832 protein-coding genes, 11 tRNA genes, 17 pseudogenes and 1 other annotated feature are annotated in these 922,746 nt (G+C 65.4%); of the genes and pseudogenes, 395 read left to right on the top strand and 465 right to left on the bottom strand.

What is annotated here, in order from left to right; translation table 11 throughout:
- Window positions 1-591 precede the first annotated feature (591 nt).
- From CVN68_RS05710 to CVN68_RS05705, 3 genes are read left to right on the top strand one after another with little or no spacing between them, the layout of a single operon-like run.
- Window positions 592-4,719 (top strand): RHS repeat domain-containing protein, encoded by a 4,128-nt coding sequence (locus CVN68_RS05710; RefSeq protein WP_158298752.1) that lies wholly within the window; start codon window positions 592-594, stop codon window positions 4,717-4,719.
- A complete protein-coding gene (locus CVN68_RS23060) occupies window positions 4,716-5,216 on the top strand; it encodes a tetratricopeptide repeat protein (RefSeq protein WP_158298751.1) in 501 nt (166 codons plus the stop codon). Before CVN68_RS05710 ends, CVN68_RS23060 begins: the two co-directional genes overlap by 4 nt.
- Complete coding sequence (locus tag CVN68_RS05705) at window positions 5,213-5,458, top strand: hypothetical protein (protein WP_158298750.1); 246 nt, start codon at window positions 5,213-5,215, stop codon at window positions 5,456-5,458. Before CVN68_RS23060 ends, CVN68_RS05705 begins: the two co-directional genes overlap by 4 nt.
- A gap of 20 nt (window positions 5,459-5,478) precedes the next feature.
- On the opposite strand, the gene CVN68_RS05700 is transcribed toward CVN68_RS05705, so the two are convergent.
- Window positions 5,479-5,859: a winged helix-turn-helix transcriptional regulator gene (locus CVN68_RS05700; RefSeq protein WP_100281341.1), complete on the bottom strand. Its 381-nt coding sequence runs from the start codon at window positions 5,857-5,859 to the stop codon at window positions 5,479-5,481.
- A gap of 91 nt (window positions 5,860-5,950) precedes the next feature.
- Here CVN68_RS05700 and CVN68_RS05695 point away from each other — a divergent pair, with 91 nt between their 5' ends.
- The gene (locus CVN68_RS05695) at window positions 5,951-7,012 is read left to right on the top strand and encodes an SDR family oxidoreductase (protein ID WP_100281340.1); all 1,062 of its coding nucleotides are present in this window, start codon (window positions 5,951-5,953) and stop codon (window positions 7,010-7,012) included.
- A gap of 522 nt (window positions 7,013-7,534) precedes the next feature.
- Here CVN68_RS05695 and CVN68_RS05690 read toward each other — a convergent pair.
- The 6 genes from CVN68_RS05690 to CVN68_RS05665 all read right to left on the bottom strand — a co-directional run bounded on the left by CVN68_RS05690 (window position 7,535) and on the right by CVN68_RS05665 (window position 13,339).
- Window positions 7,535-7,610 (bottom strand) — tRNA-Lys (locus CVN68_RS05690).
- 110 nt (window positions 7,611-7,720) lie between these two features.
- Window positions 7,721-8,839 carry a rod shape-determining protein RodA gene (gene rodA / locus CVN68_RS05685; RefSeq protein ID WP_100281339.1) on the bottom strand — a complete coding sequence of 373 codons (1,119 nt, stop codon included), beginning with the start codon at window positions 8,837-8,839 and terminating at the stop codon, window positions 7,721-7,723.
- A complete protein-coding gene (gene mrdA / locus CVN68_RS05680) occupies window positions 8,836-10,815 on the bottom strand; it encodes a penicillin-binding protein 2 (RefSeq protein ID WP_100284230.1) in 1,980 nt (659 codons plus the stop codon). Before mrdA ends, rodA begins: the two co-directional genes overlap by 4 nt.
- Before the next feature lie 58 nt (window positions 10,816-10,873).
- A complete protein-coding gene (mreD, locus tag CVN68_RS05675; RefSeq protein ID WP_100284231.1) occupies window positions 10,874-11,362 on the bottom strand; it encodes a rod shape-determining protein MreD in 489 nt (162 codons plus the stop codon).
- A 20-nt stretch (window positions 11,363-11,382) separates the two neighbouring features.
- Window positions 11,383-12,285 (bottom strand): rod shape-determining protein MreC, encoded by a 903-nt coding sequence (gene mreC, locus CVN68_RS05670; RefSeq protein ID WP_100281338.1) that lies wholly within the window; start codon window positions 12,283-12,285, stop codon window positions 11,383-11,385.
- Between the two features lie 13 nt (window positions 12,286-12,298).
- Window positions 12,299-13,339: a rod shape-determining protein gene (locus tag CVN68_RS05665; RefSeq protein ID WP_100281337.1), complete on the bottom strand. Its 1,041-nt coding sequence runs from the start codon at window positions 13,337-13,339 to the stop codon at window positions 12,299-12,301.
- 146 nt (window positions 13,340-13,485) lie between these two features.
- On the opposite strand from CVN68_RS05665, the gene mutL reads away from it, so the two are divergent.
- Window positions 13,486-15,273, top strand: coding sequence for a DNA mismatch repair endonuclease MutL (mutL, locus tag CVN68_RS05660; protein WP_100281336.1), 1,788 nt, complete (start codon window positions 13,486-13,488; stop codon window positions 15,271-15,273).
- Window positions 15,274-15,275: 2 nt separating this feature from the next.
- On the opposite strand, the gene CVN68_RS05655 is transcribed toward mutL, so the two are convergent.
- The 7 genes from CVN68_RS05655 to CVN68_RS05625 form a co-directional block, all read right to left on the bottom strand.
- Window positions 15,276-15,962, bottom strand: a complete 687-nt coding sequence (locus CVN68_RS05655; protein WP_158298749.1) for a CAP domain-containing protein — start codon at window positions 15,960-15,962, stop codon at window positions 15,276-15,278.
- A 117-nt stretch (window positions 15,963-16,079) separates the two neighbouring features.
- Window positions 16,080-16,679 carry a CAP domain-containing protein gene (locus CVN68_RS05650; RefSeq protein ID WP_100281335.1) on the bottom strand — a complete coding sequence of 200 codons (600 nt, stop codon included), beginning with the start codon at window positions 16,677-16,679 and terminating at the stop codon, window positions 16,080-16,082.
- A gap of 338 nt (window positions 16,680-17,017) precedes the next feature.
- Complete coding sequence (rplI, locus tag CVN68_RS05645) at window positions 17,018-17,620, bottom strand: 50S ribosomal protein L9 (RefSeq protein ID WP_100281334.1); 603 nt, start codon at window positions 17,618-17,620, stop codon at window positions 17,018-17,020.
- Window positions 17,621-17,632: 12 nt separating this feature from the next.
- Window positions 17,633-17,857 carry a 30S ribosomal protein S18 gene (gene rpsR, locus CVN68_RS05640; protein WP_010543816.1) on the bottom strand — a complete coding sequence of 75 codons (225 nt, stop codon included), beginning with the start codon at window positions 17,855-17,857 and terminating at the stop codon, window positions 17,633-17,635.
- A 13-nt stretch (window positions 17,858-17,870) separates the two neighbouring features.
- Complete coding sequence (gene rpsF / locus CVN68_RS05635) at window positions 17,871-18,266, bottom strand: 30S ribosomal protein S6 (protein WP_100281333.1); 396 nt, start codon at window positions 18,264-18,266, stop codon at window positions 17,871-17,873.
- A gap of 185 nt (window positions 18,267-18,451) precedes the next feature.
- A complete protein-coding gene (locus CVN68_RS05630) occupies window positions 18,452-18,991 on the bottom strand; it encodes an SPOR domain-containing protein (RefSeq protein WP_100281332.1) in 540 nt (179 codons plus the stop codon).
- 132 nt (window positions 18,992-19,123) lie between these two features.
- A complete protein-coding gene (locus CVN68_RS05625) occupies window positions 19,124-19,528 on the bottom strand; it encodes an RcnB family protein (RefSeq protein ID WP_100281331.1) in 405 nt (134 codons plus the stop codon).
- Window positions 19,529-19,733: 205 nt separating this feature from the next.
- On the opposite strand from CVN68_RS05625, the gene fabD reads away from it, so the two are divergent.
- From fabD to mltG, 7 genes are all read left to right on the top strand, one after another.
- Window positions 19,734-20,669 carry an ACP S-malonyltransferase gene (gene fabD / locus CVN68_RS05620; RefSeq protein ID WP_100281330.1) on the top strand — a complete coding sequence of 312 codons (936 nt, stop codon included), beginning with the start codon at window positions 19,734-19,736 and terminating at the stop codon, window positions 20,667-20,669.
- A 31-nt stretch (window positions 20,670-20,700) separates the two neighbouring features.
- Window positions 20,701-21,117 (top strand): GxxExxY protein, encoded by a 417-nt coding sequence (locus tag CVN68_RS05615; RefSeq protein WP_100281329.1) that lies wholly within the window; start codon window positions 20,701-20,703, stop codon window positions 21,115-21,117.
- Window positions 21,118-21,131: 14 nt separating this feature from the next.
- Window positions 21,132-21,869, top strand: coding sequence for a 3-oxoacyl-[acyl-carrier-protein] reductase (gene fabG, locus CVN68_RS05610; RefSeq protein WP_100281328.1), 738 nt, complete (start codon window positions 21,132-21,134; stop codon window positions 21,867-21,869).
- Between the two features lie 23 nt (window positions 21,870-21,892).
- Window positions 21,893-22,420, top strand: coding sequence for a hypothetical protein (locus CVN68_RS05605; protein WP_100281327.1), 528 nt, complete (start codon window positions 21,893-21,895; stop codon window positions 22,418-22,420).
- A 100-nt stretch (window positions 22,421-22,520) separates the two neighbouring features.
- Window positions 22,521-22,769 (top strand): acyl carrier protein, encoded by a 249-nt coding sequence (locus CVN68_RS05600; RefSeq protein WP_100281326.1) that lies wholly within the window; start codon window positions 22,521-22,523, stop codon window positions 22,767-22,769.
- A gap of 162 nt (window positions 22,770-22,931) precedes the next feature.
- Window positions 22,932-24,191 (top strand): beta-ketoacyl-ACP synthase II, encoded by a 1,260-nt coding sequence (gene fabF / locus CVN68_RS05595; protein WP_100284228.1) that lies wholly within the window; start codon window positions 22,932-22,934, stop codon window positions 24,189-24,191.
- Window positions 24,192-24,234: 43 nt separating this feature from the next.
- Window positions 24,235-25,182 carry an endolytic transglycosylase MltG gene (gene mltG / locus CVN68_RS05590; protein WP_407695546.1) on the top strand — a complete coding sequence of 316 codons (948 nt, stop codon included), beginning with the start codon at window positions 24,235-24,237 and terminating at the stop codon, window positions 25,180-25,182.
- A gap of 30 nt (window positions 25,183-25,212) precedes the next feature.
- Here mltG and eda read toward each other — a convergent pair whose 3' ends face one another.
- The 8 genes from eda to CVN68_RS05550 form a co-directional block, all read right to left on the bottom strand.
- Window positions 25,213-25,821, bottom strand: coding sequence for a bifunctional 4-hydroxy-2-oxoglutarate aldolase/2-dehydro-3-deoxy-phosphogluconate aldolase (gene eda / locus CVN68_RS05585; RefSeq protein ID WP_100281325.1), 609 nt, complete (start codon window positions 25,819-25,821; stop codon window positions 25,213-25,215).
- 2 nt (window positions 25,822-25,823) lie between these two features.
- Complete coding sequence (gene glk, locus CVN68_RS05580) at window positions 25,824-26,792, bottom strand: glucokinase (protein WP_100281324.1); 969 nt, start codon at window positions 26,790-26,792, stop codon at window positions 25,824-25,826.
- Between the two features lie 95 nt (window positions 26,793-26,887).
- The gene (gene edd / locus CVN68_RS05575; RefSeq protein ID WP_100281323.1) at window positions 26,888-28,708 is read right to left on the bottom strand and encodes a phosphogluconate dehydratase; all 1,821 of its coding nucleotides are present in this window, start codon (window positions 28,706-28,708) and stop codon (window positions 26,888-26,890) included.
- Window positions 28,709-28,739: 31 nt separating this feature from the next.
- The gene (gene pgl / locus CVN68_RS05570; protein WP_100281322.1) at window positions 28,740-29,447 is read right to left on the bottom strand and encodes a 6-phosphogluconolactonase; all 708 of its coding nucleotides are present in this window, start codon (window positions 29,445-29,447) and stop codon (window positions 28,740-28,742) included.
- Between the two features lie 46 nt (window positions 29,448-29,493).
- Complete coding sequence (gene zwf / locus CVN68_RS05565; protein ID WP_100281321.1) at window positions 29,494-30,954, bottom strand: glucose-6-phosphate dehydrogenase; 1,461 nt, start codon at window positions 30,952-30,954, stop codon at window positions 29,494-29,496.
- Between the two features lie 138 nt (window positions 30,955-31,092).
- The gene (gene argC / locus CVN68_RS05560; RefSeq protein WP_100281320.1) at window positions 31,093-32,034 is read right to left on the bottom strand and encodes an N-acetyl-gamma-glutamyl-phosphate reductase; all 942 of its coding nucleotides are present in this window, start codon (window positions 32,032-32,034) and stop codon (window positions 31,093-31,095) included.
- The gene (locus CVN68_RS05555) at window positions 32,031-32,267 is read right to left on the bottom strand and encodes an SH3 domain-containing protein (RefSeq protein ID WP_233503592.1); all 237 of its coding nucleotides are present in this window, start codon (window positions 32,265-32,267) and stop codon (window positions 32,031-32,033) included. Before CVN68_RS05555 ends, argC begins: the two co-directional genes overlap by 4 nt.
- Before the next feature lie 73 nt (window positions 32,268-32,340).
- Window positions 32,341-32,694 carry a MarR family transcriptional regulator gene (locus CVN68_RS05550; RefSeq protein ID WP_100281318.1) on the bottom strand — a complete coding sequence of 118 codons (354 nt, stop codon included), beginning with the start codon at window positions 32,692-32,694 and terminating at the stop codon, window positions 32,341-32,343.
- Window positions 32,695-32,924: 230 nt separating this feature from the next.
- On the opposite strand from CVN68_RS05550, the gene secG reads away from it, so the two are divergent.
- The 3 genes and pseudogenes from secG to CVN68_RS05535 all read left to right on the top strand — a co-directional run bounded on the left by secG (window position 32,925) and on the right by CVN68_RS05535 (window position 35,800).
- Window positions 32,925-33,317: a preprotein translocase subunit SecG gene (gene secG, locus CVN68_RS05545; protein WP_100281317.1), complete on the top strand. Its 393-nt coding sequence runs from the start codon at window positions 32,925-32,927 to the stop codon at window positions 33,315-33,317.
- Between the two features lie 94 nt (window positions 33,318-33,411).
- The gene (locus CVN68_RS05540) at window positions 33,412-35,043 is read left to right on the top strand and encodes a CTP synthase (RefSeq protein WP_100281316.1); all 1,632 of its coding nucleotides are present in this window, start codon (window positions 33,412-33,414) and stop codon (window positions 35,041-35,043) included.
- Window positions 35,044-35,129: 86 nt separating this feature from the next.
- Window positions 35,130-35,800 (top strand): annotated as a pseudogene (locus CVN68_RS05535) (peptidylprolyl isomerase).
- Window positions 35,801-35,895: 95 nt separating this feature from the next.
- On the opposite strand, the gene CVN68_RS05530 reads toward CVN68_RS05535, so the two are convergent.
- A complete protein-coding gene (locus CVN68_RS05530; RefSeq protein ID WP_100281315.1) occupies window positions 35,896-36,360 on the bottom strand; it encodes an Hsp20 family protein in 465 nt (154 codons plus the stop codon).
- 248 nt (window positions 36,361-36,608) lie between these two features.
- Here CVN68_RS05530 and CVN68_RS05525 point away from each other — a divergent pair, with 248 nt between their 5' ends.
- The 5 genes from CVN68_RS05525 (at window position 36,609) to CVN68_RS05505 (ending at window position 42,584) form a co-directional block, all read left to right on the top strand.
- Window positions 36,609-39,074, top strand: coding sequence for a TonB-dependent receptor (locus CVN68_RS05525; protein WP_100284226.1), 2,466 nt, complete (start codon window positions 36,609-36,611; stop codon window positions 39,072-39,074).
- A 523-nt stretch (window positions 39,075-39,597) separates the two neighbouring features.
- Entirely contained in the window at window positions 39,598-40,848 is a 1,251-nt protein-coding gene (locus CVN68_RS05520; RefSeq protein ID WP_100281314.1) for a lipoprotein-releasing ABC transporter permease subunit, read from the top strand.
- Entirely contained in the window at window positions 40,841-41,515 is a 675-nt protein-coding gene (locus tag CVN68_RS05515; protein WP_100281313.1) for an ABC transporter ATP-binding protein, read from the top strand. The genes CVN68_RS05520 and CVN68_RS05515 overlap by 8 nt, the downstream gene beginning before the upstream one ends.
- Window positions 41,512-42,108, top strand: coding sequence for a GNAT family N-acetyltransferase (locus CVN68_RS05510; RefSeq protein WP_100281312.1), 597 nt, complete (start codon window positions 41,512-41,514; stop codon window positions 42,106-42,108). The genes CVN68_RS05515 and CVN68_RS05510 overlap by 4 nt, the downstream gene beginning before the upstream one ends.
- On the top strand, window positions 42,105-42,584 hold the full coding sequence (locus CVN68_RS05505) for a glutathione peroxidase (RefSeq protein ID WP_100281311.1): 480 nt from the start codon (window positions 42,105-42,107) through the stop codon (window positions 42,582-42,584). Before CVN68_RS05510 ends, CVN68_RS05505 begins: the two co-directional genes overlap by 4 nt.
- Before the next feature lie 152 nt (window positions 42,585-42,736).
- On the opposite strand, the gene CVN68_RS05500 is transcribed toward CVN68_RS05505, so the two are convergent.
- On the bottom strand, window positions 42,737-43,159 hold the full coding sequence (locus CVN68_RS05500) for a hypothetical protein (protein WP_158298748.1): 423 nt from the start codon (window positions 43,157-43,159) through the stop codon (window positions 42,737-42,739).
- A 242-nt stretch (window positions 43,160-43,401) separates the two neighbouring features.
- On the opposite strand from CVN68_RS05500, the gene dnaE reads away from it, so the two are divergent.
- Together dnaE and CVN68_RS05490 are read left to right on the top strand one after the other, a co-directional pair.
- Window positions 43,402-46,881 (top strand): DNA polymerase III subunit alpha, encoded by a 3,480-nt coding sequence (dnaE, locus tag CVN68_RS05495; protein WP_100281309.1) that lies wholly within the window; start codon window positions 43,402-43,404, stop codon window positions 46,879-46,881.
- 120 nt (window positions 46,882-47,001) lie between these two features.
- Window positions 47,002-48,585, top strand: coding sequence for a long-chain fatty acid--CoA ligase (locus CVN68_RS05490; protein WP_100281308.1), 1,584 nt, complete (start codon window positions 47,002-47,004; stop codon window positions 48,583-48,585).
- A 25-nt stretch (window positions 48,586-48,610) separates the two neighbouring features.
- Here the strand turns inward: CVN68_RS05490 and CVN68_RS05485 are convergent, their stop codons facing one another.
- On the bottom strand, window positions 48,611-50,479 hold the full coding sequence (locus CVN68_RS05485; protein ID WP_324871297.1) for a M1 family aminopeptidase: 1,869 nt from the start codon (window positions 50,477-50,479) through the stop codon (window positions 48,611-48,613).
- Window positions 50,374-51,225: a gluzincin family metallopeptidase gene (locus CVN68_RS24275; RefSeq protein WP_324871296.1), complete on the bottom strand. Its 852-nt coding sequence runs from the start codon at window positions 51,223-51,225 to the stop codon at window positions 50,374-50,376. The genes CVN68_RS05485 and CVN68_RS24275 overlap by 106 nt, the downstream gene beginning before the upstream one ends.
- A 132-nt stretch (window positions 51,226-51,357) precedes the next feature.
- Here CVN68_RS24275 and CVN68_RS05480 point away from each other — a divergent pair, with 132 nt between their 5' ends.
- Window positions 51,358-52,608, top strand: a complete 1,251-nt coding sequence (locus CVN68_RS05480) for an SGNH/GDSL hydrolase family protein (RefSeq protein ID WP_407695534.1) — start codon at window positions 51,358-51,360, stop codon at window positions 52,606-52,608.
- 3 nt (window positions 52,609-52,611) lie between these two features.
- Here CVN68_RS05480 and CVN68_RS05475 read toward each other — a convergent pair whose 3' ends face one another.
- Window positions 52,612-53,682 carry a PA0069 family radical SAM protein gene (locus CVN68_RS05475; protein ID WP_100281307.1) on the bottom strand — a complete coding sequence of 357 codons (1,071 nt, stop codon included), beginning with the start codon at window positions 53,680-53,682 and terminating at the stop codon, window positions 52,612-52,614.
- A gap of 53 nt (window positions 53,683-53,735) precedes the next feature.
- Between CVN68_RS05475 and CVN68_RS05470 the strand changes: the two genes are divergently transcribed.
- The 3 genes from CVN68_RS05470 (at window position 53,736) to CVN68_RS05460 (ending at window position 55,215) form a co-directional block, all read left to right on the top strand.
- The gene (locus CVN68_RS05470) at window positions 53,736-54,080 is read left to right on the top strand and encodes a VOC family protein (RefSeq protein WP_100284224.1); all 345 of its coding nucleotides are present in this window, start codon (window positions 53,736-53,738) and stop codon (window positions 54,078-54,080) included.
- An 85-nt stretch (window positions 54,081-54,165) separates the two neighbouring features.
- Window positions 54,166-54,648, top strand: coding sequence for a YbjN domain-containing protein (locus tag CVN68_RS05465; RefSeq protein ID WP_158298747.1), 483 nt, complete (start codon window positions 54,166-54,168; stop codon window positions 54,646-54,648).
- A 33-nt stretch (window positions 54,649-54,681) separates the two neighbouring features.
- A complete protein-coding gene (locus CVN68_RS05460; protein WP_199560217.1) occupies window positions 54,682-55,215 on the top strand; it encodes a YbjN domain-containing protein in 534 nt (177 codons plus the stop codon).
- Between the two features lie 36 nt (window positions 55,216-55,251).
- On the opposite strand, the gene moaB is transcribed toward CVN68_RS05460, so the two are convergent.
- Genes moaB through CVN68_RS05445 form a run of 3 tightly spaced genes read right to left on the bottom strand, consistent with a single transcriptional unit; the run spans window position 55,252 to window position 58,287 of the window.
- Window positions 55,252-55,779, bottom strand: coding sequence for a molybdenum cofactor biosynthesis protein B (gene moaB, locus CVN68_RS05455; protein ID WP_100281304.1), 528 nt, complete (start codon window positions 55,777-55,779; stop codon window positions 55,252-55,254).
- On the bottom strand, window positions 55,769-57,565 hold the full coding sequence (locus CVN68_RS05450) for a lytic transglycosylase domain-containing protein (RefSeq protein WP_233503591.1): 1,797 nt from the start codon (window positions 57,563-57,565) through the stop codon (window positions 55,769-55,771). Before CVN68_RS05450 ends, moaB begins: the two co-directional genes overlap by 11 nt.
- Window positions 57,562-58,287: a uracil-DNA glycosylase family protein gene (locus CVN68_RS05445; RefSeq protein WP_100281303.1), complete on the bottom strand. Its 726-nt coding sequence runs from the start codon at window positions 58,285-58,287 to the stop codon at window positions 57,562-57,564. The genes CVN68_RS05450 and CVN68_RS05445 overlap by 4 nt, the downstream gene beginning before the upstream one ends.
- A gap of 130 nt (window positions 58,288-58,417) precedes the next feature.
- On the opposite strand from CVN68_RS05445, the gene CVN68_RS05440 reads away from it, so the two are divergent.
- The 5 genes from CVN68_RS05440 (at window position 58,418) to CVN68_RS05420 (ending at window position 64,577) form a co-directional block, all read left to right on the top strand.
- Entirely contained in the window at window positions 58,418-60,073 is a 1,656-nt protein-coding gene (locus CVN68_RS05440; protein WP_100281302.1) for an electron transfer flavoprotein-ubiquinone oxidoreductase, read from the top strand.
- A 133-nt stretch (window positions 60,074-60,206) separates the two neighbouring features.
- The gene (locus CVN68_RS05435; RefSeq protein ID WP_100281301.1) at window positions 60,207-61,655 is read left to right on the top strand and encodes a tetratricopeptide repeat protein; all 1,449 of its coding nucleotides are present in this window, start codon (window positions 60,207-60,209) and stop codon (window positions 61,653-61,655) included.
- The gene (locus tag CVN68_RS05430) at window positions 61,655-62,464 is read left to right on the top strand and encodes a 4-(cytidine 5'-diphospho)-2-C-methyl-D-erythritol kinase (RefSeq protein WP_100281300.1); all 810 of its coding nucleotides are present in this window, start codon (window positions 61,655-61,657) and stop codon (window positions 62,462-62,464) included. Before CVN68_RS05435 ends, CVN68_RS05430 begins: the two co-directional genes overlap by 1 nt.
- Window positions 62,465-62,682: 218 nt before the next feature.
- Window positions 62,683-63,753: a recombinase RecA gene (recA, locus tag CVN68_RS05425; protein WP_100281299.1), complete on the top strand. Its 1,071-nt coding sequence runs from the start codon at window positions 62,683-62,685 to the stop codon at window positions 63,751-63,753.
- Between the two features lie 200 nt (window positions 63,754-63,953).
- The gene (locus tag CVN68_RS05420) at window positions 63,954-64,577 is read left to right on the top strand and encodes a glutathione S-transferase family protein (protein ID WP_100281298.1); all 624 of its coding nucleotides are present in this window, start codon (window positions 63,954-63,956) and stop codon (window positions 64,575-64,577) included.
- Between the two features lie 442 nt (window positions 64,578-65,019).
- On the opposite strand, the gene CVN68_RS05415 is transcribed toward CVN68_RS05420, so the two are convergent.
- Window positions 65,020-66,345 (bottom strand): dicarboxylate/amino acid:cation symporter, encoded by a 1,326-nt coding sequence (locus tag CVN68_RS05415; RefSeq protein ID WP_100284222.1) that lies wholly within the window; start codon window positions 66,343-66,345, stop codon window positions 65,020-65,022.
- 100 nt (window positions 66,346-66,445) lie between these two features.
- On the opposite strand from CVN68_RS05415, the gene CVN68_RS05410 reads away from it, so the two are divergent.
- The 3 genes from CVN68_RS05410 (at window position 66,446) to alaS (ending at window position 71,009) form a co-directional block, all read left to right on the top strand.
- Window positions 66,446-67,711, top strand: coding sequence for a M24 family metallopeptidase (locus tag CVN68_RS05410; protein ID WP_100281297.1), 1,266 nt, complete (start codon window positions 66,446-66,448; stop codon window positions 67,709-67,711).
- Between the two features lie 9 nt (window positions 67,712-67,720).
- Entirely contained in the window at window positions 67,721-68,269 is a 549-nt protein-coding gene (locus CVN68_RS05405) for a site-2 protease family protein (protein WP_100281296.1), read from the top strand.
- An 82-nt stretch (window positions 68,270-68,351) separates the two neighbouring features.
- Window positions 68,352-71,009, top strand: coding sequence for an alanine--tRNA ligase (gene alaS / locus CVN68_RS05400; RefSeq protein ID WP_100281295.1), 2,658 nt, complete (start codon window positions 68,352-68,354; stop codon window positions 71,007-71,009).
- Between the two features lie 10 nt (window positions 71,010-71,019).
- Here the strand turns inward: alaS and CVN68_RS05395 are convergent, their stop codons facing one another.
- The 5 genes and pseudogenes from CVN68_RS05395 to CVN68_RS05375 all read right to left on the bottom strand — a co-directional run bounded on the left by CVN68_RS05395 (window position 71,020) and on the right by CVN68_RS05375 (window position 76,133).
- On the bottom strand, window positions 71,020-71,535 hold the full coding sequence (locus tag CVN68_RS05395) for a hypothetical protein (RefSeq protein WP_100281294.1): 516 nt from the start codon (window positions 71,533-71,535) through the stop codon (window positions 71,020-71,022).
- An 81-nt stretch (window positions 71,536-71,616) separates the two neighbouring features.
- Entirely contained in the window at window positions 71,617-72,141 is a 525-nt protein-coding gene (locus tag CVN68_RS05390; protein WP_100281293.1) for a hypothetical protein, read from the bottom strand.
- 66 nt (window positions 72,142-72,207) lie between these two features.
- Complete coding sequence (locus CVN68_RS05385; RefSeq protein ID WP_233503590.1) at window positions 72,208-73,986, bottom strand: cation:proton antiporter domain-containing protein; 1,779 nt, start codon at window positions 73,984-73,986, stop codon at window positions 72,208-72,210.
- 275 nt (window positions 73,987-74,261) lie between these two features.
- Window positions 74,262-75,482 (bottom strand): NADP-dependent isocitrate dehydrogenase, encoded by a 1,221-nt coding sequence (locus CVN68_RS05380; protein ID WP_100281291.1) that lies wholly within the window; start codon window positions 75,480-75,482, stop codon window positions 74,262-74,264.
- Between the two features lie 73 nt (window positions 75,483-75,555).
- A pseudogene (locus CVN68_RS05375) lies at window positions 75,556-76,133 on the bottom strand (class I SAM-dependent methyltransferase).
- Window positions 76,134-76,475: 342 nt separating this feature from the next.
- Between CVN68_RS05375 and CVN68_RS05370 the strand changes: the two are divergent.
- Both CVN68_RS05370 and pssA read left to right on the top strand, forming a co-directional pair.
- Entirely contained in the window at window positions 76,476-77,204 is a 729-nt protein-coding gene (locus CVN68_RS05370; RefSeq protein ID WP_100281290.1) for a phosphatidylserine decarboxylase, read from the top strand.
- Window positions 77,201-78,076: a CDP-diacylglycerol--serine O-phosphatidyltransferase gene (pssA, locus tag CVN68_RS05365; protein ID WP_100281289.1), complete on the top strand. Its 876-nt coding sequence runs from the start codon at window positions 77,201-77,203 to the stop codon at window positions 78,074-78,076. The genes CVN68_RS05370 and pssA overlap by 4 nt, the downstream gene beginning before the upstream one ends.
- On the opposite strand, the gene CVN68_RS05360 is transcribed toward pssA, so the two are convergent.
- Window positions 78,015-78,230, bottom strand: a complete 216-nt coding sequence (locus tag CVN68_RS05360; RefSeq protein ID WP_158298746.1) for a hypothetical protein — start codon at window positions 78,228-78,230, stop codon at window positions 78,015-78,017. The genes pssA and CVN68_RS05360 overlap by 62 nt on opposite strands.
- Before the next feature lie 269 nt (window positions 78,231-78,499).
- On the opposite strand from CVN68_RS05360, the gene rpsB reads away from it, so the two are divergent.
- The 14 genes and pseudogenes from rpsB (at window position 78,500) to CVN68_RS05290 (ending at window position 91,119) form a co-directional block, all read left to right on the top strand.
- A complete protein-coding gene (gene rpsB / locus CVN68_RS05355) occupies window positions 78,500-79,435 on the top strand; it encodes a 30S ribosomal protein S2 (protein ID WP_233503589.1) in 936 nt (311 codons plus the stop codon).
- Between the two features lie 79 nt (window positions 79,436-79,514).
- Window positions 79,515-80,450: a translation elongation factor Ts gene (tsf, locus tag CVN68_RS05350; RefSeq protein WP_100281287.1), complete on the top strand. Its 936-nt coding sequence runs from the start codon at window positions 79,515-79,517 to the stop codon at window positions 80,448-80,450.
- 118 nt (window positions 80,451-80,568) lie between these two features.
- Window positions 80,569-81,300, top strand: a complete 732-nt coding sequence (gene pyrH / locus CVN68_RS05345) for a UMP kinase (protein ID WP_100281286.1) — start codon at window positions 80,569-80,571, stop codon at window positions 81,298-81,300.
- Between the two features lie 14 nt (window positions 81,301-81,314).
- Window positions 81,315-81,872 carry a ribosome recycling factor gene (gene frr, locus CVN68_RS05340; RefSeq protein ID WP_100281285.1) on the top strand — a complete coding sequence of 186 codons (558 nt, stop codon included), beginning with the start codon at window positions 81,315-81,317 and terminating at the stop codon, window positions 81,870-81,872.
- Between the two features lie 30 nt (window positions 81,873-81,902).
- Window positions 81,903-82,634, top strand: a complete 732-nt coding sequence (locus CVN68_RS05335; RefSeq protein WP_407695533.1) for an isoprenyl transferase — start codon at window positions 81,903-81,905, stop codon at window positions 82,632-82,634.
- Window positions 82,631-83,407 (top strand): phosphatidate cytidylyltransferase, encoded by a 777-nt coding sequence (locus tag CVN68_RS05330; protein WP_100281283.1) that lies wholly within the window; start codon window positions 82,631-82,633, stop codon window positions 83,405-83,407. Before CVN68_RS05335 ends, CVN68_RS05330 begins: the two co-directional genes overlap by 4 nt.
- Window positions 83,404-84,564 carry a 1-deoxy-D-xylulose-5-phosphate reductoisomerase gene (locus CVN68_RS05325; RefSeq protein ID WP_199560216.1) on the top strand — a complete coding sequence of 387 codons (1,161 nt, stop codon included), beginning with the start codon at window positions 83,404-83,406 and terminating at the stop codon, window positions 84,562-84,564. The genes CVN68_RS05330 and CVN68_RS05325 overlap by 4 nt, the downstream gene beginning before the upstream one ends.
- Window positions 84,561-85,693: pseudogene (rseP, locus tag CVN68_RS05320) on the top strand (RIP metalloprotease RseP). Before CVN68_RS05325 ends, rseP begins: the two are co-directional and overlap by 4 nt.
- A 136-nt stretch (window positions 85,694-85,829) precedes the next feature.
- Entirely contained in the window at window positions 85,830-88,511 is a 2,682-nt protein-coding gene (gene bamA / locus CVN68_RS05315; protein WP_100284220.1) for an outer membrane protein assembly factor BamA, read from the top strand.
- Window positions 88,511-89,257 carry an OmpH family outer membrane protein gene (locus CVN68_RS05310; RefSeq protein WP_233503588.1) on the top strand — a complete coding sequence of 249 codons (747 nt, stop codon included), beginning with the start codon at window positions 88,511-88,513 and terminating at the stop codon, window positions 89,255-89,257. The genes bamA and CVN68_RS05310 overlap by 1 nt, the downstream gene beginning before the upstream one ends.
- Window positions 89,258-89,310: 53 nt before the next feature.
- Entirely contained in the window at window positions 89,311-89,733 is a 423-nt protein-coding gene (gene fabZ, locus CVN68_RS05305; protein ID WP_233503693.1) for a 3-hydroxyacyl-ACP dehydratase FabZ, read from the top strand.
- 104 nt (window positions 89,734-89,837) lie between these two features.
- On the top strand, window positions 89,838-90,068 hold the full coding sequence (gene rpmE / locus CVN68_RS05300) for a 50S ribosomal protein L31 (RefSeq protein ID WP_029724515.1): 231 nt from the start codon (window positions 89,838-89,840) through the stop codon (window positions 90,066-90,068).
- Between the two features lie 147 nt (window positions 90,069-90,215).
- A complete protein-coding gene (locus tag CVN68_RS05295; RefSeq protein WP_100281281.1) occupies window positions 90,216-90,551 on the top strand; it encodes a PilZ domain-containing protein in 336 nt (111 codons plus the stop codon).
- A gap of 94 nt (window positions 90,552-90,645) precedes the next feature.
- A complete protein-coding gene (locus CVN68_RS05290) occupies window positions 90,646-91,119 on the top strand; it encodes a hypothetical protein (protein ID WP_100281280.1) in 474 nt (157 codons plus the stop codon).
- Between the two features lie 333 nt (window positions 91,120-91,452).
- On the opposite strand, the gene rpoD is transcribed toward CVN68_RS05290, so the two are convergent.
- Genes rpoD through CVN68_RS05275 form a run of 3 tightly spaced genes read right to left on the bottom strand, consistent with a single transcriptional unit; the run spans window position 91,453 to window position 95,866 of the window.
- Window positions 91,453-93,489 (bottom strand): RNA polymerase sigma factor RpoD, encoded by a 2,037-nt coding sequence (gene rpoD / locus CVN68_RS05285; RefSeq protein WP_100281279.1) that lies wholly within the window; start codon window positions 93,487-93,489, stop codon window positions 91,453-91,455.
- A 42-nt stretch (window positions 93,490-93,531) separates the two neighbouring features.
- Window positions 93,532-95,412 carry a DNA primase gene (dnaG, locus tag CVN68_RS05280; RefSeq protein ID WP_100281278.1) on the bottom strand — a complete coding sequence of 627 codons (1,881 nt, stop codon included), beginning with the start codon at window positions 95,410-95,412 and terminating at the stop codon, window positions 93,532-93,534.
- A gap of 1 nt (window position 95,413) precedes the next feature.
- Window positions 95,414-95,866, bottom strand: a complete 453-nt coding sequence (locus tag CVN68_RS05275; protein ID WP_100281277.1) for a GatB/YqeY domain-containing protein — start codon at window positions 95,864-95,866, stop codon at window positions 95,414-95,416.
- A 152-nt stretch (window positions 95,867-96,018) separates the two neighbouring features.
- On the opposite strand from CVN68_RS05275, the gene carA reads away from it, so the two are divergent.
- From carA to CVN68_RS05250, 5 genes are all read left to right on the top strand, one after another.
- Window positions 96,019-97,197, top strand: a complete 1,179-nt coding sequence (gene carA / locus CVN68_RS05270; RefSeq protein WP_100281276.1) for a glutamine-hydrolyzing carbamoyl-phosphate synthase small subunit — start codon at window positions 96,019-96,021, stop codon at window positions 97,195-97,197.
- A gap of 3 nt (window positions 97,198-97,200) precedes the next feature.
- Window positions 97,201-97,554, top strand: a complete 354-nt coding sequence (locus CVN68_RS05265; protein ID WP_158298745.1) for a hypothetical protein — start codon at window positions 97,201-97,203, stop codon at window positions 97,552-97,554.
- A 2-nt stretch (window positions 97,555-97,556) separates the two neighbouring features.
- Window positions 97,557-100,886: a carbamoyl-phosphate synthase large subunit gene (carB, locus tag CVN68_RS05260; RefSeq protein WP_100281274.1), complete on the top strand. Its 3,330-nt coding sequence runs from the start codon at window positions 97,557-97,559 to the stop codon at window positions 100,884-100,886.
- A 247-nt stretch (window positions 100,887-101,133) separates the two neighbouring features.
- On the top strand, window positions 101,134-101,610 hold the full coding sequence (greA, locus tag CVN68_RS05255; RefSeq protein WP_100281273.1) for a transcription elongation factor GreA: 477 nt from the start codon (window positions 101,134-101,136) through the stop codon (window positions 101,608-101,610).
- 8 nt (window positions 101,611-101,618) lie between these two features.
- Window positions 101,619-102,245, top strand: a complete 627-nt coding sequence (locus CVN68_RS05250; RefSeq protein WP_100281272.1) for a rhomboid family intramembrane serine protease — start codon at window positions 101,619-101,621, stop codon at window positions 102,243-102,245.
- Between the two features lie 17 nt (window positions 102,246-102,262).
- Here CVN68_RS05250 and CVN68_RS05245 read toward each other — a convergent pair whose 3' ends face one another.
- The 5 genes from CVN68_RS05245 to CVN68_RS05225 form a co-directional block, all read right to left on the bottom strand.
- Window positions 102,263-102,490 carry a DUF4170 domain-containing protein gene (locus CVN68_RS05245; RefSeq protein ID WP_100281271.1) on the bottom strand — a complete coding sequence of 76 codons (228 nt, stop codon included), beginning with the start codon at window positions 102,488-102,490 and terminating at the stop codon, window positions 102,263-102,265.
- A 75-nt stretch (window positions 102,491-102,565) separates the two neighbouring features.
- Window positions 102,566-102,922, bottom strand: a complete 357-nt coding sequence (locus CVN68_RS05240) for a hypothetical protein (RefSeq protein WP_233503587.1) — start codon at window positions 102,920-102,922, stop codon at window positions 102,566-102,568.
- Window positions 102,919-103,266 carry a DUF3618 domain-containing protein gene (locus CVN68_RS05235; protein ID WP_199560215.1) on the bottom strand — a complete coding sequence of 116 codons (348 nt, stop codon included), beginning with the start codon at window positions 103,264-103,266 and terminating at the stop codon, window positions 102,919-102,921. Before CVN68_RS05235 ends, CVN68_RS05240 begins: the two co-directional genes overlap by 4 nt.
- Entirely contained in the window at window positions 103,263-103,598 is a 336-nt protein-coding gene (locus tag CVN68_RS05230; protein WP_100281270.1) for a phage holin family protein, read from the bottom strand. Before CVN68_RS05230 ends, CVN68_RS05235 begins: the two co-directional genes overlap by 4 nt.
- Window positions 103,599-103,611: 13 nt before the next feature.
- A complete protein-coding gene (locus CVN68_RS05225; RefSeq protein WP_233503586.1) occupies window positions 103,612-104,160 on the bottom strand; it encodes a hypothetical protein in 549 nt (182 codons plus the stop codon).
- Window positions 104,161-104,307: 147 nt separating this feature from the next.
- On the opposite strand from CVN68_RS05225, the gene eno reads away from it, so the two are divergent.
- Both eno and CVN68_RS05215 read left to right on the top strand, forming a co-directional pair.
- Window positions 104,308-105,582 (top strand): phosphopyruvate hydratase, encoded by a 1,275-nt coding sequence (gene eno, locus CVN68_RS05220; protein WP_100281269.1) that lies wholly within the window; start codon window positions 104,308-104,310, stop codon window positions 105,580-105,582.
- 103 nt (window positions 105,583-105,685) lie between these two features.
- On the top strand, window positions 105,686-106,003 hold the full coding sequence (locus tag CVN68_RS05215) for an FtsB family cell division protein (RefSeq protein WP_100281268.1): 318 nt from the start codon (window positions 105,686-105,688) through the stop codon (window positions 106,001-106,003).
- Between the two features lie 6 nt (window positions 106,004-106,009).
- On the opposite strand, the gene CVN68_RS05210 is transcribed toward CVN68_RS05215, so the two are convergent.
- On the bottom strand, window positions 106,010-106,813 hold the full coding sequence (locus tag CVN68_RS05210; protein ID WP_100281267.1) for a DUF1206 domain-containing protein: 804 nt from the start codon (window positions 106,811-106,813) through the stop codon (window positions 106,010-106,012).
- Window positions 106,814-107,082: 269 nt separating this feature from the next.
- Here CVN68_RS05210 and pdhA point away from each other — a divergent pair, with 269 nt between their 5' ends.
- Window positions 107,083-108,132, top strand: a complete 1,050-nt coding sequence (gene pdhA, locus CVN68_RS05205; RefSeq protein ID WP_100281266.1) for a pyruvate dehydrogenase (acetyl-transferring) E1 component subunit alpha — start codon at window positions 107,083-107,085, stop codon at window positions 108,130-108,132.
- 1 nt (window position 108,133) lies between these two features.
- Window positions 108,134-109,528, top strand: coding sequence for a pyruvate dehydrogenase complex E1 component subunit beta (locus tag CVN68_RS05200; RefSeq protein WP_100281265.1), 1,395 nt, complete (start codon window positions 108,134-108,136; stop codon window positions 109,526-109,528).
- A 38-nt stretch (window positions 109,529-109,566) separates the two neighbouring features.
- On the opposite strand, the gene CVN68_RS05195 is transcribed toward CVN68_RS05200, so the two are convergent.
- From CVN68_RS05195 to CVN68_RS05185, 3 genes are read right to left on the bottom strand one after another with little or no spacing between them, the layout of a single operon-like run.
- A complete protein-coding gene (locus tag CVN68_RS05195) occupies window positions 109,567-110,280 on the bottom strand; it encodes a TadE/TadG family type IV pilus assembly protein (protein ID WP_100281264.1) in 714 nt (237 codons plus the stop codon).
- Window positions 110,277-110,903 carry a TadE/TadG family type IV pilus assembly protein gene (locus CVN68_RS05190; RefSeq protein ID WP_233503585.1) on the bottom strand — a complete coding sequence of 209 codons (627 nt, stop codon included), beginning with the start codon at window positions 110,901-110,903 and terminating at the stop codon, window positions 110,277-110,279. The genes CVN68_RS05195 and CVN68_RS05190 overlap by 4 nt, the downstream gene beginning before the upstream one ends.
- The gene (locus CVN68_RS05185) at window positions 110,900-112,918 is read right to left on the bottom strand and encodes a TadE/TadG family type IV pilus assembly protein (RefSeq protein WP_158298744.1); all 2,019 of its coding nucleotides are present in this window, start codon (window positions 112,916-112,918) and stop codon (window positions 110,900-110,902) included. Before CVN68_RS05185 ends, CVN68_RS05190 begins: the two co-directional genes overlap by 4 nt.
- Before the next feature lie 123 nt (window positions 112,919-113,041).
- Between CVN68_RS05185 and CVN68_RS05180 the strand changes: the two genes are divergently transcribed.
- Together CVN68_RS05180 and CVN68_RS05175 are read left to right on the top strand one after the other, a co-directional pair.
- Window positions 113,042-113,716, top strand: a complete 675-nt coding sequence (locus CVN68_RS05180) for a squalene/phytoene synthase family protein (RefSeq protein WP_100281262.1) — start codon at window positions 113,042-113,044, stop codon at window positions 113,714-113,716.
- A gap of 62 nt (window positions 113,717-113,778) precedes the next feature.
- Window positions 113,779-114,255, top strand: a complete 477-nt coding sequence (locus CVN68_RS05175; RefSeq protein ID WP_100281261.1) for an EF-hand domain-containing protein — start codon at window positions 113,779-113,781, stop codon at window positions 114,253-114,255.
- Here the strand turns inward: CVN68_RS05175 and trmFO are convergent.
- Window positions 114,252-115,565 carry a methylenetetrahydrofolate--tRNA-(uracil(54)-C(5))-methyltransferase (FADH(2)-oxidizing) TrmFO gene (trmFO, locus tag CVN68_RS05170; RefSeq protein WP_100281260.1) on the bottom strand — a complete coding sequence of 438 codons (1,314 nt, stop codon included), beginning with the start codon at window positions 115,563-115,565 and terminating at the stop codon, window positions 114,252-114,254. The two genes, CVN68_RS05175 and trmFO, sit on opposite strands and share 4 nt — an antisense overlap.
- A gap of 63 nt (window positions 115,566-115,628) precedes the next feature.
- Between trmFO and CVN68_RS05165 the strand changes: the two genes are divergently transcribed.
- Genes CVN68_RS05165 through CVN68_RS05155 form a run of 3 tightly spaced genes read left to right on the top strand, consistent with a single transcriptional unit; the run spans window position 115,629 to window position 117,088 of the window.
- Window positions 115,629-116,255: a lysoplasmalogenase family protein gene (locus tag CVN68_RS05165; protein ID WP_100281259.1), complete on the top strand. Its 627-nt coding sequence runs from the start codon at window positions 115,629-115,631 to the stop codon at window positions 116,253-116,255.
- A complete protein-coding gene (locus CVN68_RS05160) occupies window positions 116,252-116,683 on the top strand; it encodes a DUF488 domain-containing protein (protein ID WP_100281258.1) in 432 nt (143 codons plus the stop codon). The genes CVN68_RS05165 and CVN68_RS05160 overlap by 4 nt, the downstream gene beginning before the upstream one ends.
- Before the next feature lie 18 nt (window positions 116,684-116,701).
- Window positions 116,702-117,088: a VOC family protein gene (locus CVN68_RS05155; RefSeq protein WP_100281257.1), complete on the top strand. Its 387-nt coding sequence runs from the start codon at window positions 116,702-116,704 to the stop codon at window positions 117,086-117,088.
- Window positions 117,089-117,258: 170 nt separating this feature from the next.
- Here CVN68_RS05155 and CVN68_RS05150 read toward each other — a convergent pair whose 3' ends face one another.
- Both CVN68_RS05150 and CVN68_RS05145 read right to left on the bottom strand, forming a co-directional pair.
- Window positions 117,259-117,753: a type II toxin-antitoxin system VapC family toxin gene (locus CVN68_RS05150; protein WP_100281256.1), complete on the bottom strand. Its 495-nt coding sequence runs from the start codon at window positions 117,751-117,753 to the stop codon at window positions 117,259-117,261.
- Window positions 117,753-117,992, bottom strand: coding sequence for a type II toxin-antitoxin system Phd/YefM family antitoxin (locus CVN68_RS05145; RefSeq protein WP_100281255.1), 240 nt, complete (start codon window positions 117,990-117,992; stop codon window positions 117,753-117,755). Before CVN68_RS05145 ends, CVN68_RS05150 begins: the two co-directional genes overlap by 1 nt.
- Before the next feature lie 204 nt (window positions 117,993-118,196).
- Between CVN68_RS05145 and CVN68_RS05140 the strand changes: the two genes are divergently transcribed.
- Window positions 118,197-119,561 (top strand): cation:proton antiporter, encoded by a 1,365-nt coding sequence (locus CVN68_RS05140; RefSeq protein WP_100281254.1) that lies wholly within the window; start codon window positions 118,197-118,199, stop codon window positions 119,559-119,561.
- Window positions 119,562-119,607: 46 nt separating this feature from the next.
- Here the strand turns inward: CVN68_RS05140 and CVN68_RS05135 are convergent, their stop codons facing one another.
- Both CVN68_RS05135 and CVN68_RS05130 read right to left on the bottom strand, forming a co-directional pair.
- On the bottom strand, window positions 119,608-121,140 hold the full coding sequence (locus CVN68_RS05135; protein WP_100281253.1) for a tryptophan halogenase family protein: 1,533 nt from the start codon (window positions 121,138-121,140) through the stop codon (window positions 119,608-119,610).
- 230 nt (window positions 121,141-121,370) lie between these two features.
- Window positions 121,371-121,556 (bottom strand): hypothetical protein, encoded by a 186-nt coding sequence (locus CVN68_RS05130; RefSeq protein WP_100281252.1) that lies wholly within the window; start codon window positions 121,554-121,556, stop codon window positions 121,371-121,373.
- Window positions 121,557-121,682: 126 nt separating this feature from the next.
- Here CVN68_RS05130 and CVN68_RS05125 point away from each other — a divergent pair, with 126 nt between their 5' ends.
- Window positions 121,683-122,954, top strand: coding sequence for an MFS transporter (locus CVN68_RS05125; RefSeq protein ID WP_100281251.1), 1,272 nt, complete (start codon window positions 121,683-121,685; stop codon window positions 122,952-122,954).
- A gap of 274 nt (window positions 122,955-123,228) precedes the next feature.
- On the opposite strand, the gene rsmD is transcribed toward CVN68_RS05125, so the two are convergent.
- Window positions 123,229-123,768 carry a 16S rRNA (guanine(966)-N(2))-methyltransferase RsmD gene (gene rsmD / locus CVN68_RS05120; protein WP_100281250.1) on the bottom strand — a complete coding sequence of 180 codons (540 nt, stop codon included), beginning with the start codon at window positions 123,766-123,768 and terminating at the stop codon, window positions 123,229-123,231.
- Window positions 123,768-125,261, bottom strand: coding sequence for a pseudouridine synthase (locus CVN68_RS05115; protein ID WP_100281249.1), 1,494 nt, complete (start codon window positions 125,259-125,261; stop codon window positions 123,768-123,770). The genes rsmD and CVN68_RS05115 overlap by 1 nt, the downstream gene beginning before the upstream one ends.
- A 118-nt stretch (window positions 125,262-125,379) precedes the next feature.
- Between CVN68_RS05115 and CVN68_RS05110 the strand changes: the two genes are divergently transcribed.
- Entirely contained in the window at window positions 125,380-125,808 is a 429-nt protein-coding gene (locus CVN68_RS05110) for a response regulator (protein ID WP_100284215.1), read from the top strand.
- A gap of 9 nt (window positions 125,809-125,817) precedes the next feature.
- Here the strand turns inward: CVN68_RS05110 and CVN68_RS23055 are convergent, their stop codons facing one another.
- The 3 genes from CVN68_RS23055 to CVN68_RS05105 form a co-directional block, all read right to left on the bottom strand.
- Window positions 125,818-125,961 (bottom strand): hypothetical protein, encoded by a 144-nt coding sequence (locus CVN68_RS23055; RefSeq protein ID WP_158298743.1) that lies wholly within the window; start codon window positions 125,959-125,961, stop codon window positions 125,818-125,820.
- Window positions 125,962-125,969: 8 nt separating this feature from the next.
- Window positions 125,970-126,101: a hypothetical protein gene (locus CVN68_RS24165; protein ID WP_267893740.1), complete on the bottom strand. Its 132-nt coding sequence runs from the start codon at window positions 126,099-126,101 to the stop codon at window positions 125,970-125,972.
- 61 nt (window positions 126,102-126,162) lie between these two features.
- Window positions 126,163-127,302: an aromatic ring-hydroxylating oxygenase subunit alpha gene (locus tag CVN68_RS05105; RefSeq protein WP_100281248.1), complete on the bottom strand. Its 1,140-nt coding sequence runs from the start codon at window positions 127,300-127,302 to the stop codon at window positions 126,163-126,165.
- 57 nt (window positions 127,303-127,359) lie between these two features.
- On the opposite strand from CVN68_RS05105, the gene CVN68_RS05100 reads away from it, so the two are divergent.
- The 3 genes from CVN68_RS05100 to CVN68_RS05090 are packed head-to-tail and all read left to right on the top strand — an operon-like array spanning window position 127,360 to window position 129,994.
- Window positions 127,360-128,736 carry an AmpG family muropeptide MFS transporter gene (locus CVN68_RS05100; RefSeq protein WP_100281247.1) on the top strand — a complete coding sequence of 459 codons (1,377 nt, stop codon included), beginning with the start codon at window positions 127,360-127,362 and terminating at the stop codon, window positions 128,734-128,736.
- Window positions 128,736-129,497, top strand: coding sequence for a tetratricopeptide repeat protein (locus CVN68_RS05095; protein WP_100281246.1), 762 nt, complete (start codon window positions 128,736-128,738; stop codon window positions 129,495-129,497). The genes CVN68_RS05100 and CVN68_RS05095 overlap by 1 nt, the downstream gene beginning before the upstream one ends.
- Window positions 129,494-129,994: a DUF2939 domain-containing protein gene (locus CVN68_RS05090; protein ID WP_100281245.1), complete on the top strand. Its 501-nt coding sequence runs from the start codon at window positions 129,494-129,496 to the stop codon at window positions 129,992-129,994. Before CVN68_RS05095 ends, CVN68_RS05090 begins: the two co-directional genes overlap by 4 nt.
- A gap of 58 nt (window positions 129,995-130,052) precedes the next feature.
- On the opposite strand, the gene CVN68_RS23050 is transcribed toward CVN68_RS05090, so the two are convergent.
- The 18 genes from CVN68_RS23050 to purM form a co-directional block, all read right to left on the bottom strand.
- Window positions 130,053-130,499, bottom strand: a complete 447-nt coding sequence (locus CVN68_RS23050; protein WP_158298742.1) for a hypothetical protein — start codon at window positions 130,497-130,499, stop codon at window positions 130,053-130,055.
- Window positions 130,500-130,554: 55 nt separating this feature from the next.
- Entirely contained in the window at window positions 130,555-130,992 is a 438-nt protein-coding gene (locus CVN68_RS05080; protein WP_100281243.1) for a DUF6628 family protein, read from the bottom strand.
- Between the two features lie 71 nt (window positions 130,993-131,063).
- Window positions 131,064-132,374, bottom strand: a complete 1,311-nt coding sequence (locus CVN68_RS05075) for a bifunctional folylpolyglutamate synthase/dihydrofolate synthase (protein ID WP_100281242.1) — start codon at window positions 132,372-132,374, stop codon at window positions 131,064-131,066.
- A gap of 35 nt (window positions 132,375-132,409) precedes the next feature.
- A complete protein-coding gene (accD, locus tag CVN68_RS05070; protein WP_100281241.1) occupies window positions 132,410-133,270 on the bottom strand; it encodes an acetyl-CoA carboxylase, carboxyltransferase subunit beta in 861 nt (286 codons plus the stop codon).
- Entirely contained in the window at window positions 133,267-134,091 is an 825-nt protein-coding gene (trpA, locus tag CVN68_RS05065; RefSeq protein ID WP_100284214.1) for a tryptophan synthase subunit alpha, read from the bottom strand. The genes accD and trpA overlap by 4 nt, the downstream gene beginning before the upstream one ends.
- Complete coding sequence (locus CVN68_RS05060; protein WP_100281240.1) at window positions 134,088-134,294, bottom strand: hypothetical protein; 207 nt, start codon at window positions 134,292-134,294, stop codon at window positions 134,088-134,090. Before CVN68_RS05060 ends, trpA begins: the two co-directional genes overlap by 4 nt.
- Complete coding sequence (trpB, locus tag CVN68_RS05055; protein ID WP_100281239.1) at window positions 134,291-135,523, bottom strand: tryptophan synthase subunit beta; 1,233 nt, start codon at window positions 135,521-135,523, stop codon at window positions 134,291-134,293. Before trpB ends, CVN68_RS05060 begins: the two co-directional genes overlap by 4 nt.
- Complete coding sequence (locus CVN68_RS05050) at window positions 135,520-136,149, bottom strand: phosphoribosylanthranilate isomerase (protein ID WP_100281238.1); 630 nt, start codon at window positions 136,147-136,149, stop codon at window positions 135,520-135,522. Before CVN68_RS05050 ends, trpB begins: the two co-directional genes overlap by 4 nt.
- A 16-nt stretch (window positions 136,150-136,165) precedes the next feature.
- Window positions 136,166-136,678, bottom strand: coding sequence for a GNAT family N-acetyltransferase (locus CVN68_RS05045; protein WP_100281237.1), 513 nt, complete (start codon window positions 136,676-136,678; stop codon window positions 136,166-136,168).
- Window positions 136,679-136,726: 48 nt separating this feature from the next.
- Window positions 136,727-137,416 (bottom strand): lysozyme inhibitor LprI family protein, encoded by a 690-nt coding sequence (locus tag CVN68_RS05040; protein WP_100281236.1) that lies wholly within the window; start codon window positions 137,414-137,416, stop codon window positions 136,727-136,729.
- Window positions 137,417-137,440: 24 nt separating this feature from the next.
- Window positions 137,441-138,115, bottom strand: a complete 675-nt coding sequence (gene pyrF, locus CVN68_RS05035) for an orotidine-5'-phosphate decarboxylase (protein ID WP_100281235.1) — start codon at window positions 138,113-138,115, stop codon at window positions 137,441-137,443.
- Window positions 138,112-138,435, bottom strand: a complete 324-nt coding sequence (locus tag CVN68_RS05030) for a LapA family protein (protein WP_100281234.1) — start codon at window positions 138,433-138,435, stop codon at window positions 138,112-138,114. The genes pyrF and CVN68_RS05030 overlap by 4 nt, the downstream gene beginning before the upstream one ends.
- An 85-nt stretch (window positions 138,436-138,520) precedes the next feature.
- Complete coding sequence (locus CVN68_RS05025; RefSeq protein ID WP_100281233.1) at window positions 138,521-140,809, bottom strand: patatin-like protein; 2,289 nt, start codon at window positions 140,807-140,809, stop codon at window positions 138,521-138,523.
- Entirely contained in the window at window positions 140,809-141,504 is a 696-nt protein-coding gene (locus tag CVN68_RS05020) for an endonuclease/exonuclease/phosphatase family protein (RefSeq protein WP_100281232.1), read from the bottom strand. The genes CVN68_RS05025 and CVN68_RS05020 overlap by 1 nt, the downstream gene beginning before the upstream one ends.
- A gap of 42 nt (window positions 141,505-141,546) precedes the next feature.
- Window positions 141,547-141,750 carry a hypothetical protein gene (locus tag CVN68_RS05015; RefSeq protein ID WP_100281231.1) on the bottom strand — a complete coding sequence of 68 codons (204 nt, stop codon included), beginning with the start codon at window positions 141,748-141,750 and terminating at the stop codon, window positions 141,547-141,549.
- 58 nt (window positions 141,751-141,808) lie between these two features.
- Entirely contained in the window at window positions 141,809-142,177 is a 369-nt protein-coding gene (locus CVN68_RS05010) for an MmcQ/YjbR family DNA-binding protein (RefSeq protein ID WP_100284213.1), read from the bottom strand.
- Entirely contained in the window at window positions 142,162-142,734 is a 573-nt protein-coding gene (gene purN, locus CVN68_RS05005; protein WP_100281230.1) for a phosphoribosylglycinamide formyltransferase, read from the bottom strand. Before purN ends, CVN68_RS05010 begins: the two co-directional genes overlap by 16 nt.
- 21 nt (window positions 142,735-142,755) lie before the next feature.
- Window positions 142,756-143,850 carry a phosphoribosylformylglycinamidine cyclo-ligase gene (gene purM / locus CVN68_RS05000; protein WP_100284212.1) on the bottom strand — a complete coding sequence of 365 codons (1,095 nt, stop codon included), beginning with the start codon at window positions 143,848-143,850 and terminating at the stop codon, window positions 142,756-142,758.
- 128 nt (window positions 143,851-143,978) lie between these two features.
- Between purM and CVN68_RS04995 the strand changes: the two genes are divergently transcribed.
- From CVN68_RS04995 to CVN68_RS04980, 4 genes are read left to right on the top strand one after another with little or no spacing between them, the layout of a single operon-like run.
- Window positions 143,979-145,256 carry a hypothetical protein gene (locus CVN68_RS04995; RefSeq protein ID WP_100281229.1) on the top strand — a complete coding sequence of 426 codons (1,278 nt, stop codon included), beginning with the start codon at window positions 143,979-143,981 and terminating at the stop codon, window positions 145,254-145,256.
- Window positions 145,253-145,861 carry a P-loop NTPase family protein gene (locus CVN68_RS04990; protein WP_100281228.1) on the top strand — a complete coding sequence of 203 codons (609 nt, stop codon included), beginning with the start codon at window positions 145,253-145,255 and terminating at the stop codon, window positions 145,859-145,861. Before CVN68_RS04995 ends, CVN68_RS04990 begins: the two co-directional genes overlap by 4 nt.
- Window positions 145,862-145,907: 46 nt before the next feature.
- Complete coding sequence (locus tag CVN68_RS04985) at window positions 145,908-148,049, top strand: RNA degradosome polyphosphate kinase (protein ID WP_233503584.1); 2,142 nt, start codon at window positions 145,908-145,910, stop codon at window positions 148,047-148,049.
- 4 nt (window positions 148,050-148,053) lie between these two features.
- The gene (locus CVN68_RS04980) at window positions 148,054-149,547 is read left to right on the top strand and encodes a Ppx/GppA family phosphatase (RefSeq protein WP_100281226.1); all 1,494 of its coding nucleotides are present in this window, start codon (window positions 148,054-148,056) and stop codon (window positions 149,545-149,547) included.
- 90 nt (window positions 149,548-149,637) lie between these two features.
- Here CVN68_RS04980 and CVN68_RS04975 read toward each other — a convergent pair whose 3' ends face one another.
- A complete protein-coding gene (locus CVN68_RS04975) occupies window positions 149,638-149,934 on the bottom strand; it encodes an I78 family peptidase inhibitor (RefSeq protein WP_100281225.1) in 297 nt (98 codons plus the stop codon).
- Entirely contained in the window at window positions 149,931-151,103 is a 1,173-nt protein-coding gene (gene rnd / locus CVN68_RS04970) for a ribonuclease D (RefSeq protein WP_100281224.1), read from the bottom strand. Before rnd ends, CVN68_RS04975 begins: the two co-directional genes overlap by 4 nt.
- A 168-nt stretch (window positions 151,104-151,271) precedes the next feature.
- On the opposite strand from rnd, the gene aspS reads away from it, so the two are divergent.
- A complete protein-coding gene (gene aspS / locus CVN68_RS04965) occupies window positions 151,272-153,110 on the top strand; it encodes an aspartate--tRNA ligase (RefSeq protein ID WP_233503692.1) in 1,839 nt (612 codons plus the stop codon).
- A 159-nt stretch (window positions 153,111-153,269) separates the two neighbouring features.
- Window positions 153,270-154,043, top strand: a complete 774-nt coding sequence (locus CVN68_RS04960; protein WP_100281223.1) for a polyphosphate kinase 2 family protein — start codon at window positions 153,270-153,272, stop codon at window positions 154,041-154,043.
- Window positions 154,044-154,045: 2 nt separating this feature from the next.
- On the opposite strand, the gene CVN68_RS04955 is transcribed toward CVN68_RS04960, so the two are convergent.
- Window positions 154,046-154,675, bottom strand: coding sequence for a carbonic anhydrase (locus CVN68_RS04955; RefSeq protein ID WP_100281222.1), 630 nt, complete (start codon window positions 154,673-154,675; stop codon window positions 154,046-154,048).
- A gap of 114 nt (window positions 154,676-154,789) precedes the next feature.
- On the opposite strand from CVN68_RS04955, the gene lipA reads away from it, so the two are divergent.
- Together lipA and CVN68_RS04945 are read left to right on the top strand one after the other, a co-directional pair.
- A complete protein-coding gene (lipA, locus tag CVN68_RS04950) occupies window positions 154,790-155,737 on the top strand; it encodes a lipoyl synthase (RefSeq protein ID WP_100281221.1) in 948 nt (315 codons plus the stop codon).
- Complete coding sequence (locus CVN68_RS04945) at window positions 155,737-156,234, top strand: type II toxin-antitoxin system RatA family toxin (protein WP_100281220.1); 498 nt, start codon at window positions 155,737-155,739, stop codon at window positions 156,232-156,234. Before lipA ends, CVN68_RS04945 begins: the two co-directional genes overlap by 1 nt.
- On the opposite strand, the gene CVN68_RS04940 is transcribed toward CVN68_RS04945, so the two are convergent.
- Both CVN68_RS04940 and CVN68_RS04935 read right to left on the bottom strand, forming a co-directional pair.
- Complete coding sequence (locus CVN68_RS04940) at window positions 156,159-156,695, bottom strand: CinA family protein (protein ID WP_100281219.1); 537 nt, start codon at window positions 156,693-156,695, stop codon at window positions 156,159-156,161. The two genes, CVN68_RS04945 and CVN68_RS04940, sit on opposite strands and share 76 nt — an antisense overlap.
- A 37-nt stretch (window positions 156,696-156,732) precedes the next feature.
- Window positions 156,733-157,875 carry a bifunctional 2-C-methyl-D-erythritol 4-phosphate cytidylyltransferase/2-C-methyl-D-erythritol 2,4-cyclodiphosphate synthase gene (locus CVN68_RS04935; RefSeq protein WP_100281218.1) on the bottom strand — a complete coding sequence of 381 codons (1,143 nt, stop codon included), beginning with the start codon at window positions 157,873-157,875 and terminating at the stop codon, window positions 156,733-156,735.
- A gap of 75 nt (window positions 157,876-157,950) precedes the next feature.
- Between CVN68_RS04935 and CVN68_RS04930 the strand changes: the two genes are divergently transcribed.
- From CVN68_RS04930 to hflX, 8 genes are all read left to right on the top strand, one after another.
- The gene (locus tag CVN68_RS04930; protein WP_100281217.1) at window positions 157,951-158,715 is read left to right on the top strand and encodes a TonB family protein; all 765 of its coding nucleotides are present in this window, start codon (window positions 157,951-157,953) and stop codon (window positions 158,713-158,715) included.
- A 68-nt stretch (window positions 158,716-158,783) separates the two neighbouring features.
- Window positions 158,784-159,782: a tRNA dihydrouridine synthase DusB gene (gene dusB, locus CVN68_RS04925; RefSeq protein WP_100281216.1), complete on the top strand. Its 999-nt coding sequence runs from the start codon at window positions 158,784-158,786 to the stop codon at window positions 159,780-159,782.
- On the top strand, window positions 159,758-160,855 hold the full coding sequence (locus tag CVN68_RS04920) for a two-component system sensor histidine kinase NtrB (RefSeq protein ID WP_100281215.1): 1,098 nt from the start codon (window positions 159,758-159,760) through the stop codon (window positions 160,853-160,855). The genes dusB and CVN68_RS04920 overlap by 25 nt, the downstream gene beginning before the upstream one ends.
- Entirely contained in the window at window positions 160,852-162,291 is a 1,440-nt protein-coding gene (ntrC, locus tag CVN68_RS04915; protein WP_100281214.1) for a nitrogen regulation protein NR(I), read from the top strand. The genes CVN68_RS04920 and ntrC overlap by 4 nt, the downstream gene beginning before the upstream one ends.
- 60 nt (window positions 162,292-162,351) lie before the next feature.
- Entirely contained in the window at window positions 162,352-164,604 is a 2,253-nt protein-coding gene (locus CVN68_RS04910; RefSeq protein WP_100281213.1) for a sensor histidine kinase, read from the top strand.
- The gene (gene ntrX, locus CVN68_RS04905) at window positions 164,604-165,980 is read left to right on the top strand and encodes a nitrogen assimilation response regulator NtrX (RefSeq protein ID WP_100281212.1); all 1,377 of its coding nucleotides are present in this window, start codon (window positions 164,604-164,606) and stop codon (window positions 165,978-165,980) included. The genes CVN68_RS04910 and ntrX overlap by 1 nt, the downstream gene beginning before the upstream one ends.
- Window positions 165,981-166,102: 122 nt before the next feature.
- On the top strand, window positions 166,103-166,594 hold the full coding sequence (hfq, locus tag CVN68_RS04900) for an RNA chaperone Hfq (protein ID WP_100281211.1): 492 nt from the start codon (window positions 166,103-166,105) through the stop codon (window positions 166,592-166,594).
- Window positions 166,595-166,600: 6 nt separating this feature from the next.
- Window positions 166,601-167,893: a GTPase HflX gene (gene hflX, locus CVN68_RS04895; protein WP_100281210.1), complete on the top strand. Its 1,293-nt coding sequence runs from the start codon at window positions 166,601-166,603 to the stop codon at window positions 167,891-167,893.
- 302 nt (window positions 167,894-168,195) lie between these two features.
- On the opposite strand, the gene CVN68_RS04890 is transcribed toward hflX, so the two are convergent.
- From CVN68_RS04890 to CVN68_RS04850, 9 genes are all read right to left on the bottom strand, one after another.
- Complete coding sequence (locus CVN68_RS04890; protein ID WP_100281209.1) at window positions 168,196-168,543, bottom strand: low molecular weight protein tyrosine phosphatase family protein; 348 nt, start codon at window positions 168,541-168,543, stop codon at window positions 168,196-168,198.
- On the bottom strand, window positions 168,540-169,298 hold the full coding sequence (mazG, locus tag CVN68_RS04885; protein ID WP_100281208.1) for a nucleoside triphosphate pyrophosphohydrolase: 759 nt from the start codon (window positions 169,296-169,298) through the stop codon (window positions 168,540-168,542). Before mazG ends, CVN68_RS04890 begins: the two co-directional genes overlap by 4 nt.
- Before the next feature lie 72 nt (window positions 169,299-169,370).
- Entirely contained in the window at window positions 169,371-170,054 is a 684-nt protein-coding gene (locus CVN68_RS04880) for a retropepsin-like aspartic protease family protein (protein ID WP_233503583.1), read from the bottom strand.
- On the bottom strand, window positions 170,051-170,818 hold the full coding sequence (locus CVN68_RS04875) for an MBL fold metallo-hydrolase (RefSeq protein ID WP_100281206.1): 768 nt from the start codon (window positions 170,816-170,818) through the stop codon (window positions 170,051-170,053). The genes CVN68_RS04880 and CVN68_RS04875 overlap by 4 nt, the downstream gene beginning before the upstream one ends.
- Window positions 170,819-170,930: 112 nt before the next feature.
- On the bottom strand, window positions 170,931-171,710 hold the full coding sequence (locus CVN68_RS04870; protein ID WP_100281205.1) for a TatD family hydrolase: 780 nt from the start codon (window positions 171,708-171,710) through the stop codon (window positions 170,931-170,933).
- Window positions 171,707-173,209, bottom strand: a complete 1,503-nt coding sequence (metG, locus tag CVN68_RS04865; protein ID WP_100281204.1) for a methionine--tRNA ligase — start codon at window positions 173,207-173,209, stop codon at window positions 171,707-171,709. Before metG ends, CVN68_RS04870 begins: the two co-directional genes overlap by 4 nt.
- 71 nt (window positions 173,210-173,280) lie before the next feature.
- Window positions 173,281-173,769 carry a hypothetical protein gene (locus CVN68_RS04860; RefSeq protein WP_100281203.1) on the bottom strand — a complete coding sequence of 163 codons (489 nt, stop codon included), beginning with the start codon at window positions 173,767-173,769 and terminating at the stop codon, window positions 173,281-173,283.
- Complete coding sequence (hisI, locus tag CVN68_RS04855; protein ID WP_100281202.1) at window positions 173,766-174,128, bottom strand: phosphoribosyl-AMP cyclohydrolase; 363 nt, start codon at window positions 174,126-174,128, stop codon at window positions 173,766-173,768. The genes CVN68_RS04860 and hisI overlap by 4 nt, the downstream gene beginning before the upstream one ends.
- Before the next feature lie 97 nt (window positions 174,129-174,225).
- Window positions 174,226-174,474, bottom strand: coding sequence for a DUF7218 family protein (locus CVN68_RS04850; protein WP_100281201.1), 249 nt, complete (start codon window positions 174,472-174,474; stop codon window positions 174,226-174,228).
- A 128-nt stretch (window positions 174,475-174,602) separates the two neighbouring features.
- Between CVN68_RS04850 and purF the strand changes: the two genes are divergently transcribed.
- Complete coding sequence (gene purF / locus CVN68_RS04845; protein ID WP_100281200.1) at window positions 174,603-176,060, top strand: amidophosphoribosyltransferase; 1,458 nt, start codon at window positions 174,603-174,605, stop codon at window positions 176,058-176,060.
- Between the two features lie 21 nt (window positions 176,061-176,081).
- On the top strand, window positions 176,082-176,792 hold the full coding sequence (locus CVN68_RS04840; protein ID WP_100281199.1) for an SDR family NAD(P)-dependent oxidoreductase: 711 nt from the start codon (window positions 176,082-176,084) through the stop codon (window positions 176,790-176,792).
- Between the two features lie 74 nt (window positions 176,793-176,866).
- Here CVN68_RS04840 and CVN68_RS04835 read toward each other — a convergent pair whose 3' ends face one another.
- The 6 genes from CVN68_RS04835 to CVN68_RS04810 all read right to left on the bottom strand — a co-directional run bounded on the left by CVN68_RS04835 (window position 176,867) and on the right by CVN68_RS04810 (window position 183,839).
- On the bottom strand, window positions 176,867-178,030 hold the full coding sequence (locus tag CVN68_RS04835; RefSeq protein ID WP_100281198.1) for a serine hydrolase domain-containing protein: 1,164 nt from the start codon (window positions 178,028-178,030) through the stop codon (window positions 176,867-176,869).
- On the bottom strand, window positions 178,030-179,268 hold the full coding sequence (locus tag CVN68_RS04830; RefSeq protein WP_100284211.1) for an SAM-dependent methyltransferase: 1,239 nt from the start codon (window positions 179,266-179,268) through the stop codon (window positions 178,030-178,032). Before CVN68_RS04830 ends, CVN68_RS04835 begins: the two co-directional genes overlap by 1 nt.
- A 59-nt stretch (window positions 179,269-179,327) precedes the next feature.
- Complete coding sequence (locus tag CVN68_RS04825; RefSeq protein WP_100281197.1) at window positions 179,328-179,627, bottom strand: hypothetical protein; 300 nt, start codon at window positions 179,625-179,627, stop codon at window positions 179,328-179,330.
- Window positions 179,628-179,774: 147 nt separating this feature from the next.
- Window positions 179,775-180,809: a 2-oxoacid:ferredoxin oxidoreductase subunit beta gene (locus tag CVN68_RS04820; RefSeq protein WP_100281196.1), complete on the bottom strand. Its 1,035-nt coding sequence runs from the start codon at window positions 180,807-180,809 to the stop codon at window positions 179,775-179,777.
- 94 nt (window positions 180,810-180,903) lie between these two features.
- The gene (locus CVN68_RS04815) at window positions 180,904-182,847 is read right to left on the bottom strand and encodes a 2-oxoacid:acceptor oxidoreductase subunit alpha (RefSeq protein ID WP_100281195.1); all 1,944 of its coding nucleotides are present in this window, start codon (window positions 182,845-182,847) and stop codon (window positions 180,904-180,906) included.
- Window positions 182,848-182,930: 83 nt separating this feature from the next.
- Window positions 182,931-183,839 (bottom strand): histone deacetylase family protein, encoded by a 909-nt coding sequence (locus CVN68_RS04810; RefSeq protein WP_100281194.1) that lies wholly within the window; start codon window positions 183,837-183,839, stop codon window positions 182,931-182,933.
- Between the two features lie 183 nt (window positions 183,840-184,022).
- Here CVN68_RS04810 and CVN68_RS04805 point away from each other — a divergent pair, with 183 nt between their 5' ends.
- The 7 genes from CVN68_RS04805 to CVN68_RS04775 all read left to right on the top strand — a co-directional run bounded on the left by CVN68_RS04805 (window position 184,023) and on the right by CVN68_RS04775 (window position 190,962).
- Window positions 184,023-184,517, top strand: coding sequence for an RNA pyrophosphohydrolase (locus CVN68_RS04805; protein ID WP_100281193.1), 495 nt, complete (start codon window positions 184,023-184,025; stop codon window positions 184,515-184,517).
- A gap of 60 nt (window positions 184,518-184,577) precedes the next feature.
- Window positions 184,578-185,471: a DUF481 domain-containing protein gene (locus tag CVN68_RS04800; RefSeq protein WP_100281192.1), complete on the top strand. Its 894-nt coding sequence runs from the start codon at window positions 184,578-184,580 to the stop codon at window positions 185,469-185,471.
- A gap of 104 nt (window positions 185,472-185,575) precedes the next feature.
- Complete coding sequence (locus tag CVN68_RS04795) at window positions 185,576-186,784, top strand: hydrolase (RefSeq protein ID WP_100281191.1); 1,209 nt, start codon at window positions 185,576-185,578, stop codon at window positions 186,782-186,784.
- Entirely contained in the window at window positions 186,781-187,791 is a 1,011-nt protein-coding gene (locus CVN68_RS04790; RefSeq protein ID WP_100281190.1) for an arginine N-succinyltransferase, read from the top strand. Before CVN68_RS04795 ends, CVN68_RS04790 begins: the two co-directional genes overlap by 4 nt.
- Window positions 187,778-189,049, top strand: coding sequence for an N-succinylarginine dihydrolase (locus tag CVN68_RS04785; RefSeq protein WP_100281189.1), 1,272 nt, complete (start codon window positions 187,778-187,780; stop codon window positions 189,047-189,049). The genes CVN68_RS04790 and CVN68_RS04785 overlap by 14 nt, the downstream gene beginning before the upstream one ends.
- Before the next feature lie 65 nt (window positions 189,050-189,114).
- Window positions 189,115-189,327 carry a hypothetical protein gene (locus CVN68_RS04780; RefSeq protein ID WP_100281188.1) on the top strand — a complete coding sequence of 71 codons (213 nt, stop codon included), beginning with the start codon at window positions 189,115-189,117 and terminating at the stop codon, window positions 189,325-189,327.
- Between the two features lie 66 nt (window positions 189,328-189,393).
- Window positions 189,394-190,962 (top strand): pectate lyase, encoded by a 1,569-nt coding sequence (locus CVN68_RS04775; RefSeq protein WP_199560214.1) that lies wholly within the window; start codon window positions 189,394-189,396, stop codon window positions 190,960-190,962.
- A gap of 118 nt (window positions 190,963-191,080) precedes the next feature.
- On the opposite strand, the gene CVN68_RS04770 is transcribed toward CVN68_RS04775, so the two are convergent.
- Together CVN68_RS04770 and CVN68_RS04765 are read right to left on the bottom strand one after the other, a co-directional pair.
- A complete protein-coding gene (locus tag CVN68_RS04770; RefSeq protein ID WP_100281187.1) occupies window positions 191,081-191,791 on the bottom strand; it encodes a DUF72 domain-containing protein in 711 nt (236 codons plus the stop codon).
- A 503-nt stretch (window positions 191,792-192,294) separates the two neighbouring features.
- Window positions 192,295-192,371, bottom strand: a tRNA-Arg gene (locus CVN68_RS04765).
- A gap of 84 nt (window positions 192,372-192,455) precedes the next feature.
- On the opposite strand from CVN68_RS04765, the gene CVN68_RS04760 reads away from it, so the two are divergent.
- A complete protein-coding gene (locus tag CVN68_RS04760; protein WP_100281186.1) occupies window positions 192,456-192,959 on the top strand; it encodes a hypothetical protein in 504 nt (167 codons plus the stop codon).
- On the opposite strand, the pseudogene CVN68_RS04755 reads toward CVN68_RS04760, so the two are convergent.
- From CVN68_RS04755 to hemB, 5 genes and pseudogenes are all read right to left on the bottom strand, one after another.
- Window positions 192,956-195,195: pseudogene (locus CVN68_RS04755) on the bottom strand (spermidine synthase). The gene CVN68_RS04760 and the pseudogene CVN68_RS04755 overlap by 4 nt on opposite strands.
- Window positions 195,196-195,232: 37 nt before the next feature.
- Entirely contained in the window at window positions 195,233-195,664 is a 432-nt protein-coding gene (locus CVN68_RS04750) for a GNAT family N-acetyltransferase (RefSeq protein WP_324871220.1), read from the bottom strand.
- Window positions 195,637-195,771, bottom strand: coding sequence for a GNAT family protein (locus CVN68_RS24270; RefSeq protein ID WP_324871218.1), 135 nt, complete (start codon window positions 195,769-195,771; stop codon window positions 195,637-195,639). Before CVN68_RS24270 ends, CVN68_RS04750 begins: the two co-directional genes overlap by 28 nt.
- Window positions 195,768-196,304 carry a GNAT family N-acetyltransferase gene (locus CVN68_RS04745; protein WP_100281185.1) on the bottom strand — a complete coding sequence of 179 codons (537 nt, stop codon included), beginning with the start codon at window positions 196,302-196,304 and terminating at the stop codon, window positions 195,768-195,770. The genes CVN68_RS24270 and CVN68_RS04745 overlap by 4 nt, the downstream gene beginning before the upstream one ends.
- A complete protein-coding gene (gene hemB / locus CVN68_RS04740) occupies window positions 196,301-197,287 on the bottom strand; it encodes a porphobilinogen synthase (protein ID WP_100281184.1) in 987 nt (328 codons plus the stop codon). The genes CVN68_RS04745 and hemB overlap by 4 nt, the downstream gene beginning before the upstream one ends.
- A 67-nt stretch (window positions 197,288-197,354) precedes the next feature.
- Between hemB and CVN68_RS04735 the strand changes: the two genes are divergently transcribed.
- Window positions 197,355-198,236: a diacylglycerol/lipid kinase family protein gene (locus tag CVN68_RS04735; RefSeq protein WP_100284209.1), complete on the top strand. Its 882-nt coding sequence runs from the start codon at window positions 197,355-197,357 to the stop codon at window positions 198,234-198,236.
- 81 nt (window positions 198,237-198,317) lie between these two features.
- Here CVN68_RS04735 and CVN68_RS04730 read toward each other — a convergent pair whose 3' ends face one another.
- The 5 genes from CVN68_RS04730 to CVN68_RS04710 all read right to left on the bottom strand — a co-directional run bounded on the left by CVN68_RS04730 (window position 198,318) and on the right by CVN68_RS04710 (window position 206,033).
- Window positions 198,318-201,008, bottom strand: coding sequence for a valine--tRNA ligase (locus CVN68_RS04730; protein WP_100281183.1), 2,691 nt, complete (start codon window positions 201,006-201,008; stop codon window positions 198,318-198,320).
- 121 nt (window positions 201,009-201,129) lie between these two features.
- Complete coding sequence (locus CVN68_RS04725; protein ID WP_100281182.1) at window positions 201,130-203,157, bottom strand: alpha/beta hydrolase family protein; 2,028 nt, start codon at window positions 203,155-203,157, stop codon at window positions 201,130-201,132.
- Between the two features lie 84 nt (window positions 203,158-203,241).
- Window positions 203,242-203,712 (bottom strand): DUF2497 domain-containing protein, encoded by a 471-nt coding sequence (locus CVN68_RS04720; RefSeq protein ID WP_100281181.1) that lies wholly within the window; start codon window positions 203,710-203,712, stop codon window positions 203,242-203,244.
- 35 nt (window positions 203,713-203,747) lie between these two features.
- Window positions 203,748-205,205 (bottom strand): TolC family outer membrane protein, encoded by a 1,458-nt coding sequence (locus CVN68_RS04715; RefSeq protein ID WP_407695545.1) that lies wholly within the window; start codon window positions 205,203-205,205, stop codon window positions 203,748-203,750.
- 144 nt (window positions 205,206-205,349) lie between these two features.
- Window positions 205,350-206,033, bottom strand: coding sequence for a protein-L-isoaspartate O-methyltransferase family protein (locus CVN68_RS04710; RefSeq protein ID WP_100281179.1), 684 nt, complete (start codon window positions 206,031-206,033; stop codon window positions 205,350-205,352).
- A gap of 162 nt (window positions 206,034-206,195) precedes the next feature.
- Between CVN68_RS04710 and CVN68_RS04705 the strand changes: the two genes are divergently transcribed.
- Window positions 206,196-206,269 (top strand) — tRNA-Cys (locus CVN68_RS04705).
- Window positions 206,270-206,353: 84 nt separating this feature from the next.
- Here CVN68_RS04705 and CVN68_RS04700 read toward each other — a convergent pair.
- Window positions 206,354-206,761, bottom strand: a complete 408-nt coding sequence (locus tag CVN68_RS04700) for a glycine zipper 2TM domain-containing protein (protein WP_100281178.1) — start codon at window positions 206,759-206,761, stop codon at window positions 206,354-206,356.
- A 220-nt stretch (window positions 206,762-206,981) separates the two neighbouring features.
- Here CVN68_RS04700 and CVN68_RS04695 point away from each other — a divergent pair, with 220 nt between their 5' ends.
- Window positions 206,982-207,200: a hypothetical protein gene (locus CVN68_RS04695; RefSeq protein ID WP_100281177.1), complete on the top strand. Its 219-nt coding sequence runs from the start codon at window positions 206,982-206,984 to the stop codon at window positions 207,198-207,200.
- Window positions 207,201-207,262: 62 nt separating this feature from the next.
- The gene (locus CVN68_RS04690; protein ID WP_100281176.1) at window positions 207,263-207,538 is read left to right on the top strand and encodes a hypothetical protein; all 276 of its coding nucleotides are present in this window, start codon (window positions 207,263-207,265) and stop codon (window positions 207,536-207,538) included.
- 33 nt (window positions 207,539-207,571) lie between these two features.
- Here CVN68_RS04690 and CVN68_RS04685 read toward each other — a convergent pair whose 3' ends face one another.
- Genes CVN68_RS04685 through CVN68_RS23045 form a run of 4 tightly spaced genes read right to left on the bottom strand, consistent with a single transcriptional unit; the run spans window position 207,572 to window position 210,316 of the window.
- Window positions 207,572-208,366 carry an SDR family NAD(P)-dependent oxidoreductase gene (locus CVN68_RS04685; RefSeq protein ID WP_100281175.1) on the bottom strand — a complete coding sequence of 265 codons (795 nt, stop codon included), beginning with the start codon at window positions 208,364-208,366 and terminating at the stop codon, window positions 207,572-207,574.
- Between the two features lie 11 nt (window positions 208,367-208,377).
- On the bottom strand, window positions 208,378-209,562 hold the full coding sequence (locus CVN68_RS04680; protein WP_100281174.1) for a zinc-dependent alcohol dehydrogenase: 1,185 nt from the start codon (window positions 209,560-209,562) through the stop codon (window positions 208,378-208,380).
- 30 nt (window positions 209,563-209,592) lie between these two features.
- Window positions 209,593-210,144 carry an SRPBCC family protein gene (locus tag CVN68_RS04675; RefSeq protein ID WP_100281173.1) on the bottom strand — a complete coding sequence of 184 codons (552 nt, stop codon included), beginning with the start codon at window positions 210,142-210,144 and terminating at the stop codon, window positions 209,593-209,595.
- Between the two features lie 10 nt (window positions 210,145-210,154).
- Window positions 210,155-210,316: a hypothetical protein gene (locus CVN68_RS23045; RefSeq protein WP_158298741.1), complete on the bottom strand. Its 162-nt coding sequence runs from the start codon at window positions 210,314-210,316 to the stop codon at window positions 210,155-210,157.
- Window positions 210,317-210,545: 229 nt separating this feature from the next.
- Between CVN68_RS23045 and cysS the strand changes: the two genes are divergently transcribed.
- The 3 genes from cysS to CVN68_RS04660 all read left to right on the top strand — a co-directional run bounded on the left by cysS (window position 210,546) and on the right by CVN68_RS04660 (window position 213,640).
- Window positions 210,546-212,039 carry a cysteine--tRNA ligase gene (gene cysS, locus CVN68_RS04670; protein WP_100281172.1) on the top strand — a complete coding sequence of 498 codons (1,494 nt, stop codon included), beginning with the start codon at window positions 210,546-210,548 and terminating at the stop codon, window positions 212,037-212,039.
- A gap of 216 nt (window positions 212,040-212,255) precedes the next feature.
- Window positions 212,256-212,708 carry a TM2 domain-containing protein gene (locus CVN68_RS04665; protein WP_100281171.1) on the top strand — a complete coding sequence of 151 codons (453 nt, stop codon included), beginning with the start codon at window positions 212,256-212,258 and terminating at the stop codon, window positions 212,706-212,708.
- A complete protein-coding gene (locus CVN68_RS04660) occupies window positions 212,705-213,640 on the top strand; it encodes an NAD(P)-dependent oxidoreductase (protein WP_100281170.1) in 936 nt (311 codons plus the stop codon). The genes CVN68_RS04665 and CVN68_RS04660 overlap by 4 nt, the downstream gene beginning before the upstream one ends.
- Window positions 213,641-213,729: 89 nt before the next feature.
- On the opposite strand, the gene CVN68_RS04655 is transcribed toward CVN68_RS04660, so the two are convergent.
- Window positions 213,730-214,068, bottom strand: a complete 339-nt coding sequence (locus tag CVN68_RS04655; RefSeq protein ID WP_100281169.1) for a hypothetical protein — start codon at window positions 214,066-214,068, stop codon at window positions 213,730-213,732.
- A gap of 139 nt (window positions 214,069-214,207) precedes the next feature.
- Between CVN68_RS04655 and CVN68_RS04650 the strand changes: the two genes are divergently transcribed.
- The gene (locus CVN68_RS04650; RefSeq protein WP_100284208.1) at window positions 214,208-215,794 is read left to right on the top strand and encodes a class II 3-deoxy-7-phosphoheptulonate synthase; all 1,587 of its coding nucleotides are present in this window, start codon (window positions 214,208-214,210) and stop codon (window positions 215,792-215,794) included.
- A gap of 18 nt (window positions 215,795-215,812) precedes the next feature.
- Here the strand turns inward: CVN68_RS04650 and CVN68_RS04645 are convergent, their stop codons facing one another.
- The 6 genes from CVN68_RS04645 to CVN68_RS04620 all read right to left on the bottom strand — a co-directional run bounded on the left by CVN68_RS04645 (window position 215,813) and on the right by CVN68_RS04620 (window position 220,941).
- Window positions 215,813-216,814: a sensor histidine kinase gene (locus CVN68_RS04645; protein ID WP_233503582.1), complete on the bottom strand. Its 1,002-nt coding sequence runs from the start codon at window positions 216,812-216,814 to the stop codon at window positions 215,813-215,815.
- Window positions 216,815-216,880: 66 nt separating this feature from the next.
- Window positions 216,881-217,498 carry a DNA-3-methyladenine glycosylase I gene (locus tag CVN68_RS04640; protein ID WP_100281168.1) on the bottom strand — a complete coding sequence of 206 codons (618 nt, stop codon included), beginning with the start codon at window positions 217,496-217,498 and terminating at the stop codon, window positions 216,881-216,883.
- 49 nt (window positions 217,499-217,547) lie between these two features.
- A complete protein-coding gene (locus CVN68_RS04635; RefSeq protein WP_100281167.1) occupies window positions 217,548-218,273 on the bottom strand; it encodes a hypothetical protein in 726 nt (241 codons plus the stop codon).
- Between the two features lie 78 nt (window positions 218,274-218,351).
- The gene (locus tag CVN68_RS04630) at window positions 218,352-219,992 is read right to left on the bottom strand and encodes an inorganic phosphate transporter (protein WP_100281166.1); all 1,641 of its coding nucleotides are present in this window, start codon (window positions 219,990-219,992) and stop codon (window positions 218,352-218,354) included.
- A 68-nt stretch (window positions 219,993-220,060) separates the two neighbouring features.
- On the bottom strand, window positions 220,061-220,240 hold the full coding sequence (locus CVN68_RS04625) for a hypothetical protein (RefSeq protein ID WP_100281165.1): 180 nt from the start codon (window positions 220,238-220,240) through the stop codon (window positions 220,061-220,063).
- A gap of 23 nt (window positions 220,241-220,263) precedes the next feature.
- Window positions 220,264-220,941, bottom strand: coding sequence for a hypothetical protein (locus CVN68_RS04620; protein WP_100281164.1), 678 nt, complete (start codon window positions 220,939-220,941; stop codon window positions 220,264-220,266).
- Between the two features lie 98 nt (window positions 220,942-221,039).
- Between CVN68_RS04620 and CVN68_RS04615 the strand changes: the two are divergent.
- Window positions 221,040-223,348, top strand: a pseudogene (locus CVN68_RS04615) (ATP-dependent helicase).
- A gap of 12 nt (window positions 223,349-223,360) precedes the next feature.
- Here CVN68_RS04615 and CVN68_RS04610 read toward each other — a convergent pair.
- A complete protein-coding gene (locus CVN68_RS04610) occupies window positions 223,361-224,539 on the bottom strand; it encodes a hypothetical protein (RefSeq protein ID WP_158298740.1) in 1,179 nt (392 codons plus the stop codon).
- A gap of 373 nt (window positions 224,540-224,912) precedes the next feature.
- Between CVN68_RS04610 and CVN68_RS04605 the strand changes: the two genes are divergently transcribed.
- The 4 genes from CVN68_RS04605 to CVN68_RS04590 all read left to right on the top strand — a co-directional run bounded on the left by CVN68_RS04605 (window position 224,913) and on the right by CVN68_RS04590 (window position 226,764).
- Window positions 224,913-225,209: a hypothetical protein gene (locus CVN68_RS04605; RefSeq protein WP_100281162.1), complete on the top strand. Its 297-nt coding sequence runs from the start codon at window positions 224,913-224,915 to the stop codon at window positions 225,207-225,209.
- A 78-nt stretch (window positions 225,210-225,287) separates the two neighbouring features.
- On the top strand, window positions 225,288-225,683 hold the full coding sequence (locus CVN68_RS04600) for a hypothetical protein (protein ID WP_100281161.1): 396 nt from the start codon (window positions 225,288-225,290) through the stop codon (window positions 225,681-225,683).
- On the top strand, window positions 225,676-226,104 hold the full coding sequence (locus CVN68_RS04595; protein WP_100281160.1) for a hypothetical protein: 429 nt from the start codon (window positions 225,676-225,678) through the stop codon (window positions 226,102-226,104). The genes CVN68_RS04600 and CVN68_RS04595 overlap by 8 nt, the downstream gene beginning before the upstream one ends.
- Window positions 226,105-226,233: 129 nt before the next feature.
- Window positions 226,234-226,764 carry a glycine zipper 2TM domain-containing protein gene (locus CVN68_RS04590; RefSeq protein ID WP_100281159.1) on the top strand — a complete coding sequence of 177 codons (531 nt, stop codon included), beginning with the start codon at window positions 226,234-226,236 and terminating at the stop codon, window positions 226,762-226,764.
- 20 nt (window positions 226,765-226,784) lie between these two features.
- Here CVN68_RS04590 and CVN68_RS04585 read toward each other — a convergent pair whose 3' ends face one another.
- Entirely contained in the window at window positions 226,785-227,132 is a 348-nt protein-coding gene (locus CVN68_RS04585) for a hypothetical protein (RefSeq protein ID WP_100281158.1), read from the bottom strand.
- 155 nt (window positions 227,133-227,287) lie between these two features.
- Here CVN68_RS04585 and CVN68_RS04580 point away from each other — a divergent pair, with 155 nt between their 5' ends.
- From CVN68_RS04580 to CVN68_RS04560, 4 genes are all read left to right on the top strand, one after another.
- Window positions 227,288-227,794: a hemerythrin domain-containing protein gene (locus CVN68_RS04580; protein ID WP_100281157.1), complete on the top strand. Its 507-nt coding sequence runs from the start codon at window positions 227,288-227,290 to the stop codon at window positions 227,792-227,794.
- A 212-nt stretch (window positions 227,795-228,006) separates the two neighbouring features.
- A complete protein-coding gene (locus tag CVN68_RS04570) occupies window positions 228,007-229,329 on the top strand; it encodes an MFS transporter (protein WP_100281155.1) in 1,323 nt (440 codons plus the stop codon).
- Window positions 229,326-230,246: a cysteine synthase A gene (cysK, locus tag CVN68_RS04565; RefSeq protein WP_100281154.1), complete on the top strand. Its 921-nt coding sequence runs from the start codon at window positions 229,326-229,328 to the stop codon at window positions 230,244-230,246. Before CVN68_RS04570 ends, cysK begins: the two co-directional genes overlap by 4 nt.
- A gap of 190 nt (window positions 230,247-230,436) precedes the next feature.
- Window positions 230,437-231,825, top strand: a complete 1,389-nt coding sequence (locus CVN68_RS04560; RefSeq protein WP_100284206.1) for a cell wall hydrolase — start codon at window positions 230,437-230,439, stop codon at window positions 231,823-231,825.
- On the opposite strand, the gene CVN68_RS04555 is transcribed toward CVN68_RS04560, so the two are convergent.
- From CVN68_RS04555 to CVN68_RS04520, 8 genes are all read right to left on the bottom strand, one after another.
- The gene (locus CVN68_RS04555) at window positions 231,822-233,255 is read right to left on the bottom strand and encodes a PH domain-containing protein (protein WP_100281153.1); all 1,434 of its coding nucleotides are present in this window, start codon (window positions 233,253-233,255) and stop codon (window positions 231,822-231,824) included. The two genes, CVN68_RS04560 and CVN68_RS04555, sit on opposite strands and share 4 nt — an antisense overlap.
- Entirely contained in the window at window positions 233,252-233,728 is a 477-nt protein-coding gene (locus CVN68_RS04550; protein ID WP_100281152.1) for a PH domain-containing protein, read from the bottom strand. The genes CVN68_RS04555 and CVN68_RS04550 overlap by 4 nt, the downstream gene beginning before the upstream one ends.
- 41 nt (window positions 233,729-233,769) lie before the next feature.
- Window positions 233,770-235,572, bottom strand: coding sequence for an acyl-CoA dehydrogenase C-terminal domain-containing protein (locus tag CVN68_RS04545; RefSeq protein WP_100281151.1), 1,803 nt, complete (start codon window positions 235,570-235,572; stop codon window positions 233,770-233,772).
- A 10-nt stretch (window positions 235,573-235,582) separates the two neighbouring features.
- Window positions 235,583-236,011, bottom strand: a complete 429-nt coding sequence (locus CVN68_RS04540) for a MerR family transcriptional regulator (RefSeq protein ID WP_100281150.1) — start codon at window positions 236,009-236,011, stop codon at window positions 235,583-235,585.
- A gap of 32 nt (window positions 236,012-236,043) precedes the next feature.
- Complete coding sequence (locus tag CVN68_RS04535) at window positions 236,044-237,024, bottom strand: AAA family ATPase (RefSeq protein WP_100281149.1); 981 nt, start codon at window positions 237,022-237,024, stop codon at window positions 236,044-236,046.
- Between the two features lie 99 nt (window positions 237,025-237,123).
- Window positions 237,124-238,284, bottom strand: a complete 1,161-nt coding sequence (locus CVN68_RS04530) for a D-alanyl-D-alanine carboxypeptidase family protein (RefSeq protein WP_100281148.1) — start codon at window positions 238,282-238,284, stop codon at window positions 237,124-237,126.
- Window positions 238,285-238,307: 23 nt separating this feature from the next.
- The gene (locus tag CVN68_RS04525; protein ID WP_100281147.1) at window positions 238,308-239,177 is read right to left on the bottom strand and encodes an SPOR domain-containing protein; all 870 of its coding nucleotides are present in this window, start codon (window positions 239,175-239,177) and stop codon (window positions 238,308-238,310) included.
- Window positions 239,161-240,207, bottom strand: a complete 1,047-nt coding sequence (locus tag CVN68_RS04520; RefSeq protein ID WP_100281146.1) for a lytic murein transglycosylase — start codon at window positions 240,205-240,207, stop codon at window positions 239,161-239,163. The genes CVN68_RS04525 and CVN68_RS04520 overlap by 17 nt, the downstream gene beginning before the upstream one ends.
- A 104-nt stretch (window positions 240,208-240,311) precedes the next feature.
- Between CVN68_RS04520 and CVN68_RS04515 the strand changes: the two genes are divergently transcribed.
- A tRNA-Ser gene (locus CVN68_RS04515) sits at window positions 240,312-240,401 on the top strand.
- A 37-nt stretch (window positions 240,402-240,438) separates the two neighbouring features.
- On the opposite strand, the gene CVN68_RS04510 is transcribed toward CVN68_RS04515, so the two are convergent.
- From CVN68_RS04510 to CVN68_RS04505, 3 genes are all read right to left on the bottom strand, one after another.
- Window positions 240,439-240,780, bottom strand: a complete 342-nt coding sequence (locus tag CVN68_RS04510; RefSeq protein WP_158298739.1) for a hypothetical protein — start codon at window positions 240,778-240,780, stop codon at window positions 240,439-240,441.
- Window positions 240,781-240,936: 156 nt separating this feature from the next.
- Window positions 240,937-241,251 carry a hypothetical protein gene (locus CVN68_RS23040; RefSeq protein WP_158298738.1) on the bottom strand — a complete coding sequence of 105 codons (315 nt, stop codon included), beginning with the start codon at window positions 241,249-241,251 and terminating at the stop codon, window positions 240,937-240,939.
- Window positions 241,252-241,439: 188 nt separating this feature from the next.
- Window positions 241,440-242,210 (bottom strand): FadR/GntR family transcriptional regulator, encoded by a 771-nt coding sequence (locus tag CVN68_RS04505; RefSeq protein ID WP_100281144.1) that lies wholly within the window; start codon window positions 242,208-242,210, stop codon window positions 241,440-241,442.
- A gap of 82 nt (window positions 242,211-242,292) precedes the next feature.
- Between CVN68_RS04505 and manD the strand changes: the two genes are divergently transcribed.
- The 8 genes from manD (at window position 242,293) to CVN68_RS04465 (ending at window position 249,520) form a co-directional block, all read left to right on the top strand.
- Window positions 242,293-243,504 carry a D-mannonate dehydratase ManD gene (manD, locus tag CVN68_RS04500; protein WP_100281143.1) on the top strand — a complete coding sequence of 404 codons (1,212 nt, stop codon included), beginning with the start codon at window positions 242,293-242,295 and terminating at the stop codon, window positions 243,502-243,504.
- A gap of 137 nt (window positions 243,505-243,641) precedes the next feature.
- Window positions 243,642-244,307 (top strand): DUF6975 family protein, encoded by a 666-nt coding sequence (locus CVN68_RS04495; protein ID WP_100281142.1) that lies wholly within the window; start codon window positions 243,642-243,644, stop codon window positions 244,305-244,307.
- A gap of 39 nt (window positions 244,308-244,346) precedes the next feature.
- Complete coding sequence (locus tag CVN68_RS04490; RefSeq protein ID WP_100281141.1) at window positions 244,347-245,192, top strand: AAA family ATPase; 846 nt, start codon at window positions 244,347-244,349, stop codon at window positions 245,190-245,192.
- Entirely contained in the window at window positions 245,189-245,611 is a 423-nt protein-coding gene (locus CVN68_RS04485; RefSeq protein ID WP_100281140.1) for a GFA family protein, read from the top strand. Before CVN68_RS04490 ends, CVN68_RS04485 begins: the two co-directional genes overlap by 4 nt.
- 126 nt (window positions 245,612-245,737) lie before the next feature.
- Window positions 245,738-246,244: a hypothetical protein gene (locus CVN68_RS04480; RefSeq protein ID WP_158298737.1), complete on the top strand. Its 507-nt coding sequence runs from the start codon at window positions 245,738-245,740 to the stop codon at window positions 246,242-246,244.
- A gap of 79 nt (window positions 246,245-246,323) precedes the next feature.
- On the top strand, window positions 246,324-246,899 hold the full coding sequence (locus CVN68_RS04475; RefSeq protein WP_100281138.1) for a CHAP domain-containing protein: 576 nt from the start codon (window positions 246,324-246,326) through the stop codon (window positions 246,897-246,899).
- 37 nt (window positions 246,900-246,936) lie between these two features.
- Window positions 246,937-248,331, top strand: a complete 1,395-nt coding sequence (locus CVN68_RS04470) for a hypothetical protein (protein WP_100281137.1) — start codon at window positions 246,937-246,939, stop codon at window positions 248,329-248,331.
- Between the two features lie 10 nt (window positions 248,332-248,341).
- Complete coding sequence (locus CVN68_RS04465) at window positions 248,342-249,520, top strand: vWA domain-containing protein (RefSeq protein ID WP_100281136.1); 1,179 nt, start codon at window positions 248,342-248,344, stop codon at window positions 249,518-249,520.
- A 46-nt stretch (window positions 249,521-249,566) separates the two neighbouring features.
- Here the strand turns inward: CVN68_RS04465 and CVN68_RS04460 are convergent, their stop codons facing one another.
- The gene (locus tag CVN68_RS04460) at window positions 249,567-249,860 is read right to left on the bottom strand and encodes an Hpt domain-containing protein (protein WP_100281135.1); all 294 of its coding nucleotides are present in this window, start codon (window positions 249,858-249,860) and stop codon (window positions 249,567-249,569) included.
- A gap of 78 nt (window positions 249,861-249,938) precedes the next feature.
- Here CVN68_RS04460 and CVN68_RS04455 point away from each other — a divergent pair, with 78 nt between their 5' ends.
- Complete coding sequence (locus CVN68_RS04455) at window positions 249,939-252,230, top strand: coiled-coil domain-containing protein (protein ID WP_100281134.1); 2,292 nt, start codon at window positions 249,939-249,941, stop codon at window positions 252,228-252,230.
- Window positions 252,231-252,470: 240 nt separating this feature from the next.
- Here the strand turns inward: CVN68_RS04455 and CVN68_RS04450 are convergent, their stop codons facing one another.
- The 29 genes from CVN68_RS04450 to thiE all read right to left on the bottom strand — a co-directional run bounded on the left by CVN68_RS04450 (window position 252,471) and on the right by thiE (window position 277,657).
- Window positions 252,471-252,734, bottom strand: coding sequence for a DUF1467 family protein (locus tag CVN68_RS04450; RefSeq protein ID WP_100281133.1), 264 nt, complete (start codon window positions 252,732-252,734; stop codon window positions 252,471-252,473).
- A 4-nt stretch (window positions 252,735-252,738) separates the two neighbouring features.
- Entirely contained in the window at window positions 252,739-254,373 is a 1,635-nt protein-coding gene (locus CVN68_RS04445) for a ribonuclease J (RefSeq protein WP_100281132.1), read from the bottom strand.
- Complete coding sequence (locus CVN68_RS04440) at window positions 254,374-255,156, bottom strand: type III pantothenate kinase (RefSeq protein ID WP_100281131.1); 783 nt, start codon at window positions 255,154-255,156, stop codon at window positions 254,374-254,376.
- 11 nt (window positions 255,157-255,167) lie between these two features.
- Entirely contained in the window at window positions 255,168-255,824 is a 657-nt protein-coding gene (locus tag CVN68_RS04435; RefSeq protein WP_100284205.1) for a biotin--[acetyl-CoA-carboxylase] ligase, read from the bottom strand.
- Window positions 255,825-255,871: 47 nt separating this feature from the next.
- Window positions 255,872-257,317 carry an NADH-quinone oxidoreductase subunit NuoN gene (nuoN, locus tag CVN68_RS04430; protein ID WP_100281130.1) on the bottom strand — a complete coding sequence of 482 codons (1,446 nt, stop codon included), beginning with the start codon at window positions 257,315-257,317 and terminating at the stop codon, window positions 255,872-255,874.
- Window positions 257,317-258,897: an NADH-quinone oxidoreductase subunit M gene (locus CVN68_RS04425; RefSeq protein WP_100281129.1), complete on the bottom strand. Its 1,581-nt coding sequence runs from the start codon at window positions 258,895-258,897 to the stop codon at window positions 257,317-257,319. Before CVN68_RS04425 ends, nuoN begins: the two co-directional genes overlap by 1 nt.
- Complete coding sequence (gene nuoL / locus CVN68_RS04420) at window positions 258,894-260,981, bottom strand: NADH-quinone oxidoreductase subunit L (RefSeq protein ID WP_100281128.1); 2,088 nt, start codon at window positions 260,979-260,981, stop codon at window positions 258,894-258,896. Before nuoL ends, CVN68_RS04425 begins: the two co-directional genes overlap by 4 nt.
- Window positions 260,981-261,286: an NADH-quinone oxidoreductase subunit NuoK gene (nuoK, locus tag CVN68_RS04415; protein ID WP_100281127.1), complete on the bottom strand. Its 306-nt coding sequence runs from the start codon at window positions 261,284-261,286 to the stop codon at window positions 260,981-260,983. Before nuoK ends, nuoL begins: the two co-directional genes overlap by 1 nt.
- Window positions 261,283-261,894 (bottom strand): NADH-quinone oxidoreductase subunit J, encoded by a 612-nt coding sequence (locus tag CVN68_RS04410; protein ID WP_100281126.1) that lies wholly within the window; start codon window positions 261,892-261,894, stop codon window positions 261,283-261,285. The genes nuoK and CVN68_RS04410 overlap by 4 nt, the downstream gene beginning before the upstream one ends.
- 132 nt (window positions 261,895-262,026) lie before the next feature.
- Window positions 262,027-262,512, bottom strand: coding sequence for an NADH-quinone oxidoreductase subunit NuoI (gene nuoI, locus CVN68_RS04405; protein WP_100281125.1), 486 nt, complete (start codon window positions 262,510-262,512; stop codon window positions 262,027-262,029).
- On the bottom strand, window positions 262,509-262,979 hold the full coding sequence (locus tag CVN68_RS04400; protein WP_100281124.1) for a hypothetical protein: 471 nt from the start codon (window positions 262,977-262,979) through the stop codon (window positions 262,509-262,511). The genes nuoI and CVN68_RS04400 overlap by 4 nt, the downstream gene beginning before the upstream one ends.
- Complete coding sequence (gene nuoH / locus CVN68_RS04395) at window positions 262,976-264,037, bottom strand: NADH-quinone oxidoreductase subunit NuoH (protein ID WP_100281123.1); 1,062 nt, start codon at window positions 264,035-264,037, stop codon at window positions 262,976-262,978. Before nuoH ends, CVN68_RS04400 begins: the two co-directional genes overlap by 4 nt.
- Window positions 264,034-266,049, bottom strand: coding sequence for an NADH-quinone oxidoreductase subunit NuoG (gene nuoG / locus CVN68_RS04390; RefSeq protein WP_100281122.1), 2,016 nt, complete (start codon window positions 266,047-266,049; stop codon window positions 264,034-264,036). Before nuoG ends, nuoH begins: the two co-directional genes overlap by 4 nt.
- Window positions 266,050-266,055: 6 nt before the next feature.
- The gene (locus CVN68_RS04385) at window positions 266,056-266,658 is read right to left on the bottom strand and encodes a hypothetical protein (protein WP_100281121.1); all 603 of its coding nucleotides are present in this window, start codon (window positions 266,656-266,658) and stop codon (window positions 266,056-266,058) included.
- The gene (gene nuoF / locus CVN68_RS04380; RefSeq protein WP_100281120.1) at window positions 266,655-267,959 is read right to left on the bottom strand and encodes an NADH-quinone oxidoreductase subunit NuoF; all 1,305 of its coding nucleotides are present in this window, start codon (window positions 267,957-267,959) and stop codon (window positions 266,655-266,657) included. The genes CVN68_RS04385 and nuoF overlap by 4 nt, the downstream gene beginning before the upstream one ends.
- On the bottom strand, window positions 267,960-268,133 hold the full coding sequence (locus tag CVN68_RS04375; RefSeq protein ID WP_158298736.1) for a hypothetical protein: 174 nt from the start codon (window positions 268,131-268,133) through the stop codon (window positions 267,960-267,962).
- The gene (locus tag CVN68_RS04370; RefSeq protein WP_100281118.1) at window positions 268,130-268,801 is read right to left on the bottom strand and encodes a complex I 24 kDa subunit family protein; all 672 of its coding nucleotides are present in this window, start codon (window positions 268,799-268,801) and stop codon (window positions 268,130-268,132) included. Before CVN68_RS04370 ends, CVN68_RS04375 begins: the two co-directional genes overlap by 4 nt.
- Window positions 268,801-269,163 (bottom strand): nuclear transport factor 2 family protein, encoded by a 363-nt coding sequence (locus CVN68_RS04365; RefSeq protein ID WP_100281117.1) that lies wholly within the window; start codon window positions 269,161-269,163, stop codon window positions 268,801-268,803. Before CVN68_RS04365 ends, CVN68_RS04370 begins: the two co-directional genes overlap by 1 nt.
- Window positions 269,156-269,926 (bottom strand): hypothetical protein, encoded by a 771-nt coding sequence (locus CVN68_RS23035; protein WP_158298735.1) that lies wholly within the window; start codon window positions 269,924-269,926, stop codon window positions 269,156-269,158. Before CVN68_RS23035 ends, CVN68_RS04365 begins: the two co-directional genes overlap by 8 nt.
- Entirely contained in the window at window positions 269,923-271,164 is a 1,242-nt protein-coding gene (locus CVN68_RS04360; protein WP_100281116.1) for an NADH-quinone oxidoreductase subunit D, read from the bottom strand. The genes CVN68_RS23035 and CVN68_RS04360 overlap by 4 nt, the downstream gene beginning before the upstream one ends.
- Window positions 271,161-272,072, bottom strand: a complete 912-nt coding sequence (locus CVN68_RS04355; RefSeq protein WP_199560213.1) for an NADH-quinone oxidoreductase subunit C — start codon at window positions 272,070-272,072, stop codon at window positions 271,161-271,163. The genes CVN68_RS04360 and CVN68_RS04355 overlap by 4 nt, the downstream gene beginning before the upstream one ends.
- The gene (locus tag CVN68_RS04350) at window positions 272,069-272,617 is read right to left on the bottom strand and encodes a NuoB/complex I 20 kDa subunit family protein (RefSeq protein ID WP_100284204.1); all 549 of its coding nucleotides are present in this window, start codon (window positions 272,615-272,617) and stop codon (window positions 272,069-272,071) included. The genes CVN68_RS04355 and CVN68_RS04350 overlap by 4 nt, the downstream gene beginning before the upstream one ends.
- Entirely contained in the window at window positions 272,608-272,997 is a 390-nt protein-coding gene (ndhC, locus tag CVN68_RS04345; protein ID WP_100281114.1) for an NADH-quinone oxidoreductase subunit A, read from the bottom strand. The genes CVN68_RS04350 and ndhC overlap by 10 nt, the downstream gene beginning before the upstream one ends.
- A gap of 205 nt (window positions 272,998-273,202) precedes the next feature.
- Window positions 273,203-274,024, bottom strand: a complete 822-nt coding sequence (locus CVN68_RS04340; protein ID WP_100281113.1) for an inositol monophosphatase family protein — start codon at window positions 274,022-274,024, stop codon at window positions 273,203-273,205.
- A 125-nt stretch (window positions 274,025-274,149) separates the two neighbouring features.
- Window positions 274,150-274,713: an elongation factor P gene (gene efp, locus CVN68_RS04335; RefSeq protein WP_100281112.1), complete on the bottom strand. Its 564-nt coding sequence runs from the start codon at window positions 274,711-274,713 to the stop codon at window positions 274,150-274,152.
- A gap of 112 nt (window positions 274,714-274,825) precedes the next feature.
- Window positions 274,826-275,206, bottom strand: coding sequence for a GFA family protein (locus tag CVN68_RS04330; RefSeq protein WP_158298734.1), 381 nt, complete (start codon window positions 275,204-275,206; stop codon window positions 274,826-274,828).
- A 68-nt stretch (window positions 275,207-275,274) separates the two neighbouring features.
- Window positions 275,275-275,883 carry a M23 family metallopeptidase gene (locus tag CVN68_RS04325; RefSeq protein ID WP_233503581.1) on the bottom strand — a complete coding sequence of 203 codons (609 nt, stop codon included), beginning with the start codon at window positions 275,881-275,883 and terminating at the stop codon, window positions 275,275-275,277.
- A 4-nt stretch (window positions 275,884-275,887) separates the two neighbouring features.
- The gene (locus tag CVN68_RS04320; RefSeq protein ID WP_233503580.1) at window positions 275,888-276,901 is read right to left on the bottom strand and encodes a L,D-transpeptidase family protein; all 1,014 of its coding nucleotides are present in this window, start codon (window positions 276,899-276,901) and stop codon (window positions 275,888-275,890) included.
- Between the two features lie 63 nt (window positions 276,902-276,964).
- Window positions 276,965-277,657, bottom strand: coding sequence for a thiamine phosphate synthase (gene thiE, locus CVN68_RS04315; RefSeq protein ID WP_100281108.1), 693 nt, complete (start codon window positions 277,655-277,657; stop codon window positions 276,965-276,967).
- Between thiE and CVN68_RS04310 the strand changes: the two genes are divergently transcribed.
- On the top strand, window positions 277,656-278,408 hold the full coding sequence (locus CVN68_RS04310; protein ID WP_100281107.1) for a DUF72 domain-containing protein: 753 nt from the start codon (window positions 277,656-277,658) through the stop codon (window positions 278,406-278,408). The two genes, thiE and CVN68_RS04310, sit on opposite strands and share 2 nt — an antisense overlap.
- On the opposite strand, the gene CVN68_RS04305 is transcribed toward CVN68_RS04310, so the two are convergent.
- The 4 genes from CVN68_RS04305 to CVN68_RS04290 are packed head-to-tail and all read right to left on the bottom strand — an operon-like array spanning window position 278,398 to window position 280,889.
- A complete protein-coding gene (locus CVN68_RS04305; protein ID WP_100281106.1) occupies window positions 278,398-279,066 on the bottom strand; it encodes an O-methyltransferase in 669 nt (222 codons plus the stop codon). The two genes, CVN68_RS04310 and CVN68_RS04305, sit on opposite strands and share 11 nt — an antisense overlap.
- A 2-nt stretch (window positions 279,067-279,068) precedes the next feature.
- Window positions 279,069-279,473, bottom strand: a complete 405-nt coding sequence (locus tag CVN68_RS04300) for a putative quinol monooxygenase (protein ID WP_100281105.1) — start codon at window positions 279,471-279,473, stop codon at window positions 279,069-279,071.
- A complete protein-coding gene (locus CVN68_RS04295; protein ID WP_233503579.1) occupies window positions 279,470-279,922 on the bottom strand; it encodes a hypothetical protein in 453 nt (150 codons plus the stop codon). The genes CVN68_RS04300 and CVN68_RS04295 overlap by 4 nt, the downstream gene beginning before the upstream one ends.
- Before the next feature lie 52 nt (window positions 279,923-279,974).
- Complete coding sequence (locus tag CVN68_RS04290; RefSeq protein WP_100281103.1) at window positions 279,975-280,889, bottom strand: class I fructose-bisphosphate aldolase; 915 nt, start codon at window positions 280,887-280,889, stop codon at window positions 279,975-279,977.
- 306 nt (window positions 280,890-281,195) lie between these two features.
- On the opposite strand from CVN68_RS04290, the gene CVN68_RS04285 reads away from it, so the two are divergent.
- On the top strand, window positions 281,196-281,720 hold the full coding sequence (locus CVN68_RS04285) for a TlpA family protein disulfide reductase (protein WP_100281102.1): 525 nt from the start codon (window positions 281,196-281,198) through the stop codon (window positions 281,718-281,720).
- Here CVN68_RS04285 and CVN68_RS04280 read toward each other — a convergent pair whose 3' ends face one another.
- The 3 genes from CVN68_RS04280 to tkt form a co-directional block, all read right to left on the bottom strand.
- The gene (locus CVN68_RS04280) at window positions 281,721-282,911 is read right to left on the bottom strand and encodes a phosphoglycerate kinase (RefSeq protein WP_100281101.1); all 1,191 of its coding nucleotides are present in this window, start codon (window positions 282,909-282,911) and stop codon (window positions 281,721-281,723) included.
- A 121-nt stretch (window positions 282,912-283,032) separates the two neighbouring features.
- A complete protein-coding gene (gap, locus tag CVN68_RS04275; RefSeq protein ID WP_100281100.1) occupies window positions 283,033-284,040 on the bottom strand; it encodes a type I glyceraldehyde-3-phosphate dehydrogenase in 1,008 nt (335 codons plus the stop codon).
- Entirely contained in the window at window positions 284,037-286,004 is a 1,968-nt protein-coding gene (gene tkt, locus CVN68_RS04270) for a transketolase (RefSeq protein ID WP_100281099.1), read from the bottom strand. Before tkt ends, gap begins: the two co-directional genes overlap by 4 nt.
- Window positions 286,005-286,163: 159 nt before the next feature.
- Between tkt and CVN68_RS04265 the strand changes: the two genes are divergently transcribed.
- The 5 genes from CVN68_RS04265 to CVN68_RS04245 all read left to right on the top strand — a co-directional run bounded on the left by CVN68_RS04265 (window position 286,164) and on the right by CVN68_RS04245 (window position 288,213).
- Window positions 286,164-286,349 (top strand): hypothetical protein, encoded by a 186-nt coding sequence (locus CVN68_RS04265; RefSeq protein ID WP_100281098.1) that lies wholly within the window; start codon window positions 286,164-286,166, stop codon window positions 286,347-286,349.
- Window positions 286,349-286,651, top strand: coding sequence for a cell division protein ZapA (locus tag CVN68_RS04260; RefSeq protein ID WP_100281097.1), 303 nt, complete (start codon window positions 286,349-286,351; stop codon window positions 286,649-286,651). Before CVN68_RS04265 ends, CVN68_RS04260 begins: the two co-directional genes overlap by 1 nt.
- Before the next feature lie 307 nt (window positions 286,652-286,958).
- On the top strand, window positions 286,959-287,513 hold the full coding sequence (locus CVN68_RS04255; RefSeq protein ID WP_199560212.1) for a 5-formyltetrahydrofolate cyclo-ligase: 555 nt from the start codon (window positions 286,959-286,961) through the stop codon (window positions 287,511-287,513).
- Window positions 287,495-287,728 carry a DUF2842 domain-containing protein gene (locus tag CVN68_RS04250; protein ID WP_199560337.1) on the top strand — a complete coding sequence of 78 codons (234 nt, stop codon included), beginning with the start codon at window positions 287,495-287,497 and terminating at the stop codon, window positions 287,726-287,728. Before CVN68_RS04255 ends, CVN68_RS04250 begins: the two co-directional genes overlap by 19 nt.
- 56 nt (window positions 287,729-287,784) lie before the next feature.
- A complete protein-coding gene (locus CVN68_RS04245; protein ID WP_100281095.1) occupies window positions 287,785-288,213 on the top strand; it encodes a DoxX family protein in 429 nt (142 codons plus the stop codon).
- Here CVN68_RS04245 and CVN68_RS04240 read toward each other — a convergent pair.
- The 4 genes from CVN68_RS04240 to CVN68_RS04225 all read right to left on the bottom strand — a co-directional run bounded on the left by CVN68_RS04240 (window position 288,210) and on the right by CVN68_RS04225 (window position 290,660).
- Window positions 288,210-289,160, bottom strand: a complete 951-nt coding sequence (locus CVN68_RS04240; protein WP_158298732.1) for a hypothetical protein — start codon at window positions 289,158-289,160, stop codon at window positions 288,210-288,212. The two genes, CVN68_RS04245 and CVN68_RS04240, sit on opposite strands and share 4 nt — an antisense overlap.
- Window positions 289,161-289,277: 117 nt before the next feature.
- Window positions 289,278-289,354, bottom strand: a tRNA-Asp gene (locus CVN68_RS04235).
- 80 nt (window positions 289,355-289,434) lie between these two features.
- Window positions 289,435-289,511: transfer RNA gene (locus tag CVN68_RS04230), tRNA-Asp, on the bottom strand.
- A gap of 42 nt (window positions 289,512-289,553) precedes the next feature.
- Entirely contained in the window at window positions 289,554-290,660 is a 1,107-nt protein-coding gene (locus tag CVN68_RS04225) for an AI-2E family transporter (protein ID WP_233503690.1), read from the bottom strand.
- 203 nt (window positions 290,661-290,863) lie between these two features.
- Between CVN68_RS04225 and CVN68_RS04220 the strand changes: the two genes are divergently transcribed.
- Both CVN68_RS04220 and CVN68_RS04215 read left to right on the top strand, forming a co-directional pair.
- Window positions 290,864-292,339: an FGGY family carbohydrate kinase gene (locus CVN68_RS04220; RefSeq protein ID WP_100281092.1), complete on the top strand. Its 1,476-nt coding sequence runs from the start codon at window positions 290,864-290,866 to the stop codon at window positions 292,337-292,339.
- A gap of 10 nt (window positions 292,340-292,349) precedes the next feature.
- A complete protein-coding gene (locus CVN68_RS04215) occupies window positions 292,350-292,718 on the top strand; it encodes a ribosomal maturation YjgA family protein (RefSeq protein ID WP_100281091.1) in 369 nt (122 codons plus the stop codon).
- Here the strand turns inward: CVN68_RS04215 and CVN68_RS04210 are convergent.
- Window positions 292,715-294,418 (bottom strand): class I adenylate-forming enzyme family protein, encoded by a 1,704-nt coding sequence (locus CVN68_RS04210; RefSeq protein ID WP_100281090.1) that lies wholly within the window; start codon window positions 294,416-294,418, stop codon window positions 292,715-292,717. The genes CVN68_RS04215 and CVN68_RS04210 overlap by 4 nt on opposite strands.
- 210 nt (window positions 294,419-294,628) lie before the next feature.
- Here CVN68_RS04210 and CVN68_RS04205 point away from each other — a divergent pair, with 210 nt between their 5' ends.
- The 6 genes from CVN68_RS04205 (at window position 294,629) to CVN68_RS04180 (ending at window position 302,447) form a co-directional block, all read left to right on the top strand.
- A complete protein-coding gene (locus CVN68_RS04205) occupies window positions 294,629-295,852 on the top strand; it encodes a serine hydrolase domain-containing protein (RefSeq protein WP_100284202.1) in 1,224 nt (407 codons plus the stop codon).
- Window positions 295,853-296,090: 238 nt separating this feature from the next.
- Window positions 296,091-298,118: a 3-hydroxyacyl-CoA dehydrogenase NAD-binding domain-containing protein gene (locus tag CVN68_RS04200; RefSeq protein ID WP_100281089.1), complete on the top strand. Its 2,028-nt coding sequence runs from the start codon at window positions 296,091-296,093 to the stop codon at window positions 298,116-298,118.
- Window positions 298,119-298,297: 179 nt separating this feature from the next.
- Window positions 298,298-299,455, top strand: coding sequence for an acyl-CoA dehydrogenase family protein (locus CVN68_RS04195; RefSeq protein WP_100281088.1), 1,158 nt, complete (start codon window positions 298,298-298,300; stop codon window positions 299,453-299,455).
- 88 nt (window positions 299,456-299,543) lie between these two features.
- On the top strand, window positions 299,544-300,653 hold the full coding sequence (locus CVN68_RS04190) for an acyl-CoA dehydrogenase family protein (RefSeq protein WP_100281087.1): 1,110 nt from the start codon (window positions 299,544-299,546) through the stop codon (window positions 300,651-300,653).
- A complete protein-coding gene (locus tag CVN68_RS04185; protein WP_100284201.1) occupies window positions 300,653-301,537 on the top strand; it encodes an acyl-CoA thioesterase in 885 nt (294 codons plus the stop codon). Before CVN68_RS04190 ends, CVN68_RS04185 begins: the two co-directional genes overlap by 1 nt.
- 16 nt (window positions 301,538-301,553) lie before the next feature.
- Complete coding sequence (locus CVN68_RS04180) at window positions 301,554-302,447, top strand: PhzF family phenazine biosynthesis protein (protein ID WP_100281086.1); 894 nt, start codon at window positions 301,554-301,556, stop codon at window positions 302,445-302,447.
- A 12-nt stretch (window positions 302,448-302,459) separates the two neighbouring features.
- On the opposite strand, the gene CVN68_RS04175 is transcribed toward CVN68_RS04180, so the two are convergent.
- From CVN68_RS04175 to CVN68_RS04155, 5 genes are all read right to left on the bottom strand, one after another.
- Window positions 302,460-303,245, bottom strand: a complete 786-nt coding sequence (locus CVN68_RS04175; protein ID WP_100281085.1) for an SDR family NAD(P)-dependent oxidoreductase — start codon at window positions 303,243-303,245, stop codon at window positions 302,460-302,462.
- 97 nt (window positions 303,246-303,342) lie between these two features.
- A complete protein-coding gene (locus tag CVN68_RS04170; protein WP_100281084.1) occupies window positions 303,343-304,110 on the bottom strand; it encodes an SDR family oxidoreductase in 768 nt (255 codons plus the stop codon).
- Window positions 304,111-304,197: 87 nt separating this feature from the next.
- Window positions 304,198-305,214 carry a phosphotransferase family protein gene (locus CVN68_RS04165; protein WP_100281083.1) on the bottom strand — a complete coding sequence of 339 codons (1,017 nt, stop codon included), beginning with the start codon at window positions 305,212-305,214 and terminating at the stop codon, window positions 304,198-304,200.
- Window positions 305,211-306,296 carry a Zn-dependent alcohol dehydrogenase gene (locus tag CVN68_RS04160; protein WP_100281082.1) on the bottom strand — a complete coding sequence of 362 codons (1,086 nt, stop codon included), beginning with the start codon at window positions 306,294-306,296 and terminating at the stop codon, window positions 305,211-305,213. Before CVN68_RS04160 ends, CVN68_RS04165 begins: the two co-directional genes overlap by 4 nt.
- 97 nt (window positions 306,297-306,393) lie before the next feature.
- The gene (locus CVN68_RS04155; protein WP_100281081.1) at window positions 306,394-307,677 is read right to left on the bottom strand and encodes an acyl-CoA dehydrogenase family protein; all 1,284 of its coding nucleotides are present in this window, start codon (window positions 307,675-307,677) and stop codon (window positions 306,394-306,396) included.
- Between the two features lie 143 nt (window positions 307,678-307,820).
- Between CVN68_RS04155 and CVN68_RS04150 the strand changes: the two genes are divergently transcribed.
- A complete protein-coding gene (locus tag CVN68_RS04150; RefSeq protein WP_100281080.1) occupies window positions 307,821-309,059 on the top strand; it encodes a TetR/AcrR family transcriptional regulator in 1,239 nt (412 codons plus the stop codon).
- A 39-nt stretch (window positions 309,060-309,098) separates the two neighbouring features.
- Here CVN68_RS04150 and CVN68_RS04145 read toward each other — a convergent pair whose 3' ends face one another.
- From CVN68_RS04145 to CVN68_RS04130, 4 genes are all read right to left on the bottom strand, one after another.
- On the bottom strand, window positions 309,099-309,449 hold the full coding sequence (locus CVN68_RS04145; protein ID WP_100281079.1) for a hypothetical protein: 351 nt from the start codon (window positions 309,447-309,449) through the stop codon (window positions 309,099-309,101).
- Between the two features lie 262 nt (window positions 309,450-309,711).
- Window positions 309,712-312,480, bottom strand: a complete 2,769-nt coding sequence (locus CVN68_RS04140; RefSeq protein WP_100281078.1) for a TonB-dependent receptor — start codon at window positions 312,478-312,480, stop codon at window positions 309,712-309,714.
- Window positions 312,481-312,732: 252 nt separating this feature from the next.
- Entirely contained in the window at window positions 312,733-313,803 is a 1,071-nt protein-coding gene (locus CVN68_RS04135; protein WP_100284200.1) for an acyl-CoA dehydrogenase family protein, read from the bottom strand.
- A 94-nt stretch (window positions 313,804-313,897) separates the two neighbouring features.
- Complete coding sequence (locus tag CVN68_RS04130) at window positions 313,898-315,115, bottom strand: acyl-CoA dehydrogenase family protein (RefSeq protein WP_100281077.1); 1,218 nt, start codon at window positions 315,113-315,115, stop codon at window positions 313,898-313,900.
- 222 nt (window positions 315,116-315,337) lie between these two features.
- Between CVN68_RS04130 and CVN68_RS04125 the strand changes: the two genes are divergently transcribed.
- A complete protein-coding gene (locus tag CVN68_RS04125; RefSeq protein ID WP_199560210.1) occupies window positions 315,338-316,546 on the top strand; it encodes a TCR/Tet family MFS transporter in 1,209 nt (402 codons plus the stop codon).
- A 6-nt stretch (window positions 316,547-316,552) separates the two neighbouring features.
- Here CVN68_RS04125 and CVN68_RS04120 read toward each other — a convergent pair whose 3' ends face one another.
- Window positions 316,553-316,885, bottom strand: a complete 333-nt coding sequence (locus CVN68_RS04120) for a hypothetical protein (protein ID WP_100281076.1) — start codon at window positions 316,883-316,885, stop codon at window positions 316,553-316,555.
- Between the two features lie 12 nt (window positions 316,886-316,897).
- On the bottom strand, window positions 316,898-317,386 hold the full coding sequence (locus CVN68_RS04115) for a hypothetical protein (RefSeq protein WP_158298731.1): 489 nt from the start codon (window positions 317,384-317,386) through the stop codon (window positions 316,898-316,900).
- A 103-nt stretch (window positions 317,387-317,489) separates the two neighbouring features.
- Here CVN68_RS04115 and CVN68_RS04110 point away from each other — a divergent pair, with 103 nt between their 5' ends.
- The 5 genes from CVN68_RS04110 to CVN68_RS04090 all read left to right on the top strand — a co-directional run bounded on the left by CVN68_RS04110 (window position 317,490) and on the right by CVN68_RS04090 (window position 322,835).
- Window positions 317,490-319,019, top strand: a complete 1,530-nt coding sequence (locus tag CVN68_RS04110) for a class I adenylate-forming enzyme family protein (RefSeq protein ID WP_407695544.1) — start codon at window positions 317,490-317,492, stop codon at window positions 319,017-319,019.
- Complete coding sequence (locus tag CVN68_RS04105) at window positions 319,016-319,789, top strand: thioesterase family protein (protein WP_100281074.1); 774 nt, start codon at window positions 319,016-319,018, stop codon at window positions 319,787-319,789. The genes CVN68_RS04110 and CVN68_RS04105 overlap by 4 nt, the downstream gene beginning before the upstream one ends.
- Before the next feature lie 310 nt (window positions 319,790-320,099).
- Window positions 320,100-320,564, top strand: coding sequence for a CREC-EF hand family protein (locus CVN68_RS24160; RefSeq protein ID WP_100281073.1), 465 nt, complete (start codon window positions 320,100-320,102; stop codon window positions 320,562-320,564).
- Window positions 320,565-320,674: 110 nt separating this feature from the next.
- Entirely contained in the window at window positions 320,675-321,394 is a 720-nt protein-coding gene (locus CVN68_RS04095; RefSeq protein ID WP_100281072.1) for a response regulator, read from the top strand.
- Between the two features lie 124 nt (window positions 321,395-321,518).
- Window positions 321,519-322,835 (top strand): sensor histidine kinase, encoded by a 1,317-nt coding sequence (locus CVN68_RS04090; RefSeq protein WP_233503577.1) that lies wholly within the window; start codon window positions 321,519-321,521, stop codon window positions 322,833-322,835.
- A 24-nt stretch (window positions 322,836-322,859) separates the two neighbouring features.
- Here CVN68_RS04090 and CVN68_RS04085 read toward each other — a convergent pair whose 3' ends face one another.
- The 3 genes from CVN68_RS04085 to CVN68_RS04075 all read right to left on the bottom strand — a co-directional run bounded on the left by CVN68_RS04085 (window position 322,860) and on the right by CVN68_RS04075 (window position 324,463).
- The gene (locus CVN68_RS04085; protein WP_100281071.1) at window positions 322,860-323,102 is read right to left on the bottom strand and encodes a DUF6894 family protein; all 243 of its coding nucleotides are present in this window, start codon (window positions 323,100-323,102) and stop codon (window positions 322,860-322,862) included.
- Window positions 323,103-323,285: 183 nt separating this feature from the next.
- Window positions 323,286-323,708 (bottom strand): nucleoside-diphosphate kinase, encoded by a 423-nt coding sequence (gene ndk, locus CVN68_RS04080; RefSeq protein WP_100281070.1) that lies wholly within the window; start codon window positions 323,706-323,708, stop codon window positions 323,286-323,288.
- Between the two features lie 314 nt (window positions 323,709-324,022).
- On the bottom strand, window positions 324,023-324,463 hold the full coding sequence (locus tag CVN68_RS04075; RefSeq protein ID WP_100281069.1) for a DNA polymerase III subunit chi: 441 nt from the start codon (window positions 324,461-324,463) through the stop codon (window positions 324,023-324,025).
- A 108-nt stretch (window positions 324,464-324,571) separates the two neighbouring features.
- On the opposite strand from CVN68_RS04075, the gene CVN68_RS04070 reads away from it, so the two are divergent.
- From CVN68_RS04070 to rsmA, 4 genes are all read left to right on the top strand, one after another.
- Window positions 324,572-326,893 carry an LPS-assembly protein LptD gene (locus CVN68_RS04070; RefSeq protein WP_233503576.1) on the top strand — a complete coding sequence of 774 codons (2,322 nt, stop codon included), beginning with the start codon at window positions 324,572-324,574 and terminating at the stop codon, window positions 326,891-326,893.
- Between the two features lie 64 nt (window positions 326,894-326,957).
- A complete protein-coding gene (locus CVN68_RS04065) occupies window positions 326,958-328,355 on the top strand; it encodes a peptidylprolyl isomerase (protein ID WP_407695532.1) in 1,398 nt (465 codons plus the stop codon).
- A 16-nt stretch (window positions 328,356-328,371) separates the two neighbouring features.
- A complete protein-coding gene (pdxA, locus tag CVN68_RS04060) occupies window positions 328,372-329,376 on the top strand; it encodes a 4-hydroxythreonine-4-phosphate dehydrogenase PdxA (RefSeq protein WP_100284195.1) in 1,005 nt (334 codons plus the stop codon).
- Complete coding sequence (rsmA, locus tag CVN68_RS04055) at window positions 329,373-330,188, top strand: 16S rRNA (adenine(1518)-N(6)/adenine(1519)-N(6))-dimethyltransferase RsmA (RefSeq protein ID WP_100281067.1); 816 nt, start codon at window positions 329,373-329,375, stop codon at window positions 330,186-330,188. Before pdxA ends, rsmA begins: the two co-directional genes overlap by 4 nt.
- On the opposite strand, the gene CVN68_RS04050 is transcribed toward rsmA, so the two are convergent.
- The 5 genes from CVN68_RS04050 to CVN68_RS04030 all read right to left on the bottom strand — a co-directional run bounded on the left by CVN68_RS04050 (window position 330,185) and on the right by CVN68_RS04030 (window position 334,899).
- Window positions 330,185-330,691 carry a tetratricopeptide repeat protein gene (locus CVN68_RS04050; RefSeq protein ID WP_100281066.1) on the bottom strand — a complete coding sequence of 169 codons (507 nt, stop codon included), beginning with the start codon at window positions 330,689-330,691 and terminating at the stop codon, window positions 330,185-330,187. The genes rsmA and CVN68_RS04050 overlap by 4 nt on opposite strands.
- Before the next feature lie 29 nt (window positions 330,692-330,720).
- On the bottom strand, window positions 330,721-331,908 hold the full coding sequence (locus tag CVN68_RS04045) for an RsmB/NOP family class I SAM-dependent RNA methyltransferase (RefSeq protein ID WP_100281065.1): 1,188 nt from the start codon (window positions 331,906-331,908) through the stop codon (window positions 330,721-330,723).
- A gap of 161 nt (window positions 331,909-332,069) precedes the next feature.
- Window positions 332,070-333,527: an IMP dehydrogenase gene (gene guaB / locus CVN68_RS04040; protein WP_100281064.1), complete on the bottom strand. Its 1,458-nt coding sequence runs from the start codon at window positions 333,525-333,527 to the stop codon at window positions 332,070-332,072.
- Window positions 333,528-333,607: 80 nt separating this feature from the next.
- Window positions 333,608-334,006, bottom strand: a complete 399-nt coding sequence (locus tag CVN68_RS04035) for a hypothetical protein (protein WP_100281063.1) — start codon at window positions 334,004-334,006, stop codon at window positions 333,608-333,610.
- 80 nt (window positions 334,007-334,086) lie between these two features.
- Window positions 334,087-334,899, bottom strand: coding sequence for an HpcH/HpaI aldolase/citrate lyase family protein (locus CVN68_RS04030; protein WP_100281062.1), 813 nt, complete (start codon window positions 334,897-334,899; stop codon window positions 334,087-334,089).
- Between the two features lie 57 nt (window positions 334,900-334,956).
- On the opposite strand from CVN68_RS04030, the gene CVN68_RS04025 reads away from it, so the two are divergent.
- Genes CVN68_RS04025 through CVN68_RS04015 form a run of 3 tightly spaced genes read left to right on the top strand, consistent with a single transcriptional unit; the run spans window position 334,957 to window position 338,226 of the window.
- The gene (locus tag CVN68_RS04025) at window positions 334,957-335,937 is read left to right on the top strand and encodes an SPFH domain-containing protein (protein ID WP_100284194.1); all 981 of its coding nucleotides are present in this window, start codon (window positions 334,957-334,959) and stop codon (window positions 335,935-335,937) included.
- A gap of 3 nt (window positions 335,938-335,940) precedes the next feature.
- Window positions 335,941-336,390 (top strand): NfeD family protein, encoded by a 450-nt coding sequence (locus CVN68_RS04020; protein ID WP_100281061.1) that lies wholly within the window; start codon window positions 335,941-335,943, stop codon window positions 336,388-336,390.
- Between the two features lie 15 nt (window positions 336,391-336,405).
- Complete coding sequence (locus CVN68_RS04015) at window positions 336,406-338,226, top strand: DUF885 domain-containing protein (protein WP_100281060.1); 1,821 nt, start codon at window positions 336,406-336,408, stop codon at window positions 338,224-338,226.
- 66 nt (window positions 338,227-338,292) lie between these two features.
- Here the strand turns inward: CVN68_RS04015 and CVN68_RS04010 are convergent, their stop codons facing one another.
- The 4 genes from CVN68_RS04010 to CVN68_RS03995 form a co-directional block, all read right to left on the bottom strand.
- Window positions 338,293-338,490: a hypothetical protein gene (locus CVN68_RS04010; protein WP_233503574.1), complete on the bottom strand. Its 198-nt coding sequence runs from the start codon at window positions 338,488-338,490 to the stop codon at window positions 338,293-338,295.
- 101 nt (window positions 338,491-338,591) lie between these two features.
- The gene (locus CVN68_RS04005) at window positions 338,592-338,900 is read right to left on the bottom strand and encodes a hypothetical protein (RefSeq protein ID WP_100281058.1); all 309 of its coding nucleotides are present in this window, start codon (window positions 338,898-338,900) and stop codon (window positions 338,592-338,594) included.
- A 39-nt stretch (window positions 338,901-338,939) separates the two neighbouring features.
- Window positions 338,940-339,392, bottom strand: a complete 453-nt coding sequence (locus CVN68_RS04000; RefSeq protein WP_100281057.1) for a hypothetical protein — start codon at window positions 339,390-339,392, stop codon at window positions 338,940-338,942.
- A 40-nt stretch (window positions 339,393-339,432) separates the two neighbouring features.
- Window positions 339,433-341,049 (bottom strand): phosphoenolpyruvate carboxykinase, encoded by a 1,617-nt coding sequence (locus CVN68_RS03995; protein WP_100281056.1) that lies wholly within the window; start codon window positions 341,047-341,049, stop codon window positions 339,433-339,435.
- A gap of 175 nt (window positions 341,050-341,224) precedes the next feature.
- Between CVN68_RS03995 and CVN68_RS03990 the strand changes: the two genes are divergently transcribed.
- The 8 genes from CVN68_RS03990 (at window position 341,225) to CVN68_RS03955 (ending at window position 347,204) form a co-directional block, all read left to right on the top strand.
- Window positions 341,225-341,932 (top strand): response regulator transcription factor, encoded by a 708-nt coding sequence (locus CVN68_RS03990; protein WP_100281055.1) that lies wholly within the window; start codon window positions 341,225-341,227, stop codon window positions 341,930-341,932.
- On the top strand, window positions 341,901-343,475 hold the full coding sequence (locus CVN68_RS03985) for a sensor histidine kinase (RefSeq protein ID WP_100281054.1): 1,575 nt from the start codon (window positions 341,901-341,903) through the stop codon (window positions 343,473-343,475). Before CVN68_RS03990 ends, CVN68_RS03985 begins: the two co-directional genes overlap by 32 nt.
- Entirely contained in the window at window positions 343,475-343,918 is a 444-nt protein-coding gene (locus tag CVN68_RS03980; protein WP_100281053.1) for an HPr kinase/phosphorylase, read from the top strand. The genes CVN68_RS03985 and CVN68_RS03980 overlap by 1 nt, the downstream gene beginning before the upstream one ends.
- Window positions 343,915-344,853 carry an RNase adapter RapZ gene (gene rapZ, locus CVN68_RS03975; protein WP_100281052.1) on the top strand — a complete coding sequence of 313 codons (939 nt, stop codon included), beginning with the start codon at window positions 343,915-343,917 and terminating at the stop codon, window positions 344,851-344,853. Before CVN68_RS03980 ends, rapZ begins: the two co-directional genes overlap by 4 nt.
- A 1-nt stretch (window position 344,854) precedes the next feature.
- Entirely contained in the window at window positions 344,855-345,262 is a 408-nt protein-coding gene (locus CVN68_RS03970) for a PTS sugar transporter subunit IIA (RefSeq protein ID WP_100281051.1), read from the top strand.
- Window positions 345,259-345,531: an HPr family phosphocarrier protein gene (locus CVN68_RS03965; RefSeq protein ID WP_100281050.1), complete on the top strand. Its 273-nt coding sequence runs from the start codon at window positions 345,259-345,261 to the stop codon at window positions 345,529-345,531. Before CVN68_RS03970 ends, CVN68_RS03965 begins: the two co-directional genes overlap by 4 nt.
- 47 nt (window positions 345,532-345,578) lie before the next feature.
- Window positions 345,579-346,382 carry a TrmH family RNA methyltransferase gene (locus CVN68_RS03960; protein WP_100281049.1) on the top strand — a complete coding sequence of 268 codons (804 nt, stop codon included), beginning with the start codon at window positions 345,579-345,581 and terminating at the stop codon, window positions 346,380-346,382.
- Between the two features lie 123 nt (window positions 346,383-346,505).
- Entirely contained in the window at window positions 346,506-347,204 is a 699-nt protein-coding gene (locus CVN68_RS03955) for an META domain-containing protein (RefSeq protein ID WP_158298730.1), read from the top strand.
- 6 nt (window positions 347,205-347,210) lie between these two features.
- On the opposite strand, the gene CVN68_RS03950 is transcribed toward CVN68_RS03955, so the two are convergent.
- From CVN68_RS03950 to recR, 4 genes are all read right to left on the bottom strand, one after another.
- Window positions 347,211-347,939 carry a tetratricopeptide repeat protein gene (locus CVN68_RS03950; protein WP_100281047.1) on the bottom strand — a complete coding sequence of 243 codons (729 nt, stop codon included), beginning with the start codon at window positions 347,937-347,939 and terminating at the stop codon, window positions 347,211-347,213.
- Window positions 347,940-348,153: 214 nt separating this feature from the next.
- Window positions 348,154-349,563 carry a DNA recombination protein RmuC gene (rmuC, locus tag CVN68_RS03945; protein ID WP_100281046.1) on the bottom strand — a complete coding sequence of 470 codons (1,410 nt, stop codon included), beginning with the start codon at window positions 349,561-349,563 and terminating at the stop codon, window positions 348,154-348,156.
- A gap of 103 nt (window positions 349,564-349,666) precedes the next feature.
- Window positions 349,667-350,194, bottom strand: coding sequence for a peptide deformylase (gene def / locus CVN68_RS03940; protein ID WP_100281045.1), 528 nt, complete (start codon window positions 350,192-350,194; stop codon window positions 349,667-349,669).
- 64 nt (window positions 350,195-350,258) lie between these two features.
- Window positions 350,259-350,855, bottom strand: coding sequence for a recombination mediator RecR (gene recR / locus CVN68_RS03935; protein WP_100281044.1), 597 nt, complete (start codon window positions 350,853-350,855; stop codon window positions 350,259-350,261).
- Between the two features lie 84 nt (window positions 350,856-350,939).
- Here recR and fmt point away from each other — a divergent pair, with 84 nt between their 5' ends.
- Window positions 350,940-351,839: a methionyl-tRNA formyltransferase gene (gene fmt, locus CVN68_RS03930; protein ID WP_100281043.1), complete on the top strand. Its 900-nt coding sequence runs from the start codon at window positions 350,940-350,942 to the stop codon at window positions 351,837-351,839.
- Window positions 351,836-352,576: a tRNA pseudouridine(38-40) synthase TruA gene (gene truA / locus CVN68_RS03925; RefSeq protein WP_100281042.1), complete on the top strand. Its 741-nt coding sequence runs from the start codon at window positions 351,836-351,838 to the stop codon at window positions 352,574-352,576. The genes fmt and truA overlap by 4 nt, the downstream gene beginning before the upstream one ends.
- Here the strand turns inward: truA and CVN68_RS03920 are convergent.
- The 5 genes from CVN68_RS03920 to CVN68_RS03895 form a co-directional block, all read right to left on the bottom strand.
- Complete coding sequence (locus CVN68_RS03920) at window positions 352,567-353,769, bottom strand: class I SAM-dependent RNA methyltransferase (RefSeq protein WP_100281041.1); 1,203 nt, start codon at window positions 353,767-353,769, stop codon at window positions 352,567-352,569. The genes truA and CVN68_RS03920 overlap by 10 nt on opposite strands.
- A complete protein-coding gene (locus tag CVN68_RS03915; RefSeq protein ID WP_100281040.1) occupies window positions 353,760-355,163 on the bottom strand; it encodes an NAD(P)H-hydrate dehydratase in 1,404 nt (467 codons plus the stop codon). Before CVN68_RS03915 ends, CVN68_RS03920 begins: the two co-directional genes overlap by 10 nt.
- Before the next feature lie 541 nt (window positions 355,164-355,704).
- A complete protein-coding gene (gene ilvD / locus CVN68_RS03905; protein ID WP_100284193.1) occupies window positions 355,705-357,426 on the bottom strand; it encodes a dihydroxy-acid dehydratase in 1,722 nt (573 codons plus the stop codon).
- Window positions 357,427-357,437: 11 nt separating this feature from the next.
- Window positions 357,438-358,172, bottom strand: coding sequence for an N-formylglutamate amidohydrolase (locus tag CVN68_RS03900; RefSeq protein WP_100281039.1), 735 nt, complete (start codon window positions 358,170-358,172; stop codon window positions 357,438-357,440).
- Entirely contained in the window at window positions 358,169-358,897 is a 729-nt protein-coding gene (locus CVN68_RS03895; protein ID WP_100281038.1) for an enoyl-CoA hydratase/isomerase family protein, read from the bottom strand. The genes CVN68_RS03900 and CVN68_RS03895 overlap by 4 nt, the downstream gene beginning before the upstream one ends.
- Before the next feature lie 80 nt (window positions 358,898-358,977).
- Here CVN68_RS03895 and CVN68_RS03890 point away from each other — a divergent pair, with 80 nt between their 5' ends.
- A complete protein-coding gene (locus CVN68_RS03890; RefSeq protein WP_100281037.1) occupies window positions 358,978-359,694 on the top strand; it encodes an MOSC domain-containing protein in 717 nt (238 codons plus the stop codon).
- 69 nt (window positions 359,695-359,763) lie between these two features.
- Window positions 359,764-360,306 (top strand): demethoxyubiquinone hydroxylase family protein, encoded by a 543-nt coding sequence (locus CVN68_RS03885; RefSeq protein WP_100281036.1) that lies wholly within the window; start codon window positions 359,764-359,766, stop codon window positions 360,304-360,306.
- A gap of 46 nt (window positions 360,307-360,352) precedes the next feature.
- On the opposite strand, the gene CVN68_RS03880 is transcribed toward CVN68_RS03885, so the two are convergent.
- The 7 genes from CVN68_RS03880 to dapA all read right to left on the bottom strand — a co-directional run bounded on the left by CVN68_RS03880 (window position 360,353) and on the right by dapA (window position 369,983).
- Window positions 360,353-360,706: a response regulator gene (locus tag CVN68_RS03880; RefSeq protein ID WP_100281035.1), complete on the bottom strand. Its 354-nt coding sequence runs from the start codon at window positions 360,704-360,706 to the stop codon at window positions 360,353-360,355.
- Window positions 360,707-360,745: 39 nt separating this feature from the next.
- Entirely contained in the window at window positions 360,746-363,127 is a 2,382-nt protein-coding gene (locus CVN68_RS03875) for a hybrid sensor histidine kinase/response regulator (protein ID WP_100281034.1), read from the bottom strand.
- A 160-nt stretch (window positions 363,128-363,287) separates the two neighbouring features.
- A complete protein-coding gene (locus tag CVN68_RS03870; RefSeq protein ID WP_100281033.1) occupies window positions 363,288-365,381 on the bottom strand; it encodes a M13 family metallopeptidase in 2,094 nt (697 codons plus the stop codon).
- A 43-nt stretch (window positions 365,382-365,424) separates the two neighbouring features.
- On the bottom strand, window positions 365,425-366,000 hold the full coding sequence (locus CVN68_RS03865) for a DUF2062 domain-containing protein (RefSeq protein WP_233503573.1): 576 nt from the start codon (window positions 365,998-366,000) through the stop codon (window positions 365,425-365,427).
- On the bottom strand, window positions 365,993-366,475 hold the full coding sequence (gene smpB, locus CVN68_RS03860) for an SsrA-binding protein SmpB (protein WP_100281031.1): 483 nt from the start codon (window positions 366,473-366,475) through the stop codon (window positions 365,993-365,995). The genes CVN68_RS03865 and smpB overlap by 8 nt, the downstream gene beginning before the upstream one ends.
- Window positions 366,476-366,617: 142 nt before the next feature.
- On the bottom strand, window positions 366,618-368,912 hold the full coding sequence (locus CVN68_RS03855) for a TonB-dependent receptor (RefSeq protein ID WP_100281030.1): 2,295 nt from the start codon (window positions 368,910-368,912) through the stop codon (window positions 366,618-366,620).
- A gap of 189 nt (window positions 368,913-369,101) precedes the next feature.
- Entirely contained in the window at window positions 369,102-369,983 is an 882-nt protein-coding gene (dapA, locus tag CVN68_RS03850) for a 4-hydroxy-tetrahydrodipicolinate synthase (protein WP_100281029.1), read from the bottom strand.
- Between the two features lie 71 nt (window positions 369,984-370,054).
- On the opposite strand from dapA, the gene CVN68_RS03845 reads away from it, so the two are divergent.
- The 5 genes from CVN68_RS03845 to CVN68_RS03825 all read left to right on the top strand — a co-directional run bounded on the left by CVN68_RS03845 (window position 370,055) and on the right by CVN68_RS03825 (window position 374,255).
- Entirely contained in the window at window positions 370,055-372,061 is a 2,007-nt protein-coding gene (locus CVN68_RS03845; protein ID WP_100281028.1) for a lytic transglycosylase domain-containing protein, read from the top strand.
- Between the two features lie 147 nt (window positions 372,062-372,208).
- A complete protein-coding gene (gene greB / locus CVN68_RS03840) occupies window positions 372,209-372,688 on the top strand; it encodes a transcription elongation factor GreB (protein WP_100281027.1) in 480 nt (159 codons plus the stop codon).
- A gap of 109 nt (window positions 372,689-372,797) precedes the next feature.
- Window positions 372,798-373,076: an acylphosphatase gene (locus tag CVN68_RS03835; RefSeq protein ID WP_100281026.1), complete on the top strand. Its 279-nt coding sequence runs from the start codon at window positions 372,798-372,800 to the stop codon at window positions 373,074-373,076.
- A 107-nt stretch (window positions 373,077-373,183) separates the two neighbouring features.
- Window positions 373,184-373,576, top strand: coding sequence for a DoxX family protein (locus CVN68_RS03830; protein ID WP_100281025.1), 393 nt, complete (start codon window positions 373,184-373,186; stop codon window positions 373,574-373,576).
- Between the two features lie 106 nt (window positions 373,577-373,682).
- Window positions 373,683-374,255 carry a Uma2 family endonuclease gene (locus CVN68_RS03825; RefSeq protein WP_100281024.1) on the top strand — a complete coding sequence of 191 codons (573 nt, stop codon included), beginning with the start codon at window positions 373,683-373,685 and terminating at the stop codon, window positions 374,253-374,255.
- Window positions 374,256-374,319: 64 nt separating this feature from the next.
- Here the strand turns inward: CVN68_RS03825 and CVN68_RS03820 are convergent, their stop codons facing one another.
- A complete protein-coding gene (locus CVN68_RS03820) occupies window positions 374,320-374,778 on the bottom strand; it encodes a GNAT family N-acetyltransferase (protein ID WP_100281023.1) in 459 nt (152 codons plus the stop codon).
- 5 nt (window positions 374,779-374,783) lie between these two features.
- Complete coding sequence (gene ettA / locus CVN68_RS03815) at window positions 374,784-376,463, bottom strand: energy-dependent translational throttle protein EttA (RefSeq protein ID WP_100284192.1); 1,680 nt, start codon at window positions 376,461-376,463, stop codon at window positions 374,784-374,786.
- Window positions 376,464-376,608: 145 nt separating this feature from the next.
- Between ettA and CVN68_RS03810 the strand changes: the two genes are divergently transcribed.
- The 6 genes from CVN68_RS03810 (at window position 376,609) to CVN68_RS24410 (ending at window position 380,679) form a co-directional block, all read left to right on the top strand.
- Window positions 376,609-377,982: a M28 family peptidase gene (locus tag CVN68_RS03810; RefSeq protein WP_100281022.1), complete on the top strand. Its 1,374-nt coding sequence runs from the start codon at window positions 376,609-376,611 to the stop codon at window positions 377,980-377,982.
- Between the two features lie 169 nt (window positions 377,983-378,151).
- On the top strand, window positions 378,152-378,385 hold the full coding sequence (locus tag CVN68_RS03805; RefSeq protein WP_100281021.1) for a hypothetical protein: 234 nt from the start codon (window positions 378,152-378,154) through the stop codon (window positions 378,383-378,385).
- Window positions 378,386-378,512: 127 nt separating this feature from the next.
- Window positions 378,513-379,838, top strand: coding sequence for a dicarboxylate/amino acid:cation symporter (locus CVN68_RS03800; RefSeq protein WP_100281020.1), 1,326 nt, complete (start codon window positions 378,513-378,515; stop codon window positions 379,836-379,838).
- 49 nt (window positions 379,839-379,887) lie between these two features.
- Window positions 379,888-380,022 (top strand): leucine zipper domain-containing protein, encoded by a 135-nt coding sequence (locus tag CVN68_RS24420; RefSeq protein WP_407695531.1) that lies wholly within the window; start codon window positions 379,888-379,890, stop codon window positions 380,020-380,022.
- A 208-nt stretch (window positions 380,023-380,230) separates the two neighbouring features.
- The gene (locus CVN68_RS24415; protein ID WP_407695530.1) at window positions 380,231-380,371 is read left to right on the top strand and encodes a hypothetical protein; all 141 of its coding nucleotides are present in this window, start codon (window positions 380,231-380,233) and stop codon (window positions 380,369-380,371) included.
- Window positions 380,371-380,679 (top strand): integrase core domain-containing protein, encoded by a 309-nt coding sequence (locus CVN68_RS24410; RefSeq protein WP_407695529.1) that lies wholly within the window; start codon window positions 380,371-380,373, stop codon window positions 380,677-380,679. Before CVN68_RS24415 ends, CVN68_RS24410 begins: the two co-directional genes overlap by 1 nt.
- Window positions 380,680-380,745: 66 nt before the next feature.
- Here CVN68_RS24410 and CVN68_RS03790 read toward each other — a convergent pair whose 3' ends face one another.
- The 17 genes from CVN68_RS03790 to CVN68_RS03735 form a co-directional block, all read right to left on the bottom strand.
- On the bottom strand, window positions 380,746-381,921 hold the full coding sequence (locus CVN68_RS03790) for an ABC transporter permease (RefSeq protein ID WP_158298728.1): 1,176 nt from the start codon (window positions 381,919-381,921) through the stop codon (window positions 380,746-380,748).
- Window positions 381,921-383,081: an ABC transporter permease gene (locus CVN68_RS03785; RefSeq protein WP_158298727.1), complete on the bottom strand. Its 1,161-nt coding sequence runs from the start codon at window positions 383,079-383,081 to the stop codon at window positions 381,921-381,923. The genes CVN68_RS03790 and CVN68_RS03785 overlap by 1 nt, the downstream gene beginning before the upstream one ends.
- Window positions 383,078-383,785 (bottom strand): ABC transporter ATP-binding protein, encoded by a 708-nt coding sequence (locus CVN68_RS03780; protein WP_100284191.1) that lies wholly within the window; start codon window positions 383,783-383,785, stop codon window positions 383,078-383,080. The genes CVN68_RS03785 and CVN68_RS03780 overlap by 4 nt, the downstream gene beginning before the upstream one ends.
- Before the next feature lie 5 nt (window positions 383,786-383,790).
- Window positions 383,791-384,837, bottom strand: a complete 1,047-nt coding sequence (locus CVN68_RS03775; protein ID WP_158298726.1) for an efflux RND transporter periplasmic adaptor subunit — start codon at window positions 384,835-384,837, stop codon at window positions 383,791-383,793.
- On the bottom strand, window positions 384,834-385,325 hold the full coding sequence (locus tag CVN68_RS23030; RefSeq protein WP_158298725.1) for a hypothetical protein: 492 nt from the start codon (window positions 385,323-385,325) through the stop codon (window positions 384,834-384,836). The genes CVN68_RS03775 and CVN68_RS23030 overlap by 4 nt, the downstream gene beginning before the upstream one ends.
- Window positions 385,322-387,109: an ABC transporter ATP-binding protein gene (locus CVN68_RS03770; protein WP_233503571.1), complete on the bottom strand. Its 1,788-nt coding sequence runs from the start codon at window positions 387,107-387,109 to the stop codon at window positions 385,322-385,324. The genes CVN68_RS23030 and CVN68_RS03770 overlap by 4 nt, the downstream gene beginning before the upstream one ends.
- A 5-nt stretch (window positions 387,110-387,114) precedes the next feature.
- Window positions 387,115-388,032, bottom strand: coding sequence for a transposase (locus CVN68_RS23025; RefSeq protein ID WP_158298723.1), 918 nt, complete (start codon window positions 388,030-388,032; stop codon window positions 387,115-387,117).
- Between the two features lie 28 nt (window positions 388,033-388,060).
- Entirely contained in the window at window positions 388,061-389,041 is a 981-nt protein-coding gene (locus CVN68_RS03765) for a HEAT repeat domain-containing protein (protein WP_100281015.1), read from the bottom strand.
- 86 nt (window positions 389,042-389,127) lie between these two features.
- Window positions 389,128-389,280, bottom strand: coding sequence for a hypothetical protein (locus tag CVN68_RS23020; RefSeq protein WP_158298722.1), 153 nt, complete (start codon window positions 389,278-389,280; stop codon window positions 389,128-389,130).
- Between the two features lie 23 nt (window positions 389,281-389,303).
- Window positions 389,304-389,456: a hypothetical protein gene (locus CVN68_RS23015; protein ID WP_158298721.1), complete on the bottom strand. Its 153-nt coding sequence runs from the start codon at window positions 389,454-389,456 to the stop codon at window positions 389,304-389,306.
- A gap of 85 nt (window positions 389,457-389,541) precedes the next feature.
- Entirely contained in the window at window positions 389,542-390,036 is a 495-nt protein-coding gene (locus tag CVN68_RS03760) for a helix-turn-helix domain-containing protein (protein ID WP_100281014.1), read from the bottom strand.
- Between the two features lie 12 nt (window positions 390,037-390,048).
- Window positions 390,049-390,975 carry a transposase gene (locus CVN68_RS03755; protein ID WP_100281013.1) on the bottom strand — a complete coding sequence of 309 codons (927 nt, stop codon included), beginning with the start codon at window positions 390,973-390,975 and terminating at the stop codon, window positions 390,049-390,051.
- Window positions 390,963-391,940 carry a hypothetical protein gene (locus tag CVN68_RS03750; protein WP_158298720.1) on the bottom strand — a complete coding sequence of 326 codons (978 nt, stop codon included), beginning with the start codon at window positions 391,938-391,940 and terminating at the stop codon, window positions 390,963-390,965. Before CVN68_RS03750 ends, CVN68_RS03755 begins: the two co-directional genes overlap by 13 nt.
- A 146-nt stretch (window positions 391,941-392,086) precedes the next feature.
- A complete protein-coding gene (locus tag CVN68_RS23010) occupies window positions 392,087-392,227 on the bottom strand; it encodes a hypothetical protein (protein WP_158298719.1) in 141 nt (46 codons plus the stop codon).
- Between the two features lie 237 nt (window positions 392,228-392,464).
- Entirely contained in the window at window positions 392,465-393,079 is a 615-nt protein-coding gene (locus CVN68_RS03745; RefSeq protein WP_100281011.1) for a hypothetical protein, read from the bottom strand.
- Window positions 393,069-393,569, bottom strand: coding sequence for an RNA polymerase sigma factor (locus tag CVN68_RS03740; RefSeq protein ID WP_158298718.1), 501 nt, complete (start codon window positions 393,567-393,569; stop codon window positions 393,069-393,071). The genes CVN68_RS03745 and CVN68_RS03740 overlap by 11 nt, the downstream gene beginning before the upstream one ends.
- Before the next feature lie 126 nt (window positions 393,570-393,695).
- Window positions 393,696-393,971: a transposase gene (locus CVN68_RS03735; RefSeq protein WP_233503570.1), complete on the bottom strand. Its 276-nt coding sequence runs from the start codon at window positions 393,969-393,971 to the stop codon at window positions 393,696-393,698.
- A gap of 26 nt (window positions 393,972-393,997) precedes the next feature.
- Here CVN68_RS03735 and CVN68_RS23005 point away from each other — a divergent pair, with 26 nt between their 5' ends.
- Complete coding sequence (locus CVN68_RS23005) at window positions 393,998-394,246, top strand: hypothetical protein (RefSeq protein ID WP_233503569.1); 249 nt, start codon at window positions 393,998-394,000, stop codon at window positions 394,244-394,246.
- A gap of 191 nt (window positions 394,247-394,437) precedes the next feature.
- On the opposite strand, the gene CVN68_RS03730 is transcribed toward CVN68_RS23005, so the two are convergent.
- The 5 genes from CVN68_RS03730 to CVN68_RS03715 all read right to left on the bottom strand — a co-directional run bounded on the left by CVN68_RS03730 (window position 394,438) and on the right by CVN68_RS03715 (window position 397,411).
- Window positions 394,438-394,514 (bottom strand) — tRNA-Pro (locus CVN68_RS03730).
- A 62-nt stretch (window positions 394,515-394,576) separates the two neighbouring features.
- Window positions 394,577-394,652 (bottom strand) — tRNA-Ile (locus CVN68_RS03725).
- Window positions 394,643-395,200 (bottom strand): polysaccharide deacetylase family protein, encoded by a 558-nt coding sequence (locus CVN68_RS23875; protein WP_233503568.1) that lies wholly within the window; start codon window positions 395,198-395,200, stop codon window positions 394,643-394,645. The genes CVN68_RS03725 and CVN68_RS23875 overlap by 10 nt, the downstream gene beginning before the upstream one ends.
- Window positions 395,104-395,655: a polysaccharide deacetylase family protein gene (locus CVN68_RS23870; protein WP_233503567.1), complete on the bottom strand. Its 552-nt coding sequence runs from the start codon at window positions 395,653-395,655 to the stop codon at window positions 395,104-395,106. The genes CVN68_RS23875 and CVN68_RS23870 overlap by 97 nt, the downstream gene beginning before the upstream one ends.
- Before the next feature lie 52 nt (window positions 395,656-395,707).
- Window positions 395,708-397,411: a sensor histidine kinase gene (locus CVN68_RS03715; RefSeq protein WP_324871123.1), complete on the bottom strand. Its 1,704-nt coding sequence runs from the start codon at window positions 397,409-397,411 to the stop codon at window positions 395,708-395,710.
- A gap of 180 nt (window positions 397,412-397,591) precedes the next feature.
- Between CVN68_RS03715 and CVN68_RS03710 the strand changes: the two genes are divergently transcribed.
- Window positions 397,592-398,059, top strand: a complete 468-nt coding sequence (locus tag CVN68_RS03710; protein ID WP_100284189.1) for an Lrp/AsnC family transcriptional regulator — start codon at window positions 397,592-397,594, stop codon at window positions 398,057-398,059.
- Window positions 398,060-398,109: 50 nt separating this feature from the next.
- Here CVN68_RS03710 and CVN68_RS03705 read toward each other — a convergent pair whose 3' ends face one another.
- Window positions 398,110-399,357 carry a tetratricopeptide repeat protein gene (locus CVN68_RS03705; RefSeq protein ID WP_100281008.1) on the bottom strand — a complete coding sequence of 416 codons (1,248 nt, stop codon included), beginning with the start codon at window positions 399,355-399,357 and terminating at the stop codon, window positions 398,110-398,112.
- A gap of 275 nt (window positions 399,358-399,632) precedes the next feature.
- Between CVN68_RS03705 and gyrA the strand changes: the two genes are divergently transcribed.
- From gyrA to CVN68_RS03675, 6 genes are all read left to right on the top strand, one after another.
- Window positions 399,633-402,377 carry a DNA gyrase subunit A gene (gene gyrA, locus CVN68_RS03700; RefSeq protein WP_100281007.1) on the top strand — a complete coding sequence of 915 codons (2,745 nt, stop codon included), beginning with the start codon at window positions 399,633-399,635 and terminating at the stop codon, window positions 402,375-402,377.
- A gap of 75 nt (window positions 402,378-402,452) precedes the next feature.
- The gene (locus CVN68_RS03695; RefSeq protein ID WP_100281006.1) at window positions 402,453-402,800 is read left to right on the top strand and encodes a DUF952 domain-containing protein; all 348 of its coding nucleotides are present in this window, start codon (window positions 402,453-402,455) and stop codon (window positions 402,798-402,800) included.
- A 73-nt stretch (window positions 402,801-402,873) separates the two neighbouring features.
- The gene (locus CVN68_RS03690; protein ID WP_100281005.1) at window positions 402,874-403,278 is read left to right on the top strand and encodes a hypothetical protein; all 405 of its coding nucleotides are present in this window, start codon (window positions 402,874-402,876) and stop codon (window positions 403,276-403,278) included.
- A 56-nt stretch (window positions 403,279-403,334) separates the two neighbouring features.
- Window positions 403,335-405,311, top strand: coding sequence for a TonB-dependent receptor family protein (locus tag CVN68_RS03685; RefSeq protein ID WP_100281004.1), 1,977 nt, complete (start codon window positions 403,335-403,337; stop codon window positions 405,309-405,311).
- A complete protein-coding gene (locus CVN68_RS03680; protein WP_100281003.1) occupies window positions 405,311-406,642 on the top strand; it encodes a PepSY-associated TM helix domain-containing protein in 1,332 nt (443 codons plus the stop codon). Before CVN68_RS03685 ends, CVN68_RS03680 begins: the two co-directional genes overlap by 1 nt.
- Window positions 406,643-406,684: 42 nt before the next feature.
- Window positions 406,685-406,759: transfer RNA gene (locus CVN68_RS03675), tRNA-Glu, on the top strand.
- A 226-nt stretch (window positions 406,760-406,985) separates the two neighbouring features.
- Here the strand turns inward: CVN68_RS03675 and CVN68_RS03670 are convergent.
- From CVN68_RS03670 to CVN68_RS24155, 9 genes are all read right to left on the bottom strand, one after another.
- Window positions 406,986-407,189 (bottom strand): DUF6771 family protein, encoded by a 204-nt coding sequence (locus tag CVN68_RS03670; RefSeq protein ID WP_100281002.1) that lies wholly within the window; start codon window positions 407,187-407,189, stop codon window positions 406,986-406,988.
- Between the two features lie 96 nt (window positions 407,190-407,285).
- Entirely contained in the window at window positions 407,286-407,513 is a 228-nt protein-coding gene (locus CVN68_RS03665) for an AlpA family phage regulatory protein (protein WP_100281001.1), read from the bottom strand.
- A 5-nt stretch (window positions 407,514-407,518) separates the two neighbouring features.
- Window positions 407,519-407,737, bottom strand: a complete 219-nt coding sequence (locus CVN68_RS03660) for a DUF2274 domain-containing protein (RefSeq protein ID WP_100281000.1) — start codon at window positions 407,735-407,737, stop codon at window positions 407,519-407,521.
- Window positions 407,737-408,975, bottom strand: a complete 1,239-nt coding sequence (locus tag CVN68_RS03655) for a TrbI/VirB10 family protein (RefSeq protein ID WP_100280999.1) — start codon at window positions 408,973-408,975, stop codon at window positions 407,737-407,739. Before CVN68_RS03655 ends, CVN68_RS03660 begins: the two co-directional genes overlap by 1 nt.
- The gene (gene trbG, locus CVN68_RS03650; protein WP_100280998.1) at window positions 408,972-409,853 is read right to left on the bottom strand and encodes a P-type conjugative transfer protein TrbG; all 882 of its coding nucleotides are present in this window, start codon (window positions 409,851-409,853) and stop codon (window positions 408,972-408,974) included. Before trbG ends, CVN68_RS03655 begins: the two co-directional genes overlap by 4 nt.
- Entirely contained in the window at window positions 409,850-410,668 is an 819-nt protein-coding gene (gene trbF, locus CVN68_RS03645) for a conjugal transfer protein TrbF (RefSeq protein ID WP_100280997.1), read from the bottom strand. Before trbF ends, trbG begins: the two co-directional genes overlap by 4 nt.
- A gap of 3 nt (window positions 410,669-410,671) precedes the next feature.
- A complete protein-coding gene (gene trbL, locus CVN68_RS03640) occupies window positions 410,672-411,973 on the bottom strand; it encodes a P-type conjugative transfer protein TrbL (RefSeq protein WP_100280996.1) in 1,302 nt (433 codons plus the stop codon).
- A 124-nt stretch (window positions 411,974-412,097) separates the two neighbouring features.
- The gene (locus tag CVN68_RS03635) at window positions 412,098-412,664 is read right to left on the bottom strand and encodes a conjugal transfer protein TrbJ (protein WP_100280995.1); all 567 of its coding nucleotides are present in this window, start codon (window positions 412,662-412,664) and stop codon (window positions 412,098-412,100) included.
- A gap of 409 nt (window positions 412,665-413,073) precedes the next feature.
- Window positions 413,074-413,202, bottom strand: coding sequence for a hypothetical protein (locus CVN68_RS24155; RefSeq protein WP_267893734.1), 129 nt, complete (start codon window positions 413,200-413,202; stop codon window positions 413,074-413,076).
- Between the two features lie 292 nt (window positions 413,203-413,494).
- On the opposite strand from CVN68_RS24155, the gene CVN68_RS03625 reads away from it, so the two are divergent.
- Window positions 413,495-413,809, top strand: coding sequence for a hypothetical protein (locus CVN68_RS03625; RefSeq protein ID WP_100280994.1), 315 nt, complete (start codon window positions 413,495-413,497; stop codon window positions 413,807-413,809).
- Between the two features lie 650 nt (window positions 413,810-414,459).
- Here CVN68_RS03625 and CVN68_RS03620 read toward each other — a convergent pair.
- The 3 genes from CVN68_RS03620 to CVN68_RS23630 form a co-directional block, all read right to left on the bottom strand.
- On the bottom strand, window positions 414,460-414,993 hold the full coding sequence (locus tag CVN68_RS03620; RefSeq protein WP_100280993.1) for a hypothetical protein: 534 nt from the start codon (window positions 414,991-414,993) through the stop codon (window positions 414,460-414,462).
- A 199-nt stretch (window positions 414,994-415,192) separates the two neighbouring features.
- Complete coding sequence (locus tag CVN68_RS03615) at window positions 415,193-415,777, bottom strand: hypothetical protein (protein ID WP_100280992.1); 585 nt, start codon at window positions 415,775-415,777, stop codon at window positions 415,193-415,195.
- Between the two features lie 50 nt (window positions 415,778-415,827).
- On the bottom strand, window positions 415,828-415,992 hold the full coding sequence (locus tag CVN68_RS23630; RefSeq protein ID WP_199560336.1) for a hypothetical protein: 165 nt from the start codon (window positions 415,990-415,992) through the stop codon (window positions 415,828-415,830).
- Between CVN68_RS23630 and CVN68_RS03610 the strand changes: the two are divergent.
- The 3 genes and pseudogenes from CVN68_RS03610 to CVN68_RS03600 form a co-directional block, all read left to right on the top strand.
- A pseudogene (locus CVN68_RS03610) lies at window positions 415,993-416,094 on the top strand (IS5 family transposase); the annotation flags it as partial.
- Window positions 416,095-416,250: 156 nt separating this feature from the next.
- A complete protein-coding gene (locus CVN68_RS03605; protein ID WP_100280991.1) occupies window positions 416,251-416,853 on the top strand; it encodes a Slp family lipoprotein in 603 nt (200 codons plus the stop codon).
- A gap of 49 nt (window positions 416,854-416,902) precedes the next feature.
- A complete protein-coding gene (locus tag CVN68_RS03600) occupies window positions 416,903-417,190 on the top strand; it encodes a hypothetical protein (RefSeq protein ID WP_100280990.1) in 288 nt (95 codons plus the stop codon).
- 338 nt (window positions 417,191-417,528) lie between these two features.
- On the opposite strand, the gene CVN68_RS03595 is transcribed toward CVN68_RS03600, so the two are convergent.
- Window positions 417,529-417,894, bottom strand: a complete 366-nt coding sequence (locus CVN68_RS03595; RefSeq protein WP_100280989.1) for a hypothetical protein — start codon at window positions 417,892-417,894, stop codon at window positions 417,529-417,531.
- A 537-nt stretch (window positions 417,895-418,431) separates the two neighbouring features.
- On the opposite strand from CVN68_RS03595, the gene CVN68_RS03590 reads away from it, so the two are divergent.
- Window positions 418,432-419,055, top strand: coding sequence for a hypothetical protein (locus CVN68_RS03590; protein WP_158298715.1), 624 nt, complete (start codon window positions 418,432-418,434; stop codon window positions 419,053-419,055).
- A 26-nt stretch (window positions 419,056-419,081) separates the two neighbouring features.
- Window positions 419,082-419,909: a hypothetical protein gene (locus CVN68_RS03585; RefSeq protein WP_100280987.1), complete on the top strand. Its 828-nt coding sequence runs from the start codon at window positions 419,082-419,084 to the stop codon at window positions 419,907-419,909.
- Between the two features lies 1 nt (window position 419,910).
- Here the strand turns inward: CVN68_RS03585 and CVN68_RS03580 are convergent, their stop codons facing one another.
- Both CVN68_RS03580 and CVN68_RS03575 read right to left on the bottom strand, forming a co-directional pair.
- Window positions 419,911-420,282, bottom strand: coding sequence for a DUF6180 family protein (locus CVN68_RS03580; protein WP_100280986.1), 372 nt, complete (start codon window positions 420,280-420,282; stop codon window positions 419,911-419,913).
- Complete coding sequence (locus tag CVN68_RS03575; RefSeq protein WP_233503566.1) at window positions 420,279-420,788, bottom strand: TonB-dependent receptor plug domain-containing protein; 510 nt, start codon at window positions 420,786-420,788, stop codon at window positions 420,279-420,281. The genes CVN68_RS03580 and CVN68_RS03575 overlap by 4 nt, the downstream gene beginning before the upstream one ends.
- A gap of 902 nt (window positions 420,789-421,690) precedes the next feature.
- Between CVN68_RS03575 and CVN68_RS03570 the strand changes: the two genes are divergently transcribed.
- The 3 genes from CVN68_RS03570 (at window position 421,691) to CVN68_RS03560 (ending at window position 424,521) form a co-directional block, all read left to right on the top strand.
- Window positions 421,691-422,266: an RNA polymerase sigma factor gene (locus CVN68_RS03570; RefSeq protein ID WP_233503565.1), complete on the top strand. Its 576-nt coding sequence runs from the start codon at window positions 421,691-421,693 to the stop codon at window positions 422,264-422,266.
- On the top strand, window positions 422,266-423,222 hold the full coding sequence (locus tag CVN68_RS03565; RefSeq protein WP_100280983.1) for a FecR family protein: 957 nt from the start codon (window positions 422,266-422,268) through the stop codon (window positions 423,220-423,222). The genes CVN68_RS03570 and CVN68_RS03565 overlap by 1 nt, the downstream gene beginning before the upstream one ends.
- A 78-nt stretch (window positions 423,223-423,300) precedes the next feature.
- A complete protein-coding gene (locus CVN68_RS03560; RefSeq protein ID WP_100280982.1) occupies window positions 423,301-424,521 on the top strand; it encodes a DUF3142 domain-containing protein in 1,221 nt (406 codons plus the stop codon).
- 333 nt (window positions 424,522-424,854) lie between these two features.
- Here the strand turns inward: CVN68_RS03560 and CVN68_RS03555 are convergent, their stop codons facing one another.
- Window positions 424,855-425,343 (bottom strand): DUF3617 domain-containing protein, encoded by a 489-nt coding sequence (locus CVN68_RS03555; RefSeq protein ID WP_158298714.1) that lies wholly within the window; start codon window positions 425,341-425,343, stop codon window positions 424,855-424,857.
- Between the two features lie 402 nt (window positions 425,344-425,745).
- Window positions 425,746-426,297 (bottom strand): putative glycolipid-binding domain-containing protein, encoded by a 552-nt coding sequence (locus tag CVN68_RS03550; RefSeq protein WP_100280980.1) that lies wholly within the window; start codon window positions 426,295-426,297, stop codon window positions 425,746-425,748.
- Window positions 426,298-426,910: 613 nt separating this feature from the next.
- On the opposite strand from CVN68_RS03550, the gene CVN68_RS03545 reads away from it, so the two are divergent.
- Window positions 426,911-427,333 carry a LemA family protein gene (locus CVN68_RS03545; RefSeq protein ID WP_233503564.1) on the top strand — a complete coding sequence of 141 codons (423 nt, stop codon included), beginning with the start codon at window positions 426,911-426,913 and terminating at the stop codon, window positions 427,331-427,333.
- A 117-nt stretch (window positions 427,334-427,450) separates the two neighbouring features.
- On the opposite strand, the gene CVN68_RS03540 is transcribed toward CVN68_RS03545, so the two are convergent.
- The 4 genes from CVN68_RS03540 to CVN68_RS03525 all read right to left on the bottom strand — a co-directional run bounded on the left by CVN68_RS03540 (window position 427,451) and on the right by CVN68_RS03525 (window position 430,460).
- A complete protein-coding gene (locus tag CVN68_RS03540; protein WP_100280978.1) occupies window positions 427,451-427,867 on the bottom strand; it encodes a lysozyme inhibitor LprI family protein in 417 nt (138 codons plus the stop codon).
- Entirely contained in the window at window positions 427,864-428,226 is a 363-nt protein-coding gene (locus CVN68_RS03535; protein WP_100280977.1) for a hypothetical protein, read from the bottom strand. The genes CVN68_RS03540 and CVN68_RS03535 overlap by 4 nt, the downstream gene beginning before the upstream one ends.
- 220 nt (window positions 428,227-428,446) lie before the next feature.
- Entirely contained in the window at window positions 428,447-428,935 is a 489-nt protein-coding gene (locus CVN68_RS03530; protein ID WP_100280976.1) for a GFA family protein, read from the bottom strand.
- A 91-nt stretch (window positions 428,936-429,026) separates the two neighbouring features.
- Window positions 429,027-430,460 carry a S41 family peptidase gene (locus tag CVN68_RS03525; RefSeq protein ID WP_158298713.1) on the bottom strand — a complete coding sequence of 478 codons (1,434 nt, stop codon included), beginning with the start codon at window positions 430,458-430,460 and terminating at the stop codon, window positions 429,027-429,029.
- Between the two features lie 191 nt (window positions 430,461-430,651).
- On the opposite strand from CVN68_RS03525, the gene CVN68_RS03520 reads away from it, so the two are divergent.
- Window positions 430,652-431,128, top strand: a complete 477-nt coding sequence (locus CVN68_RS03520) for a helix-turn-helix domain-containing protein (RefSeq protein WP_100280974.1) — start codon at window positions 430,652-430,654, stop codon at window positions 431,126-431,128.
- 207 nt (window positions 431,129-431,335) lie between these two features.
- On the opposite strand, the gene CVN68_RS03515 is transcribed toward CVN68_RS03520, so the two are convergent.
- On the bottom strand, window positions 431,336-431,527 hold the full coding sequence (locus CVN68_RS03515; protein WP_100280973.1) for a hypothetical protein: 192 nt from the start codon (window positions 431,525-431,527) through the stop codon (window positions 431,336-431,338).
- A gap of 147 nt (window positions 431,528-431,674) precedes the next feature.
- On the opposite strand from CVN68_RS03515, the gene CVN68_RS03510 reads away from it, so the two are divergent.
- Complete coding sequence (locus CVN68_RS03510) at window positions 431,675-431,863, top strand: hypothetical protein (RefSeq protein WP_100280972.1); 189 nt, start codon at window positions 431,675-431,677, stop codon at window positions 431,861-431,863.
- A 185-nt stretch (window positions 431,864-432,048) separates the two neighbouring features.
- Here CVN68_RS03510 and CVN68_RS24150 read toward each other — a convergent pair whose 3' ends face one another.
- From CVN68_RS24150 to CVN68_RS03485, 8 genes and pseudogenes are all read right to left on the bottom strand, one after another.
- Window positions 432,049-432,540 (bottom strand): EAL domain-containing protein, encoded by a 492-nt coding sequence (locus tag CVN68_RS24150; RefSeq protein ID WP_267893733.1) that lies wholly within the window; start codon window positions 432,538-432,540, stop codon window positions 432,049-432,051.
- A 64-nt stretch (window positions 432,541-432,604) separates the two neighbouring features.
- Window positions 432,605-432,979 (bottom strand): annotated as a pseudogene (locus tag CVN68_RS24405) (EAL domain-containing protein); the annotation flags it as partial.
- The gene (locus tag CVN68_RS23615) at window positions 432,943-433,293 is read right to left on the bottom strand and encodes a diguanylate cyclase domain-containing protein (RefSeq protein ID WP_233503563.1); all 351 of its coding nucleotides are present in this window, start codon (window positions 433,291-433,293) and stop codon (window positions 432,943-432,945) included. The pseudogene CVN68_RS24405 and the gene CVN68_RS23615, both read right to left, overlap by 37 nt.
- Window positions 433,294-433,381: 88 nt before the next feature.
- The gene (locus CVN68_RS23860; protein WP_233503562.1) at window positions 433,382-434,011 is read right to left on the bottom strand and encodes a YadA C-terminal domain-containing protein; all 630 of its coding nucleotides are present in this window, start codon (window positions 434,009-434,011) and stop codon (window positions 433,382-433,384) included.
- Between the two features lie 75 nt (window positions 434,012-434,086).
- Window positions 434,087-434,383: pseudogene (locus CVN68_RS24400) on the bottom strand (hypothetical protein); the annotation flags it as partial.
- Between the two features lie 688 nt (window positions 434,384-435,071).
- A complete protein-coding gene (locus CVN68_RS03495) occupies window positions 435,072-435,305 on the bottom strand; it encodes a hypothetical protein (RefSeq protein ID WP_233503561.1) in 234 nt (77 codons plus the stop codon).
- Window positions 435,306-435,585: 280 nt separating this feature from the next.
- Window positions 435,586-436,113 carry a hypothetical protein gene (locus CVN68_RS03490; protein WP_100280970.1) on the bottom strand — a complete coding sequence of 176 codons (528 nt, stop codon included), beginning with the start codon at window positions 436,111-436,113 and terminating at the stop codon, window positions 435,586-435,588.
- 281 nt (window positions 436,114-436,394) lie between these two features.
- Window positions 436,395-438,878, bottom strand: a complete 2,484-nt coding sequence (locus CVN68_RS03485) for a protein kinase domain-containing protein (RefSeq protein WP_233503560.1) — start codon at window positions 438,876-438,878, stop codon at window positions 436,395-436,397.
- A 119-nt stretch (window positions 438,879-438,997) separates the two neighbouring features.
- Between CVN68_RS03485 and CVN68_RS03480 the strand changes: the two genes are divergently transcribed.
- The 5 genes from CVN68_RS03480 to CVN68_RS03460 are packed head-to-tail and all read left to right on the top strand — an operon-like array spanning window position 438,998 to window position 442,689.
- Window positions 438,998-439,582, top strand: a complete 585-nt coding sequence (locus CVN68_RS03480; RefSeq protein ID WP_100280968.1) for a hypothetical protein — start codon at window positions 438,998-439,000, stop codon at window positions 439,580-439,582.
- Window positions 439,579-440,226: a hypothetical protein gene (locus CVN68_RS03475; RefSeq protein ID WP_100280967.1), complete on the top strand. Its 648-nt coding sequence runs from the start codon at window positions 439,579-439,581 to the stop codon at window positions 440,224-440,226. Before CVN68_RS03480 ends, CVN68_RS03475 begins: the two co-directional genes overlap by 4 nt.
- 14 nt (window positions 440,227-440,240) lie before the next feature.
- The gene (locus tag CVN68_RS03470; protein ID WP_100280966.1) at window positions 440,241-440,903 is read left to right on the top strand and encodes a hypothetical protein; all 663 of its coding nucleotides are present in this window, start codon (window positions 440,241-440,243) and stop codon (window positions 440,901-440,903) included.
- Window positions 440,904-440,938: 35 nt separating this feature from the next.
- Complete coding sequence (locus tag CVN68_RS03465) at window positions 440,939-442,282, top strand: hypothetical protein (RefSeq protein ID WP_100280965.1); 1,344 nt, start codon at window positions 440,939-440,941, stop codon at window positions 442,280-442,282.
- A gap of 23 nt (window positions 442,283-442,305) precedes the next feature.
- Entirely contained in the window at window positions 442,306-442,689 is a 384-nt protein-coding gene (locus CVN68_RS03460; protein WP_100280964.1) for a hypothetical protein, read from the top strand.
- Here the strand turns inward: CVN68_RS03460 and CVN68_RS03455 are convergent, their stop codons facing one another.
- The 3 genes from CVN68_RS03455 to CVN68_RS03445 are packed head-to-tail and all read right to left on the bottom strand — an operon-like array spanning window position 442,690 to window position 444,146.
- Window positions 442,690-443,028, bottom strand: coding sequence for a hypothetical protein (locus tag CVN68_RS03455; RefSeq protein WP_100280963.1), 339 nt, complete (start codon window positions 443,026-443,028; stop codon window positions 442,690-442,692).
- Window positions 443,025-443,564 (bottom strand): Rossmann-fold NAD(P)-binding domain-containing protein, encoded by a 540-nt coding sequence (locus CVN68_RS03450; protein ID WP_100280962.1) that lies wholly within the window; start codon window positions 443,562-443,564, stop codon window positions 443,025-443,027. Before CVN68_RS03450 ends, CVN68_RS03455 begins: the two co-directional genes overlap by 4 nt.
- 57 nt (window positions 443,565-443,621) lie before the next feature.
- On the bottom strand, window positions 443,622-444,146 hold the full coding sequence (locus CVN68_RS03445; protein ID WP_100280961.1) for a hypothetical protein: 525 nt from the start codon (window positions 444,144-444,146) through the stop codon (window positions 443,622-443,624).
- A 200-nt stretch (window positions 444,147-444,346) separates the two neighbouring features.
- Between CVN68_RS03445 and CVN68_RS03440 the strand changes: the two genes are divergently transcribed.
- The 3 genes from CVN68_RS03440 (at window position 444,347) to CVN68_RS03430 (ending at window position 445,378) form a co-directional block, all read left to right on the top strand.
- A complete protein-coding gene (locus CVN68_RS03440; protein ID WP_100280960.1) occupies window positions 444,347-444,718 on the top strand; it encodes a hypothetical protein in 372 nt (123 codons plus the stop codon).
- Between the two features lie 71 nt (window positions 444,719-444,789).
- Complete coding sequence (locus tag CVN68_RS03435) at window positions 444,790-445,143, top strand: hypothetical protein (protein ID WP_100280959.1); 354 nt, start codon at window positions 444,790-444,792, stop codon at window positions 445,141-445,143.
- Between the two features lie 4 nt (window positions 445,144-445,147).
- The gene (locus CVN68_RS03430; protein WP_100280958.1) at window positions 445,148-445,378 is read left to right on the top strand and encodes a hypothetical protein; all 231 of its coding nucleotides are present in this window, start codon (window positions 445,148-445,150) and stop codon (window positions 445,376-445,378) included.
- Between the two features lie 9 nt (window positions 445,379-445,387).
- Here CVN68_RS03430 and CVN68_RS03425 read toward each other — a convergent pair whose 3' ends face one another.
- Window positions 445,388-445,909 carry an ECF-type sigma factor gene (locus CVN68_RS03425; RefSeq protein ID WP_158298711.1) on the bottom strand — a complete coding sequence of 174 codons (522 nt, stop codon included), beginning with the start codon at window positions 445,907-445,909 and terminating at the stop codon, window positions 445,388-445,390.
- A gap of 59 nt (window positions 445,910-445,968) precedes the next feature.
- On the opposite strand from CVN68_RS03425, the gene CVN68_RS03420 reads away from it, so the two are divergent.
- The 3 genes and pseudogenes from CVN68_RS03420 to CVN68_RS03410 all read left to right on the top strand — a co-directional run.
- Window positions 445,969-446,565 (top strand): helix-turn-helix transcriptional regulator, encoded by a 597-nt coding sequence (locus CVN68_RS03420; protein ID WP_158298710.1) that lies wholly within the window; start codon window positions 445,969-445,971, stop codon window positions 446,563-446,565.
- A 298-nt stretch (window positions 446,566-446,863) separates the two neighbouring features.
- Window positions 446,864-447,022, top strand: a pseudogene (locus tag CVN68_RS24395) (NAD(P)-dependent oxidoreductase); the annotation flags it as partial.
- 8 nt (window positions 447,023-447,030) lie between these two features.
- Window positions 447,031-447,260: pseudogene (locus CVN68_RS03410) on the top strand (tyrosine-type recombinase/integrase); the annotation flags it as partial.
- A gap of 358 nt (window positions 447,261-447,618) precedes the next feature.
- Here CVN68_RS03410 and CVN68_RS23855 read toward each other — a convergent pair.
- Window positions 447,619-447,858: a hypothetical protein gene (locus CVN68_RS23855; RefSeq protein ID WP_233503559.1), complete on the bottom strand. Its 240-nt coding sequence runs from the start codon at window positions 447,856-447,858 to the stop codon at window positions 447,619-447,621.
- A 441-nt stretch (window positions 447,859-448,299) separates the two neighbouring features.
- On the opposite strand from CVN68_RS23855, the gene CVN68_RS23610 reads away from it, so the two are divergent.
- Both CVN68_RS23610 and CVN68_RS23605 read left to right on the top strand, forming a co-directional pair.
- Entirely contained in the window at window positions 448,300-448,470 is a 171-nt protein-coding gene (locus CVN68_RS23610; RefSeq protein ID WP_199560206.1) for an RHS repeat-associated core domain-containing protein, read from the top strand.
- Window positions 448,471-448,479: 9 nt separating this feature from the next.
- Window positions 448,480-448,767, top strand: coding sequence for an RHS repeat-associated core domain-containing protein (locus CVN68_RS23605; protein ID WP_199560205.1), 288 nt, complete (start codon window positions 448,480-448,482; stop codon window positions 448,765-448,767).
- Window positions 448,768-448,961: 194 nt separating this feature from the next.
- On the opposite strand, the pseudogene CVN68_RS03390 reads toward CVN68_RS23605, so the two are convergent.
- The 4 genes and pseudogenes from CVN68_RS03390 to CVN68_RS03375 all read right to left on the bottom strand — a co-directional run bounded on the left by CVN68_RS03390 (window position 448,962) and on the right by CVN68_RS03375 (window position 453,004).
- Window positions 448,962-449,718: pseudogene (locus tag CVN68_RS03390) on the bottom strand (IS5 family transposase).
- Window positions 449,719-449,859: 141 nt separating this feature from the next.
- The gene (locus CVN68_RS03385; protein ID WP_158298709.1) at window positions 449,860-450,801 is read right to left on the bottom strand and encodes an acyl-CoA thioester hydrolase/BAAT C-terminal domain-containing protein; all 942 of its coding nucleotides are present in this window, start codon (window positions 450,799-450,801) and stop codon (window positions 449,860-449,862) included.
- A gap of 146 nt (window positions 450,802-450,947) precedes the next feature.
- Entirely contained in the window at window positions 450,948-452,279 is a 1,332-nt protein-coding gene (locus CVN68_RS03380; RefSeq protein WP_158298708.1) for a sensor histidine kinase, read from the bottom strand.
- A gap of 5 nt (window positions 452,280-452,284) precedes the next feature.
- Window positions 452,285-453,004, bottom strand: a complete 720-nt coding sequence (locus CVN68_RS03375) for a response regulator (RefSeq protein WP_199560204.1) — start codon at window positions 453,002-453,004, stop codon at window positions 452,285-452,287.
- A gap of 116 nt (window positions 453,005-453,120) precedes the next feature.
- Here CVN68_RS03375 and CVN68_RS03370 point away from each other — a divergent pair, with 116 nt between their 5' ends.
- Window positions 453,121-453,756 carry a dioxygenase family protein gene (locus CVN68_RS03370; RefSeq protein WP_100280951.1) on the top strand — a complete coding sequence of 212 codons (636 nt, stop codon included), beginning with the start codon at window positions 453,121-453,123 and terminating at the stop codon, window positions 453,754-453,756.
- Window positions 453,753-454,301 carry a cytochrome b gene (locus CVN68_RS03365; RefSeq protein ID WP_100280950.1) on the top strand — a complete coding sequence of 183 codons (549 nt, stop codon included), beginning with the start codon at window positions 453,753-453,755 and terminating at the stop codon, window positions 454,299-454,301. Before CVN68_RS03370 ends, CVN68_RS03365 begins: the two co-directional genes overlap by 4 nt.
- Window positions 454,302-454,811: 510 nt before the next feature.
- Here the strand turns inward: CVN68_RS03365 and CVN68_RS03360 are convergent.
- Entirely contained in the window at window positions 454,812-455,081 is a 270-nt protein-coding gene (locus CVN68_RS03360; protein WP_100280949.1) for a DUF1488 family protein, read from the bottom strand.
- Between the two features lie 478 nt (window positions 455,082-455,559).
- Complete coding sequence (locus tag CVN68_RS03355; RefSeq protein ID WP_158298707.1) at window positions 455,560-464,223, bottom strand: autotransporter-associated beta strand repeat-containing protein; 8,664 nt, start codon at window positions 464,221-464,223, stop codon at window positions 455,560-455,562.
- Between the two features lie 1,455 nt (window positions 464,224-465,678).
- Here CVN68_RS03355 and CVN68_RS03350 point away from each other — a divergent pair.
- Window positions 465,679-466,674, top strand: coding sequence for a hypothetical protein (locus tag CVN68_RS03350; RefSeq protein WP_233503689.1), 996 nt, complete (start codon window positions 465,679-465,681; stop codon window positions 466,672-466,674).
- A gap of 236 nt (window positions 466,675-466,910) precedes the next feature.
- On the opposite strand, the gene CVN68_RS03345 is transcribed toward CVN68_RS03350, so the two are convergent.
- The 4 genes and pseudogenes from CVN68_RS03345 to CVN68_RS03325 all read right to left on the bottom strand — a co-directional run bounded on the left by CVN68_RS03345 (window position 466,911) and on the right by CVN68_RS03325 (window position 469,535).
- Window positions 466,911-467,282, bottom strand: a complete 372-nt coding sequence (locus CVN68_RS03345; protein ID WP_199560203.1) for a PIN domain-containing protein — start codon at window positions 467,280-467,282, stop codon at window positions 466,911-466,913.
- 10 nt (window positions 467,283-467,292) lie between these two features.
- Window positions 467,293-467,541, bottom strand: a complete 249-nt coding sequence (locus tag CVN68_RS03340; RefSeq protein WP_100280945.1) for an AbrB/MazE/SpoVT family DNA-binding domain-containing protein — start codon at window positions 467,539-467,541, stop codon at window positions 467,293-467,295.
- 589 nt (window positions 467,542-468,130) lie between these two features.
- Window positions 468,131-468,301, bottom strand: a pseudogene (locus CVN68_RS03335) (DUF736 domain-containing protein); the annotation flags it as partial.
- Window positions 468,302-468,590: 289 nt separating this feature from the next.
- A complete protein-coding gene (locus CVN68_RS03325) occupies window positions 468,591-469,535 on the bottom strand; it encodes a DUF7146 domain-containing protein (protein ID WP_233503558.1) in 945 nt (314 codons plus the stop codon).
- Window positions 469,536-470,189: 654 nt separating this feature from the next.
- Here CVN68_RS03325 and CVN68_RS03320 point away from each other — a divergent pair.
- Window positions 470,190-470,483, top strand: a complete 294-nt coding sequence (locus CVN68_RS03320) for a TolC family protein (protein WP_100280944.1) — start codon at window positions 470,190-470,192, stop codon at window positions 470,481-470,483.
- A 150-nt stretch (window positions 470,484-470,633) separates the two neighbouring features.
- On the opposite strand, the gene CVN68_RS03315 is transcribed toward CVN68_RS03320, so the two are convergent.
- Window positions 470,634-472,880, bottom strand: a complete 2,247-nt coding sequence (locus CVN68_RS03315; RefSeq protein WP_158298706.1) for a hypothetical protein — start codon at window positions 472,878-472,880, stop codon at window positions 470,634-470,636.
- Between the two features lie 581 nt (window positions 472,881-473,461).
- On the opposite strand from CVN68_RS03315, the gene CVN68_RS03310 reads away from it, so the two are divergent.
- Window positions 473,462-473,965: a MucR family transcriptional regulator gene (locus tag CVN68_RS03310; RefSeq protein WP_100280942.1), complete on the top strand. Its 504-nt coding sequence runs from the start codon at window positions 473,462-473,464 to the stop codon at window positions 473,963-473,965.
- Window positions 473,962-474,504 carry a DUF1488 family protein gene (locus CVN68_RS23000; RefSeq protein WP_158298705.1) on the top strand — a complete coding sequence of 181 codons (543 nt, stop codon included), beginning with the start codon at window positions 473,962-473,964 and terminating at the stop codon, window positions 474,502-474,504. The genes CVN68_RS03310 and CVN68_RS23000 overlap by 4 nt, the downstream gene beginning before the upstream one ends.
- A gap of 521 nt (window positions 474,505-475,025) precedes the next feature.
- Here CVN68_RS23000 and CVN68_RS03300 read toward each other — a convergent pair.
- The gene (locus tag CVN68_RS03300; protein ID WP_100280940.1) at window positions 475,026-476,471 is read right to left on the bottom strand and encodes a diguanylate cyclase domain-containing protein; all 1,446 of its coding nucleotides are present in this window, start codon (window positions 476,469-476,471) and stop codon (window positions 475,026-475,028) included.
- Window positions 476,472-477,215: 744 nt separating this feature from the next.
- A complete protein-coding gene (locus tag CVN68_RS03290) occupies window positions 477,216-478,202 on the bottom strand; it encodes a nitrilase family protein (protein ID WP_100284185.1) in 987 nt (328 codons plus the stop codon).
- Window positions 478,203-478,287: 85 nt separating this feature from the next.
- Between CVN68_RS03290 and CVN68_RS03285 the strand changes: the two genes are divergently transcribed.
- Window positions 478,288-478,551 carry a LysR family transcriptional regulator gene (locus tag CVN68_RS03285; RefSeq protein ID WP_100280939.1) on the top strand — a complete coding sequence of 88 codons (264 nt, stop codon included), beginning with the start codon at window positions 478,288-478,290 and terminating at the stop codon, window positions 478,549-478,551.
- A gap of 181 nt (window positions 478,552-478,732) precedes the next feature.
- On the opposite strand, the gene CVN68_RS03280 is transcribed toward CVN68_RS03285, so the two are convergent.
- From CVN68_RS03280 to CVN68_RS03265, 4 genes are all read right to left on the bottom strand, one after another.
- Entirely contained in the window at window positions 478,733-479,179 is a 447-nt protein-coding gene (locus CVN68_RS03280) for a DUF6438 domain-containing protein (protein WP_158298704.1), read from the bottom strand.
- A complete protein-coding gene (locus CVN68_RS03275; protein WP_100280937.1) occupies window positions 479,180-480,115 on the bottom strand; it encodes a nucleotidyl transferase AbiEii/AbiGii toxin family protein in 936 nt (311 codons plus the stop codon).
- Window positions 480,116-480,129: 14 nt separating this feature from the next.
- Entirely contained in the window at window positions 480,130-480,744 is a 615-nt protein-coding gene (locus CVN68_RS03270; protein ID WP_233503557.1) for a hypothetical protein, read from the bottom strand.
- A gap of 113 nt (window positions 480,745-480,857) precedes the next feature.
- A complete protein-coding gene (locus CVN68_RS03265) occupies window positions 480,858-481,751 on the bottom strand; it encodes a LysR family transcriptional regulator (protein ID WP_100280936.1) in 894 nt (297 codons plus the stop codon).
- Window positions 481,752-481,858: 107 nt separating this feature from the next.
- Between CVN68_RS03265 and CVN68_RS03260 the strand changes: the two genes are divergently transcribed.
- From CVN68_RS03260 to CVN68_RS03250, 3 genes are read left to right on the top strand one after another with little or no spacing between them, the layout of a single operon-like run.
- Window positions 481,859-482,722: an SDR family oxidoreductase gene (locus CVN68_RS03260; protein ID WP_100280935.1), complete on the top strand. Its 864-nt coding sequence runs from the start codon at window positions 481,859-481,861 to the stop codon at window positions 482,720-482,722.
- A gap of 37 nt (window positions 482,723-482,759) precedes the next feature.
- The gene (locus tag CVN68_RS03255; protein WP_100280934.1) at window positions 482,760-483,233 is read left to right on the top strand and encodes an SRPBCC family protein; all 474 of its coding nucleotides are present in this window, start codon (window positions 482,760-482,762) and stop codon (window positions 483,231-483,233) included.
- Between the two features lie 42 nt (window positions 483,234-483,275).
- Window positions 483,276-484,343 carry an alkene reductase gene (locus CVN68_RS03250; RefSeq protein WP_100280933.1) on the top strand — a complete coding sequence of 356 codons (1,068 nt, stop codon included), beginning with the start codon at window positions 483,276-483,278 and terminating at the stop codon, window positions 484,341-484,343.
- Window positions 484,344-484,413: 70 nt separating this feature from the next.
- On the opposite strand, the gene CVN68_RS23845 is transcribed toward CVN68_RS03250, so the two are convergent.
- The 7 genes from CVN68_RS23845 to CVN68_RS03215 form a co-directional block, all read right to left on the bottom strand.
- On the bottom strand, window positions 484,414-487,350 hold the full coding sequence (locus CVN68_RS23845; protein ID WP_158298703.1) for a PAS domain-containing protein: 2,937 nt from the start codon (window positions 487,348-487,350) through the stop codon (window positions 484,414-484,416).
- Window positions 487,351-487,540: 190 nt separating this feature from the next.
- Window positions 487,541-488,236: a hypothetical protein gene (locus tag CVN68_RS03240; RefSeq protein WP_233503556.1), complete on the bottom strand. Its 696-nt coding sequence runs from the start codon at window positions 488,234-488,236 to the stop codon at window positions 487,541-487,543.
- Between the two features lie 89 nt (window positions 488,237-488,325).
- On the bottom strand, window positions 488,326-488,574 hold the full coding sequence (locus CVN68_RS23840; protein WP_100280930.1) for a hypothetical protein: 249 nt from the start codon (window positions 488,572-488,574) through the stop codon (window positions 488,326-488,328).
- A 945-nt stretch (window positions 488,575-489,519) separates the two neighbouring features.
- On the bottom strand, window positions 489,520-490,239 hold the full coding sequence (locus CVN68_RS03230; protein ID WP_100280929.1) for an SIMPL domain-containing protein: 720 nt from the start codon (window positions 490,237-490,239) through the stop codon (window positions 489,520-489,522).
- A 226-nt stretch (window positions 490,240-490,465) separates the two neighbouring features.
- Window positions 490,466-491,869 (bottom strand): sensor histidine kinase, encoded by a 1,404-nt coding sequence (locus CVN68_RS03225; RefSeq protein WP_100280928.1) that lies wholly within the window; start codon window positions 491,867-491,869, stop codon window positions 490,466-490,468.
- Window positions 491,866-492,540 carry a response regulator transcription factor gene (locus CVN68_RS03220; protein ID WP_100280927.1) on the bottom strand — a complete coding sequence of 225 codons (675 nt, stop codon included), beginning with the start codon at window positions 492,538-492,540 and terminating at the stop codon, window positions 491,866-491,868. The genes CVN68_RS03225 and CVN68_RS03220 overlap by 4 nt, the downstream gene beginning before the upstream one ends.
- 83 nt (window positions 492,541-492,623) lie before the next feature.
- Window positions 492,624-493,232, bottom strand: a complete 609-nt coding sequence (locus CVN68_RS03215; RefSeq protein ID WP_100280926.1) for an outer membrane protein — start codon at window positions 493,230-493,232, stop codon at window positions 492,624-492,626.
- Window positions 493,233-493,551: 319 nt separating this feature from the next.
- Between CVN68_RS03215 and CVN68_RS03210 the strand changes: the two genes are divergently transcribed.
- Window positions 493,552-493,932: a hypothetical protein gene (locus tag CVN68_RS03210; RefSeq protein ID WP_233503555.1), complete on the top strand. Its 381-nt coding sequence runs from the start codon at window positions 493,552-493,554 to the stop codon at window positions 493,930-493,932.
- A 91-nt stretch (window positions 493,933-494,023) separates the two neighbouring features.
- Here the strand turns inward: CVN68_RS03210 and CVN68_RS03205 are convergent, their stop codons facing one another.
- From CVN68_RS03205 to CVN68_RS03195, 4 genes are read right to left on the bottom strand one after another with little or no spacing between them, the layout of a single operon-like run.
- The gene (locus CVN68_RS03205) at window positions 494,024-494,527 is read right to left on the bottom strand and encodes a class I SAM-dependent methyltransferase (RefSeq protein ID WP_233503554.1); all 504 of its coding nucleotides are present in this window, start codon (window positions 494,525-494,527) and stop codon (window positions 494,024-494,026) included.
- Entirely contained in the window at window positions 494,524-494,700 is a 177-nt protein-coding gene (locus tag CVN68_RS23835; protein WP_233503553.1) for a hypothetical protein, read from the bottom strand. The genes CVN68_RS03205 and CVN68_RS23835 overlap by 4 nt, the downstream gene beginning before the upstream one ends.
- 3 nt (window positions 494,701-494,703) lie before the next feature.
- A complete protein-coding gene (locus tag CVN68_RS03200; RefSeq protein ID WP_100280924.1) occupies window positions 494,704-495,597 on the bottom strand; it encodes an NAD(P)/FAD-dependent oxidoreductase in 894 nt (297 codons plus the stop codon).
- Window positions 495,587-496,051, bottom strand: a complete 465-nt coding sequence (locus tag CVN68_RS03195; protein ID WP_100280923.1) for an Rrf2 family transcriptional regulator — start codon at window positions 496,049-496,051, stop codon at window positions 495,587-495,589. Before CVN68_RS03195 ends, CVN68_RS03200 begins: the two co-directional genes overlap by 11 nt.
- 631 nt (window positions 496,052-496,682) lie before the next feature.
- On the opposite strand from CVN68_RS03195, the gene CVN68_RS03190 reads away from it, so the two are divergent.
- The 6 genes from CVN68_RS03190 to CVN68_RS03170 all read left to right on the top strand — a co-directional run bounded on the left by CVN68_RS03190 (window position 496,683) and on the right by CVN68_RS03170 (window position 502,238).
- A complete protein-coding gene (locus CVN68_RS03190; protein ID WP_100280922.1) occupies window positions 496,683-498,155 on the top strand; it encodes a cytochrome ubiquinol oxidase subunit I in 1,473 nt (490 codons plus the stop codon).
- 3 nt (window positions 498,156-498,158) lie between these two features.
- Window positions 498,159-499,166 (top strand): cytochrome d ubiquinol oxidase subunit II, encoded by a 1,008-nt coding sequence (cydB, locus tag CVN68_RS03185; RefSeq protein ID WP_100280921.1) that lies wholly within the window; start codon window positions 498,159-498,161, stop codon window positions 499,164-499,166.
- Window positions 499,150-499,272, top strand: a complete 123-nt coding sequence (locus CVN68_RS23585; protein ID WP_199560202.1) for a DUF2474 domain-containing protein — start codon at window positions 499,150-499,152, stop codon at window positions 499,270-499,272. Before cydB ends, CVN68_RS23585 begins: the two co-directional genes overlap by 17 nt.
- Window positions 499,273-499,718: 446 nt before the next feature.
- Window positions 499,719-500,105, top strand: coding sequence for a beta-lactamase hydrolase domain-containing protein (locus tag CVN68_RS03180; RefSeq protein ID WP_100280920.1), 387 nt, complete (start codon window positions 499,719-499,721; stop codon window positions 500,103-500,105).
- The gene (locus tag CVN68_RS03175; RefSeq protein ID WP_199560201.1) at window positions 500,093-501,232 is read left to right on the top strand and encodes a DJ-1/PfpI family protein; all 1,140 of its coding nucleotides are present in this window, start codon (window positions 500,093-500,095) and stop codon (window positions 501,230-501,232) included. Before CVN68_RS03180 ends, CVN68_RS03175 begins: the two co-directional genes overlap by 13 nt.
- A 793-nt stretch (window positions 501,233-502,025) precedes the next feature.
- A complete protein-coding gene (locus tag CVN68_RS03170) occupies window positions 502,026-502,238 on the top strand; it encodes a helix-turn-helix transcriptional regulator (RefSeq protein WP_100280918.1) in 213 nt (70 codons plus the stop codon).
- A 35-nt stretch (window positions 502,239-502,273) separates the two neighbouring features.
- Here CVN68_RS03170 and CVN68_RS03165 read toward each other — a convergent pair whose 3' ends face one another.
- On the bottom strand, window positions 502,274-503,338 hold the full coding sequence (locus CVN68_RS03165; protein ID WP_100280917.1) for an AI-2E family transporter: 1,065 nt from the start codon (window positions 503,336-503,338) through the stop codon (window positions 502,274-502,276).
- Between the two features lie 191 nt (window positions 503,339-503,529).
- Between CVN68_RS03165 and CVN68_RS03160 the strand changes: the two genes are divergently transcribed.
- From CVN68_RS03160 to CVN68_RS03095, 13 genes are all read left to right on the top strand, one after another.
- Window positions 503,530-504,651 (top strand): fatty acid desaturase, encoded by a 1,122-nt coding sequence (locus tag CVN68_RS03160; RefSeq protein WP_100280916.1) that lies wholly within the window; start codon window positions 503,530-503,532, stop codon window positions 504,649-504,651.
- Window positions 504,652-504,674: 23 nt separating this feature from the next.
- Window positions 504,675-505,352: an HAD family hydrolase gene (locus CVN68_RS03155; protein ID WP_100280915.1), complete on the top strand. Its 678-nt coding sequence runs from the start codon at window positions 504,675-504,677 to the stop codon at window positions 505,350-505,352.
- A gap of 96 nt (window positions 505,353-505,448) precedes the next feature.
- The gene (locus CVN68_RS03150; protein WP_100280914.1) at window positions 505,449-506,252 is read left to right on the top strand and encodes an alpha/beta fold hydrolase; all 804 of its coding nucleotides are present in this window, start codon (window positions 505,449-505,451) and stop codon (window positions 506,250-506,252) included.
- A 219-nt stretch (window positions 506,253-506,471) separates the two neighbouring features.
- Window positions 506,472-507,884 (top strand): TonB-dependent siderophore receptor, encoded by a 1,413-nt coding sequence (locus CVN68_RS03145; protein WP_158298699.1) that lies wholly within the window; start codon window positions 506,472-506,474, stop codon window positions 507,882-507,884.
- The gene (locus CVN68_RS03140) at window positions 507,881-508,621 is read left to right on the top strand and encodes a TonB-dependent siderophore receptor (RefSeq protein ID WP_233503552.1); all 741 of its coding nucleotides are present in this window, start codon (window positions 507,881-507,883) and stop codon (window positions 508,619-508,621) included. Before CVN68_RS03145 ends, CVN68_RS03140 begins: the two co-directional genes overlap by 4 nt.
- A gap of 2 nt (window positions 508,622-508,623) precedes the next feature.
- The gene (locus tag CVN68_RS03135) at window positions 508,624-510,054 is read left to right on the top strand and encodes a DUF3526 domain-containing protein (protein ID WP_100280911.1); all 1,431 of its coding nucleotides are present in this window, start codon (window positions 508,624-508,626) and stop codon (window positions 510,052-510,054) included.
- The gene (locus tag CVN68_RS03130; protein ID WP_100280910.1) at window positions 510,051-511,436 is read left to right on the top strand and encodes an ABC transporter permease subunit; all 1,386 of its coding nucleotides are present in this window, start codon (window positions 510,051-510,053) and stop codon (window positions 511,434-511,436) included. The genes CVN68_RS03135 and CVN68_RS03130 overlap by 4 nt, the downstream gene beginning before the upstream one ends.
- An 11-nt stretch (window positions 511,437-511,447) precedes the next feature.
- On the top strand, window positions 511,448-512,161 hold the full coding sequence (locus tag CVN68_RS03125; protein WP_100280909.1) for an ABC transporter ATP-binding protein: 714 nt from the start codon (window positions 511,448-511,450) through the stop codon (window positions 512,159-512,161).
- Window positions 512,162-512,755: 594 nt separating this feature from the next.
- A complete protein-coding gene (locus CVN68_RS03115; RefSeq protein ID WP_199560200.1) occupies window positions 512,756-513,703 on the top strand; it encodes a hypothetical protein in 948 nt (315 codons plus the stop codon).
- Complete coding sequence (locus CVN68_RS03110; protein WP_100280908.1) at window positions 513,700-514,572, top strand: HesA/MoeB/ThiF family protein; 873 nt, start codon at window positions 513,700-513,702, stop codon at window positions 514,570-514,572. Before CVN68_RS03115 ends, CVN68_RS03110 begins: the two co-directional genes overlap by 4 nt.
- Window positions 514,569-515,711, top strand: coding sequence for a hypothetical protein (locus tag CVN68_RS03105; RefSeq protein ID WP_100280907.1), 1,143 nt, complete (start codon window positions 514,569-514,571; stop codon window positions 515,709-515,711). Before CVN68_RS03110 ends, CVN68_RS03105 begins: the two co-directional genes overlap by 4 nt.
- Window positions 515,708-516,805 (top strand): GNAT family N-acetyltransferase, encoded by a 1,098-nt coding sequence (locus CVN68_RS03100; RefSeq protein ID WP_100280906.1) that lies wholly within the window; start codon window positions 515,708-515,710, stop codon window positions 516,803-516,805. Before CVN68_RS03105 ends, CVN68_RS03100 begins: the two co-directional genes overlap by 4 nt.
- The gene (locus tag CVN68_RS03095; protein ID WP_100280905.1) at window positions 516,802-517,785 is read left to right on the top strand and encodes a hypothetical protein; all 984 of its coding nucleotides are present in this window, start codon (window positions 516,802-516,804) and stop codon (window positions 517,783-517,785) included. Before CVN68_RS03100 ends, CVN68_RS03095 begins: the two co-directional genes overlap by 4 nt.
- Here the strand turns inward: CVN68_RS03095 and CVN68_RS03090 are convergent.
- The 3 genes from CVN68_RS03090 to CVN68_RS03080 form a co-directional block, all read right to left on the bottom strand.
- The gene (locus CVN68_RS03090) at window positions 517,782-519,416 is read right to left on the bottom strand and encodes a c-type cytochrome (protein ID WP_100280904.1); all 1,635 of its coding nucleotides are present in this window, start codon (window positions 519,414-519,416) and stop codon (window positions 517,782-517,784) included. The genes CVN68_RS03095 and CVN68_RS03090 overlap by 4 nt on opposite strands.
- Window positions 519,413-520,231 carry an alpha/beta fold hydrolase gene (locus tag CVN68_RS03085; RefSeq protein WP_100280903.1) on the bottom strand — a complete coding sequence of 273 codons (819 nt, stop codon included), beginning with the start codon at window positions 520,229-520,231 and terminating at the stop codon, window positions 519,413-519,415. Before CVN68_RS03085 ends, CVN68_RS03090 begins: the two co-directional genes overlap by 4 nt.
- Window positions 520,232-521,001: 770 nt before the next feature.
- Window positions 521,002-522,297 (bottom strand): tyrosine-type recombinase/integrase, encoded by a 1,296-nt coding sequence (locus CVN68_RS03080; RefSeq protein ID WP_100280902.1) that lies wholly within the window; start codon window positions 522,295-522,297, stop codon window positions 521,002-521,004.
- 693 nt (window positions 522,298-522,990) lie between these two features.
- On the opposite strand from CVN68_RS03080, the gene CVN68_RS03075 reads away from it, so the two are divergent.
- The 6 genes from CVN68_RS03075 to CVN68_RS03055 all read left to right on the top strand — a co-directional run bounded on the left by CVN68_RS03075 (window position 522,991) and on the right by CVN68_RS03055 (window position 531,502).
- Window positions 522,991-523,272 (top strand): hypothetical protein, encoded by a 282-nt coding sequence (locus tag CVN68_RS03075; RefSeq protein ID WP_100280901.1) that lies wholly within the window; start codon window positions 522,991-522,993, stop codon window positions 523,270-523,272.
- A gap of 146 nt (window positions 523,273-523,418) precedes the next feature.
- On the top strand, window positions 523,419-523,586 hold the full coding sequence (locus tag CVN68_RS23830) for a hypothetical protein (protein ID WP_233503551.1): 168 nt from the start codon (window positions 523,419-523,421) through the stop codon (window positions 523,584-523,586).
- 55 nt (window positions 523,587-523,641) lie between these two features.
- Window positions 523,642-523,968, top strand: a complete 327-nt coding sequence (locus CVN68_RS03070; RefSeq protein ID WP_100280900.1) for a UrcA family protein — start codon at window positions 523,642-523,644, stop codon at window positions 523,966-523,968.
- Window positions 523,969-524,231: 263 nt separating this feature from the next.
- Complete coding sequence (locus tag CVN68_RS03065) at window positions 524,232-527,312, top strand: TonB-dependent receptor plug domain-containing protein (RefSeq protein WP_100280899.1); 3,081 nt, start codon at window positions 524,232-524,234, stop codon at window positions 527,310-527,312.
- 64 nt (window positions 527,313-527,376) lie between these two features.
- Window positions 527,377-528,969: an amidohydrolase gene (locus CVN68_RS03060; RefSeq protein ID WP_233503550.1), complete on the top strand. Its 1,593-nt coding sequence runs from the start codon at window positions 527,377-527,379 to the stop codon at window positions 528,967-528,969.
- Between the two features lie 196 nt (window positions 528,970-529,165).
- The gene (locus tag CVN68_RS03055; protein WP_158298697.1) at window positions 529,166-531,502 is read left to right on the top strand and encodes a zinc-dependent metalloprotease; all 2,337 of its coding nucleotides are present in this window, start codon (window positions 529,166-529,168) and stop codon (window positions 531,500-531,502) included.
- A gap of 305 nt (window positions 531,503-531,807) precedes the next feature.
- Here CVN68_RS03055 and CVN68_RS03050 read toward each other — a convergent pair whose 3' ends face one another.
- Entirely contained in the window at window positions 531,808-537,084 is a 5,277-nt protein-coding gene (locus CVN68_RS03050) for an autotransporter domain-containing protein (RefSeq protein WP_100280897.1), read from the bottom strand.
- A gap of 538 nt (window positions 537,085-537,622) precedes the next feature.
- Window positions 537,623-538,624: an AraC family transcriptional regulator gene (locus tag CVN68_RS03045; RefSeq protein WP_158298696.1), complete on the bottom strand. Its 1,002-nt coding sequence runs from the start codon at window positions 538,622-538,624 to the stop codon at window positions 537,623-537,625.
- 166 nt (window positions 538,625-538,790) lie between these two features.
- Between CVN68_RS03045 and CVN68_RS03040 the strand changes: the two genes are divergently transcribed.
- Complete coding sequence (locus CVN68_RS03040; RefSeq protein ID WP_100284181.1) at window positions 538,791-539,450, top strand: peroxiredoxin; 660 nt, start codon at window positions 538,791-538,793, stop codon at window positions 539,448-539,450.
- Window positions 539,451-539,456: 6 nt separating this feature from the next.
- Window positions 539,457-540,488 (top strand): MBL fold metallo-hydrolase, encoded by a 1,032-nt coding sequence (locus CVN68_RS03035; RefSeq protein WP_100280895.1) that lies wholly within the window; start codon window positions 539,457-539,459, stop codon window positions 540,486-540,488.
- Window positions 540,489-540,739: 251 nt separating this feature from the next.
- Here CVN68_RS03035 and CVN68_RS03030 read toward each other — a convergent pair whose 3' ends face one another.
- Complete coding sequence (locus CVN68_RS03030; protein WP_100280894.1) at window positions 540,740-541,981, bottom strand: glycoside hydrolase family 172 protein; 1,242 nt, start codon at window positions 541,979-541,981, stop codon at window positions 540,740-540,742.
- A gap of 257 nt (window positions 541,982-542,238) precedes the next feature.
- Between CVN68_RS03030 and CVN68_RS03025 the strand changes: the two genes are divergently transcribed.
- From CVN68_RS03025 to CVN68_RS23825, 3 genes and pseudogenes are all read left to right on the top strand, one after another.
- Window positions 542,239-543,300, top strand: coding sequence for a DUF1176 domain-containing protein (locus tag CVN68_RS03025; RefSeq protein ID WP_158298695.1), 1,062 nt, complete (start codon window positions 542,239-542,241; stop codon window positions 543,298-543,300).
- Window positions 543,301-543,358: 58 nt separating this feature from the next.
- Entirely contained in the window at window positions 543,359-544,243 is an 885-nt protein-coding gene (locus CVN68_RS03020) for a hypothetical protein (RefSeq protein ID WP_158298694.1), read from the top strand.
- Between the two features lie 32 nt (window positions 544,244-544,275).
- A pseudogene (locus CVN68_RS23825) lies at window positions 544,276-544,487 on the top strand (tyrosine-type recombinase/integrase); the annotation flags it as partial.
- A gap of 322 nt (window positions 544,488-544,809) precedes the next feature.
- Here CVN68_RS23825 and CVN68_RS03010 read toward each other — a convergent pair.
- The 3 genes from CVN68_RS03010 to CVN68_RS03000 form a co-directional block, all read right to left on the bottom strand.
- Window positions 544,810-546,378 (bottom strand): alkaline phosphatase D family protein, encoded by a 1,569-nt coding sequence (locus CVN68_RS03010; protein ID WP_100280891.1) that lies wholly within the window; start codon window positions 546,376-546,378, stop codon window positions 544,810-544,812.
- A 71-nt stretch (window positions 546,379-546,449) separates the two neighbouring features.
- Entirely contained in the window at window positions 546,450-547,433 is a 984-nt protein-coding gene (locus CVN68_RS03005) for a FecR family protein (RefSeq protein ID WP_100280890.1), read from the bottom strand.
- Window positions 547,433-547,951 carry an RNA polymerase sigma factor gene (locus tag CVN68_RS03000; RefSeq protein WP_158298693.1) on the bottom strand — a complete coding sequence of 173 codons (519 nt, stop codon included), beginning with the start codon at window positions 547,949-547,951 and terminating at the stop codon, window positions 547,433-547,435. The genes CVN68_RS03005 and CVN68_RS03000 overlap by 1 nt, the downstream gene beginning before the upstream one ends.
- Before the next feature lie 344 nt (window positions 547,952-548,295).
- Between CVN68_RS03000 and CVN68_RS02995 the strand changes: the two genes are divergently transcribed.
- Together CVN68_RS02995 and CVN68_RS22980 are read left to right on the top strand one after the other, a co-directional pair.
- Window positions 548,296-551,256 (top strand): TonB-dependent receptor, encoded by a 2,961-nt coding sequence (locus CVN68_RS02995; RefSeq protein WP_233503549.1) that lies wholly within the window; start codon window positions 548,296-548,298, stop codon window positions 551,254-551,256.
- A 127-nt stretch (window positions 551,257-551,383) separates the two neighbouring features.
- Entirely contained in the window at window positions 551,384-551,692 is a 309-nt protein-coding gene (locus CVN68_RS22980; protein WP_158298692.1) for a hypothetical protein, read from the top strand.
- Between the two features lie 359 nt (window positions 551,693-552,051).
- Here CVN68_RS22980 and CVN68_RS02990 read toward each other — a convergent pair whose 3' ends face one another.
- Window positions 552,052-553,539, bottom strand: a complete 1,488-nt coding sequence (locus CVN68_RS02990; protein ID WP_158298691.1) for a methyltransferase — start codon at window positions 553,537-553,539, stop codon at window positions 552,052-552,054.
- 105 nt (window positions 553,540-553,644) lie between these two features.
- On the opposite strand from CVN68_RS02990, the gene CVN68_RS22975 reads away from it, so the two are divergent.
- The 8 genes from CVN68_RS22975 to CVN68_RS02955 all read left to right on the top strand — a co-directional run bounded on the left by CVN68_RS22975 (window position 553,645) and on the right by CVN68_RS02955 (window position 561,714).
- Complete coding sequence (locus CVN68_RS22975; protein ID WP_158298690.1) at window positions 553,645-553,965, top strand: hypothetical protein; 321 nt, start codon at window positions 553,645-553,647, stop codon at window positions 553,963-553,965.
- Window positions 553,966-554,077: 112 nt separating this feature from the next.
- Window positions 554,078-555,043: an aKG-HExxH-type peptide beta-hydroxylase gene (locus CVN68_RS02980; protein ID WP_158298689.1), complete on the top strand. Its 966-nt coding sequence runs from the start codon at window positions 554,078-554,080 to the stop codon at window positions 555,041-555,043.
- The gene (locus CVN68_RS22970; protein ID WP_158298688.1) at window positions 555,033-556,190 is read left to right on the top strand and encodes a hypothetical protein; all 1,158 of its coding nucleotides are present in this window, start codon (window positions 555,033-555,035) and stop codon (window positions 556,188-556,190) included. The genes CVN68_RS02980 and CVN68_RS22970 overlap by 11 nt, the downstream gene beginning before the upstream one ends.
- Window positions 556,190-557,374 carry a radical SAM protein gene (locus tag CVN68_RS02975; protein WP_158298687.1) on the top strand — a complete coding sequence of 395 codons (1,185 nt, stop codon included), beginning with the start codon at window positions 556,190-556,192 and terminating at the stop codon, window positions 557,372-557,374. The genes CVN68_RS22970 and CVN68_RS02975 overlap by 1 nt, the downstream gene beginning before the upstream one ends.
- Window positions 557,375-557,442: 68 nt before the next feature.
- Window positions 557,443-558,522: an aKG-HExxH-type peptide beta-hydroxylase gene (locus CVN68_RS02970; RefSeq protein WP_158298686.1), complete on the top strand. Its 1,080-nt coding sequence runs from the start codon at window positions 557,443-557,445 to the stop codon at window positions 558,520-558,522.
- Window positions 558,523-558,581: 59 nt separating this feature from the next.
- Complete coding sequence (locus CVN68_RS02965; RefSeq protein WP_199560198.1) at window positions 558,582-559,799, top strand: YcaO-like family protein; 1,218 nt, start codon at window positions 558,582-558,584, stop codon at window positions 559,797-559,799.
- Window positions 559,796-560,911, top strand: coding sequence for a TfuA-like protein (locus CVN68_RS02960; RefSeq protein WP_100280883.1), 1,116 nt, complete (start codon window positions 559,796-559,798; stop codon window positions 560,909-560,911). The genes CVN68_RS02965 and CVN68_RS02960 overlap by 4 nt, the downstream gene beginning before the upstream one ends.
- A 530-nt stretch (window positions 560,912-561,441) precedes the next feature.
- Window positions 561,442-561,714 (top strand): I78 family peptidase inhibitor, encoded by a 273-nt coding sequence (locus CVN68_RS02955; RefSeq protein ID WP_158298685.1) that lies wholly within the window; start codon window positions 561,442-561,444, stop codon window positions 561,712-561,714.
- Window positions 561,715-562,096: 382 nt separating this feature from the next.
- Here the strand turns inward: CVN68_RS02955 and CVN68_RS02950 are convergent, their stop codons facing one another.
- From CVN68_RS02950 to CVN68_RS02935, 4 genes are all read right to left on the bottom strand, one after another.
- Window positions 562,097-563,134: an alpha/beta hydrolase gene (locus tag CVN68_RS02950; RefSeq protein ID WP_100280881.1), complete on the bottom strand. Its 1,038-nt coding sequence runs from the start codon at window positions 563,132-563,134 to the stop codon at window positions 562,097-562,099.
- Window positions 563,135-563,164: 30 nt separating this feature from the next.
- Window positions 563,165-564,661, bottom strand: coding sequence for an alpha,alpha-trehalase TreF (treF, locus tag CVN68_RS02945; RefSeq protein ID WP_100280880.1), 1,497 nt, complete (start codon window positions 564,659-564,661; stop codon window positions 563,165-563,167).
- Window positions 564,658-565,887 carry an MFS transporter gene (locus CVN68_RS02940; RefSeq protein WP_158298684.1) on the bottom strand — a complete coding sequence of 410 codons (1,230 nt, stop codon included), beginning with the start codon at window positions 565,885-565,887 and terminating at the stop codon, window positions 564,658-564,660. Before CVN68_RS02940 ends, treF begins: the two co-directional genes overlap by 4 nt.
- Before the next feature lie 121 nt (window positions 565,888-566,008).
- A complete protein-coding gene (locus tag CVN68_RS02935) occupies window positions 566,009-567,037 on the bottom strand; it encodes a LacI family DNA-binding transcriptional regulator (protein ID WP_100280878.1) in 1,029 nt (342 codons plus the stop codon).
- Between the two features lie 138 nt (window positions 567,038-567,175).
- Here CVN68_RS02935 and CVN68_RS02930 point away from each other — a divergent pair, with 138 nt between their 5' ends.
- The gene (locus CVN68_RS02930) at window positions 567,176-569,617 is read left to right on the top strand and encodes a TonB-dependent receptor (RefSeq protein WP_100280877.1); all 2,442 of its coding nucleotides are present in this window, start codon (window positions 567,176-567,178) and stop codon (window positions 569,615-569,617) included.
- 88 nt (window positions 569,618-569,705) lie between these two features.
- On the top strand, window positions 569,706-571,127 hold the full coding sequence (locus tag CVN68_RS02925; protein ID WP_100280876.1) for a sulfatase family protein: 1,422 nt from the start codon (window positions 569,706-569,708) through the stop codon (window positions 571,125-571,127).
- Window positions 571,128-571,507: 380 nt separating this feature from the next.
- Here the strand turns inward: CVN68_RS02925 and CVN68_RS02920 are convergent, their stop codons facing one another.
- The 3 genes from CVN68_RS02920 to CVN68_RS02910 are packed head-to-tail and all read right to left on the bottom strand — an operon-like array spanning window position 571,508 to window position 573,339.
- A complete protein-coding gene (locus CVN68_RS02920) occupies window positions 571,508-572,017 on the bottom strand; it encodes a nuclear transport factor 2 family protein (RefSeq protein ID WP_100280875.1) in 510 nt (169 codons plus the stop codon).
- Window positions 572,018-572,073: 56 nt separating this feature from the next.
- Window positions 572,074-572,877, bottom strand: coding sequence for an SDR family oxidoreductase (locus CVN68_RS02915; protein WP_100280874.1), 804 nt, complete (start codon window positions 572,875-572,877; stop codon window positions 572,074-572,076).
- 45 nt (window positions 572,878-572,922) lie between these two features.
- Window positions 572,923-573,339, bottom strand: a complete 417-nt coding sequence (locus CVN68_RS02910; protein WP_100280873.1) for a GlcG/HbpS family heme-binding protein — start codon at window positions 573,337-573,339, stop codon at window positions 572,923-572,925.
- A gap of 110 nt (window positions 573,340-573,449) precedes the next feature.
- On the opposite strand from CVN68_RS02910, the gene CVN68_RS02905 reads away from it, so the two are divergent.
- Window positions 573,450-574,337 carry a LysR family transcriptional regulator gene (locus CVN68_RS02905; protein ID WP_100280872.1) on the top strand — a complete coding sequence of 296 codons (888 nt, stop codon included), beginning with the start codon at window positions 573,450-573,452 and terminating at the stop codon, window positions 574,335-574,337.
- A gap of 409 nt (window positions 574,338-574,746) precedes the next feature.
- Here the strand turns inward: CVN68_RS02905 and CVN68_RS23820 are convergent, their stop codons facing one another.
- Window positions 574,747-574,989 (bottom strand): DNA -binding domain-containing protein, encoded by a 243-nt coding sequence (locus CVN68_RS23820; protein ID WP_233503687.1) that lies wholly within the window; start codon window positions 574,987-574,989, stop codon window positions 574,747-574,749.
- Window positions 574,928-575,242, bottom strand: coding sequence for a hypothetical protein (locus tag CVN68_RS23815; protein ID WP_233503744.1), 315 nt, complete (start codon window positions 575,240-575,242; stop codon window positions 574,928-574,930). The genes CVN68_RS23820 and CVN68_RS23815 overlap by 62 nt, the downstream gene beginning before the upstream one ends.
- A gap of 1,058 nt (window positions 575,243-576,300) precedes the next feature.
- Here CVN68_RS23815 and CVN68_RS02890 point away from each other — a divergent pair.
- The 3 genes from CVN68_RS02890 (at window position 576,301) to CVN68_RS02875 (ending at window position 579,948) form a co-directional block, all read left to right on the top strand.
- A complete protein-coding gene (locus CVN68_RS02890; protein WP_100280869.1) occupies window positions 576,301-578,463 on the top strand; it encodes a TonB-dependent receptor in 2,163 nt (720 codons plus the stop codon).
- A gap of 125 nt (window positions 578,464-578,588) precedes the next feature.
- Window positions 578,589-578,993 carry a MerC domain-containing protein gene (locus CVN68_RS02885; RefSeq protein WP_100280868.1) on the top strand — a complete coding sequence of 135 codons (405 nt, stop codon included), beginning with the start codon at window positions 578,589-578,591 and terminating at the stop codon, window positions 578,991-578,993.
- A gap of 511 nt (window positions 578,994-579,504) precedes the next feature.
- Complete coding sequence (locus tag CVN68_RS02875) at window positions 579,505-579,948, top strand: TonB-dependent receptor plug domain-containing protein (protein ID WP_100280866.1); 444 nt, start codon at window positions 579,505-579,507, stop codon at window positions 579,946-579,948.
- Between the two features lie 146 nt (window positions 579,949-580,094).
- On the opposite strand, the gene CVN68_RS02870 is transcribed toward CVN68_RS02875, so the two are convergent.
- The 5 genes from CVN68_RS02870 to CVN68_RS02850 all read right to left on the bottom strand — a co-directional run bounded on the left by CVN68_RS02870 (window position 580,095) and on the right by CVN68_RS02850 (window position 587,925).
- On the bottom strand, window positions 580,095-581,972 hold the full coding sequence (locus CVN68_RS02870; RefSeq protein ID WP_100280865.1) for a bifunctional sugar phosphate isomerase/epimerase/4-hydroxyphenylpyruvate dioxygenase family protein: 1,878 nt from the start codon (window positions 581,970-581,972) through the stop codon (window positions 580,095-580,097).
- Entirely contained in the window at window positions 581,969-583,255 is a 1,287-nt protein-coding gene (locus CVN68_RS02865; RefSeq protein WP_100280864.1) for an MFS transporter, read from the bottom strand. The genes CVN68_RS02870 and CVN68_RS02865 overlap by 4 nt, the downstream gene beginning before the upstream one ends.
- Window positions 583,252-584,103: a shikimate dehydrogenase gene (locus tag CVN68_RS02860; RefSeq protein ID WP_199560197.1), complete on the bottom strand. Its 852-nt coding sequence runs from the start codon at window positions 584,101-584,103 to the stop codon at window positions 583,252-583,254. Before CVN68_RS02860 ends, CVN68_RS02865 begins: the two co-directional genes overlap by 4 nt.
- Before the next feature lie 38 nt (window positions 584,104-584,141).
- The gene (locus CVN68_RS02855) at window positions 584,142-587,099 is read right to left on the bottom strand and encodes a TonB-dependent receptor domain-containing protein (protein ID WP_100280863.1); all 2,958 of its coding nucleotides are present in this window, start codon (window positions 587,097-587,099) and stop codon (window positions 584,142-584,144) included.
- A 157-nt stretch (window positions 587,100-587,256) separates the two neighbouring features.
- Entirely contained in the window at window positions 587,257-587,925 is a 669-nt protein-coding gene (locus CVN68_RS02850) for a TetR/AcrR family transcriptional regulator (RefSeq protein WP_100280862.1), read from the bottom strand.
- Window positions 587,926-588,108: 183 nt separating this feature from the next.
- Between CVN68_RS02850 and CVN68_RS24390 the strand changes: the two are divergent.
- The 6 genes and pseudogenes from CVN68_RS24390 (at window position 588,109) to CVN68_RS02820 (ending at window position 597,109) form a co-directional block, all read left to right on the top strand.
- Window positions 588,109-589,094, top strand: a pseudogene (locus tag CVN68_RS24390) (alpha/beta hydrolase fold domain-containing protein).
- Window positions 589,091-590,674, top strand: coding sequence for a carboxylesterase/lipase family protein (locus CVN68_RS02840; protein WP_100280861.1), 1,584 nt, complete (start codon window positions 589,091-589,093; stop codon window positions 590,672-590,674). The pseudogene CVN68_RS24390 and the gene CVN68_RS02840 overlap by 4 nt, the downstream one beginning before the upstream one ends.
- On the top strand, window positions 590,674-591,777 hold the full coding sequence (locus CVN68_RS02835) for an SMP-30/gluconolactonase/LRE family protein (RefSeq protein WP_100280860.1): 1,104 nt from the start codon (window positions 590,674-590,676) through the stop codon (window positions 591,775-591,777). Before CVN68_RS02840 ends, CVN68_RS02835 begins: the two co-directional genes overlap by 1 nt.
- Window positions 591,778-592,015: 238 nt before the next feature.
- On the top strand, window positions 592,016-593,611 hold the full coding sequence (locus tag CVN68_RS02830) for a sulfatase family protein (RefSeq protein WP_199560196.1): 1,596 nt from the start codon (window positions 592,016-592,018) through the stop codon (window positions 593,609-593,611).
- 41 nt (window positions 593,612-593,652) lie between these two features.
- Window positions 593,653-595,893 (top strand): TonB-dependent receptor, encoded by a 2,241-nt coding sequence (locus CVN68_RS02825; protein WP_100280859.1) that lies wholly within the window; start codon window positions 593,653-593,655, stop codon window positions 595,891-595,893.
- Window positions 595,874-597,109 (top strand): MFS transporter, encoded by a 1,236-nt coding sequence (locus tag CVN68_RS02820; RefSeq protein WP_100280858.1) that lies wholly within the window; start codon window positions 595,874-595,876, stop codon window positions 597,107-597,109. The genes CVN68_RS02825 and CVN68_RS02820 overlap by 20 nt, the downstream gene beginning before the upstream one ends.
- Here CVN68_RS02820 and CVN68_RS02815 read toward each other — a convergent pair.
- Window positions 597,091-598,194 (bottom strand): Gfo/Idh/MocA family protein, encoded by a 1,104-nt coding sequence (locus tag CVN68_RS02815; RefSeq protein WP_199560195.1) that lies wholly within the window; start codon window positions 598,192-598,194, stop codon window positions 597,091-597,093. The two genes, CVN68_RS02820 and CVN68_RS02815, sit on opposite strands and share 19 nt — an antisense overlap.
- A gap of 23 nt (window positions 598,195-598,217) precedes the next feature.
- Between CVN68_RS02815 and CVN68_RS02810 the strand changes: the two are divergent.
- The 4 genes and pseudogenes from CVN68_RS02810 to CVN68_RS02800 all read left to right on the top strand — a co-directional run bounded on the left by CVN68_RS02810 (window position 598,218) and on the right by CVN68_RS02800 (window position 601,958).
- A pseudogene (locus CVN68_RS02810) lies at window positions 598,218-599,329 on the top strand (LLM class flavin-dependent oxidoreductase).
- 61 nt (window positions 599,330-599,390) lie between these two features.
- Complete coding sequence (locus tag CVN68_RS22965; protein WP_158298681.1) at window positions 599,391-599,930, top strand: hypothetical protein; 540 nt, start codon at window positions 599,391-599,393, stop codon at window positions 599,928-599,930.
- A gap of 7 nt (window positions 599,931-599,937) precedes the next feature.
- A complete protein-coding gene (locus CVN68_RS02805) occupies window positions 599,938-600,960 on the top strand; it encodes a sensor histidine kinase (protein ID WP_233503547.1) in 1,023 nt (340 codons plus the stop codon).
- Between the two features lie 44 nt (window positions 600,961-601,004).
- Window positions 601,005-601,958, top strand: coding sequence for an L-lactate dehydrogenase (locus CVN68_RS02800; RefSeq protein WP_158298680.1), 954 nt, complete (start codon window positions 601,005-601,007; stop codon window positions 601,956-601,958).
- Here the strand turns inward: CVN68_RS02800 and paoC are convergent.
- The 4 genes from paoC to CVN68_RS02780 form a co-directional block, all read right to left on the bottom strand.
- Complete coding sequence (gene paoC / locus CVN68_RS02795) at window positions 601,955-604,150, bottom strand: aldehyde oxidoreductase molybdenum-binding subunit PaoC (protein WP_100280856.1); 2,196 nt, start codon at window positions 604,148-604,150, stop codon at window positions 601,955-601,957. The two genes, CVN68_RS02800 and paoC, sit on opposite strands and share 4 nt — an antisense overlap.
- Before the next feature lie 5 nt (window positions 604,151-604,155).
- On the bottom strand, window positions 604,156-605,106 hold the full coding sequence (locus tag CVN68_RS02790) for an FAD binding domain-containing protein (protein ID WP_100280855.1): 951 nt from the start codon (window positions 605,104-605,106) through the stop codon (window positions 604,156-604,158).
- On the bottom strand, window positions 605,103-605,738 hold the full coding sequence (paoA, locus tag CVN68_RS02785; RefSeq protein ID WP_100280854.1) for an aldehyde dehydrogenase iron-sulfur subunit PaoA: 636 nt from the start codon (window positions 605,736-605,738) through the stop codon (window positions 605,103-605,105). Before paoA ends, CVN68_RS02790 begins: the two co-directional genes overlap by 4 nt.
- Window positions 605,739-605,918: 180 nt before the next feature.
- Entirely contained in the window at window positions 605,919-606,902 is a 984-nt protein-coding gene (locus CVN68_RS02780) for an aldo/keto reductase (protein WP_100280853.1), read from the bottom strand.
- Between the two features lie 112 nt (window positions 606,903-607,014).
- Here CVN68_RS02780 and CVN68_RS02775 point away from each other — a divergent pair, with 112 nt between their 5' ends.
- Entirely contained in the window at window positions 607,015-607,908 is an 894-nt protein-coding gene (locus CVN68_RS02775) for a LysR family transcriptional regulator (protein WP_100280852.1), read from the top strand.
- A gap of 331 nt (window positions 607,909-608,239) precedes the next feature.
- Here CVN68_RS02775 and CVN68_RS02770 read toward each other — a convergent pair whose 3' ends face one another.
- The 4 genes from CVN68_RS02770 to CVN68_RS02755 all read right to left on the bottom strand — a co-directional run bounded on the left by CVN68_RS02770 (window position 608,240) and on the right by CVN68_RS02755 (window position 613,000).
- Window positions 608,240-609,508, bottom strand: a complete 1,269-nt coding sequence (locus tag CVN68_RS02770) for a hypothetical protein (protein ID WP_100280851.1) — start codon at window positions 609,506-609,508, stop codon at window positions 608,240-608,242.
- Between the two features lie 267 nt (window positions 609,509-609,775).
- Window positions 609,776-610,399 carry a hypothetical protein gene (locus tag CVN68_RS02765; protein ID WP_158298679.1) on the bottom strand — a complete coding sequence of 208 codons (624 nt, stop codon included), beginning with the start codon at window positions 610,397-610,399 and terminating at the stop codon, window positions 609,776-609,778.
- An 8-nt stretch (window positions 610,400-610,407) separates the two neighbouring features.
- Window positions 610,408-612,195: a LysM peptidoglycan-binding domain-containing protein gene (locus CVN68_RS02760; RefSeq protein WP_158298678.1), complete on the bottom strand. Its 1,788-nt coding sequence runs from the start codon at window positions 612,193-612,195 to the stop codon at window positions 610,408-610,410.
- 211 nt (window positions 612,196-612,406) lie between these two features.
- Window positions 612,407-613,000: an NADPH-dependent FMN reductase gene (locus tag CVN68_RS02755; protein ID WP_100280848.1), complete on the bottom strand. Its 594-nt coding sequence runs from the start codon at window positions 612,998-613,000 to the stop codon at window positions 612,407-612,409.
- 71 nt (window positions 613,001-613,071) lie between these two features.
- Between CVN68_RS02755 and CVN68_RS02750 the strand changes: the two genes are divergently transcribed.
- The 4 genes from CVN68_RS02750 to CVN68_RS02735 all read left to right on the top strand — a co-directional run bounded on the left by CVN68_RS02750 (window position 613,072) and on the right by CVN68_RS02735 (window position 615,522).
- Window positions 613,072-613,446, top strand: coding sequence for a winged helix-turn-helix transcriptional regulator (locus tag CVN68_RS02750; RefSeq protein WP_233503546.1), 375 nt, complete (start codon window positions 613,072-613,074; stop codon window positions 613,444-613,446).
- Window positions 613,447-613,529: 83 nt separating this feature from the next.
- Window positions 613,530-614,000: a hypothetical protein gene (locus tag CVN68_RS22960; protein ID WP_158298677.1), complete on the top strand. Its 471-nt coding sequence runs from the start codon at window positions 613,530-613,532 to the stop codon at window positions 613,998-614,000.
- A 119-nt stretch (window positions 614,001-614,119) separates the two neighbouring features.
- Window positions 614,120-614,797 carry a hypothetical protein gene (locus tag CVN68_RS02740; RefSeq protein ID WP_158298676.1) on the top strand — a complete coding sequence of 226 codons (678 nt, stop codon included), beginning with the start codon at window positions 614,120-614,122 and terminating at the stop codon, window positions 614,795-614,797.
- A 50-nt stretch (window positions 614,798-614,847) separates the two neighbouring features.
- Window positions 614,848-615,522, top strand: a complete 675-nt coding sequence (locus tag CVN68_RS02735; protein WP_100280844.1) for a hypothetical protein — start codon at window positions 614,848-614,850, stop codon at window positions 615,520-615,522.
- A gap of 26 nt (window positions 615,523-615,548) precedes the next feature.
- On the opposite strand, the gene CVN68_RS23800 is transcribed toward CVN68_RS02735, so the two are convergent.
- From CVN68_RS23800 to CVN68_RS02710, 8 genes are all read right to left on the bottom strand, one after another.
- Entirely contained in the window at window positions 615,549-615,689 is a 141-nt protein-coding gene (locus CVN68_RS23800; RefSeq protein WP_233503545.1) for a DUF5597 domain-containing protein, read from the bottom strand.
- A 480-nt stretch (window positions 615,690-616,169) separates the two neighbouring features.
- Window positions 616,170-616,373, bottom strand: a complete 204-nt coding sequence (locus CVN68_RS23795; protein ID WP_233503544.1) for a hypothetical protein — start codon at window positions 616,371-616,373, stop codon at window positions 616,170-616,172.
- A complete protein-coding gene (locus CVN68_RS23790; protein ID WP_233503686.1) occupies window positions 616,333-616,932 on the bottom strand; it encodes a beta-galactosidase in 600 nt (199 codons plus the stop codon). The genes CVN68_RS23795 and CVN68_RS23790 overlap by 41 nt, the downstream gene beginning before the upstream one ends.
- 255 nt (window positions 616,933-617,187) lie before the next feature.
- A complete protein-coding gene (locus CVN68_RS23580) occupies window positions 617,188-617,331 on the bottom strand; it encodes a hypothetical protein (RefSeq protein ID WP_199560335.1) in 144 nt (47 codons plus the stop codon).
- Window positions 617,332-617,357: 26 nt separating this feature from the next.
- On the bottom strand, window positions 617,358-618,260 hold the full coding sequence (locus CVN68_RS02725; RefSeq protein ID WP_158298674.1) for a LacI family DNA-binding transcriptional regulator: 903 nt from the start codon (window positions 618,258-618,260) through the stop codon (window positions 617,358-617,360).
- On the bottom strand, window positions 618,260-619,801 hold the full coding sequence (locus tag CVN68_RS02720) for a tryptophan halogenase family protein (protein ID WP_100280842.1): 1,542 nt from the start codon (window positions 619,799-619,801) through the stop codon (window positions 618,260-618,262). Before CVN68_RS02720 ends, CVN68_RS02725 begins: the two co-directional genes overlap by 1 nt.
- Entirely contained in the window at window positions 619,798-621,348 is a 1,551-nt protein-coding gene (locus CVN68_RS02715) for a tryptophan halogenase family protein (RefSeq protein WP_100280841.1), read from the bottom strand. Before CVN68_RS02715 ends, CVN68_RS02720 begins: the two co-directional genes overlap by 4 nt.
- Before the next feature lie 61 nt (window positions 621,349-621,409).
- The gene (locus CVN68_RS02710; RefSeq protein ID WP_233503543.1) at window positions 621,410-624,466 is read right to left on the bottom strand and encodes a TonB-dependent receptor; all 3,057 of its coding nucleotides are present in this window, start codon (window positions 624,464-624,466) and stop codon (window positions 621,410-621,412) included.
- A gap of 603 nt (window positions 624,467-625,069) precedes the next feature.
- Here CVN68_RS02710 and CVN68_RS02705 point away from each other — a divergent pair.
- A complete protein-coding gene (locus CVN68_RS02705; protein ID WP_100280839.1) occupies window positions 625,070-625,855 on the top strand; it encodes a FadR/GntR family transcriptional regulator in 786 nt (261 codons plus the stop codon).
- Between the two features lie 242 nt (window positions 625,856-626,097).
- Window positions 626,098-627,414 (top strand): DUF5690 family protein, encoded by a 1,317-nt coding sequence (locus CVN68_RS02700; protein WP_199560194.1) that lies wholly within the window; start codon window positions 626,098-626,100, stop codon window positions 627,412-627,414.
- Here CVN68_RS02700 and CVN68_RS02695 read toward each other — a convergent pair.
- Both CVN68_RS02695 and CVN68_RS23785 read right to left on the bottom strand, forming a co-directional pair.
- The gene (locus tag CVN68_RS02695) at window positions 627,404-628,165 is read right to left on the bottom strand and encodes a DeoR/GlpR family DNA-binding transcription regulator (RefSeq protein ID WP_233503542.1); all 762 of its coding nucleotides are present in this window, start codon (window positions 628,163-628,165) and stop codon (window positions 627,404-627,406) included. The genes CVN68_RS02700 and CVN68_RS02695 overlap by 11 nt on opposite strands.
- Window positions 628,162-628,347 (bottom strand): hypothetical protein, encoded by a 186-nt coding sequence (locus CVN68_RS23785; protein WP_233503541.1) that lies wholly within the window; start codon window positions 628,345-628,347, stop codon window positions 628,162-628,164. Before CVN68_RS23785 ends, CVN68_RS02695 begins: the two co-directional genes overlap by 4 nt.
- Between CVN68_RS23785 and CVN68_RS02690 the strand changes: the two genes are divergently transcribed.
- Together CVN68_RS02690 and CVN68_RS02685 are read left to right on the top strand one after the other, a co-directional pair.
- Entirely contained in the window at window positions 628,346-630,700 is a 2,355-nt protein-coding gene (locus tag CVN68_RS02690) for a TonB-dependent receptor domain-containing protein (protein WP_100280837.1), read from the top strand. The two genes, CVN68_RS23785 and CVN68_RS02690, sit on opposite strands and share 2 nt — an antisense overlap.
- Window positions 630,701-630,771: 71 nt before the next feature.
- Window positions 630,772-632,847 carry a phosphocholine-specific phospholipase C gene (locus tag CVN68_RS02685; RefSeq protein WP_100280836.1) on the top strand — a complete coding sequence of 692 codons (2,076 nt, stop codon included), beginning with the start codon at window positions 630,772-630,774 and terminating at the stop codon, window positions 632,845-632,847.
- Here the strand turns inward: CVN68_RS02685 and map are convergent.
- From map to CVN68_RS02670, 3 genes are all read right to left on the bottom strand, one after another.
- Window positions 632,836-633,609: a type I methionyl aminopeptidase gene (map, locus tag CVN68_RS02680; RefSeq protein ID WP_100280835.1), complete on the bottom strand. Its 774-nt coding sequence runs from the start codon at window positions 633,607-633,609 to the stop codon at window positions 632,836-632,838. The genes CVN68_RS02685 and map overlap by 12 nt on opposite strands.
- On the bottom strand, window positions 633,606-633,818 hold the full coding sequence (locus CVN68_RS02675) for a ParD-like family protein (protein WP_100280834.1): 213 nt from the start codon (window positions 633,816-633,818) through the stop codon (window positions 633,606-633,608). Before CVN68_RS02675 ends, map begins: the two co-directional genes overlap by 4 nt.
- 87 nt (window positions 633,819-633,905) lie before the next feature.
- A complete protein-coding gene (locus CVN68_RS02670) occupies window positions 633,906-636,911 on the bottom strand; it encodes a TonB-dependent receptor domain-containing protein (RefSeq protein WP_100280833.1) in 3,006 nt (1,001 codons plus the stop codon).
- A 447-nt stretch (window positions 636,912-637,358) separates the two neighbouring features.
- Between CVN68_RS02670 and CVN68_RS02665 the strand changes: the two genes are divergently transcribed.
- Window positions 637,359-640,124 carry a TonB-dependent receptor gene (locus tag CVN68_RS02665; protein WP_100284175.1) on the top strand — a complete coding sequence of 922 codons (2,766 nt, stop codon included), beginning with the start codon at window positions 637,359-637,361 and terminating at the stop codon, window positions 640,122-640,124.
- 44 nt (window positions 640,125-640,168) lie between these two features.
- On the opposite strand, the gene CVN68_RS02660 is transcribed toward CVN68_RS02665, so the two are convergent.
- From CVN68_RS02660 to CVN68_RS02600, 14 genes are all read right to left on the bottom strand, one after another.
- Window positions 640,169-640,954, bottom strand: coding sequence for a hypothetical protein (locus CVN68_RS02660; RefSeq protein ID WP_100280832.1), 786 nt, complete (start codon window positions 640,952-640,954; stop codon window positions 640,169-640,171).
- Between the two features lie 64 nt (window positions 640,955-641,018).
- Window positions 641,019-642,137: a glycoside hydrolase family 43 protein gene (locus CVN68_RS02655; RefSeq protein ID WP_233503540.1), complete on the bottom strand. Its 1,119-nt coding sequence runs from the start codon at window positions 642,135-642,137 to the stop codon at window positions 641,019-641,021.
- A 20-nt stretch (window positions 642,138-642,157) separates the two neighbouring features.
- On the bottom strand, window positions 642,158-645,082 hold the full coding sequence (locus tag CVN68_RS02650; protein ID WP_199560193.1) for a TonB-dependent receptor: 2,925 nt from the start codon (window positions 645,080-645,082) through the stop codon (window positions 642,158-642,160).
- A 195-nt stretch (window positions 645,083-645,277) separates the two neighbouring features.
- Window positions 645,278-646,552, bottom strand: coding sequence for an MFS transporter (locus CVN68_RS02645; RefSeq protein WP_100280830.1), 1,275 nt, complete (start codon window positions 646,550-646,552; stop codon window positions 645,278-645,280).
- 1 nt (window position 646,553) lies between these two features.
- Complete coding sequence (locus CVN68_RS02640; protein ID WP_100280829.1) at window positions 646,554-646,997, bottom strand: MarR family winged helix-turn-helix transcriptional regulator; 444 nt, start codon at window positions 646,995-646,997, stop codon at window positions 646,554-646,556.
- Between the two features lie 41 nt (window positions 646,998-647,038).
- Window positions 647,039-648,697: an FAD-binding dehydrogenase gene (locus tag CVN68_RS02635; RefSeq protein ID WP_100280828.1), complete on the bottom strand. Its 1,659-nt coding sequence runs from the start codon at window positions 648,695-648,697 to the stop codon at window positions 647,039-647,041.
- Complete coding sequence (locus CVN68_RS24140; protein ID WP_267893731.1) at window positions 648,697-649,500, bottom strand: AMP-binding protein; 804 nt, start codon at window positions 649,498-649,500, stop codon at window positions 648,697-648,699. The genes CVN68_RS02635 and CVN68_RS24140 overlap by 1 nt, the downstream gene beginning before the upstream one ends.
- Window positions 649,501-649,526: 26 nt before the next feature.
- Entirely contained in the window at window positions 649,527-650,420 is an 894-nt protein-coding gene (locus CVN68_RS24135) for an AMP-binding protein (RefSeq protein WP_199560191.1), read from the bottom strand.
- Window positions 650,417-651,703, bottom strand: coding sequence for an acetyl-CoA C-acetyltransferase (locus CVN68_RS02625; RefSeq protein ID WP_100280827.1), 1,287 nt, complete (start codon window positions 651,701-651,703; stop codon window positions 650,417-650,419). Before CVN68_RS02625 ends, CVN68_RS24135 begins: the two co-directional genes overlap by 4 nt.
- Window positions 651,687-652,589: a MaoC family dehydratase gene (locus CVN68_RS02620; protein ID WP_233503684.1), complete on the bottom strand. Its 903-nt coding sequence runs from the start codon at window positions 652,587-652,589 to the stop codon at window positions 651,687-651,689. Before CVN68_RS02620 ends, CVN68_RS02625 begins: the two co-directional genes overlap by 17 nt.
- Before the next feature lie 5 nt (window positions 652,590-652,594).
- Entirely contained in the window at window positions 652,595-653,890 is a 1,296-nt protein-coding gene (locus tag CVN68_RS02615) for a 3-oxoacyl-ACP reductase (protein ID WP_100280826.1), read from the bottom strand.
- A complete protein-coding gene (locus tag CVN68_RS02610) occupies window positions 653,887-656,382 on the bottom strand; it encodes an acyl-CoA dehydrogenase (RefSeq protein ID WP_100280825.1) in 2,496 nt (831 codons plus the stop codon). Before CVN68_RS02610 ends, CVN68_RS02615 begins: the two co-directional genes overlap by 4 nt.
- Before the next feature lie 324 nt (window positions 656,383-656,706).
- The gene (locus CVN68_RS02605) at window positions 656,707-657,183 is read right to left on the bottom strand and encodes a hypothetical protein (RefSeq protein WP_100280824.1); all 477 of its coding nucleotides are present in this window, start codon (window positions 657,181-657,183) and stop codon (window positions 656,707-656,709) included.
- A gap of 142 nt (window positions 657,184-657,325) precedes the next feature.
- Window positions 657,326-657,802, bottom strand: a complete 477-nt coding sequence (locus tag CVN68_RS02600; RefSeq protein ID WP_100280823.1) for a hypothetical protein — start codon at window positions 657,800-657,802, stop codon at window positions 657,326-657,328.
- Window positions 657,803-658,026: 224 nt separating this feature from the next.
- On the opposite strand from CVN68_RS02600, the gene CVN68_RS02595 reads away from it, so the two are divergent.
- The gene (locus CVN68_RS02595) at window positions 658,027-658,632 is read left to right on the top strand and encodes a TetR/AcrR family transcriptional regulator (protein ID WP_100280822.1); all 606 of its coding nucleotides are present in this window, start codon (window positions 658,027-658,029) and stop codon (window positions 658,630-658,632) included.
- Between the two features lies 1 nt (window position 658,633).
- On the opposite strand, the gene CVN68_RS02590 is transcribed toward CVN68_RS02595, so the two are convergent.
- Entirely contained in the window at window positions 658,634-659,095 is a 462-nt protein-coding gene (locus CVN68_RS02590) for a DUF2147 domain-containing protein (RefSeq protein WP_100284172.1), read from the bottom strand.
- A 66-nt stretch (window positions 659,096-659,161) separates the two neighbouring features.
- A complete protein-coding gene (locus CVN68_RS02585; RefSeq protein ID WP_100284171.1) occupies window positions 659,162-662,503 on the bottom strand; it encodes a TonB-dependent receptor domain-containing protein in 3,342 nt (1,113 codons plus the stop codon).
- 282 nt (window positions 662,504-662,785) lie between these two features.
- Here CVN68_RS02585 and CVN68_RS02580 point away from each other — a divergent pair, with 282 nt between their 5' ends.
- From CVN68_RS02580 to CVN68_RS02555, 6 genes are all read left to right on the top strand, one after another.
- Entirely contained in the window at window positions 662,786-663,451 is a 666-nt protein-coding gene (locus tag CVN68_RS02580) for an ABC transporter ATP-binding protein (RefSeq protein ID WP_233503539.1), read from the top strand.
- The gene (locus CVN68_RS02575; protein ID WP_100280820.1) at window positions 663,445-664,644 is read left to right on the top strand and encodes an ABC transporter permease; all 1,200 of its coding nucleotides are present in this window, start codon (window positions 663,445-663,447) and stop codon (window positions 664,642-664,644) included. The genes CVN68_RS02580 and CVN68_RS02575 overlap by 7 nt, the downstream gene beginning before the upstream one ends.
- A 64-nt stretch (window positions 664,645-664,708) precedes the next feature.
- Window positions 664,709-666,100, top strand: a complete 1,392-nt coding sequence (locus CVN68_RS02570; RefSeq protein WP_233503538.1) for a TolC family protein — start codon at window positions 664,709-664,711, stop codon at window positions 666,098-666,100.
- A complete protein-coding gene (locus CVN68_RS02565) occupies window positions 666,097-667,374 on the top strand; it encodes an efflux RND transporter periplasmic adaptor subunit (protein WP_100280818.1) in 1,278 nt (425 codons plus the stop codon). Before CVN68_RS02570 ends, CVN68_RS02565 begins: the two co-directional genes overlap by 4 nt.
- Window positions 667,375-667,503: 129 nt before the next feature.
- Window positions 667,504-668,019: an RNA polymerase sigma factor gene (locus tag CVN68_RS02560; RefSeq protein WP_158298671.1), complete on the top strand. Its 516-nt coding sequence runs from the start codon at window positions 667,504-667,506 to the stop codon at window positions 668,017-668,019.
- A 35-nt stretch (window positions 668,020-668,054) separates the two neighbouring features.
- Window positions 668,055-669,005 (top strand): FecR family protein, encoded by a 951-nt coding sequence (locus CVN68_RS02555; RefSeq protein ID WP_233503537.1) that lies wholly within the window; start codon window positions 668,055-668,057, stop codon window positions 669,003-669,005.
- Window positions 669,006-669,012: 7 nt separating this feature from the next.
- On the opposite strand, the gene CVN68_RS02550 is transcribed toward CVN68_RS02555, so the two are convergent.
- From CVN68_RS02550 to CVN68_RS02505, 10 genes are all read right to left on the bottom strand, one after another.
- The gene (locus tag CVN68_RS02550; protein WP_100280815.1) at window positions 669,013-670,899 is read right to left on the bottom strand and encodes an alkaline phosphatase family protein; all 1,887 of its coding nucleotides are present in this window, start codon (window positions 670,897-670,899) and stop codon (window positions 669,013-669,015) included.
- Window positions 670,900-670,931: 32 nt separating this feature from the next.
- Entirely contained in the window at window positions 670,932-671,354 is a 423-nt protein-coding gene (locus tag CVN68_RS02545; RefSeq protein WP_100280814.1) for a hypothetical protein, read from the bottom strand.
- Between the two features lie 613 nt (window positions 671,355-671,967).
- On the bottom strand, window positions 671,968-673,644 hold the full coding sequence (locus tag CVN68_RS02540) for a GMC oxidoreductase (protein WP_199560189.1): 1,677 nt from the start codon (window positions 673,642-673,644) through the stop codon (window positions 671,968-671,970).
- Between the two features lie 22 nt (window positions 673,645-673,666).
- Window positions 673,667-674,506 carry a sugar phosphate isomerase/epimerase family protein gene (locus CVN68_RS02535; RefSeq protein ID WP_100280812.1) on the bottom strand — a complete coding sequence of 280 codons (840 nt, stop codon included), beginning with the start codon at window positions 674,504-674,506 and terminating at the stop codon, window positions 673,667-673,669.
- Window positions 674,503-675,060 (bottom strand): gluconate 2-dehydrogenase subunit 3 family protein, encoded by a 558-nt coding sequence (locus CVN68_RS02530; protein WP_100284170.1) that lies wholly within the window; start codon window positions 675,058-675,060, stop codon window positions 674,503-674,505. Before CVN68_RS02530 ends, CVN68_RS02535 begins: the two co-directional genes overlap by 4 nt.
- Window positions 675,060-675,884 carry a 3-keto-disaccharide hydrolase gene (locus CVN68_RS02525; RefSeq protein WP_100280811.1) on the bottom strand — a complete coding sequence of 275 codons (825 nt, stop codon included), beginning with the start codon at window positions 675,882-675,884 and terminating at the stop codon, window positions 675,060-675,062. The genes CVN68_RS02530 and CVN68_RS02525 overlap by 1 nt, the downstream gene beginning before the upstream one ends.
- 10 nt (window positions 675,885-675,894) lie before the next feature.
- Window positions 675,895-676,803 carry a hydroxypyruvate isomerase family protein gene (locus tag CVN68_RS02520; protein ID WP_100280810.1) on the bottom strand — a complete coding sequence of 303 codons (909 nt, stop codon included), beginning with the start codon at window positions 676,801-676,803 and terminating at the stop codon, window positions 675,895-675,897.
- On the bottom strand, window positions 676,800-678,101 hold the full coding sequence (locus CVN68_RS02515; protein ID WP_100280809.1) for an MFS transporter: 1,302 nt from the start codon (window positions 678,099-678,101) through the stop codon (window positions 676,800-676,802). The genes CVN68_RS02520 and CVN68_RS02515 overlap by 4 nt, the downstream gene beginning before the upstream one ends.
- A gap of 33 nt (window positions 678,102-678,134) precedes the next feature.
- Window positions 678,135-679,178: a sugar phosphate isomerase/epimerase family protein gene (locus CVN68_RS02510; protein ID WP_100280808.1), complete on the bottom strand. Its 1,044-nt coding sequence runs from the start codon at window positions 679,176-679,178 to the stop codon at window positions 678,135-678,137.
- A gap of 23 nt (window positions 679,179-679,201) precedes the next feature.
- Window positions 679,202-679,594, bottom strand: a complete 393-nt coding sequence (locus tag CVN68_RS02505; RefSeq protein ID WP_100280807.1) for a c-type cytochrome — start codon at window positions 679,592-679,594, stop codon at window positions 679,202-679,204.
- 138 nt (window positions 679,595-679,732) lie between these two features.
- Here CVN68_RS02505 and CVN68_RS02500 point away from each other — a divergent pair, with 138 nt between their 5' ends.
- Window positions 679,733-680,935: a Gfo/Idh/MocA family protein gene (locus CVN68_RS02500; protein WP_199560187.1), complete on the top strand. Its 1,203-nt coding sequence runs from the start codon at window positions 679,733-679,735 to the stop codon at window positions 680,933-680,935.
- Here the strand turns inward: CVN68_RS02500 and CVN68_RS02495 are convergent.
- Window positions 680,924-681,517: a TetR family transcriptional regulator C-terminal domain-containing protein gene (locus CVN68_RS02495; protein ID WP_100280805.1), complete on the bottom strand. Its 594-nt coding sequence runs from the start codon at window positions 681,515-681,517 to the stop codon at window positions 680,924-680,926. The two genes, CVN68_RS02500 and CVN68_RS02495, sit on opposite strands and share 12 nt — an antisense overlap.
- Window positions 681,518-681,566: 49 nt before the next feature.
- Between CVN68_RS02495 and CVN68_RS02490 the strand changes: the two genes are divergently transcribed.
- Both CVN68_RS02490 and CVN68_RS02485 read left to right on the top strand, forming a co-directional pair.
- Window positions 681,567-682,748, top strand: a complete 1,182-nt coding sequence (locus tag CVN68_RS02490) for an aromatic ring-hydroxylating oxygenase subunit alpha (RefSeq protein ID WP_100280804.1) — start codon at window positions 681,567-681,569, stop codon at window positions 682,746-682,748.
- A 13-nt stretch (window positions 682,749-682,761) separates the two neighbouring features.
- The gene (locus CVN68_RS02485) at window positions 682,762-684,369 is read left to right on the top strand and encodes a phytoene desaturase family protein (RefSeq protein ID WP_100280803.1); all 1,608 of its coding nucleotides are present in this window, start codon (window positions 682,762-682,764) and stop codon (window positions 684,367-684,369) included.
- Here CVN68_RS02485 and CVN68_RS02480 read toward each other — a convergent pair.
- Window positions 684,347-685,660 (bottom strand): amino acid permease, encoded by a 1,314-nt coding sequence (locus tag CVN68_RS02480; protein WP_100280802.1) that lies wholly within the window; start codon window positions 685,658-685,660, stop codon window positions 684,347-684,349. The genes CVN68_RS02485 and CVN68_RS02480 overlap by 23 nt on opposite strands.
- An 87-nt stretch (window positions 685,661-685,747) precedes the next feature.
- Between CVN68_RS02480 and CVN68_RS02475 the strand changes: the two genes are divergently transcribed.
- On the top strand, window positions 685,748-687,328 hold the full coding sequence (locus tag CVN68_RS02475) for a tetratricopeptide repeat-containing sulfotransferase family protein (protein WP_233503536.1): 1,581 nt from the start codon (window positions 685,748-685,750) through the stop codon (window positions 687,326-687,328).
- A gap of 128 nt (window positions 687,329-687,456) precedes the next feature.
- Window positions 687,457-689,946, top strand: coding sequence for a TonB-dependent receptor (locus CVN68_RS02470; protein ID WP_324870990.1), 2,490 nt, complete (start codon window positions 687,457-687,459; stop codon window positions 689,944-689,946).
- A 65-nt stretch (window positions 689,947-690,011) separates the two neighbouring features.
- Here CVN68_RS02470 and CVN68_RS02465 read toward each other — a convergent pair whose 3' ends face one another.
- The 5 genes from CVN68_RS02465 to CVN68_RS02445 all read right to left on the bottom strand — a co-directional run bounded on the left by CVN68_RS02465 (window position 690,012) and on the right by CVN68_RS02445 (window position 697,040).
- Entirely contained in the window at window positions 690,012-690,917 is a 906-nt protein-coding gene (locus CVN68_RS02465) for a manganese catalase family protein (protein ID WP_100280800.1), read from the bottom strand.
- 190 nt (window positions 690,918-691,107) lie between these two features.
- The gene (locus CVN68_RS02460; RefSeq protein ID WP_100280799.1) at window positions 691,108-691,932 is read right to left on the bottom strand and encodes a hypothetical protein; all 825 of its coding nucleotides are present in this window, start codon (window positions 691,930-691,932) and stop codon (window positions 691,108-691,110) included.
- A gap of 5 nt (window positions 691,933-691,937) precedes the next feature.
- Complete coding sequence (locus CVN68_RS02455) at window positions 691,938-693,854, bottom strand: PEP/pyruvate-binding domain-containing protein (RefSeq protein WP_100280798.1); 1,917 nt, start codon at window positions 693,852-693,854, stop codon at window positions 691,938-691,940.
- Between the two features lie 7 nt (window positions 693,855-693,861).
- The gene (locus CVN68_RS02450) at window positions 693,862-696,717 is read right to left on the bottom strand and encodes a M16 family metallopeptidase (RefSeq protein WP_158298670.1); all 2,856 of its coding nucleotides are present in this window, start codon (window positions 696,715-696,717) and stop codon (window positions 693,862-693,864) included.
- Between the two features lie 107 nt (window positions 696,718-696,824).
- The gene (locus CVN68_RS02445) at window positions 696,825-697,040 is read right to left on the bottom strand and encodes a hypothetical protein (RefSeq protein ID WP_100280796.1); all 216 of its coding nucleotides are present in this window, start codon (window positions 697,038-697,040) and stop codon (window positions 696,825-696,827) included.
- Between the two features lie 172 nt (window positions 697,041-697,212).
- On the opposite strand from CVN68_RS02445, the gene CVN68_RS02440 reads away from it, so the two are divergent.
- The 6 genes from CVN68_RS02440 to CVN68_RS02415 all read left to right on the top strand — a co-directional run bounded on the left by CVN68_RS02440 (window position 697,213) and on the right by CVN68_RS02415 (window position 703,818).
- A complete protein-coding gene (locus CVN68_RS02440) occupies window positions 697,213-697,932 on the top strand; it encodes a response regulator transcription factor (protein ID WP_100280795.1) in 720 nt (239 codons plus the stop codon).
- Between the two features lie 7 nt (window positions 697,933-697,939).
- The gene (locus tag CVN68_RS02435; protein ID WP_100284168.1) at window positions 697,940-699,238 is read left to right on the top strand and encodes an ATP-binding protein; all 1,299 of its coding nucleotides are present in this window, start codon (window positions 697,940-697,942) and stop codon (window positions 699,236-699,238) included.
- 114 nt (window positions 699,239-699,352) lie between these two features.
- Window positions 699,353-700,045 (top strand): carbonic anhydrase, encoded by a 693-nt coding sequence (locus CVN68_RS02430; protein WP_100280794.1) that lies wholly within the window; start codon window positions 699,353-699,355, stop codon window positions 700,043-700,045.
- Window positions 700,042-701,565 (top strand): SulP family inorganic anion transporter, encoded by a 1,524-nt coding sequence (locus tag CVN68_RS02425; protein WP_233503535.1) that lies wholly within the window; start codon window positions 700,042-700,044, stop codon window positions 701,563-701,565. Before CVN68_RS02430 ends, CVN68_RS02425 begins: the two co-directional genes overlap by 4 nt.
- Before the next feature lie 165 nt (window positions 701,566-701,730).
- Window positions 701,731-702,792: a DUF47 family protein gene (locus CVN68_RS02420; protein WP_100284166.1), complete on the top strand. Its 1,062-nt coding sequence runs from the start codon at window positions 701,731-701,733 to the stop codon at window positions 702,790-702,792.
- Window positions 702,793-702,804: 12 nt separating this feature from the next.
- The gene (locus CVN68_RS02415; protein WP_100280793.1) at window positions 702,805-703,818 is read left to right on the top strand and encodes an inorganic phosphate transporter; all 1,014 of its coding nucleotides are present in this window, start codon (window positions 702,805-702,807) and stop codon (window positions 703,816-703,818) included.
- A 65-nt stretch (window positions 703,819-703,883) separates the two neighbouring features.
- On the opposite strand, the gene CVN68_RS02410 is transcribed toward CVN68_RS02415, so the two are convergent.
- Window positions 703,884-704,837 (bottom strand): AraC family transcriptional regulator, encoded by a 954-nt coding sequence (locus CVN68_RS02410; protein WP_100280792.1) that lies wholly within the window; start codon window positions 704,835-704,837, stop codon window positions 703,884-703,886.
- A gap of 184 nt (window positions 704,838-705,021) precedes the next feature.
- Between CVN68_RS02410 and CVN68_RS02405 the strand changes: the two genes are divergently transcribed.
- A complete protein-coding gene (locus CVN68_RS02405) occupies window positions 705,022-706,653 on the top strand; it encodes an alpha-L-fucosidase (RefSeq protein ID WP_233503534.1) in 1,632 nt (543 codons plus the stop codon).
- 162 nt (window positions 706,654-706,815) lie between these two features.
- Here CVN68_RS02405 and CVN68_RS02400 read toward each other — a convergent pair whose 3' ends face one another.
- The 10 genes from CVN68_RS02400 to CVN68_RS02355 all read right to left on the bottom strand — a co-directional run bounded on the left by CVN68_RS02400 (window position 706,816) and on the right by CVN68_RS02355 (window position 716,327).
- The gene (locus CVN68_RS02400; protein ID WP_407695528.1) at window positions 706,816-708,756 is read right to left on the bottom strand and encodes an ATP-binding protein; all 1,941 of its coding nucleotides are present in this window, start codon (window positions 708,754-708,756) and stop codon (window positions 706,816-706,818) included.
- Window positions 708,756-709,091 carry a hypothetical protein gene (locus CVN68_RS02395; protein ID WP_100280790.1) on the bottom strand — a complete coding sequence of 112 codons (336 nt, stop codon included), beginning with the start codon at window positions 709,089-709,091 and terminating at the stop codon, window positions 708,756-708,758. The genes CVN68_RS02400 and CVN68_RS02395 overlap by 1 nt, the downstream gene beginning before the upstream one ends.
- Complete coding sequence (locus CVN68_RS02390) at window positions 709,091-709,465, bottom strand: lysozyme inhibitor LprI family protein (RefSeq protein WP_100280789.1); 375 nt, start codon at window positions 709,463-709,465, stop codon at window positions 709,091-709,093. The genes CVN68_RS02395 and CVN68_RS02390 overlap by 1 nt, the downstream gene beginning before the upstream one ends.
- Window positions 709,462-710,454, bottom strand: coding sequence for a biotin synthase BioB (gene bioB, locus CVN68_RS02385; protein ID WP_100280788.1), 993 nt, complete (start codon window positions 710,452-710,454; stop codon window positions 709,462-709,464). Before bioB ends, CVN68_RS02390 begins: the two co-directional genes overlap by 4 nt.
- Window positions 710,451-710,798 carry a hypothetical protein gene (locus CVN68_RS02380; RefSeq protein WP_100280787.1) on the bottom strand — a complete coding sequence of 116 codons (348 nt, stop codon included), beginning with the start codon at window positions 710,796-710,798 and terminating at the stop codon, window positions 710,451-710,453. Before CVN68_RS02380 ends, bioB begins: the two co-directional genes overlap by 4 nt.
- A complete protein-coding gene (gene scpA / locus CVN68_RS02375) occupies window positions 710,795-712,927 on the bottom strand; it encodes a methylmalonyl-CoA mutase (RefSeq protein WP_100280786.1) in 2,133 nt (710 codons plus the stop codon). Before scpA ends, CVN68_RS02380 begins: the two co-directional genes overlap by 4 nt.
- A 105-nt stretch (window positions 712,928-713,032) precedes the next feature.
- Window positions 713,033-713,803, bottom strand: coding sequence for an enoyl-CoA hydratase-related protein (locus CVN68_RS02370; RefSeq protein ID WP_100280785.1), 771 nt, complete (start codon window positions 713,801-713,803; stop codon window positions 713,033-713,035).
- Entirely contained in the window at window positions 713,800-714,219 is a 420-nt protein-coding gene (gene mce, locus CVN68_RS02365) for a methylmalonyl-CoA epimerase (RefSeq protein ID WP_100280784.1), read from the bottom strand. The genes CVN68_RS02370 and mce overlap by 4 nt, the downstream gene beginning before the upstream one ends.
- Window positions 714,216-714,785 carry a hypothetical protein gene (locus CVN68_RS02360; protein ID WP_100280783.1) on the bottom strand — a complete coding sequence of 190 codons (570 nt, stop codon included), beginning with the start codon at window positions 714,783-714,785 and terminating at the stop codon, window positions 714,216-714,218. Before CVN68_RS02360 ends, mce begins: the two co-directional genes overlap by 4 nt.
- Before the next feature lie 15 nt (window positions 714,786-714,800).
- Window positions 714,801-716,327, bottom strand: coding sequence for an acyl-CoA carboxylase subunit beta (locus CVN68_RS02355; protein WP_100280782.1), 1,527 nt, complete (start codon window positions 716,325-716,327; stop codon window positions 714,801-714,803).
- Window positions 716,328-716,447: 120 nt separating this feature from the next.
- Between CVN68_RS02355 and CVN68_RS02350 the strand changes: the two genes are divergently transcribed.
- Complete coding sequence (locus tag CVN68_RS02350) at window positions 716,448-717,854, top strand: helix-turn-helix domain-containing protein (RefSeq protein ID WP_100280781.1); 1,407 nt, start codon at window positions 716,448-716,450, stop codon at window positions 717,852-717,854.
- 8 nt (window positions 717,855-717,862) lie between these two features.
- Here the strand turns inward: CVN68_RS02350 and CVN68_RS02345 are convergent, their stop codons facing one another.
- Window positions 717,863-718,747 carry a DUF3829 domain-containing protein gene (locus CVN68_RS02345; RefSeq protein WP_158298669.1) on the bottom strand — a complete coding sequence of 295 codons (885 nt, stop codon included), beginning with the start codon at window positions 718,745-718,747 and terminating at the stop codon, window positions 717,863-717,865.
- Window positions 718,748-718,914: 167 nt separating this feature from the next.
- Between CVN68_RS02345 and CVN68_RS02340 the strand changes: the two genes are divergently transcribed.
- A complete protein-coding gene (locus CVN68_RS02340) occupies window positions 718,915-719,676 on the top strand; it encodes a class II aldolase/adducin family protein (protein ID WP_100280779.1) in 762 nt (253 codons plus the stop codon).
- 13 nt (window positions 719,677-719,689) lie between these two features.
- Here CVN68_RS02340 and CVN68_RS02335 read toward each other — a convergent pair whose 3' ends face one another.
- Together CVN68_RS02335 and CVN68_RS02330 are read right to left on the bottom strand one after the other, a co-directional pair.
- Window positions 719,690-720,088 carry a hypothetical protein gene (locus tag CVN68_RS02335; RefSeq protein ID WP_158298668.1) on the bottom strand — a complete coding sequence of 133 codons (399 nt, stop codon included), beginning with the start codon at window positions 720,086-720,088 and terminating at the stop codon, window positions 719,690-719,692.
- Between the two features lie 83 nt (window positions 720,089-720,171).
- Complete coding sequence (locus CVN68_RS02330) at window positions 720,172-720,975, bottom strand: DODA-type extradiol aromatic ring-opening family dioxygenase (protein WP_100280777.1); 804 nt, start codon at window positions 720,973-720,975, stop codon at window positions 720,172-720,174.
- Window positions 720,976-721,189: 214 nt separating this feature from the next.
- Here CVN68_RS02330 and CVN68_RS02325 point away from each other — a divergent pair, with 214 nt between their 5' ends.
- From CVN68_RS02325 to CVN68_RS02300, 6 genes are all read left to right on the top strand, one after another.
- A complete protein-coding gene (locus CVN68_RS02325) occupies window positions 721,190-721,693 on the top strand; it encodes a (2Fe-2S)-binding protein (protein ID WP_100280776.1) in 504 nt (167 codons plus the stop codon).
- A gap of 119 nt (window positions 721,694-721,812) precedes the next feature.
- A complete protein-coding gene (locus CVN68_RS02320; RefSeq protein ID WP_199560186.1) occupies window positions 721,813-722,751 on the top strand; it encodes an RcnB family protein in 939 nt (312 codons plus the stop codon).
- A 106-nt stretch (window positions 722,752-722,857) separates the two neighbouring features.
- Window positions 722,858-723,598 (top strand): prolyl hydroxylase family protein, encoded by a 741-nt coding sequence (locus CVN68_RS02315; RefSeq protein WP_100280775.1) that lies wholly within the window; start codon window positions 722,858-722,860, stop codon window positions 723,596-723,598.
- Window positions 723,599-723,659: 61 nt separating this feature from the next.
- A complete protein-coding gene (gene recJ / locus CVN68_RS02310; protein WP_100280774.1) occupies window positions 723,660-725,426 on the top strand; it encodes a single-stranded-DNA-specific exonuclease RecJ in 1,767 nt (588 codons plus the stop codon).
- A gap of 54 nt (window positions 725,427-725,480) precedes the next feature.
- Window positions 725,481-725,555 (top strand) — tRNA-Glu (locus tag CVN68_RS02305).
- Window positions 725,556-725,703: 148 nt separating this feature from the next.
- The gene (locus CVN68_RS02300; RefSeq protein ID WP_100280773.1) at window positions 725,704-726,513 is read left to right on the top strand and encodes a tyrosine-type recombinase/integrase; all 810 of its coding nucleotides are present in this window, start codon (window positions 725,704-725,706) and stop codon (window positions 726,511-726,513) included.
- Window positions 726,514-726,948: 435 nt separating this feature from the next.
- On the opposite strand, the gene CVN68_RS02290 is transcribed toward CVN68_RS02300, so the two are convergent.
- Both CVN68_RS02290 and CVN68_RS02285 read right to left on the bottom strand, forming a co-directional pair.
- Entirely contained in the window at window positions 726,949-727,413 is a 465-nt protein-coding gene (locus CVN68_RS02290) for a response regulator (RefSeq protein WP_100280771.1), read from the bottom strand.
- 11 nt (window positions 727,414-727,424) lie between these two features.
- Window positions 727,425-728,609, bottom strand: coding sequence for a sensor histidine kinase (locus tag CVN68_RS02285; RefSeq protein ID WP_233503533.1), 1,185 nt, complete (start codon window positions 728,607-728,609; stop codon window positions 727,425-727,427).
- An 846-nt stretch (window positions 728,610-729,455) separates the two neighbouring features.
- Window positions 729,456-729,589, top strand: a sequence feature (AL1L pseudoknot).
- On the opposite strand from CVN68_RS02285, the pseudogene CVN68_RS23770 reads away from it, so the two are divergent.
- The 5 genes and pseudogenes from CVN68_RS23770 to CVN68_RS02260 form a co-directional block, all read left to right on the top strand.
- Window positions 729,498-729,743 (top strand): annotated as a pseudogene (locus CVN68_RS23770) (IS3 family transposase); the annotation flags it as partial. (Overlaps the previous feature by 92 nt.)
- Before the next feature lie 143 nt (window positions 729,744-729,886).
- Entirely contained in the window at window positions 729,887-730,396 is a 510-nt protein-coding gene (locus CVN68_RS23765) for a DDE-type integrase/transposase/recombinase (RefSeq protein ID WP_233503532.1), read from the top strand.
- A 1,153-nt stretch (window positions 730,397-731,549) separates the two neighbouring features.
- Complete coding sequence (locus CVN68_RS02270) at window positions 731,550-735,725, top strand: RHS repeat domain-containing protein (protein ID WP_233503531.1); 4,176 nt, start codon at window positions 731,550-731,552, stop codon at window positions 735,723-735,725.
- Between the two features lie 388 nt (window positions 735,726-736,113).
- Entirely contained in the window at window positions 736,114-736,596 is a 483-nt protein-coding gene (locus CVN68_RS02265) for a TIR domain-containing protein (RefSeq protein ID WP_100280767.1), read from the top strand.
- A 608-nt stretch (window positions 736,597-737,204) separates the two neighbouring features.
- The gene (locus tag CVN68_RS02260) at window positions 737,205-738,011 is read left to right on the top strand and encodes a TIR domain-containing protein (RefSeq protein WP_199560185.1); all 807 of its coding nucleotides are present in this window, start codon (window positions 737,205-737,207) and stop codon (window positions 738,009-738,011) included.
- Between the two features lie 371 nt (window positions 738,012-738,382).
- Here the strand turns inward: CVN68_RS02260 and CVN68_RS02255 are convergent, their stop codons facing one another.
- Together CVN68_RS02255 and traA are read right to left on the bottom strand one after the other, a co-directional pair.
- Complete coding sequence (locus CVN68_RS02255; RefSeq protein WP_100280765.1) at window positions 738,383-739,096, bottom strand: DUF6118 family protein; 714 nt, start codon at window positions 739,094-739,096, stop codon at window positions 738,383-738,385.
- Window positions 739,093-742,116 carry a Ti-type conjugative transfer relaxase TraA gene (gene traA, locus CVN68_RS02250; RefSeq protein ID WP_100280764.1) on the bottom strand — a complete coding sequence of 1,008 codons (3,024 nt, stop codon included), beginning with the start codon at window positions 742,114-742,116 and terminating at the stop codon, window positions 739,093-739,095. Before traA ends, CVN68_RS02255 begins: the two co-directional genes overlap by 4 nt.
- A 171-nt stretch (window positions 742,117-742,287) precedes the next feature.
- Here traA and CVN68_RS02245 point away from each other — a divergent pair, with 171 nt between their 5' ends.
- From CVN68_RS02245 to CVN68_RS02225, 5 genes are all read left to right on the top strand, one after another.
- Window positions 742,288-742,590: a conjugal transfer protein TraD gene (locus CVN68_RS02245; RefSeq protein WP_100280763.1), complete on the top strand. Its 303-nt coding sequence runs from the start codon at window positions 742,288-742,290 to the stop codon at window positions 742,588-742,590.
- 37 nt (window positions 742,591-742,627) lie between these two features.
- Window positions 742,628-742,837: a conjugal transfer protein TraD gene (locus CVN68_RS02240; protein ID WP_100280762.1), complete on the top strand. Its 210-nt coding sequence runs from the start codon at window positions 742,628-742,630 to the stop codon at window positions 742,835-742,837.
- Window positions 742,838-742,910: 73 nt separating this feature from the next.
- Window positions 742,911-743,351 (top strand): hypothetical protein, encoded by a 441-nt coding sequence (locus tag CVN68_RS02235; protein ID WP_100280761.1) that lies wholly within the window; start codon window positions 742,911-742,913, stop codon window positions 743,349-743,351.
- A 118-nt stretch (window positions 743,352-743,469) separates the two neighbouring features.
- Window positions 743,470-743,811, top strand: a complete 342-nt coding sequence (locus tag CVN68_RS02230; RefSeq protein WP_100280760.1) for a DUF7677 family protein — start codon at window positions 743,470-743,472, stop codon at window positions 743,809-743,811.
- A 42-nt stretch (window positions 743,812-743,853) separates the two neighbouring features.
- Window positions 743,854-744,414: a hypothetical protein gene (locus tag CVN68_RS02225; protein WP_100280759.1), complete on the top strand. Its 561-nt coding sequence runs from the start codon at window positions 743,854-743,856 to the stop codon at window positions 744,412-744,414.
- Here the strand turns inward: CVN68_RS02225 and CVN68_RS02220 are convergent.
- Complete coding sequence (locus CVN68_RS02220) at window positions 744,402-745,001, bottom strand: DUF4291 domain-containing protein (protein ID WP_199560184.1); 600 nt, start codon at window positions 744,999-745,001, stop codon at window positions 744,402-744,404. The genes CVN68_RS02225 and CVN68_RS02220 overlap by 13 nt on opposite strands.
- 17 nt (window positions 745,002-745,018) lie before the next feature.
- On the opposite strand from CVN68_RS02220, the gene CVN68_RS22950 reads away from it, so the two are divergent.
- Window positions 745,019-745,101: transfer RNA gene (locus CVN68_RS22950), tRNA-Pro, on the top strand.
- Between the two features lie 40 nt (window positions 745,102-745,141).
- Here the strand turns inward: CVN68_RS22950 and CVN68_RS02215 are convergent.
- The 5 genes from CVN68_RS02215 to CVN68_RS02195 all read right to left on the bottom strand — a co-directional run bounded on the left by CVN68_RS02215 (window position 745,142) and on the right by CVN68_RS02195 (window position 748,168).
- The gene (locus CVN68_RS02215) at window positions 745,142-745,525 is read right to left on the bottom strand and encodes a hypothetical protein (RefSeq protein ID WP_100280757.1); all 384 of its coding nucleotides are present in this window, start codon (window positions 745,523-745,525) and stop codon (window positions 745,142-745,144) included.
- Window positions 745,526-745,639: 114 nt separating this feature from the next.
- Complete coding sequence (locus tag CVN68_RS02210; protein ID WP_100284164.1) at window positions 745,640-745,897, bottom strand: hypothetical protein; 258 nt, start codon at window positions 745,895-745,897, stop codon at window positions 745,640-745,642.
- Window positions 745,898-746,005: 108 nt separating this feature from the next.
- A complete protein-coding gene (locus CVN68_RS02205; RefSeq protein ID WP_100284163.1) occupies window positions 746,006-746,929 on the bottom strand; it encodes a nucleotidyltransferase and HEPN domain-containing protein in 924 nt (307 codons plus the stop codon).
- A 70-nt stretch (window positions 746,930-746,999) separates the two neighbouring features.
- Window positions 747,000-747,272 carry a sigma factor-like helix-turn-helix DNA-binding protein gene (locus CVN68_RS02200; RefSeq protein ID WP_233503530.1) on the bottom strand — a complete coding sequence of 91 codons (273 nt, stop codon included), beginning with the start codon at window positions 747,270-747,272 and terminating at the stop codon, window positions 747,000-747,002.
- Complete coding sequence (locus CVN68_RS02195) at window positions 747,269-748,168, bottom strand: ArdC family protein (RefSeq protein WP_100280756.1); 900 nt, start codon at window positions 748,166-748,168, stop codon at window positions 747,269-747,271. The genes CVN68_RS02200 and CVN68_RS02195 overlap by 4 nt, the downstream gene beginning before the upstream one ends.
- A 504-nt stretch (window positions 748,169-748,672) precedes the next feature.
- On the opposite strand from CVN68_RS02195, the gene CVN68_RS02190 reads away from it, so the two are divergent.
- From CVN68_RS02190 to CVN68_RS22945, 5 genes are all read left to right on the top strand, one after another.
- Window positions 748,673-748,882 (top strand): helix-turn-helix transcriptional regulator, encoded by a 210-nt coding sequence (locus CVN68_RS02190; protein WP_100280755.1) that lies wholly within the window; start codon window positions 748,673-748,675, stop codon window positions 748,880-748,882.
- A gap of 382 nt (window positions 748,883-749,264) precedes the next feature.
- Window positions 749,265-749,768 carry a hypothetical protein gene (locus CVN68_RS02185; RefSeq protein WP_233503529.1) on the top strand — a complete coding sequence of 168 codons (504 nt, stop codon included), beginning with the start codon at window positions 749,265-749,267 and terminating at the stop codon, window positions 749,766-749,768.
- A complete protein-coding gene (locus tag CVN68_RS02180) occupies window positions 749,765-750,856 on the top strand; it encodes an RNA ligase RtcB family protein (RefSeq protein WP_100284161.1) in 1,092 nt (363 codons plus the stop codon). The genes CVN68_RS02185 and CVN68_RS02180 overlap by 4 nt, the downstream gene beginning before the upstream one ends.
- On the top strand, window positions 750,853-751,470 hold the full coding sequence (gene prfH, locus CVN68_RS02175; RefSeq protein WP_100280753.1) for a peptide chain release factor H: 618 nt from the start codon (window positions 750,853-750,855) through the stop codon (window positions 751,468-751,470). Before CVN68_RS02180 ends, prfH begins: the two co-directional genes overlap by 4 nt.
- Window positions 751,471-751,585: 115 nt before the next feature.
- Complete coding sequence (locus CVN68_RS22945) at window positions 751,586-751,867, top strand: hypothetical protein (RefSeq protein WP_158298666.1); 282 nt, start codon at window positions 751,586-751,588, stop codon at window positions 751,865-751,867.
- 29 nt (window positions 751,868-751,896) lie between these two features.
- Here CVN68_RS22945 and CVN68_RS02170 read toward each other — a convergent pair whose 3' ends face one another.
- Window positions 751,897-752,412: a hypothetical protein gene (locus CVN68_RS02170; RefSeq protein WP_100280752.1), complete on the bottom strand. Its 516-nt coding sequence runs from the start codon at window positions 752,410-752,412 to the stop codon at window positions 751,897-751,899.
- A 147-nt stretch (window positions 752,413-752,559) separates the two neighbouring features.
- Between CVN68_RS02170 and CVN68_RS02165 the strand changes: the two genes are divergently transcribed.
- A complete protein-coding gene (locus CVN68_RS02165) occupies window positions 752,560-753,108 on the top strand; it encodes a hypothetical protein (protein ID WP_100280751.1) in 549 nt (182 codons plus the stop codon).
- Window positions 753,109-753,227: 119 nt separating this feature from the next.
- Window positions 753,228-753,479: a hypothetical protein gene (locus tag CVN68_RS22940; protein WP_233503528.1), complete on the top strand. Its 252-nt coding sequence runs from the start codon at window positions 753,228-753,230 to the stop codon at window positions 753,477-753,479.
- 273 nt (window positions 753,480-753,752) lie between these two features.
- Here CVN68_RS22940 and CVN68_RS02160 read toward each other — a convergent pair whose 3' ends face one another.
- The gene (locus CVN68_RS02160) at window positions 753,753-754,511 is read right to left on the bottom strand and encodes a site-specific integrase (RefSeq protein WP_100280750.1); all 759 of its coding nucleotides are present in this window, start codon (window positions 754,509-754,511) and stop codon (window positions 753,753-753,755) included.
- Between the two features lie 633 nt (window positions 754,512-755,144).
- Between CVN68_RS02160 and CVN68_RS02155 the strand changes: the two genes are divergently transcribed.
- From CVN68_RS02155 to CVN68_RS02135, 5 genes are all read left to right on the top strand, one after another.
- Window positions 755,145-756,074, top strand: a complete 930-nt coding sequence (locus CVN68_RS02155) for a helix-turn-helix domain-containing protein (RefSeq protein WP_100280749.1) — start codon at window positions 755,145-755,147, stop codon at window positions 756,072-756,074.
- Between the two features lie 136 nt (window positions 756,075-756,210).
- Complete coding sequence (locus tag CVN68_RS02150; protein WP_100280748.1) at window positions 756,211-758,844, top strand: TonB-dependent receptor; 2,634 nt, start codon at window positions 756,211-756,213, stop codon at window positions 758,842-758,844.
- Between the two features lie 11 nt (window positions 758,845-758,855).
- Window positions 758,856-759,935 (top strand): NAD(P)-dependent alcohol dehydrogenase, encoded by a 1,080-nt coding sequence (locus CVN68_RS02145; RefSeq protein WP_100280747.1) that lies wholly within the window; start codon window positions 758,856-758,858, stop codon window positions 759,933-759,935.
- 20 nt (window positions 759,936-759,955) lie between these two features.
- Complete coding sequence (locus CVN68_RS02140; RefSeq protein WP_100280746.1) at window positions 759,956-760,894, top strand: alpha/beta hydrolase; 939 nt, start codon at window positions 759,956-759,958, stop codon at window positions 760,892-760,894.
- Between the two features lie 122 nt (window positions 760,895-761,016).
- Complete coding sequence (locus CVN68_RS02135; protein ID WP_100280745.1) at window positions 761,017-761,301, top strand: hypothetical protein; 285 nt, start codon at window positions 761,017-761,019, stop codon at window positions 761,299-761,301.
- A 653-nt stretch (window positions 761,302-761,954) separates the two neighbouring features.
- On the opposite strand, the gene CVN68_RS02130 is transcribed toward CVN68_RS02135, so the two are convergent.
- The 4 genes from CVN68_RS02130 to CVN68_RS02115 form a co-directional block, all read right to left on the bottom strand.
- Window positions 761,955-762,344: a class I SAM-dependent methyltransferase gene (locus tag CVN68_RS02130; RefSeq protein ID WP_100280744.1), complete on the bottom strand. Its 390-nt coding sequence runs from the start codon at window positions 762,342-762,344 to the stop codon at window positions 761,955-761,957.
- A 414-nt stretch (window positions 762,345-762,758) separates the two neighbouring features.
- Window positions 762,759-763,355, bottom strand: a complete 597-nt coding sequence (locus CVN68_RS02125; RefSeq protein WP_158298662.1) for a class I SAM-dependent methyltransferase — start codon at window positions 763,353-763,355, stop codon at window positions 762,759-762,761.
- A gap of 1,090 nt (window positions 763,356-764,445) precedes the next feature.
- Complete coding sequence (locus CVN68_RS02120; RefSeq protein WP_100280742.1) at window positions 764,446-765,708, bottom strand: YdcF family protein; 1,263 nt, start codon at window positions 765,706-765,708, stop codon at window positions 764,446-764,448.
- Window position 765,709: 1 nt separating this feature from the next.
- Window positions 765,710-768,232 carry a TonB-dependent receptor gene (locus CVN68_RS02115; protein ID WP_100280741.1) on the bottom strand — a complete coding sequence of 841 codons (2,523 nt, stop codon included), beginning with the start codon at window positions 768,230-768,232 and terminating at the stop codon, window positions 765,710-765,712.
- A gap of 437 nt (window positions 768,233-768,669) precedes the next feature.
- Between CVN68_RS02115 and CVN68_RS02110 the strand changes: the two genes are divergently transcribed.
- The 5 genes from CVN68_RS02110 (at window position 768,670) to CVN68_RS02090 (ending at window position 788,679) form a co-directional block, all read left to right on the top strand.
- On the top strand, window positions 768,670-777,129 hold the full coding sequence (locus CVN68_RS02110; RefSeq protein WP_100280740.1) for a Tc toxin subunit A-related protein: 8,460 nt from the start codon (window positions 768,670-768,672) through the stop codon (window positions 777,127-777,129).
- A gap of 50 nt (window positions 777,130-777,179) precedes the next feature.
- Complete coding sequence (locus CVN68_RS02105) at window positions 777,180-778,997, top strand: hypothetical protein (RefSeq protein WP_100280739.1); 1,818 nt, start codon at window positions 777,180-777,182, stop codon at window positions 778,995-778,997.
- 67 nt (window positions 778,998-779,064) lie between these two features.
- Window positions 779,065-780,618 (top strand): hypothetical protein, encoded by a 1,554-nt coding sequence (locus CVN68_RS23565; RefSeq protein ID WP_199560182.1) that lies wholly within the window; start codon window positions 779,065-779,067, stop codon window positions 780,616-780,618.
- Between the two features lie 7 nt (window positions 780,619-780,625).
- Window positions 780,626-788,143: a SpvB/TcaC N-terminal domain-containing protein gene (locus CVN68_RS02095; protein ID WP_158298661.1), complete on the top strand. Its 7,518-nt coding sequence runs from the start codon at window positions 780,626-780,628 to the stop codon at window positions 788,141-788,143.
- Window positions 788,144-788,148: 5 nt separating this feature from the next.
- Window positions 788,149-788,679, top strand: a complete 531-nt coding sequence (locus CVN68_RS02090) for a hypothetical protein (protein WP_100280736.1) — start codon at window positions 788,149-788,151, stop codon at window positions 788,677-788,679.
- An 18-nt stretch (window positions 788,680-788,697) separates the two neighbouring features.
- Here the strand turns inward: CVN68_RS02090 and CVN68_RS02085 are convergent, their stop codons facing one another.
- The gene (locus tag CVN68_RS02085; RefSeq protein ID WP_158298660.1) at window positions 788,698-791,178 is read right to left on the bottom strand and encodes an ATP-binding protein; all 2,481 of its coding nucleotides are present in this window, start codon (window positions 791,176-791,178) and stop codon (window positions 788,698-788,700) included.
- A 546-nt stretch (window positions 791,179-791,724) separates the two neighbouring features.
- Between CVN68_RS02085 and CVN68_RS02080 the strand changes: the two genes are divergently transcribed.
- The 23 genes from CVN68_RS02080 (at window position 791,725) to CVN68_RS01970 (ending at window position 823,597) form a co-directional block, all read left to right on the top strand.
- Entirely contained in the window at window positions 791,725-792,336 is a 612-nt protein-coding gene (locus CVN68_RS02080; protein ID WP_100280734.1) for a DUF4255 domain-containing protein, read from the top strand.
- A complete protein-coding gene (locus CVN68_RS02075; RefSeq protein WP_100280733.1) occupies window positions 792,333-793,001 on the top strand; it encodes a hypothetical protein in 669 nt (222 codons plus the stop codon). Before CVN68_RS02080 ends, CVN68_RS02075 begins: the two co-directional genes overlap by 4 nt.
- A 21-nt stretch (window positions 793,002-793,022) precedes the next feature.
- A complete protein-coding gene (locus tag CVN68_RS02070; protein WP_100280732.1) occupies window positions 793,023-795,824 on the top strand; it encodes a phage tail sheath family protein in 2,802 nt (933 codons plus the stop codon).
- Window positions 795,825-795,850: 26 nt separating this feature from the next.
- Entirely contained in the window at window positions 795,851-796,309 is a 459-nt protein-coding gene (locus tag CVN68_RS02065) for a phage tail protein (RefSeq protein ID WP_100280731.1), read from the top strand.
- A gap of 5 nt (window positions 796,310-796,314) precedes the next feature.
- Window positions 796,315-797,682 carry a phage tail sheath subtilisin-like domain-containing protein gene (locus CVN68_RS02060; RefSeq protein WP_100280730.1) on the top strand — a complete coding sequence of 456 codons (1,368 nt, stop codon included), beginning with the start codon at window positions 796,315-796,317 and terminating at the stop codon, window positions 797,680-797,682.
- The gene (locus CVN68_RS02055) at window positions 797,679-798,362 is read left to right on the top strand and encodes a phage tail protein (RefSeq protein WP_100280729.1); all 684 of its coding nucleotides are present in this window, start codon (window positions 797,679-797,681) and stop codon (window positions 798,360-798,362) included. The genes CVN68_RS02060 and CVN68_RS02055 overlap by 4 nt, the downstream gene beginning before the upstream one ends.
- Before the next feature lie 13 nt (window positions 798,363-798,375).
- On the top strand, window positions 798,376-798,999 hold the full coding sequence (locus tag CVN68_RS02050; protein ID WP_100280728.1) for a CIS tube protein: 624 nt from the start codon (window positions 798,376-798,378) through the stop codon (window positions 798,997-798,999).
- Complete coding sequence (locus tag CVN68_RS02045) at window positions 798,996-799,205, top strand: hypothetical protein (protein WP_100280727.1); 210 nt, start codon at window positions 798,996-798,998, stop codon at window positions 799,203-799,205. The genes CVN68_RS02050 and CVN68_RS02045 overlap by 4 nt, the downstream gene beginning before the upstream one ends.
- 2 nt (window positions 799,206-799,207) lie before the next feature.
- Window positions 799,208-800,461, top strand: coding sequence for a phage late control D family protein (locus CVN68_RS02040; RefSeq protein ID WP_100280726.1), 1,254 nt, complete (start codon window positions 799,208-799,210; stop codon window positions 800,459-800,461).
- A 4-nt stretch (window positions 800,462-800,465) separates the two neighbouring features.
- The gene (locus tag CVN68_RS02035) at window positions 800,466-801,014 is read left to right on the top strand and encodes a phage baseplate assembly protein V (protein WP_100280725.1); all 549 of its coding nucleotides are present in this window, start codon (window positions 800,466-800,468) and stop codon (window positions 801,012-801,014) included.
- Between the two features lie 7 nt (window positions 801,015-801,021).
- Window positions 801,022-801,453, top strand: coding sequence for a hypothetical protein (locus CVN68_RS02030; RefSeq protein WP_100280724.1), 432 nt, complete (start codon window positions 801,022-801,024; stop codon window positions 801,451-801,453).
- A gap of 71 nt (window positions 801,454-801,524) precedes the next feature.
- Window positions 801,525-801,830, top strand: a complete 306-nt coding sequence (locus CVN68_RS02025; RefSeq protein ID WP_100280723.1) for a hypothetical protein — start codon at window positions 801,525-801,527, stop codon at window positions 801,828-801,830.
- Window positions 801,830-802,219 carry a PAAR-like domain-containing protein gene (locus tag CVN68_RS02020; RefSeq protein WP_100280722.1) on the top strand — a complete coding sequence of 130 codons (390 nt, stop codon included), beginning with the start codon at window positions 801,830-801,832 and terminating at the stop codon, window positions 802,217-802,219. Before CVN68_RS02025 ends, CVN68_RS02020 begins: the two co-directional genes overlap by 1 nt.
- Before the next feature lie 2 nt (window positions 802,220-802,221).
- Entirely contained in the window at window positions 802,222-802,644 is a 423-nt protein-coding gene (locus CVN68_RS02015; protein ID WP_100280721.1) for a GPW/gp25 family protein, read from the top strand.
- A 3-nt stretch (window positions 802,645-802,647) separates the two neighbouring features.
- Window positions 802,648-804,918, top strand: a complete 2,271-nt coding sequence (locus CVN68_RS02010) for a putative baseplate assembly protein (protein WP_100280720.1) — start codon at window positions 802,648-802,650, stop codon at window positions 804,916-804,918.
- Entirely contained in the window at window positions 804,915-807,605 is a 2,691-nt protein-coding gene (locus CVN68_RS02005; RefSeq protein ID WP_100280719.1) for a phage tail protein, read from the top strand. The genes CVN68_RS02010 and CVN68_RS02005 overlap by 4 nt, the downstream gene beginning before the upstream one ends.
- A gap of 13 nt (window positions 807,606-807,618) precedes the next feature.
- Window positions 807,619-808,986 carry a hypothetical protein gene (locus CVN68_RS02000; protein WP_100280718.1) on the top strand — a complete coding sequence of 456 codons (1,368 nt, stop codon included), beginning with the start codon at window positions 807,619-807,621 and terminating at the stop codon, window positions 808,984-808,986.
- The gene (locus CVN68_RS01995; RefSeq protein WP_100280717.1) at window positions 808,979-810,103 is read left to right on the top strand and encodes a hypothetical protein; all 1,125 of its coding nucleotides are present in this window, start codon (window positions 808,979-808,981) and stop codon (window positions 810,101-810,103) included. The genes CVN68_RS02000 and CVN68_RS01995 overlap by 8 nt, the downstream gene beginning before the upstream one ends.
- 5 nt (window positions 810,104-810,108) lie before the next feature.
- Window positions 810,109-812,505, top strand: coding sequence for a hypothetical protein (locus CVN68_RS01990; protein WP_100280716.1), 2,397 nt, complete (start codon window positions 810,109-810,111; stop codon window positions 812,503-812,505).
- A 10-nt stretch (window positions 812,506-812,515) separates the two neighbouring features.
- Window positions 812,516-814,102, top strand: a complete 1,587-nt coding sequence (locus tag CVN68_RS01985; RefSeq protein WP_100280715.1) for a hypothetical protein — start codon at window positions 812,516-812,518, stop codon at window positions 814,100-814,102.
- Window positions 814,099-821,433 carry a polymorphic toxin type 4 domain-containing protein gene (locus CVN68_RS01980; protein WP_100280714.1) on the top strand — a complete coding sequence of 2,445 codons (7,335 nt, stop codon included), beginning with the start codon at window positions 814,099-814,101 and terminating at the stop codon, window positions 821,431-821,433. The genes CVN68_RS01985 and CVN68_RS01980 overlap by 4 nt, the downstream gene beginning before the upstream one ends.
- Window positions 821,430-822,815, top strand: coding sequence for an SUMF1/EgtB/PvdO family nonheme iron enzyme (locus CVN68_RS23560; protein ID WP_199560181.1), 1,386 nt, complete (start codon window positions 821,430-821,432; stop codon window positions 822,813-822,815). The genes CVN68_RS01980 and CVN68_RS23560 overlap by 4 nt, the downstream gene beginning before the upstream one ends.
- 101 nt (window positions 822,816-822,916) lie before the next feature.
- A complete protein-coding gene (locus tag CVN68_RS01970) occupies window positions 822,917-823,597 on the top strand; it encodes a response regulator transcription factor (protein WP_100280713.1) in 681 nt (226 codons plus the stop codon).
- 54 nt (window positions 823,598-823,651) lie between these two features.
- Here the strand turns inward: CVN68_RS01970 and CVN68_RS24385 are convergent, their stop codons facing one another.
- The 12 genes from CVN68_RS24385 to CVN68_RS01910 all read right to left on the bottom strand — a co-directional run bounded on the left by CVN68_RS24385 (window position 823,652) and on the right by CVN68_RS01910 (window position 836,654).
- Window positions 823,652-824,170, bottom strand: a complete 519-nt coding sequence (locus tag CVN68_RS24385) for an EAL domain-containing protein (protein WP_267893755.1) — start codon at window positions 824,168-824,170, stop codon at window positions 823,652-823,654.
- Complete coding sequence (locus CVN68_RS01965) at window positions 824,092-825,405, bottom strand: diguanylate cyclase domain-containing protein (protein WP_267893730.1); 1,314 nt, start codon at window positions 825,403-825,405, stop codon at window positions 824,092-824,094. The genes CVN68_RS24385 and CVN68_RS01965 overlap by 79 nt, the downstream gene beginning before the upstream one ends.
- Before the next feature lie 193 nt (window positions 825,406-825,598).
- Window positions 825,599-827,809, bottom strand: a complete 2,211-nt coding sequence (locus CVN68_RS01960) for a phospholipase D-like domain-containing protein (RefSeq protein WP_100280712.1) — start codon at window positions 827,807-827,809, stop codon at window positions 825,599-825,601.
- A 10-nt stretch (window positions 827,810-827,819) separates the two neighbouring features.
- Window positions 827,820-828,233 carry a hypothetical protein gene (locus CVN68_RS01955; protein WP_100280711.1) on the bottom strand — a complete coding sequence of 138 codons (414 nt, stop codon included), beginning with the start codon at window positions 828,231-828,233 and terminating at the stop codon, window positions 827,820-827,822.
- 1 nt (window position 828,234) lies between these two features.
- Window positions 828,235-830,925, bottom strand: a complete 2,691-nt coding sequence (locus CVN68_RS01950) for an OmpA family protein (RefSeq protein WP_158298659.1) — start codon at window positions 830,923-830,925, stop codon at window positions 828,235-828,237.
- Window positions 830,871-832,721: a S8 family peptidase gene (locus CVN68_RS01940; protein WP_100280708.1), complete on the bottom strand. Its 1,851-nt coding sequence runs from the start codon at window positions 832,719-832,721 to the stop codon at window positions 830,871-830,873. Before CVN68_RS01940 ends, CVN68_RS01950 begins: the two co-directional genes overlap by 55 nt.
- A gap of 21 nt (window positions 832,722-832,742) precedes the next feature.
- Complete coding sequence (locus tag CVN68_RS01935) at window positions 832,743-833,189, bottom strand: hypothetical protein (protein WP_100280707.1); 447 nt, start codon at window positions 833,187-833,189, stop codon at window positions 832,743-832,745.
- Window positions 833,190-833,235: 46 nt separating this feature from the next.
- The gene (locus CVN68_RS01930; RefSeq protein WP_233503527.1) at window positions 833,236-833,817 is read right to left on the bottom strand and encodes a hypothetical protein; all 582 of its coding nucleotides are present in this window, start codon (window positions 833,815-833,817) and stop codon (window positions 833,236-833,238) included.
- Between the two features lie 34 nt (window positions 833,818-833,851).
- Complete coding sequence (locus CVN68_RS01925) at window positions 833,852-834,295, bottom strand: hypothetical protein (protein WP_233503526.1); 444 nt, start codon at window positions 834,293-834,295, stop codon at window positions 833,852-833,854.
- Window positions 834,288-835,319, bottom strand: a complete 1,032-nt coding sequence (locus CVN68_RS01920) for a hypothetical protein (RefSeq protein ID WP_100280704.1) — start codon at window positions 835,317-835,319, stop codon at window positions 834,288-834,290. Before CVN68_RS01920 ends, CVN68_RS01925 begins: the two co-directional genes overlap by 8 nt.
- Window positions 835,320-835,364: 45 nt before the next feature.
- Window positions 835,365-835,592: a hypothetical protein gene (locus CVN68_RS01915; protein WP_100280703.1), complete on the bottom strand. Its 228-nt coding sequence runs from the start codon at window positions 835,590-835,592 to the stop codon at window positions 835,365-835,367.
- A 201-nt stretch (window positions 835,593-835,793) separates the two neighbouring features.
- A complete protein-coding gene (locus CVN68_RS01910; protein WP_100280702.1) occupies window positions 835,794-836,654 on the bottom strand; it encodes an AfsR/SARP family transcriptional regulator in 861 nt (286 codons plus the stop codon).
- Between the two features lie 510 nt (window positions 836,655-837,164).
- Here CVN68_RS01910 and CVN68_RS01905 point away from each other — a divergent pair.
- The 8 genes from CVN68_RS01905 (at window position 837,165) to mobA (ending at window position 843,155) form a co-directional block, all read left to right on the top strand.
- Window positions 837,165-837,362, top strand: coding sequence for a hypothetical protein (locus CVN68_RS01905; protein WP_100280701.1), 198 nt, complete (start codon window positions 837,165-837,167; stop codon window positions 837,360-837,362).
- Between the two features lie 343 nt (window positions 837,363-837,705).
- Window positions 837,706-838,311, top strand: a complete 606-nt coding sequence (locus CVN68_RS01900) for an outer membrane protein (protein ID WP_100280700.1) — start codon at window positions 837,706-837,708, stop codon at window positions 838,309-838,311.
- Between the two features lie 256 nt (window positions 838,312-838,567).
- Complete coding sequence (locus tag CVN68_RS01895) at window positions 838,568-839,728, top strand: extracellular catalytic domain type 1 short-chain-length polyhydroxyalkanoate depolymerase (RefSeq protein WP_100280699.1); 1,161 nt, start codon at window positions 838,568-838,570, stop codon at window positions 839,726-839,728.
- Window positions 839,729-840,908: 1,180 nt separating this feature from the next.
- Window positions 840,909-841,118 carry a cold-shock protein gene (locus CVN68_RS01890; RefSeq protein WP_100280698.1) on the top strand — a complete coding sequence of 70 codons (210 nt, stop codon included), beginning with the start codon at window positions 840,909-840,911 and terminating at the stop codon, window positions 841,116-841,118.
- Between the two features lie 96 nt (window positions 841,119-841,214).
- On the top strand, window positions 841,215-841,433 hold the full coding sequence (locus CVN68_RS01885; RefSeq protein WP_100280697.1) for a hypothetical protein: 219 nt from the start codon (window positions 841,215-841,217) through the stop codon (window positions 841,431-841,433).
- 203 nt (window positions 841,434-841,636) lie between these two features.
- On the top strand, window positions 841,637-841,843 hold the full coding sequence (locus tag CVN68_RS01880; protein WP_100280696.1) for a hypothetical protein: 207 nt from the start codon (window positions 841,637-841,639) through the stop codon (window positions 841,841-841,843).
- A gap of 53 nt (window positions 841,844-841,896) precedes the next feature.
- The gene (fdhD, locus tag CVN68_RS01875; protein WP_100284160.1) at window positions 841,897-842,619 is read left to right on the top strand and encodes a formate dehydrogenase accessory sulfurtransferase FdhD; all 723 of its coding nucleotides are present in this window, start codon (window positions 841,897-841,899) and stop codon (window positions 842,617-842,619) included.
- Window positions 842,616-843,155: a molybdenum cofactor guanylyltransferase gene (gene mobA / locus CVN68_RS01870; RefSeq protein ID WP_100280695.1), complete on the top strand. Its 540-nt coding sequence runs from the start codon at window positions 842,616-842,618 to the stop codon at window positions 843,153-843,155. The genes fdhD and mobA overlap by 4 nt, the downstream gene beginning before the upstream one ends.
- A gap of 94 nt (window positions 843,156-843,249) precedes the next feature.
- Here mobA and CVN68_RS24380 read toward each other — a convergent pair whose 3' ends face one another.
- The 6 genes from CVN68_RS24380 to CVN68_RS01845 form a co-directional block, all read right to left on the bottom strand.
- Window positions 843,250-843,429, bottom strand: a complete 180-nt coding sequence (locus tag CVN68_RS24380; protein WP_407695527.1) for a transposase — start codon at window positions 843,427-843,429, stop codon at window positions 843,250-843,252.
- On the bottom strand, window positions 843,426-843,629 hold the full coding sequence (locus CVN68_RS24375) for a transposase (RefSeq protein ID WP_407695543.1): 204 nt from the start codon (window positions 843,627-843,629) through the stop codon (window positions 843,426-843,428). The genes CVN68_RS24380 and CVN68_RS24375 overlap by 4 nt, the downstream gene beginning before the upstream one ends.
- Window positions 843,630-844,289: 660 nt before the next feature.
- Window positions 844,290-846,701: a TonB-dependent receptor domain-containing protein gene (locus tag CVN68_RS01860; protein ID WP_233503525.1), complete on the bottom strand. Its 2,412-nt coding sequence runs from the start codon at window positions 846,699-846,701 to the stop codon at window positions 844,290-844,292.
- Window positions 846,685-847,623, bottom strand: a complete 939-nt coding sequence (locus tag CVN68_RS01855; RefSeq protein WP_233503524.1) for a FecR family protein — start codon at window positions 847,621-847,623, stop codon at window positions 846,685-846,687. Before CVN68_RS01855 ends, CVN68_RS01860 begins: the two co-directional genes overlap by 17 nt.
- A 33-nt stretch (window positions 847,624-847,656) precedes the next feature.
- Complete coding sequence (locus CVN68_RS01850; RefSeq protein WP_100284158.1) at window positions 847,657-848,172, bottom strand: RNA polymerase sigma factor; 516 nt, start codon at window positions 848,170-848,172, stop codon at window positions 847,657-847,659.
- A 101-nt stretch (window positions 848,173-848,273) separates the two neighbouring features.
- A complete protein-coding gene (locus CVN68_RS01845) occupies window positions 848,274-848,891 on the bottom strand; it encodes a M23 family metallopeptidase (protein ID WP_233503523.1) in 618 nt (205 codons plus the stop codon).
- A 203-nt stretch (window positions 848,892-849,094) separates the two neighbouring features.
- Here CVN68_RS01845 and CVN68_RS01840 point away from each other — a divergent pair, with 203 nt between their 5' ends.
- The 10 genes from CVN68_RS01840 to CVN68_RS01795 are packed head-to-tail and all read left to right on the top strand — an operon-like array spanning window position 849,095 to window position 860,098.
- The gene (locus tag CVN68_RS01840; protein ID WP_233503522.1) at window positions 849,095-849,907 is read left to right on the top strand and encodes an aldolase/citrate lyase family protein; all 813 of its coding nucleotides are present in this window, start codon (window positions 849,095-849,097) and stop codon (window positions 849,905-849,907) included.
- Window positions 849,908-849,915: 8 nt separating this feature from the next.
- The gene (locus CVN68_RS01835) at window positions 849,916-850,743 is read left to right on the top strand and encodes an inositol monophosphatase family protein (RefSeq protein ID WP_100280692.1); all 828 of its coding nucleotides are present in this window, start codon (window positions 849,916-849,918) and stop codon (window positions 850,741-850,743) included.
- Window positions 850,740-852,593, top strand: a complete 1,854-nt coding sequence (locus CVN68_RS01830; protein ID WP_100280691.1) for an SLBB domain-containing protein — start codon at window positions 850,740-850,742, stop codon at window positions 852,591-852,593. The genes CVN68_RS01835 and CVN68_RS01830 overlap by 4 nt, the downstream gene beginning before the upstream one ends.
- Window positions 852,590-853,690, top strand: coding sequence for a capsule biosynthesis protein (locus tag CVN68_RS01825; protein ID WP_100280690.1), 1,101 nt, complete (start codon window positions 852,590-852,592; stop codon window positions 853,688-853,690). The genes CVN68_RS01830 and CVN68_RS01825 overlap by 4 nt, the downstream gene beginning before the upstream one ends.
- On the top strand, window positions 853,687-854,643 hold the full coding sequence (locus tag CVN68_RS01820; RefSeq protein WP_100280689.1) for a glycosyltransferase family 2 protein: 957 nt from the start codon (window positions 853,687-853,689) through the stop codon (window positions 854,641-854,643). Before CVN68_RS01825 ends, CVN68_RS01820 begins: the two co-directional genes overlap by 4 nt.
- On the top strand, window positions 854,640-855,932 hold the full coding sequence (locus CVN68_RS01815) for a hypothetical protein (RefSeq protein WP_100280688.1): 1,293 nt from the start codon (window positions 854,640-854,642) through the stop codon (window positions 855,930-855,932). The genes CVN68_RS01820 and CVN68_RS01815 overlap by 4 nt, the downstream gene beginning before the upstream one ends.
- On the top strand, window positions 855,929-856,942 hold the full coding sequence (locus tag CVN68_RS01810) for an NAD-dependent epimerase/dehydratase family protein (protein WP_100280687.1): 1,014 nt from the start codon (window positions 855,929-855,931) through the stop codon (window positions 856,940-856,942). The genes CVN68_RS01815 and CVN68_RS01810 overlap by 4 nt, the downstream gene beginning before the upstream one ends.
- Window positions 856,939-858,759 carry a thiamine pyrophosphate-binding protein gene (locus CVN68_RS01805; RefSeq protein WP_100280686.1) on the top strand — a complete coding sequence of 607 codons (1,821 nt, stop codon included), beginning with the start codon at window positions 856,939-856,941 and terminating at the stop codon, window positions 858,757-858,759. The genes CVN68_RS01810 and CVN68_RS01805 overlap by 4 nt, the downstream gene beginning before the upstream one ends.
- Entirely contained in the window at window positions 858,756-859,184 is a 429-nt protein-coding gene (locus CVN68_RS01800) for a GtrA family protein (protein WP_199560180.1), read from the top strand. Before CVN68_RS01805 ends, CVN68_RS01800 begins: the two co-directional genes overlap by 4 nt.
- Window positions 859,181-860,098: a class I SAM-dependent methyltransferase gene (locus tag CVN68_RS01795; protein ID WP_100280685.1), complete on the top strand. Its 918-nt coding sequence runs from the start codon at window positions 859,181-859,183 to the stop codon at window positions 860,096-860,098. Before CVN68_RS01800 ends, CVN68_RS01795 begins: the two co-directional genes overlap by 4 nt.
- 2 nt (window positions 860,099-860,100) lie before the next feature.
- Here the strand turns inward: CVN68_RS01795 and CVN68_RS01790 are convergent, their stop codons facing one another.
- The 3 genes from CVN68_RS01790 to rfbF are packed head-to-tail and all read right to left on the bottom strand — an operon-like array spanning window position 860,101 to window position 862,734.
- Entirely contained in the window at window positions 860,101-860,865 is a 765-nt protein-coding gene (locus tag CVN68_RS01790) for a TylF/MycF/NovP-related O-methyltransferase (RefSeq protein WP_100280684.1), read from the bottom strand.
- A gap of 40 nt (window positions 860,866-860,905) precedes the next feature.
- Window positions 860,906-861,964, bottom strand: a complete 1,059-nt coding sequence (gene rfbG, locus CVN68_RS01785) for a CDP-glucose 4,6-dehydratase (RefSeq protein WP_233503521.1) — start codon at window positions 861,962-861,964, stop codon at window positions 860,906-860,908.
- Window positions 861,961-862,734: a glucose-1-phosphate cytidylyltransferase gene (gene rfbF / locus CVN68_RS01780; protein ID WP_100280683.1), complete on the bottom strand. Its 774-nt coding sequence runs from the start codon at window positions 862,732-862,734 to the stop codon at window positions 861,961-861,963. Before rfbF ends, rfbG begins: the two co-directional genes overlap by 4 nt.
- Window positions 862,735-862,810: 76 nt before the next feature.
- Here rfbF and CVN68_RS01775 point away from each other — a divergent pair, with 76 nt between their 5' ends.
- On the top strand, window positions 862,811-864,415 hold the full coding sequence (locus CVN68_RS01775) for an ArnT family glycosyltransferase (RefSeq protein WP_158298657.1): 1,605 nt from the start codon (window positions 862,811-862,813) through the stop codon (window positions 864,413-864,415).
- Here CVN68_RS01775 and CVN68_RS01770 read toward each other — a convergent pair.
- The 5 genes from CVN68_RS01770 to CVN68_RS01750 form a co-directional block, all read right to left on the bottom strand.
- Window positions 864,404-865,999: a sensor histidine kinase gene (locus CVN68_RS01770; protein ID WP_100280681.1), complete on the bottom strand. Its 1,596-nt coding sequence runs from the start codon at window positions 865,997-865,999 to the stop codon at window positions 864,404-864,406. The two genes, CVN68_RS01775 and CVN68_RS01770, sit on opposite strands and share 12 nt — an antisense overlap.
- Window positions 865,996-866,700 carry a response regulator transcription factor gene (locus CVN68_RS01765; protein ID WP_233503520.1) on the bottom strand — a complete coding sequence of 235 codons (705 nt, stop codon included), beginning with the start codon at window positions 866,698-866,700 and terminating at the stop codon, window positions 865,996-865,998. Before CVN68_RS01765 ends, CVN68_RS01770 begins: the two co-directional genes overlap by 4 nt.
- A gap of 11 nt (window positions 866,701-866,711) precedes the next feature.
- Entirely contained in the window at window positions 866,712-868,325 is a 1,614-nt protein-coding gene (locus CVN68_RS01760) for a DUF4153 domain-containing protein (protein ID WP_100280680.1), read from the bottom strand.
- A 108-nt stretch (window positions 868,326-868,433) separates the two neighbouring features.
- Window positions 868,434-869,762 carry an MFS transporter gene (locus CVN68_RS01755; RefSeq protein ID WP_100284153.1) on the bottom strand — a complete coding sequence of 443 codons (1,329 nt, stop codon included), beginning with the start codon at window positions 869,760-869,762 and terminating at the stop codon, window positions 868,434-868,436.
- Window positions 869,763-869,867: 105 nt separating this feature from the next.
- A complete protein-coding gene (locus CVN68_RS01750; RefSeq protein ID WP_100280679.1) occupies window positions 869,868-870,815 on the bottom strand; it encodes an ROK family protein in 948 nt (315 codons plus the stop codon).
- A 111-nt stretch (window positions 870,816-870,926) separates the two neighbouring features.
- Between CVN68_RS01750 and CVN68_RS01745 the strand changes: the two genes are divergently transcribed.
- The 3 genes from CVN68_RS01745 (at window position 870,927) to CVN68_RS01735 (ending at window position 874,350) form a co-directional block, all read left to right on the top strand.
- Window positions 870,927-872,255, top strand: a complete 1,329-nt coding sequence (locus CVN68_RS01745; RefSeq protein ID WP_100284152.1) for a sugar porter family MFS transporter — start codon at window positions 870,927-870,929, stop codon at window positions 872,253-872,255.
- 31 nt (window positions 872,256-872,286) lie between these two features.
- Window positions 872,287-873,486, top strand: coding sequence for an ROK family transcriptional regulator (locus CVN68_RS01740; protein WP_100280678.1), 1,200 nt, complete (start codon window positions 872,287-872,289; stop codon window positions 873,484-873,486).
- A gap of 261 nt (window positions 873,487-873,747) precedes the next feature.
- Entirely contained in the window at window positions 873,748-874,350 is a 603-nt protein-coding gene (locus CVN68_RS01735; protein WP_100280677.1) for a hypothetical protein, read from the top strand.
- A gap of 77 nt (window positions 874,351-874,427) precedes the next feature.
- Here the strand turns inward: CVN68_RS01735 and CVN68_RS01730 are convergent, their stop codons facing one another.
- The 18 genes and pseudogenes from CVN68_RS01730 to CVN68_RS01645 all read right to left on the bottom strand — a co-directional run bounded on the left by CVN68_RS01730 (window position 874,428) and on the right by CVN68_RS01645 (window position 904,077).
- A complete protein-coding gene (locus CVN68_RS01730; RefSeq protein WP_100284151.1) occupies window positions 874,428-876,746 on the bottom strand; it encodes a GH92 family glycosyl hydrolase in 2,319 nt (772 codons plus the stop codon).
- Window positions 876,747-876,751: 5 nt separating this feature from the next.
- On the bottom strand, window positions 876,752-878,185 hold the full coding sequence (locus CVN68_RS01725) for a glycoside hydrolase family 125 protein (protein WP_100280676.1): 1,434 nt from the start codon (window positions 878,183-878,185) through the stop codon (window positions 876,752-876,754).
- Entirely contained in the window at window positions 878,182-880,527 is a 2,346-nt protein-coding gene (locus CVN68_RS01720; protein ID WP_100280675.1) for a GH92 family glycosyl hydrolase, read from the bottom strand. The genes CVN68_RS01725 and CVN68_RS01720 overlap by 4 nt, the downstream gene beginning before the upstream one ends.
- A gap of 28 nt (window positions 880,528-880,555) precedes the next feature.
- Entirely contained in the window at window positions 880,556-881,611 is a 1,056-nt protein-coding gene (locus CVN68_RS01715; RefSeq protein WP_100280674.1) for a glycoside hydrolase family 43 protein, read from the bottom strand.
- 152 nt (window positions 881,612-881,763) lie between these two features.
- A complete protein-coding gene (locus CVN68_RS01710) occupies window positions 881,764-884,751 on the bottom strand; it encodes a TonB-dependent receptor (RefSeq protein WP_100280673.1) in 2,988 nt (995 codons plus the stop codon).
- A 197-nt stretch (window positions 884,752-884,948) separates the two neighbouring features.
- Window positions 884,949-886,907 carry a glycoside hydrolase family 2 protein gene (locus CVN68_RS01705; RefSeq protein ID WP_233503519.1) on the bottom strand — a complete coding sequence of 653 codons (1,959 nt, stop codon included), beginning with the start codon at window positions 886,905-886,907 and terminating at the stop codon, window positions 884,949-884,951.
- 11 nt (window positions 886,908-886,918) lie between these two features.
- Complete coding sequence (locus CVN68_RS01700) at window positions 886,919-889,288, bottom strand: GH92 family glycosyl hydrolase (RefSeq protein WP_100280671.1); 2,370 nt, start codon at window positions 889,286-889,288, stop codon at window positions 886,919-886,921.
- Window positions 889,289-889,550: 262 nt separating this feature from the next.
- On the bottom strand, window positions 889,551-889,871 hold the full coding sequence (gene trxA / locus CVN68_RS01695; RefSeq protein ID WP_100280670.1) for a thioredoxin: 321 nt from the start codon (window positions 889,869-889,871) through the stop codon (window positions 889,551-889,553).
- 55 nt (window positions 889,872-889,926) lie between these two features.
- Window positions 889,927-893,355: a double-strand break repair helicase AddA gene (addA, locus tag CVN68_RS01690; protein WP_100280669.1), complete on the bottom strand. Its 3,429-nt coding sequence runs from the start codon at window positions 893,353-893,355 to the stop codon at window positions 889,927-889,929.
- Window positions 893,342-896,270, bottom strand: a pseudogene (gene addB / locus CVN68_RS01685) (double-strand break repair protein AddB). The gene addA and the pseudogene addB overlap by 14 nt, the downstream one beginning before the upstream one ends.
- Window positions 896,270-896,539 carry a hypothetical protein gene (locus CVN68_RS01680; RefSeq protein WP_100280668.1) on the bottom strand — a complete coding sequence of 90 codons (270 nt, stop codon included), beginning with the start codon at window positions 896,537-896,539 and terminating at the stop codon, window positions 896,270-896,272. Before CVN68_RS01680 ends, addB begins: the two are co-directional and overlap by 1 nt.
- Window positions 896,540-896,578: 39 nt before the next feature.
- Window positions 896,579-897,334 (bottom strand): nucleotidyltransferase family protein, encoded by a 756-nt coding sequence (locus CVN68_RS01675; protein WP_100280667.1) that lies wholly within the window; start codon window positions 897,332-897,334, stop codon window positions 896,579-896,581.
- Window positions 897,331-898,305: an aminoglycoside phosphotransferase family protein gene (locus tag CVN68_RS01670; protein WP_199560270.1), complete on the bottom strand. Its 975-nt coding sequence runs from the start codon at window positions 898,303-898,305 to the stop codon at window positions 897,331-897,333. Before CVN68_RS01670 ends, CVN68_RS01675 begins: the two co-directional genes overlap by 4 nt.
- Window positions 898,302-898,745 carry a tRNA (adenosine(37)-N6)-threonylcarbamoyltransferase complex ATPase subunit type 1 TsaE gene (gene tsaE, locus CVN68_RS01665; RefSeq protein WP_100280665.1) on the bottom strand — a complete coding sequence of 148 codons (444 nt, stop codon included), beginning with the start codon at window positions 898,743-898,745 and terminating at the stop codon, window positions 898,302-898,304. Before tsaE ends, CVN68_RS01670 begins: the two co-directional genes overlap by 4 nt.
- A 38-nt stretch (window positions 898,746-898,783) precedes the next feature.
- The gene (locus tag CVN68_RS01660) at window positions 898,784-901,120 is read right to left on the bottom strand and encodes a PAS domain-containing sensor histidine kinase (protein WP_233503518.1); all 2,337 of its coding nucleotides are present in this window, start codon (window positions 901,118-901,120) and stop codon (window positions 898,784-898,786) included.
- A gap of 80 nt (window positions 901,121-901,200) precedes the next feature.
- Window positions 901,201-901,392 (bottom strand): hypothetical protein, encoded by a 192-nt coding sequence (locus tag CVN68_RS01655; protein ID WP_158298655.1) that lies wholly within the window; start codon window positions 901,390-901,392, stop codon window positions 901,201-901,203.
- Window positions 901,393-901,848: 456 nt separating this feature from the next.
- Window positions 901,849-903,264, bottom strand: a complete 1,416-nt coding sequence (gene ahcY, locus CVN68_RS01650) for an adenosylhomocysteinase (RefSeq protein ID WP_100280663.1) — start codon at window positions 903,262-903,264, stop codon at window positions 901,849-901,851.
- Between the two features lie 108 nt (window positions 903,265-903,372).
- Window positions 903,373-904,077: a DUF6683 family protein gene (locus tag CVN68_RS01645; RefSeq protein WP_233503517.1), complete on the bottom strand. Its 705-nt coding sequence runs from the start codon at window positions 904,075-904,077 to the stop codon at window positions 903,373-903,375.
- 242 nt (window positions 904,078-904,319) lie between these two features.
- Between CVN68_RS01645 and CVN68_RS01640 the strand changes: the two genes are divergently transcribed.
- A complete protein-coding gene (locus CVN68_RS01640; RefSeq protein WP_100280661.1) occupies window positions 904,320-905,057 on the top strand; it encodes a DUF6683 family protein in 738 nt (245 codons plus the stop codon).
- Window positions 905,058-905,175: 118 nt separating this feature from the next.
- Entirely contained in the window at window positions 905,176-906,765 is a 1,590-nt protein-coding gene (locus tag CVN68_RS01635) for a hypothetical protein (protein ID WP_100280660.1), read from the top strand.
- Window positions 906,766-906,775: 10 nt separating this feature from the next.
- Here CVN68_RS01635 and CVN68_RS01630 read toward each other — a convergent pair whose 3' ends face one another.
- Both CVN68_RS01630 and CVN68_RS01625 read right to left on the bottom strand, forming a co-directional pair.
- Window positions 906,776-908,293 (bottom strand): TolB family protein, encoded by a 1,518-nt coding sequence (locus tag CVN68_RS01630; RefSeq protein ID WP_100280659.1) that lies wholly within the window; start codon window positions 908,291-908,293, stop codon window positions 906,776-906,778.
- Window positions 908,294-908,400: 107 nt separating this feature from the next.
- Entirely contained in the window at window positions 908,401-911,166 is a 2,766-nt protein-coding gene (locus CVN68_RS01625; protein WP_100280658.1) for a M10 family metallopeptidase C-terminal domain-containing protein, read from the bottom strand.
- 189 nt (window positions 911,167-911,355) lie between these two features.
- Between CVN68_RS01625 and CVN68_RS01620 the strand changes: the two genes are divergently transcribed.
- Window positions 911,356-912,033 (top strand): DNA alkylation repair protein, encoded by a 678-nt coding sequence (locus tag CVN68_RS01620; protein ID WP_100280657.1) that lies wholly within the window; start codon window positions 911,356-911,358, stop codon window positions 912,031-912,033.
- A 14-nt stretch (window positions 912,034-912,047) separates the two neighbouring features.
- On the opposite strand, the gene CVN68_RS01615 is transcribed toward CVN68_RS01620, so the two are convergent.
- On the bottom strand, window positions 912,048-912,608 hold the full coding sequence (locus tag CVN68_RS01615; protein WP_100280656.1) for a YqgE/AlgH family protein: 561 nt from the start codon (window positions 912,606-912,608) through the stop codon (window positions 912,048-912,050).
- 96 nt (window positions 912,609-912,704) lie between these two features.
- On the opposite strand from CVN68_RS01615, the gene CVN68_RS01610 reads away from it, so the two are divergent.
- The 4 genes from CVN68_RS01610 to CVN68_RS24125 all read left to right on the top strand — a co-directional run bounded on the left by CVN68_RS01610 (window position 912,705) and on the right by CVN68_RS24125 (window position 915,307).
- Window positions 912,705-913,187, top strand: a complete 483-nt coding sequence (locus tag CVN68_RS01610) for a peroxiredoxin (RefSeq protein ID WP_100280655.1) — start codon at window positions 912,705-912,707, stop codon at window positions 913,185-913,187.
- A 74-nt stretch (window positions 913,188-913,261) separates the two neighbouring features.
- On the top strand, window positions 913,262-913,519 hold the full coding sequence (locus CVN68_RS01605; RefSeq protein WP_100280654.1) for a hypothetical protein: 258 nt from the start codon (window positions 913,262-913,264) through the stop codon (window positions 913,517-913,519).
- Between the two features lie 83 nt (window positions 913,520-913,602).
- Window positions 913,603-915,054, top strand: a complete 1,452-nt coding sequence (locus tag CVN68_RS01600; RefSeq protein WP_100280653.1) for an AMP nucleosidase — start codon at window positions 913,603-913,605, stop codon at window positions 915,052-915,054.
- Between the two features lie 121 nt (window positions 915,055-915,175).
- Window positions 915,176-915,307 (top strand): hypothetical protein, encoded by a 132-nt coding sequence (locus CVN68_RS24125; protein WP_267893729.1) that lies wholly within the window; start codon window positions 915,176-915,178, stop codon window positions 915,305-915,307.
- A 6-nt stretch (window positions 915,308-915,313) separates the two neighbouring features.
- On the opposite strand, the gene CVN68_RS01595 is transcribed toward CVN68_RS24125, so the two are convergent.
- The 4 genes from CVN68_RS01595 to CVN68_RS01580 are packed head-to-tail and all read right to left on the bottom strand — an operon-like array spanning window position 915,314 to window position 919,187.
- Window positions 915,314-916,069, bottom strand: coding sequence for an SIMPL domain-containing protein (locus CVN68_RS01595; RefSeq protein WP_158298652.1), 756 nt, complete (start codon window positions 916,067-916,069; stop codon window positions 915,314-915,316).
- 41 nt (window positions 916,070-916,110) lie between these two features.
- Window positions 916,111-917,943 (bottom strand): M2 family metallopeptidase, encoded by a 1,833-nt coding sequence (locus CVN68_RS01590; protein WP_100280651.1) that lies wholly within the window; start codon window positions 917,941-917,943, stop codon window positions 916,111-916,113.
- 58 nt (window positions 917,944-918,001) lie between these two features.
- The gene (locus CVN68_RS01585; RefSeq protein WP_233503516.1) at window positions 918,002-918,763 is read right to left on the bottom strand and encodes an alpha/beta fold hydrolase; all 762 of its coding nucleotides are present in this window, start codon (window positions 918,761-918,763) and stop codon (window positions 918,002-918,004) included.
- Window positions 918,744-919,187, bottom strand: a complete 444-nt coding sequence (locus CVN68_RS01580; protein WP_100280650.1) for a GFA family protein — start codon at window positions 919,185-919,187, stop codon at window positions 918,744-918,746. The genes CVN68_RS01585 and CVN68_RS01580 overlap by 20 nt, the downstream gene beginning before the upstream one ends.
- Window positions 919,188-919,296: 109 nt before the next feature.
- Here CVN68_RS01580 and CVN68_RS01575 point away from each other — a divergent pair, with 109 nt between their 5' ends.
- The 3 genes from CVN68_RS01575 (at window position 919,297) to CVN68_RS01565 (ending at window position 922,488) form a co-directional block, all read left to right on the top strand.
- The gene (locus tag CVN68_RS01575; RefSeq protein WP_233503515.1) at window positions 919,297-919,719 is read left to right on the top strand and encodes a MarR family winged helix-turn-helix transcriptional regulator; all 423 of its coding nucleotides are present in this window, start codon (window positions 919,297-919,299) and stop codon (window positions 919,717-919,719) included.
- Window positions 919,712-920,818, top strand: coding sequence for an HlyD family secretion protein (locus tag CVN68_RS01570; protein ID WP_100280648.1), 1,107 nt, complete (start codon window positions 919,712-919,714; stop codon window positions 920,816-920,818). Before CVN68_RS01575 ends, CVN68_RS01570 begins: the two co-directional genes overlap by 8 nt.
- 107 nt (window positions 920,819-920,925) lie before the next feature.
- Window positions 920,926-922,488 carry a DHA2 family efflux MFS transporter permease subunit gene (locus CVN68_RS01565; protein ID WP_100280647.1) on the top strand — a complete coding sequence of 521 codons (1,563 nt, stop codon included), beginning with the start codon at window positions 920,926-920,928 and terminating at the stop codon, window positions 922,486-922,488.
- The last annotated feature ends 258 nt before the right edge of the window (window positions 922,489-922,746 follow it).

Raw genomic sequence — 922,746 nt, 5'->3', positions numbered from 1 at the left:
AAGCATCTTGCAGAATTGGCGTTTGTGCGATTTGATGCATGGGCGCAACAAGACGATTCGCTACGGGTCCAGAGCAGATCGCGGTCGTTTCTGAGTTTTGTGCCGGCGAAAGCCGAAAAGGGGGTATATGCGTTGTCTTCTGTTGGCTTCGACCTGTGCCGCACTTGCGGCTGCATCTTCGGCAGCTGCCTCCGAAACCTTCACCTACACCTACGACGCCAAAGGTCGGCTCATCAAGGTCGAGCGCTCGGGCACTGTGAATAATGGTGTAAAGGCTGAGTACACGCACGACAGGGCTGACAACCGCAGGAATGTCAAAGTGACGGGCTCCCCCAATCCCGCGCCCTGATTAGCGCGCGACTCCCGCTGAATTCGTTCGGAGCGGGAGTGATTCATTCTTGAAACTGACCTTGGCCTGCCTTCCGCGAGCGCTTGCGTCTGCGTGCGATGGTAGCTGGGCGAACGTAACTCCAACAGGGTATGGTGAATCTGATGCAAGCTCCACATTGCAAGCAATCGGACAGATCGACAGCAACGCGGTTGCTCTCCGCACTGCGTTGTTCATCGGCAGCACTCGCGATCGCCTTGACCGTGCCTGCATGGGCCCAGAATAACGAGCAGCAGACACCGCCTCCCACCGTCGTGGTGGCGGATGACAATGGCGTCGATCTCACGCGCGGCAGCTTCAGGCTCTCGCGAGTGCTCGCCAGCATCGGACCCCACGGGCCACGCGGGCTGGTCTATTCCCGTGCTTTCAGCGGTACGGGGTGGCGCGACAGCTTCAATATCGCCGCGACCTCCAGCGGCAGCGACATTATGGTGAGCTTCGGTGGAAGCTCGGATCGCTTCACCGTCACCGCTGGCGGCTACGTTCCCGCCGAAGGTCAGGGCTCAAAACTCGAATCCATTGCAGGTCAGCTGCGTTTTACCTCTGCTGACGGAGTCGTAGTAGACTTCGACAATACGCAGGCGGGAGGAATTGGCTTTCAATCCACCCATGGCACGGCGAAGACGATCACCTATCCTGACGGAACGGTGCAGAGCTTCACCTACAAACGCGCCAGCGTGACCGAGTGTATTTCGGACGATTGCGTGCGCAAACGCACCCAGACCCGCAGCCGCCTGCAATCGGTGACGGTGAGCACGGGCTTCCAGGCGCATCTCGATTATGCGCACAATGCATATCCGAATACCTTCGCCGAGCTGCACGAATGGGCGCGCTTCACGCAGGTGACGCTGTTCAATCAGGCGGTGGACTATTGCGCGCCGAACGCCGACACCTGCGCCTATTCGCAGAGCTGGCCCAAGGCGACGCTCGGCAACGCCGGCAGCACGGCGCTGCCCACCGAGACGGACGCGCTCAATCAGACGACGCGCTACACGCTCAATCTTTCGGTGCCGACCCAATACAAGATAACGGCCGTACGGCGCCCCTCGAGCGCAAGCGACAACGTCTCCGTGGCATATGACGCCAATGGCCGCGTCCAGACCTTCAACCGTGACGGCATCAGCTGGACCTACAGCTATGCAGATGTCGGCAATCAGCGCACCACCACTGTCACCGACGCCCTGTCGCAATCGCGGGTGGTGGTCTCCGATCTCGCGCTCCAGCGCGTGATCTCCGATCGCGATCCGCTCGGGCGGACGACACTCTACGGCTATGATACGCTCGGGCGCCTGAAGGAGATCACCAGGCCCGAAGGCAACAAGATCAAATATACCTATGATACCCGCGGCAATGCCACCGAAACCCGCCTGGTCTCCAAGACGTCTGGATCGCCTGCCGACATCGTGACCAGCGCCAATTATGACGCAAGTTGCGCCGCCCCGGCCAAGTGCAACAAGCCTAATTATGTCGTCGATGCGCGCGCTCAGCAGACCGATTATATCTATGATTCCGGCCATGGTGGCGTCCTGACCGTCACTGCTCCCGCTGCGACGGCAGGCGCCATCCGGCCGCAGACGCGGTACAGTTATTCCTCCTCGCCAGCCTATTACAAGGTCAGCGGTCCTTCGATCAGCGCATCCCCGCAATCGCATGTGCTGCTCACGGGCGTCTCGGCCTGTCAGACCGCCGCGAGCTGCGCCGGCGCTTCCGACGAGGTGAAGACGACGGTCGGCTATGGACCGGCGGGCGTGGCCAACAACCTGCTCCCGCGCACCTCGACGAGCGGTTCGGGGGACGGCGCGCTCGCCGCCACACAGAGCCTCTCCTATGATAATGTCGGCAATCTCCATACCGTAGATGGTCCGCTTGCCGGTACCGCCGACAGCTGGCGCTACCGCTATGACCAGAATCGCCAGCTCGTCGGCGTGGTCAGCCCCGACCCCGACGGCGCGGGGGCGCTCAAGCCGCGCGCAACGCGCATCACCTACAATCCCGACGGGCAGGCCACGCTTTCCGAGGCAGGCGTCGTCAACAGCCAGGCCGATGGCGACTGGCCCGGCTTCGTCCAGCTTCAGGCCGGCAGCATCGCCTACGACGGCGCCGGTCGCATGGCGCAGGTCAGCCAGATCGGCGGGGGCACGACGTACGCGCTGACGCAATATAGCTATGACGCGATCGGCCGCGTCGATTGCGTGACGACGCGAATGAATCCCGGGGTTTTTGGCAGCCTTCCCGGCGCTTGCACGGCATCCACGCCGGGCAGCTACGGCCCGGATCGGATTGTCCGGCAGGGGTATAACGCCGCAAGCGAGGTGACCAGCCGCACCGACGCCTATGGCACCGCCGAAGCATCCGTCGACGCCTTTACCTACACGCCGAATGGCTTGTCGCAGGCCGTTCGTGACGGCGAGAACAATCTTACCAGCTACGAATATGACGGCTTCGATCGGCTGTCGATTACGCGATATCCGGTTACCACGGCCGGCGCGGGGGCAAGCTCGGGCAGCGACTACGAGCAGCTCGGCTATGACGCGGCGAGCAACGTCACCAGCCGGCGCCTGCGCGACGGGCAGACGATCACCTATGGCTATGACTTCCTCAATCGGGCGACGAGCAAGACCACGCCCGGGACCGCCTATCTCGATTGGGATCTCGGCTATGGCTATGATCTGCTCGGACGGCTGACCGGCGCAGTCGGCAATGGCTCGACCGTGACATCCTTCGCCTATGACGCGCTTGGGCGTATGGTGACCGAACAGAATTACAACGACACGACCTATCACGCTTACGACGTGGCTGGCCGGCAGACGCGGCTGCGCTGGCACGACGGCTTCTATGTCGATTACGACTACAACGTCACGGGCGAGATGACCGCGATCCGCGAGAACGGCGCGACATCAGGCCCGGGCGTGCTGGCGATCTATCTCTATGACGATCTCGGACGTAGGGCGAGCACCACGCGTGGCAATGGCACAACCACCAATTACACCTACGACCCGGTATCGCGGCTATCGGCCCTGACCCATGATTTTGCTGTCAACAGCTACGATTTCACCCATGGTTTCAATTACAATCCGGCCGGTCAGATCACCTCGCTTACCCATTCGAACGATGTTTATGCCTGGAACGGTCACTATAATGTCGACCGCAACTATGGGGTGAACGGACTCAACCAGACCACAACCGCGGGTGCGACGAGCCTCGGCTATGACGGGCGCGGCAATCTGACCAGCTCGGGCGGCTCTGGCTACGGCTATACCGTGGAGAATCGTATGGCGACAGCGCCGGGCGTGACGATGGCTTATGAACCCCTTGGGGGCCAGTTGCTGCAACTCTATACCGGTGCCGGGGTCGACACGCGCTTCGCCTGGTCGGGCAGCCAGATGATCTCGGAGATCAACGCTGCGAACTGGAGCATCTCGCGGCGCTACGTACCCGGCCCTGGCGTCGATGAACCCGTCGTCTGGTACGAAGGCTCAGGCACCGGCGACCGGCGCTGGCTACACGCCGACGAGCGCGGTTCGGTGGTGGCGGTGAGTGACGGCTCGGGCGACGTGATCGGCGTCAATCGCTACGACGAATACGGCATTCCCGCTTCAACCAATATCGGCCGCTTCCAGTATACCGGGCAGGCTTGGTTGCCGGAACTCGGCATGTATTATTACAAAGCCCGTATCTACTCGCCGACGCTGGGGCGGTTCATGCAGACCGACCCGATCGGCTACGGCGACGGGCTCAACCTGTACAATTATGTCGGTAGTGATCCCGTCAACAACCGTGATCCAAGTGGGTTGTGCGTTGCGCGCTGTGACGAGATTGTGGTGACCGGCCACAGACCTCCTACCAAACTACCGCGCCCTGTCAGCCCCGGTTTTGGCGGGGCCGCCGGTGGGGTTGGCGGGGGCGACCAAGCGAGGATCGAGAAAAAGGCTGCCGCGGCGGCCGAGAAGAATGATGACGATAATGGCGGCGAAGAAATTGTGGTTGTGGGAACGCGGCCTCCGCCGCCGCCGCCACTGCCACCGGCAGTGACCCTTCCAGGTATATCGTCGCAAGATGATGATGGGGAGCACACAAAAAACGCGCGCCCCTCCACTAGAAACAAGCATGAAGAGGCCAATGCCCGGCGGAAGGCCGACAGGGATGTTACTGGAGCTGATCGCAAACATCGCTTTCCCCGGAAGCGGCCCAAGAATTGGCCAGGAGGATCTTGGCCGCCAAAAAAACTAGTGATTGGACCGCTGTTGGTGATGTGCCTGCTCGCCCCAGTGACTTGTGGCTTGATTGATACTAATGGTAATGACGTTCTGGAGATGGATGAAATCCTATGACTATCACAGCGGACGAAAATGTAGCGCCCAAACAAGGCGAATATAGGACGGCGCTGGACCTTAGCCGCTCCGATCCACAGGAACTTTACCAAGCGAGAGAACTCCTAAGAAAAGCTCATAAAAATGGGGATGAACGAGCAACCTACGCACTAGCGAGTTGGTATCTGCATGGTAACGACATAACTGAGAAAAACGAAGAGGCGGGTTTCGCTATGCTTCGTGAAATTGAGAATAGTTTCATTGCGGAAGCAATATTCGATCTTGCCTTCGCCTATGACTGTGGCAAATGCGTAGAAGTTGATGACTTAAAGGCATTCTCGCTTTACATGAGAGCAGCGCTGCTTGGCAGTCAGGGTGCGTGCAGTCAGGTATCACAGTATTATTCCGAGGGCGCCACCATACCGCATGACCCTGCTCTCGCAGAAGCTTGGCAAACGCGGGCGGAGCAGGAAGAGCGAGCTATCTCCCCTCCGTACAGGCTATGGCTCGACGATTGACTATCGGGCTGCAGATTGTCAGGCGATTCATGATCGTCGGCGACGAGACCTCGATGGGTCTCGCTGATGCAGCGATCCACCAGGACCCGACGCGCCTCATATCAGTCTGCCTCGAAGTGGAAGACGTGGAAACTGCGCGGCACGCCGCCGGGCACCTCCGTCTGCATGATGTGCTGGTTACGAGGAGAGGGGACAATGCACATGTCCCGGCGATCGGTCTGCGTTCCGGAAAGATCGATTAGCCAGTCTTTGGGTGGTCCAGCTATGCTCGCCGTGACCCAGCGCGAGGCTCCAACTGATCCAGGGCGTCCGAATTGGCACGGCCCCAGTCGTAGAGCAGCTCGACCGGCTCCACGAAACGTCGCCCCAGCTCGGTCAGGCGGTATTCGACGATCGGCGGCATGGTGCTTTGAACGTGGCGGCTCAGCAGCCCGCTTGCCTCCATGTCCCGGACGGTCTGCGTCAGCATCTTTTTCGAGATGCCGGTCAAGCTGCGCTGGAGCACGCCGGTGCGCGCGACGCCGCCGTGGCGGGCGTGGAGCGTGTGCAGCAGCATGCTGGTCCACTTGGTCGAGAACAGCTCCAGCACGCGGCGCGGCGCGCAATCCTCCCGCCATTCCTCCTCCGGCGTTCCGGCCTCCATGTGGTTACCTCCTGGTGCCTGGGGGCGTGAATGGTGCCGTCTAGAAGTGCCGCGCGCCCGTGCCTAGCTGTGTGATGACAAGGAGGCATTCATGGCACGAACGGCATTGGTGGTGGGCGCGAGTGGGATCGTCGGCAGCGCGATGGCTACCCTTCTGGTGGAGCAGGGCTGGACGGTGCACGGCCTCGCGCGGCGGCCGACGGGGCCGGTGGGCGTGCAGCCCATAGCCGCAGATCTGCAGGACGCGGCCGCGACCGCGGTCGCGCTACGCGATCTGAATCCGGACGCCGTGTTCATCACGACGTGGCTGCGGCAGGATAGCGAAGCGGAGAACATCCGCGTCAATTCGGCGATGGTGCGCAACCTGCTGGACGGCCTTCCCAAGCCGACAACGCCGCGCCACGTGGCGCTGGTCACCGGCCTCAAGCATTATCTCGGGCCGTTCGAGGCATATGGAAAGGGCAGGCTGCCGCAGACGCCGTTCCGGGAGGAGCAGGGCCGCCTCGACATCGAGAACTTCTACTACGCCCAGGAGGACGAGGTGTTCGCCGCTGCCGAGCGCGACGGCTTCACCTGGAGCGTGCACCGCCCGCACACGGTGATCGGGCGCGCCGTCGGCAATGCGATGAACATGGGCACGACGTTGGCCGTGTACGCCACCTTGTGTCGCGAGACGGGGCGACCCTTCACCTTTCCCGGCTCCGCCGCGCAATGGTCGGGGCTGACCGACATGACCGACGCGCGCCAGCTTGCTCGACACATGCTTTGGGCCGTGGAATCGGAAGCCGCGCACGATCAGGCGTTCAATGTCGTCAACGGCGACATCTTTCGCTGGCAGTGGATGTGGAGCCGCATCGCCGAATGGTTCGGCGTGGAGGCGGCTGCGTTCGACGGCACGGTGCGACCGTTGGAACAGCAGATGGCGGAGGACGGCGATTTGTGGCGCGAGATCGCAACGCGCGATGGCCTGGCCGAGCCGGACCTCGGCCGCCTTGCGTCCGCCTGGCACACCGACGCTGATCTTGGCCGGCCGATCGAGGTTGTCACGGACATGTCGAAGAGCCGACGGCTCGGCTTTACCGGATACCAGCCGACCGACGATGCCTTCTTCGCCCTGTTCGAACGGCTGCGGGCTGACCATCTGATTCCGTGAGCCCTGCGATGCCTGAGCCCGACGACCTGCAGCGCCTTCATTGGCGCAACCCAGCGGCTGACGGGCAAGCCGCTGGTGACGTTCAAGAGGACAAGCCAGAAGGCCCGATGGGCAACGGCCAGGCAGTCCGACAGGAAATCTGATGTCAGCAATCCGGGCTTAGCGGCGTTCTCTCGCTGCATGAACGAACGACCGCCTCCTCCGCGGTGAACGTGCTGAACGGCGGACTTTGGGGGGCGTTAGCGGCCATTCGAGAGGGTGGGTGCTGCAACGGCAACTATGACGCACTCGGATCCTGCAAGCTGTCTGACCGCGAACGGCCCACGAGCCGTCACCATGGATTGCTGGCTATCGGCAGCTCGCCCGAACTTCACTCTGGGACGTCCCGAGCGCTGTTGAGCTTGCAACGATGCGAACAAAAATCTCGCGGTGAGTTGTTACCTAGGATGTTACCTAGCACAAAATCCCGCTGCCAGCGCCCGTGCTGCTGGGGAGCTAAGATCTTGAAATTTATGAAAAAAATGGTGGACGCACTTGGGCTCGAACCAAGGACCCGCTGATTAAGAGTCAGCTGCTCTACCAACTGAGCTATGCGTCCATTCCGGGCGTTTCCGGCGCTCTTGGTGAGTGCGCCGCCGCGTTTGGAGGGGCGCGGTTAGCAAAGCTTGCGCGCATTGCAAACCCTAAAATGCGCCTTTTCCACAATTGCTACCAGCGTTGCTTGCGCCGGCTCTCGCGATCGATCGACATCAGGATGCCGAAACAGATCATAAAGGTCATCTGCGCGGTGCCGCCGAAGCTGATCAGCGGCAGCGGAATACCGACCACCGGGGCGAGGCCCATCACCATCAGCATGTTGATCGAGGAATAGAAGAAGATCGTCGCCGAGAGGCCGGCGGCGGTCAGCCGGCCGAAGCGGGTCTTGGCGCGCATGCTCACGCCGATCCCCCAGCCGATCAGGCAGCCGAACGCGATGATGACGAACAGGCCGCCCATCAGCCCCCATTCTTCCATCATCGTCGCGAGGGCGAAATCGGTATGCCCTTCAGGTAGATAGTCGAGATGGCTCTGAGTGCCGTTGAGGAAACCCTTGCCGAAGATGCCACCCGATCCGATGGCGATCTTTGACTGGCTGATGTGATAGCCGGTGCCGAGCGGATCGCTTTCCGGGCTCAGGAACACCAGCACCCGGTTACGCTGATAGTCGTGGAGCACGAAGTTGACGACGAGCGGGATGGCCGCCGCCAGCGCCAGCCCGCCGCCGATGAACAGCCGCAGCGGAATGCCCGAGAGGAACATCACCGCGACGCCGCCGCCAGCGATCATCAACGCGGTACCGAGATCGGGCTGGAGCATCACCAGAGCGGCGGGCAGCCCGATCAGCACTGCCCCTGGCCAGAGCGCCCCGAACTTGCGGATCTCGCTGGCCGGCAGGATCTCGTAGAAGCGCGCCATGGTCAACACGATGATCGGCTTCATCAACTCGGAAGGCTGGAGCCGGATGATTCCGAGGTCGAGCCAGCGCTGGCTGCCCCCCGCGACCGCGCCGAGCGCCTCGACTCCGATCAGCATCAGCAGAATGACGCCATAAAGCGGGAAGGTGGCATGCGCCCACCATCCCTCTGGAACCCGCGACAGCGCGATTGCCATCCCGAAGAAGACGAAGAACTTCGTCCCCTGCGAAAAAGCCCAGGGGTAGAGGCTGCCGCCCGCGGCAGAATAGAGCACGACCAGTCCGAAGCAGCCGATGGCGAGGACGAGCAGCAGCACTTTCCACGGCAATTGCGCCAGGGGGGCAGGGACCATGCCGGGGCCGATCTTGCTCATTCGGCGCGATCCTCATCGCGTCCGGCCACGTCGCCGACCGGCACGGTGGCATTGGCGGCCTCGGAAACGACATTGCTCGCCGCCGCTTCGGCATCCTCGGGAACCGGCGGCGGCGGGGCGGCCTTCGCTGCCGCCTGCGCGGCCTTGAACGCCTCGCTCTTCCGCGCCAGCCGCTCGCTATAGGTGCCGCCCCAGCCTTTCTCGAGTTCGTGCAACGTCGCCATCGCCTTCTCGCGATCGAACAGGAAGGTCATGATGTCGCGCGCGGTGGGCGACACGTCGGTCAGCGGGTTGATATGACCATGGTGCTCCAGCACGATCGACGCGGCATAGCGCGGATTGTCCCAGGGCGCGAAGCACACGAACAGCGTATGGTCGCGCAGCTTGAACGGCAGCGACGCATTGCCGAGCACGCCCGAGCGGCGCTCGGCTGCGGTGATTGCGCGGACCTGTGCGGTACCGGTCTTGCCGGCGAGCTCGATTCCGGGGATCGGCAATCGCGCCTTGCCCGCGGTACCTCCGCCGTTGATCACGGCCCACATGCACTGGCGCACCGTCTGGATGTGCTGCGGATCGATTCCGAGCGAGGGGGCCGGTTGGTGCGGCCCGTCGAGCAGCAGCCGTGGCACGATCGCGCGGCCCTGCGCCATCCGTGCCGCCATCACCGCCAGCTGGAGCGGATTGGCGAGGACGTAGCCCTGCCCGATCGACGCATTGACCGAGTCGGCGATGGTCCAGGGCTGCTTGTACTTCTTCTCTTTCCACGCACTGTCGGGGACGGTGCCGAAGCGCTGGCTGGTATAGGGCAAATCGAAACGCTGCCCGAGGCCCATCTCGCGCACCGTCGGCGCGAAGGCATCGTAACCGAGCTCGCGCGCCATCGAATAGAAATAGATGTCGCAGCTCTGCGCCACCGCGCGTTCCATGTTGACCGCCCCATGGCCGCGCCGGCTGTGGCAGTGAAAGGCGCGGCGCCCCACCTGAAGCGCGCCGGTGCAATTGACCGTCGCATTCGGTGAGATACCAGCGCGCAGCACCGCCAGTGCATGCATCGGCTTGACCGTCGAACCGGGTGGATAGAGCCCCTGCAGCACCTTGTTCATCAGCGGCACGTGATCGTCGCCCGAGAGCATTTTCCACTCGCTCTGGCTGATCCCGTCGGAGAAGCTGTTGGGATCGTAGCCGGGCATCGAGACCATCGCGAGCACGTCGCCGGTGATGCAATCGAGCACGACGATCGAGCCCGAATTGTCGGCGAGCCGGCGCGCGCAATATTCCTGCAGCCCCGCGTCGATGGTGAGCTTGACGGTCTTGCCTGGCACGTCGGGACGCGTCGCGAGCTCACGCACCAGCTTGCCGCGCGCAGTGACCTCGACGCGCTTGGCACCGGGCTCGCCACGGAGCCGGGCCTCGAGTGTCTTCTCGAGCCCGTCCTTGCCCATCTTGAAGCCCGGCGTGACCATCAGCGGGTCTTTGGTTTCCTTATACTGCTCGGCCGACGCAGCGCCGACATAGCCGATCAGATGGCCGACCCCGGCACCGAGCGGATAGTTGCGGGTGAAGCCCTGCGTCGCCTGGACGCCCGGCAGCTCGGGCAGCCGAACGAGCACCATGGCGTAGCGCTCCCAGTCGAGGCTCTCTTTGACCTGAACCGGCTGGAAGCCTTGCGCGCGCTTCAGATCGGTGCCGATGCGCGCCATGTCCTCGGGCGTGAGGCCCAGCATTTGCCGAAGCGCGGCGAGCGTCTCCTCGCGCCTCTCCAGTCGATCCGGGATCAGATCGACGCGGAAATCGGTGCGGTTGTTGGCGAGCGGTTGGCCGTTGCGGTCGACGATCCAGCCGCGGCGCGGCGGGCTGAGCGTCAGGCTCACCCGATTGTCCTCGGCCATCATCTTGTAGCGCTCGTTCTCGAACACCGAGAGCCACGTCATCCGGCCCGCGAGCACCAGCGCGACCACGGCCTGGCCGCCACCCATCAGCAAGGCACGCCGCGAGAAGCTGTAGGTCTGCGACGCTTCGGTGACTTTCAGCACCTCAATGCTTCCTCACATCGCGGTCGAACCATGCGCAGAGCCGGTAGATCAGCGGGAACAATGCCGCCGATGCCAGCGCCTGAAGCAGCAGCGCAGTGTCGACATGCGCGCCGAACGGCGAGGCGACGAGGCGTCCGGCGATCAGGCAGAAGCCGATGGCGCCGGAAGCGATCAGCCAGTCCTGCCAGAAATCGCGCCATACCAGCCGCGTATCTAGCACGTCGATCGCCAGCACGCATATCGTCCACAGCAGCATCGCCGAGCCCAGAGGCTGGCCGCTCACCATGTCGTCGAAGAAGCCGAGCAGGACCGGCACCCAGACGCGCATCGAATCGCCGCGCAGCATCCGCCAGCCGAGCAGCACCATCAGTCCGAAGGGCGGCAGGAACGGCACCACCGCGACGACCGGGAGCAAGGTCATCAGCGAACCCAGCATCACCGAGACCGGCGCGAGCCACACCGCCCGCGGCGGCTTCTCGGTCTGGCCCATCGGGATGAATTCGACCGGGCTCACGGCGTGGCCCTGGGCTGGGCGGTCGGGGAAGGAGAGGGGGCAGGCGTCGGCGTCGGTTCGGGCAGGAAGGTTTGCTGGACAAGCGCGAAATCGAGCCCGTCGGGGTTGGCGGCAGGCTGGGCGACGGCGATATCGCCCTGGGTGCGGATGACGCGCCCAACGACGATGTTGGGCGAAAAGACACCGCCGGTGCCCGAAGTCACGAAGACGTCGCCGACGCGGAATCCCATCGTGGAGACGCTCGCCGAGCGGATATCGAGCAACCCATCACCGCGGCCCGAGACGATCGCCGGAAGTCCGTCGCGCACGCGGCGCACCGGCACGATGCTCTCCGGGTCGACCAGCAGCAGCACGCGCGCGCTGTTGGGGCTGGTTTCGATGACCTGGCCGATCAGCCCCGAGGGGTCGCGCACCGGCTGACCGCGCTTGACGCCCTGCCAAGCGCCGGCATTGAGAGTCGCATAACGTCGCGTGCTCGATGACGAGCTGTTGACCAGCCGGGCCGCGACGATCGCGTCGGTGGTCACGTCGCGCAATTTGACCAGCTCGCGCAGCCGGCGATTTTCCTGCTCGAGCGTCTGCGCGCGCGATACCGTCAGTGCGTCCTTTGCGAGCTGCTTCTTCAGCCGGGCATTTTCGCCATGCACGGCGAAATAGCTGCCGATTCCGTCGGGAATGCCCGAAAGGCTGCGACGCACCCAATGGAAACCCGAGGCAACCGGAGTGGTGATCTCGGAGAACACCGAGCGTACCGCCGCGAATGCAGGCGGATTGAACGTCGACAGCAGCAGCAGCACTGCGCCGAACAGCGCACCGCCGGCGGCGCCGACATAGCCGATGAACCGTCCGTATTGCGCCCGCCGCGAAAACCCGGGGCGCCGGTTGCGTGGCGGCGCCATGTCCGTGCGCTCCCTAGACCTGGATGAGCACGCCGCGGAACATCGGATCCTCGAGCGCGCGCCCGGTGCCGAGCGCGACGCACGTTAGCGGATCCTCCGCCACGGTAACCGGCAGGCCGGTCTCGTCGCGAAGCACTTCGTCGAGGCCCTCGAGCAACGCGCCGCCGCCGGTGAGCACGATGCCCTGATCGACGATGTCGGCGGCGAGTTCGGGCGCGGTGTTTTCGAGCGCGATCCGCACGCCCTCGACGATCGTGCCGACCGGCTCGCTGAGCGCTTCGGCGATCTGGCCCTGGTTGATCTGGATTTCCTTGGGCACGCCATTGACGAGATCGCGACCCTTGATGTGGATCGTCTTGCCGATGCCGTCCGCAGGCGGCCTGGCAACGCCGACTTCCTGCTTGATCCGCTCTGCAGTGGCTTCGCCGATCAGCAGATTGTGGTTGCGGCGCACATAAGAGACGATCGCCTCGTCCATCTTGTCACCGCCGACACGGACCGAGGTCGAATAAGCGAGCCCACGCAGCGAGAGGACTGCGACTTCGGTAGTACCGCCGCCGATGTCTACGACCATCGATCCGATCGGCTCGGTGACCGGCATCCCCGCGCCGATCGCCGCCGCCATCGGCTCCTCGATCAGCCAGACCTGCGAAGCGCCGGCGTTCGACGCGGCATCGCGGATCGCGCGGCGCTCGACCGAAGTCGAACCCGACGGCACGCAGATCACGATCTGCGGCCAGCGCATGAAACGGCGCTGCCCGTGCACCTTCTGGATGAAGTGCTTGATCATCTGCTCGGCGACATCGATGTCGGCGATCACGCCGTCGCGAAGCGGGCGAATCGCTTCGATCGAGCCGGGCGTCTTGCCCATCATCAGCTTGGCGTCGTCGCCGACGGCCTTGACCCGCTTGACGCCGTTCAGCGTCTCGACCGCCACCACCGACGGTTCATTGAGGACGACGCCGCGTCCGCGGAGATATACGACTGTGTTCGCGGTGCCGAGATCGATCGCCATGTCGTGGGACATGAATTTGAAAAAGCGGGAAAAAGCCATTCGTTGTTCCGTCCTGCCGATCGGGCGCCCGCCGTCGGCTGTTCGCACCAGATTTTAGACCGGACCTTCCGGAACAGATAATAAACTGTCTCGGTGCATGCGCTTGCGGGTCGCGGGATGCCGCCCGTTGGGCTAGACAGACTGCCATGTCAATACGCCGTCTCCCCGAGCATCTTGTCAACCGGATTGCAGCCGGCGAAGTGGTCGAACGCCCTGCCAGCGCGCTGAAAGAACTGGTCGAAAACGCAGTCGACGCCGGAGCCACCCGGATCGCGGTCCGGCTCGCCGCCGGCGGCACCGAATTGATCGAGGTCATCGACGATGGCTGCGGCATGACGCCCGCCGACATCATGCTCGCGCTCGAGCGTCACGCTACTTCCAAGCTGCCTGACGACGCGATCGAAGCCGTCGCGACCTTGGGTTTTCGGGGCGAGGCGTTGCCGTCGATCGCGAGCGTCGCGCGGCTGACGATCGAGAGCCGGGTGCGCGGCGCCGATGGCTGGTCGCGCACCGTCGACAATGGCGAATGCGTTGCCGAAGGACCCGCCGCGCTGCCGCCGGGCACCCGGGTGCGCGTCGAGCAATTGTTCGCCCGCGTTCCGGCGCGGCGGAAATTCCTGCGCTCGGCGCGGGCGGAATATGGCGCCAGCCTCGACGTGGTGAAGCGGCTTGCCATGTCGCGCCCCGACATCGCCTTCTCGGTCGAGCATGACGGGCGCCGGACGCTTTCGGTCCAGGGTGGCGAATCCCGCCCTGAGCGCGTCGCGGCGCTCACCGATCGCGATCTTGCCGAGAACAGCGTCGCGATCGACTTCGAGCGAGAGAGTCTGATGCTCGGCGGCGTCGCCGGGCTGCCGACCTTCAACCGCGGGGTCGCGGACCACCAATATCTGTTCGTCAACGGCCGGCCGGTGAAGGACCGCTTGCTCGTCGGCGCAGTGCGCGGCGCCTATGCCGAGATGCTCGCGCGCGACCGTCACCCGGTGGTGGCGCTCTTCCTCGAGATCCCGCCCGACCAGGTCGACGTCAACGTCCACCCGGCCAAGACAGAAGTCCGCTTCCGCGATCCATCATTGGTGCGCGGCATGATCGTCAGCGGCCTGCGCCGCGCGCTCGACGAGGCGGGGCACCGCAGCGTCCAGCGACCGAGCGAAGCGGCGCTCGGGATGTGGCAACCAGGCCAGCTGAGCCCCACAGCAGGCAATGGCGTCGCCGAACCCTCTGCTTCTCCTGAAGGAGAGGGGCTGAGGCACTATTCGGGTCGCGCGCTCCACGACCGCCGCCCGACTTTCTTAACGCCGCCCCCACAGGCCCGCGCCGAGGCCGCGCATGCGCCGGTCCCACAGACGATCGACTTCCCTCTCGGCGTCGCGCGCGGGCAAGTCGCCAAGACCTATATCGTTGCCGAAGCCGAAGACGGTCTCGTCCTCGTCGACCAGCACGCCGCGCATGAGCGCCTCGTGCTCGAACGGATGCGCCGCGCGATGCAGGGCGGCGGCGTCGCCAGCCAGGCGCTGCTGCTCCCCGAAGTCGTCGAGCTCGACGAGCCCGGCTGCGACAGGCTCGAGGCGCGGATCGCGGAACTCGGCCAATTCGGTCTGGAGCTCGAACGCTTCGGTCCGCGCGCGATGCTGGTCCGCGCGACGCCCGCGGCGCTGGGGCAGGGTGATGTCCACGGCCTCGTCACCGATCTCGCCGACGAACTCGCCAGCTTCGACGAGGCTCTGTCCCTGAAGGAGCGCCTCGATCACGTCGCCTCGACCATGGCCTGTCACGGTTCGGTCCGTGCCGGCCGCATCCTCTCGGTCGCCGAGATGAACGCGTTGCTCCGCGAAATGGAAGTCACGCCGCATTCGGGCCAATGCAACCATGGCCGCCCGACCTGGGTGAAGCTGGCGCATGGCGACATCGAGAAATTGTTCGGGCGGAAATAACCTCAGCGCGCGCGGGAGCGCGGCGGCGTGCGGCTCGCATATTGCGGCAGCGCCGGCGCGCCGTCGATCGTCGCTGCGAGGTCGACCACGCAGAGATGCCTGTAGCGGCGATGCGTGCCGCAGCCCACGCCGGCAAAGCGGAAATCGTTCTGGAACAGCAGAGCGCGATGCCCGCGACCGGGCACGCCGTCGTCGACGATCAACTGGCGGACCACGGCGTCGGCGTCGGCCATGCCGTATGAGATGCTCTCGCCGACATAGATGTCGCCCCCGCGTCGCTGGACGCGTTCACCGGGGCCGGCGCCGTCGCGCGAGGCATGGCCGGTCGCGCCGACTTCGCCTTGATCCTCGGCATGATCCTGTGCCGCCAGCGCGAGCAGATCGCTATGGCCGAGCGGCGGCAGCGGCGTCTGGCGTTCGAGAAATTCGATCGCCTCGTCCACCGCGGACACCCCTTCTCGCGTGTAGACGCCGTTCGGGTCGTCCGGCAGGAACAGTATGTCGCCGTCGAAATAGCGACGGAGGTCGCGCAGCTCGTCGGCATAAGCGCGAGGATTCTGCCGCGCGTGGTTGATCCGCTCGAGCACCTGCGCCTCGAGCGAGCGCCGGCGCGGCTCGCCATCGGCGGCGGCGACGAGCAGGAACGAGCAAGCGGCAAGAGCGGCAGCGGCGAGACGCGGGATACGCATGGTACAGTTCCCCCCGGAACTCCGTCGCGCGCCATGCGCGCTGGTACTCGATGGTGACTGCGGGGATCCTAACCTTCTGACAATCCCGCAGGATACTCCGGGGTTAACCCTAAGCGATCAGCGGCGCCCGTCCGGCTTGCGCGCGAATTCCGCCACGCACATTACTCGATAGGTTTGGTGAGGGCCGCAACGCACGCCGACGAAGCGCATCTCCGCCGCGAACACGGTCCGCCGATGTCCGCGACCCGGCACGGCGTCATCGACGATCAACTGGCGGACGACCTCCGCGGCGGAGGGCGGGCCATAGGTGATCGTCTCGGCAACGTAATCGCCGCCGCCGCGGCGCCGCACGCGATCGCGGGGATCCTCGCCGTTCTTCGAAAAATGTCCCGTCGCGCCGCGCGGTCCCTGATCCGCGACATGATCGCCCGCCGCCCGGGTGAGGAGCGGGGCGGGGGCGAGCGTCTCTGCCGGCACTTGCCGTTCGAGAAAGGCAATTGCCTCGTCGACCGCGGCGACGCCTTCGGCAGTTCGCAGTCCCTCGGGCTTGCCAGGATAATGGACGATCTTGCCGCGGAAATGGCGGCGATAGTCGCGCAGGCGGTTCGCATAACGCCGCGGGTGGGCGCGCGCGAAGTTGAGCTCGGCGACGATCTCCCGCTCCAGCGACGATTGGGCGGGGGCGAAGGCTGCAGCGATGGCCAGCGCGATCAGCATTGCCCAGATTTGGGCGGGCCGAGGATGAACGCAAGCCGAATATCGCGTTCAAATCGCCGCAACCTTGTTCGTCCCGGCTCGTTTTGAACTCGAACAGTCGAGCAAGGTAATTTCGATGGTCAAGGTAATGCCGCTGGTTCTCGCCCTGATCCCGCTGGCTGCGGTGATCGGCGCCTGCGTTTCGTGCCCTTGACTGCGCGCGGATAAAAGCCCCCGATCCCCCTTCGGCTCGTCGTGCCTCGTGCGGCGGGCCTTTTTTTGGCCGCTACGGTCGAGGCAAAGAAAAAGGCCGCCCCGGAAGCTCCGGAGCGGCCCTTTTCTTGCGTAGCGGCGAAGGCTCAGCCCTCGGCGTTCTCGTCCGCGGCAGGTGCCGACTGCACTTCGGCAGTCGCGCCCGGCTCGGCGTTGGGATCGTAATCCTCGATGAAGCCGGCTTCGTCCTTCTCGAACATCGCAGTCATCACGTCGACGCCCTGCGACTGCATCTCGGCCTCTTCCGGCGAGCGGGCGACGTTGACCTTGACGGTCACCGACACCTCGGGGTGCAGCGCAACCTTGATGTCGTACACGCCGATCGCCTTGATCGGACGGTCGAGCACGATCTGCGCCTTGCTGACCTTGTGGCCATCGGCAGTGATCGCGTCGACCAGGTCGCGCGCCGCAACCGAACCGTAAAGCTGGCCGGTGTTCGACGCCTGACGGATCAGCGTGACCGAAACGTCGTTGAAGTTGCCGGCTTCCTTCTCGGCATCGCTACGACGCGAAGCGTTGTCGGCTTCGATGCGCGCGCGATTGGCCTCGAAGACCTTGCGGTTGGCGGCGTTCGAACGGAGCGCCTTTTTGTTGGGCAGAAGGAAGTTGCGGGCGAACCCGTCCTTGACCTTCACTACGTCGCCGATGGCGCCGAGCTTCTCGACGCGCTCAAGCAGGATGACTTCCATGCTATCTGCTCCTTACTTGACGATGTAGGGCAGCAGGCCCAGGTGACGGGCGCGCTTGATGGCCTGGGCCAGCTCGCGCTGCTTCTTCGCGCTCACCGAAGTGATGCGCGAGGGGACGATCTTGCCGCGCTCGGACACGAAGCCCTGGAGCAGACGGACGTCCTTATAGTCGATCCGGGGCGCGTCCTTCGCGGAGAAGGGGCAGCTCTTGCGACGGCGGAAAAATGGGCGTGCCATATTCTATAACTCCTTATTCGCCGCCGAAACCGGTGTTGCCGCCGGCATCGTCGCGATCGCGACGACCACGGCCGCGCTCGCGGTCCTGACCCTTGCGCATCATCACGGTGGGACCCTGCTCCAGCTCGTCGACCTTGACGGTCATGTAGCGGATCACGTCTTCGTTGATCTGCGTCTGGCGCTCGAGCTCGGCGACGACACCCGCGGGGGCGTCGATCTCGATCATCACGTAATGCGCCTTGCGGTTCTTGGCGATGCGATAGGCGAGCGAACGAAGACCCCAGGTCTCGGTCTTGAGAACCTTGCCCTTGTTGTCCTCGACGATCTTGGTGGCGGCTTCCGCCAGTGCGTCCACTTGCGCCTGTGCCAGATCCTGGCGCGCAAGGAACACGTGCTCGTAAAGAGCCATGCGTTTCTTCTCACTGTTGGCCGATCGCTGACGTGCACCCCATGTGCAACGCCCCTCCGGCTGTCGTCTTCAAAGCAAGTCGGGCAGAGACACGTCTCCACCCCGACTGGCGCGGCCTATGCGGGGAAAGCGCCAGGAAGGCAAGTGGTAAGCTACCCGGCACAAGGCCGGGATGACGAGTTCGGCTAAATTTCGTCCGCTGTCCGGCGCACGAAGCAATCCACACCCCCGGCCTGCGCACGGGCGCAAAGCCCCTCGGTCTCGGCACGCACTGCAGGCAGACTCCGCAGCCGATGCAGCGCTCCCTCCTGCCGGATCACCACCGGGACCCCAGCCTCGATCAGCCGCGCCCGCTGGCGTTCGGCGGCATCGGCGGAGCTGAACGCGCCGAGCTGCGCCTGCCAGCTTTCGCCAGGCGGCAAATCCGCCGCCAATTGCTCGCTGGCAGCCATCGCCCGGCGTTGTTCGCGCGCCCGGCGCTGGATTTCGATCAGCGCGCCGAGCGTTATCGTCGCCGGCCTGTCGATGGCACCCGGCTGCGATCGGGGTGCCGCGTCGGGCGCGGCGATGCGCGCAGGGGCTGGCCGCTGTCGCGATGCCTGCGCGATGTCGAGGATAGGAAATACGCCGATCAGGAGCGGGCTCGCCAATGCGGCGAGCAGCCACGCGCGTCGGCGCGGGCGTTTGCGCAGGGCGATCGGAAAGAGAGAATCACTATGGTCCACGCGCGGCTCGTTACGGTTAACCACTGTTAACGCACGAGCCCCGGATATTTCCAGCCCGGTCCCGAAAAGGGACGCGAAAGCGGCGGAGCCATAAGGCCCCGCCGCTCACGTCGCCCGAGACAGGCCGCCGCTTTAGCGGATCATGTTCGCGAACACCGCGGCGATGATCCCGCTGGTGATGCCGACCAGCACTGCGTCGTTGCCCGACTGGACGTAGCGGTAACCGCGCGGCGGCGTCCGCAGGTCGCGATACTGGCGATAGTCGATCTGCCGGTAATTGCGCGCATAGCGGCTGTCGAAGCGCTGGCCGCGCTGCCAGTTGCGGTTCTGCCAGTTCTGGTTTTGATAGCCGCGATCGTTCCGATAGCCATAGCCGCGCTGCGTGGTCTGCCTGACGACGACATTGCCGTTGGGGCGATGCTTGATCACTGTCTCCTGGCGGGGCGCGTCATAGCCGCGATACTGCTGCGGCGCGGCGGCCATTGCGGGAGTGGCGGCGATCGAAGCGGCGACCAGACCGAGAATGAACTTCTTCATGACGTAACTCCTCTTGTTCGCGCCGTTGCCTGGCGTTGAACCTTATCTAGGAGCCGGTTGTCGCAGCCCTGTCCCGGCGAGCCCGCAAAAGAGTCGCCAATTGTCGCAGGCCGCGGGGGTTCGTTCAGGTTGGGCGGAGCGGACAGGCTTGCCCGCATGCCGCAACGGTTCTAACCCGCGCCGCCTGAAGTCCAAGGAGAGACAAATGCGCGCGTTCATCTTCCCCGGCCAGGGCAGCCAGGCGGTCGGCATGGGCAGCGCGCTCGCCGCGGCCAGCCCGCATGCGCGCGAAGTCTTCCAGGAAGTCGACGAAGCGCTCGGTCAGAAGCTGTCGAGGCTGATGGCCGAAGGGCCGGAGGACCAGCTCACGCTCACCGCCAACGCCCAGCCGGCGATCATGGCGAACGCCATCGCGGTGTTGCGCGTGCTCGAAAAGGACGGCGGCATCCGCCTCGCCGAAAAGGCCGATTTCGTCGCGGGCCACAGCCTCGGCGAGTATAGCGCGCTTTGCGCCGCGGGCGCGTTCGATCTGGCGACTGCCGCCAGATTGCTGCGCATCCGCGGTAATGCCATGCAGGCTGCGGTACCGGTCGGGGTCGGCGCGATGGCGGCTCTGCTCGGCGTCGATCTCGCCAGGGCGCAGTCGATCGCCGATGCCGCCGCGCAGGGCGAGGTCTGCACCGTCGCGAACGACAATGATCCGGGTCAGGTGGTGATTTCGGGGCATCTCGGCGCGATCGAGCGTGCATTGCCGCTTGCCAAGGAAATGGGCGCCAAACGTGCGCTGCTGCTGCCGGTCTCGGCGCCGTTCCACTGCCCACTGATGCAGCCCGCCGCCGATGCGATGGAAGCGGCGCTTGCCGCGGTCATGATCCAGTCGCCGTTCGTCCCGGTCTACGCCAACGTCACCGCCGCCCCCGTCGCCGACCCGGACACGATCCGCACGCTCCTCGTCGAGCAGGTCACCGGCATGGTCCGCTGGCGCGAGTCGGTGCTGGCGATGCAGGCGGCGGGGGTGACCGAGTTCGTCGAATTCGGCGGCAAGGTCCTCGCCGGCATGATCAAACGCATCGCCCCCGACGCCACCACCACCAGCCTCGTCACGATGAACGACATCGAGGCGCTGGCGAAGGGACTTTGATTTTTTCACGCGAAGGCGCGAAGACGCCAAGATGCATGACATCGAGGCGACTGCAGCGGATATCATTGATGCTGCGCTGAAGCTGCACATGGGTCTTGGCCCCGGCCTGCTCGAAAGTGTTTACGAGACGATCTTGGCTGCGAAGCTTGTAGAACGAGGCCATTCGGTAGTTCAGCAATGCCCGATCGATATCGAATATGACGGGCTTGTTTTTCAGGCGGCCTTTCGAGCCGACATCATCGTGAATGGACAGGTGCTTGTCGAGGTGAAGTCGATTGAACGGCTCAATCCCGTGCATGGCAAACAGGTGCTGACCTATCTTCGCTTGCTCAAGCAGCCTCTTGGGCTGCTGATCAATTTCGGCGGCGCGACGCTCAAAGAGGGGCTGCGCCGCATCGTCAATAACTATGAACCCTTAGCGCCTTCGCGCCTTCGCGTGAATCAATAAGAAGGACCACCCCAATGTTCGACCTCACAGGCATGACCGCCCTCGTCACCGGCGCTTCGGGCGGGATCGGTTCGGCGATCGCCAAGGGGCTCGCCGCGCAGGGCGCGCGGCTCGCGGTTTCGGGCTCGAATGCGGAGAAGCTCGAAACGTTTCGCGCCGAATTGGGCGGCGATCACGTCGCGCTCCCGTGCAACCTGTCCGACGGCGCCGCGGTCGACGCGCTCGTGCCCCAGGCGGTCGAGGCGCTCGGCAAACTCGACATCCTCGTCAACAACGCTGGCGTCACCCGCGACAATCTCGCGATGCGGATGAAGGACGAGGAATGGGACACGGTGATCCGCGTCAACCTCGAAGCCGCATTCCGCCTTATGCGCGCCGCAGCCAGGCCGATGATGAAAGCGCGCTACGGCCGGATGATCTCGATCACGTCGGTCGTGGGTGCCACCGGCAATCCGGGGCAGGCCAACTATGCCGCGTCCAAGGCGGGGCTCGTCGGCATGTCCAAGGCGCTCGCGCAGGAGCTCGCCAGCCGCAACATCACGGTCAATTGCGTCGCTCCCGGCTTCATCCGCTCGGCGATGACCGAGGTGCTGCCCGAGGCCCAGAAGACCGCCTTGCTCAGCCGCATCCCTGCAGGCGACCTCGGCAATGGCGAGGATATCGCCGCGGCGGTGGTCTATCTCGCCAGCAGGGAAGCCGGCTACGTCACCGGCCAGACCTTGCATGTCAACGGCGGGATGGCGATGCTCTGAGCCCCGGGGCTGGAGTAACCATCATGCGTATCATCGTAACTGCCCTGCTGCTCGCGTTCGCGGCGTCCGCGCACGCCGCCGATCTCGCAACGATCGATTGCGTCGCGGGGAAGGTGAGCCCCGCCGTGACTGCCAGCTTGCACGCGGATGTCTCGCGCAACATGGCCGAGAGCGGCAAGCGGCCGAGCTACGATCCTGCGGTCGGCGGGAGCATCGCCAGCGCCGCGGCCGCCTGCGGGCTCGAGCATAACTGGTCCGAAGCGGCGGTGAAGGCGGCGCGGATCTACACGCTGGCCAGGCTCGGCCTGCCGGTGGCCACGCGAGTGATCGGCGAGCGCGGGTTCGACGCGGCGGCGCTCGAGGATCGCTTCCACGCGCTGCCCGAGGAGACGCGCAATCGCGTGCTCACCCCGGTCGAGAACCAGGAGCTGATCAAGGGGTCGGTCACCGACGAAGCGAAGCAGACGCGCGAGAATGCCGAGCTGCTCGCCGAATATTTCGCTTTCCTCAGCACGATCCAATATGCGAGCTTCGAATTTTCGCAGGCCTGAACGTACCGGGCCGGGGGTGTGCCCCCTTGCAACGGCCCCACCGGCATTCTAGGTGCGTTCACACGGAATTCAGAGCCCCAGACAAAGGAAAACAGGGACTATGGCCAACCAGGAAGAGATCACCCAGCGCGTTGCCGCGCTCGTCGTCGACCATCTCGGCGTCGATGCCGGCGAAGTGAAGCCCGAAGCGAGCTTCATCGACGATCTGGGTGCGGACAGCCTCGACATCGTCGAGCTGGTCATGGCTTTCGAGGAAGAATTCGGCGTCGAGATTCCCGATGACGCGGCCGAGAAGATCACCACGGTCGGCGACGCGGTCTCGTACATCAGCGAGCACCAGGAAGACTGATCGCCTCCCGGCGACCTGCCCTGATGGGCCGGCATTGCCATTTAGCGGCTTCCCGTCCGGGCTCGCAAGAGAAGGGCGGGGAGCCGTTTCGTTTTCGTAACGAATTTGCCAGCGATTGGGCCTCTATGGGCGATGATCGCCATGTTTGACGGAGAGAACGCCATGCGCCGCGTAGTCGTAACCGGCCTTGGGCTCGTCACCCCGTTGGGTGCCGATGTCGAGACGGCCTGGAAGAACATCATCGCCGCCAAGTCCGGCGCGGCAACGATCACGCGCTTCGACGCGACCGATTTCCACAGCAATTATGCTTGCGAAGTGAAAGCGGCGGGTCACGAATATGGCTTCGATCCGAACCTGCGCGTCGATCACAAGGTCCAGCGCCAGGTCGATCCCTTCATCATCTTCGGCATCGACGCCGCCGGCCAGGCTATCGAGGACGCCGGGCTGCTCGATATGGACGAGGAAACCCGCTTCCGCGCCGGCTGTTCGATCGGTGCGGGTATCGGTGGTCTGCCGGGTATCGAGAGCGAATCGCTCGTCCTGGCCGCGAAGGGACCCAAGCGCGTCAGCCCGCACTTCGTCCACGGCCGGTTGATCAACCTCATTTCGGGCCAGGTCTCGATCAAATATGGGCTGATGGGACCCAACCACGCCGTGGTCACTGCCTGCTCGACCGGCGCGCACTCGATCGGCGACGCCGCGCGGATGATCGCGATGGACGACGCCGACATCATGCTGGCGGGCGGCGCCGAGGGGGCGATCTGCCCGATCGGCATCGCCGGCTTCGGCCAGGCGCGCGCGCTTTCGACCAACTTCCGCGACGATCCCACCCGCGGCAGTCGCCCCTGGGATCAGGACCGCGACGGCTTCGTGATGGGCGAGGGCGCCGGCGTGGTCGTGCTCGAGGAATATGAGCACGCGAAGAAGCGCGGTGCCAAGATCTATGCCGAAGTCATCGGCTATGGCCTGTCGGGCGACGCCTATCACGTGACGGCGCCACATCCAGAAGGCTCGGGCGCGTTCCGCTCGATGCAGATGGCGATGAAGAAGTCCGGCCTCGACTTCAGCGACATCGACTATATCAACGCGCACGGAACCTCGACGCCGCTCGGCGATGAACTCGAGCTGGGTGCAGTCCGTCGCCTGTTCGGAAACAACATCGAGACGCTGTCGATGAGCTCGACCAAATCTGCGATCGGCCATCTGCTCGGCGGCGCCGGCGCAGTGGAATCGATCTTCTGCATCCTCGCGATGCGCGACCAGATCGCCCCACCGACGCTCAACCTCGACAGTCCGAGCGAGAATTGCGCCGGCATCGACCTCGTTCCGCACAAGGCGAAGGAGCGCAAGATCAAGGCGGTGCTCAACAACAGCTTCGGCTTCGGCGGCACCAACGCCAGCCTGGTGATGAAGGCTGTCTGAAGCCCCGCCTCCGCGTCGTTCGCGGCGGGCGGGCGGCTGTGCGATCCTCGTCGTGCTGCTGCTGGCGGTGGCGGCGGTGCTCGCCCTGCTCCAGCTCTGGGCGGGCGGCGGGCCGTCGCGGGCCAACATGACCGTGCTGATCCCCGAAGGCGCGAGCCTGAGCAAGGCTGCGACCGAGCTGGAGAAAGCCGGCGCGATCCGATCGGCCCGGCAATTCGTTTTGCTCTCGAAGGTGTTCGGCGGCGGCGCGCCGATCAAGGCGGGCGAATATCGCGTTCCGGCAGGGCTCAGCCAATCCGACCTGCTCAAGACGATGCAGGGCGGGCAGACGCTCCAGCGCTTCGTACGCGTGCCCGAGGGGACGCCGTCGATCATCGTCTACGAGACGTTGCTCAAGGCGCCGCAGCTCGCCGGCCCGGTAGCGGTGCCCGACGAGGGATCGGTGCTTCCGGACAGCTACGCCTATAATCGCGGCGACACCCGACAGGCTGTGCTGACACGCATGCAGAAGGCGATGGACGACTATCTCGCCAAGGCGTGGGAGCGCCGCAAGCCGGGTATCGCTGTCCGCACCCCGCGCGAGGCGCTGATCCTCGCCTCGATCGTCGAAAAGGAAACCGGCAAGCCCGAGGAGCGCCGCACGGTCGCGGCGGTCTATTCGAACCGCTTGCGCGTCGGCATGCCACTTCAGGCCGATCCCACAACCATTTATCCGGTCACCAAAGGCAAACCGCTCGGCCGCCGCATCCTCCAGTCGGAGTTGCGCGCGGTGAACCCGTACAACACCTATGCGATGACCGGCCTGCCGGTGGGGCCGATTGCCAATCCTGGCAAGGAATCGATCGACGCGGTGCTCGACCCCGCACAGTCGAGCGCATTGTACTTCGTCGCCGACGGCACCGGCGGCCATGTGTTCGCCGACACGCTCGAGCAACACAACGCCAACGTGCAGAAATGGTATGCGCGGCGGCGCGAGCGGGGGGAAATGTAGCTTAACTCCCTCTTTCAAAGGGAGAGGGAGTTAGCCCCTCAGCGCTGCCGCCTCGCGGGCCAGCGTCTCTACCTGCTCGACACTCGCCCCCTTGGGCGTGATCCAGCTTCCGCCGACGCACAGCACCGGATCGAATGCCAGCCACTCTGGAGCGGTCGCAAGGCTCACCCCGCCGGTTGGGCAGAACTTCGCCTGATAGAAGGGCGCCGCCAGCGCCTTGAGCGCCTTGAGTCCGCCCGAAGTCTCGGCGGGAAAGAACTTGAAATGCGTCAGCCCGAGGTCGAGCCCGCGCATGATGTCGCCGGCATTGGCGATGCCCGGCAGGAAGGGTACGCCGCTTGCGACGATCGGATCGGCGAGCCGTTCGGTCAGGCCGGGCGAGACGATGAACTCGACGTCCGCGTCCATCACCTGCCTGAACTGGTCGGTGTTGACGACGGTGCCGGCGCCGACGATCGCGCCCTCGACTTTCTTCATCTCCGCGATCGCCTCGATCGCCGCGCCGGTGCGCAGTGTCACTTCGAGCACACGCAGACCGCCCTTGACCAGGGCTTCGGCCAGCGGCCGCGCCTGTGCCGCGTCGTCGATCACCAGCACCGGGATCACCGGGGCGGTGCGCATGATATCGGCAATCGTCATCGTCAAAGTGCGTGCTCCTGAGCGAAGGCCGCTGCGGCGCCGTAAAGGCCCGGCTGCGGATGCGTGATCAGCTTGACGGGGATCGACGCCATCAGGTTCCGAAACCGGCCCTTGGCAACGAAACGCTCGCCAAAGCCCGATTGCAGCAAATGGTCCTTGAGACGCAAGCCCAGACCGCCTGCGATCACCACGCCGGTCGGCCCGTGCGTCAGCGCAAGATCGCCCGCCACTGCGCCAAGGCTGAGACAGAAGCGGTCGAGCGCCGCGACGGCGAGGCTGTCCTTGCCCTCGAACGCCAGCGCCCAGAGTTCTTTGTCGCTGTGACGTGGCACCGGCCGCTTTTCGAGCTCGGCCAAGGTCTCGTAGATCGCGACGATCGCCGGTCCTGCGACGATCCGCTCGGTCGAAACACGATTATATTCGCGCCGCAGCCGCTTGACGAACGCATCCTCGATCGGGTCGAGCGGCGCGAAATCGACATGCCCGCCTTCGGTCGCGATGATGTCGTAGCCACGCTTGTGGCGAAATACCTGGGCGACTCCGAGGCCGGTACCCGGGCCACAAACGGTGAGCGAGCCGCGCGGGGGCAGGGGCGTGTCCGGTCCGCAAAGGTGGAGGAAGTCCGCCTCGCCGAGCTGCGCTACGGCATGACCGATCGCTGCGAAATCGTTGACGACCGTCCAGGTTTCGGCACCCAGCCGTTCGGGGATCAGGGCAGGGCGGATGATCCACGGATTGTTGGTCAGCTTGATCACTTCGCCGCCAACGGGCGAGGCCACCGCGATCGCCGCAGCCTTGGGCAGCGGGCGTCCGAGGGTCTCGCCGAAAGCCTGCCAGGCAAGTTGGAGGCTCGGATGCTCGGCGACCTTCTGCGTCATCGGCTCGGCCATCGAGACGACGCGTCCCTCCGCCACTTCCGCTACGGCAAAGCGCGCATGGGTGCCCCCGATATCGACCGCGACGACTTCCATGCCTTCTCCCTGGAACTCCCGTGCCCGGCGCCTGTCAACGTTGGCATACGGTGCGCCGCCCTTCTCTGCGTTGGACGCGCGGATGTAAAGCTTGGCTAGAGGCCGGCCTCGGCGAGCATCGCCGACGCGCCCAATTCGGCCTCGTCGGCGTGATGCCGCATCATCGCGAACAGCTCACGGCCGGTCCCCTCGGCTGCGGGAGGGGCGACGGCCTGTTCGCGCGCTTCCCACTCCGCGGGATCGACGAGCGCCTCGAGCGTCCCCGCCTCGGCATCGAGCCGGACGATGTCGCCGTCGCGCACCTTGCCGATCGGCCCGCCACCCAATGCCTCGGGCGACAAATGGATCGCGCACGGCACCTTGCCCGATGCCCCCGACATCCGCCCGTCGGTCACCAATGCGACTCGGAAACCCCGATTCTGGAGCACGCCCAGCGGCGGGGTGAGCTTGTGCAGTTCGGGCATGCCGTTCGCCTTGGGTCCCTGAAAGCGGACGACGACGACTACGTCGCGATCGAGCTCGCCGGCCTTGAACGCCGTCTGTACTTCGGACTGGTCGGCGAAAACGCGCGCCGGCGCCTCGATCGTCCAGCGATCGCGCTCGACGGCGCTGACCTTGATGCAAGCGCGGCCCAGATTGCCCTTGAGGATGCGGAAGCCGCCTTCGGGCGAGAAGGGCGCGTCGAGCGTGCGGACGATCGTCTCGTCGTCACTCTTCGCAGGCAGATCGTGCCAGACCAGCTTGTCGTCGTCGATGTGGGGCTTGCGCCCATAATCGTGCATGCCGCCCTCGGCGATGGTGAGTGTGTCGCCGTGCATCAGCCCGCCGCGCAGCAATTCGCGGATCACGAAAGGCGGGCCGCCGGCATCCTCGAAACCGTTCACGTCGGCCGAGCCGTTGGGATAGACGCGAGTCAGCAGCGGCACGGCGCGCGAGAGCCGGTCGAAATCGTCCCAGTCGATCACGATGCCCGCCGCGCGGGCGAAGGCGGGGACGTGAATCAAATGGTTGGTCGAGCCGCCAGTCGCGAGCAATACGATCGCGGCGTTCACGATCGCCTTCTCGTCGACGACGTGGCCGATCGGCCGATAGTCGTTGCCGTTCCAGCCGATATCGGCGAGCCGCTGCACCGCCGCGCGGGTCAGCTCCTGCCGCAATTTGGTCCCCGGGTTGGCAAAGGCCGCGCCCGGCACATGGAGGCCCATCGCCTCCATCATCATCTGGTTCGAATTGGCGGTGCCGTAGAAGGTGCACGTGCCTTTGCCGTGATAGGCGGCGATCTCGGATGCGAGCAGTTCCTCACGTGTCGCCTTGCCTTCGGCATAGCGTTCGCGGACAGCCGCCTTGTCCTTGTTGGCGAGGCCCGAGCGCATCGGCCCGCCCGGGATCATCACCATCGGCAAATGCCCGAAGCGCAGCGCGCCGATCAGCAAGCCGGGTACGATCTTGTCGCAGATGCCGAGCAAGGCGGCGCCTTCGAACACCCGGTGGCTGAGCGCGATGCCGGTGGAGAGCGCGATCGTGTCGCGGCTGAACAATGACAGCTCCATGCCGGCATAGCCCTGCGTCACGCCGTCGCACATCGCGGGGACGCCGCCCGCCACCTGCGCGGTCGCGCCGGCTTCGAGCGCCCAGATCTTCATCTGCTCGGGGTAGCGATAATAGGTCGCGTGCGCCGACAGCATGTCGTTGTACGACGTAACGATGCCGATGTTCATCCGGTTGGCCGGCGTCATCAGGTCGCGCTGCTCGTCGGTCCCGGCATAAGCGTGCGCGAGATTGGCGCAGCCGAGCTTGGGTCGGTCGGCGCCGCTCTCGCGCTCGCGGCGGATCAGGTCGAGATAGGCCGCGCGACGCGCCTTCGAGCGTTCGATCACGCGATCGGTGACGGCGGCGATTTCTGGATGAAGGGTCATGGTCTAATCATCACTCGTAGTTCGATCCGCCTCACGCCGCCCAGTGGATATCCACTGGCAGCTCGACATCGGCGAGGATCCGCCCGACCGGATATTGGGACGAAACCCCCTGTTCGATCGCCTGCTCGAGCACATCGCGCTTCGCCTGGCCGGTGATCGCGATCATCAGCGCGCGCGCCGAGACGATCGCGGCCTTGCTCAGCGACACGCGGGCGACCGGCGCCTCGGGCGGCAGCGGATCGGGCATCACGCCCAGCGCGCGGCGTTCCTTGGGACCGTTCAGCGCCTCGTCGAAGTCGGGGCCGGGGAAGATCGACGCGGCATGGCCGTCGCCGCCGACGCCGAGCAGGCACAGATCCAGCGGCCAGTGCAGATCCTGCAGGATCGCGTCGGCCGCGCGCCCGGCTGCCTTGTAGTCGGCAACCGTCGCGCTGATCAGCGGGATCACCCGCGCACCTCTTGGAATGAACACCTTGCCGATCGCCGTGACGTTCGACAGCGGATCGCCGAGCGGCACCAGCCGGTCGTCGCCGGGGACGATCGTCACGCGTTTCCAATCGAGCTTGGCCTTGGCCAGCTGCTCGTAGATCGGCAGCGGCGTTTTGCCGCCCGCGAGCGCGACGACGGCGGCGCCGCGTGCGTCGATCGCGCTTTCGATGATGAACTGCACGTCGCCGGCAACGGCCGCGGCCAGTTCGTCGGCATCGTCATAGTCCCACCATTCGATTTCGGTCGTCATGCTTGCTCCTGTTCGGCGGGTTCGCCGTAGATATGGGTATCGGGGGCTATTCGTTCCACGTCACGCCGTCACGTTCGGTAAGCGCGATCGAGGCGGAGGGCCCCCAGCTGCCCGAGGCATAAGGCTTGGGCTTCATGTCATTGGCATCCCAGCCGGCACGAATGCCATCGATCCATTCCCATTGCGCCTCGACTTCGTCGCGACGGACGAACAAGGTTGGATCGCCCTCGATCAGGTCGAGCAGCAACCGCTCATAGGCGATGCGGCGGCGGGTGCCGGCGAATTCGTTCTCGAGGCTGAGATTGAGCGGCACTTCGCGCAGCCGGACGCCTTCGCGGTCGAGCCCGGGCTGCTTTGCCATCACAAGCAACCGGACATATTCCTCGGGCTGGAGCCGGATCGCCAGCGTGTTGGGTTGCAACGCGCCGCCGCGCTCGGCGAAGATCGAATGCGGCACCGGCTTGAACTGGATGACGATCTCCGAGCGCCGCTCCGCCAGCCGTTTGCCGGTGCGCAGATAGAAGGGCACGCCGTGCCAGCGCCAATTGTCGACATGCGCCTTGATGGCCACGAAGGTCTCGGTGCCCGACGACTTGCCGAGATCGCTGGCATAGTCGCGGACGATCTCGCCCTTCACCGCGCCGCCGCCATATTGACCGGTGACGGTGAGCTGTGGCGCTTCTTGCGCGCTGATCTTTCGCAGCGAGCGCAGCACCTTGACCTTCTCGTCGCGAATCGCCGTGCCGTCGAACCGGGCAGGGGGCTCCATCGCGATCAGTGCAACCAGTTGGAGCATGTGGTTCTGGACCATGTCGCGCAACGCGCCGGTCTCGTCGTAGAAGCCGGCGCGGCCTTCGAGCCCGACGTTCTCCGAGACAGTGATCTGGACGTGATCGATGCCCTGTGCGTTCCACACCGGCTCGAACAGCGAATTTCCAAAGCGCAGCGCGAGGATGTTCTGCACCGTCTCCTTGCCGAGATAATGGTCGATGCGGAAGGTTCGCTCTTCCGGGAAGACCCCGGCGACGAGATCGTTGATCTCGCGGCTCGAAGCCAGGTCCTTGCCCAGCGGCTTCTCGAGGCTGATCCGCACATTGTCGCCGGTCAGCCCCGCGCTTTTGAGCCCCTCGATCGTCGGCCCGAACAGCCACGGCGCGGTCGACAGGAAGATCGCCAGCCCGCCCGATATGTCGCCGAGCTTGTCCTTGAGTGCTACGAAACCCTCGACCTGTGAGGCGTCGAGCGCCTGATAGTTCAGTCGATCGAGAAAGCTCCCGACAGCGCTGTCATCCTTGCGGTCGGCGGGCAGGAATTCCTCCAGCGCGTGGCGAGCGAATTCGCGATAGGTTTCATCGTCCTTCTCGGAGCGTGCGGTGCCGGTGATCGTCAGTCCGGAGGGGAGCAGCCCGTCGGCGTGCAGCGCGTAAAGCGACGGCAGCAGCATGCGCTGGGCGAGGTCGCCGGTTGCTCCGAACAGCAGCAATTTGCCCACGGGCTGATGCATCATACGCCTCTCGACTTGTTTCGCCCGCGAGACACCAACGGGCGGCAAAGATCAAGCATCATCCCGGTGAAAGCCGGGACCTCAGGCGGCCAGCGAAGGCATAAGGCACGAGACACCGGCTTTCGCCGGAGACGGGATGAGCTAGAGAACCAGCCCCGCGGCCGGATCAAGCCCGGCCATGATGTTGAGGTTCTGCACCGCGGCACCCGCCGCGCCCTTGCCGAGATTGTCGAGCGTCGCGACCAGCCGCGCCTGGCCGCGCTCGGCATTGCCGAACACCCGGAGGCTCAGCCGATCGGTGCCTGCATCCTCTTCGATAGAGACGGTCGAGACATCGCCGGGCAGCACACGCACCAGCGCAGATTCCTTGTACGCATCGCGCAAGGCATTTTCGATCGCTTCGATCGACGGGCGGCGCGTAAACGCGTGGAGGGGCAGGGGCACTTCGACCACCATTCCGCGATAAGTACGCACCACCGCGGGCTGGAAGATCGGCGGATATTCGATCCGCGCGTGCTTCTGCATCTCCGGCACATGCTTGTGGTCGAGACTGAGGCCGTAATTGCGGAACGCCGTGGCGGTGAAGCCTTCCGACGTCTCGTCCTCGAATTCGGCGATCATCGATTTGCCGCCGCCCGAATAGCCCGAGACCGCGTTCACTGCGAAACTATGATCGAGCGGCACCAGTCCGGCGCGGACCAGCGGCCGCACGAGCGCGAGGAAGCCGGTGGGATAGCAGCCGGGGTTGCTCACCCGCGACGCCTCGGCGATCGCCGTCATCTGCCCCGGCTCGAGCTCGGCAAAGCCATAGACCCAATCGGGCGCGACGCGGTGTGCGGTCGAGGCGTCGATCACCCGGACCTTGTCGGCGCGAATCATCGCCACTGCCTCGCGCGCGGCCTCGTCGGGCAGGCAGAGGATGACGAAATCAGCCGAATTGAGCGCATCCTCGCGCTTCTTCGGGTCCTTGCGGTCGGCCTCGGCGAGGATCAGTTGCTCGATCCCCTCGCGGCCGTCGAGCCGCTCGCGAATCTCGAGACCCGTGGTGCCGACGGCACCGTCGATGAAGACGCGGATGGTCATTGCGGGTCCGCCAGCGCGGCGGCGGGGATATAGCCCACGATCCCGGCTGCGGGCGCAACGCCCCAGGCGTGGTTGCCGGCGAGTTCGAGCACTTCGAACATTTCGCCCGCGGGCAAGCTGGCCAGAACTTCGGAATCCATCGCGCCGCTGCTGCGCAGTTCGGCCGTGGTTATAAGTATCCGCGGCATCGGCGCGGCATAATGGGGGGCGAACACGCGGTCGGCGAGACGCACGTCAGCGAGATCGCGCCGCACGGCGTCGACACGCGAATCGAACGTGGCGGAGCGTCCCTTCAGCGAAAAGCGCTTACGCGTTGGCCCTGCGGGCGACTGGTTGACCGATGGCGTCCCCAGCGAGGAAGTGCCCGAACTCTGCAAGAAACTCTGCCCCTTCAGCGGTACGCGCAACGAAGATGTTGCGTTTGTCGGTATCGTCGCGTTGGCGGCGCAGATAGCCGAGCGTCCCCAGGCGATTCAAGGCGCGGGTAACTACGGGCTTCGACACGTTCAGCGCCCGCGCCAGTCCGCGGACCGTATGGGGCCCCGGGTCGAGATACACAAGCATCAGGAGAGCCATCTGACGATTGGTGAGATCGGGCTCGCCCGAGCGCACGTAATCGATCAGCGTGTCCTTCCACGAAGACAGCGATTGGTCCGGCATCGCGTTCACGGCTCTTCTCATCCGTTACGTTCCCGGTTCTGTCCGGGAGCATTCACACAAACGCAGCTTGAGCCCAGTGGTTTCAGTGCGTTGGCGAAATGTTACTGCTTTGTTTGAAAAGCGCATTTTTGTGCCGCGCGGTGAAGCCGAAGATAAAGCCGAAATAGACGCAGGTTGATCCCTGCCACCGGCTCCCCTATGTCGCCGCTTTCGCAACAGGCCGGGTCTCAATGTTCACCTTTCTGCTCGTCGTCCACGCCGTCATCGCGGCACTGCTCGTGACTGTGATCCTCATGCAGCGTTCGGAAGGCGGCGGGCTGACCACGGGTGGCAGCCCCTCCGGCCTGATGTCGGCGCGCGGCGCGGCGGATTTCCTTACCCGCGCCACGGGGATTCTCGCGACTCTGTTCATCGTGATGAGCATCGCGCTTGCCTTCATCGCCGCGTCTCGCCACTCGACGACGATCGACACGTCGCTCCAGCGCGCACCCGCAGCGCCGCTGGCGGCGCCGACCGGCGCGCCCGCAGTGCCGTTCGCGGCCGGCAACACCACGGCGCCGGCAGGCGCGGCGCCCGCGAACGCAGCCGCACCGGCCAACAGCTCGGTTCCGCTCGCGCAATAACCGCCGCTGCCCTCCGAAAGGCGGGCACACATGAAAAAATAAGTGAGTCGCGCGCTTGTCGGCGTGCGGCCAATGACGTTAGGCGTTTTCTCCCATGGCGCGGTATATTTTCATCACCGGCGGCGTGGTCTCCTCGCTTGGCAAGGGTCTGATGGCGGCGAGCCTCGCGGCTCTGCTCCAGGCCCGAGGCTATCGGGTCCGCATCCGCAAGTTCGACCCCTATCTCAACGTCGATCCCGGCACGATGTCGCCGCACCAGCATGGCGAAGTCTATGTGACCGACGACGGTGCCGAGACCGATCTCGATCTGGGCCATTATGAGCGTTTCACCGGCGTCGCCTCGCGTCAGTCGGACAACGTCACCTCGGGCCGCATCTACAAGACGATCATCGAGCGCGAGCGCCGCGGCGACTATCTCGGCGCGACAGTGCAGGTGATCCCGCACGTCACCGATGCGATCAAGGCATTCGCACAGGACGACACCGAGGACCTCGACTTCGTCCTCTGCGAGATTGGCGGCACGGTCGGCGATATCGAATCGCTGCCGTTCATCGAAGCGATTCGCCAGCTCCGCAACGATCTCGGCCGCGGCCAGACCGTCAGCATCCACGTCACCCTGGTGCCCTATATCTCCGCCGCCGGTGAGCTGAAGACCAAGCCGACTCAGCACAGCGTGCGCGAACTGGCGGCGCTGGGCGTCCAGCCCGACGTGCTCGTCTGCCGTTCTGAGCGCGAACTGCCGGCAAGCGATCGCGCCAAGATCGCGCAATTCTGCAACGTGCCCACCGCGGCGGTGATCCCTGCGCTCGACGCGAAAAGCATCTACGCGGTGCCGATGCAATATCACCGCGAGGGCCTCGATGTGGAAGTGCTCCGCGCCTTCGGCATCGACCCCGGCGAAGCACCGGATCTCGATCGCTGGGAGCGGATCGTCAGCCGCCTCCAGAATCCCGAGGGCGAAGTCACGATCGGCGTGGTCGGCAAATATATGGGCGTCCCCGATGCCTATAAGTCGCTCCACGAGGCGCTGGTCCACGGCGGCATCGCCAACCAGGTCAAGGTCAACATCCGCTGGATCGACGCCGAATTGTTTGAGCGCGACGACGACGAGGTCGCCGCCAAGCTCGAGCCGATGGACGGCATCCTCGTGCCCGGCGGATTCGGCGAGCGCGGCAGCGAGGGCAAGATCGCCGGGGTCCGCTTCGCGCGTGAGCGCGGTGTGCCGTTCTTCGGCATCTGCCTCGGCATGCAGATGGCATGCGTCGACGCGGCGCGCGATCAGGGCCTCGAAAACGCCTCGACCACCGAGTTCGGCCCGACCGAAGAGCCGGTGGTCGGCATGATCACCGAATGGATGACCACCGAAGGCATGCAGAAGCGCGAGGAAGGCGGCGATCTCGGCGGCACGATGCGGCTGGGCGCCTATCCCGCGAAGCTCGGCGGCAACAGCGTCGTCGCCTCGATCTACGGCTCGGAAGAGATCAGCGAGCGCCATCGCCACCGCTACGAGGTCAACACCCACTATAGGCCGCTGCTCGAAAAGAATGGTCTCGTCTTCTCGGGCATGTCGCCCGACGGCACCTTGCCAGAGATCGTCGAGCGGCCCGATCATCCGTGGTTCGTCGGCGTCCAGTTCCACCCGGAATTGAAGTCCAAGCCCTTCGATCCGCACCCGTTGTTCGCCAGTTTCATCGAAGCCGCGGTCAAGCAGAGCAGGCTAGTCTGACATGCGTCATCCCGGCGTTCGCCGGGATGACGGTCAATCGCAAGAAACCCCTCCCGTTGAACCGCGCCATCGGCTAGCCGGACGCCATGCGTATCCTGTTCTTGGCTCTCGCCTTGTTGCTGTCGCTCGCCGGCCAGCCCGCCGCCGCGCAGTCCAAACCTGCTCCCGGAACGGTCCGCGTGCGGATCGAAACCTCGGAGGGCGCGATCGTCCTCGCGCTCGACGCGCGCCGCGCGCCGAAGACCACTGCGAACTTCCTCGCTTATGTCGATGATGGCCGGCTCGACGAGACCGGATTCTACCGCGCCTCGCGCCGCACCGGAAATCCTAAGTTCGGCTTCGTCCAGGGCGGGATCGCCAGCGATGCGCGTCGGATCCTGCCGTCGCCGCCGCTCGAGCCGACCAACGTCACCGGCATCCGGCATACCGATGGCACCGTCTCGATGGCGCATGGCACTAACATCGACGGCGCTACCGGCAATTTCTCGATCATGGTTGGCGACAATCCATCGCTCGACGCCCGCGGCACCGGGCGCAACGGCTATTCGGCGTTCGGGCGCGTGGTCGCGGGAATGGACGTAGTGCGAAAGATCCTCGGCAAACCGACGGCGGGGGCAGGGGGCCGATGCGCGGCCAGATGATCCAGCCCGGGCCTGTAAAGATCCTCCGCGCGGTGCGGCTCGACGGCGCCCCCAGGCCGACCGGCCGGGTCAAGCCCTGGCTGATCGGCCCGACCCGCTGGATCCAGCCCAACTGATTTGAAATCCCAAAACAAAAGGCGCCCGGGCAGTGCCCGGGCGCCCCTGCTGCGGCGCCCAAAGGGAGGAAAGCGCCGCTAGCCGTGATTGGTTGTTATGCCGCGTCGCGATGCTCGATTGCGCTCGGCTGGCTGGCGGCATTCACTGCGATCTTCTTCGGCTTCATCGCCTCCGGAACCTCGCGGACCAGCTCGATCACGAGCAGACCGTCGGCAAGATCCGCGCTTTGGACGCGGACGAAGTCGGCGAGTTCGAAGCGGCGCTCGAAGCTGCGATTGGCGATGCCGAGATGCAGGAACGCGCCCTGGTTATTCTCGTTCTCGTTCGCCTTCTTGCCCTGGACCAGCAGCAAATTCTGCTGCGCAGTCACGTCGATCTCGTCGGGCTTGAAGCCGGCGACGGCGAGCGTGATGCGATAACGGTCCTCGGCGAGGCGCTCTAGGTTGAACGGGGGGTAGTTCTCGCTAGCCGCCTGACGCGCGCTGGCTTCGAGCAAGTCGAACAGCCGGTCGAAGCCGACGGTAGAACGACGGAATGGAGTAAAGTCGAACTGACGCATTTCAAATCCTCCTGTGAGCAAGTTGAACGTCTCTTGCGCGGCGCCCGGAAATCCGCGGCGCTGCTTGTCAGGCCCATCAGGCACCTTGACGAATCGCAATGTGGTTCGTCGCCGCGCAGTTTCAAGAGCGCTGAACCGGGCCGGGCTTGCGGCGGAGAAACCCAGCTTCGGCTTCCCCAAGATTCGCTTGCTGGCTAATACCTACTGATCTGATGGAGATTGGGCGTAACAAGACCAAGGGGATGTTGATGAGCCTTTCTTCGTTATCGCTGCTGCTGCTGGCCGGAGCCTCGCCGCTCGCGGTCGGACAGGAAGTTCCGACCGTGACCGCCCCCGAGACCAGCGCGCCGGTGCCGGTACCGGGCGAGCAGGACCGCACCCCGGAGGACGTGCAGCGCAGTTCGGCCGCCTCCGACATCGTCGTCACTGCGCGCCGCCGCGCCGAGCAGGTTCAGGACGTGCCGATCCCGATCTCGGTAGTCGGCGTGAAGGAGCTCGACAGCACCGGCAGCTTCAATGTCCAGCGTCTCCAGCAGCTCCAGCCGACGCTGCAATTCTACTCGTCCAACCCGCGCAACTCCTCGGTCAACATCCGCGGTCTGGGTGCGCCGCTCGGCCTGACCAATGACGGCATCGATCAGGGCGTCGGGGTCTATATCGACCAGGTCTATTTCAGCCGCGTCGCGGTCGCCACGCTCGATTTTCTCGACGTCCAGCAGGTCGAGACGCTGCGCGGTCCGCAGGGCACGCTCTATGGCAAGAATACCGTCGCCGGCGCGATCAGCATCACCAGCAAGGCGCCCAGCTTCAATTTCGAGGGTCGCGCCGAAGTGACTGCCGGCAACCTCGCGTTCAAGCAGGCCAAGGCCTCGATCTCCGGCCCGCTCGCCGAGGACGTCGCGGTCCGGCTCGGCATCTCCACCACCAGCCGCCGCGGCACCATCTTCAACACCGCCACCGACAATTATATCAACGAGCAGGACAATATCGGTCTGCGCGGCGCGCTGCTGTGGCGCGCGAGCGACAGCCTCAGCCTCACCCTGTCGGGCGATTATAATCGCCAGGATCCTGAATGCTGCGCGCAAATCTATGTGCGCTACGGCCCGACCCAGCGCGCCGCTAACCGGCAATATCCGGCCCTCACTGCGGCGCTTGGCTATACCGTGCCGAGCACCAACCCGTTCGATCGGCTAACCGACGTCGATGCCGAGTTGAACGCGCTCAACGTGCTCGGCGGCGTCTCGCTGCGCGGCGAGCTCAGTCTCGGTTCGGGCACGCTGACTTCGGTCACGGCGTGGCGCTTCTGGGATTGGGGTCCGAAGAACGATCGCGACTTCACCGGTCTGCCGATCACCACGCTCTCGCAGAACCCGACGCGGCAGGATCAGTTCACTCAGGAATTCCGCTATGCCGGCGAAGGCAATGGCTTCGACTATGTCGTCGGTGTCTTCGGCTTCTACCAGAAGATCCACACCACCGGTCAGCAGCAGCAGGGATCGGCGGCGAGCCGGTGGCTGCTCAATCCGTCGAGCGCGCTTTCGAACGATCCGAGCGTCCTCGATGGGCTGACCGCGGAGAACGACATCCGCCTCAAGAATTTCAGTGGCGCGATCTTCGGCAAGTTCAATTGGGACGTGACCGATTCGATCACGCTCTCGCCCGGCATCCGGGTCAATTACGACGACAAGGTCGGCAGCTATGTCAGCATCGTCCGCGACGCGCAGGGCGTTCTGGTGCCCTATAGCGGCGGCACCCCGCGTCAGGCGGCGCAGCGCGAGGCGATCCAGCCCCAGGCGTTCGTCGACGAGGCGTATCGCGCCTGGAACCTCACTTACGATCTGACTGCGTCGTACAAGCCCTCGCGCGACGTGCTGCTCTACGCGACCTATGCCCACACCTTCAAATCGGGCGGCCTGAACCTCAACGGCGTGCCCGTGGTCAACGGCGTGGTCCAGACCGAGCTCGCCCAGATCGATCCCGAAAAGGTCGATCACTTCGAGCTCGGCGTGAAATCGCAATTCTGGGATCGCAAGGCGACGCTCAACGTCACCGGCTATTGGACGATCATCAAGGACTATCAGGCGATCGTGAACAACAGCTCGACGTCGACGCTGCGCGGTTATCTCGCCAATGCCGGCGAAGTGCGCGTCCGCGGCGTAGAGGCCGACTTCTCGATCCGCCCGACCGAACGGTTCACTGCGTATATCAACGGCGCCTATACCGATCACGAATATGTCGAGTTCGTCAACGCGCCGTGCCCACCCGAGCGCTCCGGCGGCACCGCAGCGCCGGTGGGCAGCCCGGGCGGCACCCCGGGGGTTCCGGGCCAGCTGAGCCCCGTCGTGTGCGACATTTCCGGACAATGGCTGCCCGGCATCTCCAACTGGGCCTTCTCCTACGGCGCGGAGTATAACGCCCCCGCCAAGGTATTCGGGCTCGACGGCGAGTTCTATCTCGCCGGCGATGCCAGCTCGCGCTCCAAATTCTCGTCCAACGCCTCGCGGTCGATCTATACCGACATCGGGGGATACACGCTGGCGAACTTCCGGCTCGGCTACCGCACCGACGACTTCAACATCTTCGGCTGGGTGCGCAACGCCTTCGACGAGGAGTATTTCGAATTGCTCGCGACGACCCCGGGCAACACCGGTCTGGTGGCCGGCAACCCGGCCGATCCGCGGACCTATGGTTTGACGATCAGCAAGTCCTTCTGATCGTCCCGATCTAGCCTCTCGCCATGGCCGGGGGAGGTTAGGGGGAGGGGGGCGGCGCCCGCATCGCCCCCCTCCTTTCCGAATTGGACGTCGTCCCGGCGAACGGCGGGATCTCAGGAGGAGGCGCGACACGGCACGAGATCCCGGCGTGCGCCGGGATGACGATGTGGAAGAATGTCCAGAAACGGCAAACGCCCGGACCGTTTCCGATCCGGGCGCCTGCGTGACGACTGCTCGTCAGCACCCTTTGTAAGGCTCTGCCCGCACGCCCGTACTTGCCTACGAGCGGGGCGAAGCCCTCCCCGAACCACGGCCATTTGCTGCCTGCGTTTCGACAGCCGTCTGCTACGTCGGCGAACGACTTTTGTCACCGGGTTTACAAAGACTAGGCGCAGATTGGTCTCACCCTGTGTTGAATCGGCAACATGCGGGACACACCCGATTTGCGCGGCCTGCATTGCCAGCCGCCGCCGCCATGGCCTAGAGCGGCGCCGAGCACTCACGTCAGGGCCATACCGACCGCATGCTACTCTCGCGCTACGAGCGGATGATCGCCCGCCGCTATCTTTTGCCTGGCCGCAGCGAGGCGTTCATCGCTGTCGTCGCCGGATTCAGCCTCGTCGCGGTGATGCTCGGCGTCGCCGCGCTCATCGTCGTGATGAGCGTGATGAACGGCTTCCGCGCCGAGCTGTTCGACAAGATCACCGGGCTCAACGGCCATGCCGTGGTCCAGGGCTATGCCGGTCAGTTGCGCGACTGGCGCCAGATCGTTGCGCAGGCGAAGGCGACACCCGGGGTAACCAGCGCGACGCCGCTGATCGAGCAGCCGCTGCTGGTCACTTTCAACGGCCGTGTCGAATCCGCCCAGGTTCGCGGCATGCGCGTCGAAGACATCCGCGCAAACCCGGCACTCAGGGGCAAGGAAGTGATCGGATCGCTCAACCGGCTGCGCCCAGGCGGTGAGCAGGTCGCGATCGGATCGCGACTCGCCGAATCGCTTGGCGCGACGGTGGGCAGCAAGATTACGGTAATCAATTTCAACGGCGCGGCCACTCCGATGGGCACCATGTACCGCTCGGTCAGCTACACGGTCGAGGCGATCTTCGAGGTCGGCGTCTATGATTTCGACAAGATCTTCGTGGTCATGCCGATCGAGGACGCGCAGACTCTGCTGCTCCTCGGAGATGCGGTGAGCATGGTCGAGATGGACACCAATGATCCGGACAACGTCCAGCGGATCGTCTCGCCTTTGGTCGACAAGGTCGGCAAGAGCGGCCAGATCGTCGACTGGCGCCAGATGAACCGCGAATTGTTCGAGGCGCTCCAGGTCGATCGGGTGGTCTCGTTCACCGTTTTGTCGATCATCCTCGTGGTCGCCTCGTTCAACATCGTCTCGTCGCTGATCATGCTGGTCCGCTCGAAGATGCGCGACATCGCGGTGCTGCGGACGATGGGGGCGACGCGCGGCGGGCTGATGCGGATCTTCGTCACCGTCGGCACCACGATCGGCGCGCTCGGCGTCGCGGCCGGCGGCGTACTCGGTTTCCTGTTCATCACTTTCCGCGCGCAGGTCGTCCAGTTCATCGGCCTCGTCACCGGGCAGCAGGTCTGGGACCCCTCGATGCGCTTTCTCACCGAATTACCCGCCAAGACCGATCCGTTCGAGACGATCGGAATCTGCGTAATGGCGCTGCTCTTCGCCTTCCTCGCCACGCTCTACCCGGCATGGAAAGCGGCGAGCACCGATCCGGTCCAGGTGCTGCGTTATGAGTGAGCCGATCCTCCAGACCCGCGGCCTCAAGCGCAGCTTCCGCCAGGGCGAAGCTGTGATCCATGTCCTGCGCGGCGTCGATCTCGACATTCAGCCGGGCGAGATCGTCGCATTGCTGGGTCCGTCGGGCTCGGGCAAGTCGACGCTTCTGCAGGCCGTGGGCCTGCTCGAGGGCGGCTTCGAGGGCTCGATCCGCATCGCCGGCAAGGAAGCCGCGCAGCTCCCCGCGGGCGGCCGCACGGAGGTCCGCCGCGAGCAGCTAGGTTTCGTCTATCAGTTCCACCATCTGCTCCCCGATTTCAGCGCGATCGAGAATGTCGTACTGCCCCAGATGATCCGCGGTGCCACCCGCGCCGATGCCGATGCACGCGCCGGGCAATTGCTGTCGGCGCTGGGGCTGGCAGAGCGGCTGACCCATCGCCCCAACCAGCTCTCGGGCGGCGAGCAGCAACGTGTCGCCGTCGCCCGCGCGCTCGCCAACCGGCCGGCCTTGGTGCTCGCCGACGAGCCCACCGGCAATCTCGACGAGGCCACCGCCGACCGCGTCTTCGCCGAATTCCTCACGCTCGTCCGTGACGAGGGCTCGGCGGCCTTGGTCGCGACGCACAACGAGCGGCTCGCCGAGCGGATGGACCGGGTGGTGCGGCTGCACGAGGGCCGGCTGGGATGAGCGTCTGGCGTGAGACGCCGACCCTCGTGGGGCGCCACGTCACGCTGCGCCCGATGGTCGATGAGGATCGCGACGCGCTGCTCGAAGCCTTCGAAGGCCTGCACCTGCTGTTCCACACCACCGTGCCCGATGCCGGTACCTTCCAGGCCTGGTATGATCGGGTGATGTTCGACGCGGCGGCGGGGCGCAACATGCCCTTCACCGTTCTCGATGCCGACGGCCGAATCTCGGGCGTGACACGTTTCCTGCGGATGAGCGAGTCGCATCGCCGGGTCGAGATCGGCGGCACGCTCTATGCGCCCCGCGTCCAGCGCACCGGGCTCAACACCGAGGCCAAATATATGCTGCTCGGCCACGCCTTCGATGCGCTGGGCGCGAATTGCGTCCAGATCCGCACCGATTTCCTCAACCACGCCTCGCGTCGCGCGATCGAGCGGCTGGGCGCCCGGCTCGACGGCGTGCTGCGCGGCCATCTGATCCTCAAGGGCCATTTGCGCGACAGCGCGGTCTATTCGATCCTCGCGCACGAATGGCCGGGGGTGCGCCGCAATCTCGAATTGCTGATGGCCCGCTACGATGGAGACGCCGCATGACCGTGCTCACCGAAATTCCCGTCCGCAAGCCCGGGGGCGAAGAGGCGACACTGTCCGATCACGCCGGCGAGGTGCTGCTGATCGTCAACACCGCGTCCAAATGCGGCTTCACGCCGCAATATGCCGATCTCGAAGCGCTCCAGCGCGCGTATAAGGATCGCGGTTTTTCAGTGCTAGGATTTCCCTGCAACCAGTTCGGCGGGCAGGAGCCGGGCGATGCGGCGGAGATCGCCAACTTCTGTTCGCTCACTTATGACGTGACTTTCCCCGTCTATGCCAAGGTCGACGTCAACGGGGCGGACGCCGCGCCCTTGTTCGAGCATCTCAAAAAGGAAGCGCCGGGGTTGCTGGGTTCGAAGGCGATCAAGTGGAACTTCACCAAGTTCCTGATTGATCGCGACGGCAAGGTGGTCGATCGCTACGCCCCGACGACGTCGCCGAGGGACATCGCCGGCGATATCGAGAAGCTTCTCTAACTGTCTCCCCTCCCTGTAAGGGAGGGGCAGGGTGGGTGCGCGCGTCTGCGCGCCAAAGAGCTCGATCCCGCAAACGAAAGCAGCGGACGAGGCATCGAGCCTCATCCGCTGCTACCCACCCCCAACCCCTCCCTTGCAGGGAGGGAGAAAACTCAATGCGTCCGCGGTCCGGGCAGGCAAATCACATATTGCCCGTCTTTCTCGATCCCCGCCTTCTCGCCTTCATCTCCGGCCACGAGCTTGCCGAGCTTGGCGAGCACCGACACCATCGATGTAGCGCCTGCCAGCGGCCGTCCGCGCGGATCGCGGCGCGGGGCGGGGCGCCCGTTGCGTGCCGCGCGGCGCGGCGGCGGGGCAAGACGGTGCATGCGCTGGGCGACCGACGAAGCATCGCCGACCCGGCCGAATTCACGCCACACGACGCGAAAGCCGGCGGGAACCTGCGCCCAATCGCCGGCTTCGTCGCTGCGGATCATGTCGCAGCCGCAGCGATGGCAGATGCTGAATTCCAGCCCCTGATTACGGTGACGCTTGGCCGAGGGCACATGGTTCATCACCGAACAGAGGATAGTCATCGCGGCCATAACTCCTGATACCGGACCGCGGCGCTGCCCCCCGTGGGTGCGTCGCGATCAATAGTTGATCATCGTTAACCACGGTTTGGCCCAAGCCGCGGGTGAGTCGCCATTCAGGTCGGTCCCCATAAGCGACTCCCACCAAGGGGCTTGTACGGATGTGCAAGGTAAGGTTTCGGAAAGCTGTGGACAGCTCCGCCGCAGCGTTGGCAAATGGCATCCCGCGCCGCTAGGGTCGCTCGATGGCGCATTCGGGATTCGTACCGCTCCGGGTCTTCTCTTCCTACACCATGCTCGAAGGCGCAATCGAGCCCAAGGCGATCGCCAAGCGCGCGCGCGAGCTCGGCTTTCCCGCCGTGGCGGTCAGCGATCGTAACGGCCTCTACGCCGCGATGCCCTTCTCGGACGCGTGCAAGAAGTCGGGCGTCCAGCCGATCGTCGGCACCTTGCTCGCGGTCAAGCGTCCCGAACTGGCCGAGGGCGCCCCGGTCGCGATCGACTGGCTCGCGCTTTATGCGCAGGACGAGACCGGATATCTCAATCTCTGCCATCTCGTCTCGATGGCGCATCTCGACCGTCCGATCGAGGAAGACGCGCATGTCCCGCTCGACGCGCTCGAAGGCCGTACCGACGGGCTGCTCTGCCTCACCGCCGGCGCCGAGGGCGCGCTGGCGCGGCTCTATGCTGAGGGCCAGGACAACGCTGCCGAAGCCTATGCCGCCCGAATCGAGGCGTTGTTCCCCGATCGGCTCTATGTCGAGATCGTCCGCCGGCTCAACGAAGTCGAGGGCAGGGCCGAGGCCAAATTGCTCGATTATGCCTATGCCCGCGATCTCCCGATCGTCGGCACCAATCCATGCTGTTACGCCGACGAGAGCTTCCACGAAGCGCACGACGCGATGCTCTGCATCGCCAATTCGTCGTACATCGCCAGCGATGATCGCCCGCGCAGCTCCCCGGACGCGTGGATGAAGCCCGCGAGCGAGATGAAGTCGCTGTTCGCCGATTTGCCCGAGGCGATCGCCAACACCCTGCTGGTGGCGCAGCGCTGTGCCTATGCGGCCCCCAAGCGTAAGCCGATCCTCCCCAGCCTCGCCGGCGACCGCGAAGGCGAGGCGACGATGCTCCGCGATCAGGCACGTGAGGGGCTCGACATGCGGCTGGCCAAGGCGGGGATCACCGCGCCGGAGGAACGCCAGCGCTACGCCGACCGCCTCGAATTCGAGCTCGACGTCATCATCCAGATGGGCTTCCCCGGCTATTTCCTGATCGTCGCGGACTTCATCAAATGGGCGAAGACTCACGACATCCCGGTCGGCCCGGGCCGCGGCTCGGGCGCAGGCTCGGTGGTCGCCTGGGTGCTGACCATCACCGATCTCGATCCGCTCAAGCTGGGGCTGCTGTTCGAACGCTTCCTCAATCCCGAGCGCGTGTCGATGCCCGACTTCGACATCGACTTCTGCGAAACCCGCCGCGGCGAAGTGATTCGCTACGTCCAGGAGAAGTACGGCCGCGACACGGTGGCGCAGATCATCACTTTCGGGACGATGAAGGCGCGCGCAGTGCTCAAGGACGTCGGCCGCGTGCTCCAGATGAGCTACGGCCAGGTCGATCGCCTCGCCAAGCAGATCCCCAACCACCCGACCGACCCGTGGACGCTAAAACGCACCCTCGACGGGGTCAGCGAGTTCCACACCGAATACAAGCAGCACGCCGATGTCCGCCATCTGGTCGATCTGTCGATGCGGCTCGAGGGCCTGCCGCGGCACAGCTCGACTCACGCCGCCGGCGTGGTGATCGGCGATCGCCCGCTCGCCGAATTGGTCCCGCTCTATCGCGATCCGCGCTCGGACATGCCCGTCACCCAGTTCGACATGAAATATGTCGAGGGCGCCGGGCTGGTGAAGTTCGACTTTCTCGGCCTCAAGACGCTGTCGGTGCTCAAAAAGGCAGTCGAATTGCTCGGCGACCGCGGCATCGAAGTCGATCTCGATACGCTCTTGTGGGACGATCCCGAGGTCTACGACCTGCTCCAGCGCGGCGACACGGTCGGCGTATTCCAGCTTGAATCGGAGGGCATGCGGCGGACCCTGACCGCGGTGCGACCGACCAATTTCGGCGACATCATCGCGCTCGTCTCGCTCTATCGCCCGGGTCCGATGGACAACATCCCGAGCTTCGGTCACCGCAAAAGCGGGCGCGAGGAGATCGTCTATCCGCACGCTTTGCTCGAGCCGGTCCTCAACGAGACCTACGGGATCTTCGTCTATCAGGAACAGGTGATGCAGGCCGCGCAGGTGCTCGCCGGCTACACGCTGGGCGGCGCCGACATGCTCCGTCGCGCGATGGGCAAGAAGATCAAGGCCGAGATGGACGCGCAGCGCGCGATCTTCGTCGAAGGCTGCGGACGTGTGAACGACATCAAGCCCGCCAAGGCGAACGAGTTGTTCGACTTGATCGACAAGTTCGCCGGCTACGGCTTCAACAAGTCGCACGCCGCCGCCTATGCGCTGCTCGCTTATCAGACCGCATGGCTCAAGACCCACCATCCGCACGAATTCTTCGCCGCGTCGATGGCGTACGACATCCACCAGACCGACAAGCTGGCGATCTTCGCCGACGACATGAACCGGCTCAAGATCGATTGCCTGCCGCCCGACATCAACGCCAGCCTTGCCGACTTCCATGTCGAGAAACACAATGACGGCCTCGCGGTGCGCTATGCACTTGGCGCACTCAAGGGCGTCGGCGAGCGGGCGATGGAGCTGCTGATCGAGGAACGCGACGGCAACGGCCGCTTCAAGTCGCTCGACGACTTCTCCAGGCGGGTCGACCCGCGATTGCTCAACAAGCGTCAACTCGAGACGCTTGCCGCGGCCGGCGCGTTCGACGGGATCGAACCCAATCGCGCCGGCGTCCATGCCGCGGCCGAGACGATCCTCGCCGTCGCCCAGCGCACGCATGAGAGTCGCGCGAGCGGGCAGGGAGGCCTGTTCGGCGAATCCGAGCCTGGCGGCGGCGCGATCAACTTGCCGCGGAGTGCGCATTGGTCGCTCGCTGACAAGATCGCCGCCGAGAAGGACGCCTTCGGCTATTATTTCTCGGCGCATCCGCTCGATCGCTACGCCCATCTGGTGCGTAGCCAGGGCGCTCGCGAGATCGCCACGCTCGGCGAAGTCTCGATCCCCGATGGCGGCCGCATCGGCGCGACGATCGCGGCGCTGATCGAGGATGCGCGCTGGCGCACCTCGGCGCGTGGCAATCGCTACATGATGGCGACCATCTCGGACTCCAGCGGCCAGACGATCGCCAGCTGCTTCGACGAGTTCGCCGCGAAGGACATGGAGGAAGCGGCACGGGCAGGGGGCTGTGCCCTGCTCACCGTCGAGCTCGACAAGCGCCCCGGCGAGGATACCCCGCGGGTGTCGATCAAGCGCGTCCAGCCGTTCGAAAGCATCGCCAGCACCGCGCGGCTGATCGTCGACCTCGAAGTCAGCGATGCGGGCGTTCTGCCGAGGTTGGCCGAGATGATCGGCAACGAGCGCGGCGGGCGTAGCACCGTGCGGGTCTGGGCGCCGTTCGGTTCCGAGGGACAGGCCGAATTGGTCATCGGCCGCAACTTCCGCATCGACGAGGAAATGGTCGAGCGCATCCGCGGGCTGCCGGGGATAAAATCGGCGCTGTTCGGCAAGCCCGAACTAACGCTGGCGGCTGCGGCCTGACCTTCGAGCCTCCCCTGAAGGGGAGGGGCTTCGTAGCGAAGCGTTGCTCACAGACGCCCCTCGACACCACCCACACTCCCCGCTTACCCTCCCGCAAAAGCCAAAGAGCTGGAGAGAGCGATGCTGGGTGGAATGCAGGATTTCGAGCTGCGCGTGATGCGTCTGCTCGATCACGCCGCGCGCGAGCACGGGCCGCGCGAGATTGTCACGCGGTGGGCCGATGGCTCCGAGACCCGCACCGACTGGGCGGGGATCGCGCATGATTCCCGCCGCCTGGCGCAGGCCCTCGAACGGTTCGGCGTGAAGCCCGGCGATCGCGTGGCGACGCTCGGCATGAACCACAGCCGCCATCTCGTCGCCTGGTATGGTACGATCGGCATGGGCGGGGTAATCCACACGATCAATCCACGGCTGTTCGAGGACCAGCTCGCTTTCATCGCCAATCATGCCGAGGATCAGCTGCTGTTCTACGACAAGGCGTTCGCGGCCGTAGTCGAGAAGCTCAAGCCGCAATGGGGTACGATCCGGCATTATGTCTGCTTCGACGACGGCGAATTCGAGGCGCTGATCGCTCCCGAATCCGGCGACTATTCATGGATCGAGGGCAGCGAGCGCGAGCCGTGCATGCTCTGCTACACCAGCGGCACCACCGGCAATCCCAAGGGCGTGCTCTACACGCACCGCTCGACCGTGATCCACGCGATCACCGAGCTTCAGCCTGCCGAGTTTGATCTGTCGACTCAATCGGTGGCGATGCCGATCGTGCCGATGTTCCACGCGGTCGGCTGGGGACTGCCCTTCGCCGGCGCCGCGGTGGGGGTGAAGTTCGTCTTCTCGGCGATCAACGAGCCCAGGATCCTGTGCGAGCTGATGAACCGCGAGAAGGTCACCCACAGTGCCGGCGTCCCGACCGTCTGGTTCGCGATGTTCCAGTATATGGACGCGACCGGCGCGGCACCCGAGCATCTGAAGATCGTCACGATCGGCGGCTCGGCGGCGCCGCGCGCGATGATCGAGCGGCTGATGAAGATGGGAATCCGGGTCAACCACGCCTGGGGAATGACCGAGACTTCCCCGATCGGCACGATGGGCGCGCCTTCGTTCGATTGGGACGATCTCAGCTTCGAGCAACAGGTCGATCAGGTGTCGAAACAGGGCAAGGTTCCCTTCGGCGTCGAGCTGCGCGTGGTCGACGACGAAGGCGTGGTTCAGCCCCGCGACGGCGCCAGCTCGGGCCGCCTGCAGGTCCGCGGTCCCTGGGTGATCAAGCAATATTTCGGCGAGGAGCAGCTCGCGGTAGACCCCGATAACTGGTTCGATACCGGCGACGTCGCCATGCTCCATCCCGACGGGACGATGCAGATCACCGATCGCGCCAAGGACGTGATCAAATCGGGCGGAGAATGGATCAGCTCGGTCGAGCTCGAGAATGCCGCGATAGGCTGCGCGGGCGTCGCCGAGGCCGCGGCGATCGGAGTCTATCATCCCAAATGGGAAGAGCGCCCGATCCTGCTGGTGGTGCGCAAGCCCGATGCCGAGGTGAGCGCCGCCGAAATCCAGGCGCATCTCGAACAGCACGTCGCCAAATGGTGGCTCCCCGACGAGATCCACTTCGTCGACGCACTGCCGCACACGGCGACGGGCAAGCTCCTCAAGACCGCGATCCGCGCGCAGTACAAGGACTTCAAGCTGGCCGCGGCGTAATTCCCTCTCCCAAAGGCAGAGGGTTTTACTTCCCCATCACCGCCGCGCTGACTTCGCCCGCCTTGGCATCCTTGAACCGCGCGCAATTGCGGATCGTATCCACCGTGCGGTCCAGCCCCAGCGTGCTGTCGTTTGCCAACTGTGGCCGTAGCTTGGCGTCCACCGCATCTGCCGCCACGCTGGTGCAAAGCACATTGAACATCTGTCCCGCCCGCGCCGAGAAGATCCCGCCGCCCGCCTTCGAGAAGCTATCCGGATTGGCCAGCAGATAGTCGGCAGCGATATCCCGGGTCCCGGGCGAGTCGAGCAGGCTCTTGGCGGTACGAAGACGCACGCTCTGCGGCAGGCGCGGATCCCTGAAGTCAACGAGGAACCAGCGCGCCACGTCCGGATTGCCCGAATGGCCGATCGCGTCGAACACGATTTCGCGCGCCGCCGGATCCTCATTGGCAAGAATCTTGTCGGCGATGGCCTTCGCCAGCGGCACGCCCTTGTCCGCCACGTAGAGAGGAAGTGCGAGCTGTGTGAACTCCCAGTCGAGTGCTTTGTCGTCGCCCGCCACATACGCGTCCGCCGCCGCGATCAGCTTGCCGCGAAGTGTCGGGTCGCCACCTGCCCCGACAAGGAGCTCGACCATTTCGCCGCGCAGCTTCTTACGGTCCGGCGTGTCGGACGCATAAGCGTCCGCCGCCGGATCGAAACCCAGCTGTGCCAGCTTCGGGCCGTAGATATCGACGATCAGCTTGCGCCAGGCGGGCAAGGCCGCGTCGCTGATCAGCCCGCGCTGCTGCAGTCCGCGCAGCCGCTCGCCATTGTCGAGCATTGCATTGGATGCCGGATGCGCCGCCATCGCGCGCGCTAGTGCCGCGAGTTGCGGGAACTTCGCCTTGCCGGCGTAGAAGGACGCCCACAGACTGTCGGTCACTGCCAGTGCCTCGCCCTCCGGCAGCGTCGGCGCCGCGGCGATCAGCGCCGACCAGTCCGCCGGGTCCATGTCGAAGCGATAATAGCCCCAGCCGCCGGCATTGGGGACGATCACCCCGTCGCCCTTGGCCTCGATCGCGCCGTCGGGGCCGTCGAGTAGCGTACAGCTGCGCACCGCGGCGCGGCGGACGCAGACGGGTACGATCCACTGCGCCGGGGGCAAGTTGCTGCCGAAACTCGCATAGCGTGACTGGCTCGCAAGGAGCCCGCCGCCCTCGTGCTTCAGCGTCACCACCGGCATGCCCTGCTGGTCGACGAAGCTGCGCAGCGATTCGAGCACGCGCGGATCGTGCGCGGCGCTGGCGAGCGAATCGAAGAACTGGTCGGTGGTCGCATTGCCGTGAAGATAGCGCCGCATGTGCAGCCGCACCCCGTCGCGGAACTTCTCCTCGCCCAGGTAAGCGGCGATCATCGCCACGACCTGACCGCCCTTGCCATAAGTGATCTGGTCGAACGTGCCGTCGATATCGGCGTCGCGCGTGATCCGCTGGTGGATCGGCCGTCCGGCGCCGAGCGCATCGATCTGCATCGCGTCGAACGCCTCGTCGATCGCGCTCACGCCGATGTCGAGATCGGGCCGCCATTCGTTGCCGATACGATAGCCCATCCAGTTGGCGAAGCTCTCGTTGAGCCAGATGTCGTCCCACCAGGCGGGCGTGACCACGTCGCCGAACCATTGGTGCGACAGCTCGTGTGCCACGACCATGCCGAAGGTCCGCTTGTCCTCGGTGGATGAGCCCTCGTCAACGAACAGGATCCCGTCGCCATAGATGTCGGCGCCGGCATTCTCCATCGCCCCCGGCATCACCGGCGAGCCGATCTGATCGAGCTTGGGATAGGGGAAGGGCTGGTCGAAATATTCTTCGAGCAACGCGACGATCTTCTTCGATCCCTCCAGCGCGTACTGCATCTGCCCGGCATAGGGCTTCGTCCCGACGATGCGCAGCGGCAGCGGCTTCGGGCGCTGCGGCGTCGGGGCACCACGCCCTCGACAGTTACGAACGGGCCGACGACGAAGGCGACCAGATAGGTCGGCAGCGGTTCGGTGGCGGCGAAGCGGTGCTTGACCAGCTTGCCTGCGGCCAGCGGCTTGCCCAGTTCGGGCGCGTTGCTCACTGCGACGAAACCGCGCCTCGTGGTCACCGAGACCGTGAACGGCGTCTTGTATCCCGGCTGATCGAACGACGGGAAGGCGGCGCGCGCGTCGATCGACTGGAATTGCGACCAGCTATACCAGTCCTCGCCCACCTTGATCCGGTAGATCCCCGAAGGTCCGTCGCCGAACGCCGCGTCGTAATCGAACTTTAGCGTCATCCTGCCCGCCGGCAGGGTGCGGCCGAAATCGAGCTGGGCCAGCCCGGTGGGGCTCTTCTGGGTAAAGGTCGCCGGCGTCTCGCTTTTGCCGATCTTCACCGCTGCCTTGCCGACCTTGAGGTCGCGCCCGTGCAGGAATATCGAGGCGGCGGGCTGCCTCAGCTCCACGTCGATCTCGGCATGGCCGGCAAAGCGCTCCCGCTCGGGCAGGATGGTCATGTCGAGCCGATAGGCGATCGGCCTGACCGTATCGGGCAACTGGCCGGTGGGAAGGGCGGGGGACTGGGCGAGGGCGGAAGCGGGGAGAACGAAGGCGCACAGCGCCAGCAGCAGAACGCGCATCAGGATTCCTTGAGACGATGCCGGTGCTTATGCGGCCGACTGCCTTGGAGCAATAGTACACCGGTGGCCGCCGGGCTGCGCGATGGACAGGGTCGCGAGGTCGGGTTAGCGCTACCAATAACGAGAGGGAGGATGCGGATGGCGAGGATCGGCACATTGCTGTGCCTGCTGGGGAGTTTGTGCCTCGGCGGCGCTGCGACCGCGCAGGAAAAGCCGCATTGGGTGGCGAGCTGGGCGACGTCGCAGATGGTGCCGACCGGCGAGAATATCGCCCCGGTCGAGGATCTGACCGACGCCACGATCCGCCAGATCGTCCGCGTCTCGATCGGCGGCAAGCGACTGCGCGTGCGGCTGTCGAACGCCTTCGGCACCGCACCGCTGGTAGTCGGTTCAGCCGGGGTGGCGCTTTCGGCCGACAATGCGACATCGCGCATCCTTCCCGCCAGCGCGCGTGTGCTGCGCTTCGGCGGCCAGCCACGCGTGACGATCCCCGCCGGCGCCGACTATCTCTCCGACCCCGTTGACCTTCCGGTCCTCGCCGGCGCCGATCTCGCGATCACGCTCCATTTGCCGACGCCACCCGAGCGGCAGACCGGCCATCCCGGCGCCCGCGCGCACAGCCATTTCGCGCATGGCCAGCAGGTGATGGCGGAAGCGCTCACCGGCGCGAAAACGTCGACGCGCTGGTATGCCATCGGCGGGATCGAAGTCGACGCGCCAGGGGCAGGCGCGCTGGTGATCCTCGGCGATTCGATCACCGACGGCTATGGCGTCCAGCCCAACACCAACGCGCGCTGGCCCGATCGCCTCGCGATGCGGCTGCGCGCCAACCCGCCGACGCGCAATCTCGCCGTGCTCAACGCCGGCATCGGCGGCAATCGTCTGCGGCTCGACGGCACCGGTCCCAACGCACTGGCCCGTTTTGAACGCGAAGTGCTCACGCCGCCTGGCGTCACGCATTTGCTGGTGATCGAAGGGATCAACGATCTCGGCACCCTCACGCGCGATGCGCCCGCCAGCCCGGACCAGCATGCCGCGCTGGTGCGCGAGATGATCGGCGTGCTCGAGCAGATCGTCGCCCGCGCACGGGCGCACGGTATCAAGGTGATCGGCGGCACGATCATGCCCGACGGTGCCTCGGCATATTACCATCCGGACGCCGCCAACGAGGCCGATCGGGCGGCGGTCAACGCCTGGATCCGCACGCCCGGCAATTTCGACGCGGTGGTGGATTTCGACGCTGCGATGCGCGATCCGAAGGATCCGACGCGGCTACACCTCGATCTGGACTCGGGCGACGGCCTCCATCCCTCGATCGCCGGCTACCAGGCAATGGCCGACGCCGTTCCGCTGGCACTATTCGCTCCGAAGTCGCGCCCCTAAGGACTAGAATAACTCCCCCTGCGGCCCGGCCGGCGGCCGGAACAGGTCGGTGCGCAGCTTCAGTCGATCCCCGTCCAGCCCAAACCGCTTCGCCGCGATGTGAAAGCGCTTGCGGAGCAATTCCGCCCACGGCCCTTGCCCGCGCATCCGCGTATGGAAATTGGGATCGTTGTCGCGCCCGCCGCGGATCGACTGGATCGTCGCCATCACCTTGCCCGCGCGATCGGGGAAATGCGTATCGAGCCACGCGCGGAACAACGGCGCGACTTCGTGCGGCAGCCGCACTGGCAGGAAGAAGGCCCCGCGCGCGCCCGCATCCGCAGCGGCCTCCAATATATGCTCGATCTCGTGATCCGTGACTGCGGGGATCACCGGCGCCATCGACACGAACACCGGGATTCCCGCGTCGGTCAGTGTGCGTATCGCCGCGATCCGCTTCGCAGGCGAAGGCGCGCGCGGCTCGACCGTCATCGCGATCCGCGGATCCAGCGACGTCACCGACAGCATCACCGCCGCCAGTCCCTTCGCCGCCATCGGCGCGAGCAGGTCCAGGTCGCGCGTCACCCGATCCGATTTGGTGGTGATCGTGATCGGATGGTTGCACGCCGCCAGCACTTCGATGCAGCCGCGAGTGATTCGCCATTTGCCCTCGATCGGCTGGTAGGGATCGGTGTTGGTCCCGAACGCGATCGGCCGGCACACATAGCCGCGCTTGCCCAGTTCGGCACGCAGCAATGCCGGCGCATCAGGCTTGGCGAACAGCCGCGTCTCGAAATCTAGCCCCGGCGACAGGTCGTGATAGGCATGGCTCGGCCGCGCGAAGCAATAGATGCAGCCATGCTCGCAGCCCCGATACGGGTTCACCGATCGATCGAAGGCGATGTCCGGCGAATTGTTGCGAGTGAGGACCGTCTTCGGCTTTTCGACCGTGACCGTCGTGCGCAGCGGCGGCGCCTCACCGTCGACGGTCTCGCGGTCGTCGAGCCAGTCGCCATCGCCCTCGCGTTCGGGCAGATTGAAGCGGACGCTGTCCTTGTTGAGCGTGGCGCCGCGCGTCGCCCGTGTCTTTGCCATTGCCACAGGCTAGTGCTGTCGTTAGAACATAGCAAGAACATATGGAGGTATTGATGGCACGGATCAGTTATGTCGAATTGCCGGTGAAGCGCGTCGGCGAGACGCGGGATTTCTATGCGAAGGCGTTCGGCTGGGCATTTACCGATTTCGGCCCCGATTATTCGGCGACGACCGGCGGCGATGTCGATCTCGGGCTTGACGGCAGCGACGACGCGATCACGCAGCTGCTGCCGATCGTCGAGGTGGAGGATCTCGAGGCCGCGCTCGACAGCGTGGTCGCGGCGGGCGGCGAAGTGACGGTGCCGATCTTCGCTTTTCCAGGCGGGCGGCGCTTCCACTTTCGCGATCCGGCGGGCAATGTCCTTGGCGTGTTCGTCAACGAGCCCGGGCACGAATAGTCCGATTGCGTTGCCGCGCATTGCTTGGCAGGGAATGCGCGGTTTCGAGGGGACATTCATGCGATCGGCCTGGTTTGCTAGCCTGATGCTTCTCGCTGCGCCGCTGCCGGCGGCAGCGCAGGAGGCGCTTCTCGATCTCAGCACCCCCCACGGCGTCGCCAAGGCATTGCAGGACGCCGGCTACAAGGCCGAGATCGCCAAAACGAAGGACGGAGATTCATATATCAACAGCGCAGCCAATGGCGCGCCATTCACGGTCAACTTCTACAATTGCGAACCGGCCGATGGCTGCGGCTCGATCCAGTTCTACGGCTGGTACAAGAAGAAGCCCGAATTTACTGCCGACCTCGCCAATCGCTGGAATAGCCGCAAGCGCTTCGTCAGGGTCGAGATCGACGATGTCGGCGATCTCGGGATGCACCTCGATATCGCGACCGTGGGCAAGCTTACCAAGGCCAATTTCGCCGATCTGATCGATTGGTGGAACGTGATGACCGAAAATCTGTCGGAATTCCTCGACAAGGAGGAAGCCGAGCGGGCGAAAAAGACACCTGCTGCCGCGCAATGAACCGCAGCTTCTCTACTCGGGGGAAATAAATTGATGCGCCTGTATATGTTCGTTGGCATCGGCCTGTCCGCGCTAGGCCTTTCCGTGCCTGCTCTGGCCGAGGACGCCAGGCCCTGCGGCGCCGGGCTGATCTGTGCGAGCAATCCGCAGACGGTGATGGCGGCGATGGAAAAGGCGGGGCTCAAGCCCAAGCTGAGCAAGGACGGCGAGGGCGATCCGATGATCGAGAGCGACGAATCCTCTTATCATTTCGACGTCTATTTCTATGGCTGCGAGGCGAACAAGAACTGCGATTCGCTGCGCTTCGAGACGCTGTTCGAAAAGGCGCCCGAGAACACGCCCGCGCTGGCCGACAAATGGAATGCGAAGAAGCGCTTCCTCCAGGCCTCGGTCCGCAAAGATCAGCAATTCGGCGTCGCTTATGATGTGTCGACGATGGGCGGGCTCAACGCGACGAACTTCGCCGACGTTATCGATTGGTGGAACTCGCAGCTCAGCGAGCTTGGCAGCTTCTTCAAGGAGGAGCTGAATCTTCCGGATGCGAAGGCCGACAAGCCGGCGAAGTAACTAGATCTCCCTCGCGCAGCGGGGGGAGGATTGGATTTACCGCTCCATCAGCCGCGGCATCAGCTCGACGAAGTTGCAGGGCTTGTGGCGGATGTCGAGCTGGCTGGCGAGGATCCCGTCCCACGCGTCGGTGACTGCGCCGGTCGATCCCGGCAGCGCGAAGATATAGGTTCCGCGCGCCACCCCCGCGGTTGCGCGCGACTGGATCGTCGACGTGCCGATCGTCTGATAGCTCAGCCAGCGGAACAGCTCGCCGAAGCCCGGAATCTCCTTGTCCCGGACGCGGGCCAGCGCCTCTGGCGTGATGTCGCGCCCGGTCACCCCGGTGCCGCCGGTAGTGAGGATCACGTCGATTTGCGGATCGTCGATCCAGCCATGGAGCCGGCTGACGATCGTCTCGACATCGTCGCGGACGATTGCCCGATCGGCGAGTTCGTGCCCCGCGCCGGTCAGCCGTTCGACCAGCCGGTCGCCCGAGCGGTCGTCCTGCAAATTGCGCGTGTCGGAGACCGTGAGCACCGCGATCCGGACCGGCCGGAACGCGATGGTCTCGTCAATTGCCACGCGCGACCTGGGTACTGGCCGGAAGCCGCGAAGTGATCCGCGCGCCGACCTTTACGGCCTTGGCGCCCGGCAGTCCGGGGAATTTGGGCCACAGCCCCTGGGTCAGCGCCGAACGGCTCGTCGAGGCGCGGCCTTCCTGGTTCTCGTACATCCAGTAATTGCGCAGCACGGTCATCACATAGCCGCGCGTCTCCCAATACGGGATGCTCTCGATGTAGAGCAGGGGGTCGCCATTGTCCTTGCTCATGGTGTTCCACAAGGCGACCGGAGTCGGCCCGGCATTGTACGCGGCGATCACCTTGGGCAGCAGCCCGCCGGTGAAGGGCTGGTCGCGCAATTGCTCGAGATAGGACTGGCCGATCTCCATGTTGACCGAGGGCTTGGTCAGGTCGCTCGCGGCATAGGTCACGCCGTGGCGGCGGCCGACATCGGTGGCGGCGCCGGTCTTGACCTGCATCAGCCCCATCGCGCCCGCCGCGCTGCGCACCTCGGCGTTGAAACGCGATTCCTGCAGCGTGTGCGCGAACACCAAAGCCTTGTCGACGCGCCAGCCGCCCGCCGGAGTCCAGTTGGGCGAAGGGTAGCGTGCCTGCACCAGCGGCTGCGCGCCGGCGGGGCCGTTGTGCGAGAGCCACAGCTGGGTCGCGGCAAGGTTGAGCCGGCCGGCGAGGCGGCTCAGCGCCGCGTGGTCGCCCGGCGTGCAGAACCTGGCCTGGTGGCGCAGCACTTCGTTGGCGAGTCCGTTCTCGTCGATCTCGGAGAGCGCGGCGGCGACGCGGACATTGGGCCGGCGTTCAAGTGCACGCCAATCCTCGGCGACGAAGCGCTCGCCCTTGGTGGGCTTGTCCTGGATGCCGAGCGCCGCCTTGGCAAGCAGCCCGTAATAAGTTTCGCCGAACTGGGCCGCGGCCTTGAGCCGGCCGCTGACCTTCTCCGGCCGGCCGCACGCCATGTCGGCACGCGAGGCCCAATAGAAGCCCGCGGAACGCAATTCGGTGTCGGTGGCCCGGGTCGCGACGCGCTCGAATGCGTCGGCCGAAGCGTTGCAATCGCCTTGCCGCCACGTCGCGAGCCCTGCGACCCAATCGGCCTGGCCGACCCATGCGCCCGTGCCCAGCTGCGCCTTCTCGGCGATGCGGCGGGCATTGGTGTCGTCGCCGGCGACATAATAGATCCACGCGACCTTCTGCTGCCATTCGGTCAGCGCCTCGGGCGTGAGATCGGCCGCGAATTTCTCGACCACGGCTTCGGCCTGCAGGCCGTCATCGGCCTTGACGAAGGGATTGATTTCGATCGCCACGGACGTCGCCGCAGTGTCGCTCTTGATCGAACGCGCGCGCTGGCGGACCGGCGCGCCGTCGAACCAGATCAGCCGCTGGGCGGCGGGAAGCGAGGGGGTGTCCATCGCGCCCCGTGCCTTGGCCATCCGCACGAGTTGCTCGGCCTGCGGCAGATCGGGGGCCTCGGTGAGCAGAGTCATGATCGCCGAAAGCTCGACCTTGGGCGACTCCTTGGCGGTGTAGATCTCGGCGCGCGCCAATGCGTGCAGCGGCCCCGGCTTCATCGAATCGAGCAGGAGTTGCGCATCGGTCCATTGCCCGGCGCGGATCGCCGCGAAGACCTTGCGATAGCCGCTGCGCTGTTCGGCATCGAGCTGGTCGGGCACGCCGTCGCCGTCACGCGCCGCGGCGGGGGCACCCGCGCGGCCATCGGCGGTCAGATCGTCGGCTTGGGCAGTCGCCGGCAGCGCGAGCAAGGCCGCGGCGATGATGGTACGCTTGATCACTCGGTTGTCCCCCTGCTCAAAAGCAGCAGATGCTTCCAGGCTTCGCCTTTGGCGACCGGCCGCTCCAGCAGGAAGCGGGGATGGTAACTCGCCACCGCAACTGTCTTTGCACCGAAATGGTTAACGACGCGTATAGGATTTGTTAGGGATTCCCCGTTCGTCTCAACCAGTACACGGCTCGCCGATTGCCCGAGTAAAAACAGCCGCTTGGGGGCGAGCAACGTCAGATGATGCCGCGCCAGTTCGAGCAGGCGCGCCTCGTCGTCGGGCGCGATCCGCCCGGTCACCGGGCGTGCCCAGGCGAGCGGCAGCAGATGGACCGATTCGCGGCGCTGCCCCACTGCGGCGAGCATCCTGTCGAGCAATCGCCCCGCCGGTCCGGACAGGAGAACCTCGGAATCCTCGGCTTCGGGAACGTCGGTGACGAACACCCATTCGGCATCCGCCGGCCCGGTCGGACCGAGCCGCGGCGCGTGCCATCCCGCCTCAGGCGCCGCAGCGCCCAGCCGCCATGCGACGAACGCCTCGAGCGTGTCGGGCAGCGCCTCGGCCACGGGTTCCGCTACGGCAGCTTGCGCTTCCGCGGTCTGCGCGGGCGGGGGCGTCCGGGCCAGCCAGTCGCGCGCTTCGTCCTCGACGAGCATGTCGACGCCGGCGTCGCGCCACCATTCGAGCGCGCTCGCCGCCAGCTTCTGCCAATCCTGGACCTTCTCCCCTCCCATACCGACTCTTTGAATCCTTGTTGACGCCGCGGTCAATCTGCCTCCAATCGCAAGCAGACAGGACGTTGCGGACGCGCGACGACAGGCGCGACCCTACGTCCACTTGAACGACTCGCAAGGGATTAAGAGGATGAGCGAACGGGAGTCGATGCCCTATGATGTCGTGATCGTCGGCGCAGGCCCCTCGGGCCTTGCCGCGGCGATCCGGCTCAAGCAGCTGGCAGCCGAGGGCGGCCAGGAGCTTTCGGTGTGCATCCTCGAGAAAGGCTCGGAGGTCGGCGCGCACATTCTTTCGGGTGCCGTGGTCGATCCGCGCGCGCTCGACGAGCTGCTGCCCGACTGGCGCGACGACGGCTGTCCGCTCGCCGCCACGCCGGTCACCGAGAACCACCATTGGGTACTGAGCGAGAAGAGCAAGTCGAGCTTCCCCGAATTCCTCACCCCGCCTTACCTCCACAACAAGGGCACCTATACCGGATCGCTGGGCAATCTCTGCCGCTGGCTGGCGAGCAAGGCCGAGGAACTCGGCGTCGAGATCTTCCCCGGCTTCGCCGCCGCCGAGATTCTCTACAACGAAGATGGCAGCGTGAAGGGTGTCGCCACCGGCGACATGGGTGTCGCGCGCGACGGCACGCACAAGCCCGATTACGCCCCCGGCCTCGAACTCCATGCAAAATATACTCTGTTCGGCGAAGGCGTCCGCGGGCACCTCTCCAAGCAACTCCAGCGCCAGTTCGAGCTGTGCAGGGATGCCGATCCGCAAGTCTACGGCATCGGTATCAAGGAACTCTGGGACGTGGACCCGGCGAAGCACGTCCCGGGCAAGGTCATCCACACCCAGGGCTGGCCGCTCAAGGAAGGCGAGTCTAACGGCGGCGGCTTCCTCTATCACCAGGCCGACGGACAGGTGGCGCTCGGTTTCGTCGTCTGGCTCAATTACAAGAACCCGTATCTCTCGCCTTTCCACGAGATGCAGCGCTGGAAGACCCATCCAGTGATCGCCGAAATCTTGCAGGGCGCCAAGCGCGTCTCCTATGGCGCCCGCGCGATCAGCGACGGTGGCTGGCAGTCGGTCCCTAAATTGGTCATGCCCGGCGCGGCATTGATCGGCGACACCGCCGGCTTCCTCAACGTGCCGCGGATCAAAGGCACTCACACTGCGATGAAGTCCGGGATGATGGCTGCCGAAGCCGCCTTCGCCGCGGTTCAGGCCGGTCGCGCCAGCGACGAGCTCACTGCTTACCCCGAAGCCTATCAGACCAGCTGGGTCGAGAAGGAGCTGCGCGGCGTCCGCAACGTCGTGCCCCTCGTCAAGAAATTCGGCGACACCTGGGGCACGATCTTCTCGGGCGCGGCGATGTGGATGGAACTGCTCGGGCTGCGCTGGCCGTTCACGATGAAGCACCACCCAGATCATGAGAGCCTGTGGCACGCCAGTCACGCCACTCCGATCGAATATCCCAAGCCCGACGGCGTGCTGACCTTCGACCGTCTCTCTTCGGTGTTCGTCTCGAACACCAATCACGAGGAGGACCAGCCGGTCCATCTGACGCTCAAGGACCCGGATATCCCGATCGGGTACAATCTCCCGGTATACGCCGAGCCGGCGCAGCGTTACTGTCCGGCGGGTGTGTACGAGGTCGTTGGAGAAGGCGATGATCTGCGCTTCCAGATCAACGCGCAGAATTGCGTCCACTGCAAGACCTGCGACATCAAGGACCCCACCCAGAACATCAATTGGGTGGTCCCCGAAGGCGGCGGCGGGCCCAATTACCCGAACATGTAGCCTCGCTCTGGCGCTGCTCCTCGCCGGGGCGCCGCTCGCGCACGCCGCGCCTGATCCCGCGGCCTATGTCCGTGCCCGCGCCGCCGATGCGGCGGGCGCGGGGCAGGCGGCCTCGGCGGGCTATGCCGAGGCGATGACTGCCGCGCCCGGGGACGAGGTTGTCGCGATGCGCGCCTATCGTCAGGCGCTCGCGGTCGGCGATTATGCCCTTGCCAGCCGGGCCGGTGCGACGCTGGTCAAGGCCGGGGTGGCGCCGCCCGATACTGCATTGCTCGCCTTTGCGATTGCGCTGAAGAACCGCGACCCGGCCGGTGCCGGACGCGCCGCGGAGCTGATCGCCAGGGGGCCTTTCGATTTCCTCGCGCCCGCGCTCAAGGCGTGGCTGGCTTTCGATCGCGGTGAGGACGCAGTCGCGCAACTCGATGCCGCGCCCGGCGACGCGCTCGCGCGCCGCTACACCAGCCGCCACCGCGTGCTGCTGCTCATCGCCGCGAAACGCACCAACGAGGCGATGGCCGCGCTCGCAGTGGAGCTCGCCGCGAGGGACAGCGACGATGCCCGCATCGACGCCGCCTTGCTGCTCGGCCGAAGTGGCGCGCGCGATCAGGCGAAGCGGCTGCTCGCCGGCGGGCGCGTCGAGTTCACCCGGCTCCAGAAACAGTTCGGCAAGAACGGCAAGCCCGGTGCCGCGTTCGGCGCCGCGCGCATGTTCCTCGAACTCGCGGTCGAGATCGCCGGCGAAGACATGCAGCCGCTGTCGGTGCTGCTCACGCGCGCCGCATTGCTGCTCGATCCGCGCGACGATCGCGCCCGGCTGTTCCTTGCCGAGGCGCTTTCGGAAGGCGGGTCGCACGATCTCGCGCTCGGCGTCCTCGCCGAAGTGCGCAAGAACAGCCCCTTCGAGCGCGGCGCGGCCGCCGGCCGCGTGGCGGCGCTGCGCCGGGCCGGCCGGGTGCCTGAGGCGCTCCCGCTCGCCGAAAGGTTGGCCGGCGACGCGCGCGCGACGAGCGCCGACAGCGAGACCTGGGGCGACATGCTCGTCGATCTCGGGCGCTTCGATCAGGCCGCCCAAGCCTATGCCGCAGCGATCGGCCGCACCGGCGGCGAGGGCAATTGGATGCTCCATTATCTCCAGGGCCGCGCGCTCGATCGCGCCGGGCGGTGGAGCGAAGCGCTGCCTGCGCTCCAGCGCGCAGTTGTTCTGGGCCCCGAACAGGCCCCCGCGCTCAAATATCTCGGCTACGCGCAGGTCGCGCGCGGCGAGAATCTCGCCGAGGCGCAGGCGCTGCTCGAACGCGCCCGCGCGCTCAAACCGGAAGATGCCGAGATCGCCGATTCGCTCGCCTGGGCGCTGTTCCAGCGCGGTGACGTGATCAGGGCGCTGCCGTTGCTCGAACAGGCAGTGAAGGGCGATCCGTCGGCCGCGCGCGCCAACGAGCATCTCGGCGATGCCTATTGGCGCCTCGGCCGGCATTACGAGGCGCGCTATGCGTGGCGCGCGGCGACGCTCACTGCGGAAAACGATGCGAACACTCGGCTCGAGGGCAAGCTCGCGCATGGATTGAAGCCGCGGACGAATTGATGCTGACCGAGATCGCGCGCGCCAAGCTCAACCTGGCGCTCCATGTCCGCGCCCGCCGCCCCGACGGCTATCACGAACTCGAGACCTTGTTCGCGTTCGTGGAGGTCGGCGACGTGCTGCGCGTGGCGCCCGCCGAAGCACCGGCATTCCGCGTCACCGGCCCGTTCGCCGCCGCGCTCGCCGGGGAAGGGGACAATCTCGTCACGCGCGCGGCGGCCCGCTTCGCGGAGACCTTCGGCGGCGGCGCGCACGCGATCGAGCTGGAGAAGCATCTGCCGGTCGCCTCGGGCATCGGCGGCGGCTCGGCCGATGCAGCTGCGACGCTGCGTGCGCTCGCCCGGTTCCACGACGTGGCGCTCGACGATCCGCGGCTCTTCGCCATCGCCGATCGCCTCGGTTCGGACGTCCCTGCGTGCCTGCTGGGCAAGACCGCTTTGGGCCGGGGCAGGGGCGAACAGCTCGCCCCCGTCGTGGGGATGCCCGGGACCCCGGTGCTGCTGATAAACCCCGGCGTCGCGGTATCCACTGCCGAAGTCTTCCGTCGCTGGGACGGCGTGGATCACGGCCCGCTCGACGCTGATCCGCTGGCCGGGCGCAACGATCTCGAAGCGCCGGCGCGCGAGATCGCTCCGGTGATCGGCGAAGTGCTCGAAACGCTCGCCGCCCAGCATGGCGTCACTCTCGCGCGCATGTCGGGCTCGGGCGCAACTTGCTTCGCGCTGTTCGAGAGTGTCGAGGCATGTGCCGATGCCGCGTCGCGCGTGGCGCGCCCGGGCTGGTGGTGCGTAGAGACGCGGCTAGCCCCTTAACCGTCATCCCGACGAAAGCCGGGACCTCAGGCGAAGGCGCAGGCCGGAGCGGAGCCCGCGCGCCTCGCGGCGGTACAGCTCGGGGCACGATATCGCGGCCTTCCGCCGGCATGAAGAAGAACGAAAGTTCTCCTCTTGTTCCGCGAGAACAAATGCTGTACATGCTGCACAGACGAGTTGAACGGCAGGGTCAAACCCTCTAGCGACGGGATACGAAAATGGCAGCTTCCCTCAAGGTGATCGACGGCAACATGGCAGTATCCACGGACAAGCAGAAGGCGCTCGAAGCCGCCCTCGCGCAAATCGACCGCGCCTTCGGCAAGGGCAGCGCGATGCGCCTCGGCTCGAAGGAAACGATGCAGGTCGAGACGATTTCGACCGGCAGCCTCGGGCTCGATATCGCGCTCGGCGTCGGCGGCTTGCCGCGCGGCCGCGTCATCGAAGTCTATGGCCCGGAAAGCTCGGGCAAGACCACGCTCGCCCTCCATGTCATTGCCGAGGCGCAGCGCGGCGGCGGCACCGCGGCGTTCGTCGATGCCGAGCATGCGCTCGACCCGGTCTATGCCAAGAAGCTCGGGGTCAATATCGACGAACTGATCGTCTCGCAGCCCGACACTGGCGAGCAGGCGCTCGAGATTGTCGACACTTTGGTCCGTTCGAACGCGATCGACGTGCTGGTCATCGATTCGGTCGCGGCTTTGGTGCCGCGCGCCGAAATCGAAGGCGAGATGGGGGACAGCCATGTCGGCCTGCAGGCCCGGCTGATGTCGCAGAGCCTGCGCAAGCTCACCGGCTCGATCAGCCGCTCGCGCTGCATGGTGATCTTCATCAATCAGCTGCGCATGAAGATCGGCGTGATGTACGGCAATCCGGAGACCACTACCGGCGGCAACGCGCTGAAATTCTACGCATCGGTCCGTCTCGACATCCGCCGCACCGGTCAGATCAAGGACCGCGACGAGATCATCGGCAATGCCACGCGGGTGAAGGTGGTCAAGAACAAGGTCGCTCCGCCGTTCAAGCAGGTCGAGTTCGACATCATGTACGGCCAGGGCATCTCCAAGATCGGCGAGATTCTCGATCTCGGCGTCAAGGCGGGCCTCGTCGAGAAATCGGGCGCATGGTTCAGCTATGACAGCATCCGCATCGGCCAGGGCCGCGAGAATTCGAAGACTTTCCTCAAGGAAAATCCCGAACTCTGCACCCGGCTCGAGACCGCGATCCGTGCGCGCACCGATCAGGTTGCCGAGGGGCTGATGGCCGGCCCCGAGCCGGACGACGATATCTGAGCGCGTGCGCGATAGTGTCAACCTGGTGTCAACTTAGGCCGCGCCGGCATGGTCTCATTTCGAGCGCAGTCACGGGAGCCTCTCCCATCGGAAGACCCGGCGCATTGCCCTGCGCCGGGTCTTTCGGTTTGTTGCGTTCGGGCGCAACTTGATTGCCGATTCGCCGTGAAAAGCGTGAAATTGAGGGAAGAGAATCCAACATGATCACTGTCCACCACCTCGAGAATTCACGCTCGCAGCGTATCCTCTGGCTGATCGAGGAGCTCGCGCTCCCTTATACGGTCAAGCGCTACACGAGGAACAAGACGACGATGCTCGCCCCGCCCGAGTTGCGGCAGGTCCACCCGCTCGGCAAATCGCCGGTAATCGACGATGACGGCGTGGTTATCGCCGAGACCGGCGCGATCGTCGAATATCTGGTCGAGAAGGGCGATGGTCGTCTCGGCGCGCCGGCGCATCGCGAGGATGCGCTGCGCTATCGTCATTTCCTCCATTATGCCGAGGGCTCGCTGATGCCGCCTCTGTTCACTAAATTGGTGCTCAGCCGCGTGCCGTTGTTCGGCAAGGCGGCGCAGAAGAAGTTCCAGCCGATGATTGACGTTCATCTCGACTATGTCGAGGCCGAGCTCGCGGCCCGTCCGTGGCTCGCGGGCAAGGACTTCACCGCCGCCGACGTGATGATGAGCTTCCCGCTCGAAGCCGCGGTCACTCGCGCCGGCGCCACCGAGGGCCGCCCGCACATCGCCGCCTGGCTCCAGAAGATCCACGCCCGGCCGGCCTATCAAGCTGCGCTGAAAGCTGGCGGTCCCTATGCTTATGCCTGAGCGGGTGATCGAACCTCGAAACTGTTCCCCGGCGCAGGCCGACAGCCAGTAGCAAGCTTCTGAAGGGCGGTGCCTGACTTCGTCACCCCGGCCTTGTGCCGGGGTTCACCAGGCGGCTGGTGAGAAGCTGGAGCCGCTTTCCTTCTCTGGCGGCACAGCGGCCCCCGGTGGGGTGCCGAGAACATCGCTGGAGCTGGACCCCCGGGCTTCGACGGGAACAAGTTGGTTGGTTCCAGGAACCGGATCAGGCTGTGGTCCGACGACGCCTTCTACGCGCGGGCTTGCAATGTAGGATTTCGTCTGCTTGCCTCGTAACGCCGGCAACCCGGCCGCTCTTTGACTCGGTCGTTAAGCCCCCGAAAACTTCGGAAAAGCCGCGCAAGAAAGTTACGGAATCAATCGCGTTTCCGCAAACCGAGTCAATTTAAGCCCGGCGCTCCTCTCAGTGCTTGCCGTAATCCTCGAACCGATCCTCGTCGCCCGGCAGCGGTGCCTTTGGCAGCACGATCGTCTCGTCGGGATCCTGCGGTGCGTCGAGTTGCCCCTCCCAGCGCGCCACCACGGTGGCGGCCACCGCGTTCCCGATCACATTGGTCGCAGTCCGGCCCATGTCGAGGAAATGGTCGACCGCGAGGATCAGCAGGATGCCGGCCTCGGGGATCTGGAAGTGCGCCAGCGTGCCGGTGATCACCACCAGGCTGGCGCGCGGCACTCCGGCGATGCCCTTGCTGGTGATCATCAGCATCAGCAGCATGGTGATCATCGTCCCCCAGTCGAGGTGGATGCCATAGGCTTGGGCGATGAAGATCGACGCGAACGTCATGTACATCATCGAGCCGTCGAGGTTGAACGAATAGCCGAGCGGCAGCACGAAGCTGGCGATCCGCGGCGGCACTCCGAACTTGTCGAGCGCTTCCAGCGTGCGTGGATAGGCGGCCTCGGACGAAGCGGTCGAGAAGCCGAGCAGGATCGGATCACGCAGATAGCGCAGCAGCCTGCCGGTCCGCGGTCCAACGAACAGGAAGCAGGCGCCGAGCAGCACCGCCCACAATACGAACAGGCCGATGTAGAAACTGGCCATGAAGTAAGCCAGGTCGCCGACCACGCCGAGCCCGCGCGTCGCCAGTGTCCGCGCCACTGCGCAGAACACTGCGATCGGCGCGAACAGCATGACATAGCCGGTGATGGTCAGCATCACCGAGACGAGCGCCTCGAGCCCGCGCAGCAAGGGCGCCGCCTTCTCGCCCACTGCCGCCATGCCGACGCCGAAGAACAGCGAGAAGATCACCAGTTGAAGGATGTCGTTGGTGGCCATCGCGTCGATCGCCGAGGTCGGCACGATGTGAATGAAGAATTTGGCGGCGTCGAAGCCCGAGCGGTCGATCCCGCTCGATGCCGCGGCGTCGGGCAGCGGCAGGTTGAGGCCCACGCCGGGCTGGAGCAGGTTGACGAGGATCAGTCCGAGGGTCAGCGAGATCAGGCTGGCGGTGACGAACCACAGGAACGCCTTGATCCCCACGCGCCCGATGGCGCCGGTGCCGCCCATATGCGCGATGCCGACGACGAGCGTCGAGACCACGAGCGGCGCGATGATCATCTTGATCAGATGAAGGAACATCTGGGTCGGGATGTCGAACCAATAGCTGATCGCCGCGAGATGCGCGGTCCCGGCGGCAGTGCCGTCGTCATAGGCGACATTGAGCCCCCAGCCGATCAGGCCGCCCAGCAGCAGCCCGGCCATAATGAACCACGTCAGTCGCTTGCCCACGAACATCCCCTAAGAAGTTCGCGGCAGGGAAGGGGATTGTCGTCGCCGGGTCAAGGACCCTATCGCGGATGTCCACGCAATATTTGCCGGAGCCTATGCGATGATCCGCCATCCCAGCCTCAGCCGCCGCGCCCTGATCCAGGCGGCCGGCGCGGTGCCGCTGCTGGCGCTGCCGGGGCTGCTCCGCGCCGGGGAGCCCGATGTTTCGGAGCTTAGCGACGTCACCACGGGTGCGGTGCCGATCGGCCGCGCCGAACGGCTTGCCCGGATCGCGCGGGCGCAGACGCTGATGAAGGCTGCGGGGATCGGCGCGGTGTTGATCGAGCCAGGCTCCTCGATGATCTATTTCACCGGGGTGCGCTGGGGCCGCAGCGAACGGCTGACTGCCGCCATCCTGCCGGTCGAGGGCGAGGCGTGCATCGTCACGCCCTTTTTTGAGGAGCCTTCGGTCCGCGAAAGCCTCGGTATTTCCGCCGAAATTCGGGTCTGGCAGGAGGACGAGAATCCGCTGGCGCTGGTCGCGGACTTCCTCAAAGAGCGCAAGCTCGCTTCCCGGCCGATCGGGATCGAGGAGACAGTACGCTATTTCGCGGTCGACGGCCTGAAGGGGGCTTTGCCCGGAGCCAAGATCGTCTCGGCCAATCCGGTCGTGCGCGGCTGCCGCATGATCAAGACCGCGCCCGAGATCGCGCTGATGCAGTTAGCCACCGATGTGACGATCGCCGCCTATCGCTGGACCTTCCCGCGCATCCGCGAAGGCATGACCAATGCCGATATCGCCACGCTGATGGCGGCGGCGACGCGCAAGCTCGGCGGTGCGGTCGAGTTCAACCTGATCCTGCTCGGCGAAGCGGCGGCCTATCCCCACGGCACGCGCAAGCCGCAGAAAGTCACCCGCGGCGAGGTCGTGCTCATGGATTGCGGGTGCACCGTTCAGGGCTATCAGTCGGACGTGTCGCGCAGCTTCGTGTTCGGCAAGGCGAGCCCTGAGCAACGCAAGGTCTGGGACACCGTCGCGCGGGGCCAGCAGGTCGCGCTGGAGGCGGCGAATGTGGGAACGCACGCGGGCGCTGTCGACGATGCGGTGCGGCGTTACTACGGTTCGCTCGGCTATGGCCCTGACTACAGGCTCCCGGGCCTGTCGCACCGCACCGGCCACGGCATCGGCATGGACGGCCACGAGCCGGTCAACCTCGTGCGCGGCGAAAGGACGCCGTTGGCGCCGGGCATGTGCTTCTCGAACGAGCCAGGCATTTACATCCCGGGCAGCTTCGGCATCCGGCTCGAAGACTGCTTCTATATGACCCCGACGGGGCCGAAATGGTTCTCGACCCCACCGGTTTCGCTAGACAAGCCGATGGGCTAGGCCTCGGTGATGCGCGCGCTTGCGATACTGATATTCCTGGTCACGGCATTCGGCGTCGTCGGGATATTGGCCGATTATTTCCCGGGCGCCGCAGGCTTGATACCGCGGCTCGTGATCGACGCATTGCTCGCTTTCGTAGCGGTGCTCGTCCATGAACTCGGCCATGCCGCCACGGCTCGACGGCTCGGTGCCGATGTCCATAGCATTGTCGTATTGCCCTTCGAGCTACGGTTCCGGCCGCGCAAGCTGCGGATGAAGTGGCGGGCGGGGCACGGCGATCTCGGCGGTTATGTCGCCTACACGCTCGACCGGATCGCCGCACGGCGCAAGCACATGGCGATCGCCGCCGCGGGTCCTGCGGCGAACTTGTTGCTCGCGTTGGTCGCCGGTCTGCTCGCCGGAAAAGTCGGCCCGCAGACATTGCCGGGCACGCTGCTTGGCGCCCTTGCGATGCTCTCGGTGGGGATGGGCCTCGCCAACCTTGTGCCGTTTAAGGGCAGCGACGGCCACCAGATCCTCCATCGCTTCCGGCAGGGCCGTAGCGTGCGGCCAGGCTGATCGCCCGATCGATATTACCGGCGATTTCGCCGATCGCAGCGTTTCGCTTGAGCGAACCACCGCGACCCCCTAAGTCGCAGCCATGACTTCGACCAACGATATCCGCCGCAGCTTCCTCGACTATTTCGAAGGCCAGGGTCATGCCCGCGTGCCGAGCGCCCCGCTGGTGCCGCACAACGATCCGACCCTGATGTTCGTCAACGCCGGCATGGTGCCGTTCAAGAACGTCTTCACCGGCCTCGAATCGCGCCCTTATTCGATCGCGACCAGCTCGCAAAAGTGCGTCCGCGCCGGCGGCAAGCACAATGATCTCGACAATGTCGGCTATACCGCCCGGCACCACACCTTTTTCGAGATGCTCGGCAATTTTTCGTTCGGCGACTATTTCAAGGAGCAGGCGATCACGCATGCGTGGACGCTGCTGACCAAGGAATGGGGTATCCCGGCGGAGAAGTTGACTGCCACCGTCTATCACACCGACGATCAGGCGTTCGATCTGTGGAAGAAGATCGCCGGCCTGCCTGAGAGCCGCATCATCCGCATCCCGACCAAAGACAATTTCTGGGCGATGGGCTCGGACGGTCCCTGTGGACCCTGCTCGGAGATCTTCTACGATCATGGCGACCATATTTATGGTGGCCCGCCGGGGTCGCCCGAGGAGGATGGTGACCGCTTCGTCGAGATCTGGAACCTCGTCTTCATGCAATATTTGCAAGAGAATGATGAGATCGTAGGCGATCTGCCGCGGCCGAGCATCGACACCGGCATGGGGCTCGAGCGCGTCGCCGCGGTGCTCCAAGGCGTTCACGACAATTACGACACCGATACCTTCAAGGCGCTGATTGCCGAGAGCGGCGCGCTCACCGGCGCGGCGACCACCGGGGACAACCAGGCGAGTCACCGCGTGATCGCCGACCATCTGCGCGCCTCGGGCTTCCTCGTCGCCGATGGCGTGCTGCCGGCCAATGAAGGTCGCGGCTATGTGCTCCGCCGCATCATGCGCCGCGCGATGCGGCACGCGCATCTGCTCGGCGCCAAGGACCCGCTGATGCACCGCATGGTGCCGAGCCTCGTCGCCGAGATGGGCGCCGCCTACCCCGAACTCGTCCGCGCGCAGCCGTTGATCGAGGCGACGTTGCTTCAGGAGGAGACGCGGTTCCGCCAGACGCTCGCAAACGGTCTCAGCCTCCTGAAGGATTACACACTCAAGGCTGAATCGGGCGGGCTAAAGGTGCTGCCGGGCGACGTGGCTTTCAAACTCTATGACACCTATGGGTTCCCGTACGATTTGACGGAGGACGCCCTTCGCTCTCAGGGCATTCAGGTCGACCGTGACGGCTTCGACGCCGCGATGGCCGAGCAGAAACGCGCCGCGCGCGCGGCGTGGAAGGGGTCGGGCGACAAGGCCAGCGACGAGGTCTGGTACGACATCGCCGACGCACTCGGCGGCACCGAATTCATCGGTTACAATGGTACCGAAGGCGAGGGCCAGGTCGTCGCTTTGGTCAAGGACGGCGCGCGCGTCGACAGGGCGGGTTCCGAGGATGCCGTGACCATCCTCACCAACCAGACGCCCTTCTACGGCGAATCGGGTGGGCAGATGGGCGACGCCGGTGTTATCGCCAACGACAAGCTGCGCGCCGTCGTGGAAGATACGTCCAAGCCGCTCGGTCGGCTCCACGCGCACCATGCAAAGATCGAAAGCGGCGAAATCGCCGTCGGCGACACGGTCAAGCTGTCGGTCGACGCCGTGCGCCGCGATCAGATCCGCGCCAATCACAGTGCGACGCACTTGCTCCACGCTGCGCTGCGCAGGCGGCTGGGTGGCCATGTCACCCAAAAGGGCAGCCTAGTCGCACCCGATCGCCTGCGTTTCGACTTTTCGCACCCCTCGGCACTGAGTGCGCAGGACATCGCTGACGTCGAAGCCGATGTGAATGCGCAGATCCGCCACAACGAGGCGGTTGGCACGCGGCTGATGACTCCCGAAGATGCGATCGCCGCGGGCGCAATGGCGTTGTTCGGCGAGAAATATGGCGACGAGGTTCGCGTGCTCTCGATGGGCAGGGGCGACGCGGCGCATTATTCGGTCGAGCTTTGCGGCGGCACCCACGTCAATGCGACCGGTGACATCGCGATCTTCAAGATCGTCTCGGAGAGCGCGGTCTCCTCGGGTATTCGCCGCATCGAGGCGCTGACCGGCGAGGGCGCGCGGCAATGGTTGAATGCGCGCGACGAGCGGCTCAAGGAAGCCGCCTCAGTGCTCAAGAGCGCGCCTGATGAAGTGCCGGCGCGGGTCGCTGCTTTGGTCGACGAGCGCCGCCGGCTCGAGCGCGAGCTTGCCGATGCGAAGAAGGCACTGGCGTTGGGCGGTGGGGGCGCTGCCGCGCCAGCCGGTCCCGAGCAGGTGGGCGGCATCAATTTCGTCGGTCAGGTGCTCGAAGGTCTCGACCCCAAGGCGCTGCGCGGTGCGGTCGATGAGGCCAAAGCGCGGATCGGATCTGGCGTGGTCGCGCTTGTCGCGGTCAATGAGGGTCGTGCGTCGGTCGCCGTAGGCGTGAGCGATGGGCTCGGGCTGAGTGCGGTCGATCTGGTCAAGGCGGCCGTGGCAGTGCTCGGGGGCCAAGGTGGCGGCGGCCGCCCGGACATGGCGCAGGGCGGCGGACCCGACGGGTCGAAGGGCGCCGAAGCGCTCGAGGCAGTCAAGGGCGCGCTGGCGGGAGCCCGCGAAGCAGCGTGAGGCTGGGCCGTTAGAGGCCCAGCTTGTAACCGTCGCCGGGTTTCACCCATAGCAAGCGCTGGCTGAGTTCAGGTCGGGCGACGCCGTCTAGCATGACTTCGGCCCTGGACATCGCGCCCTCCGGCACTTCGCGCGTGCAACCCATCTTGCCGGCCAGCGGCGCGATCGAGGTCACCACCTGTGCTCGGATCGGGCTGGCCATCGCCGGATCTGCCGGCTTGCCGTCCACCTGCAGGCTTGCCGCCTCGAAGTCCGAGGTGAGGATCGGCGCGCAGAGAGCCCCGTCCTTGATGGTGCCGGCTGACTTCACTTCCATCGTGACCACCGGCTGCGGCCTAACCATCACGGTCGTGGTCGTTACGAAGCTGCCGTCTGAGTTCACCTTGTAGCTGGTCAGGCTGAAGCAGGTTTTCTTCTCGACGTTCGGATTGGCGCACTGGAGCTTGCCGGCTTTGGCGGCGGCGAGCGGATCGGCGACAGCCTGGGGTGCGGCGGCGGTCAGCAAAAGGAAAAGCGCTTCGATCATCGGCCGGACTCCGTCACGGATACGCCGAGCATGCGGTGCAAGTGGCGGCACGGCAAGGCGAATTCAGGCGCCGAAGAGCGATCAGCGCCCCACCGCATAGCCGTCACGCGGCGAGACCCAGACCACCGTCTGGCTGAGTTCCGGATGTGCCACACCGTCCAGCGTCACCACGCTGCGGGTAACGCCGTCCTCGGTGCGATCCTGGTAACAACGCTTCTTGCCCTCGATCGGCTGGACCGCGTCGAGCACCTGCAGCCGCATCGCGTTGTCGGCATTGGGGGCCAAGGGACGGCCGCTGCCCAGCAACGTGCCATTCTGGAAATCGCTGGTGCGCACCATGGCGCAGACGCCGCCTTGCTCGATCCGGCCGAAGGTCTTGTAGCGGAGCAGGACGGTCGCATCGCGCGAGACCAGTCCGCTCACCGTGGCGTCGAAATCGCCGTCGCTGTCCACCTTGTACCGAATGATCGCGCGGCAGGTGAGCCGGGCCGGATTGGGCGAGATGCAGCGCAATTTGCCTTCGCGTGCCGGCGCCAGCGGATCGGTGAGTGCGGCAGGTGCGGATTGTCCCGTCAACAGGCCGGCAAGCAACAGGGCAGCGATCATAAGCAAGGCTCCTAATTGGCGGGCCGGGAATGCGCGCTCGTGCGGCGGGTCGCAAGCCCGAAGCTGCTATCCGCCTACCTCACTCTGCCGTGTACGTCGCAGCCGGACCCGCAGCTCGCGATCGAGATCGGAGGCTTCCTTGATCGACTTGCGCATCTCGTCGCGCATCTCGTGGATCGAAGCGATCACCGGCCCGACTGCGATGCCGACATCGACGAGCACGGCCTCGGAAAGCTGGAGCGAGCTTTCGAGCGTCTCGGGAACGGCGTCGGTCGCACCGGCTTTGTATAATTCTGCGGCATGGGCGGCATCGCGGGCGCGGGCGATGATCGGCAGTTCGGGCACCCAGCCGCGGACGCGTTTGGTCAGTCGCACCGTGAGCACCGGATCATCCATCGTGAGCACCAGCGCTTTGGCGTGGCCGAGCTTGAGCTGGTCGACCAGTTCGTTTCGGGTCACGTCGCCGAACAGCACGGTATAGCCTTCCTTGCGCGCGGCGTTGACGTTGTCGATATCGGCATCGACTCCGAGATAGGGCAGATTGTGCCGCCGCAGCATTTCGGCGACGGTACGGCCAACCCGGCCGAAGCCGATCACAATGGTGCCTGGGCCGGCGGCATCGACCTGGGCGGGGGCCTCGTCCTTTTCCTGCTGTTCGATCAGTCGCGAGAATAGCTGGCCTGCCTTGGCGAGCAGCGGCGTGGCGGTGAGTCCAATCGCAGTCACGGTCGTCCAGAATGCCGCCGTCGTGCCCGAGATCAGCCCCGCGGCACCTGCGACGCCGAGCACGATCAGTGTCGTCTCGGACGGGCTCGCCATGAGGACGCCGGTCTCGGTGGCGGTGCCGGTGCGCGCACCCGAGAGCTTGAGCAGCCCGGTAGTGACCGCCACCTTGACCACCATGACCACCACCGTGGCGCCGAGCAGTGGCGCCCAATTGGCGAGGACGAAGCCGAGATCGAGCCGCATCCCCACGGTGATCAGGAACACGCCGAGCGCGAGCCCCTTGAAGGGCGCGGTGATCGCCTCGACCTCGCCATGATATTCGGTCTCGGCGATCAGCAGGCCCGCGATCAGCGCACCGACGATCGGCGACAGCCCCGCCGCGGTGGTCGCGAGGCTGGCGGCGATCACGACCAGCAGACTGGCGGCGAGGAACAATTCGGGGCTCTTGGTGCGCGCCGCTTGCCCGAACATCCGCGGCAAGAGCAGCCTTCCGCCAAGGAACAAGGCCGCGACGGTGAGCACGCCGAGACCGAGCGTAGTGAGCAACCCCACCACGCCGGCATTACCCGCCGAAGGTGCCAATGCGCCCAAACCGAAGATTATCGGCACCAGCGCCAGATCCTCGAACAGCAGCATCGCGAACGCGGCGCGCCCGACGGCACTGGTCGTCCCCGCAATCGGGATCACCAATGCGGTCGAGGAAAGCGCGAGCGCGAGGCCCAGCCCGATCGCGCCGCCGGTGCTGAGGCCGGTGAGGTATAGCGCCGCGGCGAGGATCAGCCCTGCGCCGACCAGCTCGGCAGCGCCGACTCCGAAGACGAGCTTGCGCATCGCCCATAGGCGCTTGAACGACAGTTCGAGCCCGATCGAGAACAGCAGCAGGATGATGCCGAATTCGGCGAACGGCTCGATCGAATGCGTATCGGAGATAGTGAAATAATAGAGCCACGGATTCTGGCCGACCAACGTGCCGAGCCCGAAGGGTCCCACCAGCGCGCCGACGAGGATGAACCCGATGACTGGGCTGATCCGGAATCGGGCAAAGGCGGGGATCACCAGTCCCGCCGCACCGAGGATCACCAGTGTGTCGCTGAATCCGGTATTGTTAAGGCTGAGCATCAACCGAACGACGCGTTAAGTTGACTCGGTTTGCGGAAACGCGATTCATCTCGCAATATTATTTCGTGAAACAGGCAGAAGGGCAGGCGGGAAGCGTGGTGGATCATGCGCGATATGCCAGCATGTAAATTCCTACATTGCAACCCGCGGTGCATGGCGATCGGCCGGTTGCAGCGCGCAAGTGCCGGCCGTTTCCCGCTCTGGATGCCAGCACCGACCGAGCAGGCGCAAAAAAGGGGCGGCCATGGCCGCCCCCTCTTCGTACGGCTCGCGGCTTACTGCCAGCTGCCCATTTCATTCTCGAGATTGACACGAACCGTCTCGAAGAACTGCTCGGTGGTCATCCACGCCTGATCCGGCCCGATCAGCAATGCGAGGTCCTTGGTCATCGCGCCGCTCTCGACGGTCTTGATGCAGACCTGCTCGAGAGTTTCGGCGAAGCGCGTGACGTCTGGCGTGTCGTCGAACTTGCCGCGATACTTCAGGCCGCCGGTCCAGGCGAAAATCGATGCGATCGGGTTGGTCGAAGTTGCCTTGCCCTGCTGGTGCTGGCGATAATGGCGTGTGACGGTGCCGTGCGCCGCCTCGGCCTCGATCGTCTTGCCGTCGGGCGACATCAGCACCGAGGTCATCAGGCCAAGAGAACCGAAGCCCTGCGCGACCTGGTCCGACTGGACGTCGCCGTCATAATTCTTGCACGCCCAGACGAACTCGCCATGCCACTTGAGCGCCGAAGCGACCATGTCGTCGATCAGGCGGTGCTCGTAGACGATGCCCGCTTCCTTGAACTGATCCTTGAACTCGGCGTCGAACACCGCCTGGAAGATATCCTTGAAGCGCCCGTCATAGGCCTTGAGGATGGTGTTCTTGGTCGAGAGGTAGAGCGGCCAGCCGCGGCCGAGCGAATAGTTCATGCTGGCGCGGGCGAAATCGGTGATCGATTCGTCGAGATTGTACATGCCCATCGCGACGCCGGCGTCGGGGAAGTTGAACACTTCCTTCTCGATCGTCTCGCCGTTCTCGCCTTCCCACTTCATCGTGAGCTTGCCCTTGCCGGGCACCTTGAAGTCGGTAGCTTTATATTGGTCGCCGAACGCGTGGCGGCCGACGACGATCGGGCGAGTCCAGCCGGGAATCAGCCGCGGCACGTTCGAGATCACGATCGGCTCGCGGAAGATCACGCCGCCGAGGATGTTGCGGATCGTGCCGTTGGGCGACTTCCACATTTCCTTGAGGCCGAATTCTTCGACGCGCTGTTCGTCCGGAGTGATCGTCGCGCACTTCACGCCGACGCCGTACTGCCGAATCGCGTTGGCCGAATCGATCGTGATCTGATCGTTGGTCTCGTCGCGCTTTTCGACGCCGAGATCGTAATATTTGAGGTCGATGTCGAGATAGGGGAGGATCAGGCGCTCGCGGATCCACTGCCAGATGATCCGCGTCATCTCGTCGCCGTCGATCTCCACGACCGGCGTTGCAACCTTGATCTTCGCCATGTGCTCGCTTCCTGCTTTAGGGTTTGGGCGAGCGTCTAGGAGGATGGGGAGGGGGATCAAGCGCCGAGCGCGCTCACTTCTTCCACGCCCACCAGAGCTGCGCCGGCGGCAGGTTCCACCATTCGACCTCATGGTCGATATGTTCCCAATAAGGCGTCAGGAAGTTCCGCACCTTGGGTTGTATTGATAGACGAGGAAAGCGCCATCCTTGCGGAGGATGTCGTGCGTCGCATGCGCAATCGCGTCGCCGACCCCGGTCGGCAGAGTCGAGAAGGGCAGGCCGGAGGCGATGTAGTCGGCATGCTCGAAGCCGTGATCGGCGACGATTCGCTTGATGTCCGCCGCCGAATCATTGACCGCGATGAAGCGCGGATCGTCGATCATATGCTTGAGGTAGCGGATGAAATCGGGGTTGGTGTCGATCACGATCAGCTTCGCGTCGGGCGCCAGGCGCTCGAGAATCGGGCGCGTGAAGGTGCCGACGCCAGGGCCGTATTCGACGAACAGCTTGCAATTGTCCCAGTCGACCGGCGCGAGCATGTGTCGCACGAGCCGCTGTGACGAGGAGACGATCGCACCCACCATCACCGGGTGTTTGAAGAAGCCCTTGAGGAACATCACCCAAGGTGATGACACTCCGGCGGCGCGCATGCTGGCACGGCGGCGCTTTGCGGAGGCGGTCGATGCGGGCATTGGGGTCCTTTGCAGGTTTCGTGGCAACCGTGGCGCACGCGCTTCCGCGAAAACGAACGAATATTCAAGCGCAGTGGTTGCCTTAATCGAGGACGACCGCCCCCGAACTCGAACAATGTGGCGCGCAGATACACCACCAGTGGCGTCTCGCAAAGCCGATCTGCGACCGGCGGAGAAAAGCCGGGTGGGACCGACGCGGTTCCGCGTCTCGCCGGCATCGAGCCCTGGCAGAATAAGCCCCGCGTGGATAATCGCGCCAGCGTCTAGGAAAGCGCGAGTCATGCCGCTACACCGCGCGGCATGGCATCGCTTGACAAGCCCTCCGTCGGTACCTCGACTGTGAAGTGGCGTTTCCCCGACATTCACCCCGAAGGCCGCAAATATGTGCTGATCGCCGGCGCGATCGCGCTGGTCAGTCTATTCGTGTGGGATTTCATCACCTGGCCGCTCGTGTTTCTCACACTCGGCGTCGCGGCGTTCTTCCGTGATCCGGTACGCGTGACGCCGCAGGGCGAAGGGCTGATCGTCTCGCCGGCCGACGGGCTGATCACGATGATCGAGCGGGTGGATCTGCCCCCCGAACTCGCCGGGCCGCAGGCGCTGGGCGAGGGCAGCATGCTGCGCGTCTCGGTGTTCATGAGCGTGTTCGACGTACACATCAATCGCACGCCGATCACCGGCACGATCCGCCACGTCATCTATATCGCCGGCAAGTTCATGAATGCCGACTTCGACAAAGCGAGCGAAGAGAATGAGCGCCAGCACATCATCGTCGAGGACAAGAACGGCCAGCGGATCGGCTTCACCCAGATCGCCGGGCTGGTCGCGCGGCGAATCGTCAGCTTCGTCAAGGCGGGCGATATGGTCGTCGGCGGGCAGCGCGTCGGACTGATTCGCTTCGGCAGCCGCGTCGACGTGTTTATCCCGGAGGCTTACGGCGTCGAAGTCGCGCTCGGTCAGCGCGCAATCGCCGGCGAGACGATCCTCGCGCGCAAGGGAGCGCCGCGCGCGGCCGGCATCGCCCAATGAAGCCGCCCCGCGCGGGCAGGCGGGCGATCCCGGGGCTGCGTCGCGAGGGCGGGATTCCGCTGCGCGCGGTGCTGCCCAACACGGTTACCGCGCTCGCGCTCTGCTCCGGCCTGACGGCGATTCGCTTCGCGATCCTCGGCAATTGGGAAGTCGCGGTGCTGATGGTGCTCGCAGCCGCAGTGTTCGATGGGCTCGATGGCAAGATCGCCCGGCTGGTGCGCGCCGAGAGCCGCTTTGGAGCCGAGCTCGACAGCCTTTCCGACGCAATCTCGTTCGGAGTCGCGCCCGCGCTGATTCTTTATCTCTGGTCGCTGAACGGGCTCGGCCGGTTCGGCTGGATGATCGCGCTGCTGCTGGCGCTGTTCTGTGCGCTGCGTCTTGCGCGCTTCAACGCCAATATCGATCAGGAGCATCAGCCGCACAAATCGGCGGGTTTCCTCACCGGCGTTCCCGCGCCGGCGGGCGCATTGCTGGCGCTAATGCCGCTTTTTCTGTGGAACTGGACCAACGAACTGCTTCGCCCGCCGGTGAACGATTCCACTCCGATCCTGCTGGTCGAGACCATTCAACACCTGCTGCGCACTCCGGCGGTGATCGCGCCGTGGACGGCCTTCATCGCGCTGCTGATGATTTCGAGCGTCGCGACTTTCACGCCGACGGTGCGACTCAAGCAACGCATGCGTTTCGAGGCGATCGCGGTGTTGGTGGTGCTCGTCGCGGCGCTGGTATCGGCGCCGTGGCCGACGCTCGCCGTGCTGGCGATCGCCTATCTGGTGACGATCCCGTTCAGCGTGCGTAGCTATCGCCGGATCAGGCAGCAGCGCGCAGCGGTGCCCATGCCGGCAACCGCGCCGGAACGGCTCGAATCGTAACCCGGCCGAGCCGCGCCGGCAGGGCGGGCAGATTCGAAGCGGGACGAAACAGTTCGGCGAAACGATGAAGCTGCGGGCGGATCGTGGCGATCATCGCCCACACCGAGACGATGAAAGCCGAGCCAAAGAGCAGGGCGATCGCAAATCCAGTCATCATACAACTCCTGTCGCGCACAAATCGGCGAAGATGCAATGATTTCAACAGTTTGACGCCAAGAGGCGTTCCATGCTCCGCTTATGAGCCCTGTATGTTCCGTTAACGTTCTACTGTCAATGAGATGTTCCAAATTTGTTCCACTTGCCTCGGGCGGCGACCTGGGCTAAGCGCGCCGCCTCAACCCGCATGGGAAGCATCATAAACCGGTGCCGTGAACGCTTCACGGTTCCCGCTTCCCAGAGGCTCAACCGGAAGGAGTTATCCCTATGGCGGCACCAGTCGTCTCCATGCAGCAATTGCTCGAATCGGGCGCGCACTTCGGTCACCAGACCCATCGCTGGAACCCGAAGATGAAGCCCTACATCTTCGGCGATCGCAACGGCGTCCACATCATCGACCTTTCGCAGACCGTGCCGCTCTTCGCGCGCGCTCTCGAGTTCGTGAACTCCACCGTCGCTGCCGGCGGCAAGGTGCTGTTCGTCGGTACCAAGCGCCAGGCGCAGGAGCCGATCGCCGAGGCCGCGCGCCGCGCCAATCAGCATTTCGTCAACCATCGCTGGCTGGGCGGCATGCTCACCAACTGGAAGACCATCTCCAACTCGATCAAGCGTCTCAAGACGCTCGAGGAGCAGCTTTCGGGCGACACGCACGGCCTCACCAAGAAGGAAGTGCTCCAGCTCACCCGCGAGAAGGACAAGCTCGAACTCTCGCTCGGCGGCATCCGTGACATGGGCGGCGTTCCCGACATCATGTTCGTGATCGACGCGAACAAGGAAGAGCTGGCGATCAAGGAAGCCAACACGCTCGGCATCCCCGTCGTCGCGATCCTCGATTCGAACGTCAGCCCGGACGGCATCGCCTTCCCGGTTCCGGCGAACGACGATGCGAGCCGCGCGATCCGCCTCTACTGCGAAGCCGTGGCGATCGCCGCGACCCGCGGTGGCCAGGAGCAGCAGCGCAACCAGGGCTTCGACTTCGGCGCCGCCGAGCGGCCCCCGGTCGAGGAAGCGCTCGTCACCCCGGCACCCGTCGCTGAAGAGGTGCCTGCCGCCGACGCGCCGGTCGTCACCGCCGAGGAGTTCGAGGCTCCCGCCGCTGCCGTGGAACCCGAGGCTCCTGCCGCTGCTGTGGAGCCTGAGGCTCCCGCCGCGGTGACCGAGCCTGGTCAGGCTGAAGAGGGCGAGCGTCAAATCGACGCCTGAACCCGTCATCTAACCGTAATGGGGGCGGGGCAGGGCATTGCGCACTGCTCCGCCCGATTTTTAGCTGAGGAATAGAAACATGGCCGAGATCACTGCAACAGCTGTGAAGGAGCTCCGCGAAAAGAGCGGCGCCGGCATGATGGATTGCAAGAAGGCGCTGACTGAGACCAATGGCGACCTCGAAGCCGCGAGCGACTGGCTGCGCTCGAAGGGCCTGGCCGCCGCCGCCAAGAAGTCGAGCCGCACCGCCGCTGAAGGCCTGGTCGGAGTCGCCGTCGCTGGCACCAAGGGCGTCGCGGTCGAAGTCAATTCGCAGACCGATTTCGTCGCCAAGAACGAGATCTTCCAGAGCTTCGTCCGCGAAGTGACGGCAGTCGCGCTCGAAAAGGGTGACGACATCGACACGCTCAAGGCCTCGCCGCTCCCCGCTGGTGGCACGGTCGAGGAAGTGCTGACCAACAACATCTCGACGATCGGCGAGAACCAGGTTCTCCGCCGCGCGAAGAAAGTCGAAGTGTCGAAGGGCGCGGTGATTCCGTACGTTCACAATGCGGCCGCTCCCGGCCTCGGCAAGATCGGCGTGCTCGTCGCGCTCGAATCGGATGCCGGCGTCGACGTGCTGGAACCGCTCGGCAAGCAGCTGGCGATGCACATTGCTGCTGCTTTCCCGCTGGCGCTTAATGTCGAGGGCCTCGATCCCGAGGTGGTCGAGCGCGAAGCGGCGATCCTGCGCGAGAAGAATGCCGAGAAGATCGTCGGCAAGTCGCCCGAGGTGGCCGAGAAGATCCTCAACGGCCCGATCGAGAAGTTCAAGAAGGAGAACGCGCTGCTGACCCAGGCGTTCGTCATGGACGGCAAGACGCCCGTTCAGGACGTGATCGCCAAGGCGGCGAAGGATGCCGGTGCCACGATCGCGCTCACCGACTATGTCCGCTTCCAGCTGGGCGAGGGCATCGAGAAGGAAGAGAGCGACTTCGCGGCCGAGGTTGCGGCCACCGCCGGCCTCACCAAGTAAGCGAGGCGCCGGGGCGTTCCGCCTCCATGGTATCTCCCCGGCATCTCCGCTTGTTCCTGCGGCGCGGCACCTCTAAGGTCCGCGCCGCTTCGCTATCCGCCTCATACCTAAGGCTCAAATGACCGCTCCCCGCTTCAATCGTATCCTTCTCAAGCTTTCGGGCGAGGTCCTGATGGGTCAGGGCCAGTTCGGCATTGATCCCGCCACTTGCGAGCGCGTTGCGCTGGAAGTGAAGGAAGCGATCGAGACCGGTTTGCAGGTCTGCATGGTCGTCGGCGGCGGCAACATCTTCCGCGGGCTGGCCGGTGCGGCGCAGGGCTTCGACCGCGCCAGCGCCGATTATATGGGCATGCTCGCGACGGTGATGAACGCGCTGGCGATGCAGAACGCGATGGAGAAGATCGGCGTCCAGACCCGTGTTCAATCGGCAATCCCAATGGCCAGCGTGTGCGAGCCCTATATCCGCCGCCGCGCCGAGCGACACATGGAGAAGGGCCGCGTGGTGATCTTCGCCGCGGGTACCGGGCTCCCGTTCTTCACTACCGACACCACTGCCGCGCTGCGCGCCGCCGAGATGAACTGCGACGCGCTGTTCAAGGGCACTTCGGTCGACGGTATCTACGACGCCGATCCCAAGAAAGTGCCGACCGCAAAGCGTTACGATTCGCTCAGCTATGACCGCGTCCTCGCAGACAATCTGAAGGTGATGGACGCGTCCGCGGTCGCTCTCTGCCGCGACAACAATATCCCGATCGTGGTGTTCAACATCCGAGACGAAGGTAATCTCTCCGCCGTTCTGTGTGGCGAGGGCGCCTCGACAATCGTCCAGAACGAAACCGCATCCGCATAACAGGAGAGCCGAAAATGGCCGCTTACGACAAGACAGATATCGAGCGCCGCATGGCCGGCGCGGTCGAGGCGCTCAAACACGATCTCCAGGGCCTGCGCACCGGTCGTGCCTCGACCACCCTGCTGGATCCGGTGACGGTCGACGTCTATGGCGCGCAGATGCCGATCAACCAGTTGGCGAGCGTCTCGGCACCCGAGCCGCGCCTGCTCTCGGTGCAGGTGTGGGACAAGATGAATGTCGGCCCGGTCGACAAGGCGATCCGCTCGGCGGGGCTCGGTCTCAATCCGATCGTCGACGGGCAGACGCTGCGTCTGCCGATCCCCGATCTGACGGAAGAGCGGCGGAAAGAACTCGCCAAGCTCGCCAGCCAATATGCCGAGAAGGCACGCATCGCAGTGCGTAATGTCCGCCGCGATGGCAATGACAGCCTCAAGACCGACGAGAAGAAGGGCCTTTTCGGCGAGGACGAGCGCAAGCGCCACGAGACCGAGGTCCAGAAGCTGACCGACAGCACGATCGCCGACATCGATGCGGTGACGGCGGCAAAGGAAAAGGAAATTCTGGGCAAGTGACCGGCCCGGCGTTTCTCCGGGCGGCCGGCCGTGGCCGCTAGACCCGCCCCCGATCTTCCTTCGGGCACGCCCCCGCGCCACGTCGCCATCATCATGGACGGCAACGGGCGCTGGGCGAAGAAGCGCTTCCTGCCGCGCATCGCGGGGCACAAACAGGGCGTCGAGGCGGTGCGCCGCGTCGCGCGCGCCGCGCGAAAGCTCGGTATCGAAGTGCTCACGCTCTACGCCTTCTCCTCCGAGAACTGGCGTCGCCCCGAGGAAGAGGTCCGCGACCTGATGGGGCTGCTGCGCCATTTCCTCGCGAGCGAACTCGACGAACTCGTCTCGGAGGGCGTGCGATTGCGAGTGATCGGCGATTGGCGCGGGCTCGCGCCCGATCTCGTCGCGATGATCGACGCGGCGATTGCGCGGACCGTGGCCAATCCCGGCCCGACCTTGGTCATCGCGCTCAATTATGGCGCGCAGGCCGAAATCCTCGCCGCGGCTCGCCGTCTTGCCGAACAGGCATGCGACGGCACGCTCGACCCCTCCGCGATCGACGAAGCGCGCTTCGAGGCCGAACTCGCAACTGCGGATCTCCCACCGCTCGACTTGCTGATCCGCACCTCGGGCGAGCACCGGCTGTCGAACTTCCTGCTGTGGCAGGCGGCCTATGCCGAGTTGCTCTTCGTCGACACGCTCTGGCCTGATTTCGACGAGAAGGCGCTGGCCGATGCGCTCGATCGCTTCGGGCAGCGTCAGCGGCGTTTCGGAGGCTTGTGACCAAAGGTAAATCGGATCTGGGGACGCGGGCGATCGTCGCCATCGCGCTGATCGGGCTCGCCGCGATCGCGCTCTGGGTCGGCGGGCTCGGTTTCTGGCTGATCGTCGCGGCCGCGGCGCTGCTGATGATGGCCGAATGGGCGGACCTTTCGGGCGTCAGTCTGCGCGAGAAGCGACTGGCCCAATATGCGTTGACCGTGCCGCTGGCGATCATGGCGCCGGGATTGGCCGCGGGGCCTGGTTTCCTCGCGCTCGGACTGGTGGCCGGCGCGGCCTTCTTCGTCGCAGCAGTGACGCGCAAGGGCCAGCTGGCGGCGGGCGTGGCCTATTCCGGCCTGCCGGTGCTCGCCTTGCTCGCGCTGCGCGAGGACCCTTCGCATGGCCTGCTATACACTTTCTGGGCGATGGCCTTGGTCTGGGCATGCGACACCGGGGCGTATTTTGCCGGGCGCGCGATCGGTGGGCCCAGGCTCGCCCCGCAGATCAGCCCGAACAAGACCTGGGCGGGCTTCGTCGGTGGCGTTGCCCTGGCGGGGGTCTTCGCCTTGTTGCTGGTTTTCGGTTTCGGCCTTCCCGTGGTGCTGGCGCTCGCCACACCGATCCTCGCCGCGCTGGCGCAGATCGGCGACTTGTTCGAGAGCCATCTCAAACGCTGCGCCGGCGTGAAGGATTCGGGTAATCTGCTTCCCGGCCATGGCGGCCTCCTCGATCGGCTCGACGGACTCGTCGCCGTGGCGCCTTTCGCGGCACTGCTGGTTCTGGTGGCGACATGATCAAACGCGTCACCATCCTCGGCGCCACCGGTTCGGTGGGCAGTTCGACGCTCGACCTCATCGAGCGTGCGCCCGAGCGGTTCGAAGTGATCGCGCTGACCGCCAACCGCGATGTGGACAAGCTCGCCGCGGCGGCGATCCGGACGCGCGCGAAGCTGGCGGTGGTCGCGGACCCAAGCTGCCTCGACGCGCTCCGAGACGCCTTGGCGGGGAGCGGCGTGGAGGCGCGGGCAGGGGCGGAAGCGGTCTGTGACGCGGCCCGCGCCGGCGCCGACTGGACGATGGCCGCGATCGTCGGCACCGCCGGGCTCAAGCCGGTAATGGCGGCGCTCGAGGCGGGCGGCACCGTCGCACTCGCCAACAAGGAGGCACTGGTTTCGGCCGGCGACGTCATGACGGCGGCGGCGTGCGCGCATGCCACGACGCTGCTGCCAGTCGATTCGGAGCATAATGCGGTCTTCCAGTGCCTCGATCGCACTGCGCCGCGCGGCGTGCGGAAAATCATCCTGACCGCCAGCGGGGGGCCGTTTCGCACGACGCCGTTCGAAGCGATGCGTGCGATCACGCCGACGCAGGCCGTGGCGCACCCCAATTGGTCGATGGGCGCCAAGATCTCGGTCGATTCGGCGACGATGATGAACAAGGGTCTCGAGCTGATCGAGGCCTTCCATCTGTTCCCGGTGCGCGCCGACCAGCTCGACATCCTCGTCCACGCCCAGTCGGTAGTCCATTCGATGGTCGAATATGTCGACGGTTCGGTGCTCGCCCAGCTCGGCACGCCGGATATGCGCACGCCGATTTCCTATGCGCTGGCCTGGCCCGAGCGGATGGCGACGCCTTGCGAGCCGCTCGACCTCGCCCGAATTGGGCGGCTCGACTTCGAGGCGACGGACTCCGTGCGCTTCCCGGCGCTGACGCTGGCGCGCGATGCGCTGGCGGCGGGCGGTGCGCGCCCGGCGATCCTCAACGCCGCCAACGAGGTCGCCGTTGCCGCATTCCTCGCCGGGCGCGTTGGATTTCTTGAAATTGCCGCAATCGTTGCCGATACGCTGGCGCGCTACGACCCGGCCGCCCCGGACTCGCTGGATGCCGTGTTGGCAATCGACGCCGAGGCGAGGGCGTATGCGGGCGAGCGTGTGAAGGACTGCGTTCTTTGATCGAATCCCCCGCCATCCCCATCTACTTCCTGGCCTTCGTGCTGGTTCTGGGGCCGCTCGTCTTCTTGCACGAACTTGGACATTATCTCGCCGGACGCTGGTTCGGCGTGAAGGCCGAGGAGTTCTCGATCGGCTTTGGCCGCGAAATCGCAGGGATCACCGACAAAAGAGGTACGCGCTGGAAGTTCGGCTGGCTGCCGCTGGGGGCTATGTCCGCTTCGCCGGTGACATGAACCCGGCGAGTCAGCCTTCGCCGGAATGGCTGTCGCTGCCGGCGCACGAGCGGGCGCAGACTTTTCAGGCCAAGCCCCTATGGCAACGTGCGATCATCGTCGTTGCCGGGCCGGTCGCCAATTTCATCGTGGCGATCCTGATCCTCAGCGCCTTTGCGTTCACCTATGGCCAGAACGTGACGCCCTCGGTCGTGGGCACCGTGCAGCCGGGCAGCGCCGCCGCGGCTGCGGGGTTGCAGCCCGGCGATAGAATGACGGCGCTTGGCGGACGCTCGGTCGAGACGTTCGTCGACATCGCAAAATATGCGCAGATCCGTCCCGGTGAAGCGGTTCGAATTGATTTCGAACGTAACGGCCGCGCGATGGCTGCGGACACTGTGATCGGCATTCGCGAGGAGCAGGATCGCTTTGGCAACAAATACCCGATTGGCGTGATCGGTGTGGGCAGCAGTACACCCGTGCTCCAATCCGTGGGAATTCTGGAAGCGCCGATCGTCGGTGTTCGCCGGACCCTCGACATCGTTCAGATGCAGATCGACGGCCTGAAGCAGATCATCACCGGCCGGCGACCGCTGTCCGAGCTTGGCGGGCCGCTCAAGATCGCGCAGGTCTCCGGCGAGCGTCTCGCGTTGGGACCCGCCGAGTTCGTGTTCCTTATCGCGCTCATTTCCATTAATCTCGGATTCATCAACCTCTTGCCAGTTCCGGTGCTGGATGGCGGGCATCTTCTGTTCTACGCAGTCGAAGCCGTACGCCGCCGCCCGGTCGAGCCGCAGGTGATGGAATGGGCTTTCCGGGGTGGTCTGATCGCAATTCTGGCGCTGATGCTGCTGGTGACGTTCAATGATCTGGGCTCGTTTGGGGTCTGGAGAAATCTGGCCGGGTTGATCGGCTGATGCGGTTAAGGCAGGGGCGGTTGTTCCGGCGTCGCGTGGGCAGCGGCATTACTCGAAATCCGACTTGGGGTGGGATGTGACGATCAAGGTTAATCATTTCGGCGTACGCGCCACTGCGACGCTTCTTGCGGGCACCATGCTCTCGGGACTCGCACACGCGCAGACCGCCCCCGCCCCGACGGCACCCGTGCCCATTCCACAGGCCGTCACGGTTCCGGCCGTGCCGGTGCAGCAGGTGCGAACGATCCGTTCGCTGCGTGTCGAGGGATCGCAGCGCGTCGAGCCCGAGACAGTGCTCTCCTACACCCGGCTGCGCACCGGCGACACCTACACCAACGAGACCGTCGATCAGGCGATCAAGGATCTGCTGGCGTCGGAACTGCTCGCCGAAGTCGAGATTGCCGGCGTCGAGACCGGTGACCTGGTGATCCGCATCCGCGAGAATCCGGTGATCAACCGGGTGATCTACGAAGGCAACAAGCGGCTCAAGCAGGACAAGATCGGCAAGGAAGTGAAGCTGGCGCCGCGCCAGATCTTCACCCGCACCGCGGTTCGCGCCGACGTCGCCCGGATCATCGAACTCTATCGCCGTCAGGGCCGCTTCGCCGCGCACGTCGAGCCCAAGATGGTGAGTCTCGACCAGAACCGTGTCGATGTGATCTTCGAAATCAACGAGGGACCCAAGTCCAAGGTTCGTCAGATCAACATCATTGGCAACGAAGTGTTCTCGGACGGCAAACTCCGCGGCGAGATGGCGACCAAGACCTCGAGCCTGATGAATATCCTGAGCTCGAACACGAGCTACGACCAGGACCGTCTCGCTTACGACCAGCAGAAGCTGCGCCAATTCTACCTGACCGAAGGCTATGCCGATTTTCGGGTGATCTCGGCGGTAGCCGAGCTGACGCCCGACAAGCGCGACTTCATCATCACCTACGTGGTCGAGGAAGGCCCGCGCTACAAGTTCGGCCCGGTGACCGTCGACAGCGCGATCCGCGACTTCGACGACAAGCGTCTCGCGACTGCGCTCGCGATCAAGGAAGGCCAATGGTATAACGCCAAGGCAGTCGAAGACACGGTCGAGCAGCTGAGCGAGACTGCCGGCGCGTTCGGCTATGCTTTCGCCGACGTGCGGCCCGAGTTCCAGCGCGATCGCGAAGCGCTGACCATGACGATGAACTTCCACATCGGCGAATCGAACCGTACCTATATCGAGCGGATCGAAATCACCGGCAATCGTCAGACGCAGGACAAGGTCATCCGCCGCGAGTTCCGCGTCGCGGAAGGCGACGCCTTCAACACCTTCCTCGTCAAGCGCTCGCAAGATCGCATCAATTCGCTGGGCTATTTCCAGGACAAGTTCGAGGTCGAGCGCAAGGAAGGTTCGGCGCCCGACCGGATCGTGCTGGCAGCCAATGTCGAGGAGCGCCCGAACGGCGAGCTGACGCTGTCGGCGGGCTTCTCGAGCCTCGAGCGCTTCATTCTCCAGGCTTCGATCCGCCAGCGCAACTTCCGCGGCATGGGGCAGACGGTCTCCGCCTCGGTCGATTATTCGAGCTATTCCAAGTCGGTCGAGCTCGGCTTCACCGAGCCGTATCTTTTCGATACCAACATCGCGCTGGGCGGCACCTTGTTCCGCCAGGACTATAACGCGTTCAATTACATCGGCAGCGACCGCAGCACGACCTACAGTCAGGTCGCGACCGGCGGCCAGCTCGTCGCGGGCCTGCCGCTCACCGAATATTGGACGCTGTCGGGCCGCTACACGCTGCGCCAGGACAATGTGACGCTCGACGAATCCTCGTTCTACACCAACGGCCAGTGCGATCCGCTCAAAGCGGGCCGCTATTATTGCGAGGCAGTCGGCAACCGGATCACGTCGCTGGTCGGCGTATCGCTGATCTACGATAGCCTCAACAGTCGTCTGCGCCCGACCCGTGGTCAGCGGATGAGCATCGGCGCCGACTTTGCCGGCCTCGGCGGCGAAGTGAAATATGCCCGCGCGCGCTTCGAGGGCAGCAAATACTGGAACGTCGGCAGCGGGTTCATCTTCTCGGTCTCGGGCGAGGGCGGCTACATCCATAGCCTCGAGAAGAAAAAGGCGGGCATCGATCCGGTGCGTATCACCGATCGCTTCTACCTCGGCGAGCCGCAGTTCCGTGGCTTCGACATTCGCGGCGTCGGCCCGCGCGTCCAGCGCATCCAGCTGACCGGCGATCCGCTCGCGCCGGGCGGCAGCACCCAGGCGATGGTCACCGGCGACGACAATGTCGTCGACGACGCGCTCGGCGGTAAGGCCTATTACCTGACCAAAGCCGAGCTCGAGATCCCGCTGGGCGCAGGCGCGGCCGAAATGGGCCTGCGGCCGTCGATCTTCGTGATGGCCGGCAGCCTGTTCGGCATCACCCGTCCGGGCAAGACGATCGATTTCGAGCAGGCGAAGGACGCTTCGGGCAATTTGCTGTTCAACAAGGACGGCTCACCGACCCTGCTGCCCAAACAGCAGCTCGACGCCTCAAACAACCCGCTCTTCATCGCAACCGGCGGCGCCAATGCCGGCGCAGCGACGCCTTGTTCGGTCGGCTATGGCACGACACCCGCGAACTGCGTGGGCACCTCGATCAACACACCTTATACCACCCCCGCCTTCTACGAGCGCTTCGTCGGCGATTCCGCCAAGCCGCGCCTCTCGGTCGGTTTCGGTGTAAATTGGAATTCGCCATTCGGACCGCTGCGCATCGACATCGCGAAGACGCTGGTGACGGTGGACGGCGACGACGACAAGCTTGTGACATTCAACGTAGGGACCCAGTTCTGATGATTACCAAGAAAGCAATCCTGGCGGCAATGCTCGCCGCCCCCGCGGCGCTTGCGATCGCAGCGCCCGCCCAGGCCCAGGTCGCGGGCATCGCTTATGCCAATCCGACCAGCGTCGTCGCCAGCTCGAAGGCCTTTGCGGCTGCGAACCAGCAGATCTCGACGACGTACAAGGCAGCGTTCGATCAGATGCAGCAGCGCCGCACCGCGCTCGACAACGAACTCAAGCCGCTCGTCGCGCAGCTCGATGCCAACAAGGACGGCAAGGTCAGCGAGGACGAGGCCAAGGCAGCGCAGACCGCCAAGAATCCCGCGATCGAGAAGATCCGCACCGCGCAGACCAATGCGCAGAACGACATGCAGCGCCTGAGCAACCCGGCCGCCCGCGCCGAATTGTTCGCGATCGAATCGGTGCTGCGTCAGTATGAGGCCGCGCAGCTGCGTGTGGTGAACGCCCGCAAGATCAATGTCGTGCTGTCGCCGGAAGTGTTCATGTACGCGCCCGACTCGGCCAATATCAGCCAGGCGATCGTCGCCGAGATCGACAAGGTCGCGCCGACCGTCGGCATCCAGCCTCCTGCCGACTGGCAGCCTTCGCGCGAGACGCTGGCAATCCAGCAGCAAATCGCCCAGGCTGCGCAGATCCAGGCCTATCAGCAGCAGGCGGCGGCGCAGCGCCCGGCCGCCTCCGGTACCGCGCCTGCCGCTACGGGCACCCAGCCCGCGAAGCCGGCCGAGCCGCGTTGAGCGAGACCGAGACCGGCAACGCTTCCATCGGCCCGCTTGATATCAAGCGAGTGATGGCGGCGTTGCCGCATCGTTACCCGATGCTGCTCGTCGATCGCGTTGAGGAGCTGGTCCTCGGCGAGCGAATCGTCGCGATCAAGGCAGTGTCGATCAACGAGGAATTCTTCCAGGGGCATTTCCCCGGGCGTCCGATCATGCCCGGGGTGCTCCAGGTCGAGGCGCTGGCGCAGGCGGCCGGCGTGCTCGCGGTGGAGAGCCTCGGCCTCGCCGGTTCGGGCAAGCTCGTCTATTTCATGTCGATCGATGGCGTGAAGTTCCGCAAGCCGGTCGAGCCGGGCGTGCTGCTCCGCCTCGAGGTCGAGTTCCTCCAGAAGCGCTCGCGCGTCTGCAAATTCGCCGGCAGGGCCTTGCTCAACGGCGAAGTCGCCACCGAGTGCGAATTCACTGCGATGATCGCGGAACCACCCGCGGCCTGATTCTCGCCTGTGGGGCAGGGACGGTTGCCTTGACGGCGCCCCTCTGCTAACCGCCCGCGTCCGCTGCCGGTCGGAAACCGGCGGCTTTTCCAAGGAATTGACCCGTGAAGAAAGACACGCATCCCGATTACCACATGATCAAGGTGCAGATGACCGACGGCACCGTGTTCGAGACTCGCTCCACCTGGGGCAAAGAAGGCGATCTGATGACGCTCGACATCGATCCGCTGGCGCACCCGGCCTGGACCGGCGGCCGCGGCCAGATGCTCGATCAGGGTGGCCAGGTCGCGCGCTTCAACAAGCGCTTCGGTGGCCTTTCGCTCGGCAAGAAGTAAGCGCAAGCCGCCACGCGCGGTACGCTTCCAGTTTCAGAAATCCCGGCAGGGCCGGATCGTGCGGGCAAGCTCAGGCTCCCTGGCGGTCGGCGTTGCCGGGATTTCGTCGTTAACGCACCGTTAGCCGAACCCGGCTAACCTTCGGGCATGGCGACGCATCTCAGACACGCCTCGTTCGCAGCCGAGTTCGAGCCTGCCGAAAGCCTCGGTCGGCGGCGTACGCCGCGCGCTCCGGTATCGCTCGACGCCCGGGTGGGGCGCGGCGGGCTCGATCGCACGCTTTGCCGCGTCACCGATCTCTCCATCAACGGCGCGCGGCTCCAGACCTATTCGGAGCTTCGCGCCGGAGCGACGATCTGGCTGACGCTGCCCAGCATCGGTCCTTGTTCGGCCCGCGTCGTCTGGGCGCACGATTTCGAAGCGGGTGTCGAGTTCCAGACGCCGCTGACACCCCAGGAATTTGATATACTTACGGCGCAGTGAGAGCCGGATGCGGCGGGAAGAGACCCGGCGCATTGCCTTCCAGCGCGGTATACGTCACCTTGCGTGAACTTCACTGGTTTTTGGGGAACGGGTGATGCTCAAGACGCTCTTGTTCTGCGTCGTCACTGTCGGCCTCTCGGTTCCTGTGTGGGCAGGAGAGCGCTCGGGCGCCCGTTCGCGGACGATCGCGCGTGCTGGGCTGATCAAGGATCCTGCTGCCCTGCGTGCGCCGGCATCCGCGTCCAGCGCTGTCCCGCAGCGCTTCATGCTGCCAGCGGGTGGCGCACGGTTAGAACGCTTGCCAGAGCCGTTGACCGAGAAAGGGCAGGCGCCCTCTGCAGAGGCGGGACGCTGGGGTCCGGGCTCGACTTTGCCCGAGGTGACCGCCCGGGCAGGCGGAAGCTACGCGGTCCACGACATCCTGCGGGATCAACCCAGACCGCGGCATCGCGGGTCTGCGCTGAGCACGGCATTCGTTCTCAAGCTCGACGGGGATGCCGACAGCCCGGCCTTCAGCGTCGGCGGCGGCGGCGTGGCCGCGGCGATGTGGCGGGCCGTCCCCAAATAGGCGCGGGCGCGCACCAAATCGCAGAGCAGCCGATCTTTCGGCTGCGAATCAAGGTTGATGAGACCGCTACGCAAGCGGACGACACGTGCATTCAACGGTGGAAGGCCGATGATCCGCTATCGGAGATGCCTGCGCGGCGTTGCTGCGGGCCGCACCGGGGGGCGCGGCCAGCGCGACGAGCGATCGGTTTTCGATCCGGGGGGAGGAATGCTTCCAAGCCGCCGAACACGGCCGTAGAGGCGTTAAGACGGGCAGAGATGCCCATCTCGAAAACCAGAACACCCCCGGAAGCGATTCCGGGGGTGTTCTATTTTTCAGGCCAGGTCGGCGACCTTACTGGTCGAGGAACGACCGCATCTTGCGCGACCGGCTCGGATGCTTGAGCTTGCGCAGCGCCTTGGCTTCGATCTGGCGGATACGTTCGCGGGTGACGGAGAATTGCTGGCCAACCTCCTCGAGCGTGTGATCGGTGTTCATGCCGATGCCGAAGCGCATGCGCAGAACGCGTTCCTCGCGCGGCGTCAGCGATGCGAGGACGCGAGTCACGGTCTCCTTGAGGTTCGCCTGGATCGCGGCGTCGACCGGGATCACGGCGTTCTTGTCCTCGATGAAGTCGCCGAGATGCGAATCCTCCTCGTCGCCGATCGGCGTCTCGAGACTGATCGGCTCCTTGGCGATCTTCATGACCTTGCGAACCTTCTCCAGGGGCATGGAGAGGCGTTCGGCCATTTCTTCAGGCGTGGGCTCGCGGCCCTGCTCGTGGAGGAACTGGCGGCTGGTGCGCACCAGCTTGTTGATCGTCTCGATCATGTGGACCGGGATGCGGATCGTACGGGCCTGATCGGCGATCGAGCGCGTGATCGCCTGACGGATCCACCAGGTCGCATAGGTGCTGAACTTGTAGCCGCGGCGATACTCGAACTTGTCGACCGCCTTCATCAGGCCGATATTGCCTTCCTGGATGAGATCGAGGAACTGCAGCCCGCGGTTGGTGTATTTCTTCGCGATCGAAATCACGAGGCGGAGATTGGCCTCAACCATTTCCTTCTTGGCGATCCGCGCTTCGCGCTCGCCCTTCTGGACCATGTTGACGATGCGACGGAACTCGGCGAGCGCCATGCCGGTCGCCTGACTGATCTCCGAAATCTCGATACGGATGCGATCGACGGCAGCGGCTTCGTTCTCGGCGAACGCCTTCCACTTCTTGTCGAGCTTCTCCACCGTGGCGATGAAGCCTTCGTCGAGCTCGTGATCGACGTAGCGGTCGAGGAAGTCCTTGCGCGGCACCTTGTGACGCTCGGCGAGGCGGAGCATCTGCCCGCCCAGCGTCGTCAGCCGGCGATTGAAACTGTAGAGCTGATCGACGAGATATTCGATCTTCGCGTTGTGGAACTGGACGCTCTCGACTTCGGCGGTCAATTCCTCGCGAAGTTTGTGATACTCGCGCTCCTTCGCACCCGGCAGCTCGCCGCCCGCCGCCATCGCGTCGAGCCGCGCCTGCTGGATCTTGGAGAATTTCTTGTAGACCGAAGTGATGTTGGCGAACTTCTCAAGCGCCTGCGGCTTGAGCGTCTCCTCCATCTGGGCGAGGCTGAGGGTGTTGTCCTCTTCCTCGTCGTCCGAGATCCGCGGGGCGCGGCGCTCGGTCATCGAGTCCTCGTCCTCCTCCTCGACGACTTCCTCGACGTCCTCTTCTTCCTTGAAGGAAGCGCCCGCGGTCTTCTCGCTGATCTCGCCGTTATCGTCCTGCTCGGCGCCCTCTACCTGCTCGGCCGACGGACCCTTGGAGAGCATCGCGTCGAGATCGAGGATCTCGCGCAGCTGCATCGTGCCTTCGTTGAGCGCGTTCGACCAGCCGATGATCGCGTTGAAGGTGATCGGCGATTCGCACAGGCCGAGGATCATCGTGTCGCGGCCGGCCTCGATGCGCTTGGCGATGGCGATCTCGCCCTCACGGCTGAGCAACTCGACCGCGCCCATCTCACGCAGATACATGCGAACGGGATCGTCGGTGCGATCGACCGTTTCCTTCTTCTTCGCGAGCTCGAACGCCGGCTCGTCGCTGCCGCCATCGGGCGCATCGACTTCATCGGGCGTGTCGTCCTCGGCCTCGGCGTCTTCGCCGCCTTCCTCGTTCTCGACGACATTGATGCCCATGTCATTGAGCGCGGACATCACGTCCTCGATCTGCTCCGAGGTCATCTGATCCTGCGGGAGCATCTCGTTGAGCTGATCGACGGTGATGTAGCCGCGCTTCTTCGCGCGGGCGACAAGCTTTTTGAGCGTGCCTTCGTTGAGATCGATCAGCGGAGCGTCGCCCACGTCGATCGTGGTGTCTTCGCCGCTGCCGCCGCCATTAGCCTTCGCCATCAATAACCCTCGAAATGCTGATGGCGGCTATTATACGCCGCCCTAATCATCGAAATCTTCTTCGTCCGCAAGCTTGAGATTCGCAAGGCGTTCTTCGAGCTCCCTACGCTGCCGCGAAAACGCCACCTGACGCGTGAAAGCCTCGTCCGGCCCGTCCATCGCCAAAGCCGCTGTCGCCTGCGCAAGCGCAGCATCGACGGCTGGCAGAGCTACCATTACCTCGATTGCCTCTCTCAGATCCTCGCGTGCCCTTACTTCGTCCGCCTGATTGCGGGTGAAGGAGAAGGGCAGCGTGTCGGCTCTCAACAGATCGCTCGCCACAGAATCAAATCCCGACCGCGCCAATATGGTGAGGACTTTGCCGCTATCAAGCTGCCGGTCCTCCAGCGCGACGTCGATCACCGCTTCGAACAGCTTGCCGAGCGCGCCTGAGGCACTGCGCAGACTTCCCAGTACCTCCATATGCCGCGCAATCTCGGCAGGGTGACGGATCAGCCCGGCAAGCACCGCCTTGGCGAGCATCGGATCGATACCGTGTGTGTGCACCCCGCGCATCGTGGCGCCGGGCATCGTCTCGGGGGGCTGCCAGTTGCCGCGGCGGTCGCGCTTTCCGCGTGCGGGACCGCCGGGCGCGCGTTGCGTGCGGGCCTCGAAAGCGCGCGGTCCGCGGCCGAAATGCGCGTCGGTGCGTGCGCGGAACTCCGCCAGATATTCGTGCTTCACATTGCCGTCGACGATCGTCTCGGCAAGCGCGCTCAGGCGGCGTTTCAGGCCCGCCCGCTGCTCGGGCGTGTCCAGCGGCTCGGCGGCGATCTCGCTCTGCCATAGCCGGTCGACCAAAGGCTGAGGGGCCTTGAGCAAAGCCTCGAACGCCGCGGCGCCCTTGCTACGGACGAGATCGTCGGGATCGAGTCCGTCGGGCAAAGTCACGAAGGCGAGACTGCGCCCCGGCTGCAGCATCGGCAGCGCACGGTGCGCCGCCCGGAGCGCGGCTTTCTGCCCGGCGGAATCGCCGTCGAAGCAGAGCAGCGGCACTTCGGCCATCCGCCACAGCCGCTCGAGCTGATGTTCGGTGAGCGCGGTGCCGAGCGGGGCGACCGCCTCGCCGAACCCCGCCTGAGCGAGCGCGATAACGTCCATATAGCCTTCGACGGCGATGATCCGGTCCGCCTTGCGCGCCGCAGCCTGCGCACGATCGAGATTGTAGAGCGTGCGGCCCTTGTCGAAGAGCGGGGTTTCGGGGGAATTGAGGTATTTCGGCTCGCCATCGCCGATGATGCGCCCGCCAAAGGCGATCGTCCGGCCGCGGACGTCGCGGATCGGGATCATCAGGCGGCCGCGGAAGCGGTCGTACGGCTCCTTCTCCTCGACCTGGATCAGCATGCCGGCTTCGACCAGCATCGCGTCGCCATAGGATTTGAGCGCTTCCTTGAGCTTGCCGCGCGAATCGGGTGCGAAGCCGAGGCCGAAGCTGCGGGCGGCTTCCTCGGTGATCCCGCGGCGCTTGAGCAGGTTGCGGGCCTCGGCGCCTTCGAGGCCGTTCAATTTGTCGACAAACCACTGCGCGGCGTCGGCCATCGCCTCGTGGAGGCCCTTGGCGCGCTCGGCCTTCTCGGCGGAGCGGCGGTCCTGCTCGGGCATCTCCATGCCCGCGGCTTGGGCGAGTTCCTTCACTGCATCGATGAAGGGCAGTCCGCGCTGTTCGGTCATCCAGCGGATCGCGTCCCCGTGCGCCGAACAGCCGAAGCAGTGATAAAAGCCCTTGTCGTCGTTGACGTAGAAGCTGGGGGTCTTTTCCTGATGGAACGGGCAACAGGCGCGGAATTCGCGGCCGGCCTTTTGCAGCTTCACCGTCTTGGCGATGAGGCCCGACAGCAGCGTCCGGGCGCGAAGTTCGTCGAGGAAGGCAGGGGTGAGGCTCACCTCAGCTCAACGCCGCCTTCACTGCCGCGCTCGCCTTGCTCATATCCAGCGTGCTCGCATGCCGCGCCTTGAGCTCGGCCATCACCCGGCCCATGTCCTTCATGCCCGCCGCGCCCAGTTCGGCCTTGATCGACTCGATCGCCGCGCTGGTCTCCGCGTCGCTCATCTGTTGCGGCAGGAAGCGCTCGATCACTGCGACTTCGGCCGCCTCGCCGTCGGCGAGCTCCTGGCGGCCGCCCTTCACGTACATCTCGATCGATTCGCGGCGCTGCTTGACCATCTTCTGGAGCACTTCGACCACCAGCGCGTCGTCGTCCTCCGGGGCCTTGCCGGTGCGCGCCTCGATGTCGCGATTCTTGATCGCCGACTGGATCAGGGTGATGGCGGCCCGGCTCTGCTTGTCACCGGCCTTCATGGCAGTGATCTGCGCGGCCTTGATGTCGTCGCGAATCATAGTCTCTCTCGATAATCGGAAAGCGATCAGTCCTAGCCGATGCGGGCGCGTCCGTGAACCGGTTGACGCGGGGCGGGGAGGGGTCTAGCCGCCACCACTTAGCGACATCGTAAGGCCCTTGGGCCGCAACTCTATTGGAGCGCCACCCTTAAATGGCCGAAGCCAAACCCATGTCCGTGCCTGCTGGAGCCACCGGAGTCCTGGTGCTCGCCTCGGGAGATGTGATCTGGGGAAGGGGATTCGGGGCCGAAGGGCAGGCGGTCGGCGAAGTGTGCTTCCACACCGCGATGACCGGCTATCAGGAGATCATGACCGATCCGAGCTTCGCCGGTCAGATCATCAACTTCACCTTTCCGCATATCGGCAATGTCGGCGCCAACCCCGACGATGTCGAGGCCGACGCGCCGCACGCGCTCGGGATGATCGTCCGCGAGGACGTCACCGAGCCGAGCAACTTCCGCAGCACCGAGCATCTCGATGTGTGGATGAAGAAGCACGCACGGATCGGGCTTTCGGGGATCGATACGCGGGCACTGACCCGGCGGATCCGCGGTGGCGGGGCGCCAAATGGGGTGATCGCGCATTCGGCGAGCGGCGAGTTCGACATTCCGCTGCTGCTCCAGATGGCGCGCGAATGGCCGGGACTGGAAGGCATGGACCTCGCCATCGCCGTGACCACCGAGACGCATTACGGCTGGGAAGGCGGCGTCTGGCGGCTGGGCGCTGGCTATCGAAGTTCACACCAAGTTGACACTGTCGATGCCAGGCGGCCGCATGTGGTCGCGATCGATTATGGAAGCAAACACAACATCTTCCGTAATCTTGTTAAGGCTGGAGCTGAAGTGACGGTGCTGCCCGCCCAGGCAACATTCGAGCAAGCGATGGCGTTCAACCCCGATGGCTTCTTCCTGTCGAACGGTCCCGGGGACCCCGCCGCGACCGCCGAATATGCCGTGCCGGTGATCCGGCAGATGCTCGACAGCGGCAAGCCGGTGTTCGGCATCTGCCTCGGCCACCAATTGATGGCGCTGGCAGTGGGCGCGCAGACCAGCAAGATGTTCCAGGGCCATCGCGGTGCCAACCATCCGGTCAAGCGCCTCAGCGACGGCGCGGTCGAGATCACCAGCATGAACCACGGCTTCGCGGTGCTGAGCGAGACGCTTCCCGCGAACGCGCGCGAGACGCATGTGTCGCTGTTCGATGGGAGCAACGCCGGCTTCGAGCTGACCGACCGGCCGGCCTTCGCGGTGCAATATCACCCCGAGGCCAGCCCGGGGCCGCAGGACAGCCTGTATCTGTTCGAGCGGTTCGTGGGTATGCTGAGAGGCTAGCAAATGCAGAGCACGCCGCCACCAGAAGCTCCGCCGCCTGTCGTCATGAATGACGATCAGGCAGCGGCATTCTTCGCGCATTATCCGTGCGTGGTAGCGCAAGGTGTGCGGCAGTGCATTTTGGCAATCAACCTGAGCGGGACAAAGATTTCACTCGACGCGGCGAAAGCCAAGCTCGAGCGCGAGCAATGGAAGACGGACTATCTTCCCGATCGATCGGGCAAGACAGTCTTGAGCATCAATCCCTCCGGCCGGACACTTGAGCAGACGATGTCATTGGCACGTCGGCTCGAAGCCCATGAATTCGGCGCTCTCGAAGCGCAGATCATGGCCGTTCCGGCCCCAGCATCGAAGTAGATATGCCCAAACGCACCGACATTTCCTCCATTCTCGTCATCGGCGCGGGGCCGATCGTTATCGGTCAGGCGTGCGAGTTCGATTATTCGGGCACGCAGGCGATCAAGGCGCTCAAGGAAGAGGGCTATCGCATCGTCCTGGTCAATTCGAACCCGGCGACGATCATGACCGATCCCGAGCTCGCCGACGCGACCTATGTCGAGCCGATCACCCCGGCGATCGTCGCGAGGATCATCGAGAAGGAGCGCCCCGACGCGGTGCTCCCGACGATGGGCGGGCAGACCGCGCTCAACACCGCGCTGGCGCTGGCCAATGACGGCACGCTCGAGAAGTTCGGCTGCATCATGATCGGCGCCGACGCCGAGGCGATCGACAAGGCCGAAGACCGATTGAAGTTCAAGGACGCGATGACCAAGATCGGGCTCGAAAGCGCCCGCTCGGCGATCGCGCACAGCGAGGCCGAGGCGCTTGCCGCGCTCGAGCATGTCGGGCTGCCGGCGATCATCCGCCCCAGCTTCACCATGGGCGGATCGGGCGGCGGCATCGCCTATAATCGCGAGGAATTCCTGAGCATCGTCCGCTCGGGGCTCGACCTGTCGCCGACCACCGAAGTGCTGATCGAGGAATCGCTGCTCGGCTGGAAGGAATATGAGATGGAAGTGGTCCGCGACCGCGCGGACAATTGCATCATCATCTGCAGCATCGAGAATGTCGACGCGATGGGCACCCACACCGGCGACTCGATCACCGTCGCCCCGGCGCTGACGCTGACCGACAAGGAATATCAGATCATGCGCAATGCATCGATCGCGGTGCTCCGGGAAATCGGCGTCGAAACCGGCGGTTCGAACGTGCAGTTCGCAGTCAATCCGAAGGACGGCCGCCTGATCGTCATCGAGATGAACCCGCGCGTGTCGCGCTCGTCGGCGCTGGCGTCCAAGGCGACCGGCTTCCCGATCGCCAAGGTCGCGGCGAAATTGGCAGTGGGCTACACGCTCGACGAGATCACCAACGACATCACCGGCGCCACGCCGGCGTCGTTCGAGCCGACGATCGATTACGTCGTCACCAAGATCCCGCGCTTCGCATTCGAGAAGTTCAAGGGCGCCGAGGCGACGCTGGGCACTGCGATGAAGTCGGTTGGCGAAGTGATGGCGATCGGCCGCAACATCCACGAATCGATGCAGAAGGCGCTGCGCGGGCTCGAAACCGGGCTCAGCGGCTTCAATCAGGTCGACCGGCTCGTCGGCGCGCCGCGCGACGAGATCGAGGCCGCGCTCGCGATCCGCTCGCCCGACCGGCTGCTGATCGCCGCGCAAGCGCTGCGTGAGGGCTTCACCGTCGCGGAAGTGCAGGCGCTGACTGCCTATGACCCATGGTTCCTCGAGCGCATCGCCGAAATCGTCGCTGCCGAGGAGCGGGTTTGCCGCGATGGCTTGCCGCAGGACGCGCAGGGCATGCGCAAGCTCAAATCGATGGGGTTCAGCGACAAGCGCCTGGCTTATCTGGCGCTCAAGTCGGTCAACATGCGCGCGGGATCCGAGCAGATGGCGCGCAGCCACGGGCTGATCGGCGAGATTGCCAAGGCGATGAGCGGCGGGGTGACCGAGGCGGATGTCCGGAAACTGCGCCACAAGCTCGGCGTCCGCCCGGTGTACAAAAGGATCGACACCTGCGCGGCCGAGTTCGAGGCCAAGACGCCGTACATGTACTCGACCTATGAGGCGCCGAGCTTCGGTGAGCCCGAGAACGAGTCCAATCCGACCGACCGCAAGAAGATCGTCATCCTCGGCGGCGGTCCGAACCGGATCGGGCAGGGGATCGAGTTCGATTATTGCTGCTGCCACGCCTGCTTCGCGCTGGCCGATGCGGGCTATGAGACGATCATGGTCAATTGCAATCCGGAGACGGTGAGCACCGACTATGACACGTCGGACCGGCTTTATTTCGAGCCGCTGACCGCCGAAGACGTGCTCGAGATTCTCGAGGTCGAGAAGTCGAACGGCGAACTGGTCGGCGTGATCGTCCAGTTTGGCGGGCAGACCCCGCTCAACCTCGCCAAGGCGCTCGAGGACGCCGGCATCCCGATCCTCGGAACGTCGCCTGACGCGATCGACCTTGCCGAGGATCGCGAGCGCTTCGCCGATCTGGTCTCGAAGCTCGGGCTCAAACAGCCCGCCAACGGCCTTGCGCGCAGCCGCGACGAAGCGGTGGCGGCGGCCGAGCGGATCGGCTTCCCGGTGCTGATGCGGCCGAGCTATGTGCTCGGTGGCCGCGCGATGGAGATCGTCGACACGCTCCAGCAGCTCGACGACTATATCCAGACCGCGGTGCAGGTCTCCGGGGACTCACCTGTCCTCATCGACCAGTATCTGCGCGACGCGATCGAAGTCGATGTCGACGCGATCGCCGATGGCGACGATGTGGTGGTGGCCGGGGTGCTCCAGCATATCGAGGAAGCCGGCGTCCATTCGGGCGACAGCGCCTGCTCGATCCCGCCCTACAGCCTCTCCGCCGAGATCATTGCCGAGATCGAGAAGCAGACCGAGGCGCTGGCCCGCGCGCTGAAGGTCAAGGGGCTGATGAACATCCAGTTCGCAGTCAAGGACGGCGAGGTTTACCTGATCGAAGTCAATCCGCGCGCCAGCCGCACGGTGCCCTTCGTCGCCAAGGCGATCGGCATCCCCATCGCCAAGATCGCCGCGCGCGTGATGGCGGGCGAGAAGCTCAAGGACTTGCCGAAGATCAATCGCGACATCGATTATATCGCAGTCAAGGAAGCGGTGTTCCCATGGGCGCGCTTCCCGGGCGTCGATCCGGTACTGTCTCCGGAGATGAAATCGACCGGCGAAGTGATGGGGATCGATCACGATTTCGCCACCGCTTTCGCCAAGTCGCAGTTGGGGGCGGGGACCGTGTTGCCCGCGTCGGGGACGTTGTTCGTCAGCGTCAAGGACAGCGATAAGCCAGTGGTGCTTCCCGGTGTACAGATCCTTGCCCGCCTGGGGTTCAAGATTATCGCCACCGGGGGCACCGCCGATTATCTCGAAGCCGAGGGGATCGCGGTCGAACGCGTCAACAAGGTCGCGCAGGGCCGTCCGCATATCGTCGACCGGATCCAGGACGGCGATGTCGCGTTGATCTTCAACAGCACCGAAGGGTGGCAGTCGCTCAAGGATTCGTCGAGCATCCGCGCGACTGCGATGGCGCAGAAGATCCCGTATTTCACCACCGCTCCGGCGAGCGTGGCGACGGCGCGGGCGATCGAGGCACTGGGCAAGCACAGCCTCGACGTGCAGCCGCTGCAGGCGTTCTACGCGGGGCGCAATTAACCGTCATCCCGGCGAAAGCCGGGATCTCGTGCGGCTCCTCCCCCGCGCCTTCGCCTGAGATCCCGGCCTTCGCCGGGATAACGGATTGGAAGCGAATCGGGGGGCTTTCCGGGCAGACGCTTGAAGTTTGCCCTTGGCAGTCTTATTATTCGCAATCGCACAATTGATCTCCCCCAATCGATGTTAATGTGCGGGCGTACCCCTTGTGGGGCGCTTGGGGACCGAGGCGTTTGAAGGGCGGAATGGAATGGCGACGGTCGAAAAGATGCCGATGCTCAAGGAGGGCTATGAGAAGCTCACTGCCGAGCTGAAGCGCCTCAAAGCGGAACGCCCGCTGATCGTGGATGCGATCGAGGAAGCACGCGCGCACGGCGATCTTTCGGAAAACGCCGAATATCATGCCGCCAAAGAGCAGCAGGGCCAGAACGAAGCGACGATCTCGGACATCGAGGGCAAGCTCAGCCGCGCCCAGATCATCGATCCCAAGGATCTGTCGGGCGATAAAGTGGTGTTCGGCGCGACGGTGACGTTGCTCGACGAGGACGACAAGCCGATCCGCTACCAGATCGTCAGCGAGACCGAGGCGGATGCAAGCAAGGGCCGCATTTCGTACAATTCGCCGATCGGCCGCGCGCTGATCGGGCGCAAGGTCGACGAGGAGGTCGAGGTCTCGGTCCCCGCGGGCGACCGTTATTATGTCGTCTCGAAGATCGAATTCATCTGAGCGCGGCGATGCGCCGGAGTTCGGCGACTGCGGTCCTGATCATCGTGACGGCGGTAGTGAGTATCGTCGTCACGCTTGGCGGTGTCAGCGCCTATGAGGCGAGCATGCGCGCGGGATTCATCCCGGCGCGGTTGAGCGGCATCGAGACCGACTATCTCGCCGTGCCCGCGCTGCTGACGCCGCTCAGCTGCACCTTGCTCCACGCCGGGCTGTTGCACCTCGCCATGAACATGCTGATGCTCGGCTTCACCGGACGCGAGACCGAACGCGCCGTGGGCCCCTGGGGGATTCTGATTCTCTACGTCGTCGGCGCCTATGCCGCGGCGTTTGCGCAATGGCTTCCCGATCCGCAGTCGATCACGCCGATGATCGGCGCGAGCGGCGCCGCGTCGGCGGTGGTTGGCGCCTATTCGTTGCTGTTCGGGCGTTCACGCGCGCAGGCGATCGGGCCGATCCCGGCGCAGGCGGTGCACGTGGCATGGCTGGCAGTGGCGTGGACCGTGCTCAACCTGATGACGGCCTATGCCTTCCTCGGTGCTGGCGTGGCCGTGGCGGCGGGAGCGCATATCGGCGGATTTCTCGCCGGCCTCGCGCTCGCCAAACCGCTGCTGATGTGGAGATGGCGCCGGGCCTGATCCCGAGGCGTCGGGCGTTACGCCGCCGGTTTCTCCAGATCCGGCTCGAGCAGCCGGTGGAGGTGGACGACGACATAACGCATCTCGGCGTCGTCGACGGTGCGTTGCGCCGCGGCCCGCCACGCCTTCTCGGCGCTGGCATAATCGGGGAAGACACCGACGACGTCGAGTTTGGAGGGATCCTGAAAGTCGAGCGTCTGCGGGTCGGTCACGCGACCACCGAAGACGAGGTGAAGCTTGCTCATCGATACTCCTGGGGAGAGCGGGTTGGCGCTGCCCATACCGGGCAAAACCTTAACCGCTCAACCCCGAACTGATCCTTAGGCCTTTTGCCCGGCCGTCTTGGCTGCGTCGAGGATGTTGCCGAACAATGCAGTCACCTTTTCCTTGGTGGCGTCGCGGCCGGGAAGCAGCGAGTCGATCTCTTGCCGACCCGCGTCCTTGACTGCCCGCGCGGTGGCAGTGGCGCGTTCCGCCAATTGGCGGCCGACCGGGGCGAGTAGTTCGCGCTCCTTCGCGGCGCGGGGGAGCAGCACGCCCACCAGCACGCCGAGCGCGACTCCGCCGGCGAGCAACGCGACGGGATTGTCGCCGAGACCTTCGACTGCGTCGCGCGTCCGGCCTTTCGTCGTGCCGCTCGTGGTGCCGGGCTGCGCATTGCTGCTGGCATTGGTCATTTTGGTTGTCCTTTCTTCGCGGGCTTCGCGGATGTCTTGCTGTTCAAACCCTCCACGGCGGGGGCGGTTTCATTGCGGCGGCGCAGCAGGTCGGCGATCCAGCCGCGCGCGAACACCAGTCCGACCGTTCCGGCGATCGCCGCAGCGACGAAGGGCCGCGAACGCACCACCTCGACGCCTTTGCGCGCCGTCGATGCGACGCCTTGTGCGGCGGTCTCCACTGCGTTCTGCGCCAGGTTGACGGGCTTGAGCCGCTCCTGCACTTCGCCCAGCGTCGTGAACAGCCGGGCGCGGGCGTTACGGACCTGCGCCTCGGCAGCGAGCAGGCCGGGATCGGTGCTCATCCTTTGCTCCCGAACAACCGTTGGATACGGGTATATGCCAGCCAGCCGAGCAGGGCGGAGAGCGCCAATGCGGCGGCGATGACGATCAAGGTGGCCCAGCCGGGGCCGATCAGCGTCGCGAGCGCGAGAATCAGTCCGACGAGCAGCGCTGTAATCGCACAGAGCGCGATCACCAACGCCGCCGCGCCGAAGATCAGCCCGAGCTTCGCTTCGCCGAGCTTGCTAGCCGCGAGCGTGCGATAATAACCGAGCTCGGCATGGGCATAGCCCTTGCCGTCCGCGACCAGCCGCCCGATCAGCGCGCCGATGCTCTCCGTCTCCGGTTCGGCCACCCCCCGGCGCCCGTCAGTTTTCGGTAGTGTCAGCGGGCTGGCGCTCGCCAGGGTCCGAGGCGGCGTCGACGCCCGACTTGATCAGTCGCGCGAGGACGAAGCCTATCGCGGCTGCCGCTCCGACCGCGATCACCGGGCTCTTCTTCACCAGATCGGTCGCGTCGGTGATCAGATCGTCGACTTGCTTGCTGCGCAGGCTGTCGGCGAAGCTCGAAATGCCCTGCGCGGCGGAACGCGCGTAGCGACCATATTCCTCGCCGAGCCGCGAATCGACATCGAGCGCAGCACCTTCGAACATCTTGGCGACTTCATCGAGCGCGCTGGTTGCCCGCTCCTTGCCCTGGCCCGCGAATTCGCGGGCGCGGTCCGCCGCCTGGGTGCCGAGCTTCGACGCTTCTTCCTTGAGCTGCTGAGTCGAGCTGCGCTTCGGCTCGGCCAGATCGTCGGCCGCCTCGAAATTGATCGCCGCGGGGCCGGCGTTGCTTGCCGTCGCCTCGAGCTTGGGATCCGCTTCGAAGCTCACTTGCTCGTCGCCGGTGGACTTGTTGTTCTCGTCAGCCATGGCTTGGGCCCTTTCCGTTTGTCGTGCAGAGAACCATGGCCGTCGGCGCCGGTTCCATCCTCTGCGTTGCCCGGGGGCACAGGAGCGGTTAGAGGCTCGCGCGCGCCCTCGGGCAATCCAATATACCCTAAGTAGGGAGACCGTTACGTGACCGCAATCATCGACATCCATGCCCGCCAGATCCTCGACAGCCGGGGCAATCCCACGGTGGAGGTCGATGTGCTGCTCGAAGACGGCAGCTTCGGCCGCGCCGCGGTGCCTTCGGGCGCCTCGACCGGGGCGCACGAAGCCGTCGAGAGGCGCGACGGCGACAAGTCGCGCTGGCTGGGCAAGGGCGTCGAGGGCGCGGTGCAAGCGGTGAACAGCGAGATTGCCGAGGAAGTGCTCGGGCTCGACGCCGAGGACCAGGCCGATCTCGACCGCGCGATGATCGAACTCGACGGCACCGAGAACAAAAGCCGGCTGGGCGCCAATGCGATCCTCGGCGTCAGCCTTGCCGCGGCCAAGGCGGCTGCCGAGGCGCGCGGGCTGCCGCTCTATCGCTATGTCGGCGGAGTCAACGCACACCTTCTGCCGGTGCCGATGATGAACATCATCAACGGCGGCGAGCATGCCGACAATCCGATCGACTTCCAGGAATTCATGATCGTGCCGGTCGGCGCCGAGAACATCGTCGAGGCAGTCCGCTGCGGGTCGGAAATCTTCCACACGCTCAAGAAGAAGCTTCACGAAAAGGGTCTTGCGACCGGCGTGGGCGACGAAGGCGGCTTCGCACCGAACCTGAGCTCGACCACCGACGCACTGGACTTCATCATGTCGTCGATCGAGGCGGCGGGCTACACGCCGGGCGACGACGTGATGCTCGCGCTCGATTGCGCCGCGACCGAATATTATAGGGACGGCGTCTATAAGATGGTGGGCGAGGGCAAGACGTTCTCCAGCCTCGAAAATGTCGACTTCCTCGCCGGGCTTGCGGCCAAATATCCGATCTTCTCGATCGAGGACGGCATGGCCGAGGACGATTGGGAGGGCTGGAAGGCACTCACCGACGCGATCGGCGGCAAGGTCCAGCTGGTCGGCGACGATCTGTTCGTCACCAACCCCAAGCGGCTCCAGCGCGGCATCGACGGCGGCTACGCCAATTCGCTGCTGGTCAAGGTCAACCAGATCGGCACGCTAACCGAGACGCTCGAGGCAGTGAGTCTCGCCCAGCGTTCATCCTATACCGCCGTGATGTCGCATCGCTCGGGCGAGACCGAGGACGCGACGATCGCCGACCTCGCGGTCGCCACCAATTGCGGGCAGATCAAGACCGGCAGCCTCGCGCGCTCGGACCGGCTCGCCAAGTACAACCAGCTCATCCGGATCGAGGAAGAGCTGGGCGATGCGGCACGCTATGCGGGCAGGTCGGTGCTGAAGTAAGAATTCCCCTCCCGCTTGCGGGAGGGGAGCGCCGGTGGCGGGCCGTGCGCTAAGTGAAACTGCGGCCTTGCTTAACGACTCTGGTTACGCGAAAATCAACCTTATGGCGCGCACTTCTCCGATCCGTACTCTTTTGCGCCGCGCGGGGCTTCCCGCCGCGGTGCTCATCGCCGTCGGCTTTTTCGGCTACAATGCCGTGCTCGGCCCGACCGGAATCGTCGCGGCCAGGGAATTCCGCGCCGAGCTCGCGCAGAAGAACGTCGAATATGCCGCGATCGCCAGGAAGCGCGCTGAACTCAAGAACCGGGTCGATCTGCTCGATCCGAAGCGCGGCGCCGATCCCGACATGGTGGACGAGCTGGTGCGCAAGCAGCTCAACGTCGCGCGGCCCGACGAAGTGATCGTGCCGCTCGACAAGTAAGACCGGTCATTTGCCGACGCGGATCCGGCGAAACCGGGCTTCCACCAGGCTGTAGACACCGAACAGCATCAGCCCCACCGCCACGACCGCGAGGAGCAACGGTCCCTGCGGCTGCTCGCGCAAGGTGCGCAGCGCCTGCCCGATGCCCCCTGCCTGATCAGGGCTCGCCTCGAACGCCGCGTGGACGAGGAACCACCCGATGAGCAGGAAGACGACTGCACGGGCGGCATAGCCGATCTGTCCGGCAAGGCAGACATAGCGCGGCAGCGGCACGTCGCCGGCCAGTTCGCGCACGAAGCTGCCGCGATATGCTTTCCAGGCCTGCGCGCCGGCGCCCGCGATCAGCAGCAATCCTGCCAGCCCGAGCCACCATTCGCCGCCGGGCTGATCGAGCAGCCAGCCCGACCAGCTCCGCGCGCGCTCCTCGCTCGGGTTGGTCTCGGGGCGCGTGAAATGCAACGCCAGCCTGCCGGCATAGACCGCGAGGAAGGCATGGACCAACGCACTCCAGCCGAAGCCGATACGCTCCACGAGCGCTTTGGGCTCGGAGCCGCGGCGCTCGGGGTCGAGCACAGCCTCGCTCAGCCGCCACAGCGCGTAGCCGGCGAGACCGACTGCGATCGCGGCGACAAGGATGTGGCCGAGCGGCTTGTCCAGCAGTGATCCCATCGCTTCCTGATTGTCGGCAGGCGCGCTGCCGAGACGCGCCGCATCGAGCGCGAACCAGCCGACGAGCAGATAGACGAGCCCCCGCGCGGCGAAACCCAGTCTCGCCGCGAAAGTGGCGGCGACATTTGGCTGGCGGGTCATGTGGCGTGCGGACCCGGCGCGCTCGAGAGCGCAGCGAGGACTCGGCTAGACTTCTCGATCATCCCTGGCTCCCGGCAATCAGGCGGTCGTAACGGCGCAGCGCCGCTTCGGTTGCGTGGGCGAAGCCCTTCGGCTTCCGACGCCCGCCGGAGCGCGCGCAGCGGCTTCCTGGCGGAACGTCGTTGCTTCTCCGCGCGTCGACGTTGCGTCCGGGCCGGGAACGCGCTTATAGGCGCCGCATTGACCTCCCCCGGGCATGAGGATTTCCTGTGGCCAAAGCACCGGCACGCATAGCGTCCACCGAACCTGCGGTACCGAACCGCGAACGTCCCAACGAACCAGAACGGTACAAGGCGTCCAAGGAGCAGCTGCTCGAATTCTACAAGCAGATGCTGCTGATCCGCCGCTTCGAGGAGAAAGCGGGGCAGCTTTACGGGCTCGGCTTCATCGGTGGCTTCTGTCACCTCTATATCGGCCAGGAAGCGGTCGCGGTCGGGCTGCAGTCGGCGCTCGACGGCGAGAAGGACTCGGTGATCACCGGCTATCGCGATCACGGCCACATGCTCGCTTACGGCATCGATCCCAAGGTGATCATGGCCGAGCTGACCGGGCGTGGTGCTGGCATCAGCCGCGGCAAGGGCGGCTCGATGCACATGTTCTCGACCGAGAAGAAGTTCTACGGCGGGCACGGCATCGTCGGCGCGCAGGTCTCGCTCGGCACCGGGCTCGCCTTCGCGCACAAATATAACGAGGATGGCGGCGTCGCGATGGCCTATTTCGGCGACGGCGCGTCGAACCAGGGCCAGGTCTACGAATCGTTCAACATGGCCGAGCTGTGGAAGCTCCCGATCATCTATGTGATCGAGAACAATCAGTACGCCATGGGCACCAGCGTCAACCGCTCCTCGTCCGAGGATCAGCTCTACAAGCGCGGCGAGAGCTTCCGCATCCCTGGCATCCAGGTCGACGGCATGGACGTGCTCGCCTGCCGCGGCGCTGCCGAAGAGGCTTTGGCCTGGGTCCGCGCGGGCAAGGGTCCGATCATCCTCGAGATGAAGACCTATCGCTACCGCGGTCACTCGATGTCCGATCCCGCCAAATATCGCAGCCGCGAGGAAGTCCAGTCGGTCCGCGACAAGTCCGATCCGATCGAGGCCGTAAAGCGCGAACTCGAAGCGCTGGGCGTGAAGGAAGAGGATCTCAAGCCGCTCGAGGCCGCGATCCGCAAGGTGGTGAACGAATCCGCCGATTACGCCGAGCAGACCCCCGAACCCGACCCCGCGGAACTATACACCGACGTGCTGGTGGAGACTTATTGAGATGGCGATCGAACTCAAGATGCCGGCACTGTCGCCGACCATGGAAGAGGGCACGCTCGCCAAGTGGCTCGTCAAGGAAGGCGACACGGTGAAGTCGGGCGACATCCTCGCCGAGATCGAGACCGACAAGGCGACGATGGAATTCGAGGCGGTGGACGAAGGCACGATCGCGAAGATTCTCGTCGCCGAAGGCACCGATAACGTGAAGGTCGGCACCGTCATCGCGATGATCGCGGGCGAAGGCGAGGAAGCCTCCGCTGCGTCCGCTCCGGCCGAGGCGCCGGCGACCGAGCAGAAGGCCAGCGAGGAGTCCGAGGCTCCCGCGCCAAAGAAGGCCGAAAGCGGCACGGCCCAACTGGCCAGCAACAAGGCCGCCACGGTCTCCGACCCCGCGATCCCCGCAGGCACCGAGATGGTCAAGACGACGGTGCGCGAGGCGCTGCGCGATGCCATGGCCGAGGAAATGCGCACCGATCCGCGCGTCTTCGTGATGGGCGAGGAAGTCGCGGAATATCAGGGCGCCTACAAGGTCACCCAGGGCCTGCTCGAAGAGTTCGGTCCGAAGCGCGTGATCGATACCCCGATCACCGAATATGGCTTTGCCGGGGTCGGCACGGGTGCCGCGATGGGTGGCCTCAAGCCAATCGTCGAGTTCATGACCTTCAACTTCGCGATGCAGGCGATCGACCACATCATCAACTCGGCCGCGAAGACCAATTACATGTCGGGCGGACAGATGCGCTGCCCGATCGTGTTCCGCGGCCCCAACGGCGCCGCGAGCCGCGTCGGCGCACAGCATTCGCAGAATTATGGTCCATGGTATGCCAGCGTCCCCGGCCTGATCGTGATCGCGCCCTATGACGCGGCCGATGCCAAGGGGCTACTCAAGGCGGCGATCCGCAGCGAAGATCCGGTCGTGTTCCTCGAGAACGAGCTGCTGTACGGCCGCAGCTTCGACGTGCCCAAGCTCGACGATCACGTCCTGCCGATCGGCAAGGCGCGGATCGTGCGGGCGGGCAAGGACGTGACGATCGTATCCTATTCGATCGGCGTCGGGCTCGCCCTCGAAGCCGCGGAGAAGCTGGCGGGCGAGGGAGTCGACGCCGAAGTGATCGACCTGCGCACGCTGCGTCCGCTCGATACCGCGACGGTGCTCGAGAGCCTCAAGAAGACCAACCGCCTCGTCGTGGTCGAGGAAGGCTGGCCGGTCTGTTCGATCTCTTCGGAGATTTCGGCGGTGGTGATGGAGCAGGGCTTCGACGACCTCGACGCGCCGGTGCTGCGCGTCACCAACGAAGACGTGCCGCTGCCTTATGCCGCCAATCTGGAGAAGCTCGCTCTGGTCGACGTGGCGCGGGTGATCGCGGCAGTGAAGAAGGTGACGTACCGCGGTTGATGGCGGGGCGGGGGACTTTGGTGCCCCGCCGCCCGTCGTCAGCAGGTCGAGGCGGTGACGCCTCCCTTGTAGACCCCGTTGGGATGCTGGGCATTGGGGTTGGACTGCTTGACCCCGTTGACGGTGATGAAGCTGTCATCGCTGGTGTCGCGCGCGTCGCGAACCATCATCGACGCGATCTCGTTCATCTCGGTGGTGGGCGAGAGCGACGTCTTGATCAGCGGCTGATATTGATAACGCACCTCGACGAACATCGCGACGCCACTCGGCGGCGCGATGACTTGCCGGCCGGTGGGCCCGACTCCGTCGACGCTGGTCGTCGTCGTGGGGTTGCCATAGCTCGACACCCAGGCGGTCCTGCTGCCCTTGCAGCGCTGCCAGCGGATTCGATATTTGTTGGCGGTCGTCTCATGCGGTTCGACGCTCGAGATGATCACGCGCCCATTGGTGAACAGGCCCATTTGGCCGGATTGAAAATCGGCGCCGGTGAGCAGGTCGTTGATGTCGCTTTCGTAGACCTTTTTCGATTCGAGCTGGCTGCCGGAGCCCATGCGCGCGGAGTTGTCGGCGATTTGCAGCGCGATCTGGCTGAGGCGCATCTTGGTGATGACATAGTTGGTCAGCTCCGCGCCGGTGAGACTCATCGTCAGCACGATTGGCAGCGAAAAGGCGAATTCGAGCAGCGCCAGCCCGCTGGTGTCGCGGCCGAACCGGCGCGCAGTCGTCCGGAGCAGGGCGAGTTTGTGCTTCACGCGCAGGTCCTCACTGCCGGCGCGCCCTGATCGCCATAAGGCTGGTTGCGCAGGATCGTCTGGGCGCGCACCGTGGTGGTGCTCGATCCGCCGATGAAATTGTTGAGCGGGAAGAAACGCGGATAGGTGACCGTCGCGGTGTAGAGCACCGCGTCCTTGGCGCCGCCCTGGCTGAGATTGCCGCCCGTCGCATTCCATACGCCGTTGCCGTTGGTATCCTCATAGGGTTCGCCTGGCGTAAGACCCTGCGGGCCATCGCAAATGCCGTTGTGATTGGTATCGGTCCAGGGCTCGAACCGCGAGCCCGCGGCCTGCTCGTAGTTGCGATACCATTGGCGCGTGATCGTCACCGTGCCGTTGTTGGCGAGGGTCTTGATCTGGTTCCGAACCTTGTCGTCGAGCGCGGTCTGGGTGGCGCTGACGAGGCCGGATTCGAGCGTCGCGTCGCGCGCGGCCTTTTGCACCACGCCCTCCAGCGCCGCGCGCATATAGAGCGTGTGTGCCACGTCGAATGCGCCGAGAAGCAGCAGGCCCATCACCGGAGCCACTATCGCGAATTCGACGACCGTGGCGCCGCGCTCATCGCGCGCGATCCGGCGCAGGTGAGGGATGAACCCGATCACTTGGTGAGCCTAAGCTGCGAGATCTGGTCGGCGATCGATTTGAAAGTCTGCAGCAGACCGGCGGAGTCGGTGTTCGAGAAATAGCGGCCCTCCGACGCACATTGCTCGAGCCGGTCTTGCGTCGCCTGGGCCTGGCCCTCGCCGAAATTGACGACCCACAGGGTGATCTTCTTGTTCCGGACCCATTGGCAGATGGCGAGGAAGCGCAGATTCACCTGCTCGTCGAGCTCTGCCTTGGTGGGGTTTTCATCCTCGGTCTGGCGATGATCGAAGAACGGCAGGCCATAGGCCGCATAGTCGCCGGCGTTCGCATTGGTGTCGCCGTCGGTCATGAAGATCATATGCCGCTCGATCTCGCCACCGCCCGGCGTGGTGGCGTTCTCGGTCTTGAAGAGGCCGGTCGGCGACATCAGGCGCGCGCCCCAGATGATCCCGATGTCGTGATAGGTGTTGCCGTTCGGATCGAGGCTGTTGACATAGGTCTGGAACGTCGACGCATCGGTCCACGACTGCAGTTTGCGCGCCTCGGTAGGACAGAAGAAGGTCGAATTGTTGCCGTAGTCGGTAGGCGTCGTCATCGATCCGGTTTGCCAGCCGTCGGTCCTGCCGTGATTCCAGGAATTCCACGTGTTGCCGTCATAATTGGTGCCGGAAAAGGAGGCGCCACGCGTGAAAATCAGGCGCGGCAGCGCCGGCCTCCAGCGTGATGCGTCGTTATGGGGCACCGTGTCGATATCGAGGTCGAGCTTGTCCGACGGGATCGGGTCGAAGTCCGTCGTCGGTTCGCCGGTGTCGCGCTCCTCGATGCAGCCGCTCCACGTGATCGTGGCGTTGGTTACATCGTTGCCCACGCTGGTGTCGCCGACCGGCCAGCTGAACGAATTGTTCCAGCTGCTGCCGCCGGCCTTGAGGCCGCTGACGGTCACCGGCAGCTGATTGTAGGTCCAGCTTGCGAACTTCTCGACATAAAAGGTGGTGGTGTCGGTGCGCCTGCGCCGGCAGCTCTTGGTATTGCCGCTGGTATCGCTGGCCGACGACCAGCCCCATTCGTTTCCGTCGCTCGCGCCGCCGTCATGCGGGAAGCTCGATACGACCGTCGGCGCCGGGTTCGGCCCGCCCGAATTGAGCGCCGTCGGCGTGAAGCTGCCGAACGTCTCGTTCTTCATGAAGCTCAGGCAATTGCCTTGGCTGAGCGAACCGCCGCCATAGATTTCCCAATAGGTGCGAGTGCTCTGCGGCGGGACGGCCAGGTTCGCCTGACGCGTCTGATAGGGCGCCTCGTCGACGAAATAGTCGTTGGGCAGCAGCCTGCCGACATTGACGTTGGTCGAATAGGGCACGAAGCCGAAGCGGATCTGCACCTGATTGCCGGTGCCGCCGCTCGGCTCAGGGTCGGGGGTGTTGCAATTGACATCGGGCACGTCGAGGCGGGCCACGATCTGATAGAAGCACTTCACAGCCTTGCGCAGCGCGGCGATGCGCGAATTGGCGTCGCCGTTGCAGGTCTGGCTGCCGTTCGGGCAGAAATCCATCGAGCCGGTGGTATCGAGCACGAACATCACGTCGGTGTTTGGCAGCCGCATTTCGGCGTCGCACGTGACGCTGAGCGTCTCACTGGTCTTGCCGAAGATACGCATCAAGGTCATCGGCACGATCGCGCGCGCGGTGCCGGTCACCTTGCCCGCGGCCTCGGTGAAGCTGCGGCGATCAGCGGCCGCTTCGAGCGTGGTGCCATAGGCGTTGGGATTGAAATTGGCGTCGAAGAACCGCTCGGCCTCGCCGCGGGCGGCATAGGTGTTCGCCGACCAGCTGCCGCCGCCCATCATCTTGCGGCCCGCCAGCGCGCCCGCGTCGCAAGCATGTTGCAGGCGCGTCTTGACGATGTACATGCGGCTGATGTCGATGCCGCCGCCAACCATCCCGGCGAGGGGAATCAGCGCCATCGTCATGAGCGCGAGCGTATTGGCGCGCGTATCGCGGGCAAGGCGCGTCAGGAACGCCCGTGCCTCCGTCAAGCTCTGCCGATTGCCCACCATGATTGCGATCCCGGTCCCCGATCAACGCGACGTATTGCCACGCGCACAGCTAACGCTGTCTAAATTCAGTTGGTTAACGCAGCGCTTATGGAGCCTAGGGGCATGACCGGAGACGCCGGCGCCGATCCCGAGCGGATGCTGGCGCTGTCCTACGCGCGGCCGGAGGGTAGGCACGCGCTCCAGGCGTTGCTGGCGCTCGACGATGCACTGGCGCTGCTGCTCAGGACGACGCGCGAGCCGGCGCTGGGCCAGATGCGGCTCGCCTGGTGGCGCGAGGCGCTGGCGCGGCTGGACCAGTCGCCCGCGCCCGCCGAACCGGTGCTCACGGCGCTGGAGCGCGAGGTCATGCCGAAAGGCGTAAGCGGCGCGTCGCTGGTGCCGATCGTCCATGGCTGGGAAGTGCTGATCGAGGAAGAAGTGCTCGATCCTGACGCGTTGCGGCGGTTCGCGGAGGGGCGGGGGCATTTGTTCGTCGCGGCCGGTGCGGCGATGGGGGCGGGGCCGGGCGACCCGCTCGCCGAGGCGGGGCAGGGCTGGGCGCTGGCGGATCTGTCGCGCAACCTTCGCGGTTCCGGGGAAGCCGATATCGCGAGAGCCATTGCTATTCCCCTGCTGGATACGGCGGCGGCCAGGCGCTGGAGCCGCAACGGCCGGGCGCTCGGCGCGCTGGCCCATCTGGCGCGGCTGGATTTGCGGGTGCCCGAGGGTACGCCGTCACGAACCGGCGCGCCGCACCGGGTCGGCCGGCTGTTATGGCATCGCCTGACCGGCAGATAGGGGCTTGCCAGCGCGCGCCACAGGCGTAGCCTGTCGCCTTCGACGATCGGGGGAGACCTTCGATGTGGCGCTATTTCGCAGGCGCGGGCGCAGCGGCGTTGCTGATGCTCGCAGGCATGTTCCTGTTTCGCGGCTCGGCCGCTTCCGAGTTCAAACTTCCAGCGGCCCCGGCGGCCCGCGCCGCGGCGGCGATAGCCGACGAGCCACTGCCGGCAGACGCGCCCAAGGCGAGCGCAAAGACGCGCGAGCAGAAGCGCTTCGACCGATTCGACAAGGACCGCAACGATGCGGTGACTCGCGAGGAATATCTGGTCGCGCGGCACAAGGCCTTCGCCAAGCTCGATACCAACCATGACGGGCGGCTCGACTTCGACGAATGGGCGATCAAGACCACGACAAAATTCGCCGGTGCGGACGCCGACAAGTCAGGCGCACTGACCCGAGCGGAGTTCGTCGCGACGGCACCCAAGCCACGCGCCGGGGCAAAGCCCCGCTGCGTCTGCCCGGCCGCTCCGGTGAAGGAAGAGGCCGAGGACTAGGCGGGCAGCCAGCCGTTGAACGCTTCGCGCGCCCGGCTGGTATACATCAGCTTGCGATCGGCCTTTTTCGAGCGGCCCTCGATCGGCGGAAACAGGCCGAAATTGACGTTCATCGGCTGGTAGGTCTCCACCTCCGCCTCACCGGTGATGTGCGCGAGCAGCGCGCCGAGCGCGGTCTCGCGCGGCGGCGGCGGAAGTATTTGCCCCGCCAGCTCGGTGGCGGCGAACCGCCCCGCCAGCAGCCCGATCGCGGCGCTCTCGACATAGCCTTCGCAGCCGGTGATCTGGCCGGCGAAGCGGATGTTCGGGCGCGATTTGAGGCGCAGCGTGGGATCGAGCAATTCGGGCGAGCGGATGAAAGTGTTGCGGTGCAGCCCGCCCAGCCGCGCGAACTCGGCGTTCTCCAGCCCGGGAATGGTGCGGAACAGCTCGACTTGCGCGCCATATTTGAGCTTGGTCTGGAAGCCAACCATGTTCCACAGCGTGCCAGACGCATTATCCTGGCGCAGCTGGACCACGGCATAGGGCCAGCGCCCGGTGCGTGGATCGTCGAGCCCGACGCCCTTCATCGGGCCGTAGCGCAACGTGTCGACACCGCGCTCGGCCATCACTTCGATTGGCATGCAGCCTTCGAAATAAGGGACGTTCTCCCACTCGCGATATTCGGTCTTCTCGCCGGCGAGCAGCCCGGCGTGGAAGGCGACATATTCGTCCTTCGACATCGGGCAGTTGATGTAATCCTTGCCCTCGCCCTTGTTCCAGCGGGACTGGTACCAGGCGGTGGTGAAGTCGATGCTCTCGAAATGGACGATCGGCGCGATCGCGTCGAAAAAGGCGAGGCTCTCCTTGCCGGTCGCGGTGCCGATGCTTTCGGCGAGGCCGGGGGCAGTGAGCGGCCCGGTGGCGACGATGGTCAGACCCTCGGCGGGCAATTGGTCGACCCGCTCGCGGACGATAGTGATGTTCGGGTGCGCCGCCAGTGCCGCAGTCACGCCGTCGGCAAAACCGTCGCGGTCTACCGCCAGTGCCGAGCCGGCGGGGACCTTGTGGATGTCGCCCTGGGTCAGGATCAGCGAGCCGAGATCGCGCATCTCTTGATGGAGCAGCCCGACCGCATTGCGCTCGGCGTCATCCGAGCGGAACGAGTTGGAGCAGACCAGTTCGGCGAGGCGGTCGCTCTGGTGTGCGGCGGTCATGCTGCCGGAGCCGCGCATTTCGGAAAGCTTGACCTTGTACCCGGCCGAAGCGAGCTGCCAGGCGGCTTCGGAGCCGGCAAGGCCGCCGCCGATGATGTGGATGTCATGAGTCACGGTCGGGCGAATAGCGGTATGTGCGGCGCATGACAAAGGGCGTGACGGCGCTATGTTCGGCGCATGGACGCCCGGATCGCTCGCTTGCTCTTCCTCGCCGCGCTGGTCGCCGGGGGCAGCTATTATGCGACGCACTGGATCGCCGCCGCGCCGACGATCAACGCGGTCTGGAAGGGAGCGGGCGTCGGGCTGCTGGCGTTGTGGGCGGCGACGCAGGCACGCTCGGTCGACGGCTGGCTGATCGCTGCGGCTTTGGGGCTGGGCGCACTGGGCGATGTACTGCTGGAAACGCACGGGCTGACGACCGGTGCTATCGCTTTTCTTGCGGGTCATGTCGTCGCTGTGGTGCTGTACCTGCGCAACCGCGAGGGCGCGTTGTGGCAGGCAATGGTGATCGCGGTGGCGGTGGCGGCGACGGGATGGGCATTGCCGGCAGACCGGGCGGCGGCGCCCGGTATCGCGCTGTACGCCGCGGGGCTCGGCGCGATGTTCGGCACCGCCGCGATCAGCTGCTTCCCGCAGAGGAGCGTGGCGCTGGGCGCCGCATTGTTCGTGCTGTCGGATCTGCTCATCTTTGGCCAGATCGGGCCATTGGCCGGGTCGGCGCTGCCGGGACTGCTGATCTGGCCGACTTATTTCGCCGGACAGGCGTTGATCGCCTGGGGCGTCGTGCGGAGCCTGAGGACATGAAGATCTTCACCATCGGCTATGAAGCGACCACGATGGCCGAGTTCATCGCGGCGCTGCACAAGGCGGGTGTCGAGCGGGTGATCGATGTGCGTGCCGTTCCGCTGTCGCGGCGGCCGGGCTTCTCGAAGAACATCCTTGCGGCCAGCCTCAAGGATGCCGGGATCGACTATGTCCTGCTGAAGAATCTCGGCACGCCCAAGCCCGGGCGCGACGCGGCCAAGAAAGGCGATGTCGCAACCCTGGAGGCGGTGTACGAGGTGCAGCTCGGACTGCCCGAAGCGCAGGCCGAGGCGGCGAAGATGCGTGCGCTCGCCGCCGAGAAGCCGAGCGCCTTGCTGTGCTTCGAGCGCAATCCCGAACATTGCCACCGCACCTTGCTGCTTGAAGCCGAGGGCGAAGGCGCCGAGGTCGTGGACCTGTTTCCCTAAGCCAGGAGTGACTTCATCATGATCGACCATGTCGGCTTCGCCATTTCAGACCTCGCCAAATCGAGCGCCTTCTATGCCGCCGCACTCGCTCCGCTCGGCATTGCCGAGCTGATGCGCGTCACTCCCGAACAGACCGGGGCGGGCACTGCGATCGGCTATGGCAAGGACGGCAAACCCTTTTTCTGGATAGGTGACGAAGAGCGAGTCGGGGCTGGCACCCATATCGCTTTCGCAGTCGACAGCCGGGCCGAGGTTGACGCCTTCTACGCCGCTGCGCTGGCCGCCGGCGGCACCGACAATGGCGGCCCGGGCATCCGCGCGCATTATCATCCGAATTACTACGCCGCTTTCGTGCGCGATCCCGACGGGCAGAATATCGAAGCGGTTTGCCACCGCCCCGAATAGCCAAAAAGCCGGGGCGGCCGGAGCCGCCCCGTAGTTCGGGGAGAGCCGGCGCGGCAGGAGGGGACCCTGCGCCGGCACCGGCTCCACTGGCGGCGTTGCGTTACAATCATATGTCGGTTTGTTGCAGCGGCGTCAGCGCGCCTTAGAAAGACCGGGCCAGACCGCTGGCTTCAGCTCCGGACGAACGGGTTACGCAGCCACGCCGCGCTGCTGCGCACAGCGGTGCGCCAATCGGTGTCCTCTTCGTCGCTGGCGCGATAGTCGCGCGGGTCGAACAGCTTGACGCGGGTGCCTTTGAAGGCTGCGAGGTTGCGGGTGACGAGCGTCAGGCCGTGCTCGAGCGCAGTGGCGGCGAACAGCGCGTCGCGGGTGTCGACGAGCGCGAGCTGGCCGCGGCGGCGCGCGACTGCCGCGTCGAGCGCGAGGATATGACCCTCGAACGCCGGCAGCAGCTGGACGTCGAGCCAGCTGCGCAGCGCCGCGCCGGCGGTTTTGTCGTGCCGCGTGGTCCGCTCGATCGTGGCCTCCAGCTCGACGAGGCTGATCGCTGACAGGAATAGCCGCTCGCGCGCCACGCTTGCAGCCCAGGCGGCGAGCCCCGGATCAGCCTCGCCGGCGCGGGCCCTGCGCAGTTCGAAGACTATCGGCGTGTCGAGGAGGTACATCAGCGTGGTTCGGGACGGTCCCAGCGCTCGGGCGGCGCCAGTTCGGTTTCCCGGGCGCCGGGCATCGCGAGCAGGTCGAGGATGCTTTCGCGCCGGCCGCTCATCCGGCGGAAGGCGTCGATGCTCATCAGCACATGCGTGGGCTTACCGCGATCGGTGACGAACACCGGTTCGAGTCGCGCGATTCGCTTGGCGGCGCTGACGTCCTGGTTGAATTCGCGGCTGCCGATCACCTTCATATCGTACCTATGTCGCTATCTTGTCCGCGTTGTCATGTAGGTACGTTACTATTGTGTGCGCACCATGCAACACAAAGCTTCCCGGCTTCCGGAAAATGCCGGCAGGCCCCGATTTAGACATTGCGCAGCGGCCGGATGCGACGCTCCCTGTGATTAGCGGGAGGCACTCAAGATGCCCGCGCGACATGCATCGGGGGAGGTTTGATGTCTGATTTGCTCGACAATGCCTGGTTCGCGTTGACCGACGTGCTCAATCCGCACGGACCGGCAGTGAATGCCGTCAAAAGCTATTCGCCCGCGGATTTCAGCGTCCATTTCTTCCTGCAGCTCGCAGTGATCATCCTCGCCTGCCGCGTCGTCGGCTGGCTCGGGCAGAAATTGTTCCGCCAGCCGCAGGTCGTCGGCGAGATGATCGCCGGCGTGGTGCTCGGGCCGTCGCTGCTCGGGCTGTTCTTCCCCGAGCTGCAGAATGCGATCTTCCCCAAGGAGACCCGCAACGTGCTCTATGTCGGCGCGCAATTGGGCGTGGGGCTCTACATGTTCATGGTCGGGCTGACGCTGCGGCTCGATCACTTCCAGTCCAAAGCGAAGAGCGCGGCGGCGGTGTCGGCGGCGGGGATCGCGGCGCCGTTCGCGCTGGCGGCGCTGATCACTCCGTTCCTGTTGACCGTGCCGGGGCTGTTCGCGCCGGGGATCAGCCAGGGCAACGCGACTCTGTTCATGGGTGCCTGCATCGCGCTGACTGCCTTCCCGATGCTCGCCCGGATCATCAACGAGCGTGGGCTCGCCAATTCGTCGCTCGGCACGCTGACGCTCACCGCCGGAGCCTTTGACGACGCGGCGTCGTGGTGCGTGCTGGCACTGGTGCTCGCGACCTTCGGGGCGGGGCCGGGCGTGGCGGTGATCGCGATCGGCGGGGCGGTGCTCTATACCGGGTTCATGATCCTGTTCGGGCGCAAACTGCTCGCCCCGCTGGGCCGCGCGGTCGAGGCGCGGGGCGAGATGAGCAGCCAGATGCTCGCGATCACCATGCTGCTGTTCTGCCTCTCGGCCTTCCTGATGGACGCGATCGGGATCCACGCGATCTTCGGCGGCTTCCTGATCGGCGTTTGCATGCCGCGTGGGCTGTTTGTCGAGGAGCTCAAACGCAAGGTCGAGCCGCTCGCGGTGGTCCTCCTCCTGCCGATGTTCTTCACCTATTCGGGACTCAACACCCGGCTGGACATGGTCAATTCGGTGTCGCTCCTCCTCATCGCCCTCGGCGTGCTCGCGGTCTCTGTCCTCGCCAAGTTCGGCGCGTGCTGGGCGGCGGCGCGGCTTTCGGGCGAGGACAACCGCACCGCGCTCGGCATCGGCGCGCTGATGAACTCGCGCGGGCTGATGGAGCTGATCATCATCAACATCGGCCTCCAGAAGGGGATCATCGGCCCCACCTTGTTCTCGATGCTGGTGCTGATGGCGATCGTCACCACCGTGATGGCCACGCCGTTGTTCGAAGCGGTCTACGGCAAGAAGGCCCGCGAGACCGGCGAGCTCGACCAGGTCGACGGACGGCTGGCGTCCGCCTGACTTTCCTCCTGTGCCCGTCCCGCGCGAGTCGCGGGGCGGGTATCTTTCACCCCGCCAGCGACAGGCCTTCGTTGATCTGGCGGATCAGTGTGCGGTGGCTCGGCAAATCCGCGGTGGCGCGTTCGCCGAAGCCGCGGATGCGGGCGAACAATTTCTCGGCCGCCGCCATCGCGGGGAAATCGCCGCGGCTTCCGGACAGATCGGTGCGGAATTCCATCCCGTAGAGGATGTACTGATAGTTGAAGAAGGCGAAGCTCTCGAGATCGAGCAGGAAATCGAAGCGGCTCGGCGGACGCCGGCGCCATTCGCCCAGCAGTGCCTGCAGCGCGGGCGGAATCGATGCAGGATCGGCATTGTCGCGCCAGAAGGGCTCGCTGCGCCGGCTCAGGCAATAATGCAGTTTCAAAAAGTTGATGATGCTCTCGTAGCGCGCCGCGATCAGCTGGTTGAACCGCGCGGCGGGCGCGTCGGCGGGGCCACCCAGCGGAAACAGCTCGGCGATCATCGCCACCGCCGCCTCGATCAGCACCACGCCCGTAGATTCCAATGGCTCGAGGAACCCGCCCGACAGCCCGACCGCGACGCAATTCTTGACCCATTGCGCCTCGCGATAGCCGGGCTCGAACGGGATCATGCGCGCCGCAAACGCGTCATGCCCGACATAATCGCGCAGCACCGCCGCTGCGTCCTCGTCGGACATGTGCGCTGAAGACCAGACGCAGCCGATCCCGCGCGCGCCCTGCAATCCGATATCCCACGTCCAGCCCGCGGCATGCGCGGTAGCGATGGTGAAACTCGCGATCGGCGCGTCGGGGCGGTCATAGGGGATCTTGCAGGCGAGCGCGCGATCGGTGAACAAGAGGTGCTTCACCGATTTGAGCGGTACCCCCAGAGCGTTGCCGATCAGCTCTGCGCGGAAGCCCGAACAATCGATATAGAGGTCGGCGGCGAGTGCGCCGTGCGCGTCGGTGACCACCCCGGCGACGCTGCCATCCTCTGCCAGCTCTACGTGCGTGAGCCGCCCCGCCAGATGCCGCACCCCGAGTTCGACGGCGCGCGCGGCGATCACTTCGGCGAGCCGCGCCGCATCGAAATGATAGGCGTAATTGAGCGGGCCGGCATAGTCGCCTTCGCCGGATCGCTTGGGTGCGCGCTGCGCCTCGGCGACGCGGTTCTGGATCGTCACTGCCTCCGCGAAGGGCGCGCGAGTGGCCTCATCCTGGAGCAGCCAATAGGGAACGAGCCCGCTCGCTTCGGCCTGAAACGGCGCCTCGAAGGGATGGAGATAATGATGGCGGGTGCCGTCGGACGCGGGGGCGTGGAGCCAGTCGTCGAAGCGGATGCCCTGCTTGAAAGTGGCCGACGCGGCGCGGATGAAATGGCTCTCGTCGATCCCGAGGAATTTGAGCGTGTTCCGGATCGTCGGGAAGGCGCCCTCGCCGACGCCGATGATGCCGATCTCGGGCGATTCGAGCAATGTCACGCCGACTCGCCCCTCGAAGAAGCGCGCAAGATAGGCGGCCGTGATCCACCCGGCCGTGCCGCCGCCCACCACCAGAACTTCGCGCTTCTCCGCCATCAGGGCATGATAGCGGGAAGCCGGGGGCGGGGACAGGGCGCGGCTTGGCCCGCTGTGGATTTTGCCGCGGCGATGCGCGGCTGCTGGCAGACGCAATTGTTGCCGTTCAGCTCAGGAAAAGTGGAAGGTATTCGCTTCTCGACACTCGCGCTACCAGACCGGCGCGCTGGCTTTCGCTGTTGCCGCGCGGGCTGAATGCATTCTCAACCCAGTTGGCTATGAGCGGGGCGTCAGGCGCGCCAGCAGACCTTTTCAATCGCGTGCGCGGCGATTTCGAGGCTGAGTTTGACTCCGCTGCCGTCGGCGCGAAGGTCCGCGCGGACGTGATCCACGGGATTGTAGAAATGGACCAGAACGCCCGCGACCAGCGCGAAGAGCGTTGCGAATACCAGCCGGCGTCCTGCTGACTCGCGCATGGCCGTCTCCCTATTTCCGGTGCTGCGATCGTGGGAGTTCGATACACAGGCGAAACTGTCCGGCCGATGAACGGGGCTCCCCAAGCGCCGGCTTCTTTCCTAGGAGAGGGCGGGAAGGGGAAGTCCATGGCCGCCGCACCGATCGCATCGCATCGCCGCATCCTGTTCGCGAGCCTGGTGGGGACTTCGGTCGAGTTCTACGACTTCTACATCTACGCGACGGCCGCGGCCTTGGTGTTTCCGGCATTGTTCTTCCCCGCGACCGATCCCGCGCTTGCCCAGCTTGCTTCCTATGCGAGCTTCAGCGTCGCCTTTTTCGCGCGCCCGCTGGGCGGGCTGGTGTTCGGGCATTTCGGCGATCGGATGGGGCGCAAGTCGACTTTGGTCGCCTCGCTGATGCTGATGGGCATCTCGACCGTCCTGATCGCCTTCCTGCCGACCTATGCGATGATCGGCTGGGTGGCGCCTGCCCTGCTCTGTCTGCTCCGCTTCGGCCAAGGGCTCGGGCTGGGGGGTGAATGGGGCGGGGCGTCGCTGCTCGCCGTCGAGAACGCGCCGCCGGGCTGGACCAATCGCTATGGTGCGTTTCCGCCGCTCGGCGCGCCGGTGGGGTTCATCTTCGCCAACGGCTTCTTCCTGCTGCTCGGCGCGCTGCTGAGCGACGACCAGTTCCGCGAATGGGGCTGGCGGCTGCCGTTCCTTGCCAGCGCGGTGCTGGTCGGGCTGGGGCTGTGGGTGCGGGTCAAGCTGACCGAGACGCCGGCATTCGTCGCTGCGCAGGAAAGCGCACCGCCGCCGCGCATTCCGGTAGGCGAGCTGTTTCGCGACCACTGGCTGCCGACGCTGGCGGGGACCGTCGGCACCGTCGCCTGCTTTGCGCTGTTCTACATCTCGACCGTGTTCATCATCGGCTATGCGACGAAGGGGCTCGGCTATGATCGCGAGACCTTCCTTGCGGTGGAGCTGGCGGCGATCCTGTTCATGGCGGCAGGGATCTGGATCGCTTCCAGCCTCGCGGATCGCAGCAGCGCCACGCGCGTGCTCGCGATCGGCTGCGTCGCGACGGTTGCGGCGGGGCTGACGATCGGGCTGTTCGTCACCGCGGGGGCGCTGGCGAGCGTGTTCGCGTGGCTGGCGGCCGGGCTGTTCGTGATGGGGTTCGTCTATGGGCCTTTGGGCGGCTGGCTGCCGAGCCTGTTTCCGGCGCGGGTGCGCTATACCGGCGTGTCGGTGACCTTCAATCTCGGCGGGATCATAGGCGGGGGACTGACGCCGCTGATCGCGGCGGCCCTGGTCGAGAAAGGCGGGCTGGTGCTGGTGGGCTATTATCTCGCCGGCGCGGCGATACTGAGCCTGGTGGGGCTGGCGCTGGTATCGCGGAAGAGCCGCCTGGCGTGAGATGCGGACCAAGCTGAGCGTTTGCCTGCGGAAAAAGCGGTTTGCGTCGGAAGGGGATGCGCTGGTTGCGATCGAGCAATCTGGTTTCGCGCTCAGGCCGTACCGTTGCGACCGGTGTCGGCTGTTTCATTTGACTAGCAGGACCAAGGGGAAACGTGTGCCTGCGCTGATGTAAGCTCAACCCGTCACCTGGTGCTCCGGCGAAGGCCGGAGCGTTGGGTCGTGTAGTCCTTCGCTCTCCAGGGCTCCGGCCTTCGCCGGAGCACGGGGCAGCTCAGACTTTCCGCAACAGCGTGACGCGGGCCTTGCCGTAAACGCGAGTCGCGTCGACTTCGAAGCCGGCGAGTTCGATCTCTTCGGCCTTCGCAGTCTCGATGCTGATCCAGGTCGCGGGGCCGGCCCAGCCAAGGCGGCCGAGCTTGTCGAGCGTCACCACGCCAGCGCCGGTGCCATAAGGCGGGTCCATCAGGATCAGGTCGAGCGGCTTGACCGCCGGGCCGAGCGCCAGTGCCGAGGTGGCGCGGATTTCGGCGCCCTTTGCACCCAGTTTGGCGATATTGGTCTTGAGCGCGTCGATCGCGGCCTTGTCGTGCTCGACGAACAGGCACGAGGCGGCGCCGCGCGACAATGCCTCGAGCCCGAGCGCGCCCGAACCCGCAAACAGATCGGCGACAGCGAGTCCTTCGAAGCTGCCGACGCGGCTGACGAGCATCGAGAACAACGCCTCGCGGGTACGATCGGCGGTGGGGCGAGTCGTGTCACCCTTGGGCGCGACCAGCTGGCGGCCCCGCCATTCTCCGGCGATGATCCGCATTATTTCCGCGTCCGCGGCGGGCGCGCAGGCCGGGCGGGCTTCCCGCGACCGCCGGCCGGCCCTTTGCTTGGGCGACCGGCGCGAGGCCGATCGACGATTTCGCCGGCGCGCGGGTCCTGCTGGTCGCGATGCGCCTTGGCGCGCGCTGCGCGCGCGGGCTTGTCGACCTGGCGTGCCTCCTCACGCGGCGGACGCCCGGCATGGGCCGGCGGCGTGCCACGCGGCGTGAAGCGCGCTTCCTTCGCCGGGGGGCGGGCGTCGTCGCGCACGGGGCGTTCGACACGGGCCGGCGCCCTGGCGCCGGGCTTGAAACGGGAGTCGCTGCCGGTCGGGCGGGCTTCGCTGCGCACCGGACGCTCGCTGCGACCAAAGGCTTTGCCGCCGGCGTCGCGGCCCGCGGTGCCCGTCGGACGGCGCTCCTCGCGCGACGGCGTGTCAGCGCGCGTGGGACGTTCGTCACGGCCTGCCGGCTTCGTGCCGGGCTTGAAACGGGATTCGCGATCGCTGCGGCCGAAGGTTTTGCTACCTGCGTCGCGGCCGGCACCGCCTGTCGGGCGCCGCTCTTCGCGCGCCGGGGGCGTGGCGCGGGGGGTGAAGCGCGGGCCGTTCGGCTCGGCAGGCGCGGGCGCGGCCTTTGCCGGCGCTCGGCGGAGGCGGCGATCGGGTTCGATCACCGGTTGCGGTTTGGGCGCCGGCTCGGCGACGCGCGCGCGCACTGCGAATTGCAGATTTGACGCCGCCTTGCCGCCGCCGGGATTCGTCAGCACGGTGCGGAAGGTGATCAGATCGTTCTGGCGGACCTCGTCGACATCGCCGGGGGGCAAGTCGCCGAGCCAGAAGGGGCCGTAACGCGTGCGGATCAGCCGGTTCACTTCGAGTCCGAGATATTCGAGCACGCGGCGGACCTCGCGGTTTTTTCCCTCGGTCAACGTCATTTCGATCCAGACGTTCGCACCGGTGCGGCGTTCGATATTGGCGTTGATCGGGCCGTAGCGCACGCCTTCGATCTCGACGCCGAGCATCAGCTCCTCGAGCTGGGGCTGGCTGATCTGGCCGTAGGCGCGGGCGCGATAGCTGCGCTCCACGCCGGTGGCGGGAAGCTCGAGCGCGCGTTTGAGCTCGCCGTCGGTGGTGAGGAGCAGCAGCCCCTCGGTGCTCAGGTCGAGCCGGCCGACCGGCATTACGCGCGGCAGGCCCTCCGGCAGCCGATCGTAGATGATCGGGCGGCCGGCGGGATCGTGCTCGGTGGTGAGCAGGCCGGCGGGCTTGTGATAGCGGAACAGCCGCGCCGGGGCGGGCGCGGCAACCGAATCGCCGTCGACGGTGACGCCGTCGAGCGAGGTGAGCAACGTCGCGGGGGTATCGAGGACGACACCGTCGAGCGCGATGCGCCCTTCGGCGATCATCCGTTCGATCTCGCGGCGCGACGCGATTCCGGCACGGGCCAGCAGCTTCGCGATGCGCTGGGTTTCGGGGGGCTTGGATGGGGACACCGCGGCGATATAGCGATAATGCTGCGCACGGCAAAAATTATTGCGGCGTGCGGGAGATCCCGGGCGTTAGGAGCGGCTTGCGGGGGCATGGGGCCACGCCGCGGATGAAGGCGTGGGGATGTTCGCGAAGAAAAAGCGGCTGATCGAGCGGGTGCTGCTGGTGGAGGACGAGCCGCTGGTCGCGTTCGATACCGAGCATTTTCTGAGCAGCGAGGGATTCGAGGTGGTCGCGACGATCGATTCGGTCGCGGGGGCGCTGGACGTGATTGCGCGCGACGCGGCGATCGATCTTATATTGGTCGACGTGCATCTCGCCGACGGCAGCGGAGTCGACGTGGCGCGGGAGGCGCATGCGCGCGGGGTGCAGGTGTTGTTCGTCACCGGGAATTGCCCGGGCGAAGCGCGCGAACTGGCGGCGGGATGCCTCGCCAAACCCTATCCGCAGCGCGATCTGCTCGCGGCGATCGTCGGGATCGAGGCAGTGCTCGGTGGCAAGAAGCCGGGGAAGCTTCCCGGCAGCTTCAGCCTCTTCCTCGACGCTGGCTGAGCGGCCAGATCAGAGGGCGAGGACGCAGCCCAGGTAAATCGCACCCCACACAACTGCCGAGCCCGTCATGGCGATCAGGATGCCGGCGGCTGGCGGCAGGCGCCACTCGTCGACGGCGGGGGCGATGCGATCGGGAACGGGGGTGTGGAGCACGGGCCTGCTCAATGCCAGAATAGCGCGAGCACGACGGTGAGCCACGACAGCAGCGACAGCGACACCACAACGCGCAGGGCGCCGTCGGCGGAGGGGCTGGTATTCGGCGCGAGTGCGCGGTGGGCGACAGCAGCGGACATCTTCACAATTCCTGCAACGGCTTAATCTATTATAGGGCAGTATGGGCCGCAGCTGACCCGCTCAGGGTTCTTGCGTAGCCCGGAGTCGGGCCTCGACGGCGTCGTGGAACTGCCGGATGCCGAGCTCGAGCGTGCCCAAGGTCAATCGCTCGATCGCGCCGGAGGCGAGGCCCTGCTGGCCGAGCTCGCAGGCGCGAAAATCCTCCGCGGCGAAGACGCCGCCGTCGAGCAAGTCCCAGGACTTCTCCCAATGCGCCAGCGCCTTTTCGGTCGCCGGCGCCGCCGGGATCAGCATGAAATCCTCGACCAGCACGCGATCGGGCGCCTGCGGCATCAACACCATCAGATTGATGTAATCGGGGCTGACCACGAGCACCGCGCCGGGGAACATCTGATAGGTGTAGGTGATCGCACTGCGCAACGTCGCCCAGTCGCTCGACGACAAGGCGGCGAGCGCCGCCTCGCGGCCGACCGCCGAGCGCTGGTGCGGACCGATGCTGTCGGCGGTCGAGATGCCGTCCTTGAAGAACGGCGCGATCGTGCCGGCGTGGAGGCGCTGGATGTGATAGCCCTCCAGAAACGCGTCCATGACCAGCTTCCAGTTGGCGCGGACATCGTGGCTGCGGCGGCGGAACAGATGCTGGCCGGCGAGATCGAACGCTTCGAAATCGCGCGCGAGAGTCTCGGCCTCGGCGAACTTCGCCGATTCGTCGAAGGCGAACCAGATCAGACCGCCGGCTTCGTGGGTAGGCAGGCGCTTCAGTCCGTGTTCGGTCTTGTCGAGCCCGGGGAAGGTATCGGCGCGCGGGAGTCCGACGAGGCGACCGTCGAGCGCATAGCTCCACGCATGATAGGGGCAGACGAGGCGCGGAGACTTCACGGCGTAACAGCCCTCGACCAGCCGGGTGCCGCGGTGGCGACAGACGTTGAGGAAGACATGTGCCGCCCCCTGCTTGTCGCGCGTGATCAGCAACGGCTTGCCGAAGCCGTCGTGCGGCACCGCCATGCTGTTCTCGGGGAGCAGCGCCGACGGAGCAATGACCAGAGGCACGCGGGAGAAGATGCGTGCCTGCTCGGCGGCGTGGCGTTCGGCGCTAGTGTAGGCGCGCGCATCGACATAAGCGATTGCGCCACAGTCGCGGCGGCCGCCATCGGCGAGCTGGGTGGCGAGCGCGAGCTGGCCCTCGGTCGGCGCGTTCATCCTTCCTCTCCGCAACTTTTCGGCTAGTGTCGCGCGGAAGGCGAGAGGGAGCAAGGGATGGCGGACGGGGCGGTATTGGAGGAAGGCACGCGCGGCGGGTTCGGCGCGACGATGGCACCCTATTTCCGTTCGCGGCCGATCGCGGCGTTGCTGCTCGGCATCTCGAGCGGTTTTCCGCTGGCGCTGCTGCTCGGCACGATGACCTTCTGGCTCGCGAAGGTGGGGATCGAGAAAAAGACGATCGGCTTCGCGATCGGGTTGACCACGCCGTACACACTTAAATTCCTGTGGGCGCCTTTGGTCGACCGGCTCAAGCTGCCAGTGCTCACCGGGCTGTTCGGCCAGCGCCGGGCGTGGCTGTTTCTCGTCCAGGCGTTGCTGTTCGGATCGGTCTGGATGCTCGGCGCGAGCCGGCCCGAGCTGCATCTCGGCGTCTTCGCCTTCTGGGCAATCGTCACTGCTTTTCTCGGTGCGACGCAGGACATCGTCATCGATGCCTATCGCATCGAGATCCTGCCCGAGGACGAACTCGCCCATGGCACCGCCAACAATCAGTTCGGCTATCGGCTCGGCGCGTTCTTCGCTGGCGTGGGGACCATCGCACTCGCTTCGACGGAAGGGTTCGGGCTCGGCTGGGGAATGGCATATGGTCTCACCGGGCTGTGCATCCTGCCGGGCATGATCGCGGCATTGTGGATGGGGCCGGGGCTGCACGACAAGGTGCTGAGCAACGAAGCACCGCGCCAGAGCGTGGGCCAATGGCTGCAGACGACGCTGATCGGGCCGTTCGGCGAGTTCCTGATGCGCCGCGGCGCGCTGCTGATCTTGCTGTTCGTCCTGGTCTACAAGCTCGGCGACGCGATGGGGCAGGCTATGCTCAATCCGATGATCGTGGAATTGGGCTTCAGTGACACCGAGTTCATCGCGATCAACAAGGTGATCGGCTTCTGGGGACTGATCCTCGGCACCGCGCTGTCGGCACCGTTGCTCGCCTGGCTGGGCATGGGGCGGGCGCTGTTCGTCTCGGGGGTGCTGATGATGGTGAGCAACCTGACCTTCGCGATTCTCGCCTCGCAGGGCCATTCGACTCTGTGGCTGACGATCGCGGTCGCAACCGAACAAGTGACCAGTGGGCTGGGGCTGACGATCTTCGTGACCTACCTCTCAGGGCTGTCGAGCCTGGCTTATACCGCGACCCAATTCGCCTTGCTGTCGTCGCTCGCCGGGGTCGGGCGAACGTGGCTGTCGAGCCCGGCCGGGATCATCGCCGAGCAGCTCGGCTGGGTCGGTTTCTGGATGATGACCACGATCGTCGCCCTGCCGGGCATGCTGCTGCTGTGGATCCTGTGGCGCAAGGGCTTCGTAGTCGAGAGCGTGCGCAAGGCGCGCGCGGGTGCCAAGGAAGCGGCTCCGGCGGGCACGGCGGCACGCTGATGCCGTTCCTCGTCGTTATCGGGCTGCAGGTGATCTGCATCGTCCATCTGATGCGTACCGGGCGCAATCCCTTGTGGCTGACTGCGTTGATCTTCCTGCCGGTGGTGAGCGCGATCGCCTATCTGATCGTCGAGGTGCTGCCGGGGATGGGGAGCAACCGTCATGTCCGGACGGTGCGGGCGAAGGCGATCGACACGATCGATCCCGAGCGCGAACTGCGCGCCGCGCGCGATGCGCTGGGGCTGGCCGATACCGCCGCCAATCGGCTGCGCGTTGCCGATGCGCTGGCGGGGCTGGGGCGGCACGGTGAGGCGGTGCCGCTGTACCGCGAGAGCATCGCGATGACGCCCGGCGAGCCCGATGTGCGCAGTCAAAGCAAGCTCGCACTGTCGCTGTTCGAGAGCGGGCAGGCGGCCGATGCGCTGGCGCTGCTCGACGCGATCCCGACTCCGCTGGGTCAGAGCGAGCGCGACCGGCAGGCGCTGCTGCGCGCGCGCGTGCTCGATCATCTCGGCAGCAAGCAGGAGGCACTCGACCTCTATGCCGATCTGGTCACGCGCATGCCCGGCGAAGAGGCGCGCTGCCGCTATGCCGCGCTGCTGATCGAGCAGGGGCGCGAGGGCAGGGCGCTCGGCGTGCTCGAGGAAGTCGAAGGGCGGATGCGGCGGTTGAGCCGGCACCAGCGCGCCGCCGATGCGGGCATGTATCGCTGGGCGACCGAAGCGCTCGCCGGGCTTCGTGCCAAGGGAGTGGGGCAATGAGGCGCTGGATCATCGCCGCCGCCGTGTCGCTGGCGCTGGCCGGCGGCGGATGGCTGTGGGGCTCGCCCTATCTCACCTTGCTGCAGCTCAAAAAGGCGGCGGATGCGCGCGACCTCACGGCGATCTCGGCGCGGATCGATTATCCGGCGGTGCGTGCGGACCTGAAGACGCAGTTGCAGGACCGACTCGGCGGTCGCGGCGGGTCGGAACTGGACAAATTGGGGGCGGCGCTGGCCGAGCGGTTCGCCGATCCGGTGGTCGATGCGGCGGTTACGCCCGAGGGCATGCGCGCGCTGTTCGCCAGCGCCGCCGTCGCCGAGGCGGCGCGACCGGGTTTCGCGAGCGCGAAGCCCGGCGAGATGCGAGTGCGCAGGGATGCGCTGGGCCGGTTCGCGCTGGTGCCGACGCACGGTGCGGGGCCGGAAGTGGTGTTCGAGCTGCAGGGGCTGAACTGGCGGGTGACGGCGGTCCGCCTGCCGGGAGGGCGGTTGCTTTAGCGGAGAAATGCACGACCGCTACCGGTCCCCAATTCTACGGCATGCGTAAATTGGGATCTCAGGTGCGCAGATCGACGCGGCCGCCGTGATCGTGCCGCATGACCTGCATGGCGGTTTCCAGCATCTTGCGTGTCATGTCGTCGTTGCGCGAGCGCGCGCCGGCAATACCGTCTTGCGTCATCAGCACGAAATTCACCTGCTCCCGATCATCGAGTGCGAGCGGCGCGTCGTGGCCTGCCTCGACCGGAATCCTTACCGTCATCCCGAGGAACGCAGAGCTGTCATCAAGCGACATTTCCCCGCCAATAATCTTGCCGTTCATCCAGTCGAACATTTCCTTACGGGTCATGCTGGTGAAATCGGGCTGACTATTGTCCTTCTCAGCCGGTGCTGCGTTCGCCGTGGTCATGATGGCCGAGAATGCAGCAGCGCTGTTGGACGCCGCGGTCGGTGATTGCGTCGGTCGAATAGCTGCCAGAGCGTTGCCGCCTTCGTTAATTCTCACCAGATTTCCTTCACTTTCTCGCTCTTTATAGTGTCCTCCTTCGGTTAATTTCGAGCTAAGGTGTCGCCTCGTCCAGCGGTAGCGCGAGATCGGCGAAGGCGTTGGCCAGAGCATGCGCGGTGAAGCCGATGCTCGCGGCGTCGCGGACGCCGAGCAGGTCGGCCAGGAGCATGTTGGCGCGGGCGGGATGCGTGCGGATGCCGGCGATCACTTCGAGCAACGTCGCCTCCGGGCCGGTCATGCGCGCGCAGCACCACGGCGCGATCTGGATCGGGCCGGCCGAGGCTGCCGACATCTCGGCCATCAAGGCGCGCAAGAGGACCAACGGACGCTGGAAGCCCTTGCCAAACGCCGTGACAAAGGCGTGCGCCGTGCAGGCGTCGTGGAGGCCGTGCGCGCCCATTTGACGGATTCCGAACAGCAGCAAGCGGGCGCCGGCGTCCTCGGGCTGGAGCACAGGCAAAGCAGCGGCAAGCGTATGGGCAGCGGACATGAACGACTCCCGCGTGGATGATGCGGGATTGTCACCAGTCAGCTATTGCAAGTCAATCGCAATAAGTCGTTTTAGTCGGGCAGTTCGTCGTTTGCTGCGAGCGCGGTGCCGGCGAGGTAGAGCGATCCGAGTATCAGCACGAGCGGCGCGCCTTCGCGCGGGATCGCCAGAAGCGCGGCGGGGATATCGGGCGCTTCGCTGCTCGCAAGGCCGACCCGGCGCGCGCGCGCGACGAGATCGCCGGGGGAGTGATGCGGATGGCCCGGCACCGGAACGGCGGTGAGCGATCGGGCGATCGGCGCGAATCGCGCGATCATCGCATCGGCGTCCTTGTTCTCGAGCATGCCGAGCACGAGGTGGAGCGGGCGATCTCCCACGATCTGTGCGGCGGCGCGGCTTACTGCCTCGGCGGCGTTGGCGTTGTGGCCACCATCCAGCCAGATTTCGGCGCCGGCGGGGAGCAACGCCGTGAGCGGCCCCGGCCAGAGACGCTGCATCCGCGCCGGCCAGCGGGCCGTCCGTGCGGCGGCGGACAAAGCGGCGTCGGGGACGGCGAGCGCGCGTTGGTGGCGCAGTGCCGCGATGGCCAGCGCGAGATTGGCCGGCTGATGCGCGCCGGCGAGGGCGGGGAGGGGCGTGACCAACGCGCCTTCGGCGTCGCGATAATATAGCGCATCGTCGCGTGTTTCGTACGACCATGCCTGCCCTTCGGCGATGACCGGTGCGGCGACGGTCCCGGCATAGCGATCGACCACGTCGGCGATGTCGGCCGGATAGGCCATCGTAACCAGCGGCACGCCTGACTTGGCGATCCCGGCCTTTTCGGCTGCGATCTGTGCAAGGGTGTCGCCGAGAAACGACTGGTGGTCGATGCCGAGCTGGGCGATCGCCGTGACTGCGGGCCCGGGGATGACGTTGGTCGCGTCGAGCCGCCCGCCAAGCCCGACCTCGACGATGCACGCATCAGCGGGGGTGCGGGCAAAAGCGAGGAAGGCGGCGGCGGTGGTGACTTCGAAGAAGCTCGCCCCGATGTCGCCGCCGGCGTCGAGAACCTCGGCGAGGAGCGTGGCGAGCGTGGCGTCGTCGATCAGCTTGCCGGCAAGGCGGATGCGTTCGTTGAAGCGGACGAGGTGCGGGCTCGAATAGACATGCGTGGTGCGGCCGGCGGCTTCGATCGCGGCGCGCAGGAACGCGCAGGTTGAGCCTTTGCCGTTGGTGCCGGCGACATGGAGCACGGGCGGCAGGCGCAGTTGCGGGTTCCCGATACGCTCGAGCAGTCGGGTGATGCGCTCGAGGCCGAGGATGTCGGCGCCCGGGGAGAGCGCGGCGAGGCGATCGAGCTGGCGCTGGACGGCGGGATCGGTGGAGGTGGCGAAGTCCATCTACTCCCTCTCCCCGCAAGCGGAGAGGGAGCTGTTCACGCCGCCGCTTTCGTGTCCGTCAGCAGGCCGATCAGCCGGCCGAGCACTTCGCGCAGGTCCTTGCGGTGCTCGACCCGGTCGACCAGCCCGTGGTCGCGATAATATTCCGAGGTCTGGAAATCGTCGGGGAGCTTTTCGCGGATCGTGTTCTCGATCACACGGCGGCCGGTGAAGGCGAGCGTCGCGCGCGGCTCGGCGATCTGGACATCTCCGAGCATCGCATAGGCGGCCATCACGCCGCCCGAGGTCGGATCGGTAAGCACGACGATATAGGGCAGGCCCGCATCGTGGAGCATCTCGATCGCCACGGTGGTGCGCGGCATCTGCATCAGGCTGAGAATGCCCTCTTGCATGCGCGCGCCGCCCGAGGCGGTGAACACGATGTAGGGCGCGCGTGCCGCAATCGCCGCCTCGACGCCGGCGATGAACGCCTCGCCAACGGCCTGGCCCATCGATCCGCCCATGAAGGCGAAATCCTGGACGCCGATCACGGCTTTCTGGCCGAGGATCGTGCCCGAGGCGTTGAGGAACGCATCGGGCTCGCCGGTCGCGGTGCGCGCGGCCTTGAGGCGGGCGGGATAGGGCTTCTGGTCGCGGAACCTGAGCGGGTCGTCGACGACCCTGGGGCTGGTCAGGGCTGTGTAGCTGCCTTCATCGAACAGATATTCGAAGCGGCGGGCCGGGCCGATGCGCTCGTGATGATCGCAGGTCGGGCAGACATAGAGATTTTCCTCCAGCTCCTTGGAGAACACCATCGTCCCGCATCCCTTGCACTTGTGCCAGAGATTGTCGGGAGTCTCGCTGGTCTTGGTGGTGACATAAGCGAGAGCGTTGCGGACGCGGCTGATCCAGCTCATGCCCAATTTTCCTTTTCAAAGGCGCCCTTGGAGGCGGCCAGCGCCGCGGAGAGGGACTGGATATAGGCGCGGACCTGCGCGGGCGCATCGGGCCCATGCTGGCCGACCAGCTCGACGATCGCCGAGCCGACAACAACGCCATCGGCGACGCGGCCGATCGCGGCGGCCTGTTCGGGGGTGCGGACGCCGAAACCGACGGCGATCGGCAGGTCGGTGGCGGCCTTGAGCCTGGCGACTGCGTCCTCGATCGAGGCCTGCGCGGCCTGCTGGAGCCCGGTGATCCCGGCGACCGAGACATAATAAACGAAGCCCGACGCGCCGAAGAGCACCGCAGGGAGGCGCGCGGCGTCGGTGGTCGGGGTGGCGAGGCGGATGACATCGAGGCCGTGCTCGGCGAAGGGGGCGAGCGTGTCGGCTTCCTCGGGCGGGATGTCGACGCAGATGATCCCGTCAACTCCGGCGGCCGCGGCGAGCGCGGCGAACCGGGCCGGATCGGGGCGCGTCATCGTGTTGGCGTAGCCCATCAGCACCAGCGGCACGCCGGGATGGCGGTCGCGGAAGGCACGGGCGATCGCGAGCACGTCGGTGGTGCGCGTGCCGGCGCCCAGGCTGCGCAGATTGGCGGCCTGGATCGCGGGGCCGTCGGCCATCGGATCGGTGAATGGCATGCCGAGCTCGATCACGTCGGCACCTCCTGCGACCAGCGCATCGAGGATGTCGCCGGTCGCGGCGGGGGTGGGATCGCCGGCAGTGACGAAGGTCACCAGCGCTGGGTGACCCTTGGCGAAGGCGGCGGACAGGCGGGAGCGAAGCGCGTTCATGACGCCCATCCCGCGCGCGGCTTTTGCCAGATCCGATCAAAGACCCGTCCGCCGCCAATACCGATACAAGCACCAAAAATGCCTGCCAGCAGCGCATGCCACCCGGGAGGCAGGCCCGCCATGTCGGACAGGAAGACCGTCGCGCCGGAAGTGACGATCACCGCAGCCAGGAGGAATGTGAGCTTTGCGAGCGGGCGCTTCACAGGTCAAACCCCAGCGCGTCGGCGACAGTGAAGATGTCCTTGTCGCCGCGGCCCGAGACATTGACGACGATGATCTGATCCTCCCGCATTTCGCGTGCCTTGGCCGGCACTGCTGCGAGTGCATGCGAACTTTCGAGCGCGGGGATGATTCCTTCGAGGCGACAGCACAGCTGGAACGCGTCGAGCGCTTCGGTGTCGGTGATAGGCACATATTCGACCCGGCCGCTCTCGTGCAGCCAGCTATGCTCGGGGCCGATGCCGGGATAATCGAGCCCGGCCGAGATCGAATGCGCCTCGGTGATCTGGCCGTCTTCGTCCTGGAGCAGATAGGTGCGATTGCCGTGGAGGATGCCGGGGGCGCCGCCGGTGAGGCTGGCGGCATGCTCGCCGGTCTCGATCCCGCGGCCCGCCGCCTCGATGCCGAGCATCTTCACGTCGGGATCGTCGAGGAAGGGATGGAACATCCCGATCGCATTCGATCCGCCGCCAACCGCGGCGATCAGCAGGTCGGGCAGGCGGCCCTCGCGTCGCAGGATCTGCGCGCGGGTCTCGGTGCCGATCACGCTCTGAAAGTCGCGGACCAGCTCGGGATAGGGGTGCGGACCGGCGGCGGTGCCGATGATGTAGAACGTGTCGTGGACGTTGGCGACCCAATCACGCAGTGCCTCGTTCATCGCGTCCTTGAGCGATTGCGAGCCGCTGGTTACCGGCTGGACCTCGGCGCCGAGCAGCTTCATGCGGAAGACGTTGGGCTTCTGCCGTTCGATGTCCTTGGCGCCCATGAAGATCGTGCAGGGCAGCCCGAAGCGCGCAGCGACCGTCGCGGTGGCGACGCCGTGCTGACCGGCGCCGGTCTCGGCGATGATCCGCGTCTTGCCCATGCGGCGGGCGAGCAGGATCTGGCCGATACAATTGTTGATCTTGTGGGCGCCGGTGTGGTTCAGTTCCTCGCGCTTGAAATAGATCTTCGCGCCATGGCCCGCCGGCGCGGATTCGCGCAACGCTTGGGTCAGCCGCTCGGCATAATAAAGCGGGCTGGGGCGGCCGACATAATGTTCGAGCAGATCGTCGAACTCGGCCTGGAAGGCGGGATCGACCTTCGCCGCGCGATATTCGCGTTCGAGATCGAGGACCAGGGGCATCAAGGTCTCGGCGACGAAGCGGCCGCCGAACTGGCCGAAATGCCCCCGATCGTCGGGCTGCGCGCGGAAGGAGTTTGGTACGGTCATGATATGGCCACCGCCTTAAGGAATGCCGCGATCTTGTCCACATCCTTGACGCCGGGTGCCGATTCGACACCCGAGGAGACGTCGACTGCGCCTGCACCGGTGATGCGGATTGCCTCGGCGACGTTGGACGAGTCGAGCCCGCCCGACAGCGCCCAGGGAAGCGGGTGGCGATGCCGCTGGAGCAAGGTCCAGTCGAAGCGCAGCCCCATGCCGCCGGGGAGCGCGGCGTCGTCGGGCGTCTTCGCGTCATAGAGGATGCGATCGGCCGCGCCGGCGAAGGGCGCCGCTGCACCCAGATCCACAGCGGTTTTGACTGCCACCGCTGCCCAGACGGGGATGCGCCGGCGGATCACTGCGGCACGCTCCGGCGTCACCTTATGGAGCTGGACTGCGTCGAGGCCGGTGGCGATCGCGGCAGCAAGCAGCACATCGTCGGGGTCGACGAACACGCCGATTTTCTCGACATAAGCCGGCGCCCGGACGGCGAGCGCGCGCGCCTGATCGAAGCCGAGATTGCGCGGGGAGGGCGGAAAGAAGACGAAACCCACCTGCTTCGCGCCGCCTTGCACTGCGGCGTCGAGCGTCCCGGGCGTGCTGAGCCCGCAAATCTTTGCTGTCACCGACATGGCGCGCGCATAGCGCTCAGGCGAGGGACTTGACCAGCACCGTCATGAACAAAGGCGGATCGACCGGGAAAACGAAATCGCGTCGTTCGCCGGTCTGGACATAGCCGCGACGTTCGTACCAGGCGATCAGCCGAGGCCGCACATCGATGACGGTCATTTCGATGCGATCGGCGCTGAGTTCTTCCCGCGCGCAAGCCTCGGCCGCGGCAAGCAATTGCTTGCCCGTGCCGCCCGTCTGCAGCGTCGGATCGACGCAGAGCAGGCCGAGATAGGCGAGACCGTCGCCCTTGTCGGTGAGGTTGACGCATCCAATGACGGCGCCGTCCCGCTCGGCGAGCAGCAGGCACTGCGCCGGATCGGCAGCGATCGCCTTGAGAGTCTCCAGATCCGTGCGCTGTCCCTCGAGGAGATCGGCTTCGTGGGTCCAGCCCTGACGCGCGGTCTCCCCGCGATAGGCGCGTTCGATCACCGGGTGGAGCGCGGGCAGGTCTTCTTGGGTGGCGACGCGAATGGTCACGATCTCAGGCATGCCGCGCTATCTCTGACGCGACGTCGTTTTTGGCAAGTAGCGGCGCGGCTATTGGCTGGCAGCGACCCAGTTGTTGGCGGGCAGGAACGCGTCGCTCAGCCCGTAATTGCCTTTGCAATAATGCTTGCAGCCGGCCGAGGCGTTGGTGTCGATCCGCGTGACATGGCCGGTCCTGTCGCGAGTAAGGAGGAAGTCGATCTTGCAGGCGCCTGCGCTCCAGCGCGCCCTGGCAGGCGAGGCGAGCGTGGCAATTGCGCCGGCCTCGCTGTCGTTCGCCGGGAACTTGCAGAGCATTTCGCCCTCGCGATCCCTGACGAGGGTGAAGTCGAACTGGTTGGCGTCGACATGGGTGATCGCCAGCGTCGCGACATCGGCAGTCTTGTAGCTCGCTTCCCAAGCCTCTTCGGTGAAGTTGCGGAGCGCGGCAACCTGACGGGTGTAGTCGGCCTCGACTGCGGCCGGATCGCACGTCCTTGCGCAACGGGTGCGCAGGACCTGCTGCCAGTCACGCTGTTGGCCGCGGAAACTCGCTTTATCAAATAGCGACGCTAGCCTCGCACGATAGAGCGTGGCGACCTCGCCATCGAGCCTCGAGAGCTTCGGGCTGGCGCAGATCGTCTTTTCGAGCGGATGGCTGGCCTTGCTACAATCGAAGCTGGCGGACTGCGGGGTTGCGGCAGGAAGGCCGAATAAAGCGAGCAACAGCGCAAAAAGTCCGAAACCTGCAATCCGCGCCATTTTACCCCTCCTGTTATGCGTCCGCTATAAGGTCGCCTCGATGTCGCGGGCCGCCTGATCCGGATCTTCGGCCTGGGTGATCGGCCGGCCGACGACGAGGATCGAGGCGCCGGCATCGAGCGCCGCTCGCGGCGTGACGACGCGCTTCTGATCGCCGATCACGCCGTTGGCGGGGCGCACGCCGGGCACGACGAAGAAGCCGTGCGGCCAGGCCTTTTTCGCTGCGGCGACTTCCTCACCCGAGCAGACGATCCCGTCGACGCCCGCCGATTTGGCGAGCTCGGCGAGGCGCACCACCTGTTCGTGCGGATCGGGGCTGAGGCCGATCGACACGAGATCGCGATCGTCGAGGCTGGTGAGCATCGTCACGGCGACGACCTTGGTGCCGCTCGGCGCCGCGGCCTTGGCGTCCTCAAGCATCGCGCGGCCGCCGGCGGCGTGAACGGTGAGGATCGCCGGCTCGAGCGGGCGCAATGCCTGGATCGCCTTGGCGACAGTATTGGGGATGTCGTGGAATTTGAGATCGAGGAAGATCGGCAGCCCGACCTCAGCCATCTCGCGCACGCCGTGGCGGCCATTGGCCATGAAGAATTCGAGCCCGAGCTTGATCCCGCCGACATGATTGCGGACGCGCTGCGCTATCGCCTTGGCGCGGTCCATGTCGGGCGTGTCCAGCGCGACGTAGAGCGGCGCGCTCATGACTGCGGATCCGCGATCAGCGGCGGGGCGGGGAAAGTGGCGATCGCAACCGCGGGCTCGGGAGCCACTGCGCGCAGATCGGCAAGCGCGCGTTCGAGCCCGGCGAGCCGCTGGCGCGAGCGCCAACGCAAGGTCTGATAGGCGACCAGCGCCGGCAGCAGACCGAGCAGGAAAGTGATGATCAGCAGCAAAGGCAGGCTGAAATCGGCGACGAGCCCGCCCCACAGGCGGATATCGACGCGCTCGTCGCCATTGTAGATCACAAAGGCCGCGACGAGGCCGCCCAGCAACAGCCAGAACAGCACCTTCAGAAACCGCATGCCTTCCCTTTCCTGATAAGAATGGAGCAACACTAGGCCGGGCGCCGGGCATTGCCAACTCTCCCTCTCCGATGGGAGAGGGAGTTCAGCCGATCTCCGTCCGCAGCTCCGCGAACAGCCCCGGGATCGCCTTCAACCGTTCCTCCTCTTCGTCGAGGATCGCGTGGAAGGCGTTGCGCTTGATCTCCGCCACTCGCGCTTCGGATAGACGATCCGCGACCGGCAAGGCCGACAGGACGATGTCGATCAGCCGGTCGGCGCCGTGGAGGCGGCCCCAGAGATAGTCGTTCTCGCGATAGGCGCGGCTGAAGAAGGCGCCGAAGCTGTTGAACTGGATGCCCTTGAGCGTCGCGTGGGCGCCGCCGGTGCGGATGGTGGTGGCGTCGTCGGGGGAGATGCGGTCGACGCGGATCGGATCGAACTCGTCCATGCCCTCCCCCTGGAGCAAAGGCAAAGTGGCGATGTCGAAGAACGGGAAGCCGAGATGCGCGAGCAGCATCGGGCGGCGCAGATCCTTCGACAGCGCGCTGAACCCGACCGAAAGCCGGGCGTCGGTCGCCTGATCGAGCGCCTTCAATTGCATCCGCTCGGCGACCAGATCGAGCACCGGCCCGGCATCGCCGGTCATTTCGCGCACCGCGCCGCGGAGATCGGCAAAGGTGTCCGTGCGCTTGAGCTCGAGATAGCCGGCGAGCGATTCGTAGATCGCCTCGCGCATCGGCAGCAGTTCGGCATGCGTTCTCGGCAAATCGATTTCGGTCAGCCGCCGCGCGAGCAACCGGAGTCGCCGGATACGGAAGCCGAGATCGTGCGCGCGCAGGAATTCGAGCGTCTGCGGGCTGGCGCCGTTGGACAAGGTGGCGCCGAAGCGATCGCCGCCGCGCGCCTGCACCGCATGCGCGACTGCCGCCCGGATTTCGCGCAGCCGTTCGGGGACGTGGCGATCGCCGATCGTGTAGAGCAGCCGCGCGATGCGATCGATCGTGCCGTCGACCTTGAGCAATCCATAAGCGGTGTGGCCGTATCCCGCCTTGGCGGCCGCGGCGACCTGTGCGCGGCGGCGCCAGCTGGCTAGCCGTTTGGGCGTCGGGTAATCGAGCCACAAAGTATAACCGAAGAGCGATTCTACTTGTGTCTCCACTTCGGTGCGGATCTCGGCGACGATCGCCAGCATCCGCTCGATCCGGTCGGAGCGCGCCGAGATCGCTTCGAGATTGTCGCGGATCGGCTGCTCGCGTGGCAATTCGGAAAGTGCCCCGATGATCGTCTGGAAGAAGCCGGGCGTCTCCTGCGGCGTGCCGTAAAAATCGAAGCGCACTCCGGGCGCGGGATCGACGAAGACGAAGCGACGATCGACCTGACGACGCGCCGGGCGCTCGCGCAGTGCGTCGATCGCAGGGCGGAAGGGCGCATTGGCGAGCACCGAACCGTCGATCAGGACTGCCTTCTCGGCGCGGTTGTCCGACCATTGCTGCGGCAGCACCGATTCGAGGAATTCGTCGCGATCCGGCCAAGGGGTACCGCGTTCGGTTAGGAAACTGTCCATTTCCTCGACCGTCGCCGGGGGGAAGGCGCCGGGAAAGCTCGACGTCGCGCGCGCCGCGAAGGCCAGCCCGGCGGGATCGGCGAACGCTGCCCCCTCGGCACCGTGATCGCTGAAGTGGAAAACCAGCCGGTGCTCGGTCTCGATCACATGCGGCGGCGAATTGAGACGGAGCTCCTCGGGGTGGCCGCGGAAATCGGTGACGGTTACGAACAGGTCGAGCGGCTGCCCCTGCGGGAGCAGGCGCTTGTAGCGCGGGCCCGCCGCCATCGCATCGAAGGCATCGAGCAGCATGCCGAGCAGGCGTTTGCCCCCGAACGGTGGCTCAAACCAGCGCGAGCGCACGAAATGCTCGAGCTTGAGGCGGACTTCCTCGCGCGCGATCGGATCGACGGTTTCGTGGATCGTCTTGCTGCGATTGGCGACGATCCACGCGATCGGCGTCGCCCAGATCTTGGCGAAACGATGCGATGGTGCCTGCCGCGGCTCGAGCAATGCCTCGACGTCGGCGTGCTGAATCCACAGATCGGTGAGCGGATCGAGCGACTGGCCGGTGGCGATCGCCTGGGCGAGGAACACTGCGTTGATCCCGCCGGCGCTGGCGCCCGAGAGGATGTCGACCAGCACGCGCAGGTTGATCCCCGAGGCTTCGCGGATCTCGTCGAGCAACAGGCGATAGACGCCATTGCAGTCCTCGCCCTCGCGCGCGGCACAGCTTGCCCGGGCGAGCCGCCAGATCTCCTTGGTGATTCCGTGCATGTAGACGGCGAGGCTGATCCCGCCATAGCAGACGAGCGCGAGCCGCAGCTCCTTGTCGCGGGTAGCGGTCATCAGGCGGGCCGGACCGTCGCCCAGATCGGCAGATGATCGGAGGCGGTGCGCGAATTCAGACTTTCATGCACGCCGGCGGCGTCGATCACGAGATCGTGGCTGACCATGATACGATCGAGCCGCGCCATCGGCCGGCGGGCGTGGAAGCTCTTGCCGGTGGCAGCGAACTGATAATGCTGGGCGAAGTCGCGCAGGCAGCCGCTCTGCGGAGTCCATTCGTTGAGGTCGCCCATCAGCACGGTGGGATATTGACGGGCGCACGATTCGACATGGGCCATGATCGCATGCGCCTGGCGGCGACGCCACAGCCCCGACAGATCGAGATGCATGCCGACAATGCGTAGCACCTGTCCGCGTACCCGGACTTCGGCCATCACCGCGCCGCGCGGCTCGAGCGCGGGCAGATGGAGCGCCTCGCAACTGAGGATCTCCGCGTCCCTGCGCACCAGCAGCGCATTGCCGTGCCAGCCCATCGAGCGTGCGCGCATGCCGAAGGGGATCGCCTTCCAGTCGCCATGCTCGGCGAGCAGATGGCCGGTGAGCACCGCCTCGCGCATGCCGAAGCGCCGATCGGCCTCCTGCAGCGCGATCACGTCGGCGTTCACTTCGCAAAGTACCTGGAGCGTGCGCTCGGGCCGGCGCCGGCGATCGGTGCCGATCGACTTGCGCATATTGTAGCTGGCGACTTTTATCATCTGCGCCCCTTATCGCGGGGCCAATGGGGGCGGGGCAAGGGGTTAGCTCGGATGCGCTTCGCTATCGGTCTGGTTGCCATGTGTCTGGCGCGCCTCCTCGGCGGCGGCGATCAGGCTGCGGCCGGTGGCCTCGGCCGCTTCCGGAGTCATCGATACCGCGGTGCCGTCGGGACCGTCGAGCAATACCAGGCCCTGTTCGGCGCTGGCGACGCCGGGCTTGGCTTCGGGGCCTTGTGGTGAAGTCATGTTGGCGTTCCCTCTCGATCCGACGGAGGGAGAACTCGGTGGCGTGGTGGGCGTTCCTTCAGCGCCCGCCGGCTTCGAGCAGGCGGCGCGGCGCGGCGAGCTCCCAGCTACGCGCGATGCGATCGCCGACGTGCGCCCAGTCGGTGTCGTCGCGGCCGATCGCGAGGCCGACCCATTCGGCCTGGAAATAAGCGACACGCGAATAATTTTCGGGCGCCGCCTCGATCAGCATCCGCGCCTCGTCGGCATCGGCGGTCTTGACCGCGACGATGGTGCGGCCGTCGCCGTGATGATCGTGGCGGAACTGGGCGAACATCTTGCCGGCGACGAAGAAGGTCGGCTGGCCGTGACTGACGCGTTCCTCGGTCTCGGGAAGGTCGAGCGCGAGCGCGCGGACCTGATCGAGCGGGATCAGCGGTTCAGCCATTCCGCGACAACCCGGGGATAGAGGCGATGTTCCTCGGCGAGCACGCGCGCGGCGAGCGTCTCCACGGTATCGCGCGCTTCGATCCGCACCTGCGCCTGACCGAGGATCTCGCCGCCGTCGAGCTCCTCGGTGACGATATGCACCGAGCAGCCGGCCTCGGCGTCGCCCATCGCCAACGCGCGGGCGTGGGTGTCGAGGCCCTTGTATTTCGGCAGCAGCGAGGGGTGGATGTTGACGATCCGGCCGCGCCAGCGCGCGACGAAATCGTCCGACAGCAAGCGCATATAGCCAGCGAGCGCGATATATTCGGCGCCGGCCTCGCGCAGGGCGGCGTCGATCTTCGCCTCATATTCGGGCTTGGGTATGCCCTTGGGCGATTGGGCGAAGGTGGCGACGCCTTGCGCACGCGCCCAGGCAAGGCCGGCGGCTTCGGGCTTGTCGCTGGCGACGAGGATGACCTGATAGGGGCAGTCGTCGGCGCGCGAGGCCTCGACCAGCGACGCCATGTTGGAGCCGCGACCGGAGATCAGGATGCCGAGCTTCTTGCGTCCGGTCATCGCGCCACCCCGATTGGAGCATCAATCATTGTGAGTCGCGCTCCAGTCGGCACGCGCGCTCCATGTCTCGGTCGAGCCGAACACGGTGCAGCCGCGCGGACCTTCCTCGACGGTACCGATGCGGAATACCGTTTCGCCGGCCTCGGCCAGCTCTGCAGCGACCGCCTCCGCGTTCTCCGCCGCCACCGCGGCGACCATGCCGATCCCGCAATTGAAAGTGCGCGCCATCTCTTCGGGCTCGATATTCCCCTGCGCCTGCAGAAACGCCATCAGCCGGGGAAGCGGCCACGCGGCCGCGTCGATCCGCGCGTGGCAGTTTTCGGGGAGCACGCGCGGGACATTTTCGAGCAGGCCACCGCCGGTGATGTGGGCGAGGCCGCGGATATTGCCCTTGCGCAGCTGCGGGAGCAGGCTCGCGACGTAAATCCGCGTCGGCGCCATCAGCGCGTCGAGCAGAATGACGTCCTGATCAAATGCCGCCGGCCGGTCGAGCTTCCAGCCCTTGTCGGCGGCGAGTCGACGGACGAGCGAGAAGCCGTTGGAATGAATGCCGGTCGAAGCCAATCCGAGCAGCACGTCGCCGGGGCGAATCGCGCTGCCGTCGAGCAATTGGTCGCGCTCGACCGCGCCGACGCAGAAGCCCGCGAGGTCGTAATCGCCCTCGGCATACATGCCCGGCATCTCGGCGGTCTCCCCGCCGATCAGTGCGCAGCCGGCCTGGCGACAGCCCTCGGCGATCGAGGCGATCACCCGCTCGGCAGTCTCGGGCACGAGTTTGCCGCTGGCGTAATAATCGAGGAAGAACAACGGCTCGGCGCCCTGAACGATCAGATCGTTGGCGCACATCGCGACGAGATCGACCCCGACGCCGTCATGCGCGTCATGCTCGATCGCGAGCTTCAATTTGGTGCCGACGCCGTCGTTCGCGGCGACGAGCAGCGGATCGGTGAATCCTGCCGCCTTGAGGTCGAACACGCCGCCGAACCCGCCCAATGCGGCGTCGGCGCCGGGACGGCGGGTGGATTTGGCCAGCGGGCCGATGGCGCGCACCAGCGCATTGCCGGCCGCGATCGAGACGCCCGCCTGGGCGTAGGTGTAACCTTTGGGTTCGCTCATGCGGAGCCGCTTAGCGCCGACTTCCGCTTTCGTCACCCCGGCGGAAGGGCCGAGACGAAGCACGAAAGTACCCTGTGGGGATACTTCCGCTTGGATTTCCGCGTCCGCTTCGCCAAAAGGGCCGCCGCATGCAGCTGTCCCGGATTTCGCTCACCATCGGTATTGCCGGCGCGCTCGCCCTTGCGGGGGCGGGCGTGGTGATGGCGCAAGGCGAGGGCGGCGGCGCCAGCGCGGTGCCGATCGACGCCTCGGGCAGCTTCGAGGTTTCGGGCGTCCAGGTCGACGTGACCGGCAAGAATGCCGACGCGGCGCGGCAAGGCGGCTGGCGGATCGCGCAGCGCAAGGGCTGGGAGATGCTGTCCGAGCGGCTCACCGGCAAGAAATCCACGCTCAGCGATTCGGCGCTCGACGCATTGGTCACCGGAATCGTCGTCGAGCGTGAGCAGATCGGGCCGTTGCGTTACATTGCGCGGCTCGGCGTGCTGTTCGATCGCGACAAGGCAGGCGCCATTCTGGGGGTCTCGACGGCAGTGACTCGCTCGGCGCCGATGCTGCTGGTCCCGCTCGAATTTTCGGGCGGCGTCGGCCGGGTGTTCGAGCGCGAGACCGCGTGGTCGCGGGCGTGGAACCGCTTCAGGAGCGGCGGCAGCACGATCGATTATGTCCGGCTGCGCGGCGCCGGCCCCGACGCCATGTTGCTCAACGCCGGGCAGACGCTGCGGCGCGGGCGTAACTGGTGGCGCGTCGTGCTCGACCAATATGGTGCGTCGGACGTGCTCGTCGCCGAAGTCCAGCTGCGCCGCGAATATCCGGGCGGGCCAATCGTCGGCGTGTTTGCCGCCAATCACGGGCCGGACAAACGCCCGATCGCCAGCTTCGCGCTGCGAGTCGACAATGGCGATTCGCTGGACGCTCTGCTCGATGCGGGTATCCTGCGGCTCGATCAGGCCTATCAGAAGGCGCTCGCTTCGGGCCTGTTGCGTCCCGACGCGCTGCTTGCCGTCCGTCCGCCGCGGGTGAAGACCGCCGAGGAACTTGCAGCCGAAGCGGCCGCCGCCGCCGAGGCAACCCCTACGCCAACGCCGAGCGCCAGCAGCACCGCGACCGCGAGCTTCACCGTGCAGGTCGATACGCCAAGCGCGGGCGCGCTCACTGCGTCCGAATCGGCGGTGCGTGGGGTGCCGGGAGTGCGATCAGCAGTGACGACCAGTCTCGCTCTGGGCGGCATTTCGGTGATGCGGGTCGGCTATGACGGTGCGATCGGCGGCCTTCGTGCCGCGCTCGAGGCGCGCGGCTGGCAGGTGCAGGAGGGCCCTGGCGTGCTCCTCATCCGGCGTGGCGGGGCCACGAGAACGCCCGCCGCCTCGCCATCGCCCCAGGCCACGAGCACCCCGGCGAGCAAATGAGCCAGCTGCGCCTGCCGCTCGGACTTCCCGAGGCGCGCGAGACGGAATTTCTTGTCGGCGAATCGAACGCACGCGCTGTCCACCAGCTCGAACATTGGGCGACGTGGCCGGTGATGTCGGCGCTGCTGGTCGGCCCGCGCAAATCGGGGCGCAGCCTGCTGGCGCGGATCTTCGCGGTGAAGAGCGGCGGGCGGATCTTCGACGATGCCGATCGTGCCGGGGAGACGGAAGTTTTCCACGCCTGGAACCAGGCGCAGCAGGAACGACGGCCGCTGCTGATCGTAGCCGAAGCGACGCCGCCCATCTGGGAGGTCAAGCTCCCCGATCTGCGTTCGCGGCTTGCGGCGTCGCCGTTGCTCGAACTCGGCCCGCCCGACGATCTGTTGATGCCGCAGCTGATCGAGCGTGCGTTCGAACGGCATTTGCTGCATGCGAAGCCCGATGTGATCGCCTGGCTGGCCAGAAGAATCGAGCGCAGCCATGTGGCGATCCTGCGCGTTGCCGACGTGCTGGAGATGGAGGCGGTGGACAATCGCCTGTCGATCCCGGCGATGCGCGCGGTGCTCACCGCAAATGGTCTCATAACCGAAACGGACGAACCCTAGGGCGATGACCAAGGCAGCAAGCAAGCAGTCCGCAGGGGGCGTTTCGATGACCGATCAACCGGCCACGCCGGAAAAGCGTTATTTCAATCGCGAGCTGAGCTGGCTCGCGTTCAACCGCCGCGTGATGGAGGAGGCGTGCAACCCTGCGCATCCCTTGCTCGAGCGGCTGCGCTTCCTGTCGATCTCCGGCTCGAACTTCGACGAATTCTTCATGGTCCGCGTCGCCGGGCTGATGGGGCAGCAGCTCCAGCGCGTCGAGGCGCGTTCGGCCGACGGAATGACCCCCGGGCAGCAGCTGGCGGCGATCTCCGACGAAGCGGAGATTCTCGCCGACAGCCAACAGAGCGTGTGGCACGACATCCGCACCCAGCTGGACGAAGTCGGCATCCATGTCCTCGAGCCCGAAGCGATCGAGGGCGATACCGAGGTCTGGCTGCAGAATCATTTCCGCGAGCAAATCTTCCCGATCCTGACGCCGCAGGCGCTCGATCCGGCGCATCCGTTCCCGTTCATTCCGAACCAGGGATCGAGCGTGATCTTCGACCTCGTCCGCCGATCCGATCGCGAGCCGATTCGCGAGCTGGTGCTGCTACCGACGACGATGCCGCGCTTCGTGCGGCTGCCGGGCGAGCCGGCGCGCTATGTCGCGGTCGAAGTGTTGCTCAAGCGCTTCACCCATTTGCTGTTCCCCGGCTACGACGTGCTCGGTTCGGCGGCGTTCCGGGTGCTGCGCGACAGCGACATCGAGATCGAGGAGGAGGCCGAGGATCTGGTCCTCACCTTCCGTTCGGCGATCAAGCGCCGTCGCCGCGGCCGTGTCATCCGTCTCGAGATGGAGGACGGCATGGCGCCCGAGCTCGAGGCGGTGCTCAAGGAAGAGCTGGGCGGGATCGAGGCGCTGCTCACCGAGACCGGGGGCTTCATCGGTATCGGCGATCTTTCGATGCTGGTCGAAGAAGACCGGCCCGATCTGAAGTTCACGTCGTATTCGCCGCGCTTTCCCGAACGGGTCCGCGAATATGGCGGCGATTGCTTCGCGGCGATCCGGGCCAAGGATTTCGTCGTCCACCACCCTTATGAGAGCTTCGACGTAGTGCTCTCGTTCCTCGGTCAGGCAGCGAGCGACCCCGACGTCATCGCGATCAAGCAGACGCTCTATCGCGCGGGCAAGCAGCCCGCGGTGATCAACGCGCTGATCGCCGCAGCCGAGGCCGGTAAATCGGTGACCGCGGTAGTCGAGCTCAAGGCCCGGTTCGACGAGGAGCAGAATCTGTATTGGGCCACCGCGCTCGAGCGCGCCGGTGTTCAGGTGGTCTATGGCTTCATCGATTGGAAGACCCATGCCAAGGTCTCGATGGTCGTGCGACGCGAGGGCGGACAATATCGCACCTACTGCCATTTCGGCACGGGCAATTATCACCCGATTACGGCGCGTATCTATACCGATCTCAGCTTCTTCACTGCCGATCCCAAGGTGGGGCGCGATGCGGCGCAGCTGTTCAATTACGTCACTGGCTATGTCGAGCCTGCGTCGCTCGAATTGCTCAGCCTGAGCCCGCGTGACCTGCGCAACCAGCTGGTCGCCCTGATCGATGCCGAGATCGGCCACGTCCGTGCGGGCCAGCCAGGCGCGATCTGGGCCAAGATGAACTCGATCGTCGACCCGGCGGTAATCGAGAAGCTCTACGAAGCGAGTGCCGCGGGGGTGGAGATCGACCTGATCATCCGCGGCATTTGCTGCCTGCGCCCCGGCGTGCCCGGCCTTTCCGAGAATATCCGGGTCAAGTCGATCGTCGGGCGCTTCCTCGAGCACAGCCGGATCTGGGCGTTCGGCAACGGCAAGGGCTTGCCCGGCGACGGCGCCAGGATGTTCATTTCGTCGGCGGACTGGATGCCGCGCAACTTCGATCGCCGCGTCGAGTTCATGTTGCCGATTCTCAACAAGACGGTGCACGACCAGGTGATGGACCAGGTCATGGTCGCCAATCTGCTCGACGATGAGCAGAGCTGGCAGCTTCAGCCCGACGGCCGCTATGTTCGCGTCGAACCGGGCGCCGAGCCGTTTAACCTGCACCGCTATTTCATGACCAATCCGTCGCTCTCGGGGCGCGGCGCCGCGCTTGAGAAGCGCAAGCCGGTCCCCACGCTGTCGCTCAAGCGGCGGCGCTCGGCGAAAAAGGAAGTTTGACGCAATGGCGACGGTCCTTCGCACGCCGGAGCAACGGGCCGCGCCCGCCAAGGCTCGCACCGGGATCATCGACATCGGCTCGAACTCGGTCCGTCTCGTCGTGTATGAAGGCGCGGCGCGGCTGCCGGCGGTATTGTTCAATGAGAAAGTGATGGCCGGGCTCGGTCGGGCGCTGAGCGAGACCGGCGCGATCGACAAAGCCGGGCTGAAGCGCGCGCGCGCGGCGCTGTCGCGGTTTGCCGCGCTTGCCCGCGAGATGCAAGTGAGCGAGCTGCGCACCGTTGCGACCGCGGCGGTGCGCGACGCCTCGAACGGCGGCGAGCTGATCCGCGCCGCCGAGATGCTGGGGCTCGAGGTCGAACTCTTGTCGGGAGTCGAGGAAGCGACTGCATCGGGGATGGGCGTGCTGTCGGGCATTCCCGACGCCGATGGTGTGGTCGGCGATCTCGGCGGCGGCAGCCTCGAGCTGGTGCGGGTCGTCGCGGGCACCGTCACCGATCGCGTTTCCTTCCCGCTCGGAGTCCTGCGGCTCGGCGCGATCCGCGCAGAGGGCAGGGACGCGCTCGACCGCCGGGTGGCGCGGCTGATCGCCGAATCGGGCTGGACGGAGCGGGGCAGGGGCTTGCCGCTCTATCTGGTCGGCGGATCGTGGCGTGCATTGGCGCGGCTCGACATGCACCAGACCGGCTATCCGCTGCCGGTGGTCCATCAATATCCGATCGCAATCGACCGGGTCGCCGAGTTGCAGCAGGTTCTCGCCGAGATCCCAAGGCCCGAACTCAAGGCGATCCCCGACATTTCCGGAGCGCGTATCCCGACGCTGCCCGACGCAACGGCGTTGCTGCTCAGCGTGCTCAGGCATCTCGGCAGCAGCGGCAGCGTGGTCTCGGCTTATGGGCTACGCGAAGGGCTGCTCTATCAGCGGCTGAGCCCTAGCCAGCGCCGCGAGGACCCGCTGATCGCCGCGGCGCGCGACGAGGGCGATCGTTCGGGACGTTTTCCCGAACATGGCGACGTCATCGACGCGTGGATCGCGCCATTGTTCGACGACGCGCCCGAGCTCGCCCGGATCCGCCACGCCGCGTGCCTGCTCGCCGATGTCGGCTGGCGCGCCAATCCCGAATTCCGCGCCGAGCGCGGCATGGAGATCGCGCTCCACGGCAATTGGGTGGCGATAGACTCGGCCGGCCGCGCGGTGCTCGCCCAGGCGCTGTACACCGCCTTGGGCGGCGGAGTCGGCTGCCCGGAGCCGCTGGCGGCGCTTGCCGACGCCGAGGCGCTGGCGCGCGCGCGATGTTGGGGGTTGGCGATTCGGCTGGGACAGCGGCTGAGCGGCGGCGTCGCCGCACCGCTCAGGCGCTCGCAGATCGCGCTGGAGGACAGCACGCTCACGCTGTCGCTCGAAGGGCGCGACGAGGCGTTGTACGGCGAGGCGGTCGAGAAGCGTCACAAGGCGCTCGCGGCGGCGTTCGGCCGCGCGCCGGTGCTGGAGGTCTAGCTTTTCCGCGCTCCTGCGGAAGCAGGAGCCAAGATTACAAACGAATCACTCCGCGACTCCGGGTTCCTGCTTTCGCAGAAGCACCGGGCGTCAGCCGCAGTGGGCCCGGACGATCTTGCCGTGCTCGTCCACCTCCAGGTTCAGCCGGTCCTCGCGATAGTCCATGGTCACCGCCATGCCGGGTGCGATCCAGCGAATGTTCTTCGCGCCGGAGAGGCGCAACGCCTGTTTGGTTACCGCTTCGCTGCGACTCTTGCCGGTCAGGCTGCCGAGGCCGTCGGCGACGCACTTGCCGGTTGCAGCGGGCGGCGCCTCGGCTTGGGGGCGCTCGTCATAGGTGCAGGCACCGACGGCGAGGGCGACGAGCGGGAAGGCAAAGCGGATCATGACGGCTCCTCGGTTCGAGTCATCTTGAGCTTTCCGTTGCGCACGGTGAACCCGAGCTGACCTTCGACCAGTTCGAGCGCATCGCGGCCGAACTGCTCGAAGCGCCAGCCTTCGAGGATCGAGAGGTCCTTGCGCACTCCGGCGGCGAGTGCCTCGAGATCGTCCGAGCGGGCGAGCAACCGGGCGGCGACGTTGATTTCCTTGGCGCGGATCTTGAGCAGCAGCTTGAGCAAGTCAGCGACGAGCGCGCCGTCCTTTCCCAAAGCGGGCTTGCGGTCGTCACGCGCGGGGAGTTCGTCGCTCGACATCGGCTTGGCACTCTCCAGCGCTGCCATCAGCCGGCCACCGATATCGTTGCCGCCCCATGCCGGCGACAGCCCGCGGACCTTGGCAAGATCGCCCTGCTTGCGCGGCGGCGTTCCGGCGAGATCGGCGAGGGTCTCGTCCTTGATGATGCGGCCGCGCGGCAAATCCTTGCCCTGCGCCTCGATTTCGCGCCAGCGGGCCAGCGCCTTGAGCCGGCCGAGCACTTCGGGCTTGCGGCTCGAGACGCGGACGCGCTGCCACGCCTCGTCGGGGTCGTTGTGGTAATTCTCGGGATCGGCGAGCCGTTCCATCTCCTGATCAAGCCACGCCCCCCGGCCGGTCTTGCGCAGCTTCTCGAGCATCTTTGGGAAGATCTCGGAGAGATAGGTGACGTCGCAGATCGCATAATCGATCTGGCGCTTGTCGAGCGGACGGCGGCTCCAGTCGGTGAAGCGGGCGCCCTTGTCGACAGTGATGCCGAGATAGGTGTCTACGAGATTCGAATATCCTATCTGTTCGCCCTGGCCGAGCGCCATCGCCGCGACCTGGGTGTCGAACAGCGGGTGCGGAGTCTTGCCGGTGAGGTTGTAGACGATCTCGATGTCCTGCCCGCCGGCGTGGAAGACCTTGAGGACCTCCTCATTGTTGGTCATCAATTCGAGCAAGGGCGTCATGTCGATTCCGCCCATCGGATCGACTGCCGCAGCCTCCTCGTCATCGGCGATCTGGATGAGACAGAGCTCGGGCCAATAGCTGTTTTCGCGCATGAACTCGGTGTCCACGCAGATATACGGCTTGGTGGCGAAACGGGCACAGAGATTGGCGAGGGCGGTGCTATCCTCGATCAGACCATGAATATGCATCGGCGGCCCATATACTGGTCTTCGGGTTGACAAAAGAGGGTGGGAGGGGAAAGCGCGCAGCCATTCCACCGTCATCCCGGCGAAAGCCGGGATCTCAGGCCTCATGCGATGCGCTCGTGGCACGAGATCCCGGCTTTCGCCGGGATGACGATCCTAGAGAAGAGAATTATGCACGCCTATCGCACGCACACTTGCGCCCAGCTCCGCGCCATTAATGTCGGCGAGGAAGTCCGCCTTTCGGGCTGGGTCCATCGCAAGCGCGATCATGGCGACCTCGTCTTCATCGACTTGCGCGACCATTATGGCATCACCCAGATCGTCACCGACGTCAGCGGCCCGGCCTTCGCGGTAATCGAGTCGCTGCGCGCCGAATCGGTGATCACCGTCACCGGCAAGGTCGTGGCGCGCGACGCCAGCGTGGTGAACCCGAACCTGCCGACCGGCGAGATCGAGGTCCGCGCCGCCGAGGTGACCGTCCAGTCGCCGGCGCAGGAGCTGCCGCTCCCGGTGTTCGGCGAGGCCGAATATCCCGAGGATATCCGCCTGCGCTATCGCTTCCTCGATCTGCGCCGCGAGCGGCTGCACAAGAACATCCTGCTGCGCTCGAACGTCATGGCCTCGCTGCGTCGCCGGATGATCGACCAGGGATTCACCGAGTTCCAGACGCCGATTCTCACCGCGAGCAGCCCCGAGGGCGCACGCGACTATCTGGTTCCCAGCCGCGTCCATCCGGGCAAGTTCTACGCGCTCCCGCAGGCGCCGCAGATGTTCAAGCAGCTGCTGATGGTCGCCGGCTTCGATCGCTATTTCCAGATCGCGCCTTGCTTCCGCGACGAGGATGCGCGTGCCGATCGTAGCCCCGGTGAATTCTATCAGCTCGATTTCGAAATGAGCTTCGTCACCCAGGACGATGTGTTCGCGGCGATCGAGCCGGTGCTCCACGGCGTGTTCGAAGAGTTCGCCAACTGGGAAGGCAAGGGCCGCAGTGTCTCGCCGCTGCCGTTCAAGCGCATCCCGTACCGCGAATCGATGCTGAAATACGGCAACGACAAGCCCGATCTGCGCAATCCGCTGCTGATCACCGACGTCTCCGACTTCTTCAAGGGATCGGGCTTCGGCCGCTTCGCCTCGATCGTCGAGGGCGGCGATGTGGTCCGCGCCATCCCGGCGACCAATACCCACGAGAAGAGCCGGAAGTTCTTCGACGACATGAACAGCTGGGCGCAGTCGGAGGGCTTCCCTGGGCTCGGCTATGCGACGCAGAAGGACGGCGTGTTCGGCGGCCCGATCGCCAACAACCATGGCCAGGAGGGCATGAAGGCCATTGCGGAAGCGATGGGTCTCGGCCCCAATGACGGGATCTTCTTCGCGGCCGGCAAGGAAGCGCAGGCCGCAAAGCTCGCGGGGCTCGCACGCACCCGCGCCGCTGAGCAGCTCGAGCTGATCGACCAGAGCCGGTTCGAATTCTGCTGGATCGTCGATTTCCCGATGTTCGAGGCCGACGAGGACACGGGGAAGATCGACTTCAGCCACAATCCCTTCAGCATGCCGCAGGGCGAGCTCGAGGCGCTGGAGACCAGGGACCCGCTCGATATCCTCGCGTACCAGTATGACATCGTCTGCAACGGCGTCGAGCTGAGCTCGGGCGCGATTCGGAACCACCGTCCAGAGATCATGTACAAGGCGTTCGAGATCGCCGGCTACACCCAGGCCGATGTCGACACCAATTTCGCCGGCATGATCAACGCCTTCAAGTTCGGCGCTCCTCCGCACGGCGGTTCGGCGCCGGGTGTCGACCGCATCGTGATGCTGCTGGCCGACGAGCCCAACATTCGCGAGGTGATCGTCTTCCCGATGACGCAGAAGGCGGAGGACCTGATGATGCAGGCCCCGAGCTTCGTCAGCGAGAAGCAGCTCAAGGAGCTGAACATCCGACTCGCGCCGCAGGTTGCCGCCGATCTCGCAAAGAAGGGCACCGACGGCATCGTCGATCCCGCGGCGGGCTGAGCGTATCTCCCGCTCCCGCCGGGAGCGGGAAGGGCCCCGCGAGGCGAAGCCGAGTAGGAAGGGTGAGGACAGAACCTACAGGTGCTGCCCTCACCCTTCCGCCGCTGCGCGGCTGTCCTCCCTCTCCCAATGGGAGAGGGAAACGGCTACGCTTGGCCAATGACCATTGATCTCAGCGACTATGAATCCGGCGGCCCCTTCGAAGGCCATTACAAGAAGGCGTTGAAGAAGCTCCAGAAGCGCCTCAGTCACATTCACTACGCGCACATCGTGCACAAGCGGCGCGCGATCATCGTGTTCGAAGGCTGGGATGCGGCGGGGAAGGGCGGGATCATCCAGCGGCTCACCGCCGAATGGGACCCACGCTATTACGAGGTCTGGCCGATCTCGGCGCCGACGCCCGAGGAACTGGCGCATCATTTCCTCTGGCGCTTCTGGCGACGGCTGCCCGCGCAGCACAATATCGCGATCTTCGACCGCAGCTGGTACGGCCGCGTCCTCGTCGAGCGGGTCGAGGGCTTCGCGAAGGAACCTGAATGGCGGCGCGGCTATGACGAGATCAACGATTTCGAGGCGCAGCAGGTCGCCAGCGGTACGACGCTGATCAAGGTGTTCGTCCATGTGACGCAGCAAACGCAGGACCAGAGACTGCGCGACCGGCTCGAACATCCGTGGAAACGCTGGAAGACCGGGTTGGAGGATTATCGCAATCGGGCCAGGCGGGCCGACTATCTGCAGGCGATGGCCGAGATGTTCGAGCGGACCGATACGAAGCACGCGCGCTGGATCGTGGTGGACGGCAACGACAAAAAGGCGGCGCGGATTGCTGCGTTGACTGCGATCGCCGACGCGCTCGAGGCGAAGGTGCCGATGGAGCCGCCCGTGCTCGATCCCGAAGTAGTGAAAGCGGCGAAGAAGGCGCTGGGCCTTTAGGTTCAGGCCGGCGCGAACGCGCCTGCATCGTCCATCACGTGCAGCACCCCGTCGCGGATCGCGAAATAGGCGCCGTGGATCTTGAGCGTGCCAGCTGCCTCGCGCTCGGGAATGCAAGGAAAGGTGCGCAGGTTCGCGATCGAGACGCGCACCGTCTCGAGTTCGAGCGCGCGGATCGCCTCCTCGCCATCGCCATGTTCGGCGATGACGCGATCGCGCGCTTCGTCGAGCATGTCGACCCAATGGGCGATGAACCCGCCTGCACCGGGCGCCTTGCCTTCGAAGCGGCGAGTGAGCGCGGCGTGGACGCCGCCGCACGCGCCGTGGCCCATCACGACGATCTCGGGCACTTCCAGCTGAGTCACTGCGAATTCCAGCGCGGCAGAGACACCGTGGCGGCCGCCGCCCAGCTCGAACGGGGGCACGAGATTGGCGATGTTGCGAACGACGAAGATCTCGCCGGGCGAGGTGTCGAAGACCTGCGCCGGATCGACCCGGCTGTCGGAGCAGGCGATCACCATCACCTTGGGTGCTTGCCCCTCGGACAGCTCATCCCAGCGATCGCGCTGGCGACGATATTCGATCTGGCGGAAGCGGCGATAGCCGGTGAGCAGGTCGCTGAAGTCGGTCATGGCGCCTCCATAGCGAAAGCCGCGCCGTTGCGAAGCCGGTGCGAGCCGAAAACTGCAACCAGCGATGCAAGCACGGTTGTTGTGCCTGCACGCGTGCATCGCTATCTGGCCTGCATGAACGAGATGTCCCCGCTGCCGCGCCCGGCCAATCCTTCTGAAGGGCGCGTCCGCAAGCCCGACTGGATCCGCGTCAAGGCGCCAACTTCGGAAGGCTTCGCGGCGACACGCGCGCTAATGCGCTCGAAGAGCCTGACCACGGTGTGCGAGGAAGCCGCCTGCCCGAACATCGGCGAATGCTGGTCGAAGAAGCACGCGACGGTGATGATCCTCGGCGACACCTGCACGCGGGCCTGCGCGTTCTGCAACGTCAAGACCGGTATGCCGCGTGCGGTGGACCCGATGGAGCCCGAGAACGTCGCCGATGCCGCGGCGCAGATGGGGCTCTCGCACATCGTCGTCACTTCGGTCGACCGCGACGATCTGCCCGATGGCGGCGCGAAGCAGTTCGTCAAGGTGATCGAGGCGATCCGCCGCTCGAATCCGACGACGACGATCGAGATTCTGACCCCCGATTTCCGCAACAAGCACGAGCAGGCCGTCGAGATGATCGTCGCGGCGCGGCCCGACGTCTACAATCACAATCTCGAGACGGTGCCGCGGCTCTATCCGACGATCCGCCCGGGCGCGCGTTATTACGCGTCGCTGCGACTGCTCGAGACGGTCAAGAAGCTCGATCCGTCGATCTTCACCAAATCGGGGATCATGCTCGGGCTCGGCGAAGAGCGATTGGAGGTCCACCAGGTGATGGACGACATGCGTTCGGCCGACGTGGATTTCCTGACAATGGGCCAGTATCTCCAGCCGACCCCGCGCCACACCAAGGTGATCGAGTTCGTCACCCCGCAGGCGTTCGGCTCGTACGGCGCGATCGCTCGTGCCAAGGGCTTCCTGCTCGTCGCCTCGTCGCCGCTGACGCGCTCAAGCTACCACGCCGGCGACGATTTCGCGAAGATGCGCGATGCGCGGGCGGCCAAGCTGGCGAAGGTGACCGCGGCCGTCTGATGCCTAAGCATTCGGAGACGCGCGCGCTGCCCTATACGCCGGAGCAGATGTTCGACCTGGTCGCTGATGTCGGCCGCTATGGCGAGTTCCTGCCTTGGGTTTCGGCGGTGCGGGTGCGCTCGAACAGCGACATCCAGATGGTCGCGGACCTGATCGTCGGGTTCAAGGGACTGCGCGAGAGCTTCACGTCGTGCGTCGAGAAGCAGCGCCCGGGGCATATCCGGGTCGACTATCTCGAAGGGCCGCTCAAGCACCTCAACAATGACTGGAAATTCCGGCCCGACGGCAAGGGCGGTTGTCTCGTCGATTTCTGCGTCGACTTCGCGTTCAAGAACCGTGTGTTCGAGATGCTGGCGGGGCAGGTGTTCGATCGCGCGCTGCGCAAAATGATCAACGCGTTCGAGGAGCGCGCGGCGCGGCTCTATGGCGACTCGGCGGGCTCGGCCGCAGCCGGCGCGTCGGGCATCAGCAGCTCGAGCGCGCAAAGCGCCGCCTGAAGCCGCACGCCGGCGCGGCCATTATTCTCGAAGTGCCGCGCATCGGCGACGATGTGCTGGGGGTCGGCACCGCGCTCGGCCTGCGCGAACACCACGGTGCCCACCGGCTTCTTCTCGCTGCCACCATCGGGGCCGGCGATCCCGGTGATTGCCACCGCGACATCGGCGGTGCTGCGCTTCAATGCGCCCTGCGCCATGCTCCACGCGACGGCGATCGACACCGAGCCGAAGGTTTCGAGCACGTCGCTGCTGACCTTGAGCACTTCGGTCTTGGCTTCGTTCGAGTAAGTGACGAAGCCGACGTCGAACACGTCCGACGAGCCCGGGATCTCGGTCAGCGCGGCGCTGACGAGGCCGCCGGTACAGCTTTCCGCCACTGCGATGCGGCGGCCGGCGGCGCGGTTCGCCTCGAGCACTTTGCGCGCGGCTTCGACCAGCTGGTCGGGGAGAATCGTATCCATGGGAGGCCCTGTGCCACCGAGATGTTTCGATGGCGAGTCAGGCGTTGTCCGCAGGCACTCGGACGGTCGCAATCGCCTGAGCGGCCATGCCCTCGCCACGCCCGGTGAAGCCGAGCCGCTCGGTGGTGGTGGCCTTCACGCTGACCTGCGACTCGGAGATGCACAGGATCGCCGCGATGCTCGCGCGGATCGCCTCGCGATGTGGGCCGATCCTGGGCGCCTCGCAAATGATCGTCACGTCGATGAAGTCGATGATCCCGCCTTGCCCGGCGATCAGCCCGGCGGCGTGTTCGAGGAAACGCGCCGAGCGCTGCCCACGCCATTGCGGGTCGCTCGGCGGGAAATGCAAGCCGATATCGCCTGCGGCGATCGTTCCGAGCAGCGCGTCGGTGATCGCATGGAGGACGACATCGGCGTCGCTATGCCCCGACAGGCCCTTGCTGTGCGGGACCGGCACGCCGCCGAGCCACAATTCCTCGCCCTCCGCGAAGCGATGGACGTCATAGCCCTGCGCGGTGCGGACGCGCATCGCAGCGGCGTGGCGCGCCTCGGCGGCGGCGAAGTCGGCGGGGTGGGTGATCTTTTCCAGCGCACTGTCTCCGGGAACGAGGGCGATCGCATGGCCCAGCGCGCGGACCATCTGCGCGTCGTCGGTGGCTTCGCGGTCCCCGGGCCAGGCGTCGTGCGCGTCACGGAGCGCCGCGGTTCGAAACGCCTGCGGGGTCTGAACGCGGATCAGGCCATCGCGGGGCACGGTTTCGCCCAGCGCCTCGCCGCCGCGCGCCAGCGTGTCGGCGACCGGCAAAGCGGGCAGGGCGCCTTGATGCGTCTCCAGTGCGGCGAGCAGCGCGTCGATCACCGCGTGCGACAGAAAGGGGCGGGCGGCATCGTGGATCAGCACGCGCTCGGCGCCGGCAAGTTTCTCCAGACCATTGCGGACGCTTTCGCGGCGGCTTGCTCCACCGATAGCGAACGGCACGTCGCCCAGCGCGAGGCGTAGCGCGTCCTCCTGGCCCGGGCCGATCACCACCAGCACCGCGTCCACCGCCGGGTGCGACGCCAAAGCGGCGTAACTGTGCGCGAGCATCGGCTTGCCGGCGAGCCAGGCGAACTGCTTGGGAACGCTGCCGCCCGTGCGCAGGCCCTGCCCGGCGGCGACGATCAGAGCGGCGGTCTTCATAGCCGGCGCCTAGCCGATGCCGGTGGCGAGTGGTAGCCTGCCTGCGCCGCGGGGGGCGGTGCCGGGGGGAATGCCATGTTCCGTTTGTTCCTCATGACTCTCGCTGTGCTCGCCGCGTCGTTCCCCGCCTACGCGCAGAGGGGCAAGGGCGCGCCGGACGTGCCGCTTGTGCCCGATCTCGCGGCTCGCGCGAAACCGCAGGGTGATCCGTCGCTGTGGATGGGGGAGGACGACTATCCCCGCGCGGCATGGCGCGCCGAGCAACAAGGGCATGTCGGCGTGCTGCTGCGGATTGGCGCCGATGGACGTGTCTCGGACTGCAGCCTGCTGGCATCCAGCGGCTCGAAACTTCTCGACGAGCGCAGTTGCACGCTCATGACCCGTCGCGCGCGCTTCATTCCTGCGATCGGAAAGAATGGCAGGCCGGCGCCCGATCGCTGGAATTACAGCCTCGTATGGACGCTGCCCACGAGCTGGGTGCGAAAGGCTTTGCCTGAAGACTGTTCTGATTGCGGCGCTGACTGGTCCTACAGCGAACCATTGTATCCACGTGCCGCGGCACCGCGTGGTGCCCCCCAGACATGGCTCCGGACTGCGGATTACCCGGCCAGACTAATCGAGCAGCGCGGAGGGGCGGATGTCGAGCTGACGGTCGCGTCGAGTGGAAGGGCTATTGGCTGCCGTGTCATCGATTCGAGCGGCTCGCGCGATTGGGATCGCGCGCTCTGCTCGATCTTGCGCCGTCGTGCCCGCTTTGACCCGGCACGCAACGGCGAGGGCAAACGGGTTCGAGGGGAATGGACCCACCGGTACCTCCGGGGTCCGAGCATCGCCCGATAGCGGGAAGCCCCGGCTTGCCAATCCAGGCTTGTGCGGCTAGGCGTCGCTGCCTATTTTTCAGGCAGATCATGCGCGAACTCGCCCCCATCCAGATCGGCCCCGTCCGGGTCGAAGCCCCGGTGCTGCTCGCGCCGATGACCGGTGTCACCGATTTGCCGTTCCGCCGGATCGTGCGGCGCTATGGTTCGGGGCTCAACGTCACCGAGATGGTCGCCAGCCAGGCCGCGATCCGCGAGACCCGCCAGTCGCTCCAGAAATTCGCATGGGATCCGATCGAGGATCCGGTGTCGATGCAGCTCGTCGGTTGCACGCCGCACGAAATGGCCGAGGCGGCGAAGCTGAGCGAGGATCGCGGCGCCGCGATCGTCGACATCAACATGGGCTGCCCGGTGCGCAAGGTGACCAGCGGCGACGCGGGCTCGGCGCTGATGCGCGACCTCAAGCTCGCCGGGTCGCTGATCGAGGCGTGCGTCAAGGCAGTCAGCGTTCCTGTCACGGTCAAGATGCGGATGGGCTGGGATCATGCCAGCCTCAACGCGCCCGAACTCGCGCATATCGCCGAGGATCTTGGCGCGAAGATGATCACCGTCCATGGCCGCACCCGCAACCAGATGTACAAGGGCTCGGCCGACTGGGGCTTCATCCGCACGGTCAAGGATGCGGTGTCGATCCCCGTGATCGCCAATGGCGACATCTGCACCGTCGAGGATGCCGAGGCTGCGCTGACGCAGTCGGGCGCGGACGGAGTGATGATCGGCCGCGGGGCCTATGGCAAACCGTGGATCCTGCGTCAGGTGATGGACGCGCTGACCGGCAAGCCCGCGCGCGCCGAGCCTTCGCTGGACGAACAATATCGCGTGATCGTAGAGCATTATGTCGACACCCTCGGCCATTATGGCAACGAGGTCGGCGTCAACATGATGCGCAAGCATATCGGCTGGTACACCAGGGGCATCCACGGCTCGGCCGAGTTCCGCAACAACGTCAACAAGATCGCAGATCCCGTGCGTGTGCTCGACATGCTCGCCGAATTCTACGCGCCATGGTCTTCGCGCGCGGCGGCCTGAGGCGCGCCAGGCCGGAACCGGTAAAGGGACCTGGCTTCGGCGACCTGTTCGCCGCGCTTCCCGTCGCGGTGCTGGTGATCGATCCCGACGGCCGCATCGCTCACGCCAATTCGGCGTGCGAATTGCTGCTCAACCATAGCGAGACCACGATGGTCGGGCAGCCTTATGACGCGGTGCTGCGCCCGCCCGAGGATTATGCCGACCGGCGCGACGGGCATGGCTTCGCGGCGTTCGACATCGAGATCGAAGCGGTCCGCGGTCCGCGCATTCGGGTCGATTTCGTCGAGGCGCCGATCGCCGACCAGCCCGGCTGGCGGATCGTCACGCTCCACCATGCGCCCCAGTCTCGCCCGGTGGCGCAAGGTGCCGATCGCACTGCGGGCGCGCGCGCGGCAGTGGGCGCGGCGGCGATGCTGGCGCACGAGATCAAGAACCCGCTTTCGGGCATTCGCGGCGCCGCGCAGCTGCTGCAGAGCGCCGGTGAGGATGCCGAGCTCACCCAGCTGATCACCACCGAAGTCGACCGCATCGTTGCGCTGATTGACCGGATGCAGGACTTCACCGACACCCGTCCGCTCAAGCTAGCGCCGACCAACATCTACCCTTTGCTCGATCACGCCCGGCGCGTCGCGCTCGCAGGGTTCGCGCGCGGCATTTCGATCGAGGAGCATTTCGATCCCTCGCTGCCGCCGGTGCTGATCGATCCCGACGCCTTCCTCCAGGTGCTGCTCAATCTGCTCAAGAACGCGGCCGAAGTGTTGGGCGGGCGCGATCGGCCGCGGATCACGCTGGCGACCGCCTATCGCCACGGCATGTCGGTGAGCACCGGCGCCGGACGCCCGCGTCAGCCGTTGCCGATCGAGATCCTCGTCATCGACAATGGCCCGGGCGCGCCGGCCGACATCGCCGAGCATTTGTTCGAGCCGTTCGTATCGGGCAATCCGGAAGGGAAGGGATTGGGGTTGCCATTGGTCGAGAAACTGGTCCGCGACATGGGCGGAATCGTCCAATATGGCCGCGAGCGCGAACCCGAAGTCACCGTGTTCCGCATCCTGTTGCCGAGGGCGGCATGAACGGCACGGTCCTGATCGTCGACGACGACGCCGCGATCCGCACGGTTGCTGCGGCGGCGCTCAAGCGCGAGGGGCACCGGGTCACTACCGCCGCCAGCATCGCAGAGTTGCGCCGGGCGCTGGCCGCCGGCGTACCCGATGTGCTGGTGACCGATGTCGTGCTGCCCGACGGCAACGGGCTCGATGTCGCCGCCGGGCTCGCCACCGAGCACCCCGAGCTGCCGATCATCATCTTCTCGGCGCAGAACACCCTCGCCACCGCAGTTCGCGCGACCGAAGTCGGCGCGTTCGACTATCTGCCCAAGCCCTTCGACCTCGATGTGCTGGCGCAGGCCGTGCGCGGCGCGATCGCCCGGCGGCAGCGCCAGCCGGCTGCGCTCGAAGAGGCCGAGATCGGCGGCGGCACTGCGCTGATCGGCCGCTCGCCGGCGATGCAGGAAGTGTATCGGGTGATCGCGCGGGTGGTCTCGAACGATCTGACCGTGCTGATCTCGGGCGAATCGGGCACCGGCAAGGAATTGGTCGCCCAAGCGATTCACGAGCTCGGTCCGCGCCGCCGTGCGCCCTTCGTCGCGCTCAACATGGCGGCGATCCCGCGCGACCTGATCGAGGCCGAATTGTTCGGGCACGAGCGCGGCGCCTTCACGGGAGCTGCCACAAGGGTGGCCGGCAAGTTCGAACAGGCAGCGGGGGGCACCCTGTTCCTCGACGAGATCGGCGACATGCCGATGGACGCGCAGACAAGGCTGCTCCGTGTGCTCCAGTCGGGCGAATTCACCACGGTGGGTGGCGCGCGGACGATCCGCGCCGATGTCCGCATCGTCGCGGCGACCAACAAGGATTTGACCCAGCTCGTCCAGGCCGGCCAGTTCCGCGAGGATTTGTTCTACCGGCTCAACGTCGTGCCGGTGAGCCTGCCGGCGCTACGCGAACGTCGCCAGGACGTGCCTCTGCTCGCCCGACATTTCCTCGATCGTGCCGCCGAAGCAGGCCTGCCCCGCAAACAGCTCGATCAGGGGGCGATGGCGGTGCTCGAAGGCTATGACTGGCCCGGCAATGTCCGCGAGCTCGAAAATCTGATGCGGCGCATCGCCGCGCTCAGCCGCGACGAATGGATCGACGCCGACGCGATCCGCCGCGCGATCGGCGAAGCGGGGAGCTTCCAGCCGGCGGCGCGCGACGCCGGGATCGACGCCGCGGTCCGCGCCCGGCTCGACCGGATGGCGATCGAGGAACCGCACGCGCTCGACGACGGCAGCCTGTACGAGCGGATCATCGGCGAAGTCGAGCGCCCGCTGATCGAGGCGATGCTGGCACGCCACCAGAACAACCAGCTGCGCGCCGCCCGTGCGCTGGGGATCAACCGCAACACGCTGCGCAAGCGACTCGACACGCTGGGGATCGACATGGCGGATCGACCGGGCGGTACCGATTAGCGACGGTTAGCCCCAAATTATGTGTTCTTTCGGCCACAATATCGTTGTATCCTGGCCACGATGGATGCCGTGACCGAGCAGATTGCCGAAGCTGCACCGCGCAAACGGCGGCTGAGCGTCACACCTGCAGTCGAGGCCGGGGTGCTGTTTGCCGCAGTAGCGATCGCCATCATCAGCTATTTCGTGGTCAGCGGCGAGCGCTCGCCAGAGCGGCTGCTTTCGCCGCCTCTAGTGGCGCTTCTGCTCGTCGCCAATCTTGTTCCGGGCGTCGCGCTGTTGGTGCTGATCGGACGCCGTGCCGCCCGCCACCGCGCCGCTTCGTCGACCGCCGGCGGGGAAGGGCAGTTGCATGTCCGCCTCGTCGCGATTTTCTCGGTGCTGGCGAGCGTCCCGACGCTGCTGGTGGCGGTGATCGCGTCGCTGCTGTTTCAATATGGCGTCGCGTTCTGGGTCTCGGACCGGCCGCGGAGCATGATCGAGAACGCCCAGGCGCTGGCGCAGGAATCCTATCGCCAGCTGCTTGGCTTCGTTGATCGCGAGACCGTCGCCATGGCGAATGACGTTTCGAATGCGCTCAACGAATATCCTCCCGACAGCATCAATTTTCAGCAGATCTTCGGCGGACAGGTCTATGTGCGCAGCTTATCCGAGGCGATCATCTTCACGGTCGCGGCCGACGGGCAGATCCAGGCGATCGCACTGGTGAACCCCTATGAGCGCGATCTCGAAAAGGAGATCAATCGCAGCGCACTCAAGCAACTCGACCAAGGCAAACAGAGCGTTGCCGATGCGCAAGGTGATCGCATCCGCTCGCTCACGCGCATCCCGGGGTCGCGCAATCTCTATCTCTATGCAGGCCGCGCCTCTGGCCTGGGCGGCATATCGCCGCAGACCGAGCGAGCCGCCCAAGTTTTGACGGACTATCGCGCGCTGGTGACGCGCTCGCGGTCGCTGCAGCTCCAGTTCAACATCGCGCTGCTCGTGCTGGCGCTGCTGATTGTCGGCATCGCGGTGTGGGTGGCGCTGCAGGTGGCGGACCGGCTGGTGCGGCCGGTGAACGAACTGGTGGGGGCAGCAAGGCAAGTGGCTGGCGGCGACCTGACCGCGCGGGTACCCGAGCGCAAATCGAAGGACGAGATCGGCGTGCTCGCCGGCGCGTTCAATCAGATGACCAACCAGCTGCAGGGCCAGACCAACGCCCTGGTCACCGCCAACGCGCAGATCGAGAGCCGCCGCGCATTGATCGAGGCAGTGATGTCGGGGGTCTCCGCCGGGGTCATCTCGATCGGCGCCGATCGCGTGGTTCGGCTGATGAATGCCTCGGCACTGGCGCTGCTGCGGCGAAGCGAGGAGGAGTCGCTCGGCAAGCCGCTCGTCTGGATCGCGCCCGAGCTCGATGCCCTGCTCGACGCTCCCGAACGCGAGGCCGTGGCGCAAGTCACCGTGGGGGCCGAGGCGCGCACGCTGGCGGTCAAGATCACTTCGGACGAAGCGGGGCAGGTGCTCACTTTCGACGACATCACCCAGCAATTGCTCGACCAGCGCCGCGCGGCCTGGTCCGACGTGGCGCGGCGCATCGCGCACGAGATCAAGAACCCGCTCACGCCGATCCAGCTCGCCGCCGAACGACTCCAGCGCCGCTACGGCAAGCAGATCGAGGGCGGGGAAGGGGTGTTCAGCCAGCTGACCGGCACGATCGTCCGCCAGGTCGGCGATCTGCGGCGGATGGTCGACGAATTCTCGTCCTTCGCGCGGATGCCCAAGCCGCTGTTCCGTCGCGAGTCGCTGCTCGACATCGCGCGCCAGTCGATGTTCCTCCACGAAGTCGCGCACCCGGCGATCCGCTTCGAACTCGACACCCCGGACGAGCCGCCGAGCCTTGTCTGCGACCGTCGCCAGATGGGGCAGGCACTCACCAACGTGATCAAGAACGCCGTCGAGGCGATCGAGGCGCGCGGTGAGGGACAGGCGCTGCCGCAGGGCGAAATCCTGCTCTCGATCCGCGCGGAAGACGACCAGCGCGTGCTGCTGATCGTCAGCGACAACGGCGTCGGACTCCCGGTCGAGCGCGACCGCATCGTCGAGCCCTATATGACGACGCGCAGCCGCGGCACCGGCCTCGGCCTCGCGATCGTCAAGAAGATCGTCGAGGAGCATTGCGGTACGATCGGCTTCACCGACCATGACGGGGGCGGGACCGTCGTCACGATCTGCTTCGACACCGAAGCGCTCGAAAGACTCGCCCAGCAGAACAATGATGCCGAACCGGCCGAACCGAGGGCCCCGGCACTTACCAGAAGCGGAAAATCCTGATGAGCCTCGATATCCTCGTCGTCGACGACGAACGCGACATCCGCGAACTCGTCGCGGGTGTGCTGGAGGACGAGGGCTATGCCACGCGCGCCGCCGCCGACAGCGACGCCACTCTCGAAGCGATCGCCGAGCGCCGGCCGAGCCTGGTGCTGCTCGACGTGTGGCTGCAGGGCTCGCGGCTCGACGGGCTCGAATTGCTCGACGAGATCAAGCGGCGCGATCCCTCGATCCCGGTGCTGGTGATCTCGGGGCACGGCAATATCGACACCGCGGTCGCCGCGATCCGCCGCGGCGCTTCGGACTTCATCGAGAAGCCATTCGAGGCCGAGCGGCTGCTGCTGCTCGTCGAGCGCGCGACCGAGACCGAGCGGCTGCGCCGCGAAGTGGTGTCGCTGCGCGCGTCGGTAGGCCGCGACAACGATCTCACCGGCTCCTCCGCCGCGATCAACACCGTGCGCGCCACGCTCAAGCGAGTCGCGTCGACCGGCAGCCGCGTGCTGATCACCGGCGGCGCCGGCGTCGGCAAGGAAGTCGCGGCGCGATTGCTCCACGGCTGGAGCCAGCGGACCGCTGCCCCCTTCGTGATCGTCAGCGCCGCGCGGATGATGCCGGAACGCGTCGAGGAGGAATTGTTCGGAGTGGAGGAAGCGGGCGACCTTGTCCGCCCCGGCCTGCTCGAACAGGCGCATGGCGGCACCTTGTTCCTCGACGAGATCGCCGACATGCCGGTCGCGACGCAGGCGCGGATCCTGCGCGTGCTCACCGATCAGAGCTTCAGCCGGGTGGGCGGCACCCGGATCGTCAAGGTCGACGTGCGCGTCGTTTCGGCGACCGCGCGCGACCTGATGGCGGAGATCGCCGCGGGACGCTTTCGCGAGGATCTCTATTACCGGCTCAACGTCGTGCCCGTCGCGATCCCGCCGCTCACCGAACGGCGCGAGGACATTCCGGTGCTCGTCGAGCATTTCGTCGCGCATTACGCCAGCGACCGCCGCGTCCCGACTCCCGAAGTCGCCCCGGACGCGATGGTTGCACTGCAAAGCTATGAATGGCCGGGCAATGTCCGCCAGTTGCGCAACGTCGTCGAGCGTACCGTGATCCTCGCGCCGGGCGACCGGATCGGGCGAATCGATCTCGACCTGCTGCCCCCCGAAGTGCTCGGCCGGCAAGGCGAGAGCGCGGGCACCGGTGCCAACGCGATCATGGGCGCGCCGCTCAAGGAGGCACGCGAAACCTTCGAACGCGAATATCTTCGCGTCCAGATCCGCCGCTTTTCGGGCAATATCTCGCGCACCGCGAGCTTCATCGGGATGGAGCGCTCGGCGCTGCACCGCAAGCTCAAGCTGCTCGGGATCACCGAGACGCGCGAGGAATAGGTTGGACGCGCGCGCCCGGAACCAATAGACTACAGTCTCCGCACCGAGGTGGTGCGGCATTCCGACGCCGGGAACCGGCGCGAAGCGGGACATGATCCCGCCAAGAATAGAAGGAAAACAACATGGCCGAGAAGCAGACCTCGCTTCAGGACCTGTTCCTCAACTCGCTCCGGCGCTCGAAAGTGCCGGTCACGATGTTTCTCGTGAAGGGCGTCAAACTCCAGGGCATCGTCACCTGGTTCGACAATTTCTCGGTGCTGCTCCGCCGCGACGGCCAGTCGCAGCTGATCTACAAGCACGCCATCTCGACGATCATGCCGGCAGGCCCGGTGGATCTCGCCACGCTCCTCGAAGCAGCGGGAGAATTCCAGCACAAGAACCCGGTTTTGCAGGAAATTTTCCTCAACGCCGTGCGCAAGCAGCAGGAAAACGTGACGATGTTCCTCGTCAACGGAGTGATGCTGCAAGGCCAGATCGCGGCGTTCGACCTGTTCTGCATGCTGCTCCAGCGCGAAGGCATGGCGCAGCTCGTCTACAAGCATGCCGTCTCCACCGTCCAGCCGGCGCATCCGCTCAACCTCGCCGAGGAAACAACTGCGCCCGACGGCGATTGAGCACCCATGTCCACAGGTTTTGATCGCGACGCCGACGAGTTTGCCCGCGGCGCACGCGCGATCGTCGTCTATCCCGAAATGGGCGCCAGCTCGCGCGATGCCGACGCACGCCTCGAGGAGACCGCGGGGCTTGCCGCGGCGATCGGCGTCGAAGTGCGCGAGAAGCTCGCGGTCAAGCTGCGCCAACCCAAGCCGGGGACCTTGATCGGCTCGGGCCAGGTCGAGGCGATCGCAGAAACCGTTAGAGATCAGGAGCTTCAGCTCGCTGTCTTTGACGCAGCCTTAACACCGGTACAGCAGCGCAATCTCGAGACCGGGCTCGGCTGCAAGGTGATCGATCGCACCGGGCTGATCCTCGAAATCTTCGGCGAGCGCGCGCGCACCGCCGAGGGCCGACTGCAGGTCGAGCTCGCCCATCTCGATTACCAGGCCGGCCGGCTGGTGCGCAGCTGGACCCATCTCGAGCGCCAGCGCGGCGGCTTCGGCTTTCTCGGCGGCCCGGGTGAGACCCAGATCGAGGCCGACCGCCGGCTGATCCGCGATCGCATGGCGCGGCTCAAGCGCGAACTCGACCAGGTCAGCCGCACGCGTACGCTCCACCGCGACCGGCGCCAGCGCGCACCGTGGCCGGTGATCGCGCTGGTCGGCTATACCAATGCTGGAAAATCTACCCTTTTCAATAGATTAACCGGCGCTGACGTCATGGCGGAGAATCTGCTCTTCGCCACGCTGGACCCGACCTTGCGGCAGATTTCGCTGCCGGGCATCGACAAGGCGATCCTCTCCGACACAGTGGGTTTCGTCTCCGAATTGCCGACCCAGCTGGTCGCTGCGTTCAAAGCGACGCTCGAGGAAGTCGTATCGGCCGATCTGCTGATCCATGTCCGCGACGTCGCGCATCCCGACAGCGAGGCGCAGCGTGCCGACGTCGAGAAGGTGCTCGCCGAGATCGGAGTGGCCGAGACGACGCCGCGCTTCGAGGCGTGGAACAAGCTCGACCTGCTCGATGCGGAACGCCGCGAACAATTGCTCGAGGATGCCGGCAAGCGCGAGGACGTCATGCCGATCTCGGCATGGACCGGGGAGGGCGTCGACACGCTGATCGCCGCAGTCGCCAGCCGGCTGACCGTGGGACATCGGCGCTTTACGATCAGCCTGCAATCCGGCGACGGGGCGGGGGCGGCGTGGCTTCATCAGCACGGCGAAGTGATCGAGCAGCGGATCGAGGACGATCAGGCGCTGTACGAAGTGCGGATGGCGCCCGGCGACTATGAGCGGTTTCTGACGCGACAGGGCTGAACGCGGAATTCGCGGAACGCAAAACGCGGATTCGGCGCGGGGCGCGGTTGTTGCGCGTGCCCTCAAGGAAACGCGGAACAAAGTACCGCCGAAGTTGACACGGTTGCGGGCCCGCGTTCCGCGTTTGCCACCCGAAACACCCGCACACCGTCATGCGGCGAACGCCGGGATCTCGTGCGAAGGAGGTTGCGTTTGCCGCCTGAGATCCCGGCGTTCGCCGGGATGACGGAAAGGGGGCGGGTTCACGGATTCAAGGAGCGCGCGGCTTGTGGTCGACGCCGGTCAGTCGAGCAGACCAAATCCTACATTGCAATCGCCGCTGTGGCGGGGGGCAAATGGCGCGCCATCCGCGCCCTGAGCAATGCGATCAATTGCGGGTCCATGAACGCATAGTCATCGGGGATGTCGAGGACCACGACTCGCTTGCCGTTGAGCGCGGATCGAAAATGCCTCTGCAGCTTGTTGCGATGCGCGCGCTCCATCACGAAGATCAGATCGGCCCACGCGACCAACTCGCCGGTCAACGGGTTCTCGGCGTCATGATTGGTTCCCGCCGAACTGACTTCGATCGCCGGATGGTCAGCGAAAATCTGCTCCGCGGTGGGGCTGCGAAGCCGGTTCTGGCTGCAGACGAAGAGAATGTTCTTCATCGGACGCCGTTGGCCTTCGCGGTTTGCCAGAGCGCTTCCTTCGCATCGAGATCGAGCCCGGCGAACGTTTCGCCCGCTTCGGCCTCCATCGCCTTGAAGCGGCGTTCGAACTTCGCATTGGCGACGCGCAGCGCGGCTTCGGGATCGACGCCCTGCTTGCGCGCCCAATTTACCACCGCGAACAGTAAATCGCCAATCTCTTCCTCGCGCGCCTCGAAGGTCGCGGCGGCTTCGACTTCGGCGAGCTCCTCGTCGATCTTGGCGCGGGCACCGCTCGGATCAGGCCAGTCGAAGCCGGTGCGGGCGGCGCGCTTTTGCAGTTTCTCGGCGCGGAGCAAGGCGGGGAGGCCGAGCGCGACGCCGTCGAGGGCGCTCTCATGCCCCTTGGCGCCGCGCTCGGCGGCCTTGATCTGCTCCCAGAGATGATGGCCACCCTCGGCTTGCCCGAGGAAGATGTGCGGGTGGCGGCGCTCCATCTTGTCGCTGATCGACGCGATCACGTCGGGGAGCGCGAAATGGCCGGCTTCCTCGGCCATGCGGCTGTGGAACACCACCTGGAGGAGCAAGTCGCCGAGTTCGTCCTTGAGCTCGGCCATGTCGCCGCGCTGACACGCATCGGCGACTTCATAGGCTTCCTCGATCGTATAGGGCGCGATCGTCTCGAAGGTCTGGACGGTATCCCATTCACAGCCGGTCTTCGGATCGCGCAACCGCGCCATGATCGTGATGAGGCGTTCGATATTCGCTGAGGTCATGCGAGGGGGGCTCTCCAAGCTAATCCGCTAGAACGATAATATACATTATGTTAAATCAAGACGTGGATCGGGTCAGGTGTCTTGCTCGCTCCGCGGGCGCCGGGGTTCGGGAGATTTTGCCGGTGCAGTCGTCGCGTCGCTGTCCTGGCCGCCGGCATCGGCTCTGGGCTGCAGCACCAGCACGTTGTTCTCGACGCGCCAGCTGTGCAGTCGCGACAGGAAGTTCATGCCGAGCACGTCGAGGTCGCCGAAACTTGGCGATACCACCACGCCGAGATCCTCGGTCTCGAGCGGCCCGATCGACAGTTTCTCGATCCGGCCGCGGCGCGCCGCGACGGTGCCGTTGGCGGTTTCGATCATCACCGGCAGGCCGCTGCCGGCTTTGATCTCCGACTCCGCCGCGGTGCGATCCGAGATCGCCGTGATCGTGGCGCCGCTGTCGATCAGCATCCGGCGCTCGACACCGTTGAGCTTCACGCGCGCCCAGAAATGCCCGTCGGGCGCCATGCGGATGCGCACGGTCTCGCCCGCGACCTGCTGGTCGTCGATGCCGAGCTTCGCCGACGCCGCGGCGAACATCGCGCCGATCTCGTGGCGATGCGCCACCGCGAGCACGGTCAGCACGATGATCAGCGCCCAGCTGACCAGCGAGCGCAACACGAAGCCGATCGACAATTTCCGGATCGAAAGCGCGCTGAGGACGAGCACCAGCACGCCCACCAGATAGATCAGGTCCATGCTGTCCCAGTCGCTCACGCAAGCATCTCCAGGCCGTCAAAGCCTGGTTCGACCCCTGCGGGCAGCTCGGCGGCCAGACCCATATAATCCATCGACTGGTCCATATGAACCAGCGCGGCGCGGCGCGGCTGCAACTCCCCTACCCAGCCCAGCACTTGCGCCAGATTCGGATGCGTAGGGTGCGGCGCGCGGCGCAATGCATCGACCACCCAGACGTCGAGGTCGGCGTAGAGCGCGCGCATGATGCTCGTCATTTCATGGAAGTCTGTAGCATAACCTATTGATTTTACGTTACTATCAAAGCGCAAACCAGCGGAAGTGATGCCGCCATGGGGCTGATCGGCGACAGTGATGCGGATATCACCGATGATGAGGCTATCGGGCAGCGGCTCGATCGCGATCGTCGGTCGATAGAGCGCGCGGCCGAAAAAGGCGTAGTGGAACTTGTGCTGGAGCTGTTCGAGCGTGAATGGCCGCGCGAGCCCGCGCACCGGCTCGCCGCCCCGGTTGTGCATCAGCTGGCGGAGATCGTCGATGCCATGGGTGTGATCGGCGTGATCGTGAGTCCAGATCACCGCGTCGACATCGGCGACGTTCGCAGCGAGGAGCTGGGCGCGCATGTCGGGGCTGGTGTCGATCAGGATCGTGGTGGTCTGCGTGGTGACCAGCACCGAGGCGCGGGTGCGGCGGTTGCGCGGGTCTGTGGGGTCGCAGGCGCCCCAGTCGTTGCCGATCCGGGGGACCCCCGACGAAGTGCCCGAGCCGAGGATGCGGATTTTCATGTCCTGACGTCACCCCGGCGAACGCCGGGGTCTCGTGCGGTTTGGGACCGCGCTTGCGGCCAGAGATCCCGGCGTTCGCCGGGATGGCGGATATGCGCGCGCCTTCCGGACCTCACGCCAGCGTCTTGGCGAAGAGCTTGTGGAAGTTCTGGCGGGTGGCCTCGGCGAGTTGCTCGGGGTCTTCGCCGCGGAGCTGGGCGAGGAAGCGGCACGTGTCCGCTACGAAGGCGGGCTCGCCCGTCTTGCCGCGATGAGGGACCGGGGCGAGGAACGGCGCGTCGGTCTCGATCAGCAAGCGATCGAGCGGCAGCCGCGCGGCGGTTTCCTGCAGGTCGCGGGCGTTCTTGAAGGTCACGATGCCCGAAATCGAAATGTAGAAGCCTAGGTCGAGCGCGATATCGGCGAACGCGCCGCTCGCCGTGAAGCAGTGGATCACGCCGGGAAAGGCGCCCTTCCCCATTTCGTCGCGGAGGATCTCGGCCGTGTCTTCCTCGGCATCGCGGGTGTGGACGATGATCGGCAGGCCGGTTTCACGCGAGGCGGCGAGATGCGCGCGGAAGCTGGCGCGCTGGCGGTCGCGGTCCGAATGGTCGTAATAATAGTCCAGCCCGCTCTCGCCGATGCCGACGACACGCGGATGCTGCGCCCGCTCGACCAGCCTTGCCGTGCCGATATCGGGATGCTGGTCGGCTTCGTGCGGATGGATGCCGACGCTCGCCCAGACATCGGGCTCGCGCTCGGCTACGGCGATGACGTCATCCCATTCGTTTTCGCGCGTCGAGATGTTGAGCATCGCCACCACCCCGGCGGCTCGGGCGCGCGCCAGCACTTCTGGCTGCTGCTCGCCGAGGCCCTTGTAGATCAGATGGCAATGGCTGTCGGCCAGTCTCACGCGTCGCTCGCCTGCAATTCCAGTCGCGGGAAGATGGGGGTCGGCGGCGCGATGCGGAAGTCCTCGTCGGCCTCGGACGGGAGTTCAAGCAGAAGCTTGCCCGCCGAAGTGGGAATTACCGGCAGGATCGTCGTGGCGAGCCGGCGGATCGCGCGGAGCAAGGTGCGCAGCACCGCGTTCATCCGTTCCGCGTCGGTCTTGCGCAGCGCCCATGGCGCCTGCCCGTCGATATATTGATTGCAGGCGAAGACGCCGGTCATCCACGCCTCGATGCCCTGGCTCAGCGCAAGATCGTCGAACGCCGTGCGGAACGCCGCGCAGGCGACGTCTACCTCGGCGAGGAGCACGGCGTCTGCCTCCTCCGCCCTCCCCTCGGGCACATGACCCTCGCAATTCTTGGCGATGAAGGCGAGCACGCGCTGGGCGAGATTACCGAAGCTGTTCGACAGATCGGCATTGGCGCGGGTGACGATCGCTTCGTCGCTGAATGTGCCGTCGTGCCCGAAGCTGACGTCACGCAGCAGGAAATAGCGCAGCGCATCCTTGCCATAGAGTTCGGCGAGCTGCATCGGATCGACGACGTTGCCGACCGACTTGGACATCTTCTCCCCGCGGTTGAGCAGGAACCCGTGGCCGAACACCTGCTTCGGCAGCGGGAGGTTGGCCGACATCAGGAAGGCGGGCCAATAGACCGCATGGAAGCGGACGATGTCCTTGCCGATCAGGTGGATGTCGGCGGGCCAGAATTTGGCGAAGCGCTCGGGATCGTCGGGATAGCCCGCACCGGTGATATAGTTGGTCAGCGCATCGACCCAGACATACATGACGTGATCGGGAGACCCCGGCACCGGCACGCCCCAGTCGAAGCTGGTGCGGCTGACCGACAAGTCGATCAGCCCGCCTTCGACGAAGCGGAGGATCTCGTTGCGGCGCGATTCGGGGCGGATGAAGTCCGGATTGGCGGCGTAGAAATCGAGCAACGGCTGCTGGTATTTGGAGAGCTTGAAGAACCAGGTCTCCTCCGCGGTCCATTCGACCGGAGTGCCCTGCGGCGAGAGCTTCACGCCCCCTTCCCCGTCGGTCAGTTCCTTTTCTTCGTAGAAAGCCTCGTCGCGGACCGAATACCAGCCCTCGTAGCGATCGAGATAGAGATCGCCGGCATCGGCCATCGCCTGCCAGATCGCCTGGCTGGCGGCGTAATGTCCGGGCTCCGAGGTGCGGATGAAACGATCGTACGAAATATCGAGGACGTCGGCCATCTCACGGAAATAGATAGACATTTCATCCGCGAGCTCGCGCGGTTCCATATCGCGGGCGCGCGCGGTCTGGACCATCTTGAGGCCGTGCTCGTCGGTGCCGGTCTGGAAGAAGACGTCGCGGCCGTGCTGGCGCTGGAAGCGCGCGATCGCGTCGGCGGCGATCATCTCATAGGCGTGGCCGATATGCGGGCGGCCATTGGGATAGTGGATTGCTGTCGAGATGTAGAAGGGATCGGCCATGCGCGGGCTTTAGGAGCGGCGGGCACTGGGGGCAACCTTGGCGCACCCTTCCCTGTGCTTTCGCAGAGGCACTAATCCCCGCACAATCTCCGCCCGCTCGCATCGCGCATCGCGGCGGCTTCGGCGGTCGATTCGCTGAGCCGGGTCACTTCGAGCCCGGTGAACGAGGCGCGGCGGGCGCAGAGCGGTTTGCACGCGTCCGGGAGGGTGCCGGGGAACTTGATCCGGTCGCCGTCATATTGCGCGTCGAAGCGGCACCCCTGCTTGCCGAGCGCGACCTTGAGCGTCGCGCCGCTGCGCTCGACCGTCCCCGACCCGCTGCAGGTGATGCGGTCGCCATAATCAACAAAGGCGCCGATCCGATAGGCCGAGCCGGCGCGGACGACGCAGACCCGGTCGGTGTCGCGGGCATAGAGGCCGGTGAGATCGCTGTCGTCGGGATCGCGGACCAGTCCGCGCTCGATCGCGGCGCTTTCGAGGTCCTGCGGTGCCGGCGCGTTGCCGCCCTCCTGCCCGCCCGAGCAGGCGGCGAGCAGCAGGGCCAATGCGAGCACTCTCATGCGTCGCGGACCAGCCTGCCGTCCTCGATGCGGCGGAAGAAGCAGCTGCGCGCGCCAGTGTGGCAGGCGGGGCCGGCGGGTTCGACCTTGAGCCAGAGCGCGTCCTGATCGCAATCGATCCGCGCCTCGACCACGCGCAGGACGTGGCCCGAGCTCTCGCCTTTCTTCCACAGCCGGCCGCGGCTGCGCGACCAGAAATGTGCCTCGCCGGTGGCGAGGGTGGCCGCGAGCGCCTCGGCGTTCATATGCGCGAGCATGAGCAGTTCGCCGGTCGACGCGTCGGTGGCGACCGCAGTGATCAGGCCGGCGGCATCGTATTTGGGGTTCAGGGTGAGGCTGGTGTCGCGATTGTCGGTCACCCCCCTGCTCTACCCAACTCGTCCAGATCACGGAAGAGCCCGCCCCCGCCCCCTCCCGCTTGCGGAAGGGTCAGGAGGGCCTGACCCGCCAGAGCGATCAATGCTCCCGAATCGCGTCGATCAGTTCGTCCTTGTCCAGCTTCGAGCGGCCCTCGATGCCGATCTCCTTCGCCTCGTCGTACAATTCGTCCTTCGAACGATCCTCGAGGCGGGTGCTTTCATGATCGAGCGTGCCGGCGGCCTTGGCATTGGCGATTCGCGCGGCCTTTTCCTTCGACGCGCCGTCGGCGCGGAGGTCTTCGTAAAGCTTGTCGTTCTTGATCTGGGGTCCGTGGTCCTTGGCCATCAGCGGCTCCTTTCGCCTTGAAAAACGGGCGAAACCCCGCGTCGGTTCATTTCCCTGTGACAAACCGGCGACAAACCGTGCCGGACTGCCTATATGGCCCTCGAGAGTTCCCAACCCCTTGAGGGCTGATGCTTACCACACACCCGTTTGACGATGACAAGCTGCGCGAAGAGTGCGGCATATTCGGCGTTTCCAATTCCGAAGGCGCAGCCGCGCTGGTGGCGTTGGGACTCCATGCCCTCCAGCACCGCGGGCAGGAGGCTGCCGGCATCACCAGCTGGGACGGACGCGAGTTCCACACCCATCGGGCGATGGGCCACGTCGCGGGCAATTTCGACCGCGACGACATCATCCGCAGCCTCTCCGGCAACACCGCCGCGGGGCATGTCCGCTACGCGACCACCGGCGACACGGCGATTCGCAACGTCCAGCCGCTTTATGCCGAGCTGGCCAGCGGCGGCTTCGCGGTGGCGCATAACGGCAACATCTCGAATGCGATGCGGCTGCGGCGCGATCTCGTCCGGCGCGGGGCGATCTTCCAGTCGACCAGCGACACCGAAGTGATCATCCACCTCGTCGCGACTTCGCAATATCGCACCTTGATCGATCGCTTCATCGATGCGCTCAAGCAAGTCGAGGGCGCCTATTCGCTGATCGTGATGACGCCCGAGGGCATGATTGCCTGCCGCGATCCGCTCGGCATCCGCCCGCTGGTGATGGGCAAGCTCGACGATTCGATCATCTTCGCCTCGGAGACGGTGGCGCTCGACGTGGTCGGCGCCGAATATGTCCGCGACGTCGAGGCCGGCGAGCTGGTGATCGTCAAGGGCAGCGAGATCGTCTCGCACAAGCCCTTCCCGCCGATGTCACCGCGGCCCTGCATCTTCGAATATGTCTATTTCTCGCGCCCCGATTCGATCGCCGAGGACCGTAGCGTCTATTCGGTGCGAAAGGCGATCGGCGCGCAGCTGGCGATCGAATCGCCGGTCGACGCCGATCTGATCGTGCCGGTGCCCGATTCGGGCGTACCCGCGGCGATCGGCTATGCCCAGCAGAGCGGCATTCCGTTCGAGCTGGGGATCATCCGCTCGCATTATGTCGGCCGCACCTTCATCCAGCCGGGCGACAAGGTGCGACACCTTGGCGTCAAATTGAAGCACAACGCCAATCGCGAGCTGATCAAGGGCAAGCGCGTGGTGTTGATCGACGATTCGATCGTGCGCGGCACGACCAGCCTCAAGATCGTCCAGATGATGCACGAGGCGGGCGCCGCCGAAGTGCATATGCGGATCGCCTCGCCGCCAACGCGGCACAGCTGCTTCTACGGAGTCGACACGCCAGAGCGCGCCAAATTGCTGGCCGCCCAGCTCGATGTCGGCGGGATGACCGACTTCATCCATGCCGACAGCCTGGCGTTCGTCAGTATCGACGGGCTGTACAAGGCGCTGGGCGAAGTGCACCGCGCCGACATCCATCCCAAATATTGCGACGCCTGCTTCACTGGCGAATATCCGACCACGCTCACCGACCAGGATGAGCTCGCGCCGGTTGACCAGTTCGCGCTTCTGGAGGAACGGGTCGGCTGAGCTGATTCTTCCGGAGCCAGAATGACCGACAAGCCCCTCGCCGACCGTATCGCGCTCGTCACCGGCGCCAGCCGCGGGATCGGCGCCGCCACCGCCCGCGCTTTAGGCGCGGCCGGTGCCCATGTCGTGCTCACCGCGCGCACCGCCGGCGGGCTCGAGGAAGTCGAGGAGGCGATCTACGCATCCGGCGGTTCGGCGACGATCGCGCCGATGGACCTGACCGAGAATGAGAGCGTGTCGCGGCTCGCCGCGGCGGTTTCCGAGCGCTGGCCGGCGCTCGACCTGCTCGTGCTCAACGCGGCGTCGCTGGGGACGCTGAGCGCAATGCCGGCGATCGATTTCAAGGAATTCGCCAAATTGCTGACCCTGAACGTCACTGCGCAGGCGGCGCTGCTGGCAGCGTTCGATCCGCTGCTCAAGGCGGCGAAGCAGGCGCGGGTGATCGGATTGACCTCGAGCGTCGGGCGGACCCCACGGGCCTATTGGGGCACCTACGGCGCTTCGAAGGCGGCATTCGAGAATTTGCTTCTCAGCTATGGTGAGGAAGTGCGCCACATCAGTGGCGTGCGCGTCGGCATCGTCGATCCCGGCGCGACGCGGACAAAGATGCGGGCGCGGGCGTTTCCAGGCGAGAATGCCGAGACGGTGAAGCCGCCGGAAACGGTGGCGGAGCGGATCCTGGCGCTGGCGGTCTTGGGGTTCGAGACCGGGCATTTCGAGCGCGTGGAGTAAAGCTCACCCTCACCCTTCCCTCTCCCATCGGAAGAGGGAAGGAGGCGCGAAGCGCCGGAAGGGTGAGGGTGATTTCACCTGGCCGCAGCCGCGAACAATTTATCGAGGAATGTGGTGCGCGCGGCGCCGTAAGCGGGGTCGCTGGCCTTGTCCGCCGCGGCCGAAACCGCGATCACCGTGCGGGTCTTCGGATCCACCCGGATCGTCTGGCCGAAGATCCCCTGCGCACCGAACCGGCCCTCAGGGTAGGTCCACCATTGATAGCCATAGCCGCGGCCAGGTACGCCGATATCGGCGTGCGAACGAGTCGATTCCGCGAACCAATTGGCCGGGACCACGCTTTTGCCGCCTTCGAGGGCGAACTGGCCGAGCCGGGCATAGTCGCGCAAGGATACCGACAGGCAGCAGCCGCTGACCTCGTGCCCCGAGGGATCGATCATCCAGAAGGCGTCCCGCTCCATCCCATAGGGGCGCCACACCTTCTCGCTCAGATAGTCGGCGAGCGGCTTCTTCGTCGCGCGCATCACCAGCACGCCGATCAAATTCGTCTCGCCGGTCTTGTAGACCCATTTGCTCCCCGGCGCGGTCTCACGCGGGAGCTTCTTCATGTAATAGACCGTCGGATCCTCGCCCGCCGGAACCGGTTCGAGGAACATCCGGGCGACGTCCGATTTCGCGTCGGTATAATCCTCGTTCCATCGCACGCCCGACGTCATGGTGAGCAATTGCGCGATCGTGACGCCCTCATAGCCGCTGCCCGCCAGCTCGGGGATGTACTTCGTCACCGGTTCGTCGACCGATTTGATGTAGCCGTCGCGGATCGCCGCGCCGACGAGAGTCGAAGTGAACGATTTGGCGACCGAGAAGCTGGTCCAGCGCCCTTCCCGGCCATAGCCGCGGGCATAGCGCTCAAGCCGGATCCTGCCGTTCTGGAGCACGATCAGACCGGAGACGTTCTGGCTCGCGATGAAGGCGTCGAGCTCGGCTTCGGAGATCGGCAACGGCCTGCCAGCGGGCAGCGCGCGGACCTTGCCGCCGGCCCTGACGACATGACCGGGGAAGATCTTTTCCATGTGCGGGAAATTGGCGTCGCGCTGCTTCTGGCTCCAGAACAGCACCTCGGCGCCGACTTTGCGCAGCCCGCTGGTATCCTGCGCGTTGACCAGCACGCCCTGCGCCGCTGCAGGACCCGCCATCGTCGCGAGCGCGAGCGCACCCGTCAGCATCCAGCTCTTCATCACCCCTCCTTGACCAGCGTGACCTGCACGACGTCGATACCGCCGCCGCGAAAGCCGCCCTCGCAATATTTCAGATAATAGCGCCAGAGCGCGACGAAACGCGCGTCGAACTGCGCCGGCAATATCCTCGCGGCCGCGGCGGCGTCGAAATTCTCGCGCCAGCGCTTGAGCGTCTCGGCATAATCGAGCCCGAATGCCGCCCGATTGCGCCAGTCGAGCCCGTTGCTGGCGGCAAGACGTCGGAATTCGCTCTCGCGGATCAGCAATCCGCCCGGGAAGATGTACCGCTGGATGAAGTCGACATTATTGGCATAGCCTTCGAACAGGGCGTCGTCGAAAAGGATCACCTGCAGCGCTGCCCGCCCGCCGGGCTTGAGAACCCGTGCGATCGCCGAGAGATATGCCGGCCAATATTCCCGACCTACCGCTTCGGCCATCTCGATGCTGACCACAGCGTCGTAACGGCCGGTGACGTCACGATAATCGGTGAGCGCGAAGCTGGCGCGGTCGAGCCCGGCGGTGCGCGCCTCGGCCCAGGCCTTTTGCTCGATCGAGAGCGTGATGCCGTGCACCCGCCGCCCTGCCCGTGCGGCGAGCTCGGCGAACGAGCCCCAGCCGCAGCCGATCTCGAGGATCGTATCGCCCGGCGCGGTGGCGGTGCGCTCCAGCATCGCCTGCAGCTTGGCTTGCTGCGCCGACTCTAGCGACTGCCCCGGATCGGCGAAGCGCGCGCTCGAATAGGTCATGCCCTTGTCGAGCCATGGCCGGTAGAAATCGTTGCCGAGATCATAATGGAACTGGATGTTGCGCCGCGAGCCGCCGCGATGGTTGCGCCGCGCCCAGTGCCAGAGGCGTTTGGCGAGCCGCCACGGGCCGGTGGCGCGTGCCGGCGGCGCGAGCCCGGCCCGATTGCGGCTGAACAAGGCGAAGAGCTGGACCGGATCGGGGCTCGCCCATTCCCCCGCCGCCCAGGCCTCATACCAGCCGCTCGATCCTTCGAGCGCGAGCCGGAGCAGCGCGCGCCAGCTGCGCAGGTCGACCACCGCTGCCGGCCCGTCGCTGCGCCCGCCCAGCAGCCGCGCCCGCCCGTTGGGCAACAACAGTTCGAGACTGCCCTCGGCGATGCCGCGATCGAGCCGATCGAGCTGGCGATGAAAGACGGGCGCGAACAGGGCCAGCGGGCCGCCGCTGCGTCCCGTTTGCTGTCTGCGACCCTGTCCCCCCGTCGGCGCGTTCATCGCGCCTTTCATGCACGCGGCAGCGGCACGGGCAAGCGCTTATCTTCGCTGAGCTGGTGTCACTCGGAGACGCAGAGACGCGGGCCGTCATGCGATAAATGGGGACCCACGGGCTCCCAGGACAGCGGCGTGGTGTCCTCGGTCTCGAAACAGGCGAGCTTGGTGCGTGGGTTGAAGCCGCCGGTGGCGCGGGTCAACAGCGACTGATCCTTGCGGCGCTCGACGATCAGCGCAAGTCGATAGGGCGCAATGTACGGCGAGCCCATCTCCTGCCGCGCCGCGAACGTCTTCGGAAGCGGCGTGCCCACATAGGTCTGCGCGTTGCGAAGGTGCCGAGGAACATCTTCGTACAGGTCCACTCGGGCACAGCGGCTGCGGATCGACCCGCTCGACCGTATCGGCGACCACGATCGACAGACTTGCGACATCGGGCGCGGGCCCCGGCTGCACCGGGCGGCGCGGCAAGGGCATCTGCACGTCCTGCATGAGCAGCAGCGCCCAGAGCATCACATAGCGTGCGGCTGCTTGTCGACCATCCAGGTCTGGCCCTTGGCGACGAGCTTTTGCAGGTCGGGCAATTTGCCCTCGGCGGCAGCCTTGTTCTGGGCGACCACGGCGCTCTCGAAGGTCGGCGCGGGATCGTCGTAGAGCACGCCCAGCGCCATCGGGAACGGCCCGAACGGCATCTCGACCAGCATATGGGCGATCGCGCGGTTGGAGACGTTGTGGACGATCACTCCCGCGGCCTCCCAGTCGCCATCGACAACGTCGACCACTTTCACTGTCAGCGCCTCGCGATCGAGCGATATCCCCTTGGCGCCGCCCGCGAACAGCATCGGCTTGCCGTGCTCGACCCAGAGCTGGTTGTGCGCGGCATTGGGCTTGGCGGTGAAGGGCTCGAACACGTCGTCGTTATAGACGATGCAATTCTGGAAGATCTCGACGAACGCCGCGCCCTGATGCGCATGCGCCGCCTTGAGAACCGATGGCAGGTTCTTGTTCACGTCGATCCCGCGCGCGACGAAACGCCCGCCGCTGCCGAGGGCGAAGGCGCAAGGCTTGGCAGGGTGATCGACCGAGCCGAACGGCGTCGACGGGCTGCGGGTGCCCTCACGCGAGGTCGGCGAATATTGACCCTTGGTGAGGCCATAGATCTCGTTGTTGAACAGCAGGACCTGGCAGTTCAGATTCCGTCTGAGCAGATGCATCGTGTGGTTGCCGCCGATCGACAGCGCGTCGCCGTCGCCGGTGATGATCCACACGTCGAGATCGGGATTGGCAAGCTTGACCCCGGTCGCCACCGCCGGCGCGCGGCCGTGGATGGTGTGGAAGCCATAGGTCTCCATATAATAGGGAAAGCGCGAAGAGCAGCCGATCCCGCTGACGAACACGGTGTTCTCGGGCGTGCCGCCGATCTCGGGCATGGTGCGCTGCACCGCCTTGAGGATCGCATAATCGCCGCAGCCCGGGCACCAGCGCACCTCCTGGTCGGTCTCCCAATCCTTCGGCGTGCTGGGACGGATGGTGGTGATCTCGTTCATTGGAACGCCGCCAAAATCATCAGTGGAAGGAGAAATGCCGCCATTAGACCGCCCCAGAAAAGGGTCAGTTTCAACTGCGAGGACGTTTCGATCTTCATGGATTCACAGCCTCCGGGCTGGGCAGCTGGGTATCGTCGGGGCCGAGCTCTTCGGCACGGTCGCTGGTCAGATGGCGACCGATCGCGCTCTCGATCTCGGCGATGGTGAAGGGCTGGCCCGACACTTTGTTGAGCGGCACCGCGTTGACCAGATACTGGTCGCGCAGCACCGTCTTGAGCTGGCCGGTGTTCATTTCCGGTACGAGAATATGCTCGTAACTCTTCAACAGATCGCCAAGATTTTTCGGTAGCGGCCAGATGTGGCGGATATGGATGTGCGCGACATCCTGTCCCTTTGCCCGCGCGCGGCGGACGGCGCTGGCGATCGGGCCGTAGGTCGAGCCCCAGCCGACCACGACGAGCTTGCCGCTTTCGGGTCCGTGCTCGACGACCTGGTCGGGGATCTGGATCCCGAGCACCTTGTCGCGGCGGATGTCCGTCATCGCCTGGTGGTTACCCGGCGAATAATCGATATTGCCGGTCCCCAGCGCCTTCTCGATCCCGCCGATGCGGTGGAGCAGCCCCGGCGTGCCCGGCTTGACCCACGGACGCTTGAGCTTCTCGTCGCGCGCGTAGGGCAGGAATTTCTCGCCCTCGGCCGGCAGCTCGGTGTGGAAGGTCACCGGGAACGGCTTGTAGGTGCTCATGTCGGGCACCTTCCAAGGCTCGGCGGCATTGGCGATATAGCCGTCGGTGAGGATCATCACCGGGGTCATATATTGCGTGGCGATCCGTACCGCCTCGATCGCGACGTCGAAGCAATCGGCGGCCGAACGCGCGGCGAGCACCGGCATCGGCGCGTCGCCGTTGCGGCCATAGACCGCCTGGTACAGGTCCGACTGCTCGGTTTTCGTGGGAAGACCCGTGGAGGGTCCGCCGCGCTGCGAATTGACGATGACCAGCGGCAGTTCGGTCATGATCGCGAGCCCCATCGCCTCGCCCTTCAAGGCGATGCCGGGACCCGAGGATGACGTCACGCCCAGCGAGCCGGCATAAGCGGCGCCGAGCGCCGAGGCGATCGCGGCGATCTCGTCCTCGGCCTGGAACGTGGTGACGCCATATTCCTTGTAGCGCGCGAGGCTGTGAAGGATCGCCGATGCGGGCGTGATCGGATAGCCGCCGAAGAACATCGGCAGATTGGCGAGCTGCGCGCCGACCACGAGGCCCATCGAGATCGAATCGGCGCCGGTGACGGTGCGGTACAACCCCGGCTCGGAAGGCGCCGCCGCGACCTGACGCTGGGCAATCCCCATCGCGCCGAGCTCGGCGGTCTCGCCATAAGCATGGCCGGCGTTGAGTGCAGCGATGTTTGCCTCGGCGAGGTTGGGCGCCTTGGCGAATTTGGTGCGCAGCCACTCGACCAGCGGCGCGCGGTCGCGGTCGAACATCCAGAGCGCCAGTCCCAGCGTCCACATGTTCTTGCAGCGCAGCGCTTCCTTGTTGCCCAGCCCGAACGGCTTGACTGCCTCGACGGTCAGCGCCGAGATGTCGAGCTTGAGCAATTGCCACTTGTCGAGGCTGCCATCCTCGAGCGGATTGGCGGCATATTTGGCCTTGTCGAGGTTGCGCTGGCCGAATTCGCCCGCGTCGGCGATGATCAGCCCGCCAGGCTTGAGCGCCTCGACATTGGTCTTGAGCGCCGCCGGGTTCATCGCGACGAGCACGTCGGGCTGATCGCCCGCAGTGTCGATCCGCGTCGAGCCGAAATTGATCTGGAAGGCCGATACGCCGAACAAGGTGCCCTGCGGCGCGCGGATTTCGGCGGGGAAATCGGGGAAGGTCGCGAGGTCGTTGCCGGCAAGCGCGGTCGACAGCGTGAACTGGCCCCCGGTCAACTGCATGCCGTCACCGGAGTCGCCGGCGAACCGGACGACGATCGCTTCGGGTGCGGGATGGGCCGACGCCTCTTCGGGCGTCAGCTGATGCGCGGCGGTTGCCATGGCCGGTCTGGGTTCCTGCGGTTTGTCTATCCTTGTGAGTGCTCTACGCCTCCCTTGCGATACGCCCAAGGTAGAAAATGCCCTCACGCCTGCAATGGCTGCTTTGCGGCCTCCTTGCCAAGCGCGCAGATCGAGGCGACGTGCCGTCGCGAGACTTCGAGCGCGTCGACCCCATAGCCGCCGCCCAGCGCGCTGGCGAAGGGGATGCCGCGCCCGGCGAAGGTGCGCGCGATCCAGCGGTCGCGATCGATCAGCCCCTGATAGCTGAGCGCGAGCCGGCCGAGCCGGTCGCCCGCGAGCGGATCGACGCCGGCCTGATAGAGGACGAGATCGGGGGCGAAATCATCGAGCAGCGGCAACAGCGTTCGAGCGAGGATATCGAGATATTCCACGTCGCCGGTGCCGTCGGCGAGCGGCACGTCGAGAGTCGAGCGGGCCTTGCGGACCGGGAAGTTCTTCTCGGCATGGATCGAATAGGTCGCGATGTCGGTGCGCCCGGCGGTCAGCGCCGCGGTGCCGTCGCCTTGATGGACGTCGCAGTCGACGACGAGCACGCGCCGCCCCTCTTCGGTCAGCCGTACCGCGGCGAGCGCGAGATCGTTGAACACGCAGAACCCCGCCCCGGTATCGGCGAGCGCGTGATGGCTGCCGCCCGCGGTATTGGCGGCGTATCCGTGCGTGAGCGCGAGGCGCGCCGCCAGATACGTCCCGCCGGGTACGATCTGCGCGCGCAACGCCACCTCGGGAGTGACCGGGAAGCCGATCCGGCGCGCCTTGTGCGGCGGCACGCGCGCCTCGATAACTTCGGCGACATATTCCGGATCGTGCACTGCCTCGAGCCACGCCCGCGGCATCGGCTCGGGCGCGTGCCAGACGAAGCCGTCCCCCTCCGCGCGCAGCAAGTCGCGGACCAGCCCGTTCTTGTTCCATTGATACTGGCTCCGCGCCGGCGCCGGGGCGACATAGGCCGGGTGATGGACGAGGTGGATCATCGGGCCTCTTTAGCTGCTCCCCTCCCTGCAAGGGAGAGGCCCGGGGTGGGTGCGACCCCGGCGAAGGCCGGAGGAGCCCATCGGGCTGCGGGGAATAAAGAAAAGGCCGGGCATCGAGCCCAACCTTTTCTTACCCACCCCTACCCCCTCCCTTGCGGGGAGGGGAATGTGTATGGGAGCGCCATGACCGACACCGCCTCCCTCCCCTATCGTCCCTGCGCCGGCGTGATGCTGGTCAACCGCGAAGGTCGGGTGTTCGTCGGGCAGCGGCTCGATTCCACGCTCGAGGCGTGGCAGATGCCGCAGGGCGGGATCGATCCCGGCGAGGATCCCCTCGAGGCGACGTGGCGCGAGCTTCGGGAAGAGACCGGGGTGCGGCGCGAACAGGCCGAACTGGTCGCCACCGCCCCCGACGAACTGACCTATGACTTGCCCGAGGATCTGATCGGCAAGGTGTGGAAAGGCAAATGGCGCGGCCAGCGGCAGCGCTGGTTCCTGTTCCGCTTCCTCGGCGAGGATCGAGACGTCGACATCGCCACCGCCGAACCCGAGTTTCGCGCCTGGCGCTGGGCCGAGCCCGCCGACCTCCCCGACATCATCGTGCCCTTCAAGCGCGATCTCTACCGTCAGCTTCTCGACATCTTCGCCGGGGAGCTCGACTCGCTTCGTCGGGCGTAACGATCCATTCGTCGCGCCGCGCCCTTTTGGTGCCCTATTAATATGACTAGGGAGCAGCCCATGCGTGCCCTGCTCCTCGCCCTGCCGTTGCTGCTGGCCAACACCGCGGCCGAAGATCCGCAGATCCCGCCGACGATCAAGTCGATGCTCGACGCCGCGATTGCTTCGGGCAGCGAAGGCGACGTCGCGGTGATCGTCAAATATGCCAGGACCGCCGACCCGGCGAGCGCCGATCTCGTCGTCAAGATCGCCACCGACTGGCGCAACGACCGGCTCGCCAAGGCCAACCGGCTGATCCGCGAGGCCGATTTCTTCGATCTGATCAAGGGCCGCGCCGAGCTCGGCGGCTATGTCAGCACCGGCAATAGCGAGAATGTCGGGTTCACCGCCGCGATCGAAGTGAAGCGCGAAGCACTCGAATGGCGGCACAAGGTGCGCCTCCAGGCCGATTATCAGGAGAGCCTCGGCGTTCTCACCCGCGAGCGCTATCTCGCCGCTTATGAGCCCAACTGGAAGTTCGACGACCGCGCCTATATGTATGGCGCCGCGCAATATGAGAGCGATCGCTTCTCGGGCTTTTACGACCGCGTGTCGCTGTCGAGCGGCGCGGGTTACAGCGCGATCCGCTCTCCGGCAGTGAAGCTCGATGTCGAACTGGGGCCGGCCTATCGATTGACCAGGTTCATCGACGACAAAAGAGAGAGCAACCTCGCCGCGCGCGGCAGCGTCGATTTCGGCTGGAAATTGTCGCGGAGCATTTCGGTGACCCAGAATGCCTCGGCCTATGTGCAGGAGGCGAACAGCACGGTGTCGAGCCGCTCGGCGCTGCTGGCGAAGCTGTTCGGGCCGCTCTCGGCGCAATTCTCGTACACGCTCCAGTATGAAAGCACGCCGCCGATCGGCCGCCAGACCACCGACACCACCAGCCGCGCGGCTTTGGTGGTGGATTTCTGACAGGCGATCCTCCCCTGCTTCGCGAGGGATTGCATAGCCTTCCTGCATGAGGCCCCAGCGTTCGCCGGGATGACGGACATAATATTTCGCGCTACCAGCCAGTGATGAACGGGCTTTCCAGCATCGAGCAAGCGGCGGTCGAGCAAGTGGCGCAGGCGCCGATGCTCGCGCGGACGGAGGCGTGGACCGCGATCAACAGCGGCACGCACAACCTCGCCGGGCTGGCGCGCATCGCCGACCTGCTCGCGGACGCCTTTTCAATGCTCCCCGGACATCTCGCACTGGTCGATCCAGCGCCCGCGGAGAGCGTCACCGCCGACGGCCGCGTCGAGGCGATCGGCCATGGCCGCCATCTTCACCTCGCGGTGCGGCCCGAGGCGCCGGTGCAGATGCTGCTCACCGGGCACATGGATACCGTGTTCGGTGCCGACCATCCGTTCCAGACCGGCCGCTGGCTCGACGACGGGCGCTTCAACGCCCCCGGCGCGGCCGACATGAAGGGGGGCCTCGCGCTGATGCTCGCCGCGCTCGAGGCAGTAGAAGCGAGCCCGCTCGCCGGACGGCTGGGCTATGAGGTGGTGATCAATTCGGACGAGGAGACCGGCTCCTTCGCCTCGCGCGGGCTGATCGAGGGCGCCGCCCGCGGCAAGGTCGCGGCACTCACCTACGAGCCCGCCCTCCCCGACGGCACGCTGGCCGGCGCACGCGGCGGCACCGGCAATTTCTCGCTGATCGTTCATGGCCGCAGCGCTCATGCCGGGCGCAACCCCGAGGAGGGGCGCAACGCATTGGTCGCCGCGGCGGCACTTGCGGTGCGGCTGGCCGAAGCAAGGGCACCCGGCCTCGCAGTCAATCCCGCGCGGATCGATGGCGGCGGACCCAACAACGTCGTCCCCGATCTCGCCATCCTGCGCGTCAATTTCCGGCCGCGGGACGAATGGAGCATCTCGATCGCCAGGGCCGCGATCGATCGCGCCGCGAATGACGTCATGGCGTCGCATGACGTTCGCATCGAGGTGCATGGCAGCTTCAATCGCCCGCCCAAGCCGCTCGATCCCGGTGCCGAACGCCTGTTCGAGCTGGTCCGCGAAGCCGGCGGCGATCTGGGCATTCCCGTCGCGTGGAAGGCCACCGGCGGAGTGTGCGACGGCAACAACATCGCAGCATGCGGCGTCCCCGTGGTCGACACGATGGGCGCGCGGGGCGGCGCGATTCACTCAGCGGAGGAATTTTTGATCCCCGAAAGCCTGCCCGAACGCGCCGCGTTGTCGGCGCTGACCATCCTGCGCATCGCCGAGCGAGGCCGGCCATGAGCTTTCGCATCCGCGCCGCGCGCGACGAGGATCTCCAGCCGCTCTACGAGATGGCCAAGCTCACCGGCGGTGGCTTCACCAATTTGCCGCCCGAAAAGGACGCGCTGCGCGCCAAGCTGGTCCGCAGCCACGCCGCCTTCGCGCGCGACGAGGACGGGCTGTTCGACGATCTGTTCGTACTCGTGCTGGAGAATGTAGAGACGGGGGAGGTGCGCGGCACCTGCCAGATCTTCACGCATGTCGGCCAGCATTGGCCCTTCTACAGCTATCGGATGGGCACGGTCACCAAGCACAGCCAGGAACTCAACCGAACTTTTCGCGCTGAAATCCTGAGCCTGGTCAACGATCTTGAAGGTTCGAGTGAAGTCGGCGGTCTGTTTCTCCATCCCGGCGAGCGCGCCGGGGGCTTGGGCATGCTGCTCGCGCGCAGCCGCTATCTGTTCATCGCCCGCCATCGTGCGCGCTTCGCCGAGCGGATCCTTGCCGAGTTGCGCGGGGTGATCGACGAGGCCGGCGGTTCGCCTTTCTGGGACGGCGTCGCCGGGCGCTTCTTTGGGATGAACTTCCAGCAGGCCGACGAATTCAACGCGACGCACGGCAACCAGTTCATCGCCGATCTGATGCCCAAGCATCCGATCTACACCGCGATGCTCCAGGAGAGCGCCCGCTCGGTGATCGGCCTGCCCCACCCTTCGGGCCGGGCGGCGATGCGGATGCTCGAGAGCGAGGGTTTCGCGTTCGAGAATTACATCGACATCTTCGATGGCGGCCCGACGATGACCGCGCGCACCGACAATGTCCGCACGATCCGCGACGCGAAGACCGTGACGGTGACTGCGATCGGCGAAGGCGGCGCACCGGCCATGCTCGCCACCGGGCGGCTCGCCGATTTCCGCGTCGCTTATGGCCGGATCGAGGCGCACGAGAGAGGCGTGACGATCGACTCGGGATGCGCCACCGCGCTCGGCATCGCGGCGGGAGACGAGGTGTTCCATGTCGCGCGGTGACGGGCGGCTCACCGAGATCAACTTCGACGGCATCATCGGCCCCAGCCACAATTATGCCGGCCTGAGCCCCGGCAACCTGGCGGCGACGCGCAATCGCGGGCGCACCGCGCACCCGCGTGCCGCCGCGCTCCAGGGCGTGGCCAAGATGCGCGCGAACCTGAAGCTGGGCCTGACCCAAGGCGTGCTTCTCCCCCATGCCCGGCCCGACCATCGCTGGCTCGCCAGCCTGGCCACCGACTATGCGGCCGCGCCCGGTCATCTGCAGGCGCAGGCGATGTCGGCCTCGGCGATGTGGGCCGCCAATGCCGCGACGGTGTCGCCCGGCCCCGATACTGCGGACGGGCGCTGCCATCTGACCGTCGCCAATCTCGCCACCTTGCCTCATCGCAGCCATGAATGGCCCGAGACGCTGGCCCAGCTTCGTCTCGCTTTTGCTGACCCCGCCTTCGCAGTGCATGCGCCGATCTCCGCTCCGTTCGGGGACGAAGGCGCGGCCAATCATATGCGGCTGGCGGCGACGCATGACGCGCCAGGCGTCGAGATCTTCGTCTACGGCACATCCGGCGGCCCCTTTCCCGCGCGCCAGCACCGCGACGCGAGCGGCGCCATCGCCCGCCGCCACGGTCTGGATCCGGGACGGACATTGTTCGTCCAGCAGTCCGAGGCGGCGATCGCCGCGGGCGCCTTTCACAATGACGTCGTCGCGGTGGCAAACGGTCGGGTGCTGTTCGCGCACGAACATGCCTTCGCCGACAAGCAGCGTTTCTATGACGATCTCCGCGCGGCGTTCCCCGAAGTCGAGATCGTTGAGGTGCCTGCCGCGCAAGTCAGCCTCGAGGACGCCATCGCCTCGTATCTGTTCAACGCTCAATTGGTCGCGTTGCCGTCGGGCGAAACCGCACTGATCGTTCCCGAGGAGGCGCATGAGACGCCGAGCGTCCGGGGGTGGCTCGAGGCGCATGTCGCCGGCAACGGCCCGATCCGCCGGGTGGAGGTAGTCGATGTCCGCCAGTCGATGGCGAATGGCGGCGGCCCGGCCTGTTTGCGGCTGCGGGTGGTGGCCGACCCGGCAACCGTCGATCCGCGCTTCCTCGTCGACGCGGCGCGTCTTGACGTCATCGCGCAGGTGATCGAGGCGCATTGGCCCGAGGCGATCAGCGCGCAGGCGATCGGCGACCCCGCGCTGGTCGCCCGGATCGAAAGGGCGCGACGCGCCCTGCTGGAAGCGCTCGAAACTGTCGAATTAATTGACAGGTAACCATTCTCGTTAACTCGGGAATGGCCGATTTCCGGGCTTGGCCCGCTGCTTGCTTAGCTTCTGGCATGTTCAACCGTGTCCGCCGCCTCTTCACGATCAAGACCAAGTTCGAGGCCTATCTGGTGATCTACGGCCTCGGCACCGGCGCAGTGGAGCGCGGGATGCACTATCTCGATCGCTTCCCCGGCTGGGGCGGCGAGGCATTGTTCCTGCTCTGCCCGATCGCAGTGTTCATGGCGGGCGCGAAGATCCTCGATACGTTCGATATCCCGCAATAGCTGCTACCGGTGTCATTCGGGTTTTGCTAAGCCCGCGCCATAACAGAATTGGCGAGGAGTCGAGGGATGCGGGCATTGCTATTGGGCTGGGCACTGGCGGCGAGCCTCGCCGTTCCGGCGGTCGCCGCACCCGACCGGGCCGAAGTCACCGCGACGATGAAGCGCGCGACTCGCTTCATGGTCGAGAAGGTCGCCACCAATGGCGGCTATGTCTGGTCCTACCTCCCCGACATGTCGCGCCGCTGGGGCGAGATGGAGGCGTTCCCGACGATGATCTGGGTCCAGCCCCCCGGCACCGCGACGATGGGGCACCTCTATCTCGACGCCTATCATGCCACCGGCGATCCCTATTATTACGCGGCGGCGGAGCAGGCCGCCAACGCGCTGATCGCGATCCAGCAGGATAATGGCGGCTGGCATTATTTCGGCGATTTCGGCGGCGCTGCGTCGAAGCAGCGCTGGTACGACACGATCGGCAAGAACGCGTGGCGGCTCGAGGAATTCCAGCATGACTGGGGCAATGCCACGTTCGACGACGCCGGCACCTCGGAATCGATGCAGTTCCTGCTGCGCCTCTATGTCGAGAAGCACGATCCGAAATACCTGCCGGCGCTGACCAAGGCACTGAACTTCGTGCTCGACAGCCAGTATCCGATCGGCGGCTGGCCCCAGCGCTTCCCGCTCAAGAGCGACTTCAGCCATCACGGCAAGCCCGATTACACCAGCTTCATCACCTTCAATGACGATGTCGCGGGCGAGAATATCCAGTTCCTGCTCTATGCGTATCAGACGCTGGGGGGCGACGCGCGCGTCCATGACGCCATCGTCCGCGCGATGAACGTCTACCTCGTCACCCAGCAGGCGAAGCCGCAGGCCGGATGGGGGCTGCAATATACGCTCGACCTCAAGCCTGTAGGCGCGCGCACCTATGAGCCCACCGCCCTCGTCACCCACACTAGCGCGGCCAATGTCCGGCAGCTGTTCCGCTTCTACCGGCTGACCGGCGACAAGAAGTTCCTCGCCCGGGTTCCCGAGGCGCTCGACTGGCTCGAATCCGTCAAACTGCCTGCGGACCAGGTCAAGAACGGCCGCGCTTTCCCGACCTTCATCGAGATCGGCACCAATCGGCCGCTCTACGTCCACCGTCGCGGCTCGAACGTAGTCAACGGCGAATATTATGCCGATTACGATCCCGCCAACACGATCACCCATTACAGCGCGACTCGCGCGATCGACCTTGCCGGGCTGCGCCGCGAATATGACACGCTGGTCGCCTCGGATCCCACCGCGATCACCAAGGAATCGCCGCTGCGCACGGCGCAGCCGTTGCCGCGCTATTTCCTCGTCGAGGAAGTCGCGACCTCCGACCTCAATACCGCAGGCGGCAAGCGTTCGCCCGAGGCCCTGATCAAGTCGCTCAACGCCACCGGCTGGTGGCCGACCGAGCTCAAGGCGACGAGCAACCCTTATGCCGGCGACGGCGGCGCCACCCCCGCGGCCGGGGATTTCAGCCGCACCAAGGTCGGCGACACGACCGACACCTCGCCCTACGAGACCGACAAGCCCGTCACTGGCATCTCGACCGGCACCTATATCGAGAACATGAAGGTGCTGATCGGGGCATTGCGGCAATAGCCTTCACCGTCACCCCGGCCGCAGTGCCGGGGTCCACTGTGCGACACGCAAAGGCCTTTGAGCCGCTTTCTGCTCGCTAGCGGCTTGGTAGACCCCGGCGCTGTGGCCGGGGTGACGATTAAAGAAGTTCGGTCAGGTCGAGCGCGTTGCCCAGCGCCGCGCCCGACGCGGTGTTGTCGAAGATCGTCCAGACATCGCCCGCCCCCGCTGCGATACGCTTTGCGAGCGCGGCGAGCCGGGCGTCGTCATAGCTCGACCAATAGACCCGCGGCGCGCCGTGGAGCCGGATATAGGTTAGCCCGCGCCATCCGCCGGGCGCATGCGCCGCTTCGGGCACCGGCGGGTCGGCGAGCACGCGCGCGATCCGCCGCGCAGTCAGCAGTGCGTCGACCTCGGGTACATACCAGCTCGCATGCCGGGGCTCGATCACCACCTGGCCGCCGAGCAGCCGATCGAGCGAATCGAAGAAGCGCGCGGCAAGGTCACCCGGAAAGGCGAAGCTCGGCGGCAACTGGACGAGCAGCGGCCCGCGTTTGTCGCCCAGCCCGGCCACTTCTCCGGCAAAGGCCGCCAGCAAGCCGTCGCAATCGACCAGTTTCGCCTTGTGGGTGATCGCCTTGGGCAGCTTGACGGCGAAGCGGAAGTCCACGGGCACTGCCTCCGCCCACCGGGCATAGGTCGACGGGCGGTGCGGGCGATGGAAACTGCTGTTGATCTCGGCGGCGTTCAGCTGTTGCGCATAGCGCTGGAGGTGCGTTCCCTCACCCGGAACGCGATCGGCAAACTGCTGCGGGATCGACCAACCCGCGGTGCCGATCCTCACCACCATTGCCCCACTTCCACCGATGGAGGAAATTGGCGCCCGGAACGATTCGAACGTCCGACCCTCAGATTCATAGTATGATGCTCTATCCAAGCACTTGTCGAATGACTCTGCCGAACTTTCCCAAGATCAGGTTCCGCTAGTGTTTGTCCAGACCAGAATACGCCATTTAGCTCCCGTCGGGAGATGCGTATGGTTGCTTGGTGGCGGGAATGGGTCACCTTGGTTCACAGTGACCTCGCACTTACACGACTGGCATTTATAGATACCCGACTGAGGAACGATATCGCCCGGATCGTAGTCCGCTGTCCAGATGACCTCCATTCCATTCGCAAATTTCACATTTGAAGCGTCAATATACCAAGCACTGGTCGAGGTCATTCGTCCCTGCGGGCTGCGAGCACAAGTTCGGCATCCCCTTCGCCGCCAAGCTCTTCGGCGATTGCTGGACACGAAAAAGCCGGATCATTCCTGACCCGGCTTCGTCCACTTTTCCGTGGTTTTCCAATTGGCGCGCCCGGAACGATTCGAACGTCCGACCCTCAGATTCGTAGTCTGATGCTCTATCCAGCTGAGCTACGGGCGCGCATTGGAGGTGCGCTGATAGAAGGCACTTCCGAGGAACGCAAGCCCGTTGCGTGCGGTTTTCCACAGGCTTAAGCACCCCCGCATGCGCAGCCCCCTCCCCGCCGCCCTTCCCGCTCTCCTGCTCGCGCTCGCGGGCTGCACCCAGAGCCCCGATGCCTATCCATCCCTGCTCCCGCGGCCGATCGAATCGCAGAGCTTCGCCGAGCCTGCGCGGCCAGCCGCAGTCGCGGCGCCCGACGCCGCGCTCGACGCCCGGATCGCCGAAGCCAGCGCCGGGCTCCAGACCGGCAGACAGCGCTTCGCCGCAGCCGCGCAGGAGGCTGAGGCCAAGGTGGCGGTGGCGCGCGGCGTGGCTGAGGGTTCGGAGGCGTGGCTCAATGCGCAGACCGCGCTCAGCAACCTCGAATCGCTGCGTGCGCCGACCCTCGCCACGCTCGCCGCGCTGGAAACCATGGCGAGCGAACGCGGCCAGGCCGGCCAACCCCCTTACCCCGCGCTCGATTCCGCGGTTGCCGCCGCCGACGCACTGGCGACTGCGCAGGGCGACCGGATCGGCGCGCTCGAAGCGGCGCTCGCCGGCGCCTAATCGTCCGCCAGCGACGGATTGAACGCGCGCATCACCGGCACCACCGAGGCATAATCGTCGGTCCACGGAACGAAGCCGGGCTTGCGCGCCAAGGGCTGCCACTGCGGATCGCCCCGGGTGAGAGCGCCCAGCGTCGCCGGATCGCGCGACAATGCGATCCAGTCCGAGATGCTCGCTTCGTCGCGTTCCTCGAGCGCCGAAGGATTGTAAACCAGCCGCGCCGCGTGCCACCCGCCCTCGGCGGCCGCGCCGGCGACGACCGGTCCCAGCGCGAGGAAACGATTCGAGATGTGGACGAGCAGCAGGCCATTGGGGGCCAGCGCTCTGGCATAGGTGCCGAACGCTTCGGTGGTCATCAGGTGCATCGGCACGGCGTCCGAGGAGAATGCGTCGAGCGCGAGCAGATCGAGGCTCGCCGGCGTCGCCTCGCCGAGGCGCAGCCGCGCATCGCCGATCGCGATCTCGGCTTGCGGCGCGCATTGCCGCAGGAAGGTGAACCTGCCCGAGTCGCGCGCGATGGTCACCACTTCCGGATCGATCTCGTAGAAGCGCCACTGCTGGCCGGGCACTGCATAGCAAGCCAGCGTCCCTGTCCCGAGCCCGACCACGCCGATCCGCGCCGCCGGCCCGAACAGGCCCGGCGCAGCCTGCATCGCGCGGCCGACTCCCGAGCCGGGCACGTAATAGGTCGTCGGAAGGCGCGATCGCGCGCCCTTTAGCTGGATGCCATGCAATGTGGTGCCGTGCGCGAGCCGACGCTCGTCGGGCAGGTCGGCGACCGTATATACCCCGAAATAGCTCCGCGTCCGGTCCCCGCTCAGGGAGATGTCGATTGCGCGATACCCGCCGAACAGGAACAGCCCCCCGCCAGTGCGACGAGGTAGGGAATGCGCCGGCCGGTCGCGAGCAAGCCGATGACGGCGACTGCGAGGAACGCGATCTGCTCGTGCATCTCGCCAAGGACGCCGCCGGGATTGAGGATGCCGAGCCATACGAAGATCGCCACCAGCAATGCCGCCGCGAGGATCTTGATCCGGAGCAATTGCCCCTCGCCGCGCCACAGCCGCCCGATCGCCGGAAACAGGAAGATCTGCGGCATCAGCGCGCCGGCGGCGAGGATCAGCAGCGGATATTCGTAGGTCCAGTCGAACAGCACCGGCGCGACGAGACCCGCGAACACGCCCCCCAGCGCGCCGCCCACCGACATCGCCAGATAGAAGCCGGTGAGCCGGTCGGGCGCCGGCCGCAGCCGATACATGCACGAATGCAGCGCGACCGCGACGACGAAGAGCAGGACGAGACCGATCAGCGCGTTCAGATAGGCCAGCTTCTGGTGCCCCGCGATCAGCGTCGCGCCGAACAGCAGCACCACCAAAGGTGCGAATTTGGCAAGCAGATCGGGGATCGTGTCGCCCTCGCGGAACGCAACCGAGAAGCTCAGCAGATAGAGGCCGAGCGGCAGCACCCACAGCATCGGCATCGCGACGATGTCGGTAGTGAGAAAGGTCGTGGTCGCGAGCATCAGCCCCGAGGGGACGAAGGCGAGCACCACCCAGTGGAGCACGCGTCGCATGCCCGGTGCCGGGCTGTGGTGCGTGACATGCGGCTCTTCGGGGGCCTTGCGCGGCAGCAAGGTGGCGCAGCCGGCGACGAGCACGAAGACCAGCGCATAGCCGACCGTCCACAGCATGCTCTGCCCGTTGAGCGCGAGGCCGGGCTCGACGATCAGCGGATAGGCGATCAGGCCGCCGAAGCTGCCGATATTCGACGCGGCATAGAGCGCATAGGGATCGCGCCCGCCGCTGGCGACGCTGTACCAGCGCTGGAGCAAGGGGGCCTGGGCCGAGATCGCGAAGAACAACGGCCCGATCGAGGCGCCGAACAGCCACGGCACCCAGAATGCCGGCTCGGCATTGGCGGGCAGATCCATTGCGGTGAGCCCGATCGGCAGCCACAAGGCGGCCACCGCGAGCACCGCGAGATGGATCCCGGCCTGCATCCGCACCGGCACGCGTCCCAGCCAATGCGCATAGGCATAACCGCCGAGCAGCAGCGCCTGGTAGACCAGCATCGCGCTGTTCCACACCGCCGGCGCGCCGCCGAGCCGGGGAAGCGCCATCCGCGCCACCATCGGCTGAACGAGGAAGAGCAGGAAGGATCCCGTCAGGATCGCGACGACGAACAGCGCGTGGTACCGCGTTTGCGGCACGACCTGCTGCTCAATTTCGTCGTTCATGCGTATCTCCCCAAGTCCGTCCTGGCGGCGGAACGGTTTAGCCCGGCTTAACCGCGGGACGGGCGATGCGATAGGTGACGTGCGGCCGGAGCCGTTCGATCGCCTTGGGATGGTCGAAATCGTCTGCCGGTGCGCGGACCATGCCGAGGCGTTCCATCAATCCCCAACTGCGGACATTGTCGACGCTGGTGATCGCCGCGATCCGCGGCGCGTCCAGATTTGCCCAGCCCCAGTCGAGGCTCGCCTGCGCCGCCTCGCGCGCATAGCCCTGCCCCCAATGTTCGTGCGCGAGCCGCCAGCCGATCTCGATCTCGCCGCGGATCGGGGTGTCCTCGGCCCCCGGCTTCAATCCGCAAAACCCCAGAAAGGCGCCATCACTGCGCCGTTCGATTGCCCAGAACGTGAAGCCGTTGGTGTCGAGGATGCGCTGGATTCGATCGATCAGCGCGTCGCTCTCGTCGCGCCACAACAAGGGCCGAGCGTCGCCATCACCCGCTCATCCTGGCCCATTTCGTGGAACGGCGCGCGATCCGAATCGCGCCAGCCGCGCAGAATCAGGCGTTCGGTCTCGATCATGCCGGGCGTTCGATCGCGTAGACGATCATCGCACCGAACGGATCGTCGGCGGGGTAATCGGGATGGTGGAAGTCAAGATCGGCGCGGCGGCGCATGCCGAGCCGCTCCATCAATCCCCATGAGCGCGTATTGCCGATCACTGTCCACGCGGCGATGCGCGGGCGGGCGGTGTTGGTCCAGCCCCAGGCGATGCTCGCCTCCGCAGCCTCGCGCGCGATGCCTTGCCCCCAATATGCCTCGCCGATCCGCCAACCGATTTCGAGTTCGTCGGGCACCGGGGTTCCCCGATGCCCGCCGATCCGCAGCCCACAGACCCCGGCGAGTTCGCCGCTGGCCTTCAGATCGACTGCCCACATGCAATGGCCGAACCGCGCCTGCTGATCGATCATGCGGTCGATGATCGCGTTATGCTTCGATTGGGGCACCGGGCCGCCGAAATGGGCCATCATCGTCGGCGTGTTCGCCAGCGCGTGGAAAACCGGCTTGTCCGCCTCGCGCCACGGACGGAGGCGCAGGCGTTTGGTCTCGATCACGCCCCCATCAGCCGCGCGGCGAGCGGCGCGTGATAGCTGAGCACCCCCGAGCAGCCGGCGCGCTTGAACGCCATCAGCGTCTCCATCACCAGCACCTCGCGATCTCCCGCTCCGGCCGCGGCGGCAGCCTCGATCATCGCATATTCGCCCGACACCTGGTATGCGAATACGGGTACTTCGAACGCATTCTTCACACGGACTATGATGTCGAGATAAGGCAGGCCCGGTTTGACCATCACGCTGTCGGCGCCCTCGGCAATGTCGAGCGCGACTTCGCGCAACGCTTCCTCGGCATTGGCGGGGTCCATCTGATAGGTCTTCTTGTCGCCCTTCAGAAGCCCGCGGCTGCCGACCGCGTCGCGGAACGGGCCGTAGAAGCCGCTCGCATATTTGGCAGCATAGGCCATGATCTGGACGTTGATATGCCCGTTCGCCTCGAGCGCCGCGCGGATCAAGCCGACGCGGCCATCCATCATGTCCGACGGCGCGACGATGTCGGCGCCTGCCTCGGCCTGGACCAGTGCCTGGTCGGTGAGCACATTCGCGGTCTCGTCGTTGAGGACGTAGCCGGTCGCGTCGACGATGCCGTCATGGCCGTGGCTGGTATAGGGATCGAGCGCGACGTCGGTCAGCACGCCGATGTCGGGGACCGCGTCCTTGATCGCGCGGATCGCGCGGCACATCAGATTATCGGGGTTGAGCGCCTCGCGGCCATCGTCGCTGCGCAACCCGGCGGGGGTGTTGGGGAACAAGGCGAGGCAGGGGATCCCCAGCGCCGCCGCTTCCCGCGCCCGCTCGGCGATTGCCTTGACCGACCAGCGCGACACGCCGGGGAGCGCGGCGATCGGCTCTTCTTCGCTGCCTTCGCAAACGAACAGCGGCCAGATCAGGTCGGCGGGGGTCAGGACGGTTTCGGCGTGCATCCGCCGGCTCCAGCCGGCGGCACGGGTGCGACGAAGGCGAAGCGCGGGATACTGGCTCATGGCGACCGTTTGGGGGATCGCGCACGGCTGTGCAAGCGTTGCGCCTTTGAAACGTCGAGGAGTGAAGATGCCCGAATTCCGTTCCGCGACGATGATCGTCAACGCCCATTCGCGGCGCGGGCGCGAATTATTCGAAAAGGCGTGCAAGCGGCTGGCGGACCTGCCCTTTCCGGTTGACGCGCATGCCGTGGAGGATCCCGACCAGCTGGAGCCGACGCTGAAGCGCGCGCTCGCGGGCAAACCCGATCTGGTCATTCTCGGCGGCGGCGACGGCACGGTCAGCGGGCTGGTCGATTTCGTCAAGGGCACCGGCGCTGCGCTGGCGGTGCTGCCGCTCGGCACTGCCAACAGCTTCGCGCGCTCGCTCGGCATCCCGCTCGACATTGCCGGCGCGATCGACGTGATCGCGAAGGGCGAATTGCGCCGGATCGACCTTGGCATGATCGACGGCGACTATTTCGCCAATTGCGCGGCGATCGGTCTGTCGCCCCAGATCGCTGAGAATGTGCCCGCGGGTCTCAAGCGCTGGTTCGGGCGCGCGGGTTATCTGACCTGGGCGGCGTTCGAGTTCACGCGCTTCCACCCGTTCACGCTGATCGTCGGCGAGGGCGCCGAGGCGAAACGGCTGCGCGTCGTCGAAGTGCGGATCGCCAATGGCCGCTTCCATGGCGGCACCGAGCTGATCGACGAAGCCAGCGTCGACAGCGGCGAGATCGTCGTTCAGGTGGTGCGGGGCCATGCCCGGCGCCGGCTGCTGCGCAACTGGGTCAACGGCGTACTGCGGCGCGAGGCGCGGCACGAGGATACGCTGAACTTCACGGGCAAATCGCTGCGCATCGCCACCGAGCCGCCTTTGCCGGTCTCGATCGATGGCGAGGTGCTCGCCCACACCCCGGTAACTGCGCGCATTGCAGCGGGGGTGATCGACGTCATGGTGCCAAGGCCATAGGCGTCATCCCGGCGAAAGCCGGGATCGTATGCCGTATCCCGCCATCGCCTGAGACCCCGGCCTTCGCGGGGATGACGACGGTTAGCCCAGCCGCGCCAGCGCCGCCGCGAGTCGCTCAGCCTCGGCGGCCTTCTCGGCATGATCCGTCCGCGCCTTGTCGACTGCCTCGGGCTTGGCCCGCTCGACGAAGCTGGGGTTGTTTAGGCGACCGGCCAGCCCGTCGCGCTCCTTCTCCGCCGCGGCGATCGCCTTGGTCAGGCGGGCACGCTCGGCTTCGAGATCGACTACCCCGCCGATCGGAAGAACGAAGGTCGCTTCGTCGACGACGATCTGCAGCGAGCCGCCCTCCGGTGCCTCGCCGCGCGCCTGATCGACGCGCGCGAGCCGCGCCAGCGCTGCCGACTGGCGTTCGAGCCGCGCCCCCGTCTCGCCCGCCGCGTCGCGGACATGCAGCGCCAGCCGCGCCCCAGGCGGTACATTGAGCTCGGTGCGCGCCGCGCGGATCTCGCTCACCAGCCGGATCAGCCAGTCGATCTCCTGCGCCGCCTCGGGATCGAGTGCGCGGGCATCGGCCATCGGCCACTTCGCGACGATGATCGCATTTTCCCGCGGCCCCATCTTCGACCACAATTCTTCGGTGATGAACGGCATGAACGGGTGGAGCAGAACGAGGATCTGGTCGAGCACCCAGCCCGCCACGGCCCGCGTTTCGTCCGCGCCCGCGCCGCTCGCGGGCACCCCGCCCTCGCCCTGAATCACTGGCTTGATCAGCTCGAGATACCAGTCGCAGAAGCGGCTCCAGGTGAATTGGTAGATCGTGTTCGCCGCTTCGTCGAAGCGCAGGTCTGCCAGCGCGAGGTCGAGCGCCTGCACGCATCCCACTGTCTCGGCGATGATCCAGCGATTGACCGCGAGGCTCGCCAGCGGCGGCTCGAGCGTTGCGGACGCGCCGATCCCGTTCGACTGGCAGAAGCGGGCGGCGTTCCACAGCTTGGTCGCGAAGTTGCGATAGCCCTCGATCCGGCGCTCATCCATCTTGATGTCGCGACCCTGGCTTTCCATCGCCGCCATGAAGAAGCGCAGCGCATCGGCGCCATATTTGTCGATCAGCCCGAGCGGATTGACGACATTGCCCTTGGACTTGGACATCTTCTGCCCATCCGCGGCACGCACAAGACCGTGGAGATACAAGGTCTTGAACGGTACTTCCTTCATGAAGTGCAAGCCCTGCATCATCATCCGCGCGTCCCAGAAGAACAGGATGTCGAAGCCGGAGATCAGCACGTCGTTGGGGTAACGACCAAGCGCCTTCACATCCGTATCGGGCCAACCCATCGTCGCGAACGGCCACAGCGCGGAGGAGAACCACGTGTCGAGCACGTCGCTGTCTTGGGTGAGCTTCACGCCCTCCCCGGCCTGCGCCTGTGCTTCGGCCTCGCTCTCGGCGACGTAGATGCTCCCGTCCTCCGCGAACCACGCAGGGATCCGGTGCCCCCACCACAGCTGCCGGCTCACGCACCATGGCTGGATGTTCTCCATCCAGTTGAAATAGGTCTTCTCCCAGCTCTTCGGCACGATCCTGGTCGCGCCTGAGCGCACTGCCTCGATCGCCGGCTTGGCCAAAGTCGCGGCGTCGACATACCATTGATCAGTCAGCCACGGTTCGATCACCACGCCGGAGCGGTCGCCATAGGGTGTCTGGATCGTCCGCGGTTCGGAATCATGTTCCTCGCCGTCCTTGTCGACATGAGGCACGAGGAAGCCCTCGGCCTTGAGCCGCTCGAGCACTGCCTTGCGCGCCTCGAACCGGTCGAGCCCGAGCAGTTCCGCCGGGATCAGCCCGTCGCTGGTCTGGGTGACCCGCGCCTTGGCGTCGAGCATGTTGAGCATGTCGCGCGCCTCGATTCCCGCGCGGCGGCCGACTTCGAAATCGTTGAAGTCATGGCCCGGCGTGATCTTGACTGCGCCGGAGCCGAGCTCGGGATCGGCATGATCGTCGGTGATGATCGGGATCAGCCGCCCCGTGATCGGCAGCTTCACCTTCTTGCCAACCAAAGCGGTGTAGCGCGCGTCGCTGGCGTTCACCGCCACTGCCATATCGGCGAGCATCGTCTCGGGCCGCGTCGTCACGACCTGAATGAACTCGCCGCCATCCTCGAGCGGGTAGCGCAGATGCCAGAAATTGCCCTTGATCTCGTGCGTCTCGACCTCGAGGTCGCTGATCGCAGTGCCGAGGCCCGGATCCCAGTTCACCAGACGCTTGTCGCGGTAGAGCAGCCCCTGGCGGTGGAGCTCGACGAACACCTTGAGGACCGCTTTCGAAAAGCCCTCGTCCATCGTGAAGCGTTCGTTGGCCCAGTCCATCGAGCAGCCGAGCCGGCGGAGCTGCTGCGTGATCTCGCCGCCGCTCTCTTCCTTCCACTCCCACACCTTCGCGACGAATTCCTCGCGGGTGAAATCGGTGCGCTTCTGCTGCTTCTCGTTGAGCTGGCGCTCGACCACCATCTGCGTCGCGATGCCGGCGTGATCGGTACCGACCACCCAGCGCGCGTCCTTGCCCTTCAGCCGCGCGTGGCGGACGAGCACGTCCTGCAGCGTGTTGTCGAGCGCATGGCCGATATGCAGGCTGCCGGTGACGTTGGGCGGGGGGTTGACCAGGGTCCACGGATCGGCGCCGGGCCGCTCGGGGGCGAACAGACCTTCAGCCTCCCAATGCTGATACCAGCGGGATTCGATCTCGGCGGGGTCGAAGGTCTTGGGGAGCTCGGTCATGGTGGGCTCTTAGCGATGTGTAGGTGACACACACAACCCACCGTCATCCCGGCGAAGGCCGGGATCCAGAGACACTGGCGACAGCTTAGGCTCTGGGCCCCGGCCTTCGCCGAGGTAACGACTATTTCGTATACTTCCCCAGCCACCCCAGCACTTCGCCATACCATTGCATCGAATTCTTCGGCTTGAGCACCCAATGGTTCTCGTCAGGGAAGACGAGCAGCTTCGACGGGATATCGCGCCGCTGGAGTGCCGTGAACGCCGCCAGCCCTTGGGTATAAGGAATGCGGAAATCCTTCTCGCTGGTGATCACCAGCTGCGGGGTCTTCCACGCGGTGACATGATTGACCGGGTTCCATTTCTCGAACGCCGCGGGGTCCTCATAATAGGCCTTGCCGCCATGTTCCCACTCGTCGAACCAGAGTTCCTCGGTCTCATAGGCCATGGCGCGCGCATCGAACACGCCGTCATGCTGGACGATGCACTTGAACCGATCGGGCCACTGCCCTTCGATCCAGTTCATCATATAGCCGCCATAGGAGGCGCCGAGCGCACAGACATTGTCGGCGTTGAGATACGCGAACTTGTCGGTCGCCGCCTTGAGACCCTTTTGCAGATCCTCGAGCGGCCAGCCGCCCCAATTGTTGCGGATCGCGTCGGTAAAGGCCTGGCCGTAGCCGGTGCTGCCGTGGAAATCGACCGACACCACCGCATAGCCCGCTCCGGCGAACACCGCCGGGTTCCAGCGATACGACCAGCTGTTGTTGCTCGATCCCTGTGGCCCGCCATGGACGATGAACGCCACCGGTGCCTTTGCCCCCTCGGCGAGGCTCGCCGGGCGGACGGCATACCCCCAGACCTTGTCGTTGTTCGCGCCGGTGAAGCTGAACCGCTCGACCTTGGGCAAGTCGATGCCCGCGAGCCTATCCGCATTGACCGACGTCAGCCGGCTGACCTTCTTGCCCGACAGCCGATAGAAATCGTCAGGCGCGGTCAAGCTGTTCATGCTGAACACCAATCCGCCTTTCGTCGGCACCACAGCCGAGACGACGCCATCCTGCGTCAGCCGCGTCACCTTGCCGCTCTTCGCATCGACTGCGAAGATCGGCTCTTCCTGCGTGTCCTGCGCGGTGATGTAGAGCGTCTTGTTGTCCGGCGCCCATGCGATCGAGGCGACCGAGCGATCCCAGCCCTCGGTCAGCGCGCGGACCTGCCCGCTGGCGAGGTCGCGCAGCATCAGCACCTGGCGATCGGCTTCGTAGGTTGGCCGCTTCATTGCGAAATATGCCAGCCACTTGCCGTCGGGCGAGACGGTCGGGAGGTTGTCGGTCCCGTCATTGTCGGCGGTCAGATTGACTGGGGCCGCCGATCCGTCCGCCGGCGCGGCGAAGATGTCGAGATTGGTCGAGCTCGCCTCGATCCGCCCGGCCTCGCGCAGGGCGAAATAAACGGTCTTGCCGTCGGGCGACCAGCTCAATTCCTCCCCGCCGCCGAACGGCTTCGAGGGCGTATCGCCGATCAGCTGCCCGCCGATCGCAACCCCGTTGCCGGTCGCGCCGCCGACCCCGAACGGCAGCACGAACAGCTGCGAGCGGTCGCCATTCGCCCACGTGTCCCAATGGCGCACGAACAATTGATCATAGACCCTGCCCGATCCGGCATTGGCGTCCTTTTTGACCATCGCCGGCTCGAGACTCGGCGCGCCCGGCTTGCGGTCTCCCCATATCAGCAACTTGTCGGCAGCCGGTGATACCTTGAATCCGCCGAACCCGCCCGAAAAGTCCGTGAGCCTGCGTGCAGCGCCGCCGGCAAGCGGCATTGCCCATACTGCGTCGTCGCCGCCCTTGTCAGAGGCGAAATAGAGCATGTCTCCGACGATCTGCGGGTTGGTTTCGTTGACGTCCGCCTCGCCGGCAATCTTTTCCGGAATCGCGCCCTTCTTGCCCAGATCGAGTCGCCACAGATCGTAGCGGCCGCGATTTGCGGCGAGATCGGTCTCGCGCTGCTGCCAGACCAGCCATTTGCCGTCGGGCGACACTGCGGGCGCGCCGACGCGCGACAGAGTGGCGACGTCCTGGATGGTGAGATCACGCGCGGCAGCAGGCGCGGCGAAAGCGAGCGCGACGCTCGCGAGCAGGAGATGCTTCATGGGGCGAGATAAGCAGATGGTTGCGAGGGTTACAATCGCCTCGCTCAAAATCCTCCCTCGCGCAGCGGGAGAGGATTTTGGTTACTAGTTCCGCCCGGTAATCCGGGTGATCTCGCGCGCGACCATCGCCTCGACGATCTGCGGCAGATTGGCGTCGAGCCAATCGCGCAGCATCGGCTTGAGCAACTCGCGCACCAGCCCCTCGAGCGTGTCCGAACCCGCCATTTCGGGCTTCACCACCATCCGCGACAGCGCCTCCAGCGGGCCGCGGGTCGCCTCGACGGCGCGCTCGGACAGGATCGGCTCGGCTCGGCTCGCCGGCGCAGCGGCCGGCTTGTCGGCGGGCTCTTCCACCTGATCGCGCAGTTCGAGCACTGCTTCTTCCTCGGGATCCTCATCCTCGACGCGCGGCGCGCGGGCGGAGGCCGCGGTCGCCGGGCCGGCGCGGCCGCGGCGGGTACGCGACGCCACCGCCGCATCGCCTTCCTCGGCGATGATGCGTTTGATCGAGGAGAGGATCTCCTCCATCGACGGCTCGGTACTGATATCGCCCATAGCCGACACGTCTCCTGTCACTGATTGTGGTTAAATCAGGGATTTCGGGGCGTGGTGTCAACCGATCGCTGCAGCAAAGGATCCAGTTGGCCCGGCGGGACGGTCGCGCCCTGCGCGGGCGTGCCCGTGGTCGGGGTGCTGGCGCCGGTCGGCGTGGGATCGTCGGCCCAGTCGCTCCAGCGGCCGCGAACCCGCTCGTAATTGGCGGCCGGATCGTAGAGCGGCCCGCCGTCGAGCCCGAGATCCTTGGCTTCGGCACGACCCATCGACGCGAGCAGCGAGAAGCCTGCGACATAGGCGTCGCGCTCGGCAGTGACGTAGTTGACCTGCGAATTGAGCAGTTCCTGCTCGGCGTTGAGGATATCGAGGATGGTGCGCGTGCCGACGCTGTTCTCGGCGCGAACGCCCTCGAGGCTGAGCCGGTTGGCCTCGACCGCGACGCGAGTCGATTCGATCACCCGGAGCGCGCCCTGATACGAAGCAAAGGTCGATCGCGCCTGCGCGACCACACCGCGTTCGGTGAGCGTGACCTGTTCGATCGCCGCGCCTTGTCGCGCCTGCGCCTGACGGACCTGCGCCGCCGGACGCCCGCCCTGGAAGAGCGGCAAGGTCACCTGGGCGCCGAGCGTGGTGGCGAAGCCGTCGCTATTCAGCCCCTGCGCCCGCGACTGCGAGCCGACCGAGCCGAGATAATTGTAATAATCCCCGCCCACGCCGAGGCTCACCTGCGGCAGCCGCCCGGCCTTGGCGACGCTGACGTCGTAGCGCGATGCGTCGCGGGCGAGCTTCGCCGCCTCGAGGAAAGGATTGTTGGCGAGCGCGGTCTGTTCGGCGGTGGCGACATCGTCGGGCAGATTGGGCAAAGGCGGCGGCGCGGCGAGCACCCCCGGCGGCGTGCCGATGATCCGGATGTAATTTTCGCGGCTGCCGATCAGCCGCGCCTCGGCGGTACGCAACTGGCTCTGCGCCAATGCGAGTCGCGCCTCGGACTGGGCAACGTCGGTGCGGGTCAGATCGCCGACCTCGAAGCGGTCGCGCGTGGCCTGGAGGTTGACCTCGAGCACTCGGGCGTTCTGCTGGTTGAGCCGGACGATCGCCTCGTCGCGCAGCACATCGACATAGGCCGTCGTCGCCAGCGTGAAGATATCCGATTCGGCGCCACGCAGATTGGCCTGCCCCGCCTCGACTCGCGTCTCGGCCGCGCGCACCGAATTGCGCACCGCCCCGCCACTGAACACCGGGACCGACAGATCCAGCCCCAGCGCGCCGCGGCGGCTCGGCCCGAAGGTCGCGTCGGTATCGTAGAGGCTGTTGCTGAACGAGCCCGTCGAGCTCACGCCCGGCCGGCCCTGCGATCGCGCGATCGGAACATTCTCGTCATTGGCGCGCTGATTGGCACGCTCGCCGGCGAGATCGGGATTGGTGTTGTACGCCTGGACCAAAGCGTCGCGCAGCGTGGTGGTCGGTTGCGCCGACGATCCCAATGCCGGCATGGCGGAGCGCGGCGCCGTCTGAACCGTCACCGGATTCGACGTGCCGGTGCGCGTCGTGGCGGTCTGCGCGGCGGCAGGCACGGCGAGCGCAGTCAGGCTCACGCCCAGCAGCAGAGTGTTCAGTCGCATTCAGTCTCTTCTTTTTCAGAAAGTGAAGGTCCGTAGGCGTCGGAAACCTGGCAGTTCAGCGCATTCGATGTCCATGAAGTCGATCAGGCCGAAGCCGCCTTCGCTACGCCGCCCGGCGGCGAGCCGGGTCACGCCGCGTTCGACCACCCCGGTGACGACGCGCCCGCCCGGCTTGATCTGGGCGATCAGCGCATCGGGAAGCTGCTCGACCGCGCCGTCTATGACGATCAGATCATAAGGCGCGCCCGCGGCCCAGCCGGCCGGGAGCGGCCCCTGCACCACTTCGACTTTCGCCTCGCCGGCCAATGCGCCGCGCGCGAGACCGACCAATGCATCCTCTTCCTCGAGCGCGACCACCGATCCGGCGAGCAATGCGAGCAAGGCCGCGGCATAGCCGCCGGCGGCGCCGACGAGCAGGACATGGTCTTCGGGGCGGATCTGCGCCTCGGTCAGCAGGCGCCCGATCACCAGAGGCGAATTGTGGCGCCGGCCGCCGGCGAGCGGCAGCAAGGTGTCGCGATAGGCGAGCCCGCGATGCTCGGCCGGCAGGAAATTTTCGCGCGATACCCGCGCCATCGCCTCGACCACGCGCGCGTCGTTGACCGCGTTGGTGCGCAGCTGGCTCGCGACCATCGCATGGCGCATCACTTCGAAACGGTTCGCTTCGACGGGCGCAGCATCGACCATGAGGGTCATCATCACTCCGGCTTTGTTGCACAACCGTATTAGTTGCGCAATACACTAGTTGAACGTTGCGCTGCTTCTATCGCGCTGCAGCGTCGTCGCCAAGCGAAGCCGGGATCATTTTGAAACTATGTTGACAGGGCGCCGCCCCTCGCGCATCTCGCCGCCTCGCTTCGAGGCCCGATGGCGGAGTGGTGACGTAGAGGACTGCAAATCCTCGCACCCGGGTTCGATTCCCGGTCGGGCCTCCAGCTTCTCGACAAGCCAGCTTCCCAACAGATACGCAAAAGGCGCCCGCTTCGCAGCGGACGCCCTTGCGTTGACTTCAGTGCCGGTTAGCGGCGACGGCCGCGGCAATCGCCGCCGTCGACTTCACGGCCGAGCAATGCGCCGGCGCCCGCGCCGATGATCGTGCCGGTGGTGCTGCGGCCGCGATACGAATTGCCGCGGCCGATCTCGCCGCCCAGCAGACCGCCGGCGACTGCGCCTAGGATCGTGCCGGTGGTGCCGCTCGAGCAACGGCGATAATTGCGGTTGCGATAGCCGCGACGGTCACCGCGATAGCCACGGTCCTCGCGATAACCGCGGTCCTCGCGATAGCCACGGTCGCCGCGATAGCCGCCGTCGCGATAGTCGCGCTCATAATAGCCGCGGCCATAATCCTGCGCGGCGGCGGGGGTGGCTGCCATCCCGCCGAGAGCGACGGTGGCGGCAAGCGCTGCGTTGAACAGGGACTTGATCATTTCATCCTCCTTCGGGGGCCTGGTTTGCCTCCACATGCCGACTCTTCTGCCATGCCGCAGATGGGGCGAGCCTGAATGCGTCCGTTAGCCGCCGTTCATCAGCTGTGGTTTTCGCGTCACTCGACAGTGAAAAAGCACGCCTCGTCGCGCGTGTTTCGAGCCGGGAGCGGAACAAGCCGTGCGCGCCGAGGGTTTTGGCCCAGGATCAAGGGAGACGACGATGTACGATTTCGGCCTCCGTCAGGCGCTGTCGGGCTACCGCATCGCCTATCGCCCGCAGGAAACGAATCACTGCCCGGGCTGCGGCAACTCGCACTGGATGATTGGGCGACTCACTGCCGAATGCGCCTTTTGCGGCACCGCGCTGCCGCTGATCGGCGGGGGCGCATCGGGCAATGGCGCGATGCACCCCCGCACGGTGTCGGCACTGGCCGCCTAGGCCGGAACGCGGTCTGCGCGGCGCGCGTTGCAGTTTGCGAGACCGCGACAGGAGCATCCCTAATGACCGATATTTCCGTCACTTCGCCCGTCGAGCGAATCGCCCGCGTGATCGCCGCCGAAGCGCTCAGCATCAATGGCGAAGGGCACGACGGTAGCGCCGGTGGCGCAGTGGACGCGGCCTGGCAGCAGGAAGTCGGGCGAGCGCTGGCGATTCTCCGCACCCTGCGCGAACCGACTCCCGAAATGGTCGAAGCCGGCCGCGCCGTGGGCAGCGATCCCGCGGAGATATGGAACGCAATGGTCCGCGCCGCGATCGGGCAAGAAGAGACGGTCTGACCTACGTCACTCCGGCGAAAGCCGGGATGACGATCAAAGTCCCCCGCGGCTCTCGCCCTCGTCGTTTGGCTTGGCCTGCGCGGTGTGCAGCTTCGCGTTGATCGTATCCGGCGTGATGTGGCTCATCGCGGCCTGGAGCTTGTTGACGAAGCCCGAGACGACGTGCGGCTTCCGGCCGGTCATCGCCGCCCAGCCATCCTCCGCCACCTTGGCCGGATCGGCCTTCTCCGCCTCCCCCACCGGAGTATCGAGCATCCCTGCCCGGGCGAAGAATTCGGTCTCGGTCGGCCCCGGCATCAGCACGGTCACATTGACCCGGGTGTCCTTCAATTCCTCGCGCAGTGCATAAGACAGGCTGTCGAGATAGGCCTTGGTGCCGTTGTACACCGCCTGCCACGCGCCCGGGATCAGTCCGGCGATCGACCCGGTGATCAACACGTTGCCTTCGTCGCGCGCGACCATCTGCTGGAGCACTTTCTGGAGCAGATAAGTGGTCCCGGTGACATTGGTGTCGATCACCTTGCGCCATTCGGTCACGTCCTGCGCGAGAAAGCCCTGCCCCAGTCCGCGCCCGGCATTGGCGACGAGCACGGCGATCGGCCGGCCGGCGGTCGCCGCGAGCAGCCGGTCATTGCCTTCGAAGGTCGCGAGATCGGCCTCGATCGCTTCCACCGCCACGCCATAGCCATTGAGCTCGCCCGCCGCCGCGTCGATCTGCGGCTCGTCGGCGACGAGGATCAGATCATATCCCTCGCGCGCCGCGATCTTCGCGAGTTCCTTGCCGATCCCGGTCGAGGCGCCGGTGACCACTGCCAGCTTGTTCGCCATATTCTCTCTCCTCAGGCCAGCTCGAGACCGGGTTTGAGCACCACCTTGGTGCAGGTGTCCTGCTCGTTCTTGAACATCTTGTAGCCCTCGACCGCCTGTTCGAGCGGCAGGCGGTGCGAGATCAGGAAGGTGGTATCGAGCTCGCCATTGCCGATCATCTCGAGCAATTGCGGCAGATACTTCTGGACATGGGTCTGCCCGGTGCGAATCTGCAGCCCCTTCTCCATCATCGCGCCCGCCGGGAATTTGTCGACGAACCCGCCATAGACCCCGGGGATCGACACCCGCCCGCCCTTGCGGCACGCGACGATCGCCTGGCGCAGCGCATGCGGCCGATCGGTGCCGAGGAAAGTCGAGGCCTTGATCTGGTCGACGACATTGTCGGCGAAAAAGCCGTGCGCCTCGAGCCCGACCGCGTCGATCACTGCATCGGGGCCGATCGAGCCGGTCATCTCCATCAGCGCCTCATAGGTGTCGGTCTCTTCATAATTGATCGTCTCGGCCCCGAAGCGTTTCGCCAGCGCCAGCCGGTGCGGGAAATGGTCGATCGCGATCACCCGGTGCGCGCCCATCTTGAACGCCGATTGCACTGCGAACAGCCCCACCGGGCCGCATCCCCATATCGCGACGGTGTCGCCGGGCTCGATCTGGGCATTCTCGGCGGCCATCCAGCCGGTCGGCAGGATGTCCGACAGGAACAGCACGTCGTCATCGGGCATCCCGTCGGGGATCACGATCGGGCCGACGTCGCTGAACGGTACCCGGACATATTCGGCCTGCCCGCCCGGATAGCCACCGGTCAGATGGGTATAGCCGAACAGCCCCGACATCGGCTCGCCGTACAAGGTCTGGCCGAGGTCCTGGTTTTCGGCCGGATTTCCGTTCTCGCATGCTGAGAATTGCTGCTTCGAGCAATGGAAGCAGCTTCCGCACGAGATGGTGAACGGGACGACCACGCGCTGCCCCTTCTTCAGCGTCGATTTCGGCCCGACATCGACCACTTCACCCATGAACTCGTGGCCGAGGATGTCGCCCTTCTCGAGCGTCGGGATATAGGCGTCGTAGAGGTGCAGGTCCGATCCGCAGATCGCCGTCGAGGTGATCTTGATGATCGCGTCGCGCGGATTGAGGATCTCGGGATCGGGGACGGTTTCCATCCGCACGTCGTGCTTGCCGTGCCAGGTGAGTGCGCGCATTCGTCTGTCTCCGCTTACGGGAATTTGAGCTCAGCTATGGGGCTCGCGATTGGGCGGCGTGGTCGTCGCGATCTCGCCGGTTTCCATCAGCTGCTTGAAGCGCCGCAGGTCGCGCGTGGCGCTGATCTGCGGCTCTTTCTGGGTCAGCTTGGCGATCGCCTTGCCGATGAAGCCGGCAGGCGGATCGTAGGCCAGGATCGCGCGGACATAGGTGCCATGCCCCGGCGGACCGTCGCGGAACTCGATCCGGCCGCTATTCTTGACGTCGCCGTCGTCGGAAGCCCAGGCGAGCGCTTCGCCCGGCCGGTCTTCGGTGATCACCGACGTCCATTGATAGTCGCCATTGGGTCCCTTCACTGTCCAGCGCGAGCGACCGGTATCCACCGGTTCGATCGCGACGATGTTCTCCATGAAGGCTGGAAGGTTCCGGAAGTCCCGCCAAAAGGCGTAGAGTTCGTCGCGAGGCCGCATGATCGAAATCGTCCGTCCCCAGACGGTGCCTTCGCCCTGCTGCGCCTCGCTTTTCTGAACGTCGCTGTCTTTCGAGACATAGGACGGCGCGTCGTCGCGTACATCGCTCATCGCCGCCTCCTCAATTCTGCTCGTGGCGGCCGGGATAATCCTCCGGCCTGGCCTTGCCCTGGTTCTTGACTGCCTGACGGCTTTCGTCCTGCAGCCCGGGATCCGAGCCTGGTTCGAGTTCCGATCCGCGATCCTTGGCGCCGCCTTCGGACAGGTCCTTGTGTTCGGACATAATCGCTCTCCCCGGAAAGCGGCTCGTACCGCTATCCGATTGATATGGATAAGTTTTACAGGCGTCCGCAGAAAGGCGGATGCTTCGCGGGATTAACCCGCGGCAACCAAGGGCGTTCCCGCGAAAGACGTCATCCCGGCGAAAGCCGGAATCTCAGGCGAATGCGCGAGCAGCTGGCAGCACGCGATCCCGGCTTTCGCCGCGATGACGGTATGGCTATGGCCTACGCATGTCCGGCCTCACGCTCTACAACTCGCTCACCCGCAGCCTCGAGCCTTTCGCGCCGCTCGACCCGGAAAAGGGCGTCCGCGTCTATTCGTGCGGCCCGACGGTCTATAATTACGCCCATCTCGGCAATCTGCGCGCCTATGTCTTCACCGACACGCTCAGCCGCGTGCTGACATGGAAGGGCTATCCCCTCACGCACGTCATCAACATCACCGATGTCGGCCATCTGACCAGCGACGCTGACGCCGGCGACGACAAGATGGAGGCCGCGGCGCGCACCCAGGCGAAGAGCATCTGGGACATTGCCGCGCATTATACCGCCGCGTTCAAGCAGAACGTCGCCGATCTCAACATCCGCCAGCCCTCGCGCTGGTCGGTCGCCACCGATCACATCGAGGAAATGCTCGCCTTCGCGAAGCAGATCGCGCCCGGGCATTGCTACGAACTCGACACCGGCCTCTATTTCGACACCAGCACCGTCGCCGATTACGGTCGCCTTGCCGGAACGCAGGACGATGTCCGCGAAGGCCGGATCGACCCGGTAGCGGGCAAGCGCCACCCGCAGGACTTCGCGATCTGGCGCAAATCGCCCCCCGGCGAGCAGCGCCAGATGGAATGGGATTCGCCCTGGGGCAAGGGCGCGCCGGGCTGGCACCTCGAATGCTCGGTGATGAGCCTGAAATATCTAGGCGCGCCGTTCGACATTCACACTGGCGGGATCGACCACCGCGAGATCCACCACCCCAACGAGATCGCGCAGAACCAGGCGTTTTGCGGGTGCAGCGATACCGGCGCGCATTTCTGGATGCACAACAATTTCCTCGTCGATCGCCAGGGCAAGATGTCCAAGTCGAAGGGCGGCTTCACCACCCTTCAGTCGCTGATCGACGCCGGCGTCCATCCCCTCGCCTATCGCCTGCTCTGCATGCAGGCGCATTATCGCAGCGAGCTGGAATTCAGCGCCGATAACCTCGCGGCTGCGCTCACCCGCCTCAAGCGGTTGGTCGGTCTTGTCGAGCAACTTCGACAAAGCGCCCCGGCGATGACGGAGTGGCTTGGCGTGGAAGTAAAGAAAGCCGGATGGGCGACGATAGTCCAGGCACTCGAAAGCAACACACAGCGACTACCTGCGGAATATGCTGCGTTCGATCGCGCTATTTCAGATGACCTTAACACCCCTCTGGCTCTGTCAATTTTCGAAGGTGTCGTTCGGGACAGGTCCCTATCAGAGTCTCAGCGGCTGGAGTTCGTGGCGCGCTGTGATACCACTCTGGGTTTAAGTCTCCTTGAACTCACCCGCGAAGAACTCCGCGTTCGCCCGGCAAACGCCACCCTCACTCCGGAACAGATCGACGACCGCCTCGTCGAACGCCAGCAGGCGCGTGTGGTGAAGGATTTCCAGCGCTCCGACACGATCCGCGACGAACTCGCCGCCGCCGGCGTCGAAGTGATGGACGGCGACCCGCTCGGCTGGGACTGGAAACCGGCGCTGTAGAAGCGCGCGCTTACTTGCCACACACCGTCACCCCGGCCTTGTGCCGGGGTCCGCCATGCAACAACGGCTGAATCTGGAGCTGCTTGCCCTTCCCCCGCCTGTCGGTGGACCCCGGCACAAGGCCGGGGTGACGGATAGAAATAGACGGGACCGAACAGCCCCCCTTGCGCGCCGACCCCCGCTTCCGCCAGAACGCGCGCAACACGGGAGGCAAGAATGCGGGGACAGGTACTGGGCGTCGATCGCACCAGCGGCGAGGGCCAGATTTCCGGCGAGGACGGCCATCGCTACAGCTTCAGGCCCGGCGACTGGAGCGGCGACAAGGGGCCGGCGGTTGGCGCGCGCGTCGATTTCGCGACCGAGGGCGCACGCGCATTGCGCATCTTTCGCCTGCCCGATTCGGACACCGCGTCGGTCGCCCATCGCCCGGTGGCGGCAAACGACCGCAATAAATATGTCGCGGCGTTGCTCGCTTTCTTCCTCGGCACGCTCGGCATCCACCGCTTCTATCTCGGCCGCAACGGCACCGGCGTGCTGATGATCGTGATTTCGATCACCTTCGTCGGCCTGATCGTCACCGGGCTATGGGCACTGATCGACACGGTGCGCTATCTGATCATGTCCGACGCCGAGTTCGAGCATCGCTACGCCCGCCGCTACGCCGGATGAAGGTGGTCCTCCCCGCACTTGCCCGGCCGCTGGTCGAGCCGCATCTGCCCGCGGGGCTCGACCTGCACTGGTTCGCCAGCCTCGACGAAGCGATCGAGATGGTCGCCGATGCCGATATCGGCTGGGTCGACAATAACGGTCCGGCCAATTGGGCGCGCGCCGCCGCCGCGGGGCGCAAGCTCCAATGGCTCTCGACGATCTATGCCGGGCTCGATCCGCTCGACAAGGGCCAGCTTCGCGCGCGCGGCACCCGCGTCACCAACGGCAGCGGCGTCAACGCGCACACGGTGGCCGAATATGCCGTGATGGGCGCGCTGGTCGCCGCCAAGCGCTACGACCAGGTCGTCCGTATCGCCGACACGCGCATCTGGCCGTTCGAGGCGCCCGGAAAGCTCGAACTGTTCGAAACCAGCGCGCTGGTGATCGGCTATGGCACGATCGGCCGGCTGATCGGCGAGCGCCTCACTGCATTCGGCGTGAGTGTCACCGGCGTCACCCGCACCGGCGCGCCGGGCACGATCGGCCCGGAAGCGTGGCGCGATCGTCTCGCGGAGTTCGACTGGATCTTTCTCGCCGCCCCCGCCACCGAGCAGAGCCGCGCGATGATCGGCGAGGCCGAGTTCAAGGCGATGAAGCCCTCGGCGTGGATCGTCAATGTCGGCCGCGGCGAATTGATCGATCAGGACGCGCTGATCGAGGCAGTGACCAAACGCCGCATCGCCGGCGCGTTCCTCGACACCGTCACGCCCGAGCCGCTGCCGCCCGAGCATCCCTTGTGGACCGCGCCCAACATCCTCCATTCGATGCATTTGTCGGGCCGCAGCCAGACCCGCATGTTCGTCCGCGCCGCGCAATTGTTCGTCGAGAATATCCACGCCTTCGTCGAGGGCCGCCCGCTCGTGAACGAAGTCGATCTGGAAGCGGGGTACTGACTCCGATCGTCATCCCGGTGCGCGCGGGACCTCAGGCGATGGCGCAGGGCAGGAGCCGCACGAGATCCCGGCGTTCGCCGGGAGGACGACTATTTCGCGGCGGGCTCCACTGCGAACAATTTGTCCCAGAAGCCGTCCTTGAGCAGATATTCCATCGTCGCGCCGTCGCTTCGATCGTCGGGGCAGCCGGCCTGGTAGGAGAAGGTCCGCGCCGCCATCTCATCGCTCACCGCGCGCGCGAAATCGGGACCCAGCCGCCGGGTCAGCACCACCAGCATCGCTCGCGCCGCCTCCGAGCCCCATAATGAGCGCGGGTCGGGGACATAATCGGAGACGCCGCCTTCCTGCTCCGCTTCTTCCTCAGCCGTTTCCTCGGCCGTGAATTCGCGGTCGAGTTCCTCCTCGAGGTCGAGATGCACATTGTCCATGGCCGTCTCCTTCGTTGCTGCACCAACGCGAAGATGCGGCGATGGGTCCGTAACGATCGCTCCGCAACGGTGGCTTTACCCGCACAGGGTAATTTTCTCCCTTGCCAGAATTTACCCCTTCAGGGTAATGACCCGCATCATGACCACACTCGCAGGTTCCAAGATCCGCCGCTTCCGTGAGGAACGCGCCCTTTCCCGCGCCGCTTTCGGCGCCTGGTTCGACACGCCCGGCTCGACCGTGCAGGGCTGGGAGGAGGACGGCAAGCGCGCCTCCGCCGCCGTGCTCAATCAGATCGCCGCCAACGGCATCGCGCATCACCAGGACTGGTACGTCCATGTCCGCAACCTGGAGCAGAGCATGGGCTGGACGCCTGACAGCTGGACCCACGCCGAGGCGCGCCAGCTCCCCAATTACCCCGATCAGGCCGCGCTGAACGCCGCTACGGCGACTCTCGCCAATTACCCCCCTCTGGTCTTCGCCGGCGAGGCGCGCGAACTCACCACCGAGCTCGCCAGGGTGTCGCGCGGTGAGGCCTTCCTGCTCCAGGGCGGCGACTGTGCGGAGAGCTTCGCCGAGTTCCACCCCAACAACATCCGCGACACCTTCCGCGTCATCCTCCAGATGGCGGTGGTGCTCACCTTCGCGTCGAAGCTGCCGACGGTGAAGCTCGGCCGCATGGCCGGCCAGTTTGCCAAGCCGCGCAGCGCCGATACCGAGGTGATCAACGGCGTCGAGCTCCCGTCGTACCGGGGCGACAATGTCAACGACATCGCGTTCACCCCCGAGAGCCGCATCCCCGATCCGCAGCGCATGGTGCAGGGCTATTCGCAGTCCGCCGCGACGCTCAACCTGCTGCGCGCCTTCGCGACCGGCGGCTATGCCAATCTCCATCAGGTCCACAAATGGACGCTCGATTTCATGGGCCGCAGCCCATGGTCGAAGAAGTTCGCCGACGTGGCGGACCGCATCGGCGAATCGCTCGATTTCATGGAGGCGTGCGGGATCAACCCCGACACCGTGCCGCAATTGAAGGGCACCCAATTCTACACCAGCCACGAGGCGCTGCTGCTCCCTTATGAGCAGGCGCTCACCCGGCAGGACAGCCTCACTGGCGACTGGTACGATACCAGCGCGCACTTCCTGTGGATCGGCGACCGCACCCGCTTCGAGGGCAGCGCCCATGTCGAGTTCCTGCGCGGCATCGGCAACCCGATCGGGATGAAGTGCGGCCCCAGCCTCGAGCCCGACGCACTGCTGCGCCTGCTCGACACGCTCAACCCCGGCCGCGTCCCCGGCCGGATGACCCTGATCACGCGTTATGGCCACGACAAGATCGAGAAGGGGCTCCCCGCGCTCGTCCGCGCGGTGAAGCGCGAGGGGCATCCGGTGGTGTGGAGCTGCGACCCGATGCACGGCAACGTCGTCAAGGCCGCCAACGGCTACAAGACCCGCCCGTTCGAGCGCATCCTCGCCGAAGTCCGCGGCTTCTTCGCCGTCCACCGCGCCGAGGGCACTTTCGCCGGCGGCATCCACGCCGAGATGACCGGCCAGAACGTCACCGAATGCACCGGCGGCGCGATCGACGTCACCGAGCAATCGCTCGCCGATCGCTATCACACGCACTGTGATCCGCGGCTCAACGCCGGGCAGAGCCTCGAACTGGCGTTCCTGCTCGCGGAGATGCTCAATGCCGAGATGGCGGAGCGGCGCAAGGCGGCGGCCTGACCGCCCCCGCCGCGGCGGCTAGGCGGCCAGCCGCGCGCGGTCCATCTTCAGCGTCACGATCAGCCCGTCTTCGGACCAGTCATAGTCGATCGAGCCGTTCAACTGGCTCGACACGGTACGCTTGACGAGGTTGCTGCCGAACCCCGCCGGCGCATCGGGCACGTCGACCAGCGGGCCGCCGCGCTCCACCCAGGTCAAGGTGATCGCGTCGCCTTCGGTGGCGCTGGTCACGTCGAGGGTTCCGGGCGTCTCCGAAAGCGCGCCATATTTGACCGAGTTGGTCGCCAGTTCGTGGATGACCAAAGCCAGCCCCGTCGCCGCGTTCTCGCCCACCCCCATCCGCTCGACCGCGACTCGAATCCGCCCGCTGAACGCGCCGACATCGTCATAGGGCGCGAGCAGCACCGAGATCAGGTCGCCGAGCAGAGCCGCCGCACCCTGGCCCTGCGGCAGCGGGCGGACCAGATCGTGCGCCCGGCCCAAAGCCGTCAGCCGCGCGGTCAAGTCGCGCGCCATGTCCTCCGCGCTCACCGCCGACCGCGAAGTGATCGCAGTCAGCCCCGATGCGATCGCCAGCAGATTCTTGACCCGGTGGCTCATCTCCCCGGCGAGCAACTCATGGCCTTCCTCGGCCTGCTTGCGCCCGGTGACGTCGAGGAAGATGCCGAACATCGTCCGCCCGACGATGCCCACGTCCTCGCCCTGCCCGCGCGCCGCGATCCAGCGGATCTCCGGCCCCACGAGGATGCGGAAGTCGGTCTCGTAAAAGCCCAGCATCGCCCGCGTCGCCGCGAACGCCGCGCGCACCCGATCGCGATCCGCGGGATGGATGTGCTCCGACAATTGCTCGAAGGTGACCTTCTCGCGCCACGGCACCCCCCATAATTCGAAGCCGCGCGCGTCCATGGTGAACGCGTCGGTGTCGACTTCCCACGCCCACAACGCCACGCCCGCCGCGGTCACCGCGAGCCGAAGATGCTCCGCATCCCATTCGTGCGGGGTCGCCTTTTTGGCAGTCACATATCGTCCTGAAAAATTGGGTGGCCCCTCCCCATAGCTGCCTGCTCGACTTCGGGCAAACGGGACTCAAGCGCGGGTTCGCGGTGGCTCGAATGCTGCCCGCGCGCGATCCGCTTCCGCCCGGATCGCGCAGCCCTGCGCATGGTCGTTGAGCAGCCCCATTGCCTGCATGAACGCGAAGACCGTCGTCGGTCCGACGAATTTCCACCCCTGCGCCTTCAAGGCCTTCGACAACCTTGTCGAAGCGGGTGAGGTCGATACGGTCTGCGGCTCCGCCAGTTCGTCGGCGCCGGGCTCGTACCGCCAAAGATACGCCGCCAGCGAACCATCGCGCGCGGCCAGCTCGCAAGCCCGCTTCGCGTTGTTCACTACCGCCTCGATCTTGCCGCGATGCCGAACGATCCCCGCGTCGCCGAGCAGCCGCTCGACATCCGCATCGGTGAAACGCGCCACTTTCTCGAAATCGAATCCCTGGAACGCCGCGCGGAAATTCTCGCGCTTGGCGAGGATGGTTCGCCAGCTCAGGCCCGACTGAAAGCTTTCGAGGCAGAGCTTTTCGAACAGCCGGCGGTCGTCGCCCACCGGAAAGCCCCATTCTTTATCGTGATAGGCGATGAACTCGGGTGCGGCGGCGGACCAGCGACAGCGCGGCCGCCCATCGGGTCCGGGGATGAGTTGGGTCATGCTCCGGCGGTTATCAGGGCAAGCCGCAGACCGGCAAGGTAGGCCGACATCAGCGGATCCTGAGCAGCAGCCGATATTCGAGCGTCTTGACGAACCAGTAGAAGGCGAACGCCCAGATACCGAAGCATTCGATCCAGAAGATCCAGTGGGTGCAATCCGCAGCGACGGCGGCGACGTCCGCTTTTCGCAGAAAATGAGTCGCTGCGACCGCGGCCGGCATCGCGATCATCGCGAAGCCGGCTGCATTGTACGCCGTTTCGAAAGCGCGGCGCCTGGCCGGGTCTTTGATGTGTTTGATGCGGCGCTTCGAGAAGATCACCGCCACCACCGCCAAGCAGGCGAAGAACAGGATCGCGCTGGCGGCATGAACGCTCAGCATGTCGTCCCCGGCCCGGCATTGCTGCGCGCGCATCGGGTTCATCGCCACCGAGATCGCGGCCGCCCCGGCCAGGTTCAATATCCAGTTCTCGACGTTGGACAGGCCGTGGAAGAGGAACAGAAAAAGCCCCGTCGCGCACAGACAGCCCACCAGAATGTTCTGGCAGGTGTCGCTGACATGATAGAAATAGCTGATCGAATAATGCCCCTCATAGCCACCGGCGAGGACCAGCAAGATCGGCAACGAAAAGGCGATCACCCCCATGCCGAAGCTCAAATAGAGATAGGCTCTGACTGCTTGTTTGTTGAATATCTGTTGAAAATGCCGCTTGTCGGCCGCGTCCAGCAGGTCGTCAGGGCTATCCTGCACATCGAACGGCGCTTCTTGATCAGGCATGGCCAGCCCCTGAATATTCTTGCTCAGTCGAATATTCTACGCTTCGTCAGGTCGGGCAACAAGTCGCCCGCGTCTTGTTCAGCCCAGCTGCCAGGCCTTCACTGCGGTCAGCATCAGCCAATAGAGCCCGCCCGACAGCGCCATCGCCGCAGGCAAGGTCAGCAGCCACGCCGCGGCGAGCTGGGCGATCGTGCGGCCCTGCAGTCCCGCCCCGTTCGCCACCGATGCACCCGCCACGCCCGACGACAGGATATGCGTGGTCGACACCGGCAGCCCGAACCGGTCGGCGCTGAGGATCGTTACCGCGGCGACCAGTTCGGCGGTCGCGCCCATGCCATAGGTCATGTGTTGCTTGCCGATTCGCTCGCCGACGGTGATCACGATGCGTTTCCAGCCGATCATCGTCCCCAGCCCCAATGCGATCGCGACGACCACCTTCACCCAAAGCGGGATGAAGCGCGTGCCGGCCTCGAGGTTCGACTGATACGCCTTGATCGCCTTGAGCTCGTCCTCCCGGAAGCCCTCAGGCTTCTTGGTCGCGAGCTTGGTCGTGTCGAGCACCAGATACATGTCGTTGCGTACGTTCGGCGTTGCCTCGGCGGGCACCTTGCTCAGCGAGCCATAGCTGGCGACGCGTGCGGTCAGGTCGGTCGAAAGGCTGTCGAGCGCGGCATAGACTTGCGGGCTGTCGACCTTGCGCTGCTGAAGCGCGGTGGTGAGCGTCGTTCGCGCCTGCTCGGGCGCCATGGCGATCCCGCCGCTGCGCGCGTCGAACGCCGCGGTGGCGACATTGGCGGTCTGGACGAAGGCCGGGGTCGCGCTGGCCGGCAGCGTCCGGTTGAGCGCATAGGCAGTGGGGGCGCAGCCGATCAGGATCAGCATGATCAGCCCCATGCCCTTCTGGCCGTCGTTCGAGCCATGGCTGAACGACACTGCGGTGCAGGTGAAGATCAGCAGTGCGCGCACGCCCCTGGGCGGCGCCTTGTCGCCCTCGGGCGCCCGGTAAAGCTCGGGCCGGCGGATCACCGCGCGCATCACCAGCAACAACAGCAATGCCGCGAAGAAGCCGATCAGCGGCGCCATCCACAAGCCGGTCAGCACTTTCTGCGCCTGGCTCCAGTCGACGCCGGCGGTGCCGCCGCGCGATCCCGCGGCAATCAATTGGTTGGCGAAACCGACGCCGAGCACCGATCCGATCAGCGTATGGCTCGAACTGTTGGGCAGTCCGACATACCAGGTGCCGAGATTCCACAAGACCGCCGCGAGCAGCAAGGCGAAGATCATCGCGAATCCGGCGGCCGACCCCACGTTGAGGATCAGGTCGACCGGCAGCAAAGTGATGATCGAATAGGCCACCGCTCCGCTCGAGAACATCACCCCGAGGAAGTTGAAGAAGCCCGACCACACCACGGCGAAATGGGCCGGCATCGAATTGGTGTAGATCACCGTCGCAACGGCGTTGGCGGTATCGTGGAAGCCGTTGACGAACTCGAAGCCCAACGCGATCAGCAGCGCCAGCACGAGGAAGGCGAACACTCCCAGCGCCAGCTCCTCGCCCACTCCGCGCGTGTCGGTGAGCACGCTCACCCCCGCATAGGCCAGCCCCCCGACGAGCAGGCCGGCGAAGACCAGCCAGGCGAGGGGGTGGGTCTTATAGTCGAATCGCGAGATCCCCGGCTGGTTTGCCGCGGGCGCCTGATCGAGTGCTAGGGTGGCCATGATGGGTGCGAAATGACCGCACTTCGTGACCGTGGCATGACAACAGCGTTACAGTTCAGCGGACAAGCTCAGATGCACGTCGTCCGGGTGACCTTGATCACCTTGCCGCTCGCATCCTTTTCCTCGTGCCGCCCGGGCTCGCAGGGCTTGGGCGCCACGGTCTGGCTGGTGCGCCACGCATAGAACGCCGCGACCACCGCGAGCGCCAGCACGATCGCCAGCCGGATCTTCCTGTTCTTCAGTCCCATCGCCGCCGCTTAGCCGCCCGTATTCAGAAAGTGAACTGGACGAACAGCCGGGGCTCGGACTTCGGCCCTGCGCCGGCCAGCCGCTGCAGCCAGGCCGCACCCAGCTCGAGCTTGTCGTCGGCGAGTTCGAGTGTCAGGCTCGGCCCGGCATAATGCTCGCCCTGCGCCGCCGCTTGGGGGGCGCCGCCCAGCCGCACCGCGCGCCCGGAGGCCTCGATCCCCAGCCACGCCTTGTCGCCCAGCGCATGCTGCACCGAGGTCGCGTACGCCACGTTGGTCCCGCGCGCGCCCTCGTCGCGCTGGTAGCGCAGCATCAGATTGGCCTGGAGCCACCAGCCCGGCGCGCGTCGGTCGACGATCCCGCGCAATTCGGCCTCGCCCAGCCGCCCGCCGCGATCGATCTCGATCTGCGTCTCGAGCCCTATCCCGACCGGATCCTTCTCCGGATCGCTGAACCGATAGAGCGCCACCGGTCCCCAGCCCTCGAGCACCCGTCCCTCGAACTCGGCCTGCACGCCCAGCACCAGCCGGTCGGTGAGCCCCGCGATGACTTCGATCTGATGATCGTCGGTCCCGCCATAGCTGCCGAGATATTCCGCCTGCCATTCGCCCTTGCCCGGCTCGACCTGATCGAGTTCCTCGACCTGCGCGAACGCGGGAACGGTCGCGAACAACAGCGGCAGGAGCAGCAAGTGGCGCATTTGCAGTGATTCTCCGGCAGACAGAATCCTTATAGACGCGCCCCGCCCGCGCCGGTTCCGGCTTGCCCGAAACGCCCGCGTTCCCTACCTGTTCACCGATGAGTCTCCCCGCGCCCGCTCCTGACGACGCCCCCTATCTGCGGGGCCTCAATGCCCCCAGCGCGATGCCGTGCTGACCACCGAGGGCCCCGTGCTCGTCCTCGCCGGCGCCGGCACCGGCAAGACCGCGGCGCTCACCGCCCGCCTCGCGCATCTGCTGTTCACGCGTAAGGCATATCCCAGCGAGATCCTCTCGGTAACCTTCACCAACAAGGCCGCGCGCGAGATGCGCGAGCGGGTCGGCCGCCTCGTTGGCGACGCAGTCGAGGGCATGCCGTGGCTAGGCACCTTCCACGCGATCGGCGCAAGGATGCTGCGCCGTCACGCCGAACTGGTCGGGCTCCAGTCCAATTTCACCATCCTCGACACCGACGATCAGCTCCGCCTGCTCAAGCAGCTCATCCTAGCCGCCGATATTGACGAAAAACGCTGGCCCGCGCGCCAGCTCGCCGGAATGATCGACGGCTGGAAGAACAAGGGCCTCACGCCCCGCGAAATCGACGCCGGTGAGTCCGAAGCCTATGCCAACGGCAAGGGCCAGGCGCTCTACGCCGCGTATCAGGACCGCCTGCGCACCCTCAACGCCTGCGATTTCGGCGATCTGCTGCTCCACATGCTCGTGATTCTGAAGACCGATCGCGAGGTTTTATCGCACTATCAGAACCGCTTCCGCTACATCATGGTGGACGAGTATCAGGATACCAACAGCGTCCAATATCTCTGGCTCCGCCTGCTCGCGCAGGAGCGCAAGAACATCTGCTGCGTCGGCGACGACGACCAGTCGATCTACAGCTGGCGCGGCGCACAGGTCGAAAACATCCTCAAGTTCGAAAAGGATTTCCCCGGCGCGAAAGTAATCCGGCTCGAGCAGAATTACCGCAGCACCCCGCACATCCTCGCCGCCGCCTCGGGGGTGATCGCCAATAATGGCGGCCGCCTCGGCAAGACCCTGTGGACCGAGAAGGACGAGGGCGAGAAGGTCAAGGTGCTCGGCATCTGGGACGGCCCCGAGGAAGCGCGCCGCGTCGGCGAGGAGATCGAAGGCCTCCAGCGCGGGGGCCTGAGCCTCGACGATACTGCGATCCTCGTCCGCGCGCAGCACCAGACCCGCGAGTTCGAAGACCGCTTCATCAGCATCGGGCTGCCCTATCGCATCATCGGCGGCTTCCGCTTCTACGAGCGCGCCGAGATTCGCGACGCGCTCGCGTACCTGCGCGTCGTCGCCCAGCCTTCGGACGACCTGGCCTTCGAACGCATCGTCAACGTCCCCAAGCGCGGCCTCGGCGACAAGGCGCTGGCCAAGGTTCACCAGTTCGCCCGCGCACAGGGCCTCCCCCTCACCACCGCCGGCGCGCGCATCCTCGACACCGACGAGCTCACCCCCCAGGCCCGCCGCAGCCTCGGCAATCTCATCGGCGACATCGCCCGCTGGCGCAGCATGGGCGACACCCTCCCCCATCCCGAGCTCGCCCGGATCATCCTCGACGAGAGCGGCTACACCGCGATGTGGCAGGCCGATCGCACCGCCGAAGCCGCCGGCCGCCTCGAAAACTTGAACGAACTCGTCCGCGCGATGGAGGAATATGAGTCGCTCACTGCGTTCCTCGAGCATGTCAGCCTCGTGATGGACAACGAGGCGAGCGCCGACGAACCCAAGGTCACGATCATGACGATCCACGCCGCCAAGGGCCTCGAATATGACACGGTGTTCCTCGTCGGCTGGGAGGAAGGCATCTTCCCCTCGCAGCGTGCACTCGACGAGGGTGGGCTCGTCAGCCTCGAGGAAGAGCGCCGCCTCGCTTATGTCGCGATCACCCGCGCCCGCCGCCGCGCGACGATCCTCCACGCCGCCAACCGCCGCATCTACGGCCAATGGACCAGCAGCCTCCCCAGCCGCTTCGTCGCCGAATTGCCGGGCGAGCATGTCGAGACCGAGACCACTATGTCGGGCGGCGCCAGCCTGTGGCAGGCCAACTGGTCCGAACGCGCCGATCCGTTCGCGGACGTCGGCCGAGGCACCGGCCGCGGCCCCGGCTGGCAGCGCGCCGCGGGAGTCGACGCGAAGAACCCCGGCGGCAGCTTCACTGCCCGCACCTTCTCGCGCGAACCCGCCCGGGTGCTGGAGAGCCATGCGTCGGCGGTGAGCTTCGGTGCCAAGCCCCGGGCCGATCTGTCGGTGGGGCTGCGCGTGTTCCACCAGAAGTTCGGCTACGGGCTGATCGCCGAGATCGAAGGCAACAAGCTCGAGATCGACTTCGAGGTCGCCGGGCGGAAGCGGGTTATGGATAGTTTTGTGACGTTGGGATAAGGCCCAGCAGCTTTAAGGCGCATATCCCACCAGGGCCATGTGCGCGCGGATCGCATTGGCTGGTCCGCGAGGGCTGTCGACGCGGGCGCTAAACCCAATGCCGATCTCGTCGGCATTGGGCCCGTATAAGCGAGCGAATACGGAAAGTCCGACTCGATCACCTCCCCCCCGATAGGTTACAGTTCCCGCATCATCCACTCTTTCCAAAATGGCGGTACTGGTAACAGGAAACCTCAATGTCCCGTTGGTTTCATCGGTCAGACCGCCATAGGCGGATATAAAAGTTAGCGTCAGCGTGTCGGTCGCGAAATCGAGCGCGATAGTTGCGCTACCTTCAACTGGCCATATCCTGTTGAAGGGGCCGTTGGCATTATATGCACCGCCACTCAGCTCGGACACCTGAAAAATCCTGACCCCGCTGGTGGGCCTGTCCTGCGGCTTTGTCGGCGAGCCCGCGACAAACCAGTATCTTCTGTCAGAGGCTCTCATTTCTCCTTCGGTACCTTGGCCGGATGCAAAATAGCCGAGCGTCGCATAGCGATTTTGCGGCAATCTCGTGCTTGGTCCGACCTTTAGGAGAGACAAGCCTTCCTCGCGAACCGTCGCGCCGTCGAGTTGGAGGCGCGCAAATAGCCGCCGATCGGCGGTGTCTCCATGGAAATTGTCCGCGCCGAAAGCGATTTGGCCGGCCGTACCGGGCTGAACGACCCGCACCGTGGCGGTGGGCGGCTCGATCTGAATGATCGGCCCGATTGCGGAACTAACGCTGTATAAAGTCGGTGCTGTCTGTGACTCCGCCGCAATCGCCGAGTCAATTATCCCCGACACTCCCATCAGGATGTTTCGCGCTGTCATGGATGGAATTTGAAAATAATCGTTCGATACCAATGAAGCATCGTACTGCGCTACTTCCGGGTGAAAGGCCCCACCAGGAAGCGGTCTTGGCAAACCGAGTTGATATTCAACTCGATTGGTAGTTGCGATACCGGAACGCAGGTCGTTTGCGGACGTGCTAAAAGCCGGCTGAGTACGCGTTGGAGACGCGGTGGGAAACGAGGTCGGATCTGGCGTCGGCCCTGGTACCAAAATATCACCGACATCAGTATTTCCAATATCGCCATGCCCATCTGAGTTGCAACTTCCCAGAGCGATCAAGATCGTTCCCAACCAACCAAAAATATAAACACGCATGATAATGCTCCATGGTGCGTCCGAATATTTCGGTGTTATGAGGCTATATCTACAAAATGTATCGAGGGACAGCGCTTTGCTGTGACACGTTCAACTTGACCATAAGAGCGAGTTCGGTTTTGACGCAGATATGGAAACAGTTGCGGACATAGAGCCAACGTGGCGGTGCCGATCAGCGGGCGGGGTCCGCCGAGGTCGCCAGCGCCCTGACAATCAAGCCGCGCATCGGAATTATGATACCCGGCGCAGCGCACGCTTATAAATGGTTGCTCCGCCAGACCGACGAACCTCACCCCCAAAGCGTCACCCTGTTCAGCCGCTGGCGACTTCGCCGCCCCATGACGACATCACCGTCACCCATATCCGCGATGACATGAAGAAAACCTCGCTGCTCGTCCGCGATCTCGGCACCAGCAAGACGGTCCTCCACTGTGAAACCGAATTCGCCACGCCGACCGCGTCGATCGCCGCCAATGCCAAGGCGGAGCGCACATGGCGAGTCGCATGGGGCACTCTCGCCGAAATCCGCTATGACGGCGCGTTCAAGGTGGAACTCATCGCGAAGAACCAGCCCGTCGGCGCCCGCGTCATCATCGAAGTGCCAGACAGCAACTTCGCGCCCGGCTTCGCGGCGGCGCTGGATTTCCTTCGGCAGAATTGCGCCGGGTAACCCGTGGCGCCGATGTCGCGTTCGTGATCCGTTCGATCCGGCTTCCAATGTAGGATTTCGTCTGGGATAGACTCGTCGATGACCGAGTCGCCCTCCCCTCTCCACCCCTTCGCCGCGCTCAAGCTCGTGGCCCACCCCGATTGGCCGGCCGAACGCCAGCGCGCCTTCCTCCACGCGCTGCTCAAGACCGGCGACGTCGCCGCCGCGGCCGCCTGCGTCGGCGCCAGCGCCTATGCCGTCACCTGTTTCCGCCGCGGCCTTGGCTCGCGCAGCGTCTTTTCGCGGGCATGGCGGCGCGCGATCGAGGAGGCGGAAGCCGACGCCCTCGCCACGCGCATCCTGCGCCATGGCGGCCTCGATGCCGGGCAATTGGCCCGGGTCGACGCCGCCTGCCACGGCATGGCCAAGGCGCGGCTGGCGCTCGCTTTGGCCCATCGCGCCCGGAGCGCGGCAAAGGCCGCCGCGCGTGGCTGAGGTCCCGCACGCGCCGCCCGCAGCCGAGGACCCCGATCCGCTCGCCTTCACGCCCGTCGCGCTCACCCGCGTCCATCATCATGGCTGGAGCGCGCGCCGACAACGCGACTTCATCGCCGCGCTCGCCGCGATGGGCACCGTGCTGTACGCCGCGCGCGCCGTCGGGATGACCAAGCAGGCCGCCTACAAGCTCCGCGACCGTCCCGGCGCGGAGAGCTTCGCCGCGGCGTGGGACGTCGCGCTGCAGATGGGCTATGACGAGGCGTTCGGCCAGGCGATGGACCGCGCCCTGCACGGCATCACCACCCCGCGCTTCTACAAGGGCAAACAGGTCGGCACGCGCCACCGCTTCGACTATCGCCTCGCTTTTGCCGCGCTTGACTCGTCGCCCCCGGTGCCGCGCAAGAAAGTTGCGAGATGAATCGCGTTTCCGCAAACCGAGTCAATTCAAGCCTGGCGCGGGCGCGCGTGTTCAGCCCCGCTTCACGCGCATTGGCGGAACAGATGCGGGTCGTCGGCCGTATCGCACGGCACAACAGGAGACACATTCATGAAGACCATCACCGGCCTAACGGCCCTCGCCGCGGCACTCGTCGTCGCAAGCAGTCCCGCCGCCGCCCAGAACAGCACGCGTTATGCCAGCAGCGCCTATCAGGACGAGGATGCGCGCTTCGATGCCGCGCAGCGCCGCTTCGACAGCGAATATGAAGCGTTCCAGGCAGCGGTCGAGCGCTATCGCCGTGCGCGCACGTCGCGCCCGACCTATGAAGATCGCGGCCCCGATACGCGCTATGACGACGACGAGAATTACGAGCCCTCGCGTTATTATCGCTCGGGCAATTATCAGGAGCGCGTGCTCTCGCAGGACGACCGCGTCTATCGCGGCAATGACGGCCGCTATTATTGCAAGCGCAGCGACGGCACGACCGGGCTGATCGTCGGCGCGGCTGCGGGCGGGCTGTTCGGCAACATCATCGCGGGGCGTCGTTCGAGCACGGTCGGGACTCTGCTCGGCGCGATTGCCGGCGGTGCCGCGGGCTCGGCGATCGATCGCAACCAGCAGCAGGTTCGCTGCCGCTGATGCTTTCTTTCGGCCGGGATTCAGATCGCAGTGCGTTCCACTGCGATCAGGGTCCCGGCCGCGAAGCGTTCGTCGCGCGGGTCGAAGAGCGTGCTGGGCTTGAAGCTGCGCTCGGTGACGGTCAGGTCGACGAGCCCGGTGAATTTGAACACCCCGATCTTCTCCTCGCGCGGCGGCTGGCCGTCGCGCTCGATCGTGGTGGCGCCGACATAGACTTCGCTATGGCGCGTGAAGGCGACATGCGGCGCGAGCACCACGCGGCCGCCATTATACGTAGCCTCGACGCAGTGATTGCGGACTATGGCTTCGAACAAGGCCGGCAGCGGGCCGGTGGGCGCGGGGATGGGATCGGGTTCGCTACGGTACATCTGGCGTATTATAGCAATTATACCGCAGTGCAGCAAGGTCGCAGCGCCGGATACGGGGATAGGTAGCAACACCCGTACGGCCTTTTCCGGGGCCGCGGGTTCATCCCCCGGAAGCTAGACCGGAGACACAGGGGAATCAGGAGAATACCCCCCGAATGTCCGTTGATCGTGTGCTTGCCCAACATTGCCGCATCCTCGCCAATGTCGATGCGGCCGAGGAATATGCCGCAGGCACGCGGCCGTCGTGCGGCGACAGCCTGGCCAGCAAGCGCTGGGCCTTCACGCGCGACCTGCTGTTTCATTTCGCGAGGATGGAATCGACGGTCTATGGTCCGATGATGAGCGATCGGCGCGAGCACGCCCAGCAGAGCGCCGCGCTGGCGAGCGTCGAGACCGCGGCGCTGATGGCCGAGTATCGCGAGCATATCGCGCGCTGGCAGGGTCCGCACCCCTCTGAGAATTGGGAAACCTATCGGCGCGGTATCGCCCGGCTGATGCGCCGGATTCGCACCCGGCTCGAGGCCGAGGCGGCGGAGATCGTGCCGCTGCTCCCGGTCCAGTCAGACGGCTCGCGCGGCGGGCCGACTCGCGAGACCTACGCCGCCGAGGCTTGGGAGATTCGCGGCGTGCTGTTCGACAGTGTCCCGCTGCCGAGCACCTGAGCGCCGGAGCCTAGCGCCAGAAGAGCAGGAGCAGGATGATGATCGGAAGCGGGATGCCGATCAGCCACAACAATATGCCCTTGCCCATATGGCCTCTCCTGTCTCGTTGATGTCGTTGGCCTAGAAACTTTCCGGACCGGGACCCGGTTCCCGGAGGCGACGATAGCCATTCCGCCGTTGCGATGCCGCGGCGAAGACGCCAGGAGCGGCGCATGCCGATCCATCCCTTCGCCATCGCCAATTTCCGCGCTTATTGGGTGGCGCGTTTCGCCGCGACGCTCGGCCAGATGGCGCTGGTCATCGTCATCGGCTGGCAGGTCTATGACATCGCCCGCGCAACGATGACGATCAAGGAAGCCGCGTTCCAGCTCGGGCTGATCGGCGTGGCGCAGTTCCTGCCCTTGCTCGTCCTGTCGCTGTTCGCCGGCTGGCTCGCCGACCGGATCGACCGCCGCTGGATCGCCCGCGCCGCGCTGGCGCTCGAGGCGCTGTGCGGCCTCAGCCTCGGCTGGCTGACCTATACCGACACGATCACGCTTCCCGCTTTGTTCGGCATCGCCGCGTTGCTCGGCGTGGCACGCGCCTTCGCCAGCCCGGCGCTCGGCGCGCTGGCGCCCAATCTGGTGCCCAAGGAGAGCCTGCCCACCGCGATCGCGCTGAGCTCGGTCTCGTGGCAGATCGGCACGGTGATCGGCCCGGCGATGGGCGGCTATCTCTATGCCGCCGGCCCCTCGGTGCCGTATTTCGTCGCGTCGGGGCTGTTCCTGCTCGCGCTGGTCATGCTGCTGCTGATCTCGGCGGTGCCGCGCACGACCCTCAAGTTCACCGGCAGCCCTTGGGCGCAGATGGTCGACGGTTTGCACTATGTCCGCCGCAACCGGCTGGTGCTCGGCGCGATCTCGCTCGATCTCTTCGCCGTGCTGCTCGGCGGCGCCACTGCGATGCTGCCGGTCTATGCCCGCGACATCCTCCAGGTCGGTTCCGAAGGCCTCGGCCATCTCCGCGCCGCGCCGGCGCTGGGCGCGGTGATGATCGGCATATTCTTCTCGTGGCGCCCGCTCCGGACCGAAGTCGGCAAGAAGATGCTGGCCGCGGTGGCGATCTTCGGCCTCGCCACCGTCGTGTTCGGCGCCTCCGCCCCCTTCCTCGTCGGCCTGCTCGGCCCTTCGGCGATCGGCCATGACTTCGCACCCGCCGTCTTGCTCTCGCTGGTTGCCTTGTTCGTGCTCGGCGCCGCCGACATGGTTTCGGTCTATGTCCGCCAGTCGCTGATCCAGCTCTACACCCCCGATCAGATGCGCGGCCGCGTCGGCGCGGTGTCGACCCTGTTCATCTCGGGATCGAACGAGCTCGGCGAGGCCGAATCCGGCTTCCTCGCCGCACTGATCGGCCCGATCGCCGCAGTGATCGGCGGCGGGATCGGCGCGGTGCTTGTCACACTGCTATGGGCCAAGCTATTCCCCGAGCTCAGGCGGGCTCGCACCTTCGATCCTCCGGCCAATCTCGAAGTGCCTCCCAAGGAGATGACGACATGAAGGCGAACACGATCCTCGATACGATCGGCAACACCCCGCACATCCGCGTGCAGAAGCTGTTTCCGGGCGCCGAGGTGTGGATCAAGTCCGAGCGCTCCAATCCGGGCGGCTCGATCAAGGACCGTATCGCGCTGGCGATGGTCGAGGCGGCCGAAGCCTCGGGCGACCTCCAGCCCGGCGGGACGATCGTCGAGCCGACCAGCGGCAATACCGGCGTCGGCCTCGCGATGGTCGCCGCGGTCAAAGGCTATAAATTGATACTCGTCATGCCCGAGAGCATGAGCCTCGAGCGCCGCCGGCTGATGCTCGCTTACGGCGCCAGCTTCGATCTCACGCCGCGCGAAAAGGGCATGAAGGGCTCGATCGAGCGCGCGATGGAGATCGTAGAGAGCACCGAAGGCGCATGGATGCCGCAGCAGTTCGAAAATGCTGCGAACGTCGAGGTTCATGTCCGAACCACCGCGCAGGAAATCCTGAACGATTTTGCCGATACGCCGATCGACGTGATCATCACCGGCGTCGGTACAGGCGGGCATATCACTGGCGTCGCCGAGACGCTCAAGAAGAGCTGGCCGGGCCTCAAGGTGTTCGCGGTCGAGCCCGAACTCTCACCGGTCATCTCGGGCGGCACCCCGGGTCCGCACCCGATCCAGGGCATCGGCGCCGGTTTCATCCCCAAGAACTTCCACGGCGACGCGATCGACGGCGTGATCAAGGTCGACGCGGGCGTGGCCAAGGACATGGCGCGTCGCGCGGCGCGTGAAGAGGGCATGCTGGTCGGCATCTCGTCGGGCGCGACGCTCGCCGCGATCCTCCAGAAGCTGCCCGATCTACCCGACAATGCCCGCGTGCTCGGCTTCAACTACGATACCGGCGAACGCTATCTGAGCGTGCCCGAGTTCCTGCCCGAGAGCTGATCGGCCCCCGGGGAAACGCGATTGAGCGGACCATTGCGGCGTTTCGACGGCGCAATGGTTCCAAATCCGTGCCTGCTGCGTTATGGGCGGCGACCCCGCTGGAGCAGCCTTTTGACATTTCGCCTTCGCCTCACCCTCTTGACCCGCCGCGTCCGCGCGCACCGGGGCTGAGCGGCCGCGCACGATGCTGATGCAATCCATCGAAGCCGAAGTCGCGCGCGTGCCGGCGCCCCGGTCCCCGGTCGCGCTCTGGCTGCGCGTCGTGCTCGGGGTGCTCGCGCTGGTCGCCGTCGGCGTTCCGCTGCTGATCGTCTCGACTGCGCCGCGCGTCATAGTCCATAATCGCGCGCCGATAGTGATCTCCAAACGAGTGGTGCCGAAACAGGAGCTGCCGCCGGTCGAACCGGTCAAGCTGCAGGCCGTGGCACCCGATGATGCGCGCGAAATCAACGCAGCCATCCCGTTCTCCAGCCTTCCCAATCCTGCCGCCCGCGCATTCCACCTGTCCGGCGCGGCCGACAGCCAGGTCCGCGCCGTCGATTGCCTCGCCGCGGCGGTCTATTACGAAGCCGGTGACGATGCCGTCGGCCAGCGCGCGGTCGCCCAGGTGATCATCAACCGGATGCGCCACCCGGCTTTCCCCAAGACGATCTGCGGCGTGGTCTTTCAAGGATCGGAACGCAGCACCGGCTGCCAGTTCACCTTTACCTGCGACGGCGCGATGCTGCGCTACACGCCCAACCCCGGCGCGTGGCAACGCGCCCGCGATGTCGCCGGGATGGCACTTAACGGCACGGTCTATGGCGCTGTCGGCCACGCCACGCATTACCACACCAATTGGGTCGTCCCCTATTGGAGCGCCAGCCTCGAGAAGATCTCTGCGGTCGACACGCATCTTTTCTTCCGCTGGGCCGGATGGTGGGGCACGCCGCCGGCGTTCAACCGCGGCTATGCTGGAGTCGAGCCCAACGTGCCCCAGATGGCCCGGCTGTCGAGCGTCCATCAGGGCGACACGACCAACCCGCTCGAACCGGCATTGCAGGGTGACGGCTCGCTGATCGATCCGGCGACGATCCCGGATAGCGCCGTCCCCAATGCTGTCGGCGCAGGGCTAGACGCCAACCACTTCCTCGTCGTGCTCGACAAGAAGATGAATCCCGACGCTTTCGCCGCGCTGGCGATCAAGACCTGCGGCGAGCGGCTCTACTGTAAATTCATGGCGTGGACCGATCCGAAGCAGAAGCCGGCCAAGCTTCCTGCCACGCCCGCGCAAACCGCTTCCTTGTCGTTCAGCTATCTGCGCGATCAGGCGCAGGGCTATGCCAAGGCGCTGTGGAACTGCCAGCAGTTCAAGCGGCCGAGCCCGATCCAGTGCATGCGCGTCCAGCCGCCGGTCGCGCCGGCAGCCGCGCCCATCCCCGCCGCCGGCGCCGCGCCGCTTCCCGACGCCAAGGCTCCGCCCGGCCCCGCCCTGCTCACCGGGGTACGTCGCAAGACTGATCCGGCGCAGCCTGCGGCGCGGCCGGCGGTAAACTTCACTCTGACGCCGCCCAGGCCGACACCGACGCCCGCCAACTAGCAGGCGCGTGCCACCAGCGCCTGTGCGAGTTCCGCGGCCGTCGGCGCGGCGACGTCGGCGATATCGGGCCGGTGCCAGCCCTTCGCCCCCGCCGTGTCGATCGCGACGGTCGCGAGGCCCAGCCGCCGCTGCAGCCAGCTCCGCCGCACGCTTATCGTCTGGATAGCGCCATAAGGCACCGTCCAGTCGCGCTGCGACACCACCCCGCGCGTCACCTGCGCGCTGGTCTCAAGCAGTCCATAACGGTGTCGGCGCCGTTGCAGCAGCGCGATCCCGACCGGCACCGGCACCAGCGCGAGCCCCAGCCAGAGCAACGGCAGGAACGCGCCGGCAACCGCGAACACCAGCAGCACCGGCAGACCGTGCCGCAACACCGAACGCAATACATGCCCCCGCGACACCGCCGTCAGCGCGTCGGGCGCGAAACGCGGCAACCCGGCCGCCGCGATCACCCGCTCGATCTCCTCGTCGCGCGCAAAGGGTGCCATCTCCTGGCGTCCCGAGCTGTCGTCGCTGCCGCCCAAGGTCTGGAATTCGAGGCTCCGCCAGTTGAGCCTGCCGCTGAGCGGCGCCCGGCGTACCAATGCAAGCTGGATACGCGCCTTGACGATCACCACCTCGCTGCGCGTCAACAGCCCGCGGATGCGGCGAAATCGGCCGTCGCGCTCTTCCAGGCGGAAACCATATTCCTTCGTGACGGTCCGCACGACGCCCGCAATCACTCCGAGCGCCAGCGCCAGCACGAGCACGGTCAGCCCCGCCGTGAGGGTAAGATGGCCGCGCACTTCGCGCCCGGCGATCCCGACCAGCTCCTTCCAGTCGAAATCGATCACCCCGTCGAGCGTCTGGAGCGCCGCGAAAATCGCGGCGAGCCACACCAGCGAGAAGTTGAACAGCCCATAGAGCAGCACTCGCTCCATCGGCATCGTGAACAGCGGCCCGCCAGCATCTTCGGTGACTTCAGGGGGGGACGTCTCCGCGCCCACCACCGCCGGAGCCCGGCGCAACGCGAGCCGCAGCCGGTGCGCCTCGCCTAGCGTCACGCTGTCGAGCGCCGCCTCGTCCTTGTCGCCCCCACCGGTCTCGATCCGCACCAACGCGAGCCCGAACAACCGCGCCAGCGGCTTCTGCTCGATCGAGACGTCCTGCACGCGTTCGAGCGGGATCGAGCGCCGGCTGCGATGCAGCATGCCGCTTTCGATCACGAACTCATCGTCGGCCAGGCGATAGGTCAGGAACCACCAGCCCAGCCACGTGATCAGCGCCAGGACCGCGAGCCCGGCGAGCGCGAGCAACGCGCTGGTCACCAGCCCGAACTTCGTGCCGGCGGCATATAACGCCGGCAGGGTCAGCAAGGTCGATGGCGCCGACTTGAGCATCCCGATCGCGATGGTGCCCGGATGCACCCGGCGTGGCGCGTCGTCGCTCACGCCGCGCTGCCGATCCGTGCCCGGATCGTGTCGCGTATCTCCTCGGCGGTCGCGCGGGTAATGCCCGGCAGCGTCACGATCGTATTGTCGGAGCCCGCGGTATGGAGCACCAGCCGCGCCACGCCGAAGCTGCGCTCCAGCGGCCCCTGTGCCACGTCGATATGCTGGACACGCAGCACCGGCACGATCGTGTGCACTTGCGTCCACCAGCCGTGCGCGACATGAAGCTCGCTGCCGGTGAACGCATAGCGCCAGTGCCGCCAGCGCCGCGGTGGCGACAGGATTGCGAGCCAGATACCGGCGAGCAACGCCACTCCCGCAAGTGCGCCACGCACCGGCAGTTCGTCCTTTATAGTGATTTCGGCGATGATCGCCGGAACGATCAAGACCAGCGCCATCGCCGCGCCACGCGCGTGCATCACACGCAATTGGCCACGTTCGATGGGCTCCAGGGGCACGATAGTCAGGTTCATCGCCCGACCATGCTATGCCCTTGCCCGCCGCTCAAGCGGCTTCACGCCGCGCGGAACATCTCCGGATCGAGCGCCATCACTGCGTCGCTGCCGCTCTCGACCTTGCGGCGGAGCGCGCCGGCATCGGGGAGAAAACGCTCGGCATAGAAGCGCGCGGTGATCAATTTGGCTTCGAGGAACTTCGCATTCTCGGCACCCGTCGCCAGCATTTCCGCGGCAGCCTTGGCCATGCGCAGCCACATCAGGCCCAGCGCCACGGTGCCGGTCAACTGCATATACGGGTAAGCGCCCGCACCCACATGGTTGGGGTTCTGGAAGCCGTTGGCCGCCAGCCACATGGTCGCGCCCTGGAGATGGCCGAGCGCTTTTTCGAGCGCCTCGGCGAAGCTCTTGAGCTTTTCGTTACTTTTGGCCGCGCCGATCTCCTCGGTGATGACACGGAAGAACGCCTGCACGGCACGGCCGCCATTCTGGGCGAGCTTGCGGCCGACCAGGTCCATCGCCTGCACCCCGTTGGTGCCTTCGTAGATCATCGAGATGCGGGCATCGCGAACATACTGCTCCATGCCCCATTCGGTGATGTAGCCATGGCCGCCATAGACTTGCTGGCTGTCGGTCGCGACCTTGTAGCCGATATCGGTGCCGATGCCCTTGATCACCGGAGTGAGCAGCCCGATCAGATCGGCGGCGAGCTGGCGCTCCTCCTCGGTCGCGGCGCCATGCTCGAGATCGACTTGCAACGCCCCCCACAGGCACAATGCGCGAAGTCCCTCGGTCTGCGCCTTCGCTTCCATCAGCATGCGGCGCACGTCCGGGTGGACGAACAAGGTGTCGGCCTTCTCCTGCGGATCGGCCGGGCCGGTGAGCGCGCGGCCCTGACGCCGATCATGCGCATATTGGACTGCGTTCTGATATGCGGTCTCGCCGACAGCCAGCCCCTGCAGGCCGACGCCCAGCCGCGCGGCGTTCATCATGATGAACATGGCGGCGAGACCCTTCATCTCGTCGCCGACGAGCCAGCCGGTGGCGCCGTCATAGTTCATCACGCAGGTCGAATTGCCATGGATGCCCATCTTGTGCTCGATCGAACCGCACGACACTGCGTTGCGCGCGCCCAGCGAACCGTCGTCGCCGACCATGAACTTGGGCACCACGAACAACGAGATGCCTTTGCTGCTCTCGGGCGCGCCCGGGGTTTTGGCGAGCACCAGATGGATGATGTTGTTGGTCAGGTCATGCTCGCCCGACGAGATGAAGATCTTGGTGCCGGTGATCGCCCAGCTGCCGTCGGCATTGGGCTCGGCGCGCGTGCGGATCAGGCCCAGATCGGTGCCGCAATGCGGTTCGGTAAGGTTCATCGTGCCGCCCCACTCGCCCGACACCATCTTGGGGACGTATTTGGCCTTCTGCTCGTCCGAGCCCTTGGCCAGCAAGGCGGCGATCGCGCCGTGGGCCAGCCCTGAATACATCGCAAAGGCCATGTTGGCCGAGATCATATATTCCTGGAACGCCATTGAGACGACGTACGGCATCTCCTGCCCGCCAAATTGCTCGGGAGCGCTCAGCGTACCCCAGCCGCTCTCGACGAAGGCGTTGTACGCCTCCTTGAAGCCGTCGGGCGTCGTCACACTGCCGTCTTCGTGACGCGTGCAACCCTGCTGATCGCCCGAATGGTTGAGCGGGAACAGAACCTCGGCGACGAACTGGCCACCCTGATCGAGCACCGCCTCGACGACGTCGGGCGTCGCATTCCGGAAACCAGGTAGATTGGCGTAGCGTTCCAGCCCGATCACCGCATCGAGGATGAAGCGCGTGTCGCGCGAAGGCGGCGTATATTGCGGCATGTCAGGTTCCTCAGTGAGCGTCGCTGCTTTCGAGCAGCTCGACGAATTGCTGGAGCTCGGCGATGTGCGCGTCGATGTCGCGCTTCTGGTTCTCGAGCAGGTGGATACGCTCGCGGCAGCGCGCGAGCGTCACTTGCTTCTGCAGCCGCCGCCCTTCGCCGACATCGTAGAGATCGATCATCTCCTTGATCTCGGCGAGGCTGAAGCCCACTCGCTTCCCGCGCAAGATCCAGGCGAGACGCGCGCGATCGGCATGCGAATAGATGCGCTGGGTGCCGCGCCGCTCGGGGCCGATCAGCCCCTCATCCTCGTAGAAGCGCAGCGCGCGCGGCGTGACACCGAACTCGGCGCACAGATCCGAAATGGAGAAAGCGTCCTGCTTGGGACGCGGCTCGATAGGCGCCAGGGCCTCGACGGGAAAGGCAGCAGCAGCGGGCATGGCCCAGCATATGCTTTACCTTTACGTGAACGTCAAGCAGTCCGCACCGATAGGCGCGCGATCAATCCCGACATTTCAAATACGGTCGCCCCGGCATCGAGCGACAGCCCGATCGCCGCCTCCCCCAGTTCGCGCGCCGCGGCATAGGCGTCGAGCGCGGCCCGAAGCGGCTCGCCCGAACGCGTCCGCGCGCGCTCGGCGATGAAGCTCGGCGAGCGGTGCAGGAACGCCTCGTAGCGGGGCTGCGCCGCCTTGGCGCCGAGCAGTCTGGCGAGCCGCGAGCGCACTGCGTTGGAAGGATCGCCGGTCTCGGCGAGCGTCGCCATGTCCCCCTCCAGCGCCGCCAGATCCAGCCCGGCAAAGCCCAGCGCACGCCCCGGCGAACCTTCGCCGGCGCGAACCAGCGCATCGATCTCGCTCGTGCTCGCTTGCGGGAGTTCGGATCGCAGTATCCCGGCGACCTGCTCGGCCGCCAATGCCTCGAACCGCAACAGACGGCAACGCGAGCGGATCGTCGGCAGCAACTGCCCCGGCGCGTGGCTGACCAGCAGGAAGATCGTTCCCGCCGGCGGCTCCTCGAGATTCTTGAGCAGCGCATTGGCGCCGCCGCGCTCGAGATCGTCGATCGAATCGATGATGACCACGCGCCGCGAACTCAGCGAAGGCTTGGTGGCGAACAAGGGCTGCAGGCTGCGCACCTGCGCGATGGTGATCGAGCGGGCGAGCGCTTCGTCGGGCTTGGCGGCATCCTTGGGCAGCCGCACCAGCTCGCGATAATCGGGATGCGCGCCCGCGGCGATCAGATGCGCGGTCTGGGTGGTCTCGGGCACCTCCCAGTCGGGGCTAAGCTTCTGCGGCTCGCTGGCTTCGGCGAGCATCCGTGCGGCGGCGGCTCGCGCGAACGCGCCCTTCCCAACGCCTTGGGGTCCGGCGATCAGCCACGCATGATGGAGCACCCCGCTGGCCATGGCGGCGGCGAGCGCGTCACGCGCGGATTCGTTGCCAAGGAGCATAAGCGGTTTAGACACCAATCGTCATCCCGGCGAAAGCCGGGATCTCAGGTCGCAAGCGCGTCAGGTGGCGCGCGACCCGGGTTTCGCCGGGGCGACGGCTTAGCTGAACAGCGACGTCATCCCCAGCCACACGCGACGAAAGAACCCCGCCTCGCCGACATCGGCTTCCGCCACCAGCGGCAGCGTCTGGGTCGGCATACCCGGCGTCTCGACCACCAGATCTGCGATGTGCGCACCCGCCTTGATCGGTGCCTTGACCGGCCCGAGATAGACGAGTTTGCCGGTCAACTTCGGTGAAGTGCCCGCGGGCACCGTCGCGTTGAGATTGCGCGGCGCGACGACGCCGACGCTGCCCGCGCCGCCGCCCTGCACTTCGACCTCGCCGATCTTCTTGCCCTTCGAGGCGATCGCGAGCGGGCTCCACGCGCGGAAGCCCCAGTGCATGAAGCGCACCGATTCTTCGGCCCGCCCGCCATAGCTGTCGAGCCCGGCGACCACCATCACCAGCCGTCGTCCATTCTGCTCGGCCGATCCGGTGAAGCCATAGCCCGCCTCGTCGGTATGCCCGGTCTTGAGCCCGTCGGCCCCGGCGACGCGGCCGAGCAAGGGATCGCGATTGCCTTGGGTGATCGCGTCGCCTGCGCCAAGCGTCTTGCCCCAGGTGTAGGAGGTACGGCTGTAGAACTGCTTGTAGAGCTGCGGATGGTCCTGGATCGTCGCCTTGGCGAGATGCGCGAGGTCGCGCGCGGTCACGAAGGTGCGGCCTTCGTCGGGCCAGCCGTTCGAGGTGCCGAACTGGCTGTTGCTCAGCCCGATCTTCTTCGCCTGCTGGTTCATCAGATTGACGAAGGCTTCCTCGGTGCCGGCGATCTTCTCGGCGAGCACCACGCAAGCATCGTTGCCCGAAAGCGTCACGATGCCGTTGAGCAGGTCTTCCACGCGCGGCGTCTCGCCGACCGCGAGGAACATCGTCGAGCCCTGCGAATGCCACTTCTTCCACGTCTCGGGAGAGACTTCGGCGGTGTCGGTCAGCTTGAGCTTGCCCTGCTTGATCAGGTCGAACGCGACATAGACCGTCATCATCTTCGCCATCGATGCCGGCGGGATGCGGCGATCGGCATCCTTGGCGTACAGCACCGCGCCCGAGGACAGATCCTCGAGATAGGCGATCGGCGCCGGCGTATCGAAGGGCGGGTTCTGGGCGGTGGTCGGATAAGCGACGGCGAGCGCCAGGATCGATGCAGCAATAAGCTTCTTCATGGCAGTCCGGGTCCCCGGGTTACTCAGTTGACGGCGATGACGCGCGCGTCTCCATAACCCGCGCGTGCGGCCCCGCCCCGCGCTGCATCCGCCTCCCGCCGTGTGGCGAAGGGGCCGAGCTGCACGCGATAGAGCCCTCCGCCCTGCTTTACGGACCCGCCCGTCCTCTGTGCAAGCGCTTGCGCGTTCCGCGCGTTAGAAAGTGCGGCGATCTGAACGTAAAAGCCTGCGCCAGACGCCGGACGGGCCGCGCGGGGCGTCGAGGCCGGCCGCGAATAAGCCGGGCGTTCGATCGGCGCGGGCGAGGCGACGACGGCCGCACCGAGATGTTTGCGCAGCGCATTGAGCAGGACCGGCGGCGTATCGGGGCGCGCCGCAGCCGGGCCGCCCGAGCGCAAGGCGAGCAAATCGCCGGGACCGGCAGCGACCTTGCGTACCCGCACCGCCACGCGCCCGCCGCCGTCATGGCCGAGCTCGCGCGCGGCACCGGGCGAAAGCAGAATCGGATTGCCCGCGCCCGGATCAGTCGCGTTGATCAGCACGACGATCGTCTTCCCATTCTCAAGCGACGTCACTTCGACCAGCGTGTCCTGGGCAAGCGAAGCATGCACCCCGGTCACGCCCTCGCCCTCGCCGATCGCGGCATAGCCGACCTCGTCATAACGCTGCTCGCCCGGCGCCCGCTGCGAGGTTCCGCGCGGCCCGGTCGCATCGGCAGCGGGGTCGGCATAACTATCTTGCGGCGGGGCCGCATAGTCGATCCGCTGCACGGCGCCGGGCGCGGCATAGCCGGCACCCGGCCGATCCTGCGCGGCTTCATGGGCAAAAGCTCGCTCCCCGCCGAAACCGGCGAGGAGGAGAAGGGCTGCGGCTGCGCTAGCGTTCGACTTCATCGGCGAGCAGCCCTACCGATAAAGCGTAAAAATTCGAGCAATTATAATCGAGGATCACGCGATAATTGCCGGTGAGCAGATAAGCGGTCCTTCCCGGCCCGTCGGGCTCGAGCAAGGTCGCCTGGACATTGTCGGCCGGCCAGCCGCGCCCCTGCGGCACCAGCCCCAGCGCACGCCACTCGCCGATCGTCTTCCACCGGCTGTGCCGCTCGTGCACCCGCGGGCAGCGCGGCGGGATGGTGCGGCCGACCACCGCCGCGCGGTTGAATCCCTCGGGCACCCGCACCGCGAGGCCCCAGGGCTGGCCCGGTCGCCAACCCGCATTGACGAAATAATTGGCGATCGACGCCAGTGTATCCGCCTCGCTGCTCCAGATGTCGGCGAGCCCGTCGCCGTCGCCGTCCACTGCGAGCCGCAGATAGACGCTCGGCAGGAATTGCGGCCCGCCGAACGCCCCCGCCCAGCTCCCCACCAATTTCTCGCGCGGCACGCCGCGGTCGATCATCTTGAGCGTCGCGATGAATTCCTCAGCGAACAGTGCCCGCCGCCGGCCTTCATAAGCGAGGCTGGCGAGCGCCCGCGGCAAGTCGAACCCGCCCATCACCCGGCCGTAATTGGTCTCGTGCCCCCAGATCGCCACCATGATCGATTCGGGCACTCCGGTCTCGCGCTCGATCCGCGCCAGTCGCGGGCGCACCCGCTGCCAGGCGGCACGCCCCTGCCCGATCCGCGCCGCATCCACGTGCTTCACGCGATAAGGCTCGAAATTCGAGATCGGCGCATTGGGCCGGGTCTCGGGCTGCTGTCGGTCGAGTTCGACCACGCGCGCATTATAGGTCAGCGTCGGGATCACCAGATCGACCGTGCGCCGGGTGACGCCTTGGGCCAGCGCCTGCCGCGCGAGCGTCTGGAGATAGGCCTGGAAGCCGCTCTCGTCCTGCGCGATCGCCGGCCCCGCCGCGGGGCTCGCCAATATAACCGCCACGGCCAGAGCCGCCACTTTCCCGAAAATCGCACGCAATTTGAGCATGGGGATTTGTGCCACAGCCACGCCCGGGCATGAAGCCCCCTTGGCGTGCAGGTGATCAAGATTTTCTGGCGTACTGCCGCGCGGCGCGATAGCGGGGCGTCAGCGGAGAGGTGGCCGAGTGGTTTAAGGCAGCGGTCTTGAAAACCGCCGTGGGTGCAAGCTCACCGTGGGTTCGAATCCCACCCTCTCCGCCATCGCCGAATCAATTAGGGTGTGAATGGCTTGGCAGGCTTAGCTCGCGGTGATGCCAATAAATGCTAGCCATCCGTGACGGATCGCGTAACCGACAGCCTTTCCACCTAAATCTATGATAGCATATGCGGACGCGGCCAATCCAATACCTTTTGCCACGACCCCATCCACGCTGCGCTCCACTTTGACGAGGGCAGTCGATCTTGTCGTCTTCAATTTTTTGTCTAGTGTAAGCTCGACAACATCAGAGAAAAATTTAACTTTGCAGACGGTGGACGCGTGAAGTCTAGCATATTCCTTCTGCCTGAATAGCTCAACTTCATCCTTCCCAAGGACGAAATCTCGCCGAATGCCGCCGTTGACCTCCATCAGCTTCTGCATATGAGGAGTACCGACGTAATTCTCACCATATATGCCGAACAAAATTCCTGCGATGTTTATACGGTTATCGATATCGATTGACGGCGCATTGCGTCCCGTAAGGACATAGTATCTATGCGCGAGAGTCTCGAACCCGTAATGAATATTTATCATATTTCAGTGCAACCAGAGATCGCCGCTATGGTTTTGAACAAAACTGTAAAAATCCTCTAGAAGTTTAGTCTCTATCTCAAGAAACTTACCCTCTATTTCATCCTTAGAAATATGTATTTTTTCAGCTACAAGGTGTGCTGCAAAGCTGACGGTCTGATCATTATCAAAGTCTTTTATGACGATGTTCGATATGCTGGGAGATAAGCTCTCCCGATCATCATAGAGACTTTGGCAGGCATAATGGATCACAAGGCAGCGACCGCTGTTCCTGCGGATCTTGGACAGGGCATCGCGGGAACGATTAAAAGCGATTGCCATTATGCCACTGCCATCGTTGCCATCTTGGCTCCCCAGTCACGATGCAAACCATAAGCCACGGCTCAGCATGCGCAAGTGACGCGCTTTGAGACGGCAGCCTCGCAGTATTCTGGGACTAGATCCTCGATGGTACTGGTAGGAAATTGGACCCGCTCTTATCCTGAGGGACGACGCCGGTCAGGCCAATTCTAAACCGACCCGATCTTCAACCGCCGCGCCACGCTGTCCCGACGCGCGTCCAGCTCGCTGCGCGCGCGCTCCATCACCTCGAGCTCGGTCGCCTCGAGCAGATCGTCGACCACTCCGCGCAGATGGCGCCGCATCGCGGTGCGCGCCGCGTGCGGATCGCGTGCGCGCAGTGCCGCGACGATCGGCCGATGCTCCTCCACTCGCGGAGTGATCCCGCCGCGTTTCGCGCGCGCGAACATATTCGCCGCCAACGGCGATCTTGTGCGCAGTTCCCACAGATATTCGATCACGCTACGGATCGCGGCATTGCCCGTCGCATTGGCGATCGCGAGGTGAAAGCGGTGGTCGGCGTCCATCACCGAGGGTTCGTTCGAATCCTCCGCCGCCATTTCCACCAGCAGCGCATCGATCTCGTCGAGCTGCTCGTCGGTGATCGACACCGCCGCCAGCGCCACCGCCTCGCCTTCGAACAGGATGCGCGCCTCGGTCAGGTCGAACGCCCCGACATCGAAGTTGAGCGCATCCTCACGCTGCCCGGTGCCATGGTCGCGGAGCGTGACGTACAGGCCTGAGCCGTGCCGCGCTTCGATCCAGCCCTTCATCTCGAGCGCGATCATCGCCTCGCGGATCGTCGGGCGGCTGACGCCATATTCCTCGGCAAGATCGCGCTCGCCGGGCAGCCGCGTGCCGGGCGACCAGCGCCCCGCCTCGATCGCCGCGGTGATCGACGCCGCGACGCGCTGATACAGCTTGTTGCCCTTGATCTTCATAACGTCCTCACCGCGCCACCCTAGGTTGACAGCATAGCGGTCACAAGGAGATATTGGCCTGACCACTTTTCGAGGAATCCCCTTGCCCCGCATCACTTCCGCGCGCGTGATCGTAACCTGCCCCGGCCGCAATTTCGTGACGCTCAAAATCGAGACCGACGAAGGCATGTACGGCGTGGGCGACGCGACCTTGAACGGCCGCGAGCTGGCAGTGGCGAGCTATCTCGAGGATCACGTCATCCCCTGCCTGATCGGCCGCGACGCGCACGCGATCGAGGACATCTGGCAATATCTCTACAAGGGCGCGTACTGGCGCCGCGGCCCGGTGACGATGTCGGCGATCGCCGCGGTCGACATGGCGTTGTGGGACATCAAGGGCAAGATCGCCGGGCTGCCGGTCTATCAGTTGCTCGGCGGCGCGGCGCGCGAAGGCTGCATGGTCTATGGTCATGCCAATGGCACGGACGTGGCCGAGACGATCGAGCGCGCACGCGAATATCTCGAACAGGGCTACAAGGCAGTGCGACTCCAGTCGGGCGTCCCCGGCCTCGCCGCGACGTATGGCGTCTCGGGCGAGCGCTTCTATTACGAGCCCGCCAAGGGCTCGCTCCCCGAGGAGACCTTGTGGTCGACCTCGAAATATATGCGCCACGTCCCCGAGCTGTTCGAGACCGCGCGGGACCAGCTCGGCTGGGATGTCCATTTGCTCCACGACGTCCACCACCGGCTGACGCCGATCGAGGCCGGCCGGCTCGGCAAGGATCTCGAGCCCTATCGCCTGTTCTGGCTCGAGGACGCGACGCCCGCCGAGAATCAGGCCGGCTTCCGCCTTATCCGCCAGCATACCACCACTCCGCTCGCGGTGGGGGAGATCTTCAATTCGATCTGGGACGCCAAGCAACTGATCGAGGAGCAGCTGATCGACTTTATCCGCGCCACCGTCGTCCATGCCGGCGGCATCACCCATCTGCGCCGTATTGCGGGCCTCGCCGATCTCTATCAGGTCCGCACCGGCTGCCACGGCGCCACCGATCTTTCGCCGGTCAGCATGGCGGCGGCGCTCAATTTCGGGCTGTCGGTGCCCAATTTCGGCATCCAGGAATATATGCGCCACACTGAAGAGACCGACGCAGTGTTCCCGCATGCATATTCGCTGTCGAACGGCCTGATGCACCCCGGCGACAAGCCCGGCCTGGGGGTTGACATCGACGAAGCACTGGCTGCGAAATACGAATATAAGCGCGCCTATCTCCCGGTGAACCGGCTCGAGGACGGGACGATGTTCAACTGGTGAGGCAGGGCGAGCGCCCACCCACAATCCCGCGCCAAATAGTAAATTCGGCATCAACCACGTATTTACGTGCTTCGGTATACCCCCGGCTTGCATAAGGGCGCACCGGTACTTCCGGTATCTCAGGAATATGGGGGCATATGCCGTTCGATACCGCACAGATTGCCCGTCTCGGTGGCACATGGGGAGCAATGGGATCGCTCGTCGCCTCCGATGGCAGCGCGAATCACCCCTGGCTCCAGCGCATCGCCCGCCATCCCGAGCCCCTGCGCGACCTTGCCGATGCCGCGCATTTCATCTGCGTGCTCCATGGCCGCCATCCGGGAGTCGTGGATTATGCGCTCGATCATGCCCGGGTCTCGCTCGAGCGTGACTGGCTCGAGGCCGCGGCAAATGCCTTTTCCACCGAACGCGCCTATCTCGTCCGCATCGTCGCCGCCGCCGGGCCGCTGCCCAGCACTCCCGGCCATTCGGAATCGGAGGCCGCCGCACAGGCACAGCGCCATGCGCTCGACATGCTCGCCCAGTCCGATCGTGCCGGCTGCGCCGCCGGTGCCGCGCTCGCGCTGGCGATCGACTGGGCGACGATCCGCGCGGTGCTCGACGCCGTCGCCGCACGACTGGGCCTCACCGTCCCCGTCTCGACTCTCCCGCTAGCCGAAGAGACGGTCAGCGTCGTCGACGCGCTCGCCCGCGAAGGCGCGATGGAACGCGCGATGCTGTTCGGCGCGCAACAGGTCTTCGCCCAGCATCGCGGTCTGTGGGACTTGCTCGAATCCCGCGCCAGCGCCCGCGCTCGCGCCTGAAGCTTGCGCGGGAGCACCCTGCCCTCCTAGGAAGCGTCCATGCGCTTCGAAGGTACCCAAAGCTATGTCGCGACGGAGGACCTCAAGGTCGCCGTCAACGCGGCCGTCACGCTCCGCCGCCCGCTGCTCGTCAAGGGCGAGCCGGGCACCGGCAAGACCGTCCTCGCTTATGAAATAGCGAAAGCGGTGGGCGCCCCGCTGATCGAGTGGAACGTCAAGTCGACTACCAAGGCGCAGCAGGGCCTCTACGAGTATGACGCGGTCGCCCGGCTGCGCGACGGCCAGCTCGGCGACGAGCGAGTCCACGACATCGCCAATTATATCCGCAAGGGCAAATTGTGGGAGGCGTTCACTGCCCCGCAAGTCCCCGTCCTGCTGATCGACGAGATCGACAAGGCCGATATCGAATTCCCCAACGACTTGCTCCAGGAGCTCGATCGCATGGAATTCCACGTCTACGAGACGAAGGAAATGGTCCGCGCCGCCGAGCGCCCGATCGTAGTGATCACCTCAAACAACGAGAAGGAACTGCCCGACGCTTTCCTGCGGCGCTGCTTCTTCCACTATATCAAATTCCCCGATCGCGCCACGATGCAGGCGATCATCGACGTCCATTTCCCCGGCATCCAGAAGGTCCTCGTCGCGAAGGCGATGGACATCTTCTACGACATTCGCGAGGTACCCGGCCTCAAGAAGAAGCCGAGCACGTCCGAATTGCTCGACTGGCTCAAACTACTTCTCCACGAAGAAATGCCGCTCGACGTGCTCCAGTCTAAGGACCCGAGCAAGGCGATTCCGCCGCTCCACGGCGCATTGCTCAAGAACGAGCAGGACGTGATGCTGTTCGAGCGCCTCGCCTTCATGAGCCGGAGGCAGACCAAATGAGCCGCTACACCGGACGCTGCGCCTGCGGCGCGGTCACTGCGGCGATCGCGGGCGACGCGATCCAGGTCCGCCAATGCTGGTGCCGCCAATGCCAGCAGATTGCCGCCGGCTCGCCGACCACCAATGCCATGTTCGCCACCGATGACTTGACGATCCACGGCGACCTCACCGAAACTTCCTATGTCGCGGCGAGTGGCAACACGCTCACCCAGAGCTTTTGCGGCAAGTGCGGCACCCAGGTGATGGGCAGATCCTCGGCACGCCCGCAATTCCGCACCTTGCGGCTCGGCTTCCTCGACGTGCCCAACGATCTCGCCCCGCAAGTCGCGATCTGGACCGAGGATGCGCCCGCCTGGGCAGTGATCGACCCCAAGCTCGAAGTGTTCCCCCGCCAGCCACCCCCGCCGCCGACTGCCTGAATGCCCCCGGAAAACCTGGACGCGCTAACCGAAACGAGCCGCGCGGCCGAAGTTGAGCCGCGGTGGCGCGGCTACGCCGATTATTGCGGCCTTCGCGCACGCGGGCTTCGCGCCGAGGCGTTTCAAGTGCTCGACGGCTTCCTGGCCGACGCCGCGGACTGGTCCCTCGCCGAGCGCGTCGCCTTCGCGAAATGGGTCATGCGTGCGTCGGGCCATGAACAGCGCAGTCCGCGCGTGCCCGCCCCGCTCATCCGGCGACTATTGGCTCCGGCCGCCGCTGAACAGGCCCACAACGAGCCGGGCGATGCGGAAGCGCAATTGCTGCTCGCCGTCCTCGGCGATCCCTCCGGAGCGCAGCCGGTCGATCGCTACCGCGCCGCGGTGGCGCTCGCGCCGGCGAACGCGATGATTGGCCGCGTCTTCGTGCGCGCGGTGCTCGACTGGACCGACTATGCGCAGCACGAACTGCCGTGCGGCTATCTCGGCGACCCCGAGGAAGATGCCGGGTTGCTCGAACAGGCGATAGCCTCCGCAAATGCCTTTGGTCTCGGCGTGCCGACAGCCGATCTGCTCGCGCACCGGCTCGCATTGGCACGCGCGGCCATCGCCGGCCGCATTCCGGGCGGGGAATGAAGCCACAAAGACGGTTAACCCATTTTTAACTGCTTCCCGATACCCGGTGCTTGGGGGGGTATCTGTAACGGTACCCTGTATGCGTCGTAGCTTCGCGTTCTCAGTCCTGCTCGCCGCCGCCACGCTGGCGGCCGTTCCCGTGCAGGCGCAATCGCTGCTCGAATATGTCGGTCAGTGCGTGCCGTTCGCGCGCGCCGCCTCGGGCATCCAGATATATGGCGACGCGTGGACGTGGTGGGCGCAAGCCGATGGTCGCTATCAGCGCGGGCAGAAACCCCGCATCGGCGCCGTTCTCGCCTTCGCGAAGAGCGCCCGCCTCCCCCTCGGCCATGTCGCGGTAGTCAGCCGCATCGTCGAAAAGCGCGTGCTGATGGTTACCCATGCCAATTGGTCGCGGCTCAACGGCGCGCGTGGCCATGCCGAGCAGGACGTCACGCTGTTTGACGTCTCGCCGCGCGGCGACTGGAGCCAGGTCAAGGTCTGGTACCGCGACACCAATGGGCTCGGCAGCTCGATCTATCCCGCGCACGGCTTCATCTACGGCCTGCCCGATCCGGCCGCCGGCAAGGCAGTCCGCCCCGCCCGCCCCGCGGCCGAACTGAGCAGCCGCCAGCCCGATTATGTCGGCTCGCTGATCGACGCCTATGCCCGCTGACTTGTGCGCCCTGCAGCGCTGAAGCAATAATACCGGCATGCAGGGGGCCCGCGTCGACGGAAGGTATTGGTGGCTGCTCGGCGCGATCGTGCTGCTCGGCCTTGGCTTGCGCATCGCCGGTGCGCAAGGCGCGCTCTGGCTCGACGAGGCGTGGTCGGCGAAGCAGGCGCACGACGCCGGCACCCCGCTCGGCGTGTTCCTCAACATCAACCACGACAACAACCACCATCTCAATTCGCTGTGGATGCAGCTGGTCGGCTTCGACGCGCCGCCGCTGCTCGCCCGCGCGCTTTCGATCGTCACGGGGACGCTCGCGATCTTCGTCGCAGCCTTGATCGGCGCGCGCCGCAGCCCCTCGCTTGGCCTGATCACGGCTTCGCTGTTCGCGATATCCCCCATCCTCGTCACCCTCGGCTCGGAGGCACGCGGCTATGCGCCGATGTCGCTCGCCCTGCTGAGCGCGATCCTGCTGGTCGACCGATGGCTCGCAGGCGAAGCTGAACGCAGCCCGGCCCTCGCGCTGGCGATATGCTTCTTCCTCGGCGCCTTTTCGCAGCTGATCATGGTCTTCGGCTTCTGCGCAATCGCTGGCTGGATGTTCTTCGCGCTGTGGAAGCGCGAGTCGCTCAAGACGGCTTTGGTCGGCACCACCCGCCTGTTCCTACCCTCGGCAATCGCGCTCGGCCTCGTCGGCGCGACCATCCTCGGCGCCGCCGCCGCGCACACCGGCTTCAATTTCGGCCGCTACGATACCTACAGCACGATGGAACTGCTCCACGGCGTGTCCGAGATGGTCCAGTACACGCTCGGTTTCCCGGTGGTCAGCATCTGGTGTTTCGCCCCGATCCCGGCGCTCGTTATACTCGCCCCTTCCGCCGGCGTCTCGCGCATCGGCTTCCACCGCCTCGCGATCCTCGCTTTCCCGCTGGCGCTGGTATTGCTCCGCTCGGGCAATGTCGCGCACCCGCGTTACTATCTACTCGTCGGTATCGCGCTGCTGATCCTGATCGCCGAGTTCGTCTGGCTCGGCTGGCGCGCTGGCGGCTGGAAACGCTGGCTGGCCGGCGCCGCGCTCGCCGCGATCACCGCCGCCAGCCTCGCCTGCGACATGGACCTCGCGATCAACCGCCGCGGCGATGTCGGCGCTGCGATCCGCGCGATGCAGACCCGTGCGCCGCAGGGCACCGTGCTGCTCCTCGATCGCGAGCCCGGCATCGCCACCCTCGAGGCCGCCGCCGCCTCGGCGCATTATCCGCTCAAGGTCCAGCTCGCCGACTGCACGGCCGCCCCCTTCTTCTTCGCCGATCGCTTCAAGGGCGAGGAGCCCCCCGGCGCGATCGCGCTCTGCGGCGCCCGCTTCACTCCGATCGCCGCTGCGCGCGCCCACGGCATGTCGGGCACCCACTGGACGCTCTACCAGCGCCAGCCCTAGAAGGGCGGCCATGTTCTTCTCCTTCCTCGACGAGCTGCGCGCCGCAGGCATCCCGGCGAGCCTCAAGGAGCATCTCGTCCTGCTCGAGGCACTCGACCGCGAGGTGATCGAGCACACCCCCGAGGCATTCTATTATCTCGCCCGCGCCACCTTCGTTAAGGACGAGGGCTTGCTCGATCGCTTCGACCAGGTCTTCGCCAAGGTCTTCCGCGGCATCGCCACCAATTATGGCGTCGCCCCCGCCGAGATCCCCGAGGAATGGCTCAAGGCGATCGCCGAGAAATTCCTCACCCCAGAGGAGATGGCGGCGATCCAGTCGCTCGGCTCATGGGACGAGATAATGGAGACGCTCAAGCAGCGGCTCGAGGAGCAGCACGAGCGGCACCAGGGCGGCAGCAAGTGGATCGGCACCGGCGGCACCTCGCCCTTCGGCAATGGCGGCTACAATCCCGAGGGCGTCCGCATAGGCGGCGAGGGCAAGCACGGCCGCGCGCTCAAGGTCTGGGACCAGCGCGAGTTCAGGAACCTCGACAGCACCAAGGAACTCGGCACCCGCAACATCAAGGTCGCGCTGCGCCGTCTGCGCCGCTTCGCCCGCGAAGGCGCCGCCGACGAGCTCGACATCGACGCGACGATCGACGGCACCGCGAAGCAGGGCTGGCTCGATGTGCGCATGCGCCCCGAGCGCCACAACGCGGTCAAGCTATTGCTCTTCCTCGACGTCGGCGGCTCGATGGACCCATTCGTCAAGCTCTGCGAGGAGCTATTCTCGGCCGCCACCGCCGAGTTCAAGAATCTAGAATTCTTCTACTTCCACAATTGCCCGTACGAAGGCGTGTGGAAGGACAATCGCCGCCGCTTCACCGAGCGCACGCCCACCTGGGACGTGCTCCACAAATATGGCCACGACTATAAACTGATCTTCGTCGGCGATGCCTCGATGAGCGCTTACGAGATCAGCCACCCCGGCGGCTCGGTCGAGCATTTCAACGAGGAGGCGGGCGGCGTCTGGATGCAGCGGCTGGTCAACACCTATCCCGCCGCGATCTGGCTCAACGTCCTTCCCGAAGCACATTGGGGCTACACCCAGTCGGTGCAGCTCATCCGCGGGCTGATGCAGGACCGCATGTACCCGCTGACGCTGGCAGGTCTCGACGCCGCGATGCGCGAGTTGAGCCGAAAGCGGTAGAATCCGCCCACGCGAAGCGGGGGAAGATTTAGTCAGGCGGCCCTCGTTAAAGCCGGTCGATCGCCCGGTGCAGCCGCCGCAGCACGGCGCCGTCATGCGCCGGCCCGGTCACCGCTTCCGCGGCCAGAGCCATCAGCCGCACCGCGCCGAAGCTCGCCGCCAGCCCCTTGAGCCGCAACGCCGCAGCCGCCCACGCATCGGGCGTCTCGGCCGACTTCATCGCACCGACGCAGCGCTTCACGCTGTCGAGGAAGGATTCGCGCAGCTCGGCGATCAGCTGGGGCTCGTCGCCCACCGCCGCCGCCAGCGTCGCATCGATTGCACCCGGGTCATATGCCATGCCCCAGCGCTACCCGAACGGGGTTAATCAGTGGTTTCCGGCGTTTGGCGATTTGTCCAAACATGGTACACATTCGCCATGAATGGGGGAAAACCAGCGCAAGCAGCCTTCGTGCCGTCGAACGGCAACGAAGAGCTCGTCCTCTCCGATATGTCGGCGCTTCCGGCGCCGCTGGAGGAACTCGGTCTCGACGAAGATACCGACGAGAGCCGCAGCCTCGGTTGGCTCGCGCCGACCGCCGCATCGCTCGCGGTCGCGGCGTGGTTCGCCGGCATGGCTTGGCTCGCCTGGCCGACGATCGAGCGCGGCATGGAGCCGGTTGCGTTCATTCAGCTGATCGCGGCGCTCTGCGTCCCCCCTGCCCTGATCGGCATTCTCTATCTGGTCGCATTGCGCACCAGCCGGTCCGAAGCGCGCCGTTTCGGCGCCACCGCCCGGAAGATGCGGGCCGAGGCCGCCGCGCTCGAGCGCGTGCTTGCCACGATTTCGCAGAAGGTCGCCGAAAACCACGCCGTGCTCGCCGAGCACACCACCGGCCTGACGATGCTCGGCGAACGCGCGGCCGAGCGGATCGAGGGTGCCGCCGGCATGGTCGAGCGTCAGGCGCAGCGGATGGACGGCGGCATCCGCACCTTCGGCGATGCGATGGACCAGGCTGAGAAGCGCTTCGAGATCATCCTCACCACTCTGCCCAGGGCGCATGACGAAATGCAGGGGCTCGCCGGCCGCATCGATGCCGCCGGGCTGCTCGCCAGCCAGCGCGCTGCCGCGCTCGACACCCAGCTCACTGCGCTTTCCGAACGCGGCCGCGAGGCGGACCAGATCGCCGGCGGCGCCGCCGAGCGCCTCGCCGCGCACATCTCGCGCATGGAAGCCACCAGCGAAACCGCCAGCGTCCGACTCGAGCAGGTCACCGAGCAGATGTCGGTCGCGGTCGACGCAGTGCTCGATCGCGCCGCCGGCGCGGTCGACGAGGCGCGCAAGGGCATCGCTACCCAGGGCGAGGCGATCCTCGCGATGCTCAGCGCCAATCAGGCCGCGCTGGATCGCGCCGGACGCGACAGCGCCGAGGCGCTCGGCGAGCGCATGGCGACGATCGAAGAAGCGATCGGCCGCGTCGGCGAACGCCTCGCGCAAGAGCAGGGCCGCGGCGACACGCTGTTCGCCGGGCTCTCGGCAGGCGTCGACCGGCTCGACCGCGAACTTCAGGTGCTCCATGCCGCCGGCACCGATCGCACCCAGTCGCTCGCCGCCTCGATCAGCGCATTGCAGGGCTCGACCGACGCGATGTCGGAGGCGTTGCGCACCGGCGATCAGCTCGCGCGGAAGGTCATCGGCACGTCGGAAGACTTGCTCACCGCGCTCGACGCCTCCGCCCGTGAGATCGACGAGACCTTGCCAGAGGCGCTCACCCGCCTCGACTCGCGAATCGTCGCGAGCCGCAAGATCGTCTCGGGTGCCAAGCCCGAACTGCTCGCCTTGGTTACCGCCGCCGAGAGCACCCATGACGCGATCGAGGCGATCGCCGACGTCGTCTCGCAGCAGCGCGACACCCTCGCCAAGACCCAGGCCTCGTTGCTCGATACGCTCGCGTCCGGCAGCGCGCAGGCCGCTTCGCTCGGTGGAATCGTCGACGACACGATCGAGACCACCCGCCGCTTCGCCGAAACCGCGGCTCCGCAGCTGGTCGATGCGCTGATCAGCGTGCGCGAGACCGCCAGCGCCGCCGCCGCGCATGCCCGCGAGGCGCTCGCCACGATCGTGCCCGGTGCCGCGGCAGCGCTCGAGGAGGCCAGCGGCACTGCACTCAAGCGTGCGGTTGACAGCAGTGTCCGCCGCCAGATGGTCGAGCTGGCCGACACCACCGAGGCGGCCGTCACCGCGGCGGCGCGTGCGTCCGAACGGCTTACCCAGCAGATGCTCGCGCTCGCCGACACGACGTCGCGGCTCGAGGCACGGATCGAGGAGGAACGCGTCGATCGCGAACGCGCCGACAGCGACAATTTCGCACGGCGCACCACCTTGCTGATCGAGGCGCTCAACTCGGCTTCGATCGACATCGCCAAGGCCTTCTCGGCCGAAGTCACCGACAGCGCCTGGGCGGCCTATCTCAAGGGCGATCGCGGCGTCTTCACCCGCCGCGCGGTCCGTCTGCTCGATCCGGGCGACACCCGCGAAATCGCGCGGCTCTACGACACCGACCCGGCGTTCCACGAGCACGTCAATCGCTATATCCACGATTTCGAAGCGATGCTGCGCCACATCCTCGCGCTGCGCGACGGCTCGACGCTCGGCGTCACCCTACTCTCGTCGGACATGGGTAAGCTCTATGTCGCGCTCGCCCAGGCGATCGAGCGCCTGCGCACCTGACAACGCCGTCATCCCGGCGAACGCCGGGATCTCAAGCCGCCGGCGAACGACCCGTTGCGCGAGACCCGGCTAACGCTGGGATGACGGTGGAGTCTTCCAATGTAAGATTTGCTGCGCCAGCTTGGCTATCGGCTCCTTGACGGCGTTGAATCGATCTTGGCGCTCTCGACAAAATCCTGCTGGCTCAAGCAACATCATTGCCGCTCACCGCGCAAACCGTGAAATTGCGCGCGCGATTTCCTACCGGTGGACCCAGTCGAGCATCTCCGCCGTCACCCAGCCATTGACGTAATTGAGATAGAACAGCACGAACAACACGGTCGCAACGATCGTCGTGCGGAGTGCGATTTTGCCCGGGTTGAATCCATGCGGCGCGCTTTCGGCCTGGCCGGGGACCAATTCGGCCCCCGCCTCGTGCGCGGTACGAACTCCGAAGGGCAGCACGAGGAACACCGAGAACGCCCAGAACAGGATGTAGATCGCGAGCATCGACTGCCAGCGCATGGCCTCAGAGCTCCACGATCAGCACGTCAACCACGGGCTTCTTGCCGGTGAACCGCACCGCCGCGCGCCGCACCGCGAGGCGCAGGCTCTCGCGCAATTTCTCCACGTCGCGGCCGTCCTTCTTCACGGCTTCCGCCGCGGCCCCGGCAGCATCTTCGAGGAACGCGTCGCGATCCTCCTCGACCGGCACGCCCTGCACCCGGATCTGCGGCGCTCCCTTGAGCCGCCCACCCTGGATGGCGACCGCGACCGATATCTGCCCGTAAAGCGCGATCCGCCGCCGCTCGTTGATCGTCGTGCCGTCGGCAGGAAGGATCACGTCGCCGTCGAGCACCAGCCGACCGGCATGCGCCTGGCCGACCTGCCGAGGCTTGCCCGGTGCGAGCCGCCAGATGTCCCCGTTGACCTGGGTGATCGCTTGGCGGATCCCCTGTTCCTTCGCGAAGCGAGCCTGCTCGTGCATGTGCCGTACTTCGCCATGCACCGGCAGGATGATCTCGGGCCGGATCCAGCGATACATCTCGGCCAGCTCGGGACGCCCCGGATGGCCCGACACGTGAACGAATGCCTGCCGGTCGGTGATGATCTCTACGCCCTTGCCGGCCAGCGTGTTCATGATCTTGCCGATCGCGATCTCGTTGCCCGGGATCTGCCGCGACGAGAAAACCACGGTGTCGCCGGCATGGAGCTTCAGCGTGTGGGTGTCCTCGGCGATGCGGTTGAGCGCGGCGCGCGGCTCGCCCTGCCCACCGGTCGCGACGATCATCACTTGATTGGGCGGCAGCCGCATCGCGGTGTCGAAGTCGATCGTCTCGGGGAAGTCGCGCAGATAGCCGGTCGCCTTGGCCACCCGGATGATCCGGTCGAGCGAACGACCCGCGACGCAGAGCTGGCGCCCGGTGTCCTCGGCGACTTCGCCCAAAGTCTGGAGCCGCGCCGCGTTCGAGGCAAAAGTGGTGACCAGCACCCGGCCCTTGATCGCCGCGACGACTTCGTCGAGCCCCTTGCGAACGTCGATCTCCGAGCCCGATGCCTCGGGGTTGAACACGTTGGTCGAGTCGCACACGAGCGCGAGCACGCCCTGATCGCCGATCGCGGTCAGCTCCGCCGCGGTCGAGGCGCCGCCCAAGGCAGGCGATTCGTCGAGCTTCCAGTCGCCGGTGTGGAACACCTTGCCATAGGGCGTCTCGATCAGGATCGCATTGCCCTCTGGGATCGAGTGGGCGAGCGGGGTATAGGTCATCGTGAACGGCCCGACAGTGAACGGGCCATCCTCCTTGACGATGTTGAGCTCGACCTTGTCGGTGATGCCCTCTTCTTCGAGCTTGCCGTAGATCAGGCCCGCAGTGAACGGAGTCGCGTACAGCGGCACGCCGAGGTCGGCCGCGAAATAGGGCAGCGCACCGATATGGTCCTCATGGCCGTGCGTCAGCACGATGCCGAGCAGATCGTCGAGCCGCTCCTCGATGAACTGGAGGTCGGGCAGGATCACGTCGACCCCGGGATAATTGGCGTCCCCGAAGGTGATGCCGCAATCGACCATCAGCCACTTGCCCTGGGTGCCATAGAGATTGACGTTCATGCCGATCTCGCCCGAGCCGCCAAGCGCGAGGAAGAGGAGTTCGTTGCCTGGAGTCACTTAATTTCCTTGCTGGCTGCGTTGCCACAGCATGGCCAACCCCTGGATGGTGAGGTCGGGTTCAATCGTATCGAAGACCGTCGTGTGCTTTTCGAATAGCACCGCCAGTCCGCCGGTGGCGATGACCTTGAGCGGGCGTCCGACCTCGGCCTTGAGCCGGGCGACGAGACCCTCGATCATCGCGATATAGCCCCAATAGATGCCGATGTGCATCTGGTCGACCGTATTGCGCCCGATCACGCTGCCACTCTCGGGCGCCGAGATGGCGATGCGAGGAAGCTTGGCCGCGGCGGTAACCAATGCGTCGAGCGACAGATTGATTCCCGGCGCGATGATTCCGCCTTTGTAGGCGCCGCTATAATCGACCAGCTCGAACGTGGTCGCGGTGCCGAAATCGATGACGATCAGATCGCCTTCGTGCCGGGCATGCGCTGCGATCATGTTGAGCGCGCGGTCGGCGCCGAGGCTGCCTGGCTCCTCGACGTCGAGCTGAAAGCCCCATTCGGCCCCGCCCTGCCCGGCGATCACCGCCTCGGCCTTGAAATATTTGCCGGCGAGCACCTGGAGGTTGTGGAGCGCACGGGGCACGACGGTGCCGACGATCACTGCGGTCACTGCCGAGCGGTCATAGCCCTCGAGGCTGAGCAATTGGCTCAGCCACACCGCATATTCGTCGGCCGTCCGCCGCGGATCGGTGGCGATCCGCCAGCGCGCGCGGATCTCGCCATCCTCGACGAGGGCGAAAACGACATTGGTGTTGCCGGCATCCACGGCGAGCAGCATCTGGCTTCCCTTCAGAGCAGGAACACGTCGCCCGCGTGAATGACACGGGTGGTGCCGTCGGCCAAGCGCAGGATGAGCGCGCCCTGCGCGTCGAGTCCGCCAAACAGCCCGTCGACCGCGCTTCCGTCGGCGAGGCGAGCGGTCAGCGCGGTATCGATCGGATGCGCCCGCGCCAGCCAGCGATCACGGACCGGTGCGATCCCGTCACGCCAGCGTGACAGCCAGCGCGCGAAGCTCTCGGCAAGCGTTTCGGCGAAGATGCCGGGATCGGGGGCGGCGCCATGCGCGGCGAGGCTGGTGGCGGGCCGATCAAGGTCGGTGGGGTAATGCGCGAGATTGACGCCGAAGCCGATCACCACCGCGTCATCGGCGCGCTCCAGCAGGATGCCGGAGAGCTTGGCTCCGTCGAGCAGCAGATCGTTCGGCCATTTGATAACCACGCCACCCAGGCGAAGAAAAGTGGATACCGTTTCCTCAAGCGCTACGGCCGCCACCAGCGCCAGCGTGGCCGCGGGCGGCTCGCCGGGCCGAACCCGCACCACAGTCGAGACGAAGAGATTCCCCTCGGGCGAGGCCCAGGCCCTGCCCTGTCGCCCCCTGCCCCCGGTCTGTCGCTCGGCGCGAAGCCACAACCCTTCGGCCGCGCCGCTGCGTGCGAGCTCCAGCATGTCGGCATTGGTCGAGCCCGTCTCGGCGACGGTCCGGAGGACGTGGCTCAGAACAGCGCCTTTGCCGCGAGCGTCGTCCACGCGCCGAGCACCGGGATCAGCGCATAGCCGAGCGGCGACACGAACAGCGCGGAGAGCACGATCAACCCGCCCTCGACCGGATCGGTGCGTCCCTCGAACGTTGGCGCCGGATCGTCGAAATACATCGTTTTGACGATCTTGAGGTAATAATAGGCCCCGATCGTCGAAGCCGCGATGCCGACCACCGCCAGCGGGAACAGCCCTGCCGCGACCGCCGCCTCGAACACCGCGAACTTGGCATAGAAGCCGAACAGCGGCGGAATGCCCGCGAGGCTGAACATGAAAATCGCCAGCGCCAGCGCGAGCCCCGGCCGCGTCCGCGACATGCCTGACAGGCTGGCGATGCTCTCCACCGGCTCGCCATCGGGGCCGCGCATCTGCAGCACGACGAGGAACGAGCCGAGCGTCATCACGACGTAGATCGTCATATAGACAAGCACGCCGGCCACGCCGCGCTCGGTGCCCGCCGCCAGACCGACCAGCGCAAAGCCGACATTGTTGATCGACGAATAAGCCAGCAGCCGCTTGATATTGCTCTGCCCGATCGCCGCGACAGCGCCGAGCAGGATCGAGGCGAGCGCCGCGAAGATCACGATCTGACGCCAATCGTGCAGCGCCGGACCCATCGCTTCGACGGCGACCCGCACCGCCAGTGCGATCGCCGCGACTTTGGGCGCCGAGGCGAAGAAGGCAGTCACCGGGGTCGGCGCGCCTTCATAGACGTCGGGCGTCCACATGTGGAACGGCACTGCGCTCATCTTGAAAGCGAGACCGGCGAACACGAACACCAGCCCGAACAGCAGCCCGATCGAGCGCTCGCCGCTATAGGCCATGGCGATACCGTCGAACAACGTCGTGCCCGAGAAGCCGTACACCAGGCTGATGCCGTAGAGCAGGATGCCCGATGCCAACGCGCCGAGTACGAAATACTTCAGCCCCGCTTCGGCCGAGCGCGTGTCGCGGCGCATGAAGCTCGCGAGCACATAGGCCGAGAGGCTCTGCAGCTCGAGCCCGACATAGAGCGTCAGCAGATCGCCGGCGGAGACCATCATCCCCATGCCCGCAGTCGAGAGCAGGATCAGCACCGGATATTCAGGGCGCAGATCGTCACCCGACGTGCGCTGGAAGAAGCGCGGCGCGATGATGATCGAGACCGCCGCGGCGGCGAAGATCAACACCTTGGCGAACGCTGCGAACATGTCGGCGCGGTAGAGTCCGCCGAACGCCTCGCCGCCGGCCGATGCCGGGCCTGCCAGCGCGATGCCCGCGCCGATCAGCACGGCGACCGAAGTCCAGCTGACCAATCTGGTCGAAGCTTGGCCACCCCATGCAGCGACGAGCATCAGCACGATCGCGCCGACCGCCAGCACCAGTTCGGGCAGGCTCATCAGCAATTGCGTCGAATAATCCATCAGTGCGCACCCCCATGCGCAGGAGCAGCAGCCGCTTCATGGCCTTCGCCATGCGCCGGTGCCGCGGCGGGGTTACCAGGAGTGGGCTGCGAATCGCCGGCGGGTGCCGCGCGCGACAGCCGCTCGACGAGGCGTGCGGTATCGGCACGCATCGGCGCGAGGAAGCTCTCAGGGTACACGCCCATCCACAGCACTGCGGCAGCAATCGGCCCGAGCAACGCAATCTCGCGCAGCGAGAGATCGGGCATCGCGCGGACATCGTCCTTGGTCAGATCGCCCCAGACGACGCGGCGGAACAGCCAGAGCATGTACGCGGCGCCGAGGATGATACCGGTGGTGCCGATCAGCGCGGTCAAGGTCGAGACCTTGTACACGCCCGCCAGCCCGAGGAACTCGCCGACGAAGTTGCTCGTCCCCGGCAGGCCCACCGAAGCCATGGTGAACAGCAGGAACAAGGTCGCATAACGCGGCATGTTGATCGCGAGGCCGCCATAGCGGTCGATCTCGCGGGTATGCAGCCGGTCATAGATCACGCCGACGCAGAGGAAGAGCGCCCCCGAGACGAGTCCGTGGCCGAGCATGACCATCATCGCGCCGTCGATGCCCTGCGCGTTGAACGCGAACAGCCCCATCGTCACGATCGCCATGTGTGCGACCGACGAATAAGCGATCAGCTTCTTCATGTCGCTCTGCACGAGTGCGACCAGCGAGGTGTAGACCACCGCAACGCACGACAATGCGAACACCAGCCACATCAGCTGCGCCGATGCTTCGGGGAACATCGGCAGCGAGAAGCGCAGGAAGCCGTAGCCGCCGAGCTTGAGCAGAACGCCGGCGAGGATCACCGACCCCGCGGTCGGCGCCTGGACGTGCGCGTCGGGAAGCCAGGTGTGGACCGGCCACATCGGCATCTTGACCGCGAACGAGGCGAAGAAAGCGAGCCACAACCAGGTCTGCACCTGTGCCGGGAAATCATGCGCCATCAGTGCCGGGATGCTCGAGGTGCCCGCGTCCATCGCCATGTAGAGCATCGCGATCAGCATCACGAGGCTGCCCAGCAGCGTGTACAGGAAGAACTTGTACGATGCGTAGATGCGATTGGCCCCGCCCCAGATCCCGATGATCAGGAACATCGGGATCAGCCCGCCTTCGAAGAAGATGTAGAACAGGAACAGATCCTGTGCCGCGAAGGTGCCGATCATCAGCAATTCGGTGGCGAGCATCGCGGCCATATATTCGGGCACGCGGTTCTCGATCGCCTTCCAGCTGGCACCGATGCAGATCGGCATCAGGAACACCGACAGCATGATCAGCATCAATGCATAGCCGTCGATGCCCAGCGCCCAGGCGAAGCTGACGCCGTCAGGCTTGCCGAACAAGGCCGAATATTCGACGAACTGCCATTGCGGCGCGTCCGGTCCAATCTGGAAGTTCGCCCACAGCACGATGCCGAGGACGAAGTCCACCAGCGTCGCGACAAGCGCGATCCAGCGCGCGGTCTGCGCATTGGTGAACAGGCACGCCACCGCCGCCACGGCGGGGATGACGAGCATGATGGTGAGGATGGGCACGCCGCTCATCCTGCGATCACCCAGGTCAGCGCGGCAGTGAGGCCGATCAGCATGATGAACGCATAAGTGTAGAGATATCCCGATTGCAGCTTGACCGCGCCGACGCTGCCCAAGCGGATGACATTGGCGAGCCCGTTGGGGCCGAAGCGATCGATGGTCTTCTCGTCACCCGCTTTCCAGAGCACGCGGCCGATGGCGAATGCCGGGCGCACGAACAGGAAGTTATAGAGCTCGTCGAAATACCATTTGTTGAGCAGGAAGGTGTGAAGCACGCGGAAATTGTCCGCGATGGCGGCGGCGAGACCGGGTTTGCCGATATAGGCGTACCACGAGAAGCCGAGCCCGAGCAGCATCGCGATCGTCGCCGAAAGCTTCACGCCCAGCGGAACCTCATGCATCGCGTGCATCAGATGCGTGTTGAACGCGATCGAACCGCTCCAGAAATGCGCGCCCTCTTCGGCTTCGATGAAGAAGCCGTGGAAAACGAAGCCGGCGAAGATCGCGCCGACCGACAGCAGCAGCAGCGGGATCAGCATCACCCATGGGCTCTCATGCGGATGATAGCCTGCGGTGCCCTCATGAGCGTGATCGTGCGCGGCATGATGCGCGTCGGGTGCATGCCCGGCATCCTCGGCCGCGGGCGCATCGTCATGATGCGCATCATGACCGTGGCCATGGGCATCGTGCACTGCGTGCTGGATATGCTCCGAGCCCGCCCAGCGGGGCTTGCCGTAGAAGGTCAGGAACACGACCCGCCACGAATAGAAGCTGGTGAGCAACGCGACGAACACGCCGACCCAGAAAGCGCTCGGCACCCCCGCGGCCCAAGCCGCCTCGATGATCGCGTCCTTCGAATGGAAGCCGGCGAAGCCGATCGCGGCGACGCCGTCGAACACGCCCGGAATGCCCACCCCGGTTATCGCGAGCGTGCCCGCCATCATCGTCCAGAACGTGATCGGGATCTGCTTACGCAGGCCGCCATAGAAGCGCATGTCCTGCTCATGATGCATCGCGTGGATCACCGAGCCGGCGCCGAGGAACAGCAAAGCCTTGAAGAAGGCGTGGGTGAACAGATGGAACATCGCCGCGCCATAGGCGCCGACACCCGCTGCAAAGAACATGTAGCCGAGCTGCGAGCAGGTCGAATAGGCGATGACGCGCTTGATGTCAGTCTGGACGAGGCCGACGGTCGCGGCGAACAGGCAGGTCGCGGCGCCGACAAAGGTCACCACGCCCAGCGCCACGGGGCTGGTCTCGAACATCGGCGACAGGCGGCAGACCATGAACACGCCCGCGGTGACCATCGTCGCGGCGTGGATCAGTGCCGACACCGGGGTCGGACCCTCCATCGCGTCGGGCAACCAGGTGTGCAGCCCGAGCTGCGCCGACTTGCCCATCGCGCCGAGGAACAACAGCAGGCAGAGGATCGTCATCGTATCCCAGCGCGTGCCGAGGAAGCCGATCGTCGAGCCGGCCATGTTCGGCGCGGCGGCGAGAATCGTCGGGATGTCGATCGTACCGAAGACGAGATAGGTGCCGAAGATGCCGAGCATGAAGCCCAGATCGCCGACGCGGTTGACCACGAACGCCTTGATCGCGGCGGCATTGGCACTCGGCTTGCGGAACCAGAAGCCGATCAGCAGGTATGAGGCAAGGCCCACGCCTTCCCAGCCAAAGAACATCTGGACGAGGTTGTTCGCGGTCACCAGCATCAGCATCGCGAAGGTGAACAGCGAGAGATAGGCGAAGAAGCGCGGCTGATCCGGATCCTCACTCATATAGCCCCAGCTATAGAGGTGGACGAGCGCCGAGACGCTGGTGATCACCACCAGCATGACAGCGGTCAGCGCGTCGACCCGCAGCGACCAGTCGGAATGGAAGTCGCCCGAGTTCATCCAGGTGAGCACCGGGACCACAGTCGCCTCTGCGCCGTGGAGATACTGCAGGAAGATCGGCCACGAGAGAGCGCACGAGACGAACAGCGCGCCCGTGGTCAAAGCTTTGGGCAGTACGCTGCCGAACGCCTTGTTCGAGAGGCCCGCGACCACTGCGGCGATCAGCGGCAGGAATACGATAAGGAGGATCGGCGACATCAGCCCTTCATCCGATTGACGTCGTCGACCGAGATCGTGCCCCGGCTACGGAAGTAGATGACGAGAATGGCAAGTCCGATCGCGGCCTCGCCCGCGGCGACGGTCAGCACGAACATCGCGAAGACCTGCCCGACGAGATCGTTCAACGCCGCCGAGAAAGCGACGAAGTTGAGGTTCACCGCAAGCAGGATGAGCTCGATCGCCATCAGGATGACGATGAGATTCTTCCGGTTCATGAAGATGCCGAGCACCCCGAGCGTGAACAGGATCGCCGAGACGACCAAATAATGGGTGACGCCGATCACAGCTCGACCCCCTGCCCGACCGGTGGGTTCATGTTGCGCGTCGCATCCTTCGAACGGCGGTTGATCTGGCGGTTGACGTTCTGCGGACGGACATCGCTACGCTGACGGTATGTCAGTACGATCGCGCCGATCATCGCGACGAGCAGCACGAGGCCGGCGCCTTCGAAGATGAACAGATAGCGCGTGTAGAGCAGCCGTCCGATCGCCTCGATATTGTGCACAGCCGGATCGATCGGCGCGATGCGGCGGCCGAGCTGGATCCCGCCCGCGCTATAGGCGCCGATCGCGATGATCATCTCCGCCACCAGCGCGACCGCGAGCGCGAGCCCGATCGCGGCGTAGCGCATCACCCCGGCACGCAATTCGGCGAAGTCGATGTCGAGCATCATCACGACGAACAGGAAGAGCACCGCGACCGCGCCGACATAGACGATGACGAGCAGCATCGCGATGAACTCGGCGCCGGCGAGCACCATCAGCCCTGCCGCGTTGAAAAAAGCGAGGATCAGCCAGAGCACCGAATGCACCGGGTTGCGCGACAAGATGGTCAATGCCGCGGAGGCAATGACGACGATCGCGAACAGATAAAAGGCGATGAGCTGGATCAAGCTTACCTCGTCACCCCGGCGAAAGCCGGGGTCTCGTGCGAAGGGGCTGCGCGCTTGCGGCCTGAGATCCCGGCGTTCGCCGGGATGACGGAGAGAGAGTGAATCATCGTGCGTCCCACTGTTGGCGCGCGCTTAACGGTACGGTGCATCGGCGGCAAGGTTCGCGGCGATCGCGCGCTCCCAGCGGTCGCCGTTCGCGAGCAGCTTGTTCTTGTCATAGATCAGCTCTTCGCGGGTTTCGGTCGAGAATTCGAAGTTCGGCCCCTCGACGATCGCGTCCACCGGGCACGCCTCCTGGCACAGCCCGCAATAGATGCACTTGGTCATGTCGATGTCGTAGCGCGTCGTGCGGCGGCTGCCGTCGTCGCGCGGCTCGGCCTCGATCGTGATCGCCAGCGCCGGGCACACCGCCTCGCACAGCTTGCACGCGATGCAGCGCTCTTCGCCATTGGCATAGCGGCGCAATGCATGCTCGCCGCGGAAGCGGGGCGAGATCGGGTTCTTCTCGTACGGATAGTTGATCGTCGCCTTGGGCTTGAAGAAATACCGCAAGGTCAGCCAGTGGGCCTTGATGAATTCCCACAGGGTGTAGGAACGGATGATCTGGGCGACGCTCATTTGGATTTCTCACTGCGATTGCAAATGCCCCCGGTGAGCACAATGAAAGTCGAGCGCTTGCCGGTGTCTTTCTCGGTGCTCAGAGCGGTCGGGGTCAGTAAGATGGTTGCCGTTCCACCGGGCTGATCTACGAGTTGCACCATCGTGGCGCATGCCTGATCGGTGAACAGGCACGGACCACCCGACATCGCTACGAAAGCGAGTGATCCTTCCGCGATCGGAAGCGCGGCGTATTTGCCCGCGATCTGGATCGGGTTCTTGGGCCAGATTACCTCAGCTTGCGCGCCCTTGTCGTCTTTCGAGACGAGGATGCGAAATTTCCAGTCATCAGTCCCTTCAGGAAAGCCGATCGGATTAATCGTCGCGCTTGTGGCTGAGGTCCGGCTAAGGGCCTGCGGCGTTTCTATTGTGCAGTCATAGCTGCTTGTGGTCGCAGCTACCGCGGCAAAAAAGGCAAGAACGCTCATACCGGCAGCCCCACGCGCTGCACCATCAGCCAGCCCGAAACCAGGAACACGAAGATCAGCGACAGCGGCAGGAAGATCTTCCAGCCCAGCCGCATCAGCTGGTCGTAGCGATAGCGCGGGACGGTCGCCTTCACCCAGCTGAACACGAAGAAGAAGAACAGGATCTTGGCGAACAGCCAGAGGATGCCCGGGATATCGAACCAGGGAATCAGATCGATATTCAACGGTGGCAGATAGCCGCCCCAGAACAGCGTCGCGTTGAGCGTGCACATCAGCAGCACGTTGGCATATTCGCCGAGCCAGTAGAGCGCGAAGCTCATCGACGAATATTCGGTCTGATAGCCCGCGACGAGCTCGGACTCCGCCTCGGTGAGGTCGAACGGCGCGCGCTGCGTTTCGGCGAGCGACGAGATGAAGAACACCACCGCCATCGGAAACAAGAGCGGATTGAACCCGAAGCCGTTGAGGAAACCGAGCACATGGCCCTGCTGCGAGTCGACGATGCCGGAAAGATTGAACGTCCCCGCCCACAGCACCACCGCGATCAGCACGAAGCCGATCGAGACTTCGTAGCTCACCATCTGCGCCGCCGCGCGGATCGCCGAATAGAACGGGTATTTCGAGTTGGACGACCAGCCCGCGAGGATGATTCCGTAGACGCCCAGCGACGAGGCCGCGAGGATGTAGAGCAAGCCGACATTGATGTTGGAGAGCACCACGCCGGCCTGCCACGGCACCACCGCCCACACGATCAACGCGACCGTGAAGGTGATGATCGGCGCGATCAGGAACAGGGTCTTGTTCGCGCTCGACGGAATGATGGTTTCCTGGAGGAACACCTTCAGGCCGTCGGCGAAGCTCTGCAGCAGCCCGAACGGACCGACCACGTTGGGTCCGCGGCGCAGTGCCATCGCCGCCCAGATCTTCCGGTCGGCATAGATGATCATCGCCACTGCCAGCATTAGCGGCAATGCGATCACGAGGATGCCGACGATCGTCGCGATCAACCACGCCCAGCCGAACGGCAGGCCGATGGTGTTCTGGAAGAAGGCGGTCATTCCGCTGCCTCCGCAAAATCTTCGCCGTGGAGCAGTTCGGCCGAGCAGCGCTGCATCGTCGGCGACGCGCGGCAGATTGCGTTGGTCAGATAGAAATCGGCAATCGGATAGGTCACCGAACCGGAGGCAGTGGCGGACAGCGCAGGCGCAGCCCATGGGAAGGTCACCAGACCCTCCTGCGCCAGCTCGGGGACTTCGGATGCCATCGCCGCGCGCAGTTCCTCGAAGCTGTCGAACGGCAGCGTCCGACCGAGCCTGTCGGAGAGCGCACGCAGGATCGACCAGTCCTCGCGCGCGTCGCCAGGCGGGAATACCGCGCGCTCGGCGTGCTGGACGCGACCTTCAAGGTTCACATAGGTTCCCGGCTTCTCGGCATAGGTCGCCGAGGGCAGGATCACGTCGGCGTGATGCGCGCCCTTGTCGCCATGATGGCCGATGAACACCTTGAAGCTGGTCTCGAATTTCGAGAAATCGACTTCGTCGGCACCGAGGAAAAGCGCCAGTTTCGGGTTCGCTGCGACGACATCGGCAATCCCGCCCTTCTGCGCGAAGCCGAGCATCAGCGCGCCCATCCGCGCCGCGGCGATATGGACCACGCCGAAGCCGTTCCAGGCCGTCCCGTCCTCGAGCGTTCGCACCAGCTTCATCGGCTCGACCAATGCGAGCGCGGCGCCGAAGCCGGCACCCAGCGCACCGGGGCCGACGATGACGAGCGGCTTCTTCGCGCCGTCGAACGCCTGGACGACCTGGTCGGGCAGCTTGCCGAGCAGCGACAGATCGTTGCCCAGCCATTCGAGCTTGTAGGTCAGATCGGTTTCGGGCCCGATCGCGAAGACCTTTGCGCCCTTCTTGATCGCCTTGCGCACCCGCGTGTTGATCAGCGGCGCTTCCCAGCGCAGGTTGCTGCCGATCAACAGGATCGCATCGGCCTCCTCGACGCCGGCGATGGTCGGATTGAACGCCACCGCGCCAAGGCTCGACACGTCATAATCCATACCGGTCTGGCGGCTCTCGAGCAGCTCCGAACCCAAGCCCTTGAGCAGCGCCCTGGCGGCATACATCGTCTCGCAATCAAGCAGGTCGCCGGCAATCGCCGCGACGCTCGAGCCGGCATTCACCGCGGCGATCGCCTCGAACGCCTCGTCCCAGCTCGCCTCTACCAGCTTGCCGTCACGCCGCACAAACGGACGGTCGAGCCTCCGGCGGACGAGCCCGTCGACATGGTAGCGGGTCTTGTCGTGCGCCCACTCCTCGTTGACGTCCTCGTTGATCCGCGGAAGCACGCGCATCACCTGACGGCCGCGGCTGTCGGCGCGGATGTTGGTGCCGACCGCGTCCATAACGTCGATCGACAGGTTCCGCTTGAGCTCCCACGGCCGATATTCGAACGCCACCGGCTTGTGGGTCAGCGCGCCGACCGGGCAGAGATCGACGGTGTTGCCGGAGAGTTCGCTCCTGAACGCCTTTTCCAGATAGGTCGTGATCTGCATGTCCTCGCCGCGATAGATCGCGCCGATCTCGTCCACGCCGGCGACTTCTTCGCCGAAGCGCACGCAACGCGTGCACTGGATGCAGCGGGTCATGATCGTCTTGATGATCGGACCCATATATTTCTCGGTCACCGCCCGCTTGTTCTCGGTGTAGCGGCTATGGCCCTTGCCATAAGCGATCGACTGATCCTGCAGGTCGCATTCGCCGCCCTGATCGCAGATCGGGCAATCGAGCGGGTGGTTGATCAGCAGGAATTCCATCACGCCCTCGCGCGCGGCCTTCACCATCTGGCTGTCGGTGCGGATTTCCTGGCCCTCGGCGGCGGGCAGCGCGCAGCTCGCCTGCGGCTTGGGCGGCCCGGGCTTCACTTCGACAAGACACATGCGGCAATTGCCGGCTATCGACAGCCGCTCGTGATAGCAGAAGCGCGGAATCTCCTTGCCCGCGGCTTCGCAGGCCTGGAGCACGGTGGCTCCCTGCGGCACCTCGACTTCGATTCCGTCTACTTTGACCTTTGGCATTGCGGATCAGCTTCCCGAAGCGGGCAAATGAGTGACTCGGTAGGCTGCAAGCGCAATCTGCGCGCGCAACCCGGGACGATTTATATGAAGTTGCTGGCCCTTGGCGGTGCACTCCGAGAGGAACGGCGTGACCCCGCGCATCGCGACGGTTTCCTGTTTGCTGGTCGGATCGGTGCGCAGCAGCTGGACGGTGGCTTCGGGCGCCTTGCGCACGATGCACAGGCCCATCGCCTCTAGCTCGCCACGTGCTTCGACCGGCGTAGCGCCTTCGCGCCACGCGAGCTTCGCGGCGAGCCCTCGGCCCTCATTCTGCATCAGCGCCCCCTCGGCCAGCGCTCCCGCGAGGAGCAGCCCGGCCGACTTGAGCTCGCCGCCGGTGAGGCAATAACTGTGGCCAGTCATCGCGCGACGAAGCCCCTCCTGGTATTCAGGTGTACGAAAATCCTGTGCCAGCAGGTTCTCGACGGCCGACGGGGTCCGCCTGGCGACACATTTGCCGAAATTGTGGACCACCTGAATGGCCAGCGGGTCCAGCTTCTGGGGCGCCTCGTGCTGCGCAGCCGCAGGCGATGCAAGGAATGCGGAAATCGCGATCGCGAGCAACTTCATTCCGCAGCCTCCTGCATCGGCGCGGCGCCGGTGCCGTTGCGCTCGTTGATCCGCCGCTCGATCTCGGGGCGGAAGTGCCGGATCAGGCCCTGGATCGGCCATGCCGCGGCATCGCCGAGCGCACAGATCGTGTGACCCTCGACCTGCTTGGTGACCTGGTGGAGCGTATCGATCTCGCTGATATCGGCGTCGCCGGTGCGCAGCCGCTCCATGACCCGCCACATCCAGCCGGTGCCTTCGCGGCACGGGGTGCACTGGCCGCAGCTCTCATGCTTGTAGAAGTACGAAAGCCGGCTGATCGCGCGGACGATGTCGGTCGACTTGTCCATCACGATCACCGCCGCGGTGCCGAGGCCCGAGCCGACGCCGCGCAGCCCGTCGAAATCCATCGGGCAGTCCATGATCTGCGCCGCGGGGACGAGCGGCACCGAAGAGCCGCCCGGGATCACCGCGAGCAGATTGTCCCAGCCGCCGCGGATGCCGCCGCAATGCTTTTCGATCAGCTCGCGGAACGGGATGCTCATCGCTTCCTCGACCACGCACGGCTTGTTCACATGGCCGCTGATCTGGAAGAGCTTGGTGCCCTTGTTGTTCTCCGCGCCGAACGAAGAGAACCATTCGGGTCCCCGCCGCAGGATCGTCGGGACCACCGCGATCGATTCGACATTGTTGACCGTGGTCGGACAGCCATAAAGGCCCGCGCCCGCCGGGAACGGGGGTTTCAGCCGCGGCTGGCCCTTCTTGCCCTCGAGGCTCTCGAGCATCGCGGTCTCTTCGCCGCAGATATAGGCGCCGGCGCCGCGATGGACGAACACGTCGAAATCATAACCCGAGCCCGCGGCGTTCTTGCCGAGCATGCCCGCGTCATAGGCCTCGCGCACGGCTGCAAACAGCGTTTCGGCCTCGCGGATATATTCGCCGCGGATGTAGATGTACGCCGCACGCGCGCGCATCGCGAAGCCGGCGATCAACGCGCCTTCGATCAATTTGTGCGGATCGTGGCGGATGATCTCGCGGTCCTTGCACGAACCTGGCTCGGACTCGTCGGCGTTGATCACGAGGAAGTTCGGCCGGTCGGGCCGCGGCTCCTTGGGCATGAACGACCATTTGGTGCCGGTCGGGAAGCCCGCCCCGCCCCGCCCGCGCAGGCCCGAGGCCTTGATGCGGTCGATGATCGTGTCTTGCCCCAGCGCCATCAGCGCCTTGCTATTGTCCCAGTCGCCGCGCTTCAGCGCCGCCGACAGGTTCCACGGCTGGAAGCCGTAGACGTTGGTGAAGATGCGGTCCTTGTCCTGAAGCATTTAGCGCCCCTGCCCCACGAGCTTCTGGATCACGATGAAGGCGGCGACCGCCAGCCCGACGAGGATCAGGATCCCGAGCAGCTTGAAGGCGATCTTGAGCACCCAGCCGCCGATCACGATCGCGAGAAGCACCGCGACGATGACGAAGAGGACGTTCTTGGTGTCCTGGCTCATGCCCATTCCCCGCGATAATCGTGGTTCTCGGTCACCATTGCCGTGAGATTGGTCGTGCCGCCAGCGGCCTCGACGGTGTGCCGGCCGGGCTCCTGCGTGCCGGTCTTCGGGCTCTCGCTTTTGGCCAGCGCATCGAGGATCGCCACCGTGCGGTCGAAATCGAGGTCCTCGTAATTGTCGTCGTTGATCTGGACCATTGGCGCAGAGGCGCAGCTGCCGAGACACTCGACCTCGGTCAGCGTGAACAGCCCGTCGGCGGTGGTGTGGCCCTTGTGCAGCCCGCGGCTCTTGCACGCCGCCAGCACGTCGTCCGACCCACGCAGCATGCACGGCGTCGTCCCGCAGACCTGCACATGATAGCGGCCGACCGGCACGAGATTGAACATCGTGTAGAAGGTCGCGACCTCGAACACGCGGATATAGGGCAGCCCGAGTTCGCGCGCGACGAACTCGATCACCGGAACCGGCAGCCAGCCTTGCGTATTGGTCTCGGCGCCGACCTGGCGCTGGGCGAGATCGAGATACGGGAGCGTGCAGCTTTGCTGCCGGCCCGCGGGGTAGCGGCCCATGATCTCGCGGGCCTTCTCGGCATTCTCGGCCGTCCACGCAAACGCGCCCCAGCGCGCGCGGGTCTCTGCCTCGTCGGGAAGTTGTGGGGCGTCAGCCATCAGCGAATGAACTCCACCCGATCGACCTTGTCGTCGGAGAACGAATAGATGGACATCACCTCGAAAGGCTCTGCCTCGGGCGAGCGGGCGACTTTCTCGTGCAGGACGACCGTCTCGCCAAGCGCCCAGGATTCAATGATGTCGGCACGATTTCCGGGAAACTCGGCGAACATCGCCTTCAGCCCCGAGCGCACGCCTTCGCGGCCCTCGCGCAGCACCGCGCCGCGATAGGTCGCCTCGCAGGCGCCGTCGGTCATCAGCGCGACATAGCCGTCGGCGTCCTGCGCATTGTAGCGCTCGATCATCGCATGCGCGGTGGCGATGCGGTCCGCGCCGTCAAGGACTGGGTTCGTGTCAAGCATCAAGATTTTCCGACGAAGAGATCAGTCGAGGCGCAGGCGGCGCCGGAGGCACAATCAACAATGGGGGTCCACCAACGACAAACGCGACCGCATCGACCGACTTACCATCAGCGGCGGTCGTCAGCGTGGCGCGCAGCGAGCGTTCATCGGGCCCTCGCCCCGAACATTCCCACCCAGCGGTGGCTCGCACTCGAGCTGGATGAAGGGCATCCCATCCGGTCCCACCACTGAACCCGATATGCCTGCAGCCGCCGACCAACTGCTTCGCCGCCTCAAACGAGAGCTGCTTAACCGTCGCTTTTCCGCGGACCATAGTTTCCACGCTAATGGTGTGGGGAGCAGGAAAAATATTGGAGCCCGATCTTCCATTGAGCTGATCGAGAAACGTTCGAGCAACCCACCACTCATCGTGGGGACGATCAGATGCCGGCATCGGCCTTACAACCTTGCAGACCTCCACGGCGGAAACGCGATTCTCTCGGATATCAAGAATAGCGCAAACCCAATTGACGTCCAGGCGAGATGAACAATCCCAACTGACCGCGACGCGGCCATCGCCGAAATCACGCCGCTTACTCGACGGACACTCAGCCATCATACGCAGTCTGGATGCGTCCTCTGGCGTTATCACCGCAGCAAATTCACTACGGGAAAGATCCTCTCGCGTCTTGATCGCGGACACGAATCGATCGACAGGGTTGATTGCGCTCTGCGGTTGCAGCTGCATTGCCGCCAACGAGATCAACTGCAGAGCAACGCTCACCGGTCGCACTCCCCGAACACGATATCCATCGCGCCCAAAACGGCGGTGATGTCGGCGAGCATGTGGCCCTTCGACATGAAGTCCATCGCCTGGAGGTGGCTGAACGCCGTCGGGCGGACCTTGCAGCGATACGGCTTGTTGGTGCCATCACTCACCAGATAGACGCCGAACTCGCCCTTGGGGCTCTCGGTCGCGACATACACCTCGCCGGCGGGGACGTGATAGCCTTCGGTGAACAGCTTGAAGTGGTGGATCAGCGCTTCCATCGACTGCTTCATCTCGCCGCGGCTCGGCGGCGCGATCTTGCGGTCGAGCGTGAGCACCGGACCCTCGGGCATTTCGTTCAGGCACTGCTTCATGATCCGCGCCGACTGGCGGACCTCCTCGACGCGCACCATGAACCGGTCATAGCAGTCGCCGCGGGTGCCGACGGGAATGTCGAATTCCATGCGATCGTACACATCATAAGGCTGCGAGCGGCGGATATCCCAGGGGATGCCCGCGGCGCGGATCATCGGACCGGAGAAGCCCCAGGCGATCGCGTCCTCGCGGCTGACCACCGCAATGTCGACGTTGCGCTGCTTGAAGATGCGGTTCTCGGCGACGAGACTGATAGCATCCTCGAACAGCCGCGGCAGCCGCGTGTCGAGCCAGTCGGCGATGTCGGTGAGCAACTTGAGCGGCACGTCCTGCCGCACCCCGCCCACGCGGAAATAGTTCGCATGCATGCGCGCGCCCGAGGCGCGCTCGTAGAAGTTCATGCAGTCTTCGCGCAGCTCGAACAGCCACAGGTTCGGCGTCATCGCGCCGACGTCCATGACGTGCGAGCCGAGGTTCAGCATGTGGTTCTTGATGCGGGTCAGCTCGGCGAAGAACACGCGCAGATATTGCGCGCGAAGCGGCACTTCGAGATCGAGCAATTTCTCAACCGCGAGCACGTAAGAGTGCTCCATCGCCATCGGCGAGCAATAATCGAAGCGATCGAAATACGGCAGGGCCTGGGTGTAGGTCTTGTACTCGATCAGCTTCTCCGTGCCGCGGTGGAGCAGGCCGATATGCGGATCGATCCGCTCGATGATCTCGCCGTCCAGCTCGGTGACGAGACGCAGCACGCCGTGTGCCGCGGGGTGCTGCGGGCCGAAGTTGATCGTGTAATTGGCGATGGCGACGTCGCCGGTGGCGGGGTCCTTGAGACCCTCGCCTTCGCGCTCCATCATCGTCTCGACGGTGTCGGTCATTGGTTCTGCCCCTCACCCTTGGTGGGGACCACATCGGGGTCCTTGGGCTTCTGATCAGGCTGGTTGCCCGGATCGTTATCCCCGACGCCGGTGTCCTGCGGGCCATCCTTGGTCTTGGCCCGCTTGGCGCGCGGCTTGGCCACCTTGGCGGCAGGCGCGTCGGCCTTGGCGATCTCGTCGGCGCTCAGCGGAGTCGGGGCGCCCTTGGCCTCGGGGACCTTGGGCGCATCGGCCGGCACAGGTGCCGGTGCGACCGGCTTCGCCTGCGGCGTGTCCGCCGGCCCCGGACCGGGAGCCGCCTTCTCGTCCCCGGGCAACACATAGGCTGCGCCTTCCCAAGGGCTCATGAAGTCGAAATTGCGAAAATCCTGCGCCAGATTGACCGGCTCATAGACCACGCGCTTCGCTTCCTCGGAGTAGCGCAGCTCGACATAGCCCGTCATCGGGAAGTCCTTGCGAAGCGGATGCCCCTGGAACCCGTAATCGGTCAGGATGCGGCGCAGATCGGTATTGCCGTCGAACAGCACGCCATACATGTCGTAGACTTCGCGCTCGAGCCAGCCGGCGACCGGCCAGATGCCCGTCACTGACGGCACCGGCGCCTCCTCGTCGGTAGTCACGCGGATCCGGATGCGATGGTTCCGGGTGAACGACAGCAGCTGATAAACCACGTCGAAGCGCTCGGCCCGCTGCGGATAGTCGGCGCCGGCGATCTCGCTCAATTGCTGATATTCGAGGCCCGGCGTGTCGCGCAGCGCGAGCATCGCCTCGACGAGGCGCGAGCGCACCACCGTCAGCGAGACCTCACCGACGGCGTCCTTGCTCTCGACCAGCATGTCGCCGAGCGCAGCCTGCGCCGCCTCGATAACGCCATCATTGGGCGCATATTTGGGAGCAGGTGCCCTCACCGTTCCAGCGTCCCGATCCGGCGGATCTTCCGCTGGAGCTGCATCACGCCGTAAAGCAGCGCCTCGGCGGTCGGCGGGCATCCGGGAACATAGATGTCCACCGGCACGATCCGGTCGCAGCCGCGCACGACGCTGTAGCTATAATGGTAATAGCCCCCGCCATTGGCACAGCTGCCCATCGAAATGACGTATTTCGGCTCGGACATCTGATCGTAGACGCGGCGCAGCGCCGGCGCCATCTTGTTGCAGAGCGTGCCGGCGACGATCATCACGTCCGACTGGCGCGGAGAGGCGCGCGGCGCGGCGCCGAAGCGCTCCATGTCGTAGCGCGGCATGTTGACGTGGATCATCTCGACCGCACAGCAGGCGAGCCCGAAGGTCATCCACCACAGGCTGCCGGTCCGCGCCCATTGGAACAGCTCTTCGGTCGACGTGACGAGGAAACCCTTGTCGCCGATTTCGGCATTGATGTCGTCCAGGAACGCCACATTCGGCAGCGTTCCCGGCGCCAAAGGATTCTGGGTCGGGTTGAGTTCTACTCCCACTCCAACGCACCTTTCTTCCACGCATAAACAAGTCCGAGCGCGAGCTCGCCAATGAAGATCATCATCGAGATCCAGGCGGTCCAGCTGGCCCCGACCGAGCCCATTTTGAACACCGACACTGCCCAGGGGTAGAGGAACGCCGCCTCGAGATCGAAGATGATGAACAGGATCGCGACGAGATAGAAGCGCACATCGAACTGGCTGCGCGAATCCTCGAACGCGGGGAAACCGCACTCATATTCGGTGAGCTTCTCCGGCGTCGGCTGGTGGGTGCCGGTGAGCCGGCCCACCAACATCGGCAGGAACACGAAGGTGCCCGAGAGCAACAGCGCGACGCCGAGGAATAGCAGGATCGGCAGATATTCGATTAGATCGACCAAGGTGCCTTCTCGCAGATGCGGAAACTTGAGGGCGCTTTAGGACTGTGAAGGGGGTGCGGCAAGGCCCGGAAGGCGTGAGAATCACTCGCAATAAGTGACGGTTCAGACGCACAAAACCGTCATCCCGGCGAAAGCCGGAATCGCAAGTAATGAAGCGCCCGGTTTGCGGCTCTGGATCCCGGCGTTTGCCCGAATGGCGGCCAGCTCACTTGTTCCGCAGTGAACTCGCGACGAGCTTGTGCAGCTTCGAATGCAGCACGTCGTTTGCCGCCAGATATTGGTTGCGCTCGCGCGGCATGTCCTGTCCGCGGAAGTCGGTGACATAGCCGCCGGCTTCCCTGACCAGCAGCATCCCCGCGGCGACGTCCCACGGCTGGAGATTCGATTCCCAAAAGCCATCGAACCGCCCCGCTGCGACCCATGCCATATCGAGCGCCGCGGCGCCGAACCGGCGGATCCCCGCGACTTCGGGCGCAACCGCACCAAAGATGCGACTCCATTCGACGAAGTCGCCATGGCCAAGGAACGGGATGCCGGTCGCGATCAGCGCATCGGAGAGGTCACGCCGTGCCGAGACGCGCAGACGCTGGTCCTGCAGCCATGCCCCCCGGCCCTTTTCGGCCCAGAAGCTCTCGTCGGTGATCGGCTGGTAGATATAGCCGTGGGTGATCTCGGGCTTGCCCTGCGCGCCGTGCGGATCTTCCACCGCGATCGACATGCAGAAATGCGGGATGCCATGGAGGAAGTTGCTGGTGCCGTCGAGCGGATCGATGATCCAGCGCGGCTTGTCGGGATCGCCGGCGATCTCGCCGCGCTCCTCGACGAGGAAGCCCCAATCGGGCCGCGCCTTCTGGAGTTCCTCGATCAGCGTGTCCTCGGCGCGTCGGTCGGCGACGCTGACGAAGTCGGCCGGCCCCTTGCGGCTCACCTGGAGGTGCTGGACCTCGTTGAAGTCGCGCCGCAGCCGCGGCCCCGCCTTGCGGACGGCGCGCTCGATGACGGTGATGATGCCGGAATGGGAAACCAAGAGACTGCTCCAAAACCCCTCTCCCATCGGGAGAGGGAGGGGCCCATCGCGTCGCGATGGGAGGGTGAAGGTGAAGACGACGCAAGGCCACCCTCACCCAACCCTCTCCCAAAGGGAGAGGGCTTTTAGTCCGCCCTGCGGACGTAGGTCTGCTCGTACACGTCCACTACGATCCGGGTTCCCGCGGCGATATGCGGCGGGACCATCACGCGGACGCCGTTCTCGAGCACCGCCGGCTTGTACGACGACGAGGCGGTCTGGCCCTTTACCACGGCATCGGCCTCGACGATCGTCGCTTCGATCGTATCGGGCAGTTGCACCGAGATCGGGCGCTCGTCGTAAAGCTCCATCACCACGTCCATGCCATCCTGCAGAAACGCGGCGGCGTCGCCGAGGATACCCGCGTCGAGGGTGATCTGCTCGTAATTCACCTTGTCCATGAACGTCAGCGCATCGCCGTCACGGAACAGGAACTGGAAGTCGGTGGTGTCGAGGCGCACGCGCTCGACCGTCTCCGCCGAGCGGAAGCGGACGTTGTTCTTGCGGCCGTCGATGAGGTTCTTCATCTCGACCTGCATGTACGCCCCACCCTTGCCGGGCTGGGTGTGCTGAATCTTGACGGCGCGCCAGATGCCGCCTTCATATTCGATGATGTTGCCGGGACGGATGTCCACGCCGCTGATCTTCATGGATCGAGACCTGTAAGCTGAGAAAGAGCGAAGGCGCGCCTTTAGCGATGCATCACGCTTCGGGCAAGCGCGCGGCCAGGGCCGCGTCGATCCGCGCCGTCGCCTCTGCATCTCACAAGGGCGGATCATCGGGTCTGGGCAGCCCTGGAAAGCTCGGTACGCGCTCGGGAACTTCGACCAAGGGATGCCGCGTCACCGTGAAGAAATGCGCGTCGGGAATGATCCGCTCGTCGAGCGTGCCGCCCCGGACGAAGCGGATGGCTTCGCCGAAATCGGGGTGCGTCCCCCACAGCGACACCCCGCAACGCGGACAGCGCGCGCAAGTCGTGGCGGGAACGCTGCCGACCTGCGAGACGAAAATTTCGGGCTCGCCTTCGGTCAGCATAACCACGCGATCCGCCTCGATCATCGCATTGATCGCGAATGCCGACCCGGTCTCACGCTGGCAGACACGGCAGTGGCACCCGTTCACGAAGATCGGCGCCGATGTCATCCGGAAGCGAATATACCGGCAATTGCAGCCGCCTTGCATCGCGCACCTGTTCTGCGGAAGCCCGCAGGTTAGGGGGCGGCCCGGCGTCCGGCAAGCAGCGGATAGGGATTGACCGGCTGGCCCTTCCACCAGCTCTCGGCCGGCTGCATGTGCGACAGCGCGAAATGCAGGTGATAATTGCCCGCTCCCGCATTGCCGGTGTCGCCGACATAGCCGAGCAAATCGCCGGCCTTCACTTGCATGCCCTCCACCACGCCGGGTGCGTAGCGCTGGAGATGCGCATAATAATAGCTCCACTGCCGATCGGGCGAACGCACGTAGAGGGCGATTCCGCCGCCGCCTTCGCTGTAGAACAGCTTCTCGACCACCCCCGGCGCGGCGGCGATCACCGGCGTTCCGCCCGGCGCGAGGATGTCGGCCGCCTGATGCGTCCGCGCGCCGTTCGCGCGCGCCTGGCCCCAGGTATCGACGATCTGCACGCGCGAAACTCCCTGCACCGGCACGGTCAGCATCGGGTGCTGCCAGGTACCGCCGGGAATCACTGGCGCCTCGTTCTGCCCCACGGGCCGTGCAGCGGGCACGGCCGGGCCTCCCGGCACGATGCGGATCATCGAAGCCAGCCCGGCCAACGCCAGAAGCAAGATCAGCCCCACTCCCATCGTCAGCCGCTTTAGCACGGTGCTACTCCTGGAACACCACTTCGGCGCCGGGCTTGATCATCAGCGCGAGCCGGGCCGCATCCCAGTTCGCCAGCCGGATGCAGCCGTGGCTCTGGGTGCGGCCGATATTCTGCGGCTCCGGAGTGCCGTGGATGCCGTAATGCTCCTTGGAGAGATCGAGCCACACCACGCCTACCGGCCCGTTGGGTCCGGCCGGCAGCAGCGTCTTCTCGTCGCCCGGCTTGGCATCCCAGAACAGGTCCGGGTTGAAGTGGAATTTGGGGTTGGTATCGACGACGTTGATCTTCCACGTCCCGATCGGAAGCGGATCGTGCTGGCTCCCCATCGATGCGCTGAACTGCGCCACGAGCTTGTCATCGGCGTCGAACACCTTGAGCACCTTCTCCGACTTGTCGACCACGACATGATCGCCCGTCGGCTGGCGCGCACCGACGTTTAGATCGGTCAACGTCTGCCGCCATTCGGGCTTGATATCGAGCGGATAGTCGCGCGATTCGGGTAGGACGTTGGGGAAGAAGAACGCCCGGCCTGGCGCGATCTCCCCGCCACCGGGATTGAGTTCGACGAGTATCTCGGGCGTGGTGTGGAACATCTCAGCCAATTTCTCGAGCGGCCGGGTATAACCGAGCGTCGGCAATTTCGCCTGTGCCTCCGGATCCTTGGGCAGCGGATTGAAGAATGGCCCCTGCAGCATCGCCGGGTCGAGCGTCACTCGTGTGGTCGGGCGGCGGGCGCGATATTCGTGCAACGCGCCCAGCGTCGCGCGATCGAGCTCGCCGCTGGTTTTCAGCCCCCGGGTCAGCTGGAACGCCTTCAATGCCGCGGTCAGCGATTGCCCGTCGCGTCCGTCTACGATCCCGGGCGAGAAGCCGAGCGAGTCGAGGATCACCTGGGCATGCATGATCGTCCAGTCGATCGGCGGCTTGCCTTTCGGTGCCGCGGGCTCGGGCGCGGCTGCAAGCGGCGCGATGGCGATCGCGGCAATGCCCGCAGCGACAAGCAATTTTTTACGCAAAGACAAGCTCCTGACCAACATGGGTTGGTCGGAAGAACGAACGCCTGGCGCGTTGTTTCCGGCCTAGCCGGCGAGCACGGCCTCGAACGCCTTGACCATTGCTGCCTCGTCGCCTCCCCAGACCGCCCCGGAAACGGCAATGAAATCTGCCCCCGCCTGGATCAGCGGCCGCGCATTTCCAGGCGTAATCCCGCCGATCGCGACGCAAGGCATCTCGAATAGCGTCGTCCACCAGCTCAGGAGCGCGGGCTCCGCATGGTGCCGCACTTCCTTGGTGACGGTCGGATAAAAGGCTCCGAACGCGACATAATCGGCCCCGGCCTCCCCGGCCTCCATCGCGAGATGACGGCTGTCATGCACCGTCACTCCGATCTGCGCCGAAGGCCCGAGCGCTGCACGCGCCTCACGCGGATCGCCGTCCTCCTGCCCCAGATGCACTCCGTCGGCACCCAGCCGCTTGGCGAGACTGATGCTGTCGTTGATCAGGAATGCCACGTCGCGGTCGCCGCAGATCCGCTGGAGCGGCTCGGCCAGCCGCGCCGCCTCGTGCTGATCGATGTCCTTCACCCGGAACTGGAACGCCGCCACCGGCCCCGCATCGAGCGCCCGCGCCAGCCGATCAGCGAACCCGCCGCTTACGTCGAGCGGCGAGACCAGATAGAGTTGGCACTTCGGCCGCCGGCTGTCGCGAACGAATTGATCCGCGAAGCCTTCCAGCGCGTTGTCGGCGTCGAAATCACCTTCGGGATCGTTCATGGCAAGCTCCGGGTTTGCGGATATCCGCATCGGTTGTTCGGGCTGGATCTATGCCCATTGGCGTGGCCGCTTCTACCCCGAGAAGCTGGCGGTCAAGAACTGGTTCGCCTTCTACGCCGAGCATTTCGACACGGTCGAGATCAACAACAGCTTCTATCGCCTGCCCAAGGCCGAGACTTTCGAGGCGTGGCGCGATCAGGCGCCGCCGGGTTTCTGCTATGCCGTGAAGGCCAATCGCTTCCTCACCCAAGCCAAGAAGCTCAAGGATTGCGAAGAGCCGCTACAGCGGATGATGACGCCCTTCCGGCATTTGCAGCCGGTGCTCGGTCCGATCCTTTACCAGCTCCCGCCCCGCTTCCGCCTCAACCTCGAACGGCTCGAAAGCTTCTTGCACCTGATTCCAAAGGACGTGCTCAACATCTTCGAATTCCGCGACGAAAGCTGGTACACCGACGCAGTTTTCGCGCTGCTCGATCGCTACGGCGCGAGCTTCTGCGCGCACGACATGCCCGGGCGGGAGAGCCCACGGATCGCGATCGGCCCGGCGGCCTATGTCCGCTTCCATGGCGGCCAAGGCAAATATTGGGGTCGCTATCCGGACGAACGCCTGCTCGTCTGGGCCGACTGGATGCTCGATCAGGCGCGCGCCGGCCGAACCGTCTGGGCTTATTTCAACAACGACATCGACGCCCACGCCATCCACGACGCGCAGACGCTCAAATCGATGATCGGCCAGTCGCTCATCCGTTGACGATAGCGAGCAGAAACCCGTCCCAAGGCTTCGCGCCGACGGTCTGTACCGCCGTGGCATCGAGTCGAGGTTCGCCCGCCACGGCATCGAACAACGCGCGCGTGCCAAGGATCATCGGGTCGTCGCTCGCGGCATCCAGCACGCCGCCCTCGCGGACCACATTGTCGACGAGGATCGTGGTGCCAGGGCGCGCCAGCGCCAGCGCTGCCTTCAGATAGACGACATTCCCTTCCTTGTCGGCGTCGATGAACACCAGATCGAACGGCGCTTCCTTGGCGGCGATCATTGCATCGAGCGTGTCGCTGGCCGGACCGATCCGGACATCGACGCGATCCGCCAGTCCCGCCGCGGCGATATTGGCGCGTGCGGTCTCCGCGTGGTGCGGATCCAGCTCCAGCGTGACCAATTGTCCGCCCGGCGGCAGCGCGCGGGCCAGCCAGATCGTCGAATAGCCGCCCAGCGTGCCCACCTCGAGGATACGTCGCGCACCCGCCATGCGCGCGAGCAAATGGAGCATTTTGCCTTGCGCGGCGGACACGTCGATTGCCGGCAGGCCTGCCGAGGTATTTCGTTCCAATGCCGCGTCGAGCGCCGGATCGGGCGTCAACAGCTTGCCGACAATATAGGCATCCACTGCTTGCATCGTCGGGCCCGGCATCACTAGCTCCGCTTCCAGAAACTCGCCGCCTCGACCGGGCGGGTCTCGACACTCAATTCGAACCCCGCGATCAGCGGCCGCCCCCTCGTGATCGCATCGCGCACTGCCGGCAATTGCAGCGACGCCTTGTGGCTGGGCGCATCGTCCCAAATTTCGGTGATCCAGATTGCGTCGGGGTCCTTGGCGTCCTCCGCGATTAGATAGGCGCGGCAGCCCGGCATCGCGCCGGTGCCCGAGCCGAGGATCGCGATCAGTTCAGCGCGCTTGCCAGGCTGCGCCTTCATCTTGCCGATCATCCCGAACGGCACCTGGTCTTCCATCTTCTTCCCCTTTGCCAGTGCCTGCGTGCCGATCAGCGCGAGCCCGAGCCCGGCGAGCACCGGCCGACGCCCGAAATTGCTGCTCATGATGCGGCGACCTCCCTGTCAGTCGTATCGATAGCAGCTCGAAGCGCGCTCTGGAACGCCGCGGGATCGTCGAAACGATGTGCCACCCGGCGGATCGGTCGCCGTCCGTTCAGCGGATGACGCAGTTCGATCATCACGTTCGGATAGGCGATGAGCGCGAGATTGAGCACGTCGCGTCCTTTCACCTCCCCGGCATCCGATTGCATGCGGATCGCGGCGATCTCGTCAAACGGCACGCGCACCGAACGCAGCCGTCCGGCGTGCCAAAGAACCTCGCCGTCGCCGATGATCACCGGCAGCCGCCGAAACGACGCGATCACGACAACCAGCCAGGCGATTCCCGAAAGGCTGATCAGCGACAGCACCAGCGCGACGCGCCAGTCCCACAACGCCACCAGAAAATGCACTACCGCCAGCTCGGTGCAGGCGAGCCCGAAGAACACCCACATCATCGGCGCAAGGCTGCGATGATAGGAGTGTTCGCTCGGGCTCACGCGCGGATCATTCCTCGCCCTTGTAGATGCGCATCAGCTTGTCGAGCATCGCGATCGCGTCCTCGCGCTTGCGCTGGAAGGTGTTACGCCCGATGATCGAGCCGTTGCCGCCGCCGTCGCGGATGTCGCGCGCGTCCTGATAGACTGCGTCCTCGCCCTTGGCCGCACCACCCGAAAAGACGACGATGCGCCGGCCGTTGAAGCAGCTCTTCACGACATGCTTCACCCGATCGGACTGTGCCGACCAGTCGGCGCCTTCATAGGCCTTCACGGCGTCCTTCTGCTCGATATGCGCGCTCGGCAGCTTGACCTTGATGATGTGCGCACCCAGCAAAGCCGCCATGTGCGCGGCATAGGCGCCGACGTCGAGCGCCAGCTCGCCTTCCCTGGAGAGGTTGCCGCCGCGCGGGTACGACCAGATCACCGTCGCGATGCCCACCGATTTGGCCTCGGCGGAGAGCTCCCGGATCTCTTCGATCATGTCGAACACATCGTCCGCGCCCGGATAGATGGTGAAGCCGATCGCCGAGCAGCCGAGCCGCAGCGCGTCGTCGACGCCGCCGGTGATTGCCTGGTTGACGCCCGTGGCCCAGCTGTTCGAGCTGTTGACCTTGAGGATCGTCGGGATCTGGCCGGCAAAGGTGTCGGCGCCCGCCTCGATCATGCCAAGCGGCGCGGCATAGGCCGAAAGCCCCGCATCGATCGCCAGCTGATAATGGTAATGCGGGTCATAGGCGTCGGGATTGACCGCGAAGCTGCGCGCCGGGCCGTGCTCGAAACCCTGATCGACCGGCAGGATGATCAGCTTGCCCGTGCCACCGAGCCGCCCCTGCATCAGGATGCGGGCGAGATTGGCTTTGACCCCGGGATTGTCGGACTCGTAGTTCGCGAGAATGGCGCGGACTGCGGGCGTGATGCTCATGACTTCCCCTTGATTCGTTGCCTCGTGCAGCGGTCCCTACCGCACCGCACAACCAGCGGAAACCACTGACAACGCTGACCAGAGAAGTCTGTATCCGCGACGCGCCGGAACGGGTCCCCCCGGCGCCAAGCTGCCCCGATCGAGCGATCAATGCACCGGGGCCCCGGCGTTGCTTTCGGTGCGCCCGGCCAGCTTCTCGGTTGTTTTCGCGATCTCGCCGGGCACGCATGGCCGATTTTTCCGTGACTTGCGCGATTGACCGGATGCCCTTGCAGCATCAGGATCGCGCGAAGGGGGAACAGGACGATGGATCGACTTGCCGGGCATTGTTTGCGCCTCTTCTGTCTGTTGCTGCTGCCGCTGGCCCTCATCGGTGCTGGAGTCAGCAAGAAGCCCGTCATCGGCGAGATCGCACCGGACGCGGAACTCACCCTCCTCGATGGCACCAAGGTAAATCTCGCCGGGATGCGAGGCGATGTGATCGTCCTCAACTTCTGGGCGACGTGGTGCATTCCTTGCCGGACCGAGCTTCCGACCCTCGACACTTATTACCAGCTTCAGAAGCGTCATGGGCTGCGGGTTTATGCCGTGACAACCGAAGGATCGGTGCCGCTCTTCAAGCTCAGGCCGTTGTTCGAGCGGCTGAAGATCGCGCCAGCAAAGAAAATCAAAGGCCCCTACGCCCCCATCGGTGGAGCGGTGCCGACTAACTACATCATCGATCGATCGGGCAAGGTCCGCTACGCGAAGGCAGGCGCCTTCACCCTCGACACGCTCAATCAGGAACTCGTGCCGCTGCTGCGCGAGAAAGCGCCCGGGCCGATCCAATAGTCAGCGCGCCAGCGCGGCGACCCCCGGCAGTTCCTTGCCTTCCATCCATTCGAGGAACGCACCGCCCGCGGTCGAAACGAAACTGAAGTCGTCTGCCACTCCAGCCTGGTTCAGCGCGGCAACGGTGTCCCCGCCCCCCGCGACCGAGACCAGCGAGCCTTCTTTGGTCAACGCCGCCGCGGTCTTCGCCAGCGCTACGGTGGCGGTGTCGAACGGCGGCGTCTCGAACGCGCCCAGCGGGCCGTTCCACACCAGGGTTCGGCAATTCTTGAGCACGTCGGCCAGCGCCTCGGTCGCGGCGGGGCCGACGTCGAGGATCATTTCGTCCTCCGCAACCTCGTGGACATTGACCGTGCGCACCGGCGGATTGGCGCGGAATTCCTTTGCCACCACTACATCATAGGGCAGATGCACGATGCACTTCGCCTTGTCGGCCGCGTCGAGGATCTCCTCGGCGGTGCCGGTCAAATCATGCTCGCACAGCGACTTGCCGACATTCACGCCGCGCGCGGCGAGGAAGGTGTTGGCCATGCCGCCGCCGATGATCAGGTGATCGACCTTCTCGACCAGATGCCGCAGCACGTCGAGCTTGGACGAGACCTTGGCGCCGCCGACCACCGCCGCAACCGGATGCTCTGGGCTGCCGAGCGCCTTGTCGAGCGCGTCGAGCTCGGCCTCCATCTGACGGCCCGCAAAGGCGGGAAGTTTATGCGCCAGCCCTTCGGTCGAAGCATGGGCGCGGTGCGCGGCGGAGAAGGCGTCGTTGACATAGAGATCGCCCAGCGCGGCGAGCCGCGCGACCGTCTCGGACGCGTTCTTCTCCTCGCCGGTATCGAAGCGGGTATTCTCGAGGATGCCGACTTCGCCGTCGGCCATCGTAGCAATGACGTCGGCGGCCTGCTGGTCGTCGATGAAGCGCACCGGGCGGCCCAGCACGGCTTCGAACGGCCCGGTGACCAAGGCGAGGCTCATGCCCGGATCGCGCTGGCCCTTGGGACGCCCGAAATGCGCGAGCACGATGACCTTGGCGCCCTTGTCCGAAAGTTCGGCAACGGTCTGCACCGCGGCGCGCAACCGTGTGTCGTCGGTCACCGCGCCGTCGGCCATCGGCACGTTGAGGTCCTCGCGAACGAGCACGCGCTTGCCGGTGACATCGCCCAGATCGTCGAGCGTCTTGAAGTTGCGCGCCATTTTAGAACTCCGTCGCCCTCACCCTTCCCACTGCCTTCGGCAGCGGGCCCCTTCCCTCTCCCGTCGGGAGAGGGAAGGGGCGGCGAAGCCGTGGAAGGGTGAGGGTGAGCAGCTGTTTGTGTTAACCCAGCTTCGCCATGGCAGTCGCAGTATCGACCATCCGGTTCGAGAAGCCCCATTCATTGTCGTACCAGCTGACCACGCGAACCAGCTTGCCGTCGATCACTGCGGTCTCGAGGCTGTCGACGGTCGACGAAGCCGGGGTGTGGACGATGTCGATCGAGACCAGCGGCTCGTCCGAATAAACGAGGATGCCCTTGAGTGGTCCCTCTTCCGACGCCTTTTTGAGGATCGCGTTGACTTCGTCGCGGGTCACGTCGCGCGCCGGCGTGAAGGTCAGGTCGACGAGGCTGCCGTCGGGCACCGGCACGCGGATCGCCGAGCCGTCGAGCTTGCCCTTCAGTTCGGGAAGCACTTCGCCCACCGCGCGGGCGGCACCGGTGGTGGTCGGGATGATGTTCATCGCCGCGGCGCGGGCGCGACGCAGGTCCGGGTGGATCTGATCGAGGATCTTCTGGTCGTTGGTGTAGGCGTGGACGGTGGTCATCAGCCCGCGCTCGATGCCGATTGCGTCGTTGAGCACCTTGGCGACCGGCGCGAGGCAATTGGTGGTGCAGGAAGCGTTCGAGACGATCGTGTGCCCGGCCTCGAGCTTGTCATGGTTGACCCCGAACACAACGGTCAGGTCGACATTCTTGCCTGGCGCCGAGATCAGCACCTTCTTGGCGCCGGCGTCGATGTGCTTCTGCGCCGATGCGCGATCGGTGAAGAAGCCGGTGCATTCGAGCACCAGCTCGACGCCGTTCTCGGCGTGGGGAAGGTTCGCCGGATCCTTCTCCTTGGTCACCTTGACGCGCTTGCCGTCGATGACGAGGTCGTCACCGTCGGCCGAGACCGTGCCCGGATATTTGCCGTGAACGCTGTCGCGGCTGAACAGCCACGCGTTGGACTTGGCGTCGGCGAGGTCGTTGATCGTCACCAGCTCGAGCCCGCTCTCTGGACGCTCGAGGATCGCGCGCGCGACCAGCCGTCCGATGCGCCCAAAACCGTTGATCGCAACCTTCGTCATGCCTGTTCTCCGTTCAACCTGGCGATGATCCGCGGGACGATGTTCCCTGCGGTGAGCCCGTAATGCTCGTATAGCCCGAGATAAGGGCCCGAGGCGCCGAATACATCGACACCAAAACGTAGCCCGTCGGTGCCGGTGTAGCGCTCCCAACCGAAGGTGGCGCCCGCCTCGATCGACACCTTGAGCGCGTCGCGCGGCAGCACGTCGTTCCTGTACTGCGCATCCTGCGCCTCGAAATGCTCGAAGCTCGGCATCGACACGACGTCGGCGCCGATCCCCTGCGCCTCGAGCGCCTCGCGCACCGCGACGGCGACCTCGACTTCCGAACCCGTGGCGATCACCACCACCTTGCGCGGCGCCTCAGCCTCGAACAGCGCATAGCCGCCGCGCGCGCAGCGATTCTCGACCGCTTCGGTGCGCAGCTGCGGCAAATTCTGGCGGCTGAGCGCGAGCAGCGCCGGGCCATCGGTCCGCGACAGCGCCAGTTCCCAGCACTCGGCGGTCTCGACTGTGTCGCACGGACGATAGACATGCAGATTGGGGATGAGGCGCAGGCTCATCAGATGCTCGATCGGCTGATGCGTCGGGCCGTCTTCGCCCAGCCCGATCGAATCGTGCGTCATCACATAGACGACACGCGTCTGCTGGAGCGCCGACAGCCGGATCGCGCCGCGGGCATAGTCTGAGAAGACGAGGAAGGTGCCGCCGTAGGGAATCACCCCGCCGTGCAGCGCCATCCCGTTCATCGCCGCCGCCATGCCGAACTCGCGGATGCCGTAATAAAGGTAACGCCCCTCATAGGTGCCCGCGGTCAGCGCCACGAGGTTCTTCGTCAGCGTATTATTCGAGCCGGTCAGGTCGGCCGAGCCGCCGATCGTCTCGGGCAGCAGTGTGTTGATCTCCTCGAGGGCCATTTCGGACGCCTTGCGGGTCGCGACCTTTTGCGGGTTGGCGAGCAATTGCGCGACATAGGGCTTGAGCAGGTCCGCCGGCACCTCTCCGCGCGCCTCCCAGCCGACCCGGTCGGGATGCGCCGCGAGCCGCGCCTGCCACTCGGCATGCGGCCTGGCACCGCGCTTGCCTGCGGCGAGCCACGCCTCGCGGATGTCGCCGGGGATCTCGAACGCCGGGTGGTGCCAGCCCAAAGTCTCGCGTGCCGCGGCAACTTCGTCCTTGCCGAGCGCGGCGCCGTGCACCTTCGAAGTGCCCTGCTTGTTCGGCGCGCCCTTGCCGATGATCGTCCGGCAGCGGATCAGCACCGGGCGGTCCTCGTCGAGCGCTTCCTCGAACGCCGCGACGATGCTGTCCTCGTCATGCCCGTCGCATTCGGTGACGTACCAGCCGGTCGCCTCGTAGCGCGCCGGAATGTCCTCGCTCGAAGACAGCGATACCGATCCATCGATGGTGATCTTGTTGTCATCCCACAGCACGATCAGCCGATCGAGCTTGAGATGCCCGGCAAGCCCGATCGCCTCGTGGTTGATGCCTTCCATCAGGCAGCCGTCGCCGGCGACCACCCAGGTGCGGTGATCGACCAGATCGTTGCCGAACACGCCGTTGAGATGGCGCTCGGCGATCGCCATGCCCACCGCCATCGCCAGGCCCTGGCCGAGCGGACCGGTGGTCGCCTCGATGCCCGGAAGCTCGAAATTCTCGGGATGCCCCGCGCACGGGCTGCCGACCTGACGGAAGCGCTTGATGTCGTCGAGTGTCGGCCGCGCATAGCCGGTCAGATGGAGCAGCGAATAGAGCAGCATCGATCCATGGCCGGCCGACAGCACGAAGCGATCGCGATCGGGCCATTTGGGGTCGGCCGGATCGAATTTCAAATAGCGCTGGAACAGCACGGTGGCGACGTCGGCCATCCCCATCGGCATGCCGGGGTGGCCCGAATTGGCGGCCTCGACCGCGTCCATCGAAAGGGCGCGGATCGCATTGGCGCAATCGCTGAAGGAAACGGTCACCTGGACTCCCCTGCTGGTCGCGGACGCCTTTGGGACGCACACGCCCGCGCGTCAACCGCTGCGCCGGGTTTCGCGAGGCAGTTGCCCCCGCTGAGAAAACGACAGACGGTTCGCCTCATCGACCTTGCCGCGTCGGCTCGCGCTGCCTAATCCACGCGGATGGCAGCAAGCCCGGAAGATCGTATCGAACAGGCACTCGCACGGATCGAGACGGCGGCGGCGGCGCGCGCCTATGCCACCGCGCGTCTCGCCAGCCGCCACACCAAGCTGCGCAGCCGCATCGAGGAGGCGGTGGCTTCGCTCGACGTGCTGATTGCGCGCGAGAGCCAGAGCGTCGCCGACTGATGGCCGATATCGACATCTCCATTGCTGGCCGCAGCTATTCGGTCGCCGCGCGCGACGGCGACGAGCCGCACCTGCGCCATCTCGAATCGATCCTGCAGAAGCACGCGGAGACCGCGCACCGCGCCTCGGGCGGGCTCAACGCCGAGCGCACGCTGGTCTATCTCTCGCTGATCCTTGCCGATCTGGTCGACGAAGTGCAGCGCAATCCGCCGCAGGGCGTCTCGCCGGTGTTGCTCGAACGCATCGCCGACCGGCTCGAGGCGGTGGCCGCGGCGCTGGAAGAGGACGCCGCCGAGGCCTGACGTCATCCCGGCGAACGCCGGGATCTCAGGCGGCAAGCGGACCGCCTGCGGCACGAGGTCCCGGCGTTCGCCGGGATGACGAAAATGGCAAACTCCCGTTGCGTCCGCCCCTCCGCCACCCTAAATGACTCCGTGGCGGGAACTGCCCGGTACGAGCCTAGGCATATCCCTGAGGCTATTCATCATCCATGGGAGCTGTCCCTGTGCAGATCCAGGTCTGTGGCACATGGTTCCCACCTGACGTACCAGGCGTCAGAGGATATTTTGGCAAACGGCCATGGCGGTCCCGCCACCGCATTCTTCCCTTATGATCCTCGACAAGCCCGCGCTCCGCGCCAGGCTCCGTGCCGATCGCGACGGCTTCGCCGCACAATCGTCGACCGCGATCCTCGCGCCCGGTGCTTTCGTCGCGCGCCTTCGTCCCGGCAAGACGGTCGCGACTTATTGCCCGGTGGGCAGCGAGGCGGATCCCACCCAGCTTGCCGCGGCCGCCGCGGCAGCGGGCTGCGCGCTGGCACTGCCCTTCGTGGTCGATCGCGCCGCGCCGATTCGTTTCCTTGCCTGGCAGCTCGGCGAGCCGCTCGTCGCGGGTCCATTCAATCTTCGCCAGCCCGATCCGGCGAGCCCGGAAGTTGCGCCCGACATCATCCTGACTCCGCTGGTCGGGTTCGATCGTCGGCTCAACCGCCTCGGCCAGGGCGCCGGCCATTACGATCGCGCCTTTGCGCGCTACGAGGAGGCATGGCGGGTCGGAATTGCCTGGTCGGTCCAGGAGGTTCCTGCCATTCCCGCCGATATCTGGGACGTGCCCCTGCACGCGATCATCACCGAGGAGGGCATGTTGTGGCACGCGGAGAAGTGAAGGCCAGCTGGCGCAAGCCCGCGGGGGCGATCACGATCCTGCTGCTGATCCTCGTCTGGGTGGTGCTCGTCGCCAGCTTCTCGAGTCAGATTGGCGCCTTGCCGATCCTCATCCAGATGGTGATCTATGTCGTGCTCGGCATTGTCTGGATCACGCCGCTCAAGCCGCTGCTGCGCTGGATGGAGACGGGAAACTGGCGCCTTCCCCCCAGCTGAGCGGTCGCAAATCCTGCCAAAGCGCGCTAACCCCCGACCGAAATAGCGGAGAGAACATGGCTTTCAGGCGCAGTCGTACCGCGGGTCTCGCGGGCTATTCCGATGCGGCGCTCTTGCTCGCGCGCCTCGTCGTCGGCGCCTTCCTGATCTGGGGGGTATGGGACAATATCCAGAGCGCCGCGCGCATGGCCGAATTCGCGCGCTTCCTCGGCGCCCATGGCTTCCCCGAGCCGCGCTGGCTGGCCCCGCTCTCGGTGTGGGCGCAGTTCGCCTGCGGCGTCAGCTTCGTCCTCGGCCTCGCCACCCGCTGGACCGGATTGCTGTGCGCGGTCCACTTCGCCGTGGCGATCGCCATGGTCGATGCGAAGCTCGGCATCCGCGCCGCCTTCCCGGCGGCCAGCCTCATCCTGTTCGGCCTGCTCTTCGCTACGATCGGCGCCGGCCGCTATGCGATCGACGCGATGTTCGGGGCATCCCGCCGCTAGGGATTGGGGGGCTTGTCGGCGGCGACCTCTTTGGGCTTGCCGAACTTGCGTAGCGCCAGCCACGCGCCGCCCACCGCGGCGAGCAATGCCGCCAGCCCGATCATCCACTTCTCCAGCGCACTCATGACCCGCGCGCCGCGCCCGAGCGAATCCTCGATCGCCCGGGTGCGATCCTCACGCCGCTGCGAAGCAGTCACTTCGACGAGTATGTCGACCGGCCGATTGGCGAGCGAGAAGCGGCGGCGCTTGCCATCGGCGCCCATCGCATCGGCGGAAACGGTGAGCAACAGCCGCTGGGTTCCGGCGCGCAGCGGCTTGACCTGCCATTGCCAGATGTCCCGCCGGTCGGCACCGAGGCTGCGGGACGGGCCTTCGGTGCCTTGCAGCGCTATTTCGAACGCATTCCCGGTCAACGTCGCCGTCATGAACGCGCCGACCTGCAGCGTGCGCTCCTCGAGCCGCCGTCCCTCGCGGCGCACAACCGCGCGTATTTCCTCAGCATCGGTGGCCTTGCCGATGCTGAGGGTCAGATCATAGGTCACACCCACGGTCATCTTCGCGGGCGGGTCGAACGCCAGAATCCCCGGGCGCAGCCGCGCTTTCTGGCGGGTAAATTCACGGCAATCCGCGGCAGAGACGTCGTCGTCCACGGCATCGCAGGGCACTGGCTCGTCGCTCTGTACGCGCCCAGCTGCGCGACGCGATGCCCTGGCTGCTTCGACGCTGGCCTGCGGCCGGGCCGAGGCGAGCGGAGGATGCTCGGTCGCCACTGTATTTTCCGGCGCATCCGTCGCTGCCGGCAAGGGTGCGGGATCCGGCGCCGATACCGGGTCGCCTCCTATCGTCGCACTGTCGGTGCTCGGGTTCGGTTGAGGCGCCGGTTCAGGCGCCGCGCAATGGCCGCAGGCGAACAGCAAAGGAAGCAACAGGATCACACGTCGCCGCATCGCCATCTCCTATGGATGCACGCAGTCGCGACCTCGATTATTGCTCAGATTATTGCACGCCATTGAAGGCTTAGGCGCCGCGGAAGTCAACCGGGCGCTGATCCGGAGAATGCGGCATGGCGCGAGTGACGGGGCTCGAACCCGCGACCTCCGGCGTGACAGGCCGGCGCTCTAACCAACTGAGCTACACCCGCTTGATCCAGGCGGGGCGACGCATGCCGCGGACAGGAGACCGCTTCGAATTGACCATTGGGGTTCCCACAGGGATCCCGCGTGGCGCGAGTGACGGGGCTCGAACCCGCGACCTCCGGCGTGACAGGCCGGCGCTCTAACCAACTGAGCTACACCCGCTCTCGAAGCGAGGAGGCGCCACTAACCCCGCCTTCGGGGGTGTCAACCGGATTGGTCGCGACTTTCTCGCCGGTGCGCGTGCGGGTCGGCCGGATCGCGGATCAGCGTACCGTGCTCGAACAGGAAGCCGGCGATATCAGGCTTGCCCGCGGCGTTGAGCACGGTCTGGATGATGATCAGCAGCGGCACCGCGAGCAATGCCCCCGGCGTGCCCCACACCCAGCCCCAGAAGCTCAGCGAGATGAGGATGAGGATCGGGCTGATCGTCAGCCGGTGCCCGACGATCAGCGGCGTCACGACATTGGCCTCGATCAGGTGTGCGCCGATCATCATCACCGCGGGCAGCAGCGCCCACCAGATGTCGGCAAAGCTCATCAGCCCGCCAAGGCCCAGCAGCATCGCCGCCATCACCGGCCCGATATAGGGGATGTAGTTGAGCAAGGCGACGATGCCGCCCCACATCAACGGCGTCGGCATCCCGATCGCCCACAAAGCGCCTGCCACGATCAGCCCCAGGGTCACGTTGATCAGCGTGATCGTGCCGAGATAGGCCGAAGTATCGTCGACGACATCCTGGATCACCCGCGCCGTCGCCATCGCGCCGCCGAAGCTCGCGCGGCGGGTGATCGCGTTGCGCCGCAGTCGCGTCCACCCGGAGAGGAAGAAATAGATTACGAGGATCGCGAAGAACATCTCGATCAGCGCCGACGGCGCCGAAGTGGTGAACAGATCGAGCAACGAGCGCGGCGGCGGCACCGCGATCGTCTCGGGCTGGCGCACCGGCGTCGAAGCGAAGTTGGTCAGCGTCTTGTCGACGAATCGCTCGAGTCGCGAATAAAAGCGGATCAGCGGCTCGAGATTATGCTGGATCTTGGGTATGCTCTCGGGGAGCCGCTGCATCCACTGCCACGCCGGCACCACGATCGACGCCAATGCGATATTGGCGACGCTCAGGAACAGCAGCACGCAGACGAACGCCGCCAGCGGCGCGGGCATCCGATGCCGCTCGAGCCATTCGAGCATCGGTACCAGCGCGATCGCGATCACCAGAGCTGCGGTCAGCGGCAGGAAGAAGGGCGAGCCTTCGCGCAGCGCAAAGGGAATCGCGAACAACAACCCCACGCCGATCATCAGCGCCAGCGCTGCCATCAGCCGGTCGCGTTTGAGCCCCTCGCCGACACTCTCATGCGGCTCGCTCGACAGGATCGGCGCGCGGGGTGCGGCCGGAGGGATGCCCCCGTCACGCTCGCTGCCTCCGCCCATGGCCCGCGGCTGCTCGTCCACCCTTCGTTCTCCTTCGCACCGCTTCTAGGGGGCGGTTGCGCGGCCTGCAATCCGGGCTAGGCTGGGGCATGGGCGAACTTCTCCTGGTCCTCGACGAGGGCACCACCTCCACCCGCGCGATGCTGTTCGCGCCCTCGGGCGAATGCCTCGGTAGCCGTTCGGCCGAACTGACCCAGCATTATCCCGCTCCCGGGCTGGTCGAGCACGACGCCGCGGAGATCTGGAACCGCACCCTCGCCTGCGCGAAGGCAATGGTCGACAAGGCCGGCGGCGCCGGCAAGATCGCCGCAATCGGGATCACCAACCAGCGCGAGACGATCGTCTTCTGGGACAAAACCACCGGCGAGCCACTCGCCCCCGCGATCGTCTGGCAGGACCGGCGTAGCGCCGCACTATGCCGCGAGTGGCGCGAGGCCGGCGAGGAGCCGGGGGTGCAAGCGCGCACCGGCTTGCTGCTCGATCCCTATTTCTCGGGCACCAAGATCGCGTGGGCGATGGCGAACTGGCCCCAGCTCAAGCAGGCCGGTAGCCGCCTCGCGATCGGCACGATCGAGAGCTGGCTGGTCTGGAAGCTCACCGCCAATGAGAACAGTGGCGGTCTCCACATCACCGACGCCACCAATGCTTCGCGCACCTTGCTGATGGGTCTCGGCTCGGGCGGCTGGAGCGACGGTCTGCTCGACCTGTTCTCGGCGCCCCGCGACGCGCTGCCCGAGATCGTCGATTGCGCCGGCCGCTTCGGCGCCACGAAGCTGTTCGGCGGCGAGATCCCGATCTGCGGCCTTGCCGGCGACCAGCAGGCCGCGACGATCGGTCAGGCGTGCTTCGCAAAAGGCGATACCAAGGCCACCTACGGCACCGGCGCCTTCGTCCTCACCAATGCCGGCCCTGCCCCGCCCGCCTCGAAGCACCGCCTGCTCGCCACCGTCCTGTGGCAGCTCGGCGGTCGCCGCACCTATGCGATCGAAGGGTCGGTGTTCGTCGCCGGCAGCCTGATCCAGTGGCTGCGCGATGCGATAGGCCTGATCGAGACCGCACCGGAGACCGAGGCGCTCGCCCGCTCGGTCCCGGACAATGGCGGAGTCTATCTCGTCCCCGCATTGAGCGGCCTCGGCGCGCCATGGTGGGAGCCCGATGCGCGGGCATCGCTCTCCGGCTTGAGTTTTTCCAGCACCCATGCCCACATCGTCCGCGCCGCGCTCGAGGCCATGGCGCACCAGAGCCACGATCTGAAGACCGCCTTTGCAGCGGACGGCGCCGATTGGGCGCGGTTGCGCGTCGACGGCGGCATGGTCACCAACGACTGGATGGCGCAGGACCTCGCCGACATGCTGGACATCCCCGTCGACCGGCCCGACTTCACCGAGACGACTGCGCTGGGCGCGGCGATGCTGGCGGGGTTGGGCTGTGGGCTGTTCAGCGGGCTGGAGGAAGCCGCGCAGATGCGAGGCCCGGGCACGACCTTCGAACCGAAGCTCGGCGCCGACGCGCGCAACGCCCGGATCGAGGGCTGGAACGCTGCCGTCGAACGCGTCGTTCGCTGAGGGATACGACATGCGTTTTCACCGCGGCTATGCCCTGCTTACGCTGGGTCTGCTCCTGATCGAGATCGGAATCGCGTTGTTCGTGCGCGACCGGTTCGTCCGCCCCTATCTGGGCGATACACTCGCCGTGATCCTCGTCTACACCGCGTTAAGGGCCGCATTCCGCATCGAAGTGATCCCCGCTGCTGCAATCGCCTTCCTGATCGCCGCCGTGATCGAACTGGGGCAGTTGCTCCGCGTGCTCGACTGGCTCGGCCTTCAGGGCAACCCGATCGCGCGCACCGTGCTGGGCTATGGCTTCGAGTGGCGGGATTTCCTCGCTTACGCCGCCGGCGCGCTGATCGCTCTCGCCGCCGAACGCGTGCGGGCTCGCCGCTAGGCCACCGCCTCCCCCGCAAACAGCGCCCGCAGCTCGGTCTTCAAGATCTTGCCGTTGGCGTTGCGCGGCAGCACGTCCTTCACGAACCGCACCTGCACCGGCACCTTGAACCCCGCGAGTCGCGCTCGCACCCAGTCCTGCAGCTCGGCCTCGGTGGCCGACTTGCCCGGCGCGAGATGCACCACCGCCGCAGGCTCCTCGCCCAGCGTCCGGTGCGGCACCCCCACCAACGCACAATCGGTCACTGCCGGATGCGCATAGAGCACGTCCTCGACTTCGCTCGAATAGATGTTCTCGCCGCCGCGGATGATGATGTCCTTGGCGCGGTCGACGATGAAGAGAAACCCCTCCTCGTCGAGCCGCGCGAGATCCCCCGTCCGCACCCAGCCATGGACGAAGGTCTCCGCCGTCGCCTCGGGCTTGTTCCAATATCCCTTCACGATCATCGGCCCGCGCGCCCAGAGTTCGCCCACTTCACCGACCGGAAGCTCGCTCTCCCCTTCCAGCGACAGGATCTTCAGGTCCGCCGCCGCGACCGGCGGCCCGGCGCTGTTGGGCCGCGCCAGATAATCCTCCCCCGAATGGTTGGTCACCGTCGCGGTGGTCTCGGTCATCCCCCAGCCATTGGCCGGCAGCGCGCCGAACTCCTGATGGATGCGCTTGACCAGCTCGGGCGCCGAAGGTGCGCCCCCATAAGCAATGGTCTCCAGACTGGAGAGGTCGTATTTGGCCCGCGCCGGATGCTCGAGCAATTGCCAGGCGATCGTCGGCACCCCGCCGGTGGCGTTGACCTTTTCGCGCTGGATGATCCCCATCGCCAGTTCGGGATCCCATTTGCGCATGAACACCAGAGTCGAGCCAGACGCGACCGCCCCCATCATCGCCGCCGAACACGCCGTCACATGGAAAAGCGGAATGACCAGCAGCATCACCTTGGGCTCGGGCATCGCCGGCGGAGTGTCGCCGCGCCGGAGCAATGTCCGCGCCGCGACATAGGCACTCGACATGATGTTCGTCACGAAATTGCGGTGGGTGCCCAGCGCGCCCTTCGGGCTGCCGGTGGTCCCGCTGGTGTAGAAGATCGTCGCGTCGTCGTCGGGCGCCACGTCGGCATCGGGGAAGCCGACATCCTCCAGCGACGTCCAATCGCTCACCGCCCCGATCAGCGATTCGAGCGCGGCCGCCGGCGCTTCCAGATCGCCCTTGGCGCGGCTGACCACGACGCGCTCGAGATCGGGCGCGGCAGCATAGCAATGCTTGAGCCGCTCATGCCGCTCGCCGTCGACGAACAGCAATTTCGCGCCCGAATCCTTCATCGCATATTCGAGCTCCCCGCTCGTCCACCACGCGTTGAGCGGTACCATGATCGCCCCGATGCTGACGCCGGCAAAAAAGATCGCCGGCCATTCGGGCAGATTGCGCATCGCCAGCGCGACGCGGTCGCCCTTGCCGACGCCCATCTCGATCAACTTGCGGGCGATATGCGCCGTCGCGCGGTAATTCGCCTCGAAGGTGACGCGTTCGTTCTCGTAGATGGTGAACTCGCGCGCGCCATAGGCCCGCACCATCTGCGCCAGCACGCGCAGCGAGGGCGGCGCATTCTTCCACACCCGCGTCGGAACGCCTCTGATATCCACGGTCTCCATCTCGAATTTCGCGCCAGGGGCAGTCAGCAGCGCTTTCGTCTGCTCGAGCGACATCCTGGGCCAGTCGGGGTCGAGCGGAACAATCGGATCGGGGGCCAAGGCGACATCTCTCCAATGTGATTTTCTGAATGTCGGGTTTGGGTATCGCTGCCCCGACAAAAAACAACGTTAGTGTTGATTCGCGCCGCGCTCAAGGCAATAGGGGAAGCGCACCGCCGACAAGGTGGGTATGACCGAATTCGAACGAGAGGTATGCCGCTCGCAATGCACATGACACGGCCCGGACGTTACGGATTCGATGCTTCGCGGCTCGCGCGGATCGATGCGTTCGTGAAGGAACGCTACCTCGACTCGGCCAAGCTGCCCCACGCCCAGCTGCTTCTTGCCCGCGACGGCGAGGTCGTCCATTTCTCGCATCAGGGTGCTGCGCGCGAGGGCGGCGCCACGGTCGATGAAGGTACGCTGTTCCGCATCGCCTCGATGACCAAGCCGATCACCAGCCTCGCTTTCATGATGCTGGTCGAGGAGGCGAAGGTCGCGCTCGATACGCCGGTGCATCACGTCCTGCCCGAGCTGAAAGGGCTCGGCGTCTATGCCGGCGGCGGCACGGGCGCGCCCTTCGCGACCAAACCCACCGCAGAGCCGATGCGGATGATCGATCTGCTCCGCCACACTTCGGGGTTCACCTACAGCTTTCAGGAGCGCACCAGTGTCGACGCCGCCTATCGCGAGTCGAAGCTCGAGAGCTGGCACGGCAATCTGACGCTCGGCGAGTTCGTCGCGGCTTTGGGTAAACTGCCGCTCGAATTCTCCCCGGGGGCCGAATGGAATTATTCGGTGTCGACCGACGTGCTCGGCGCGGTCGTCGAACGCGTCTCGGGAATGAAGCTCGACCGCTTCTTCGCCGAACGCATCCTTGGCCCGCTGGGCATGCATGACACCTTCTTCCAGGTGCCCGAGGACAAGATCGACCGTCTCGCCGATTGCTGGGCGCTCGACGAAAGCGGCAAGCGTGTGCTCTACGATCGCGGCGACGCCTCGGCCTGGTCGCGCTTCCCCAGGCTTGTCTCCGGCGGCGGCGGCCTCGTCTCGTCCGCGCTCGACTATCACCGCTTCTGCACGATGTGCCTCAATGGTGGCGCGCTCGACGGCGTCCGCCTCATCAGCCCGAAGACGATCGAGCTGATGACGATGAACCACCTCCCCGGCGGTTCGGACCTCGCCACCATGTCGCGCTCGCTGTTCAGCGAGGCCACCAACGCCGGCACCGGCTTCGGCCTCGGTTTCGCGATCACCACCGATGTCGCGCGGACTTTGGTGCCCGGTTCGGCCGGCGAATATTATTGGGGCGGCATGTTCTCGACCGCCTTCTTCGTCGATCCGGTCGAGCGCATCCACATGGTGTTCATGACCCAGTTTACGCCCTCGATGCGCTATCCGATCCGCCGCGAATTGAAGACCCTCATTTATTCGGCGCTGGTCGATTGATGGGCGCGGGCGCCTCCTTGCCGCGAGCAAGCTTTTTCGCGCAACAACGCGCCGTGACGAGGTCGTATCGCCGCACCAGCGGCAGTCTTCGTGCCTCGTGCTCAAAGATCCAAGCTGCTGACGCAGCTCACGCCATCACCGCGCAGCGATCCCTCGTCGCGTCGTCGCGTCGTTGCGCGAACCAACCTGCTTTCTTTGTGCCTTCGCGCCTTCGCGTGAATCAAATCTGGAGCCCCCAATGACTTCCCCCATCACCACCACTCGCCAGGGCGATGTCCTGATCCTCACATCGGACAATCCGCCGGTGAACGCGCTCGGCGCAGCGGTGCGCCAAGGCCTGCAGGCCGGGATCGAGGAAGCGAAGAGCGACGACAGCATCAAGGCGGTCGTGATCATCTGCGCGGGCAAGACCTTCTTCGCCGGTGCCGACATCACCGAATTCGGCAAGGCGATGCAGGAGCCCTCGCTTCCGGTATTGGTCGATCAGATCGAGGCGCTTGATAAGCCGGTAATCGCCGCGGTCCATGGCACCGCGCTGGGCGGCGGCTGCGAAGTCGCGCTGGCCTCGCATTATCGCATCGCGGTTCCCTCGGCGAAGTTCGGCTTGCCCGAAGTCAAGCTCGGCATCCTCCCCGGCGCTGGCGGCACCCAGCGCATGCCGCGCGTCGCGGGCGTCGAGGCGGCACTCGAAATGGCGACCAAGGGAGATCCGATCTCGGCCGAGCAGGCCAAGGCGGCCGGTCTCGTCGATCGCCTTGCGACTGAGGGCAATCTCCTCGCCGACGCCGTCGCCTTCGCGCAGGAAGTCATCGGCAAGCCCGTCTCGCGCTCTTCGGAGCGCCCGGTCACCGTCGATCCCGCGGTGTTCGATGCCTTCCGCAAGGCCAATGGGAAGCGCTTCCGCGGCCTCGAAGCCCCCGCGGCAATCATCGACCTGATCGAGCAGACCGCCGGTAAGCCTTATGCCGAGGGCGTCCAGGCCGAGCGGATGGGCTTCATGAAGCTGATCATGGGCACCCAATCCGCCGCGCTTCGCCACATCTTCTTCGCCGAGCGCAAGGCCACCAAGATCGACGGCATCGCCGAGGACGTGCAGCTCCGTGACATCAAGCGGGTCGGCGTTATCGGCGCCGGCACGATGGGCGGCGGCATCTCGATGAACTTCCTCTCGGCGGGCGTGCCGGTGACCATCGTCGAGATGGCGCAGGAAGCGCTCGACCGCGGCACCGCCACGATCCGCAAGAATTACGAGGCGACCGCCGCCAAGGGCCGGATGACCGCCGAGCAGGTCGAAGGCGCGATGGGCTTGCTCAAGCCGACGCTCAATTTCGACGACCTCGCCGAGTGCGATCTGATCATCGAAGCGGTCTATGAGAGCATGGACGTCAAGAAGGACGTGTTCGGGCGGCTCGACAAGATCGCCAGGCCCGGCGCGATCCTCGCCTCGAACACCTCCTATCTCAACATCGACGAGATCGCCGCGGCGACCAGCCGTCCGCAGGACGTGCTCGGCCTGCACTTTTTCTCGCCCGCCAACGTGATGAAGCTGCTCGAGATCGTCCGCGGCGCGAAGACGGCCGACGACGTGCTCGCCACCGCGATGGCGCTCAGCAAAAAGATCAAGAAAGTCGCCGTCATCGCCGGCGTCTGCTACGGCTTCATCGGCAATCGCATGCTGATGCCGCGCCAGGTCGAGGCGAACAAGATGCTGCTCGAAGGCGCCACGCCCGAGCAAATCGACAAGGTCCACGTCGCCTTCGGAATGCCGATGGGTCCGTTCCAGATGGCAGACCTCGCCGGCGTCGACATCGGCTGGCACCGCGATCCCAATCGCATCGAGAACATCCGCGACGCGCTCGCCGCCGAGGGCCGCTGGGGCCAGAAGAAGAGCGCGGGCTTCTACGATTATGACGAGAAGCGCACGCCGTCGAACAGCCCGCGCGTCACCGAACTGATCGCCGAATGGCGTGAGAAGTTGAACGTGCCTCAGCACGAAGTGACCGAGGAAGAGATCGTAGTCCGCACGCTCTACACCATGGTCAACGAAGGCGCGCTGATCCTCGCCGAGGGCATGGCCCAGCGCGCGTCGGACGTGGATGTGGTCTGGGTGTACGGCTATGGCTGGCCCCCGTACCGCGGCGGCCCGATGTTCTGGGCCGACACCGAGGGTCTCAAGAAGATTGTCGACGGCCTCGATAAATACGGCTTCGAAGTCGCGCCCCTGCTCCGCGAGAAAGCGGAGAAGGGCGAGAAGTTCAACAAGTGACGCCTTCCTAGCCCTCTCCCGCTTTCGCGGGAGAGGGTTGGGTGAGGGGCTTCCTCTTCTGCTATCTCGGCCGATCGAAGAAGAAGGAGAAGAAGAAGACCCTCACTGCTGCGACTAGGCAGCAAAGCTGCCAAGTCTCGCTCCTCCCGCGAAGGCGCGAGAGGGTTTGGAGAACCAGGATGGATATCGACCTCGAAACCTTCCGCGCCGAAACCCGCGCCTGGCTGGAGGAAAACTGCCCTCCCGCCATGCGCACCCCGATGCGCAGCGAGAAGGACGCGACCTGGGGCGGCCGCAACCCCGTCTTCGCGCATCCCGACCAGAAGCTCTGGATGGATCGCATGGGCGCCCGCGGCTGGACCGTCCCCGATTGGCCCAGCGAATATGGCGGCGGCGGCCTCAGCCCTGCCGAGACCAAGATCCTCCGCGAGGAAATGGCGCGGCTCAAATGCCGTAATCCGCTCAACAGCTTCGGCATCTCGATGCTCGGCCCGGCGCTGCTGAAGTACGGCACCGAGGCGCAGAAGCTTGAGCATTTGCCCAGGATCGCGCGCGGCGAGATGCGCTGGTGCCAGGGCTATAGCGAGCCCAATGCCGGCTCGGACCTCGCCGGCCTCCAGGCCAGCGCCGAGGATGCTGGCGATCATTATATCGTCAACGGCCAGAAGGTGTGGACCAGCTACGCCGATCAGGCCGACTGGATCTTCTGCCTCGTCCGTACCGACAAGACCAGCAAGCAGGGCGGCATCAGCTTCGTCCTGTTCGACATGGCCAGCGAAGGCGTCAGCACAAAGCCGATCCTGCTGATCAGCGGCAATTCGCCCTTTTGCGAGACCTTCTTCGACAATGTGAAGGTCCCCAAGGCCAATCGCGTCCATGACGAGAACAAGGGCTGGGACGTCGCCAAATATCTGCTCGGCCACGAGCGCGAGATGATCTCCGGGATGGGCCTTGCCAGCCGCGGCGAGGACCCGTTGATCGAGAGCGCTCGCCGCGGCGTCGATCCGATCCTCCGCGCCCAGATAGCGCTCTTCGAAGTGCGCTCGAAGGCATTTTCGGCGATGTCCGAACGCTTCATCGACGAACTCAAAGCAGGCCGGGCGCACCCTGCCCAGCCCTCGATGATGAAATATTACGGTACCGAGCTGAACAAGGCGCGCCATGAGCTGCTCATGGCTGCCGGCGGCTCCGACACGCTCGAATGGGAGAGCGAGGCTTCGAACCACGGCGCCGCACCCCGCGCATGGCTGCGCACCAAGGCCAATTCGATCGAGGGCGGCACCAGCGAGATCCAGCTCAACATCATCGCCAAGCGGATCCTCGACCTACCTTCCTAATGCTCCAGCGAAAGCAGGAGCCCAGAGCCACGAGCGGATCGCATGGAACCTTGGGTTCCTGTTTCCGCAGGAACACAAGGCAGAAGCAATGCCCCTCTACCTCACTGACGAACAGCAAATGCTCCGCGACACCGCGCGCGATTTCGTCGCCGAACACGCGCCTATCAGCCATATGCGCTCCCTTCGCGACGCCAACGACGCCACCGGCTTTTCGCGCGAGCTGTGGAAGCAGTTTGCCGAACTCGGCCTCACCGGCATCCTGATCCCCGAAGCCGATAACGGCCTCGGCCTCGGCCATGTCGAGGCAGGGGTGGTGCTCGAGGAGATCGGCCGCAATCTCTCGCCCTCGCCGTTCCTCACCACCGCCGTCGCCGCGGTCGAAGCGCTCAAGGGCAGCCCGCACGCCGTGCGCTGGTTCCCCGGCATCCTCGCCGGCGAGACCGTCGTCGCGGTCGCGATCGACGAGCGCGGCAAGCATGACGGCAAGATCGCGATGAAGGCCGAGCGCGCGGGCAACGGCTTCCGCCTCACCGGCGCCAAGCAATTCGTCGCGCACGGCCATGTCGCCGATCTGTTGCTCGTGGCCGCCGCGACCGATCACGGCACCACGCTGTTCGCCGTTCCCACCGACGCAAAGGGACTCACCGCCGATCCGCAGCGCCTCGCCGATTCCAGCCTCGCGGCACGGCTCAGCTTCGACGGTGTCGAAGTCGATGCCGACGCAGTGGTCGGCGAAGTCGATCAGGGCGACGGCCACCTCGCCCGCCTGCTTTCGGCCGGCCGTACCGGCGCTTCGGCCGAATTGCTCGGCGTCGGCGGCGGCGCGATGGACATGACAATCGCCTATCTCAAGGAACGCAAGCAGTTCGGTCAGGTCATCGGCAGCTTCCAGGCGCTCCAACATCGCGCCGCGCACCTCTATAGCGAAATGGAAGTCGCCCGCGCCGCGGTTCTCAAGGCGCAGCAATTGCTCGACGCTGGCGACGAGCGCGCCGCCAACGCCGTGTCGGTCGCCAAGGCAATGACCGGCCTCGCCACCAGTCTCGCAGTGCAGGAAGGCATCCAGATGCATGGCGGCATCGGCATGACCGACGAATATGATATCGGCTTCTACATGAAGCGCGCCCGCGTCCTCGCCGAGCTGTTCGGTGATACCAATTTCCACGCCGACGCGCTGGCACAGGCGGCGGGCTATTGATGCCTGAACCCACCCCCGCCGAGCTCGTGGCCCAGCTCACCACCCTCCTCGACGTCGAGGAGATCGACACCGATCTCTATCGCGGCCCCCGCCTCCCCGGCGGCGTCGGCCGTGTCTTCGGCGGGCAGGTCATCGCGCAGGCGCTCCAGGCCGCGCAGCGCTCGGTGGACGGCGACAAGACCGCGCACTCGCTCCACGCCTATTTCATGCGTCCCGGCGACGAGAACCACCCGATCATCTTCCGCGTCGTCCGCGATTTCGAGGGCCGCAGCTTCGCCAATCGCCGGGTCATAGCGATGCAAAAGGGCCAGCCGATCCTCAACATGACGGCGTCGTTCCAGCTGCCCGCCGAAGGTCTCCACCACCAGGACGCGATGCCCGACGTCCCCGATCCGGATTCGCTCCAATCCGAACGCGAACTGCGCGAGCAGATCCGCGATCAGGTTCCCGAGAAATTTCGCCGTTTCTTCCTGCGTGCCCGTCCGATCGAGATCCGCCCGGTCAATCCGCGCAATTGGTTCGCGCCCGACAAGATCGAACCCGCCCAGCACAGCTGGTTCCGCGTCGTCGCGCCGCTCCCCGACGATCTCGCGCTCCACCGCGCGATGCTCGCCTACGCCAGCGACATGACCCTGCTCGGCACCTGTCTGCTCCCCCACGGAGTCAGCTGGATGACCGGCGACGTCCAGACTGCGAGCCTCGACCACGCGATCTGGCTGCACGAACCGTTCCGTTTCGACGAATGGCTGCTCTACACCACCGACAGCCCTTGGGCCGGCCATTCGCGCGGGTTCAACCGCGGCAAGATTTACGCACGCGACGGCCGGCTGGTCGTCAGCGTCGCGCAGGAGGGGCTGATCCGCTTGCGCAACGACCGCTCATAAATGCTAGAGAGCGGGCATGGAAACGCGCCGCTACCCGTACGTCACCCTCGACGTGTTCACCGACACCCGCTTTGGCGGCAACCCGCTCGCGGTGTTCACCGACGCGCAGGGACTGAACGACGCCGAGATGCAATCGCTCGCCGCCGAAATGAACTATAGCGAGACGACCTTCGTCCTCCCGCCCGCCAACCCGGCCAACACCGCGCGTGTGCGCATCTTTCATCGCACCGCCGAGATGCCCTTCGCCGGCCACCCCAATGTCGGCACCGGCTATGTCCTCGCCGGCCTTCGTCCGGACGCGGGCGACGTCCTTCGCTTCGAGGAACTCGCCGGTCTCGTCGAAATCCACATCGAACGCGATGCCGAAGGCCGCCCGATCGGTGCCGAGATTGACGCGCCGCAGCCGCTCCAGATCCTCGGCACTCTCCCCGCCGAGGCGATCGCCCCGTGCATCGGCCTCGCCCCCGCCGACCTGGTGAGCAGCGCGCACCTCCCCACCCGCGCAAGCGTAGGCGTCGATTTCGTATTGGTAGAAGTGACCGCCGAGGCGCTGTCCCGCGCACTTCCCGATCTCGCCATCTATCGCCGCGTCGCCGAGGAGCATCTCGGCGCCGGCGACCGATTGTCGATTTTCCTCTACGCGCGCACCGACAACCGTATCCGCGCGCGCATGTTCTCGCCGCTGTCGGGCACCTGGGAGGACCCGGCGACCGGCAGCGCCAATGCCGCGCTCGGCGCGCTGCTGCTCTCGCTCGGCGAACAGACCGAGGCGCGTTTCGAAGTCACCCAAGGTGTCGAGATGGGCCGCCCCAGCAACCTCGGCGTTCGCGCCTGGCGCACGGCGGACGGCATCCGCGCCAGCGTCGGCGGAAACTGCGTGCCGGTGCTGCGCGGCGAGGCGGCGCTCTAGCAAGCCGGCTTGCTAGAAAGCCGGCTTGCCGAATTCCTGCCGCGTCACGGGATGGCTCGATGACAGCCCGCCATCAACCACCCATGCCTGACCGTTGACATAGCTGGCCTCGTCGCTGGCAAGGAACAGCGCCACCCGCGCGATCTCCTCGGGCGCGCCGGCGCGGCGCAGCGGGTTGAGCCGGCCGAGCTTGTCCTCCTTGCCCACTTCGCGCGCATATTCGAATGCGCGCACCGTCATCCCGGTCTCGATCAGCCCCGGGCAGATCGCGTTGACTCGCACGTTCGAAGTCGCGAGCTGCTGCGCGGCGGTCTGGACGAGGTTGATTACGCCTGCCTTGCTCGCCGAATATGCCGGCCCGCCCGCGCCCGAGCGTAGCCCGGCCACGCTCGCGGTGCACAGGATCGCGCCCCCACCCCGCTCGACGATCCTCGGCCCGGCATGCTTGATCGCCAGTGCCGGCCCGATCAGGTTGACGCGCAGCACTTCGGTCCACAGCTCGGCGGTGGAATCGAAGATCCCCGAGGCGCCGCCCGAAATCCCGGCATTGGCGTAAAACACATCGATCCCGCCAAAGCGTTCGCAGGCCGTGGCGACGAGCCGCTCGACATCCCCTTCCGCGCCGGCATCCATCTGCACCGCCAGCATGTTGTCCTGCCCGGCGACGGTTTCGACCACGGCCCCGCGCAGGTCGGCGGCTACGACCATCGCGCCTTCCTCGGCGAACAGCCGCGCAGTAGCGCGCCCGATCCCCGACCCTGCGCCGGTGACGATGACGACCTTGTCCTTGAACCGCATATTCCCTCCTCGTCATCCCGGCGAAAGCCGGGATCTCGTGCCGCGCGCACGGCACCACCACCTGAGACCCCGGCTTTCGCCGGGGTGGCGGCTAGACCTAGATCGTCACGCCGCCGTCGATCACCATCGCCTGCCCGGTCATGAACGCACTTGCCTTGCTCGCCAGATAGACCACCGCCCCGGCAATCTCCTCCGGCTCGCCGATGCGGCGCAGCGGCGTGGTCGCGTTGGTGACCTTGATCCGCTCGGGATCCTCCCAAAGCGCTCGTGCGAAATCGGTTCTGATCAATCCCGGCGCGATGCAATTGACCCGGACATTGTCCGGGCCGAACTCGACGGCGTAGTTGCGCGCCAGCTGGAAATCCGCCGCCTTGGAGACGTTGTAAGCCCCGATCACCGGCGATCCGCGCAATCCTCCGATCGACGAGACGATGATGATCGATCCCTCTTTCCGCGCGCGCATCTCGGGCGCGACCATCTGGATCAGCCAGTGGTTGGACAGGATATTGTTGTCGAGGATCTTGCGAAACTGCTCATCGGCAATCCCTTCGAGCGGTCCGTAATAGGGGTTCGACGCCGCGTTGCAGACGAGAACGTCGATCCTTCCGAACACGCGCCGGGTTTCGTCGACAAGATGTTCGAGCGCCGCCTTGTCAGAGATGCTCGCCGCAACCCCCAGCGCAGTATCTTCCCCGAACTGCGCATTGAGCGCAGCGGCAACTTCATCGCACGCCTCCTGCTTGCGGCTCGAGATCACCACCTTCGCGCCATGCGCGGTGAGCGCCTCGGCCGAGGCGCGTCCGATCCCGCGCGTAGATCCAGTGACGATCGCCACCTTGCCGGTAAGGTCGAACAGATCCTGCATTTCCTGCTCCCGTCGTCCCGGCGAAAGCCGGGATCTCGTGCCGTATCCTGCCATCGCCTGAGATCCCGGCTTGCGCCGGGATGACGGCTAGGCTCCCGCCTCGCGCGCGAAATGCCAAGCCGACGCCGCCAGCCCAGGCAACCGCTTCACCGTCTCCGCCGCCTGCGCGCTCGACGCCGTGCCATCGATGATCCGCTTCTTGATCCCCTGAACGATCCCGGTGAGCCGAAACAGATTGTACGCGAAATACCAGTTGAGGTCGGGCAAGCCCTCACGCCCCGTCGCCGCGCAATAGCGCTCGACCATTGCCTCGATCGTCGGAATCCCCCTCTCCGGACCGGTCAGACCCTGCACCCCCGAACGCCCTTCGGGCGCAGTCACCCAGCTCATCAGGAAATAGGAGAAATCCGCCAGCGGATCGCCGAGCGTCGACAGCTCCCAGTCGAGCACCGCCAATATCCGCGGTTCGGCGGGTGCGAAGATCATGTTGTCGATGCGAAAATCGCCATGGACGATTGCAGTCCGCGTCTGCGCCGGCACCGTCCTCGGTAGCCATTCGATCAATTTCTCGACCTCGGGCATGTCGTCGGTCTGGCTCATTCGGTATTGCTTCGACCAGCGCGCCACCTGCCGCTCGAAATAATTGCCTGGCTTGCCATATTCGCCGAGGCCGACGCCCGCATAATCCACCGAATGCAGCGCCGCGAGCGTATCGACGATCGCCTCGTACACCGCGGTCCGCTCGCCCGGCGCCATGCCGGGCAGCGCTCCGTCCCAGAAGGTCCGCCCCTCGACCATTTCCATGATGTAGAAGGGCGCGCCGAGCACCCCCGCATCCTCGCACAGCCCGTAAGGCCGCGCGACCGGAAAGCCGGCCGGATACAGCGCCGCGATTAGCTGATGCTCGCGCTCAACGGCATGCGCAGAGGGCAATATCGGCCCAAAGGGTTTGCGCCGCAGTACATAGGATCCGCTGGCTGCATCAATGCGATAGGTAGGATTGCTCTGTCCGCCTGCGAACTTCTCGATGGCGAACGGCCCGGCAAACCCCGTGACGTTGCCCGCAAGCCATTCGCCCAATCTGGTTTCATCCATGTTGCTCATGCGAACTCGATCACCGAACGAACGCTGTGCCCGCCGCGCAATTTCTCCAGCGCTTCGTTGACATCGCCCAGCTTGATCCGCTCGGCGACCATCGTGTCGAGATCGAGCACCCCGTCGAGATACATCTGCACCAGCCGCGGCATGTCGATAGGGAACCGCGTGCTCCCGAGCAGCGATCCCTGGATCTTCTTGCCGGTAAGGAACGTCGGCCCCGGCAGGCTGACATTGTTCCCCGGCGCGATCATCCCAAGGATCGTCGCGGTGCCGCCGCGGCGCAGGATGTTCCACGCGAGCTCGGCGGTGTTCGATCGCCCGACTGCCTCGATCGCATAATGGACCCCGCCATTGGTGCGCTTGAGCACGTCTTTGACGATCGTCTCCGAATTGGGATCGAGCGTCCCGGTCGCGCCCAGCCGCATCGCCAGCTCGCGCTTTTCCGGCATCGGGTCGATCGCGAGAATCTGCCCCGCGCCGGCGATCTTCGCCGCGTTGATCGCCGCGAGCCCGATCCCGCCCGCGCCGATCACCGCCACGGTCTCGCCGGGGCGCACCCGGCTGTCGTTGAAGATCGCCCCCGCGCCGGTGATCACCGCGCATCCGAGCAGGGCCGCGCGATCGAGCGGCATTTCCTTGCTGATCGCGACGCAGGCATTCTCGTGGACCAGCATCATCTCGGCGAAAGCGGACAGATTGAGGAACGGCGCCAGCGGCGTTCCGTCGGCGAGCTTCAGCCGCGGCTCGGCCTCCGCCGGTCGCCGCGTCGACGGATCGATGCACAAGGAAGGCCGCCCGGTCACGCACATCTCGCACGATCCGCAGAACACCGTGAAGAAGGTGATGACATGATCGCCCGGCTTCAGATGCGCGACATCGCTGCCTACTGCCTCGATCACTCCCGCGGCTTCGTGCCCCGGCACCGTCGGCACCGGATGCGGGAATGCACCGTCGACGAAATGCAGGTCCGAACGGCACACCCCGCACGCTACAGTGCGGATCAGCACTTCGCGTGGCCCCGGCTTCGAGACCACGACATCGGCGATCTCGAGCGGCTTCCCCACCTCGAAAAGTACGGCTGCTTTCATTCCATCCCTTTCCAGTGTTCCTGCGAAAGCAGGAACCCAGAGTCACAAAGGCAATCGCCCGATCATCCTGGCCCCCTGCTTTCGCAGGAGCACGGACTCAGCGCGAAACGCCGATCTCGCCCGACGAAACCCGGTCCGCCTTAAAGTCCCCATATTTCCCGAACTCCGCTCGTGCGATCGCCCGGTTGTGGACCTCGTCCGGCCCGTCGGCGAGCCGCAGCGTACGGATCCCCGCCCAATCGTGCGCCAGCCCGAAATCGCTCGACACGCCCGCCCCGCCATGCGCCTGGATCGCGTCGTCGATGATCTGCAGCGCCATCATCGGCGCCTGCACCTTGATCATCGCGATCTCGAGCTGCGCGGCTTTGTTGCCGGCCTTGTCCATCATGTCTGCCGCCTTGAGACACAGCAGCCGCGTCATTTCGATGTCGATCCGTGCGCGGGCAAGCCTTTGTTCCCACACCGAATGATCCGAGAGCCGCTTGCCGAACGCCACCCGGCTGACCAGCCGTTTCGCCATCGCCGCGATCGCTTCCTCGGCCACGCCGATCGTCCGCATACAGTGATGAATCCGCCCCGGCCCCAGCCGCCCCTGCGCGATCTCGAACCCGCGGCCCTCGCCGAGGAGAACATTCTCGACCGGCACGCGGACATTCTCGAGCACCACTTCGCCGTGCCCATGCGGGGCATGATCATACCCGAAAACCGAAAGCATCCGTTCGATACGCACGCCGGGCGCGTCGAGCGGCACCAGAATCTGGCTCTGCTGGGAATGGCGTGAGGCCTCAGGGCTGGTCTTGCCCATCACGATCGCGATTCTGCAGCGCGGATCGCCGACCCCAGACGACCACCATTTCCGTCCGTTGATTACATAATGATCGCCGTCCCGCTCCATCCGCGTCTCGATGTTGGTCGCGTCCGACGAGGCGACCGCCGGCTCGGTCATCAGGAAGGCCGAGCGGATCTCGCCAAGCATCAGCGGCTTCAGCCATGCGTCCTTTTGCGCGCGCGTGCCATAACGGTGGAGCACTTCCATGTTGCCGGTATCCGGCGCCGAGCAATTGAAGCATTCCGACGCCCAGCCGAGCCGCCCCATTTCCTCGGCGCACAAGGCATATTCGAGGTTGCTGAGCTGGGTGCCCTCGAATTCGAAGCTGTCGTCGACATGGCTCTGTCCGGAATTGGGCGGCATGAAGAAATTCCACAGCCCGGCCGCCTTGGCCTTGGCCTTCATCTCCTCGATCACCGGGAGCGCTTTCCAGCGATCGCCCTCGCGTTGCTGCGCGTGATAGTCGCCGTCGCGCGGGCGGATCTCGCCATGGATGAACGCCTTCACCCGGTCGCGGAACCAGGTTTCCCGCTCGCTCAGCGTGAAGTCCATCGCAGCACCCTCCAGTCTCGTTGTCTCGTCCTGCCTAGAACGTACCGTATATTCGGTAAAGGGGGTGGACGCAGCGAAAAATCGAGACACGCACCTTCAAAAAACACTTTGGCTGCGCCGCGAAATCGTTAGACTGGCGTGCAATGAATGCACCTGGAAACATCGAGAGCGGCGGCGGTACCAAGCGTTTCCAGGCGAAGCGCGACGCGATCCTCGCCGCAGCGGCCGACGCGATCAACGAGCAGAGCGCCAAAGGCATGACCTTTGCGGACGTCGCGCGGCGCGTCGGGCTCAACACCACTTCGGTCACTTATTATTTCAAGCGCAAGGAAGACCTCGCCGCCGCCGCCTTCGAACAGACGCTCGAACGGCTCGACGCAATGCTCGACGCCGCGCTTCGGGAGGCGACGCCCGAAGCCCGGGTCGCGCGTTATCTTAACATCAACATGGAGCGGCTGGCCCGCATCCGCCGCGGCGACGAGCGCGACTTCGCGATCCTCTCGGACCTGCGCGCGATGGAGGACCCGACCAAGGGCCAGCTCCTCGCCGGCTGGCGCAACATCTTCCGCAAGACCCGCAGCCTGTGGGGCACCGGTGCCAGCCGCGCCGAGACCGACCTTAACGGCGCGCGCGCGCATGTACTGCTCGAGAACACTTTCTGGCTCACTGCGTGGCTGCCGCGCTACGAAGTCGACGAATATCCCCGCGTCGAGGCGCGATTGATGGACGTGTTCCGTTCCGGCATCGCCGCGCCGGGGCAGGACTGGACGCCCGAGATGCTCGACCTCGTGCACGAGGAGCCCGAACCGGGCCGCGAGGCATTTCTGCTCGCGGCGACGCGGCTGATCAACGAACTCGGCTATCGCGGCGCCTCGGTCCAGCGGATCGCCTCGGAGCTCAACGTCACCAAGGGCAGCTTCTACCACCATCTCGATGCCAAGGACGATCTGGTGATCGCCTGCTACAAGCGCAGTTTCGACATCATCGCCGACGCCCAGCGCCTTGCGGAGAGCCACCAGGGCAGCCATTGGCAGCGGCTCGAGAGCACGATCGCGACGTTGCTCGACTATCAATTCTCCGAACGCGGCCCGTTGCTGCGCACCACTGCGTTGTCGGGCCTCCCACCACATGTCCGCTCGACGATGATCGACCGCTCGAACAGGATCGCACGCCGCTTCGCCGGCATGCTCTCCGACGGCATCGCCGAAGGCACGATCCGCGCAATCGATCCTCTGGTCGCGTCGCAGGCGCTGATGGCGATCCAGAACGCCGCCTTCGACATGCGCAAATGGGCGAGCACCATGCCGCGCGAGAAAGCGGTCGCCTTCTATGCCTCGACCCTGACGTTCGGGCTGTTCGACGATCGCGTGCTGAAGGGCTGACGACGGCGGCGAGAGACGCGGTCGCGAGGATAAATGCGGTCATTTGCGCCGCCAGAAAACGAGCACCTGCTGCTCACGCCTGAGCGACGATTTCCGGTCCGCGGCAAGTATCCGTGCAATCCATTGCGCCAGTTTCGGAAGCGCGGTCGCTTCGATCTCGCGCCGTGCATCAGCCGCCTGTTCTATCGGCACGGACCCAGCCCGCACATAGAGGCGTTCATAAGGGACGTTGGGGTTGGGCGGCCAAAAAAACGCATCGAAGAGCGGGCCGGGGCTGCGAATTAGATACACGTCAATCGAAACCCCTGCACTCGCAAGCACCTCTTCCAATTTAGAGGACTTGAGTGGGTAGCTCTGTCCTTTGGGGCGCTTGGCGGTCTCGGACTTCATCCGCCGTACGTGGCACTTGTGCGTGCAGGTGCGCAACGACCATTCTCCCCCAGTCGACGACTCTCCGCCTGCTTGGACAACGCGCTCACGCGCCAATAATGGAGATCGCCCAAGGCGCCCCCGCGGCGAAGACGAGTCTCGCCGGGCGCAAGTATTTCCGGACCCGACTAAAGACTCGATCGAATCGCTGATCACGCCGGCCATCCGCCCCGCCGGCCCTCAGGGAAAAAAGGGAGCGAGGCGTGCCCCGCTCCCGTCGCGCTCAATAGCGTGTGCGCAGCGTCACGCCATAGGTCCGCGGCTCGGCGAGATAGGCCGAGAAAATCTGCCGCCCGCCCGGATATTGCAGGTCGGTGAAGGGCGCCCCGGCCGCGCCTTCCTGGAACGGCGAATTGAACCCGACCTGGGTGTAATTCTCATTGAAGACGTTTTGCCCCCAGAATTCGATCGACCAGCGCTGGTTCGGTCCGCGGATGCCGACGCGGGCGTTGAAAATCGCATAGCTGTCCTGCTCCTTCTGCGGGAACAGGTCGGAGCCGGTATTGTAATCGTCGGTCAGGCGGGTGTCGAAATAAAGCAGACCGCTCATCCCCGAGCTGCCGATGTCGGGGGTCCAGGCGAAGGAAGCGGTGGCGACGATCTCGGGCGCGTTTGACAGATTGTCGCCCGGCAGTTTGCGAAGCGCCTGATCGAGCGGCGCGCCCGCGGAATTACCGACCAGGTGATCGCGATATTTGGTCTGCGCATAGGTCAGGCCCAGCCCGACGCGGACGTCGCGATGCGGCACCAGCGACGCCTCGAGCTCGACACCTTGCGCCAGCACGCCATAGGTCACGTCATCCGACGAACACGCGCCGGTGGTCGCCGCCGCGGCATTGAAGTTGGTCGCCGTCGCGAACTTGCTCTGGTCGCGGTCGCCGCCGGCCAGGTTCGCGCCGCAGCCATTGACGTTCTGGACGAGGAAGACCGTGCCGTTGAACGTATTGAGCTGGAAGTTTTTGAACTCCTGCCGGAAGGCCGCGATGTTCAGGCTGAACGGCCCGGTCGAGTATTTAAGGCCCAGCTCGAACGAATTGACTGTCTCCGGATCGAACTGGAGATTGCCCACCAGGGCCTGCGCACCGCCCGCCGCGGCAAAGGTCGTCGTCGGCAGGCCGCCCACGATCTGGATGGGATTTTTGAGCGCCGAGCGATCGAGATTGAACCCGCCCGCCTTATAGCCGCGCGAATAGCTGCCATAGAGCAGCAGATCGTCGGTGGGCTTCCACGAAACCACGGCGGTGCCGGTGAATTCGTCTTCGTTGCGCTCGTCGTTGATCGATACGCCGTTGAGCTCCGCTGTCGAGTTGCCTTGGCACGAGAGCCCGATCAACGCGCCCGCCACTGCGCTCAACCCGGCATTGGTGAGGAACGGAGTCAGCGCCGCCTGATTGGCCGTGCAGCCGGTATTGTCATTGCCGAACGTCGCGTCGAAGCGCTTGCGCTCGTTGGTGTAGCGAAGCCCCAGAGTCAGATCGAAGTTCTTGGCGAGGTGCACGATATTGTGCGTGAACAGCGCCCAGTTGCGGCTGTTCTGGTCGTAGCGGTCGAGCGTCGAGCCGCGATTGTTGATTGCATCGAGCCGGTCGAACCCCGCATAGATCAGCGGCGATGCGGCACCGAACGCTGCAGGCCGCGCCGCCAGGCACCCCGCCGATGTCGGTGAATAGAGCGCCGCCAGGCCGCCGCCCGAAATGATCCGGCACGTCGCGAACCGGCCATATTGGCTGCCGAAGCGAAGATTGTCGGTGACCGTCAGATCTTCGTTGGCGTAATAGCCGCCGATCAGCCAGTCGAGCTTGTCGTCGAACGCAGTGCCCTGCAGCCGCAATTCCTGGCTGAAGGTCTTGAATTCGCGTGCCGAATTGCCGTCGGCGGCGCGGTAGAGGATGTCCACCCGGCTATAATCGGTATCCGATCCCTGATCGCTCACATAGTTGCGATAGCCCGTGATCGAGGTCAGCTTGGCGCCGCCCAGATTCAGGTCCACCTGCACCGATCCGCCCCAATCCTCGGTCTCGCCATAATAGCTGCGGCCGGGGGACATATAGATGTCGCGGCTATAGCCCTCGGTGAACGCCGCTGCCGGCTGGCCGAGACCCTGCAGCACCCGGACGATGTTGTTCTGCGCCGGATCGTTCAGATTGCCGATATATTCGTTCATGCCGCGGCTGATATAGGTCGCTGCGCAGCATTCCTCCTTGCGCTTGGTATAGTCGCCGATCAGCCGGATCGTCAGATCGCTCGACGGCTCGAACAGCAATTGCCCGCGCACGAAATAGCGATTGCGGTTGTTGATGTCGCGATCGTTGACAAGGTCGTGATAAAAGCCGTCGCGCCGCGAGAAGACGCTGTCGATGCGCGCGGCCAGCGTGTCGCCCAGCGGCACGTTGATGAAGCCCGATGCGCGGATCTGGTCGAAATTGCCGTACGTGAACTCGGCCCCCGCGCCATAGGTCGGCGACGGCGCCTTGCTGACGATGTTGATCATGCCAGCCGATGCGTTGCGCCCGCCCAGTGTGCCCTGCGGCCCGCGCAGCACTTCGATCCGGTCGATCTCGCCGAGCTCGTTGAGGCCGATCCCCGAACGTGAACGATAGACGCCATCGATGAACACCGCGACCGAGCTTTCTAGCCCGGGATTGTCCCCCACCGTGCCGATGCCGCGGATACGCGCAGAGCCGTTGGCTTCGCTGCCGGTCGAGGAGACGAGCAGCGACGGCGCGACCTGATTGAGCTGGCGGATGTCGGTGGCGCCCGATTGCTGCAGCGTCTCGGCGCTGATCGCCGAGACCGCGAGCGGCACGTCGGCAAGCACCTGAGCGCGGCCCTGCGCCGTGACGACGATGTCGTTGGGGTCGTAGGAGTCGGTTTCCTGTGCCGCATCCTGCGCGGCTGGCGCGCTCGCCGCCTCCTGCGCATAAGCAGGCGTTGCGAGTGCCATGATCATTGCCGGAGCCGCACAGGCTGACAGAAGGCGTAACCGCATCATCTTTCTCTCTCCCACCACGGGCCGGAACGCTTTGCGGTTCCATACCCTACCCTCGAATAACAGCGTGTTCCCTAAGGGCCGTCAAGCATAACAAACGTTGCAAAGCGGGACTGGCTCCGGGGTGTTGCCCGAATGCACCAGTCGGGAGCCAGGGTGCAGCCCCCAACCGTCATCCCGGCAAAAGCCGGGATCTCATGAGGCTCCTGCCCCCTTCGCCTGAAATCACGGCTTCCGCCGGGATGACGATGCAGCTCAATAGCCGCACAGCCGCGCGAAGCGCTCGCGGTGCCACGCGGCATTGCCCCACATGGCCTCCAGCACTCGCGCACGCTTGAGGGTGAAGCCGGCGTCATGCTCGTCGGTCATCCCGATACCGCCGTGCAGCTGGATCGTCTCGCGGCTGACCAGATGGAGCGTCTCGCCCGCCACCGCCTTGGCGAGGCTGACTTCGTGGCTGACATTGGCGCGCCCGGAATCGATCGCCTCGAGCGCTCCTTCCACCACCGAGCGCATCAGTTCGAGTTCGGTGAACATCTTCGCCATCCGATGCTGCAGCGCCTGGAAGGAGGCGAGGACCTGTCCGAACTGGACGCGGGTCTTGAGATAGTCGTTGGTCTGCGCGAACGCGGCCTCGGCCATGCCGAGCATCTCGGCGCATAGCGCCGCGGTGGCGCGGTCGGTCACCTGGGTGAGCAGATCGGCGCCGCCTTCCAGCTTCCCGGCCGGCGCGCCGTCGAAGCGAAGCTGCGCGTGGCTCCGGGCGTCGGTCAGTTTCCGGGGCGACCGGGTCACGCCTTCGTCGCCCGCGACCAGATAGAGCCCGTCGGTCGCGGCCACGACGAACAGCTGCGCGCTGTCACCCTCGGCAACGAATTCCTTGGTACCGCTGAGCTTGCCGCCCTCCACGGTCGTAGCGATCTTGTCGGGAGCGAAGCGCGGCCCCTCATCGACTGCGAGCGCCGCCACCACGTCACCTGCGGCGATCCGCGGCAGCCATTCCACCTGCTGCGCCTCCGAACCACCAAGCAGCAGCGCGCTCGTCGCTGCCGCGGTCGCAGCCAGCGGCGTCGCGGCAAGGTTGCGGCCCAATTGCTCGAGCACGAGGCCGAGCGAGAGATAGCCCATCCCCGCGCCGCCCTGCGCCTCGGGGATCAGTATCCCCGCCCAGCCCATCTCGGCCTGCGCCCGCCATGCCGCGGCGTCGTAATATTCCGCCGGCGCCGCATCGCGCATTTTCCGATACGCCGTCACGGGCGATTCATTGTCCGCCCATTCGCGCGCCATGTCGCGCAGCATCGTCTGTTCTTCGGTCAGGACTGCCATTTCCACCTCGTCATCCCGGCGGAAGCCGGGACCTTCCTCCACATGCCGTGCGCTCGCCGCACGAGACCCCCGGCTTTCGCCGGGGCGACGAAAATCACTGGTGATCCAGCATCCCCAATATCCGCTTGGCGATCACGTTGTTCTGGATCTCGGTCGACCCGCCATAGATCGACACCGCCTTGCCGAAGAGCCAGGTCCGCACATCCTTGAGCGCCTCCTCCTCGAACCCCTCGCCTTCCCAGCCGAGCCCGGCCAGCCCGCGGATCTCGATCAGCAGCTCGGAACGCTCCTGCATGATCCGCGCGCCGACATTCTTCATGATCGACGTGGCGGCAGACGGCCCTTGGTTCGACTTCGCCTCCGCCGAAGCCCGTCGCAGCGTCAGCATGAAGGCGCGCAAATCCATCTCGTGCCGCACGATCCGGCTGCGCAGATCGGCATCGGCGATCCGCCCCTGTTCGTCCACGCCGACATATTTCTTCGCGAGTTGCCCCAGCGGCGCGCCCGAAAACATCCGCCCCGCAGTCGATCCGCCGCCCGACAGGCTGGAGCGCTCGTGCTGGAGCAGGCGCTTGCCGATCGTCCAGCCCTGCCCTTCCTCGCCGACGCGGTTGGCCTTGGGCACCTTCACATCGGTGAAGAAGGTCTCGCAGAACGGCGACGAGCCCGAGATCAGCCGGATCGGCTTCACTTCGACGCCGGGCGTATCCATGTCGCAGAGCAGGAAGGTGATGCCTTCGTGCTTCCTGGTCTTGTCGGTGCGGACGAGCATGAAGCATTTGTCCGCCCATTGTCCGCCGCTGGTCCATGTCTTCTGGCCGTTGACGACATAGTGGTCGCCGCGATCCTCGGCAAAGGCCTGGAGCGAAGCGAGATCCGATCCCGCGCCGGGCTCGGAATAGCCTTGGCACCAGCGCACAATGCCCTTCGCGATCGCCGGGATGTGCTCGCGTTTCTGTTCTTCGCTGCCATATTCGAGCAGGGTCGGGCCGAACATCATCACGCCCATCCCGCCGATCGGGTTCCATGCGCCGATGCGCGCCATTTCCTCCTGCAGTACGCGCGCCTCGTCGCGGCTCAGCCCGCCGCCGCCATATTCCTTCGGCCAGGTCGGCACGCCCCAGCCCTTTTCGCCCATCGCCTGCTGCCAGGCCGCTTCTTCGGGCGTGTTCTCGTGCGGCCCCTCCACTGCCGACATTGCATTGTCCTTGCCCTTTAGCGAGGGCGGGAAATGCGCCCCCAGCCATTCGCGGGCATGCGCGCGGAACGCCTCGAGCGCGTCCACCGGCGCTTCGATTTCTGCAGTCGCCATCGTCCTCTCCCTGCCGTGTTCGGCTCAATTCGAAAATGCGGTATGGTGACCGCGCCGTCAAGCACCCAACTTCGTCACCCCGGCGAAAGCCGGGGCCTCAGGCGGCACGCGACCGGTCGAGGCGGGCGTGATCCCGACTCCCGTCCGCGTGACGGAAGGGATCGCCACCCTTTGACGTACCCGTATTGTTCCGCCACAAGAGCAGGCAGAGGGGGAGGCCACATGCGATTCCATCACCGCTCGGTGCCCATCGTGCTGTTCGCGATTCTGATCGACTCGATCGGCTTCGGCATCGTCATGCCGGTCCTCCCCCGCCTCGTCGTCGAACTCGCGCATGTCAGCCTCGAAGATGCCGCCCGGATCGGCGGCTATATGCTCGCGGCCTATGCGGTGACGCAGTTCTTCGCCGGCCCGATCCTTGGTACGCTCGGCGACAGCTTCGGCCGCCGCCCCGTATTGCTCTTCTCGATGCTCGCCTTCGCCGCCGACTATGCCTTCATGGCCGTCGCGCCGAGCATCGCGTGGCTGTTCGTCGGCCGGATGATCGCCGGGGTGGCCGGCGCGTCTTATGGTCCCGCCAACGCCGTGCTCGCCGATGTCACGCCGCCCGAGAAGCGCGGCGCGACCTTCGGGCTGATGGGGGCCGCGTTCGGGATCGGCTTCATCCTCGGACCGGCGATGGGCGGCCTTCTGGCCGGCTTCGGCACCCGCGCGCCGTTCATCGCCGCGGCGGTGCTGGCGGGGCTTAACGCCTTGTGGATCCTGACTGCCCTCCCCGAGACGATGCTTCCCGAGCACCGCCGCGCCTTCCGCTGGGGCAACGCCCATGTCTTCGCCGCGTTCAGACCGCTGCTCCACGCCGGCAATGCCGGCTGGCTGCTCCTCGCCGCCTTCCTCTGGCAGTTCGCGCATATGGTCTACCCCGCGACCTGGGCGTTCTGGAGCGAAATCGCGCTGGGCTGGGACGAGCAGGCGATCGGCTGGTCGCTCGCCGCCTCGGGCCTCGCGATGGCGCTGGTCCAGACGCTCGTCACCGGCCGCGCGATCAAGCGCTGGGGCGAGGAGCGGACAGTCGTGCTCGGCATCCTCGCCGGTGGCGCGGTGTTCTTCGGGTACATCTTCGTCCGCGAAGGCTGGATGGTCTATGCGCTGATCCCGCTCAGCGCGTTCCAGGCGCTCGCTTATCCTTCGATCAACGCGCTGCTCTCCCGGATGACCGACGCGCAGCACCAGGGCGCGCTGCAGGGCGGCATGGCCAGCCTCAACAGCGTCGCCTTGATCCTTGCGCCTCTGGTGTTAAGCCAGTCCCTCGCCTTCGGTGCCGAACGCGGCTTCCCCGCGGGCAATTTCGTGTTCGCCGCCGGGCTGGCGTTCGCGGCCCTGCTGATCGTGATCCTCCGGGTGGTGCCGAAGGTTCGCACCAGCTCCTGAGGAATCCTATCTGACCAGCGGAAAGCCGAGCGCAGTGGTAACGGCGCCCCTGATCAGGTCGATGGTGCCGTTGATCGCCTGTTCGGCGGCGACCAGTCCGATCCCCTCCACCGTCCGCAGCACCGCGCGCGAATGCTGCAGCTGGATGTCGAAATAGAGCGGCGCCTCCTCGGGCAGGATCTCGCCATCGCGCACCATCTCGGCGATCTGCCGTATCGCCAGCGCGATCTTCTCGCCCTCGGTGCGCGCGAAGCCGCCGGCGCTCTTGCCATAGCCGGTGAGCACGCTTGCGATCCTGTCGCTGATCTGGCCGGCGAGCCTGCCGAAATCCACATCCATCTACCTTCTCCGTCAGAGCGTGCGCTGCTTGACCATCTCGAGCTGGAGGATCGCCCGGATGATCCCTTCCAGCCCGCCGAAGCTGTTCTCCATCGCCTTGATGCCCATGCATTGGGTGTCGCCCGGCGGCTGCCTCTCGCGGTTGCGGTGGATCTGCTCGAGATCGTCGACTCCCGCCTCCAGCGCCTCCACCTGATCCCCGGTCTGCGCGTTCTTCGCGATCGCGCTCACCCGCACGCGCAGATTGGCGATGTCGGCGTGGATCGTCCGATAGAAGCCGACATGCTTCGAATAGACGCAGTCCGGAGCCTTGTTGTCGTAGATCAGCTCCTGATGAAAAGCCGAAAGTTCGCTCTGGATCTGGGTAACCATCTCCTCGGAGCGGCTGTCATAGGGCGCGATCAGCGACACCGAACAGGATGCCGCCAGCGGCAACAGCGCCAATAGCAACGCCCTTGCCGCGAAATAGCTGCCGCTCCGCCCCGGATGACTTGCCCGCATCGAACGCCTCCGCGATTTCCGCCGACACAGAATAGCGACGACACCGCTTCCTTGTCGAATCTTCTCGCCGCTACTTTCTGGTCACGATTTTCGAAAAATGCGTATGGCGTTCGACGACGCGCTCGCTAGAAGATCGCGCGATGGGGGCAAGACCGTGACTGCCGACGAAATGCTGGCGAGCGACTTCGCGACGCTGCCCGATCTTATCCGCGCGCACGCCCGCGATCGCGGCGCCAAACCCGCGATCGTCTTCGGCGCGCGCATGGTCGATTATGCCGAGCTCGACCGGGCGATGGATCGCATCGCCTTCTCGCTCCAGCAAAGCGACGTGCAACAGGGAGACGCAGTCGCTATCCTCGGCCCCACCTCGCTCGATTACGCACTGGTCTTCCTCGGCGCGCTGCGCGCCGGCTGCGTCGCCGCGCCGCTCGCACCCTCGGCGACGCCCGAACAGCTCGCCGCGATGGTCGCGGATTGCGCCGCGCCGATCCTGTTCCACGACGCCGCCCATGACATCGACGTGCCGGTCCGCAAGGTCGCGATCGAGCAGCTCGAAGACTGGCTCCACGACGGCGCCCCCAGGCAGGTGACGGTCGGCCCCGACGACCCGTTCAACATCATCTATTCCTCGGGCACCACCGGCACGCCCAAGGGCATCGTCCAGCCGCATTCGATGCGCTGGGTTCATATCGGTCGCGCCCCTGCCGGCTTCGCCGAGGCGGTGACGATGGTCGCCACTCCGCTTTATTCGAACACCACCCTCGTCAGCTTCCTGCCCACGCTCGGCTGGGGCGGCACGGTGGTGCTCCTCGCCAAGTTCGAGGCCCGCGAATATCTGGTCCAGGCCGAAAAACACCGCGGCAGCGTCACGATGCTGGTCCCCGTCCAATATCAGCGGATCATGGCCGATCCCGAGTTCGACCGCTTCGATCTCTCCGGCTTCATGCTCAAAACCTGCACCAGCGCCCCCTTCTCTGCCGCGCTGAAGGCCGATGTCCTCGCGCGCTGGCCCGGGCTGCTCGTCGAATATTACGGGATGACCGAAGGCGGCGGCACGACGATCCTCGTCTGCAACGCCCATCCCGACAAGCTCCACACCGTCGGCAAGCCGATCGACGGCCAAGACATCCGCCTGATCGATGACGACGGCCGCGAAGTCGCGCAGGGCGAAATCGGCGAAGTCGTCGGCCGCTCGGGCGCGATGATGACCGGTTATCACGGCCGCACCGACGCGACCGCCGCAGCGACCTGGTTCGACCCGGCCGGCAACCGCTTCATCCGCCACGGCGATATCGGCCGCTTCGATGAAGACGGCTTCCTCACCTTGCTCGACCGCAAGAAGGATCTGATCATCTCGGGCGGGTTCAACGTCTATCCCTCGGACCTCGAAGCAGTGCTGATCGAGCATCCCGGCGTCTCGGATTGCGCCGTCGTCGGAATCCCCTCCGAGCAATGGGGCGAGACTCCAGTCGGCTTCTATGTCGGCAGCGGCGATCCCGCGGAGATCCTCGCCTGGTGCAACGCGCGGCTCGGCAAGACCCAGCGTCTCGCCGATCTCCGCCGGGTCGACGAACTCCCGCGCAACGCGATCGGCAAGGTGCTCAAACGCGAACTGCGCGCGCTTTACCCGTGACTCCGATCGCCGACATCCTCGCCCACGCCCGGCGCCACGACAGCGGCCTTGGCACCACGATCCCCGCCGGCTGGATGCAGGGCCGCACAGCGTTCGGCGGCCTCTCCGCCGCGCTCGCGCTGCAAGCCGCGCTCGAGCTCGAGCCTGATCTGCCGTCGCTGCGCTCCGCCCAGATCGCCTTTATCGGCCCGCTCGCCGGCGAAGTCAGCGTCACCGCCACCAAGCTCCGCCGCGGCCGCAACGCCGCCTTCCTCCAGGCCGACGTCACCTCCGAAGCCGGTCTCGGCCTGCGCGCCACCTTCGTGTTCATGACCGGGCTCGCCTCGGTCGTCGAGCACGATCAGGCCCGTCGCGCCACGGTCGAGCCTCCCGCTGCCGATGCCGAACTCCACACCGGCCCCGACAACTTCTTCACCGGCAACTTCAATTTCTTCGATCCGAAGCGCAAGCTCGGCGCCACCGAATGGCTGCGCTGGGCGCGCCTGCGCGCGCGCGATGGCCTCCACCCGATGGTCGAACTGATGGCGATCGGCGACGCGCTGCCGCCCGGCGCGTTCAAGCTCGCCGCCGAGCGCCGGACTCCGCTAAGCTCGCTCAACTGGCAAATCAACTTCCTGACGACCGAGCCCACCACGCAAGACGGCTGGTGGCTGCTCAATGCCGAGGCCGACATCGCCCGCCACGGCTATAGCAGCCAGCGCATGGCGATCTGGAACGCCGCGGGCGAACCGGTCGCCGAAGCGATGCAAGGCGTCGCCATTTTTGGCTGAGCCTAAACAAGAACGCGTCGCCATTTTTGGCTGAGCCTAAACAAGAACGCGTCGCCATTTTTGGCTGAGCCTGGACGAAGGCGCGTGGCGATCTTCGGGAGGATCCGTCATCCCGGCGAAAGCCGGGATATCAGGCGAAGGCGCAATACGGCAGGAGATCCCGGCCTCCGCCGGGACGACGGTGCGTTGGGCGGCCCCTCCCGCGACAATTTGCGACAACTTCCCGCCCACCTGACAAACCCCTGCGACACCCGCCCTCCAAAAGGCACACCAGTCGCGGCATCGGCCGCCCCAATCTGGAGTTCGCGCCATGAAGAAGACTCTCGCCGCCGCCGCCCTGCTCGGCGTCCCCCTCCTCGCCGGCGGCGCCTATGCCGCGCAACAGGCACCCGCACCCGCGCCCCAGGCCCGCCCGATGGGCGGCGACATGCTCGCCAAGGCCGACACCAACAACGACGGCGCCGTCACCAAAGCCGAGTTCCTCGCCGATACCGACGCCCGCTTTGCCAGGCTCGATGCCAACGAGGATGGCAAGATCAGCAAGGAAGAGCGGCCGAGCGGCGGCGAAGGCCGCGGCGGCCGGATGATGAGCCGCAGCGACACCGACAATGACGGCGCGATCTCGCTCGACGAGCAGCGCGCTCAGGCCACGCGCCGCTTCGAGCGCCTCGACACCAACAGCGACGGCAAGATCGATCAGCCCGAGCGCGACGCCGCCCGCGAGCGGATGCGTGGCATGATGGAGCGCCGCGGCGGCGCGACCGACGCCAACTAGAATATCTGCCTTGCCGGGCGGCACACCTCCCCTCGCCGCCTTGCCGGGCGGCACACCTCCCCTCGCCGCCCGGCACTTCTTTTCACCCGCGGAGTTGTTACGGTCGCAGCATGTCGGATCTCCCCCATCTCCTCCTCGTCGACGACGAGCGCTCGATCCGCGAACCGCTCGCGCAATATCTCACCAAACAGGGATTCCGCGTCACCCAGGCCGGCGACGCCGAGGGTGCCCGCGCCAGGATCGCGGCCTATGCGATCGATCTCGTCATTCTCGACATCATGATGCCCGGCGAGGACGGCCTCAGTCTCTGCCGCCACATCCGCGAGACCAGCGAAACGCCGGTCATCCTGCTCACTGCGCGCAGCGAGGAGACCGATCGCATCGTCGGCCTCGAAATGGGCGCCGACGATTATGTCGTGAAGCCCTTCTCCCCGCGCGAACTCGCCGCCCGCATCAAGGTCGTGCTCCGCCGCATGGCCGCCGGCGGCGCGAAGCAGCACGCGCCCGAGACCGGCAGCTTCGCCTTTGCCGGCTGGGTGCTCAAGACCGGCGAACGCGCATTGGTCGATCGCGAAGGCGTGTCGGTCCCGCTGTCGACCGGCGAATATAATCTCCTCCACGCCCTGGTCACCCGCCCGCGCCAGGTTCTCACCCGCGATCAATTGCTCGATTTGACCCAGGGCCGCGAGGCCGCCGCGTTCGACCGCGCGATCGACAATCAGGTCAGCCGGCTGCGCAAGAAGATCGAGCCCGATGCCAAGAACCCGGCGCTGATCAAGACGGTCTGGGGCGGCGGCTACACTCTCGCCGCCGAGGTCACGAGGCTTTGATACCGTCAGACACCCCTTTGGGGCTCCTGCGAAAGCAGGGTCTCCGGGTTGCAGGCGACACGCTCGATGATCCTGGGCTCCTGCTTTCGCAGGAGGACGAGTATCCAGATCAGGGCGGGGACGCATGAAACGCCTCCTCCCCAAATCGCTCGCCGGCCAGATGGCCCTTCTCATCGCCGTCGCTTTGTTCACTGCGCAGGCGCTCAACTTCGCCATCGCCGTTCGCGACCGCGCCCAATTCCGTCTCGCTCAGGCGACGCGTCCCGCGATCACGCGCATCGTCGACGCGCTCGAACGCGAACGCACGTCGGGCCGCCCGATCGCTCCTGATCGCGGCCGCGTCCGCCGCACCCCCACCGATCCGATCCCGCCCGCGCTCGAACGCCGCGAAGAAGTCTCCGAGGAACTGCGCGGCCAACTCGCCGAGCTCGGCATTCCGTTCGGCAAGATCGACACCGGCATCCGCACGATGACGCCCGACGAAAATCGCGGCCGCCGCCGCAACGGGACCGTGCTCGTCATCGCAATCGAACAGCCCGGCAAGGGCTGGCTGACCGTCAATGCCCCCTGGGCGCGGCCCGACCGCAAGCTGATCGCCGCACTGATCGTCCAGACCTTGATCCTCTACGCGATCATCCTGTTGCCCGTGATGTGGATCGTCCGCCGCATCTCCAAGCCGCTGCGCTCGCTCGCCGGCGCCGCCCGCGATTTCCGCCCGGGCGACGGCACCCGGCCGCTCGAGGAACGCGGCCCCAGCGACGTTCGCGCAGTGATCGCCGCATACAATGTGCTCAGCCTGCGCGTGAACGCGATGCTCGACGAGAAGGACCGGATGCTCGGCGCGATCGGCCACGATCTGCGCACGCCGCTCGCGGCGCTGCGCGTCCGCATCGAATCGGTGGACGACGACGACGACCGCAATCGCATGGCCGACACGATCGACGAGATGAATCGCACGCTCGACGACATTCTCTCGCTAGCCCGGCTCGGCCGTCCCAGCGAGCCGCCTACCGATGTCGATCTGTCGGCGCTGATCGACGCGGTCGTCGACGATTTCCGCGAGCTCGATCACGCAGTCGAATTCGAGGAAGCGCCGCGCCTCAAGATGCACCTGCGCCCCTCGTTGATGCGCCGCGCGGTCCGCAATTTGATCGAGAACGCCGTCAAATATGGCGGCGGCGCGCAAGTCAGCCTGCTCCCCGGCGAGCGGACGGTGGCGATCGAAGTCGCCGATCGCGGCCCGGGCATCCCGCCCGACAAGCTCGCCGCGGTGTTCGCGCCGTTCACCCGGCTCGAGACTTCGCGCAACCGCGAGACCGGCGGCATCGGCCTCGGCCTCGCGCTCGCCCGCGCGATCGTCAACGACGCCGGTGGGGATATCGCGCTGGCCAATCGCGAAGGCGGCGGCCTCACTGCGACGATCACCCTGCCCCGCGTCTGAATGCGCTCGGCACCGGCGGGCGGATCAGGATATCTGGCGCGCGACGTCGGCGAGCAGGATTCGTGCGATCGGCCGGCGGTGTTCGTCCTCGATGTCGAGGCTGCCGTGCAGCGCGATCGGCGAGCGCCGCACACGCTTGTGGATCAGCGCCCGCGCCGCCGAATTGGCCTCGGCAAGTGCTGTTCGCAGGTCGGGAAACGTGCCGCCCGGCGAGGCGAGCAATGGGTGCGTGTCGGGGGGTGCGAGATTGAAGAAATACTGCGGCATACCAGAGTGAAATGCGCTGCATTTCAGTTGGTTGCCGCGATCAATCCAGATCAGTACGATTCTCGTTCACATCCGTCTTCCCGGCTTCCCGGCTTCCGCCGGGACGACGAATAAAAAAGCGCCGGCGGGGTCCAGCCCCACCGGCGCTTCTATCTCACCGCCGCTCCGAAGAGCGACTTGGGCTCAGCCGACAATCTCTTCCGGCTTGAAGAAATAGGCGATCTCGATCGCCGCATTCTCGTCCGAGTCCGAACCGTGGACCGAATTCGCCTCGATCGACTCCGCCAGTTCCTTGCGGATCGTGCCGGGCTCGGCATTGGCCGGGTTGGTCGCGCCCATGATGTCGCGATTGCGCTGCATCGCGTTCTCGCCCTCGAGCACCTGCACCACGACCGGACCCGAGATCATGAACTCGACCAGATCGTTGAAGAAGGGGCGCTCCTTGTGGACCGCGTAGAAGCCCTCGGCCTGCTCGCGGGTCATCTGGATGCGCTTCGAGGCGACGACGCGCAGGCCGCCCTCCTCGAGCATCCTGGTGACCGCACCGGTCAGGTTGCGGCGAGTGGCATCGGGCTTGATGATCGAAAAGGTCCGGGTCGCGGCCATGGCCGTGCGGCTCCTGCATTTTGAGTTGTGGAAAGTCGCGGCTCCCTAATCCCGGGGCGGCGTGGATGCAAGCCAGACCCGCTTTCCGCGCTTTCCTACACGTCGATGTTCTGCTAATGTTCCAACGTCCGACCAAGGCCGCTCTTTGCCATTGTCAAATCCAAGCCCTCGAACGCGGACATGCGAGAGTCGGTCTGTGTCAACTTCGGCGTCGCCCTTGTTCCCCTTTCCCGAGTGCGAATCGCAACAAACCGCCGCGATTCACGAAAAAAAACCGCGAATGCGTTCCGCGTTCTCCTTGCGAACGCGGAAAATCAGGCCGCTTTTTCCCAGCGCCCGGCGTCATTTTGTTTCCAATAATTCCGTTCCACCCCTTCGCGATCGGCGAGTCCTTTCCACGCAGCCCGCGCCTCGCCGATCCGCGCCTCGTCGAAGAAGTGAAAGACCCGATCGAACCTCAAGGCCTCGTCGCGCCAGATCCCGTCGACCAAGGCGATGTGCCGCGCGCCGTTGGCGGCCTCGGGCGTCGCAGCGATCAGCGCGGGCTGGCGCGCATCGTCCTCGCTGCCGGCCTGGCCGTGCGGCAGGAAGCTCTCGGGTGCATAGGCCCAGAGCAATTGGTCCAGCTTCGCCCGCTGGGCCGCATCGCCCGCCACGATCATCAGCCGCCCGCCGGTGGCGAGCACCTTCTCGGCGATTTGCGGCAGCGCGCGTTCGAGCGGGACCTGGGTGAGATGGTAGAAGTCGACTTGCATGGCTCCTGATAGCGCCTCCGTGCGTTCGGGCCAACGCACGCGACGTTGCGATGCCGCAACCGCTGCGATAGGGCGGGCGGTGCCGCGTGCCCGGGAGTGAAGTCAAAGGTGGGAATCGTCGTTACGCGCCAGCTCTTGCTGCTGTCGGCCGCGCTCGGTCTGTGTCTCGCGGCACAGGCGCGGGCGCAGGAGACTGCCGATCCGCGCGAGGCGCCGACGCGCCAGCCGGATCTGCTCCAGACCCCGCCGGTACCCAGCGCCGATCTGCAGGATCGCGGGACCACGCCCCCGCCGCCCTCGACCGAGGCCGCGTCCACCAATCCCGACGAGGTCCAGTTCACTGCCGACCAGCTCGATTATGATTACGAGAACGATGTGGTTACCGCGGCGGGCGAGGTGCGCCTCAACCGCCGCAGCGATCGCCTGCGCGCCGACCGGATCGTCTGGAATCGCAAGACCGGCAAGGTCGTCGCCGAGGGCAATATCGTCATCGTCAACCCCGAAGGCGACGCAGCCTATGGCGATCGCATCGAGCTGACCGATACGCTGAAGGACGGCGCGGTAGAGAATATGCTCGTCGTGCTCGAAGCCGGCGGCCGCATCGCCGCCCAGCGTGGCCGCCGCGACAACGGCATCATCACGGTGGAGAACGCCGCCTACACGCCGTGCGCGGTGACCGATTCGGAGGGTTGCCCGAAAGAGCCTTCGTGGAAGATCACTGCGCGCCGCGTGGTCTATGACCCGGGCAAGAAGCGGATCCGGTATACCGGCGCGCGCATTTCGGTATTCGGCTTCGCTTCGGTGCCGTTGCCCGCTTTCTCGCATCCGGTGGGCGGCACCAGCGACGACGGCTTCCTCACCCCCGATCTGCGCTACGACCGCACCAACGGCTTCCAGATCGCTTTGCCTTATTTCTTCAGCCTCGCGCCCAATCGCGACCTTACCCTCACTCCGCGCGTGTTCACCGATACGCTGCCGATGCTGCAGGGCGAATATCGCGCGCTCGAGAGCTTCGGGGCGTACCGCGTCACCGCATACGGCACCTATAGCCGCCGCGCCGACGACTTGACCGTGCCAGTCACTCCGGCAACCTCCAGCAACGACTTCCGCGGCTATCTCGACGCGGTCGGCCGCTTCCAGCTCTCCCCCGAATGGAGCGCCAGCACCTCGCTTCGGCTCGCCACCGATCGCACCTTCCTGCGTCGCTACGACATCTCGCGCGACGATCGGCTGCGCAACAATATCCGGGTCGAGCGGATCGACCAGGACAGCTATTTCTCGATCAACGCCTGGGGCGTGCAGACGCTGCGCGCCGGCGAGCGCCAGGGTCTCCAGCCCTTCGTCCTTCCCGAGCTCGACTATCGCCGGCGGATGGACGACGGGATGCTCGGCGGACGCTTCGAGTTCCAGCTCAACACGCTCGCACTCGCCCGCTCCGAGGGCCAGGATTCGCAACGTGCCTTTACCAGCGCGCGCTGGGACCTGCGCAAGCTCACCAATTGGGGGCAGGAAGTCACTTTCACGGCCTATGCCCGGGCAGACGCGTACAACACCAACGATACGCTCTCGACCACCGTCGCCAGCTATCGCGGGGACGAGGGCTTCCGGTTCCGCGGCATCGCGGCCGCGGCGGTCGACGTGAAATGGCCGCTGGTCGGCGAATTGTTCGGCGGCAGCCAGCGCATCACTCCCCGGGTCCAGATCGTCGCCGCGCCCCGGCTCGAGAACCTCGCAGTCCCCAATGAGGACGCCCGCGCCGTCGACCTCGAGGATTCGAACCTGTTCGCGCTCAATCGCTTCCCCGGCTATGATCGATTCGAGGATTCGACCCGCTTCACCTGGGGCGTGGATTACTCGCTGTACCTGCCGGGCTTCAGCGTCGACGCCAATGTCGGCCAGAGCTATCGTCTTTCCTCGCGTCCGACGATCTTCCCCGAGGGCACCGGTCTCACCGGTCGGGTATCCGACATCGTCGGCCGCACTGTCGTGCGCTTCCGCGATTTCGTCAGCTTCACCCATCGCTACCGGCTCGACAAGGACGGCCTCGCTTTTCGCCGCAACGAGATCGACGCGACGGTCGGCTCGCGCAGCACCTATCTCCAGCTCGGCTATCTCCGCCTCAATCGCAATATCGGCCCATCGCTCGAGGATTTGCAGGATCGCGAGGAGGCGCGGATCGGCGCCCGCGTGCAAATTGCACGATTCTGGTCGGTTTCGGGGGCAACTCTCGTCGATCTCACCGATCGCGACGAGGACGTGCTGTCCCAGTCCGACGGGTTCGAACCGGTCCGCCACCGTCTTGGGGTGACCTATGAGGACGACTGCCTGCGCCTCGGCGTCACCTGGCGGCGCTATTATGAGACCACCGGCGACGCGCAGCGCGGTAGCAGCTATCTTTTGACTCTGGCTTTCAAGAATCTGGGGCGCTAGCGTAACGCCCGACGGGGCGTGATCCGAATCCCGTCAAGCCTTGGTTCAGGCACAATTGGCGAGTATGCGCCACGATCTCCCGGGATGGATGAGGGTACGGCTCCACGTGAACATTGGTGTTGCAAAGGCGGCTCGCTTCGGCCGCAAGACTATTCTGACGTTCGGCTTGGCCGGCGTCGCGTCGATCGCGATCGCGCAGACCGTTCCTGATCAGCAGCAGGTGCCAAACACTGGACTCAATCTTCCCGCCAATTTTCAGCTCTTCGGCAAGGGCGACCCGAATGTCCGCAAGCCGACCGCGATCGTCAACGACACGGTGATCACCGGAACCGACGTCGACCAGCGCGTCGCGATGGTCGTGGCGATCAGCAAGCTCAACCTCAAGCCGGAAGAGCGCGATCAATTGCGCGTGCAGATGCTGCGCCAGCTGATCGACGAGGCGCTCCAGATCCAGGAGGCCAAGGCCAACGAGATCACCGTCGATCCCAAGGAGATCGAACAAAGCTTCGCGCGCGTCTCGAAGAATTTCCAACGCACACCGGAGCAGATGCGCGGCTGGCTGAAGGAAGTCGGCGCGTCCGAGCGCACCATCCGTCGCCAGATCGAGGCGGATCTCGCCTGGAACCGTCTGCTGCGCCGCCGCGTCAACATCAACGTCGGTGAAGCCGAAGTGAAGGCGATGATCGAGCGGATGAAAGCGGCCAAGGGCAGCGACGAATATCACGTCTACGAAATCTACATGAACGCCACGCCGGACCGCGCGCAGGAAGTGCACGCCGCCATGCAGCGCATGATCCAGCAAATGCGCGAAGGCGCGCCATTCGATTACCTCGCCAAGACCTATTCGGAAGCTTCTACCAAGTCCGTCGGCGGCGACCTCGGCTGGGTCCGTCCTTCGATGCTCCCCGACCAGCTCGCTCAAGCCGCGCAGGAGATGCAGCCTGGTCAGGTCGCAGGCCCGGTCCAGCTGTCCACCGGCTTTTCGATCCTGTACCTTGCCGAGAAGCGCAAGGTGCTGACCGCCGATTCGCGCGATGCCAAGCTCAGCCTGCGCCAGGTCGCGATCAACTTCCCCAAGGGCACCACCGAAGCACAGGCGACTGCGCGTGCGGGTGAATTCGCCACGGCGACACGGGCGATCAAGGGTTGCGGCGACGTTGCCAACGTAGCGAAGGCGCAGAGCGCCGACGTCGTCGATCGTGATGGAATCACGATCAAGGAGCTCCCGCCCGCACTCCAGAACATGATCATGCCCCTCCAGGTCGGCCAGGTGACCCAGCCGTTCGGGTCGGTCGAGGACGGCGTTCGCGTGCTGGTCCTGTGTGGTCGCGACGATCCCAAGGAGGCGTATGAGCCTTCGGTCGAGCAGGTTCAGGAAAAGCTCGAAGAGGAACGCACCAATTTGCGCGCCCAGCGCATGCTGCGCGATCTGCGCCGCGACGCGCTGGTCGAATATCGTTGAAGTGAGCATCGGGCGGATGCCGACTCCGCTCGCCGTCGCGATGGGCGACCCGGCCGGAATCGGGCCCGAGATCACGGTCAAAGCATGGAGTGCGCGCGCGTTGCATTCGCTGCCACCGTTCTTCGCGGTCGGCGATCCGCGCTCGATCGAGAAGATCTGGGACGGTCCGATCGTGCGGATAGGCAACCCGGACGAGGCCGCGGCCGTCTTCGGCGATGCGCTTCCCATCCTGGTTATCGGCGATAATCTGGAAGTGGTTCCTGGCTCCCCTGACGTGGAGAGCGCCCGCTGCGCCCTCCAATCGCTAGAGGTGGCTTCAGGGCTGACGCGCTCGGGCACGGCAAGCGCGCTCGTTACGGGCCCGGTTTCCAAGGCGCAGCTTTACCGCATCGGCTTCACTTACCCCGGGCAGACCGAGTTCGTCGCCGAACGCTGCGGCGTCGCCAGCGAGAATACCGTGATGATGCTGGCCGGACCGACGCTGCGCGTGGTGCCGATCACGGTCCATGTCGCGCTCGCCGAGGTGCCTGCGCTGATCTCGCAAGAGCTGATCGTCGCCAAGGCGCGGGTGACAGCGCGAGGCTTGCATCGCAATTTCGGGATCGAGAAGCCCCGTCTCGCCTTCGCCGGCCTCAACCCGCACGCCGGAGAGAGCGGCGCGATCGGGCGCGAGGAGATCGACATCCTCATGCCGGCGATCGATCAGCTTCGCGCAGAGGGTATCGACGCGGTGGGTCCATTTGCCGCCGACACGATGTTTCATGCGCGTGCTCGCGCCGGCTATGACGCGGCGCTCTGTCTCTATCATGATCAGGCGCTGATCCCGATCAAGACGCTACACTTCGACGATGGCGTCAATACCACGCTCGGCCTGCCGATCGTCCGAACCTCGCCCGATCACGGTACCGCGTTCGGCATTGCCGGCCGCGACCAAGCCAATCCTGGCGCGATGATCGCCGCGATCCGCATGGCCGCGGCGCAGGCAGAGCGCCGGGCAGAAGCGGTCGCACTGAACCAGTGACCGAACTGCCACCGCTCCGCGACGTCATTCGCAGACACGGTCTCAGCGCGAGCAAGGCACTGGGGCAGAACTTCCTCTTCGACCATCAATTGCTTGCCCGCATCGCCCGCGTTCCCGGCGATCTCGCGGGCGCCGAGGTGTTCGAAGTGGGGCCAGGCCCCGGCGGGCTCACCCGGGCATTGCTCGAAAGGGGAGCGTCGGTCACTGCCGTGGAGCGCGACCGGCGCTGCATTCCCGCGCTCGCCGAACTAGGCGATTTCTTTTCCGGCAAGCTTACGGTGATCGAGGGCGATGCGCTCCAAGTCGACGCACCGGCGCTATTCGCGGGAAAGCCGCACATCGTCGCCAATCTGCCTTACAATGTCGGCACCGCGCTGCTGGTCGGCTGGCTCTCGGCAAGCTGGGAGCCGTGGTGGGCAAGCCTCACCCTGATGTTCCAGAAGGAAGTCGCCGAACGCATCGTCGCGCCGGCGGGATCCGAAGCCTATGGCCGGCTGGCGGTGCTGGCGCAGTGGCGCTCCACGCCGCGGATCGCAATGACGGTCCACCGCTCGGCCTTCACGCCGCCCCCCAAAGTGACGTCCGCGGTGGTCCACATCGTTCCGGCCGAGGCGCCCGAAGGCGTGCGGCTGGCGGTGCTCGAGACGCTGACCGGCGCGGCGTTCGGACAGCGGCGCAAGATGCTGCGGCAGAGCCTGAAGGGGGTTCCCGGCGCGCTCGCCGCGTTGGAACAGCTCGGCATCGATTCGAGCCGTCGCGCCGAGACCGTCTCGGTCGCCGAATATGTCGCGCTCGCTCGCGCGCTGAGTTAGGGTTTGGCGGGCGTCGGCCTGGCCGGCTCGGCCTGCGCCGTCGCAGTCACCGGAGGGCCCTTGGCGATCGACGCGGCAAGGACAGTCGCATCGTTGCACTCGCCGCCACAGGCCGCCTTGATCTTCGCCAGATTTTCCTTGGCCTTTACTGTCGCGCCCTTGGCGACCAGCGCCTCGCCCTGCCCGCGGAGCGCCGAAAGGTCGTTGGGCTCGAGCGCCAACGCCTCGCTGTAGAAGCGGATCGCCTTGCCGGGCAGTCCGCGCGCCCGCGCGATATCGGCGAGGACGAGGAAAGCCTCACGGTTGCGCGGATCGACCGCGAGCGCGCTCTCCAGTGCGTCCTGCGCGCCATCGAGGTTGCCGGCCGCCTTTGCCGTACGGCCTTCCTGAAGCAGCGCGAGCGACCTGGGCTCGATCTGATCGTCGGGGCGCTGCGCCATCAGCGAGGTCGAAACCGAAAGCACCATCAGCGCGGCGGCAGCCGAAATCGCAGTGATCCGCATCAAAATCTCCGAAACTGAGGCGCGTAGCGCTACCATGGCCGCATTATCTTCGCGACAAAAAAGCCGTCGGTCGAATCCGCCAGCGGCGTGAGCCGGAGTCCAGCACCGCGCGGCCGGCCCGCCCCCGGCGCCGGTGTCTCCGCGGTCCAGCCGGGAAAGGCATTGAGGAACGCGGCCACCTGCCCCGCCCCTTCGTCGTCGAGCACCGAGCAGACGACATAGACCAAAGCCCCACCCGGTCGCACCAGATGGGCGGCGAGCCCCATGATGTGGCGCTGGGTCGCAACCAATTTGTCGAGCCGCTGATGGCTCAACCGCCAGCGCGCTTCGGGGTTTCGCCGCCAGGTGCCGGTGCCGGAGCAAGGCGCATCGACGAACACCACATCGGCACGCGCCTCCTGATCGCCGAGTTGCTCGGCCTCGCGATTGGGGTTGAGCAGCCGGGTCTCGGCGATCGTGACGCCTGCCCGGGCAGCGCGATCGGGAAGTCGCTGAAGACGGCCGCGATCGATATCGCAGGCGAGGATACTGCCCTGATTCGCCATCAACGCAGCCAGCGCAAGCGTTTTGCCGCCGCCACCTGCGCAGAGGTCGACGACATGTTGCCCTGCCCGCGCGCCCGCCGCGAGCGTGACCAATTGGCTGCCGGAATCCTGCACTTCGAGCAGACCCGCGGCGTGCGCGGGAAGCTGATCGACCTTGGTGTCGTGCGGCAAACGCAACGCGTCGGGCGCGAAGGCAAGCGGCTCGGCGCCGGGCAGTTCGGACTCGATCTCGTCCCGCGTCGCCTTGAGCCGGTTGACGCGGATGTCGAGCGGCGCCCGCCCCAGCAAAGCGGCCTGCTCATCGATGCCGATGTCGGACGCCCGCAGCTTCTTGATCAGCCAGCCCGGAGCATGGCCAGCGGTCGCGGTCGCCTCGTCGGGCGCGATCGACGCGGGGCCATAAGGCGATCCATCGAACGTGTCCGCGATGTCGGGCTGCTGCTTCACCAGCGCCAGCATCGCCGCACGACCGCTCTCGGGCCGCTCGCCACACAGACGGATGGCATCATAGACCAGTTCGCGCACCGCCCGGCGATCCTTCGAGCCGGCGTAACGGCGCTCGGCGAACCAGCGCGCAATCAGCGTGTCGGCCGCGGCGCCCTGATCGCGGGCCGCCGCGATGATCCGGTCGAGCAACTCGATCGCCGCCTGCGTTCGGGCAGCGGGAGTCATCGGCGAGCATCCCAAAGTTGCGGGAGACGCGGTTCATTCGTAAACTTTGGATCGCAGATCATCGCGCACTCGAGAAGCAGGCCGAAATGTGCCGCGCAGCGCATCGCGGAACCGAAGCAGAAGAAATCCTACATTGGAAGCCGAAACGGCATGGGTCTGGTTCAGCGCGTCGGATAATTGGGTGCCTCTCGGGTGATCGTTACATCGTGGACGTGGCTCTCGCGAAGGCCCGCGCCGGTGATCCGCACGAACTTCGCCTTCTCCTGGAACTCGGCGATCGTAGGCGCACCGACATAGCCCATCGCCGCCTTCACGCCGCCGACCAACTGGTGGACGACGTCGCGCGCGGTACCCTTGAAGGGGACCTGGCCCTCGATCCCCTCGGGAACCAGCTTGAGCTGGTCCTTGATGTCCTGCTGGAAATAGCGATCGGCCGAACCACGCGCCATCGCGCCGACCGACCCCATGCCCCGATAGGATTTGTAGGCGCGGCCCTGATAGAGGAAGGTTTCGCCAGGCGCTTCCTCGGTGCCGGCGAGCAGCGATCCGATCATGCAAGACGACGCGCCCGCAGCGATCGCCTTGGCGAGGTCGCCCGAGGTGCGCAGGCCGCCATCGGCGATCACCGGCACGCCGGATTTTGCCGCTTCGCCCGCCGCGTCCATGATCGCCGTGAGCTGGGGCACGCCGACGCCGGCCACGACGCGGGTGGTGCAGATCGAGCCCGGGCCGATGCCGACCTTGAGACCGTCCGCGCCTGCGTCGATCAGCGCCTTCGCGGCCTCGGCAGTGGCGATATTGCCGGCAACAACCTGCACGCGATTGGAGAGCTTCTTCACTCGCTCGACCGCGCCGGCGACCTCCTTGTTGTGCCCATGCGCGGTATCGATGACGATGAGATCGACTTCGGCGTCGACCAACGCCTCGGTGCGCGCAAAACCCTTGTCGCCCACCGTCGTGGCCGCGGCGACGCAAAGGCGCCCGCTGGGGTCCTTGGTCGCGTTGGGGAAATTGACTGCCTTCTCGATGTCCTTGACCGTGATCAGTCCGACGCAGCGATAGTCGTTGTCGACCACCAGCAGCTTCTCGATGCGGCGCTGGTGGAGCAGCCGCCGCGCCTCTTCCTTGCCGACGCCGGCGGCGACGGTGGCGAGGTTCTCGCGGGTCATCAACTCGGAAACCGGCTGGTTCGGATTCTCGGCGAAACGCACGTCGCGATTGGTGAGGATCCCGGCGAGCTTGCCGCCCGCCTCGACCACCGGAATGCCGCTGATCTTGTGCCGTTGCATCAGCAAGCGCGCCTCGGCCAGCGTGCCGTCGGGCGCTATGGTGATCGGATTGACCACCATCCCGCTCTCGTAGCGCTTGACCGCGCGAAGCGCCTCGACCTGCTCTTCCACGTCTAGATTGCGGTGGAGCACCCCGATCCCGCCCAATTGCGCCATGACGATCGCCATGTCGGCCTCGGTCACCGTGTCCATCGCAGAGGAGAGGATGGGGATGTTGAGCGCGAGCCCACGCGTCACATAAGTGCGGGTGTCGGCCATGCTCGGCAGCACCTCGGACTCGCCCGGATACAGAAGGACGTCGTCGAAGGTCAGGCCGAGGGGGATATCCATGGGGTGCGCCAGTGTCCTGAGTCGGAGGTTGGCGGCCCATGTAACCGCGCCCAGCGCAAACCGCTAGTGCCGGGTCTGCGTTAACTGCCGTCCTGCAGATGCGGATAGAGCACGGCCCTCTCGGCTTCGATCTGCGCTCGCATCGAACGGCGCAGCGCGAGCGAAGCCTGGCAATAGCCCGGCCAGTTCTTCACGATCTCCCGCAGGCTCCAGATGCTGATATGCTCGGACGACGCCGTCATGGCGGCAGTGTTGCTGCCGTGGAGCACATCGAGCGGCGCGACTTCGCTCGCGAGCAGCGTCGGCCTGAGCTCGATGCAGAGCGAGTCGATCAGCCTGCGCCGCGCGCTGCTGGTTCGCGTCAGCCGATAGCGCAGGCTCGCCAACGCCGCCTCGTCCGGAGCGGGTTGCGCCGTCAGTTCCTCGAGTTCGTCCAGCATTTGCAGCAGCTGGGCGTGCAGATCATGAAGTTCGGACATGGTCTCACCCTGCAGAACCGTGTTGGCGGCGGCGCATAGCCTTGCCAGCCCCCGGCGACATCGCAGGGAAATCCCGGAGCTTAGCCGCGGTGCCGCTCGATCAGCGCGCGCGCCTGTGCGACATGCATCGCCTCGATCATCCGATCGCCGAACCGCTCGGCGCCGCCGGTCGCGGCCGCGATCAGCGCCCGTGCTTCGGCAAGCTCGGCTTCGCCGGGTCCGAATGCCTGCGCCGCTACAGGGATCTGGTTCGGATGGATCAGCGACTTGCCGTCGAAGCCGAGCACACGTCCGTAGCGGCACTCCGCGCCAAGCCCCTCGGCATCGTCGAGCGCGTTGAACACCCCGTCGATCGCCCAGACCGCGCTCGCCCGCGCCGCCAGCACGATCGTCTGGAGCGACAATATCAATCCCTCGCGCCCGGCACCGGCAGGAATGCCGAGCGTCGCACGCAGATCGTTCACTCCGGCGACGAGCCCCCCAACGCCCGGTACCGCCGCGATATCGGCCGCCGCGAGCACCCCGAGCGGAGTCTCTATCATCGCGAGCAGCGGCTTGCCGACAGCCTCGGCGATCGCCGCTGCATCCGCCACCGTCTCGACCTTGGGCACGACGACGAAATCGCATACGGATGCCGCCACGGCGTCGAGATCGGCGGCATGCTCGGCCGATTCGATGCCGTTTATCCGGATCGCGCACAGGCGATGCCCGAACCCTTCGGCAACCGCCGCCACTGCCGCCGCTCGCGCTTCGGCCTTGGCATCGTCGCGCACGGCATCCTCCAGATCGAGGATCACCATGTCGGCGTCGAGCCCGCGCGCCTTGGCGATCGCGCGCGGATTGGAGGCCGGAAGGAACAGCGCAGTGCGGGGCGCCAGTCGGGCTGTGGTCATGGCCCGACTCTATGCTAGCAAGGCGGAGGAAATGCGAGGGGAGTCGGGGGAATGGATATGCTGAACGTATTTCTCGTCGTGATGGTGGCGGTGGTGCTGCTCTACCTCTTCTCCAGTGTGAAGATCGTCACCCAAGGCTATCAATATACGATAGAATATTTCGGGCGCTTCACCGCGGTCGCCTCCCCCGGGCTCAATTTCTACCCTGCCTTCTTCTATCGCGTCGGCCGCAAGGTGAACATGATGGAGCAGGTGATCGACATTCCGGGGCAGGAAATCATCACCAAGGACAATGCGATGATCTCGACCGACGGGGTCGTTTTCTTCCAGGTCCTCGATGCCGCCAAGGCCGCCTATGAGGTGTCGGATCTCTATGTCGCCTTGCTCCAGCTGACCACGACGAACCTGCGCACCGTGATGGGCTCGATGGATCTCGACGAGACGCTGTCGAAGCGCGACGAGATCAACGCGCGCTTGCTCAACGTGGTCGATCACGCGACCACCCCCTGGGGCGTCAAGATCACCCGCGTCGAGATCAAGGACATCCGCCCGCCCGCCGACATCGTCAACGCAATGGGCCGCCAGATGAAAGCCGAGCGCGAGAAGCGCGCCAACATCCTTGAGGCCGAGGGCATGCGCGCTTCCGAGATCCTCCGCGCCGAGGGCCAGAAGCAGTCGCAGATCCTCGAAGCCGAGGGCCGCCGCGAAGCCGCCTTCCGCGACGCCGAGGCGCGGGAGCGTTCGGCAGAGGCAGAGGCCTCGGCAACGCGCATGGTCTCCGATGCGATCGAGAGCGGCAGCACCCAGGCGATCAACTATTTCATCGCCCAGAAATATGTCGAGGCGATCGGAAAGTTCGCGACTTCGCCCAACGCCAAGACCATCCTGTTCCCGGTCGAGGCGACCCAGCTGATGGGTACGCTGGGCGGAATCGGCGAACTGGCGCGCGAAGCGATCGGCGGCGGCGGCCCCAAGCCTCCGGCGCCGCCCGCCCCGACGCGCGCGCGACCGACGCCCTTCGGCACACAGGAGAGCTGAACGATGAACACGCTGCTCGCCACACCCGGGCTGTCGTGGCTGATCCTCGCGGCGGTGCTCGCCATCACCGAATTGCTGGTGCCAGGCATCTTCCTCGTCTTCGTCGCAGCGGGGGCAGCGGTGACCGGCGTCGTGACGCTGATCATCCCCGGTTTCGCACTGCCGTTCCAGGTCGCAGTGTTCGTTGTCGCCGCATCGGCGGCGGTCGCGATCGGGCGTCGCTGGTACATCAACAATCCAGTGCCGAGCGCCGATCCTTTGCTCAACGACCGGGTCGCCCGACTGATCGGCGAAGTGGTGACGGTGGTCGAGCCGATCGCGGCGGGCAAGGGCAAGGTCCGCGTCGGCGACGGCGAGTGGCTCGCCTCCGGACCAGACGCCCCGGTCGGCACCCATGTGCGGATCATCGGCGCGACGGGAACATGGCTCAACGTCGAACCCGTGATCGCCTGATTTCAAGGAGTGACCATGCGTACCACCCGTCGCCAGCTGCTGCTCGGCACCGCCGGCACCCTTGCCGCCGCCACATTGCCGCGCGCGGCGAGCGCGTTCCTCGCCGACGGCGACGCGCGCGCCGAAGCCCTGCTCGCCCGCACCGCCGAGACTTTCCTCACACTCTATCCCGAGACCGCTACATCGCTCGGCATCGACAAGGACAAGCGCGCGCAGCTCAAGCACCAGCTCGCCGATCGGTCGCCCGACGGACAGCGCCGGATCGCCGCGCATCTGCGGCAGACGCTCGCCGATCTCGGCAAGCTCGATGCCGCGGCGCTCAGCCCGGTGATGCGCACCAATGTCGAAGTAGTGCAGGCCTCGTACGGCAACGCGCTCGAAGGCTTCGCCTTCGCTTATGGCGACGTGGCGGTGGGCAGCTGGCGAAATACGCCTTATGTCGTCGCGCAGAATGTCGGCGCGTGGATCGACGTACCGCGCATGCTCGACACCGATCACCAGGTGAACACCCGCGAGGATGCCGAGGCGTATCTCGACCGGCTCGAATCCTACGCCGAAATGCTCGACGGCGAGACCGAACGGCTCAAGGTCGCCGGGGCGAACGGAGTCATCGCACCCGATTTCCTGCTGGACAAGAACCTGACCCAGCTCAAGCGCGCGCGCGGCGGCAACACCGCCGGCTGGGGGGTGGTCACTTCGCTCGCCAATCGCAGCGCCGGCATGGAAGGCGATTTCGGCAACCGCGCATGGATGCTGGCGAACGACAAGATCGCGCCCGCGCTCGACCGCCAGATCGCCGAGCTCGAGCGCCACCGCAAACGCGCAACCTCGGACGCCGGTGTGTGGAAGTTCAAGGACGGTGAGGCCTATTACGCCTGGGCGCTGCGCGCCGGCACCACCACGAGGATGAGCCCCGAGGAGGTCCACCAGATGGGCCTCGACCAGCTCCGCACGATCCAGGCGGAGATGGACACGATCCTCAAAAAGGAGGGTTACAGCCAAGGCAGCGTCGGTAGGCGGATGGAAGCATTGGCCAAGGATCCGCGCTTCACTTTCCCCGAAGGCGATCCGGGCCGCGCCGAGATATTGAAGTTCCTCAACGCCCGCATCACCGACATCCGGGGACGGATGCCGCAGGCGTTCAACACACTCGTCAAAGGCAATGTCGAGGTTCGTCGCTTGCCGCCGGAAGAGGAGCCGGGCGCTCCCGGCGCCTATGGCGGGCCAGGCTCGATCGACGGCACGATCCCCGGCAAGTTCTGGATTAATCTGCGCACGACCAGCCTGCACACGCGCTTCAGTCTGCCCGACCTCGCCTATCACGAGGCGATCCCTGGCCATGTCTGGCAGGGTGAATACACCTTCAAGCTGCCGCTTGTCCGGAGCCTGCTCCAGTTCAACGCCTATTCCGAAGGCTGGGCGCTTTACGCCGAGCAACTCGCCGACGAACTCGGCGTCTATGCCGATAACCCGGCGGAGAAGCTCGGCTATCTCCAGTCGCTCGGCTTCCGCGCCTGCCGGTTGGTGGTGGATACCGGGCTACATGCCAAGCGCTGGACCCGCAAACAGGCGATCGACTGGTTCGTCGGGGCCAATGGCTCTTCGGAAGAGGAAGTCGCAGGCGAAGTCGACCGCTATTGCGCGTGGCCGGGACAAGCCTGCGGCTACAAGGTCGGGCACAGCGAGATCAACCGACTGCGCGACAGGGCCAAAGCGGCGTTGGGGCAGCGCTACGATTTCAAGGCGTTCAACGATGCACTGGTGCTCGGCGGCAACGTGCCGATGACAGTGCTCGGGCACGTTGTCGATCGACACGTTGCGGCCCAAAGGGCCTAGTACGGATCCGTCCTGCCCCCTTCCGCCATTGCCGGGGACTTTCCATTTACCGCGTGGCGATGCGCGTCATTTGCCGCCGGTGACGGCCGTGATCGCTTCCAGAACTTCGGCGACGGTCGAGCCGACGACGACTTCGTGCGATTTGTCGAACCCGAGCACGCCGACCTCGATACCGGCAAGGTCGATCGAGGAGACCGTGCGCACCGCCGCCAGATTGACGAGGATCGGCTCGCCATTGATCGACTTCATGGAAATGAACTGCACCGGATATCCCTACTTTGCGCTTTATCTCTCTTATAGAGGCGATGGCATCGGAGAACGGCGATGCTGGACGACAATCTGCGGCACCCGACCATGTCGCACGATCAATTTTTGCCGAACAGCCCCGAAGCCAGCCCGCCAAGCTTGCCGAGCGCGTCGCCCTCGAGAAGCTGCGAGAAGCGCCCGAGCGAGCCCTCGCCGCCAATATGGCCGATGATCTCACGGATCTTGTCTACCGGCAGCCCGGTCGCCGAAGCGGCGCCTTCGGCGGTGTCGCCTTCCATCGGATGAAATTTAGCGAGGGCCTGCACCGCCGATTCGACATGCTCGGGCGAGAGTCCGACCTTGTTTGCCAGATTGGCAATGCCCACGTTCTGAGTGATTTGGCCGAGAATGCCGTCAAGAATGCTCATACTTCGCCTCCACGCGTTGCCCGAACCGGAGGCACAGGCCTAGCACGGCTCGGGCAACGGTGCACGGTCGGGCGGTACGAAGCCACGCCGCGCCCGTGCCGAGAACAGCAACTCGCGACTATAGAAGTCGAGCGGCCAGTCGCGACGGCCGATCCGTGACTCGAGCAGCGCGTTGACCCGCCCGGCGAGACCTCCCGACGCGTGGGTGCGCAAGAACAGGCGGACGCCGGCGACGTAAACGCGGGTAATGGTATCGTGGTAACCGCCCGCATCGTCGTTCACCCCGCCGAGGCTCTCATTGAAGCGTGAGATAATGCCGGCGATCTCGGCATCTATATCCACATCCTGGCGCTCGGTCAGCAGATAGAGGCAAGCGGCAAGGTGCGCCTCGTGGGTCCACTCCTCACGCGTGAGGCTGCACGCGAGCAGCCCTTCACCGAGATGGATGATCTCGGCGTCGGAGACGAACGGGCGGGGCAAGAAGTCGGTCATCGATCGGGTTCCCAAGCGCCCGATCGATGACCGGGGCAATTCAGACAGGTAGCGGGGCGCGGGGCGCCGATTGTCGCACCCCTTCGTCGACATGATCGGCGAACTGGGCGAAATTCTCGTTGAACAAATCGACGAGCTTTGCCGCGGTGGCGTCATATTGCGCCTTGTTGGCCCAGCTCTGGCGCGGGTCGAGCACCGACGGGTCCACACCATTCACGGTGACCGGCACCTTGAACCCGAAATTCGGATCGATACGGTATTGGGCGTCGCTCAGGCTGCCGTCGAGCGCCGCGTTGAGCAACGCGCGGGTCAGCTTGATCGGCATCCGCTTGATGCCGGGATCGGTGGCCATGCCCCCTGCCCAGCCGGTGTTGACCAGCCAGCAATCTACGCCGCCTTTGGCGATGCGCTCCTTGAGCAGATTGCCATATTCTGACGGGTGGCGCGGCATGAAGGCGGCGCCGAAGCAGGTCGAAAAGGTCGCCTCGGGCTCGGTCACTCCGATCTCGGTCCCCGCCACCTTGGCGGTGTAGCCCGAGAGGAAGTGATACATCGCTTGCTCGGGGGTCAGCCTGGCGATCGGCGGCATGATCCCGAACGCGTCGGCGGTGAGGAAGATGATGTTCCTCGGCACCGGGCCAAGATTGTGTGCGGAAGTATTTGGGATGAAGTCGATCGGATAGGCGCCGCGGCTGTTCTCCGCCAGGCCGGCATCGTCCAGATCGAGTCCGCGCGTCTCGCTGTCCATCACGACATTCTCGAGCACCGTGCCGAAGCGCTTCGTCGTTGCGAAGATCTCGGGCTCGGCCTCGGGCGAGAGCCGGATCATCTTGGCGTAGCAGCCGCCTTCGAAATTGAAGACCGCGGTGTCCGACCAGCCATGCTCGTCGTCGCCGATCAGCGTGCGGCTGGCGTCGGCCGAGAGCGTGGTCTTGCCGGTGCCTGACAGGCCGAAGAACACGGCGGTGTCGCCGTTAGGACCGATATTGGCCGAGCAATGCATCGGCATTACGCGCTTGGGCGGCAGCAGGTAATTGAGCAATCCGAACACGCTCTTTTTCATCTCGCCGGCATAGGCCGTGCCGCCGATCAGGATCAGCTTGTCGGTGAGATTGACAGCAATCACCGTCTCGCTGCGCGTGCCATGGCGCTCGGGGTCGGCGCGAAAGCTCGGCAGGTCGATGATGGTGTATTCGGGCGCGAACCCGCCGAGTTCGCTGGCCTCTGGCCGCACCAGCATCGTGCGGATGAACAGGCTGTGCCACGCGAGTTCGTTGATCACGCGCACATTGACGCGGTGTTCGGGCTGCGAACCGCCATAGAGGTCCTGGACGAAAAGAATGTCGCGCTGCGCCAGCTCGGCAAGAAAGTCAGCCTCGAGCGCGGCGAAATGCTCCGGGCTCATCGGCTTGTTGGTCTTGCCCCACCAGACATTGCGCTCGGTCTCCGCATCGCGGACGATGAACTTGTCGTTGGCAGAGCGGCCGGTGTGCCTGCCGGTAGTGACCACCAGAGGTCCGTCTTTGGCCAGCCTGCCTTCGCCACGGCGCACGGCATGCTCCACCAAAGGCGCGGTTTCCAGATTCCAGAATAGCTGAGCGCCGGTCGCGATGCCCTGAGCATCGAGACCGGCGCGCGGGGTGCGCGTGATCGACATCCAACCTCCAAAGTCGCTAACCCCTTCCCGGAGGCGGAGTTGCGTTATCAATGGGTCGGCATAGGCAGCGCGTCGAAAGGGCGTCAATCCAGGTAAGCGGTGTCAGCGATTGAGCCGCCTGTCACTTTGCTTTAACCCCCTTCCTGATGCTTCAAAGCCACGCACGCTGCCCGGAATGACCGCGACGATCGCGCTGGTCGATGACGACCGCAACATCCTGACCTCGGTTTCGATCGCGCTCCAGACCGAGGGGTTCCTCACGCGCGTCTATTCGGACGGCGAAAGCGCGTTGAAGGCGCTGATCGAGAACCCGCCCGATCTGGCGGTGCTCGACATCAAGATGCCAAAGATGGACGGGCTCGAACTGCTGCGGCGGCTGCGCGAGAAGAGCGCGATCCCGGTGATCTTCCTCACCAGCAAGGATGACGAGCTCGACGAGGCGTTAGGGCTGGCGATGGGCGCCGATGATTATATTGCCAAGCCGTTCAGCCAGCGGCTGCTGATCGCCCGCATTCGCGCGATCCTGCGGCGCACCGAAGCGGCCCAGCCGAGCACCGACGGCGGCGAGCAGGCGCCGGCGGAGATCCTCGAGCGCGGCCGGCTGACGATGGATCCCGCGCGCCACCGCGTCACCTGGGGCGGCACCAACGTCACGCTGACCGTCACCGAATTCCTGATCCTCGAAACGCTCGCCCAGCGCCCCGGAATCGTCAAAACGCGCAACCAGCTGATGGATGCCGCCTATCAGGACGACATCTACGTCGACGACCGCACCATAGACAGCCACATCAAACGCGTGCGGCGCAAATTCCGGCAGGTCGACCCGGAATTCGATGCTATCGAAACGCTGTATGGCGCCGGTTATCGCTTCTCGGACGAATAACGAGCGCGACCTTGCGCTCAAATGGTCGAACCGCGTCAGCCTCACGCCGAGGATTCTCGCGGTCAACATCTTCGCGCTGGCCTTGCTCGGCAGCGGCTTCTTCTATCTCGATTCCTATCGCAGCCGGATCGTCGACAGCCGGGTGGCGCAGGCGCGCGGGGAGGTCCGGCTGATCGCGCAGGCGATCGCCTCGGCCACGCCCGAGCGGCGCGATCTGCTCGTACTCAGCCTCGCCCGCGATACCGGCACGCGGATCCGCCTCTATGACGAGAGCGGCAAGCTGATCACCGACAGCCATGATCTGGGGCTGCGCAATCTCGTGCTGCGCGATCCCGACAAGGATCCATTCAACCAGTCGACCGCGCGCTTCCTCGACGCCGTCATCGACACCGTCGCCGGAGCCGACCGCGCGCCGCTCTACCGCGAGCGCCGGCGCGATCGAGGGCTCGATTGGCCCGACGTACGGACCGCGCGCGAGACCCACGGCACGCCCGCGACGGTTTGGCGTGCGCCCGATCGCACCCCGGTGATCACTGCTGCGGCGCCGATCACCCAGCTCGGCGTGGTGATGACCACGGTCAATGCGCGCGACATCACACAGACCGTGCGGCTGGAGCGCTTCCGGTTGAGCGTGGTGCTCGCGATCGTCAGCCTGCTGTCGATCCTGCTCTCGCTGTTCCTCGCCCGGACGATCGTGCGCCCGCTGCGCCGGCTCGCCCGCGCGGCGGTGCGCGTTCGGCTCGGACGCGCCCGCGAAGTCATTGTCCCGCGGCTGCCCGAGCGCAGCGACGAAATCGGCATGCTGGCGCGCGCGATCTCGGACATGAGCCAGGCGTTGCGCGCGCGGATCGACGCCACCGAAAGCTTCGCTGCCGACGTAACGCATGAACTCAAGAACCCCCTCGCTTCGCTGCGTTCGGCCGTGGAGGGCTTGTCGAAAGTCAAGGATCCGCAGTTGCAGGAGCAGTTGCTCGCGATCGTGCGCGACGATGTGCATCGGCTCGACCGACTGATCACCGACATCTCCGACGCGTCACGGCTCGATGCCCAACTCAGCCGCGCGACGTTCGAGCCGATCGACGTGGGTGCAATGATCGCGGCATTGCTCGAGCAGCGTGCCACGCGGGGGCTGCCGAACGGCATCCGCATCCTGTTCGATCGTCGTCCGGATCTGTCGCTCACGGTACTCGGCGAAGGGTCGCGGCTGGAGCGCGTCTTCGAAAATCTGATCGAGAACGCCCTGTCTTTCTCGCCCGAAGGCGGGCTCGTCACGATCTCGGCGACGCGCGACGGCGAGATGCTGGTGGTGCGGATGGAGGACGAGGGGCCGGGCGTGCCCGAGGCGGCGCGCGACTCGATCTTCCGGCGATTTCACTCGGTGCGACCCCAGAGTGAAGCCTTTGGTCAGCATTCGGGGCTAGGCCTTGCCATCGCACGCACCATCGTCGAAGGCCATCAGGGGAGCATTTCAGTGGAAACGCGCGAGGATCGATTGAGTGGGGCCCGGTTCGTGGTACGACTGCCACTGGCGGAGTGCGACTGATGCCTGAGATCCGGCTTTCAGAGGTTTCTTCGGAGACAGTCCATGGCACCTGCGTCGCGATCGGCAGCCGCGCGGTGTTGATCGAGGGCCGCTCAGGCGAGGGCAAGTCCGATCTCGCGCTCCGGCTGATCGACCGCGGCGCGGCACTTGTCGCCGACGGCCAGGTGATCTGCCAGCGACAAGAGGGTGCGCTGATCGCCTGTGCGCCGACGCATCTTGCAGGGCGGATCGAAGTGCGCGGGCTGGGCATTATCGAGATGCCCAACGTAGAGCGCGTTCCGGTGGAACTGTTGATCGTGATCCTCGATGCCCCGCCCCGCTTTCCGGAGGATCCGCGAACGCGGCGGATCGCTGGTGTGAACGTGCCCGTGCTCGCGCTGGCTGCGCTCGAGCCGTCGGCGCCGATCAAGGTCGAACTCGCGCTCAAACAGGCGGCACGGTGAGCCGAAGGCGGCCGAGACAGATCCTGCTCGTCACCGGCATGTCGGGGGCGGGCAAATCGACCGCGCTTCGGACGCTTGAGGATCTCGGCTGGGAGACCGTCGACAATCTTCCCCTGCTCCTGCTCCACCGACTGCTCGACACACCGCCTGGCGAAGGCGCCGATGGCGACGACGACCGGCCGCTCGCGCTCGGCATCGGCACCCAGACCCGCGGCTTCGACGCCGAGAGCATCGTCCAACGTGTCAAGAAACTCAGCGAGCAGGAAGGGCACGAGGTCGGCACGCTGTTCCTCGAATGCGCGGGCGCCGAGCTCGAGCGGCGCTATTCGGAGACGCGGCGGCGCCACCCGCTGGCGCAAGATCGCCCTGCCAGCGACGGCATCGCCCGCGAGCGCGAATTGCTGATGCCACTCCGACGCTGGTCGAACCGGCTGATCGACACCACCGACCTCTCCTCGAACGAGCTGCAGCAGCAGATCCGCTCGACCTTCTCGGGCGACGGTCTGGGGCGAACGGTGCTCACCATCACCTCCTTCGGTTTTGCGCGCGGGCTGCCGCGCGACGCCGACCTCGTGTTCGACATGCGTTTCCTGCGCAATCCGCATTGGGTGGAGGCGTTGCGTCCCGGGACGGGCCAGCACGTCGACGTCTCTACCTATATCGCCGACGATCCCGCTTATGGACAGGCGATGGCGCAGATCGAAGCGTTGCTCCTCCTCCTGCTGCCGCGATACCAGGCCGAAGGAAAGGCATATGTTACCGCCGCATTCGGGTGTACTGGGGGCCGCCATCGCTCGGTCCACGTCGCCGAGCGGATGGCGCGGCGGTTGCGTGAGGAGGGATTTTCGCCCACGGTGACCCACCGCGATTTACAGACCGCGCCGCAGGACTCGCTGGAGGGGGCCCCGGTGACCATATCAGGGGGCGGAGTTTGAGATGATTGGTTTGGTGCTCGTGACTCACGGCCGACTCGCCGAGGAGTTCGTGGTCGCGATGGAACATGTGGTGGGCAAGCAGGAGCGGATCGAACCGATCTCCATCGGTCCCGACGACGACATGGAAGCCCGCCGCGCGGACATCGCCGCGGCGATCGCACGCGTCGACGAAGGCGGCGGCGTCATCGTGTTGAGCGATCTGTTCGGCGGCACGCCCTCCAACCTCGCCATTTCGCTGATGGAAACGGGGCGGATCGAAGTGATCGCCGGCATCAATCTGCCGATGCTGATCCGGCTGGGCAGCGCGCGCAAAGCAATGAAGGTTACCGAGGCAGTCGCCGCCGCGCGTGATGCCGGGCGGAAATACATCACCGTGGCGTCCGAGGTTCTGGGAGAGGCCGCCGCGTGAGTCAGGCGACGCGTACCGTCCAGATCGAGAATCGCCGGGGCCTGCATGCGCGGGCGAGCATGGCATTCGTCACGCTCGCGACGAGCCAGCCGGTCGAGCTCACCGTCGAAAAGGACGGCGCCAGTGCCTCGGGCACGTCGATCCTCGACCTGATGATGCTCGGTGCCGCCAAGGGCGACACGATCACGATCAGCGCCGAGGGCGACGGGGCGCACGAGGCTGTGGAGGCACTGGCCGCACTCGTCGAGGCGCGCTTCGGCGAAGAGTGACCGTTCGGCTGCTTTCGCAGGAGCACATTAGCCGCTACGCACCCGCCATGCCTCGCGAGATAACCGCCTTTTCCAATCCCCTGATCAAACGTGTCCGCAACCTGCGCGACAAGAAGCATCGGCGCGAGGAAGGGCTGTTCCTCGCCGAAGGGCTGCGCATCCTGACCGAGGCGCGCGAGGCGGGACGGCTGCCGCAATTCCTGTTCTTCGCCCGGGACATGGCGAACCATCCTCTGGTCCGCGCGCTGGTGGAGGCCACCGAGGCGGCCGGCGGCGAAGCGATCGAGACCAATGCCGACATCCTCTCCAAGCTTTCGGGCAAGGACAATCCCGGCGCGGTCGTCGGCGTCTATCCCGAATTCGCGCTGACGCTCGACCAGCTCGACCGCAGCCGCGCGCCGATCTGGCTGGTCGCCGAGCGGCTGCGCGATCCCGGCAATCTCGGCACCATCCTGCGCACCGGCGACGCAGTCGGCGCGGGCGGGCTGATCCTGCTCGACGACTGCGTCGATCCGTTCTCGGTCGAGGCCGTCCGTGCGAGCATGGGCGCGCTTTTCACCGTGCCTGTCGCAAAAGCGAGCTGGGACGCGTTCGTGCCATGGCTCCGCTCCGGCCCCGGCCAATTGGTCGGTCTCAGCCTCGACACCGAGCATGACTACAAAGCGCCGGCCTATGCCGCCCCGGTTTTCCTGCTCACCGGCAACGAAGCGCAGGGCATGCCCGACTTCATGGCCGCGGAATGCGACCTGCTGGTCAAGATTCCGATGCTCGGCAAGGCCGATAGCCTCAACGCCGCAGTGGCTACTGCCGTGATGGCCTATGAGGTGCTGGACAGGGTTCGGGGCGGCTAAGTTCACGGTTTGCACGGCAATCCTACATTTCCAGTCCCAGTGAAACCTGAACGCACGGATATCGTTACGGCCATGAAGCGTTCAGCGGCGCGATGGAAAAGCGGCCCGACAAGGAGTTCATCAATGCGCCTGAAAATCATCGCCACCGCCGGCCTGCTCATCGCCGCCCTGCCCGCACAGGCACAGACCGCCAGGCCGTATCAAGCGAGTGGCACCGAGCCGTTCTGGTCCCTCACGATCGCCGCGCGAACGATGCGCTTCGAAGCGCCGGGCCGCCGGACGGTAACCGTAAAGACGCCGCGGGTGATCCACGGCTTCGCCGGCGAGATGTGGCAGACGCGGCGGATCAACGTAAATACCGTCCACAAGCTCTGCACCGACGGGATGAGCGACCGCAGCTATTCGGACACCGTGACGGTGAAGGTAGACGGGCGGACCTATCAGGGCTGCGGCGGCGACGTGACCGATCCGGCGGATCGCGGCAGCGCGATCGAGGGCGCGTGGCGCATCGAGGCGCTGTCGGGCCGGCCGGTGGCGCGCGGGACCGCGCCAAGCGTCACTTTCCGCGACGGGCACATCTCGGGCAATGCCAGCTGCAACCGCTTCAACGGCAGCTACGGCTTCGTACGCGGCCGGCTAAGCGCGGGCGCGCTGGCGACCACGCGCATGGCGTGCACCGAGCGGGTCAAGAACGTCCAGGAATCGGCGATCCTCGGCCTGTTCGCCGAGAAGCTGACGGTGAGCCGCAATCGAGCGGGCAAGCTGGTACTCACCAATGCCGCGGGCCGGACGATGACGCTGACGCCCGAACGCAGGCGCTGAGGCGGTTCAGCTCTTCTTCGCCCGCTGATCGCGAATATACTTGAGCTCGTTCTTGATCTTCTGATCGTCGGGAAAGAGCTCTAGGCACCGGTTCAACAGCTTTTCGGCCTCGTCGAGCCGGCCGAGTTCGATCAGGTCATAGCCCATGCCGAACCAGGCGCGGCGCAGCGAGCGCTTGCGCTGGTCGCCCTGCTCCCCTTCGGCCGCCGCGGCTGCGCGGGAATACAGATCGTGGGAGAGCTGCCACTTCTTCTGCGCCTGATAGGCATAGCCCAGCTCGGACAGATAATGCGCATGCGACGGCGACAGCGCGACGGCACGCTCGAGGAACGGGACCGCGGCATCGATCTGACCGAGATCGATCAGCGCGAAGCCGCGTCCCCATAAAGCGGTGCACCAGCCCGGATCGATCGCGATCGCGTCCTGCTTGGCGGCACTCGCCCCCGCTATATAGAATAGCGCCTGCGCCGGATTGTGTGCGCAGTAGATCTTGCGCTTCTCGCCGGCATAGAGCTTCTCATATTCGGCGAGCAGCGGCTCGAGGATCGCGGTCGCCTCGGCGGCCTTGCCGGCCTCGACCGCCTGGATCGCCGCACCGAGCTTCGCGTCGCGCGCCACTTCCTCCGGCGACGGCTGGGCGTCCTGCGAGGCTGGCGGCGCGGGCGGCAGCGACTGCGCCCATGCCGGGCTCACCACGATCAGTGCCAGCGGCGCGAGACAGTGCATTCGAATCATGGCGAACTCCCCGTTCAGGGGAGGAAGCTATCGGCCTGACGCGCACAAGCAAGTGTCGATCTTCACAAGGGATCGAGCATCTCGCGCACCAGCCCGTGCGGATCGGTGACAAACTGGTGGTAGATGCGGAAGTGTTCGCTGTCTGGCGATACCGCCATATCCGCTTGAGATAGGGCGGCGGCAGCGTCGCGTGACGGTATCGCGACAGCGGGCGTTATTCGGCCGCCTGTGCCTCGGACGCCTCCGGGGCCGGACCGGCCGCGGGGAGCAGCTCGACCACGGGCGCCTTGGCCACCACGTCGACGCTGTCGATACTGTCGAGCGTGGCGTTGCCGGTATCGACGTTGAGCGCCTGGAAGCGCCGCGCCGAGACCATCACCCGGCCCTCGAAACTCGAGACGAACTTGTTGTAATTGTCGACCGCGCTGTTGAGCCCGCCGCCTACGCGCTTGAGATGCGTCGCAGCGGTGGCGAGGCGCTCGTACATCTCCTTGCCGAGCTTTCCGACTTCGCGCGCATCCTCGGTGAGCTTCTGCTGCCGCCACATCGCCGCGACGGTGCGCGCGAGCGGCAGGAAGCCGGAGGGGCCGACGATGATCACGCGGTTCCGCGCAGCGCGCTCCCACAATTCCATGTCGACCTCGAGCGCGCTCGACAGGAAATTGTCGCCGGGAATGTACATGATGACGAAATCGGGCGCCTTTTCGAACTGCGCCCAATAGGCCTTCCGCGACAACGCATCGGCATGATTGCGCACCGCCCTGGCATGCGCCACCAAGGCCGCCTGCCGCTCCTCCGATGACGTACTTTCCGCTGCAGTTAGATAGGCATCCAAGACACACTTCACATCGACTATGAGCTGCTGATCGCCCGGCAGGCGGATGATGAAGTCGGGGCGGAGCGTGCCGTCCTCGGTCGTGATCGAAACCTCGGCGGCGAAATCGACATGGCCCGAGAGTCCGGCGATCTCGATCAGGTTGCGGAATTGCTGCTCGCCCCAGCGACCGCGGGTCTTGGGCGCCGCACGCAGCGCATTGACCAGCTTGGCGGTCTCGGTGCGCGTCTCGCCCAGCTGGGCCTTCACTTCGGTGATTGCCTCGCGCAGCACGCCATAGCTGTCGTTGCGATCCTTCTCGACGCGCTGGAGGCCCTCCTCATAGCGCTTGAGAGTCGACTCGACCGGCTGGAGCAGTGCCTTCATCTTTACTTCGTTCTGCTCGCCGGATTGCGTGAAGCGGGCCTCGGCGCGTTCGAGGAACGCCTTCTGGGTTTCCCCGAGCATATTGCTGGCCACCTCGCGGAACTGGCCTGCCATTGCTTCACGCGCATCTTTGAACTCGGCCAGCCGCTCCTCAAAGGCTTCGGCCCTGGTGCGAAGCTCGGTGAGCTGCAGGCGGGCCTCGTCGCGTTCGTCGCGCAGCGCCGCGTTCTCGTCGCGCAGCGCGGGCAATTGGCTGGCCCGCTCCTCGGCGACGACGAGGTCGGAGATTGCCGCCTTGAAGTCAGCTTCGCGCCTGTCGCGCTCGGCGCGGGCTTCGGCGATTCCGCGGGTGCCGAGGAACCAGCCCAGGCCGAGGCCGCCGAGCAGCGCTACGACGATCACGATGAGTGCGAGCGAGTCCAACCATGCCTCCCGGAACAGAAAGCGAACTTAGCCGGAGAGCGAGTCGAGAGCAATAGTCGTCACCCGGCCGCCTGCCCGAGCGACGGTTAGCGTGGGAGTGGCGTCAGGCCGCGGCTTTGCGGGCCTTGGCGAGCTTCTTGAGGATCATGTCGCGCTTGAGGCGCGATAGATGGTCGATGAAGACGATTCCCTCGAGATGGTCCATCTCGTGCTGAATGCAGGTGGCGAGCAGTCCTTCGAATATCTCGTCATGCGCCGCGCCCTGTTCGTCGAGCCACTTGACCCGGCAGCGCGCGGGGCGTTCGACGTCTGCAAACTGCTCGGGGATCGACAGACAGCCTTCGGTATAGACCGACTGCTCCTCGGCGGGGTCGAAGATCTCGGGGTTGATGAAGACGCGCGGCGCGCGGATCGGCTTGCCCTCCTCATCTTCCTCCTCCTGCAGGTCCATGACGATGACGCGTTTGGGTATCCCGACCTGGATCGCGGCGAGGCCGATGCCAGGGGCGTCGTACATCGTATCGAACATGTCGGCGATCAGATCGCGCAGTTCGTCGTTCACCTGCTCAACGGGCTCGGAGAGAAGGCGCAGGCGCGGATCGGGAACTTCGATGATGGGTAGAATGGCCATTGGCCTAAAATAGTCGGATGGCGCTTTGGTCGCAAGCGTCGGAGGTCATTTTGGTTTTATCGCTTCAGGCAATCGGTCGGCGTGCACGGAGGGCCTGGGCAAGGGTGCCTTCGTCGAGATAGTCGAGTTCGCCGCCGACGGGCAGGCCGTGGGCGAGCTGGGTGATGCGGATCGGATAGGTCTCGAGGCGCTCGGCGAGATAATGCGCGGTGGTCTGGCCGTCGAGCGTGGCGTTCATCGCAAGCACGACTTCGTCCACTCCGCCCGCGGCGACGCGGCGAACGAGGCTGTCGACGCGCAGATCCTCGGGGCGAATGCCTTCGAGCGCCGAGAGCCGGCCGCCGAGGACATGGAACTTGCCCGGGAACAGCCGCGCGCGATCGAGCGCCCAGAGATCGGCGACATCCTCGACGACGCAGAGCGATCGCGTGTCGCGGCGCGGATCGGCGCAGACCGCGCACGGATCGCTGGTGTCGACATTGCCGCAGATCCCGCAGGTGCTGAGCCGCCGGCTGACTGTGGTCAGCGCCGAGAGCAAGGGGTCGAGCGCGGTCTCGCGTTTCTTGAGCAAATGGAGCACCGCCCGCCGCGCCGAGCGCGGGCCGAGTCCGGGCAGGCGGGAGAGTGCCTGAGTCAATGCCTCGATTTCTGGGGAAGCCATCAGGGAGAGATAGCGCCGGCGTTCGAAGAAGCAAATTCCGTCATCCTGGCTATCGCGGGGATGACGATTTGATAAGGGCAGTCCATGCGGATCATCTTCATGGGAACCCCCGACTTCGCCGTCCCGGTGCTCGACGCTCTGGCCGAGGCGGGGCACGACGTGGTTGCAGCCTACAGCCAGCCGCCGCGGCGCGGAAACCGGGGCAAGGTCGCCCCCTCCCCGGTCCATGCGCGGGCCGAAACGCTGGGGATCGCAGTGCGAACGCCGCTCAGCCTGCGCGAGCCGCGAGCACAGGCCGACTTTGCGGCATGGGGCGCCGATGTCGCCGTGGTCGCCGCTTATGGGCTGATCCTGCCGCTGCCGGTGCTCGCGGCGCCGCGGCTGGGTTGCCTCAACGTCCATGGCTCGCTGCTGCCGCGCTGGCGCGGCGCGGCGCCGATCCAGCGCGCGATCCTCGCCGGCGATGCCGAGACCGGCGTGGGGATCATGCAGATGGAGGCGGGGCTCGATACCGGCCCGGTGCGGCTCGAGGGGCGGACCCCGATCCTTGGCAAGACGGCGGGGGAACTGACCGCCGAATTGAGCGCGATGGGGGCGCGGCTGATGGTCGAGGTGCTCGGCGATACCGACCGTTATCCGGCAGTGCCGCAGCCGGTGGACGGCGTCACTTATGCCGCCAAGATCGACAAGGCCGAGGCACGGCTCGATTTCTCGCAGACGGCCGAGCAAGTCGAGCGGCAGGTGCGCGCGTTTAACCCGGCGCCGGGGGCCTTTTTCGAAGTGCACGGCGAACGCGTGCGGGTGCATGCGGCCGAGGCGATCACAGAAAGCGGCGAACCCGGGACGGTGCGCGACGATCGCCTGACGATCGCCTGTGGCGAAGGCGCGATCCGCCCCGTCCTCGTCCAGCGCGCGGGGCGTGGCGTCATGACGTCAGCCGAGTTGCTGCGCGGCTTCGCGATTCCAGAAGGCACCCGGCTTTGACGCGGTTCGCGCTCACCGTGGAATATGACGGCCGGCCTTTCATGGGCTGGCAGCGGCAGGATCATGGCCCGAGCGTCCAGCAGGCGATCGAGGACGCGGCGTTCGCGATCATCGGCGAGAAGGCAGTAGTCCACGCGGCGGGGCGCACCGATGCGGGGGTACACGGGCTGGGCATGCGTGCGCACCTCGATATTGCGCGCGATATCGGCCCCTTTCGGCTGATGGAGGCGCTCAACGCACGGCTGCGGCCCCATCCCGTAGCGGTGCTCGATTGCGTGGCGGTGGCCGACGACTGGCATGCGCGCTTCTCGTGCTTGGCGCGGCATTACGAATATCGCATCGTCTGCCGACGCGCGCCTCTGACCTGGGAAAAGGGGCTGGCGTGGCGGATCCCGGCCGAACTCGACGCCGCGGCGATGCATGCGGCGGCGCAATTGCTGGTCGGGCGGCACGACTTCACCACCTTCCGCTCGGCGCATTGCCAGTCCGCGAGCCCGGTCAAGACGCTCGATCGGCTCGATGTCACGCGCGAAGGCGATCGGTTGCTGGTGCATGCCTCAGCGCGCTCGTTCCTCCACCATCAGGTGCGCTCGATGGTCGGCTGCCTCGGGCTGGTGGGTCAGGGGAAGTGGCGCGCCGCGGATCTGCGCGATGCGCTCGAAGCGCGGGACCGGGCCCGGCTCGGGCTCAATGCCCCGCCCGACGGTCTGTTCTTCGTGCGCGCGGATTATCCCTGACGGCTGAATTTCGCGGCGAGCTCGACATGGGTCGACCAGCGGAACTGACCGACCGGTTGGACCCAGTCGAGGCGATAACCGGCCTGAGATAGGGTTTCAGCATCGCGTGCGAAAGTGCTGGGATTACAGGATACATACGCCACAATAGGCGCCTTGGAAGCGGCGATCTCGACAACCTGCTCGCGCGCGCCCGCACGCGGGGGATCGAGAACCACCGCGTCGAAATTGGAGAGGTCGCTCGCCGTCACCGGGCGGCGGAACAAGTCGCGATGATCGGCGAACACCGTGCGCCCCGCCAGCCCGACCGCGGCCTTCAATGCCATGATCGGGTCGCGGGCAGCTTCGGCGGCATAGACCTTGGCCTTGGGGAAGGCGAAAGTGAAGGTACCGAGGCCGGCGAACAGATCGGCGACCGTTCTCGCACCGCCGGCGATCTCCTGCACTGCGGCGACCAAGGCCGCCTCACCCTCGGGCGTGGCCTGGAGGAAGTTGCCGGGCGGGAGCGGCACGGGGACTCCGCTCAGCGTCACGGTGACCGGCTCGGGCTCGTAGCGCGCGCCCGGGCCGAAGCCTTCGTCGATCGACAGGCGGGCGAGATGGTGGCGATGCGAGAAGGCGCTCAGCGCCTCGGCGGCGGCGAGGCCCTCGGCTTCGAGCCCATCAATCAACACGTCGGGACCTTGATCGGTCCGCGCGAGATGGACGTTGATCCGGCGCGTGCCCGGGATCAACGCGGCGAGCATGCCGCGGAGCGGCGCGACCAAGGCGAACAGTTCGGGCGCGAGGATCCAGCATTCCTCGAGGTCGATCAGCTCGTGGCTGTTCTGCCGGGTGAAGCCGAGCCGGACCTGCCGGCCGCGGCGCTCGGCATGGAGCGTCGCCCGGCGGCGCGTGTTGGGAGGCGAGAGCAAGGGTGCGCGGATCTCGGCCGCGAGGCCCTGCGCCGCGAGCGCGCTCGTCACCCGATCGGTGATGAACTGCGACCAACTGGCGTCGTCGAGGTGCTGGAGCTGACAGCCACCGCACTCTGGGAAATGCTTGCACGGCGGCGTCTGGTGGTGCGGCCCGGGGATCACCGCGTTTTCCGGCGTGATACGGTCGCCCGGCGCGGCGAAGGCGACATGGCGGCCGTCGCCGGTGACGCCTTCGCCACGCGCCGCGACGCGGAGAACCTTGTCGTCGTTCACAGACATTCTGAAATCGCCCCGGGAATATGTCCGATCAGCTCATCGGCGATCAGTGCCGGTCCCGCAAGTTGCGCGGCACGGGCGTGAAGCCAGACGGCGGCTTCGGCAGGCGCCACCCCCTTCCCGCTTTGCACCACCTGCGCGGCAAGCAGCCCGGCAAGCACGTCGCCGGTGCCCGCGGTGGAGAGCCACCGCGATCCGTGGGCGAGAAGGCGAACCTCGCCCTTGGGTGCGGCGATCACGGTGTCGGCGCCCTTGTGAACGATCGTCGCGCGCGCTTCGGCGGCGGCGGCGAGCGTCCGATCGATCTTGCTGCCCACGCCGGCAAACATCCGGTCGAACTCTCCCGAATGCGGCGTGATCCAGGTCGGCGCGGCGCGAGTCTCGAGCCAGCGTGCGGCGTCGGTGCCGAGCAGGGTCAGCGCGTCACCGTCGAGGATCAAGGGCTTGGGGGCGGCGAAAGCGGCGCGGAGATACGCCTCGGCGCGGCGATCGCGGCCGAGGCCGGGTCCGAGCACGATCGCGTCGATGCGGTCCCAGCCGAGGAATTCGCTCAAATCCTCGGCTGTGCGCACTTCGCGGCGGACGAGGGCATCGGGTCCCTCACCCCACGGACGATCTCCGGCGAGCACGACATAGCCCGCGCCGCCGGCCATCGCGGCACGCGCGGCGAGGCGCGCGGCGCCGGGCATGGCACCCTCGATCACCGCGACGAGGCCGCGGCTATATTTGTGGCTGTGTGCGCCGGGCGTGTCGATCCGGGGCCGTGTGACGGTTCGCCACCGGGTGTGCACCGGGATATCGATATCGGCGAGCAAGACCCTGCCGCACCGCTCGAGGCCGATGTCGAGCAAATGCCCGGGCTTGAGCGCGCCGAGCGCAAGCGTGACGTCGATCCCGCGCGGCGCGCCAAGATCGGCGCCGGTATCGGCGTGGATCCCCGAGGGCAGATCGATCGCCAGCGTGAACTCGGCCTGTTTGCACAGATCGGCGAACACCGCCGCGAGGCCGCGCTCGAGCGGGCGCGTCATGCCGGTGCCGAACAGGCCGTCGACCAGCACCGGGCGTGGGCGTGCGGCGTAGAGCGAGCTGGTCGGGCCGTGCCACAAAGCGTGCATCCGCTCGGCGGCACCGGGTGCGGGCGCACCGGTGGCGACGAGGCTGACGTCATGCCCCGCGTTCTGCAGGAGGCGCGCGGCGACATAGGAGTCGCCGCCATTGTTGCCTGGCCCCGCAAGAATGAGGATCGGGCGGCCTGTCGCGAAGCGCGCAGTCTCGCGCGCGACTGCGGCCCCTGCCCGCTCCATCAGTGAATCCTGCGAGACGCCGCTGGCGAACACGGCTTGCTCGGCCGCGCGCATTTCCGCGGCTGTGACGATCGGAGCGCCCGAGGGGATCATTGCGGTGCCTGCCCACGGACCGTAGCGGGCAGGCGATAGCGGGCGCCGCCCAATTCCACCTCGATCCAATTGGCCCGAGCGGCGTCACTTTTGCTGGTTCGGCGCCGTCGGCAGCGATCACGCCGCGGCCGTCGCGAGTGATCTGGAGGCGATGAAAGGCGCCGTCGGGATGGCGGAGGGTGAGGATGACGTCCTTCGGGGTTTCGGTGCGGTCGAGGGTGCAGGCGAGGGCGAATTCGGTGGCGCCGGGGGCGGCACAGGCGATTTTGGAGGTTTCGGGCTGACGCGTGGCGGCAGACTGACTGGAGGTCTGCGCCGGCTCGGTCGAATTTGCGATGGGCTGAGCCCCACATCCCGCGAGAGATAGCGCAACAGCCAGCGCCCCAAGCACCCCCCTCCCTGAAAAGGAGGGGATGGGGGTGGGTGCGAGCGCAGCGCGCTCGCCATGAGCGGAGCGAGAAAAGCGCCCGCGGCGGCATCGAGCCGCCACAGCCGCTAAACCCACCCCTTGCCCCTCCCATTCAGAGGGAGGGAATGCTGGTCAGATATCCGCGTAGACATGGCGTTCGGCGCTGGCTCCCGGGTGCGTTACCGCACCCTTATAGGCAGGGCCGACGGTACGGGAATAGCGCCACAGCGCGCCCGCCTGGTAATCGTTGACCCGCGGCTGCCAGTTCGCGCGGCGTTCGGCGAGCACATCCTCGGGCACGTCGAGGTCGATTGTTCCCGCTTCGGCGTCGATGCGGATGGTGTCGCCATTCTCGACCAGCGCGATCGGGCCGCCCTCGGCGGCCTCGGGGCCGACATGGCCGATGCAGAAGCCGCGAGTGGCGCCCGAGAAGCGCCCGTCGGTGATCAGCGCGACCTTCTCGCCCATGCCGAGACCGTAGAGCGCCGCGGTGGTCGAGAGCATCTCGCGCATGCCGGGACCGCCCTTGGGGCCCTCGTAGCGGATGATGATGACTTCGCCTTCCTCGATCTTGCGATGCTCGACCGCCTCGAACGCGTCTTCCTCGCAATCGAAGACGCGCGCCGGGCCGGTGAACTGGAGGCGGTGCATGCCGGCGACCTTCACGATCGCGCCTTCGGGCGCCAAGGTGCCGCGCAGGCCGACCACCCCGCCGGTGGGCGAAAGCGGCGTCTTGACGTCATAGATGACCTTCTGGTCGGGGTTCCATGTCACCTGATCGATGTTCTCGCCCAGCGTCTTGCCGGTCACCGTCAGGCAATTGCCATTGAGGAAGCCGCCCGCGAGCATCGTCTTCATCAGCATATAGACGCCGCCGGCCTCGTGCATGTCCTTGGCAACATACTTGCCACCCGGTTTCAGGTCGGCAATGTAAGGAGTTGATTTAAAAGCCTCAGCAACATCATGTAGATCGAATTCGATGCCCGCTTCGCTCGCCATGGCGGGCAGATGCAGCGCGGCGTTGGTCGATCCACCGGTCGCGGCGACGACGCGCGCGGCGTTGATGAAGGCTTCGCGCGTGCAGATGTCACGGGGACGCAGGTTCAGCTCGAGCAGGTTCATCACCTGGTGGCCCGCGGCGACCGCGATCTGCTCGCGCGACTGATAGGGCGCCGGCACCATGTTCGAATTGGGCAGCGACAGGCCGATCGCCTCGCCGACGCAAGCCATGGTGTTGGCAGTGAACTGGCCGCCGCAGGCGCCATGGCCCGGGCATGCGACTTTTTCGAGCGCGGTCAGCTCGTGGAGCGGGCAATTGCCGGCGGCGAACTTGCCCACTGCCTCGAACACGTCGACGACAGTGACGTCGCGGTCGTGGAAGCGGCCCGGCAGGATCGAGCCGCCATAGACGAAGATCGAGGGCACGTTGAGCCGGAGCATCGCCATCATCATGCCGGGGAGCGACTTGTCGCAGCCGGCAAAGGCGACGAGTGCGTCGTAGCAATGGCCGCGGACGCTGAGCTCGACCGAATCGGCGATCACTTCGCGGCTGACCAGCGAGGACTTCATTCCCTGATGGCCCATCGCGATGCCGTCGGTGACGGTGATCGTGTTGAAGCGGCGCGGCATGCCGCCATTGGCGATCACGCCCTCGCGCGCGGCATCGGCCTGGAAATCGAGTGTGGTGTTGCAAGGCGCGCTGTCGTTGCCGGCACTCGCCACCCCCACGAAGGGCTTGGCGATATCCTCTTCGGGGATGCCCATCGCATAATAATAGCTGCGGTGCGGGGCGCGCTCGGGTCCGACGGAGACGTGGCGGCTGGGGAGGCGGGATTTGTCGAATCGTTGGGTCATGATGCGCAAGCCTATGTCGCGGGAGCCATGTTTCGCGCAAGACTATTGCGCAAAGAATTTGCCAGTTCGGATAAGGTGTGGCTCCATCGTTCGACGCCGGCGGCGTCGTGGATGAGGTCGTTGCGCACTTCAATCGCGATCGAGGGAATGCCATTCGCCTCCGCATGGCGGTTGAGCGTGGCGTTGAGCAGGCGACCCGAATAGGGTTCGTTGTCGCCGGTGACGAGGCCGCAAGCGCGTAAGAAGTCGATCGCCGGGCGCGCGGCCCGGGCATCGCGATTGTAGAGCACGCCAACCTGCCACGGCCGGTCGGTGCCGCCATGTTCGAGGCACGGCGTGAAGCTGTGGATCGAGAGGATCAGGCCGGGCCGCTGCGCCCGGATGCGGCATGCCAAGAGTCGGTGATACGGCGCGTGGAAGCGGGCGATTCGCGCCGCACGGTCACCGCGGTCATTGCCTGGGATCAGGTGACCGTCGCTACGATGCGGGATCAGCCCGACATGGTCGGGCTCGCGATGGAGGTCGATCACCAGCCGTGAGACGCTGGCGAGGACCGCCGGTGCGTCCAGGCGGGCGGCGAGGCTGCGGGTGAGCGGGCCGGCACCGATATCGACCGCGATGTGGAGATCGAGCAGGCCCGGGTCGATCCCAAGATCCACATCGGCCGGCACCGCATTGGAGGCATGATCGCAAAGCAACAGGATATCCTGCCGATCTCCCTCGATGATCTCGGCGGGCGCCTTCATCGATAAAGCGGCTTGCGACGTTCGCGGAACGCAGCGAGGCCTTCGGCGAATTCGGAACCTCCGAACGCGGCATCGAAGGCCTGATCGAGCCCCTCCCCGCCCCGGATCGTGCGCTTGAGCAAGCGGACCGCTTCAGGTGCGTTGCCGGCGATCGCCGAGGCGAGCGCCGTCGCCGTCTCGATTGCGTTTTTGGCACGCAGCTCGACCAGGCCGATGCGCTTGGCTTCGTCGGGGACGAGGCGGTCGCCGGTAAACAGCATCAGCGAGGCCATACCCTTCCCCACTTGCGCGGCCAGCCGCGCGACATCCTCTTGCGGATAGCCGAGGCCAAGCCGCGCCGGCGGCGTGGCGAACTCGGCGTGATTACCCGCGACGCGGATGTCGGCGGCAAGGATCAGCGCGACCGCGGCGCCGAAGCAGCCGCCATCGATCGCGCTGATCACCGGCATGGGCAAAGCGGTGATCGCCTCGATCGCATCGCGCATGGCGATACGAAAGGAAGCACGAAGGGCAGGATCGCTCACCAATGTCTCGAATTCGCGAACATCGGCACCGGCGGAGAAGATACCGGGCACGTCGGACCGGAGGACCACGGCCCGGGCATCGCCGACCTCGCGCGCGGCGACGGCGAGCGCCTGCCATGCAGCGATAGGGAGCGCGTTCTTCGCTTCCGCGCGCGCCAGAGCGATGGTCGCGACCGGACCGTCGCGCGTGAGATGGATCATGCCCGCGCTCTGCCCGATCCCGCTGCGGCTGTCACGCCGGCGGGTTGCGGTGAACGGCGTTGCCCGATAGCGCGCCGGCAGTGACTCGCATCGTCGGCCATGTCGCGGCACTCAACCGCTATCCCGTCAAGTCGATGGCCGGCGAACAGCTGGGCGTGGCCGAAATCGACTGGCAGGGGATCGAAGGCGACCGGCAATATGCGTTCGTCCGGAAAGCCAACGGAACGCGCTTCCCGTGGCTGACCGCGCGCGAAGTGCCGGCGATGCTGCTCCACCGTGCAAGTTTCGCCGATCCGGGGGCGCCGAAGACCTCGGCGGTGCTGATCGAGACGCCCGACGGCGCGGCGATCTCGCTCCACGATCCGCTGCTCCACGCCCATCTCGAGGCGGCGGCGGGCGAGCCGGTGGGGCTGCTCCAGGTCGCGCGTGGCATCTATGATTCCATGCCGATCTCGCTGGCCACCACTGCGAGCCACGCGCGCATTGAGGCGGCGCACGGCTGTGCGCTCGACCCGCGGCGGTTCCGCGCCAATGTAGTGATCGAGAGCGAGCTGGCGGTGAACGAATGGCAGGGGCTGCGGCTCGCTTTCGGCAACGATGCTGACGGCGCGGTGGTGCAGATGGCCGATCCGATCCCGCGCTGCGTGCTGATCACGATCGATCCCGACACCGCCGCCAAGGACGTCCGCGTCCTGCGCACCGTCGCGCAGCAGTTCGGCAACGCCTACGGGGTCTATGCCACCCCGGCCCGGCCCGGGCTGATCCGGGCGGGGGATCCGGTTCGGGTCGTGGATTGAGTGCGCGGTAGCCAGGCTTCTGCCAGAAGCCCAGTTGCGGACATCCGCTTGCCGTGGGACATTGAAACGATGGCTCTGTTAGCACGGCTCAAAGAAGGAGAGACGCTGGGCGACCGCGTGATGAAAGTCGATCACGCTGGCGAGCACGGCGCCATCTGCGTGTATCGGGCGCAGCGGTGGTTCGCCCGTTGGCGAGCACCGGAAATGGTGGCTGAGCTTGACACGTTTCTCGCACATGAGCGGGGACACCGCGCACAGTTTGGCGCGGAATTGCAGCACCGGAACAGGCGCCGGTGCCGAAGCTATTTCTTGTGTGCAATTGGTGGGTTTGTTCTGGGCACCGTTACCGGATTAGCTGGTCGCCAAGCCATCGCGGCTACTACGGTCGCAATCGAGCAGGTCGTGCTTCGCCACATGAACGAGCAGGTTCGAGCATTGGATGGCATCGATCAGCAGGCCGTTGCCACGTTGCGCCGGATCATTGGGGAGGAGCAGGAGCATCACGATCTTTCCGTCGCGCGGCTAACTCCGGGCGGAGTCTGGCCTAGGCTGATCACTCCGCTGGTCTCCTTCTCGACCGAGGCGGTTATCTGGCTCGGGATGCGTCTGTAGCCGAGCGCCCAGCCTTCGCTTCCGCCCATAGCCGACGCTGCGCCACTCAGCCCAGCGCGTCGAGTGCCTTTTCCACGCCGTCCATTGTGAACGGTTTCGAGAGGACCGGTCGATCGCGCCAGGCTTCGGCGATCGAATCCCCCGCGCCGCCGGTGGCGAGGATGAAAGGTATGCCGAGCTCGGCGAGCTTCGCGGCGACCGGCCAGCTCTGTTCGCCGCCGCGCAGATTGACGTCGAGAATGGCCGCTTCGACGCCGCCCGCCGCGATGTGGGCCAGTGCGCCAGCGACATCGTCGGCGGTTCCGGCGAGCTCGCGATCGAGCGCATCGAGAAAGTCCTCGAGCATCATCGCGATCAAGGGTTCGTCCTCTACGATGAGGACACGACGAAGGGTTGGCATGTTCGGCACCTTGCAGGAAATTTTGTCGCCGCCAAGAGATTATTTCGCAGCGAGAACGTCGCGGGCAGCTTCGGCAAGCTGTTGAACCGAAAAGGGTTTGGGCAGGAAGGCGACATTGTCGAGATCGATCGACTTGCGTAGCTGCTCCTCGGCATAGCCCGACATGAACAGGATCGGCAGATCGGGGTAACGCGCGCGGACCCGCCGCGCCATGGTCGGGCCGTCCATCGACGGCATCACCACGTCGCTGATCAGCAGGTCGGGCTTTTCCATCGATTCGAGCGTTTCTAGCGCGACTTCGCCATTCTCTGCGGTGACCACGGTATAGCCCTGCCGGGTGAGCGCGCGTTCGGCGACGGCGCGGACCATGTCCTCGTCCTCGACGAGCAGGATCGTGCCCGAGCCCCAGAGATCGATCTGCTTGGGCTTGACCGGAGTCTTGGCGACCACCGCCTCGGGCGCGCTGTGCACCGGCAGATAGATGGTGAACTCGGCGCCGCCGCCGGGGACGTTATCGGCGAAGATGAACCCGCCCGACTGCTTGATGATGCCGTAGACGGTCGACAGGCCGAGGCCGGTGCCCTTGCCCACTTCCTTGGTGGTGAAGAACGGTTCCCAGATCTTGCCCAGGATATCGAGGGGGATGCCGGTCCCCGTGTCGGTGATGCGCAGCGCGGTATAGTCGCCAACCGGGAGAACGTCGTCGTCCATCTGACGAACTTCCGCGGCGGCGACGCACGAAGTGGCGATGGTGAGCGTGCCGCCGCCATTGGGGTTGGCGGTCAACATCGCGTCGCGGGCATTCACCGCAAGATTGACCACCACCTGCTCGAGCTGGCCCGGATCGGCGCGGACGGGGCCGAGATTGCGGCCGTGCTTGACCTCGAGCCGGACGGTCTCGCCGAGCAGGCGCTTGAGCAGGTTCGAGACCTCCGAGATGACGTCGGGGAGCTGGAGGACTTGTGGGCGCAGGGTCTGCTGGCGCGAGAAGGCGAGCAGCTGCCGGGTCAGCGAGGCGGCGCGGTTCGAATTGGCGCGGATCTGCTGGATGTCGTCATAGTCGCTGTCGCCGGGCGAATGGCGCATCAACATCAAGTCGCAATGCCCGATGATCGCGGTGAGGATGTTGTTGAAATCGTGCGCGACGCCGCCGGCGAGCTGACCGACCGCCTGCATCTTGGTCGCCTGCGCGATCTGCCGCTTGAGCTTGCCCTCTTCGCCCGAATCCTTGAGGCTGATCAGCACCGCTGCATCGCCGAGGCCACGCGCGCCGGCGATGGTGAGCGCGACAGGCTCCTCGGGCGCATCGACGAAGCGTACCGTCATCTCAGCCGACTGCGCGGCGCCGCCGGCGAAACGGCGGACGGCGTCGGCGAGCGCGGCCTTGTCCTCGCGCACCACCAGATCGATCGGATAGAGCGGCGGCGCGGCAGCGTTGATCCGGGCGGCGCGGACGAACGCGTCGTTCATGCTGACGAAACGGCCGTCGCGATCGACCAGCGCGAGTCCCGAGGGCAGCATCGCGATCAGCGAGCGGACGTGCGCCGATGCGCTCGCCCCGATCGCCGGTGCGGGAAGCGCGAGATTGTCCTCGTCGAGCAAGGCGACGAGCATCGGCGCCTCGTCGCCATCAAGGAACGGGATCTGGAGCACGCGCAGCGGCATACCCTCCAGCCCCTCGCGCTCGAAGCGGACGAGACCCATCGAATCGGTGATCAGCAAGCGGGTGAAGTCGCGGCCTTCGGCAGCCGCGTCGGGCGATCCCATCGCACGCGCCTTGAACACCCGGTTGGCCGAGCGGATCCGTCCTTCGGGCGTGACCATCACTGCCATGATCCCCGCCGAGGCAAGGCGGTCGCCGGTGTGGCCGTGGATCAGCCCTTCGACCTGCGCGGCGAGATCGAGCGCCTGAACGCCGACGAAGCGCCACACCAGCGATTCGTCGCCGACCCGCACGACGCGGGCGGAGACCGGCGCGCCGAACACCTGGATATTGTCGATAAGCGCTTCGCCGTCGCGCCATGCGGTGCGGGCGCCGACTCCCAGCGCCTCGACCGCGGCGTCGCTGACCGGCAGGCTGGGCGGAGTCGGCCAGCCGGCGAAGAGGATCTCGTAGCGGGCATTGGCGCAGACCAGGCGGCCGGCACGGTCGGTGACGGCAAGCGCATCACCCGAGGCGGCGGCTAGCGCCTGCGCCACCGACCAGTCGACGTGGGTCTCGACGACCGCCTCGCGGTGGAGCATCCGGCGCGCGCCGAGCAATACGCCCCCCGCCAGCAGGCCCGCCGCGACGAAACCGATCGCAACGGAGCGGTCGTTGAGCGTGACGAGGATGAGGGCGGCCGCAATCAGGCCCGCGGTGGCGGCCGCGAGCAGCGGAAGCAGGCGGCGCGTCGGCGCGGGAGTCGGCAAGGTCGCCATGCGATTAGCGATGTTCGCTGGGCGGGCGCGGGTCAAGCGTTTGCCTTCCTCCCTTGCGGGAGAGGGAAGGATGAGGGGGCCGTGAGACTCACTCCCCCTCACCCTTCCGCCGACTAAAGTCTGCTCCCTCCCTCTCCCACAAGGGGAGACGGAAAATGGGTCACCAGATCCGGACGCGCTGTTCGGGAGTCAGGAACAGCTTGTTGCCCGGAGCCGGCGCGAAGGCCGAGTACCAGGGGTCGAGGTTGCGCACGACCCAGGCGCGCTGCTGCGACGGGCTGTGCGGATCGGTGAGCAGCCGCTGGCGAAGATTCGCCTCGCGATAGTTGCGTCGCCAGACCTGCGCCCAGCCGAGATAGAAGCGCTGATCGCCCGAAGTGCCGTCGAGCACCGGTGCTCCCTTGCCGCTCAGAGAATGCTTGTAGGCATCATAAGCGACGGTGAGGCCCGCCAGATCGGCGACATTCTCGCCGAGGGTCAACGCGCCCTTCACGTGCATCCCCGGCAGCGGCTCATATTGGTCATATTGCGCGACCAGCGCGTCGGTGCGCGCCTTGAACGCGGCAACATCGGCCGGAGTCCACCAGTCGGTCAGGCGACCCTCGGCATTGTACTTGGCGCCCTGGTCGTCGAAATGATGGCTGAGCTCGTGGCCGATCACCGCGCCGATGCCGCCATAATTGACCGCTGGATCGGCATTGGGGTCGAAGAACGGCGGCTGGAGGATTGCGGCCGGGAAGACGATCTCGACCATGCCGAAATTGGCATAGGCGTTCACATCCATCGGAGTCATGCCCCATTCCCAGCGCCGGATCGGCTGGCCGAGCTTCGAGATCTGATCCTCATGCGCCCAATTGTTGGCACGGACATTGTTGCCGAACGCGTCGCCGGGGACGATCTGCAGGTTCGCATAATCGTGCCAGCGATCGGGATAGCCGATCTTGGGCGTGAAGGCGGCGAGCTTGGCATGTGCCTTGACCTTGGTCTCGGGCGCCATCCAGTCGAGCTGGTCGATACGGCGATCCATCGCGGCGATGACGTTCTTGACCAGCGCGTCGGCCGCGGCCTTGGTCGCCGGAGGGAAATATTTCGCGACATAGGCCTGGCTGACTTCGTCCGAGACCGCACCGGTGGTGAACTCGACCGCGCGCTTCCAGCGGACCTGCTGCTCGGGCGTGCCCGACAGCGTGGTACCATAGAAACCGAACTGCTCCTTGTCGAAGGACGAGGGCAGCACATCGGCGAAATTGTCGAGGCTGCGGACGAGCAACTGATCCTTGAGCACGGCGAGCGGGGTGGCGCGAACCTGCTTTGCGATCCCCGCGACTGCGCTCGGCTGGGCGACGATCACGCTGTCGACCGGGGCGCCGATGCCGGCGAAGAAGCCCTTGAAGTCGAAGCCCGGCGCCTTGCGGGTCAACGCGGCGACGCTGAGCTTGTTGTAGGTCTTGTTGGCGTCGCGGCTGTCGATCCGCGTCCAGTGCGCTTGCGCAATGCGCGTCTCGAGCGCGAGGATCGCCTTGGCGCGCGCAGCGGCATTGGGCTCGCCGGCCAGCGTCAGGACATTGGCGAGATGCTTCTCATAGGCATTACGCGTCTCGACGAGCTTGGCGTCTTTCGAGAGATAATAATCGCGATCGGGCATGCCGAGCCCGCCCTGGCTCATGTTGAGCGCATAGACGTCCGGGTTCTTGTCGTCCTGGCCGACATAGCTGCCGAACAGGCCGCCCACGCCGTTGCGATCCGCCTGCGCATAGAGCGCGGCCAGACCGGACTTTGCCTTCACTCCCTTGATCTGGTTCAGCCAGGGCTGGATCGGGGCGAGGCCCTTCGCATCGATCGCGGCATTGTCGAGATAGGTCGCATAAGCGACACCGATCTTCGAGTTTGGATCCGTCTTCGCCGCCTCGAGTATCTCCTGTGTGCGCTGCTTCGACAGATCGTCGAGCACCGAGAACATGCCGAAATTCGATTTGTCGGCCGGGATTGGCGTGGTCCGCGCCCAGCTGCCATTGGCGAAGCCGTAGAAATCGTCGCCCGGCGCAACGGACTTGTCCATGCCGGCCTCGTCGAAGCCGTAATTGCCGATCTGCGGGCGCGGCGCCGTGGCGGGCGCTACCGGACCGACGGCTGCCTGTGACACCGTCGAGGTCTGCGCGGCGACGGCTTCGGGAGGCGGGGTCTCGCCACGGGTACAGCCGGCGAGCAAAGCAGGCCCGGCGAGGAAGGTGGTGGCGAGGAGGGGAAGACGCATCAGGCGGCCCTTCGAAAAGAGAAAGGCGTGTCTTACCGGGCCTCTACGTCGCGTCAATCTGCCGCGCTGCACGCTCGGCCGACCGCTTGCGCCACTTGTGCCCGATCCACAGCCGCCAGCCGAGCGCGGTGACGAAATAACCAAGAATGCCGCCCAGCACCGCGCAGATCGCCATGCCCACGGCAGTGGGCAACCCGACATCCGCCGCCAGCCAGTGGAGCCACCCGGCATCCGCCACCGCGGTCTTCGCCGCCGCCGTCGCCGATGTGCCGCTCAGATGCAGCGCCCAGTTGCCGATCTTGTAATAGAGGATGAGCAGGAACGGTGTCGTGAACGGATTGGTGAAGAAAGTGGTCAGCGCGGCCGCGGGCACGTTCGCCCGCAGCGGCAGCGCGAGCACCGCGGACGCCGGGATCTGGCCCATCGGGATCAGGATGCCGGTGAACATGCCCAACGCCACGCCGCGCGGGATCGAGCGACGCGTCATCCGCCACAGCGACGAATGCAGGATACGGTGCGCAAGCGGCTTGAGCCAGCGATTGGACTCGAAGCTCTCGCGCGTCGGCAGGTTCCGCTGGACCCAGCCACGGAAGCGCGCGCCGAGCCCGCGCTCAGCCACGGTCGCGGAGGAGCCGGCCTTGCTCTCGCTTCCAGTCGCGTTCCTTGATCGACTCGCGCTTGTCATGCGTCTTCTTGCCCTTTGCCAGCGCGAGCTCAACTTTCGCGCGCCCTCTTCCATTGAAATAGATCGAGAGTGGAACGAGGGTCATACCCTCACGTGCGACTGCGCCGTGCAGCTTGTTTATTTCACGCTCATGAAGGAGCAATTTACGCGGGCGCTTGGGCTCGTGATTATAACGGTTGCCGTGGCTGAATTCGGGGATGTTGGCGTTGACCAGCCACACCCCGTTCTCCTTCACCTCGGCATAGGCCTCCGCGATCGAGCCTTCGCCAAAGCGCAGCGACTTCACTTCGGTGCCGGTCAGGGCAAGCCCCGCCTCGTAGACCGTGTCGATGAAATATTCGTACCGCGCGCGCCGGTTCTCGGCGACGGTCTTCACTTTGTCGAAGGTGGCGGGACGCGGACGGGCCATAAGAGGGGCGCATGTAGGGGGGCGGCGCCCCGAAGGGAAGCGGTGGATGCCGGGCGCAAAAGAAAAGGCCCGGCGCGCGGCGCCGGGCCTTTCTTTTCTCGCAATGTGGGAACGTAGCGAAGCTGTTGTCCTCGCCCAGCTCCTAACGCATCCGCGTGCTGAACGAGACGCCGATGATCCGCGGATCGTTGAACACCGCCGCCATGTAGTTCTCGATCACGCCCTTGAGGTTCTTCTCGTTGGTGATGTTGCGTGCGAACGCAGCGATCTCCCAATCGCCGCCCTCGCCCTCATATCCGATCTTCAGACCGCCTTCGAAGTTGCCGTCCGACGTGAACTCCTTGGTATCGTACAGCACAAAGCTGGTGAATCCCTGCAGGTTCCAGTCGGTCGAGACGAAGAATTTTCCGTCGTTCGCGGTCGGGATGTCGTAGCGAGCCGCGACGTTGAGGTTGTACTCGGGCGCGTTGGGCAGGCGATTGCCGTCGATCCGGGCGAAAGTAGTAGCGGGAACGAGGGTGTCCTTTACCGTGCAGACTACCGCGCCGCCGAGTACGCAAACCTGCACCCGCGCGTCCGGGTCATCGATCTCGGTGTGCAGCCAGCTGCCGCCGAGCGAGAGTGCGAAATTCTCGACCGGGTGCAGGTCGAGTTCGGCCTCGACGCCATACGCCTTTGCCTTGTCGGCATTAAGCAGCACGCCGTTGCCGTTGAGGTCGTTGGCGTTGAGCTGGATGTCATCGACGGTGTAGTAGAAGCCGCTGAGGTTGAAGCGGACGCGGTTGTCGAGCAACGCGCCCTTCACACCGACTTCCCACGACAGGATCGTCTCGGAATCCGCGGTGCTGAAGTCCGAATTGAACACCGCCGAGCGGCCCTGGATCGTCGGGCCGCGGAAGCCCTTGGCGACGCGGGCATAAAGGCTGGCATTGTCACCGAGCTTGTAGAGCGCGCTGACGTCCCAGCTCTCCTTGGTGTCCTCGAGCTCGACGAAGCGACGGCCGCCATAGGTCACCGCGCCGGTACCCGTGTCGGCGGTCTTGAGCAGGCGCGTCGACTTGCTGTCGTTGGTGATGCGCGCGCCGCCGGTGAGTGTCAGGTTCGGGACCACCTCGTAGCTCAGCTGGCCGAACGCCGCCCATGACGTGTTGATGTTGCGCAGACGCACCCAGTTGTTCGGGTTGTTGCTGTTGGGGTTGGTCGCGCTGAACGGCGTCGTGAGGAAGAAGCGGCGCTGGTAGAAATCGGTGGTGTCGCGCGAATCGAAATAGTAGCCGCCGAACTGCCAGTTGAACCGGCCGGTGCCCGGGCTGGCGAGACGCAGCTCCTGGCTGAACTGGTCGAGATCGCGGACATTGCCCTGCGACTGGCCGTAGAATGCCGGGCCGGTGAACAAGGGCGCAGCGCCACCATCGGTGTCGCCGCGGCTATAGCCCGACGTGGTTTCCCATGCCGAGATCGACGTCAGCACCGCGCCGCCCAGATCGTAGCTGGCGCGCAGCGACGTGCCGTAGGTGTCGTATGCCTGCGGATTGTCCATCGCCTCGTCATAGGCAACGCGGTCGCGCGGTTCGTTCTCGACGCTGTTTGAGCCCTTCACCAGCGCGCCGCGGTGGAACAGCGTCGAGCTGCCCTTGTACCAGCGGCCATGACCGGAAAGGTCGAAGGTCAGGCGGTCGGTCGGGGTGAAGCGGAGCTGGAGACGCAGGTTGCGATCGTCGAAGCCGCCCATCGCGTTGAAGCTTCCGCGGGTGCCGTCGAAGCTGGGGCCGGTATAGGTGTTGTCGACCCAGTCGTCGCGATGCTGGTACAGGCCGGAAACGCGGAACGAGAGAATGTCGTCGACAATCGGGCCACCAAAGCCGGCGTCGATGTTCGAACTGCCATATTCGCCGACCGACATCGCGGCACGGCCCTGGAACGTGTCGCTCGGGCGGATCGTGTCGAACTTGACGATGCCGGCAGTAGTGTTGCGGCCGAACAGCGAGCCCTGCGGGCCGCGCAGCACTTCGACGCGGTCGAGGTCATAGACCGGGTTCGACTTGAGCACGACATGCTCGAGCACGACATCGTCCTGGATGATCGACACCGGCTGCGACGCACCGAGATAGAAATCGATATTGCCGAGCCCGCGGATGTAATAACGCGGGAAGATGCGGCCGGTGGTCGTCTCGGCATAGAGACCGGGGACGCGGCCGGCGAGCGCAAGCGTGTCGTCGCCCGCTGCCTGGAAATCGCGGAGCTGATCGCCCTGCACCACCGCCACCGACACCGGCACGTCGACCAGCCGCTGCTCGCGGCGCTGCGCGGTGACGACGATGTCGCCGGCTTCAGGCTCGGGGGCGGCGGTGTCCTGCGCGAAAGCGGTTGCGGCGTAGAGCAACGCGGCAACGGCCGCACCCGAACGGAGCGCGTGGCGGGTAAGTACGGATTTCATCGGTTCCCCAATCATGTTCTTTTGGTTCGCGGACGCACGCAGCCATCGCCCGCGCAGATGCGCAGGACGGCTGGCGTTCACGAAAGGACTGTTTCCCTGACCGGGCGGCTAGGCGTGGATTGTGATCAGATTGTGACAGTCGCGTGCGGTTTATCGCAGCGCAAGATGCACGCTTTGCAACCGTGCCGGCTAGATCAGTTTGGCATGCGCCAGCGCGGCATCGATCGCAGCGCGACTCGCCCCGGAGGCCGCGGTCATCGGCAGGCGGAGCTCGCCGGGGAAGCTTGGGCGGACCCTGCCGAGCGCGTATTTGACCGGGCCGGGCGAGGCATCGGTGAACATCGCGATGTGCAAGGGATAGAGCCGGTCGTGGAGCTCGAGCGCGCGAACATTGTCGCCGGCGGCCCAGGCCGCCTGGAACTCGGCGCAGAGCCGCGGCGCGACGTTGGCGGTCACCGAGATGCACCCGGTCCCGCCCATCGCGTTGAAAGCGAGCGCAGTCTCGTCATTGCCCGAAAGCTGGATGAAGCCGGCGCCGCAGCCGGCGCGCTGCTCGGACACGCGGCCGAGCTGGCCGGTGGCGTCCTTGACCCCGAGGAAACGATCGGGGAACGCTGCGGCGATCCGGGCCATCGTCGCGGGCTGAATGTCGGTCACGGTGCGACCGGGGACGTTGTAGAGTATGATCGGCAAGTCGGTCGCTTCCGCCACCGCCTCGAAATGGCGGAAAATGCCTTCCTGGCTCGGGCGGTTGTAATAAGGCGGCACCATCAGCACCGCGTCGGCGCCCGAAGCCTTGGCGGCATGGACGTTGGCGATCGCAACCAGCGTGTCGTTCGAACCCGCGCCGGCGAGCACCGGCACCCTGCCCCTCGCCTGATCGACACAGACGCGGACCACTTCGAAATGCTCGTCCTTGGTCAGCGTCGCCGCCTCGCCGGTGGTGCCGCACGGAACCAGCGCCAGCGATCCTTCGGCAATCTGCCATTCAACAAGGGTCCGGTAATCCTCTTCTGCGAACCTGCCATCGCGAAATGGCGTGACCAGAGCAGGGATCGACCCGGAGAACATGACGTGAAAATCTTTCGCAATTCCCGCAATCGGGACTGGCAGATAGGCGGCGACCGCCTATGATGTCCAGTATGCTCGGGTCGGTTATCAAGAGCGCTGTATTGCTCGCTGGGGTTTCGGGAGTGGCGGCTTCGTCGCAGCTCTCGCGGGAACAAATTCGGTCGATGGCGAATGCGCTGCAGAGCGCGGTCTCGCCGGTCCAGCCGGCCTATGCGCAAGGGGATCCGATCTCTTACGCACTGATCGAATGGAAGCGGCTGCAGCAATCCGACAACTGGCCTTTCTCCGATTATGCCAATTTCATGCTCGCGCATCCCGGCTGGCCGGGTGAGACAAGCCGACGTGCCGCGGCAGAGACGTCGCTGGACAGCGGTAGCGGGGCGCCGGGGCTGGTGGTCGGCTTCTTCACACGCTTCCCGCCGCTGACGCCTGCCGGCCATCTCCGCTTCGCCGAGGCTTTGGCGGCGTCGGGTCGCCGCGCCGATGCCGACGAGCAAGCGCGCCGCGCCTGGCGTACGGGCCAGCTCCGGGCAACCGACGAGAGCAAGCTGATGGCAGGCTTTCTGTCGGCACTGCGGCCGGCGGATCACGATGCGCGGATGGACATGCTGTTGTGGAAGGGCTCGGTCAGCCTCGCCCAGCGCCAGCTCGCCTTCGTCTCGCCTGAGAAGCGCTCGGTCTTCGAAGCGCGGATCGCCTTCCGGACAAAGACGGCGGACGCGGCGCTCAAGGGCGCAACCGCGATGGAGCTGGGTCGGAGCGACCCGGGCTATATCGCCGATCGTGCGCGCTGGCTGCGTGACACCGGGCAGAGCCCGGCAATGCGCGCATATCTAGCGCAGCGGCCGCGGCTGACCTCGTATCCCGGCGATGCGGAGGCGTGGTACGAAGTGCTGTTGATGGCCGCACGCGGCGCGTCGGCCGACGGGCAGCACAGCCTGGCATATCAAATCGCGTCGCAGGTCGACGATGCCTTTCCGACGACCACGGCGATCGCCGAACTGCCGCTCGGCGAGCGCGACGATTATACCAGCTTGACGTGGCTCGCGGGCACCACTGCTTATTACAATCTCGCCCGCCCGCGCGATGCGATGGGCATGTTCGAGCGCTATTCGAAGGGTTCGAAGACCCCGACCACCCAGTCGAAGGGCCTCTATTGGGCGGGGCGTGCGGCCGAGGCGGCGGGCGATCAGGCCGCGGCGCAGGATTATCTGGCACGCGCGGCCGGGTTCGCCGACCTCTATTACGGCCAGCTCGCCGCCGAGCGGCAGGGCCGGCCGCTCAAAGGGCCGCCGCCGCTCGATGCCCGAATTGCCGATCCGGGGATTCGCGACGCTTTCTATCGGCGCGAGACGGTACGCGCGGCGCAATTGCTTGGCACCCAGGGCGACCGCGTGTCGCAGGGGATGTTCATCCGCCAGATCGCGCGCGACGCGGCCAGCGACACCGATCATGTCCTCGCCGCCGAGCTCAGCCGCACGATCGGGCGGCCCGATCTTGGAGTGATGGTCGGGCGGAGCGCGCTCGAGAACGGCCTGTCCGACTACACTGCGGCCGGATACCCCTCGGTGCGCGTTCCGGAATCACAGCGCGATTACTGGACCATCGTTCACGCGATCGCGCGGCAGGAGAGCCAGTTCGATCGCGCCGCGGTGAGCCATGCCGGCGCGCGCGGGCTGATGCAGCTGATGCCGGGAACCGCCGCGGAGACCGCAGGCAAGCTGGGACTGAGCTACAATCGGGAGTCGCTCACCACCGACACCGATTACAACATCAAGCTCGGCTCGAGCTATTTCCAGCGTGTCTACAATATCTATGGCAGCTATCCGCTTGCGGTCGCTGCGTACAATGCCGGGCCGGGCAATGTGAACAAATGGATCCGCGCCAACGGCGATCCGCGGCTGCCGGGTGGCGACATGGTCAAGTGGATTGAGCAGATACCGATCTTCGAGACCAAGAATTACGTCCAGCGCGTGCTCGAGAATGCAGTGGTCTATGATTTGATGAACCCGCAATATTCCCGCTCGCGCGGGCCGGCGAACTTGAGCTGGTATCTGGGCAAGAACCGGCCGGGTTGACCCCGCGCTTGCCACTTGCGCTTCCCTCCCGATTGCGGGTGGGGTCGGGGGAAGGCCTGACGTGCGTGAGTCGCTTCAACCTCCCCGTCGGTCCCTCCCCTAGCCCCTCCCGCAAGCGGGAGGGAAACACAGGCCGAAAGCGAAGGAATGATCGACCGCCCGAACTACCTCACCCCTGCCGGATACGCCGCGCTCAAGGCAGAATATGACGCTCTGTTCGGCACCGAGCGGCCGCAGCTGGTGGAGACGATCTCCTGGGCGGCGGGCAATGGCGACCGATCCGAGAATGGAGACTATATCTATGGCCGCAAACGGCTGCGCGAGATCGACCGCCGGCTGGGTTTCCTGTCGCGGCGGATGAAGGCCGCCAAGGTCGTCGATCCGGCGAAGCAGGAGGATCGCGATCGGGTGTTCTTCGGCGCGACGGTGACGGTCGCCGACGAGGACGACAATCATCGCGTGCTGACTCTCGTCGGGGACGACGAGACCGATGCCGGCAAGGGCCTGATCGGCTGGAATGCACCGTTCGCGCGGGCGCTGCGCGGCGCCGCGATCGGCGATCTGCGCCGGGTCACCCTGCCCGGCGGCGAGCGAGAATATGAAGTAATTGCGATAACCTACCCCTGACTCGTGCCCCGGATACGATGGATCGAAATCCGCGCAGTGCTTCGCGTTCGACTCATCGTGCTAGACTGGCGGCGGAGCCCGCGTTCGGGTTCGGGTTGAGTTTGGGTCTATGGTAACACAGCGCATTCTGGTTTCCGGCCGCGTCCAAGGCGTTGGCTATCGCGATTGGGTAGTGCGCACCGCGCAGCGTACCGGCCTGACCGGCTGGGTACGCAATGTCCGCGACGGCCGCGTCGAGATCTTCGTTTCGGGCGACGACGAAACGGTGGCCAAACTGGTGGAGGGCTGCCACGAGGGCTCGCCGCTCGCCCGTGTCGAGCATGTCGAAGCCTATTCCGCCGAAGGCGAGAAGCAGACCAAGGGCTTCACCAAACGCTTCACCGCCTGAGGCGGAAACGCAGGGTTTCATTGTAGCCGGTTGATTCCCCGGCCGCGGCATGAAAGGTTCCACCTTCGAAACGGCGTGATCACGCGCGCCGTCAACAGGAGGAACGCATGCCCATTCCTGCGAGCTGGTCCGGCCCTCTGCTGAGTGTGTTGCGCATCGTCGCGGCGCTCGCCTTCATGCACCACGGCACTTCGAAATTCTTCGGGCTACCGCCCTTCCCGATGCCCGCTCCCCTTCCGCCACTGCTGCTCGCCGCTGGCGCCATCGAGCTGGTCGGCGGCGCGCTGCTGCTGATCGGGCTGTTCACACGTCCGGTGGCGTTCATCGCCTCGGGCATGGCCGCCGTGGGCTATTTCATGGCGCATGCCTCCAAAAGTTTCTTCCCCTCGGTCAATGGCGGCGAGGCGATCTTGCTATATGCCTTCATCTTTCTGTACCTCGCCGCAGCGGGTGCGGGGCCGTGGAGCGTCGATGCGGCGCGCAACCGTTCACGCGTGTAAATGCCGGGGACCGCGCCCAGCGGAGGTCGGCGCGGTCCGCCTTGCGAGCGCGGGTATGCTATCGGGTGTCTAGGACGATGCTCCCTCCCATGGTAGGCTGCCGCGCATGACCGAGGTGCTGCCTCTTAACAACAGCCATTTACCCCTAAAGCTGCGGCTGGAGGACTATCTGCGGCTCGATGAAGCGGGCGCGTTCGAGGAGTATCGGAAAACCGAGCTGATCGAAGGAGAGATCTTCTTCATGAATGCACAGCATCGGCCGCATGCGGTAATCAAGTCACGGCTGCATGTGCGCATCGCAGCGGCGCTCGCCGCATTGGGCCATGGATGGGAAGCGGTCGTCGAAGGCTCGATCGCCATTCCGCCGCACAACTCGCCCGAGCCCGATATTGTGGTGACCAGCGAGCCGGACGGCAAAGGCCTGATCCCACTCGACAGCGTGAAGCTGATCATTGAAGTTTCCGACGCGACGCTGACGTTCGACACCAAGCGCAAGCTGGCAATGTACGCTCGAAACGGCGTCCCGGAATATTGGGTCGTCGACGTGAATGCACGGGTGATTCACCAGATGTGGGCGCCCGTAGACGACGCCTATGCCGAGTCACGGGACATTGCGTTCGGCGAGCGGCTCACCGCCGCGACGATCCCGACGCTGAGCGTAGACACCAGCGCGCTCTGACCGCGGAGTCAGCGACGATGCGGCCGTCCCGCGATGGCAACCCGGCAAGCGCGCCTGACGCCGATCAGGCCTGCGTCGGCGCGAGCGCCTTGCGCTGAATCACCACGCCGATTCCCTGCGCGTCGGTTTCGAAACCGGCGACGTGGAAGCCGTGCCGCAAGTTTAGCAAGATCATCGGGTTGTTCGCCGCGCGCGTGCGCGTCTCGACAAAGCGGTAGCCGTTGGCCGCCGCCTCAGCGTGCTGACGGCACATCAATTCAGCCGCGACACCCTGCCCGCGCAGCTCGGGCGAGATACCACCGAGCCAGCTGTAGAGAAGATCGTCGCCCCGGCGGTACCCGAGCTTGAAGCCCCGCCACTCGCCGCCTTCCGCCACGAGCCAGAGCATGGGATCGGTTAACCGGGTCAGCCGATCGAGCAGATAGGCGTCGGTAAAATCGGGGAAGATCGACCGGCAGAGCGCCAGCAGCGGTGTGGCGGCATCCGCCACCTCGCCCTGCCAGCGCTCATATCCGATCGCCACGCCGATCAGCGCGTCAATTTCTTGTACGACAGCGCCGTCGGGCGGTCGGCGGCGTCGCCGAGGCGACGGCGCTTGTCTTCCTCATAGGATTCGAAATTGCCTTCGAACCATTCGACATGGCTGTTGCCCTCGAAGGCGAGGATGTGGGTGGCGAGGCGATCGAGGAAGAAGCGATCGTGGCTGATCACCACCGCGCAGCCCGCGAAATTCTCGATGGCCTCTTCCAGCGCGCCCAGCGTCTCGACGTCGAGATCGTTGGTCGGCTCGTCGAGCAACAGGACGTTGCCGCCGCGCTTGAGCATCTTGGCGATGTTGACGCGATTGCGCTCGCCGCCCGAGAGCTTGCCGACATTCTTCTGCTGGTCCGCGCCCTTGAAGTTGAACGCACCGACATAGGCGCGGGTCGAGGCGTCGTGGCCGTTGACCTTCATGTAATCGAGCCCGTCGGAGATTTCCTCCCAGACGTTCTTCTTCGGATCTAGGTGATCGCGGCTCTGGTCGACATAGCCCAGGCGGACGGTCGAGCCCATCTCGATCGTCCCGCTGTCCGGGGTTTCCTGGCCGGTGATCATCTTGAACAGAGTCGATTTGCCGGCGCCGTTGGGGCCGATCACGCCGACGATGCCGCCCGCGGGCAGCGTGAACGACAGATTCTCGAAGAGGAGCTTGTCGCCATAGGCCTTGGAGATGTTCTCGACTTCGATGACCTTGCCGCCGAGGCGCTCGGGCACCTGGATGACGATCTGGGCGCCGCTCGGCTTGCGATTTTTCTGCGTTTCAACCAGCTGCTCGAACTTGGCGATACGCGCCTTGGACTTGGTCTGGCGCGCCTTCGCGCCCTGCCGGATCCATTCGAGCTCGTTCTTGATCGCGGTCTGGCGGCTCGATTCCTCGCGTTCCTCCTGTTCGAGGCGCTTGGATTTCTTCTCAAGATAGGTCGAGTAATTGCCCTCGTACGGGAAATACTTGCCGCGATCGATTTCGAGGATCCAGCCGACGACATTATCGAGGAAATAGCGATCATGGGTGATCATCAGCACCGCGCCAGCATATTCCTTGAGGTGATTTTCGAGCCACTGGACGCTCTCGGCGTCGAGATGGTTGGTCGGTTCGTCGAGCAGCAGGATCGAAGGCTTTTGGATCAGCAGTCGGGTGAGCGCGATGCGACGCTTTTCACCGCCTGAGAGGTTCTCGACGCTCCAGTCGCCCGGCGGGCAGCGTAGGGCCTCCATCGCGACTTCGAGCTGGTTGTCGAGCGTCCAGCCGTCGACCGCGTCGATCTTGGCCTGGAGATCGCCCATCTCCTCCATCAGCGCGTCGAAATCGGTATCGTCCTTGGGGTCGCCCATCTCGGCCGAGATCGCGTTGAAGCGATCGACCAGATCGGCAGTCCCGCGCGCGCCTTCCTTGACATTGTCGAGCACGTTCTTGGTCGGATCAAGCTGGGGCTCCTGCTCGAGATAGCCGACGGTGATATACTCGCCAGGCCACGCCTCGCCGGTGAAATCCTTGTCGACGCCCGCCATGATCTTCATCAGCGTCGACTTGCCGGCGCCGTTGGGGCCGACGATGCCGATCTTGGCGCCTTGATAGAATTGCAGGTTGATGTTTGACAGCACCGGCTTTGGGGCGCCGGGGAAGGTCTTGGTCATGTCCTTCATGACGAAGGCGTATTGGGCGGCCACGATAGGGTCTCCGATGGAAGTCTGGGATGCGGGAAGTTTGGCGGCGATGTAGCGATCGGAGCGGCAAATGGCAACGCGGCCGATATTCGAACAAACCAGAAACGCGCCCTTGGCAAACGTTACGGGCGTGGCTAGCAACACCGCCATGACCAAGCGCATCCTGCTCGCGGCCGCCGCCGTGCTCGCCCTCCCCCTCCCCGCCTTCGCGCAGACGCACGACGTGGCTGCGTTGCGCGACGCAGCTCTCAAGGACGATCTCGCTTGGGAGATCACCGAAGGGCTGACCACCGAAGTCGGCCAGCGACTCGCGGCGACCGAGGCGGAAGCACGGGCACGCAACTGGGCGATGAAGAAGCTGACCGCGCTCGGTTTCCGGAACGTGCGGAGCGAGCCCTTCAAGATGCCCGTCTGGGTCCGCGGCGAGGAAACCGCCGAAGTCGTCGGGCCGATGGCGCAGAAGCTCACCCTCGCGGCGCTCGGCAATTCGGGCTCGACCGGCGCCGCGGGCCTCGAAGCGGAAGTCGCCTACTTCGCCAGCTTCGCCGATCTCCAGGCGGCACCGGCGGGCAGCCTGAAGGGCAAGATCGCCTTCATCGACCATCGCATGGCGCCGACGCAGGACGGATCGAGCTACGGTGTGTTCGGCGTCGCGCGGCGCGCGGGGCCGAGCGTGGCGGCAAGCAAGGGTGCGGTCGCGACGCTGATCCGCTCGATCGGCACCGACTATCACCGCAATCCGCACACCGGCGGCACCAACTGGACCGTGGGCGTCAAGCCGATCCCGGCCGCCGCGCTCGCACTTCCCGACGCCGAGCAACTTCAGCGGCTGCTCAAGCGCGGGCCGGTGCGGCTGAAGCTCGTCGTGACCCCGCAGTTCAAGGGGGAAGGCGAGTCGGGCAACGTCATCGCCGAGGTCCCGGGAAGCGATCCCGCCGCCGGCATCGTGTTGATCGCCTGCCATCTCGACAGCTGGGACCTCGCTACCGGCGCGATCGACGACGCTTCGGGCTGCGGCATCGTCACTGCCGCGGCGAAGCGGATCATGGACGCGGGCCAGCCGCGCCGGACGATCCGCGTACTCTGGGCCGGTGCCGAAGAGCCCGGCGTGTTCGGCGGACGCGCTTATTTCGAGGCGCACAAGGGCGACCGGCATGTGCTGGCGTCCGAATCTGACTTCGGCGCCGACCGCGTGTGGAAGTTCGACGCGACGCTGCCCGAGGGCGCGAAGCCGGTCGCGGATCGGCTCGCTGCGGCACTCGCACCCCTCGGTGTCGGGCGTGGGGGCGATCCGGCCAATGGCGGCGCGGACGTCGGCGCAGTGATCCAGTCGGGTGTCGCCGCAATCGATCTGGCGCAATCCGGCCTGCGCTATTTCGACTATCACCACACCCCGGACGATACGCTCGACAAGGTCGATCCCGCGCAGTTGCGCCAGAATGTGGCCGCATGGACCACAATGCTGGCCGTCACTGCCAATGCGCCGGAAGATATCGGGCCGACCGCACCCGTCGCGCGGTGAGCTGCGCCGAAAAGGCGGCGGGATGTCCTAATTCGGGCAAAAAAGTGGCAGAAATTTTGCGGCGCGGCACATTTGCGATTGACGCAAGCGCAACGACCGCTATTCCAGCGGTTCGCGTCGGGCATTGGGCCGGGTGCGAAACGTTTAATGTTCCACAGGAGCAACCCACATGAAGAAAATCCTCATTCTTGCTGCGACCGCCGGCCTGATGTCGCTCGCGGCTTGCAACGGCGGCACCACCAACACCACTGCCGAGAACGTCGCCGACAGCCACGAGGCGAATGCTGCGATCTACGAAGAAGCAGCTGACAACACCTCGAACGCCGTTGCCGAGAACGTGCTCGAGAACGCAGCCGACGTCGAAGAGAACAAGGCAGACGCCGCCGAGGCGAACGCGCATTGATCTCTTTTCCGGTCCGCTTGGGCCGGAGCTGAATTTCAGAAAGGGCGCTCCCCCCGGGGGCGCCCTTTTTTGTTTGTAGCGCGTTGATTGCCGCGGCATCGAACCGCGGGACTGCGAAAGGACGAGGATGGGGCCTGGTGTGACCACAGGCGGGCAGAAGCGGCCATTCTGGCAGCTGCTCTATTTCTGGGTGCTCGTCGGCATCATCGCCGGCGTGGCAGTGGGCTATTTCTCCCCGGCTTTCGGTGCGGGCCTGCAGCCGCTCGGCGACGGCTTCATCAACCTCGTCAAGATGATCATCCCGCCGGTGATCTTCCTGACTGTCGTGACCGGAATCGCCGGCTCACGCCAGCTGGCCGCACTTGGTCGGGTGGTAGTCAAGGCGTTCGTCTATTTCCTGTTTTTCTCGACGCTGGCGCTGATCGTCGGCCTCGTGGTGGCCAATATCGTCCAGCCCGGCGCGGGGATGAACGTCGATCCAACCACCCTCAACGCGGCGTCGATCCATGGTTTCGAGGAAAAGGCGCACGAGACCACTGTCACCGGCTTCCTTCTCTCGGTGATCCCGACGACCCTGGTGTCGGCTTTCACCAGCGGGTCGATCCTCCAGATCCTGTTCGTCGCCGTGCTGTTCGGCGTGTCGCTGACCTTGGTCGGCGAAGCGGCGCGCCCGGTGACCGAAATGCTCGAGCGAGTCGCATTGGTGATCTTTCGGCTGGTGACGATCGTGATGTGGGCGGCGCCGGTCGGCGCATTCGGCGCAATGGCCTTCACCATCGGCAAATACGGCCTCGGCAGCCTGCTGAGCCTCGGCGCGCTGGTGGGGACCTTCTATCTGACCGCCTTGATCTTCGTGCTCGGCATTCTCGGCGCGGTGGCCGCGCTCAACGGCTTCTCGATCCTCAAGCTGATCCGCTATCTCAAGGCCGAATTGCTGCTCGTGCTCGGCACCTCATCGTCCGAGGCCGCCCTGCCCGCACTTATCCAGAAGATGCAACGCGCGGGGTGCGACAAGGAAGTGGTCGGGGTGGTCGTGCCCACCGGCTATTCGTTCAACCTCGACGGCACCAACATCTACATGACACTCGCGGCCCTGTTCATCGCACAAGCGACCGGGGTCGAGTTGACGCTCGGCGAGCAGATCGCCTTGCTCGGGGTGGCGATGCTGAGTTCGAAGGGCGCGGCGGGCGTGACCGGATCGGGCTTCATCACTCTCGCGGCGACGCTCGCGATCGTCCCCAAGGTGCCGATCGCAGGGATGGCGCTGATCCTCGGGGTCGACCGCTTCATGAGCGAATGCCGCAGCCTCACCAACTTCATAGGCAATGCCGTGGCGACGATCGTGGTGGCGCGCTGGGAAGGCGCGCTCGACCGCGACCAGCTGGCGCGGGCGTTGAACGGGACGCCCGACGACCTGCCGGCGGCGGCACCGATAGAGAGCGATCCGGATTGAATGGTCGGGGAGACGAGGTTGCGACACTTCAGAGCCTCGGGAGAACCGGATGAACATTCACAAGAATGCCCGTTTGACACCGCGCAGTCGAGCTTTGCTGGTGCGGCGCGTGCTGATCGAGCGCCAGTCGCCCATGTCCGTCGCGACGAACATGGGCGTTTCGCTGCACACGGTGGCCAAGTGATTCAGACGATTCGACCTGGAAGGGGAGCCCGCCTTGCCGATCGCTCGTCCCGCCCGCACCGGTTGCGCGCGGCCGCCTTGGAAGAGTCGTCGAGCAGGTTGTAGCACTGCGGCGCGAGCGCTGGACCGGCAGGCAGATCGGGAAGGCATGCAGCATCTCGGGCGCTACCGTCAGCCGTATCAAACGTCTCAAGGTCGGCTGGGAGTATGTGCATGTCGCGATCGACGATGCCTCACGCATCGCCTGCGCCAACATCCTGCCGGATGAGAAAGCAAGCAGCGCCGCCTCGGCGCTCCGCCACGCAGTGGCCTATTATCACAAAGCCTCGGCATCACCGTTGCGCGTGTGATGACCGACAACGGCGGCTGCTACCGCTCGGAGGCCTTTCGCCTCGCCTGTCGCGATCTCGCCCTCAAGCACATCCGCACCAAACCCTGCACGCCTCGCACCAATGGCAAGGCAGAGCGCTTCATCCAGACCGCGCTGCGAGTGGGCCTACGCAAAGGCCTGGCCCAACTCAGATGCTCGCGGCGCGCCGAACTCCAGCTTTGGCTCCATCGCGACAACTGGCACCGACCGCATGGCGGCATTAAACACCTCACCCCAATCACCAGATTCGGTCTCGCCGAGAACAACCTGTTGAGGGTCCCCACCTAGCGGACCGGCTGCTTTCAGGCCCTTACCGCCACTCCGATCGCTTGGAACTCCGCAGCTTGGGCTCAGTTACGCGGCGCTGCCCAGCGGTCGTCGGGCGGCGCGCCATGCCGGCACAGCGCCTCCCAGCACACCGACGATGAGCGCGAGGGTAACTGCCTGGGTGATGTCGTTCGCGGTGAGATCGAACTTGAACATCACCTGGGTGAGATTACCGCCGATCGTGCTCGCGCTGCGACCCTGCAGGAACAAGCCGGCCAGCGCTACGCCGAGTCCCGAGCCGAGCAGCACCAACAGCACCGCCTCCGCCATCGTGCTCACGAAGATCGACGGACCGCGAAAGCCGAGGATTCGCAAAGTCGCGATCTCGGTCGAGCGCGTCGAAACCGAAGTAAACATCGTGTTCAACGCACCGGCGAGCGCGCCGACCGCCATCGCGATGCCCAGCGGCCAGCCGACGAACAGGATGAGCTTGCCCATGTTCCTTGCCTGCGCGGCGAAATAGTCGCGTTCGGAACGGGCGACCAGCTTGAGGCTGGTGTCCGCGGCCAGATACTGCTTGAGGGCGGCGAGCGCAGAAGGATCGCTCAGTCGTGCGCGTACCGATTGCACCGCCGCACTCGACCCGAAGAACTGGCTGACCAGCTTCCGGTCGGCCCAGACCTCCGATTCCATCGCCGATCCGCCGGCTTCGAACACGCCGACAACGCGCCACGCCATGCCCGCGAGGCGGACGCTGCCGCCGGGCTTGAGGTCGCGGTAGCGCCCGGCAAGCGCACTGCCGACGACGAGTTCGTTGCGACCGGGGGTGAACATGCGGCCGCCGGCGAGGTGTGCCAGCGGGCGGACCGCCAGTCCCTGCGGTCCCATACCGCGCAAGGTCACGCTCGACTCGCCGCCGCCGTCCTCGACTGCGCTGATCGTCGCGAAGCTCTCGGCCGAGAGCAGCGGTCCGTTCTTGCCGGCGGCGATCCCCGGCGCATTGTCGAGCCGGGCGAGCCGCGCCGTATCTATCGCGCTGTTGAATTCGGACGCCGATCCGTCGGCGAGAATGATCGCGCTCTGGTCCGATCCCGTGCCGGCGATGGTCGCGCGAAAGCCGGATGCCATCGCCAGGAAGCCGAGCAGCACCAGCGTGGCGAGCGCGATGCTCAGCACCGTGGCGGACGACATGCGCGCACGCGACGGCAGCCCGAGCAAGGCGATGCGCGCCACTGCGGCGATCTGTTTGACGCTGCCGGTCATCATTTCCTCCCCAATGCTTCGACGATGTTGACGCGGCTGGCCTGTAGCACCGGCAGGATGCCGGTCAGCAGGATCAGCAGCGCTACGAGCCCGGCCGCGGTGGCGAAGGTGGACGCACCCATCGCCATGCCGGGCAGCACGTCCTTCAGCGCGGTGGCCAGCGCGGAGACGATCAGCGCCGCGACGCTCATGCCCGCGACAGCGCCGGCGACCGCAATCAGTGCGACTTCGCCCGCGAAGATCCGCGCGACACGCAGTCGCGAGAAGCCGAGCGTCTTGAGCACCCCGATTTCCCCGGTGCGCTCGCCGACCATGAAGATCAGCGTGTTGCCGACGACGCAGAGGATGACGACGAACGCCGCCCCGACGATCAGCCGGACGATCAGCATCAGATCGCCGATCTGCGACAGGAAGGCGCGACCGAGCGCAGCCTCGCTCTGCGTGCGCGTCGCCGCTGCCGAATTGGCGTATCCGGTGTCGATCGTGCGCGCCATCGCATCGTTGGCGGCGAGGTCGCGGCCCTGGATGAGGACCCAGTTGATGCGGTCGCGCCCGGTGAGCAGCGCTTCGTTGTAATAAGCGAAGTGCCCGGCCATGGCGAGTTCGCTGCCGCCGGGCTGGGCGGCGGTGTAGATCCCGGCCACGGTGAAGCGCCAGGCGCGCGTACCGTCGTCGCGCAAATCGGTGAAGCTCTGCAGCGTGACTTGATCGCCACGCTTCCAGCCATAGCGTTCGGCCAATGCGCGGCCGACCAGCAGGCCGTCACGCGTGGCAACGAAGCGCGCGCGGTCCTCGTCAGCGACCTTCACGACGTCCTTGGACAGGCCGAGATAGGTTTCGGGCTCGACCATCACTGCGGAGACGATGTCCTTGGGCTGGCGCCAATAGACCAAGGCCATGCGCACCGGGCTCGAAACCGCGACATTGGCCTGGCGGGCGACGTCGCGGGCGTAGGCGATGGGCAGCGTCTGCTGGAAGCCGTTGCGGTTTACCACCATCATCCGCTCGTGCGCGCCGGGCTGATCCTCGAGCCGGAACGCAGTGGCGACGGCGCTCAGCACGCCGAAGATCAGGAAGGCGACGGCAATGCATCCCACCATTAGCAGCATGCGGACCGGATTGCGCAGCGCATTGCGCCGGACGAGCGTGGTCTCCCTCATGCCGCGATCGCTTCGTTGACGAAGCATCCCTTTTCGAGGTGGAGCGTGACGTCGGCCGCGCGCGCGGCGACGGGATCATGGGTGACCATCACGACGGTCTTGCCGAGTTCGTCGGTGAGCAGCCGCAGGATTTCGAGCACCGAATTGGCGCTAGGCCGGTCGAGATCGCCGGTAGGCTCGTCGGCGAGGATCAGCTTGGGATCGGCGACTAGTGCGCGGGCGATCGCGACGCGCTGCTGCTGTCCGCCCGAAAGCTCGCGCGGCCGATGCCGGGCGCGGTCAGCCAGCCCGACCACGTCGAGCGCAGTATCGACGCGGCGGCGGCGCTCCTTCGCGCTCATCCGGTGGAGCAGCAGCGGCAACTCGACATTCTGCGCCGCGGTGAGCATCGGCATCAGATTGTAGAATTGGAAGATGAAGCCGAGCGTCTGCGCGCGCCATCGGGTAAGGCCCGACTCGCTATAGCTATCGATGCGTTCGCCATCGACGGCGAGCATGCCGCTATTGGGGCGATCTATGCCGGCCAGCATGTTGAGCAGAGTGGTTTTGCCCGATCCGGACGGCCCCATCAGTGCGACGAACCGTCCGCGCTCGATCGAGAGCGACAATTTGTCGAAGATCGGCACTTCGGTGCTGCCGCGGCGATAGCTCTTGGACAGATCGACGATGTCGATGAGATTGTCGGTGGTGGGAATGCGCTGCATGATGTTCACGACCGGTCTCCTGTGGAAAGGAACGCCGCTTTCGCGGCCATTTGCGGAAGAATGCGCGGATCGCGGCGCACGAACGCGATGTTGACGCGCACAGTGGCGCGGTTGCGGTCTGCCGAGGGGACGATCGCGGATACCGCGGCCTCGAACCGCTCGCCGGGAAGTGCATCGAACGTCAGCACCACGCGCTGGCCCGAGCGGATGCCGCTGATATAGGCTTCGTTGACGTCGGCCTCGACCTGCAGGCTGGCCATGTCGACCAGGGTCACCACTCCGGTGCGGGTGAAGCCGCCGCCCGCCGAAATCGGCGAGACGAGTTCGCCGACTTCGGCATTCTTCTCGATCACCACCCCCGCAAAAGGTGCTCGGATCGCGTAGCGATCGAGCATGACATGCGCCGCGCGCACCCCTGCGGTCGCGCCGCTTAGCGCGGCTTCGGCGGCCGCGATGCGCGCGCCCAGCATCCCGCTCTCGGCCTGGCTTTCCTCGAGCGCCGCCTTTGTGGTGAAGCCGCGCTGGCTGAGCGCCTGGCGCCGCGCCAGAGTAGCGACCGCCTGGCGGCGTTGGTACCCGAGCGCGGCCACCGTTTGGCGTGCTTCTGCCTGCGCGGCGATTGCCCGGTCCAGCGCCGCACGCGCGTCCGAATCGTCGACCCGAGCGATGATCTGGCCGGCTTGGACGTGGTCGCCTTCGGCAACGAGCACCTGACGAAGCTGCCCGGTAACCTGCGAGCCGACCGTGCCTCCGCGCTGCGGCACAACGAACCCGGCGGCGACCAGGCTGGTCACGGACGCCCCGGGGGCCGGGGCTGCCGGCAGGACCGGCACCGCGGCGACCGCGGCAGGCTCGCCGTCAGTGCTCCCCATCAGCGCCGCGGTCGTGACGCTGCCGAAGGTCAGGCTTGCGAGCCCGGTGAGAAGCAGCGGCACCAGCGAGCGACGGCCATTGCGTTCGACGCGGACAGCGTGTGCCGCCTTGGGGATCGCGCTGGTGGGCTCCCGATCGAGCCTGAGCTCGCGCAGCCGGTCGGCGACGGTTGCGGTCATTGGTGGTTCTCCGTCTTGCGCTCGCACCGTGCGCGTGCGATCGCCCAGACCAGCCCGGCGCCGAGCCCGAACAGCAAATGCGGCGCCGTCGCAACCAAGCCGGCGCTCGAGAGCGAACTGCCGCCGGTGCCGGAAAAATAGTCGAACGGCACGGCGCAGAGCACCATTGTCGCGGCGATCAGGCCGGCAGCCATCCCGGCCGATGTGCGTCCGCCCGGAAGCGGCAGCCGGGGCAGCAAGTAGAGCAGGAACAGGAACAACGCGCCGAACCCGATCTTGGCATAGGGCGGCACCTTGTCGGCGATCGTGAACACCGCCCGTCCGATCTCGCCGATTTCCGTCTCGGTGCCCACCTGCATCCACCGCACCGCGGCGGAGACATAGGTGAACGACGCCCAGCCGATCATCCATCCGATCAGCGTGCATTTGTGCGCTGCCAGCCCGGTGAGGGCCGCGGCGTGAACCCGCGGTGTTACCGGCGCGATCATGCGGATTTCTCCTGGACGAACTGGCGGTGAACGAGGCGGCGGTAGAAGCCGGAGCCGGACAGCAGGGCCTCGGGCGCGCCGCGTTCCACCATCTCGCCGCCGTCGAGCGCCACGATCTGGTCCATCGACTCCAGCCCCGACATACGGTGGGTGACGAGGATGCAAGTGCGCCCGCGCATCAGCGCTTCGAGCCCCTGCAGGACGAGATGGGCGTTTTCCTCGTCGAGGCTCGACGTGGCTTCGTCGAGGAGCAGAATCTCGGGATCGCGCAGGAACATCCGGGCGATCGCGAGCCGCTGGCGCTCGCCGCCCGACAACCGCGCACCGCGTTCGCCAATCTGGGTGTCCAAGCCCCCGGGGAGTGCCGCCACGAAACCGTCCGACCGGGACAATGCAAGCGCGCTGGCGATCGCTTCTTCGCCGACCGGACGGTCGATTCCGTAGAGGAGATTGTCGCGGACGCTGCCAGAGAGCATCGCCGAGGTCTGCGCGACATAGCCGATCCGTGCGCGCCATTCGCGCAGCGGGATCCCCGTGATGTTCTCGGCGCCATGGCGGATGCTGCCTTGATCGGGCGTGTAGAAGCGCTCGATCAAAGCGAGCAGAGTCGACTTGCCCGAGCCGCTGGGTCCGATGATCGCGGTGCGGCTGCCCGGCGCGAATACAAGGCTGTCGAGCGACAGCGCCAGCCGATCCCCATAGCTGAAGCGGACCTGCTCGAAGGTCAGGGCCTTGGGGGTGCGGCTGGCGGAGCGGGTGGTGGCCGGCGCCGACCATTCGGGGGCGAGGCGCAGCACTTCGGCCAGCCTGGTTGAGGCGCCGCGTGCGACCGAGAGTTGCGAGAAAAAGCTGGTCAGCTGCGCCAGCGGCCCGACGACGGTGAAGATGTACAGCAAGAACGCAGTCAGCGTGCCCGAGGACAACGTTCCAGCCGCAACGCGCATCCCGCCATAAGCGAGGATCGTCACCAGCGAGGTGGTCACCGCCAGCGTCATCACTGGGCTGAGCGCAGCCTCGATCCGCGCGGACCGGCAGCCGAGCGCGAACAGCGCCGAAATCCCGGTATCGGCGCGGCGGCGCTCGCGCTCTTCGGCGCCAAAGGTCTTCACCATCCGCATCTCGGCGAAGACTTGAGTCAGGCGGCCGCTGAGCTTCGCGGTCTCGTCCTGGGTGCGATAGGCCACTGCTGCCATAGTCAACATCACCGGCAGCATGGCGAGGAACGCCGCGCCGATCACTCCGAAGAGGATGCCGGCGAGTGCGGCATCCATCGAGAACAGCACCAGCGCGGCGCCGGTCAGCAGCAGCACAGCGGAAGCCGCGTTGAGGCTCTCGCGCGAGATCAGCTGCGCCACCGCCTTGGTATCGTTGATCACGCGGCTGGTCACTTCGCCGCTGGTGAGCCCATCCAGATAAGTGACCGGTGCCGCCACCAGCCGCTCGATCGCCGCGCTGCGCAGCCCGGCCCCGAGCGAAAGCCCTGCCCGGCTGGTGACGTAGCGCGCGACCGCCGCAGCGACCGCGGCGGCCAGCAATACCAGAACCAGCTGGACGATCACCGGCCGGCCGAACAGCCCGTCGGAGGTCGCCGCCATCGCGCCCGTCCCGTCGACAATCGTGCGGGTGAGCAGCGGAAAGCCGAGCGTGCCGCCCACCTCCACCAAGGTCAGCAGCACCGCGACGGTGAGCGCCGTGCGATCGATGCGGACATGGCCCAATACCGAGAACAGATCGGCATAGGATGCAGGCCCCGTCCTGGGACCTGCGGCGTCGGTGGGCGCCACGCGGCTCACGCCCGCAGGCTCTCGAGGCGGGTAAGTTTGTGCTGGGCCCAGCCCGCGACCAGCGCGCTTTCGCTGCGCGTGCCCTGCTCGAACACTTCCATCGTCCCTTCCAGATCCGGCCTGGTCGCGGCGATTGCCTTGAGGGCCGCGAAGCGCACGCGCTCCGAGAGATGCGATCGTGCCGTCTCGGCCAGATAGTCCTGCGCGTTCTCGCCGCCGACCTGGGCGATCATCGGCATCAGCGAGCACATCGACATGCGGTTGATCATGTTGCCGATGAAGTTGCGCTCGACATCGAAACCATATTGATCGACCACGCTGCCGCGCACCGTCAGCTCCATGATGTTGAGGCTGATCGACATGCTTTCGGGCGGGAGCTGATCGTGGATGTCGTAGCAGGCACGGTAGAGCATCACCTTGCCCTCGCTGAGCGAGCTCTTTTCCACGAACTTGAGATCTACAGGCTCGCCGGGATAGCCGGCGGTGTCCTCATAGTCATAGGTGTAATAGTTACTGCTGTAGCCGGGGCCAAAATGCCCGACGGTCAGGAAGTTGAACGAATGGTCGTGCGGGTGGTGATAGAAAAACTGCTCGGGACCGCTGGCGCGCAAGATGTGATCGTTGTTCGACGGCCAAAAATTGGCACGCAGAAAGAAGGTCTGCTGGCGCTTTGTTGGCGCATATAGCATGATGACCTGCGGGCCGTAATTGTTAGAGCCGTTGCCGATGCCGGTGCGCTTCTTTAGCTCATCGAGCGCCATATCGCCGAGGAAGCTGCGGTTGTTGCTCAGTCGCTTGAGCATCGGCGCTGCCGCAATCATCTGGTCGTGATCAGATGTGTCGATGTTCTCGTCGTGCAGATATTCGATGATTTCGCCGAGCTCGATCGCGTCGGTATGCGGAGAGTCGATGACTAGGGGCATGATGGCGTCTCCTATCGGTGAGTGAGCGTCATTCGGCCGCGATGGCCGGCATTTCCTCGCTGAGCATTTCGATTGTGCGCTGCGCGGCGCGGCGCACCGCGGCCTGCGGATCCTGGTCGCGCATGCGCTCGAGATGCGGCCAGGCGCGCTCGAGGTTGAGCCCAAGATACTCGCGCATCGTATGCCAGCGGACATAATGCGACGGATGTTCGAGCAGCCGCTCCAGCTGGTCGCAGCTGTCCTGGCGGCCGAACAGGCGCATCGCGGTGGCGAGCATCTGCAGCCGCGTCGGCTCCTGCGCGGGCGAGCTGGCGCCGACCATGCGGCGCGTATCGAAGTCAAATTCGAGCGCCATCGGCATCCCGCCGCGGTACATCTGGATCTGCAGCACCAGCGCGTGCGATCCCGCCTTCGCGGAATATTCGAACGATTCATTGGCCTTGAAGTGGAGCGATTCGCCGGCCTTGCAGTCGAATCGATCGCCCTCCTCGAAGCGAAGATCGAGCGTGTGAAGGTCATCATCGTCGCCGAAGGTCGGGATCTTCCACGACTGCAGCGGAAATTCGTGCGCGCGGAAGAATTTGAGATAGGTCTCCTGCCCGCCGAAGGTCAGCGTGCGCCGCTCGCCATAGCGCTGCTTGGCGAGATCGATTTCGAAGCCGTCGAGCGCCAGCAGCATCGCCGTGAACTGGTCGGTCGAGGCGAGCACCATGCCGCCGAAGAATTCGCCGCCGATCGGCTGGAACGAGGAGCCATAAAAAGGATTGCGGTCGGCGCAGCGCTGCTCCTCGGCGACGACCGACTGGATACGGTCTTCGGTGAAGAAGACATCGCACAGGCGGAACACTTCCGCCGGCGTCATGTCTTCGTTCGCCGCCAAGATCCGCTTGAGATCGCCGAAGCCGAGATAGTCATTGTAATAGCTGACGCTGCGCTTGTTATCTTCCAGCAGGCCGGGACGGAACTCGGGGGCCGTCACTACCGCCATGATATCCTTGAGATTCTTCATGTCGTTTCCCTCATGCGGATCGGAACGGGTCACCCGATCCCGTCAGGTGTTTGCGGGCGCGGCGAAGATGCCGCGCCCGCAAGCGATTATTCGGCGCTGACTGCGTCGTTGGTGACCGCGATCACAACGCCGATGATGATGCCGGCGATGACCTGGCCGGCGACGACCGGCGTATGACGGGCCGAGCCGGGAGCACCGACTTCGAGGTCCAGGGCGGGCAACTTGTTGGTGTCGAACATGGAATTTCCCCTTTGTGCGTGTGTTAGAGTTGGTCGGCGTCGGCGAAGAAGATCGCGCCGATAATCGAGGCGATACCCGCGGTTAGGCTACAAATAACGGCCTCTCCGCGCTGCTCGACAAGCATTCCGACCTCGAAATCGAGAGAAGGCAAGTTATGAACCTGATATTTTCTCACTTTTGTTCTCCATCTTATGGGCAATAGCCCGGTCCTTATTGATCTGTCAGTTGCTTTCTGACAGTTGAATGTTGTTCTTATTATTCTATACGGTCAAGACTTGGAGCCGTGAGTTGCTCTCAACTTGAGAGCATTTCTGCGAAGCGCCCGGGAGACGGGCAAGCGTGCGGGCCACTTCGAGGAAATAGCGCTCCAGCGCTGCGCGCGATTCGGGGCTTAGTTCCACCCAGGTGCGACGGCCGTCGCACGCATCTGGCTCGCTGCTGAGCGTGCCCGTCTCGATCAGGTTGCCGACCCAGCGCACCCCGGTGCTGCGCGGCACGCCCGCGGCTAAAGCAAGGTCCGAGATTGAAACCCGCACGCCCTTACGCTCGGACAGATACAGGTCGAGCAGCATGTCCCACACCGGATCGGCCATGTGAAAGTCCGCGAGCAGCCGGCGCTGCAGGCCACGCGAGCGGGCGATGTCCGCAGCGACGCGGCCGCACCATTCGGATTCGGACGCCTCGCTCTCTGCGGTGCCCCAGGTTGCAGTTGCCTGAAACGGAGCATTGGTGGGCAGTGTGATATGCACGCGCATTGCAGCACCTCCTCAATGGACGGATCGCTGGATCCAGGGGCGCCCGGCTTCAACTGCGGCGCAGTGGCGGGCGGCCATCCGGGCGATAAACGGGTTGGCGTCGCGCGATCCGCGCTCGAACACCGCCAGTCGGTCCTCGAGACTGACTTGCGCCGAGGCGAGCGCAGTTAGCGCGCTGAACTGAATCCGGTCGCTCGGGTGATGCGCGGCGAAGGATTCGACGAGGTCCCGACCGTCGCCGCCGCCCAGTTGCGCGCACAAGGCCAGCAGTGGCTCAACGGCGCTGCGGGTCAGATGCGCGGCAACGGTCTTGCCCTCGGCATCGAAGCGATATTGGTCGCGGAAGCTCAGGTGCGGCGCCCGCTCCATGACGTTGAGCGACACCGAAAGTTCGTCGGCAGGCAGTTGGGCATGGACGTCGCGATGCGCGCGATAGAGCAGGATCTTGCCTTGCTCGAGCCGCGAGCGTTCGACGAAGCGCAGGTCCGCTTCGTCCCCGATAGCGCCGGCGAACGTCTCATAGTCATACTCGTAATAGTCGCTCCAATAGCCGGGGCCCATATAGCCAGCGGTCAGGAACGAGAAATTGTGGTCGTGGGGCACATGGTAGAAGAACGCCTCATGGCCGTTCTCCTGCAAAAGCCGGTCAGCCTCGGACGGCCAGAAATTGGCGCGAAGAAAGAAGTCCCGCGACTGGTGCAGGATCACTACTTGCGGCCCATAGACATTCTGCGCGCTCTGATCGCGGCAATGCTGTTTGAGCTCATCGACGATCATATCGGCAAGGAAATCGCGATTGTTGGCGAGTGCCTTCAAGCCGTCGCCGAAGGACGCAAAACAATCCTCGTCGCGCGCATCGAACCGGCCACTCTCGAGCGCTTCGATCAAATCGCCGAGCTCGGCGCGGTGGCGCGTAGCGGCTTCGATCACGCGTGGCATGCGCCAGCCTCCGCCCCGAGCACGCCCAGCGCGTTTCGCGCCGCCGCGCGCAGATCGGGGTGCGGATCCCGGTCAGCCATCGCGTGGAGCCGAGCGCGTGCGCGGCCCTCGTTCAGGCGGAACAGCTCCGTCGTCGCGTGCCAGCGCAGAAAGAAGCTGTCGTCATGGGTGAAAGGCTCGACCACCGCGTCGTCCTCGCTTCGCCCCAGCGTCGCGAGGAAGGTGAGCAGCATCTGGCTGCGCGACGCCGCATCACTGGTACTGCACGCCGCGACGGCCGTCAGATCCTCCGAATCATATTCCACGAGCAGCGGCGCCCGATCGAGCAGGATCTCGGCCTGCAGCACGACGATGTCGGCGATTGCATGCTCGATGACATAGCTCTGCGTGCGGCCGTCGAGCGTCACGATGTCGGCGTCTTCCAGCGCGCGATGCCCGGCCGGGCGACATGCCAGCCCGTCATCCAGGCTGAAATTGCCCGATACTTCCGGAGCGCCCCACATCTGCAGCAATGCCCCGCCCGCTCGCAGGAATTTCTGCACCGATACGGTGCCAGTGAAGGTGATCGCCGTGGGGCCGCCGCGCTGCATCTTCTTCGCGGCCAACACGTCCACCGGCAGGTTGTTCAGCGCGATGTTGACATGACGGTGCGCGAACACTGCGACCCCGCGCTGGAACCCGTTCCCGGTCGGCGCGAGCGGCGGTTCGAAATAGGCGTCGCGAAGCGCGTCCTGCGCCATCGCGGCGATCCAGCCGTCGATCCAGTCCGTGTCGGCAAAGGCAGTTTCCACTACATCCCGCACGGCATCGACGGTTGGATGGCTGAGCTCGTCGAGCTCGCCATGAAGCGCAGCCAGCGCGGGCTGCAGGCGCCAGTGATGCGCCGGCAGGCTGGTCGGCAACGCGCCGCCCCGGGCCTGCTCCGCCCGCATGAAATAGTTCCGAAGTTCCGGTCCGGAAATCATACATAATCCTCCAGCGCCAGGCACGATTCAAGGTCGCCGGCTCTAAGGACAGCGGCGGGATCGATGCTTGGCCAGTGCGCGGACGTTTAATTCGAGCGGCAAGGATGGGCCGCGGCGGGATCGCCGCGGCCGATCCCGCTCGGCCGCTATCCCCCGATGAGATAGGTGCCGACGATTACGCCGATGCAGACCGGTCCCCCGACCTCTTGGCGCGTGACGTGCCCGCAAAATCCTACCGGGGTGCGCAGAGTGAAAGCGGAAGCGTGCACGTTGCTGATCTTCGTCATCGATATTCCCCCGAAAAGCAGCCGGCGTCACCGGCCAGTACCTCCCAAGTCGCCGCCTCTCGCACACAAGTCCCCGCTTCGCCGATCGCGTGACATCGCGTTCGGCAGATCGGCATCCGTCTGAGGCTTTCGACGAGGACGGCTGTTCAATGCCGTCAATCAATTAGTCTCGCTGCACCGGGAAACCTGTCGCAGTTTTTCCAACTTTTTTTTCGAAGACGGGAACCTGTGCGCGAACTAGGCGCCGAGCATCAGCTGATCGATCGCAGTCTCGCGGCGATGATCGTCCAGCGCGTTCGAAAGCTGCCGGACGACCGCGCGTTGACGCCGGAGCCGCACGAACAGGAATACTATGGTGGCGGCAATCACCGCCAGGCCGAGCAACGCCGACCAGCTGAGCAGCGCATTCGCTAGATGCGGGCCGAGCGGGCGGCCATCGCGCTGGCTCAGCACTGCGAAAACCATTCCCAGCAACGTCGCCGGTCCGAACAGCGTCAAGTCGAACAAGGTGCGGCGGACGCGTGCGCGGTATCGCCGAATCTGGCCTTCCAGGAAGCTTTCCCGATCGCGCTGGTTGGCACCCCATTCCACGCGGCGTAGCCGATAGCGCGTCCGTGCCGACCACAATAACAGGAGCAGGATCATCACGCCGACGACGAGCGAACCCAGCGTGAATTTTCGCCAGATGCCGAACGTTACGAAGACAGTCAGGCAGGCGGCGACCAGCAATTCGGCGCGCTCGATCCATCGGGCGCGCCGCAGCACGCGCTCCGACAGGGCCGACACCTCTTCCGCGGCATGCCGTACGCTACCACGCCATAGTTCGGAGAGATCGTCGAACTCACCGGCCATGTGCCGCCCCCATTAGCTCGACAAGCGTCGCCTTTGCCCGTTGGCAGCGGAGCATCGCGGCATTGGCGGTGATCCCCAACGTCTCGCCGATTTCGATGAACGAAAAACCTTCCAGCATCAGCGTCGCCGTCTCCCGCTGGGCTACGCTCAACTGCCGCATCGCCGCCACCAGTCGTGACCGCCGATCCGCGACTATTGCCGCTTCGTCAGGTTGCAGGTCGGCTGTCGGGAGCTCTTCGCCCAATTCTTCCGTAACAGGATTTCGCGTGCGGCGCGAGACGTGCGTCACCGCTCGCTTCTGCGCGATGCTGGCGACGTAGGTCTTGAGCGAGGATTGGCCGCGAAAGGACGGTAGCGCGCGCCACACGGCAAGGACGATCTCCTGCTTGAGATCCTCACGCTGGCTCGGATCGGCTTCATAGGCAAGTGCTATGCGCGAAAGCAGCCCCGAATGGGTGCGTATGACGTCATTGAAGCTTACATCGCTCAAGACGCTCACCCGCCCCTGGATAACCAGCCACTTTCAGTGACCTAAACTGATCTGATGCAACAGGGAAGCGTTGTCGTGGCGACTGGCCCAGTCCAGCATACGTATTTTGCTGGCGATGTCGGATTACTAGGCGGCGTAGACAAATTTGAGCCAGTATCTGGCCGTGGCGAGATGGACCTTGCCGAAGAAGCTACTGGCAATTTGGTGGTAGCGGGTGGCTATCGCGCGGTTGATTTTGAGATGACCGAACATACGCTCGACACGGTTGCGCTGCTTGTAGAGGGTTCGGTTATGCTCGATTTTGACCCAGCGGTTTGATCGGCCGGGAATGACGGGATTTATGTTCCGTTTCGCGAGGTAAGCACGGATGGCATCGGCATCGTAGCCCTCGTCCGCCGGCAAGGCGCCCCGGCGGCCGCTCCGGCAGGATGATGCGCGATCGGGCACGGCATCCTAGAGGGCCGGAGCAGAAGATCGCACCCATTATTCGCGCCGATATACCGCCCGGTGCCGATCCGCGGATCGAACGCATCGAGATCGGACACCTGCTGTCCATGCAGGTGGGGCTTGGGGCGACGTCCGGCCCCAATTACGGCGCCTGGGTCGCAAGCCCGAACTGGGTCCGCTACGCGCTGTCGCGTCCGTTCGCCGACGAGCCGGGCGGCGCGATGATCTAGTCGACGGGATCGTCGAACCTGCTCTCGGCGGTGCTGACGCGCACTTCGGAAAGGTCCACCCACGATCTGACGCAGGAGTGGCTCGCCGAGCCGCTCTGCATCGAGCTGCCGCCCTGGCCGCGCGATCCGCAGGGCATCTATTTCGGTGGCAACGACATACTTGGGAAGACAGCAGGAAATTCCGTGCAGAGTGGTCGGGGAGACAGGATTCGAACCTGCGACATCCTGCTCCCAAAGCAGGCGCGCTACCGGACTGCGCCACTCCCCGACGCCGATGCCGCCTAGGCGCTTGTGTCGAAACACACAAGCTCGAAGCGCACATGATGGTGCTGGTGGGCCCGGCAGGACTCGAACCCGCAACCTAGCCGTTATGAGCGGCCAGCTCTAACCATTGAGCTACAGGCCCCCAGCGCCCGCGGCAGTAGCGGAGGTTTGCGTCGTCCCGCAAGCCGCGTCGAGGATCTCGGCCAGCGAAGCCGACGCGACCCCGAGCCGCGCGAGCAAGGCGAATATCGCGTCCCACCAGCGCCAGAATGCAGCGAGATCCGCGGCATCGCGAACATAAGGCGTATGGCCGGGCTCGATCGAGGGCGAATGGAAGCTGAAGTTGAGCAACCGCACCCCCTCACCCGCCGCGATCCGCACCGCTTCGAGCGCTTCCTCGAGCGGCATGTCCTCGGGCGTCAGCGCCACGCGCGAGAGCAGGCCGAGACGCGCTGCGGCACCGCGGCCACGCGGCACGCTTCCCAGGCGGCGATAAAGACGCACGCCGCCGCGGCGGAACGCTCCGGTGAAAACGGTGGTCAGCGGAAGCTCGACGATCGACTGCGCCGGCCCGGTGTGAAAGGCATGGTTGGTTATGGCGGAGAAATCGGGTCCGCCGCCGGCGGAATAGTCATAGCCTGACCGCATCGACGTGTCGGCGCGATAGCCAAGCCCGGCCAAGGTCGCCAAGCTGCGGGGCCGATGCCGTAGCGCCCGGCGCGGTAGACCAGCGGCGGGACGCCGAATGCCGCAGCGATCACCTCGGTCAGCGCGGCGAGCTTCTGCTCCTCCAGCGCAGCGGGAAGATTACCCGCGAAGCTGTTGGCAATACAGATTTCCTCTTCGAACGGTGGGTTCACCCAAGGATGCAATTGGGTGCCGATCGCGGAGCGGCCGTCGGCTATCAGGCTGCGTAATATCTCGACCGAGCGCGAACAGGTCGCGATCGGATAGTCGACCAACCAGGTGAGCGCGGCGCCATGCGCGACGAAGCGCGCATGCGCCGTCGGCATCGCCCTCATGTGGGTGGTTCCCCCGGGGTTCCGGCTGAACGGTGCGCGCCAGTCGAACTCCTCTTCGGTATCGACGAGAATAGCGAAGCGCGTGCCGAAGCTTTCCGGCCACCGAACCAGGGCGGCCGGCACGGATGCGGGGGGGCGATGGCCCCTGCCGGAGTGCCGCTGTGCCACGTTCAGTTCAGATCGCCTGCCCCACCTGGCTGGTTACGGCGGCAGGAAGCCGCAAAGTCAAGGTTGCGGGGCCAATGATCAGGCTGCCGCCAAGTTCGCGGGCGAGATTGCGCGACAGCCGGAGGGCGAAGCCCGTCCCCAGTAGCGTCGCGTCCTCGCGCTCGTCGTCGATGCCGAGAACCGAATCGCCGGGATAGTCGGCGAGCGCCTTCGGCCGGTCGACCGCCACCGCAACGCCCCGGTCGCTTTCGAGCGCCATCTTCACGCCGATCCGCTCGCCCGGCACACTGGCCGACACTAACGTCGCCATCAGCCGCGACAACAACCGCTCGACCGCACGGCGATCGCCGGTGACGACATGGTCCTCGACGGGCAGTGCGATCATAGAGCCGCGCAGCTCGAGCAACGGCGCGAGATCGTCGGCGATCGCCGCCAGCAGCGGCCGCAGCGCAACGCGATCGGGCGTCAGTGCCAACGCATCGCTGTCGATACGCGCAGCGAGATCGAGATCGTCGATCGCGCCTAGCAGCTCGCGTGCCTCGGTGCGGATGACATTCGCACGCTCGCGATACACATCCGCGACCGGGCCCAGCATCTGCGTCTCGATCATCTCGGCGAAACCGGCGATCGCATTGGTAGGGGTGCGCAGCTCGTGGACCAGCTGGCGCAGCGATTCGGCCGGCGACCCCGTCGGGGTCCGAACGGGCTCGGCGCGCTCATCGATACGCGGACGTCGCGCCGTGCCACGATAGCCGGTGAAGCGGCCATTGGCCGGATCGAACACCGGGACCGCCGAAATCAGCCAATCCCCGGCGGCGTCCGAGCCACCGTCGATCAGCATCCGTGCAGTGGAGAATCCGGCGCGTCGGCGGAATGCGCCGGCGGCGATGCCGTCGACCTGCGCGCCATCGGCCTCGCGCGCCAGATCCAGCGAAAGACCGATCAGCGCCGAGCGGCTCACGCCGTCGACCCAACGGATCACGCCCTTCTCATCGGTTTCGAAGCGGAACTCTTCGGCGCGGGGCGGTGCCGGCGGCGCCACCGGCCCGGCTTCCTCGCGATGGCGCCAGAATGCGTCGATCCGCGCGACGACCTCGGCGATTTCGAACGGACCCGAATCCTCACCTTCGGCAGGCTGTGCGACCGGCCGCACCGGCCTCGCGGCGGACGCCGCGGCCGTGATCCTGTCGCTATGATCCATTTCAGGGTTCTGCGCGCCGGAGCGCGGTTCCGCAATCGATCCGACCGATCTATCCACAACTTCCGTGGATGCCTGCGTCACGCCATCGGGCAAGACCAGGTCGATCGGCCCGAAGCTCTCGAGCGCGCGCCGCACGTCGGGGCCGAGATCGCGGCGATTGCGCAGCACGCTGCGCGCGGTCGGCGACAGATCGGGAAGTAGCTGGATCCACTCAGGCGCGGTCAGTCGTGCGCTGCGCAGCACGGGGATGGCGATCGAGATGTCGTCTTGCGCGAACAGGCGGACGAGCGGCGCCGGCGGATCGGCGAATTCGACTGCGCGGGCGCTGGCCGCCCGGACCGGGAGCGGCACATCTGCCCGAATCGCCCGCAAGGTCGCCATCGCGCGGGTAGCTGGGGGCACCCGGCGCCGGCCGATCAGGTCGACGAGCTGCCGCCATACCGACTGGACGCCGTAGGGCGTACCAAGATCGGCGGCGAGCACCGTGTCCAGAGTATCGTCAAAGCGCACGCGCCTGCATTTCCCCGCGACGCGGAAGCGCGCCATCAAGAATTTATTAACGTTCGAAGTGGTCGCTCGAAACATGCCATTTCGGCACGTCGCATTGTGGGACAATTGCGTTGCGTTGTAATTATCTTATAGTCTAGCAACCCGAACATGCAACGAATCCACAATGAGAGAGGCGAGCCGATGCGATTCGACGAGATCGACGTGCGGATTCTCGGGCTGCTGCAAGATAATGGCCGGATGACCAATGTCGAGCTTGCCGAACGGGTCGGCCTGACTGCCCCACCCTGCCTGCGGCGAGTCCGCGCGCTCGAGCAGCAGGGCGCGATCGGCGGTTATCATGCCGCGCTCGATCCGGCCGCGCTCGGCTATAATCTGACCGTCTTCGCGATGGTCAGCCTCAAGAGCCAGGCCGAGAGCGACCTGCGCGCGTTCGAGCAACTGGTGGCGGACATCCCCGAAGTTCGCGAATGCCACATGCTCAACGGCGAGATCGACTTCATTCTCAAGATCGTCGCCCCCGATCTGCAAAGCTTCCAGCAGATCCTGACGACGCAGCTGACCACCGCGCCCAATGTCGAGCATGTGAAGACGTCGCTGACCATCCGTACCTCGAAAGCGCTGCCGGGCGTGCCCGTTCCCGAGATGTGAAAAGGGGCGGCACGACGGCCGCCCCCTTCCGTTCAGCAGTCACCGCCGGCTCAGGCGAGCGGCGGGAAATCCACCGAAGCCAGCCACAATTGCGCCGTGCTCGCATAGGCGCCCTTGACCGTTCGGAACGCGGTCTTGGCCTCGTCTTTGCGCCCAAGCGCGCGTAGCGCGACGCCGCGGTTGAGGTTGACCTCATCGGCGTCGACGCCGGCCTTTTGCAGCGACAGATCGTAGAGTTCGAGCGCCCGGGCATAATTACCCGAAGCGAGGAACGCGTCGGCGGTCTGCTGCGCGGTACGGCCATCCTTGGCGGCGGCCGACTGTTTGGCGAGCGCGTCGAGCGAGCCTTCGGACTTCACTGCCGCCTGCGAGGCGGTGTAGGTGCGCCCGACATCGGCGTCGCCTGCCGGGATCTTGCCCGACTTGCGCCCTTCGTCGATCACCGCGACGGCTTCCCAAGGAAGGCCCGACTGCTGCGCGGCGAAGCCGTAATCGGCATAGTCACCGCGATCGGCCAGCGCATTGGTCGCGCGCATCAGGCGATAGAGATTGAGCCTGTCGGTCTTGCCGCCGCCCGCCGGCGCGCCCTGACGGAACACCTGAATTGACCAGCGCCAGTTCTGCACCGTCGGATATTCTGCGATGAAGCGCTTGAGCCAGTCGGCGGTCGCAGCCGTATCGCCGCTCGCCTTCACGCGCGGGATCACAAACTTGTACCAGTCGATCGGCGGCTTGCGCCCGGCTGCCTTGCTGGCTTCGATCGCGTTGTTCACTTCGGCAATCGATTCGGCGTTCTTGCCGGTCGCCGCATAGGCATTGGCGAGGAGCACCGGCAGATCGGGCTGGTTGGTGCCGAGCTGGCGCGCCTTGAGCAGCACCGGAATGGCCTCCGCCGCCTTCTTCTGCTTGATCAGCTCGCCGCCAAGCATGTAATTGTAGATGCCGCCATAGACGTTGACCCGATCGGCCGGGGTCTTGGGATTGCTCGCCAACAGCCCAAGCGCCTTCATCTGGCCGGCCTCGTTCTTGCGCTCGAGCTCGAGCTGAAGGCGGAGATAGGTCGAATAATATTTCTCGTCATCGGTCTTGGCGACGGCCTCGGCGGCGGTGAGCTGGGTGTCTGCGGTGGCGAGGTCCTTCGCCTTGAGTGCGGCGTCGGCCGCGGCGGCCGGCTTGCGGAACTCGTCGCTGACTTTCAGCTCCGGTGCCGCATTCGGCTTGTCCGCCTTTTGCGCGATCGCCGGCGCGGCGCCCAGCGTGAGCACCGCAGCCAGCGCGAGCTTCGAAACGAACGTCATGTACAACTCTCCTCGTGGGAACGGCATTCGGTTGCCGGTCCCTCTAAATGCCCGCCGCGCGCCGTTCAAGCGGAGGCGTTTGACTTCGCGATGGCCAGCGCGGCCTGAACGACGATTGAACGCCCCTGTCGTTCCAAAGCCCAGCAGCATCGCTCAATAGGGCGGAAGGCTGTGCTGCCTCGCGCGTACGCGTACGCGCGAGCGCGCGGGCTTGGCAGGTGGTATCGGGGGCGCTAGAGCCATCGGAACGTAACAAACTCCGAAAGCGTGATCCTTTGACCGACGAGACCATCCTCGCCGACCCTTCCGATATTACTCCGATCTCGATCGTCGACGAGATGAAGACCTCGTACCTCGATTACGCGATGAGCGTGATCGTGGCGCGCGCCCTGCCCGACGTTCGCGACGGCCTCAAGCCCGTTCACCGCCGAATCCTCTACGCCGCGCAGGAAGGCGGCTATGTCGCCGGCCGCGCCTATCGCAAATCGGCCCGCCTCGTCGGCGACGTGATGGGTAAGTATCATCCGCACGGCGACAGCTCGATCTACGATGCAATGGCGCGCATGGCCCAGGATTGGGCGATGCGGGTCCCGCTGATCGACGGCCAGGGTAATTTCGGCTCGATGGATCCCGATCCGCCCGCGGCGATGCGCTATACTGAGGCCCGGCTCGCCCGCGTCGCCTCCGCCCTGCTCGACGACATCGACAAGGATACCGTCGATTTCCAGGACAATTATGACGGCTCCGAGAGCGAGCCGACGGTCCTGCCCGCGCGCTACCCCAATCTGCTGGTCAACGGCGCCGGCGGCATCGCGGTCGGCATGGCGACCAACATCCCGCCGCACAATCTGGGCGAAGTGATCGACGCCTGCCTTGCTTATATCGAGAACGGCGCGATCTCGATCGAGGAACTGATGGAAATCGTTCCCGGTCCCGATTTCCCGACCGGCGCGATCATCCTCGGCCGCAGCGGCTGCCGTTCGGCTTACCAGACCGGGCGCGGATCGATCATGGTGCGCAGCCGCCATATCTTCGAGCAGCGCGGCGAGCGTCGCTCGATCGTGCTCACCGAAATCCCGTACCAGCAGGGCAAGAACGCGCTGGTCGAGAAGATCGCCGAGGCCGCCAAGGAAAAGCGGATCGAAGGCGTCAGCGACATCCGCGACGAATCGAATCGCGAGGGCGTGCGCATCGTCATCGACCTCAAGCGCGACGCGACTCCCGAAGTCGTGCTCAACCAGCTCTGGCGCAACACGCCGGCGCAATCTTCCTTCCCGGCCAATATCCTCGCCATCCGCGGCGGCCGCCCCGAACTGCTCAACCTGCGCGACATCATCGAGGCCTTCGTCAAGTTCCGCGAAGAGGTGATCACCCGGCGCTCGAAGTTCGAACTCGCCAAGGCACGTGATCGCGCGCACATCTTGCTCGGCCTCGTCATCGCGGTCACCAATCTCGATGAGGTGGTGAAGATCATCCGCAGCTCGCCGAGCCCGGCAGTGGCGCGCGACCGTTTGCTCACCCGCGAATGGCCGATCGCCGAGATCGCGCCGTATATCCGCCTGGTCGAGGCGGTCGAAACCGAAATCACCGGCGACGGCTATCGCCTGAGCGACGTCCAGGTTCGCGCGATCCTCGATCTGCGCCTTCACCGCCTGACCGGGCTCGGCCGCGACGAGATCGGCGACGAACTCGCCAAGCTCGCCGAGTCGATCACCGAATTGCTCGAAATCCTAGGCAATCGCGCCAAGCTCTACGAAGTCATCGTCGCCGAGCTGACCGCCGTCCGCGATCAATATGCCACGCCGCGCCGCACCGAGATCGCCGCCGCCGCCGACGGGATCGAGGACGAGGACCTGATCGAGCGAGAGGACATGGTCGTCACCGTGACCATGGAAGGCTATATCAAGCGTACGCCGCTCGACACCTTCCGCGCGCAGAACAAGGGCGGCAAGGGCCGCGCCGGCATGGCGACCAAGGACGAGGATGCGGTGACGCACCTCTTCGTCACTTCGACCCACACGCCGGTTTTGTTCTTCTCGACCGAAGGCAAGGTCTATCGGATGAAGGTGTGGCGCCTGCCCGAGGGCGGGCCGGCCACCCGCGGACGACCGATGATCAATCTGCTGCCGCTGGCGAGCGGCGAGACGATCTCCACCGTGCTGCCGCTGCCCGAGGACGAAGCAACCTGGGGCGACCTCCACGTGATGTTCGCCACTGCCAAGGGTTCGGTGCGCCGCAACTCGATGGACGCGTTCGCCAATATACGCACCAACGGCAAGATCGCGATGAAGTTCGAGGAGGGATCGGAAGATCGCCTGATCGGCGTGTCGCTGCTCACCGAGGACGATGACGTGCTGCTCGCGACGAAACAGGGCAAGGCGATCCGCTTCGCCTCGACCGACGTTCGCGAATTCCAGAGCCGCGATTCGACCGGTGTGCGCGGCGCGCGGCTGGCCGAGGGCGACGAGGTCATCTCGCTTTCGGTGCTGCGCGGCTTCGACGCCACCCCACAAGAGCGCGAGGACTATCTCAAGGCTGCCCCGTGGAAGGAAGGCGAGCGCGAGATCACTCTGTCCGCCGAACGGATGGCTGAGTTCGAGGCGGCGGAGGAGTTCATCCTCACCGTCACCGCCAACGGCTATGGCAAGCGCACTTCGGCCTATGAATATCGCCGCACCAACCGCGGCGGCCAGGGGATCACCAATATCGTCAGCTCGGACCGTAACGGCCCGGTGGTGGCGAGCTTCCCGGCGCACAATGGCGAGCAGCTGATGCTGGTCACCGATCAGGCCAAGCTGATTCGCACCACGGTAGGCTCGGTGCGCGTCACCGGGCGCAACACCCAGGGCGTGATCCTCTTCCGCGTCGCGGCCGACGAGCATGTCGTCTCTGCCGCACGCATCGAGGAGAGCGAGGAAGAGGCCGAAGTGAATCTCGCCGATGGCGCCATTGCGGCCGAGCCCACACCCGATGGCACGACCGGCGAGGATCTCGCCGCGGGTCCGGAGGATGGACAGTAGGATTCTTCGTCACCTCGGCCTTGCGCCGGGGTGACGAAGTAATGCTGCTATAGTTAGACAGTTCCGGAGGCCGGAATGCCCGACACCACCGCCTTCAAAGTCCTTACCGCTGAGCAGATGGCCGCGCTCGAGACCAACGGCAGCTTCGCCGGTGCCCCGGTGGATCTGAAGGACGGCTACATCCACTTGTCCACCGCGGCGCAGCTGCAGGAGACAATCGACAAGCATTTTGCCGGACAGAGCGATCTCTGGCTGGCCGCGGTCGATCTCGATGCGCTGGCCGGCGTCGTCAAGTGGGAGCCCTCGCGCGGCGGCGCACTCTTCCCGCACCTCTATGGCGCGCTGCCGCTCGATGCCGTCATCGCCTATAGCGAGCTCCATTACGAGCCCGACGGCAGCCTGCGCTTGCCGGTGACCGGATAGGATTGGACAAAATGTCCGCTTGTGCCGACGCGGCGCTTCGGCGAGGCGATGCCGCATGATTGGAGCGGCATCCATGCAGCGAACCCCATGGCAGCGCCTCGCGCTGCTGCTGGTCGGCTGCGCGCTGCTCGTGCGGATGGCGGTTCCGGCGGGCTGGATGCCGCAGGCAAACGCCGCCGGGGTCACGCTCTCATGGTGCGCCGATAGCGGGTCGAGCGGTCCCGCGGCGCTCACCGAGGCCAAGGCATTGCTTGCCGAGGCGATCGGCAAGAAGATCCCCGCCGAGCACAAGAAGAGCGCCGACCAACCGTGTGCCTTCGCGATGGCCGCACAGCCGCTCGCACCTGTCGACCCGATCGTCGTGCCCCCCGCGCTGCCCCGCGCCGAACCGATCCCACACATCCGCCTCGAGTCCGCGCCCGGCCGCGGCCTCGCCGCCCCTCCCCCGCTCGCCACCGGTCCTCCTCGCCTCGGCTGACGCTGCCGGCGTGCTGTCCGCACGCCTCTTGCTCGTTATCTGCCGAGGATCAGTTCATGTCGAAGTCCGTACGCGCGCTGCTTGGCGCGCCTGTGTTGCTCGCCGCCCTTCCCGCTTTCGCCCAGGAAGCTCCCGTCCGCCGCGACGAGATCGTCGTCACTGCCGAAAGGCTTGTCGAGGAAGCCATCCAGCGCGTCGGCGAGACGCCGGGCGGCGCCAATGTCGTCTCCGCAGAGGATTTCGACGAAAAGCTCGCCGTCTCGCTGCGCGATGCGCTGGCTTTCTCGCCGGGCATCTACGCCCAGCCGCGCTTCGGGCAGGAAGTGCGCCTGTCGATCCGCGGATCGGGGATCAGCCGGGGCTATCACATGCGCGGCCTGACGCTGCTGCAGGACGGCATCCCGATCAACCTTGCCGACGACAATGGCGACTTTCAGGAGCTCGACCCGGCTTTCCTTCAGCATATCGAAGTGTTTCGCGGCGCGAACGCATTGCGCTTCGGCGCATCGACGCTGGGCGGCGCGATCAACGGAGTGACGCCGACCGGTCGCTCGTCCAAGGGCTTTCGTCTGCGCGTCGATGGCGGCAGCTTCGATACGCTGCGCGGCTTCGCCAGCGCGGGCTATGCCGACGAACGCGGCGACGCGTGGCTGGCGATCGCCGGCGACCGCTCGGACGGCGACCGCGATCACGCCCGCCGCAAGGCACTGCGTGTCAACGGCAATATCGGCCTGCGGCTGAGCGAGAATGTCGAGACCCGCTTCTATGCCAGTGCACAGACGATCCGGCAGGAGCTGCCCGGTGCGCTCACCTACGCGGCAGTCCGCGCAGCCCCCCGGAGCGGCAATTTCGCCAACGATCAGGCACGCGACATCGACTCGCTCCGTCTGCAGAACCGGACGAGCATCACCCTCGGCGCCGGCAAGCTCGATGTCGGTGTCTTCCTCAACGCCAAGCAACTCCACCATCCGATCTACCAGTTGGTGGACCAGAAAGCACTCGACTGGGGCAGCTATGCCCGGCTCGATCAGGACTTCGGCACCTTCGGCTTTACCGCGGGCGTCACCGCGCGCTTCGGCGATGTCGCATCGCGGCGCTTCGTCAACGTCAACGGTGAGCAAGGCGCCAAGACCTTCGCGGCCGATCAGGCGGCACGCACGATCGACGCCTATGCCGAGGCAAGGCTGCGTCCGGTCGATCGGCTGACCTTGATCGCCGGCGCGGTCTACACCTCGGGGCTGCGGCGGCAGGACCAGATTTTTCCGGCGCTCGCCACCGGCCGTACCACGTTCGATCAGCTCTCGCCCAAGCTGGGCCTGTTGTTCGAACCCGGTGACGGGATTCAGCTCTATACCAATCTCAGCCGCAGCCACGAACTGCCGGGCTTCATCGAGCTTGCCCAGATCTCGGACTTCGTGCCGCTCGACGCGCAGCGCGGCTGGACCGCCGAGATCGGCGGGCGCGGCAGGATCGGGCCGCTGCGCTTCGATCTCAGCCTCTATCGCGCGGACCTCGACGGTGAGCTGCTCCAGTACAATACCGCACCGCCGACGATCCCGGCGTCGACCTTCAATGCCGGACGCACGCGACACCAAGGCGTCGAACTCGGGCTGGATGTCGACCTCACGGCCTGGGCACGGCTGCGACAGGTGTATCAATATAGCGACTTCGGCTTCCGCGACGACGCCCAGTTCGGCGACAACCGGCTGCCGGTGATCCCGGAGCATTTCTATCGCGCCGAACTGCGGGTGGGCGGCGAGGCGTTCCACGTCGCGCCCAGTCTCGAATGGACACCGCGCGGCGCCTGGGCCGATTATGCCAACAGCTTCCGCACCGGGGGCTATATATTGTTCGGGCTCAGCGCCGAGGCGAAGATCGAAGACCGTTTCACCCTGTTCGCCGATGCGCGCAATCTGGGCGGGCGCAAGGCCGCCGGGGATGTCTCCGCGGTGGTGCAATACGCGCCCGCGAGCGCAATCTTCACTCCCGTGGAACGGCGCAGCGTCTTCGCTGGCGTGCGGGCGGCCTTCTGATGGCGAGCGTCCCCGGCGCGCGCTGGTACAATGCAGTATGGCGCTGGCATTTCTATGCCGGGCTGTTCTGCATGCCCTTCGTGCTGTGGCTCGCCGCGACGGGGACGATCTATCTGTGGAAACCGCAGATCGAGGCCTGGCTTGAACGGCCTTATGACACGCTCGCCCCGGCGGGTCCGCGCGCCCGCGCCGACGCGCAAGTGAAGGCGGCGCTCGCCGCGGTGCCCGGCGCAACGCTGCATAAGTACCAGCTGCCGCAAAGTGCGGGTGAAGCGGCACGCGTGATCGTAGGAAAGGATGGCCTGGAAACGCGCGTCTATGTCGATCCCTATCAGCTGCGCGTCCTCAGGACGGAAACCGAGAGCGAGCGCCCGATGCGAGTGATCTCGGACCTCCACGGCAAGTTTCGCGCGGGCAGCCCGGGCAGCTATCTGGTCGAGATCGCCGCCTGCTGGACCGCGACGATGCTGCTCACCGGCCTCTACCTCTGGTGGCCGCGCCGGGCGCGCGGGCTCGGCGGGGTGCTATACCCGCGGCTGCGCAGCGGCAAGCGGCTGTTCTGGCGCGACCTGCACGCCGTCGCCGGCATATGGGTAGCGGTCCTCGCCTTGCTCCTGATTTCGACGGGCCTTCCCTGGGCGAAGTTCTGGGGCAGCTATTTCAAGGAAGTCCGCGCCGTCACCGGCACGCTAGATGGGCCGCAGGACTGGCCGACCGGCAGCCGCAGCGCCATGCCCGGCGCTCATGCCGGGCATGGCGGCATGGCGATGCCGCATGCGGCGGCACCGGGCGCCGATCTCGACCGGGTGGCGGCGGCGGTCTACCCGCTCGGCATCGCGCCGCCGGTGCTGATCGCGCCGCCCGCGACCATTGGCGCGCCGTGGACCGTCACATCCGACGCGGCCAACCGGCCGCTGCGCACCAGCATCACCGTGGACGGCGGCACTGGCGCTCTCACCTCCCGCCGCGACTTCGCCGAACGGCACTGGCTCGATCGCGCCGTCGGCTACGGCATCGCCGCGCACGAGGGCGCGCTGTTCGGCCTCGCCAACCAGCTGCTCGGTACGCTGACTGCGCTCCTCCTCGCGACTCTCTCGGTTTCGGGAACGGTGATGTGGTGGCGAAGGCGCCCGGAAGGACTATTGGGCGCCCCCGCCCGGTTGTCGCGCCCGCGCTACGGACCGGTGTTGATCGGCGCCGTACTGCTGCTCGCGCTAGCGATGCCGCTGTTCGGAGCGACGCTCTCGCTGGTTGCAGTTGCTGACCGGTTGATGCTTCCGCACTGCTCCGGTGTCCGCCGCTGGTTAGGCCTTGCGCCGATACGCGCTTGACGGCTCGCCCCGCGCCTCCTAATTGCCCGCCTTCCACTGCACGGCCCCTTCGTCTAGCGGTTAGGACGTCGCCCTCTCACGGCGAAAACACGAGTTCGATTCTCGTAGGGGTCACCAGCGTTTTCAATGGCTTAGCCGTTGATGTTGAGATGAAATCTAGCGATCTGGCCGGAATCTGGCCGGAATAGCTCCTCGGATTTCGTCGGATATGGCTGGACGAGTGGCGCTGGTGTCGCCCTGCTTTCCACCTGACAAATGGCTCTTTGGGCCCCGTTCCCCGCTCACTTAGCGAATCGCAGCCCGGCATTCGCCCGGGCTGGATGAGTGATTCGCAGAGACGGAATCAGATCGGCAGCGCGAGCTGGTCCGCATCCACGCTGGGCTCTGCATGATGGAGCCGATCGACGATCGCGCGCGCCAGTTCTTCTGCAGCCTGCTCGCGCAACCGATCGTTCGGCATCGTGATCCCGACGCGCGCCCAGCCGGGCGCCGCGAGAATGGCGGATGAGATAGCGGCGCGCGAAGGCTCTGGGGCGAATCGTTCCATGCCGCGAAGATGGCACAAACCAAGAACATCTGAAAAGAGGCGTTGCACTGTCCAATGTGTTCGGATGCGATGGACGGAGCCATAACCCTGCTCGATCTACAAATTCCGGTCCACGACCCGCCGACGGACCGCCTCCCGCAAACTGGCGACGATGATCAGCGTGCTCCGGCGGTCCTTGGCGATCTCGATTTCGCCGCACGCTATCAGCTCATAAATTCTCGACCGGCTGAGGCCGGTCATGGCGATGGCGGTAGGAATGCGGACGCTGAACGGCTCGATCGGGCCATTAGCGCCCTTTCCCACTTCTCGAATGGTCGTAGCCATATCGCTCACTTCCCGCCCGAACGGGCTTTGGCAAACGCCCGGTCGCTGTCGAGAAAGGCTGTCAGCATCGAAGGGATCAAGTCTGCGACAGCTTCTTCCCGACCATAGGTCTCCTTGTAGAGTGCCGCGTATCGCGTGAGATCCGCGAACAGCTGCGGGGTCACCTGTATCCCGACTTTCACCGGCGTGCGGTCAGGCAGCCGCGGGAGACGCAGATCGGCCATCACTGTTCTCCCACCCACGGCTTCAGCACGAGATCGTGATGCACCAGCAGCCGGACAGGCGCGCCCGGACGGATAGTGATCGTCGGCTGGATCTGCAGATTCCGGGATGTTAGCTGATCACCGGCGCGTGATATGTTTTGCTGGGTCGATTGCCGAACGGCCTGGACGAGATCGCTTTCGCCGCCGAACTGCAGCTCCGACCCGACGCCCAGCAGGGTCGACAGCACAACACCCTTGAGCAGCGACCATGTATGGAAGTCGACCTTGTCGGTCAGTCCGGCATAGCCCGACGGGTCGGTCGCCGGCGCGTTCTCCAAGCGGATCGAGCTGCCATCGGGGAAGATGATCCGCTGCCACACCACCAGTGCGCGGCGCTGCCCGAAGGCAACCACGCTGTCATACGTGCCGATCAAGCGCGTACCCTGGGGGATCAGGAGGATGCGGCCCGTCGCGCTGTCGAAGATCCGTTCGGTCACCTGGGCCGTCACCAAGCCGGGCAAATCCGATCGCAGCCCGGTGATCAGGCTGGCCGAGATCACGCTCCCGGCGGACAGTGTGAACGGCGACGGTCGCGGCGCTATTGTGTGCGGATTGGTATCGCCCGCCTTGTCGGCCGTGCGGACGAAGTCGGCCTTGCGCTGCTGGCCGTTCGGATCTCGATCGGCATCGACCGCGACCTTGTCGCTTGAATCACCGACCGCCGTCGGCACCGGCGCCGTCGCGGCGGGCATCGCTGGACTCGGACCTTGTTGGGCAGTGGTCTGAACCAGCAATCCGGATTCGCGGGCAGCCTTGAGTTCCGCGGCGCGGCGCTGACGGGCATCGTCGGCGGCTTGCGGCACCGCCGATACCGCGGGCGGAACTGGCGGCATGGTCTCGCCGGCGAGCTGGCGCTGACGATCGAGGATAGGCTTGCCCAGGTCGCCCGGTAGTGCCGGCCCAAGCTTCGGCACCGTCCCGTAGCTTGCCGGTAACCCGCTCAGTGTATCCGTCGGCGGCTTGGCCGCGATGTTCTTGTCCTCGCTATCGGCCACAAGGTGCAGCGCCCGCGGCTCTAGCGCGAACCAGGCGGTACCGGCGACACCGGCCACGGCAATGGTGGCCAGGGAGACGATCACACCGCGCTTGAAGCGGATCGCGCGTCCAGGTCGCGCACGCAGCACGAAGGTTTCGGGATCGAGCTTCGGCGGCGTCGAGGGGGTGGCGCCTTCCGGCGCCCCGGCGGTATCCTCGCTCACGACGCCCTCCCCTTGGAGCGGTTGCGGCGTCCCGCCTCGTCGACGCGGGTAAGCCGGACCACATCCTGATGCCTGGTGCCGAGGCGGAGCTCGGCGACGTCGAAGAGCCGATCGACGACATAATAGCGGCCGCGCAGGCGATAATTGACGAGCTGGGCCTCGCCCTTGGCACCGACGAGGAACAGCGGCGGCGCCTCGCCGACCGCGAGACTGGCGGGGAATTCGATATAGGTCTGCCTGCCGTCGTCGAACGCCCGCAAGGGCCGCCATCGCGGCGTATCGCCGGAGATGGCATAGTTGAAATGCAGCTGATCGACGTCGAGCCCGATCGCCACCGGCGCGGCGGCCGCCGCAGCCTCCTCGGATCGCTTGATCGCGATCAGCGTTTCCTGCGGATACGTCCATGCCATTGCGGACATGCCGACGCTCCGCACGCTGGTGAGCGCCACGTGATAGGTGCGCCGGTCGGTCGTGATGACCAAGTTCGTTGAGAGACCGGCGGCATAGGGCTTCACAAGGATATGCACCCGCTTGGCGGGCCCTGCCCCGCTCGTCGTGTCGCCGATCACCCAGCGTGCGGTATCGCCGCTCGCGACCGCGCCCAGCACCTCGCCCGGTTGAAGCGCGATATCCGTGACCCGCTCGGGCGTGGTGTAGACCTGATAGATCGCCCCCTCGGCATAGGGCATCACCGCCGCGGCATTGAGAAAGGCAGGCGGCGAAGGCTCGAGCGTGGCAGCCCGGTTCGCCGCAGCGATCGTCGACGGCACCCGATGCGCGGTATCGGCCGGGGTGGAGTTCTGCGCGAGAGCGGCAGTGGGCACGATCGACGCGACTATTGTCGAAAGCAGCGTGGGCAGAATGCTGGGGCGTTTCATTGCCGGTTCTCCGGGGTGGATGGGATTTGGCTCACGGCGGCGCCGGCATCCGGAGCCGCGATCGTTTGACCTTCGGGCAAAGGCTGCGTCGCACGCGGCGCTGTCGGCGGCGGAGCCGTCGGACTGGCGGCCGGCTCGATCTCGCGGCTCCAGTCGATCGCATCGACATAGAGGCCGAGTGGGTTCTTGCGCAGAACCTCCGCCGACGCAGGCGGCTTGAGCTTGACGATCAGAATGCCGGTCCAATGCGAGGTGCCAGCCGGCGCGCCGCGGTCGAACGCCGTCTCGACCCATTTGACCTGAAACGACTGCTCCGAGGCGCGAACCACGCTCGTGACCTGCACCGACACCGTCTTCTGGCCGATCGCACCGAACGGGTTCGCGGAGCGGGCATAATCGCCGAGGAAGAGCGCGCCGCGCCCGGTGGCGAAGTCATAGGCCGACAGCCAGTCGCGCCGCATCAGCACCGGGTCGAGCGAGACCGACCGGACCTTCTCGATGAAGCGGGCCAGATGCCAGGATATCTGCGGGTCTGTCGGTTTGTACCCGGCTTCCGCTTCGCTGATCGCGCGCGCTTCGCCGAGACGGTCGACCTCGACGACATAGGGCGTCACGCGGCTCTGCAGCGACTGCCAAACCAGCGCGCCCGACATCGCGGTCGTCAACGCCAGGCCGCCGAAGGCCATCAGTCGCCAGTTGCGCGCCTGGACGCGCGCCGATCCGATCCGCTCATCCCAGAGCTGGCCGGCACGGTGAAAGGGTGTGTCCGGTTCGGGTGTCCGCCCGTAGCGCTGGACGCTTCGCTTGAAGAGCATCGCTCAGTCCTCCTTTTCCTTGATGTCCGGGATTGCGGACGCACCGCCGCGGTCGCCCTCGCGCAGGGTGTGGGCGACGACCTGGCGATGGCGCCGCGCGTCCTGCTGGCGGCGCAGCGACTGCGCCCAGGCGGGCTGCTGTTCCGCGGTCTGGCCCGACCCGCTCGCAGGCACCTGCCGGTTCGTGAGGGAGTCGAAAGCGGCCTGGCGCCCCGAAGCGGCGGCCTCGCCGATGCCGAACGCGCCGGCGGCGCGGTTGCGGAGCGCTCCGCCTGCCGCGCTCGCAACGCCCTTCAGACCGGCGCCGACGCTGGTCGAACCGGCGCCCTCCTGGCCGAGCTTGTAGGCAGTCGAGGCGGCCGACCCCATCGAGGTGCCCGCGCGAACGGCACCGAGCGCTGTTCCACCGATGGCTCGGGCACCGGCCAGGGCCGCACCGCCCCCCAGAGCAGCGACGCCGGCGGCGCCGAGCGCCGTGCCGGCAACCGCTCCCGCGCCGAGCTGCGGAGCGCCGGAAACCAGGCCGGTGGCGATGCCGGGTCCGAAGATGCCGAGCCCGAACAGGGTGAGCGCGGCGAGCGCGAGGCTCATCGCCTTGCCGATGTCGGGCTCTTGGCCCTGGAGCGAGCCGACGAAATCGTTGAAATAGTTCGAGCCGATCCCGACGATGACGGCGAGCACCATCACCTTGATGCCCGAGCTCACGACGCTGCCCAGTACGCGTTCGGCGAGGAAGCTGGTCCGGTTCCACAGCGCGAACGGCACCAGCACGAAGCCGGCGAGTGTCGTCAGCTTGAACTCGAGGATGGTGATGAAGAGCTGGATCGCGAGGATGAAAAACGACAGCATCACCAGCGCCCAGGCGAACAGCAGCACCGCAATCGTCAGGAAATTGTCGAAGAAGGTGGTGAAGCCGAGCAACTTCGAGACCTGGTCGAGCAGCGGCCATGCCGCGGAGAAGCCCGTCCCCGCGAGCCTGCCGGGTTTGAGCAGATCATCCGCCGAGATCGTGCCGCCGCCCGCGGTGAGCCCGGCCGCGGCGAAGGAGTTGAAGACGATCGTTGCGAGCGTCGAGAAGCTGTTCAGGATGAAGGCGAACGCGCCGACATAGAGGATCTTCTTCAGGAAGCGCCCCATCACATCCTGCTCGCCGCCCAGCGCCCAGAACAGGCCAGCCAGCGTGATGTCGATGCCGATCAGCGTGGCTGCCAGGAAATGGACGTCGCCGCCCAACAGACCGAAGCCGTTGTCGATGTAGCGAATGAACGCCTGCATGAACTGATCGATGATGTTGAGGTCGTTCATGACTCTGTCCGTGGCAGTGGGATGGAATCCCGCGGGACGCGCTCGGGGAGCAGAAGCACGCCCCGCGGGAGGTGACGGCGGACCCAGGGGGCGAAGTCCGCCGCCATGCTCGGACGGGAGGCCCCTAGCGAGGGTGGTAGGCCGTGCCGTTGCCGAGGAACTTCCTGGTGGCGGCCTGCGCTTCGGCTTCCGCCTGGGCGCGGCGCGATGCCTCGAGCGTTTCCGCGCGGTACTGCGCCGCCATCAGGTTCTGGATCTGGAACTGCTGCTTGGCAGCCAGCGCGAGCAACTGGTTTGTCGCCTGTTGCGCCTGCAGCCCGCCTTCTGCTCCCTGGCTCTTCGCCATGATCGATGCGAGCGCCTGCGTATCGGCAGCGACGTTGCCGACCACCTGCGCCTGCACCCGCATCGTCTGGTTGAACGCCGCGACCGAAGTGTCGAGGCGGGCTCGGGCGCCGACGACGAGATCGTTGGTCGTGAGGGCCTGGCCGAAGCTTTGCGGAAACAGCCGTTTGAACTCGCTGTCGACCTGATCGACCCGGTACCCGATGCCCTGCGCCTGGCCCATGAGACGATCGATCTGCTGAAGCGTCTGCGTCAGGGCCTGGAGTTCGCGAAAGTCGATCCGCGACAGGTTCTTCGCCTGGGCGGCAGAAGCGACTGGAGAGGCCCGCAAGAGCGGCACCGGCACCCAAGTCCGGGGTCCCCATCGCGCTTGCGCGATGGGGTGGCGCAGGGCCGCAACGCCAGTGGAGGAGCCGGGCGCAGCCCGGCTTGCCGGGGACGCGGGCGGGCCTAGCAGGGAGCGCCGCCCACTCCCGCGCCACCGGGAGAGGCCAAAACAACGCCGCCGCGCCAGCGGCGACCGCACCGCCCTCGGCGGCGACGCCGCCGACCCGACAAGGACAGGCTCTCGCACGGCGCAGCCGGATCAGCAGCGCAGGGTCGGGCTTCGCGCCCAGGGGCGGCACTTGTCGCCGGGCGTGAAACCGGGCGCGCCGCCCGGCTGCAGAGCGCGTGTGCCTGCGGGGCCGCGGTCAGACTCCGCACCCTGTCCGGCCGCGCAGCGGTTCGGCAGCGTGCGTCACTGCTCCGCTCCGTCAATGAAGGGTGGGGTCGCCTTTCAAGGTCAGGGCGACGGCGTTGCGGATGACGAACCAGGCCGACAGCTGCTCAAGATCCCTTGCCTCCGTCAATGCGTCGATTCTGGCTTGCAGGAAGTCGGCCACCGTCGCCATGCTCCGCAATGAGCTCGCGGGCGATCATGAACGCTCTGGCATCCTCGTCTCGATCCACGGAAGAATAGTTCTGGTCAGCCGGCGGCACCATAGGTGGCCGCCGGGAAATCGATCCCGAACCGGTGCAGAATCGGCGATCCCGGCAAATGTCATTTCGTCCGATCCAGCCCGTCAGCGGTCCGCGGGGCGCAACTTCCCCGGGTTTATGTGAACGGGATCGGCAAACCTGCTCCGTCTACGTTCAGGTTGGCCGCGATAGTGCCGGTCGAGGAGGATCGCGCTGATGAAGATGATGGTTTCCACGCTCGCTGGTGCCGCCGCCATTGTCGGGGCATGCACGGCGAACGCCGCAGGCGCGCAGGACGCTAGCGGCGCCTTCAACATGGGGCAACTCACCGGCACGCTGTCGCAGGACCATGTCACGCAGAGCGAGCGTGAGCGCGGGCAAACGGAGAACGGGGACGCGGCGACGCGTTCGACACGCACCGCGAAGAACTGCGCCAAGGTGCCCATGCTACGCGAACGCTACGGCGCCGACGACCCGCGGATCGGCACCCTGACCCGCCTCTGCCGGAAGGCCGGGCATCCGGTGAATTAGCCGCTGGAGCGAGCTAGCTCCACCGGGCTGCGAGGCTTACACGACCGTTCGGGCGCGCGGCTGAACGGCCGATATCGTGCGTTGGCTGTGGTTCGCCCTTGAGCTGAACGTCCGTCTGCTTTCGGGCAGCGGCGCGGCGACGCTGGATGACCGACTTTGGGCCGCTTGCTACCTGTCCGCTTTCGAGAAGCGGACAGGTAGCACCTGCCGTTCTCGGGCAGCATTATGCCCAGCCCCCCGAGGGGACGTCGCTTACCGGGCTCCGCCCGCGTCGGCAGCATGCTCGAGCACCCGCAGTCCAGTTGGGAAAGGTGGGGTCGCCCGGCCAGCGGCGAGAATCTCCATTACGATTTGCAGCCCGCGCAACAAGTCTGCGGAGCGATACGGCTTCGCTAGACAGGCATCGCCGTCTTTTGCGACCCGCATCACCTGTGAGCTATTTCCGGTAGCGTACCTTCCGCAACGACAGCGGGAAAGCGCACGTACATCAGCACCACCAGCCGGATCACCTCAGGTGACGAGTTGAAGCAACGAAATGGACTACGCGGCAATGCTCGTGATTTGCGGGTCATTGGCGTCTCACCAGCACGAAGGAACTGCTGCCACGTTGCCCTGACAGAGCCCCGAGGCGGTTTCGCCTATTAGGACTATTACCAACCTTCCGCCTGTTCGTTCACCTCCACGGAAACCATCATGAGCGCGTCCCAAATTACGTCCGTCAAGGTTCGATCGACATTGGACGCCAGAGGATGATCAGCTTCTCTGCCGCTTTTTAGATGGGCGAGGTAGTCCTGCAGATCGCTTTCACCATAAGTTGATGCTAGGCGTTGGGCGACATCATTCAGGACTTGGGGCTTCCTTTTGAGAAGAGTTTCTCGCGCCAATTTGTAGCGAAGCTCCGCCGTGTCCGCGTTCTCTCTCCCAGACCATAGCCTCGGGTGCGATCTCGTTGCCTCGATCACCGCATCCACCCTCGTGGCGTAGCGTGCATCCATCTGCAAAGCGGCAACGAGCCGGATTGCCGTGTCGACAGCCCCGGTCGCGTCCGTGCCCGGTGCGGAAGAATCGGTTTTGCCGAGCCGGCTTTGTGTTCCATCGTTCGATATCAGTTGCTGCTGCGGATCGCTGTCGCAGCCCGCGGCGAATGCGCTCAGCGCCAGTATGGCCAATATTTGAATGGGCATGACGGTTAGGGTCCTCGCAACTGGTCGAAACAAATACGGATGCACGTCATCCCAAGCACGGCCTTTCGCGGTACTGTCAGACTTACCAGCTGGGGAAGGAACGAAGCATGTCCGAACCAGCACCGTTTCCAGATCTCGGTGGAGGAGTCCGGGCGCTAGCCAAATAGGAAAGGCCGGGTGCATTTGCTCTGACAGTACCTCAGTTTCCCTTGCTGGCTGGGGAAGACGCAAGCTGGCGCGCTTGGCCATAGGCCCACATGCTCGTCATGGTGACATTCGCCCCGAACGCGTCGCCCACGCTGGTGCTGATCATATCCGGCAGCGAAGGGTTGCCGCCGGGGCGACGCCAATACAGCGTGCGGAAAGATGAATGCTCGACCGTTCGCATCGGGAGGCCGAAGCGGGACTGCAACTCCTCGGCATAAGCCTGGCTCGCCGCGAGACTTTCTTCCCTGCTCGACTGCGCAACGGAGCTGTCTTTGAAATTGACCACGGCCAATCGCCTTCCCTCGCGCAGACCGAGGAAATAGAGGATGATCCGCATCGGGCGTCCTGGCGCGGCATAGCAGGGGGACGCGTCCTCCTGATTGAGCGGATCGGCGAGCAACTGACCATCGGAGAGGCAGCGCACCTGGCGGTAACCGCGCTGCTTCAGCGCGGCCTCGACGTCCGAAGGCGACATGAGCGGTGCGATGCCCTCAATCGATGCGCCGCGCCAGTCAGGCCTGACAACCTGCGTCTCGTCCGGCTTTCCGCCCCACGCGGCGACCGCAAGCCCGGCCATCAGGAGCCATGCTGTTCGAATCTAATGCCTCCTCCTCGATGCACTGCGCATCAGCGTGGGAAATAGGTGTTCTCGGTATCGAGAACCCGCATCATGCCGTCGAGCCTTGCCGTCTCGAGTGTGACTGCGTTGCGGTGCTGAATCCAGCGATTGAAATCAGCGAGCGCGGCGGTGTTACGCGCTTGCTGAGCCTTGCGCTGCTGGGCGAGGATCACGGCCGCCTCAAAGACTGGCGGCGCGTCGCCACCCGCTACGACCGCTGTCCAACCGTCTTCTTCTCCGCCGTCGCGCTCGCTGCCACCGTCATCTTGTGGCTGGGACCAATAAGTCCTGACTCCAGGTATTGCCGGACGTTTCGACTGCGGCGGAACACCTGCGCACGACGGCGAACGGCAGAAGCGACCCCCATAGCTGTTGCGCATCACTGCCGCACTACATAGTGGGTTCGTCATGACCGCCAATGTACCTGCGCAATGAAAATCCTTCCGAGCAAGCTGGTGATCAGGCCGATATATGGCCCGTTTTTCTGCTGTGCGATCTTGTCCGGATGCGTCAGTTCCCCGATCGCACTTCGACCGAATGTAACCGGTATCAGTACCGCCGAGCGCGCTTCAGCCTATAGTGCCTCTAACGCGACAGAAACCGAGACGCTGAGGAATATTGCGGCTGCTCCCCTAAGTCCGGATCAGGGAGTCAAAGAACATAACTTTGGCAAACGCATCCGTTGGGCGGGCGCCGTTCAGCACGTAGCAAAATCGGACAAAGGCGTTTGCCTGACGATATTGTATGCTCTTAGCGGCGATCTTGGCGAACCGCGCTGGACCAACGACCCTACGTATCAATCTTTTAATGCCTGCACTGCCGGCTCGTACGATAAGGAGCTCGTTCACGAGTCTACTAATGTCACGATCGTCGGCAGGATTTCGGGCAAAACCTTTATCGGTATGGGCGGGGGCGGCACGACCGGCCCCCTAGTCGAAATCGAAAAACTCTTTCGCTGGTCGGATTGTCTAAAAGGCGACTCCAGCGTCGGCTGCAAGTACGGGTTTCTGAGTCCGAAAGCTGGTGTCGACTGAGGTCGATCGTTCGACAAGAGTGGGTATCTCTATTACACGTAGAAGCTTCATGATCGCAGCGGGGGTGTTCGCCACGGCCTGTTTGTGGCTGGTGGCGCTGATCGGCGATTGGGGAACGGAGGGATCGCCCCCGATCGGCGGCGGCTCCTACAACCTCGACAGGCTCGTCTATTCGGCCCTGATCCTCCTCCTGGCCGGCTCCTCATCCTTCTGCTCGCTGGTGGTGGGGCTGGCTCGTCAGGACCGGGCGCTGTCTCGCCGCGCTTTTGTTTTTTCCGGTATCGCCATGGTCGCGTTCCTCGCGTCTTATTCTACCTTCGGCCATAACCTTAGCTAGGTAGTGACCCATAAACGGGTGCCAGCGGCGTTGAGGGGTTCACTCTGGAAATGGCAAGGCGCCCACCCTCACCCGGCGTGCGTGAGAACCTGACGTGGCTACGAATGGCTTAGGTTAGCGATCGATGTCGAAATGGATCCCATCTGCGCGCAGCTAATTTGGTATAAAGCGATAGCGGCGTCGTGGCCCTGATTGGCCTGGACGAAAATCGCCCAAACTCCCATTCGGTAGCTGCGCTCTAAGAGCTCAATCAACGCAGTCGCGAGCCTCTTCCGACGGAATGAAGCCGCAACTGCGGCAGCCGGTGCGGGCAGTCGGCTCCGCTTCCGCCCCTGCCGTCAAAAGCCGCAGGCGGGCAGTTGAGGGGTGTCGCGCTCGGCAAGCAGACGCCGCGCTTCGGTCTCAATCTCCGACCGGGCTGCGTTGAAGTCGTCTTCCTCGATTTCCCGTCGGTCGAACTCTTGCTGGAGCCGGTCGCGCGCCTTCGCATTTTGTACGAGCTTGCGATTTATCGAGGCGTCGTAGCGGTCATGCTCGGCGCGCATTTTTGCCAGCTCGCCAACCGCCTTACGCCGCCAAACCGGATCCTGCGCCTGCGCCATCTCTCCCTCGGAGTCGGCGAGAATCTCGAAACAGGCCTGGTTCGGCGCTGGCCTCGCATTGGCGGATTGCAGGACCAGGAGGAGAGTCAGGAAAGCCGACATTCCAATCACGATAGCCGCGTCTGGCTCGGGTGCGCAATCTTCGTCCCGGCGTGGTGGCGCCCATCCGGCGAAGGCGCTCCTGATCGGTGCTGACACCTTCCCCTCGCTTCCCAACAGCGCGAGGCTACGCAATCAGGCCGCCTCACCGGCGGCTCGGATCATCGATTAGGGGATATTGCGTCCCAGATCGCTGCCAGGATGAGATCGGCCGAGCCCGTTGGCGTCTCGCCATCCTTGGGCAGCACCTACTTATTAGGTATCCATCATATGGCGCGTGCGGATGGCGCGGCCCTCCTCGCCGCATTCGAGCGGGTGAAGCTTCCGGCAGAAAGGCCGCCCATGGCGGGGAGGCGATGTGCTGATGGCCTCGACAATCGGCATACGCCCAAATCGCAAGAGCTGGGGGTTCCAGAGGGGGCGCGCCATGAGCCGTTCCGGGACCGCGCTGGAGCGGGGAGCAGCTGCTCGGGCGTCGTATCAAGGCGCAGCCTTCATCGGGTAACTTTCCCACCGTAAGCTCAATGTTGGAGGTGCATGATGATCCGATCGGCCTGGCTTTTGAGCATCACGCTCACACTGGCCGGTTGCGATCGCGAGCCAGCGAAGCCACAGCGTTCAAGACCCGACTGGAGCGGGGCAGAGGTCGAAGGGGTCGCGCCGTTGATGGCGCCCGAACAGGTGGAAGCCGCGCTACGTGCGGGCGGCTATGCGCAGGTACGCTGCAGCTCGAAGGAGGAGCTTCTCCAAAACCCACTTTATAAGGGCGAGCGTTCGTCCTGTTATGCGTCAGTTCGCCGGCCGTTTCGTATCATCCTGCAGCTCCTTGACCTGGCGGAAGGACGCCGGCTTGTTGAAGCTTATTTCTTCGACAAGCGAGTGGCATTCCTCAGTTTCGAAGAAAATTTGAGGAACAGCAAGGCGTTTGCGGAAGGTCTGCGCAAACGCTTCGGTTCACCGGCCGATACGTTCGCGTCCGCGTCAGTCACCACCTATTACTGGCATCGGCCTGGCGGAGATCCGCAAGTGCGGGATAAGATCAGGACCGAAGTCTCCAGTGTCTCGGGCGCAAATGTCCGCATGGAGTCGCGCTGGGCCCATGACGAACCGCTGTCATCGGGCGCCTCGACCAGCCCCGGCAATGCCGCATCCCGATCCCGTTGATCCATCGTTCAGGAGAACCGCGTCCAATGGAGGAATCACCGCTCGCCAAGCTGTTAACGGAAGTCCCTCCTCAGTTGCCGCTCTATCTGACGCGCTTCGCGGTGGAGGCTGTCTTCACGTCCGCATATGCCGGGCAGGAGGACCGGGAGGTGGTACGGGATGCCTTCAAGGAGCTGAACGCACTGGTGAAGGCCGGCTTCTTCGCCTGGTGTCACATGGACGTGCGGTCACGGGCGACGATATCGGTCACCTGGCGCGACGATGGCTTCACCGTGAACGGTGCCGGCGCCGGTCTGCACCATAACGTGCTCGTCGTTGTGCTGCGAATGATCTTGTCCCTGCACCATACGCCCCAGGAAGCCCGGCAGGAGCTGATCGCCGCCTTGGGCGATGATGCCCACGCGTTGCCGCCAGCCACGGTCTGGTCGGAAGCCCTTGGCGCCCTCCGCCTGACGGCACTGGAAGGCGCTGACGCGCGCGCTGCTGATCGTGCGGATTTCGACAGCTTCGTGCTCGACGAGGAAATCAAACTGCCCCTAGGCTTCTCGGAGACCGGGGAAGGCGAGCGCCTGATTATATGCGCTCAGGGCGCATCGCCCATCCTCGACAAGCAGGGGCTCAAGGCGGTCGAGGGGAAATTCCTCGGCGTTTGCAATACCGGCGGATTCCGCAGCCTGGCGCGGCTGAACGAATGCCCGGAGGAGGCCGAGTTCTTCATACGCTCGGGAGATCAGGGGCCGGAACTGATCGTCGATGACTATCGCGATGATCGCTACGGTCTTGTCGAATTTCTGAACGCGATGACAAAGGGACGCAATGCGGCGCTGGTCGCCAGCGAGGCACCTTCGTCGTAGCCTATTTGATCGCTGCTTTGACCGCAGCAAATGCGCGGTCCGCGAATTGCCCTAGCGCTCCCTTCGTTCTGTAGTCGATCCCCTGAACCACACTTACTGTCATGTTACCGACGGCGATGCATTGTACAACGAACGTGCCAGCTCCCGCACGGCCACCCTTCACCATCACTAGCTGGCCCGGGAAGCTTTGCGAATCGACGCTGAGCTTGGATTGGCGGGCAATCTGGATCACCGCGTTGCCGCAGGCCGCCAGGCTCAGCTTCGTCGCCGGCGTGCGCTCGACATGATAAGTCAGGTTGAAGTCGCTGCCCTGGGGTAGTGCAGGCGATGCGAGAACGAGAACGGCAAGGGCTATCGGCAAACCAACTTTCATCTGTGACTCTCCAACTGACCCTGCGGCGCCGGCCGACCATGCCAGTCGGGGTAGAGTGAGACAATCTGCCAGCCTGGCTTTGGCGGCGGTTGGAGCTCGCCTCGTCGCGTTAAGGCTTGCTTGGCGTCCTGGTTAACCCGCCGACCGAGAGGCCGGCAGCTCAAAAGGCATCCTCGTAGCGGCGGCTGCGCATCGTCGCGAATGTCACGATAGGCGAGGGCGCCGTCGCGCAGCACTTCGACGCGACCGATGCCGGCGGTGGGAATGCTGGCGAGATCGGGTGCCTGCGCGCCGCGCGAGCCGAGCAGGGCGGAGCGATGATAGCGCTTGCCATTCAGCAGTACGAGCGTCTGATCGGCCGAGAGCCCGCGAAGCGTCGCGGGGCGGACAAAGGCCTGGCCGTCGGCCGCTGGAAGACGCTGGACGTTGAACGAAGGAAGCAGCTGGGCGAGCACATCGTCGAGATCGCCGGAGACGCTGGATGCCACCGCCGCCTTCGACAGCACATCGACCGGAGCCAGGGTATCGAACTGGGTGCGCGCGCGATCGCGGGTGCCGGTGACGACGATCGGGCCCTCATCGCCGGAAGCCTGACTTTCCTGCGCATCGACGGTCTCGTTCTGCGCCCAGGCGACCGGTGTGCACGCGAATTACAGCGCGATCATCGCGCTACCGAACAAAAGCTTCATGGATACCCCTATGGAGTTTGTGGCGACCCGACTGGCGGACAGGGCGCGGCTAGGCGCGCCGCATGACGCGCGCGTTACGACTTGGCGTAAGCGGTATAAATTCGGGCGCAAAGCTCAGGAACGCTAATCGGCATGAATGGGCCGTGAGCTGCCTGGCAGGTTTCGGGCGATCCAGACACGAAAGCTGCCGTCCCCTCCCCGTGGTTGCGTAAGGCAGCGTCCCACCCAAAGGCAGTCGTAGCCGAGGCAAGTTGCCCAAGCGCGTCGAAGCCGCGATGCGCCGGCGATGAACCAGGTTTCCTGTCAGATGTCCTTTGCTGAACGAACGCAGATCAGCCGCGCGGTGACGAGGGATGGCGAAGCTCGGCGGCATCGCAGTCCGGAGCCTTCCGGAGGTCACTCGTCGGGCGCGACACGCTCGCCCCACCAGACTTGCCAAAGCAACTCCCGGCGCTAGTCTGAAGGTGCGTTGCCTCCCGGCAGCGCCGAGGCGTGAGAACCTCGTCTTGAACGACGCGGACCCTGCCGGATGATCGGCCGGGTGGCCGGCGCGCATGTCCAAGCCGTTCGCGGCCAAAGGCGCCGGCGCAAGACTCAAGACTTGTTCTCAACACCCGGTTTCCGCCGGTTCGCGCCTCGCTTGCAGGAGAAGGCGGCGTGGCGGGTCGGGCATGGGCGAGCGAACGAGCGGCACCCTTTGCATCGCGGGCAGGTCGCGCGTGACCGGGGACCTCGCGCTCCCTGCCCCGCGGCTTGCGGAAGGCGATCCGCTTCCGCCAGAGGACCGGCTGCGCGCCGCCGCGAGACTCGCGTTCGACGATCTCTACCGCGCACAGGCACCGAAGCTGATGCGCTTCTTTGCGCGGCGCTTCCAGCGGCACGACGCGCAGGATCTCGTCCAGGAGAGCTTTGCGCGGCTCGCACATGCCCATTCGGACCGGCAGGAACCGATCGACTGCCCCGAGGCCTATCTCGGCCGCATCGCCGCTAACCTCGCGCGCAACCGCGCGAAGAGCGCGCTCGAACGCTCGCTCGCGTTTCAGGTGCCGGTCGAGAATGTGCCGCTGCCCGCCTCCGATCTGGTCAAGGCGCTCGAGGCGCGCGACCAGCTCAACCGCATCCAGAATGCGCTCGTGCAGCTGCCCGACAAGACGCGATCGATCTTCCTGGCGCATCGACTGGATGGTCTGTCGTATCGCGAGATCGCCAAAGCCACCGGTCTCAGCGTAAAGGGCGTCGAGTGGCACATGACCAAGGCTCTCGGCCATCTCGATCGCGCGCTGAGGACGCGCTGATGTCCCGCCACGGCGGGGCGGGCTCGCGTGCCGAACGCGAGGCTGCGGCATGGCTGGCGAGATTGCGCGGGCCCGACAGCGCTGCGCACCATGACGCTTTCGAAGCCTGGTACGTCGCCGACGCGGAAAACGAAGCGGCATATGAACGGCTGCTCGCAACCTGGACGGCCAGTGCGGCGGCGGCGGAAACACCTGCCGGCCAGGCGCGGCCGCCCCTCGTCCCTCGTGGCGGCGGGCTGCGGCCATGGCATGGAGCGATCGCGGCGGCGCTCGCCCTCTTCGTCCTTACCGGGATCTTCCTGCCGAGAGCACATGACATCGCGGACGCGCCCGACCGTGTGATGCTCGCGAGCGCGCTCGGCGAGATCCGGACGGTGACGCTGTCCGACGGAACCCGCGCGACCCTCGACACCCAGACCCGCCTTCAGGAGAATTTCTCGCAAGACGAACGCCGCGTCATAATCGAAAGTGGGCGGGCACGGTTCGAGGTCGCCGGCGATCCACGGCCCTTCATCGTCGAGGCGGACGGCCGCGGCGTGACCGGCACCGGTTCTTTCGATCTCGAGCGCCTTGGCGGGGATCTGTCGATCGCGGCGTTGTCGGGCGAGATTCGGGTCAGCGACGGCGGCCGAAGCTGGAGCATTGTGCCCGGCCGCATGCTTCAGACTAGCGCCGATGGCCCCGCCCGCGAGACCGCTTTGCCGCGCGGCGCATCGCAGTGGACAGCGGGTATTCTCTCGTTCGAGGACGTGCCGCTCGGCACCGTGGCAGCGGCAATCAATCGCTACAATGCAACCGCAATCCGCATCGATCCGGGCGCGGTGCGACTGCGCTTCACCGGCACGCTTCATGCCCGCCAGCCCGAGGCCGCCGCCCGGACACTTGCCGCGGCATTCCGGCTCGATCTGTCTCGAGACGGGCGCGGCGATTTCTTCCTCGCTGCGCCGACAAAATAAAATCCCAGGGTAAGTCCGTCCCCGGTTGTCGAGGTCTTCCACCAGCGCCCGCGCGGCGCGATCGGGGGAGGACAAGACATGCAATCGACCAAGGCCGTCGCTCTGGCGCTTCTGGCAACTGCCAGCGCCGCCGCACTGGCGGCAAGCGCGCCCGTCGCGTGCGCGCAGCAGGCACACCGCCAGACCTATGACCTGCCGGCACAGCCGCTCGCCGCATCGCTGCGCGCGGTGGCGGACCGCGGCGGTCGCAATATCGGCGGGCCTGCCGAATTGCTGCGCGACAAGACGGCGCCAGCGCTCAGAGGCGACTTCACGCCCGAAGAGGCGGTGGCGCAGCTGCTGGCCGGCAGCGGCCTCGCGCAGCGGCCCGCGGGCCAGTCCATCGTCATCCGTCGCGCAGACGAAGAGACCAGCGAAGTCGATGTGCAATCGGAGGATGTCGTGGTCACCGGGAGCCGGATCCGCGGCGCGCCGGTCGCGTCGCCGGTCGTCACGATCGGCAGCGAGGAAATCCGCGATGCAGCACGCGCCAATCTCGGGGACGTTGCGCGCGCGCTGCCTCAGAATTTCGGTGGCGGTCAGAATCCCGGCATCGGCATCACCACGCCTGCAGCGAGCGGGATCGATGTCAGTGGCGGTTCTCCGACCACCCCGCGCGTTGATGCGAACGATTACGACGCCTTCTGGCTCTGGGCGGGCGTCAAACCGCAGCCCGCCCTCTCCCGCGCCAAGCGCATCTATCTGCTTCACGGCGCGGTCGTCGCGGGCGCCCCGGCGCGACTCGTGGCGCAAAGACCTGCGGTGCCGCATGTCCGTCATGCCGAGGTCTGGCTGGTCTTGCGGGTCGAGACGCTGGCATGGACGCCGCAGATCGAGGCGCAGCTGCTGGCCGCGCTCGAGCGCTGGCGGCGCGCGGGAAACCGCGTCGCCGGGGTCCAGATCGATTTCGACGCAAGGACACGGCATCTGTCCGGCTATGCGGCCTTCCTGAAGACGCTGCGCGTGCGCCTGCCGGAGCATTACAAGCTCGGCATCACCGGCCTGCTCGACTGGAGCGCGAACGGCGACCCGAAAGGTCTCGACGCGCTCGCTGGCGTCGTCGATGAAGTCGTCCTGCAGATATACCAGGGCCGCCGCGTCATCCCGGGCTACCGTACCTATCTCACAAGGCTCGAGCGGATGAGCATCCCGTTCCGGATCGGCCTATTGCAGAACGGCGAATGGACGCCGCCGCCCGGCCTCGCCTCCAACCCGCGGTTCCAGGGTTATGTCGTGTTTCTCCTCAATCCACGACCCTGACAGGCGTCAAATGGCGACTAAGTCGTGAACTCAATGATGCGAGCGCCGGGACATCCGCTTGGTGGCCAATAACTTGGCCGGGCGGACGACCGAGATTTGAGAGCTGACGCGGCAGACGATCGCTTTGCGCTTTACGGAGATGCCAAATGGCGTTGCGAGGAGCCCAATGACGATCACGGCGTAGGCGACCAATCTTAGCTGCATCCGGCACCCACCGCATATACGAGCAGTTCAGACTGCCAGTGTGCGGCCGCGACCAGCGGACTGATGCTCTGGTCGCGGCCGGAATCGTCCTGGCGATGTGGCGGGTTGCCTATCGCCGGTGCGCCAGACTCAGCCCTTGGTTGCGGGGCAGTCCCCGATCCGCTTGCCGGTGATCTGGGTCTTCATGGTCATCTTGCCTCCAGGCATCCCCGGCGTGCCCGACATCGTCGTGTCGCTGGCGAGCTCGTAGGAGGTGCCGCTGAGTGTGCCGGTGGTGGTCGACTTCATCTCACCGGCGCCCTGTGGCTTGCACGACATCACGGAATCGATCTTGCCGCCCGTCAGCTCGAACTTCTCATAGGTGCAGCCCGCACCGGCCTTGCCGCCGAACATCTCGCTGGGCGGTTTGTTGACCATCTCGGGCGTGACGCAGGTCTCGGTGGTTTGCTCGGACATCTTCGCCATCTGTTGACCCATCATGTCGGCCTGCGCTTTAGGCATGCCGGGTACATCGACCGAGACGAACTTGATCTGGGTTTGCCACTTGCCAGGCTGCATCTTTACGGCGTCCTGAGTGGCTTTGGCGACCTGATCAATCGAGGCATTCTCTGCCTTCACGGTAGGTTCGGATCCGCCGCACGCCGCGAGGGCAAGGGGGCAAAGCAAAAGCAACGGAGTACAACGGGACATAATGGCTCCTGTTTTGTTACGCATGGGGCACGGCCCGTGGGGAAAGGCTCACATAAGGAGAATTTCGTCAAGGATGTGACAGGCGTCGCCGTATTTCGATCGTATGGGTCGCCAAACTCGGCACAAGGACCGTCGAACAGGCATATTCTCGAATTGCCCGTCGCTGCCGGCAGCCACATCTGCAGTGGGCAGCAATGGTGCGACGGGTGCGGTCAGATCTTATGGGGGCGCCAGCCAGCGGTGAGCCATCACCCATGTTACGCCGCCAGCGCCCCTTTGAAGTGGGGCGCAATGAGGCGGGAATGACTGCCCTGCGTGACAAAGCGGTCGTTAGTTGAATTCTGCCTGCCACAACTCCGGGTACAAAGTCACAAAGCCATTCTCGTCCAGCTGGAGAGTGGCTCTGTAAGGGCCTTGCGGCGAGTTATAGTCGTAGGCCCGATCCGAGATTCGCTTATACAATTGCGGCAGCGGTTCTAGCCTGGTGCTCTCCACATCCATCCACGCAACATCGAATTCCGCGTTTCCACCGACCTGCAAAGCCATTCGGCGCAACTGGGCGTAGTTGGTCGCTGGCGTGAAGCCGAAGTCCAGGTCGAACACACCTTCAAGTCCGCTCTGTCGCTTACCATTAAGGAGCCATCCCTCGCCGTCCCTCCGGATTTCGTGGTTCACTTCACTGCTGCCGACACGCCCCTTGATGCGGCCAGCGTTGGTTGCCCAATCTGACGACAATTCCAGACGATAATTCAGCGCTGCTGGGGCAGAGTCCTTCAGGTAAACGGTTGTACCTTCGAGCACCCAGCCATCGTTAGTCTGAGTCAGACATGCGGCATCGTGTCCAACTGTGTACAATGCTTTCCAGAAGGCGGTTATTGCCATTTCTCGCTCCAACCGATCGGTCGATCAGGTAAACTAAGAATCTCATCCGATGTCCGCAATGGTCTTCAGTGTTCATAAGAGGCTGGCCTCAACGAAGGTCGGCGTACCGACACCAGTCGATTTCCGGACCCACCGTGACCCGCCCAATGCGGGCATGAGATGACTGAGCTGCAATCTCCGCAACCGGGCGGGAGCCGATTGGCAACCTTTATGGATCTACGACCCAAGGCGGATGCGCGCCCGATGGGCTCGCCGGTGCGCGCAGACTGAACGCCCGCGGCGCGGGGCGGGGCGGGGCGGCTGGCCGTAGCGCTTTCGACCTGGAGTCCAGTCGGGGGCGCCTCCATCCAGCAGATGTCCGGCGATCTTTACTTAAAATGCGTGTCGGAACCCATGCCATTGTTTCGCAGGCTCGGGAGGCTTCGTCGCCGCGTTACATGGCGGAAAAGCCAGCAGGCGCTGCGCTCCGGCGCAAGTTGGGGACCAGAGACGCAGCCGTTCGGCCGAAGCGGTCTCGCCTCTCGCAAGTCGATGTTGGATATCGATCGCTGACACGGTAACGGGGTGAACCAGCCGCCGCCCGGCGTCGGTGCGATCTTTCCGGGGAGCAAATTTGACATATACTGCTTTGTGGATCGCCCTCGCCATCCTGGCGCTGGCTGGTCTCCTCTTCATCCTGATCTACAACCGGCTAGTGCGCGCGCGTGCGCTTGTGCGCGAGGGTTGGAGCGGGATCACCGTGCAATTGCGGCGACGCGCGGATCTGGTGCCCAATCTGGTTGCCACGGTCCAGGGCTATGCCGCGCATGAACGCGATCTGCTCGACGACGTCACGGCCCATCGGTCGGATGCGGTGAAAGCCGCCCGTCCGGAGGATGCCGCCCGTGCTGATGCGACCCTGGGCGGCATGCTCGGCCATATGCAGAAGGACGTGAAGCACGCCCGACAATCGGCCATCCCTTCTCATGCAACTTCATATGTTGCGTATGAGGCTGCGTGTCAAGCCGAGGAGCGACCTTGGCTCGCATCCCGATAGCGAGACACGACGAAATCGCCGCGGAGCAGCCGAGCCGAGCCATGGCCGCCTTCCGCAGTGTCTTCCGCGACCCTGCCCTCCTCCCACCCGGCGCACATGCGGCGACCGAAGGGAGCTCTAGCCGTCGATCGTCATGACGCGGAGATCATTTTCCAGCTGAAGCGCGCGGTCGCGGATGATGTTCGTCGCCGCCCCGGCCTGCATCGGTACGTACATCGTGCCTTTGCGCGTCGCGTAAAGGGCTGAACGGGCTTCTCCGTCAGCAGATCGGAACGACAGCCAGGCGCGCTGCGCCGTCCGCAACCGGGTTGCCGCAGCCGCCGAAAGTCGGCGCGTCAGTGACGTATATGCCACGTTCAATCGCCGGTCGTAATCGCTTGACGCCTGAGCTTCGCATTCGGTCTGCCCGGCGGTCGACGCGTTTGCCGGAGCAGCAATGCAACGCTGCAGGGCGGCTTCGGTCGGATCGTGTTCCGGAAGGGCGGCGGCACCTTCCGGTGACACAGCGAGAAGGAGTAATGCAGACAGCATCATTTGCGAGGTTCCCCTGCCCCGTCGCCGGATTGCTTCATCCAGGCGACCCCGCCCGCCAGCGTGAGAACAAGGCCGATGCCGAGCAGGAACATGCCGAGAGCGTTGCCGCCGACCTCCTGATTGTTGCTGGCGCTGATCGACGCGGCTGCCTGATTGGCATCGGCCGCGGTCATCGCCGTGGCAAAGGCCGCTTCGTCGCAGCGATCGAGCATCTCCTGGCCTTGGTCCTTGAACCGTTCTCGACAGGCCGCGGCGCTAACGGGATCCGCTTTCGGCGGCGCGTTGCCAAAGGTGATGAATGCACCGACCGCGAGCAGCACGATACCGATGACGAGGGCAACTCGCGGGTTCATCTTCATTCTATTCTCCTGGCATGGTTTCTCGGCGCGTGTTGAACGTGGGACCGGGTCGCAGGTGCCACCGTCACAACCCGCCCTGGAAATTGAACGTGAAGCGGTATGGACGCGGCTTGCTCTGCTTGCCCGTGCGGGACACGGGGACGGCCCCGACCAATGTCAACTTTCCGTCGGCAATGCTCCGGGACGCGGCCAGTCTCCGCAGCCATCGCGACCGCAGGATCTAGTCGATCCACAAGCCCCGCGCCCGGTGCCAATCTTCGAGCGCGTACTCGGGATACTCCTCGAAACACTGGTCGTCGGAGCCAAAAACGGGCTCGACCCAGGATGCCTTCGAGGCGAGCATCATATGGACGCGGGACGGAGCTTTGGGCAGCTGGCTGTCGATTGCTGAAGCGAAGGGATGGAAGAGATCAGGATATTCCGGGCTGAACACCCATAGCGCGCTGGCGCATTTGGCGCAGAAATGCCGCTCGCCGGTGCTGACGGTGCACCCGCCCTCCCCGTCATCAAGCTCCGCATGGAAGACCGCGGTCTCACCTTCGATCGCCAGCGTCCGCTTGTCGGCGTGAAGATTGATCGCGTACCCGCCTCCCCCGGCGGTTTTCCGGCAGATCGAGCAATAGCAGCGCATGAACGGTACGGGCGCGTGGCTGTCGGCGGAAAAGCGAACCCATCCGCAGCGGCACGACCCTTCGAGTTTCAGGGGCATCGTCAGATCCTTTCGAATGGGGAACTGGCGAAACTGAGCGCGGTTGCCTCAAAATAGCCCACTGCAGGTCCCCACCCGTCCCACCGCTAGCTCAGTCGGTTTGCGGGCAGAGTGCGCGCCGCGGCGTCTGCCAGTCTTGCCGAAGAAGCGCGACCGCGACCCGCCAAGCGTGATCCCGCCGCTCGTTGGCTTGCATCGCTTCAGGCGGTGCCGGACAGTCGGGCAGCACGCCGCGCCCATGCGAACGCCGACCCGCCCACTTCATGCGGAACTGCAGCAGCGGAATCGCGATTTTCATCCCGCTGTTGGGAAGTTCGAGATTCCAGCGATAGCCGCTGGTATTGCCTTCGTAAGCGCCGCCGACTTCTTCTCCGACGAACACTGCGCGCTCCGTGTGACGAAGCATCGAAGCGAGTTCCGCGCCGCCTGAAAAGGTCTCGCCGCCTGCCAGCACGACGAGACGCCCGTGAAAGATCGGAGCGAACGCCGTCCACCGCGACATCAGACCGTTCGGGGGCGTGTTCAGACGCGTCCAGCGCCCGCCCTGAATCTGGCGTTGGGGGTCCTTGTCATCGTCATCAAAAACCTCGGTCTCGAAGCGCTTCCCGCTGAGGCTGGTCACGACAATGCGACGTGCGCGTGCCTCCACCGCGGCATATTTGTGCAGCGGCTTTTCGACGAGGTAGGAGAACAGGATGCTCTCGTTGGGCTCCGACCCGCCGCCATTCTCGCGCAAATCGAGGATAAGATCCCTCGCACCACGCCGCTCGATCTCGGCGAATATCCTTTGGATCGCGTCGGGAAAGGTCGTTCCCACCTTGCGCAGCCGGGCATTGCTGAAGGTCGGCACGTTCAGATAGACGGTGTGGTCATCGAGCCATTCGAGCGTCGGCAGCGGCGCCGGGTCTGCGGCCTCTGGGGGCCGTGCAAGCGGAGACACCGCCGGGAAGTCGCGTTCGATCCGTCCGCCAGCGCCTTCGAGCACGACATGGAAGTGCGACTGCGCCCCGCGCAATCTGTACAGGATCGACGAGAAACCCCGTCCCGAGACGGTGCGCATCGTGGCGGTGCGGATCACACCATCATGCGGGGTGACCGCCACCATCTCGCGCAGCAGGTCGGCATCGCGGACGCCGTCGACGGAGATCAGCCGCGTGCCCTTGGGGATATCCGCCGCGGCACCATGGCCGGCGAGCACGAACGCACCCCGCTCGGTCCACAGCAGATCCAGCGGAAAACGCGGCGCCCCCCTGTAACCCTGGCTCATGGCATCGCTCAGCTGGACGCTGAGATGCCCTTCGCCGATCTGGCCGAGCAGCGGACGCATGACGCGCCAAAGACCCTCACTGTCGCTGACGCGCGCGACACCCGCGCGCGCTTTGGCTTTAGCCGCCGCCCATGCGCGGCGGCTTTGATGCCAGTAGATGTTCGGTATGGCTGCCTCGACGGCGGAAATCGCGAGTTCCAGATCCTCCCGCGCGGCAACCTTCGTAAGCGAGGTATCCGGCGCCGGCGTGTCGGCCAACGCCGGCGCGGCAAGCAGACATGCGCCAGCGAGAATAAGTCGGCCCCACAAGGGAATAGGCATCATCGTCAAAGCCCGGTAAGCAAAATACTGCCTTAGCCCGTGGAGGCAATATTTTGCCTAGTCAAGTCACCTCGTCTTTTCTCACGCACGTAGCCGCAAATGTGCGTTTACGTCGCATCGCCGCTGGCATGAGCCAGAAAGTCCTGGCGGAAGCTTCCGGCGTCAGCCTGCGCATGGTTGGCGGGATCGAGAATGGTGCGACCAGCGTCAGCACCGCAACGCTCGACCGCATCGGTATCGCCCTCAATGCCACCCTCGCCGATCTCGTCGCAGACCCATCGGCCTCGCGCACCGCCCGAATTGACCGGGCCGGCTGGAGCGGCGAGCAAGGCGGCGAAGGCGTATTGCGATGGAGCATCGATGTCCGGCGCGAGGTCGAGCTATGGGAATGGCGGCTCGAGCCGGGCGAACGCTACCAGGCCGCGGCCGACCCGGCTGGATGGCATGTGATGATCTTCGTGGTCGCGGGAAGGCTCACACTCGAACTCGAGACTGAGACGATCGAGCTGAGTGCGGCGAACCATGTGTTCGACAGTGCCCAGGTCCACGCGTTCGCCAACTCGGGCAATGAGGCCGTGCGTTTCTTCCGATGCACCGCTTGGTGAAAGAGCGGAGGTCGGCTTCGGCGCCGCTTCGGCTCTGCTTAAAGCTACGCGATAGCAGGGCCGGCAGTCACGGCGGATTTACTCCCGTGCGAGACGACAAGCGGCAAGCTCACAGCTGAAGCCGCAGTCGATCGCGGGCGCCGTGCCTGCTGCGACCAGTTCAGCTTAGCTTAGCTTAGCTTAGCTTAGCTTAGCTTAGCAGCGCAGTCAGCCCGCGGCGCTCATTTTCGAGGCCAGGTTCACGGCCGCCCTGCCGAGCGTATCCTCGGCGGCGCGGGCCATGGTTTCCCAAGTGACCGCGGAGCGCTCATGCATCGCGCGGCGGTTCGGCAGGTCGGTGTTTTCGGCTGCCGCGCGCTGGGCTGCGGCATTGGCCAGATAGGTTTCGATCGTCGTCATCGCGCGCCGTATTGCCCAAATGCGCCTTCGCGTCGAATCTGGTCGGCATCGCAGTTGCCGGCGCCCGCAATATGCAAGGCGCCGGCGGGGCGCCTCGTTGGCCGTCCATGTTGACGCTGGCGATGCGTGACATGAATAGGGATCGGGATGGACGCTTGGCTCTTCTCGAATTCCGACAGACTGCATGCGCTGACGATCGACGAGCAGGGAAGCAACCTTCCCGCCGAGCTTGACCCGTGGACGCTGGTGCGATTCCATTCGTTGGACGGCACGGCGGCCGACGAGCAGGAGGCAATCGCCCTGATCGAGGAGCACGGCTATTGCTGTTTCGAGTAGGTCGCCGTGCCCGTCTGCTAATTCTGAGCTGGCAGAAGGATGTGGAGCGTGACCGAGCCTAAGCAGGTGCCCCGGCGTTATCCGGCGCAGCCTGGGCCCGGGCAAAGGTGGCGATGGTCGTTTGGACCCCTTCTATGGCCATCCAATGAGCCGCGAGGTTGAACTGGCTTTGCGGTGGCAGGGGCTTACGCCCGGCGCCTCACCGCCCCCTGTGCGTCAGGAGGCGTGCGCTGATTGGCACCGGCAGCCGTACCACCGGTGCGCGCACTTTCCGTGGCCACCGACGGCGTTTCGGCGGGCAGTGGCTGCCCCAACCGAAGCAGCAGATCGGTCATAGCATCGCGATCGACGGCCGGTGAGAACAAATAACCTTGCCCCAAGACACAGCCGAATGCGCTCAGTTGCGCGGCCTGGCTTTCCGTTTCTATCCCCTCGGCAACCACGCGGATGCCGAGCTGTTCGGCTATGCTCAAAAGTCCTCCGACGATCACACTGCTGGGGTTCCCCGGCGAGAGGCTGTCGACGCAGCTCTTATCGATCTTGAGGACATCCACCGGGACCGTCAGCAGATGGGTCAGCGACGCGAAACCGGTTCCGAAGTCGTCGAGCGCAACGCGCAGCCCTAGCGCTCGCATCGCCTTGATTTCGCGCGCGATGACATGGTCGCGGCGTCCCATAAACATTCTCAGTGATCTCGACGATGAGGTGCTGGAGCGGCACGTTGGCCGCCGCGAACGCGGCGCTGAGCTGGCCGCCGAGCTTGCCGCCGAGCTTGCCGCGGTGAACGTCGGCATAGGACACATTCAAGCCGACGTGCTGGACCGGAATGCCAAGATCGAGCCAACTCCTGATGTCCGCAACGATACGCTCGAGCATACGCTCCGTAAGCGAGCAGGCGATCTGCGCGTCCGAGGCCGCATCGCTGAAGGCCGCGGCGGGAATGATGTCGCCCTCCGGCGTGATCAGGCGGCATAGTGCTTCGACGCCGACGATTTCGCGCGTGTCGAGGCGGAAGATCGGCTGATAATAAGCCTCGACGCGGTTTGCGCGAAGGGCGTCCCCAAGGTCGCGGATGGCCGTCAGTCGTTCGTGATCGCGGTCCCGATTCCGGGCCAATAGCGGACAAACCCGCCCCGGCCCGTCTCCTTGGCGTGATAAAGCGCGAAGTCCGCTTTTTGTCGGACGGTTTCGACAGTTGTATCCTCAATTCCCAGCACGGCGCCGCCGATCGTCGCCGGTGGAGAGACCAGATGCCCGTCACATGACGCCGGCTCGGCAAGGCAATCGAGAAGCCGCTGCGCCGTGCCCGAGATGTCCCGAAGGTCCTCCAGCGTCTCCCAGATGATCGCAAACTCGTCGCCCCCGATCCGGAAGGCCTTCGCCGGCGCCGAGGCGGCGTACACATCCCAGTCGGATCGTTGAAATACCACAGCATACAAGCATCTGATGGTATTTTCGATAGCACTCGCCGGTCCGTCGGATGGGAGACCCGTCTCTGCCGCGAGAGGGGCTGCGCCCTTAGAAGCTGAAGCCAATCCCCATGCCCCCGCCGGAACCCTTGTGACCGCTCAAGCTGGCGCTGCCGCGAATTGCCACATGGCCGCCGCTCAGCATATGGGACGCACCGAACGCGACCGCCTGCTGACCACGCCACGTTCCCGCCCCGATTCCAATCGTGGTTCGACCCGGTTCGACCGCCTGGGGAATGTTCGCGCCCGCCATCGCAGCGGCGACGCCAGCATCTGCGCGGTCTCCCATGCGATCAAGATCGAACTTCAGTCCAGCGATCCGCTCGTTAGTGTACGCGTTGGCCAGCGAGAGCGTTTGCGCACCGACTTGATCGCTGTACGTGCGAGCGCTGGCGAGCGTAGCCACGTCCCCGGCGCGGGCGTAGTCCTGCGCCGAGACGAGCGTAGCCACGTCCCCGGAGTCCGCATAATCCCGCGCGGAAGAAAGCGTCTCGCTATCTCCTGCTGCGGCGAACGCCTGCGCCGAGGCGAGCGTCGTCGCCGCCGCGGCATCAGCATGGCTGTTGGCCGCAGCCAGCATCGCAGCATCGCCAATGTCGGCATAGCCCTGCGCCGCCCCCAGGGTCGCGGCGTCCCCCGCTGTTACCTGCCTGACCGACGCGGCGTCGGTGGCTGCCACCCCGTCGGCAATGTTTATGACGCGGCGTTTGAGCGTGGCATTGCCGAACGAGGCTGAATTGTCGTCGCTGCTCAGCGCTACCGAATCGGCGCCAATCGCTACCGAGCGGGTACCGGATGCTCTTGATCCCTCGCCAATCGCAACGCTCGAGGTCGAACGCGCTTGCGCATCGGCGCCAATGGCAACGCTCCGGGTTCGGGCATCGGCCCGATTACCAATTGCAGTAGAGGAAGTACCCGCGGCCCGTGCCCGGACCCCAATTGCCGTCGCCTGCGTGACCGACCGCGCGCCCGCCCCGACGGCTAGGCTGTTGCTACCTCGGTCGCGGCCCCCAGCTACCGACTGCGCTGACGCTGTCGAAGCGAGAAGCATCCCTACAGCTACGAGGCTGGTTCCTGCCATCATGCGGATAGGGGGAAGGCCAAACGTACTAGCAAGACGGGCGGTGAGGTGCGGACACTTCATTCTTGAAACTCCCTGAGGGATGACACGCAGGCACTGAATAGCCGCCTCCCAAGGTGCCCGCGTCCTTCGATCGTAGGATACCCGCCGCTACCGAACGCGCGGTTCTGTTGAGCCGCGCCCTTCCGGGGCTAATTGCTAGTAGGATATCACGCTGGCCCGATCCAGAACGGCGGCTATCGTCCTCTTTGCTCGTAAAAGCTGCTCGTCCGCAAATCACCAGTAGAGGACGTTCACTACACCTTGACTATCGTGATCGCGTTCGCGCCTTTGCGCCCTTCCGGGCGAGCCGAAAGGCGACCCCAACAAAGACCATGAAACCGATTTGACTGATCTTGAATGTGGATGTGAGGATCAGCAACAGGGCAGTCACACCTCCTTGTCTAGCCACAAGGATACTTCGTCCGCGATACATATGATGTCCAGTGTTGGGGCGTTAGCAGTCGGCCGCTTCTGGCATCCGCTTCCCTAGTTCTAAGAAACGCATTTCATGGATGCGGCATGAATGACCGAAGTTATGGAGCCGCGCTATTGGTCTTGGGTGGAACTCCACCTTTGAACTCAATTCTCACAGCGAGAAACGGCGCTGATCCGCGGTTCAAGACGGCATGCGGGCCTCCGGCTCACCTCTTACGGTCTGGGTGACCTCAAACGCAGGTGCGTCGATGCGCTTCGTTTCAACCGGCCTGCCGTCAACCAGCTTGTAGGCAATGTAGGTAATCGGCTGGGGCTGTTCGAAATACATCACGCTTGGCCCGCGGTGATCGTGTATCGGCTCAATCGCGCCGGGCGCCACCTCAATCCGCACGACTCGAATCTTGTCGTCTTCCATCAAGACCCGATGGCTCTTTGGCACAGCGGCGACTGCATCGAAAACCGAGGAGCAGTTTGAATCCCAAGCAAAAACACCCAAATCATCGCGCTCTCCGTATCCTAGCTATTACATCTGGACACCAATGCGGTGCCCCAGCACCACTGTGATGTAGAACCAATTTTTCGATGTGCTCCGCGTTCGCCGGCACATGACCAGTGCGGTCATTGCGACAGGCCAGTCGACCTCCGGGAGCTGCCATTTGCGCGGCTCTCCCGAAATCCGTGAAGACGTGCCGGGATCATTCGATTTGGCGCGAGCAGGTTACGCGGACGTCCATCGCGACATAATTTCCGCGGGCAGTGCCCGGCGCGCGACCGGTGAGGCTCACCTGACTGATCCGCTCGAACTCTGGCTGCTCCTCACATGTCGGCGGCGTGAAGGAAAACGCGTGATGATTGGCGTGGCCGATGTGGACCGTGTTTCCAGGAAGGAGAAAATATTCGTCCGCCCCGGGGCTGTCCTTGTCCTTCAGGTCGAAATGAACCTTAACGATCATCTGGCGCTTGAGATAAACCCCGGGGATCGTGATCGTTGACAGCGCCGTCTGCGGATATTTGCCGAGGATGACGGGCTCTTCGGTGCTCCAGATCGTCTGCCGGTTCCATCCGCGCAGCCGCAGCCGACTGGCGAAAGCTATCCGACGAAGCGAAGCTCGCCGAAAGCCAGATATTGCCGTAGATTTCGCCACGTCGGTGCCGCCGGCACTGAGGCGGACACCCTTGACCGCGACTTGCCACCGCGCACCCGCCCGATTGCATTTCTCCACCAGATTTCGCCACTTCAGTTCCGCCTCGCTCAGCTCCTGCGGCCCGGAGACGATCGGCGGTTTGCGAGTGGGGGCGGGCGTTCGCAGTCCGGTTGGCAGTTTGCCGATCAGCGGCTCGGCGCGCTGGCCGGCGGGCAGAGTTTGGGTGAGCAGTGCCAGCCCCGCGGCATTCCGTACGACATCAAGTCTCCCGCGCTGAACACGGACAGTGCCGAATCAGACCTGAGCCACGCGTAAATTGCCTGCTTCGGCGCAGCATCCCATGTTCGAAGGATGGCGCGTCAGCGTGTCCGGACTGCGCGGCTGAGACGATCGTCCATTGCCTTCATGTCCTGGTGATAAACGGACGCCGCGGCACCAAGCTGGGCGAACCGCGACCTGGCCCCCAGCATGGCAGCGCGCGCGCCCGCCACATTCCGACGGACCAGCGCCAGGCGAGCGCGGGTCAGCAGGCTCACTGCATGCGTCGTATCGATCGGCTGCTGCGCCTCAAGCCGCGTTAATACGGCGGCAAGGAGCCGTTCGGCATTCTCCACTCGGCCGAGATCTGAGAGCGCATCGGCGCGGGCAAGCTCGATAAGCAGGGTCGCGGGAGTTTCTGGCCCGATATGTTCGGCGGAAATCGGCAGCGCTTCATCGAGCAGTTGGAGAGCTTTGCGGGGCTGCCCCTGCAGGTTGAGCAGCCTGGCGTAGCGCAACAGGTCAACGGCCAGCGCAGTCGATCGCCCGGCGCGCGCGCGGCGCTCCGCCACTACTTTGCTCAACAAGGCCGCTGCCGCGCCGAGGTCGCCCTGGCGCGTGGCGAGCCCGGCCTCCAGCCGCATCAGGTTCAACGCGCCGTTCGAATATTGCTGTTCGTTCCCGGCCAGCACCGCCTGGCCGCGGCGCACGATCACCAAGGCCTCGTCGGGCCGGCCAGCCTCGCTCAGATGTGTGACCAGATTGGTATAGCGCGTCGCAAGATCGCGATCATAGCCGGCATAGGCTCGCTCCGCCTCGGCCATATTGGCCATCAGCAGGGCGATACCTTCGTCGCGCTTGCCCTCCAGCCGCAGCATGAAGGCGCGAGCGCCGATCGCCTCGACATGCTCGCGGCGGAAGCGGCGCGGATCGGTCTGCCAGAAGCGGTCCACCGCCTCCAGCAGCCGCCGCGCTTCGTCGAAACGCCGATCGGCGACAAGCACGGTCGCCAGCTTCAGCTTGAGCCGGGCCGCGCCTGGCGGATCGTTGCGGCCGATCCCCCGCGCCATCGCTGCCTCGATAAGGGACCGAGCACCGGAACGGTTCTCGACCATCAGGTGCAGATCCGCCAGCGCCGCGACGATCGAAGCGGATTCGGCCGATTCTGGTGGAAGCGATTGCGCCAGCCGGTTGGCGGTGCCGTCGATCAGGTCGGTGGCGCTCATCTTCTTGATCCGAGCCGGATCACGCGCATCGCGGAATACCTGCATCATCGCTTGGTTGACCGCTTCCAGCCGCGCCGCTTCGGATCGCGCAACGTCGCGCTCTTCCGCAGCCATGCGGGCTTGCCAGGCGGTCCCGCCGACGCCCGCAAGAAGCACCAGGGTGATGATCGCCGCCGCCCCCAGGCTCCAGCGGTTGCGGCGGATCAGCCGGCGAACGCGGTACGCCCGCGAGCCCGACAAGGCAGCGACCGGCTGCAGCGCCTGATGCCGGCGAATGTCATCGGCCAGCGCATCGACGCTGGTATAGCGGTCTGCGGGCGAGCGTCGCATGGCCTTGCCCACGATCGCATCCAGGTCGCCGGCTATTTGCGTTCGCGTGACGTTCGGATCCTGCGCAGTGGCGCTCGGCGCCGGCGGCTCCTCGTGCAGCATGCGGCGCAGCATCGTCTGCCACAAATCATCCTCGCCGAAGCGCCAGGGATCGTGGCCGGACAACAGTTCATAGAGCACCGCCCCAAGCGAATAGATGTCGGTAGCGACGCTCAACTTGCCGCCGTTGAGCTGCTCGGGCGCGGCGTAGCAGGGCGTGGCCAGCGCTCGCGTGGCGGTCCGGTCGAACGCGAGCGGATCGATCAGCATCGCAATCCCGAAATCGAGCAAGCGCGCCCGCCCGGTGCGATCGACCAGTATGTTACCGGGCTTCAAGTCGCGGTGGACGATGAGTTGGGCATGGGCATAGCGGACGGCGTCGCATAGCTGGAGGAAAAGCTGGAGCCGGGTCGAAAGGTCGGCGCGCTCGGCTGCGCACCATGCGGTGATCTCGCTCCCCTCGACATATTCCAGCACCATATAGGGCCGGCCGTCGGGCGCGATGCCGCCGTCGATCAGGCGCGCAATTCCGGGATGCTCGAGCCCGCCGAGCATACGCCGCTCGTCCTCGAACCGGTGAAAGCGGCTTGCCGCTTCCGGGCGCAGCATCTTCAGCGCGGCTCGCTGGTCGAAATCGCCGCGCATGCGATGCGCGAGATAGACTTCGCCGCTACCACCCCGGCCGATCAGCCGCTCAACGCGGAAGCTGCCGACGATCATGTCGGGCGCAAGCGAGGCATAATCGAACGTTGGACCCATTTCCGGGAGTGCCACCGGTCGGTCGAGCACACCGCTGTGCTCGCTCGTCGCAAGCATCGCCCGCACGCCCGCCTCGACCTCCGGCAGCAGTTCCATCGCCGCGATCGCTTCCTCTCGCCCCGACGACAAAGCGCTGAGGTGATCGAACGCATCGAGGATCGCGGCCCACTCCGCCGAGCCGGGCTTCTTCAGCATCCGGCGATGGTATCGCGCCGCAGTGCCCCCGTCCACGTCTCCTCCGATCGAAGGACGCGTCCACCCGCAAGCCTGCGACAGCGCCAATAATCTTTGGCCGGATTTCCGCTCTGCGCACGTCAAACCATCGATACCCCCGTTCGAGGATGTTGAGGATGCAGATCAACCGGCTCACGATACCAATGGGCATTGCCGCCGCGACGCTGGTCGCCGCACCGCTGCGCGCGCAGACCTTCAAGCCGGTTATGGAGCCGATCAAGCGTCCACCGGCCCGGCAAGCCGTAGTCGCGCTGAAGAATCTGCCGCCGGAGATGATCAAGATGCACACCGGTGATGGCTGGCAGGCGCCCCGGCGCACGCCCGGCCCGCGCGCCGGAGTCACGCGCGTCTCGGTGCCGATGCAGAATTGCCGGCAGCCCGCGGACCTTATCGACCTTCGCCGCGCTCGCATGAACGGCTTCACCGTAGTCGCCTACCGGCTAGAGGAGGCGCCCGGGCCGCGCGGATACAAGCAGGCGGCCTCCGCGAATGTCCGCCCCTATCGCCGCAATGGCGAGCGGCTGTTGAACGCCAATAACCCGGCCGAGATCGACGTGTTCAGCGTCTCGCCTGGCCCGTGGGTGCTCGACGCGCCCGTGCGCGGCAAGACGCAGCGCCTGGGGTGCCAGGCGACCTGGCAGCTGTCGATCGACATGATCGGACCGAAGGGCAAGGATCCGATCACGGGGCGCACACGGTGAGCCCGCTCCGCATCGCGCTCGCACTGACCAGCATCGCCACGTCGGCCAGTATCGCTCGTGCGCAAGTGACGCCTTCACCACATATCGGCACCGGTAAGCTGGCGCCGGGCGTCACGATCCCTGACTGGAACGTCGTGCTTCGCCTGCCCAGCGTCGAGCTCGAGCGCAAGGAAGTGTTCGACTGGGTTGATCGCGACCTCACCCTGGCGATGCCGCAATTTTGGAGCCGCCCGGTACGCGACATTGCGCGCAATTACTCCAAATCGGCACTGGCGGTCGAACGCGTACGCAGCCGCGTCGGCTCGGCATGCGCGCCCTTCTATGATCGCATCGACCTGACCATGGTTCGGCTGCGGCGCTTCCGGCTGGTCGGCTACAATATCGAGCCGCTGCCGCCCCGTTACGGGCAGGTGCAGACATCCCCGGCCGAGGCGATCGCGGTCAACACCAGGGTTGGCGATGTCTTCTCCGCCTCGCTTATGGACGCGAACCAGATCCGCATCCGCCCGCCGCTGTTCGTCAAGCAGGAGGGCGCTCTCAATACCTGCTGGTCCGGATATTGGCTGACGGTGACGCTCGAAGGGCCGAAGGGCGCAAGCCCCTTCGGCGACTATCGCCGCCCGTCACACCGCGATAGTCGCTAGAAACGGGGATAGCCATGAAGACGCTGCATGTTCTGGCCCTGCTTGGGACGCTCGCCACACCCCGCGCCGCGCCTGCCCAGGATCGCTCCAGGCAATTGACTCCGGGCGTGGTCATCAAGCCGCAAGTCGAGTTCGTGAAGCGCGTCCAGATGCGCACCGTGAGGCTGAGCCACATCCCCGATTCCGCGCTGCATCTTCAGATCTGGCCGGGGTTGCAGGTCGCGCGCGTCGCGCCGGCTGCGCCCGGTGCGATCGGTACGGCCGGCGCAACTGTCTATGTCGCGAAACGCTGGCAGGATCCGGCGCCTTCGTCTCTGAACGACGCTTGCACCGAACCCCGGCTGCGCGGCGGCGACGAAATCGACATCACCGAGCCGAGGCGCCACGGCTTCCGGCTGGCGGACGTGACGATCACGTCGCTTGTCCCGCCCCAGGGTTATAAGACGGACAATGCGCCGTTCCGCCGGGGTGCGTACAAGGACGTCAACGGCAACGGGACGACTGATCTCGACCAGGTCGTCCGCATCCCGCTGAGTGCCCGGCGCCATCACATGTTCGTGCTGGGCGCTTTTTCGGTCCCCTGCTTCACCGGATATCGCGTCGATATTTCGCTGCGTGGCCCCGCGGATGTGGACCCGTTCAGCGGCCGCCGGATCACGCGCAGCCAGGTCAACTGATCCGCCCCCTACCTTTTGCAGTTCGGAGTTTTCGCTTGACCGTCCGCATTTCCTGCCGCCTGCTTTTTGGCCTAATCCTCGCGGGCACCACGGCCGGCCCCGCTCTGGCCGAGGGTACGCGCATCTATGTCCAGACCTTCGATCCACGCGCGGCGCAGGCCGACGGCCTCCGGATCCTCGCCGATCGGCCGGAGGGCCTGGAGACCTTCACCAGGACGGCGTGGAGCGCGGCGCGGGGGACCGCCTGCGACGAAGTGAAACAGCAACTGCCCGCTGCAATCCTGAAGCGGGATTCGGGCGCAAGGGTGCCTCCACACGAGATCAGCTGCGATTTCGGCCCCGCGACCAGCGTGGCCGTAAGCGCGAGCGGCAATAATCTGAACACCATGCTGCGGGTCGCCAGCAATCACGTCCGGTTGAAGATCGAGCTCGATGCCGGCCGGCCCGACTTCTACGTGAAGGTGCCCTTCTCGATCGAAGCAACGATCAAGGCGCATGCGGGTGATGCCGGACGGCTGCTCACTCTCGACGCAGTCACCGCGAGGGTCGATGCGGGCAAAGTCGATGTCGATGGCGCGACCGTGGTCGGCGATGCCCTGTTGAAGCTCGCCGAGTTCGCGAAATTCGACGTGGGCGCCGTCATCGCGAAGGGTGTCGAGAGCCAGCGCATCCCGGTGGATGGCGTGGGGGAAAGCTTCAACACCGCCTTGGCGGAGAGTGCACCGGGCCAGGTCGCGCAGGCTGTGTCGGTATCCTTGTGGCGGCAGGGCAATGTGACAGCGGTCGTTCTCGTCCCGCGCTTCCCCGCATTGCCTCGCGCACCGATCGCTGGCGCGATCATCGCCCGTCCCTCCATGCCCGATTGCTCCGACCTCACGGTGCGGGCGAGCGCCCATGGCCCAGGCAAGCTGGTCAGTCCTTTCGCGTCGCCGGTGCGCTTCACCCCGGGAGCTGAAGTGACCAGTGGCAGCGTCCAGACCGCCCGGGTCGGCACCCCGGTCGGCCAGGAAGGCGTGCCCGCCGAGCGGCGGTGCAGATATCGTATCGCTGACGCACCGATCGGCGCCAATCCAGTCGTCAACGCCGCCATCGGCCGCGCGCAAAGGCCGCAGCGATCGCTGACCGTGACCCCTGCAGAGCAAACCGCCCGCGCGCCTGCGAACAATGTCGACTTCCAGACCGCCTGGACCCTAGCCAGCAATCCCGACTGGCTCGAAACGCAGGAACGCCCCTTGGCGGGGAAGCTGCGGCCGGGCGAAGCAGTGACTCGCCCCGGTGGGGCCATCCGCGCCGGCGATACGATCCGCGGCGGCGTTCGCACACCCGCCACCCCCGCTGCCGGCAGGAAGCTTCCCGGCAAGCGCAAGATACTGCGCTGAAATCCCCTCGATGGAGAAATGATATGACTGGAATCCTCCCCCTCCTGCTCGCCACCGTCGCCGTCACGGCAACGTCCTTCGCCTCCGCGGCATCGCAAACCGCGCAGCGCAAGCCCGATCTCGCCGACATCGCCGCGGGTACCTATGAAGGCGCGGTGGTCGCCGATACGCGGGGCGGATCGCAGTCCGACGTCACGATCACGGTCAAGCGGGTCGCCAAGAATGTCGTGGAGGTATCGAGCGACTATGACCGCGTGCCGACCGTGCGCATCGGGCTCACGCGCGCGATGGATGCGATCCTCGCAGCCAGGCCCGGCAACGGCTTCCTGATCGAGCAGGCGAAAGATCCGAGGCGGCTCGATCTCTCGATCGACGGCGCGACCCTGATCGTCCGCAAGCAGGACTGATCAGGGCTTCCATAGTCCATCGGCCACGCGCCGCGGCACGATCACTGCCTCGGCCGCGCGCCCCTGGGCGTTGCGGACGAACGTCACCGATCCCTCGATGCTGACGCCGTCCCCCTGCCTACGTCCCGGCGCCTGCACCCCGGGCGGCGGCTCATAATGCAATGTCTTCACCGATACCCGCGGATGCCCAGACATCTGGATCGAGAAATTCCCCGGAGGACAGGGCGCCCGATTGCAATAGATCGGGACGTAAGTGACCGTCATCTTGCCATCATAGCGTTCCGGGGCGGGACCGCTGGCGGGGAAGACCTGGAGGGCGAGCAGGAACGGCGCGATCATTCGCAGTTCGGCTCCCCGGCCGCACATGAGTAACGCCCGCCACGGATCGGGAAGTTGAAGTTCCGGCCACCGCCATCCGTGCGCAGGATCAGGCGAACGTCGGGATATTGGCGATGCCCGGTCGCCGACCAGCGCACCTTGCCACCCGAAATCTGCGACACCCGCACCACCACTTCGCTATCGGAGTTGCGCACGATCGTCAGCACCGACCCCACGGTTTCATATTTGTTGCCGCCGCCGCGCGGTATCCGCGAGCTGGTGATGAAGCCCTGGACGGCATTGGCCAGCCCCGCACCCCGGATCACATGCTCGCTCCCCAGCCGGAACTGGATGCCGGATCGCTTGCCGTCGATCGTGTCGATCCAGCCCTTGCGGTCCCACGATGCGTGCATCACGCCGCGTGGCACCGCGTCCGCCGGCCCGGGCGGCAGGGCGCCGGCGTCCACCACGGTGTTCGGCGTAAACACCTGCGGCGCCGGGCTCGGCTTGGGCCGCAGCGGCCGCTGCGCCTGCACCTGCACCTGTGCCGAAGCCATGTGGGCCCCGCAGCAGGCAAGGCTCGCAGCTAGAATCAGGCGATACATATAAGCTCCTCAGCGGGGCGACAGGCCGCGCGGGCCGGTCACGTAAAAGGTCAGGTTGTATTCCGACCCGCACGCGGTGAACGCGCGATCGGCATCAGGAACCGGGACATGGCGCCCGAATTTCGCACCCGTGACATCGAACGGTTTGTTCAGGCTGAAGCTGGCATCGCGCCGCATCCGCCACGCGCCCCACTCGACCTTGAGGAAGGTCAGCTCGTCCACCTTCTGCCAGGTGCTGGCGTAGCTGCCGGTGAAATGACCGTCGGTCGGGCCGTTTTCCATGGCGATGCGCGAGAGGCGGAAGCCGGGGCGCAGTTCCAGCGCCGTCTCCAGCTGGGTCAGGTTGATCCGCTCGCTGCCCGCGCCGGGGCAGAGGCGGGTGCGCTGGTCCTTCGGGAAATCGAGGTACCGCGTGACGGTGATCGAGCCGTCCCGCTCTGCCGTGACAAACTCCCTCCCGCGGTTCCACGCCTTGATCCGCAGGCCGGCATCCTCGAGCGCGCGTTGCTCCCAACGAGTCATCGCCAGCTTCACTTCGGCTTCCTCGGCCTCGAAGCTGCCGCCGCCGATCGTGAAGGATGCGCAGCCCCCCGTTCGACGGCCCGATCACAATCAGCAAGGTCAGCTGGCTCTTCGACGGAAAGCCGGACTGCCCTGCCGGCACCTGCGCGACGATCAGATCGTCTTCCCGGCGGCTAATTGCGAGGTTCGCCGCATAGCGTCCGTCACTCGACTTGAGCACCAGCACGTTGGCGTTCGACAGCCGCCCGAAGCCCTGGCCCCGGATCGAGTGGACGCTGCCCGGTCGAAATCCGAAGTTCCGCCGCTCTCCGTCAATATCGGAGACGAAACTGCCGTCAGGATTGCTGACCAGCTTCGTCCTGCCGACGAGCAGCGGTACTGGCACCGGTCGATTGATGATCGGGCGAGGGCGCGCCTTGATCTTGATCGGCAATACCTGTGCCGACGCGGTTCCAGCCCAGCCCAGCAGGGCCGGGGCGAACACCGCCCGCCCCATCTCGCGCTGCATGGAAACCTCGCGGGCGCAATGCGCGTCCAGCATCGAATTGGCAGGGGCAGACCGGGTGGACATCTCCCAAGCCTAGAACGCCACGCCGCGCCGCACGTCCTCCGAATGTGGGAGGCGTGCAGCGATTTCGAGGGATAGGCACTGCGGATGCGCCACCTCCTTCCCGCTTTGCTTTGTACCGTCCCTCTTCTGTGCAGTGCGGCCCCGCCGCGCACCGTGACGATCCAAAATCGCACGGCGAACGTGCTTCGCGGCGTCTATCTGTCGCCGGCCAGCGTCGATGCCTGGGGTCCCGATCGGGCCACCGAAAATGTCCGCATCAAAGGGAAGCTGACTTTACCCCTTCCAGGCCCGGGATGCCGCTGGGACGTGCGTGTGCTGCTCGGTAATCGGCCGGGCGAACAGATTTTCCGCAATCGCGATCTTTGCCGCAATCCGGTCATCACTGTCGATGGCCGCGGGCGTTTCCAGCGGGGCTCGGAAACACCCAGATGGAATTAGGGCGATGCCCGGGCCGCCGGCGACGCACAAGCCGACCCGATCCGAATGGACCCGAATCGACGCGTTGTTCGATGGCTTGGGCCTGCCGGGCCCGGTTCGCGAGGCCCGTCTGTCGCGGGTGGGGGATCCATTCGTGGTCGATCGCGTACGCGTTCTGCTGGATATGGGGAACAGGATCGGCGTGCTCGATGCTGTCGTGCCTCACATGGGCGTCTCATCGGTCAAGCTGCACTGAGTTTCCGTTTCACGACGATAGTAATTCGCTATGGATCCACGCCCGCGCCTGGGCCCAGCGGCGGCGTACCGTCCGTTCGCTCATGCCGAGGACTTGCGCCACTTCGGGCTCGGTCAGTCCGGCGAAGAACCGGCAATCGACGATCCTCGCCAGTTCGGGGTCAAGTTCCGCCAGCTCTGTCAGCGTGTCGCCTAGGTGGACCAGCATCTGGTCGTCAATCCCGTCGGCGACTTGCGCGGCTGCTTCGATCGGCAGGCGTTGCGCGCCCCCGCCGCGGCGCTCGGCAAGTCGGGCGCGGGCCGCATCGATCATGATGTGACGCATCGTCGTAGAGGCTGTGCGGACGAAATGCTCGCGGCTTTCCCAATCGTCCCGGGCGTGGAGCTTCATCCACGTCTCGTTGATGATCGCAGTCGTCTGCCATGTCTGCGGCGATCCCGCCCGGCGGAATTCGCGGTGCGCGGCGGTGCGCAGTTCCTCATAGAGCGCGCCCGCCAGCCTCTCGGCTCCGGCTGATTTTTCCGTCGTCATCTGGCCGGTTTCGTCCTCGCTTCGCGTCAACCGATAAAAGCATGCAGGAGCCACGCGCGATGTACAGCCGGACCATTGCCGCCAACGAGGAAGCCCCCGTCTTTCTGCGGCGGCCCGCCCCGAACCCGAGACCGACAGCGCAGACGCCGGAGGTCATCGTCATCGAAGCATCGGGCAAGCTTGTCGAAGCGACCGTCGGTGGCCACAAGCTTCTCGCCGAAGGTAGCGTCTTGCGCTGCAGCTTTGGCCGCGTCGCCGGTGCCACCCAAATTGTCGCCGGGCGCCTTGACGCGGCAATCGCCAGCACCATCGCTCACAGTCGCGCAAGCGCGACGTTCGAGAAACCGCATCAGCGCCTCGACGCCGAGTTCTTCGCCATCCAACCCGGGGGCGACGGTGCTCCTCGCATCATCATCCTGTTGAAGCCGGTGCGCATCGGGCAGGTTCCCCGGCTTCGAGCGGTTCGGTCTGCTTTCGGGCTGACACAGGCGGAATTCCGCTTGCTCGAAGCACTATACGCAGGTTGTTCAATTCCGGAGGCCGCTCACCTCCTGGGCGTGGCCCGGAGCACGGCCCGAACGCATTTACAGCGCGTTTTCGACAAGACAGGAGTGCGCCGCCAGGCCGACTTGATGCGCGTTGTGGCCTGCGGCTGATCTGGCCCAGGGATCCGGGTAAACCGGACGTCAACGATTGAACGATCCAGCGCTGGCTGCGCACTTAGAGTTGGACTTTCCTGGGTACGGATGACTGCGCCGATTATTCGCGGTCATTTGCAGGCTAATGTCGCGCACGGCTGCAATTCGCGATACTGCTTTTGAGAGCTGCCAGCCGCTAACGCCTATAAGCAGTTAGGCTGCTTTCAGCATCAGTTGCGGTCGGCAACGCGTCCATTTGTCGCCTTCCAGCGCGCCTGATGCGATCCCTAAACCCGCCATACGCTCAGATTTGGAGATCGGCCGGCGCACCGGCACGTTCCGGCTCGGCGGTGATCAGCTGGTCATCGATGAAGCCGGCGATAGCAAGATCAGCTTTGCGGACTACGCCATCGCCATGGTCGACGAGCTCGAAGAGCATCGCCACAGCCGCAGACGATTCACCGCAGCATATTGACGTGCAGGTTCCCCGTCATGGCCGCGACGCTGCTCAACGAGATGGGACTATGGCATGCTGACGCCATCGAGCGTCAGTTGGCGCACTGCGACAACAACGCCGGCCGCCGCGCCTATACGCGCGGAGAGTATTGGGACGAACGCGTGCGCATGATGCAGCACTGGTCGGATCATTCGACTTCCTCCGCGACGGCGCCAAGGTCCTCAAGGGCAAATTCGGAAGGGCGAAAAGCAGATAGTCGCCCGGGGGCATCATCTGCATTGGACGCCAAGTCGTAGCATGAAGCGGACCGGCGCTAAGCGCGTAGCGGCAGCTGACTATGACCGGTTTCCACAAATCGCCAATGTTCAGCGCAGAAGTGGCGCAAGGGGCGCGATCGCGAGGGTGAACGGCGGGACTTCGACGAGAACCCCGCCCGAAAGCAGCACTCCCCCGCCGTCCGCTGCGTCCGATAGCAACGAGATCAGCGCTCGGCTACACGGAAGAATGATACCGATGGTCCCGGTGCCCCCCTCTCCGCCAATTCGGCCTTCCATCATATTGATAATAAACAATACTTCTTGGTAGAAGAATTTTGGCCCCATTGCCGGTCCCGTTTACGCTCGCCGCCTCTCCACTCGGCCGCTGCGCGCCATGAAGCCGACGCTGGCGACAGCGATCACCGCCACGGTTGCAGCAATCCTGTCGAGCAGCGTGCCTTCCAGCATCGTACCTCGGCGATGATCGCGCCTGATCGCGATGGATTGCTTAAGGAGGAGTCGTACGCAGGCAGGGTGGAGTGGTGGGGTGGGATGCAAAGCGGCCGGTACGAAGGCATCCTGTGCTTTGATCCACATCCGATCAAATGAACTATCGAACCTAATCCGCGGCTAACATTCATAAAAGTATTGTGACGGGTGATGACTTGTGCTCTCTTCATGTGCGCAACGAAGACGGGGGCTGCGGGCGAACGTTTATTCTGCAATTCGCGCACCCGCATGCGCATTTCTGTGAGGGGACAAAGATGCGTACGCTCCGCCGAGCCATTTATTGGCCTCTTGCGCTTTCACAGCATCGGCCGCCATTGCCTCCGAGTCGATCACATACACCTATGATGCCAAGGGTCGGCTGGTTAAGGTCGAGCGTGCCGGTGCAGTGAACAATGGCGTCAAGTACGAGTACACGCACGACAAGGCGAACAACGGTCGCAACCTCAAGGTCACCGGCTCACCCAACCCTCCGCCGCCGTAAGGCGCCCCGACATCCAAGGGAGGCACATAATAAGGGGTTCGGGCAACGTGATCGGGGTCAATCGCTACGACGAATACGGCATTCCCGCTTCAACCAATATCGGCCGCTTCCAGTATACCGTCCAGGCATGGCTGCCCGAGCTCGGCATGTACTACTACAAGGCGCGCATCTACTCGCCCACGCTGGGGCGATTCATGCAGACCGATCCCATCGGGTAGGGCGACGGGATGAACTGGTACAATTATGTCGGAAGCGACCCGATAAACAAAACAGATCCGACCGGTTTGGACGGGAACGAGATAGTTGTTACGGGTACCAGATTATCAACCGCGTCATCGATCACCAGCCTTCCCACGATGTCGGATAATTTTGGGCCCTCTCGTGCCAACCCGGCTACCGTTACTGCTCAGCTGGACAATTTCGGTGCGAAGGCGATGCAAAGAAAAATATCTAAGAATAAGGTAAAAGATTATTGTCGGTCGAAGGGGTCAGAAGGCATTCCGGACGGCAATTGAGGTGGTGCGTGCAAAAAGCATGAATAATGCTATGCAACTCCCGGTAAGATCAAAGAGGCATGCGATATAAATCTCTTCACCGATATTATATCTGAATGTTCTAGGAAAACATATTATGTTGGATCTCCCGCATGCGCAAATGTTGGCCTGCTATGTTCGGCCGTCTTGGTATTATTAGGGTCAGGACTCGTTGATCAGAGCCAGAAGATGACGGTGCTGCGAGCGCGATGGCGGAGAAGAAGACGGTTGGGCATCGGTCGTAGCGGGTGGCGACGCGGCGCCAGTCTTTAAGGCGCCCGAACATGATCTCGATGCGGCTGCGGCGCCTGTATCTGCGCTTGTCGTATCTGACGGGCTCGTTGCGGGATTTCCGACCCGGGATGCACGGTTCGATGCCCTTGGCCTGCAGAGCGTCCCTGAACCAGTCGGCGTCATAGCCACGGTCGCCGAGCAGCCACTGCGCCTTCGGAAGATCGTCCAGCAGCGCTGCTGCGCCAGTGTAATCGCTGACCTGCCCGGCGGTCATGAAGAAGCTGAGCGGGCGGCCTTCTGCATCGGCGACAGCGTGTAGCTTCGTGTTCATGCCGCCTTTGGTGCGACCAATCAGCCGGCCGAGATCCCCTTTTTAACCCGCAGGCTCGATGCCGTGCGGTGCGCCTTCAGATAGGTCGCGTCGATCATGACCGTCTTTGGCTCGGCATCCGCTGCAGCAAGCCCTTCCATCATCCGCGCAAACACGCCTTTCTCGCTCCACCGCTTCCAGCGGTTGTACAACGTCTTGTGCGGACCATAGTCCTTGGGTGCATCCCGCCATCGCAGCCCGTTGCGGTTGACGAAAACGATGCCGCTCAACACCCGTCGATCGTCGACGCGAGGCTTGCCGTGACTCTTGGGAAAGTACGGTCGCAGGCGCGCCATCTGCTCGTCCGTCAGCCAAAACAGGTTGCTCATCCCAGTCTCCTCTCGGAGCCTGAATCAGATCCCAGCCCTCGCATCAATGGGTCCTGACCCTAAAGCGGCCGTCCATCCATGTCGTAACAGCTTGGCGACTTCGATCCGCTGAGCATGGGAATTCCGACGCGATTCGACAACTCAGGGCCGCAGCGAGCGCTTGAGAAACGCGACCACTTTTGGCCAGGCGTCAGCGCGCGCTTGGGCATTCGCGATTGGCGAGCCTCCTCCCCGCGGATCTTCGCGCGGCTCAGCAGAACCACCGGCGAGATCGTGACCTGCATCCGGATAGATGAGGGCTTCGGTCTTCAGGCCGGCGGCGTGTCGCGCAGCGACGATTGATCGGGCCATGCGTCCGGAATTCCACAGCCGGTCACGATCTCCCGCCACCAGCATCAGCGCCCCCCGATACCGCTCGACCGGGATGCACGCGGTGGCTTCACGCTCGGGATGATCCGCCCGGCCATTCTCGTGGATCGCGCGCAGATCGGCCGCGGGTCCAGCCAGCAATCCTTCGGAAAATCCTCGATACGGCATGAAGGGCAATGGCTTGCCTTCGAACGAGAAGGAGGATCGGGTGCCTTCGGCCTCAAAGGTTTCCAGGCCCCAGCCTTCCCACACCAGATCGGACGGAGCATAGGCCACGACGCTGCGTATCCAAGGGTAGCGGCTGGCTGCGATCAGCGCGAATTCCGCGCCCTTCGAGCCGGCGAACAGCCCCAGCCTGTCGAGGTCAAGACCGTGATCGTTCTTCAGTGCTACGCGCAATCGGGCCAGTTGGTCGACGCGGATATCGACGAAGCTCCCCGGAAGGTCCGGAAATTGAGGCGGCGGGGCATGTTCGCCCCAGGCCTGCGAATAATAAGGAAGGCTGATCGTGGCGTAACCGAGCCGGGCAAGGATGGGGCCGAAGCGTCGACCCGCGCCATCGCCGCCTTCCGCTCCCGGTAGAATGACAATGGTTGGAAGGCGCCTGGCCGGTCCGGCCAGGCGATAGATTATGGCGTGCGGAAAGCCGGCGATCGGCGCTTCGGCAATCGCGTCACCGACCGCCCGTTGCGCCCTCGCCATCGCCATCGCCATCGCCGGGAACAGCGCTGCGGCGGGAGCGGCGATCAGGCCGATAACGACGCCGCGGCGATCGATGACTGAAAAGCTGCTCATGGGATTCCTTGACCGGTGTGGACCGGCAGGTATTTCCGGTTTGTATCGCTAATGTGTCCTTTGCCCTATGAGCGAGGAAGCATCAGCGTCGCGCTCAGGCCGGGCGAGCGGTTGCGCAGCTCAAATCGTGCCCCCAACACCCGTGCGATGTCGTGGACGATCGACAGTCCCAGACCCGTTCCCGTTCGCCCATCGGTGCGAGATGCGTCCAGCCGCTCGAACGGTTTGATCGCCTCGGCCAGCGAGTCGTCCGGAATGCCGGGGCCGGTGTCGTCGATTCGTATGACTGCCCAACTGAGTGACCCGATGAGGCTGATCCGTGCCTGCCCACCATATTTCACGGCATTGTCGATCAGATTCTCGACGGCGCGGTTCAGCAGATCGCGATCAGTGACGAGGATGATGGGTTCGCCCGTCGTCATTGCCACGTCGTCGCCGGCCTCCACCCTGCCGGCGACCAAGGTGCGGAGCAGTTCGAACAGATCAACCTCGCTGAGCTGCGGTGGGCGTCCACCGATTGCGGCAAAGTCCAGCATCTCGCCGATCATGCTGGATAGTCGCGACAGGTCGCTACTCATTCGTCCACGCAGTGGCTCCTCGATCGCGTTGGCGCGGAGCCGGAGCGCGGTGATCGGGGTTCGCAAGTCGTGCGCGATCGCCGCGATCAACCGCACGCGTTCCGCAGCCTGGGCCACCAGGCGATTGTGCATCCCGTTCATCGCGCGCGCCGTTGCTCGCACCTCCAGCGGCCCGACGAGTGCGAACGGGTCTTCTCCCGCCATTCGCGAACTTGCCGCTCTCCGCCCCAGTTGTTCAACAGGGGCGACGATCCGGCGCGCGATCAGCCATACGGGCGCTGACAGTAAAACGGTGGCGATCACGAATGCCGCCAGAATTCGCCAGCGCCAGGCCGTCCGGACGGGATCGTCCGGGATGCCCCAACGCCAGTTGCCGTCGTTCAGCCTGACCGCGCCGGTGAAGAGGGGCAGAAGCGTCAGCCGGCTGACGGCCGCGTCATCGCCCGAGCGCAACTTGACGCCCGAAGCGCTGCTCCGCACCAGAACGTCCCGTTCCCCAACGAGCAGGATGCTCTCACCCGTGCCGGCCGCACCCTGAGGTTCGCCAACCCAAATCGCGCGCACATTGGCCGGGTCGACCCGAAGCCCCGCGGCAAGACTGGCTTCGACGAGCGGACTACGCCGGCCGACCGGCGGCGCGGTCCTGACATCAGTCTCGATCACCCATGACGGCTTGGCTTCAAGCGCCCAGACCATCTCCTCGATATTCATCTGGCCTGCCGTCGGCGCCGGAATGGCAAGTGCGAGCGCAAAACTGATCCCCATCGCCACCAGCAGAACCAGCAGCGCCAGGCCAGCGACCTGCGAGAAGATCGACAACGGCCTCATGCGCGCGATACCGGCGCCACGAAGCGATATCCCAGGCCACGGACGGTCTCAATCGTCGCCGCAGCTTCCGCGCGCTTCAATTTGCGTCGCAGCCTGCTGACCGCGAGGTCGATCGCGCGATCGAACGGGCCGGCATGGTCGCCGTGGGTGAGATCGAGCAACATATCCCGGCTCAGCAGCCTGCCCGGTCGTTCGAGGAACGCGCCGAGAAGGCGAATTTCGCCAGCGGTAAGCGTGACGAGGTTGCCGTTCGCGTCCGACAACAGGGCGTCGGCGGGGTCGTACCGAAAACCACGGAAGATGTAGCACGGTACGGGGTCGATGGCATCGGGACCACGGCGCCGGAGGATTGCCTTGACGCGGGCCAGCAATTCCCTCGGCTCGAACGGCTTGGCGAGATAGTCCGATGCCCCCTTGTTTAGACCGGTAATCCGATCGTCGGTGCTGCCGAGCGCACTCACCATCAGAACGGGAATACCGCGTGCCGTCAGCCGCCGGCAGATCGAAAGGCCGTCTTCGCCCGGCAGCATGAGGTCGAGGATCACCAGGTTGTAGGTCCGTTCGCTCAAGTGGCGATCGACCACCTGTCCGTTCCCGGCCACATGAACGATAAAGCCATGCTGCGACAGAAATTCGTTCACAGCGTCGCGGACGCTCACATCGTCCTCGACGACCAGGACTGTGCCAGTGATGGAAGGCGGCATGGCGACGTTCATGCAGGAATGTGTATCGCAATTGTGTCCTCCGATCATGGTGCGGCGCCCGACACACTCGCGATACGTTCCAACAGGATGCTCACTCCAGATATTCATGGGTATCCGGGAGGTAGGCAATGTCGCTAGATCGTCGGGCTGCGTTGGCACTGCTTGGAGCGCTGGCAGTTTCCGGGCTTGGCGCAGTGGCCGGATCGACCGCTCGCACGCGTCCGGACCTTTATGACTGCGAGGGCTGCGAAGCCGTCGGTGAACGGCCACCCCTGACGCTAGGTCCGGTATGGCCCCTTGCCGGGCCGGCGGAGCCCGGACAGCGGCTGCTTCTGTCCGGTCAGGTTCGCAACGCGGATGGCTCGCGACCGGCATCGGGGGTCATAATCTATGCCCATCAGACCAACGCCGCCGGGCTGTACGCGAACGGAAGCAATCTGACGCAGTGGAGCCGCCGGCACGGCCGGCTGCGAGGCTGGGTGAAGACGGGGTCCGACGGCCATTATGAATTTCCGACGATCAAACCCGCGCCTTATCCGGATCGGGCGCTGCCGGCGCACATCCACCTGTTCATCGGCGAGCCCGGTCGCCGGCCCTATTACATCGACGACGTCGTATTCGATGGCGAGTTCGGGGTGACGCCCGCGTATCGCGCGGCGCAGGAGTTGCGCGGTGGCAGCGGGATCGTCCGGCTCCGGCGTCGGGCGGACAATACGCTCATCGCCGTCCGCGACATCCGCCTCGAACATCACCCCGATCGATGACGGCTTGCGAAGCGCCGCAGCGTTTCGCGCTGCCGGCACGCGTTCTCCACTGGACGATTGCCGCCGCGATTCCGATCCAGATCTATCTGGGTTGGGCGGCCGAATGGGAAACCGAACGAACCGAGAGCTTCCGGCTGATCCGCGGCCACTATCAGCTCGGTATCGTCATTTTCGGCCTGGTGCTTTTGCGCGTGCTTTGGCGGGTCGGATATGGCGCACCGCCGAGCCTGCATGCGCGTCCTCGCTGGCAAAGCCCTGGCACTGCCATGGTGCATGGGCTGCTCTACGTGCTGCTCGTCACGATGCCGGTCAGCGGCTACGTCATCTGGGTGTGGATGGACGGGCCAATGGATATCCTCGGCGTCATTCATATCCCCAAATTGTTCACGCCGCCGGTAGACGATGAAACGGGTCGTGCGCTGGCTTGGTATATCCACCACTACAGCTCTTGGGCGGTCATCGCGCTCGTTGCCCTGCACGTTATCGCGGCGCTCTGGCATCAGTTCGTCCGGCGCGACAACCTTATCGCGGCAAGAATGCTCTGAGTTGCCTCATGCTTCATCGCTAGTGACGGCATGGCGTGCCCTCGTCCGCGACTTGACGCGCGGCAGATATCGCGAACCTGGCCTTAAAGCCGCCAGTTCAGCTAACGGCCCAAGTCTTGTCGTTGCCTCCATGTCACGAGCAAACCCGGGAACGTCAGCCTTCCCGGGAACGTCAGCCTTTGCGAGAAACTGGGGGCTACGATCACCGCGAGCATGGCTCCACGGTTGCACGGAAGATCCTTACGATTTTTAATTGCGTCCTCACTCCACGGATCGTCCGCGGAGCAGCATTGTGCGAGTGAAGCGCGCAAGTAACAGTGAATCGCTCGACTGATATGACTCTTTTTGCTGTTGACGAAGGGCTCAGACCGGACAAATATGTGCCCTGACGGTTTTTTAGGAATACCTTGTAAACCGTTGAAACTAGCTAATTTATGAGCAGCGCTCGCGCGTACGGTGAATTGTCCATGCGCTGGGTGCATTGCCACCATGCCTTCCGAGAACGTCGCGTTATTCGAGGTCGTTCTCGTCGACTATTACGACGCTCGCAGACGATCGCTGCAAGGCCGCCTCAGCGCATATATCAGCGATCTCGTCGCTGAACCGCTCGAACAGCTCCAGGGCGTCCTCGCCTGGCTCATCGCCACTCAATTCCTTGAGCACGGAATATTTCACCGCAAATTCGCGCTCATCACCATCCAGCTCCGCAGCGAACTCCACCTGCCGCGCCAGGTCGTTGTCGGTGACGCTCGCCTGGTCGATCTCGAGGTGGTTTGGCATTCATGGTCTCCAATGGGGGATCATCCCCTTCTCGCAAAGCCGGGGCCACGGTAAGTTCGCCGTAACCCCGCCTTCCGAAAGTCGCGCCGCGGAGAAGGGTTTTGGCGGCGTTTATGTGTCGCTCAGCCTCGCGGCGCCCGAGTTCGGGCGGCGTCGGCCTCGGCTCAAAGGGCCGGCAAGCGAAAGCGCTCGCAGCAATACCTCTGCGTCGGGTCGCAATGCCGAAGCGCGCGCCCCGCGCGGGAACGCGCCCAATGCCCGTCATTTAACGACGTCTGTCGCAATCCTGTAAGCTACCGTCAGTTTAGCCGAGCCTGGGCGACCTTGAGTTTCCCTGCTGAAGCGCAGGCCGTGCGTTTGGGCTGCGAGATTGAAAGGCAAGGCCGGCCCGCCGTACATCACCTACAATGCGGGCTGGCCGGGGCTCAGAGAGGGGGGCGGCTCGCGGCCGTCGGACGACCGCCAGCTCGCCTGCCGGTCAGAACTTCAGGCTGAGCGTCGCGCGGGCGCCATGTTCGCGGGCACCGCCGGCCAGTACGCCGTTATAGCCCAGACGCAGGCTCAGCTTGTCGCTGAGATCGGCGGTGACGTTGAGGTTCGCCGCTGCCGCGAACCGGTCGATCGCCGCCGAGTGGACGTTGAACGCCTGATCGGGTGCCGCGGCCAGCGCGATGACCGGATTGGCGACGCGGTCGCCAAAGGCGGTGCGCAGTCCGATATTGCCGCCCAGCCGGATGCCGCCCTTGTCGCCGCCGACCAAGGTGGTCCCGCCGCGGAGGCCCAGTTCGGCGATACCGAGCACATTCTTCTGCGCGCGCGCGATCAGCGCTACCGGCCCGCTGCTCTCCGCGAAGCGGCCGAAGCTCACCTGGCTCACGCTGCCGGCCAGATAGGGTTCGACGAAACCGGGCGCGCCCATCTCGATCCGGTAGCTGAGTTCGCCGAACGTCTGAAACATAACGCCCAAGTTTTTGGCGCGCTCAGTGGTGGAGAGGCCCGGGATGGCGATTTCGCGCTTCACCTTGAGATCGAGCAACGAAAGCGATGCGCCGGTGCGAACGCGCCAGCCGTTCATCGCAGCGCCGGCATAGAAACCGCCGCCCGTCCGATCGATCGTGGCGCGGCTGCCGCGCGCGGAGGCCGGCACGGTGATGCGGGTATAGTGGCCCGTCACGCCGGCGCGCCACGAGCCCTCTTCACTTGCATCGCCGGCATCCATGCCCATCGCGAAGCCGGTGCGGTTGACGTCATAGCCGGCGGCATTGCCGTCGCCGTCCACGCTGCCCCAGCTGCCGATCGCCTGGCCCCAGCTGCCATTGCCGGTGAGGCCGAGATCGGCCGCTTCGCCGAGCCGGCCGAGCACTGCTTCGGGTACGACCCGCTCGTCCTCCAGCGCGGCGCGCGTCGCATCCGCGTAGATCTCTCCTGAGAGCTGATCGAGCGCTGCGGGGATCGCAGCTGGCGCGAGGTTGTAGAGCGCACTCAGCGCCGACGGATCATATCCGCCGGTGACGACGGCGGCATCGAGGCGGCCAATCGTGCTCGCCTGATTGTAGGTGAGCGAAACGCCGGTGCCGAGCACCGCGGAGAGCTGGTTCGCGGCGAGGAACAACTGCACCTCGTTGGCGGCGTAGATAATCTTCGGCCGGTAGGCGAGGCCGAAGCTGGCGAGGTTGGCGGTGGTGAAGGTACCGCTCACCCCGGCATCGGCATGGAGCAGCACGAAAGTGCTGTTGATGGCGTAATTGCCGCCGAGATTGAGGACCTGCAGCGTGCCGGAGAGCTGCGCGGTGCCGGTGGCGAGGATCTTGTCGCTGCCGCCGGCCTGGACCTCCGCCGTGTAGAGCGAGCCGGTCAGGAACTGCACATTGCCGGCCACGCTGAACGTGCCGACACTGTTGCCCGGCGCGATCGTGGCGCCGCTTTGCAGAATGACGCCGCCCACGGTGCCGGTGCCGCTCAACGTGGCGCCGTTGCTGACGGTGACGATCGAGCGCGAGAGCAGGCCGTTGACCGCCAGCCCGCCGCCGATGAGGTGCGTCGCGCCGGTGAAGCCCGCGCTGTTGCCGGTGAGCACCAGCGTGCCGATGCCGGTTTTGTCGAACAGGCCCACGCCGGAGAGGCTGCCGGCATAGGTGCCGGTGCTGGTCTGGGCGAATTCGAGCGCGGTATCGATCCGGATATCGCCCTGGAGCGAGGCGGAGTCGCCGCGCAGCCGCCCGGCGGAGACCAGGGTGCCGCCGCTATAGCTGTTGGCGCCGGTCAGCGTGGTGGTGCCGGTGCCCGCCTGCACGAAGCCGCCGGTGCCCGACATGACGTTGGCCAGCGTCACCGCGTCGCTGCGGTTGAGCGCGAGCACGCTATTGTTGGTGACCGCACCCGAGAGCGAGCCGGTGGTGCCGCCAGTCCCGATCTGCAGCGTGCCGCCCGAAATGGTGGTGCCGCCGGTCTGCGTCGCCGCGCCGGTGAGCGCCAGCGTGCCGTTGCCCGTCTTGGTCAAGTTACCGGCGCCGGAGATCGTGCCGCCAAAGGACGAATTGCCGTTACCCGCACCCACGCTGAGCGCGCCGCTGCCGAGGGTTATCGTGCCCGAGCCGACGAGCGCACCGAGCGACACGCCGAAGCCGGCCAAGTTGAAATTGCCTGTCGCGCCTTGCTGCAGCACCGCGACTGTCGCGGCGCCGGTGAAGGTGACGGTGCCGTTGTTGGCGAGGGCGGCGCCGACCGCGCCCGCCAGCGAAGCGGTGCCATTGTTGATCAGCCCGCCGGCGAGATTGCCGGTGCTGGTGAGCGTGGTGTCGTTCTGCACGACGCCGGTCACGGTGCCGGCGTTGGTGAAATTCGCCTGGTTGCGCACGGGGCCGGCGATGCTGCCGGTCGCACTCACCGTCAGCGTGCCGCCCGATACCAAGGTGAGACCGGTATAGGTGTTGGCGCCGGTCAGGGTGATGGTGCCGGCGCCGATCTTGGTCAGCCCGCCCGTGCCGGAGATGGCGGCATCGATCGTGGCATCCGCACCGTTGACGACATCGATCACCGAGAAGCCGCCGGTCGTCGCCAGCCCGTCGGCTGCGGTCGCGCTGCCGATCACATAGCCGCTGGTCAGGAAGCGCAGTTCCTGGAAGGCCTGCGTCCCTTCCACGGTAACGGTGCCGCCCGATGTGCCGAACACAGCGACCTGGCCGCGCCACGCGTCGTTGACGCCGTACCCGGTCGGCGCGGTCCAGTTGGCGTTGGCGCTGCTCCACACGCCAGAGCCGCCGTCGCCGCCACTGGCGGTCGAGCCGCCGGTCAGGTCGCTGCCATCCCAATATTGGATCACCTGGGGGCTGCTCGCGAACAGGATGTTCACCTGGCCCGTGATGTTGGTGAGCAATGTCGGCGTGTAGCCGGCGGGCAGGGCGCCGAGGTTCAGCCCGTTGTCGGTGAAGCTCCCGCCATAGTTGAACAGCCGGTAATAGCCTTCGCCGAAGCCGCCCATCGCAGTGACATTGAGCGTGCCGTCGAGCGTGAGGTTTTCGCCGATATTGACCAGATCGTTGTTGGCCCCGCCGACGGTGCCGGCCTCGCCCAGTTCATAGTTGAGGATCGTGCCCGCCCCGAGCGTCAGATTGCCGGCGACGGTGAGCGTGCCGGGGCTGTTGCCCGGATCGAGCGCCGCGTTGCCGAAGCTGACGTCGCCATGGAAGGTGCCGCTGCCGCCGAGCGTGCCGCCGTTCAGCGTCAGGCTGGCGGTGTTGTTCACCACGTCGCCCAGATCGCCGTTGAGGACGAGCCGGCCGGCGTCGACCGTGACCAGCCCGGTGAAATTGTCGACGGCGTTGTTCGAGCCGGTCAGCGTGACCGAGACGCCGGGCGCGGTGGTGTCGACGATGATGCTGCCGCTGCCGGAGATCACGCCGGCATAGCTGTAATCGATGCCGTTGGCGAACGTGAGCGAAGAGGGGATCGGAGACGTTTCGAAGCGGGTATTGCCGACGCCCAGCGATCCGCCGCCCTCCACGGTCAGCGCCACGCCGCCGCCGATCCGGGTGTCGCCATAGCTGTTGGCCGTGCCCAGCGTGAACGCAGTGGCGCCGATGCCCGAAAGGCCGAAGCGAACGGTGCCGCCGCTGATCGCGCCGTTGAGGATCGTGTTCGAGCCATCGACGCCCTGCAGTGTCGCGGTGCCGCCGCCCGCGATCTGGATGGCATTCGCCAGCGCGATCGTTGCTGCGCCCTGGACATTGCGCAGGCTGGTGCCGTCGCCCAGCGCGACTGAGCCGGTGCCCAGCGCGAGGCTGTTGTCGAAGCCGAGCGCGCCGGCGAGTACCTGCGTGCCGCCCGAATAGCCGTTCGCCCCGGTCAGGGTCACTAGGCCGCTCCCCGCCTGGGTGACCGTCCCGCTGCCCAGGATCGCGTTGGTGAATACCCGGTCCGCCGCGCCTTCGAATGCGAAGGCGGCGCCGTTCATCACATTGCCGCCGCCGACACTGCCGCCATCGCCCAGCGCCAGCGTGCCGCCGTTGACGAAGGTCGCACCGGTATAGTTGTTGAGCCCGTTCAGCACCTGGGTGCTGCTGCCCGCCTTGATCAGCCCGCCGCTGCCCGAGATCGTGCCGTTGAACGTCGAGGCACCAACAGCGTCGATGGTAAGCGTCGCGGCGCCGAGCTGGATCGCGCCCGTGCCGGTCAAACCGCCGACACTGGTATCGAAGCCGGCAAGGTCGAAGGTCGAACCGGCAGAGCCCAGATAGCCGGTGATGCCGGTCACTGCGCCGGTGAGCGTGACGGTCGCCCCGCCGGTCAGGTTGGCGACCTGGCCATTGACCTGATTCGCGATCAGCACCGTGCCGAAATTGCTGATATCGCCGTTGACGATGCCGGTGCTGGTGAAGCTGGCGAAGTTCTGGACAGTGCCGTTGATGGTGCCGGTGCTGTAATTGGTCGCAGTGCCGCCGAGTGACTGCAGCGCGCCCATCGTGCCGTGATTGTCGAGGGTGCTGAAATTCTGGGTGTTGCCGACGATATTGCCGTTGTTGATCGCCGTACCGAAGGTCTGGAAGGTGGTGAAGGCGGTGATCGTGCCGGCATTGTCGATCGTGCCGAAGTTCTGGGCGTAGTCCGTGGTGATGCTGCCGGTGTTGCTGATCGCGAGTGTGCCGGCATTGACCTTGACCCAGTTGCTGGCCGCCGTCCCGCTGGTCGCCAGCGTGACGGTGCCGCCCAGGGTCAGGGTGCCCGAGCCCTCCTTGGTCAGGATGGCGCCGCTACCGTCGGTGCCCGTGAGGGTGCCGCTGAAAAGGGTCGCGCTGTTATCGTAGCCGGTATTCAGCTGGCCGGCGCCAAGCGTCACGCTGCCTGCTCCTGCAAGCGAGCCGACATGGGTCTGGAAGCCGTCCAGGTCGAAGGTCGCGCCCGCCTGGACAGTGAGGGCCGTCTGGTCGGTGAGCGCTGAACCGGTGCCGAGGCGCAGCGTGCCCGCCGCCACGTCGGTGGCGCCGCTATAGCTGGTGGCGGCCGAGAGGATCAGCGTGCCGGCGCCGGTCTTGTCGATGCCGCCGGCGCCCTGGATGGTCACGCCGATATCGGCGGTGATGCCGCTGGCGACATCGATGATCGAGAAGCCGCCCGTGGTATTCAGCCGGGCCAGCGAGTCCTGCGGCCGCAACTGATAACCGTTGGTCTCGAAGCGCAATTCCTCGAAATTCTGCGTGCCGTCCACCGTGACGATGCCGCCGGCGGCGCCGGCGAACACGCCGACCTGGCCTTTCCAGCTGTCGTTGATCGCGTAGCCGGCCGGCCCGGTCCAGTTGGTGCTGCTGTTGTTCCAGATGCCCGCGCCGCCAGCGACGCCCGGAGTCGCGTTCGTATCGGCGCCATCCCAATATTGAAGGGCCTGCGAACCGCCGAGGCGGACATTCACCTGGCCATTGACGTTGGTGAGGATATCCGCCTGCAGGGCGCCAGCGATCGTACCGATGGCTACGCCATTGTCGGTCAGCGAACCGCCATAGTTGAACAGGCGGTAATAGCCCGGGCCATAGCCCGCGCCCGAGGCGATCGTATTGAGCGTGCCGTCGAGCGTCAGGTCGCCGCCGACATTGACCAGATCGTTGCTCACACCCCCAACGGTGCCCGGCGCGCCCAGCTCGTAATTAAGGATGGTGGCGCTGCCCAGCGCCAGGTTGCCGGCGATCGTGAGCGTGCCCGGGCTGTTGCCCGGATTGAGCGCGGCATTGCCGATCGTCACGCTGCCATGGAAGGTGCCGCTGCCGCCCAGCGCGCCGCCGCTCAGCGTCATGAGGGCCGTGTTGCCCACAACGTCACCCATGCTGCCGTCGATCGCCAGCTTGCCGCCGGTCACGTCGACAGCACCGGTGAAATTCGCGGTGGAGCTGTTGTTGCCGGCGAGGATCAGCGTCCCGGCGCCGGATTGGCGGAACGTGCCGGAGCCGCTGATGACGCCGCCGAACGTGCCGTTGCCATTGGCGATGGACAGGTCGCGCGCGCCAATCACCACGTCGCCGTTGCCGGACAGATTGCCGATGACGACCGCGCCACTGGCGCCGGACACGTCGAAGATGCCGCCAGCGGCGATATCGACGCCAGAGGACGCGCTCAAGCTCCCGGTGCCGCTCAACGCCAGCGTCGCGTCGGTGTCGATTGTGGTGCTGCCCGAATAATCGTTGTTGCCGCTCAGCGTCAGCGTGCCGGCCGGTGCAAATTGCGTGGCGCCGACGACCAGCGACTGGGTGCCGCGGATGCTGCCGCTGAACGTGCCGGCGTTGATCGTGGTGGTGCCGCCGCCGTTGAGCAGGGTTCCGGCTCCCTCGAGGTTCTTGATCGCGACCGGTGCGCCGGCCTGGCCGTCATAATCGAGCGTAGCGCCCGCATTTACGGTGGTGGTCCGGTGGACGCTGGTGAAGACGCCGAGCCGATCGCTGCCGGCGCGCAGCGTACCTCCGGCGACGATGATCCTGCCGGTCGGATGGTAGCCGATGTTGCCATTTGGGGTCACCACGATCGTGCCGGTTCCACCAGCCGATCCGAACGTCATCTCACCGCTGGCAAAGCCAAGGGTTCCGGTCAGCGTGAGCGTCTGGCCGTCCTGGGCATGGAGCTCGGACAACGCCCCGTTGGCGAAGTTGATATTGTTGGCAATGCTGCGCGTGCCCAGCACCCGCAAGGTTGCATTGTTCACCCGGATCAGGCCCGAACCGGTCGAGCCGGTGGCCGTGAGTTCGAGCGTGCCGTCATCGACCACGGTCGCGCCGCTAAAGGTGCTGGCCCCCGACAGAGTGAGCGTGCCAGTCCCGTCCTTGGTGAAGGACGTCAGGTTCGAGATTGCGCCGAAAAAGGTCCCCTGGCCAGCGCCGCCGACCGTCAGCGCATGGCCGTTGCCGGTCACGCCCTGCAGATTCAGGGCGCCGTTGATGTTGATCCGCGCGCTCGATCCCAGGATTATGTCGGTCGCGACGGTGTTGGTACCGGAAATATTGCGCAGCACGCCGCCATTGGCGACGCCGGTGCCGTACAACGTCAACGCTTCCGTGATTGTGATCCCGCCCTGCATTTCCAGTGCGCCACCGCTCCCTACGGTCGTTCCCGTCGCATTCGAACCGAGTGCGCTGTTATTCTGGATGGTGAGCGTGCCGGACTGGATCGTGGTCGCGCCGGAGTAGCTGTTGGCCCCGCTGAGCGTCAGCCCGCCGTTCAACAGGGCGAGGCTGCCGGTGCCGCTGATGACGCTGCCGACCGTCAGGCCGTCGCTTCGACTGAAGAACAGTATGGAATTGTTGATGACATCGCCGCTTCCGAGCCTTCCGGAGGTGCCGCCATTCCCGACCTGCAGCGTGCCCGCGCTGATCGTCGTCGTGCCGGTATAATTGTTCGCACCTGTCAGCGTCAGGGTTCCGGTGCCGTCCTTGATGAAGGAGGTCAGGTTCGAGATTGCGCCGAAAAAGGTCCCTTGGCCCCCGCCGCCGACCGTCAGCGTATGGCCGTTGCCGGTCACGCCCTGCAGATTCAGGGCGCCGTTGATGTTGATCCGCGCGCTCGATCCCAGGACGATGTCGGTCGCGACGGTGTTGGTACCGGAAATACTGCGCAGCGCGCCGCCATTGGCGACGCCGGTGCCGAACAACCTCAACGCTTCCGTGATTGTGATCCCGCCCTGCATTTCCAATGCGCCACCGCTTCCTACGGTCGTTCCCGTCGCATTCGAACCGAGTGCGCTGTTATTCTGGATGGTGAGCGTGCCGGACTGGATCGTGGTCGCGCCGGAGTAGCTGTTGGCCCCGCTGAGCGTCAGCCCGCCGTTCAACAGGGCGAGGCTGCCGGTGCCGCTGATGACGCTGCCGACCGTCAGGCCGTCGCTTCGACTGAAGAACAGTATGGAATTGTTGATGACATCGCCGCTTCCGAGCCTTCCGGAGGTGCCGCCATTCCCGACCTGCAGCGTGCCCGCGCTGATCGTCGTCGTGCCGGTATAATTGTTCGCACCTGTCAGCGTCAGGGTTCCGGTGCCGTCCTTGACCAGGCTCAAGGTTGAGACGGCGTCTTGCCCGATCACCCCGGCGAAGGTGGTGGACAGGTTGAGACCGCCAACCGTAAGCTGCTGATTGGCGATGGCACCATTGCTGGTGTTGCTCAGCACCGTTCCGGTGCCGCTCAGCGCGCCGAGCGCCGCGGTGCCGTCGTCCGTCTCGATCCCGATGGCGCCCGCATTCAGGATGACATGGGCGCGCGTCGCATTGGCCTGGTTGAGGATCTGGAGAAAGCCGGCCCCGAGGAGGACGTCCGTCTGCGTTCCGGTAAAGTCGGACGAGCCGAACATTTGCAAGCTTGTGTTGGCCATGACAGTGCCGTTGATGTTGATCGTCTGGACGACACCCGACTGATTGCTAACGCCGTTGGTCAAGCCTAGGAAGGCCGCAAGGTTGATGGTGCGCGCCGGCCCATTGGCATCGAAGCGGACAGAGCGAAGCGCTACATTGGTCGTGACCGATACGCTCGTGGGCGCGCCGTTATTCTGGAAGACCGCGTCTTCGCCAACCGTGTCCGGCACGTCATTGCCGTTCCAGTTGGGCGCCGACGTCCAGTCGGTGCCCGGACCGTCGTAGACACGATCCTGACCATATGCGGGGACGGCGAACGCCACCGCGGATATCCCTGCCGCAAGGAAGGTGGCGGTAAGCAGATGATGCTTGCGCCCTGCTTGCTTCTGCAACCGACCCGGCTCACCCGTCCGAGGGTTCGGGTGGCCGCCCGGGCTGGATCGCGTTTCATTGCGAAGCCTGGCGCCAATCGTGCGCCCCGCGCTCCGCGACTGCGTCTCGGCGACGCACAGAGTCGCGTAAGAACCCGTAGAACCGATCATGTGTATTCCCCCCGATATGTCGACGGAGAACCCCATGCTGATTTGGTGTCAACCTGCCGTTGGCACCCGTGATCTCGCCTGGTTCAGGTTTTTGGCACGGATTTCGGGGGATGGTTCGTCTAAGTCATTGCAACAGCGTAACGTTGTCGTAGGCCGCCCCCTGCGAGGGGCGAAAAGGGATGCGGCATCTTTTTTTGCGCGATCGCCGCCGACGTCCGCTTACACCGGCGCGGCAATTTGAAGCGGCCGGTCAGCAAACGGCCCTATTCTGTTGAAAACTCCTGCGCACCCGGCCCCGGTCCCCGACTTAGAAACATTACGACGAGCACGGGCAGTTCCACGTATTTATATTGCCCTACTACCGCTTTGCTGAATGACTATTGCGCACCGCTCACGCCTTTGGACCGCTTGCGGAGTTTTTCACAAAATAGGCCCATTATCGGTCATCCGAAGGTGCCGGCTGCGATATCCGAAACCGGGCGATAGCGGTCGTTGGGTCGCGCGAGGCTCGGCGAACGTCCTAGTCCCAAGAGACCTCGTTTCTTTCATCCAAGTGCGGCCCCGGAGTTGGCTCCAACAGGCCCGGATCGGTGGTTGAAATCACGTTGACAGGGCTACCAGCCCGCGCCAAATTGTGCCCTGACGGTGAATTGGCAATGTCGATAAGTCGTTGATATTGAGTAATTTATGAGCAGCGCTCGCGCGTACGGTGAATTGCCCGTGCGCGAGATGCATTATCTCACGCCAATCCACCTTTGCGGGCACGTCAACGTCGTTCAGATGTAGCAAGCTGGGCTCGTCCTGCCCCCCATCTTGGCAAGGCAATGAGCGGAGTGACAATCAGCCCTCTCCGCGATCAACGGTCCACCCTTGGCCAGATAAAGCCTCGGCCCCAATCCAGCAGCTGATCGGTGATCCTCAGCGCACCGTCTACGGTACTCGATCCGGTAGACGGTCTCGCCGACATGCTTGCCGATGGCAATGTCGATGGCGCCGCTTTTGGGGTGCGGGACGGTGAAACAAATCGCCTTCGTGTCCGGGTCGTGGTCGGACGGCCAGCCGAGCGAGCTGGGTTCCCAGTAGCTATCCGTGCGCGACCAGTAGCGGTTTCCCGGTTCGGGCGCCAATCGGGATTCAGAGGCCGCGTAGTTGTTCCACTGCTAGTGGCTCCTTTACCGATCGCTCTGCTCAAGGCAGAGACTTCACGATAGTGGGGGAGACGTCGTCGTGAGAAAGATGGTTGGTGTTGCTGCCCGTCTTATGGTGGCCTGCTTCGTAGTCCCTTCCAACTTCGCCACGGCAGGGCCGCCGATCGCGGTGAGCGCAGCGGCAGTATCGCAGACGGTTTCCGATCAGGATATCGCGCGCTTCTGGCAGGCGTTCGATGCCATCAACGCGGCGACCGATCCCGCCGAACGGCTTCGCCTGATCCAGACCATCTATATCGATCCCGGTACAGCAGGCCTGCATGCGCTCATGGCGGCGCGGCGCTACACGGCGCAGCAATATGTCGACGCCATCGTCAATTGGCCGCGCTTTTGGAAATCGATCAGGCCGTTGACGGCGCGCTCGCGACAGGCGGTCGCGAGCCTGAACGATGACGTGGCCCAGTTCCGCCGGCTCTACCCGGGGCTTCGCCCCGCCTCCATCACCTACGCAATCGGCGTGCTGCGCACCGGGGGTACGACGACCGGCGACAAGGTGCTGATCGGTGCCGAGCTTGCCTTGGGCGACGAGACCGTAGAAGTGTCCGAACTTCCCGACCCACTGCGCGCGCGCCTCGGCGTCTACTTCGCGTCCCGCCCTTTCGCGAACAACGCGCAGAACAACATCCACGAATATGTGCATACCCAGCAGCAGGAAACTCAGGGCAGCTTGGCGCAGCAGGTTCTGCGTGAGGGCGTAGCGGAATTGGTGGCGGAGCTTATCACCAACAGGAAGCCGGCTCTGCCTGTCTACACCTACGGTCCGACGCATGATGCGGCCATTCGACAGCGTTTTCTGGCCGAGATGCGGGGGGACGATTACGACAATTGGCTTTGGAACAGCGCGAACAATCCGTTTGGGGTGAGCGACGTGGGTTACTACGTCGGCTATCGGATCTCGCGAAGATACTATGATGCCGCCCGGAACAAGCGGCGGGCCGTTAAAGAGCTTATTGAATTGCACTATGATGACCCGGCGGCCGTGAATGCGCTGATAGATCGCTCAGGTTATCTCGCATCAAGTTAGCGGAGAACGCGCTTCTTAAAACACCATCCTTTCGGACAGTCGGCTGCGGCGCTCAATGTCTGATATCGCGACCTGCCGCCACGAAAGCACGCGGTCCGCTTCCCACCACTTTCCGCCGTTCGCCGGGCCACCGCAGAAATAGAAAGTCGCCGGTCGGCTAACGCTGGAAAGACGCAACCGCTTCGTGCGCGACATTGACGCTTTGAACCTGTCTCGTGAGGTCCGGAATCGCCGGACTATCGCGCGACCTCGATCGAGATGCCCAGATCGAGGCCTCCCCAGACCCGGTCGGTGGTAATCGCAGTCGCGCCAGCCTCTGCGGCAGCCGCGAGGCAGGCCCGGTCCCCTAGTGACAAGCCCGCCGCGCGCGTGGCCTGTCGAAGCAGACCGGCGCGCAACGCTTGCGGTTGGTCGAACGCGACGACGTCAAGATTGAGCTCTGCCAGGCTGTCGGCGATCACGTCGTCTGGCACCGCGCGTTCCTGCAACTTCGCCACCACCTCCGACAGGTTCACGGCGGAGAGGCGCGCGCTGGGCAAAACCGTGCTGATGGTGTCGGCACCGCGCTCGCCAAGCATCAGCGCGAGCAACGCCGACGCGTCGAGCATATAGGCGCCCTCACTCACCGGCGGCTTCGGCCCGGCGATCGGCGATCAACTCTTCGGAAAGGCTCATGTCGGCAGGCACGTACTTGCGCAGACGTGCCTGAACGCGGGACACCGCGTCGCGCAGTGGCCGAACGTGGATTTCACCATCGACCACTTCGAGAAGAACGGTGTCGCCATCCGCGAGCGCGAGCATCCGGCGCATCTCCGCCGGCAGTTGCAACCTGCCGCCCGAAACCAATTTACCGCGCTGAACATTCATGACGCAAACCTTCAAATCTGTATCAAATTAGATATCATACAGATTGGCCAAGTGATACATTATTGCTGCCTTCTCGCCGCAAATTTAAATCCCAGCTTCCATACGCAGTTTGGGTCCTGTCGATCGTCGACTCGTGTGTTAAATGGTTGACCGACCCGCGAAGTTTTCCTTGAATTCAGCCGCGCCGTAGCGTAAAAATATGCCTTGGCGGGTTTTTAAGAACGCTTATTAAACCGCTGAATTATAAGCTATTTATGAGCAGCGCTCGCGCGTACGGTGAATTGCCCGTGCGCTGGGTGCATTGTGACGATCATACGTTCGCGTCATCCAGCCTCAACGGGCTAGGCGCGGGGTGTCGTCAGCAACCGGGAGTCATCTGACGCCCGCGGCATGAGACATTCACGCCCCCTGCCCTTCCCGGCGTTTGCAAATGCAACGCTGTCTGAAAGGACCACGGCTAACTTGTGATCTCGGCCCTCTATCCCGCATCCCCAGCCCGATGCCGAATATCCTGAATCGCAATCCCGATCGACCCCCGCGCTTCGCACCAGAGCGACCGCGCCCGGCTCACCGGGCGCGGTGCCTTCGGTCAATCCCGCCGGCTCTGGCGCGACCAGATCAGCGAATGCGTCTTGCCATCGCTGTCCTCGAAGAGATTTGCGTAGATCGGAGCGGTGAAGCTCGGATCGTCGAGCTTGAGGCCCAGATATTCCCGCCCCTCGTTCGAGGTCTTGGCCCAGGCGGCCCCGATCTCGGACCGGGACCATGAAATCCTCGCCGAAGGTCCCCTTGGCGATCAGGTTGTGGATCCGCTCGAGCCGACGACCGCCACCGAAGATGCTGAAATGACCCTTCTTGCGCGGGACCGCGACGCCGATCAGGTTCTGAAGGACGATGCCGCTCTCGCCGATATTGGCTTCGAGTTCGGCGTCGGCATCCGCGTCGCTCTGGGTGCGGACATTGTGCGGCGACTTGGTGCAGTCGAGCGCACGGACGTAAATGATGTTCGGGTTCATCGGGTTCACTCCATCGGCGGCGCCACATGACCATCAGGCCGCTAACCGCACCCGATCCCCCACCCCCTTCCCCTCCCGCAGGAGCACGCGGTTCCAATCGTTCAGCCGGTACCAGGGCCAAACGGTTTCGATCGTTCGATCGGCGCGGGCATAGGCGATCCGGGCCTGCTGCTCGGCAAGACGGCCCGCCCGATCGTTGTCCGGCAACAGGATGAGCCGTTCCACGAAATCGGGGATGCCGATGCGCGCCAGACGCTCGGCTCCAAGCGTCGCCCAGACCGGGATGCCGAGCAGAGCGGCGGCGGACTCCGCTGTTTCAACGCCCTCGGCGATCCCGAGGCATTTGCCAGCCCGATGAAGCCGCACGGCACCAGAAAGCGGGCGACCGAGCGCAAGCTTGGGCTTCGTCAGATCACGTGCCAGCCTTGCAGCGCCTCGCTCGAGAAAAATCCGTTGGACAGCCACCACGAGGGACCGTTCCTCGATGGCCGCGATCAGCGCGGGGCGAAAGCGAACCGCCCGACCTCGGCCCAGGGGGGTCCGGGGATGGAAGCGCAACGCGGGCGACAGGTTCAGGATGCCGCGGCTGGCGAGATAGGCGTCCGCCGGCGTGTCCCCTATCGGCAGCGCTTCGCCCCAGAGCATCCGGGCGCGCTCGGCCATGGCGGCATCCCTGTCGGACGCCCCGGTCGAGCCGCTCGCAGGGCTGACGGGAACCTCGAAATTCAGGCGCCGGATGGCTCTCAGGATTTCCACGCCGTTGCATCCCGCGAAACATTTGAAGAGCAGGCTACTGTCACCGACCCGGACCGAAAGGCTTGGGGTGCGGTCATTATGGGCAGGACAGCGGCACATGGTGCCGGACGGCCGCCAGACACCACCGAGGCGCGTCACCAATCCGGAGGCTGCTGCCTCGAGGTCGAGGCGCTGTGCGAGTACAGACATCGATCGGTCCACCCTGTGCTGAAGAATATCCAATCGGACTGATCCCCCTCCCTCCTCCGCCACGACCATTGTCCGCAGCTCGGCGCAACGCGCCGAAATGCCGTGGGACGGGCATGCTAAAATGCGCCGCAGGAGCCGAGGTGCCAGCACAGGAAGCGATGCAAGTTACTGAAGGGTCGTACCGGAACTCAACGTGAGTGCGACGGCGTCTCCATGCTTTGCGATCAGCTCGCGGGCGATCATGAAGGCCCTGGCACCCTTGTCCTGATCCACGCCGACAAGAATAGTCGTGGCCGGGTGGCGGCGCCATACCTCCAACGACCGGAAACCTCCCCAAACCGGCACTAATCACCGATCCGGCGACTCTGTCAGAGTCCGACTTTGCCCGTAGACGATAAACGGGACTGTCAGCTTCCGCCCCAGCAGCGGCCGTTAATCGGGTTAGCGACAGAGCCCGAAAGCAGACGAGCATTCCGACCGCCTAGCCACACCGCTCCGACAGTGTTGGTGCCAACCCTTTCCGGGCCTTTATTGTGTTGGTACAATACCGAGGAGGAAAACGCGGAGCACCAAATGTCGGAGGAGACGGCAGTGGACGTCGCGCCCTTTGGCCGCCTCCAATACGGCGCCGAATATTGACGGGGAAGCACCAGCGCAGTTCGATATACTGGCTCAACCGCTCCCGATATCGATGCGGCATCGGCGGGCGTCCGTGCCGCCGATGCGCAGCGTCGCGCCGCGGCGCTTCGACCGAACCCCTCGATCAACGTCGAAGCCGAGAATGTCATCGGCAACGGCGCGTATAGCGGCCTCAGTTCGGCCGAGACGACCGTCGGCATGTCCTTGCCGCTCGAGCTGGGCGGCAAGGGCGCCGCCCGGGTGCGTGTGGCGGAGGCGCAGGCAGACTTGCGGCTGAAGGTCACCCGGGCGTTCAACGACTCCGCGGCGGCCGAACGGCGGCTGGTCATCGTGCGCGAATGAAGGCGTCGAGTGCAACGCGCGTCGCGGAATGGGCCAGCCTACGTCCCGGCAGGACGTCTCGTAACGCCTTGCGACGCGGACGAGTTCGGGTATCAGGCTGTGGCACGGGTTTCCCTACCGCACGCATTGGGGCTCCACTGCGCCCAACCACTACAAGGCGTCTTCTTCCTCAACCAATCCAATATACTGCTTAGCGATAAGTCCTTCCGCATAGTAATCCTCGGCGGAGGATCCTTCGGGCCAAGCTTCACTCGTGAGACTCCAGGCAAGGCGTTGTCCAATGTCTTTCTGCAAGTCACTCAGCGCCGAAGTTAAACCGGACAGCGATGCCAAGCCCGTACTGAACGACTGCCCCTTCCAGTTTTGCACACCTTCTGCCGCCGAAAACGGAACCGGATATAGTCGATAGGAGACGGGCCCTCGGTTTGATTCCAGGAACCTGCCAGCCTTATCCGCTGTCAATGGAGGGCAGAGTTTCGGCGAGTTCCGATCGAAATATATGTTTTCCGGTCGGACATTAGCTTTTTCTTCCCAAAGTGCCACTAAGAATCCCCCCGGACCGAAAACACGAATTTCTCCGCTTGGGAATATCAACGGGAGAAGTTTATAAAAGGTGGCGAACGCAGCGTAGTTCCCAACCGTTGGATCAAATGCACAACCTGCAGCCGCCGCGTACATCAAAGATTTATCATCACTGTGCTGAGCAGGTATTGACGGAGAGCACCACTTATCCTTGGAAACAGGGGATTTTACTAATAGCCCTAGCCCAAGGTTACAGTCACGTAGAAAACTTACCTCGCACCAAATCTTGTAGATCTCCTTCGTATTCGTACCGAACTTTCCCAATGCGTCGCTTGCTGCCCGTGCGTAAGCCTCCGGATCTCTGAGGCTCTGCTTGAGCAACCCACTTTGCAGCCTTGATGCGGCCTGAGCGAAATCGTCAGCCACCTGGATAGCGCTGAAACCCAAATTTAGCTCAGAGCTATGTGCAATGTAGTAGAGCCGGGATAAAGCGAGGCAGTCTTGTAGCATCGCTCGATGAATAATCATTGGCCGGGTTGATTTTGCGTCCACAATCGAGTTCAAATTTCCAGTTGCAAGCCAGGGAAAGAGATGATCCCAACTAGCGACCTTGATACCAATTGGACTGTAGCCGATAAACGGATCGTCCCCGGCCGTGGCAGAATGATTCAAATCGGAGACCATGTCAAGCTGCAGGCCCTCCTCTTCGCCAAGGTTTGAACGTTTCTTGGCCATCTCATCTATTTCGGTCATTAGGTTGTCGATGTCGAGATCTAGTTTTGCAGCATTGGCTCGTTTTCCCGACGTATTTATAAAATCTTCTAGTGTAAGATTCTTGTTATCCGCCTTCGCCTTATCATAGGCGGCCGCTGTGGCGTACGCCTTAAGGCCGTCAAGATCCTTGATTTGCGAGATCTTGTCTGTGAGACTTTTTTCGACTTTCGGTGTGATAAACTCCGGGGGAGTTCGGATGGCTGCCTTGGCCGTCATGTCCGGCGCTCTCGCGAGCACTTTTACGTCGGCCAATTCCTGGAACGACTTACCGTCCAGAGCTTTGAACCACGCGGTGGTCTGGTCGTCCACGCAGGAGCCGCTCGAAAAAGACCCAAGGCTCGCGTGAACGCCTGCGTACTCCTTGGACTGGCTTCCATCATACGTGGCGCCGACTGAGACAGTAGCACCTACCCCAGCGTAGGAAAAATCCGTCTCGCCGCCGTACTTCCACACGCTCTCACCGCTGTCGCTCCCAATCTCCATGTCGACAATGCCAACGCCGCCCCAAACAACCTGGACCACTATGCCGTCGCCGCAGGCCCTCTTAAAATCATCTACCGATCTTAACCACTGCTGATACTTACCAAATTCGGCCTTGTATCGCTCAGCATCTTTTATAACCGAATAAATTGGCGGATCCTGCGAGTCTTTTGGCAGATGTTCCAGAGCCTGCTCTAGGTCCTGATACGCTCCGAGAGCCCGAAGAATTCTTGCCTGCGCCGATTTGCTGAGGGCGGATATCAGCAATGCAGGATTAAGATTGTCTAGATCTATGTACTCCAAGCCGCCGCGCACAATGATCTGATAGCTCACCTTCATATTCTTGCCGCCCTTGGCCGACGCATTACCGACATAGCCGGACAGCGCGCCGGTCAACTTGCTAATTCCAGAAACACCATAGGAGCCCGACAGCGATGCGGAGCCTTGATTCATCTGCTTTGAATATACACAGGAGCTCTCGCCCTGCATTGACATCCATTTGGTGGGCACGACAGTCGTTTTGGTAATCGCGCCGTTTACGACTGACAGCCCCCATTTTCCGGTCGAGCTGAACGCAGTCGAACCGATTTTAAGGCCATCGAGCGGGTTCTTGTATTCCATGAGCGGACTCCTGATTCTCTGGGTGTTCGTCCTCGTATTCTCCGGGACGAGACCATGCGCTGTTTTGATACGTGCTTGCAATGATTCCGAATAAAGCGTGGCGGCTCGCGCAGGGTTCTCAGGCAACAAATTTGGCTGTGATCGCACTTTGGCGGAGCATCCGAACCTAGTTTTGTTCGGGTTTTTTGCGGACTCGGGCGAAGACACGGCAGACTACTTTCCTATGTCGGCTTAATGGAAAGCAATAGCGCGACCTGAACGGCAAAGTTTGGGGCGTTTGCGGTCGATCGCACGAGCCCGATCCCGACCGGCTGCTATTCCCGCTTCCGTCCCTGAAGCCGCCGGTCCGCTTCCCACCCAATTTCCGCCGTTCGGCCGCGCGGCAGGCCCGGGTCATACGAATGTCAGAGAATGATGGTCGGGCGAGCGACAGCTGACGGCGCGGAAGTCGAAGCTTTGAAGAGATGAGCTCAAGCTGATCCGGCAACGACCTTGCGGCGGGTCGACAAACTGGATTCCTCCATTATGGAGAAATATTGGCGCATAGAAGATTGCCGCCAACTCCAAAATCAAGGGTCGCCATGTCGGAAGATAACAGCTTTAACGCCGTCGAATTTGCGACGGAACTTACGATCGCCTGGCTCGGCAATCAGAACAACCGGACTTCGGCCGAGGATGTGCCGGCCTTTTTGCGCACGATGCACGCCACCGTCACGGAACTGGCGACGGGATCTTCGGCGGCGGATGGCGCTTCTGGCGATGCAGGTGCCGAGCAAGAATTCACACCTGCTGTGTCGGTGCGCAAGTCGCTCGCGTCGCAGGATCACATCATCTCGTTGATCGACGGCAAGCCGTATCGCACGCTGCGCCGCCATCTCTCGACGCATGGTTTGACGCCGGAAGACTATCGCCGCCGGTACAACCTCAAGGCTGACTATCCGATGGTGGCGCCAAGCTATTCCGAGCAGCGCCGCGCAATGGCAAAGAAGATCGGCCTCGGCGCCAAGGGTCGGGCGGCACAGTCGGACGTCGCTCCCGCACCTGCCCCGAAGCCGGCGCGTCGCGGCCGCGTAAAGGCCGAGTGACTCCGGAAGGGTGCGCCACCGAAGCGGCACACCCTTTTTCGTCAATCTGCCTGGTTCCAGCTTATGGCGAAGCGGTTCGCTTTGACCTGCACCTTGCCGAGATTGGGGTAGAGCCGACGCGGCCCGAATTCGGCCGCCGCGAGGCTGAGCGACGCATCAGCCCCGCCAAACGCTTCTCCGCGGCGCGACTTTCGGAAGGCGGTGTTGCGGCGAACTTGCCGTGGCCCCGCCTTTGCGAGAAGGGGATGATCCCCCATTGGAGACCCGGAATGCCAAACCGCCTAGAGATCGACCAGGCGAGCGTCACCGACAACGACCTGACGCGGCAGGTGGAGTTCACTGCGGAACTGGATGGCGATGAGCGCGAATTTGCGGTGAAATATGCCGTGCTCAAGGAACTGAGTGGCGATGAGCCAGACGAGGACGCCCTGGAGCTGTTCGAGCGGTTCAGCGACGAGATCGCTGATATATGCGCTGAGGCGGCTTTGCAGCGACCGTCCGCGAGTGTCGTAATAGTCGACGAGAACGACCTCGAATAACGCGACGTTCCGGGAAAGCCATGGCGGCAATGCACCCTGCGCACAGACAATTCGCGGTACGCTCGCGAGCTGCTCATAAATAAACTAATTTCAACGGTTTATAAGATGTCTTAAAAACCGTCAGGGCACATTTTTGTCCGGTTTGCCCCCTTCGTCAACAGCAAAAATACACCATATCAGTCTAGTGAGTCGTTGTTCCTTGCGCGCTTCACTCGCGCAATGCTGCTCCGCGGATGATGCCATGGAGTGAGAGTGGAGTTGTAAATCGTAAGGATCTGCCGTGCAACCGGGAGCCATGCTCGCACTGATCGTAGCCGCAGTTTCTCACAAAAGCTGACGTTCCCGGGTTTGCTCGTGACATGGAGGCAACGACAAGACTCGGCCGATTGCGGACAAGCATGTTTCGGCGAGCCCAATGCGCAAAGCGGACCTAAGTTCAGGAGCTGACAACGTCGTTAGCCCCGAAGGAGGCCTGAACTCAAAGCTTCATGCCGTTTGCGACGGAAAGGGCAGACAGCTGGTCATGCTGCCCGCCGTTCGAGTTCCGGACTGAAAAGAACGGGACGACCGGGTTTCTCACGCTTCGCGTAATACAGCGCCTGGTCCGCATGCTCAGCAAGCTCGACGGAGCTCAGATCCGCCTCGGCGAACGCTCCCAGCCCGATAGACGCCCCGACACTCACCTGCCGGTCGCCAATCTGCACCGGGACTATCACTGCTGCGCACAACCTTCCGGCAATCCGCACCGCCGCTTCCGGACCCATCCGTACGATCATGGCAAACTCGTCGCCGCCGATGCGATAGAGAGTGGCGTCGGTTCCGGCTTCCTCGCTAAGCCGATGGGCGACCTCGACGAGCAGGCAGTCCCCGACATGGTGCCCGAACGTGTCGTTGACCATCTTGAAGTGGTCCAGGTCGACCAAGCCTATGGTGAGCGCATTCACATTCGCCGGCAGGACCGCCTCCTCGAGATCGGCGTAGAAGCGCCGGCGGTTGTAGAGCCCCGTCAATACGTCGCTGTCGGCGAGAAAGCGCGCCTCCTGCTCCTGCCGGGCAGCTTTCGCTGCTGCTTGCGATTGCGCCTTCAACTCTCGGTTAAGACTTTGGACGCGGCGAGCGATCACTGCAGCGACCGCCAGAAACAAGGCCATGCACAAGGCGAAAACCGGCATCAATTCGCGTATAGCCGCGGTGGCCGGGGTAAGGCGCGTCCAGGTGATCGTTCCAACGCGCGTGCCCGACCAATCTCGGACATCGGTCGAAGCTTCATTCGGTTTGACCTTGGCACCGGCAAGCCATTGCAGGTCCTGCAGACCAAAGCCTTTTGCCCACTCCGCCAGCAAATCACGGTCGAGCAACCGTATATCGACGAAGATCCGGTACGAGGATCGGTCGAGTGTCGTTGGACCCTTCTCCCGGACTATCGGCGAGAAGGCGATCAAAGCCGGCCCTCCCCCGGCCTTTCCCAGAAGGACGGTTGCGTCGCCCCGTGTTCTCACATCCGCCTCGGTAACGGGAATGTGAGCAAGCAGAGCCGCCAGCGTGCGCGAACCGATCAATTGCGCAAGAGGCGGTTCATGTCCCTCTGGCAGATGCGCGAACAAGGTACGTCCATGCGCATCGATCACATAGCCGCGCCCGATGGGGGTCCCCCACTGGGAGAGTATCCATGGGTCGCGCATCGAGCCATAGGCATGGGCATACGCGTCATCCCAATGCGCGTTGATATAGGCTTCGTTGCTAATCCGGGACCGTTCACGGTCGATGGCCCCTGATATCGAGATGGCAGCTAGCCGATTGGCGTCAGCATCAGCACGCCAGGCGAGAAAGCAGACGATGAGCACTGAAGTCAGTACGGAGAGGCACACCATCCCGGCCAGCAGCACAGTAATCGACCTGCTGCCGTCTCGCGCGATGCTACGTGCAACGCGATATCCTCCTCTGATCACGGCGTGGAGTTCGACCATCGGGGTACGTTGGTTGATACCGTCTAACCAGCGGTTAACTCGGCGTTACGCAATTCACCGTTGTGACCGCTCGGGTTCGGCAGGAGCCCCCGGTTTAAGTTAGGCGGCCATGGTCTACCTGGCCGAGAAGGCCGACCGGCTGCCGCCGACCGACTCCGGGGCGGGGTGGAAAGGTGTTCGAACAGCTCTTCTTCCACGCGTCGGGTCTGAGCCCCGGGTTCGACAGCTTGCGCGACGTCGTCTGCGTCGCGAACAGCACGACGCAAGCTTCCGGGATCGCAGTTAGCTGCTGGTCATTCAAGGCTGAACGAAGGGCAGCTTACCGCCCCACTCGCCCAAAAGCGGCCAGGCGTAATCCACCAGTTGCGCGGTCGACGCTGCGTGAACGAATGACGGCTTTCGGGATAGAGCGCCGGGCCAGTGAATGACGGGGATTGGGGGGCGTATCGTACGCTGAAACGGAGTGATTCGTGCGATGGCTCGTCGGTTTCGCGCCCAATCTCGGCCCTTCGGATCGATCACCGCGGCACCTGAAAGCTTCCGTCGTTCATGCGGCGCGGTAACGGCAGCTACCGCCCCAAAAAGCGACATTCGGGCTTTCAGCCCGCTTCTCCAAACCCGCCGCTTGTTCAGCTTCTGATTTCGGCGCGGATCGGCCAGAGCCGGACCGGCGGTCTCGGCGAGGCCCTGCGGTAAACCGCTTCTCAGCGGCCGGCCCATCAGGCGCGAGCAGGCGACGCTTGATCATTCTGGAAACTCGACCTGTCCGACCTTCGGAAGTCCAAAACGCGTGGCGTGAGGCGAGAGCTCCGTTCCGAGGCGCTGTGCAAGCGATCCGTAGAGGTCGGGGCGGCGTCCGCGCATCCATCTGCGGCCGCTGCTAGTTGCCACCTCCTCTAAGTCGAGATCGGCCGTTACCATATCGTCCCCCGTCGAGCTCGATTCGGAGAGCACGTCTCCGTAGGGATCGAGAATCATCGCGTTTCCAGTTCTCAATTCGTCCTCGTCGCGCCCGACACCGTTGCTGAAGACGATGAACAGCCCGTTGTCATGAGCTCGCGCGGGGAGCCACCGCATCAACCAGCCCCGGCCGTTCGGGCCCTGGAACTCACGCCTCAGACGTTCGGGATCCTGCCCGCGTTCTTCCCAGTATCTCAGCGGGATGTGCTTCATGCCCTTGGGACTGAGCGAATTGGTGCCACCGGTTTGATGCGGGGCCAGTAGCACCTCGGCACCGCGAAGCGCGACCGCGCGGGGGTTCTCGACAAGGTTGTTGTCCCAGCAGATAAGGATACCCATGCGCACACCCCATGGGGTGTCGAATACGGTGTAGCCCTCGCCGGAGAAGATGAGCGGATGCTCGAAGGCATGGAGCTTGCGATGGGTGTGCCCCTCGCCATTCGGCAGGCAGAGGCGATATGCATTGTAAAGCCTGCCGTGCGCGTCGCACTCCAGCCAGCCGACGCCAATGCCGATCCCCAAATTCCGTGCGAGCGCCGCCACTCTAGAGACGCTTGGCCCATCCATCGGCTCGGCGAGCTCGTAGAGCCCACTTCGATCCAGCCGGGGCACATGCCAATAGCCGCTGATGCACATCTCTGGCAGGCACGCAATCTGCGCTCCTTCTGCGGCGGCGGCTCCGGCGAAGTGCTCAACCCGACCTAGATTGTAGTCCTTATCTCCAGCCCGGTGCTGAAACTGGACGCTGGCCACGCGGAGGGTTCTGCTCATCAACGTACTCCTTTCAGCGCAATGATCATGGATCTCGTTCATCAACTCCAATGAAATAGTAGGCGGGGTGTGATAACTGGCGGGAATGGACATCGAGCGTCTCCGAGCCTTCTGCACCGTCGCGGATCATGGCCACTTCGGCCGCGCCGCGGAGCATTTGCACATCACACAGCCAGGATTGACCAAACGGATCCACGGCCTGGAGCACACCCTTGGGGGCCCGCTATTTGATCGGGGCCGGCAGCCCGTTGTCCTGACGCAACTTGGGCGGCAGCTGCTTCCAGGCGCACAACGACTGCTGCGCGAAGCAGAAGGGTTTCTCCTCGATGCGGAATCACTTCCGAATTGAGAAGGCCATTTAGCCGAAGGCGCTCCAGGCGGAACGGCGGACTGACACCATGACGGTGCGACCGGCGGCGCGGTCACGCATGATTTGCGGGGAATCGCGTCACGGTCGCCATCGATCCTGGCGGGAAGGTCGTGGAAGCCAGGTGCGGATGAGCCCGCTTTGATTCAGTGGTGACGCTAAGTTAGTTGCCAGCCAGGGCACGGACCGGCAGCAACTGCTCGGCCTTCAAGAGCGCGTCATGTATCCGCAAATTCCCGGGGCCCTCGCAGCCGGTATAGAAAATCAGCCGGTCGAGGTCGCCCCAGCTCACCTGGATCGTGCGCATGTCGGTGGGAGCCTGCTCACAGCCCGGTTGACCCGGATACAGCGCTTGCTCACCCTTGGGGCGGATTGGCGCAAGCGCCGACGCGATCGCTCGATATTGATCAGGACTGAGGGCAAACCGCCGCTCACCGGTCACCCGCGAGAACTGGCCGCCACGGAACACGCCGCCGGCTTCCATCACAGTCACTTCCCAGGCCGGGCATGTGCCTTCGCACACGCCAGTCGAGAAGGTAATCGGGATTGGAGGGCCAGGGTCCGCCGGGCTGCATGCCGCCAGAGCGCCCATGGCCAAGATTGTCTTCATCTAAAGACTACCGGCATGCTCGCCGATCCTGGTCATTATGTCGTCGAAAGGCGGCTGCCCGCGATAGTAGAGTGCGCGGGTCGTCTCATACGCTCGCTCAAAACGCGTACGAACTTCGCGATCTTCCAGATGAAAGGCGGCATTTGCGGAAATGTCCTTGTTGTCGGCGCCTGGAAAGCGTGCGTCCTTGTGCGCGAGATATGCCGGCGTGCCGATAAAGACTTGCACTGCAGGGTCGGCCAGCAGGCAATAGACGTCATAGTAATGCCGCAGGAAATTCTGCGGCATGCTGCCATCTCCGATGTGCTTGCGAAACTTTGTCGAGATCGTCTGCAGCTTCTCGACCAGGGTGTATCCGGCCTCGTAACACGGCACATCGATAGCGCGGTTGTCCACCAAGCCCGGCAGGTCAGCGGCAGCTGCGCTGTCGTACGCCCATGAACTGATCAAGCAGGGCCGGTTTGGAGCGACCTGATCGAAACCGGCTTCGAGGAGGATGCCGGTCTTGATACCGTCCGGCAGGGCGTAGGCGCTCGGATAGTGAAGCCGGATCCCCGCGCTGCGCATTCGGGTGTCATCGAAAGCATGGTCGCGCTCGGCGGCTTCGAACCCTGGAATAACGAGCTTGGGCGGCAGGCCGTCATAAAAGGCTCGTCGCGCATCTATGTGCGCTTGCTTGTTGTGGTTCTTGCCCGTGGGCAGGTCGCCGTCCGGGTGGATCAGGATGTCGATGTCTTCCGAGAAGCGGTGGATCAGCCCATGCCCTTTGGAAAGCGAAGTTCCACCCTTCAGCTCAAAGCCGAAGCCAAGCTGCTGCAGGCCCCACAGACCGTGCATGATCCAATAGTCCTTCTCCACCAATCCCGGGTCGATTGCCTGGTTGCGCGCGACCACCGCGAGCAGATCAGAGAAGTCCTTGCTGTCATGCAGAAGCATAAAGGCCGCCGCAGTCAGGCAGGTTGAAGCAGAGGCGCGAGAAGGCGTTTGGCGCGCGCCGAGCCAAACTCCTTCACCGCACGCGCGAGGCGCCCGCGATCCATTTCACCTGCCTTGGCAAGTGCGCGTGGAAGGACTGCCGATTTGTCCTCAGGCAGCCTGTCGAGGTTATGCAGGAGGTCGACGAGCAGAACCTCCTTTGAAAGACGCTTGGGCAGGGTCGACCGCAGCCGAAAGTCGTACATACGGCCGTCGAGCTTGAATCGACCGTGGCGCTTTCGATTATAGACCACCGGCTCATTGTGAAGCTGGGTCGTACCAACGCCAAGGCCGTTGAAGGCACTCGGTGAGACCATCAGGAACCGATCATCACCGAGGAAGGACTCCACGAGCTTTTGGGGACTTGCCGGTGCGGCGCCGAATCGGGTCTTGCGCGGCGCCATGTAGACACCCGCTGACACCTTCTCGAGCCGTCCTTCCTCGACAAGCTGTCGAACGTGGCGATCCACGGCGTTCGACCACCGAGTCAGGTCCTTGCGCCGGTAAACCTGCCCGGGGCGCAGGTGGCGTTTGAGTTCGGCAAGGGCTGACATGGTCTTTTCCACTCGAAACAGGTAGGCCTCAAGCATTCAATTTGCAATAGTTCTCATTAAGAATTCATGCAAACGACAGAGCCCTGCCATTTGGTTTCTCCAACCTGCCGACTGCCCCGACGGTTCACCGCATCAGACACAAACGAGGATCAGCTACCGACATACGCCGCGAGTTCGTCTGGCGTGCCCTTCGGGAAAGCCTCTTTCAGATGATCCAGGAAGGCCGACACGCGAGCGCTCAGCAACCGGCGCGTGGGATAGAGCGTCCAGAGCGCAATCTCAGGGCCTTCCACGTCGCCCCAGTGCATCATCGTCCCGGCAGCAAGGTCGTGGCTGACGAGAGACACGGGCAGACGCGCTGCGCCCGCTCCTGCCCGGACCGCGTCGCGCACCATGATGATCGAGGACAGGCCCAGGACCGGGCTCACCGCGATCTTCGCCTTTCCCGTCGGCGTTACCATATTCCAGGTGTCGTCCGGGCCTGCCGGTCCGCGCACCACCACCGGGACTGCGGAGCCGTCTTCCGGCCGCGGCAGGTCGGCACCCGCTACGACCACGAGACGATCGTGCAGGAAGATGCGTCCGACCAGGCTGTCGTCCGGCGCCGGGTTGACCCGGATCACCAGGTCATAGGCTTCCTCGATCATGTCCACGGGACGGTCCTCGGTCGTGACCTCGAGCCGGACCTCCGGATATTTCAGCGCAAAGCTGGCGGCAAGTTTTCCCATAGCGAGTTGCGAGAACAGCAATGGCGAGCTGATCCGCAATCGGCCACGCGGGCTGTGCCCGCCAGAGGCGATGGCCGTGGCTGTCTCCTCGAGCTCTGTTAGCAACTGCCCCGTTCGCTCGAAAAGCGCCCTTCCCTCCTCGGTCAGCTTGAGGGCGCGTGCGCCCCGCTCGAACAGGCGCAGATCGAGGCTCGCCTCCAATTCCGAGACCCGGCGCGACAGTGTCGCCTTGGGGCGCCCCGCGGCTCGCGAGGCTTTTCCAAAGCCACCGTGGCGAGCGACGAGGTTGAAGTCGGCGAGAGCAAGAAGGTCCATGAGCGTTCCGCCAGCGAGACTGTCTGTTCAGATATAGCGGCTAGTGGCAAGAATGTGGATCGCTAATTTGAGGGCAGCCAAACGGCCCAACTCAAGGAGTGACCCCAATGACCATTCTCGTAACCGGCGCGACCGGCAATGTCGGACGCAATGTCGTCGAACAGCTCGTTGAGCGCGGCGCCGATGTGCGCGCTCTGGTTCGCGACCCCTCCAAAGCCAGCTTTGCGGCCGACGTAGAGGTCGTCCAGGGCGACCTCCTCGACATCGACTCGCTCCGCAGCGCCATGTCCGGCGTTTCCACCCTGTTCCTGCTGAACGGCGTCGTCGCGGACGAATATACGCAGGCGCTGATCGCACTCAACGTGGCCCGCGACGCCGGGATCGAGCGGATCGTCTATTTGTCCGTGATCCACAGCGACATCTACGTGAACGTGCCGCATTTCGCCGGCAAGTTCGGCGTCGAGCGCATGATCGAACAGATGGGCCTTAGCGCCACGATCCTTCGCCCGGCCTATTACATGGACAATGAGATCACGATCAAAGACGTGGTCACCGGATACGGCATCTACCCGATGCCGATCGGCGACAAGGGCCTCGCGATGATCGACGCCCGCGATGTCGGCGAGATCGCCGCGATCGAACTCATTCGCCGCGAACAGTCCGCCACGCCCCTGCCGACGAACCGCATCAACCTGGTCGGACCCGACACGCTGACCGGCGCGGACGCCGCGGCCATCTGGAGCGACGTCCTGGGCCGCACGATCGCCTATCCGGGCGAGGACACCGCCGGGTTCGAACAGAACCTGCGGGCGTTCATGCCGAGCTGGATGGCGTTCGACATGCGCCTGATGGCCGAGCGCTTCATCAGCGATGGCATGCTTCCCGATCCCGGCGATGTCGACCGGCTGACCTCGCTGCTGGGCCGTCCGCTGCGCTCCTACCGCGACCATGTCGCGCAGATCGCCGGCTGACGCCTCCATCCCGCCCATACCGATAAGGACCACCGACATGATCTATTCGACCGCTACCGTCCCGGTGAACCCGGAAGGCGAAACCAGGCTTACCCGCGAGCAGGTCTGGAAAGGCCTCGAGCTCAAGGCCCGCGATGCGCGCCTGTTCCTTCCCCCCGGCCTATGCACGCGCTGCGACGTCACCGAGGAAAGCGCGACGCACTTCGTCCGCAACGCCACAATCGCAGGTGCCGATCTGCGCGAGATCATCACGCTCGAGCCGCAACGCAAGGTGACCTTCTTCCAGGCCACCGGCCCGCGTGAAGGCGCGATCATCAACGAGCTGTTCGAGGATGAAGCAGGCGAGCTACAGCTCAAATTCTACTGCTATCTCGGGCTTCGCGACAAGCAGCCCGGCGGCCCCGAGGAGCAGGCTGAGCAGCAGCAGTTCGACAGTGACAAGGGCTACAAGGCCGCCCTGCTGTCCACGCTCAAGCGCACCCGCGAGATGCTCGCCGAGGGCGAGCTCTGATCCCTTGCCCCCTCTTCATCAAGCAACACACGGAGAAGTCTCATGACCGATGTCTGGTCCCCAATTAAGCTCGGCAACCTGCAACTGCCGCATCGCCTCGCCATGGCGCCGATGACGCGCAGCCGGGCCAGACCCGACGGCACGCCCGGCGACCTCGCCCCCGAATATTACGCGCAGCGTGCGACGATGGGGTTGCTCATCACCGAAGGCACCCAGCCCTCCGAGGACGGGCAAGGCTATACGAACACGCCAGGAATCTACACCGACGCCCATGTCGCCGGATGGCGCAAGGTCACGGATGCCGTCCACAAGGCTGATGGCCGGTTGTTCGTGCAGCTGATGCATGTCGGTCGCAGGTCGCATCCGGACAACACCGTGCACCACCGCCAGCCCGTCGCTCCCTCGGCGATCGCCCCTAGAGAGCAGATGTTCACGCCGCAAGGCATGCAGACAGTGCCTGAGCCACGCGCGCTCACGACCGCCGAAGTCCGGCAGACCATCGCCGACTTCGCGCATGGCGCTGTTCGCGCCATCGAGGCGGGCGCGGACGGCGTCGAGGTCCACGGCGCAAACGGGTATCTGGTGCACCAGTTCCTGGCGCCGAACGCCAATGATCGCACCGATGAATATGGCGGCTCGCTCAAGAACCGCGCGCGGTTCGCCGTCGAGGTCGTGCAGGCGATCGCTGCGGCGATCGGGCCTGAGAGAACGGCGATCCGCCTGTCTCCCGGTCTTCCGACGGGCGGCATCGTAGAAGGGAATGCGAACGACGATCTCTACCGTTACCTCGTGGGGGCATTCGACAAGATCGGCATCGCCTATCTGCACGTCCTGCATATCGGGAATGAGGAACTCGTAGCGGACATCCGTAAGGCGTTCGGCGGCGTGCTGATCGTGAACCGCCCGGGTCGGAGTCGCGAGCAGGTCGGGACCGACGTCGCGGCAGGTCTCGCCGACATGGAAGCGCTAGGCTCCATGGCGCTCGCCAATCCCGACCTCGTCGCACGCCTGAAGGCGGGTGCACCGCTCAACGAGCCGCGGGTTCCGCTGTTCTACGCCGGCGGGGGTGCCGAGGGCTATATCGACTACCCTGCCCTCTCGCGAGTCTGACCAATTGAGACGCCACCCCGCCGCACCGGCTGATTAAGATTGGGCGGCTGACATTCGGGTCATTCCAACGTCAGCCGCCCTCGGGAGCGTCCAGAACGTCGCGCACTTTTGCCGCCAGCTCCTCGATCGTGTAGGGCTTTCCGATCATCTCGACGCCGGGATCGAGCACTCCATTATGGACCACCGCGTTACGCGTGTAGCCGGTGGTGAACAGCACCCGCAGGTCTGGCCGGCGCCGCCGCGCTTCTTCCGCGAGCTTCGCACCGTTTACCTCGGGCATGACTACATCGGTGAACATGAGCGCAATTTCGGGATGGGCATCTAGAAGCCGGAGCGCTGCCGCGGCTCCGTCAGCCTCGAGGACCTGGTAGCCGAGCTCAGTCAGAGCATCTACGCTGAACTGGCGGACGGCCGGCTCGTCCTCAACGACCAGGACGACCTCTTGGCGGTCCCCGAACGGTAAATCAGAAAGCGGTTGCTCCTCGTCATGCTCAGAGTCGGCGCCAGTCAGACGCGGCAAATAGACCTTGATCGTCGTTCCCTCGCCGGGCTCGGAGTAGATTTTTACGTGGCCGCCGGACTGTTTGACGAACCCATAAACCTGAGAGAGCCCGAGCCCGGTGCCCTTGCCGACTTCCTTTGTGGTGAAGAAGGGATCGAACGCTTTCGCAATGATATTCGGTGGCATCCCCGCCCCTGTGTCGGTCACAGCGATGAGCACATAATGCCCGGCCTGTAGCCCCAGATGAGTCGAGGTGTAGCGGGCATCGAGATGGCAGTTCGCCGTCTCGATTGTGAGACGTCCGCCCCCCGGCATCGCGTCACGCCCGTTAATGGCGAGGTTGAGAATGACGTTTTCGAGTTGGTTCGGGTCGGCATGAGTACGCCACAGGCCGCCGGCGAGGACCGTCTCGAGCCGCACGTCGCCGCCAAGCGAATGGCGCAACAGATCGGACATTCCCGCGACCAGCTTATTGGCATCGACCGTCTCCGGCTTAAGCGGCTGTTGGCGCGAGAATGCGAGCAATCGCTGCGTCAGTGTCGCGGCACGACGCGCGCCGTCAGTTGCTGCATCGACATAGCGCTTGGCGCGCGGATCGCCCGCCCCAATTCGACGTCCGAGCAGGTCGAGCGAGCCGATCACGACCGCGAGCATATTATTGAAGTCGTGGGCGATGCCGCCGGTGAGCTGGCCAACGGCCTCCATCTTCTGGGCTTGGCGAAGTGCCTCCTCCATCGCCGCGAGCCGTCTCTGCTCCTCGGCTCGCTCAGTGACGTCATAGACGAACTGGTAGGCCCCGATCTGCCGGCCCGCACTGTCGCGCAGGACATTGTACTTCATTTCATAGGTTCGGCGGTCCCGGCTCTCATCCCCAAATTCGCCAACCTCCGTGAACTCCTCGCCGGCGAGAGCGCGTCCCCACACCGCCGCCACTGCGGCCCGGTGCTCCGGGTATCCATCGAGCACCTTGAGCATGGACTGTCCGACCTGAGGCCTCATCCCGTAGATCCGCTCGAACTCGTCGCTCGCTGCCTTGTTGATGGCGAGCCATCGATAGTCCGGGCCGGCGACCTGCACAAACGCGTCGGTACCTTCCACCAGGTCTGCGAGAAGCTTGCGCTCGGCGACTGCGTCGGCGACGCGTTTTTCCAGCGTCTCGTTCAGCTCGCGAAGTGCCTGCTCGAGGCGCTTCCGCTCGGTGATGTCGATCGCGGTGCCGATAACCCGGATGCATCGTCCGTCGTCATCGAACACGCCGCGACCCTTTGCGGCGACCCAGCGGACAATGCCGTCCTCCCTGCCCACCGTGCGGTATTCGACGTCGTACAGCGCACGCTGATCGGGGTCGGCGGCGGCCGCGTAAACAGCCGACGTCGCATCGCGGTCGTCGGGATGCAGACCATTGTAGAAATCCTGCATCGTCGCCGGCGCGGCAGCGGAAATGCCGAACATGGCCTTGGTGCGCGGCGGCCAGATGAGAATGTCATTGACGACATCGACATCCCAGAAGCCGATCTCAGCGTTGTCGACTGCGAGGCGCAGGCGCTCCTCGCTCTCCTGCAGCGCGGCTTCGGTGCGCCGGCGATGCGTCAGGTCGAGCATAGCGCCGATCATGCGGATCGCCTGGCCATCGGGCCCCCGGATGATATGTCCGCGGTCGAGCACCTCGGCATAGCCTCCATCAGCGCGCAGGAAGCGGTATTCGTCGGTCCAGTTCTCGGCGCAGCCGTCGATCGCAGCGTGGATGCTGGTATCGATCCTTTGCCGGTCGTCGGGGTGAATATGCTCTATCCACCAGGCTCCGGTGGTTTCGACATCGGCACGCGCATGACCATAGGCCGCCTCAAGCGCCTCATTCCACAAGACATAGTTGTCGGCGAGATGCCAGTCCCACACCGCATCGTTGGTCGCCCGCGCCACGAGCCGATAGCGCTCCGCGGTATCGCGCAGCGCCGCGTCACTCTTTCGACGCTCGATGACCAGCGCGGCGGTGCGCGTGATCAAGTCGACGACCGCCAGGTCTCCTTCCACAGGCTCGCGCGGCTCGCGGTAGTACATCGCGAACGTGCCCAGCACCTCGTCGCTCCCCGAGATGAGCGGGGTCGACCAGCAGGCGCGCAGACCGTGCGACAAGGCCAGCTCGCGAAAGTCCGCCCAAAGCGGGCTCGTACCGATGTCCGAGACATAGACGGGCGCTTTCGAGAAAGCCGCCGTGCCGCAGGACCCGACCGCCGGCCCGATCGGAATACCGTCGATCGCGGCATTATAAGCCTCCGGCAGACTCGGCCCGGCTCCGTGGCGCAGATGTGATCCGTCGAGAAGTAGGATCGATCCCAACACGCCTGAGGTCGATTGTCCTTCGACCTCACGCATCATCTGTTCGAGTGTGTCCTCAAGCAAGCGATCTTCGATGACCAGCTCGAGAACGCGGTTTTGAAATGCCCGGAACGCTTCTGTCTGCTCAGCTCCTGTGCGCCGTTCCTCTTCCTCTTCCTGACGCCTCACTAATCTCGTTTCCCTTCAGCTTCGGCCGCGACACCTGCGAGCCACAAGACAAAAGGGCTGCATTCCAAAGGACGACGCGCAGCCCGGCGAGTTCCAGGCTAAGAAAAAAATGCGGTAATTCCCACAGCAATGTGCAACCGGCATGAGGAGAATGAGGCCTGGCAAGCTCCCGGCGACAGATGCCGGCTGTTCAGTACAGCGATGAGGGGGGCACCGGGTTGGGCGGAGAGGCATCCGGCAGCGCCGTGGGAGGCGCACCGGATGGCGGTTCGGGGCGCACGAGCAGCGCCTCGAGAGGGACCATTTTTGGCGGTCCCAATTCCGGGCCGTTCTTTGTTCCCGGTCGTTTTTGTGCGGTGATGAAGGCGGTACAGTCGGTGAGCGCCTTGGCCGCCGCCCGATTGCCGGTGAGCTTTATGGCGTACACCTGTTTGCCCTCGACCATGGCGCTAAGAATGACCCTGTCCCGGAGCTCGGCGAGCAGGTCGACGACGGTCGGGAGGCTGCCGGAATCGGTGACGAGCGAGCCGCCCAGGTCGGTCGCAAAGCCCGAAACCGCGAAATTCGCCGTTCCGGCGATAAGTTGGACCGAAAACTCACCGTGCCTGTCCCCCTTGGGCAGCGCGTAATGCGTTTCATCATCCAGGTGGATGATGCTGCCCGACGCGGGTTCCCCGGAGCGATGATAATAGGGGCCCATGAAGCCCAACAGCGTGTCCCCGTCGGAAGCAAAGTCGGCGTCGCAGTTCTCCTCGCCCTTGTCGGTGACGGTCCAGCCATCGGCCTCAAAGGTTGGGAACCGTGCGTAGTCCTGGGCCGCCACAGGGCGCGCGAGCGCAATCAGGCACAGCAGGCTCGCGCCTGCGTAAATGAGTCTCATTTTCAACTTCTCTCGTCCTTCGACAGCGGGCGGGTCAGCAAGCGATGGGTCAAGGCACATTAATTTCAGGGCCAGGAGATCATCACTGTGCAAGGTCAGTGAGACAATTGCCGAAGATCGAACATTCCCGATGACGGCGGCCGTTCCAGAGCCCATTTGCCATCCTTCCAGATCAGGTCTTCATGATCCTCTTCCTTGCGGTCGAGCCATTGCTGAAACGTCGGATAAAAGGCCGCGACCGACGCCGATCGAGCCCATGCGGGAACGTTGTTCAAGCGGTAGCTATAGGCCATGCTGACCCGGTCACCTATCGTATCGATCTGGCCGACCTTTACGTCATTCACGTCCCGCCTCCCGTGACAAATGACGCTCTGGGCGTTGGCCAACGCTCCTGTCCCGGGTCTGAACTGCTTTTGTCCCTCCGGGGTCGCGATGTATCGGACGACCTTGCGTACGGCCGATCCGGAATTGGGATCGGCGACCGCGACCTCGCCCTCCTGCCGCAACAAACCGGCATCGACGAAGACCTGCGCCTGCCTGCGGCTATACCCTGCTTCGACTGCGACCTCATACGGGACAGGAAAGAACGGCGTGCATTGCGGATTGCCATCGAACCAGCGGTCGGATCACGCTCCGAAGGAGCGCAGCACCTATGGTCGCGGTCATGGCCAGAAGCGGTCGGAGACGATTTTGAGGGCCATTCTGTCGGCAGACCGCTCATGACGGTATCGGCCCCGATTCCGGGGTTATGTCGCCTTTCTGCTCAATCCTTGCCACCGCCACGCAACTGTTAGCGCTGGTCGAGCGATGGCGGCTCGATCAGGTGGCAGCTCGGCGAGGAGCGGTGGAAAACTGTCGGCAATTGTCCTTCAAGCCAGGTGAGCTACCGCGAGCCAACGGGTCCGATGGCTTAAGACCGTGGGACGGACGACAGCCCTTGGTTTTCGCAATACTTGGAGGGCCTCCTCCGCTTCGCGTTCCGACCCAAAGACGACGTCCAGCCACCGGTCGTCGCGGGAGGAATACAGTCCCCAGCGACCCGCGAAATCGCGTTCCAGCCGACGAGCTGCAACAAGGGTTGGATCGGGTAGCATTGGATCTTGTACGCGCCGAGCGCCGTTCTGTCACGGAAGGTCCCTTGGCCCGTGCGACGACCGTTGCCAACGCCGCGCCGGCCATTTCGTCGCCACCATCCCACAGACACCAGGTCAAGCTGGTTCCAGGACCGTTTCATCCCGCCATGGCTCCGGGTTTCGCCGGCGCCATGGCGGGATGGGCATGCCGCGCGGTTATTTGAGAAGGAAACGGACCGAGAGACTGACGGTGACGTCTTGTTCACCGGGGATCACTTTCGTGTTCGCGTCGGCGGCCGCCATGTTCTCACGCATCGCGCCGGCCATGATCGGCGCGCTCGTCCCGGAATTCTCCGAGATCGACAGAATACGATCGACCCGCAAGCCAGCGAGGCGGGCATAGAAACCGGCGCGGACACGCGCCTTCGCCACCGCATCGGCGCGCGCCTCGTCGAGCGCCGTCTCGGGCTTGTCGAGCGACAAAGTTGGGCCGTCGATCTGATTTGCCCCCTCCCGGACGAGTGAATCGAGGATCGTGCCAGCGCGCGCGATATCCCGGAACCGGACTGAAACGGTATTCGAAGCCTGATACCCGGTGATCGCCGGAGGCGTGTTCTCGGCATAGCGATATTGCGGCTGAAGGGAGATATTGGTCGTACGGATGTCGCGATCGGCCACCCCTGCCCCCTTGAGCGCGGCGACCACGCGCTTCACGCGCGCGGCATTGTCGGACAGGGCACCCGCTGCGGTCGGGGCCTGCGTGACGACGCCGGTGTTGATCACCGCCAGGTCCGGCGCACGCGTGGTCTTGCCCTCGGACACCACCTCCAGGATGGTGCCGTCAATGAGAGCGGGCGCCGGCAGCACCTGGGCCGAGGCCGCGATTGGCAGGAGCGTGGTCGCCGCGAGGGCAAAAAGATTGAGATACAAACGCATTGAAGTTCCTTTCACGAGAAATGGTATTGGTTGGGCCCACGCAGTTGCTTGCCCGCGACTTTCTCCCGGATCTGTGGGGTGGCCGTGATCTTGTTGCCTTGTGTGCGCCCGAGCCGCTCTGGCTTTAACGTCGCCGGCAACCGATTCCCGTCACAGGCGCCGGGATAAGAATCACGTGCTGGGCGCAACCATTCAGGCGCGGCGATCATGTCCGGGCACCGCCGCATCAGCTTTCCGCTGCGGCGACGAATTCAAGCCGCATGATTGTGCCTCCCGATGGCGCTTCCAGCGGCTCGACCGATCCGCTGTGGCGGATCATGACCTCCCGGACGAGATTGAGGCCGAGACCAGCACCGCTGTTTCCTCCCCGCAGGCGGTGGAAAGCCTCGAAGACGCGTTCACGCTCCTGCAACGGTATGCCGGGGCCATCGTCCTCGACCTCGACGGTCGTGCCCTCGACCCGTACGATCACCTGACGACCGCCATGTTCGAGCGCGTTCTGAATCAAATTGGCAAGGACGCGGCCGATCGCCGCTGTGTCACCGCGCACGGCCACACCGCCGAGATCGGCCACCGCCAGTTCCTTGCCGCCCGCGATCGCCAGGGGAGCCAGGTCTGCAACCACCTCCCGCACGACCTTTCCGAGATCGACCGCATCATCGAGCGGCGAGGCACGCCCTATCCGCTGCAGGTCGAGCATCTGTTCGGCCAGTGTCGCCAGCCTGGCAACATCACCCTGGAGACGCCGCGCAAACGTCGAGTCTTGTGCGGCTTCGATCTTGGCCTGGAGGATCGCGATCGGCGTGCGCAATTCATGCGCCGCGTCGGAAAGAAAACGCTGATGCTGCTCATAGCCTTCGTCGAGCCGGCGAAGGGCCCCGTTCATCGCTTTGATCAAGGGTGCGATTTCCGCGGGGATGCCATCCGATGACAAGCGACTGCCGCGCCGGTCGATGTCCACCCGGCTTGCCTCGTCGGCGAGCACGGACAAACGCCGAAACGTCTTGCCGACGATCAAGGGGATGGCAACGATCGTGATGAGCGACAGAACGATCAGGAACGGCACCATGATCGTGCTCGACAGGAGCAACAGCATCGTCACCGTGTTCAGCACGGCGCCGCGGCCAAATACGAGGATCTCGCCTCCCGCCGCAAACAGGCGGACCGTCCAGTCGCCGGTCTGGGACGTCCCGAGAATTGTGAATTCTCCAGCCGGACCGTCAGCCAGCCTGACTGAGGCGACATACCGGTACGGCGCCATCTGGTCTTTGATGTAGGCGAACGTGATGTGCTCGAGACTATTCGCGATCCCCACATAGGCAGCGGGGGTTTTGTTGTAGGAGACGGATTCGCCGCGCGCATCCCGCGCCACGAACCACAGGTCGGGCACACGACGGCGTGCGTCGAGCAATTCTGGTGTATCGACGAGATGCAACTTGCCATGTCTGTCGCGGACGATCGCGCGAGCCGCCACGTCGGCGAAATCCGGCTCGACCAGTGATTTGCCATCGTCGTTGTAAAGCACGTAACCCGCCAGCAAGGCACCGGTCAGCAGGAACAAGCCGACCTGAAATCCGAGCAGGCGAATGATCAGCCGGGCCTTGAACGACCTCGGGGCCCGCGGCTTCATAGAGCCTGGCGCAGCAGGTAGCCGACGCCCCGGATGGCATGGATCTCTACCTCGGTATGGGCCTCGCTCAGCCGCTTGCGCAGGCGCGAGACATGCGAGTCCAGCGTGTTCGACTGAATCTCGTCGTCGAATCCGTAGACGGCCTCCTCCAGCGCGCCGCGCAGGACGGTTCGCCCGCGCCGTCGCATCAGCGCCGCCAGTACGCGCAGCTCACGCCGCGGCAGATCGAGGCGCACACCGCGAACCAGCGCCTCGTCATTCCTCATGTCATAGACCAGTTCGCCGAGCTGAACGTGCCGATGGGGCAATGCTGCCGGGCGCCGCCGTACCGCTCTTATGCGCGCCAGCAATTCTTCCATCGCGAACGGCTTGGCGAGATAGTCGTCGGCGCCGGTATCCAGTCCCGCGACGCGGTCATCGATGTCGCCGCGCGCGGATATGACGATCACCGGCACGCCCGGGTTGAACCGTCTTATGTCGTCGATCGCGGCGATTCCGTCGCCGTCCGGCAGCGTACGGTCAAGCAGCACGACGTCGCTCACTGCGAGCCTCGCCGCTTCGAGCGTTTCAGCGAGCGATGTCACCTGGTCGACGACATAACCCTCCCGCTCCAGCACGGCGACCATCGCCGCCGCCATCCCGGCCTCGTCCTCGACCAGCAATATCCGCATCGCTTCGTCCTCATGTAATCGCTAACGGGTGCGCAGCGGATGGGCGGCCGCGACGACCGACCGCCCACCATGTCAGCGGCGCCTTAAAAGCCGAGCGACATGCCCAGCTGGATCTTCGACGAGGTGAGTCCGTCGCGATAATTCACGCGGACATATTCTGCACGCGCCGAAACACCCTGTGTTACCGCGGCTTCGATGCCGGCGCCCCACAGGAACCCTTTTTCGGTGCTGCTGCTCTTCAGGTCCTTGAGATTGGTCGCGCGGAAGTCGGTCGTCTCCCGCACCCGCAGCCAGCTGTATCCGGCGCGACCGTAGAGAAGGACGTTCGACGCAGGCAGCACGCCCACGCGGCCCGAGACATCCCAGGTCCATCGCGGTTTCAGGCTATAGTCGCCCGTGGTGCTCGACCCGATCAGCGCCTTGCCGCCGCGTCCGATCCCCGCCTCGGCGCCGACCAGCAATGCCTTGCCGATCTGCGCGTCGTAACCGACATGTCCGCGATAGCCGATCCCGCCTTCCTTCTCGTCGACCTTGGTCGCGATACGCGGCAGCTGGAAGTCGCCGTCATGCCAGCGATAGTCGATCGACGCCCCGATCTTGACGCCAGCGAGCGTTACCTCTTCGCGCGACTGGGCGACAGCGGCGCTCGGCATCACCACCATGGCGCCGATCAACAGACAGATACTCTTCATCACAAATCCTTTTCCCGTCACAACCGCCCGTAAAGCGCGGTGGCGACCGGGTGGACGTCCAACCTTGCGCGAGCATTGCGCGAGCTCGCATCTCAAACACGCGCATCGCCTCGGAATACGTTGCGTGCTGTTTCATGCCTCGTCGCGGCCATTCGAAACGACGTGTGTATGCCTGTCCGCGCGCTTCCTCGCCCAGGGCCACAGCCGCTGCAGTTTGCGAGCGTTCGGGCCCCGGGGGATCGATGACGGCAGTCGACTCAGGGTCTCCAAGGCAGAGGCGTCATTGCCGACATTCGCTGAAAACGTGAAGGGTCCGGTGGTGACCTATCCGGCGATCAGCAAGATGGTCGCGGCGGGGTTGGTAAGGTCCGAATCGACCTCGTCCAAACTGAAGACACGCCTCCTGACCCTCACCGCGGACGGAGAGACGCGTATGAATGACTGGATATGCGACCCAGAGCGAGCCGCGAGCGTGGGTCTCGACCCCTTCCGTCTCAGGGCAGGAATGTGGGACGCGATCGCGCCCGCGACCCGACGAAGGGCATTTGAAGCGCTGTGCCAACGGATCGAGTCCGAGATTGAAGCACTCGCGGCCCGGTTGGCCGATCTGGACACGGTGGAAACACAACGGATCGAACTTGCGATTGTGTTGCAGAGAAGCCGGCTCAGTTGGCTGGATCAGCGTCTGAAGGAGAAGTAAGGCTCGTTTCAGGCCTATGTCCTGTTTCTGCTCAATCCGTGACGCCCCCGGGGCATCCGCCCTTCCACCGGCGCTGGCGTCGCTACTCGTATTACGCAGTCGCAACCCATCCAAGGAACGAGAACCCCGCATAAAACAACGCGACGCTCGAAAAGCCGGCTTCTCTGAGAAGCGCCTCATCCTCGTCGCTCGACAGGATCGGGAGATGCTCCGCCATGGCTGCGGCCGAAACGGAAGCCTGCTCGAAATTGACGCCGGACGCGTCGGCGAATGCCACGGATCGCACCAACCAGGGAAGAAGCTCGCTTCCCGTCGGATAGCTGTGATGGGCGACGACGAGGGGGACGCCAGGTTTCAACCGGCGCCGTATCTCCCGCAATGTAACCAGCCGCTCCTCCTTCTCGAGGAAATGCAGCGTAAGCAAGCAGGTTGCGCCATCGAAAGGGCCCGAGGGGGCCGTATTGACATAGCCGTGCTGTAACTCAATCCGCCCTGCGAACGCCTCCAGCACGCGTGCGGCCAGATCCAGCATCGCCGCCGAGGGATCCACGCCGACGAAGCGCCATTGCGGCTGCGCCTCGGCGAACGCTTTCAACTCGAGCCCTCCCCCGCGCCAACGACGAGAACGTTTGCATTCTCGGGAGCCTGCTCCGCCAGCAGGAGCATCGCCATACAATGCAGGTCGGCAAGGCCCGGCACCTTGCGGGGCGTGGCCTCTGCATAGCCCGCGATCTTCGCGGGATCGAGGAAGGGCTGCAGCAGGTCCATCGCTCAGCCGAATACAAGCGCGCGGTGGGCGGAGATGCCCGCCGTCACGCCGTCGGCCACGGCCCAGCTCACGCTATGGGGTGCGCGGGCGATGTCGCCGGCGGCGTAAAGGCCGGGCACACTCGTCATCTTGTCGGCATCGGTCGTGATAAGCGGTCCAAAGGGTCCCTCCTCGATCGCGGCTCCTAGCTGTTCTGCAAGCGGACTCGACGGGCATGATTGCGGCGCGACATAAAGCGCCTCCACCGGGCTCTCGCGTCCATCCACGAGCTCGATGGCGGACAAGGCGCAGCGCTCGCCGACCAGCCGCTTCAGCTTGCTCTGCTCCACTCTCACGCCTCGCGCGGCCAGCGTTTGCGCAGCCTCTGAATCGAGCTCGGCACCATTCAGATACAGGGTCGTCGGCCCCCATTCTGCGACAAGGACGGCCTGATGCACCGACATCGGCATGCGGTAGAGCACGCCGAGCTGGCGGTCGCTGAACTCGAAGCCGTGGCAGTAGGGACAGTGCAGCACCGTCTTGCCCCAGCGCTCCTGCAGGCCCGGAATGGATTCCAGCGTGTCGCGCACCCCATAAGCAAGGATGGCCTTTTGCGCCGAGATTTCCTCGCCGCTCGACAGAGTCACAGCGAACCCATCCCCGTCGGATCGGCCCGCGACCGCTTGCCCCTCGATCATGTGCACGCTGGAATAGGCGCCAAGCTGCTCGCGAGCCTTCGCAAGGATCGCTTTCGGATCGCTGCCGTCGAAGCCGAGGAAGCCGTGCGAGGCGTCGGCAAAACGATTTCGCGGTTGCCGAGTATCGATTACGCAGACGTTCCGGCGCGCGCGGCCGAGATAGGTCGCGGCCGCGAGCCCCGCAAAGGCACCGCCGACGATGATGACATCATGCTGCATGGTTGTTCTCCAAGGTGAGGAACCCGCCTCGCTCCGCGAGGCGGGTGTGAAAGTCGGCGCTGAGCGCGGCGAGCGTGATTTGCCCGAACTCACTCAGGAGAAGCGCCTCCGCCTTGTCGAACGCCTCGCCGAGCGCGGCGTTGACGGCTTGCTCGACCAGACAGCCGGGCGCCTCGGTACGGTTGCCCATTGCCAGAAGCTCTGGTTTGCCGAGCGCATCGTAGATGTCGCGCAGCGTTACCTGTTCGAAATCGCAAGCGACCGTCCACCCGCCGCCGTGCCCCTTCTCGGATCGGACAAAGCCCTGGTCGCGCAGGCCCGCCATGATCCTGCGGATGACGACGGGGTTGGTGCCCATGGCGCGGGCAAGCGTTTCCGACGTGGCCGGACCGGGCTGCTCTGCCATATGCAGGAGGACGTGAAGCACGCCTGACAATCGGCTATCTCTTCTCATGCAACTTCATATGTTGCGTGTTAGCGCGGATGTCAAGGAAGAGCCTGTCCGACGGCGTGGCCGGGATCAGCCGCGCCCAAGCTAGGCTATTCGATCTGCAGAGCAGCCTTAAAGGTTTGGATGCCAAGCTTATGCGATGGCGCCGGGTAGCGCAGGAGGTAGAATGGAAACTGTCGACTGTCAGACGGTAGAGGAGCTGGGTGCGTTCTTTGACGGCCTGGCGTCTTGTTTCGCGGCCAGACCAGGGAATATCTGCGCACTGACGGCGGTCCGGACATTCGCACAAGCTTTGACCGGCACGGCTGCATCCCGTCACGAATGCTCATGTGGTGGCACTATTCGGGGGATACCGCCCACCAAGGCAATTCCGATCCGCCATTGCTAAGGTGTGCATCCCACCACTGTCAAACGGAACTGCATGCCAACTTGGCCAAGATTCTTCTGTTTGGCGAATGAAAACACTCAGCAATCCGAACCAAGCCGTCCCCTTGTTGGCCGGATCGGCATTCCCGTCCAACTTTTGACACAGGACTTTTTAGATCCAGTCAGGCGCGCCTGCCCGCGGCTAGGACAACTTGTCCAGTTCCGTTCCGTGGATGCGCAACCCAGATGCTGCCGCAAAGGAACGGCGATGTTAGACAGGTTTGATGCACTGCTCTTGGCGCGTATCCAGTTCGCGTTCACGGTCAGCTTCCACTTCATCTTCCCAGCGTTCTCGATCGGCCTGGCAAGCTTCTTGGCCGTGCTCGAGGGGCTGTGGCTGAAGACCGGTAAGGACGTCCATCTCGACCTGTTCAAGTTCTGGCTGAAGATCTTCGCGATCGTCTTTGCGATGGGCGTGGTCTCAGGCATCGTCATGTCTTACCAATTCGGCACTAACTGGGCGGTCTTCTCCGACAAGGCCGGGCCGGTTATTGGGCCGCTCATGGCGTATGAAGTGCTGACCGCCTTCTTCCTCGAGGCAGGCTTCCTCGGCGTGATGCTGTTCGGCATGCAGAGGGTCGGTCCCAAGCTTCACTATTTGGCAACCCTGATGGTCGCGGTGGGAACGCTGATCTCCGCCACCTGGATTCTCAGCGTGAACAGCTGGATGCAGACGCCGACCGGCTTCGAGATCAATGCACAGGGGCAGTTCGTTCCCGGGCCCAGCTGGTGGCCGATTATCTTCAACCCCAGCTTTCCATACCGACTGCTCCATACTGTCCTGGCCGCATATCTGACGACCGCCTTCGTCGTCGGCGCGGTCGGCGCATGGCAGTTACTGAAGCTGAAGCGCGGACGGATGATCGCCCACCGGGAGGGAGACGAGCCGACCGAACTGGGCGCCGATCTAGCTCGCTCAGCAACAGCGGCGCGCAAGATGCTGTCCATGGCGCTCTGGATGGCCACGATTGTAGCTCCTCTCCAGATTTTCGCCGGCGATCTGCACGGGCTCAATACGCTAGTACACCAGCCGGCCAAGGTCATGGCGATGGAAGGCCATTATGACAGTCACCCCGACGGTGCCCCGCTTATCCTGTTCGGCCTACCCAACTCGGAGGAGAAGCGTATCGATTATGCCCTCGAGGTGCCAAAAGCGTCGTCGCTGATCCTGAAGCATGATCCGGACGCGCCGCTTGCCGGGCTGGACACCATCCCCGACAACATGGAGCCTCCGGTGCCGATCGTCTTCTGGTCGTTCCGGATCATGGTGGCCGTCGGTTTCGCGATGCTTGGGCTGGGCCTTTGGAGCGTGGTTGCACGGCTACGAGGTAAGCTTTATCGGTGGACGTGGCTGCACCGGGCGACCGTCGCTATGGGGCCATCCGGGTTCATTGCCGTGCTCGCCGGTTGGGTGACGACCGAGGTTGGGCGGCAGCCCTTCACTGTCTATGGTCTGCTCAGGACCTCGGAGAGCGCCTCACCCTTGGCGGCGCCTGCCGTCGCCACGTCGCTGATCGCCTTCGTCATCGTCTACTTCGTCGTGTTCGGCTTCGGCACCTGGTACATCCTTCGGCTGATGAACAACGGCGTGCAGGTGCCCGAGCCTGCGCTCGCCGAGGGAGCCGGGCCAATCCGGACTGCCGGAATCACGCCCGGTCCCACCCAGCTTACGGGAGCCTGACCGATGGGCATCAACATCGACCTGACGATGATCTGGGCCTTCATCATCGCCTTCGCCGTCTTCGCCTATGTGGTAATGGATGGTTTCGATCTCGGCATCGGCATCCTCTTTCCCACGTTCGGCGTCGGCAAGGAGCGGGACCAGGCGATGAACTCGATCGCGCCGGTGTGGGATGGCAACGAAACCTGGCTGGTGCTGGGCGGAGGCGGCCTTTTTGCGGCCTTCCCGCTCGCTTACGGCGTGGTGATGACCGCGCTCTATCCGCCGATCATTGCTATGCTGCTAGGCCTCGTCTTCCGCGGCGTCGCGTTCGAGGCACGCTGGCGTGATCCTAAGCATCGTGCGGGCTGGGACTTTGCCTTCACCGCCGGCTCGATAGTCGCCGCGTTCGCGCAGGGCGTGACACTTGGGGCGCTGTTGCAGGGGGTGGAAGTGGCGGATCGCGCTTACGCCGGCGGATGGCTGGATTGGCTGACGCCATTCAGTCTCTTGACCGGTGCAAGCGTGGTCTGCGGCTATGCTCTGCTGGGCGCCACCTGGCTCATCTGGAAGACCGAGGAAGGCACGCAGGGCCACGCTTACAGGCTTGCTGGTCGCTTCTTCGTCCTGACACTGATTGCCATCCTCGCGGTCAGCCTCGGCACCCTCGGCCTCGGCACGGACTACCGGCAGAAGTGGCTGAGCACTCCTGCCATCTTCGCAACCTCGCAGGTGCCCCTGCTCACAGCGATCCTGGCGTTCGCCTTCTATCGGTCGCTCAAAAAGCGGCGGGAGGTGGCACCCTTCTTTCTGGCTCTGGCTCTGTTTCTGATGAGCTTTGCAGGCCTTGGCGTCAGCATGTACCCTTATGTGGTGCCGAACGCGCTGACCATCTGGGACGCGGCCGCGCCTGAGCGCAGCCAGATATTCATGCTTGTGGGAGCAAGCGCGCTGGTCCCGATCATCCTTGCCTATACGGCCTGGTCCTACTGGGTATTTCGAGGGAAGACGGGTCATGAAGGATACCACTGAGAGGCGTTCGCTGCTTCGCCGTCTCGGCTGGTTCGTCGGCCTTTGGGCTGCGGGCGTGCTTAGCGTGACACTCGTAGGCGCGATCATCCGTGCCTGGCTGCTCTGACCGGGGGAAGAATGGACCAGAAGCAACGATGCGCGTTATGCCCGCGAAGAGTTCCTCTTCGGTGAAGAACCCAATGCCGTCCTCAAAGGCCAGCAACCCCTGCTACGCCCGGGCATGAAGGCGCCAGCGGTCGCCGGCGGTGAGCGTCGCATGGTGCGTGGCTGGCTAAGCAGGGCTTGAACGTGGTTTCCATTGACGGGTTCAAAGTGGCGCAGGCAAACGCAGCCGAGTTGGCCCGCGGCGCGGCGTTTCGGTCGATCTGCAGCTCGCCGACCTAGCGAAGTGGGAGGCAGCGCATTCAGGCATGTCCGCACTCATCGATCTCGTCGCGAGGATGCCATTATGATTCTGCCGATACCCGTTCCTTCAGTCGCAATCGAGAGCGTCACGACGCACGCGATGTTGCACAAGCATCTCGCCGTCAGGGACAGCGGTAGCTCAGGGAGATCGAGGGTCGGGCGGCTGCCGGAGTCAAGGGCATCAACAACAACAGACCGGATGGCGAAGCGACGGATCAGCCGATGTCGCTTGAGCTGGAAGCTGAGGCGAGGCGTCACGGCCTTGCTTACTGGCACATCCCCGATCATGCCGGCCAGGCCACCGCAGAAGACGCCAAGGCGATCGAGGCGGCAAACGGACCGGTGTTGGCGCTCTACCGCACCGGGGTTCGGTCGACGGGTTTGTGCAACATGTGCCTGACGAGCTCGCTTGCCCGTTCATCCTCTCAACTCGCATGGCTGAAAACCATGGATCTGTGTCCTTTACGAGATCAGCGCGCTGGGAGAGACGTCGCCGCCTACGGCGGTGATCAGGAGCTTCCATGCACAATATGAATCGACGGACCGCGATCGTCACTGCGGCTGTGACCCTCGGCGGCCTCGCGCTTGGCACCAGAGCGGCAATCGCGCAGCAAGCAGCGAAAACAACCGCGCTGTTCGATGCTTCGAAGAATCCGAGCCCGGAAAAGATTGCGCCTTATCAGGCTCGGTTTGGCCGCACCAAGCCGCTGGTTGCGATCGTCGGCCTGAACGAGGGCACGATCATCAGCGATTTTTGCATCCCGTTCGGGGTAATGGCGCGATCCGGCGTAGCCGATGTCGTGTCGGTTTCGGTCAGGCCCGGTCCTGTAAAGATGCAGCCGCTCACCTTTCAGCTCCAGGCGACAGTCGATGAATTTGACGAGCGTCACCCTGAGGGTGCCGACTATATCTTCGTTCCAGCCGTGGAAAACGACAATGATCCCGGCCTTTTGCAATGGATAAAGGCGCAGGCAGGCAAGGGCTGCACCGTCATCAGCATCTGTTACGGCGCGATGGTCGTAGCCAATACGGGCCTGTTCGACGGCCATCGGGCAACCTCCCACTACAGCAATGAATCGATGCGGGTGACGCGCTTCCCGAACGTGATGTGGCAGAAGAACATCCGCTATGTCGCCGATGGCAAGGTCGTTTCCAGCGCCGGTGTCAGCGCGTCTATGCCGACCTCCATCGCACTGGTCGAAGCGATCGCCGGCCCGGCAAAGGCGGCACAGGTCGCCCGCGACGTCGGCATCGATGGCTGGAGTTCGAAACACGACAGCGATGCGTTCCAGTCCGACCCTGGCAATGCGGACATGCCAGGCCGCGATGCGAAGCCGCAGGTCACGCTAGGCATTCCGGTCAAGGTGGGCGACGACGAGATTGCGCTCGCGCTGACCGCCGAGTCCTACAGCAGGACCGGCAACACCATGGCCTTTGCCGTCGCGGCGAGCAAAGCCCCCTTGCGCCTGGCCCATGGCCTTGTCGTCTTGCCAGACCTTGTCGCCGGCGGCCCCAAGTCGGTGGACCGCACCCTTGCGCCGCTCGAAGCGCATCAGGCGACCCGCGCGCTGGACATCGCGCTGGCCGACATCTCCAAAACCTATGGTCCGAAAGCCGCGCGCAATGTCGCACTGTTCATGGAATATCCCGGCCTGAAGTAATCGCAGGCCTTTTCAGCCCGCCACCCTGTCCCCCGCCGCGAAACGGCGTCGATACTCGGAGGGCGACAGGCCTACGATGCGATTGAAGACTTTCCGAAAGGCGCTGGGATCGGTGTAGCCGGGGTCCCCATTGCGCCTGCGCAATGGGGTGGCTTGCAGGGCCGCAACGGAGAGGAGGAACTGGCGCAGCCAGCTTGCGGCACGCCGCGGCGGGACTAGAGGGTAGCGACGCCCACCCCGCCAGGTCGAGTGCCGGAGGCCAAACGCCGCGGCGCCGGAGCGCCGCGTCCGCAGCCAATCAGCGCGCAGCGCTGCCCAGCGCCAGCGGCGCTGCACCACAACCGCTCTCTCGAGTCCGGCCGGCCGTCGTGGCGGCGTGCGCACGCGCCCGTGTGCCAGCCGCCGCCGCGCCTTCCGGCCGGATCGAGCGTGTCACGCGGAAACAAAAACACCGCGACCTCTGGCGGCGCCGCAGGAGCAAGCCAGTGAGCGCTCCATTGGTCCCCGCGTTCCGCTTCCTCAGGCGCCAGCCGGCTTTGCGTCAGTCGATCGTGACCCGAATGGGCCGAGACGCAACAGCGACTCGGCGCCGCGGTTCGCGGCGTAGAGCACGGTCACGCGAAGCGTGGGACGCTCTGGGACCCGGACGCCAAAATCGCCGCCTACGCAGATCCCTGTTTTTCTACGCCAGCCTACGCCAGCGTACGCCACCCCGGCCACGCCCTCTTGCGTCCTGTGGCGCAATCCCAATCCTGTCCGAAGCGAACCACTTCAGCGCGAACAGGACCATGCCATGTCCGACACCCCCGACCGCATCCTCCGGCTGAAGGCGGTGCTTGCCCGCACCGGCCTCAGCCGCTCGACCATGTACCGCAAGATGGACAAGGGCACCTTCCCCAGAAACATCAAGATCAGCGAACGCTGCGCCGGCTGGCGGGAATCCGCCATCGCCGAATGGCTGAAGAACCCGATGTTCTATTGTGTCGACGATCATAATCAGCGCTGAGACACGGCGCTTTTGGTCGCTATTCGAAGCCAACCTTAGCGGTCGCCGACAACCCGAACATCCTTGCCCAGCAGCGTCTTCACATAGATCCGCTGCACCATGACATAGACCACGACGGTAAGCGGCGCAGCCAGAAGCACGCCGAGAAAGCCGAAGATCGTACCGGCGGCCACGACCGAGAAGAGCAACACCGCGGGCGGCACATCCACGGCTTGCTTCTGTATCATCGGCTGGAGAAAGTTGCCCTGAAGCTGCTGGATCACCAGAAACAGCCCAACCGTCCACAGCGCTGTCATCGGAGAAACGGTGAAGGCAAGCAGGACGGCCGGGACGGCGGCAATGATCGGACCGACCATCGGAATCACGTCCAGCAACCCGGCGATAAGCCCCAGCCCCCCGGCGGCGGGCACACCGAGCACGGCCAGCCCCGCCCATGTGAGTACCGCGACGAGCGCCGAGGAGGCAGCCTGTCCAACCATCCAGCCGCGCAGTCCGCGCGACATATCGTCCAGCGACTTGTCGAGCGTTGCTTCCGCGCGGTGCGGTATGAGCAAGAGGAGGCCTCGCCGGTACACCCCCGGATCGCTGGCGATGAAGATCGCGCCGACGAACACCAGGACGAAATCGGCGAACCCGCTTCCCGCAGCGAGGACATAGCCTCCAGCCCGCGACATCAGCTTTGAAACATCGCTGCTGCCGCGAGCGAACAGTTCCCGGGCGCTTTCGCCCACGCCGAAGCCCGACAGCAACGCATCAACCTGAGCCAGTGCTGGCGGGATGCTTTCGACGATCGTATCGAACTCGCGCGCGATCTGTGTTCCGAACAGCGCGAACGCACCGATGAAGACCGCCAACAAGGCGATGATCGACAGTCCGAGGGCAGGCCCGCGCGGCACGCGCGCGACCGCGGTGACCCGCCGCGCCATCGCGTCGAAGATTACCGCGAGCACGAGTGCGGCAAAGACGAGGAGGAAGAAGCGTGTGAGTTCGAGGAACAGCCACGCAACTCCGACGATCGCGAGGACGGTGACCGTAGCCAACGCGATCTGCGCCGTTCGCTTCGAGCCGTCAGCAGTCGTTTCTGGGGTCGGCTCGATCATACGTTCTCCGGATACGGGAAAGCCCGCGCTGAGGTCTCTACCATAGAGGGCGCCCGCGAATCGCGAGTGTAGCTGCCAGGCATCCTTATGGTGCAGCGTTCGTTCGGTACGCTCCATTTGCGTCGTGACAAGCGGCCTGGCTGCGTCTGAATGCAGTCGCAGCCTAACTGACCCACAAAGGCCGTTTTACAATGTATTCAGGCGTATCCACGCGAAGCATCCAACCCGCCGATGACTGCGTAACCGAGCGAGTTCTCGACATCCGCGAAATCACACGACAGGTAGCCGCGTTCCGGGAACCCGACAACAGACGAGCTTGGCTCGAGCTGCTGGCCAGCGTCGCACCTTTGGCGGTCCTGTGGCTGCTCATGTGGCTCTCCCTGGACATACACTACGCCCTCACATTGCTCCTCTCGATTCCCGCCGCAGGCCTGGTGCTCCGGCTGTTCCTCATCCAGCACGATTGCGGCCACAACGCGTTTCTCAAGGGGCGACGCGCCAACGACTTGATTGGCCGCTGCATCGGCGTGGTCACTCTCACCCCATACGACTATTGGCGGCGCACCCATGCGATGCATCACGCCGGCACCGGCAATCTCGACCGGCGCGGATTCGGCGATGTCGCGACCCTCACCGTCGACGAGTTCGCCAACCTCGGAGTTTGGGGCCGGCTAAAGTATCGCCTGTATCGCAATCCAATCGTACTGTTCGGGCTCGGGCCGGCCTTCGTATTCCTCCTGCAACATCGTCTTCCCGTGGGGATGATGAGAGCCGGTTGGCGGCCATGGGTCAGCACCATGGGAACGAATGCGGCGGTCCTGCTTGTCTGGAGCAGCCTCATCGGCCTCGTCGGCGCAGGGCCGTTCCTGCTGATCCAGCTCCCGATCACCCTGATTGCCGCGTCGATCGGGGTTTGGCTATTCTACGTCCAGCACCAGTTCGAGCAAACTTACTGGAAGCCGGGCAAGCTCTGGAGCTTTCACGAGGCAGCGTTGTTCGGCAGTTCGAACTATGCGTTGCCGCCAGTTCTGCGCTGGTTCACGGCAAATGTCGGGCTGCACCACATACATCACCTCTGCAGCACGGTTCCGTTCTACCGGCTGCCCCAAATCCTCAAAGCTCGACCCGAACTCGCCACGTTAAACCGTATCGGCCTTGCCGAGAGCCTCAGGTCGGTAAGGCTTACCCTCTGGGATGCCCGATCAGGCCGGCTGGTGACCTTCGCCGAAGCTCGCTTCACGGAAGTGGCCACCGGACGACGGAGCTCGGGGACGCGCGTCGGGACACCCTTGCTCCGTTCCATCCCCACCTGACAACGCAATAGGGAGCATGTGACATGGCAATCAGAGCCGTGCTCTTCGACATCGACGGAACATTGGTCGACAGCAACGAAATGCACGTGATCGCGTGGGAGGAGGCGTTCGCGACGATCGGCGCCGAGTTCGAGCGGCAGACGATTCATGATCAGATCGGCAAAGGTACCGACATGCTGGTTCCTACGCTGCTTCCTGGTGTGGACGCAGCCGCGCAGGAGAAGCTCGGGGAGGCGCATGGCAACACGTTCAAGGCCAGGTTCCTGGAACATGTGAAACCGTTCCCCGGCGCTCACGACCTGCTCGCCTACGTGAAGGCCCGAGGTCAAAAGGTGGTCCTCGCCTCCTCCGCATCCGCAGAGGAGCTTGATCACTATCTGGACCTGCTCGAGGCGCGCGATCTGGTCGTCGCAACCACGAGCGCCGACGATGTCGAGAATACCAAGCCGGCGCCGGACATCTTCGCCACGGCTCTGGCGAAGGTTGCTCCGCTCTCCCCTCGCGAGGTGATCGTGGTCGGCGATACTCCCTACGACATCGACGCGGCGGGCAAGTGCGGTATCGCTGCGATCGGGCTGCGCTCGGGCAAGTTCCCCGACGAGGCGCTGCGCGGTGCCGGCGCGGTCGCGCTTTACGACGACGTCGCGGCCTTGCTCGCTGACTATGACAACTCTCCACTGGTGGTCGACGGCGAGCGCTGAAGAGCGGGAGGTGATCGTCACATTGCGGGTACAGCAGCTAGCTTCCGAGTAGCGAGTAAGGTGCAAATTTGTGCGCCGCACAACGGTTGAACTCGGATGACACAGAGAGCCACAAAGAAGCCCTCGCATCCGCGTCCTGCGGCCACCAGGCGTGAGGGTCGCGGCTTCGTCGGCCAGCACACCGGATGGCTGGCCGCGGGCGCCGCCGCGCTGGTCGCGAGCGCAGCGATCAACCGCGTCAACGCCCACCGTGCTGAAGCGAAAACCCCTCCGGCAGGCGAGTTCATCGAAGTCGATGGGGTACGACTGCACTATGTCGATCGCGGCGAAGGGCCGGTGGTTGTGCTGCTACATGGCAACGCCGTGACCCTCCAGGACTTCGAGGTTAGCGGCGTCCTTGGACTGGCTGCCGAGCACCATCGCGTCCTCGTCCCTGCCTCGTTGCCCGCCGTCCCACTAATCGGGGACCTGATGGCGATGACGATTTCGCCGATCGCCGCGCTGCTCACGGGGCCCGTGGCGCTCAAGGCCAGCTTTGCCCCGGCACCGGTCCCGGACAAGATGGCCGACTTTCCTGTAGGGCTGACGCTCCGGCCTTCGCAGATCCGTGCGTCGGCGGCAGAAGGTGCCCTGATGGTGCCGGCAGCGGTCTCGCTTGCAGGCCGCTACCGCGACCTGGAACTGCCGGTGATCATCATGTCCGGCGAAGGCGATCTTGTGACCTTTGCGGGAAAGCACGCCGAGCGCCTCGCCCGCGACATCGAAGGAGCGGAGCTACGCCTGGTGCCAAGCCAAGGTCACTTCCTGCACTACGCGGTGCCCGAACAGGTCACGGCAGCGCTCTCCGATCTAGCCTCGCAACCTGCCGGGCCGGCGAAGTCCCACACGCAGGCAGCGTAATTCCCGCCCTTTCGGCTCTCGGCCTCCCTGTCACACCCGCTGCGAGCGCCCCAGGCTGATGAGAACCGGTCGTCGCCTAACGCACGAGAACCGCACGTTCTCGGGCGTGAGAGAAGACATGGATGAACATGTCTCGCAGGCGCACAATGCTCTTGCGAACGGCGGATCGCCAATTTACGGGACATGATATACCATTACGCGACCGCAAAAGGGGGAATGATGAAGTTTGCAACCACGCTTCGGGCCGGGCTCGCTCTGGGCCTTCCGATGCTGACCCTGCCTGCCCTGGCGCAGGAGCAGGATGAGGAGCAGCGTCGCCGCACCGAAATCGTCGTCACAGGCGCCGCGGATGACGACAGCTATGCACCGCAGCAGGCGACCGTTGCAGGCAAGAGCCCGGCGCCGCTGATCGAAGTTCCGCAGTCGGTCAGCGTGGTAGCGCGCCAGCAGATCGAGGACCGCAATCTCTTTACGATCGGCGAGGCGGTGCAAACCGTGGCTGGCGTGACGGTGATGCCATTCGACGGCACCAACCCGGACTATCGCGCGCGCGGCTTCGTGCTCGACTATGCCTATGATGGAGTGCCGTCGACCTTCTCCTCGGGCGTGCCGGAGTTCGACCTAGTCATCTATGAGCGGCTCGAGGTGCAGCGCGGCCCGGCCGGTCTGTTCCGCGGCTCGGGCTCGCCGGGTGGCACCATCAACCTGATCCGCAAGCGCGGCAAGGACGCGTTCGCAGTCTCGGGCGCCCTTTCCGCTGGTTCGTGGAACAATTATCGCGGCGAGTTCGACATCGGCGGTCCGGTCGATGCCGCAGGTCGCCTTCGTGTGCGTGCCGTGGGTGCACTCCACGATCGCGACTTCTTCCAGGCCAAGTCACACACGCGCAAGCTGACCGCCTACACTGCGCTAGACCTCGATCTGACGCCGACAACGACGGTCGGCGCCTCGTTCAGCTATCAGGACACTACGGCCGACACCCCGATGAGCGGACAGCCGGCCTATGGGCTCCGCGTAATCGGAGCGACATCGACGCGTCATCCGCTAACCGATCAGTTCCTGGACTTCCCACGCGACTTCCAGCACCTGCCAAGCTGGAACCGGTTCACCGAGACCACCACCGAATATGCGGGCGAAATCAAGCAGCAGGTCGGCGACTGGTCGATGGTGGTGCGCGCGCTGAACCGCGACATACCGCGGGCCTGGGAGGACGCATTCATCCAGCCGGGGACCGGGGTCGATCCGGTGACATTGACCGCGACCTATGTGAACCGCCGTAGCCGCGGGGTGAACGGCAAGACCGCTGTGGACGCCTATGTCACCGGCCCCTTCACCCTGTTCGGACAGGTGCATGAGCTTGCGGTCGGCTATAGCTGGGACAAGCGGACGACCTCGTTCCTCAACCGCAGCCAGACGTCGGTCGGCCGGTATTCGATCTACGATGCCGATGCGATTCCGCTACCCCCGGCCAACTTCACCTCTGGCAGCGAGACGGACCTTCAGCAGAGCGGATTTCATGCTCAGCTGCGGTTGCGGCCCTTCAAGGGGTTCACGATCGTCGCCGGGGACGGATCAGCGACTATACCAACAAGTCCCGCAACATCCCGCCGTCGGTGCCCACGAGCTTCATGACCGGCGCCCGCGAGCGCGGCAAGTTCACCCCGAGCCTCGGCGCGGTGCTGTACCTGACCGACGACATTACTCTCTACGGTAGCTATTCCGACATCTTCAATCCGCAGACCGCGCTGCGTACAGACGGTACCGTGCTCGATCCGCGCATCGGCGAGCAATATGAGGCGGGGCTGAAGGGGCGCTTCCTCGATGGTGCACTCAGCGCCAGCGCGGCGGTGTTCCGCAGCAAGGACAAGAACCGCTCGCTGGCTGACACGGCAAACCCCGGCTTCTTCGTCCAGGCAGGCGTTGTGAAGATCGAAGGCTTCGAATTCGAAGTCACGGGACGCCCGATGGCCGGGCTGGACCTCGTCGCGAGCTACACCAACGTCAAGACCGAGTATGAGGTCGGCACTGCCGCACAGAGCGGCGCGATCTTCGACATCTTCACGCCGCGTCACCAGTACAAATTCTATGCGCGGTACGAACCGGCCACGCTTGGCGGCGCGTTCGCATCGGTGAGCCTCAACGGACAGAGCGGCGTTGTCGGCGGCGGCGTCGCTGGCGTCCGCGAACAAGAGAGCTTCGCGGTGGCAGGCGCCCAGCTTGGCTGGCGCTTCAGCGAGGGCCTGCGCGCCTTCGTGTCGGTCAACAATGTCCTCGACAAGGTTTATTATCAGCGTGTCGGCTCCATCAACACCTACAACTTCTACGGCGAGCCGCGGAACGTCCTGCTGACGCTCCGCGCGAGCTACTGACCATGGCAGGCGCGCTGGTACCGATCATCGCCGGCCAGCAATGGCGGCTTCTGGTGCGCGATCGACGGCTGACGCTGCTGGCCGTCGCGTTGGTGCTGGTGCTGTGTACCGCCTCACTCACCGGGGCGGCGCTTCACGGCACGCAGGAGGCCGAGCGGCGCGGCGCCCAGGCCGAGGAAGCGCATGTCTGGGAGAGCCAGGGTCCGGCCAACCCGCATGGCGCGGCTCATTTCGGGCGCTATGTGTTCAAACCAGCCTCCCCGCTCGCGATCGTCGATCCGGGCTTGCTGCCGCAACTCGGCAGCGCGCTCAAGCTCGAGGCCCATGCCAACAATCCCGCACGCAACCGCGGCATCGATGGCGGCACCGCGCTCGACCGGTTCGGCGGTCTCAGCCCTGCCGCGATGTTGCAGGCGCTCGTGCCCCTGCTGATCATCCTGTCCGGCTTCGCTGCCTTTGCCGGCGAACGGTCGCGAGGACTGCTGCGCCAGGAGCTCGCCGGCGGCGTCGCGCCGCGCGTCTTGATGGCCGGCCGCATGGCCGGGCTCGGGATCATGGTCGCGCTGCTGCTCGCCGCCTCCGTCCTCGCCGGAGCCGTTGCGCTGTTTCTCGCCGGGGGCGGCGCAACTGCGTTGGTCGCGCTGCTCTGGATGATGCTCGCCTACGGGCTGTATCTCTTCGGCTTTACCGCGCTGACGCTTGCCGCATCGGCGGCGTTCGCCTCCGCCCGCTCGGCGCTGGTCGTGCTCCTCGCCTTCTGGGCAATGGCGACGCTGTTCGTCCCCCGCATCGCCCCCTCTGTGGCGGAAGCGCTGGTGCCGACTCTGTCGGCTCCGGCGTTCGAGGCGGCGGTAACCCAGGAGGTGCGCGAAGGCCCGAGCGGCCACGATCCACAAGACGCCCGGCTCGAGCGGCTGCGCCAGGAAACGATGCGGCGCTACGGCGTGACGAAACTGGAGGAATTGCCGATCGACTTCAACGGCGTCGCGCTGTTCGAGGGCGAGAGGCTGTCCAGCACGATCTATCGCCGGCACTTCGCCGCGCTCTATGACGGCTATGACCGACAGGCCGCAGTGCAACGCAGTTTCGCCCTGCTCTCGCCGCTCCAGGCGCTACGACCCTGGTCGGCGGCGCTCGCCCGAACCGACCAGCATGCCCATCGGCGCTTTCTCGAACAGGCCGATGCCTTCCGCTACGGACTCGTGCAGCAGCTGAACCGGGCGGTCATCCACCGTCCGAAAGGCGCCGAAGGCCCCTACCTCGCCGATGTAGCCGCGATCACCCGCGACGCGCGATTTGCGGCGCCGCCGCCATCGCTCCGCGAATCCCTCGCCCGACACTGGATCGACCTTGCAATCCTCGCCGCCTGGGCGGCGCTCGCGACGCTGCTCGCCTTTGCCGCCGCACGGCGCCTGGGGAGGGTCGCCGCATGAGCGCGACTCTACGGCTGGAATGGACCCGTGTCTGGCGCGATCCGACCCTGTGGGTGATGCTGCTGCTGTTCGCGTTGATCGCTGCTTATGCCAGTTTTGCCGGGGAGCGCTGGGCGCAGCAGCGCGCCGCCTCCGTCGAGCAAGCGGTTGCCGAGGCCGGCGAGATCATGGCCTTGCGCCGCGAGAACTTCACCAAAATGGTGGCCAAGGGCGAGAAGCCCAATTTCGGGCTGATCTACACGACTGCCTTGCCGTTCCGCGCCGGTCTTCCGAATGCCCCGCTTGCCGCGCTCTCGGCCGGTCAGACGGAGGGCTATCCCGCGGCGGCCAGCATCTCGCCCTTCGCCGATCCTTGGTCGATCTTCGATCCGCACATGGCCGGCCTCGAGAGCCCATCGGTGCTGGCTGCGGGACGGTTCGACCTTGCCTTTGTGATCGTCATGCTGCTGCCGCTGCTGCTCATCGCTGCGACCTATGATTTCTGGTCGCGCGATGTCGAGAATGGCAGCGCCCGCTTCCAGCTTGCGCAGCCAGTATCGCCGGGCCGATTGCTGCTGGTCCGCGCGGCGGTGCGTGGCGGCACGCTGCTGATACCCGCGACACTGCTCGCCTGCGGCTGCTTGTTTCTCGCGGGCGGGCGCGATGCGGGCGACCTTTCGCTCCTCGCGCTCATCGTGTTCGCGTACGGACTGTTCTGGATTGCGCTGGTCGTGCTGATCAACTTGTTCGTGCGCGCCTCGACGACGGCTGCGCTTGCCGCGGGCACGGCTTGGCTCGGCCTCGTCGTGCTGCTCCCGGCCGCCGCCGCGTCGCTGTCCGAACTCGCGGCTCCGCCGCCTTCCGCCATGGCCTATACCAACCAGGTGCGGGCCGCCGGGCTAGAGATCCGCGCCGCCAATGCCGCTGCAGCACGCGCCGCCGCAACAGCGCAGTCCGGCCGTGCCTATCCGGCCTCGCTCTGGCATAGTCGCCGCGAAATTCAGCAGCGTGATGCCCGGCTCGCGCCTCTGCACGAGGTGCAGGCGGCGCAATGGGCGCGGCACCGTTCGCTTGCCGAGCGGCTCCGTTACCTTTCGCCGGCCGTCGTCGCCCAGGCGGCGCTCGACCGCCTTGCCGGGACCGATGCAGCGCGCGCGCTAGCCTTTCAGGAGCAGGCCCGCAACTTCGCCGGCCAGGTCCGGCTGCTGGCCTTCGACTGGATGGATCAGGACCGGCTGATGACGATAGCCGATTATGACGGAGGGCTTCCGCGATTCGTCTTTGCCGAGCCATCGCGCACGAGGCCACTGGCAGTCGACCTGCTCGCGCTGACGTTCTTCGTCGCGCTTCTCTTCTCCCTCGGCCTGCTCCGCCTCCGCGGCGGCGCGGCGAAGCTTCTCTAGGATCCGCGCCGATGCTCGAAGCCATCGCTCTCACCAAGGATTTCGGCACGCACCGCGCGCTCGACGGCCTCGACCTGCGCGTCGATCCGGGCGAGATCGTGTGTCTGCTAGGCGCGAATGGCGCCGGCAAGACAACCACGGTCAACCTGTTCCTCGGCTTCCTGGAGCCGACCGCTGGCGAGGCGCGGGTCGATGGGGTCGATGTCCGTGCCGATCCCGTGGGAACCAAGCGCAAGCTCCTCTATGTCCCCGAGCAGATCGCGCTGTTCGGCGAGCTTTCCGGTCTTGAGAACCTCGCCTATTTCGCGGCGCTGGCGGGTATCGCGGATCGCTCCTCCACGCGCCTGCGAGACTGCCTGGCTCAGGCAGGGCTCGAGCCGGCCGCGATGGATCGCCGCGCCGCTGGCTATTCCAAGGGCATGCGTCAGAAGGTCGGGTTGGCGCTGGCGATCGCCAAGCGGGCGCGCGCCCTGCTCCTCGACGAGCCGACTTCGGGGCTCGATCCTCAAGCCTCTGCGGAGTTCCATGACCTTATCGTCCGTCAGCGCGATGCCGGTGCCGCGGTGTTGATGGTAACGCATGACCTGTTCCGAGCGCGCGAAGTCGGGACGCGTATCGGGCTGATGCGCGAGGGTAGGCTGCGCCGCATGATCAACGCGGCGGACATCACCGCGACCCAGCTGGAGGCGCTCTATCTCGAGGAAATGGGGCGGATGGCAGCCTGACGTGCCATCTGTGGGGAGGGTCGCCCGGTCACCTTGTTCGTCGGCCGCCAGGTGCGGCTGCCGCCGTTGAGCTATGTGCACCCCTGCCCCTCGCCTTTCCCAAAGCCGACATGGTGTCCGAGCTGCGCCGAGCCCTCACAGGTCGAGAGCCGGGCTTCAGCGGGTGCCCTGCTCCGAGCCGCTCCACCTCGTGCGCCCACGCCTCGAGGGCCGCCCTCTTCTCATCGAAGTAGTTGTGCCGTTGGTAAACGCCGACGATCCCCGCTCGCGATCCCGAGACGTGGTTTACACAGCTTCCGTCACCTCGAGCCTGACTCCGAGCCGCTGCAAGCCCGTCGCGACTGTGTGGCCCGTCCGTCCGCGTGGTGGGTCCTCGCCGATAATCAAAGCGTGAGCTAACGGCAGTTTTTTGGGAGCTGTCGCCATGCCGCTCGATGACCGATTATGGGCGCATAGCTGCCGCTCGATCGGAACGGTGAGTTACCCTTCAGCAGCGCGGTTTCAAACCGGACGTGTGAGAATGCGGACATTCATGGCAATCGAGCCTACCAATATTTAGGATTCCAATCATAGATACGGCACGGGGAGAGCTGCGTGGGGCCATCGACGATCATTGCGGCGCTGCGCGGCGATTTCCTGCGGCTGCGGTTTCGCCCTGATCGAACCCATATAGTCGAGATCATTGAGCGACCCGCGTTGTGGCTCGACCGCCAGGCGCTGGACGAACTCATCTCGGCTTGTCGTGGCGTGGTGGCGGCATGTCTGGCTGGCCGGCAGCTGGATTACGGGCTCTTCGCACGGGACGAGGCGGCGTGGGGCCGCAGCGTCATCACGCTGGTGCGTCGTGTCAGCGATGGCAAACCGATAGCCTTCAACGCCATGCCCTTGTTGCCGGTGACGCGCGGCGGCCAGGCGAGCAATGTACTCCATCTGGGCCTAGTGATGGTCGATCCCGACGAGCGCGGCGGCGGGCTGTCGTGGATTCTCTATGGATTGACGTGCTTCGCCTTGTTCGTGCGCGGTGGACTTCGGCCGCTGTGGATCAGCAGCGTGACGCAGGTGCCGGCGGTGGTCGGGATGGTCGCCGAGATGTTCGATGACGTCTATCCGGGTCAGGCCGGTACGGTGGCAAGCTTTGCGCATCGCCATCTCGCGCATCAGATAATGGCCGGAGAGCGCGACGCCTTCGGGGTCGGCGACGATGCCGGCTTTGATCCGGACGCCCAGCTGATCACCAACGCCTATACCGGTGGATCGGACAATCTGAAGAAGAGCTTCGCGGTAGCGGCAAAGCATCGCGACGCGCGCTACAATCACTTCTGCGCCACCTCGCTCGATTATGAGCGCGGTGACGACCTGCTGCAGATCGGCCGCCTCGATATCGGCACCGCGCGACGCTTCCTCGCGCGTAGCGTGCCACGCAGCGCGATGCCGCAGCTCGCGGCACAAGGATCGATGATCGGCGTGCAAGCCGTGATCGCCCCCCTTCTCCAATGGCTCGACGCCGAGCGCCCCCTGGGAAGATTGAGGCCCGCCCGATGACCGTTTTCGACTATGCCGAGATGACGACGCGCAATCGCGGCTTCGTGACCGCGACGGAACAGGTGCGGCTGCGCGACAGCCAGGTCTTCATTCCCGGTGTCGGCGGAATGGGCGGGGCGGCGTTCATGGCGCTCGTACGCGCCGGCGTGGGCCGCTTCATAATCGCCGATATCGATACGTTCGAAGTGTCGAACCTCAACCGCCAACTCTTCTCGACGCTGCCGGCGGTGGGCAAGCCTAAGGCCGAGGTGGCCCGGGACACTGCCTTGACGATCAATCCAGAAGTCGAGATCGAAGTGCTCGGCCGCGAATGGACCGAAGAGCTCGATCGACTGCTTGCCGCCAGCCATGTCGCCGTGAACGGCATGGACGATGCCGCCGCGGGCGTGCATCTCTATCGTCGCGCTAGGATCCACGGTCGCACGATCATCGACGCCTATGCCTCCCCCCTGCCCTCGGTCACCGTCGTCGGGCCTGAAGCGCCGCGGCTAGAGGAGCGGCTGGGGTATCCCACGGTGGGAAGCGACTGGACCAGCGTGACGCCAGAGATGCGCGCCGACTGCCTTAAGCGCGAGATCGCCTATGTGCTCACGCACAGTTCGTCGCACCGCTATGTCGATCTCGATGTCGCGGCCGAAGTCGCCGCCGGCAAGCGATCGCGCTTCTCCTTCTCGACGATGGTGACGATGGCCGGAACGATGATGGCCGAGGAAGCCGTGCGCGTCCTGCTGGGCCGGCGCGGCGGTACGGACCACCGCGGCTATTTCTTCAATCCGCATAGCGTCGCGATCGAGCGACCGCGCTCCGCGCCCGTCGCCGCGCTGCGCGGCTTTGCGGTGCGGCGCCTGATGACGCGGATGATGGGGTGATCCTGTCGGTCGCCGCCATCGTCTCTGCGATCGCGCTGCTGGCCGTGCTCGTGGCCCGGCGCGGAGCAGCGGCGATCGCGGATCGGTCGCCGGTCGCGGCGCGGCTGCGCACGGTTTATACCCTGGTCGCGGCGCTGCTCGCGCTGCGCCTGATCGCACCGCTGGCGACGGCCACGCCACTTGTGATCGCGCTGATGCTGGTCGCCGCCTGGTTGCCGATGGCGGCGCTCCGGCTGGTCGAGGAACTGCGCCGCCGCCATGCGCCTCCCCTGGTCAAGATGGTGGCGTTGGGAGGGGCTGTCGGCTTTTCGGCGCTAGCGGTAACGCTGGGCATCGTGTGGAGCGCTGCCGCGGCGTTGGCGCTCGCGCTCTATCAGCTGACGATGCTCGCGCTGATGGTGGCGCTGCTCGCGCGCAGCCGCGGCGAGCTCGGGCGTGGCGAACGCCGGACCGCCGACACCTTCCTGCTCGCGCTGCTGCTGACGATCCCGCTCGCCGCCACCGACTTTGCCGCGGTTCTGCCCGACATGCCGATTCGCGGCGGCGCGTTCGCTGCGCTGCTGCTCGTCCTGGCAACCGCACGCCTAGCGGCAGGGGACGGCTCGCCGTGGCGCCTGGTCGCCGATCTGCTCGTCGCGGCAGGGGCCGGCGGCGTGAGTGTCATCATCGCGCTGGCTGCGCAGCCTACCCTGCCGGGCGACGCCGTGATCCTTGTTGCTGCCGGGGGCACCGCGCTGGCGTGCCTCCTACTTATCGTCGCGCGATCGAAGGCGGGCGATGACGACGCGACAGGTCTTGTCGCCGCGCTCGCACGCGCACCGGCTCATGATCCCCACGCGCTGATCGCGGCCCATCCGCTTCTCGCCTCGGGACGAGTGCTCGGTCCGGCCGAGTTGCGCGCCTATCCCGAGGCCAGCATCGCGCGGCTGCTCGACCATCCGGTGGTCAGCACGTCGAGCGACGACTCCGAGGCGCGCGATGCCGCGCGCGAGGTGCTCGACGCCTATGCCGCGACACATCTCGTCCGGCTGTCGCGCACGCCGCCGCAACTGCTGGCCGTAGCTGCGGGCAGCCTGACCGCACCCGCGCTCGATGACGAGCTTGTGCTCGTTGCGCGATTGATTGAGCGATCGGCATGACGGTCGAACTCCGCCAGGGCGACGTCGCTGCGTTCTTCGACGCACCGTTCAATGCCTATGACCAAGCCGACGGCTATGTCTCGCCCCTGCGCACCGACATCGTCCGGATGCTCGATCCGGTCAGGAACCCGTTGTGGACGACGGGCACCCCCTTCGCCTTCTGGACCGCGCACCGGGCTGGCCGGCCGATCGGGCGCGTCATCGCCCACGTCCATCGCCAGTCGAACGCCCGTCACGGCACCGAACGCGCGCAGTTCGGCTTCTTCGACTGCGCCGATGACACGGAGGCAGCGCGGATCCTGCTCGATGCCGCCACCGATTTCACCCGCACGCACGGCCAGAACGAGCTGGTCGGCAATTTCAACCTGACTGCGATGCAGCAGGCGGGCGTGATGACGGGAGGCTTCGGCGCGCGGGCCTATACCGACATGATCGTCAATCCGCCGCATGTGCCCCGCCTGCTCGAAGCGAATGGATTTGCGCGCTTCTTTCCCATGCAGACCTTCGAGCTGGACTTGGCCGCGGAAGGCGATTTCGCCGCCCGCCCGATCGATGCCGCGGCGGGGTTCAGCTTCGCTCCCATTGCGCGCGGCAGCTTCGCCGCGCGGATGGAGGAAGCGCGGCTCGTCCTCAACGACGGCTTTGCGGGCAATCCGATGTTCGTGCCGCTGACCGCCGATGAATTCCGCTTCCAGGCGGGGGAGATGATGTCGATCCTCGATCCTCGCCTATCGTCGGTGCTGATGCACGGCGATCGGCCGGTCGGTGCGATCATCTGCATCCCCGATCTCAATGGCTTCCTCGCCGCGACGCGATCGCGCATCGGGCTTGCCACGCCTTTCCACTACCTGCGCTATCGCCTGCGCCGGCGACGGGCGGTGATCATCTTCTATTCGGTAGTGAGCGACATGCACGGGCAAGGCTTGATGGGTGCGATGCTCGCGCGCACCGTCGCGGCGCTGCGGGTCGCGGGCTATACGAAGCTCGGCATCACCTGGATCGCCGACGGCAACGCCGCGAGCCTGCGCCAGATGGAGCGGTTGGGCGCCACGCCGCTGCACCGGCTGCATCTGTTCCGGAAAGCGATCGCATGAGCGCGGATACGCTGCACCTGCTCGTCGCCGAGGCAATGCTCGCGCCGAGCGTCCACAACGTCCAGCCAGCGCGCTGGCGGCTGGTGGGCGACGACACGATCGACTTGTTCGAGGATGTGCGCGCGCGCTTGACGGTCGGCGATCCGCGCTGCAACGACGCTGGCGTCAGCCTGGGCGCGGCTGCCGAGGGGTTGCGGCTGGCGGCGAGCTGGCGCGGGCTAGGGCTGGAGCCGCGCGAAGCCCCTCCACAGACCGACGATGCGCTGCTGCCAATAGCGCGCTACCTCCTGGTACCGACCGACACGCACCCGGATCCGCTCGCCGACCAGGTCGAGGCAAGGGCATCGTGGCGCGGCGATTTTACCGTCGTCAACACCGCCGATCGCGAGAATGCGCAGCGGCTCATCGATACGGACAGCGCAGTGGTCACCGACTCCCAGTCCCTGATAGAAGCGTCGCGAATCTTCGACGCCGCCAGCTACGGCTTCCTTCGCGATCGCGCGTTTCGCGACGAGCTGCGTGCATGGATGCGTTTCACGCGGCGCCACCGGCGCTGGGATCGCGACGGCCTCAACGCGGCGGCGATGGCGCTCGGCCGGGTCGAAGCGATCGGCGCGTCGGTAGTGCTCGGCCCAGCGTTTGGCATCCTCGATCGCATCGGTATCGCACCGGGCCTGCTCGCCGAGGGCAAGAAGGTCGCGGCAGCCGCGGCGCTGGTGGTGTTCCATCGACCCGTGGCGGAAACGCCGTTCGACAGCGGCGCGCATTTCTACCGTCTGTGGCTTCGGGTAGAGGCGGCGGGGTTCGGCGCGGCAGTTCTCGCCGCGCTCGCCGACGATCCGGCTGCCGCCCAGCGGATCGCGCAAATGGCCGGCGTGCCGAGCGGGCATCGCATCGTCAGCGCCTTTCGCATCGGGCGCCGACCGGCAGGCGCGACGGTGCCGCGCGCGCGGCGGCGCCTTGCCGAGATACTGGTCTAAAGCAGCTTCAGATATTCGATCAGGGCGGCGCGTTCCTCCACCGGAAGCGTCGTGCCGAAAAGATGGCCATGATTGCTGCGCCCGGCATCGCGCGTATCGATCCGGGCCGGTTGCGAAAACGGCCGGTACCCTGGCGGATATGCGCCATTGGCTTCGAGCTTCAGCCCGACCCCCACAAAATCGAGCGCATGCCCGCCGACCATGAATCGCACCGGACGCGTCATGGGCGCGAGCAATGCCGCCAGCGTCGGAACCGAGCCGTTGTGCAGATACGGTGCCGACGCCCAGATGCCGGTCAGCGGCGGTGCGACATAGCCGCCACCGATCCGGACGGCGATGCGCGATCGGTAGTCGGTACCCGCGACCGCATTGGCGAGACCGCGATCGAACGCGGTGGCGCGGAGCGGATCAGTGCCGACATCCCCTTGCCAATTGGGAAAGTGCGTCAAGCGCGGTGCGGAACCGTTGCTGTAGCTACCATGGCATGCGGAGCAGTACCGCGCATACGCGACGCCTCCCGCTGTGGCACGCACCATGTCGACGGCGCCGGGAAAGCGCTGCGGCCGATAGCCTTTCAAAAAGGTCATGATCGCCGTCGCGTCCTCCAGGCTGGCAACCGCCTTGTCGGGATGGATTCCCATGCTGGGCACGGTGAAGAAGGTCGTGATCCCGGCCAGCGCGCGCAGATGCGAATCATCGATCGTCGCCGGCGTGGTCGGTGCCTGTGCGGGCTTGCCGGGGATCGCATAGGCGCCGTCGGCGAGCAGGCTGGTACGCCACACCCGGTCGGCGAGATCGGGGATCGACACCACCCCGGCATCACCTCTGCCACCATGGATCAGCGGTTGCCCGAGCGCCACCTTCAGCGCCGCGACGCCGTTGGTGCTGCCCGGCGCGCCGTTGGGGAACGGTAGAGGACGGTCGACATCGGCAAGCTCGGCTAGCCGCTTTCGCGCGAGCGGCAACACGATGAAGCGCAGGCTCGCCCGCTCGCGCCAACTCATTTCGGGATACAGCGCGTCGACCGCGGGCAGCAATTGATCCGATCCGGCGAACCGCCGCAGCGCGCGGAAGATCGTCATCGTGTACGCCTCGAGGTCGATCGAGCTGTTGGGCATGCCGAGCATCGCCCGGTCTGGGCGCGGACTGCCATCAGCGGCGTATGTCACGCCTGCATGACACGCCGCGCATCCGAGATTGGCAACCCGAATCACGCTGCCACCGATGGGGGCGAGGTCGCTGACGGTGATACCGAGGGGCAGTTCGGTCGCCGCGGGGGACGCGCCGGGCGCCCGGTTGACGATCGCCACGCCAGTCAGGAATCCGAAGCGACGCAGCACTCGATCAAGCGTGGTCTTGTCGAGCGGCGCGCCAGGATTCTGCGCGCGCTCGTCGAGCACCAGCGCCGCCGCGACCAGCCGCCACGGCACCGCGTTGGTCGACAGCGCGTCCATGCTGACCCCGCCGAACGCTGCCCCCTCGAACGCGGCCGCGCCGCGCGTCGCTGCCGGAGCACCCGCAGCGACCACGGGACGGGCAAGCGATTCCGTCGTCCACCGCGACGCGCCCCACAGCACGCCGACGAGCAGGACTATTGCCGCCGCGGCGAAGACGAGCCTCGGTCGCCTCATTGCGTCAGGAATCCTTCGACCGCGGCTGCAAAGACATCCGGCTGCTCCCAATGCGGATAATGGCCGCATCGGTCGATCAGGCAAAGCCTCGGCTGCGGAAGCAGCGCCATTGCGCGCTCCGCATAGGCGGGCGGGAACACCCGATCCTGGCGCCCCCATACAACCAGCGCCGGTCGATCGAGCCGGGCGGCGATCCGCTCGACGCTGGCGCGATCCTTGCTGCCGAACACGCCGACGCCGGTCTGCAGCGTCCGCACGAACGATCGGTGGCTGCCGGGGACGCGGGCGTAGCGGTTGATCAGTTGCAGCAGCGCCGGCGTCACCTGCGCGGGGTCGTGCATCGCCAGCTTGAGGGTCAGCGCGTTGTTGAACGAGGTTGGCCTCCCGAGCTGATAACCGATCAGCGGAAGCGCCGGCAGTCGCATCAAGGGGTGCGTGCGCCGTCCGAACCCGCCCGGCGCGGCGAGCACCACGCGATCGATCCGGTCGAGCGCGCGGTCGGAGAGGCGGACGATCACGCTCGCGCCGAGCGAGTTGCCGACGAAATGCGCGCGGGGCAGGCCCAGTGTGTCCATCAGGGCAAGCAGTTGGTCTGCGAAGAACGCTGCGTCATAGATGGCGTCGGGACGCGAAGCCGCCCCGAACCCCGGCAAGTCGAAAGCGATGACGCGAAACCTCCGCGCCAGCTGCGGTATGACGCGGTCCCAGATCTCGATGCTGTTCGCCAAGCCATGGACAAGGATGAGAATAGGCTTGTTGCCGCCCGTATCGCGCAGACGGGTGCGTTCGCCATTCACGAGATCTAGCAAGAGCATACGCCACGATATGCCAATTCGGCTGCGAGATCGTTACCGTGGTGGCTGGTTTGAATGACCGCTTTTAAGCGTCGGCGGCGAGGCAGACGACAGCGATCACGCCTTCGGCTCCCAAGAGCTGCCCGGCGCTTTCCACCAATTCAGCCGCTCACATCGAGCCGTTCGGATCGCGCCGCCGAACGTCCGGAAGTGGGCCGCTAGCCGCCTGTCCGCTTCTAGGTTTCATCTACCGCAAAGCGGACGCTTCGCTGCGTCGCGAGTGGAATGACGAGATGCGACCCTTAGCCGGCCACAGGCCACGATCTCGCCGGCGGTTCTGCTGAGCCGCGCGAAGATCTGCGGGGAGGAGGCTCGCCGATCGCGAATGCCCAAGCGCGCGCTGACGCCTGGCCACAAGTGGTCGCGTTTCTCAAGCGCTCGCTGCGGTCCTGAATGTGCTGGCGTCCAGGCGAGCCATCATCGTTCACGTCGATTTCAATGCGCTTCGTCGGGCAGGTGCGGCCGACTGCCTTCAGGAAAGTAGCTGTCGCCTGCGCTCGGACGCGCAGTCTAACCCCGCACTCTAGCCGTCGCTCGACGCTTGGCACCTGATTATCAAAGGTGCGGATCAGTTACCGTTCGAACACCTATAAGTCCCTGTGCCGCGAATCACTTCGGCACTCTCTCAGCGGATCGAAGTCGCCAAGGTAATACGACGTGGATGGACGGCCGCTCTAAGGAACGACGTTCTTATCACCGAAAGTCCGAGATTGGGACGCGAGTCAGACGCTTCAGGCCGCCTTGGCGACGATTGGTACCACCGCGCGGGCGACGAGTTCGTCGAGCCCCTCGGTGATATAACGCGAATAGTGCCGTTCGATCATCGCGACCGAGGTGTCGTGAAGCGCCGCGACCAGCCGGATCGGCAGTCCCGCGCGCAAACCCCGCACGATCGAGCTGTGGCGCAGCGCGTAGGGAATGGTCGACAAGGGCAGCCCCGCCTCCTCCACTGCGCGCTGGAACGGCCTGAGCATTGCCGAGGAAGAGGCCCAGGGGCCGCGGTCCACACGCTCCCACTGCATCGGTCCGACCTGGCGATGCCGCCAATGCTCCAGCAGCGGCGCCGAGAGCGGACGGCCCTCGACCGCAGGCGCCAGCACGGCGAGCGTGTCCGCGCCGACGGGCGTGCGGATATGCGCGAGGACGCGCTTCCTGCCCTTGAACGACTGCGGAACCATCAGCCTCCCCTGCCCGGCCTGGACGTCGCCGACGGTCATCCGCGCGATCTGCGAGAAGCGTGCGCCGGTGGCGGCGAGCAGCACCACAAGCCGCCCAAAATCCTCGTCGATCGCCATGGCTGCGGTGACGACGGCGCGGACCTCGTCGTCGGTGAGGATCTGGTTGTCGCGGGCGGCAGCGGTCAGCACCTCGGGCGCATCCACCTTCAGCCCGAACTTGATGACCGTCGGCAGGTCCGCAGGCAGAACCTTGCGGTGCTCGACGAACGCGGCGTTGAGCGCGGCCTTGAAGTCGTTGACGACGCGCTGAATGCTGGAAGGCTTGCGGCGCTTGATGCGCAGCTGCCACGCGCGCAGGTCGGCTTCGCTGAGCACCGACAGCTTCATCGCCGGCAGCCGCCTGTCCTCGAGAACGAACTTGGTCAGATTGGACGAGGCGTCCGACTTGACCTCACGGCCGGCGCGCGAGGAGCGGCGCGCGTCACGGACCGCAATATAGGCGGTGACCGCTTCCGCTATCGTCATGTCGGGACTGCTCTCGGTCGCGGGGCCGCCGCCGCGGCTCTGCATCTCGATCCAGCGCAGCGCCTTTTCGACTGCCTGCTTGTAGTTGAGGATGGTGATGCCGTCGGCTTCGCGGTGGTCGTCGGCCTCGCCGATAATGGCGCGGACATATTCGGCGCGGATCGGGCAATGGTAGCGGGCGGACCAGGAGCCTTTCACGCGCCCACGGAAATAGCCGACATGGGCGCCTTCGCTGAGCATGCGCCAATAGGGCTTGTCCCGGTGCGCCAAACGGCTGCGCGCGGTGCGGTCCTGGATCCGAGTTTCGCCGAGCGTACGCGCCATTGCGGAGGTTCCGTAATCTGGCCGGAATACTAGCCAAATTCGCTCGGATCGGCAAGGATTGAGATCGTCTAAGCTATTGTTTTATAAAGCGTCCTAGGACGTCCAAGGGCGTTTTTTGGAGGCTCTCTCACGGCGAAAACACGAGTTCGATTCTCGTAGGGGTCACCAGCGATGGTTTCCACGCTCGTTGGTGCCGCCGCAATTGTCGTGGCATGCACGACGAACGCCCAGGACGGCTCGGCCACGCATGTGTGCCGCCCCGAGGCCGCGACGAGCCTTGTCGGACAGAGTGCGCCGGACGACGCTCACGTCAGGAAGCGCACCGGCGCGGAACTGATCCGGCGGATCGCGCCCGGCGACGGTCACGCACGATTTCCGGGAGAATCGCGTCACGATCGCCGTCGATCCAGCCGGTAAGGTAGTGCAAGCGGTTTGCGGGTGAGTGCAAGTTGCGCTGCTATCCTTTCCACGGATCCGCCAGCGAAGAGGATCCGCTCGCCGAAGTCGATATCGACTGCTTTGCCGGCATCGTCGGTAGGTTCGCGGGGAGCGAGCACCCAGCCGCGCCGATTAGCGCCAGCGTCCCTTGTGCAACACGCAAGTCGCCGCGCGCACGAACGCGTTAAACGCATTCCGGTTGAGCCGGTCGCGACGGGCCGGGCCTAGGACGAGTCGGAGACGAGGAGATGTGTCATGATTCTTCTGGCCGCAGGACTGTTCATCGCCGCAGGCGCGCAGGACGCTAGCGGCGCCTTCAACATGGGGCAGCTCACCGGCACGCTGTCGCAGGACCATGTCACGCAGAGCAAGCGTGAGCGCGGGCAAACGGAGGACGAGGACGCGGCGACGCGTTCGACACGCACCGCGAAGAACTGCGCCAAGGTGCCCATGCTACGCGAGCGCTACGGCGCCGACGACCCGCGGATCGGCACCCTGACCCGCCTCTGCCGGAAGGCCGGGCATCCGGTGAATTAGCCGCTGGAGCGAGCTAGCTCCACCGGGCTGCGAGGCTTACACGACCGTTCGGGCGCGCGGCTGAACGGCCGATATCGTGCGTTGGCTGTCGTTCGCCCTTGAGCTGAACGTCCGTCTGCTTTCGGGCAGCGGCACGGCGACGCTGGATGACCGACTTTGGGCGCTTTGTGGTCATCCATGGCGAAAGGCTGGGAAGGGCCGATTGGTCCGGCAGCTTCAGCCAGATGGACAACGAAAGCGGCCGTCACGCGCGACGGGGCTTTGCGCTGCTAGATGCGCAATTTGCAATTTTGTGCGCAGCATTCTGCGACTAGATAGGCGCCGCGAGCCACAGGCGGCAGAGCCCTGGCCGCGGCTGGAGAGAATGTCATGATCAAAGCAACGCTGCTTGCCGCAGCAACGATCTGTGCCGCATTGAGTCCGCCGGCCTTTGCACGCGACCCGGTTCGCACCGTGCACGTTCCGGTCGCATCCCATGATCTTGGGACCGCCGAGGGGCGCGCGGCACTGGAGACGCAGGTGGATCGCGCCGTCGATGCCGTGTGCGGCAAGCTTTCCGACCCGCAGGAGAGCCGCAAGCACGAGGCGTACAGCTGTCGTCGCGACACCATCCCGAATGTCCGGGCGCAACTGGCAAATCTCGTCGAACCGCGGGTTCGCAGCGTGACGATCGAGCATGTTTCCGGCGGACGCTGACCCGGCGCCCAAAAGGCGCTGAAACGAAGCGGCAATGTAATATTCCGGTAATGTCTATTGCGCTGCAGCAATCGATGTGATTGTTTCGCTCGCATTGGGACGATTTCGGGCAAGGAAAGTACCGAATAGACGGCGATAAAGACAGAAACGAACGGAGAGGCTTGAAGCGGCTCCCCGCCGCAAAGATGCGTGGGGAGTTCCTGGGCGGCATTGTTTCCTGGTGAGGGTGCCTGTGCGGTGAGAACCGAACACAGGGGGAAACCATGGTCGATACAGGGTCGCAGCCTAGCGGCAAAAATGCCGCTTACCGAATTCGCCTGCTTGCGCTGACAGCCACCGCCACTGCCGCGCTGATCGCCGGTTCCGCCGCGCATGCGCAGGATGTCCCTGCCACAGAAGCCTCGCTCGTCACCGACATGGCGTCCGCACAGGACCAAACCGCGCCCGAAACGCCGGCGGATCCGACGCAGGAAATCACCGTCACCGGATCGCGCATCGTTCGCGACGGCTATAGTGCGCCGACCCCGGTGAGCGTGATCAGCGCCGAGGAAATCCAGCGCGAGGCGCCCGCCAACATCACCGATTTCGTAAACACGCTTCCCGCGGTGCGCGGCAGCGGCACGGCGGCGAGCTCCAACGGCTCCCTGAGCAACGGCGCGGCGGGCATCAACACCGTCAACCTGCGCAATCTCGGTGCTGCACGCACGCTGGTACTGTTCGACGGCCAGCGCTCGGTCGCCTCGGCAACCACCGGCGTGGTCGACGTCAACACCTTCCCGCAGGCCCTGATCGAGCGCGTCGAAGTGGTGACCGGCGGCGCCTCCTCAGCCTATGGCTCGGACGCCGTCTCGGGCGTGGTCAACTTCATCCTCGACAAGAAGTTCACCGGCTTCAAGATGGACTATGAGTTCGGCATCACTACCTATGGGGACGGCCAGAACCACAAAGTTTCGGCGACGGGCGGCCAGAGCTTCGCCGATGGCCGCGGCCACATTCTGCTGAGCGGCGAATATTTCTCTCAGACCGGCATCCAGACGATCGACCGCGACTGGAACGACGCCGGTTTCTTCCAGATCGACAGTCCGGCCTATAGCGCCGCCGCCTGCACCGATAGCAGCACCGCGACGCTCTGTGTCCCTGCCCGGCTGATCCAGGGCGGCATCGGCACCGGCCAGTTCACACCGGGCGGCCTGATCAGCACCGGCGCTTTCCGCGGCACCTATTTCGGCTCGATCGATCCAGCGACCGGACGCGCGACGACGAACCAGCTCGCCTTCGGCCCGACCAACGGCCAGTGGATGGTCGGCGGCGATTACGACATCACCAGCGACGGCCACCGCAGCAGCGCGACTTTGCTTCCCGCCGAGAAGCGCGGGAGCCTGTTCGGCCGGCTGAGCTACGATTTCGCCGACGCCTTCAAGATCTTCGGCCAGGTGTCGTACAGCTATTATCGCGGGCAGAGCTATTACCAGCAGACACCGACCACCGGCGTGACGCTGCAGGTCGCGTCCTCGGCCACCAATGGCGGGCTGATCAACGCCTTCCTGCCGCAGGCGTTCGTCGACCGGGTGAATGCCTATAACCTCGCCAACCCGACGGCGCGGGTCACCACGGTGCAGATCGGCACCAGCAATATCGGTATCCCGCCGCAGGGCAGCGACAATACCCGCGAGGTCTATCGCTATGTGATCGGCGCGAACGGCGATTTCGGCGCAGTCGGCATCGACTGGAGCTGGGACGCTTATTACCAGCGCGGCGAGACCAGGACGAGCGAGCTGCTCACCAATGCGTGGAACCTCGCCCGGATGGCAGCGGCGACCGACGCAGTCGCAGCGCCGGCGGGCAATGTCGGCGGCTATGCCACGGGCTCGATCGTCTGCCGGATCAACATCGATGCCAGCACCACCAACGACGACCGCGCCTGCGTGCCACTCAACCGCATCGGCGTCGGCGGGATGTCGCAGGAGGCCGTCAACTACGTGCTCTATGGCGGCCTCCAGCCGCTGCGCGAGCAGACGCTGACGCAGGACGTCGCCGCGTTCAATCTCTCGACCAACAATCTATTCGACCTCTGGGCGGGGCCGGTCAGCATCGCGATGGGCGGCGAATGGCGGCGCGAGACGGTGACCGGCAGCGTCGATCCGCTGTTCCGGCCGATCGTCTCGGCGGGGGTGACCAGCGGCACGTGGATCTACGGCAATTACCTGCCCACGGTCGGCGCCTATGACGTCAAGGAGGCGTATCTCGAGACCTTGATCCCACTGTTCAAGGGCGCGGATCTGAACGGCGCGGTGCGTGTCACCGACTATTCGACCTCGGGCACGGTGACGACGTGGAAAGGCGGCGTCACCTGGCAGGTGATCCCCGACATCAAGCTGCGCGGCACCATCTCGCGCGACATCCGCGCACCCAATCTCGGCGAATTGTTTGCGCCTGGGGTCGGCCGCACCAACACGGTCAACGTGCCGCTGGCGGGCGGCGGCTTCCGCACCGACCAGTTCAACGAATCGACCGTCGGCAACGCCGTGCTCGCGCCCGAGGTCGCCAAGACCTACGGCGTCGGCATCATCGCCACGCCGACCTTCCTGCCCGGCCTCGCATTGTCGGTCGACTATTTCGACCTGCAGCTCGACGGCGCGATCTCGTCGCTCACCGCCCAGACGCTGATCGACCAATGCTATGTCCAGACGATCGCCGATGCCTGCACCTTCATCTCGACCACCGGCGGGCGCGGGGCGACCACCCCCGGCCTCGCGGTGACCAGCATCGAGATCAAACCGACCAACTTCGTCGGCATCGAAGCCAAGGGCCTCGACATCGAGGCGAGTTATCGGCGGCCGGTCGGCCCCGGCACCCTGACGCTGCGCGCGCTCGCGAGCCATGCGATCAGCCTCTACACCAACAACGGCGTCGACGTGCCGACCGAATCGGCGGGACAGAATTCCGGAAGCCTCCCCGACTGGACCTATCGCCTCTCGGCCGGATACGAGGTCGGCGGGTTCAGCACCCAGCTTGTCGGCCGCGGCGTGAGCGGCGGCGTCTACGACAACAGCTATATCGTCTGCTCGACCGACTGCCCGGTCTCGACCGTCGCCAACCGCACGGTCAACCGCAACGACATCGCCGGCGCCTTCTATCTCGACTTCAACACCAGCTATGAGTTCGAGGCCGGCGGCGGCAAGTTCGAGGCGTTCCTGTCGATCCGCAACCTGCTCGACACAGATCCGGTGCTGGTCGGCAACGGCCCGACCGGCAACAATACCCCGGCCTATCCGCAGACCAACCGTGCGCTTTACGACGTGCTCGGCCGCGTCTTCCGCCTCGGCATGCGCGTGCGGATCTGATTTCCCCGCCGGCGCGAACGCCTCGCGCCGGCCCGTCCTTCAAATCCATAACAGGAGAGCTCCCATGAAGATGAAGCTTCGTACTGCGCTTTCGCTCGGCGCCGCGTTCGCGTCCGTTCCCGCCCCCGCTTTCGCCCAGGCCTCGACCAGTCTCAAGGCAGAGGCAGCCGCCAGCGTCGATGCCAAGGCCAAGCTGGTCCAGGAGATGGTCGATTCGGTGTTCAGCTTCGCCGAGCCCGGCTTTCAGGAGTTCAAGACCTCCGAATATCTGACCGGCATCCTCGAGAAGAACGGCTTCAAGATCACCCGCGGCGTCGCCGGCATCCCTACCGCATGGACCGCGACCTGGGGCGAAGGCGGCCCGCTGATCGCGCTGGGCAGCGACATCGACGGCCTGCTCGGCCTCTCGCAGACCCCAGGCGTGCCCTATCTCAAGCCGCAGGTCGCCGGCGCGCCCGGGCATGGCGAGGGCCATAATTCGGGGATGCCGCTGATCGTTGCCGCCGCGCTCGCCGCCAAGGAAGTGATGGTCAAGCACGGCATCAAAGGCCGGCTGATGCTGTGGCCCGGCGTCGCCGAGGAATTGCTCGCCACTAAGGCCTATTATGTCCGCTCGGGGCTGTTCAAGGGCGTCGACGCGTCGATCTTCACCCATGTCGGCTCGGGCTTCGGCACCGGCTGGGGCGACATGGGCAATAACGGCATGGTCTCGGTCGAGTATAATTTCAAAGGCAAGACCTCGCACGCCGCGGGCGCGCCTTGGGCCGGGCGCAGCGCGCTCGACGGCGTCGAGCTGATGGACATCGCGTGGAACATGCGGCGCGAGCATCTGCCGGTCACCCAGCGCTCCCACTATGTAATCACCAATGGTGGCGGCCAGCCCAACATCGTGCCGGGCGACGCGACTGTCTGGTATTATTTCCGCGAGCAGAAGTTCGACACGATCCGCGAGCTGTACGAGACCGGCAACACCATCTCCGAGGCGGCGGCCAAGGCCACCGGCACCACCGTCACCCGCCGCGTCCTCGGCTACGCCGCGCCCAATCACGGCAACCGCCCGCTCGCCGAAGCGGCGCAGAAGAACATCGAGCTGGTCGGCATGCCCAAATGGACTGCCGACGATCAGGCCTTTGCCAAGGCCGCGCAGACTGCCAACGCGCTGAAGCTCAAGCCGCTGGAAACCGAGGTCGGCAAGATTTCGACGCCCGACACCCGCGGTGAATCGATGGGCGGCGGATCGGACGATATCGGCGACATCATGTGGACGGTGCCGACGATCACGATCCGCTTCCCGTCCAACGTCCCCAGCATGATCGGGCACAACGTCACGTCGGCGATCGCGATGGCGACTCCGATCGCGCACAAAGGCGCGGTGGCCGGCGCGAAGGCCGTGGCGATGACCGTGCTCGACATCGCCACCACGCCGAAGCTTGTGACCGAGGCCAAGACTTACTTCACCAACGTCCAGACCAAGGAAGTCAAATACGATCCGGTGCTCACCGCCGAGGACAAGCCCGCGATCTGGCTGAACGAGAAGATCATGAAGGAGATGCGGCCGGAGATGGAGAAATATTATTACGACCCGGCCAAATACCCTACCTATCTCGACCAGCTCGGCATCAAATATCCGACGCTGACAACCACGGCGCCTAAATGAGCGGCTGAGCCGCCGCCTTTCTCCCCTCCTGCCGCCGAGGAACCTCATGCCGAAACCGCATTATCGTCGGCCTTGTCGACTTTCCGCCCTCTTGTTCCTCGGCACCGCGCTTTGCTCTCCGCCGGTGCTTGCACAATCCACGCCGGCGGGAGCCATCGCAAAGCGCACCGCCGCGCTCGAAAGAATAGAGGGCTTCGTGCCTTTCTGGTTCGATTCGAAGGCGGGGAAGCTGCTGATCGAAGTGCCGCTCTTCGGGCAGGACATCCTCTATTATGTTTCGGCGGCGAGCGGTGGCGGCTCGGTGGAGTTGCCGCTCGACCGCGGCATCCTCGAAAGCGCAGTGATCCGCTTCGAGCGCGTCGGCGGCCGCGTGCTCGTCAATCAGGTGAACACCGACTATCGCTCGCTCGAAGGCGATGCGGCGCATGCGCGGGGGGTCGCGGATTCCTTTCCAACCTCGGTGATCGCCAGCCTTCCGGTCGAGGCCGAGAGCGGCGGCAAGGTGGTCGCCGACGCCACCAGCCTGTTCCTGCGCGATGCGGCCAATATTGAAGGCGATCTGAAGCGCGCCAATCAGGGCGGCTTTCGCTACGATGGCACGCGCAGCAGCTTCTATCCCGCTCGGATGAAGGCGTTTCCCGAGAATACCGAAATCGAGACGATTTCGACCTACGTCACCGACGCGCCGGGACCGCGGATCGCCAATGTGACGCCCGACGCGCGCATGGTCACGCTGCGCGTCCATCACAGCTTCCTGAAGGCACCCATCGGCTACACGCCGCGGGCCGCCGATCCGCGCATCGGGGTGAGCGCGATCGCGTTTCACGATTATTCCAGGCCGTTCAGCCAAGGCCCGGAGACCGAATTGATCACCCGCTGGCGGCTGGAAAAGAAGAATCCCGGCGCGGCGATGAGCGAACCGGTCAAGCCGATCGTCTTCTACTTCGATCCCGCGATCCCCGCGCCGATCCGCACCGCGATGAAGCAGGGCCTGCTCTGGTGGAACAGGTCGTTTGAGGCGGCCGGTTTCATCAACGCGATCGAGGCACGCGATGCGCCGGCCGATATGGACCCGATGGACATACGCTACGCCTATGTCCTCTGGATCAATCGCGACGAGCGCGGCTTCTCGAGCGGCGGCACCTATCGCGATCCGCGCACCGGCGAGATCCTGGGCTCAAAGACGCGAATGGACACTCACCGCATCCGTACGATCGCCAATTATTGGGATGCCTATAATGCCGGCCTATCCAGCGATGGCAGCGGCATCACCCTCGTCGATCCGATCCTGCTGACGCCGGGTACGTTCGAAGGCGTGCCCGAGGGCCAGCGCAACATGGTGTTGCTGCGGCAGGCGCTGCTGACGGCGCACGAGCTCGGCCATGCGCTCGGCTTCGGGCACAATTTCGCGTCGAGCCTCAACGATCGCGCCTCGGTGATGGAATATCCGACACCGCGTGTAAAGGTGACCAACGGCCGCCTCGATCTCAGCGAATCCTTCATGAAGGCGATCGGCGCCTATGACACCGCGATGGTGCGCTATGCGTACACGCCGCTCGCCGCGCCGGGGGAGAAGGCCGGGCTAGACCAGGTGATTGCCGACATGCGCGGCGCCGGGCTGCTCTACGTCCCCCAGAGCGATCCGCGCTGGACATGGTACGACGATCGCGCCACGCCGACCGAGAATCTGCGCGAGGCGATGGGCGCGCGCGCGATCATGCTCCAGGCCTATGGCCAGGCCGGCGTGCTGCAGCCCGGCGAGCCCAGCGGCTCGCTGCGCAACACCCGGCTTTGGATGGCCTATCTCCATCATCGTTACGCGATCGAATCCGCCGTCAAATATGTCGGCGGGCTCTTCACCAACCTGACGATAAAGGGCGACATGCTGCCGCCGACCGAGTTCATCCCCGGCGCGCTGCAACACCAGACGCTGGAGTTGCTGATGACGGCGATCGAGCCGCGCAACCTCGCACTGCCCGAAACCCTGCTCGCCCAGCTGACACCCGATCCCGGCAACAATCTCGAGGACCTGTCCAAGGACGATGCCTTCGACCAGCTCCGCGCCGCACGTATCCTTGCGGCCATGGTGATCGCGCCGCTTTTCGACGGCGACAAGGCGGCGCGCATGATGGCGCTGGGCGCGCGGCAGGCCGACGCGGTGACCTTCACGCAGATGGTGGATGCGGTGTTCAGCCGCACCTGGGGTGCACCGGTGCCTGCCGGGACAAGCGAGCAGGCGCTGTTGCGCGCCAGTCAGACGGTCGCGCTTGAGGCCGCGGAGATTCTGGGTGCCGACGTGGACGCGCCCGCGGACGCCCGCGCCTATGTTCTCCAGAAGCTGGCGAGCCTGGCGCAGGCGTTGCGGCGACGCTCCGGAGGAGACGCTCTGACCTCCGCCTTCTATCACCAGACCGCGCTCGACATCGATCATTATCTGGAGGATCCGATCGCGCACGCGCCAAGATCGGTAGAACCGGATTGGGGCAAGGGACCGCGCTCGCGATTCCCGCAGCCGCCTGGGCCGCCGCTATGACCTCGGTTAGTGCATCCCGGACCTCGAACACAGGCGCTCCAGGTTGGGCCTGTAGAACCGCTCCGATTTGCTTGTGGGGCCCCGCACATCGGCCGGAAATGGGCCGCTAGCTGCCAGTCCGCTTCTGGCTCGTGGACCTCGATAGCTGCCGTTCGTCGACCCGGCGACGCGACTGCGCCAGGCGCAGCTGCACCTCCGGATGCGGAAAATCGCACAAGACGTGGGGAGCTCCTGGGAACGACTGAGCGTGGCCTGGGGCTCTCCTGAACAAGCATGGGTCGGAATGCCTGGTTGCGGGCCGCGACCTAGAACTGCCAGTTAAGGGACACGCGCCCGCCATGGTCGGTAGAGCTATTCCCATAATTGCCCATGTAGCTAATGCTAAGAGCGAGATCGCGAGTGAGATCCGCCTCAAGACCACCATCGACGGCAATGCTGTCGCGCTCAATTCCTGCACCGACCACGTTGAATGCTGCTCCGGAGGTGAATGCGAGATCGAGATTGGCGGAACGATCACCGAACGCGTGGCGGAGTGCCGCTGAGCCAGCAAACCGCAGTCCGATGTCGTTCATGCCGAGGTCCGCCCTTGTGCGAATCCCGAGATTGCCCCAAGTGACGCGCGCCCTGCCGTCGCCCCCACGCAGCGTAGCGCCGCCGCCTTGCTCACGAACCCGTGCGTCGAAGAGACTGACCCGCGCGACGCTCGCAAATGGCTGGAGCATGACCCCGCCGAGTTCGCCCCTGAGCGCGACTTCGCCAAACGTCTGGAAGGTGCGTGCAGCATACTCGGATGACAATATTTGATCGAACGTTCCAAAGGCGATCCGGCGTGTGGCTTCGACATCATTCCATGCATAGGCGCCGCCAAGCTGGAATGAGAACACTCCGAAGCCTCCCATGAAATACCCGCCTGCGTGATAGGACCGGATCTCATGTCGCCCACGGCGGATATGGATGTCCGTTGTCCCATAACCGACCGCGACCCCCGCGCGCAGGCTCTCGCCCAGCGGGCCATCGAAGCCGGTCAGCAAACCTTCAAGATCACGTTCGTAGCCCGGCGCATCGATGTTGTCGTTGATGCTGCCCCGACTGCCCAGAACGCGGCCCCAAAGTGCCACGCCGGAGCCGCCGGCCGCTTGCCCGCGTGCGAGCATCGCATCCCGCACGAAGCGGCTGTCCTCGAGCAATTGACCGCGGACGCTGGCATAGTCTGAACCTGCAAGCTGATCGAAGGCGTCGCGTGCTTCAGGTGCGGTGAGCGCGACCACTGCGTCGTACACACGGTTGCCCGAACCCAGCGCCTCGACAGCCGGAGCGACGCCTGCCTGATTGTGTGTCTGGCCTACCGTGGCGAAGTCGACGGTATTGCGACGAAGGTTGAGCGTCACTGCGTTGGCCGAATAGTTCAGCGTCGGGGTGAGAAAGGCCAGATTGGAAGTGACGGCAGCGAACGTACCGGTCACGCCCCCCGAGGCGCTGAGAACCGTATAATTGGTTCTGGCCGCGTAGTTGCCGTCCGCCGCCAGCACGGTCATGCCGACATTGCTGCCGATCGTCGCAGTGCCGCCGACAATGATGCGGTCACTCGCGCCGGTCGCGTCCGCCTCCACCTCGTATATGCTGCCCGACGTGAGCGCCAGATTGCCGCCCAAGGTAAGCGTTCCGATCGAATTGCCTGGAGCGATCGTGCCTGCGACGTTGACCGATCCGGCCGTTCCGCTGCCCTGCAGGCGACCGCCCGCAGCTATGTCGAGCGTGCCCCCCAGCGTGCCGTTGATGGTAAGCAGCTGCCCGCCGCCGACGTTGGTTGTCCCAAGGAAAGCGGAGCCATTGCCGGTAAACCGGATCGCCCCACCACCACGCACGGCGATCGAGCCGTTGCCGGTGATCGTTGCGCCATAGGCGCCCTCCCTCGTCTGGTCGAACACGAGGCTCGCCCCCTGCTTGAGGTCCACATCGCCGGTGAACAGTGTAGAAGTGGTGATCAGGCTACCCGCCAGGACCTGCCAGTCACTAGCGTTCGCACCTGCAAGCGTGAGCGCCCCTGCACCCGATTTCATCGTCTTGCCTGTCCCGGTGACGGAGCCGTCGAATGTACCGTTCGCGGCAAGGTCGAATACCAGCGACGCACGGTTGGCGATGTTGCCACGCAGTCCATTGGTGTCGCCGACGAGGGTGCCGGCTTCGACGATCGTACCGCCGGAATAGCTGTTTGAGCCGGTGAGAACGAGCGTGCCCAGGTCTGATTTGACCAGGGTCGCCGGGCCGGTCAGCGGAGCCGCGACCGTCGCACGCATTCCGGCGCCTGCTGCGCTGCCGTCGCCGACGCGCATCACCGCACGCTCGCCCGTCAGCGCAAGAGGGCCGCCCTCGAGCGTATAGCCGTTCGTCGCGAACTGCATTCCCGTCGCAGAGACTTGGCCCGCGGTGTTGTCGATCATCACCGTGCCGGCGCTTCCCTGGAACACCGCGAACCCCGGCTGCGGCGCCATAGCGCTGTTCACTTTGCCGTCCGCCGCGGTCCAGTTAGCGCTACCGGTGCTCCAGGTGCCATTGCCGCCGTCGACCGCACCATTGTTGTGGAAGCCGGCAGCGCCGCCGTCCCAGAATGCGAGCGTAACCCCTGCGGTGTTGACCAGGTTGACGTGCCCGGCCCCGCTCTGAATCGAGAGCTGGCCACCCGGAGCGCCCGCCACGGCACCCAGTTCGAGGCCATTGTCGGTGAGCACTCCCCTATAGTCGAACAGGCGATAGACGCCCGCGCCGAACGCGGGACTGGCGCTCACGTTTACGGTGCCGTCGAGCGTGAGGTTCCCGTCGATGTCGAACAACGGGGCGCTCAAGGGAGCGCCGAGCGCAACATCGAGCTGCGATCCCGCAGCGAGTATCAGCGAACCCACCGACAGGGTGCTGCCCCGCACGCCCCTGAGATGCGCACCATCGACGACGACCATTGTCGCATCAATCGATCCGCTGCCCTCAAAGCTGCCGGCGGCGATCGTCACGGTGCCGCCGCCGGCGATCATGCCGTCAAAGACCGAGCTGCTTGCTGTCGAGCCGATCATCAGCGTTCCACCGCCCAGAGCGATGCTGCCTTCGCCGTCGAGCACGTCGAGCTCTATCTCGAACCCTGCCACGTTCAGGCTGCCACCCACCTGGTTCAGGCGAGTGACGCCAGACAGCGCACCCGTAAGCGCGACCGTGCCGTGGTTCTCGATACTGCCGCGAACCTGGCCGGCGAGACTGGCAGTGCCCTGGTTGAGGAGGTTGCCATTCAGAGTGCCCGTCGAAGCAAAGGCGCCAGCGTTGGTCACTGATCCGTTAACTGTGCCTGCGTTCGAGAAGTACGCTTCGTTGTGCACCGCTCCCGCAATCAGGCCACCGGCAGCGAGAGACAGGCTTCCTGCACTTACGGTGGTGCGGCCGGTGTAGCTGTTCGCGCCGCCCATGGTCAGCGCGCCTGCGCCCGTCTTGGTGAGACCGGCAATACCGGCTATGGCTGAGTTGATCGTCGTCGCGGCGTTTACCTCGATGATCGAGAAGTCGCCGGTGGTCACGAGCGCTCCGCTTTGCAGCACATAGCCAGCGGTATCGAAGCGCAGGCGCTGGAAGCTTTGCCTACCCTCTATCGTCACCGTGCCGCCGGCGGTGCCCGCGAACACGCCGGCCTGCCCAGCCCAGCCGTCATTGATCCCGAAGCCGCTCGCTGCGGTCCAATTGGTGCTGCCCGCGCGCCATACGCCCATGCCGCCGTCGCCGTTGGTGGCCGCAGATCTGCCGGTCGCGTCGGTGCCGTCCCAATATTGCACCCGCTGTGCACCATCGTTGAACAGGATGTTGACCTGTCCCGCGATCCCCGTTTGCACAGTGCCGGTGAAGCCCGGCGGTGTCGTGCCCAGCTCTAGCCCGTTGTCGGTCAGCGAGCCGGCATAATCGATCAGGCGATAATAGCCGGCACCGAAATCCGGGAGCGCGGTCAGGTCCAGACTGCCGTCGAGCGTGAGATTGCCACCGACGACGATCAGGTCGTTGGTCGCGCTTCCCACCACACCGGGCTGGCCGAGCTCATATCTGAGGACCGACCCTGCGCCGAGCGTGTAATTGCCTGTGATCGTGAGCGTGCCCGGGCTGGTGCCGGGGCCGACAATCCCCCCATCGGCGACGGTGACGTCGCCGAGGAATGTTCCGCTGCCGCCTAGCATCGCGCCAGTCCCGACACGGAGCTGGGCAGTCTTGCCCGCACGATCGCCGAGCGTGCCGTTCAGCACCAGCGTACCGCCATCAACCTGCACGAGGCCGGTGAACTTGTCTCCGGGCGCCGGGACACCCGTCATCGTCACCGCACCGGTCCCGGATTTGGTCACCACGCCGTCGCCGGAGAGAACTCCGCCATAGGTGCCGTTAAAGGCCTGATCAAAGATCGCGCCGCGACCGCCGTCACTGGTCCCGAAGCCAAGACTGCCGCTGAGGCTGTTGGTGTCGCCCTTCAGCGTGCCGCTCGTGATCAACCAGTCCTGACTCCCCGCCCCGGTCAGCGTCCAATTGCTCGCCCCGACTTTCTCGAACCTGTCGAAGCCGCGATATTGTGCAAGTGCGCTAACCAGCGACACGTCCATGCCGGAATTGGCGGAACCGCCGAGCACCAGCGCATTGTCGCTCCCGCCCGACACGACGACATTGCCGTTGATCGTCGAGCCCGCGCGCAATTCGACACGGTTACCGCTGCCGAACAGCGTGATCGCGTCAGACCGCACTGCATTCCGGCTGTTGAGCCCGCCGGTGATCGTCCCGGAATTGATGATCGAGATGTTGCCGGTTGCGGCCCCCGTGACGCCCACACCGCCAGCGCCAACCACATTGTCGCCAAACGGAGTCGCTCCAGCTGCCCCTCCTTCGACGGTACCCGCATTGGTCAGGCTCGCCGCCTGACCATCGCGGAACCAGATGCCACCACCGCCGCCGCCGGCTTTGTTATTTCGGCCAGCATCCCGTATGGTGGCACCTTGGCCGCCCGAGATGACGCCGTTCGCGGCATTGTCGATGCTGCCGCCCCACGCGACGACACCAATGCCGCCATTCCCGCCCATTGACCTGCCAACGCCTCCGTCGCCGCCGATGATCACCGCCTCGTTGGCGATCGTGCCCAGATTGCTGAGTACGCCGGCACCACCATCACCCCCCATGTAGACAAATAGAATTTCCCCGCCGCCGTTTCCGCCCCGAATGCTCCCGGCCTGATTGATCAGGGCGCCGCCTGCATAGAGGAAGAGTCCCGCCCCCCCGCCGCCGCCATAATCGGCCCGACCGCCGCCCAATCCGCCGGCGATAGCCGAGCCGCCGGAAATCGCCAGCGCGCCGCCCTGGAGCAACACCAGTCCTGCACCGCCGCCGCCGGCGGTTCCCCAGAAGCCGGAGCCCGCGCTGCGCCCGCCGATGCCGCCGGTCACCGCATGCCCGTCAGTTTGCACGCTGACTTCGACGCCCGTAAGCACCAGCCCACCGCTGCCGCCTCCGCCGCCGCCGGTGCCGGCGTTTCCGGCGATCCCATCGCCGCCCGAGGATCCAAGGTAATCCGCGCTCAAGGAGAAGGCGCCAGTCGTCGCGTCGAGGTGGCCGCCGCCGGCGCCGGCGCCGCCTGCGCTCGATTGAGCGAGGGGCCCCCTACCAGACGCGGCGCCGCCGCCACCGCCGCCCGCGGAGATGTCGTTCGGGGTTCCTGCGGGACCGCCCGGAGCCCCGTTCGTGGGGTTCGTGCCTTTGCTCCCGGCTTGCGCCAATCCGTCCGGCGTGGTTGCTGCCGAGCCACCCGCGCCGCCCAAGAGATTATAGTCGGGGCCCCCGCGCCCCCCGCCGCCGCCCGCAATCCCACCCGTAGAATTGCCACCGCCTTGGGTGAGCTGCTGCGCTTGCGCGACCGGCACCGCGCCTACCCCAGTCGCGACCGCCAGTGCCGCTAAGGAGGCCGACGCGTGCGCTGGCAATACGGACCTCCGCTTTTTGCGATCGATAGCTGCGCGCATGATAATGACCCCTCTTCAGAGCCTGCGCGCATAAGGCGGGGTCCGGCGAGGCGGCTATGCGATTCCGGCAGACAAGCGCCCGGGTTTACGATTCAACCGTTCAGCGCCCTCGCCGCAAGGTCTCCGAAGGCCGCTCGCCGAAGCGCAACCGATAGGCGCCCGCGAAGCGGCCGAGCTCCCAGAAACCGTATCGCATCGCAACTGCAGTCACATGGGTCGTCTCAGGATCCGACGACAGCAGGGTGAGGCGTACCCGGTCGAGCCGGCGACCGCGCGCGTAGCGGACTGCGCTCTCCCCGAGAAACTCCTGACAGGCGAGATTTAGCGTCCGCTCGGGCGCTCCCAACGCCGCACAAATCGCGGGAAGTGACAGCAGCTCCTCGGGACGCTCATCGAGCAGTCGTTCGAAGCCCTCAACGATCTGGCGATGACGCCAGGGCGCGCCCCGGTGGTGACGCAACTCGGCGCGTGCGAGGCACAACAGCAGTGCCTCCAGCAACGTGCCCGCAAGCGCGCGTGCGGGCTCCTCCGCCTCGATGATCCAGGGGACGTCGCGGGTGATCCGGGCCGCATCGTTGGTGAGCGCGATCAGCCGGGACAAAGGACGGCGCTCAACAGCGAACATTCTGTCATTAGGCAGGGCGCCTTCGAGGTCGAAGCCGGCCAGTGCAGGAGCATATTTCGAGAGTGCCTCGCTGGGCACGATCAGGATGGCGAACGCCCAAGCCATGCCCATGGGAGATGTCGCGACCGTCTCCGCATGCGGTCGGAAATGAAGTATGCGGTCTCCGCTCAGCTCGCGCCCTGACATGCGGCGGACGAGGCCGGGCTCGGTTGCGAACAGGAAGGTGTGGCCTTCGTTGAGTTCCGCACGCTGCGGCTCGCCCTGGGCAAAACGTCCGACCCCGAGGCTAACGTCGTCGAGCAACGCTCGCGCAAAGGTGGCATGAAAATCCACCGCACGGGCCTTCATCGGGCGAGGTCCGGGTGCGCGGCGGTCCAGACCGCCGATGGCCGACGCCATAAGATCCGGATCGGTAAACTCGCCGAAGAACGACCGTTTGATCTTAACACCGTTGTGTGCCGACAGCACCGCTGACACTCTCCGCTCCCGAATTCCTACCAAGAATAACGTCGTTCGGAGCATCCGCAATGATCGCGGATGATACGCCTGCCTACCTGCCGGAATCGCATAGCCCCGGAGTTCCCGCCAACTAAGCTCGTACAGCGCCTGGCAGTCGGGGCGCGCAAACGCGGGGCGAACTTGGATGAATCTTCGCATAAACTCAATTGCGCCAAATTTCAGCGCCCGCACGACAGTGGGTGTCATTGATTTTCATGAATGGATTGGCGACTCTTGGGCGATCCTTTTCTCGCACCCGAACGACTTCACTCCGGTCTGCACGACAGAGCTTGGTTACATGGCCAAGCTCAAGCCTGAATTCGACCGGCGCGGGGTCAAGATCATCGGCCTCAGCGTCGATCCGGTGGGAAATCATGCCCGCTGGGCCCAAGATATCGCTGAAACGCAGGGTACTGCGCCAAACTACCTTATGATCGGCGATATCGATCTGGCGGTATCGAAACTTTACAACATGCTCCCCGAAGAAATCGACGGCGGCGCCCGCGGACGCTCGACAGCCGATAATGCTACCGTTCGTACGGTATTTGTCATTGGACCAGACAAGCAAATCAAGTTGTCGCTCAGCTACCCCATGACCACCGGGCGCAACTTCGACGAGATATTGCGCGTCATCGACTCGTTGCAGCTGACAGCGCAGCATCGAGTGGCCACGCCGGTAAACTGGCGGGATGGCGATCGGGTGATTATCGCTGGGTCGGTTTCCGATAAGGAAGCCGCGACCCTCTACCCCGAAGGTTGGGAAGCCCCCCGCCCGTATCTTCGCCTCGTCGCTCAGCCCCGCTAACTGGCCATGCTGTTCGAAACCTTCGCCGCGGGCGGTTGCCGATCCTACCTCCTCGCGTGCGAAAGTTCATGTGCCGCTATACTCATCGATCCGGAACTCAGCTTGGTCGATCGGTACCGCGGGGAGGTTCAGCATCAGGGCCTTTGTCTTCGCTACATTGTCGATACGCACACGCATGCGGACCATTTCTCCGGCAGCCGGGAGCTGGGCCGAGTCCTCGGCGTGCCCATTGTCATGCACCGGCTGAGTTCGGCACCCTATGCCGACCTTCGGCTAGACGACGGTGACATGCTCGTCGCTGGATCACTGAAGCTGACGGCGATGCATACACCGGGGCATACTGCAGACTCGATGTGCCTGATCATGGAAAACCGGGTGTTCACGGGAGACACCCTTCTCATCGAAGGAACAGGACGAACCGATCTTCCGACTGGCGACCCGAACGCCTTGTACGACAGCTTGTTCGGACGGCTTCTCCGGTTGCCTGATGCTACGCTTGTCTATCCGGCGCATGATTACAAGGGCAGGACTAACTCCACTATCGGCCACGAACGTGCGTATAATCATCGGCTCCAGAGACCCGAACGAGCTGACTTCGTGGCTATGATGCGCGACCTCGACCTTGCGGCTCCAACCCATATTACGGAGGCGCTCCGCACCAATATGAACGGCGGCAAGACCGTAACGCAGCTACTCTCTGAGGCCGCCCGGAAGGTGCCATTTATGGCGATGGCTGAGCTGCGCAGTCGTCTGGACAACAACCCGAGCGAGGTAACCGTACTTGATCTGCGAGAGAAAGAGGCTTTCGAGGCGGGACATATCACGGGCGCGCGGCACCTCCCGCGCGGCCAGCTGGAACTTCGAGTAAATACAGAACTGCCCGACCCCACGGCCAAGATTGTGACTTGTTGCGAGTTCGGGAAGATCTCCACTCTCGCGGCCGCTACGCTGCGGGATCTTGGTTTTTCCCGCGTAGCTGCGCTCGAGGGCGGGACTACCGCCTGGCGGGAAGCTGGTTACCCTTTGGAAGCCGCCTGAACAACGATGCTCTTTGGTGAACAGAAGTGCGATGCCGATGCCGCCAACAGCGCTGAATTTGTCCAGCGCGGCATGCGCTGCGAGAGTCCACGCCACCGCCACCCTCGTTAGGAGCGCTGCCAAGGCCAAGGCCCTGAGCTTTGACGTGAACGGACGTCCGCTTTCGGGAACACCCAAGGGCGCTGTAGACAGCGACAATGGGCGCTTAGCGGACTTGGGACGCCCCAGCCCCCTCACCAGCGGCGCGCAGCTTATTTCTTTTTTGGCACGCGCAGTCCGGACAGACGCTCCGCAACGGGCGCGATCGAAGGTAGAACGCGATCCGGCTTGTCTAGATAGAAGTACGCCACCGCAGCCACATCGTCGCTGCGGTAATAGTTTGTATGCCCATCCGGCAGTGCCGCGTCGGGGAGTTGCTTGCTGCTGTAGAGAAGCTGCTGAAAATTGTCTCGCGAGCCCGGGTCAATGGTCACCGGGACGAGAGGTGCGCCCTTCTTCATCAGGCCAAGGATGATGGGCTTGCGCGCTCCGCCCATCTGCTGGAGAGTCACCTCGATGCCGTGCCGAAAATATACCGGATCAGGCACGTGGAAACGGTAGAAGGTCCAGCGTCCCTCGTCGTCCCAAGTGGCAATTGGCGCACCCTGGAACCGGTTCACATAAGGCCCCTGGCCCCATGCCGTACCGATGTAATCCTCTGTGCCCGTTCCCACCAAAGTGGGATGCTCGGCGTCACCATCCAGGGAGATCTTGACCTCGCCTTCACCCCACCAGGTTCTCTCGTAAACCGGGTTAGTGAGCACCGTCACACTCGTCCCCAGGAAGCGCCCCTTGCCCTCGATGCGCGGCAGGATCCGGAAATCACGGCCGAGTGCCGTAGACTTTTCGCGGTTCCACCACGCGTGAAAATAGAGGGTGTCTTTCGGAAGCACCGTCACTGAACGATAATTGATGTCGAAGAAGATCAAGTTGACCCGCTTGCCGGACTCATTGGTCACTGTCAGCCTGGCTTCGCGGCGAAAAGGCATTTTCACATAGGAGACAAGCGACCGACCTTCAGGGCTGGCAAACAGCTCGGTCTCCAGAGGCACTATTTCGCCTGCACCGTGGAGGAAGAAGTCGCCGAGCGGGACGGACACTGCAGGGGTCTTCGCTCCATCCCAGAATGCTTCGAGCTTCAGGCCTCGCAAGGCTTCCGGCGAGCGGTCCTCGATCGTCATCCATATCCGATCGATGATGCCGGAACCTTTGATATGCGCGAGCGTGTGTGTTGCGCCGAGGGGAATGGTTTCGAAGGCGTGGCCTTTCCCGCCACGATTTTCTTTCGCGCCGGCTCCCTTGTCTCCCGTCGGATTTTCGGGACTGATCCAGCGGGTCTCCTGGCCGTCCGGGAGCTGATATACTTCCTGTGCGAACGTTGCACCCGGGGCGCAAGTCAGCAGCAGCAGCAGCAGCAGCAGCAGCGGGCGCCGGACTCGATGATAAGTTCTCATCGTACTGCTCTACCGGTATGCGCTCGCATGCAGAAGAGCGCATCCGAAGCTGGCCAGCGGATTCCACTCAGGCCAAAGCGCGGCACTTCCGCTCGACGCAACGGAGACCCGCAGCTTATGCGGAAAGGGGGCCCTGCCGCTTTTGGGCCGTTTCCCGACCGGCCGCTTCCAGGTGCGAGGCGGGTAAACTTGCCGTTCCCGGATCGAAGCTTGTTAAAGGTCGTTTGAGGAGCTTGCCATTTCGAGAGCGAGCGACGTTGACGAAAGCCAGTTGTGCAGGATCGATCCTCCCTCTCCTGGCGACGGCCATCTTGTCGGTCGCAGCGTCACCGCCGCGCGACACCGTCCAGTCTTATGACACCTACGGATCGTGGTTCGTCGCTTGCGACAACACGCTAACTTGCATCACGAAGGGCTTCCCGGACCGCTATCAGGGTTCCGAGATCAGGATCGAGCGGGATGCTGGCCCGAGGGGATCGTTGAGCGCTTCGATAAGCGCCACCCATAAATTCGCACTGACGGACATCCGGATCGACGGCCAGCCGGCTGGCCTCGCGGGGCCGGCTTGGGAAATCACGACTTCCGATGACGAGACCACGGCCACAACCGACAATCTCGAGGTGATACGCGCGCTTGTACTGAAGCTGCGCAGTGCCTCCAAAGTAACACTCGCCGAAGGCGACGAGGTGCCGCTCGATGGCTTCGCGGCGGCCATCCTGCGCCTCGATGATCGGCAGCACAGAGGGGGCGGAGTAACCGCACTGCTCCGGACAGGCGAGAAGCCGGCATCGCAGGTTCCTGCGCCGCCTGCGCTTCCGAGGATTCCCAACCGCCCAGTCCTGGCGAGCTTCGCAACTGGCGAGGAACAACGGTTGATTCGAGCCGTACGGGCGAACCAGAAGGCTTTGTTCGAGAAGGAAGGTTGCGGGGAGACGCCGGAAATGCCGGAAGCGCACGCGCTCGATGACAGCCAGGCCCTTGTGCTGATCCCCTGCATCATGGGGGCATATCAGGGTTCCTCACTAGCTTTCATCGCGCCACGGCGCGGTGGCGCCGCGCGCCGGCTGATCGCCCCGACCCCGTATCTCAGCAATGGGTCCGACCGCTCCGATGCGGCCTATTTCACCGAGGGCGCCTTCGACGCAAAGACCGGCACGCTCAGCATGGCGGCCAAGGGGCGTGGTCTTGCCGATTGCGGCGTGTCGGCAAGCTGGATCTGGGACGGAAGATCTTTCCTGCTGTCGGAAATGACGCTGCAGCAATCCTGTGGCGGGATCGAGCCGGGAGATTGGCCGATACTGTTTCGTTCGGTCCGCTAGGTCTTCACCAGCTATTCGCAGCCAAGCCATCAGGCTGATATCGGTGAGAGGAATAGGATTGTCGCGTGAACTGTCTGGCGCATTGTTCGCCGCCACATTTGTACTGGCCGCGGCGCCTGCTGCCGCTGCGCCCTGGTGGTATGTCGGTCAAAGCCAGGATCGCGTCCTGTTCATCGACACAGATACGATGGAGCGCGAAGGGGATATCGTCCGCTTCGCTGCGAAGGAGGTTATCCGGCAGCCGGGCAATCCCGTCGCAAGGACCGTCTCTTTCATGGAGGCCGATTGCGTGAGGCGTCGGTTGGGTTGGGGTGGCGTGCAGCGCTTCGGATATGACGAGACCGTGATCGATACCTCAACTCGCGCGAAGGTGGAGATGGCCGAGGCGACCGATGCCCTCGCCCAATCGGAGCTGGACTTTGTGTGTTCCAAGCCGGCCGTCCGCCACGCGGTCGGATATTTCCCGCTCACCATCGACGATGTCGCTTTCACAGAGGCACTTCTCGCGCAGCGCGATGGCGCGATGTCACCCCTCGCGCTTCAGGAGCGGATGGCAAAGGACAAAGCCGTACCGATCGTTCGTTCCTCCGCGCCTGCCCCGGCCACGTTTGGGCAGGTGCAGACCGTCGGAATGGGCCAGCCGATGGTACCGCCTCGCGATTATTCCAAGGGCGCCGAGGCTCCGAACCCCGCCGCTTATGATCCGATCGAGGCGGGCCGGATCTACGACATCGCCTATCAGGGAATAAAGGACGGCCAGATGCGGTTCGAGATCCGCGGTTACTCGATCGACGACCTGGTGAATCCCGGCTCGGGTCAGATCGAAACGGCCGGCTTGGGCGAACGCAAGGTCTATATCCGTGACCTCGCGATCACCGTCACAAAGGTCTCACCTGACAGGATCACCTACTCCATCGCCCTTGAGAAGAGATCGACTCCCTAGGCATATCTTCAGTCACCCTTTCCATCCCCATTGCTCGCCTCGTTCGCGAGTGGGTCACCGGCAGCGACCTCCAAGCCGAGGATTACGGCACGCACTCGCTTTGGCGCACGAAAGCTTCGATTATCTACAAGGCCACCGGCAATCTACGCGCTGTTCAGATCCTGCTCGGGCATGCCAAGATCGAGAGCTACCTTGGCGTCGATGTCGAAGACGCTTGGAGTTGTCGGAGGGGACAGAGATCTGACCGGACCGGCTCGACCCACATTCGGACATTGGCGGCGGCTAAAGCGCCTCCGAACACCGGACATTGATTCAGGTGCTGCTTGGCGGCCGGAACTGGGCCCACCACCCCCTTCGCCAGCACCTTCACCGCACACCGCGAAGCGGCGGCGGCGATCACCACGCCCCGGACTTCGGCGCTACGGAGTAGAGCGACGGTGGCGGGGCCCTTTCCCGCGACGGCGCTGGCCTTCCGCCCGTTTTTGCGGGAGGCCGATCCGGTAGCTTGATAGCGATGGATGTTGGGAAGCTGTCGTCCGAAAAGACGACGGAGCCGAACAAGGGGGCTAGGCCAGCTCGGGGCCGGGCCGTCTGGGATCGACCTGGAAGGTGGCCAGCGTGGCGATGCTCCCGCCCGGTCGGTCGACCTGATCGATCACCTTGACCTCGGTCTCCCAGCGATCAGGCGCGATCGTGTGGATATGGTAGCCGCGCTGGTTGTTGATCATGCGCATATTGGGGTTGTTGCGGAGCGCATCCAGCTCATCGGCGTGCCGGGCATTGCCGGTGCCCCCCGACGATATCGAAGTTGCGAGGAATTCGCTGGCGATCGCCGGACCGTCCACGTCGCGCACATCGAGCGGCACCGCGCCGATGTAGTTCTGATGCGCGTCGCCGCTGCCGATCACCACGTTGGTCAGCCGGCGCCGACGAATGCTGTCGATCAGGCGCTGCCGGGCCAGCGGATAGCCGTTCCAATTGTCGGTGCTGGTCTCGGTCGCGCTGCTGCCGTCCTTTCGCGAATCGTGCGGCATCACCATCACTTGCTGCGCGATCAGGTTCCAGCGCGCGTCATTGGCGAGCCCGCGATCCAGCCAGGCCTCCTGCGCCGCCCCCAGCATGGTGCGCTCGGGCCGGTCGACGCGCGGGCATTGATTCCTCTCCGCACGCGTCAGCCCAAGGCGCTCGCATTGCTGGTCGCTGCGATGCGAGCGGGTATCGAGCACGTGCACGCGCACCAGCGAGCCATAATCGAGGCGGCGATACATTGCGCTGCGCGGTCCGGGCAGTTGGGCGAGGCGGACCGGAACATGTTCGTACCAGGCCTGGAGCGCTGCTGCCTTGCGCGGCGCGAACACCGTGGCGGTGTTGCCGTCCTTGTCGAGTGCGCCGGCCCAATTGTCGTCGATCTCGTGATCGTCGAACGACATGATGAACGCCGTTGCCGCGTGCGCCGTTTGCAGATCGGGATCTGCCTTGTACTGCGCATAGCGCCGGCGATAATCTGCAAGCGAAGCCAGTTCCTCCCCGACATGGCGGCGCGGGCCGGGCGTGGCGCCGGGTCCCAACTCGTAGATATAGTCGCCATAATGGAACACCGCGTCGAGATCGGGCTCGCGCGCGAGATGCGCGTAGGCGGTGAAATAGCCCATCTCGAAATTCTGGCAGCCGGCCATCGCCAACCGCAGCCGATCGACTGGCGCGCCGATCGCCGGTGCAGTCCGCGCGCGTCCCGCCGGGCTGGCATCGGCGCCGCTGACGAGGAAACGATACCAATGCGGCCGGTGCGAGCGCAGCCCACTTACTTCGACATGTACCGAATGCGCCAGCCTCGCCCTGGCGATGGCGCTGCCCGAGCGGACGATCCGTCGGAAGTCGGCATCTTCCGCAACTTCCCAGCGTACCGGAACATCGTGCGGGGGCATGCCGCCATCGGAAGCTTCGGGCGCGGGGGCGAGGCGAGTCCACAGCACGAAGCCATCAGGCGCGGGATCGCCTGCGGCGACCCCGAGCGTGAACGGATAGTGGCGAAAACCCGGGGTGGCCAGCAGGCGCGTCGGGCTGGCCGCAGCAAGCAGCGCCAGCCCCGCTCCGCCTTTGATCAGGTCGCGGCGGTCGTAAAACTTGTCGGACATGGATCCTCCAGCACTGGCCAGTTCAGGAAAGACGGTGCAGGTGCCCTCAACCCGACAGACCGCGCACTTTTTTAGGAACCCGGAACGCCGGGCGCAGGCGCGATGCGGATCGCATCGCGATCGTAGCGGATTTCAAGCGCATAGGCGCCGCGGATCGCTTTGAGTACGCGCGCCGGGTTCGAGACCTGGAACCGTCCGCTCACCGGCAGGGCCGCCAGCCCGGGATCGCGCAGGCGGATCGGCCGCACCGAATAGCGCTGCACCTTGGCGATCAGCACGCTCATCGGAACGTCGGCGGCTTCGAACCAGCCTGCGGTCCAGTCCGGCTTGTCATGCCCGGGGGCATTGGGGCCGGGTGCCTGCGCGGCGATGCGATCATCGACTGCGCGCGCCCGGTCGCCCTTGCGCAGCACGATATTCTCGGCACCCCCCGCCGCGAACGTCACCGCGCCGCGATAGACTTCGACCGCGGTACGCGTCGGACTCTGACGATCGACATTGAAAGCGGTGCCGAGCACACGCACCGAGCTTGCTCCGCTCTGCACCCGGAACGGGCGCCAGCCCTCGTGCGCGACGTCGAAAAATGCTTCGCCGCGCACCAGCGTTGCGTCGCGGCGCCACGGCAGGATGCGAATGCTGAGTTCGGCATCGCCGCTAAGCTCGACATGCGAACCATCGGCCAGGACGATCGCTTGGCCGTTGCCGGTTCCGGTTCGGTAGGTTTCGACCTGCAGACCCGGCACCAGCAGGAATAGCATCAGCATCGCTGCGCACGCGGCAGCTGCCAGCCATGGCGCAGATCGCCGCAGGCCGGAGAAATGCGCGACCACCGCAACCGGGGCATTGCTCACCACCGTGGCTTCCGACTGATCGAGCGCCTGGGTGAGCGTGTCTGAATGCCATAGCGCCTGAAGATCGGCGAATTTCTCGCGGTGGCGGGCGTCGGCGGCCATCCAGGCGTCGAACGCGGCGCTGACCGAAGTGTCGATCACCGGCTGGTCGAGCCGGTTGACCCACATGGCGGCATCCGCGGCAATCTGCGGGTCGCGCGTCATCAATTGTCACTCGCCGCCATGGCCCGGTGCAAATCGGCCAGCCCGCGGGTGATGTGCTTTTCGACGGCTTTCAGGCTCAGTTCCAGATCCCGGGCGATCGCCGCACAGCTTTCGCCGCGCAACCGCCGCCGCACCACGACTTCGCGCCGTAGCGGCGGCATTGCCGCCAGCGCGTCGATCAGCACCGACAATTCCTGCCGTCCGGCGATTATGCGATCGGGCAGCGGCGCTTCGCTGACTTGTTCCATCTCGGGTCCGTTCAAATAACGGCGGTCGCGGCGATGATGATCAACCAGGAGGTTGGCGGCAATCCGGAAGCCAAGCGCATAGATGCTGACCAGCGTTTTCTGCCGGCTCTGCTCGACCAGCCGCGACAGCGTCTCCTGCACCACCTCCTCGACCAGATCGCTGCGGCGGGTGCGCCCACGCACATAGCGGCCGATCGCCGCGCCGATCGCCTCCCAATCTTCGGGAACGGCACCCGGCATATCGTCGATCTGGGGAAGGGAAACAGGCACGCGCTATCCCGCATTGGTCGTGCGGCGCGTCTATGATCGCATTGTGACAATTTGGCAGAGCCGTCCGGCCGATCCTTGCGAAGGCCTGCAATTCAATAAAATTTAGGTTTATCTAGCAAATGGCCAGATGGCCCAAAATAGTTTGGAACAGCCATCCTCCGTATCTACAGAAATTAATCTAATTTATAAAATTATAATGCGGTTAAATGATGCCATATATTCGATAATCAATTTTGTAGCAATTCCGAAACAATTCAGACTTTAAAAAAGACTGAACTTTTTTTGTCGGGTTTCGTTCGCCGCGCCCGTCATGCCCTCCGAAACGGACAAACTCGGGGGTTATGATGATATATACAGGTCGCATTTCGCAATTGCTGTTCTGCTCGGTGGCGTTGTCGAGCGTCGCCTGGTCGCCATCGATGGCGCAGGCTGCGGCGGCACCGAGGCGTCAGTTTGATTTCAACCTGCCGCCACAGGCGATGAGCGAGGCCTTGCTCGCCTTCTCGCGCGTTACCGGGCTGCAGGTGGCCACCTCCCCCGCGATGTTGAACGGCCTGCGCAGCAATCGACTCCGCGGCAGGATGGATGCCCAAGAAGCGCTGCGCCAGCTAACCGCGGGAAGCGCGGTCGGCGGCCGCATTATCGGCGATACGGTGATCCTCGAGCGCCAAGGCCACAACACGGTTGCAGATGCGGCCGATCCGGCGTCGGTCGACGAGCTGGACAGCGAGGAGATCGTGGTCTCGGGCTATCGCGAGAGCCTTTCGCGCGCCGCGCAACTTAAAAAGGCGGCCACCGGATCGCGCGAAGTGATCGTGGCGCAGGACATCGCGGCGTTCCCCGACCAGAATCTGGCCGAATCGCTTCAGCGCGTCCCTGGCGTCGCGATCACTCGCGACAGCGGCGAGGGGCGCCAGATCTCGCTGCGCGGCCTCGGCGCCGATTTCACCCGGACCCAGCTCAACGGCATGGAAGTGCTCACCAACACCTCGTCGGGCCTCGACAGCCGCAGCAGCATCAGCCGCTCGCGTTCGTTCGACTACAGCATTTTCGCGTCCGAGCTGTTCAACGAGGTCACCGTCGAAAAATCCTATGCTGCCGAGCAGGACGAAGGCGGGATCGGCGGCACGATCGGCCTCCACACGGCGAAGCCGTTCGACTTTGGCGGGTTGACCGCGGTGGTCTCGGCCAAGGCCCAGAGCAACCAATATAGCGAGACGGTGACGCCGCGGCTGGTCGGCCTGATCTCAAATCGCTGGGGCGATTTTGGCGCCTTGGTGTCGGTGGCGTACAGCACCGCGGACACGATCGAATTCGGCTATCGTAACTGGAACTGGTCGCAGATCAATTTCGGTGCCGCCAATGTCGGGTCCAACATCTCCGCCCCCGACCGCGCCCTGCTGGTGGGCGCCACCGGCGCCAATCGCGTGTGGAACAGCCGCGCGCAGACCTATGCGAGCTGGTTCAACAAGCGCGAACGCCTGGGGGTGACCGCGGCGCTGCAATATCATCCCGACGAACGCACCGACGTGACGCTCGACGTCCTGTACGGCAAACTCACCAACAATCGCGAAACCGATGTGCTGGGCGCTGCCGGCACCAACGGCGTCTCGGCCAATAACGTCACCGGCACGCAGGTGTTGACCGATGTCACGCTCGACAGCTTCAACAGCATCGTTGGCGCGTCATTCAGCGGCGTCGACATGCGCACCGAGACCCGCCGGACTGTCGACCAGACCGATTTCTGGCAGGTCGCGCTTAACGGCCGCACCGATTTCACCGACAATCTCAGCGGGACGGTCCTCGCCGGCTGGTCGAAATCGTCCTTCGGCTCCAGCTATGATCAGGTGTATCTGGAATCGGTCGGCCAAAGTTACAGCTTTTCCGGGATGAACACCGCCAACCCCAGAAACAGCTATGGCTTCGATGTTACCGATCCCACCAAATGGGGCCTGAACGGCGCGGAAAGCCGCGACGATCACATCGGCAGCGAATTCTACAATGCCAAGGCCGAATTGGCCTGGCGCGTCGCCGAGGGTTCGACGCTCAAGGCCGGCGCCGCGTACAAGCGTTTCGAGAATGACGGCTGGCAGCGCCGGGTGGTCTTCAATTATGACGGCCTGGCGGGGTTGCCGACCGTGCCGACCAAGATCGTCCCATATGACAGCCTGGCGCCCTATATCATCGCCGACATCGCCGGGACCTTCAAGGTGCTCGGGCTCGGCGGTAACGTCAACGCCAGCAATAACATTGCTGGCGGCGACTATGAATTGCGCGAGAAGACTTTCACCGGCTATCTCCAATACGATCTCAAGACGACGCTCGGCAGCGTTGGCGTCCGCGCCGATCTCGGGGTACGCTATTACCGCACCACGCTCGATTCGGTGGGTACGGCGCTGACCGGGACAACGCTGACGCCGGTCGCCATCACCAACAGCTATGATGGCTTCCTGCCCGCGGCCAATATCGCCTTCGATCTCGATCGCTCGCTGGTGCTGCGATTGAGCGCCAATCGCAACGTCAACCGCCCTGCGCTTGCCGACATGCGCGCGGCGGCGACGATCAACGTCGCTGCGTTCGGCGGCACGATCAGCGCCGGCAACCCCAATCTGGCACCCTTCCTCGCCGATTCGGTCGAGACCTCGCTCGAATATTATGATGGGACCCGCGGTTTTCTGGCGCTCGGCCTGTTCTACAAGAACATGAAGTCGTTCATCACCGCAGAGACCACGCCGGTGCCGTACAACAGCACGGGATTCCCGATATCGCTGCTGCTGCCGGGCCAGGATCCGGCGATCCTGTTCAACTATACCCGGCCGGTGAACGGGGCAGGCGCGTCGATCAAGGGTATCGAACTGGCCGCCAAGCGCGATTTCGATTTCCTGCCCGCGCCGTTCGATCGCCTGGGGATGCTCGGCAATGTCACGATCGCCGACGGCTCCACCGACGTGCTCTTTTCGGGCAAGGCCGTGAAGCTTCCGCTGACCAATCTTTCGAAGCTGTCTTCGAACGCGACCGTCTATTACGACACGGGCAAATGGGGCGTGCGCGCATCGGCTGCGATGCGCAGCAAGTATCGCTGGGGCAGCGGCGGCAACGGCAATATCGGTGAATATATCAAAGGCACCGCAAACTTCGATGCTTCGGCCTATTTCAACGTCACCCCGCGCTTCCAGCTGACGGTGGAAGCGATCAACATCGGCAACGAGCCGATCGTGCAATATGCCGACAAGGATGCCGAGCGGATGATGACCAACACGGCAAGCGGACGCACGATCCTGGTGGGCGGCAGCCTGCGGTTCTGAGGGTTGTAGCGGACCCCGGCGAGCCGGACGTCGCGGCGACGTTCGTCTCGCCAGGTCCGCGCGTTCATACTTTCAATTAGCGAAGAGTGGCTTGCAACACCAAGAGACCGAAGCGATTGTCGTCTCTATGCGCTTCACGGACGATACCGCCGATATTCCTGACCGTCTTATAGCGCTTCAAGAGAAGGGCGAGGTGGTGTTCCTTTGCGGCGCCGGCATTTCACAGCGCTACGGTTTCCATCATTCTACAACCTCACCACCGATGTTTACGACAAGCTCGGTGAATCCTGGTTGGGCTATCTATAACGCCCATATCGCCCCCGTCCCGATCTGGGTATTGGACGCTAAGCAACCCTTACCAAAAAACGCTGCGATCGCAGGCGCTCCGGATCAAACAGACATCTGCGCTAAGGTACGAGATCGTCCGAAGTTATGATGAGTCATGTGCATTATAACTGCTGTCGAATTCTACCCGGAGCACGAATCTGTCATCGGTGCGACGGACACGTCGCTCGAACCATAAGGTCTAGCCTCTCACAAGCTGAGGCAGCCTGCTCACGCGCATTCTTGGGTCCGCATTCTACCGGTTCTCAAGACGGGTTCTCCAATACCGGAGAGCTTAGTCCAGACCGCCGCGCAGCAGTTCCGGAGAACCGATAGAAATTCCCTTCCATCCCCTGCGTTCACGATTTCCGCAGCCGTTCGACCGCCCCGCGCAACGATCGGTTGCGAGCCATCAGACTGCTAACAACCATGCGGCGCTCGCTGCGCACAAATAGCTGCACTGAGTCCGGCTCACGGCATTTCATTCTCTTCGTCCCACGCCGTATCGGCGATGGTCAGCAATCCCTTTTCGATTGCCGTCACCACGGTCCGGAAAAGAGTGCGAGCTGCTGGCGGGTCTTCTTCCTCGAGAATGTCGCCGAGCAGGGCGCCGAGGGTCTTTTGGCCGTCGATGAGTTCGAACAGCCGCGCGGATTCCGGACCGAGATCCTCGCTCCAGCGAAGCCCGTCGGCTAGGCTCGCCCGGACCTGGCCGGCGATCCACTGGCCGTTGTGGAAATGCGCGGATTGCACCAGCCGCATGTTCGATGCGCGGCGCAGGCGCAGGTCCAGAAGGTCCCCGTCGAGCGCCCGCAGCCGGCGCTTCCTCGCGAGAAAGGCCGCCAGCGCGTCCCCGCACGGCATGATATAGTGATCGGGCGCCTCGTCGATCGCGAAGCTCGCGGCGCCTCCAGTCCGCTGGATCGTGACCAGGCCATAGGCGATCCCGCTTATTTCCCGCCGGTCGAAATAGCCCATCCAGCGGGCAAAGGCGGGCTGGTCCGCGGCGAGCGCATGGGGATCGCTCTGACGGAGCCATTTGATCGTGTAGTCGGCGGGAGATTCGGTCACTTCGTGCAGGATGGAAACATGGCATCCGCTGCCGGCGAACCACTGTCCGAGCCGCTGCGGCCATGTACCGCCCTTGTGAACCGCCCAATTGGCCAGGAATTGTGCGGTTCCGCCCATGCTCAGAAGTCTGGGCAGCAGTCCGGCCAGATGCGCGCAGACGCCATCCTCTTCCCGGCCGCTGTCCCGATACGCCTGCGAATGGTCGGGCGAGATCACATAGGGCGGATTGCAAACCACCAACTCCGCCGGGCGATCGAGCGCGAAATCGAATAGGTCGGCTTCGGCCACGTCGATATTGGCGATTCCGTTCAGTTGCGCGTTCAGGCGCGCGAAATCGAGCGCTCTCGGATTCACGTCGCAGGCAAGCACTCGCGCGCTATGCCGCGATGCCAGCAAGGCCTGCAGCCCGCTGCCGCAGCCGATATCGACCGCCAGCGAGGCCGGTTTCCGGATCGTCAGATCCGCAAGGGCGCGGGTAGGGCCGCTCAGCCCCATGACATAGTCGCTCTCGTTCCGCCGCCGCCGATGATCGGAGGCGACGAGCAGGTCCCCGTAGGACTGCACCATAACCGCAGGTAGCAAATCCGGGCCGGAGTCCTCCACGAACCCCATCTCTTCCAATGCAGACACGGTTTCGGCGCCAAAGACGCCCCGAGCGACATCGGCCGGACAAGCCCGCCCAAGAACGAACAGGATGAGCAGAAGGTCTGTCGGTAAATTCTTATTAAGATAGTAGAGAACCGGCGCCCACTCCTGATAATCCGCAAGTTGGAGCCAGTCTTCCGGCAACCTTCCATTCAGCACCTGAGTCGAAAAATCGCATTCCCAAAATAACTTTTGGATTAATTCCAATTTCTCTGCGCGTTGAGACACGTTGCTGCGCAACATAACATAGTTCCATACAATCAGATGACATATCAATCTAGATTTTACCAACATTTCATGTAGTATGCGAGTCGTGCAAGCAATGGCACTGAAAACAAGGAGGCTATCGTGGAAGAAAGCGAACTCTCCAAGCTGAGTCCCGAGGCGCGTTCGCGCGTGGAAGATGCGATGAAGCGGGCGATTGAGAGCGAACTTGCTCGTGCCGCCACCGGTCTTAGCGGCGACGAGCTGATGGCACATTCGCGATCGAAGGGATTCTTCTTCAGCCGATCGAAGACCACCGATGCTCTGAGGGATCGCGTCAATCCGGTGGTCGACCTTGATCGCGCGCTACTTCGGAATGTCGAGTCGCTCGACGATGCGGCCTTTTCGCGCTTCGCCGACCGGCTGTCGACGCTTCGCAAGATGAAACCGTCCTCGACCAAGTAAATCGCTCGCCCTCATGTGCGCGGCAGACAATCCCTGGTCTTGGCGGATCTCGCCTCGACATTGGTACGCGCTGAGCGCTTCGCGCCTTGAAAACTGGGCTCCGGAGCGCTCATTGGGCCTGTCTCCGTCGGTCCGTGACCGGCTGGTCGCGGCGGCGGTGGCGGAGGCGCCCTGGCTCTATCACCCCGTGGCATGCGCGGTGATGTCGCGCCCCACGATCGGCCGCGACCTGAGGCTTGCCGTGTGGGCGGCGGCAAATATGGAAGACGATCTCGGCGAGGTGACGCTGGAGACTCCCGAATGGATCTGGGGTCCGGAAGGAGGCGCTTCGCTCGACCCTGGCCGCTACGCACTTTGCGGTCTGGCGGAGCAGATATGCTCGCCGCCCGACGAGTTCGAACGCCTGGTGGAGCTCGATCCCTGGTGCGACAGCGTCGGCCTGCCGCTGGACGAAGGGGTGGTGAACACGCCCGAATGGGGCTGGCCCCACCGCCAGCCGCTGACCGCGGAGGATGAGCAACGGCTCCGCCGGGGACTGGTGACATTCCTTGAGGCCGGCGCACGCCTCCACCGGCATCTCCCTACCTGCGCGGATTGGGTGCGCCACTCGACCAAGGTCGTGGTGCCACTCTACAGCTGCGGCGGCCAGCGCTTCCGGTCCGGCTCCTGCGCCTCCCTCCCCGGCCTCGTGTTCAGCGATCTGGAGGGACCGCACGAACAGATACTCGAGACGCTCGTGCACGAATCAGCGCATCACTGGCTGATCATCGCCGAGGCCGAGGGCCCGCTCGTCGATCCGTCCCACTATGCGAGCTATGCATCTCCGCTACGGCAGGATCCCCGGCCGCTGCGGGGCATCTTCCTGGCGTTTCACGCGCTCGCCTTCATGACCGCCTTCTATCATGACTGGTTCCGCGCGCTCGGTGCGGGCGAGAAACAGCGGCAACTCCAGATGCAAACCCGCGCGCTTCGCGACGATGCCTGCGCCACTCTCAACCGTGCGCGCTCGGCACTGACGGACTTGGGCCGCGAACTGCTCGATACAACGACAGCGCGCGTGGTGGCCTATGCCGATTGAGACGACATCACCGATCGAATCCGAAACCGCAGCGGAAACATGGCTGCCCGAGGTGCTCGGCTTTTCTTCCGGAACAGCGCTGGAGTCGCTGCGCAGCCGCTTCGTACTGTTGGTGTCGGAACGCTGGGGGGCCTGGATCGGCGCGTTCACTCTGGCAGATCCCGAGGCGGGCGAACGGCTTCAGTCCCGGGTTTCGGACCTGCCGGTCGAAGCGCTCTGCCGGATCCTTCTCGCCCCGGAATCGATCCGGCGACTGCTGTGGCGCAGCGGGGAGAAAGCGGACCGGGAGGAGAGCGCCCGTTTCTTCGTGCGCGCGGTGGAGGTCGAGCGCGCCTTCTCCGGACTCGATCACCAACTCGACGAGGTCGTCTGGAGCGCGATGGGCGACCGTCACTGCCTGTCTCCCGCCCCATATACGGCGGGGTGCGGAGACCTGCCGCGGCTGGTGATCGGGGATCCGGCGACAAGGCTGCCCTCCGCGCCGACCTCCGGTGACCCGCCGGAACCATGGCCGACGCTTCCGGCGCTGGTGGAGCAACTGCAGGAAGCACAGGAACATTTACGTGCTACCGACCCACGGTTGGCGGATTTCGCGCGAGACTGGAACACGACGCTGGTGCTGCGTCGCGTCGCGTCGCGGCAGGGGTTCCAGTCTAGTTCTCCCGAGCGCTATGTCGGCCGCTCAATCCTCTGGAATCCGGACGATCCGGCGGTCGGCACCGACGCCCTTGCCGAAGCCATGATCCACGAAGGCCTGCACACCGTGTTCGATATGGCCGATGCCCTGCTGTCGCGGGTGACGCCTCCCCGGGCCCGCTGGGTGACGGAACCAATGCTCTACGACGGCGTGTCCCGCACGATCTCTCCCTGGACCGGCAGGCCGCTCGACGTCCCGACCTATGTCCACGCTTTCCTGGTCTGGTTCGGGCTGCTCACCTTATGGGCGAAAGTGGCGAGCCGGGGAACGTTCGAGCCCCCGATCGCCCGGGGGCGCCTGCTGCGCGCCGGCGCGCCGTTCGCGACGCGCACCGCCTTCACGCCGCTCGAGCCCTTTGCCGGACGAATCCGCTCCGACGTGAAGGACCTGATGCGCCAGCTCGAGGAACAGGCCAGCCAGGCGTTCAGGCACCTCGCGGGCGAACGGTGATGCGAAACGCGCATTCTCCGCTCAGCGTCACGTTCAAGATCGCTTCGCGTTGCAATCTCAATTGCAGCTATTGCTATGTCTACAACAAGCTCGACGATTCCTGGCGCCGTCAGCCGGCGATGATTTCCGACGAGGTGATCGACGCCAGCGTCGCCGCGCTACGCCGACATTGCGCGAAATCAGGCCAGCGTCTGCTGCGGATCGTCTTTCACGGCGGAGAGCCGCTACTGGTCGGCCATGAACGCTTCGATTGCTGGTGCCGAAAGCTGCGAAGCCTCGACGACAGCGTCGAGGTCCGGCTCGCACTCCAGACGAACGGCGTGCTCATCGACGACAAATGGGCCGAACTGTTCGCCGCCCACAAGATCGTAGTGGGCATCAGCATCGACGGCACGCCCGATGTGCACGATGCGCAGCGCGTCGATCACAAGGGAAGAGGATCGTATAGCGGGGTGCTGCGCGGCGTGGAGGCGCTGCGCAGGAACGCCGTCGGGTTCTCGCTGCTGAGCGTCATCTCGCTGGGAAGCGATCCGGTCGCCACCCACCGGCATCTGCTCTCGCTCGGCCCGGCGCAGATCGAATATCTTTTCCCCGATCAGACGCACGACACGATCGGCGCCCTCCGCGCCCGTCATGGCCCGACGCCGGGCGCTGATTTCCTGATCCCGATCTTCGAGCAATGGTGGGGGAGCGGCGACATGAAGGTCCGGGTGGGTCCCTTCATGGCGATCGTCAGGGCCATTCTCGGAGGGGTCTGCGAAGTCGATTTCATCGGCAACAATCCACTGGGCTATCTCTTCGTGGAGCCCGATGGGGCAATAGAAGGCCTGGACGTGCTGCGGACCTGCGGCCCGGGTCTGGCACGAACCGGCATGAACGTGCGTAACCACGACTTCTCCGACATGGAGGACCATTGCAAATTCCATTACCAAGTGATCTTCGAAGGGCTGTCGCTGCCCCGGGGATGCCGGACCTGCCGCGAGCGCAGTACCTGCGCAGGCGGCTATCTCCCCCATCGCTTCGCGTCCGACGGCGGCTTCGATCACCCCTCGGCATGGTGCGCGGACATACTCCGGCTGTTCGATCATCTGCGCAGCCGCCTCGGGGTGCCGCCCGCCGAGACCCTGTTGCGGCGCGAGGCGCTCGACAGCCTTTCGGTGGACACAGAAGGCGTTCCGGCATGACTGCGCCCCGCCTCGATCTTCCGGTCGGCGCCATGCCCGACGCGAACCGGATCTATCAGGCGGCGGAAGTGCTCGACTGGAACGGTGCCAGCGGGGCGCAGATCCATCGTGACTATGTGCTGTTTCTGGCAGATCAGCTGGGCGTGGCGCTGGCCCAGGTCCCCAAGCCTGTGGCAGACAGACTCCGCGGCGCGCTCGACACGCTGCCGGACCAGAACTGGTTGAGGCTCGTCACCGCACCGCGGATCACCTACCGGCTTCTCTGGCCCTCGCGCCATTCGGCGGCCGATATCGCCGACGCGCTCGGCGCGGCGCTCGCCGTCGAAAAGGCGCGCGCCAACGCCGGTGCTGCAACCGATAAAGCCTTCTCGCCACCGCCGCAGACGCTCTGGTCCGCCGTCGGCGACGGCTGGCTCGGGCCCGACGGCGGCTTCGTGGCCGGTCCGGCGCTGCCCGGTCTGCCGCCGCTCGATTTTTTCAGTCCGCACGCACTCGCCATCGACATCGACGGTGAGATCGACGAAGTTGACGTGCCGCGATCTCCCTATCCGTCCGCCGAGACCCGGCAGATTCTCTCGCTGCTTTCGGACGTCCGGGAAAGGCTGGTCACCACCAATCCCCGCATCGCCGGCTTCGTCGAGGCATTCACCAAGTCGCTCGTCCTGCAGCAGGATCCGCAGGCGCCCGACCTCTTCTCGACCGGCTCGTCCGCACAATATGTCGGCCGCTCGGTCATGGGAAACCCGCATTTGTCCAAGGTCGACTCCGCCTTGCTGGCCGAGGGGCTGGTGCACGAGGCGATTCACTCGCTGCTGTACATGAGCGAACGACTTGAGCCGTGGGTCAATAACGAGGAAGTCTATGGTCCGGAACTTCGGACCCGATCCGAATGGACAGGAAATCCCCTGCCGCTCCGCTCATACCTGCAGGCCTGCTTCGTCTGGTATGGCCTCGCCATGTTCTGGGCGCAGGCCTTTGCGCGCGGCACCTTCGAGGCCGAGCGCGCCAGGGCACGCCTCGAGCAAGCGCTGCGCGGTTTTCTCAAGGGCCATGTTCTCGACCAGGTGCGCCCTTTTGCGGAGCACATCAATTCCGAGGTGCTCGACACCATCGACACGTTGCAAGGCCGGGTTCGAGACGCATTGTGAGTCTGCTCGAGCCGGAACCGCAGCTCGAACTCGGCACGGCGCCTTTGGGTGGCGGGGACGTGGCCGGCTGGACCGGTCTGCTCGCGACAAAGGTGGAGAAGCATTTCGCCTCGGGGACGCAGCGCATGCGTGCGCCCGAGGAAACCCTGGCGGCGGTACGTCCGCATTTCGGCGCGATGGGCATCACCCGGATCGCCAACATCACCGGGCTCGACCGGATCGGCCTGCCTGTGGTGCTGGTGTGCCGGCCGAACTCGCGATCACTGTCCACCTCGGTGGGCAAGGGGCTTGATCTCGTCAATGCGACGGTCTCCGGGGTGATGGAATCGATCGAGCTGCATCATGGCGAACGCGTGATGCAACCGCTTCTGCTGGCCAGCGCGGCCGATCTTTCGGCTTTGGGGAAACGGATCGTCGACGTGTCGCGGCTGCCGCGGGTGCGCAACGGCCGCTATCACCCCAGCCTCCCCCTTCTCTGGATCGAAGGCTTCGACCTGATCGGCCGGAAGCCCGCTTGGCTTCCGTTCGAGACGGTGCATGCGAGCGCCCTCAGCGAAGCGCCGACGGGCAGCGGATGCTTCGCGGCAACCTCCAACGGCCTCGCCTCCGGCAATCACCTGCTCGAGGCGATGGTCCACGCCACGCTCGAGGTGATCGAACGCGATTCCGCCTCGCTGTGGAGCGCAGGCGGCCAGGCCCATCGGGAGGACACCGCCGTCGATCTGGATACCGTCGCTGATCCATCGTGTCGCTACGCCATCGATCGCTGCCGCGCCGCCGGGGTCCTGCCCACCGTCTATGACATCGGCTCGGATATCGGCGTGCCGGCATATCTTTGCGAAATTCGCGAGGTTGGCCCGTGGCAGACAACGCCGGTGTTCTCGGGCCTGGGCTGTCATTTCGAGCCGCGCCTCGCCCTGCTGCGCGCAGTGACCGAGGCCGTACAGTCCCGGCTGGTGCTGATCGCAGGCTCGCGCGACGATCTCAGCCGGCGAGATTATGTCGCGGCAGGGCACGCGCCGTCGAACCGGGCCATCAGGCTGTTTCCCGGTGAGACTGTCGATGTCGCGCGCCGCACCTTCAACGAGGATCTGGCGGATCTCGCCGCACGCCTCCAGCGCATCGGGATAGATGAAGCGATCGCCGTCGACCTGACCAGCACACGCTATCGGATCCCGGTGGTGCGCATGGTGATCCCCGGGCTCGAGGGGCCGGACGACGATCCCGAATATGCGCCGGGCAGCCGGGCGCTCGCCCTTCGGGAACGGGTTTCATGATCGTCGTCTTCTTGGGGCCGAGCCTTCCGGCGGCAGAAGCCACACGGGAACTCGACGCCCGCTACGCCTCGCCCGCCGTGCAAGGCGACATCTATAGGGCAGTGCGAGAGGGTGCGACGGCCATCGGCCTCGTTGACGGCCATTTCGACAGCGTGCCAAGCGTCTGGCACAAGGAGATCCTGTGGGCGCTGGATGTGGGCGTTCCCGTCTATGGCAGTGCCAGCATGGGGGCGTTGCGGGCCGCCGAATTGTGGACCTTCGGCATGGTCGGCATCGGGTCGGTCTTCGAGGCCTATCGCGACGGCGTCCTCGCCGACGACGACGAAGTGGCCCTGTCTCATTTGCTAGCGGAACAGGGCTATCGCCACGTCACAGAACCTTTGGTAGACATTCGCGCGACGATCACGGGTGCGGTCGAAGCGCAGGCGATAGGTGCGGTGGCGGGCGAGGCGCTCGTCCGCGCCGCCAAGGCGCTGCATTATAGCGATCGCACCTACCCGCAGGTCGCGGCGGCAGCGCGGCCCGCGATCGACGGCGCCGAGTTGGCCGCGTTCGAGCAATGGTGGCCCGCACACCGCGTGAGCGTCAAACGGGACGATGCGGTGTCGATGCTGCGGACGATGAAGCAGGCGCTCGGCGCCGGGGACCCCGGCGAGCGATCCTTTTGGTTCGAACGGACTGCGCTTTGGGACGATCTTGTCCGGGAGGCGCTGAATTGGAACGGCAGGGCCGCGACGCTCCAGGGATCCGCCAGGATGGCAGCCCTCGACAGCGGCCCGGGCGCTGATCCCGTGGCGCGCGACCTCGCCTTGGCCCGCATCCTCGCGCGCGATCAGGCCCAGCGCCACAGCTTCAGGCTGGACGAGGACAGGCTGGCGGAGGCGATTGTGTCGATTCGGGTACGGCTGGGGCTGGGGGACGCCGACGCGCTCGACGCGTGGATGCGGAGCAATGATCTGGATCGCGCGCAATTCCTGCGCTTTGCCGCGGACGAGGCGCGGCTTTTGTGGGTGCGGGCTGTTATGCGGGAGGAGATTGACGCGGTGATGGCGGATCAATTGCGTTCGTTGGGGGCGTACCGTCGGGCGGGCGGCGCGGGGGTTGGGTGCTGATCGGTGGGATCGGGGCACAAAAACCGCCACGGCGGGTGCCGGGGCGGTGTGTGTTGGTTGCGGGGACAGGATTTGACCGTTGCAGAACTCGCTTCCGGCTCATCGCCGATGCCTTAGTCATACCGTGCAAATGACCGGTGCTGGGCCGCTAGCGGTCTGGCAGCTTTCCAGGAAACAAACTAGCAATAGCTGCCGTTCCTACAACGGGTCGCACCTGACCTTCCGCGTCTGAGCAAGCCCTTCAAACAGACGGAACTAACCCAGGCGTTGGCACAGATTATGAGCGATCGCGTAGCATCCCCTTCTGAGACCGACTGCGACCACATGATTCGCCCGCAACATGCGCAAGCCTTCGCGACCGGAGAGCCGTCCGTCCGTGGCCGATAGGTCATTTCGTCCGAGCACGCTGTGAGAGTTCCGCGTGACGCATCTTGCCCGGTTGATGGTGAACGGGATCGGCAAACCTGCTCCGTCTATGTTCAGGTTGGCCGCGATAGTGCCGGTCCAAGAGGATCGCGCAGATGAAAATGATGGTTTCCATGCTCGTTGGTGGCGCCGCAGTCGTCGGGGCATGCACGACGAACGCCCAGGACCGCCCAGCGATGCACGTCTGCCGCCCCAAGGCGACGGCGACGCTGGTCGGGCAGGCCGCGCCCGATGACGCTCAGGTCAGGAAGCGCACCGGCGCGGAGCTGATCCGGCGGATCGCACCCGGCGACGCGGTCACGCACGATTTTCGGGAAAACCGCGTCACGATTGCCGTCGATCCTGCCGGGAAGGTCGTGCAAGCGCTTTGCGGGTGAGTGCGAGTGGCGCTGCCATCCTTTCCAGGTGCGAGCCCAGCGGAAGCCGCCCTTGTCGGACGCACGCCGGCTAACGGTGGCCAAGGTCTCGGTACGGGCCGCTCGATCTGTCGCTCGTTCGCAAGCTGATGTGTCTGCGACCTCGACGCGCCGGGACCCGCGCGGAGACTGGCCCCCGCCGTTCGCTGCCTTCTCGATCGCGGCTGCGACCTTGGCGGGCTGAGAAATGTAGATGGCGTGACTGCCGGGGATCTCGGTCGTCTTCGCCCCCGAGCGGCGGTACATGCGCCTGTGGAGCTCCGGATTGAGCGAGCGGTCCTGCGCAATCTGGTCCAATGCGTGATTTCGCCAATGACCTTGAGCGGTGCGCTACGCCAACGATTTAACGCCGCATTCTCCTTCCCAGATGCCGGTCGAAGAAGCGACCGATCAACGCATAGGCTTCCGTTGACTCAGGCATATCCGGCCAGACGAAGAATGCGTGCGGGAGGCCGTCAAACAGGTAAAGCTCGCTCTCAACGCCGAGCCGCGCTAGCCGCCTATGCGCTAAAGTCAGCGTGCTCGCCGCAAAATCGCGGCCGCCCGCCAACAACAGTGTTGGCGGCATGGCGCCGGTCTGCGTGTCGGAGAGCAGCGGGTAAGCATATGCATCGTTGGCCGGAACGCCGGCGAGGTAGCTAGTGGTGAGCGTCGGTGGGAGCGTCGGTGCAGCGAGCGATGCCCCGCCGGTGATCGGCCCGGCCAGATACGGACTGTCGCCCGAATAGGCCGCACCGGTGCCGCAGAAGGTGCCGATCGCGCCGGGGCGTGGCAGGCGCTGCCTGCGGATCCAGGCGGTTGCCTGCGCGGTGATGACTCCGCCTGCCGAACAGCCGTAGATGCCGATGTTCCCCGCCGGATATTTTTTTTGCAGCGCCCTATACACCGCGGCCACGTCCTCCGACGCGGCCGGATAACGATGTTCGGGCGCCAGGCGGTAGTCGACCGTCACGACCTTGATCCCCATCGTCGCCGCGATCGGGATCGCCTCAACCAGCCCGCCGCTCCCCGCCCCCCACATGAACGCGCCACCATGTACGTTGATCAACACTCGGCTGCGATTGCGTGGCGCGATTCCCGCGGCCGGCTCGACTATGTCCACGGCTACGCCGTCCACGATCTCGTGCCGCTCACTCGTGCGAAAATGACGCCGCATATCGGCCAACCGATCGTCATTGTAGGTCTGATAGAAGGCGCGCTGCCTTGCCACATCGCCGACAATCTCCGGCGGCGCGACCGTGGCCTTCATTCGCTCCAGCACAAGCATCGCGTCCGCACTCAGTTGGTTCGATGCAGGCAGCGTGAAAGAGGGAACCCTCACTTCCTGCGCACGCGCCGGGGCAACGGAGAGCAGGATCAAAGCGAGTGCGATTTGCTTCATTCTTCTCTCCGTACGTGCCTATTGCCGTCGCTAATCGGCGCCGGCGCGCCGGCACAGCAGCTCGAGCGTGACTCCGTTTGTCCAGCCGAACCCGACCTCAGTGCCATATTCGCCGCCGCCGCCCGCACCGCAGCGTTCGACGTCGTATTTTTCCAGCAATTGGCCCGTGGCCGCATAATGGACCTCGACCATCGCCAGCCAGTGACGCGCGATCCGGTCCGCCAGCGCGGGCTCCCCATAGGCCCGCAATCCCTCGATCGCGACCCATTGCAGCGGCGCCCAGCCGTTGGGCGCATCCCATTGCTGGCCCGTGACGGTGTCGGTCGCGAGGAGCCCGCCGGCACGCAGGAGCTTTCCCAAGGCCCGGGCCACTGGAGGTCCTCGCTCTTCCCGAGCGGCGCCGGTGAACAGAGCAAAGCCTTGGGCAGCGGTCAGCTGGTCCCGGGGAGCGCCGGCGTCGAGGTCAAAGTCGGCGAAGAACTGACGTTGCTCGTTCCACAAATGGCGATCGATCGCGTCGCGGCGCGCCACCGCCCGGCCAGCGAAGTCCCGGGCGACCGTGTCATCGCCCAGCGCCGCTGCTTCGCGGGTGATCGCTTCTTCGAGTCCGAACAGCAATGCGTTGAGATCGATTGGTAGCAGGCGGGTGGTGCGAATCGTCTCGAGTGAATGCGCGTCGCCCAGCCAGCGCGAACTGAAATCCCATCCGCTTTCCGCTGCAGCCCGGATGTCGCGCCACAGCGCGCCCGAGTCGCGTTTCGGAACGCACCGGGAGAGCTCGACATCCTCGCGCCAGGACTCATCGCGCGGTGCGGCGCAATCGTCCCAATAACGATTGAGCAGCGCGCCGTCGGCCAGGCGGACCACACGGCGGTGCTCGCCACCGGCACGAAGCGTATCGGCACCCGCCATCCAGAAGGCATGCTCGGCGCGGATCCAGCGGAGCCGCTCGTGCCGCGCACCATCTGAGCGATCCCGACACAGCGCCGCCATCAGATAGAAGACCGGCGGGTGCGAGCGGCTGAGATAGTAGCTGCGCGTACCGTTGGGGATATACCCGAAGCGGTCAATCAAGCTGCCGAAATTGGCAATCATGTCCTCGACCAAATCCTGCCGTCCCGACCGGACCAGCCCCAGCATCGTGAAATAGCTGTCCCAGTAATAAAGCTCACGGAAGCGGCCGCCCGGAACGACGTGCCGCCGGGGCAAATCCAGCAACGAGGAGCCCGGCTGGGATTGCACCGGAGCGCGCGTAAGCGTCGGCCATAACATTGTGATGAAATCAGCCAGCGGCAGCATCTCGGGCGCCGCCGAATCCTCGGTGTGCGGCAACTCGAAATGCGCGCGTACGAAGGCCAACAAGCCATCATCGCCGAGCGGCCCCGCCGCCTTGCGCGCGTCGAGGATCGCCTCCGGCGCACGCAGGGCCACCGCGTCGGCGAAGGTCTTGGAATCGGAGAAGATGCCACCCTCCTGGACTTCGGCGAACAAGGTCCCGAACACCTCCGACGGACGACCCGGGCTCATGCGCCGAGTGCCTCTACTTGACGCTTGCGGATCATCGGCAGGACGAAGGCGATCAGCCCCACCGGGACCAGCGTGAAGTAGAATGCGAGCTCGCCCGGCAATTTCTGGAACAGCAGGCCGGTGATCAGCGATCCGAGGGTGCCCCCCAGCGCGGAGAATATGACGATCAGCCCGATCATCGCTGCGTGTCGATGGCGCGGCAGCGAACTTAGCGCGACCGAGCACAAGGTCGGGTAGATCGGCGCGAGAAATACGCCGAGCAGAGGAAAGAGATATGCCGCGGCCGGTGCATTCAGCCATCCGGTGCCCGGTCTGGCGCTGACACCGCCGGCGAGCGGGAGCGAGACGACGATCAGCGCCGCGATGAGGCTCAGGCATCCAAGCAATACGGGCAACCACGCGATGCGGCGCAGCACCGCGCCGGATGCTAGTCGACCGAGCGCCAGCGCGCCGACGAAAATGCTCGACATCTGCACGCTCATAGCCGCCGGCAAATGCAGCACTTCGTTGTTGAAAGTCGGCAACCAGGTCCCGATGCTCTGTTCGATCAGCACGTAAAGGAATAGCCCCGCAAGCACCGCGACGCTCGCCGGCAACACCGCCAGTCGCGCCATCTCGCCCCAATGGGCGGGCTTCGTGCCGTCGGGCGGCGCGGCACCTCGCTCGTCGAGCGGCGTGGCCAGCCAGGCCAGCGACATCACTGCGAAGGCGGCGCCAAGCAGCCGATAGACGTGCAGCCACTCGCTGTTCCCGGTATCCGCGCCGACAAACCATCCGAACAGCCAGACGCCAGTGAGCAGGCCCACCATGAACGTGCCCTCGACCAGTCCGGTGATGCTGGCGTGATCGCCGGGATCGCGCGCGAGCAGGCCGATCGAGGAATAGGTCGCGACCTTGGCCAATCCGAAGCTAAGGCCAGTCGCGACAAACAGCGCCTGCATCGCAAGGAACCCGCCCGCGAATGATGCGAGGAAGCAGGCTGCCGCCATCACCGCCGTCACGCCGACCAAGGTGCGACGATAACCGATGATCGGGACGCGGGTGGCGAGCAAGAATGAAGCCGCGACGACCGACAGGTCTTTGCAGGCCTCGAGCGTCGATCCCATGGTCTTGGTCGCGGCGAAATGACGAATTGACTGCAGAATCACTACGCCGACGCTGTTCATCAGGATGCCCAACAGGGCATAGGTGAGGGCAAGCGCGATGATGACGCGGGCTCGGTTCATCAATTCTCTCCTCCCCTGCGCGAGCCAGGTGCCCGTCATTGCTCTCTGACGCTACGAATTTATGAAATGCATTTCAAGATGCTTGGGCGGCTGGGAGATTTCGCGCCCGACCTCCGCCGAGTCAGGTCTCGCGAACGACCATCTGAGTCGGCAGCAAAATCGACCGCGCCCGGCCGCCGTCGATGTGCTGCATCAACTTCTCGACCAGCAGCGCGCCCGCGACATCGGTCTTCTGGTCGATCGTCGTAAGCGCCGGACTGAAATTGGCGGCGGGGGGAATGTTGTTGTACCCGACGAGCGAATAGTCATCGGGCGCGATCAGGCCGCGCTCGCGGAACGCCCCGATCGCCGCCATCGCCGCAGTATCGGAGAAAGCGAAAAGGGCGTCGGGCTGCGCTCCACCGGCCAGATAGGCCGAGACGGTCTGGCCCGTCGCGTTGAATGCCATCGAGGCGATCGGCAGATATTCCACCGTCACTTCCTTGTCCTCGGCTGCTTCCTGGCACAGCCCCTCATAGCGCAGCCGCAGTTCGGCATGCCGGATATCGCCCAGGAAAAGCCAGCGCCTGCGTCCGCGCATCCGGAAATATTCGCCGGCCAGGCGACCCCCGAGAAGATTGTCGCTGCCAACGGCGCAATAGCCCGCATCCTTGGATACGGCGCCCCACACGACCATCGGGATGCCGCGCCGGGCAAGCGACCGCAGCATCGCGTCGCGGGTCCCTTGCCCCAGGATGATGAAGCCGTCCGCACCGCGGGCGCGGTGAAAATCCTCGAACGCCCGGGTGTCGTCCAGCCCCGGGGGCGACAGCAGCAGCTCCTGGTTTCGGATCGACAAGGCTTCGGAGACGCCTGCGAGCAGTTCGAAGATGAATGGATCGCCGATCGCGCCGTGGCGGTGCGATGCGAAGTCCAGCATCACTGCGACCGTGCCCGTCCGCGCCTGGCGAAGCTTCTTCGCGTTCCTGTTGACGGCGTAGCCATGGGCCTGGGCGACTTCGAGCACGCGCGTCCGAGTCTCCACGGTGACCAGCGGGCTGTCGTTGAGCACCCGCGACACGGTCGGCATCGAGACGTTGGCCAGCCGCGCAATGTCGCGCATCGTCAGGCGGCCGCTTCTCCCCACCGTCTCTGTCCGTTCGTCACTCATCGGCGCCGACCGTAGGCGGCGCGTGGGGCGGCATCAAGGGCGCCGGCACCCGTTGCAACTTCTCTTGAAAAGCATTTCATACTTTCGTAGACAAATGTCCGGACGGCAAATTTGCCGCTTATACGAAGGGGAGGATCTATGCTCCGCAGTGCCGTTTTTATGCTGGGTGTCGCGCCGCTGGCGCTGATTGCAAACGCCGCTCACGCTCAGACCAGTGATATCGCTGCTCCGTCCCAGGACGAATCGATTCAGGACGATTCTGTCCAGAACGACGAGATCATCGTCGTCGGCACCGCCGGCGGCGGCACTCGCCGCCAAGATGCGGCGTTTGCCGTTACCACGCTGAGTGAGGAAGCGATCGACCGCGCCGCGCCTAACAGCACCGCGGATATCCTTCGCACCGTGCCCGGCGTCATGGCCGAAAGCTCGGGCGGCCAGAACGGCGCCAATATCTTCGTACGCGGCTATCCCTCGGGCGGCGACGCCCAGTTCGTGACGTTTCAGTATGCCGGAGTGCCGGTCTTCCCGCCCTCTACTCTGTCGTTCCTCGAAAACTCGCAGCTGATCCGTCTCGACGAGACGGTCGAGCGCATCGAGGCGGTTCGCGGCGGAACCGGGTCGCTCTTCTCCAACGGACAGCCCGGCCTGACCGTCAACGTCGTGCCGCGCACCGGCGGCAGCCGGCTCGAAGCGTTCGGTAAGGTCAGCTACACCGATTTCGGCGAAATCCGTGGCGACGGCTGGGTTTCCGGCCCGCTGTCCGAAGATACCGGCTTCATGGTCGGTGGCTATTATGCGCAGGGCAATGGCATCCGCGATCCGCAGTTTCGTGCAGAACAGGGCGGACAGATCACTGCCAATATCCATCACGACTTTGGCAATCGCGGCTCGGTTGAGATTTACGCCCGCTATCTGAATGACAAGGGTCAGTGGCTGCTGCCGATCCCGGTCATTTCTACCGGCGGCGAAATTTCCGCCTATCCTGGTTTCGACGCCGGCATCGGCACGCTTGCGGGTCGCGAGACACAGCTTACGACCAACATCGTCGGCCGTACAGTTGACCTGGCCGAAGGCCGCGGTGCCGACGTTATCAACACCGGCATTTCCTTTGACTATGAAGTTGTCGACGGCCTGCGCGTCCGCGAGCGCCTGAGCTATCTCGGCGGGAATGCGAACACGATCGGCCTGGTGCCGGTTGCCGCCCCTGGATCGGCAGCGGCGATGGCGGTGACGCTGGGTGGCGCCGGATCGGCGGTATCGAGCCTCGCCTACGCTAATGGCGGCGGTACGGTTACCGGCGGCGCCAATGCGCAGGTGATGCGCGCCGGCATCTGGGAAGTGCGCAAAAAGATCTCGTCCTTCGTATCGGACTCCGCACTCGAATGGACGTCGGGCAGCAACAAACTGACCGGCGGCTTCTACTTCGCCAACTATACCTCCTTCGATGCGTGGACGCTGGGCAACCAGGTGCTGCTGACGGCGGAGCCGAACGCCCGACTTCTCAACATGACGCTGAATGGGGGCCGCATCGCGACGCTGCGCGGCTTCACCGGCGGACCGGCATTTCAGGTGCGGGCCCATTATGAGGGTACCGACTATGCCTTCTATGCTGTCGATGAGTTCCAGATCACCCCGGAACTGCGCATCGACGGAGGCGCGCGCTGGCAACGCCATGTCGTCGACGCAACGCTCCGCACCCCGCTTGCGGGCGGCAATGTCGACCTAGATGGCAATCCCGCAACGCTGTATGACAATTCGGTGACCGTACTCGGCGGGCCGCGCCAGATCGAATACAGCGATTCGGCATGGTCGTGGACCGCCGGCATCAATTATGACTTCTCCAGCAGCGTTGGCATATTTGCGCGATACAGTCGCGGCAACAGCTTCCCGCAGTTTGACAATCTGCGCGAGGCGTCCGCAGTCAACATCGCCGACAAGACGGGTCTGGCGGCAACTGCCGAGGTCGAGACGTTCGAGGGGGGGCTGAAAGTCTCGACTCCGTTCGTAAGCCTCTATGCGACGGCGTTCCACAACAAGTTCGACGGCCTCGCCACGACGTCGCTGATCAACAACGTTCCGACCAGTTCGAACGGGGGCGCCAAGGCGACCGGCGTCGAGCTGGAGGGCATCGTCCGCCCGTTCGACGGCTTCAGCGTGACTGCGTCGGGTACGTATCTCGATGCGACCTATCGCGATTTCTTTACCGCTAACGGCACGATCGACAACACTGGCAACCGGGTGCAGCGCCAGCCGCGCTGGACCTGGCGCGTGACGCCGGCGTATGAGCTGGATCTCGGCGCAGTGAAGCCCGCGCTGTTCGCGACGCTGCAATATACCGGCGATCGCTTCTCAGACCCCGAGAATTTGCAGGTGCTACCCAATTTCTACCAGCTCGATGCGGGCGTCTCGGTCGAAATCGCCGATCGCTTCACGCTGGCGGTGACCGGCAACAATCTGACCGACGAGATCGGCCTGACCGAGGGCAATCCGCGCATCATCGGCGGGCAAGGGTCGGGTGCGATCCTCGCGCGTCCAATCCTCGGCCGTTCATTCCGCTTCAGCGCGGCAGTGAAGTTCTGATACCTCTTCCCGGACCGCGAGCGCCCTCCCCTTCGGTCCGGGAGCCTTTCTTCCGGCGGTGACGTCCGCCACAGCTGACGGGAATGCCATGCGACGGCGCGCGCTGCTCAAGGGGATCGCCGGCACGGCGGCGGCCATTGCGGCCCCGACGGGTCGGACGGCCGTGACCGGAAAGCGTCAGCGCAATATCCTGCTGCTCATTTCCGACGATCAGGGCCTCGACCTCGGCTGCTACGGTACGCCCGTGTCGACACCCCGGCTCGACCGTCTGGCGCGCGCAGGCACCCTCTTCACCCATGGCTTCGCAGCGGTCTCCTCGTGCAGCCCCAGCCGGGCAGTGATCCATACCGGCCTCTATGGCCACCAGAACGGGATGTACGGGCTGCAGCACGACGTTCATCACCAGTCGCTGCTCGACAGTATCGAGACGTTGCCCTCGCTGCTGCGCCGCGCAGGCTATGCGACCGCGCTGGTCGGCAAGAAGCACATCGGCCCGGACAAGGCGTTTCCGTTCGAAGCCGAGTTGGTTCCCGAACGCTCGGGCATCCGCGACGTGCGCGAGCTGGCAACCGCGGCGGCGAGCTTCATCCGTTCGACCGACGACCGTCCCTTCTTCGTGACGGTCGCCTATAGCGACCCGCACCGCGCCGCGACCGATTACGGCAACGACCGGCCTTGGCCGGGCGTGCCGCCGGTCCCTTATGATCCAAAGCGGGTGCATGTGCCGTCGCATCTGCCGGATATCCCGGCGGTTCGGCAGGATCTGGCGGAATATTACGAATCGCTGAGCCGGCTCGACAGCGGCGTCGGCATGCTCCTCGACTTGCTCGGCGAAAGCGGCCGGGCCGATGATACGATGGTGATCTTTCTCAGCGACAACGGCCGCCCGTTTCCTGGGGCGAAGACCAACCTCTATGGGCCAGGCCTCCACCTACCACTTATCGTTCGCGCGCCAGGCGCCGACGGGGCGGTGAACGATGCGATGGTCAGCTGGATCGATATCGCCCCGACCGTGCTCGAATGGGCCGCCGCCGCGCCGCCGGACTATCCGCTGCCGGGCAAGTCGCTGGTACCGATCCTCGGCAAGCGCGGCGACGCGACTCGCGACGCGATATTCGCCAGCCACGAATTTCATGAGATCAACCAATATTACCCGATGCGGAGCGTCCGCACGCATGACCACAATTACATCCTCAACATCGCCCATCCGCTCGACTATCCGATCGCCGGCGACGTGGCGGGCTCGCCGAGCTGGAAGGCGATCGCTGCCGATCGCTCGGTCCGGCTCGGCAAGCGCAGCCAGTCGGCGTATCTGAAACGCCCCGTCGAAGAGCTGTACGACCTGAAGCGCGATCCCGATGAGTTGGTCAACCTCGCCGCCGATCCGGCGCATGCTGCGGTCCGCGATCGCCTGCGCGCCCGACTGCTCGAGATGCGCAAGGCGACGCGCGATCCCTGGCTGGCAGGACAGGCCGATCCGTATGGCCATATGTCGGGATCCCCTGCCTGAGCTGGATCGACGATCTTCCCAAGCCAAGGAGTTCCCGATGAACAGGATCCGCGCAGTCCCTCGCAGCCTCTAGGATCGATTCGTCCGTCAGGGCTGGCGTGTCTCCCGGCGCACTGAACGGCTGAATGTGGGCCGTGAGCTGACTGTCGGCTTTCGGGCGATCCAGACACGAAAGCTGCCATCCCCCTGTGGCGTAAGCAGCTTCCAACCCAAAGGCGGTCGCAGCCGAGGCAAGTTGCCCAAGCGCGCCGAAGCCGCGATGCGCGGGCGATGAACCAGGTTTCCTGTCAGATGTCCTTTGCTGAACGAACGCAGATCAACCGCGCGGTGACGAGGGATGGCGAAGCTCGGCGGCATCGCAGTCCGGAGCCTTCCGGAGGTCACTCGTCGGGCGCGACACGTGCCCAGAGGTCGTTGAACGCGATTGCGTCAAAGAAGGCGGAGGCGCGGGTTACGCGGCCACCCTGCATCTGGAAAAACCAGGCGTAGGTGTTGACGTAAGGCTTGCCATCGCGTGCGGTGCCGGCCGCGTCGAAGTGGATGACAACGCGATTACCATCGGCCGTGATGCTTTTAATCGTCGGCTTGATGCCGGCCGACATGCGCGCGTTGAACGGGCGGATAACCTCGCGCAGGAAAGCCTCTTTGGTCGGATAGGTTTTCGATGCGACCGAGTTGCCCTCGATGGTCCAGCTCGCCTCATCGGCGAGTAATTCGAAGGGGCTGCCGGTGCCAGCGGTCCAGGCATCGAAGCTGCGCTGGACGATCGTCTTGTTTGCGGCCGGCGTCTGCGCATCAGCGCCGGACGCCACCGCGAGGATGCCAAGGCTGGTAGCGGCGAACGCCAGGCTCGCGCGCACGGCGAACGGTTTTAAGAAGGTACTGGTCATCGTCTTTCTCCTGATCGGGCGAGCGGCGGCAATCCGCGCCACCGCTCGCCAGTGGGTCAAATCTGGGCGGTCCAGGCGGCGGCCTGCGCATCCTTCAGCATGTCCTCGACGAACTGCGGACAGACATTACGGACCTTGCCGGTGTCGGCGGGGACGATCTCGATCATGCGGTCGATCATCTCCTGCGGGTCGAGGTGTCCTTGCGGGCTGGCGAGCAGCGCATCGAAGGTGGCGCGCAGCTCGTCGCGCTTGGTGAAGTTCCTGGCGTCGTCCAGCCAGCGGAAGGCCGTATCCGCCATCGTCTCGTTATAGCCGGTGAGATAGGCGCCGGGGTTGATCGTCTGGACCTTGATCCCGAACGGCGCGACTTCCTGCGCGATCGCCTCGGCCATCGACTCCAACGCGTGCTTGGTGGAGACGTAGGTGCCCCAGCCAGCAGGCGTGAACAGGCCGCCCATGGACGAGGTGAAGACGATCTTGGCGTGGCGGCCCTCCGCCACCCAGCGGCGGATGAAGCCCTGCGTCAGCTCCAGTGGCTTGAAGACGTTGACCTCGTAGTTCCTGCGGAAGAGATCGAGCGGAATCTCGCTCACCGGTCCGCTCTCGCCGTAGCCGGCGTTGTTCCAGAGCACGTCCACGTCCAGCGTCTGGATGAACGCCATGTCGTAAGGGTCGGTGAGATCGAGCTTCTCGACACGGACATTGTCGAGCCCGAGTTGCGCTACCTTGTTGCGTAGCGCCGCCACCTGGGGGCTGATCTGGGCGGTGGCGATGATGGTGTGGCCCGCCTTCGCCATACCGATGGCGGCGGCCTCGGCGAAGCCGGAGCCTGCGCCGGTAATGAGGATGGTCTTCGTCATGATCGTTCTCCTGGTGCTCGCGGTAGTAATTACGAGAGAGGGTTCTCAGCCGTTAAGTGTGGCGACCGCGGCTTCGGCGATGGCCAAGTCCTGCGACGGCGTTCCGCCCGAGACCCCGATGGCGCCGATGAGCACGCCGCCTGCATTGATCAGCGGCAGGCCGCCCGGAAAGGGCATCAGCCCGCCGTTGCTGGCCTGGAGGTTCGGGGCCGGCGCACCAGGCTGGCAGTAGTCCCACACGGCAGCGCTGCTGGTGCCGAACAGCGCGGCCGTACGCGCCTTCCCGATGGCGACATCGATTGAGCCGAGCACCGCGCTGTCCATGCGGACGAAGGCCTTCAGGTGCGCGCCGGCGTCCAGCACGGCGACGATGGCAGGCACGCCGATGGCGGCGGCGTGAGCTTGGCCTGCGGCGAGCAGGCCCTCCGCTTGCTCTGCGGTGATGGTTTCGGAAATGGTCATTGTGTGGCTCCCTTCGATCCGGCCGCGCCGGTGACAGGAGCGGTGTGCGCCTTCTGCACTCTCGCGATTAGCTGGCTAGTTTTCCGAACAATGCTGAGCGAGGATCAGTAATGCGCACCACCGACCTGTCAGAACTTGCCGCCTTCGACGCGGTCGCCCGCCATCGCAGCTTTCGCAAAGCTGCAGAGGAGCGCGGTGTCACAGCCTCCGCGATCAGTCACGCAGTGTCGAACCTGGAGGCGCGTGTCGGCATCCGCCTGCTCAACCGCACGACCCGCAGCGTGTCGCTGACCGACGCAGGCGCCATGCTGCTGGCGCAGCTCTCACCCGCGTTCGGCGACATCGGCTTGGCGCTGGATGCGCTGAACCAGTATCGCGACACGCCATTCGGCAAGGTGCGGATAAACGCGCCAAACTCGATTGCGCCATTTGTACTCGGACCGGTGATCGGCAAGCTGATCGAGCGCAACCCGAAGCTGGAGCTGGAGATCGTCGCCACTGACCGTCTCATCGATATCGTCGAGGAAGGTTTCGACGCGGGTATCCGGCTCGGCGAGAGTCTGCGTGAGGGCATGACCGCCGTGCGCATCAAGCCACGCATGAGCCTGGTGGTGGTGGGCTCGCCGGCCTATTTCGCGCGGCACCCTTTCCCGCGGATGCCCGCGGACCTGAAGAGTCATGTTTGCATCCAGAATATGTACCCGAACACCGCTCGCTATCCATGGTTCTTCAGTCGCGAAGGGCACGAAGTCGAGTTTGAGCCGACCGGTCCACTGGCGCTGCACGATCACGAGTTGATGATCGAAGCTGCGCTTGCGGACGTTGCGCTTGCCTACGTCTGGGAAGATCGCGCACGACCCTACGTGGAGGCAGGGCGGCTAATCCGATGTCTCGATGAATGGATTGTGCCGGAAGATTGGCTCTATCTCTACTATCCCGCTCGGAGGCACATGTCAGCCGGACTGCGGGCCGTGATTGAAGCGCTCCGCGTCAGCTAGGACGATTCCACCGCTAGATCGCTTCGTCCTCTTGACCCAACCCCAATCATCGATCGCGGTATCACAACCGACCGGCTGTGATACCGCGCGCCGGCGGCTTTCGACCGTTCGATTCTGGAAGCTGTCCGGCAGAAAAGTCCCGTCGGTCGTTCCGGTCGTCGCCTTGAGCGGAGGAACGAAGGCGGTTTCGGCCTCGCATCGGGCCCGGCTAAACGTCGAGATTGAGGCGCTTTGCTGACGACGTACCCGGCGGCGCATGCCTCGGTCGCCAGCACGCCCTCCCGGTCCCGCCAGCCGATCGTCACCGCCAGGCCGAGACCCGCGGCGCGGGGCTCGGTGGCCGGCCGCAGGCGGCCATAGAGCGGCGGTCGGACGGCATGGCCGTCCGAGGCGCCAACCCCGGTAAACCTCACTCCCGCCACCGCATCAGCGCCCGATAGCCTCCGCCTGCGAGAAGCCGCGCATCGGCGACCAGCCGCCGCACCCGCGACCGCAGCGAATCCGACCGGCGGTCCCCCTCGCCGTTTGCAGGAAGGTCGCCGAACAATACCCGGGCAATCTCTCGCTGGCTGGCGCCCGCGACCAGCGCGTCATGGACGCGCAACGCCAAAATCCAGCGATCGACCCGGCGGTCCGGCGGATAGAGTGACACCGAGAAGCCCCGCCGCCGACACAGGTCGATCAAACGCCGCAGGGAGGATCTTCGGCTCCGCGGACGCGAGGCCATGCAAACGATATTCGAACGCCACGGGCCCATCTGCAGTGAGATTGCCCTCCTCGATATCGATGCGGATATGATGCCATCCGTGGGACAGCACCGCATGTTCACCCGTCTCGTCGGCAACGATGGTGAGCCACGGCGAAAACACGAGTTCGATTCTCGTAGGGGTCACCAGCAATTTCATGGGTTACGGGCGATTTTTTCGTTACGCACCCCGTATTTATCCAAATTTGTCCAATATATCGCGACTCAGATTATACCGTGAGCAGCGCTATCGGGTATCCTCTCGTTATTTGGCCGCTGAAGCGCGTGCCGGTCACGACGATCTCCTTGCCTTCCGATGGCTTTCACCCTCCGATAAGGCGTCGTTCCGCAGCGTCTCTGGCGCTGGCTGCGCCAGTCCAGTCGCAGGACGAGTGCGCCAGTGAACAGCAGAACCGCCCCGGCGGAACCTCTGCCGCCGCGATCCTTGCGTGCAAGCACCCGCCTTCGATCCATGCTCAAATCAGTTCCCCGGTAGATTGGGCAAGCGCTTCGGCGTCGCGAATAATGATATGTTGCATCATATTTTTCAGTGTCAGGACTCGTGGTCAATCCTCGAAGTCCTGCGCCCCGGCGTTCCTCGAGTGGGGCCGCAGTCGAATTGCGACTTGCGTGATGAGACAGTACAACATATCAAACACGCCGCACTGCACCCAAGCTGAGGCCGGTTCCGGTTGACCTGCATCCCTTCCCTCGATCGAGCCGATGAGGCTCATGCTGCCGCAGGTCGGCCGCAGGGGGATGCGCGCGCGGCCGGGCCTCACCGGGCGAAGCGGCTCGTCGTGCTTTGCACATTGCTGCTCGCGCTTCTTTGGCAGAGCGTCATCACGCAGGCGCATCAGCACCGGCCGGTTGGGCTCAGCACTTCGCAGTCCGAACGCAGTATTGCGAATCGAAGCGGGCGCGACGACCCTGCGCCTGACTCACCTGCTAACTGTCCGATCTGCCTCGAGGCGGCGAGCGTTGGCCCGGCGCTGTTGCCGATGCCTGTCAGCATCGCAGTGCCCACCGCGCCCGCCTTCTTCACTGCAGCGATTCAGCCGCAACAGTTTCAACGCTCAAGCCGGTCGCACGTCTGGCAGAGCCGGGCGCCGCCCTACCAGCTCCAGGCCTGAGGAAAGCCCTGACGGCTGCGCGCATCACCGCGCGCACCGCATGCGGCTCCTCCGAAAAAATGACAAGGTTCCTGGAGTTGAACAAATGCGTCACCTGTTTCTGCTGAGCGCAGCCTCGCTAGCGCTTGCCCTTCCCGCCGCCGCGCGGTCCGCCGATCCCGACAATTCCCCCCCTTCGCCCGCCGATGCCGCGCCCGACGGGCAAGACAAGGGCGTGAGCAAGGGTGACGAGATTGTCGTCACCGGCATCCTGCCGACCAGCGAGCGCGATGTGCTCGCGGGCACCTCGGTCGTCTCGGGCGAGGAACTCACGCGCGATCTGCGACCGAGCATCGGCGAGACGCTGGCGAGGCAACCCGGCGTCTCGGCCACCTCTTTCGGCCCCAGTGCGTCGCGTCCGATCCTGCGTGGCTTCCAGGGCGAGCGCATCCGTGTGTTGACCGACGGGATCGGCTCGATCGATGTGTCGAACACCTCTGTCGATCACGCGGTGGTCATCGATCCGCTACTTGCCGACCGGGTCGAGATCGTTCGCGGCCCATCGGCATTGCTCTACGGCTCTTCGGCGATCGGCGGCGTGGTCAATGTAATTGACAGCCGCATTCCGCGCGCCGTTCCCGAGAACGGCTACCGCGTCAACGCGATCGGCAGCTACGGCTCGGCGGCGAACGAGCGTTCGGTCGGGGCCGCCGGCGATGTCGGGCTCGGCAAGGTCGTGCTCCACGCCGACGGCTCGTATCTCAAGAGCGACGATCTCGATATCGGCGGCTATGTCCTGTCGCCGGGTGCACGGGCCGCGGCGCTGGCGGCAGCAGCCGGGCCTACCACACCCGACGATCCGGATTTCGCAACCTCCGCCGCACTAAAGGACACGCTTCCCAACACCGCGGCGCGAACCTGGACTGCGGGCGTCGGCGCGGCGCTGATCACCGACACGGGCAATCTCGGTATTTCGTACAGCCATTATGACAGCCTGTACGGCGTGCCCATCCGCTACGCGACCGAGTCCGGACAGGAACAGGAAGCGCCGCGGCTCAGCGTCGTCCAGAACCGGGTGGACCTGCGCGGGGAAGTCGAAACCGGGGGCGGCTTCCTTGACAAGATCCGCGTCCGCGCGGGCTATGCCAATTATCGCCATTTCGAGCTCGAGGAAGACGGCGAGATTGGTACCGCCTTCTACAACAAGGGCATCGAGAGCCGCCTCGAACTGGTCCAGGCGAAGCGCGGCGGCTGGAGCGGCGCTTCGGGCGTGCAATATTTCCACCGCGATTTCGACGTGGTCGGCGACGAGGCGTTCCTGCCCAAGAACCGGACCAGCCAGCTGGGAGTGTTCACGCTGCAGCAGCTGGAATTCGGCGCGCTCCGTGCCGAAGGCGGCTTGCGCTATGAATCGACCAGCCTCGCGGCGACACCGCTCGCCGGCGACAGCCGCTTCTTCTCCGGCACACGCCATTTCGATGCGATCTCCGGCTCGGCAGGGCTCTCCTATGAGCTGGCGGACGGCGTGCGGATCGGGTTCAACGCCTCGCGGACCGAACGCGCACCGTCGGGCGAGGAACTCTTCGCACGCGGCGGCCACGCCGGTACCCAATCGTGGGAAGTCGGCAACGAAGACTTCAAGCTCGAGAAATCCTGGGGTCTGGAAGGTACGCTCCACGTCCACCAGGATCGCTTCAGCCTCGATGCATCGGCCTATTACAACTGGTTCTCCAACTACATTTCGGAAAATCAGGTCGATCCGGCGGTCTGCGAAACGGCCGCGGCACCCAGCGGTCGCGAAGTCGATCTGCCCTGCTTCCAATATCAGCAGGCGGACGCGCGTTATTACGGCTTCGAGGCCAACGCCTCGTTCCGGCTTGCCCAGCTCGGCAGCTACGCCATCAACATCGATGCGCTGGGCGATTATGTGCACGCCTCGATCGTCGACGCGGGCCCGGTGCCGCGCATTCCGCCCGCGCGCGTGCTGGGCGGCATCGAGGCGCAATCCGATCGGGTCACCGCGCGCGCCGAGGTCGAGCATGTCTTCGAACAGAATCGCATAGCGCCGTTCGAGACGCCCACGGCCGACTATACGCTCGTGAATGCCTCGATCGGGTTCAGGCCTTTCTCCGGCAACGACAAGATCTCGCTGCTGCTGAGCGCCAACAACATCTTCGATGTGGAGGCTCGGCGGCATTCCAGCTTCCTCAAGGACTTCGCCCCGCTCGGCGGGCGCGACCTCCGGGCGACGGTGCGCGTCGGCTTCTAGGCGAAGCTAAAGGGGCGGCGGTGCCGTCCGCATTCGCGCTTCATGCGCGATGCGGCTGGCGCCGCCGTACTCCGAGGCGGCGCAACGACAGCGCCGCCACTCGGCATTCATGTTTGGAGAAGAGCATGCACCACGAACAGGTTGCGCGTGCTTCCGTCATCACCTGGCTCGATCGAACCGCGATCGGCGCTTCGTTCCTGTGCCTGATCCATTGCGCAGGACTTCCCCTTCTCCTCGCGGCCCTGCCCGCATTGTCGCGGGCAATCGCGATACCCCAGAGCTTCCATCTGTGGATGCTGGCATTCGTAATACCGACATCGGCAATCGCGTTGGTGGCAGCCCTTCGCCGCCATGGCCGAGGCGAAACGCTGTTGCTGGGCGGCACCGGGTTGGCGCTGATGCTGGCCGGCGCCGTGGCATTCGCCGAAACACCAGCCGAAACGGCGATGACCATCTGCGGGAGCCTGCTCCTCGCGAGCGCGCACCTTGTAAACTTGCGCCGGCGCCATTGGCCGCACCTCCATGGCTAGGAGGCGGCGTGCAGCGGGCGAGCTGGAGGAATTTCTCCTCGCGCTTCTCGAGCGCGAGGGAGGTCCACTGACGGGTCTGATGCTCACCGGAATGCTGCGGGAACAAGGCGACGCCGTGGCCCTCAGCCTGGTGTTTCGCGCTCTGTGCAAGCTCGTCGAACGCGGGATCGTGCACAAGCTACTCACCAGCCGCGGCTATGTGCTAACCCGTTCCGCGAATGAAATATATCTCAGCTGCACCGTTTGCGGAGCAGTGGGGCGGGTCGTGAATGAGGAACCATTTCGCAGATTGGACGCCGCTGCCGATCGCCGCGGATTTCGTGTGACACGGCCGATCGTCGAAGTGGTCGGAAAATGCTCGAACTGTTCCAGCTGGGGGGACGATGAGCCATCTTAGGTGGGAAGCAGTCGGCTGGTCGGCGCCAGTCGGTGGAGACCGCAAACAAACTGCCCATATGCAAGACGTACGTCCATCTCGGCGGGCCTTATCCTGGGTCTGCCTTTTTCCGTCATGCCTGCTTTTCAGGCGGGAGAGGAAACGGCTCAGCGTCGCTCCGATATCGTCGTCACCGGTATTCGCGATGATGACAGCTACGCCCCTGCAGAGGCCACAGTCGCGGGCAAGAGCCCGGCACTGCTGCTCAAGATCCCACAGTCGGTCAGCGTGATCACACGGCAGCAGATCGAGGACCCCAACCTGTTCACCATTGGCGAAGCGATGCAGGAGGTGACGGGTGTCACAGTGATGCCGTTCGACGGCTCCTACCCCGATTACCGCGCGCGCGGCTCGTGCTCGATTACGCCTATGACGGCATCCCCTCGACCTTTTTCTCAGGCATTCCCGAGTTCGACCTCGCCATTTATGAGCGGCTCGAGGTCCAGCGCGGGCCGAGGGGCCTATTCCGCGGCTCGGGCTCGCCCGGCGGCACGACCTCGCCAACAGGTTCGGTTTTAGGAAAAGGTGTAACAGGCGCCCGCGGGGTCCGGGCGGATCGCTGGAATACCGTCGATCGGGTCAGATCGCCGCCCCACCCGCTGCAACCGCTGGAGCCGTGAATTCCTCGGCCCAAGCTGCGGCCGACCAAGCCCGCGGGCAGGCGATCAGAGTTCGGTAGCGGTCAGGTCTTGCCGGTATCGCGCCTGTGCCGCGAGCCGGACGGGCGCATTGCGCGCGCCGAAGCCGCGATAATTGGTTCGCTCGACGATCTCGAAGAAGAAGCGGCGGTCGAACGCGCGGCTGTAAAGCTGATGATAGCGGCCGCCATCGGCGCTGACGTCGAGCAGCAAATGGTGTGCGCTCAAAGTATCAGCCTCGCCTGGCGAGAGCTCGCCGCGCGCGATCAGGTCCGCGTAATAATTGGCCGGAATGTCGAGTATCTCGGCTTCGACGGCGGCCAGCTGGCGCGCGGTGGTCACCAAATTCGCAGTGGCGAAAGCGAGATGCTGGAAGCCCGCGCCGAGCTGCTTCTCGACGAAGCGCGAGGCGAGCGTCGATCGCCCGCCGCCGGCGTTCATGGTGATGCGGAACGTGCCGTCGGGCGTCTCCATCGCGCGGCTCTGCACCAGTCCGGAGGGGTCGAGGATGTCCTGCTCTTCCTGTTTGCCGAGTCCGAAGAGCGCGGACCAGTAAAGCTGCCATGACAGGAATTCGTCGAGGTCCACCGATACCGCGACATGATCGATCCCCGTCAGCCCGATCCCCGATGCCGGCGGCTCGTCGGCGATGAACTCGCGTTCCCAGAGATCGCCGACCTGGTCGGGCAGAAGATAGATCAAGCTGCCGCCGACACCGCGCAGGGCGGGCACGTCGAGCCCCTCCTCCCCCGCCACGCCGGTGAAGCGGTGGATGTGCAGCGCTTCGGCCCGCGCCATCGCCGAATCGACATCGCCGACGCGCAGCCCCAGCGCGCAGATCGCGGCGCCGTGGAGCAAATTGTACGAATGCGCGAAGCCGCGCTCCTCCTGATTGACGACCAGATTGATCGCGCCCTGTTGCCAGCGCTCGACCTTCCGGTTGCGGTGTCGGCCTGTGCGCGTGAAGCCATAGTCGCGCAGCATCCGCTCGAGCCGCAGCGCCTCGGCCGGCGTCACGGCGAACTCGACAAAGGCCACGCCCTTGATCCCGGTCACCGCGGGGATCGGCGCAGGTGCCGCGACCAGGCGGGACGCGGCATCGTGCAATGCGACCAGCGAGCGCATCCCGTCGGTGGCCACCAGCACCGGCGATGTCGCGCGGAACCGGTCGTTGAAGATCTCGAGCGACAACGGCCCGTCATAGCCGAGCTGCAGCAATTCGGCGACATAGTCGGCGACCGGCAAGTCGCCCTGCCCCGGCATCGAGCGGAAATGCCGGCTCCAGAACAGCAGCCCCATATCGAGCCGCGGTGCATCGGCGAGCTGGACGAAGACGATCTTGGCGGGATCGATCTCGCGCAGGCTTTCGACAGGAATGCCACGCGCAAGCGAGTGGAAGCTGTCCAGCAGGATCCCCACGCTTGGATGGTTGGTGCGCTGGACGATATCCCACACCTGGCGGTGATCATAAACGTGCCGCCCCCAGGCGAGCGCCTCATAGCCGACGAGGATGCCGCGCGCGGCGGCGCGTTCGCCGAGCACGTGGAAATCCGCCGCGATTGCGTCGAAGTCGCCGCTCGCCTCGGGATCGCAGCTTGAGCAGACGAGGATCCGGTCTGCGCCGAGCTCGGCCATCAGATCGAATTTGCGCTCGGCGCGGTCGAAGGTCCTGGTCCGCCAGGGTTCGGGCAGTCCCTCGAAGTCGCGAAACGGCTGATAGAGCACGCAACGCAGCCCGAGATCGTCGAGCATCGTGCGGATTTCACGCGGCGAATGCGGCGAGGCGATCAGGTCGGGCTCGAAGATCTCGATCTCGTGGAACCCCGCCGCCGCGATCGCGCGCAGCTTCTGGTCGAGCATGCCGCTGACGCAGACGGTGGCGATCGCGGGGCGAAAGCCGCTCATGCGATCTCGATCCGCTTCACCTCGCCGAGGATCACGATATAGGCGAAGGCGCCGAGCAGCGCGAGCGCGCCGATATAGACGAGCCCCCCGACGAACGAGCCGGTCGCGCTGACGATTGCTCCGATCACCAGCGGCGTGATGATCCCCGCAAGGTTCGCGGCGAAGTTGAACACGCCGCCGGTGACGCCGAGCATCCCGCGCGGAGCGATGTCCGATACCAGGGTCCAGCCGAGTGCCGCCATGCCCTGCGCGAAGAATGCGAGGCTCAGGATCGCGATCACCAGATTGTCGCTCTCGACATAATTGGCGGTGACGATCGTCGAGGCGAGCAACAGCCCGGTGACGATCGGCAGCTTGCGCGCCAGCGTCGCCGAAGCGCCGCGCTTGAGCATCCCGTCGGACCAGAGCCCGCCCGCCAGCACGCCGATCGAGGCGGCGATGAACGGCAGCACCGCAAACCAGCCGATCTTGATCCAGTCCATCTGCCGTTCGTTGGCGAGATAGGTCGGGAACCAGGTGAGGAAGAACACCAGCGTGGAATTGCCAGCGAACTGGCCGATGCAAATGCCCCACATCTGGCGGTGGCGCAGCAGCCTGCCGGCGTCGCGCCAGTCGACGCGCGCCGGGCCGGTGCCGTCGACCAGTCCGCCGCCTTCGACGATATGCGCGCGCTCGGCAGCGCCCAGCCCGGGATGATCGTTGGGCTCGCGATAACCGCGCCACCAGACCAGCGAGAAAGCAAGCCCCAGCCCACCGCCGAGCAGGAACAGCGAGTGCCAGCCATAATGCGCGAGCAGCGCGAACAGGATCGGGCTCAGAAAGGCGAGCCCGATATATTCACCCACCGTATAGACGCCCGTCGCGAATGCGCGCTCGGATTGCGGAAACCACGTCGCAACGATGCGGCTGTTGGCCGGAAAACACGGCGCCTCGGCCACGCCGAGCGCGACGCGGAGCCCGATCAGCAGCCCCACGCTGCTCGCCAGCGCATGCAGTAACGTAACGATCGACCAGCCGACCAGCGACAGCATATACGTCAGCTTCGATCCGAACCGGTCGAGGAACGCACCACCGGGGATCTGCGCGGCCGCATAGCTCCACGAGAAAGCGGAGAAGATCACCCCCATCAGCGCCGGATCGATCGCGAGATCCTTCGACAGCGCCGGTGCGGCGACCCCGAGGATCGTGCGGTCGAGATAGTTGATCAACGTCCCCGTCGCGATCAGCGCGAGAATGCCGTGTCGGGCGTGCGTCGTGCCGACGATGGGATTGGCGATGCTCATACGCGTTCGAACTCCGTCAACATCCGCGCCCGATCGGCCTGGCGACCGGTAAACAGCTCAAAGGCACGCGCCGCCTGGAGCACCACCATCCCGCTGCCGTCGACGATGGGGCAGCCCGTCGCCCGTGCGATGCGCAGCAATTCGGTATCGCGCGGGAAATAGACCACATCGGCTACCCAGTGATGCCCACGCAGCAGCCGCGGGTCGAACGGCGTACCCTCATGCCCGTACATCCCGATTGGGCTGGCATTGACCACACCCGATGCGTCGTCGAGCCGCTCCAGCGTTTCGACCGCCGATATCACCGCGTTGGGAAACGATTGGCGCAGCCGCTCGGCAAGAGTCTCGCCACGAGCCAGGTCGCGCTCCACCAGCACGAGCTCGCGGGCGCCGAGCGCCAGCAGGGCATCGGCGGTGGCGGAACCCGCGCCGCCCGCGCCGAACTGCACGACTTTGGTGAGTTCGGCGGCGGGAAGCCCGCGCTTCAGGCTGTCGCCGAAGCCGATCCCGTCGGTGTTGTGGCCCACCCAGCGCCCCCCCTCGCGGACGACGGTGTTGACCGCGCCGATCCGCCGGGCGTCTTCGCTGAGCGCGTCGAGCAGCGGCAACACTTGCTGCTTGAAGGGATGCGTGACGTTGAGCCCTGCGAAGCCGAGCAGCGCCGCCGCATCGAGTATGTCGGCGAGCCGATCGGGCGTGTCGGTGAGGTCGAACAGCTTGTAGACCAGCCGGATGCCCTGCGCATCGGCCTCGCGCTCGTGAATTTGGGGGGAACGAGACGCGCCGATCTCGCACCCCACCAGACCAGTCAGCACCGACGCCACACGCAATATATTCTCCTGCGTCATGATTATACGAACCGGCGCACCGCGTGCGCCTGCGAGCGTCAGAAGCCGAAACGTATGCCGGCATAGAAGGAGCGACCGATCGCATCGTAGAGCGCGACATCGGTGCCGTTCTGCGAGCTGGCGACGAAGGGCAGTTGCTTGTCGAGCAGGTTGTTGACGCCCGCGCGGAAATCGAACCGATCGCTGACCTTGATCGATCCGAACAGATCCCAGAGCGCATAGGCCGGCACCCCGATCTGCGCGGTCGCCGGCGTGAGCACCGCGCTCACGTCGCGCAATTTGCTCTGGTAGCGCCAGCGCGCGCCGAAACTTCCGCTCTCCGAACGATAGCCGAACGAGGCGACGCTCTTCCATTCAGGGGTGGCGCGCGGCGGGACGCTGGTCGGCAACGCGCCGCCATTGCTGACGCCGGTATAGTCGAGGAACGGCGTGCCCGGCAGCAGCTGCACCTTGTAATTCGCCGTCCAGCCGAGCGCGGCATTGACGAACAACCGGCTGGTTCCCCCCAGGAAGGCCGCGGGCAGGCTCCAGTTCAGCTGCGCCTCGATGCCGTCGGTGCGCAGCCCCCCGATGTTGAGATATGGCGTGTTCACCGTGACGATCTGTCCGGTCCCATCGCGCTGGATCAGGCCACAATAGGTGTTGCTGACGGAATAGGCCGGGTTCGACCCGTCGAGGTTGAAACATTTCGACAGCACGGTGAGCCCCGGCACAGTCGAGATGACGTTGTTGATCTTGATGCTGTAATAATCGACCGAGAAGGTTAGATCGCCGAACATTCCCTCGGTCGCCGGTGAATCGAGCACGAAACCGACGTTGAACGTGTCGGCCTTTTCGGGCGACAGGCCTTTGTTTCCGGCGATCGTCTGTCCGGTGGCGGTGGTCGGGAAGGTGTAGCTGCTGATCGCGGCCGCGGGTACGCCCTGCGCGACGCACAAGGTCGCGACCTGCGCCGCATTCGCACCGGTTCGTGCCGTCGAGCGCACGTCGCACGGATCGCCGAGCGATCCAGGCGGGGTGCCGATCACCAGCTGGGTGCCCGAGGCGGGCGTGAACAGCTCGCCGATATTGGGCGCACGCACCGCGCGCTGATAGCTGCCCCGGATCAGCAACGGTGCGACCGGCCGCCAGCGAACATCGCCCTCATAGCTGGTGACCGATCCCGTGGTCGAATAGTCCGAGATGCGGATCGCGCCGCCGATGCCGAGCTCGTGGAAGAAAGCGCGATCAGCCAGCAGCGGAATGTCGATCTGCGCCGCCGCTTCCTTGACCGAGATCTCGCCCGACGCCGGGGCCGAGGCGATCACCGATTCGAGATTCTGCGCCGCCAGATCGCTGTCGGGAACGTAGTTATAGGTGTTGCGGCGATAGTCGGCGACGAAAGCGATCTGCGCGGGCCCGGCGCCCAGATCGAACAATTTGCCGTTGATCTGCCCCTGCACCTGCGTCTGCGACAGCCGCTCCTGCGAGAAGGCGGTCTTGGTGATGTAGTTGCGGCACGCCGGCGACAGCGCCCGCGCATTGGCATCGCCGAAGATGTTGAACCCGCCGGCGCAGAGCGACGCCCCGCCATCGGCCGCATTGAGCAGCTGCTGCACGCGCGTCTTGACGACTGCGTTCTTCATCGCCTGATCGTGTTTGGATTCGTCGTACGAAGCGAAGAAATCGAAGGTCCAGCCCGAGCTGATGTCCCCGCGTACCCCGGCGAGATATTGCTGGATCGAGAAGTCCTCGTCCCAGCCCTTGTACGGCAAGCCGACATAGCGGCCATTCCAGGTGAACGGCGCCGCCGGGTTCGGGCGCGACGCGAGGATCGTGCGCAGGTTCGCCGGAATGAACGGATTGGTAATCGGCACCGTAGTGGGCGTGCCGAACTGGGTGAGGCTGCCGCCGCTCGCGGTCTGGACGGTCAGATCGACGAACATGAACTGGCCATAGGCAGTGATTCCGGGCGTGAGTTCGTAATCGGCCTTGAGGAACGCGGTCTTGCGCTCGAGCCCGTTCACGAAGTCGATCTGCTGCCCCACCGGCATGCGCACATTGCCGGCGACGATCGCATAGCCCTGATTGCCGCGCGGACCCTGATAATTGATCGCGCCGGTCTGCACGAAGAGCGAGCCATTATCGTTGAAGCCCAGATTGAGCAGCGGATTGATCGTGTTGGTGATGCCGTAGCTGGCGAACACGCCCCGCACCGCCGCAGAGGTCGGCGCGTTGGTCGCACTCGGCACGAAGGTGCCGGTGCCGATGAAGGACGAGGGTGTCTTGTCGCTGAAGAAGGCGCGCGAACTGCCGTTCACCGGGTCCTGCGTGGCATAGCTGAACGCCGCCACGACATTGCCGCGATCCTCGCCGAAGGTCGCGCCGAAGGCAAGCGATCCGCTGAACTTATAGGCGTCGCCGCGCTCGCTGATCGAGTTCTGCAGGTCGACCCGGACGCCCTCGATCTTGCGCACCGTCCTGAAGTTGACCACGCCCGACATCGCGTCCGAGCCATAGACTGCCGAGGCCCCCCCGGTGATGACATCGACGCCGGAGATGATCGCGTCGGGCAGGATGTTGATGTCGACATTGCCGTTGATGTCGGAAACCGGCAACCGGCGCCCGTCCAGCAGCACGAGGTTGCGGTTCGATCCGAGCCCGTGAAGATTGATCGTCGCGCGGCCGCCGGTCCCCTGCCCTCCCGTCGAGGCGTTGCCGGAAGTGGTGAAGCTCGGCAATTGGTTGAGCGAATCCTCGATCCTGATCGCACCGGTTTCCTTGAGTGCATCGGCGCTCATCGTGACGATCGGGCTCGCCGAGCTATTGTTCGGGCGCTGGATCAGCGAGCCGGTGACGACGATGTCATCGGCCTGGCTCGTCTCGGCTGAAGTGGCGGTGTCGGCTTGCGGTTCGCCGCCCGGTGCCGTTTGCGCCGCGGCCGGGACCGCGGTCAGCAGAACCGCATAAGCAAACAACGACGTCGTAAACGCCAAGCGCGCGCGCAAGTGCCGCATCTTCAATCCTCCCCTGTCCCGCCGGTTGCTCCAGCGCGTTGCAGATTCGGAAATTAGTGTAACGAACTAGTTCCTGTCAATAACAGGTTGGCGCGCATAACAGTGGGCGCTGCGGCATGCGTGCCGCAGCGCCCGCGATATCCACGATGGACGTTGGTCAGGCCTTGTCGCGGACCCAGGCGAGCAGGATGTCGCCAATCTGCGCAGCGCGGCGTTCGACTGCCGCGTCGCTGGTCATGTCCACCCCGAAATTGTGCGCGAAAGTGAACTGGTTGGAGACGTTGTAGAAAGCGAGCGCAGTCATGTTCATGTGGAGGTCGATCGCGGCGACGTCGGCACGGAAACTTCCCTCCGCCTGACCACGCGCGATGATCCGCTCGAGCAGCCCGATCACGGCCTGATTGCGTTCCGGAAGCCCCGCGATCTGCTTCAGATGCTCGGCGCGGTGGATGTTCTCGTTCATCACCAGCCGCACCAGTTCGGGGTGCTGCGAATGGTAACGCACGTCATGCTCCACCAGCCGCCGCAACGCCTCGGCCGCGGTGCCGCTCTCGATGTCGATCTCGCTTTCGCTGGAGCGGACGCGGCGGTACGCGCGCTCGAGCACGGCGCGGTAGAGTTCGTCCTTGCTGGCGAAATAATAATAGATCTTCCGCTTGGTCGATTTGCTCGCGATCTCGTCGATCCGCGCGCCGGCGAGGCCCTTTTCGACGAATTCTACGGTGGCGATGTCGAGGATCGCGTTGATCGCCGCCTCGCGCGTTTCGGCGCGTGATCGCCGCGCCGGGCTGGTATCGTCGGTCGATGGTTCGGCTTTCGTCGCCATGGATCCTGCAACGCTCCTGTTCAGCCTGTCAGTAACGGCGAGCGCGCGACGCGCAACGGTGAAGTGGCCTGCCGTGCATAAATGTTACGAACTTGTTCCTTCATATCTTCCACGTCGTGATTGTGCGTGATAGGTCGGCACTGACGAAGACGCGCGGTCAGCGCGCCCGCAAAAGGAGAGAGCATGCCGAAGCCGGGTCTTTTGGTTCTGGGCGTCTGCCTTGTATTGGGTGCCGTATCGAGCGGACACCCCGTTCAAGCGCAGTCGCGCGACTTTCCGGTGGCGAGCGCGCCCGCGCTCGACGACCATATGCCCAACCCGCCGATCGCCTTCCCCGGCGGCGTGCAGGCGTGGCGCGACGTGGTTTACCAGGCCCTCCCCGGCTATCGTCCGCAAATCGTCGACATCTATCGACCCGCCACGCCTGGCCCACACCCCCTGATACTCTATATTCATGGCGGCGGCTGGATGGGTGGGCACACCCGCCATTCGGGGGCGCTCGCCGACTTTCCCAAGGTGCTCGCCGCGCTTGCCGCCGAGGGCTTCACTGTCGCCAGTCTCGAATATCGGCTCTCCGCCGAGGCGCGCTTTCCCGCCCAACTGCAGGACGTCAACGCCGCGTTGCGCTTCCTGCGCGCGCATGCTGCCGACTATCGCATCGATCCTGCCCGGGTCGGAATATGGGGCGCTCGGCGGGTGGGCATTTGTCGGCGCTCGCCGCAGTCACCTGCCGCGACACCGCGCTCGATCCCGCCGCGGGCGCGGATGGCTGCGTCCAGGCCGCGGCGATCTGGTACGGCGTGTTCGACTTCGCCGAAATGGCCGCCGCGCCCGATGGCAATAACGCCGGCGCCCGGTTGCTCGGCTGCGACGGTCCCTGCCCAGCCGACAAGATCCGCGCGGTCAGCCCGATTGCCCATATCGACGCCAAGGCCCCGCCGTTCCTGCTGATCCACGGCGAGCAGGACAAGGTGGTCCCCGTCGCACAATCGCGCATCGGCGAGGCGGCGCTGCGCAAGGCGAGGGTGCCCGTCGAGGCGATCTTCATCCCCGGCGTCGATCACAGCTTCATCGGTGCCACGCCCGCAGCGACGCGCGCGGCGACGCTCAAGGCCACCAATGCGACCTTCGACTTCTTCCATGCGCGCCTCGGCGTGAAGCGGCCATGAGGCGCGCTTTCGCTGCGCTGATCGCGCTGTCCGCCGCCTTGCCCGCCGCCGCACAGACCGCGGCGCGCCCGGTGGCGGTCGACGGCGGCAAGATCGACGGCGTCACGCTGCCGGGCGGAGTCGATGCCTGGCTCGGCGTTCCCTTCGCCGCGCCTCCGCTACGCGAGCTACGCTGGCGTGCGCCCGCGCCGGTTCCCGGGTGGCAGGGCGTCCGTCATGCCGATCGCTTCGCGCCGGAATGCCTCCAGCCGCTCCGCAGCGCGCGGCAGAACCATTATTTCGGCGAGGAAGCGACCAGCGAGGATTGCCTCTATCTGAACGTCTGGGCGCCGCGCCGCGCGCGCAAGGCGCCGGTGGTGGTGTGGATCTATGGCGGCGGCTTCAACATCGGCTCGGCGAGCATGGCCAATTATTCGGGCGAACCGCTCGCGCGCGCGGGCGTGGTGCGCGTCAACATCGCCTATCGCGTCGGCCCACTCGGCTTCCTCGCGCATCCCGAATTGAGCGCCGAATTGAGCGCCGAATCGGGCAACCGCGGCTCGGGCAATTACGGCCTGATGGACCAGATTGCCGCGCTGAAATGGGTGAAGCGCAACATCGCGAAGGTCGGCGGCGATCCCGACAATGTCACGATCGTCGGCCAGTCGGCGGGCTCGATGTCGGTGGCGTTGCTCCAGATGAGCCCGATGGCCCGGGGCCTCTTCCATCGCGCGGTCGGCATGAGCGGCAGCCCGTTTGGCGGCATGATGGCGCCGGCGCCGCTCGCGAGGGCCGAGGCACAGGGCATGGCCTTGCAGAAGGAACTCGGCGCGGCATCGCTCGCCGATCTGCGCGCGATCGCCGGCGACAGGCTGGTCGCCGCCGCCACGCGCCGCGACCCGATCGTGCTCGACGGCCGGATCGTCACCGGGCGCGCCGAAGAAGTGTTCGCGCAGCGCCGGCAGAACGATGTACCGATCCTGATCGGCTACACCCACGACGAAAGCTTCGGGCCGCTTGGCCCGGCAAGCGATCGCGCGGCGCTGGCGCAGGCCGTTCGCACACGCTTCGGCGAGCGTGCCGACGCGATCCTGCGCGCCTATGCCGACGCGCCGCCCGCCCGCGCGGCGACCGATATCGGGCGCGACGCCAGCGTCGGCCTGCAGATGGCCGAATGGGCCGGGCACCAGCGGACCTATGGCACCCAGCCGGCCTATGCCTATCTGTTCACCCGCCGCCAGCCCTATGCGCCCGGGGTGACGTTCAGCGATCACGATCCCGCGACCGTCGGCGCCTATCACACCGGCGACGTGCCTTATTGGCTGCGCACCCGCGACTCGCTCAACCTGTTCCGCACGACGCGCAACTGGGAGCCGGGCGACCGCTCGCTCGAGGGGGTGATGTCGGGCGCGTTGCTCGCTTTCGCGCACACCGGCGTCCCCCGCGGGCCGGGCGGGGTATGGCCCGCGTTCGATCCCGCGGCCCCGCGCCTGATGTGGCTCGCGCCAGAGAGCCGCGTGGCGCCCTGGCCGCATCACGCGGACATGGGACTCTTCGCCGGCGGCGAGCGAAGGTCCTCCGGCGGCAGGCCGCGCGACTGATGCGGCACTGGCGCGTGGCGGCGATGGCGCTCGCCTGGGGTAGCGCGCAGCCTGCAAACGCATGTGTCAGCGACCCGCAGCTCGATTATGTCTGCGGCCCCGAAAAGCCCGAGGATTTGCTGGCGCTACCTGGCACCGAATGGCTGATTGCGAGCGGCTTCGCCCCCGGCGCCGGGCTCAAGATCGTCCACGTGCCGACGCGCCGCTTCGAGCGCTGGTACGCCGGCACCCCCGACCAGATCGCCTGGGACCGCCGGGCCTTCGCCGGTTGCCCGGGGCCGGTCGATCCGGCGCTGTTCAACGCCCGCGGCCTGTCGCTGCGCGAGACCGGTCCGGGGCGATGGCGGCTGCTGGTCGTCAATCACGGCGGCCGCGAGTCGATCGAGGTCTTCGATATCGAGGCGCGTAGCGGCCGGCCGAGGCTGCGCTGGCGCGGTTGCCTGGTGATGCCAGAGGGGCAGGTCGGCAACAGCGTCGCGAGCTTCGCCGACGGCACGATCCTGGTCACCGTGCTCACGCGCCCCGGCACCACCATCGCCGATTTCGTCGAGGGCCGCGTGACCGGGGGCGTCTGGCAGCACGATCCGCGCGACGAGGGTTTCCGCCTGCTGCCTGGCACCGAACTTCCCGGCAATAACGGGCTGGAAACCGACCCGGACGGCCGCCATTTCTACGTCGTCGCTTTTGGCTGGCATGCGGTGCTGGTTTTCGATCGGCGCGACACACGCATCCCTGCGGCGCGCATCGAGGTCCCCGATTTCATGCCCGACAATATCCACTGGAGTGGCACGCGCCTGTTGCTTGCGGGCATGCGGCTCGACGAACCGGCTTGCGGGGGGCTGCGCCGGATCGTCGACGGCGTGGCAGACCCGATGCTGTGCCACCGCGGCTGGGTGGTCGGCGAACTCGATCGTTCGACGCGCAGGGTCGCTACCGTGGCCTATGGGCCGCCACAGCCCGGTTTCAATGGCCTGTCGGCTGCAACGATCGCCAGTGGCGAACTTTGGCTTGGATCGTTCCAGTCCAACCGTCTTGCCATCGTCAGGGGTGGTACGCTCACGTCTGGTCGCTCCAGCGTATTTCTAGCCGCCCTGGCCCCCTGAACCTGATGTGATCCCCGGCGCGAAATCGGATCGACGGGATACCGCGGATCGCCGAGGCGCTGGCCGCATCCGGCTTTCACACCCGAGGGGGACGCAATCATGGGCGGAACTGGCGGCGGCTTTTGACCGACGTGCTCGGCCCGCGCGCGAAGCAGAGTTCGGCTTGAGGGTTTGATAGGCGAAGTTTATTGCCCATTGGAACGATGGGAATATGCCGCTGATCCGAACAAAGGGAGCGATGATGGTCGTAACGCGAAGAGGCGTATTGCTGGCAGGCAGCGGATCGGCGTTCGGCCTGTTCTCGTGGCAGGCCGAGGCGCAGTCGCGCCGCACAAAGCGCCAACTCGCTTTGCCCCGGCGCAAATCGGCGCGCCCGCGCAACATCCTGATCGTGCTCACCGACGATCACCGCTACGACGCGATGGGATTCATGAAGGCGCAGAGCTTCGGCGAGACGCCGACACTCGACCGGCTCGCCCGCGAAGGTGTGCATTTCAAGAACGCCTTCGTCACCACTGCGCTCTGCTCGCCGTCGCGCGCCTCGATCTTGACCGGGCTCTATGCCCATCAGCACAAGGTGGTCGACAACAACCACGCGATCGATCCGAACCTCGTCTTCTTTCCCGAATATCTCCAGGCGGCCGGCTACGACACTGCATTCGTCGGCAAATGGCACATGGGCCAGGAGGGCGACGCGCCCCAGCCCGGCTTCGACCACTGGGTGAGCTTCAAGGGACAGGGAACCTATCTGCCCGGCCCCGACGGGCTCAATGTCGACGGCAAGCGCGTACCGCAAAAGGGCTATATCACCGACGAGCTGACCGATTATGCCACCGACTGGCTGAAGACGCGACGCAAGGACAAGCCGTGGATGATGTATCTCAGCCACAAGGCGGTCCACGCCGAATTCATCCCCGCCGAGCGCCATGCCGGCCGCTACGAGCACGAGACTTTCCGTTACCCCGCGACCATGGCGCCGAACGGCGACGCTGCGCGCGGCCGCCCGCGCTGGGTGCAGGACCAGCGCAACAGCTGGCACGGTGTCGACTATGCCTATCACTCGAAGCTCGACATCGGCGCGTATTACAAGCGCTACATGGAGACGCTGCTCGCGGTCGACGAAAGCCTCGCCAGGGTGATGGACCTGCTCGCGGCGCGCGGCGATCTCGACGACACGCTGATCCTCTACATGGGCGATAACGGCTTCATGTTCGGCGAGCACGGCCTGATCGACAAGCGCACCGCTTATGAGGAATCGATGCGCGTGCCGATGATCGCGCGCTGCCCGGCGCTGTTCGGGCACAATGTGGTCGAGGAGGTGGTCGCCAATATCGACGTGGCGCCGACCTTCCTCGAAGCCGCCGGGCTCGAGCCGCCCAAGGAAATGGAAGGCAAGAGCTTCCTGCCGCTCGCCCGCGGCGAGAAGGTGTCGTGGCGCAGCGAATTGCTCTACGAATATTATTGGGAGCGCAATTTTCCCCAGACCCCGACGGTGCACGCACTGCGCGAGGACCGCTACAAATACGTCCATTTCCACGGCATCTGGGATATCGACGAGCTCTACGACCTCCACGCCGACCCGCGCGAGACCAACAATCTGCTCGCCGCGCCCGGCCATGAGGAACTCGCCGCGCAGATGAGCACCAAATTGTTCGACCTGCTCGAACGCACCGACGGCATGCAGATCCCGCTCGCCCGCGACGCCGGCCAACGCAACGCGCTGCGCGATCCCAGGGGACCACTCCAGGGCACCTTTGCGCCCTCGCTGCTCGAGCCGCCGGCAAAGCGCGCCTTGGGCTGGCTCAAGCAAAAGCTCCATACCCGATCTGCTTAGTAGGATTTAGGCCCGCGCCACATCAAGGCTGGGAGCAATCGATGACGATTTGGGCGAAACTGTTGGGGACGACATTGCTGGCGAGCGCGGCTGTGCCAGCGTGGGCGCAGGAGGCTCCTGCCGCAGAAGAGCAGGCCGACAGCAATGAAATCGTCGTCACCGCGCGGTTCCGCAACGAGAGCCTGCAGGACGTGCCGATCGCCGTCTCGGTGGTCAGCGGCGATATCGCCGCCTCGCGCAACCTGAACACGATCCAGGATCTGGCGACGATCATTCCGACGGTCGATTTCCGCAACGGCCAGTCGAACAAGGATCGCACCGTCTTCGTCCGCGGCATCGGCACGATCACCACCTCGCCCGGCGTCGAGTCCTCGGTGTCGACCGTGGTCGACGGGGTGGTGCTGGTCCGCCCCGGTCAGGCGACGCTCGACCTGCTCGATCTCGAGCGGCTCGAAGTGCTGCGCGGCCCGCAGGGCACCTTGTTCGGCAAGAACGCCTCGGCCGGCGTGATCAACCTCGTCACCAAGCGGCCCTCCGACGTCCAGACCGGCACGATCGAGGCAGGCTATTACGAAGGCAACGAGGGCCGGTTGAAGCTCGGGCTGTCGGGTCCGCTCTCCGACAAGATCGGCTATTCGCTGAGCGGACTCTACGCAAACTACCGGGGCAATGTCCGCAATCTCGGCACCGATAACTGGGTCAACGGCTATGAGCGCTATGGCGTGCGCGGCAAGATCGTCGCCGATCCCACCGAGAATGTGACGATCACCCTCGCCGGCGACTATCTCTACAATCGCGACGACACGCCGCAGGGCGTCTATGCGAGCATCAACCGCATCGCCTATCCGACCAATATCGTCTCGACGAGCCCGGCACTGGCCAGCCTGCTCGCGCAGGAAGGCATTGTCGCCAGCGCCAACAACAAGACCGTCAACACGACCTTCGACAGCGAAGTGCGCGACAAGAATTATGGCGGCTCGCTCACGCTCGAATGGCGCCCGGGGGATTACACGCTCACTTCGATCACTGCCTATCGCGAGTGGAAGAACCACCAGCGCCCCGATTGGGACGGGCGCGACACGCTCGCTGCCGGCTTCCCCTCGGGTTTCGACGACGGCCTGGTCGACTTTTTCCAATTTTCGCAGGAGCTGCGGCTCGCCTCGCCGCAGGGAAAGCTGATCGACTATGTGATCGGCGCCTATTTCCTCGAGGCCAATACCGACGAGCGCTACGAGCGCACCGTCACCCAGCTGACCGGGGCGACGCAGGTCACCAATAACGGCGTCGCCAATTACGGCATCCGCGCCGAGAATTACGCGCTGTTCGGCGAGGCCAATCTCCACGCAACCGACGCGCTGACCTTCATCGCCGGCGGGCGTCTGATCTACGACAAGCTCCGCTATTTCCATCGCCGGGTGTCCGACACCGCCACGGGCGTGGCGGGGATCCGCCCCTCTTATCAGAGCAACGGCAGCACCGACCGCCTCGATTACAGCGCGCGGCTCGGCGTTCAATACGAGATCGTGCCGCAGGCGACGGCCTATTTCACTTTCTCGCGCGGCTATAAGGGCCCGGCCTACAACGTCTATTTCAACATGCAGGCGTTCGACACGCCGCCGCTCGATCCCGAGACTTCGACCAGCTACGAAGTCGGGCTCAAGGGCAGCGCCTTCGACGGGCGGCTGACCGGCGCAATCGCCGCGTACAGCACCGATTATTCGGGCTTCCAGGCGAACTTCCAGGACATCTTCCTCGGCGCCCCGGTGACGCGCCTGATCAATGCCGGCGAGGTTTCGACCAAGGGTATCGAGGCCGATTTCAGCGCACGGCCGATCGATGCGCTCACGCTCAACTTCGCGGTCGCGCACACCGACGCCAAGGTCGACCGCTTCAATTGCCCGGCGAGCGCGACGAGCTGCGTCTCGATCGACGGCCAGCCTTTGCCCTTCGCGCCCGACTGGAAGCTGAGCGGCGGCGCGGCGCTGCGGCTGCCGCTGTCCGACGCGCTTTCGGTCGAACTCCAGAGCGATGCGAGCTACAAGAGCGCGACGCAATATTCGCTCACCCAGACGCCCGATACGGTCGAGCCCGGCTACGGTCTGTGGAACGCGAGCGTCGCGCTGATCGGCGGCGATCGATGGGAGGTGCGGGCGCTGGTGAAGAACATCCTCGATCGCCATTATTCCAACTTTCGCGGCTATGGCACCACCGCGGGCGCCGTGCGCTACGTGCCCCGCGACAATGACCGCTATGTCGGAATCAATGCCCGCACCCGCTTCTGAGCCGGCGCTCGCGAACGAGACGGGGGTCGAGGGTCGCTGGACGATTCTCGCGCTCGTCTTCGTCGCGATCATGCTCAATTATGTCGACCGGCAGATCCTCGCGCTGCTCAAGCCGACGCTACAGGCCGAGTTCCACTGGTCGGACCGCGACTATGCCCACATGGCGTCGGCCTTCCAGTTCGCCGCGGCGATCGCATTCCTCGGCACCGGCTGGTTCATCGACCGGGTCGGAATACGCCGCGGATTCGGGATCGGCGTGGCTTTGTGGAGCATCGCCGGGATGGCGCACGCCTTCGCCGCCACGGTGACGCAGTTCGTAGTCGCGCGGGCGGCGCTGGGCGCGGCCGAATCGATCGGCACCCCCGCCGCGGTCAAATCTGCGGCGACTTACTTCCCGGCGCGCGAGCGCTCGCGCGCGCTCGGGATCGCCAATACCGCGCCCAATTTCGGCGCGATCCTGACGCCGTTGCTGATCCCGGCGCTGGCGCTCTCGGTGGGCTGGCGGGCGAGCTTCCTGATCGCCGGTGGGCTCGGGCTGATCTGGGTGATCGCGTGGCTGCGCGTCGCGCCGCCCGCCCCCGCGCGCGTCGCGGACGGGGGCGAGCGGTGGAGCACGCTGCTCCGGGACCGGCGGACGCTGGCAGTCGCGGTCGCCAAGGTGCTCAGCGATCAGGTCTGGTGGTTCCTGTTGTTCTGGACCCCCGACCTGTTCCACCGCCAGTTCGGGCTGGCCCAAGGCGAGCTCGGCGCGCCGGTGGCGCTCGTCTACAGCCTCGCCGCGCTCGGCGCGATCACCGGCGGTTGGCTGCCGGGCATGCTGCTCGCCCGCGGCTGGACGCTCGAGCGCAGCCGCCTGACCACATTGCTCATCTATGCGCTGCTGGTGCTACCGATCCCCCTGGTGCTCGTCGCCGGCAATGCCTGGACGGCGGCGCTGCTGCTCGGCTTCGCACTGTTCGCGCACCAGGGCTTTTCGACCAACGTCTTCGGGCTCGCGACCGACATCTTCCCGGCCTCACGCGTCGGATCGGTGATCGGGATTGGCGCCTTTGCCGGCAATCTCGCGGGCATGGCGATCCTCGAACTGGCCGGATGGTCGCTCGACAACGGGCATGGCTATGCGCCGATGTTCTGGATCGCCGCTTTCTCCTATCTCACCGGCATCGCGTTGGTGCGGCTGGTGCTGCCGCGGAGCGCTTATGCGTCGCTCGGCTGAGCGAGCACCTCGGCGATGGTGACCGCACGATGCTCGCGCAGGCTGATCTCGGCCGCCACGCCGATCGCCACCGCGCGCAACCCGTCCTCGGCAGTTACCTCGACCGGCCCCTCGCCGCGCACGGCGCGCGCGAACGCCTGATGCTGGTAGAAGGTCGAGCCATGGTGCGAGCCCGCGGCGAGCGCGACGGGGTCGACCTCGACCGTGCGCCGCTTGGGCCGCTTGGGATTGCCGAAGCCGACCCGCGGCGACAGCGTCAGCACACCGCCGGGGATACTGACGTCGAGCCGTGCGGCGTCGCCGGTCGCGACGATCTCTTCCTGCTCTTCGGCGCCGTCGGCGAACATGCACAGATCGAGCATCGCCCGCGTGCCGTCGGCGAAATCGACGATCGTGTAGCTGTTGTCGACGATGTCGGGGCGCTCGCCGCCATAGCGTTCGTCGAGATGGTTCACGTCCTGCCCGCCCGAGCAATAGACGCGCACCGGCTCGGACCGGACAATGAACCGCATCAGATCGAAGAAGTGGCAGCATTTCTCGACCATCGTGCCGCCACTGTTGCGCGCGAAGCGGTTCCAGTCGCGGACCTTGACGAGGAACGGGAAGCGGTGCTCGCGCATCGCCAGCATGCGCAATCGGCCGATTGCGCCTGTATGAACGGCCTCGATCAGCGCGGCGACCGGCGGCATGTAGCGATATTCCATCGCCGTCCAGAACACCGCCGGATGCTGCGCTGCGTGCTCGGCGATCCAGCGCGCGTCGGCGATCGTCGTGGCGAGCGGCTTTTCGCACAGGATGTGGAGTCCGGCGTCGAACAGCGGCTCGACAGCCTGCCGGTGCGTATGATTGGGGCTCGCCACGATCACCGCGTCGAGCCCTGGATGCACCGCGAGTGCCGCCGCATTCGGGTAACTGGTCACTGCGTCCGCCTTGTCGCCGAGTGCCTGCGCGGCCCAATCGAGCGACCGGCCTTCGGGATCGGCGATCGCGACGAGTTCGGCGCCCGGCGTGATCGCGAGATTGCGGATATGCTCGAGCCCCATCATTCCGGTGCCGACGAGGCCGTAGCGAATCCGCGATACCATTTCATGCTCCAGAGGACCTGACGATGCGCGAAGCCAATCCCCAAACCGCCGCGAACGGCAAGCAAGATCCGCTTTCGCCCTGCGAGGTCAGCTGGTTCTCCGCACTGTGCGACGACGATTACGAGTTTCTCGGCCAGCCCGATCCGCGGCTCCAGTCGAGCTGGGAGCATTGCCGCGACATCGCGCTGGCGGCGGAGACCGGCGGCTACGACAATCTGCTGCTTCCCTCGGGCTACGCGCTGGGCATCGACACCACTGCCTTCGCCGCGGCGGTCGCGCCCTTGCTCCGACGCCTCCGGCTGCTGATGGCAGTGCGCATCGGCGAGAGCTGGCCGCCCCAGCTCGCGCGCCAGATCGCCACGATCGACCGGATCCTCGGCGGACGGCTGACGGTGAACATCATCTCGTCCGATCTTCCGGCGAGACCTTGGCGTCCGGCCCGCGCTATCGGCGCACGGTCGAGGCGATGCACATCCTCAAGACATTGCTCGACGGTAAGCCGCTCGATCATCAGGGCGAGTTCTGGAAGCTCAAGCTCGAGCCGCCCCGTATCACCACCGTCTCGGGGCGCGCGCCTTTGCTCTATTTCGGTGGCCTGTCGGAAGATGCACGCGAAGCCGCGGCCGAGGGCGCGGACGTTTACCTCATGTGGCCCGACCGGATCGAGGCAGTCGCCGAGATCGTCGCCGATCTGCGCCGCCGGGCAGCGGCGCGCGGCCGCACACTGCGCTTCGGCTACCGCGTCCATGTCGTCGTCCGCGAGACCGAAGCCGAGGCGCGGACGGCGGCCGATCGGCTGTTGTCGCGGCTCGATGCGGCGCAAGGCGAAGCGATCCGCGCCCGCTCGCTCGATGCGGCCTCGGCGGGCGTGCGCCGGCAGGCCGAACTGCGCGAGGCGGCGAGCGGCGACGGCTATGTCGAGGATAATCTGTGGACCGGAATCGGGCGCGCCCGCTCCGGCTGCGGCGCGGCGATCGTCGGCAATCCCGACCAGGTCCTCGCCAAGCTCGAGGCGTATCGCGCGCTCGGCATCGATGCGTTCATCCTGTCGGGCTATCCGCACATCGCCGAGGCCGACCTGTTCGCTCGACATGTCTTGCCCCGGCTTCGCCACCAACCGCTTCAGAGCGCCTGAACCGGTTCAGTGGGTTCGCGGGCACGACGCTAGCCCGAGACCATCGGACAGCGCAGCGCCGTTGGTTGAGTGGACCAACCCAGAGCATTTCCAGCGTATTTTCGTGGCCGGTGGAGGAGCTCGACTCGATCTTGATCCTGCCGTCGAGCACGAGCCACATCGTGTCGAGCAGGTCGCCCTGGTGTACGATATGCCTGCGCCCTTCGACGGGACGTACGCGCCCGTGCGCGAACAACGCAGTCGCGATCTCGGGTTCGCAAGAGAGTATTACCTCCAGCGTTGCGAAGAAATACGCCTCGCCTTCCAAATTACCCTCCGCCCGGCAGCCTTGTTAATGGCGGCCATTATAAGCGGCGAAATTGGACTTGGTCGAACGAAGATCGTTCCGCCGCGCAACGAGTCCTTCTCTGCGTTAGTGATTTGCCATTATTTGACCGCGTTGGCTGCATGGCCTGTCGAATTGTTACGATCCGGGGCGCAAGCGCGTGCTATACCTCAATCAGGTCGTGTTTACGCCGTGAAACGCGCGACCCAGCCCTCCCCGGGGCCGAAAGGGCTCTATGCCTCCCGCATCACCAATCCGTTCCGATCTCGACCTTAAGCTCGCCATGGCGGTGGTGGCTTCTTCGCACGCGCCCCTGCTGCTGCTTGACGAGAACCGCGCCGTGATCGCCGCCAGCCAGGTCTTCTGTCACGTCTTCGGGATCGACGGGTCCACCCTCGTGGGACGCGAATTCGCCGCATTGGGTGCAGGTGAATGGGCAATACCGCAGCTCCATTCACTGCTGAAGGCAACCGCCTCCGGCTTCGCCGAAGTCAAGAATTACGAATTCGACCTCAAGCGCGAAGGTCGCGCGCTACGCCGGCTGGTCGTCAACGCGCACAAGCTCGATTATGGCGCAGGCGAGGATATCCGCCTCCTGCTCGCCATTGCCGATGTGACCGACGCGCGGATCGCCGAGAAAATGAATGAGGACCTGATCCGCGATAAGGGCATCTTGCTGCAGGAACTCCAGCACCGTGTCGCCAACAGCCTCCAGATCATCGCCAGCGTGCTGTTGCAGAGCGCGAGGAAAGTGCAGTCGGAAGAGGCGCGAAGCCATCTCCACAATGCCCATCATCGCGTGATGTCGGTTGCCGCGATCCAGAAGCAGCTCGCAGTCTCGTCGGTCGATCGGGTCAGCCTGCGGCCCTATCTGAGCCAATTGTGCGAGAGCATCGGCGCATCGATGATCCACGATCGCGACCAGATCAATCTCGAAGTCAAAGGCGACGATAGCCGCGTCGACGCCGATATTTCGGTGAGCATCGGGCTGGTCGTCACCGAACTCGTCATCAATGCTCTCAAGCACGCCTTTCCCGAAGGGCAGCAGGGCAAGATCGTCGTAGACTATGACAGCGAGGGCGGCGACTGGACCCTGTCGGTTGCCGACGATGGCGTCGGCATGCCGAAACGGCCCGGCGAGGCCAAGCCCGGCCTCGGGACCAATATCGTCCAGGCGCTCGCAAAACAGCTGGACGCGCGCGTCACCATCGTGGACGGCACGCCGGGAACCAAGATATTGCTCGAGCATGCCCGGCCGGCCGAGGGCAAGGCCGTCGACGCGGGACCTGCCGAAGCGGCAGTCTAGACGCATATTCGCGGGGCGCGGGCCAAAAATCTGGAGATCAAATCGTGACGGACTTAACGCCTCCGGGAAGCCGCATTGCCATCGTGGGTTCGGGCCATGTCGGTGCGACTGCCGCTTATGCCCTGATGCTTCGGGCCTTGTTCAGAGAGATTGTCCTGATCGACAGCAACGCGGACCTCGCCAGGGCCGAAGCTGCCGATCTCAGAGATGCCAACGCACTGGCGCGGCCGGCGAAAATCTGGGCAGGCGCCTACGCGGATGCGCGCACCGCCAGCATTGCGGTCATAACCGCTGGAGGGGCCACGCATGGCTCTCAATCCCGCCTGTCGGTTGCGTCCGGAAGCGCGGAGATCGTTACGTCGTGCGTAGATCAATTGATCGCCGCCGGCTTCGTTGGGGTCATTCTGATCGCCGCCAACCCGGTGGACGTGATGTCGCTGGTTGCCTTCCGTCGCGCCGGGCTGCCGTCATCGCGGGTGATCGGCACCGGAACTTTGCTGGACACCAGCCGGCTCAGGCAGGAACTCGCGCTCCGCCTGGGAGTGGCGCCGGGTGCAGTGGAGGGGCTGGTGCTCGGCGAACATGGAGACAGCGAGGTGGTCGCCTTTTCCAGTCTGCGCGTTGGCGGCCTGGACATGGCGGCGTTCGCTTCGCCCGCGCCTGAGCCCGATCGGGCCGAAGTCGCGCAGAAGGTTCGCGACGCCGCCTATACGATCATGACCGGCAAGGGCTATACGTCGTTCGGCGTGGCCACCGCGATCGTCCGGATCTGCGAAGCCATCGTGCGCGACGAACATGCGGTGCTGCCCGTTTCGACCTTGCTGACCGGCCAGCTGGGAATTGAGGATCTGTACCTGAGCCTGCCTTGCGTCCTTGGCGCGGGAGGTATCGAAAGAGTGCTGATCCCCGATCTGTCGAGCGAGGAAGAAGACGCGTTGCGCGGATCGGCGGCAGCACTCCGCGCGGTAGGCGTCTCAATCGGACTGGCTGCGCGTTAACGATCCTGCGGAGTCGGCAGCCGTTCCAGGAGCTTGTCCAGGGTGACCGGATAGTCGCGCACGCGGACCCCCGTGGCATTGTAGACCGCGTTGGCAACCGCGGCAGCCACGCCGCAGATACCCAGTTCGCCGACGCCCTTGGCCTTCATCGGCGACGACACGGGATCGACCTCGTCGAGGAAGATCACTTCCTGGTGCGGGATATCGGCGTGCACGGGCACTTCGTAGCCGGCAAGATCGTGGTTCACGAAGAAGCCGAAACGCTTGTCGACCGCCAGCTCCTCCATCAACGCGGCGCCCGCCGCCATCGTCATCGCGCCGATCACCTGGCTGCGCGCCGATTTCGGGTTGAGGATGCGGCCCGCCGCGCAGACCGCGAGCATCCGGCGGATACGGATCTCGCCGGTATAATTGTGCACCGCCGCCTCGACGAAATGGCCGGCGAAAGTCGATTGCTGGTATTTCTTCGCAAGGTCGCCGAACTCGATCTGGTCCTCGACCACGATCTCGCCGCGTGCCGCCGCCTTCCCTAACGGCACGCTGCGGTTGCCCGAGCGAACCTTGCCGCCGGCGAACACCGCATCGGCCGAGTTGAAGCCGAGCTTCTGCGCCACGGTCTCGCGCAGCTTGACGCACGCGGCATAGACGCCCGCAGTCGCGCTGTTGGCGCCCCATTGCCCGCCGGAGCCGGCGGAAACCGGAAAGCTCGAATCGCCGAGCTTCACCTCGACGCTGGTCAGCGGCACCCCCATCATCTCGGCGGCCGTCTGGGCGATGATCGTATAGGTGCCGGTGCCGATGTCGGTCATGTCGGTCTCGACCGTGACCCGGCCCGCCGGGCTCAACCGGATTCGCGCGGCCGATTTCATCACCAGATTGTTGCGGAAGCCCGCGGCGACCCCCATACCGACCAGCCACGCGCCGTCGCGCACCGCCGCCGGAGTCGCGCTGCGCTTGCTCCAGCCGAAGCGGTCGGCGCCGAGGCGCAGGCATTCGATGAGCTGGCGCTGCGAGAAGCGGCGCTCCGGCTTTTCGGGATCGACCTGGGTGTCGTTGCGGATGCGGAACTCGATCGGGTCCATCCCGAGCTTCTCCGCCATCTCGTCCATCGCGATCTCGAGCGCCATCAGCCCCGGCGCCTCGCCGGGCGCGCGCATCGCATTGCCTTCGGGCAGGTCGAGCACCGCCAGCCGCGCAGTGATCAGCCGATTGGGGCCCGCATAGAGCAACCGGGTCTGCTGCACTGCATTCTCGATCCCGCCGCCGGGCAGATCGCCCGACCAGTTTTCATGCCCGATCGCAGTGATCTTGCCCTCGCGCGTCGCCCCGATGCGAATACGCTGGATCGTTGCGGGGCGGTGCGTGGTGTTGTTGAACATCAGCGGCCGCGGCAGTGCGACCTTGACCGGGCGCCCCGCCGCTTTCGCCCCCAATGCGGCGAGGATCGCGTCGGCGCGGACGAACAGCTTCCCGCCGAACCCGCCGCCGATATAAGGCGAGATCAGCCGCACCTTCTCACGCGGGATGCCCAGCGTCTTCGCCACGTCGCCGCGGCTCCAGTCGATCATCTGGTTCGCGGTCCACAAGGTCAGCTGGTCGCCTTCCCATGCGGCGACGGTCGCGTGCGGCTCCATCATCGCATGCGCCTGGTCGGGGGTATGATAGGTCGCATCCAGCGTGACCGGCGCGGCGGCGAATGCCGCGGCGAAGTCGCCGACCTTGATGTCCGGCTGATCCTTGCTGGGCTTCGCACCGTCGCGTTCGGCGGCGAGGTCGAACGCGCCCTTGCCGCGGGCATAATCGACCCGGACCAGCGCCCCGGCGGCGCGCGCCTGCTCGAAGGTCTCTGCGACGACCAGCGCCACGGCCTGGTGATAATGCTCGATCTCGGGCCCGCCGAGCAGCCTGGCGGTATTGAAATTGCCCTTCCCGAGCTTGCCGGCATTGTCGGCGGTGACGATCGCGAGCACGCCCGGCGCGCCTTTGGCGGCGCTCAGGTCGATCGAAGTGATCCGCCCCTTGGCGATCGCGGCGCCCACGACATGGCCATAGGCCGCGTTCGGAGCCCGGTGTTCATAGGCATAAGGCGCAGTGCCGGTGGTCTTGCGCGGCCCGTCGATCCGGTCGAAGGGCTTGCCGATCACCTTGAGCTGATCGATCGGGTTGGTCCCGGCGGGGGTGTCGAACTTCATGACGATCAGCCCCTCGCCTGCGCCAGCACCGCGCCGAGCGTGCGCTCGACCAATGTCAGCTTGAATGCATTGTCGTCAGTCGGCCTCGCGCCGGCCAACAGCCCTTCGGCCACTGCCTTTGCCCCGCGCGGCATCGCCGCCTCGGCAGCCTCGACCCGCCATGGCTTGTGCGCGATCCCGCCGACGGCGACTCTGCCGCTGCCGTCGCGCCGGACGATCGCGCCCACCGAGACGAGCGCAAAGGCATAAGACGCACGGTCGCGGACCTTGTGATAAATATGCGTGCCGCCGACCGGCACGGGCAGCGTCGCCGCGGTGATCAGCTCGCCCGGCTCGAGCATTGTCTCGATATGCGGAGTGTCGCCGGGCAGGCGATGGAAGTCGGCGATCGGGATCGCCCGGGTCGCGCCATCGGGTTTCACGGTCTCGACGACTGCATCGAGCGCGCGCATCGCGACGGCCATGTCGCTCGGATGCGTCGCGATACAGGCCTCGCTGGTCCCGATCACGCCGAGCTGGCGGCTATATCCGCCGATCGCCGCACAGCCGCTGCCGGGCTTGCGCTTGTTGCACGGCTGGTTGGTGTCGTAGAAATAGGGGCAGCGCGTCCGCTGGAGCAGATTGCCCGCGGTCGTCGCCTTGTTGCGCAGCTGGCCCGAGGCACCCGCGAGCAGCGCGCGCGAAAGCAACGCATAGTCCTTGCGCACCCGCTTGTCGGCGGCGAGATCGGTGTTGCGGACCAGCGCGCCGATGCGCAGGCCGCCCTCGGCGGTCGCCTCGATCCGGTCGAGGCCGACGCCGTTGACGTCGATCAGATGCGTCGGCGCCTCGATCTCGAGCTTCATCAGGTCGAGCAGATTGGTTCCGCCCGCGATGAACTTCGCGCCCTGGGTGCGTGCCGCGGCGTTCGCCGCCTCGGCGGGCGTCGCAACCCGCTCGTAGCTGAACGGCCTCATGCGCGCCTCCCCGCAACTTCGGTCATCGCATCGAGGATGTTCGAATAGGCGCCGCAGCGACAGATATTGCCGCTCATCCGCTCGCGCATTTCGTCGTTGGTCGCGCGCGGACGGGCATTGAGATCCTGCGTCGCGTGACTGGGCACGCCCTTGCGAATCTCGTCGAGCACCGCGACCGCGGAGCAGATCTGGCCCGGCGTGCAATAGCCGCATTGATAGCCGTCATGCTTGACGAAGGCAGCTTGCATCGGATGCAGCTTGTCCGGCGTGCCGAGGCCTTCGATCGTAGTGACGTGGTCGCCTTGGTGCATCACCGCGAGGGTCAGGCAGGAATTGATCCGCCGCCCTTCGACGATGACCGTGCAGGCGCCGCACTGGCCGTGGTCGCAGCCCTTCTTGGTGCCGGTCAGATGCAGATGCTCGCGAAGCGCGTCGAGCAACGTGGTGCGGGTGTCGACCTCGAGCGCATGCTGCTTGCCGTTGACCGTGAGAGCGACCTTCATCGCGGCCGGCAAAGGCTGCGGCGCGGGCGCAATCTGCGCGCGCGCCGGAGGAACCGTGGCGATCGCCAGCGAGGCACCGCTGCTGGCCAGCACGCCGCGGCGTGTGATGCCGAAGTCATCATCCTTCATATCGTCCTGGCTCCCGTCCTGCGGCCAACGCCCGTCATGGCCCGGCGGTTCAACATGGTTGACGATATCGAGTATCGCTCGCCGGTTCCATCCATCTGACTTCCGTCCCTCGCCCCGCTTGTCACCGCGAAATACGCCCGCGCCGTTCGGCGCGATCGTGCCGGTGCGTCATCTCCCGTCTCAGCCGCGCACCAGCGTCTGCAGCGCGGCCGGATACCGCGCACCCTGCACTTCGATGCCGGCAAGCGCCTGCTCGATACGGGCCAGATCCTCCGCGCCCAGCGTAACGTCGGCGGCGGCAAGATTCTCCTCGAGCCGGTGCAGCTTGGTCGTGCCGGGGATGGGAACGATCCACGGCCGCTGCGCCAGCAGCCAGCCGAGCGCGATCTGGGCGGAGGTGACGCCCTTGGCCGCGGCAATCTCGCCGATCAGCGTCACCAGCCCTTGATTGGCCGCGAGCGCCTCCGGGGAGAAGCGCGGCACGCTGCCGCGGAAATCGTCGCTGCCGAACTTCGTATTCGCGTCGATCGCACCGGTGAGGAAGCCCCTGCCAAGCGGGCTGAACGGCACGAAGCCGATGCCGAGCTCCTCCAGAAGCGGCAGGATCTCCGCCTCGGGCTCGCGCCACCATAGCGAATATTCGCTCTGGAGCGCGGCGACCGGCAACACCGCATGAGCACGGCGAATCGATTCGACGCCGGCTTCGGACAGGCCGAAATGGTGCACCTTGCCGGCTGCGATCAGCTCTTTCACTGTGCCCGCCACGTCTTCGATCGGCACATCGGGATCGACCCGGTGCTGATAGAACAGGTCGATGCGATCGGTGCCGAGCCGCTTGAGCGCCGCGTCGGCAACCTCGCGGATCCGCTCGGGGCGGCTGTCGACGCCGTGGGTGGGAATGCCGTCCTTGAAACCGAATTTGGTTGCGATCACGACTGCGTCGCGGACCGGCGCAAGCGCTTCGCCGACCACTTCCTCGTTGACGCCCGGCCCATAGGCCTCGGCGGTGTCGAAAAAGGTCACCCCGCGTTCGTGCGCGGCGCGGATGAGCTTGATCGCCTCCTGCCGGTCGGTCGCCGGCCCATAGGCATAGCTGAGCCCCATGCAGCCGAGACCGATCGCCGATACCTCGAGGCCCGTGCGGCCCAGTTTCCGTTTTTGCATGCTTGTGCTCCTGCTCACCTCCCGGATACGCCTTCGCGATCCCCGTGATTAGACAAGGCAAATCACTTGGGCCTATGACTCCAGATCATGAAACCAGAATGGCAAGCCCGCGATGCGGCGTGAGGAACTGGGCAGTCTCGCGATGTTCCTTGCCGTCGCCGACGAGCGGAGCTTCACGCGCGCGGCGGCGAAACTCGGTATCTCGCAGTCCGCGCTCAGCCACTCGATGCGGCGGCTGGAGGCCCGGCTGGGGCTACGCCTGCTCACCCGCACGACCCGCAGCGTCGCGCCGACCGAAGCCGGCGAACGGCTGATCGAGACGCTTCGTCCGGCGCTCGACGAGATCGACCTGAAGCTCGCCTCGCTGACCGAGCTTCGCGAACGGCCCGCCGGCACCGTTCGGGTCACGGCGTCGCGACACGCGGTGCGCACAGTGCTCTGGCCCGTCGTCGATCGGCTGCTCGCCGCGCATCCCGACATCAACATCGAAGTGAATGTCGAGAACGGCCTCACCGACATCGTCGCCGAGCGCTTCGATGCCGGCATTCGTCTCGGCGAGCGGCTGGAAAAGGACATGATCGCTGTCCGCGTCGGCCCTATGCTGCGCCTCGCGGCGATCGGCGCACCTTCCTATTTCGCGGAGCACGGCATGCCCGGGACGCCGGACGATTTGGGCCAACACCGCTGCATCAACATGCGCTGGGTGAGTTCCGGCGGCCTCTACGCCTGGGAATTCGACAAGGACGGTCGCGCACTCAACGTCAAGGTCGATGGCCAACTGGTGTTCAACGACAGCGATTTCATCATCGAGGCCGCGGTCGCCGGTCATGGCATCGGGTTCGTGATGGCAGACCATGTGCCGCAGCAACTCGCCGACGGCACGCTGTTGCGCGTGCTGGAGGACTGGTGCGAGCCGTTCGACGGATATTATCTCTATTATCCCAGCCGCCGCCAGCCTTCGCCTGCGTTCAGCCTGGTGCTCGAAGCGTTGCGGTATCGAGATTAGGCTGCTCACCGTGGGCGATCTACGTGAAACGGTTAGACCAACTACGAGAATGTGGAGGTCTGAAACCCACCCCTTCCAGCCCTTGGCAGCGTCCGCTTCCGGCACCTGCGGGAAACCCCGGAACGTTCGAGAACTTCCGCGAAACGGGGCGCAGAATCGGTAGGTCAGGATCACTACGCCTACGCTATTGCCCTCCAATGCACGCCTTTCGAGAGCGAGGCCCGGAGCAGACCTTCCGACAGACCGCAAAGGGTGGCTACCCGACCGTCTTCCTGTCCGCCATTAGCCCTCGTCGCCATGTGCTCTTCTGGCTATGAGGAATCTCCTGAGCCTAAGGGGCGTCATGACTCCCCAGCACGGTGGACGCAGACAGTTCCGGCGCCACGACGGCGAGGTCGTAGCCGCGGATGAGCGCGCGCCATTCCGGCGTGAGGTCTTCCAGATCGGCGCTGCGCAAACGGCGCAGATCCACCAGGAACCAGTCGCCCGGCGGCGTGCCCGACGGGCGGGCCAGCATCACATCCTTGCGCCAGTCGCTGCCCTTGCCCGTGGTCGCATCGAAGTTGTGCACGGTCACTTGGCGGCCGACCCCGTTGTATCCGGCCAGCGCGCCTCTCGCGCCGGCGACGATGAGGTTGAGGGACTTCACGCCCTCTCCGTCGGCATGTTCAGCGACGAAATTGCCCAGGTCGCGCTGGCCGAGTGGATTGTAGCCCTTGTAGAGATGCAAGGCGCCGAACTTCATCAGTACGCGTGCCTGCGGCGCCTCGGCAAAATGCGTCACCAGCGTCCGCTTCATCAGCCGCGCCCTGCGCCCGTTCGGATCGCCACGGCGGGACTGCGAGGCCTGATAGATGGCGCGTGTTTCGCGCAAGGCGGCGAACAGCGCCTTGGCCCGGCCGCCGCCGTCCTGGTCGATGGCTGTCCCCGCCTGATCTAGCGTCGCATCGGTGGCTTTGAACAGGAACAGGTCCCCAGGTGAACCGGAGGCGAGTGCGGCCTGCGTCGCCGCCCGCTCCTGCTCGGCCAGCGCTTCGATCTGGGCGCGGGCGAGCGGGCCTGGACCGGCCGCCAGCATCTGTTCGAACAAATAGCCGCTCACGCCGAAGAACTCCTGGTCCAGCCCCCACAGCTTGAAGTCGGGCCCGGCGGCACCCGCGCAATCAGCCGCCGTCTGACCCTCGTCGCGGCTGTTGAGGAAGGCCATGGCGTCGGGATGGGAGCTCATGAAGTCAGAAATCTGCTGTTCCCGGTTCGGCGCTCTCAGCCGTGCGTTGACCACTCCGGCGGCCTCCGGCCCGATCTCGACGACCATGGCCGTCAGGCCGCCGGGCGCCATCAATCGACAGATATTCGTGGTGAAGGTGGGGATCTCGCGCGAAAAATGGCTCTCGCCGATGAGGACGTACCGGCTGGCGTCTATAGCCTCCGACAATATCGCGGCCCCTGGACCCGAGAAGCCCTCCGCCCGGACTGTTAGCGGCGATCCTGCCTGCGCCAGCCGGTCCGCGAACGAAAGCGACGCGACGGGCTCGGCGGGAGCGGAAGCCGCGCACAGAGTTGCGAGCGCCAAGGCCGCCGCAATCGATTTCAGCTTCATATCAACCACCCCTGCTATGTGAAGCGCCCTTGGGGCGATCTCTGCAAACCACAAGTTAAATCGTGGTCACAAATCTTCTCGCGGCCTGAAATCGGGCGCACTGAGTGAATGCGAACGGCCAAAAGCAGTCTTCGCCTGGTGGGTTGAACGCGGTCATTGGGGCGGGATAGGCGCACTTTGGCGGCTATCATCACATGATGTCCGCCATAGCCCTCGCCGCTATCGTGCTCTTCTGACTATGAGCAATGAGTCCTGAGCCTAGACAGATCAGCCAGCGCGTTCGGCGAGGACGATACGTTCGTCGAACCACTCGAACGCCAGCTGCCGCTCCATCGCCAGCACCAGCCCGAACCATTTTCCGCCCGGTTCGCTCGGCACCGCCCAATGCCCTTGATCGCAGCCGAGATGGCGTGCCGCGCCGGCGTCGCCCTTCACGCTCCACGCCTTGAGCGCCGCGGCGAGCGTGGCGCGGGAGGGATCGGGGCGCGCGCTGGCGGTGGGGCTCAGGTAGGGGCCGGTGCAGACGTCTCTGTGATCGAACTGGCCATTATCGGGCCCGTCCCAGCGGATCGTGCCCGATGCGTCGCTGTTGCCGGTGACGGTGAAGGTCGATCCCACCATGCCCATTTCGTCGGCGAGCGGATCCTTGTTCGCCGGGTTGTAGACCTTGGTCACGCGCCATTTGCCGACGATCTGGCACGGGCTCTCGGGCGCGCCGGCGTCGCAGGTCGGGGCCTTGGCGGTGGGCGATGGCGCCGCGACCGGCTTCGCCGGCACCGCGTCGGTGCGATTGACCGCAGCCGCGATCGGCGCCTGGCGCTCCCCTGCCCCGTCGCTTTGCGCAGCCCCGCATGCCGCAAGCAATAGCGGGAGAACAAAGGCTGGGCGCATGCGAGATCCTATCGGCTGGCGTTCACCAGCACGTAGCTAAAAGTCGATTGCCGGCCAAGGCCGTCGAGCAGCGCGTTGAAGTCGCTGGGCCGCAGCGTCTGGCAGCCCGCCGACCCGGTCGAGCTGTTGCCGCCCTGATGGATCAGCAGCGAGCGGCCGGCGCCGGTGCGGTCGACCTGGTCGGCACCGGTGAAGCGGCCGTCATGGTTGCTGTCGCGCAGCGCCGCCTGGGTCTCGGTCGCGCGGAAGAAGCGATTTCCCGCGAAATTGCCCGACTGCAGCTCGTATCGATAATTGCCCTCGACGAGCCGTCCGAGCTCCTTGCTCCCGTCGCCATTGACGTCGTTGCCATAGCCGCGCGCGGCGTACATGCCCGCCGGCTCGGTGTTGCCCTGGAAGACCTGCGCCCGATAGCTGCCATCGGGCTGGCGCGAGACGAGGGCGATGGTGTCGTTATATTCGCCGCGCCCGTTACCGGCGCCCGTCGACGAGTCGCTGCGCACTGCGACCAGCACCTTGCGGCCGGCCGCGAGGTCGGCACGCGCCTGGGCGTCGCCCGAGCTGTTGATGATGTTGGCGAAGTCGGCGCCGCTGCGCGGATTGGCGGGGGCGGTCTGTTCGGTGCGCGTGCTCTCGCCGACATTGGCCGCCGGACGATCGAACAATGCGAGCACGTCGCGGCGTTCGTTGGGATAGCGATTCTGGGTGACCGAGATCAGCTGGTTGGCCTCGGCGCGGCTGTAGCGCCCGCTCGCGGCGAGGCCCTGCAGATAGGTCGTGCGCTCGGCGTAGATGTTGGAGACCAGGGCGCGATCGTAGTTCGCCGAGTCGCGGCCGACTTCGCGATCGGTGCGCCGGATCGCCGCCTCCAGCAGTTGCGGCGCCCGGGCATGCTGGACCGAGCTCGACCAGGTCGCCTCGCGCACCGCGGCGTGGCGGGTGCCGAGGTCGAGCCCGGTGGCGTCGCGCACGCGCGTGATCGCGGGGTCATAATGGGTGCGCTCGATGAAGGCGTGCTGCGCGTCGCGGAAACCTTGGGGGTCGCGCGCTGCAATGTCCCGCCACCGCGCATTGAAGCCGTCACCGCCGATGCCGCCACCCAGCTCACCGGCCCATTGGCTGCCTTCGTTGCGCAAAAACGCCTGGAGCGTGCCGGCATTCGAGGAGAGCTGATATACACCGTACGAGACGCCGCCTGGATCGCCCGCGCCGGTCGACACCGTGCCTGGACCGCGGCCGCCACTCTCGTAGCGTTCGGAGACGCTGCCCAGCCGCGCCTGCGTCGCGGTGTCGACCGCGGTGCCCCCTTGCCCTTGGACCTGGCCGGATTGCTGGCTGCCCTGGACCTGCGTCGAGGCGCTGCCGCCGAGACGCAATTGCTGGTCGGGCCGGATCAGATTGGGATTGGCAAGGCCGTTGATCCGCGCGAGCGCGGCGGCGTTAGTGCCGTAGTGCGCTGCGATGCCCGACAGCGTCTCGCCGCTGCGCACAATGTGCGTGCCCGTGCTCGCCGCCCCGTCGGGCAGACGGATTGTCTGTTCCGGCGTGATCCGGTCCGGATTGGTGATGCCGTTGATCCGCGCCAGCGTCTGCCAGTCGGTCCCGAAGCGCTCGGCGATCCTCGAAAGCGTGTCGCCGGTCTTGACCGTATAGCTCGGTGGCGGCGCGAGCCGGTCGAGCGGCGAAGCCCCCGCCATGAGCCGGTCGAGCGGCAGCGAAGCGCTCGTTTGCGGCGTGGAATTGGTTCCGCTCGTGCTTTCGGTGCCCGTGCGCGTGGTTGCGTTTGCTTGCAACATGATCCGGCATGCTCTTCCAATTGCAGATGCCGATTTCATAGGCCTCCGCTGCGGCACGGCCCATCATCGGATCGACTAGTTCGATCGCCCCCGGGACCGGCGTCGTGCGCGCCTGTCCCGGGGGTCGGTCGAACAGCGTCTCTGGATCACTGCGCGCGCGGTCGCCTCGTTCGTTGCGGGGCGCAGCGGGAAACCCTTCCGCTCGTAAAGCTCAAGCTTCTGCAGCCTTCGCGGCGATCGTCGCCTTCGCCCACCAGACGAGGTCATCCAGCGCGGCCGTCGCGGAGGGGAGTAAAGTGGCTTCGATCTCCTCGATCGGCCGGTTTCCGGCCATCGGGTACACAGTCATGAAGTCGGCGCCGCCGATATGGACTGCCGAGCGGGTGGGCACCATTTGCAGCTCCACGCCGATCAACCGCAGCTGCTCGACGGCGCGCGACGCGCCGACGCCGCCATAGCCGATGGCAGTGAAAGGCTTGCGGTTCCATTCGGTATAGGCCTGATCGAGCGCGTTTTTGAGGGCCCCCGTGATCGAGCGATTATATTCCGCCACCACGAAAATGTAGCCGTCATAGCGGCCGACGGTTTGTTGCCAGCGGATCGCCTCGGGGTTCTGGCTCGGCATCCACAGGTTCGACGCGACTTCGTCGAAGAAGGGCAGCGGATGATCGCGCAGGTCGACCAGTTCCACGTCGATGTCGCCGCGCGCCTGCGCCTGCTTCAGGATCCATTGCGCCGGAACGTCGGCGAACCTGGTGGGACGCGTAGAACCGATGATGATCGCGATGCGGGGCCTGGAATGCATGATAACCTCGTATATGGTTTCTGGACGTAACCAGATTACAGAAGGCTATCACCATGGAACAAGGAGGCACCTTGGCGGCACCAGGTAACCCCGGGGATACCAATCCCTGCGAGCACATCAGCCGGATGCTGGCGCGGATCAGCGACAAATGGACCCTGCTCGTGGTCCGCGTCCTCGGCTACGGCCCCCGTCGCTTCAACGCGCTGCGCCGGGAAGTCGGCGAGATCAGCCAGAAGATGCTCGCGTCGACGCTGCGGGACCTCGAGGAAAACGGGTTCGTCTCGCGGACGGTAACCCCTGTCACGCCGCCGCAAGTCGAATATGCGCTTACCGATCTTGGCCGGGAGTTTTTGGGACCAGTCCAGGTCCTCGCCGGCTGGGTCGTCGAGAACTCCTCCCGCATCGACGCGGCGCGCGCCGCCTATGCGGAACGGCGCACGCTCTGAAAGCCTGAATGCCAGCGCGCGGCCGCTATTGCCCTGGAGCACTCCATCGTAGAAAACGCAGAAACCGAGCGGAAGGAAATCGAATGAAGATGCTCTTGAGCCTGCTGGCGGCCGGGTCGCTCGGCGCATCCGGCACTGTCGCAAAGCTCGATGCATATGTGGGAAAATACCCGCACGAGAAAGTCGGTCCCACGACCTTCCTGACCAACCCGGCAGTGCGTGCCGCGATCGTGAAGGCAGTACCCGACGCGGATATTCGCAACTTCATCGCGGACCGGGACATGACCACGGCGCCGATCCGGAAGATCGATGACCGCCTGCTGGCCTCTGGCTGGGATCACCGGAGCGGCGGCGACGTCAATTGGGCTGTGCTGATGTCGCGCGACGGGTCAAGGACCGCAGTCTGCTACTCGACCGGGGTCGAGCCGAATGTGCGAGGTGCCGATTGGTATGTCGATGGGGCGAAGGTATTTACGCTGTACGCCCGATGCCCGTCCGAGGCCGAAGATCTGAAGGCGCTCGGAACATTCCCGATCGGCGCCATACCGGGCTGAGGTCGCAAAAGCGGCCTCGAAGGCACCATTGCCGATAATCGCAATGACTAGCGCAAACTGCCTGCACGACCGCCATAGCGGATCGCCTACCCCTTGAACCGGTCAAAAGGAGAAGAGGCATGAGCGAATCCAGCGGTGGTGTCGGAGGTGTGGGGGGCGTCGGCAATGGCGGCGGCGGTGTGAACGGCACCGGCGGCACATCCTCGGTCGGGACCTCGAGCCCGAGTGCCGCGGACGTAGCCGATTCGATGGTCGACGCAGCGCACAGTCCAGCTGGCGTCGACACCGAGGCGCTCGGTGCGCAACTCGCGGGCCTGCAGGCAGCCGACCCTGCCTTCGGGAACGCCGTGCAGTCCGCGGTCGAAGCGCAGCTGTCGGCAGTGGACGCCGGGCGGCTCCAGGGTGCGATCGATGCCGCCGCAGCCGCCCAGCCCGGTCTGACGAGGCAGCTGACCACGATCGACTTGCCGGCGACGCCGGATATCACCGCCGTGAATCCGACCTATAGCTACAATCCACAAGGCCAGTTGGTGGATGCCTGTGGAACCCGGGTGACCAGTGTCGAGGCGCCCGATGCGCGACAGGCGGCGCTGGAGAAGTCTCTGGCCACCTATGACGAACATGCGCAAAAGGTCACCGGCGGCCCGATTTCCGGCCCCATGTACAGCGGTGCCTATGCATTGGGGGCAAGCGAGAAGACGCTGAATCAGGTCCACTCGGTCGGCAAGGTGCTAGACGGTTTCGCGGAACCTCTGGCGCAAAACGCGGAGACGATGCACGTGCCGATCGACCGATAGCCGGATCGCGCCCGAAGCGCGTCGGCGCGGCCTCTATCGATCGGAACTCCATGGTCATTTTGTCGGCGATTTCCCACTTCCTCACCCAGCATCCCTTCTGGTCCTGGCCCATGATCGTGGCGATTGGTGCGTTGCTGGGTCACGCGGCGGCAAAATGGCGAGGGAACGGGCGGTGGTATCTGCTGATGCTGCCCTTCTTCCTCTATGGCCCGATCAACATCTTTACCGCCCACATCTTCAACGCGCTGTTTCTCCAAGCGTTCGGAGTGGAGGGGACGGCAGTCATCACCCAGTCCGAGGAAACCAGCTCGACTCTGAACGACCAGAATATCTGGGCCTATGACGCAGTGATGAGAACCGCGGACGGCCTCGACGTGGTGACGCAGTTCGACACCATGTCCGCCAGCATCTATCCGATCACCAACGAGATCCTCATCCCGCCCGAAGGTGAGACATTCGTGGTGCGATATATTCCGGGCTTCCCGATCAATTTCGTCATCATGCGCGATCTCTCGCCTTATGGGAAAAGATACCGGATCGGCGAGGATCGCAGACCCGTCGAGAAGGCGGCGGCGCAATTCGCAGCCAGCCCGGGCAACAAGGCCTTCATCGCGGAATATCGGGAAGCCTTGACCGCCTTCATCGCCAAACACCGCGGGGACGCAGGTCCCGCCGTGATCGCCGACTATCAGGCCCGGCTCGATACGCTACCGCCTGCGGATTGACCGCGCCGTGCCGCGCAGAAGCGAAGTCATCGGAAGGTCCCCATGGTGACGCGCAGAAGCACCGGGACACTGGTGAAGTTCAGGCCATAATCGATCTGATCGCCATTCCAGCGCCGCGTCATGATCCATTTCCCCCCTTCGAAACGACCTTCTTCGGCGCGCATCATCTGTGCCTGCTCGCCGGCGGGGCTTCGTCAATGCAATGCGGACGCGCACATCGCTACCGCTGATCAGGAACGTGTCGGCCCGAGCTGCGCGACGACCGTCCCGCCGACCGGGGCTTCGGCCAACGGATGCGGGTCCACCTTGGTCCAGCTGGACCAGCCGGGCTCACCCATCTGCCAAAGGCCGTATTCCGCCTGATCCGCCAGCGGCCCATTTCGGTCGCCTGCTCCTTTGCGCCCTTGGCCGTGCCCCATGTTGGGTTATCGAACGCGATCCTCGCCCAGTCCCGCGCCATCGGCGCGAACAGGCGATAGGGAGCGGCGAACGCCTGAAAGGTCGCTTCGTCGAACTCCTTTGCGCCGAGCGGATAGTTGAAGAAGCCGGTCCATCCATGCCGAACGGCGCGAAACCGATCGCCCCCCGCCCGAGCGTCGGCCAGAGGAAGCGGGCATAATCGCGCGCGTTGCCGATCTCGGGCACCATCAGAGCATTGTCGGGCCGCGCGTATTTCTCCAGAAAGCTCGACACCGCGACGGGATCGGCGTGTAGATGTCCGGCGCGAGCAGGTCGATATGCGGCGCGGCCGCTTTCCAGACGGGATCACGTTCCAAATTGGGTCCGCCGGACGGCCCGACATTTCCGCCTTCATCGGTGAATGCATCGCCCAGCGCGGCGTTGACGTACATCGGCAGCGGCTTCACTGCTTTGCCGGCTTCGGCGATCTCGTCGATGTAGCGCGCCAAATGCCAGGTCTGGAAATATTGCTCGGCGCGCTTGCCGAATGTTTCGGTCCAGCTGCCCGGCTTCACTTTCAACGCCTTGGCGAGTTCGGTCGGCACCGGCCCATGGAACAGTCGATCGGCCGCAGGGGCATGATCGCGCGCCAGCCCGTAGCTGCCGGCTTCGTTCTCTGGCTGGACCATGATCACCACATGGTCGCGGTCGATCTTCGCCAGATGGCGCATCAGCGCGACGAAGGCACGTTTGTCGGCCTCCAGCGTGTTCGGTCCATGCGGGCTCAAGGCGTAATGGGCAGTGCCGTCGGCCTTGCGCATGCGCGGAAACCGCACGGTGTCGCGCTTCACCCATTCGGGCGCATAGCTGTTTCCGGTGTTCTTCCACGTCGCGAACCAGAGCAGCACGAGGCGGACCTTCCGCGCGCGCCGCCTGCTCCACCAACGCATCGAGGAAGGAGAAATCGAACTTGCCTTCGACCGGCTCGACCTGCTCCCACGCGATCGGCATCTCGAGCGTGTTTGCGTGCATCGCCTGCACGACCGGCCAGACCTCGGGCAGCATCGCGGGGTAATTGCTCGAATTATTCGCCTGCGCGCCAGCATCAGGAAGGGCCCGCCATCGACGATGAGAGCGTGGCGCCCTCCCTTCGATTCGAGCCTGGGCATCTCCTGCGCGGCAGCCGGTACGGCGATCAGGAGCGCCGCAGCCAGAAGCTTCCATTTGCCGGTTATGCTGCGCAGCATCATACTCTCCAAAGTCAGTTTACGCGCCACCGTCAGCGGGTGGAGCATCCGAGCCGCGATACGCGATCGTATGCTCGAGCATCACCTTGCGTACCGGCGGGGCATCGCCTTGCGCTATCGCGGCGAGTTCATCCGCGAGCTGCCCGAGTGCCCATATTGCCATCGAACCAAGCGGCTGGGAAACGGTGGTCAGTTGCGGGAAACAGCATCCGCGCGATTTCGCTGTCGTCGAATCCACAGACCGAAAGCGATCGGGGAATCGCGATTCCGCGTCCACGCGCCACGCTGATCACCGCTGCCGCCCATATCGTCGTTCGAGGCGAAGATCGCAGTCGGCGGCGGCCGGAGCGACAGGGCTTGCTCCGCGATCCCGATGGCTGTCCCGAAGGTGTAATCGCCTTCCCATTGCAGTGCAGGGTCGGACACGAGGCCGAACTCCACCAAAGCGGCTTCGAAGCCGGCGCGGCGTCTGCCCGAAGAGCGATGGCGCGCGTGGCCCGCGATCAGGCCGATGCGCCGGTGGCCGAGCTTGAGCAGATAGGTCGTCAGCTCGAACGCCGCGCGGGTGTCGTCGATGCCAATGGTCGACAGCGAGGGGTCTTCGTCGCTGCAGCCGATCGCCAGGATGCGGATCCCCGCGCCGGTGAGAACGATCCGGAGACGCGCGTCGTCGCACAGCGGCGGGGACAGGATCGCGCCGTCGACTCCGAGAGTCTTCATGTTGGCGAGCGTCTGAAGCGGGTCGTCGTCGCTGCGCACACGCAGAAAGATCAGCTTGATGTCCGGCCGGCTCGGCTCCTCCATCACGGACCCGACCATGTCCCCGAGAATAGTCGCGTTCGGCGCGTCGAACAGGAAGGCGATGCGATGCGCCTGCCGGGTGAAAGCGAGCGCCTTCGCAGTGGAATTGGGAATGTAGTTCAGCTCGCGGACCGCTTGCTCGACGATCGCACGTGTTCTGGGCCGCACCGCTACTTCGCTATTCAGGACCCGCGACACGGTCATCATCGAAACGCCGGCGCGTTGCGCGACGTCCCGCAGCGTGGCGGGCCGCGGCGGACCGGGATGCGTAGTGCCTTCCTTTTCCCGCATCACATCGCCACCGGCCGCGCCGCCGCGCAATGCTGCGCAATATAGTGCGCGTGCGTGGGCATCGCCTCGGCGGTGCGCTTCACGATATCGCGCAGATGCGCCAGATATCGGCTGGTCTCGTCCACGGCGAGCATCGCGGCCAGCGGATCCGCGCTCTCCGGGACGATGTTCTGGCCCAGCAACACGGCGATCCAGCTCTCTTCGGTGAACAGTTCGCCCGAACCTCGGAAGATGCGCCCCTTCCCTCGCCAGAGCGCGATCCGCTGGGCGAGGCTGTCGGGAATCTCCATCGTGCGGCAATAGTTCCAGAGATCGGAATCGCTGCGCTCGGTCGCGTGATAATGCAGCACGATGAAGTCGCGGACATGCTCATATTCCGCGACGAGCGCGCGATTATATTCGTCGATCTCGACCTGGCTGAAGCCACGGTCGGGGAACAGCGCCATCAGCCGGAAGATACCGGACTGGATCAGATGGATGCTGGTGGATTCTAGCGGCTCGATGAAGCCGGCCGACAGCCCGATCGCGACGCAGTTCTTCTCCCACAGCTTCTCGCGCCGGCCGGGGGTGAATCGCAACACGCGCGGTTCGGCGATCGGCGGCTCCTCGAGTCCGGCGAGCAGCGCCTCCCGGGCAGCGTCGTCGTCGATATGCCCGCTCGAATAGACATGCCCGTTGCCGACACGATGTTGCAGCGGGATGCGCCAGCGCCAACCCGCCCGGTCGGCGGTGGAGCGCGTAAAGGGAACCGGAGGCCCGGCCGTCGACGACGGTACGGCGACAGCGCTGTCACATGGAAGCCAGTGTTGCCAGCTGCGATAGGACACCCCCAGCGTCCCTTGGATCAGCAGGCCCCGGAAGCCGCTGCAATCGACAAAGAAATCCCCCTCGATGCGGCGTCCGTCGGCGAGGACGACCGCGGTGAGGAACCCGTCGGGTTCCGATTGTTCGGCGGTGGCGATCTTGCCTTCGATCCGGACCACACCAGCGCGCCCGGCATAATCCCGGAGAAACCGGGCATATAGGCCGGCGTCGAAATGATAGGCGTAGGACAGGCCCGACAGGACGGCCTCGGGGTTGGTGGCCGGCCTGGCAAAACGCCCGCGCGTCGCCGCGGCGATCGCGATCGCATAGTCGCTGATCGGGCCGGGATCGCTCACCGCACGCTGCAGCAAGTGCTGGCGCAGCCAGATCTGATGGAAATTGATGCCCATCATGGGCCGCCCATATTTGCCGAAGGGGTGGATATATCGCTCGCCGAGCTTTCCCCAATCGACGAATTCGATGCCGAGCTTGAACGTGCCCTGGGTCGCGGCAACGAATTCATTCTCGTCGATGCCCAACGCGGCATTGAAGTCGAGCAGCGGCGGTATCGTCGCCTCGCCCACTCCCACCGTGCCGATCTCGTCCGATTCGATCAGCGTGACGCTCAACCCGGTCGCGACCATTCGAGACACGGCGGCGGCGGTCATCCAGCCGGCGGATCCGCCCCCGACGATCACGAGCCGCCGCAGCGGCTGCGAACCCGACGCCCCGCTCATGCCGCGGCTCCCACGGGACCGAAGCGGTTGTTGATGGCGTAATCGATCAGCTCGCGGTTCGACGGCAAATTGGCCACGGCGAATGCCGCCTGACGGCGAACCTCCTCGAATGCCGCCCGGGCATCGTCATGATAGCGATACGCACCGGCGCGCGCCGAAACGTCCGTCTTCCAGCCCATGCCGTAGAGCACATATTGCCAGCTGGCTTCGGTGAAGATGTCGACATTGGGATCGACGTCCAGCTCGGTCGGCGGTCGGAACCGCCACCGTTCCAGCCGTTCGCGCAAACTGTGCGGAATGGAATTCTCCGCGACATTGTCGCGCCAGAAAGCGGAATCGCGCCGCTGCGAGAGACAATAATGGAGCTTGATGAAGTCGCGCGCGCGTTCGTAGCGCTGGAGCATGTTGGCGTTGAACTGGCGCGCGGATGTCTCGAAATCGCCGCCCCATGGGAAAAGGCTGGCGACCAGCCCTGCCGCGACTTCGGACATGACGATCCCGGTGGCTTCGAGCGGTTCGAAGAACCCGCTCGAAAGGCCGATCGCCACACAATTCTTGTGCCAGTTGACCTCGCGATACCCTGCGTCGAAGCGGAACTTGCGGGTCTCGATGCCCTCGGCGTCGGCACCGACATACGCACGCACCAGTTCTTCGGCCCGAGCGTCGTCGGTGTGGGCCGACGAATAGACGTGGCCGATGCCCCGCCGTCGATCGAGGCCGATATCCCAGACCCACCCCGCTTCCTGCGCGGTGGAGATCGTAAAGGATGCAATCGGCGCGCTGCCATCGCGGTAAGGGATCTGGATGGCGACTGCGCTGTCGCAGAACAGCACGTCGCGGCACGAACGATAGGGAACGCCAAGCGCCTTGCCGATCAGTTCGGCGCGAAAGCCCGTGCAATCCACATAGAGGTCGGCCTCGAGCAGCCCGCTGGCTGTGACGACGCCGGCGATCGCGCCGTCCTCGTCGAGCCTGACTTCGGATACCTGGTCGATCAGATGCCGTACGCCGTTTGCCACCGCATGTTCGCGCAGCAACGCCGCGAGCGCCACCGCATCGAAGTGGAAAGCATAGTTGAGGGGAGACACATAGTCGGGATGCGTCGGCAGCTTGGGCGCCCGATGCGCGTCCGCGGCCTTCTTCTGCGGGTTGGCGACTTCGTCCCAGTTCACATCGCCGCCCACGCCGAGGAGCCAGTAAGGCAAGAGTTCGAGCCCTCCCCTCGCCTCCGCATTCTGGAAAGGGTGCGCGTAATGGTCGGGGCCGGCTCCACCGGGCGCATGGCGCCAGTGAACGAACTTCGTCCCCTGTTTGAAGCTGGCCCCGCACCGGCGAACCAGCTCGGTTTCGCTGATTCCGATGGTGGAGAGCGTGCGCCGGATCGTCGGAAAAGTGCCCTCGCCCACGCCGAGGATGCCGATATCGCGCGATTCGACCAGCTGGATCGATACGCCGCCCGGCAGGTCGGCGCCGAGCCGTTTCGCGAGATACCCGGCGGTGAGCCAACCGGCCGTACCGCCGCCGACGATCAGAATGCGCTTGGCCATGGCACCTCTCGGGCTGCGGGCGATCACCGGAAGCTAGTCTCCGATGATCGCCGTCGCATTGTCAAAATGCCAAATTGATCCCGGTGCTGATCCGTCGATCCGTCTGGAACCAGCTGCGGCCGTAGAGTCCGCCGCCGGGATAGCCGCCCATCAGCGTGCGCTGGGTCGAATTCATCAGGTTCGTGCCCTGAACGCTGAACGAGAAATTCTCGGTAATCTTGAACCGGATGCCCGCCTCCAGTTGTCCGTAGTTCGCGCCATAGATCGGCAGCGCGATCTGGGTGTTGTTGGCCGTACCGTTGGCGTTCGTGACCACCCCCGGCGCGCTGTAATAAGGATAGCTCGGATTGGTGCCATTGCTGTTGGTGGATTGGAGATATCGCGAACGCCAAGAATAAGCGATGCGCGCCGAGATCGCCTTGCGTTCGTACAGCAGTGAAGCATTGAAATTGTGCCGCGACATGCCGACCAGCGGGGCATCGTTGCGAGTCACGCCGTTGATGTCGCGATACAGGTCGCCCGGATTCTTGCTGTCGATGAACGTGTAGTTCCCCTCGAAGCCGAAGCCGCCGAGCCAGCCGGGCAGCATATCGAAGAAGATGCGTCCGCCCACTTCCACGCCCTTGACCGTCGCGGCTTCGGTCGCGTTGAGATAATCCGTGGCAGCCGCGGTGACCGTTTCGGTAGCACCGCCGGCGAAGCGGACGGTCACCTGCCGCTCGGTGAGCGAGAAGATCGGCAGGTCCGTCAGCCGCTTGTAGAACGGGGCGAGGTGGAACGAGGTGCCCGGCTCGGGATAATATTCAAAGGACATGTCGAAATTGTTCGACATTGTCGGCTTGAGCAGCGGGTTGCCCGTTTCCGCCGTGAAGTTGGTGAAGAGCCCGGGGCCGCCCGGAACCGGATTCGACGTAGTGGCGACCCCGACGGTGCCCGACGCGCGCAGTGCATTGAAGGTCGGCAGGTCGAGCGTGATATTGTAGCCTGCGCGGATCTTGATGTCGTCGGTCGGCGAGAAGTCAACGTTGATCGACGGCAGCACCCGGGTGAACGAAGTCTTCCCGCCGCGCGGCACCGCCTCGCCGACCAGCTCTTGCACCTGGCCATTGCGAAAGAAGATGGCAGGATTCTGCCGGATATAGCCGCTACCTTCGTTCTCGATGTGAACGACGCGCGCACCGATGTTGCCGGAAATGCCTCCCGGCTCGGTCGATCCGAAGCGCACCAGCGCATAGCCCGCGGTCGTCACGGTCTTGTTGTCGACGCGATCGTCGGGAAGGATGAAACCGATCGGGCGAATGCCCCCGTGGCCGCCATAGCCGGTCTGCGGCAACGGTCCTGAGGCGGAGCAATCGAACTCGCGTCCGGTGCAGAAGCCGGTCGGCGGCGACGCGGTCAGCTGCGCGCGATCAAAGCGACGAACCAGCGCGTCGGTCGGGAACATCAGATTCGCCGGCAGCACTGCCTGACCGTGGAAGAAATTGTCGAAGACATGGAGCTCGACGTCCCCCGGCGCAGCATTTGCGTAGGTCAGCTGCGGATCGCCGTTCCAGCCGCGACCGAGCGCCGCCCAATTATAGCCATTGGCCATGTCGCGTTCGCTGCGCTCGGCATAGCGGCCGCCGACCTTGATCGCGCGGAAGAAGCTGTCGTCGAACTTGTATTCGAGATCGAGGTTCGCCGAGTCGAGCCGACCCTTGTTGTCCTCGTCGTGCGGCATCGACGCCGTCCAGAAATAGTTCGCCGGATTGGCGAAGGCTGCCTGGGCGTTGCCGGGCACCGTCACCCGGGGCAGATCGCCGCTCATGTCCATGCCGAAGCCGGCGGGGAACTGGATGTCCCGGAACACGTCGAGCCGGGAGAACACCTGCGACGAATCGACGCGCTGGATCGCGCCCTTCACTGACAACGGACTGTCGGCGGGCGACCAGTCGAAACTCAGCGAATAGTCGCGCGTCCGCGTGTTGCTGGAATATGCGCCCTTGTTCCCGCCGCTGGTGATGGTGCCGCCGGGCAGGAACGTCGCGGGATCGCGATTGTAGAAGGACGGCGACGAGATCAGCACGCCATTGTCGTCGAATTTGCTGTCCGCCGGGTTCACCGCAAGCGACTGCGACGAAACGAACGCACCCCAGTCGCCGGAGCGGTTCTTGTAGCGCGACTGGAAGAACGTGCCGGTGAAGGTCAGTGCCTCGGACGGGGCCCATTGTACGGCGCCGTAGATACCGGTGCGGGTGCGCTGGAACTGCTCCTCGCCATACGTGTACCCGCCCGGAACGTAATAGTCGCTGCCCGCGATGCGGGTGCGGAAATACGGCTCGACGCGGAAGAAATGCGAGGCTGAGCTGAGGCGGCTATACGCCACGTCGGCGAGGATACCGATGTCGCCGATCGGCGTGGACCAGCGCTGGCTGACGAGGATCGAGCCGGAGAGATCGGCCTTTTCCGCAAGGTCCCCGACGCTGAGTTCGCCGTTGGCGGAGACATGGAATCCGGGCGAAAAGTCAAACGGCACCTTGGTGCGCAGATCGATCTGGCCGCCGGTGCCGCCCTCGATGAGGTCCGCGGTCGACGCCTTGTAGACGTCCACTGCCGCCATCAGCTCGGGAGTGACGTCGGCGAATTGCAGCGCGCGGCCATTGTTGGCGCTGAAGATCTCGCGGCCGTTCAGGCGCGAGGCAACGCCGGTGAGACCGCGGACCTGAATACCCGAACCCTCGACCGAATAATGATCGGGGTCGTTGAGCGCAGCGAAGCGCACGATGGTGACGCCCGACACGCGCTGGAGCACTTCGGTGATCGAATTGTCGGGGAGCTTCCCGGCATCGTCGGCGACGACGGAATCGATGATCGTTCCTGCATTGCGCTTGCGATCTTCCGCCGCCTGAAGCGCAGCGCGGCGCCCGGTCACGGTAATCACGTTGCCGTCGTCCGCGCCGGCTTCCTGCCCGGCGGGCACATCCTGTCCACCCTCCCGAGGCCGGATATCCGCACCGGCCGCCGGCTGGACGCGCGGCGTTTCCTCGATCGTTGCGGGGACGTGTTCATCGGCGGGGCTCGCGGCCAGGGCCGGGCCGGCAACACCAGCCATCAGCGCCATCAGTGAGACGCCGCTCACGACCGGTCGTCGAGCTTGCCGATCTGCGCGCGGTGATTTCGCCATTCGATCTCCCCTCCAGAAGGGCCGCGGCAGGGCATTCCCGCAGCCACGCACCACGCCTCTAACGGGCAAGGTAGCGCTAACAGGATTATTAGTATTACCGTTCGACGTCCAGCAATAATCTTATCAATCAGCGCAAGTCGGCTCAAGAATCGGTCGAGTCATCACGAAGCACTGATTTGACCTCGCGTTGATAACGTTACCAGTTCCGCGGCCAACGTGGAAAGCTTCGCAACGGTCCTTCAAAGCCACACGGCGCCGAACTGATCGCGGTGTCATTCAAGTAAGTATATATATTATCACGGTTTATGCGTTTTGAGGTATGATTTGTGCGTTTACCTATGAAGGAGTGCTCCACCCGGAAATACGATGGGTTGCATGCCGTCGCGCAGTTCAGCATGAGAGCGCTAACACCGCCTGCCGGGACGTCGCGGATGTCTCGCAAGGTGCGCGCAGGTGCGTTCGGGTATTTTTTTCGGACGTACCGGATAATTTTCACGGCCATGGCGGCGCAGAAGGCCTGCAAATGGTTGGTGATTTGCGGAGGGGCACGACATTTTGATGGCCGATAGCCGAACTCTGCAACGCGTTGAGCGGCATGTCGGGCATGACGAGATCGTCGCGATTCTAGGCTCGGAAATCCTTTCAGGAACGCGCCCGGCGGGAAGCAGGTTGCCTACCGTATCCGAACTCTTCGAGCGCTTTGGCGCATCGCGCGTGCTCATGCGGGAAGTCACCAAGACGCTGGTCGCAAAGGGGATGGTGACGGCGAAGGCGCGAGTCGGGACCCGCGTTCTGCCCCCTGAACACTGGAACTGGTTTGATGCAGACGTGCTCGCCTGGCGCGTCGACGTCGGGCTGGATTCGGGTTTCGTCGAGCACCTGAGCCAGATGCGGCGGGCGGTGGAGCCCGCGAGTGCTGCGCTCGCTTCACGAATGCGTACGCCAAACCACGTCGCAGCGATGCGCGCTGCGCTTGCGGCAATGGCGTTGGCGGGAGCGAACCGCCACGCTTTCGCGAAAGCCGATCTGGAGTTTCACGTTGCCGTCGCGGTGGCATCGGGCAACCCGCTGTTTCGGTCTTTCGCCAGCGTGATCGAGGTGGCGCTGGGGGCGTATTTCTCCTTCAGCACTCCGAATCAGCCCGAAGACATGGCGGCGATCGTCGCGGCCCATGCCGCGGTCGCCGACGCTATCGAACAACGCGACGCCGATGGAGCGGCGATGGCCATGCTGGCGGTCGTCAACGAAGGGCCGGACCGGATCGCGAAACCGGCCGGCGACGGTCTCCCCCGGGGTTTGGCGGCGGAAAGGACGGAATTTCGAAACGTGGAGCAGACAGGGTGACTTCGGCAGGCTGCGGATCACGCTTGCTGCCAGCGGGCCCGGCCGCTTTTGGTCCTCGAACGAGACCTGCGCGTCAACTCGCCGGAGGGCGCTGAGCACTCCGCAATCGAGATCGAGGAAAACGGGAAGATCGTCGCTCAAGGCGCACGGGTGCGTTAGCATCGAGAGCTGAGTATCGGCGAAAGCGCGATGCGCGGTCCGGCGTAATGATGTTGTCGCGAAGCTGCGCCACCGCGGCGCGCATGCAGGCGCGCCGGCGGAATCCTATCGATCCAGTTGCGCCGCCCAAGGCATCTGCGCGGCTGCTCGCCGGCGTCGCGGCCTTCCTCACCTATCTGGCGATGTACGCGTTTCGAAAGCCGATCGCCGCGGCGACCTATGCGGATGTCGCGCCCTGGCTCGGCTGGCTCGACTACAAGACCGCGCTGCTGCTGGCGCAAGTGATCGGCTATGCGCTCTCGAAGATCATCGGCATCCGGGTCATCGCCGAGCAGGGTCGCAACGGGCGCGCCACGACGATCCTGTCGCTGATCGGCGTCTCCTGGCTGGCACTGCTTGCCTTTCCTCTGGTCCCGCCGGGCTGGGGCGTCGCCTGCCTGCTTCTGAACGGACTGCCGCTCGGGATGGTCTGGGGCCTGGTGTTCGCCTATCTCGAGGGGCGACGCACATCGGAGATCCTCGCGGCCATGCTCTCGGCGAGCTTCATTCTATCGTCGGGCCTGATGAAATCGGTCGGAACGCTGCTGCTCCAGGCCGGAATCGGCGCGTTCTGGATGCCGGCGCTCACCGGCCTGCTGTTCGCGCCATTGCTGATCGCCAGCCTGTGGCTGCTCGATCGCACCCCGCCCCCCGACGCCGAGGACGAACGCCAGCGCGGGCGACGCGCCCCGATGAACCGCGCCGGGCGCATCGCATTGCTGCGCCGCAACTGGCTCCCGTTGACGATGCTGATCACGGCCTATGTGGCGCTGTCCGCGCTGCGCGACTTCCGCGACAATTTCGCGCCCGAGCTGTGGGCCGAACTCGGCTATGCGGATATGGCTTCGATCTTCTCGCTCAGCGAGGCGCCGGTCGCGGTGATTGTACTGTGCGGGCTCGCGGCAGGGGTGCTGATCCGCGACAATATGCGCGCGCTGCTGGCGCTGCATGCGGCGATCTTCGCCGGCGCGCTGCTGCTCGCCGGCGGGACGCTCGCCTTCCAGGCGGGCTGGATCGGGCCGCTCGCCTGGATGATCCTCGTCGGGACCGGCCTCTATCTGGGCTATGTGCCGTTCAGCGCGATGCTGTTCGACCGGCTGATCGCGACTCTGGGCCAGCCCGCCAATGCCGGCTTCCTCATCTATGTCGCCGATGCGGGAGGCTATGGCGGCAGCGTCGGCCTGCTGCTGTACCGCAGCCTCGCCGCGCCGAAGATCGCGTGGCTGCGCTTCTTCATCGACTGTGTCTACGGCGTCGCTGCGCTGGTCGCGCTGCTCACGCTGTTGTCTGCGCTTCATCTCGCCGCGCGCCCGCAGCGTTGGACGCGCGACCTGGGGCTGAGGCCGAGCGTCAGTTCGTGACGTGGATGCGCGTACCCGCACCTTCCGCAGCCTGCACGATGCCGACCGGCGGCGAACGATCGGTGACCAGATCATCGACTGCCTCGAAACCCGCGACGTGCACGGTCCCCTCGCGCGCGAACTTGCTCGCGTCGGCGAGCACCATCACCCGCCGGGGACGGTCGAGCAGCGCACGCTTGTACGCCGCCTCCTCGGGCTCGAAATCGAGGAACCCGCGCTCCGCCTCGATCGCCCCCATCGACAGCACGCAAATATCGGGAGCGAAGCCGCGGCTATAGGCAATTGCCTCGGCGCCGAAGCCAGCGCGGTAATCCACGTTCATCGCGCCCCCCGCTAGAAACAGCCGGGTGTCGTTACGGCCGAGCACTTCCTGCGCCACTTCGAGGCTGTTGGTGACGATGGTCAGCCCCCGCACCTGTGCCAGCGCGCGGGCAAACCAGAACGCGCTCGTGCCCGAATCGATCAGCACGGTCATGCCGTCCTCGACTAGCGACGCCGCCCGCGCGGCGATGGCCCGCTTGGCATCGGCATTTTCACCGAGCCGCAGCCGATACGGGGCCTCGAGCAGATTGTCGGGCAAGCGGACTCCGCCGTGCACTTTATAGACGCGGCCGCTCGCCTCGAGCTGCTTCACGTCGCGGCGGATGGTCTCCTCCGAAACGGCGAATTGCCGGGCAAGCTCGGTGATCGAGCAGGAACGCCGCTCCTCGAGTAAATCCAGGATGGTGGCGAGGCGCGTGGACTGAATCACGGACAGATCCTGGGCGAGACGGAAGCCAGGAGGTCTCGCGCATCGCGCGTCAAAATACAATCCCACAAAAATCCACATCCATCATTGTTCTTACCACAAATCGTCACATCATTGTCATTGCCTTTGCCTAGTTGCTGCATCGCAACATCGGGCGTTGTCGCCTGTCCAAGGAGGGTATCCATGCACATTTGGAAAACCGGCGCGGCGCTTGCCGCGATCGTGACCGCCACGACCGGCGCCTACGCCCAGACTGCGCCGAACAGCGGCGAGACAGTGGCCGCGCAGGAAGCGGGCAACGACATCGTCGTCGTCGGCCAGGCGGTCAGCTTCGCAAATACCAAGGTCACCGAGGCGATGATCGAGCGTCTGTCGGCACTCACCAGCGTCAACGACGTGCTCAACGAATTGCCCGGCGTGCTGGTCACCGAAGGCGACGCGTTCGGCTCGTCCGACTGGGCAACGTCGATCACGATCCGCGGCTTCACTACCAATCGCGACACCCAGCAGATCGGCACTACGATCGACGGCATCCCGAATGGCGGCTCGGGCTATGGCGGCGGTTCGCGCGCCAATCGCTATCTCGACGTGCTCAACCTCGCGACCGTGCAGGTATCGCAGGGCACTGGCGACATCGCCTCGCGTTCGAACGAAGCGCTGGGCGGGACGCTCAATTATGTCACGTCGGATCCGGCGCAGGAACGCCGGTTGCGCGTCGTCCTTGCCGGCGGCGATTATTCGTCGCGCAAGGCCTATATCCGGGCGGACACCGGCGAGATCGCGCCGGACACCTATGCGTGGATCAGCGCCTCGGCATCGCGCTCGCACGACTGGATCGACGGCTCGGGCCACAGCCGCCGCGATCATCTCGCCGGCAAGATCACCAGCAAGCTCGCCGGGATCGATCTGACTGCTTATGCCTCCTATGACGACGCCGACGAGTCCGAATATGGCTCGGTCTCCGCCGCGGGGTTCGCCAACAATCCCCATGCCGACGGGCTGCTCGGCGAGTGGACCGGCATTCCCTATATCGACCAGAATTATCGCTCGGGATCGCGTGCGCTGCGCAAGAATTTGCTGGGCTATTTGAAGGCGCATGTCGAGGCGGGCGAAATCAACCTCACCGTCTCGGGCTATGGCCATAAGATGCGCGGCCGCGGCGACTGGATTCCGCCGTACCTGGTCGACGTCACCAATGACGGCGCCGGGGCGCCCAATAGCGAGTTCCTCGGCGGCGGCACCGTGCGCGGCGGCGCCAATATCGGCCAGATCTATTTCGTCACACCCACCGGCGCCACCGCAGCGATGACCGCCGGCTGCGTCGGCTCCGCCGGAATCCCCGCCCAATATGATCCGTCCTGCTATGCAGCGGGCTCCGCCCCGGTGCAGTCCTATCGGCACACGCATTACAAGAACCGCCGCCTCGGCGCGCTGGTCGACTTCGACTGGAAGCACGAATTCGGAGACGTCACCAATCTGTTTCGTGCAGGCATCTGGTACGAGAATGGCCGTTCGAACAACGTGCGCGACTGGCACAAGCTCACCGATGCGCGCGTGGGTTATGCCTTCAACGACAAGCCCTATTGGGTGCAGTTCAGCACCGATTACGGCGTCGACGAGTTCATGTATTATGCCGAGGACGTGTTGACCTGGGGCGGGCTCAGCGCACGCTTCGGAGTCAAGCAGTTCTTCCTCGATCAGACGCGGCAGGAGTTGCTCAACGATCGCGCCAGGACCGCGCTGGAAAGCCATTCCGATCCTTTGCTGTCGGTGGGCCTGACCTGGGCGACGCCGGTCCCCGGGCTGGAGGTGTTCGGCGGCTATTCGCAAAACTTCGCGGCGATCTCGCGCGGGCTGCTCGAGCAGGACGAGGCGGTGGTGCGTGAAATCGAACCGGAAACCGCGAACAATATCGAGCTGGGCGTGCGCTACAGCGGCACCCGCCTCCAGGGCTCGCTGACGGTCTACGACATCAAGTTCAACAACCGCATCATCTTCGTCCCCTCGGACTTCGTGACCGGCATCGACTATCTCGACCAGGTCGACGGCATCTATCTCAATGTCGGCGGGATCAAGAGCCGCGGCGTCGAGGCGAGCCTCGCCTATCGCTTCCCGGGCGGCATCACGCTGTCGGGCGCCTACACCTATAACCGCGCCAAATATCTCGGCAGCGGCAATCCGGCGCAGGATGCGGCGATCGGCATCACCCCGGGGGTGCAGGTGTTCAATTCGCCCAAGCATATGTTCGTCGCCTCGGCCGATTGGCGCAACGATGGCTGGAAGGCCGGCGTCTCGTCCAAATATGTCGGCGACCGCTTCATCGACACCGCGGGGAAAGGCGTCGCGGAGAGCTTCATCCTGACCAACGCCTATGCCGGGGTCGATCTCGGCGCGGTCGCGGGGCCGCTCAAGGGGCTGGACTTCACGCTCACCGTCAACAACCTCACCAACGAGCGCTATCTCGCCGGCGCCGATGGCGGCTCGGCCTTCCTCGGGGCGCCGCGCACCGTCACGGCGTCGCTCACGCTCGATTTCTAGATCCGCTATTGCAGGCCCTGCCGCACGACGCGGCGGGGCCTACGCAACATCGACCGGGGGACTGAGCCGAGATGACCGATATCCGCCGTCGCACATTGCTCAAGGGCGCGCTCGGCGCAGCGGCATTTCCGGCTTCGATCGCCCGCGCGCTGGCGATCCCGGCGGACGTGCGGTCGGGCACGCTGAAGGATGTCGAGCATGTCGTGATCCTGATGCAGGAGAATCGCAGCTTCGACCATTATTTCGGGACGCTGCGCGGCGTGCGCGGCTTTGCCGATCGCTTCCCAATCCCGCTGGCGCCTGCCGTGCCGAACGGCCCGGCACGCACCGTGTGGGAACAGCTGGATCGAAAGGGCGACGGCGGACCGCGCCTGGTCTCCCCCTTCCATCTGGCGACGCGGCGCGAATGGGCGCTGATGCGGATGGAAGGCACGCCGCACGGCTGGCCCGACGCCCAGCGCGCCTGGGATCAGGGCCGCATGGCGCATTGGCCCGAGGCCAAGACCGAACGCGCGCTGGGCTATTACCGGCGCGAGGACATCCCCTTCCAGTTCGCGCTCGCCGACGCCTTTACGATTTGCGACGCCTATCATTGCTCGGTCCAGACCGGCACCAACACCAACCGGCTGTTCCTCTGGAGCGGCACCAACGATCCGTCGGGCCGCGCCGGCGGCCCGGCGATCGCCAATTCGCACGACAGCTTCCCCGAAGATGGCGGCGCGGCCGAGCCCTATCGCTGGACCAGCTATGTCGAACGGCTGCAGGCGGCAGGCGTCGACTGGCGCATCTACCAGGACATGGCCGATAATTTCACTGACAATCCCCTAGTCGGCTTCGAGACCTTCCGGGCAGCACACAAGCGCGCACCCGGTGCCGATCCGGCGCTTGGCGAGCGGGCGCTGCAGACCCGCGCAGTCGATGCGCTGCGCGCCGACGTGCTGGCCGGCCGGCTGCCGCAAGTCTCGTACATCATCGCCACCGCTGCGGGATCGGAGCACCCCGGTCCGTCAAGCCCGGCGCAGGGCGCTGCCTATACCGCTGACATACTCGCCGCATTGACTGCCGATCCCAAGGTGTGGAGCCGCACCGCTTTGCTGATCATGTTCGACGAGAATGACGGGTTCTTCGATCATGTCCCGCCGCCGGCACCGCCCTCACGCGATCCGGCCGCTCCCGACGGAATTGCCGGCGCTTCCACCGTCAGCACCGCGGGCGAATATCACGACGTGCCGAGCGCCGCCGACGCCGCAGTCGACCTGCCCGAGTTCCGCGGACGCCCCTATGGCCTCGGGCCCCGTGTCCCGCTCTACGTGATCTCGCCGTGGAGCCGCGGCGGCTGGGTCAATTCGCAGATATTCGATCACAGCTCGGTGATCCGCTTCCTCGAGCAGCGCTTCGGGGTAAAGGAGCCGAACATCTCGCCATGGCGGCGCGTAGTGTGCGGCGACCTGACCTCCGCATTCGACTTCGCAAAGCCGAATGTGAAGTTCCCCGCCGGAATCCCGGACCCGCGGGGCGACGCGGTGCGCGCCGCATCGATCAAGGGTCAGGTCGTCCCCAGGGCGCCCGCGGCGCTCGATCCGCCAGAACAGGAGCCAGGCACGCGGCCTTCAAGGCCCCTCCCCTATCATCTAACCGTCACCGAGACGCGCACTGGAAGCGACATTGCCCTGACCTTCCACGCGCTGGGCACCGCAGGCGCGGTATTTCATGTCTATGATCGCCTCGCGCTCGATCGACTCCCGCGGCGCTATACCGTGGCAGAGGGCAAGCAGCTGACGGGCGTTTGGCAGGGCGTCGGAGACGACGCAGCCTATGATCTGTGGATCCTCGGGCCAAACGGCTTCCATCGCCATTTCGCCGGAACCCGGTCGGACGCGGCACTCGCTTCCCAATTTCGTTGGGAGTTCGATCGGCGGAAGCGAAGCGTCATCCTCGTCGGTGCAGGGGATGGGCTGATCGTGACGCCCAACGCCCACCCTGCACAGCATCTCGAATGGCGCGGCTCTGGCGCGCGCAGGCACGCCTGGCCCCTCGCGAACACGGATGGCTGGTACGATCTTTCGCTGACCTTTCCGGGCGCGCCAGGCTTCGTGCGGAGAGTAGCGGGGCGCCTGGAGCAGGAGGGCGCGCCTTCACGCGCGTGACGGAGGGACCTCGTCGGGCCGCAGCGTAAGGACGCGAACGCCGTCACCGGTCACCGCGACGGTGTGCTCGAACTGTGCGGACAATTTCCCGTCCACGGTGACGACCGTCCAGCCATCGTCTTCGGTGTGGACCATCCTGCGGCCCTGATTCAGCATCGGCTCGATCGTGAAGACCATGCCCTCGCGGAGCGTCAAACCGGTTCCGGGCTTTCCGAAATGCAGTATCTGCGGCTCCTCGTGCATCTCGCGTCCGATGCCGTGCCCGCAATAGTCCCGCACGATCGAATAGCCGGCGCGCCTGGCATGCCTCTCGATAGCGAAGCCGATGTCGCCTAGCCGCGCGCCGGGCCGGACGGTGTGAATGCCCTTCCACATCGCCTCATAGGTCGTCCGGACGAGCCGCTGGGCCGCGGGCGAGACCTCGCCGATGCAGAAGGTCTTGCTCGAATCGGCAATATATCCGTTCTTTTCCAGCGTGATGTCGAAATTGACGATATCGCCGTCCTGCAACACGTCCTCGGTGGACGGGACGCCGTGGCACACGACCTCGTTCCTTGAACAGTTCAGGACGAAGCCATAGCCATATTGGCCTTTGCTGGCCGGCCGCGCGCCGAGTTGATCGACGATCAACGCTTCCACCAGATCGTTGACCTCCATCGTCGTCCGGCCGGCCAGCTCCTGACCGTCGAGATACGTGAATACCGACGCCAGAAGGCGACCGGATTCGGTCATGAGCGCGAGCTCCGCCGGCGATTTGATCATTCGGTGGCGACTGCGACATCGTGAGGATCGACGCCAGCCTCCCTGAGTTCACGGCCCATGATTTGCTGGAATGTCAGCTGCGGATTCAACTCGCAGAGCATCCCGATCTTGATCCAGAATGCCGCCTGGGCGTTGATCGAGCGACAGGACACCCTGCTGGCCTTGCGTAGCTGTTCGTGCAGCTCCTCCTCTATGTTGACGATACCCATCAAACCCTGCCGACTATACGAATCATATATGGATCATATTGTCGGCAGGGATAGAGGGCAAGCCGCCATTGCCGGTCTAACGTATCGTCACCAGAGTTTGGCACGCACGGCGACGCGGAGCGTGCGCCCCCAGGAATCATATTGGGGATAGGTATTGAACCACGCGCCGGTGCCCGCATCGGCATAGCCCGCCATCGGCGGATCCTTGTCGAACAGGTTCTGGACGTTGAACCGCACGTCTATCGAACGGCTGATCGGATAGGTCAGCGCCAGATCGAACAGGCTCAGCACCGGCATCTTCGGGATCAGCGGATAGGTGTCGGTGTTGCCCGGCGACGGGCGCGAGGCGAGCGGCGCGTTGGGCGCCAGCTTCGAGTTTTTGGTCGCCGACGCATAGCGCCAGAGCAGGGTCACGTTCCCCTTCCACGGCATGCCCCAGCCGATCGAGGCATAGTGACGATATTTCGGCGAGGGTTCGGCGCAGAAGAAGCCGAAATAGCCTAGGCACGAATAGACCGGGGAATTGGGCGCGAATTGCCGGTTGTAGGTGGTATTGAGGGTCCCGTTGAAGCCGAAGTTGAGCGTGCCGATGTCGACGCCGATCAGCTTCGACGGGTCCGCCCAATTGTAGCTCAGTCCGAAATCATAGCCCTTGGTCTCGACGAAGCCCGAATTCATGTAGCGCGCGTTGATTTCGGTCACCGCGCCGGTGCCGGCATCGCGCGTGATCAGCCCGCAATAGAAAGAGACGTTCTGGTTGAAGCACTGGTCCGCGACCAGATCGGTGCGGATCCATTCGAACGCACCGGTGATCTTGATCGCGAAATAATCCAGCGACGCGGTGAACCCACGCAGGAAGCGCGGCTGCAGAACCACGCCCGCGGTGACGCTCCGGGAGCGTTCGGGCTGCAGGTTCGGGTTGCCGCCCGGCCGGTACAGCACCGGGCACAGCCCGTTGGTGTCGCATCCGCCATAGGTGGTCAGCGAATCATACTGCTGCCGGGTGATCCCGCTCGCGGCGCATTGTTCGAAGCTGTAGCGCGTCAATGTGGACCCGGTGCGGGGCGGTGCGCAGAAATCGCGGAAACTGCCGGTATAGGGAGCCGCGGTCTGAAGCCGCTCGAGCACGCCCTGGCGCAGCGCCTTGTTGAGGCTGCCACGGAAACCCAGCCCGGCGAACGGGCGATAGGTGAAGTCCGCCTTCCAAGTGTGCACGAGCTTGTCGAGCGAGCGATAGTCGGAGATGCGATAGGCGCCGCTGACGGTCAGTTCCTCGACGAACGGCTTGTTCTGGACCAGCGGGAGTTCGAGTTCGCCGCCAAGTTCGTTGACCACGTCCGACGAGGCATAACGCGACCACCAGTCATAGGCGCCGCTGCCCGATTCCGACACGCGGTTCCAGCGGTGCTCGGCGACGATCGCGAAACCGAGCGCGCTGTTCGCGAACGGGCTTTTCAACCCCAATGTGCCCAGCGTTCCGGAAACCGAACCGTTCAGCACGATCTGATCGATCTGGACGCGGCTGCCGCCGGTGCGGGTGATATAATCCCATACCGCTTCGTCGGGCGGAGCGGTGCTGAACGCGTCGAGCGGCACGCAGTCGGGATCGGTACCGTTGATCACCGACAGACAGGTCGGCTTGCCGTTGACGCTGCCCACCTGCATGGCATTGGTGAAGCGGGGGAACATCAGCCAATAATCGAAAATATCGCTGCCGTTGTATTTCTCGATGCGCCGCGATTTCTGGCCGCTCAGATCGAAGCGGATATCGTCGGTGATGTTGCCGCTCAGATGCGCCGCGCCGCGCCAGTCGCTGACGTCGTTTCGATAGTCATTGGTATAATCCGGCCGGAAGATCGTCATCGAGAAAGGCGCGGTCGCGCCCGCGACGCCGGCATTGGCGCCGCACACGATCGCCGCTTGCTGCGGGCTCATGAACGGGTTGTCGCAGGGCATTTCGAATTCGGGAGCATAGAAGCCCACTGCCTGCGCATTGCGGCCCTGCTGCTTGTATCGGGTATAGAGGAAATTGGCGTCGAACTTGAGCGAGGAGCTGAAGTCGAAGCTGAAGAAGCCGCCGGCATTATAGGTGCGGGTGCTGCGCTGGAGATAGTCGCGCTGGGGCACGCGGACGATGTCGTCGGGATCATATTCGCGCCAGTTGCGCGATCCGTCCGTGGCGTTGGTCCATTCGCCGCCGCCTGCGGCGAACCAGTTGTAGGGATTGTACTCGGTGAAGCCGCAGGTCCAGGTGTCGTTGGTCTGAACCGGAACCCAGGGCGGGTTCATCTGGAGCGGGCAAGCGGTGTGATCGAACTTGCTGAACGCCATCGGCACCGTGCGGCGAAAGCTGCCGAACAGGCTGAAATTGCCGCGATCGTCGGCGAAATTCATGCCCGCAGTCAGGCTGGCGAAATATTGCTGCCCGCCCCACACGTTGCGGTCGGGCTTGGGATAGCCGGCCTCGTCGAGCAGGTTGAGCATGAACGCATTGTCGTTGGTGCTCTGCTGGGTGCTCGCCTCGGCGTTGAGTTCGAGCCCCTCGTAGCGCCGCTTGACGATGAAGTTGACCACGCCGGCGATCGCGTCCGAGCCATAGACGGCCGAGGCACCGCCGGTCAGCACATCGACTCGCTCGACCAGCGCCGAGGGGATGATGTTGACGTCGTTGGTCATCCGCTCGCCATTGAGCAGATTGAGCGTGCGCCCGGTGCCCAGCTTGCGCAGGTTGATCCGCGCCGGCCCGAGCCGGGGATCGTTGCTGCCGCGTTCGCCGAGCATGGGCGCGATCTGGGGAATCGCGCTCAGTGTCTCGTCCAGCCGACCCAGCCCGCGCTGCGTGAGCATTTCCCTATCGACGACCGTGATCGGGGTGGCGGTGGACACGTCGGTGCGGCGAATACGGGTGCCGGTTACGAGGATGTCCCCGCCGGATACGCTGCCCGGCTCCTCTTGCGCCTCGGCGCTTTGAGAGGAAGGCTCGGTTTCCGCCGCTGACGATTCCGGTACGCTTTGCTGGGCCAGGGCAGGATGCGCCAGCATCAAGCTCAAAACAGTCGCGCTGACTCCACACCATCTACGGCGTTCGTTCATTCCGATTTCTCCCTGTTACTGCACTTCTTTGGAATGTCAGTATCGTAGCCAGAATATGGTATACCAAATGGCGTGCAAGCACGATTTGTCGGCCCGAACTGTTGAGCCTTGGCTTGCCCCTCAGCGAAGAATATCGCTTATGCTGGTACCATACCATTCACGTCGAAATGGTACCTTTGGGCGACCCTCGCCCCTGCCCCTCACGGCCATTCACCGCTTTCCACCGCTTATCTGAGCCATAATTCGCGACAAATTCTGCATTTTCTGCGACGTACCGAAAACGGAGCCAGTCGCTCCAATGGTATGCTTTGGCTATGCCTATTGGTACACCTGTGGGCCATGTCGATCCCGGATCGTGACAAACAGGCGATGCCGCCGGCGTATCCTCGGCGCTAGAGTTCGACATCCAGGCGGCGCATCCGCTCCGCGCTTGTGAAGGAATATGTGATGCGTTTGCGACAGACGATTCTGCTGTCATCGGCCCTGACCTGCTTCGCCGCCGGCGCGCAGGCGCAAGAGGCCCCCGCTACGCCGCCGAGCGAAGCCGCAACCCAATCGGGCACCGATGCTGCCGGCGAGGAGATCGTCGTCACCGGCTATGCCAGCAGCCTTCGCCAGGCGATCGAAGTGAAGCGCAATGCAAACGCAGTGGTGGACGTGATCTCGTCGGAGGACATCGGCAAGTTCCCCGATCGCAACGTGGCGGAATCGCTGTCGCATATTCCCGGCGTCTCGATCGATCGCCGCTTCGGCGAGGGTGAGAAGGTAGCGATCCTCGGCACCGATCCGGCGCTCAACCGCATGCTGCTCGACGGCCACGGCCTCGCCTCGGCCGATTGGGGCGGCAACGACAATGATCCCAGCAGCCGCACCTTCAATTATTCGCTGCTCGCCCCCGAGCTGGTCGACCGGCTCGAAGTCTACAAGTCGCCAGAGGCGCGGATCGAGGAAGGCAGCCTCGGCGGCACCGTGATCGTCCGCACGCGCCGACCGCTGGAGCTGAAGGCCAATTCGATCTTCGCGTCGGGCGGCTATGCTTACAATGACCGAGCGGAGAAGGGGAACATCCGCGCCTCCGGTCTTTACAGCTGGAAGAACGAAGCGGAGACGTTCGGCGCCCAGATCGCGGCCACGTACGACAAGCAGAATCTCGTGCGCTCGGGAGTCGAGTTCTTCGGCTATGACAATGCCAACGGTTCCGGCAGCCCGTTCATGACGACGAACGGCGCGGGTCAGCGCGTGCTCAAGAACCCGAACGCCGTGATCACCGGCGGCACCCTCGCCGACCTCGACAAGGCGGCGTCGCCCTTCGGCATCAACTATGCCTATTTCCAACAGCAGCGCGAACGCGTCAGCGTCGCCGGCACCGTCCAGCTACGCCCGTCGAGCGACCTTACGCTGACACTCAACGGCACGCACATCGAAGGCAATTACAACAATTACAGCCAGTCGATGTACACGATCCCCGGCGCCTGGACGGGCGACGTGTTGCAATCGGCGACCATCTCGAACGGCGTGGTGACCGATGCCAGTTTCGGCGCCGCCACCGGCCAGAGCGCGCAGCTCGACACGCTCGTCCGTCACACCAAGCTCAAAACCGACAATCTCAACTTCTTCGCGGACTGGGAAGGCGATGACGGCGCCAAGCTGTCCTTTGCCGGCGGCTGGAGCAAGGCGACTGGCGGGCGGAACCCCGAATATCTGTTCAACGTCCAGACCCGGTTGCCGTTCAGCTATTCGATCAGCCCGACCTCGGCCAACGTCAATTTCGTCGGTGATCTGACCAATCCGGCGAACTATTTCACCAATCCGAACAACAACCCCGCGACGATCGAGGGCAGCCCGGTGCTGATCAACGGGACGCCGCTGGTCGCCGCGCAGATCGGCGGGCTCGATTACAGCGTCACCACCGACAGCGACATCTATGCCGGTTTCGACGCGACCGTGCCGGTCGGCGGCCTCTTTACCGAGATCCTCATCGGCAGCCGTTTCAACCACCATGTCAACCGCGTCGATGCGCGCGGGGTGAACACCTATCTCCAGCAGTCGCTGCTCGGCTCGCAGCTGGGTGTCGACACGTCGGTGACTCCCGAGGGCATCTTCAGCGGCACCGGTGGCAGTGGCAGTGCGACTCAATATCTGAACCTGTCGCAGCAATCGGTGGTCGACATCCTCGCTGATGCGATCAATTCGCCGCTCGTCGACAAGGTCGGCGCCTCCACCCGGGTGAAGGAGACAGTCGCGGCGAGCTATGTCCAGCTCAACTTCGAGCACGGCGGACTGCGCGGCAATATCGGCGGACGACTGGTCTATACCAAGGATGTGTCGCAATATGCGTTGACGCTGCCGACACCGGCGGATCCCAATCCGCGCCCGGTACCGACCAGTACCGCGACCGATTATCTGAAGTTCCTGCCGGCGTTCAACGTCGCCTATGAGGTCAACCCCAAGCTGATCTTCCGCGGCGCGGTGGCCAAGGTGATCTCCCGGCCGCGCTATCAGGATCTGGCGGCCTCGATCACCCAGAACGACGTCACTTATGACGCGGGCGGCGGCAATCCCAATCTGAAGCCGTATGAATCGACCAATTACGAAGTCACTGCGGAATATTATCCGGCGCCCGGCGCGCTGCTTTCGCTCGAGCTCTATCGCCGCGAGATTTCCAACTACATCGTCAACACGCGCCAGGAAGGCGTGACGCTGTTCAACTCGCTGACCGGGCAGCTAGAAAACCGGTACAGCGTGTCGCAGCCGGTCAATGGCGGCAAGGCGAAGGTCAACGGGGTGCTCGTCCATGGCCAGGCGGAGATCTGGGGCGGGTTCGGCATCCAGGCGAATTATGCCTATCAGGACAGCAGCACCTCGACGACGCTGAATACCACCGAGAAGCTCAACCTTCCCTATCTCTCGAAGCACACCGTCAACATCATTCCCTATTTCGAGAGCGGACCGTTCCAGGCGCGTCTGAGCTACAATTACCGGTCCTCTTATTTCCGGACGATCGGGCGGCTGGGCTCGCAGGAAATGGTCGCACCCTATCATCAGCTCGATGCCTCGGCGGCGTTCAAGCTGACCGACAACGTCACCGTCTCGGTTCAGGCGCAGAACCTGCTCGACGAGACCTATCTGCAATATAGTGGCACGCCCGATCGGCCCTCGGCCTTCTACAAGAACGGCCGTACCTTCGTGGGCAGCGTGTCCTTCCGCATGTAGTGCGCGTCGCATCCGGGCTCTCTGCGGGCCCGGATGCAACGACCTCACGGCACGGTATACGCCGAACAATCCGGCAGTTGCGATTCTGGTTGATAGGCGCCCGCGGCGACATCGAAGCGAAACTTCCGGGAGAAGCTGCACTCGGGATCGCGTTCCTGCACGAGATCGGATTTCCTCAGCCGGGATTTCGCGGTCGAATCCTCGAGCCGCGAAACGCCGCGCGGAAAGGCGTGCGCCGTGGTGACGTAGGAGAAAATCGGCAGGCCAGCCGCGGCCTCACGCGCAAGCCCGAGGCTGGCCGAGAAGCTGTATTCGTCATGGCAGGCGCCGCGGCGTTTCTTCATGTCGTTTTCGCCGAAACACGCGCGGATCAACAGCGACGCGCCGATGGGCACAATCAACACCGGCTTCGCGGCCGCTTGCCCATCGGCGGAGACGCGGAACAGCCGCAACTCGGTGGCACTGCCTCCCCCTCCGGAATAGGCAGTGCTGGTCCGCGTTTCGACGCCCGCCAGAAAGCCCCCATTCTTCAGAAGGATCAGGCCCGGCCAAAGCGAATGCGTCTCATTCGAATAGGCTTCCTCCGCAGGCGGTGTCGGCGTGGGCGCGGCGGCATTGCCGGGGCGAACCGCCGGCAGGACCTGCCCGTCCTCCTTCTGCGCCTCGATCAGAGAGAGGCACCATCGTGCATCCGCGGTGCAATATTGGCCGGAAGAGCCACTATGCGAAACGAGCGGCACGATCCGGTCGCCCGCAAGATTCTCTGTCGCGGTCACGCCTGGCGTGGCCCGCTGGATCAACATCATGGCGAGGAAGAAGCTCAGGGACATGTGCGCTCCGGGAAACCTTGGATCGCCCCCGTACCATCCGATAGCGGCAGGGTCCGCAAGCTATCTATCGCTTCTCGAACCAGGCCTGAAGGCGCCGCATTTCCGCGGGCGTGATCGATACCACGGCACCGTGTTTGGCTTGCGAGAAGTTCGTCGCCTTCATCGGCGACCCGGGCTCGTTGAAGCGGCCGAGATTGGTGAAGTGCACGAAATCGCGCGTCTCGGAAAAGCCCATATTGTTGACCGGCTTCGCGCCGTAAACGTCGTACATCAGCACCCAGGTGTCGGTGCCGTGCCGCCGCCACAGGGTCGGCGCTTCGGTCGCGACGGTCTCCGGGTCGATCTTCGCGGGATTGAACGCATAGCCGCGATTTATCTTGCGCGAGATCGCCTGGCGCAGATTCCCCGGCTTGTCGTGCGCCACGTAGAAGAGGTGATATTTGTCGCCGACTTTGGTGATGTCGCCGTCGATCGTGGCCTTGCCCGGAATCGGGTAGCGGAACAGGTCCCGCGGCGGAGCAGTGAGCGTAGTGAACCCGGCATCGGCATAGGAATAGACCATATGGTCGGTCTCCTTGCCGTTGCGGGTCGAATAGGAGACCATCATCTTGCGCTTTTCGGGGTCGTAGATGGTCTGCGGCGCCCAGGCCGAGCCGATCTGCGCTGTCGACGGAAACAGTCGATCGACCCTGACGCTGCTGTGCGTCCAATGCACCAGGTCCCACGACTTCATGAAGATGAGCGCGCGGTTGTTCCCCCAGCCGTGGATATCGCCGTCGCGCTGCCATTCGGTGCTGCGCAGCCCTTCGCGCTTCGCAAAGATGTGGAGATCGGTCATCGCGAGATAGAAGGCGCCGTCGGGTCCGCGTGCGATGTGCGGATCACGCACGCCTTTTTGCTCGGCGATATCGCGGCCGCGCAGTACCGGCTCGCCGCTATTGACGTCGGTGAAGCTGTAGCCATCCGCCGAGACGGCGAAGTGAAGCGAGTGGGTCTCGTCCTTGAAATAAGCTAGCAGATAGGCCGAGCGCTCCTTTTCCGCCGGCGGCCGGCCGGGCTGCGCCACGATGCGCTGGACGATCTCGAGTTGCTTCGCGGCGGGCGCACTCTGCGCGGTCGCGGGCGCCCCGGACAGCAGCAGGACGAGCGCAGAGGCGCTCGCAGCGAGCAGACACTTCATCATGACGCCTCCCTCGACGGAACTCAGAACCGGAACTGCGCGCCGAGATAGAATTGCGCGCCGGTGTGACTGTAGACGAACGTGCTGTCGCGATCCGAGTCGATATATTGGCGATAGCGCCGGTCGAACAGGTTCAGCCCCTCGAAGCTCAGCTTGATCTTGTCGGTGAGCTGATACGACACCGACAGATCGAAGATGAGCGACTTGTCGACGCCTTCCAGGTCCTGGAGTGGATTGTTGGCCGGCAGCGCGATGATGTACGGCCCACGATACGAGCCCGAGATACGCGCACTCAGCTTGCTGTCCTCATAATAGAGCGTGCCATTGAACGCGTCGCGCGAAAGCCCCAGCAGATCGCGCTCGGTGGTGTTGCTCGAGCTCGCCGCGAGGAAATAGGTGATCGTCGATTTCACGTGGGTGTAGTTCGCCAGCACGCCGAAATTCCTGAGGAAGCCGGGCAGGAAAGTGAAGGCGTGCTGATAGTTGATCTCGAAGCCTTCGAGCGGGCCGCCCGGCGTATTCCGCGCCTGGTTGACCGTGAACACCGAGACATTGGGATCAAGGCCGCTGTTGGTGCCGAGCAGGCTCGCCGGCAGCCCGGTCTGGTTGAAGGTCATCTGCAGCGCCTGGTTCTGGATATAGGACTGGATGTCTTTGCGGAAATACGCCGCAGAGAGCAGCGAATTGGGCGCGAAATACCATTCGATCGCCGCATCGTAGGTGGTAGCGCGGATCGGCTCGAGTAACGGATTGCCGCTGTTGACGCTGGGCGTGCCGCTGATCACGACGTTCGCGCCGGGGCTGAGGAAACCGAGCTCGGGTCGCGTCATGACCTTGGCGACCGCGCCGCGGATCAGCAGCCTGGGCGTGAGATCGGCCACCAGATTGAGCGACGGCAACCAGTCTTCATAGGCGTGGTGTACGGTCACGAACTGCGAGATCGACGCGGCATAACCGGTCGAATCGAGCGAAGTGCGGGCATAGCGCATGCCGACATTGCCACGGATCGGAGCACCGGCGGCCGACAGGTCGAAATCCACCTGACCGAAGGCCGAGACGACGTCCTCGCGCACCCTGCGCGTGCCGCCGAGATTCTGGATGAGCGCGAAGTCGCCGGTGTAATTGTCCAGCCCGTAACGCTTGGCAAAATCCTGATAGTTGATCGCGACCCATGAGCTTGGGAACACGCCTTCGCGCATGCCCTCGCCGAAGCCCTCAACCAGATGCGTCATGCCGGCGAGGTCGGACGGGCTCACAGTCGGTACAAGGAAATTGTTGGCGCGCTGATACGGCAGGATGCTGAAATCGAACCGGTCGACATGCACTCCGCCCTTCAGCGCGAACCCCTCGGTCGCCTTCCACGCGAAGTTGCCCTCGATCATCTTGTTGACGTTGTCGATGAAGGAAGGCGCTGCGCGGATCTCGGCGCTGCCGGGTGCCAGCGTGTACTGGTTGGGGTCAGTGACATCGAAACCGAAGCCGATCGTCGGCTGGTTACGGTCTTCGCGGAAATCGATGGTTTGCCGCGTGTTGTTGCGGCCGAACAGGAAGGTGGTCTGCTGGGTCTGGTCGTAATTGGTGCTCGCCTTGCCGGCGAGAAAGTTCAGCTTGAGCCGATCGGTGACGTCGAACTTGCCGTAGAGCGAATATTGGGTGAAGCGGCTGCGGAAGCGATCATATTGGGTGTCCGACCGCACATCGACGCCGTCGAACACGCCATAGTCGATGTCGTAGACCGTCTGGCCGAAATTGGCGCCCTGGGTGTGGCTGGTACCCGCTTCGCGGAGAATGGCTTCGCGGATCGCCGTCTGCGGCTTGCCGAAATTCGGTGAAGCGATCGCCCGGGCGAACGAAAAGCCCTCGAGCCAATTCTCCTCGCGGAACACTTTATAATCGGAATAAAGCAGGTCGCCGCCGATCTCGATGCCGGGTGCGGGTTCCCACTGCACCGATCCGGTGACGCCGAGACGCTTCTGATCGTGATGGAATCGGCCATAACGCGGCAGCCGCGGCAGAAAGACCGTGGAGCGGTTCACCAGCGCGTAATTGGTGTCGGTCGGGCCGGGACGCGGCACGCCGGTTGCGCAATCGGTGGCCGTCGTGCCCTGCCCCGGGTTGAGTGCGGGTGAAACCGGCGCCGTGCCCACGGGCGAGCAGAATCCGCCATCCACCGTGGCAGGATTCCAGCCGCCCGAGCCGAACTGGTCCTCGTAATAATCGCGACGGCTATAGGCGGCGGAGGCGAGTATACCGATCCGGCCGATGCCGGTCTCCCAGGTGTTGGAGATCAGACCGCTGAATTTTGGATCGATGTTTTTGGCGAGCGTGTTGTATCCCGCCTGTGCGCCGAGCGCCAAGGTGAAGTCCTTGTAATCGAACGGCCGGGCGACGTTCAGATCCACCGTCGCACCCAGCGAGCCCTCGATCGTCTCGGCGTCGGCCGTCTTGCGGACGACCAGATTGTTGAACAGCTCGGACGCGAAGACGTTGAAGTCGAACCCGCGCCCGGTGTTGGTGCCGCGATCGGACGTCGTCGCGCCGGAAATCGCCTGCGCCTCCATTCCGTTGATGCGGACGCGCGTGAAGCTTCCCGAAAGGCCGCGGACGGTGATCGCGCGCCCTTCCCCGCCGACGCGGTTGATCGAGACGCCGGGAACGCGCTGGAGCGATTCGGCCAGATTGTTGTCGGGGAAGTCGGCGATGTCTTCGGCCTTGATCACGTCGATCGCCGAAGTTTCCGCGCGCTTGGCGTTGAGCGCGCTGCCCAGGCTCGCGCGAAAGCCGGTGACAACGATCTCGTTCTCCTGCGCTGGTTCTTCCGTCGCGGGTGCCTCGGCGGGTGGCTCTGGCTGTGCGGTTTGCGCCAACGCGGTGCCGGCCGCGAGCAACACCGCCAATGGAGAAGCGCCGCACACCAACGCCGCACGCGCAATCCTGAACCCAGCCATCCTCGTCTCCCTCTTTATCATTCGGGACCGCAATCGGCCTTCCGAATCTCATTTTTCGCAATGACGTTCCATCATATGATTAAATGAAAAGTCTGATCAATGCGATTTTCGGTGGATGGTGACGAAATGCGACAAAATGCGCGGACCATAGTCCACGCATTCAGGCCTGCCCGAGGGTGGCGACGCGTTGTGAGCCTAGACCAGCGCCGATTGCGGCGTGCGGATGCGTGCGGCGAGGATCGCGACTGCCGCAACCAATCCAAACGCTCCCGCGATCAGAAAGGCCGGCGTGTAGGTCCCCGCCCAGGCTCTGATCGCACCCGCGCCGAACGCCGCAGTGGCTGCGCCGAGCTGATGCCCCACCATGATCCAGCCGAACACGATCGGCGCATCGCGCTCGCCGAAGTTCACATTGGCGAGCTTGACCGTGGGCGGTACGGTCGCGATCCAGTCCAGCCCGTAAAACATCGCGAACACGAGCAGGCTGGACGCGCTGAAGTCGAGGAAAGGCAGCGCCAGCAGCGAGAGTCCGCGCAGCCCGTAATAGACGAACAGCAGCTTGCGGGGATCGTAGCGGTCGGTCAGCCAGCCGGAAGCAGTGGTGCCGATCAGATCGAACAGCCCCATGAGCGAGAGCAGGCCCGCCGCCTGTACCGGGGCGATGCCATGATCGCCGCAAAAGGCGATCAGATGGGTGCCGATCAGCCCGTTGGTGGTCAGCCCGCAGACGAAGAAAGTGCCGAAGAGCAGCCAGAACATCGGCGAGCGGCTGGCGCGGAACAATGCAGTGAACGCCAGCGCCGGCGTCGCGGCCTGTTTGAGCGGCGGCGGCGCGACTTCTCCGGTTTCGCCGAACCGGCGCACGCCAAGATCCTGCGGCCGCTCGGGCACGAACCACAAAACGAGCGGGATCACGCAAGCGCTCGCGATCGCCACGGCAAGCGCCACGGGGCGCCACGCGCCGCCTTCGGCCAGCCATGCCAGCAACGGCAGGAAGACGAGCGCACCGGTCGCGGTGCTCGCAGTCAACATGCCCATCACCAGCCCCTGCCGCGTCGCGAACCAGCGATTGACCACGGCCGCGCCGAGAACCGACGCGACGGCGCCGCTGCCGACGCCCGAGAACACACCCCAGCTCAACACATATTGCCACGGCTCGGACATCCACAGGCTGGCGAAGGTCGACACCGACATCAGGACGAGCCCGGCGAGCATCGTCCGCTTGATCCCGATCGACAGCATCAAAGCGGCTGCAAAGGGTCCGACCAAGCCGTAGAGCAGGATGCCGATCGCCGCTGCGGCCGAAATCGTCGCCCGGTCCCAGCCGAAATGCATCTCGAGCGGCAGCATCATCACGCCCGGTGCCGAGCGCAACCCAGCCGAGACGAGCAGGGCGATGAAGGTGACCGCGGCGACGATGCTGGCATAGCCCCGCGCGCGCAGTGGCATCCGGGCAAGGATCGCAGTCATGTCAATGACTCTCCTGCCGGGCGAGGCTCGTGATCGTGCGAAGCGCGGACTCTAGTGCCGCCCGTTGCGCTTCGCCCATCGTGCCGGTGATCTGCGTCTGGACGCGCTGCCAGCTATCTTCGGCACCCTCCATCGCTGCACGCCCCGCTGCCGTCAGCGAAGCCAGCCGTGATTTGCCGGGTCCAGGAGCAATGCCAACCCAACCCTTTGCTTCAAGCGGCGCCAGCGCGCGATACAGCGAGGTCCGGTCCATCGCGAGTTGCTCGGCGAGCCGGCTGAGCGCGAGCGGCTCGCCGCGCCCGACATGCCGCAGGATGGCGAACTGCGCTGTGCTCATCCCGCAATCCGCAAGCGCCTCGTCATAAACGCGCGATACGGCGCGCGCGGCCTTGCGCAATGCCGTGCAGACGCAGGGACTCTTGACCGAATCATGATGCATATACATGATGTATCTGCATCACGTCGATCAGATCAAGTCGAGACTATTCAGCTCTGGACCATCGCCCTCCCCGCGGCGCGCCCGCTGAACAGGCAGCCACCGAGGAAGGTCCCCTCGAGCGAGCGATAGCCGTGCATCCCGCCGCCGCCGAACCCCGCCGCCTCGCCCACGGCGAACAGCCCCGCAATCGGTTCGCCATCGGCACCGAGCACGCGCGCATCGAGATCTGTCTCGAGCCCGCCCAGCGTTTTCCGCGTCAGAATGTTGAGCCGCACCGCGATCAGCGGCCCGTTGGCGGGATCGAGGATCGGCCGCGGCGGCGCGGTGCGCATCAGCCGCTCGGCAAGGCCAAATCGGGCGTTGCGGATCCCCATCAGCTGGAAGTCCTTCGAAAAGCGATTGCCGAGTTCGCGATCGCGCATCACGATCGAATCCTCGATCTTCCGCGGATCGAGCGACGTCCCCTCCCCGACCCGGTTCATGCCGGCGACCAACGTGGCGATATCGTTCGCGACGACAAAGTCCTCGCCATGCGTCTTGAACGCCTCGACGGGCTCCGGCGCGCGGCTCCGGCTGGTCACGCGGCGCAATGTCCGGCGCAGGCTGCGGCTGGTCAGATCGGGGTTCTGCTCGGAACCCGACAGCGCGAATTCCTTGCGGATGATCGACTGGTTGAGCACGAACCAGCTGTATGGATTGCCGCCTTCGAGCAGGTAGCGCAGCGTTCCCAGCGTGTCATAGCCCGGCAGGAACGGCGGCGGCAGCCGATCGCCGCGCGAGTCGAACCACATCGACGAGGGGCCGGGCAGGATGCGGATGCCGTGATCCTTCCAGATCGGCCGCCAGTTCCGCAGCCCCTCGACATAATGCCACATCCGATCCGGATGGATCAGTTGCGCCCCCGCCGCCTGCGCGATGCCGATCATCCGCCCGTCGACATGCGCCGGCACACCGCGCACCATGAAGGCCGGCGGCGTGCCCATCCGCGCGGGCCAATTGCGCCGGACCAAGTCGAGGTCGCCGCCGATCCCGCCCGAGGCGACGATCACCGAACGCGCGCTCAGCCGGAAATCGCCGACCGCGTCGCGCGAACTCGCAGCGCCACGCTGGACATCATCGGCAGCAAGCCGGGTGCCCGAAATGCCGGTGACCCGGCCGCCTTCCGTCTCCAGCGCATCGACCCGGTGCCGCCACAGGAAACGCAGCTTGCCATCGCGCTCCGCCGCACGCGCCAGCTCGGCAAAGGGTTTGACGACGCCCGGCCCCGCCCCCCAGGCGATGTGGAAGCGCGGCACCGAATTGCCATGCCCCTCGGCGCGCCCGTCGCCGCGTTCGGCCCAGCCGACCACCGGCACGAAGGATATCCCGAGCCCGCGCAGCCAGGCGCGCTTCTCGACCGCCGCGAAGCGCACATAGGCCTCGGCCCAGCGCAGCGGCCATTTGTCCTCGGGCCGATCGAACCCCGCGGTACCCAGCCAGTCCTGCCACGCGAGGTCATGGCTGTCGCGGATGCCCAGCCGGCGCTGCTCGGGCGAATCGACGAGGAACAGCCCGCCGAGCGACCAGAAAGCCTGTCCGCCAAGGCTCTGCTCGGGCTCCTGCTCGACCACGACCACCGAGGCGCCGCGCGCCACCGCCTCGCTCGCCGCGACCAGCCCCGCAAGCCCGGCGCCCACCACGATCACATCGGTCTCGCGCGGGGCCATCAGCGCAGCTCCCGCCGCAGGATCTTGCCGACATTGCTCTTGGGCAGCGGCGTGTCGCGAAGCTCGACGATCGAGGGCACCTTATACCCGGTCAGCTGCGCCCGGCAGTGCGCGCGCACCGCTTCGCTCGAAAGCCCCGCCCCGCGCGGATACACGACTGCCTTGATCCGCTCGCCTTTCACCGGATCGGGAATGCCGATCACCGCCACCTCGGCCACGTCCGGGTGGGTGGCGATCACTGCCTCCACCTCGGCGGGATAGACGTTGAAGCCCGAGACGAGGATCATGTCCTTGATCCGATCGATCAGCCGCACTTCGCCATCCTCCCCCATCACCCCGACATCGCCCGTGGCGAACCAACCGTCGTCGGACAATGCCACAGCGCTCTCCTCGGGATGCCCCCAATAGCCCTGCATCACTTGCGGCCCGCGCACGCACAGCTCGCCAGGCTCGTCCAGCCCCGCCCAGCTGCCGTCGGCGCGGCGCATCCGCACTTGGGTCGAGGGCACCGGCAGGCCGACGGTGCCGGTATAGCCCATCACCCCCGACGCCGAGAAATCGACAGGGCGGATGCACACCACCGGCGCGCATTCGGTGAGGCCATAGCCCTCGACCAGCGGCTTGCCGGTGACCGCTTCCCACCGCGCCGCGACTTCGGCATGCGTCGCCATGCCCCCGGCGATAGTGAGCCGCAGCGCCGAGAAATCGCGAGTACGGAAATCGGGATCGTCGAGCAGGCTGGCGAACAAGGTGTTCACCCCGGCCATCCCGGTGAATCGCTCCTTCTTGAGGATCCAGCTCACCCGCTTCGTATCCCGCGGATTAGCGATCAGGATGTTGCGTCCGCCCACCCCATGAACATCAGCAGGTTCGCGGTCAGCGAGAAGATATGGTAGAGCGGCAGCAGTGTGACGTTGGTCAGCACCTCATCGTCATGGATCTGGCTGAGCACCCAGGCGCGGCCCTGCAGCACATTGGCGACGACGTTGCGATGCGTGAGCATCGCGCCCTTGGCCACGCCCGAAGTCCCCCCGGTATATTGCAGGAAGGCGAGGTCGCCCTGCGCGACCTCGGGGCGGCAGAACGTCAGCCGGCGCGCGCGGCGCATCACCTGCTTCCACCGGTGCATGCCGCCTTTCGGCCACGGCGCCGGCTTCTGCCCGGCGAAGCGCAGCATGAGCCCGATCGCCGGCCCCTTGAGCGTGCCGAGCATGTCGCCCATCGACGCCACCACGACTTGGCGCACCGCGGTCTGTTCGCGGACCGACGCGAAGGTCGCGGCGAACATGTCCATCACCACCAGCACCACCGCGCCGCTGTCGCGCAATTGGTGCGCCAGCTCGGGCGCGGTGTAGAGCGGGTTGACGTTGACCACCACCGCGCCGGCGAACAACGTGCCGAACAACGCCGCCGGATACTGCAGGCAATTGGGCATCATCAGCGCGACGCGGTCGCCCTTTTGTACGCCCATGCTCTGCAGCCATGCCGCGAAGGCCTTGGCGTCGTCCAGCATCGCGCCATAGGTCCGCCCGCTGCCGAGGCTGACGAACCCGACGCGTTCAGCATAGCGCAGCGCGTCGCGTTCGAAGAGGTCGGCCATCGTCCCCGCCGAATCGAGCTCGGCGTCGATGGTTGCGGGAACGCCGGGACGGTAGAAGCGCGTCCAGAAGCGCTCGGCCCAAAGCCGATCCGCGTCGTCCTGCGGGACCGGCACGGAACTCATTTCTCGACCACCGCGACCACGCCCTGCCCTCCCGCCGCACAGATCGAGATCAGCCCGCGCCCGCCGCCGTTTTTGTCGATCATCTGCGCCAGATTGGCGAGAATCCGCCCGCCGGTCGCCGCGAACGGATGGCCCGCCGCAAGCGAACTGCCGTTGACGTTGAGCTTCACGCGATCGATCGACCCCGGCGGCGTATCGCGGCCCAGCCGCTCGCGCGCGAATTCCGGGTCCTCCCATGCCGCCAGCGTGCACAATACCTGCGCTGCGAACGCCTCGTGCAGCTCGTAAAAATCGAAATCCTGGAGCCTGATGCCGAGCTTGTCGAGCATCCGCGGCACGGCATAAGCCGGCGCCATCAACAGCCCTTCGGCACCGCTCACGAAATCGACCGCCGCGGCTTCGCCCGCGCGCAGATAGGCGAGGATCGGCAGGCCCCGCGCCTGCGCCCATTCCTCGCTAGCGAGGAGCACCACCGCCGCACCGTCGGTCAGCGGGGTCGAATTGCCCGCGGTGAGCGTGCCTTGCTCGCGATCGAACACCGGCTTGAGCCTGGCGAGCTTGTCGATGCTGCTGTCGGAGCGGAGATTGTTGTCGCGCGCCAGCCCGCGCCAAGGCACGATCAGATTGTCGAAGTCGCCGCGATCATAGGCGGCCGCCATATTATGGTGGCTGCGCACCGCCAGCGCGTCCTGATCGGCGCGCGAAATCCCCCAGCGTTTGGCCATCAGCTCGCAATGCTCGCCCATCGACAGCCCGGTGCGCGGCTCGGCGTTGCGTGGCAGTTCGGGTTTGAACAGCATTCCCGGCCGGACCTTGACCAGTGCCTTGAGCCGCGCGCCCGTGGTTTTGGCGCGATTGGCGGCGAGCAGCGCCTGGCGGAAGCCTTCATTGACCGCGATCGGCGGGTCCGACGTAGTGTCGGCGCCGCCGGCGATGCCCACGTCGATCTGACCGAGCGCGATCTTGTTGGCGACGAGAATCGCCGCCTCGAGCCCGGTGCCGCATGCTTGCTGGAGGTCATAAGCCGGCGTCTCGGGCGAGAGGCTGGTCGAGAGCACCGCCTCGCGGGTCAGGTTGATGTCGCGCGCCTGCTTGAGCACGGCGCCTGCGGCGACTTCGCCCAGCCGCGCCCCGGCAAGCCCGAACCGGTCGACCAGCGCCTGCAGCGCGGCGGTGAGCATGTCCTGGTTCGAGGCCTGGGCATAAGCGGTGTTCGAGCGCGCGAAGGGGATCCGGCTGCCGCCGAGGATCGCGACCCGGCGCGGTTCACTGATGCTGAGCATGTACTTCCTTTTCGAAGACGAGATCGCGGCCGAGCCGGCCGACCAGATGGAGCCGTTTCCCGGCGCCGTCGCGCACCGCAAAGGCAGTGCCGCCGTCCAAGCGATCGGCGAAATGAGTCACGTGCCCGGGCAGCAGTATCGGCGCCCGGAACGCGACGTCGATCATGATCTGCTCGTTCGGCGCTGCGGGGAGCACCCGCGCCAGCGCCCGCGCTTTGGTCCACATCCCATGCGCGATCGGTCGCTTGAAGCCGAACAGCCGCGCGCCGAGCCACGACATGTGGATCGGGTTACGGTCGCCCGAGAGATGCGCGTAACGCGGCGCCACTGCGCGCGCGATCGCCTCGGTCCCCGCCTGAGTCGTCGCTGCATCCTCGTCGGACAAGGCCGCGACCAGGCTGCCGAGCGCAGAGGGCGTACCGCGCCGCAGATACACGCTCTCGCTCCGCCACACCGTCGTGCCGCCGCGCTGCGCTTCGGCGCGGATCGTGAATGCCTGACCACGCGGGTGCGACTGGAACCCGCCGAATTCCGCCGAGACGGTCAACCGGTCACCGATGTTCAGCCGGCCCTGCTGGACGATGCGATTGGCGATATGGACCGTTCCCGCCAGCGGATACGGAAAATCGCGTCGCATCATCAGCGCGAGATGGAGCGGGAATGCGAGCAGATGCGGCCAGGTTGGGGGCATGCCCTGCGCTTCGTCGAACCCGCACAGGGCGCGATACTCGGCCAGCGGCGCGGCTTCTATCGCCAGATCGGGACGAACCAGCCGCACGTCCGGCAACACCGGATGCTTCGACGCCGATTTCGCTAGCGTCGCAAGGCCCGCCAGCAGCACCGCACCCGGCGAGGATGGACGCTCGACGATCAGCGTTTCGCCCACCGCGCTCAAGCCCCCAACAGGCTCTGGCCGCAGACGCGGACGATCTCGCCCGAGATGCCCGCGCTGCCCGGATCGGCGAGCCAGCCGATCGTCTCGGCGACGTCCTCGGGCTGGCCGCCCTGCCCCATCGAGTTCATCCGCCGCCCCGCCTGGCGGATCGTGAACGGCACCGCGGCGGTCATCTGCGTCTCGATGAACCCCGGCGCGACGGCGTTGGCGGTGATCCCCGCGGGCGCCACTTCGCGTGCGAGCCGCTGGATCCAGCCGATCACCCCGGCCTTCGAAAAGGCATAATTGGTCTGGCCGACATTGCCCGCGATCCCGCTCAGCGAAGAGACCGCGACGATCCGCCCGCCGCCGCGTATCTGCCCGGCATCAAGCAAAGCGGCGGTGACGCGCATCGGCGCGGCGAGGTTCACTTCCATCACCGCATTCCAGCGGTCCGCGTCCATCCGCGCGATCGTCTTGTCGCGGGTGATCCCGGCATTGTGGACGATCACGTCATATCCGCCCCTCGCCCGCGCATCCTCGACGATCCGTCCCGGCGCGTCGGGCGCGGTGATGTCGAGCGCGAGCGCGCTGCCGCCGAGCCGGACCGCCTGTTCGGCGAGCGCCTCCTGCGCCCCGGGCATATCGAGCCCCACGACATGCGCGCCGGCCCGCGCGAAGCTCTCGGCGATCGCCGCGCCGATCCCGCGCGAGGCGCCGGTGACGAGCACAGTCCTTTTTTGACCGGTCGGCCCCACCGCCGCCACGCCGACACGGATCGCCTGCCCCGAGGCATAGGCCGAGCGCCCCGAAAGCAGGAAACCGAGCGTGCTTCCCAGCGCCGGCTCGCCTTCGACCGGCACATAGACCAGTTGCGCCGCGATCGCCCTTCGCGCCTCCTTGGCGAGCGAGCGCAGGAAGCCCTCGAGCCCGCGCCAGATCGCCGCCGCCTCTTCATTCGGCGCCTGAGCAGGATCGTGCGCGAGCAGCACGATACGGCCATTGGGCCGCACCCCGCGCAGGCTGTCGTGGAAGATGCGGTATAGTTCGCCGGTCCCCGCGACCGTCGCACAGCCGGTGGCATCGACGATCAGCGCATCGGCGCCCGCCTCTACGGCGCGCGCCACGCCGAGCCGTTCGAGCTCGCGCGTCAGCAGCCCGCCCAGCCGACCGCCCCCGGCATCGGCGACCAGCGCCGATCTGGCCAGGCGCACCGGATCGCGATCGATCGGCACCGGCTGCGGCAGCCCGAGTGCGCCGGTCAGCCAATGCCCGACCCCGGAATTGGCGAAGTCGAGATAACGATCGCTCATTCCGCCGCCTCCGCCAGCGCGCCCGGCTTGCTGGAGTCGAGCTGGCGCAGGCCTTCGGCGAGCCCGAAATCAGAGGGGAAATCATCGACCTGGATCGCGATATCGGCATGCTCGGCGAAGCGGGTGATCGCCTCGCGCTCGCCGCCATCGATCAATCCCTGTGCCTGAACCTCGGCCGCCCACGTGCCGAGCGCGCGGAAATTCTGCGGCAACCGCGCAATCCTGCCGGCGCGGATCGCGGGACGCAGCCGCGCTTCGATCGCCGCGACCGCGGGGTAAAGCTCGAACGCGACGTGCGTGGCGGCGATCGAATCGACTTCCATCCGCGGCGTCCATGAGCCGGCGAGCAGCCGATCGCGCGCCGGCCCGTGCGACTGGACGAGCTGCGCCACTGCGGCGGCGGCGCGGTCGTCGGGTGCCGAGAACCGTCCGCCGAACGGCCGCACCAGCAGCCGCAGCGCGATCGCCGCGAACCGGCTCGGATGGTTGGCGATCACTTCGCGCAAGGCGGTATCGGCCCGCGCCAGCGCGTCGCGCGCGGCCCAGTGGACGAAGGGCAGGTCCACCGCCGGGCGACCTTCGTCCTCGAAGCGCTTGAGCACCGCCGAGAGGATGAACAGCTGCGACAAGATGTCGCCCAGCCGTCCGGTCACCGTCTCGCGCCGCTTGAGCGTGCCGCCCAGCGTCGCCATCGACACATCACTCGCCAGCGCCAGCGCCGTCGAGAGCCGGGTCGCCCGGCGATAATAAAGCGCCAGCTCGGGCGCCGCGCCGGAGGGTGTCGGGATCAGCACGCCCGCCGGCGTCGCGAACGCCAGCGCCCGTGCCGCATTGCGCAACAGGAACGCGAAATAGCCGAACAGCGCCCGGTCGAACCGCGCGAGACCTGCCCCGCCTGGCTCTTCCGCCGAACGCAGCAGCGTCAGAATATAGGGGTGGCAGCGGATCGCGCCCTGCCCGAAGATGATCAGCGTGCGCGTCATGATGTTCGCGCCCTCGACGGTGATCGCGATCGGGATCTGCTGATAGGCGCGCGCGAGGAAATTGCCCGGCCCCATGCAGATGCCCTTGCCGCCGATCAGGTCCATCCCGTCATTGACGATCAGCCGGGCGCGCTCGGTGACGTGGTATTTGGCGATCGCCGAGACGACCGAGGGCTTCTCGCCCTGATCGAGCGCGCTCGCCGCGAGCCGCCGCGTCGCGTCGATCGCGTAGAGGTGCCCCGCCATCCGCGCGAGCGGCTCCTGCACGCCTTCGAACATCCCGATCGGCACGTTGAACTGGCGCCGGATCGCGGCATAGGCGCTCACTCCGCCCACCGCGAGCTTGGCCATGCCGACATTGGACGAAGGCAGCGAGATCGCCCGCCCCGCGGCGAGGCATTCCATCAGCATCCGCCAGCCGCCGCCGACCTGCGCGCGCCCGCCGATTACCATGTCGATCGGCACGAATACGTCTTCGCCCGAGGTCGGGCCGTTCTGGAATACCGCATTGAGCGGCCAGTGCCGCCGCCCGATCTGCACCCCCGGATGATCGTGCGGGATCAGCGCGCAGGTGATCCCGAGATCCGTCTCGCCGCCGAGCAGTCCGTCGGGATCGCGCACCCGGAAGGCGAGCCCGAGCACCGTCGCGATCGGCGCCAGCGTGATGTAGCGCTTGTTCCACGTCACCCGGAAGCCGAGCGTCTCGCGCCCCTGCCACATCCCCCGGCAGACGATCCCGGTATCGGTAATCGACGCGGCGTCCGAACCCGCATAGGGGCTGGTCAACGCGAAGCACGGAATCTCCGTGCCGCGCGCGAGCCGCGGCAGATAATGGTCCTTCTGCGCGTCGGTGCCATAATGGAGCAGCAATTCGGCCGGCCCGAGCGAATTGGGCACCATTACCGACACCGCCGCCGCCGAGCAGCGCGTCGACAATTTCTGGATCACCTGGCTATGCGCATAGGCGGAGAAGCCGAGCCCGCCATAGGCCTTCGGGATGATCATCCCCAGAAAGCCCTTGTCGCGCGCATAGGCCCAAGCGGCGGGCGGCATGTCCTGCCACACCGCGGTGCTCTCCCAGTCGTTGGCGAGATCGCAGAGCTTCTCGGTCTCGACGTCGAGGAAGCGCTGCTCCTCGCCGGTCAGCGACGGCGCGGGAGTGGCGAGCAGCCGGCGCCAATCGGGCTTGCCCGCGAACAATTCGGCGTCCCACCACACGGTGCCGGCATCGATCGCCGCCTGCTCGGTCGGGCTCATCCGTGGCATGATCTTACGGAACACGTTGCGTAGCGGCGCGGTGAGCAGCACGCGCCGCACCGGATGCAGCGCCAGCACCAGCAAAGGCACCAGCACGACCGACAGCATCGCGGCAACCTGCCAGCCGATCAGGCCCAAGGCATAGCCGGCGCCGATCCACGCCGCGAACAGCATCAGATGCAGCCAGGCATGTGCCTGCCACAGGACGAGCGCGAAGCCCGCAACGATCAATGCGCCAATCCAGAATGCCATGGCCAGTCTCCAGCCGCCGGTGATATTGACATCAATGTCAATATTGCTTGGCCGGCGTCAAGGTACAAAATCGCCGCGACGTCGGGAGTATACCCGATGCGCGGCGCCTGCGATGTGCAGCACCAGCCAGCCACCGCCTGGGACGGGCTGCGCGGGCGCGGAAAAGTAAAGAAGGCCGAGCGGCTACCTTGCCTGGATCAGGTTCGGCGTCGGGTCGAAGACGGCGACCGACAGGTTAGGCGCATTGCCGCTCGGCAAGGTCGGTGGAGTTCGCACTCAGAAGTACAGGGCCGGACGGCACTGCCGCCCGGCCCCGGATACGCATCAGGGGATAGTGAAGGTCACCGTCGGCGAGACCTGGACGCGGCCCGTGACGCGGCAAGGGCTGCCGCCAGAGGTCGACGGGATCGTGGCGTTGGCGTAGGTGATCACCCCGGTAGCCTGGTTGTACGCCCCGGTCAGGGTGCCCGCGCAGTTTCCGGTAATTGCCGTGACGACGACGCCGTTCAGCGTGACAGCCGTGAGCGAGCCCGAAGTGACCGTATAGGGGGTGCCCGAGAACGTTACCGAAGGGCACAAACCGCCACTGAGGGTGATCGAGCTCACGCTCAACGCGCCGCTCGAGACCGAGCCGGTGCCGGCGAGACCGCAACTGAGGGTGATCCCCTTGCTGACGGTGATGTTGCCGATACTGGCCAAGCTGACGGCGCCATTCGGCGAGAAGGTCTGCGCCGATGCCTGGGGCGCAATGAATGCGACCGATGCGACAAGCGCGCCTGCTGCCAGGATTTTCTTGATCATTATTCCTCTCCTCTGTTTTTATAGGCATTGGACTGCCCGTTCGGAGGCGGCACACCCTGCCTCCCCCACTACAATCGACGCGGACGGAGCGGGACCGGGGGGATGTCGCGCGAAATACAGGTCAAAGCAGCGGACAAATGGATCACGGGATGGTGAAGATCACTGCGGGCGAAAGCTGGACCCTGCCGTACAGGCGACAAGGATTGCTGTAGGTGGTCGACGGGATCGTGGCGCCGCGGAAGGTGATAACCCCTGTCGACTGGTCGTAATCTCCAGTCAGGCTGCCCGCGCACCCTCCTATCCATGAGGAGATGACGATCCCGTTCAGCGTGATCGAGGTCGGCGAGGACGAACTGATCACATAAGGTGTGCCCGTGAAGACCACCCCGCACCCCCCGCCGGAGACGGTGATCGAGCTCACGCTGGCCGCGCCGCCCGAGACCGACCCGATGCCGTTCAGACTATTGCAGGTAAGGGTGAGCCCATTGTTGAAAGTGATCGAGGCGATACTGGTCAGGGTGAAGGGGCCGTTTGGCGAGAAAGTCTGCGCCGATGCCAAGGGCACCAGGAACACGGCGGACGCTGCAAAAGCGCCTGCTGCCAGGATTTTCTTGATCATCGTTTCTCTCCTCATTTAGGGATTGGAATGCCCGCCCGGAGGCGCACTTCCTGCCTCCCCATTTGCAGAGACGCGCGCGCAACGCGTTCCGGGGGACGTCGCGCGAAATACAGGTCAAGGTGGTGGCAGATGTGGATTAGTTGCGTGAAAGAAGAGACCCGAGCGGGCGCAAGTCTCCACATTGCCTATTTCGTCACGCCAAATTCTTCGACTAAAGCCGAGGCATGACCGTCTCATACACCAAGCGGCGCAAGCGCAGCGCGACCGAAGCGCGCGACGAAGCACTCACCGCCGCCCGCATCCTGCTCCTCGAGCAGGGCCCGGCCGCAGTCACCCTCGCCAATGTCGGCCGGGCCATCGCGATGTCGCACACCAACGTCATCCATCATTTCGGTTCGGCCGGGGGGCTCCAGACCGCGCTGATGGAGGCGATGATCCGCGACCTCGCCGACGCGCTCGGCGAAGCGGTCAGCGCCCTCTATGTTGATGCGGAGGCGCCGACGCGTCTCGTCGACCGGGTGTTCGACGCGTTCGGCAAGGGCGGTGCCGGCCAGCTCGCCGCATGGCTCGTGCTCGCGCGCGAGCTCGACCATTTTGATTCGCTCGAGCAGGCGGTTGCCGACCTCGTCGCCGCAGTCCGCGCCCGGGTGCCGGACAGTCCGGACAGCGAGGCACGGATCCGTAACATCGTTCTTCTGATCGCAGTCTGCGCGTTCGGCGACGCACTGATCGGGCCCCATTTGCGGCGCATGCTTGGCCAGGAGACAGGCGCCACGCGCGAACTCATCGCCCAGATCCTGCCGTTGCTGATCGCGCCGCCGCGCGGCTAGTTCAGCGCGCGCGTCGCCACGTCTGGGTCTTGCACAGGAACATCGCGAGGCAGCCCTGTACCTTGAGCGTGTCGGAATTGACCAGCGTCAGCGTCCCCGATCCGGCCCGGTTGCCGGTCTCCGGATCGTAGAGCGGCCCGCCCTTCCATTTGCCCGGCCCGCCCGCGAACCCGTTCAGCACCCGCGTGCCCAGCACCCTGCGGCTTCGCTGCGCCGGGTCCGGGTTGCGCACGTCGCGCTGATCGGGATTGACGCGCAGCCGCGCTCCGTCGACCACCCGGCCACACAGCGCCTGCCCGCAGCGATGGATTTCAACCACCCCGCCCTCGCGCTCGGTATGCCAGCGGCCGATCAGCGCCCTGTCGCCCGCCTGCCCCGTGGGCGCCGCCGCAGCGGTCGGCGCGAGCACCAGCCCCGCCGCCGCGGCAAACACCCCCCACACACGCCCATAGGGTTTCTTCATGACCGCCTCCTTACTAACACCGATGTTCATAACATCGATATAAACATCAGTGTCAATATCAAAGCATCAAAAGCGTTTCGCCAGACGGAATCCGAAGATCCGCGGCTCCAGCGTGAACACGTTGGTGGTCAAGCCGGTATCGTCGGAGTTGGTGAAGGCGTCGGTGATCGGCGTGCCGTTGAAGACGTTCTTCACATAGAATTGCGCGGTCATGTCCCATTTCGCATTCTCGAGCGTGAACGCCAGATTGGCATTGTCCCACCCGCGCAGCCGATCATAGGCAGTGTTATAGACCCGCGCATAGCTCGCCCCCTGGCGGTAATAATCGCCGCGCAGCGTCAGCTTCCATTCGTCGAGGAACAGGCTGTATTGCGCGCCGACGTTCAGCGTCAGCCGCGGCGAATTGGGCAGTTCGTTGCCGCTCAGATCGGCATAGAAGCCGCGCCCGCCATTGGGCGCGCCGCTGCGTGCAGCGGTGCTTCCCAACGGTCGGATCGGGCTCTGCGCGGGATCGTAAGGCAACAGCGGATCGTAGAGAAAGCCAAACGTCGCATAATAAGCCTGCTGCCCGTTGGGCAGATTGGGGTCATAATCACCCAACCGGTTTGACGCGCTGCACAAAGCTGCCAGCGCCATCGAGCCAAACCCACCATCGGCGTCCTGCGTCAAAGGCGAACTAAGGATCGCCTCGACCGCGACCCGCGGGGCCACGCAGTTGGACGGCACCTGCACCCAGGGACGCACCACCACCCAGTCGGGATTGCCCTGGGTACGGTCCATCACATCGATGGACTGCTCGCCATCGGCGATACGGGTGCGCAGATAGCCGAGATTGGCATCGATCCGAAAGTTGCGTGAAGGCTGCCACCATGCCTCCACCTCGAGCCCCATCGAAGTCGAATCGAAATTCTCGTTGAGCGAGATGCGATCGACGATCTGCGAGACCTGGTAGTTGGTATAATCATAATAGAAACCGGTCAGGTTCAATCCGGCCTTACCATTGGCGAAGACGTTCTTGGTGCCGATCTCGAACGCGTTGACATATTCGGGCGCGAAAGTCTGCGCGAGCGGCTGGAAGCGCACGATCTCCGGATCGAAATCCACCCGTGGCGGATTGGAGCCCCCGCCTTTGTACCCGTGCGAGAAGGATGCATAGATCAGTGTGTCGTCCGAGAAGCCGACATCCGGCTTCCAGTCGATCACCGCGCGACCGCTGAAACGCCGCCACTTCTGGACGATGTCGGGTTGCGCCGGATAGCCGATCGCCGCCTTGCCTCCGGTGGATATGCCGATATTCTCGCCGATGCCCAACAGTAACTGGCTCGGATAGGGCGTACTGGTCTTGGTGTCGTTGGTGTAGCGCAGCCCACCCGTGAGCTTCAGCCGGTCGGTGAGCTTGTAGTATAGCTCGCCGAACAGCGCCCAGCTTTCGGTCTGCACTTCGTTCTTGCTGCGGAAATAATTATGCCCCTCGCCGTTGATCTTATCGATCGGGTTGGGGTCGATATAGATGCAGTCGGCGCTCGCGTCGGTGGGACTGGTCGGCTGGCAAGCTCGCGTTTTCAGGTAATATAGCGCGTTATCGAAATCATACCTATCCTCGAATGGAACAAGGTTATAGAAATATTGCCCTATCATGCTGAACAAGTTACTAAATACGTAGTAATCATCTTTAGATTTGAAGTTAAGATAGTTGCCGCCAAGATTGATATTGAGCGGCCCGTCCCAAGAGGATTGCAGGCGGAGTTCCTGCGTCCATTGTTCGTTACTCGACTGGCTGAGGTCTACCGAGAGGAACCGGCTCGACGCACCCAGTTGCGGATCGGTGAAGACCCCGCCGGGCGTCAGATTTGGCGCCACGACGGCGAAACCGAGCCCACCGCCGGTCAATCCCGCCGCAGTCGAATCGCCGAAGATCGGATTGGAAGCGAACCGGCTGTAATCCTGCGAGGAATAATAACGATCCCGCGCATAGGCAGTCTGCGAAATCAGCTGCAGCCCCTCGCCCAGTCCAACGTCCAGGTTGAGCTGGTAGAAGTCGTTCTTGGCGCGGAAAACCGGATCATAGCTGGTCGAGATCTCGCGCAGGTCACGTGACTGGGTGATGCCTTCGTAGGGATCGGTCGAGGGCGGCACCGCAGACACCGGCCTGCCGTCGGGCAGATCCCCAAGCGTGATGAGGCTTCCGATGAAGATGTGCGGGAAGCTTTCCGCATTGGGAACGCCGAACGCGTCATCGGAAAACAACGTCCGCGACTGACAGCCCTGGCTGAACCGCGCGCGCAAAGCGTCGGGCACCGGGGTGCTGCCGATCTGGGTCGGTCCGGGATCGCGTGTGCACAATTGCTTGCCGCTGCGCGAGCGATTGTCGTCTTCCTCGAAATGCTGCCAGATGACGCTCGCGCGGAAGCCGTCCGAAGGTTCCCACAGTGCGGAGACGCGGGTTGTCCACAGGTCGCGACCGTTCACGCGCGTGTCGTTGAAGCTGTTATACTCGAAGCCGTCACGTTTCGTGTAGGCGCCCGCCGCGCGCACCGCGAGGGTCGAACTGAGCGGCAGATTGACCATCCCGCTCACCCGGCGGGTCTCAAAATTGCCGACCTCAGCTTCGATCTCGGCGCTGAACTTGTTCGAGGGCAGCGCCGGCAGCACGTTGACCACGCCCCCGGTCGCGTTGCGGCCATACAGCGTGCCTTGCGGCCCGCGCAGCACCTCGACGCGCTGGAGATCGAGGAATTCCTGCTCGAACAGCCGGTTGCGGATCAGCGGCGTGTTGTTGAAGCTCACCGCCACCGCCGGATCGGTGCTCGCCGAAACCGCCTTGGTCCCGACCCCGCGGATCGAGAAATTATAGCCCGAGAAATTGCTCTTGGAGAAAGTCACGTTGGGGATCGCACGCAGCAGTTCGCCGCCCGTCTCGATCTTGAGATTGTCGAGCGCCGCCCCCGTAAAGGCCGAGACCGCGATCGGCACGTCCTGGATCGATTCCTCGATCTTCTGTGCCGTGACCACGATCTCGTTCTCGTTCTCGTTCTCCACCGTCTGCGGCGGCGTCTGTTCCTGCGCGGCGCCCACCGTCATCGCGCGCGCGGCGACGACGACATAGAGGTTCCCGCGCTGGCGATAGGTCAAACCGGATCCACGCAACAGCGCGCCCAATGCGATCTCGACGTCGCTGGTCGCGGTATAGCGCGCCGCCATCTTGCCCTGGGTCAAAGCCGAATCCGCGAGGATCGACACTCCGCTCTGCATCGCCAGGTCGCGCAGCGCCGTGGCGAGCGGCTGCGCCTCGATCTTGAAGCTCGTCTCCCGTGGTGCCGCCTGCGCTGCCGCAACGGTGGCGGCCAGTCCCGGAATGGCTACGCCGATAAGCAGAATATGACGCAACTTCGGCGCGATGGCACCCATGAACATCCCCTCCCTGATCGAGGCTGGAGCCTCTGTTGTCCGCCGCGGCATGCCGCAGTCTAGAACTAGGACGTGCGTCGAACGAGATCGGGGGGACGGAAAAAAAATATCTACATTGATGTCAGCAAGCAAGCATTCGCAACTGCAACAGCCGGCATCACGCCGCACCGCACAACTTGGCCGGAACACCAGATCGGCAGCAAATCCGCCGCTATTGACAAGAATCGGACGATCATTCCTGTTCCGGCCCGGTGGAGGGTCGGTGTGCTTAGGCTTGAGGGCGTGTCCAAATACTATGCTGCGCCTCATCGTGCGATTGCCGTGCTCGAGGACGTCACATTGTCGGTCGACGGCGGCGAGTTCTGCGCGCTCGTCGGTCCGTCGGGTTCGGGCAAGAGCACGTTGCTCAATCTGATCGGGCTGCTCGATCAGCCGAGCAGCGGAACGCTGTCGATCGACGGGGAAGCGGTCGGCGGATGCTCGGCGCACGAAAGCGCGCGGCTGCGCAACCGGCTGATCGGCTTCGTCTTCCAGTCCTTCCACCTGCTGCCGCGCCTCACTGCGTGGCAAAACGTAGCGCTGCCGCTGCAATATCGGGGCGTGCCGCGCGACCAGCAGCGCAAAACAGCGGAGGCGATGCTTGCGCGGGTAGGCCTCGCCGATCGCACCGGGCATCTTCCGGGACAGCTTTCGGGAGGACAGAGCCAGCGTGTCGCGATCGCCCGCGCGCTGGTCGGCGCGCCGCGGCTGTTGCTCGCCGACGAGCCCACCGGCAGTCTCGACAGCAGCACAGCGCAAGACGTGATGGCACTGCTCGCGGCACTCAACGCCGAGCTTGGCGTGACCGTGGTTATGGTCACACACGACCGCGATCTCGCGGCGGCATGCCCGCGCCAGATCGCGCTGCGTGACGGACGGGTGCTCGGCAACGGAGCCGGGACATGCTGATCGCGCTGCCTGGCAGCCATGCGAGGCTAGGCGATACGCTGGCCGAGGCGTGGAGCAACCTGCGCTCGCAAGGCCGCCGTTCCGCGCTCGCGCTGCTTGGCATCATGATCGGCACCGCCTCGATCATCGCGATGCTCAACAGCGGCCATATGGCGCAGCGTGAATCGCTGAAGCTGTTCGCGAAGCTGGGAGTCGATATGCTCCATGTCCAGGCGGCCCCCACCGGCGATCGCCCGGCGCTCCTTTCGCAAGCGATGATCGACGCGCTTCCCCGCGCCGATCCAGACGTAGTCGAGGCGATACCGTTCGCCAGCAATCGTGCCATCGCGCGCGCCGGCAGCAAGACCGAAAACCTCGCTATCCTCGGCGCGCCACCAGCGCTGGCAGCGCTTGCGAAGCTGCGCCTCGCCGCCGGGCGGCATCCGACCGCCATCGAGGATTGCGCGCTCTCCGCCGTGCTTGGCGACGCCGCCGCCCGTGCGCTTTCGGCTCCCGCCGCGGCGATCGGCCCGGGCAGCAAAGTGCTGGTCGGCGGCTATGGCTATACAGTCGTCGGGGTGCTCGCGCCCTCGACTCCCGAAACCCTCGACCCCGTCGACTACAACATGGCGGTGCTAATATCGCTCGGCTGCTCGGGGCGGATCATCCCCGGTGGCGGCCCCACCGGGCTGCTCGTCCGGCTGCGCCCGGGCGCGGACACCGCGGGCGCCGGCGAACGGATCACTGCGCGCCTAACTACCCCCGACGCGAAGCTCACCGTGCTCGACGCCCGATCGATCCTGCGGACGATGCAGGAGCAAAAGGCAGTCCATTCGCGGATGCTGATCGGGATCGGCGCGGTGTCGCTGCTCGTCGGCGGGATCGGCGTGATGAACGTCATGCTGATGAGCGTGATGGAGCGCCAGCGCGAGATCGGCTTGCGCGCCGCGACCGGCGCCACGCCCACCGACATCCGGCTGTTGTTTCTCGTCGAAGCGGTGCTGCTGACGGTCGCTGGCGGTGCGATCGGCTCGGCGTTCGGCGCAGCGATCGCCTGGGCCATTGCCCACAGCTCGAGCTGGGATTTCGACCTCGCCCCGTGGACGCTTGCGCTCGGCCCCGCCGCGGCGAGCGGCATGGGGCTGATCTTCGGCCTCTATCCCGCGATCACTGCCTCGCGGCTCAACCCGATCGAGGCGCTGCGTGCGGATTAGACGGACGCTCCTCTTATACGCGTTGTTGTGCGCGCCGCACGCTGCGCTGGCCCAGGCGCATGCGGTGTCGCCGATCGCCGGCGTGCCCTCCCCCTCGGGCACCCGGCCCTCCGAAGTCGATCGGTCAGTGCCAATCAGCCTCGTCGATGCCGTCGCACTGGGTGTGCGCGACAATCGCGACATCCGCGCCGCTTTTCTCGATCGCGCGGTACAGCGCTTCCGCCTGCGCGCCGCCGAACAGCGTTTCGCTCCGCGGCTGGACATCCTCGCCGATGTCTTTCGCGAGGACGTCGGCGGAATCGTCACCAGCCAGGCCAGCGTGGGGGGAACCGGGAGCCTGCTGCTCCCCAGCGGCGCGCGGATCGGCTTCGTCTGGGATCGCCGCCAACGGCTCGACCGGCGCGGGGACAGCGACGTCGCGACACTCGCGGTCACCCAGCCGCTGTTGCGCGGCGGCGGCTTTGCCGTGAATCGCGCGCCGCTGAGGATCGCCCGGCTTCAGGATTCGATCGAGCGGCTCGCGCTCCGCAATACGCTCGCCGAGGGGATCAGCCGAATCGCCTTCGCCTATCGTTCGCTTCAGCAGGCTCAGGAGCAGGTTCGCCTCGGCGAACTCGCGCTGGCGCGCACCGCCGAGTTGATCGCCACCAACCGGGCGTTGATCGACGCCGGCCGGATGGCCGCCGCCGACATCGTCCAGAGTGAAGCCGATCAGGCCAACCAGCAAGTCGCGCTCCATCAGGTGCGGCAGCAGCGCAATTCGGCGCAACTCGCCTTACTCGAGCAGCTCGCGCTCGATCCCGCCACCAACATCATCGCCGCCGATCCGATCGCAGCCGAGCAGGTGCCGATCGACACCCAACGTGCCATCGAGATCGCCCGTACCGGCCGGATGGACCTGCTCGCCCAGCAACGTGCGGTCCAACAAGCACAAGAGGGCCTGCGGCTCGCCCGCAACCAGCGGCTATGGGACCTCTCGCTGGTCGCCACGGCGACGCGGTCGGCCGGGCGCGATCCGTTCGGCCCGTTCCCGACTCTCAACGACAACCGGGTCGGCCTGCAATTGGCGATTCCGCTCGGCGATCCTGCCCCGAAACTCGCAGTGATCGAGGCAGACACCAGCCTGCGGACTGCCGAGCTGCGCCTCGAAGCGCTCGATCAATCGGTCGAAACCCAGGTCCGCGACGCCGCGCAGCGCGTCGAGGCGGCATGGTCGCAGGTCGAAGCCGCCCGGCGATTCAAGGCGCTCTCGGCACGCGCGGTCGAGATCGCTCGCGACAAGCTCGCTGCAGGCCGCTCGAGCAATTTCGAAGTGCTGTCACTACAGGACGCGCTGCGCACCGCCGAGATCCAGGAGCTCACATCGATGATCTCTTACCTCGACGCGCTGACTTCGTTCGATCTCCAGATCGGCGCCACTCTCGAAAGCTGGAAAATCGAATGGAGCGGCGAATGATCCAGACCCTCCGTAGCCGCCGCGTGTTCTGGTTCGGACTCGCTGCTTTGCTCATCCTCGCGCTCGGCTGGTGGTGGACCAGCGCGCGCGCCGACAAGGCCGCCGTTCCAGCCGAGCGCAGCCTTGTCGTCCAGCGCCAGCCCTTCGTCGCCACGCTGACCTTTGCCGGCAAGATCGCGCCGGGCGACGCGGTGAGTATCACCGCGCCGTTCGATGGGGCGGTGCGGACGATCGACTTCGCTTATGGCGCGCGCGTCGCGGCAGGCGACATGCTGCTCGTGCTCGACACGCAGGAGATCGCCGCGACGCGCAACCAGGCCGAAGCCACCTGGCTCAAGGCGCATGAACCTGCCGACGACATCGCCAATTGGCCGCGCGGCCCGGAAGTCGCCGCCGCCCGCCGCCGCGTCCACCTCGCCGCGCTCGAACTGGCACGGCTCGAGCGCGAGGCACGCGAAAGCCGGCGCCTGCTCGACAAGGGGCTCATCGCGCGCAACGAGCATGACGGTGTCGAGCAGCAGCTGGTAGCGCAGCGGATGACCGCCGCCGCCGCCAATGAAGAGCTCGCTGACACGCTTGCGCGCGGGAGCCCTGCCGCTGCGCGGATCGCCGGGCTCGAGCTCGAAAATGCCCGCGCCGGGCTGCGCCGCACCGAAACCCAGATCGGCCAGGCGGTGATCCGGGCGCCGGCATCGGGCGTACTCGTCGCGCCGCCGGCATCGGGTGCGAAGCTGGTAGAAGGCCCGCTCCACCCTGGAACCCGCGTCACGCGCGGGCAGCTGATCGGCACGGTGGCGCGCGACGGCGGATTGTCGGTCACCTTCGAAGTCGACGAGTCCGATGTGAACGCGCTCGCGGTCGGCCAGCCGGTGATCGTCACCGGCGCGGGGTTCGCCGGCCTCGCGCTGGGCGGCAAGGTCGCTGCGATCGCCGCACCGACCGAAGCCGCCACCGGTCCGACCCGCTTCGTCGCCAGCGCCCGGCTCGATCCTTTGCCCGCCGACCAGGCCGCGCGGGTGCGCATCGGCATGAGCGCCGCGGTCGCAGTGATCACGTATCAGGCGCCTGCCGCGATCGTCGTCCCGCCCGAGGCGCTGATCGGCGCTGCGCCACAGGCCAAGGTCAATATCCGCGCCGCCGGGCATACCATCGAGCGCCAGGTAACCGTCGGCCGGGTCACGCCGGCCGGCGTCGAGATCCGCGCGGGGCTCCGCCCCGGCGAGACCGTCGTCTGGGCCGACCCCGCCGCACCGCCACAGCAGGGAACCGACTGATATGGCGCACCCGCAATCCCCCCGCCCGCCGCGCCCGCGCGTCTGTCACCTATGGGCGGGGTTCGTCTGGAGTGAGCGGGGATCGAAGCCATGTGGTCGCGCACCACATCATTGCAGGTGGAAAGCGCGGTGAGCGGGGCATCGCGCACCCAGCCCGAGCTGGCCGGCTGGGTACGCCAGCATGGACCGGCGCTGCGCAGCTATTTCGCCCGCCGCGTCAGCGAAACCGAAGCCGACGATCTCGTCCAGGAAGTTTTCCTCCGGCTCCACGCGATGCGTCGGGATACCCCGGTCGAGAATGTCGACCGCTTCATTTTCACAGTCGCGCGCAATATCCTGATCTCACGATACCGCTATCACAAGGCGCGACTGGCGGGTGCACACGAGCCACTTACCGAAGCATCCGATCCGGTCGATACGCTGTCGCCTGAACGGATCGTCATCGGCGTCGACGAATATGAGCGCACCGTCGAGGCGATCCTCCAGCTGCCGCCGCGGGCACGTGCCGCGTTCCAGTTTCACCGGTTCGAGAAGATGACCTATCAGCAGATCGCGGCTCGGATGGGCATCTCGCATGAGTCGGTGAAGGAGCTGATCCACCGCGCGCTGGTACGGTTGGCCGAACAGCTGGACATCGGCGCATGATCCGGCTGCTGCGCTCTCGCCTGGACAACCGCCGCATGCACGCAGCCGGCCGCCTGCTGGCCCGCCACGCGCACCCCGAAGATCTGCCCGACCGGGCCGAGACCGCGCTCGACGAAGAGGCCATGCTCGAAATGGAGCGGCTTTGGGCGCTCACCGGCGCGGTTGCCGACGATCCGCGCATTCGCGCGGCGATCGAGGACGATCTCGTGCGCTTCCAGCCCGTCGCGCCGATGCGCCGCTTCGCGCCGATCGCCGCCGCTCTGGTCCTCAGCATTACCGGCATCGGCTCGCTCGCGTGGTTCGGCGGCAGCGACCGCACGCAGCAGATCGCCGCCGCCCCGGTCCCCAGCGTCTCGACCGCGGTAGGCCAGCGCAAGCGCATGACGCTGTCCGACGCCTCTAGCGTGTCGCTCGACACCGACAGCGAGATCGCGGTCCGCATGGACCCGAACGCGCGCAACGTGATGCTCCGCCGCGGCCGCGCCTATTTCAAGGTAACCAAGGACTCCCACCGCCCCTTCATCGTCTCGGCCGGAGACAAGCGCATCCGCGCGGTCGGAACAGCATTCGAAGTGCGGATCGACAAGGGCGAAGTGATCGTCACGGTGACCGAAGGCACGGTCGAAGTTACCGAACGCAACTCCCGGCGCGCCATTCCGAATTCGGCGCGGATCGGCGCGGGTACCCAGCTCGTCACGCTGCCGCACAACGACTGGGCGATCCGCCAGGTCGACGCTGCGCAATCGACCACATGGCTCACCGGCCGGCTGTCCTTCGTCGACGAGCCGCTCGCCAGGGCAATGGACGAGATGAACCGCTATTCGCGCCAGAAGCTGGCCTTCCGCGACGGCCGCACCCCCGACGAGCGCATCCTCGGCGTGTTCCGCGCCGGCGACACGCTCGCACTCGCCCAGGCGATCGAGCTCAACGGGTTCGCGCACATCGTCGAGGTCACACCCGATCGGATCCTCGTCGAGGCCGAGTAAGCACGCCTCACCGCAACGGCAGATGCGGCTGGAGCGCCATTAGAAAGGCCCGGCCATCGCCATGCGTCTGCAGCCGTGCTCGCGCCGCATGGGTCTCCGCCGCAGTGAGCGGACGGCCCGCGGCGATCCCGGACGCGCCGATCAGCACGCTTTGCTGGATGCTGTTGAGCGGCTCGCTGTCATCCGGCTCGGGTATCACGGCAAAGGTGGCCGGCGGTGTCGGTAGCGTCGGCCACACTTGCGCGGTGGTTTCCGTCAGCACGAAGGCCAGATTGGGCGCCGCGGCGATACGCGGGCTGGGCAGCTTCGAAGCGAACGCGTCAGACAATCCCTGCCAGTCGCGCAACGTCGCGAGCACACTGGTATGATCCAGCGGCACCGATGTGTTGCTGCGGAAGACGGTGCCGGGCGTCACCCAGGACGAGATGATGATCGCGGGCACGCGAACCCCGAACCGGTCGAAGGTGAAGTTCTCGCTCGATGAGACCGGACCAGGCTCCGGCGGCTGCGCGCCCAAGGGCGGCTCGACATGATCATAGGTCCCGCCATGTTCGTCGAACAGGACGATGAACAGGATGTTGTCGCGGTACGGGCTCTGCTGGATCGCCGTGTAGATCGTCGCGAGGAACTGCTCGCCCGGGCGCACGTCGTGGGGCGGATGATAGCTCTCGTCGTTGCCGAGCACCCCGAAATTAGGCTCTACGAAACTGAACGCGGGCAGCTTCTGGTTGGCAGGAGCACTCGCCGGCTGCGCGCAGGTCGCCTGGAAATCGCTGATCGCGGCGAAGTTGGTTTCATTGCCGAGATATTTGGTCAGGAACATCGTCTTGGTCAGCGATTGCAGCGTGCCGTCGTTATAGACCATCCATGACAGGTTGTTCCCGCCGAACACGTCGAACACCGTATTGATGTCCCACGGCAGATAATCGTCGTTGTTGATGTGGGCGTCCGAGGAACCAGTCTGCACGAAGCCGCGGTTGGGCCAGGTCTGGCTCGGCACCGAACAGAACCAAGCATCCGACACTGCGAACGAAGTCGCGAGCGTGCTGATGATCGGCAGCTGCGCCACGCTGTAGCATTGCATGATCTGCTCGGCCGGCGTGCCGGGCTGCTGGGTGACATAGTCGGTCAGGAAGCCGCCCATGTCGTTCGAGATCTGGACAGTGACATGGTCGAACTCCTCGCCCGGATCGGGGCTGGGCACGAACCATTCGCTGATCGTCGAACTGCCTTCGAGCCAGTCGGTGGTGCCGTTACTCACATAGACCGGTTGACCATTGTTGACGCTCGGGTCGGTGTTGAAGAAGGTGCTTTCGAGCCCGTCATAGCTCGGCGACGAACCCGCCGGCAGCACTTGTGCCGGCGCGGCGGCGCCCGGGTAGATCCAGCCGAGCAGATTATCGAGCGAGCGATTCTCCATCATCAGCACGACGACGTGATCGATCTGCGGCAGGATGGCGTCCTGCAGCTGCGAGACCGCGAATACCACGTCGTCATAGGTGCCGTCAGAGACATAGCTGGCAGTGACATTGTAGGTCAGGCCATTGCTGGCAACGAACTTCAATTGCGTGTTGTTCGCCTGCCAGCCCGTGCCGCTGCCGTCGACGACGATCTGCACGGCGATGTCGCTGCTCGCGAAGGTGCCGACGAGCTGGACCTGCAGCAGCATCGACGAACCGCCGACCGCTACGGTCGTGATGACCGTCCAGGTGTCGTGATCGGTGATGCCTTCGTTGCGATCGATCCAGTAGAGCTCGGTCTGCCCGCCGCCGGTTGGGAGGCTGATACTGCCACCGGGAGCGGACCAATATTCACTGCTCAGCGCCGGCGAGATCTGGGTCGACGCCGAAAGGCCGTCTGACAAGTCGTTGGCGACATAGACATTGGTGGGCATGACATATCCTCCCCTGACGCGTGCGCGCGCGATCAGATCGCGATGAGCGAATAGGTGACGTCGTCGTAAGTGCCGTTGAGGAAGAAGGTGCCGTCGATCTGGTAACCGGCGCCGTCGCCACCGCTGAACTCGACCGAGGTGTTCTCCTCGCTCCAGCCGCTGTCGTGGGCACCTGCGACAATGCGGATCTTGATGTCGCTGCTCATCGCCGTGCCGGTCAGCGATTCCAGCAACTGGATATCGACACCGTCGAAGGCCAAGCTGGTGGTGAACACCCAGGTATCGCCGTCGGTGATGCCGCTGTCCCGATCCATCCACAGGATCGCCGTCTGCTGACTGCCCGGAGCGGTGTTCGTATCGATCCCCCAATAATCGCTGCCGAGCGTGGGCGTCACGGTCGTGTCGAGCGACAGCGACGTGTCGGTCCCGTTTTGAATATTGACGTTGGTCGGCATGAAACCCCTCCTCTGAAATGCGGGCATACGCCACGCGGATCCAGTCGAGACACCGACGGCTTCCGAGCGTCTCACATGAGCAATGGCCGGCCGATCAAGGCCCAGATCAAGCAAAGCAGGTCCCACGCTGCCGATCGGTCAGCGAGCAGGTAAAATTCCATCTCTCTCGGTTAAAACTGAGCCGTTACAATAAGAGTGCAGTTACGCAGAAATAATCTAGATATTGCGTACAATACAAAATCCTTGGTTGTGACGAAGAATAACCATAGCAAGCCTGATTCGCAACTTGAATCCGCACAGCATCTCGCAATCCTATGAAAAACTACGCGTACACCAAGTTACTCACCAAGGTCATTATTTTACATTTAAGCCGCAAGTGCTCGATGTGACCGGATAATTTCGAAAGAAGAGCAGTGCTGCCAAGGACCGCAGGTTGAGGTTATGCAGCGCGCCGCAATCGCCGGCACCAGTCGCGAAACTACCGGGCTGGGCTGTGTCGAATGGAGGAAGCGGGCGGCACCCGACGCGCATGACGCTTCCACCCGGCGCAACCGCGAGCGGCCGCTGCCGGGTGTGGGAACGGCCCCCCCGCTTGTGCCGGGGTCGATCGGTCCTAGATCGCGCCCGCCTTGAACTGCTTGACCGCATGATCGGCAGCCCGCGCAGTGAGCGCCATGAAAGTCAGCGATGGGTTCACGCACGAGATCGATGCCATCTGCGCGCCGTCGGTGACGTACAGGTTGGCGGCATCGTGCGCCTGGCTCCATTTGTTGAGCACCGACTGGCGCGGATCCATGGCCATCCGCGCCCCGCCCATTTCATGGATGGCGTCGCCGGGCACATGTTCGCTGCGCTCGCTGGTGACGTTGAGCAGCCCCGCCTTGCGCAGCATCGCTTCGCCTTCGCTTCGCGCATCGTCCATCATGCGGATCTCGTTCTCGCGGAACTTGACGTCGAAGCGCATCAGCGGGATTCCGAACCGGTCGACCTTGTCGGCGTGAAGGCTGACCTTATTGTCCTCATAAGGCAGACATTCGCCGAAAGCGCCCATGCCGAACTTCCACGGCCCATAGCCACGCATACCCTGCTTCATCGACGCGCCGAAGCCTTGCGGCTTGGCCGGATCGCGCCGTGCGCTGCCTTGGTAGCCATAGCCGCGGCGGAAGCCGATCCCTTCCTCCCCGCCGACATTGCGGAAGCGTGGGATGTAGACCCCACCCGGCCGCCGGCCATATTCGATATAGTCGGTCATGCCGGGGATCTCGCCCGAGATGCCGACGCGGAAGATGTGATCCATCACATAGCGACCCAGCGTGCCGCTATTGTCGAAATGGCTCTTGCCGGTGCCGGGAATCCGCGAATTCATCAATATCTGGGTCGACGCCATCGCCGAGGCGCAGAGGAAGACCAGCCGCGCGGGAATCACTTCGGCCTGCTTGGTCTTCGTGTCGATCACGCGGACGCCGGTGACCTTCTTCGTCTTCGGGTCATATTCGAGATTGGAGACGACGGCGTCCGAGCGCAGCGTCAGCCGGCCGGTGGCGCGCGCCGCAGGCAAGGTGACTGCCTGGGTAGAGAAATAGGCACCGAACGAGCAGCCGCGCCCGCACTGGTTGCGGAACTGGCATTTGCTGCGGCCCTGATCCGGCTTGTCCTCAGTCATGTTGGACAAGCGGGTGTTGATCAGCTTGCGGCCCGGCGAACTTGCCTCGAGCCGCTCCTTCACCCATTTCTCGGCGATGTTCATCTGCATCGGCGGCTGGAACGCGCTGTCGGGCAGTTGCGGCAGATTCTCGCGCGAGCCCGATACGCCGATATACTTCTCGACATAGTCGTACCAGGGGGCGAGGTCCTCGTAGCGGATCGGCCAGTCGATCCCGACATTCTCGCGCTTGTTGGCTTCGAAATCCTCAGGGCTCCAGCGGAAGCTCCAGCGTCCCCAGATCAGCGACTTGCCGCCGACGGCACCCGGACGGATCCAGTAGAATTTCTCACCCTCGTCATATGCATATGGGTTGAGCCGGTCGTTATTGTAGAACTTCTGGTTGGAGGGCGAGACATAGCCGTGCTTGGCGATGAAATAATCGCTCTCGACCAATGCCTTGGGCATCATATCTCGCGCGGGGATCTCATATGCCGGCTTGCCGTCATAGTCGTAATTCTCGCCATGCTCGACCATCACGCCGCGGTCGAGCATCAGGACCTTGAGGCCCTTTTCAGTCAATTCCTTCGCTGCCCATCCGCCGCTCACTCCGGAGCCGATGACGATCGCATCGAACTTGTCGGCCATCATTTTGATCCTCGAATGAAGGTTACGCGCCGAGACGGCTGAGGGTGGCGAAGCTGGTCTGGATGTCGGGAAGATACGGCGCGGGTGACTGATCGTTCTCGACGTAGAAATGCTTCACGCCCGCAATCTTGTTGAGCGTGAAGATGTCGGCGAAATCGACCACACCCTTGCCGACGCTGGTCATTTTGCCGTCGGCGGTGCGATCCTTGACGTGATAGGCGTAGATGCGGCCTGGCAGGCGCGCGATGATCGCCTTGGGATCCTCGCCCGCGGCGATCGCCCAGAACAGGTCGAGCTCGAGCTTGACCAAAGCCGGATCGGTGTCGGCGACCAACGTGTCGAACAGGCTCGTTCCGCCAGGCTTCACGGTAAACTCGAAATCATGGTTGTGATACGCGAAGCCGATCCCGAGCTTCTTCAGCCGCTCGGCATAACGGTTGAAGTTGGCGACCGCGGCTTTCCAACCGTCCGCGTTGCGATGCGCGTCAACCATGTAAGGCACGACGAGGGTATCGGCGCCCAGCGCCTTCGTCATCTTGACCGCGCCGTCGAAGTCGGCAGCGAGCGCCTCGTAGCCGACATGGATCGAAGGCGATTTGAGCCCGAGCCGATCCATCGTCTTGCGGAGCGCGGCATGGTCCATCTTGTCATAGCCGCCACCGCCATATTCGACTTCGCGATAGCCGATCGCCGCCACCTTCTCGAGCGTGCCCATCGGGTCCTTCGAGAAGAGCTCGCGCACCGTGTAAAGCTGAAGCCCGATCGGCTTCGCCTTGAACGCGCGCGCCATTGCCGGCCCTGCCGCGAGCGTCGTCGCCAGCGCCGCGCTGCCGGTCATCCATTGCCGTCTGCTGATCATCATGACGAGAACACCTTGTTGACCTGAGAATAACGATAGGCGCCGTCATATCGGCCAGGGACCGGCAGATACTCGCGCTCTTGGGTGATGCCGACTTCCGACGTGAAATAGCCGGTGATGACCAGCTGGCGGAACTTCTCGAAGAAGCCCTTCCCTCCGGGCAATTTGTCTTCCATCGCCAGCGTCAGCAATGCATCCTGCTGCGTCGGCGTCGCCTTGTCGCCCGCCACCCTATAGTCGGCCTGGGCCCGCGCCTCGATGGCGTCGAGCCCGGCGAGGATCGGCTTGCGATCATCGGGACTGGCCCAGTCGGCGAGCAACTTTTCGATAAATGCGGGCACCCCCGCGGTGATCGCGCCGGGCGTATCGGTGGTCGGCATCACCCGCTCGCTGAGCGCGGTCATCAGCGCGCGCTGCTGTGCGGTGAACACCGGCGACGAGGGCGGGCCGCCGCTGATCGGCGTCACCTGCGCCGCCGCCGCACGGGCGATCGGCGCGAACAGCGAGGCGCCGAACATCGCGACCACTCCGGCCAATGCGTCTCTGCGATCGATGATCATTTCACGGTCCCTTCGAAGTCGTAGCTCGCCGCCATCTCAGGCAGTGGGCGCACCCAGATATTGCGGAACGAAACCGGTGAATTATGGTCCTGGAGCTGGATCGGTGCGGCGTTGCCGTGTGCCGCATAGGTGCCGACTTTTCGCCAGATCGTGCCGCCGAGCCAGGGCTGACGGTTCTGCACCAGCACCCCGTTCAGGAACGCCGTGATATAGGCCGGGCGCAGTAATTTGCCGTCGGGGCCGAAATGCGGGCGCTCGAAGACGACGTCATAGCTCTGCCACTCGCCGGGCGGCCGCGACGGGTTCACCAGCGGTGGCTTCCAGCCATAGATCGCGCCGACGGTGCCGTCGGCATAGGTCGGGTTATTGTATCCATCGAGAATCTGGATCTCGTAGCGCTGCATGAACCAGATGCCGCTGTTGCCGCGATCCTGCGAACTCTTGGCCGGCGGATACGGCGAGCGGAATTCGAGGTGGAGCTGGACGTCGCCGAAGCTTTGTCTGGTGACCAATGCGTTCTCACCGCCGCCGGCGCCCGGCACAGAAGTGGCGGCATTGTCCTGGACCGTCCACGGCGTCGTCTGCGGCTGCCACGCATCGAGCGATTTGCCGTCGAACAGCACCACTGCGTCCGAAGGCGCCCCGCCGGGCGCCGCGGCCGGCGTCACCACCGTCGGATACGGTCGGTCGGCATCATGGACCTTCCACTTGCCGTCGGGCAAAGTCGGCGTGTCGGTGAAGCCGGGCTTGTCCTGCGCCGTGGCGGGGCTCCCGGCCGTGATGGCCACCGCAATCGCGGTGCCCCATAGGGTACGCTTCACTGCTTCCTCCTCATGCCGCGTCGATTGCGCGATAGGCGGCGATCAGCCGCTCCTCGCCCGCGCGTCCGTCGATCGAATTGCCGTGTTCCATGCCGATCACTCCGGCAAACTGCTTGGCGCGCAGCCAGCGCACCACATTGCGATAGTTGACCTCGCCACTGCCCGGCTCCTTGCGCCCGGGGTTGTCGCCGAACTGGATATAGGCGATCTCGTCCCAGCAGGTGCCGAGCGTGTTGATCAGATTCCCTGCCTGGATCTGCTCGTGATAGAGATCGGCGAGCACCTTCACCGCCGGGCTGTTCACACCCTTCGCCACCGCGAAGCCCTGCGGGATAGTCTGCATGAACACCCCCGGATGGTTCACGATCGTGTTGAGCGGCTCCATCACCATCACCAGCCCGTGCGGTTCGACGATCTCTGCCGCGCGGCGCATCGTGTCGATCACCCGCCCGGTCTGGATCTCGACGGGCAGCTTGCGGTCGAGAAAGCCGGTGACCACCGTCATCCACTTCGCGTTCAACCGCTTGGCGACATCGATCGACGCGCGGATGTCGGCGAGGAATGCCAGACGCTCAGCATCGTCGTTGCCGCCGAGCAGCGGCCTGAACTCGGCCCATTTGGGCATGCTCGCGACGAACACGCCCATCGTCATGTTCCGCTGCCGGAGCGCGCGCGCCATCGCTTCCTGCTCGGCGACGGTGCGGCCCGCCGCCTCGTTATCCTCCCATGCCGTGAAGCCCTGATCGGCGGCGAACGCGATCTGCTCGAGCCGGTTGCCGCGGCTCTTGAAGCTGCCTTCATGCGGCGCATAGCCGAGCGACAAGCGCGCCGCGTTTTGGCTGGGGGCCGCGCGACTCATCGTCGCCGCACCCGCCGTAGCGGCGCCCGCCGCCAGTATCGATCGCCGGCTGAGCTTCATGCCGCTTCGCCCGCGAGCGCTGCCCGCGACTTGCCGCGCTCGCGCAACCAGATGAAGCCGAACACCGCCAGCAGGACGATCGGCAGGATCGCCAACCGCTGGAACGACACGGAAGCCGCCGCATCCTCGACCGCCAGCTTCGCCGCCCCGGTAAGCGCCGCGAACGCTTCGGGGCCGCCGGCGAACTCGATCTTGGCTTGGTCGAACATCGCCCCCAGCCGCGGCAGCACGAAGAAGCTGGCGAGTGCGCCGGCCGATCCCACCAGCCCCATCGCCCACGATCCGCCGCGCGGATAGCGTTCGGCGACCGAGGCGAGCATTGTCGGCCACATCACGCAGACGCCCAGCCCCCATACCGTCGCGGCGAGGATCGCCGTCACCGGCGACTGCGCCTGGCTCAGCATGAACAGCCCGATCGCGGCGAGCAGGCTCGATACCCAGAGCAACCCCGGGTTCGAGATCTTGTTGGCGAGCCGGCCCGCGAAATGGCGGAACACGAACATCAGCGCGTTGACATAGACCAGCAGCAGGATGCCGCGCATGCCCACCCGGTTCGACAAGGCGACGTCGATCCACTGGCCGGGCGCCAGTTCGGACGCTGCGGTCAGGAACATCGCGCCGAACCAGATGAAGAAGCTCGGGCGGCGAAACACTTCGCTCACCATCTCGCCGAAGCCGACGCCGGTCTCGGAGCGAAGCGGCGGAGGGAAGGTCGTTGTCGCGGCGATCGCCACGGTCGCGACGGCGGGGATCATCACCAGCGCCATGATGCCCTGCCACGGCAGCGTCGCCGACAGGAGGAAGCCGGCCAGCCCGCCGATGATGATACCGCCGGGGAACCAGGCGTGCAGCACGTTGAGCCGGTGGGTGGTGTCCTCGGGATAGAGCTGCGCGGTCAGCGGATTGATCGCCGCCTCGGTCAGCCCCCAGCCGATGCCGCTGAGCAGCATGCCGAGCCAGACCAGAGTATAGACGGTCATCCCGGTCGCGAGATGGCCCGCGGTGACGATCAGCAACGGGCCGAGAATGAAGCACAGCCCCGCGCCCAGCAGGCACCGTTTCATGCCGATCTGGTCGAGAAATGCGCTGGCGACGAACAAGGTGATCGCGAAGCTGAGGAACGCCGCACCCAAAGCGGCGGCGAGCAGTTCGCCCGCCTGCAATGGGGCGATCGGATCGATCCATTCGGTCTTGAGCCCGCTCGCGATCGCGCCGCGAATCGCGAGGCTCGATGCCGCGGTGAACAGCGCCAGCACGCTCAGCCAGAACAGCCTCGCCTTGTTCAATGTCGTCGCCATCGAGGTCCCCTCCCCTTTATCATTCTTGGCTCGTCAGCTCAGTCCCAGCAGCTTGCGGTTGAGCCCCGGATCGCCGCCGCCCGCAAAACTGTCGAATGCCCTGTCCGCCTTGCGGATCATGTGCGCCGCAATGAACGGCGCGCCTTCGCGGGCGCCGTCTTCGGGATGCTTGATGCAGCATTCCCATTCGAGCACCGCCCAGCCGGAATAGCCATATTGCGTCAGCTTGAAGAAGATCCCGCCGAAATCCACCTGGCCGTCGCCGAGCGAACGAAAGCGGCCGGGGCGATCGACCCAATCCTGGAAGCCGCCATAGACCCCGGACCGGCCGGTCGGATTCAGCTCCGCGTCCTTGACGTGGAACATGCGGATCCGCTCGTGATAAATGTCGATGAACGCCAGATAATCGAGTGCCTGCAGCACGTAATGGCTAGGATCGTAGAGAATGTTAGCGCGTGGGTGATTGTCGACGCCGGCAAGGAACCGCTCGAAAGTCACCCCGTCGTGCAGATCCTCGCCGGGATGAATCTCATAAGCGAGATCGACCCCCTGCTCGTCGAAGGCGTCGAGGATCGGCCGCCAGCGCTTCGCCAGTTCGCCAAACGCTTCCTCGACCAGTCCCGCGGGGCGCTGCGGCCACGGATAGAGATAGGGCCAGGCGAGCGCGCCCGAGAAGGTTGCGTGCGCATTCAGGCCCAGCCGCCGGCTGGCTTTGGCGGCGAGGTGGAGCTGCTCGACTGCCCAGGCCTGTCGCTCGGCCGGTTTGCCGCGCAGCGCCTCGGGCGCGAAGCCGTCGAACGCCACGTCATAGGCGGGATGCACCGCGACCAGTTGCCCCTGCAGATGTGTCGAAAGCTCGGTGATCTCGACGCCGGCCTCGCGGCAGGTGCCCGCGAGTTCGTCGCAATAATCCTGGCTCTCGGCAGCCTTGCGCAAGTCGATGCAGCGGCTGTCCCAGGTCGGAATCTGCACGCCGATATAGCCGGCATCGGCCATCCAGCGCGCGGCGGAGGGCAGCGTGTCGAACGGCGCTGCGTCGCTCATGAACTGCGCGAGGAAAACCGCTGGACCCTTCATGCCTCCCCCTCTTCGGCCCGAATTCACTTAGACGTTTCCGCCTTGAGATACGCGATCAACGCGGCGCGCCTGGCCGGATCGGTCACCTTGATCACCATCCGGGTGCCGGGCACCTTCTGGGTCGGCGCAGCGAGAAATTGATCGAGCGTCTGCGCGTTCCAGACGAGCTTCGACGCCTTGAGCGCCGGGCTGTAGTTGAATCCGGGCGCGGAACCCGCCTTGCGACCGAACAGACCGTGGAGATTGGGACCCATCGTGCCCTTGCCCCCGGCCTGAAGCGTATGACAGGCGCGGCAGGCGGCGAATGCCTGTGCACCTTGGTCGGCGACGGGAGCCGCGCCGATGGCCGGCAACGCTGTCAGCGTCGCCGCGCATAATGTTGCTGCCACCGGCAGCAATACGAACAGAGATTTCATTATCCTCTCCGGTCTCGAAACGATCGGCTGGCAGTATCTAATCGGTTGCCGCCGCGCGGCGCAACCATTTATCAGATATAAAAGCGACCGGCCGTTTGGCCGGCGATCGCGATCGACCCTGGAGCGGAGCCGAAAAGCATGGCGACAAGCACGCAACCGAAATTACGCTACGGTATGGTCGGGGGCGGCGAAGGCGCGTTCATCGGTGCGGTGCACCGCATGGCCGCGGCACTCGACGGCGATTATGAACTGGTCTGCGGCGCGTTCAGCAGCGATGCCGGCCGCAACGAACGCAGTGCTGCCGCGCTGGGCCTCGCCCCTGCCCGCGCCTATTCGACGCTCGACGTGCTGCTCGCGGCCGAGGCCGCGCTGCCCGAGTCGCAACGGATGCAGGTGCTGGCGATCGTAACCCCCAATCATCTCCACGCCCCCGCCGCCATCGCCGCGCTCGACGCGGGCTTCCACGTGATGTCGGAAAAGCCGATGGCACTGGATCTTGCCGAAGCGCTGGCGATCGAGGCTGCGGTTATTCGCAGCGGAAAGCTGTACGGCCTCGCTTTCACCTATAGCGGCTATCCGCTGATCGAGGAGGCGCGTGTGCGCGTCGCGCGGGGCGATCTCGGCCCGATCCGGCTGGTTCAGGTCGAATATTCGCAAGGCTGGCTCAGTTTGCCCGTCGACCGCGATGGCCAGAAACAGGCCGAGTGGCGCACCGATCCAGCGCGCGCCGGGCTCGGCGGCTGCCTCGGCGACATCGGTACCCACGCCTTCCAGCTCGCCGAGCACGTCTCCGGGCTGGCGGTCGAGCAACTCAGCGCCGATTTGACCACCCACGTCCCCGGCCGTCGTCTCGACGACGATGTTGCGGCATTGCTGCGATTCGCAGGCGGCGCGCGCGGCGTTCTCAGGGCCAGCCAGATCGCCGCGGGCGACGAGAACGGCCTCCGCCTGCGCGTGCATGGCGAGAAAGGTGGGCTCGACTGGTCGCAGATGGAGCCCAACACCCTGACCTTGCGCTGGCTCGACCGACCTGCCGAGATCGTCCGCGCCGGCGGGCCGGGCCTCGACGCATTGACGACGGCACGGCTGCGCACCCCGGCGGGCCATCCGGAGGGCTATATCGAAGCGTTCGCCAATCTCTACCGCAGCTTCGGTCGCGCGGTGCGTGTGGGCGCGGCCATTCCGCCGGCCCGCGGCGCCGCCGACTGGTTCCCGAACATCGTCGACGGGCTGCGGACGATGACCTTCGTCGAGACGATGATCGCGAACAGCGTGGGTGACACGAAATGGAGCTCGCTCGCCGAAACGCTCGACCAGCGCCGTGCATCGCTAGCGAAGTAGCGCCGCGATCTGCTCTTCCGCGATCGCGCCTGCCGTCTCGGCGTCGAGCACGGCAGGCGACAGGCAGAGCTCGAGCCATAGTCCGTCGACCAGCGCGGTAATCGCGATCGCCGCACGCTGCCGCGCCGCGGGGACAATCCCGCAGGCCGCCAGCAATTGCTCGAGCCCCGTCCGATAGCGCGCATATTGCGCATCGTGGAGCGCAGCGATCTCGGGCTGCGCGATCACCAGCCCCCAAAAGGCAGTCCACGTCGCGAGCAGCGCACGATCGGCGATCGGTGGCGCGAAGCTCGCCGCGACATAGGCGTTGAGCCGGGCACGCGGGTCCGTCCCGGCAGCAGCTACTGCTGCGTCGAGTGCAGCCGACACCCGTTCGCCGACATGCGCGTAGGTTGCCGCGATCAGCGCATCGACTCCGCCGAAATGGTGCGCGACCAGCCCGGGCGACACGCCCGCCTCGATCGTGATCACCCGCACTGAGGCGCCGCTCGCGCCGTCGCGCGCCAGCACCCGTGCCGCCGCCTCGATCAGCGACAGCCGCCGGGCATCGGGTTCGGCGCGGGTAAAGGCAGGCTTGCTCATCGCGAAACCTTATTATACGATCGTACAACAAGCAATTGCGGAGCCGGCCATGGCGACTCTCCCCTCATCGCCCGATCCGGGTTCCGATCCCGACGCCGACTGGTCGCTACCCGGCTGGATCTACACCGATCCCGAGTTCCTCGAGCTGGAGACCGCGCGCATTCTGCGTCCGTCGTGGCAGATATTGTGCCACGAGAGCGATCTGGCGGATGCGGGCGACTGGCGGACGCTTTCCTGGCTAGGCGAGAATATCGTCGCTGTACGCGGCGGCGATGGCGCAATCCGCGCCTTCCACAATGTCTGCCGTCACCGGGCGATGCGGATCGTCGAGGGCGATGCCGGCTGCGCGCGCAAGCTGGTCTGCCCCTATCACGCCTGGACCTACGAGCTCGATGGCCGCCTCTCGGGCGTGCCGATGCGCCGCGACTATCCGGCACTCGACATGGATGCTAGCAGCCTCGTCCCGGTGGACGTGTCGGTCTGGCGCGGCTTCGTCTTCGTCCGGCTCGAGGACGACAATGGCCCTTCGGTCGCCGAGATGATGGCGCCCTACGATGCCGAGATCGCCCCCTATCGCTTTGAGGAGATGCGGCGGATCGGCGAAGTCCGGACCCGCGACCGCGCGGTCAACTGGAAGAATGTCGGCGACAATTATTCGGACAATCTCCACATTCCGGTGGCGCATGACGGGCTGACGCGGCTGTTCGGCAAGAGTTACGCGATCGAGGCCGCGGGCTGGGTCGACAAGATGTCGGGCGATCTGGTCGACCGCGTCTCGGCCAATCCGTGGGAGGCCTTTTACCAACGCCATCTGCCACGCGTCGATCACTTGCCCGAGGCGAACCAGCGGCGCTGGGTCTATTACAAACTCTGGCCCAACATGGCGTTCGACCTCTACGCCGATCAGATCGACTTCATGCAGTGGCTGCCGACTTCGCCGACCGGCTGCACGCTGCGCGAGATGGCCTTCGCCCTCCCCGACGATCGCCGAAGCATGAAGCTGGTCCGCTACGCCAACTGGCGGATAAACCGCGTCGTCAACGCCGAGGACACGTGGCTGATCGAGCGCGTCCAGCAGGGCATGGCGTCGAGCAGCTACACCGCCGGCCCGATCGGCACGAGCGAAGTGTGCCTGCGCAGCTTCGCGGCCAAAGTCCGCGCGATCATCCCCGAGGCCCGGCAGCACCGTGCGCCGGCCCCGGGCTGGTCGCGACGCCCGCACACCGTCTGATCCGGGGATAGCCATGAAGAAATACGACGCGATCGTTATCGGCGGCGGGCATAACGGCCTCGTCTGCGCCTTCTATCTCGCCCGCGCCGGGATGAAGGTCCGCGTGCTCGAGCGGCGCCACGTCGTCGGCGGCGCGGCGGTGACCGAGGAATTCCATCCCGGCTTCCGCAATTCGACCGCGAGCTACACCGTGAGCCTGCTCCGCCCCAAGGTGATCAAGGACATGAAGCTGCACGAGCGCGGCTGGCGGATCCTCGAGCGGACGATCAGCAACTTCTTCCCGCATGAGGACGGCTATCTCAAGCTCGGCGGCGGGCAGGCGCGCACCCAGGCCGAGTTCGCGCGGTTCAGCGCGAAAGACGCCGAGACGCTCCCCCGATACGAAGCCGCGCTCGAGCGCGTCGCCGCGGTGTTGCGCGACATGGCGCTCAAGACCCCGCCCAACGCCGGCGGCGGCATCCGCGCGCTGATCGCCGCGGCGGCGCAAGGCAAAAGGCTCGCCGGGATGCATATCGAGGCGCAACGCGACGTGATGGACCTGTTCGTCAAGTCGGCGCGCAGCTTCCTCGATAGCTGGTACGAGAACGAGTACATAAAGGCTGCGTTCGGGTTCGACGCGGTGGTCGGCAACTATGCCAGCGTCGACCATCCGGGCAGCGCCTATGTGCTGCTCCACCACGTCTTCGGCGAAGTGAACGGCAAATATGGCGCGTGGGGGCACAGCGTCGGCGGGATGGGTGCGATCACTCAATATATGGCCGAGGCGTGCGTCGAGGCCGGGGTCGAGATCAGCGTCGAGGCGCCGGTAGCGCGCGTACTGGTGGATGGCGGCAAGGTCGCCGGGGTGCGGCTGGAGAGCGGCGAGGAGATCGCCGCCAGGGTGGTCGCAGCCAATGTCGGCCCGGCCCTGCTCTACCGCCAGCTCATCGAGCGCAGCGACATGAACCCCGAATTCGCGCGGCGGATGGACAATTTCAAGGCGGGGTCGGGGACGTTCCGGATGAACGTCGCGCTTTCCGAGCTCCCCGATTTCAGTGTGCTGCCGGGGACCGAAAAGGCCGAGCACCACACCGCCGGGATCATCATCGCACCAACGCTCGATTATATGGACAAGGCGTTCACCGACGCGAAGGCCGAGGGTTGGTCGAAGGCGCCGATCGTCGAGATGAAGCTGCCGACCAGCGTCGACGACAGCCTCGCGCCGCCGGGGATGCACATCGCCTCGCTATTCTGCCAGCAATTCGCGCCGGTGCTGCCGGACGGGCGTTCGTGGGACGCGGAACGCGAGGCCGCGGCCGAACACATCATCGATACGGTGACGCAGCACGCGCCCAATTTCCGGGGGTCGATCCTCGGCGTGCAGATCCATTCGCCGCTCGATCTCGAACGCAAGTTCGGGCTGGTCGGCGGCGACATCATGCACGGCCATATGTCGCTGGACCAGCTCTGGGCCGCGCGCCCGATGCTGGGGCACGGCGATTATCGCGGGCCGATTTCGGGTCTCTATATGTGCGGATCGGGGACGCATCCGGGCGGCGGCGTCACCGGCGCGCCGGGGCACAATGCCGCGCACGAGATTTTGCGCGACCGTTCACTGGTCAGGCGATTGCTGCCGATCTGAGACGCGCGCGCCGCACCCAAAGGAACACCGGCAGCCCGAGCGCGAGGAGCGCGAGCCCCCACAGGTTCGCGCGCAACCCGAGCCCATAGATCATCCACAGCACGAACCCCGCAGCGACAACCGCCGCGAAAGCCACCGCCCTGTCATCGGCGAGCAGCTTGAGCGCGGCGAGCGCGCTGACGAAATAGGCCAGCATCCCCGCGGCGAGGCTGATCGTCGCGATCTCGGCGAACAACGCGCCGGTGGACCCCGTGTAATTGAGCGCCATCACGATCGTCACCAGCACGCCTGACACCAGATGCGCGCGCGCCGGCGTGCCCCGCCGGCTCTCCTTGCCGAACCATGCGGGGAAGACCCCGCCGCGCGCCATCGCCCATGGCATCTCGCCTTGCAGCAGGATGAAGCCGTTGAGCGTTCCGAGCGCGCTGATCGCGGCAAAGACCGCGACGATCAGCAGCGCCCCCGCGCCCCAGGAGCGCCCGAGGAATTCGGCGAGCGGCGCAGGCGACGCGGCGACCATCTCGGCAGGCATCATCAACGCGATCGCCCCGGCGACGAGAACATAGACTGCCCCCGCCAGCGCGGTGCCGAGCAACGTCACCAGCGGCACGATCCGCGCCGCATCCTTGACCCTGTCGGCCGGAACCGTCGCCGATTCGACGCCCAGAAAGCCCCAGAAGGTAAGTGCCACCGCCCCCGCGACCGCGCCGGCGCCGATCGGCACGGGCGGGTTGCTGGCGATGGCGGCCCCTCCATCGCGCAGCAACAGCCAAAATGCGACGAGGATGATGGCGGCGAGCGGTGCGAGCTTGAGTATCGCGGTCACCAGCTGGATGCGCCCCGCCAATGCGACTCCACGGATGTTGACCGCGACCAACGCCCAGATCAGCACCAGCGCCGTCGTGAAAGCAGGCGCCCCGCCAGTCAGCGCCGGGAACGGCACGCTCAGCGCGCTCACCACCGCGATCGCCACCGCGCCATTGCCCGCCCAGATCAGTATCCAATAGCTCCACGCCACCGCGAACCCCACCACCGGCCCGAACGCCGCATCGGCAAAGGCATAGGGTCCGCCCGCGCACGGCAATTTCGCGGCGAGCCGGGCGAACACGAACGCCAGCGCCATCGCGCCGACGATCGTCACGCCCCAGCCGATCAGTGCGTTGGCGCCCAGTGGCGCCAGCGTCGCGGGCAGCAGATAGATGCCCGATCCGATCAAATTGCCGACCACCAAAGCCAGCGCCGGCCAGAAGCCGAGCACGCGTCGCGGCGATACGGTGGCGGTATCGGTCACCCCTTATGTGTCGCGGCGATGGCGACGCGCGTCCAGCACGAAAACGGGTGCTTGATCGCGCCGCGGCCGCGTGGTCATCTTCGCGCGATGCTCGCGACGCGCTTCCCCGCCGATCTGATGACCGCCGCGCTTGCGCTGCACGATAATCGTCTCCCCGATGCCGAACGCGGGCTCAAGGCCTATCTCAAGCGCTATCCATTCGACGCCCGCGCGATCCGCATGCTCGCCGAACTGGCCGGACGGATCGGGCGCCTGAAGGACGCAGAGGCTCTTCTCCGCCGAGCAGTCGAGATCGCGCCGTCCTTCACCGCCGCACGCGCCAATCTCGCGCTCGTCCTCTATCGCCAGAACCGCGCGAGCGAGGCGCTCGACGAGCTCGATCGGCTGATCGAAGCCGAGCCCGATCATCCCGGTCACGCCAATCTCAAGGCCGCTACCCTCGGCCGGCTCGGCGCGTTCGAGGAGGCGATTACGCTCTATGAACGCGTGCTGGCGGAGGCGCCCGCGCAGCCCAAACTCTGGATGAGCTACGGCCACATGCTCAAGACCGTCGGGCGCCAGGCGGAGGGGATTGCGGCATATCGCAAGGCGCTGGAGCTCTCCCCGAGGCTGGGCGAGGCATGGTGGAGCCTCGCCAATCTCAAGACGGTACGCTTCGACGATGCCGACATCGCCGCGATGGAGGCCGCGCAGGCCGAGCCCGGCATCGGCGACGAGGACCGTTTCCACCTCGATTTCGCGCTCGGCAAAGCCTTTGAGGATCGTCGCGAGCCCGACCGCGCGTTCGGCCATTACGCCGCCGGCAACGCGCTTCGCCGCACACAGCTTGTCTATGACGCCGACGAGACCGAACGCTTCGTCGACGATTGCATTGCGCTGGCCACGCCCGAATTCTTCGCCGACCGGGCCGGATGGGGCAGCGATGCGCGCGACCCGATCTTCATCCTCGGCATGCCGCGTGCAGGCTCGACTCTGGTCGAGCAGATCCTCGCCAGCCACAGCCAGATCGAGGGCACCACCGAGCTGCCCGACTTCCCCGCCCTCGCCCGGCGTATTCCCGAATATCCGCATGGTCTCGCCGAACTGACCGGCGAACGCGCCCGCGAACTCGGCGAGGAGTATCTGCACCGGACCGCCGTCCAGCGCCGGACGGACCGGCCGCTGTTCGTCGACAAGCTCCCCAATAATTGGGCGCATGTCGTGCTGATCCGTCTGATCTTGCCGAACGCCACGATCATCGACGCGCGCCGCGAGCCGCGCGCCTGCTGTTTCTCCAACTTCAAGCAGCATTTCGCGCGCGGACAGGCGTTCAGCTACGCGCTCGACGATATGGGACGTTATTACCGCGATTATGTGCGGCTGATGACGCATCTCGACCGCATCCAGCCGGGCCGCGTCCACCGCGTGATTCACGAGGCGCTGGTCGCCGACACCGAGCCCGAAGTGCGTCGGCTGCTCGACGCCTGCAACGTCCCCTTCGAGCCCGGCTGCCTCGCCTTTCACGAGACCGAGCGCGCGGTACGCACCGCCAGCTCGGAGCAAGTGCGTCAGCCGATCTTCACCGGTGGCGATCGCGCTTGGCGCCCCTTCGCGCAACATCTCGACCCACTGGTTGCCGCGCTCGGCGAAGTGGTCGATTGCTATCCGGACGCTCCGCCAAACTTGTAACGTTGCAGAAACATCACGGTCACCCGAAGAACGCATTTGGTTGCAAGCGCAACGATTGACGTCTGCTGCGCCGCACCACAGTCTCGGGTTACATTGACGTTACGCTGGGGACCGCGATGATCGTTTCAATGCGCCGTGCCGTGATTTCCGGGTTGCTCGCTTCGACCGCCCTGATCCTGCCCGCCGCGGCACAAGCTCAGGATGCCGAGAGTAGCAGCGATCTGCCCTCCGATCGGGACGAGATCGTCGTCACCGCGCAAAAGCGAGACGAGAATATCCAGTCGGTGCCGATCAGCATCCAGGCGATCGGTACGCGCAGGCTCGATCAGCTCAATATCTCGAACTTCACCGAATATACCCAATTGCTACCGTCGGTGGCGTTCCAGACCTCGCAGCCGGGCGTCACCACCGTCTATATGCGCGGCGTCGCATCGGGCGGCGACGGCAACCATTCGGGCTCGCTCCCCTCGGTCGGCAGCTATCTCGACGAGCAGCCGGTGACGACCATCGGCGGCACCCTCGACGTCCATATCTACGACGTCGCGCGGATCGAGAGCCTCGCCGGGCCGCAGGGCACTTTGTACGGCGCGTCGAGCCAGGCGGGTACGATCCGCATCATCACCAACAAGCCCGAAACCGAGGCATTCGAAGGCCGGGTAGACGCCGAGTTCAACTCCGTCGCGCACGGCGGGCAAGGCGGCAAGATCGAGGGCATGATCAACACGCCCTTCTCCGACCGCGCGGCGCTCCGCGTCGTCGGCTTCTACCAGCGCGATGCCGGCTATATCGACAATGTCCCCGGCACGCGCAGCTTCCTGCCGACGCCAGGCGGGATCACCGTAGACAACGACGAATTCGTCGAGAAGGATTATAACGACACCGAGACCTGGGGCGGCCGCGCCGCGCTCAAGGTCGATCTCGATGAGACGTGGACGGTCACGCCGACGGTGCTCTACCAGGAGATGCGCAGCCACGGCACCTATGGCTTCGATCCGCAGGTCGGCGACCTCGAGGTGCAGCATTTCTATCCCGAATATCGCCGCGAACGCTTCATCCAGGGCGCACTGACGATCGAGGGCAAGATCGGCAATTGGGATGTGACCTATGCCGGCGCCTATCTCGATCGGATAACCCGCTCGTCGAGCGACTACACCGATTATTCCGAAGCCTATGACAATCTCTACGCCTCCGTCGGCGGCCTCGCCGGCTATTTCTATTACCAGGACAATGCCGGCAACACGATCGACCCGCGCCAGGTCGTGGTCGCCTCGGATCATTTCAAGAAGACCAGCCAGGAGCTGCGCGTCGCCTCGCCGTCGGAGGATCCGTTCCGCATCGTCGCCGGCCTGTTCTATCAGCGCCAGTCGAACCTGATCCATCAGGACTATCAGATCCCCAACCTCGGCGCCGAGGTCTCGGTCAACGGTTCGCCGGGCACTTTGTGGCTGACCCAGCAGCACCGCGTCGACAAGGATTATGCGATGTTCGGCGAGGCGAGCTTCGACCTCTCGCCCAAACTGAGCTTCACGGCCGGCGCGCGCGCCTATATCTATGACAATTCGCTGATCGGCTTCTTCGGCTTCGGCAGAAATCCGGGCGTCGATCCCGCCGACGGGCGTCCCTATACGGCGTCGCCGTTCAATGCCGCGGGCAGTTCGCGCACCGGCGTCGCCGGCTGTTTCCTCGCCGATGGCAGGACGCTGCGCGACGCTTATCTCGACGGCAGCCCGACCAATACGCTGCTGCCCGCGACGGTCGCGGGCGGGCCGTGCACCAACCTCGCAACCTATGCCAGCGGCAGGCTGCTTCCCAAGAAGACGGGGGGGCAAGGCGTCACCTATCGCTTCAACCTGACGTGGAAACCCAGCGACGGGCTGTTATTCTACGCCGTCGCCTCCAGCGGTTTCCGGCCGGGCGGGATCAATCGCCGCGGCGACGTCGCACCTTATTCCACCGACACCCTCTCCAATTACGAATTGGGGTGGAAGACCACGCTCGCCGACGGCCGGCTGCGCTTCAACGGCGCGATCTATCAGCAGAGCTGGAAGGACTTCCAATTCTCCTTCCTCGGCGAAAACAGCTTCACGATCATCCAGAATGGCCCCGATGCGCGGATCCGCGGGGTGGAGATGGACGTCAATGCCTCGCTGGGCGGCCTGAACCTCACCGTGGCGGGATCTTATACCGACGCCAAAACCCGGGAGGATCTGTGCGCAACCCAGATTTGCATCGGCGACGGCAGCGACGTGCTGGCGCCCGAGGGCACACGCCTGCCGATCACTCCGCGCTTCAAGATCAGCAGCACCGCACGCTATTCGGTGCCGATCGGATCGGGTCGCGGCTATGTCCAAGGGCTGATCGCCCACCAGAGTTCGGCATCGTCGGACATCCGCGTGGCCAAGGCTGCCGCGCTGGGCCGCCTCGAATCCTATACCACCGGCAACCTCGCCATCGGTTTCGAGCTCTCGCGGATGAGTTTCGAATTGTTCGCGCAGAATATCTGGGACGAACGCGGCCAGATCTCTCGCTTCCAGCAATGCGGGGCTTGCGACCAGCGACAGTATGTCGTTCCGATCACCCCGCGCGTCATCGGAATCAGGGCCGGAACGAAGTTCTGAACGGGTAGCCGCGTCGGGCAGTTCGTCCGAGAACGAACTGCCCGACGCGTCAATGACTCAGGGTCTCAGTCGATTTCTTCGATTTGCTTGGTCTTGCCTGCGCCAGGTCCGGCGCCGAGATCGGCTCCGGTGGTCGGATCCTTGTCGGTCGCCGACTCGCCGCGGAGCATCAGCTGCGTGAGCGCCGCCTTATCCTCCTTGCCCAGCACCACCGTGGCGGTGCCGTCACCGTCGTCGATCGGCATGGTTTGCTCGAGATCGTCGATCCGCTCCCATTGCTCGCCAGAGTTCCACGGACCGGTCTCGTCGCCTTCACCCTGCGAGGTGTTCACATAGACGTTGGCGAATTGCTCGATCCCCGGCAGCTTACCCGGCGGGAAGTTGTTCTCGATCGAATAGAGCGCCTTCTCGAACGACTTCTGGTGCGCCACTTCGCGCGTCATCAGAAACCCCAACGCCTCCTTGATCCCGGGATCGTCGGTAATGTTGATCAGCCGCTCATAGACGATCTTGGCGCGCGCTTCGGCCGCGATGTTCGAACGTAGATCGGCCGTCGGCTCGGAGCGCGTGTCGATATAGGCGGCAGTCCACGGCACGCCGGCCGAGTCGACCAGCGCGGGCCCGCCGCCGAACAGAAGCGATTCCTTCGCGCTGGTACCGAACTGGCCGACCATCGCAAACAACTCCGCCTCGTCCTGCTGCGCCTCGGAAAGCTGGGCCTTGAGACCCTTGTTGAGCATCGCGACGATCGATCCGATCACTTCGAGATGGCTCAATTCCTCAGTGGCGATGTCTAGCAGCATGTCCTTGCGGCCCGGATCCTCCTCACCCAGCGCCTGCGTGAAATAGCGCATGGCCGCAGCGAGCTCGCCATCGGCACCGCCGAACTGCTCGAGCAGCATGCAGGCCAGCCTGGGATTGGGCTCCGACACGCGTACGGTATATTGCAGTCGCTTGTTGTGCATGAACATTGCAGCACCTCCTGATCCGCTCAAACCGGAGAGAGGCATGTGAAGTTGCGGGTGCGCAGGGGCGAACGATATTATCAATATTGCTCGATGTTATCGTGTAGGCAGAACCGAGGATTTGCCATGGCTGTTCTGGCAAGGAAACGAAATAACAGCCGGCCATATATCGAGTGCTTCGATATCGATAGATGATCTATATCAGTATAATCCCGAATCTCTTCCTTGAATTTTCTAGATTTCCGCCGCCCGCGAGCAGATCATAATCGATCCAGCGATGTTCGTATCCGGCGCCGCTGCGCTGCATCTGCACGAAGAGGACACGACCGCGCGGCCATTGGGAGCGGCTGCAGGCCGATAGATTCGTCCAGCTGCAACCCGAGCGCGCGAAGAGCTTGCGGATCTGCCCGACCGACATGGCCGGCGCATAGACATGGACAGGCTCCTCACGCTGGCAACCTTCGCGCAAACGGTATCCGCCGCTGATCGACATCTTGGGGCGCGCAGCCGGCCTGGTTGGACGCACCAGCGCCAGCGAGGCGATCCGCCCCGCAGTCGGGGATGTCGCCTGCGCGAAGACGAGTCCGTATCGGGGATAGGCCGCACCGGAAGGCTTCAAGAGCAGGCGCTGATAGAGCCAGGCCGTTGGCGGCTGGCGCATCCCGACGGCGAAGACGGCCGGTCGTTCAGAACCCGCCGGATCGTATATCCGGGGCTCATAGGGAAGCCCCGCCTTTCTCCGGCGCTCACGCTCCATCGCATTTGCCGTGCCGCTGCCGCCGGTCGGAAAGGAAGTGGCGCTTCGCTGAACCGGCGCGCCGAGCGCCAGCCCCCGGACCGGTATCTCCGCTCCCGGCGTAGTCCCGCCCGATGGCGCCACCATTATCGGACATGCCGGATCGAGCACCAGACCGGGAGGCCCCACCATCTGGGGAGGAACGAACGCGATCCGCGCGCCCGTCGGCGCCGCCGCGAGACCGAGCATGAGTGGTGCGAAGACGATCTTGGTCAGCCTGCGCATCGTCCTCATCCCTTCACATAGTCGCGCGACTGGACGATCATGATCCGCCCGCCGACGACCAGCCATTCTATATCCTGCGGCCGATTGCCGAACCGTTGCTGGATCGCCAGCCCGATCCTGCCCAGCCGCCGGACCAGATCGTCCGAGAGCACTGCGCGATTGGGGTCGACCTTCACTTCCTGAACCCCGCCGTCCGGCGCGAAATGCAGCATCACGTCGTCCTGCGAACGCGTGAGAATCTGGACCGAATCCAGCTCGGGCCGATAGAGCAGCTGTTCGGCGATCTTCTTGCCTTCGACCACGCGGATGCCGATGCCGCGCTTGGCGGCGATGAAGATGCGCTGCTCGGCCGACTGTTCGTCGAACGGATCGATCGTCGTCATCACGCCCGCGGCATCGGCGTCGACGCCGATCTGCAGCAGCACGGCGGCGCGCACCGCGCGATGATCGATCCCCGCCCGCTCGCGCGCCGCAAAGGCACGCTCGTTCCACAGCGAGCCCCATACCGTCTTGAGCGCGGCTTCCAGTGCCTCGGAACCGGTGACATTGGGTACCGTGTCGTACAGTCCGGCGCCGTTGAACCCGGGCAAATCCTCGGCATTGGTCGACGATCGCACGAACACCCCCTTGTCGCCCAACAGGACCCGGCGCCGGGCGAGGATCGCGGCCAGATCGGCTCTCGGGATGCTGCCGGCAGCGAAGCGCGCGCGCAGTGCCGCCAGCGCGCCGCGGCGCCATGCCGGATCGTAGCGCCTCGGATCGCTCAGCAACGCCTCGACACTCGCGCCGATGCCATTGGCAACGACGAAGTGCTCGTAAAATGCGAAGGGAACGCTGAAGCCCGGCGGGACCTCGAACCTCAGATCGGGGCGCTTGCGGGCGAGCCCGGCCGCTTCGGCGAGGTTCGCCGCCTTGGCGCCGGTGCGCGGCGCCCACCCTGCATCCTGCTCGGTGAGCGCGGGCAGCCCGGAATAAGCGAGATCCGAACGCGGCGCCCGAACCTTGCGGATCGCGCGGGTGCGCTCCGCCGCACGCACTTCGGCATCGGTCGCGAGCCGAACCGTGACCGACCGGCCGCGCGTATCGAGCACGACCTGCCGCCCGCTAAATTCGCCCCACAGATGACCGGCATCGGCGCGATAGGCGTTCGGAATCCCCCAGGTCTTGGCAAGCAGGCTCACGTGATTGATCGGCGTCGTGAAGGTCGACGAGACGATGCCCGCCACCGGCGGCATGCGTATCGGCATCGCCTTGAGCAATGCGATGTCTCCAGGAAGCAGATCTTCCTCCGCCCCTTCGTCGACGAGCACCAGCCGCCCGACCGCGCGGCCGCCGTTCAGGACGAGTTGCTCCCGCGCGCCATAAGCCTCTTCGATGCCGATGACGGGCAGGCCGGCGCGCTTCGCCGCCGCCCCCTGCTGATCCGAATTGGGCTTGAAGGTCAGCGGCGCGTGGAAGGTCGCCTCGAGTTGCTGCATCATCGCGGCCAGCAACTCTGGCTCGACGACGTCGCCTTCCCAAAGCTCGACACCATAGCGGCCCAGCCGTGGATAGCGCGCGACCGCGCCGAGCACGAAACGACGGTCCGCCCGCGAATAATTGGCCGCGTTGAAGCTGTCCGCATCGGCCAGCGTGAGATAGCGGGCCTGGAGAAAGTCGAAATGATAGAGATAACGCCGCGTGTCGATCCAGTAGACGTGCGGGCGCGCGCCGCTGCGATCGATCGCGAACATCACTCGCGGCAATTCGAAGAACCGCCCGCCACCCTCGGTGCGCGCCATCTTGTCGAACGCGGCATCGCTCGCGATCCGGTCGCCGTCGGCGAGCACGCGACGCTCGCCGACAGCATTGTCGGGGCGCAAGACCGGCGGGGACGCCAGCAATAGCCCGATGAGCGCCGCGATGGCCGGTGCCTTGTCCATCCCGCGACTATCGCGCGCGGAGCTGCGGCTGATCCAGATCGAGCGCCGCGAGGGGGATCACTTCCAGTTGCGGATATTGCTCGCGCAATTTGTCCACGAACAGCCTGGCGTCGCCGACGATCACGATCGTGGCGCCTGCCCCGCCGATCGCCCGGCGCGCTGCCGCGGCGGCGGCGTCGGGCGTGACCGCGCCGATGCGCTCGCGCAGTTTCGCCGCTTCGCCGGGTGCGACACCCTGCAGCACCAGCCCGGCGAGCGCGTTGGCAAAGCCCGCGCTGGTTTCGGACTGGCGCGATACGCCGCCCTGAACGAATGCGATTCGCTGCGCAACGGCCTCCGCGTCGAGCGGCTCGCCGGCGATGCGCTTCAGCTCGTCCGCAAAGATCCCGGCGACCTCCGGCGCACTCTCGTTCTTGGTCTGCGCCGCGGCGCTCATCATGCCCGTCCCCGCACGCGGCGACAGGGTACTGTACGCGCCATAAGATAGCGCGCGCTTCACGCGAACCTCCTGGAACAGCCGCCCGTTCGATCCCGCGCCGAGCACTGCATTGGCGATCATCAGATCGGGGTAGGCGGGGTCGCGCCGTGCTGGAATGCGCAGCCCCGCTACGACTGCCGCCTGTCCTGCGCCCGGCATGTCGACCACGATGACCCGCGGCTTGCCGGCGCTGCCCGCTGCATCGCTCTGGCCGCCGGGCGCCGCGCCGATAGGTCGCCAGCTGGCGAAGAGGCGATCGCCGATCCGCTGCGCTTCGGCCGGCATGATCCCGCCGGTGACGATCAACGCGGCATTGTCCGGCCGCCACCAAAGATCGCGCTGCGCCACCAGCGCATCGCGGTCGATCGCGCCCAGCGAGCGTGGTGTGGCCACGCCGCCATAGGGCGCGGCCCCGTAGATCGCACGCTGCAGCACCATATTGGCGAGCGGTCCGGGGTTCTTCATCGCGACCTGAAGCCGGTCGATGGTACGGCGCCGCTCCTGCTCGACCTCGTCGGCGGGAAAGGAGGCATTGCGCGCCACGTCGGCCAGAATCTCGCCCGCTGCATCCAGCGCACCGACCGGTGCGGTGACGCTGAGCACCGTCCCGTCGGGTGCGGCGTCGGTATCGATCGTCGCGCCAAGCGCCTCCAGCTCGGCGGCGATCTGTTCGCCGGAACGCGTTGCAGTCCCCTTGGTCGCGACCAGTGCCGCCATTTCGGCGACTCCCGCCCGTCCCTGCGGATCGGTAACGCCGCCGCCTTTGAAGACGAGGGTCAACGTGGCGATGGGCACGCCGCCCGTCCGCGCCGACACCAGCCGCATGCCGTTGGCCAGCTGCGATTCGGCGATCACCGGATTGGTCACCGGCACCGGTGTCGAAGGCGCCGGTGGTTGCTCGCGCTCGCCCTCAGGCGCCAATGTCAGTGGCGTGCGCGTCGCCGGCGGCACCGTCACCCAGTGCGGCATCGGCGCCGGGTTGCGCCAATTGTCCGGCTCGCCGGCAGGGCGTTTGCTCTCGTCGAGGTAGCGGATGTCCACCCGCGCTTCCGGCTTCAGATACTTCCGCGCGACGCGCCGCACATCCGCGGCGGTGACGCGACTGATGGCGGCTAGCCGTTTGTCGTCGGCGCGCGGATCACCGGTTCGCACCAGCGCCTCACCCAGCGCAAAGGCACGACCCGACGCAGTCTCGCGGGATGCCAACGCCTCCGCCATCATTTCGTTCTTCGCCTCGCCCAGCTCCGCCGCGCGCACCGGTGTATCGCGCAACCGGGAAATCTCGGCGGCCAACGCCGTCTCGGCCTGCTCCACCGTCGCCCCGCTGGCGAGGGTGACCATCGGCGCAAGGAAGCCATTGTCCTCCACGTCGTTGTAACTGGTGGTCGCATTGCTGGCGATCGGCCGGTCGAAGACCAATGCGCGCTTCAGCCGTGAACTGTCACCGTTGGCGAGGATCGCATCGAGCACCAGCAAGGGCGCGATGTCGAGATGCGCCGATCCCGGAATGCGCCAACTGCTCGCGATCATCGGCAGCGGCACATTGGGCGCGTAGACGGTCACCAGCCGTGGGGCGGTGCGTGGCCTCTCGGTCGTGCGGATCGCCAGCGGCAGCGCCGATTTGCGCCGCGGAACTATGCCGAAATAGCGGTCCACCAGCGGATCCAACCGCGCCGGATCGAAATTTCCGGCAACGATCAACGTCGCGGTGTCGGGTCCGTAATAGGCCTCGTGAAAGGCGAGCGCGTCGTCCAGCGTCGCCGCGTCGAGCTGCTCGAGGCTGCCGATGCCCGGACGGCGCGCGGGCACATTATCATGGCTGTTCTCGTCGAGCACCAACCGCAGTCGGCCATAAGCCGGGGCAAGCACGCGCTGGCGGAATTCTTCCTTCACGACGTTGCGTTCGGTGTTGAACACCTCGGCGTCGATCACGGGTCGCGCCATGCGCTCGGCATGAGTCCACAGCATCGTTTCGAGATACTGCGCGGGGACGGTCTCGTAGTAATTGGTGCGATCGAACCAGGTCGAGGCATTGCGCACTCCGCCGACATTCTCGGTCAGCCGATTGATCATGTTGTAGGGCATGTTGCGTGTCTTGCGCGACAGGATATGCTCGAACAGATGCGCGAAGCCAGAGCGGCCGTCCGGATCGTGCTTCGATCCGACATCGTACCACACCTGCACGCTCACGCTCGGGGTGGTGGTATCGCGAATGGCGATCACCCGAAGCCCGTTGGGCAAGGTGCGCTCGGTGAAGGCGATCGGGGGAACCACAATCCGCGGCGGCGCCGCTGGCGTCTGTGCTTGCACGACGGCCGGAGCGGCGACACCGGCGAACAGGAGTGCCGCGACCAGGCGGCGGGCGATCGTAGCGCGCAAAATCATTTCCTTCGAAACGTGATGCGCGGAGGTAAGCCGATCCAGCACGCGGCTGCAATGCGCGAGATCGCACTCGGTCGGGCTGACAAAAGTCGGGAAGACGGTGGCGCGGCTCAGCTGCGCGGGCGGCGCTCCGTTCCTGACGTGGTCGTCTGCTGCGCCGGGCATCGGATGATCGGCGCGTGCTCGGCCTTGCCCGCCGCAACATTGACGCGCTGGACCTTGCAGCCGCGCTTCAGCGCAGTCGCGACGTCGTACGAACGATACTGGATTTCCTCGGCCGGGGCCGGCTGGGCAGAGATCACGACAGCGAGCAAGGTCACGAACATGGCAATTTCCTTCGGCAATCGAAGCGACCGCTACGGCGTTCGCATTGCTGCCCGCTGCCGTTTCCGTAACGAAATGTTGCTGAGACGCTTTTTGTGCGCTGCGGCGTGTCCGGCGCGTTGACCCCCTCGCGGCGGGTTCCTAGGTCGCTCCTTGATGTTACAGTATACGGCGATGACGACCACCCCCGCCCCCATCATCGTCCTGGTGGAAGACGATCCACCCTTGCGGACGCTGACTGCCCGGGCGCTTCAGGAAAACGGCTTCGTCGTGCGGCCCGCCGCGACCGGCGCGGAAATGTGGCTGGCGCTCGAGCATGGCGAGCCCGACCTGATCATCCTCGACATCATGTTGCCGGGTACCAACGGCATCGATCTGTGCCGGATGATTCGCGAGAAGAGCCAGGTGCCGATCATCTTCATCTCGGCGCGCGGCAGCGAGACCGATCGGGTGGTCGGGCTCGAGCTCGGCGCCGACGATTATGTGACCAAGCCTTTCGGCACGCGCGAGCTGATCGCCCGGATCCGCGCGGTTCTGCGCCGCGAGGGCGGCAAGCAGGAAGGCAAGCAGCGCAGCCTCGGGCTGCTGCGCTTCGATGGCTGGACGCTCAATTTGCCGCGCCGCGAACTGCTGTCGCCCAGTGGTGCTGTCGTCGAACTCACCGGTGCCGAGTTCGATCTGCTCGTCAGCCTGTGTGAGCATGCCGGCCGGGTGATCGCCCGCGAACGGCTGATCGAGCTTTCGCGTACCCGCCTCGGCGACAGCTCCGACCGCAGCGTCGACGTGCTGGTCAGCCGGCTGCGGCGCAAGCTTTCCTCGACGGGGAACAAGGCGCCGATCGTCACGGTGCGCGGCGTCGGCTATATGTTCAACGCGCCCGTCACGCGCGAATGAACCGGTGGTGAGGGCACCGCTCGGTCTGATCGGGCAGATCTTCGCGATCCTGCTTTTGGCGATCCTGATCGAGTTCGGCGCCAGTACCTTCTTCTACGAGCGGGCGAGCCAACTCTCGGTGCGCGACGACGAGGCGCGCCGGCTCGCCGAGCATCTCGTCATCGCGCGCAAGCTGCTGGCCGAGCATCCCGCGGCCGAGCGCCCGGCACTCGCCACCGATCTGACGACGAGCCGGTACAAGATCGTCTGGAACCACGATTTGCCTCCGGCAATGCGCGTCACCCCCTCGCTCGACCGCATTCATCGCCAGGTGATCACGTGGGAGCCCAGCCTCAACTCCGCCAATATGAGCCTGCGCCTGGTGGGATCGCCGCGCAACGCCGTGATCGTCGGGAGCACCACCTTGCCCGACGGCAGCTGGATGAAGTTCGCGACGCGCGAGCCGGTGCACGATCTCAGCTTCTCGCCCGAACGGATCCTGCTCGCGCTCGCGCCTGCGGTCGCGATCATCCTGATCGGCGGCGTGCTGGTCCGCCAGACCCTGCTCCCGCTCCGCCGCCTCGCGCTCGCCACCGAACGGGTGGGTGCTGGAACGACTCAGGCAGTGCCGGAAGGCGGCCCGCGCGAGGTTCGCCGCGTGATCCACGCGTTCAACCGGATGCAGGCGCGCATCCACCGGTTGCTTACCGACCGAACGCAGGCGCTTGCCGCAGTGGGACACGATCTGCGCACGCCACTGGCGCGGCTGCGGCTGCGCGCCGACGCGATCGAGGATGCAGGAGTCCGCGAGGAAATGGAGATCGACATCGTCGAGATGCAGACGATGATCGATTCGCTGCTCACCTATCTCGCCGGCGAGGCCAATGGCGAAGCGCGCCAAGCTGTGGATCTCGCGGTGATCTGCGCGACCATCGCCGATGGTGCGCGCGATCAGGGACATCAGGTCGACTATGCCGGACCCGACCATCTCGAACGCCGGCTCTATCCGATCGCGATGAAGCGTGCCCTGGCGAACCTCGTCGAGAACGGCCTCCATTATGGCGAGCGCGTCCGCATCACTCTCGAAGAGCGGCCCGAATGCGCCGTGATCCGCGTCGAAGACGACGGCCCCGGCATCCCGCAAGAAAGCATCGCGCAGGCGCTGCAGCCCTTCGTCCGTCTCGATACCGCGCGGGCGCGCGACACCGTCGGCTTCGGGCTCGGACTCTCGATCGTCAGCCGCGCGGTCGAGGCCGAGGGCGGAACCCTCAAGCTCTCCAATCGCGCAGAGGGCGGCTTGCGCGCGGAAATCCGGCTTCCCGCCTGAATACGGCCGCGCCGCAGCAATAATTCCTTACAGTAGCGCTGCGCTGCAGCAAAATCGCTTCCGTACCTGTCCCCTGCCCGCATCCCCCAGCGGGCCGGTGACGGAGCAAGCACAGTGAATGAGCTGATCGGACGAGTCTATGGTTTCGCGAAACAGGTGTTTCCGAACCAGAGCGCCCTCTATTCCAAACTCGCGACGGACGGACAGAGCCCCAAGGCGCTGATGATCGCCTGCGCCGATTCGCGCGTCGCCCCCGAACACATCATGCAGGCCGCGCCCGGCGACCTGTTCGTCTGCCGCAACGCCGGCAACATCGTCCCGCCCTACGCGATGCAGAATGGCGGCGTCACTTCGACCGTCGAATATGCAGTGATGGTGCTGGGGATCCGCGACATCATCATCTGCGGCCACTCGGACTGCGGCGCGATGAAGGCAGTCGCCAATCCGGCCGGGCTCGAGAAAATGCCCAACGTCGCCGCGTGGCTGAAGCATAGCTGCGCCGCCGAGCAGGTAGTGAACGAAGCCTATCCCGAAATGGAGAATGGCAACCGCGTCCACGCGATCGCCCTCGAGAACGTCGTGGCGCAGCTCAACCATCTGCGCACGCACCCCTCGGTCGCCGCCGGTGTCGCCCGCGGCGAGATCGCGCTCCACGGCTGGTTCTTCGACATCGGTGCCGGGCAGGTGCTCGCGCTCGACGGGCGCACCGGCCGCTTCCTGCCGATCACCGAGGGTGAGGATCTGCCCGTGGCACAGCCCGCGGCCCAGCGCCTCGCCGGCGAAATCCAGCTGGAGGCTGCGGAATGAGCAGCGCCACTGCGGCCGGCGCCGAAACGCGCGCAACCGGGGGGATGGCGCGCGACCTCACTGCCTCGGTCGTCGTCTTCCTCGTCGCGATGCCTTTGTGCATGGGCATCGCCATCGCCTCGGGCGTGCCTCCCGAAAAGGGCCTGATCACTGGCATCATCGGCGGCATCGTCGTCGGTGCGCTGGCGGGCTCGCCGCTGCAAGTTAGCGGCCCCGCCGCGGGCCTCGCGGTGATCGTCTTCGAACTAGTGCGCGATCAGGGGCTGTCGGCACTCGGGCCGATCCTGATGCTCGCCGGGCTGATCCAGGTCGTGGCGGGCATCTTCCGCCTTGGTGGCTGGTTCCGCGCCATCTCGCCGGCCGTGGTGCACGGCATGCTCGCCGGCATCGGCGTGCTGATCGTGATCGGCCAGTTCCACGTGCTGTTCGACGAGAAGCCGCTGTCGAGCGGGCTCGAAAACCTGATGGCGATGCCGGGCCGTCTGCTCGGCCTCTCGCCCGATCTTCGCGCCGCCGAGCTCGCCTTGATCCTCGGCCTCACCACGATCGCCGTGATGATCGGCTGGGAGAAACTGCGCCCGGCCTCGCTCAAGCTGGTTCCCGGCGCGCTGCTCGGCGTGGTGGCGGCCACAATGGTCGCGTGGCTGCTCGGTCTCGACGTCACCAAGGTCGCGGTGCCCGAGAATATCGCAGCGGCGGTGTCGCTGCCCCAGAGCGGCTTCCTTAGCCAGTTCGCCAATCCCGCGGTCCTCACCGCAGCGCTGGCGATCGCCTTCATTGCCAGCGCGGAGACCTTGCTCTCGGCGGCGGCGGTGGACCGCATGCACGACGGCGTCCGCACCGATTACAACAAGGAACTGCGCGCACAGGGCGTCGGCAATCTGTTGTGCGGTGCCGCGGGTGCGCTGCCGATGACCGGGGTGATCGTGCGCAGCTCGGCCAACGTCCAGGCGGGCGCCACGACGCGGCTGTCGGCAATCCTGCACGGCGTCTGGATCCTCGGTTTCGTCGCTTTGCTGCCGTGGCTGCTGCGCGAAATCCCGATGGCGGCGCTCGGCGCGGTGCTGGTCGTCACCGGCATGCGGCTGGTCAATTTCAACCATGCCAGGCACCTGCTCAAGGACTATGGCGTCCTCCCGGCGCTGATCTGGGCGGTGACGCTGACCCTCGTCGTCGCGGAGGATTTGCTCACCGGCGTGCTGGTCGGCATCGCCTTGTCGCTGCTCGAGCTGCTGCCGCACGTCCGTCGCCTCAAGCTCAAGGTCGACGCGCATGATGACGCCGACGGTCGGACGATCAGCCTCGTCGGCGCCGCCACCTTCGTGGCGCTGCCCAGGCTGTCCGCCAAGCTCGACGCGGTTCCCGGCGGCGCCCCGGTCCGGCTCGACCTGACGCGTTGCTCGGCGGTCGACCACACCTGCGCCGAACTGCTGCGCGACTGGAGTGCGCGGCGTCGGGCGAGCGGCTCCGAAGTAGCGTTCGACGGCGCCACCGGGCGGCTGGCCGCGCTGGCAGCCTGACCCGGGCGGGAGTGCGCACGCTGCGCACTCCCGCTTGAATTGGACGGCGATTGGAGCCATTGCGGCGCCCCGGCCAGACGCGCCGGCAGCCGGGACTCCGTCATTCGCCAGATCGCCGCCCTTCCCTATCGCACCGAAGACCCGGCAGCGGATGCCACGGTCCGTATCCTGCTGGTCACTTCGCGCGGCACCGGCCGCTGGGTGATCCCCAAGGGCAATCCGATGTCGGGGACCGCGCCGCACGTCGCCGCCGCGCAGGAAGCCGAGGAAGAGGCCGGCGTACTCGGCCCCGTCTGCCCCACGCCGCTCGGCTCCTACCGCTATCGCAAGCGCCGCGGCAGCGGCGCATCGCTGATGATGGACGTCGATGTCTTCCCGCTCGCGGTGACCCGCGAGCTCCCCAGCTGGAAAGAGCAGCAGCAGCGCGAGCGCCGCTGGTTCACTCTGTCCGAAGCCGCCGAGGCAGTGGAAGAGCCCGATCTGCGCGATCTCATCCGCTCGTTCGGCGCGTCCGAGTTCAAAGCTGCAACCCAGCGCACCGGCGTGCTAGGCGCCGTCGCTGAAAAATCGAGGTTAGGTCCGATGTTCGCCTGGTTTCAGCGCCTGCTGCCCCGCACAGGCAATTTCTTCGAGCTGTTCGAGGCGCATGCGACCACCGTCATGGCGGCCGGGGATGCGCTGGCCCGGCTGCTCGCGGGCGGCCCTGCGGGCAAGGAGCATATCCGCGAAGTGATCGAACGCGAGCACGACGCCGACAACATCACTCGCGAAGTGCTCCAGACGGTGCGCAAGACCTTCCTCACGCCGTTCGATCGCGGCGCGATCACCAGCCTGATCGGCGCGCTCGACGATTCGATCGACGAGATGCAGGCCACCGTAAATGCAATCGCGCTCTACGAGGTCGAGAGCTTCCAGCCCGAAATGAAGGACATGGCGGGGATCATCGTCGATGCCGCGCGGATCACCGCCGAGGCGATGCCCCTCCTCCGCAACGTCGCGCAAAATGCCAGCCGCCTGCACGAGCTCACCGAGCGCATCGTCCGGATGGAAGGCCATGCCGACGATATCCATGCGGCGGGACTCAAGCGCTCGCTCAAGGAGCATGGCGCGACCGACACGCTGAAGTTCGTCGTCGAGCGCGAACTCTACAAGCATCTCGAGCGGATCGTCGACGCGTTCGAGGATGTTGCGAACGAGATCGACGGCATCGTCATCGATCACGCCTGACGCGCCCGGAACATGCACGAACTAGCCCTGCCCCTGCTGATCGGCCTGATCGCCGTCGCGCTGGCGTTCGACTTTCTGAACGGCTTGCACGACGCCGCCAATTCGATCGCCACGGTGGTCGCGACGCGTTTGCTTTCGCCGGTGCAGGCCGTGGTGTTCGCCGCGGTGTTCAACTTCGCCGCTTATTTCCTCACCATCGCGGTGCCCTCGCTCCACGCCGTCGCCGAGACGATCGGCAAGGGGCTGGTCGACAAGGATGTCGTCACGCCGGCGGTCATCTTCGGTGCGCTGGGCGGCGCGATGTTCTGGAACGTACTGACCTGGATGAAGGGCATCCCCTCATCGAGCAGCCACGCCCTGGTCGGCGGATTGATCGGCGCCGGAGTCGCACATGCCGGGCTGAGCGGGATCCACTGGGGCGGACTCAACAAGACCCTGCTCGCGATCGTGCTCTCGCCGACGCTCGGCATGTTGCTGGCGATGCTCGTCATGCTCGTCAGCTCGTGGCTGCTGATGCGCGCCACCGCGCGGGGGGCCGAACGCAGCTTTCGCGTGCTCCATTTGATCTCCTCCGCCGCCTATTCGCTGAGCCACGGCCTAAACGACGCGCAGAAGACGATGGGCATCATCACGGTGCTGCTCTATTCCACCGGCCACCTGACCGGCGACTTCTACGTGCCGCACTGGGTGGCGATCAGCTGTTATGTCGCGATCGCGCTCGGCACGATGACCGGCGGCTGGAAGATCATCGAGACGATGGGCTCGCGCATCACCAAATTGTCGCAGCACCAGGGCTTCAGCGCGTCGCTGGCGGGATCGATCATCCTGTTCACCGCTTCCGCGCTCGGCATCCCGGTATCGACCACCCATACCATCACCGGCTCGATCATCGGCGCCGGCACCGCGCGCCGCGCCTCGGCAGTGCGCTGGGGCGTCGCGCAGAGCGTGGTGATGGCATGGATCATCACGATCCCGGCATCGGCGCTGGTCGGCGCGGCCTTTTACGGGCTGACCCGGCTCTTCTGACGCTCACAGCTGACCGCTTCGCTGGAGTGCGGCAAGCCTTTCCGCAACTTCAGCGTCGATCCAGCCTAGCTCTTCCGGCCCCCACGGCACTGGCTTGGCGTCTCGCCAAAGCGCGCGCGGAACAGCCGGCTGAGATGCGCCGCATCGCTGAAGCCGAGCCGTTCGGCGATCGCGCCGATGCGCTCCTCATTGTCCGAATCGAGCAATGCGATCCGCGCGGCATTGAGCCGGCAATTGCGGATATAGGTTTGCACTCCGCCTTCCTTCTCGAACAGCCGATGCAGCGTGCTGCGCGACACCTTCAGCCGCCGACACAGACTGGCGACGCTGAGAGAGGGGGATTCGAGATTGGCGTGGATCTCCCCGCGCGCCCTCGCCGCCATGCCGAGCAAAGGCTCGGGAGTCCGCCGCGTGCTGCCGGCCGAGGCATGAACCGCGACCACCAGTAGATCGAGCAAGGTACGTGCAAGTCGCGGGGCGTCGCCGGGCGAAATCAGATGCAGCGCTTCGCTGAGCTTGGCCAAATGCGTGTGGAACAAGGCCGCCTCATCTCGGCCGATGACGAGCCCGTGGAGATCTGCCACCGGCCCCAGCTCGGCCTCGGCCAGCGGACGCGGAATCGCCAGCTGGACCGATCGCGCGATCGACATCGTCATGGTGATCGGCTGGGCGATGTCGAACAACAGGATCTCGCCGGCACGAGTCTCGAACTCGCGCTTGCCCGCAATGCCGTGCATCTCGCCTGCGAGGAGCAGCCCGACGCCGAGGATGTCGATCCGGTCCGCAGCGATCCGCTCGGGGGTGCGCTCGAGCAGCCGTGCGGTGCCAGTCGAATAGGAAACCGCGATCCCGTCGAGATTGAGATTCTCGGCCGAGGTCTGGAACGGCCCGATCGGCGTCGACTCGAACAATGCGGCCACGCTGGGCCAGCCGCGATCCGACCAGGCCCCGTGACGCTCGGCGGGCGCGATACCCGAAGTCGAGTAACGGACGGGCTCGATGCCCCGCCTGTCCCCCATAATTTGCTCCGAATGTTATAAGAACGCCGCAGGACGCAGGCAATTCCGGTTAGTTAGCGAGCGGTTCTACATTAAATTCTGATTCAGGAAAGCTGTCTGGAGTCTGCCCTGCGATTTTGGAAGCAGGGGCACCCTTGCCTCTCGAAGTCCGCTTCCGTATCCTGCGCGAAAAGATATTTCATAAATGAAAAATGGTGAGGGCATGGGGCTGACTCGCAGGCAAGCACTGGGCGGTTTCGCAGGCGCCGCGGCCACCGGTCTCGTGCCGGCGGCCAGCGCCGAAATCGCACCGAATTGGTCGAGCCTCGTCGCCGCTTTCCGGGTCCCCGATTGGTTCCGCGATGCCAAGTTCGGGATCTGGGCACATTGGAGCGCGCAATGCGTGCCCGAATTCGGCGACTGGTACGGTCGTCAGATGTATGTCCAGGGCAATCCCTTTTACGAACACCACCGCAAACATTACGGCCACCCGGCGGATCGCGGCTTCCTCGAGATCGAGAATGCGTGGAAGGCCGAGAATTGGGACCCCGAAGACCTGGTCAGGCGCTACAAGGCCGCAGGCGCGCGCTATTTCATGGCGCTCGCCAACCACCACGACAATCTCGACGCCTATGACAGCAAATACCATGCGTGGAATACGCTCCGCGTCGGGCCGAAACGCGACATCGTCGGGACCTGGGAGAAGATCGCCCGCGCGCACGGTCTGCGCTTCGCAGTCAGCAATCACAGCGCGCACGCCTGGCATTGGTGGCAGACGGCCTATGGCTACGACGCCGAAGGTCCGCGCGCCGGCGAGCGCTACGACGCGTTCAGGCTGACCAAGGCCGACGGCGCCGGCACCTGGTGGGAAGGGCTCGATCCGCAGGAGCTCTATACCGGCCCCGCGATGGTCCCGCCCGACGGGATCGAGACTGCGCAGGCGATGCGCGACTGGCATGAGGTTCACAGCCGCCGCTGGATGGAATTCGCCCCGCCCGAAAACCCGCACCACGTCGCCAAATGGCTGCTCCGCCAGCAGGACCTTGTCGAGAAATACCGGCCCGACATGGTCTATTTCGACGATTTCGGCCTTCCCTTCGGCTCTGTCGGCCTCGAAGCGCTGGCCCATTACTACCGCCAGAGCATCGCCCGCGACGGCCAGGTCGAAGTCGTCGCCACTGCCAAACAACTCACCCCCTATCAGCGCACCGCTTTGGTCGACGATGTCGAGCGCGGCTTCAGCGATCGGCTGCGAGCGGAGCCGTGGCAGACCTGCACCTGCATCGGCGACTGGCATTACAACCGCGCGCGCTACGATCAGAAATCCTACATGCCCGCCGCCAAGGTAATCCAGCGGCTGTGCGACGTGGTCTCGAAGAACGGCAATCTATTGCTCTCGATCCCGATCCGCGGCGACGGCACGATCGATGGCGAGGAGGACAAGATCCTCGCCGGCATCACCCGCTGGATGCAGCGCAACGGCGAGGCGGCGATCTTCGGCTCGCGCCCGTGGCGGATCTACGGCGAGGGCCCGACCAGAGTCGGCGGCGGCATGTTCAACGAAGGCAAGGTCGACTTCACTGCCGAGGATGTGCGCTTCACCACGCGGAAAGGCGCGCTCTATGCGGCCTTGCTGGCTTGGCCCGAGCGACCGGTGATGATCGCCGCGCTCGGCAAGACGGCGTTGCCCGACGCTGCGATCGAGCGGGTGATGCTGGTCGGCGGTGGGCGCGTGAAGTTCGAACGTGGCGAGGCAGGCCTGACGGTGACCTTGCCGCGCGCCGAAGCCGGGGATTTCGTCCCCATGCTCCGCATCGACGGCCGCGGGCTGGTTTAGTCACCCCGTGCTCCGGCGAAGGCCGGAGCGCTGGCCGCTGGCGGACAGCTCTATACCCAGCGCTCCGGCCTTCGCCGGAGCACAATATTCGCCTGACCTATTCGAACTCCAGTATCGCCGCATCCACCGCGAGGCTCTCGCCGGGTGCGAAATTGGCGGCCTTCACCACCCCGCCCGCTCGGCGCGCAGAATGTTCTCCATCTTCATCGCCTCGACCACCGCGAGCGCCTGCCCGGCCTCGACCTTGTCCCCCGGCGCAACGTGGAGCTGAGTGAGCAGCCCCGGCATCGGCGCAAGCAGGAACCTGCTCATGTCAGGCGGCACCTTCTCGATCATGTGGTGCCGATATTGCGCGATGTGCGGCGGGAGCACCTCGATGCGGTGCGACGCGCCGTGCGCGGTCAGCCGCCACGCCGCGCCCTTGCGCTCGACGCCGACGGTGAGCGGCTCGTCGTCGATCCGCACCGCGAACAACGGCTCGCCCGGCCGCCAATGCCCGATCAATTCCATCGGCTCGCCCGCGCCGCGTACGAGCTGGACGCCGCCGAGACTCTCGACCGAGAGTTCGAAGCGCTCGCCGTCCACCGTCACCACGCGCTCGCCGCTCACCACAGTTGGACCGTTGAGCTGTCCGCTGATCTGCGACGCGCGGGCAGCCCGCTCGAGATCAATCACCGCTGCCGCTGCCGCAAGCTTGCGCCGGAGTTCGGATGAAGCCGGCGCGCCCGCGAATCCCTCGGGATATTCCTCGGCGATGAACCCGGTGGTCAGTGCGCCTGCGCGGAAGCGCGGATGCTGCATGATCGCCGAGAGGAAGTCGATATTGTGCCCGATCCCGTCGATCCGGAAGCGGTCGAGCGCCGCCACCTGCCGGTCGGCGGCCTCCTCGCGCGTCGGCGCCCAGGTGACGAGCTTGGCGATCATCGGATCGTAGAATATCGATATCTCGCTGCCCTCGGTCACGCCGTCGTCGACCCGGGTCACACCGCTTTCGTCGCGCGCCTCCACCGGCGGCCGATAGCGCACCAGCCGCCCGGTGCTCGGCAGGAATCCGCGATACGGATCTTCGGCATAGACCCGGCTCTCGATCGCCCAGCCAGTGAGCGTCACATCGTCCTGCGTGAAGGCGAGCTGCTCGCCCGCCGCCACCCGGATCATCTGCTCGACCAGATCGATCCCGGTGATCTCCTCGGTCACCGGATGCTCGACCTGCAGCCGGGTGTTCATCTCGAGAAAGTAGAAGCCCTCGCCGGTGGTGTCGGCGCCGGAGACGATCAGCTCGACCGTGCCGGCGCTGTAATACCCCACCGCCCGCGCCAGCGCGACCGCCTGCTCGCCCATCCGCTTGCGCATCTCGGGCGTGACGAACGGCGACGGCGCCTCCTCGACCACCTTCTGGTGCCGCCGCTGGATCGAGCATTCGCGCTCGCCGAGATAGACGATGTTGCCATGCTGGTCGCCGAGCACCTGGATCTCGATATGGCGCGGTTCTTCGATGAACTTCTCGATGAACACGCGATCGTCGCCGAAGCTGGCGAGACCCTCGCGTTTGGTCGCCTCGAAGCCTTCGCGCACATCCTGTTCGCCAAAGGCCAGCCGCATCCCCTTGCCGCCGCCGCCGGCCGAGGCCTTCATCATCACCGGATAGCCGATCTCCCCCGCGATCCGCACCGCATGTTCGGTATCCAGGATCTCGCCGACAAAGCCGGGGACGACGTTCACATTCGCCGCCTTGGCGAGCTTCTTCGACTCGATCTTGTCGCCCATCGCGGCGATCGCATTCGGCGGCGGCCCGACGAACGCGATCCCCGCCTCGGCGCAGGCGCGCGCGAAGCTTTCCCGCTCGGAGAGGAAGCCATAGCCCGGATGGATGCAGTCGGCTCCGGTCTCCTTCGCCGCGAGCAGGATCAGTTCGGCCTTGAGATAGGATTCCGCCGCCGGCGCCGGCCCGAGCCGCACGCTCTCGTCCGCCATCAGCACATGCGGCGCGCGCGCGTCGGCGTCCGAATAGACCGCGACGGTGGCAATCCCCATTTTCTTCGCGGTGCGCATCACCCGGCAGGCAATCTCGCCGCGATTGGCGACCAGGATCTTCTTGAACATCAACGTATCATCTTCCAGCGTTCCTCGGTCCAGATCACTAGATACCGACCATTTGGCTGATGCCGTAAAAAGTATGCGCCGCTATCGCGCGTGGCTGGCCCCAGAAACCGACACTCGTCTTCATCGTCCACCGGCGGCCAGTCGATGGCGTAGCGAGGCTGTTTCGGGCCCTTGAGCACCCGCTTGGTCACGATTTCACCGGCTTGCCATCGTCCCATGACGATCACATCGGCTTCGGCCGCGAGAATGCGTGGCGGGACGGAAGAGCAGGCCGACGCCGGCTGGACGATACCAAGGCCCAACAAGACCGCGGCGATCCCCCCGATCACGCGCATCAGTTCGTCTCCGCGAGCGCGGCAAGCTGCCTGGTGCGATTCTCGGTAAGCTCGGCGCGGCACGAGGCAACCAGCATCGGCTCGGCGCTGCCGCCGCGCATCCGGTAACCGTCGCTGCGGCAATGCGTGTCGCGATAGGCGAGCCACGCCCGTTGCGCGGCAAGCAGCTGATCCGCATAGCCGAGGCGACCGTCATCCTCCGGCGTGCGGTCATATTGGCGCATCGCCGCGAGCGTGATTTTCCACTGCCGGTTCATCGCACGGTCGGCGGCTTCGAAGCGGCGGATCTCGCAGCGCGTCATGTCCGATTGCGCGATCGGATTGTCGCACTGGGGCTCCTGCCCGGCGATCAGAAGCAAAGCGAGCAGCATCATTCCGCCGCCTCCATCTGCATCGGTTCTTCTCCCACCAGCGGCGTCAATCCCAGCCTGGCGAATAGCGCCGCATCCGCGCTATCCCCGGCATTTCCGGTGGTGAGCAATTTGTCGCCGGTGAAGATCGAATTGGCGCCGGCCATGAAGCAGAGAGCCTGCGTCGCTTCGGACATTGACTCCCGCCCGGCCGACAGCCGCACCATACTTTCCGGCATGGTGATCCGCGCCACTGCAATCGTTCGCACGAACTCGATGTCGTCTATCTTGGCGAGAGGCGTATCGGCGAGCATATCGCCGAGCACAGTACCCTTCACCGGCACCAGGGCATTGACCGGAACGCTCTCGGGATGCCGCGGCAGCGTGGCGAGCGCATGGACGAAGCCCACGCGATCCAACCGGGTTTCACCCATCCCGACAATTCCGCCGCAGCATACGTTGATCCCCGCCTCGCGGACATGCTCGAGCGTGTCGAGCCGATCCTCGAAGCTCCGCGTGGTGATCACTTCGCCATAACGCTCGGGTGAGGTGTCGATATTGTGGTTGTAGTAATCGAGCCCGGCATCGGCGAGCATCGCCGCCTGCGAAGGCGTGAGCATGCCCAAGGTCATGCAGGTCTCCATCCCCATCTGGCGGACGCCCTTCACCATTTCGACGATTGCAGGCATGTCGCGGTCTTTGGGGTTGCGCCATGCCGCGCCCATGCAGAAGCGCGAAGAACCATTGTCCTTCGCCTGCGCCGCCGCCTGGAGCACCGCGCGCACGTCCATCAGCTTCGTCGCCTTGAGACCCGTCCCGGCATGCACCGACTGGTTGCAATAGCCACAATCCTCGGGGCAACCGCCGGTCTTGATCGACAGCAGAGTCGACATCTGGACCTGATCGGGCGCGTGATGTTCACGGTGGACGGTCTGCGCACGGAACACCAGCTCGCCGAACGGCAGGTCGAACAAGGCGGCGATCTCGTCGCGGGTCCAGTCGTTGCGGGTCATGCGGGTCCCAATGTCTTGATGAACAGGAAGAGGAAAATGCCGAGTCCCAGCGAGAGCAGAATCGGTGCGGAGATACGGTAGAAATCGAGATATTTTGCGATCGGCTTGCCCTGGAAGCGGGTGCGAACGATCTCGCCGGCGCCGCTGAACGAGATCAGCGCAGACGAGCCGATCACCACCAGTGCAGCAATCAGCAGTCCGCGCGCACCACGCGCCGAACCGGCCAATGCCAGCACGCCGCCGAGCGAGAAGAGCGACAGCTGGGTCAGATGCTTGAAATAATCGTAGAGCAACGTCTCGCCGCCCTCTGCGTCGAGGACCATCCGTTCGTCTTCGTCGGTCATTCGGCGGCTTCCTCGATCGGCGGCAGATTGTGGCCGAGCAGCTTGAGCACTTCCGCGGCGGCACTGACGAGATTGGTGCCGGGCCCGAAGATCGCCTGCACGCCGTGCGCGCGGAGGAATTCGTAATCCTGGGGCGGGATCACGCCGCCCGCGACGACCTTGATGTCGGGCCGCCCCGCTTCCTTCAGCGCATCGACCAGCTCGGGAATCAGCGTCTTGTGCCCGGCCGCGAGGCTGGACGCGCCGACCACGTCCACATCCTTCTCGATCGCCAGCGCGCAGGTCTCGGCCGGAGTCTGGAACAGCGGTCCCGACACCACGTCGAAGCCGAGATCGGCAAACGCGCTCGCGACGACATTGGCGCCGCGATCGTGCCCATCCTGCCCCATCTTGGCGACCAGCACCCGCGGCTTGCGGCCGCGCCGGCGCTCGAATGCGGCAATGCCTTCCTCGGCGCGCAGCCAGCCTTTGTCCTCGGCATGCGCCGGGCCATAAACGCCCTTGATCGGAGTGACGCCCACGGCGTGGCGGCCGAACGCGACTTCCATCGCCGCCGACATCTCGCCCAGCGTGCAGCGCGCCCGGGCCGCCTCGACGCAGAGCGCGAGCAGGTTTTCGCTACCCATCGCACCGCGCCGCAAATTGCCGAGCGCCGCGTCGGCCTTCGTCGCGTCGCGATCGGCGCGCGTCTGCGCGATCCGCTTGATCTGGTCGGCGCGCACCCGGGCATTGTCGATATCGAGGAAGTCGAGCGGCGACTCCTCGGCAAGCCGGTATTTGTTCACCCCGACGATCACATCCTCGCCGCGATCGACCCGCGCCTGCCGCGCGGCGGCGGCGCTTTCGATGTGCTCCTTGGGCATCCCGCTCTCGACCGCATGGGTCATGCCCCCCAGCGCCTCAACCTGTTCGATCAGCGCCCACGCCTTGTCGGCAAGCTCTTGCGTCAACGCCTCGACATAATAACTCCCGCCGAGCGGATCGACGACATGCGTCATCCCGGTCTCTTCCTGCAGGATCAGCTGGGTATTGCGCGCGATCCGGGCGGAGAAGTCGGTGGGCAAGGCCACCGCTTCGTCGAGGCTGTTGGTGTGGAGCGATTGGGTCCCCCCAAAGGTCGCCGCCATTGCCTCGATCGTGGTGCGGATGACGTTGTTATACGGGTCCTGTTCGGTCAGCGACACACCGGAGGTCTGGCAGTGCGTGCGCAGCGTCTGCGAGCGTGGCGACCCCCCGAAGCCGTCGATGATCCGGCTCCACAGCATCCGCGCCGCGCGCAATTTGGCGACTTCCATGAAGAAGTTCATGCCGATGCCGAAGAAGAAGGAGAGCCGCCCGGCGAATTCGTCGATGCTCAGCCCGCGCGCAATCGCCGAACGGACATAGGCCATGCCGTCGGCGAGCGTGAAGGCGAGCTCCTGCACCGCCGTCGCCCCCGCCTCGTGCATGTGATAGCCCGAGATCGAGATCGAGTTGAACCGCGGCATATGCTGCGCGGTATAGGCGATGATGTCCGCGACGATCCGCATCGAGGGCTCGGGCGGATAGATGTACGTGTTGCGGACCATGAACTCCTTGAGGATGTCGTTCTGGATGGTCCCGGTGAGCTGGTCCTGCCGCACCCCCTGCTCTTCGGCCGCGACGATGTAGAAAGCGAGGCACGGCAGCACCGCGCCGTTCATCGTCATGCTGACCGACATCTCGTCGAGCGGGATCCCGTCGAACAGGATCTGCATGTCGGCGAGCGTGTCGATCGCCACCCCCGCCTTGCCGACATCGCCGGTGACGCGCGGATGATCGCTGTCATAGCCGCGGTGCGTGGCGAGATCGAAGGCGATCGACAGGCCCTTCTGCCCCGCGGCGAGGTTGCGGCGGTAAAAGGCGTTCGATTCCTCCGCGGTCGAGAAGCCGGCATATTGGCGGATCGTCCACGGCCGCCCCGCGTACATCGTCGCCTTCACCCCGCGCGTAAACGGCGCGAAGCCGGGCAAGCCCGGATCGGGCGCGTCGGCGGCCGTGTAGAGCGGCTTCACCGCAATCCCCTCCGGCGTGTGCCAGGTGAGATCCTGGTCCTTCACTTCCTTCGCGGCGAGCTTCGCCCAGGCGGCAAGGTCAGGTTTATCGGCCATGGATGAAATCCAGTGCTCCTGCGAAAGCAGGAGCCCAGGGCCACAAGCGATTCCCTCCTTTACCCTGGGTTCCTGCTTTCGCAGGAGCACGATGGGAACAGAAATTCACTTACCCTTGAACTCCGGCTTGCGCTTCTGGAGAAACGCCGCGACGCCCTCCTGGAAATCCTGCGAACGCGCCGCCAGCGACTGATGCTCCGCCTCCAGCGCCAGCGTCTCCTCCAGCGTGCCGCTCAGTGCGGCCTTGACCTGCTTGCGGATCAGCCCGAGCGCCACCGTCGGCATCGCGGCGAGGCGGCGGGCATAGGTCATCGCCGTGTCGAACACGACGCCATCGTCCACCACATGGGTGATCAGCCCCGCCTCCATCGCGTCGTGCGCCGAGAGCCGCTCGCCGAGCAGCGCCATCTCGAGCACCTTCGCCCGCCCCGCCGCCTTGGCGATCAGCCACGTCGCGCCGGCGTCGGGAACCAGTCCGATATTGGCGAAGGCGAGCAACAGATAGGCCGAACGCGCGCCGATCACGATGTCGCCGCCCAGCGCCAGCGACGCCCCCGCCCCGGCGGCGGGGCCGTTCATCGCGGTCACGATCGGGATCGGCAGATCGGCCATGGTCTGCTGAACCGGATTGTAATGGTTGCGCAGCCGGTCACCCGGATCGCCGCCGGATGCTTCCTTCAGCGACGCGCCCGCGCAAAATGCCCGTCCCTCGCCGGTCAGCAACACTGCCCGCGCGCCGTCCTCGACGGCACGGCGCAGCGTCGCGGCAAGCAGATCGAGCATGTCGAGCGTGACGGCGTTGAGCTCGTCGGGCCGATTGAGCCGGAGCACCGCGACGTCGCCGTCGCGCGCATAGAGGATCGTGTCGTCGCTCAATGTTGGTTCCTCGGCGTTTCCATGATCTCGGTCAGTACTCCGCCCATGTCCTTCGGGTGCAAGAAGAAGATCATCGTCCCGTGCGCCCCGATCCGCGGCGCGCCGAGCACCCGCACGCCCTTTGCCTCGAACCACGCTCTGGCCTCGTCGATATCGGGCACCTCATAGCACAGATGATGCTGCCCTCCGCCCGGGTTCCTGGCGAGAAAGGTGTGGATCGGCGAGGCATCGCCCAGCGGCTCGATCAGTTCGATCTGGGCGTTGGGAGTGTCGACGAAGCATACTTTCACGCCCTGCGCGGGCAGGTCGAACGGTTCGCGGATGACCTCCGCGCCCATCATGTCGCGATAAAAAGCGACCGATGCTTCGATCGAGGGCGTCGCGACGCCGACATGGTTGAGGCGGCCGAGTTTCACGCCTGCACCATTGGCATTTGCGCGAGTTTCCGTCGAACCGCCTCGACGTCTTGCCGTACCAATCTTGTCTTGCCGAAAAGCGACACGACGATCTGCACCGCTGCCACCTGGTTCGCGGAGACTGTCAACGCCAGCGGCCTGGAACGCTTGTCGTGCACCTCGGACACCAGCGTATGCGGACCCGGCGAAACGTCCAGCGCAGCGAAGCGCGGGCTCTTGAGCTGGGTGCGCACCTCTCCATCGACATGGACATCGATCCCGGCGAGCTTGCCGATGAACCCCTGCCGATACACGAGCAAGCGCGCCGCTCCATCGGCAATCGGCGCGAGCGCCGCACGGCGCGCGGCATCGTCGGCAAACGCCACGCGTCGGTTGCCAGACAGACCGAGGTACATCGCGCCGGCGACGACGCCGAAGCACAGGCCGATCAACGGCGATGGTGCTGGCTGATCAGCCCCTCGCGAAGACGCGGCAACCATGAAGGCTAGCAGGAACGAAGTGACCGCCGCGACGCCAGCGACGATCAGCCCGAAGGTGATCTGTTTCGAAACGGGCAGTTTCTTCACGGTCGCGCTCCAGCCTCACAGCGGAATATTGTCATGCTTCTTCCACGGGTTCTCCAGCTGCTTGCCGCGCAGTTTCCGAAGCCCCAGCGCGATTCGCCGTCGTGTCGAATGCGGCAGGATCACTTCGTCGATGAAGCCCTTGCTCGCCGCCACGAACGGGTTGGCGAAGCGCGCCTCATATTCGGCGGTCCGCTCGGCGATCTCCTCCGGCGTGCGCCCGCGAAAGATGATCTCGACCGCGCCCTTGGCCCCCATCACTGCGATCTCTGCGGTCGGCCAGGCATAGTTGAGGTCGCCGCGAAGGTGCTTCGACGCCATCACGTCATACGCGCCGCCATAGGCCTTGCGGGTGATCACCGTGATCTTGGGCACCGTCGCCTCGGCATAAGCGAACAGCAATTTGGCGCCGTGCTTGATGATGCCATTATGCTCCTGCCCCACCCCGGGCAGGAAGCCGGGCACGTCGACAAAGGTCACGATCGGAATATCGAACGCGTCGCAGAAGCGCACGAACCGCGCCGCTTTCTTCGAAGAGTTGATGTCGAGCACGCCGGCCAGCACCATCGGCTGGTTGGCGACCACGCCCACCGTGCGTCCCTCGATCCGCCCGAAGCCGATCAGGATGTTCCCCGCATGCGTCGGCTGCAATTCGAAGAACTCACCCTCGTCGAGCACCTTTCGCAGGCATTCGTGCATGTCATAGGGCTGGTTGGCGTTGGGCGGGATCAGGCTGTCAAGGCTGTCCTCGACGCGATCCCACGGATCGTCGCACGGCCGCTCGGGAACGCTCTCCCGATTGGACGCGGGCAAGAAGTCCACGAAGTCGCGGGCCGCGAGCAGCGCCTCGATGTCGTTGTCGAAGGCCACATCGGCGACCCCCGACTTCGTGGTATGCGTCACCGCTCCACCCAGCTCCTCCTGCGTGACGATCTCGTTGGTAACGGTCTTCACTACATCCGGGCCGGTGACGAACATGTACGACGAATCCTTCACCATGAAGATGAAGTCGGTCATCGCGGGAGAATAGACGGCCCCGCCTGCGCAGGGGCCCATGATCAGGCTCAATTGCGGCACCACGCCGCTGGCGAGCACATTGCGCTGGAACACCTCGGCATAGCCGCCAAGGCTGGCGACGCCCTCCTGGATCCGCGCCCCGCCGCTGTCGTTGAGGCCGATGACGGGCGCGCCGACCTTCATCGCCATATCCATGATCTTGCAGATCTTCTGCGCATGGCGCTCGGAGAGCGAGCCGCCGAACACAGTGAAGTCCTGACTGAACACGAAGACCAGCCGGCCGTTGATGGTGCCGCTGCCAGTGACGACGCCGTCGCCGGGGACGATCTGCGTTTCCATGCCGAAATCGACGCAATTATGCTCGACATACATGTCGAGCTCTTCGAACGAATCCTGATCGAGCAAAACCTCGACGCGTTCGCGCGCGGTGAGCTTGCCCTTGGCGTGCTGCGCGTCGATGCGCTTCTGCCCGCCGCCCAGCCGGGCCGCGGCGCGGCGGCGCTCCAGTTCCTCGATCGTCGACGACATTCAGGTCTCCAGGAGCTTGGCGGTCTCCAGCGGTCGCGCCTTCTGCACAGGGGACGCACGCAGAGGCAAATGCAATGTTGCAAAGTTGCGGCGGAGAGGTTTGCAGAATATAATGAAGGCATGGCCCTTCCCCGCCGCCGCCTGTTCGAAGGCTTCCGCCTCCGCGACCTACGCCGCCGCCTCGGCCTCAGCCAGGCGGCGATGGCTGCGCGGCTCGGCATCTCGGTCCCTTATCTCTCGCAGATCGAGAATAACGGCCGCCCGATCACGCAAATCGTCTTGCTCGCGCTCGCCCGCGAATTCCCGATGGAGGCGGCGGACATCGGCACCGAAGCCGAGACTTCCACGTTGCTCCGCACGATCGACGCGGCGACCGACACCAGCATCCCCGCCCATCCGCTGAGCGAGCCCGACGTCCGCCGCGGGCTCGAGCAGCAGCCCCTGCTCGCCCGCCGGCTGGTCGCGGTGCACGAGGCATGGCGCCGCAGCCAGGAGCAGCTCCGCGTCCTCGACGATCGCTTCGACACCGGATCGAGCGAAGCGGCGCCGCTCCCCTGGGAAGAGGTCCGCGACTGGTTCCAGGCCGAGGGCAATTACATCGACGCGATCGACCGATCGGCCGAGGCGCTCGCCGACGCCCTTGACGAGGGCCCGGTCGCGCAGGCGCTCGAAGACCGGCTGCGCCGCTGGCACGGCGTCCGCGTGATCGGCGAGGATAGCGACGGCAGCCAGCTCAGCCGATTCGACGCGGGTTCGCGCACGCTCGCGCTCAACTCGGGTCTGCCGCCCGAGAGCCGGGCCTTTCTGCTCGCGCACCGGCTGGTGCGCTACGAATTCGCCAACGAGATGCACCATGTCGTCGCCGAGGCCGGGCTGGCGAGCCAGGCGTCGCGCGAATTGCTGAGCGTCGGCCTCGCCAATTACGCCGCCGGCGCCCTGCTGATGCCCTATGCCAGCTTCCGCACTCGCGCCCGCGAGGTTCGCCACGATATCGATCGGCTGCGCCAGCGTTTCGGCGTGAGCTTCGAACAGGCGTGTCACCGCCTCTCGACGCTGCAGCGCCCCGGCACCGCGGGCCTGCCCTTCTTCTTCTGCCGGGTCGACATGGCGGGCAACATCACCAAGCGCCACTCGGCGACGCGGCTCCAGTTCGCGGCTCTGGGCGGCGCCTGCCCCTTGTGGATCGTCCACGAAGCGGTCGCGATCCCCGATCGCATCCTCGTGCAATTGGCCGAAATGCCCGATGGCACCCGTTACGTCTCGATGGCCAAGGGGCTGGTCAAGCCCTCGGGCAGCTATGCCCGCCCGCCGCGGCGCTATGCGGTGGCCTTGGGTTGCGAGGAGGCCCATGCCGCCGATTTCGTCTATGCCGACGATCTCCGCCTCGGCGGCGCGGCAACCCCGATCGGCGCGTCGTGCCGGATCTGCCCGCGCACCGACTGCGACCAGCGCGCCTTCCCGCCTGCAGGATCGGTCATCGAGATCGACGCCGACCGGCGCAGCGTCGTGCCGTACGCCTTCCGCTGAACAATCCCTCAAGGCATGTTGTTCGCCAGCCCCACCGCCCGGTTATAGGAATCGACCATCGCCTCCGTGTCGTTGGCGGAATGCGACTGCTTCACCTGGCGATATTGGCCGATCATCGATCCGAGCATGTCGGCTACCAATCCCGAGATGCTGAGCCGGCTGGTCTCCACGGGTTCCTTCGCCTTGGTCTTGGCGTCCGCAATCGCCTTTTGCTGCTCGGCAAGCAACTTCTCGAGCGAAGCGGCGAGCGCATCTCCCTTGGCGAACACCGCCGGATCACGCAGGTCCTCGGGCTTGTCGAACAGGCCGACCAGATCCTCGGCCTGCTGCATCGCCAGCTTGGTGTTGTATCCCACCGTGTCGCCGCTCTGCTTCAGCGTGGCGAGCTCGGCGTCGGCGCCGGCGCGGCGCTGTTTGACCAGTGCGGCGTTGAAATCGTCCATCGCCTTCAGCGCCGCGTCGAACTCGGCGATCATCTGGGCGTCTTCCGCCTTGCCGCGCTTGAGCCCATCCGCGCGATAGGCCTTGGTGTTGTAATAGGCATAAAGCGGCTTCAGCCGCGCCAACACCTTTTGCAGTGCTGTGTCGAGCGTCTCCGCCGCCGCGTCGAGCGGGCCCAGCGAACCGGGCAGCGCGCGCGCCGCCTTGAGCTTGGTCGCCTCGTTTTCGATCCAGCCATCGCTGATCGTGATGGTTTCGCTCGGCGACCGGCCGGCTACGCGGGCTTCCTTGTAGGTCTTCGCCGTCGCCGGCAGTCCGAAGGTTTCGAGCAACGCGTTATACGCCTCAGTATAGGCGCTCAATTTGGCCGCCGTGGCGGGCGAGTTCGCCGCCGCCTCGACCGATCCGTTCCCTCCGCTGCCCGAGCCGGAGCCGCCGCAAGCGCCCAGCACCAACAATCCTGCCAGAGCAACACCCTGACACAGCCTTACCCTTTGCATCCGGCAGATCCCTCGTTCGTTGCGATACCGAAACGCACGCATATCGATTTTGATCCCCGGTTGCCGCTGGCGCACCCGCCATGGCATACCCGATCAAGGAAAAGCTTGGGAGAGCTATCATGGCCACCGCGCTCGCGCAGAAGCCCGGCATCGGCGAAGCCGAATGGGAGGCACGCCAGCAGCTCGCCGCCTGCTATCGCGTGTTCGATCACCTCGGCTGGTCCGAGATGATCTACAATCACATCACCGTGAAGCTGCCGGGCGACGAAGGCGCGTTCCTGATCAACCCGTTCGGGCTCCACTTCAGCGAAGTGAAAGCATCGAACCTCGTCAAGATCGACATTGACGGCAACAAGCTCGACGATTCGCCATACCCGGTGAACCGCGCCGGCTTCGTCCAGCATGCCTTGTTCCACCGGCACCTGCCCGACGCGCATTGCATCATGCACACCCACACCACCGCGGGCATGGCGGTGAGCAGCGTCGCGGGCGGGCTGCGCCCCGTCAATTTCTATGCGTGCAACTTCGCCGGCCAGATCGCCTATCACGATTTCGAAGGCGTGACGGTGCGCGACGAGGAAGGCGAACGTCTGCTCGCCAATCTCGGCGACAAACGCGTGATGCTGCTGCGCAACCACGGCATCCTCGTGATGGGACGGACCCTGCCCGAGGCATTCATCAAGCATTGGGCGCTCCAGCGCGCCTGCGAGATCCAGCTCGCTACCCTGTCGATGGGCGAGCCGCTGCTGGTCCCGGAAGAAGTCGTCGCGGTCCATCAGCGCGACCTCCACATGGCACAGGTCCCGGGCGGCCCCGGCGCGGCGGATTTCGCGGCGATGGTGCGGCTGGTCGATCGGGTGGACAGAAGCTGGCGGGAATAAGCCGCTGCTGCGGCTAGCCGAGGATCAAGACGGCAACGAGCAGCAACGCGCCCGCTAGCGCTATGCCGACGAACGTCGCGTAGATCGCGTCGATGGCCATTTGCCTTCTACCGGTCGCAAACAGCCCGAAGATACCGAAGGTGCCAACCAGCGTCAGCCCGAAGACCATGAAGACCGCCACCGCGAAGCCGGACAGATGCCTGGTTGCGCGACTTGCGTCGTCCTGATGTCCTTCCAGGACTTGCTCTCTCAACTCGTAATTTTCGGACTCGCTTATATTTCGAACGGCCAACTCAGACCGCGCGGCGTCGATTGCCTCGGGAACAATGCCGTCCTCGGGACGAGAATATACGATTTCGAACAACTGCTCGTCTCGCAGCAATCGCATTCGCTGCGCCAGATCCCCCGCCATCATGCCCCCTATTGATGGCGACCAAGTCACCGCTGGCGAGATGGATAGCGGCCGATTGCAGAGAACGACAACCGTTTTTCAGCTCACCCAAACCGGAACCCGCTCACCGCCCAGCCCAGCACATGGTCGCGATAATCGGCCACCGCGGCCCCTTCGCCGCCCGCGCCGAGCGCGACCATCAGCGGCAACAGATGCTCTTCGCGCGGATGCGCGAAATGCGCATGCGGCAGCGTGTCCCATGCGGCCACGCGTTCCGCCCGCCGCGCCGGATCCGGATCGGTGACTGCGTCGACCAAAGCTGCATCCCATTCGTCCGCCACCGGGGTCACCTGGGGCCCGCGGGCGCGGAGGTTGTGAAAGCTCATGCCCGACCCGACGATCAGCACGCCTTCATCCCGCAGCGGTGCCAGCGCGCGCCCGATCGCGATGTGCGCCGCAGGATCGAGGTCTTTGCGAAGCGACAGCTGCGCAAGCGGGATATCCGCCCCCGGCACTGCGACCATCATCGGGATGAACACCCCGTGGTCCCAGCCCCGCGCCCGCTCCTCGCCGACAGCATGGCCCGCCCCCTCCAGCAGCGCCTTGGCCCGCATCGCCACCTCGGGCGCGTCGGGCGCGTCCCAGCGCAGCCGATAGGTATGCTCGGGGAAGCCGCCATAATCGTAGAATAAGGGTTGGCCGCTGCCGACATGCACGGTCACATCCGCCTCCTCCCAATGCCCGGAGACCAGCAGGATCGCCTTGGGCCGCTCGAGCAGGCTGTCGATGAGCCCGGCAAGATAGGCCTGCATCGGCAGCCACATCGGATCGGCGGGACCGCCGTCCGGGTCCATGAAGAAGCACGGTCCCCCGCCATGCGGGATGAACAGTGTCGGCATTGTCGTCATAGCACTTTCCTACAGCGATTTGTTCTGCTATTGTTCTCAATTTCGGTGCGATATTCGATTTGATTCGTGAAATAAAATTACATTCCTGAGCAACTTTAGTTCGGAATTGACGCAATAACCGCCAAGTGAGTCAAGCTAAGGCCTAGATCGGTGGGACAGTTGGCTGCGACAATGCCGGTTTCGGAAACGCCCCGTTTCCGGCTACATCGCTGCGATGACTCGCTTCACCGTCAACAACCAGCCGGTCGAGTACAAGATGGACCCGCGCACGCCGCTGCTCTGGGCGCTGCGCGACGCTTCCAACCTTACCGGCACCAAATATGGCTGCGGCACCGGCGATTGTGGGGCCTGCGCAGTCGATGTCGATGGTGGGCTGCGGCTCGCCTGTCAGGAGACGATCGGCGCGCTCGAAGGCACCTTCGTCACTACCATTGAAGGCCTTTCGAAGGATCGCAGCCACCCGGTGCAGCAGGCATTGCTCGCCACCAACATCGTCCAGTGCGGCTATTGCATTCCCGGCATCGTGATGGCCGCGTCGATCTTGCTGCGGGGCAATCGCAATCCGAGCGAAGAAGACATCAAAGGTGCGATCCCCAATATCTGTCGCTGCGGCATCTATCCCCGGCTGATCGGCGCGATCACCGAGGCCGCCCGATCGGCACGCGGCGACACGCCCATCGCAGCGGAGCCCGAACCCGAGACGCAGGCACCCGAATAGTTTGCCCAATTCTTTCAATCGCCTTTCGCCGCAATTCAGCAACCGCTCATCCGGCGGCGTCTAGTGCAAGTCCTATCATGTAGCCCGGCCCCTTGCCGGTCTCGACGGAGACAGTTGAGATGAAGAAGACCTTGCTCGCGGTGATTATCGCCGCAACGGCTCTGGTCCCGCCGGCAGCGCTTGCGCAGGATCGCGGACGCTGGGGCGGCCGCGATCGCTCGGGCGGTAACCAGTCGTCCGAAGTCCGCCAGAATCGCGGCGAATGGCGCCAGCAGCAGAGCCAACAGACACCGCAGGCGCAACCGCGCCAGTCGAACGGCGGCGAGCGCCAGCGCGGCGGCTGGAACCGTCCGCAACAGCAGCAACAGGCGCCGCAGCAGCAGGTTCCTCAGGCGGCGCCCCAACAGCGCGAGCAGCAACGCTGGGGCGGCAATCGCGGGGATCGCAGCCAGTGGAACAATACGGGCGAGCGCAGCCGCTGGTCGGGCAACCGTAGCCAGTGGAACGGGGGCGACCGCCGTCCCGACGCGGGCCAGCAGCAGCAACAGCAGCAGGTCGACCGGCAGCGCCAGCAATCTCGCGGCACCGATCGTAATCGCTGGAACGACGGCAACCGTGATCGCGGCCAATATGATCGCGGCAATCGCGACTGGAACGACCGCAACCGTACCCGCAACTGGAGCGGCGACCGCAATCGCTTCGACAGCAACCGCCGCGGCGACTGGAACAATGACCGCAATCGCAGCCGGTGGAACAACAGCTGGCGCAACGATCGCCGTTACGACTGGCGCGGCTATCGAAATGGCAACCGCAGCCTCTATCGCCTGCCGCGTTATTACGCGCCGAGCGGCTGGGGCTATGGCTATCGCCGCTTCGGGATCGGTTCGATGCTCGATTCGATCCTCTATTCGTCGAGCTACTGGATCAACGATCCGTATTATTACCGCCTGCCCGAGGTCGATGGCCCGTATCGCTGGGTGCGCTATTACAACGATGCGCTCCTGATCGATATCTACAGCGGCGAAGTGGTCGACACGATCCACGACATCTTCTGGTAAGGAAGCCCGCAGCCTTATCGGAGATCCTGGAGCCCGGTAGCGATGCCGGGCTCCTTGTCGTCGAAGCGGCTTGCAAATTCCGGCGCTGCGCGCGATTTCGTGCGCCGTGAGCAAGAACAAGAATGAGGGCAGGGTTTCGGGCGGCCCCTCCCCGGTCCGCGCGCGCATCGGCCGCGACGTTTCGTCGCGGCTCGAGGCCAATCCCGATGTCCGGCGTGCCAAAACCGACGCGGCGCAGATGTATACCTGTCCGGATTTCCTCAGCGCCGACGAGTGCGACACGCTGATCGAACTGATCGATTCCAATTCGCGGCCGTCCACTCTGCTCGCGGTCAGCCAGGACCCCGACTATCGCACCAGCCACAGCTCGGACCTGCACCGCTGGTCCGAGGAGATATTGACGATCGACCGGCGCATCGCCGACCTGCTCGGCATCCCCGAGGAGAATGCCGAGACGTTGCAGGGCCAACGTTATGCGGTGAACCAGCAATTCCGGGCGCATTGCGACTATTTCCAGGAGTCGAGCGACTATTGGCCGAAGATGAAGGAGACCGGCGGCCAGCGCACCTGGACCGCAATGGCCTATCTCAACGACGTGCCCGAGGGCGGCGCGACCTGGTTCCCCCGCGCCGGCATCCGCTTCAAGCCCAAGCGCGGGCTGCTCGTTGTGTGGAACAACATGACGCCCGACGGCACTCCCAATTACGATACGCTCCACGAAGGCATGCGCGTGCTCGAGGGGACCAAGTACATCGTCACCAAATGGTTCCGCGAAGGGCAGTGGATCAAGGACTATATCCAGACCTATGTCGCCGGCGGGATCGAGAACGCGCCGGGAACGGACTGAACCGCGACGGCGCACGAGTCCCGCTCTCGACATCCCCGCCCGCCCCGGCCAAACACCTGCCATGACCGCCGTACTCAACATTCACCGCTCGATCCTCGGTCAACCCTGGCGGTGGCGCGGGCTGGCGGCGGACGCACGCGATTCGAACTTCGCCCCCGACGACATCGTCACCCAGCTGCTGCTCACGCGCGGCTGTTCGCGCGAAACACTCGACGATCATCGCGCACCCAGCATCCGCGCCTTCATGCCCGATCCCTCGATCTTCCGCGACATGGACAAGGCCGCCGAACGCATCGCCGACGCAGTCGAGACAGGCGAGCAGGTCGCCATCTTCGGCGACTATGACGTTGACGGCGCCACGTCGGCGGCTTTGCTCATCCTGCTGCTGCGCGACCTCGGGCTCGAGGCCCGGCCCTATATCCCCGACCGGCTGATGGAAGGCTATGGGCCGTCGGGCGAGGCACTGGTCCGGCTCCACAGCGAAGGCGCGAGCCTGATCGTCACCGTCGATTGCGGCGCGCAGGCGTTCGAGGCACTCCAGATGGCCAAGGATGCCGGCGCCGACGTGATCGTCTGCGACCATCACAAATGCGCCGCGGAATTGCCGGTGGCGCATGCAGTGATCAACCCCAACCGGCTCGACGAAGGCGAAGGCGCCGCACACGGCCATCTCGCCGCGGTCGGCGTCGCATTCCTGCTCGGCGCCGCGCTGATCCGCACGCTCCGCGCGCGCGGCTGGTTCAAGGCATGCCCCGAGCCACGCCTGCTCGATCTGCTCGATCTGGTCGCGCTCGGCACCGTCGCCGACGTCGCGGCGCTGAAAGGCCTCAATCGCGCCTTCGTCGCACAGGGCCTCAAAGTCATGGGGCAGCGCCGCAACATCGGAATGAACGCGTTGATCGAGGCGTCACGCCTCACCCGCGCGCCCACCTGCACCGATCTCGGCTTCGCACTCGGGCCGCGGATCAACGCCGGCGGCCGGGTCGGACGTTCCGATCTCGGGGTGCGCCTGCTTACCACGCGCGATCCCGAAGAAGCCCGCGTGATCGCCGTCGAACTCGACCTGCTCAACGAGGAGCGCCGCGCGATCGAGGCCGAGGTCCAGCTCGCGGCCGAAGATCTGTGCCTCGCCAAGGACAATCGCGCCGTGGTGATCGTCGCGAGCCGCGGTTGGCATGCCGGGGTGATCGGCATCGTCGCCGGGCGGCTCAAGGAGAAGCTCGGCCGCCCGGCGATCGTCATCGCACTCGACGAGGACGGCGTCGGCAAGGGTTCGGGGCGCTCGATCCCCGGCGTGGATCTGGGCGCGGCGGTGCTGGCCGCCAAGGACGCGGGGCTGCTCCATGCGGGCGGTGGCCATGCAATGGCGTGCGGAGTCACAATTGCCGAGGACCGGCTCGAAGCCTTTGCCGATTTCCTCGAGGAGCGCCTCGCCGGGCGAGTCACCGCGGCGATGGGCGAGCGCGCATTGCTGCTCGATGCCGTGCTCGCGCCTGGCGGAGTCAATCCCGCGCTGGTCACTGCGATGGAGGCCGGCGGCCCCTATGGCATGGGCTGGCCCGCGCCACGCGTCGTCGCCGGTCCGATCACCGTCCTGAAGGCCGACGTGGTGGGTTCGGGCGGGCATGTCCGGGTCATCGTGGCGGGCGACGATGGCCGCAGCCTCAAGGCCGTCGCCTTCCGTCAGGCCGAAACCGAACTGGGCGCCGCTTTGCTTTCGGCACCCCGCCACCGCAAGCTGTGGCTCGCCGGAAGAGCCCGGATCGACGATTGGGGCGCCCGCCCGGCGGCGGAACTCCACATCGAAGATGCCGCCTGGGTCGATTGAGGTGCTTGACCCGGGCCGCAACCTTGCCTAACCGGCGCTTCCACGCTCCGGCATGGCCCCTTCGTCTAGCGGTTAGGACGCGGCCCTTTCACGGCTGAAGCACGGGTTCGATTCCCGTAGGGGTCACCAAAATGCCTTCCCAAAGCATCCCAAAACGTGCCTTAAATGGCTGTTTTCTGCGGTTTTTTGTGGTATAAGTATCCCAGTCGGATCGGTGAAATACCACTGCATACCAGCAATCTGATGGTATTTTTGATGGCACTCGCCGGTCGCTCGGATGGGAGATACCATCGTGGCATTGTCGGTTGTGGCGATCAAAGCGGCCAAGAGTCGCGGCAAGGCGTATAAGCTGAGCGACGGTGAGGGGCTCTATCTGCTCGTGACTCCGTCCGGCGGCCGATACTGGCGAATGAATTATCGCCACGGCGGCAGACAAAAGACGCTCGCTTTCGGCGTGTGGCCGGAAACCGGCCTGGCTGAGGCTCGCGCTGAGCGCGACGCCGCCCGCAGGGTGCTGGCGCGCGGCGAGGATCCTGCCGAGCGCATCAAGCTCGACCGGATCAGCGCAACGGTGGCCGCGTCAAACAGCTTCAAGGCCGTTGCCGATGATTGGCTGCTCAAGGTCGAGAAGGAAGGCCGCTCCGCTGTCACCATGAAGAAGCTGCGCTGGCTACTCGACTTCATCAACGCATCGATCGCCAAGCGGCCTATCGCCTCCATCTCTGCTCACGAGCTGCTGGAGATGCTGCGGAAGATGGAGAGCAAAGGTCGCTACGAGACTGCCAAGCGGCTCCGCAGCACCTGCTCACAGGTTTTCCGCTACGCCATCGCGACAGCACGGGCGGAGCGCGATGTCGCCGCCGATCTGCGTGGCGCCCTCATCGTGCCGAAGCCCGTCCATCGAGCCGCGATCACCAAGCCCAAGCCGGCTGGAGAGCTACTACGGGCCATCGAAGGCTTTGAGGGGCATCCGAACACTCGCGCCGCTCTTCGGCTCCTGCCGCATGTCTTCGTACGCCCTGGAGAGCTGCGCTTTGCCGAATGGGCGGACACCCCTCCGCGATGCGTAATTATCGTCGTGGGATGAATCATTTATGTAGCCGCCATACCGCCGTCCGCAGCTTTTGGACGACACCCCGGACGAGGTTTACGACTGCAATTGGGCGCACAGCTGCGATCCCGAGTTCTATGAACAAGCGTCCGCTTACGCCATCCAGGTGCCCGAAAGCGGCCGTTCCGATTTCCACCCACTTCCCGCCGTTCGGCTGCGCCGACCCGACGGTCGGATGCGACTGACCGAGATTGGGTGGAAAGCGGTCGGGCAGCTTTGATTCCCAAGGCGACGAAAAGCGGCCGCTCCTATTTGGCGAGGCCCGGTCATCAGCATGAAGATGAGACTTCGATCAGACTGCCATCGGGAGCCTTCTGCGGTCATTGCCCGCACCTGCGAAGTGCGGCGTAGCAGATCTGACCGTGAAAACTGGGCAGCCGGCCACGCCCTTCTCAGGCCACACGCGCCGCGCTAGGCGGCCGGCGCGAGATCAAAGCCCTCTTCGTCAAATACTTCGAGCTGGTCCGGCCTTGGCAGCGAAGCGTCGCCTCTCAGGCGAGCCAGCAGATAGGCTACGGCAAGCACCATCTCGGCGGCGTCATAGGGCTTGGGCATCGAGCCGATCGCCACCGTCTTGGCCGAGCTGGCCCGGCTGACCTGCCCGCTGATAAACAGGACCGGAATGCCCAGCGCCTTCAGCTGTTCGGCGAGCTGGATCCCGTCGTCACGCCCGGCGAGACGGATGTTGACCAGCGCCAGCGCGGGTTTTTCAGCCTTGGCGACTTCCAGCGCTTCGGCGTGACGATCGGTCAGGTCGAGGACCTTGTATCCTGACTCCTGAAGCTCGTCCCGGAGGGTTATCGCCACCAGCGCCTCGTCCTCGACGATCATCAGAGTCTGGGTCGCCGTGCCATCTTGCTGTGCGGTCATGATCATTCCTCTACTCGTCAGCTGCCGATCGCGCTGGATGCCGGGCGCGCGGCTGTGAGCAGCTCGCTTGCCGCTTCGGGCTCATCCTCCACCAAGGCGATCCGGGTATGTTTGATGGAAACTTGGGTCCCCGGATGCGCGGGTGTTACTTCGACCAAAGCGTTCAACTGTCCGGCCAGCGCTGCGACGATGCTGGCTCCCAGACCGGTCCGCACCGGCGCGGTCAGCGGCATGCCGACTCCGTCGTCGCGCACGCACAGGATCCAGTTCGGCCCGTGGAAATTATAATCGACCGTGATCTTTCCCGGCCGTCCATCGGGGAAGGCGTGCTTGAGTGCGTTGATCACCAGTTCAGTGACGATCAGGCCAAGGCTCACCGACACCCTGGCTTCGACCACGCCGTCTCCACCTTCTACGGTCAACGAGATCTGATCGACCTCGCCGATCATCGACGCCGAGATGCTTTCGCAAAGTCGGGTGAAATAGGCATGCACTTCGATGTCGCCGTCTTCGGATGTCGACAGCAGCCGTTCGAGGGCGGCAACGGACATCACCCGATGATGGGCGTTCTGGAGATGGCCGCGCGTCTCTTCCGACGTGGTCGTCCGCGCATTGCGCAGCAATACACTGGCGATGATCTGCAGACTGTTGGCGACCCGATGGCGAACCTCCTGTAAGAGAACGCGATTTCCGCGTGCCGCTTCCTCCTTCAGCGTCATGTCGGCCCGCGCATCCGTGACATCTGACACGGCAACGAGAATGCGCGTCTGTTCAAGATCGAGGTAAACCAGCCGCCTGGCCTGGACGATCAGATGCCGAACTTGCTGCTGCGGCCGTTGGACGTCGATGTCGCGGGCGTCCAGCGTCCCTTCACCCGACATTGTCGCGACCATCAAAGATCGCAATTGGGTACTATCCCATTCGCCGTCATCCAGGGCGTAGAGGGGTTGGCCCGTCAGCTGCGCCGCGTTGGCGCCGAAAACCGAGCAGAATGAAGTGCTTGCCGCGATGATTGTGAGTTGGCCATCCAGGAGCAACAGCGGCTCGGGCGAGGACGTGACGATAGCCAAGGTCAGGCTTAGCGCCACGTCTTCGGGACTATGCTTTTCGGCAGACATAATCAGCCTTGGAAAACCGAAGGCTCGCGGATGAAAGCCAGTGGCCGGGAAGTCGCGATAGGCAGAACGGGCGTGGGTCGACACCCTTGGGTGTGTTCGCGTGAAACTATAACGGATGGCGGCGTGCAAAGTTGCGGCAGTGAACAACGCCGCGACCGTCTCGCAGTTCACTATGCCAGCTTGACCTTACTATCCCCCAAAAAGCGGACGGCCCGCAATTGGCAGACCAAGCCGAAGCTCGGGACATTAAACAACGTCCGGTTCTCGGAAGCGGCGAGCCGGACCTGAACGTCCGGCTTTGGGGCGTTAGCGGTCATTCGCGCGACCTGTCCCGGAACGACCGCCTTCTGAAGTTTCGAGTCGTGAAGCTGCCGGTCAGCAAGCGGAACAACTCCTGCCGTTTGCCTTCCCACCCTCTCCGCCACTTCCTAATTTTACCGTATTGATATTTCTGGATTTTTCTCGGTAAGCGAAAATTCGGCCCCACTTACGGTCCCATTTACCTTCGGCGATCTGATGAGGCGTCGTCGGACGTCCTTGGCCCAGATCGCGCCCCAAAGGGCAGCCAATGCGCCGCGAAAGCCAATGCGCCGCGGAGACGCGCAAACCAGTCTCTGGTCTGGAGGCGGAAAGCTGTCGGTCGGCTAACGCCCCAAAAGCGGACGCGCGGAGGCTGTGCGGCCGATGCTCATTGGGCAACGGCGTTGAGTCGCTATTTGTCCTTCTCGCGAGGATCGACCTCGTAGCCAGATGGGGTCCGCACCAAGTCTCGTCGAAGAGGAATCGCACCAGTCGGCATGATCGCGGAGTAGATCGGCTGCGTTCCGGCCAGCGCGCCGGTGTCCCGACCGAGGTTGCCGACAAGGTGAAGGCGCTGGAGCGCGAGGTCCGTGAGCTGCGGCTCGCCAACGAGATTTTGCGCAGGGCGTCGGCGTATTTTGCGCAGGCAGAGCTCGGCCGCCCGTTCCGGCGATGATCGCGTTCATTGACGATCACCGCGATACCTATGGGGTCGAGCCGCCTAGGGGGTCGAGCCGATCTGCCGGGTCCTGCCGATCGCCCCATCCACCTACCACGAGCGCGTCGCGCCTGTCGGCACGGGCGCGTCAGGATGCGGCCCTCAAGCCCGAGATCGCGCGCGTGTTCGCTGAGAACTTCGCGGTCTACGTTGTGCGCAAGGTGTGGCGGCAGATGATGCGGGAGGGCTTTGCGATCGCCCGCTGTACCGTCGCGCGACTGATGCGTGAGATGGGCTTGGCAGGGGTGATCCGGGGCAAGCCGGTGCACACGACCATCAGCGACAAGGCGGCACCGTGCCCGCTCGATCACGTCAACCGCCAGTTGTTGCGCCAGCGCCGAACATGCTTTGGGTGTCAGACTTCGCCTGTGTCGCGACTTGGGCCGGGTTCGTCTACGTCGCCTTCGTCATCGATACCTATGCTCGGCGGATCGTCGGCTGGCGGGCCAGCAGGACGGCCCATGCCAGCTTCGTCCTCGATGCCTGGAACAGGCGCTTCACGATCACCGCCCGGCCCACCGGGGCGGCCTCATCCATCATAGCGACGCGGTCGCAATACGTGTCCATCAAGTACACCGAACGCCTCGCCGAAGCCGGGATCGAACCCTCGGTCGGCAGCGTCGGCGATAGCTATGACAACGCGTTGGCTGAGACTATCAACAGTCTCTACAAGGCCGAGGTCATCCATCGCCGCGGGCCATGGCGCTCCTTCGAAGCGGTGGAATACGCGACCCTCGAATGGATCGACTGGTTCAGCCATCGCCGGCTGCTGGAGCCCATCGGCAACATCCCGCCTGCCGAAGCCGAAGACCAATATTATGCTGCCGCAAACAACATCGATATGGTAGCCTGACTCACAATCAAACGCCCCCGGCAGCCCCGGCGCGGTTCACCATGATCAAAAATGAGTCGTTAGCGGAACTCGACAAGCTATTGGCGAATGGCAGTTAAGGAAGGTTCTCGCCTGAAAACTGCTGTCTCTCACTGGCTCGGCACAGCTGCCCCGGCATAAGGATCATAGCCGTAGGCCTCTGCGGCGCATTGGCCAGCGGCGACACGTCCGCAGAGATGAAGGGCACCGCCGGAGGCTCAGACGCACTTCCATCTCCAGGCATGATTTGCACGCCGAAAACGGTGCTCGAAGGCAAGATTCGCATAAAACTACTGACCCGTGATCGAGTGATGGGCAAGTTCCGCCTGCTAGACCGCCGAATTCCGCCGCGCTTGTCAAATTGGCGAATTTGGGATTTCTTGCACGGTGGGTGGCCGACTCGAACGTGGCTTGATTTGATCGAGCGGTGTCGGACGGAACTTTTGCCAATAGGAGGTCTCATGCCACGACTGCATTTTCGCTTGATGCTCGTGCCAATCCCGCTTGGTCTGGCGCAAGTCGCAATAGCTTCCGAAACCGTCACCTACACCTATGACGCGCTAGGCCGTCTAGTGAGCAGCAGCACGAGCGGCGGTCCCAATACCGGCACCGCTACCGGCACCTGCTTTGATGCTGCCGGCAACCGCTCGCAATATGTCGTGGGATCAAGTGTTCCCAGTTGCGCCACCCAAATCTCGCGGCCTTCCGACCGCTCAAAGGCCGTCCTGGCCGGGCCCCGACTGGCCCAAGGCAAGTGACAGCTACGCAACGATGGGAAGGTTGACGGCGATCCCGCCGTTATTCCTCAACTCCCACCAATAACCTCTACCCGGGGGAACTCATGATAGCAGGTTGTGCACACGTTCAGATCAAAAGCCCGAACGAGAGACACGGGATCGCAACAGCGCTGAGCGTGGGACCAGTAGCCCGCCTACTCAATTATGCCGTGCGGAGGCGGTCTTCCCAGACCCACGACGTCGGGACGTACACCGCTTCATGGAGACGGATTCGAGGGCTTCGTCCGGCAGCTGCGATTCTCTCGGTATTCATATCATTGTCGCCAATTCCGGCCTTATCTCAGGAAACTAGTGCCGAGGAGATTCCGGTAATAAGTCACCAACCCGATTCAAACGGAGTGGACTTGGCATTTGGTACATATTCCACCCCGTCGCCTTTCGACATCAACGTACCGGCAGCTGGAAATCTAACTGACAGGGCAGCTTTTAACGGCCGACGGATGACCCACAGCCTCAAGGTATATCTGTTCGATAGGTACTACACCTCCACTGGAGGAGATCCGGCCGGCGAAACAGAAACTCGCGACGTGCGATTACATGTTTCTGGCGAGGATAAGCTTTTTAAATGCACGGGAACAGTCCACTGCACACAAACATCTAAATTAGACGGATCTATCCTCTATAGAAATACTTCTAATAAATACACCTACCAAGATAAATCGGGGGTAAAGTATGACTTCTTTCTACCGTATACGTTCCGAAACGACCTTCCGTGCGAGGATGGTGAAATTTACTGTACAATCCACGGTTCGGATGCGTTCGTATCCACGATAACCTATCCAAGCGGCGAGAAGCTTAGTTTCAGTCCATATTCGTCGGTGTCAAACGTGGCTGGCGGCGTATCGGTAGTCGACACCGTCTCCAGCAATCTAGGTTATGCTATTTCTTTTACCTATACGCTTCCATCAAGCTATGTCCCATTTAACAATCCCGGGTTTAACTGGCTGAATAGCATCCCTGGTGATAGAAGTGTGGTCACGAGCATGCGCAAGGGCGGTAATGGCCTCAGGTCCGTTTCCACTTCCGTCGTGATGTCCGGCGCACATAATGCTGACGTGAATATAACGCAGCAGGATGACATATCGCGAAACTATCAGCTCAAGCTACATGCTAATGCGACAGTTACGTGCAATAACGTAGTCGACTACACCGGTTACCTACCAATCAAAACCGTATCCCCTGCCGGTGTGACTACTGACATATCCTATGCTTATGTAGGTGCGGGAACGCCATATAGCTACCTATCTGTCGGAAATAGATGGCCAGTAAGCTCGGTTACGAGAAATGGTCGAGTGTGGAACTATACGTGGGGAACCTTGCCTGGAAGCGCCTCAAATGCACAAGATCCCGCCGGCGGGACAAGATCGGTGAAAGCCAATGGGAAATACATAGATGAGGGCGGGGCGATTGGATGCCCCCCACCCGCTAATTCCGTTAATATTGATAGCTCATCCGACCCGCTATCACGGCAGACGCAATTCGCTTACGACCCCATCACTGATCTTCAAACACAGGCCACGCTTCCGGCGACGAACGGCTTCTCCTATCAATACGATACTCGCGGAAACATCACCAAGGTTACTCGGTCGGGGCCGGCAGCCTCCGGCATTAGCCAAACGGTTTTCGAAGCCGGCTTCGATGCGGCGTGCACCAACCCGGTAACATGCAACAAGCCGAATTGGACGAAAGACGCGAACGGAAACCAAACGGACTACATCTACGATCAGGTGCATAGCGGTGTATTAACCCTTACGTTACCAGCCGATGCGAGTGGGATCCGTCCGCAAAAGCGCTACACTTACGCCGCCTATGACACCGGAGATGGGCTCCTCTACCGCGAGACCGAAGTCTCCTCATGCGCAACGGGGAATAGTTGCTTGGGGACAGCGGCGGAAACGAAGGCCGTCACGGCCTATTGGGGGGGCACGCTCCTGCCGTCGACGGTGACGCAAAGCGCCGGGGACGGTTCCGTCTCATCTGCCACGGGCTACGGCTACGATGATGCAGGGCATCCAATCCAAATCACCGATGCGCGAGGTAACGTCACATATCGGCGCTACGATGGGGTCGGACGCCCGATCGGCGAGATCAAGCCGCCATCTAGCGATGGGACGCGCCAGGCGCGGCGCATCGGCTACAATGGCGATGATCAGGTTCTAACCGAAGACAAGGGCACCGTTACCGACGTCACAGACACCGCATGGGCGGCATTCAGCCTCTGGCAAAGATCAGAGAACAGTTACGATGCTTCAGGTCTGCAGGTGAAAACGGTTGTGTCGGACGGCAGTGGTGTCGTCCGGGCAGTAACCCAATACAGCTATGATGCCGCCGGCCGCCTCGAATGCACAGCCCAGCGAATGAATCCGCTTGCATTCGCAAGTTTGCCATCGAGCGCATGCTCGTTAGGCTCGGCGGGCGATCAGGGCCCCGACCGGATCACCAAAAACGTTTATGATGCAGCCGGGCAGTTGGTGCAAATCCGAAAGGCTGTCGGAACGAGCATCGAGCAAGCCTATACCACCTACAGCTACACACCGAACGGGAAGCACGAGTATGTCGTCGATGCGAACGGAAATAAGGCTCGCTTGGTCTATGACGGATACGATCGCCAAACGCAGTTGCAATTTCCCTCCGCGACTCCGCCGAGCGCTTACGACTTCTCCACTCAGGCTAATGCACTTGCGACGTCGGGCGCCGTCGATGCTAATAATCGCGAGGAGTATGCCTACGACGCGAATGACAAACGCACGAGCCTGACGAAGCGAGATGGAAGAATGATAAGCTACGTCTACGACGCGCTTAATCGTCTCTCGTCGAAATCCTATCCAAACGGTGGCGCGCGAGCGGTCTACTATCAATACGACCTTCGCGGGTTGCAGACGGCAGCTCGTTTCGACGGGCCTACGGGTAGCGACGCCGTAACGAACAACTATGACGCGCTCGGCCGCCGAATCCTCAGCACCACGAGCATGGAGGGCATGAGTTGGGCTCTGGCATTCCAGTATGACGCGAACGGTCAACGTACTCGGATCACTCACCCAGACGGGGTGTATATCGAGTATAACCGGGATCCACTCGGCCGAGTTGATTCGATCAATGCCAATGGTTCGAGCAGCCTCATTCAAATGCAATATAGCTCACAAGGGCAGCTCAGCAGCATCAAGCGCGCGCTGACTGGAGGAATTTGGGGAGCTCCCACAAGCTACACGTACGATGGGATCGGAAAGCTGGAGATTCTCTCCCACGACGTGTCCGGCACTTACGATGTCAGCTACTCTTTTGGCCACAACGCAGCTGGGCAGATAGTCAGCCAGACGCGTGATAACGACAGCTATGCCTACGCCGGTTATCTGGCTGTTAATCGTAACTACGTGAAAAACGGGTTAAATCAATACACTAGCGCAGGTCCCGCCACCTTTACTTATGACACCAATGGCAATCTAACTTCGGATGGCACCAACAGCTTCACGTATGACGCCGAAAATCGAATGATAACCGCGTCAGGCGGATGGACGTTGACCTACGATCCGCTGGGAAGATTATGGCAGAACTCGCAAGGCGGCACGAGCGGGTCGCGAATGCTCTGGGACGGGGACGAATTGGTCGATGAGTACAGCTTTCTGGGCCAGCACTTTTCCCGCCAGGTGCATGGAGAAGGCCCGGACGATCCGCTGGTCCAGTTCAATGGTGCCGGACTCAGTTCACCGATCTTCAACTTTGCAGACCATCAGGGCTCTATTATCGCCCAGGCGGACGCTGGCGGAAACGTCCTGAGAACTTTGAAGTATGACGAACATGGCGTGCAGACCGGAAACGAGGGGCGCTTCCAATATACGGGTCAGATATGGCTACCGCTAGGAATGTACTACTATAAGGCCCGTATGTACTCGGCGACGCTCGGCAGATTCATGCAAACCGATCCAGTCGGCTACGAAGATCAAATGAACCTCTACGCCTATGTCGCAAACGACCCCATTAACACAATCGACCCTTCTGGCGAAACTGGATACTACGTTTCGCGGGCTGCTGGAGGCACTAGAGGAAGGGCCGATCACGCTTTTATTGTCGTTGCTGACTATCCAGGTGGACCAATTAAAGCGATATTTTCATACTCAGATATAGATGGATCCCTGAAGTCTTCTTGGAACGACACAAGTCGGGATAGCACTCTCAGGGCGGACGTAGCGGTTTGGAATAGCTTAGACACTCCCAAGCAGCAGGAGATTGGAGCTACCTTTAACATAATCGATGCGACGGACCAATCTCTCGTGGCATCTGGAAATGCTGTTAATCGCACTCTGCAATCGGGAGAGGTTGGTTATTCCGCGCTTCCGGCTTTGACTCCGTCCGGCTGTAATAGCAATTGCGCGGCCGCGGCAGTCGCTAATATAGCTAAAGAAGATAACGATGACCCTAGCGACCATCCGGCCCCAGCAAATTCTAGATGGGCACCCGGTCGCGCGCAGAGTGATAGAATAGAAGATCGTATAAAACCGAAGCGCGAAGGATATTAGTGTGAGAGTTGCATGCCTTATCGCTTTTAGCCTGATCCTGATCTCAGGCTGCACGGATTTTGGTGGAGAAAAGGGGGTTATGGATATTCGTAAAAAGCTGGTCATGGGTAGCGATTTTGTGAACAACGAGCCCATGTTGTCCAAGTTTGGATGGTTACGAGTATTCGGAGAAGACTGCGCTTTGGGGGTAAAAACTAGTACCGATCTTGTCTATATAAAGGGAGCAGATCCATCTCACTCTCTAACACTAACGTATGATAGAAGTTGCAAGCTCGAGAATGTCGCAGTCAAAAAACGCACGGTTAGAGAGCTATAAATACCGACCTACCATGGGAGCTTTCAGGCCCATCGACAGTGAGCGCGTGAAGACCGTGCAGGATCGAAGCCTGTGGAAAGCCGCAAGAGCTTCAACGCGGAGTATCTCCGGAAATCAATCAGCAAGAACATCGTCGGCACAAGCGCAACCTGCGTGCTAACCGGCGAGAATACTTGGGTGCGGTCATGGTGCCGATTTGAGATTGCTCGATCGTTGCTTAACGGCAACGGCATCTTCGCCGTTCGGATCGATCACCTCTGGTGCATTGGGCAGCGCTGTTACGGGGAATGGGGACCGAACCCGCTCGACTATATCGCGGTGGGCAGAGACGCACAGGGCCGCATCTACGTTTATGAATACATCGGCGGCGGCTGGCACAAGATGGAGAGCATGTCCAAGCAGCTGATGCGGTGGCCCAAGTGGCTGGCGCCGGTTGCCAACGGATATGTGCAGCCGCTCTCCACGGGTGCGCCAATCTACGACTATGATAGCCAGAACGGGGTCCGGCGGTTGCTTTATTGGGCTAACCAAGCTGCGAAGGCCGCGGGGCGCTGAGTTAGTCTCAGATTATCGTATAAGCGAATGGACAAGCCGCCGCCTCAGACAATACGCTTTGATCCCACGCGTTCGCCAGCGTCAGGTGATGGTTTCGGACGTTCACCAAAGCACTCGATACGACGTTGCCGGTGGCCGAAATCGCCGTAGCTTCGCGCGAATGTCCGACTCCAAGGCCGCCTGCCTCAAATCTGACTATCAGCAATCGGCCCATTTTCGGGCGTTCTCAGAGCATCTCGTTTACACCGAGAGGGTTGACGGTCCGAACGACCGCTTTGTCGGTAGTGGCGGCGGAGAGCCGCCAGTCTGCTAGCGGCCCAGTTCCAGCCGCTCGCTGCGCCGGGCGCTACGATGGCAGCTAATGGGCCGTCAGCGGCGTGGCAGGTTCAATGCGTTATAGCCGTCGAACCCCCCGCCACGTCGGTCGCGGGCGCCCTCGGCATCGCCGCAGGTCTGCGGGATCCGCGCGTCGAACTCCTGCCGTAAGCGGTATGCTTGACTGATACGGTCCTTCTGCGGACAACGCTCAAATGCCTAAGAGATCGCATCGCGTAGCCGAACCCAACTACGACGTTTGCTTGTCATTCGCGGGGGAGGATCGTGTCTACGTGAGGACACTAGCAGACCTGCTTCAGCAGGAGGGTGTTCGCACATTTTATGATGAATTTGAAAAGGTCAGCCTCTGGGGAAAGGACTTATACGCCCATCTTCAAGACATATATCAAAATCAAGCCAGATATTGCGTCATGTTTGTCTCAAAGCATTACGCGAAGAAGGCTTGGACGTCTCATGAACGGCGGAGTGCACAATCGAGAGCGCTCGTAAGTGAAACTGAATATTTGCTTCCGGTTAGATTTGATGACACGTCTATTCCCGGCGTACCGGATACCATTGGATTTGTTGACTTACGAGAAACTAGTCCTCAGCAGTTGCGCGACATCATTGTCGGCAAGATCGGGCCGCGCCCACGCGAGAACTATTTCCCTCCCCTGCCTGATCGCCTGTTTAAGAGGCTAAAGGCGAGGAGTCAGAGGGAAAAAGATCTTATTGCGATCGTGTCGCAAAGGTTCTTCAAGGCATTGACGATGACGGACAAGGAGGAACGTGGGTTAATATATAACATTTTTTCTCATTCCTGCCCAGTTGAGCTGCCTGAAAATGTTCACGTCGACTTGGATCTCCTGCGACGCATCACCAAAATGTCGCCCTCCCGGATCAAACGGGTGGCGGCGCGCATAAGCTCACTCGGCTTCGAGTATCGTATTCGCGACAGTGACTGCCCGACAGATGACAGCGGTCATAGTGGCCCGCTACTGGTGTTAGAGTGGCAAAACAGGTCCATCGAATACGGAGGAAATTTCACCTGGTTAGCATCAGAGCTTATAGAATGCTCCGGAGAAAATTTTTTGCGATGAGCACTCGAGGGCGACGTTCGAAAGACTAGATTTCGGGCAGCTTGCAACTTCGACCCAATCGGCGGATGAACATTAAGACATAGCACCTTCGCGGACGGCCCATAGTGGTTACCAAGTGATCCGGAGACAAGAATTTCGGAGCCGCCATGTGTGACCCGCCACGCAGATGCGCTCACGTGCCTCCGTCGAACAGGAGACCTTTGGCGCCTGCCTGAGGACAGCCAAACTCGAGGTCTTGCTCGAGTATCGATCCGCTCACCCAAATAAATGAGTTGGGGGAGCGACGACCGCCTAAACGAGTGACAGCTTTCGGGATCTGAACCGATTGTGGTGAACGACCGATAGTAGGGCGCGAAGCAGCCGCCGCTAAGCTAGTGGGATGGCGCTTTCCCAACCTTGATCACGCAATCGAGAGGTTTCCGCCTTTGCGCCGCGCGCCTGCCGCAGCTCGCCAGCGCCTCTGCATTTTGTTCAGCGATCTGGGCCGACTCAGTTAGAAACCTCCACCGCGCAGCGTTCGACACCTGAAGCAATCGCTCGCCCGCGCTCCAAGAATCTCGTTGCAGCATGCGCGCGGCGGCGGCCTCGGGCCATAGCCAGTTCTCCGGCACCGCATGCGCGATCCGGGTAGGAATGACTGTCCCGAACGCAAACCCGATCACCAGCGCAGCTGCCGCGGCACCCGCGATCCACAGTCGTTGCTTCTCGGCCGCCCGTGCAGACGCGACCACGCCATTGATTGACTGAATCGCGTTGCCGAGCTGCTGATTGGCAATGCTCCACGCCTGATGGTCGGCAGCGCGACCTTGCTCACCCGCAGACCTGATCTGCGACGCGATCGTTTCAGGCGTGAGCTGCATCGCCGGAAGCTCGCTCAATGTCCGGACGGCCACGTTCGCTTTGTCCAGGCGTCCGTGGATCCCGGCAAAGTCTGGACCGTAGTCGCGCCCGTGCAGCTCCTGTTGGCGTGCTGCGAACCCATCCACCGTAGCAGTCAGCCCGGCAAGCTTGCGGGTCATGGCATCGAATGCCACTTCCGGATCGTCGATTGTGTCCGCCGACTGGGGTATGGTTTCAGCACTCATAGCCCGATCCCGAGGTTGCGCCTTCGATCGATCGAGAACGTCAGTTGCTGGATTACCGATCGCGTGCGGGCCTGATCGCCGATCGCCGCGCCGATGCCGCCGTCCCGGCTACCCGGCGACCATTCCGGAGACCATTGCCGACCGAGCAGCTGGCTGCCCCGGCTGCTGAGCGCAGCGCCGAGCGCCGGATCCTTCTCCAGCCCCTTCGCCATCGCTCGCATGCGGTTCTCGACCGCGTCGCGCGCCTGTTCATTTTGCCAGCCCTCCAGCTTCTCGCGCTGGCTCCTGAGCTGCTGCCACGTCTGCACGAACCGGTCAGCGCGCAGCTCGGGATTGGTGCGCAGCTCAGTCTCAAGCTGCATCTGGCGCATAGCGTTGGCGGCTCGGCCATTGGCGGCCTCACTGACCAATCCGGGTTCGCGTTCGAATGCCGCGTTGAGATCGCGGGCGCCGTCCTTCTGCACCACGTCCAGCGCCTGTGCTGCTTGCGCTCGGGCGGCCTTCTGATACTCAAGGGCGGGTAGACCCTGCCCGGTCATGCGACCGATGTCCTGCACAGCGCGGGCATAGCGCTGGACGGCGGCGGCAAGTCCGCTACCCCGCTCCACCGGCTGCGGCTGGGCTGCCGTCGGCAGCTTGAGCCCGTCAAACCTCCCGCGCTTTTGCTCCACATCGGCAGCAGGCACGCGCAGGCGTAGGCCCGCGAACCTGCCGCGACGTCGCTCTGGCTCCGGCGCGGTATGGGCGCCGTCGACCAACGGCTCCCGCGCAAGCGCATCGAGGATCGCAGACCGGTCGAAACCCCGCCGCTCGGCAAATCGAGTCGTGCTCTGTTCGTAATCGAGCGCGTTGTCCTTCGGCCGGTCGCGCGACAGCGTACGGGCGAGCCGGTCGCCATCCGCAAAGTCGTCGCGGCCATAGTGAAGATGGACTGCGTCACGGTGGCGGGACAGCGCGACATAGGCTGCGTGCCGGTCGAGCCCGGGTGTGGCCAGCACATGGACGCGATCGACGGTGACGCCCTGCGCCTTGTGGATGGTGGCGGCGTAACCGTGGGTGACATCCGAATAATCCTTGAGGTCGAAGGCGATGTGCCGGCCATCGTCGAGCCGCACTGCCATGCGGCTGGGATCGATCTGTTCGACGGTACCAAGGGAGCCATTCTTCACGCCCAGTTCGCGTTCGTTGCGAAGGAACATGATGCGGTCATCGGCCGCAAACAAGCGCTCGCCGCGTGATGTTTTTACAGCAATATCAGCAACTAACGTCCCGTTCCGTTTCATTCGATCCCGGGCCAGCCCATTCAGTTCGTCGCATTCTTCGCGGGTATGCGTCAGGATGATGGAAGAGTGCGCCGGATCGCTGGTGCGGTCGCCGTCCCAGCGGTCGATCAGCGCTTCCCGAGCAGCTGCGCGAGTCTCCGACTCGACCACCATTCCCGCGTCGCGATAGGGGTCCAGCGCTTCCGCGGTACGGCCGGTGGCGAGATGGCGCGTGGCTTCGCGCTGCCAGTCTTCGCGCTGGCGGCGAATATCCGTGACCTCGACACTGCCGTGGCGCTCGGCGACCGAGCGGAACGCCGCGCCGGCCTCAATCGCCTGCAGCTGCTCGGGATCGCCGACCAGCACCACCTTGGCACCCCGCTTCTCGGCTTCGGCAATCACGCGCTCCATCTGCCGTGAGCCGATCATGCCAGCCTCGTCGATCACCAGCACGTGATCGGGCGTCAGCCGCTCGCGGCCCTGCCCCCACTGGCGTTCGAGGCTCGCAATCGTGCGTGAGGCAATGCCTGAGCCGCTCTCCAGATTTTCGGCGGCGATGCCGGAGAGCGCGAGGCCCTGCACCTGATAGCCGGCGCTCTCCCATGTATCTCGCGCGACGCCGAGCATTGCCGACTTGCCGGTGCCGGCGTAGCCGACCACGACGCCGAGATCATTGGCACCAGTCACACGCTCGAACGCTGACCGCTGCTCGGCGGAAAGCAGGAGGCCGCGCCGTTCGGCATTAGCGACGGCGCGTTCACGGTCCCGGTCTGTGACGCGATGCCGTTCGCGCTCGGCCAGCGCCTGTGTTGCGCGCGCAAGCCGCTGCTCGGTCTCGATCATGTCGCGGCTGGTGAAACGGTCCGCGCCGCGCCCGTCCTTGCCGAGCGTGACCAGTTCGGGCGAGCCGCGCACCGCGGCCATCACACGATCGAACTGGTCCTTTCCCTCGGTATGCCGGTGCACGAACATGGCGAGATCGCGCGTCGTGAAGGTCGCCTGGTTGCGGGTGATCGCATCGAGCGCAAGTCCAGGGCTGGCGATGATCTTCGCGCCATTCGAGCGGGCAATCTCGCGATGCTCGTCGACGCGCTCGAGCTGCAGCCCCTTCGCCGCCATCCGCGATGCAGCCGGGCCGATCTTGTGCTGAGGCTCGAGGTCGATGCCCTGCGCTTCCAGCGAGCGATGATCGACGCGCGCATCGATATCCAGCTCGACCAGCCGTTCATTGACGTGCTCGGCCCAGCGCTCGCGCCAGTTCTCCAGAAGCTCGGTGCGATTCCAGTCGCGGTTCTTCTTGCCGAAGCCGTTCTCGTCGACATCACGCGTGGTGAGCATCACGTGCGCATGCGGCTTGGGCCCTCCATCTGCGCCGATGTCCCAATGCACATTGAGATCGGCGACCATCCCGCGCGCGACGAACTCCCGCTCAACGAACTCGCGAGCCAGTCGGATACCCTCGGCCTGCTCCAGCTCGCGCGGAATCGCGAACTCCACCTCACGAGAGAGCTGGGCGTCCTTGCGCAGCTCGGCCTGCTCGACGGCATTCCATAGCGTTTCCCGATCGCGGAACTGCTCCGGTGCGCCGTCCGGCAGCAGCACTTCCGAGTGAACGACGCCCGCCTTGTTCGAGAAGTCGTGATGGCGATCGAGCCGCTGATCGTGCAACCGCGAGGCAGAGCGATAGGCCGCGGACGCCAGCGCCGACGACCCGTTGGCGCGCGAGATGATCTTGGCCGAGAAGTGGTAGATCGCCATAGCGGCAATCCACTTACACTATCCAAGCAACGTTGGCACAACGTATAAGCGCGCCCTCAAAAGATTTCACCATTGTCGGGACTGCATAATCCCAGGAGATTTCATGATGTTGTCGTTGATCGATGCCATCGATAATTAGTTCAGCCTCACCATGCAATTGGAGAAGGACCGATGCGCAAGCCACGCGATTTCGATGCCGAGCTGAAGGTACTTAACGACAAGGCCAGACAGCTTAAGGACCACAAGCTGCGACAGTTGGGCGAACTGGTTATCGCCACTGATGCAGACGCACTGCCGATAGAGCAATTGGCGGGCCTCCTGCTGGCGGGCGTCGAGAACAAGGATTCCAGTGCGAAGGAGAGCTGGCGCAAACGCGGCGCTACATTCTTTCAGCGGACGGCACGGCTTGGCGGAAGCGCTGGCGAGCGTTCTGGCGGCGTTGCGTCGGGCAGCGGCAGCGCGCAATCGTCTTGAAGCAAAGCGGGCTCGAACCGATCGCCGGAAATGGGTGATGAAACGCCGCGAGCGAACGCGCCATCTAATCGAGCTTGGAGGTCTCGTGGCGAAGGCCGGGTTGGTCGAGCTTACCGAAGACGACCGTGCGGTAATCTTCGGCTCCCTGCTCGAAACGGCTGCGATATTGCGCAGCGAACGTCGCGAGGAATCACTGGTGCTCTGGCGCCGCCGGGGAAAGCGCGGTTTCGATGTGAAGGTAGACTAAGAAACAGTTGGAAGCACCTAATGTGGCCCAAGTCCGATTGCAGGCGGCGGGCTGAACGTGCACAAATTAGGATATGGGAAGCTCCATCAGCGATCTGCTGCCGCTCTTAGCTAAGCGCCCTATAGGCGGGTATGGCCGCGCATGGGTGGGGGCGCGTCCTTTGCCCGCACCTTCGCTGATCGCTGCGATTGCTGGCACGGTCGGCCTGATGGCTGAAGGTCGCGAGAGCGATTTTGTGAGGGTTTCGAGAGAAGACATCAGCATTTGGCTTACCCTTTTCGCAACGCATTCCTTGCTGCATGGCCATGGTGAGCCAGCGCGCGGTTTGGACGAACAGGTGGCGCTGGCCATAAACTCGATGGAGGCCGATGCATCGTTCTTCAGCAAGGGCCAATGGGAGTTTACCCGGCGTGGAAAGCTCTATCAGCCCGTTAGCCGTGGCAACGGTTGGGAACGGCGACGCCATCGGCTTTGGTATCGATCGGAAAGCGAGCCGCTCCCGCCATCGACGTAATCGAAGATGGTGGAGTGATCGGCTTCGACTCCAGCACGGCATTTATATTCTGGGTGGAGGAAGACGACTAATCCGTCCAGACCCGGAGTTATGACCATCCATTACGAAAGCCTGCGGAATGTCAAAAGTCAGCCATGAATTCAGCGGCGCGCTGCGGACATTTGCGTTCTGGGTCGCCAATAGGACGGTCGGCCTACCGCTGCTGGAGGGCATCGACTATTCCTGCATCTTCGAGGAGCCTTCAGCACTCGAAGCCACGTTCGCGATCTATGCGAACGTGATGGAGATGGACGACGACGGGAAGGTGCTCAATGCCAAGTGGGCCGAGCATCGCGCGGCGCAGTATATCCTTATGTATGTCACCGGGCAAAAGCCCGAACCGCCCTTCGAAGAGTGGGAAGACGCGCTCCATGAGCCGCCGAACAAGCGAGATGTTCTGCCTTGGCCGACCGATGGCTGAAGCGACGGGATGCATTGACGAGACCGGGATCGAGATGCGGCGATGACGGGGGGTGTGCCCAGCCATTTGCGGTCGCGCTTCGCGTATCTCGATTCCCTGGATCCATCGGGAGTCCTCCCCGACCCATGGCGAGAGGTCGGCGTCATTCACGTGGGCGGATTATGGCATATCGGTTTTGCCGATCATACCGATCTGATGTTGATCATCTCGGTGTCGGGGCGCGGCTTGGTGGATTGCGCCACGGGCACGAAGATCGCCCGCGACGATCGGGAGTATTTTCCGGCGCTCGGGTCTTTGGAGGCCGAGGGAATTGGGGCACTCGAAAACCAGCCCATACGGATTGCCGGGATACACGGCGGTGCACTGTCCCGATTTTCCTCAGATGGGTGGTCCGTCGATCTCCATCCCTTGTCGTGGCCGAACGAAGTGCTGTTCCTGAGCCCGCCCGATCAGGGAAAGATTTGGACTCCGGAAGGTGTCGAGGCCCAACTCTGGAAGCTGCCCCCGCTGGCCTCGTCACTGGTAGCGTTTGGGTTCTCGCCCACCGGCAAGTCCCTCGTGGTCGCGACCTCATCAGACGTGCGGATTTTTCACCGGGGCTGAAGCGGCCTTTCGATCGGCAACAAGCTCTGGGCTCCAGCTACATCGCCTTCGTCCACCAATTTGTGAATCGTATGGGCCAGTCCTGTCACGTCGGAAATGTTGCTAATCCAGTCGGTGATGTAGAGACTGACTGCCTCCTTGCTGAGACCGATCTGGATGGCCCGATATGGCAACGGCTGAAGCCTGATGTCGCGTTCAGGGTCCCACTGGATTCGGACCGGTGATCGGTCCTTAAGCGCGGCCCACTCGGCTGCGCTCATCTCCGGATCGGCATGGCTCGAACAGCTATGGGCCAATGCCCATTCAAACCCGGTGCGAGAGATATCGATGGCAAGGATGCGGCTCTGCCCTGCATCCTTGAAGCCCCATCCTGCCCGATACATCATCCAGAGGAACGACGGCTTGATCCACGTCATCCGATCAAGTTTGAATGGTGGGGACACGAACGTGCCCGCCGCCAAAGCCGCATCGGCGATGTCGTGTCCGTAGGCCTGATACACTCGAATAATGTGCTCGTCGTAGACGGCACGAATCTGCTGTGGCGGGATTTCTCTCATTTCTGTGGCCAGTTCCTTGGCATGGACCAAGATGCTATTCCAGTTTCGTCAGCGTGGGAGAATGGAGAATCCCGTTGCCTTCGGGCGGCGCTCGTTCCGCGAGGTGCAGCTTCGAATCCTGCCGCTGGCAATTCCCGCTTTTAGGCACCGACAATGGGTGGAAGGCGTTCTTAGTTGGGGCTGCCGATATAGATCGCACCTGAGGGCGGCGGGGTGCGCAACTCCCATCCGAAGACAACCGCCGTAGCCTTCGCCGCACCGCGTATCTTTTCCCAAGTCGGATGGGCTAGCAGGGCTTCGTCGGTCCAAAAGGCTGCGTTCTTCTCGCCGCTTTTCGACAAGATGAGGCTGTCCAACGCGTTTAGTTCAACCCGTTCATTCTCGGCAATTTCGCTCTCGTAACCGAAGAAGCCATCAAGTGCCTCTTCGAAATCGAGGGCCAATTCATCGGCTTTACAGACAAAGTCGGGAAACAGAGAAAACTGCACATCGGCAGGCTGGGTCAACGCCAAAACCGCGCGCTCCAGCTTCTCACGTCTAACGCTTTCGTTCATCACTTAGGGAAATTAGGCGATGAAGCGAATCTCCGCAATCGAGTTGCTCCTGCCTAACCGCTTTTAGCCCGCGGGATCAGCGCGCGAACGTCCGGTAGTGCGGGGTCCTGCATTTCAGCGATCTTCGACGGGCACCGACTGCCAGTCGGCGAAGCTGGCGAAAAGGTCAGTTGACGGCCAAAATGGGTTGGTTTCCTCGCGACGAGTCAGATGAACCTGCGCGTAGCGTCCGTCCTCAAGCCGAAACAGGACGTCGTCGCGTCTCCACCGCCGCCCCATCGCACTCGCACGGCTGCCATAGAGGACATGCCCGGGGCTAAGCTCTCGGACGAGTTCCTCGTCCAGCTCTTGCCGCTCCGTCTCACTGGTCACCTCGTACCAGTCACCATCCCAACTTAATGTCTCGCTCATTTGTCGAACATATCGGTTCAGCTCCCGCAAGTCGGTCGAAGCTTACATCGGAGGCGGCGAGTAGTATTTTCACGCGGCGGCGCTCCGCTCAAGTGCTGCGATGTGCTCCTCGCAAATCACCTGCACGACCCGGCCGAGCGCCTCAACGCGCGCGCCGAGCCAGGTCAGCTCTTCTTCGCTGATCCGATAGTGCTTTGAGTATCGGGCCTTCACATAGGCTTCCTTGAGCTTCTCGAACCGCGCGCGATCGGCCTTGGTCTCGCGCGGCCAGACGTCGATCAGGCGCGGATCGATCCGCTCGGCCTGGGTGCGCAGGAAACCGAGATTGTGAACGTGCGGCGTGTAGAAGGTGCAGACAAGAAGCACGCAGTGATAATAGCGCTCAGCGGCCTGATGGAGTTGGAATGCCGCCACCTTCGTGGCTCCATCGGCAACCGCATACCCGTACTGCCGGAAGAACTGATCGCCGCTCGGCAACCACTCCTCAAAATACTCGCGCGCCATCGCCAACGCCTGATCGGGAGTCTTGGGTTTTGGCTCGGGCAGATCGGTGTCGTCGCTCTGGTAGAGCGCGATCCCGTCGCGGGCGATGTCGATGAAGAAATAGCGGCCCTCGGAAAGCCCCGTATTCACCTCGGCGAGCGTGTGGACGATGAAATTAACCGGGGTGCGCAGCGCCTCGGTAATCGCTAGCTCGCGATTGAGCCGGTCCTCGGCGGTCGACCAATATTCGATGCGGTCGGTCAGCTTCTCGTGATTGACGATCACCAGCAGATCGAAGTCCGACTGATAGCCCTTGGCGGTGTGCGGTTCGTCGACCCAGCCGCCGCGCGCATAGCTGCCGTAGAGGATGACCTTCAGAATGCGCGCCTGCTTCTTCCAGGGCGACGTGGCGATGGCGGTCGCGTCGGCAAACTCCTCGAACAGGATGCGCACGACGCGTTCCAGCTCGCGCTGCTTGGCCGGTGGCAAATGATCGAGACTGGTCTGCATTGTCATCCGTCCTAACGGCATGAAGGCGCTTGGGACAGTCTCGCCGGTCATGCCGGCGAGACTGCAATCCTCATCGCCGCAGCCTCGCGACGACCCGCCGAAACAGGCGCTTCCACCATGGCTGGGGCGCGCGCCCGTCAACGGCGTCGAGCAAAGTCAGCATGCTGCGCGCGACGTGCCGTTCGACCTGCTTGACGCTAAGCCCGGTGCGCTCGGCGATCTCCTCGTAGGAAAGGTCGTCGAGCCGAAGCGCGAGGAAGATCTCGCGCCGCAACCTCGGCATCCGGCGCAGTCCAGCCTCGAGCCGCTCGATCGTCTCCAGTTGGGTGAGATCCTCGCTCACGACACCGCCTCCGGTGCAAAGGCGAGCAGATAGTCGGCGGCCTTGCTGGCGGCGCTCGCCGCCCGGAAGATCGCCTTCTCATCCTCGCGCAGAACCGCCAGCCACGATCCGATATAGTCGGCATGCCGTACGGTTGGCTGAATCGCCAGCGACGCGCAAGCAAAGGCGCTCGCCATCTCAGCCACCAGCTCTTCGTGCGCATAGTCCGCGCTCCCGAACCCCCCACGCTGGTAGCGGTCCAACCGGCTGCGATGCCCGGTCCAGTGGCCGAGCTCGTGCAGCGCAGTTCGATACCAGTTGATAGGCTCGCCGAACGCGCCCTGCGGCGGCACGGCCACAAAGTCCGCACCTGGCGAATAATAGGCTTCGCTACCGCCGACCCGGAAGTCAGCACCGCTCGCATCGATCAGCGCCTGAACCTGCGGCAGGATTTCGGCCTCGGCCGCAACCTCCGGCACGCTGGTCAGCGCATCCGGAAGCCCCTCACACTGGTCCACATTGAAGACGGTGAATCGTTTGAGAAACGCAACCTGCCGCGCCTCGCGATCCTCGACCCGCGCCTGCTCCTCCTCGTCCTTCGGGGTGAAGCGATCGGCATAACAGACGGTCGTTCCGCGCTCGCCCTTGCGGACTTTGCCGCCCGCCGCCTGCGCCTGCCAATAGGTCAGCCAGCGCTGCGAGGTATAGCCACCCTCGATCACCGCCGCCCAGAGGATTAGCACGTTGACCCCGGAATAGCGCCGCCCGGACCCAGCATTGTGGGGCATGGTGCACCCACACGCCGCGCCATCCCAAGGCTGCACCCAGGGCAGCCGCCCTTGCTCCAGCTCGGCAATCACCCGGCCGGTCACCTCGGAATAGAGGCTCTGCCGGGATGTCTCGGACTTGTCGTTCATCTTCCTCACTCCAAAACCACCGCAACCGGCGCCGGAATGGCGGGTGGGCGGCAGGAGCGGACCGACAGTCCCGCCGAGGAAGGCGGGCTGCACCCGAAGGGCTGCAACGCAGTGGAAGAGTCGGCGAAGCCGGGTTGCGGCGCGCCGCGGCGGGACTACAGGGCAGCGACGCCCACCCGCCAGATCGACGCCGGAGGCCAACGCCATCGCGCTTGCGCGATGTCCGAATCCGGAGCGAAGCTCCGAAGCGTCAGTCGATCGTCATCCGAACGGACCGAGACGCCGCAGAGCGACTCGGCGACGCGCAGCGGCGTAGAGCGCGGTCACGCCGCAGGCGTGAGACGCCATGAGATTCCAGCTTTGAAAATCGAACCTACGCTACGGTACGTCTTTGCACGCCAGAGCGCGACCAGCGCCGACTCTCGGACCTCGGCCCCTTGCGCCGACCGCTCAAATCCCAATCCTATTCGCGGGGAGCCAGACAGACGCAAGCAGGACCATGCCATGACCGACACTCCCGACCGCATTCTCCGCCTGAAAACCGTCCTCGAACGCACCGGGCTCAGCCGCTCGACCATGTACCGGAAGATGCAGAACGGCACCTTCCCCAGGAACCTCCAGATCAGCATGCGCTGCACCGGGTGGCGAGAGTCAGCCGTCAACGAATGGATTCGCAATCCGATCTTCTATGAGGCGAAAGGTCATTCGGCTTGATCCATGGGCTCATATAACGGCCTGACAGCGTCGCGCCCCTAACAGCCGCCGTCGAGCAGCAAACCCACATTCCGCGAGAACGGGAGCAGCTCCGGCTGGCTGAGCTGGATGGAGTTGGCTTCGCGCAAGACCATTGATTGCCGCGTGCAGTTGGCATACAGGCCGCCGCACTGTTTCTCGAACCATGGAAAGGAGTGAGCACATGCGAACCGCAACCGCACCCGTCATCACTCCCTATTTCCGAGTTCAGGAACATATCACATGGGCAAGTCCCTTGCGGGTGACTGCGGTCGCCTGACCCTTTTTCGCGGCCGTTGGGCCGCGCCAATTTCCAATATTGCTCGTCTGCCAATTGGCGCTCCCGCTTTGGGGGAGGTTCGCCATGCGTGCTGACATGTTCAAGATCATTGTCGAGCGTCCGCGCTGGGGTGCTGGGCACGCGCCTCCCGTAAAACTCAAGAAGGACAAGAACGACTTCAGGCAAATTGGTCTCAAGCGGCATGCCAAGGTGCAGGCTGCGTACTCAAAAGCGCTCAACGAGAATCTCGCGCCGCTCGTCCGCTTCATCCAGCGGCGGGTGGGACGGCGCTGGGACGATGTGTTCAGCGAAATCTGCGAGCATCTCGACACGGGCAGCACCGTCAAGATGCATGTCCGCCAGCATCTGCGCGATTTCGTTCTGTTCGGCATCTCACGCGGCCGGCACGGCGAATTGCTGCGCGAGGGGCATGTTCTACGTCCCGATCGTCGCAATTGCCGGGGCCGCGAATTCTATGTCGATCCGGGTGACGGGGTGTTGAAGGATCGCGTCTGGTTCTGGCGCGATCAGGGACAGATTGTCGCGCCCGGCAAGCGCCACCTCGGATGGAAGGATGCTGCACGATGACGGGCGCAACCATTCACATCGTCGCCTCGCCCGAGAGCTGGATCGAGCAGGCGGCTGTCGATCAGCTCCACCAGACGGCGCGGCTCGAGGGCATCGATCGCATCGTCGGTCTGCCGGACCTGCACGCCGGCCGCGGAATCGCGGTGGGCGCGGCATTCTGGTCGCCGAGCCATGTTTATCCGCACCTCGTCGGCAGCGACATCGGCTGCGGGATGGGCCTGTGGCGCTGCGCCATGCCGCTGCGCAAGCTCCGGCTGGACGCGGCCGAACGCAAGCTGCGGGGCTTGGAGGAGCCCTGGTCGGGCGATCAGGTCGCCCGCCTGGCCGACGCCGGACTGTCTCGCGACCTGGCCGGTGAAGCGCTCGGCACCATCGGCGGTGGGAACCATTTCGCCGAACTGCTGCGGGTCGAGACGCTGCACGGGGATACGGAAGTCGACCCAGCGGCGCTCTACCTGATGGTACACAGCGGTTCGCGCGGGTTGGGGCACGCAATCCTGGAGCGGCATTTGGCTCAGCACAATGTCGCCGGCCTGATCGCCGGCGAGGAGGCGTGCGCCCGCTATCTGGCCGCGCATGACGATGCGATGGCCTGGGCCGTGCTCAACCGCGAACTGATCGCCAAGCGCTTCCTAGATCGGCTCGGCACCACTGGCGAACGCTTGCTCGACATCTGCCACAACAGCGTCACGCCGCATCGCGGCGGCTGGCTGCACCGCAAGGGTGCGGCACCGGCGGACAAGGGGCTGGTGGTGATCCCCGGATCGCGCGGGGACATGACCTATCTGGTCCGTCCCCGGCAGGAGCGGGCGGATGAGGCGCTGCATTCGCTGGCGCACGGCGCGGGTCGCAAATGGAGCCGCAGCGAAGCGAAGGACAAGCTCGTCCGGCGCTTCAGCATTGCGGATCTGGAGCGCACCAAATTGGGCAGCCGGGTGATCTGCGAGGACCGCGACCTGATCTATGAGGAGGCGCAACAGGCGTACAAGGACATCCACCAGGTCGTGCGCGATCTCGAACAGGCCGGGCTGATCGATCTGATCGCGACGCTGCGGCCGCTGCTCACCTACAAGACGAGGCGCGCATGACCGAGATCATCCTGCATCTGTCTTCCGGACAGGGCCCGAAGGAATGCGAGTGGGTGGTCGCCCAATTGGCCCATGCCCTTTGCCGCGAAGGCACGGCGGCGGGGCTGCTATGTGAGCTGGTCGAGCCAATAACGGGGCCCGTGGCATCGGCCCTGCTGCGTGTATCGGGAGCGGAGGCCGAAGGGTTCGCCGAGGCTTGTATCGGCACGATCCGTTGGGTGGGCACCAGTCCGTTTCGTCCGCTGCACAAGCGCCGCAACTGGTTCGTCGGGGTGCAACGCATTTCGGCAGATGCGGAGACGCATGACCTGCGCGACGAGGACATTCGCTATCAGACGCTCCGCGCCTCGGGACCGGGCGGCCAGCATGTCAACAAGACCGATAGCGCGGTCCGCGCGACGCATCTGCCCACCGGTCTCGCGACGCTGTCGCAGGATCAGCGTTCGCAATTCGCCAACAAGAAAATTGCACGGCTCAAGCTGGCGATGCTGCTCGACAATCAGCGCCGCGCAGACGAAGCCGGAGGCAAACGGGCGCTGTGGGACCAGAACCGCGAACTCGAACGTGGCAACGCGGTTCGGACATACGAGGGTGAGCGGTTCAGGCGTCGCTAGCCCACGACATGGTTGCACATAGGCGACGGCGGCTTGCGCGGCATCACTGACCCGAAGTTGCCGCTCTGCTCACGACCCAATTGCGGATATCCCCGGATCGCGGGATAACAGGCGCATGGATGATTTGTCGCGCGCGCTGAAAATCCACCTCGGTCGACCCGAATCCCCGTATCCTAGGTCACGGCCGGACGAAGTTCGACAAGCGTTTAACGAGGATATGGTCGGGAACGTTGAGCGGCTCCTCACTGAAGTGGATGCCCTTGCGGTCGATTGGAACTCTCACACTCTCGCGTCAGCGATGCAGTGGGTCGAAGCCGAAATGCGGCGTCGCCATCCTGAACTTAGCAGTGAGACCATCGCTGATCTCGGATGGGCTTTCAGTTATTGGAACAAATGACTGCTTCCCACCCAAAATCCGCCGTTGCTCTAATCGTCGTATTCGATGCCGAGTGCCTCCAGCGACCTAAAGCGCTGAAGCCCGATTTGATCAAACTCGTCGCACGTTTCAGAGCGGACTACGCCGAGCCGACTAAGACCTTCGTTGATCGGCGACTTTCCGCCGTTCGCCGTCTTTTCATACAAATCGGCGAGCGAAGATCCCACCGGAGGCGCATCGCTTGATTCTGCGCCCCACCACGTTAACTGGCCGTTCTCGAAATAGGCAGCGCTCTGGCCCCCCATGCCACCGAAATATTCCGTTTCGACGTAGAGTGTTGGACCGCTAAGTGCAGCCGCTATTTCTTCGGCCATATGCGGCGTCAGATAGGTGAACCCGTCGATTGCAGGTTCAACGGACATCGCAATAGCGTCGAGGCGTTGCTCGTCTAACGGGATGATGACGAGGCCAAACGAAAGCTCTGTCGGTGCCGGTGAGCCGAGCCGCGTAACGAAACTTTTCAAGGCTTCATTCGTGCCGATTAGCGCATTGATGTGGTGTCCCATCGGGCGATCCTATCAGCAGAGGACGTTGGAGCAATGGCAGCTAACTACCCAGTTCCGCCGTCATGGCGCTGACAGCAGCATCCCGTTAGCGGTCAGGCAGCAAACGACCCAATTGCAGACGCTCGCGCTCCATGAAATAGTTTGGGCATGGGTATGGATTGGCACTTGGAACTGAAGACGGCGTTGAAGGCGCTTGCCGGTGCGGTCGTGACGGACGCGTGGGTGAATGAGATGGCTCTCTACGGCCCGGAAGACGCGGGTCATTTCACGGATCCGAGCCTTAATTTCGTCCAAGCAAATGTTCTCGAACTTCGAACCTTGGACGGTGGAACTATTCACATTTCGTGCGTGCAGGATAATGACACGTGGGCAATCTGGCCCCATGTGGTTTCGACCGACAAGCAACTATCTTCGGATGTCGGAGAGGGAACGTTTCGGACGCGACCCATGCCTGAGTTCCCTCGAGGGTCGGTCAGTTGCTTTCAGATGGCCCCTGATGACGTATCGAGCATTCAGGAAATTCGCATGACGATAGATAAGCGAGAAGTTATCTTGCGCGCAGGGGAGGTCTACGAGAAAACGGACGGCACACTGAGCGTGTGCGACCGGGACGAAAGTGTCCTCGTGCTTTTGGATGGCGAGGCCTACTCGCAGCTGAAGTTCAACGAACCTATCTATAGTCCATTGGACAGATAGCGGCGAACGGCAGCTATCTACCCAGTTCAAGCCGTTCGGCGCTGATGAGTCCGTGCCAGCACCGGACGGCCACTCTCGACCCAGTTGCGGACATTGGACTAGGCGTTCAAAATGCCCGGATGACAAAGCGTCGGAAGCCAAATGTGTCGCTTGAGCAGGCTAAGCTGCTGGCAGGCGAATATATCGCTGCGCAGGATTTAAAAGGCTGGCGCCTTGAGATTGTCGAAGCACATCGGGCGGGAGCCGATCCCAACAATTGGTCGGTTATCGTAGACCGTTTCTGGGAAGGGGGACTGGTCGATGGCCCACAAATTCTGATTGTGAATGGTGCAACCGGAGAAGTCCGCACATTCGAATCATACTACGAATGATCTGAGTGCCAACGACCACTCACCACCCAATCTCGGTCATTCTCCGCACGGTCGCGACCGCCAGCCCATCGTCTCAATCGGACGCAAAAAATCTCAGACGATCGATGGTATTTACGATGGTATCTGGATTCGATCCAATGACATTACCATGGTTTTTCAAATACTTGCTAAGCCTTTCGGGCTACCGTAGGGGTCACCATATTGAGAAAGCTGGTTTTTTCCAGCGCTCCGTTGGTGCGGTTCCCCACAATATCGCTCCAGTTCCCACATGGGCTATCTCCCCATCTCTACGATGTTGCCGCTCGCGAGGCGTTCGGCGACGCTTTTCGCGACCACCAGAGCCCGAGCCCGCTTGGTGTAATGTCGTACCGTATCGGGCGTCATGCCGCAGACGGCGCCGATCTGGCTGTCTTCCAGTCCAAGCTCTTTCATGTAGCAGGCCGCGTTCTTCCGCAGCCCGTGGAAGGTGTAGAGCAACTGGCCGGCATCATCCACGTAGCCCAGATCGTGCATCAGGCGGCGGATGCGCTCCTGTATCCGGTCTTCCGACGCGAACGGCTTGCCGAATCGGTCATAGAGCAGCGTCACAGCGCACCTTTCGACGCGGGCGATCTCTTCCTTCCACCAAGGATGCACGGGCACTGCGACATCGACGGAGGTCTTCACCTGCGACAGTTCGATGATGCCCGACTTCAACCAGCCGTGCTGGATGCGGATCACGTCGCTTACCCGCTGGCCGCTGCAAAGCCCGCTGACAATAGCGAGGCGTAGCATCGGAGAGGCGTTTTCCAAGGCGTCCTCCCGCACATGCCGGGGCCAAGGCTCATGCTCTCCGATCGGCAGCGGTGGAACTCGAGCCGCAGCGTTTTCATGGATCCACCCGCGCTCACAGGCAAAGTCCAGCATCAAACGCAGGACGTTCAGCCAGTTATTCGCCTTGCCGGGCATCTCGCCCATCTTGTCTCGCAGTTTGAACACGTCAGCCGGCACGAGCAAGGCAACCAGCTCGTCGCCGTGCGCTTCCTCGATCATCCGCCGATCCTATTCGGCGCGCCGGCAATGCCAAGTCCGACTGACGGTTCGGCCCAAGGCCGATCAGACCCGGCGCGAACGTCCGCTGTTTCAGCATCGCGCCCTTAAAGCGGACCGACCGCAAGCGGCCCAAAATCGGACGTCCCTCGACGCATCGGGATCGACGGTTTTTCGTCAAAGGGCGCAGGTTCGGGTCCCGATTTTTGTGTGGGGCCACGGCTGGGCCACCGTCGCGAGGTCCGAGATATTCTCTAGTTATTTCAATTATTTAGCTATCGAGTACGAGTCCTGTAAGCCGGAATGATCAGGATGGCCGACGTCGGTCCCGTCAGAGCCAGTTCGAAATCGTCGCGCGGATCGTTCCATGCCCGGGTGAGTCCGCTCGCTTCCCACAAGGCGATGACCTGAGGAGCGTCGCCTGCATTCACCTCGCGGACCTGGGCACTTCATTGTCCATCCCGATCTCCGACTGGATAGCCCCTCCCGATCCTATTGGAGAACAGCCCGGGCGTTTGAAAGCGCCTCTTCTACTTGACCGTCCCGGCACCGCGCCGCATTGTATCCCACAGAAACAACTTCGGAGGCATGTAGCCTCACTTAACGTGGTTCGGGAAACCTGAAACAGGAGTGGGCATGACGACGAGCGCCGTCGAACGCTTTTCCACCAGGCTGGTGCCGCCCCAGCAGCGGCATTTGTTCTGGCGAGAAGTCGTCGCGGACGCCTTCCCCGGGATGACCGCCTACGCATCCGAAGGAATTCGGGCAGACTTGTCCCGATGGTCGCTCGGCGAGGTCGGTCTCGCCCGTGCGCGGAGCGGCCGCGCGCATATCAACCGGGTCGCGACCGGTGACGGGGCGAACAACCTGGTCTTCCATGTTCAGCGCGGCGGACGGACCATTTTGGTCCATGGCGACGAGGCCGTTACCGCCGGCATCGGCGATGTGATCATTGCCGATGACGCCAGGCCCTATTCGATCGAGATCTCCGAGCTCAACGATTGTCTCGTCCTGCAGGTCCCCATGGCGATGCTGGGCACCGACGTCGCGAAGCTCGACCTGCACGGGCGGCTCCTGTCCCTGAACGACCCGAACGTGGCCTTCCTCAATCACATGCTGGAGGGCCTTTGGTGTCAGCGGGAAATGTTCGACCAGATAGACGAGGGCATTGGTGGCCTGCTGGCGGACGCCGCCCGGATCGCTTGCACACGAGGCGCGCTTCGGACACCGCCCCATGGGGACGCATCGCCGGTTGAATTCGCGCTGCGCAATCTCGGTGACCCGGGACTTGGTACCGCGATGATCTGCGGCGCAACGGGTCTTTCCGCGCGTGCCGTGCAAAAGGCGTTTGTCAGAAAGGCCGCGCTTACCCCGACGGCGTTCATCACGACCCGCCGTCTCGCGCGCGCCGCCGATCTGCTTGCCTGCCCGGACGGGCGGAGCATCACCGACATCGCGTTCAAGGTGGGGTTCAGCGACTCGGCCTTTTTCAGTCGCTGTTTTCGGCGAAGCTACGGTGTCGCGCCGAGCCAGTGGCGCGAGCGATCGGCCGGGGTCGACGCGTAAATCGACTGCCTGTGGCAGGCGGCGGTTCGCTTCTGTCCATCGGACTGGTTCGTTTCAATCCAAGACGTCCGCGGGCCTGCCCGTTATATCCCCAGAGCTCAACCGCCGGGACAGGCGTGTTTTAGGGGATGGGATCATGGGTAAATCGGCTGCGGCACTGCTGCTAACGACAACGGCATTCATCAGTTCTCCAACGCTGGCGCAGGACGCCGCACCGGCCTCGCCTCAGAGCGCGGCGCCCGCCGCCGCGCAGGAACCCGCCGCCCAGAACGAAGGCGGAATCGCCGAAATCGTCGTGACGGCGCAGAAGCGCGCGGAAAATGTGCAGGACGTGCCCATCGCCATCTCCGCGTTCACGGCGGATGCCCTGCAGGAGCGTGCGGTCGGCAGCGTCGCCCAGCTTTCGTCCATCGCGCCCAATGTGAACCTTGACGCGGGCACGCCCTTCTCCGGGTCCACCGCGGTCCTTTCGGCCTATATCCGCGGCATCGGCTCCGACGATTTCGCCTTCAACATCGATCCGGGCGTCGGCATCTATCTCGACGGCGTCTATCTGGCCCGCACCGTGGGCGCCAATCAGGACCTTCTCGATGTGGCGCGGGTCGAGGTGCTCAAGGGGCCGCAGGGAACGCTGTTCGGTCGGAACACGATCGGCGGCGCCATCTCGATCGTAACGCGCGATCCCGGCAGCGTCTTCAAGGTCACCGGCGATGTGACAGCGGGCAGCTACAATTTGCTTCAGGCGCGCGGCTCGGTCGACCTGCCGATCACTGACAGCCTGAAGTCTTCGCTCACTTTCGGGGTGAAGACGCGCGACGGCTTCCTGAAGCGCGTTCCCTTTTCCGATCAGCGCGCCAACAACGCACCCTCCTTCACCGCCTTTTCCGCAGCCGGCTACGACAGCGCGGACCGCGAAGGCGCAAACCAGAACTGGAACCTGCGCGGCAAGCTGAAATGGGACAATGGCGGCGCTATCAAGCTCACCTTGTCGGGCGATTACAGCAAGGACAATGGCACATCCGCGAACAGCCTTCTCGGCACGACCGAGTTCGTCCCGGGGAATTTCGCCGGCACGACCAATCTGCCTGGCACGGCATTTGATCCGACGGGAACGACCGGTTTCCTGTTCGCCGGCCTCTATAATTTCTGCATCGGCAGCACCCCGGCGCAGATTGCTGCCCGCAATGCCGGGGCGTTGTGCGGCGTCGCCGGCACGCAATATAATCCGCAGTTCCAGCTGCCCAGCTATGGCAGCGCCAATGTCGACGGCAATCCGGCCAATGATCGCCTGCCGTGGGACAGCCGCTATGTGACCGGGAACCCCGACCGCAGCTATGCGACCGGCAACAGCTATTCCAACCTCAAAGCCTGGGGGCTGAGCGGCGTTCTCGACTTCGACCTGTCGGACGATGTGTCGTTGAAGTCGATCACCGCCTATCGCGAGCTCCACTGGAACGCCGGGCTGGACGCAGACGGTTCGCCGCTCAACTTCCTCCAGCTCAGCTTCACGATGAATCAGTGGCAGTTCAGCCAGGAGCTGCAGTTGCTCGGCAAGGCGCTCGACAACAAGCTGAACTATGTCCTGGGCGCCTATTATTTCAAGGAGGCGGGCGACCTTCACGATTATGTGACGTTCGGGGAAGGGCTGATCCAGGTCGATGGTCCCAATCAGTTGAAGACCGATAATTACGCCTTTTTCGGCCAGATCGACTACCGTCCGATCGACCTGATCGGGATCACCTTGGGCGGGCGCTACACCCGCGAGCAGAAGCAGTTCGAAGGCGGCCAGCAGGAGCTGAACGGGTTCAATTACAAGCTGTTCGGCTGCTCGGACGCAAACGGCAACATCACACCAAACGGCCCCTTCCCGCTCGCGCCGATCCCGTGCCAGGTCGGCCTCTCCTACCCCGATCCGAGCAATCCAGTCCGCGTCTACACGCCTGGCGTGAATCGCAAGAAGTTCACCAACTTCTCGCCGAAGGTGGGCGTCCAGCTCCATCCGACCGACGATGTCATGATCTATGGCAGCTGGTCGAAAGGCTACAAGACCGGTGGCTGGACGACCCGTCTGACCAACCCGCAGGGAAATGTCGCTCCCGATTTCGACGAGGAGAAGGCGACGACCTGGGAAGCCGGCATCAAATCGACCCTGATCGATCGCCGCCTCCAGCTCAACGCGGCGGCTTTCTCGACCACCTACAAGAATATTCAGCTCAATATTCAGGTCGGAACGTCGCCGACCATCGACAATGCCGGCGACGCGCTGATCCGCGGTTTCGAGCTGGAAATGGTCGCCGCCCCGATCGACGGCCTGACCCTCAACGGATCGCTCGGCTATATCGACGCCCATTACACGTCGGTAGCCGCGGCTACTGCCGCCGTGGGCGGCGCCAACATCTTCCAGGCCGGTACATTGGTGGGAGAGGATTTGCCCAAGACGCCGCACTGGAAGGTCAATCTGAGCCCGCGCTACGAGGCGAAACTGGGCAATGGCGGCTCAGTCGTGTTCCTCGCTGACTGGACCTATACCTCCAGCGCCTGGAACGACACCCAGCGCACCTTCCTGCTGGAGCGTGTACCCAGCAATATCGTCAACGGCAGCATCAGCTATCGCGAACCCGATGGCCACTGGTCGATCACCGTCGGCGGGACCAATCTTACCGACAAGCGGTTCCTCACCTCCGGCGGATCCAACATCGCCGCCGGCGCCATCTTCGGCACCTATAACCGCCCGCGCGAATGGTATGCGCGGTTCGGCTTCAACTTCTGATCGTAGCGACGATGGAAATCGAAGCAGCGGTCGTCGATGCCCCGGGCGAGCCCTTCAGGCTCGTCCGGTTGCGGATGGACGCGCCCGGGCCGGACCAGGTGCTGGTCAGGATTCATGCCTGTGGCGTCTGTCACACCGATATGGTGATGCGGGAGGGCGCGTTACCCGTCCCCTTCCCCTGCATCTTCGGGCATGAAGGCGCCGGCGTTGTCACGGCGGTAGGACCGGACGTCACGACGGTCGAACCCGGCGACCATGTCCTGCTCAGCTTCCACAGTTGCGGCACGTGCCCGGCGTGTGCTGATCACCAGCCCGGCTATTGCGGCGAATTCTTCCCCCGGAATTTCCTTGGCGGGACGGAGCCGGGACAGGGCGCGATCTGGCGGGACGGCGACAGGATCGCGGGCAATATCTTCGGCCAGTCGGCCTTCGCCACCCACGCCTTCGCCCATGCCGACAATGTCGTGAGGATCGACCGGGATCTGCCGCTGGCGATCCTCGCACCGCTCGGCTGCGGCGTGCAGACCGGTGCGGGAACCGTGCTGGAGACCCTGCGCGTCGGGCCCGGCCAGTCCATCGCCATCCTGGGCGCCGGCGCGGTGGGCCTCTCCGCCGTGATGGCGGCCGTGATCGCGGGCGCCGGCCGTATCGTCCTGCTCGACCGTCATCATCACCGGCTCGATCTCGGCAGGGAATTGGGTGCCACCGAAACCGTCGACGATATGGCAAAGCTCGACGGTCCGTTCGACTATGTCATGGACACGACAGGCGTCCCCGCCCTCCTGCCGCATGCCATGGAAAAGCTGGGCCTCCGCGGCACGCTTGCGCTCGTCGGCGCCTATCCGCCGGGACAAACCATGCCGGTGGATCCGTCGAGCGTCATGGGCACGGGCCGCAGAATCGTCGGTGTCGTGGAAGGCGGGATCGATCCCCGCCAGTTCATTCCCCGGCTGGTGGATTATTACCGGGCCGGAAAACTCCCGCTCGAAAAACTCATTCGCACCTACCCCTTCGCCGCAATCGAAGAGGCCTTCCATGCATCGGAAACGGGCGCTGTGATCAAGCCGGTCCTGATCATGCGCGACGACTGACCTCCAGCAAGGCGAAACTCATGGCGCAACCTTATATCCGGCCCGACGTCGCGGCCTTTCTCGACGCCATGCGGGAAAGCGGGGCACCGCCGCTCAATGCCCTTCCGATCGACGACGCGCGCGCGATGATGGCCCAGCTGCGGGAAATCGGCGACGCCCCACCCACACCGCTTTCGGTCCGGCGCGACATCGTCGTGGCGGGACCGGCTGGTCCGATCCCGGCGCGCCTCTACGATCGGCAGTCCCAACGCGAACCCGGCCCGCTGATCCTCTTCTTCCATGGCGGCGGTTTCGTCGTCGGCAACCTCGACAGCCACGAGCCTTTCTGCACCTATCTGGCGGATCAGCTGGACCTGCCCGTCCTGGCCGTCGATTACCGGCTTGCCCCGGAACATCCCTTCCCCGCCGCGCCGGACGATGCGGAGTGGGTCGCCCGCTGGGCGACGCAGAACCCCACCGCCCTCGGCCGCGCCGTGACGGGTCTGATCCTCTGCGGAGACAGCGCGGGCGGCAATCTTGTCATCGTCGTCAGCCAGCGTCTTGCCGCCAACCCTGCGCCAGTGGGCGTGCTCGCCCAATGGGCGCTTTATCCCTATGTCGGCGGCGGCAGCGACTGGCCGTCCTCGCGCGCCTTTGCCGAGGGGTTCATGCTCACCACCCAGGCGATGGACTGGTTCGACGCGCTCTACGCCGCTCCGCCGCAAGATCCGCGCTATGCCTGCCTGTCAGGTGATATCCCGGTAACGGTGCCCCTGCTGGTCCACACCGCTGCGCTCGATCCGCTTCGGGACCAGGGGCGGGCCTATGCCGAGAAGGCGCGCGCCGCCGGAGCCGCGGTGCAGCATATCGAGGCGGAGGGCATGATCCACGGCTTCATCTGCTTGCGCCGCGCGGTCCCGTCGAGCCAGGCGGATGTGGATGCCTTCGTTCAGGCGGCAAAAGCCAGCCTGGCCATATAAGATCCATACCCTCGATCCGCGAGGTTGCGTCTTCACGTTGCAAAAGTCCGTGCCGCTTCTGAAAGACGGCAATGCCATCGTCATTCCGTTTGATCGCAATCACTTGCCCGAGTGAGGTGCGGGTGAGTCTGGCCGCCGCCTCGAATTCGGAGCGGGCCGCGCACTTCGCTTCATCAAACTGCTTGTTCCGCTTCCGCTGGCGAAACCTCCAATGCCAACGCATCGCGCAAAGCGCTTGCCGCTTCGAGGAGCTGCAGGTTTTCCATGTCACTTTGCACGCGCTCGAAAACGCCTTTTTTCAGAAAGCGTCAAAGTTGAGGAGTAAGCCTCAAGAACATTTCGACTCCCGACATATTCCTAGCTTCAAGCAGTTCGCTGAGCTCATTTACATCCTGCCGGGTGTTTGACCCATCGCTCGGCAGGGTTTCCGGTTCTCCATGGCTTCGCACCGGGCCCAGCATCGGCGCGGAGGCCTGTTTCAGTCGTCCGAGTTGTGCTGCCAGCTTGATCGCGAGGCGTCCCGCAGCCTTGATGTCACCTGCTGCGCAAGCGGTTTCCGTCTTCCTGGCGAGCTCGCTTATCCCTGAAGCTCCCAGCATACCGGCATTGCCGGCTAGTCGTTGCCGTAGACTGGGCATCTTGTAGCTGCCGCTCGCACACGCCGGTCCGAGAACGCCAGCCTTCCATTGAGCATGCCGCCCCGGCCAGTCGAGTCCCGCCCAAAGGATTTCGTGAAATGTTCATCGTCGCCCGGCGGATCTCCCTTCCGCTCACACAATCGTCCCCCTTTTCGTTTCAAACGGGAGCACAAGATCCAGGAAATGTGATGGTATCTATGATGGTATCGGATTCCTAGGGATGGCCATTTAATCATCTATATCAATGCTATAGCTCGGCACGCCGGCTCCCGTAGGTCACCAAGCATTGAAAATCCTCACTTTTTTATGCGGTGAGCCGGAGCGTTTGCCCCCGGCAGGGAAATGATTTTGCCCCCGGTCATGCGCTCGGCGGCTGTCGTAATCCCGGACGGGACGCAGAATCGCGTCGCGTGGTTCCAGTTCTAGGGCCGGGCGATGCACATCGATCGCGTACCCATGATGCCGGATGCGGCGGGTCCCATGGGATATCTGATCCAACGGAGAATCCCATCGCATCGACACGCGGCAAGGCCCGCAAGCGCAGCCTCGATCTTGTCCCGAGCGAATATCCATGCCGGGTAGGAGCCGAATTGCCGGACCTTCTGAACCGTGGCGACTTCAGTATCCGCCAGCGGACATCGGTTGACGACCAGCGCGCTAGCCGCCTGCGCATAGTCGGTGAGCACGGCATAGTGATCGGAAAGATATTGGATCGTGCCACTGATCAGCGCGACATCGCACCCACCTTCTGGTCGGCGATCAGTGAAGGAAAGCCCGTCAGGCGGGACGCCGTGGATCGCCGCTATCTGCACGGGCGTATCGATAACGATCCATTCCCATCGATACCCGGCAGCGCGCGACGCAGCTCGTAGAAGTATCCGCCGGCCCCGCCGCCAAGGTCGAACACTCGGAGCTTCGTCTTATCGGCAGTGGCGCGCGCGATTGCGGCGATGACGGGGATGACCCTCGGATCGCTGGTCGGCAGGTCGCCCGCCAGCTGCCAGTCGCGCTCCAGGTCGTCGAGATCAACGGCCGTGACAGCATCATCGTGGTCTATCCGGCGCTATGGCTCGCAGCCTCCTCGAAAGTCGCATACGAGCCGCTGAAACGCACAACACCTCTCAATCCGGCGATAAGCTCAATCAGCCGGGGCGGCACCCAGTCGCGCAGGCTTGTGGCGACAGCGTCTCGCTGACGGTGAGCAACGCGATGAACGGTCTTCATGCCTACCTCGGCATGGCGGACATCCCAATCGGCGCCGGCCTCGGAAACGCCGGCGCAATGCTCAGCGTCTCCGCCATTCCCGACAGCCGGACGCGGCACCCCGGAAACGCAGCGGCATATTCCGCCGTGGTGCGCCAGACCGTCTGCCGGCGAAGGAAGCCCGGATCATGCGCGAGATGACGCCGCTGTCCGCCAATGTTGAACAGCCGCGCACCAGCGATCTGCGCGCGCTCCGGCCACGCGCCGAAGAACGGCAGCGGGTAATGCGGCTCGACCGGGGCATAGCGCCACGGCACGATAACCAGCCACTGCGTCGCGACACGGCGTATTTCGGAGCAGGCCGCGGCAAAGGCGTCGGGTTCGGTGATGTGCTCCAGCATGCCGACCGAAACCGCCAGATCAAAGCTCTTGTCCGCGAATATCGACAGGTCGCACGCACTGCCGCGCGCGAAGGTGAAGTTGGGATGATCGGGGCGAACCTCCTCGCCGGTCCGGTCGATGCCGGTAACGCGCCAGCTTGGGTCGGCATGCGCGCGGAAGGATCGCCCGTCGACGCCGCAGCCGATATCGACGACCTTCATGCCGGGCCAGGTTTTCACCGTGTTGAGCGCGCTCCGGATGCGCGTTTTCCTGCGAAAAGCGAGAGCGGCGCGCAGCGGCTTAGCAAGCTGCATCGTGTCCATCTGACGAACGTACCGCGCGGCGAGTCGCGCAGCAATACTGACTACTATAATGGCTGAGCAGCCAAAACTTGCCGCCTGGGTCCCCTATGCAGGTCTGTTTCTGGCCGCGGCGGGTATCATCGATCAAGGCGGCCAACTCACCAGTCACCCGCAGGGCCGCAACAACGTGGAGAGACCTGGGCGAAGCCCCAGGTTGTGGCTTGCCGCGGCGGGACTAGAGGGTAGCGACGCCCACCCCGCCAGTTCGAGTGCCGGAGGCAAAACGCCGCGACGCGGTAGCGGCGCGGCCGCGGCAACACCGCGCCAGCGGTGCCGCTCCGCAGGAGCCTGAAAAAAGCCGCTCTCTCGAATCCGGCCGGCCGTCGCGGCGGCGTGCGCGCGGGCCTGTGCGCCAGCCGCCACCGCGCCCTCCGGGCGGATCGAGCGCGTCACGCGGAAAACAAGAGCGCTGCGGACCCTGCCGGCTTCGCAGAAGCCGGCCAGAGCACTCGCAACAGATATCGCGTTCTGCTGCCCGGCACCCCCGGGCTCGCGTCATGCGATCGTAACCCGAATGGGCCGAGACGCGTAGCGACTCGGGGCCGCGATTCGCGGCGTAGAGCGCGGTCACGCGAAGCGTGGGTCGCCGTGAGACAACACCGCCAAAATCGGGTTCCTACCAATCCTACCCTAAGCACGCCAACTACCGCACAGGCCGGGTGCGGGAAACGAAATCAATGGCGGCTTCCGGTTCCAGCCATCCTGCTGGTGAATGACCGATTCTGGGTGTTGGAGCGCGTCTTCGAGGACGTGGGGCCAAGGCTCATGCTCTCCGATCGGCAGCGGAGGAACTCGAGCCGCAGCGTTTTCATGGATTCACCTGCGCTCACAGGCAAAGTCCAGCATTAAACGCAGGACGTTGAGCCAGTTGTTCGCCTTGCCCGGCGTCTCGCCCAAGTCGTCGCGTAGCTTGCGAACGATGCCGAGAACCCGGATGCAACGACCAATAGTGAAAAGCGGATCCTTCTCATGGATCGAGCGGATCGGCAGCTTCGATGTGAAATGCAATCGGCGCGGGCGTGAAGCTCAAGCTGAATCGATCCGGCCCCGGCGCCAGACGCCCCGGCTGAACGCCCATCTCGCGCAAGTTGCGCTGGGCCAGTTCGCCGCCGCCGATATACTGGATCGTCCGATGGTCCGAGACGATCAGAGCCGGCCGATCGACCGGGAAGCCGGCGGCGAGCAGCAGCCGCGCGCAGTTGCGCAAGTTGGTCGTGGTATGGCGGGCGTGCGGCTCAATCAGGATGCGATCGGCCGGAATGCCATGTTCGGTGACCAGCAACCGTTTCATTTCAATCGCCTCGTTGAACGGCGTGCGGTTGGGGTGGACGTTGCCGCCCGAGACGATGATGAACGGCGCCAGCCCGCGCGCGAACATGTCGGCGGCGATCCGCATGCGGATGTGCCCCATCACCCCGGTGCGGGACTGGGCATCCTCTGGCCCGTGTCCGAAAACGAGCAAAGCGGTGTAGGGCCGTGCCTGCCAGTCCATTGCGGCGATGGCGCGCAGCGACGCGGCGTTCTCGCCGCCCAACAGCGGGCGATAGCTGCCTGCCTCGGTGCGCTCGTTCATCTGAAGCAGCCCGACGGCGTAGCGCAGCGACGGAGCGAAGAAGAGATCACCTTCGTGGACCCGCGTGGCCGTGGCGACGCCGTGCGCGGTCAGCACATCGACGAATTCGGGCCGGGCGGCGTCGAAGATGATCGAATCGATCGTGGGGTAACGCGGCGCGACACCCTTGGCGTAGACCGCGATCACCCGGTTGACCGCCGCGGCGGCCTCGCCCCACGCCGTGGCCACGAGGTGCGCGTCGGCGAGCGCCGCGTGGCGGGCGAATCGCCCCGAGGGCCGCATCTGCCCGCGGACCAGCGCGCCGGCGAGGCGTCGGTCGCCCACCAGCAGGCGCAGCCGTGCCTCCACCGTCGCGATGTCGGCGTCGGTCCACGTCCATGCTTCGGCAAGGCATTGCGGCGACGGTGTGCATCCATCTGCGGGCACGCGCGCCGCGCGCGTCGCGGCGAGCTTGCGCAGCGCCGCGTCACCGCGCAGCGCTGCCGCCCAGCCATCCGCCGTCCGCATCATCGCGAAGAGGGGAAAGACCCGGGTCTCCGTCGCGTCGGCGAACGGCGCGGCATAGCCTTTGGGGTCCTGCGCCCATGCCACCGCCGGAAGCGCCGACACGGCAAGGGCCAGGCCGACACCAAAGGCTGCGGTGGAGGCAGGGCGCATCCTACCAGCTCCGGCTCAGGATCAGGCGGAAGTTGCGGCCGAACAGCGGGCGGCCGTAGATCGCGTCGGTGGCGCCCTGCCCGGCGAGCTGGTCGGTGCGCGGGTTGCCCTCGGTGAGCCCCTTCGCATTGGTCAGATTGTCACCGACGACCTGCAAGCGCCACGGACCGTACGTCACCGAGGCGCTCGCGCCGAACGTCTGATATGCCGGCAGCGAGGTGAGGTTGAACAGGTCGACATAGCGGCGGCCGACCCATTCGTAGCGGCCGGCGATCTCGAGCTCGCCCTCGCCGACGGGAAAGTGCACCGCGGGGCGCAGATTGCCGAAGAACTTCGGCTCGCGGATGATCTGGTTGCCGTTGACCGCGCTCGGGTCCGCGCCCGAATTATTCTCGAGGTTGCGATATTGGGGATCGGCCACCGTGATCGAACCGGTCAGCTCGAACCAGCGCACCAGCTTGATCCGGCCGTCGATCTCGACGCCCTTGACCACTGCCTCGCCGACGAACGGCACCGACTGGTCGTTGCGCCCGGTCACCGGGTTGAACGCGACGAACGAGGCGTTGAACGGATCGAATTTGGTGTAGAAAGCGGTGACGTAGAGATAAGCGGGTCCGAAGCTCGCCTTGACCCCGGCCTCATATTGCCGCGCTTTGGTCTTGAGGATGGTCGGCGCGGTGCTCGTCGTTACGCCAAGCTGCGGCGGCACTTCGAGGTTGGACACGCGGCCATAGGCGCCAAGATTGCCGGTAAAGTCGTAGTTGAGCCCCACTGTCCAGTTGGTCGCCGAAGGCTCAAGCTCGCGCATCACCGCCGCACCGGTGAAGGCACGGGTGGTGTTGTCGGCAAGCGTCGTCGCGTCGCCGAGATCGGCAGGCGTCGAAAGCAGCGCATAGCCCTTATAGGCGTACCATTCCTTGCGGATGCCGGCGTCGAGACGCAGCCCGGAGGTGATGTCCCACGTGTCGTTGGCATAGACCGCGACCATCCTGGCGTCGCCTTCGCCCTGGTTGAGCGTGGTGGTGTAACGCAGCACGCCGTTCTGGGTGACCGAGCCGAGCACCGCGCCGGTGGCCGAATAAGCGACGAGATCGATCGTGCGCGGCTTGCTCTGCACTTCGATCAACATGTCCTGATAGACCTGCAGGCTCTTGACGCCGTAGAGCGATCCGTAGGCGCCGGCGCGGATATCGTGCGTGCCGAGCCCCGTCTCGAATTTCCGCGTCACACTCAGATCGGCCTGACCGGAATAGAAGTCCGCGTTCACTGCGCGATACTGGCCCGACATGATCAGGCCCGAGGCTGCGGCCGGATCATAAGCGGTCGCCCCGTTGGTGCCGGCGATCGCATAGCCGAGCCGCGCCACGCCCGCGCCGAACGCAGTCCGCGCGGCCGCCAGGTTCCCCGCCGTGAAGGTGTTCGCGTCGGCCGGATTGGTGGTCGAATAAAAGGCATCGAAGCTGCTCTTGCCCTTGGTGAACCCGAATTTGCCCGAGACCAGCCAGCCGCTGAAATCGCCTTCCCAGTCGACCCCGGCGTTGAAGAACTGCATGTGACGGCCGTCCGCGAGATCCCGATTCAGCGTCTGCACCGCGCCCGCACCGTCGCGATAGCGGATGTTGACGTCGCGCAGCGCCGGCGAGTTCAGAGTGCCGGTGTGATAGTCGATATAGGGATCGAGCGAGACCGCCGGGTTGCGCGGATCGGCCACCGGGATCGGCAGATAGAACAGATTGTGATCGTTGACGTACATCGCCGAGAGCTTGACGAAGCCGTTGTCGAAATCGTGCTTCAGATTGGCGCGAATCTGCCCGCCCTTGTCGCTGGGGAAGCCGCTGTCGCGATAGCCGTCGTGCTGACGCAGGAAGCCGCCCACGGCGAAATAGGTCCGGTCATCGATCGGGCCGGACTGCATCAGATCGAGGCGGTACAGGCCGGTGTCGCCGAGCGTGATCTGCGCCTTGCCGCGCGCTTCGGCACTGCCGGTCACGGTGATGTTGTTGGCGATCGCGGCGGCGCTGCTCGCATAGATCGGCGCCGGACCGCCGCGGACGATCTCGACCCGCTCGGTCATCAGATCGTAGCGGTTCATGCCTTCGCCCGAGTTGAAGAACACCCCGTCGATCTCGTGATAGAGCGGCAGGCCATCTTGCTGGAAGATCAGATAGCCGCGATCGGTGGGGATGCCGCGGACACGCGTGATGTTCTGGACCTCGCCGCCAGTCGCCTCGACCTGAATCCCGGGAACGGTGCCGAGCAGGTCGGCGAAGTTCTTCGGCGCGATCCTCTGAACTTCTTCCTGGCTCAACGAATTGATCGCATAGGAGACGTCGAAGCGGCGCTGGGCACGTGCGGTGCCGGTGACGACGATGTCGTCAGCCGATTCGACGGCCTCTGGCTCAGCTGCAGATGCGGTCGGCCGCGCTGCCTCCTGCGCAGCTGCGATACCGGGTAGCGCGCACGCCAGCGCACAAGCGGATGCCAGCAGTGACAGTGCGTAAGCTCTTTTCCCCGAGACGTGCATTTTTCCTAACCCCTTATCTGGATCGGCTGCGGCTAGGTGCGGTTCGCTACGGCGCGATGACATCACGAGCCCGCATTCGCTCACAGGGTGGACGCCAGGCTTCCGCTTCCAGGTGCCCCAAGTGGGTGGCCGTCAATCGGCGGCCGCAAGGTGCACGGCCGAAAACAATAGATCAGTAATGGACATTACTTTCCACGCGTTCGCGACTAAAGGCTATTGCCTGAAGTTCCGCGGCAATGTACGCCACACTGCAAGTCCTCGCTCACTAGAGTATCGAACCAATCGCAGAAATAATCTGCCGAATGTCACCGAGTCGCACCTAAATCGTTAGCTTATGCTGTGCTGCACATAAAGTCAGCGCAACTGCGGCATTGAGGATTGGGTCGCCGCAAGGTGCGTTTGATCGCACGCGGCGTCCCTTGGGGAAGGGGATAGCGATGACGCAGGCGGCGCAAACCGAACGACTGCTCAAAATTCATCCGGACGCCGGCGTCGCAGCCGTGCTGCAGAGCCACAATTTCACTTCGGCGATGCAGATCGCCGGCACCGCGCCCAGCGTGTTCGTCGACACTGTCGCGCCGTCGCTCGGCAGTCGCGAACTGGCGCAGCGAATCTACGCCCGCTCAACCCAGATCCGCACCAGCGTGATGCACGCCTGGGCCAATGTGCAGACTGCGATCGCCTCGCCGCATTATTCGAACCTGCGCGTCTCCAACGTTTCCGAAGAGCTCAAGGCGGAGGTCCAGAAGCTCCCCGACTATGAAGCTTTGTTCGGCACGCTCGATTATTGCAGCTGCGACGAATGCCGGTCGATCTTCGGCGCGGCGGCCTATCTGGTCGATCTGCTGCGCGTGATCGACACCTATGTGACCGCCCCCAACGCGACCGGCCCCACGCCGACGCCTGCAGCCTATACCTTCGATGCCCGCCGCGGCGATATCGCAGACATCCCGCTGACCTGCGCGATGACCAATAACAGCTTCCCGATGCTGCGCGTCGTCAACGAACGGCTCGAAGCGCAGGCGACCACGCACCTGAACCCGCCCGCCGGCACCGACGTCTATCAGTCGCTGGCCGGCATCAATTATCCCTTCAACCTCCCCTACAATCTGCAGACCGATCGGATCGCACTGACGCTGTCGCAGGTGGGGGTCGCCCTCGCCGATCTTTACGCAGTGTTCGACGCCGGCGATCCCGATATCGCCCGTGCGCAGTTCGGCATGTCGCCGCAGCAATGGGCGTTCGCGGGCACCCCGCTCGGCGCCGTGCTCGACGATCTCGCCAATTCCTGGGGTGTCGCCACCGCCGACCTGCCCGGCCTGTCGGACGCGGCCACGTTCGAGGCAGCGGCGGGGATCGACGTCGCCGGGCTGATGACGTTGCTCGCGCAGGGGCTGAGCAACGACGAAATCGCCAACGGAGTCGCGGCAAGCTTCTTCATCAACGCCGGCCTCGGCGGTAAATGGCTCAGCTACGCCCCCGGCGACGGCAATACGCCGCCGAGCATCGCCAATCTTTCGGTCAACCCCAACGACGCGCTCGATCGGCTCGGCCGCTTCCTGCGCGTGGCGACCAGGCTCGGCTGGCAGCCCGGCGATCTGGATTGGGCGTTGCGCGTGGTCGGCGCCACCCCCGCCCAGATCATTTCGGGCGAGCTTCCGGCCGCCGATCTGAGGGCGACGACGCTCGCCGCGCTGGGGCGGGTGGTCCGCGACGCTGCCACCTTCGGCATCGCGCTTCCCACCTTCCTCACCCTGATTGGCCCGATCAAGCCCTATGGTGCCGGCGACGATACCGTCTCGACCGCGCCGTTCGACGCGATGTTCAATGGCCCTGGTGCCGCCGCCGGCATCGCGCCTTATCATCCGATCACCCCGCTCAACCCGCTCTACAAGACGGCGCCCCTCGACTGGACGATCGGCGCCACTGACTCGATCAGCCAGGCGCGCGCCGGCTTCGTCGCGGCGGGCAGCGGCGTGTCGCAGACGATCCTGGCGGGACTGGCGACCGCGCTGTTCGGCGAAAGCGCGAGCGTGTCGCTCACGCTCGAGAATCTTTCCGCGCTCAATCGCCATGCCGTGCTGCTCGGGGCCTCGGGGCTGACGCTGGACGGCTATCTGACCCTCACCGACCGCGCCGGGCTCGTCACCGCGGGCAAGCTCGCCGCAGTGCTGACGCTCGATCAGGTCGAGATGCTGCTGGGGCTGATTGCCTGGCTTCCGGGAAGCGGTCTCTCGATCGATCAGGTCGATTATGTGCTCGGCGGCGGCCCTTCGCCCGCAGTCAATCCGATGTACCCGGCCGCAGGGCTCAAGGACTGGCTCGAACTGACGATCGCCGCAACCGCCGGCGTCACCGGCAATGACGCGATCGACAAAATCGTGTTCGGCCAGCTCGCGACGCTGTTCGGAGCGGACATCGGGCTCCTGATCGCGATCCACCCGCTGGCCCTGGCGGCGGCGCCTGTCGGACAAAGCGGCGGACCAACCCAGTGGGAGGATGCCTTCACCACCGCCGGCGATCCGCCGCGCTACCTCGCTTATGTCACCGGCTATGTCGCCGCGGTCTCGCGGTGGCTGGTGCTCGCCACGCAATTGTCGCTGCCGGCGTCGCTGCTGACCACGCTGGCGGGCGATCCAGCAGCATTCGGCCTGCCGGAGAGCCAGCTCGCCTCCCTGGAGACGATCACTTCGCTGTCGGCGTTCCAGCGGCTGGTGGGCACCTATAACGACCAGTCCGGCCGGCTCGCGACGTTCGTGATCGCAGCGCCGGGCGATCCGGACCTCGCGAAGATGCTCAATGCCGCGACCGGCTGGGATGCGGCCCAGCTCGACGCGCTGCTCCCGACCTTCGCGAGCGAAGTGAACCGGGTCACCGTCGTCACCGCTATCGCCGCGCAGATCAACATGCTTGCGCGCGTCGGATCCGCGCCGACGCTGCCGGGCCGGCTCATCAGCACGCTCGCCGACCCGAACACCGCCTGGGCCGACGTCACCGCGCTTGCCGACCTCACGCTCTCCACGGTCAAGGCGCGGATTGGCGCCGATCAATGGCCCGCGATCGCGCTCAAGCTCGACGGCGCGATCGCCGAGCGCAGTCGCGCCGCGCTCGCGCCCTATGTCGTGTGGAAGACGCCTGACGTCACCACGTTGCGTGGCCTTTCCGAATATCTGCTGATCGATGTCGAGGTCAGCGGCATCCTCCAGATCTCCTACATCCGCGAGGCGCTCAACGCGGCGCAGCTCTATCTCCAGCGCTGCCGGCTGCGGCTCGAGCCGATCCAGCAGCTCGAGATTCCCGAGATCTGGTGGGAATGGCTCATGGAATATCGGGTGTGGGAGGCCAATCGCGAGGTCTTCCTCTACCCCGAGAATTACATCGATCCCACGCTGCGCCAGTCGGCGACGCCGCTGTTCCAGAATCTGGAGAACACGCTGCTCCAGGATTCGGTGACCACCGGCACAGTCGAATCGGCCTATCGCCAATATGTCGACGGACTGGTCGCGCTCGCCGGGCTCGAATATGTCGACGCTTATCACTGCACGGTCAACGATCCGGAGCGCGGGCCGGTCGACACCCGCTTCTACTTCGCGCGGACCTCGACCGATCCGTACACTTTCTCAATGATCAGCTACGACACCAATGTCTGGTCGTCGTGGACGTCGATCGACGTCACCATCCCCTCCGCGGTGATCACGCCGGTCTATGCGTTCAACCGGCTCTACATCTTCTGGGTCGAGCTCAAGCGCACCAAGGATTCCGCCGCCGAGGCGACCGCCTCGACTCCGCAGGGGGTCACCTACAAGGCGACGATCAAATGCACCTATCCCGATTCCACCGGCCGCTGGATCCAGCCCCAGGCGATCGTCGAGGACGAGGTGGTCTATTACATGCCCAACGCCGCCGATCAGCAGGGGGCGATGGGGCCGTGGCAGGATCGCCCCGATCTGTTCCAGATGGACTCGCTGTTCTGGAACAAGGTCGGCCTGATCCTCTACAAGCCCGACGGGGTGGCGCATGAGGATACCGCGCAGCAGCGGCTGATCCTCCATTACGGCCCGCTGCTCGGCAAGGGCACGACCCCGCGCACGCCCCCCGCGGTACCCGCCCCGCAGACCAATCGCAGCGCGAGCGACATCGAATTCGCCCAGCAGATCTTCGATCTCACCAACAGCTACAACGAGCTGCTGAACGCGCGTCCCGACGCCTATATGCCCGTCGTCGGGGCGATCGTGCTCGACCGCGAGCTCAACCGCAGCTTCATCCGCAAACCCAATGAGCGGCTGATCTTCGAGCGCGACGTGCGCGAGAATGCGCCGCCATTGTTCCGCCCCGAGCTCGAGAAGCTCTTCGGCTCGGTGATGCTGACCAGCTCGGACTGCGCCTATGTCGACAATTTCATGGGCGACTATACCCCGCCCGTCGGTACGGCGCGCGCGCCCATGCCGGTGACCGCTGCAAGCCTTCAGTCGCCGACGATCAACGCCACCGCGGCGCAATCGATCTTCAACGACCTCGTCGGCAACAATGTGGTCGTCAATGTCAGCAGCGGCAGCGGCTGGGTCGCGCCTGCGTTCGGCGCTAATCCGGATCTGTCGTTCCTGTTCGGCGGCACTTCCAGCCCTGACACCGATCCGCTCATCCCCCAGGTGCGCACGGTACTTCTCAAGGCAACAGGCGACCCGACGCTCTATGCCGCCGCGCCGGTCACCACTTCGCGCACGATGACGATGAAGAATCAGCCGGGCAGCTTCCTGTTCGCCACCGGCGACGAGACCTTCCTGATGACGCCCGCGGACACGAGCTATGCCGAGCTCACCGAAGCGACGGCGGTGAGCGTCCCGCTCTCCTCTCCCTACGTCTATCCCGAGTTCTTCAAGCCGGTCGACGCGGTCAACTACGTCAAGATCTTCCAGGATCTGGCCGGTCAGAACGTCGTCACCCAGGTCGTGCCCAACAACACCAGCCCGCAATATGGCCAGCTCGACCCGCATTTCTCGGCGCAGTACGACCTGTCGTTCCTGTTTGCCGGCGCGCCGCCCGCGCAACAATCGGCGCTGATCAACCAGGTCCGCCGCATCCTGCTCGGGCTGCCGACACTGACCATGCTGAGCTACGAGGGGCTCGATCTCCCACGTTTCGTGACGCCCACCTCGTTCATCACCGCCGACCTCAACGCGGCGGGCTCCCAGTCGGTCTACACCGATCTCACGGGCAACAACGTCATCGACGCGAACGGTTATCTGATCGGCGAGTTCAGCCAGACCACCGACCTCTCCTTCCTGTTCGGGGGGACGTCCAATCCAGGCCTCGAAGCCGAAGTCCGCGCGGTGCTGCTGCGCCTGCCCAAGACGGTGCCGCAGAACGCCTTCGTGACCGACGGCCCGGCACCGATCACCGCGGCGGATTCGACTGCGGCGTTCAATGCGCTGGTGCAGCACGACGTGCTCGATGCTCAGGGCATGATCGCGCTGGGCTTCGGTCCGACGACCGACCTCAGCTACCTGTTCCCGAGCGCGACCGATGCGGAGCGCGCGCTGATGATCAGTTCGGTGCGCACCGTGCTCGAGCGCTTCTACGACATGGCCTACCGCACCGACGTCAACGAGATGCGCTTCAACGTCGAGCGGCTCAGCGCGCGGACGAGCGCGCACGAGGTGAGCAATGCGCTGCGCTCGGGCGGAATCGACGCGCTGCTCACGCTCGACGCGCAGAACACGCCGGTCACCCCCCGCGCGCCCTTCTCGCGCTTCCAGCCGGCCGCCGCGCCGATGCTCGGCCCGGTGAAGCAGTTCGATGCCGCGCAGATCGATTTCGACGGGCCCTATGGGCTCTATTATTGGGAGCTGTTCTTCCACACGCCGATGCTCGTCTCGGGCGCGCTGGCGGCGAACCAGCAATTCAGCGACGCGAAGCATTGGCTCGAATATATCCTCGATCCGACGGTGGCCGAGACCTTCGTCACCGCCGATTCCTTCGCCACCGACGACATCACGATCAGCGGCGATCCCGCCACGGTCTATGCGACGCTGGTCACCGGCAGCTTCCTGTCGGAAATGACGCCCGGCTCGGCGCGGGTGACCACAACCTATACCGGCATCGATTCGCTGCCCCAGCTCTTCCCCTCGGTCGCCGACCCCAAGCTCAACGCGCTGATGATGCGCGAAGTCGCCAATGTGCTGGACAATTTCCAGCTTGCTATCCCGGCCGCGCATTTCTGGCAGTTCCGGCCGTTCCGCAACCACACGCTCGAATCGCTGGTGGCGGATCTCACCGACCCGGCGCAAATCGCGACCTATCATTCGGACCCGTTCGATCCGCACGCGATCGCGCGGCTGCGCATCGGCGCGTACGAGAAGACGATCCTGATGAAATATGTCGATGTGCTGATCGCCTGGGGCGACATGCGCTTCGCCGAATTCACTTGGGAATCGATCACCGCGGCGACTTTGCTCTACACGTATGCGAACGATCTGCTCGGCCCCCGGCCCGAGGATCTCGGACCATGCCAGGCGCAGGATCCCAAGAGCTACAACGATCTCAAGACGCTCAACCCGGGCGGTGTCCCCGAATTTCTGATCGGCCTCGAAAACCAGCTGCCGGCGCCCGGCGGCTCGGTCTATGCGATGGACGGCCAGCCGTTCAATGCGATCGACGCCTATTTCTGCGTTCCCGAGAACACCCAGTTGCTCGGCTATTGGGACACGGTCGCGGACCGGCTGACCAAGATCCGCAACGGCCTCAACATCAACGGCGTGCCGCAGACGCTCGCGCTATGGGATCCGCCCATCGATCCGATGGCGCTGGTTCGCGCGGCGGCGAGCGGCGGCGGAGCCCTGTCGATCCAGCAGGCCGCGGGGTCCGCCAACATCTCCGACTATCGCTTCGTGCCGCTGCTCGCCCAGGCGCGCGACCTCGCTGCTTTGGTCACCAATTTCGGTGCCTCGCTGCTCGCCGCGCTCGAGAAGAACGACGCCTGCGCGCTCGATACGCTCCGTCAGATCCAGGAAACCCAGATCCTGACGATGACCAGCGACCTCAAGCAAAAGGCGATAGACGAAGTCACCGCGACGATCGCCAACCTCACCTCGAGCCGCGACAAGGCGCAATATACCGCCGACCATTACACCGCGCTGCACGATGACGGTCTCAACTCCGCCGAAATCACCACGCGCGTGCTCCAGGCCGAATCGATCCTGTTCGCTTCGCTCTCCGTGCCGATCCACGGCATTGCCATCGCGGGCTATCTGTCTCCCTCGATCTTCGGTCTCGCCGATGGCGGGATGCAATGGGGCGACGCGATCAACAATGGCGCGCAGATCACCGACGGCACCAGCAATGTGCTCAACCTCTCCGCGGCGCTGACCACGACCCGCGGCGAGATGGAGCGCCGCGACGAGGATTGGCAGTTCCAGGCGCAGCTCGCGCTCGACGACGTGACCTCGCTGAACAGCCAGATCACCGCCGCCCAGGCGCAGCTCGCCGCCGCGCAGCTCGATCTTGCGGTCAACAAGCGCTCGATCGCGCAATCGCAGGCGATCTCGAGCTTCCTCGGCTCCAAATTCACCAGCGAGCAGCTCTATCAGTGGATGATCGCGCGCGTCTCCGCGCTCTATTTCCAGGCCTATACGATGGCGCTCGATGCCGCGCGCAAGGCCGAGCTTGCCTATCAGTTCGAACTCAATTCAACCTCGACCTTCATCAGCTTTTCTTATTGGGACAGCCTGCACCGCGGCCTCCTCGCCGGCGAGACGCTCGGCTATTCGCTCGCCCAGCTCGGCAAGGCCTATACCGATCAGCGCACCCGCGTGCTCCAGATCGAAAAGACCATCTCGCTGCTCGATCTCGATCCCATCCAGGTCCTCAACCTGCGCATGGGTCAGCCGGCGACGTTCGATCTGACCGAGACGATGCTCGATCTCGATTTCCCCGGCCATTACCAGCGCCAGATCGCCTCGGTGTCGATCACCATTCCGGCGCTGGTCGGGCCGTATCAGAACCTCAGCGCGACGCTGATCCAGACGGGCTGCGCGGTGGTGATGACGCCGCACAAGGAGATCGTCGACTATCTCGTCAAGCAGGACCAGAGCGGCAAACCCGTAACCGGCGGGAACGGTTCGAGCGGCGCGCCGGCCGGGCTGCGACTGGCCATGAAGTCGGGCCAAGCCATCGCCGTATCGCGGGGCAGTAACGACGCCGGCGTGTTCGAGCTCAGTTTCGGCGGCGATCAGTTCATGCCGTTCGAAGGCACCGGCGCGGTGTCGAGCTGGAAGCTCGCGATTCCGCCGGAGAACAACCGGGTCGACCTCACCACGATCACCGACGTTATCATCGACATCCGCTACACCGCGGTCGAGGATTCGATCAGCTTCGACGGCAGCCCGTCGTTTCGCACCGACGTGATCGATACGCTGCGGACCAACAACGTCCGTTACCAGAACCGGCTCTATCTCGATGCGGCGAGCATGTTCGCATCCAGCTGGCAGGCGTTCCTCGCCGGCACGCCGGGCGCGGCGACCCAATCGCTCCAGTTCGCCGTCACGCCCGCGATGCTCCCGTGGCTCCCCAACGCCCAGGCCGACAAGGTATCGGTGCGGCTGATCGTCGCGCCCGCCGTGACGATCCCCAGTGATAGCAGCCTGGTGAGTTTGACCATCGGCAAGGACAGCGATGCGCTGAGCTTCGCGCCCGTCGGCTCCGGCGGCGTCTATATCGCCGCGGATCCGCGCACCGCTATCGCCGGCGCCGACTTCCTCAGCGACTGGTCGCTCGATTTCACGCTCGCGAAGCTGCCGCCCCAGATGCTCAAGGACGGGGTCATTGATCCCGCCGCCATCCTCGGGATCGAGTTCCTCATTCAATACAGTGCCGATGTCCTGCCCGCGAAGCAGAGCTGACGGCGTGTCCAATTGCGTATCCGGTTAACCAATGACCCAGGAGGAAAGACATGTCGTCATGCGTTGATACCCTCGGCCCAGGCTATGAGCTGTGCAATTCCAATCATTGCAACAACTTCCAGGAGACGTCGATCTTCCACGCAACCTGCTTGTGCATCGATTGGCAGGGCAACCCCATTCCGGACTGCAATCCCAAGAACAGCAATTATCCGGTCCAGACCGCGCAATGCAAGAACGGGTCGACCGGCGAGATTCAGAACATCAGCTCGCAGGCCTGCAGCCAGTTGGGGCAGCCCTGGTTTTGGGACACCTGCTATTGCTGCTGCACCTGCTTCGCAGCGAACACCCCGATCGCGGTGCCGAACGGGCTGATGGCGATCGGCGACCTGCTGGTGAACAACGAAGTGCTGGCCGCGGCCGGCACGCCGGGCAGCTGGAACTGGACCGCGCAGACCGTGACCTTCAGCGCCGGCACGCCTGCCTCCGCCCCGGGCAGCCTCGGCAACATGATGATCTACCTCGCTTATGGCGACAATCAGTCGCTGATCGTCTCACGCGATCAGCTGATGGTTCTGCCCGACGGCAAGCTCAAGCGCGCCGACCAGCTCGTGCCGGGCACCGACATGCTCGTCGCGGCCGATGGCAGCGCGCCGTTGAACATCAACATGCTGGCGAGCGGCTATTACATGGGCGCGATCCACCACATCGCCACCTCGACGCCCAGCTATGACGAGTGGGACGGCTCGATCGACGATCATCTGATCAACGCCAATGGCGTCGTCGCCGGCGACTATTTGCTCCAGATGTACCAGGACATGGCCAAGATGGCGCCGAACCTCGCCGATCCGGAAGCGCCGGACCTCGGTCACGCCGATTACAAGGCGGCGAATTCGGGCGTCTCGGTCAAGGCGTTCGTGGTCGGCGAGAGTCACCAGGCCGCCGGCATGGAAGTGCGCGCGCACAATTTCCGCGCGCACGCCGAGAGCGAAGCGTTCATCCCCGCCGGCGCCTTCCAGCTCTTCTCATCCAGACAGGAAGCGCTGCTGATGGATCAGTCCATCCCCAAGCGCGGTTTCTCCGACGTCACAAACGTCCAGCTGACCAGTTACTACATCAAGTTGTTCAGTGCCTTTTATCCCAAGGTGCACGTCTATCTCGATTGGGAGAGCATCCACCCGAACGTGTACGCCTTCACCCAATATGGCACGCCAACGGTGGTGATCGCGGGCGAGTTCCTGCGCCTCGGGCCGCTTTATGGGCCTGCCATGGCGATCGGTATCGCGTCCGGGATCGCCAGCGCGGGAATCGAGGCGAATAGCGGCGATGTCGGCCGCAGCGTCTATGACGGCATCGGCGTGGTGATGCAGCAGGCGCTCCAGGGCGTGAACACGTTCAACCAGACGCTGGTCGCGGGTCAGGCCCAGTTCGATACGCTGCTCGCGCTCCTCGCCAAGCTCGAGACCGGCGGCGAGGGCGGGATCTCGGCGAACTGCCTCTCGCAGGTGATCGATGCCGCGATCTCGGGCGATCCGCTGCCCGAATGCGCCGGCGGCCCCCCGGTGCCGCTCACGCTCGCCTCGGCGAGCTATGCCGACGGCGCGCTGACGATCAGCTTCAGCGAGCCGATCAACGTCGCCAGCGCGCTCAATCCGAAGAGCTATCAGCTGACCCCCAACGGATCGATCATCAAGCTCGACGCACCTGCCGGGGTCACTTCGTCGGTGGTCGCGACGGTAACGCTCGATCCGGGCGATTACTCGCTGCTCGTGTCGGGCGTGACCGGAGCGACCGGCGACAAGCTCGATCCCGCGCACAGCTCCGCCCTGTTCACCGTCGGCGACGGCGACGGCGGCACCACCAAGGCCTGACCTTGCCCCAATTGCCGGGATGGCGCGCATCCGCCGCGCCATCCCGGAGCTTCAGGAGACGCGCGCCATGACTGACTGCCTCGCCAATCTGGGTCCCGACGCCAAGCCGTGCGACCCCTCGGCCTGCTACGATATGCCGGACCGCACAATCTTTCACGCGCTGTGCAATTGCCTTGATTGGCAGGGCCTCCCCATTCCGGACTGTAACCCCAGGACCAATAATTTTCCGATCCAGACCTTTGGCTGCAAGAACGAGACGACCGGCGAGGTCCGCTACATCTCTGCACAGCAATGCTATCGGCTCGACAACCCGTGGACCGTCGAGCCCTGCTATTGCTGCTGCCGGGGCGGCTATGCGCTGACTGCGGTTTCCGCGCCGGGTGGCTCGGTCCAGGTCGGCGATCTCGCAGTGGGCGACCAGGTGATGACCGCGCATGGCTCGGTTGACACGCTCGACTGGAAGCCCGCGAACGTCGCCTTCGCGGCCGTCACCCCGCCCGCCTCCACGCATCAGGGGATGCCGCCGCTGATGGTCCACGCCAGTTTCGGCGACGGTCAGTCGCTGATCGCGCATCCCGATCAGCTGCTGATGCTGCCCAGCGGCCAGCTCAAGCGCGCCGACCAGCTCGTGCCGGGCACCGACCAGCTCGTCGATCCCAAGGGCCAGCCGCTGCTGCTGCACGGCGTCGAGGCCGGCCATTATCTCCATAGCCTCGTCCATTTCGCCACGGACGCCTCGGGCCCGGCCGACTGGAATGGCTCGCTCGACGGCCATCTGCTCGATCTGAACGGCGCAGTCGCGGGCGATTATGTGCTCCAGCTGCTCGCCCCCACCGGCCAGCTCGACGCGCATCTCGCCGACAGTCAGGCAACCAAGACTGCCCCAGCCGATCAGCAGGTAGCGGTCTCGGCTCCCGCGCCCCGGCTGACCGCCACCGTGCCCGTCGCCGCACCTCCACCCGCCGGCTTCGAAGGACTCGACCAACCGATGATCACGATCCCCAGGAGCGCGGTGACTTTGTTCACCGCCGACCAGGAAGCCGCCTTCGTCGCCGCTGCCCGCACCCGCGCCACCACCGACCAGACCAACCTCGTGCGCGCCCAATATTTCATCAAGCTGTTCAGTGGCTTCTTCCCCGACGTGACTATCCAGGTCGACTGGGCGAACAATCGACCCAACGTCTTCGCCTACAAGCAGATGCTGAGCCGCCCGTCGGTGGTCGTCCCCGGGGGGTTCCTGCGGCTACAGCCGATCCTCGCCGAAGCGGTCGCCGCGGCGATGGCCTTCGGCATCGCCAACCGCCAGATTCCCGCCGACGCCGGCAGCGTCGCCCATTCGATCTATGACGGATTCGGCGTGATCCTGCCGCAGGCGCTCGAAGACAGTTCGCTATCGAGCACCACCGCCGCCGCCGAAGCACAGTTCACGGCGCTGTTCGCATTAGTCGCCACACCTGCGGGCACGGACGCCGTTACCCCAACGCCGCCACCCGCGCCAACGCCGGAGCCAACGCCAACGCCAGCACCCACCCCCACTGCGACGGGGCCGAGCTTCGATTGCATCCTCCAGATCATCGACGCGGCGATTTCCGGCGCGGACCTGCCCGACTGCGCGAACTGAGGCGACGGTGGCGCGAGGGGATCAGAACAACGGGGCAAAGCTCGCGCTCGCCACCCCCGGGCCGTCCAAGGCCGGCGGCCCGGTCGCGGGGATGGGCGAGAGTCTTGCCGCCGGCGACTTCGCCGGTGGCGCTTCGCTGAGCGTCCCGATCCCCTTCCCCCCGGCCCGCGGCATCGCCCCGCCGCTTGCTCTCAGCTGGCAATCGGGCGGCGGCGCCGGCGTGTTCGGCATGGGCGTCGACATCGGGCAGCCGGCAATCGTCCGCCAGACCAGCAAGCGCATTCCGCGCTACGATGCCGACGACGTGTTCATGCACGCCGGGTTCGGTGAGCTGGTGCCCACCCCTGATCCGCCCGGACAAGCCGTGATCGGCGGAGTCACTTACACCACCCGCGGCTATCGGCCGCGGCTCGAGCAGGGCTTCCCCGCCATCGACCACCTCACCGCCCCCGGGCGCGATCTATGGCGCGTCGTCGACGGCGACAACTGGACCTCGCTCTACGGCACCGACCCGAGCGCGCAGATCGCCGATCCCGCGGATCCCGCGCGGGTCTTCGCCTGGTTGCTGCAAGAGAGCTTCGGCCCGCGCGGCGACCATCTGCTCTACGACTATAAGCCCGAGGACGGCACCGGCGATCCGAGCATCGCCCCGCGCTCACGTGCCAACCGCTATCTGGCGCAAATCCATTGGGGCAATCGCGTTCCGACCACCGGCTCCCTCATGCTATTTGCGCAGGGCGCTTCGCCCCCCGCCCCCGATTGGTGCTTCCACGCGGCCTTCGACTATGGCGAATATGACACTGCGGCAGCCGACCCCTGGCAGCCCTCCGGCAGCTGGACATGTCGCGCCGACCCCTTTTCGCGCTACGATTCCGGTTTCGAGGTCCGCACCGCGCGGCTCTGCCGAACGATCCTGATCTTCCATGATTTCCCCGACGCCCTCGGCGCGACGCCGCTGCTCGTGACTGCGCTCCGCCTCGGCTATGACGAGAGCCCGCACCGCACATTGCTGACCCGGATCGCCGAGACCGGCTTCCGCACCGATGCCGGCGTGGCGAACGGCGCGCGCGCGGCCGCCCCGCTCGCGCCGATCGAGCTCCTCTACAGCGATTTCGACCTTGCGCGCGGCAGCTATGCCGACGTCGCCACCAGCGGCGGCACCGCGGTGCAGGGGGCGGACGCCCTTTGGGTCGATCTGTTCGGCGGCGGCATCCCCGGCCTGCTTCAGGCGCACGATGGCGGCGTGCGCTTCTGGCCGCCCGACCGGCTCGACCCGGCCCGGTCCAGCGTCTCCTATGCCGGCCCCAGCCGCGTCGCGCCGATCCCCAACGGCGCGCAATGGCCCGGCGGCGGCTTTACTCTTGCCGACGTAACCGGCAGCGGCCGGATGCAATGGTTGTCGCGCGCGCGGGCCTGCCCCGGCTTCGCCGAAATCGGCAGCGACGCCGCCGCCGGCCCGTTCCACGGTTTCGAGCGCATCCCCGTCGACATCGACAACCCGGCGCGCCAGATCGTCAGCGTGACGGGCACTGGCCTGCCCGATCTGCTGCTGATCGCCGCGGATCGCGTTGAATACACCCCCAGCCTCGGCGCTGTCGGCTATGGCGACACAGTGCGACTGCCCGGTCAGGGCCTCCCGCCTTATGCGCCGGAGGCGCTTGGCGAGGCCCGCCGCTTCGCCGACATCTGCGGATCGGGCCAGCACCATCTCGTCCGCATCCGCAACGGCTCGGTCACCTATTGGCCCAATCTCGGCTATGGCCGCTTCGGCGCGCCCGTGGCGATGGCCAACGCGCCGTGGTTCGACAGCGAACTCGACCCCAGCCGGCTCTATCTCGCCGATCTCGACGGCACCGGCGCAGCTGACCTGCTCTATCTCTCGGCCGATGGGTTACGGGTCTGGCGCAACCGGGCGGGCAACGGCTTCGACGATCCGGTGATGCTCCCGCTGCCTGCCCCGGCCGATCTGCTGATGCAGCTCGATTTCGTCGATCTGCTCGGCAGCGGCCTCGCCTGCCTGGTGGTGACTCAGCCCCAGGCGCTGGTACCGCGCCGCTATCTGCCGATCAACGGCGGCGTCCGCCCTTTCCAGCTTGTCGAGGTCTGCAACAATCTCGGCCGCAGCCTCACGCTCGACTATACGACCTCGGCCCAATCGTGGATGCGCGATCGGGCGCAAGGAGTCGCGTGGCTGACGACGCCGCCGTCGCCGGTCCTGCTGCTCGCCGCGCTCACCGACCGGGACGCGCTCGCCGAGACCGTCACCACCCGCAGCTTCATTTATCGTCACGGATATTATGATCCCGACGAGCGCAACTTCACCGGCTTCGCCTTCGTCGAGGAGCGCGACGCCGAGGACTTTCCGGATCCCGCGCCCGAGGATGATCCCGCCGCCAAGGCCTATCAGGCCCCGCCCAACGTCACGCGGCGCTGGCGCCACACCGGCGCATTGCCCAACGGCCTGCCGCTCGAACTCCAGCTCGCGCCGGAATGGTTCCAGGGCGACCCCAAAGCCTGCCCGCTCGCCCTCACCGCGACGCAATTCGTCGCCCGCGACGCCGAAGCGGTACGTCAGGCGTGCTTCGCGCTGCGCGGCCAGATGCTCCGCGAGGAGGATTATGGCGTCGACGACAGCGCCGTCGCGGCGACCCCCTATGTCGTCGAAACGGTGCGTCATCAGATCCAGCAACTGGAGCCGCCCTCGGCGGGCGGCATCTCGGTGTTCCGCGTCGATCCGCTCGAGACGCTTCATTACGAATATGAGCGGAGCGCTATGGATCCGCGCGTCTCGCACGGCTTCACGCTCGCGCGCGACGATTTCGGCAATGTCACGCAGAGCGTATCGCTTGCTTATCCGCGCCGTACTCCCGATCCCGCGGTTCCCGCCCAGGCCGAGCTGATCGCCACCCAGGAGCTGACCAGCTATCTCAACGTCACCGATGGCTTCCGCCTGATCGGCATTGTCGGCGACGAGATCGAGGAAGCGATCGACGGGCTCACCCCCGATGCCGACGGCTATCTCACCCTCGAAGCGCTGCGCACCCAGCTCGCGGCCGCGAAGACCCGGCGCTTCGCGTGGACGCGCCATCATTATGCCCCCGGTCCCGGCGGCGCGGCGCTGTCGCCGCAGGCGCTGCCGGTGATGGTCGAGGCCGCGACCTTCGAATGCGCCGCGCTGACCCAACAATATGCCCCCGCGCTCGGCGCGACGGACCTGACCGCCCTGCTGACCGGCCCCGATGGCGGCTATCGCGCATATTCGAACGGCGAGGAGGCCGGCTATTGGTGGAACCCCGGCACCAGCCTTGATTATGCCGGCGCCGACGGCTTTTACCTGCCGGTCCGCAGCACCGATCCGCTGGGCGGCGTGATCGATTGCAGCTACGATGCCAGCGCGCTGCTGATCGTGCACAGCGCCGATCTGCTCGGCAATGTCACCACGGTCGAGGCAGTCGACTATCAGGCGCTCGCGCCCGCGCGGGTCCGCGATCCCAACCAGGCGCTGTGCGAAGTCGCATTCGATGCGCTCGGGCTGGTCGCGACGCTCACCGCGCACGGCAGCGAAGGCGGCACCGCCATGGGCTTCGCACCGCTCTCGACTTATCAATGGCCCGCCGAGCCGCCCGATTTCGCCACCGTTCTCGCCGCGCCCGCAAGCGCGCTTCAGGGGATGAAGGCCGCCTATTTCTACGATCCGCTCGCTTGGTGCGGCCTGATCTCGCAGGCGATTCTCGCCGGGCTGAGCATCGATACCGCGGCACTCTGGACCGATCTGATCGCGCGCGGCTATCTGACCGAGGATGGGGCGATCTGCACCCGCTTCCGCCGCGATCGCGCCGCGGGCAGTTATCAGCTCGCCGCTCTCTTCGCCACGGTCAGCGATCAGGTTGCCACACTGATCGAGGCCGCGCCCGCCAGCGCTCCCGTCGGCGCGCTCAGCCTCGTCGCGAGCGCCTTTCCCGGCAGTCCCGTTGGCCCGATCGTCCAGCAGATCGTGTACACCGACGGCCTCGGCCGTCTGCTCCAGACCAAAAGCTTCACCGACGAGGGCCAGCCCGTCCGCGGTCAGGCCGCCGAGGCCGCCGCGCCCGCGACTGCCTGGCTCACGAGCGGCGCGGTCCGCTACAATGCCAAGGGCGATCCGGTGCGCCGCTTCGAACCTTGGTTCTCGGGTTCGTGCGCCTATGATCCGCTCGAAGCCGCGATTGAGGGCGCGAGCACGATCTTCTATTTTGACGCGCTCGGCCGCTTCGATCATGCGCTCACCCCGCTCGGCGCGATCCGCCGGCAATTGCGCGGCAGCGTCTCCGCCGACGGCGATTTCACCCCGGGGCCGTGGGACTTCGCCGTCTATGACGAGAACGACACGCTCAAATCCTCGCCTTATTATCAGGCGCTGATCGCCGATCCCCATGCCGACCCCTGTGAACGCGCGGCGGCGCTGCGGGCCGCGCTCGCCGACGGGTCGCCGACGCGCACCAGCCTCGATCCACTCGGCCGCCCCGTCCGCACCCGGCAGCAGAACGATGGGCTGATCACCGCGGCGGGCCTCGAAAGTCTCGGCTATCCGGAATCCCAGGCCGACACCCTTCTCGCTGCGCTGATCGATGAAGGGCAACTCGATGCCCGCGGTGCGCCGACAATGGCTTTCGCTCCCGGCGCCACCGGCTGGACGCTCCCGCTCCCGCCGCCGTTCACTGACGATGCCGACAAGATCACGACCTATATCGCCGCTATCCAGCGGGCAGGCACGCTGCTCGCCACGGTGATGACGCTCGACATCCGCGGCAATCCGCTGCGCATCGCCGACCCGCGCCTCGCTGCCACCGGCGTGGCCAATTACGTGGTCGCTTTTGCGTTGAACAACACACCGGTGTGCATTGCCGGTGCGGATTCGGGCACGCGCCGGACGCTTGCCAACGCGATCGGCGCGCCGCTCTATGCGCGCGACGCGATCGGCAATGTCCTCACCTCTCGCTTCGATCAGCTCGGGCGCCCCGCCGAACAGCACCTCGTCCCCGCGACCAGCGGACCGGCGCAAATCATGCGGGCGCTCTATGGCGACAGCGCCCGCGCAGCCACTCCCGGCGCGCCGCTCGTCCCCTATTTCACCGCGCCCGAGCGCTGGAACTTGCGCGGCAAACCCGTAATGCTGCTCGACTCGGCCGGGCTGTTGCTCGCGCCCTTCGCAACCTTTCAGGGCTTCGAGAGCGCGCACGCGATCTGGATCCGCAAGGACCCCGCCGCGCTCCCCGACTGGGGGACACTCGACGATCCGACGCTGCAAATCCTCGCCGACGCAATCACCGCCTTACCCGATGCCGGCGCCCTCGCCAGCCTGTCACTCCCCGCGTCAATCCTCGCGGTGCTGGACGATGCCGGCTTCGTCACGCGCACGGGCTTCGACGCACTCGGCCGCATCACCGCCGCCACCGATGCCGGCGGCAATGTCGAGCAGCGGACGATCAACGTCCGCGGCTTGCTCGCCGCAATCGACTTCGCCCCCGCGGGCGGCGCGGCCGTCACCAGCATCGGCCCGATCACCTACGACGCTCATGCCCGGCCGCTTGCCTATGGCGTCGACGGTGCGTTCGCGACCACGCTCGATTATGATCCCCGAACCTTCCAGCTGACCGGCATCGCCACCAACGGCGCGACCACGGCGGACGTGCGCCAGGCGCTCACTTATTATCGCGACCCGATCGGCAACGTCATGTTCGCGCTCGACGCCGCCGACCTTCCGCTCGGCCGGCCCGCGGGCGCCCAGCCGACCCAGGCCTTCACTTATGATCTGCTCTACCAGCTGATCACCGCCACCGGCCGCGAAGGCACCCCCGCCGCCGAACCCACGCCCTATGCCGAACGCTTCGACTACGACGCCGGCGACAATCTCGTCGCGGAGACGCATAGCGGCGGCCTCGCCAACTGGACGCGCAGCTTCATTATCGCCGCCGGCTCGAACCGGCTCGACTCGCTTACCACCACGACCGGGGGGGCTTCCGATAGCCGGCCCCTCGCTTATGATGCCAATGGCAACCAGACCGCGCTTCCCGGCCTGGATACGCTCGCGTGGAACTATCTCGACCGCATCGCCACCACCATCACCTCACCCGACGGCGACGGCGCCTTCGAGCGCGAGGACCACATCTATTCGGGCACCGGCACCCGCGTCCGCACCCGGCGCCAGTATTTTGCGGGCGCCAACCAGCTCCCGGTGTGGACCGAAGAGATCACCTATCTCGATACCCTCGAGATCACCCGCACCACGCAAGGCGACACCACCAGCGAGCAACATCTCGCGCGGGTCACCGCCGCCGGCCGGCCGGTCGCACAATGGCTGGGCTGGATCTCGGGCGCACCCGAGGGAGGGCCGGCCGCCGCGATGTCCTACCCCCTCCTCGATGTCTTGGGCTCGGTCCGCCAGCTGCTCGATGCCGGCGGCGCGCCGCTGATGTGGCGCGAATATCTCCCTTACGGCGCCGATTCGCTAAGCTGGACCGCCGATGACACGAGTGGGACTCTCCAGCGCCGCCGCTTCGGCGGGGAGGAATTCGATCCCGCCACCGGCCTCTATCGCTACGCGCTGCGCGATTATGCCCCGTCGCTGATGCGCTGGCTGAGCCCGGATCCCGCGGGCGCCGCCGACACGCTCAACGGCTATCGGTTCGTGCACAACAACCCTGCGACCTTCGCCGACGACGGCGGGCGCGTCACGATCCACCATTGGAACGTCAAGGACAAGAACACCCCGGCGCTAAACGACACCAAGTTCATCGCCGAAATGGCGAACCAGCTCGCAAAGGCGGTGGACCACCGGGGCACGGTCGTTTTCCTGACCGAGGTCATGGCTAGCGTCAGCCACGCTACCTTCTCCACTTTTCTCGATAAGGTGCAGAAAAAAGCAGGCCCCGGCTGGAAAGCACAGCTGATCTACGCCGGCGTCTCCGAGGGCGGATGGCGGCGGGAGAAGATCGCAGTCCTGACCCACGGTTTGCCGGTTCAGAATTATTTCCAGCTCGTCTGCCCCACCAGCACGAGCAAGAACACGATCAAGGAAGTGTCCCCCACCGCCACCTTCACCCATCGCCACCAGTTCAATGAACGGCAGATCGTGGGCGTCGATGTCTTGGCCAATGTGGGTGGCGAGACGACGATGAGCATCGGCGCCTATCACAATCAGGGGCCCTCGTCAGGCGCCGAAACCCGCGCCAGTCGCTGGCGTCAGCAGGGCGGGCGCCACCGCCTCCATGCCGTCACCGGTGACTGGAACACGCCCGCCCCCAAGGAGAAGAACAAGCGACCGACCAAGCGGCTGCGCGGCGACGGCTTCGGCGGAAACGTCACCTTCGATCAGACCGGGACGAGCAGAGGCGGCAGCGTGTATGACTATACATTGAGTTTCAATTCGGACGTGAACGGCCGCGAGCTTCATGTCGAGAACCGCGCGGGTCCGCGTCTTTCGAGTTCGGACCACCGTCCCAACTCGGCAGTGATTACAACCCGCAAACGCACCAGGGAGGATTGACGGGCATGATCGAGAATGCGGGAATCAGCGCGGCGGATCGCACCGAGCTCGGGTCGCTCCTCGGGCTCGGCGCTCCGGTATCGGGAGCGGTGTTTGCCAAAGCGCTCAACGATCCCGATTATGCCCGCAATCTTGCGCTGTGTCGCAATACGCCCGCCTTCCGCGATTTCCTGCTCGCTCAGGCCGAGCGCGAGGCGCCCGAAACGGCCGAGGCGATGCCGGAATTCAGCTCGCTCGAGCTCACCGCGAAAGCCACCAGATCCTTCTGGGAATGGGCGCGATCGGGCTTCGCCACGCTCGACGCCGAGACCGTTGAAGCACGTTTCGAGGCATGCCTCGCCTGCCCCAATCTGATGGCAGCGCCCGATCTGCTCGCCTATCGCGTAACCGGCGCGGATCGACAGCGTGTGTGCCGCCTCTGCGGCTGCGTCGCGGCACGCAAGACGAAGCTTCCGCACGAGCGCTGCCCGGGGGCCGATCCCGAGCGCGAGGGATATAACCGCTGGGGCCAGCCGCTGGCGGAGGACGCGGCCTGAGGGCGCGGTTGATCTGGGTCAATCGGGCACGGCGCGAATGATCCTCGCTCTGCCGGCGGCACCTTCGGGAAGCCAGGGTGCAAGCACGCCCAGATCCGCCACGCGCCCGGACTTGCCGAGCTCGCGCGCCAGCCCGGCAACGCAGTGCCGCATCGCCAATTCCGTCCCTTCGGAAGCCGCGAGCAGATGCGCGGTATAGACCGCGTTGCGGATCTCGCCGCCGACCAGTTCATAGGGTTCGGCGAGCGGCTGGACCAGGATGTCGCCACGTTCTCCCGGTGGCGGCAGCAGCCGGTTCCAGATCGCACAGCGATCCGCCGGACCGGGCGCCGGGAAATCGGCGCGCACCCGGATGCGGCGCATGAAGGCATTGTCGATGTTGCCCGATAAATTGGTCGCGAGGATCGTCCAGCCGGGAAAGCGTTCGATTTCCTGCAGCATGTGATCGACTGCGATATTGGCATAGCGATCATGTGAATCGCGAACCTCGGTGCGCTTGCCGAACAGCGCGTCCGCTTCGTCGAAGAACAAGGCCACGCGCGATCGGCCCGCTTCCTTGAACAGTGACGAGATACGCTTCTCGCCCTCGCCGATATATTTGTCGACGACCTGCGAGAGGTCGACGCGATAGAGCGCGTAATCGACTTGCCGGGCGACGATCTGCGCCGCCATAGTCTTGCCGGTGCCCGGCGGCCCGGTGAACAGGCATGCCAGACCGGCACCGGCATGCAGCGATGCCGCGGGGCCGCCTTCGCCGAACAAGCGCGCGCCATGCTGCGCCCAGGCGATCGCGAGGTCGAGTTCACGCCGCGTCTCGTCACGCAGCACGATGTCGTTCACTTCGAACTGGAGCTCCAGTCGTTCGGCGGCGCTGCCGAAGCGAGTGTCGCGAACCCGCTCGCACGCGATCCGCGCATCGGCGGCGTCGGGCGCCGCCCGGCCGGCGGCACGTGCTTCGGCAGTCGCGAGCCCCAGCGCGGCGTCGATGCGCGCATTGCCGAAGTCGAAACGATCGGCGATGTCGTCGATCGCCTCGGGCTGCCAATCACTCGGCGCCCGCGAGCGCCACATGCGGATGCGCTGGGGCCAGTCGCGGCGCGGCGCGGCGAGGGTTATCGCGGGCCGTGCAGTTGTCAGCAGCAGCGGCTTGATCCGATCGGGATCGGCGACCGCGAACAGCGGGGCGTCCAGCCCGGTGACGAGTTCGCGCCAGCGCTCGACCGGCATCGCATCGGGATCGGTGACGATGACAGCGGCCTCCGCGATCATCGCCTCCCGCCCGAGCGCGGCGATTGCCGCCGCCGTCTGCAGCGCGGCGCCAGCGACGGCGATTGCCTGTCGGTTCAGGCTTGCGGCGACGGTGCGCGCGATCGCCCCGCGCCCGACTTCCTCGTCGCCGACGACCGCGACGAAGATCGTGGCCGGCTCCTGCCCCTGCAAACCGGTGATCACCCGCGCCACCTCGGTCTGCACCGCCTCGGGAGCTTCGAGCTTTTCGGGCAGCGCGCCCTCGAGCGCTTCGACGGCATAAGGAGGCCTTCGATCGAGGCCGAACAGCAACGGCCAGATCGAAGCGTCGGCGACGACGGTGCGCGTCGCGATCGGCCCCTCGCCTTCGAGCGATACCAGTGCGTAGCGAGTCAGCGGGCCGTCGCCTGCCAGCCGCTCGAGCAGGGTCCGCGCATCGCCGCCCCAGTCCGCCACGACGCCCGCGATCGGTCGCGATCGGCCGGCATGATCGTTGAGCAGTCCCACCATCCGCGCCGCGCGTGGATCGATCTCGACCACCGCAGCGAGGAACAGCAAGTCGCGCTCGTCGGCGCTCAGCCCGAACCGGTCGGCGATGAAGGTCAGCCCGGGGGGTTCGGCGCTGTGCGCCGCTCCGCCCCCGCCAAGCGCCTGCGCCAGCGCCGCAAAGGCATCGCCCTGTCGTGACGTGCTCGGCCGGTTGGCGGCGATGCGCGTGACGAGTACCGCCAGCCGCGCGGTGATCGGATCAAGCGTGACCTCCAGCGGGGCCCCGTCGAGACCGACAAGCGGCGGCGGCTCCGCAACATCTCCGGGCGACGCCAGCGGATCCTCGGCCATCATCGCCACGGTCGTCACTCGCCGCCCCGGCAGCCAGCGGCGCCGCAATTTCGCCGCCGCCGGGGGCCGCGGATGTTCGAGCGTCGCCGGCGCGTCGCGCAGCATGCCCATCAATCGCTCGATCGACAGCTGCTCGATCCGCTGCACGCGGTTTTCGAGCCAATGCAGTTCGGCGGCGCGCCCGCCCGCGTCGATCTGGATCACACGTCGCGCGCGGCCGCTTCGCAACGCGAAGCCCGCGTCGACGCCGCTGCCCGTGATCAGCACGTCGACGACAGGCGGCGTGCCCGCGTTCGTCTGCGTCTCGTCGACGATGTCGACATCGGGCGCGTTCGCGAGCGCGGTGAGAATGATGGCGCGCAACATCTGCGGCACCTCGTCATGGGCCACCTCGACGCGCAATCTTGCCATGTCGGTATCCTCGTCGGTTGTGCCGGAGCTTAAGGTCGGCACCGCGCGTTGAGAATGTGGCGCAAGGGTTCAGCGGCGACCGGATGGCTCGCCAGTCGCTCCGCATGGGCACGGCGCGGAAGCCGGGCGACGGCGGAAAGCAGATTCGCCGGGCAGCGGCTCGGCCGAAGGATCTAGATCTTCGCGCCAACCCGTCCTCGCTGGCGTACCGACGCAAATCGACCCGCCGACATGCCGCGCGGGCCAACAAGGATCTGGATCGCAGCTGACGCCGATCCCTGAACCCTCACCGGGGATAGGCTAATCGCGGCTCGGGACGGTTCGAGCGTCGCTCGACCCGCAACCCCCTGCCCCACATCGCTTTCCGCCCGGTCCGGCACCGCCGCGACCGCTGGGTCTTCTTTGAACCCTCGTGGGCTTTGCGTTGGCGCTGGCTGTGGCCGCATTCTCGAAGCCGAGCGGATTCGCCGCTTTCGGGGAGGATAATGCCGTCAGCCTGGACCCTGTCGACAACCGGCGCGCGAGCGCCGTGCGGAAGCCGCCGGCATGGCTGATTTCCGGGTTGTCGATCACACGGGGCTCACGCTCGTTGCGCTGATCGAGCGCCAGCTCGTCGACCTCGGCATCGCCAATGTCAGCGTGGGTGTCGTCTCGGCGGGCATCTTCGCGACGCTCGGCGCGACTCCCAATGCTTTCATCTCGCTGTTTCTCTATCAGATCTCGGGCAATGCCGAGCTGCGCAACCTGCCCGAGACGCTGTTCCCCGACGGCACGAGGGGCCGTCAGCCGCTCCCGCTCGAGCTTTCCTACCTGATCACTGCCTGGGGCGTGCGTACGCCCGGCGACATCGCCAGCGACCAGCAGGCCGCGGGCGAGGAAGCCCGCCTGCTCGGCGCAGTCCTGCAGGCGCTGTACGAGCATGCCGAGGTCGGCCGCGGCGAGCTTTCCGACGTCGTCGCATTGCCGGTCTGGGCGCCGTATGACGGACTGCAAATCGCGCTCCAGCCGCTGCCGATCGACACCCAATATCGCCTCTGGGACGCCACCGATCTCGGCTACCGCCTGTCGCTCGCCTATCGCGTGCGCGTCGCCAGCCTCCAGCCGACTCCGCCGCTGCCGGCCCCGCCGGTGGTGAACGCCGAAATGGCACTGGCATGATCGCGACCGACCTTATCGCCCACCGGCTGTCGTTCGCGGTGTGCTTCACCGATCATTTCAGCGGCACGCCCGTCGCCGACGAGCTTCCGGTGCGCCTTGAAGGCAGCCTGTTGCGCCCGGCGAAACGCGCCGACGGTTCGGGCGCGCGCCAGAGCGACGGCAGCTATCGATTCATCGGCGCGCCGGGCGGCACCGTCCGCATCCTATGGCGAGATCCGTTCCAACGCACGCACGCGGGCTGGACCCGCTTCGACGCCGATCCCGAAGTCACGCTGCCGCTCGTCGATCCGGCCGCGCGGATCGCAATCGACCTCTGGCCCACGGCGACGGCCGCGGCACCGGTCGGCGCGCTCGGCGTGCGCGGCAAGCTCGTCGGCCCCGACGCAGGTGGCCAGACCGTCCGCATCGCCCGTCAGGGCACGGCGTTCGACCGGATGACGCTCAGCGACCAGAATGGCGAGTTCCTGTTCCTGCCCCCCGGCCGGATGGCCGAGAACGCCTCGGGCCTCGTGCCGCTCACCATCGAAGTGCTCAGGCCCGATGCCAGTCCGCGTATCCTTGGGGGCGGACACTTCGTTCCCGCTGCCGCCGGCACGCCCTTTCCGGGCGCCGGCTTCGCCGTCGTTCCCCGCAGTATTTCCCGGGTGATCTTCACCCTGACCTGAATCGATCGAGGAGGCCCTGCCATGCCCGAATATCTGCATCCCGGCGTCTATATCGAGGAGACCTCGTATCGCGGAAAGCCGATCCAGGGAGTCAGCACCAGTACCGCAGGCTTCGTCGGCGCTGCGCGCAAGGGGCCAGAGGGCAAGGCGGTCTTCGTGCCCAGCTTCGCCCATTTCCGGCGCCTGTTCGGGGATCCGGTCACGGCACCGGCAGGACTGGGCGACTATCTCGGCCATTCGGTGAAGGCGTTCTTCGAGAATGGCGGCGCGCGTTGCTATGTGGTGCGGGCACTCGCCGCCGATGCGCTGGCTTCGACCGTCGCCATCGAGCAGGGCACGGCACTCCGCCTCGTCGATGGCGCCGTGGCGCGCGGACCGACGCGGCAGCTGCGCCTCAATTCGCTTCGCTCGGTCGCGGCCGGCAGCGTGCTCAACGTGTACACCCGCGTCGCGGACAGTGCGCCATGGGTGCAAACCCGTACCCTGACGGTGGAGAGTTACGACGCCGTTCGCGGGATCGCCACCGTCGATGCCGCGAGCGAACTGCCGAGCGGCGTCGTGCTGGACCCCGTTTCGACTGTATTCTTTGTTGACGGCGTCGCCCCGGCGAACACCAATCCCGGCGGCGGTCCCGAGTTCACGGCACGCCACCGCGGCGTCGACGGAGACGCGATCAGCGTGCTCGTCCGCCCGCGCGACCGCCCGGCAGTCGCGCTCACCGCCGCCGGCGCTCGGCGCGTCGATCCGACGCTCGACATCGCCCCGGCCGGATTGCCGCTCGCGGCGGCCCAGACGACGATCGAGTTCACCGCGCCCGCGCTGCGGCGCCTGCAGACCGGCGACACGATCAGCATTGGCGGATCGAGCGGGCGCGTCGTCCAGGCGGTCGCCGACGGCGACGTCACGTTCGACAATGTCGGCGCGGGGATCGACTTGTCCGGCGGCGGCGTGATCCGCCTCATCGACCGCGGCGGCGCGCTCGACACGCCGCTCGAACTCGGCGCGGCGCCGCCGGCCTTCGCCATCGACATGACCGTCGCGGGACCGTTCGGCCCGACCGCGCTGCCACACGACCTCGCGGCGCTGCTGCGCCCCGGCGATATCGTGCAGGTCGATGACGGCGGCGGCAACACCGGCGACGTCACCATCTCTGCCGTCCGCGTCGCCGAGGAGATCGCCCCCGGCGCCCATGTCACGCTCGATTCCGGCCTGACCGCGGCCGAGCCTCCAACCGCGCGGCTCACCGCCACCGTCGCCGCTGCCGGACTGGTCCGGCTGTATGTCGGCGATGCGACCGGCTTTGCCGCACCCCAGCGGGCGGGCTCGCCCGAGGCGATCGCAATCCGCGCCGGCGCTTCCACCGATACCGGCCATATCCTCCTCGCCGATGCTGCGGACAATGTCCTCTATCTCGCCCGGCCCGCCGGCGAGTTTCCGACGGCGGTCGACACCGCGACATGGACCGATATCGATGGCCTGCAGGCAGTCGCCGATGGCCAGGCCACAGTGCGCGTCGCCTCCACCGCCAGCTTCTACAGCGGAGCCAAGGTCGAGCTCGACAGCGGCAGCGAGAAGTTCGAGCTCATCGTGCTTTCCGTCGACGCCGGATCGCGCACGGTGACTTTCGTCGCCGGCCCCGCGCTCGGCGCGGGCAATTTCATCGACCTGCCTGCCGATACCGCCGATCGTCGCGCATATCTGCGCACCAGCGAGATCGACGTGCTCGTCGCCGAGAACAATGTGATCAAGGAGACCTTCGAAGGCCTCACCTGGAACGACGATACCGCCACCGACGCCGGCCTGCGCTTCTTCGCAGCCCGCATCAACGATGCCGAGATCGGCTCGAAGCTGGTGACCGTGGTTCCGGCTGCGGGCGCGGGAACCGATTTTGCCGATGCTCCGCTCACCGCCAATGGCGGATGGCGAAGCCTCGGCGGCGGCAGCAACGGCAGCGCGCTCACCGATATGGCTCTGATCGGGGAGGATAATGGCCCCGGCAAACGCACCGGCATCCACGCGCTTGCCGAACGCGACGACATCGCGATGGTGGCGGTGCCGGGAGTCACGCTCGAGACGGTGCAGGCCGCGCTCATCACGCATGCCGAATTGCTGCGCTATCGCGTCGCGATGCTCGATTGCCCGCCGGGCGCCGCCGACGTCACCGAAGTCCAGGCCCATCGCAACAATTATGACAGCAAGTATGCGGCCTATTACGCGCCGTGGCTGCGCGCGCTGAACGACAAATCCGGACGGATCGAAAGCTTCCCGCCCGCGGCCTATGCGATGGGCATCTGCGCGCGCACCGACAATAGTGTCGGCGTCCACAAGGCTCCCGCGAACGAAGTGGTGCGCAACGTCGTCGACGTCGCCTTGCCCTTCACTGCCGCCGAACAGGACGTGCTCAATCCGGTGGGCGTGAACCTGATCCGCGACCTCACCCCGCGCGGCATCCGGCTCTGGGGCGCCCGGACGATTTCGTCCGATCAGGAGTGGAAATATCTGAATTTCCGCCGCCTTTTCATCTTCATCGAGCACTCGCTCGACATCGGCACGCAGTGGGTCGTGTTCGAACCCAATGCCCCGGCGCTGTGGAAGCGCGTGGTCGAGACGATCACGCCGTTCCTGGTCACCCAATGGAAGGCCGGCGCGCTGTTCGGGACGACGCCGGAAGAGGCCTTCTTCGTCCATTGCGACGAGACGACGATGACCCAGGACGACATCGATAACGGGCGCCTCGTCTGCGAGATTGGCCTCGCCCCCGTCGCCCCGGCCGAGTTCGTCATCTTCCGGATCGGCCAGTTCACTGCATCGACCAAGGCTTGATGCGCAACATTTGAGGAGGCACGGCGATGGCTGTCGAACGTCCCAACAAGAACCCGTATTCGAACTTCAACTTCATCGTCGAATTCGACGGCACCGAAGTCGCGGCCTTCACCGAAGTGACCGGCCTCGACAGCGAGAACACGCCGATCGACTATCGCGAAGGCGCGGATGCGACCTCGGCGATGCGCAAGATCGTCGGTATCGAAACCTACCCCGCGGTGGAGCTCAAGCGGGGAGTCACCGGCAATCTCGTCTTGTGGGAGTGGCGCAAGGAAGTGCGCGATGGCGGCACGACGTTTCCACCGGTCAAGCAGGTCACCATCAAGCTGCTCGACGAGGCGCACAACCGCAACGCTCCCGCGATGACCTGGTCGCTGACCAACGCCTGGCCGAGCAAGCTCACCGGTCCGTCGCTCTCGGCCAAGGGCAACGACTATGCGGTCGAGCAGCTCAGCCTGGTGCACGAGCGGCTGGACATCAGCTGATCGTGATGAGCAGCTTCGGCGAAACCTATGCGATCCCCGGCGTCTATCGTCGGCCGGCCGAGCGTGCGGAGGGCTTTCCCCGCCTGCGCACCGACATCGCCGGATTCGTCGGGGTCGCGGGGGTTCGCCACGTCGGCGAGGCCGTCGCCGTCGATGACTGGAAAAGCTACGTCACTGCCTTCCGCCGCGACGATTTCGGTAACCCGGTGCCCGCGCCGGCTGGCAGTGTCCTCGATGGCGCGGTGCGCGACTTTTTCGCCAATGGCGGGCGGCGGCTGTGGATCGTCAACGTCGCGGCGCGCCTCGACGAGATCGATCCGCAAAAGCTGCTCAACATGATGCTCGGCGTGGATGCGATCGAGCCGCAGGGGCTTGAGTTGCTGCTTCGGCAGGACGAAGTGTCGATCGTCGCGGTTCCGGAGCTCGATGCGCGGATTACGGTGCTGCGGGATCGCGGCGCGCCCGAAGACCTTCCCGGCGATCCCTGCTTCGGCCCTTGCGTCGCCGCGAACCCCGCGAACGACCGCGGGCCGGCCAGCGGCGATCAGATCGAACGGAGCGAGCGGCTGTTCGGCGATGGCGATCTGCTTTGGGCACAGCGCTATCTGATCGATCGCCTGCTCCGCACGAGCTGGCGCTGGATCGCGATACTGACCCCGCCGCCCGGCCGGGCTGCGGACGGCGCGGTCGACTGGCGGCGCGCGCTGCTCAAGGGCACCGAAGGCGCCAGCGTCGCGGCGCTCTACTGGCCGTGGTTGCTGGCGCAGGACAGCCCGGGCGCGTCGGTCGAGGAACGCTCGCCGGTCGGCGCGGTCGCCGGCATCTACGCCCAGGTCGACATCGCGATCGGCCCCCACGCCGCCCCCGCAAACCGCCCGATATCGGGCGCCGTCGGCCTGGCAAGCGAAGTCGGCGACGAGGAAAACGCTCTTGCCTATGACGCCGGCGTCAACGTGCTGCGCGACTTCTCCGGCATCGGCATCCAGCTATGGGGCGCCCGGACCTTGCTGTGGCAGGACCGTGGATCGCGCGGCGAGGCGCTGTCCTTCGTCAATGCCCGGCGCTGCCTGTCGGCGATCTGCCGCAGCGCCGAGGTGATCGGCCAGCCGATGACCTTCCAGCCCAATACTGCGATCCTGCGCATCAAACTTCACCAGCTGATGACCGACTATTTGCTGCGGATCTTCGCCGACGGCGCGCTCAAGGGCGCCACGCCCGAGGAAGCCTTCTTCGTCGAGGTGCCGCCGGTGCCCGACACGCCCGAGGGTCAGCTCGTCTGCAATATCGGCATCGCGCTCGCCGCCCCCGCCGAGTTCATCGTCTTCCGCATCGGCCGGGAATCGGGCGTGATCGAAAGGGCAGCGGCGGCATGACCTTCCCGCTCGTCCAACCGGTCCTCAAGGTCAATTTCTTCGTGACCATGTGGGATACGCCGGCATCGAACGAAACCGCGCTCGGCGGCGTGCTCGGCACGATCGGTTCGGCGGTGCTCAGCCTCGCCGCGTCCTTCCTCGCCGGCGGCTTTTCATCCGTGGAGGGCCTCGAAAGCGTCAACACGCTCGAGACCGTCAACGAAGGCGGAGCCAATGACGAGGAGAAGCGCTACTTCACTCGCGCCACCTACGCCAAGATCGTCATGGCCCGCGGCGTCACTTTCAACACAGACATCTGGGACTGGCACCACCAGGTCATCACGGGCAAGCGTAAGCAGCGCAAGAGCGGCACGATCATCTCGCTCGACACGCGCCAATTGTTCGATGCCCCCGGAATCTCGCTGCCGTTCGAGCATTTCCCGGTCGCCGCCTGGACCTTCCACAACGCTTTGCCGGCCAAGATCAGCGGGCCGCAGCTCAATGCGCGCGAAGGCGGCGACAGCAACGCGATTGCGATCGAGACGATCGAGCTCCACCCCGAAAAGATCGAGCGGCTGTCGCTCTCGCTGATCCCGGGCGTCGCCGATCTCAATTCCGCGGTGTCGGGCCTGATCGGCGTCGCCGGCGCGGCCGGCCTGGCTGCTTCAGGCGCGGGCGCCGTCGCGCTCTCCGGTCTCTGAGGGGGCTGGCGGCATGGCTCTCGTCAAGGCGACTTTGACCAACGTCTCGGTAGCAAATGCCGATCCGATTCCCGTGCTGGTCAACCCAGACAGCTACACCATCGCCACCAACATGCTCTATCCCGACATTTCGGTGCCAGGGCTGCGCACGCCGCTGCTGCAATTCGTACGGGGCGAGGCGAAGACGCTCGCGGTCGAACTGTTCCTCGATAAGACCGACACCGGCGAGGCGCTCGCCACGCGGCTCGCGGCGATCCGCGCCTTCGTCACGATCGATGGCGAGCTCCACGCCCCGCCGGTCTGCCGCTTCCATTGGGGCGACACCGATTTCACCGGCGTGATGTTCGAGTTCTCGGAGAAGTTCTCGGTGTTCGACGCCGCCGGCCACGTCCTGCGCGCCCGGGTGACGGTCAAGCTCAAGGAATATGCCCCGGCGAACCTCCAATATACCGAGATCAATCCGCAATCGCCCGATCGCGCGAAGAACCGCGCGGTCCGCAAGGGCGACCGGCTCGATCTGATCGCGGCCGAGGAATATGGCGATCCGGCGCTGTGGCCGGTGCTCGCCGCCGCCAACGGAATTGCCCGGCCGCGCCTGCTGGTGCCGGGACAGTTGCTCGAGGTGCCGCCGCTATGACCGCGCCCGCCAGGGATCCGCAGCTCAGCATCGGCACGATGGCGACCACCGTCACCTTCGAGCCCGATGTCATCACGGCGTCACCGCCCCCCGCCGCGATCGGCGGCGCCGGCGACGACGTCGCGCGGCTGCGCGCTTTGCTCCGCCCGATCATCTCCGACCTGCTCCGCGAAGAGTTGCGGAACGGCATGCGGATGCGGGGCTGACCATGGGCCTCGCTCCCGCCACCGCCAGCTTCCGCCCGGGCACCAAATTCTTCGCGCCCCAGGCGCGGCTGGTGAAGGAGGACGGCACGCCGATCCTGATCAACAACCAGCCGGTCAACGCCGACATCGTCAGCGTCACCGTCACGCTGACCGCCTCGAGCGAGGTCGGGCAGGTGGAGATCGTCCTCAACAACCAGCGCCACGACGCCCATAACCGGCCGATCGCGCCGATCTGGCGGTACAACCGGCTCGACACCCTGACCTTCGGCTCGCGGGTCCGCGTCGACATGCGCTACGCCGACGAAGGCTGGACTCCGATGATCCTCGCCCGGATCACCGACATCGACTTCGTGTTCCCGCCTGCCGCCGGCGCGCTGGTCACGCTCAATGGCGAGGATTTCCTCAGCCTGCTCAAGGTCAAGCCGCAGACCCTGCCCCCTTATACCGACCGGCACGAGATCGACATCGTCGACGCCGAACTGACCACGGCGTCGGCGGGGCTCTCGCTCGCCAGCCCGCGGCCCGCCAATCCCTTCGCGACGCCGCTCACCACTTTGACCCACGATCCGGCCAAGACCCATCTCGAGTTCATCGACGAGATGGCGAAGCGGATGGACTTCGAGGTCTTCGTCGATTTCGACGATCGCAGCCAGGTCCGCGACGACCAGCAACGCACCGTCAGCCTGCACTTCGAGCCCTGCCGCTCGGCCGGCACCGCGACGCCGCTGTCGCTGCTCTGGGGCCGCGACATCGTCGAGTTCAAGCCCAGCTTCAAAGTCTGGGACGTGCTCACCGCCGCCACCGCCGCGGGCAGCGTGCCGCGCGGCCGCGGCGGCTTTTCGGTCAATGTGCCGATGGCCGACGCGATCAACGACTTGCTCGCCGGTGCCAACGGAGTCGTGCCCCAGAACGCGGCAACCGTCCGCGCCAACGCCTTCGCTGCCGAGGGCCGCACGCCGCAGGCGAATATCGGCACGGTGACCGCCACCAACATCGACGAGGAACGCGCCCGCCGCGCGGCGATGGCGACGCTGCGCAAATCGGCACGGCAGTTCCTCACCGCCGAGATTACCACGCTCGGCGCGCCGCCGCTCAAGCCGGGCATCCACGTCGATTTGACCGGCCTCTATGCCCCGTTCGACGGCGTCTATTACGTCACCAAGACGATCCACACGCTGTCGGCGGCGGGCTATTCGACCAAGGCCGATCTCCAGCGGCCGGGCATGCTCAACCCCAGCAACTATCCGAGCGGGTGAGGCGATGACCGACTTCGCCTCGACCCTCCTGCAGGAAATCGACTCCCGGGCGAGCCGCGGCCCGGTGCCCGGGCTTCGCTACGCCGAGATCGTCCGCAAGGAAGATGACGGCACCTATGTGCTCACCTGGCTGAGCGGCGCGGTCCGGTCCGAATCCGCCCCGGCACGCGCCGCCGCGTTCATGGCCGGCGGCGAACGCGGCGGCTATTTCCCGTTCGAGGTCGGCGACGAAGTCGTCGTCGGCTTCATCGAGGGGCATCTGGATCAGCCGGTGATCCTCGGCGCCCTGTGGTCGGATCAGGACAAGCCGCCGGCGGACGCCGACACTTCCGCCGACAACAATATCCGCATCATCCAGTCGCGCGAGGGCAGCAGCCTGACCTTCGACGACACCCAGGGTGCCACTGCTCTCAAGCTCAAGTCGGCGGGCGGGATGGAAGTGGTGCTCGACGACAAAGCGAAGACGCTGACCATCAAATTCGACGCGAGCACCTCCATCGAGATGTCGACTGCCGGCATCACGGTGAAGGGCGCCGCCATCAATCTGAATTGAGGAGCTTATGATCGTCGAAGCCGGTCCCGATGCGCCGCCCCACTTCTTCCTGCTGGGCTTCCGCGCGCCTCCGGGCCAGGTCGGGCCGGCGGCGGAGCAACGCGGCGTGATCGTCACCCGCACCGTGCTGAGCTTCGCCGGCGCGTCGCTGCCCGCGGGCGAGGTCAAGACCGAAGACGAGCCCTTCGCGGGCCAGACCGAATCCGGCCCGTTCCGCTACGAAGCCGAGATCGCGGTCTGGAAGCCTGTTCCCGACGTCGCGATCGTCGCCGACCTCACAACCTTCCTGAGCGCGGCGCAGATCGCCGATACCGATGCGCTCCCCGCCACCATTGCCGCGACCAATTTCGGCAGTGTCGCCATCGATCGGGGCGCCGGCTTCGGCGCATCGCTGCCCCGCACCTATGGCCACCGTCCCCGCGGCGAGGGGGGCGGCTGACGCTGGCGGGGGATCCGGGCGCCGCGAACGATCCCGCCTCGCTGCTCGGTTTCGATCCGAAGCAATTCGATTTGCCGCGCAGTTTCGACAACGGGTTCCTCAACGGCGCTCCGCTCCCGGGCGAAGCCGCGTTCGCTCCCGGTGCCCGGCTCAGTTTCGCACCCTCCGTCGGCGCCGCCGTACCGATCCTGACGATCCCGCCCGCACCGGTGCTGACCGTCACCGAAGACGGCGCCCCGCTCGACCCTCCGGTCGATCTCGTGCCGCAGGTCGACACGATCGTGGTCGATCGGACCGCGGCGCAGTTCCTGCTGGTCTGGCGCGCATCCTTTGCATGGGAGGCGCGGCTGGAGACCGCGACCTTGACGGTGCACTGATGGGACGCCCGATAACCACCACTGCCGGCGGCATCGCCTTTGCCTTCCCCAATGTGTGCATGACGCCCGCACCGCCGGGACCGCCAGTGCCGATCCCCTACCCTTCGATCGGCCAGCTCAGCAGCGCCGCGGGGACCTCGCCGACGGTAAAGGCCGGCGGAAGTCCCGTCGTCACCAAGGCCAGTACCATCCCGTCGACCACCGGCGATGCGGCGGGCAACGCGGTCGCCGGAAAATTCGGCGGCAAGGTGGAATTCACCGGCGGCTCGGCGACGGTCTTCGCCGATGGCAACGGCGTGGTTCGACAATTCGACACCACCAGCCAGAACAATGGCAATGCCCAGGGCTCGGTCCTCGCCGGCTTTCCGACCGTGCTGGTGGGAGGTTGACGATGGCCAATGGCGATCCCCGGCAAATCGGCCCCCGCCCGTATCTGGGGGTCGGCTGGTCCTTCCCCGTGCGGCCGGGCGCGAGCGGGAAGCTCGATTTCGCCTTTTACGAAGACGATGTCGAACAGGCGGTCGAGATCATCCTGCGCACCTCGCCTGGCGAGCGCGTCATGAAGCCGGCTTTCGGCGCGGGCCTGCGCGACTATGTCTTCGCCGGCAATTCGGACGTCACCCATCGCCGGGTCGAGGCATCGGTGCGCCGCGCGCTCACCGATTTCGAGCCGCGGATCACGGTCGAGCGCGTCCAGGCGCGCGCCGCCGACGACGAACCCAATCTGATGGAGATCGAGATCGACTATGTCGTTCGCCGCTCCAACGCCTTCTACAACCGGGTTTTCCCCTTTTATCTCAACGGCGCGGGGTAGGTCATGCCGATCGTCTCACCCAATCTCGCGGATCTGGATTTCGCGTCGATCGAACGGATGCTGCGCGCCCGCATCCCGGTCGTCGCGCCCGATTGGACCGATCATAACGACAGCGATCCCGGCATCGCGATGATCCAGCTGTTCGCCTGGCTGTCCGAGCAGGTCGGCTATCGGCTCAACCAGGTTCCCGAGAAGAGCTATATCGAGTTCCTCAAGCTCGTCGGCGTGCGGCTGCGCCCCGCCGCGGCGGCGCGGACGTCGATGGCGTTCCTGCTCACCAAACCCGAACAGGCGAACGGCGTGCTGGTCCCCGCGGGGACCCGCATCACGGCGAAGGGCCCCGCCAACCCGCCGCCGATATTCGAGACCGACTCCCCGCTCGACGTCCTCCCGGCGCAGCTCGCGGCGATCGTCACCGCACGCGACGGGTTGCTCGACATCAACGGCACGGGCGAGACCGGCCCGACCGCGGCCGGAATCGACCCCGCGCTCTATGTCGCCGAACGTTTCTCGGTCGCCTGGGACGGCAAGACGCCAAAGCTCAAGACGATGCCGACGCAGCCGGTGCCGCTGTTCTTCAAACCCGGCGAGCAGACGCACAAGACGCTCTATCTCGCGCTCGCCTTCAACCAGTCGCGATCCGCCGGGTTCAAGGGCGCCCGCGCGACGCTCGGGCTGCAGATCGACAGCGACGAAGAGCCCGAGGTCGACGATCAGGTGCGCTGCGGCGAATCCCGGCTCGAGATCGTCAATGCCTTCGAAGCCGGGCCGCTGATCGTCGAATATGCTTATTATCGCCCCCCCGCGCCCGGCATCGCCGCCGGCAGCTGGGATCCGCTTTCGGTGATTGCGGACACCACAGACGGCTGGACGCGCTCGGGATCGGTACGCCTCGATGTGCCGATATCGATCGGGCCGGTTCCGGCGGCCGAATGGCGCCAGGTCGAGCCGGACATGCCGCACCCGCTCGTCGGCGCGCTCAAGACCCCGGTCGACGACACCCCCGCCGAGGTCCCGGTCAGCGGCTGGATTCGGATCCGCTTCGGCGTGGCGCCGCGAGTGAGCGTTCGCGCGCTCGGCTTCAACATGACGACCGCCTCCAACCTCACCACGATACGCGGCGAACGGCTGGGCCGCGGCAACGGGCGGACCGGGCAGGTCTTCTCGCTCGGCAACGCCAATGTCGCGGCGGGCACGCTGGCACTGACCACGCGCGACGAGGGCCGCAACGACGCGATCACCGCCTGGCGCGAGGTCGAGGATTTCGACAGCGCCGGACCCGACGAGACCGTCTTCGTGCTCGATGCCGAAGCGGGGGTGGTGTTGTTCGGCGACGGCGTCCGCGGCCGGCCGCCGCAAGCCGACGAGATCGTCATCGCCGCCGCCTATCGCCACGGTGGCGGGCTTGCCGGAGATGTCGACACCGGCGCGGTCAGCCAGCCGGCGGGGCTCCCGGCGACGCTCGCCGGCGCGGTCAACGTCACGCCGGCGCGCGGCGGTCGCGACGCCGAAAAACTGGAAGCCGCCAAGGCGCGTGCACCCCATGCTTTCCGCGCACGCGGACGTGCGGTTACCCAGGCCGATTTCGTCGATGCAGCGCTCGCCGCCCCGGGCGTCCGCGTCGCCCGTGCGATGGTCGTGCCGCTTCATCGACCTTTCCCCCAAGGCCATGTCGAGGCGGGACTGGACGCCCCCGGCATCGACTTCACCGCCGAGACCCCCGGCGCACTCACCGTCATCGTCGTCCCCGAACAGGACGGCCCCTATCCCATGCCGACCACCGGAGAGCTCACTGCCGTCGCGGCGCATCTCGACACGCTGCGGCTGCTGACTACCGAGGTCCATGTCACCACGCCGCAATATGTTCGGCTGTTCGATTTCGAAGTCGTCGTGCGGGCTGCCCCCGGCTACACCACGACCGCCCTGCGCGAGGCGATCGGCGCGGCGCTCGAGCGCCGCTTCCACGTGCTCACCGGCGGCCGCGACGGCGCGGGATCGGGTTTCGGCGAACTGCTCCACCACGCCGATCTGGTCGCCGAGATCTTCCGGGTGCCCGGGGTCGAACGAGTCGAGGCGGTCTCCTGCCTGTTCGATGGCCAGACCCCCGATCACGCCGAGCGCTTTCTCGCCTGGCGCCGCGAGCGCCAGGTCGCTCTGCGGCTGACCAATTGCCCGAAGAACGCGGCAGACTTCGACAGCATCGATCTCGCCGGCGATGAAGTGCCCTTCGTCGACGCGTCGAGCCTCACGGTTACCGTGGTGGACGCGCCATGACCGCGCAGGCGCTCCTCGATCGGCTGCGCCCCGGGCGCGACGCCAATGATTCGACCTGGTCGCTCGTCCGCTATCCGGCCGATTGGCGCGCCGGCGCAGCCTCGGGCCTGACATGGGACGCAGGAAACGCCGCGCTCGAACTCACGCCGATCGCCCAGCCCTCGCTCTATGCGCCCTGGCTGCCCAATGCGGCGGTCGCCGCACCCGACGGCACGCTCTACGCTGTCGATACCGATCGCGATCTCCTGCTCCAGCGGGGCCCCTGCGCGGAGGGTTTCAGCGCCGTTCCGGGGATCGGTGGTCATGGCTTCGCCACCGGCCGTTTCGATATGCCGACGGGAGTCACCGTCGACGCAGCCGGGCGCGTCTACGTCGCCGATGCCGGAAATGCGCGCGTGCAAGTGCTGCTGCCTCAGGCGGGCGCTGTGCTCGCGGTCTTGGCCGAGGGACTGGTGACGCCCGTGCACGTCGCCGTCGCGGAAGACGGGGCCATTTACGTCGCGGATCGCGGCACCGGCTCGGTGCATGTTTTCACCAGCGGTTTCGCCGCCGCCGGGGTCCATCCGCTCGCAAGCAGCGACCCATGGACCGGGGAAGACTGGACACTGCCGCCGGAAGCCGAGCCGCTCGGTATCGCCGTGCTGCCCGATGGCACGCTCGCGATATTCGATCCCGCGCGGCCCGCCTTGTGGCATATGTGCACCGACGGCACCCCGCTCGAGGCACTGGCCTGGCCGTCGGCGGGCACGCTGCCGGGCTGGGCTCCGCTCGCCGGGCGTTTCGGCGCGGAGGGCGAGATCGTCCTCGGGCCGATCGACGGCGGGGTCCACAATCTGGCCTGGCACAGGATCGCCATCGACGCCGATCTGCCGCCGGGCACCGCGCTCAGCATTCAGAGCTTCGCGTCCAACGCGAATACCGCGTCCGCGCGGATATGGTCGCCGCGCGCGCCGGTCCCGGTGGTCGCCGGCGATCTGCGCGACGGGGAAGCCGACCGTCTCATCCTGCCCGATGCCGGCGGCTGGGCATTGTCGCGCCTCGGTCGCCTCGATCGCGCCACGCCGGTGATTCACCGCTTTGGCGACGACGCGCCCGGCGGCGCCGCCGGGTTCACCCTGCCCGCCGGCGCCGCGCGGCGGCTGGCGGTCGGTGACCTCGTCGCCTTTGCCACGGCTGCGGGCGGGCGCTTCGAAGCGCGCATTACGGCGGCGAGCGACACCGCCGCGACTCTCGCCACGGGAGGCGCGTCGGCCGACTTCATCGCGCCGTCCTCCGCCCGGCTCGCGGCGCGCGATGGCATCCCGCTGCCTTATGGTCCACTCGATCTCGGCTTTCTCGACCTGGATTTCGCCGCGATCGGGCTCGGCGGCCTCAACCGCGACGGTCAGCCCGAGCCGCTCGCGCTGCCCCACGCGCTGGCGATGCTGCTCAAGCCGGGCGACGTGGTCCGGCTCGGCGCGCTGGCCTCGCGCTTCGAAGTCATTGCGCTCGACGACGCACCCGTGTCGTTCGCGCTCGATGTCGCGCTTCCCGGAGCGGCAATCGATTTTATCGGTGCCACCCTGACACTCGTGGAATCGACCGGGCGACTGGTCGTCGAGGCCGATCTACCGCACGAAGCCACGCCCCCCGGCACCCATGTCAGTCTGTTCGGCGATGTGCATATCGAGACCCCCGCGATAGCAGCCCTCGATCCGGCGAGCCGCACCATCTGGCTGACCGCTCCGCTGGCCGGCGACGTCACTGCGGCCGATTGGCGGGGCGTCCAGTTCGCCGATCCGGCGGCGACCGATCGAGGCCGGTATCTCTGGGTGCGGCTGCGGCTGATTGGGGCGACGGTCCGCCCCGCCGAGGGGGTCGGGCTGCCGGTCGAGGCGACTGCAACGCCGTCGGTGCGCGCGCTCCGCCTCATCGCTCCCCGGCCGAGCCTGCTCCATTGGCTTCCGGCGATCTTCTCGCGCCGCGATGCTGCCGAAGAGGCGCCCGGGGCGAACTTCCTCGAACGCTTCCTCACGCTGTTCGAGGGCGATCTCACGCGCATCGAGACCGCGTATGAAAGCGTGTCGCGCCTGCTCAACCCGCAAGCGGCGGATGCCGAGTGGCTGAGGTTCGTCGGCGCGTGGCTGGATCTCGCATTCGATCCGTCATGGCCGATCGAGGGACAGCGACAACTCGTCCTCGAAGGCGCAAAACTGCAGGCCGGCAGCGGCACGCCCGCCTCCTTGGCGCGCTACATCGAAATCTACACCGGCCACCCCCCCACCATCACCGAAGGTTTCCGCCAGCGTCCGTCTGACCCGATCGAGCTCGGCTTGCGCGGCGCGCTGGGCGTGGCCCCGCTCGGCGGCGCCGCGATCGACCCGGTCAATTTCGCGCATCGCTTCACTGTCTCGGTGCGGCTGGCGGAGGACCGCGACCGCGCCGCCGCGCGCGCCACCGTCAGGCGGATCGTCGAGACGATGAAGCCCGCGCACACCAGCGTCGCGATCGATTTCGGCCGCGGCGCCGCCGGCGGCATCGGCGTCGACGGCGCGATCGGCGACATCGTCATTCCAGGCCCGGAAGCAAGTGATCCGTGCGCCTGCGATCCCGCAGTCGAGCGCGCTCGCGGTCTTCCATTCCCCGGCCATCTCGCCGCCGGGTTCCAGATCGGCGGCACGATCGCCGCGTCACGTCATTCAGGTTGAGGAGGGCAGGGTCATGAGCAGGTGGCAGGAGTTGCAGACGCGAAGCCGCGGCGACGACGCCCGGTGCGGCCTCCCGGCGGGGTTTTTCCGGCTGCGCTATTTCCACGGCAAGCAGATGCGGCTCGCCGATTATGTCGATGAGCAGCGCTACCACGCCGGCAAGATGCGCTTCCACAACGAGCGGCTCCACGGGGCTGGTATATTGTGCGGGCTGGGCGTGTCTTTGCTCGATCCCGACGGCGTCGCATTGCGGGTGGCGCGCGGCGCGGCACTCGACGATTGCGGACGCGAGATCGTCGTGGGCCACGACCAGTGCGTCGATGTCGACGCCTGGTATCGCGCGCAGAAGAAACTGCCGCGTCGCGACGAGGACAATCCCTGTCACCCCGACAAGGAGAACCGCGTCCGCATCTGCGTCGTCATCCGCTACGCCGAATGCTCGGGTGCGCCCGAGCCCGCGCCCCGGAACCCCTGCGTAGCCACATCGGGCTGCGGCTGCGGCGGCAGTTGTGGATGCGGCGGCGGATCGGGGCCGGCGGCCTGCCCGGATCCCTGCGGCGTCGGCGCCGAATTCGGCCGCGTGACCGAAGAGTTCGAGCTGCGCCTGATGTTCCATCCGGAAGCGCGGCGGCTGACCGAACACCGCTTGTTCCCCAACGCGGATGCGATCGACCAGGCCGTGCTCGACGCCTCGGGCGGGATCGGGCTGCTGACTGCGCTCGCGGCGCCGATCCGCACCGGCTGCCCGGGATCGGACGAGGGCTGGCTGCTGCTCGCCTGCTTCAGCGCGGTGGTTGAGGGCGAGGACGACGAGGCGAAAATCGTCCGGGTGGACGACATAGATCTCGAATGCGCCTCGCAGGTGCTGCTCTCGACCGAGGTCATCCAGTATCTGCTGGCCAGCCTCTACGCCGAGATCGATCCGAGCATCGGCGGCCCCGAGATTATCCAGATCGCCCTGCGGCGGCTGGACGAGGCGCGTTACCAGGTGATGCTCAGCCTGAGCGCGCCGATCGACCGCGCCTCGCTCGACGAAAGCGCCAATTTCGATCTGCGGCGGCTGAACAAGACCGGCTGGGATCGCCCCGAGAACAATGTCGTCAGTGCCGAGTATCATCAGAAGATGACCGACCGGTACCCGATTGACGGGCCAGCGATCTACCTGACCATCGACAATAGCGACGGCTTCCTTGCTGCGGACGCGCGCTACCAATTGTTTACGCCGCGCGATGCCGATCCGGTGGTTGACCCACAGCTCCGCCAGCTGCGTCCGCGCGACTTGGCGTGGCGCTTCCGGCTCTGCACCGATGCCGACAGCGGTGATCTCGTCGCCCACCCGATTCATGGCCACGCGCATTCCGAGGGGAAGTCCGATGCCTGAGGCCACCCAGCCCGGCGCAGCCGACGCCACGGGATCCTCCGCCGACGCCGCAGCGAAGCTCATCGCCGCGATGGCGATGGCGAAGCGCGGCGGTGCGCTCTTCGCCGGGCTGAGCATAGGGGGGCTGCGGCTGCTCGCACCGGCTTTCGCAGCCTATGCCGGAACCCAGCAGTCCCCGAACGACAACGACGACGACGATCCGCCCAAGGACGCGGACGGCAATCCCCGGCTCACCCGCCGCGAGAACGCCGCGATCAGCGCCGCCGCGGCCAAGGCGATGCTCGAGTTGATCGAGATCACTTCGGTAACCGATCCGATCATGCCCAACGCGACGCCGTATATGGCTTATAATGACGGCGTCTTCCGCGCGCCGCATCTCAGCCATCTGCTTTCGCTGGTCTCGGCCTCGAACCGGGTGTTCACCCGCGACAAGGGGGCCAGCGACGACGCCGAGGAAGCGCAAGCGTCCGCCACGGCGCCCGGCGTCGCCTATCTCGCCGTCGCGCCCGGCGAATATGCCCCCACCTCAGGCTCCCTCACCCCCATTGCGATCAGGAGATCCGCCATGCGAGAACGCACCTATAACGCGCCGCAGCTGGCGATGCTCGCGCACAGCTCGAACGGCTTCGAAACCGCCCCTGCGAGCACCGGATCGACCGGGAGCCTCAATTACAACGCACAGGCCTATGCCGCCCGCGGCGGCGCATTGCGCAAATATGACGCCGGTGGCGGCTGCGGTTGCCGGTCCGGCAGCTGTGCCACGTCCGGCGGGGGCTGCGGCTGCGCTTCCTGTGGCGGCCATGCGGACTACCAATTCTCGCCCGCCCGGCGCGATGCCGACGGCAAGTGCGTCTCGGTCCTGAAGATATCGTGCGACACCGGCTGGCGCGTACGCGAATGCCTCAAGATCTCGATTTGCGAACTGCTACGCTGCGTCGGCGACGAAGTCTGCGACAACGGGCAATTCGCCGCCAATCCGGACCTCAAGGGCTGCCTCGAGGGCTTTGTCTGCACTTTGCTCACCTGCCTTCCCGAGGCGATCTGCCCGACGCCGCCGCAGGTGAACTGCCATCCGGCGCTGCTGCCGGACGACTGCAACTACGCGTCGGGGAGGTAATCGCCATGAAGACGGTAACCCAGGATTTCACGCCCTGTGTCCCAGGCGCGTTCGACGGCGGGCTTTCACGCACCGCTTATTATGACGGCATGGTGCTCGCCGCCGACGATCTGCTGCGCGAACAGAAATACTGGCGGATCAAGCGCAAGCTGACCAACCGCGCGCTCGGCAACGGCATCGTCTGGGGGCTGGGCCTCGATTGGGATCCCAAGCTCGCCCGCTTCACTGTCTGCCCCGGCTATGGCCTGAGCTGCTGCGGCGACGATCTGATCGTCGAATGCCCCGAATTCGTGACCGAGCGCCAGCTGATCGACCCGTGCAGCGAAGCCTTTCGCAGCCTGGTCAGCAAAGGCCTCGATCCCTGCTGCGACGACCGCCGTCCCGATGCCCCGGTCGAAGCGGCTTTGCTGCTCGAATATGTCGAATGCCCCGAAGACCCCCGCCGCGTCTACGAAGACCCCTGCGCGCAGGCGCCCAAGGGCTGCCGCTACGGCGCAGTGCGTGAGACGGTGCGGCTGACCCTCATACCGCCGCCGCACAAGCCCGATTGCGGGCCGATCCCCGGCTTCCTCAAAACGCTCGCCGAGGTCCGCGCCGAGCTGGAAAAGACCGGAGTGGCGATGCCGGATCCGATGGCGACTCCGGCCGATCCCTCGACCGAAGTCAGCCTCACCGCGATCGGTGCTGACGGGGCCACCACCGAGGGCGACAGCAGCAAGCTGAAGGTGAAGCAGGGGGAATCCATCAAGCTCGGCGCCGGTACCGCGGCGAACCCCGCGCGGCTGCGCGTCGGCATCACTCCGCCCCCCGGCTATTTCTGCGCCAAGGCCACTTTCAAGGGCGTCGACGCGCCGGTGGTCGACTCGTTGATGGGCTGGTCCGGCGAAATCGACCTGACCGCAGCAGGCGCCAATGACCGCACCGCCATCCTCGACTTCCTGCCGTTCATCGGCGGCGGAACGAGCTACCACGTGCTCTATTCCTTCACCCCCGGTGCCGCGAATGGAGCACCGGAGCTCACCATCGCCGCGACCGAAGTCGAGACGCGCGACGCCCCCGAGGACTGCGCCTCGCTGCTGCGCAAAGGGATTCTCTGTTCGGGCGATGCGATCGGAACGCTTCGCACGCTGGCGCTGGCGACGCTCTACGGCTGGGTCGCCGGCGCGCTGGCCCCCGCCACTTGCCGCGGATCGATCCAGCCGGGAGAAGCGCCCGCCGAGCCCGATCCCATGCGCGTCTCGCTGGCGTGGACGATCTGCTGGATGGCATGGAAATCGCTGTTCGGGATCGACATGGACGACGCGCGCGCGCGCGGGTTGCAAGCCTGCCTGCGCCGTCTGTTCGCGGACTGGTGCGATGGCTTCCATTATAAGGGCCCGCATTGCTGCGAAAATGCGCACGGGATCATTCTCGGCAGTGTCCAGGTCTCACCCAAGGGCAAGATCCTGTGCTTCGACGAATGGGCCTATCGCCGTCACGTGCTGACCGGGCCGCTGCTGACGCATTGGGGCAGCCAGTTCGGCCTCGCCCCCCTCGATGTCGTCGCCGGGCGATTTGCCAGCTGGATCTGCTGCGTCGCGGGCGTGCGCCTGCCCGAGCGCGCCACCGACCAGTCGACGACCAACGGTGTGGCCATGCCGGTGGGGGCTGCAATGCTCTCGGTCGGTCAGCAACTGCCCGAGGGCGCCGTCGTCAACGGCATGACGATCGGCGCGCGCCGCGAGGTCGGCGCGGCCGATTTCATGCAGAACATGGCGCGCGCATTCTCGCAGGACAAAGCTGCCGAGGGTGCGACCGAAGCGATGGTGATCGCGTCGAAACAGCTCGACATGGCCCTTGTCGTGCCAGTCGCCAGCCGTCAGGTCGCCTCGGTCGAAGCCCAGAATGGCGTCGATACCGAACTCGCCGCGGTCAAAGCGGCGATGCCCGCGATGGCGCGCCAGCCCATGGTCGACTATGTCGCCAGACTTGCCGACGAGCTGCCGCTCACGGCGCTCAAGCCCGCGACCGACAGTCCGTTGTTCGCGCCGATGGTCGCCGCGCTGAGCCGTGCCGAGATCAACTCGATTGGTGAGTTGGTTGCCGCGGGGCCGGAAGCGGCAGTGGCCAAGGCGCGCGCCGATCTGGTCGATCTGCCCGCCTTCGCCGACCCGCCCAGCGTCGATCGCGCGATGGCACTGGTCTACGACCGGGCGACCAAAACGCTCGCCAGCGCGGGCAAGGTGATCGCCGACGAGGCCAAGGCCCGCACGCCCGACGAGGCCTTTACGCGCGCCGAACTGCCCGACGTCGCCAGCAAGGTCCAGCATGCGCTGAAGCCGATGTTGAAGCAGGGTCAGCCGGCGTCCCTAGCGATGCTGCGCACGGTCGCCGCCAAGGCCGTCACGTCAGCGCCCGGCTGAGCCGCGGCCGGTGTCCGGGATCCGTGTCGACCGGCTCGAGCTCCGGCTGAAGACGCCGGAGCGGCTGCGCGACCGGTCTCCCCAGCTGCAGACGCTGACCGAGGCCGAGTTCGTCCCTGCGGTGCTGCGCGCCATGCACCGGCGGCTGCGAGCGCGTTATGGCGAACACGCCGTCATCCGCATCCGCCATCTGCGCTTCGACTGTCGTCTGCGGCTGGATGCTCTCGCCGACCTGCGCATGGCCGAGACCATCGGCGACGACCTCGCCGCCAGCATCGCCGCGACGGTGACCCGCGAGCATGGCAGCGGTGCCCTGCCCTCGCCCCACGCCGAAGCGCAGATCTATGTCGACGCCGCGCATGCCACTGCCGCCGGCCTGATCGCTGCCGCCGAACGCCGCACCGGCCCGCGCGGCCGCATCGAGCCCTTCGACACGCTGTGGCAGGCGGTGCGCGACGAGGCGCCGGCCGAAGTGGCGCGGGTATTGGCCCGGTGCCGTTCGGCGGCCAAGCTGGCACCGGTGCTCGCGCGGCTGGAATTGCCGGCGCTGATCGCGCTCGAAAAGCGGATCGCGTCGGCGCCCGCGGCAGTGAGGGTCGCAATCAAGGCGGCGCGCATCGAGCGGTCCCGGACAAAGGCGCGCGCAGGTCCCCGTGCCAGCGAAGCACCGGCGGAGACGCAGCCGGGGCCGCGCCCGCACGACGCCGCCAAAGCCGCTCCGATCGCTAACGTGGAAGCGGAACCAGCTCCCGAAGCGCCGTCCGCCGCTCCGATCGAGGGCAAACCTCCTCCGCAGAAACTCTCCGCCGCGCAGCCTATCGATCGATGGCACGCGCCGCTTGCGAGGACCGAGATGCCGGCCGCCGATCCAGCCCCGCGCCCGCAAGTCGCACCGCCTGACAGAGAGGTGCTTGCGACGCCTGACCAGCATGTGGACGCATCTCCCGCTCCGATTGATGCGCCTCCGGACCCGGAACCGGCCGATGAGCAAGAGGCGATCGACATCGCCATTCCCGCCGATTGGTGTGGGCTGCTATACCTCGTCAACATCAGCCAGAAGCTCGATTTTGCCGAGCGTCTCTGGCAGGTCGGGATCGACGAGGGTGTCGCGCTCTCGGCGATGCTGCGCGTCCTGGCGGGCGGCGGCGAGGATCCCGTCACGCGTGTCCTCTCATTGACTTTCCCCGATGCACCGCCGCCGCTCGCCGCGCCTCCGGAATGGGCACGCGACGAACTGATCGACGGCCTCACCGCCGCCGCCGCGTCGCTGGTCGCCCGAACGCTCGATCGCCCGGGGCTCGAAGCGCGCATCGCCGCCATCGCGGCGTGGTTCGCGGCGGATGGGTTCGCCGGCTGGGCGGCGGCCTGTCACCTCGCTGTGTTCGAAGCGATGACCGGCGATCCCGTTGTGCCGGGCGCGCTCGCCGATCACTTCCGGCGTCAGGGGCTGATCGAAGTCGAGGACGAGGTGATCCGGATCGTGCAGCCCCTCGAGGCGATCGATCTCGGCGTACGCCTCGCCGGGCTCGACGCCGATCCGGGCTGGCTCGCCTGGCTGGGGAAGTCGCTGGTCTTCGACTTCGAAGGTGCGGCGTGACTCGTTTTGCCCAGGCGCAACGGCAGGATCTTGCCACTCCCGCGCCGGTCCCGGCCGCCGTTCCGCGCCGAGACCGCGACGCGGACGATGCCGGCGCCTACGCGGCTGCGGACCGCAGCGAAGACGCGCTGACCGAAATCGCCGAGATCCTCCAGCGAATGTTGTACGGCGCCGGAGGCACGACTTTCGACGACGCCTATCCGGGAAGTGGCGGACCGGCGCCCGATCAAGTCGCCGCAGACGGGACAGACCCGGGCACCGCTCCCGCCGAACCCGGCAGCGAACAAGCCCCCCAACCCGCCGATGCGACCAAAACCGTGCCGCCGGCCAATTCCGACGCCGCCCGCCTCGCCGACCCCAACGCGCCCGCGCCCGCCGCTCCGAAAGTCGAGCCGGTCCCGATCGCCAAGGGTGATGCAGTCGTGCCTGGCTCCGCCCTCCCGCCCGTCGCGCCGTTGGCGGAACCCGTCAAGCCGCCGGCGCCGCCCATCCCGGCGCCTCCGGTCGCCGACGTCGGCGCTTCGCCCAAGGCGATCGTCCAGCGCTGGCAGGGGGGCGTCGCGGCCGCGGGCGGGAGCCTGCCCAAGCCGAAAGTCGCGGTCCCCGACGACGCCAAGGCCGCTGCAACCACCGGCACCGACGCCGCGACGAAGCGCAACACCGCCGCCCGCGACGGCCTGACCGACGAAGCCAAGGCCAATCTGCCGACGGAAGATCCCAAGGTCGAGGATCCCCCGCCCCCACCGCCCAACAATCCGATTCCCGAGCAGACGGCCAAAATCATCGAATTGTCGGGGCTGCGGCTCGACCCGCAGGACCTTCCCGGCCTCGTGCGCTCCGAGCACGTCTCCATCCCCGGCGAGAGCGCAACGCCGGGCACCGAGTTCACCGTCGGCGGCGAGCTGCCGCGGATGACCGAGAAGCCCGTCGCCGCCGACCTGTTCCAGATCCTCACCACCCCCGGCGCGGCCGAGATCGCCAAGCTCGATCCGGGTGCAACCGGTGAGGACGGCAAACTCACGTCCGAGGCCCAGCGCATGACCGATGCGCTGACGCAATTGGCCAGCACCGAGACCAAGGAAGAGAAAGCGGGCAAAGGCGAGCCGGTTCACTTCATCGACAAGGGCCCAAAGCCGATGAAGCCGCTGCCGCCGGGACTGGCAGCGCCGGTTGGCAAGGTCGTCGCGCGGCTGCTCGCCGAGGCGGACGAGACCGCGGCCAAGGTCCTCGATTCGCTGCGCGAACAGGCATTCGGCGGCGGCGTGCTCAAAAAGGAATTTCCCCAGATCGGCGCGACGATGGCGGGTGAGCTCAAGCCCGCCGTCGACACCGAACTTCGCGACATCGCCACCGCCGCGGGCGTCTCCGCCGATGCGCTTGCCGGCATGGTGACCGAACGCCAGGCCGAACTCGAGGCCAGCGCCGCCAAGGCAGCAGAAGAGGCCAAGACCACCGGCGACAAGGCTGCGGAAACCGTCGCCGGCGAAGGCCAGAAGACGATGGACGCGGTCGCCGGCGCCGCGGACGCGGCCGAAGAGGAGATGCTGCGCCGCCAGGAGGCGGCGGGCGGCGCCGCGGATCCGACGGTGATCAACGCCCGGCGCGATCGCTCGATCGGCTGGATCAAGGAGCACGTCACCACCCAGACCACCAATTATCAAAAAGCCGGCGAGAATCGCGAACGCGAGCTCAACGACGCGAAGCGCCAGCAGACCGACGCTTACAAGGCGCTCGTCCAGCGCGAACAATTCCAGGTCCTCGCCCCGCAACCGACCCGGGCGCCCCGCGACCTTACCGACAAACCGCGCGAGGCCCGGCTTGCCGATGCCACCGTCACCATCCGCACCTGGGGCGACACCCAGATCACCGCCTTGGCCGAGGCCATCCGGCTGCTGGTCGCGGCGGCGGGCAAGCAGACCAGCAAGAATCGCAAGGCGATCGAGGGAGCCGGCACCACGGCGATCGAGGCGGCGAATGTCTGGGCCGAGGACAAGGTGCTCGCCGGGCAGGGCTGGTGGACGCGCTTCGTCGCGCGCATCAAGCGCTGGATCGGCGAGGCGAAAAGCCTCAACACCGAATGGAAGGTCCGCCGCACCGAGGAGAATCGCGATGCGGTCGCGCAGGATCTCGTCTTCATCGGCAAAATTCAGGAGCAGCTGGCCAACGGCACCACGAAGGATGAGCTGCTCAAGAGCGAGCAACTGAGCGCCGCCCAGAAAGCGGTCATCACCCAGTTCTTCGATGTCGGCGGTGACAAGGATCCGCTCAACTTCGCCGTCGTCCGGCTGCGCGCGACGATCGCATCCTCGCATCTGCCGGCGGCGCGAAAGGCGTTCGAGGCCGAGCTGACCGCGATGCCCGTCAGCTATGGCCAGTTCGATCTGGTCGAACAACTCGAGCGCGTCGCCAACGGCGACGGCGGCGGCTTCAGCGCCGCGACGATCGCGATCGAGTGCCACGCCGCGATGGACCAGATCGGTACCGACGAGGACAAGATCTTCGGAGCTTTGCGCGGATTGACCGGGCTGCGCGGCGCCATCGTCCGCAAAGCCTATCGCGCCAAGTTCGACAGCGATCTCGACGCCGATCTCGAGGACGAACTGAGCGGCGACGAGCACGAGCGCGCGAAGGCCGAACTGGCGGGCGAGACCAATCGTGCCGACGCGGTAGCCCTGCACGACGCGATCGCCGGCATCGGCACCAACGAAAAAGCCATCATGGAAACGCTGCGCAACAAGACGCCGGCGGAACTCGAGGCGATCCGTGCCGAATATCTGGCGGCCTATGGCGAGACGCTCGACGCCGCGCTCAAGGGCGACCTCGACGAAGGCAACGAGATCGACCAGGCCGACGCGCTGCTCAGCGGCGATACCGACAAGGCGGACGCGATCCAGCTCGACGATGCAATGCGCGGCGGCTTCCTCGGGCTCGGCACGTCCGAGGAAGATATCGAAAAGGTTTATACGCGCGTCCGCGAGGAAGTGCAGACGCGCGCCCGGGCGGAGCATTGGACCTCCGCGCAAATGGAGGCCGAGGTGCGCCGCCGCCTCGGCAAGATCTCGTCCAACTTCGAGGACCGTTACAAGAACGTCGATCAATATAAGGAGGGGACCGGCGGCACCGCGCTCGAGCGGGCCTTCTCGACCGAGCTCGAGGGACCCGAGCTCGATCTCGCCAACGCGCTGCAGAAGAACGACATGGTCGCCGCCGACGCCGCCCGGATCGAGGTCGAGCGCCAAGGCTTCTACGCTTCCGACGAGAAGCTCGTGAAGGTCATGCGCTCGCAATATGACCGTGCGCTCGACGCCCGACGGCTCGATGAAGGTCCCGCGCGCGATATGGTCATCGCCCGCGAAATGGAGGGATGGCGCGCGCAAAGGCCCCAGCTCTCCGAAGACGAACTTTCGCGCAAGCGGATCGCGCTCGAGCGCAAGATGAACGCCGAGATCGAGGCCGGCGCCAAGGTCGACGCCAAGGCTTCCACCGAAGCGCTGACCAAGGTCTACGAGAAGAAATACCGCCCCTCGCTTGCTTACGAGCTGTCGTTCAACATGTCGGGCAGCGATCACGACGCGGCGCAGGCGCTACTCAAGAATGGTGGCTGGCTGTCGCCAATCGAGGAAGTCGAGTTCGCCACCAAGGGCGACGGCACCGACGAAGACCAGCTCAAGAAGACCTTCTCGACTCTCACCAAGGCCGAGATCGATGCGATGCGCATCGTCTGGAACAAGAAGCACCCCGACGAAGATTTCGACGAGATGCTCCGCGGCGAACTTTCCGGCCGCGACGAAGTCGACGTCATGGATATGGTCGAGCACGGCGCGCCGGAATCGGCGAAGGAGCAGCTCGCGCAGGAAGATCGCCGGGTCAATCACGAGCTGGACGAGCTGACCGGCGTGCTGGGCGGCGCCGCGGCCGGCAAGGAAGCCGACTGGATGCGCTATCAGCAGAAGAAGCTCGCCGAGCTCGGCCCCAAGCTCGATCGGACCGACTGGCCCGAGACCGAGGCAGGGCAACGCGAGCGCGAGGCGCTTGCCGGTGAAGTGCAGATGCGCGTCGACCGCACGCGCGAGGCAGTGGAGGATCATCGCCGCCGCATCGACAGCGTCACCGACAGCGTCACCATGGTCGTCGGCGTCGTCATTGCGGTCGTCGCCGGCGTCTTCTCGGGCGGCACGCTCACTGCGCTGATCATCACGTCGCTGATCTCGACCGCGGCGTCGATGGTCACCAAGGCACTGATCAAGGGCGGCGCCTATGGCGGCGAGGAAATCGGCGTCGATCTCGCGATCGGCGCGGTCGATCTGCTGACGCTCAAACTCGGCGACAAATTGGTCAAACCGATCAAGGCGCTGATGAACAAGATCCCCTTCGGCAAGGTCGCCTCGGCGGTCGGCAAGTCGGGCGTCGCGCAAAAGGCGCTGCGCCTGCCCGGCGCGGCCAAGCTCGGGAGCCTTGCCGGCAAGGCAGTGCCGAAACTCGCACGCGGGGTCGAGCGCTTCGCCGGCGACAGCCTCGACAGCGCGGCGGGCGCGCTGTCGACCACCGCTGCCGGGCTCGCGCTCAACGATGCCACGTGGAAGGGCGATCCTCTCGCCAATTTCCTCGAGGGCGGCGGTATGTCGATCCTCCAGGCAGTCGCGATGGGCCATCTGCTCAAGCCCGTGATCGGCGGCCTGCGCGGCCATGTCGACACCATGCGCACCGAAGCGCGGATGCGCACCGACGTGGGCCGGCAGGCGGAGGCGCATGCCGTGCTGAGCGCCGCCTATGAGCGCTTCCGGCAGGAAAACCCCTTCGCCAGCACCAGCGAATTCCTGATGCATCCCGAAGGCCGCCGGGTCAGCGCCGAGATCGCCGAGCGCGGGCTGCTGCCGACGATCGAGAGCGTCAACAAGCGCATCGCGGCCGACGCCGAACTGCGCGCCGCCGCAGTCAAGGCCGATGCCGATGCGGCGACGGGCACTCCGCTCAGCCCGGCCGAAGCCAAGGCCAAGGCGCGCGCCGAGACGCTCACTGCGGCGCTGCCGGCCAAGCAGCGCGAGGGCACGACGATCGTCGCGGACACGAAGATCGAAGGCCGCGGTGTCCATGTCACGCCGGTGACGGTGGACGGACGCATCGTCGGCGTCGAAGTTCGCGTCGGGCCCGACGCCACGCCGCTCGACGTCGCCTTGCATGCCGGCACGGTCCATGCGGTGCAGAAATATACCGGCACGATGGGCCGGCTGCGGACAGTGATCGAGAATGCGGGGGCGATGGTCTCGCGCTCGGGACTGAAGGTCGGCTCGAAGGGCTGGGAGGCGCGGCTCGAGCTCGCCAAGCTACCGGGAATCATGGCGGCGAAGTTCGAAGGCGTCGGCGCGCATCCGCTCACCCCCGACGTCGAGGCGCGCCTGCTCGCCGACCTCGCCGGGCTGGACGCGCAGATCGAGCGCCACCGTGCCGTCCTCGACGACCCGGCGCAGCGCCGCGAGCAGGGCCGCGGCTACATCGCCGCCGAGGATGCCGACGCGGTTCTCCGCGAGGCCGCCAAGGTCGAGACCGACATCAAGCGCCTCGGCAAGCGGATGAACAACCAGGGCGACATCACCGAGCGCGGCGTGCTGGACCTCGAAACCAAGTTGAAGGCCGCGAGGAAGCTGATCAAGCAGTCGCGCAAACAGTACCTATCGGACGGCGAGCGCGCGGCGCTGCTGGACAAGGTCGGCAAGATGCTCGCGGAAGCGGAGGAGACTTTCCACCTCGCGCCGGGAACGCTCGCCGACCACCTCACCATCCGGCCATCCCCCGAGGTCAAGGAACTGCTCGCCAGGCCGGTTGAGTCCAGCGGCGCGCCCACGCCGTCTCCGCCGGCCAAGCCGCCCGGTCCGAATCCGGACGGCGACGCGCTTCGCGACCGCCTGAAGGCACCCGACGAGCGCGGCCCGCGCAAGCTGATCGAGAAAATCGCCAACGCCAGTAACGATCCGAAAGCAGCCGCCGACGCGCAAAAGGCGCTCAACAAGATGTCCAGTGCGCCCGCGGATGCCACGGTCGTCAACATCACCCAGGCCGAGATCGACCGAGCCTATTACGCCAAGCTCGAGGGCCCACCGCATGGCAGCAAGCGCTATACGGTCACGGTCAACGGGCTCGAGATGACCGTCTATCGGTCCGCCGACCCCAAGGACAAATCCAAGCCCACCCCTCCGGTCAAGTTCGAGGCGGTCATTCCGCGGCGCGATGGGCCGCCCGTCGTCTACCAGTTCGGCAATGGCGAATTGCGGGTCTGGCTTGTGAAATCCGACAGCACGTCCGCCCCTGACGTGCTGCGCCAGGAAACCCTCATCGGCCCGCGGAAGGATCGCGCGGGTTTCGAGGACCAGCAATATTCACACCGCGAGGGGAAGCTCTTCGGGTCGAAGACCGAACGCGCCCATGCGCATGGCGCGGGGCTCGGTGTGGAAAGCCCGTTCGGCATCGGCCCCAATCCGCGCGATGTGAACCAGATCCTGCAGAATAAGGGGATCGAGCATTACATGCGCGAGTTGCGCGATCTGCTGGCGGAATCGAAAGGCATTGAGTTGCTTTACGAGACAAGTGTCGAGTTCGCGCCGTTATCGATGCGGCAGAGCCGCATCGTCTATCGCATCGACATGGTCATCGAAGGCAAGCGCATACCCTTCGCCGAGTTCGACATCGACATCGAGACCGGCGTGGTTCAGGCCCCGAGGGCCAAGGACAAGGCCGGGGATACGACCGGGCAGACCAAACCGGACGGCGATCCGCCGGCAGCGGGAAAGAAAGCGGCCGAAACCGCCGATCCGAAGACCGGCAAAAAGCCGGACGAGATTCCCGAGGGGCCCAGGAAATTAGCCACCAAAGGCATCGAGACCGAAGGCATCGCGCAACGGCGCCAGGGACATGAGTTCGAAGCGCTGTTCGACTTGATCTACAACCATCTCGATCGGCCGGAGGTGATCGAGCTGGGACTGCCGCGCCAATCGGGCAAATCCAAACTGATCGAGCGAATCGATGCGCTAAATTCCCCCGCCGAGGTCACGGCGGCATTCGCCGGCGATCCCGGCGTTTCTTTCCATCCGCCCGCCAAGACGGACAGCTTCGATGCCACGACCTGGGCACTTGGCCTGCAGGCGAGGCTCGACGGCACCCTGCCCACGCACTTCATTATCGTCGACCTCGATCCCGCCCTCAATTTGACCAAGGACCAGCGCAAGGCCTTGACCAGGGAAGTGAAGAAGCTGCCTTGGGAAGTCCAGCGGCGCGTGATCGTCATCCGCCGGGCCCAGCAGAAGCCCCCCAAGGTCAAGAAGGCGAAGAAGCCGTGAGCACGCGCATGACGACGACCTTCGCGCTGGCCCCTGAAACGACGCCCGACGCAGTCGCGATGCTGGCCGAGGCGGCAGGCTATGCGCCGGACGGTGCCACCGACCTGTCGGGCGACGGGCTGCCCGACCGCGCGGTCTGGACGCGCGGCGGCGGCCGGCTGACCTACGCACGCGACATGGCGACCGGACTGCAGACGCTGGTGATCGAGGGGGAAACACCCGCCGGTTGGCCCGCCGCACTCCCACTGATCGATGAAGCGACGATCGAAACCCTCCTGTCGTCGAACGACGAAGCGCAGCTCCTCGCCGGCCTGCAGGCAGCGGCGATCACTGGCGCCACTGCGCTCGCCCCGCTGGTCGCCGCGCGCGTCGCGACGCTCGACCCGGCACTGGCCGATTATGTGCTGGCCTTTGCCGCCGCGCAGCCGGCTGCAGCCCGGCCCGGAACCGTCATAAAGCCCTTTCCCACATCCGGCGGCAGGCAGGAGAAGCTGCAACTGCTACGCTGGCTCGGCGCGGAAGGGCCTGGCGACAATGACGGCATCGGCACCGCGATGGTCGCCGGCGGCCTCGAGGATAGCGACTGGGAAGTGCGGGCAACGGCGATGCTCGTCGCTGCACGGATCGCCGCGGTCCCGCTGGTCGGCGCCATCGCGCGGCTCGCATTGCCCGAGAGCGACGAGGATGGCGTCGTCCGGCGCGAACGCTCGGCACTGCTTGCACTCCGCGATGCCGCCCTCGCCCGCCTCGGCGCCCCGCGCGATCGTCCGCTGCCGCCGGGCGTGGCGGAGGCGCTCTGTGGCGATTACGCCGCCCTGCCCGCGGATCTCCGGGCGTTTGTCCACGCCCTCGTCGAACCGGTCCCGACGCAATTCGAGCAGCCGGCCGTTCCCGGTGTCGTCTGGACCGAGACCGGGCCGCGACGCATCGATGGCCGCCTGCTGGCATGGGTGCCGCGGGCCCCGCATTGGCTCGGCGACGATAGTCTCGTCGACGGGCCAGATAACCCCTCTCGCCAAATAAACCCGCCGCGGGGCTTCCTGATCGACGCCGAACCCGCGGGCGAAGCAACACTGGTCGAAGCGCGCGCCAGAGCTCGGGCGACAGGAACGCGGCTGCCAACCTCCGACGAATGGGAGATGGCGGCGCGCGGCCCCGACGGCCGCCGCTTCCCTTGGGGCATGAATGCCCGGGTGCCCGTCGATCTGTCGCCCTGGGGCATGGCGGGCATCGTCGGCGGCAAAGGCGAATGGGTGGAAGGCCTGGCACCGGTCGGTCACGGAATCGTCGCCGGTAGGCGTCGGCTGCCGGTCGTCGCGCATCGGACCGTCGCTTCCGACGAAACGACGCATCTATTTCGCTTCGCTTATGACATAATTTGATGTAATCTTGCACAAGAGCCGAAGTATCTAAAGGTCGCGGCCGGCTCCCATTCAAAGAAATCAGTCCCTTAGGACGGATCTCACTGAAAAGGGTAAAGTCCGTGTTCGATCTGTTGCTTTGCGTCGAGAGCCGAATCTACCGCGATGGCCTGCAGGCCGCACTGACTGGCATCGGGGAGATTCGCAGCGTCGACACATGCGCCTGCGCCGATCAGATTGAGGCTTCGCTGCTGTCGGCTTCGTGCGATCTCGTCCTGATCGATGTTACAACCAGCCCTGGCGCAACCGACCCCGCGCAGAGCGTCACTTCGGCCTATCGTGCGGCGGGCGGACGCCCGGTCATTGCGCTCGGGCTCGTCGAGAGCGACGACGAGGTGCTGAGCTGCGTCGAGGCCGGGGCCGCGGCCTTCGTTACGAAGAACGATTCGATCGAGGACCTGGTGCGCGTCATCGCCGCCGCGGCACGCGGTGAACTACTCTGCCCGCCGCGGGTCGTCCGTCTGATGCAGGAGCGTCTGGCGCTCCTCGCTGTTCGTCAGGGCCGTTCCACCGACCTCGACAAGTTGTCGGGCCGGGAACATCATATCCTCGATCTCGTCCAGCAGCGTATGTCCAACAAGCAGATCGCCCGGACGCTGGGGCTTGAGGTCTCGACGATCAAGAATCACATGCACAACATCATCGTGAAGCTGTGCGTCAAGAACCGCGCCGAAGCCGCCGCAATGTTGGGAGGCAGCGGCAGGATCCCTGATCTCGCCTACGCCGCAGCGACCGGACATTGAGACGAGGCCGGGGCATGCCCCATCAAAAGCAGTTCGGGCATGCCTGTCCGCGATTCAGCGTGCGCGGTCGTATTTGGCCGCCGGCTGCTGGTTTTGACGGGCAAGAAGCCGGGTTGCGGTTTCCACATCCACCGGCGCGGCAAACCAATAGCCTTGCGCCAGTTTGCACCCGGCGGCTGCGAGCAAACCAGCCTGTTCGGCGGACTCGACGCCTTCGGCGACAACCTCGACGTTCAATTCCCTCGCGATGTGCAGCACGCCCTCGACGATCGCCCGGCTGACGCTGTCTCCGGCGAGACGATCCACGAAGCTCTTGTCAATTTTGAGGACGTCGAACGGGACGGTCATCAGATGCGTGAGCGACGCGAAGCCCGTTCCAAAATCGTCCAGCGCAATCCGGACCCCCAGTTCGCGAACGGCGCGGATCTGCCGGGACACGACTTGATCCGCGTCCCCCATCGATACAGTTTCTGTTACCTCGAGCACGACCTTGTTCAGCGGGACGCCTGCCGCGACGAAGATGCTCGACAGATGATCAACCAGCTTGCCGCCGTGGAAATCCGCGGAGCACAGGTTGATCGCGACATGATCGAAGCGCAGGCCAAGTTCCTGCCAAACCGCCATGTCCCTGCGACTCGTCCGAGGATGCGCTGGGTGAGCGCAGTCGCTACCGTCAGGTCGGTCATCGCCTCCTGGAACAGCGCCGTCGGGAACACCTGCTCGCCTTCGCGGATGCGGCACAGCGCCTCGAAGCCGACGATTTCGCGCGTATCGAGACGGTAGACGGGTTGGTAGTGCGCCATGAGTCTGTCTTCGCGCAGGGCAGCTTCGACGCGCCGTATCGCGGCAAGTCGCCGCGTTATCTTCGTCCCGATTTCTTCCCAATAGCGGACAAAGCCTCCGCGGGACGTTTCCTTTGCATGGTAGAGAGCGAAATCGGCATTCTGCCGGACACGTTCGGCGTTCGCATCGTCCGCGGCGAGCAACGCGCCCCCGATCGTTGCCCGCGGCACGACGAAATGACCGCCACAGTCCGCCGGGACGTTGAGCGCATCCAATATCGCGCTGGCCGAGCTTTCCAGGTCGGCCAGCGCGCCGGGTGCCTGGACGAGCACGGCGAACTCGTCGCCGCCCAGCCGATAGGCTTTGTCAGGCGCGACTGCGCGGGCGATGCGCCCCGCTGCCGCCTCGATCAGGTGATCGCCGACGTGATGCCCAAAGGTATCGTTCACGACCTTGAGATTGTCCAGGTCCACCACCAGCAACGCCCAGGATCCGGGCACGTCGCACGGCAGCCGGCCGATCGCGGCGTTGAACGCGCTACGGTTGGGAAGACCCGTCTGGGAATCCTGAAGCGCCCGCCGGCTCTGTTCCGTGTGCCAACGATGATGCGAAATCGCGATGGTGCACAAGTGCACGCAGGTGCGCACTAACTCTTGCTCGATTGCGGTCGGGCCGCGCCGTTCGCGATAGTAAAAAGCGAAAGTACCGATGACCACGTCTTGCCCGTCGATGATCGGGCTAGACCAGCAGGCGCGCAGTCCCAGCGGCAGCGCCAGCGCGGCAAAGTCCGCCCAGCGGGGGTCATGTTCGATGTCGAGCACTGCCACCGGCTCGCCCAGATACGCCGCGCTGCCACACGATCCGACCAGCGGTCCGATCATCGTACCGTCGAGCGCGGCGGAATAGTCCGCCGGAAGGCTCGGTCCCGACACCGGGTGCAAAATGCCCGCCGCGTCGACTTCGAGCACCGAACATACCGCGCCGGGCGCCAGTGCCTCCACTTCAAGGCACAGCCGCTCGGCCACGGCCGCTAGCGTTTCGCCGCGTGCGACCATTTCGAGAATCGCATTCTGCAGCTTGAGCAACGTTGCGGCCTCCGGAAGTACACTCACCTAGGCCGGTCGAGGTTTCGCAAGATTTAATGACGGTGTTCCGGATATTTACCTATGTGCCGGCGATACGGGCACCCGCGGCGTGGCGGTCAATGCCTCGCCGGCATCACGTCACCGGGTCGACGATGTCGCGCAGACGGTCGGCGCCGCGGTTCATCACTGCCTGTCTCAGTCCGGCGATCGACGTGAATCCGGTCGGCAGCCGGTGATCGAATTCGATCACGCGGGCACTGGCCGGCCGGGCGGCGGCACGCCACAGCCGCGCGCTTGCCACCCCATTGGTCACCGCCGACGCTCCCACGCCGAGGTGATGCTGCCAGAGCGCCATCCGGTAGCGTTGGGCGAAGGTCGGGCGAGTGTCGCCTTCGCGGCGGTTGTCCTCGAAGATGAACGCGTCGACTTCGCTGTCGAAGGTGTAGCTGCGCCGGTTGCAATTGGCCGTGCCGATCACGGCGAGCTCGTCGTCGAACACCCAGCTCTTCGAGTGAACATAGGTGTGGTCGCCGAAGGTCGGCGCGCTCTGGCTGGTGGTCAGCTGGAACACGCCGAGCTTGGCGCGGTTCGCCCCCGGCAGCAGCGCGTCGATCATCCCCACGAAATCGCGGCGATATTCCTTGCCGAAGGGCACGTCGGTGATCGGATTGCCGGGGATCAGGATCGTCACATGCTCAAGACGCGGCACCGCCGCGATCAGCGCGGTCGCGGTGTCGAGGTCGAGCAGATACTGATCCTCGCAATAGATGAAGCGGCGGGCATTGGCGATCGCGGCGAGCAACGCCGGCTTGATGCCGCGCTCGGCGACGACGAGCGGGGGCGCAGGGTGGACCGGATTGAACGTCCGCGCGATCATCACCGACAACGGGCCGCCGAAAGGCGCATCGGTCGGGCTCGGGCTGGCAATGGCAGCGGGTACCGGAACGCCGTCGCCGCGGAGCCCGCCGAAACGGCTGCTACCGGGATGATGCCGCCAGCGCGAGACGAAGGTCGAGAGCAGATCGTGCGCGCTCGGTCCGATGATGCGGCAATGGGTGTCGTGGTGCGGTTGCCCGGCATCGGCATCGACGACGCGGACCCGGTTGGGGTTCATGTCGATCCCGCCGCAATAGCCGACCAGCACTTCGCCGCGCTTGACCACCAGCACCTTCTGGTGATGCGATCCGGTCAGCCGCGCGATATCGGGCTCGATGATCCGGAAGATCACCGGGATCAGCCGGTGATTGAGGCCGGCGAGCGCCGCGGCGATCGCCAGCCGGACGGTCGAGGCGGTGGTGTGGTTGGTCGTCAGATCGTCCTTGATCGCCTTGCCGCCGCGCAGTGCGTTGACGTGGTTGACCACTTCGGTCGCGCTGCGATCGGCGGCAGTGACGATGCCGAACTGGTCCCACAGCATCGCCGCGACTTCGACTCCCCTCCCCGCCGCGGCGGTGTAGATGTCGCGAAAGCTGCTCGCCGCCCCCAGCGCAAACGTATCGAAATTGTCCCAGCCGAGCAGATAGATGAAGTCGCGCTCGCCGCTGGTCGCGCCCATGTCGGCGGCCATCGCGTTGAAGGTGGCGTTGCCGTCGATCAGCGCGGCGACGGCATTGCCGGCGCGCAGCACCGTCCGTCCGGTCGCGAGCGGGCGGAGGATCGCATCCCAACGGCTGGGGTTGAGCTGGCGGACGGACGGCCCCGGCCGACGCCCGGTTCGCGCGAGCAATGCGGTCCAGGTGCGCGGCCCGATGATCCCGTCCCGTTCGGAAGGCTGGCCGGGAAAGGCGACGCGCTGGAACGAGACCGTCGCCGCGCGGGTGTGTGCACCGAAGATGCCGTCGGTCGCCAGCGGGCAATCGGCGATCCCGCTCTCGCCGCGGGCACGTCGATCGGCGTGAACTTCGTTCAACCGCTGCTGCGCGTCGATCACCGCCGGCCCGCGCGATCCCGTGCGGATGGTCGGGCGCGCCGTCGGCGGCGGCAGCGTTTCCGCGGCGAAGTCCAGCTCGGCCTCGCCCAGCGGGCGGATGACGGTCAGGTCGCGATGGAGCAGACGGTCCGGGCCGCACAGGCCGATCGAGACGCTGCCCGGCCGCCCGGCGGCCAGCGCCTCGACATCGATCGCCTCCGCTTCGCGCGCGCCGGCCTCGACCGGGGCGGTCAGGATGAAGGAGCGGCGAATGCCACCCAGCGGCTGGCGGACGACGACGTCGCCGCCGAGCAGCGGCCGGTCGACCCGGCGCCCGGGCCATGCCACCACGTGCATGAAGGGGTCGGCGAGATGATCGTGGATCGTCGCCGCAGCCACGCCGCCGGTGCCGAAGGTCGAGCGGGTGTCGGTCATCGCATCCTCCTCACGCCCCGTGGGCGACCTGTGCCAGCACTTCGCGCCGGGCGACGAGCTCGCGTTGCTGCCGATCGATCTCGACCGTCGAGCTTTCGTCGGCGGCCTCGCTCATCTCGCGCGCCTGCGCGCGCGCCAGCGACGCCATGCGCGCCAGCAGCCGCCGCGCGACTTTGCGCGCCTCCTGGGGCAGATGCCGGTTCATCCGCGCCACGAAGCTGTCGAGATGCCGATCGGTGAGATCGATCCGGCTCGCCGGGCGCGCGAGGAACAACTGGTCGAACGCGGCGAGATGCGCGCGCGGATCGGCGTCGATCGCGTCGAGGATCTGCTGGTAGCGCGGGCCGAGTGCGGCGCGGCTGAAATTGCCGCCGACGAACATCAGCACGCGCTGCTGCGGGGTGAGGGATGCGGTGTCGGTCATGTCAGAATGTCCCTACCGAAGTGTTGCCCGTGGTCGCGCTGGCGGGATTGATCGCGACCGGATCGCGCACCATTGGCAGCCGCCCGGTGCGGCGCCGGCGCATCCAGTTGAAGGTGTTCTCGTTGTTCGGGTCGTTGTCGGGATCGGCCGTGAACAGCGTCTGGATCCGCCGATAGGTGCTGACGTTGGGCAGTGCCCCGCCCGGCGCGAAGGTGTTGAAGGTGAAGAATCGCAGGTCCTGCGGACTGTCTTCGCGGTTGAACAGCACATGGTGCAGCTCGTGCGCCAGCGTCTCGAAATCGGCGTTGAGATCGACATGCTGGAAGATGAAGAAGCGGTTGCCGAGCAGCCTTACCGCTCCCTGGGTCTGGTTGATCCCGGCATAGGCATTGAACGTGGGATCGCCGCTGGCGTCGCGCGGGATGGTGCAGAAGCACACGGTGATCGTGTCGTCGGGCGTGTTGGGGACGAGCAGGTCGAGCACCAGCCGCTCCGCCGGCGTATCGAGGTCGCCGGTATAGTCCCCGTTGGCGTTGGTCGCGCCCGCGGGCAAGGCAAGGTCGCTCGTCGGACCCTTGTCGATCCGGAGACCGGTCTGTGCCCAGCGACGATTGGCGTGGAGGAACTGCTGGTCGATCAGCGTGCGCCGCGCCGGCGTCATCGTGAGGCCAAGGTGCACGACGCGCAGCGTCACGCGCCGCCGGCTCTCGGGATTGCGCCGGAACACGGGCAGCGTCACCGACACCGCGCCGCCCGCCGCCGCGGTATAGTCGGCGCGCACCGAGCCATCGAGCGCGGCGCGGCGCAGCCGGTGGTTGCTCTGGCCGCGGTTGCGCACGCCGGTGTCCGGACCGGCGGTGAGACCTGAATCGGTCGGCTGGTTGGCGTCGGTATCGTCGGAGACCAGCATCAATGCGCGCGAGACGAAGATCTTCGAACCCGCCGCGGTCTCGGTGAGCGTCACATTCTGCGAGGCGGGTGCGTCGTCGTCGGCGCCGCCGGCGGTCAAGGTGCGCCAGCGCGCCGTGACCGTCGATCCGGTCGCGCCGCGATCGGTGACACGGAGATAGAAGCGGCGGCGGTCGCTGCCGACGAAGTTGTTCGCTTCTGCGGGATCGTTGCGCACCGCGCGGCCGGGGCCATAGGCATTGTCCCAGAGGCCGAACATCAGCGCCGTAGCGACCGGCGCCGACCCATCGACGCGATGATCGCCGTCGTCGTCGAGGACGAACTCGATCGTCGCGGCGGCTGCCGGACGCGGGCGCGGCCGGGGCGGCACGACGGCGGGAAAGACGAAATCGCTGAACACCTGGACGCGCCGGCTCTGCGCGTCGCTCGCCTGCGGCTCGGTCTCGCCGCGGCTGTCGACGTCGATCACCAGCGTCGCCGGTGCCGGCCGGCCGGTCATCCGCGCGATCGCGGACAGGACTTCGCGCCGGACCGCTTCCGCACGGCGCAGGCCAAGCGCGACGTTGTCGGCGGGCGAGCCGACCGAATCGGTATGCCCGATCAGCCGGAGATGGCGCACCGGCGTCGCGCTGCTCTGGCTCTCCATGATGCAGCGCGCGATGCCGATGATCTGCGGCTGGTGGCGCGGCAGGATGTCGGCCGAGCCGAAATCGAAATTGTCGATCTGCTGCTCGAGCGGCAGGCCCGGGCAGCGGGTGGGCAGCGGAGTCTGGCGGCCGCCGCTGCCGCTCGCCGCGATCAAAGCGGTCCAGGTGCGCGGCCCGATCACGCCGTCCCACTCGCCGGGCTGGTTCGGAAACGCCGTCCGCTGAAAGGCGACGGTGGCGGCGCGGGTATTGGCGCCGAACACGCCATCGACGGTGAGCGGACAGCGATCGAGGCCTCTCTCGCCGCCCGTGACCCGTGTGGCATGCACGGTGTTGAGCCGCGTCTGCGCCTCGGTGACCGCGGGACCGCGCGATCCTTGGCGGACGGTCGGCCGGGGCACGATCGGCGGATCGCTTTCGCCGAAATCCGATTCGGAGCGCGAGCGCACGATCAGCACGTCGTCGAGCAACAGCCCGTCGGGACCGGCGATCCGCTCATAGCCGTCCTCGCCGATCACCTCGGCATAGAAGCCGCCCTCGCGAGGTCGTCCGCCGCGCCGCTTGACCGTGTTGGCGCGGTGCGTGCCGGGGCGCGTCACCATCTTCGCGCGCCGACGATGCTTCCCGCGCAGGATGATGTCACCGGCAAGCAGCGGCGCAACGAGGCGCGTGCCCGGAAAGCCTACGATCTGGGTGGACGGCGTCTGCGGATTGACCGCCACGTTGACCAGCGACTTGGGATCCGCCGGGGGCGCCGGCGAGACAGCGGCCGGGGGAGTCGGGGGTGCGGCCGTAGAAGGTGCGGCCGGCGGCTCGCCGGCCGGCTCGAAACCCGGCGTCGGATCGTACGCGCCACCGAAATCGGGCGGCGGATCGGCCGCGGGCGCGGGATCGGCAGGCGCAGCCGGCTCGGCGGTGGAGACATCGGTCTCGCTCTCGCGCTGTGCCACCGAGATCGGCGGCTGCGGCGGCAAGTCGAGCATCTCGCGCAGTTCGGCTTCGCTGAATTGCGACAATACCCGCTGCTCGGGCGTCGGCAGGCTGTGCCGGCGGCCCTTGGTCCAGCGGCGCTCGTCGTCGGTCACAGCCGGACCGACGCTGGCGGTTTCGGGCGTTTCGGATTCGTCATATTCCATGACTGACACCTCCTGTGTTTCGCTGAGCGCCCGTGCCGGGTGCACAATCCCTCCGGGGTGGCGCGCAATCGCCGTGCCGCGGCGACGGCCGCCGCGATATCGAGAACGCCATAGCCCCAGCGCTCGGCCTGATCGGCGCCGGCGGGCGATGCAGGCTTGAGCGCGCCGAACAGCGCATTGCGGATCGCCGCGACGGGCTGGTGCCCCGCGGCCTCCAGCATCAGCGCGATCGCGCCGGTCACGTGCGGCGCGGCCATGCTCGTGCCGCTCATCCGGACATAGCCTGGCGGCTCGTGCACCGATTGCCGCGACCGCACCGACAGGATCCGCACGCCGGGTGCGACCAGCAGCGGCTTGCGCCGTCCATCGCGCGTCGGCCCGGTGCTCGAAAAGCGCGCTATCGGCTGATCGGGATCGTGCGCGTCATAGGCACCGACCGCGATCGTCCGCATCGCATTGCAGATGCTGCCCGTCGTCGCCAGCGGCGACGCACTGCCGGGGGCGAAGACCGCCTGGCTCGCCGGGCTGCCGGCATTGCGCTCGATCCACGCATGCCAGCGGCCGTCGGCCACGTCGCTTCCGGTGATCTCGATCCCCCATCGCCCCGCCGGCGCCATCGGGCGCAGGACCAGAGCGATCAGATTGTCGCCATTATTGGGATCGGCGGCGCGATGGTAGAGGCGCGCCAGCTCCGCTCCCTCCCGATCGCGTAGCACGGCATTGGCGCCAAGCTCCGCCGTCGCCGTGCCGCCATCGGGGCCAAAGGCCCGCGCGACGAACCGGTCGGTTCCCTTGTACCAGATCTCGACGGTAGCCGGATGGGCGTCGCTGCGCGGCAGCTCGAACGGCAGTCGCTCGCTGTGGCCCTCGCGCAGCCGCCCCTCCATGTGGACGTTGCGCGAATAGTAATTCCCGGTGCTCTGCACCACCACGGTGCCCGGGCGATTGACGATCAGCCAGTCGATCGCGCGCTCGATCAGCAAGGTGCCGTCGTGCGGCCCGGCATGACGGCCGATGCTCATGTTGAGCGCGACCGGGCGTCCCTCGGCGGCGCGGACGACGAAGTGGATCGCCTCGAGCAGATCGACCGAATTGCCGAGATCGCCGAGGCCGGGACCGAGATGGACGAAAATCATATCGGCCTCGGGCGCGACGCCTTGCGGACCGCCGGCGCGCCCGTTGCCCGCGGCGATCCCCAGCACATGCGTGCCGTGCGAAGGCTGCGGAGATTCGGACGGGCGATAGCTCAGCGTCGCGAACGGATCCTCGCTGCGCAGTGCCCGGTCGATCTCGCCCCGGCGATGGATGCGGCCATAGCCATAGGGTGCCGGCACGCCGTCCGCGCGCTGATCCCACAGCCCGATCAGCCGCGTGCTGCCGTCGGCGTTGCGGAAATCGGGATGGGCGAAATCGATTCCCCAGTCGATCACTGCGACCACGATACCCCTGCCCGTCTCGGCAAGATCCTCGGGGCGACGCGTATCGCTGTCGATCGGGGCCGGATCGGCCTCGCTTAGCCCCGGTTCGCCGGGCGGCGGCCGATCTGCGAAGGGATTCCGCGCAGAGACATCCGTCTCGCCGGCATAGACGCGGGGCGCCTTGAGGCTGGCAACGGAGGCATGACCGTGGATCGTCGCCAGCGCGCCACGCGCCGCCCGTCCGGTCGCGACGTCCCCGAACTGCGCAACGAGGCGCAGGCCGGGAGGCGGCGGGCTGCCGGGCTGCAGGCGGACGATGACGGCGACCACCTCGTCTGGACCGCCTCCCGCGATCAGTTCCTGCAGACCGGGATCCATGATCCTTCCTGCCGACCGCCGCTACTTCTTGACGGCCAGCGCGGGGAGGCCGCCCAACTTTGCCGCTTCTCGCGCCTCGGCAGCCGCTTTCTGGGCGTCGCTGGCGGCCTGCTGGGCCGTCGCGGCCGCCTTCGCGGCGGCGTCCGCGGCATTCTTGGCGTTGAGGGCCGCCGTTTCGGCCAGCTGCAGCGCGCTTTCGGCCCCCTTCTCCGCTTTCTCAGCTGCGTCCTTCGCCGCTTCCGCATCGTCGGCGGCGGATTGCGCCGCCTCGGCAGCGTCTTCCGCATCTTCGCCGGACCCTTCGGATCCCTCGGACGGCTTCGTATCGCTATTCGCCATCGACCGCGCCGCGGCAATCGCGAGGAACGGGTTCCCGATCGTATAGGCGATGATACTCAACCGGCCGAGGTCCTGCTCGGGCACGCCGAAGGAACTTCCCGCCGCGCGCCCGAGCACGAGGCTGTTCAACTGTTGATTTGACATGATCGCATTCCTTTCGGTCGCGGCAGCCCGGTCAGGCCGTAAGCGCTATGGCCATCATCATCGTCGTCATCATGCTCGCGTTGCTGTCAGCCGTTGTCGTCGTGGCGCCGCTGAACCCGCCGCCGTGGAGAAGGACCGGCAAGATCTTCGAGAATTTGTCATTGCCGCCGCCGATCAAAGGCAGGATCATCGCGATCTGGCGCGACTCGTCGAGGCCCTTCTTCAGCTCCGCAGTCTCCCGCTTGCGCAGCGCGATTTCCTTGCGCAGCGCGGCGCCCATCGACCCGATCTCGCGCTCCGCGGCGCGGGCGCGGGTATCGACCGCCTTGAGTGCAGCCGAGGTGGCGTGGATGCGATCGTCGAGCCGTTTGGCGGTCGCGGTGAGCTCGGCCTTGGTGGCATAGCCGCTCGGCGCGGGCCGGGGCACCGCGTTGCCGCGTGGCGGCAGTTTGAGTCCCGGCCTGGCGCCGCCGCGTCCCGGGCGGGGGCGGAACTTGGGGCGGGCGGCTTCGTCGAAGGACTCATCGAACGACTCGCCATAGTCCTCGGTGTCGAATTCGAAATCGCTCTCGACGAGCCCTTCGAAATCGCTCTCAAAGGCGGTTTCCAACATCATGTTTCTCCTGCCATCAAACTGGTTGAACATATCAGTGCGAGTGCATCGCCGCTTCGCGCGCCGGCGATTGCGCCCCGAAGAGTTCGGCGCGGATTTGCGGGTCCGGCCGGACCATGCCGGGCCGGCCGCGACCGCGACAGCCGAGGCACGCCGGGTCGTCGCCCCAACAGAGCCCGCAGGCGCCGAGTGCCGCCGCCAGATTGCTCAGCCGCTGCGACGCCGCGCGGCCCGCTTCGTGCAATTGCCGGGCAATGCGCGTCATCTTGGTCAGCCGCGCCTCGGCGGCGTCGAGCCGGGCGCTCATTTCGACGATCAATTCGTCGCGCTCGTCCGGCGCCGCGACGTCGTTGCAGGGCTGGGCGCGTTGGGCCTGCATCATCTCCACCAGCGCCGCCATGCGCGGGTCGCCGGCGGCGAACTCCTGCATCATCGCCGCGGGATCGAGCGTGGCGGCGCTGGCGGCGGCGTCAAACACCTGCATGCTCCACCGCTTCGTCGCTCTCGGCGTAATCCTCGCTGTCCCAATCTTCGCTGTCCCAATCCTCCTGGCTCCAGTCCTCGTCGAACGAAGCCTCGGCGTCCCATTCGCTCCAGCCGCTTTCGCCGGCGGGGAAATAGGGATCGGCGGGATTGACCTGGACGTTGACCGGCGGCGCCTGCCGGCTCATCCAGATCGATGGAGTCAGCGCGAGCAGGGTGAGCAACGCGTCGGTCCGCCCTTCGGCGTCCTCCGGATCGATGCCAAAGGCCTCCGCCGCGAGGCTCGCATATTCGGGCGTGGCTTCGGCGGACCCTTCGGCTTCTGCAGCCTCGTGCGCGGCGCGCCCGGCGATGTTGCTGAGCGCGGAGAGCATCTGGCTGACCGGAACCTGCTGGCCGCCGACCGAAAGATTCTGGCGACCTGCCCCGCCCATCAGCGAGGACAACAGCGATTGGGTGAGTTCGGGGCGGGCGAGCAGCCCGGCGAGCATGTTCGCCGCGCCGCCGCTCGAGGCCCCGCCCCGCGCAGTCTGGATGCCGCTGAGGGCGGCCCTGCCCGCGCGCGTCTTTCCGAGCGCGCCGCTCGCGACCGAGGTCAGCGAGCCGAGCGCACCGTTGGCGCCGCCGCCGCGCACCGTCGACACGAGGCCGCCGACATTGTGAATGGCGCCGCCGATACCCCGCGCCGTGCGGTTACCGGATTGCGACAACAACCCGCTCGCCAGCCCGGCCCCGGCGCCGACCAGCGCACCCCACGGCCCGAAGGCGGCCCCGCCCGCGGCACCGCTGGCGACGTTGGGCAAAGCGCGCGCAACCATCGGTGCGGCTTTCTGCGCGAAATTCCCCACCGCGCCCGCCGCCCGTCGCAGCCCGCCGCCAATATCGTCGAACAGCCCCTCGACGTCTTCGGCCGTAGCATTGGGGCCGTAGATCGAGCGCACCAGATCGTTGAGGCGGTCCGGGGGAAGCTGCGCATATTGCGGCGCAAGGCTGGCGCGCAGCAGGGGATAGTCCGTCATCGATCATCTCCCAACAAGCCATGGAAATAGAGAGCTGCGCCGCGATCATTCGGCCGATCGTTCGGAGCGCGCCGGCGGCGCGCCATCGCCGATGAGAGCAGGCAGCTTGGAAAGGAGCGACTCGAGCCCCTCGAAGGCGAGCGAACGACCTCGCGAAAGATCGCGGACGGTACCGCGCAGCCAGACGACATCGTCGTCGCCGCGCTCGTACCAGCAGCGGATGACGAGCGTCTTGGCTCGCTCGTCGACGCGGAACCGATCCTCTTCATTCAAGTCTCTCCTCCAATCCGGAGTCGCAACCCGTCTCGTTCTTGAAGAGGGGCTTGGCAGCGGCCGATCACCGATCGGTCACCCCTCGATCACCGCTGCGTCACCGCGACACACCCCATTGATATCAAACGGAAGATAATTCTGCCGCACGTACTGATCCTGCCGGACCCGGCGGTCCGGCAGTGGGCGGATCGGCCTTGGGATCTATTGGGAAAGGGCTTGATCGAGCAGCGAGAGGCTCTCCGCCAATTGCTGCCGGGCCATCAGCAGCGTGTGCCGGTGCGGGGCGTCGGTCCGGGTTGACGCGTCCGGCGCCGGCGTGGCGGCGACACGCGCGATCGAGGCAGCGAGTTCGCGAGTCTCCCGCATCGGCCGTACCGCGAGCTCCTCGGCGAGGAGTCGCTCGAAACCGCGATAATGCTGCACCGCCTGCGCGCGATTGCCGCAAGCGACCATCGCCTCCATCAGCAGCCGCTGCGCATCCTCGCGCAGCGGTTCGACTGTGCAGATCGCGCGGCCCAGTTCGCATGCGGTGCGCCAGTCGCCGTGCCGCTTGCAGGCGCGGGCGAGTTCCAGTGCGGCATCGAGATAGAGCGCACGCAGCCGTTCGCGTTCGATTACGATCGCGTCGACGGCGCTGAATTCGAGGAAATCGCCGCGATAGAGGCCGAGCGCCTGTTTCAGCGCATCGCGATCGGCGGCATTGTCGAGTTTCGCGGGATCGTCGAGCGCCGCCTCGACGCCGTGCTCGAAAGCGATCGCGTCGATCCACATCGCGTCGTCCTCGGCGAGGGCGATCGTCTCCTTGCCGATCCGAAGCAAGGCGTTCAGCGTGCCGAGCCGCTGCTTCAAGCGCCACAGCGCGGTGGCGAGGCAGCGGCGCGCGCCTTCGTCGTCCTGGTCGGGCCACAAAGCCGCCGCCAGCTGGCTGCGCCCGATCCGTCGATGCGGCGCGGCCAATACCGATCCGATCAACGACCAGCCGATGCTGGGCAGCACGATCGCCGCCCCGGCCGTGCCGAGCGCTATCCTCGCGCCCAACAGGTGCAACGCCAATTCGGCCATGCCACTCCCCAGGCTGCACGCGTTACAATCTGCGACCTTGGCTCTGAAGCTGGCGAACTCCGCAGCGGCGGAATCGACCAACGGGACTATGCTGTATCAGTATCCAGCCGTCCCTTGGCGCGACTAAACACAGGCCGGGCTGCAAGAAGCAAGCCCGCTCCATCGACTCGCGCAGGATAAGGTCAAGAGGATATTACGACCTTCGGCTCGCGTCCAGATCATTTATTTCCAGAAACCCCATCTCCGAAATAATATTACAAATTGTCTACAACTTCTCTTGGCGTGTCTTTATTATTTAATCTTAAGAGTAACCCGCCTCCGCGACGCATAAGGACCCCTCGGTGGAGTATCGCCGGTCCGCGTCTTGGCTGGAGCCGAGGCCGCGATTTGGGTGCTGGCGCCCTGCGGGCCACCCCGCCGGACCGATTTTTCCTTCTGGGTGGAGCGCCCGCCGCGCATGCGCGTTGAGGCAGCCGAACGACGCGCTCCTGCGCTATAACGGAGATTGCCATGACCGAGACGATCGCCACCCCGACACCCACGCGTAAGACCGCGCTCACCGACGATTTCCGCACGCACTTTTCGGGCAATGCGCCGCTTGGCGAAAAGGCCAGGAACTTCGCGAAGGCGCGGCCGTGGACCAGCGCCGCCTTTGTCGGCATCGCGGCAATGGCGCTGCTCAACACGCTCCGCGGTGCCCGCGGCTGAGGCATGAATCGGAGAGATAGGCGAGCCGTCGCCGCGCGCACCAAGGCCCCGGCGGCGCGACAATGCGCGTGCTGCGCTCCGGCGCGTGCCCGCGACGGCCCTCCGGCGCTCCGCGTGGATCGGGTTCCTCCCGAACCGATCGAGGGTGGCCTGCCGCGCCTTGGCGCGCCCGTCAGTGAGCAGTGACATTTAAGTCACGGCAGAATCGGCAAATTCCGTAAGTTTGGGTTGCAGTGCAACAAAGACGTCGCTCGTCTCTTCTGCACGGACCGATGTCGCGTGAGCCCAGCGTATCCGGGCGACATCGGGAGTACAGAAACAGCGTTACGAGGTTTTCCCAAAAATGCGTATTCTCATCACCGTCGCGGCTTTCGCCGCGGCGCTCCCGACTGCAGCTTTCGCGCAGGACAGCGTCTCGGACGCGAACGTCGCGGCCGGCGAAGCACCCGACGGGTCACCCGGCTTCGGCATCGAACCCTATTTCGGCATCATGGGCGGCTATGAACAGTTCGACGATTCGCATCCGGCAGCGGGCATTCCCGCAGCCCCCGGCGGCCGCGACTTCGATGGCGGGATCGTTCAGGGCGTCGCCGGCGTCAACGTGCCGCTCGGCCCGGTGTTCGTCGGTGTCGAAGGCAACGCCACCAAGGGACTCAAGGGCGCGATCGACTGGGAATATGGCGTCGCCGGACGTGCCGGCTTCCGTATCGGCGACAGCGGCCTGATTTACGGCAAGGCCGGGTATCAGTGGGTCAATTTCGACGCACTGGGCGACGACAGCCGCGACTTCCACGACATCACTGCCGGGCTCGGCGTAGAGGTGGGTCCGAAGGAAATCGGTCTCGGCGGAATCACCGGCAATTCCGGCATCCGTTTCCGCCTCGAGCTGAACAGCTTCGGTGACTTCAACAGCTTCCAGCCGGTCGCGGGAATCATCGCTCACTTCTGACGTGATACGCGCCGGGAGACGGGATCTCCCGGCGCTATCATCTGGGCCGCTGCGCGTGCCCGGAGGCACTGCGCCGATGAGCAGACCCGATCTCCGGGACCTGCACGCGACTGCCCCTGATCGGTTGCGAACGATTTCCGCCACGCCCGCCTTGCCGCTGGACCGCAGGCACCCGATATTGTGCGGTGCAGCAAAGTCCCCGACGGGCTTTTGTTGCGAGTTCGTCAGGGCATTCGCCGTGACCCGGAGAATGCGAATGCGAAGCTTGAACGACACCATCACGCGTCTCGGCGCCCTGCGTGCCAGAACGGTCGGCACGGTCCCGCAGCCGGGTGGCGATCGCCTCTCGGACCTGCGCGACTTCGGCTCCAATCCCGGCGCATTGCGTGGTCGATATTATCTTCCGCGCGATTTGAAGGACGCTGCCGCGCTCGTCGTCGTCCTTCACGGCTGCACCCAGACTGCCGAAGGCTATGATCGGGGCTCGGGCTGGTCGCAATTGGCGGACGAACACGGTTTCGCCCTGCTGTTTCCGGAGCAGACGCGCGCCAACAATCCGAACCTCTGCTTCAACTGGTTCAATCGCGAAGACACCCGCCGCGACGCCGGCGAGGCCTTATCGATACGGCAGATGGTCGCCGCGATGATCGCGGCGCAGGGGCTCGATCCTGCGCGCGTGTATGTCACTGGTCTCTCGGCAGGCGGGGCGATGACCTCCACGATGCTGGCAACCTATCCGGAAGTCTTCGCCGGCGGCGCGATCATCGCCGGACTGCCCTTTGGAACCGCGGCCTCCGTTCCCGAGGCATTCGATCGTATGCGCGGGCATGGCGGTCCCGAAGCGGCGGCGCTCGGCGCGTTGGTCGCCAAGGCGTCCAGCCACGATGGTCCATGGCCGACAGTGTCGGTGTGGCATGGCGACAAGGATGCAACCGTCGCCTTGCCCAATGCAGAGCTGATCGTCGAGCAATGGCGCGGGCTGCACGGTGTTCCCGCGCAGCCGAGCCGCACCGAAAGCATCGACGGCACTCCCCGCCGCGTCTGGCGCGACGCAACTGGCCGCGACGTGATCGAGGAATATCGCATCGCCGGCATGGGGCACGGTACGCCGCTGAATACCTCGGGGCCGGATAGCTGCGGAGCGGCAGGCCCCTATATGCTGGAGGCGCGGATTTCCTCCACGCGGCACATCGCCCGCTTCTGGGGGCTGATCGACGAGACACAAGCCAGGCAGGCACAGGCACCCCATTTCGCGCAGCGGTCGGATGAAACCGACCTGCCGAGCGGGATCGATCCGGCGCACCAAAACTCGCGCCGCCCGGAGCGCGTCGAAGCCCCGTCAGACCTGTTGGGTATGGAGAGCAGCGTCAAACGCGTCATCGACGGCGCGCTACGCGCTGCCGGATTGATGCGATAGCCGCCGGCGTCGGCGGAAAGCGAGCGCAGGTTCCACCTGCCCTCCTGGTCGTGAACGTGAACGTGACCGTGTGACGTTCGTCCGGCTTGAAGATGTGCCACGTCGAGGAACGACATCGGCCCGTCGATTGGCGGATCATCGGCGGCTCCGCCATCGGTGGAACGACCGCCGTATAAGCATGGATAGACCTCGACGTCCTTGGTGTTGGCGAGGTTGAAAATCGAACCGTCTTGCGTCGCGCCGTCGAGACTGTCGCCAGGGACGAACTCGAACACTGGAATGTCGTCGAGATAGAGCCGGCTGATCGACGGCCGCGTCACGCGCAGGCTGAGCGAGGCGTTCGCCGCGCCGTTGGTGCTCGAGGGCAGATCGTTGGCGGCGAGCACGGCATCGGCATTGGCGCGTGCGTCGGTCACGATCTCGGGCAACCTCAATATGTGCGGACTGAACGGCCGCGAGCCGCGGCGCGCGACCACGACGATGCTGCCTCTTCACCCGCCGCTTCGAGGCGGATGGTGATCTCCCGCGCGCTGGCCGGATCGAGGTGAACAGCCGCATCCCGGTAGCCGATCGCGGAGACCACGATGTCCGCACCGCCTCGGCGCGATCGCTGGCGCGCAGCACCCTGGCGAGCAAAGCGGCACAACCGTCCCGTCCCCAACCCGGCCGCAGAGCGCGCGCCGGCTCGGCCGGCTGATCCAGCGCGTTGCGCAGATTCTTCTCCACGGAACAATTCTTCGAGCGCAGTGAGAGCACGAGCAGCCACGCCCGCGCCCTTCGGACCTGCGACCTCCGGCATCTCGACGCTGACTCCACGACCTGCCGCCGGCTCGATCGCCCGATCCGTTTCGGCGCCAACATCCGGGTCGGGCGGCCTCAGAAACGACGGATGGCGATCCCAGCCTGCCGCCGCCTGGTTCGGGCAGTGCACCCGGCCTGTGGTGCCAGCCTGCAACCCCCGCCCTTCTTTGCTTCTCGATGCCGGCCCTGCGTGAATCCGCCCCCGGACGGATGCCCCTTGCAATTTGCAGTACGTTCCCCCATATCAAGAGCGCTGACGTCGCATGCGACGGATATCGGGCCGCCTCGGCTCCTCCCTATGTCCCTTTCTAGCCTCACCGAAGCCGGGATGCGCCGCTGTTGGCGCATGCCCGTCATGCATGGGACAAGGATGCCCGTTATGATCACCGGAACCGTGAAATTCTTCAACGCCGACAAGGGCTATGGCTTCATCGCGCCCGAGAGCGGCAATGGCGGCGACGCCTTTGTCCACATCTCCGCGGTCGAGCGTGCAGGCATGCATACCCTCGATAAGGACCAGCGCGTCTCGTACGAACTCGAGACGGACAACCGCGGCAAGACTTCGGCTGTCAATCTCCAGGCTGCCTAAAGGCTGTCGGTTCGGGCGGGTACGCAAGTGCCCGCCCGAACTTTGTTGATCGACCATCCCTCGCGGACGGTCCGGGATCCTGAACGGAGTGCGCCTATGTCCAGAGCGATCAATATCAAGGCGACGAAAGACCATGTCATCGCCACCTGCGCCAAGCGCAAGGTGCCGATCAGCGCGATCGAGGCGTTGCTCTCGGGCGGCACCCGCGTCGTGATGAACAACGCGGACGACACCGCGCTCATCGCCAAAGCCTATGGTTCGAAAGTGATTACCGGTACGGTTACGCGTACGCCCACGCGGATGGGCATGCTCTGACACCGACCCGTCGGCGCTGCACGCAGCGCTAGTGAAGCGGAAAGCTGCTTGCCGGCACAGACCGCAAGCCGGCTTTCCGGTTCCGATCCCGCGATGTTATTTACCCGGCACGGACCGCGGCGCGCGGATTTTCCTTGAAGTCGTTGCACGCCGAACCATTTTCCTCGAAGCCGGTTCAGGCGGGCGGCGGAAGGGTAAGCGTCATGGCGAAGCAGCGTTCGGACAAGCCCGAAATCAGGCCCTTTGCTCTGGCCCGGCGCGAGGGCCTGATCGTCGCTCCCTATGATATCCCGCGCGGCTGCCTCGGCGCTTATTATCCCGAGGCGAATGTGCTGATGCCGGTCGAGCACCATGCTGAGCAGAGCCACGTCCCCGCCGCCAAATCGGTGCCGGTTCGGATCCGCGTTTGACTGGCGCCCTGCCTCTGAAGTTCGAACGGATCGGCGCCGACGGGCTGGTCGAGATGGGGACGCGCGCGATCCCCGAAGAGGTCCCCGTCGCGATCGAGTGCAACGGCCTGGGCTATGCCGTGCTGATGGCCACCCCGAGCGATCTGCTCGACCTCGGCTACGGCTTCGCGCTGACCGAACGGTTGATCGATGGTGCCGACGATATGCTCGACGCCGAAGTGCACGCAGTGGAACGCGGCATGCTGCTGCGCCTGACATTGTCGGCGCGGGTGGCCGAGCGTTTGCACGACCGGGTCCGGCATCGCACCGCGGATTCGTCCTGCGGTTTGTGCGGAGTCGAGAACCTCGAGCAGGCGCTGCGTCCTTTGCCTGCACGGCAAGTTCGCTGGGCGGGTGAGGATCAGGCGGTATTCGCCGCACTTCAGGCGCTCGCGGCTGCCCAGCCCCTCGGCGCGGCCACCTACGCAGTGCATGCGGCCGCGGCCTGCTCCGCGGAGGGCGCGATCCGGTGTGTCCGCGAGGATGTCGGCCGCCACAACGCCTTCGACAAGCTCATCGGCGCGATGCTGCGCGAGCACATGGGCTGGGATCACGGCTTCGCGCTGCTCACGTCGCGCTGCTCGTACGAGTTGGTCGAGAAGGCAGCGCTTTCCGGTTGCCCGATGCTGGCAACCATCTCCGCACCTACAGCGCTGGCGATCGCCCGCGCCAAGGAGGCTAGACTCGAACTGCGGGTACTTGCTCGCTCCGACTCCTTACTGCGACCGGTCTCGTGAAACTGCTCGGCGCCATCCTCGCCGGCGGCGCCTCGCGCCGTTTCGGCAGCGACAAGGCCGACGCGTTGCTGGACGGCCGCAAGCTGGTCGACCATGTCGCGGAAGCGCTCCGACGCGACTGCGACGCGCTGGTGATCTGCGGTCGCATACACCCCGATATTCCCCGGCTTGAGGATCGGCCCGCCGCAGGCCTCGGCCCGCTCGGCGGGCTATGCGCTGCGCTGGAGCACGGCCGCGAAGCCGGTTTCGAGGCGGTGCTCAGCGCGCCTTGCGATGTGCCGAACTTGCCGGCCGACCTCTTCCTTCGGCTCGCGCAGGGTGGACTGTCAGCCTATGTCGCCGAGCATCCCGTCATCGGTCTTTGGCCATGCGCGCTGGTGGCCGATTTGCATTCCCGTCTGGAGCAGGAAGCCGACCGATCGATGCGGGCCTGGGTGCGCGCCGCGAAAGCAGCACCCGTCTCGTTCGGGTCCAGCATCTGCAATATCAACACGCGCGACGATCTGGCGGCGCTCCAGAGCGGCGCGCGTCCTTGAATCGTGGCGGCAAACGGGCGCCGCAGCACCGAAGAAAAAGGACCCGGCCCCAGCGAGCGGGAACCGGGCCTGACGGCCGGGAGGGGACCCGAACCTAGGCGACCTGGACAAACTTGAGCGAATATCTGGCGGTCGCGAGATGCACCATGCCAGGGAAACTGTTCGTCAGTTGGTCGTAGCGGGTAGCGATTGCACGGTTGATCTGGAGCTGGCCGAACATGCGCTCGATGCGATTGCGTTGCTTGTAGAGCGCCCGGTCATGCTGGATCTTCACGCGACGGTTTGACCGACCGGGAATGACGGCTTCGCTCCAGCGTCGGAAGCGGCGGTAGATGTGTTCCAACTGCCGTATGTGGGAGGCGCGTCGCGGCAGGGAGCGCCGCACCGAAGCCGCCAGAGGATGCCATTGATAATCGAGCGGTTCTGTTCCGGCGGCCTGCCTCGGCCACGGTTTTCCGGGTCTATTGGCAGCAAGTCATTCAGAACGCGCCACTCTGCTTCGGCCAGATCACCTCGGCTCAAGCCTGCCTCCAAAAGGCAGCGTCGAGTCAAGCACTTCTCGCTACGTCAATACTTCATGCAAATGTACCATTCCGCATTTCTCGGCAGCATGAAATCTGGCATCCCGTCCACGGGGACGGCGGGTAGCTCGCTAGCTGAGGAAAGCACGGTGGGATCGCTCTCGACCCAGTGCGCAAACTGACCATCGATCCAGGAATATGGTTTTTCCCCTCGCCCTCGAACAGCCAAGCCACAAAGCGCTCCGCGATTGTGCACCCCCACTCCACGGCGTCCTGCTCAGACGCGCTGGTGATCTACACTCCCGCGCTGGATTCGAAGTCGGTCCCATGCTCCGAATTTAACTGCAATTCGGTTGGCGATTCGTAGCCGAAAATAGACAGACGCTTCGTCAACATTTTCTGAGGCGACCCCACCAACTGCCGCCGTCAACGCTCTCCCTCTCAGAGGAGAAATTTGTCCACTTGGCCTAAAGCCTCCGACTCCAAGGTAGTGCAGGGCCGCGTGCACGACGCGTGACGGCCATCACGCCGAATGGTGCCTCCATCATGCTTAAGCCTCCCGGAGTCGCACGCGGCACGTCACTGCTCACGAGGCACTGGCGCAATGCGCCGGCTAAAAACTCAGATCGAACCCCAGCCGGACGCTGCGCGGCCTGAGCGGGGTGGTCTGGTCGCGGTCGCGGATGAGGAAGGGCGAGCCGAGCGCGAAGCGATTGCCGCGGGCGTCGAGCAGATTGGTGACCGCCACGCTGATACCGCGCCTGCCCTCGCCGACCCGCACTTCCACGCCGGTGTCGAGGTAATCGCCTTGCAGCCGTCCGAGGATCGGGCCGATCCCGAGGGTCGATTTGCCGACATAGCGGGCATAGCCGTTGGCGGTGAGTTCGAGATCGTCGCCAAGCGACCTGGTCCAGGCCATACCGATCCTGCCGCTGGCGTCGGCGACATTCGGCAGACGCTCGATCTGCGCGGTCAAGGATTCTTCCGCCGGCAGCGTCACGAAGGCACGCTCGGTGACCTTGCTGCCGTTGAGATAGAGCGCCGCATCGAACTCTAGCCCGGCGATCGGACGCCAGCGCGAGACCATACCGATCGACAGGACGCGGCCGTCGCCGGCATTGGCGGTGGTCGGAAATCCGAAGCCGTCGATCAAATCGGCCTGAATATCGGTCCAGCGGGTCGCCGACACGCTCACCGCGACGTCGAGTGCGGGGCTGCGATAGCGCCCGCCCGCCTCGACGGTCGAGACCCGGTCGCCGGCGAAGCGCTGGACAAATTCACGGCGAATGGCGATGCCGCCAGGGCGGAAACCCTGCTGATAGCGAGCGAACAGCGTCAATCCGTCGGCAACGCGATAGGCCGTCGCAATCGATGGCAGAAAACGCGTCTCGGAGCGCGAAGCGCGCGCGCCGGGATCGATACGATAGGCCACCACATCGGCAACGTCCTCCGAGCTTCCCGAGAGCCGCGCGTGAGTCAGCCTGCCGCCCAGCGTCAGCGTGAAGCGGTCGCGAGGCTCCACCGTCGCTTCGCCGTAGAGCGTCGCCTCGTCGACCTGATTGTTGACGCCGGTGAGCGCAGTGTCGAAGGGAGTGGCTTCCATACGACGATTGGTCTGCGCCCGGTTGTGCAACAGGCTGGCGGCGAGCAGCCAGCCGGTGCCGTTGACGCCGCGCCGGGCGAGGCGCACTTCCCCGGTGACCATCGAGATCCGGTTGGCCTGCGAATAAGCGGTGTTGGCAGCGCCTGCCGCCGGCCCCACCGCGAGGTCCTTGGTGTCGGCGAGTTCCGGTCCCTCGAACCGCTCGAACACATATTGTCCCGCATAGCCGAGCGACGAAGTCAGCTCGAGCGAGCCCCAATTCCTGCGGGTGACCAGATCGACCAGCCAATAATCGTTGCGGAACGGCTGGGCGATCGCGCTCGCGCGATCCAGTTCGCCGATATTGCGTTCGGCATATTGGCTGTCGTCGCCGTCGATGCGCTGGCCCACCGCGTTGAGATCTACGATCCAGTCGTCGCCAGGGTCGACGCGCAGCGCGGCGCGGCCACCAAAGGTGCGTACGCGGTTGATGTCGTCGATCCCGCGGCCGACATCATCGATATAACCGCCCTCGACCGATCCGAAGGCGAGCGCGCGGAATCCGATCACGTCCTGCTTCAGCGGAAGATTGAGGATCGCACCGCCATCGACGCCCGGTTTGCCGTGCTGGACGGCCAGCACCCCGCCCCACGCCGAACCTTCGAAGGTGCCGAGATCTGGCGAGCGCGGCACCACGCGGACCACGCCACCGAGCGACCCGGCCCCGTAAAGCGTGCCCTGCGGCCCTTCGAGCACTTCGACGCTGCGCACGTCGTAGAGCCGCAAATTGGGGTCCGGCGCGCTATAGGTGATCCGGCTGTTTCCCCAATATTGGCCGACGGTCGACTGGGTCGGGCCGACGAAGCTCGAATCGGCGATGCCACGGATGAAGAGCTTGTTGCGGCCCGGGCCGAGATGGGTCGAGGCGACGCTCGCGATGCGCGCCTCGATCGCCTCTGTGCCGCGCGCGCTCTCGGCCGCGCTCAGAGTTTCGCCGTCGACGATCTGCACCCCGCCCGGATAGGAGCCGAGCGGAATATCGCGCTTGGTCGCGGTGACGACGATTTCTTCGGGTGCCGGCGCCGGTTCGGCGGCCGGCTGGCGAGGCCGCGGGGGCCGCGGGCGCGCAGCAGCCGGCGCCTTGGTCACGCGCTCGACGAGATAGGTCCCCGGAGCGACGCGCCGGGCGCGGAGCGCATTGCCCTGCAGCATGCGCTCGAGCGCCTGCCCGGCGGTGAAACGCCCCCGCACCGGGCGCAGCTGCGCGCTGGCGAGGCCGGGCTCGCGAAAGCCGATGCTCGCGCCGGTCTGCCGGCTGAGCAGCTTGATCGCGACATCGAGGCGCGATGCGGCGATGGCGATGTCGGCCGCTCGCTCCTGCGCAAGCGCAGGAGACGCCACCATCAAGGAAACGAGGGCGAGCGGGCTAGCGGGGCGGGCCATGGGCCGGGGACATCGTCCATCCTTCCCCATCTGCGATGAACTCGACGCCGAGCAGCGGGCCTGCCCGCGCCAGCACCTCTTCGGGCGTACCCCGCAGCACGAGGGTTCCGGTGAAGCGAAGCCGTCCCGCCCCGCCGGCACTCCGCACCGGGCGGCCGATGCTGCGGGTCAGGTCGCGCGCCACCTGATCCAGCGCGGGATTGTCATATTGCAGCTCGCCCGTCGCCCAGCTGCCGACCGTCTGGGGGCTCGCCTTGCCGAGCAGCGGCTTAGCACTCTTGCCTTGCCGCGTCAGCGTATCGCCCGGCGCGAGCCGCACCTCGCCCGGACCCGGCTGGTAGATCACCGCGCCTTCGGCAACCGCCACTTCGAGCGCGTCGCCGTCCTGCACGACGTTGAACACGGTCCCCGCGTCGACGAGCCGCGTCCCGCCCGACACCACCACGAACGGATCGCTGGCGTCGTGCCGCACGTCGAACCGCGCCTCACCATGCTCGAGCACCACTTGCCGCGGCGTATCGGGATCGATCGTCACTCGGGTCGCACCGTTCAGCGCCAGCCGCGATCCGTCGGCCAGCTCGATCGTGCGATGCTCTCCTGGCGCAGTCGCGATCTGTTGCGCCGGCGCATCGCGGTCGAGCACCATCCAGCCCCCGACCACTGCGACCGCAGCCGCGGCGGCAGCGCTGCCGGCAAGCCACCAGCGCCGTACCGGCAGCGCGTCGGGCTCGACGGCGGGCGCCGCCGAGAACAACGCTACCGCCCAGGCCTCGTCGTCCAGCGCAGCCTCATAGGCCGCGAGATGCGACGGATCGCGCTCGAGCCATTCGGTGAAGCCGGTCCAGTCATCGAACGCCGGCTCCTGGACACGGATCGCCCATAGCCGGGCGGCCTCCTGAATGTCCGAATCCTGTGCGCTCATCGCCATAACAACCCTATGACGGAGCCGGCGCGATCATTCCGCATCGAATTTCGCCCTGAGCTGCGCGAGCGCGCGATAGGCCTTTTGCAGATCTTTCTCGACCGAGCTCAAACTGACGCCAAGCTCGCGCGCGATCGCGACCTGGCCGAGCCCGTCGAGCCGGCATCGGCGAAACACCAATTCGACCCGCGGCCCCAACGTGGCGAGCGTCGACTGGACCTCGCGCAGCCGTTCGCGGGCGATGAGCGCGCGCTCACCCATCGGCTGCTCTTCGCTCGGCCCGCTGGTCTCGTGCCAGTCCTGATGCCGGCGATCGCGGCTCACGGTCGAGCGGCGGCGATCACGGACCAGATTCTCGGCCGCGCGGAACAGATAGGAGAGCGGGTCGGCGATCGGCTGGGCAGGTGTCGCTGCCACCCGCTGCCACAGATCGTGCAGCGCATCCTCCGCATCATCGCTCATCCCGCGCGCTGCGAGGAAGCGCAACAGTCGGCTGCGCTCATTCAGGATGACGCGCTGGAGTCCGCTGATATCGTCGTCTCGATTCATCACGCGCGGCAAGGCACGCACCGGGGCATTTGCCAACCCCTTGCTGCGATATTCGGGACTCGAAAACCGACCTGCTGCTGCAAAGGAGATTCCATGGCGATTCAAAAGGCGCGTCCCTGCAATTGCTCGGCACGCGCCTGGGCGAAGGCCGAGATATGGGGCGCGTCGGGCGCGATCCAAGCCTTGGCCGAAGCCGGCGCCTCCGCACCCGGATCCAGCGCTCCGGGCCCCAGATAGGGCAGCGGATCGACCGCGCGGCCGCCGATGCGCACTTCGAAATGGAGGTGGCTACCGGTCGAGCGTCCGGTCGATCCCATCAAGGCAACGGCCTGCCCCCGCTCGACGCGGGCGCCAGGGCGCACCAATATTCTCGAAAGATGGGCATAGCGCGTCGAGAGCGCGCCATCGTGATCGATCTCGACCATCTCGCCATAGCTTCCCGACCTGCCGGCGAAGCGCACCACGCCGGGCGCCGACGCCAATATCGGCGTCCCGAGAGGACCGGGCATATCGAGGCCATAGTGCATCGCAGCGGTCTTCCGAAACGGATCGCCGCGCCGTCCAAATCGCGAGGAGAGCTTGGGAAGCACCACGCGGACCGCCGGCGGATCGCGATGCTCGGGCTCGATCCGCGGCGTCGGGGCCGGCGTCGCGTCGACCACGCGATCTCGAAAGATGGGACTGTTGCCGCCGGGAAGTTCGGTGATGCCCGGCGCCACTGGTCCAGGGTCCGGGGAGGACAAGAGCGCAAGGGCCAGATGGAGGGGCAACAGGCCGGGCATCATTGTTCTGACGGAGCCGGTTCCGCCGACCCGTAAGGTCCGGGCGAAAAAAAATTCCGGGCGCCGAAACGTTGCGGGAACCCGATCGAGGCTCCGTCTCACTCCCCGTCAGTACATGCTTATCAACCAGGGAGGCGAGGATGAATGCCACGGAACGCCGCATGCTCGACATGCTCAAAAAAGGTCGTGACCGCTACGGCGTCGTCGCGGTCAAGGCGGAGTTCGAGGCGGAGGGCACCCGTCCGGACGAATTCCTGCGCCTGCTCGAAATCGCACATCGCGCCGATCTGAAGGTCGCGCTCAAGATCGGGGGGTGCGAGGCAGTGTCGGATCTGCTCGCGTCGAAGCTCTACGGCGTCGATCATATCATCGCACCGATGGTCGAGACTCCCTATGCCCTGACCAAGTTCGCCGAGGCTAGGGCGAAGACCTATGGCGACAATGCCGAGGGCGCGCAGTTCCTGTTCAATCTCGAGACCGAAGCGACGTTGCGCAATCTCGACGCGATGCTGCCCATCGCCAAGGCGAAGCTGGACGGGATCGTCTTCGGCCGCGTCGATTTCACGCTGTCGCGCGGGCTGGCGCGTACTGCGATCAACGACCGCGAGATCACCGACGCGGTCCTTCAGGTCGCAAAGGCCTGCGCCGCAAATGACCTAACCCTGGTGGTCGGCGGCTCGGTCGCGGCAGAGGCCGGTCCGGCACTGCGCGAAATCCGCGGCGTGCGGCTCGATCGCTTCGAGACGCGCAAGGTGATCTTCGACGGCGCGGCGGCGGAATCGCCCTTGTTCGAGGCCGGCATCGCCAATGCCGTCGCGTTCGAGCTGGCGTGGCTCGAGAATAAGCGCGATCATTATCGCGCGATCGCCGACGAGGATCTGTCGCGCATCCGGATGATCCAGGAGCGAAGTGGCGGCGCCGCGATCGGACGTTTGGCGAGCGTGGCCGCCTGATCGCATCCATGTCGTTGCACGAAGAGGTTTCCGCGCTGCTGCGCACCGTCGCCGCGCACGTGGTGCTTCCGCGCTTCCGTGCGCTCGCGGGACACGAAATCGCGATCAAGTCGGCCGGGGAGATCGTCACGATCGCCGATCGCGAGGCGGAACTCCGGCTGCACGACGGGCTGGCGGCACTCGGCGTCGGCGCGCGCATCGTCGGCGAGGAAGCGGCCGAGCGCGATCCGGCGCTGCTCGACCATGTCGGCAACGGCCTGGTCTGGCTGATCGATCCGCTCGACGGCACCGCCAATTTCGCTGCCGGGCGGGAGCCGTTCGGCATGATGATCGCGCTAGTCGAGGATGGGGCTCCGCTTGCCGGCTGGATGCTCGATCCGCTGAGCGGGCGGCTGTGCCATGCGGCGCGCGGCGAAGGCGCAACTTGCGACGGCGTGCCGGTCCATACCCGGCCGACCGGCGCGTCGCGGCCGCGCGCGGCGCTCGGCACCCATTTCCTCGCGCCCGATCGACGCGCGCAGGTCCATGCCCGTGCCGATCACGATCTGGAGATCGTCGCCGTCCCCCGCTGCGCGGCCGAAAGCTATCCCCGGCTCGCGCTCGGCACCGACGACATCGCTTTGTTCCAGCGCATCCTGCCTTGGGACCATGCCGCGGGGGCGCTGTTCCTCACCGAGGCTGGCGGCCACATCACGCATTGGGACCGCTCCCCGTACCGCGCCGGCGGTAGCGGTGTGGGTGTCCTCGCCGCCGCCAGCGAGACGCAGTGGGAACGCGCGGCCGACATCCTGCTCGGCTCCGTCGCCGACATTGAACTGGATTCTCAGACCGCATGACTGTCCGATGGAAGCTTCTCGCCGGTGTCCTCGCCGCGACACCCCTGCCCGCGACTGCGCAGCTCGCGCCCCCGGTTGCCGGGGGACAGCAACAAGCCGATCCGCTCGCCCGACGCGCCGGGGCGGCGCAGGTGGCGATCCCGCCCGCCGAGGTCACGCCCTATCAACCGACGGTGATCGAGGCGCCGGCCACGGATTCTCAGACCTCCCCTGAGCAGGGGCCGCGGAGCGCTCCGCTTAACCCGACGCCGCCGAGCGAATTCGAGCGCTACGTCTCGGCAGCCGCGGGCATGTCGCTGCGCCGGTTCGGCGCCGATCTGCTCGTGCCGGGTGCCCGCGACTTCACTGCCGGGCCGAGCGCCACCGTGCCGCCCGACTATCGCCTCAACCCAGGCGACGAGCTGCTGCTCGGCCTGACCGGCTCGGTCCAGGCGGCCAGTCTCCGGCTGACCATCGACAGCGAGGGGCGGATCTTCGTGCCGCGGATCGGCGCGATCACGGTGGCCGGAGTACGGTATGGCGATGTCCATGACGTGATCGCGCGTCGTGTGTCGCGGCAATATCGCGGCTTCCAGCTCGAAGTGACGGTGGCCCGGCTGCACGGCGTGACGGTCTACGTCACCGGCTTCGCCGCGGCGCCCGGATCCTACACCGTGGGCAGCCTGTCGACTTTGGTCAACGCGGTGCTCGCCTCGGGCGGGCCGGCCGCGGGGGGCAGCTTCCGCTCGATCCAGCTGCGCCGCGGCGGCCGCCTCGTCTCGGACTTCGATCTTTACGATCTGCTGCTCAAGGGCGATCGCAGCGGCGATGCCGTGCTCCAGAATGGCGACGTCCTCTACATCGCACCCGCCGGCGAACAGGTCGCGGTGATCGGTAGCATCAATCGCGAAGCAATCTACGAACTGGCTCCCGACGAGACAGTCAGCGACGCGATCCTCCATGCCGGCGGAGTCAACACCGTGGCGGATTCGAGCCGGCTGATGGTGTTCGATTCGCTCGGCCGCGAGCAACGCGGCTGGGACGAATTGAGCGCAGCCGAGGCAATGACGCGCAAGGCCCGTCGCGGCGACATCGTGCGCGTGCTCTCCAATGTCGGCATCGCCCGCCCGCTCGAACAGCAATCGGTGCTCGTGACGATCAGCGGCGAGGTGTCGAAGCCCGGCCGCTATTATTTCAAGCCGGGAACGCGGCTGGCCGATGTGGTGGCGCAGGCCGGGGGGCTGACCACGCAGGCCTTCCCCTACGCCAGCGTGATCACCCGCGAGAGCGTCAAGGCGCAACAGCAGCAGAGCTTCGACCGCGCGGTTCAAGACGTCGAATTGCTGCTGACCTCGCAGCCGGTGACCTCGGCCAACCGCGCCCAACTCGTCCAGCCGGCCAATCTCACGCTCGTCCGCTCGATCGTCGATCAGTTGCGTGAACGCAAACCCAGCGGGCGGCTGGTGTTCGATTTGCCGGTCACCGCCGATACGCTGCCCGGCGAGCTGATCCTCGAGAACAACGACACCATCTATGTCCCGCCACGTCCGGTGACGGTCGGCGTTTTCGGCGCGGTGCCGACGCCCGCCTCCTTCGCCTATCGCGATGGCGTCACGGTCGGCGATTTCATCCGCCTCGCGGGCGGCGTGCAGAAGCTCGGCGACAAGGGCGAAGTCTTCGTCGTGCGCGCCAACGGCACGGTGCTTGCCGACGGCAAGCGCGTGCTGCGCGCACCTGCTCTGCCCGGCGACCTCGTCTATGTGCCGATCGACGCCAATCGCGGCGAATTCTGGGCGCGGCTGCGCGATATCACGAGTACGCTGTTCGGCGGACTGGTCGGCGCGGCTACGATCAAGAGTCTCGCCGAATGAGCCCGGTCGCGTTCGTGCGGGAGCCGCGCCAGCGGCGGATCGGCTATGCAGTGCTGGCACTGGTCCTCGCGCTGCTGTGTTTCTTCCCGCAGCCATACGTCGCCCGCGCGAAACTGGTGCCGCAGGACAATAACAGCATCGGGCTCGGCTCGATGATGAATGCGCTGGGCGGGCAGCTCCAGGGCTTCGCCGCATTGTTTGGCGGGGCGAAGCAGCCGATCGACATGTACCTGGCGATCTCGCGCGGCACCGAAGTCACCGACGCGGTCATCAGCGAGCTCAAATTGGTCGGGCCGAACGGCTATGCGAGCCAGGACCGCGCCCGGGTCGCGCTGGCGAAGAAGGTCGACATCCACTCGCTGACCGGCGGGATCGTCGAAGTCGAGGCGCGCACGCACGACGCGCGGCAAGCCGAGGCGATGACGCGCGCGTATGTGCAGGCCATCAGCGACCGGATCATCGCGCTGGGCCGCGACCGGGTCCGCCGCAAACGCGACGTGGTGCTCCAGCGTTTCAAGGAAGCCGCTGGTCGCGTGGTGAAAAGCGAAACCGCGCTCAATGCCTTCCGCCGGCGCAACCGCCTGGCCGAGCCCGAGGCACAGCTGGGCTCGGCGCTGTCGCTGCGCGCTGGGCTCGAGGCGCAGCTCCAGGCCAAGCTCGTCGAATTGCAGACGCTCCAGCGCTTCCAGGGCGAAGAGAATCCGCAGCTCCAGGCGGTGCAATCCGAAGTCGCCTCGCTGCGCGAACAGATCGCCAGGACCGCGAGCCCGAGCGCCGGCGTCGCCGGCCCCAACGTCGCGGGTCTCTCCGAGGTTTCGGGCGAGTATCTGAACCTCTATCGCGACTATCGTTTCGCCCAGGCGCTGTACGAGGTCTATGCGCGCTCTTCCGAAGAGGTCGCGGTGGAGACGCTCGCCGCGGAGACCGCATCGGACGTCCAGCTGATCGAGGCGCCGCGGCTCGATCCTGACCGCAAATACAACATCCCCGCGGTGGCGCTGCTGGCGCTGCTGATCGCCCTCGCCTTGTTCACCGAAATCTACGCGCCCGCGACCGGCATCGATCTGCGCTTCGGCCGCAAGGATCCGGGACAATGATCCCCGAATTGTCGATCGTCATCCCCTGTTTCAACGAGGAAGAGAATGTCCGCGCGATCTGCGCCGCGGTGACCGCCGAGGCGGCGCGGCAGGTGCGCTCGCACGAGATATTGCTGATCGACAATAAGTCCACCGACGCGACCCGCGAGCACATGCGCGCGCTCTGCGCGGAGGACCCGCGCATCCGCGCGATCTTCAACAACCGCAATTACGGCCAGATGCGCTCGCCGACCTATGGCATCTACCAGGCCGAGGGCGCGGCGGTGATCGGGATGTGCGCCGATTTCCAGGATCCGCCCGCGATGATCGGCGAATTCGTCCGCCAGTGGCGCGCCGGTGCGCAGATCGTGCTGGGGCAGCGCCGGTCGGAGCGCGCATCGCCAGTGCTCGGCGCGGTCCGTCGGCTCGGTTACGCCTTGCTGCGCAAGTTCGGCGACACTCCGGTGATCCCCGGCGCGACCGGGTTCGGGCTGTTCGATCGCGAGGTGGTGGACACGCTGGCGGCGTGGAACGAGCCCGAACCGTTCTTTCGCGGCATGCTGGTCGAGAGCGGCTTCCGGCTCGCAATCGTGCCGGTCGACCGGCCAGAGCGCGCCGCGGGGACGAGCAAGAACGGCCTGGGCTCGCTTGCCTCCTTCGCGCTCTCCGGGTTGGCGGGATCGGCCAGGTCGCTGCTGCGGCTGCCGATCCTGCTCGCCTTGCTCGCCGCCGGAATCGCATTGCTGACGCTGGTCGCAGGACTGGTCACGGGACCGAACCTCGCATTGCTCGGGCTGGCGCTGGGTTTCGGGATGTTCGCGGTGGTCTTGCTGTTCCTCGGGTTGATCGGCGACCAGGTGCGCATGCTCGCCGAGCGCAGCCGCAACGTGCCGCTGGTGATCGAGGCCGAACGAATCAACTTTCCGCCCGAGCGCCGCCGGCCCGCCGCGCGCACCCTGATCCGGCGGCCGTGAGGGCACGCCTGCGCCTGCTGCCCGAGCTGCTGCTCGCGCTCGCCGTGCTGGCGAGCGTGATCGCCACCGCTTTGGCGTTTCGCGAGACGGGCTATCTGCCGCAGCCCTTCGTGTTCGACACCAACGACACCTTCATGGACTGGTTCAACACCGCGTATTGGGCGAACCGCCCCGGCGCGTACGACGTCTGGCGCAGCATCTATCCGCCCTTGTCGTTCGTGTTCCTCGACCTGTTCAGCGTGCCCGGCTGCTATCTCCAGTCGCCCTTCCATGCGCGCGACTGCGACTGGCTCGGCAAAGGCGTCATCCTCGCATTCTATCTGCTCGACGTCGCCCTCGTCTGGCTGAGCTTCCGCCGCGCCGATCCGCGCACCGCGCCGATGCGGACGATCGCTTTCGGGCTGGGCTTGCCTTTGCTGTTCACGCTCGAGCGTGGCAATTTGATCCTCGTCGCCTTCGCCTGCTTCGTGATCGCGCATGGCCCGCTGGTGACGCGCGGGCCGTGGCGCTGGCTGGCGGCGGGAGCGACGATCAACTTCAAGCCGTATCTGCTGCTCCCGGTGCTCGCTTACGCGGTGAAGCGCGACTGGCGGTCGCTCGAGCTGTCGGCGATCGTGACGATCATCGCCTACCTCGTCACCCTCGCGATCGTCGGCGCGGGCACACCGATCGAGCTGGTCGCCAATACTGCCAACTGGGTCGTCTTCCAGAGCGGGCAAGTGTGGAATGAGATCCATTATTCAACAAGTTACGCGCCGTTCCTGATGATTCGAAATTCCCAGATCCCGGTGCTGCAATTCGTGCCGTCGCGCACCGTCGAGACGATCGAGTTCGTCGTGCCGATCGTGATCCGCGCGAGCCAGGCCGTGGCTCTGCTCGCGCTGGCGGGGGCGTGGCTTCAGCCCAAAGCGCTGCCGCTCCACCGCGTATCGACGATCCTGCTCGCCGCCTATCTGGTGACCCAGTCGCCGGGGGGCTACACCCAGACCTTCCTGCTGTTCCTCGTGCTGCTCGAGCCGTGGAAGGGGCCGGGTCCGATCGTCGCGATCGTCTGCGCCTATCTGCTGTGCCTCGTCACCGATTGGCCACTCTCGACCGTGCTCGAGCTTGCCACCAACAGCTGGCTGAGCGGCCGGCCGGTAACCCCGAATTTCGGGCTGGCGGTCGGGCATTTCGTGCGGCCGGGGCTGGTCGCGCTGATCCTCTGGGCACTCGCGCTCGACAGCATCGTGCGGGTGATCCGCGCCCACCGCACGCACCGTCCGTCGCTGGGGCTGGCGCCGGCATGATCTTCGAACAGGATCTGGCGACGATCGACAAGGCGCTCGCCTTGCTCTGGCCGCGGCTTTCGGGCGCGCGGATCTTCATGACCGGCGGCACCGGGTTCATCGGCCGGTGGATGCTCGAAGCGCTCGCCCGTTCGGGCATCGACGCGGAGGTGACTTTGCTCAGCCGCGATCCCGAGGGCTTCGCGGCGCGGGTGCCGCATCTCGCCGCGCGCTTTCGGCTTGTCGCCGGCGATGTGACCAGCTTCGCTGCGCGCGCCGGCGACTATACCCACGTCATCCATGCCGCCACCGATGCGAGCGCCGCGCTCAACGCGAACGACCCTCGGCGAATGTTCGACACGATCGTCGCGGGCACAAGACGCGCGCTCGATCTCGCGATGGATTGCAATGCCGTCCGCTTCCTCTTCCTGAGTTCGGGCGCGGTCTATGGTGCGCAGCCGCAGCAGGTGACGCACGTCGCCGAGGACTGGCGCGGCGGCCCCGATCCCTGCGACCCGCTCTCGGCTTACGGCGAGGGCAAGCGCGCCGCCGAGATGCTGTGCGCGATCTACGCGAAGCAATTCGGCCTCGAAATCGTCAATGCGCGCATCTTCGCGTTGCTCGGTCCCTTGCTCTCGCTCGATACCCATTTCGCCGCGGGCAATTTCATCCGCGACGCGATGCAGGGCCGGACGATCCGCGTCGTCGGATCGGGCGAGGCGGTGCGCTCGTACCTCTACGCCGCCGATCTCGTGGTGTGGCTGTGGACGCTGCTGATCGCGGGCAAGCCCGGCATGGTCTGCAACATGGGCTCGGAAGAGGCGGTGTCGATCGCCGATCTCGCCCGGCGGACCGCTTCCTTGCTCGGCGGTCCCGGCGTCGAGATTCTTGGGCGCCCCGATCCTGGCTGGAATCCAGGCCGCTACGTGCCCTCGACCGCGCACGCCCGCGCCGAGCTCGGCGTCGCCGCGACGGTGGGACTCGACGACGCGATTCGCCGCACGGCGCTCTCCAACGGATGGAAACCATGACTCTCGTAAAGCTCGCCGACTGGGTAGCCGACCGGATCGCCGCGCACGGCATCGGCCATGTCTTCATGATCACCGGCGGTGGCGCGATGCATCTCAACCATGCGCTGGGGACACACCCCAAGCTCGCCACCACCTTCACCCATCACGAGCAGGCACTGTCGATGGCAGCGGAGGCCTATTACCGGCTGACCAACCGGCTCGCGGTGGTCAACGTCACTTCGGGGCCCGGCGGGACCAATGCGATCACCGGGGTCTACGGCGCTTATGTCGATTCGATCGGCATGCTCGTGATCTCGGGACAGGTGAAGACCGAGACCACCGTCCGCGCCACCGGGCTGCCGCTGCGCCAGTTCGGCGACCAGGAGCTCGATATCGAGGAGCTCGTCCGGCCGATCACCAAATATGTGACGATGGTCACCGACCCGCTCAGCATCCGCTACCATCTCGAAAAGGCGCTGTATCTCGCCACTTCGGGTCGCCCCGGCCCGGTCTGGCTCGACATTCCGCTCGACGTGCAGGCCGCGAAGATTGACCCGACACAATTGGCCGGGTTCGATCCGGCCGAGCTGGAAGAGCCATGGAAGGCGACCGATCTCGATGCCGCCGCGGCCGCTATCCTCGACAAGCTGCGCAACGCCGAGCGCCCGGTGGTGTTCGCCGGGAGCGGCGTACGGTTGAGCGGCGCGCATGCCGGGTTCCTGCGGCTGATCGAGAAGCTCGGCGTACCCGTCGTCACCGGCTGGAACGCGCACGACGTGCTGTGGAACGCGCATCCGCTTTATGCAGGGCGCCCCGGCAGCGTGGGCGATCGCGGCGGCAACATGGTCACTCAGAGCGCCGATCTGCTGCTGATCCTCGGCAGCCGGCTCAACATCCGGCAGGTCAGCTATAACTGGAAGACCTTCGCGCGCGAGGCGTACAAGATCTGGGTAGACATCGATCCGCTCGAGCTGCGTAAGCCGACGGTGGTGCCAGACATGCCCGTCGTCGCCGACCTCGCCGAGCTGATCCCTGCTTTGCTCCAGGCGCCCTATCAAGGGCCGACGTCCGCGCACGACGAATGGCTGGAATGGTCCCGCGAGCGCGTGTGGAATTTTCCGGCGGTGCTCCCCGAATATCGCAATCACGGCCCGACCGTGCACCCCTATGTCGCGATGGAAGCATTGTTCGCGCAGCTCGGCGAGGACGATGTGGTGGTCACCGGCAATGGCAGCGCGTGCGTGGTCAGCTTTCAGGCCGCCGAGATCAAGCGCGGCCAGCGGCTGTGGACCAATTCGGGCTGTGCGACGATGGGCTATGACCTGCCCGCCGCGATCGGCGTTTGCGCCGCGACCGGCGGCAAGCAGCGCGTGATCGCGATCGCCGGCGACGGCAGCATCATGATGAACCTGCAGGAGATGCAGACCATCGCCGGTTATGGCCTGCCGGTGAAGATCTTCCTGATCAACAACAGCGGCTATGTCTCGATCTTCCAGACGCAGCGCAATTTCTTCAACGGCGTCGAGGTGGGCGGCGGGCCCAAGAGCAACGTCACCTTCCCCGATTTCGCCAAGCTCGCCGCGGCGTTCGGCTTCGCCTATTTCCGTGCGGAATCGCACAACGACTTGCCCGGCGCGATCGCTTCCACGCTGGCAACGGATGGGCCGGTGCTCTGCGAGATCATGATCGACGAGCATGTCGGCTTCGCCCCCAAGCTCAGCGCGAGAGCGCATCCCGACGGGCGGATAACTTCCCCGCCGCTGGAAGACCTTTCGCCGTTTCTCCCGCGCGAGATGCTGCGCGAGAATATGCGCATCGCGCTGCTGGAGGAGGAATGAAGCGCCGGATCGCCGGGATGCAGGCCCGCATCGGCGGGCGCCCGTTGCGCTTCCTCATCGCGGGGGGGCTCAACACGCTGGTGGGCCTGACTTTCTATCCGCTGCTGCTGTGGGCGGTGCCGCTGATGCGCACGCATTATCTGGCGGCTTTGGGCATCGCGCAGGTCGCCTGTCTCCTCTTCGCCTATGTGACCTACAAATACGGGGTGTTCCGCACCCAGGGTAACATGGCGCGCGAATTCGGCGCCTTTTCGGGCTTCTATCTGTTCAACTATGCCGCCAACTGGGCGATCCTGCCGTTGCTCGTCGAAACTGCCGGGGCGCACCCTTCGGTGGTCCAGACCGGCTTCAATCTGATCGTCATCGCCACCAGCTGGTTCTGGCACAGCCGCGTGACCTTCCGCGCGGCGGAGCGCACCGCATGACAGCCGAATTCCTGCACCGCCCCTGCCCGCTTTGCGGCGCTGCCGACTCGCGCGAGGAAGCGCATAGCCGCCGCCGCGCCGAGGCGCTCGGCTTCGCGGAGCTGCGCGGTTTTTGGTCGGGACTGAAGGAAAAGCCGTTCTTCAGTTACCACCGCTGCGCGGATTGCGGCCTGCTGTTCAACCCGGTCTATTTCCACGACGCCCAGCTCGCCGAACTCTACGCCGACATGGCGCCGAACATGCACATCGTCGCCGACGATTCGATCATCGCCACGCAGCGGGGCTATTTCAATCGGGCCGCGGAGCTTGCGCCGCTGACCGGCGGCTATCTGGAAATCGGCCCCGACGCCGGCCACGTCGTCCGCGAGGCGGCGGCAGTGGGTGATTTCGACCATTTCTGGTTGTTCGAGCCGAACCGCGCGATCTGGGACGCGCTGCGTTCGGCGACGGGCGGCAAGCCGACCATATTGCAGCCCGAAATGGACGACATCTCGGTGGTGCCGGACGGGTCGGTCGGGCTGGCAGTGATGATCCATGTGCTCGATCACATGCTCGATCCGCTGGCGATGCTGACCCAGATCCGCGCCAAGCTGGCACCGGGCGGCACGTTGATGATCGTCACGCACAACGAGAAGTCGCTGCTGCGCAAGGCGATGGGCGTCCGCTGGCCGCCCTTCTGCCTCCAGCATCCCGAAGTGTACAATCCGGGCACGATGCGCGCGCTGCTGGGCAAGGCCGGCTTTGCCGACGTCGCGGTCGAGCGCAGCCTCAACTATTTCCCGATCGACTTCCTCGCGCTCAACGCCGCCTGGGCGCTGGGGCTCAAGGTCGACCGCTTGCCCTTGCCCAGCAAGGCTGTCGGCGTACGGCTGGGCAATATCCAGACCTTCGCGCGGACGCCCGCCGCTGGATAAAGCTACGCCCCGAACTCAGCGAAGGCGCAGAAGGGTTGGTGGGGGAAGCGCTCGAGCTTCAGATTGTTGAGCCCCAGCACTTCCATCACCGCCTGGGTCTCGCCGGGGAAATGCTTGCAGACCATCTCGTCGAACACGAGGAGCGAGCCCTTGACCAGCCGCGGCAGGATCATTTCCAGCGCCGCGCGGGTCGGCTGGTAGATGTCCATATCAAAGATCGCCATCGCGACGACAGCATGGGAATTGTCATCGAGCCATTTCGGCAAAGTCTCGACGACATCGCCCTTCACCAGTTCGAACTTCTGGATCTGGGGGACCGGAGAGAAGCTCTCCTGCAAGGCGAGGATCTCGGCGAGTTCGGCTTCATAGCCGGTCGAGGTGGAATAGTCGCCGTCGCTGGAAAAGCCGCCATCGGCGTCGTGCACGCCGGTGAACCCACTGAACGTATCGAAGCCGACGATCGTGCGCGAATGGTTGTACGGCTCGTGGATGCCGCGCAGGTTGCACAGGGTCGTCATCGTCGCCCCCCAGTGCACGCCGAATTCGCAGATTACCCCCGGCACGTTGACGATCCGCCGATAGAGATGATCCTCGTACAGCAGCCGCGACAGCACCTGGCGCTTCATGAACACGGTGCTGTGATGGTTCCAGTGCGATCCGAAGCCGCCTTCGCGGTGCCGCGCGCGGGCAAGCGCGTACAGGCGCGCGTCATTGTCCGCCTCACTATCGCTGCGCTGGGTGAATTCCCCCGACAACTTCTTCAGCACGCACTGGTCCTCCCGTTGATTTCGATAGCGCGGCGGCGGCTCATGCCTGTCCTGCTGCGCGCGCCTGATAGTCGGCGATCTGCTGCAGCGTGATCGCGCGCGCGTCTTCACCCCCGCCGACGGCCTTGTGCCATTCAGCGATCCAGCCGAGCGCCTGCTCCAGCCGCAGCATCGGCTGCCAGCCGAGCGCGGCGCGGGCTTTCGAACTGTCGAGACGCAGTAGGCCGGCCTCGTGCCGGCGCGGGCCGGTGTCGGCGATCGCGGCGACGCCTTCACCCCAGGTGGCGCGCATGCGTTCGACGATCCACGACACCGGCCGCGCGTCCTCGTCGGAAGGACCGAAGTTCCAGCCTTCGGCGAAGCGCCGCTCGCCTGCGAGCAGCCGCTCGGCGAGCAGCAGATAGCCGCCGAGCGCCTCCAGCACATGTTGCCACGGACGCACCGCATCCGGCGAGCGGATCAGCGGCGCGGCACCGGCTTCGAAAGCGCGGATCAGGTCCGGCACGAGCCGGTCGGTCGCCCAGTCGCCGCCGCCGATAACGTTGCCGGCGCGCGCCGTGGCGAGCGCCGGGCCGTCGGCGAAAAACGAGCTGCGATACGCGGCGGCGACCAGCTCGGCGCAGCCCTTGCTGCTGCTATAGGGATCGTGCCCGCCCATCGGGTCGCTCTCGCGATAGGGCCAGATCCACTCGCGGTTCTGATAGCATTTGTCACTGGTGACGCAGACGATCGCCTTGACGTCGGGGGTCCGGCGAGCGGCCTCGAGCAGATGCACCGTTCCCATGACGTTGGTGGCGTAGGTCTCGACCGGCTCGCGATAGGAGAGCCGCACCAGAGGCTGCGCGGCGAGGTGGAAGATCATCTCGGGCCGCGACGCCTCGACCACCGCGCGGACTGCGGTCAGGTCGCGGATATCGCCTTCGTGATGCTGGATCAGTTCATCGATGCGCGCCGCGGCGAACAGGCTCGACTCGCTTGGCGGCGGCAGCGCGAAGCCGGTGACCTCGGCGCCGAGCGCATGCAGCCACAGGCTCAGCCAGCTGCCCTTGAAACCGGTATGGCCGGTGACGAGAACCCGGCGGCCGCGCCAGCTATTCACCAGCGCTTCCACGGCGCGTCGCCCGACTTCCACAATTCGTCGAGATAGAGTTTGTCGCGCAGCGTATCCATCGGCTGCCAGAACCCTTCGTGCCGATAGCCCATCAACTCGCCGCCGCGCGCGAGCCGCTCGAGCGGCCCCGCTTCCCACACGGTATCGGGGCCGTCGATCAGATCGAGCACCGAAGGATCGGCGACGAAGAACCCGCCATTGATCTGGCCGCCGTCGCCCGCCGGCTTTTCCTTGAAATCGACCACCTTGCCCGCATCGAACTCGAGCGCGCCGAAGCGGCCGGGGGGCGATACCGAAGTGATCGTCGCGCGCAGCCCGTGCGCCTTGTGGAAGTCGACCAGCGCGCCGACGTCGATATCCGCGACGCCATCGCCATAGGTGAAGCAGAAGGGCTCGTCGGGATCGAGATAGGGACGGATCGCCGCGAGCCGGCCGCCGGTCATCGTCGTCGCGCCGGTCTCGACCAGGGTGATCCGCCACGGCTCGCTGCGCGCGTAATGGATCTCCATGCCGTTGCCGCCGCGCAAGTCGATCGTCACGTCGGAGGTGTGGAGGAAATAGTTCGCGAAGAACTCCTTGATCAGATAGCCCTTATAGCCGAGGCAAACAACGAAGTCGTTGAAACCGCTCGACGAATAGATCTTCATGATATGCCAGAGGATCGGCATGCCGCCGATCTCGACCATCGGCTTCGGCCGCACCGACGTCTCTTCGCCAAGCCGGGTGCCCAAACCGCCGGCCAGGATTACGGTTCGCATCTTCACTCCACGTCATCACTTCAGCACGATGACGTACCCCTCTCCCCCAGTCCGTAAGCCGGATCGCGATTCCTGGATGCAGCGCGGCATATTGCTGCTGATATTGCTGCTCGCGGCTGGGCTGCGGGTGCGCGGGATCGGGTTCGGACTTCCCGCGCTCAACGATCCCGACGAGCCGCTGTTCATGATGACCGCCGTCGAGATGCTGCGGAACCATAGCCTGAACCCTGGCTGGTTCGGCCACCCGGGCACGATCACGCTCTATTGCCTCGCCCTGATCAGCCTGGTCGTCGGCGGGTTCGGCATCGCGACCGGCCGCTATGCCGATACCGACGCCTTCGTGAGCGCGGTATATGCCGACCCGGGAATATTGTTTCTCCCGGCGCGGCTGTGCATCGCCGCGTGCGGCGTGGTCTGCGTCTACCTGACCTGGCGGCTGGGGCGGCGGATCGGCGGCACTACCACCGGTCTGATCGCGGCCGCCTTCCTCGCGGTCAATTCGGTGCACATCGATTATTCGCAAGTCATCCGCACCGACATCCAGGTCAGCATCTTCATGCTGCTCTGCCTGTTCGCCTCGATCGCGATCGCCGAGAAGGGCCGGCTGCGCGATTATCTGCTCGCCGGCCTGTTCGTCGGGCTCGGCTGCGCGACCAAATGGCCCGCCGCGACGATCGCGTTGAGCCCCGTCGCAGTCGGGATCTGGCGTATCGCCCGCGGCAACCGCGACGCGCGCAAATTGCTGGTGTTCGCCGGCGCGGCAGTGGGCGCCCTGCTACTCGCCTCTCCCTATCTGGTGCTCGACTATTCCACCGTCCTCCGCAACCTCACCGGCGAGGCACGGCCGATCCATCCGGGCGCCACCGGCGGTGGCCTGCTCGTCAATCTCCGCTGGTATCTGACGGACCCGTTGCTCGGCTCTTTCGGCGCAGCGGGTCTCGTCCTCGCGGGGATCGGCGCGGTCCTGCTGCCGGTGCGCAACCGGGTCGCGGCGATCGCCGTCCTGCCGGGGGTCGCTGCCTTCGTAATGCTGATCGGCATCCAGGCGCTGCGCTGGGAACGCTGGCTGATCCCGCTGCTGCCCATCGCCGCGATTGCCGCGGGATATGCGATCACTTGCCTTGCCGAGGTGCTGCGGGCGTGGTCGGGCCGGCCGCTGCGCGCGCTCGAACCGATAGCGGTGCTCCTGCTGATGGTGCCGATGGTGTCGGCCGCGCAGGCAAGGGCCGTCGCGCGGGCGAACGACACCCGTCAGCTCGCATCGGCCTGGGCGCGCACGCACATCCCGCCGGAGAGCAGCATCCTCGTCGAGCACGCCGCGATCGACCTCATCCCGGGGCCGTGGCGCTTGCTGTTCCCGCTCGGCACCGCCGGCTGCATCGACGCCCGCGCCGCGCTCGCCGGCCGCATCCGCTACGGCGAAGCCGAGAACCGGCGCTCGGGGAGCCCGCTCGTCGATCTGGGCAGCGTCGCGCTTTTTCGCCTCCCCGGCTGCCGGGCACGCTTTGTAATCCTGAGCCATTACGACCGCTATCGCGACGACAGAACGCGCTTTGCCGCCGAATGGCAGCGCTATGCCGAACTGACCCGGGGAAGCACGTTGCGGCACGTCATCGCCCCCGTGTCCGGGCTGCGCGGCGGACCGACGATCTACATCTTCGAAATCGCGTCAACGCCTTGACGGGCGCGCGATGGCGTCGCGAACGATCGGCAACGCAACGGTGAAGCGCGCGCCGCGCTCCCCGCCGGGTTCGAGCACGAGGCGGCCGCGCTCCGCGCCGAGCAGCGACGCCGATATGGCGAGGCCGAGCCCGGTGCCCCCCGCCGCCCGCCGCGTGGTGAAGAACGGCTCGAAGATACGTTCGGCATCGCCGGGCGCAATGCCGCGGCCATTGTCGGTCACGACGATCTCTAGATCCTGATCACCGCGCCGCAGGTCGATCGTCACTTCGGTGGCGCCGGCCTGACGCGCATTCTCGATCAAGGTGGTGAGCACCACCTCCACGGTCGAAGCTTGCACTGCAACCAGCGGCATCACCGGCGCGGACGCAACCCCCACGCGGAATCCCGGCCCGTCATGCGCATCGGCGACCCGGCGAACCGCCGCCAGCGCATCGTCCGCGACATCGGGGCCGGGCTGCGCCATATCGGCGCGGGCGAGATCGAGCAGCCGGGTGACGAGTTGCGACAGCCGCGCGGCGTCGGCCTTGATGTTGCCGAGGAAGCGCTCGCGCTCGGCGGGCGTCATTGCCGCACCATGATCCTCGAACAACTCGATCGCGCCCGAGATGCCGGCGAGCGGCGTTTTGAACTCGTGGCTCACCGACGCCGCGAAATCGCGCAGATAGCGCGAGCGGCGGTCAATCGCTGCGGCCATGGCGCCGAAATTCTCGAACAGCACGCGTATCTCGATCGCGGCGGTGACCGGCGTCTCGGGCACCGAACCGGTGCCCTTGGCGACGCCGCGGGTGGCTTCGCCGAGCGCCTCGATCGGCCGCGCGATGCCGCGCGACAACAGCCCGGTCAGCACCAGCAGCACGACGAAGATCAATGCGATACCGAGCAGGATCTTGCCGCGATCGTCATAGAGCCCGCGGAACAACGCCCGCGGCGAACGCGACAGCAGCAACGCGCCGACCACGCGCCCGTTTGCGATGATCGGCCGGACATGGTGGATCCGGAGCGACGAGGCGCGGCTGAGCCATTCGAAAGCGTAACGCTGACTATAACCGCCGTTGGTGCGCAGCACCGTGTCGACTTTGCCCTTCAGCGCCGCCGCGACCTCGGGCAATTGCGCATAGGAGCCGCCGGCATCGTGGCCGATCAGCACCACGCCGCCCCGGTCGATCAACTGGATCGAGGCGAGCGTCGTGCGTGCCGTGGCCGCGAGGATCGGATGCAGTCGGCGCGCCATCGCCAGCGCATCGGGATCGGGCGGTACGGTTCGCGCCAGCGCCGGCGGGCGTTCGGGAAGCACTCCCGTCGTGCGCAGGTCGATCGTCGATGCCTCCGGGCGCCATGGCCGTGGATCGGTGGAGGCAGGCGCAGCGCCAGGCCATAGCGCCTGCGCGGCACCGGCGAGCGCGGCACCCTGCGCTATCAGCTCCGCTTCGGTCTGCCGCACGAGGGTATTCTCATAGACGCGCAGGAACAGCGCCCCCACACCGGGCAGCGCGGCAGTGAACAGCAAGGTGCCGAACAGGATCGTCCGCAGCCTTAGCGCCGGCCAGTGCCGTTTGAGGACCGTCTTCAGCGCGCCGATCAAGCGCCCGCGCCCGTACAGCTCCCCAGCCGATATCCCACGCCGGGGCGGGTCTCGATCACGTCGGTGCCGCCGACCCCGGCGAACTTGCCGCGCAAATTGCGGATATGGCTGTCGATCGTCCGGTCGGTCACTGCGAAGCCCGGCCCGTGCAGCCTGTCGATGATCGCGTCGCGGCTGAACACCTTGGCCGGCATCACCGCCAGCGTGCGCAGGATCGAAAATTCAGTGACGGTCAATACGATCTCGGCGCCCGCCCAGCTGGCGCGCCACCCGTCGATATCGAGCGCGAGCCGGCCGTGCTCGATCCGCCGCCCTTCGTCGGTTTCGGGCGGCCTTGCGCTCGCCCGGCGCAGGATCGCCATCGATCGCGCCACCACTTCGCGGGGGGAGAACGGCTTCACGACATAATCGTCGGCGCCCAGCTCGATGCCGAGCACGCGATCGATCTCGTCGTCGCGCGAAGACAGGAACAGGATCGGCAAGTCGCCGGCAGCGCGCAACCGCCGGCAGGTCTCGAGCCCGTCCATCCGCGGCATGTTGATGTCGAGCACCACCAGATCGACGCGGTGCCTGTCGACCAGATCGAGCACGGCCTCGCCGTCGTCCGCCTCGATCGTGTCGAGCCCGGCCTTGGCAAAGGCGAAGGCGAGCAGCTGGCGGATATGCGGGTCGTCGTCGGCGATGAGGATGGTGCGCGGCATGGGGCACATGATCATTGCGCGGCCTCGTTCGTCAATGCCGGCCGGGGCACGAGTTGCTCGGCGACCGAGGCGGTCGGCGCGTTCTCGGGCTGCGGCGCAGGCTCGGGCGGCGCCGGCGGTGGCCTGAGTGCACCGTCGCAATCACGGCCGGCAGGTCCTCGAAGCGGCGCTGCCTGCAGCTTGCGCCCTGCAAGCATGTTCCTGATCTCGCGCAGACGTCGGCCGTTGCGCCACGTCGAGTCGCCGCCCAGTTGGCCGTCGATCGTCTGGATCAGCACGTCGTGGCGGACCCATGCCAGGCGCTCGGCGAAATCGGGGCGCAGATCAGGGCGCAGTTCGAGCGTGACCAGCGAGGTCAGCGCCGAAGGACCGAGGCTGCCGAGATAGCAAAGGTCGAGTTCGGCGCCCTTGCCGCCCACTTCGCGCGCGTGGCGGATATTCCACGCCGCAGCGACCGATCCGAGATCCACCATCGTGCATCCCGTGAGGACCAGCAGTGCGGCGGCGACATTAGCGTTGATCAGCCATCCCGCGCTCCGTCCGCGAAGCATGCGCCAGACGATCAGCACCAGCCCCAGCGCGACCAGCACCATCCAGATCAACGCCGCGATCCGCAGCCCGGTCAGCGAGTAAACCTCGATGTAGTCGATCGTGCGCAGGATGCTGGAGGCGACGAGGAATATGTTCTGCGCGATCCACAGCACCACCAGCTGCCGGATCGCCGGCACCGCCGCGGTGGCCGAGCCGGGCCGCAGCGCGACGAGCACGAACAGGCCGGCGAGCAAAGCGGTGGCGATCAGCGGATAGGCGCCGCGATGCGCATAATCGGCCAAGGTCACGCCCTCCGGCAGCGGCGCACCGCTCCACAGAAAGGCGATGTCGAGCCCGTTCTGCAGCGCGAACAACGCGTTGAAGGTCCACAAGGCGAGCAGCACCGACCCGGTCGAGACGCCCGGCAGCGTCAGCGGTGCGCCGGTCCGGGGCGCAATCGCGGGAAGGCCGATCCGGCGCGGGCGCAACGTCGCCCAGACCGTCGTGGCGATCACGATCCAGAACAGGACCCGGCCGAGCGTGGCATCGTCGACGCGTGGCATGCCAATGCGGTAGAGTGCATCGCCGATCACCGGATTGGCGCTGGCGAACAAGGCGAGGAACACCGCGCCGCCCAGCAGCGGCAGCGGCAGCAGCGGCAGGATCCGTTGCCTCGGCAAATTGCGCCCGAGCGGCCTGCGCAGCCGGAACATGTCCTGCCACGGACCGACGACACTGGCGATGCCGTGGAGGATCAGCCGCAGCACCCAGCGGCCGGCATGATCGAAGCCCGGCGCGCGCGGCAGCAGCACCGCCATGGTCAGGCTGGTCCAGAACAGCAGCCATGCCAGCAACCCGGGAGCATCGAGCAACGGCACCGCCAGCAGCAACGCGCCGGCGGCGGCGATCCAGCTACGGCGGTCGCGCCACACCCTCGGCGAGAGCGCCAGCGTCGCGACGATCCACGCCAGCGCGAAAAAGCCGAGCGTCGTGCCGACCCCGCGCCCGACCCAGAACAGCCGGTCCGCCAGCCCGACCAATGCGGCCGCGGCGACGGCCTTGACGACGAAGCTCGATGATATCCGTAGCTGCACAGGAAGCTCCCCAATGTTCAGGGTGCTTCCTCGCCGGTCGGTGTGCCGATCGTGCGGTGATCCGCGTCAGCCTGTGATGCGCATCTCGTGCAGATCCGGTGCAGACGGTCAGTGGACCGAAGTCGTCGCCTCCCGCCGCAGGATCGGTGCGCGTCCGGCGAGGAATGCGAACACGCACAAAGCGAGGTAGCAGGCCGCCGGCACGATCAGCGCAAAAGCATAGCCGTTCCCATCGGACACCGCGCCGACCAGCAGCGGCAGCAAGGCGCCGCCGACGATCGCGGTACAGAGCAGTCCCGAGGTCGACTCCACCGTCCCCGTCGAACGCTCGAGCGTGAGCGTGAAGATCACCGGGAACATGATCGAATTGAACAGCCCGATCGACAGCGCCACGAAGCCCGCGGTCACCCCGCCGACGGCGAAGACGTAGAAGCACATCGCCGATGCGATCGCAGTGAACAACGCGAGCAGCAAATGCGCGCGGACCATTGCGAGCAACGCCGAGCCGATCGCGCGACCGACCATCGCGCCGAGCCAATAGAGCGCAACCGCCTTGCCGGCTTCCTGCAGCGACACGCCGGGCACGCCATCGCTGCCCATCAGATAGCCGAGCACCGGAACACCGAACGCCGCATCCGAATGCCCCCAGACGCTATTGTCGTTGAGCAGCAGCGCCATCTGGGTGCCGATCGCGACTTCGGCGCCGACATAGAGGAAGATCGCCAGCCCGCCGAACAGCGCCCAGCGCGAATTGAGCGCCGAGAACAGACCCGCGGTCGAAGCCACCGGGGGCGCGGCCTCGGTGACGACGCGGCGGCTGAGCCAGAAGAACAACGCCAGCGCGGCGATCAGCCCGCAGATCCACAGATAGGCCGAATCGATGCCGGCCAGCGCATCGCTGCGTGCCGCGTCGGTGACTGCCGTGCCGTCCTTGACCTCGATACCGGCGAGGAACAGATGTGCGCCGAGCAGCGGGCCGAGAAAGGTACCGAACGAATTGAAGGTCTGGCTCAGCGTCAGGCGAAGGTGGCTGTATTTCGGATTTCCCAGCGCCGCCGCGAGCGGATTGGCCGCGACCTGCAGGATGGTGATCCCGCTGGCGAGGATGAACAGCCCGAGCAGCACGAGCGTGAACACCGCGAGATTGGCGGCGGCGAGCATCACCAGACACCCGGCGATCATCAGCCCCAATGCGATCAGTATCGTCGGGATCGATTTGGCACGCGAGAGCAAGGCGGCGGCCGGAAACGAGACGAGGCCGTAAGCGATGAAGAAGGCGAACGCCGCGGCCTGCGCCTGCAAATTGGTCAGCGTGAAGATCCCCTTCACCGACGCGACCAGCGGATCGATCAGCGAGGTGATGAACCCCCAGGCGAAGAACAATGTCGTCACCGCAGCGAATGCCAGCGTGGTGCTCCGGGAGCTCGATCGCGCCAAGGCCTTATCCTTCCTGATGCCGCGGGCGCCGCGGTGCGCCCGCATTTCTTATGTTTGTTTGTCTAATTTGCACGGCTTTGCCGGCTTGGCCAGCCGCGCCGTGGATCACGCCGCGTCGACCGCGGCAGCGGCGAGCGCGATCGATCCCAGCGGCCCCGCCATGTCGTCGAGCGCGGGCTTCGTCACATACTGCCCGCCCTCGGGCATCTGCATATAGCCGTTGAGACTCTCGAGCAGCCTACGCTCGATCCGGCCGAGGAGATGCGGCTGGGCAGTGAGCACGCCACCGCCGATCGCGATGCGGCGGGGCGCCGCGCCGCAGACCAGCGCATGCGCCATCGCGGCGATATAGCCGACGATCGGGTCCCATACCGGGTCGTCCTCGGCGAGTTCGCGGACCGTGCGCCCGGACAGCCGCGACACCAGCGCCGAACCCGAGGCCAGCCCCTCGACGCAATCGTCGTGAAAACCGCAGACGCTGGGATGCGTGTCCGAAGCGAGACGCGGCACCCGCATATGCCCCCACTCACCATGCGCGAATCCCCGGGTCGGCCGGCCGTGAACGACCAGCCCGACGCCGACGCCGGTGCCGATCGTGACGTAGGCGAAGTCTTCCATCCCCTGGCCGCAGCCCCAGGCGATCTCGGCCAGCGCCGCGCCATTGACGTCGGTGTCGAAGCCGACCGGCACTCCGAACGGCGCCGACAGCACGCCGCGGACGTCGGTGCCCGGCCAACGCGGCTTGTTGGTCGCGAGGATCTGACCGTAAAGCGGCGACTTCGGATCGAGCTCGATCGGACCGAACGAAGCAATGCCGAGCGCGGCGAAGCCGCCGTCCCGATGCCATTCGTGCAGCACCGCCAGCAGCGCCGGGAGCGTGTCCGCCGGGCTGGTGGTCGGAACCGTGCGCTGATCGATCACGCGATCAGGCCCGAAGGCGAGCGTGCACACGCATTTGGTGCCGCCCAGCTCGACGCCCGCATAGGGTCGCTCGCCCGCCGCAGCGCCGTCCGATACGCTTACTCCGACGGACGACGGCAAACCGTTCGACATTCCCCCTCCATTCGCGGCTATTGTCCGCCTGAGAATCCTTGGGCTTGTACGGCCCGGCGCCCGCATTAATAATCCAAATTTCATAATTCAATGGCCGAGGAGAGGATTGCGATGAGCGCAACCAACCGCAAGCTGAACCCCTCGGCGATCATCGCGGCGAGCCTCGCCGGGCTTTTGTTCGGATTCGATACCGCGGTGATCGCCGGCGTGACCGAGGCGCTGCGCGGCACGTTCGACCTTTCGGCGGCGCAGCTGGGCGCGGCGGTGTCGGCCGCGCTGGTCGGCACCCTGGTCGGCGCGCTCGGCGCGGGCCGACCTGGGGACCGCTATGGCAGCCGCAATATCCTCCTCTGGATCGCCGTCGCCTATATCGTCTCGGCGCTCGGCTCGGCGCTGAGCAGCGGTCTCGCGATGCTCGTTGCCTTCCGCTTTCTCGGTGGTCTCGCGATCGGCGGCTCGTCGGTGCTGGCGCCGGTGTACATCGCCGAAGTGAGCCCGCCCGAGCGGCGTGGCATGCTGGTCGGCTTCTTCCAGCTCAGCATCGTGCTCGGCATCCTCGGCGCCTATGTCAGCAATTTCCTGATCGGCCAGGCCAGCGACGGCGAGCTGGCCTGGCGACTGAAGCTCGGCGTCGCGGCGGCCCCGGCGATCCTCTTCCTGCTCCTGATGTTGCGGGTCCCGCAGAGCCCGCGCTGGCTCTTTCATCGCGGACGGACCGCCGAGGCGAAGGCGGCGATCGAAACGCTGCGCATGGGCGACCCGGACACGCTGTTCGCGCAATTCGCCAAGGGCGCCACCGCGCCGGGAGACGCGAGGCTGCGCTGGAGCAAGCACCGCCGCCCGATCCTGCTGGCAATCGGGCTCGCCATGTTCAACCAGCTCTCGGGGATCAACGCGATCCTCTATTATCTCGGCGACATCTTCGCCGCCGCCGGCTTCGATACGGTCTCGGCCGATCTGCAGGCCGTGGCGATCGGCGTGGCCAATCTCGCCGCGACAATGCTGGGCATGGCGATCATCGACCGGGTCGGGCGCAAGCCGTTGCTGCTGATCGGCGCTTTGGGCACTGCCGTGGCGCTTGCCGCCGTCGCCCTGATCTATTCGACCGGTGCGGGACGGGCTTGGCTGCTCCCCTCGCTGATCGGCTTCATCCTGTTCTTCGCGGTCTCGCAGGGTGCCGTCATCTGGGTCTATCTCTCCGAGATCTTCCCGACCGCAGTCCGCGCGCGCGGCCAATCGCTCGGCAGCGCGACGCATTGGGGCATGAATGCGCTGATCGCTTTTGGCTTTCCAATAGTGGCACAATATACCCAGGCTCTGCCGTTCTGGCTGTTCGCCGGCGCGATGCTGGTGCAGGCTGGGGTGGTCTGGCGCTATTACCCCGAAACGCGCGGGGTTTCGCTGGAGACGATGGGACGAACAGTCGAGGGCCGGGAATGACACGCTTGAAGATGATTGATAGCGCTACCGCATGACGGCCACGACAACCCGCACCCGCCCCCGCCTGTCCGGCACAAATCTCGAGCGTGCCGCCGATCACAATCAGCGCGTGACGCTCCACGCGATCCGCGTGCTCGGACCACTGACTCGCGTCGAACTCGCCGGGATCACCGGACTGACCGGTCCGGCGATCGCCAATATCACCAAGCGTCTGCTCCAGGACGGCCTGATCGACGAGGCCGGCCAGCGCCGCGGCGGCCGTGGCCAGCCGCCGACCAAGCTCGTCGTGCGCGCCGACGCCTGTTACTCGATCGGAGTGAATATCGACCGCGATCACATCACGATCGTGCTCGTCGACTTTTCGGGCGAGACGCTGATGCGAGTCTCCGAGGAAGTCGACTTCGCTTTGCCCGATCATGTCCGCGGGCTGTATCGGCGCTCGATCAAGAACATGCTGCGCAAGGCCAAGGTGGATATCGCCAAGGTCGTCGGACTCGGCATCGCGATTCCCGACGATCTCGGGCTGGTCGACCTGCCCGGGCGGCCCGCCGATTATGCGACCTGGGACAGTGTCAACATCGCCGAGCTGTTCCGCGAGCCGCTCAACCTGCCCACCTTCGTCGAGAACGACGCCGCCGCCGCCGCTATGGGCGAGATGCAATTGGGGCTCGGCCATACCAACAACAGCTTCTTCTACATCCTGATCTCGTCGGGGCTCGGCGGCGGGCTGGTCGTCGACGGTTCGTATCTGCGCGGCGCCGACGGGCGCAGCGGCGAGCTGGGCTTCATGCGTGCCGCGGACGGCGCGGCGCCCGGCGAGCAGGTCCAGCAGATGGTCTCGCTGTCGGGATTGGCGCGGCATCTCGAGCAGAACGGCTGCAGCCTTGCCGACGTGATGGGCGACGCCGACCCGGACACGGCGACCAAGGCCTGCGTCGCCGCATGGATCGAGGACGCGGCGCAGCGGCTCACCGTGCCGCTCGACGCGATCAACTGCCTGATCAACCCCGCCGCGGTGCTGGTCGGCGGCCGGCTTCCCACCGCGATCGTAGAACGGCTGGCCGAGCGTGCCAACGAACTGATGCAGGAGCGTGCGGGCATGCTCCCGACCGTGGCGCCGGTCATTCGCGCGGCATTGTCCGAAGACGCGCCCGCGGTCGGCGCGGCAATCCTGCCGTTCAGTCACTTCCTGCTGCCCAAGCAGGCGGCCTTGTGGAAGGCTTCAGGCTGAGCGCCGGGAGCCGATGCTCGATTTTAACGAGATGACTAGGATTGGCATTTTACGGCCGGTCGACCGACCTGCGACGCAGGGTTCGTCAGTAACCTTTACGCAGCGGGTGCCATGCAAATCTCCTCTTCCGCACATTCCTGGACGAACCGGATAGCGAAGGCCGCTTCACCGGGGCCGGCCGCGGCATCTGCTGCTGTCGCATCGCCTGTCACGACAGAAACGGGGGGCGTTGCCGTAAATGTGTCCTCGCTTGCCGGTAGATTGAGCCGGGCTTCTGCGCACTCCGACGCGGCGGGCGCCAAACTGGACCGCGACGATCTCGGCGAAAAGGTCCGGAAGAATATCGAAAAGATAAGCTACGAGCGCACCCCGCAGAATATTGCAGCGAAGTCGGCCGAGGTGCCGGAACCCGGCGATACCGATGCACTGGCGTCCGCCGCGGCGGCAAACGCATATGTTGCCGACGTGCGCCTGCCGAACCCATTTGCTGGACGTTCGCGCGATCAACTCTCGGCGATCGCGAATGACGAAAGCGGAACGTTCACCACGAACGAGAAATATGCCGCTCACCGTCAGGCGAACGAAGAAGAACAAGCATGGCGGATAAAAGCCGTGGCCGCCGCTATGGACGAATATCAAAAAAGCGGAAAACTCACGAACTTCTTCAGTTCAGTCCTCGATCATTTCAACGATCTGCCTCGGGCGGAGCAATCGCTATATCCCGCGAACTACGCAACTGATCTACAGGACAAGATTGAACTCGACTTCAACTATTTCACCCACATGCCCAATGGCCTGCCGGGCAAGGCGGACATCTCCCTCGCCAATCTGAGATCGATGGCCGGGTTTGACGATCGGGATTAGGGTGGTTGTCGTCGGCGACGGTCGTCGCTGCCAGGCGGTCGCCCCGTAAAAAGCTCCGCCCAGGTCTTCCTGCCGTGTCACGCCGGCACCCGCCCGAACGACGGCGGCCGGTCGGCTTTGGCCGTGCCGAAGCGCGAAGGCTCGCGCGCCATCTCGAACACCAGTTCGCCACCCTTTGCCAGTTCGGCGTGGCTGATCCAGTTGCGGGTCCACGGCTTGCCGTTCCACCGCATCGACTGGACATAGGGCGCACCGTCCCCGTTGCCCCGCGCGATCACGCGGAGGGTCTTCCCCCGCCCCATCCGCATCTCGGCCGTATCGAACAAGGGCGAGCCGAACACATATACGCCGCTCACCGGATCGACCGGATAGAAGCCCATTGCGCTGAGCACGAACCACGCGCTCATCTGCCCGCAATCGTCGTTGCCGATCTCGCCGTCGGGGTCGTCCTTGTACATTTCGGTGCACAGCCGGCGGATCATCGCCTGCGTCTTCCACGGCGCGCCGGCAAAGGCATAGAGATAGGCGACGTGGTGGTTGGGCTCGTTGCCATGCGCATATTGGCCGACCAGCCCCGAAATGTCGGGCGGCGCATTCTCGGGCAAAGTCGACGGCGCGTTGAACAGCGCGTCGAGCTGCTTCTCGAATGCCGCATCGCCGCCGAAATGGTCGATCAGGCCGTAAACGTCATGTTGGTTGAGGAAGGTAGCCTGCCAGCCATTGGCCTCGGTGTAATCACGGTGCTTCTTGACGTCGTGGCCGATCTGGATCGGATCGTAATTCGCCCACCAGCTGCCGTCCGAGAATTTCGGTTTCGCGAAGCGAGTCGCCGGGTCGAGGACGTTGCGATAGTTCCGGCTGCGCTGACGCAGCTTCTCGGCGTCGTCCTTCGCGCCCGCGGCCTCGGCGAGCACCGCCATCGCCCAATCGTCATAGGCATATTCCTGGGTGCGGCTGACAGACTCCCAGATCTTGTCGGCGGGGATATAGCCGAGATCGTAATAATATCCCCGACCGAGCGAGCCGTCGCTGTCCTTATAGTCGCGATCGAAGGCGCGGCGGCGGATATTGGGCCACGCCGCGGCATAATCGGCCTCGATCCCCTTCAAGCGCGCCTCGGCGAGCACCGACACCGAATGCCAGCCGATCATGCAGCCGGTCTCGATCCCCTGGAGCTGCCAGACCGGCGGGCCATAAGGGCTCTGCTGGGTCTGGCGGATCAGATCGCGGGTGAACATCGCCGCGCGCTCAGGCTGGACCAAGGTCAGCAGCGGATGCAGCGCGCGATAGGTGTCCCACAGCGAATAGGTGCTGAACGCCGGCGTGTCGACAGGCGCCTGATGCACCTGGCCGTCCATCCCGACATAGCGGCCGTCGCGATCGGTGAAGAGCGTCGGCGCGAGGAAGCAATGATAGAGCGCGCTCGCCATGATCGTGCGCTGCGCCCCGGTCCCGCCCTCGACGCGGACGCAGCCGAGTTGCTCCCCCCAGGCGCGTCGCGCGGCGGTGGCGGTGCGGTCGAAGTCCCAGCCCTTCGCTTCGCCTGCGAGCGCAGCTTTCGCCCCTGCGACGTCGATCGCCGAGATGCCGGTCTTGATCAGGATCGGCTCGCCGCCGGCCTCGTCGAAGAACAACGCGACCTTGAGCTTGTTGCCGGTAATGCCCTTGGCGCCGGCTGGCGCGGGCTTGTTGCCGTCGCCGAAGAACTGGACACGGCTCGGCCTGCGCGAGAGCTGCAGCGCGAAATGGATCTGCCGGCCCTTGGCCCAGCGATGCACCCGGCGGGTGCCGGTGAGCACCCCGTCCGCGTCGATCGCCAGCGATGCCTGATCGACGATCGTGCCCTTGTCCCACACGTCGAGAATCATATGGGCGAAGTCGATCAGGATGTGCCCGGCGCCCTTGGGGAAATGATAGCGGTGGAGACCGGTGCGCTCGGTCACCGTCAGTTCCGCCAGCACCCCGGATTCGAGTTTGACGCGGTAATAACCGGGCTCGGCATGCTCCTCGGAGAAGCGCTGGCGATAGCCGGTGTCGGGGTTGTCGAGCTTGCCCGGATCGAGCTCTAGCGGCCCCCGCGTCGGCACCACCAAAACGTCCAGCATGTCGCCGATGCCGGTGCCGGAGAGGTGAGTGTGCGAGAAGCCCATGATCGAGCCGTCGGTGCGGTGATAGCCCGAACACGCGTCCCACCGGCTATTGTCGGTGTCGGGACCGAGCTGGACCATGCCGAAGGGCAGCGATGGCCCCGGAAAGGTGTGACCGTGCCCGCCGGTGCCGATGAACAGATCGGGCTTGGGGGCGATTGCCTGCGGGCGCGCGAGCCCCGGCGCCGCGGTGCCCAGGGCGGCGAGCCCGGTGCCGGCGAGCAACTGGCGGCGATTTGCAGTGATCATCGTCATCAAATCCGGCTGGCGAGGAGCGAAGGCTTGCGCTTGGCCACGTCGAGGATCAGCTCGCCGAACAGGCCATTGGTCCAGGCGAACCACTTCCGGGTGAAGTTGGTCGGATCGTCCTTGTGGAAGCTCTCGTGCATGAAGCCGGTGTCGGCGTGCGTCGCCTTGAGCCAGCGCAGGCATTGGAGGATCGTCGCGTCGTCGTTGCTGTTGCGCGCGTGGACGATGATCGACATCGGCCAGATCATGTCCATCCCGACATGCGGCCCGCCGATCCCCTTCCCCGCTTTGCCTTCGAAGAACCAGGGGTTGCGCTTGCTCCACGCGAGCGCCGCGGTGCGGCGGAACAATGGGTCGTTGCGATCCGCGGCGCCGAGCAGCGCCAGCCCGCTCAGGCTCGGCACATTGGCGTCGTCCATGAAGATCGCATTGCCATAACCGTCGACTTCGAACGCCCAGACCTCGCCCCCCTGCCCGTCCGGCATCTTGCCATAGGCGTTCAGCGCCGCCTGCACTTCGGCGGCGAGCGCGAGGCAGTCCTGCGCGGCCGCGGCATCGCCGCGGGCCTCCTGGTGGACCTGCGCGAGCTGGCGCAGTGCCGACACCGCGAACAGGTTCGACGGGATCAGGAACGGCAGCACCGTCGAATCGTCCGAGGGGCGGAACATCGAGTGGATCAGCCCGACCTTGGCAGTCGGTGCGCCATAGCCGCCGAGCATCACCGTCTCGGTGGGCGATTTGTCGACCCGCTGGAAGTGATAGGGCCCAGGCCCGTCCTTGCGCTGCTGCTCGCGGAAGGTGGCGACGGCGCGCTTCGCCGCTTGCGACCAGAGCTCGTCGAACGGAGCTTTATCGCGCGTCGCGGTCCAGTAGCCGTGCGCGAGGCGCATCGGATAGCAGAGCGAATCCACTTCCCATTTCCGCTCGGCGACGCCCGGCTTCATGTCGGTCTTGTCAGTCTGCGACCATTCGAGATCGGTCTTCGCCGACAGGTCCGCCATGAACGCGTTGGCATAGGAATCGAGCAGGATGCAGCGCGCCTGGCGCTGGATCAGCCCGTGGAACAGCCGGCGCAGCTCGGCATCCTTCGGCGCCAGATGGACATAGGTCTGGAGCTGCGCCGAGCTGTCGCGCAGCCAGAGCGCGTTGATGTCGCCGGTGATCACCACTGCGTCGGGCTTGCCGTCGAACGTGCCGAACTGGGCGACTGTAGTGTCGAGCGTGTTCGGATAGCAATTCTCGAACAGCCACGCGATCTCGGGGTCGGCGATCCGCGCCTTGACCGCCTTGATCTCGGCCTCGACCGCCTTGCTGACGAAGCGCCGCGCGCTCGCCGGCGGGCGCTTCGACACGAAGCTGTCGGCAGCCAGCGCACGCGCCGGCAGCGAAGCCGCGGCGGCGAGCGCTCCGGCGCCTGCGATCACGTCACGACGGTTCATTTACGCTCTCCAGATGCACTCATCGAAAAGGGCGCGCTTGCCTTGTCGGCGCCCCATTGCTTGTTCGGCGTCGGCCCCATCACGAAGCGCAGATTGCCGCCGCCCTGCAGCGCCTCGCGCGTCAGCCAGGTCTTGTCGTGGCGCTTGCCGTTGAACGTCACCGACTGGATGTAGACGTTCTTGGCGCCGTTGTTCGCCGCCTCGATCGTCAGCTTCTTGCCGCCCGGCATGCTGAGCTCGACATTCTGGAACAGCGGACTGCCGATCGCATATTCGCCGACCGCCGGCGTCACCGGATAGAAGCCCAAAGCCGAGAAGACGTACCAGGCCGAGGTCTGGCCATTATCCTCGTCTCCCGGATAGCCGTCGGGTGCCGACGAATAGAGTTTCGCCATCACGTTGCGGACATGGAACTGCGTCTTCCACGGCGCGCCGGCCCAATCATAGAGATAGGTCATGTGCTGGATCGGCTGGTTGCCATGGGCATATTGGCCCATGTCGACGATCTGCATCTCGCGGATCTCGTGGATCGTCTGGCCGTAATAGCTGTCGTCGAACAGAGGCGGGGTCGAGAAGATCGAATCGAGCCGGTCGACGAACGCCTTGTCTCCGCCCATCAGATCGGCGAGCCCCCGCACGTCCTGCATCACCGACCAGCTGTAATGCAGCGAATTGCCCTCGGTGAAGGCATCGCCCCATTTGAGCGGGTTGAACGGCGTCGCCCAGCTGCCGTCCTGGTTGCGCCCGCGCATCCAGCCGGACTGCTTGTCGAACAGCTTCCGGTAATTCTGCGCCTGCGCCGCATATTTCTGCGCGTCCGCGGTCTTGCCGAGCGCTGCGGCGAGCTTCGACAGCGCGAAATCGGCGGTGGCATATTCGAGGCTGCGCGCCGCGCTCTCGTTGATGCCGACATCATAAGGGACATAGCCGAGCTTGTTGTAATATTCGACGCCTTCGCGCCCGACCGCGGTCAGCACCTTGCCGCGCGCATCGCGCGGGCGGCCTTCGGACGTCGTCGCGTTCTTGACCATCGCTTCGTACAAAGTCTCGACGTCGAAGCCGCGCACGCCGTTGAGATACGCGTCGGCGATCAGGATCGCCGAGTTCGATCCGATCATCACGCTGCGATGCCCCGGGCTCGCCCATTCGGGCAGCCAGCCGGACTCCTTATAGGTGTTGACCAGCCCCTGCATGATCTGGCTGTCCTGCTCGGGATACATCAATGCGAAGAACGGGAAGACCGCACGCCACGTGTCCCAGAAGCCATTGTCGGTGAACATCGGCCCGGGATGCACCTTGCCGTCATAGGGGCTGTAATGGACCGTCTGCCCCTTCGCGTCGACTTCGTGGAAGGTGCGCGGGAATTGCAGCATCCGGTATAGCGCCGAATAGAAGATCCGGCGGTTCTCGAGGTTGGGATCGTTTACCCGGATGCGCGAGAATTCCTTCTCCCAGGTCTGGCGCGCCTTGGCCTCGGTCTGGTCGAAGCTGTCGCGGCCGACTTCGCGGGTGAGGTTACGCTCGGCCTGATCGAGGCTGATGAAGGATGAGGCGACCTTGACGCCGACCTGCTCGCCCTTCTTCGTCTTGAAGCTGACCACCGCGCCGACATGCGCGCCTTCGCTCTTCGCGTTGTCGCGGAGCTGCCAATTCTCGTCCCAGGTGCGCGAGACAGTGAAGTCGTGGTCGAACTCGAGCACGAAGTAATTGTGGAAATTGGCCGGCACGCCGCCGCTGTTGTTGCGGACATAGCCGGTGATCCGCCGCCGCGCCTTGTCGACCGTCACCATCGAGCCTTCGTTATACGCGTCGAGGATGATGTGCGCGTCGTCGCTCGCCGGGAAGGTGAAGCGGAACTGCGCGGCGCGGCTGGTCGGCACCACTTCGGCGGTGACGTCGTGATCGGCGAGATAGACCTTGTACTTGTAGGGCTTGCTCTCCTCCGCCTTGTGGCTGAACCACGAGGCGCGCTCCTTCTGCTTGATCCGCAGCGGGCCGGTCATCGCCATCAGCTCGAACGCGGCGTAATCGTTCATCCACGGACTGGGCTGGTGAGTCTGCTTGATCCCGCTGATCCGGTTGGCGTCATAGGTATAGCCCCAGCCATTGCCCATTTCGCCGGTGACCGGACTCCAGAAGTTCATCCCCCACGGCACCGCGACCGCGGGATAGGTGTTGCCGTAGGAGAGTTCGTAGTTCGAATCGGTGCCCATCAACGGGTTCGCCAGATCGACCAGAGCCTCCTGCTGCGCCGCCTGCGCGAGGATCGGCGCGGGCAGGCACAGCCCGGTGGTCGCGAGCAGCGCGACGGCACCGCGAATTGATCGAGCAAAGGTCTTCAACGCAGGTCTCCCCTGAACAAGCTTTTTTTCATCTCGCCCGCCCGATCGGCCGGGGCGCGACGCCTTCGTTGGTCATCACCACCGGCTTTATCGTACCGTCGGCATTGAACTCCATGCGATCGAGCGCGAGTTCGCGATGTTCGCCGCGCTCCTCGCCGAGCGGGCGGCGGTGATAGGCGATCACCCAATCGTCGGTGCCCGGAAGCTGCACCACCGAATGGTGTCCCGCCCCGCGCGCGATCCTGAAATCCTGTTGCAGGATCTTGCCCATCGGCTTGAACGGCCCGACCGGGCTCGGGCCCATTGCGTAGGCAACGCTGTAATCGGGGCCGGTCCAGCCGCCCTCGGACCACATCAGATAATAGACGCCCTTGCGCTGGATCAGGAACGATCCCTCGACATAGCCCGGCGGGGTGATTTCCTTGAACAAGGAGCCGTCGGCATGCGGCACGATCGACTTCAAGTCCTTGCTCAGTTTGACGACGTTGCAGTGCTGCCAGCCGCCATAATAGAGATAGACCTGCCCATCCTTGTCGCGGAACGCGAAGGGGTCGATCGGCTGGGCGCCATTGTGGAACTTGCCGATCAGCGGCTTGCCGATCGCGTCCTTGAACGGGCCGCCGGGCTTGTCGCTCACCGCCAGCCCGATGCCGCCGGTCTCGCCGTCCTTCTGGATGTCGTTGGCGCTGAAGAACATGTAATATTTGCCGTTCGCCGCGATCACCGAAGGCGCCCAGATCGCGAACGCCGCCCAGGCGGCATTCTTCACGTCGAACACGTGGCTGTGCTTGGTCCAGTGGACCAGATCGGGCGAGGAGAAAGCATTGAAGAAGGTCTGGATGCCGTAGGACGGTCGGACCATCTTCTGCTTGCGCAATTCGGTCTGCGCCGGCGTGAAGCCGGGCGAGACGTCCGGCACCGCGCCATGATCCGAATAGGTCGGATAGATCCAGTAGCGCCCGCCGAAGACATGGATCTCGGGGTCGGCATACCAGCCCGGCACGATCGGGTTGGGCGCGGGCGCGGAGCCGGTGAGGAGCAGGGCCGCCGCCGTGGCGAGGCCGGTCAGGATGGTGCGCTTCATGCCGCCTGTTCCAACGATAATGTTGCGCCGGTGTGGCCGGCTTGTCGCACGGAATCCCCTTTTTGCAGAAAGGTGGAGGTGACCCGCGAGCGGGTCACCTCCATAGGAGCCTTGGGGGGCTGTAACGTGCGTGCGTCAGCTGGGCTGGCGCGTCAGAACTTGAACGAAAGGCCGAGATAGGCGCGGCGACCCGAATAGACGTTCGAGATGAAGCGGTCCTTCGTGTCGTTGCCCAGATGCTGGCGCTGTTCGGACTTGGTCAGGTTGATGATCGAGCCGGTGATCTGGAAGTTCTCGAACACGTCGAACGCAGCGTTCAGATCGATCTGCTCGTACGGATCGTCATAGATGTTGAGACCCGAAGCCAGCCCACGCACGACCTCGCCGCGGCGATTGTACGAAGCACGCAGCAGGACGGGACCGTGTTCGTAGAATACGGAAGCGTTGAGCTGCGTCTTCGCGCTGCCGACCAGCGCCGATTCACCCAGCTTGGTCCCGTTCAGCGTGACAGCGGCCTGCGAGGTGTCGTTATAGGTGAAGTTCACCTGCGCGCCGAGGCCGAAGTCCAGCGTATGCTGGGCATAGAGCTCGACACCCTGCGACACCGCGCTCGTGCCGTTTGCCTGAGTCGCATATTGCTGGACCGTCACGGTCTGGCCGGCGACTTCCTGCTCCAGGTCGATCACCACCGGCACGATGAAGTTCGACACGTCCTTGCGGAACAGCGTGAAGCCCAGCACCGAGCCGCGGTTGAAATACCATTCCGCGCCAAGGTCATACTGCCATGCGCTGAACGGCTTCAGATCGAAGTTTCCGCCATCACCGAACCAGCCCGGCCGCGCGCCGAATTCCGCGCGATCGAACACGAAGGCATCCGAGTTGAACGTCAGACCGCGCGAGGCCGCCAGATCGCCATAACCCGGCCGTGCGATGACCTTCGACGCTGCCGCACGCAGCAGCAGGTTCGGCATCGCCTCCCACGAGATGTTGAAGCTCGGCAGGAAGTCCGTGTAGCTCTTGCTCTCCGAATTGGGGCTGAACACACGGGTCTGGCGCTGCGCTTCCGGGATCACCGTGCAGTTGCCGTCGGCGCCCACGGGCTTGTTCGGATCGAACGGACCACCGGGCCCGTTCACGCAATATTCGTTCTGGTAGGTGATGCGGTCGGTCGACGTGCCGTCCTGCTTGGTATTGACCACGCGCACGCCGATATTGCCGCGAACATTGTCCATCTTGAAGTTCGCCTGGGCATAGCCGGCCCAGATCTTCTCCTGGATGTTGTACACGTTCTGCGGCTCGGGAACGCGAACCGGACCGCTATAGGTCTTGTTCAGATAGGCGATATAGTTCTGGATGTTGATCGCCGGGAACGCGGTCGTCTGGAATCCGCCGGCGATGTTGCCGAGCGACTTCGGGTAGAAGATCTCCGGCAACGCCAGTGCGCCGCCCGGCGTATCCTGGAAGCGCCGCGTGTTGGCGGCGTCCGAATACCATTCGAACTTGCCGGTCTCGCGATGAATGCGGCCGTCGCGCCACTTCGCGCCGACCTGGATCGAGTCGATGAACGACGCGTCGAAACTCCGGGTCACGTCCACCTGCGCGTAGCGCTGGGAGATCGAGCTGTTGGTGAAGCCCGACCCGGTCGAGCCGAGATCGATCTGGGCAACGCCGTTCAGCATGTTCTCGATCACGTTGGGCGAGAACGCCATCGCGATCGACTGATCGGTGAAGTTCCATTGGCTGAGCGCATTGCCGTTGACGGTGCCGTTGCGCGGCTTGGCCTGGGCATAGAATTGGAACGACGGGCCGCCGGTGGATTTGGTCTTGCCGAACACGAAATTGACGTTGAGGTGGCCGAGTTCCCAATTGCCGCGCACGTCATAGGTGTTCGAGACGCTCTTTTCGCGAACATAGGTGTCCTGCGGCGCGGGGGTCTCCATCGTGCAGAACGTCACCCGGCATCCGGTGCCTTCCGGCGGAACCGTGAAGGTCGCGCCGGTCATGATCGTGCCGCTCTTGTCGAACGTCGCGTCGGAGAAGAACCTGCCAAAGCCCCATTCGGGGACCTTGATCGTGCTGCGCGTATAGTCGCCGTTGAGCTGGAACCGGAAATAGTTCGCGGTGATCTCGAGATTGTCGAACGGCTTCGCCTGCATCGTCGCCTGGATGCCGAGGCGCTTGCGCTTCTGCTCCATGATCGTCTCGCTGACCGATTGCGGCGCCCAATAGCCGCTGTACCGCGTGCCGCCCAGGGTGGTCTGCCCGGCATTGTTGCCGTCGTTCCAATAGTCGATCGCGGAATCATTGGCGAAGGTGTTACCGTCGACGTCGGTCGCGGGGTCGGTGGCCTTGTTGTCGGTCCACCAGTGCCAGCTATCGCTGTTCGCGCTGAGCGAGCGATTGGTGCGCACCTGATAAGTGCCGCCGACCAGGAAGCCCAGGGTCTTGTCTTCATTGTGCCACGAGACCAGCCCTGAAACGTTCGGCTCGACCTTCCTCGTGACATCCGAATAGGTACCTTCGGCCGAGACGCTGCCCGACCAAGGCTTGAGGTCGAACGGCTTGCGCGTGTGGTTGATGATCACGCCGCCGACGCCGCCTTCATCGAGACGCGCTTCGGACGACTTGAACACCTCGACGCTGCCGATCAGGGCTGAGGGCAGCAGCAGATAATTGAACGAGCGCGAGGGATCGTCGCTGTCGGCACCGGCGATGAAGTTGCCGTTGAGCTCGGTCAGCGTCAGGTCGGAGCTGAGACCGCGGATGCTGACCCGACTGCCTTCGCCGCCATCGCGGTCGATGATGACCCCGGGCACGCGCTGCAACGAGTCCGCGACGTTCTTGTCGGGGAATTTGCCGACATCCTCGGCGGTGATCACGTCGACGAACGCATTGGCCTGGCGCTTCTGCGACAGGCTCTCTTCGATCGAAGCGCGATAGCCGGTGACGACGATGTCCTGCCCCTCGGCCGGATCCGCCTGGGCCGGGTCTTCCTGTGCCGTGCCGGCGCCCTGCGTTGCCGTGGCATCCTGCGCATGGGCCGTGCCGCAAAGCGCGACGAGCACGCTTGCCGATACCATCAGGTCGCGCGCGATCCGCTTGCGCGAGACGCCGCCCTGCTCATTGTTCTGAAACTTCATTCCCTCTCTCCTCCCTTTTGCCGGGACGTCCTCGCCTCCGGCTGGTTGTGAACGCCGCGGCTGACGCGCCGCGATGAACTCACTCGATCCCTTTGCAGAATATTAAAAGCAATTTGTCAATTGGATCGGGTCAGTTTGTGTTTCGCCCCCGACGACCCGTTATCGAGGCCGTCGGCGAGGCGCAGAAATCCTCGAAATTACGGTGTGGTCGGTGCCGCGCCGGGGTCGCCGAGCTCTTGCCAAAGCGGTTTGGCCATTGCGGCGAATGCCTCGGCCGGCGCCTTGGCGACCGCGCGGTCATAGGTCAGCAAGCCGTTGATCTCGCCCTCGACATCGGTGGTCTGGGTATAGACCGACGCGCTCAGGCCATGGACCTTCGCCTGGCGCACGATCTCTTCGAACTTGCGCCGGTAGCGCGCGAGATAGTCGGCGGAATCCTTCGCGACCTGGTAGCTCCAGTTGCGCTTGCCGGCGCGCCAGAGATGGCCCTCGACCGGACGCCCGACCCCGCCATATTCACCGATGACGATCGCGCGTCCGCTCTGCCGCGTCGGGACCTTGGGCACGTCCTCATAGGTATGGATGTCGAACACGTCCGAATCGCGCGCCGCGACATCGAGCCAGCCGCTGTCGGCATTGACCAGCCGGCTCGGGTCCATGCCCTTCACCAAGCGCGTCAGCGTGGCGGAATCATATTGGCCCCAGCCCTCGTTGTTCACCACCCACATCACGATCGAGGGGAAGGCGCGCAGGTCGCCGATCATCTGCGAGAGCTCGGCCTGCTGGTCGCTCATCACGTCGGACGACAGCACCGCCTGGCTCTGGCTGGTGCCCGCTAGGAACTGGTCTTCGCCGCCGCCCGACGGCATGTCCTGCCAGACCAGCATGCCCATGTGATCGGCGTCGTAATAATAGCGCGCCGGTTCGATCTTGATGTGCTTGCGCACCATGTTGAACCCGGCCTTTTTCAGGAACTCGAGATCGTAGCGCATCGCCTCTTCCGAAGGCGGGGTGAGCAGCCCATCGGGCCACCAGCCCTGATCGAGGGTGCCGTTCTGGAAATAGGGCTTGTTGTTGAGCAGCAGCATCGGCTGGCCGGTTACCGTCCCCGGCCCCACCGAGATCTTGCGCATCGCGAAATAGGCGTTGACCGTATCGCGCGGCGCTCCCGCGATCTGCGCCGCGGCATAGGTGTCGCTCTCGCCCCGTGTGAACCGCGCGTCATAAGCGGTGCGGTCGCGCTCGGGCTTGCCGGCATAGGGGTCCTTCACGCTCACCAGTTCGGCGACGAGGTCGTAGAGGAACGGATCTTCGGGCGACCAGAGATGCGCGTCGGGCACCGCGATGCTCGCATGCCGATTGGCGCGGACGATCGTCGAGGCGATCGTCCGGCCGCCCGAGCGCACGCTCAACCGCACGGCGTCGGTGTCGTTCGCCCACGCGCTCAACGCGACGTCGACTTCGATCTTGCCGGTGTCGATATTCGGCGTCGCGCGGACATCGGCGATGTGCAGCTTCGCGACCGGCTCGAGCCACACCGTCTGCCAGATGCCGCTGGCCGCGGTATACCAGATGCCGTCGGGATCGAGGATCTGCTTGCCGCGTGGCTGGCTGCCGGCGCTGGTCGGATCTGCGACCTGGACGACGATCTCATTCGTACCCGGCTTGAGCGCCGCGGTGATATCGAAGCCGAAGCTGTCGGACCCGCCTTTGTGCGCGCCGACCACGGCACCGTTGACCCAGACCATTGCCTCGTAATCGACAGCGCCGAAGTTGAGCCTGACGTTCTGCCCGGCCCAGTCGGCGGGCACGGTGAACTGGCGGCGATACCAGATGCGGTCCTCTGGAAGCACTTTGCGCGCGACGCCCGACAGGCGGGACTCGACCGGGAAGGGCACGAGGATCTTGCCGTCCATCGCCTGCGGCTGCGGCGTGCCGGCCTTGGCGATGGCGTAGTCCCACAGCCCGTTGAGGTTCTGCCATTTGTCGCGCTGGAGCTGCGGCCGCGGATAGCTGCGCCATGCATTTTCGGGCGTCACTGCCTTGCCCCAGCGCGTGGTGATCGCGCCGGTATAGACCGCGTCCGCCGGCGCCTGCTGGGCGAGAGCGGTGGCGGGGAGCAGCGCCAGCGCGGAAGCGAGGATCATCATACGCATGCCGCTCTCCCTCAGTGCCGCGACATCGAAGGCGGCGCGTCGGCGGGGGCGCTGCCCCATGTGCTCGGCTTCGGACCCATGGTCAGCACCAGCTTCGCGCCACCCGCGATGTCGGCATGGCGGAACCACGGCTTGCTCCAGGCCAGCCCGTTGAGCGTGGCCGACTGGATGTAGAGGTTCTTTGCCGAGTTGTTGCGCGCGACGATCTCGAGCGCCTTGCCATTTCCCATCTGAAGCATTGAGCGATCGAAGATCGGGCTGCCGATGATATATTCGTCGCTCGACGGATCGACCGGATAGAAACCAAGCGCGGCCATCGCATACCAGGACGAAGTCGCGCCCTGATCGTCCATCCCCGAATAGCCATAGCCGCTTTCGTCACTGCCATAGAGATCGTTCAGGATGCGCCTGGTCAGTTCCTGCGTCTTCCACGGCTGGCCACTCCACGCATAGAGAAACGGCGCCTGCTGGTCGGGCTGGTTGCCATGGACGTACTGGCCGATCATGCCGGTGCAGTCGCGGCAAATGCCCTTGGGGTTATAGGGCCTGGTGAAGAAGGCATCGAGCTTGGCGTTGAACGCCGCACGTCCGCCGAGCGCGTCGATCAGCCCCTGCACGTCGTGGGGCACCAGCCAGAGCGTCGACCAGCCCGACGCCTCCTTCATCATGAAATTGTAATAGGGCTCGGCCGGATCGAACGGCGCGATCCACTTGCCGTCGGCGGTGCGCCCGCGGACGAAGCCGATCGAGCGATCGAACACATTGCGCCAATTGCCCGCGCGCTTGCGAAACAGCCGCGCATCGTCGCTTTTGCCCAGCCGCTCGGCCATCTCGGCCATTGCGTGATCGTCCCACGCATATTCCATCGTCTTGGCCACACCCGCCTTGCCGCCAGCATGCGGCGGGCTGGGATTGCCCTTGGGGATCTCGTCGGAGACCCAGCCCTGCTTGTCATATTCGGCGAGAAAGTCGCGCGGCCCCTTGGGATCCACTGCGTTTTTCCGCAGATATTCGTATGCCGCGGCATAATCGAACGCGATGCCGCGCCGCATCGCGCCGAGATAGAGGAACACCGCATTGTCGGCATGGAACGAGGTGTTCATGAACCCGCGCTCGCGCGCCATGTCGAGCTCCGACTCCATGATGTCGCGCACCACTTCGGGCTCCATCAGCTCGAGCAATACGATCTGGTTGCGCCCGGTATCCCAGAACGGCACCGGCCCGTAGCGGTCGTAGCGCGCGGTCTGCACCGCGCCCTTCGCGGTGGTGAACTGCTCGCCCTTGCGCGCAACCAGCCGCGGGCTGGCGAAGGACTGGAGCAGCGTCGAATAGAACAACATCCGCTGCTTCGGCGTGCCGCCGGTCACCTGCACCCGGTTGAGCAGCTTCGCCCATTCGGCCCGCGCCTTGCCCCGCACGCCGTCAAAGTCCCAGCCCGGGCTCTCGGCGCGCAGCCGCTGGCCGGCCGCCTCGTAGCTGGCGCCGTGCGCGATCTTGACCAGCACCGCTTCGCCCTGCGCCGTCGTGAAATCGAGATAGGACCCTGCGAACCCGCCCTCGATGCTGCGCGCGTCGGGCTGCACATCCTTGTCGCCGATGCCATAGCCGCGCGCATTGCCCGGCGCCTTGCGGAAGCTGCCATAGCTTTTGAACGGCTTCGAAAACTCCGCGACGAAATAGCGCCCGTCGCGCGTCTCATTGTCGTTGTGTGACGCAACGACGCCGCGCACCATGCGATCGCCGACGATCTCGACGGTGCCGCCGCGCCCCTGCAGATTGAGGATCACGTGCGCGCGCTCGGTCGCCGGAAAGGTGAAACGCATCAGCGCGGTCGCCTGCGTCGCGGTCAGTTCGACTCTGGTTTTGAACGTGTCGAGGAACACCGAATAATAGCCCGGCGCCGCGGTCTCGCGCGCTTTGTCGTACCAAGATTGGGTGTAGACCGGCGGCACCGTCCAGTCGCCGACCACCGGCATCAGCGTCGGCGTCGCACGTGCGCCGTAAGTCGGGCCACCGCCGCCGGTGAAGCCGATCATCGTCGGGCTGGTATAATAATAAGGCGTCGCGACGCCCCAAGGATAGCTCAGCTCGACATTGGAATTGACCGGCGCCGACTCGACTGCGCTGTGCGGCAGCCGCGCGCCGGGCGAAGTCAGCCCCGAATAAAGCGGCTCGCCGGCCGGCGGCGCATTGCCGATCAGTTCCGGCTTATCGAGTGGTGCGGTGCCGACCAGCGGATTGGCTTCATCGACGGGCTCGGGTTGCGCCCGCTGCGCCTGAACCGGATCCAGCGAGAGCGCGGTGGCGGCCAGCAGGAGAAGGGAGCCAGATACGCGGCCGATCGACGGACTCTGATTCGGCGTGCGGACACCCAGTTTCATCGTCGACCCCTTCTCCCGCGGGCCGCTTTTGCGACCCAATCTTTATAGGCAGCAGGGTCTGGTCACGCGGCCGGCCCTGTCAGCCTCGCGAAACTCGATTAAATAAAGCATTTTGTCAATTGGTTTCGGCAGCGTTTTTCAATCCTCCCCCGCAGCGGGGAGGATTTAGGGCGCCCCAACGAAAAGCGCGGCCGTTCCATCGAGGAACGACCGCGCCTTATGTCGGCAAAATCTCAGGGCGACGCCGCGTCGCCCGCGGCGATCAGAGTTCGCGCTCGATCCATTGCTTGATGCCGTTCTTGGGCATCGCGCCGACCTGAGTCGCAGCAGGCTGGCCGTTCTTGAACAGAATCATCGTCGGGATGCCGCGCACGCCGTATTTGGTCGGCGCGTCGGGATTCTCGTCGATGTCGAGCTTGACGATGCTGACCTTGTCGCCGAGCTCGGCGGCGAGTTCCTCGAGCGCCGGCGCGATCATGCGGCACGGCCCGCACCACTCGGCCCAGAAGTCCACGAGCACAGGCTTGTCGGCCTGGAGGACATCGGCGTCGAAGCTGGCATCGGTGGTAGCCTGGGTGGCCATGGAAAATCTCCTGAAGGGGTCTTGCGTGCTTACTTATGTGTGCGGAGGTCCGGGCTCAAGCGCGCGAGCCCAAGCTTTGCTCCGTTGCGACCAAGTCGGCCTTTTGCGCCGCGAGCAATTCCGCCGGCAGCACGTGGAGCGTCGGTCCCGCGGTGTAGAGCAGCGCCGCCTCGATTCGCTTGCCTGGAAAGATCACCGCCAGCGCCGCGGCATAGGCCGCCATCTGGCGCAAATGATAAGGTGGGATGGCGTCGAGCGCGGCGGGCGCCCGCCGCGCCGTCTTGAAGTCGACCACGCGCACGATATCGGACCCGACCACCAGCCGATCGACCGTTCCCGAGACCACCAGCCCCTCGACCACCGCCGCGATCGGCGCCTCGGCAAGCGCATCGGGCGCGAACAATTCGGCGAAGCGCGGATCCCCGAGCACTGCCAGCGCCGCCGCGGCGATTTCGCTCCGCGCGCCCGCTTCCTCCACGCCCCCCGGTCCGGCGAGCCAGCGTTCGGCGGCATGGGCGCGCGCATCGGGCGCCAGCGCGGGCAATCGCTCGAACAGCGCGTGGAGTAATCGCCCGCGCTCGGCGGCGACGCGCAACGCCGGCGTCGGCGGCGGATCGGCGGCCAGATCCTCGCCCAGCGACGACGGTGCGAGCGGCCGCGGCGGCCGCGCCTCGGCGGGCGCCGGCTGCTTGATCCATTCGGGCAGTCGATTGGTCGTCTGTTCGAGTCTGGCCCGGGGAGCCATCAATGCGACGGGCGCCGCCGGCGTAATTCCCCGGAATTCGCGCACCTCCCCTTCGGGTACCCCCAGCGCATCGAGCGCGCGCGCGCATGCGGCGTACCAGCTGGCCGCTGGCGGCACGCCCTTGGCCTGCGGCCCAAGCGCGCCGGCGATCACCAGCCGCTCCTCCGCCCGTGTCGCCGCGACATAGAATAACCGCCAATGTTCCTGCAGCTCGCGCCGGTCGGCCTGTTCCAGCACCGCGTCGAGTGGCCCGCCGCGCTCCGCCGCGCGCGGCCGGAAGATCGGAAACGGCGCGGCGTCATGGTCTTCGGGCGCCCAGAGCAGGAAATCGCGCGGGGAGCGCGTCGGGTCGACGGTCGCGTCGGCGAGGATCACCAAGGGCGCCTGCAGCCCCTTGGCACCGTGCGCGGTCATCACTCGCACCGCCCCCGCCGGCTGCGCCGCGTCGCGGACGATCTCGACATCGCCGCGATCGAACCAGTCGAGGAAGCGCTGGAGCGAAGGTGTCGCGACATTCTCGAAATTGAGCGCGGCGTTGAGCAATTCCTCGATCGGATCGCGCGCTTCCTCGCCCAGCCGCAGCAGCAGCTTCCGACGCCCGTCGAGCGGCCCGGAAAGGATCTCCTCGAGGAAGCGATAGGGCGTCGTGAAGTCGGCGCGATTGAGCAAAGCCTCCAGCGGGCCGATCCGGTCCCTGGCGACATCGCGAAGGTGCGACCACAGCGACCTGCCCTTCGGCCGCAATGCCGCGGCCATCAGATCCTCCTGACTCCAGCCGAGCAGCGGCGAGACCAACAAAGACGCCAGCGACAGATCGTCCTCCGGCTGTAACACGAAACGCACCGCGGCGAGCAAGTCCTGCACTGCCAGCGGCGCGTTGAGCCGCAGCCGGTCGACCCCCGCTACCGGCACCCCCTCGGCATAGAGCCGTGCGACGATCAGCGAGGCGAGCTCGCCGCGCCGCTTGACGAGAATCATCACGTCCTCGGGATGCAGCGGCCGGCCCTTGCTCTCGAGCATCAGCCCCTCGGCGAGCCAGCGCTTGATCGCCCGCGCAATGTCGCCGGCGAGCTTGCGCGTGGTGTCGCCCACCCACTCCTCCTCGTCGGAATCGCTGCCACCCTCGGCGGTCGCCGGCCACAAGGTGACGGTCCCCGGCCCCGGCACTTCGCTGGCATGCGGCTCGGCGTCGCTGAGGTCGCCCATCCCCGGCACTGGCAATCCGCCCAGCGCCGCATCGACGAATTCAAGCACTGGCCGGGTCGAGCGGAAGCTGTGCGTCAACGACAGCGATTCGAGTTCGCGCGCCTCGACGTCGTAATCCGCCCGCACCCGCGAAGCCTGCCAGAACCGCTCGAACGCCGCGCGGAAGTAGATCGGATCGGTGCCCTGGAAGCCGAAGATCGCCTGCTTGTAGTCGCCGACGGTGAACAAGGTGCGCACCGCCTCGCCGCGCGCGCCCTCCCCCGCGAAAAACTCGTCGGCGATCGCGCTGACGATCGCCCATTGCTGCGGATTGGTATCCTGCGCCTCGTCGATCAAAACATGCTCGGTGACCTGATCGAGCTTGTAGCGCACCCATTCGCCCATGCCGGGCTCGGCGAGCAACGCGACGGTCTTGCGGATCAGATCGTTGAAGTCGACTGCGCCGACCCGGCGTTTTGCCCGCGCATAAGTGTCGGCATAAGCGCGCCCCGCCTCGAGCCCGCGCGCCAGCAGATCGGTGAAATCGGCCTGCATTTTCATGCCAATCAGCTCGCCGCAGCGTCCATGCAGCCGCATCGCCAGATCGGCATAGCCCGCTTCCTGCGGCGCCTGCCCCTTGCCGAACGAGCGCGGCTCGCCCTTGGCGGTGGCCCATACCGAATGCAGGTCGGCCAGCCGCAGCGCGCGCTTGCCCGGCGGCAGGGTCAGCCACATTGCGATTTCCTCGGCACGCGCCAGCCCGGATTTGGTCCCCCAGGCCGCGTTCATCGCCGCGACCGCGCGCAGCCCGGCGCAGTCGAATGCGTCGTCGCTGCAGCACGCCTCGATCTCCGCGGCGATGTCGCCGCTCGGCAAGTTCATCGCGCGGCGCAGGAACGGCTGGATCCCGCTCGGCAGCCTTGCCATCGCTTCGGCATTCGATGCGCAGATCTTGAGGAACGCTTCGGCCTTGCCCTCGCCGAGCCGCAGGCTGAGCGCGCCCACCGAGTCGATCAGCCCGGCACGCCCCTCACGCCCGGCATCGACCAGCATCTCGGCCAGTGCCTCACGCGCAAGCACCGCCTCTTCGCGCTGGTCGAGCGGCCGAAAACCGGGCACGAGCCCCGCCTCGACCGGAAATGCCGAGAGCAAAGACTGGCAAAAGCTGTGGATCGTCTGGATACGGATGCCCCCGCCCGGCGCATCGAGCACCTTGGCGAACAAGGTGCGTGCCCGCGCGCGTCCCTCGGGCGCGATGCTCTCGCCCAGTGCTTCGAGATCGGCGACCAGTTCGGCGTCGCTCGCCCGCACCCAGCGCGCCAGCCGGCTGGTGATCCGCTCGGACATTTCGGCGGCGCCCGCCTTGGTAAAGGTCAGGCACAGAATCGCGCCGGGATCGGTCCCGGCGAGCAATAGCCGCCAGACGCGCGCCGCGAGCACCTGCGTCTTGCCGGTGCCGGCCGAGGCCGACAGCCAGATATGCCGCGCGGGATCGCTGGCGCGACGCTGATTGCCCTTGAGGCGATGGAGGGCGCGGACCTCAGTCACGCCCATACCATTCGTCGCGCCGCATCAGCTGGTCATATTCGGCATAAGGCGCATAATCCGGATGCAGCTTCGCAGTGAACGGCTCGTCCCCGGTGAGCCACATCCGCGCCGCACCTTCGAACTGGGCCACCGCCCGATCGATGAACTCGTCCGCCGGCAGATAATCGCGGCGTTTCGGATCGCATGGGCTCTCGACATAGCCGAACGCCCCGCGGCTGTTCTTCGACAGCGACCAATATTCGAACTGCTTCGCGCGCCCCTCCACTCCCTCGAACCCGCCGCGCTCGGCGATCAGCCCGAGCAGGCCCAATTGCAGGCTGAACCCTCGCGCACCGCGGCCAGGCTCGGCGGCTTGCCGGTCTTGTAGTCGACGATCGCGAGGCTGCCGTCGCCCATCCGGTCGATGCGGTCGAAGGTGCCGCTCAGCTCCACCCCCGCGAACGGAATGACGCCGCGCTTCTCGACTGCGATCACCTTGCGCGCCGGATCGGCGGCGATCTGCGCCGCGATCCAGTCGATCGCCTCCTTCAATCGCGGCCCCCAAAGCGCGCGCATCATCGGATGCGTCTTCTCGTCGCGCAGCAGAGCGTCGGCCCGCGCACGCAATTTCTCCGGCGCGCAATCGTCCTCGACAAACCAGCGTTCGAGCACCGCATGCACCGCGGTTCCGCGCCATGCCGCGCTCGGATCGGCGTCAACCGGATCGAGCGGCATCAGCCGCAGCATCCGCCGCGCGTAAAAGGCGTATGGATCGGCCTTGAGCCGATCGACTTCGGTGACCGATAGCGCCTTAGGCCGTATTTCGACGGGCGGCTGTGGCTCCGGTCGCTTCGCGGGCTGATGATCGCCCGGATCGTCGATCCCGCGCAGCCACGCCGCAATCTCGCCGGCGCGTGTCAGCCCGCCCGACAATGCCTCGAGCCGCAGCCAGAAGCGCGACGCGATCGTCGGCGCGCTCGCGTCGCGCCGGGCGCGGGTGAGCAGCACCTGCGGCGCGCCGAGCGCCCCGGCGAGATCGTGCGCCGAAAGCCCGATCCGGCGCTCCAGCCCGGGCAGACCCAGCTCGGCGCGGATCCGCGGGGCGAGCCACGGATCGGGCGCGGGCAGCCCCGGCCATACGCCTTCGTTCAATCCGCCGAGGATCATCAGATCGGCGGTCTGCAGCCGCGCCTCGATCAGGCCGAGGATCGCGAGGCGCGGATGCCCGCCCTGCGACGGCCGCACGGCAACTTCGTCCATCAGCGTGCGCAGCATCGGCGCCAGCGCCTCGGGCTCGGCGCGCGGCGGGCCGTTCGCCGCCTCGCGTTCGGCGGCGTCGAGCAAATTCGCCGCCTCGCGTCCTTCGGCGCGTGCCCATAGCGCATCGCCGCCCAGCGCCTGCGCGGTCTCGCGCAATGCGGCGAGCAGCGCCGGCACCGGTTGCGCGCCGCCCCCAAAAACTTCCTCCAACGGCGCGAGCAATGCGCGCGCTTCGGGCCACCAGCGCAGCGCAGCGCGCCGCAGGTGCCCGTCGCGTCCGTCCTGCTCGCCGAGATGCCGGTCGATCCCGCCGAGCCCCGGCGCCGGGCGCGGTCCGCGCAGCGCGCGATCGAGCAGCCGCACGCCTTCGAGCCATTCGCCGCGGCGCTCCGCCATCACCAGCGGGTGCTTGAGCAAGGTCAACAGCGGCAGCGGCGCAAAGCCCTGCGCCGCCGCATCGGCGAGCGCGAGCAGCAAGGTTCCCGGCGGCAGGATCGACAATTTCTGCCCGGCCGAATCATCGACTGCGATTCCCCAGCGCGCGCAATGCGCCGCCACGCGCCGCGCCAGCGCCCGGTCCGGCGTCACCAACGCCGCCGTCCGCCCCGGCGTCTCCAGCACTTCGCGCAGCGCCAGCGCTATCCCCTGCGCCTCCTCGGCCGGCGTCGCGACTTCGAGCACGCGCACGCCGTCGAGCCGCCGCTCAGCCGCCGGCAACGCGGTCCAACCATGCGTCAGCTCGGGCGGCGCCATTGCCGAAGCAATCGCCTTGCTGCGCGCCGGCGGCGCGTCATGCTCGCTCGCCGCGCGCCACGGGTCGAATTCGCTGCGGTGCACGCCCATCCGGTCGAGCAGCAGCTTCAGATGGAATTGCGGGTGGCTCTCGAGGCTGCGCCGCCGGCGCCCGGTCACCGGATCGGGCTTGTGCGGTCCGAGCGCGTCCCATTCCCTATCGCTGATTCCGGTCGCCAGCCCCGGTAGCACCACCATGCCCTGCGGCATCCCCGAAATGCTGCGCAGCAATCGTGCGAAGACCGGCGCCGGCGCCGCCACGCCGGCCGCGCAAACGAAACCCGCCGGCGGCGCGCTCCGCCAGCGGCGCGCGACCTGGTCGATCAGCCGGCGCCGCCGCTCGGCGAGATCGATCCGCCCGAGCCGTTCGAGTTCCTTCGGCCAGCGTGTCAGTACCACTTCGAACAAAGCCAGCGAGCGCTCCCAATGCGCCGACAGCTCCTGACTGAGCTCGATTTCCTTGAGCGCACGCGGCGCGACTTCCTCGATCAGCAACTGGTCGAGCGTAGTGGCGAGGTCGCCGGCGAGCCGCACCGCCTCCGCCGCGTCGACCGGCGCGCCGCTTTCCTGAATCAGCCGCGCGAGGATCATTCGCCGCTGCAGCGGCTCGACAGCGGGCGGGATCGGCTCTTCGTCATCGGCGCTATCGAACACCGCCTCGTCGAGCTCGGGATCGCCGACCGCCACCAGCCGCGGCAGCAGCAGCCCGCCGGCGCTCGCCCGGACGAACGCATCCTGAATCGCCCGCTTGGCCCGGTTGTTGGGCAGCAGCACCAGCCGCGCGCCAGCTTGAGCGGATCGCTCCCGAACCGCCGGATCAGCCCGATCGCCAGCGCATCGGCGAACGCGCGGTGCGGCGGGATAGTGTAGAGATGAAGGCGTTCGGGCATCAGCGAGAAAAGGCCAGGAAGCGGCTTTCGGCAAAAACAGGCTGTGAAACTTCTGCGAACCAATCGGCGCGAAAACCCGGCAGCAGCTCGATCTCCCGGAGAAACGCGCCCCAGTCGCTCATCTCTTCATGAAGCGTCCAGACCTCGGCATCCGTCGAGACGTCACAGCAGATGAGATCGGTCGTGATTTGATCGATTTTGTAGAAGGTAACACTGTGGACCTTGCTCCACTCGATTTGGGCCAGTGCCGCAGCAGTAGATTTCTTCATGCTCCTAATCTGGCAGTCGCAGGCCCCGGCGGCAACGCGTCACATCTCCGCCAGCACCGCCTCCGCCGCACCCACCGCCGCGGGCGTGCCGACGTCGAACCACAGCCCCTGATGGACCACGCCCCACAGCCGCCCCGCTTCGAGCGCGCGGTTGAAGAACAGGTTGGTCGAGAACGGCCCCTCGGGCCAGTCGCGGATCAGTCGCGGCGACAGGATCGACACACCGATGAACACGAACGGTGCCAACCGGCCCGGCTTGCGCCGCTCGGTGATCCGCCCCATCGCGTCGAGCCGGAAATCGCCGTGCCCTTTGTGACAATTGGCGCGCGCCAGCGGGACCAGCAGCAGCAGCGCATCCATCCGCGCATCGTCCCACTGCGCGGCGAGAGCACGGATCGCGTCGACCGGGCCATCGATCCACAGATTGTCGCTGTTGACGCACAGGAACGGCTGCTCGCCGATCAGTTCGCGCGCCTGGACGATCCCCCCGCCGGTCTCCATCAGCTGCTTGCGTTCGTCGGAGATCAGGACCTCGATGTCGCTCGCCCGGGCGCGCAAATGCGCCTCCATCTGGTCGGCGAGATAATGCACGTTGACGATCGCGCGCTTCACCCCCGCCGAGCGCAGATGATCGAACGTGTGGTCGATCAGCGTCTTGCCGGCGACTTCGACCAGCGGCTTGGGGCGCGTCGCAGTGAGCGGGCGCATGCGCTTGCCCAGCCCCGCCGCCATCACCATCGCGGTTTCGGGCACAGCCGCGTCGGGCTGCGGCCGCAACGAATAGATCGCGCTCATGCGCCGACGATCGTCAGCGGATCGCCGCGCAGCTCGACGGGCACGTTGGCGTCGAACCAGTCCGCGACGGGCTTGAGCGCAGGGTGCTTCAGGTCGCGCTCGAGATAACCCCAGACGCGCGGGCACAGCCCGGGATAGCGCTGCTTGCCGTCGCGCTTCCACAATCGTGTGAAGATGCCGACGATCTTGGCGTTCCGCTGCGCGCCGAGCACATGATAGGCGACATCGAACGCGCCGCCCGCCCCGGTAATCCGCTTGTAGCGGTCGAGCATCGCCGTCTCGAGCTCGGTCGCCACGTCGCGCCGCGCATCCTGCAGCAGCGAGACGAGGTCATAAGCGGGATGCCCCGCCAGCGCGTCCTGGAAGTCGAGCAGGCCCAAACTCTCGCTGCCTTCGATCAGCATGATGTTCTCGGCGTGGTAATCGCGCAGCACGGTGACGGGCGTATGACCCGCGAGCACCGGCGCAAGCACCGTATCCCACGCATCGACATAGCCCGGCATGTCGACTTCGAGCCCCACCGCCGGCGTGTACCATTCGGGCAGCAACGCCGCCTCGCGCCGATATTCGGCGAGATCGTAGGCGCGGATATCGGCGGCCGGGTGCTGGCCGAGCCGGATCAGCAGATCGACTGCTTCCTCGTACAGCCGCAGCTCGCTCTCGGGCGCCGCGTCCACCGTCTCGCGCAGTCGCGCGTCGCCGAAATCCTCGAGCAGGACGAGCCCGTGCTCCAGATTCTCGAACAGGATTCGGGGCGCCGCGAACCCGCGATCGGTCAGCCAGCGCGCGATCGATATGAACGGCCGCGGATCCTCGTGCGGCGGCGGCGCGTCCATCAGGATCGCGCTACGATCGTGATGCACCACGCGAAAATAGCGGCGGAACGACGCATCGCCGGCGAGCGGCCGCGTCTCGGCCCCCTCCCATCCGGCGGCGATCAGGAAGTCGGGTGCCGCGGCGGGCGGATTCATATCAGGGGCCATCGGTCCCTCCATGCCGCCGGCACCTTCGCTGTCAAGACACGCGCGCCGTCCGGCGTCGGTTCCAGGCTGAGCCACAGCGCATCGCGCCAATATGCGTCGCCCAGCCGCTCGGGCCATTCGACCACCAGCAGCGAATCGGCACGCGCATCGTCGAGCCCGAGTTCCTCCGCTTCGTCCGCATGCTCGATGCGATAGAGATCGACGTGCAGCACCGGAAACCGCACCTCGGGCCGGTCATAGGGCTGAACGATCGCAAAGCTCGGGCTCGGCGCCTCCTCTTCCAGCCCCAAGGCTGCGAGCAGGCCCCGCGCGATGCTGGTCTTGCCGGCGCCGAGCGGGCCGGACAGCGCAATCACGTCGCCTGGGCGGACCAGCTCCGCCAGCGCCGCACCCAGCGCCAGCGAGGCTTCGGGCGAAGCGAGCAACACCTAAAATCCTCCTCCCCGGAGGGGGATTGGAAGGTCTCTCACCGCGGCAACTCCACCGTTACCAGAGTCCCCTCGCCGGGCTCGGAGATCAATTCGATCCGTCCGCCATGCGCCTCGACGAACTGCCGTGCCAGCGGCATGCCGAGGCCCAGCGCCCGCTCGCCGCTCCGCGAAATCCCGTGCTGCGCGAAACTGTCGAACGCGCGGCGCACTGCGTCGCGGCTCATCCCCGGCCCATCGTCCGAGACGATCACCCGCGCCACGCGATCGTTGCCGTCGAGGTGGAGCAGCACTCGCCCGTCCTCGGGCGTGCAAGCCACTGCGTGGCGCAACAGATGCTCGATCACTTGCCGCAGCCGCCGCAGGTCGCCGGTCACAGTCCCTGCCGTCCCCGCATCCTCGACCACCAGGTCGATCTTCTTGGCCTTGGCGAGCGGCGCGATCGCCTCGGCGGCGGCGTTGGCGGCCAGTTCGAGATCGACCGGCACCTTCTCCAGCGGCGCGCCTTCGCTCTGGGTCAAGTCGAGCACGTCGTCGACCAATGCGCTCAGCCGGTCGACCGACGTCAGGATCGCCTCGGTATATTCGACGGCATTTTTGGTCAGCCGCCCGGCAAACCCGCCGTGCAGCATCTCGGTGAAGCCCTTGATCGAGGTCAGCGGCGTGCGCAGCTCGTAGCTCATATTGGCGACGAATGCGGTCTTCACCCGGTCCGCGGCGACTAGCGCCTCGTTGCGATCGCGCAGCGCCCGCTCGGCGCGGTGATGGTCGGTGGTGTCGAGCATCGTCACCAGTGCGTTGCCGTCGGGCAGCGGCACCGCGGTCACGTCGAAATGCCGCCCGTCGGCGAACGCTACGGTGCTCCCGCGCGTCTGCCGGTCCTTCGCCGCCAGCCGGATCAGGTCGCCCAGCACTTCGGCACGCCCCGGATTGGCTAGCTTCGACCCCACTGCCTTGACCAATTGGCCGATCTGCGGATGCCCGTCGAGGAACGCATCCTCGAAGCCCCACACCTGGCGGAATTTGCGATTCCACAGCTGGAGCCGCCCCTTGCCGAACACGCCGACCGCCTCGGCGAGGCTCTCGAGCGTCGCAGTCCGTACCTGCTGCATCTCGCCATGCTCGCGCTGCAGCTCGAATTGCTGGGTGCGATCCTCGAAGATCAGCAGCAGCCCGCCCTCGGGCAGCGGCTGCGCGACGACGCGCAGATGCGTGCCGGCGACGCTCCACGTCTCCTCCACGGCGTCGGGCGCAGTGAACCATTCGCGCCGCTCGGCCTTCCACGCCGGATAGTCACGAACTTCGGGTACGCGGTTGGCCTCGCGCATCCGATCGAGCACCCGGTCGAATTCGGGGCGGTCGGCCAGCCACTCGACCTTCATCGCGAACATGCGGCGAAACGGCTGGTTGCAGAAAGCGAGGCTGCGATCGGGCGCGAACTGCGCGACGCCCGCCGAAAGCCGGTCGAGCATCGCCCGCTGGGCCTCGCCGAAGCGCTTCAATCCGCCGCGCATCTGCTCGTAATCTTCGATGTCCACCGCGAAGCCGGCGACCCCGCCGGTCGGCAGCGGCACGTCGTGGAGCCGCAGCATCCGCCGCGCGCCGCCGATCGTCGCAGGCATGGCGGTGGTCTGTGCCTCGCCGGTATCGCGCGCGATTGCGGCATTGGCGAGCGGCCCGCCTAGTCCGGCGCCTTCGACCAGCTCAAGCCCGTGCGCCACCACCTCCTCGCTGTCGCCGCCCTCGACGGCGCTGACATAGGCCGAATTGACCATCAGCAGCTTCAGATCGGGTCCGCGATACCACATCGGCATCGGCGCCGCTTCGATCAGCGCGGTAAGCGCATCGAAGGCAGCGCGCAGCCGCGTGGTCTCATGCTGCAGCCGGTCGATCTCGCTCTGGCTCTCGGTCGCGTCGAGGAACCACAGAACCACGCCGCTTTGTCCGCGCGCGCCATCGGGGACACGCTCGCCGATCACCAGCAGCGCGCGCTCGGCCCCCTGCGCGCGAACCGCCAGGCTGAACGGCTGCCCGGCTTTCTGCGCGGCGGTCACGTAATTTTCGAGCGCCTCGGCGTCGCCGGCGACGAGACCGCTTTCGATCCCGGCAAGGTCCGAAAGCTCTCGGGGCAGCAGATCGAGGCCCAGCCAATCGGCCAGCCGCCGCGGAACCTCGACTCGTCCATCGGGGCGGACGATCATCGCCTGTGCCGGCGAATTGGCCAGCAACCCCGTCAGGCGGGTGTTGCGATCGATCGCCTCGCGCGCTTGCGCACGTGCCCGCAGGCCAGCGAACAGCATCCACGTCGCGCCGAGCAGCAGCACGGCCAGCACCGCCCCCGCCACTATCGCCGCCGATTGCGGAAGCTCGATCAACCGGCCACTCCACGGCTTCGCTGTGCCATCATCGCCATTCCTTAGGCAAAGCCTGGCGGATCGGAAAGCGACTTGGTGGTCTAGGCGCCCATGTCTCCATTTGGCTTGCGCAACAGACGCTGCAGCAGAGGCATGCGTGCGGAAATGGGAAGCGTCGCGAGTTCCGGCGCCGGAACGGCCTCGTCGGGCTGGTCGACCGAGAGATGCAGCATCAGCCGCCGCGTCTCGTCTTCCAGCCCATCCTCTTCGGGGGCGCCCATGGCCGTACGCAAGATCTCGGCGATCCGTTCGCGTGCGTGCCCGGCATCGTGGCTCGCTTCATCTCTCACAATCCAGGCAGCAACGAAGCAAGCGCCTGCTCAGCACCAACCGCCGCAGGGTCGACGCGACGGTCCGAAGCAAATGCCGGATCGGTGGACTGGAGCGGTCGACGTTCCACCGCGCACCACGCAAAAAGGCCCGCTCGCGCCAAGCCCTTCCCCCTATTACGCAGTACCGCGCACCTTGCGACGCAGCGGATCGTCAGAACAGTCTGGCCTTGATGTGCTGCACAAACTACCCAACTTCGTGCTCGTTACGTTCTGTCGTGTTTCCGATCCGCTGCAATGCAACACCGTTGGCGGCCGTGATAAGATAGCGCTGCTGCAACACCTTGTGGTTGCTGAAACGAAAAAGAGCCGCGCCTCCCGGTGGAGACGCGGCCCGTTTTCAACTGATGCTCGAAAGCCTCAGTAGCGATAATGATCCGGCTTGAACGGCCCTTCGACCGGCACGCCGATATAGCCGGCCTGCTTGCTCGTCAGCTTCGACAGCTTCACGCCGAGCTTCTCGAGGTGCAAAGCCGCGACCTTCTCATCGAGATGCTTCGGAAGCACATAGACCTGGTTCTGATAGTTCTCGCCCTTGGTGAAGAGCTCGATCTGCGCCAGCGTCTGGTTGGTGAACGACGCCGACATCACGAATGACGGGTGGCCGGTGGCGCAGCCCAGGTTCACGAGGCGGCCCTTGGCGAGGATGATGATCTGCTTGCCGTCGGGGAATTTGACCAGGTCGGTGCCCGGCTTCACTTCGTCCCACTCGTAGTTACTGAGCGCGGCGATCTGGATCTCGCTGTCGAAATGGCCGATGTTGCAGACGATCGCCATTGGCTTCATCGCCTTCATGTGATCGGCGGTGATCACATCGGCATTGCCGGTCGCGGTGCAGAAGATGTCGGCGCGCTGGACGGCCTCTTCCATCGTCACGACTTCGAAGCCCTCCATCGCCGCCTGCAATGCGCAGATCGGATCGACTTCGGTGACCATCACGCGCGCGCCGCCGTTGCGAAGCGACTGGGCGCTGCCCTTGCCGACGTCACCGAAGCCGGCGACGCAGGCGACCTTGCCGGCGAGCATCACGTCGGTGGCGCGGCGGATCGCGTCGACCAGCGATTCCTTGCAGCCGTAAAGATTGTCGAACTTCGACTTGGTGACGCTGTCGTTGACGTTGATCGCCGGGAACGGCAGCTCGCCCTTCTTGGCGATCTCGTACAGGCGGTGAACGCCGGTGGTGGTCTCTTCCGAAACGCCCTTCAGATTCTTGACCGTCTCGGTCAGATAGCCGGGATACTTCGCGATGAACGCCTTCAGCGCGCGCTGGAACTCGACTTCCTCGTCATTCTCCGGCTCGCCCAAAGTCGCGCCGGCTTCGAGCTTGGCGCCCCACAGCGCGAACATCGTCGCGTCGCCGCCATCGTCGAGGATGATGTTGGCGGTGGTGCCGTCGCTGTCGGCGCCCCAGTTGAAGATGTCGCCGACATAGTCCCAATAATCAGCCAGGCTCTCGCCCTTCACTGCGAACACCGGCACGCCGGTCGCGGCGATCGCGGCGGCGGCATGGTCCTGCGTCGAGAAGATGTTGCAGGTCGCCCAGCGGACCTGCGCGCCGAGCGCGGTCAGCGTCTCGATCAGCACTGCGGTCTGGATCGTCATGTGGAGCGAACCGGTGATCCGCGCGCCCTTGAGGGGCTGCGACGCGCCGAATTCGTCGCGCAGGCTCATCAGGCCCGGCATCTCGGTCTCGGCGATTTCGATTTCCTTGCGGCCGAAAGCGGCGAGTTCGATGTCCTTGATGACGTAATCGGTCTTGTCGAGCACGGTAGCCACGGGCTGAATCTCCAGCAGTAAAAGGGTCGGCGCGCCGGACTCGCCGGCCGCGATTGGCGCGCCCTACAACGTCGGATGGGAATGCGCAAGTCAGATATAAAGATATCTTTATATGTCTGCGCTGAAGCCCGCCGCAGTCAGCCTGAGCCGCCGCAGGTCGAGGTTCATCCCCTGACGAAAGCGTGCGGCGGCAGCGTCGGAGAGCCGGGCGGCGGCTCCGGCATCGCGCCGGGCGGTGGCGTCGGAAAAGGCCGAACCTTGCGCGACGAAATTGAGCATGAAGGTCTCGGCCATCTCCTGTCGCGCGGCATCATCCAGCTTCGCAAAGGCGGGGCTCGCCGCCAGTGCCCGCGACACTTGCCCGCGCACCGCCTGAACCTGCGCCCGGCTGGCGAACGGCACCTTGTTGGCGATCTGCCAGTTCTGCACCCAATACGCCGCCATCGCATCGGCCACGTCACCGCGCCGCAGCCCGTCGACCGCGACATGCTTTTCCCACGCACCCAGCAGATCCTGCTGCAGAACGGCGTTGCGCAAGCGGCCGGCATTGGCAGGGTCCGCCTTTGCCACGAAGTCGCCGAATTGCGCGCGAACCCTCGCCGAAACCACCGGAGACCCGCGATACCGCGTGCTCGCCGTCGCATTGGAGCGCGGCTGCGCGCTTGCCGGGCGCCCGGCCCGGCTGCGGACCGTCGCCCCCAGCACATTGTTCATCTGCCCGACCGACGCCATCGAGGCGCCGAAGTCGATATATTGGCTTCCGATAGCCGGAAAATCCTGCGCCGCCACGGGCGCTCCGGCGAGCAGGACCACGAAAGCTGCAAGACGATATCGCATCCCGAACAATCTCCGATCCCGCTCGAAAAGGGCCCCAATGATTACGCCGGAACGCCACGTGGGCCACCCGCCGGCGCCCGCGCCTCGCCCCGCGAAAGCGGCGCCACGCCGCATCCCGGACGACTGACCGCCCCGAAAACGCGTCGGGCGCCATCGCCCGCCCCGCGGCTTTCCGATAGATCAGCATCCGCAAAGATCGGTCCACGGGAGATGATTGCATGCCGTTTCGCGTCGCGATCCTGGCCCTTCTCACGAGCCTCGCGTCGCCCGCCGCGGCGCAGGACATGCCCACCGTCCTGCCCAACAATTATGTGCTTTCGGACATTCTCAACAGCCAGCGGATCGACGCGGCGATCGGCACGCGCCCGGCACGCGCGGGCGCTCCTGCACGCCCGACGCGCAAGACCGCAAATCCCCCCACCACCCGCGCCCAGACCAGCTATCGCCCTTCGCCCGCCGTGAGCGCGCGCGTACGGCGGCAGTTCATCGCCGCGATGGGTGGGAAGATCGGCGTCGCCAATGCCCGCCCGCTGGCCGCGGCGATCGAGCGCACCGATCCGGTGGCGAACTGGTCGCAGCTCGTCGCTGCCGACGGCTTGCGCACCGGCGATATGGCCGATGCGCTGACCAGCTACTGGATACTCAACTGGGTGATGGCGAATAGTGCCGACAGCAATCGCGCGCAGGCGTTGGCGGTGCGCGAGCAGGTCCGTTCGATCCTTGCCGCCAATCCGGGCCACGCGGCGCTCGGCGAGGCGCAGCGCCAGGAGATGTCCGAGACCTTCATCCTCAATTTCCTCGTCCAGCACGCCGCCTATACCGACGCGCTCAAACGCGGCGACCGCGCCATCCAGCGCCGGCTGGGTGATGCGGCGGTCGCGCGCTTCCGCGACGAGATGGGTGTCGACCTGCGCCGGCTCCGGCTGGGCAATACCGGCTTCGTGCCGGCCGGATAGGCCGTCCACCCGCCAGCCGTCCTGCGTTCCACAGGGGCATCGCAGCCTCGCTTCGCGCGATTGACAGCTTTGTGCAGCCCTGCAAATCTCGCTCCGGGGACAGGGGGAGTATCGACAAATGAAGCCTTTCGCGCGCTCGTCGCTGAGCGCAATCGCCATTGCCTGCGTCATCGCGGCGCCCGTTCATGCCGCTCCGGAGGGTCGCGCCGGGCCAGACGAGGAAAAGCCGGGCTCGCTCTATCTTCAATGCGACGGTCAACCGAACAACATGACCACGGGAGAGTCGGCGGCGAGATTGTTGGGCGCCGTGACGTTGCTGGGCCTGTTCGCGCCGCGCCCCGAGGCGGCCGATGCATCGAAACGAAAGCGCGCCGAGGAAGGCGTTGCGGCATGCACGCCGCTGATCGAGGGCGAGCGCATGGAAGGTAATGTCTCCCGCCGGGTCGATCTGATCCTCGGCCGTGCCGTCCATCACATCGAAGCGAAGAAATATGAAGCCGCGATAGCCGACGCCGCGCTGGCGCGCGCGGAAGCGCGCAACGCGGGCCTGATGGCCGATCCCTATTATGCGCGCTCGCGCGGTCGCGCCTCGGACCTGGTCGAGGCCGCGGCCCTGTATCGCCTGAACCGCGCCGACGAAGCCCGTGAAGTGGCATTGCGCGGCAGCCCTGCGATCCGGCACTCGGTGCTAAGCTTGCTCGGCGTGCCGCAATATCTTCTCGACGGGCCCTCGCTGTCAGAGGCGGAGACCAGCTATCTGACATGGCGAAGCCGCAGCGCCGCCGTCGTATCGGGCCTCGAAGCCGATCGTCTCGAAGAAGCGGGCCGATTCGCCGAGGCGGCGCAGGTGCGCGACGCGCTCGTCGACTTCGATCGCAGCTTCCGGCCCGATCTGCTCAATTCGGCGTGGCTTGCCAAGGCGGCCGTCACCCATGCCCTGGCCGGGCACGCCGATATCGCCGCGGAACGCATCGCGGCGGCACGCGCCAATTTCGACAAACGGCGGACCGAGGGCAAACCCGAGTCCGGAGGTTCGGAGATCGTCGAGCTGCTGGATCTCCACGCGATCCTTCAGATGGCGGCGAGCGGTGACCTTGCCGGCGCACGCCGCTTGTTCTCGGCGCGCTCGCAATGGGTCGCCGCTTCGTTCGGCAGCGTCGTCGAGACCAATCGCCGACTCCGCGCCGGCGCCCCGCCCGCGGATCTGATTGGCGGCCTCGCGCGTGATCCGGAAGCGCTGTGGCGCGAGCGCCTCGATACCAGGCGCGCCGAGGTCCTCGCCAAGGATAGCGACAACAAGACCTTGTTCTGGCTCCTCCCCGGGATGGACCCGGCGAGCAGCTATCAGGCGGTGTCGAAGCAGGTCTGGCGCACCGACAAGTCCAAACTGGTGATCAAGATCGACAAGCCGGCGGCAGGCTCGCTCCAGATGGAGCAAATGTTCCTCTACGCCAGCGGCGATGTCGCCCTCGATGCCTATTCGCTGCATGCCGCATTGCTCGCGAAGAAGCGCGGCCATCAGGGCTTCGTGATCATGCCGCTTTTCGCCGGAGGGTTTACCTCGGCGGGCTTCAAGACCGGCAACCGCGGCGAACCGGGCATGACGGCCGCGCTCTTCAATGATGCGGACGAAGTGATCGCCGATCTGTCGCCGCTGATCCCCGATCCCGAAACCCTCAAGGCGATCAAGGCGCGGCAAAAGAAATGATGCGTGCCGCTCACCGCAGCAGTCGATAGCTCACGAACGCCACTTGCTTCCCGTCGGGCGACCAGCTCGGCACGTTGATCGTCCCCTGCCCGCCAAACAGCCGCGTCAGCACCCTGGGTGGCGCGCTGCCGTCGACGGGCATGAGCTTCAACGCCACGTCCTCGCGATTGGGCGGGTGATCGGTCAGCGCGACATCGAGCCCGAACGACACGAACACGATCCACTTGCCGTCGGGCGAAAGGTGCGGAAACCAGTCGCGCCGTTCGGCATCGCGGGTGAGTTGCACGGGGTTCGACCCATCGGCGTTCGCCCGCCAGATCTGCATCGCGCCGCTGCGGGTCGAGTTGAAATAGAGATACTTGCCGTCGGGCGAATATTCGGGGCCGTCGTCCACCCCCGGCCCGACGATCAGCGGCCGAGCCGGACCGCCCGCCAGATCCTTCGCCCAGATGTCGTAGCTGTCGTCGTCGGTGCCGACGCGGACATAGGCCAGGGTCTTCCCGTCCGGGCTCCAGCCATGCCAATAGGACCGCGCCTTGGGGTCGCTCACCATTTCGCGCGGGGCGTCCGATCCGCCGAGCGGCAGCACGAATATCCGCGATAGATTATCGGGCTCGGACTGGTCCGAGATCACCAATCGCGTTCCGTCCGGCGAGATGCCGTGATCGTTGTTGTTCTTGATGTTGCGCCCGGTCGGAATCGCCGCCGGTTCGCCGCCTTCCACCGGAATCCGCCAGATCCGGCCCTCGGAATTGTAGACCAAAGCCTTGCCGTCGCGCGTCCAGTTCGGCGCCTCGATCTTGCCCGGGAAATGGCGGACCACTCTGCGGCTCTGCACGCCCGCCACTTCGATCACCTCGAGCGTACTCTCGACCTTCGCCGGATATCCGGTGTCGGGCACGTAGGCGAGGCTCGGCACTCCGATCTCGACGTTGGCGAAAATCGCCGTCTCGGTAACGGTGTCGTCATGCGCCGACACTGCCAGCCCGGCCAGAACCGGCGCCTGAAACGCGATCCGATAACTCCCGCCGGCATGAACCAGCTTGCCGTCCGCGCCCGCCACCGAGAAAGTGACGAAGTCCCCCTCGCGCTCGAGCCGCACCCGCCGCGGATGCGTGATGGCGGAGATGATTTGCCGGGTCGGCCCGTCCTGATCGGCGCGATATTGCAGCGAGACCATTCCGTCGCCGTGCACCATGACATCGGCATAAGGGGACCCCGGGGTGCGGTTCTGGCGGATCATCGGTCCGGCCTTGCGGTGCGGATCCTTGCCCTTGCCTTCCCACGCGATGTCGGCGGCGATGTGGAGATCGCCCGATCGCTGCACCCAGGCAAAGTGGAACGCGTCCTTCTCGCCCCAGATGTTCGCCCCGCTCGCAGTGATCCGGTAGCGGCCGGCGTCGTGATTGACGCGCCCCGGGGTCGCGGTCTCGCCGATATCGGCATGGTTCGAAAAGATCCCGACGGTCTGCGCCGCCACCGGGTTCGCGCCGAGCATCATCGCGCACGCAAGCAAATGCCTGATCATATGCCCCCCTCGCATGGCCGGCATCGCTTCCGGTCTCAGGAGCATGTTAGCGCTAACTGACGCCGGAGCGAAACCCTTTCACAGCCTCGCTCCTCGCGTCGCCTGGCTCAAAGATAGAAGTCGGTTCCGATCAGCGCGATATTGCCTTGCAGGGCGATGCCGAAGTCCGCGACGCCGTCGCCGTCCACGTCCCCGCTGACCAGCGTCTGCCCCGCCGAAACCTGATACCGCAACTGCCCGGCTATCCCGCTGAACGCCGCCGTCCCGATGAAGCTGAACGCCTGGTTGCCCGAGGCCGCGAGGTCGGCGTCGATCGCGGAAAGGTTGATCTTGTCGCCTTCGGAGCGCTTGAAGTCGGCGATGCGATCGCGGTCGACCCACAAGGAATCGCTCACTGCGGCATAATGGAATTGATCCGCGCCGGTGCCGCCGAACAATTCGTCGGCGCCTGCCCCGCCCCAGAGCATGTCGTTGTTCGCGCCGCCGTCGATCGTGTCGTCACCGCCGCCGCCCCGAAGCTGGTCATTGCCGCCGAGGCCGAAGATGCCATCAGCCCATTGGGTGGCTCGTGGCTGCCCCGCGACCGTGCTCGTCTCGCTGATGATGTCCGACCCGGTGGTACCGTTGATCCGCACACCATGCTGGTCGACATCGGTGACGCTGATCGTCAGCCGCTGAATGTCGCTGCTCCCCGAGGTCGAGTATGCGGCGACGGTCACGTCGTAGCGATTGTCGTGATCATAGTCCGTCGGCCTCTCGAAATCGGGCGCACTCGTGAAGCGCAGCTCGCCGCTCCTGGTATCGATGGTGAAACGGTGCGCATCTGCGCCGCCGACGATAAAGAACTTGTCGAGCGTCTCGGGACCGCCGACCGTCATCGTGGTGGCGAGCTGGAGGTTCTCGGCCATCGACAGCGCAGCGGTATCGCCGCCGCCGTTCGAGGTGATGCCGAACTCGCTGACATTCTCGACGCGGACGCGCAGCAACTGGCTCGCGCTGTGCTCATGCGTCGAGGCGTAGACGGCGACGTCATAAATATTGTCGCGATTCTGGTCCGTCGCCTGCTCGAAATCCGGCGCTGTGACGAAGCTGAGGCGGCCGGTGACCGCGTCGATCGTGAACAGCGAGGCGTCCGCGCCGCCGCCGATCGAGAATCGTGTGTCGCTCGAAATTTCCTTCACCGCAACGGTCGTCACGGAGCTGCTATTCTCGGGGAGCAGCACCATCGCACTTGAATCGCCGCCGTTGGAAACGATCTGCGGGATGCCGACATCGCCGACGCGGACGCTCAAATGCTGAAAATCGTGCTGACCCGTCCCCTCACCGGTCGAATCGACCGCGACGATCGTCACGTCATAGACGCCGTCATGGTCCGCATCGGCCGGCTGCTCGAAATCGGGATCGGCACGGAATAGCAGCCTGCTTCCGTCGAACCCGAACAGCGCCGCGTCGGCACCGCCGTAAATGTAGAACTGGGCCGGGTTGGCCGCGCCCTGCACCGCGACGTCGGTCACGAAATGGGTGTTTTCCGCAACGATTATGCTCGCGCTATCCCCGCCGCCATTGGAAATGATGCCGAACTCGATCACGTCGGCGACCGTGATGGTGAGCGTCTGGCTGACCGTCATCCACTCGGCGGAGGCGATCACTTCGACGGTATAGACATTGTCGGGATCGGTCTCGCCGGGTCCCCCCTGGGGAGCCTCGAAATCAGGCGCGTCCTTGAACTGCAGCAGGCCGGTGACCGAGTCGAGCGTGAACAGCCACCATTCTCCCGCATTGGACAGGCGATAGCTTATCGCGCCTTCCTCGCCGTGGGTGGCGCGGACCGTCGTGACGCCGATGCTGCCTTCCTGCACCTGCACCGCCGCCGTCTCGCCCCCGCCATCGGAGGTGAAATGAAACGAATCATAGCCGTAGAGCGCGTTGGTGACCGAGATCGACATCGCCTGCGTCGTGGTGCCGCTCTGGTCGGTCGCGGCGACGATCACTTCGTAGGCGCCATCGCCGTCCGCATCGCTCGGCGCTTCGAAATCGGCAGCCGCGTTGAAGAGCAGATCTCCCCATCCGTTCACCGTGAAGAGCGCCGCATCGGCGCCGCCGGCGATCGAATAAAGGATCTGCTCGCCGTCGATGTCGCGCGCCTCCAGCGCTACGATCTGCGTCTGATTCTCCTGAACCAGGATTTCAGCCGGCGTGATAAAAGTGGGCGCGTCGGGCGCGTTCATCATCCCGTACGCCATCTTCACGGTGTCGCTGAACACCCCGTCGCTCGCCGTGACGTCGACATAATAGACGGTGGGCAGGCGGCTCCCGCCCGGCGCTTCGGCATCGGGGGCGACGAGGAAGCGCAGTTCGCCGGTCGCCTGATCGATCGCGAACTTGTCGGCATCATACCCGCTCAAGGTGAAATGGACCGGATCGCCATCGGCGTCGACCGCCTGGATCGTATCGACCAGCGTCGTGTTCTCGTAGAAGGAATGGCCCTGATAGGTCCCGGTATTGCCAAGGATGTGAACGCCTTCGTTGACGTTGGCCACGGTGACCGAAATCGACTGGATCTCGCTCTCGCCGTTCACGCCGCTCAGCGCGATCCGCAGATGATGCATATTGTCGCCGTCGAAATCGCCCGCGGCCTCATAGTCCGGCGCGCTCGCGAACTGCAGTGCGCCGGTAGCGGGATCGATGACGAACAAGCCGGCATCGTCGCCGCCGACGATGGCGTAACTGGAAATGCTGTCGATCCCGCTCCTCGAAACGATCATGGCAACATCGGTCTGATTTTCGGCGACGGTGAACATCACCGCTTCCTCGGTGGCCGGCGCATCGTCATCGGCACTGTACCGAAGCTCGCGATTGTTGAACGTCGCCATGTGATTCCCCTCTTGCCCCGCAGCGCGTACCATCAGATTACTTTGGCTATGTTGCAATCATTCTACCGTAAAAGGTTAAAACGCTCCTGATACGCAGTCGAACCAGCAAGATATTTGCGGATCTCCAGTCTCTGAACCTCGAAGCGAAACCATTTGGCAGGATCGGACAGCGGCTTATCCTGCGCGACAATGGCCCATGACACCGCCTCCATCCTCCGCGCGCTCGCGGCGCATGCCGATCCGGTGTTTCGCGACAAGATGGGTCCGCGCTTCGGGATCGTCACTGCGGACCGTGTCCTCGGAGTCCCGATGGCGCGGATCCACGCCGTCGCCAAGCCGCTTGGCCGCGATCCCGATCTGGCCGAGGCGTTATGGCAAAGCGGTGTCTACGAAGGCCGGATGGTCGCCTGCATGGTGGACGATCCGGCCACGGTGACGCCCGAACGGATGGACCGCTGGCGCGCCGATTTCGACAATTGGGCAGTCACCGACACGGTCTGCTTCAAGTTGTGGGACCGCACCCCGCACGCCTTCGCGATGATCGATCGCTGGGCGGGACTCGCCGACGAATTCGGCCGGCGCGCGGCGTTCGTGCTGCTCGCCAGTTCCGCGGTGCACCGCAAGGGCGAGGATGGAGATTACCGCACCCGGCTGCCGCTGATCGAGGCCGCGGCCAGCGATCCGCGCAATTTCGTCAAGAAGGGCGTCAGCTGGGCGCTCCGCGCGATCGGCGTCAGGAGGAGTCCCGCCCTGCGCGCCGCCGCGCGCGATCTCGCCGCCACCCTCGCCGCATCCCCCGACAAGACCGCCCGCTGGATCGGCAAGGACGCCCTGCGCGAGTTCGCCCGGGCCGATGCGAAGGGCTGATTCTCAGTCGCGACTCACGCCGTCCCGGTGCTGTTCGCCAGCAGCCGCGGATCGATACCGGCGATCTCGAATCCCTCCACCCAGCGCCGCCGGGCATCGACGTCGTAGAGCAATTTCGTGTCGCCGCTGGTGCTGAACCAGCCATGCCGGGTCATCTCCTCGTCGAGCTGGCCCTCGGCCCAGCCGGCATAGCCGAGCGCGATCAGCCAGTGGCTCGGACCCTTGCCTTCCGCAATGGCCTTCAGCACGTCGATCGTACCCGACAGCGCCCAGCGTCCGTTCACGTCGATCGTGTCCTGCCCACCCCAATCGGTCGAATGGAGCACGAAGCCGCGCCGCGGCTCGACCGGGCCGCCGAAATGGACCGGCGCGTCGGGTGCGTCGCCCGGGTCGATCTCGAATTGTTTGAGCAATTCGTGCAGCCCCAGCCCCTCGATCGTCTCGCCGATACCGATGCCGAGCGCACCTTCGTCGTCATGCGCGCACATTGCGATCACCGCGCGTTCGAAGCGCGGGTCGCCGATCCCCGGCATCGCGAGGAGGAACTGGCCGGTGAGGTAGGGTGTCGAATCCATGCCCGGTCAACTTATCGCTTCGGTTTCGGGTCCGTCACGCTTGAAAATGTCATCGTCCGCGCCGATTGGAGCCCAGACCCTCAAAAGGAGAGTGAAATGACCATTCAGGTTGGCGACCGCATTCCCACCACCCAGCTCGTCAAGGTGACCGACGAAGGCCCCGAGCAGATCAGCTCGGACGAATATTTCGCCGGCCGCAAGGTCGCGCTGTTTTCGGTGCCCGGCGCTTTCACGCCGACCTGCTCGGCCAAGCACCTCCCCGGCTTCGTCGAAAAGGCCGATGAATTGAAGGCCAAGGGCGTCGACGAGATCGCCTGCACCGCAGTCAACGACGCGTTCGTGATGGGCGCGTGGGGCAAGGCTTCGGGCGTCGACGGCAAGGTGACGATGCTCGCCGACGGCAACGGCACCTTCGCCAAGGCAGTGGACCTCGAGATGGACGGCAGCGGCTTCGGCCTCGGCACCCGCGGCAAGCGCTATTCGATGGTCGTCAATGACGGCGTCGTCGAGCAGCTTCATGTCGAGGCGCCCGGCCAGTTCGAGGTCAGCTCGGCCGATTATCTGCTCGGCCGGCTGTAAGGATCGGCTGCGAAACGGAACTGCCGTGCGGGTGCGCGAGTTGATCCAGGTAACTTCTGCGAAAGGGAAGCTTCATGGCCAACAACAATAGCAACAGTACGAGCGGTTCCGGCAACGGCGAGAGCGCCAGCCAGAGCCAGGGATCCGAAAAGTCATTCCTCGCCGCGGCGCAGGAGACCGTCGCCGGCGCAGTCGATGCCACGGTGCAGGCAGTGAAGGAACACCCGGTTGCGGCAGCGGCAGTTGCCGCGGGTGCTGCGGCCGCGGTCGGCGGCGCGGTCTATGCCGCCACCCAATTGGGCGGCGACAAGGAGCCGCAGTCGAAGAAGTGAGCTATCGGCCCCCTTCCCCGCGGGAGGGGGCTGGTCTTGCCCCAAGTCTTGCCAGAGTCATCTTGGCGCATTAGCGATCCAAGATGACACAAGCATCTGACATCGTCGCCGAGCTGGACCGCCTCTATCGCGCCTCGGTCGACCGCCTGCAGGCCGCACTCAACCGCTATCTGACCGACGGCACGCCGCCTGCGCCGTCGAGCCGCACCGACGGCTCGTTCGCTTATCCCGAAATCCGGCTAACTTATCGCGGCGGCAATGATCGCCCCGCCCCGCCGCGCTCGTTCGGCAGGCTGGTCGATCCCGGCGAGTACCGTATCAGCGTCACCAAGCCGGCGATGTTCTCGGACTATCTGATCGAGCAGCTGACCTTCCTGATCGAGGATTTCGACGTCGAAGTCGACGCCGCCACCGGCCGGCAGGAAATCCCCTTCGCCTATGTCCTCGATCCAGGCCATGCGCTGCGTCTCGACGAAGTGTCGGCGACCGAGCTGGCCCGCCATTTCCCCGCGACCGAACTCGCCCATATCGGCGACGAGATCGCCGACGGGCTGTGGCTGTCGCACGACGGCACCCGCCCGCTCGCGCTGTTCGACGGGCTGCGCACCGATTTTTCGCTCGCCCGCCTCCGCCACTATACCGGCACGCCGACCGAGCACGTCCAGCAGTACATCCTGTTCACCAACTATCACCGCTATGTCGACGAATTCGTCCGCTGGGCCTGCTCGCAGCTCGGCCCAAATGAACAAGGCGAGCCCAGCCGCTTCACCGGCGTGTCCGGCGCGGGCGGGATCGTCGTCGAAAGCGCCGACGACATGGACCGGCTGATCTCCGACAGCGCATGGCGCCGCCACCAGATGCCGGCCTATCATTTGATGGCGCCCGGCCGCACCGGGATCACGCTCGTCAACATCGGCGTCGGCCCTTCGAACGCCAAGACGATCACCGATCACCTCGCAGTGCTCCGCCCCGAGGCGTGGCTGATGATCGGCCATTGCGGCGGCCTGCGCCCCAGCCAGCGCATCGGCGACTATGTCCTCGCACACGCCTATCTGCGCGACGATCACATCATGGACGACGTGTTGCCCCCCGAGATCCCGATCCCGGCCATCGCCGAAATCCAGGTCGCGCTTGCCCGCGCCGCGGAGACGGTGTCGGGACAGTCGGGCGACGAGCTCAAGCAGCGGCTGCGCACCGGCACGATCGTCACCACCGACGATCGCAATTGGGAGCTCCGCTATTCGGCGACCGCATTGCGCTTCTCATTGAGCCGCGCAGTCGCGGTCGACATGGAATCGGCAACGCTCGCCGCCCAGGGCTATCGCTTTCGCGTTCCCTACGGCACTCTGCTCTGCGTCTCGGACAAGCCGCTCCACGGCGAATTGAAGCTGCCCGGCCAAGCCAATCGCTTCTACGAGCGCGCAATCAACGAGCATCTCCGCATCGGCATAGAGACCGTCGAGGAGCTCCGCCGCGAAGGCGCCAAGCTCCACAGCCGCAAGCTCCGCGCGTTCAACGAGCCGCCGTTCCGGTAACGATCGTCATCCCGGCAAACGCAGGCAGCGAGCGAACGGCATGTGGCACGAGATCCCTGCGCTCGCCGGGATGACGGACAGGTTGTGCCGGCGCCGCATTGAGCTTCGAAAGGAGCACGCCATGATCGATCCCGAGCAACAGCCCGAAACCGAGACCCCGCACGCGCACCAACCCGACGGCACCGATTCCTCCGTCGAATTCGAGGCGGGGATCGCGGACGAAAACACGATCCCCGACGGAATGCCCGAATGACCCGCCTCAGCGGCTGAGCTGGAATTCCACTACCAGGCTGGCGTTGACGGTGACTTGATCGACGCCGCCTTCCTTCTTCGGCGCGACGATCGTCACCAATTCGCCGATCAGCGCGAGCGCGCCGGCGGTCGGGTCCTGCTTCTCGCTGACCTTGACGATCGCGCTGCGCTTGAGCCCCAGCGTCGCGGCGTAGGCATCGGCCTCGCTTTGTGCCTTCTTGATCGCCGCGGCCTTGGCGGCCCGGGTCGGCGCGACATAATCGGTGAGCAGCGGCAGCACGTCGTCGTCGAGCTTGCCGCCATTCGCCTCGATCGCCGCTTTGGCGCTCTCGATCGCGGTGCGCGTCGGCGCGTCGAACTGCAGCGTCTCGGTGGCGGTGGATTGCGGCGTCTCTTTGCTATCCTCGTCGAGCGTCTCGAGGCTGAAGCTCGGCTTCGACTTGGCGCCGGCGAAGGACGAGATCAGGCCCATCAGCGAGTTGGTCGTGCCGATATCGCCCTGCCCCTCGCGGATATTCAGCCCCGCCAGCGCCTGCATCAGCCTCGCGCGATTGGCCGCCAGCGCTGCGCCCGCGGCCGCCTCGTCCTTGCCCTTGGCAGTGAGCGTCACTGACATCCGGTAACGCTGCGCCGGCACGCTTACCTGGCCGGTCGAGACGATCTCGACCGAGACCTGCCCCGCGGTCGCCGACTGCGCCTGCGCCGCCAGCGGCACGCCCAATGGCGCCGCGAGCAGTGCCAGCGCGATTCCATGCTTGATCATGTCGTTTCCCTTTTTGGTAAAGATGTCAGGCAACTGCAGGCTCACCACCCGCCCGGCTGCCCCTTATTCTGCTGATCGAGCCATTTCTTGAGCGGCGCGAAATATTCCATCATCGGCTTGCCCGAAATCTCGCGCGTGCCGGTGAAGGCCTGAAGCGCGTCGGGCCACGGCTTCGACGCGCCCATCTCGAGCATCTTGTTCAGCCGCGCGCCGACTTCCTTGTTGCCGTAGAAGGAGCAGCGATGCAGCGGCCCTTTCCAGCCCGCCTGGTCGCACGCCGCCTTGAAGAACTGGAACTGGAGCAGCCGCGCGAGGAAATAGCGCGTATAGGGCACGCTGCCGGCGACGTGATATTTGGCGCCCGCGTCGAACCGCGTCTCGTCACGCGCCACCGGCGGCTTCAGGCCCTGATATTGGAGGCGCAGCTTGTCCCAGCCGGCCTGATAGCCGTCGGGCTTGATCTCGCCCGAAAAGATCTGCCAGCGATATTTGTCGACCAGCAGACCGAAGGGCAGGAACGCCACCTTGTCCATCGCCTGGCGCAGCAGCAGCCCGGTATCCTTGTCGGCACCCGGCACCGCGCTCTTGTCGAGCAGGCCGATCTGGACGAGATATTCGGGGGTGATCGAGAGCGCGACGAAATCGCCGATCGCCTCGTGGAATCCGTCATTCGCGCCGTTGCGGTAGAGCTGGGGCTGCGCCTTGTACGCGCGCTGGTAATAATTGTGGCCGAGCTCGTGGTGGATCGTGACGAAATCGTCGGCATTGACCTTGATGCACATCTTGATGCGCAGATCGTCCTTCTCGTCCAGATCCCACGCCGAGGCATGGCAAAGCACTTCGCGGTCGGCAGGCTTGAGGAACATCGAACGCTGCCAGAAGCTTTCGGGCAGTGGCGTGAAGCCCAGCGAGGAATAGAAGCCCTCGCCGGCCTGGACCATCTTCTTCCAGTCATAGCTCTTGGCCTTGAGCAGTTCGCTGACGTCATAGCCGACATCGCCCGAGCCCGCCGGCGCGACGACATCGTAGATGTTGCCCCATTCCTGCGCCCACATGTTGCCGAGCAGATCGGCGCGGATCGGACCGGTCTTCGACTGGACCGCATCGCCATATTTCTCGTTGAGTTTGCGGCGGACATAAGTGTGGAGCGCCACGTAGAGCGGCTTGACGTCGTCCCACAATTTATCGGTCAGCTTCGCGAAGTCTTCCGGCGGCATGTCATAGGCCGAGCGCCACATCGTGCCGGTGTCGGGAAAGCCGAGCCCCGTCGCGCCCTGATTGGCGATGTCGGTCATCTTCGCATAATCGCCGCGCATCGGGGCGCCGACATTGTCGTTCCAGCTGACCCACATCTCCTTCAGCGCTGCCGGATCGCGGCTGTCGCCCATCGCCGCCTCGATGTCGCTGCCGTTGATCGGCTTGCCGTTCAGCGTGCCCTTGCCCTTGGCGTACATCGAGCCGAGCCTGGTCGAAATGTCCGAAAGCTGCTGCGCGGCGCCCGGTGTGGTCGGCGCCGGGAGCGTGATCGCGCTGCGCAACATGGTGAGCTGGCGCTTCTGCTCGGCGCTCAGGCCCGGCGCGTTCTGGTATTTCGCCGCCTCCAGCGCATAGCGCACCGCCATCTCGGTGCCGCGCGCGCCATATTCGGCGGCGAGCGCATCGGTGTCGTCGATGATATAGGTCGCGTTGATCCACGCGACGCGCGACGCGATGAGATTGAACTCGGTATATTCCTTCTGGACGCGATCGATGAACGCCTGCGCCTCGGCGGCGGTGGGCGCGCTCGACGCGCTGTTCGCCGGCGCGGTCTGCGACACCGCGGGCGCGGCGAGGAACGAGACGAGCGCGAGCATCGAAATGCCGGTACGGATCATGTGAAGAGCCCCTGCGGATCTGTGGATGGCGCGACAGTCGCGCGCCGCCCGGCGGGCGTCAAGCGGCGAGGAAGTCGGCGATCGCGTCTCCGAGCTCCGGCCGGGAGACCGCGCTCATATGGTTGCCCGGGATCTCGACGAAACGGCCATCGGGCAACAGATCGGCCACGTGCTGCGCCGAGCCATTGTCGAAATCCTCGGCGCCGGTCACGACGAGCGTGGGGATGTCGATCGCAGCGATCTCGGCTTCGGCGGTGTCGACGAAGGTCTGCAAGATGAGCAGCAGCGCCTCGGGGTCGCCCTTGGTGGTTTTGAGGAAGGCCTCGGTCATCCATTCGGACGTCCCGCGCTCGAAGGTCCCCAGATTGGTGAGCACCCGCCGGAAATAGGTGCCGCGTCCTTGCGTGTCGGTCAGCCCCGCCAGCCCCATCCCGCACAGCAAAGCGCGCCGCGGCTTCGCGCCGTGGACCAGCATCCGCAGCGTCGTGCGCCCGCCGAGCGAATAGCCGCCGAGATCATAGTCGATCAGCCCGAGATGCTCGATCAGCGCAAGCCCGTCGCGCATCAGCACGTCGGGCGGATAGGCGGCGGGATCGTGCGGCTTGTCGCTCAGCCCGTGCCCGCGCAGATCGGGCAGGATCACGCGGAAGCCCCGCGCCGCCAGCTTCGCGGCATGGCCGTATCTGATCCAGTTGACCTCCGCCGTGGAGAAATAGCCATGGATCAGCACCAGAGGCCTGCCCTCCCCCATTTCGGTCCACACCAACTCGACGCCGTCGAAGCTGGGGAAGCGGTGCGTTTCAATCGGGAAGTCTGCCAATTTTTCTCATCCAGCGCTGAACCAGGCCCTGGTTCTGATCGGTCCGTGACGCCGGCAACTGGCTGGTGTCAAGCCAGTCGCGATGCCAGCTCTCGCAGCCCGAATGCTCGGTGGGCTTGAACCGGAACGGGTAATCGAAGCTGCCTACGGTCAGGTCCATCCGGTCGTGCTCATACGCCTCGTAGGTGAGCGGGGTACCGCACGCCGAGCAAAAACCGCGCTCCGCGATCGGCGAGGAGGCGTAGCGATCAGGCTCGCTATCCCAGCGCACGTCGGTCTTGAACAGGTTCACGAACGCGATCGAGACCCCGCCGGTCGCGCGTTGGCACATGCGGCAATGGCAGAGATAGGCCTCGTCGTCGTGCACTACTGCCCGGTAGCGCACCCGGCCGCACTGGCACCCGCCGGTCATTTCCTCAGCCATGATTGCTCTCCCTGCAATTGCTGCGGCGCACAAAGCAATCCCGTCCTGGATAGCAATCTATGAGCCTGCTTACTATATGTATGTCATGCCCGAAAGCCTCGGATTTCTGATGAGCGACGTCTCGCGCCTGATGCGCCGCCGCTTCGATGAGCGCGCGCGCAAGAGCGGCGCGACGGGCGCGCAATGGCGAACGCTCAAGATCCTCGAACGACATGAGGGTCTAAACCAGGGACAGATCGCCGAGTTGCTCGAAGTCGAGCCGATCACCTGCTGCCGGATGATCGACCGGCTCGAGGAAGCCGAACTGGTCGAACGCCGCCGCGACCCCACCGACCGCCGCGCGTGGCAGATCTATCTGACCGACAAGGCCCGCCCGGTGCTCGCCGAGCTCCACGATATCGCCGGCGAGATGATCGAAGCGGCGCTTCACGGCTTGGACGCTGCACAGCGCGACGCGCTGATCGCGTCGCTCAACATCATCCGATCGAACATGACCCAGACCCACGCAAGCAAAGAGGCGGCCAATGGCTGAGGCTGATCCCAGGATCGAAAGGGCGACCGCCGAGCCGGTCACGCTCGAACCCGCACCGGCGGCGCCGGCGTCCGAAAACGTGGAAGTGCGCGCCAAACGCAGCTGGCTGCGTCCGCTGCTGCTGTTCGGTGTGCCGATCGTCATTCTCGGTGTGGTCGGCTTCTTCTGGCTGACCTCGGGCCGCTTCGCCTCGACCGACAATGCCTATGTCCAGCAGGACAAGGTCTCGGTCTCGGCGGAAGTCGCCGGCCGCATCGTCAAGGTCGCGGTCCGCGAGAACCAGCGCGTCAAGAAGGGCGACCTTCTGTTCGAGATCGACTCCGCGCCCTATCGCATCGCCGTCGCCCAGGCCGATGCCGCGATCGCCAACGCGCAGGTCGAGCTCCAGACGCTCAGGACCAGCTATGCTGGCACCGGCGCCGACATTCAGGCCGCGCGCGATCGCATCGCGCAGGCACAGGAAGACTATGCGCGTCAGGCCGAGCTGATGAAGCGCGGCTTCACCACGCGAGTCAATTTCCAAGCGGCCGAGCATTCGGTTGAGCAGGCCCGTGCCGCGCTGCAGAACGCCGAGGCGGACGCGGCCGAGGCCCGCTCGAAGCTCGCCACCGGCGCCGCGGTGCCCGGCGAGAACCCCCAGATCGCCGCCGCCCGCGTCCAGCGCGAACAGGCGTTGCTCAACCTCAGCCGCACCAGAGTCTACGCTCCCGCCGACGGCGTGGTCAGTCAGGCCGACCGCCTGCAGGTAGGGCAGCAGATGATGACCGGATTGCCTGCCGTGACCATCGTCACCAGCGAGCTTTCGTGGGTCGAGGCGAATTTCAAGGAAACCGATCTCAACAGGATGCGCGTCGGCCAATGCGCCGAGGTGCGCTTCGATGCGTATCCCGGGCTCAAGCTCAGGGGTCATGTCGCGTCGATCGGCGCGGGCACGGGTTCGGAATTCTCGGTGCTTCCCGCGCAGAACGCCAACGGCAATTGGGTCAAGGTCACCCAGCGTGTGCCGGTGCGCCTCGCAATCGACGAGAAGAGCCCGCGTCCGCTGATCGCCGGCCTGTCATCCGACGTCGAGGTCGATCTCCAGAATCAGTGCAGATGAACTGAACATCCGCCTCCCCGTTCGCGGGGAGGGGAATGCGGGTGGGTGTCGAGCCTTGTAGCGTACCGGCGCGGCACCCACTCAAAAAACCAGCGAAGAGTGATTGAATGGCCACCGCCCAGCCAAAGCCGACGCCCGGCGTCGCCGCGCTTCCCGTCGCCAATCGCGGGCTGCTGACCTTCGGCGTGATGCTGGCGACGATCATGCAGATCCTCGATACGACAATCGCCAACGTCGCGCTGCCGCACATGCAGACATCGCTCGGCGCGACCGCCGACACCGTCACCTGGGTGCTGACCAGCTACATCGTCGCGTCGGCGATCGCGATTCCGATCACCGGCTGGCTCTCGGACCGGATCGGCTCGCGCAATCTGTTCCTGCTCTCCACCGTCGGCTTCATCATCGCCTCGGCCTTGTGCGGCATGGCCCAGAATCTCGAGCAGATGGTAGCGTTCCGCTTGCTCCAGGGCGTCTCCGCCGCCTTCATGAACCCGCTCAGCCAGACGGTGATGCTCGACATCAATCCGCCCGAGCGCCAGGCCAAGGCGATGTCGATCTGGGGCATGGGGATCATGGTCGGGCCGATCATGGGTCCGGTGATCGGCGGCTGGCTGACCGACAATTTCAACTGGCGCTGGGTATTCTACGTCAATCTGCCTTTGGGCGTGATCTGCATCGCACTCCTGTGGTGGCTGCTACCCTCGCGGCCAGTGCGCAAACGCCAGTTCGACATCTTCGGCTTCTCGATGCTCTCGCTCGGCATCGCCGGGCTCCAGCTGGTGCTCGATCGCGGCCAGACCGAAGACTGGTTCCAGTCGACCGAAGTGTGGATCGAGATGCTCATCGCGATCATCGCCTTCTGGATGTTCACGGTGCACATGTTCACTGCGAAGAACCCGATGTTCGACCGCGATCTGTGGAAGAACCGCAACCTCGTCACTGCGGTGCTGTTCATGCTGGTGATCGGCCTGGTGATGATGGCGACGATGGCGCTGCTGCCGCCGATGCTCCAGACGCTCTACGGCCATTCGGTGTTCGACACCGGCGTGCTGCTGATGCCGCGCGGCGTCGGCGTGGTGCTGACGATGGCGATTTCGGCGCAGCTCGTGCAGCGCGGCCTCGATCCGCGTTGGCTGGTCGGCACCGGCTTCATGATCGCCGCGCTCTCTTTATGGGAGATGACGCACTGGTCGCTCGAGATGGATTCGACTCCGGTCATCCTCTCGGGGTTCATCCAGGGACTCGGCCTCGGGATGATCTTCATGCCGCTCCAGGGCATGGCCTTCGCCACTCTGCCGCCGCAATACCGCACCGAAGGCTCGAGCCTGATGAATCTGACGCGCAACATCGGCGCGTCGGTGGGCATCTCGCTGGTGACGACGATACTTTCGCGTAGCATCCAGACCAGCCACGCCGCGCTGGCGCCCAACATTTCGGCACAGACGTTCGACGGGCTCGATCCCGGCTTCCTTCAGGCTTTGGGCGGCGTCGGCCAGACCGCCTATGCGATGGCCGATGCCGAGATCAACCGTCAGGCGATGATGATCGGCTATCTCAACGATTTCTGGGGAATGGCGATCGTGACGGCGCTGTCGATCCCGCTGGTGATCTTCCTCCGCCGCCCGAAGGGTCCGGCCGAGAAGCCCGATCCGGCAGCGGCGGGGCACTAAGGCGGGGCGATTTCACTCGGCCCCGAGCCACGCGATCCAATCATCATCCATTCCGGTCCTTCATCCTTGCAATGTAGGATTTCGTCTGCTTGCCTCATTCCCTCGTCACCCCGGCCCTGAGACGGGGTCCCGCTGCCTTTCGTCGAGCAGAAGAAGCGGGATCCCGGCTCAAGGCCGGGACGACTGTATTTTTCCACCGTTGTCGAGCTCTCCGCCTGAGGGATGGTCGGTCTCGCCACGGGCTCTTTGACATCGTCG

It is taken from the genome of Sphingomonas psychrotolerans (assembly GCF_002796605.1).
Classification (GTDB): Bacteria; Pseudomonadota; Alphaproteobacteria; order Sphingomonadales; family Sphingomonadaceae; genus Sphingomonas; species Sphingomonas psychrotolerans.
This window is presented reverse-complemented; position numbering and strand designations above follow the sequence as displayed.

Coding starts and splice junctions, on each gene's coding strand:
- CVN68_RS04540 (WP_100281150.1), bottom strand. CDS start 236,011: ATGCCCGCTGCTGCTGCCTTTCCCGTCGAGGCCCTGGCGCCTATCGAG.
- CVN68_RS02815 (WP_199560195.1), bottom strand. CDS start 598,194: ATGGTATCGCGGATTCGCTACGGCCTCGTCGGCACCGGAATGATGGGG.
- CVN68_RS04120 (WP_100281076.1), bottom strand. CDS start 316,885: ATGGATGTGGATTTCGGCAGGCTCGCCGGCCAGATCAGCGACAGGATC.
- CVN68_RS03460 (WP_100280964.1), top strand. CDS start 442,306: ATGACTGGAATCCTCCCCCTCCTGCTCGCCACCGTCGCCGTCACGGCA.
- CVN68_RS02300 (WP_100280773.1), top strand. CDS start 725,704: ATGGGAGATACCATCGTGGCATTGTCGGTTGTGGCGATCAAAGCGGCC.
- rpoD (WP_100281279.1), bottom strand. CDS start 93,489: ATGGCGAAGGCTAATGGCGGCGGCAGCGGCGAAGACACCACGATCGAC.
- CVN68_RS01810 (WP_100280687.1), top strand. CDS start 855,929: ATGATCTTCGAACAGGATCTGGCGACGATCGACAAGGCGCTCGCCTTG.
- CVN68_RS05105 (WP_100281248.1), bottom strand. CDS start 127,302: ATGAACGCGCCGACCGAGGGCCAGCTCGCGCTCGCCACCCAGCTCGCC.
- CVN68_RS24270 (WP_324871218.1), bottom strand. CDS start 195,771: ATGATCGAGACCGAACGCCTGATTCTGCGCGGCTGGCGCGATTCGGAT.
- CVN68_RS04775 (WP_199560214.1), top strand. CDS start 189,394: ATGCGGGCATTGCTATTGGGCTGGGCACTGGCGGCGAGCCTCGCCGTT.
- CVN68_RS05025 (WP_100281233.1), bottom strand. CDS start 140,809: ATGACCGCTACCCGCGACAAGGAGCTGCGGCTCGCGCTCGTCTGCTAT.
- CVN68_RS02585 (WP_100284171.1), bottom strand. CDS start 662,503: ATGGGTGCCATCGCGCCGAAGTTGCGTCATATTCTGCTTATCGGCGTA.
- CVN68_RS01995 (WP_100280717.1), top strand. CDS start 808,979: ATGCCTGAGGCCACCCAGCCCGGCGCAGCCGACGCCACGGGATCCTCC.
- CVN68_RS05150 (WP_100281256.1), bottom strand. CDS start 117,753: ATGTACCTCCTCGACACGCCGATAGTCTTCGAACTGCGCAGGGCCCGC.
- CVN68_RS04690 (WP_100281176.1), top strand. CDS start 207,263: ATGACCGATATTTCCGTCACTTCGCCCGTCGAGCGAATCGCCCGCGTG.
- CVN68_RS23025 (WP_158298723.1), bottom strand. CDS start 388,032: ATGCCCCTAGTCATCGACTCTCCGCATACCGACGCGATCGAGCTCGGC.
- CVN68_RS23010 (WP_158298719.1), bottom strand. CDS start 392,227: ATGACGAAGATCAGCAACGTGCACGCTTCCGCTTTCACTCTGCGCACC.
- CVN68_RS03385 (WP_158298709.1), bottom strand. CDS start 450,801: ATGGCGATGGCGATGGCGAGGGCGCAACGGGCGGTCGGTGACGCGATT.
- CVN68_RS05155 (WP_100281257.1), top strand. CDS start 116,702: ATGATCGACCATGTCGGCTTCGCCATTTCAGACCTCGCCAAATCGAGC.
- CVN68_RS04305 (WP_100281106.1), bottom strand. CDS start 279,066: ATGCCGGGCCCGACGATGCAAGCAGTGGATGCCTATATTGTCGGCAAG.
- CVN68_RS04805 (WP_100281193.1), top strand. CDS start 184,023: ATGACCGACACCGCCTCCCTCCCCTATCGTCCCTGCGCCGGCGTGATG.
- rplI (WP_100281334.1), bottom strand. CDS start 17,620: ATGGAAGTCATCCTGCTTGAGCGCGTCGAGAAGCTCGGCGCCATCGGC.
- CVN68_RS04110 (WP_407695544.1), top strand. CDS start 317,490: ATGGCGTTCGACGACGCGCTCGCTAGAAGATCGCGCGATGGGGGCAAG.
- CVN68_RS03895 (WP_100281038.1), bottom strand. CDS start 358,897: ATGATCCATCTCACGCGCGACGGTCCGGTCGCGACCATCGCTCTGGCG.
- CVN68_RS22945 (WP_158298666.1), top strand. CDS start 751,586: ATGGATGATTTGTCGCGCGCGCTGAAAATCCACCTCGGTCGACCCGAA.
- purM (WP_100284212.1), bottom strand. CDS start 143,850: ATGAGCGAACCCAAAGGTTACACCTACGCCCAGGCGGGCGTCTCGATC.
- CVN68_RS02340 (WP_100280779.1), top strand. CDS start 718,915: ATGGCCACCGCGCTCGCGCAGAAGCCCGGCATCGGCGAAGCCGAATGG.
- CVN68_RS02590 (WP_100284172.1), bottom strand. CDS start 659,095: ATGAAGAAACCCTATGGGCGTGTGTGGGGGGTGTTTGCCGCGGCGGCG.
- CVN68_RS05100 (WP_100281247.1), top strand. CDS start 127,360: ATGGCGGACGGGGCGGTATTGGAGGAAGGCACGCGCGGCGGGTTCGGC.
- CVN68_RS02320 (WP_199560186.1), top strand. CDS start 721,813: ATGAAGAAGACCTTGCTCGCGGTGATTATCGCCGCAACGGCTCTGGTC.
- CVN68_RS05140 (WP_100281254.1), top strand. CDS start 118,197: ATGTCTGATTTGCTCGACAATGCCTGGTTCGCGTTGACCGACGTGCTC.
- ilvD (WP_100284193.1), bottom strand. CDS start 357,426: ATGACCCAACGATTCGACAAATCCCGCCTCCCCAGCCGCCACGTCTCC.
- CVN68_RS03600 (WP_100280990.1), top strand. CDS start 416,903: ATGATCGCAGCGGGGGTGTTCGCCACGGCCTGTTTGTGGCTGGTGGCG.
- pssA (WP_100281289.1), top strand. CDS start 77,201: ATGAAGCCGCCCCGCGCGGGCAGGCGGGCGATCCCGGGGCTGCGTCGC.
- CVN68_RS23005 (WP_233503569.1), top strand. CDS start 393,998: ATGATGCGCGATCGGGCACGGCATCCTAGAGGGCCGGAGCAGAAGATC.
- CVN68_RS03900 (WP_100281039.1), bottom strand. CDS start 358,172: ATGAAGGCGCCCGCCGAGATCATCGAGGGAGATCGGCAGGATATCCTG.
- CVN68_RS04265 (WP_100281098.1), top strand. CDS start 286,164: ATGGCAGCAAGCCCGGAAGATCGTATCGAACAGGCACTCGCACGGATC.
- CVN68_RS02225 (WP_100280759.1), top strand. CDS start 743,854: ATGACGGGGGGTGTGCCCAGCCATTTGCGGTCGCGCTTCGCGTATCTC.
- CVN68_RS03855 (WP_100281030.1), bottom strand. CDS start 368,912: ATGAAATCCGTACTTACCCGCCACGCGCTCCGTTCGGGTGCGGCCGTT.
- CVN68_RS02015 (WP_100280721.1), top strand. CDS start 802,222: ATGGCCAATGGCGATCCCCGGCAAATCGGCCCCCGCCCGTATCTGGGG.
- CVN68_RS03435 (WP_100280959.1), top strand. CDS start 444,790: ATGCGCCACCTCCTTCCCGCTTTGCTTTGTACCGTCCCTCTTCTGTGC.
- CVN68_RS03060 (WP_233503550.1), top strand. CDS start 527,377: ATGAAGATGAAGCTTCGTACTGCGCTTTCGCTCGGCGCCGCGTTCGCG.
- CVN68_RS04910 (WP_100281213.1), top strand. CDS start 162,352: ATGGATGCCGTGACCGAGCAGATTGCCGAAGCTGCACCGCGCAAACGG.
- CVN68_RS01950 (WP_158298659.1), bottom strand. CDS start 830,925: ATGGAATATGACGAATCCGAAACGCCCGAAACCGCCAGCGTCGGTCCG.
- CVN68_RS03835 (WP_100281026.1), top strand. CDS start 372,798: ATGGTAACACAGCGCATTCTGGTTTCCGGCCGCGTCCAAGGCGTTGGC.
- CVN68_RS05370 (WP_100281290.1), top strand. CDS start 76,476: ATGGCATCGCTTGACAAGCCCTCCGTCGGTACCTCGACTGTGAAGTGG.
- CVN68_RS04610 (WP_158298740.1), bottom strand. CDS start 224,539: ATGCGTGTTTATATTTTTGGTTGGTTGGGAACGATCTTGATCGCTCTG.
- CVN68_RS05410 (WP_100281297.1), top strand. CDS start 66,446: ATGATCCGCCATCCCAGCCTCAGCCGCCGCGCCCTGATCCAGGCGGCC.
- CVN68_RS02950 (WP_100280881.1), bottom strand. CDS start 563,134: ATGAAGCAAATCGCACTCGCTTTGATCCTGCTCTCCGTTGCCCCGGCG.
- dusB (WP_100281216.1), top strand. CDS start 158,784: ATGCGCGAACTCGCCCCCATCCAGATCGGCCCCGTCCGGGTCGAAGCC.
- CVN68_RS03680 (WP_100281003.1), top strand. CDS start 405,311: ATGGCGAGCGTCCCCGGCGCGCGCTGGTACAATGCAGTATGGCGCTGG.
- CVN68_RS03100 (WP_100280906.1), top strand. CDS start 515,708: ATGACGGTCGAACTCCGCCAGGGCGACGTCGCTGCGTTCTTCGACGCA.
- CVN68_RS01805 (WP_100280686.1), top strand. CDS start 856,939: ATGACTCTCGTAAAGCTCGCCGACTGGGTAGCCGACCGGATCGCCGCG.
- CVN68_RS01590 (WP_100280651.1), bottom strand. CDS start 917,943: ATGATCCGTACCGGCATTTCGATGCTCGCGCTCGTCTCGTTCCTCGCC.
- CVN68_RS01900 (WP_100280700.1), top strand. CDS start 837,706: ATGCGTATTCTCATCACCGTCGCGGCTTTCGCCGCGGCGCTCCCGACT.
- CVN68_RS02555 (WP_233503537.1), top strand. CDS start 668,055: ATGCACGCAGCCGGCCGCCTGCTGGCCCGCCACGCGCACCCCGAAGAT.
- CVN68_RS04295 (WP_233503579.1), bottom strand. CDS start 279,922: ATGTGGGTGTTCTTCGGGCTCGCCTGCACCGAGCTGGCGGTAGTGCAT.
- CVN68_RS03130 (WP_100280910.1), top strand. CDS start 510,051: ATGAGCGCGACTCTACGGCTGGAATGGACCCGTGTCTGGCGCGATCCG.
- rpsR (WP_010543816.1), bottom strand. CDS start 17,857: ATGGCACGCCCATTTTTCCGCCGTCGCAAGAGCTGCCCCTTCTCCGCG.
- CVN68_RS05525 (WP_100284226.1), top strand. CDS start 36,609: ATGAGCCTTTCTTCGTTATCGCTGCTGCTGCTGGCCGGAGCCTCGCCG.
- CVN68_RS04695 (WP_100281177.1), top strand. CDS start 206,982: ATGTACGATTTCGGCCTCCGTCAGGCGCTGTCGGGCTACCGCATCGCC.
- CVN68_RS02990 (WP_158298691.1), bottom strand. CDS start 553,539: ATGTTGCGCAGCAACGTGTCTCAACGCGCAGAGAAATTGGAATTAATC.
- CVN68_RS05180 (WP_100281262.1), top strand. CDS start 113,042: ATGACCGGAGACGCCGGCGCCGATCCCGAGCGGATGCTGGCGCTGTCC.
- CVN68_RS03255 (WP_100280934.1), top strand. CDS start 482,760: ATGATCTATTCGACCGCTACCGTCCCGGTGAACCCGGAAGGCGAAACC.
- CVN68_RS03160 (WP_100280916.1), top strand. CDS start 503,530: ATGTATTCAGGCGTATCCACGCGAAGCATCCAACCCGCCGATGACTGC.
- CVN68_RS03170 (WP_100280918.1), top strand. CDS start 502,026: ATGTCCGACACCCCCGACCGCATCCTCCGGCTGAAGGCGGTGCTTGCC.
- CVN68_RS05485 (WP_324871297.1), bottom strand. CDS start 50,479: ATGCAGTACGCGCTGGAGGGATCGAAGAAGATCGTCGCGTTGCTCGAA.
- CVN68_RS04225 (WP_233503690.1), bottom strand. CDS start 290,660: ATGGCAGCGCTGGCGCTGATGATCGGCGTGGGGTTGTTGTTCGCGATT.
- CVN68_RS05445 (WP_100281303.1), bottom strand. CDS start 58,287: ATGGGAGGGGAGAAGGTCCAGGATTGGCAGAAGCTGGCGGCGAGCGCG.
- CVN68_RS02390 (WP_100280789.1), bottom strand. CDS start 709,465: ATGATGCTGCTCGCTTTGCTTCTGATCGCCGGGCAGGAGCCCCAGTGC.
- CVN68_RS23830 (WP_233503551.1), top strand. CDS start 523,419: ATGACCGACTTTGGGCGCTTTGTGGTCATCCATGGCGAAAGGCTGGGA.
- CVN68_RS03950 (WP_100281047.1), bottom strand. CDS start 347,939: ATGATTCGAATGCACTGTCTCGCGCCGCTGGCACTGATCGTGGTGAGC.
- CVN68_RS04240 (WP_158298732.1), bottom strand. CDS start 289,160: ATGCGGCGACGTGTGATCCTGTTGCTTCCTTTGCTGTTCGCCTGCGGC.
- CVN68_RS04580 (WP_100281157.1), top strand. CDS start 227,288: ATGTCCGTTGATCGTGTGCTTGCCCAACATTGCCGCATCCTCGCCAAT.
- CVN68_RS01800 (WP_199560180.1), top strand. CDS start 858,756: ATGAAGCGCCGGATCGCCGGGATGCAGGCCCGCATCGGCGGGCGCCCG.
- CVN68_RS04660 (WP_100281170.1), top strand. CDS start 212,705: ATGAAGGTGGTCCTCCCCGCACTTGCCCGGCCGCTGGTCGAGCCGCAT.
- CVN68_RS03810 (WP_100281022.1), top strand. CDS start 376,609: ATGACCAAGCGCATCCTGCTCGCGGCCGCCGCCGTGCTCGCCCTCCCC.
- CVN68_RS02405 (WP_233503534.1), top strand. CDS start 705,022: ATGAAAAATGGTGAGGGCATGGGGCTGACTCGCAGGCAAGCACTGGGC.
- CVN68_RS05625 (WP_100281331.1), bottom strand. CDS start 19,528: ATGAAGAAGTTCATTCTCGGTCTGGTCGCCGCTTCGATCGCCGCCACT.
- CVN68_RS02890 (WP_100280869.1), top strand. CDS start 576,301: ATGCGTCACCTGTTTCTGCTGAGCGCAGCCTCGCTAGCGCTTGCCCTT.
- paoC (WP_100280856.1), bottom strand. CDS start 604,150: ATGAAGTTCGACACCCCCGCCGGGACCAACCCGATCGATCAGCTCAAG.
- CVN68_RS01820 (WP_100280689.1), top strand. CDS start 853,687: ATGATCCCCGAATTGTCGATCGTCATCCCCTGTTTCAACGAGGAAGAG.
- CVN68_RS01570 (WP_100280648.1), top strand. CDS start 919,712: ATGGCTGAGGCTGATCCCAGGATCGAAAGGGCGACCGCCGAGCCGGTC.
- CVN68_RS02120 (WP_100280742.1), bottom strand. CDS start 765,708: ATGCGCCCTGCCTCCACCGCAGCCTTTGGTGTCGGCCTGGCCCTTGCC.
- CVN68_RS03360 (WP_100280949.1), bottom strand. CDS start 455,081: ATGCCAAACCACCTCGAGATCGACCAGGCGAGCGTCACCGACAACGAC.
- CVN68_RS03150 (WP_100280914.1), top strand. CDS start 505,449: ATGACACAGAGAGCCACAAAGAAGCCCTCGCATCCGCGTCCTGCGGCC.
- CVN68_RS04820 (WP_100281196.1), bottom strand. CDS start 180,809: ATGAACGAGATCACCACCATCCGTCCCAGCACGCCGAAGGATTGGGAG.
- CVN68_RS02040 (WP_100280726.1), top strand. CDS start 799,208: ATGGGCCTCGCTCCCGCCACCGCCAGCTTCCGCCCGGGCACCAAATTC.
- bamA (WP_100284220.1), top strand. CDS start 85,830: ATGCTCTCGGGACTCGCACACGCGCAGACCGCCCCCGCCCCGACGGCA.
- trpB (WP_100281239.1), bottom strand. CDS start 135,523: ATGACCGTACCAAACTCCTTCCGCGCGCAGCCCGACGATCGGGGGCAT.
- CVN68_RS05200 (WP_100281265.1), top strand. CDS start 108,134: ATGGCGATCGAACTCAAGATGCCGGCACTGTCGCCGACCATGGAAGAG.
- CVN68_RS02715 (WP_100280841.1), bottom strand. CDS start 621,348: ATGGCCAAGCGCATTCTGATCGTCGGCGGCGGTACGGCCGGTTGGCTC.
- CVN68_RS04025 (WP_100284194.1), top strand. CDS start 334,957: ATGCTGAACGTATTTCTCGTCGTGATGGTGGCGGTGGTGCTGCTCTAC.
- CVN68_RS05470 (WP_100284224.1), top strand. CDS start 53,736: ATGGCACGGATCAGTTATGTCGAATTGCCGGTGAAGCGCGTCGGCGAG.
- CVN68_RS02855 (WP_100280863.1), bottom strand. CDS start 587,099: ATGCGGCACTTGCGCGCGCGCTTGGCGTTTACGACGTCGTTGTTTGCT.
- nuoI (WP_100281125.1), bottom strand. CDS start 262,512: ATGAGCGTCGCCCAGATCATCCGTTCCTACACCCTGTGGGAATTCATC.
- CVN68_RS04785 (WP_100281189.1), top strand. CDS start 187,778: ATGTCGCGCGGTGACGGGCGGCTCACCGAGATCAACTTCGACGGCATC.
- CVN68_RS04710 (WP_100281179.1), bottom strand. CDS start 206,033: ATGATGACCCTCATGGTCGATGCTGCGCCCGTCGAAGCGAACCGTTTC.
- CVN68_RS01765 (WP_233503520.1), bottom strand. CDS start 866,700: ATGCCGCGCACCATCCTCATCGCCGACGACGACCCGCATATCCGCCAG.
- CVN68_RS03345 (WP_199560203.1), bottom strand. CDS start 467,282: ATGCTCGACGCGTCGGCGTTGCTCGCGCTGATGCTTGGCGAGCGCGGT.
- CVN68_RS04200 (WP_100281089.1), top strand. CDS start 296,091: ATGACTTCCCCCATCACCACCACTCGCCAGGGCGATGTCCTGATCCTC.
- CVN68_RS02635 (WP_100280828.1), bottom strand. CDS start 648,697: ATGGCCCCGCGCGAGACCGATGTGATCGTGGTGGGCGCCGGGCTTGCG.
- treF (WP_100280880.1), bottom strand. CDS start 564,661: ATGAGCCCGGGTCGTCCGTCGGAGGTGTTCGGGACCTTGTTCGCCGAA.
- CVN68_RS24165 (WP_267893740.1), bottom strand. CDS start 126,101: ATGTCCGCTGCTGTCGCCCACCGCGCACTCGCGCCGAATACCAGCCCC.
- hfq (WP_100281211.1), top strand. CDS start 166,103: ATGGCCGAGAAGCAGACCTCGCTTCAGGACCTGTTCCTCAACTCGCTC.
- CVN68_RS03175 (WP_199560201.1), top strand. CDS start 500,093: ATGCACAATATGAATCGACGGACCGCGATCGTCACTGCGGCTGTGACC.
- fabD (WP_100281330.1), top strand. CDS start 19,734: ATGCGCGCGTTCATCTTCCCCGGCCAGGGCAGCCAGGCGGTCGGCATG.
- CVN68_RS01885 (WP_100280697.1), top strand. CDS start 841,215: ATGTCCAGAGCGATCAATATCAAGGCGACGAAAGACCATGTCATCGCC.
- trbG (WP_100280998.1), bottom strand. CDS start 409,853: ATGAAACGCCCCAGCATTCTGCCCACGCTGCTTTCGACAATAGTCGCG.
- CVN68_RS03955 (WP_158298730.1), top strand. CDS start 346,506: ATGCGCCTGAAAATCATCGCCACCGCCGGCCTGCTCATCGCCGCCCTG.
- CVN68_RS01940 (WP_100280708.1), bottom strand. CDS start 832,721: ATGGATCCCGGTCTGCAGGAACTGATCGCGGGAGGCGGTCCAGACGAG.
- CVN68_RS02910 (WP_100280873.1), bottom strand. CDS start 573,339: ATGACCATTTCCGAAACCATCACCGCAGAGCAAGCGGAGGGCCTGCTC.
- cysS (WP_100281172.1), top strand. CDS start 210,546: ATGTCCGGCCTCACGCTCTACAACTCGCTCACCCGCAGCCTCGAGCCT.
- CVN68_RS04860 (WP_100281203.1), bottom strand. CDS start 173,769: ATGAGAGTGCTCGCATTGGCCCTGCTGCTCGCCGCCTGCTCGGGCGGG.
- CVN68_RS04665 (WP_100281171.1), top strand. CDS start 212,256: ATGCGGGGACAGGTACTGGGCGTCGATCGCACCAGCGGCGAGGGCCAG.
- CVN68_RS03370 (WP_100280951.1), top strand. CDS start 453,121: ATGTCGCTAGATCGTCGGGCTGCGTTGGCACTGCTTGGAGCGCTGGCA.
- nuoL (WP_100281128.1), bottom strand. CDS start 260,981: ATGTCGCCGATCCTCCTTATCGTATTCCTGCCGCTGATCGCCGCAGTG.
- CVN68_RS03480 (WP_100280968.1), top strand. CDS start 438,998: ATGCAGATCAACCGGCTCACGATACCAATGGGCATTGCCGCCGCGACG.
- CVN68_RS02190 (WP_100280755.1), top strand. CDS start 748,673: ATGACCGACACTCCCGACCGCATTCTCCGCCTGAAAACCGTCCTCGAA.
- trxA (WP_100280670.1), bottom strand. CDS start 889,871: ATGGCCACCCAGGCTACCACCGATGCCAGCTTCGACGCCGATGTCCTC.
- CVN68_RS04450 (WP_100281133.1), bottom strand. CDS start 252,734: ATGCGCTGGCAGTCGATGCTCGCGATCTACATCCTGTTCTGGGCGTTC.
- CVN68_RS03565 (WP_100280983.1), top strand. CDS start 422,266: ATGTCCCGCCACGGCGGGGCGGGCTCGCGTGCCGAACGCGAGGCTGCG.
- CVN68_RS03540 (WP_100280978.1), bottom strand. CDS start 427,867: ATGATGCTGTCTGCATTACTCCTTCTCGCTGTGTCACCGGAAGGTGCC.
- CVN68_RS02545 (WP_100280814.1), bottom strand. CDS start 671,354: ATGCCGACCAACGTCAATATTCAAAACGGGACCGACACGTCGCTGTCG.
- CVN68_RS02640 (WP_100280829.1), bottom strand. CDS start 646,997: ATGTATATGCATCATGATTCGGTCAAGAGTCCCTGCGTCTGCACGGCA.
- CVN68_RS02660 (WP_100280832.1), bottom strand. CDS start 640,954: ATGTCCCTGAGCTTCTTCCTCGCCATGATGTTGATCCAGCGGGCCACG.
- CVN68_RS03745 (WP_100281011.1), bottom strand. CDS start 393,079: ATGGCCGGTGAGTTCGACGATCTCTCCGAACTATGGCGTGGTAGCGTA.
- CVN68_RS02700 (WP_199560194.1), top strand. CDS start 626,098: ATGCAGGCGCGCCGGCGGAATCCTATCGATCCAGTTGCGCCGCCCAAG.
- CVN68_RS02245 (WP_100280763.1), top strand. CDS start 742,288: ATGCGCAAGCCACGCGATTTCGATGCCGAGCTGAAGGTACTTAACGAC.
- CVN68_RS03250 (WP_100280933.1), top strand. CDS start 483,276: ATGACCGATGTCTGGTCCCCAATTAAGCTCGGCAACCTGCAACTGCCG.
- CVN68_RS03765 (WP_100281015.1), bottom strand. CDS start 389,041: ATGAAGAATCTCAAGGATATCATGGCGGTAGTGACGGCCCCCGAGTTC.
- traA (WP_100280764.1), bottom strand. CDS start 742,116: ATGGCGATCTACCACTTCTCGGCCAAGATCATCTCGCGCGCCAACGGG.
- CVN68_RS05130 (WP_100281252.1), bottom strand. CDS start 121,556: ATGCGCGAGTCAGCAGGACGCCGGCTGGTATTCGCAACGCTCTTCGCG.
- CVN68_RS04260 (WP_100281097.1), top strand. CDS start 286,349: ATGGCCGATATCGACATCTCCATTGCTGGCCGCAGCTATTCGGTCGCC.
- CVN68_RS22960 (WP_158298677.1), top strand. CDS start 613,530: ATGAAGATGCTCTTGAGCCTGCTGGCGGCCGGGTCGCTCGGCGCATCC.
- CVN68_RS05540 (WP_100281316.1), top strand. CDS start 33,412: ATGGCGCGGTATATTTTCATCACCGGCGGCGTGGTCTCCTCGCTTGGC.
- CVN68_RS02045 (WP_100280727.1), top strand. CDS start 798,996: ATGACCGCGCCCGCCAGGGATCCGCAGCTCAGCATCGGCACGATGGCG.
- CVN68_RS03790 (WP_158298728.1), bottom strand. CDS start 381,921: ATGACCGGCAGCGTCAAACAGATCGCCGCAGTGGCGCGCATCGCCTTG.
- CVN68_RS04360 (WP_100281116.1), bottom strand. CDS start 271,164: ATGACCGACACCGTCGAGACGATGATGGAGCGCGAAGGCGAGGGTCTC.
- CVN68_RS04940 (WP_100281219.1), bottom strand. CDS start 156,695: ATGGATACGATTCTCCCCGACCAGCTGGTCGAAGCCGCGCGCAAAGTG.
- alaS (WP_100281295.1), top strand. CDS start 68,352: ATGACTTCGACCAACGATATCCGCCGCAGCTTCCTCGACTATTTCGAA.
- CVN68_RS02740 (WP_158298676.1), top strand. CDS start 614,120: ATGAGCGAATCCAGCGGTGGTGTCGGAGGTGTGGGGGGCGTCGGCAAT.
- lipA (WP_100281221.1), top strand. CDS start 154,790: ATGAACGAGATGTCCCCGCTGCCGCGCCCGGCCAATCCTTCTGAAGGG.
- CVN68_RS04020 (WP_100281061.1), top strand. CDS start 335,941: ATGAACACGCTGCTCGCCACACCCGGGCTGTCGTGGCTGATCCTCGCG.
- CVN68_RS01705 (WP_233503519.1), bottom strand. CDS start 886,907: ATGCGTATGATGATCCTCGCTTCCGCGCTGGCGCTGCTCCCCGCCACC.
- CVN68_RS02060 (WP_100280730.1), top strand. CDS start 796,315: ATGAGCAGCTTCGGCGAAACCTATGCGATCCCCGGCGTCTATCGTCGG.
- CVN68_RS01620 (WP_100280657.1), top strand. CDS start 911,356: ATGGCCCATGACACCGCCTCCATCCTCCGCGCGCTCGCGGCGCATGCC.
- cydB (WP_100280921.1), top strand. CDS start 498,159: ATGGGCATCAACATCGACCTGACGATGATCTGGGCCTTCATCATCGCC.
- CVN68_RS02565 (WP_100280818.1), top strand. CDS start 666,097: ATGATCCAGACCCTCCGTAGCCGCCGCGTGTTCTGGTTCGGACTCGCT.
- CVN68_RS03275 (WP_100280937.1), bottom strand. CDS start 480,115: ATGCTTCTGCATGACAGCAAGGACTTCTCTGATCTGCTCGCGGTGGTC.
- CVN68_RS04715 (WP_407695545.1), bottom strand. CDS start 205,205: ATGCCGGCATTGGGATCGTCGGCGCAACCGACCACCACGCTGCGCGAC.
- CVN68_RS23855 (WP_233503559.1), bottom strand. CDS start 447,858: ATGTGGATCAAAGCACAGGATGCCTTCGTACCGGCCGCTTTGCATCCC.
- CVN68_RS02605 (WP_100280824.1), bottom strand. CDS start 657,183: ATGATCAAGAAAATCCTGGCAGCAGGCGCGCTTGTCGCATCGGTCGCA.
- CVN68_RS04440 (WP_100281131.1), bottom strand. CDS start 255,156: ATGCTGCTCGCCGTGGATGCCGGCAACACCAATGTCGTTTTCGCCCTC.
- CVN68_RS03425 (WP_158298711.1), bottom strand. CDS start 445,909: ATGACGACGGAAAAATCAGCCGGAGCCGAGAGGCTGGCGGGCGCGCTC.
- CVN68_RS02995 (WP_233503549.1), top strand. CDS start 548,296: ATGATATATACAGGTCGCATTTCGCAATTGCTGTTCTGCTCGGTGGCG.
- CVN68_RS04065 (WP_407695532.1), top strand. CDS start 326,958: ATGCGCCACGATCTCCCGGGATGGATGAGGGTACGGCTCCACGTGAAC.
- CVN68_RS03095 (WP_100280905.1), top strand. CDS start 516,802: ATGAGCGCGGATACGCTGCACCTGCTCGTCGCCGAGGCAATGCTCGCG.
- CVN68_RS04990 (WP_100281228.1), top strand. CDS start 145,253: ATGAGCCAGCTGCGCCTGCCGCTCGGACTTCCCGAGGCGCGCGAGACG.
- CVN68_RS02675 (WP_100280834.1), bottom strand. CDS start 633,818: ATGGGTATCGTCAACATAGAGGAGGAGCTGCACGAACAGCTACGCAAG.
- carA (WP_100281276.1), top strand. CDS start 96,019: ATGGCCGAAGCCAAACCCATGTCCGTGCCTGCTGGAGCCACCGGAGTC.
- CVN68_RS04795 (WP_100281191.1), top strand. CDS start 185,576: ATGAACGGGCTTTCCAGCATCGAGCAAGCGGCGGTCGAGCAAGTGGCG.
- CVN68_RS03430 (WP_100280958.1), top strand. CDS start 445,148: ATGCCCGGGCCGCCGGCGACGCACAAGCCGACCCGATCCGAATGGACC.
- rnd (WP_100281224.1), bottom strand. CDS start 151,103: ATGCATATTCATGGTCTGATCGAGGATAGCACCGCCCTCGCCAATCTC.
- addA (WP_100280669.1), bottom strand. CDS start 893,355: ATGGGCGTGACTGAGGTCCGCGCCCTCCATCGCCTCAAGGGCAATCAG.
- CVN68_RS02520 (WP_100280810.1), bottom strand. CDS start 676,803: ATGAAGCTCAGCCGGCGATCGATACTGGCGGCGGGCGCCGCTACGGCG.
- paoA (WP_100280854.1), bottom strand. CDS start 605,738: ATGAAGGATGATGACTTCGGCATCACACGCCGCGGCGTGCTGGCCAGC.
- CVN68_RS04365 (WP_100281117.1), bottom strand. CDS start 269,163: ATGCTTGACACGAACCCAGTCCTTGACGGCGCGGACCGCATCGCCACC.
- CVN68_RS02485 (WP_100280803.1), top strand. CDS start 682,762: ATGAAGAAATACGACGCGATCGTTATCGGCGGCGGGCATAACGGCCTC.
- CVN68_RS23795 (WP_233503544.1), bottom strand. CDS start 616,373: ATGTACGTCAACGCCGCGCTGGGCGATGCATTCACCGATGAAGGCGGA.
- CVN68_RS01615 (WP_100280656.1), bottom strand. CDS start 912,608: ATGGATTCGACACCCTACCTCACCGGCCAGTTCCTCCTCGCGATGCCG.
- CVN68_RS05405 (WP_100281296.1), top strand. CDS start 67,721: ATGCGCGCGCTTGCGATACTGATATTCCTGGTCACGGCATTCGGCGTC.
- CVN68_RS04995 (WP_100281229.1), top strand. CDS start 143,979: ATGCAGCTGTCCCGGATTTCGCTCACCATCGGTATTGCCGGCGCGCTC.
- CVN68_RS23800 (WP_233503545.1), bottom strand. CDS start 615,689: ATGATGCGCGCCGAAGAAGGTCGTTTCGAAGGGGGGAAATGGATCATG.
- CVN68_RS01955 (WP_100280711.1), bottom strand. CDS start 828,233: ATGACCGACACCGCATCCCTCACCCCGCAGCAGCGCGTGCTGATGTTC.
- CVN68_RS02075 (WP_100280733.1), top strand. CDS start 792,333: ATGATCGCGACCGACCTTATCGCCCACCGGCTGTCGTTCGCGGTGTGC.
- CVN68_RS23045 (WP_158298741.1), bottom strand. CDS start 210,316: ATGTCCGAACACAAGGACCTGTCCGAAGGCGGCGCCAAGGATCGCGGA.
- CVN68_RS04680 (WP_100281174.1), bottom strand. CDS start 209,562: ATGCGCGCACTCACCTGGCACGGCAAGCACGACGTGCGGATGGAAACC.
- CVN68_RS02510 (WP_100280808.1), bottom strand. CDS start 679,178: ATGAAGGGTCCAGCGGTTTTCCTCGCGCAGTTCATGAGCGACGCAGCG.
- CVN68_RS01715 (WP_100280674.1), bottom strand. CDS start 881,611: ATGAAGCGCACCATCCTGACCGGCCTCGCCACGGCGGCGGCCCTGCTC.
- CVN68_RS23785 (WP_233503541.1), bottom strand. CDS start 628,347: ATGGATACCCTCCTTGGACAGGCGACAACGCCCGATGTTGCGATGCAG.
- CVN68_RS02150 (WP_100280748.1), top strand. CDS start 756,211: ATGGGTAAATCGGCTGCGGCACTGCTGCTAACGACAACGGCATTCATC.
- CVN68_RS01775 (WP_158298657.1), top strand. CDS start 862,811: ATGCAGCGCGGCATATTGCTGCTGATATTGCTGCTCGCGGCTGGGCTG.
- CVN68_RS02850 (WP_100280862.1), bottom strand. CDS start 587,925: ATGGCGACGAAAGCCGAACCATCGACCGACGATACCAGCCCGGCGCGG.
- CVN68_RS05520 (WP_100281314.1), top strand. CDS start 39,598: ATGCTACTCTCGCGCTACGAGCGGATGATCGCCCGCCGCTATCTTTTG.
- CVN68_RS04655 (WP_100281169.1), bottom strand. CDS start 214,068: ATGGACAATGTGCATCTCGACCTCGAGGAGGAACTCGACCGCGAATTC.
- edd (WP_100281323.1), bottom strand. CDS start 28,708: ATGACCCTTCATCCAGAAATCGCCGCCGTCACCGATCGCGTGATCGAA.
- CVN68_RS04980 (WP_100281226.1), top strand. CDS start 148,054: ATGGCGACGGTCCTTCGCACGCCGGAGCAACGGGCCGCGCCCGCCAAG.
- CVN68_RS05040 (WP_100281236.1), bottom strand. CDS start 137,416: ATGGCGCGGATTGCAGGTTTCGGACTTTTTGCGCTGTTGCTCGCTTTA.
- CVN68_RS04945 (WP_100281220.1), top strand. CDS start 155,737: ATGCCTAAGCATTCGGAGACGCGCGCGCTGCCCTATACGCCGGAGCAG.
- CVN68_RS05465 (WP_158298747.1), top strand. CDS start 54,166: ATGCTTCTCGCTGCGCCGCTGCCGGCGGCAGCGCAGGAGGCGCTTCTC.
- CVN68_RS04245 (WP_100281095.1), top strand. CDS start 287,785: ATGGCTTTCAGGCGCAGTCGTACCGCGGGTCTCGCGGGCTATTCCGAT.
- CVN68_RS03970 (WP_100281051.1), top strand. CDS start 344,855: ATGATTGGTTTGGTGCTCGTGACTCACGGCCGACTCGCCGAGGAGTTC.
- CVN68_RS05265 (WP_158298745.1), top strand. CDS start 97,201: ATGCAGAGCACGCCGCCACCAGAAGCTCCGCCGCCTGTCGTCATGAAT.
- CVN68_RS03315 (WP_158298706.1), bottom strand. CDS start 472,880: ATGGAATACAAGAACCCGCTCGATGGCCTTAAAATCGGTTCGACTGCG.
- CVN68_RS02645 (WP_100280830.1), bottom strand. CDS start 646,552: ATGACTGCGATCCTTGCCCGGATGCCACTGCGCGCGCGGGGCTATGCC.
- CVN68_RS03035 (WP_100280895.1), top strand. CDS start 539,457: ATGCTGTTCGAAACCTTCGCCGCGGGCGGTTGCCGATCCTACCTCCTC.
- eda (WP_100281325.1), bottom strand. CDS start 25,821: ATGACGATTGCCGATATCATGCGCACCGCCCCGGTGATCCCGGTGCTG.
- guaB (WP_100281064.1), bottom strand. CDS start 333,527: ATGGATATCCCCCTCGGCCTGACCTTCGACGACGTCCTTCTGTATCCG.
- CVN68_RS05020 (WP_100281232.1), bottom strand. CDS start 141,504: ATGATAAAAGTCGCCAGCTACAATATGCGCAAGTCGATCGGCACCGAT.
- CVN68_RS03310 (WP_100280942.1), top strand. CDS start 473,462: ATGTCGGAAGATAACAGCTTTAACGCCGTCGAATTTGCGACGGAACTT.
- CVN68_RS05700 (WP_100281341.1), bottom strand. CDS start 5,859: ATGGAGGCCGGAACGCCGGAGGAGGAATGGCGGGAGGATTGCGCGCCG.
- CVN68_RS02650 (WP_199560193.1), bottom strand. CDS start 645,082: ATGGCTGGGTTCAGGATTGCGCGTGCGGCGTTGGTGTGCGGCGCTTCT.
- CVN68_RS02230 (WP_100280760.1), top strand. CDS start 743,470: ATGTCAAAAGTCAGCCATGAATTCAGCGGCGCGCTGCGGACATTTGCG.
- CVN68_RS04015 (WP_100281060.1), top strand. CDS start 336,406: ATGCGTACCACCCGTCGCCAGCTGCTGCTCGGCACCGCCGGCACCCTT.
- CVN68_RS03875 (WP_100281034.1), bottom strand. CDS start 363,127: ATGGCGACCTTGCCGACTCCCGCGCCGACGCGCCGCCTGCTTCCGCTG.
- CVN68_RS04725 (WP_100281182.1), bottom strand. CDS start 203,157: ATGAAGCATCTCCTGCTCGCGAGCGTCGCGCTCGCTTTCGCCGCGCCT.
- CVN68_RS24125 (WP_267893729.1), top strand. CDS start 915,176: ATGATCGATCCCGAGCAACAGCCCGAAACCGAGACCCCGCACGCGCAC.
- CVN68_RS03300 (WP_100280940.1), bottom strand. CDS start 476,471: ATGGTCGAACTCCACGCCGTGATCAGAGGAGGATATCGCGTTGCACGT.
- CVN68_RS02415 (WP_100280793.1), top strand. CDS start 702,805: ATGCACGAACTAGCCCTGCCCCTGCTGATCGGCCTGATCGCCGTCGCG.
- gap (WP_100281100.1), bottom strand. CDS start 284,040: ATGACGAAGGTTGCGATCAACGGTTTTGGGCGCATCGGACGGCTGGTC.
- CVN68_RS02475 (WP_233503536.1), top strand. CDS start 685,748: ATGCTCGCGACGCGCTTCCCCGCCGATCTGATGACCGCCGCGCTTGCG.
- CVN68_RS04400 (WP_100281124.1), bottom strand. CDS start 262,979: ATGAGCGTTCTTGCCTTTTTTGCCGCGGTAGCTGCGACCACAAGCAGC.
- CVN68_RS04790 (WP_100281190.1), top strand. CDS start 186,781: ATGAGCTTTCGCATCCGCGCCGCGCGCGACGAGGATCTCCAGCCGCTC.
- CVN68_RS02920 (WP_100280875.1), bottom strand. CDS start 572,017: ATGACCAGTACCTTCTTAAAACCGTTCGCCGTGCGCGCGAGCCTGGCG.
- CVN68_RS03620 (WP_100280993.1), bottom strand. CDS start 414,993: ATGCCCATTCAAATATTGGCCATACTGGCGCTGAGCGCATTCGCCGCG.
- CVN68_RS05360 (WP_158298746.1), bottom strand. CDS start 78,230: ATGACTGGATTTGCGATCGCCCTGCTCTTTGGCTCGGCTTTCATCGTC.
- zwf (WP_100281321.1), bottom strand. CDS start 30,954: ATGATGCATCAGCCCGTGGGCAAATTGCTGCTGTTCGGAGCAACCGGC.
- CVN68_RS01580 (WP_100280650.1), bottom strand. CDS start 919,187: ATGGCTGAGGAAATGACCGGCGGGTGCCAGTGCGGCCGGGTGCGCTAC.
- CVN68_RS02540 (WP_199560189.1), bottom strand. CDS start 673,644: ATGGCCGACAAGTTCGATGCGATCGTCATCGGCTCCGGAGTGAGCGGC.
- carB (WP_100281274.1), top strand. CDS start 97,557: ATGCCCAAACGCACCGACATTTCCTCCATTCTCGTCATCGGCGCGGGG.
- CVN68_RS02000 (WP_100280718.1), top strand. CDS start 807,619: ATGAGCAGGTGGCAGGAGTTGCAGACGCGAAGCCGCGGCGACGACGCC.
- CVN68_RS03845 (WP_100281028.1), top strand. CDS start 370,055: ATGCTCGGGTCGGTTATCAAGAGCGCTGTATTGCTCGCTGGGGTTTCG.
- CVN68_RS01880 (WP_100280696.1), top strand. CDS start 841,637: ATGGCGAAGCAGCGTTCGGACAAGCCCGAAATCAGGCCCTTTGCTCTG.
- CVN68_RS02090 (WP_100280736.1), top strand. CDS start 788,149: ATGATCGAGAATGCGGGAATCAGCGCGGCGGATCGCACCGAGCTCGGG.
- CVN68_RS03375 (WP_199560204.1), bottom strand. CDS start 453,004: ATGAACGTCGCCATGCCGCCTTCCATCACTGGCACAGTCCTGGTCGTC.
- CVN68_RS02165 (WP_100280751.1), top strand. CDS start 752,560: ATGGGTATGGATTGGCACTTGGAACTGAAGACGGCGTTGAAGGCGCTT.
- CVN68_RS04190 (WP_100281087.1), top strand. CDS start 299,544: ATGCCCCTCTACCTCACTGACGAACAGCAAATGCTCCGCGACACCGCG.
- CVN68_RS03665 (WP_100281001.1), bottom strand. CDS start 407,513: ATGGCTACGACCATTCGAGAAGTGGGAAAGGGCGCTAATGGCCCGATC.
- CVN68_RS04835 (WP_100281198.1), bottom strand. CDS start 178,030: ATGAAGAGCTGGATGCTGACGGGTGCGCTCGCGCTCGCGACGATGGCG.
- CVN68_RS22970 (WP_158298688.1), top strand. CDS start 555,033: ATGCCGATTGAGACGACATCACCGATCGAATCCGAAACCGCAGCGGAA.
- fabG (WP_100281328.1), top strand. CDS start 21,132: ATGTTCGACCTCACAGGCATGACCGCCCTCGTCACCGGCGCTTCGGGC.
- CVN68_RS03870 (WP_100281033.1), bottom strand. CDS start 365,381: ATGCGTCTTCCCCTCCTCGCCACCACCTTCCTCGCCGGGCCTGCTTTG.
- CVN68_RS02450 (WP_158298670.1), bottom strand. CDS start 696,717: ATGATTTTGCGCGCTACGATCGCCCGCCGCCTGGTCGCGGCACTCCTG.
- trpA (WP_100284214.1), bottom strand. CDS start 134,091: ATGAACGCGCTTCGCTCCCGCCTGTCCGCCGCCTTCGCCAAGGGTCAC.
- CVN68_RS04095 (WP_100281072.1), top strand. CDS start 320,675: ATGTCGGATCTCCCCCATCTCCTCCTCGTCGACGACGAGCGCTCGATC.
- mazG (WP_100281208.1), bottom strand. CDS start 169,298: ATGACCTCAGCGAATATCGAACGCCTCATCACGATCATGGCGCGGTTG.
- metG (WP_100281204.1), bottom strand. CDS start 173,209: ATGGCCGATCCCTTCTACATCTCGACAGCAATCCACTATCCCAATGGC.
- CVN68_RS04525 (WP_100281147.1), bottom strand. CDS start 239,177: ATGAAGTCGAACGCTAGCGCAGCCGCAGCCCTTCTCCTCCTCGCCGGT.
- CVN68_RS01595 (WP_158298652.1), bottom strand. CDS start 916,069: ATGATCAAGCATGGAATCGCGCTGGCACTGCTCGCGGCGCCATTGGGC.
- CVN68_RS03145 (WP_158298699.1), top strand. CDS start 506,472: ATGAAGTTTGCAACCACGCTTCGGGCCGGGCTCGCTCTGGGCCTTCCG.
- tsf (WP_100281287.1), top strand. CDS start 79,515: ATGGCCGAGATCACTGCAACAGCTGTGAAGGAGCTCCGCGAAAAGAGC.
- CVN68_RS01860 (WP_233503525.1), bottom strand. CDS start 846,701: ATGGCCCGCCCCGCTAGCCCGCTCGCCCTCGTTTCCTTGATGGTGGCG.
- purN (WP_100281230.1), bottom strand. CDS start 142,734: ATGACCGGACGCAAGAAGCTCGGCATCCTGATCTCCGGTCGCGGCTCC.
- CVN68_RS05210 (WP_100281267.1), bottom strand. CDS start 106,813: ATGACCCGCCAGCCAAATGTCGCCGCCACTTTCGCGGCGAGACTGGGT.
- CVN68_RS03005 (WP_100280890.1), bottom strand. CDS start 547,433: ATGACGCGCGACCCGCAGATTGCCGCGGATGCCGCCATGTGGGTCAAC.
- CVN68_RS02615 (WP_100280826.1), bottom strand. CDS start 653,890: ATGAGCGATCGTTATCTCGACTTCGCCAATTCCGGGGTCGGGCATTGG.
- CVN68_RS02240 (WP_100280762.1), top strand. CDS start 742,628: ATGAAACGCCGCGAGCGAACGCGCCATCTAATCGAGCTTGGAGGTCTC.
- CVN68_RS01890 (WP_100280698.1), top strand. CDS start 840,909: ATGATCACCGGAACCGTGAAATTCTTCAACGCCGACAAGGGCTATGGC.
- trbL (WP_100280996.1), bottom strand. CDS start 411,973: ATGAACGACCTCAACATCATCGATCAGTTCATGCAGGCGTTCATTCGC.
- CVN68_RS01670 (WP_199560270.1), bottom strand. CDS start 898,305: ATGAATCCGCCCGCCGCGGCACCCGACTTCCTGATCGCCGCCGGATGG.
- CVN68_RS03260 (WP_100280935.1), top strand. CDS start 481,859: ATGACCATTCTCGTAACCGGCGCGACCGGCAATGTCGGACGCAATGTC.
- CVN68_RS02425 (WP_233503535.1), top strand. CDS start 700,042: ATGAGCAGCGCCACTGCGGCCGGCGCCGAAACGCGCGCAACCGGGGGG.
- CVN68_RS24410 (WP_407695529.1), top strand. CDS start 380,371: ATGACCGACAACGGCGGCTGCTACCGCTCGGAGGCCTTTCGCCTCGCC.
- CVN68_RS05045 (WP_100281237.1), bottom strand. CDS start 136,678: ATGCCTGAGATCGTGACCATTCGCGTCGCCACCCAAGAAGACCTGCCC.
- CVN68_RS02610 (WP_100280825.1), bottom strand. CDS start 656,382: ATGGCATTCTGGATTGGCGCATTGATCGTTGCGGGCTTCGCGCTCGTC.
- CVN68_RS04590 (WP_100281159.1), top strand. CDS start 226,234: ATGAAGACCATCACCGGCCTAACGGCCCTCGCCGCGGCACTCGTCGTC.
- CVN68_RS03670 (WP_100281002.1), bottom strand. CDS start 407,189: ATGGAACGATTCGCCCCAGAGCCTTCGCGCGCCGCTATCTCATCCGCC.
- cysK (WP_100281154.1), top strand. CDS start 229,326: ATGAAGGCGAACACGATCCTCGATACGATCGGCAACACCCCGCACATC.
- frr (WP_100281285.1), top strand. CDS start 81,315: ATGGCCGCTTACGACAAGACAGATATCGAGCGCCGCATGGCCGGCGCG.
- CVN68_RS03880 (WP_100281035.1), bottom strand. CDS start 360,706: ATGCCAACCCTTCGTCGTGTCCTCATCGTAGAGGACGAACCCTTGATC.
- CVN68_RS02655 (WP_233503540.1), bottom strand. CDS start 642,137: ATGATGAAGTGTCTGCTCGCTGCGAGCGCCTCTGCGCTCGTCCTGCTG.
- CVN68_RS03085 (WP_100280903.1), bottom strand. CDS start 520,231: ATGCTCTTGCTAGATCTCGTGAATGGCGAACGCACCCGTCTGCGCGAT.
- CVN68_RS02595 (WP_100280822.1), top strand. CDS start 658,027: ATGACCGTCTCATACACCAAGCGGCGCAAGCGCAGCGCGACCGAAGCG.
- CVN68_RS03140 (WP_233503552.1), top strand. CDS start 507,881: ATGACCGGCGCCCGCGAGCGCGGCAAGTTCACCCCGAGCCTCGGCGCG.
- CVN68_RS01795 (WP_100280685.1), top strand. CDS start 859,181: ATGACAGCCGAATTCCTGCACCGCCCCTGCCCGCTTTGCGGCGCTGCC.
- CVN68_RS03580 (WP_100280986.1), bottom strand. CDS start 420,282: ATGAAAGTTGGTTTGCCGATAGCCCTTGCCGTTCTCGTTCTCGCATCG.
- CVN68_RS02870 (WP_100280865.1), bottom strand. CDS start 581,972: ATGAGCGGCTTTCGCCCCGCGATCGCCACCGTCTGCGTCAGCGGCATG.
- CVN68_RS04545 (WP_100281151.1), bottom strand. CDS start 235,572: ATGCCGCAATATACGCCGCCTTCGCGCGACACGCGCTTCATCCTCGAT.
- CVN68_RS04030 (WP_100281062.1), bottom strand. CDS start 334,899: ATGACCACAGCCCGACTGGCGCCCCGCACTGCGCTGTTCCTTCCGGCC.
- CVN68_RS01565 (WP_100280647.1), top strand. CDS start 920,926: ATGGCCACCGCCCAGCCAAAGCCGACGCCCGGCGTCGCCGCGCTTCCC.
- CVN68_RS02835 (WP_100280860.1), top strand. CDS start 590,674: ATGCGGCACTGGCGCGTGGCGGCGATGGCGCTCGCCTGGGGTAGCGCG.
- CVN68_RS02465 (WP_100280800.1), bottom strand. CDS start 690,917: ATGTTCATGCACAACAAGCGACTGCAATATACCGTACGCGTGTCGGAG.
- CVN68_RS04810 (WP_100281194.1), bottom strand. CDS start 183,839: ATGATCCACCTCGTCCATCACCCGGCCTATGTCGCCCCGGCGCCGGCG.
- CVN68_RS05395 (WP_100281294.1), bottom strand. CDS start 71,535: ATGATCGAAGCGCTTTTCCTTTTGCTGACCGCCGCCGCACCCCAGGCT.
- CVN68_RS05240 (WP_233503587.1), bottom strand. CDS start 102,922: ATGACCAATGCCAGCAGCAATGCGCAGCCCGGCACCACGAGCGGCACG.
- CVN68_RS04425 (WP_100281129.1), bottom strand. CDS start 258,897: ATGAGCGGCGTGCCCATCCTCACCATCATGCTCGTCATCCCCGCCGTG.
- CVN68_RS02790 (WP_100280855.1), bottom strand. CDS start 605,106: ATGAGGCCGTTCAGCTACGAGCGGGTTGCGACGCCCGCCGAGGCGGCG.
- ndk (WP_100281070.1), bottom strand. CDS start 323,708: ATGGCCGCGACCCGGACCTTTTCGATCATCAAGCCCGATGCCACTCGC.
- CVN68_RS03220 (WP_100280927.1), bottom strand. CDS start 492,540: ATGCGGATATTGCTGGTCGAGGACGAGGCCGGGATGGCGGCGGCGATG.
- CVN68_RS04780 (WP_100281188.1), top strand. CDS start 189,115: ATGTTCAACCGTGTCCGCCGCCTCTTCACGATCAAGACCAAGTTCGAG.
- CVN68_RS01740 (WP_100280678.1), top strand. CDS start 872,287: ATGACGGCCACGACAACCCGCACCCGCCCCCGCCTGTCCGGCACAAAT.
- CVN68_RS03520 (WP_100280974.1), top strand. CDS start 430,652: ATGAGCCAGAAAGTCCTGGCGGAAGCTTCCGGCGTCAGCCTGCGCATG.
- CVN68_RS03420 (WP_158298710.1), top strand. CDS start 445,969: ATGTACAGCCGGACCATTGCCGCCAACGAGGAAGCCCCCGTCTTTCTG.
- CVN68_RS04085 (WP_100281071.1), bottom strand. CDS start 323,102: ATGCCGCAGTATTTCTTCAATCTCGCACCCCCCGACACGCACCCATTG.
- CVN68_RS03270 (WP_233503557.1), bottom strand. CDS start 480,744: ATGCTTGAGGCCTACCTGTTTCGAGTGGAAAAGACCATGTCAGCCCTT.
- CVN68_RS01640 (WP_100280661.1), top strand. CDS start 904,320: ATGCCGTTTCGCGTCGCGATCCTGGCCCTTCTCACGAGCCTCGCGTCG.
- ntrC (WP_100281214.1), top strand. CDS start 160,852: ATGAACGGCACGGTCCTGATCGTCGACGACGACGCCGCGATCCGCACG.
- CVN68_RS05600 (WP_100281326.1), top strand. CDS start 22,521: ATGGCCAACCAGGAAGAGATCACCCAGCGCGTTGCCGCGCTCGTCGTC.
- CVN68_RS03265 (WP_100280936.1), bottom strand. CDS start 481,751: ATGGACCTTCTTGCTCTCGCCGACTTCAACCTCGTCGCTCGCCACGGT.
- pdxA (WP_100284195.1), top strand. CDS start 328,372: ATGCCGACTCCGCTCGCCGTCGCGATGGGCGACCCGGCCGGAATCGGG.
- CVN68_RS04455 (WP_100281134.1), top strand. CDS start 249,939: ATGAATGGGGGAAAACCAGCGCAAGCAGCCTTCGTGCCGTCGAACGGC.
- CVN68_RS05225 (WP_233503586.1), bottom strand. CDS start 104,160: ATGGCTGACGAGAACAACAAGTCCACCGGCGACGAGCAAGTGAGCTTC.
- CVN68_RS03135 (WP_100280911.1), top strand. CDS start 508,624: ATGGCAGGCGCGCTGGTACCGATCATCGCCGGCCAGCAATGGCGGCTT.
- CVN68_RS03980 (WP_100281053.1), top strand. CDS start 343,475: ATGCCTGAGATCCGGCTTTCAGAGGTTTCTTCGGAGACAGTCCATGGC.
- CVN68_RS01605 (WP_100280654.1), top strand. CDS start 913,262: ATGGCCAACAACAATAGCAACAGTACGAGCGGTTCCGGCAACGGCGAG.
- CVN68_RS24150 (WP_267893733.1), bottom strand. CDS start 432,540: ATGGGACGCCGCGACCATGTCATCGCGCGCGAAATCAAGGCGATGCGA.
- CVN68_RS04560 (WP_100284206.1), top strand. CDS start 230,437: ATGCAATCCATCGAAGCCGAAGTCGCGCGCGTGCCGGCGCCCCGGTCC.
- CVN68_RS03590 (WP_158298715.1), top strand. CDS start 418,432: ATGATCCGATCGGCCTGGCTTTTGAGCATCACGCTCACACTGGCCGGT.
- CVN68_RS04535 (WP_100281149.1), bottom strand. CDS start 237,024: ATGCTCCTTGGCAACGAATCCGCGCGTGACGCGCTCGCCGCCGCCATG.
- CVN68_RS04875 (WP_100281206.1), bottom strand. CDS start 170,818: ATGAAAATCCGCATCCTCGGCTCGGGCACTTCGTCGGGGGTCCCCCGG.
- CVN68_RS03350 (WP_233503689.1), top strand. CDS start 465,679: ATGGTTGGTGTTGCTGCCCGTCTTATGGTGGCCTGCTTCGTAGTCCCT.
- CVN68_RS03585 (WP_100280987.1), top strand. CDS start 419,082: ATGGAGGAATCACCGCTCGCCAAGCTGTTAACGGAAGTCCCTCCTCAG.
- accD (WP_100281241.1), bottom strand. CDS start 133,270: ATGAGCTGGATCAGCCGCGTCCGCAACGCTCTCGCTTATGTCACCACC.
- CVN68_RS03755 (WP_100281013.1), bottom strand. CDS start 390,975: ATGCCACGCGTGATCGAAGCCGCTACGCGCCACCGCGCCGAGCTCGGC.
- CVN68_RS01725 (WP_100280676.1), bottom strand. CDS start 878,185: ATGAACCGTCGTGACGTGATCGCAGGCGCCGGAGCGCTCGCCGCCGCG.
- CVN68_RS02445 (WP_100280796.1), bottom strand. CDS start 697,040: ATGTTCGTGACCTTGCTCGCTGTCGTGATCTCTGCCCAGCCGGCCCCG.
- CVN68_RS04700 (WP_100281178.1), bottom strand. CDS start 206,761: ATGATCAAGTCCCTGTTCAACGCAGCGCTTGCCGCCACCGTCGCTCTC.
- CVN68_RS02395 (WP_100280790.1), bottom strand. CDS start 709,091: ATGCGCGTGATCGGGGGGATCGCCGCGGTCTTGTTGGGCCTTGGTATC.
- CVN68_RS05695 (WP_100281340.1), top strand. CDS start 5,951: ATGGCACGAACGGCATTGGTGGTGGGCGCGAGTGGGATCGTCGGCAGC.
- purF (WP_100281200.1), top strand. CDS start 174,603: ATGCTTACCACACACCCGTTTGACGATGACAAGCTGCGCGAAGAGTGC.
- CVN68_RS02155 (WP_100280749.1), top strand. CDS start 755,145: ATGACGACGAGCGCCGTCGAACGCTTTTCCACCAGGCTGGTGCCGCCC.
- mreD (WP_100284231.1), bottom strand. CDS start 11,362: ATGGGCCAGACCGAGAAGCCGCCGCGGGCGGTGTGGCTCGCGCCGGTC.
- CVN68_RS23580 (WP_199560335.1), bottom strand. CDS start 617,331: ATGGCAATATGGGCACTCGGGCAGCTCGCGGATGAACTCGCCGCGATA.
- CVN68_RS03920 (WP_100281041.1), bottom strand. CDS start 353,769: ATGTCTGTGAACGACGACAAGGTTCTCCGCGTCGCGGCGCGTGGCGAA.
- CVN68_RS01910 (WP_100280702.1), bottom strand. CDS start 836,654: ATGGCCGAATTGGCGTTGCACCTGTTGGGCGCGAGGATAGCGCTCGGC.
- CVN68_RS02050 (WP_100280728.1), top strand. CDS start 798,376: ATGGCTCTCGTCAAGGCGACTTTGACCAACGTCTCGGTAGCAAATGCC.
- CVN68_RS03750 (WP_158298720.1), bottom strand. CDS start 391,940: ATGATTTCCGGACCGGAACTTCGGAACTATTTCATGCGGGCGGAGCAG.
- CVN68_RS04770 (WP_100281187.1), bottom strand. CDS start 191,791: ATGGTGGTGAGGATCGGCACCGCGGGTTGGTCGATCCCGCAGCAGTTT.
- CVN68_RS04220 (WP_100281092.1), top strand. CDS start 290,864: ATGGGCGAACTTCTCCTGGTCCTCGACGAGGGCACCACCTCCACCCGC.
- CVN68_RS02935 (WP_100280878.1), bottom strand. CDS start 567,037: ATGAGTGACGAACGGACAGAGACGGTGGGGAGAAGCGGCCGCCTGACG.
- CVN68_RS03690 (WP_100281005.1), top strand. CDS start 402,874: ATGCAGCGAACCCCATGGCAGCGCCTCGCGCTGCTGCTGGTCGGCTGC.
- CVN68_RS03535 (WP_100280977.1), bottom strand. CDS start 428,226: ATGAAGATGAACCCGCGAGTTGCCCTCGTCATCGGTATCGTGCTGCTC.
- CVN68_RS02105 (WP_100280739.1), top strand. CDS start 777,180: ATGTCGTCATGCGTTGATACCCTCGGCCCAGGCTATGAGCTGTGCAAT.
- CVN68_RS01730 (WP_100284151.1), bottom strand. CDS start 876,746: ATGATCACTGCAAATCGCCGCCAGTTGCTCGCCGGCACCGGGCTCGCC.
- CVN68_RS02495 (WP_100280805.1), bottom strand. CDS start 681,517: ATGAGCAAGCCTGCCTTTACCCGCGCCGAACCCGATGCCCGGCGGCTG.
- CVN68_RS03785 (WP_158298727.1), bottom strand. CDS start 383,081: ATGAGGGAGACCACGCTCGTCCGGCGCAATGCGCTGCGCAATCCGGTC.
- CVN68_RS04570 (WP_100281155.1), top strand. CDS start 228,007: ATGCCGATCCATCCCTTCGCCATCGCCAATTTCCGCGCTTATTGGGTG.
- CVN68_RS02490 (WP_100280804.1), top strand. CDS start 681,567: ATGGCGACTCTCCCCTCATCGCCCGATCCGGGTTCCGATCCCGACGCC.
- CVN68_RS03625 (WP_100280994.1), top strand. CDS start 413,495: ATGAAGATGATGGTTTCCACGCTCGCTGGTGCCGCCGCCATTGTCGGG.
- CVN68_RS02355 (WP_100280782.1), bottom strand. CDS start 716,327: ATGTCGTCGACGATCGAGGAACTGGAGCGCCGCCGCGCCGCGGCCCGG.
- CVN68_RS05245 (WP_100281271.1), bottom strand. CDS start 102,490: ATGAGCAAGCTTCACCTCGTCTTCGGTGGTCGCGTGACCGACCCGCAG.
- CVN68_RS01960 (WP_100280712.1), bottom strand. CDS start 827,809: ATGACCGACACCCGCTCGACCTTCGGCACCGGCGGCGTGGCTGCGGCG.
- CVN68_RS02600 (WP_100280823.1), bottom strand. CDS start 657,802: ATGATCAAGAAAATCCTGGCAGCAGGCGCTTTTGCAGCGTCCGCCGTG.
- nuoH (WP_100281123.1), bottom strand. CDS start 264,037: ATGACCGCCTTCTTCCAGAACACCATCGGCCTGCCGTTCGGCTGGGCG.
- CVN68_RS03450 (WP_100280962.1), bottom strand. CDS start 443,564: ATGGCTTCGGCACAGGTGCAGGTGCAGGCGCAGCGGCCGCTGCGGCCC.
- CVN68_RS03155 (WP_100280915.1), top strand. CDS start 504,675: ATGGCAATCAGAGCCGTGCTCTTCGACATCGACGGAACATTGGTCGAC.
- secG (WP_100281317.1), top strand. CDS start 32,925: ATGTTCACCTTTCTGCTCGTCGTCCACGCCGTCATCGCGGCACTGCTC.
- CVN68_RS03660 (WP_100281000.1), bottom strand. CDS start 407,737: ATGGCCGATCTGCGTCTCCCGCGGCTGCCTGACCGCACGCCGGTGAAA.
- CVN68_RS04205 (WP_100284202.1), top strand. CDS start 294,629: ATGCACATGACACGGCCCGGACGTTACGGATTCGATGCTTCGCGGCTC.
- CVN68_RS05275 (WP_100281277.1), bottom strand. CDS start 95,866: ATGATTCGCGACGACATCAAGGCCGCGCAGATCACTGCCATGAAGGCC.
- CVN68_RS02955 (WP_158298685.1), top strand. CDS start 561,442: ATGGTTTCCATGCTCGTTGGTGGCGCCGCAGTCGTCGGGGCATGCACG.
- CVN68_RS05080 (WP_100281243.1), bottom strand. CDS start 130,992: ATGTCCGCTGCCCATACGCTTGCCGCTGCTTTGCCTGTGCTCCAGCCC.
- CVN68_RS03455 (WP_100280963.1), bottom strand. CDS start 443,028: ATGATCGCGCCGTTCCTGCTCGCCCTCCAGGTCTTCCCCGCCAGCGGT.
- CVN68_RS03605 (WP_100280991.1), top strand. CDS start 416,251: ATGAAAATCCTTCCGAGCAAGCTGGTGATCAGGCCGATATATGGCCCG.
- CVN68_RS04330 (WP_158298734.1), bottom strand. CDS start 275,206: ATGACATCGGCGCCGATCTTCGTGAACGGGTGCCACTGCCGTGTCTGC.
- CVN68_RS04530 (WP_100281148.1), bottom strand. CDS start 238,284: ATGAAGAAGCTTATTGCTGCATCGATCCTGGCGCTCGCCGTCGCTTAT.
- fmt (WP_100281043.1), top strand. CDS start 350,940: ATGCGGATCATCTTCATGGGAACCCCCGACTTCGCCGTCCCGGTGCTC.
- CVN68_RS03030 (WP_100280894.1), bottom strand. CDS start 541,981: ATGAGAACTTATCATCGAGTCCGGCGCCCGCTGCTGCTGCTGCTGCTG.
- rpsF (WP_100281333.1), bottom strand. CDS start 18,266: ATGGCTCTTTACGAGCACGTGTTCCTTGCGCGCCAGGATCTGGCACAG.
- CVN68_RS02975 (WP_158298687.1), top strand. CDS start 556,190: ATGCGAAACGCGCATTCTCCGCTCAGCGTCACGTTCAAGATCGCTTCG.
- CVN68_RS23835 (WP_233503553.1), bottom strand. CDS start 494,700: ATGGACCTGCTGCAGCCCTTCCTCGATCCCGCGAAGATCGCGGGCTAT.
- CVN68_RS02820 (WP_100280858.1), top strand. CDS start 595,874: ATGCCCGCACCCGCTTCTGAGCCGGCGCTCGCGAACGAGACGGGGGTC.
- CVN68_RS02085 (WP_158298660.1), bottom strand. CDS start 791,178: ATGGCAAGATTGCGCGTCGAGGTGGCCCATGACGAGGTGCCGCAGATG.
- CVN68_RS03595 (WP_100280989.1), bottom strand. CDS start 417,894: ATGTCGGCTTTCCTGACTCTCCTCCTGGTCCTGCAATCCGCCAATGCG.
- CVN68_RS02735 (WP_100280844.1), top strand. CDS start 614,848: ATGGTCATTTTGTCGGCGATTTCCCACTTCCTCACCCAGCATCCCTTC.
- CVN68_RS05475 (WP_100281307.1), bottom strand. CDS start 53,682: ATGGCAAAGACACGGGCGACGCGCGGCGCCACGCTCAACAAGGACAGC.
- CVN68_RS04960 (WP_100281223.1), top strand. CDS start 153,270: ATGACCATTGATCTCAGCGACTATGAATCCGGCGGCCCCTTCGAAGGC.
- CVN68_RS05385 (WP_233503590.1), bottom strand. CDS start 73,986: ATGCTCAGCCTTAACAATACCGGATTCAGCGACACACTGGTGATCCTC.
- CVN68_RS03165 (WP_100280917.1), bottom strand. CDS start 503,338: ATGATCGAGCCGACCCCAGAAACGACTGCTGACGGCTCGAAGCGAACG.
- CVN68_RS04170 (WP_100281084.1), bottom strand. CDS start 304,110: ATGCAGGATCTGTTCGACCTTACCGGCAAGGTGGCGATCGTCACTGGA.
- CVN68_RS04280 (WP_100281101.1), bottom strand. CDS start 282,911: ATGGCGCGCAACTTCAAGACGCTCGACGATCTGGGCGATGTCACCGGC.
- CVN68_RS04135 (WP_100284200.1), bottom strand. CDS start 313,803: ATGGCAGTCCTGACCGAAGAACAGACGATGCTGCGCGACATGGCGCGC.
- CVN68_RS02455 (WP_100280798.1), bottom strand. CDS start 693,854: ATGGACAAGGCACCGGCCATCGCGGCGCTCATCGGGCTATTGCTGGCG.
- rpsB (WP_233503589.1), top strand. CDS start 78,500: ATGGCGGCACCAGTCGTCTCCATGCAGCAATTGCTCGAATCGGGCGCG.
- CVN68_RS05075 (WP_100281242.1), bottom strand. CDS start 132,374: ATGGACTTCGCCACCTCCACCGATCCCGCCGTCCAGCGCCAGCTCGAT.
- recA (WP_100281299.1), top strand. CDS start 62,683: ATGGCAGCTTCCCTCAAGGTGATCGACGGCAACATGGCAGTATCCACG.
- CVN68_RS05500 (WP_158298748.1), bottom strand. CDS start 43,159: ATGACTATCCTCTGTTCGGTGATGAACCATGTGCCCTCGGCCAAGCGT.
- CVN68_RS04975 (WP_100281225.1), bottom strand. CDS start 149,934: ATGATCCGCTTTGCCTTCCCGCTCGTCGCCCTCGCCGTCGGTGCCTGC.
- CVN68_RS01575 (WP_233503515.1), top strand. CDS start 919,297: ATGAGCGACGTCTCGCGCCTGATGCGCCGCCGCTTCGATGAGCGCGCG.
- CVN68_RS01920 (WP_100280704.1), bottom strand. CDS start 835,319: ATGACGGACTATCCCCTGCTGCGCGCCAGCCTTGCGCCGCAATATGCG.
- CVN68_RS03995 (WP_100281056.1), bottom strand. CDS start 341,049: ATGTCGATCACGCGCACCCCGCGCGCCGGTCTCGATGCTCAGGGCATC.
- CVN68_RS05295 (WP_100281281.1), top strand. CDS start 90,216: ATGGCGACGCATCTCAGACACGCCTCGTTCGCAGCCGAGTTCGAGCCT.
- CVN68_RS03915 (WP_100281040.1), bottom strand. CDS start 355,163: ATGATCCCCTCGGGCGCTCCGATCGTCACAGCCGCGGAAATGCGCGCG.
- CVN68_RS02775 (WP_100280852.1), top strand. CDS start 607,015: ATGCGGCGTGAGGAACTGGGCAGTCTCGCGATGTTCCTTGCCGTCGCC.
- CVN68_RS05145 (WP_100281255.1), bottom strand. CDS start 117,992: ATGAAGGTGATCGGCAGCCGCGAATTCAACCAGGACGTCAGCGCCGCC.
- CVN68_RS04505 (WP_100281144.1), bottom strand. CDS start 242,210: ATGAAGATCAAGGGCAACAAGCTGTATCAGCGCGTCGCGGCGTCGATC.
- CVN68_RS02030 (WP_100280724.1), top strand. CDS start 801,022: ATGATCGTCGAAGCCGGTCCCGATGCGCCGCCCCACTTCTTCCTGCTG.
- CVN68_RS03365 (WP_100280950.1), top strand. CDS start 453,753: ATGACGGCTTGCGAAGCGCCGCAGCGTTTCGCGCTGCCGGCACGCGTT.
- CVN68_RS04830 (WP_100284211.1), bottom strand. CDS start 179,268: ATGAACGCGCCGACGGGGGGACAGGGTCGCAGACAGCAAACGGGACGC.
- glk (WP_100281324.1), bottom strand. CDS start 26,792: ATGGAAGTCGTCGCGGTCGATATCGGGGGCACCCATGCGCGCTTTGCC.
- CVN68_RS01610 (WP_100280655.1), top strand. CDS start 912,705: ATGACCATTCAGGTTGGCGACCGCATTCCCACCACCCAGCTCGTCAAG.
- CVN68_RS02840 (WP_100280861.1), top strand. CDS start 589,091: ATGAGGCGCGCTTTCGCTGCGCTGATCGCGCTGTCCGCCGCCTTGCCC.
- CVN68_RS04675 (WP_100281173.1), bottom strand. CDS start 210,144: ATGAGCGATGTACGCGACGACGCGCCGTCCTATGTCTCGAAAGACAGC.
- pyrH (WP_100281286.1), top strand. CDS start 80,569: ATGACCGCTCCCCGCTTCAATCGTATCCTTCTCAAGCTTTCGGGCGAG.
- CVN68_RS02690 (WP_100280837.1), top strand. CDS start 628,346: ATGCACATTTGGAAAACCGGCGCGGCGCTTGCCGCGATCGTGACCGCC.
- pyrF (WP_100281235.1), bottom strand. CDS start 138,115: ATGAGCGCGCCGCTCTACGTCGCGCTGGACACGCCCGACATGGACCGC.
- CVN68_RS04850 (WP_100281201.1), bottom strand. CDS start 174,474: ATGGCCAAGGACCACGGACCCCAGATCAAGAACGACAAGCTTTACGAA.
- CVN68_RS01830 (WP_100280691.1), top strand. CDS start 850,740: ATGACTGTCCGATGGAAGCTTCTCGCCGGTGTCCTCGCCGCGACACCC.
- CVN68_RS04485 (WP_100281140.1), top strand. CDS start 245,189: ATGAGCCGCTACACCGGACGCTGCGCCTGCGGCGCGGTCACTGCGGCG.
- CVN68_RS03215 (WP_100280926.1), bottom strand. CDS start 493,232: ATGAAGAGTATCTGTCTGTTGATCGGCGCCATGGTGGTGATGCCGAGC.
- CVN68_RS04720 (WP_100281181.1), bottom strand. CDS start 203,712: ATGGGCGATATCAGTACCGAGCCGTCGATGGAGGAGATCCTCTCCTCG.
- pgl (WP_100281322.1), bottom strand. CDS start 29,447: ATGACGACCGAAATCGAATGGTGGGACTATGACGATGCCGACGAACTG.
- CVN68_RS04815 (WP_100281195.1), bottom strand. CDS start 182,847: ATGGCAACCGCCGCGCATCAGCTGACGCCCGAAGAGGCGTCGGCCCAT.
- CVN68_RS23790 (WP_233503686.1), bottom strand. CDS start 616,932: ATGCCGATCGCGTGGGAGCAGGTCGAGCCGGTCGAAGGCAAGTTCGAT.
- CVN68_RS02535 (WP_100280812.1), bottom strand. CDS start 674,506: ATGATGATCAGCAGACGGCAATGGATGACCGGCAGCGCGGCGCTGGCG.
- CVN68_RS03530 (WP_100280976.1), bottom strand. CDS start 428,935: ATGCCCCTGAAACTCGAAGGGTCGTGCCGCTGCGGATGGGTTCGCTTT.
- CVN68_RS04045 (WP_100281065.1), bottom strand. CDS start 331,908: ATGACTCCCGCTGCCCGAACGCAGGCGGCGATCGAGTTGCTCGACCGG.
- CVN68_RS05030 (WP_100281234.1), bottom strand. CDS start 138,435: ATGCGGTTTCTGAAGGTGCTGTTCTGGCTGTTGCTGGGCGGCCTCGTC.
- CVN68_RS02830 (WP_199560196.1), top strand. CDS start 592,016: ATGATGGTCGTAACGCGAAGAGGCGTATTGCTGGCAGGCAGCGGATCG.
- CVN68_RS01680 (WP_100280668.1), bottom strand. CDS start 896,539: ATGAAGAAATCTACTGCTGCGGCACTGGCCCAAATCGAGTGGAGCAAG.
- nuoG (WP_100281122.1), bottom strand. CDS start 266,049: ATGCCAAAGGTCAAAGTAGACGGAATCGAAGTCGAGGTGCCGCAGGGA.
- CVN68_RS02725 (WP_158298674.1), bottom strand. CDS start 618,260: ATGCGGGAAAAGGAAGGCACTACGCATCCCGGTCCGCCGCGGCCCGCC.
- CVN68_RS04160 (WP_100281082.1), bottom strand. CDS start 306,296: ATGAAAGCAGCCGTACTTTTCGAGGTGGGGAAGCCGCTCGAGATCGCC.
- rfbF (WP_100280683.1), bottom strand. CDS start 862,734: ATGCGAACCGTAATCCTGGCCGGCGGTTTGGGCACCCGGCTTGGCGAA.
- CVN68_RS04370 (WP_100281118.1), bottom strand. CDS start 268,801: ATGGCTGACGCCCCACAACTTCCCGACGAGGCAGAGACCCGCGCGCGC.
- CVN68_RS04475 (WP_100281138.1), top strand. CDS start 246,324: ATGCGTCGTAGCTTCGCGTTCTCAGTCCTGCTCGCCGCCGCCACGCTG.
- CVN68_RS04180 (WP_100281086.1), top strand. CDS start 301,554: ATGGAAACGCGCCGCTACCCGTACGTCACCCTCGACGTGTTCACCGAC.
- CVN68_RS05550 (WP_100281318.1), bottom strand. CDS start 32,694: ATGCCGGACCAATCGCTGTCTTCGTGGAAGGACACGCTGATCGATTAC.
- CVN68_RS05460 (WP_199560217.1), top strand. CDS start 54,682: ATGCGCCTGTATATGTTCGTTGGCATCGGCCTGTCCGCGCTAGGCCTT.
- CVN68_RS03010 (WP_100280891.1), bottom strand. CDS start 546,378: ATGTCCGACAAGTTTTACGACCGCCGCGACCTGATCAAAGGCGGAGCG.
- def (WP_100281045.1), bottom strand. CDS start 350,194: ATGGCCATTCTACCCATCATCGAAGTTCCCGATCCGCGCCTGCGCCTT.
- CVN68_RS04435 (WP_100284205.1), bottom strand. CDS start 255,824: ATGCTGGAGCTCGCACGCAGCGGCGCGGCCGAAGGGTTGTGGCTTCGC.
- CVN68_RS02825 (WP_100280859.1), top strand. CDS start 593,653: ATGACGATTTGGGCGAAACTGTTGGGGACGACATTGCTGGCGAGCGCG.
- CVN68_RS02400 (WP_407695528.1), bottom strand. CDS start 708,756: ATGTTCAAGAAGATCCTGGTCGCCAATCGCGGCGAGATTGCCTGCCGG.
- CVN68_RS02055 (WP_100280729.1), top strand. CDS start 797,679: ATGACCTTCCCGCTCGTCCAACCGGTCCTCAAGGTCAATTTCTTCGTG.
- CVN68_RS23585 (WP_199560202.1), top strand. CDS start 499,150: ATGAAGGATACCACTGAGAGGCGTTCGCTGCTTCGCCGTCTCGGCTGG.
- CVN68_RS03065 (WP_100280899.1), top strand. CDS start 524,232: ATGGTCGATACAGGGTCGCAGCCTAGCGGCAAAAATGCCGCTTACCGA.
- CVN68_RS05290 (WP_100281280.1), top strand. CDS start 90,646: ATGCTCAAGACGCTCTTGTTCTGCGTCGTCACTGTCGGCCTCTCGGTT.
- CVN68_RS01855 (WP_233503524.1), bottom strand. CDS start 847,623: ATGAGCGCACAGGATTCGGACATTCAGGAGGCCGCCCGGCTATGGGCG.
- CVN68_RS01750 (WP_100280679.1), bottom strand. CDS start 870,815: ATGTCGAACGGTTTGCCGTCGTCCGTCGGAGTAAGCGTATCGGACGGC.
- CVN68_RS02330 (WP_100280777.1), bottom strand. CDS start 720,975: ATGACGACAATGCCGACACTGTTCATCCCGCATGGCGGGGGACCGTGC.
- thiE (WP_100281108.1), bottom strand. CDS start 277,657: ATGAACGATCCCGAAGGTGATTTCGACGCCGACAACGCGCTGGAAGGC.
- CVN68_RS05490 (WP_100281308.1), top strand. CDS start 47,002: ATGCTGGGTGGAATGCAGGATTTCGAGCTGCGCGTGATGCGTCTGCTC.
- CVN68_RS04935 (WP_100281218.1), bottom strand. CDS start 157,875: ATGAAGACCGCCGCTCTGATCGTCGCCGCCGGGCAGGGCCTGCGCACG.
- aspS (WP_233503692.1), top strand. CDS start 151,272: ATGCACGCCTATCGCACGCACACTTGCGCCCAGCTCCGCGCCATTAAT.
- nuoF (WP_100281120.1), bottom strand. CDS start 267,959: ATGCTTCAGGACAAGGACCGCATCTTCACCAACGTCTACGGCTTCCAG.
- CVN68_RS05215 (WP_100281268.1), top strand. CDS start 105,686: ATGGCGCGCACTTCTCCGATCCGTACTCTTTTGCGCCGCGCGGGGCTT.
- CVN68_RS04285 (WP_100281102.1), top strand. CDS start 281,196: ATGGATCGACTTGCCGGGCATTGTTTGCGCCTCTTCTGTCTGTTGCTG.
- rodA (WP_100281339.1), bottom strand. CDS start 8,839: ATGAGCAAGATCGGCCCCGGCATGGTCCCTGCCCCCCTGGCGCAATTG.
- CVN68_RS05480 (WP_407695534.1), top strand. CDS start 51,358: ATGCGGATGGCGAGGATCGGCACATTGCTGTGCCTGCTGGGGAGTTTG.
- CVN68_RS24135 (WP_199560191.1), bottom strand. CDS start 650,420: ATGAGTTCCGTGCCGGTCCCGCAGGACGACGCGGATCGGCTTTGGGCC.
- CVN68_RS04155 (WP_100281081.1), bottom strand. CDS start 307,677: ATGGACTTCACGCTGAGCGAGCGGGAAACCTGGTTCCGCGACCGGGTG.
- CVN68_RS02470 (WP_324870990.1), top strand. CDS start 687,457: ATGCGCCGTGCCGTGATTTCCGGGTTGCTCGCTTCGACCGCCCTGATC.
- argC (WP_100281320.1), bottom strand. CDS start 32,034: ATGACCATCCGCGTCTTCATCGACGGTGCCGTCGGCACCACGGGTCTC.
- CVN68_RS05510 (WP_100281312.1), top strand. CDS start 41,512: ATGAGCGTCTGGCGTGAGACGCCGACCCTCGTGGGGCGCCACGTCACG.
- CVN68_RS01840 (WP_233503522.1), top strand. CDS start 849,095: ATGAATGCCACGGAACGCCGCATGCTCGACATGCTCAAAAAAGGTCGT.
- nuoN (WP_100281130.1), bottom strand. CDS start 257,317: ATGGATTATTCGACGCAATTGCTGATGAGCCTGCCCGAACTGGTGCTG.
- CVN68_RS01850 (WP_100284158.1), bottom strand. CDS start 848,172: ATGAATCGAGACGACGATATCAGCGGACTCCAGCGCGTCATCCTGAAT.
- CVN68_RS01745 (WP_100284152.1), top strand. CDS start 870,927: ATGAGCGCAACCAACCGCAAGCTGAACCCCTCGGCGATCATCGCGGCG.
- CVN68_RS03550 (WP_100280980.1), bottom strand. CDS start 426,297: ATGGCAATAACCGCCTTCTGGAAAGCATTGTACACAGTTGGACACGAT.
- CVN68_RS02930 (WP_100280877.1), top strand. CDS start 567,176: ATGCTCCGCAGTGCCGTTTTTATGCTGGGTGTCGCGCCGCTGGCGCTG.
- CVN68_RS05650 (WP_100281335.1), bottom strand. CDS start 16,679: ATGCTGATCGCGCTGGCCATCGCTGCAGCCTTCGCCCCCGCCCAATCG.
- CVN68_RS02915 (WP_100280874.1), bottom strand. CDS start 572,877: ATGACGAAGACCATCCTCATTACCGGCGCAGGCTCCGGCTTCGCCGAG.
- CVN68_RS05160 (WP_100281258.1), top strand. CDS start 116,252: ATGAAGATCTTCACCATCGGCTATGAAGCGACCACGATGGCCGAGTTC.
- CVN68_RS23765 (WP_233503532.1), top strand. CDS start 729,887: ATGCTTTGGGTGTCAGACTTCGCCTGTGTCGCGACTTGGGCCGGGTTC.
- CVN68_RS04385 (WP_100281121.1), bottom strand. CDS start 266,658: ATGAAGTTGCTCGCGATCGCGATTTCCGCATTCCTTGCATCGCCTGCG.
- CVN68_RS23020 (WP_158298722.1), bottom strand. CDS start 389,280: ATGTTCGACACCAACAAGTTGCCCGCCCTGGACCTCGAAGTCGGTGCT.
- CVN68_RS03985 (WP_100281054.1), top strand. CDS start 341,901: ATGGCGCCGGTTATCGCTTCTCGGACGAATAACGAGCGCGACCTTGCG.
- CVN68_RS23605 (WP_199560205.1), top strand. CDS start 448,480: ATGAACTGGTACAATTATGTCGGAAGCGACCCGATAAACAAAACAGAT.
- CVN68_RS04470 (WP_100281137.1), top strand. CDS start 246,937: ATGCAGGGGGCCCGCGTCGACGGAAGGTATTGGTGGCTGCTCGGCGCG.
- fdhD (WP_100284160.1), top strand. CDS start 841,897: ATGGGGACGCGCGCGATCCCCGAAGAGGTCCCCGTCGCGATCGAGTGC.
- CVN68_RS03090 (WP_100280904.1), bottom strand. CDS start 519,416: ATGAGGCGACCGAGGCTCGTCTTCGCCGCGGCGGCAATAGTCCTGCTC.
- CVN68_RS04685 (WP_100281175.1), bottom strand. CDS start 208,366: ATGGCGAACAAGCTGGCAGTGGTCACCGGCGCCTCGACCGGGATCGGC.
- CVN68_RS04890 (WP_100281209.1), bottom strand. CDS start 168,543: ATGAAGAACATTCTCTTCGTCTGCAGCCAGAACCGGCTTCGCAGCCCC.
- CVN68_RS02685 (WP_100280836.1), top strand. CDS start 630,772: ATGACCGATATCCGCCGTCGCACATTGCTCAAGGGCGCGCTCGGCGCA.
- fabF (WP_100284228.1), top strand. CDS start 22,932: ATGCGCCGCGTAGTCGTAACCGGCCTTGGGCTCGTCACCCCGTTGGGT.
- CVN68_RS02235 (WP_100280761.1), top strand. CDS start 742,911: ATGGGAAGCTCCATCAGCGATCTGCTGCCGCTCTTAGCTAAGCGCCCT.
- CVN68_RS24275 (WP_324871296.1), bottom strand. CDS start 51,225: ATGCGCGTTCTGCTGCTGGCGCTGTGCGCCTTCGTTCTCCCCGCTTCC.
- CVN68_RS04730 (WP_100281183.1), bottom strand. CDS start 201,008: ATGACCGAGCTCCCCAAGACCTTCGACCCCGCCGAGATCGAATCCCGC.
- CVN68_RS02140 (WP_100280746.1), top strand. CDS start 759,956: ATGGCGCAACCTTATATCCGGCCCGACGTCGCGGCCTTTCTCGACGCC.
- CVN68_RS04050 (WP_100281066.1), bottom strand. CDS start 330,691: ATGCGGATCACTGCGATTTCGGCTGCCGCCGCGCTGATGGTGCTTTCG.
- CVN68_RS04760 (WP_100281186.1), top strand. CDS start 192,456: ATGCGCAGCCCCCTCCCCGCCGCCCTTCCCGCTCTCCTGCTCGCGCTC.
- scpA (WP_100280786.1), bottom strand. CDS start 712,927: ATGGCCGATAAACCTGACCTTGCCGCCTGGGCGAAGCTCGCCGCGAAG.
- CVN68_RS02255 (WP_100280765.1), bottom strand. CDS start 739,096: ATGAGTGCTGAAACCATACCCCAGTCGGCGGACACAATCGACGATCCG.
- CVN68_RS05015 (WP_100281231.1), bottom strand. CDS start 141,750: ATGACTTCACCACAAGGCCCCGAAGCCAAGCCCGGCGTCGCCAGCGCC.
- greA (WP_100281273.1), top strand. CDS start 101,134: ATGGCGACGGTCGAAAAGATGCCGATGCTCAAGGAGGGCTATGAGAAG.
- CVN68_RS02325 (WP_100280776.1), top strand. CDS start 721,190: ATGACTCGCTTCACCGTCAACAACCAGCCGGTCGAGTACAAGATGGAC.
- CVN68_RS04800 (WP_100281192.1), top strand. CDS start 184,578: ATGCGTGCCCTGCTCCTCGCCCTGCCGTTGCTGCTGGCCAACACCGCG.
- CVN68_RS02705 (WP_100280839.1), top strand. CDS start 625,070: ATGGCCGATAGCCGAACTCTGCAACGCGTTGAGCGGCATGTCGGGCAT.
- CVN68_RS23060 (WP_158298751.1), top strand. CDS start 4,716: ATGACTATCACAGCGGACGAAAATGTAGCGCCCAAACAAGGCGAATAT.
- CVN68_RS01600 (WP_100280653.1), top strand. CDS start 913,603: ATGACACAAGCATCTGACATCGTCGCCGAGCTGGACCGCCTCTATCGC.
- CVN68_RS03075 (WP_100280901.1), top strand. CDS start 522,991: ATGATTCTTCTGGCCGCAGGACTGTTCATCGCCGCAGGCGCGCAGGAC.
- CVN68_RS02350 (WP_100280781.1), top strand. CDS start 716,448: ATGGCCCTTCCCCGCCGCCGCCTGTTCGAAGGCTTCCGCCTCCGCGAC.
- CVN68_RS03510 (WP_100280972.1), top strand. CDS start 431,675: ATGGACGCTTGGCTCTTCTCGAATTCCGACAGACTGCATGCGCTGACG.
- CVN68_RS02720 (WP_100280842.1), bottom strand. CDS start 619,801: ATGAGCGGGGCGTCGGGTTCGCAGCCGCTGCGGCGGCTCGTGATCGTC.
- CVN68_RS05095 (WP_100281246.1), top strand. CDS start 128,736: ATGCCGTTCCTCGTCGTTATCGGGCTGCAGGTGATCTGCATCGTCCAT.
- CVN68_RS04300 (WP_100281105.1), bottom strand. CDS start 279,473: ATGAGCAGCAATTTCGGGCGTCGGCCGGTGCTCGCCGGGCTCGGGCTC.
- CVN68_RS02805 (WP_233503547.1), top strand. CDS start 599,938: ATGGCGGTGGTGGCTTCTTCGCACGCGCCCCTGCTGCTGCTTGACGAG.
- hemB (WP_100281184.1), bottom strand. CDS start 197,287: ATGAGCCAGTATCCCGCGCTTCGCCTTCGTCGCACCCGTGCCGCCGGC.
- CVN68_RS04140 (WP_100281078.1), bottom strand. CDS start 312,480: ATGATGCGGTTACGCCTTCTGTCAGCCTGTGCGGCTCCGGCAATGATC.
- CVN68_RS04735 (WP_100284209.1), top strand. CDS start 197,355: ATGCCCGAATTCCGTTCCGCGACGATGATCGTCAACGCCCATTCGCGG.
- CVN68_RS04600 (WP_100281161.1), top strand. CDS start 225,288: ATGACCGAGTCGCCCTCCCCTCTCCACCCCTTCGCCGCGCTCAAGCTC.
- CVN68_RS05125 (WP_100281251.1), top strand. CDS start 121,683: ATGGCCGCCGCACCGATCGCATCGCATCGCCGCATCCTGTTCGCGAGC.
- CVN68_RS05310 (WP_233503588.1), top strand. CDS start 88,511: ATGATTACCAAGAAAGCAATCCTGGCGGCAATGCTCGCCGCCCCCGCG.
- fabZ (WP_233503693.1), top strand. CDS start 89,311: ATGGCGGCGTTGCCGCATCGTTACCCGATGCTGCTCGTCGATCGCGTT.
- CVN68_RS03800 (WP_100281020.1), top strand. CDS start 378,513: ATGGGGCCTGGTGTGACCACAGGCGGGCAGAAGCGGCCATTCTGGCAG.
- bioB (WP_100280788.1), bottom strand. CDS start 710,454: ATGACCCGCAACGACTGGACCCGCGACGAGATCGCCGCCTTGTTCGAC.
- CVN68_RS01625 (WP_100280658.1), bottom strand. CDS start 911,166: ATGGCGACGTTCAACAATCGCGAGCTTCGGTACAGTGCCGATGACGAT.
- CVN68_RS02670 (WP_100280833.1), bottom strand. CDS start 636,911: ATGAACGAACGCCGTAGATGGTGTGGAGTCAGCGCGACTGTTTTGAGC.
- CVN68_RS03280 (WP_158298704.1), bottom strand. CDS start 479,179: ATGAAGACAATCTTGGCCATGGGCGCTCTGGCGGCATGCAGCCCGGCG.
- CVN68_RS01835 (WP_100280692.1), top strand. CDS start 849,916: ATGTCGTTGCACGAAGAGGTTTCCGCGCTGCTGCGCACCGTCGCCGCG.
- CVN68_RS03225 (WP_100280928.1), bottom strand. CDS start 491,869: ATGAAGCCGCGGGCCCCGAGGTCGTTCAAGGCCCGGCTGATCATTCGC.
- CVN68_RS03200 (WP_100280924.1), bottom strand. CDS start 495,597: ATGCAGCATGATGTCATCATCGTCGGCGGTGCCTTTGCGGGGCTCGCG.
- CVN68_RS05530 (WP_100281315.1), bottom strand. CDS start 36,360: ATGCGTCAGTTCGACTTTACTCCATTCCGTCGTTCTACCGTCGGCTTC.
- CVN68_RS02500 (WP_199560187.1), top strand. CDS start 679,733: ATGGCGACAAGCACGCAACCGAAATTACGCTACGGTATGGTCGGGGGC.
- CVN68_RS02010 (WP_100280720.1), top strand. CDS start 802,648: ATGCCGATCGTCTCACCCAATCTCGCGGATCTGGATTTCGCGTCGATC.
- CVN68_RS04495 (WP_100281142.1), top strand. CDS start 243,642: ATGCCGTTCGATACCGCACAGATTGCCCGTCTCGGTGGCACATGGGGA.
- CVN68_RS05655 (WP_158298749.1), bottom strand. CDS start 15,962: ATGCGTATCCCGCGTCTCGCCGCTGCCGCTCTTGCCGCTTGCTCGTTC.
- CVN68_RS02215 (WP_100280757.1), bottom strand. CDS start 745,525: ATGAACGAAAGCGTTAGACGTGAGAAGCTGGAGCGCGCGGTTTTGGCG.
- smpB (WP_100281031.1), bottom strand. CDS start 366,475: ATGGCCCGTCCGCGTCCCGCCACCTTCGACAAAGTGAAGACCGTCGCC.
- recR (WP_100281044.1), bottom strand. CDS start 350,855: ATGGCTTCCCCAGAAATCGAGGCATTGACTCAGGCACTCTCCCGCCTG.
- CVN68_RS05135 (WP_100281253.1), bottom strand. CDS start 121,140: ATGGCGGAGAAGCGCGAAGTTCTGGTGGTGGGCGGCGGCACGGCCGGG.
- CVN68_RS03195 (WP_100280923.1), bottom strand. CDS start 496,051: ATGAGAAGAGATAGCCGATTGTCAGGCGTGCTTCACGTCCTCCTGCAT.
- CVN68_RS04605 (WP_100281162.1), top strand. CDS start 224,913: ATGAAGAAAACCTCGCTGCTCGTCCGCGATCTCGGCACCAGCAAGACG.
- CVN68_RS04150 (WP_100281080.1), top strand. CDS start 307,821: ATGAATGCACCTGGAAACATCGAGAGCGGCGGCGGTACCAAGCGTTTC.
- CVN68_RS02005 (WP_100280719.1), top strand. CDS start 804,915: ATGACCGCGCAGGCGCTCCTCGATCGGCTGCGCCCCGGGCGCGACGCC.
- CVN68_RS03615 (WP_100280992.1), bottom strand. CDS start 415,777: ATGGCCGGGCTTGCGGTCGCCGCGTGGGGCGGAAAGCCGGACGAGACG.
- mreC (WP_100281338.1), bottom strand. CDS start 12,285: ATGGCGCCGCCACGCAACCGGCGCCCCGGGTTTTCGCGGCGGGCGCAA.
- CVN68_RS03805 (WP_100281021.1), top strand. CDS start 378,152: ATGAAGAAAATCCTCATTCTTGCTGCGACCGCCGGCCTGATGTCGCTC.
- CVN68_RS03070 (WP_100280900.1), top strand. CDS start 523,642: ATGATCAAAGCAACGCTGCTTGCCGCAGCAACGATCTGTGCCGCATTG.
- CVN68_RS05050 (WP_100281238.1), bottom strand. CDS start 136,149: ATGTCGGTGACAGCAAAGATTTGCGGGCTCAGCACGCCCGGGACGCTC.
- CVN68_RS02940 (WP_158298684.1), bottom strand. CDS start 565,887: ATGAACCGAGCCCGCGTCATCATCGCGCTTGCCCTCACCTATGCCCTG.
- CVN68_RS04585 (WP_100281158.1), bottom strand. CDS start 227,132: ATGTACCGTAGCGAACCCGATCCCATCCCCGCGCCCACCGGCCCGCTG.
- CVN68_RS04035 (WP_100281063.1), bottom strand. CDS start 334,006: ATGTCCGAACTTCATGATCTGCACGCCCAGCTGCTGCAAATGCTGGAC.
- CVN68_RS04920 (WP_100281215.1), top strand. CDS start 159,758: ATGGTCTTCGCGCGCGGCGGCCTGAGGCGCGCCAGGCCGGAACCGGTA.
- CVN68_RS05325 (WP_199560216.1), top strand. CDS start 83,404: ATGATCAAACGCGTCACCATCCTCGGCGCCACCGGTTCGGTGGGCAGT.
- dnaE (WP_100281309.1), top strand. CDS start 43,402: ATGGCGCATTCGGGATTCGTACCGCTCCGGGTCTTCTCTTCCTACACC.
- CVN68_RS02860 (WP_199560197.1), bottom strand. CDS start 584,103: ATGACGCAGGAGAATATATTGCGTGTGGCGTCGGTGCTGACTGGTCTG.
- CVN68_RS23040 (WP_158298738.1), bottom strand. CDS start 241,251: ATGGCAATCGCTTTTAATCGTTCCCGCGATGCCCTGTCCAAGATCCGC.
- CVN68_RS02505 (WP_100280807.1), bottom strand. CDS start 679,594: ATGAAATCTCTGTTCGTATTGCTGCCGGTGGCAGCAACATTATGCGCG.
- CVN68_RS02195 (WP_100280756.1), bottom strand. CDS start 748,168: ATGAACGACAAGTCCGAGACATCCCGGCAGAGCCTCTATTCCGAGGTG.
- CVN68_RS03695 (WP_100281006.1), top strand. CDS start 402,453: ATGCCCGACACCACCGCCTTCAAAGTCCTTACCGCTGAGCAGATGGCC.
- CVN68_RS05235 (WP_199560215.1), bottom strand. CDS start 103,266: ATGAGCACCGATCCCGGCCTGCTCGCTGCCGAGGCGCAGGTCCGTAAC.
- ntrX (WP_100281212.1), top strand. CDS start 164,604: ATGAGCCTCGATATCCTCGTCGTCGACGACGAACGCGACATCCGCGAA.
- CVN68_RS03760 (WP_100281014.1), bottom strand. CDS start 390,036: ATGCGCGTGCATATCACACTGCCCACCAATGCTCCGTTTCAGGCAACT.
- CVN68_RS02780 (WP_100280853.1), bottom strand. CDS start 606,902: ATGCAAAAACGGAAACTGGGCCGCACGGGCCTCGAGGTATCGGCGATC.
- CVN68_RS04215 (WP_100281091.1), top strand. CDS start 292,350: ATGCGTTTTCACCGCGGCTATGCCCTGCTTACGCTGGGTCTGCTCCTG.
- dapA (WP_100281029.1), bottom strand. CDS start 369,983: ATGTTCTCCGGGTCGATCCCTGCTCTGGTCACGCCATTTCGCGATGGC.
- CVN68_RS05165 (WP_100281259.1), top strand. CDS start 115,629: ATGGACGCCCGGATCGCTCGCTTGCTCTTCCTCGCCGCGCTGGTCGCC.
- CVN68_RS02765 (WP_158298679.1), bottom strand. CDS start 610,399: ATGCGCCCAGCCTTTGTTCTCCCGCTATTGCTTGCGGCATGCGGGGCT.
- CVN68_RS04175 (WP_100281085.1), bottom strand. CDS start 303,245: ATGCGGTTCAAGGACAAGGTCGTCATCGTCACCGGCGCAGGGTCGGGG.
- CVN68_RS02380 (WP_100280787.1), bottom strand. CDS start 710,798: ATGACCGACGAAGACGAACGGATGGTCCTCGACGCAGAGGGCGGCGAG.
- CVN68_RS02170 (WP_100280752.1), bottom strand. CDS start 752,412: ATGGGACACCACATCAATGCGCTAATCGGCACGAATGAAGCCTTGAAA.
- CVN68_RS01930 (WP_233503527.1), bottom strand. CDS start 833,817: ATGTTGGAAACCGCCTTTGAGAGCGATTTCGAAGGGCTCGTCGAGAGC.
- CVN68_RS01710 (WP_100280673.1), bottom strand. CDS start 884,751: ATGAAGTTTCAGAACAATGAGCAGGGCGGCGTCTCGCGCAAGCGGATC.
- CVN68_RS04520 (WP_100281146.1), bottom strand. CDS start 240,207: ATGCTCAAATTGCGTGCGATTTTCGGGAAAGTGGCGGCTCTGGCCGTG.
- CVN68_RS02665 (WP_100284175.1), top strand. CDS start 637,359: ATGCGTTTGCGACAGACGATTCTGCTGTCATCGGCCCTGACCTGCTTC.
- trbF (WP_100280997.1), bottom strand. CDS start 410,668: ATGCTCTTCAAGCGAAGCGTCCAGCGCTACGGGCGGACACCCGAACCG.
- CVN68_RS03285 (WP_100280939.1), top strand. CDS start 478,288: ATGGACATCGAGCGTCTCCGAGCCTTCTGCACCGTCGCGGATCATGGC.
- CVN68_RS03495 (WP_233503561.1), bottom strand. CDS start 435,305: ATGGAAGACGACAAGATTCGAGTCGTGCGGATTGAGGTGGCGCCCGGC.
- CVN68_RS02960 (WP_100280883.1), top strand. CDS start 559,796: ATGATCGTCGTCTTCTTGGGGCCGAGCCTTCCGGCGGCAGAAGCCACA.
- CVN68_RS03230 (WP_100280929.1), bottom strand. CDS start 490,239: ATGCGTTTGTATCTCAATCTTTTTGCCCTCGCGGCGACCACGCTCCTG.
- CVN68_RS04195 (WP_100281088.1), top strand. CDS start 298,298: ATGGATATCGACCTCGAAACCTTCCGCGCCGAAACCCGCGCCTGGCTG.
- CVN68_RS04115 (WP_158298731.1), bottom strand. CDS start 317,386: ATGCGGGCAAGTCATCCGGGGCGGAGCGGCAGCTATTTCGCGGCAAGG.
- CVN68_RS04130 (WP_100281077.1), bottom strand. CDS start 315,115: ATGGCGACTGCAGAAATCGAAGCGCCGGTGGACGCGCTCGAGGCGTTC.
- CVN68_RS04290 (WP_100281103.1), bottom strand. CDS start 280,889: ATGAGCATCACGCCCGCAGTCCGCGCCATTCTCGCGAACTACGAGTCC.
- CVN68_RS05505 (WP_100281311.1), top strand. CDS start 42,105: ATGACCGTGCTCACCGAAATTCCCGTCCGCAAGCCCGGGGGCGAAGAG.
- CVN68_RS05110 (WP_100284215.1), top strand. CDS start 125,380: ATGTTCGCGAAGAAAAAGCGGCTGATCGAGCGGGTGCTGCTGGTGGAG.
- CVN68_RS02515 (WP_100280809.1), bottom strand. CDS start 678,101: ATGGCGACGACATTGAACAAGGCGAGGCTGTTCTGGCTGAGCGTGCTG.
- prfH (WP_100280753.1), top strand. CDS start 750,853: ATGACCGAGATCATCCTGCATCTGTCTTCCGGACAGGGCCCGAAGGAA.
- rsmD (WP_100281250.1), bottom strand. CDS start 123,768: ATGCGGATCATCGCCGGAGAATGGCGGGGCCGCCAGCTGGTCGCGCCC.
- CVN68_RS02185 (WP_233503529.1), top strand. CDS start 749,265: ATGCGTGCTGACATGTTCAAGATCATTGTCGAGCGTCCGCGCTGGGGT.
- CVN68_RS02020 (WP_100280722.1), top strand. CDS start 801,830: ATGGGACGCCCGATAACCACCACTGCCGGCGGCATCGCCTTTGCCTTC.
- CVN68_RS02145 (WP_100280747.1), top strand. CDS start 758,856: ATGGAAATCGAAGCAGCGGTCGTCGATGCCCCGGGCGAGCCCTTCAGG.
- CVN68_RS04145 (WP_100281079.1), bottom strand. CDS start 309,449: ATGAAGTCCGAGACCGCCAAGCGCCCCAAAGGACAGAGCTACCCACTC.
- CVN68_RS04000 (WP_100281057.1), bottom strand. CDS start 339,392: ATGACCGACTTCTTGCCCCGCCCGTTCGTCTCCGACGCCGAGATCATC.
- CVN68_RS04375 (WP_158298736.1), bottom strand. CDS start 268,133: ATGAGCCAGGACACCAAGAACGTCCTCTTCGTCATCGTCGCGGTGCTT.
- CVN68_RS04625 (WP_100281165.1), bottom strand. CDS start 220,240: ATGGGACTGAAGAACAGGAAGATCCGGCTGGCGATCGTGCTGGCGCTC.
- CVN68_RS04005 (WP_100281058.1), bottom strand. CDS start 338,900: ATGAGCATTCTTGACGGCATTCTCGGCCAAATCACTCAGAACGTGGGC.
- CVN68_RS22940 (WP_233503528.1), top strand. CDS start 753,228: ATGACAAAGCGTCGGAAGCCAAATGTGTCGCTTGAGCAGGCTAAGCTG.
- CVN68_RS03190 (WP_100280922.1), top strand. CDS start 496,683: ATGTTAGACAGGTTTGATGCACTGCTCTTGGCGCGTATCCAGTTCGCG.
- CVN68_RS03705 (WP_100281008.1), bottom strand. CDS start 399,357: ATGACGTTCGTTTCGAAGCTCGCGCTGGCTGCGGTGCTCACGCTGGGC.
- CVN68_RS03710 (WP_100284189.1), top strand. CDS start 397,592: ATGCGATTCGACGAGATCGACGTGCGGATTCTCGGGCTGCTGCAAGAT.
- CVN68_RS03960 (WP_100281049.1), top strand. CDS start 345,579: ATGCCTCGCGAGATAACCGCCTTTTCCAATCCCCTGATCAAACGTGTC.
- CVN68_RS03340 (WP_100280945.1), bottom strand. CDS start 467,541: ATGAATGTTCAGCGCGGTAAATTGGTTTCGGGCGGCAGGTTGCAACTG.
- CVN68_RS02925 (WP_100280876.1), top strand. CDS start 569,706: ATGCGACGGCGCGCGCTGCTCAAGGGGATCGCCGGCACGGCGGCGGCC.
- CVN68_RS03040 (WP_100284181.1), top strand. CDS start 538,791: ATGAATCTTCGCATAAACTCAATTGCGCCAAATTTCAGCGCCCGCACG.
- CVN68_RS02875 (WP_100280866.1), top strand. CDS start 579,505: ATGCCTGCTTTTCAGGCGGGAGAGGAAACGGCTCAGCGTCGCTCCGAT.
- CVN68_RS05380 (WP_100281291.1), bottom strand. CDS start 75,482: ATGGCGAAGATCAAGGTTGCAACGCCGGTCGTGGAGATCGACGGCGAC.
- CVN68_RS02180 (WP_100284161.1), top strand. CDS start 749,765: ATGACGGGCGCAACCATTCACATCGTCGCCTCGCCCGAGAGCTGGATC.
- CVN68_RS02080 (WP_100280734.1), top strand. CDS start 791,725: ATGGCTGATTTCCGGGTTGTCGATCACACGGGGCTCACGCTCGTTGCG.
- CVN68_RS02065 (WP_100280731.1), top strand. CDS start 795,851: ATGGCTGTCGAACGTCCCAACAAGAACCCGTATTCGAACTTCAACTTC.
- CVN68_RS03290 (WP_100284185.1), bottom strand. CDS start 478,202: ATGAGCAGAACCCTCCGCGTGGCCAGCGTCCAGTTTCAGCACCGGGCT.
- hflX (WP_100281210.1), top strand. CDS start 166,601: ATGTCCACAGGTTTTGATCGCGACGCCGACGAGTTTGCCCGCGGCGCA.
- CVN68_RS03825 (WP_100281024.1), top strand. CDS start 373,683: ATGACCGAGGTGCTGCCTCTTAACAACAGCCATTTACCCCTAAAGCTG.
- CVN68_RS02550 (WP_100280815.1), bottom strand. CDS start 670,899: ATGCCCACCAATGTCTATGTCGCCAACGACTTGTCAGACGGCCTTTCG.
- CVN68_RS01905 (WP_100280701.1), top strand. CDS start 837,165: ATGACCGAGACGATCGCCACCCCGACACCCACGCGTAAGACCGCGCTC.
- map (WP_100280835.1), bottom strand. CDS start 633,609: ATGATCAAATCGCCGGCGGAGCTCGCGCTCATGACCGAATCCGGTCGC.
- CVN68_RS05010 (WP_100284213.1), bottom strand. CDS start 142,177: ATGGCTGAACCGCTGATCCCGCTCGATCAGGTCCGCGCGCTCGCGCTC.
- CVN68_RS05430 (WP_100281300.1), top strand. CDS start 61,655: ATGCTGACCGAGATCGCGCGCGCCAAGCTCAACCTGGCGCTCCATGTC.
- CVN68_RS03110 (WP_100280908.1), top strand. CDS start 513,700: ATGACCGTTTTCGACTATGCCGAGATGACGACGCGCAATCGCGGCTTC.
- CVN68_RS04510 (WP_158298739.1), bottom strand. CDS start 240,780: ATGCAGAAGCTGATGGAGGTCAACGGCGGCATTCGGCGAGATTTCGTC.
- CVN68_RS01825 (WP_100280690.1), top strand. CDS start 852,590: ATGAGCCCGGTCGCGTTCGTGCGGGAGCCGCGCCAGCGGCGGATCGGC.
- CVN68_RS01675 (WP_100280667.1), bottom strand. CDS start 897,334: ATGAGCGCGATCTATTCGTTGCGGCCGCAGCCCGACGCGGCTGTGCCC.
- CVN68_RS03560 (WP_100280982.1), top strand. CDS start 423,301: ATGCAATCGACCAAGGCCGTCGCTCTGGCGCTTCTGGCAACTGCCAGC.
- efp (WP_100281112.1), bottom strand. CDS start 274,713: ATGAAGATCAGCGGCGTGGACATCCGTCCCGGCAACATCATCGAATAT.
- CVN68_RS04460 (WP_100281135.1), bottom strand. CDS start 249,860: ATGGCATATGACCCGGGTGCAATCGATGCGACGCTGGCGGCGGCGGTG.
- CVN68_RS05390 (WP_100281293.1), bottom strand. CDS start 72,141: ATGATCGCTGCCCTGTTGCTTGCCGGCCTGTTGACGGGACAATCCGCA.
- CVN68_RS02070 (WP_100280732.1), top strand. CDS start 793,023: ATGCCCGAATATCTGCATCCCGGCGTCTATATCGAGGAGACCTCGTAT.
- recJ (WP_100280774.1), top strand. CDS start 723,660: ATGACCGCCGTACTCAACATTCACCGCTCGATCCTCGGTCAACCCTGG.
- CVN68_RS04630 (WP_100281166.1), bottom strand. CDS start 219,992: ATGGCCACCCTAGCACTCGATCAGGCGCCCGCGGCAAACCAGCCGGGG.
- CVN68_RS02865 (WP_100280864.1), bottom strand. CDS start 583,255: ATGAGCATCGCCAATCCCATCGTCGGCACGACGCACGCCCGACACGGC.
- CVN68_RS04985 (WP_233503584.1), top strand. CDS start 145,908: ATGACCGATCAACCGGCCACGCCGGAAAAGCGTTATTTCAATCGCGAG.
- CVN68_RS01895 (WP_100280699.1), top strand. CDS start 838,568: ATGCGAAGCTTGAACGACACCATCACGCGTCTCGGCGCCCTGCGTGCC.
- CVN68_RS02440 (WP_100280795.1), top strand. CDS start 697,213: ATGACGACCACCCCCGCCCCCATCATCGTCCTGGTGGAAGACGATCCA.
- CVN68_RS02575 (WP_100280820.1), top strand. CDS start 663,445: ATGCTGATCGCGCTGCCTGGCAGCCATGCGAGGCTAGGCGATACGCTG.
- CVN68_RS04635 (WP_100281167.1), bottom strand. CDS start 218,273: ATGCCTGATCAAGAAGCGCCGTTCGATGTGCAGGATAGCCCTGACGAC.
- CVN68_RS05665 (WP_100281337.1), bottom strand. CDS start 13,339: ATGGCTTTTTCCCGCTTTTTCAAATTCATGTCCCACGACATGGCGATC.
- CVN68_RS04955 (WP_100281222.1), bottom strand. CDS start 154,675: ATGACCGACTTCAGCGACCTGCTCACCGGCTATCGCCGCTTCCGCCAG.
- CVN68_RS05615 (WP_100281329.1), top strand. CDS start 20,701: ATGCATGACATCGAGGCGACTGCAGCGGATATCATTGATGCTGCGCTG.
- CVN68_RS02335 (WP_158298668.1), bottom strand. CDS start 720,088: ATGGCGGGGGATCTGGCGCAGCGAATGCGATTGCTGCGAGACGAGCAG.
- CVN68_RS01700 (WP_100280671.1), bottom strand. CDS start 889,288: ATGAAACTGGGTGTCCGCACGCCGAATCAGAGTCCGTCGATCGGCCGC.
- CVN68_RS04210 (WP_100281090.1), bottom strand. CDS start 294,418: ATGTCGCTCGAGCAGACGAAAGCGCTGCTGACTGCCCCTGGCGCGAAA.
- CVN68_RS22980 (WP_158298692.1), top strand. CDS start 551,384: ATGCGCTTCACGGACGATACCGCCGATATTCCTGACCGTCTTATAGCG.
- CVN68_RS05440 (WP_100281302.1), top strand. CDS start 58,418: ATGAGCGAACGGGAGTCGATGCCCTATGATGTCGTGATCGTCGGCGCA.
- CVN68_RS05250 (WP_100281272.1), top strand. CDS start 101,619: ATGCGCCGGAGTTCGGCGACTGCGGTCCTGATCATCGTGACGGCGGTA.
- CVN68_RS01635 (WP_100280660.1), top strand. CDS start 905,176: ATGAAGCCTTTCGCGCGCTCGTCGCTGAGCGCAATCGCCATTGCCTGC.
- CVN68_RS02410 (WP_100280792.1), bottom strand. CDS start 704,837: ATGGGGGACAGGCGGGGCATCGAGCCCGTCCGTTACTCGACTTCGGGT.
- CVN68_RS24420 (WP_407695531.1), top strand. CDS start 379,888: ATGAACATTCACAAGAATGCCCGTTTGACACCGCGCAGTCGAGCTTTG.
- CVN68_RS02760 (WP_158298678.1), bottom strand. CDS start 612,195: ATGTTGCAAGCAAACGCAACCACGCGCACGGGCACCGAAAGCACGAGC.
- CVN68_RS03515 (WP_100280973.1), bottom strand. CDS start 431,527: ATGACGACGATCGAAACCTATCTGGCCAATGCCGCAGCCCAGCGCGCG.
- CVN68_RS04490 (WP_100281141.1), top strand. CDS start 244,347: ATGCGCTTCGAAGGTACCCAAAGCTATGTCGCGACGGAGGACCTCAAG.
- CVN68_RS02460 (WP_100280799.1), bottom strand. CDS start 691,932: ATGCGCAGGCTGACCAAGATCGTCTTCGCACCACTCATGCTCGGTCTC.
- CVN68_RS05175 (WP_100281261.1), top strand. CDS start 113,779: ATGTGGCGCTATTTCGCAGGCGCGGGCGCAGCGGCGTTGCTGATGCTC.
- CVN68_RS04640 (WP_100281168.1), bottom strand. CDS start 217,498: ATGACCCAACTCATCCCCGGACCCGATGGGCGGCCGCGCTGTCGCTGG.
- CVN68_RS23815 (WP_233503744.1), bottom strand. CDS start 575,242: ATGAAATTGCTGGTGACCCCTACGAGAATCGAACTCGTGTTTTCGCCG.
- CVN68_RS02205 (WP_100284163.1), bottom strand. CDS start 746,929: ATGCAGACCAGTCTCGATCATTTGCCACCGGCCAAGCAGCGCGAGCTG.
- CVN68_RS03125 (WP_100280909.1), top strand. CDS start 511,448: ATGCTCGAAGCCATCGCTCTCACCAAGGATTTCGGCACGCACCGCGCG.
- CVN68_RS02035 (WP_100280725.1), top strand. CDS start 800,466: ATGACCGACTTCGCCTCGACCCTCCTGCAGGAAATCGACTCCCGGGCG.
- CVN68_RS04550 (WP_100281152.1), bottom strand. CDS start 233,728: ATGAACCTGACTATCGTGCCCCTGGAGCCCATCGAACGTGGCCAATTG.
- CVN68_RS02885 (WP_100280868.1), top strand. CDS start 578,589: ATGCACCACGAACAGGTTGCGCGTGCTTCCGTCATCACCTGGCTCGAT.
- CVN68_RS03080 (WP_100280902.1), bottom strand. CDS start 522,297: ATGGCGCGTACGCTCGGCGAAACTCGGATCCAGGACCGCACCGCGCGC.
- CVN68_RS05420 (WP_100281298.1), top strand. CDS start 63,954: ATGATCACTGTCCACCACCTCGAGAATTCACGCTCGCAGCGTATCCTC.
- CVN68_RS04075 (WP_100281069.1), bottom strand. CDS start 324,463: ATGCAAGTCGACTTCTACCATCTCACCCAGGTCCCGCTCGAACGCGCG.
- CVN68_RS04185 (WP_100284201.1), top strand. CDS start 300,653: ATGCCTGAACCCACCCCCGCCGAGCTCGTGGCCCAGCTCACCACCCTC.
- CVN68_RS02905 (WP_100280872.1), top strand. CDS start 573,450: ATGCGCACCACCGACCTGTCAGAACTTGCCGCCTTCGACGCGGTCGCC.
- CVN68_RS24160 (WP_100281073.1), top strand. CDS start 320,100: ATGAAGAAGACTCTCGCCGCCGCCGCCCTGCTCGGCGTCCCCCTCCTC.
- greB (WP_100281027.1), top strand. CDS start 372,209: ATGATCGACCGCCCGAACTACCTCACCCCTGCCGGATACGCCGCGCTC.
- CVN68_RS03685 (WP_100281004.1), top strand. CDS start 403,335: ATGTCGAAGTCCGTACGCGCGCTGCTTGGCGCGCCTGTGTTGCTCGCC.
- CVN68_RS04165 (WP_100281083.1), bottom strand. CDS start 305,214: ATGAGCAACATGGATGAAACCAGATTGGGCGAATGGCTTGCGGGCAAC.
- CVN68_RS03775 (WP_158298726.1), bottom strand. CDS start 384,837: ATGACCGCAACCGTCGCCGACCGGCTGCGCGAGCTCAGGCTCGATCGG.
- CVN68_RS02770 (WP_100280851.1), bottom strand. CDS start 609,508: ATGAAGCTGAAATCGATTGCGGCGGCCTTGGCGCTCGCAACTCTGTGC.
- CVN68_RS02290 (WP_100280771.1), bottom strand. CDS start 727,413: ATGATCATGACCGCACAGCAAGATGGCACGGCGACCCAGACTCTGATG.
- CVN68_RS01990 (WP_100280716.1), top strand. CDS start 810,109: ATGAAGACGGTAACCCAGGATTTCACGCCCTGTGTCCCAGGCGCGTTC.
- mrdA (WP_100284230.1), bottom strand. CDS start 10,815: ATGGGTGGCGGCCAGGCCGTGGTCGCGCTGGTGCTCGCGGGCCGGATG.
- CVN68_RS23030 (WP_158298725.1), bottom strand. CDS start 385,325: ATGATCGCGCCGGTAACACCGCGGGTTCACGCCGCGGCCCTCACCGGG.
- CVN68_RS03470 (WP_100280966.1), top strand. CDS start 440,241: ATGAAGACGCTGCATGTTCTGGCCCTGCTTGGGACGCTCGCCACACCC.
- CVN68_RS04620 (WP_100281164.1), bottom strand. CDS start 220,941: ATGCGCCACTTGCTGCTCCTGCCGCTGTTGTTCGCGACCGTTCCCGCG.
- CVN68_RS04650 (WP_100284208.1), top strand. CDS start 214,208: ATGACCACACTCGCAGGTTCCAAGATCCGCCGCTTCCGTGAGGAACGC.
- CVN68_RS04840 (WP_100281199.1), top strand. CDS start 176,082: ATGACCGACAAGCCCCTCGCCGACCGTATCGCGCTCGTCACCGGCGCC.
- CVN68_RS04255 (WP_199560212.1), top strand. CDS start 286,959: ATGATCCTCGACAAGCCCGCGCTCCGCGCCAGGCTCCGTGCCGATCGC.
- CVN68_RS04125 (WP_199560210.1), top strand. CDS start 315,338: ATGCGATTCCATCACCGCTCGGTGCCCATCGTGCTGTTCGCGATTCTG.
- CVN68_RS03990 (WP_100281055.1), top strand. CDS start 341,225: ATGACCGCGACGATCGCGCTGGTCGATGACGACCGCAACATCCTGACC.
- CVN68_RS05515 (WP_100281313.1), top strand. CDS start 40,841: ATGAGTGAGCCGATCCTCCAGACCCGCGGCCTCAAGCGCAGCTTCCGC.
- CVN68_RS23565 (WP_199560182.1), top strand. CDS start 779,065: ATGACTGACTGCCTCGCCAATCTGGGTCCCGACGCCAAGCCGTGCGAC.
- mutL (WP_100281336.1), top strand. CDS start 13,486: ATGTCAATACGCCGTCTCCCCGAGCATCTTGTCAACCGGATTGCAGCC.
- CVN68_RS02755 (WP_100280848.1), bottom strand. CDS start 613,000: ATGCATTCCAGGCCCCGCATCGCGATCATCATCGGTTCTACGCGTCCC.
- CVN68_RS05090 (WP_100281245.1), top strand. CDS start 129,494: ATGAGGCGCTGGATCATCGCCGCCGCCGTGTCGCTGGCGCTGGCCGGC.
- CVN68_RS04930 (WP_100281217.1), top strand. CDS start 157,951: ATGTTCCGTTTGTTCCTCATGACTCTCGCTGTGCTCGCCGCGTCGTTC.
- CVN68_RS04310 (WP_100281107.1), top strand. CDS start 277,656: ATGGCAAGCTCCGGGTTTGCGGATATCCGCATCGGTTGTTCGGGCTGG.
- CVN68_RS02110 (WP_100280740.1), top strand. CDS start 768,670: ATGACGCAGGCGGCGCAAACCGAACGACTGCTCAAAATTCATCCGGAC.
- CVN68_RS03830 (WP_100281025.1), top strand. CDS start 373,184: ATGCCCATTCCTGCGAGCTGGTCCGGCCCTCTGCTGAGTGTGTTGCGC.
- CVN68_RS04090 (WP_233503577.1), top strand. CDS start 321,519: ATGAAACGCCTCCTCCCCAAATCGCTCGCCGGCCAGATGGCCCTTCTC.
- CVN68_RS02115 (WP_100280741.1), bottom strand. CDS start 768,232: ATGCACGTCTCGGGGAAAAGAGCTTACGCACTGTCACTGCTGGCATCC.
- CVN68_RS03780 (WP_100284191.1), bottom strand. CDS start 383,785: ATGCAGCGCATTCCCACCACCGACAATCTCATCGACATCGTCGATCTG.
- CVN68_RS05435 (WP_100281301.1), top strand. CDS start 60,207: ATGACTGCCGCGCCCGGGGACGAGGTTGTCGCGATGCGCGCCTATCGT.
- CVN68_RS05605 (WP_100281327.1), top strand. CDS start 21,893: ATGCGTATCATCGTAACTGCCCTGCTGCTCGCGTTCGCGGCGTCCGCG.
- CVN68_RS01630 (WP_100280659.1), bottom strand. CDS start 908,293: ATGATCAGGCATTTGCTTGCGTGCGCGATGATGCTCGGCGCGAACCCG.
- CVN68_RS02160 (WP_100280750.1), bottom strand. CDS start 754,511: ATGATCGAGGAAGCGCACGGCGACGAGCTGGTTGCCTTGCTCGTGCCG.
- CVN68_RS03885 (WP_100281036.1), top strand. CDS start 359,764: ATGGCTCTGTTAGCACGGCTCAAAGAAGGAGAGACGCTGGGCGACCGC.
- CVN68_RS04465 (WP_100281136.1), top strand. CDS start 248,342: ATGTTCTTCTCCTTCCTCGACGAGCTGCGCGCCGCAGGCATCCCGGCG.
- CVN68_RS02625 (WP_100280827.1), bottom strand. CDS start 651,703: ATGCTCAGCATCAGTGAACCGCGCCGGGTCGCGATCCTCGGCGGCAGC.